Origin of the sequence: Micromonospora sp. CA-246542 (assembly GCF_050942905.1) — a bacterium.
Lineage (GTDB): Bacteria > Actinomycetota > Actinomycetes > Mycobacteriales > Micromonosporaceae > Micromonospora.
Map to the genome: position 1 here is coordinate 1,479,211 of NZ_CP192040.1, position 922,746 is coordinate 2,401,956.

A 922,746-nucleotide genomic window follows, 5' to 3' on the forward strand; every position below is an offset into this window, starting at 1 on the left:
CTCGACGACTCCTGCGAGTACGACATCCCGGCCGGCCTGCCCGACAAGGTGATCCGCCAGGTGCAGGAGTACGCGATCCGCGCGTTCACCGCGCTGGACTGCGCCGGCCTGGCCCGGGCCGACTTCTTCGTCACCCCGGACCTGGACGTCTACCTCAACGAGATCAACACGATGCCCGGGTTCACCCCGACGTCGATGTTCCCCCGGATGTGGGCGGCCTCCGGCCTGGAGTACCCCAAGCTGGTCAGCCGGCTGATCCGTACCGCCCAGCGGCGCGGCGTCGGCCTGCACTGAACCGAGGACGTCCTCGACGCGTGGCCCGTCGTACGGGCCACGCGTCGGCGCGTCAGCCCTGGCAGCCGGCGGGTACGGCACCGCCCGAGGGCACCGACGCCACGATGGCGCTGGAGATCGGGGCGGCCCACTGCAACGGCTGCGGGTAGGAGCGCGGGATCCGGACCGTAACCGGCGTCTCGCGGTCGACGGTGGTGAGGACCGTCATGTCGGTCTCCTCGACGGGGTGCCAGCAGACCCGGTTGACCACCCAGACCTCGTCGGTGGCCGGAATGGTCGGCTCGGCGCCTCCGCAGGCCACGGTGAGCGCGGGGTCGCCGTACGCGGCGTTCTGCTCGGGGCCCGCCGTGACCGGACGCTGGGTCAGGTCGCGGATGGTCTGCGGGAGCTGGGAGAGCAGCGCCCGGCAGACCGTGGCCGGGCGCTCGGCCAGCGCCGGCGCGGCCATCTCGACCGGCGCGCTGGACTGTGCCCGGGTGGCGCTCGCGGACGGGCTCGGCGCGGCGGCCGGCGTCTCCGGGGCGAGCTTGGCAAAGGCCAGCACGGCCACCAGCAGCGTGACCGGTAGTGCGATCACCGTGGCGAGCAGGGCCGCTCCCCGGACGGTCCGGTCCCGGCCGGCCGGCGCGTCGGCGGCCGGATCGGCGTCCGCGTGGGTACCTTCAGCCGGCTCGGGCGAGGTGTCCGCCGGCTCCCGCTCGCCGTCGTCCCGAACCGCCGAGGGGGTCGTCATCTCGTCCACTTACAGCCGCACCACCGAACACGTGAGGGTGCGGGTGATGCCGGGCACCATCTGCACCTTGCTGACGATGAGTTTGCCGAGCTCGTCGACGGTGTTCGCCTCGGTGAGGACGACCACGTCGTACGGTCCGGTGACGGCGTCGACGCGTACCACGCCGGCGATGTCCGCGATGAGACCCGCCACGTCCCGTGCGCGGCCGACCTCGGTCTGGATGAGGATGTACGCCTGTACCACGACTCGACCTCCGTCCGTCGCCGCCCGAAGGCGGCCCGAAGGGTGAAACTACCTTACGGACCAGGTCTGATCCCTATCGGTGGTCAAGGAGCAGCGGTGAGCGAGCGCGGCGGTGCCGGGCAGAACGGGTCGAACGCCGGCAGTGCCGCCAGCGTGGCCGGAATCGGCGAGTTCGGGCTGATCGGGCGGGTCACCGCCCGCCTGTCGATGGGCCCGACGACGGTGCTCGGGCCGGGTGACGACGCGGCGGTGGTAGCCGCGCCGGACGGCCGGGTGGTCGCCTGCACGGACGTGCTCGTCGACGGGCGGCACTTCCGGCGGGACTGGGGGTCGGCGCGCGACGTCGGTCACCGGGCCGCCGCCGCCAACCTGGCCGATGTCGCGGCGATGGGCGCGGTCCCGACCGCTCTGCTGGTCGCCCTCTGCATGCCCGCCGACCTCGAGGCGAGCTGGGCGGAGGAGCTGGCCGACGGGTTGGCCGCGGAGGCCGCCACGGTCGGCGCGAGCGTGGTGGGCGGGGACATGTCGTCGAGCCCCACCCTGACGATCGCGGTCACCGCGCTGGGCGACCTCGGTGGCCGGGCGCCCGTGGTGCGCTCCGGCGCCCGTCCCGGCGACGTGCTGGCCCTGGCGGGTCGCATCGGGTACGCGGCGGCCGGGCTGACCGTGCTCAGCCGTGGCTTCCGTACTCCCCGGCTGCTGGTCGAGGCGTACCGGCGGCCGAACGTCCCCTACCCGGCCGGCCCGCAGGCCGCCCAGCTCGGCGCGACCTCGATGATCGACGTCTCGGACGGGCTCCTCGCCGACCTGGGGCACGTGGCGCGGGCCAGCGGTGTGGCGATCGACGTGCGGCGCGACGCCTTCGAGGTGCCCCGGCAGATGGCGGATGCCGCGCAGGCGCTCGGCGTCGACGCGTACACCTGGATCCTGGCGGGCGGCGAGGACCACGCGCTGGCCGCGACCTTCCCCCCGACGGTGGCGTTGCCGCCGCAGTGGCGGCCCATCGGCACGGTGACGGACGGTGTCGGGGTGACGGTCGACGGCGGTGCCTACGACGGGCCCCGGGGCTGGGACCACTTCCGCTGAGGCGATGTGGCGGCCGTACGCTGGATACCGTGAGTGAGATCGAGATTCGGCTGGTGCGGTTCGACGCGCCGGTGGCGCAGCAGTTGATCAGGGCCGCGTTGGCCGACCTGGCCACCCGGTACGGGGGCACCGGCGACGACACGCCGGTGGCGGCGAGCGAGTTCGAGCCGCCGGACGGCGCGTTCCTCGTCGCCTACCTGGCCGGTGAGCCGGTCGGCTGCGGCGGCTGGCGCAGCCACGGCGCGGACACCGCCGAGCTGAAGCGGATGTACACCGCCCCGACCGCGCGTGGACGCGGCGTGGCGCGCACGGTCCTCGCGGCCGTCGAGCGCTCGGCCCGGGAGCACGGCCGCAAGCGGGTGGTCCTGGAGTGCGGGGACAAGCAGCCCGAGGCGATCGCCATGTACGCGTCCGCCGGCTATGACCGGATTCCCAACTTCGGGTTCTACAAAGACGCGGAGGGCTGCGTCTCCTTCGGCCGCACGCTCTGAGCGGCCGGCGTCAAGCCGGGCGGGGACACGACAGAGCCGGCGGGCCGCAGGGCCCGCCGGCTGAGCCGAACGAGAAGAGTTGGTGCTGCCGCGTCAGGCGCGGGTGACCTTGCCGGCCTTGATGCACGAGGTGCAGACCTGCAGCTTCTTGGTGTTGCCACCACCGGCCGGGGTGCGCACCGACTGGATGTTCGGGTTCCAGCGGCGGTTGGTCTTCTTCTTGGACCAGGGCACGTTGTGGCCGAAGCCCGGTCCCTTGCCACAGACGTCGCACACGCTAGCCACGGGATACTCCTGGGATTGAAACGTTCATGAGGTCGCCGGCAGGTGCTGCCCGGGCAACCGCGTCAGCCTACCCGATGCCCCGCCGAGGTGACCAACCGCCCTGACCCGCGGAGCAGCCGCCCCACCGCTCAGTGGCTGGTGGCCGGCCCGCCGGGTGACGGGGGTGGTTCCGGCGGCAACTGTACCTGGCGGGCGGATCCCGCTCGTGCGGGCCGGGAGGGTGGGCCCCGTCGGACGTCGGCGCAACCGGACACGCCGGACGAGTCCGACGTGTGTCGGCGCGCGCCAGTAGGCTTCTGCCCGTGCTGGACACCCTCGACGCCGCCACGGTCCGCCGTTGGTGCGCGAGCGGGCTGGTCGCGCTCAAGCGTCACCAGGGCGAGATCGACCAGCTCAACGTCTACCCGGTGCCCGACGGCGACACCGGCACCAATCTGGTGCTCACCCTCACCTCGGCGCAGCAGGCGCTCTCGATGGACCTGGACACCCTCCCCGACAGCGGCCCGACCGCCCACGGGCACGCGCTGCGGCTGATGGCGCAGGGCGCGCTGCTGGGCGCGCGGGGCAATTCGGGGGTCATCCTCTCGCAGATCCTGCGCGGGTTCGCCGACGCGGTCGTCGGCGTGCCGGCGGTGCGTGGGCGGGCCCTGGCCGGCGCGCTGCGGGCGGCGACCACCGCCGCGTACACCGCGGTCGGCCGTCCCGTCGAAGGCACCCTGCTCACCGTCGTCGCCGCCGCGGCCACGGGGGCCGAGCAGGCGGGCAGCGACGACCTGGCGGTGGTGGCCCGGGAGGCGGCGCGGGCGGCGGCCGAGGCCCTGGCCCGTACCCCCGAGCAACTGCCGGCCCTGGCCCGCGCGGGCGTCGTCGACGCCGGCGGGCGCGGGCTCTGTGTCCTGCTCGACGCCCTGGTCGAGGTCCTCACCGGGGAGAGCGCCACCCCACCCGCGCCGCCGGCGCGCACCGCCCGTCCGGCGGCCACCGTCGCGCGCGAGACCGGTTCCGAGGAGTACGCCTACGAGGTGCAGTACCTGCTCGACGCCCGCGCCGACGCGGTGGCCGCGCTGCGCCGCACCCTGGACGCGCTGGGCGACTCGCTGGTCGTCGTCGGCGACGGACGCGAGCCGGACGGCACCTGGACCGTGCACGTGCACGTCAACGACGTGGGCGCGGCGGTCGAGGCGGGGATCGCCGCCGGCCGTCCGTACCGGATCTCGGTGACCCGCTTCGCCGATCAGCCCGAGCCGGCCGGCGGTGCGACCGAGGACGGCCGGGCCGCCGTGGTCGTGGCCACCGGCGCCGGGATCGCCGAGCTGTTCGCCGCCGAGGGTGCGACGGTGGTGCGAGGCAACCCGTCCATCGGTGACCTGCTGGCCGCGGTGCGCGGCACCGGGGCGGCCCGGGTGGTCGTCCTGCCGAACGATCCCAACACGGAGGCGGTCGCCAGCGCGGCGGCCCGCGAGGCGCACCGGCACGGCGTCAAGGTGAGCGTGGTGCCGACCCGTTCGCCGGTGCAGGCCCTCGCGGCCCTCGCGGTCCGCGACGGCGCCCGCCGGTTCGAGGACGACGTGATCGCGATGGCCGAGGCGGCCGGCGCCTGCCGCTACGCCGAGGTCTGCCACGCCAGCCGCGAGGCGCTCACGGTCGCCGGCCCCTGCCGTCCCGGGGACGTGCTGGCGCTGGTCGAGGGCGAGGTGCACCTGATCGGCACCGACCTCACCGACACCTGTGCCGCCGTCGTCGACCGGATGCTCGGCGGTGGCGGGGAGCTGGTCACCCTGCTCGCCGGGGTGGACGCCCCCGTCGGGCTCACCGATGCCGTCCGCGCGCACGTCGCGCGACGCTGGCCGTTCGTCGAGGTGCAGGCGTACCCGGGCGGTCAGCCGTTCTATCCGCTCCTGGTGGGGGTCGAATGAGTGAGCCGGCCACGGTGGACACGCCGCTGAAGAAGCTCGTCGGCGACAAGACGGCGAAGGCGCTGGCCTCCCAGCTCGACCTGCACACGGCGGGCGACCTGATCTACCACTTCCCGCGCCGCTACGACGAGCGGGGCGAGCACACCGACATCCGGTCGCTGGACGTCGGGGAGCAGGTCACCGTGCTGGCCCAGGTGCAACGCACCGCCGTACGGCCGATGCGTCAGCGTCGGGGCAACCTGCTTGAGGTGACCGTCGGCGACGGCTCCGGCGGTGTGCTGACGCTGACGTTCTTCGGCAACCAGGCGTGGCGCGAACGGGAGCTGCGGCCCGGCCGGTGGGGGCTGTTCGCCGGCAAGGTCACCGAGTTCCGGGGCAAACGGCAGCTCAACGGCCCGGAGTACGTCCTGCTCGGCGAGGGCGGCGAGGGCGAGGCGGCGGTCAACGACGAGATCGAGGAGTTCGCGGGCGCGCTGATCCCCGTGTACCCGGCCGCCGCTGCCGTACCGACCTGGGTCATCGCCCGCTGTGTACGGGTCGTCCTGGACACGTTCACCCCGCCGGACGACCCGCTGCCGGCCGCCGTTCGGGCCAACCGCAACCTCGTCGACCTGGGCGCGGCGCTGCGGGAGATCCACCGACCGTCCACGAAGGAGGCCCTGCACCGGGCGCGACGGCGGCTGAAGTGGGACGAGGCGTTCGCCGTCCAGTTGACGCTGGTGCAGCGCAAGCACCGGGCCGCCGACTGGCCGGCCCGGCCCCGGCCGCCGCGCGCCGACGGGCTGCTGGACGCGTTCGACGCCCGTCTGCCGTACGAGCTGACCGCCGGCCAGCGCGAGGTGGGCGCGGAGATCGCCGAGGACCTGGCCGCCGCGCACCCGATGCACCGCCTCCTACAGGGCGAGGTGGGCTCGGGCAAGACGGTGGTGGCCCTGCGGGCCATGCTCCAGGTGGTCGACGCGGGCGGACAGGCCGCGCTGCTGGCCCCCACCGAGGTCCTGGCCGCGCAGCACTACCGCGGCATGCTCGACCTGCTCGGGCCGCTGGGCCGGGCCGGTGAGCTGGACTCCGCCGACCACGCCACCCGGGTCGAGCTGGTCACCGGCTCGCTGGGCGCGGCGGCCCGCCGCCGGGCGCTCGGCGAGGTGGCCAGCGGCGCCGCCGGCATCGTGCTGGGCACCCATGCCCTGTTGTACGAGGGTGTCGACTTCGCCGACCTGGGTCTCGTGGTGGTCGACGAGCAACACCGCTTCGGCGTGGAGCAGCGCGACGCGCTGCGCGCCAAGGCCGACCAGCCGCCGCACACGCTGGTGATGACGGCGACGCCGATCCCGCGAACGGTGGCGATGACCGTCTATGGCGACCTGGAGGTGTCCACCCTCTCCCAGCTGCCCCGGGGTCGGTCGCCGATCGCCTCGCACGTGGTCCCGGCCGCCGAGAAGCCGGCGTTCCTGGACCGGGCGTGGCGTCGGCTGCGCGAGGAGGTGGCCGCCGGCCACCAGGCGTACGTGGTGTGCCCGCGCATCGGGGACGGTCCGGTGTCCGACGAGGAGCCGCCGCCCGAGGACGACAACGGCCGGCGGCCTCCGCTGGCGGTGACCGAGGTGGCGCCGCTGCTGGCCGAGGGACCGCTGCACGGGCTGCGGATCGGGGTGCTGCACGGCCGCTTGCCCGCCGACGAGAAGGACGCGGTGATGCGCTCCTTCGCCGCCGGTGACCTGGACGTCCTGGTGGCGACCACGGTGATCGAGGTGGGTGTGGACGTGCCCAACGCCACCGTGATGATCGTGTTGGACGCCGACCGCTTCGGCGTCTCGCAACTGCACCAGCTCCGGGGCCGCGTCGGCCGGGGCGCGGCCGCCGGACTCTGCCTGCTGGTCAGCGAGGCGGCCGAGGGCTCGTCGGCGCGGGAGCGGCTGGATGCGGTGGCCTCCACCAGCGACGGTTTCAAGCTCGCCGAACTGGACCTGGAGCAGCGCCGCGAGGGCGACGTGCTCGGGGCCACCCAGTCCGGGCACCGCTCGCACCTACGGCTGCTGTCCCTGCGACGCGACGCCGACCTGATCCGCGACGCCCGCGCCGAGGCCATCACCCTGATCGGGGACGACCCGGAGCTGACCCGCAATCCGGCGCTGGCCGCGTCGGTGGCCGCGCTCGTCGACGAGGACCGCGCGGAGTACCTGGAGAAGGGCTGACGGGTCCTATTGCAGGGCGAGCCGGGCGATTGCGAGGTCGTCGCGTTGAAGGATCGAGCCCTGTAGCTGTTGGAGACGCTGGGACGGCTCGATACCGAGCGCGTCACTGAATGACGCGCGAGCCTTCTGGTAGGCCCCGAGGGCTCCGGCCGGGTCGCCGGTGAGGTACAGCGCTCGCATGAGTTGTTCCCACGGGCGGTCGCGCAGGGGTTGGTCGAGTACGAGGGCGCGAATGTCGTGCAGGAGGCCGTTGGTGATCCCGAGCGCGAGTCTGGCGTCGAGGAAATCTTCGGTGGCGATGATGCGCTGCTCGTCCAGGTCGGCGAGTTGTTGCGCGAGGGTGCCGGTGGCGCTGATGTTCTCGCCCGCCGGGCCTCGCCACAGTGCGAGTGCGTCGTGCAGCAGGGCTGCCGCATTGGCGTGGTCTCCGGCCCTCAGATGTGCCTGCCCGCGTCTGCTCAGGTCGGCGAAGATGCGGGCGTCCAGCTCGTTGGGCGCGAGAGTCAGGAGGTAGCCGCCGCTTCCGCTGACCGTGACCAGTCGGGATGCCAGGCGGGGGTCGGCGCTGCCCAGGATCGCACGTAGGCGTGCGAGGTAGCTGCGCAGATTCGACATCGCGGACCGGGGCGGCATTGCCCAGAGCGACTGGACGAGTTTGCCGCTACTGACACGCTGCCCACCCGCGAGAAGTAGGGCAGCCAGCACCGCCCTGAGCATGGCCGCCGCGTCGAGGCTCAGCTCGGCTCCGTCGACCGTTGCTTCTAACGTGCCGAGAAGGGCAAAACTGATCTCCAACCTGACTCCCCCGTGTGACTCGATCACGACCGTAGGTGTCGCACCCGCAACTCACAAGACTGCTGTGTGAAGCACACGAGAATCTTCGATGTGCGCGCGATGTGCGCGTTGGTGTGCGCACCCCTGCGCAACGGCTGGTCAGCATGATCTGTCAGTTGGGCTGTGAGTGTGTGGGGGAGCCATGGGCCGCCGGTTGGATCGCGTTTCGCGCGTCAGGTTGATCGAGGGCCGAGTTGGCTTCCATCTCGCGTGGCGTTCCTTGCTCGCACTCGTGCTCGCGGTGCTGCTGCCGACCACCTCGATCGTGGTGCTCGACGACCCGGCTGCCGCACAGGCAGCCTCGGCGAACTGCCCGGACTCGGCGAACGACGAGGCGGCCGCCACCCGGGCCGCCGCCGCCTGTCAGGGTCAGGTCGAGGTGGCGGACGCTCGGGACGAGAAGCTGCAGGTGTTCGCGAACCCGAATGGCTCCTTCACCGCCCGCGCCGCAGCCGTCGTGCAGCGTGTACGGGACCGGTCCGGCCGGTGGGTCAAGCCGGACCCGACCCTGCACCTGACTGCCGATGGCCGAATCACCCCGGCCGCGACGTCGCTACGGATGTCTTTCTCCGGCGGTGGCACCGGTCCCGCCGTAAGCATCGGAAAGGACGCCGCTGAACTGAGCCTGCACTGGTCGACAGCGCTTCCGATCCCGAAGCTCAATGGTCCACGAGCCACGTACTCGAACGTTCTCCCCGGTGTTGACCTGGTGCTGACTGCGGAGGTCGAGGGTTACTCCGAGGTTCTGGTCGTCAATGACGCCAAATCCGCTGCCAACCCGTCCCTGGCCAGCGTGCGCTTCCGCACCACCACGAGAGGGCTGAGGCTTCGGCAGGGGCCGGCTGGTGATCTCACAGCGCTGGACGCCGCCGGCGTTACGCTGTTTGCTTCCGGCACGCCGGCCATGTGGGACTCCGCGAAGGTGGCCGACCGCGCCCCCGGCCCGAACGTCGGCTCCAGGCTGGCCGGCCCCGGTAGGGCGCAGACCGCCATGCCGGTCCAGCTCAATGGTGACGAACTGGTGATTCGTCCGGACCTGGGGATGCTCCGGGACGGGGCGACGACGTTCCCGGTCTATATCGACCCGGCACTCGGCAAGTCGGCCTGGACAATGATCAACAGCACCTACCCGAGCCAGTCCTACTGGAGCTACGACAAACAGGACTGCCCCGACCCGTACGGATCGATCCAGTGCGCCAAGGTGGGTTACACCAACACACCGAAGAGCATGATCTACCGGTCCCTGTTCGCCTTCGGGATCGGCAGCCTGCTGCACAAGCACGTGCAGGACGCCAAGCTGTCGATGGACACCGTGTATTCGTGGACGAACACCGACTATGGCACACAGGTGCGGGTGACCGGCGGAATCAACTCCGGCACCACCTGGTCGAACAACTCGGGCAGTTGGGGCGCTGTGGTAGCCACGGCCAACAGCCACGCGCACGACCGGGTACGTCGACGCACCGAGTGGGGCGTCACCAAGGCGCTCCAGACGGCGTCGGGAGGGACGTCCAGCACGCTGACCCTCGGCCTGCGGGCGGTGAGCGAGTCAGACGTGAACAACTGGAAGAAGTTCGACGCCGGCACCGCCCTGCTCACCGTGACCTACAACTCCTACCCGAACGCACCGGACTCGCTGAGCGTGGCAGGCGGTCCGTGTGTCACCGGTGCGTCTCGGCCGTACATCCGCACCCTCACCCCAGCTCTCAAGGCACGGCTCACCGATCCGGATGGCACGGCACGCCTGCTCAAGGGGACGTTCTACTGGTGGAAGCTCAGCGGCGGTACGCGTAACGGCACCGACTCGGTCGCCCAGGGCTCGGTCGTGGCCGGCCAGAACGCCAACGTGACCATCCCGTCGGGACGCCTAGCGGACGGTGGCGTGTATGTCATGCAGGCCATCGCCAACGACGGCATCGACAACGGCCAGTACTCGTCCACCTGTGAGTTCCAGGTAGACGTGACACCACCGGCAGCTCCCAGTGCCGTGACCTCGACCAATTATCCCAACGACGGCCAGGCGCATGGTGGTGTCGGCATACCGGGGTCCTTCACCCTGAAACCGCCGACCAGTACGCCGAGCGACTTTGCCGGGTACGCATACACCCTCGACGCGGGGATCAGCGCGGCGAGCGCGACCCAGGTGGAAGCCAACGCCAGCGACCACACCGCGACAGTCTCGATCAACCCGGTCGTCGACCAGGCGTACAACCTGCGGGTGTGGTCGCGGGACAAGGCCGGCAACTTCTCCACCTCCCCGTACGTGTACGCGTTCACCGTCCGGGCGGGAACCGGACCGGACGCGCGCTGGAGCTTCGACGACAGTGCTGGCACGGACATCTCCCAGCACGGCAACACCCTGACGGTCAACGGCGGCGCCTGGACTTCCGGTCGGGGTGCCTACGGCAAGGCCTTGCTGCTCAACGGCACCACATCGTACGCGGCGACAAGCGGATCGGTGGCTACTCGGGATCCGGAGACCGGCGGCCCGGTCACTCTGCATTCCAATCAGAGCTTCAGTGTGGCGGCCACGGTCCGGTTGGACAATGCGGCCGGCTCCGGCCAGCAGGTGATCGTCGCTCAGGACGGCAGCCGGACCTCGCCGTTCCTGCTGAGCTACAGCGGCAGCGACCGGAAGTGGCGGTTCGCGGTCGCGGCCACCGACGTGGACGCACCGGCGACCACCGCGATCCTCTCCAACTCGACGGCACCGACCGGAATCTGGACCAGACTGCTCGCCACCTACGACGGCAGCACGCACGTGCTGAAGCTCTACGTCGACGGGGTGCTCCAGACGGCAACCGCGACAGCCGCGACATTCGATGCCACCGGCCCGGTGACCCTCGGGCGAGGACGTTGGGCCGGTGCCTCGTCCGGTTACTTCCCCGGAGCTGTTGACGACGTGCGTGTGTACGGGCGGGTGGTGCTGAACACCGAGTCGGAGTTCACGCTCCTCAAGTTGCCCAACCCGCCGATCGTGACGCTGCCGAACGGCACCACGGCCTACGCTGGCCAGACGCTGTCGGCGGTGCTGAGTGCCGGGGGCGACACCGCGGTGACCAAGGTGCAGTACCAGCTCGGTGTCTCTGGCACGGTCACCACCGTCACCCTGCCGACCCCCGGTGGTCAGACGACCGTGAACCTCACCTCGACCACCGTCGACACGCCGATGCTGATGGTGCAGGGCATAGACGCCGCCGGCCTGAAGTCGCCGACCGCCGCCACCGTGATGACGTTCCGGGAAGCTCCCGCACTGAGTGGCGTGGTGACGGACGCGCTCACCGGTGCCGCCCTCGCCGGCATCACCGTGCAGCTGTCGCCCGGCGATCTGACCCGGGTGACCAGCGCGACCGGTGCCTACAGCTTCACCGGGATCGCCGCTGGCCCGTACAACGTGACCGCGACGAACGGCGGCAGCGGCTGCGCGGGTGAAGTCGCCACCACCGACGTGGACATCGACCGCGCGGTGCCGCTGAATCTCATGCTGGCACCGGAGTCGGACGTCTATGGCTACACCTGCAAGGTCACACCGAACACCCCGTTCGTATCGGGCACCACGAAGTTGAGCCTCAAGGGCGACGACAAGGTCAGTGCGGCGGTTGCGCTGCCATTCGCGCTGCCCTATTACGGCAAGACCTACAGCACGGCCTGGGTGTCCACCAACGGCTCAATCAACCTGAGGGATCCGCATGGGGAGGCTCCGTTCCTGCCCGTCAGCCTCCCCGATCCGATCCACGCGCCGTTCGCCTCACTCTTTCCCTACTGGGACGACTTGACCATCGACTCCAAGGGTGGCGTGTACGTCGGCGCGACCGGGAGCGGCAGTGGTCAACAGTTCGTGGTGGAGTGGCGCAACGTGACCACCGTCGGTGGCACCACCCGATTCGGCTTCGAGGTGCTGCTGTCGGCGAATGGCGACATCACCTTCAACTACAGCGGTGCCGTCAACGACGAGTCGAAGGGTGCCGAGGCAGCGGTTGGTATCACCAGTCCGGGCGGTGGCTACGGACTGCAGTACGCCTTCCAGGACCCGGTGCTCGAGTCAGGCACGACGGTCACCTTCGTGTACCCGCAGGAGCCGTGGCCCCTCTCGTTCGGTTCCATCTCCGGCACGGTGACCCGGCAAGGCATGCCGGTGAGCGACTCGAGGATTCACCTCGGGCAGTTCTCGACGAAGACAGACGACTCTGGTCACTACACGCTCACCGACGTCGAAGCCGGAACGTACGGTGTGACCGCCGATCAGGGTTGCGACACGGCCACCGAGCCGGATGTCTATATCGACGGCGAGGTCACCCTCGACCTCTCGCTGAGCACCTACGTCGACGGCTACGGATACTCCTGCACCTGGGAGCAGGCAGAGTGGATCCCGGGCCAGACTCTGGTCAACGGCAACTCTGACGACATCACTCTGCCGTTCGCGTTCCCCCTGTACGACCAGCAGTGGTCCAGCGTGCATATCACTCCCACCGAGGTGTGGATGCTCAGCTCCAACCACCTCCCCAGCTCATTGGGGATCCAGTTCGGGCCGGGCGCCGACCCGACCGGCGACACCCAATCCGGGCTCCTGACTGCGGTAGTCGGCACCGCTCCGAATCGGCAATTCATCGTCGAATCCCGCAACTACACCTTCTCTGAGCGGCCAGACCTGCGGCTGAGCTGGGAAGTCGTGCTCGGCGAGGACGGCTCGGCAAAGATGATCTTCAAGACGCCACCGGACCTCGCCGCCTTCTCGGAGCCGTCGCGGATGTCTCTGGCCGGGTCGGCTGGAAGCGGGCTCGACTACACCGACAACGCCGACGGGTTCCCCGCGGGCAACGCCGTCGTGATCCACCGCCAGACCGCCGGCTCCTGAAATGCCTCTTCTGCCCGCCCACCCTGATCCGTGGAGGTCATCGGTGAGATCCCGCTCGTCCCGTGCGCGGACGATACTCGCGGCGCTGGTCACAGCCACGCTGGTGGTCACCATGCACCAGCAGCCCGCCATCGCGGCAAAGCCGAAGCCCTTCACCCCTCCGCGGGCGGCGGAGCAGCCGAGCGTGCCGGTGCGGAAGGTGAAGGCCCTCCCGTCACCCGTCAGCCATCTGCCACAAGCCGGCAACCTCCCTGCGCCGGTCTGGCCGGCTGCCAGTAGCGCCGACGCAGCGCTTTCCCAGCCGAGCGGGACACCGGTCTCGTTCCGGTCGCCGGCGGTGTCCAGCGCGACGAGGTCGGGTGCCACGCCGTCCCGCCTACACGTCGACGTGCTCGACCAGCAAGCATCGGCACGAGCGGGCCTTGCCGGTCTGCTGTTCCGGGTGCGGCGCGCAGACGGGTCGACGGCCGCCGCCCCGGTCGGCGTTGGGGTGGACTACAGCACATTCGCCACCGCGTACGGCGCCGACTGGTCGAGCAGACTACGTCTGGTGCGGCTGCCGGACTGCGCGCTGACCTCGCCCACAAGCCCTCAGTGCTCAGCCAGTGAGGTGCCGACCCGCAACGACACGGTCGCCAAGCGGGCCACGGCCGACGTCGCGGTCGGCGGCGATCAGTTGATGGCGCTGACGGCTGCGCCATCTGGTCCCGCCGGCAGCTACGGCGCGACCAAGCTGTCGTCCTCCGGAACCTGGTCCGCGGGCGGCTCGTCGGGAAACTTCTCCTGGTCGTACCCGATGCGGGTGCCGCCGGCGATGGGCGGCCCGATGCCGACTGTCGAGCTCGGTTACTCGTCGCAGGCTGTCGACGGGCGGATGGCCTCCTCGAACAACCAGCCGTCGGAGGTGGGTGAGGGCTTCGAGCTGTCCACCAATGGTTTCATCGAGCGCCGCTACAAGCCGTGCAGCGACGACACCACAAACGGCAACAACGCTGGCGATGCGGACAAGCACGCCGACGACCAGTGCTGGGCCACCGACAACGCGTCGCTGAGCCTGAACGGCTCCGGCGGCGACCTGATCAAGGACGCCACCAAGCCGAACCTGTGGCACCTGCGCAATGACGACGGTTCTCGTGTCGAGCACCGGACCGGCGCCGACAACGGCGCGCTCAGCGGCGAATGGTGGGTCGTCACCACCCCGAACGGCACCCAGTACTGGTTCGGCCGCAACAAGCTGCCCGGTTGGACCACGGGCGCCACCACCAACTCGACCTGGACGGTGCCGGTCTTCGGCAACCAGACCGGGGAACCCTGCCACCAGGACACGTTCAGCGCGTCGTCCTGCACCCAGGCGTGGCGCTGGAACCTCGACTACGTCGTCGACCCGCACAACAACACGATGTCGTACTGGTACAAGACCGAGTCGAACAACTACCAGTCCACGACCACCAAGGTCCACTCGTACGTCCGGGACGGCTACCTCGACCACGTCAGCTACGGCACCCGGGTCGAGCCTGACCTCGCCACCGGCAAGGACACGATCTTCACCGGACATGCCGCGGCTCAGGTCGCCTTCGACTACGACAATCGATGCCTGGGCGATTGCGGCACCCACGACGCCAAGCACTGGCCGGACACCCCGTGGGACCTGAACTGCACGAGCAGCACCGTCTGTGACGCCCGGATGCCGTCCTTCTACAGCACGCGGCGTCTCAGCACGGTCACGACCAGCACCTACGACGCGGCGAGCGGCAAGCCGCGCAACGTGGAGCAGTGGACGCTCACGCAGTCGTACCCCGATCCGGAGGACGGCACCCGGGCCGGTCTCTGGCTGGACCGCATCACTCACACCGGCCTGGTCGGCGCGACGACGACGCTTCCGGACGTGACCTTCACCGGCAAGGCGAAGGCCAACCGGGTCGACACCGTCGACAACTCGCCTCCGATGAACTGGATGCGGCTCACCGACATCAACACCGAGACCGGTGCGATCGTTCACGTCGACTACCTCGACAGCGACTGCGTCGCGCAGAAGAGCGTGCCCACCTCACCGCAGAACAACACCATGCGGTGTTATCCCGTCCGCTGGACGCCGCCGGGCTTCAGCGAGAAGACCGACTACTTCAACAAGTACGTCGTCAACGAGGTCACCGAGACCGACAAGACGGGCCAGTCCACCCGCGTCCTGCACCACTACTCCTACATCGGCGATCCCGCCTGGCACTACACCGACGACGACGGGCTGATTTCCGACGACGCCAAGACCTGGTCCCAGTGGCGCGGCTACGGCAAGGTCGGCGTGACCACCGGTGACCCGGGCGGGCAGACGTACACCGAATCGACCTTCTTCCGTGGTATGAACGGCGACCACCTGCCGAGCGGCACCCGGTCGGTGTCGGTCAGCGACTCGCAGGGCGGCTCGGTGCCGGACGAGGACGCCTACGCCGGGATGACCCGCGAGTCGCGTACCTTCCTCGGGCCCGGCGGGGCGGAGGTCTCCGGTGAGATCAACGACCCCTGGCAGTCGGCGCCCACCGCGAGCCGCACGATCAACGGGGTCACGGTCGACGCCCGTTTCGTCAACACCGCTGGCACCCACTCGAGGGTCACGCTCGACCACAGCCCAGGAGTCCGCCGGACCTACACCAAGAGCACCTTCGACGAGTACGGCATGGTCGTCAAGGAGGACGACTACGGCGACGAGTCGGTGACCGGTGACGAGCAGTGCACGGTGACCACGTTCGAGCCGCGAAACACGTCGGACTGGTTGGTGTCGCTGCCCCACCGCGTGCAGACCTATGCGCTCGACTGCGCGAAGGCGACCGGCACGATCGCCGAGGCAGACGTGATCGGCGACGGACGCACCCTGTACGACGGGCATGCCTACGGTGCCACCCCCACCCGCGGTGACGTCACCGAGACCGACCAGATGAGCGCCTACAACAGCGGCAGCCCGACGTACGTCCAACTGACCCGCACCGCGTACGACGACCTCGGCCGCGCGGTCGACTCGTGGGACGCTCTCGATCACCACTCGTCGACCACGTACACCCCTCTGCGGACCGGCCCGGTGACCCAGACCGTGGACACCAACCCGATGGACTGGAAGACGACCACCACCGTGGAGCCGGCGTGGGGGTTGGCCACCTCGACCACCGACGTCAACCTGCTGAGCACCAACCTCAAGTACGACGGTCTGGGCCGTCTCACGAAGGTGTGGCTGCCCGGCCGGAACCCCGCCTCGGACACGCCGGATGTTGCGTACGACTACCTGATCCGCACCGACGGCGTGAACGCGGTGACGGCCAGCCACCTGAACCCCAAGGGCGGCCTCACCAAGTCCTACAGCTTGTACGACGGCCTGCTGAGGCCGCGGCAGACGCAAACCGCCTCGCCGAAGGGCGGGCGGATCCTCACCGACACCTTCTACGACGCGGCCGGTCGCCAGGTGCTGGACTACGGCGCCTACTACGACAAGACCGGCGCACCCGGCACCGACCTCGTGCAGCCGCTGATCCGGCAGGACGTGCCGAACCAGACCGCGACCGTATACGACGGCGCCGGCCGTCCCGTCACCTCGATGTTCACGCCCAAGGGTAGTGAGCGCTGGCGCACCACGACCGTCTACGGCGGCGACCACACCGACGTCGAGCCTCCGACCGGCGCGACCGCCACATCCACCTGGACAGATGCGCGTGGACGGACGGTGCAGCTACGGCAGTACCCCACCCGCTCGGCGAGCGGTACGGACTACGACCACACCGACTACAGCTACAACCGTCGCGGCCTGCTCGACTCGGTCACCACGCCGGACGGCAGCAAGTGGGTGTACGGCTACGACCTGCGCGGTCGGCAGATCAGCACCACCGATCCGGACGCCGGCAGGACGACCAAGAGGTACGACAACGACGGACGGGTGACCGGCAGCACGGACGGCAACTCGGTCTCCCTCACGTACACCTACGACAACCTGGACCGCAAGACGGCCCTTTACAAGGGCACCAGCCCTACCTCCAGTGGGCAACTCGCCCAGTGGGACTACGACCAAGCGACCTTCGACGACGGCGTGACGCCGGTGAAGGGTCAGCTCTTCCAGTCCAGCCGTATCGACACCAACCGCCGCTACGTCAAGACCGTCAAGCAGTACGACAAGCACTACCAGCCCCTGATCAGCAGCGTGACGATCCCCAGCGCGGAAACCGGGATCGGCGGCACGTACGTCTTCGGCTCGGGCTACAACCCCGATGGCAGCATCAGCGGGCTCAGCTACCCCGCCACCGGTGACCTGCAGGCCGAGAGCGTCCTGAACCACTACACGGACTTCGACCAGCCACTGAGCCTCACCGACCTGTACGGCAGCTCGACCGAGTCGAGCATCGTGTCGGACAGCCAGTACGACGCCCTGGCCCACTCCACCCAATACACGCTCTACACCGGCATGTTCAGCGGTACCGGCTCCCGTGCATATCTTTCCTTTGAGACCGACCAGACCACCGGCCGGCTCAACGAGATCAAGGTGCACCGCGACGGCGTGGCCCCCAACACCGTCACCGACATGCACTACACCTACGACGATGCCGGCAACGTCACCGAGATCGCGGACACGCCCACCGGCGGTGGCTACACCGACATCCAGTGCTTCACCTACGACCGCTATCAACGGATCCGGGACGCCTGGACACCGAAGGCGGACGACTGCTCGGCGCCCACCGCCACCGCGCTTGGCGGACCGGCACCATACTGGCAGAGCTACAGCTACACCCTCGGTGGCGCTCGGCAGCAACTCATGGACCACGCCACTCCGAACGGCGACGTCAAGACCGACTACCAGTTCAACGACAGCGCCCCCACCGATCCGAGCGCCGGGCAACCCCACGCGCTGCGCGGCACCACCACCACCGACAACGGTGGCACTCGGACTGCGGCGTACACGTACGACAAGGCTGGCAACACCAAGACTCGCCCGGGCCCGAACGGCACCCAGACACTCGTCTGGGACGCCGAGGGACACCTGCAAAGCTCCACCGACACGGCCGGCACCGTCAGCTACCTCTACGACGCCGACGGCAACCGCCTGATCAGCAGGGACACCACCGGCAGGACGCTGTACCTGCCGAACGAAGAACTCCGCTACACCAACGGCACCGCGTCGGCGGCGTGCACCCGCTTCTATCCATTCGGCGGTGGGACTGTCGCCCAGCGGACGTCCAAGGGCCTGACCTGGCTTGCCAGCGACCACCAGGGCACCCAGGACGTCACCCTGGACGAGAAGACCCAGGCGGTGACCATCCGCCGGCAGACGCCGTTCGGCACGGCACGCGGCCAGACCGGGCCCTGGGTCAACACCAAGGGCTTCGTAGGCGGCACGGTCGATCCGACGGGCCTGACCCACCTGGGCGCACGTGAGTACGACCCGTCCCTCGGCAGGTTCATCTCGGTCGACCCGATGCTGACCACCAGTGACCCGCAGTCCATGGAGGGCTACGCGTACGCCGACAACAGCCCGGTGGTCCACGCGGATCCTGCCGGTCTGATGATCATCAATGACTCGGGTGGAATCGACGCCCTTCCAGCCGCTGCCGCGCCCGACCCGGCCCAGACCAGCCCGCCGCCGACGAAGCCGACGAAGCCGAAGAAGTGCAGCTGGGGCTGCAAGTTCAAGAAGCCGTTCACCGCGACCGCCAACTGGGTCGACGACCACAAGGCAACCATCGCCGGCGTCGCCGTCGGCTTGGCGGTCGGTGTTGGGTGCGGTTTCGCGATCGGCGCGACGGGTGCCGGTGCAGTCGCCTGCGGCGCCCTCGCCGGCGCCGCCGCCAACATGGTCACCTACGCCATCGAGACCAAGGTCGAACACAAGGGCAACTTCAGCCTCGGCGGCATGCTCGTCCAGGGTGCGATAGGCGCCGTCGTCGGCGGTGTCATGGCCGGCCTGGGTTCGGTAGGGGGCCAAGCCCTCAAGGCCGGAGTGTCCTCGATGCTCTCCGGAGCGGGCGCGCGGGCCTCGTCCGCAGCCGCCGGCGCGGCCGCGAAGAAGGAGGCCGGCGCGATATTCAACGGCCTGACCCGCAACGCCTTCAAGGGCTCAGCCAGCAAGGCCGCCGAGGGCGCCGCAGAGGGCGCCGGTGGGAAAACGCCGCCGTGTCACAGTTTCGACCCAGCCACTCCGGTCCTGATGGCGAACGGCAGCACCAAGGCCATCAAGGACGTACGTGTCGGTGAAAAGGTAGCCGCGACTGACCCGACGACGGGTCGCAATTCCGGAAAGCGGGTCACGGCCCTCCACCAGAACGCCGATCGTGACCTCGCCGACGTGACGGTCAAGGACGCCAGGACCGGTGCCACAACGGTCCTGCACACCACCTGGCACCACCCGTTCTGGGCCGCGAACAAGCATGTGTGGGTTGAGGCCGCCGACCTCGTTACCGGCGACCAGTTGCAGGACAACGCGGGTCGGGCCAGTCAGATCATCGTCAGCGTCAAGACTTGGACCGGCCTGCACTGGATGCGCGACCTGACCGTCGCCGACGTCCACACGTATCATGTTCTCGCGGGGTCGACGCCGGTCCTAGTGCACAACTGCCCAACGTCTGGCGACGATCTCCAAGCTCCGAAGCGTGGCCGGGCCGAAGATCTGCCGCCGGATCCTGCTGCTAGAGGTGATCACACGGTTTTCGAACGGGATGCCGACGGCAAGGTTACGCGTTACCAAACGTGGCTTCAGAATGACAGGGCGCCTTCGGGTTGGCAGAAGGGGCCGCGGTTCCGAGGGACGGGAGGGATGCATTCAGGCATGACTCCGCCGCTCTGGTATCCAAAGGGCACCGGGAAGGCTTTTCCTGGAGAAGAGGTGCCCGAACATATTCCACCAGGATATTTGTAATGACTGATGAACTACCCGTGAGTGCGGACGATGCGGTAGGTCGGATCCTTCGGCGGGCGTATCCGCACGTAGAGTCGACCGATTCGGTCTCCTACATCAGCGAACTGGGCGACTCCGTGCAGGCTTTGGTGTACTCCCGGCTCTTTTGGCCCACGCTCGTGGAAATTGGTGGGGCGGTGTTCGTGGCTCTCTGGGGAGACGATGCGCAGTATATTGCCGGACGTCTGCGGAGGCCCGGTCCCAACCCGAAGCGAGAGCCCATCTCATGGTCGAGGTTCGTTGACAGTTTCAACGTCTTCGAGGTCGCTCACATCTTTCGTCAGAACAGGGGTCCGGTTGATCTCGTTAAGGACGCTAACCGGGAACTGGCGTCAATTTTGGTTCACGCCTGGCACGCTAGGCTCAGAGCTAGTTATCCCGAGAGGAAATTCAGTGTCCGCTTTGTTGAGGCGGACGAGATGATGGACTCTCGTATCGAGGTTTCTCAAGAGGCCCCGCCGCTTTCGCCGCCCGCGGGATGGAGCAGTGACCGGCGGGGGGTCTTCCCGGAGGACTGATGCGGGAGCATCCTCACTGGGTGTCTGGTGCGGGTGTGGCCGATCGGCCTCTCGCCCCTCGTGCTTCAGTGGTCGAACGTGGCGATCGGGTTGACCGGCCTGCCGGACTACCGGCTGGCGCGACGGCGAGGTGGAAGTCTTACTGGCCGAGCTCGGCAGTCGTTGTCGCGCACATTTCCCGTTGACGCCGATATCCCGCACTATGTCTGGGTCAGGCTGCTTACCGGCGCGACCACTTGGATCGACCTGCTCGGCTACGCCTACTCGTTCCTGCTGGAGTTGCTGCCCAACACGATGCAGCTCACCTCCGACAAGGCCGCCGACGGTGCTCAGGCCCGGCTCGCGTTCGCCGATCCTGACTGCCCGCACGTCGCCGAACGCGACGCCCTCAACTTGTGCGAGTCCCTCCACGACGTGTCCGTTGTGGAGATCGGCCTGCACCCCGTGCATCTCTACAACTCGGTGCTCCGCTTCGACCACCAGATGATCGTCACCCCACACCTGTACGCGCCCGTGGCTGTCAGCACCCCGCCAAGACCGTGACAGCCCCTACCTCGGATAGCGCCGATACCTCGGCAGCTTTCGAAAAGGGTGGGAACTCAACCGGGGCGGCTGACTGCGCCCGAAACCTGTCAACGCACAACGACCGAGGGCGCGTCGACCGGGTGGTCGACGCGCCCTCGGGCTTCAGCTCAGGTCAGGTCAGGCGGTGAAGGTCACCCGACGCCGACGGGCGATGACGAAGAGCACCGCGCCCGCGATCAGCAGGGCGACCGCGCCGGCGGCGATGCCGCCCGCCGCCGCACCGGTGACCGGGAGGCCCGGCTCGTCCTCGCCGCCGCCACCGCTACCGCCGCAGTTGCCCTCCGGCGTGTAGACGGCTTCCAGCTCCAGGTCCAGGTCCGGCAGGGCGACGAGCGCCGACTCGGCCTTGCTGGCCTTGAAGGTCACCGTCTCCGACGCGCCGGCCGCGACCGTACGGGTCTCGGTCTTGTCGCCGTAGGTGAAGGTGCTCTTCACCGGCAGGCCACCCTCGGGGTTGGTGACGGTGAGGGCGAACTCCTTGCAGTCGGCCTTGGTGGTGACGGCCGGCAGCGGGCAGTCCTCGGGGCGCGCCCACGAGTAGGTGCCGTTCTCGATGACCTTGCCGTCGACCAGGACCTCGATCTTGCCGGCGTCGGCGGCGGGCACCACGATGCTGGTGTCGGCCTTGCCCGGGGCGACGGAGACCTTCTTGGTGAAGCCGTTCTCGCCCTTGACCTCGAACTCGACGGCGTACTTGCTGATCTTGCCGTCGTTGCTCAGCGACACGGCGACCGAACCGTCGCAGTTGGACGCGAAGGTCGAGGCCGGGGTAGCGCAGCTCTTGCTGCCGCCGTTGTACCAGCCCTGCGGGCCCTTGGACCGGTTGCCCGGGGCGCCCGGCGAGCCCAGCTTCTTGTTGTCGTAGCGCTTGCCGCCGTCGACGATCTCGTCGATGACCTGGTCCTTGTCGCCCCAGATGAGGTCGACCTGGGTGTGGCAGTCCGGGATCTCCACGTTCAGCGTGATCTCGGTCTGGGTGGCGCTGACGAAGTCGCTGTCCGGCGTGCCGTAGACGTACTGCGGGGTGGCGAACTGCGGCCGCGGCGCGAAGTACGACACCAGCGTGAAGTACTGCTTGCCCTCGCCGCAGAGCGGCAGGTCACCGTCGAGCTTGACGGTGGCGGTGCCCTTCGTGCCGTCGAAGGTGTGGCTGTACTTGGCCTTGTCGAGCTCGACGCACTTCGGGGCCGGAGCGCACGACTGGTCGGCGGGGATGGTGATGCTGCCGTCGTTGGTGGCTTCCTGGCCGTTCTTCTTCCACTTGCCGAACACCACGAGCTTGGCGCTGGCGGTGTTGCCCGGCACCCGCTGGACGGCCTGCACGGAGCCGGCCTTCTTGATGACATAGCCCTGCAGCGGCACCGCCTTGGCGCCCTCGACGGGCACGGTCACCGGCGTCGCCGGCTCCGCGGTCACCCGCTGGAGCGTCACGGCCTTGTCGCGCTCGCTGTTCTCCACGTTCCACGTGATCACGCGCTCGCCGGTCTGCCGGTCGCAGTCGACGGTGGCCTTGATCGTGGTGTGGTGCGCGCTGGCTGGGGCGGCCACCGCGACGACCCCGGTGAGGCCGACGATGGCGGCTCCCAGGATGGCCAGCGGTCGCCGGAGCGACAGCTTGGGACGGATCACGGGTACTCCTGGAGTGCTGAAGCGTCAGGGGTGTGGCACGGGAGAGACGGTGGACGGTCACCGCACGTCCGATTCGGAGAGGCGCCCTCCCGAGCCGTGGGCCGGCGGGTTGTCGCCGGCACCCGGCAGACCCTAGCGATATCGCCCGGCGTGAGACAGTGCTCAGGATTTGCTAAGACTGATGTTATGAAGTTGAGATCATTGATATACGAGAAGTGATCACATGGTCCGCGTGGTGGTACCGACCGTGTCGGCCGTCGAGTCCGGCTGATCGCGTAGCGTCCTGGTCATGAGCAGGAGGAGACGGTGACCCGGATCGTGGCCGGGACACTCGGTGGTCGACGGATCGCCGCACCGCCCGGCGCCGGCACCCGGCCCACGTCCGACCGGGTCCGGGAGGCGCTGTTCAGCGCCGTCGAGTCCGAGGTCGACCTCGACGGCGCGCGCTTCGCCGACCTGTACGCCGGCTCCGGCGCGGTCGGGCTGGAGGCCCTGTCCCGGGGTGCCGGGCACGTCCTGCTGGTGGAGTCCGACCCGCGCGCCGCCCGGGTGATCCGGGAGAACGTGGCGACCCTGCGAGCCGGTGCCGCCGTACGCCTGGTGGCTGGCAAGGTGGCGACGGTGCTGGCCGCCGGTCCGGACGGCGGCGGGTACGACGTGGTGTTCGCCGACCCGCCCTACGCCGTGCCGGACGCGGAGATCACCGCGCTGTTGACGACGCTGGTCGACGGCGGCTGGCTGACGCCCGAGGCCCTCGTGGTGGTGGAGCGGTCGCGCCGGACCAGGGACTTCGAGTGGGTGCAGGGGATCACCCCGCAGCGCAGTCGCCGGTACGGCGAGACCACCCTTTGGTACGGTCGCCGATCATGAGACGTGCGGTCTGTCCCGGCTCGTTCGACCCGGTCACCAACGGACACCTCGACATCATCGGCCGCGCCAGCCGGCTGTTCGACGAGGTGATCGTCGGCGTTCTGGTGAACCAGTCCAAGAGCGGGCTGTTCACCGTCGACGAGCGGATCGAGATGCTCCGCGAGGTGACCGCGTCGTACGACAACGTGCGGGTCGAGTCGTTCCGCGGACTGCTCGTCGACTTCTGCCGGGCACAGCAGGCGAGCGTCCTGATCAAGGGGCTGCGGGCGGTCAGCGACTTCGACTACGAGTTGCAGATGGCCCAGATGAACATCGGGCTGGCCGGGGTCGAGACGCTCTTCATGCCGACCAACCCGCTCTACTCGTTTCTCTCGTCCAGCCTCGTCAAGGACGTGGCCAAGTGGGGCGGCGACATCTCCGCGCACGTCCCGGACCCGGTCCGCGAGGCCCTCCAGTCCCGCCTGGGCCCCCCACCCCGGACCTGACCCCGGCCCTTCTCCCTCGCGCCGATCTTGCACTTACTGTTTCCGGATCACCCCGTTTCGGGGTGCTTTGCGGCGACCGAAAGTGCAAGATCGACGCGAATCGAGGGGCGGCGGGGGCGGGGAGTGACCATGTCGCGACGCGCCGGGTTGGGGTGGTGGGGGATCGGGTGGGGCGGGCAGGCCATGATGGGCGCAGCGGGAAACCGGCCGTAGCCCGCATCATGGAGGTCGGCCGACGAACGACAGGAGTGAGGTACCGGTGGACCCGCTCGATCGCATCGACGAACTGATCGCCATGGTGGAGCAGGCGCGCTCCGTCCCGATGTCGCGGAACAACTGCATGGTCGACCGGGGCGAGATGATCGCCGCTCTGGACGAGATGCGCGCGGACCTCCCCGCCGACCTGCGTCGCGCCGCCGCGCTCCTGGAGGAGCGCGACAAGATCATGGACGCGGGCAAGCGCGAGGCGGACCGGATCATCAGCGAGGGTGAGGCAGAACACGCCCGCCTCGTGTCGGTGAACGAGATCACCGTGTCGGCCGAGCACGAGGGCGCCCGGATCATCGCCGAGGCCCGTGCCGAGGCGCAGCGCCTGCGTGAGGAGGTCGACGACTACGTCGACACGGCGCTGGCCAACTTCGAGCAGTTCCTCACCCGGGCCCTCGCCTCGATAGAGCGTGGCCGCGACAAGATGCACGCCCTGCGGGAGATCGGCACCTTCGGTGGGGATGAGGCGGAACGCCCGCTACCCTTCTGAGCGGCACCTCACCAGCCGACATTCGCGCCTCAGGCGTCGCCCCCGGTTCGACGGCCGGGCGGTCGCCCAGGTAACCTTTTTTGTCGGCCTCTCACCGGCCGGAGTCTTACTATGCCCAAGCACTCGCCATCGACACTCGACCCCAGGTCGCCGCTGGTCCTCGACACGAGGGACCTGCCGCGCCGCCCTGGTGCGTTGCGTGAGGTCCAGCGGGTCGTGCCGGCACCGGTGGACCTCGGTGTGGAGTTGATCGCCGTACCGGAGGGCGCGGACCTCGACCTCGATCTGAGGTTGCAGTCGGTGTCCGAGGGTGTGCTCGTCTCGGGGACCATCACCGGTCCCGTCCGGGGCGAGTGCGGGCGCTGCCTGCGTGAGATCAACGAATCGATGGCCGTGACGATCCAGGAGCTGTACGCGTACGAGAACAGCACCACGGACGCCACGACCGACGAGGACGAGGTGGGCCGGATGCAGGGCGATCTGATCGACCTGGAGCCGGCGCTGCGGGACGCGTTGGTGCTCACGCTGCCGACCAACCCGCTCTGCCGGGAGGACTGCCCAGGACTGTGCCCCGACTGTGGGGCGCACTGGGACGATCTGCCGGCCGACCACAGTCACCAGCAGATCGACCCGCGTTGGGCGGGCCTGTCGCAAATGACCGTTACAGAGGAGTAAGAACCGTGGCCGTCCCGAAGCGCAAGATGTCGCGCAGCAACACCCGGTCCCGCCGGGCGAACTGGAAGGCGACCGTGGTCGCGACCGTCGCGTGCCCGCAGTGCAAGTCCCCGAAGCTGCCGCACGCCGCCTGCTCCGTCTGCGGCACCTACAACGGCCGCCAGGTTCTCGAGGTCTGACCTGGACGCCGAGTGACGCCCCCGACCCCAGGTCGGGCGGCGCGCGCATCCTGGCATTCGCCCGGTGCCCCGGCTCCCTCCGACGCCCGGCCCACTCCGGCCGGCGTCCCGGTGGAGCCGGGCACCGCGCGGATCGCCGTTGACCTCCTCGGCGGGGACGACGCTCCCGCCGTCGTGGTTGACGGCGCTCTGCGGGCCATGCGCGCCGACCCCGATCTGCACCTGCTGCTCGTCGGTCCGACCGAGGTCGCCGACGCGCTGATCGCTGCCCTCACCCCGGCCGAGCGGGTCCGGATCACGGTCCGGCCGGTCCGCGTCGCCGTCGGCATGGCCGACCATCCCAGCGCCGCCCGCTCGGAGAGCACCGTCCGGGCCGCCGTCACCGCCGTCCGCGACGGAACCGCCGACGCCCTCGTCTCCGCCGGCGCCACCGGTGCCACCGTCACCGCCGCCGTACTCGGGCTCGGGCGCTGGTCGGAGATCCGCCAACCCGCCCTGGTCGCCACCCTGCCCGCGGTCGCCGGGCCGGTGGTCCTGCTCGACGTGGGCGGATCACTGGAACCCCGCCCCGCCACCCTCGCCCGGCACGCCGTGCTCGGCGCCGCGTACGCCGCGGTGGCCCACTCGATCGCCGCACCGCGGGTCGGCCTGCTCTCGGTGGGCACCGAGGCCGGCAAGGGCGACCGGGTACGCCGGGCCACCGATCCCCTGCTCGCCGTCGAACCGCTGCCCGGCGGGGCGCGCTACGTCGGCCTCGTCGAGGGGTACGACGTGGCCGTCGGCGCGCGCGCCGACGTGGTGGTCACCGACGGCTTCACCGGTAACGTGCTGCTCAAGGCGATCGAGGGCGCGTACGCCATGGCCGGCGGCCCACCCGCCGAGGGTGGCGCTCCCCGCGCGGCGGCCCTGCTGGGCGTCGCGGGGACCGTCGTCGTCTGTCACGGCTCCGCCCGGGCCGCCGACGTCGCCTCCGGCATCGCCCTCGCCGCCCACCTGTGGCGGCGGCGTGCCACCGATCTGGTCTCCGCGTTGCTCGACGGCGACGCCGCGACGGACCGCACCGACCGCCCCACCGACACCGAGGTACGCACATCATGAGCAACGACAAGCGGCGGCGGGCGTCCGTCGGTCACCTGGAAGCCGCGTTCGGCGTCAGCCTGGAGGCGGACCTGCTGCAACGCGCGCTGACCCATCGTTCGTACGCGTACGAGAACGGCGGCCTGCCGACGAACGAGCGACTGGAGTTCCTCGGCGACTCGGTGCTCGGCGTCGTGATCACCACCGCCCTGTTCCACAACCATCCGGATCTGCCCGAGGGACAGTTGGCGAAGCTCCGGGCGAGCGTGGTCAACATGCGGGCGCTCGCCGACGTGGCCCGTGGTCTCGGCCCGGACGGCCTCGGCGCGTACCTGCTGCTGGGCAAGGGTGAGGAGACCACCGGTGGCCGGGACAAGGCGAGCATCCTCGCCGACACCCTGGAGGCGCTGCTCGGCGCGATCTACCTCCAGTACGGGCTGGACACCGCCGGGATCGTGATCCACCGCCTCTTCGACCCGCTGATGGCCGAGTCGGCCGGCCGGGGTGCCGCCCTGGACTGGAAGACCAGCCTGCAGGAGTTGACCGCCGCGCTCGGCCTCGGCGTTCCCGAGTACCGGATCGAGGGCACCGGACCGGATCACCTCAAGACGTTCACGGCCTGGGTCGTGGTGGCCGGCAACCGGTACGGCGGCGCGGAGGGGCGCAGCAAGAAGGAGGCCGAGCAGCGTGCCGCCGAGGCGGCCTGGCGGATGCTCTCGGACCAGCACGAGCAGGCCGACCAGGACACCGCAGCCGACCGGGACGACGCGGCCGACCGGGGCGACACGGCCGGGCCGCTGGAGCGCGCCGATCAGGCGACCCTGGCCGAGGAGGCCGACCACCTGGCGCAGGTCATGCCGGCCGACGTGGCGCAGGAGCAGGGGTCCCGTCGTGCCTGAGTTGCCCGAGGTGGAGACCGTCCGGCAGGGGCTGGCCCAGTGGGTCACCGGCCGACGGATCGACTCGGTCGAGGTCCGGCACCCGCGCGCCGTCCGGCGGCACGTACCCGGCGGCGCGCACTTCGCCGACGTGCTCGCCGGCCGGACGATCCTGGACGTCCGGCGGCGCGGCAAGTACCTGTGGCTCCCGCTGGACAGCGGCGACGCGGTGGTCGGGCACCTCGGCATGTCGGGTCAGTTGCTGCTCCAGCCGCCCGGCACTCCCGACGAGACCCACCTGCGGGTCCGGTTCCGGTTCGCCGACGACGGGCCCGAGCTGCGCTTCGTCGACCAGCGCACGTTCGGCGGGCTCGCGGTGAGCGAGGGCGGTGCCGACCTGCCGGCCGAGATCGCGCACATCGCGCGTGACCCGATGGACCCGGAGTTCTCCGACGCGGCGTTCGTCGCCGCGCTGCGACGCCGGCGGACCGAGGTGAAGCGGGCCCTGCTCGACCAGACGCTGATCTCCGGGGTGGGCAACATCTACGCCGACGAGGCGCTCTGGCGTGCGCGGTTGCACGGCGCCCGCCCCACCGACGCGCTCACCGGCCCGGCCGCCCAGCGGCTGCTCGGCCAGGTCCGGGACGTGCTCGCCGAGGCCATCAAGGAGGGCGGCACCAGCTTCGACGCCCTCTACGTCAACGTCAACGGCGAGAGCGGCTACTTCGACCGCGCGCTCAACGCGTACGGCCGCGAGGGCGAGCCGTGCCGGCGCTGCGGTACGCCGATCCGGCGGGAGTCGTTCATGAACCGCTCCTCGTACAGCTGCCCGCGCTGCCAACCCCGGCCTCGGGGTGCCCTTCGGGGATGACCCGGAGTCGGCTCCGGGTCGGTGCCGGCGGGTCGCGGCCGGACGCTCCGGGTAGTTCCCCGGCGTACGCCCGAATCGCGGGTGGATGCCCGCCCGGCGGACCCGCCGCCCCCGGTCGGACGACTCCGGGGCGGACGGGGGCCGTTCCCCGATGTGACCGCCTCGTCACGCCCCTAACGTCAGCACCGTTGACAGGGGGTCGACGTGACAGGGGGGCACTGATGGGCAGCAGACCGGTGACGGTGCGGATGGCGCGCTGGAGCGCCGAGCATCCGTGGCGGGCGATCGCGATGTGGATCGTGTTCGTGGCGGTGTGCTTCGTCGGTGGCAACGCCGCCGGCCTCAGCGAAGCCACCAGCGGTGACCAGGCGATCGGCGAGTCCGGGCGGGCGAGCCTCATCATCGACGGCGGTGCCTTCGACGACCCGGCCGTGGAGAACGTCCTCATCACCGCCCGGGGCGGCACCCTGGACCCGGCCGCGGCGAAGGCGGCGGCCGACGATGCCGCCGCCCGGCTGCGTACGGTCACCGGGGTTGCCGAAGTCGGCGCACCGGTCACCGCGCGGGACGGGTCGGCGCTGTTGCTGCCGATCACGATGTCCGGTGACCCGGAGACGGCGTCCGACCGGGTGCAGCCGTTGCGGGACGCCACCGCCGGCGTGCAGAGCGCGCACCCGCAGCTCCGCGTCGAGCAGGTCGGCGGGCCGTCGATCGGTCAGGCGCTGGACGACACCCTCGGCAAGGACTTCGAGCGGGCCGAACTGCTGAGCCTGCCGGTGACCCTGGCCATTCTGATCATCGCGTTCGGCGCGTTGATCGCGGCCAGCGTGCCGGTGCTGCTGGCGCTCTCGTCGGTCGCCGCGGCGATGGGTCTGTCCACGCTCGCCTCGCACCTGGTTCCGGCCACCGACACCACGTCACCGGTGATCCTGCTGATCGGCATGGCGGTGGGGGTCGACTACTCGCTGTTCTACATCCGCCGGGAGCGGGAGGAACGCGCCAAGGGCCGCTCCGGGCTGGACGCGGTGGAGATCGCCGCGGAGACCTCCGGGCATGCCGTGGTGGTCTCCGGGGTCGCGGTGATCATCGCGATGGCCGGGCTGTTCCTCGCCGGTGACGTCGTCTTCTCATCGCTGGCGGTGGGCTCGATCCTGGTGGTGGCCGTCGCGGTGACCGGTTCGCTGACCGTGCTGCCCGCTCTGCTGGCCCGGCTGGGTCGCTGGGTCGACCGTCCCCGGGTGCCGCTGCTGTGGCGCCTCACCGCGCCGCGCACGGGGCGGCACGGCGAGGCGCGTACGCCCCGGCTCTGGCCGACGGTGCTGCGTCCCGCGCTGCGGGCGCCGGTGGCGACGCTCGTCATCTCGGTCGGCCTGCTGCTCGCGTTGGCCGCGCCGGCGCTCGGCATGAAGCTGAAGTTCCCCGGCATGGAGGACCTTCCGCGCACGACACCGGCCATGCAGGCGTACGACCGGCTCACCGCCGCCTTCCCGAGCACCGGCACCAATCACGTGGTGGCCGTCCGCGCGCCGGCCGACCAGGCCGACCGGGTCGGCGCGGCCCTCACCGACCTGGCCGCCCGCGCCTCCGCCGATCCGCTGTTCGCCCCCACCGAGGCGGACGGCCCGAAGATCAAGGTGTCGGCCGACCGGCGGGTGTCGGTGCTGGACGTCGCCACCCCGTACGCGAGCCGCGACGACCGGTCGGTGCAGTCGTTGGAGAAGCTGCGCGCCGACCTGGTCCCGGCCGAGCTGCGGGGCATCCCCGGCATCGAGTACGCGGTGGGCGGCAGCGTGGCCGACAGCGAGGACTACGCGGCGCACGTCCGCGACAAGCTGCCGCTGGTGATGGGCTTCGTGCTGGTGCTCACGTTCCTCGTCATGACGCTCACCTTCCGCTCGGTCGTGGTGGCGGCCAGCTCGATCGTGCTGAACCTGCTCTCCGCCGGCGCCGCGTACGGGCTGCTGGTGCTGGTCTTCCAGGGTGACTGGGCCGAGGGGCTGCTCGGCTTCACCTCGATGGGAGCGATCGTCTCCTGGCTGCCGCTGTTCCTGTTCGTGGTGCTGTTCGGCCTCTCGATGGACTACCACGTGTTCGTGGTGAGCCGGATCCGCGAGGGGGTACGGGCCGGAATGTCCAACCGGGACGCGGTCTCGTACGGCATCACGTCGTCGGCCGGGGTGGTGACCAGCGCGGCGATCGTGATGGTCGGAGTGTTCTCGATCTTCGCCACGTTGAGCACGATCGACATGAAGCAGCTCGGCATCGGTCTGGCGGCGGCGATCCTGCTGGACGCCACGATCATCCGGGGCGTGGTGCTGCCGGCTCTGATGACCATGCTCGGGGACGCGAACTGGTGGGCGCCGCGGTTCCTGCGCCGGCGTCCGGAGCCCGCTCCCACCGATCCGCCGACCTCCGCCCCGGAGTTGGTGCCCGTCTCCTGAGCAGCCGACCGTGTGCCGGGCCGCGACCAGCGGCCCGGCACGTGCCTTACCGGCGTGCACGGGGGCGCCGGGCGGTCACGGCAGCGGGCAGGGCTCCCGCCAGGCGTCCAACTCCCGGTCCTTGCGGATCGACGCGAAGCCGTAGCCGACCGTGGTGACGCAGAACTCGTCGGTCGTGCCGACGTACTCGACGTGGAAGACCGGTTTGCCGGCGTCCGCGAACGGCAGCAGCTTGGCGCACTGGTCGAGCCGGACGCACTCCTCGTTGACCACGAAGTCGAAGTCCGGCGCCAGGGCCGCGAGCTGCGGCACGTCGTTGACCAGCCCGGGGGAGAGGTCCAGCGAGCGGGCCAGGCGGGCCAGCCGGCGGTTGAACAGCAGTTGATCGTCGAAGTCCAGGGGGAAACCGCTTCGGTGCGCGTACCCGTCGGCGTCGGCCAGCGCCACCGCGCCGAAGCCCTTGCCCCGGCACAGCCGGAACCGGTCGGCCAGCACCGGCTCCAGCGCGTCCCAGGCCCGGACGTCCAGCCACCGGCTGCCGGACCGTCGACCGGGGGCGCCGAGCACGACGGCGGGCAGTCGGCTGGCGTCCGGGTCGGCCGGGCCCACCGAGCCGACCGCCACCTGGCAGATCAGCCGTCGGTCCCGTGCGCGCAGCTCGGCCGTCTGCGCCGCCGTGGTCGCCACCGGGTCGAGCAGGAAGACGTCCGCCTCCACCGTCTCGTCGAGCGGGCCGTCGAGTTGCCACTGCCACTGCCAGTGGCGGGACTGGGCGGCCGGCCACGGGGTGGGCGCGCCGGGCGGAATCAGCTCGCGCCGGCAGCCGTACGCCGGCACCACCAGGACGAGCGCGACGGCGGCCGACACGATCCGGCGCAGCGCGCATGCGGCGCGACGTCGCCGTGGCCGGATCCGCATCGGCAGCTCCCGGGTCCCGGGCGGCCCGTCGCCGCCCCCACCGGCACGCCGCCGTCTACCCCGGCGTACCCAACCGGGTCAACGAGCGCGGGGGCGCGGACGACGCGCGGTCAGCGCGGCGCCGCGAAGACCTGCGTCCAGTACGGCCCGTCGCTGCTGGCGATACCGACGCCGATCTCGGTGAACGCGCAGTTCAGGATGTTGGCGCGGTGCCCGGAGCTGTTCATCCAGGCATCCATCACGGCGGCCGGCGTCTTCTGGTTCCACGCCACGTTCTCGCCGTAGGTACGCCACGCGTAGCCGACGCGGTCCAGCCGGACGCCCGTGTCGCTGCCGTCGCTGCCGGTGTGCGTCATCTTGTTGTGGTCGGCCTGGTCCTGGCTGTGCCGCTGCGCGGCGGTCATCAACTTGTCGTCGATGCTCAGCGCCTTGCAGCCGGCCTTGGCCCGCTCGGCGTTGACCAGGTCCACCACCTCGCGGGCCTGGTCGCTGACGGTGCCGCTGGCGGTGCTCGGGGCGGTGCTGCGATCGACGCTGCGGCGGGACGTGGCGGTGGTCCGCGACGAGGCCGGGGTGGGCTTGACGACCTTGCTCGGGGACGGGCTCGGCCGTGCCGGACTGGGCGAGCTGGTCGCCGACGGTGGGGCCGGGGCGTCGCTGGTCGCCTGCTCGGTGGGGACCGCGGGAGCGGCGGCGACGGTGTCGTCGACGGCGGTCGGCTCGTCGGCCGTGCCGTTGCCGCCGGGCATCGCGAGCGCGCCGACGCCGATGCTCACCACGAGGGTGGCCGTCGCGGCCGCGCCGCCGATCATGAGCGGGCGACGCCAGCTCCGCGGCGAGCGGTGCCGTCCGGTGCCGGTCCGGCCGTCGGCGGCGGCCGCCGTGTTCCGGCCTCCGGTGGGGTACGCGTCGGTCTGGTCGCGCCACCCGTCCGTGACCTCTGGCGGCCGGGTGTGGCCGGTCGGTTCCTCGCTCCGCGCCTGTCCCGGCCAGCTCGTGGTAGACGCGTCCACGGGGGCGGGTTCCCAGCGGGGGGAGGGCTCGGCGGCGTGCCACTCGTCAGCGGGCTGGTCGGGGTCGTCCCCGAACAGGTACGCCGAGCGGGGCTCCGGGCGGTCGGTCAGCCAGTCCGGCTCGTCGGTCGGCCGCTCGGCGCGCCGGGCGGCGCCGTTCGCGTCCATCGGGTCGGTCCAGCCGTACACGCCTTTGCCTCCACGGGGTCGGTTGTTGGCCCGGGTGACGCTACGACTCGCCCGCGACCTGCGGCAACGTGGCTAAGGAAGAGTTAAGAGGAAGTCGGACGCCAAGGCGGTGACTTCCGGGAATACGGGCGTACAGTAAAGGCGTCCGGACAGAGCGTGTCCGTGCCTTGCGGCAGCCCCCCCGACAAGTGGACAGGTCGACGTGGAGATGATCTACGGCCTGCGAGAACTTGACGAAGGAGGGGTTTGCGGCTCAATATATAGGTGTCGCCAGTCGCGCCCGGTCATGCCCAGATACACCTGGAATGACAGCCGCGTACTTAATGGGCGCGCGCTTGGCCGGCCTTTCCGGCAGCGCATATCAAGGAGTCAGCATGGCGAAGGCCCTCTACGGCCACGTAGGTGCAGCGCCCGACCGGCGTCTGCTCGACGAGGTCACCCGACTGCGTTCCAGGGTTCAGGCACTGGAGTTCGAGATCACGCGTCTGCGTGCCGACAATGATCGGCTCGCGGCGGCTGCGGCGGAAGCGGACGACCTGCTCCGTCTCGCCGAGCCGGCGCTGACCTGATCTTCGGGGTCGGAAAACTGAATCGCAGCACCACCGCAAAAATGCGCGCCGACACCCGTGTGCCGGCGCGCAACGCTGTCCGGCCCCTTTCGCGGCCGACGATTTATGATCTTGTAGCCGGCCTCGCGTCAAACGCTCCCGCAGTTATCGCAGAACGTGTCGAACCGCATTCTGATCATGAAAGGTCTTTGCCTTTCCGTTGCCGCCGTAACGACAGCGCGTTGTCTCCTCCGCCACTGGCGAGCGCGGGCCGTCGGCACGGCCCGGGGCGGGTCGCGTGCCGGGTGGGTGCCGTCACCGGGTTAGTCTGCGGGTTCACCCAGGTCCCCGCAGCCGGCGACGGTACGGCGGCCACCGGACGAGGATCGAGAAGGTGTATCTCAAGAGCCTGACGGTGAAGGGCTTCAAGTCCTTCGCCTCCGCCACGACGTTGAAGCTGGAGCCCGGGATCACCTGCGTGGTGGGCCCGAACGGCTCCGGCAAGTCGAACGTCGTCGACGCCATCGCCTGGGTGCTCGGTGAGCAGGGCGCCAAGGCGTTGCGCGGCGGCAAGATGGAGGACGTCATCTTCGCCGGCACCGCCGGCCGCGCCCCGCTGGGCCGGGCCGAGGTCACCCTCACCATCGACAACACCGACGGCGCGCTGCCGATCGAGTACACCGAGGTCTCCATCACCCGCCGGATGTTCCGCTCGGGCGAGAGCGAGTACGAGATCAACGGCAACACCTGCCGACTTCTCGACATCCAGGAGTTGCTGTCCGACTCCGGCATCGGCCGGGAGATGCACATCATCGTCGGGCAGGGCCGCCTGGACGGCATGCTGCACGCCAAGCCGGAGGACCGCCGCTCGTTCATCGAGGAGGCGGCTGGCGTCCTCAAGCACCGCAAGCGCAAGGAAAAGGCGCTGCGCAAGCTCGACGCGATGCAAGTGAATCTCAACCGCCTGACCGACCTCACCGCCGAGCTGCGTCGTCAGCTCAAGCCGCTCGGCCGGCAGGCCGAGGTGGCCCGACGGGCGGCCGCCATCCAGGCCAACCTGCGCGACGCCCGCCTGCGACTGCTCGCCGACGACCTGGCCACCCTGCGGACCACGCTCGACCGGGAGATCGCCGACGAGACCGCGCTGCGGGAGCGTCGCGAGCAGATCGAGGGGGAGCACGCCGAGGTGCAGGGCCGGCTCGGCGAGTTGGAGGCCGCCCTCGCCGAGGACGCGCCGCTGCTCGCCGCCGCGCAGGACACCTGGTACAAGCTGTCCGCGCTGCAGGAGCGGTTCCGCTCCATCGAACAGCTCGCCCGGGAGCGGCTGCGGCACCTCAGCGCCAGCGGCGACGACGAACGGCCCGGCCGCGACCCCGACCAGTTGGAGGCCGAGGCCGAGCGCGTCCGCGAGCAGGAGGAGGAGCTGCGCGCGGCGCTCACCGACGACCAGATCCGGCTGGCCGAGGCGGTCGAGCACCGCCAGGAGCTGGAACGGCAGCTCGCCGCCGCCGAACGCGAGCTGGTCGCCGCCGCCAAGGCCATCGCCGACCGACGCGAGGGCCTGGCCCGCCTCACCGGCCAGGTCAACTCGGCCCGCGCCCGGACCACCAGCGCCGGTGAGGAGATCGAACGCCTCGCCGTCGCGCACGCCGACGCGCTGGGACGCGCCGAACAGGCGCAGGCCGACCTGGACGCGGTCGCCGCCCAGTCCACCGAGGCGGACCGGGACAACGCGGACCTGGACGCCCGGCACGCCGAGGCGCTCGCCGTCCAGGAGCGCGCCCAGGCGGCCGTCCGGTCGCTGGCCGACGCCGAGCGGGCCGCGGAGAAGGACTCCGCCACCTGGAAGGCCCGCGAGGAGGCCCTGGCGCTGGGCCTGCGGCGCAAGGACGGCGCCGGTGCGCTGCTCGCCCGCGCCGGTGACGTTCCCGGCCTGCTCGGCAGCCTTGCCGGGCTGCTCACCGTCGCGCCCGGACACGAGGCCGCGCTGGCCGCCGCGCTCGGCGGTCTCGCCGACGCGGTCGCCGTCAACGGGGTGGACGAGGCCGTCGAGGCGATGCGGCTGCTCAAGATCTCCGACGCCGGGCGGGCCGGCCTGCTGGTCGGCAGCCCCGCCGGGCCCGGCATGACCGGATCGGCCGACGCGCTGCGCCCGAAGCTGCCCGACGGCGCCCGCTGGGCTCCCGACCTGGTCGAGTGCCAGCCCGACATCCGTCCGGCGGTGCACCGGGCGCTGCGTGACGTGGCGCTGGTCGACGATCTCGCGGCGGCGGCCGAGCTGGTCGCCGGCAACCCCGAGCTGCGGGCCGTCACCCCGGACGGTGACGTGGTCGGGGCGTACGCGGCGGCCGGCGGGTCGGCCAAGGCGCCCAGCTACATCGAGGTGCAGGCTGCCGTCGAGGAGGCCCGCGCCAACCGGCTCACCGCCGAGCGGACCGGCGCGGAGCTGCGGGACCAGCTCGTCGAGGCGCGCGCCGAGGTGACCGCCGCGAAGGAGGCCGTGCAGCACGCCGCCGCCGAGAAGCGGGAGGCGGAGAGCCACCGCAACGCCGCCGCCCGCCGGCTGGCCGAGCTGGGGGCGGCCGCCCGTTCCGCCAAGGCGGAGACCGACCGGCTCGGCGAGTCCCACGCGCGCGCCGAGGCGGCCCGGCAGCGGGACCTCGCCACGCTCGACGAGTTGGAGGAGCGGCTGCGGCTGGCCGAGGAGACCCCGGTCGACGCCGAGCCCTCCACCGAGGAGCGGGACCAGCTCGCCGCCATGGTGCCGCAGGCCCGGCAGAACGAGATGGAGGTCCGGCTCGCGGTGCGTACCGCGGAGGAGCGCGTCTCCTCGATCGCCGGCCGGGCCGACTCGCTCGCCCGGCAGGCCACCGCGGAGCGGGCCGCGCGCGAACGCGCCGCCGCCCGACGGGCCGCGCGCGCCCGGGGCGCGGGCATCGCCCGGGCCGTCGCGGGCGGGGCCCGCGCGGCGCTCACCCGGCTGACCACTTCGATCGCGACGGCCGAGCAGCACCGCGACGCCGTGGCGCGCGAACGCGCCGCCCGCGAGGCGGAGCTTCAGGAGGTACGCGGAGCAGCCAAGCGCCTCGGCGCCGAGCTGGAGCGTCTGACCAGCCAGGTGCACCGCGACGAGGTGGCCCGCGCGGAGCAGCGGCTGCGGATCGAGCAACTGGAGGCGAAGGCCGCCGAGGACTTCGGGCTGGACGTGGAGACCCTCGTCGCCGAGTACGGCCCGAGCCAGCTCGTCCCACCGACCCAGGTCGACGTGGCCGCCGCCGAACGCGACGGTCTGCCGGTGCCCGAGCCGGTGCGGTACGAGCGGCCCGTGCAGGAGAAACGGGCCGCCAAGGCGGAACGCGAACTCGCGCTGCTCGGCAAGGTCAACCCCCTCGCGTTGGAGGAGTTCGCGGCGCTGGAGGAGCGCTTCAAGTTCCTCTCCGAGCAGTTGGAGGATCTCAAGGCCACCCGACGGGACCTGCTCACCGTCGTCAAGGACGTGGACGAGCGGATCCTGGAGGTCTTCGCCAGCGCCTTCGAGGACACCGCGCGCGAGTTCCAGCAGGTGTTCACGGTGCTCTTCCCGGGCGGTGAGGGCCGGCTCATCCTCACCGACCCCGAGGACCTGCTCACCACCGGCGTCGAGGTCGAGGCCCGGCCGCCGGGCAAGAAGATCAAGCGTCTGTCGCTGCTCTCCGGTGGCGAGCGGTCGCTGACCGCCGTGGCCATGTTGGTGGCGATCTTCCGCGCCCGGCCCAGCCCGTTCTACATCATGGACGAGGTGGAGGCCGCCCTGGACGACGTGAACCTGGGCCGGCTCATCACGCTGCTGGCACAGTTGCGGGAGAAGAGTCAGCTGATCGTCATCACGCACCAGAAGCGGACGATGGAGATCGCCGACGCGCTCTACGGGGTGACCATGCGCAGCGGGGTCACCCAGGTGATCAGTCAACGGCTCAACCGGGCCGACGAGGACGACCAGCGGCCCGGCCGCGGCGAGGAGAACGGGTAGTGGCTCGGGAACGCGCGAAGGCGCTCCTGCTGGACTTCGACGGCGTACTGCGCCGGTGGGACCCGGCGGTGGCCGCTGACGTCGAGCGGGAGTACGGCCTCTCCGAGGGGGTGCTCACCGAGATCGCCATGCAGTGGGGGAGGCTCCAGCCGGTGCTCACCGGCCAGGTCAGTCACGCCGACTGGGTGAGCAGCGTGGCCGACGCGCTCGCCGAGCCGGCCGGCGGGCCGGACCGGGCCCGCGCGGCCGTCGAGCAGTGGCAGCGCTACCGGGGCGAGGTGGACACCGAGGTGCTGGACTTCGTCCGGAAGGTGCGCGCCGCCGGCATTCCCGTCGGCCTGGGCACCAACGCCACCGACCTGCTCGACGCCGACCTCGCCGCGCTCGGCCTGGTCGGCGAGTTCGACGTGGTGGTCAACTCGTCCACGCTCGGCGTGCACAAGCCCGCTCCGGAGTACTTCCAGGCCGCCTGCCAGGCGCTGTCCACCCCGCCGGCCCGGGTCCTCTTCGTCGACGACGAGGACTGGGCCGTACGGGGCGCCCGCGCCGCCGGGCTGTCGGCGCACCGCTGGGGCGGCCACGCCGATCTGCGCTACCTGCGGGCGGCCCTGGACTACTAGGGCGTGTGTCAAAGTCCTCGGGCCGGCCAGGGGCTTTGACACACGCCCTAAAGCGGCGCTCACTCGCCGGTGACGCCGTCGATGCGTTCCCGGATCAGGTCGGCGTGGCCGTTGTGCCGGGCGTACTCCTCGATCATGTGCACGTACACCCAGCGCAGGTTGAAGGTGCGCTTCTTCGGGCCGACCTCGACGAACGTCTCGTCGAGGGAGTGCCCGGCGGCGGCCGCGCGGGCCAGTGCCACCTCCCGGTGGAAGGTGGCGAAGTCCGCCTCGGCGTCGGCGGCGCTCACGTCGTGGTCGGCGTCCGGGTTCTCGGGCGTGAAGTACGGGTAGTCGACCCGCTCGCCGGCGAAGCACTCCCGGAACCACCACGCCTCCACCTCGGCGAGGTGCCGGACAAGGCCGAGCAGGGTCAGCCCGGACGGCTCGACGCTCGGCGTGCGCAACTGCTCCTCGGTGAGACCCGCGCACTTGAGCAGCAGTGTCTGCCGGTGGTAGTCGAGCCAGCCGTCGAGCATCGTGCGCTCGTCGCCGACGTACGGTTCGGGGGTCCGGGCGATCTCCGGTGCGGTCCACGTCATGGCGCGCATCCTGCCCGGGGCGTGTGACACGACGCGACGGGTTATTCAGGGCACCACGACGACGGGCCAGTGCCCCTTGCGGACCAGTCGGGTGGCGACCGAGCCGACCAGCCGGTGGCCGGCCTGCTCGGACGCGCCCACCACCACCATGTCGGCCCGGAACTCGTCGGCCGCCGCGCACAGCTCGGCGTACGCGTCGCCGCGTCGGCACAGCAGCGTCACCGGAATGCCCAACTGCTCGGCCCCGCGTCGGCACTCCCGGCGCAGCTCGTCGGCCAGCTCGTCGTGGGTGCGCTGGACCGCGCCGGCGTCCATCCCGGGCACCAGGGAGGTGAGGCCGCTCGCCGAGCTGACGAACACCACCACGAGCGCGGCGCCCTGCCGGCGGGCCAGACCTGCGGCGTAGGAGCCGGCCCGCCCGGAGGTACGGGTGCCGTCGACGCCCACCATGATCACCCTCGGGCCGTCGGTGCCGCGCTCGAAGGGAAGCGAGTCGACCCGGGGGCCGTACTCCTCGCGGTCCGGTGCTCCCACGCCCATGGCTCTACCTCACCTCTGCTCGCCGGCGGGGACCGCGCCGGCGCCTACGACAGGAGTCGATTCCCGCTCGCCCTCACCGGAAACCGGGCCGGCGTTGTGCTGGCGCAGCGGCACTTCCTTGATGAAGAGCACGGCGATCAACGCGATCAGCGCGAACGGGGCGGCGGCCAGGAAGATGTCACCCGCGCCGTGGCCGTACGCGGCCTCCACCACCGCCCGCAGCGGACCGGGCAGGGTGTGCACGTCGGGCAGGGTGCCGCCGCTGCCGGAGCTGGACGCCGGGATGCCGAGCTGGGACAGTCCGTCGGCCGTGTAGTCCTTGACCTTGTGGGCGAGGACCGCGCCGAGGGCGGAGACGCCGATCGCGCCGCCCAGGCTGCGGAAGAACGCCACCACCGAGCTGGCCGCGCCGAGCTCGTGCGTGCCGACGGTGTTCTGCACGGCGAGGACGAGGTTCTGCATGGTGAGGCCCAGGCCGACGCCGACCAGCAGCATGTAGACGCTCAGCAGGGCGTAGCTGGTGTCCGCGCGCAGGGTGCCCATGAGCGCGAAGCCGACGGTGAGCAGCGCCGAACCGGCTACCAGGAAGCGCTTCCAGCGGCCGGTCTTCGTGATGATCCGTCCGCCCACGGTCGAGGCGACCAGCAGGCCGAGGATCATCGGCAGGGTCATCAGGCCGGCCATCGTCGGGGACTCGCCCCGGCTGATCTGGAAGTACTGTCCGAGGAAGATCGACGCGCCGAACAGGCCCACGCCCACCGCGACGCTGGCGACGACGGCGAGGGTGATCGTCCGGTTGCGGAACAGCCGCGGCGGGATCATCGGCTCGGCGGCGCGGGTCTCCACCCGGATGGCGAGCGCGCCGAGGAGCAGGGCGCCGAGGACCATGACGACGGTCTGCCAGGATGCCCAGGCGAACTGGTCGCCGGCCAGGGAGACCCAGATCAGCAGCACCGAGACCGCCGCCGTGATCAGGGTGGCGCCCCACCAGTCGATCTGCGCCCGGCGCTTGACCACCGGCAGGTGCAGGGTCTTCTGGAGCACGACCAGCGCGGCGATGGCGAACGGCACGCCGACGTAGAAGCACCAGCGCCAGCCGAGCCACGAGGTGTCGACGATCACGCCGCCGATCAGCGGTCCGCCGATGGTGCCGACGGCCATCACGGCGCCCAGATAGCCGCTGTAGCGGCCCCGCTCGCGCGGCGCGATGATCGTCGCCAGGATCACCTGGGCCAGGGCGGTGAGGCCACCGGCGCCGACGCCCTGGAGCACCCGGCACGCGATCAGCTCGCTGGTGCCCTGCGCGAGGCCGGCCAGCACCGAGCCCAGGACGTAGATGCCCAGGGCGAGTTGGACCAGTGTCTTCTTACTGGTCAGATCGGCCAGTTTGCCCCAAATTGGGGTGGTCGCGGTGGTCGCGAGCAGCGCCGAGGTGACCACCCAGGTGTAGGCGGACTGCCCGCCGTGCAGCTCCGTGATGATCCGCGGCAGCGCGTTCGAGACGACCGTGGAGGAGAGGATTGCGACGAACATGCCCAGCAGGAGTCCGGAGAGGGCCTCCAGGATCTGCCGGTGGGTCATGTCGACGGCGGGCGCTCGGGACGCTGTCGCCTGGCTCATCGTGTGGTGCCTCCAGCCCGTACGTATTGGTTGCCTCAAGCAACAACTTGCCCGGGGGTGGCGACATTCCCCGCCTCGGGGGGTCATCTCCAGGAATCGTTGAAGCGGCCGAGGAGCCGGGCGAACTCCTCCACATCCCGTGCCGGCCAGTCGTCGAGCGCGCGGAGGAATTCGCCCAACCGGGCGGACCGGGCGACGTCGAACCGTCGCTGCCCCTCCTCGGTGAGGCTGATCTGCGCCGCCCGCCGGTCACTCGCGTCGGGCTCACGGTGTACGAGGCCGAGCGCCTCCAGCCCGTTGATCTGCCGGCTGAGCGTCCCCTTGCCCACGCCGAGCCGCGCCGCCAGCTCGGTCAGCCGGATCGACCCGCTGCGCCGCAACCAGAGCAGCAGCCCGTAGGTGTTCGGTTCGAGGGTCGGGTGCACCTCGCGGGCGATCTCCCAGGAGACCGCCCGCCCGCGACGCAGCAGCGCGGTCAGCTCGTGCTCGACGGCCCGGATCGGCTCCGGCTGATGCTCGCTCACGGCCTAGAGAGTACGGCGAGGCCCGGTCACCCGTCGCCGGAGAGGCGGCGGCTCATCACCGGGCGTAGGTGCCCGTCACTGGTGGTGCCCTCGATCACCACGTCGGCCTGCCGGCCTTGGTGGGTCAGGGTGGCGACCGCGTTGCCGAAGTAGGGCCCGGCCAGCTTGCGCCAGCGCACCCCCGGCCGCCGGACGCCCGCCGAGCGGGCCAGCGCCCGGGTGGCCCCCGCCGGGCCCGACGACCAGCCCATCTTCATCAGCGGTCGGATGCCGGCCGGCACCTGGTTGTGGATCGGCGAGCAGGTGAGCTGGTGCACCGGCGTGACCACCGCGGGGTCGGCGAACCGGGCCCGGGCCACGTACGAGTGGTGCACGTCCCCGGAGAGCACGCTGATCGACGCCGGTGGGGCGTATGCCGGGCCGGCGCCGACCCGCGCGCCGGACGCCCTCGGCGTGCCGGTGCCGATCCGGGCGAACGTCTCACCGAGCGCCTCGAAGGACCGCCGGAACGCCGCCCAGTGCTCCAGGTCGAGAGCCCGGCGCAGCTTCTCGGCCGTCCGGGCCACCCACGGCCGGCGCGAGTCGGCCAGTTTCTCGTTCCACGCCTCGATGTGGTGGATGCCCTGGGGCAGCAGCCAGGGCAGCGAGGCGCCCACCACGAGGTGGTCGTAGACGCCGTGGGCCTGGTCCAGGAACCACGACCACTCACCCGGCGGCAGCATCGCCCGGCTGCCCGGCTCGAGCACCCGGCTGCACCGGTTGTCGAGCATGACCAACCGGGTACGCCCCAGGTCGAGCGCGTAGCTCCACTGGTACTGCACGGCCCGCCAGCGCTCGGTGTCGTGCGCCAGGTCGGCCTCCTGGTCGACCCGGTGCCCGAACTCGCGCAGCACGCCGGTGGCGTCCTCGGCGGCGACGACCTTGGCGTAGACCGGGTCGGCGGCGATCTCGTCCGGAGCGAGGTTGCCCAGGTGCTGGTAGACCCAGTACGAGGCCAGCCCGCTGCCGATCCGTTCGGCCCACCACGGCTGCTCGCGCATCTCGGCACGCCACGACGCCGAGGTGTTCCAGTCGTCGATGATCTCGTGATCGTCGAAGATCATCACACTGGGCACGGTGGAGAGCAGCCAGCGGATCTCCGGATCACGCCACGACTCCAGGTAGAGCTTCGTGTACTCGTCGAAGCTCACCACCTGGTCGGCCGGAGCGCCCTTCGGCCGCCGACGGCGTCGGCGCAGCAGCCGGCGCACGGTCGGTGAGGTGACATCGGCGTACACCTGATCACCGAGGAGCACCAGCAGGTCCGGCAGCGGGTTCGACTCCGGGTCCGCCATCGACCGCCGGGCATACGCGTCCAGGGCGTCCGGCGGGAGCTTGCGGGTGGTGGCGTGCTGGGTGGTCTCCCGACACGAACCGAAGATCAGGTTGACCGGCTGGTCCAGGTCGTCGACCGCCCGGGTACGGATGACGCTGGGCGGGAAGCCGCTGCTCTCCACGGGCCACACCAGCTCGTCGTCGACCAGCACCTCGTACGTCGTGGTGCTGTCCGGGGTGAGGCCCTCCACCACGACGAGGGCGTAGTGGTGGTCGTACGCCGAGAAGGTGGGCGCGGTGCCGGTGGCGCCGTCGGCGGTGCGGACGGTGACCACGGCGGGCGCGGCGGTCTCCACCCAGATCGTCGCCCGGGTGTCGACCACTCGCCGCAGAAGTGGGCCGATCAGGAGGTGTGCGGCGGGCATGACGCGAGCCTACCGCCGGTTTCCGGACACCGGCCGGGTGCGGTGGCTGGGACGCCGTCGCCGGCATCTGACAGGATTCCGGCATGGCCGAATATCTCGTCCTCGCTCTGGTCCTGCTCGGTGTGCTGATCGCCGGCACAGTCGGGCTGGTCGTGCCCCGTCTGCGGCGGCGGCCCGAGCCTCCGCTTCCGCGCACCGAGGTCGACACCCGGGCCGAAGAGGATCTCGCCGGTCCGCCGGTCGAGGCACCGGAGTCCGATCTGTCCACCGGTGTCCTGGTCGAGCCGCCGCCGGTGCTCGAACCGCAGGTCGAGGTCCCCGAGCCGACCGCCGGGCGGCTGGTCCGGCTCCGCTCCCGCCTGTCGCGCTCGCAGAACGTGTTCGGCAAGGGCCTGCTCGGCCTGCTCGCCCGCGACCACCTCGACGAGGACGTCTGGGAGGAGATCGAGGACAGCCTGATCACCGCCGACGTCGGCGTCGACGCGACCCGCGACATCGTCGACCGGCTGCGCGAGCAGACCCGCGTGCTGGGCACCCGCTCGGCCGGTGAGCTGCGCGCGCTGCTCGCCGCCGAGCTGGTCAACGCCCTCGACCCGAGCATGGACCGTTCGCTGCGCACCGCCCCCAAGGACGGCGTGCCGGCGGTCGTGCTGGTGGTCGGCGTCAACGGCGCCGGCAAGACCACCACGTGCGGCAAGGTCGCCCGGGTGCTGGTCGCCGACGGCCGTACCGTGCTGCTCGGCGCCGCCGACACCTTCCGCGCCGCCGCCGCCGACCAGTTGCAGACCTGGGGCGAACGGGTCGGCGCGGAGACCGTGCGGGGCCCCGAGGCGGCCGACCCGGCCAGCGTGGCCTTCGACGCCGTCAAGCGGGGCATCGACACCGGCGTGGACACGGTGCTCATCGACACCGCCGGTCGCCTACAGAACAAGGTCGGCCTGATGGACGAGCTGGGCAAGGTCAAACGCGTCGTGGAGAAGCAGGGCCCGATCGACGAGACGCTGCTCATCCTCGACGCCACGACCGGCCAGAACGGTCTGGAGCAGGCCCGGGTCTTCACCGAGGTGGTCAACGTGACCGGCGTGGTGCTGACCAAGCTCGACGGCACCGCCAAGGGCGGCATCGTGATCGCCGTTCAGCGCAAGCTCGGCATCCCCGTCAAGCTCGTCGGCCTCGGTGAGGGCAAGGACGACCTCGCGCCGTTCGACCCGGCGCAGTTCGTCGACGCGCTGCTGGGCACCGAGCCCGCTGGACGGGACGCGTAGTCTCGGGTGACCAGTGACGATCGCGCGTACGCGGGCTGGCGTGATCCCGGCCATTCCTCGCAGCGCCTCGGGAGACCGTACGTGACTTCGCAGGAGATCCCGCTGCACGGCGGGAACGTGAGCACCGTGGTCCGGGTCGGCGACACGGTCCGTCGCAATGCCGGGCCGTGGACCCCGTCCGTGCACGCCCTGCTCCGGCACCTGGAGTACGTCGGCTTCACCGGCGCTCCCCGGGCGCTCGGGATGGACGAACGCAACCGTGAGGTGCTGTCGTACCTGGAGGGGGAGTGCGGGGAGTACCCGCTCGCCCCGCACTGGGTGACCGACGAGGCGCTGGTCACCGTCGCCACCATGCTGCGGATGTTCCACGACGCGCAGTACGGCTTCGCCCCGCCGGCCGGGGCCGTCTGGCGCTCGTTCGGCCCTCCGCCGCCGGACACCGAGGTGATCTGCCACCACGACGCCGCCCCGCACAACGTGATCTGGCGTCCGGACGGCACCCTCGGGCTGATCGACTTCGACCTCGCCTCGCCCGGCGCGCGGATCTACGACGTGGCGTACGCGGCGTGGACGTGGGTGCCGATCTTCGCCGACCGGGACTCGATCACCCTGGGCTGGAAGCACCCGGACCGGCCGCGCCGGCTCCGTCTGTTCGCCGACGCGTACGGGTTGATCCCGCGGGACCGGCACCGACTGATCCGCACCATCCGCAAGCGGATCGTGGACCACGTCGAGGGCATCCGCCGGATGGCCGCCGCCGGCGAGCCGGCGTTCGTCCGGATCGTGCACAAGGGGCACCTGCGGCGTCCGATGCGCGATCTGCGGCTGCTCGACTACGAGCGGCACGCTCTGGAGAACGCCCTCCGCTGAGCGCGAACCGGTCGATGCTCGGCCGGGCCCGTCAAGCGGACCGGTCGATGGGCCTGGCCGGTCAGCCATCGACGTACGCCGTCCGAACGATCCACCATTGTCCATGCTGCCGACTGTGCGGACTCCGTGACACGTACGAAACAACCCGTCACGAATTGGAAACCCGCACGGGACCCTGGGTGAAACAGCCGGCAACAAAGCTTCCGCGCAACCGGCCTACGGGCGACGCTGCCCCGGAAAGCCGCGAAGGAGGACTTCACCTTTAGGAGGCCAGCGTGCCTGAAGCACCGACGATCGACGGCGCCAATACTACGTGGCTGCTGGTTTCGACCGCGCTCGTGCTGCTCATGACCCCGGGACTGGCGCTGTTCTACGGCGGCCTCAACCGGGCCAAGGGCGTACTCAACATGATGATGATGAGCTTCTCCGCCATCGGGCTCATCTCTATTCTGTGGTGGTTTTACGGCTTCAGCGTCGCCTTCGGGACCGACGTGAACGGCTTCTGGGGCGACCCGGGCGCGTACCTGGGCACCAAGACCTTCCTCGCCGAGACCGACCTGTGGGGCGCCACGACGGAGAACCCCAGCGGCATCGGCATCCCGCTCTACGTGTTCATGGCCTTCCAGATGGTCTTCGCCGTGATCACCGTCGCGCTGATCAGCGGCGCCATCGCCGACCGGGCCAAGTTCGCCGGCTGGCTGCTGTTCGCGTTCGGCTGGGCCACCCTGGTCTACTTCCCGGTCGCCCACTGGGTGTGGGGCGGCGGCATCATCGGCGGTGACATCCACGCGCTGGACTTCGCCGGCGGTACCGCGGTGCACATCAACGCCGGTGCGGCGGCCCTGGCTGTGGCCCTGGTGCTCGGCAAGCGTCTCGGCTGGCCCCGCGAGGGCATGAAGCCGCACAACATCCCGCTCGTCGCGCTCGGCGCCGGTCTGCTGTGGTTCGGATGGTTCGGGTTCAACGCCGGTTCGGAGCTGACCGTCGACGGGGTCGCCGGTCTCGCCTTCATCAACACCCAGCTCGCCACCGCTGCCGCGGTGCTCGGCTGGATCGCGGTCGAGTGGATCAAGGACCGTAAGCCGACGATGGTCGGCGCCTCGTCCGGCGCCATCGCCGGCCTGGTCGCCATCACCCCGGCCTGTGGCTTCATCGCCCCGTGGGCGTCCGTCCTGCTCGGCATCGTCGCCGGCATCGTGTGCGCCCTCGCCGTCAGCCTGAAGTACAAGCTGGGCTACGACGACTCGCTCGACGTGGTCGGCGTGCACTTCGTCGGTGGCTGGATCGGCTCGCTCTGGCTCGGCCTGTTCGCCACCAACTCGGTCAACGCCGCGATCAGCGACGTGGTCGGCGCGTCCGACGGCCTGTTCTACGGTGGCGGCGTGACCCAGCTCGGCCGGCAGGCCCTGGCCGGTCTGATCGTCACCGCGTGGTCGTTCGGCATCGCCTGGGTGCTCGCCTTCGTCATCGAGAAGACGATCGGCTTCCGCGTCAAGAACGAGGCCGAGGTCGAGGGCATCGACATCGCCGAGCACGCCGAGAGCAGCTACGACCTGTCCCCGTCCGGTGGCGGCACGGGCGGCGCGTTCGCGATGGCCGGCATCGGCACCCCCGGCGGCGCGTCGAGCACCGCCGCTCCCGAGACCGAGTCCACCGAGCCGGTCAGCGCCAAGGTCGCCGGTTAACGTTCCTTAGATGGAGGGGTTGGACATGAAGCTGGTGACCGCGGTCATCAAGCCGTACCAGCTGGACGCGGTGAAGGAGGCTCTGCACGCCCTGGGCGTGGCCGGGCTGACCGTCAGTGAGGTCCAGGGGTACGGACGGCAGAAGGGGCACACCGAGGTCTACCGGGGTGCCGAGTACACGGTCGAGTTCCTGCCCAAGATCCGGGTCGAGGTGCTCACCGACGAGATCGACGTGGAAAAGATCGTGGACGCCATCGTCGGCGCCGCCCGTACGGGCAAGATCGGCGACGGCAAGGTCTGGGTCACCGGTGTCGAGGAGGTCGTCCGGGTGCGTACCGGCGAGCGCGGCCTCGACGCCCTCTGATCCGGATCGCGACGACATGACCTCGTTGATCAAGAAGAACGCGTCAGGCAACGCCGAGAACGGTGACGCGAACCTCTTGATCAACGAGGTCGTCGGCGTACCCGGGGGGATCGGGGAGGCCGCCCGGGTGGGGCGGGCGGCCGCGTACGACGAGTTCCTGCGGGGGCTGCTGCCCGCGCGCGACGGTGTCGCGCTGATGGCCGTCGGGGGCCTGGGGCGGCGGCAGTGCGCCCCCTACGGCGACCTCGACCTGGTGCTGCTGCACGCCGGGGTGCCCGGCACGGACGAGTTGGCCGCCAAGGTCTGGTACCCGATCTGGGACGCCGGACTGCGCCTCGACCACTCTGTACGGACCGTCTCCGAGGCCCTTTCGGTGGCCCAGGACGACGTCAAGGTCGCCCTCGGGCTGCTCGACGCCCGCCTGGTGGCCGGTGACCAGACCCTCGCCGAGGCCCTGACCCGCACCGCCGCCGACCACTGGCGACGGACCGCCGTGCGGCAGCTCCCGGGTCTGCGTGAGATCACCGTCGCCCGTTGGCAGGCGCACGGCGAGCTGGCCTTCCTCCTGGAAGGCGATCTCAAGGAGGCCGCTGGCGGGCTGCGCGACGTGGGGTTGCTGCGCGCGATCTCCGCCGCCGGCATCACCGACGCGCTGCGCCCCGCCGTCCGCGCCGCCCACCTGCGGCTGCTGGACACGCGCGACGCCCTGCACCAGCAGGTCGGCCGCCGCGTCGACCGACTGGTCGCCCAGGAACGCGACGGCGTCGCCGCGCTGCTCGGCCTGGAAGACGGCGACGCCCTCCTGCGGCGGGTGGCCGGGGACGCGCGCACGGTCAGCCACGCCCTCGACGACGCCTTCCGCGCGGCCGACCGGCTGCGCTCGGGCCGTTCCCGGGGTGGGAACGGCGCTCCCGTGCGCCGGCCCGTGGCCCGGGACGTGGTCGAGCACGACGGGGAGTTGGTGCTGGCCCGGACGGCGATCGGCGCACGTCCCGACCCGAGCCTGTCCCTGCGCGTGGCCGCCGCGGCGGCCACCACCCGGCTGCCGATCGCGCGGGCCACCTGCGAGTGGCTGGCCGCGTACTGCCCTCCGCTGCCCGCGCCCTGGCCGGCCGAGGCCCGGGCCGCGCTCACCACGCTGCTGGGCGCCGGTCCCGGTCTGGTGCCGGCCTGGGAAACCTGTGACAGGTACGGGCTGGTGGACGGCTGGCTGCCCGAGTGGACCCGGCTGCGCAGCCTGCCCCAGCACAACCCCGTGCACCGCTACACCCTCGACCGGCACCTCGTGCAGGCCGCCCACGAGGCCAGCCGGCACGCCCGCGAGGTGGACCGTCCCGACCTGCTGCTGCTCGGCGCCCTGCTGCACGACATCGGCAAGGGCCTGCCCGGCGACCACAGCACCGTCGGGGTGCCGCTCGCCGAGACGGTGGCGACCCGCGTCGGGCTGCCCGCCCCGGAGGTGGCGCTGATCGGCACGCTCGTCCGGCTGCACCTGCTCCTGCCGGACGTGGCCACCCGGCGGGACCTCGCCGACCCGGTGACCATCGCGTCGGTCGCCGGGGCGGTGGGCGACACCGGCACGCTCGATCTGCTGCACGCCCTCGTCCGCGCCGACGCCGCCGCCACCGGCCCGGCCGCCTGGTCGGACTGGAAGGGCCGACTCGTCGCCGAACTGGTCGCCCGCGTCCGTACCGCCCTGGACACCGGCGTGCTGCCCGAGCCCCGGCCCCGGACCCGGCGCTGCTGGCCGGGCCGCTGCCGGTCGTACACCTCACCGGAGACCGGGTGGCGGTGGCCGCCGCCGACCGGCGGGGACTGCTCGCCACGGTGGCCGGCTGCCTCGCCCTGCACCGACTGGAGGTGCTCTCCGCCGACGCCTCCGTGGTCGACGGCCGAGCGCTCGTCGAGTGCCGGGTGCAACCCCGCTACGGCCTACCGGCCGACCCGGTCCCGCTCCGCGCCGATCTGCGCCGCGCGGTCGCCGGCGACGTGTCCGTCACCCAACGGCTGCGGGGTCGTGCGCTCGCCGCCCGGGGCAGCGGCGCCGCCCCGGGTCGTCTGGCACCGCGAGGCGGCCACCGACGCCGTCCTGCTCGAACTTCGCGCGGCCGACGCCGCCGGGCTGCTGTACCGGGTGGCCGGCGCGCTCGACGAGGCGGGCGCGTTGGTCCGGGCCGCACGGATCTCGACCCTCGGCGCGGACGTCGTCGACGCCTTCTACCTCGTGGGCGGCTGGCCGGACGACGCCACCCGGGCCCGCCTGGAGGCCGCCGTCCTCGCCGCCGTCTGACCGGGTAATTCGGCGTGATCGACGCGAGTTCGCCGAGATGGGGGCATCAACCCACCCCGGATACCCCGACTTCGGCGATCTGGAGTCGACGGGTACGTCCGGGAGCGTAGCCGCGGTGCCGCTTGCGGACGCACGCCCGGTGGCGTTCGCGCGGGCAGAATGACGGCCATGCGATGGACCAGGTGGCGGGGGGCGGCGGTCGACGCCGTACTCGTCCTGGCGCTGCTCGTGTTCGGGCTGCTCGCCACCGACCTGGCCGGGGACAACCAGCCGGGTTCGATGCCGGTTGACGCCCTCTGCCGGACGCTTATCGCACTCGCCGCGCTCGCCCTGCTGCTTCGACGGCGTGCTCCCGTGGCGACCCTCGCCGTGGTCAGCGTGGCCACCTCGACGTACCTGGTGCTCGGCTACCCGTACGGGCCGATTCTGCTCGCGTTCCTGCTCGCGGTGTACACCGTGGCGGTGGGACTGCCGGTGCGTCCGGCGGCGCTCGCCAGCAGCGGCGCGTTCGTGGTGCTGCTGGCGCATGTCTTCGCCTCGCGCGGCCCCGCGCCGGGCTGGACCGGAGTGCTCCCCGCGTCGGCCTGGGTGGTCGTACCGTTCGCGGTGGGTGTGGTGGTGCGGGTCAGCCGGGAGGCGGCCTCCCGTACCCGAGCCGAGGAGGCCCGTGAGCGCGCCGAGCAGGGTCGGCGGCAGGCCGACGAGGAGCGGCTGCGCATCGCCCAGGAGGTGCACGACGTGGTGGGGCACGGGTTGGCCGCGATCAGCATGCAGGCGGACATCGCCCTGCACCTGCTGCCGAAACGGCCGGAGCAGGCGGAGATCGCGCTGACCGCCATCAGCCGCACCAGCCGGGAGGCGCTTGACGAGCTGCGGGTCACGTTGGGTGCGGTGCGGCGGGGCGCGGGGCGTGAGCCCGTGCCCGGTCTGGCGCGGCTCCCCGCACTGCGCGACCGCCTGGCGGGTGCCGGTCTCGCCGTCGACCTGCGCCTGGCCGGTGTCCCGCGGGAGTTGCCGGCGGCGGTCGACCTGGCGGCGTACCGGGTGGTGCAGGAGGCGTTGACGAACGTGCTGCGGCACGCCGGGGTGGCGCATGCCGAGGTGACCGTGGCCTACCGGGCCGACGAGGTGACCGTCGAGGTCACCGATCGGGGCGTCGGCGCCGCCGGTCGGTTCGACGCGGCCGACGAACCCGAGCTGCCCGCCGGCCTCGCCGACGGTCACGGCCAGGCGGAGGGACATGGGCTGGCCGGCATGCGGGAGCGGGTGGCGGCGCTGGGCGGGCAGTTGACGGTCGGACCGCGTCCGGCGGGCGGGTTCCGCGTGTGGGCCCGGCTGCCGGTGGAGCCGTCCCCGTGATCCGGGTGCTGATCGCCGACGACCAGGACCTGGTCCGCCTCGGGCTGCGCGCGCTGGTGGAGAGCGAGGACGACCTGGCGCTCGCCGGTGAGGCCGCCGACGGGTTACGGGCGGTCGAGCTGGCCCGGCGGGAGCGGCCGGACGTCGTCCTGATGGACATCCGGATGCCGGGCATCGACGGGATCGAGGCGACCCGGCGGATCGTCGCCGATCCCGACCTGACCGGTACGCGGGTGGTGGTGCTCACGACCTTCGAGCTGGACGAGTACGTCTTCGACGCGCTGCGCCACGGCGCGAGCGGATTCCTCACCAAGGACACCCGGCCGCCGGAGCTGCTGCGCGCGATCCGGCTGGTCGCCGAGGGGGAGGCGCTGCTGTCGCCGTCGGTGACCCGCCGGGTGGTGCGGGAGTTCGCCAACCGGCCGTCGCGGGCACCCCGTCCGCACCCCCGACTGGACACGCTCACCGACCGGGAACGCCAGGTGGTTGGCCTGGTCGGGGAGGGACTGAACAACGAGGAGATCGCCGCCCGGTTGGTGGTCAGCCCGGCGACCGCCCGGACACACGTCAGCCGGGCGATGGGCAAGCTGGCAGCCCGGGACCGGGCCCAGCTCGTCGTCTTCGCGTACCAATCGGGCTTGGTCTCGGGGTGAGGGCGGGCCGCCAGCGGCCGTGCGGCCGGGCGGCTACCCTAGCGGTGGCCGGACTCCGCAGTGCCGGCCGCGTTGTGCCCGCCGGAACACTGACAAACGGGATGTTCGCGTGTTTGACACCTTGAGTGACCGCCTGTCCGGGATCTTCACCAAGCTCCGCGGCAAGGGACGGCTCACCGACGCCGACATCGACGCCACCGCGCGCGAGATCCGCCTCGCGCTGCTGGAGGCGGACGTTGCGCTGCCGGTGGTCAAGGGCTTCATCGCGGCCGTCAAGGAGCGCGCCCGCAGCGCCGAGGTCTCCCAGGCGCTGAACCCGGCCCAGCAGATCATCAAGATCGTCAACGAAGAGCTGATCAAGGTGCTCGGCGGTGAGGGGCGACGGCTCCAGTTCGCCAAGCAACCGCCCACGGTGATCATGCTGGCCGGCCTCCAGGGTTCCGGTAAGACCACCCTCGCCGGCAAGCTGGCCCGCTGGCTCAAGGGCCAGGGGCACCAGCCGCTGCTGGTCGCCGCCGACCTCCAGCGCCCCAACGCCGTCGGGCAGCTCCAGGTGCTCGGTGGTCGGGCCGGGGTCGAGGTGTACGCCCCGGAGCCCGGCAACGGCACCGGCGACCCGGTGCAGGTGGCCCGCGCGTCGATCGAGCACGCCAAGCGCGCCGCCCGCGACATCGTCATCGTCGACACCGCCGGTCGACTCGGTATCGACGCCGAGATGATGCAGCAGGCGGCCGACATCCGCGACGCCGTCTCGCCGGACGAGGTCATCTTCGTCATCGACGCGATGGTCGGTCAGGACGCCGTCCGCACCGCCGAGGCGTTCCGCGACGGCGTCGGCATCACCGGTGTCGTGCTCTCGAAGCTCGACGGCGACGCCCGTGGTGGTGCCGCGCTGTCGGTTCGCGAGGTCACCGGGCAGCCGATCCTCTTCGCGTCCACCGGTGAGAAGTTGGAGGACTTCGACGTCTTCCACCCCGACCGGATGGCCAGCCGGATCCTCGGCATGGGCGACGTCCTCACTCTGATCGAGCAGGCCGAGCAGGCCTTCGACTCCGATCAGAAGGAGAAGATGACCGCGAAGCTGATGGGCGGCGAGCAGTTCACGCTCGACGACTTCCTCGACCAGCTCATCGCGGTACGGCGGATGGGCCCGATCGCCAACGTGCTGGCCATGATGCCGGGCATGGGGCAGATGAAGGACCAGCTCGCCGAGCTGGACGACAGCCACTTCGACCGGGTCACCGCGATCATCCGGTCGATGACCCCGGGCGAGCGCAACAATCCGAAGATCATCAACGGCTCCCGCCGGGCGCGCATCGCCAACGGCTCCGGTGTCACCGTCATGGACGTCAACCAGCTGCTCAACCGCTTCGCCGACGCGCAGAAGATGATGAAGCAGATGGGCGGCATGATGGGCCTCCCCGGCGGCGGCCGGCGCAAGGCCACCAAGAGCCCGAAGAACAAGCGCAAGGGCACCAAGGGCGGCGGTCGTCCGCGTACCGGCGCCGGCATGCCGGCCGGCTTCCCCGGTGGCATGCCGCAGCTCCCGCCGGGGATGGACCCGAACGATCTCGCCGCCGGCCAGGGCCTGCCGCCCGGTTTCAAGCTTCCGAAGATCGACTTCAACAAGCTCGGCAAGGGTGGCGACAAGGGCCCGCGCTGACGCGTGCCGGTGACGACGGGCGACTGATCCGGCGCTGACCAGCCGGAAGAACGACCTGCTCGCCCCCGACGGGGAGTGATCGGGTAGGACTGTGCGCATGGCCCTTCATGTGCGCGGCGTGCTGCTCCCCGACGACGAGGTCCGGGACCTCTGGCTGGTCGGCGACCGGGTGACCTTCACCCCGGTACCCGACGCGGAGACCGTCGTCGACGGCGGGTTCGTGCTGCCGGGGCTGGTCGACGCGCACTGCCACCTCGGCATCGCCCGAGGTGGGGCCCCGATCACCTCGCTCGGCCAGGCCCGCGAGCTGGCCCACGTCGACCGGGACGCCGGGGTGCTGGCGATCCGCGACGCCGGCTCGCCGTACCCGTACCCCGAGCTGGACGACGAACCCGACCTGCCGCGACTGGCCCGCGCGGGCCGGCACGTCGCCCCGCCGAAGCGCTACCTGCGGGACATCGGCGTCGAGGTCGACGCCGCCGATGTGGCCGCGACGGTGGCCGCCCAGGCGAAGGCCGGCAACGGCTGGGTCAAGCTGGTCGGCGACTGGATCGACCGGGGCGTGGGCGACCTCGCGCCGGCCTGGGACGCGGACACCCTCACCGCCGCCGTGCGGGCCGCGCACGACGCCGGGGTACGCGCCGCGGTGCACACCTTCTCCGAGTCCGCCGTCGAGATCATGGTGCGCGCCGGTGTGGACTCGGTCGAGCACGGCACCGGCCTGAGCCTCGACCTGATCGACGAGATGGCCCGCCAGGGCACGGCGCTCGTCCCCACAATGATCAACATCGCGACCTTCGGCGGAATCGCCGAGCAGGCGCGAGCCAAGTTCCCCGGGTACGCCGAACACATGCTCGCGCTGCGCGACCGCTTCCCGGAGGTGGTGCGGGCCGCCCACGAGGCGGGCGTGCCGATCTACGTGGGCACGGACGCCGGCGGTGGCATCGACCACGGGCTGGCCGCCGAAGAAATGCTGCTACTGCACGAGCGGGCCGGCATGCCGGCCGAGGACGTACTCGCCGCCGCCTCCTGGGGCGCCCGGGAGTGGCTCGGCTTTCCGGGGCTGGTCGAAGGCGGTCTGGCCGACCTGACGGTCTACCCCGAGGACCCCCGCCGCGACCTGCGGGTCGTCCGTGCCCCGTCCCGCACGATCCTGCGCGGCCGAGTGGTGCGCTGACCCCTCCGCGCTGGCCCCTCCGCGCTGACCCCTCCGCGCTGGGCCTTGCGCGGTGGGCCGTCTCCGCGCTGGCCGCGCCGGGTCCGCGCTGGGTCTTGCGCGGTGGGCCGTCTCCGCGCTGGCCGCGCCGGGTCCGCGCTGGGTCTTGCGCGCTGGGCCGTGCTGGCCACTCCCTCGCACCGATCTGGACCGACCGGGCGGGGATCACGGGCGGGCCCAGACAGTCTGGGGCGCGCTGGGCCGCGCAAGATCGCGCTCGATCCAGGATGTAGTGGTCTCGACCTCGCGGGATCCCACTACATCCTGGTTGTAGCGCGATCTTGCCACCCAAGATCCGCGCAAGACCCCCGATGTTGCTGCTTCCGGCGCGTCTGAGGCAGCAACATCGGTGATGTTGTGAGGATCTTGGGCGTGGGGCGTGGGGCGTGGGGCGTGGGGCGTGGGGCGTGGGGCGTGGGCGTGGGCCTGGGGCGTGGGCGTGGGGCGCGAATGCCGGCAGGTGGGGGTGTCGACGCCTCCCGGGCGCGGCGGCCCCGCACCTGGCGCATAGGATGTGCGGTCATGGCACGCGTGCTCACTCCCCGTGCGGAGGACTTTCCCCGCTGGTACCAGGACCTGATCGCCAAGGCGAAGCTGGCCGACAACGGCCCGGTCCGGGGGACCATGGTCATCCGACCGGCCGGCTACGCCATCTGGGAGCGGATGCAGGCCGAGATGGACGACCGGATCAAGGCGGCGGGCGCGGAGAACGCGTACTTCCCGCTGTTCATCCCGGAGAGCTACCTCAAGCGCGAGGCCGAGCACGTCGAGGGCTTCTCGCCGGAGCTGGCGGTCGTCACCCACGGTGGTGGCAAGCAGCTCGCCGAGCCGGTGGTGGTGCGTCCCACCAGCGAGACGGTGATCGGCGAGTTCATGGCCAAGTGGATCGACTCGTACCGGGACCTGCCGCTGCTGCTCAATCAGTGGGCGAACGTGGTCCGGTGGGAGCTGCGCCCGCGGATCTTCCTGCGGACCAGTGAGTTCCTCTGGCAGGAGGGGCACACCGCGCACGCGACCCGCGAGGACGCCCGCGCCTATGCGCGGCGGATCCTGCACGAGGCGTACGAGGACCTGATGGTCAACGTGCTGGGCATTCCGGTGGTGGTGGGCCTGAAGACGGCCCGTGAGCGGTTCGCCGGGGCGACCGCCACGTACACCTGCGAAGGCATGATGGGCGACGGCAAGGCGCTCCAGCTGGGCACCAGCCACGAGCTGGGGCAGAACTTCGCCAAGGCGTTCGACATCAGCTACTCGGCCAAGGAGGGCGGCCGGGAGCACGCCTGGACGACCTCCTGGGGCACGTCGACCCGGATGCTCGGCGGCCTGATCATGGCGCACGGCGACGACAACGGCCTGCGGGTGCCGCCGCGGCTGGCGCCCATCCAGGCGTACATCATGGTTGTCAAGGACGGCGAGGGCGTCGCGGAGGCGGCGGCGAAGCTGCGCGACGGCCTGCGCGACGCCGGTGTCCGGGTCGCGCTCGACGACCGGACCGACACCGCGTTCGGCCGCCGGGCCGTCGACGCCGAGCTGCGCGGTTATCCGGTACGCGTCGAGGTCGGCCCCCGCGACCTGGCCGTCGGTAACGCGACGGTGGTTCGTCGTACCGACGGATCGAAGTCTCCGACGCCGGTGGCCGACGTGGTCGGCGCGGTGCTGGCGGCGCTGGAGGCCGACCAGCAGGTGCTGCACGACCAGGCGCTGGCCCACCGCACGTCGCGCACGGTCGAGGTGTCGACCCTGGCCGAGGCGATCGAGGCGGCCGCCACCGGCTGGGCCATGGTGCCGTGGTCGGTGGTCGGGGTGGCCGGCGAGGCCGAGGCGAACGGCCAGGGCGTGACGGTGCGCTGCCTGCTGCGGGCCGACGGCTCGGTGCCGGACTCGGAGGACGAGCCCGACCTGGTGGCCATCCTCGCCCGCGCTTACTGACGTGCTGGTCGACCGGTTCCAGCCGGGTCGGCTGATCATGCACCGCAACGTGCGGCACGGCCGGATCGGCTGGGTGCGCCCGGGGCGGGTGGTCAGCGACGACGAGCGGGGCCTACTGGTGTGGATCGCCCGGGACTCGCCCGTGGCCCACGAGGTCACCGAGGCGGGGCTGAACATGCGGGCGATGCCGTTCGCCCAGTGGGTCTCGTCGTCGTACCGGTTGGCGCACGGCCACTGGAACGGTCCGCCGCTGTTGAAGTTCCTGCCCACGGGCGCGGCGCATTCGGTGTGGTGGTTCCGGAACGCGCAAGGTCGGTTCGCCCACTGGTACGTCAACCTGGAGGAGCCCGGCGTCCGTTGGGACGACGGCTCGGTGGCCGGCGTCGACGTGGTGGACCAGGACCTCGACGTGGTGGTGCGCCCGGACCTCAGCTGGCAGTGGAAGGACGAGGACGAGTTCGTCGAGCGGCTCGCCTTCGGCGACGACTACTGGGTGACCGACGAGAAGGCGGTCCGGGCCGAGGGGGAGCGGGTGATCGCGCTCGCCGAGGCCGGTGTGTTCCCGTTCGACGGCACCTGGTGTGACTTCACCCCGCCCGCAGATTGGGACGTGCCGGACAAACTGCCCCTAGGGTGGGATCGCCCGCCGGTGCGCTGAGAGGTGTTCCGGATCACCGGTGACGTGGTCTCCGGGTCCGATGCGAACGATCGGCGTCGGATCTGGCAGAATAGGTCGCTGGTATCCGGCGCGCGTCCGGCGCCCTCTAACCCGGGCGCGTCGCCAGTCCACCGAGTTGTCTCCGGCCCAACCCCACTGTGCCGGTCGGCGCTCACCCATGCACACCGCCCGTAGCGGGCTGGTGAGATCGCAACAGGAGCGAAACAACTGTGGCCGTAAAGATCCGGCTCCTGCGGATGGGCAAGATCCGCAACCCGCAGTACCGCATCGTCATCGCCGACTCCCGCACCAAGCGCGACGGCCGGGCGATCGAGTTCGTCGGGGTGTACCAGCCGAAGGAGGACCCTTCGGTCATCGAGGTCAAGTCGGAGCGGGTCCAGTACTGGCTGTCCGTCGGCGCCCAGCCGAGCGAGGCGGTGCAGCGGCTGCTGGAGCTGACCGGTGACTGGCAGAAGTTCAAGGGCCTGCCGGCCCCGCCGCCGCTGAAGGTCGCCCCCGAGCGGGCCGACCGCAAGGCGGCGTACGAGGCCGAGGCGAAGGCCGCCGCCGGGCTGGCCCCGGAGACCCCGGCCAAGCCGGCCAAGAAGGCCGCCAAGGCCGCCGAGGCGCCGGCCGCTGAGGCCCCGGCGACCGAGGCTCCGGCCGAGACCCCCGCTGCCGACGCCGGTGAGCAGGCCTGACATGCCGCTGCGTCCCGCGTTGGAGCACCTGGTCAAGGGCATCGTCGACCACCCGGACGACGTCCGGGTCCGGATGGTCGATTCCCGTCGGGGTAAGCGGCTGGAAGTCCGCGTGCACCCCGAGGACCTCGGCACGGTGATCGGGCGGTCCGGCCGGACCGCCAAGGCGCTGCGTCAGGTGATCGGCTCCATCGGTGGGCGCGGAGTACGCGTCGACATCGTCGACTCGTACTGATGCAGCTCGTCGTCGGAAGGATCGGCAAGCCGCACGGTGTCCGCGGTGAGGTCACCGTGGAAGTGCGGACGGACGAGCCCGAAGCGCGGTTCGCCCCCGGTACAGTGCTGCGCACTGAGCCGGGGGCGGCTCCGCCGCCGGTGCCGGCGGACGGACCGGGCGTGGTGTTCCGGGTTCCGGCCGAGCTGACCATCGAGGAATCCCGGTTCCACCAGGGCCGGATGCTCGTCGCCTTCGACGGGATCCTGGACCGGAACACCGCCGAGGCGCTGCGCGGCACCCTGCTCGTGGTGGACAGCGCCGACGTCGAGCCTCCGGAGGACCCGGAGGAGTTCCACGACCACCAGTTGGTCGGTCTGGCGGTGGTCACCCCGTCCGGCGAACGTCTGGGCGAGGTCGCCCGGATCGACCACGCGCCCTCGTCCGACCTGCTGGTGCTGCGACGGCCCGAGGGGCGTACCGCGCTGATCCCGTTCGTCCGGGCGATCGTCCCGGAGGTCGACCTGGCCGGTGGACGCGTCATCGTCGACCCGCCGGCCGGACTGCTCGATCTTTAGGACCACCCCGCATGCGCGTCGACGTCGTGTCGATCTTCCCGGAGTACTTCGCCCCGCTGGACCTGTCGCTGATCGGCCGTGCCCGGGCCAACGGCGTACTCCAGCTTGCCGTGCACGACCTGCGGACCTGGACCCACGACGTGCACCGCACGGTCGACGACACCCCCTACGGCGGCGGCCCGGGGATGGTGATGAAGCCCGAGCCGTGGGGTGCGGCGCTCGACGCGCTCGCCCCGGCTGCTGGTGCCGTCGCCGGCCGGCGTGCCGTTCACCCAGGCCATGGCCCACGAGCTGGCCGCCGAGCCGCACCTGCTCTTCGCCTGCGGCCGGTACGAGGGGATCGACCAGCGGGTCCTGACGCACGCCGCCACCCGCATGCCGGTCACCGAGGTGTCGCTCGGTGACTACGTGCTCTTCGGCGGCGAGGTCGCCGTGCTGGTCGTCCTGGAGGCGGTCACCCGACTGCTGCCCGGGGTGCTGGGCAACGCCGGCTCGCTGGACGAGGAGTCGCACGCGCACGGGCTGCTTGAGGCGCCGATCTACACGAAGCCGCCGAGCTGGCGCGGGCACGACGTGCCGGACGTGCTCCGCTCCGGGGACCACGGCAAGATCGCGCGCTGGCGGCGCGAGGAGGGGCTGCTGCGGACGGCAGCCCGACGCCCGGACCTGCTGGCCGCGTTGCCCGCCGATCGGCTCGACAAACGGGACATCGCGGCGCTGGAACGGGCCGGATTTCAACCACCGCCGGGGGATGTGGCAAAGTAGAGGGGTTGCCGCATCCGTCCGCGCCCGTGGGCGGCTGCGAGGATCCCCGACCGGGGTCGGCTCGCCGACCACCACCCGGGGATCAGAATCACCCACCCGCGCACCGAGTGACGGTGCGCCGTGAGCCTTACGAGGACGCAGCGATGAACATCCTGGACGCCCTTGACGCCCAGTCGAAGCGGACCGACCTCCCCGACTTCCGTGCCGGTGACACCGTCAAGGTGCACGCGCGGGTCGTCGAGGGCAACCGGTCCCGTGTCCAGATCTTCCAGGGCGTCGTGATCCGCCGCCAGGGTGACGGTCTGCGCGAGACCTTCTCGGTCCGCAAGGTCAGCTTCGGTGTCGGTGTCGAGCGGACCTACCCGCTCAACGGCCCGGGCATCGACCGGATCGAGGTCGTGACCCGCGGTGACGTGCGTCGCGCCAAGCTCTACTACCTGCGCGAGCTGCGCGGCAAGAAGGCCAAGATCAAGGAGAAGCGGGAGAAGCAGCCCAGCTGACTTCCCGCTCGCCACGCCGCCTGAGCTGCGCGTATGCCGTACCGACCGGACCGCACTACCCTGGTCGTACGGGCGCAGCCAGGCGGTGGCCCCGCCCACGAGGCGGGCAGCCGTCCACAACCGCCCGTGGAGCCTCGACGAGGCTCCCGGGCGGTGGTGTTTCTGCGGACCGGGGAGTGGCGTGGTGCAGACGCTTGACGAGGACGGCACTGTCGATCCGTGGCGCCGGCGGGTTCGCCGCACCCGGCGTCAGATGCCCCTCTGGCAGGAACTTCCACTGCTGCTGGTGGTGGCCTTCTGTCTCGCGGTGTTGATCCGCACGTTCCTGCTCCAGGCGTTCTTCATCCCGTCCGGTTCGATGGAGGACACCCTCCTGATCGGGGACCGGGTGCTGGTCAACAAGGTCGTCTACGACGTCCGTGACCCGGTGCGCGGCGAGGTGGTGGTGTTCCGGGGCACCGACCGGTGGGCGCCGCAGGTCGACCAGCAGCCCGAGCCCGGGTTCGCCGGCAAGCTCGCCCGGACCGTCGGGGACCTGGTCGGGGTGAGCCGCCCCGGCGAGAAGGACTTCATCAAGCGGGTGATCGGCGTGCCCGGCGACCGCGTCAAGTGCTGCGACTCGCAGGGCCGGGTCACCGTGAACGGGACCCCGCTCGACGAGTCGTACGTGCTGCGTGACTCGCCACTGGACCTGCCGCCGAACCCGCAGGAGTGCCGCTCGCGGCGCTTCGACGAGGTGGTCGTACCCCCGGGTCAGATCTTCGTCATGGGCGACCACCGCGAGGTTTCCCAGGACGCGCGCTGCCAGGGGCCGGTGCCGATCGACAACGTCGTCGGCCGGGCGTTCATGGTGGTCTGGCCCTCGTCGCGCTGGGCGGCGCTGTCGGTGCCGGCGACGTTCGACGACGTGGCCGCGCCGGCCACGGCCTCGTCCGGTGTGCCGCCGACCCGCCCGTCCCCGCAGGGCGGTGTGCTGCTGATACTCCCGTTGACGGTCGCGCTGAGGGGTTCCCGCGCGTTCCGGACGGTGACGTCCGGCCCGGCAACGTAGGCTCCTTGGCGTGATTGACGAGCAGACCGACAAGCCGCGTAGCTCCTTCTGGAAGGAGCTGCCGATCCTGCTGGGTGTGGCGATCCTGGTCGCGGTGCTGGTCCGCGCCTTCGTGCTGCAGACCTTCTTCATCCCGTCCCCGTCCATGGAGAACACTCTCAAGATCGATGACCGGGTGTTGGTCAACAAGCTGGTCTACGACTTCCGGTCACCGCACCGCGGCGAGGTGATCGTGTTCAAGGCCCCCACCGAGTGGAGTGGCAACCCCGACGGCGAGGACTTCATCAAGCGGGTGATCGGCGTCGGCGGCGACCACGTGGTCTGCTGCGACCCGCAGGAGCGCCTGATGATCAACGGCAAGTCGCTCGACGAGCCGTACATCTTCTCCATCGACGGGGTCCAGGACAAGGCGGCCGACCAGGAGTTCGACATCACCGTGCCGAAGGGTCGGCTGTGGGTGATGGGCGACCACCGGTCCGCCTCGGGTGACTCGCTGGAGCACTGGCAGCAGTCCAGCCAGAACATCACCGAGGCAACCATCCCCGAGAGCGAGGTCGTCGGGCGGGCGTTCACCGTCTTCTGGCCCGTCAACCGGGCCACCTGGCTGACGGTGCCCGACCAGTTCGACGGCATTCCCAAGCCGTAGAACCGGCGGGGGCATGGGCGATCGGCCGCCCGTCTGGCAGGCTGGTGCGGTGACCGTGAGGAGCGACCGTACGGGTCCGGCGGCGGACAACGCCGACCGTGCCTACACCCTTCGACGCGGGGCGCGGGTGCTGCTGGTCGACGCGGCCGGCCGGATCCTGCTGTTCCACGGCTTCGATCCGGCCCGCCCGGAACACCGTTACTGGTTCACCCCGGGCGGCGGGCTCGACGAGGGCGAGTCCCCGTCGTCCGGCGCGGTGCGGGAGTTGGCCGAGGAGACCGGGCTGCGGGTCGATCCGGCCGAGCTGGGTGAGCCGGTCTGGTCCGACGCCACCGAGTTCCCGTTCGACGGCGACTGGTACCGCCAGGAGCAGGACTTCTTCCTGCTCCGCATCCCGGCGTGGCAGGTCGACACCACCGGCTTCAGCGACGTCGAGCAGCGCAGCATCGCCGGTCACCGCTGGTGGCTGCCCACCGAGTTGGCCGCCAGCGGCGAGCGGTACTACCCAGCCGAGCTGCCCGACCTGCTGGCCCGGCTCCTGCCGCCGGCCGCCGAGGCGTCGTGCTGACCCCGCCGCGTACCGTCGTTCGTCGCGAGGCCGGGCTCTACGCGCTGGAGCGGGCGTTGCAGCGGCGCGGCTTCCGGCACGTGGCCGGCGCCGACGAGGCCGGCCGGGGCGCGTGCGCCGGGCCGCTGGTCGCCGCCGCGGCCATACTCCCGGAGGGGCGGCGCGGCGAGATCGACGGGCTCGCCGACTCCAAGCTGCTCACCCCGGCCAGCCGGGAGCGGGTGTACGCCGAGGTCGTGGACCGTGCCCTGGCGTACGCCGTGGTGATCATCCCCGCCGACGAGGTCGACGCCCGAGGGCTGCACGTGTGCAACCTGGCCGCGATGCGGCGGGCGCTCGCCTCGCTCACCACCCGACCGGAGTACGTGCTGACCGACGGCTTCGGCGTGGACGGCCTGGGGGTGCCGGGGCTGGCGGTGTGGAAGGGCGACCGGGTGGCCGCCTGCGTGGCGGCGGCCAGCGTGCTCGCCAAGGTCACCCGGGACCGGATCATGGTGGAGTTGGACGGGGTGTACCCGGCGTACGGCTTCGCCGAGCACAAGGGCTACATCACTCCGGAGCACAGCGCGGCGCTGCGCGAGCACGGGCCGTGCCGGGAACACCGCTTCTCGTACGTCAATGTCGCCACGGTCTCCGGCCGGGACGGCCGGCCACCGCGCGCCCGGCGACCAGTCGACCCGGGCTCGGACGAGCCGATGGGGCACTCCGGGGCGTCAGGGGGTACCGTCGGCGTGGCGTTGGGCGAGCAGCCTCGGCCTTCGACGCCCGTGGGGGAAGATGTGGTCATGGAAGGCGGAGTGCGATGAGCGCGGAAGATCTCGAGAAGTACGAGACCGAGATGGAGCTGCAGCTCTACCGGGAGTACCGCGACATTGTCCGCCAGTTCTCCTACGTGGTGGAGACCGAGCGTCGGTTCTACCTGGCCAATCAGGTCGACCTGCACGTGCGCAACTCCGACGGCGAGGTCTACTTCGAGGTCGAGATGCACGACGCCTGGGTATGGGACATGTACCGCCCCGCCCGCTTCGTGAAGAACGTCCGAGTGATGACCTTCAAGGACGTCAACGTCGAAGAGCTGGAGAAGCCCGACATCTCCCTGCCCGCCGACTCCGGCTTCGGCAGCTGACCGCGCTCCTGTCGCGCCACGGGCCCCCACCCGTGGCGGTCACTCGGCGGGCACCACGACCTCGACGCGCTGCACCAGGTTGTTGGCGAAGCCACCACGATTCCACGGCTGCTCGACCGGCTGGGTCCGCCCGGACGCGTCGGTCGCCCGTGCGCTGAGCACGTACCGGCCCGGCGTCGCCGTCCACTCGTACCGCCACCGTCGCCAGGCGAACTCCCCACCCGTCGCCGGGTCCAGCTTGGCCTGCGCCCAGCTCGCCCCGCCGTCGACGCTCACCTCCACCGCCACCACCGGCGCGTGCCCAGACCAGGCCCGACCGTCCACCGTGCACGGTCCGGCCGGCAGCACCCGTCGGCGCGTCATGAAGTCGGGAAAGCCCGGTGGGCGGACCAGGGCACGCGGCTCGATCCGGGTGACCGGCTCGCCCGGGTCGTCCGCGTCGCGGCGCAGTCGGTAGGCCACCGCGTTCTGGTAGCCGTCGAACGGCGTGGTCCGCACCTCGATCGAGTGCAGCCACTTGACGTGTGCCATGCCGTACCAGCCCGGCACGATCAGCCGGAGCGGAGCGCCGTGCTGTGGCAGCAGGGGGGCGCCGTTCATCTCGTACGCCAGCAGCACCTCCTCGCGCAGCGCGTCGGCCACCGGCAGCGCCCGCTGGTAGTCCTGCTCGACCCCGCGCTCGACACCGTGATCGGCGCCGGTGAAGACCACATCCAGCGCGTCCGGGCCGAGGCCCGCCTCGCGCAGCAGTGGCGCCAACGGCGTACCCGTCCACTCGGCGTTGCCGACCGCCTCGACCAGCCACGGCTGGCTCACCGGCCGGGGGTGCAGCAGGGCGCGTCCGTTGCCGGCGCACTCCAGGGTGACCCGGTGGGTGACCCGGGGCCGCTCCCGCAGCTCGGACAGACCGACGGTCAACGGCCGCTCGACCGCCCCGCCGACGGTGAGCGCGTGCGTCGCCGGGTCCAGCTCCGGGATGTCGTAGTGGATCAGCAGGTAGTGCAGCCCGGCGGGGGTGACGTCGTAGCGCAGCGCCTCCAGCGGAAGGCCGTGGTTGCGGGCCGCCAACTGCAACTCGTCGGCGCTGATCGCCTCGTCCGGCTCGGCGAGCCGGGACGGGCCGCTCACGTCGGCCACGCTCGGCCCCCGGTCGTCGACAGTGGTCATGCGAGCCTCCCGGTCCGTGGGGCGGCAGCTCACCGCACTCGCGACCAGCCTAGGCCCTGCGCGGGTCATAGCAGATCATCACCTCCTCCGGGTGGCCGTCCACAGGGCCGTCTGTTGTCCACAGCTTCAGTGGCCGGGCTGGCGGACGACCCGGCTCCGGGCCGAGGCTGCCGGCATGCGATCGCCATCCGCCACCCGTCTCGCCTCGATCCGCCGTACCGTGCTGCTCTGCGCGGCGTTCCCCCTCGCTCTGATCGTGCAGCTCTGTGGTCTGGCGGTGCTCGTGGCGTCGGTGCCCGGCCAGCCACCGACGCCGACCGTGCCGATCGCGTTCGAGGCGTCCGCTCCCGCTCCCGCCGAGCGCTTTCGCTGGCCGCTCGACGGGCCACCGCGACTGGTGCGCCGCTTCGACCCGCCACCGCAGCCGTGGCTCTCCGGCCACCGGGGCGTCGACCTGGCCGCCTCGGCGGGAACCGTGGTCCGCAGTGCCGGGCCGGGCACCGTCCTCTTCGTCGGTCTGGTGGCCGGCCGGCCGGTGGTCACCGTGGGGCACGCCGGAGGGCTCCGAACCACTCACGAGCCCGTGCAACCCGGGGTACGCCCCGGTCAGGCGGTCGCCGCTGGCGCGCCGCTTGGCGAACTACTGCCCGGCCACCCGGGTTGCCCGGCAGACGCGTGCCTGCACTGGGGCCTGCGCCGGGGCGAGGAGTACCTGGACCCGCTCGCCCTGCTCGGCCTCGGCCCGGTGCGGCTCCTCCCGCTCGACCCGGTGCGCGGGGTCAGCGTTGGGCGAGCAGCGCCGGCAACCGTGTGGCCAGCCGCTCGTACTCGTCGGCGGTGTTGTAGACCTGACCGGTGAGCCGCAGCCACCCACGGCCGTCCCAGCTCATCACCGCCACCTCGGCGGCGAGCCGCTCGCCGATGCGCGTCTGCAACGCCCGCGCGGCGTCGATCGTGGTGCCCGTCCCGGCCGGCAGCGGGATGAGACGCAGCGACACCCCCGGTCCGCCGGGGTCGGGCAGTTGGGCGGGGGGCACCCCCAGAGCGTCCCCCACCACCCGTTGGCCGTACGCGGCGAGCGCGGCATTGTGTTCCCGTACCCGGTCTACACCGAGGCTGCGCAGCGTGAACAGCCCGGCGGGCGCGGCCAACCACGAGGTGTAGTCGAGGGTGGCCTGCCATTCGACCCGGGCCGGGAAGCCGGACTCCTGCTCCCACGACACCACCAGCGGCTCGATCCGCTCGCGCCACTGCGGGGCGACCGCCAGCAGAGCGGTGCCGCGCGGCGCGTACCCCCACTTGTGCAGGTTGCCCGCCCAGAAGTCGGCGCCGATGCTGGCGACCGTGGTGGCGAGCATGCCGGGTGCGTGCGCGGCGTCCACCAGGACCGGCACGCCGTTCTCGTGGGCCACCGCCACGATGGCGGCGGTCGGGAAGAGCTTGGCGGTGGCGGAGGTGAGTTGGTCGACGACGAGCAGCCGGGTCCGTCCCGGACGCAGGCCTGCCCGGATGGTCTGCACGATCTGCTCGTCGCCGGCGTCCAGCGGAATCGGCAGCACCCTGCTGACCGCGCCGGTACGGCGGCACTCCCGCGCGATGGCCAGACTCACCGCCCCGTACCCGTGGTCGGTGCTGAGCACCTCGTCACCGGGGCGCAGGCCCACCGACTGGAGCACCACGGCGACGCCGGTGGTGGTGTTGCCGATCAGCGCGCTGCCCTCCGGGTCCGCGCCGAGGAATCCGGCGAGGTGCCGCCGGGTGTGCGCGATCCGGTCGACGAGCCCCTGGGTGAAGAAGCGCAGCGGGTTGGCCTCCATCTCGTCGCGCAGTCGCTGCTGGGCGCGCTGCACGCCGATCGGCACCGCGCCGAACGAGCCGTGGTTGAGGTGGCTGACCGCCGGGTCCAGGGAGAACAGCAGGCGGGCGCCCGGAATCGGCTCGGGAGGCTGCGGGACGCTCACCGGATGATCGTAACCGTCGGGCGGTCCGGCCTCCCCGCCAGTGATCAGGCGCGGGGGTGCGCCTGGCGGTAGGCGGCGCGCAACCGCTCCACCGACACGTGGGTGTAGATCTGCGTGCTGGCCAGCGACGAGTGGCCGAGCAGCTCCTGCACTGCGCGCAGGTCGGCGCCGCCCTCCAGCAGGTGGGTGGCCGCGGAGTGGCGCAGCCCGTGCGGGCTCGTCCGGGGCAGGCCGGCGGCCTCGGCGTACCCGCCGACGATCTGACGCGCCGTGGTCGGATTGAGCCGACCGCCACGGGCCCCGAGTAGCAGCGCGTCGCCCGAGTGCGGGGCGACCAGCGCGGGACGGCCCTGCCGCAGCCACTCGTCGAGCGCCCGCTGCGCCGGCACGCCGTACGGCACCGACCGCTCGCGGCGGCCCTTGCCGAACACCCGGATCACGCGCCGGGCGTGGTCGACGTCCTCGACGTCCAACCCGCACGCCTCGCTGACCCGTACGCCGGTGGCGTAGAGCAGTTCCAGCAGCGCCCTGTCGCGCAGCGCCACCGCCGCGTCGGCTCCGTCCGTCGTGGGCTCTCCGCCGGGGGCGGACCCTGTCGTGGGCGTGCCGTGTGTGGGCGGTCCTGTCGTGGGCGTGCCGTGTGTGGTTGCCGGGTGCCGGGTCGGCGCCTCCAGCAGCGCTGCGGCCTGGTCGGCGCGCAGGACGCCGGGCAGCTCCCGGTGCGCGCGAGGGCTGGCCAGCGCGGCCCCGACGTCTGCGGCGAGCAGCCCGGCGCGGTGTGCCCAGGCGCTGAACGCCCGTGCCGAGGCGGCCCGACGCGCCAGCGACGTACGGGCGGCGCCGGTGGTCCGCTGCCGGGCCAACCAGCTCCGCAGGACCGACAGGTCGACCTCGCCCAGGTCCCGGCAACCCATCCGCACCGCGTGGTCGAGCAGCGCGACCACGTCGGTGACGTACGCGCGGACGGTGTGCTCCGACCGGTTGCGGACCTGGGAAAGGTGCCCGGCGAAGTCGTCGACCGCGTCCCGCAGTGGCGCTGGCAGGTTCTGGTGAGTGGCCCGGGTGCCGCGGGCGGACCGGCTCACGGCCGCCACGCCTCTCGCGGCGGCACGGATGCGGTCCGCCGGGCGGCACGCGCACCTTCGCTGGCAGCAGGCACGGCACCAGCGTACGGCCGAGGGTTCTGCTCCGCCGGCCACGTCGGCGGCCGCGTCTACCGGCGGTCGGCGGGACCCTTGGGTTTGTCGACCGGGGCGAGGGCGTAGCCGTCGTCCCGTCGTACCACCATGGACAGTTCTTCGAGCAGTGACAGTTTGCGCAGCGCGGTACGCACGTCCAGGCCGGCGCGGGCGGCGAGCGTGTCCACACCCCGTGCGCCCCGGCGGGGCAACGCCTCCAGCACCGACCGGGCGTCGTCGTCCAGGTCGTCGGTCGGCCGCTGCGGGCCACGGGCCAGCGGGGCCAGGTCCGCGCCGATCCGGCCCACCTCCTCGAGCACGTGTGCGACGCCGGTGACCAGTCGGGCCTTGTCGTTCTCGCGCAGCAACTCGTGCGCGCCGACGGACATCGCCGAGGTCACCGGCCCGGGCACCACCATGGCCACCCGACCGGTGTGGATGGCCCGCCGGGCGGTCTGCGTCGCTCCGCTGCGCGCCGACGCCTCCACCACGACGGTGCCCAGCGTGCCGCCAGCGATCACCCGGTTGCGGATCAGGAACCGGGGCCGCAGTGGCTCGGCGCCCGGCGGCCACTCGCTGACCAGCAGCCCCGTGTCGGCGATCCGGTCGAAGAGGGCGGTGTTGCCCATCGGGTACGGCCGGTCCACCCCGCAGGCGAGCACCGCCACGGTGCGGCCCTCGGCGTTCAGGGCGCCCCGGTGGGCGGCGGCGTCGATCCCGAACGCGCCACCGGAGACGACCGTCCAGTCCCGCTCGGCCAGCCCGTACCCGAGGTCGGTGGCCACGTGCTGGCCGTAGGCCGTGGCTGCCCGCGCGCCGACCACGGCCACCGAGCGGTCCAGCGCCTCACCGAGCGGCCACGCGCCGCGTACCCAGAAGCAGAGTGGTGGAGCGGTCTCCGCGTCCACGCGGCGGGTCAGGTCCGGCAGCCGCAGCCCGACGAGGTCGGCGACCCGGGCCGGCCACTCGTCGTCGTCCGGGGTGACCAGACGCGCGCCGAGCCGATCCGCCCGGTCCAGGGCCTCGGCCGCCACCGTTCGGGCGTCGCCGGTCGACATCCGGGCGGTCACGGCGGAGGCCAGCCGCCGGTCGGGGCTGCCGCCGTCGAGCAGCAGATCCAGCGTCGCCACCGGCCCCAGCCGTTGGACCAGCGCGTGCACCGCGCGGGTGCCGGGCTCGGCCAGCCAGGTCAGCGCCACCCGGGCCAGCCTGCTCTGCTCGTCGGCGCTCATGCCGTCTCTCCTGTCCGTAGCTGGGTCGCCTCTCGTACGTCCTCACGGTCGGGCCGGTCCCGACCGTCGAGGTCCGCGATGGTCCAGGCCATCCGGATCACCCGGTCGAAGCCGCGCGCCGAGAGCGAGCCGGAGTCGAGCCGGGCGCGCAGTTCGGCGGTGACCGGCGCCGGTAGTCGCCAGGGCGGGCGGCGCAGGAACGGGCCGTCCACCTCGGCGTTGAGTCGCCGTCCGAGGCTGGCCCAGCGGGTGGCCGCCGCGCCGCGCGCCGCCGCGACCCGGGCGGCGACGGTGGCCGAGGACTCGACGTCACCTCCGGACGCCATCAGCTCCGCCGCCCGTACGGGCATCAGCCGGACCTGCACGTCGATCCGGTCGAGCAGCGGCCCCGAGAGCCGGCCCAGGTAGCGGCGGCGGGCCACCGGCGTGCACTCGCAGTACGCGTCGCCGGACGGTTTCGCGCACGGGCACGGGTTGGCGGCCAGCACCAGCTGCGTCCGGGCCGGGTACTCGGTGCCGCCACCGCTGCGACTGAGCTGGATGCGACCGTGCTCCAGGGGCTGGCGCAGCGCCTCCAACGCGCCTTTGCTGAACTCGGGGGCCTCGTCGAGGAAGAGCACCCCGCGGTGGGCGAGCGACACCGCGCCGGGGCGGGCCAGCCCGGAACCGCCGCCGACGAGCGAAGGGACGGTCGCCGTGTGGTGCGGCGCCTGGAACGGCGGACGACGCAGGAGCCGACCACCCGGTGGCAGCAGCCCCGCGACCGAGTGCAGGGCGGTCACCTCCAGCGCCGCGTCGTCGTCCAGCTCCGGCAGGAGCGACGGCAACCGCTCGGCCAGCATGGTCTTGCCGGCTCCCGGCGGGCCCAGCAACGCGAGGTGGTGCCCGCCGGCCGCGGCGACCTCCAACGCGCGCCGGCCCATCTGCTGTCCGGCGACCTCGGCGAGGTCGGGGCCGCCGGTGATCGGCGCCGGGGTGTCCGTCGGTGGCTCGATCAGCGGGCTGCCGTCACGGACGAAGGTGACCAGCCGGTGCAGCGTGTCCACCGCCCGTACCCGTACGCCGGGGATGACGGCGGCCTCGGCGGCGTTGTCGGTCGGCACGATCACGCGGTCGATTCCCGCCCGGGCCGCCGCGACGACCATCGGCAGCACGCCGCGCACCGGCCGGACCGTGCCGTCCAGGCCCAGCTCGCCGAGGATCACCACGTTCTCCAGTGGCAGCAGCGGTAGCTCGCCGGAGCCGCCGAGCAGCGCGGCGGCGATGGCCAGGTCGAACGCCGAGCCGAACTTCGGCAGCGTCGCGGGCAGCAGGTTCAGCGTGATGCGCCGGTTGGGCCACCGTTGGCCGGAGTTGACGACGGCCGCCCGGACCCGGTCGCGGGCCTCGTGCAGGGCGGTGTCCGGCAGGCCGGAGATGACCACCGCCGGCAGGCCGGCGGCGAGGTCCGCCTCGACCTCGACCAGATGGCCGGTGACGCCGACCAACCCCACGCAGAGCACCTTCGCGTAGCTCATGACGCGTCCCCCGTTCGTCGGCACATCTCAGAACGCGCCCTTGACGTGGTCGACCCGCGCGGGACCGGTGTCGGGCAGACGTACCGACACCACGTCGAACCGCACCTCGTCGGCGTTCGTGCCGGTCTCGGCGAGCCAGCGTGCGGCGAGGCCGCGCAGGCGGCGGGCCTTGGCCGGTACGACAGCCTCGGCCGGTGGGCCGAACGCGTCGCCCCGACGCGTCTTCACCTCGCAGAACGCGAGCACCGGCCCGTCCCAGGCGATGATGTCGATCTCGCCTTCCGGACAGCGCCAGTTCCGGACGATCGGGCGTAGTCCCGCCTCGCTCAGGTGCCGGGCGGCGCACCGCTCGCCGTACGCGCCGACCGCCTGGTTCCGCTTCGTCATGGCCGCGACGGTGCCCCTCGGAGCCCGAGCGCCGCGACCCCGGAACCGCCTGCCTGTGGACGACGGTCGCTCTGTGGACGACCGGACGATCAAGCCCCTGCTGTGCTACGGCGCCAAGGGGCGTCGATCAACCCGGCCGGGCCGAAATGGCGCGGGCCTCGCCCGTCGCATACGGTGCCTGACGTGGACGGACGACGGAGCTTTCCGGAAGATCAGGAGTCGCGCTGGTACCCCGACGAGCGGGGGCGCGGGTACGGCGAGCCCGAGTGGCGCGGCGCGGGCGAACCGCGATACCGCGACGGCGAGATCCCCGAGCAGCGCGGCGTCGAGGACGCCCGCTCCGTCGAGGACACCGGCGTCGGCCGACGCCGCGAGCCCGACCCGGTCCGCTTCGGCGGCGTGCCCGAGCCCGACCCGGTCCGCTTCGGCGGCGTGCCCGAGCCCGACCCGGTCCGCCTGAGCGCGCTGGACGCGGGCCGCTTCGGCGGCGCGTCGGAGCCGGACTCCGCCCGTCTGGGCGCGCTCGACGCGACCCGCTTCGGTGGTGTGCCGGAAGCGGACTCCGGGCGCTTCGGCGCCGTCGAGGCCCAACCGGGACGGTTCGGTGCCGGCGAGGCCGACTCGGGGCGGTTCAGCGCGGTCGACCCGCTGGGTGAGATGCGTACGGACGCGGACGGTTACCGCACGACCCGCTCGCGCCGGGCGGATCGGGACCCTTCGGAGATCTCCGGGGAGCTGCCCGGCCGCCGGGCCGCCCGAGAGTCACCGACCACGGCCATGCCGGACAGCGCCCGGGACCTCCCCCCGGCGACCATCGCGGACGCCGCACCTGCGGCCGCTCTGCTCGCCGGGCAGACCAGACCCGCCGAGCCGGGCCAGCCCGCTGCCTTCGCCGAGCAGGGCCACCCTGTCCCGCTCACCGCCGAGCAGAGCCGGCCCGCCCCGCTCGCCGGCTACCCGATCGTCGAGCCGACCCGGGGCGGAAGCGGGGAGCACCCGCATCCGCTGGACATGCCGACCGGCCCGATGCCGGGGATCGGCCCCCGCCCCGACCCGAGCGGGGGCGACGCGCCGGCGTACTCCGCCGCGCCGGACGGTGTCTACCGGACCCGCCGGCCGGCGTTGGCGGCCCTCTTCGCCCTGCTGGCGTTGATCTTCGAGATCCCCGCGCTGCGGGTGTTGCTGGCCGGTGTGACGGGCGACCCGGTGGACGCGGGCAACGTCGTTGCGGGCATCTGCCTGGTCGCCGGGCTGCCGATCTTCGCAACCGGGCTGTACGGGCTCAGGACGGGCGGACTCGCGCTCTCCGACAGTGGCCGGGGTTGGCTGCGCCCTCCCACGGCGTACCTGACTGTCGGTCTGGTGCTCTTCGTCGCCGCGGCGCTCGCCGCCGGCTGACCCGCCGCCGACTGACCCGCCGCCCCGCCGGCTGACCCGCCGCCGTCCGCCCGGCGCGGTCGATGATCACGCAACATCCAGGAAATAGTGGCCTCTGGTGACGCGGAGGCCACTATTTCCCGGAACTAGCGCGATCTTGTCCGGCGGCGCGGCACCCCGGCACGCCGAAACCGGGGAGGGGCGTACACTGGCCAACTGGCGACCGCCTCGCGCGGTCGACCTCGCGCGCCCTCTTCACGAATCGTCGTGTAGCGACGGCCTCCCTGGTCCCGATCTTGATCGGGTCCACCATGGGCCGGCGACCAGGCGCCAGGACGCCCGGCCACCGGCCGGGCGTGACAACCAGGGATCTTGAGGAGTACCCACACCATGGCCGTCGTGACCATGCGTCAGCTGCTGGAGAGCGGTGTCCACTTCGGGCACCAGACCCGGCGCTGGAACCCGAAGATGAAGCGCTTCATCATGACCGAGCGCAACGGCATCTACATCATCGACCTGCGCCAGACTCTCGACTACATCGAGAAGGCGTACGAGTTCGTGCGTGGGACCGTCGCGGAGGGTGGCAGCATCCTCTTCGTCGGTACCAAGAAGCAGGCCCAGGAGGCCATCGCCGAGCAGGCGACCCGGGTCGGTCAGCCGTACGTCAACCACCGCTGGCTCGGTGGCATGCTGACCAACTTCCAGACGGTGTACAAGCGGCTCCAGCGGATGAAGGAGCTGGAGGCCCTTGGTGACCTGAGCGGCACCGCCGCCGGTTACACCAAGAAGGAGACCCTGCAGCTCTCCCGCGAGAAGATCAAGCTCACCCGCACCCTGGGTGGTCTGCGGGACATGCAGAAGCTGCCGGCCGCCGTCTGGATCGTCGACACCAAGAAGGAGCACATCGCCGTCGACGAGGCCCGCAAGCTGGGCATCCCGGTGATCGCCGTCCTCGACACCAACTGCGACCCGGACGAGGTCGACTTCCCGATCCCGGGCAACGACGACGCCATCCGCTCGGCCGAGCTGCTGACCAAGGTTGTCGCCGCCGCCGTCGCGGACGGTCTGATCGCGCGTTCCGGCCGTCGCCGGGGCGGGGACGAGAAGCCCGAGGGTGTCGCGAGCGACGAGCCGCTGGCCGAGTGGGAGCGCGAGCTGCTGGAGCCGAAGAAGGCCGACGAGTCGGCCGCCCCGGCCGAGCAGCCGGCCGCTGCCGCCGCCGAGCAGCCCGCCGCCACCGAGCAGCCGGCGCAGGCCGCCACCGAGCAGCCGGCGGCCGCGACCGCGGAGTGATCGCATCGTCGCCGCCCCGCCGTCCGTTTTCACTGACGGCGGGCGGCGACGGTACGACGGGCACGTTCGGCCCGATTCCGGGTAACCGGCACCTCTGACCATCCACACGCCGACTCAACATCGAAGAGAGAGCCATGTCCCAAATCACCGCCGCGGACGTCAAGAAGCTCCGCGACCTCACCGGCGCCGGCATGATGGACAGCAAGAAGGCGCTGACCGAGGCCGAGGGCGACTTCGACAAGGCCGTCGAGATCCTGCGCGTCAAGGGCGCGAAGGACGTCGGCAAGCGGGCTGGCCGTACGGCCGCCAACGGTCTGGTCGCCCACTCCGGCAAGGCCCTGCTCGAGCTCAACTGCGAGACCGACTTCGTCGCCAAGACCGAGTCGTTCATCGCGCTGGCCCAGCAGCTGGTCGAGCACGGCGAGCGTTCCGGCGTGACCAACGCCGAGGAGCTGCTCGCCTCCGAGCTGGACGGCAAGGTCGTCGCGGACCTGATCCAGGAGCAGTCCGCCAAGATCGGCGAGAAGCTGGTGCTCAACCGGTTCGCCAAGGTCGAGGGCACCACCGCGGTCTACCTGCACCGCAAGGCCCAGGACCTGCCGCCGGCCGTCGGCGTGCTGGTGTCGTACACCGGCAAGAGCGACGAGGCGGGCGACGCTGACGCCCGCGGCGTCGCGATGCAGATCGCGGCCATGCGGCCGAAGTACCTCAGCCGTGACGAGGTTCCGGCTGACGTTGTCGAGTCCGAGCGGCGCATCGCCGAGCAGACCGCCCGCGAGGAGAACAAGCCCGAGGCGGCCCTGCCGAAGATCGTCGAGGGCCGGGTGAACGCCTTCTTCAAGGACTACGTCCTGGTCGAGCAGGCGTCGGTGGCCGACAACAAGAAGTCGGTGAAGCAGGTGCTGGCCGAGGCCGGCATCGAGGTGACCCGCTTCGTGCGGTTCGAGGTCGGCCAGGCCTGAGCCGCCACCGGGCGCCACGCGTGCCCGTGGGCAGGAGACGTCGAACGAGGAGGCCGCCGGTGTACGTGACAGGCACCGCGGCCTCCTCGTCACATAGGGTCGGCAGCGGCAGGTTCGCGGTAACGCCTCGCCCGGGGCGTGCGCGTGGGGAAGGCGGGGCGGATGACGCAGGTTGTGAGTGACCGGACGCTGGCGGTGGACGACCCGACGGCGCCGCCGCCCGGGCGGGCCCGTCGGGTGGTGCTGAAGCTCTCCGGTGAGGTGTTCGGCGGGGGCGCGATCGGCGTCGACCCGGACGTCGTGCAGGCCATCGCCCGCCAGATCGCCACCGTGGTCCGCCGCGGCGTGCAGGTCTCGGTGGTGGTCGGAGGGGGCAACTTCTTCCGCGGCGCGGAGCTGCAGAAGCGCGGGATGGACCGCGCTCGCGCCGACTACATGGGCATGCTCGGCACCGTGATGAACTGCCTCGCGTTGCAGGACTTCCTGGAGAAGGAGGGTATCGAGACGCGGGTGCAGAGCGCCATCACGATGGCCCAGGTCGCCGAGCCGTACATCCCGCTGCGGGCGATCCGGCACCTGGAGAAGGGCCGCGTGGTCATCTTCGGCGCCGGCGCCGGCATGCCGTACTTCTCGACCGACACCGTGGCCGCCCAGCGGGCGCTGGAGATCCGCGCCGACGTGGTGCTCATGAGCAAGAACGGCGTGGACGGCGTCTACACGGCCGACCCGCGGATCGACCCGACCGCCAGCAAGCTCGATTCGATCACCTTCTCCGAGGTGCTGCGCCGCAACCTGCGGGTGGCCGACGCGGCCGCGTTCAGCCTCTGCATGGAGAACGGCCTGCCGATGCTGGTCTTCGGCGCGCAGGGTGACGACACCATCATCCGCGCGGTGGGTGGCGACAAGATCGGCACCCTGATCACCGCTTGAGCCTGACGACTTTCAGCAGAGCCCACGACGAGCACAGAAGGAGGCGAGGAGACCGGTGATCGACGACACCCTCCTCGAGGCCGAGGAGAAGATGGAGCGTGCTGTCGAGCACGCCAAGGAGGAGTTCGGCGCCATCCGCACCGGTCGCGCCAACGCCGCCATGTTCTCCAAGGTCATCATCGACTACTACGGCACGCCCACGCCGCTGACCCAGATGGCGTCCATCGCGGTTCCCGAGCCGCGCATGGCCATCATCAAGCCGTACGACAACTCGCAGATCAACGCGATGGAGAAGGCGATCCGCGACTCGGACCTCGGGGTGAACCCGAACAACGAGGGCAACCAGCTGCGCATCCTGCTCCCGCAGATGACCGAGGAGCGCCGCCGCGACATGATCAAGGTGGCCCGGCACAAGGGCGAGGAGGCCAAGGTGGCCATCCGGAACGTCCGCCGCCGTGGCAAGGAGGAGCTGGACCGGATCGTCAAGGACGGCGAGGCCGGCGAGGACGACGGCCGCCGCGCCGAGAAGGAACTCGACGATCTGACGCAGCGCTACGTCGCCAGCATCGACGACCTGGTCAAGCACAAGGAGACCGAGCTGCTGGAGGTGTGACCACCGCCGGCTCGTCACGACGAGGCCCGACCCGATCAACGGGGCGGGCCTCGCCCCTTTTTTCGGGTCCGTCCCCGCGGCCAGACCCGCGACCAGCCGGGCCCCGCGGACCTGTCGTGGCCCCTTTGCTCTGCTTCAACGGAGGCAACACCTCGCGTCCGGTATCCGGACATCGACTGTCGCCTCCGCTGAAGCAGTGCAAAGGACGTGAAGAGAGGGGTCGGCGCCGGAGGCGTACGCCGAGGGGCGGGCCAGCGTCCGCCTCGCCTCGCCGGAGAGTGCAGTAGGCTCGGCAGGATTCCCGGTCACCGGGCGGTGAACACCGGGAATCGAACGACCGTCACGGCGGTCGAGCCGGAGGAACAGTCGCGCTTGTAGGGGATGCTTGTGGTCTTGCGTCATGTGGTGGCACTCGCGCTCCGACACGGTGCGTGATGTCCCGCCCCGACCCCTACGGCGGCGAGCCGCGCGGCTGGGATCGGCCGGAGCGCCCGGTCGCCCTGCCCTGGCCCGAGCAGGAGCTGGAGGCCGGCCAGTGGAGCCGCCGTCCGGCCGCCGGGCCTGAGCTGTACACCGAGCCCCACAGCCGCGCGTACGCCGAGCCGCAGTCACCGGACCCGTACGACGAGCGTGGTCGGGCCGTCCGCCCGGACGACCGGGACCGTTTCGACGACCGGGGTCCTTACGGCGACCGCCCACCGGCCGGTGACCCCACGCCGCGCTACGACATCCGCGACGCCGGGCCCCGTTACGACGACCGCGACGCTCCACCGCGCTACGACGACCGCGACGACCCGCGATACGACATCCGCGACGCCGGGCCCCGCTACGACGACCGCGACGCCAGGCCCCGCTACGACGACGATGCCGGTTTCCCCACGGCGCAGCTCGCGCCCATCGGCGCCGAGATCCTGCCGGACGACGACCCGATCACCGACCCGGAGCCGCCGGTGGGTCGGCGGCCGAAGGGACGCCGACGGGCCAGCGTCGACCGACCGGCGACACAGCAGGTGGGTACCGGACGAGCCGGCCGCAACCTGCCGGCGGCGATCGGTGTCGGCCTCGCCCTGGGCGCGCTGATCGTGGTGCCGTTGGCCGTCTATCCGCCGGCGTTCCTGCCGGTGATCGCCGCCGCCGTCGCCATCGGCATCTGGGAGATGGCCCGGGCGGTCCGGCGCAGCGGCGCTCATCCGCCGCTGGTGCCGCTGCTCGCCGGTGGAGTCCTGACCGTGGGTCTGGCCTGGTTCGCCGGCCCGGACGCGCTCAGCCTCGGGCTGCTGGTGACGGTGCTCGGCACGATGATCTGGCGGTTGGGTGACGGCCCGTCCGGCTTCCAGCGGGATCTGACCGCCGCCACGCTGATCGCCGTCTACGTGCCGTTCCTCGCGGGTTTCGCGGCGTTGCTGGCGGCGGCCCCGGACGACGGTCGGCTGCGCATCCTGGCCACGCTGATCGCGGTGGTCCTCTCCGACACCGGCGGGTACGCGGCGGGCGTCTCCTTCGGCCGGCATCCGATGGCTCCGTCCATCAGCCCGAAGAAGTCCTGGGAGGGGTTCGCCGGCTCGGTGACCGCGGCGGCGCTGGGCAGCGCCCTGCTGCTGTGGCTGATGTTCGACCTGGCACCGTGGTGGGGCGCGGTGTTCGGGGTGGCCGTCTCCTGCGCGGCGGTCCTCGGCGACCTCGCCGAGTCGATGATCAAGCGGGATCTCGGTATCAAGGACATGAGCAACCTGCTGCCGGGGCACGGTGGCCTGATGGACCGGCTGGACTCGATCCTGTTCGCGGTGCCGACCGCCTACCTGTTGCTCGCGATCTTCGTGCCGCTGGTGGGGTGAGGCATGCGTCACCATGGCGGGAGCGCTGCCGACCGACGCCGGGGGCCGGTTCGGCACCTCCGGACGGGTGCCGAACGCTTCAGGCGTGACACACTGGACCGGCCATGACGAGTCTGCCGCTGATCCCCGCCATCTCGGACGCCCCCACCGCACGCCGGGCCTCCATGCCACCGCAGCACCTTGCTGACCTGGACCTGGCCGGCCGCCAGTCGCTGGTCGCCGGGCTGGGCGAGCCCGCCTTCCGTGCCAAGCAGATCTCCAACCACTACTTCGGGCGGCTGGTACGCGACCCGCAGGCGATGACCGATCTGCCCGCCGCGACCCGTGCGCGCCTGGCCGACGAGTTGCTACCCACGCTGCTCACGCCGGTGCGCGAGTTGGCCTGCGACGACGGCGCGACCCGCAAGGCGCTCTGGAAGCTGCACGACGGCGCGTTGGTGGAGAGCGTGCTGATGGGCTACCCGGACCGGGTCACGGTCTGCATCTCCAGCCAGGCGGGCTGCGGCATGGCCTGCCCGTTCTGCGCCACCGGCCAGGCCGGGCTGACCCGCAACCTGTCCACCGCCGAGATCGTCGACCAGGCGGTCTACCTGGCCGGGGTGGCGGCCTCCGGCGCGGTCGCCGGCTCACCGCCGCGGCTGTCGCACGTCGTGTTCATGGGCATGGGCGAACCGTTGGCCAACTACAACCGGGTCATCGCGGCGATCCGTCGGCTGGTCAGCCCCGCTCCGGAAGGGCTCGGCCTGTCCCAGCGGCACATCACCGTTTCCACGGTCGGCCTGGTTCCGGCCATCCGCCGACTGGCCAGCGAAGACCTCTCTGTGACCCTTGCGTTGTCGTTGCACGCGCCCGATGATGATCTGCGCGACGAACTCGTGCCGGTAAACCAGCGCTGGAAGGTAGCCGAGGTGCTGGACGCAGCGTGGGACTATGCCGCCCGGACGGGCCGTCGCGTGTCCATCGAGTACGCAATGATCAAGGACGTGAACGACCAGCCGTGGCGAGCTGACCTGCTCGGGCGGCTGTTGGCCGGCAAGTTGGCGCATGTGAACCTCATCCCGCTCAATCCGACCCCGGGCAGCCGCTGGGACGCGAGCCCGAAGCCGGTCGAGCGGGAGTTCGTCCGGCGCTTGCGCGACGCGGGCGTCTCCACCACCGTACGGGACACCCGGGGTCGCGAGATCGACGGCGCGTGTGGCCAGCTCGCCGCCGCCGAGGACACCGACACCTTCACCGACCGCGCCGAAGAGGCACCGGCGTGACCGGGCGTGGCGAACGACACCAGGAGACATAGTGGCGAGTCAGGGTCAGCGTTTCCGGCGCAAGGCGGTTCGCCGGGGATACAAGGTCGACGAGGTGGACGCCTTCCTCGACCGGGTCGAGGCGACGCTCGACGGCCGACAGGTCGGTGCGCCCGTCGCCTCGCAGGAGGTCCACGACGTCGTCTTCCGGGTCCGGTTCAACGGCTATGACGAGTGGCAGGTCGACCTGCACCTGGACCGGGTCGAGCGACAGCTGGCCGAGTTGGAGGAGCGCAACAGCGCCGGACGCGGCGGCGATCCTCGGATGGGTGACCGGATGGGTCCCCCGGACCGGATGGGTCCGCCGATGCGCGACGACCGTGGCGGCATGCCGCAGCCGATGCCTCCCCGCCCGATGCCCGCCCAGGCCGGTCCGCCGGCCGACCGCTACGGCCGGTACGACGAGCCCACCGGCGCCTTCGCCGGCGGGTACGACGCCCCCGGGGCGGCTACGACGCGCAGCGCGGCCCTGGCCCTGGTGGCCCCGGCCCCGGCCCGGGCGGTCCCGGCCCGATGGGGCCCGGCGGCCCGATGGGTGGGCACGGCCTGCCGCCGCGCGGCCTGCCGGCCGGTCCGGGTGGTTACGGTCCGCCGGACGATCAGCGCATGCCGGGTGGTTACGGTCCGCCGGACGATCAGCGCATGCCCGGTGGCTACGGTCCGCCGGACGATCAGCGGATGCCCGGTGGCTACGGCCCGCCGGACGATCAGCGGATGCCCGGTGGCTACGGCCCGCCGGATGACCAGCGGATGCCCGGTGGCTACGGCCCGCCCGACGGTCCGCGAGCGCCCGGTGGCTACCCGTCGCCGGAGGAGCCGCGCTTCGACGGCTTCGAGGCCGGCCGGCGTGCCCGCGCCGACATGACGGCCGAGATCCGGATGCCCGAGCGTGACCTGCGTGACCTGCGGCGCGGCCCGGCCGGTCCGCCGCCGATGCCGCAGCAGGGCATCGGCGGTCCGCCGATGGCCGGCCCGCCCGCCGTCGCCGGTCCGCCGATGGGTGGTCCGCCGATGGCCGGCCCGCCCGGCAGCGACCTGTACCGGGTCGACCAGATCCGCCGCCGGTTCCAGGTCCGTCGCTTCGGCAGCGGGTACGACCCGGACCAGGTGGACCAGTTCTTCGAGTCCCTGCTCGGCGGCATGCAGCGTCGCAACCCGATGCCGGTCGACCCGAAGGACCTGGACACGCTCCGGTTCGGTCTGGTGCCCGGCGGCTACTTCGAGGCCGAGGTCGACGCGGCGCTCAAGGACGTGCAGGACATCCTGTTCGGGCGCTGACCCGGACGCGTACACAAACGAGGGCCCGTCCCCGGGTGGGGGCGGGCCCTCGGCGTTTGTCGGCCGGTCGACCGGCGGACGGCTGGGTCAGGAGCGCAGACCGTTGCGCCGCAGCACGGCATCGCCGATCACGATGACCAGCAGCAGCGCGGCGAGGCCGACCAGCCAGATGTCCTCGACCCTGCCTTCGTGGTTGCCGCAGAACGCCATGACGACCAGCGCCAGCGCGGACAGCACGGCGCCGATGCGCCCCGACTTGCGGTGCCCCGGCTTGTGCTGGTCCGGCGACGTTACCGGCTCGCTTCCTGCCACTGTCGGTCCTTCCCTCGCGATCGGATCTTTGGTTAGTCTGGCACGCCTCCCGCCCGGGGCGGTGCGGTGGGGGTTTCCCGCCCATGCAGCCCTGCCCGCCCAGGCCGGACGGCTCTACGGGCGTCGAGGGGTGGCGGTCAGACTCACTCCGGTAGCGTTTGGCGTACACCTGATTGTCTGTTTGAGGGGGACTGTGCGGTGCGAGTGACCGGAACCGGGCACGCCAGCATGCGGATCGACACGGCCGCGGGCAGCATCCTGTGCGACCCGTGGGTCAATCCGGCCTACTTCGCCTCGTGGTTCCCCTTCCCGGACAATTCGCTGCTCGACTGGGAGACGCTGGGTCAGGTCGACTACCTGTACGTCTCCCACCTGCACCGGGACCACTTCGACGCGAAGCACCTGCGGGACCACATCTCGAAGGACGCCACGGTCCTGCTTCCCGAGTTCCCCACCTCCGAGATGGAGGACGAGTTCCGGGCGTTGGGCTTCACCAAGTTCCTGAAGGCGCCCAACGAGCAGGTCGTGGAGCTGCCCGGCGGCCTGAAGATCATGATCCAGGCGTTGACCAGCCCCACCGACGGCCCGATCGGCGACTCGTCGCTCTGGGTCGAGTACGACGGGGTGCGGCTGCTGAACCAGAACGACGCCCGCCCCACCGACCTGAGCGTCTTCGCCGAGCTGGGGCACGTGCACGCGCACCTGCTCCAGTTCTCCGGGGCCATCTGGTATCCGATGGTCTACGAGCTGCCGCAGGCGGCGAAGACCGCGTTCGGCAAGCAGAAGCGCGACCGGCAGTTCGACCGGACGTGGCGGTACATCGACGACCTGAAGGCCGACCACGTCTTCCCGATCGCCGGCCCGCCGTGCTTCCTCGACGACGAGCTGTGGCAGTTCAACGACATCCACGGCGACGAGGGCAACATCTTCCCCGACCAGTCGGTGTTCCTGAGCGAGTACGCGAAGGTCGGCGGCACCAACGGCATCGTGCTGCTGCCGGGCAGCGTCGCCGAGGTCACCACCGAGGGCGCGAGCACCACCCACCCGGTGCCGGTCGAGGAGTTCTTCGCGAACAAGGTCGCCCACCTGGAGGAGATGCGGGAGCGTAAGCGCCCGATCATCGAGGCGGAGAAGGCATCCTGGCGGCACCCCGAGGTGGACGTGCTCGGCGAGATGAAGCGCCGGATCGAGCCGTTGCTCGACGAGTCGATCTACCTGGCCAAGGGGGTCGGCGGCCCGGTCCGTTTCGACCTGGTGGGGTACGACGGGGAGAGCGTCGAGTCCATCGTGGTGGACTTCCCGGGCAAGGAGGTCCGGCCGTACGCGGACGAGAAGGTGCGGTACCGGTTCCGGACCGAGCGGTCGCTGATCGAGCACCTGCTCTTCATCGACGAGGTGGACTGGGTCAACTCGCTCTTCCTGTCCTGCCGGTTCTCGGCGGCGCGGATCGGCCAGTACAACGAGTTCGTCTACGCGTTCTTCAAGTGCCTGTCCGAGGAGCGGCTCCAGTACGCCGAGGGCTGGTACGACGAGCATGAACGCAGCACCGACGCCGAGGACATCACGTTGGGCGACTGGGTGGTGCAGCGGCGCTGCCCGCACCTGAAGGCGGATCTGACCCGCTTCGGCATCGTCGAGGGTGACCAGCTCACCTGCCAGCTGCACGGTTGGCGCTTCGACCTGCCCAGCGGCCGCTGCCTGACCAGCGTCGGCCACAAGGTGAGAGCCCACCGGGTCGACGCGGAAACCCCCGCCCCCGCCGGCGAAGCCCTCTCCTAGCCCGCGATCTTGCACTTTCGGTGGGGGCAAAGCACCGCATTCGCCCCGCAACGGCGACCGAAAGTGCAAGATCGCGGGAGGGGGTGCGCGCGAGACGCACCACCGAGAGCGGGGCGGACGTGGCAGGGGCGGACGCGCGGAAGGACTACCGGTACGGGCGCGGTCGGGAGATGGCCCGGGACGCGGCGCGGGTCGAGACGTTCAGCGACGGGGTCTTCGGGGTCGTCCTGACGGTGATGGCCGTCGAACTGCTCCAGACCGGCCCGGCCCGCGAGGGCGGAAGGGAGCTTCCCGCCGCCCTCGCCCACGCCTGGCCGTCCTACCTGGCGTACGTGATCACCTTCGGGATCGCCGGTCAGGTCTGGATCGCCCACCACAACATCTGGCGGTACGTGGTCCGGGTCGACCAGATGCTGCTGGTGCTCAACCTGCTCGTGCTGCTCTTCATCGCCACCATCCCGTTCACGGCCGACCTGTTGTCGGACAACCTGCGGGGCAGCGCCACCGAGCAACGGCTGACCGCCGCCCTCTACCTCGGCACCGTGCTCGGTGAGGCGATCTTCGTGAACCTGAGCTGGTGGTGGGCCCGCCGCGCCAGGCTGCTGCACGCCGACCTGGATCCCCGGTTGGCTCGGGCGATCGCCCGGCGGATACGGCTGAAGCCCGTGCTCTACCTGGTCGCCTTCGCCACCGTCTTCGTCGACCCGATCCTGAGCCTTTGCGCGTACCTCCTGCTGGTCGGCTTCTATCTCATCGGCGGCCCGGGTGACCTCCGCCCGTACGCGCGCCGGGCCGAGTCAACTACCTAGGTCCGCGAGGATCCGGCGGGCCGCGTTGTGGCCGGCCGCGCCGATCACGCTGCCGGCGGGGTGGCAGCCGGCGCTGCCCGCGTACACGCCGTCGATGCCGGTGGCGTACGGCATCCGGTCGGTGAACGAGACGGTGTTGTCGACGTGGTGGATGTGCCCCCCGGTGATGCCGAAGTGCGCCTCGATGCCCGGCGGGGGCAGCGGCACCGCGTCGGCGATCAGGTCGGCGGTGCCGGGGGCGTACCGTTCGACGATCTCGACGAGTCGGTCGACGTAGCCGGGCAGTTGCGCGTCCCAGGTGGTGCCGGTCAGCTCGTAGGGCACCGACTGGACGAACAGCGCCGACGAGTGGTGCCCGGCCGCGTCGGAGAGCGACGGGTCGACGGTGGTGTGCAGGTACCACTCGATGGTCGGCTCGGCCGGCAGCCGCCCGGCCTGCACGTCCGCCCACATGTCGCGCAGCGCGGCCATCGGCGAGGTGGCGTCCCCGCCGACCAGCGACGCGGAGCCGGGCAGCAGGTGGATCGTCGACCCGAACGGGCTCGGCGCGTCGGCCGGCAGGCAGGAGAAGCGGGGCAGGCCGCGCAGCGCCAGGTTGAGCTTGAGGGTGGTGCCGGGCCGGCGGACCGCCGCCATCTGATCGCCGAGTCGCGCCGGGAGCGCGCCGTCGGGCAACAGCTCCATCAGCCGGTACGGATCACACGCGCCGAGCACCACCCGGGCGCTGACCTCCCGGCCGTCGGCCAACACCACTCCGCTCGCCGCGCCGCCGTCCAGGGTCACCGCGCTGACCGGCGTACCGGTCAGGATCCTCGCCCCGGCGGCGCGGGCGGCGTCGGCGAACGTCCGCGAGACGGTGCCCATGCCGCCCTCGGCGATCATCCAGGTGCCACCCGAGCCGGGCAGCCGGCACATGTTGTGCACGAGGAAGTTGTGACCCGTTCCGGGGTCGTCCGGGCCGGCGTTGAGGCCGGAAAGGCCGTCGGTGACCGCGTACATGCTGACCAGCAGTTCGGAGCGGAACTCGAAGCGGGCCAGGTAGTCGGCGACCGACCCGCGGACCAGGTCGACGAAGACCTGCCGCAGTGCCGGGCGGACGTGCCGCTCGGCGGTCTCCTCGACGCTCAGGGGCTCGGCCAGCCAGGCGGGGGCGAGGTCCTCGCGTAGCGCGGCCAGTTCGGCCTGCATGGCGTCGTCGGCGGCCACGTCGGCGGGGGAGAAGAACTCGGTGAGCTGCGCCCGGGTGGCGGCGGTGTCACTGCCGAAGAGCAGGTACGGCGAGCCGAGGCCACCCGGCGTGGGCAGGAAGTAGTGCGGGTCGCGGCGCAGCACCGGGATGCGTACGTCGAGGGTGGCGAGCAGCTCCGGTGGCATCAGCCCGAGCAGGTACGAGCCGGTGGAGTGGCGCAGCCCCGGCACCTTCGGGAACGGGTTCTCGGTGCGGGTAGCGCCGCCGATCACGTCGGCGGCCTCGACCACGAGGACGTCCAGACCCGCGCGGGCCAGCAGAACCGCGGAGACCAGACCGTTGTGCCCGGCCCCGACGATGACCACGTCCGCCCGGGCGGGAATCTCACCACTCATGCCGCCGCAGCCTAGTCCCACCACCCCCACCACCGCCCGCTGCAACCCGTTGATCAAGAGGTTCGCGTCAGGAAACGCCGTCCGGATGACGCGAACCTCTTGATCACCTGGGGTGGGTGGGGAGGTGGACCGTGAAGGTCGAGCCCTTGGTGGGTTTGCTTTCGACCTGGACCGTGCCTTGGTGGGCTTCCACCAACTTGCGGACTATGGCCAGGCCCAGGCCGCTGCCGCCGGTCTGCCGGCTGCGGGACTTCTCCGCCCGCCAGAAACGGTCGAACACCCGGGGCAGATGCTCGGCGCTGATGCCGCTGCCCGTGTCGGCGACGGCGATGGTCACCTTTCCGCCGGCCGCCCCGGCGCTGATCGTGACGCGGCCGCCGGCCGGAGTGTGGCGTACCGCGTTGCCGACCAGGTTGCCGACGACCTGCCGCAGTCGCACCGGGTCGGCGTACACCTGCGGGTCGGCGTCGAGGAGCACCGACAGCGTCACGCCGGCCAGGTCGGCCTGCACGCGGTACGCCTCGGCCACCTGGCCCAGCAGGTCGGCGAGGTAGACCGTCTCGGGGTGCAGCCGTAGCGCGCCCGCCTCCGCCTCGGCGAGATCCTGTAGGTCGGCGATCACGTGTTGCAGCAACGTCGCCTCCTCCAGCAGCGACGACACCAACCTCCGGTCCAGCGGCGCGACACCGTCCTCGGCGGCCTCCAACCAGCCCCGGATGGTGGTGACCGGGGTGCGTAGCTCGTGGGCGATGTCGCTGACCATGGCGCGACGGAGTTGTTCGAGGCGTTCGCGCCGCTCGGACATGTCGTTGAACGCCTCGGCCAGCCGGGCGATCTCGTCCCGGCCGGTGACGCGGACACGGGCCGCGCCGTCGCCGTCGCGCATCCGCTGGGCCGCGCCGGTCAGCGCGTGCAGCGGACGGGTCAGCCGGACACCGGCCAGCACCGTGACACCGACGGTCACCAGCAGTACGAGACCGGCGACCGCCACGATGCGGGCCTGGTTGGTGCGGGACAGGTCGAAGGTCGTGGTGGGGCGACCGCCCGGATCGGAGACGAACAGGGTCGCCGCCGGGGCGACGTACGGGAGAAGTTGTTCCCTGCGGCTGGTGCCCAGACAGGCGTTGACGGCCTGGCTGTGGTCCTGGTCGGCCTCGGTGACGTCCGCGCGGCTGCTCCGCGTGGGGGCGGGCTGCGTCTTCCACGTCCAGTCCAGGTCGACGCTCACGGGCGCCAGTTTGCGACGGGCCAGACAGGTGTTCACCAGCGCGTTGAGCTGGGCCAGACCCTTGCGCTCGGTGGCCGTCGGAGTCGCCAGGTCCGCCCGTGGCCCGGCGCAGACGGGGTTGTCGCTCAGGTCGGCGCCGGGGGTCTCGATCCGGGGGCGGCCGGTGGGCTCCTCCCGCACGACGGCCGCGATCCTGGGCCGTACCCGCAGGCACAGCACGGCCTGGTCCGCCCGGTCGAGCAGCGTGCGGCGCTCGTCGGGCGGGAGCAGGTACGGGCCGGCGGCGCGGGGGTCGATCCGCGCGGCGTCGACGACCCCGGGGGAGCCCGGGGTCAGGGCGGTGTCGACGGCGAGCGCGTCGATGGTCGCGGAGGGCCTGGTGGGCAGCGGGCCGGCCTGCGGCGCCGAGTCGGCGAGTGGCGTACCCGATTCGGTGGTCAGTGTGATGCGTCGACCCACCTGTTCGGCGAGTGGTCGCAGGGCGGTGTCGACGCCGTCCCAGCTCGGGTGGGTCGCCGCGTAACCGATCAGGGTGTCGTAGATTCGGGCGTCGTCGGCGAGCGCCTGGCCCTGTTCCTGCCGGATCGCCCCGGTCGTGGTGCGGACGGCCAGCCAGGCCGTGGCGGCGATCGAGCCCACGGCGATGAGGACGGCCAGCGCGAGCAACCGGAGCAGCAGGCTGCGGTGCAGCGGCACTTTACGCCGCATGGTGGCTCGCCTCCGCCAGCTTGTAGCCCACGCCGTAGACGGTCAGCAGGCGGACCGGTCGGCGCGGGTTCGGCTCGATCTTCCGGCGCAGGTTCATGACATGGACGTCGACGGTCCGGCCGGTGATGTACCTGTCGAAGCCGTGCAGGTGGCCGAGGAGCTGGTCCCGGGTGAAGGCCCGTCCCGGCTGGGCGGCCATCGCCTGGAGCAGGTGGAACTCGCCCGGCGTGCACTCGACGCGTCGTCCGTCGACGCGTACCTCGTGGCGGATCGGGTCGACGTGCAGGTCGCCGACCCGCAGCACCGGGTCGGCCGCGTGCGTCGTCCGCTGGCTCCGGCGCAGCAGCGTCCGTACCCGGGCCACCAGCTCGCGTGGGCTGTACGGCTTCGTCAGGTAGTCGTCGGCGCCCAGGTCGAGGCCGAGCAGCAGGTCGTCCTCGGTGGCGCGGGCGGTCAGCATGAGCACGGGCAGGTCGGATTCCCGGCGCAGGATGCGGCAGACGTCCAGGCCGTCGACCTTCGGCATCATCACGTCGAGGATCAGCAGGTCCGGCGGGCGTTGGCGCAGGTGCTCCAGGGCGGCCCGCCCGTCGCCGACGACGACGACCGTGTGCCCCTCCCGCTCCAGGTAGCGGCGGACCAACTCGGCCTGCTTCTCGTCGTCCTCGGCTATCAGCACCCGCGCGGTCACGGCAGCGACTGTACGTGTTGCGGGCCGTCCGGAACCGCCCTCGGCGACGCCCGTGAGCTGGGGCTACCGGATGAGGACCGCTTCCTGACAGGTCTCTGACAACTGTTGGTGAGGCTGCCGCCATGACGAACGCACCACGACGAGCCGGGCTCGCCGCGCTCACCCTGTTCGCCACGGTCCTCGCCGGCTGCGGCGGTGCGAAGCCCGCTGCCGAGTCCGCCGCCGACGTCGCCTCCCTCGCCACGGCGTCCGCCACGCCGAGCGCCGCCACGTCCGGCGCGGCCACGATCGGTCGGCCGCAGTTGCGGCTGGACACGACCGACGAGGAGGAGAACCGGCTCTGGTACGCGTACCACCTCTGCCTGCGGGACAACGGCGTGAAGGAGAACAAGGGCCGCTCGGCCGGTGCGACCGGGAGCGGCCCGGGTATCTCGCTCGACCAGAGTGGCGAGCCGAAGGCGGCGTACGTGGCGTGCGCCAACAAGCTGCCGCTTCAGCCGCCGGAGCTGGACGAGAAGAGGAACCCGAACTACGAGAGCCAGTGGAACGACTACGTGCAGTGCCTACGCGGTCGCGGCATGAAGATCCACTCGCTCCCGGACGGCTCCGGTTGGACGTACGACGACGGGGTCGCCGACCCGTCCGGCGGCTTCGACGGACCGGCGCTCTCGAAGGTGGAGCGCGAGTGCACGATGGAGGCCTTCGGTGGACGGTAGGCCGAAGCGGCGGACCGCGCTCGTCGTGGCCCTGGTGACCGTGGTGGTCGCCGTCGGCGCGGGCGTCACGGCGCTGACCCTGCGGCGGCACGACGACGGTACGGCGAGCGCACCGCCGCCGGTGACGACGGCCACGGTGACCCGCACCGACCTGTCGGACAGCCGCTCTCTCGACGGAACGCTCGGCTTCGGCCCGGAGCGGGTGGTCAAGGGCGCCGGCGAGGGCGTCGTCACCCGCCTGCCGAAGGTCGGTGACACGGTGGCCCGTGGCAAGCCCCTGTACTGGGTCGACGACCGGCCGGTGCCGGTGCTGTTCGGCGGCACCCCGCTCTTTCGTACCCTCGACAAGCCCGGCCTGGTGGGCAGCGACGTGCTGATCGTGCGGGACAACCTGAAGGCGCTCGGGTACGCCACCGGCACGCAGCCGGCGCGCGCGAAGGACGGCACGAGGATCGGCCCGGGTCGGGCACTGCTCACCGACACGCTGGTGGCGGCGATCAAGAAGTGGCAGCAGGCACTCGACGTGGAACCCACCGGCCGGATCGAGGTCGGGCAGGCGGTCGTACTGCCGGGGCCGGTCCGGGTGAGCGCGGTGAAGGCCCTGCCGGGTGACCCCGTCGGCGGCGAGTTGGTCGCCGTCACCGAGAAGGTCAAGCTGGTGACCGTCGCGGTCGAGGCGACCGAGGTCGGCAGCATCCGGGTGGGTGCGGCGGTCGCGATCACTCTGCCCGACACGACCGAGGTGCCCGGTCGGGTCGCCTCGATCTCCCACACCGTGCAGGGCGGAGGCCCGGACGCGGGGACCGGTCAGACCGGCCCACCCAAGGTGGACGTCCTCGTCACGCCCGCGAAGGCGGCCGACGTGGCGAAGCTGGACGCGGCGTCGGTCCAGGTCACGTTCACCACGAGCGCCCGCCGGAACGTGCTGGCCGTACCGGTCGGCGCGCTGGTGGCACTCCGCGAGGGCGGGCACGCCCTCCAACTGCCCGACGGCGGGCTGGTGGCCGTGGAGACCGGGATGTTCTCCCGGGGGCTCGTCGAGGTCAGCGGGGACGGTGTCACCGAGGGACTCACGGTGGTGACCGCCGCGTGAGCACGGTCATCCCCTTCCCGGGCCGGGACGCGCCGACCGAGGTGATCCCGGCGTACACCGAACCGGTCCTGCAACTCGACGGGGTGAGCCGGACGTACTCGGGCGGCGTCACCGCCCTGGACGACGTCTCGCTGACCGTACGCGCGGGAGAACTCCTCGCCATCGTCGGACCGTCCGGGTCCGGCAAGTCGACCCTGCTGAACATCATGGGCACGCTCGACCTGCCGACCAGCGGCCGGGTACGCGTCGCCGGGCAGGAGGTGACCGACCTGTCCGACCGGCGGCTCTCCGCGCTGCGGGGACGGTGGCTCGGCTTCGTGTTCCAGCAGTTCCACCTCGTCGGAGGGCTCGACGCGGCCGAGAACGTCGCCACCGGGCTGCTCTATGCCGGCGTACCCCGCCGTCGCCGTCGCCGTACGGCCATCGACGCGCTGGCCCGGGTCGGCCTGGCGCACCGCGTCGACCACCTGCCGCACCAGCTCTCCGGCGGGGAACGCCAGCGGGTCGCCATCGCGCGGGCGCTGGTCAACGACCCGGCGCTGGTCCTGGCCGACGAGCCGACCGGCGCCCTGGACACCGCCAACGGCGAGGCGGTCCTGGCGCTGCTGCTGAGCCTGCACGCCGAGGGCACCACCATCGCCATGATCACCCACGATCGGGACCTCGCCGCCCGTACCCCTCGGCAGGTGGACATCCGCGACGGGCGGATCGTCTCCGACACCCTCGACAGGACCCACCGATGACCACACCGACAGCGGCACCCGGCGGCCGACCGCCCCGGCTCGCCCCGGCCGACGTACTCCGGCTCGGTCTGCTCGGGCTGACCAGCCGGCGGATGCGGGCGGCGCTGTCCGCCCTGGGCATCTCCATCGGCATCGCCACGATGATCGTCGTGGTCGGCATCCCGGCGTCCAGCCAACGCGACCTGATGGACCAGCTCTCCGCTCTCGGCACCAACCTGCTGCGCGCCGAACCCGTGCCGGACCAGGACCCGCCCGTGCTGCTGCCGGCGGAGTCGGTGGCGATGGTGGACCGGATCGGGCCGGTCGAGTCGGTGAGCGCGGTCGCGAACACCCACGTCGCGGTCCGCCGCAACGACCTGGTGGACCGCTACGACACAGCCGGACTCACGACCCTCGCCGCGCGCCCGGATCTGCTGGACACCGTCAACGGACGGGTCCGCGTCGGCCGGTTCCTGGACGACGGCACGGCCCGGCTGCCGACCGCCGTCCTCGGCTACGTGGCCGCGAGCCGGCTCGGGTTCGCCACCGTCGATCCGGCCCGGCCACCCGAGGTGCTCGTCGGCGAACGGTGGTTCACCGTGATCGGCGTACTCGATCCGCTGCCCATCGCCCCCGACCTGGACCGGTCGGTGCTGGTCGGCTGGGACGCGGCCCGGAACCTGCTCGGCTTCGACGGGCATCCCACCGTCGTGTACGTGCGGGCCCGCGAGGCCGCGCTGGAGGACGTGCGTGCCGTCCTGCCGGCCACCCTCGACCCGCAGTTGCCCGGGTTGATCCAGGTCAGCCGCCCCTCGGACGCGCTCGCCGCCAAGCGGGCCACCGAGAACACGTTCTCCGCGCTGTTCCTCGGGCTGGCCGCCGTGGCGCTGCTGGTCGGCGGGATCGGGGTGGCCAACACCATGGTCATCTCGGTGCTGGAGCGCCGCCGGGAGATCGGCCTGCGCCGGGCGCTCGGCGCGAACCGGGGCCAGATCCGGGTGCAGTTCCTCACCGAGTCGGTGCTGCTGTCCGTGCTCGGCGGGGCCGCCGGAGCGGTGCTCGGCGTGCTCGCGACCGTCGGGTACGCCAGTTACCAGGGCTGGCCGCCGACGATCCCGGTGACCTCGGTGGCCGGCGGCATCGTCGGCGCGATGCTGGTCGGGATGGCGGCGGGCGTCTACCCGTCGATCCGCGCCGCCCGTCTCACCCCCACCGAAGCGCTCGCCAGCGCGTGATCAGCTCGGCCGCTGGGCACGCCACCGCGAGAGTGCCAGGGTCGCGGAGTACCCGGCCAGGACGATCACGTGGAACACGTACAGCCACAGGAGCACGGCGACGCCCGCGCCGATCGGGTCGAAGCCGCCGAACGGCACGCCGAGGTCCAGCGGCAGGGACGCGAACAGCACGAAGCCGTGCAGGAACCCGGAGAGGTTGGCCGCCGTGAACGAACCGATCGCGAGGGTGGAGAGCCAGTCCGGCGACGCCGGCCCCACCACCCGGAACACCCACACCAGCACCGGTGTGAGCACCAGCCAGACCGCCAGGAAGGACAGCACGATGCCCAGCGCGCCGACCCAGCCGCCCTGGCGGACCAGGCGGGTGGTGAGCGGCAACGCCAGCAGGATCGACAGCAGCAGCGCGGGCGCCGGGGCGAGCAGCGGCAGCAACAGCAGCCGGCCCCGCCACCCCACCAGGTGCTCGTCGGTGCGCGGCGCCGCCACCGACACGAACGCCCGGCGCAGCCCTTCGCCGTACAGCGACGCGGGCAGCAGTGAGGCGAGGGCCAGCAGTGGGGTCAACTGCACCCCGGCGTCGACCAGCGCGGCCACCGCCCGGGGCGCCCCGATCGCCGTCGGCAGGGCCTCCACGGCGTACGACGTCAGCCGGCGTACCCGATCGGCGCCCGCGATCAGCGAGGTGAGCCAGAGGGCCAGCAGCGCCACCGGGACCACCGCGATCGCCCCGTAGAAGGTGATCGCCGCGGCGTGCAGCGACAGGTCGCGTCCGCGCAGCGGACGGAACGCGGCACTGGTGATCCGTTTCGCGCGCTGCCATCCGCTGCCCATCGGGTTCTCCTTCCCGGTCGTCGGGGCGGTCACTCCTTAAGATCGCCGGTCATGACTGTTGTCACCACCGAACGCCTCATCCTGCGCGATTGGACCGACGAAGCGGCGGACCTGGCCCGGATCTACGACATCTACCGGCGCCCGGAGATCACGCGCTGGTTGGGCGTGTCACCGGGTCTGCCGATGACCGAGCCGGGTCAGGCCGCCGAACGGCTGCGGATGTGGCGGGACCGGCACGCCGCCGACGCCGGCCGGTACGGCACCTGGGCGATCGAGGTACGCGAGACCGGAGTCGTGGCGGGTACGGCGCTGCTCAAGCCGCTGCCGGGGCGCGACGAGAGTCAGCTCACCGACGACATCGAGGTGGGCTGGCACCTGCACCCCGATTCGTGGGGTCACGGCTACGCCACCGAGGCGGCGCGTGCGCTGATCGTCCGGGAGTTCGCCACCGGAACCCCGGAGATCTACGCGGTCGTATCGCCGGGCAACGAGCCGTCGATGGCGGTTTGCCGACGACTCGGCATGGCGCACGTGGGCCAACGCACCGACTGGTACGGCGGTGAGGTGCTGGAGACCTTCGTCCTGGCGGCCCCAGCGGCCTGATCGTTCCGGAATCACCTGACGCAAGATCCGTACAGCTTCGGGGAAGGTCTCGCCTCCATTCGTCAGGGGTGGCGCCTTCCCCGATTTGTGCGCGGATCGAGGTGCGCCAACAGCGGGCAACTCCGTCAATAGTCACGGTGGTCGAAGTATTGACGCTCTCGTAGCACGTCAGTAACCTTTGGTCAAAGTTACGCAAGAACTAGACAAACGCGTGCACGATTCTGTGCATGCTCGCGGAAGATTCAACGGGCCTCCTGGGGAGGCCCGTTGATGGTCGTACCCCTCGAACGCCGGCCCGCCTCACCGGTCGGCGACGCACCGCCACCCACCCCACCGTGGTCACCCCCGCCCGCGGCAACCGTCCCCCGACGACAGGACAGTCATGAGACGACGAGCGACACTGTTCAGGATGGTGGCGGCGACAGTCGCGACCACGCTGATCGCGACGACCCTCGCGAACCCGGCCCTCGCCACTCCGGCCTCCGCCGCCCGCCCCGCCGACCAACCGGCCGCCGCCAGCAGCGCCGTCGCCGCGGCGGCCACCAACCTCGCCCAGGGTCGTCCCACCCAGGAGAGCGGGCACGCCGACGTCTACGACTCGTCGAAGGTCGTCGACGGCAACGCGGGCAGCTACTGGGAGAGCGTCAACAACGCGTTCCCGCAGTGGGTGCAGGTCGACCTCGGCTCGTCACAGTCGGTCAACCAGGTCGTGCTGAAGCTGCCGACCTCGGGCTGGGGCACCCGTACGCAGACGTTGAGCGTGCGGGGCAGCGCCGACGGTTCGTCGTTCACCGACCTGGCCGGGTCGCAGACGTACACCTTCAACCCGGCGAGCGGCAGCACCGCCACGATCAACTTCAACGCCACCGCCACCCGCTACGTCCGGATCACCATCACCGCCAACAGCGGCTGGCCGGCCGGGCAGCTCTCCGAGCTGGAGGTGTACGGCAGCGGCGGCACCACCCCCGACACCACCGCGCCGAGCGCGCCCGGCAACCTCTCGTACACCCAGTCGGGCACCACCATCAGCCTCGCCTGGGTCGCGTCCACCGACAACTCCGGCGGTAGCGGTGTCGCCGGCTACGACGTCTACCGCAACGGCGCGTTCCTCCAGTCCGTCGGGACCGTGACCACGTTCAACGACACGCAGCCCACCACGGCGACCGTGTCGTACTACGTCCGGGCGCGCGACGCCGCTGGCAACGTCTCCGGCAACAGCAACACGGTGACCCGCACCGGCAGCGGTGACACCACCGCGCCGAGCGTGCCGGGGACGCTGTCGCAGAGCACGTCGGGCAGCACGATCACGCTCACCTGGGGCGCCTCCACCGACACCGGTGGCAGTGGCCTGGCCGGCTACAACGTCTACCGGGGCGGCAGCCTGATCGCGACGCTGGGCACCGTCCTCACGTACCAGGACAGCCAGCCGACCACGGCGACGGTGTCGTACTACGTCCGCGCCCGCGACGGCGCCGGCAACCTGTCCGGCAACAGCAACACCGTCACCCGGACCGGCAGCAACCCCCCGGCCTGCACGAACGTGGCGCAGGGCAAGAGCATGACGGCGAGCGGCTCGACCTTCACCTTCACCCCCGACAAGGCGAACGACGGGCAGCTCGGCACCTACTGGGAGGGCGCGGCCAGCTACCCACAGAACCTCACCGTGGCGCTCGGCGCGAACCACTCGATCTCCGGCGTCACCGTCAAGCTCAACCCCGACTCGTCGTGGGGCACCCGTACCCAGACGATCCAGGTCCTCGGCCGCGACCAGGCGTCGTCGTCGTACACCAGCCTGGTGTCGGCGGCGGCCTACCAGTTCGTCCAGGGCGTCAACACGGTGACCATTCCGGTCAGCGCGACCACGGCGGACGTGCAGTTGCGGTTCACCGGCAACACCGGCGCTCCGTCCGGCCAGGTGGCCGAGCTGGAGGTCTGCGGCACGCCGGCCCCCAACCCGGACCTGGTCGTCAGCTCGCTGTCCTGGTCGCCGGCGTCGCCCAGCGAGGTCTCCGCGATCACGCTCTCGGCCGTCGTGCAGAACATCGGCACCGCCGCCGCGGCGGCCACGACGGTGAACTTCAGCCTGGCCGGGGCGCTCGTCGGCAGCGCCACGGTGGGCGCGCTCGCCGCCGGTGCCTCGACGACCGTGTCGTTCAACGCCGGTACGCGACCGATGGGCAGCTACGCCGTGTCGGCGGTGGTCGACCCGACCAACACGGTCGTCGAGCAGAACAACGGCAACAACAGCCTCACGGCGGCGTCGCCGCTGGTGGTGGCGCAGGCGCCGGGACCCGACCTCCAGGTGCTCAGCATCGCCTCGAACCCGCCGAACCCGGCCGTCGGGGCGTCCGTCACCTTCACCGTGGCGGTCCGCAACCGGGGCACCACCGCGACCGGCGCGACCACCGTCACCCGACTGGTGGTGGGTGGCACCACGCTCAACACGAACACCGCCTCGATCGCCGCCGGCGCGACGGCCACCGTGGCCGTCAGCGGTAGCTGGACCGCCACCAGCGGCGGCGCGACCATCACCGCAACCGCCGACGCCACAAACGTGGTCGCCGAGACCAACGAGAGCAACAACACCTTCAGCCAGTCCATCGTGGTGGGACGCGGCGCGGCGGTGCCGTACGTCTCGTACGAGGCGGAGGCCGGCCGTTACTCGGGCACGCTGCTGGAGGCCGACCCGTTACGGACCTTCGGGCACACCAACTTCGCCAGCGAGTCCTCGGGCCGCAAGTCGGTACGCCTGACCGGCACCGGCCAGTTCGTCGAGTTCACCTCGGCCAACCAGGCCAACGCCATCGTGGTGCGCAACTCCATCCCGGACGCCCCCGGTGGCGGCGGCATCGAGGCGACCATCAGCCTCTACGTCAACGACGTCTTCTCCCGCAAGCTGACCCTGTCGTCGAAGCACAGCTGGCTCTACGGCAACACCGACGGGCCGGAGGCGCTGACCAACACCCCGCAGGCCGACGCCCGACGACTCTTCGACGAGTCGAACGCGCTGCTGTCGCAGTCGTACCCGGCGGGCACCCGCTTCAAGTTGCAGCGCGACTCGGGCGACACCGCCTCGTTCTACGTCATCGACATGATCGACCTGGAGCAGGTGGCCCCGCCGCTGAGCCAACCGTCCGGTTGCACCTCGATCACCCAGTACGGCGCGGTCCCGAACGACGGGCTCGACGACACCGCCGCCATCCAGCGGGCGGTGACCGACGACCAGAACGGCGTCATCAGCTGCGTCTGGATCCCGGCCGGGCAGTGGCGGCAGGAGCAGAAGATCCTGACCGACGACCCGCTGAACCGGGGCATGTACAACCAGGTCGGCATCAGCAACGTCACCATCCGGGGCGCCGGCATGTGGCACTCGCAGCTCTACACGCTGACCGAGCCGCAGAACGTGGTGGGCGGCATCAACCACCCGCACGAGGGCAACTTCGGCTTCGACATCGACAAGAACACCCAGATCTCCGACATCGCCATCTTCGGCTCCGGCCGGATCCGGGGCGGTGACGGCAACGGTGAGGGCGGCGTCGGTCTGAACGGCCGGTTCGGCACCGGCACCAAGATCAGCAATGTCTGGATCGAGCACGCGAACGTCGGCGTCTGGGTGGGCCGCGACTACGACAACATCCCCGACCTGTGGGGTCCGGCCGACGGGCTGGAGTTCAGCGGCATGCGGATCCGCGACACGTACGCCGACGGCATCAACTTCAGCAACGGCACGCGCAACTCGCGGGTGTTCAACTCGTCCTTCCGGACCACCGGCGACGACGCCCTCGCCGTCTGGGCCAACCCGTACGTCAAGGACCGCAGCGTCGACATCGCGCACGACAACCACTTCGTCAACAACACCGTCCAGTTGCCGTGGCGGGCGAACGGCATCGCCATCTACGGCGGCTACGACAACTCGATCGAGAACAACCTGATCTACGACACCGCCAACTACCCGGGCATCATGCTGGCGACCGACCACGACCCGCTGCCGTTCTCCGGCACGACGTTGATCGCCAACAACGGGCTCTACCGCACCGGCGGCGCGTTCTGGAACGAGGACCAGGAGTTCGGCGCCATCACGCTCTTCCCCTCCACCCGGGACATCACCGGCGTCACCATCCGGGACACCGACATCGTCGATTCCACGTTCGACGGCATCCAGTTCAAGAACGGCGGCGGCAACATGCCGAACGTCGCCATCACCAACGTACGGATCGACAGGTCGAACAACGGTGCCGGCATCCTCGCGATGAGCGGCGCGCGCGGTAACGCCAATCTGACGAACGTGACCATCACCAACTCGGCCGACGGCAACATCGTCATCCAGCCGGGCTCGCAGTTCGTCATCAACGGCGGCTGACCCGCCAGTTCCGCGCTTGATCAACACGTTTTCGCCGAAATCGGGGTGTCCGCGGACTGCGGACACCCCGATTTCCACGAACCCGAGTCGATCGTCGCCGCGCAGAGGCCGTCGTGGGCGTCGGACCGCCGGCACCTGCCGGCGTCGCCGAGTCGGGCGTCGCAGAACACTCGGGTACGCAGAAACTGCGCGTCCTCCTCGCTGAGCGTCGTCTCGCCGAAGTCGATGACGGCGAGGTGACCGAGCGAGTCGCGCAGTGCCACGGCCAGGGCGGTGACCTCGTCGAGGCTGGTCAGCGTGGTCGGCAGGTGGATGATCCAGCGGGGCTCGGTTGGGACGCTCATGGCAGGACCACCGTTCCGCCGTCCACCAGCGTCTGGATCTGCCCGTCGGTCAGCCCGCGCTGGTGCAGGACGCGACGGCCCCAGCGGTGCAGCCGACACGGGTGCCGAGCGTCGTCCCTGCGGCAGCGCTCGCCGTCCGGTCGCTGCACGGGGGCGTGCACGCTGATCGCCCGCAGTGCGAACACGACGTCCTCTTTCGTCACGTAGGGCGGCAATGGCAGATCGTCGGTCGCTTCCATGGCCGTCCTCCGGTGGGATTTTCGCGGTCGCCGTCATCAATGAGGGTCATTCCACTGATGGCCCAGCACAATCTTTCGGAGCAGAATCCGGACCAAGGGACGAGGCGTCTTACGCGACGACAGCCAGGGAGATGACGTGGACGACTCCGGCAGCACGGTTCCACGCAGGCAGCTCGGCAGATATCTGAGAGAGCTTCGCGAAGACGCGTACGTGACGGTTACCGCGGCGGCCAAGGAATTGGAATGGTCGGCACCCCGGATCTGGCGGTACGAGACCGGCCAGGTCTCCATGCACCCGAACGACGTGGCGGCCATGTGCCGCGTCTACGGCGCGTCCCCCGAGACGATCGAGACGATGCGGGCGCTTGCTCGGGAGACCAAGGCGCACGGTTGGTGGCACAGCTACGGCGAGGCGATCAAGGACTGGTTCAAGCTCTACGTCGGCCTGGAAGCCGCCGCCACCCGCATTCGCCACTACGAGGTGAACCTCGTTCCCGGGCTGTTGCAGACGGTCGAGTACATGACCGAGGTGATCGCCACCGACCACCCGCAGATGACCGAGGCGGATCGTCGGGCGAAGGTGGACGTGCGGCTGCGCCGGCAACGGTTGCTGGCCCGGGCGATACCGCGCGCTCCGCGCCTCGACGTGATCCTGGGCGAGGCGGTGCTGCGCCGTCCGCTGCGGGACCGGGCGGCGATGGCCCGGCAGTTGGATTCTCTTGTGGTGTCGTCGCGGCAACACAACATCGCCGTCCGGGTGCTGCCGCTCGACGCCGGCCTGGTCCGCTGGGCGCAGGCCGGCACCTTCACCATGCTCGACTTCCCGTCCGACGTGCGCGAGCCGGAGCCGACCACGATCTACATGGACGGGCCGTGCGGCGCGGTCTACCTTGACAAGACCCACGAGATCGAGATCTACGAGGACGCCTGGCGCTCCCTCGGCGAGCGGGCGCTCAGCGCCGACGAGTCCCGCGAGCTGATCGCGGCCATAGCGAAGGAGATGACCGATGGTGCGTGACGGAGTCTGGCGCACGTCGACCCGATCCGGCGGCGAGGGCAACTGCGTCGAGGTGGCCGGCTTCGCCGAGGCGGTCGGCGTACGCGACAGCAAGGACCGGCAGGGACCGACGCTGACCTTCACACCCTCGGCTTGGGCCGCGTTCGTCCAGTTCACGGCGGGGCAACAGACCGTGCAATGATCACGGCCGGCTCGCTCGCGGGAGGCTGAGAATCACGATGGGTGTCGTCGCGGCCGGGCTCTGCCTCGCCGTACCCGCTCTGTTCGTGCTCTGGCTGTGGGGCGGACCTCTGCTCACCGGCAGGTGGAGGACTCCGGGCTGGTTCGGCACGACGGCCGGGCTGTCGATCGCTGCCGCCGCCGTCACCTGGTTCGTCGGGGCGTTCGCGGGTTCCTCCATGAGCTCGGAGGAGTCCTGCCGACAGGCCGGCGTCAGCTACGACAGTGCCTACCGCGCCGTGCACTGGCGTGAGTCGTCGCGATGGTTCCCCCTGCACGATCGATGCAATGCCACCCACGACCTGGTGCCCGCCTGGGTCAACCCGGCCCTGGTGCTGCTGTCCCTGCTGGCCGTCTCCTGCATCGGCGCAGCGGTCTGGCTGGCCGTCGTACGGCACCCGACCACGACGAGTCGGCGGCGCCGCCCTTGATCGACACGGTTTCGGCGATGTGGGGGTGTTGGGGAGCGGGGATACCGCCAGGTCGGCGATGTGGTGTTGATCTTCGCGCTTCTCGGCTGCGGTAGGGCAGCATGCTGGGGATCTCCGGGAAGGGGCCCGTCGTGACCGATCACCACACCTACCTGAACGTTCACTCCCGCTGTGCAGCGGCCTTCGATCTATCAGTCAGATTGCCTGCCCAGGTCTTCCGGGAGATCGAGGGGGAATCGCTGTTCTGTGAGTTCGACGCTGTCCTCGACCCGGAGATGTGGCCGGCGCTCTGTGCGATGGCCCGCTGGCATGGCGACGAGCAGGTCGAGTTGCTGGTCCTTGAGCCGGACTGCGATACGAACTACCTGTCGAGGTATCGGTCGTACCCGGCCCTGTCGTTGTCCGTCGAGGCCAGCGAGGACGACTACTGGGCGCTGATCGGCCACGAGGCCGCCAGCGACATCTTCGGTTCGATCGCGATCTCGGCGAACGTCATCGCGGTGACCGGACCGTCCCGCAGATGGGGCTGCTGGGGTGAGCGGGATCCCGAAGTAGCGGTCTTCCGGGGGTTCCCCACCTCGGCGGTACGCGCCGAATGGCAGGAGCGGTTCGGCCCCATGCTGGACGCGGGCGGCGCGTTGCAGTCATACCTCCCGCTGGCCTTCCACGGCCGCACCGTCCCGGACGTGTGGGCCGCGGCCCTCGCCACCAACTACGGCGACGGCGTGGTGCCTGCCCGCCCAATGGATCAGGACCAGTGCGGCTGACCGTCCGCCAATCGCGTGTCGGGCGGGGTGTGCGATGACGTACATCGTGGGCGGCGGTGGCTAGGCTGAGCTGAGCAGAATGTCCGCTGAGGGTGAGCCCAGATAGGCCCAGCCAGCGTTCGCGCCGGACCTACGGTGCGTCGCTTTACGTCGAGCGCTGGGCAGTCTTGCGACATGCCTGCGGAGTCGTTCGACGTGTTGGGCTGGTTCAATGAGGGCTGGACGGCCAGGATGGCGCTCGACCTCCTGCCGGAGAACAACGGCCCACGGGTCGAGGTGCTGGACGGATGCGTCGTCGTCACGCCGTCTGGATGCCTCGATCGGCGAACGGTTCAACGGGAACTCGGCTACCTGTTGAAGCAGGCCGCCCACAGGGTGGGGATGTGGCCGTATCACGAGGTGAACGTAATCTCGGGCGACGACCTCTTCATTCCAGACGTCGCCATTTTGCGGCTCTCCGGCGGCGGACAGACGGCGATGGACATTCACCACGCCGTGCTCCTCGGGGAGATCGTCTCTCCCGGAAACCGGCGGAAGGACATCATCGACCGGCCGCGTGAGTACGCCGCCGTCGGCGTGCCGTTCTTCCTCCGGGTCGACCTGCGCAATCGGGTGCCGACCATCGCGCTGTACGAGCTGACCGAGGGGGAGTACCGGCCGGTGGCCGCCGCTGCGGCCGGGACGCGTTTCGTCATGCGGGAGCCGTTCGAGTTCTCGATCGACCCGGCCGACCTGCTCGGCGAGGAGGCGGCACCCGACGAGTCGGCCGAGGCGGAGTGAGGCCCGCACGTCCGTGATCGACTCGGGTTCGGTGATGTGGGGGTGTCCGGGAGCTGCGGATACCCCGAGATCGGTGAACTCGTGTGGATCAAGGCCGGCGGCGGCGGGCGGGGTGGGCTGAGGCTCCCAGCGGGCACACAGCGGCGGTGGGGGAGAATGGCCCGGTGACTTCCCCCCGCGATCTTGTTCTGCTCGGGTCCACCGGTTCGATCGGCACACAGGCCATCGACATCGTCCGGCGCAACCCGGACCGGTTCCGGGTGGTGGCGATCGGGGCGGGTGGCGGCAACGTCGAGTTGCTCGCCGCGCAGGCCCTGGAGCTGGGCGTCGAGGCGGTCGGGGTGGCCAAGGCGTCCGCCGCGCAGGACCTGCAACTCGCGTTCTACGCCGAGGCGAGCCGGCGCGGCTGGGCCACCGGCGACTTCAAGCTTCCCAAGATCGTGGCCGGGCCGGACGCCATGACCGAGCTGGCGCAGTGGCCCTGCGACGTCGTGCTGAACGGGGTGGTCGGCTCGCTGGGCCTCGCTCCTACGCTGGCCGCTCTGCGCGGTGGTCGTACTCTCGCGTTGGCCAACAAGGAGTCGCTCGTGGCCGGCGGCCCGCTGGTCAAGGCCGCGGTGACGCGGCCGGGGCAGATCGTGCCGGTCGACTCGGAGCACTCGGCGCTCGCGCAGTGTCTGCGGTCCGGGTCGCGCGGTGAGGTGCGGCGGCTGATCGTCACGGCCAGCGGAGGTCCGTTCCGGGGTCGGCGGCGCGACGAGTTGACGCAGGTCACACCGGAGCAGGCGCTCGCGCACCCGACCTGGAACATGGGGCCGGTCGTCACGATCAACTCGGCCACCATGGTCAACAAGGCGCTTGAGGTGATCGAGGCGCACGAGCTGTTCGACGTGCCCTACGCCGACATCACCGTCATGGTGCACCCGCAGTCGGTGATCCACTCGATGGTCGAGTTCGTGGACGGGTCGACGATCGCCCAGGCCAGCCCCCCGGACATGCGACTGCCGATCGCGCTCGGCATCGGCTGGCCGGACCGGGTGCCCGAGGCCGCCGCCGCCGTCGACTGGACGGCATCGCACACCTGGGAGTTCGCGCCGCTTGACGACGAGGCGTTCCCGGCGGTAGGCCTGGCCAAGGCCGCTGGGGAGGCCGGACGCTGCCGACCGGCGATCTACAACGCGGCGAACGAGGAGTGCGTGGCGGCGTTCGTGGCCGGGCGGCTGCCGTTCCTCGGCATCGTCGACACCCTCGGACGCGTGTTGGAGGAGGCTCCGGACTTCGACGAACCAGGTACCGTCGAGGACGTGCTCGCGGCCGAGTCGTGGGCGCGCGCGCACGCGCAGGAGATCATCGCGGGTTCGGTGGAAGGAGCTTGATGTCTAACCTGCTCGGGGTGGTCCTCTTCGCCCTGGCCATTCTCATCTCGGTCAGCCTGCACGAGGCGGGTCACATGCTGACCGCCAAGGCGTTCGGGATGAAGGTCACGAAGTACTTCGTCGGTTTCGGCCCCACCATCTGGTCGTTCCAGCGTGGCGAGACCGAGTACGGACTCAAGGGCATCCCCCTCGGTGGCTTCTGCAAGATCGTCGGGATGACGCCGAACGACGACGACGTCGACCCGGCCGACGAGCCGCGCGCGATGTGGCGGTTCCCGGTGTGGAAACGCACGATCGTCATGTCCGCGGGCTCGATCACCCACTTCGCGCTGGCGCTCGTCACCATCTGGCTGGCGGCCGTCACCCTCGGCCTGCCCAATCCCAAGTTCCCCACGAACGACGCGCAGGTCCGGCAGGAGCCGGCGGTGATCGCGCTCTCCGACTGTGTGATGCCGAAGATCGACCAGCGCGCCTGCGCCCCGGGTGACCCGGCCAGCCCGGCGGCCCAGGCCCAGCTTCGCGACGGCGACCGGATCACCTCACTCAACGGCAAGCCGGTCAACAACTACGGTGAGATGCTCACCGGCCTGCGCGCGCTGAAGCCGGGCGAGACCGTGAAGATCGGGTACGTCCGCGACGGCCAGCCCGCCGAGACCAGCACCGTGCTGGCCCAGACGGAGCGTCCGCCGCTCGACAACCCGAAGGGCACCGTCGGTCCGGTCGCCGCGCTCGGCGTCGGGCTCACCATCACCACCCCGAACCTCGTCACGTACGGTCCGGTCGCCGCGTTCGGCGCCACCGGCGACTTCACCCGCGGGCTGGCCGTCGGCACCGTCGAGGCGTTGCAGCGGCTGCCGCAGAAGGTCCCCGCGCTGTGGACCGCCATCACCGGCGGCGAACGTGACGTGGACACCCCGATCAGCGTGGTCGGGGCCAGCCGGCTCGGCGGCGAGGCGTTCGCCCACGGTGCCTGGCTGATGTTCGTCCTGCTCTTCATCTCGCTGAACTTCTTCATCGGCGTGTTCAACCTGCTCCCGCTGCTTCCCCTGGACGGCGGCCATATCGCCATCGCCTGGTTCGAGCGGGCCCGCTCCTGGCTCTACGCCCGGATCGGCCGGGCCGACCCGGGTCGGGTGGACTATCTCAAGCTGATGCCCTTCACGTACGCGGTGATCCTGATCGGTGGCGTGTTCACGCTGCTGACCATCACCGCGGACGTCGTCAACCCGATCACGCTCTTCCCAAGGTGAGTGCTGAAGTGACCGCTATCAGTCTCGGCATGCCCGCTGTGCCGCCCCCGCCGCTCGCACCCCGCCGGGCCAGCCGCCAGATCATGGTCGGCTCGGTGCCGGTCGGTGGCGGCGCGCCGGTGTCCGTGCAGTCGATGACCACGACCCTCACCTCCGACATCAACGCCACGCTCCAGCAGATCGCCGAGCTGACCGCGTCCGGCTGCCAGATCGTCCGGGTGGCGGTGCCGTCGCAGGACGACGTCGAGGCGCTGCCCGCGATCGCCAAGAAGTCGCAGATCCCGGTGATCGCCGACATCCACTTCCAGCCCAAGTACGTCTTCGCCGCCATCGACGCCGGCTGCGCGGCCGTCCGGGTCAACCCGGGCAACATCCGGCAGTTCGACGACAAGGTCAAGGAGATCGCGCGCGCGGCGGGGGACGCCGGCGTGCCGATCCGGATCGGCGTCAACGCGGGCTCGCTGGACAAGCGGCTGCTCACCAAGTACGGCAAGGCCACCGCCGAGGCGCTCGTCGAGTCGGCGCTGTGGGAGTGCTCGCTCTTCGAGGAGCACGGCTTCCGCGACATCAAGATCTCGGTGAAGCACAACGACCCGGTCGTGATGATCCGGGCGTACCGGCAGCTCGCCGAGCAGTGCGACTACCCGCTGCACCTCGGCGTCACCGAGGCCGGGCCGGCCTTCCAGGGCACCATCAAGTCGGCGGTCGCCTTCGGCGCCCTGCTGGCCGAGGGCATCGGCGACACCATCCGGGTGTCGCTCTCCGCCCCGCCGGTCGAGGAGATCAAGGTCGGTAACCAGATCCTGGAGTCCCTCGGCCTGCGCGAGCGCGGCCTGGAGATCGTCTCCTGCCCGTCCTGCGGCCGTGCCCAGGTGGACGTCTACAAGCTCGCCGAGGAGGTCACCGCCGGCCTCGAAGGGCTGCCGGTGCCGCTGCGGGTCGCCGTCATGGGCTGCGTCGTCAACGGTCCGGGCGAGGCCCGCGAGGCCGACCTCGGTGTCGCCTCCGGCAACGGCAAGGGCCAGATCTTCGTCAAGGGACAGGTCGTCAAGACCGTGCCCGAGGGCCAGATCGTGGAGACGCTGATCGAAGAGGCGCTGCGCATCGCCGACGAGATGGGCGCCGAGCTGCCCGAGGAACTGCGCGGGCTGGTCACCGGCCCGACGGTCACCGTGCACTGAGCCAGTTCGACGAAAGCGGGCCGTTTCCCCTCGGGGAGCGGCCCGCAGTCGTTCCGGCGCGCCGTTTCCCCTCGGGGAGCGGCCCGCTTTCGTTCCGGCGCAGCTCAGTCGGATTCGGCGAGGATCGCGTACAGCTTGCGTCGGGTCTCGTCGAGGACCTGGGCGGCCCGCTCACGCTGGTCGTCGGTGCCGTTCATCATCACCTGCCGCAGGGCGTTCATCGCCTGCGCGCCGGAGTCGCGGATGTCGTGCCAACTGCTCACGGTGTCCTGGGCGACGTCCGCCCAGGGCGGCGTCTGCGCGGCGGCGGTGGCCTCGGCCCGACCGTCCTCGGTGACGGTGAACCGCTTCCGTCCGCCGCTGGACTCCTCGGCGCTGGCGGCGATCACGCCCTCGTCCTCCAGGAGTTGGAGCGTGGGGTAGATCGAACCCGGGCTGGGCCGCCAGGCCCCGCCGGTGCGGGAGTCGATCTCCTGGATCATCTCGTAGCCGTGCATCGGCCGCTCGGTGAGCAGGGCCAACACCGCGCCACGGACGTTGGGGCGTCGCCCCCTGCCGCGGCCGTGCCCGCGTCCTCGTCCGCGCCCGCCGTGCTCGTGGCCGTGCTCGTGGGGGCCGGGCGGGACCGGCGGGAAGCCGAAGCCCCGCATCCTGGCCTCGTGCATCGGGTGGTGCTGTCGATGGAACCGCATCGGGTTCTCCTTCTCTACGTACTGTCGCTGATGCATCAACGATATATCGGCAATGCATCGCCGACAAGTCGCGTTGGGCAATTCGGCCCTTTGCGGTCCACCTCGCCACTCGGCCGGCGGGGCGAGGGGTCGATCTGGCAGGCTGGTAGTCGTGCTTACGGTGCCGGTACGGCAACTGGGGGAATCGGAGCGCCGCGCGGTCGAGCGCCTACTCGACCGCGACCCGTTCGCGGGCGCGCAGGTCGCCGAGCGCATCGCCGCGCGCGGACTGTCCTGGTGGCGGGCCGAGGGGCGGATCCTGGGGTACGGTGCCCGCCGCAACCTCGAATCACTCTGCTGGCTCGGCGGCAACCTGACGCCGGTGCTCGCCAGCGATGCCGCGGTGTCCGCCTTCGCCGACCTGCTCGCCGGGGAAGACCGGCTCTGCTCCTCGATCGTTGGCCGCGCGGACGCCGTCCTCGCCCTCTGGGACCGGCTCTCCCACACGTGGGGCCCGGCCCGCGACGTCCGCCCCAACCAGCCGCTGCTGGCCACCGACACGACGCCGGCCGTTCCGGCCGATCCAGAGGTACGCCGCGTCCGCTCCGGCGAGGTCGACCGACTCTTTCCGGCGGCGGTCGCCATGTACACCGAAGAGGTGGGCGTCTCACCGCTCGCCGAGGACGCCGGACGCAGCTACCGACGCCGGGTCAACGATTTGGTCCGCGCCGGCCGCGCGTACGCCCGGTTCGTCGACGGCAAGGTCGTGTTCAAGGCGGAGTTGGCCGTCGTGACCAAGCGGACCGCCCAGGTCCAGGGCGTCTGGGTCGCCCCGGAATGGCGGGGCCGTGGCATCGCCGCCGCCGCCATGGCCGCCGTGGTACGTGACGCGCTGGCCCGGGTCGCTCCCACGGTCAGCCTGTACGTCAACGACTTCAACCTCCCGGCCCGCCGAGTCTACGAACGCTGCGGCTTCCAACCCGTCGGCACGCTCGCCACGGTCCTCTTCTAAGCGGCTCGCGCCCGCAGATCTTGGACAGTTTCCGTTCCGAGCTGACGGAAACTGTCCAAGATCTGCGAGTACGGCGATGGCCGGCACCCGTTGTCGGGTGCCGGCCATCGGTGATCTCTTAGCTGTTCCAGTTGTGGGCGACCAGGTCGGTGGCCTGCTGCTCCCACTGGGCGTACGCGTCCGGGTAGGCCGAGACCTGCACGGTCTGCGCGGCGTCGGTCAGCGGCATGTCCTGCCAGCCGTCAACCTGCTTGAGGCCCTTGAGGAACGCGGTCGTCGAGTACTCGGGGTCGGTGATCTGCTCGGGCGTGCCCCAACCGCTGGACGGGCGCTGCTGGAACAGACCCAGCGAGTCGTGGTCGTTCATGTCGCCGAGGTGGCCCAGGTTCTCCAGCTTGGACTCCTGCAGGCTCGTGGCGATGGAGATGACCGCGGCCCGCTCGGGCAGGCCGGCCTTCTTGGTGGCGGCGATGATGGCCTTGGCGTTGGCGGTCTGCTCGTCGTTCAGGTCGATGTGGGACTGGTCGCCCTGCGGCTTGGGCGCGGTGGTCTGCACCGCGACGGTGGCGGGCTTGGCGTCCACGGCCGGGGCGGCGTGGGCGGCGATGGGGCCGGCGAAGACGCCACCGGCGAACGCGAGACCAGCGATGGACAGCATGCTCTTGCGGAAGATCGTGTTCATCAGGGGTTGCTCCTTCGGGGGTAGGAAACACCCACACACCACCCGTTGCGGGGGATTGGTGGCGGGGGTGTCAGCACCTCGTCCGGGCGCTCAAAAGTCTTTGGGGGGCGGCCTGCGAGCGGGAGGCTCGTGGCGGCCGGTCCGTGTGTAACGACCTGCCGGCCGGGGCCATTCCCAGGGGCTAACGATCCGCGGAGGGCGGGGCCCGTCGCGCCGGGACCGGGTGTAACGACCCAGGGGTCGCGGCCATTCCCGGGGGCTTGGCGGCCTGCGGGGCGGGGGGCTCGTGGCGGCCGGTCCGTGTGTAACGACCTGCCGGCCGGGGCCATTCCCAGGGGCTGACGATCCACGGTGAGCGGGTCTCGTCGCGCCGGGACCGGGTGTAACGACCCGCGGCTCGGGGTCATTCCCCGGGGGGCCGGGGGGGCGGTGACCCGCCTTTGCTCTGCTTCAGCCGAGGAAACACCCCGCCGTCCGATAATCGGACACCGGGTGTTTCCTGGGTTGAAGCAGAGCAAAGGACGCGAAGTGATGGGGTCCGACCCGACGGGCGGCGGGCGGTGGCCTACGCTCCTGGCGATCGTCCGAGGGCCACGACGGCCGGTGCGCCACGATCCCCGCCCGTGGGTAGACCCGGCCACTGCCCACATGCTCATGATTCGGGCATACCGCCTGAACGACGCAGTTGGTGGTGGTCGTCGTGGGTGCGGCTAGGCGGTGATCCACACGAGAACGCCGAAGTGGGGGTGTCCGGGGCCGGTTGATACCCCCAGATCGGCGATGTCGAGTCGATCATGTCGATGCGGGGCCGCGCGGATCTCGCGCCCCGTTGTCGGCGCACCGGGCATCGGGGGATGACCTGCTCAGGGGCGGGTAAATCGGTTGAAGGGACCGGGGAGCTGCCGGCACGCTGGGTGTTCCGCCACCCACGTCCGGAGGAACTTTCCATGCGCCTGCTCCGTGATCTGTGGGACACCTCGCCACGCCGTATGACGCTCGTGGCCATCCTGATCGTGCTGGGCGCCGCCGGTCAGGCGGGCGCGTCCGCGCTGGCCGGCGCGGTGCTCGTACACCGGTCGGCCGTTTCCTTCACGGTCCTCGCCGCCGCGTTGGCCGCCGTGGTGCTCAGCGACCTGGTGGTGAGCCTGGTGATGGCCGGGCTGACCGCCGACTGGTCCGCCGACGTCCGCCGGCGGCTCTGCCGGGTCGCGCTCGGGCAGGATCTGCCGAGCCTTGAGACCACCCCGGTGGGCGAGCTGTTGGACCGCATCGACGGGGATGTCTACCAGGTGGCGTCGGCGGTTCGTAACCAGGGTTCGCGGCTCGCTCAGGGGCTCTGCGTCGGTCTGCTGTCGATGGTCGTCGCGCTCGCCGTGTGGTGGCCGGCCGGCATCGCGATGCTGCTGCTGACCGTGGTGCTCGGGGTGGGGCTGCGCCGGCCCACGGCACGGATCGGTCCGGCCCGGATGATCGAGGAAGAGGCCTGGTCCGATCTGGCCGCCGTGATGGAGGAGGCGGTGCACGGCCAGGACGACGTGCGGACCAGCCTGGCCCAGCCGTACGTGCTGCGGCTCTATGCCCGGCGGGCCGCCGCCGTGCTGTCCCGCGGCCATCGGGTCTGGGTGCTCTCCGCCAAGGTGGCGACCGTCGCCACCGCCACGATCCGGGTCGGCGTCGGCGCGGTGGTGCTCGGCGGGGCCTGGGCCCTGGCCACCGGCCGGGTCGACGCCGCCCGGCTCACCGCCATCTGGCTGCTCGCCCTGGCGTTCGGGGCCACCGCAGAACACGTCGGCCGGATGGTGCCCGAACTACAGGAGGCCCTCGGCGCGTGGGCCCGCGTGCAGTTGCTCCAGAAGGTTCGGCAGGAACCGGTCGGTGGGGCCACCCCGGTCGAGGGTGACCTGCGCATCCGGGACCTGACATTCGGGTACGAGGTGAGCGGCCCGGAGGCTGGACGGGGTCCGGCCCTGCGCGGGCTCAGCCTCACCTTCGCGCGGGGGCGCTCGTACGCCCTGATCGGGCGTACCGGGTCGGGCAAGTCGACCCTGGCGAAGGTTCTCACCCGGGCCGTGGACGTGCCGCCGGGCACCGTCTTCCTCGGCGGCACCGACCTGTGCGACCTCGACGTGGAGGAGTTGCGCCGCTGGGTGGCGCTGGTGCCGCAGCGCACCGAGATCGTGGCCGGCACGCTCGCCGAGAACGTCGCGCTCTACGACCCGGACCTGCTGGACGCCGCCGCGCGGGCGCTCGACGAACTGGGCCTGGCCGGCTGGATCGCCGAGCTGCCCGACGGGTTGGCGACCCGGCTGGGGGAGGGCGGGCACGTGCTCTCCGCCGGCCAGGAGCAGTTGGTGGCGTTCGCCCGGATCCTGGTCCGTGACCCGCACGTGGTGATCCTCGACGAGGCCACCGCCCGATTGGACCCGGTGACCGAGGCGCGGGTTCAGCGGGCCACCGAGCGACTGCTGCGCGACCGGATCGGCATCGTGATCGCGCACCGGCTCTCCTCGGTGCGCCGCTGCGACGAGGTGGTGGTGCTGGCCGACGGCGCGGTGGTCGAGGCCGGTCCGTTGGAGACGTCGACGCGGTTCGCCGAGTTGCTGGCGACCAGTCACGCCGCCGTCTACGCCGGCGGGGCGTCGGCGTCCCGCACCGGCGGCGGCACCGACCTGCTGACCGGCCCGAGCACCGCCGACACCGACCTGCTGGCCGACCCGAACACGGCGGGCACCGACCTGCTGGACGGTCGGGACACGGCCGGCCCGAACACCGCCGGTCGGGACACCGCTGGCTCGGTTGATGCGGCGGTGGCGGGGGCCGGGTCGGTGCCGGCGTCGCGTACCGACCCGCCGCCGTTGCCGCCGACGCCGCCGGCGCGGACCTTCCGGGAGATCATCCGGCTCTGCACCAACGATCCCCGGTACGGAGCCGCCGCGATCGCCCTGTTCCTCGGGCTCAGCCTGCTCGGGCTGGACGGTCCGCTGCTGCCGTGGCTGTGGGCCGACCTGGTCGACGGCTCCGGCAGTCCGTACCTGCCGGCGTTGGGCATCGTGGCCGGGCTGCTGGTCACCCTGCCGCTGCCGTTCTACACGCACGTGTGGTTCCCGCACTGGTGGGTGCGGCAGATGCTACGGATCGGCCTGCGGCTGGTGCACGGCCAGACCGGCCCTCGCCGGGTCAGCTCGCACAGCCCGGCGGAGGTGGTGGCCCAGGGTGGCGACACCGAGCGGGTGGTGCAGCTCGCCGACAACGTGCTGGACCAGACCGTGGCGGTGGTGCTGGTGGTGGCCATGACGGCGGTTACCGGCAGCGTCGTACCGGGGCTGTTCTTCCTCGGCACGATGGTGGTCTCCGGCCTGGCCGCGACGTTGTTCGGGCCGAAGCTGGAGCGCGCGGCGCGGGCGACCGTCGCGGCGCGGGCTGCCTTCGCCACCGCGCTGGTCTCCGCGCTGTCCGCGGCGCGGACGGTCAAGCTCGCCGGCGCGACGTCGGCGGTGCTGCGTCACCTGTCCGACCTGGACGTGCTGCGCAGTGACCGGCAACGCCGGGAGATCGCCGTGCAGGTGTGGTCCCGCTCGACGCCGGCGGTGGTCAGCGGGCTGCTGCCGATCGGCGCGTGGGCTCTCTACCTGGGCGGCGAACTGTCGGCCGGCACGGTGCTGGTGGCCGTCTCCACGCTGGGCGCGGCCCGGTGGTTCGCCTGGACCACCGCGTCGTTGATCTCCCAACTGCCGTCGGCGCGGGTGTGGACCCGGCGGACGGTGGCGATGACGGGCGTGGGGGCGTACTCGATGGGGGTTCCGGCGGTCGACCTGGCCGGCGGCACGGCGCCCGCGCCGACGCCGCCGCCCCGCCGCCCACTGCGCCGGTTGGAGCTGCGCGGCTTCTCGGTGGTGCACTCCGACGGCACGGTCGCCGTGCGCGATGTGGACCTGACGGTCCAGCGCGGACAGTTGGTGCTGGTCGTCGGGCCGGTCGGAGCGGGCAAGTCCTCGCTGCTGCGAGCGCTGGCCGGCATCGTGCACCACACCGGCGAGCTGCGGTGGAACGGTGACACGGTCACCGAGCCCGAGCTGTTCCTACGCCCGAACCAGGTCGGTTACGTCGGTCAGCTACCCCGGGTGCTGTCCGGCACGGTGGTCGAGAACATCGCGCTCGGCCACCAGGTGGACGCGGCGGACGCCGTCAGCACGGCCCAGCTCGACCACGACCTGGCCGCCGCCGGGGGTGGGCTGGGCCTGCTCATCGGGCACAAGGGCACCCGGCTCTCCGGTGGGCAGCTTCAGCGGCTGGCGCTGGCCCGGGCGCTGGCGCCGCGTACCGAACTGCTGGTCGCGGACGACGTGTCGTCGGCGCTGGACGTCACGACGGAGCTGGCGCTGTGGCAGGCGCTGCGGGCGCACGGCGTGACCGTGGTGGGATCCACCGCCAAGCGTGCCGCGTTGGTCCGGGCCGACCACGTGGTGGTGTTGGGGGAGGGCACGGTGGTGGCCCAGGGCACCTGGCTCGAGCTGGAGGGCGACTGGTCGCACCTCGCCGGCTGAGCGCGCGTACGGGCGGCTGTCCGGATCGACAGCCGCCCGTACCACGTTCGGATCAGGCGCGGGCGTACTGGGCGGGGCCGCTGTACGCGACGCCGAGCTTGGCGGCGGCGCGGCGCGGCCAGTACGGGTCGCGCAGCAGCTCCCGGCCGAGCAGCACCAGGTCGGCCTCGCCGCTGGCGACGATCTGCTCGGCGTGCTCCGGCTCGACGATCAGGCCGACCGCGCCGGTGGGTACGCCGGCCTCGCGGCGGATCTGGGCGGCCAGCGGCACCTGGTAGCCGGGCCCGAGCTGCGGGATGCGCTGCTCGGTGCTGACGCCCCCGGAGGAGGTGTCGACCAGGTCGACGCCGACGGCGGCCAGCTCCCCGGCGAGCACCACGCTGTCCTCGACGGTCCAGCCGCCCTCGACCCAGTCGGTCGCGGAGATCCGGGTGAGCACCGGCACGCTCTCGCCGACGGTGGCGCGTACCGCGCGGGCGACCTCCAGGGTGAGCCGCATCCGGCCGGCCCGGTCACCGCCGTAGGAGTCGGTGCGGTGGTTGGTCAGCGGCGACAGGAACTCGTTGAGCAGGTACCCGTGCGCGGCGTGGACCTCCACGGCGGCGAAGCCGGCGGCGAGGGCCCGCTCGGCGGCGGCGGCGAACGCGTCGATGACGCCCGCGATGCCCGCCGCGTCGAGCGTGGTCGGCGTCCGGTAGGTGGGGCTGAACGGCTCGGCGCTCGGGGCGACCGGCGTCCAACCGCCCTCGGCGTCCGGCACCCCGCCGTTGCCCGCGTCCCACGGTCGGTAGGTGGAGGCCTTGAAGCCGGCGTGTGCGAGCTGAACCGCCGGCACCGCGCCGTGCGCGGCGACGAACGCGGTCACCGGCCGCCAGGCGTCCACGTGCGCGCCGGACCACAGCCCGGTGTCCTGCGGGGAGATCCGACCCTCGGGGAGTACGGCGGTCGCCTCGGTCAGCACCAGTCCGGCCCCGCCGATCGCGCGGGTGCCGAGGTGGACGAGGTGCCAGTCGGTGGGCAGGCCGTCCGGGCCGGCGGAGTACTGGCACATGGGTGCCATGGCGACGCGGTTGGGCAGGGTGACCCCGCGCAGGGCCAGCGGTGTGAACAGGGAACTCATGTGCTCATCCTCTCGGTACGGCGACGGACCCCGGTGTCGAGGGGTCCGTCGCCGTGGAAGAACGGGTCAGGCGGGTACGGGGTTCAGCTCCGGGCGGGTGTCGGCGGCCACGGTCTCCGGCCCGGTGAGGTCACGTCGGCCGGCCGAGTCGTACGCGGCCCGGTCGAGGGTGCCCTCCCGGGCGGCGACGACGGTCGGCACCAGCGCCTGCCCGGCCACGTTGGTGGCGGTGCGCATCATGTCCAGGATCGGGTCGATGGCGAGCAGCAGGCCGGCCCCGGCCAGCGGCAGGCCCAGCGTGCTCAGGGTGAGGGTGAGCATCACGATCGCGCCGGTCAGGCCGGCGGTGGCCGCCGAGCCGACCACCGAGACGAAGGCGATGAGCAGGTAGTCGGTGAGGCCGAGCTGCACGCCGAACACCTGGGCCACGAAGATCGCGGCGAGGGCCGGGTAGATCGCGGCGCAGCCGTCCATCTTCGTGGTGGCGCCGAACGGCACGGCGAACGAGGCGTACTCGCGGGGCACGCCGAGGCGCTCGACGGAGCGCTGGGTCACCGGCATGGTGCCCACCGAGGAGCGGGACACGAAGGCCAGCTCGATCGCGGGCCAGGCGCCGGCGAAGAAGCGCACCGGGTTGAGTCGGCCGGCGAGGATCAGCACCAGCGGGTAGACCACGAACAGCACGATGGCGCAGCCGACGTAGACGGCGGTCGTGAACTTCGCCAGCGGAGCCAGCAGGTCCCAGCCGTACGAGGCGACGGCGTTGCCGATCAGGCCGAGCGTGCCGATCGGGGCGAGCCGGATGACCCACCAGAGGGCCTTCTGCACGATCTCCAGCAGCGAGCGGTTCAGCGCCACGAACGGCTCGGCGGCATCGCCGACGAGCAGGGCCGCCGCGCCGATGACGACGGCGAGGAAGACGATCTGCAGGACGTTGCCCTCGACGAACGCGCCGACCGGGTTGGTGGGCACGATGCCGGTGAGGAAGTCCGTCCACGAGCCGGTCTTCTTCGGTGCGGCCGCGCCGCCCAGGTCGAGGGTCACGCCCCGGCCCGGGTCGACGAGCAGGCCGAGGCCGATGCCGATGCTCACCGAGACCAGCGCGGTGATGCCGAACCACATGAGGGTCTTGAGGGCGAGCCGGGCGGCGTTGGCCACGCCGCGCAGGCTGACCACGCTGACCACGATGGCGGTGAAGACCAGCGGCGGTACGGCCAGCTTGAGGAGCTGGACGAAGAGGGAGCCGACGGTGTGCAGGGTGCTGGTCAGCCAGCTCACGTCGTTGGCGCGGGCCAGGAAGCCGAGTGCCACGCCGAGTACGAGGCCGAGCAGGATCTGCACGGAGAAGGGAATTTTGCGCAGGCCGAAGGGCATGGGATGTCCAAGTGAGGTGGTCTGGTCGGGGTAGGCGTGTGGAGGACGGCTACGCCGGACAGACGCCGCTGGCCTGCAGTCGGAGATCGACATACAGGCGGACGGTGAGGCCCCAGACATTGGTCATCGTTGGTCGACGATACGCCGATAAGTTCGATCTGCAAGGTGTGATGCGCGTGACGCTCCTTACAGACTTCGCTGCCGGTAAGTCAGGGCCAGGGCCGTGCCGGTGGCCACGCCCCACAGCACGGCCAACGCGAGAACCACCCGCTCCGCCACGCCGACCAGCGAGCCCCGGCCGACCACGAGCATGGCCAGGCCGATCGTGGCGCACAGCGGCAGGGCGAGCGCCGCCGTCACCGCCGCCAGACGGCGTACCACCGGTCCGGCCGGCCCGGACACGGCCAACGCCACCATGGCGAGGACCACCGCCGCCGTCGCCGCGATGCTCGCGCCGCCGTGCACCAGGTCGGCGACCGTGGTCCGCTCGAACGGCGGTAGCGGGCATCCGGCGGAGCAGGTCACCGCCCCGGAGACCGCCGTGAGCACCGCGCCGCTGGCGAGCAGCGCCGGCGCGACCCGGACCCCGGGCGGCAGCGCCGCGGCGATCAGCAGCAACGCGCCGGCAAGAGCCAGAACCCCGATCCGGTACGTCACGGCGTGCGCGCTGCCGGCGATACCGGCCTCGCTCACGTACCCGGTGAAGCCCGGACCGGGACCGGCGACCACCGCGACCGTCACCGCGACCGCCCCGGCCACCGCGCAGCCGGCGGCGGCCGACCCGGCGACCCGGCGGGCCAGGCCCCCGTGGCCGGGAGGCGTCGTGGCGGTGCCGGCCCGACCCGGCTCAGCCACGTCCGTGCGGCGTCGTCCAGCCGGACTCGTCGGGACCCAACGGCACGATGCCGGTCGGGTTGATCTCCCGGTGGGTGCCGTAGTAGTGCCGCTTGATGTGGTCGAAGTCCACCGTCTCGCCGAAACCCGGCGTCTGGAACAGGTCCCGGGCGTACGCCCAGAGCACCGGCATCTCGGTCAGCTTGTTCCGGTTGCACTTGAAGTGCCCGTGGTACGCCGCGTCGAAGCGGACCAGCGTGGTGAACAGCCGCACGTCCGCCTCGGTGATCGCGTCCCCCATCAGGTAGCGCTGCCCGGCCAGCCGCTCGGAGAGCACGTCCAGCCGGGCGAAGAGCGCCCGGAACGCCTCGTCGTACGCCTCCTGCGAGGTCGCGAAGCCGCACCGGTAGACGCCGTTGTTGATGTCGGTGTGGATCTCGGCCATGAGCGCGTCCATCTCGGGGCGCAGCGCGACCGGGTACAGATCCGGGGCGTCGGGGGCGTGCAGTGACCGCCACTCGGTGGAGAAGTCGAGGGTGAGCTGGGGGTAGTCGTTGGTGACCACCCGGCCGGTCAGGGTGTCGACGAGCGCCGGCACGGTCACCCGGCCGGTGTAGTCCTCGTCGGTGGCCAGGTACGCCTCGGAGAGGAAACGGACGCCGAGGACCGGGTCGAAGCCGTCCGGGTCGAGCGCGAACGCCCAACCCCGCTCGTCCCGGATCGGGTCCACGGTGCCCAGCGAGATCGCGTCGTCCAGCCCGAGCAGGCCACGCACGATCCTCGCCCGGTGCGCCCACGGGCACGCACGGCACCATACGAGCCGGTACCGGCCGGCCTCCAACGGCCAGCGGTCCTGCTCGTCCGGACCGCCGCCGGGAGGCGAGGTCGAGTCGGCGGTGACCCGACCGGTGAACCGGTTGGGCTGACGGACGAACGCGCCGCCACGGCTGGTCTCTGCGCTGAACTGGGCCCGGGCCATGCCGTCAACCTATCCGTTGCCGGCGTGGATATCCTGGCGGCCGGCAGCCCCCGCGATCCGGTGGGCGTGCCCCACCCCCGCCGTCTGCACCCCTGAAGGACTCGCGATGACCGTGGCATACCTGGTGGCCGGTGTCCGTACCCCGATCGGCCGGTACGCGGGCGCGCTGGCCGGCGTCCGCCCCGACGACCTGGCCGCCCACGTGATCCGTGAGCTGGTCGCCCGGCACCCGTCGGTGGACTGGGCCCGCGTCGACGACGTCGTGCTCGGCTGCGCCAACCAGGCCGGCGAGGACAACCGCAACGTGGCCCGGATGGCGGCGCTGCTCGCCGGGCTGCCCGAAGAGGTGCCGGGCAGCACGGTCAACCGGCTCTGCGGCTCCGGTCTGGACGCCCTCGCCACCGCCGCCCGCTCCATCGCGGCGGGGGACGCCGAGCTGGTGATCGCGGGCGGGGTGGAGAGCATGAGCCGGGCACCCTTCGTCGTACCGAAGGCGACCTCGGCGTACTCCCGCTCCGCCGAGATGTACGACACCACCCTGGGCTGGCGGCTGGTCAACCCGCTGATGCGCGACGGCTGGGGGATCGACTCGATGCCCGAGACGGCGGAGAACGTGGCCGCCGAGTACGGCGTCGACCGCGCCGAGCAGGACGCCTTCGCGTACCGCTCGCAGCAGCGCGCCGCCAAGGCGCAGGCCGACGGCCGGTTCGCCGAGGAGATCGTCCCGGTGTCCGTTCCCGCCGGCCGTCGGGAGACCCGACTGGTCGAGGTCGACGAGCACCCGCGCGAGACGTCGCTGGAGAAGCTGGCCGCGCTGCCCACGCCGTTCCGCGACGGCGGCACGGTGACCGCCGGCAACTCGTCGGGTGTCAACGACGGCGCGGTCGCTCTGCTGGTGGCCAGCGAGGCCGCGGTACGGCGGTACGGCCTCACTCCGCTGGCCCGCGTCGTCAGCGCGGCGACGGCCGGCGTGCCGCCCCGGATCATGGGGATCGGCCCGGTGCCGGCCACCCGCAAGCTGCTCGAACGGAACGGCGTCGACCTCGCTACGGTGGACGTCGTCGAGCTGAACGAGGCGTTCGCCGCGCAGTCCGTGGCGGTGCTGCGCGAGCTGGGACTGCCCGTCGACGCCGAGCACGTGAACCCCAACGGAGGCGCGATCGCGCTCGGCCACCCGCTGGGCGCCAGCGGTGCGCGCCTTGCGTTGACCGCCGCCCTGGAACTGCGCCGCCGAGGCGGCCGCCGGGCTCTCGCCACCATGTGCATCGGTGTCGGGCAGGGCATCTCGCTGCTGCTGGAATCCGCCGTTTGAGTGCGGAAAGTTACGTGAAGGCATCTCCCGTACGCGGTGACCGGCGGCCTAGAGTGGTCCACACCACACGACCCGCGGGGTCGGCCGGCGGCCGCGTACGCCCGTCGACGCCGGTGCCGCCTCGCGCTGCGGCGACGAACTGGGGGGCACACCGATGCCGGACGCACTGCCGACCGAGATTGACCTGACCAGGCCGAGCGCGGCCCGGGTGTACGACTACTTCCTGGGCGGGGCGCACAACTTCGAGATCGACCGGCAGTTGGCCGAGCAGATCGCGAGCATGACCCCGAACCTCGCGGCCACCATGCGCTCCGGCCGCGACTTCCTGCGCCGGGCCGTCCGGGTGCTGCTCGACGCCGGTGTCGACCAGTTCCTCGACATCGGCTCCGGCATCCCGACCGTGGGCAACGTGCACGAGGTGGCCCAGGCGGCGAACCCCAAGGCCCGCGTCGTCTACGTCGACATCGACCCGGTGGCGGTGGCGCACAGCCGGGAACTGCTCGCGGGCAACGACCTGACCGGGGTGATCCACGCCGACCTGCGCGAGCCGGAGCGCATCCTCGCCGAGACCCGACGGCTCGGGTTGATCGATTTTGACCGACCCATGGGCATCCTGCTGGCCGGGGTGGTGCACTTCGTTCCGGACGCCGACCGTCCCGACGAGATCCTGGCTACCCTGCGGGCCGCCGCCGCGCCGGGTAGCTTCCTGGTCGTCTCGCACTCCACCTTCGAGGACCAGCCGCAGGAGATGCTGGACGCCCAGCGCCTCTCCTCCCGGACCGACACCGAGATCACCCTGCGCTCCCGCGCGCAGGTCACCGGCTTCTTCGGCGACTGGACGGTGCTCGAACCGGGTGTCGTGCACATGCCACTGTGGCGCCCCGACTCGCCGGAGGACGTCGACGAGCACCCCGAGCGGTTCGGCGCCTTCGGCGGCGTCGCCCGGTACGACCAGCCCGCCGGCTGACCCCGTGGCCGCCGTCCCGGACCCCACCGGGGTCGACGTCGGCCGGACCGGTGTCGAGGCGTACGCCGCTGACTGGGCCCGTGTCGTACGCCGCATCGGTTTCGTGCCGCTCAGCGCGGCCGAGACCGAGCGGCTGCTGCTGCTGCACACCGTCCGGCTGGCGGAGATCGTGCGAGCCGAGCCGTTCAGCGCCCGTCCCGCCGAGGAGGTGGGGCGGGCCCTGGTGGAGGCGCACCTGACCGAGCCCCGGGCGTTGGAGTGGTCGCTGCGCGCGCTCGGTGACGACTTCCCCGCCCGGGTGCTGGCCGACGGTCGACCCGCCGATCTGGGCGACCGGATCGCGGCGGCGCAGGGCGCGTTGGCGGCTGGGTTCGCCCGTGCCCTGCGCGACCGCACCTTCGCACAGCAGGAGCGCATCGCCCGTTCGGCGTGGCAGGCGCGGGACGAGGTCGAGCAGGCGTTGCGCGACAGCGAAGCGCGGTTCCGGGCGGTCTTCACCGGGGCCGCGATCGGTATCGGCATCGCCGGGGTGGACGGGCAGATCATCGACGTCAACACGGCCTTCGCCGAGATGCTCGGCTACTCGATCGAGGAGCTGCGCCGGATCAACGTGGCGGCGCTGTTCCACGCCGACGACGCCGCCGGCATGTGGGAGCTGTACCAGGAGCTGATCGAGGGCAAGCAGGACTCGGCCCGGGTCCAGAAGCGCTACTACCGCAAGGACGGCAGCGTCGTGTGGACGGATCTGGCCGTGTCCCTGATCCGGTACGACGACGGCCGGCCACGGTTCACCGTCGCGATGATCGAGGACATCACCGAGCGGTACGAGCTCCAACAGCGGCTGCGCTTCCAGGCGCTGCACGATCCGCTCACCGGGCTTCCCAACCGGACGTTGTTCTTCGAGACGTTGGGCCGGGTCTTCGACACCGCCGCCCCCGGCCAACGGGTCGGGGTGTGCTTCCTCGACCTGGACGGCTTCAAGACCATCAACGACAGCCTCGGCCACGACCTCGGCGACCGGCTGTTGGTGACGATCGGCCGGCGGCTCGCCGAGTGTGTGGCCGACCGGGGTCACCTGGTCGCCCGGATGGGCGGCGACGAGTTCGTCATCCTGGTCGACGGCGGTGGTGCCGTCGAGGAGGCCGTGGCCGTGGCGGAGGCCGCGCTGGCCGCCGTCGCCGCGCCCGTACACGTCGGCGACCAGCAGTTGGCGGTCTCGGCCAGCGTCGGGATCGTGGACTGCCCGGCCGCGGAGACCACCGCCTCGGAGCTGATGAAAGCCGCCGACACGACGCTCTACTGGGCCAAGGCGGCCGGGCGGGGTCGGTGGGCGGTGTACGACCCGGAGCGCAGCGCCCGTGACCTCGCCCGCTCGGCGCTGGTCGCCGGACTGCCCGCCGCGCTGGACCGGGGTGAGTTCGTGCTGCACTACCAGCCGATCGTGTCGCTGCTGGAGGGCACGATGCTCGCCGTGGAGGCGCTGGTCCGCTGGGAGCACCCGGAGCTGGGTCTCATCGGTCCGGATCACTTCATCGGCCTCGCCGAGGAGACCGGTCTGATCGTCCGGCTCGGCGAGTGGGTGCTGCGGCAGGCCTGCCGTGACGCCGAACGGTGGTGGCGGGAGTTCCCCGAGGCGCGGGTCGTGGTCAGCGTCAACCTGGCCGCCCGGCAGGCCGACGACCCGGCGATCGTCGCGACGGTGGCCGACGCGCTCGCCACCAGCGGTCTGCCGGCAGAGCTGCTACAACTGGAACTGACCGAGAGCGCCGTCATGGGCAGCGCGGGCGAGCCGCTGCGCAGCCTGCACCGGCTCGCGGCGCTGGGCGTCCGACTCGCGGTCGACGACTTCGGCACCGGCTACTCCAACCTCGCGTACCTGCGGCGGCTGCCGATCCACTGTCTGAAGCTGGCCGGCCCGTTCGTCGAGGGCATCCGCGCCGACGGTACGGACGAGGCGGCGGACCACCGCGACGAGCGGATCGTCGACGCGTTGGTCAGGTTGGCGCACGCGTTGGAGCTGTGGGTCACGGCCGAGGCGGTGGAGACCGGCGTGCAGGCGGAGCGGCTACGGGCCCTGCGCTGCGACACCGGGCAGGGGCGGTACTTCGGCGCGCCGGTGCCCGCGCAGGACATCACGGCCCGGCTCCGGCAGGCTACGGCGTGAGGCGCGCGGGCTGGCCGGCGACGGACGGCGACGGCGTGAGCGGCGGGCCGGTCCGGTCCGCGTGGTGCCGACGGAAGGCGACGGCGTGAGCCTGAACGACTCGCAGACGGTGGTGACCGTGGTGGCCGCACTGGCCATCGTGGCCGGGCTGGCGGGTGTGGTGGTGCCCGGCCTGCCGGCGCTGCCGCTGTGCTGGGGCGGGGTGCTGGTGTGGGCGATCTTCGGCGGGGCCGGCCTCGCGGGTTGGGCGGTGTTCGCCGCCGCCACGCTCGTCGCAGTCGGCGGCATGATCGTGAAGTATCTCTGGCCGGGGCGGAACCTGAAGCGCACCGGTGTACCGACGTCGTCCCTGCTGGCCGGGGGCGCGCTCGGGCTGGTGGGGTTCTTCGTGATCCCCGTGGTCGGCCTGCTGCTGGGCTTCGTCCTGGGGGTGTGGGCCGCCGAGCGGCTGCGGCTGGGCAGCAACCGGCTCGCCTGGCCGTCCACCGTGCAGGCCCTCAAGGCGGTCGGCCTGTCCATGCTGGTGGAGTTCCTGGCCGGCCTGACCATCGGCGCCCTCTGGGTCGGCGGCCTCCTGCTGGCGTGATCCGCCGCCGTCCGTGCCGCCGTCCGTGCCGACGTCGTCGGCGGTGTCGCGGCGGCGTCGGGGCGGACCTGCCGTGAGAAGCGTGATGCCTGTGCGTCATCAAGATGACGCACAGGCATCACGGCCGTTGGGCCTTCGGGCCGGTGCGGTGTCACCGACTGCGGCTAGGGTCGGCCCATGCACGTCGTGGTGCTCGGCGGTCGTGGTGCCTGGCCATCGGCCGACCAGGCGTGCGCGGGCTTTCTGGTCGAGCACCGGGGTTTCCGGCTGTTGATCGACCCCGGCTACGCGACCCTGCAACCGCTGCTGGCCCGGCTGCCGGCCTCGGCGGTCGACGCGGTGTACGTCAGCCACGGCCATCCCGACCATTGCGCGGACCTGCAGCCGTTGCTGCGGGCCAGGGTGCTGTCCGACCGGTCCGTGCCAGCTCTGCCGGTGTACGCGCCCACCGGCAGCCTCGGCCCCCTGCTCGCGCTCGACGAGCCCGGCCTCCTCGACGCGGCGTACCACCTGCACGGGTTCACCCCCGGCGACGCCTTCGACGTCGGTCCGTTCGCCGTGCGCACGTGGTCGCTGCCGCACTGGGTGCCGACCGCGGGCGCCCGCTTCTCGGTGGCGGGCACGACGGTGGCGTACACCGGGGACACCGGGCCGAGCCCGCTGTTGGTCGAGGTGGCCCGCGACGCCGACCTGCTGATCGCCGAGGCGACGTACGTCGACGAGATCCCCGAAGGGCATGTCGGCTTCCTGTCGAGCGCCGCCGAGGTGGGCCGCTACGCCAGTGCGGCGCGGTCCAGGGCGGTCCTGCTGACCCACCTCTGGCCCGGAACGGACCCGGTCGCGGCGGTCGCCGCGGCGCAGCAGGCGTACCGCGGTCGGGTCGGTGTGGCCCGCCCGGGTCTGGTGGTCGATCTGACCGACTGACCTGCGCTCGTCGTGATGGGTGGGGCGCGGGGCACTCGTCGGGTACGGCGGACCGCCGTACGTGAGAGAGAGATCGTGCCCCGCGCCGCCGCGGCCGGGCGTTCCGAGCGCCCGGGGATGACCCGTCGCGAACGGGCCTGGTCACGGGGTCAAGGATGCGGGTGTGGAGGACGCGGTGGCAACGCAATTAGCGGGAAGGCGGTGAGATTCCCACCCCCGCTGTATTGACCCTCCTTGATCGGCGGGACGACACTTTGCGCACTCGTTGACGGAACCACCTCAGGGAGGTGCGCAGTGGCCACGACGCCCGTTCCGACCGCAGAGCAACCGATGGACGACGACGCCCGGCGACTCGCCGAACTCGGCTACAAGCAGGAACTGCGCCGCAAGTGGAGCGGCTTCTCCAACTTCGCCATCTCGTTCTCGATCATCTCTATCCTGGCCGGCTGCTTCACCACCTTCGGCCAGGCGTGGAACAACGGCGGACCGGTCGCCATCTCCTGGGGCTGGCCGCTGATCTCACTGTTCATCCTGATCATCGGCTTCTGCATGGCCGAGCTGGTGTCGGCGTACCCGACGGCCGGCGGCATCTACTGGTGGGCGGCGACCATGGGTCGTCCGGTGCACGGGTGGTTCACCGGCTGGTTGAACCTCATCGGCCTGGTCGCCGTCACCGCGTCGGTCGACTACGGCTGCGCGACCTTCCTCAACCTCACCCTGTCGGCGCTCTTCGACGGGTGGGCCGGGACGCTGCGGCAGGCGTTCGTCCTGTTCGTGATCATCCTGGCGCTGCACGGCCTGATCAACATCTACGGGCACCGGATCATCGACGTACTCCAGAACGTCTCGGTCTGGTGGCACGTGGCCGGCGCGGCCGTCGTGGTGGCCATCCTGGTGTTCGTCCCGGACAACCACCAGAGCTTCCAGTTCGTGTTCACCGAGCGGTTCAACAACTCGGGCTTCGGTGACGGTGACACCGGCGGCCTGACGTTCTGGTTCTACGTGCTGCCGCTGGGCTTCCTGCTCACCCAGTACACGATCACGGGCTTCGACGCCTGCGCGCACGTGTCCGAGGAGACCCGGGGCGCGTCCCAGGCCGCCGCCAAGGGGCTCTGGCAGTCGATCTTCTACTCGGCGGTCGGTGGCTGGATCCTGCTGCTGGCCTTCCTGTTCGCGGCCACCGACGTCGATGCGGTCAACGCCGCCGGCGGTTTCTCCGGCGCCATCTTCGAGTCCGCGCTGACCCCGGTCTTCTTCAAGATCGTCATCATCATCTCCACCATCGGGCAGTTCTTCTGTGGCATGAGCTGCGTGACGTCGATGAGTCGCATGGCGTACGCGTTCAGCCGTGACCGGGCCGTGCCGGGCTGGCGGCTCTGGTCGAAGGTCGACCGCAACGGCACCCCGGTCAACGCGATCATCGGCGCCACGATCGCCGGGCTGGTGCTCACCCTGCCGGCGCTCTACGAGAGCTCGGCCGGCATCCCGATCGCCTTCTACGCGGTGGTCTCCGTCGCGGTGCTCGGGCTCTACCTGTCCTTCCTCATCCCGATCGCGCTGCGGCTGCGGATGGGCGACCGGTTCGTCCCCGGGCCGTGGACGCTCGGCCGCAAGTACAAGCTGCTCGGCTGGATCGCGGTGATCGAGATCGCGATCATCGCCGTGTACTTCGTGCTGCCGATCGTGCCCGCCGGGGTGCCCGGCAACGAGGAGTTCACCTGGTCGGCGGTGAATTACGCGCCGCTGGCCGTCGGTGGGGTGCTGCTGGTGGTGGCCGTCTGGTGGTACGCCTCGGCCCGGAAGTGGTTCACCGGTCCGGTCCGTACCGTCGAGGAGCGGTCCGCGCGTACGCCCGCCGAAGGCTCCTGAACCACCCTGCGGTGTAAGGAAGGGCCCCTTGTTCAACAAAATCCGATAACAAGGGGCCCTTCCTTGCATCCGCGGCGGTGATCGGGGGCATTGACGGTGATCCGGTTTGCCAGTAGACCTTGGTGATGGAGGCCCGCTCATGAGGAAAGCGCCGCTCACGCTGGAACAACTGCGGGTCGCCGTCGACGATGGCGAGATCGACACGGTGGTGCTGGCCCTGGTCGACATGCAGGGCCGGTTGCAGGGCAAGCGGTTCCACGCGCCCTTCTTCCTCGACCAGGTCGTCGAGGGTGGCAGCGAGGGCTGCAACTACCTGCTGGCGGTGGACGTCGACATGAACACCGTCGACGGGTACGCGATGTCGAGCTGGGAGCGCGGCTACGGCGATTTCGCCATGGTGCCGGACTTCGCCACCCTGCGCCGGGTGCCCTGGCAGCCCGGCTCGGCGATGCTGCTGGCCGACCTCGCCTGGCTGGACGGCTCCGGTGACGTGGTCGCCTCGCCCCGGCAGATCCTGCGCAAGCAACTGGACCGGCTGGCCGAGCACGGGCTGACCGCGTACGCCGGCACCGAGCTGGAGTTCGTGCTGTTCCGCGACTCGTACGAGGACGCCTGGCGGCGCGGCTACCGCGATCTCACCCCGGCGAACCAGTACAACGTGGACTACTCCCTGCTCGGCACCGCCCGGGTGGAGCCGCTGCTGCGTCGGATCCGCACCGAGATGGCCGGTGCCGGGCTCACCCCGGAGAGCGCGAAGGGCGAGTGCAACCTCGGCCAACACGAGATCGCCTTCCGGTACGACGAGGCGGTGGCCTGCGCCGACCACCACGTCATCTACAAGAACGGCGCGAAGGAGATCGCCGCCCAGGAGGGCATGTCGATCACCTTCATGGCCAAGCCGAACGAGCGGGAGGGCAACTCCTGCCACATCCACTTCTCGCTCCGGGACGCGTCCGGCGCGTCGGCCATGCTCGGTGACGGGCCGGCGCACCTCAGCGAGACCGGGCAGCGGGTGCTCGCCGGGCTGCTCGCCACCATGCGGGAGTTCAGCCTGCTCTTCGCCCCGAACATCAACTCCTACAAGCGCTACCAGCCGGGCTCGTTCGCCCCGACGGCGCTTCGCTGGGGTGTCGACAACCGCACCTGCGCGCTGCGGGTGGTCGGGCACGGGCAGGGCATGCGGGTGGAGAACCGGGTGCCCGGGGCCGACGTCAACCCGTACCTGGCGATCGCCGGGCTGGTGGCGGGCGCGCTGCACGGCATCGAGCAGGGGCTGGAGCTGGGCGCGGAGTGCACCGGCAACGCGTACGACGACCCGGACGCCGAGCGCGTCCCCACCACGTTGCGCGACGCCCTGACCCTGTGGGAGGCGTCCGACGTGGCCCGCGAGGCGTTCGGCGACGAGGTGGTGGCCCACTACGCCAATCAGGCAAAGGTGGAGCTGAAGGCCTTCGACGCGGCGGTAACGGACTGGGAGCTGACCCGTGGCTTCGAACGCCTCTAGCCCTCGGGCCGTCCTCCGCCGCGATCTTGCACTTTCTGTCGTTGGTTTGGGGCAACTCACGGCTTATGTCGGCACAGAAAGTGCAAGATCGCGCGGATGGGGCGAGGGGGCGGTGCGGGCGTGAGCGTGGTTGTTGATCCGGCTTCCGGGGTGGGGTTTCGGGACATTCCTGGGGCGTCCCTCGAAGAGGTGGATGTCGCCATTTCGCGGGCGGCGAAGGCCTTTGCGGCTTGGCGGGAGGTTGCGGCGGGGGATCGGGGGCGGCTGTTGCGGCGGTTCGCCGCCGCCGTCGACGCGCACCTGGACGAGCTGGCCCTGTTGGAGGTGCGCAACTCCGGGCACACCATCGGCAACGCCCGCTGGGAGGCCGGCAACGTCCGCGACGTGCTCGACTACTACGCCGGTGCGCCGGAGCGGTTGACCGGCCGGCAGATCCCCGTACCCGGCGGCCTCGACGTCACCTTCCACGAACCGCTCGGCGTCGTCGGCGTGATCGTGCCGTGGAACTTCCCGATGCCGATCGCCGCCTGGGGGTTCGCCCCGGCCCTCGCCGCCGGCAACACGGTGGTGCTCAAACCCGCCGAGCTGACCCCGCTCACCGCGCTGCGCCTGGCCGAACTGGCCCGCGAGGCCGGCCTGCCCGAGGACGTGTTCACCGTGCTGCCGGGCGAGGGCGCGGTGGTGGGGGAGCGGTTCGTCAGCCACCCGGCCGTTCGCAAGATCTGCTTCACCGGCTCCACCGAGGTCGGCACGCGCATCATGGCCGGGTGCGCCGCCCAGGTGAAGCGGCTCACCCTGGAGTTGGGCGGCAAGAGCGCCAACATCGTGTTCGCCGACGCCGACCTGGAGACCGCCGCCGCGACCGCGCCCGGCGCGGTCTTCGACAACGCCGGCCAGGACTGCTGCGCACGGTCGCGGATCCTGGTCCAACGACCGGTGTACGACCGGTTCCTGGAACTGCTCGAACCAGCGGTACGCGCCGTCCGGGTCGAGGACCCGTCCCGCGACACCGCCGAGATGGGCCCGCTGATCTCCGCCGCTCAACGGGACCGCGTCGCCGGTTACCTGACCGGCGCGAAGATCGCCTTCGCCGGCTCGTGCCCGGACGGTCCCGGCTTCTGGCACGCGCCCACCGTGCTGCTGGCCGACTCACCGGCCGACCGGCACTGGCGGGAGGAGATCTTCGGGCCGGTGGTCTCGGTGCTGCCGTTCGACGACGAGGCCGACGCGGTGCGGCTCGCCAACGACACCGAGTACGGCCTCTCCGGCTCGATCTGGACCCGCGACGTCGGGCGCGCGCTGCGGATGGCCCGTGCCGTCGACTCGGGCAACCTCAGCGTCAACTCGCACTCCTCGGTGCGCTACTGGACCCCGTTCGGCGGGATGAAGCGCTCCGGACTCGGCCGTGAGCTGGGCCCGGACGCGCTGCACTCCTTCACCGACGTCAAGAACGTGTTCATCGCGACGAAGGAGTGAGGCCAGTGCAGGGTCGGTTGCAGGACCGGGTGGCCGTGGTCACCGGAGCGGGCAGCGGGATCGGGTTGGCCACCGTCCGGCGGTTCGCCGCCGAGGGGGCGCGGGTGGTCTGTGTCGACATCGACACGGAGGCCGGCGAGAAGGCCGCCCAGGAGTGCGGCGGCGAGTTCGTCCGCACCGACGTCGCCGACGAGGCGGCGGTACGTGACCTGTTCGACGGGGTGGCCGAGCGGCACGGCCGGGTCGACATCGCGTTCAACAACGCCGGCATCTCCCCGCCGGACGACGACTCCATCCTGGACACCGGCCTGGACGCCTGGGAGCGGGTGCTGCGGGTCAACACCACGAGCGTCTACCTGTGCTGCAAGTACGCGATCCCGCACATGCGGCGGCAGGGCAAGGGGTCGATCATCAACACGGCCTCCTTCGTGGCCTTGATGGGGGCGGCGACGTCGCAGATCGCGTACACCGCGAGCAAGGGCGGGGTGTTGGCGATGACCCGCGAGCTGGGTGTGCAGTTCGCCCGCGAGGGCATCCGGGTCAACGCGCTCTGCCCCGGACCGGTGGCCACCCCGCTGCTGCTGGAGCTGTTCGCCGCCGATCCGGAGCGGGCCGCCCGCCGGCTGGTGCACGTGCCGATGGGTCGCTTCGGGCAGCCGGAGGAGATCGCCGCCGCGGTGGCCTTCCTGGCCAGCGACGACGCCTCGTTCATGACCGCCGCGCAGTTCGTCGTCGACGGCGGGATCACCGGCGCGTACGTCACCCCCCTATGAAGAGGCCCCTGATCGGGATCAGCGCGTACGCCGAGCCCGTCGACTGGGCCGTCTGGCGTGGTGTGCGGGCGGTCCTGGTGCCCGAGGCGTACGTGCGGGCGGTGACCGCCGCCGGTGGCCGGGCGGTGGTGCTGCCCCCGGACGACGCCGACGCCGACGTGCTGGCGGTCCTCGACGGGTTGCTGCTGGCCGGGGGCGCCGACGTGGGCCCGGGGCGGTACGGCCAACAGCCGCACCCGCGGACCGAGGACCGGCCGGACCGGGACGCCGGTGAGCTGACGCTGCTGGCGGCTGCCCTCGCCGCCGACCTGCCCGTGCTCGGGGTCTGCCGGGGGATGCAGCTGCTCGCCGTCGCCTACGGCGGCACCCTGCACCAGCACCTGCCGGACGTGCTCGGCTCCGAGGCGCACCGGCCGGCGCCGGGCGTCTACGGCGCCCACCCGGTGCGCTTCGCGCCGGGCAGCCTCGCGGCGCGGACCCTGGCCGGGGTCGAGCAGGTCAACTCGTACCACCATCAGGCGGTCGCCACCCCGGGCCGGCTCACGGTGACCGGCTGGGCGGCCGACGGCGTGATCGAGGCGGTGGAGGATCCGGACCGCGCGTTCGTGCTGGGCGTGCAGTGGCATCCGGAGAACGAGCCGGACCCGCTCCCGATCACCGCGCTGGTCCGGGCCGCCCGGGGGTCCGGCCCGCCGGTGGGTGATCAGGACGAGGGGGTACGCGTGGCGGAGTCACCGGTGCTGTGACGCAGGTCGCCCCCGCCGCGCGGGCCGAGCGATGGGAGGATCAGCGCATGGGCAAGGTCTATCCGGAGATCGACGGTCGTCTGCGGGAGTTCATCGCGGCCCAGCAGGTCTTCTTCGTGGCTACCGCGCCGTCCGGTTCCGAGGGGCATGTCAATGTCTCACCGAAGGGCATGACGGGCACCTTCGTGGTCCTCGGCCCGCACCGGGTGGCCTACCTCGACTATCACGGCAGCGGGGCGGAGACCATCGCCCACCTGCGGGACAACGGCCGCATCACGCTGATGTTCTGCGCCTTCGACGGGCCGCCGAAGATCGTGCGCCTACACGGCAGGGGCCACACCGTTGCGGTGACCGAGGCGGGCTTCGCCGACCGTCTCGCCGAGTTTCCCGCTCCACCGGACGTGCACGCCGTCCGGGCCGTCATCACCGTCGACGTGCAGCGGGTCAGCGACTCCTGCGGCTATGCGGTGCCGCTGATGGACTACCGCGCGGAACGCGACCTGTTACTCACCTCACACTCCCGTCGTACGGCCGATGATCTGGTGACCTATCGCGCCACCAAGAACGCCGCGAGCATCGACGGATTGCCGGTCTTCTGAGTGCTCAGGACACGTGTGCGCCCCCGTCGGTGCGCCGCGTCCGCCCCCGTGCCGTCGGGTCGGCGACCACCGGAGTGCACGTAACCAGCGTCCACGGGTCGTCATGCGTTACGTTGCTGGTCCGCCGGGGTACAAGTCGGAGCACGGCGCGTGGAGATCAACGGCTGAGGGGTACGGCCGAAGCGGGGGAGGCTGCATGAGCTCGGCCCAGGGGGGCGCGGACGCGGGGCGTTCCTTCGCGGACGGCCACGCGATCCCCCCGCTGCTGGCCGCCGCCTTCGCGAATGGCGGTGAGCTGGGCGAGCGTCTCCGCGCCTTCGACTGGTCGGCGGCGCCACTCGGCGGGCCGTCGCACTGGCCGACCGCGTTGGCCAGCGCCGTCGGCATGATGCTCTCCTCCAGCGCCCAGATCGTCATGTTCTGGGGCGACGACCAGCTCGCCTTCTACAACGACGCGTACCGGCCGACCATCGGCAGCAAGCACCCGCACGTGCTCGGTCGACCGGCCCGACACCACTGGGCCGAGACGTGGGACGTCCTCGGTCCGTTGCTCGAAGGCGTCCGCAGCACCGGGCTCTCCTACCGGGGCGCCGACCACCCCTTCCTGCTGGACCGCTCCGGTTTCGTCGAGCAGACCTACTTCGACGTCTCGTACGACCCGATCCGCGGCGCCGACGGCTCGGTCAGCGGCGTCTACTGCATCGTCAACGAGACCACCGGCCGGGTGGTCGGTGAACGCCGACTGCGGGCGTTGTCCGAACTGGGCGCCGAGTTGGCCGACGTGAGCAGCGCCGGCGAGCTGGGCCGGACCGCCGCTGACGTGCTCGGCCGACACTCCGCCGACGTGCCCTTCGCGCTCGTCTACCTCGCCGACGACACCGGTGAGTTCCGGCTCACCGGGGTCAGCGGCGTCGATCCGGCGGCCATCGACGCCCCACCGACCATGTTCGCCGAACTGGTCGCCGAGGGCGCCTCCGCCACCGTGCGGGTGCGCGACCTGGTCGCGCAGCGACCGGCCGACGCCTCCGACGTGGCGCTCGTGCTGCCCGTGAAGGCGACCAACGAGACCGTCGGCGCGCTGGTCGTCGGCGTGGCCCGCCTGCTGCCGCTCGGCGACGAGTACCGCGACTTCCTCGACCTGGTGGCCGCGCAGATCTCCCGGGCGGTCGGCACCCAGCGGGCGTACGAGCAGGAGCGCGCGCGGGCCGCCGAGCTGGCCGCGCTGGACCGGGCGAAGACCAACTTCTTCGCCAACGTCAGCCACGAGTTCCGCACCCCGTTGACGCTGGTGCTCGGCCCGCTGGAGGACATGCTGGCCGACCCGGAACTGCCGGCCGCCTACACCGATCGGCTCGTCATGATGCACCGCAACGCGATGCGGCTGCTCAAGCTGGTCAACACCGTGCTCGACTTCTCCCGGCTGGAGTCCGGCCGGCTCGCGGCCCGCTACCAACCCACCGACCTGGCCGACTACACCGCCCGACTGGCCAGCACCTTCCGCTCGGCGACCGAACGCGCCGGCCTGCGGCTGGTCGTGGACTGCCCGCCGTTGCCCGCGCCGGTCTTCGTCGACCGGGACATGTGGGAGAAGATCGTCCTCAACCTGGTGTCGAACGCCGTGAAGTTCACCCTCGACGGCGAGATCCGCGTCCGGATCCGGGCCGACGGCGATCTCGCCCGGCTGGATGTCGTTGACACGGGCGTCGGGATCGTCCCGGACGAACTGCCGCACGTCTTCGAGCGTTTCCACCGGGTGCCCGGGGCGCGCGCCCGTACCCACGAGGGCACCGGTATCGGGCTGGCGCTGGTCCGCGAGCTGGTCGAGATGCACGGCGGTACGGCCGGCCTGACCAGCCGGGTCGGCGAGGGCAGCACCTTCACGGTGACCGTCCCGTTCGGGTCCGATCACCTGCCCGCCGACCGGGTGGTCGCGTTCGCCCCCCTGCCGACGGGCGAGCCCGAGCAGGCCCGGCTCTTCGTGGCGGAGACCGCCCTGTGGGCCGCCGAGGACGCCACCGGAGAGACCGGCCGGCAGCCGGCCGACGTCGTCCCGAGCGGCCGGATCCTGGTCGTCGACGACAACGCCGACCTGCGTGAGCACGTCACCCGGTTGCTCTCGCCGAACTGGGAGGTGGTCACCGCCAGCGACGGCCTGGCGGCGCTGACGCTGGCCCGTGAGGGCGGGTTCGACCTGGTGCTCAGCGACGTGATGATGCCCCGGTTGGACGGGTTCGGTCTGGTCGGCGCGCTGCGCGCGGACCCCCGTACCCGTGATGTGCCGATCGTGCTGCTCTCCGCCCGCGCCGGCTCCGCGGAGGCGGTCGCCGGCCTCGCCGCCGGCGCCGACGACTACCTGACCAAGCCGTTCTCCGGGCAGGAGCTGATCGCCCGGGTCCGGGCCAACGTCGAGCTGGGTCAGCTACGCCGCCAGATCATCCGTCGTCTGCGGGCGCTGGCCGACGCGGCGGTGGCGGTCAACACGGCCCGGTCCACCGGCGACGTGCTCCAGGTCGCCGCCCGACACGCGCTGAGCCTCGCCGAGGCGGCCCGGGTCGTGGTCAGCGCGGCCGGCTCCCGGTTCGAGGCCGACGCTGGCGGTGACACGGCCGCCGATCCGACCTTCGTGGCCCCGCTGACCGGCACCGGCCGCGAGCAGCTCGGCGAGCTGCGGGTCTGGCGGGCCGCCGACGACGACGCGCAGGCCGACGAGGCCGCGCTCACCCAGCTGGCTCGGCTGGTCGGCGTCCGACTGGAGAACGCCCAGCTCTACGAGGCCGAGCACCGCGTCGCCACCACGTTGCAGCACAGTCTGCTGCCGAGGACGCTGCCCCAACTGCCGGGCGCGGTCGTCGCGAGCCGCTACCTGCCGGGCAGCGCCGACGTCGAGGTCGGCGGGGACTGGTACGACGCGTTCGTGCTCGACGGCGACAACCTGGTGCTGGTCATCGGCGACGTGGTCGGCAAGGGCGTCCAGGCCGCCGCGGCCATGGGCCAGCTGCGCAACGCGCTGCGGGCGTACCTGCTGGAGGGCTTCGACCCGGGCGAGTCGCTGACCCGGCTCAACCGGCTGGTCGTGTCCACCGAGGAGTCGTCGTTCGCGACGGTGGTCTGCCTGCTGTTCAGCCCCCGTACCGGTCGCCTGCGCTACGCCAGCGCCGGCCACCCGTCCCCCCTGCTGATCCGAGGAGACGACGTGGCGTTCCTGCACGACCGTGCGCTCGGCCCGCCGGTCGGCGCCATCCCCGGCGCCGCCTACCGGACCGTCGAGGGTGAGCTGCCCGCGGGCAACCGACTGCTGCTCTACACCGACGGGCTGATCGAGGACCGTCACCTCGGCATCGACGCCGCGCTGGCACAGTTGCGGGTCGACGCCGCCGCACCGGGCCACCACGTGGCGGATCTGGTCGACACGGTCGTCGAGCGGGTGAGCGGGCGACCGCGTCGCGACGACGTGGCGGTGCTCGCCGTGGAGGCTGCGGAGCTGAACCGGTTCGCGTTACGGCTGCCGGCCGACCCGACCCGACTGAGCGTGCTCCGCAAGCGCCTGGAGGACTTCCTCGTCGCGCACAACGTCGGCGAGACTGACCTGTTCGACCTGACCGTGGCGGTCTCGGAGGCCGCCGCGAACGCCATCGAACACCCCGTCCAGCCCGCCGAGGCGGTGATCACCGTGGAGGTCGCCATCGAGGACCGGACGGTGATCGCCACCGTGCGGGACACCGGCCAGTGGCGGGAGTCCACCGACTCCGGCTTCCGGGGGCGCGGACTGTCGCTGATCAAGGCGTTGGGCGACCTGATGGTGCGGCGCACCGACGGGGGGACCGAGGTGACGCTGCGCCGGCAGTTGCAGGGCTGACGGCGCGCGGCCGGGCCTCAGACCGGGTCGAGCCAGGTCTGGTCGCCCAGGCCGGAGATCTCCAGCACGCGGCGTACCTGCCGGGACGGCAGCACGGTGAGCGTGCCCGAGAACCGCTGGGCGAGCCGGACCACCGCGTGGATGGCCGCCGAGTCGAAGAAGGTCACCGCCCGCAGGTCGAGGGTGAGCCGGCTGGCGGGCTCGCGCAGGGCAGTCTGCACCATCGTGTCGGCCGTCGCCATGTCGACCTCGCCGGCCACCACCACGTGGAGGTGCTCTCCGTCGATCTCCGCGCGGGCGGAGAAGACGGGTGATGCTCCCCCTTGATCCACGCAGACACGATGGCACAGCCGACCTGGCGGGGCAACAACCGCTCCCGACCGGCCGTGGCGCGGGTCACCGACTCCCACGGCGATAGGCTTGCGGCATGACCGTCCGTGCGCCGCTGACCCCCGGCACGCTCTCCCCGACGCGACCGGTGCCCGCCCACATTCCCCGCCCGGAGTACGTGGGTAAGAAGAGCCCGCAGCCGTGGCACGGCTCGCACGTGCAGACGCCGGAGACCATCGAGAAGATGCGGATCGCCAGCCGCCTCGCCGCCCAGGCGACGCAGCTCGCCGGCGAGCACTGCAAGCCCGGCGTCACCACCGACGAGATCGACCGCGTGGTGCACGAGTTCCTCTGCGACCACGACGCGTACCCGTCGACGCTCGGCTACCGGGGCTACCCCAAGTCCTGCTGCACCAGCCTCAACGAGGTCATCTGCCACGGCATCCCGGACTCCACGGTCCTGACCGACGGCGACATCATCAACGTCGACGTGACCGCGTACATCGGCGGTGTGCACGGCGACACGGATGCCACCTTCTGCGTCGGCGAGGTCGACGAGGAGGCGCGGCTCCTCGTCGAGCGCACCCACGAGGCGATGATGCGCGGTATCCGCGCGGTCGCGCCGGGTCGCCAGATCAACGTGATCGGTCGCGTCATCGAGTCGTACGCCAAGCGGTTCGGCTACGGCGTCGTCCGCGACTTCACCGGGCACGGGATCGGCGAGACCTTCCACAGCGGCCTCTACGTGCCGCACTACGACAGCCCCCGGCCGACGGACGTCATGGAGCCGGGGATGACCTTCACCATCGAGCCGATGATCACCCTCGGCACCTACCAGTACGACATGTGGGACGACGGGTGGACCGTGGTCACCAAGGACCGCAGGTGGACCGCGCAGTTCGAGCACACCATCGTCGTCACCGACGACGGCCACGAGATCCTGACGCTCCCATGACCGACACTCCCGCCGCCCTGCGCGAGGCACACCACGCGGACGTCTCCGGTGGCTGGCTGCGCCCGGCGGTCTTCGGCGCGATGGACGGCCTGGTGACCAACATCGCCCTCATCGCCGGCGTCGGCGGCGGTGGCGTCTCGCCGCACAGCATCGTGCTGACCGGCACCGCCGGCCTGGTGGCGGGCGCGATCTCGATGGGGCTCGGCGAGTACACCAGCGTGCGCTCGGCCAACGAGCAGGTCGCCGCCGAGGTCGCCAAGGAACGGCGCGAACTGGAACGGCACCCCGAGGCGGAGGCGCGCGAGCTGGCCGACGCCTGGGTGGCCCGGGGCCTGCCCCGCGACCTCGCCATGCAGGTCGCCGAGGCGGTACGGCGCGACCCGGAGGAGGCGCTGCGGGTGCACGTCCGAGAGGAGTTGGGCGTCGACCCCGACGACCAGCCGAGCCCGTGGGCGGCGGCGATCTCCTCGTTCGTCTTCTTCTCGCTGGGGGCGCTGATCCCCCTGCTGCCGTACCTGCTGGGCGCCACCGAGCTCTGGCTGGCGCTCGCCGTCGGCGGGCTCGGGCTGTTCGCCGCCGGCGCGGTGGTGGCCCGGTTCACCAACCGGCCCTGGTGGACCAGCGGCCTGCGTCAACTCGTCCTGGGCGCCGCGGCGGCCGGGGCCACCTACCTCGTCGGTTCGCTGATCGGGGTGCAGGGCGGCCTGTGACGCCCGGTCAACCGCCGAGCAGATCGTCGATCGTGCCGTCGACCGGGCGGCCGCGCGCCGCCAGCTCCTCGGCCTGCCGGGTCAGTACCGCACCGACCTCGGTCATGTCCGCGCCGGCCAGACCCGTACGCCGCACGGCGTCACCCGGATCGCGGTAGTAGGTGCGGCCCAGCAGGCCGGTCACGGTCGCCGCGGCCAACCGCGCCTCACCGAGCATCAGCAGCGCCTGGTCGGTCTCGTACCACTCGGCCAGTCGGGCCGCCCGCGCGTGCGCGGCGCTGCCCCGGTACCAGGCCTGCCGCGCCGCCGTGCTGAACTCCGCCGGCCGGGCCCGGGCGAGCCGGCCGAGGTGTTCGTCGCGCAACGTCCGCAGCCAGCTCGTCGGGTCGAACAGCGACCGGGTGGTGACGTACCGGTCGGCCGTCAGTGGCCACAACGGAGAGAGCATCCGCGCCTGCCCGAGGTAGTCGTCGGCGGCGGCCACGGTCAGGTCGACCAGCACGCCGTCCACCCGCCGGGTCGCCGGCGGCGGCCCGCCCCCCGGCCGGTAGGTGACCACCAGCATCCCCACCTCGCCGTTCCCGCCACCGTCGTCGTCGCCGTGCGCCAGGGGCCCGTGGACCGCGATCGCCAGCACATCGGCCGGGAAACGTCGCTGGATCGCCTCGGCCACCCGCTCCGCCACCGACCACCGCCGGTCGTCACCTGGCGCGCTCACGGTTCAAGCACTCTTCGCGACTGCGGGGCTCGCAGGACCGGCTCACTCCTCGCGCTCACGGGTCGTACCTCCCCCTGGGGCGACTGGCGTCAGCCTAGCCAGCCGACGGCGGGCTGGCCGGCCCGCCGCGCCCGGTCGGCACCAGCCGGAAGATGCGGATCTCACGGCCCCCGGCCCGCTCGACGTACGTGCGGTACGCCGGCCACTGGGCGACGAGCAGGTCCCACAGACGGTCCCGCTCGGCCCCGGATGCCGGCTCGGCCCGCACCGGGAGCCGGCGGCCCTTCACGTCCACCTCGGCGGCGGGGTCGGCGAGCAGGTTCATCGCCCAACCGGGCTGGTGGGTCTGCCCCCAGTTGGAACCGATCACCACGTACGCGTCGCCGTCCGGCACGTAGAGCAGGGGGTTGCTGCGCGGTTTGCCGGACCGGCGGCCGGTCGTGGTGATCACCAGGGACGGCAGCAGGCCGAGCGCGACCACCCGTCCGCGGGTGAGCCGGCCGACGATCCGGTCGGCGGGTACGAGCAAGCGGGCGGCGGTCCCGAACCAGCGGTGGTGGCCGAGTCGGCGGGTGAGGGTGGTGAGCGCTGACACGCGGATCAGTCTGCCGGTTGCCCCGCACCGGCGGCACCCCCGGACGGTCCGCTTCCGATCGTGCGGTCGAGGACTCAGTCCAGGCGACGTTCGATCGGCAGCCGGGCCCGGGTGAACAGGCCCGCGCCGAACATCGCCACCACCGGCACCAGCACCAGGACGCCCAGCGCCGGCCACGGCACCAGGTACGGGTACGGCTCCAGCGCCGGCCAGGCCGTCGCGTACTCCCGGTTGGCCGAGAACAGCACGATCGCCGCCGTGCCGAGACCGGCCACGATGCCGAGTACCGAACCGAGAATCGCGATCACCCCGGCCTGACAGATCGCCAGCAGTCGGCGTACGGCGGGGGCCGCGCCGACCGCCGCGAGCGTGGACAGCTCGGCGCGGCCCTCGGCGGCGGCGAGCGCCGTGGCGATCCCGGCCGCGCCCATCGTGATCACTCCGGCCGCGGCGGCGAGCAGCAGCAGCAGCGGCGAGTCGTCACGGGGGGCGGCGCCCTCCTCCACCTGGAGGTAGAACGTTCCGAAGGCCCGCAGGTCGGCGGTGAAACGGTCCTGGCGACGTTGGCTGGGCGGCGTCGACGTGTCGATCACCCAACCGTTCGACACCGGCTTCAGGGCGAGCTGCCGGGCTGCCGTCGCGGACAGCAGGAGGCGGGGCTGGCCGCTCGTCGGCGTCAGGGCGTACCCGGGCAGGTCCCATCGCGTGGTGGTCACCTCGTCCCGGCCGGCCCGCACCTCGTTCACCTGCACGGTCACCAGGCCGTCGTGCAGGTAGCGCGGATCGGTCACCACCACGCCCCCGGCATGAAGCACGGCGGTCGCGGCGGCGGTCGCCGCCGGGTCGGCGCCGGTGAGGAGCGGCAGCGCGCTGCCGTCGTCCACGAGCGTCTGCACGTAGCTCCCGAAGTAGTCCGCCGCGCGGTCCCGGCAGCGCGGGTCGGCCAGCGCCTGCCGACGTTGGGTCGCGGACAGGTTGTCCCCGGGCTGGAAGGGGCAGGCGTGATCCGCCGGGAGTTCCGGTACGACGGAGCAGTAGCTGGCCGGGCCGCCCACCGACGGGCAGGCCGTGCCCTGCACCAGGGCGACGGCGCTGGCGCCGAGGTGTTCCCGCGCGGCGGTGCTGACCTGCTCCAACGTCGGTTCCGGCCGCAGCGCCCGGTCATCGCGGTTGACCAGGACGTGACCGGTGGGCAGCAGTGGCTGATAGGTACGGGCGTCGCGGACCGCGTCGCTGGCCAGGTAGCCGCCGAGCGCGACGCTGCCGGCCACCGCCGCCATCACGGCGCAGATGGCCGGCGCCGCGGCGGCCCGGTTACGGCTCGCGTCGCGCAGCGCGATCCGGGGCGCCGGTGGCAGCACCCGACCGAGCCGGGCGAGCCCGCCGATCAGGGTGGGTGTGCAACAGACCAGGCCCAGCTCCCCGAGGATCAGACCGGCCAGGATGACCGCGGGGGACGTCCGACTGGCCCCGAACGCCGCGAGCGACGCCCCGCCGACGACCAGCGCCAGTCCGCTGACGAGCGCGCGGGCCCGGGGCGGGGAGGGGTCCGCCGACCGGCGAGCCCGGCCATGACGTCCTGCCGGGCCGCCGTCCAGGCCGGCGCCAACGCCGCCAGCACTCCGGCCAGCACCGCGACCCCGCCGAGCACGACCAGGGCCAGCGGCCAGCAGCGGTACGCGCCGAAGCGGGCGCCGAACACGTACTGCTCCATGAGCGGACGTCCGGCGAACGCCGCGCCGACACCGAGCAGCAGCCCGGCGGCGGCGCCCAGCACCCCCAGCACCACCCCGTCGGCGAGCACGACCCGGCGGAGGTGGGCCGCGTCACCGCCGGCCACCGCGACCAGCGCCAGGTCCCGGCGTCGACGCCGAACCCCGACCGCGAACGCCGGCCCGACCAGCAGCACCACCTCCAGCAACCCCAGCCCGACGATCAGCACCATCGTGCTCAGGTCGCTGGCGTCGGCGGGCCCGACGTACCCGATCAAGCTCCGGGTAGACGTCGTCGAAGCCGGCACGTGGCGACGCGCCACCACCACTCCGCGTTCGTTGAGCCGGGCGACCATCGCCGCGTCGACGGTGCCGGGCACGTCGATCAGCCACCGACTGTCCGGCTGCGCATCGGCCCGGCCGACGGCCGCCGGGTGCAGCGCGATGACCGGGCCGAGGTCGTCGGGGAACTCGACCACACCGACCACCGTGTACGTCCGGGTCCGGTCGGCGGTGGGCACCGCCTCGCCGAGGCGCCCGTCCAGCCGGCGCAGCGCCGTGGGACTCAGCGCGACCTCTCCGGGTTGCTGCGGCGCCCGTCCCGAGCGGAACCGCACCAGACCGCGGGCCAGCGGGTCGGTGAGGTCGAGGATCCAGGCCTGGAGGGTCTCGTCGCCGCGCGGGCCCCGCACCGTCACCGGGCTGCCGGCACGTATCTCGGTGACCCGGCTGCCGGGGCCGAGCAGCGCGGTCACCTCGTCGGCGGTGGTCGGACGGCTCATCGCCGACTGGCCGTCGTCACGGGGGTACCAGGTGTCGCCCCACTCGTCCTGGACGACCGGGGCGTCGGCGAACCACCGCAGCTCCGCGTCGGCGACGCCGAGCCGGCGGTCGAGCTGTTCCCGCGGTGTCAGCTCGGCCATGTCGTAGCTCGCCGCCAGGAAGGCCAGCACCAGCACCGGAAGCGCGATCATCGCCAGCACCAGGGCGGTACGCCGTCGCGCCCGTCGTGACTCCCGGCGGGCGATCCGCAGCGCCGCCCGCCACGAGCCGGTCAGTTCGGCGAACCGTCGCCGCCGCCCGGGTTCGAGCGGCGTCGGCGGCCCGACCGGAGCGTCGACGCTGCCGCGGGTCACCGGCGTCCGGCGCAGGGTCAACGGTCGCTACCGGAGAGGAGCTGCTCGACGCTGCCCAGGGGCGCGGTCGTGTCGACCAGCACACCGTCGCGCAGGAACACCACCCGGTCGGCCCAGCCGGCGTGCCGCGCCTCGTGGGTGACCAGGATGCCGGCGGCGCCCGCGTCGACCCGGCGGCGCAGCAGGTGCAGCACCGCCTCACCGGTCTGCGAGTCGAGCGCCCCGGTGGGTTCGTCGGCGAGCACCAGCCGTCGCTCGCCGACCAGCGCCCGGGCGATGGCCACCCGCTGCTGCTGGCCACCGGAGAGTTGATCGGGAAGCGGTCCCCCAGCGCCGGCAGGCCCACCTCGGTCAGAGCGGCCAGGGCGGCCGCCCGGGCCCGCCGGCCGCCGACGCCGTCGAGTTCCAGCGGGAGCGCGACGTTCTCCAGCGCGCTCAGGCTGCCCAGCAGGTTGAGGTGCTGGAAGATGTAGCCGATGCGGCGTCGGCGTAGCTGCGCCAGCCCGCGGCGGTCCAGCGCGCCGAGCGGCTGCCCCTCCACCCGGACGTCGCCCCGGGTCGGGCGGTCGAGGCCGCCGGCGAGGGCCAGCAGCGTCGACTTCCCGGAACCGGACGGCCCCATCACGGCGACCAGCTCGCCCGGCCGGACGACGAGGCTGACACCGCGCAGCGCGTGCACCGCCGCCGGGCCGACCCCGTGGGTGCGGTGGACGGCGCGCAGGTCGAGCACCGCGTCGTCCGATCCGCTCACCGTCGCGCCTCCTCGTCGGCCCACCGTGCGGCGTCGGACGCGTCGCCAGCGCCCGGGCGGGGAGGGCTGCCCGGTGAATGCCGCACCAGACTGCTCTCGCAGTGGTCCAGCCAGCGCACCTCGGCCTCGGCCTGGAACACCATCGAGTCCAGTACCAGCCGCCACGGCAGGTCCTCCGGCCGGTCGCTGCCGTACTTCAACCGGGTCAACTCCTGCAACGCCCGCATCGTCGCGCTGCGCTGGGCCTGCACCACCGAGCAGACGTCCACGCCGGGCGTGGTGAGCGCCAGGGCCAGTTTGATCGCCAGCTCGTCGCGCGGCCGGTCGGTACGGCTGATCGGCGTGGCGAACCACAGGGTGAGGTCCGCCCGGCCGGCGTCGGTGATCTCGTACGGGCGCTGCCCGGCCTCGCTCTCCGGCAGCGGGCGCACCAGGCCGTCCCGTTCCAGCCGGGCCAGCGTGGTGTAGACCTGCCCGATGTTCAGCGGCCAGGTCGAGCCGGTCGACTCCTCGAAAGCGGCGCGCAGCTGGTAGCCGTACATCTGGCCGCGTTCGAGGAGGGCGAGCAGCCCGTGACGGATGGACATGGCAACGGAGTATGCATACCTGGTATGGGCTCCGCAACCGGGGCGGATCGGTTCAGCTCGGACGGCCGGGAAATGCGACAGTCGGCGGGGCCACCCCGGCGGCCTTTCGCCACTTGGTGGCCCGTACGGCGTACTCGACGAGGGCGGCCAGCGCCTGGTCCCGGTCGGCGCCGGTGGTGGACGCCAACGCGGCACGCCAGTGCGCGGCGGTGCGCTCCTCCACCTCGATGGCCAGCCGGAGGGCGCTCGCCCGGTTGGTGACCGGGAATGGCAGCGCGTAGCCGGCCAGGCCCGGTGGGACGGTGCCCCCGCGGCGCTCAACTGCACCACCACCGCGTCGCGTCGGCGTCGGTGCGCGGCCTCCGCCTGGTGCGCGGCGTCGCGAACCGCGCCGGTGAGTCGGACCCCGATCCGCCCGTACGCGTAGATGGCCGCGTACTCGGCGGTGAGCGCGGCGGCGAGGGCCTCCTCGGCGGTGGGCTGCTTCACTTCAGTGCCTCCTGGTGGGTGGCCCGCGCCGCGGCGATCGATCCGAGCAGCGCGGCCCGTGGGGCGGGCGCGGCGGCGCAGGCGGCGGTGGCGGACTGCTGGGCGGCCTTCTCCCGCGCGCGAAGGTCGGCGAGCGCGCCCGCCGGCTCGGTGGCCGCGGTGGCGCTCGGGTCGACGGCGGGTGCGGACGGCAGGGTGATGCCGACGACCCGGGCGAGTTCGGTGGCGTGCGCGGTGTGCGTCTCGGCGATGGGATTGAGGCGGTCGGCCAGGTCCGGGTGGGCGGCGGCGCTCGCCCGGTACGCCGTGGCGAGGCTCAGTGACTCGTCCACCATCGACCGCAGTGGGTCCGGCGGTGGCGTCGGTTCGTCGTCACGGTCGAAAAGATCACAGCCTGTCAGCGGCGCCACCGCGCCGCCGAGCGCCAGGAGAGCGCCGGCTCGTAGGAGCTTTCGCCGAGATTGTCCGAATACTTGGTCGCGCTGAGTCGTTCTGCCGATCCCCACCGGGCAAGTCAACACCATCAGGTCGGGTCCGGGCGTCACCGGCGTCGGTGCGCCGCCCGGCCCGCCGCCCGGCAGGCGCGTTACGCTCTGCGCAGCCACCGGCGCGTCCGCTCCGGTGGCGTGCCGGCATGGCGGGACGACGTCCCGATCGACCAGGGAAAGGGTGCGTACATGACGCAGCGTGGCCGTGCCACCAGGTCGACGGGTCGACCCCGGGACGGCGCGGAACCCCGCGCTCCACGCGGCGGCGGTGATCTCGCGGCCCGACGCACCCGGTTGCGGACCGTGATCGAGCCGGTGGTCAACGGCGTGGGCTACGACCTGGAGGACCTGTCGGTCTCCCGAGCCGGACGCCGGCACGTGGTGCGGGTGATCGTGGACGCGGACGGCGGGATCGACCTGGACGCCGTCGCGGACGTCTCCCGCGCGGTCTCGAAGGCGCTGGACGCGGCCGAGGAGGCCGACGGCGACATCGTCGCCGGGGAGTACCAGCTCGAGGTCAGCTCGCCCGGCGTGGACCGGCCGCTCACCCTGCCCCGGCACTGGCGACGCAACGTGGGCCGACTGGTCAAGGTCACCGTCCGGGGCGCCGCGGCGCTGCCCGGCCAACGCGGCGAGCAGCCCTCGGGGGACCGCCAGGTGACCGGCCGGGTGCTCGGGGCCGACGACGAGGGCGTACGGCTGGAGACCGACGGCGGCGAGGCCCGGTGGGCGTACGCCCAGCTGGGCCCGGGCCGGGTTCAGGTCGAGTTCACCCGTCTCGCCGAGCTGGGTGAGCCGGACGAGTTCGACGACGCGGACGAGACCGACGAGTACGACGATGCAGACGACATCGACGACGATGATGATGTGGAGGACGAGGAGAGGTGAACATCGACCTCGCGGCGCTACGCGCACTCGAGCGCGAGCGGGAGATCCCGTTCGACACGATCCTCGCGGCGATCGAGACCGCGTTGCTGACCGCCTACCGGCACACCGACGGCGCCGAGCCGCACGCCCGGGTGGAGATCGACCGTAAGTCCGGCGCGGCCCTGGTGTACGCGCAGGAGATGGACGAGGACGGCTCGCTGGTGCGGGAGTGGGACGACACCCCGCACGACTTCGGCCGGATCGCCGCCATGACCGCCAAGCAGGTGATCCTTCAGCGCCTGCGGGAGGCCACCGACGAGGTGCACTTCGGCGAGTACGTGGGCCGCGAGGGTGACCTGGTCACCGGCGTGGTGCAGGCGCACGAGACGCGTACCGAGAAGGGCATCGTCAGCGTCGACCTGGGCAAGCTGGAGGGCGTCCTGCCGCAGTCCGAGCAGGTGCCCGGCGAGCGGTACGCGCACGGCGAGCGCGTCCGGTGCGTGGTGGTGCACGTGGCCAAGGGCATGCGCGGGCCGCAGATCACCCTGTCCCGCTCCCACCCGGCGCTGGTCAAGAAGCTGTTCGCGCTGGAGGTGCCGGAGATCGCCGACGGCACCGTCGAGATCGGTGCGATCGCGCGTGAGGCAGGTCACCGTACGAAGATCGCGGTCCGCTCCACCACCCCCGGCGTGAACGCCAAGGGCGCCTGCATCGGTCCGATGGGTCAGCGGGTGCGTGCCGTGATGAGCGAGCTGCACGGCGAAAAGATCGACATCATCGACTGGTCGGATGACCCGGCCACCTTCGTCGGAAACGCGTTGTCGCCGGCCAAGGCGCTGCGGGTCGAGGTCGTGGACCTGGCTGGCCGGGCCGCCCGGGTGACCGTCCCCGACTTCCAGCTTTCGCTCGCCATCGGCCGCGAGGGGCAGAATGCCCGCCTTGCTGCCCGGTTGACCGGTTGGCGGATCGACATTCGGTCCGACGCCGAGCAGATCGCTCCGGCGGCGCGAGGGGCAGCGGATCAGGTGCCGGAGCCGGGCGGCGCGATCTCGGGCAGCTAGGGGTAGACTTCTTCCAGTGGTACGACGCGCGCAGCCGGAGCGCACCTGTGTGGGCTGCCGGAAACGTGCGCCGGCCAGCGAATTGCTGCGGGTCGTCGCGATCAGGGACGAGGCTGGTCACAGCCTCCGGCCTGATCCGCGCCGCAGGCTGCCGGGTCGGGGAGCGAACATGCACCCGGATCCGGCCTGCTTCGCGCTGGCGGTGCGGCGCCGCGCCTTCGGGCGAGCGCTGCGGATCACCGAGGTCCTCGACCACGGTGTGCTGGCAGAGCACGTCGATGCGCCAACCACTACGTCCGGTCAGCCCGACCGGGCGAGGGTCGCTAGCAGGGTAGGACGACCGACATGAGCACACGATGAAGTCCCTGAAATGACCAGGCTTCAAGTGCACGAGTGAGGTCGCTGCGGGTGCTGCCCGCACGACCTCGGAGTGAGGAGTGCAGTGGCAGGCAAGGCCCGCGTACACGAGCTTGCAAAAGAGCTCGGGGTCGAGAGTAAGACCGTTCTCGCCAAGCTCAAGGAGATGGGCGAGTTCGTCAAGTCCGCGTCCAGCACGGTCGAGGCGCCCGTCGCCCGACGGCTGAGGAACGCATTCGTCGCGTCCGCCGGTGCTTCGGCGCCGGCCGCCCCGTCGGCGCCCGCGCCGACGCCGGCTTCGACGCCGACCCCGACGCCGTCCCCGACCCCGGGCGCGCCCCGGGTCTCGGCCAAGCCGATGCCGCCCCGGCGGCCGGCCGCGCCGGTACCCGGTCCGAAGCCCAAGGGTCCGGTGCCCGGTGCGCCGCAGTCGGCGGCCCCGGTCGCCAAGCCGGCGAGTGCCCACGACATCGAGGTGGCGGCCGCGGAGGCGCGCGCCGCCGCGCTGAAGGCTGAGCAGGAGGCCGCGGTCAAGGCCGCGCAGGCAGCCCGCCAGCAGCAGCGTGACAACCCCGTCCGCCGGGAGCCCCGGCCGACGGCAACCGGCCCGGTCCTCGGCCGGGTCCCGCGGCGATGCCGCCCCGTCCCGGTTCACCGGCCGCTCGTCCGAGCACGCCGGCTCCGGGTCCGGGTGCCCGCCCCGGCGGTCGTCCGCCGGCGCGTGGCGCCGGTAACAACCCGTTCGGCATCCAGGGCGGCCAGCAGCAGCGGCCCCCGGCCGCCGGCGCGGGTGGCCCCCGGCCGAACAGCCCGGCGGGTATGCCGCCGCGGCCGAGCCCGAACTCCATGCCGCCGCGGCCCAGCCCGGCGTCCATGCCGAGTCAGCGTCCGGCCGCCGGTCGTCCCGGCCCCGGTGGCGCGGGTCGCCCCGGTGGCGGCGCGGGCCGTCCCGGTGGCGGTGGCGGCGGGTTCCGTGGCGGTCCCGGCGGTGGCGGTGGCGGCGGTGGTTACCGCGGCGGCCCCGGTGGCGGCGCGGGTGCCGGCGGTGGCGGTGGCTACCGTGGCGGTCCCGGCGGCGGTGGCGGTGCTCCCGGTGGCGGTTTCCGTCCGGGTGGTCCGGCCGGTGGCGGCGGTCGTCCGGGTGCGGGCGGTCGTGGCCGTGGCGGCGGCGCCGCGGGTGCCTTCGGGCGTCCGGGTGGTCGGCCGACGCGCGGTCGCAAGTCCAAGAAGCAGCGCAGACAGGAGTTCGACAACCTGTCGGCTCCGACCATGAGCTCGGGTGCTCCCCGGGGTCAGGGTCAGGTCGTCCGGCTCTCCCGTGGCGCCTCGCTGTCGGACTTCGCCGACAAGATCAACGCCAACCCGGGTTCGCTGGTCCAGGAGATGTTCAACCTGGGCGAGATGGTCACCGCGACCCAGTCCTGTTCTGACGACACCCTGCACCTGCTGGGTGAGCACCTGGGCTTCGACATCCAGATCGTCAGCCCGGAGGACGAGGACCGCGAGCTGCTCGCGCAGTTCAACATCGACCTCGACGCGGAGGTGGCCGAGGAGCGTCTGGTCAGCCGTGCGCCGGTGGTGACCGTCATGGGTCACGTCGACCACGGTAAGACCAAGCTGCTCGACGCCATCCGTAAGGCGAACGTGGTGGCCGGTGAGGCGGGTGGCATCACCCAGCACATCGGTGCGTACCAGGTCCACGTCCCGCACGAGGGCGAAGACCGGGCGGTCACCTTCATCGACACCCCGGGTCACGAGGCGTTCACCGCCATGCGTGCCCGTGGCGCCCAGGTCACGGACATCGTGATCCTGGTCGTCGCGGCCGACGACGGCGTGATGCCGCAGACCATCGAGGCGTTGAACCACGCCAAGGCGGCCGACGTGCCGATCGTGGTCGCGGTCAACAAGGTCGACAAGCCGGACGCCAACCCGGACAAGGTCCGCCAGCAGCTGACCGAGTACGGCCTGGTCGCCGAGGAGTACGGCGGCGACACCATGTTCGTCAACGTGGCCGCCAAGCCGGGCATCGGCATCGAGGAACTGCTCGAGGCCGTCCTGCTCACCGCCGACGCGTCGCTGGAGCTGACCGCTCCGATCGACGGGCCGGCGCAGGGTGTGGCCATCGAGGCGCACCTGGACAAGGGTCGCGGTGCGGTGGCGACGGTGCTGGTGCAGAAGGGCACCCTGCGGGCGGGCGACTCGATCGTCGCCGGTGGGGCGCACGGCCGGGTCCGGGCCATGCTCGACGAGAACGGCAACCAGCTCTCCGAGGCTGGTCCGGCGCGTCCGGTCATGGTTCTGGGTCTGACCGCGCCGCCCGGTGCGGGTGACACGTTCCTCGCCGCGGCGGACGACCGTACGGTGCGGCAGATCGCCGAGCAGCGTCAGGCACGGCGGCGGGCGGCGTCCTTCGCCAACTCCCGTGGCCGGGCCACCCTTGAGACGCTCATGGAGCAGCTCAAGGAGGGCGAGAAGACCTCGCTCAACCTCATCCTCAAGGGCGATGTCTCCGGTTCGGTGGAGGCTCTCGAGGACGCGCTGTTCAACCTCGACATCCCCGAGGAGGTCCAGCTCAAGGTCCTCGACCGGGGCGTCGGCGCGATCACGGAGAGCAACGTCATGCTCGCCAGCGCGTCGTCCGAGCCGGTCACGATCATCGGCTTCAACGTGCGGGCCTCGAACAAGGTCCGCGAGATGGCCGACCGCGAGGGCGTGGAGATCCGGTACTACACGGTCATCTACCAGGCCATCGAGGAGATCGAGGCAGCGCTCAAGGGCCTGCTCAAGCCGGAGTACGAGGAGGCCGAGCTGGGCACCGCGGAGATCCGCGACGTGTTCCGCTCGTCCAAGATCGGCAACATCTCCGGTTGCATCGTCCGGTCGGGCATCATCCGGCGCAACGCGAAGGCTCGGCTGCTTCGGGACGGGACGGTCGTGGCGGACAACCTCACGATCACCTCGCTCAAGCGGTTCAAGGACGACGCGACCGAGGTCCGCGAGGGCTTCGAGTGCGGTCTGACCCTGGGTGGTTACAACAACGTCCAGGTCGGCGACGTCATCGAGACCTTCGAGATGCGGGAGAAGGTTCGCGCCTGATCCGGCAGTGACACGCTGATCAAGGGGTTTACGCCGACCGGCGTAAACCCCTTGATCATGCGGGGTGGGGTGGCGGTATCGTCCGGGGCGATGTTCACCGGAACCGCGGTCTTCGACCTGCTGCTGCCGGGCGACTCCCGGTCGCTCAAAGCCAAGAGATCATATGTACGGCCGATCGTGGCGGCCCTGCGCCGTTTCGAGGTGTCGGCCGCCGAGGTGGGTGCGCTCGACCTGCACGGTCGGGCGGAGATAGCGGTGGCCGTGGTCGCCGCCGAGGCGGCGCACGTCCGCGAGGTGCTCGACTCCTGCGAGCGCCTGGTGGTCGCCCGTCCCGAGGTCGAACTGCTGTCGGTTCGACGCCGGTTGTACGGCGTGGACGACGACTGACCCACGGGGCCGGCGGTGCCCGGCGACCGGCGCCGCCGCGAAGGTAGTGTTCGAGATGTTGGCCGGTCGGCCGGTGGCCTCCAGGGCCCCGGGCCGGCCGGGAGCGGGACGCCGTGGAGGTGGCGAGATGTCTGATCCGGCCAAGGTACGCCGGCACGCGGAACGAGTGCGTGAGCTGGTCGCTTCGGTGGTGCGGAGCCAGATCAAGGACCCGCGCCTGGGCATGATCACCATCACCGACGCCCGGATCACCGCCGACCTACGCGACGCGACGGTCTTCTACACGGTGCTGGGTGACGCGGTGGCCCAGGCGGACACCGCGGCAGCTCTGGAGAGCGCCAAGGGGTTGCTGCGCAGCACGGTCGGCAAGGCGCTCGGGCTGCGGCACTCGCCCACGCTGACGTTCGTCCTCGACGACGTGCAGGATCAGGTCAAGCACATCGACGACCTGCTCGCCGCCGCCCGCAATGCCGACGCGGAGGTGCAGCGGCTCGCCGCGCGCGCCGAGTACGCGGGCGACGCGCAGCCGTACCGCGTCGAGGACGAGGACGAGGACGACGAGACGGGCGAGGAGGCCGACGTGGCCGCCGACGCCACGGAGACCCCCCGGGGTGGGGCGGCGCGGTGACGGGCGCCGCCGGTGCCCAACTCGCCGCGACGGTCGACGTCGGCCCGTCCGAGGCGGACTGGGCGGCGGCCGAGGCGCTGATCCGTGCTCTCCCGTCGACCGCCCGGGTGCTGCTGATCTGCCACGTCAACCCGGACGGCGACGCGCTGGGCAGCATGCTCGGCTTCGGTCTGGGCCTGCGTCAGTTCGGCGTACAGCGGGTGCAGGCGACCTTTCCCGGGCCGCCGGAGGTGCCCGAGCCGTTGCGGGGTCTGCCCGGGTTGGAGCTTCTGGTCCCGGCGGGCGACGCCGATCCCGCGCCGGACCTGGTGATCTGCTTCGACGCGGCCAGCGAGTCGCGCCTCGGTGCGCTGGCCGACCGGCTGTCGACGGCCGGTGCGGCGCTGGTGCTCGACCACCACGCCTCGAATCCGGGCTTCGGCACGGTCAACCTGATCGACCCGGGCGCCGCCGCCACGTCGGTGGTCGCCGACCGGCTCCTGGCCCGGCTGGGCGTGACGACGGACCGGGCCATCGCCGAGTGCCTGTACGTGGCGCTGACCACGGACACCGGCTCGTTCCGCTTCGAGGCGACCACTCCGGCCGTACACCAGATGGCCGCCCGGTTGCTCGCCACCGGCATCTCGCCCGGTGACATCTCCCGGCGCGTCTTCGACACCCGACCCTTCGGAGCGGTTCGGCTCTTCGGCGAGGTGCTCGGCCGTGCCTGTCTGGAGCCGGGCGCCGCCGACGGCCGGGGGCTGGTGTGGACTACCGCCACCCTCGACGACCTGGCCCGCCACGGCCAGCCGCCGTACGTGCTGGAGGCGCTCATCGACTCGGTGCGGTGCACCGCCGAGGCGGACGTGAGCTGCGTCCTGAAGCAGACCGCGCCCGACGAGTGGGCCGTGTCGATGCGCAGCAAGGGCGCGGTGGACGTCAGTCGCGTGGCGGTCGCGATGGGCGGGGGCGGCCACCGGTTCGCGGCCGGGTTCACCGGCCGGGGGAGCGCCGAGCAGGTCGTCGAGGCGATCCGCGGCGAGTTGGGCGCGGCGCTGGTCTCCGGCGTCGGCTGAACCCCGCCGGCCCGCCCGCTGCGGTGGCGCTGGTGCGGGCACGGCAAGTTCAGGGTCAGCTCCGGGGAGTGTTGGCCTTCCCGCGCTGGGTGAGACCGGGAAGAATTGCGGGATGGAGCAGCCGCACGACCTCACCGTGGAGGCCCCCCGAGCCTGGGACCGGCCCGCCGTCTCCGTTCCGGTTCTCCTCTGCCTGTCTCTCGTGGGGGGCCGGTTCGCGTCCTTCTCCACCGAGGCGAATCTCTACACGCTCGGCACCGGCGGGGTGTTGATCTGGCTCGGTCTGAGCAACCGGGTGCCCCGGCGTCCGGCACCGCCGCGGCTGGGCGCGGGGGCGGCGTGGTGGGCCCTGCCGGTCGTGATCTTCGGGGTCTTCGAGGGCGCCACCTTCGTGCTCGCCGTCGGCGACGACTTTCCCACCTTCTCCCGGCTCGCCGACCCCCTGTTGGAAGATCATCTGACCCGGTCGGTGGCGTGGTTCGCCTGGTTGGCCGCGTTCTGGGGATTGGTGCGGCGATGATGCGGGCCCTCGCCATCGGCGGCTTCCTGGCCGCGCTCGTCCTCTTCGCCGTCATCGAGGTGCTGGCCCGTCGGGAGGGCTCCCGGATCCCCACGATGAGCGATGTGTGCGCGTACGTGATGCGCTACGAGGTCGGCTCGGTGCCGGTGGGCAGGATCGGTCTGTTCGGCTTCTGGTGGTGGCTGGGCTGGCACTTCCTGGCCCGGTGAGGCGGGTTGCCGAGAGTCCAAATGGCGGGAACCGTGGGCAGCATATGGACCTGAACGATAACTTGGGAAGTGGCCGGCGCCACGGTGTGGCGCAGGTCGTGGGTGGTGGTGCCACACCTCGCGCCGCCTCCCTCCAGGGTCGGACCGACCCGGGCTCTCGCTGCCCAGTCGGCTGCTCCGGTAACCCCGGACCGCCGTGGGGCGCGCAGCACGACCGCCCGTGAGGGCCGCCGCGTGCCGGTGGCTCGCACCCTGGAAGGAGCGCCACCATGCCGAACAAGCCCAAGCCCGAGACCACCGACGACGCCCGCGAGCAGGCCCGCCGCGCGCTGCAGACGTCGATGGACACCCGCCAGTAACTGACCCCCTGGTAGACCAGCGCGCTCAACACCCACCCGGTCTGCCGATCTTGCATTTGCTGTGGTGACAAAGCTGACCCAAAGGCGCATTTCGCCAGCCCAAAGTGCAAGATCGACGAGGTTGGGCGGCACTGCCGGCTCGACGCGAGGGTAAGCCACTGACGCGCTTGCGATCCTTACCGCGCTCGTGCCAGGATCATCGGCGATGAGCCAGACCGCCACCGTCGACCGATCCGCCTCGCCACGTCGGATCGCGAGCCTCGCCCTGCCGGCGCTGGTGGTGCTCGCCGCCGAACCGCTCTACGTGCTCGTCGACACGGCCGTGGTCGGGCACCTCGGTCGCGTACCGCTCGCCGCGCTCGCCGTCGGCGGCACGGTGATGACGCTCACCGCCTGGCTCGGAACGGTCGTCGCGTACGGCACCACGGGGCGCTCGGCCCGTCGCTTCGGCGCCGGCGATCGAGCGGCGGCGGTGGCCGAGGAGTGCAGTCGTCCTGGCTGGCGCTCGGCGTCGGACTGCTGGTCGCGATCGGCATGCAGATCGGCGGGGGCGCGTTGGCGCGTACCCTCGCCGGAGGTGGTGGCGAGGTGGCCGCCGCCGCCGCTGCGTGGCTGCGCGTCGCGGCGCTCGGCGCCCCTGGCCTGCTGCTCGCCGCGGCCGGCAACGGCTGGCTGCGCGGCGTGCAGGACACCCGCCGCCCGCTGTACTTCGTGCTCGGCCCCAACCTGGTCTCCGCCCTGCTCTGCCCGCTGCTGGTCTACCCCGCCGGCCTGGGCCTGACCGGCTCGGCGGTCGCCAACGCGGTCGCGCAGACCCTCTCCGGCGTGCTCTTCGCCGGGGCGCTGGTCGCCGAGCGGGTGTCGCTGCGGCCCCGGCCGCGCCTGATCCGCGACCAGTTGGTGCTCAGCCGGGACCTGCTGATCCGGGGCCTGGCGTTCCAGGCGAGCTTCCTCTCCGCGACGGCGGTCGCCGCCCGCTTCGGCGCCGCCGCCGTCGGCGCGCACCAGATCGCCCTGCAACTGTGGTTCTTCACGGCGCTGGTGCTCGACGCGCTCGCCATCGCCGCGCAGTCCCTCATCGGCGCCGCGCTCGGGTCGGGCGACGCGGCGGGCGCGCGGGCGCTGGCCCGCCGGATCGGCCTGCTCGGCGGCGTCTGCGGCGTCGCCTTCGCCGTGGTCATCGCCGCCGGCGCGGGCGTCGTGCCGTCCTGGTTCAGCTCCGACGGGCAGGTACGGGAGCAGGCAATGATCGCCTGGCCCTGGTTCGTCGCCATGCTGCCGCTGGCCGGCGTCGTGTTCGCGCTCGACGGCGTGTTGATCGGCGCCGGTGACGTCCGTTACCTGCGCAATCTCACCATCGTGGCGGCGCTCGGCGGCTTCCTGCCGGCCATCTGGCTGGCGTACGCGCTCAACCTGGGACTCGGCGGCATCTGGGCGGGACTCACCCTGTTCGTGGTGATCCGACTCGTCGCCCTGTTGCTGCGGGTGCGCTCCGGCGGCTGGGCGGTGGTCGGGGCGGTTCGCTGACCCGTTCGCCGGTCAGCAGCGGACGGTGGTCGGCGGGGGCGCGTCGAGATCGAAGATCGTGCCCGGGTCGCCCGCGGGTATCCGATCCCCGTGCGTGTCGGCGATCCAGAACTGCTCCTGCACCCAGCCGTCGCGGAGCTTGCCGCAGTCCGCGTTCCAGGTCACCGCGTCCGCCGAGACGATCCATAGGCCCCGAGCGGAAGCCGGCACGTCCTCCGGGTGCGGCACCTTCCACACCACGCGGTCACGCAACGCCACCACACTGGCGCCGGCGGGCGCCCGCAGGTCCACGTCGAAGGGGTACGCCCACACGAACTCCGTGGAGACCTCCAGCATCCGGGTGCCGTTCTCCGTGGTGGCCCGGTAGCTGACCCGTCCGTCGGCCCGGATACCGAGCTCCCACTCCGAGGGCGACGCCATCCGGGTCGCGTAGCGCAGGAAGGCGTTGCCGGTGAAGTCCGACCTGAGCTGCTCCCGAGCGTCCGGGGCGAGCAGCCGGAGGAACGGTTCCGGGTCCCCCGTGAGCATGGACGTGTCAAGTCGGCCCTCGATCAACCCCTTCCGCACCGTCTCCAACGCCGCCGCTACCTGGGCCTTCGTGAAGGGCCCGGTGGCCTTCGCCGCCGGCATCCGGACGGCCTGTTCACCGGGGGCGAAGGCGGCCGCCGGTGAGCCGGCGAACAGGTCCCGCGGTTCGCCCACCCTGCTCAGCGGTGGGGTGCCGCTCGGGGTGGGGGTCGCCGAGGTGGACGTACGGATGCCATCGGCCAGCCGGTCGACGATCACCAGGCCCCCGCCGACCATCGCCAGGGCCAGCAGCAGTCCAAGTCCCAGCATCAGTGAGCCGTTGTGCCGGGCGGAGAAGAAGCGGACCCGTTCCCAGCCGGCGGGCTGGTGCTCGGTCTGCGCCGAGCTCATCCACTCCGGTAGCGCCACCGGGTTGACCTCCGCGACAGCGGCCGGCGGCGGGGGCGGATCGGTCGGGCCCGGGGGTGTGGGCTCGTTCGGCGCAGTCCGCGTCATGGTTCTTCCCGTCAGTAATCGCCGCTGGTGGCCAGCGCGAGCACATAGTAGGCGGCCGTCACCAGGGCGGTGCCGAGGACGGCGGCCACGAGAAAGGACAGCACGGCGACGAGGTGTGGATGCGTTTCGCTCCACCGGGCCCGGTCGCGTCGGCGCCACATCGCGCGGCGGGCCGTCCGCAGCGCCGGCGAACGTTCGATCAGCTCGTCGACGTAGCGTGCCGGCGTCCGCCGCTTCGGTGTCGGATTCCGCATCCACTGCGGCAGATCGACCCGGGCGTGGTGCTCGTGGGCCGGACGACGGTCGGGAGTCATCGCAGTCCTCGTCTGTGAGAGCGGGCGGATGATCTTCGCACCTTCGCGAGGTCGCGGGCCGACCCGTGGGACAAACCGGCCGAACCAGCGAATCGGCCGGCGCTGCGCGAGCGGAGGCTCCGGTCACGGCGGGCGTGCCCACGCAGCGCGCGGTCCGGGTCGTCTGGCAGGCTTGGGCGACGTGAGCACCGATGGTCTGATCGTCGTCGACAAGCCCGGCGGCATGACGTCGCACGACGTGGTGGCGCGGATCCGCCGACTGGCGAAGACGCGGCGGGTGGGGCACGGCGGCACCCTCGACCCGATGGCCACCGGCGTACTGGTGATCGGCGTCGGCCGGGCCACCCGACTGCTGACCTACGTGATCGGTGCGGGCAAGAGCTACACCGGCACCATCCGGCTGGGCCAGGCCACCGTCACCGACGACGCCGAGGGCGACGTGATCGCCACGACCCCGGCCGGTCACGTCACCGAGGAGGCCGTCCACGCCGCGCTGACCGCGCTGAGCGGCGAGGTCGACCAGGTGCCGAGCGCCGTCAGCGCCATCAAGATCGACGGGCAGCGGGCGTACAAGCGGGTACGCGACGGTGAGAGCGTCGACCTGCCCGCGCGTCGGGTGACCATCTCCCGGCTGGAGGTGCTGGCGATCCGCCGCGGCGAGCCGGACGTGGTGGACGTGGACATCGACGTGACCTGCTCCTCGGGCACGTACATCCGGGCCATCGCCCGGGACGCCGGCCTGGCCCTCGGTGTCGGCGGCCACCTCACCGCGCTGCGCCGGACCGCGGTCGGTGGCTTCGCCCTCGCCGAGGCGGCCACCCTCGAGCAGCTCGAGGAGCGCGCCCCGGAGGTGGTGAACCTGCCGCTCGACGCGGCGGCCGACCGGTTCTTCCCCGCCGCGACGCGACCCCCGACGAGGCGAAGGTGCTCGGCCACGGCGGGCCGCTGGACCCGGCCGGCATCGCCGGGCCGTACGCCGTCTTCGGCCCCGCCGGAAATCTGATCGCTATCGTCAGCGAGCGGGACGGCCGGGCCCGCGCGGAGATCGTGCTCGCCCCGGCCTGACAGCCGGCGCTGGCGCTCGGGTTTGTGCACGGCGCGCGTCGACCAGCGTCAACAAGGGGCCCTTCCTATGCACCAGGCGTTAGGAGGGGGCCCTTCCTTACGGAGAGGAACGGCATGCAGCGGTGGCGGGGGTACGACGCGGCGCCCGGAGGATGGGGGCGCTCGGTCGTCACCATCGGCGTCTTCGACGGCGTGCACAAGGGGCACCAGGCGACCATCGGGCACGCCGTGGCCCGCGCCCGGGAGTTGGGCGTGCAGTCCGTGGTGGTCACGTTCGATCCGCACCCGGCCGAGGTGGTCCGCCCCGGCTCACACCCCGCGATCCTCACCGAGCCGGGCCGCAAGGCCGAGTTGATCGAGGCGCTCGGGGTGGACGTGCTCTGCGTGGTGCCGTTCACCCCCGAGTTCTCGCGGCTGCCGCCCGAGCAGTTCGTGCACGACATCCTGGTCGAGCACCTGCACGCGGCGCTGGTGGTGGTCGGCGACAACTTCCGCTTCGGGCACCGCGCGGCCGGCGACGTGGCGCTGCTGGAGCGGCTGGGCCAGACCTTCGGCTTCGGGGTGGAGGGCAGCCCGCTGATCGCCGCGGCCGGCACGGTCTTCTCCTCCACGTACATCCGCTCCTGCGTCGACGCGGGCGACGTGGGCACCGCGGCGGACGCGCTGGGTCGCGCGCACCGGGTGGAGGGCGTGGTGGTCCGTGGTGACCAGCGCGGCCGGGTGCTGGGCTTCCCCACCGCGAACCTGCTCTGCCACCGGTACGCGTCGGTGCCCGCCGACGGGGTGTACGCGGCCCGCATGATCCGCCGGGGCCATCCCGAGCCGCTGATGGCCGCGGTGTCGGTCGGCACCAACCCGACCTTCTCCGGCCGGGAACGGCGGGTGGAGGCGTACGCGCTGGACTTCACCGGTGATCTCTACGGCGAGCGGCTGGCCCTGGACTTCGTGACGCACCTGCGCGGGCAGGTCCGGTACGACTCGATCGAGCCGCTGATCGCCCAGATCGAAGAGGACGTCGAGCGCACCCGGCGCGCGCTGGGCTGATCATCCGGGGTGCCACGCGGGCCCTTGGCCGGGTGTTACCGGCGGGTGCTGGTAGTCTTGCGGAGACGTCGGGTGACCGGCGTGGGGCCTCGCGTGCCTGCTCGACGCCGCGGGTGCGAGGAACCGGTCCGTTCCCGGTCTCGTCGGGACGACGGACACCTACTTGATCAACCCACTGAAACAGGGAGAACATGGCGCTCGACCAGGAAGCCAAGGCCAGCATCCGCGCGGAGTACGCGACCGCCGAGGGCGACACCGGTTCGCCGGAGGTGCAGGTCGCGGTCCTCACCAAGCGGATCGCCGAGCTGACCGAGCACCTGAAGGTGCACAAGCACGACCACCACAGCCGCCGTGGGCTGCTGCTGCTGGTCGGCCGTCGCCGTCGGCTGCTCAACTACGTCCAGAAGAAGGACATCGCCCGCTACCGGACGCTCATCGAGCGGCTCGGTCTGCGCCGGTGACGTGACGGGGGAGCGGCCGTACGGCGGCTCCCCCGACCCGCGTCCCACCTGAAAGAAACACGGGCCGCGCGACCACCCGAGAGGGAGCCGGTCAGCGTACCGGTCTCCGGTAGTGGCCCCCGGGAACCCGGCAGCACGCCGGCCACCCGGGCGCTTCGATCGAAGACCGGCCGGCTGAGCAGCTCCCCGACGTCGTGGGCCCACGACGCGAAGGAGCACGACAACACATGACCGAGACCAAACTCGGCACCGAATCCCGCACCGCCGTGATCGACAACGGGTCCTTCGGCACCCGCGAGATCACCTTCTCCACCGGTCGACTGGCTCGCCAGGCCGCCGGTTCCGTCATCGCCCAGCTGGGCGAGACGGTCGTCCTCTCCGCCACCACCGCCGGCAAGCAGCCGAAGGAGCAGTTCGACTTCTTCCCGCTGACCGTCGACGTCGAGGAGCGGATGTACGCCGCGGGCCGCATCCCCGGCTCGTTCTTCCGCCGTGAGGGCCGGCCCAGCGAGGACGCCATCCTCACCTGCCGCCTGATCGACCGGCCGCTGCGCCCGTCGTTCGTCAAGGGCCTGCGCAACGAGGTCCAGGTCGTCGAGACCATCCTCGCGCTCGACCCGGCGCACCCGTACGACGTCGTGGCGATCAACGCCGCCTCGATGTCGACCAAGCTCTCCGGCCTGCCGTTCTCCGGCCCGATCGGCGCGACCCGCGTCGCGCACATCGACGGCCAGTGGGTTGCCTTCCCGACCCTGGAGGAGCTGGCCCGCGCCACCTTCGACATGGTCGTGGCCGGCCGCACCCTCGAAGATGGCGACGTCGCGATCATGATGGTCGAGGCCGAGGCCACCCCGAACGCCGTGACCCTGATCGCCGGCGGCGCCACCGCGCCGACCGAGGAGGTCGTTGCCAGCGGCCTGGAGGCCGCCAAGCCGGCCATCCGCGAGCTGTGCCGGGCGCAGGCCGAGCTGGCCGAGGTCGCCGCCAAGCCGGTCGCCGAGTTCCCGGTCTTCCTGGACTACCAGGACGACGTGTTCGACGCGGTGGCCGACGTGGCCCGCGCCGAGGTCGCCGAGGCGATCACCATCGCCGGCAAGGCCGACCGCGAGGAGGCCCTGGACCGGGTCAAGGCTCGGGTCGCCGAGGAGCTGGGCGCTCGGTTCGAGGGTCGGGAGAAGGAGCTTTCCGCCGCCTTCCGGTCGCTCACCAAGTCCGAGGTGCGCAACCGCGTGCTGCGCGAGCAGGTCCGCATGGACGGGCGTGGCCCGCGCGACATCCGGGCGCTGACCGCCGAGGTCGGCGTGCTGCCCCGGGTGCACGGTTCGGCGCTGTTCGAGCGCGGCGAGACGCAGATCCTGGGCGTCACCACGCTGAACATGCTCCGCATGGAGCAGATGGTGGACACGCTGTCCCCGGAGAACCGCAAGCGCTACATGCACAACTACAACTTCCCGCCGTACTCGACCGGTGAGACCGGCCGGGTCGGCTCGCCGAAGCGGCGCGAGATCGGCCACGGGGCGCTCGCCGAGCGGGCGCTGATCCCGGTGCTGCCGTCGCGCGAGGAGTTCCCGTACGCCATCCGGCAGGTCTCCGAGGCGCTCGGCTCCAACGGCTCCACCTCGATGGGCTCGGTCTGCGCGTCGACGCTGGGCCTGCTCTCCGCGGGTGTTCCGCTGAAGGCGCCGGTCGCCGGCATCGCGATGGGGCTCATCTCCGACGAGGTGGACGGCAAGACCCAGTACGTGACGCTGACCGACATCCTCGGTGCCGAGGACGCGTTCGGTGACATGGACTTCAAGGTCGCCGGCACCCCCGAGTTCGTCACCGCGCTGCAGCTCGACACCAAGCTCAACGGCATCCCGTCGGACGTGCTGGCCGCCGCGTTGCAGCAGGCCAACGAGGCCCGGCAGGTCATCCTCGGTGTCATGAAGGCGGCCATCGAGGCGCCGGCCGAGATGTCCGACTACGCGCCGCGGGTCACCACCGTCAAGATCCCGGTGGACAAGATCGGCATGGTGATCGGCCCGAAGGGTCAGACCATCAACGCGATCCAGGACGAGACCGGCGCCGAGATCTCCATCGAGGACGACGGCACGATCTACGTCGGCGCCACCAACGGCCCGTCGGCCCAGGCGGCCGTCGACCGGATCAACGGGATCGCCAACCCGACGCTGCCGAAGCAGGGCGAGCGGTTCCTCGGCACGGTGGTCAAGACCGCCGCGTTCGGCGCGTTCATCTCGCTGCTGCCGGGCCGTGACGGCCTGCTGCACATCTCCAAGGTGGGCGACGGCAAGCGGGTCGAGCGCGTGGAGGACTTCCTCAACGTCGGCGACCGGGTCGAGGTCGAGATCGCGGACATCGACGCCCGCGGCAAGATCTACCTGGACAAGGTCCGCCCGGAGGGCGCCGAGGCGCCGGCCGCCGGTGAGGCCGCCGGTGGCGACCGTCCGTCCGGCCGGGACCGGGGCGACCGGGGTCCGCGTGACCGGGGGGACCGCGAGCGTGGCGGCGACCGCGGCGGTCGTGGCCCGGAGCGCGGTGACCGTGGCGAGGGTGGCGGCGGCGAGGGTGGTGGCGAGGGCGGCGAGCGTCCGCGTCGCCGGACCCGGCACAGCTGACCACCAGCACCTGCAACACCCACCCCTCGTCGAACCGGGAGCAACACGTGAGTCGGGCCTTCAGTGCGCCGTTTCCACCGGATCGACGGGGGGTGGCACCGTCTCGGGACACCGCGGCGGGCCGCTCCGGCGGCACCGCCCGCGCGGTGACCCGGACGCTCAGCGACGACCCGCTGGGCGGCACGATACGACGTACCGTGCTGCCCAGCGGCCTGCGCGTGCTCACCGAGGCGATTCCGGCGATGCGCAGCGTCTCGTTCGGCATCTGGGTGGCGGTGGGCTCGCGGGACGAGACCCGCCCGCAGGCCGGTGCCGCGCACTTCCTGGAGCATCTGCTCTTCAAGGGCACCCACAAGCGGACCGCGCTGGAGATCTCCTCGCAGATCGAGGCGGTGGGCGGCGAGACGAACGCCTTCACCACGAAGGAATACACCTGCTACTACGCCCGCGTGCTGGACGAGGATCTGCCGCTGGCGATCGACGTGATGTGCGACCTGGTCGCCGACTCCCTGCTGGAGCCGGCCGACGTGGAGACCGAGCGGGGCGTGATCCTCGAGGAGATCGCCATGCACGACGACGAGCCCGGTGACGAGGTGCACGACCTCTTCGCCCGGGCCGTCTACGGTGACCACCCGCTGGGTCGGCTGATCTCCGGTACCGAGGAGACCGTCACGCCGATGACCCGCCGGCAGATCCAGACCTTCTACCGGGGCCGCTACACGGCCCCGCAGATCGTCATCGCCGCCGCCGGCAACCTCGACCACGCCGCCGTGGTCAAGCTGGTCCGCCAGGCCGTGCGCGGCACGCCGCTGGACAGCGACCCGGCCGCGCCGGCCGCACACCGCGCGGCCACCCCGGCGGTACGCACCAAGCCGGCCACCACCGTGGTCGAGCCGAAGGAGACCGAGCAGGCGCACGTCATCCTCGGCTGCCCGGGCATCGACCGCACCGACGACCGGCGCTTCGCCCTCGGGGTGCTCAACAACGTCCTGGGCGGCGGCATGTCCAGCCGTCTCTTCCAGGAGATCCGCGAGCAGCGCGGCCTCGCGTACTCGGTCTACTCGTACGCCAGCCAGTACGCCGACAGCGGCCTGTTCGCCGTCTACGCCGGTTGCGCCCCGGGCAAGGTGGACGAGGTGCTGGCCCTGACCCGCGCCGAGCTGGCCCGGGTGGCCGCCGACGGCTTGACCGAGGCCGAGGTGGCCCGGGGCAAGGGCATGAGCAAGGGGTCGTTCGTGCTCGGCCTGGAAGACACCGGTTCACGGATGAGTCGCCTGGCCAAGGGGGAGCTGCTCTACGGCGACCTGATGCCGGTGGACGAGCTGCTCCGCCGGGTCGACGAGGTCACCGTCGAGGACGTGAACACCCTCGCCGCCGAGTTGCTGAGCCGGCCGATGTCGCTGGCCGTCGTCGGTCCGTTCGGCGAGGGCGACTTCTCCGGCTGAGGCCGGTCGGGATCTGTCCCGGCCGGAAGGGCACGTCCCGATTGGGATAGGTTGTGCCCCGTGACTGACGAGCAGGGGAAGACCCGGGTCGGAGTTTTCGGTGCCCGTGGTCGGATGGGCGTCGAGGTCTGCAAGGCCGTCGACGCCGCTGACGATCTCGAACTGGCCGCCGCGATCGACCAGGGCGACGGTCTCGACGCCGCGTCCGCCGCCCAGGTGGTCGTCGACTTCACCACGCCGGACGTCGTCATGGACAACCTTCAGTGGTGCATCGCGCAGGGCATCCACGCGGTCGTCGGCACCACCGGCTTCACCGACCAGCGGCTGGAGCAGGTGCGTGGCTGGCTGGCCGACAAGCCCGAGGTGGGCGTGGTCATCGCCCCGAACTTCGGTATCGGCGCGGTGCTGATGATGCAGTTCGCCGCGCGGGCCGCCCGGCACTTCGAGTCCGTCGAGATCATCGAACTGCACCACCCAGGCAAGCTGGACGCCCCGAGCGGCACCGCCACGCACACCGCCCGCCAGATCGCCCAGGCCCGCGCCGAGGCCGGCCTCGGCCCGGTTCCGGACGCGACGAAGGACGAGGTGCCGGGCGCGCGGGGTGCCGACATCGACGGGGTACGCGTGCACGCGGTACGCGCCACCGGACTGGTCGCCCACCAGGAGGTGCTGTTCGGCGGCACCGGCGAGACGCTGACGATCCGGCACGACTCCTTCGACCGGGTGTCCTTCATGCCCGGCGTGCTCCTGGCCGTCCGCGCCGTCCGCACCCGCCCCGGCCTGACCATCGGCCTGGACCCCCTCCTCGCCTAACCCGAGCCCTCGCGCGGGCCCCCTCCGCGATCTTGCAGTTCCTGTCGCGACAAAGGCGGCATTCCCGCCCATCTCAGCAACACAAACTGCAAGATCGCGGCGAGCTGGGCGGCGGGGTTAGCTCGGGAGGGGGGATCGGGGGGTGCGTTGGGTGGGGAGGGTTGGGGCGGTTAGGGGGGCGGGGAGGCCGGTTAGCTTGGCTTCGCCGGCCTGGTTGACCGTGACACTCACCGGGGTGCCGGATACGCGGAAGTTATCCACGCGCACCGCGCCGAAGTCGGGGCCGGCCAGGGGGGCGACGCGGACCGTGCCGCCGGGCACGTCCGGATAGAGGCCCGTCGCGGCCTGAAGGAGCAGGACCGCACCGGCCGCGGCCCACGCCTGTGGACGGCAGGCCGCCGGGTACGGCACCGGGCGGCGCAGCGGCGTCCGGTCGTCGCCGCCGTACAGTTCGGGCATCCGGTAGTCGAACGCCTCGGCCGCCGAGAGCAGCCCCTCGGCCAGGCCGAGCGCCGCCGTCCGGTGCCCGGCGCGAGCCAGTCCGGCGAGCACGATCGCGGTGTCGTGGGTCCAGATCGAACCGCAGTGGTACGACAGCGGGCTGAAGCCGGCGTCGTCGGTGGACATCGTCCGTAGCCCGAAACCGCCGGCCAGCGCGTCCGTGGTGAGCAGGCGGGCGATCTGCGCCTCCTCGTCGGCGTCGAGCAGACCGGTGCCGAGCAGGTGACCGATGTTGCTGGTCAGCGAGTCGACGGGTCGCTTGTCCCGGTCGAGGGCCAGGGCGGGTTGCGGGCCGTACCGGCCGTCGACCCAGAAGCTCTCCCGGAACCGGCGGGCCAGGACGGCGGCGTGTTCGCGCCAGCGGTCCGCGCCGGGGCGGCCGAAGGCGTCCAGCAGTGCCGCGCCGTTCACCGCCGCCTCGTGCGCGTACGCCTGCACCTCGGCGAGCACGATCGGCGCGGTGGCCAGGCTGCCGTCGTGGAAGCGTACGGCGTCGCCCGAGTCCTTCCAGCCCTGGTTGGACAGTCCGTGCCCGGTGGTGTCGACGTACTCGACCAGGCCGTCGCCGTCCGGGTCGGCGTGTTCACCGAGCCAGCGCAGGGCCGCCTCCAGGTGCGGCAGCAGCGGTGCGACCTGCTCGGCGGGCAGGCCCCAGCGCCACGCGTCGTGCAGCAGGTTGATCCAGAGCATGGTGGCGTCGACGGTGCCGTAGTAGGCCGGCGGCAGCCGGAGCCCGTCGTCCGGCAGCGCGAACTCGTGGCGGCGCAGCTCGTGCAGGATCTTGCCGGGTGCCTCCCCGGTGGCCGGGTCGACGCGGGTGCCCTGGCGGCGGGCCAGGACGCGCAGGGTGCCGGCGGCCAGGTCGGTGCCGAGCGGCAGCATCATCCGGGCGGCCCAGAGGCTGTCCCGGCCGAACAGGGTGAGGAACCAGGGGACGCCAGCGCCGAGGAAGACGTCCCCGGGAGCGCCGGTCTCGGCCAGTCGTAGCCCGCGCAGGTCTTCCAGGCTGCGGTCGAGGAGACGGACCAGCCGTCGGTCGTCGGCGGTCACCTCCGGTCGGGCCCACTCCGGCTCGCCGGTCGGGCCGACCACCACGGCGCGGGGGTCCGCGACGGCCACCTCCCATCGCAGCACCGTCTCGCCGCGCGGAGGCAGGTCGATCGGCCAGGTCAGTCGGGGCGCGGTGGCCTGCTCGCCGGTGGTGAGCACGTCGGCGCCCGGCGCGGTGACGGTGACGGTGATCCCGTCGGCGGCCCAGGTGAGCAGGCCCGGCTGGCCGGTCTTGGCCTCCAGTGGTGCGGCGGCGCCACCGGACTTGACCACCTCGATGGGTGCCAGATCGCAGGCGAGGTCGACGCTGACGGTGGCCCGTACGCCGACGGTGGCGGTCGAGACGATCCGCAGCTCCTCGGTGAGGCCGTTGCGGGTGGCCCGGCGGGAGCGGTCGACGCGGACGGTGGGGTCGGGAGTGGGATCGCCGAGCCAGCGGGCCAGACCCACGAAGCGGACGCCGTGCGGGCCGTCCTCGCCGTGGGTGAGCCTCTCCAACTCCTGGTCGTCCACGCGCAGCTCGGCCCGGGAGAGCACGCGGGCGTCGGCGTGGAAGACCCCCTGGACGCCGGTCGGGCGGATCTGCCCGGTCGCGTCCCCCAGCGCGCTGGTGGGGGCGAGCACCACCCCCACCAACTCGTGCAGAAGGGGTTGCAGCTGGCGTTCGGTCACGGTGCGGCTCCAGATCATCGGGGTGCGGGGCGGATGTCTTGACAACGCGTCCCGGGCGGTGCAAAGTGCGAAACATTCCAGAAACTTGAACGATCTAATCCTGCACTATCCGAATTGGATCGTTCAAGACGGCGAGAGGGATTAAGTGCCTGAAAAGGTAACCATCGCGACGGTGGCCCGGCACGCCCGCGTGAGCCGCCAGACGGTCTCCAACGTGCTCAACGCCCCGCACATCGTGCGGCAGGAGACCCGGCAGCGGGTCGAGGACGCGATCACCGCGCTCGGCTACCGGGCCAACCAGGCCGCCCGGCAGATGCGCACCGGCCGGTCCCGACTCATCGCCGCCCGCATCGAACCCACCCGCGACGGCATCAACGGCTCCGTGCTCGACCGCTTCCTGCACGGCCTCACCGAGACCGCCGACGCCGCCGGCTACCGGGTGCTGCTCTACACCGCCACCGACGACGAGCGGGAGGTCGCCACCTACGACGACCTGCTCGGCACGTACGAGCTGGACGCGTTCGTGCTGGTCGGCACCAAGTACGGCGACCCGCGTACCGCCTGGCTCGCCGAACGGGAGGTGCCCTTCGTGACGTTCGGCCGGCCGTGGGACGCGCTCGACGCGCACCCCTGGGTCGACGTGGACGGCGCGGCCGGCACCGCCGCCGCCACCCGGCACCTGCTGGACGCCGGGCACCGGCGGATCGCCTTCATCGGCTGGCCGACCGGCTCCGGGGTCGGCGACGACCGACGTGCCGGCTGGCACGACGCGCTGGACGCCGCCGGCATCGACCCCGCCGGACTGCACCGGGAGACCGAGGACGGTGTCGCCGAGGGCGAACGTCTCACGCGCGACCTGCTCGCCGCCGAGACGCCGACCGCAGTGGTCTGCGCCAGCGACTCGCTCGCGCTCGGCGCTCTCCAGGCGATCCGCGACCTCGACCCGCCGGTCTCGGTGATCGGCTTCGACGACACGCCGGTCGCCGCCGCCATCGGCCTGACCAGCGTCAGCCAACCCCTCGCCGAGGCGGCCGCCCGCTGCGTGGACCTGCTCACCGGCGTCCTCGACGGCAACCAGACACCCACCCCTGTGCTGCTCGCGCCCTCGCTGGCCCTGCGGCACACCGCATAACCCACCCCCCACCAGGAGAAACCCATGGCACCCAGAACCCTCACCCGGGCAGCGGTCGCCGGCCTCGCCGCCGTCGCGCTGCTCGGCTCCGCGGCCTGCGGCAGCGGCTTCGACGACTCCGGCGACGCCGCCCAGTCCAGCGGCCCGGCCAACCTGCAGATCCTCATCGGCTCCTCCGGCGACGCCGAGACCAAGGCCGTGCAGGACGCCGCCGCGAAGTGGGCCAGCAGCTCCGGCAACAGCGCGACGGTCACCCCGGCGCAGGACCTCACCCAGCAGCTCGGCCAGTCCCTCGCCGGCGGCACCCCGCCGGACGTCTTCTACGTCGACGCGGCCCGCTTCGCCGACTACGCGAGCGTCGGCGCGCTGGAGCCGTACGGCGACAAGCTCGCGGACAAGGGCGACTTCTACGAGAGCCTGCGTATGACGTTCAGCTACGACGGCAAGCTCTACTGCGCTCCGAAGGACTTCTCGACCCTCGCCCTGCAGATCAACACCGACCTGTGGGCCAAGGCCGGACTGACCGACGCCGACGTGCCGACCACCTGGGACCAGCTCACCACGACCGCCCAGAAGATCAAGGCGAAGGGGCAGGTGGCCCTGGCGCTCGGCGACACCCGGGACCGGATCGGCGCCTTCCTCGTGCAGAACGGTGGCTGGCTGATGAGCGAGGACGGCAAGCAGCCCACCGCCGACAGCGCGAAGAACCTGGCCGCCCTGGAGTACGTCAAGACCCTGCTCACCTCGGGTCTGGCCAAGTACCCCAAGCAGCTCGACTCGGGCTGGTCCGGCGAGGCGTTCGGCAAGGGCAAGGCCGTGATGACGATCGAGGGCAACTGGATCAAGGGCGCCATGCAGAACGACTTCCCGAACGTGAAGTACAAGGTGGTGCCGCTGCCGGCCGGCCCGGGTGGACAGGGCACCCTCTCCTTCACCCAGTGCTGGGGCATCGCGGCGAAGAGCAAGTACAAGGACCAGGCGATCAAGTTCGTCGAGGCGATGACCGCCGGCGAGCAGCAGTTGACGTTCGCCAAGGCGGTCGGCGTCATGCCGTCGCGCCAGTCGGTGCGCGACCAGTACACGGCCGCCAACCCGGGCGACAAGGTCTTCATCGACGGCGCCGCGTACGCCCAGGGCCCGGTGAACGCGCCGAAGATGGACAGCGTCCTCAAGGACCTCGACACCGGCCTGCAGGGCCTCGCCAACGGTGACCCGAAGACCGTGCTGCAGAACTTCGACAAGAACGCCAAGGCCGCGCTCGGCGGCAGCTGACATGACGGCGGGGGCCCGCACACCAGCGGGCCCCCGCCGCACGTCGACCCGAGAGAGGAAGGGAGGGGAGATGGCAACCGAGACACTGACCGCTGCGGCCACCGCGCCCGGCGCGAGCCGCCGCCGACGCCGTCGTGGCGTTCGCGGCAACGAGAACCTCGCCGGCTGGCTGTTCGTCGCGCCGGTGATCGTCATCCTGGGGCTGTTCCTGCTGCTGCCGATCCTGATGGCGCTCTGGGTCAGCCTGACCGACTGGAACGGTCAGGGCAGCCCGTTCACCGGCGACGTCCCGATCGTCGGGGCACACAACTACACCCAGTTGTTCACCGACGACGGGTTGGCCCGCCGCGACTTCATGACCAGCATCCGCAACACCATGTACTACGTGGCGATCGTCGTGCCGGCGCAGACCGTGCTCGCGCTCGGGTTGGCGCTGATCGTCAACAACCGGATGCTCAGGGGCAAGAGCTTCTTTCGCAGCGCCTTCTACTTCCCCTCGGTCACCAGCTCGGTCGCGATCAGCGTGGTGTTCCTGTTCCTGTTCGCCAACTCGGGCGCGGTGAACGCGCTGCTCGGCTTCGTCGGGATCGACGGACCGGAGTGGTTCGCCGACTCCCGGGGCGTCCTGCACCTGCTGTTCGGCGCGGTCGGCGTCGACACACCCCCGACGGCGCTGACCGACGGCGGTCCGTTCGGGCTGAGCTGGTGGGACTGGCTGGCCGGCCCGAGCGTGGCGATGACCTCGATCATCACGCTGGTCGTCTGGTCCACCTCCGGCACGTTCATGCTGATGTTCCTCGCCGGACTGCAGAACGTCCCGGTGACCCTCGACGAGGCCAGCACCCTCGACGGCGCGTCCCGCTGGCAGCGCTTCCGTCACGTCACGCTGCCGATGATCAGGCCGACCACCTTCCTGGTGCTCACCCTCGGCCTGATCGGCTCCTGGCAGGTCTTCGACCAGGTGTACGTCATGAGCCAGGGCGACCCGGCCAAGACCACCCTCACCCCGGCGTACCTGTCGTACCGGACCGCCTTCCGGGACTTCGACTACGGCTCCGGCGCGGCGATCTCGTTCGTGTTGTTCCTGATCATCATCGTGCTCACGCTGATCCAGCGCCGCGTGCTGGCCGAGCGCGACACCGACCGGCCGCGTCGCGGCTGGTGGCGTCGGCGCGTACCGGAGAGGTCCTGAGATGGCCGTGCTCACCGACCGCCCGGCGGGGCCCGCGCGCGGTGACCAGCGTGGGGCCCGCACGCTGGCCACCCGCTTCCTGGGGTACGCGACGCTGGTCTTCTTCGGGTTGGTGTTCCTCTACCCGTTCGTCATCCAGATCGCCAGCTCGCTCAAGACCGAGCCGGACGCGGCGGCCAATCCGCTCTCGCCGTTCCCGGACCCGCTCAGCCTGGCCGGTTTCGAGCGGATCTTCGCGGGCACCAACTTCCCGCTCTGGCTGGGCAACTCGCTGCTGGTGACCGTGCTGGTCACCCTCGGGCGGGTGTTCTTCGACTCGCTCGCCGGGTACGCCCTGGCCCGGCTGCGGTTCGCCGGGCGCGGCGGGCTGTTCGCGGCCGTCATCGCGGTGATGGCGGTCCCCGGTGTGGTCCTGCTGATCCCGAAGTTCCTGGTGCTCAACCAGCTCGGCATCTACAACAGCTACGCCGGGCTCGTGGTGCCGCTGCTGGCCGACGCGGCGGGCGTGTTCATCATGAAGCAGTTCTTCGAGTCGATCCCGGTGAGTGTGGAGGAGGCCGCCCGCATCGACGGGGCGAGCATCTTCCGTACCTTCTGGTCGGTGGTGCTGCCAATGGCGAAGCCGGCCCTGATCACCCTGACCATCCTGTCGTTCCAGGGCTCCTGGAACGAGTTCCCGCACAGCCTCGTGTCGGTGCAGGACCCGGACCTCTTCACCCTTCCGCGTGGCCTCGCCGACCTGGTCAGCGGCTCGCTGGGCAGCGGCAACCAGTACCCGCTGAAGCTGGGCGCGGCGCTGCTCGCCACCATTCCCGTGGCGATCATCTTCGTGGTGTTCCAGCGCTACTTCGTCCGCGACGCCAACGACGGTTCGGACAAGGGCTGACCCGGCCGGGTCACTCGCCGGGGCGGTCCTCGGCGAGTGGCTCGGTCGGTACGGCCACGTGCAGGCGCACCTGAGGCACCAGCATGTCGTCGACGTCCAGCGCCCGGGCCGCGCCGTCGGGCTCCCAGCCGGTGCTGGTGAGGAACTTCCGGGTCGCCTCGTCGCCGTCGAACGCCCAGGCCACCGCCCGAGCCATCCCGTCTTCGCGCCACAGGTCGACGGTGGCGGCGAGCAGCCGGCTGCCGTGCCCACGCCGACCCCAGCGCGGCTCGACCAGCAGGTCGGTCACCGCTGCCACGTCCGGGCCGAGCGCGTCGGCCGGCTCGCCCGGCGCCAACGCCTCGCCGTCGGCCGGGCCGGAGGCGGCGAACCCCACCAGATACGATTGCTCGGCCTGTTCGACGGCGACCAGCACCCGGTGCGCGCCCGAGGGCGGCTCCAGCACCGCGGCGCTCCACCGCCGGGCGAGGAACGCCTCGTCCAGGTTGTCGAGCACATGCCGAGGCAGGATCCGGCGGTACGCGACCCGCCAGGTCGCGAGCTGGATGCGTGCGATCTCGCCGGCGTCCTCGGGACGCGCCGGGCGGACGTACCCGAGAGCCATGGGACGGAAGCCTACGCAGGGCGGGGGAGGCGGCGGTGGCGCAGGGTGCCAACAGGACGGCCGTGCAGGTCGTCGGGGTGGTGGTGCTCGCCGCGGCGGTCACCGCGTTCCTCTCCGTCGCGGCCGTACGGCACGGCTTCTTCGACCTGAAGGTCTACTACGGCGCGTTGACGTGGTGGGTGCACGACGGTGGCGAGATCTACGACTACCTCAAGCCCAGCACCCAGTACGGCTTCACCTACCCGCCGTTCGCCGCGCTGGTCATGCTGCCGATGGCGTACCTGCCGTGGACGGCCGCGATCGTGGTGAGCGTGCTCGCCAGCGTGGCCACCACCACCGTGCTGATCTGGTGGTTCGTCGACCCGATCGCCCGGCGGGCCGGGTGGACCCGCTGGTTCGCCCTCGCCGTGGCGCTCTGCCTGGCCGCCGCCTTCGAGCCGATGCGCGAGACGATCAACTTCGGGCAGGTCAACACGCTGCTGCTCTTCCTGGTCGCGGTGGACCTGCTCCGACTGCTGCCCGCCGGCAACCGGTGGGCGGGCGTGGGCATCGGGCTGGCCACCGCGATCAAACTGACCCCGGGCATCTTCATCGTCTACCTGCTGGTCACCGGGCGGTGGCGCGCGGCGCTCACCGCCAGCGGCGCCGCCGCCGCGGTGACCGTGCTGGCCGGCGCGCTCTTCCCGGACGCGTCCCGGGAATTCTGGACCGAGGCGCTGTGGAACACCGCTCGGGTCGGCGAGCTGGCCTTCGTCTCCAACCAGTCGCTGCGCGGCGTGGTCGCCCGCCTCGACCCGCGGCACCCGAGCACCCTGCTCTGGCTGCTGCTGGTGCTCGGCACCCTGGCGCTCTGGGCCTGGCGTTCCCGCGCGGCCGGTGACGAGGCGACCGGCCTGGCCCTGACCGGCGCGGTGATGTGCCTGGTCAGCCCGGTCGCCTGGGTGCACCACCTGGTCTGGCTGCTGCCCGCGCTGATCCTGCTGGTCGACAACGCGATGGCCGCGCCGGCCGGCCGCCGCCGACGCGTCCTGCTGATCGCCGCGACCATCGGGTACGCGCTGCTGATCAGCCGGACCGTCTGGTTCTGGGAGAAGGACTTCACCGGGGTGGACGGCTTCCTCGGCAGCAACGCGTACGTCTGGATCAGCCTGGCCCTGCTGGCCTTCCTGCCGATCCGCCGGTGGCTGACGCCGGGCGGGTCAGTCGTCGAGGCGTCCGGCGTACCGCAGCTCGACGAGCCCGACCGGCCCGCGCCCGCTGGCGAGCGGCACCTGGTAGGTCGACCGCTCACCGTCCGGTGACATCCCGGCCCGTTCGTAGAACCGGCGGGCCCGTCCGTTGTCGGCCAGCACCCACAGCCGGTAGCCGGTCCAGCCTCGCTCGCTGAGCCCGGCGCGGGCGGCGTCGAGCAGCGCGGTGGCCGTCCCGTCGCCCCAGAACGCCGGCTCGACGTAGAGCGCCAGCACCTCGCCGACGCTCGGGTCCAGGTCGTCCCGGTCCTGGTTGCGGCGGTACGGCCCGAAGGTGGTGAAGCCGACGGCCAGCCCGTCCACCTCGCCGAGGAGCGTGGTGAACGGGTGCTCCGGGTCGGCGGTGCCCACCTCACGGCGGCGCTGCGCCCAGGCCGCCACGTTGAGCCGGCCGAGCACCTCGTCCGGCATGACACCGGCGTAGCCCGACTGCCAGCCGTGCACGTGCACCCGGGCGATCGCCTCGGCGTCGTCCGGCTCCTCCCGGCGGATGGTCAGCATTGCACCGTTCTATGCCCCGATGACGGTCGGAGTCCAGCTTCCCGCACCGACGTCGTACCGATGATTTATCGTCGCCGACGATGGCCGCACCGGAATCACTCTCGCTCGCCCAGGCCCGGCGGGTGGCGCTCGCCGCCCAGGGCTTCGCCGACCCGCCGCCGACCGGCGTGCCCACCCGTCGGCACCTGCGCCGGGTCCTCGACCGGGTCGCCCTGATCCAGATGGACTCGGTCAACGTGCTGCAACGGGCGCACTACCTGCCGCTCTACAGCCGACTCGGTCCCTACCCGACGACCCTGCTCGACCACGCCGCCTATCGCCGGCCGCGGGAGCTGTTCGAGTACTGGGGCCACGAGGCGTCCCTCGTTCCGGTCGGGCTGCACCCGCTGCTGCGCTGGCGGATGGCCCGGGCCCGCAGCGAGGCCTGGGGTGGCATGCGGCGCATCGCCCAGGAACAGCCGGACCTGGTCGCCTGGGTACGCGACGAGGTGGCCGCCCGGGGTCCGTTGACCGCCGCCGAGATCGAGCACGACGCGCCCCGGCAGACCGGCAACTGGGGGTGGAACTGGTCGGCCGTCAAGCAGGCGCTGGAGTTCCTGTTCTGGGCGGGTGAGGTGACCGCCGCCGAGCGCAGCACGTCCTTCGCCCGCCGCTACGACCTGCCCGAGCGGGTGCTGCCGGCGTCCGCGCTGGCCGCGCCCACACCGACCGACGCCGAGGCGTACCGCGGTCTGGTGGCCCTGGCCGCGCGGTCACTCGGGGTGGCCGCCGAGCCGGAGCTGCGCGACTACTTCCGGCTGCCGGTCGCCGGCGCCCGCCAGGCGGTCGCCGAGCTGGCCGAGGCCGGCGAGCTGGTGCCGGTCACCGTGGCGGGTTGGCGGCAGCCGGCCTGGCTGCACGCGTCGGCACGGCTGCCGCGCTGGGTCCGGGGCAACACGCTGGTCAGCCCGTTCGACCCGTTGATCTGGGAACGTGCCCGCACCGAGCGGCTGTTCGACTTCAGCTACCGGATCGAGATCTACGTGCCGGCGCCGCAGCGGATCTACGGCTACTACGTGCTGCCGTTCCTACAGGGCGACCGGTTCACCGCCCGGGTCGACCTGAAGGCCGACCGCCGGGCCGGGGTGCTGCTGGTGCCGGCCGCCTGGCTCGAGCCCGGCGCCGACGCGGGGGAGACCGCCGTGGCGCTCGCCGCCGAGCTGTACCGGCTGGCCGGCTGGCTCGGGCTGGACGCGGTCGCGCCACCCGCCGCCGGCGACCTGGCCGGTCCACTCACGGCCGCCCTGGCGAGCGTGTCGGGTGTACCGTGAACGCGTGACGAGCGTTCCCGGACCGGTCGACCAGTCACCGCCCACCGCCGGCACCGTCCACACGGTGCCCGCCCCCGATGCTGCGCAGAGCGGATGGTCGGCGGAGCCGCCCGTCGGTTACTACCCGGTGCCCGAACCCGACCGGCTCACCCGGCTCGTCCTGCGGATCCACGAACGTTCGCCGCGCTGGGCCGTGCCACTGGCCGCGGTCGGCTGCGTCGGGCTCGGCATGGCCTACGCGCTGCTGAGCAACCCGACCCACGCCGACCCGGACGCCGCGCCCACCTGCATCCTCAAGCTGACCACCGGGTTCGACTGCCCGGGCTGCGGCGGCACCCGCGCGCTCTGGTACGTGCTGCACGCCGACCTGCCGGCCGCCGCCCGACACCACTTCCTGTTCGTGTTCTCGCTGCCCTTCCTGGCGTACCTCTTCGTGGCCTGGGCGGGCAACCAGGCGTTCGGCTGGCGGCTGCCCGAACTGCGGATCAGCCCCAAGGTCATCGGCGGCTTCATGGCCGCGTGGCTGGCGTTCACGGTGGTGCGCAACCTGCCCTGGGCGCCGTTCACCTCGCTCTACGTCTGACCGGGCTGCTCTTCGTCTGACCGGCCTGCTCTCACGTCTGGCGCTGCTGCTGCCTGACGCGGCCCTGCCCACACCCGTTCCCCAGCGGGAGGCAGGACGTGGTCTCGTGCCCCTGTCGAGCTGCCCCAGATGTGGGGCGTCAGAGGACGGCGGCGGCACCCTGCGCGAGGGCGTGCGCGCTGTGGGCGGGCCCTGGGAGCTGTGGGAGCTGCTCCGGGGTCGGCGCTGTAGGGCCGGTGCGCTCTGGGTGGCGGTTCCGTCGGCGGGAGGGAGCCCTCGGCCGCGCGGCTCGTGCCCCGGATCTGGGGCAGCTCGACAGGGCACGAGGGAGACCCACGGTTCGGCGGAGGCCTGACACGGCTGTCGAGATCTTGGACACCAACGGCCCCCGGTGATTCGGGAAGGGGCCGCCGGCCACTACAGTCCCAGGCATGCCGGAGATGGTGCAGCCCCAGGTCAAGTTGATCGCGTGGACCCAGTTCGCGGCCCCGGACGACGTGCCGTGGTCGACCGACGCCGAGGGCGGCCAGGCGCTCGCCGAGTTCGCCGGGCGGGCCTGCTACCAGTCCTGGAAGAAGCCGAACCCGGCCACGGCCACCAACGCCGGCTACCTGGCGCACATCCTCGAGGTGGGTCACCTGAGCGTGCTGGAGCACGGCTCGGTCACCTTCTACTTCACCGGGGTGTCCCGCTCCTTCACGCACGAGCTGATCCGGCACCGGCACTTCTCGTACTCCCAGCTCTCGCAGCGGTACGTCCCCGAGCGGGACGCGGCCATGGTCGAGCCGGCGGTCATCGCCGACGACCCGGAGCTGCACAAGAAGTTCGTCGAGGCCGCCGAGGCGAGCGTGCGGGCGTACACGGAGCTGTTGGAGGGTCTGGAGCAGCGCTTCTCCGACGAGCCGAACCCGACGCTGCGCCGCAAGCAGGCCCGGCAGGCGGCCCGCGCGGTGCTGCCGAACGCCACCGAGACCCGGATCGTGGTCTCCGGCAACTACCGGGCCTGGCGGCACTTCGTCGCGATGCGGGCCACCGAGCACGCCGACGTGGAGATCCGCGAGCTGGCCGTGGAGTGTCTGCGTCAGCTCCAAGGGGTCGCCCCGAACGTCTTCGCCGACTTCGTGATCACCACCTTGCCGGACGGCACCGAGGTGGCGGCCAGCCCGCACGAGGCGTCCTGAGCCCTTCCCCGGCGGGCTCCGGCTGGTCGTCCGCTAGGTTGGAGGGTATGACGCAGGACCACCCCGACGCCGCCGCCCGACCGGTGTCCCGCCCCTTCGGGCGGGTGCTCACGGCCATGGTGAGCCCCTTCACCGCCGACGGCTCACTCGACCTCGACGGCGCCGCCCGGTTGGCGAGCCACCTGGTCGACGAACAGGGCAACGACGCGCTGGTGGTCAACGGCACCACCGGCGAGTCGCCGACCACCACCGACGCGGAGAAGGAACGCCTGATCCGGGTCGTGGTCGAGGCCGTCGGTGACCGTGCCCGGGTGGTGGCCGGTGTCGGCACCAACGACACCCGGCACACCATCGAGCTGGCCGCCGCCGCCGAGAAGGCCGGCGCGCACGGTCTGCTGGTGGTCACGCCGTACTACAACAAGCCGCCGCAGAGCGGTCTGCTGCGGCACTTCACCGCCGTGGCCGACGCCAGCGGACTGCCGGTGATGCTGTACGACATCCCGCACCGCTCCGGCGTGCCGATCGACACCGAGACACTGGTCCGGCTCGCCGACCACGGCCGCATCGTCGCGGTCAAGGACGCCAAGGGCGACCTGATCGCCACCAGCTGGGTGACCAGCCGGACCGGCCTCGCCTACTACAGTGGCGAGGACGCGCTCACCCTGCCGGCGCTGGCCGTCGGATGCGTGGGCGTGGTCGGCACCTCCACGCACTTCACCGGGGCGCTGACCGCACAGATGATCGAGGCGTACGACGCGGGGGACATGCCCACCGCGCTGGCCCTGCACCGGCGGCTGCTGCCGCTGTTCACCGGCATCTTCCGCACGCAGGGCACCATCTTGGTGAAGGCCGGTCTGGCATCGCTGGGCCTGCCGGCCGGCCCGGTGCGACCCCCGCTCGTGGACGCCACCAACGACGAGATCGCCCAGCTGCGCGCGGACTTCGCGGCAGCGGGCCTGGAGCTACCCGAATGATCGAACGACACGATGGACGCCGAGTGACGGCGTCGCAGAATGAGGTGGACGCGTGACCGAGGCGCACATCGAGGCGGAACTACCCCCGCCGCTGCCGGAAGGTGGCCTGCGGATCATCCCGCTCGGCGGGCTCGGCGCCATCGGTCGGAACATGACCGTCTTCGAGTACGACGGCAAGTTGCTGATCGTCGACTGCGGGGTGCTCTTCCCCGACGTCGAGCAGCCGGGCGTGGACCTGATCCTGCCCGACTTCGGCCCGATCCTGGACCGGCTGGCCGACGTGCAGGCGATCGTGCTGACCCATGGCCACGAGGACCACATCGGCGCGGTTCCGTACCTGCTGGCTCACAAGCCCGACATCCCGCTGGTCGGCTCGCAGTTCACCCTCGCCCTGGTCGAGGCGAAGCTGGCCGAGCGGCGGATCCAGCCGTACACGCTGACCGTGCGCGAGGGCGGCCGGGAGCGGCTCGGCCCGTTCGAGTGCGAGTTCTTCGCCGTCAACCACTCGATCCCGGACGCGCTCGCGGTGGCCATCCGCACCCCGGCCGGCCTGGTGCTGCACACCGGCGACTTCAAGATGGACCAGCTCCCGCTGGACGGCCGGATCACCGACCTGGCCGGTTTCGCGCGGCTCGGCGCCGAGGGCGTCGACCTGCTGCTCTCCGACTCCACCAACGCGGAGATCCCCGGTTTCGTCACCCCGGAGCGGGAGATCGGGCCGGTGCTCGACTCGATCTTCGCGAAGGCCAAGGGCCGGATCATCGTGGCCTCGTTCGCCTCGCACGTGCACCGCGTGCAGCAGGTCTTCGACTCCGCCGCCGAACACGGCCGCAAGGTCGCGCTGATCGGCCGGTCCATGGTCCGCAACATGGGCATCGCCCGGGACCTCGGCCTGCTCAACATCCCGGCCGGCCTGGTCATCGGGATCGAAGAGGCGACCACGCTGCCGCCGGAGCAGATCGTGTTGATGTCCACCGGTTCGCAGGGTGAGCCGATGAGCGCGCTGGGCCGGATGGCCAGCGGCGACCACCGGCACATCACCATCGCCCCCGGTGACACGGTCGTGCTGGCCTCCTCGCTGGTGCCCGGCAACGAGACCTCGGTCTACCGGGTGATCAACCGGCTCGCCCGGGCCGGCGCCGTGGTGGTGCACAAGGACGTGGCAAAGGTGCACGTCTCCGGGCACGCCCCCGCCGGCGAACTGCTCTACCTGCTCAACGTGGTCCGGCCCAGCAACCTGATGCCCGTGCACGGCGAGTGGCGTCACCTGCGCGCCCACGCCCGGCTCGGCATCGAATCCGGGGTCGCCGCCGACCGGGTGGTGATCTGCGAGGACGGCGACGTGGTCGACCTGGTCGAGGGCCGCGCCAGCCTGGTCGGGCACGTGAAGAGCCGGTACGTCTACGTCGACGGCCTCGCCGTCGGTGACGTCAGCGAGTCGCTGCTCACCGAACGGCGGATCCTCGGTGACGGCGGGTTCATCGCCACGACCGTCGTCGTCGACTCGGTCACCGGCAAGGTGGTCGCCGGTCCGACGTTGTCCGCGAAGGGCTTCTCCGAGGACCCGGAGGCGTTCAACCCGGTGATCCCGCTGGTCACCGAGGCGCTCAACCGTGCCGCCTCGGACGGCATCACCGACCCGCACCAGCTTCAGCAGATCGTTCGGCGGACCGTGGGGCGGTGGGTCAACGACGCGTACCGACGGCGGCCCATGATCGTGCCCACCGTCGTCGAGGTCTGACGCACGCGTGACCGGGCCGGTCGCCGACGTCCCCCGTGGATGTCGGTGACCGGCCCGGATTCTGTGGCGGGCCACGGAGGTACCACAGCCGTTGCGCACGTCCGGTTGCGTGCTGTCGGAAGTCGCACAGTCACCCGTCGGGCCGCAACCTTCGGGCCCTCACGCGGGTCAGGGCAGGGCGGCGACGGCCTCCGCGTACGCGACGCCGGTCGCGATGGCGGCGTCCACCAGCACCCGCAACTGTGCCGGGGCGACCCCGTGCGCCAGGTCGGTGGCCGCGTCCCCGGCGAGCACGATCTCGCTGTCCAGGTCGTGCGCGTACGCCTTGGGCAGCAGCCGGTCGTGGTTCCACGCGTTGCAGAAGGCGTACGCCTCGGACCGTCGCGTGGTCGGCAGCCGACGGTCGGCCATCGCCCGGGTGTGCAGCACCTCGCCCCGCTCGCCGGCCCGCCGGAACTGGATCACGGCGGCGCCCCACCGGCCGACCACCGTGCCGTCGTCGTCGACCAGGTACCGGTCGCCGCGCCGGTCCAGCGTCGCGGTAATGAGGTCGGCGGTGAGCGCCATCAGCTCCTGCTCGGACCCCCGCTCGGACTCCCGATCCGGCCCGGGATCGGCGTCGTCCTCCTCGTCGGCGACGTCGCCGCCACCCGGCAGCGGCACCGCCGCCGCGGCGGGACGTTCGGCCAGCCAGGCCGCGATCCTGCCGGACTGGTGACCCGTGCCGTTACGGGCGTCGAAGCTGCCGGCCAGGTCGGTGGCGAGGCCGAGCAGGAGCGCGCCGAGCGTCGACACGTCCAGCTCGGTGGCCGGACGCTCGCCGTACGCCGGGCGGCGCACCCGTCGCTCGCCCAGCCCCGTCTCGTCGGCCAGCCCGCAGACCAGCGCGCCCGCCGCGGCGAACTCCATGGCGGCGAGGTCGTCGGTGGGCCGGTCCAGTCGGGGCAGCTGCTCGGTCAGGATGGCCAGCCCGCGCTCCAGATGCCCGCCGAGCGCGCAGAACCGCAGGTGGGTCGCCAGATGGCCGAACGCGGCGCGCTCGCGCCGGTGCCGCCGGTACGCCCGCACGTGCGCCGCCGCGGCCTCCTCGGGCTCGCCGAGCCGTAACCGTGGCAGCATTCCGGCGACCAGCGCCCGCTCGGGCTGGTCGGTGCAGGCGGGGGCGTCGGTGTCGTACGCCTCCAGCTCGGCGCGGGCCTCCTGCCACTCGCCCCAGCCGGCCAGCAGTTCCGCGCGGCGGGCCGGGGCGCAGCCGGGGCACCTGCCGGCCGGACCGCCACGCGTACCCGCCCACTGACGGTAGAAGTGCCGGGCGGTGGGTTCGTCGCCCAGGTGGTCGGCGATCCGGCAGCGCAGTTCGGCGACGGTCGGCCCGTCGAGCCCGTCCGTTCCCACCCGCTCGGCCAGGTCGGCCAGGAGCAGTCGGGTCTGGTCCAGCCCCACCCGCGGGGTGCCGAGCAGCGCCTCCACCGCGTACCGCTGATAGCGCGTCAGCAGCACGGTCTCGGCGTCGCCGAGCAGCGTGGGCCACCGGTCGGCGGCGGCCCGGCAGCGCCGGACCGGCTCGACGATCCGCCACCGCTCGCCGTGCAGCAGGTACGCCTCGATGAGCGCGAACCTCGCGTCCAGCGCGGACCGGGCGTCCCCGGCGGCGTCGGCGCGCTCGGCGACCCGTTCCAGCGCGGCCAGCCGGCCCGACCCGTCGGGAAGGTCCCGCGCGTCGGCGAGCGCGGTCACCAATGCCGGGACGCGCTGCCCGACACTCCGGCCGGCGTCCCCGCCGACGGGCGCGTGCACCCCGTCGGTACGGCTGCCCGTGGTCTCCTCCCGGCCGGTCACGTCGACACCGCGCCGGGCAGGCGACCGACCGCCACGGCGAGTTGGCAGCCGGTCGTGATGCCACAGTCGAGCAGTCGGTCGAGCTGGTGGGGCGTGACGCCACGCTCCAGGTCGGTGATCACCTCACCGTGGATCCGGGCCCGCCCGGCGTCGTCGACGTGCACGAACGCCTTCGGCCACAGCCGGTCGTGGTTCCACGCGTTGCAGAAGGCGTACAGGTCGGGCACCCGCTCGATCCCGAAGGTCGGCGCGACCATCGTGCGGACCTGGAGCAGCTCACCATCGGCGCCGAGGCGCAGGAACCAGATCAGGTTGTCGTCGAAGCGTCCCACGAGGTCACCGTCGGGGGCACGGCCGACCGGGCGGCCGCGCGCGGCGAGCACCGCGGCGATCAGCTCGCCGGTCAGCGGGCGTACCGCACCGGGGTGCCCGGCCAGCGGATCGTCCTCGATTCCCGGCGACGCCATCGGGCATCCCTTCTGAGGCGGATATCACGACCGGCGGCGGGGTCCGTGCTGCGACGCGCGGACACGACCCGGAAAAGCGGCGATCTGCCCGGCCCCACCGTTACCGTGACTCTATGGCGGGCCGTACCTCTCAGGCGAGCCGGCGACGCGGCGCGTCGCCGCGCGGTGGCACCAACAGCCGTGCCCGTCAACCGGCGAAGAAGACCCGGGCACCGGTACGGCGACGCACCACACCCGCCCGTCCGGGCCCCGCCGTCTACGTGGGCCGCGCGGTCGGTGCACTGTGGATGGGGCTGGCGCACGGGATGGGGTGGGCGGTGCGGGCCGCCGGCCGGCAGGCCGCCTCCGCCCGCGACCTGGACCCCGAGCACCGCCGCGACGGTGCCGGACTGCTCCTGTTCGGGCTGGCCCTGCTCAGCGCCGTGGCGCTGTGGTTCTCCGGCGCGGGCCCGGTGGGCGCCCGCCTGGCCGACACGGTCCGGCTGTTCCTCGGCGCGATCTCCGTCGTGGTGCCGGTGCTGCTGATGATCGGGGCGTGGCGGCTCATGCGTCAGCCGGCCGATCCGGAGCACCGGGGCCGAGGGCTGATCGGGTGGGGTTCGTTGCTGGTGTCGACCGCCGCGCTGCTCCAGATCGGTCAGGACCCGGTGGACACCGTGGAGCGTGACTTCGCCGGTGGCCTGGTCGGCGCCGGCGTGGGCGGGTTGCTGGAACGGGCGGTCACCGCGTGGGTGGCCGTACCCCTGCTGGTCCTGCTCCTGCTCTTCGGTCTGCTGGTGGTCACCGCGACGCCGATCAACAAGATCCCGGAGCGGCTGGGCCTGCTCGCCGGAGGGTTGGTCGCTCCCCCGGAGACCACCGAGGAGGACGACGAGCCGGTCGCCCGGCCCGCGCGCAGGCGTCCGTCGAAGCGGACGCCGCCACCGATCGACCCGGACGACTTCGAGGACACCGAGGGCGCGGACCTCCAGGAGACGATGGTCCTGCCGCGCAAGGCCCCGGCGAAGGTGCCGGCCAGCCGCAAGCCGGCCGAGCCGCCCGAGCACTCGCCCGCGCCCACCCGCGCCGAGCAGCTCGCGTTGACCGGGTTGGCCGGCGACTACACCCTGCCGCCGGCCAACATGCTCAGCGGCGGGGCCGCGCCCAAGACCCGCAGCAAGGCCAACGACGAGGTCATCGCCGCGCTGACCGGCGTGTTCGACCAGTTCGACGTGGACGCCGCGGTCACCGGCTTCACCCGTGGCCCGACGGTCACCCGCTACGAGGTGGAGCTGGGCCACGGCGTCAAGGTCGAGCGGATCACCCAGCTCTCCCGCAACATCGCGTACGCGGTGAAGTCGCCGGACGTACGGATCCTCAGCCCGATTCCGGGCAAGAGCGCGGTCGGCGTGGAGATCCCGAACACCGACCCGGAGAACGTGGCCCTCGGCGACGTGCTGCGCTCGCGGGCGGCGACGAGCGACCACCATCCGATGGTGGTGGCGCTCGGCAAGGACATCGAGGGCGGCTACGTGGTGGCCAACCTCGCCAAGATGCCGCACATCCTCATCGCCGGCGCGACCGGCGCGGGCAAGTCGAGCTGCCTCAACACCCTGCTGGTGTCGATCCTCACCCGGGCCACGCCGGACGAGGTGCGGCTGCTGCTGATCGACCCGAAGCGGGTCGAGATGACCGGCTACGAGGGCATCCCGCACCTGGTCACGCCGATCGTCACGAACGCCAAGAAGGCGGCCGACTCGCTGGACTGGGTCGTCCGCGAGATGGACATGCGCTACGACGACCTCGCGGCCAACGGGGTCCGGCACATCGACGACTTCAACCGCAAGGTGCGCAACGGCGAGATCAAGGCGCCGCCGGGCAGCGAGCGGGAGATGCGCCCGTACCCGTACCTGCTGGTGATCGTGGACGAGCTGGCCGACCTGATGATGGTCGCGCCGCGTGACGTCGAGGACTCGGTCGTCCGGATCACGCAGTTGGCCCGGGCCGCCGGTATCCACCTGGTCCTGGCCACCCAGCGGCCCTCGGTCGACGTGGTGACCGGTCTGATCAAGGCGAACGTGCCGTCCCGGCTGGCGTTCGCCACCTCGTCCCTCGCGGACTCGCGGGTCATTCTCGACCAGCCGGGCGCGGAGAAGCTGCTCGGCCGCGGTGATGGGCTCTTCCTGCCGATGGGCGCGTCGAAGCCGGTCCGCATCCAGGGCGCGTGGGTCACCGAGCGCGAGATCGCCGACGTGGTGAAGTTCTGCAAGGACCAGCGTGAGCCGGAGTTCCGACCGGACGTGCTGGCCCCCGCCAAGGACAACCAGAAGAAGATCGACGAGGACATCGGCGACGACCTCGACCTGCTGGTGCAGGCGGTGGAGCTGGTGGTCACCTCGCAGTTCGGCTCCACCTCGATGCTCCAGCGCAAGCTGCGGGTCGGTTTCGCCAAGGCGGGCCGGCTCATGGATCTCATGGAGACCCGTGGGGTGGTCGGGCCGTCCGAGGGGTCGAAGGCGCGTGACGTGCTGGTCAAGCCGGACGAGTTGGAGGAGGTCCTGGCCGGTCTGCGCGGCGACGTGGACTGACCACTCGCGACCCCGGACACACGACGGGCCCGCCGGTATCCGGCGGGCCCGTGACGTCGGGGTGGGTCAGTTGTTGATCAGAGCCGCGACGACCACCAGGCCGATGATCGCGGCCACGCCGCTGGCCGCGGCGGCGTACCAGCCCAGCGGCTTGTCACCCAGGACCGCGCCGACGATGCCGGCGATGATGCCGAGCACGCCGAAGATGATCGGGTTGAGCAGCAGGGCGAGCACCGCGAACACGAAACCCACGATGGTGAGGATGCGGGCGGCGTTGCTGCGCGGGCGGGCGGTGGTGGGGATGTCGGCCATGTCGTCCTCCGGATGAGAGCCTGTCGTGACGAACCGATCACTACCCACTGTGGGCGCTCGCCACGCGTGGTCGTCAATGGAAGATCTTCAGGCCGACCACGCCGGCGACCACCAGCAGCAGGCAGAAGAGCCGGGGCAGGCTCACCGACTCGCCGAGCGCCACCATTGAAACCAGCGCCGTGCCCACCGCGCCGATGCCGACCCAGACGGCGTACCCGGTGCCGACCGGGATGTCCCGCAGCGCGTACGCCAGGCCGCCCATGCTCAGCGCCAGGGCCACCACGAACACCACCGAGGGGAGCAGCCGGCTGAAGCCGGCGCTTCGGTCCAGGGCGACGGCCCAGGCCGTCTCCAGCAGCCCGGAGATCACGAGTACGAGCCAGGCCATCGTTCACCTCACGAGGACGAGTCGGGTCAGTCTGCCGGGGCGTCTTGGCCTGACCGGGTACGCCCACCGCTCGTCCGGAGTGACCACCGCGTCCGGGGCCACCACGGCCGACGCTAGCACCGGCTGACGGCCTGGGACGGTGACCCACGCCACCACGCATTGACCTCTACTTTGCTTCAACTTTCACTATGACGTCATGGCCCTGCTCTATGCCGACCCCGAGGTCGCCGCCGCCCTGGACGCCGCCACCACCGTCGACGCCATGCGGGCCGCCCTGGTGGCCGCGTACGAGGGGCGCCTGGTCGCCCCACCCCGGGCCGCGGCCCCGCTCGGTGGCGGGCGGATGGTGCTCACCGCCGGGCACCTGGTCGGCCAGTGGTACGGCTACCGCTCGTACGACACGTTCGGCCACCCCCAGGGAGAGCAACTGGTCGTGCTGCACGACGCCTCCACCGGGGCGGTGCGGGCCGTCGCCGTCGGCGAGGAGCTGGGCTCCCGCCGTACCGGTGGACTGGGCGGGGTCGCGGTGGACGCGCTGGCCCGGCCGGACGCGACCACCCTCGGCGTGATCGGCTCCGGGCGGCAGGCGTGGACCCAGGTGTGGGCCGCCGCGGCCGTGCGCCCGCTGCGCGAGGTCGTGGTGCACAGCCGTTCGACGGCGCGCAGGGACGCCTTCGCCACCCGGGTACGCGCCGAACTGGGCGTACCGGCCCGCGCGGTCGCCGACCCCGGCGCGGCCGTCACCGGCCGGGACATCGTGGTGCTCGCCACCACGAGCCCCACGCCGGTGCTGCGCGCCTCCGACGTGAGCCCCGGCACACACGTCAACACGGTCGGCTTCAAACAGCACGACCGCAGCGAGTTCGGCACCGACCTGCTGGACGCCGCCGACCTGCTGGTCACCGACTCGCCGGCCCAGGCGGCGGACTACCAACCGCCGATGCTCGCGGCGCTGCCCGCGTACGCCGGACGGCTGCGGGACCTGGGCGGCATCCTGGCGGGCGCGGTTCCCGGCCGGACCACGGCGGACCAGGTCTCCGTCTTCTGCTGCACGGGCCTGGCCGGTACCGAGGTCTTCCTGCTCGACGCCCTGACCCGGGCGACCGCCGTGACCCGGTGACCGACCCTCGCGGGCGGGACGTCCCGGCCGCCCAGCGTGCCCGCGTGCGTGGGCTACCGCGAGCGGCCCGGTACCCTCGGATGGTGTCTGCCACCTCTCCTTCCGCTCCCGACAACGCCGAGGGCCGTCGCGTCGCCCTGCTCACCCTGGGCTGCGCCCGTAACGAGGTCGACTCGGAGGAGCTGGCCGCCCGGCTGCATGCCGACGGCTGGCAGGTGAGCACCGACGGCGAGGGCGCCGACGTGGTCGTCGTGAACACCTGCGGCTTCGTGGAGAAGGCCAAGCAGGATTCGATCCAGACGCTGCTCGCTGCCGCCGGGACGGGCGCGAAGGTGGTGGCCGCCGGCTGCATGGCCGAGCGGTACGGCAAGGAGCTGGCCGACAGTCTGCCCGAGGCGCAGGCGGTGCTGAGCTTCGACGACTACCCGGACATCGCCGCCCGGCTCAACGCCGTGGTCGCCGGTGAACAGGTCACCGCGCACACCCCGCGGGACCGCCGCGAGCTGCTGCCCCTGACGCCGGTGAAGCGCCGCGACAGCGGCGTGTCCCTGCCCGGGCACGGCACCGTGGCGCGCGCCGCCGTCGAGACCGACGAGCACACCCCGGCGCACCTGCGTCAGGTGTTGCGCCGTCGACTGGACACCGGCCCGGTCGCGTCGTTGAAGCTCGCCAGCGGCTGTGACCGGCGCTGCGCGTTCTGTGCCATTCCGGCGTTCCGTGGGGCGTTCGTCTCGCGTACCCCGGACGAGCTGCTCGCCGAGGCGGAGTGGCTGGCCAAGACCGGCGTACGGGAGCTGGTGCTGGTCAGCGAGAACTCCACCTCGTACGGCAAGGACCTCGGCGATCCGCGCGCGTTGGAGAAGCTGCTGCCGCAGCTCGCCGCGGTGTCCGGCATCGTCCGGGTGCGGGTGAGCTACCTCCAGCCGGCCGAGACGCGGCCCGGGCTGGTCGAGGCGATCGCCGGTACGCCCGGGGTGGCCCCGTACTTCGACCTGTCGTTCCAGCACTCCAGCGAGCCCGTGCTGCGCCGGATGCGGCGTTTCGGCTCCACCGACCGGTTCCTGGAGCTGCTGGCCAGCGCCCGGGCGCTCGCGCCGGAGGCGGGCGCGCGGAGCAACTTCATCGTCGGCTTCCCCGGCGAGACCCGCGCCGACATCGACGAGCTGACCCGGTTCCTGACCGAGGCCCGGCTGGACGCGATCGGCATGTTCGACTACAGCGACGAGGACGGCACCGAGGCCGCCGGACTGCCCGGCAAGGTCTCCGCCGCGACCATCAAGCGGCGGTACGACCGGCTCAGCGCGCTCGCCGACGAGCTCTGCTCCCAGCGTGCCGAGGACCGGCTCGGCTCGACCGTCGAGGTGCTCGTCGACGCGATCGTGGACGGCGTGGTGGAGGGCCGGGCCGCGCACCAGGCGCCGGAGGTGGACGGATCGACCACCCTGGTCGCGCCGGTCGACGGCGGGGTCGACCTGAGCGCACTGCGCCCGGGTGACCTGGTGCGGGCCACGGTGACCGGCACCGAAGGGGTGGATCTGCTCGCGGTGCCGGATGAGATGATCTCGGCGGCGCCCGGCGCGGCACGGTGACGGCGGGCCCGGACGGAGCGGGGGAGCCAGGTGGTGCGGTGTCGGGAACGCCACGGCGGCCCGAGCGGAGCGAGACGGTGACCGGGGCGACGGAGTCGACGCCGGCCCGGGTGGTCGCGCGGGTGCCCGTGCTCAACGCGGCCAACGCCCTGACCGCGCTGCGGTTGGTGCTGGTGCCGGTCTTCGCGGCCTCGGTGATCGTGTCGGGGATGACCCACTCCGGCTGGCGGATGGCAGCCTGCCTGATCTTCGCGGTGGCCTCGGCGACCGACCTGGTGGACGGTTGGATCGCCCGCCGGTTCGGACTGGTCACCTCGGTCGGCAAGGTGGCCGACCCGATCGCCGACAAGGCGCTCACGGGTGCGGCCCTGGTGCTGCTCTCCTGGTACGACCGGCTGCCCTGGTGGGTGACGACGCTGATCCTGGTCCGCGAGCTGGGCATCACCGGGCTGCGGTTCTGGGTGATCCGGCACGGTGTGATCGCGGCCAGTCGTGGCGGCAAGATCAAGACCGCGCTGCAGATCCTGGCCATCGCCTGGTACCTCTGGCCGATGCCGGCCGCCCTCGCCGCCGTCGGCCCCTGGATCATGGGCGCCGCCGTCCTGGTCACGGTGGCGACCGGCTTCGACTACATCCTCCAGGCCCTCCGCCTCCGCCGCCCCCACCCCTAACCCCCCACCCCCCCCCCCACCCCCCCCCCCACCCCCGCGCCGCGCCCGTCGCACCGCGCGGTGATCATGAAGTTGTTGCGGCTCGGGCCGGCGTGTCGAGGCGATAACTTCATGATCGACGGGGTTCGGCCGGGAGGGTTGGGGCGGGAGGGTTGGGGCCGGAGGGTTGGGCCGGAGGGTTGAGGGTTGGTCGGTGGGGAAGGACGGGATCATGCAGCGGGACGAGAACGCGACCGGTAGCGCGGCGGCGGCTGTCGTGCACAGCCTGTCGCAGCGGCACGAGACCCTCGCCACCGTCGAATCGCTCACCGGCGGGCTGCTGGCCGCGTCGATCGTGGAGATCGCCGGGGTCAGCCGGATCTACCGCGGCGGGCTGGTCGTCTACGCCACCGAACTGAAGGCCACGCTCGCCGACGTACCGCCCGACCTGCTGGCCGAGCGCGGACCGGTCGATCCCGACGTGGCGGCGGCGCTCGCCGAGGGCGGTCGGCGGCGCTGCGGAGCGGACTGGGGGCTCGCCACCACCGGGGTCGCCGGCCCGGAGCCGCAGGACGGCAAGCCCGTCGGCCTGGTCTACGTCGCGGTCGCCGGCCCGACCGGCGTCGAGGTCCGCGAACTCGACCTGGACGGGGGGCGGGACCACGTACGCTCGGCCGCCGTGATCGAGGCGCTGCGGCTGCTCGCCGAACACATCCACGCCGCCGACGAGGCCGCCGTCGCGGGCCCGGAGGCAACGGACGAAGCCGTCCCCGCTGGTCAGGAAACGCCCGCCCGAGTCGCCGGGAACGGCTCAGGATCGCTGGGTACGGCCGGCGCGGGGCGTCGGTGAGCCGTCCCGCCAGGATCCGACGGGCGGGGTGGGATGTCGCCGGGGCGCGCAGCGGGTACGGTTGCGGGAAGGCTCCGACGCTCGGAGCCGGCGCGGTCCGCCGCGACCGGCTGCCCGACGCCGGGCGTGAGGTATCCCTCAGGGGGAGGTGCGATGGTCCTGCTACGCCGGGTGATCGGTGACGCACTGCGGGCGCGCCGGCAGGGACAGCAGCGCACACTGCGTGAGGTGTCCACCGCCGCCAATGTCAGCCTCGGTTACCTCTCCGAGATCGAGCGGGGGCACAAGGAGCCGTCCAGCGAGCTGCTGGCCGCGATCTGTGACGCGCTCGGCGCCCGCCTTTCCGAACTTCTCCGCGAGGTGAGCGACACCGTGGCGCTCGCCGAGCAGATGCCCGCCGGGGTGCTCGTCGGCATGCAGGACGAGCCGGCCGAGGCCGTCGCGCCGGCCGCCGTGCGCAAGGCCGCCAACCGGGGCGTCCGCCAGGTCACCTCCGACGGCAAGGTCGCGGTGTCGGTCCGGCAGGATTCCCCGCTGCGGGCGACGCTGCGCAGCACCCGGGTCCGGCCCACCGAGCGCGACCGGGACGTGGTCTGCGCCGCCTGAGCACCGTGCATTCGTTGCCCATGGGCGACGTGGCCCCGGCCGCGTAGGGTTGCCCGCAGGAGCCGACGGTGCCCGTCGTGCGCCCGGTACGGATGCCGCGCTGGCGTTCGGCTGGGACGATGGAGACCGGCCGGGTCGCGGTCGGTCGGCGCAATCCGGCCCGACCGCGGTGGAGCGACGCTACTGAGGGGATACCGCGGAGATGGCGAACCCGTTCGTCAAGGGCTGGAACTACCTGATGGCGCTCTTCGGCGCGAAGATCGACGAGCACGCCGACCCGAAGGTGCAGATCCAGCAGGCCATCGAGGATGCCCAGCGGCAGCACCAGGCGCTGGTCCAGCAGGCGGCCGCCGTCATCGGCAACCAGCGTCAGCTGGAGATGAAGCTGTCCCGGCAGATGTCCGAGGTCGAGCGGCTCCAGGGCAACGCCCGGCAGGCCCTGGTGCTGTCCGACCAGGCCCGCGCCAAGGGCGACGAGGCCGAGGCGGGGCGGTTCGAGCAGTCCGCGCAGGCCCTTGCCACCCAGCTGGTCTCCGCCGAGCAGGCCACCGAGGACCTGAAGACCCTGCACGACCAGGCGCTCGGCGCGGCCGCACAGGCCCGCCGCGCCGTCGAGAACAATTCGATGATCCTCCAGCAGAAGCTCGCCGAGCGCACCAAGCTGCTCAGCCAGCTGGAGCAGGCCAAGATGCAGGAGACCGTCGCCCGCTCGTTGGAGTCGATGTCGTCGCTGACCGCACCCACCAACACCCCCTCCCTGGACGAGGTGCGGGACCGCATCGAGCGCCGGTACGCCAACGCGATGGGCCGCGCCGAGCTGGCCGGCAACTCCGTCGAGGGCCGGATGCTGGAGATCCAGAAGGCGACCATCGACTCGGCCGGTTCGGCCCGGCTGGAACAGATCCGCTCCAGCATGGCGGGGGAGCAGCTCGGCGGCACGGCGCAGCGCCCCGCGGTTCCGCAGGCCGAGCAGGCGGGCCCGGGCAGCGACCCGACCGCCGCCGCCCGGCTGGACGAGCTGCGCGCCAGCATGGCCCGCGAGCGGGGCACCGGCGACCCGACCGCCGCCGGCTGAACGACCGGTCCGAGGGGTCTTTCGGTGGCAGACGAGCGGACGCGTTACTTCCGTCAACTGGGTCGGCTGCGCCGGTCCGCCCGGCGGTGGAGCGTACTGGCCGGTGGGCTCGGCGGGGCCACGGCGGTGCTGACGCCGTACGCCGGGCTTGGTCTGCCGGACGCGGCCTGGGCCGGCGCCGCGGGCAGCGCGCTGGCGTTGGCCGCCTGGCGCTGGATCGACCTGCGGGCGTTGGCCGCCCGGCCCGCGCCCCCGGCGCTGGACCCGGCCGAGGCCGCCGCCCGGTCCCGGGCCCGGCTGGTGGCCGCTGTGGAGCGACTGCCGGTCGGCTCGGGCGTGCTGGCCGAGGTACGGCGGGTGCGTAGCCGGGTCGCGCTGCGTGGCACCACCGCCGGGCAGCAATGGGCGCGACTGGACCGTGCCTCGCTCACCCTGGCGGGGATGGCGCCCCGGCTCACCGGGCTGGCCGAGCCGGCCGTGCGGGAGGCCGCCGACGCCGACCGGTCGCTGCGGGAACTCGCCAACCGGGTGGCCAGCGTCGAACGGGCCGTGCGGCTCGCGCCGACCGACGCCCGGACGCCGCTGGCCGACGCGCACGCCGCGTTGACCGCCCAGTTGGAGGACGGCGTGGCGGCGTACGAGCGGTTGGTGGTCGCCGCCGCCGGCTATCTCGCCGAGGACGCCCGCCCGGAGCCCACCCACCCGGCCGCCGACCGACTCACCGAGGCCACCGACCTCCTGCACGGTGTGGCCTCGGCCCTGGCCGAGCTGCGCGCCGGCAGTGCCGGCCTGCGCGCGCCCACCCGCTGAGCCGTACCCCACGCGCCGCGCCCGCCCGTCACGGTGGCGTCGTGACCGGGATCGGACCGGTGTACGGCGAGCTGCCCACGACGTTGAACGACCGGATCCGGTAGTGGTAGGTCACGCCCCGGGCCAGGCCCGTGTTGGTGAAGCCGCGACCGGTCACCGTGAAGGTCGCCACCTCGTGGGCGAACGTCGGGTCCAGCGCCCGCTGCACGATGAAACCCGAACCCGGGCCGACCGGGTTGTTCGCCGTCCAGACCAGCACCACCGTGGCGGTGTCCGGGCCCGGCGCGCTCGCGGTGGCGTTCACCTCGCCGGGGGTGCCCGGCGCGGGCGGGGTGCTCGCCGCGGCCACCGTCGACCACGCCGAGGCGGCACCCAGGTACGTGGTGCGGACCCGGTAGTAGTACGTGGTGTCGGGCGCGGCCGTGGTGTCCAGGTGGTTGTCGCCGACCCCGATCGCGGTGGTGCCCGGCCCGCTGGTGAAGGTCGGGTTGGTGGCCCGCTGTACGTCGATGCCGGTGGCGAAGGACCGGTTCGTCCAGCGCAACGCCACCCGCAGCGGCGCGGCGGGCGGGATCGCCGCGATCAGGCCGCCCGGCGCGGCGAGGTGCACCGAGGCGGGCACGCTGTTCGACCAGGACGAGTAGCTCACCTCGTTCTCCGCCCGGATCCGGTAGTGGTAGGTCACGCCGGGGGTGACCGTCGCGTCGGTGTAGCGGGTCGCGGTCGCCGCGACGGTGATCGTGGTGACGTCGCCGCCGAAGGACCCGTCGGTGGCCCGTTGCAGCAGGTGACTCGTCGCGGGCGGGCGTCCGCCGTTGCCGGTCCAGGCGAGCGCGATCGCCGGTAGTGCGGTGGCCGAGCCGGGCACGGGTGTGGCGGTGAGCCCGGTGGGCGCCCGCGGCGTCACCCGCAGCACCAAGGGTCGGCTCATCCCCAGGTCGCGATGGCCGGCGAGCTGGCTGTGCCAGCGGTACTCCCAACCCAGGTTGACCATCTGGTTGACGACCACGGCCGGTCGCCCGTCGGTCGGGCTGACCGGCGTCGATCCGGTGCGCGCGCCGGCCGGACGGCCGGGGTCGAGCAGCCGGACGCTGTCGCCCAGCTTGAACGGCAGGGCCGGGGCGACCGGACGCAGCGCCACCACCACGTCCTCGCGGGGGTTGACCCGGACGATCTGCTTCCAGCCCAGCTCCGCCGGGTGCGGGGGGCGCTGCGTGCCGTCCCAGCCGACCCGGTTGACGATCTGCACGTCGCAGCCGCCGAAGCGCAGCGGCTCGGTCTGCCGTACGTTGCCGCTGATCCGCCAGAGCTGCGTGCCGTCGGTCGGCGCGCCCACCGGTATGGCCGGGTCGGCCGCGAACAGCACCTCGGTCACCGGATCGGTCGGCCCGAGCGGCAGGGTCGCCGGGGCGAGCGGCCCGATGTGCGGATGACCGACCCCGAGACGCCCGGCCAGCCGGCCGTGACCGGGCTCGAAGACCTGCTGCGCGGCCTTGACCTCGATCGGCAGGGTCACCGGACCGGTGCCCGCGAGCGGCGTGAAGGTCACCGTGTCGGCGTGCGCGGAGACGACCGTCTCGGTCGTGGTCCGGCTGCCGAACGCCGGGTCGTACGCCGGCTGCGGCACGATCGGCGGGCGCTGGCTGGCCGCGTACGCCACCGGCAGTCGCTGACGCAGCCTCTCCAGGTCGTACGGCCCCTCGGGCGTGCCGGCCACCCGGAACTGCAACAGGGTACGGGTGTTCGGGCCGTACCCCGGTTCGGTGGGCGGCGGACCGCCCCGGGCCGTGCGGTCCGGCGCGTCGGTGTGCTGGTCGTAGCGCTCATCGAAGCCGGGCAGCGGCGCCGGGGCGTCGTTGTAGAGGATCAGCGTGCTGCCCGGTTCCACGCTGGAGAAGTCGACGAGCACGTCGGCCCCCTCACCGGGAGCCAACAGCAGCGTGTGCCCGGCGACGTTCAGTACGGTCGGGTCGAGCCGGTCGTAGCGGTAGCCGATCGGCCGGTTCGGCAGCACCACCGGGGCGGGCAGCAGACCGGCCTCGTTGCCGATCTGGACGAACTCCGGGCCGGCGGCGCGCGGGTCGGGCACACCGCCGTCACGCCCGTCGCTCGGCCAACCGGACGGCCGGTCCGCCGACCGTACGGCGGGCACCATCGGGACCTCGCCGGCGTCCGCGTCGACCAGGTTGCCGTCGTCGGTCCACATCGGCGCGTCCGAGCAGGCCCGGTAGAGCTGGAGGTTGAGGCTGCGGTCCAGACAGGCGTTGAGGATGCGCAGGCGGTACACGGCGGGACGCACCCGCAGGTACGGGTAGGCGACACCGTTGACCAGCGGCGTGTCCCCGTACGCCGCGGGAACCGCCGACGGGTGCGGCACCCCGGGGCGCAGCGGTGGTTCGGCGCCACCGCCGACGGGGTCGTGGTGCGGGTTCGGCACCGGCCCCGGACCGGTCAGCGGCGGCCCGCCGGCGATCCGTTCGGCCATCGGCCAACCATCCACGGTGGGTCCGGTGTCGTCCCGACCGCCGTCCGGCGCCGGACGGCGCGACCAGGGACCGTAGTCCCACCGACCGGTGGGGTTGCGCCCGCCGGACCGGTACGGGTTCTGCCGGGGCTGGTAGACGTGGGGGTACCACAGGCTGCCGCGAGCCCCCCAGCGTTCCCGGTCCCAGGTCGGGTCCTCGGCGGCCAGCTGGGTGTCGTCCGGCACGAACGTCTTGTCCTCGATCACCAGGGGCACCTGCTCGGCCGGCAGTACCCCCTCGGCGACGAGTTCGTCCTCGACCGGGTCGGTGAGCAGGTACGGCGCGAGCTGCCCACCGTAGACGGTGAGCCGGGCCAGCCCGAGGGTGTTGTCGTGGAACGACAGCAGCCGGCCGCTCTGCTCGTTGGGGAAGTAGAGCGTGGTGGCGCCGGCGCCGGGCGCCGGCATGTCCGGCACGGGCGTGAGGCCGGTCCCGGTCGGGTACGGGGTGATCTCCCCGGCCGGGGTGATCCAGTGTCCCGGGTTGCCCGCGCTGGTCCAGCCGGTCTGCGCCCCGGCCAGGTGCAGCACCGCCCGGTTCTGCGGGTACGGAGCCGGGCCGTCCAGCGGCCCGAGACCGGCACCGTCGACCGTCTCGTCGACCGGCAGGAACAACTCGCCGGCCCGGCCGGTGGGAAGCTGGTTGATGAACTTCACCCGGACCGGTCGGCCCCGCCGAGCGCGGATCATCGGACCGAGGTGCCAGGGCCGCTCCGGTGGCGCCACCGTGTTGTGGCCCGACGGGTCGGTGCCCAGGTTGAGCTGTCGGTAGCCGCGTAGCCGGGTGACCGGCAGATCCCGGTGCAGGCGTTGCGCGTACTCCTGGAGCCCGATCTCGTAGTAGTCGCAGCCCGGGTAGCTGATCGTGTCGGGCACCGCCACCGGCAGCGCCTGCTCGCCGGGTACGGGCAGCGCGTCGACGAACTTGCGCAGGCCCGTGCCCGGCACCAGCCGGCCCTCGGGGTCACGCGTCGGGCGGGGACTGTACGCGACGTTCGGCACCGTTCCGAAGCAGCGTGGCTCGGCGGACGGATCCAGACTCGCCGTGGGCGTGGCCTCCTCGGCGGTACGCGCCGTGGGAACGGACGCCGTCCGACCGAGGCCGTCAGGGGCGGTCCGGTAGAAGAAGGTGGAGCGGAGTCTGCGGAAGATCGCCATGACTCTCCCCGGGGTCGGGGCACGAGGAAGAACACCACCCCGGCGTGGCGGCCCTCGGCACTCTGCTGACAGGCGGTGAGCACCCAACCGCAGCATGCGACGTCGAGGGGTCGGTTAGGAATTACCCAATCGTCCGTATCTGGGATGACCTCGATCCACAACGCCCGGTCAGCCCGTCGTCGGACTCCCCGACCGCTCGGGCTGGCAGACCGGGCACCAGTAGGTGACGCGCTCGCCCAGCTCCTCCTTGCCGATGGCGGTGCCGCAGCGGCGGCACGGCTGGGCGCGGCGGCCGTACACGTAGCTGGTCTGCCCCCGGTGCAGCGAACCGGTGGTGCTCTGCGTCCAGCGTCCGCGGTTCGCGGCCAGCAACCGCTGCGCGAGGGCGACCATGCCCGGCAGGTCGGGCACCGCGCCGACGGGCGTCCACGGCGACACGCCCCGCAGGAACAGCACCTCGCATTTGTAGAGGTTGCCGACTCCAGCCAGGTTGCGCTGGTCGAGCAGCGCCTCGCCGATGGTCTGCTCGGGGTGTGCGGCGAGGCGCTGGGCCGCCTCGGCCGGGTCCCAGTCCACGCCGAGCAGGTCCGGCCCGAGGTGGCCCACCAGGGCGTCCTCCTCGGCGGTCGGCACCAGGGCCAGCTCGTGCAGGTGGTAACCCACCGCCACCGCGCCGGGGCTGCGCAGCACCACCCGGATCAGGTGCGCGGGCCGGCCGCTCCACCGTTCGCCCGGCGCGTACGCCCGCCAGGCGCCGTCCATCCGCAGGTGGGAGTGCAGCGTCCACGGCGCGTCATCCGGGGCGGCGAGGCGGAGCAGGAGGTGCTTGCCCCGGCTGGCCGACTCGCGGACGGTCCAGCCGGTGAGGTCGGTGGTGGCCAGCCGGGGCACCCGGAAGTCGGAGCCGGTCAGCCGCGCGCCGGCCAGCGCGCGGTGCAGCACGCGGGCGGTGTTCCAGACGGTGTCACCTTCGGGCACGCTGCCATCCTCCCTCTTTCGAGCAAGATTCGCATGTGTCGCTATTTGTAGCCAGGTTCCTCATGATCTCCGGACATGCGATGGTCAGGGGGTTCTGAGGAGAATGCCCATGAGACGACACCATTGTCTTATCCGACCCTCCACGCTCGCCGCCATCCTCGCCCTCGCGCTCATCGCAGCCCTGGTGCCCGTCAGCGGCGCCGCCCGGACCACCGCCCCCGCGACCGCCGGCTCGCTCACCCTGACCGCCGCCGCGCCGGCCGGGGAACGGTGGAGCGCCGACCTGTCGGTCGTCGACCGGGACGACGTCAACGTCCGCCGCACCGCCGCCGGACTGCGGCTGCGCGAGGCCCGCGCGGGCGGGCGCAGCCCCCGCAGCCCACACAGCGCGCTCGCCGAGGGCATGCTCCTGAGCGCCCCCGCACCCTCGCCCGGCCGGCCACCCGGGTCCGCGCCGAGATCGACGCGGACGTCCCCGCCGGCGCGAGCGCGGAGGCGCAGGTGCGCGGATGGCGGCTCAACGGCTGGACCGAGTGGCGGGCCGCGACCACCGGCGTGACCTTCGACCGCCCGGTCAGCCGCGTGCAGACCCGGGTGGTGCTGACCGCGCGGGCCGGCGGGGCCACCGCGACGGTACGCGCCGTCCAGCTCACCGCCGACGCGACCGCCGCCGTCTCCGCCGCCACACCCGGCCTCACCTACCGGGTGTACGCCACCCGGATCGGACTGGTCGGCGAACTGACCGCCAACGGCCGCACCGTACAGCCGCGCGACCACTTCGTGGCCCTACCGTCGCGTCGGGGCCTCTCGCCGCTCAACACCGGCGACTACACCGTGCGGGTCTGCACCACGACGGGCGCGCGCTGCGAGTACGCCCCGGTCTGGGACGTCGGACCCTGGAACACCCGTGACGACTACTGGAACCCGTCCGCCGTACGCGAGAACTGGAAGAACCTGCCGCAGGGCCGGCCCGAGGCGCAGGCCGCCTACCAGTCCGGCTACAACGGTGGGCGGGACCAGTTCGGGCGTACCGTGCTCAACCCGGCCGGCATCGACCTGGCCGACGGCACCTTCTGGGACGGACTGCAACTCACCACAAACGCCTGGGTGGACGTCGCGTACCTGTGGACCGGCGGCGGGCCGCGTGCCGTGGTGGGTGACGGCCCGCTCAACATCCGCAGCGGGCCCGGCACGTCGTACGCGATCCGTGGCCTCGCCGCGCGGTTCGCCAACGTGCCGGTCCAGTGCTACGTCACCGGGCAGTCGGTCGCCGGCCCGTACCGCACCACCACCAGGTGGAACCGCCTGGCCGCCGGGCAGTACGTCAGCCACGCATACGTCTCCACCGTCTACGGCGGCACCGTACCGGTCTGCTGAGACGACCCCGCTTCGGAGGGCGCCGCGTCAGGGGCGCTCGTCGGGGCGGGCGGGACGTACCATGTCCTGGTAACGCGGGTGACTGGCCCCGTAGACGGCGTAGTTGAGCCGGGCGTGCGACAGGCTCAGGTCGCCGTTGGCGCCGCCCCGCACCGCGTCCGCGTCGGCATCGCTCTGGCCGTCGTCCGTCCAGAAGCAGACCGGGCAGGTCCCGCCGCCGGTCCGGGAGGCACAACAGGGACAGCCCACGGGAACTACGTGTTCACCCACCGGGGCAGCATTCCATAGTCGAATGTCACCCGGCCACCCGCAGGAGGTCACCCGGGCGCACCCCGAGGACGTCCACGGCCCGACCGCCGTTGACCGCGACCGCCACCAGGTCGGCCGAGTCCACGTACACCACCAGGGCCTGGTGCGGCGCGTCGCCGAACGTCCGTCCGTGTACCGCTGGGTGGGACGGCGTCGGCCCGGGCGGGCCGACCCGGACGGTGGCCGCGAGCGCCCCGAGCACCTCGCCCGGTGCGGCCAGCTGCACGTTGCCGAAGCGGTCGACGGTCAACACCTCGGCGGTGAAGCCGTCGGCGTCACGGGTCACGACCGGCGCTGGCAGCCGGACCAGTTCACCCGGGTCGACCGCCGGACCGGCCTCGACCAGTGACGCCCCGAGCGCCAGGCGTGCCGCCACCGGGGCGAAGACGTCCCGGCCGTGGAACGTGCCGGACACCCGTGCCGCCAGCCACCGTGGCTCGGTCAGCTCCACGGCGGCGCTGATTCCGCCGAGCGCGGTGGCCGCGTCGAGCAGCAACCCGTTGTCCGGGCCGACCAGCAGCCCTCCCGGGGTGGCCAGCGCGATGCCCCGTCGGGCGGTCCCCACCCCCGGATCGACCACCGCCACGTGCACGCCCACCGGCAGGTACGGCACGGTCTGCGCCAGCACGGCGGCGCCGCGCCGGACGTCCGCCGGCGGCACCAGGTGCGTCACGTCGATGACCCGGGCGGCGGGAGCGATCCGAGCGATCACCCCGTGGCAGGCGGCCACGAAGCCGTCGTCGAGGCCGTAGTCGGTGGTCAACGAGATCCACGGTGTGCCGGACACCCCCGCAGGCTAACGCCCCCACCCCCGCTCCCACCTCCGCCCACGCCCCCGCGCACACCCCCGTCCGCAGCAACCCGGCTGACCCGGGTGGCAGATAGCGGACAGCGTGCTGGCCGACCGGCCCCTCCCGCCACCCAGCGTGGTTGGGCAGACTTCGCCTGTGACACTTCGGAGCCTGCCCGCCGTCGGGGTCCTGCTGGTCGCCGCTGCCGTCGTCAGCGGCTGCGGCCGTGGTGACGACCCGGCGCCGTCGAGTGCCGCCCCCGGTGTTACGTCCTCGGCCGTCCAGGCCACCGATCTGCCGAGCGTGCCGAGCACCTCGGCGGGCCCGTCCCGCACCGACGGCGCCGCAGGGACCGGTCGAACGCCGGCCGGCCAGTCCGCCGCCGGTGGTGCTGCCCCAGCGTCCGGCGGGCGCTCCCAGCGCCCGGCAGGTCATCGACGCGTTCCAGGCCGCCGGCCTACGGGTCACGCACCCGAAGGACCGTTCGGTCGACTGTGGTCCGGACGGTCTCGGGCTGGGCTGCTCCGAGATCGTCACCACGGACGGCGTCACCGTCTTCGTGTTCCCCGACGAGACCAGCGCCGGCGACGTCGCCGAGACGTGGGGCGGCCAGTCCTACCGGCGGGGGGCCGTGGTGCTCAACTACCTCGACGCCAAGACTCCGGCAGCCGACCGCGTCCGCTACGAGAAGGTTCTCAACGGCCTCCGCTGAGGCTGCCTCGCGGCGCCGCTGCTCCCGCTGCCTCGCGGCGGCGCTGTCAATCGGGTGGCTGCGGCGGGGCACAACCTTGTGGCTGTGATGCCTGTGAGTCATCAAGATGACTCACAGGCATCAACGTCCCAGAGGTGGTCGCCGGTGCCTGGCAAGGCAGAGCTACCAGATCGCGTGTGGATGCCGCGCGAGAGCGGATCCGCCCCACCAGTGGTCGTCGCGCGGGAAAGCCCGCGAAGCGCGCGGCGGCCGGACGCGCGGTCGGCCAGGCGCGCAGGCAGGGGCTGAGCCACGCGCGCGCAGGCGGACCCTTCCTCGGGTTGAGCGGGCGGCAGGCGCAAGCCGCGCGGGTCGGGTCAGCCGCGTAGGCGTAGGCCGCGCGGGGTGGCCCGGAAGCCGGCGGCGGTCAGCGCGTCACGCAGTGGCGACGAGTGCACCGCCTCGCCGTCGGCCCGTTCGACCGACATCGCGCCCAACGCTCCGGAGTGGACGGCGTCGGCCAGCGCCTTACCGGCCGCCGCGAGCGTCTCGGTGTCGTCGGTGAAGGAGAGCAGGGTCCGGCCACCACGTTCCACGTACAGCACGAGGTCGCCGCCGACCTGCACCACCAGGGCGCCGGCCTTGCGGCCGGCCCGGTGCCCGGTCGCGGCGGTGGCCCCGTCGCCGGAGTCGACGACGCGGTCCGGCCAGGGAGCGCCGCACCGTACGGGTTGGCGGGATCGGTGGCCGCCAGGACGGTGGCCGGGCCACCCCGACCCCGCGCGCCGTCGGCCGGCTCGGCCAGGGCGCGGAGCCGGTCCACCGCGCCGGGCACGGCGAACTGTGCCGCGCCGAGGCCCTCGACGAAGTAGCCCCGGCGGGCCGCGCCACGCTCCTCAAGCGCCGACAGAACCGGATAGACCGCCGAGAACCCGCCGACCACCTGCTCGGCCATGACCGCGCCCCGGGTGACGACCCCGTGCCGTTCGAGCAGGACGTCGGCGAGGGCGGCGGCCCGCCTGGTCGGGTCGAGATCCCGGTCCGGAAGCCGCGACCAGCGGCCGGCGACGGTCGGTGGACCGCTGCGGCTGGGCAGCGCCACCCGGCCGGGCCGCCGGTAGCGGGTGCGCGGCGCGGACGGGCGCGACCGGTGCGCTCCACCCGCGCCGAGCACCGCCCGCAGCGGGGCGAGCGTGTCGTTGGTGAGGTGCCCGGCCCAGACCAGGTCCCAGATGGCACCGGTCAGCGCGGCATCGTCGGTGGCGCCGGCCCGGTCGGCCAGCGCGCGGAAGAACAGCGCCTGCCCGTCGCCGAGGGCGTCGAGCACCGCGTCGTGCAGCGGGGTACGCGTCAACGCCTCGTCGGGCGGCGGAAGCAGCAGCGGCGCGGAGTCCGCGTACGCCAGGGTGACCCAGCCGTCGCCTCCGGAGATCGCCCCGGATCCGGACCAGAGCACCTCCCCGCTGGCACACAGCTCGTCGAGCTGGGCGGGGGAGTAGTCGGCGACCCGGCCGGGCAACACCAGCCGCTCCAGCGCGGACGCGGGCACGGCGGCGCCCTGCAGCTGCTCCACCGTGGCGGCGAGCGCCTCCACCCCCCGAGCCGACGAGCCGACCTGCTGCCAGCGGGGCAGGAAGCTGGCGAGGGTCCGCGGTGGCACCGGCTCGATCTCCCGGCGCAGCGCCGCGAGCGAGCGGCGGCGCAGCATCCGCAACACCTCGGCGTCGCACCACTGCGCGCCGGCCGTGTCGGGCGTGAACTCGCCGGAGACGACGCGACCGGTGGCGGCCAGGCGGCGCAGCGTCTGCTCGACCACGAAGACGCCGAGCCCGAAGCGGGCCGCGCAGGTCGCGGCGGCGAACGGGCCGTGGGTGCGGGCGTACCGGGCCACCAGGTCGCCCAGCGGGTCGGCCACCGGGGCGAGGTACGCCTCGGCCACCCCGACGGGCAGCGCTACGCCGAGCGCGTCGCGCAGCCGGGCGGCGTCCTCGATGCCGACCCAGCGCTGCTCGCCGGCGATCCGTACCCGCAGCACCCGGCGGGCGGCCTCCAGCTCGCTCAGCCAGCCCTCCGGCACGCCCCGCTCGGTCAGCTCGACGTCACTGAGGTCGCCCAGCACCCGCAGAAGCTCGACCACGTCCTCCGCGTCGCGCGGGCGACGCTGCTCGGTGAGCCAGCGCAGTTGCCGGTCGGTCTCGGCGAGCACCTCCGGATCCAGCAGCTCGCGCAGGTCGACCCGGCCGAGCAGTTCACCGAGGAGCGTGGAGTCCAGGGCCAGGGCGGCGGCCCGGCGCTCGGCGAGGGGGGCGTCGCCCTCGTAGAGGAACGCGCCCACGTAGCCGAAGAGCAGCGACCGGGCGAACGGCGACGGCGCGCTGGTCTCGACCTCGACCAGGCGGACCTTGCGGGCCGCCAGGTCGCGCATCAGGTCGGCCAGCGCCGGTTGGTCGAACACGTCCTGGAGGCACTCGCGGGCGGCCTCCAGGGTGACCGGGAAGTCGGCGTACTCGCGGGCGACGTCGAGTAGTTGCGCGGCGCGCTGCCGCTGCTGCCACAGCGGCTGGCGGCGGCGTGGGTCGCGGCGGGGTAGCAGCAGCGACCGGGCGGCGCACTCCCGGAACCGGGCGGCGAAGAGCGCGGAGGTGCCGACCGACTCCTGCACGAGCTGGGCGATCTCGTCGGGCTCGAAGACGACCACGTCGGCGCCGGGTGGCTCGTCGGCGGTGTCCGGGAGGCGTACCACGATCCCGTCGTCGGAGGGCATGACCTGGGCGTCCACCCCGTACCGCTCGGCCAGCCGGCGGCCCACGGCGAGGGCCCAGGGCCCGTTGACCCGCGCGCCGAGGACGCTGTGCACGGCGAGTCGCCAGTCGCCCAGCTCGTCACGGAAGCGCTCGACCACGACGGTGCGGTCGTCGGGCAGGGAGCGGGTGGCCTCCCGCTGGTCGCGCAGGTAGGCCATCAGGTTGGTGGCGGCCCAGTCGTCCAGCCCACCCTCGCGCAGCGTGGCCAGCGCCGCCTCGTCGCTCTGGCGCAGCAGCGTGCGGACCCGCGCGCCGATGGCCCGGCCCAGTTCCACCGGGCGGCCGAGCTGGTCGCCCTTCCAGAACGGCATCCGCGCGGCCTGACCGGGCGCGGGGGAGACCAGCACCCGGTCGGGGGTGATCTCCTCGATGCGCCACGAGGACGAGCCGAGCAGGAAGACGTCGCCGACGCGCGACTCGTAGACCATCTCCTCGTCCAGCTCGCCGACGCGGGCGGCCCGCTCCGCACCGGCCAGGAAGACCCCGAACAGGCCCCGGTCGGGGATCGTGCCGCCGCTGGTCACCGCCAGCCGTTGCGCGCCGGGGCGACCGGTGAGCTGGTCGCTGGCCCGATCCCAGACCAGTCGGGGACGCAGCTCGGCGAACGCCGTGGACGGGTAGCGGCCGGAGAGCATGTCCAGCACGGCGTGCAGGGCCGAATCGGGAAGCTCCGCGAAGGGCGCGGCCCGCCGGACCAGCACCGCCAGGTCACCCACCTGCCACGGCTCCAGGGCCACCATCGCGACGATCTGCTGCGCCAGGACATCGAGGGGGTTACGCGGGTAGTGCAGCTCCTCGATCGCGCCGTCGGTCATCCGCTCGGCCACCACCGCGCAGGACAGCAGGTCGCCGCGGTGCTTGGGGAAGACCACACCCCGGGACACCGCGCCCACCTGGTGCCCGGCGCGCCCGACGCGTTGCAGGCCGGAGGCGACGCTCGGCGGGGCCTCGATCTGCACCACGAGGTCGACCGCGCCCATGTCGATGCCCAGCTCCAGGCTGGAGGTCGCCACCACCGCCGGGAGCTGGCCGGACTTGAGCGCCTCCTCGATGTGTTTGCGCTCCTCCCGCGAGACGCTGCCGTGGTGCGCGCGGGCGATCACCGGCGCGGCTCCGGCCGCCGCGCCGGACTGCGCCATCACCTCGGCCGGGGGCCGGTTGCGCGCCGGACCGGCCGGGCCACCCCACCGCTGCGCGCCGGTCGCCGGGCCGTCGTCGGCCGCCGGCTCGTCGCCCGACGACGACCCCGGGGGTACGACGATCGCGCCCTCGCCCGACGTGGAGGCGATCGCGGCGGTGGCCACCTCCTCGGCGGCCAGTTCGTTGAGCCGTGCGCACAGGCGCTCGGCGCTGCGGCGGGAGTTGGTGAAGACGATGGTGGAGCGGTGCTGTCCGATCAGCGAGAAGACCCGCTCCTCGACGGCCGGCCAGATCGAGGCCCGGCGCGGCCCGGGCCCGCCGAGGGCGTCCTCGGGTGGCTGCTCCTGCTCGTCGAGCCGGGTCATGTCCTCCACCGGCACCTGCACGCTGACCTCGATCGTCTTCGCCGTGGGCGGCTGCACGACATCGACCGGCCGGGCACCGCCGAGGAAGCGGGCGCAGGCGTCGATCGGCCGGACGGTGGCGGAGAGGCCGATCCGTTGCGCCGGCGTGGGCAGCAGCTCGTCGAGGCGTTCCAGGGAGAGGGCGAGGTGCGCCCCGCGCTTGCTGCCGGCCACCGCGTGGACCTCGTCGACGATCACCGTCTGGACGCCGCGCAACGAATCCCGGGCGGCCGAGGTCAGCAGCAGGAACAGTGACTCGGGTGTGGTGATGAGGATGTCGGGTGGGGTGCGGGCGAAGGCCCGTCGCTCGTCGGCCGGCGTGTCACCGGTGCGCATCCCGACGGTGATGTCGGGTGGCGGTACGCCGAGCCGGGTGGCCGCCTGCCGGATGCCGGCCAGCGGCGCGCGTAGGTTGCGTTCGACGTCGACGGCGAGGGCCTTGAGCGGGCTGACGTAGAGCACGCGGCACCGCTGGCGTGCCTCGGTCGGCGCGGGCTCGCGGGCCAGCCGGTCCAGCGACCAGAGGAAGGCCGCGAGCGTCTTGCCGGAGCCGGTGGGCGCCACGACCAGGGCGTTGCGGCCGGCCGAGACCGACTGCCAGGCGCCGGTCTGGGCGGCGGTGGGAGCGGCGAAGGCGGCCTCGAACCAGGCGCGGGTGGCGGGACCGAACCCGTCCAACACCTCGCTGTTACCCGCGTCTGCCCCGCTCACCGATCCATCGTGCCCCGCCGGTACGACAACGACGAACGACCCACGGTGGATCGTGCCGCGCTACGTGGAAATTGCGCCTGATGCACCTTTAATACGTTAAGTCTCACTTAACTGCTTGCTTGTGAGGAGCAACATAAAGTAACTTCACCCGCAACGCGAATCGGGTGGAGGGATCGGATGACCGGCGAGCCGCGACACGTCGAGCCCGGCACCGATGTGTTGATCCGCAAGGTCGACAGTCACCTCGCCACGCTCCGCGGCGGTCTGCACGGGCCCGAGCTGGAGCTCGCCGAGCGTCTCGCCGGCTGCCTGCGGGAGCTGGTCGTCTCCACCGCCCAGGCCAGCGCCGCCGACCGGGGTCAGGTCCGCGTCGCCGTGCACTACTTCGTGCTGCGCCGGGAGAGCCGGGGCCGGTTGCTCTCGATGCGGTCCCTCGCCGTGGCGGAGCGGGTCGTCGCCAAGGTCGCCCGCCAACTCGGTCGCGTCGACCTGCTGGCCGACCTGCGCCGAGGTCGCCAGGATATCGACGACGCGCTGCCCGTCGGCGACGCTCTTCTGCGCTGACCGCCGCCCTGGGCGACCGTGGCTGATCGCACATTGCGCCCCATAGCGGAGCAATTCCGGTAAAACCGCCCGTTGGGCGGGGATCTGGCGTCTGATCGCTGAAGACACCACCGCTGTACGGGTGTCGGCCACCTCGATCGGGAGCGCGAGTGCTGGTACTGCTCATCCTCCACTTCGTGGCGGCCCTCGTCGCACCGCTTCTCGTCCGGTGGTGGGGTCCGCGCGCGTGCTATCCGCTGGCGCTCGCGCCGGCCGCCGCGTTCGGCTGGGCGCTGGCCCGTACCCCGGCCGTCGCGCACGGCGGCGCGGTCGTCGAGACGTACCCGTGGATCGGGCAGTTGGGCCTCGACATCGCGCTGCGCGTCACCACGCTGTCCTGGCTCATGACCCTGCTGGTCGGCGGCGTCGGCGCGCTGGTGCTGGTCTACAGCGCCCGGTACTTCGACGCCGGCTCCCCCGGGATGGCCCAGGTCGCCGCCGTCCTGGTGGCCTTCGCCGGCGCGATGCTCGTCCTGGTGTTCGCCGACGACCTGCTGCTGCTCTACGTCGGCTGGGAGTTGACCACGATCTTCTCGTACCTGCTGATCGGGCACAGCACCGAACGCCGGGCCAGCCGCTGGGCGGCGGCGCAGGCGCTGACCGTCACCACGCTGGGCGGGCTCGCCATGCTGGTCGGGTTCATCCTGCTGGGCGAACACGCCGGGAGTTACCGCTGGTCCGAGATCGCCGCCCACCCGCTGCCCGGAGGTGGCTACCTCGTCACGGCGGTGCTGCTGATCCTGGCCGGGGCGCTGTCCAAGTCGGCGGTCCTCCCGTTCAGCTCTTGGCTGCCGGTCGCGATGGCGGCGCCCACCCCGGTCAGCGCGTACCTGCACGCGGCCGCCATGGTCAAGGCCGGCGTCTACCTGGTCGGGCTGCTCGCGCCGGTGCTCGCCACGGTGGGTCCGTGGCGACCGCTGGTCCTCATCGCCGGGGTGGCGACCATGCTCGTCGCCGGTTGGGCGGCGCTGCGACAGAACGACCTCAAGCTGCTGCTCGCGTACGGGACGGTCAGCCAGTTGGGCCTGCTGGTCGCGGTGACCGGCTCGGGCACACCGGACGCCGCGCTGGCCGGCACGGCGATGCTGCTGGCGCACGCCCTGTTCAAGGCGGCGCTGTTTCTGGTCGTCGGCGTCATCGACCACGGCGCCGGGACCCGTGACCTACGCGAGTTGTCCGGACTGCGCCGCTGGTCCCGGCCGTTGTTCGTGGTCGCGGTGCTGGCGGCGGCGTCGATGGCGGGCGTGCCGCCGCTCGTCGGGTTCGTCGCCAAGGAGGCGGTCTTCGCGGCGTTCACCAGCGATCCGGTGGTCCTCGCCGGGCTGGTCGCCGGAACGGTGCTCACCGTCGCGTACAGCGCCCGCTTCCTCTGGGGCGCGTTCGCCGACCGGCCGGGCGTCGAACCGGCACCACCCGCGCCGGTCGCCGCGTCGATGCTGCTCCCACCGGCGGTACTCGCCGTCGTCGGGCTGCTCGCCGGTCCCGCCGCCGGCGTGCTCGACGGTCTGCTGAGTCCGTACGCCGAGCTGCTGGGGACCCTCGACGCGCACCTGACGCTCTGGCCCGGACCCACCGCGGCGCTCGGTCTGTCCGTGTTGGCGCTTGCTGGCGGCATCCTGCTCTTCGCGCTGCGCGGGCCGCTCGCCCCCGCGCTGGCCCGGCTCCGGTCGCCGGTCGGCGGCAATCAGGGGTACGAGTGGGTCGTGGGCCGGTTCGACCGGTTCGCCATCGGGGTCACCGGCGCGACACAGCGCGGTTCCCTACCGCAGTACCTCGGCATCATTCTCGTCACCCTCGTACTGCTGCCCGGTGGGGCGATGCTCGTCGCCGCGCCGTGGCGGGCCCGACTCCCGCTCTGGGACAACCCGCTGCAACCGGTGGTCGTGGTGGTCATCGCGGTGGCCGCGCTGCTCGCGGTCGGCGCTCGTCGGCGGTTGACCGCGATGCTGCTGGTCGGCGTCACCGGCTACGGCACCGCCATGCTGTTCATCCTGCACGGCGCACCGGATCTGGCGCTCACCCAGTTCCTGGTGGAGACCGCGACCATCGCGGTGTTCGTGCTGGTGCTGCGCCGCCTGCCGCAGCGGTTCTCGGCCCGGCCGCTGCGCCGCAGCAGGTGGACGCGTCGCGCGATCGGCGTGGCGATGGGCGTGGTGGCGGGCGGGCTCGCGCTCGTCGCGGCCGGCGCCCGCCGCGCGCCGGACATCTCCACCGTCTTCCCGGCCCTCGCCGTGGGCGAGGGGTACGGCCGCAACGTGGTCAACGTGACCCTCGTCGACATCCGGGCCTGGGACACCATGGGGGAGGTGTCGGTGCTGGTGGTGGCCGCCACCGGGGTGGCCAGCCTGATCTTCGAGCGGTCCCGTACCGGGCCGAGGCCGCGCCGGCCGGAGTCCACCGAAGGGGCCGCCCCGCCGCAGCGGCCCGTCTGGTTACGGGGTGGCCCGACCCTCTACGAGGAGCAGCGCTCGATCGTCCTGGAGGTGATCACCCGACTGATCTTCCACACGGTGGTGCTGTTCTCGCTGTTCCTGCTCTTCTCCGGGCACAACGCGCCGGGCGGCGGATTCTCGGGCGGCCTGGTGGCCGGGCTCGCGCTGGTCGTCCGCTACCTGGCCGGCGGCAGGTACGAGCTGACCGACGCCGCCCCGGTGGGCGCCGGACTGATCCTCGGCGCGGGGTTGGCCCTGGCGGTGGGTACGGGCGCGGTGGCGCTGCTGGCTGGTGGATCGGTGCTGCAGAGCGCGAAGCTCGACGTGTCGCTGCCGCTGGTCGGCGACGTCCACCTGGTCACGTCGCTCTTCTTCGACATCGGCGTGTACCTGATCGTGATCGGGTTGCTGCTGGACATCCTGCGCAGTCTCGGCGCCGAGGTGGACAGGCACATCGAGGCCACCGGTACGGAGAGCGGCGGTCTGGCCATCGACAAGGGCGGCCGGCCGTGAGCGCGAGGAGTGAGCCGGGTTTGCGAGCCCCGCAGTCGCGAACAGGGGCGCGACGATGACGGCGGGTGGCGCTGGGCCCACGTTGGTGCTGGTGCTCGCCGTCGCGGCGCTCGTCGGGTGCGGGGTGGTCCTGCTGCTGGAGCGCAGTCTCACCCGGATCCTGCTCGGCGTCATCCTGCTCGGCAACGGCGTCAACCTACTGATCCTGCTGGGTGGCCGATCGGGTGGCGCTCCCGTCGTGGGCACCGGTCCCGTCGATCGGATGAGTGACCCGCTGGCGCAGGCAATGGTGCTGACCGCGATCGTGATCACGTTCGGGTTCACCGCGTTCCTGCTCGCCGTGGCGTACCGGAGCTGGTATCTCACCGGCGACGACGAGGTGCCCGACGACCTGGAGGACCGCCAGATCATCCGTCGCGCGGAGGACCACGGGGTGGGCGCGGTCGACCGTGGCGGTGAGGGTCCGAACGGCGATCCGGAGCAGGTCGATCCGGAGCCGGCCCGCCGCCGACTCCGACGTGGCCAGCAGGACGACGCGTCGTGAGCCGGCTCCTGCCCCTGCCGGTGGTGGTGCCGCTGCTCGGCGCGGCGCTGACCCTGCTGCTGGCCGACCGGCCCCGGGTGCAGCGTACGGTCAGCGTGCTCTGCCTGGCGGTGACGTTCACCGTCGCGCTGGTGCTGCTGGTGCAGGCGTACCGGCACGGGCCGGTGGTGCTCGCGGTCGGTGGGTGGCCGCCACCGGTCGGCATCGTGCTGGTGGCCGACCAGTTGGCCGCGCTGATGCTGGTGGTGTCCTCGGCGGTGACCCTGTGCGTGCTGGTGTACTCGATCGGCCAGGGTCGCAGCGAGACCAGCGAGAGCGCGCCGGTGGTCATCTTCCACCCGACCTACCTGGTGCTCACCGCGGGCGTCACCAACGCGTTCCTCGCGGGCGACCTGTTCAACCTGTTCGTCGGCTTCGAGATCCTGCTGGCGGCCAGCTTCGTGCTGATCACGCTGGGCGGCACCGAGACGCGCATCCGCACCGGATCGACGTACGTGGTGGTCAGCGTCCTCTCCTCGATGATCTTCCTGACCGGGGTGGGGCTGGTGTACGCGGCCACCGGCACGCTCAACATGGCGCAGCTCGCCCAGCGTCTCGACGACCTGCCGGACAACGTCCGCGTGACCCTGCAACTGATGCTGCTGCTCGCGTTCGCGATCAAGGCCGCGGTCTTTCCGCTGTCGGCCTGGCTGCCGGACAGCTATCCCACCGCTCCGGCCCCGGTGACCGCCGTGTTCGCGGGGCTGCTCACCAAGGTGGGCGTGTACGCGATCATCCGTACCGAGACGTTGCTCTTCCCGGGTGGCCAGGTCGACGACCTGCTCATGGTCGTCGCCGGCCTGACGATGGTGGTCGGCATCCTCGGTGCCGTGGCGCAGTCGGACATGAAGCGGCTGTTCTCGTTCACCCTGGTCAGCCACATCGGCTACATGATCTTCGGGGTGGCGTTGAGCACCGCGGCCGGGCTCGCCGGGGCGATCTTCTACGTGGTGCACCACATCACCATCCAGACGACCCTGTTCCTGGTCGCCGGGTTGGTCGAGGAGCGCGCCGGCAGCACCGACCTGCGTCGTCTCGGCGGACTGGCCCGGGTGGCGCCCCTGCTGGGCGTCCTCTTCTTCGTCCCGGCGATGAACCTCGCCGGGGTGCCCCCGTTCTCCGGGTTCCTCGGCAAGCTCGGTCTGCTCCAGGCCGGGGTGGCGGCCGGCGGGGCGCTGCCCGCGACGCTGGTGGCCGCCGGGACGCTCACCAGCCTGCTCACCCTGTACGTGGCCTCCCGGGTGTGGAACATCGCGTTCTGGCGGGCGCCCCGGATCGCCACCGACGAACCGACCGTCCGGCTGCCCGCCCTGACGGTCGGCGCGACCGTCGCACTGGTCGCGCTGGGAGTGTCGCTGACCGTGCTGGCGGGCCCCCTGTTCGACGTCACCGCCGACGCGGCCACCGACCTGCTCTCGCGTACGCCGTACGTGCGCGCTGTCCTGCCCGGCGGCGTGCCGTGACGGGCCCGCGCGGCGCATCCCCGACGGACGCCGCCGGCGGAGGTCGGCTCGGGCGGTGGCGGGACCAGACGCTGGCGCTGGGCTGGCTGGTGCTCGTCTGGAACCTGCTCTGGGGTGAGATCAACCTGGCGAACATCATCGGTGGCCTGTTGGTGGGCGGCGCGGTCCTGCTGTTCTTCCCCCTGCCGGCGGTCACCTTCGGCGGGCGGCTGCGCCCGGGGGCGCTGCTGGCGTTCGCCGGTCGGTTCGTCGTCCAATTGGTCACCGCGAGCCTGCACATCGCCCGGATCGCCGTGCAACCCGGCTACCGGCCCCGTGGCGCGATCATCGCCGTCCCGTTGCGGGTGCGTACGGACCTGAACCTGGCGCTCACCGCCGAGGCGGTCTCGCTGGTGCCCGGGACGCTGATCCTCAAGGTGGATCGCGAGCCCGGGGTGCTCTACCTGCACGTGCTGGACACCCACGGCCCGGCGGACCTGGCGCTGGCCCGGGACCGCACCCTCGAGGTCGAACGACGCATCGTCCGGGCGGTGGGCACCGCGGACGAACTGCGCCGCGTGGAACCCGGTCGCGCCGAGAAGGGAATCGCCCAATGATCACGTTCCTGGCCGTCGTCCTCACCGTCCTGCTGTCGGTGACCACGCTGCTCGTGCTGATCCGGCTCTACCGGGGGCCCTCGCTGCTGGACCGGGTGATCGCGGCGGACATGCTGCTCGCCACCATGGTCGGCGCGGTGGGCGCGGAGGCGGCGGTCAACCGGCACGCCACCACGCTGCCCGTGCTGGTGGTGCTGTCCCTGCTCGGCTTCGTGGGCTCGGTCTCGCTGGTCCGCTTCGCCGTCCGGGAGCCCTCCTGATGTCGGGCGTGCTCGCGACGATCGCCGACTGGCTCGGTGCCGTCTGCCTGGTCGCCGGCGCGCTGCTGGCGCTGTGCGCCGGCATCGGTGTGCTGCGCTTCCCGGACGCCCTGTCCCGGATGCACGCGGCCACCAAGCCCCAGGTGCTCGGCGTGCTCCTGCTGCTGCTCGGGATCGCGCTGCGGCTGCGGTCCCGGTCCGACCTCGGCATGATCCTGTTGGTCGGGGTCTTCCAGTTGGCCACCGCCCCGGTCGCCGCGCAGATGATCGCCCGGGCCGCGTACCGGTCCGGCCGGCTCGACCGGGGCCTGCTCGACGCCGACGAGTTGGCCGGGACCGAGTCGACCGGTGGGGGCGGCGACAGCCGGTCGCGGCCGGGCTGAACAGGACGTTCGACTCCTTCGGCCCACCCTCAGCGGAGTTCCAGGCAACGCCGATAAAATGACGGCATGATCGACTCCTCTGCCCAGGAGGGCAGCAGTAGCCAGCCGGGTCGTGCCCGGCATATCCCCGTCCCGACGACCCCGGGAGCCCTGAGCGTCCCGTGTTGATCGTCGTCGGTCTTCTTCTCATCATCGTGCTCACCGCCGCCACCGGTTACTTCGTGGCACAGGAGTTCGGCTACGTCGCCGTCGACCGGGGCAAGCTGCGCCAGCTCGCCGACGACGGCGACCAGGCCGCCGCGCGGGCCCTCGCCGTCACCAGCCGGCTCTCCTTCATGCTCTCCGGCGCGCAACTCGGCATCACCGTCACCGCGCTGCTGGTCGGTTACGTCGCCGAGCCGTACCTCGGTGGCGGCCTCGCCGACCTGCTCGGCGTCGCCGGCGTCAGCGAGTCCGTGAGCCTGCCGCTGTCGGTGGCGCTGGCCCTGGTCATCGCCACCGTCGTGCAGATGGTCCTCGGCGAGCTGGCGCCCAAGAACCTCGCCATCGCCCGGGCCGTACCGCTGGCCCGGGCGCTGAGCCGGTCCACGCTCTTCTACCTGGCCATCGCCGGTCCGGTGATCCGGCTCTTCGACCGGGCGTCGGTCCGGCTGCTGCGCCGGGTCGGCATCGAGCCGATCGAGGAGCTGCCCAGCGGCGCGACCCCCGCCGACCTGGAACAGATCATCGCCGAGTCACGCGAGGAGGGCAGCCTGGACGCCGAGATGTCCACGCTGCTCGACCGGGGGCTCGACTTTCGTGAGCTGACCGCCGGAGAGGCCATGGTGCCCCGGGTCGACGTGCACACCGTCCGGGGGCACGAGCCGGTGAGCCGGGTGGTCGAGCTGCTGGACACCGGCCACTCCCGCTTCCCGGTCCGTGGCGCCGAGGGCGTCGACGACCTGCTCGGCATCGTGGGCATCGCCGACGTGCTCGGCGTACCCCCCGCCGAACGGGCCACCACCCCGGTCAGCGCGGTGGCCGGCCCGCCGCTGCTCGTACCGGAGACCCTGCCCCTGCCCACGGTGCTGGACCGCCTGCGCTCCGGGCACCGGCAGATGGCCTGCGTGGTCGACGAGTACGGCGGTTTCGCCGGCGTGATCACCCTGGAGGACATCGCCGAGGAGCTGGTCGGTCCGATCCGGGACGAGGACGACCCGCCGGAGCGGGCGCCCGCCCGACAGGACGACGGCTCCTGGGTGGTGCCGGCCCGCTGGCGGATCGACGAGGTCGCCGACAGCACCGGCATCGCGCTGCCCGAGGCCCCGGAGTACGACACGCTCTCCGGGCTGGTCATGCGGGAGCTGGGCCGGGTGCCGGAGGTCGGCGACCGGCTGGAGATCAGCCTGCTGCCCGAGGGCGTCGAGGCCGACGAGGGCGAGGCGGAGCCCCGGGCGCTGGTCGAGGTGCTGGCCGTGGACCGGCACGTCGCCGACTCGGTACGGCTGCAACTCAGCGACCGTGGCGAGCGGCGCGAGGTGTCCGCATGAGCCCCGGCATCGCGTTGATCAGCTCCGGCGTCCTGCTGGGGCTGAACGGGTTCTTCGTGGCCGCCGAGTTCGCCCTGGTGGCCAGCAAGCGGTACCGGTTGGAGCAGGCGGCGGCCACCGGTGGCCGGGCGGCACGGGCCGCGCTGGACGGCGTCCGCGAGTTGTCGCTGATGCTGGCCGGTGCGCAGCTCGGCATCACCCTGTGCACCCTGGGGCTCGGCGCGCTGGCCGAGCCGGCGATCGAGCACCTGGTCAGCCCGCTGCTGCACGCGGTGGGGCTGCCCGACGCGGCCAGCCACGTCATCGCCCTGGTCTTCGCCCTCGGGTTGGTGACCTTCCTGCACCTGGTGGTGGGGGAGATGGCACCGAAGTCGTGGGCGATCACCGACGCCGAACGGTCGGCGACGCTGCTCGCGCTACCGTTCCGGGCCTTCGCCCGGGTGTCCCGGCCGGTGCTGTCCGCGCTGAACGCGCTGGCCAACGCGATCCTGCGGCTGGTCGGGGTCCACCAGCAGGACCAGTTGGCCCAGGTGCACGGCCCGGACGAGCTGCGGATCCTGCTGGAACAGTCCCGCGAGCACGGGCTGCTCGGCGCGGAGCAGCATCAACTGCTCACCAGCATGCTCGAGTTGCAGGGCACATCGGTGGCGCAGGTGATGGAGCCGTTCGCCACCATGGTCACGGTCCGTCGTGACGACCCGGCCGAGCGGATCGAGCAGGTCAGCCGGGACAGCGGCCGGTCACGGCTGGCGGTGCTGGACGCGGGCGGCGACGTCTGCGGTCTGGTGCACGTCCGGGAGGCGGTACGGGCGGTCACCACCGGCCGGGCCGCCATGGCCGGTGAGCTGATGACACCGGCGTTCACCCTGCCGGCGACGTCCTCGGTCACCGAGGCGGTGGCCGCGATGCGCGCCCGGCAGTCGCAGCTCGCGCTGGTCCGCAACGGCGGCGGCCCGGCCCGCCCGATCGGCTTCGTCGCCCTGGAGGACCTGTTGGAGGAGGTCATCGGCGAGTTCGACGACGAGACCGACACGGTGCCGCGCGGCCGCCGACTCCGCTAGGACCGCACTTTCCGGAAGTTCCGGGTGATCCCTCGCTGGGTCGGCGACAGTTGAGGTGACCTGGCGGGGGGCGCGCGATGCGGTTGACGGGGGTGTCTCGGGAGTCCGGCTGGACCGGGCTGTCCGTACAGACCACGCTTGGAAACCCGAGCACCCGTCCGGGCCTGCGCCTGCCCGGGCGGGTGACTCTCGCCGCCGGCCCGGACGACGTGCTCGTACGCCACATCCGGCTCGGCCTGGTCACGACGGTCGAGCCGGACGACCCGGCGGCCCCGCGACGCCTCATGCAGTTCTTCCAGCTGCCGATCGCCGGGCGGTTCGTGGTCCCGGCGGGCCGCCGCCGGGCGGTCGACTTCGCGTTGCCGCTGCCGTGGGAGACCCCGGTGACCACCTTCGGCGGGGTGCCGCTGCTGAGTCTGCGGATGGGTCTGCGCACCGAGGTGTCCGTCGATCCGGACCTCGACCAGGGCGCGATGGTGCCGGTCTTCGTGCACCCGGTCCCCACCCAGCAGCACGTGCTGGCGGCGCTGGACACGCTGGGCTTCTCGATCCGCCAGGCCGGACTGGTGGAGGGCGGTCTGCCCGGGGTGGAGCACGCTCTACCGCTGCACCAGCGGTGGGGCTACTGGGTGGGGCCGCTCTACGCCGGCCCGATCACCGAGCTGGAACTGATCTTCGTGACGAACTCGGCGGGCCTCGAGGTGATCACCTGGATGGACCGGAAGCTGTCCCTGGCCGGGATCACCCACCAGAGCATCAGCCGGTTCCGCGTCTGGCACGCCGACGCCGGGCAGCGGGACTGGGTCGCCACCGTGGACGGCTGGCTGCGCCACGCCATCAACCGCCACGCGGCGGCCGCCGCCCACGCCGACTGGTCCGCCCAGATCGGCCACTCCGCCCACGTCAGCCGCCATCCCGACAGGCACATCCAACCCGGCTACGGCCTGGGCGGCACCGCAGGAGGGGCCGGGGTCGGCGGCGGCTCCGGCGGAGGCGACGGCACCTGACCCCGCACCGACCTTGCCCCGCCCGCCCCCGCCCGCCCCGCCCCGCCCCGCCCCGCGATCTTGCACTTTCTGTTGTCGCAAAACGGGTTGAGAGGTGCAAAACGACAGCAGAAAGTGCAAGATCGCGGCGACTTCGGCGCGGAGAGCTACGGCAAGGCGCGGAAGGCCGCGGGCGTGGCGGGGCGGGGTCAGCCCGCGCTGGCGGTGGCTAGTTTGAGGCTGAAGGCCAGGAAGAGCGTTGCCACCGCCGTGGTGCCGCCCACCGCGAGGCGACGGCGGCGGCGGAACTGGGCCGCCAGGAACGTCCCCGCGAAGATCAACGCGGTCAGGTAGAGCGCGCTGGTGACCTGCGCGATCAGGCCGAGCAGCAGGAACGATAGCGCCGGCCAGGCGTACCCGGGGTCGACGAACTGGATGAAGAACGAGATGAAGAAGAGGATCGCCTTCGGGTTCAGCAGGCTGATCACCAGCGCCTTGCGGAAGGGGCTGCGCAGCTGCGCCGGCTCCGCGGCGTCGATGAGCCGCGGCGTGGTCGGATCGTTGCGGTCGCGCCAGCGCCGCCAGGCGCCGCGCAGCATGGTCAGCCCGACATAACCGAGGTACGCCGCACCGGCGTACTTGATCACCAGGAACAGCGGTGGGTACGCCTTGAGCAGCGACGCCACCCCGGCGGCGGAGAGGACCATCAGCACCCCGTCGCCGACGAACACCCCGCCCGCCGCCCGGTAGCCGGCCCCCACGCCCCGCTTGGCGGCGGTGGAGAGCACGAAGAGCGAGTTCGGCCCGGGCAGCAGGATGATGGCCACGGTGCCCAGCACGTACGTCCAGATGTCGGTGATCCCCAGCACGCCCGCCATCATCACGCCGCCGGTGTCGTCCGGCGAAGTCTTTTCCGCAGCGTGGCCTGTGCGTTCGGCCACTCGTCGACGGTCATCGCGTACTGCACCGTGTCCCGCAACGAGCCGTCCGGACGCTGGCGGTGCATCCGCAGCACCCCCTCCCGGGTCGCGCCGAGCCGTTCGATGGCCGCCTGGGAGCGTGCGTTGCGGATGTCGGTGTGCCAGGCCACCCGTACCGCGCCCAGCTCGTCGAAGGCCCGGCCGAGCAGCAGCAGCTTGGCCTCGGTGTTGATCCCGGTACGCCACCACGGGCGGCCGAGGAAGGTGTGCCCGATCGCCACCGACCGCCGTTCCGGGTCGATCTCGTAGTACGACGTGCTGCCGACCACCGTTCCGGTCGCCGCGCAGCGCTGCACCCAGGGCACCCGTTCGCCGCTCTGTTGAGCGGCCAGCGCGGCGGCGATCACCGCGGCGGTCCCGGCCGGCTCGGTGGGCCGCGGAACTGTCAGGTGCCGCCAGACGTCGTCGTCGGCGGTGGCGGCGTGCAGGTCGTCGGCGTGTGCCAGGTCCAGCGGTTCCAGTCGGACGTGCTCGCCGCTCAGCGTCGCCGGGTCGTGCCAGGGCGTACGGATCGTCCGCAGGTACGCCGGCAGCGGCGCGGTGACCCCGGCGGCGGGCTCTGGTAGCCCGGCGGTCGTCCGCAGCGGCAGGACGCCGGCCCAGTGCGGCAGGTGCAGGTCGGCCTCGTCCTCGCGGACGCCGCCGGTGCGCGATCGGACGGACACCTCGCGCAGCGGCAGCGCCAGCACCGCGGTCTCGGCCAGCTCGCGCCGGTTCGGCGGGCGACTGGCCGTGCTGCGGCCCGCGCCGACCTTCTCGACGAGCGCGGTGAGCATGGCGCTCTTCTCGGTGGCGTCGGTGACCAGTCGGGCGGTGCCGTGTGCGACCACCGAGCGGTAGTTGGCGCTGTGGTGGAACTGGGAGCGGGCGTACACCAACCCGTCGAGCAGCGTGACCGCGACGCAGACGGCCAGCCCGTCGCCCCGGGCGGCGAGCAGGGGGCGACTGCCGGTGGAGCCGTGCAGGTAGAGGGTGTCACCGACGCGGACGTGCAGGGTGGGCAGTACGCGGGGCTCGCCGTCCACGGTGAAGCCGAGCGCGCAGTGGTACGCCTCGTCGAGGACGGCGTGCGCCGCCTCGCGGTCGTAGCTCATCCGCTCGCGGGAACGGGTGGCGGTGGTCCGGGCGGTGGGTGGGTACATGCGCGCCCCTTTGTGCTAGTACAATCTCTTGTTTGTGTCAGCACGCTATCAGTTCACCGGGACGACGGCCGCCACGATTTCGGCCAGCATCGAATCGGGCATCCGTACCGGCGCTCTGCCACCCGGGGCGGCCCTGCCACCGGTCCGGGCCCTCGCCGCCGACCTCGCCGTCAGCCCGGCGACCGTCGCCCGCGCCTACCAGGAGCTGCGCCAGCGCGGCGTGCTCACCACCGCCGGCCGGCACGGCACCCGCGTCCGCCCACGCCCACCGGTGGCCGCCCGTCGCTCCGCGCTGCGCCCCGCGCCCCTGCCCGGCGCGCGTGACCTGTCCCGGGGCGAGCCCGACCCCCGGCTGCTGCCCCCGATCGGTCCGCACCTCGCCGCGCTCGCCGCCGACGCCGGCCCGCCGATCGGCTACTCGCAGGCCGGGGTGCTCCCGGAACTGGCCGAGCTGGCCCGCGCCCGGCTGCGCGCCGACGGCGTACCCGCCGACGACCTGACCCTCACCGGTGGCGCGCTGGACGGCATCGAACGCCTCCTCGGCGCCCACCTGCGCCCCGGCGACGCGGTCGCGGTGGAGGACCCCGGTTGGGCCAACCTGCTCGACCTGGTCGCCGCCCTCGGGCTGCGCCCGATCGGCGTACCGGTGGACGACGAGGGGCCGCTCACGGCCGGGGTGGCGGCCGCGCTGACCGCTGGCGCGCGGGCGCTGGTGGTCACCAGCCGCGCCCAGAACCCGACCGGCGCGGCCGTCTCCGCCGCCCGCGCCGAGGAGCTGCGCGCGCTGCTCGCCGGGCGGCGGGACCTGCTGCTCATCGAGGACGACCACGCCGCCGAACTGGCCCGCGTACCCCTGCACCCGCTCGCCGGCACGACCGCGAGCTGGGCCTTCGTGCGGTCGGTGAGCAAACCCTTCGGCCCGGACCTGCGACTGGCGGTGCTGGCCGGCGACGAGACCACCGTGGCCCGGGTGACCGGCCGGACGCGGGTCGGCGCGGGCTGGGTGTCCACCGTGCTGCAACGGCTGGTGCTGGCCCTGTGGCGGGACCCGGCGGTCGACGACCTGGTGGGCCGTGCGGCGCAGAGCTACGAGCTGCGACGCGCGGGTCTGGTGGCCGCGCTCGCCGAGCACGGCCTGACCGCCCACGGCCGCAGCGGCATCAACGTCTGGCTGCCGGTGCCGGACGAGACCAGCGTGGTCACCGCGTTACGTGACGCGGGCTGGGTGGTGGCGCCCGGCGCGCTCTACCGGATCGCCGCGCCGCCCGCCGTGCGCGTCACCGTCAGTTCCCTGGCCGTGGAGGACCTGACGCCCCTGGCCGCCGCCCTGGCCCGCGCCACCCGGCCCGATCCACCGTTCGGGTTCGCCACCTGACCCGTGCCGACCTCCGCGGGAGGTTTGCCGGGTCCGTGGTGGGTATGCGCGCCGGTGGAGGTGGCTGACATGGCTTCAGGCGGCAATCGAGGGCTCTGGATCGGGGTCGCGGTCGCGGTCATCGTGATCATCATCGTGCTGATCGCGCTCGCGTCGTGTGGTGGCGGCGGCGGTGGGGGCGGGTACTGACGGGGGACCGTCGGATCTCCCCTGGGGCGTATCCGGCAGGGCCGGCCGAACAGGTATATAACAGTCGGCATGGCCGAGCAGACCGACGCCGCCCCCGGCGCCCAACGGTTCATCCCTCCCGATGCCGACACCATCGACGGGTTGCGGGCGGCCTCGGGCGGCTGTCGTGGCTGCGAGCTGTACCGGGACGCCACGCAGACCGTCTTCGGGCGGGGTGACGAGAGCGCCCGCGTGGTGCTCGTGGGCGAGCAGCCCGGCGACATGGAGGACCAGAAGGGTCTGCCCTTCGTCGGTCCCGCCGGTCGGCTGCTGCGCCGGGCCGTCGACGACGCCGGCCTCGACCCGGCCGCGCTGTACCTCACGAACGCTGTGAAGCACTTTCGTTTTGAGGCGCGCGGCAAGCGGCGCATCCACCAGACGCCGGACCAGATCCACATCGCCGCCTGCCGCCCCTGGCTGGTCGCCGAGTTCGCCCGGCTCGACCCGGCGGTCGTGGTGGTGCTCGGCGCCACCGCCGCCAAGGCGCTGCTCGGCCCATCCTTCCGGGTGACGAGGCAGCGCGGCGAACTGCTGCCCTGGCCCGCGTCGGCCCAGCACCCGGAGGACTTCCAGCGGGTCCCGGTGGACCGCTCCGGCGCGGTGGCCGACGCTCCGCCGACCCGGCTGCTGGCGACCATCCACCCGTCCGCGGTGCTGCGCGCCGACGACCAGGACGCTGCGTACGAGGGGCTGGTCGCCGACCTCACCGTCGCCGCCCGCGCCCTCGCCGGATAGCCGCGCGGCGTCGTCGCGCCCGTTCGCCTCGGGCGGGGCGTCAGCCGGCGGTGTCGGAGTAGACCTCGACGTCGTAGAGCAACTGGACGTTGCGGCGGCCGTTCGTGACGCCGACGAAGACCGGCTCCCCAGCCGGGGTCCGGCCCTGCCGCCACGCCTGTTCCCGGGCCGCCTCCCGCGACTCGTGATGGCTCCTGCCCTCCTGGTGCAGTTGCAGGACGCGCCGAGCGGTGCTCCGGTCGGTGTCGACGTGGACTCGCAGAAGAGGCATGAGGGGACCTCCGTGCGGGAGCCGATGTACGGGTGTTCAGCTAGCTTACCGACGTTAAGTTTCCTGTCCACCGTATTAGGGTGACGGCATGACAGAACGCCGTTCGCCATCGTCGGTGTGGCTACGCCCGGAGCCCTCCCGGACGCAGCGCCGGCCACCACTGACGATCGACCGGATCGTGGGCGCGGCGGTCGACCTGCTCGACGAGCACGGCATCGACGGCCTCACGATGCGCAGCCTCGCCCAGCGCCTCACCGTGACGGCGACCGCCCTGTACTGGCACGTGCGGACCAAGGACGACGTGCTGGACCTGGCGATGGACCAGATCTTCGGCGACGTGCCGATCCCCGACGCGACCGAGGACTGGCCAGGGGACGTCCGCGTTCTCGTCCGAGGTTGGCGCTCCGCGATGCTCCGGCATCCCTGGGCTGCGGGCCTGGTCGGGCGTCCGATGCTCGGCCCCAACGTGTTGGCCCGCACCGAGTTCCTCCAGGCGGCGCTGGTGCGCGGCGGCTGCCGTGGCCGCCACCTCGCGGTGGCCACGCGGACACTGGCCAACTACGTCATCGGCGCCTCGCTCACCGAAGCCACGTGGCACAGGAGCGCCGACCCGGACGCGCGGGCCGCCGCCCGCGACCATGTCACCGCACACGCCGACGCCTACCCGACCCTCAACGCCTCCGGCCACCTCGACGACTCCCGGTGGGGCGACGACCTGCTGTTCGAGGAGGGCCTGGACGGCGTTCTCCGCTCGGTGGCGCGGCACCCACCGTCCTGAGGATCTCCACGGTATTCACAAGACCGGATACCTACTGGAAACCGCGTTGCGTGAACGGTGTAACACGCCCTCCACAGACTCACGTGAGTCGATCTTGTAGGGGAGGCGTTCATGAGTGATCAGACGCAGTCGACGGTGAGCCGGCGTGGATTCCTGCGCGCGGTCGGGGTCAGCGGCGGGGCCGGCGCGATGCTCGCCACGATGGGCGCCATGGGTCTCGCGCCCAGCGCCGCCGCGTCACCGACCCCGGCCTTCCGGGCGCCGGAACCGTCCGACTTCACGCTGTCCGGGCGGCCGGGCGCCAGCGTCGTCGTGCTGGGCGGCGGCATCGCGGGGCTGACCGCCGCGTACGAGCTGGGCAAGGCGGGTTACCACTGCACGGTCCTGGAGGCGCGGCACCGCGTCGGCGGACGGAACCTGACCATCCGTGGCGGCGACGTCGAGACCGACCTCGACGGCCACACCCAGCGGGCCGGCTTCTCCGACGGCGTCTACTTCAACGCCGGGCCGGGCCGGATCGCACAGTGGATGGTCACCATGGACTACTGCCGGGAGCTGGGCGTACCCGTCGAGGTCTTCACCAACCAGAACGCCGACGCCTGGATCTACAACGAGTCCGCCGGGATGACCGAGCCGGTCCGCTACCGCACTGCCAAGGCCGACGTCTACGGCTACGTCTCGGAGATGCTCGCGAAGGCCACCGACCAGGGCGCGCTCGACGCGCGACTCACCACTGAGGACCGGGAGCGGCTGCTGTCGTTCCTGCAGAGCTTCGGCGCGATCGGCGGGCGTGCCAGCGACTGGGCGTACACCGGGACCAGCCGACGCGGCTTCTCCACGTACCCCGGCGCGGGTAACGACGTCGGCAGCCTGCTCGGTGCGCCGCCGGCGCTGTCCGACGTCTTCGCCAGCAACGTGGGCCGGTACTTCTCCTTCGAGTTCGGCTACGACCAGGCGATGCTGATGTTCCAGCCGGTCGGCGGGATGGACCAGATCCCCCGTGCCCTCGCCAAGGCCGTGGGCGGGCACCGGATCCGCCTCAACGCCGAGGTGACCGGAGTGACGGACCGGGGCAGCCGGGTCGAGGTCACCTACCGCCAGGGCGGCCGGCTGTCGCAGATCACCGCCGACTACTGCGTGGCCGCGCTGCCACCGCACCTGATGGCCCGGGTGCCGCACAACCTCGGCGTCGACGTGACCGCCGCCCTGGCCGACTTCCCCGTCACCGCCGCCGGCAAGATCGGTCTGGAGTACCGCAGCCGCTGGTGGGAGACCGACCAGCGGATCTACGGCGGCATCACCGAGACCGACCTGGACCTGTCGCACATCTGGTACCCGTCCTACGGCTTCCACGGCAAACGGGGCCTGGTCGTCGGCTACTACAACACCGGGGCGAACGCCCGGGCCTACAGTGGGCTCACCCCCGAGCTGCGCCAGGAGCGGGCGGTCAGCCAGGGCGTGAAGATCCACGGCGACAAGTACCGCAGCGAGCTGGTCACCTCGTACTCGCACGCCTGGGACCGGACCCGCTACATCGAGGGCGCCTGGACCTCGCCCCGGTACGGCACCGCCGGATACGACCTGCTGCTCCAGCCGGCCGGCCGGGTCTACTTCGCCGGGGACTGGCTCAGTCACGAGGTGGCCTGGCAGCACGGCGCGTTCGTGGCGGCCCGCGCGGCGGTGTCGTCCCTGCACCAGCGGGTGATGACCGCCTGACCGACGGACCCGCGCGAAGATCGACGCCGCGAAGATCGACGCGGCGAAGATCCGCGCAACATCGGGGAAACTGCTGCTTCCCGGCGCGCCGAGACAGCAACTTTCCTGAAGTTGCGCGGATCTTGCGCCCGGCCGGGCGGGCGGCCGGGCGGGCGGGCGGCCGGGCGGGCGGGGCGCGACGGGAGGGCACGGCGGGGCGGCCCGGCCGGGCGGCCGGGTGGCGGGGCGGGATCGGGCAGCACGGCGGGGCGTCGGGGTTCGGGGCGGGTGCGCGAGGATGGGGGCGTCCCCGTCTCGAGGAGCGCCGATGGCCACCGACCTGACCGAGCCGCGTACCGCCGCCCGACTCGACGTCGCGCCGATTCAGCGGCGCACCATGCGGCTGCTCTTCACCACCCAGATCATCGGCGGCATCGGCGTGACCATCGGCATCTCCGTCGGCGCGCTGCTCGCCGACCGGGTGGCCGGCACCGCGCTGGCCGGCATCGCGCAGAGCGCCGGGGTGGTCGGGGCGGCGCTGCTCGCCGTCCCGGTCACCCGGATCATGGCCCGGCACGGTCGGCGGCCGGGTCTGGTGCTGGCGTACACGGTGGGCGCCGTCGGTGGCGTCCTCGTGGTGTTGGCGGCGGCCACCCACTCGGTGCCGCTGCTCCTTCTCGGCATGCTGCTGTTCGGTGGCGGCACCGCCGCCAACCTCCAGGCCCGCTACACCGCCGTGGACCTCGCCGAGCCGGCCCGTCGAGGTCGCCAGCTCTCGCTGATCGTCTGGGCCACCACCATCGGCGCGGTGGCCGCGCCGAACTTCGCCGCCCTGGCCGACCGGGTGACCACCGGCTGGGGGCTGCCCGCGCTGGCCGGCCCGTTCGCGTTCAGCGCGGCGGCGTTCGTGCTGGCTGCCGTCGTACTCCTCGGCCTGTTGCGGCCCGACCCGCTGCTCACCGCGCGGCGACTCGCGGCGGCCGACGCCGCATCCGTGCCCGACGGTCCCGGGCCGGTCGCCGCCGTGCCGCCGGGCGGTGCGGTGGCGGCGACCGCCCCCACCGCCGGGACCGCCGGGTCGCCGGCGGGCGGTGGCGTCGGGCCGGCCGCCGCGCCGGTCGGCGCCCGCGCGCCGCGCGGCGCCGGGATGCGGGCGGCCTGGTCGGTGGTACGCGCTCAGCCCGCCGCCCGGCTCGGGATCGCCGCGGTGGCGGTGGGTCACCTGGTGATGGTGGCGGTGATGGCGATGACCCCGGTGCGGCTCGGTGAGTCGCACGCCGACGCCGACGTGCTGCGGCTGGTCGGGATCGTGCTGAGTCTGCACATCGCCGGCATGTACGCGTTCTCCCCGGTCGTCGGCTGGCTCACCGACCGGCTCGGCCGGCGGGCGGTGATCCTGGGCGGGGTCGGACTGCTGTTGGCCGCCTGCGCGGTGGCCGGCACCGCCGGGCACCACACGCCTCGGCTCTCGGTCGGTCTCGTCCTGCTCGGGCTGGGCTGGTCGGGGACGATGGTGGCCGGCTCGACGCTGCTCTCCGAGTCGGTGTCGGCCGATGTGCGGCCGAGCGTCCAGGGATTCTCAGACATGATCATGGGGCTGGCGGGCGCGAGTGCCGCGGTGCTCAGCGGGTTTGTCATGCAGGTGGCCGGTTATCCCGTGCTCACCCTGCTCGCGGCGGTCGCGACCGTGCCCCTGGTGGCGCTAGCGTTGCGCCCGGCGCCGACCGGGGCGCCGGATGAGGAGGGTTGATCACGTGCGGCTGACCGACTTCTGGGCGCGGTTGGAGGAGGCGTTCGGGCCGGGCTACGCGGCCAGCATCGCCCGGGATCAGGTGCTGTCCCAGCTTGGCGGCCGGACCATCGAGCAGGCGTTGTCGGCGGGGGAGCGGACGAACGTGGTGTGGCGGGCGGTCTGCGCCACGTATCCCGACCGCGTGCCCGCGCGACTACGCTGAGCAGCCTTTTCGTCGGTTCCGCGTGTCGCTTGTCGAGTCGTACACCTGTTCGGCTATTGTCCACAGCGGGGTGCTCGTCCACAGCTCGCGGCCCGTCGGCTGGTTTTCTGTCGGACCTAGCGCCTAGCGTGTCCGCGTGACGCGAAGCTCAGCAAAGACGCCGGCGAAGGCAGGGGTGGCAACCATGGCAGCAGGGCCTGACCGGGAGAAGGCACTCGACCTTGCTCTCGCTCAGATCGACAAGCAATTCGGCAAGGGCTCGGTGATGCGGCTGGGGGAGCGGCCGGTCATCCAGACCGCGGTGATCCCGACCGGCTCCATCGCGCTCGACGTGGCGCTCGGTGTGGGCGGCCTGCCGCGTGGCCGGGTGGTCGAGGTCTACGGTCCCGAGTCCAGCGGTAAGACCACGGTGGCTCTGCACGCGGTGGCCAACGCCCAGCGGGCCGGGGGCATCGCCGCCTTCATCGACGCCGAGCACGCGCTCGACCCGGAGTACGCGAAGGCCCTGGGCGTCGACACCGACGCGATGCTGGTCTCCCAACCGGACACCGGCGAGCAGGCGCTGGAGATCGCGGACATGCTGATCCGCTCCGGCGCTCTGGACATCATCGTGATCGACTCCGTGGCGGCCCTGGTGCCCCGCGCCGAGATCGAGGGCGAGATGGGCGACAGCCACGTGGGCCTCCAGGCCCGGCTGATGAGCCAGGCGCTGCGCAAGATCACCGGTGTGCTCAGCAACACCGGCACCACGGCGATCTTCATCAACCAGCTGCGCGAGAAGATCGGCGTGATGTTCGGCAGCCCGGAGACCACCACCGGTGGTCGGGCGCTGAAGTTCTACGCCTCGGTCCGGCTCGACGTGCGCCGCATCGAGAGCCTCAAGGACGGCACCGACGTGGTCGGTAACCGCACCCGGGTCAAGGTCGTGAAGAACAAGGTGGCTGCGCCGTTCAAGCAGGCCGAGTTCGACATCATGTACGGCAAGGGCATCTCGCGCGAGGGCTCGCTGATCGACGTCGGCGTGGAGCAGGCGATCATCCGTAAGTCCGGCGCGTGGTACACGTACGACGGTGACCAGCTCGGCCAGGGCAAGGAGAAGGCCCGGGAGTTCCTGAAGGAGAACCCGGACGTGGCCGCCGAGATCGAGAAGAAGATCCTGGAGAAGCTCGGCGTCGGGGTCGGCGCGGGCGACGCCGCCGGTGGCCCGGAGCTGCCGCCGGTCGACTTCTGACCGGTCGCTGACCGATGGCAGGACGACGCGCCCGTACGGGGCGGGGCTGGGATGCCAGTCCGCCCCGTACGGGCGACGACGCCGCTCCGCCGCGTCCCCGCCGGGGCGGCCGGCGGGCCGAGTCGCCGGCCGACGAGCAGGCGTCCACACCGCGCGACGAGTCCGAGCTGGCTCGCGAGATCTGCCTGCGCCAACTCGCCGTACGACCGCGTACCCGCGCCGAGCTGGCCGGGGCGCTGGCCAAGCGGGGCATCTCCGAGGAGGTGTCGGCCGACGTGCTCGACCGGTACGACGAGGTCGGCATCATCGACGACGCCGCGTTCGCCCGAGCCTGGGTGTCGAGTCGACACTCCGGGCGCGGTCTCGCGCGCCGGGCGCTCGCCAACGAGCTGCGCCGCAAGGGCGTGGACGGCGAGGTGGCCACCGAGGCGTTGGGCGAGTTGGACGAGGAGACCGAGGCGGAGACCGCCCGTGCCCTCGTGGAGCGCAAACTGCGTACCGCCCGGGGTGAGCCGGACGCGGTCTTCCGCCGGCTGGTGGGCATGCTGGCCCGCAAGGGTTACCCGCCCGGCGTGGCCATCCGGGCGGTGAAGGACGCGCTCGCCGCGCAGAGCGCCGAGGCGGCCGAGTTCGCCGAGCAGATCGACGCCGACGCCTTGGCCGACGCCGAGGGCGAGCTGGAGCGGGACAGCCGCCCGATCGACTGAGCGCCACGCGCCGGGTGCGGTAGGGGTGTGACCCGATGCTGAAAGCCTGCGGTCGACCCTGCGCTGACCCAGGGACGGGTCCGACGGGCCGGCGTCGGGTCGCAGGCGTCACATCGAAGGGCCGTCGGCGGGCCTGTGCGGTCGCTGAACAGGCACGACGGTCGAATCGAGGCGTCGGCTCGCCGTCTTTGTCCCGCCGTGTCCGACACGACATCAGCTTTGCGTGACGCTACAACTTCTCTCCGTTCGGGGGGTTTGATCATGAGTCCTTGACCAGACCGCCCTCGGAGACCTAGCCTCGCCATACAGGCTCACATTGCCCGACCATTGCAGGCTAAGCGCACAACATAGATCTCGTAACAGAACAGCATCACTTTGGCCGGCTCCACGGCCTTTGGCGGCAGTTCCGGACTGGCCGGTCCGGGACGCCGCGACAACTGCACCCGGTCGCCGACGATGCCCGAGGGCACCGCCGGCGGAGAGAGCTATCTGCGGCCAGCCGCTCCGGTCGGGCGTCCACAGCCGCAGGAGTGTGCCCTGGGCACAGTCGCTGCGGTCATGACGTTCAGGGGAGGCGGCCATGGCGGGGCGGCGGCACAGGCGCACGGATGGACCTCGCGGGGTTCCGGCATGAACGCCCTCGACGTGGTGCTCCTCGCGGCCGTCCTGATCCTCGCGGTGGTCGTGGTCGCGGCGGTGCTGGTCGGCATCCGGGCGCTGCGCCGGATCGGCTCGACGCCCGCCCCGGAGGATCCCGCCTTCATCGCCGAGAAGGACCGTCAGGAGCAGTCCCTGGCTGCCCTGCGCGACGCGGCCGACCAGGCGAACAGCACGATCGACGTGGCGAAGTCCGCCGCCTCCGCGGCCCGTGCCGAAGCGGCGGCGGCCAAGGCCGAGGCGAAGGCGGCGCGGGCCGAGGCCCGACGGGTGCTCGACGACGCCCGCGCCGAGGCGGACACCGTGCTGGAACGGGCGCACAAGCAGGCCGAGGCCGACGCCGAGCAGCTCCGCACCACCGCGCGCCGCAGCGGCGAGCGGGAGGTCGCGGTGCTCGCCGCCACGACCCGCGAACAGGCCGCCGAGGTGGAGCGGCGGGCGGCCCGGATGGACGAGCGGGAGCGGCTGCACACCGAGGAGGTGGAGCGGTTCGCCGAGCGGGAGCGGCAGCTCACGGCGGCGGGCGCCGCCCTGGCCGCCCGCGAGTCCGCGCTCGCCCAACGCGAGACCGAGCTGGCCGAGGCCGAGGAGTTGCGCCGCCGGGAGTTGGAGCGGGTGGCCGGCCTCACCGCCGAGTCCGCCCGGCTGGAGCTGATCGAGGCGATTGAGACGTCCGCCAAGCGGGAGGCGGCGCTCCTGGTGCGCGACATCGAGTCCGACGCGCGCAACACCGCCGATCAACGGGCCCGGCACATCGTGGTGGACGCGATCCAGCGGGTCGCCAGCGAACAGACCGCGGAGAGCGTGGTGAGCGTCCTGCACCTGCCCGGGGACGAGATGAAGGGCCGCATCATCGGTCGCGAGGGCCGCAACATCCGGGCCTTCGAGTCGGTCACCGGCGTCAACCTGATCATCGACGACACTCCCGAGGCGGTGCTGCTCTCCTGCTTCGACCCGGTGCGCCGCGAGGTCGGCCGGCTCACGCTCGAGAAGCTCGTGCTGGACGGGCGGATCCACCCGCACCGGATCGAGGAGGTCTACGACCTGGCCCGCCAGGAGGTGGAGCAGCTCTGCCTGCGCGCCGCCGAGGACGCCCTGGTCGAGGTGGGCATCACCGAGATCCACCCGGAGTTGGTGACCCTGCTGGGCCGGCTGCGCTACCGCACGTCGTACGGCCAGAACGTGCTCAAGCACCTCGTGGAGACCGCGCACATCGCCGGCATCATGGCCGCCGAGCTGCGGCTGGACGTGCCCACCATCAAGCGGTCGGCCTTCCTGCACGACATCGGCAAGGCGCTCACCCACGAGGTCGAGGGCAGCCACGCCATCATCGGCGCCGACCTGGCCCGCAAGTACGGCGAGCACGAGGACGTGGTGCACGCCATCGAGGCGCACCACAACGAGGTGCCGCCACAGACCATCGAGGCCGTCCTCACCCAGGCGTCCGACGCCTGCTCCGGTGGTCGGCCGGGCGCGCGGCGGGAGAGCCTTGAGGCGTACGTCAAGCGGCTGGAGCGGATCGAGGAGATCGCGGCCGGCAAGCTCGGCGTGGACAAGGTCTTCGCCATGCAGGCCGGCCGGGAGATCCGGGTGATGGTCAAGCCGGACGACGTCGACGACATCGGCGCTGCCGTGCTGGCCCGTGACGTGGCCAAGCAGATCGAGGAGGAGCTGACCTACCCGGGTCAGATCCGGGTCACCGTGGTCCGCGAGTCCCGGGTCACCGAGATCGCGCGCTGACCCTCCAACACGCGACGGGCGGGTGGCCTCGGCCACCCGCCCGTCGTTCGTGCTGGTTCCGGTCAGATCATCCGGGCCGAGTCCGCGCCCGCGTCCTGGGCGGGCAGCACCTTCGCCGCCGTGCGCGGCGCCCGGCCCATCCGCTTCTGCAACCACCAGGCCAGAATCGACAGCGCCCCGCAGATGGCGATGTAGACGGCCGCCACGATCAGGTACGTCGGCACGTACGGCAGCCCGAACGGCAACCGGCCGCCGATCTGCTTCCCGGCGAACAGCAGCTCGGGGTACGTGATGATGAAGCCCAGCGCGGTGTCCTTGAGCAGCACGACGAGCTGGCTGACGATCGCCGGGAGCATCGACCGGACGGCCTGCGGCAGCAGGATCAGCCGCAGCACCTGGTTCTTGCGCAAGCCGATCGCGTACGCGCCCTCGGTCTGCCCGTACGGCACCGCGTTGATGCCGGCCCGGAAGATCTCCGCGAGCACCGAGCCGTTGTAGAGCATCAGTCCGATGACCAGCGCCCACAGCTTGTCGATCGACCAGCCGTACTGCAGCGGCACGTAGTAGCCGAAGAAGATCAGGATCAGCAGCGGGATCGCGCGGAACAGCTCCACCACGAAGGTCGACGGGGCCCGAAGGATCCACTTGTCGCTGAGGCGGCCGCTGGCAAAGATCGCGCCGAACAGCAGCGCCAGGACCGCGGCGATGCCGGCGGCCTTCAGCGTGGCCCACAGACCGCCGAGCAGCTCGCGTTGCACCGAGGCGTACTGGAACTGTTCCCACTTGCGGGCCTCGAACTGCCCGGTGTCGGCGAACTTGTAGCCGATGTAGGCGACCAGCGCGATGATGCCGGCGGTGGCGACGACGCCCAGGATCGCGTTGCGCCGCTTGGCGCGGGGACCGGGTAGGTCGTAGAGAATCGACGCCTGGCTCAACTCAACCACCCTCCGTTCGCGACTGCGGGGCTCGCAAGCTCACTCCTCGCGCTCACCACGCACCTTCTGTTCGCGACTGCGGGGCTCGCAAGCTCACTCCTCGCGCTCACCGCGCACCTTCCGTTCGCCGTAGCCGGGGTCACCGCGCCACCCGCCACTTGCGTTCGAGGAACCGTTGCAGGGCCACCAGCGGCAGGATCAGGATCAGGAAGCCGATGGTGATCCAGAGCAGGACGGCGAACTGCGGCTCGCCCCGCTCGGCCATGTACGCGGGGATCGCGCCCGCTTCCAGCACCGAGAAGCCGGCGGCGATCGTGGTGTTCTTCAGCATGGCGATGAACACGCTCACCATCGGCGGGACCATCGCGCGCAGCGCCTGCGGCAGCACGATGAGCGTGAGTACCTGACCGAAGGTCATGCCCAGCGCGCGGGCCGCCTCGGCCTGCCCGGCGGCGACCGTGTTGACGCCGGAGCGGATCACCTCGCAGACGAACGCGGAGGTGTAGACGGTCAGCGCGATGGCGGCGCTGGGGAAGTAGTCGATGTTGACGTCGAGCTTCGGCACCGCGAACACGAGGAACGCGAAGACCAGCGTCAGCGGGGTGTTGCGCACCAGGTTGACGTACGTGGCGCCGAACGCGCGCAGCGCCGGCACCGGCGAGACCCGCATCGCGCCGAGCAGCGTGCCGAGGACGAGGCTGCCGACCGCGGCGATCAGGAAAAGTTTGACGGTGTTGGTGAACCCGTCGACGAACAGTTGCCCGTTGTCCGTCAGTACGCGGAAGAACTCGCCCATGCCTCGCTCTCAGTCCCTCTCCACGGGCGCCGGACGGGGACGAACCCCGCCCGGCGCCGCTACTCGTGTCGAGCCGGGTCGATCAGTACCGCTCGACCTTCGGCGGGGTGCCGGCCGAGCCGGAGAGGCCGAGCGTGCCGTCGTAGATCTTCTGCCAGGTGCCGTTGGTGAAGGCGGCTTCGATCTGGTCGTTGACGTAGTCGCGCAGCGCCTTGTCGTCCTTCGGCAGGCCGATGCCGTACTTCTCGGTGCTGAACGGCTGGCCGACGACCTTCAGCTCGTCCGGGTTCTGCGCCGCGTAACCCTTGAGGATCGCGTCGTCGGTGGTGACGGCGTCGACCTTCTTGTCCAGCAGCTGCGAGACGCACTCCGAGTAGGTCTTGAACTCGACGATGTTGTTCGCCTCGGTCAGACCCTCGTCGCGGACCCTCTGGATCGGCGTCGAGCCGGTGGCCGAGCAGACCTTCTTGCCCTTGATGGTGTCCTTGCCGGTGATCGACGACTCGTCCTTGCGGACCAGCAGGTCCTGACCGGCGACGAAGTACGGGCCGGCGAAGGAGATGTCGTTCTTGCGCTTGTCGGTGATCGAGTAGGTGCCGACGTAGTAGTCGACCTCACCACCCTTGATCGCGGTCTCCCGGTTGGCCGACGCGATCTCCTTGTACTGGATCTTCGCGGGGTCGATGCCGAGCGTGCTCGCGACGTACTGGGCGATTTCGATGTCGAAGCCGCACCGCTTGCCCTGGGCGTCCTTGTAGCCGAGGTTCGGCTGGTCGAACTTGACCCCGACCGAGACCGTGCCGGCCGTCTTGATCTTCTCGAAGGTCGGGCTGCCGGCGACGGCAGCGTCCGTCTTCGGGGTGAAGGTCGCGCCGGAGCTCTTGCAGGTGTCGCCCTGGGCGGCGCCGGAGGCGTTTCCACCGGCGCTCGGCGTCGGCTCACCCTCCTTGCCGCAGGCCGCGGCGGACAGGGCGAGGGAGGCCATCATGGCGACCGCCGCCACGCGCGTCATACGCATACTCTTCTCCTTCTTCGACGGAGCCCGCCCTTGTGCGGCGCGCTCCACTACGGACGCCTAGTGCGTGAGGATCTTGGAGAGGAAGTCCTTGGCCCGGTCGCTGCGCGGGTTCGCGAAGAACTCCGCGGGTGGGGCGTCCTCGACCAGTTGGCCGTCGGCCATGAAGATGACCCGGTTGGCGGCGTGCCGCGCGAAGCCCATCTCGTGGGTGACCACGACCATGGTCATGCCGTCGCGCGCCAGCGAGGTCATCACGTCCAGCACCTCGCCGACCATCTCCGGGTCGAGGGCGCTGGTGGGCTCGTCGAACAGCATCGCCTTGGGCTGCATGGCCAGGGCCCGGGCGATGGCCGCCCGCTGCTGCTGGCCACCGGAGAGCTGGGCGGGGAACTTGTCCGCCTGGTTGGCGATACCGACCCGGTCGAGCAGGGCCAGACCGCGTTCGCGGGCCACGGCGGGCTTCTCCTTGCGGACCTTGACCGGCCCGAGGGTGACGTTCTCCAGGATGGTCTTGTGGGCGAAGAGGTTGAAGGACTGGAACACCATGCCCACCTCGCTGCGCAGTCGGGCGAGGGGCTTGCCCTCGGCCGGCAGCGGCTGACCGTCGAAGGTGATGGTGCCGGAGTTGATCGGTTCCAGTCTGTTGATGGCGCGGCACAGCGTCGACTTGCCGGAGCCGGACGGGCCGATGACCACGACCACCTCGCCCCGACCCACCGACAGCGAGACGTCGTCAAGCACGTGCAGCGGTCCGAACCACTTGTTGACCGCGTCCAGCACGATGAGCGGTTCGCCCGTCGTCACGTCGTCCACCGTCCCTGTCGTCTCCCCGGATCGGGGTCGGTCGACCCCCGGTTGGGCAACTGTAGGCGGCGTGATGTGGCAGAACGCAACCCAGTTGGTCACGGAGCGGTAACACCGGTCACGATCGGCTACGGGGGTCCGGTTTCGGTCACCCGTGGGCCGCGACGGTGGCGGTGGCACGGCGTTGCCGAGATCATGGGGGGATGACGGAACCCGTACGGCTGACCCGTTACGCGCGCGGCGGCGGCTGCGCCTGCAAGATCCCGCCGGGTGAGTTGGAGGCCATGGTGGCCGGTCTCGGCCCGGCCACCGGCACCGCCGAGCTGCTGGTCGGCCTGGACCACGGCGACGACGCCGCGGTGGTCCGGCTGGACGAGCGCACGGGCCTGGTCAGCACCGCGGACTTCTTCACCCCGGTCGTCGACGACGCGTACGACTGGGGCCGCATCGCCGCGGCCAACGCGCTGTCCGACGTGTACGCGATGGGCGGCACCCCGCTGGTAGCGCTGAACCTGCTCTGCTGGCCGCGGGACGTGCTGCCGCTGGAACTGGCGCGGGAGGTGCTGCGCGGCGGCCAGGACGTGGCCCGGGAGGCGGACTGTCACCTGGCCGGCGGGCACAGCGTGGACGACGACGGTCCGAAGTACGGCCTCGCGGTCACCGGCACCGTACGCCCGGAGGAGCTGATCACTCTGGACGCGGGCCGGGCCGGGATACCGCTGTCCCTGACCAAGCCGCTCGGTGTGGGTGTGCTGAACACCCGGCACAAGTCCACCGGCGAGAGCTTCCCGGAGGCGGTCGCCTCGATGAGCGCGCTGAACCGGGACGCGGCCCGCGCCGCGGTCGCCGCCGGTATCCGGTGTGGCACCGACGTGACCGGGTTCGGCCTGCTGGGGCACGCCTCGAAGCTGGCCCGTGCCAGCCGGCTGACGGTGGCCATCGACACGGCGCGGGTGCCGTACCTGGCGGGCGCGCGCGAGGCGCTGCGTGACGGGTACGTCAGTGGCGGGAGCCGCCGCAACCTGGAGTGGGTCACCCCGTGGACGGACTTCGGCGCGGCCGACGAGGGGGAGCGGCTGCTGCTGGCCGATGCGCAGACGTCCGGCGGTCTGCTGGTCGCGGGCGAGCTGCCGGGCGCGCCGGTGGTGGGTGAGCTGCTGCCCCGCGGGGAGCACCTGGTCGTCCTGCGCTGACGCGCGGCCGATGGAACCGCTGCCGATGGTGCCGGGACACGCTGGCCCGGTGGTTCGGTCGGCGCACGATACCCGATAAACTGTCACCTTCCCGCTACTCCGAGCAATGCCGCTCAGGGAAATTTTGCCCGGAATGGTCACAGACCGGTAACTTGCCCCCGGCTGGGGTCAAATGCCCCCCACCATCGTCAGTAAGGCCCGATCCGGAGGCCGGTGGGACGAACGCAGCGAGGAGGCGGAATGACCGAGCTGTGGAACTGGAGAATCGACCGGGTACGACCCGTGGAGGTCTACCCGGCGCTGGCCGAGGCGCTCGGTCGGGTGGTGATGCCGCTGGCCGCGGCGGACCCGGCGCGACTGCCGGCGTACGCGGTGGTGTGTGACGTCTGGCAGGCGCCGGGCGAGTTTCCGACGGTGATCGACTGCTACGGGGTGCCCGAACGGCTCTCCGAGCACGCCAGCATCGCCGCGTTGGCCCGGCTGCTGGGCCGCGACTGCCTGTTGCGGGACGACACGCTCGACGCCACCCGGCATCTGCTCGTCGCACCGGACGGCACGGTCCGCCCGGTGCACTTCGACGTCCGGGACACCGACGACGGCGAGGTGCTCAGCAAGCAGCGGCTCTGCTCGCTGGGCGACCCGGGCTGCCGGGGCTGGTCGCAGTGTCACCGCTCCCGCTGGGCGCCCGACACCGTCGCACCGGTCCTCGCCGCGGCCTGACCCGCTACCGACGGGCCGGCCGCGCACGCCGAGCCGGCCGGGTCGCTCAAGCCCGACCGGCCGGCCGGTCACGCCGAAGCCGGCCGGGTGCGTCGGGACGTCAGGCGGGTCCGGTGGCGGCGGTGGCCGGCCGATCGGCAGTGCCCGATCCCCGTACGACCAGGTGGTCGAGCAGGGTGCGGGTGGCTTCGGTCACGGCGGCCACGGCGGCCTCGAAGGCGGCGGCGTTGTGCGCGGCGGGCGCCCGGAAGCCGGAGATCTTGCGGACGTACTGCAACGCCGCCGCCTCGATGTCCGCGTCGGTCACCTGCGGGGTGAACGGCTCCCGCAACGTCTTGATGCTTCGGCACATGTCGGGTGCTCCTCGGTTCGGGGTGATCCGGTCGACCCGGATACGCTGTCCTGGTCATGACTACCGCAGCGGCGGGCAGCCCGCGCACCTACCAGGTGCGCACCTACGGCTGCCAGATGAACGTGCACGACTCCGAGCGCATCTCCGGCCTGCTCGAACAGGCCGGCTACGTGCGCGCGCCCCAGGCCGACGACACCCCGGACATCGTCGTCTTCAACACCTGCGCGGTGCGGGAGAACGCCGACAACCGGCTCTACGGCAACCTCGGTCATCTGCGCCCCGTGAAGGACAAGCACCCGGGGATGCAGATCGCCGTCGGTGGTTGCCTGGCGCAGAAGGACCGTGGCGAGATCGTCCGCAAGGCGCCCTGGGTGGACGTGGTCTTCGGCACGCACAACATCGGCGCGCTTCCGGTCCTGCTCGAACGGGCCCGGCACAACGCCGCCGCCGAGGTGGAGATCCTGGAGTCGCTGGACGTCTTTCCGTCCACGCTGCCGACCCGCCGCGAGTCCACGTACGCCGGCTGGGTCTCGATCTCGGTGGGCTGCAACAACACCTGCACGTTCTGCATCGTGCCCTCCCTGCGCGGCAAGGAGAAGGACCGCCGCCCCGGCGACATCCTCTCCGAGGTGCGCGCCCTCGTCGACGAGGGCGTGCTGGAGGTGACGCTGCTCGGGCAGAACGTCAACTCGTACGGCGTCGAGTTCGGCGACCGGTACGCGTTCGGCAAGCTGCTGCGCGCGACCGGGGCAATCGACGGCCTGGAGCGGGTCCGGTTCACCAGCCCGCACCCGAAGGACTTCACCGACGACGTGATCGCCGCGATGGCCGAGACCCCGAACGTGTGCCACTCGCTGCACATGCCGTTGCAGTCCGGCTCCGACGACGTGCTGAAGGCGATGCGCCGGTCGTACCGCTCCGAGCGGTACCTGGGCATCATCGAGAAGGTCCGGGCGGCGATGCCGGACGCGGCGATCACCACCGACATCATCGTCGGCTTCCCGGGCGAGACCGAGGCCGACTTCCAGCGCACGCTGGACGTGGTGCGCGAGGCCCGGTTCTCGTCGGCCTTCACCTTCCAGTACTCCAAGCGCCCCGGCACCCCCGCCGCGACCATGGACGGCCAACTGCCCAAGCAGGTCGTGCAGGAGCGTTACGAGCGGCTGATCGCCTGCGTCGAGGAGATCACCTGGGCGGAGAACAAGCGCCTGGTTGGGGAGACCGTCGAGGTGCTGGTCGCGGTCGGCGAGGGCCGCAAGGACGAACGGACCGGACGCCTTTCCGGCCGGGCCCGCGACGGTCGTCTCGTGCACTTCGACGCCGGCAGCTTCGCCGGGTCGATCCGGCCCGGCGACATCGTGCACACCGAGATCACGTACGCGGCGCCGCACCACCTCAACGCCGACGGCGCGCCCCTGTCGCACCGCCGGACCCGGGCCGGTGACGCAGCCGAGGCCGGCCGCTCCCCGCGTACCCCCGGGGTGTTGCTTGGCCTGCCCACGGTCGGCGCACCGGCCGCGATGCCCGCGCCGACGACCGGCTGCGCCGCCCACTGACCCCGGTCGGGGCCCGCCGGCACGGCGGACCCCGACCGAGCCACGGTCAGACCGTGATGCGACCGGCGCCGGCGCCGCCCGTCACGATGGATTTGACGTTGCTCGCGGTGTCCAGTTGGTACGAGTACGGGATGCTGGCGACGCTGCCACCGGTCTGGCCGGCGGGCGAGTTGACGAAGTGGTTGTTCCGGGCGACCAGCCGGCCCGGTCCGGAGTCGGCCTCGCCGAGGTGGTACGTGTCGGGGACGTTCTCGAAGTAGTTGCCCTCGACGAGCACGCCCGCGTTCTCGGTGGAGGCCACGCCGTAGCCGGTGTTGGCCCGGTAGTAGTTGTTGTAGACGTGCACCGGGTTGCCGAAGCGCACCCGGGGGTTGCGCTGCTTGCTGCCGTCGAACCAGTTGTGGTGGTACGTCACGCGCAGGTGCCCGGTGTCCTGGGCGCCGTTGTCGTCGCTGTGCCCGAGCAGCATCGTCTTGTCGTGGTTGAAGACCCGGTTCCACGACACCGTCACGAAGTCCGAGCCGCGCTTGATGTCGACCGCGCCGTCGTACCCGTTGCTGAAGGTGTTGTGGTCGATCCAGATGTTGGTGGCCGACTCCTGCACGTTGATCGCGTCGTCGTTCCAGTCCCGGAAGGTCAGGTTCCGGATGATGACGTTGCGGTCACCGCTGACGTTGAGCCCGCAGCCGACGATCGTCGCGCCGGAGTTGCCGAGGATGGTCTTGTTGGACCGCACCCGCAGCATGCCCGAGCAGGAGATGGTGCCGGACACCCGGATCACCGCCGACCCGGTCGCGTTCAGCGCGCTGGTCAGCGCCGAGGCGTTCGTGACGGTGGTCGCCGGTGCGCCGCCACCGCCGGTGGTGCCGCCGTTCTGGGTGGCCCAGCCGACCAGGCCGGTCTGCGGCGGAACGCTCGGCGGCGGATCGCTGGGGATCGGCGGCGTGGTGGGCGGGTTGGTGGGCGTGCCCGGGGTGGTCGGTGGGGCGGTGGTCGGGGTGGTGGTGCCACCGGTGCAGGCCACGTTGTTCAGGGTGAAGCTGGTCGGCGCCGGGTTGCTGGAGTTGTTCCAACCCGCGTTGAAGCCGAACGAAGCGCTGCCGTTGGTGCCCAGGTTGCCGTTGTAGTCGACGTTGGCGGCGGAGACCTGGCTGCCGCTCTGCGTGACGGTGGCCCCCCACGCCTGGCTGACCTGCTGGCCGGCCCCGTACGACCAGCGCAGCGTCCACCCGGAGACCGGGTCGCCGAGGTTGGTGACCGTGACGTTGCCGGTGAACCCGCCCGGCCACTGGCTGGCGACGGAGTAGGCGACCTGACAGCCGGCTGCCGCCTGGGCCGACACGGCCGTCAGGAGACCGCCGGTGACCAGCGCGGCGGTCGCGGCGGCGGTGGTGGCGAGCAGCGTCGTACGACGCTGTGCTGTGCGCATGCTGCTTCCCTTCGATGAGGCGGACACACTGTCGCGACGCCCATGCCCGTGGGCGGCGAGGTGGGCCGGGATCTCAGGTCCCGGGGGTCCGCCGGTGCGGTTCGGTGCGGAGAGCGGCTCCCGCGCTCGCGCCGGCCGCGACGGAGGCAAGCGCTTTCCCGATGGAAACATAGAAGCACCTGGATGTAAATGCTCCGTGCGGCCCCGGGGCACGGTCGCCTCCACCTCGCCGTGCGCTCACGTTGGTGCACGCCCGGCCCGAGGTGGCCGACGCCCTCGGCGTGGGCGCCGACCACCTCGGTTGCTCAGCAGCTCGCGCCGTTGAGCTTCACGGTCGCCGGGGCGCTGGCCGTACCGTTGGCGGTGAAGCCCACGGTGACCGAGGCGCCCGCCGCCAGAGACGGCGCGTGGCTGGGCGCGGCGGCCGTGACCGTCGTACCGGACTGGGTGACGGTGGCGTTCCACCCGCTGCCCAGCGTCACGCCGGACGGCCAGGTCCAGGTGGCCGACCACGGATTCACCGCGGCGGTGCCGGTGTTCTTCACGGTCAACTCACCCTGGAAGCCGCCCTGCCAGGCGTTGACCTGCCGGTAGGTGGCCGTGCAGGCGCCCGGAGGCGCGCTCGTCGGCCCGCCGGTCGGCCCGCCCGTGGGCCCGCCGGTCGGCCCGCCGGTGGGACCGCCGCCGCTCGGGGCGATCAGGTACGGCTGCAGGATCGCCTGCTTGGTGGTGTTGATGTTCGTCCAGTCGTCGAGCGCGATGCCGCCGGTGTCACCCGAGTTCGGGTTCCACGACCAGTAGGTGAACGACATCCCGGTCACGCCGGTGCCGGTGTACGCCATCAACTTCTCCAGCCACACCCGGTCCTTCGGGTCGGCCAGGGTGCTGCCGAACTCACCCATCATGATCGGGGCGATGTTCTGCTTGTAGAGGTAACCGAAGTACTTGTCCCAGATCGCCGGCATGTTCGCCGGGTAGTCCGGGGCGTCGAACCAGGTCTGCCGGTACACCGACGTCGCGTACTCGTGCGGCGAGTAGACCAACCGGTTCGCCACGTTCAGCCGTACCGGGTACTGACCGGCCTTCGACAGGTTGCCGCCCCACCAGCCGCAGTCCTCGTCGTTGCTCGGGTCGTTGTCCCACACGTTGGAGAGGCCACCACTCGGGCAGCTCACCCCCTCCACGAAGATCAACCAGTTGGGCTGCACGCCGAGAATGGCGTTACCGGCCCGCTCCGCGGCGAGCCGCCAGTCCCGCGCCGTGTCGCCGCAACCCCAGCACGCGCCGGTGGCCGCCGGGTTCGTACCCTCGGCGTGCGGCTCGTTGTGCAGGTCCGCGCCGATGACCGTTGGATTGCCCGCGTACCGCTGGGCGAGCATCTTCCAGTCGTTGATCCAGGTCGCCTCGGAGACCGTCGACGTGTACCACAGCGGCGACTGCCCCGCCGACGTCGGCCGGTGCCGGTCCAGGATGATCCGCATCCCCTTGCTCCCGGCGTAGGCGATCACCTTGTCCAGGATCTGCAACGGCGACAGCCCCACCAGGTCCGGGTTGACGAAGTCGTTGATCCCGGTGGCGGTCGCGCCCGCCTTCAGCGCGTCGTTCGAGTACGGCACCCGCAGCGTGTTGTAGCCCAGCCGGGCCATCGTGTCGAGCTGACCCCGCCACGGATTGCTCGACCAGAGCCCGTGGAAGGTCTTGTTGTCGGTCTCCATGCCGAACCAGTTGATGCCGGTCAACCGGACCGTGGCGCCGGTGCTGTCCACGATCTGGCTACCGTTCGTGTGCAGATAACCGGTGCCGGTACCGGCGGCGGAAGCCGGGGTGGTGCTGACGGTGGCGGCGAGGAACACGCCGGCCGCGGCGGTGGCGAGCGCGGTCAGCGCGCTGCCGAGAGCTTTCGTACGGGTCATTCGAGCTCCACTTCGGACGCACGACGCCGTCCATCGACGACGCCGGCAGGCGGCCGTGCGCACATCACGGCCCCTTGAGGTACGCGGACAGTGCGCGACGGCCCATGTCACGCGGACGGGAAACTCGCGGCAGCTCACCGGCCGATCCTCGACGGCGATACTCGCCGTCGGCGCCCTCGGCCCGGTGGCCCTACCTGACTCCGTCGCCCATTCTCATCAGCCCACCTCAATGCGTCAACTGCACACCCCGTCCCGCCCCCGTCCCGCCGGCGCGCCGCCCCCGCGCCGCCCGGGGGCCGCAAGATCGTGCTCGATCCTGGATGTAGTGGTGTCACGGCGTCGGATAGCCACTAGATCCAGGATCGAGCGCGATCATGCCGATGAACGCGCGTCCAAAGCCTGTCGTCGCGCGCCCGGCGCGTCAGCCCACTCCAAGATCGTCACAACTTCGAGGAAGTTGCTGCTTCCGGCGCGTCCGAGGCAGCACCTTCCCCGAAGTTGTGGAGATCTTCGCGGGGGTGCGGGCTAGCTCCGTGACACGCGAGAGCCCCCGGTCCCTTTCGGGGACCGGGGGCTCGCGGACTGTGTCAGGTCAGCCGGCCTGCTCGGCGAGCTGGAGGAACTGCCGCTTGGAGGCGAGGGCCTGCTCGGCCTCCTTGATGCGCCGGGCGTCCCCGGCGCTCTGCGCCCGGGACAGCCGCTCCTCGGCCTCCGCCACCTGGGCCCGCATCTGGGCGAGCAGCGGGTTGTCCTCCTTGGTGGTACGTCGCCACGCGGAGTCCATCACCTCGCGGACCTTGTCGTCGATGACGCGCAACCGGCGCTCCAGGCCGGAGGCGGCCTCGCGGGGCACCCGGCCGGCCTCGTGCCACTGCGCCTGGATCTCGCGCAGCTTGGCCTGGGCGCCCTTGGGGTCGGCGTCGATGTCCAGGGCCTCGGCCTCGGCCAGCAGGGCCTGCTTACGCTCCAGGTTGCCGCGCTGCTCGTTGTCCCGCGCCGAGAAGACCTCGCTGCGCCGGCTGAAGAAGGCGTCCTGCGCGGCCCGGAACCGTTCCCAGAGCTTCTGCTCGGCCTCCTTGGAGGCGCGGGGCGCGGCCTTCCACTGGGTCATCAGCTCCTTGAGCTGGTTGGCCGTGGCGGCCCACTCGGTGGAGTCCGAGATCTTCTCGGCCTCGGCGACCAGCTCTTCCTTGACGGTCTGCGCCTGCTTGCGCTGCGCGTCCAGGGAGGCGAAGTGGGCGCCACGGCGTCGGGTGAAGCCGTCCCGCGCGGCGGCGAAACGCTTCCACAGCTCGCCGTCGGCCTTCTTGTCGACCCCGCGAATGGTCTTCCACTCGTCGAGGATCTCCTTGAGCCGGTCACCGGCCGTCTTCCAACCGGTCGACTCCGCGGCGAGCTTCTCGGCCTCCTCGACCAGGGCGGTCTTGCGGGCCAGGGCCTCACCGCGGGCGGCGTCCCGGGCGGCACGCGCCTCGGTGGCCTTCTCCTCGGCGAGGGTCGCCAGTTTGTCCAGTCGGGCGGTCAGGGCGTCGATGTCGCCGACCACGTGGGCCTCCGGCAGCGTGGCGCGGATCCGCCGGATAGTGCTCAACGAGTGCCCGGCGTCCGCCGCGCCCGAGTTGAGCCGCGCTTCGGTCAGGTCCACCTCGGTGACCAGGTCGGCGAAGCGGCGCGCGAAGTGCGCGAGCCCCTCCTCCGGCGCTCCTGCCTGCCAGGATCCGACCACCCGCTCGCCCTCGGCGGTCTTGACGTAAACGGTGCCGTCCGCGTCCACCCGTCCGAAGGCAGTCCAGTCGCTCATGTGCCCATCCTCGTTCTCCCGGCGTCGAGGGAGCCGTCCCCCGTCGCCGCCACGGCGCAGCCAAGTTACTTCCGGCATTGTCACAGGTCCGACCCGGTCCGCGTCGAGCGCCTATCGCCGACCGTGACCATACGGTGTCCTAGGGCCTGATTGACCGGATCGCGGCGGAGACGCACCGGGGATTCCCGCTACGGTGGGCGGGTGCCACTGGTCGCCGCCGCCGTCTGCCCACATCCGCCCCTGCTCGTGCCCGAAGTGGCCGGTGCCGCCGCCAGCGAACTGGACGACCTGCGGTCGGCCTGTGATCTCGCCGTCGGCCGGCTGCTGGCGACCGGCCCGGACGTGGTGGTGCTGCTCGGCGTCGGCCCGGTGACGGGCCCGGTCCAACCCCCGGCCACCGGCTCGCTCCAGCCGTGGGGTGTCGACCTGGACGTGCCCCTGGTCCCCGGCCAGCCGGACCGGGGCGCCGTGCTGCCGCTGAGCCTGACCATCGGCGCGTGGCTGCTGTCCCGGCACGTCCCGACGACGGCCGGGCCGGCGACCGCGACGCGGGTGACGGCTGGGCCCGAGACGGCAGCGCAGGTGACCGCCGTGCAGGTGGCCGCCGACGCCGGGCTGGTCGAGGTGGCCGCGCTCGGCGTCCAGGTCGCCGCCGCCGGTGACCGGGTGGCGCTGCTGGTGCTCGGTGACGGGTCGGCCTGCCGGGGTCAGAAGGCCCCCGGGTACGACGACCAGCGCGCCCTCCCGTACGACGAAGGGGTCGCCACGGCCCTGGCCGAGGCGGACCTGGACGCCCTCAGCGACCTGGACCCCGGTCTGTCGGCGCAGTTGAAGGTCGCCGGCCGGGCGGCGTGGCAGGTGCTCGCCGACGCGGCCCGCGCCAGCGGCGAAGGGTGGCGCGGCGAGTTGCTGCACGAGTCGGCGCCCTACGGTGTGGCCTACTTCGTGGCGTCCTGGGAGCGGATGTGACAGTCGTCGCGGTGGTGGGGCCGACGGCGGCGGGCAAGTCGGCGCTGAGCATCGCGCTCGCGCACGCCCTCGACGGTGAGGTGGTCAACGCCGACTCGATGCAGCTCTACCGGGGCATGGACATCGGCACCGCGAAGCTGACCACCGACGAGCGGGACGGCGTGCCGCACCACCTGCTCGACATCTGGGAGGTGACCGAGCCGGCCAGCGTCGCCGAGTACCAGCGGCTGGCCCGCGCGGCGGTGGACGACGTCCTGTCCCGGGGTCGGGTGCCGCTGCTGGTGGGTGGCTCGGGGCTGTACGTGCGGGCGGTGCTCGAACGCTTCGAGTTCCCGGGCACCGACGCGGCGCTGCGGGAACGGCTGGAACGCGAGTTGGCCGAGGTCGGGCCGGCGCCGCTGTACGCCCGGCTGCGCGCCGTCGATCCGGTGGCCGCCGAGAGCATCCTGCCGGGCAACGGCCGGCGGATCGTCCGGGCGTTGGAGGTGATCGAGCTGACCGGGGCGCCGTTCGCCGCGTCGCTGCCGCAGCCCACCCCGTACTACCCGTCGGTGCAACTCGGCGTCGACCTCGACACCGGGCTGCTGGACGAGCGGATCGCGCTGCGGGTGGACCGGATGTGGGCCGACGGGCTGGTCGACGAGACCCGCGAGCTGGTCGGCCGGGGTCTGGCCGAGGGGCGGACGGCGAGCCGGGCGCTCGGCTACCAGCAGGTGCTACGCGCGCTCGACGGGGAGTTGACCGAGGACCAGGCGCACGACGAGACGGTCCGGGCCACCCGGCGGTTCGTCCGCCGGCAGCGGTCCTGGTTCCGGCGTGACCCTCGCGTCCAGTGGCTCGACTCGGCGGCGCCGGACCTGATCGAGGCCGCTGTGCGTCTGGTGCCGGCCGCTGCGCGATGATGGGGTCGTGGAGTTCACCAAGGGTCACGGCACCGGCAACGACTTCGTCCTCCTGCCCGACCCGGACGGTCAGCTCGACCTGACCCCGGAGCTGGTCGCGGCGCTCTGCGACCGGCGACGCGGCATCGGCGCGGACGGCGTACTGCGGGTGGTCCGCGCGGCCAAGCATGTCGACGGCGCCGGCCAGGCCGGCGAGGCCGAGTGGTTCATGGACTACTGGAACGCGGACGGCTCGTTCGCCGAGATGTGCGGCAACGGCGCCCGGGTCTTCGTGCGCTACCTGCTCGACACCGGGCTTGCCACGCCCGCCGGCGCGGCGTTGCCGGTGGCCACCCGCGCCGGCGTCGTGCGCGCGCTGGTCGAGGGCGGCGCGGTCTCCGTCGAGATGCGCAGACCCCGGATGTACGAGGAGTCGAGCGCCACCCTGGGCGGTCTGACCCTGTCCGGCACGGTCGTGGACGTCGGCAACCCGCATCTGGTGTGCGTCCTGCCGAGCGGCGTGGAGTTGTCCGCGCTGGACCTGATGGTCGCGCCCGGGTTCGACCCGGCGGTGTTCCCGGCCGGCGTGAACGTCGAGTTCATCGTGCCGGGCGACCCGGTCGGCGACACCGACGGGCACAGCCTCATGCGGGTGTACGAGCGCGGCAGCGCCGAGACCCTGTCCTGCGGCACCGGCGCGTGCGCGGTGGCGGCCGTGGCCTTGCGCGACGCCGGCCGGGACACCGGGGTGGTGGCGGTGGACGTCCCCGGCGGCCGCCTGACCGTAACGGTCACCGAGGACTCCTGCTGGCTGTCCGGGCCAGCCGTCCTGGTAGCAACGGGCGAGGTCGACCTCTCCGCCCTGTCCGCTACGCCCCGGCACTGAGCCTGCCGCTTACCGGCTCCGCAACCCGCTGCCGCTGCTCACCGGCTGCTGCTTACCGGCCGCTGCTCACCGGCCGCTGCTCACCGGCCGCTGCTCACCGGCCGCTGCTCATCGGGCGTTAACCCGCCGCCGACCGTTCACCCGCCGCTGGCGCCGCCGGCCGCTCGCCGGCACCTGTTGTCGGCCCTTTGCTCTGCTTCAACCCGCGCAACACCCGGTGTCCGATAATCGGACACCAGGTGTTGCCTCGGCTGAAGCAGAGCAAAGGATGAAGACGACCCGGTCGGGGCAGCCTCCCTCGCCTAAAGCGTGCAGGTGTTGGGGGAGCTTTCCTCGCCTAAAGCGCGCAGGTGTCGGGGGAGCCTTCCTCGCCTGGTGTGCGTGGGCGTCGAGTTGCTCAGGGGGTGGCGCTGGCGGTGGCGGCGATTTCCGGGAGGTCCGCCGGGCCGGGGTCGGCGGCCGGGAGAGGGCTCGGGTTGTGCGCGGCGGCGCGGACGGCGGCGGCGACCGCCGGGGCGACCCGGGAGTCGAAGACGCTCGGCACGATCACCGTCGGGTTGATCTTGTCTTCACCGACGACGTCGGCGATGGCCCGGGCCGCGGCGATCGCCATCTCCTCGGTGAACTCCTCGGCGTGCGCGTCCAGCATTCCGCGGAACACTCCGGGGAACGCGAGCACGTTGTTGATCTGGTTCGGCTGGTCCGAGCGGCCGGTGGCGACCACCGCGGCGTGCTTGCGCGCCTCCCGCGGGTCGACCTCCGGGTCGGGGTTGGCCAGCGCGAAGACGATCGCGTCCTTCGCCATGCCGGCGATGTCGTCGCCGGTGAGCAGGTTCGGGGCGCTGACCCCGATGAACACGTCCGCGCCCCGGATCGCCCCGGGCAGGTCGCCGGAGTAGTTCTCCTTGTTGGTGTTCTCCGCCAGCCACTGCCAGGCCGGGTTGAGGTCGGTCAGGCCGCGGTGCAGGGCGCCCTGGCGGTCGTACGCGATGATGTCGCCGACGCCCTGACGCAGCAGCAGCTTCATGATCGCGGTGCCGGCCGCGCCCGCGCCGGAGACGACCACCCGGACGTCCGAGAGTTGCTTGCCCACGACGCGCAGAGCGTTGGTCAGCGCGGCCAGCACGCAGATCGCGGTGCCGTGCTGGTCGTCGTGGAAGACCGGAATGTCCAGCGCCTCGCGCAGCCGGGCCTCGATCTCGAAGCAGCGCGGCGCGGCGATGTCCTCCAGGTTGATCCCGCCGTACGCGGGCGCGATCGCCTTGACGATCTGCACGATCTCGTCGGTGTCCTGGGTGTCCAGCACCACCGGCCAGGCGTCGACCCCGCCGAAGCGCTTGAACAGCGCGGCCTTGCCCTCCATCACCGGCAGCGAGGCGGCGGGGCCCAGGTTGCCCAGGCCGAGCACCGCCGAGCCGTCGCTGACCACCGCGACGGTGTTGCGCTTGATGGTCAGCCGCCGGGCGTCCGCCGGGTTCTCGGCGATCGCCATGCAGACCCGGGCCACCCCCGGGGTGTACGCGCGGGACAGCTCGTCACGGTTGCGCAGCGCGACCTTCGAGGTCACCTCGATCTTGCCGCCGAGGTGCAGGAGGAACGTCCGGTCCGACACCTTACGCACGTCCACGCCGTCCAGCGTCCGGAGCGCGTCGACCACCTGGTCGGCGTGCTTGGCATCGGCGGTGTCGCAGGTCAGGTCGACGATCACGTGGGTAGGGTCCGAGTCCACCACGTCCAGCGCGGTGACGATCGCCCCGGCTTCGCCGACGGAGGTGGTGAGCCGACCGATCGAGGATGCGTCCGCGGTCACGGCGATCCGGATGGTGATCGAAAATCCGGCGCTCGGCAGTCGGGTGATGGCCACGGGATCCCTCCGTCACGGCTGTGCGGCCGGTCGGCCGCCGCCTGAGCATTTCTACCGGGTTGTGGAGGTCGACTGGTATTCGCCCCCGCTTTTGGCGACCTCCAGCACGGGCATATAGCAGGTGCGCTGGGCGTTGTGACGTGTCAGGATTACGTTCTACTTATCAAAACGGACAGGAGAACCGCTTGCGAGACCAGGAGAACTTCGTCCCTGTCGAGGACGAGTTCGACGATGTCACCACCGGCGAGCTGGACCTGTCGGAGCGGCAGTCTCTCCGGCGCGTCCCAGGCCTCTCCACCGAGCTCAGCGACGTCACCGAGGTGGAATACCGCCAGCTTCGGCTGGAGCGGGTGGTCCTGGTGGGCGTCTGGACCGAGGGCACGGTGACCGACGCCGAGAATTCCCTGACCGAGCTGGCCGCGCTCGCCGAGACGGCGGGTTCGCAGGTGCTCGAAGGGCTGATCCAGCGTCGTACGCGACCCGACCCGGCCACCTACATCGGTCGCGGCAAGGTCGACGATCTCGGCGCGGTGGTGCTCTCCACCGGCGCCGACACGGTCATCTGCGACGGCGAGTTGTCCCCGTCGCAGCTGCGGAACCTGGAGCAGCGCACCAAGGTCAAGGTCGTCGACCGTACGGCGCTGATCCTCGACATCTTCGCCCAGCACGCCAAGAGCAAGGAAGGTAAGGCGCAGGTCGAGCTGGCCCAGCTCGAATACCTGCTGCCCCGGCTGCGCGGTTGGGGTGAGACGCTGTCCCGCCAGACCGGTGGTTCCGGTCGCGGCGGCGGCGCCGGCGGCGGTGTGGGTGTCCGTGGTCCCGGTGAGACCAAGCTGGAGACCGACCGGCGGCGCATCCGCCACCGCATCTCCCGGCTGCGTCGTGAGATCAAGAGCATGAAGACGGTACGCGTCACCAAGCGTGCCCGTCGTACCCGCAACTCGGTGCCCGCCGTGGCCATCGCCGGCTACACCAACGCTGGCAAGTCCAGCCTGCTCAACCGGCTGACCGGTGCGGGTGTGCTGGTGGAGAACGCGCTGTTCGCGACGTTGGACCCGACCACCCGCAAGGCCACCGCCTCGGACGGGCGGCTCTACACCCTCTCCGACACGGTCGGCTTCGTACGGCACCTGCCGCACCAGATCGTCGAGGCGTTCCGTTCGACGCTGGAGGAGGTCGCCGAGGCCGATCTGGTGGTGCACGTCGTCGACGGCACCCACCCGGATCCCGAGGAGCAGGTGCGGGCGGTGCACGAGGTGCTCGCCGAGGTGGGCGCGGACCGGCTCCCCGAGCTGCTGGTGGTCAACAAGACCGACGCCGCCGACGAGGACACGCTGCTGCGGCTCAAGCGCCTCTGGCCGGACGCGATCTTCGTCTCGGCGCACTCCGGTCGGGGTATCGACGGGTTGCGCGCGGCGATCGAGGAGCGGCTCCCGCAGCCCGCCGTGGAGGTGCGGGCCGTCCTGCCGTACGACCGTGGCGACCTCGTGTCCCGGGTGCACCGTTCGGGCGAGGTGCTCAGCACGTCGCACCTGGCGGAAGGCACTCTGCTGCACGTCCGGGTCAGCGCGGCGCTCGCCGCCGAGCTGGCGCCGTACGACGTGGCGCGCGAGGGCGAGGCCGTCGGCAGCCGGCCCTGAGCGGCCCCGGCGTCATCCATCGGAAACGCGCGGCATGCGACACTGGCCGAATGCGCCGCGTTGTTTCCTCGGTCACGGTTGCCCTCGGCCTGTTCGGGGCAACCGTGGCGCCGGCCGGAGTCGCCGTAGCCGCTCCCGCTTCCGTGTCATCCCAGCCGCTCGCCGCGGTCGCCGGCAAGAAGCGCTGTACGGTCACCGACGAGCGTCTGCGGGAGCTGTCCGGCCTGGTGGCGACCAAGAGCGGTTACATCGTGATCAACGACGGCACCGAGGTCGACTCGCGTAAGCGGATCTTCTTCCTCGACAGCAAGTGCAAGGTCGTCAAGGAGCCGGTCCGCTACTCGGGTGCGGGGCCGTTCGACACCGAGGATCTCGCCGTCTCGCCGAAGGGCGACACCCTGTGGATCGGTGACATCGGCGACAACGCCACCAGCAAGGAGCGGCGGACGCGGATCGCGGTCTGGACGATGCCGATCGCCGGCAACAAGCAGCCGGTACTGCACCGGCTCTCCTACCCGGAGAACAAGCCCCGGGACGCGGAGGCGCTGCTGGTGGGGGCCGACGGTCTGCCACTGATCATTACGAAGGTGGCGAACGGCAACTCGGAGATCTTCACCCCGACGGCGAAGCTGAGGAGCGGCGACACGCCGCCGGTGCCGATGAAGAAGGTCGGCGAGATCAAGCTGCCGAAGACCACCACCGAGAATCCGCTGAGCGTCTACGGGCGGCTCGCGATCACCGGCGCCGCCCGATCGCCGGACGGCACCCGCGTCGTCGTCCGCACCTACGCGGACGCCTTCGAGTACGACGTCACCGGCGACAACATCGTCGAAGCGCTCACCACCGGCAAGCCACGGGTGACGGCGCTGGCCGACCCGTTCGGCGAGGCCATCTCCTACACCTCGGACGGCAAGTCCTTCGTCACGGTCTCCGACGCCGGTCAGCTCGCCGCCGACGACCCGGTCGACATTCTGAGCTACACGCCGTCCACCAGCGCGGCGGAGCCGTTGGCCGCGACCGCGGGCGACAAGCCGGCGGCCAAGAAGTCGTGGATGGACGGGCTCAGCTTCACCGACATCACCTATCTGGTGGGCGCGGTCGGCGTACTCGGTGTGCTGCTCGTCGGTGCCGGCATCGTCGGCATCGTGCGGGCCCGCCGTCGCCCGCCCGCCGCCGACGATTCGACGGACGACGCCGACGACCGCGCTGGCACGCCCGGCGTCGATCGTGCGCCGCCGGGCGGCGGCCGTCCCAACGCCGGCGTGTACGGCGGCGGCGCGGCAGCCAGCGGCGGGGTCTACGGCGGCTCCGGCCGGGGCGGTCCCGCTCCCGCTGGCGGTGCCGTCTACGGCGGGGAGGCGAACGCCCCGGCGGCGCGGGCGGCGGGGGCGCACGTCCGGCCGGGGCCGGGGTGGACGTCCGGCCGGCCCGGCAGGAGGCGGCTACGGCGCTGCCCGGCCCGGTGGGGGTGGCGGCGCTCCGGCCGGCGGCGGTGTGTACGGCGGCGGCCGTGCCGGCGGTCCCGGAGGGGTCGACCCGGTGGCGGCGGTGGCCGGCCGGGTGGCGGTGTGTACGGCGGCAGTGGTCAGCCCGGCGGTGGTCAGCCCGGCGGTGGTCGGGCCGGCGGCGGTCGGGCGGAGCCGCCGCGGCGCGGTGGGCAGGAGCCGGACTATCGGGGTCAGCGGCCCGGACGCCGACGTGACGATGATGCGCCGGTCGACCCGTACGGGCAGTATCCCGGCGGCGGTCGTGGCCCTCGGGGCGACCGCTACTGACGCGAACGGCGTCACCTGGGCCGCAGCGCGACGGCCTGCCTGGATTACCCGGTCAGCAGGGTGCGAACGGTCGAGCGACGCGGGTGAGCGCCGACGGCACCCACCCGCGTGTCGGTCAGATCCGGCGGAGTACCGCCACGACCCGGCCCATGATGGTGGCGTCGTCGCCGGCGATCGGGTCGAAGGCCGGGTTCTGCGGCATCAACCAGACGTGTCCGTCGCGGCGACGGTAGGTCTTGACGGTGGCCTCGCCGTCGAGCATGGCGGCCACGATCTCACCCGAGTCCGCGGTCGGCTGCTGCCGCACGACGACCCAGTCGCCGTCGCAGATCGCCGCGTCGAGCATCGAGTCGCCCTTGACCTGGAGCATGAACACCTCGCCCTCGCCCACCAGCTCGCGGGGGAGGGGGAAGATGTCCTCCACGGCCTGCTCGGCGAGGATCGGCCCACCGGCGGCGATCCGGCCGAGCATCGGCACGTACGCCGGGGTGGGCCGTTGGGCGCGCGACAACTCGTCGTCGATGGCTTCGCTGGGCGCGCGGACGTCCACGGCGCGCGGCCGGTTGGGGTCGCGTCGCAGGAAGCCCTTCTTCTCCAGCTCCTTGAGCTGGTAGGCGACGCTCGACGGTGACACCAGGCCGACCGCCTCGCCGATCTCCCGGACGCTCGGCGGGTAGCCGTGCCGCTCCACCCAGGTGCGGATGAACTCCAGGATGCGGCGCTGGCGGGCGGTCAGGTCGACCGTCGCCGGGTCGGGGAAGGCGCTGACCACCGGCGTGACCGGGCGCACGGCGGGCTGACCCGTCCGGCTGCGCGCGGCGGTGCGGCGTCGGGTGGCTGGCGGGCCCGCCTCGTTGATCTGCTGCGGGCTCTTCGGCCGGCTGGCCCGGTCCTCGGTCACGTCCGTCCTCCCTGGTCGGCGCTGGGTGCCTCGTCGGCTCGTGGTGCGTGCGGTTGTTCCTGACCGTATAGGTGAGATCGGTCATTTTCAAACATCTGTACGACCTCCCACCGGCGTGTCGGGGTGAAAAACCACTCTCCTCGTACGGATGTTCTGATAAATGGTACGTCGAGTAGCACGCGTGTTCGATTAGCGGCCGATTCCGGTCGCGCTCGGGGCGGGTGGCCGGTAACCCGGGCGGGGTGTCGGCGTTGGTCTCGCGGGGGGTGGACGACGCCGATCGTCCGTGACGCGCCGGACACGCCGGTCAACTTGACCCGGGTTCGTCGGCGACATACCGTCGACCCCTAGATGTAGTAGTGACACGGGCGTAAGTTGCCCACAGGTTGGGTCTGACTACCGACCGCACTCCCGTAGGGTCGACCACGGCGGGCGCCATGAGCGCATGGCACCGTTGCGGCGGCCTGTGCCCGGGTGTGTCCGGTACGACGCGATTGATCATGATTAGGGGGTCCGCGATGCGGTGTCCGTACTGCCGGCACGCCGACTCCCGGGTGGTCGACTCGCGGGAGGCCGACGACGGTCAGCTCATCCGACGGCGGCGTTCCTGCCCGGAGTGCGGCAAGCGGTTCACCACGGTCGAGGAGGCGGTCCTCGCGGTCGTCAAGCGCAGCGGGGTGACCGAGCCGTTCAGCCGCACGAAGATCATCGGCGGGGTGCGCAAGGCGTGCCAGGGCCGGCCGGTGGACGACGACTCCCTCGCGCTGCTCGCGCAGCGGGTGGAGGAGACCGTCCGGGCCAAGGGGGCCGCCGAGATCCCCAGCCACGACGTGGGCCTGGCGATCCTGGGTCCGCTACGCGACCTGGACGAGATCGCCTACCTGCGGTTCGCCAGCGTCTACCGCTCCTTCGACTCGCTCGCCGACTTCGAGCGCGAGATCGAGACGTTGCGGGCTGCGGCGCGAGCCCGGGAGCAGGGTCGGGCCGACGCGGTCGAGGCCGCCGGCCGTACCAACTGAGACTTCACTGTTTTTTCGAGAGATCAGGACGCGCGGTGGGTGACCGCGCAGACGAGGGGGGCGACGGCGTGACAACGAGCCGTTCACGGAACAAGGCAGGCGCGGGGCTGAAGATCGAGCGCGTGTGGACGACGGAGGGGGTCCACCCGTACGACGAGGTCTCGTGGGAGCGCCGGGACGTCGTGATGACGAACTGGCGGGACGGCTCGATCAACTTCGAGCAGCGGGGCGTGGAGTTCCCGGAGTCGTGGAGCGTCAACGCGGCGAACATCGTCACCACGAAGTACTTCCGGGGCGCGGTGGGGACCCCGGAGCGGGAGTGGTCGCTCAAGCAGCTCATCGACCGGGTGGTGAGCACCTACCGCACCGCCGGCGAGGAGTACGGCTACTTCGCCAGCCCGGCCGACGCCGAGATCTTCGCGCACGAGCTGACCTGGATGCTGCTGCACCAGGTGTTCAGCTTCAACTCGCCGGTCTGGTTCAACGTCGGTACGCCGTCGCCGCAGCAGGTCAGCGCCTGCTTCATCCTGGCCGTCGACGACTCGATGGACTCCATCCTCGACTGGTACAAGGAGGAGGGGCTGATCTTCAAGGGCGGCTCCGGCTCCGGCGTCAACCTGTCGCGCATCCGCTCGTCCCGTGAGCTGCTCTCCTCCGGCGGCAACGCCTCCGGCCCGGTCAGCTTCATGCGCGGCGCGGACGCCTCGGCCGGCACCATCAAGTCCGGCGGCGCCACCCGGCGCGCGGCCAAGATGGTCATCCTCGACGTGGACCACCCGGACATCCAGGAGTTCGTGGTCACCAAGGCGCGCGAGGAGGACAAGATCCGCGCGCTGCGGGATGCCGGGTTCGACATGGACCTCGGCGGCTCCGACATCGTCAGCGTGCAGTACCAGAACGCCAACAACTCGGTCCGGGTCTCCGACGAGTTCATGTCGGCGGTCGAGAACGGCAAGGGCTTCGACCTGCGCGGCCGGCTGGACGGCGCGACGATCGAGACCGTCGACGCCAAGAACCTCTTCCGTTCCATCTCCCAGGCCGCCTGGGAGTGCGCCGACCCGGGCCTGCAGTACGACGACACGATCAACGACTGGCACACCTGCCCGGAGACCGGGCGGATCACCGCGTCGAACCCGTGCTCGGAGTACCTGCACCTGGACAACTCCTCGTGCAACCTGGCCTCGCTCAACCTGATGAAGTTCCTCCGTGCCGACGGTGGCTTCGAGGTGGAGAAGTTCGTCAAGTCCGTCGAGTTCGTCATCACCGCGATGGACATCTCGATCTGCTTCGCCGACTTCCCGACCGAGAAGATCGGCGAGACGTCGCGGGCCTACCGGCAGCTCGGCATCGGGTACGCCAACCTCGGCGCCCTGCTGATGGCCACCGGCCTGCCGTACGACTCGGACCAGGGCCGCTCGGTCGCCGCCGCGATCACGTCCCTGATGACCGGTACCGCGTACCGCCGCTCGGCCGAGCTGGCCGGGGTCGTCGGCGCGTACGACGGCTACGCCCGTAACGCCGAGCCGCACAAGCGGGTCATGCGCAAGCACGCCGCCGCCAATGACGAGATCAAGCCGACCAGCCCGGTGGCCACCGCGATCGTCCGCGAGGCGACCAGGCAGTGGACCCAGGGCAACAAGATCGGCGACAAGAACGGTTGGCGTAACGCGCAGGCCAGCGTCCTCGCCCCGACCGGCACGATCGGCTTCATGATGGACTGCGACACGACCGGCGTGGAGCCGGACCTGGCGCTGGTCAAGTTCAAGAAGTTGGTCGGCGGCGGCTCGATGCAGATCGTCAACCAGACCGTGCCGCGAGCCCTGCGCAGCCTCGGCTACCCCGAGGAGCAGGTCGAGGCGATCGTCGAGCACATCGCCGACCACGGCCACGTGGTGGACGCCCCCGGCCTCAAGCCGGAGCACTACCCGGTCTTCGACTGCGCCATGGGTGAGCGGACCATCGCCCCGATGGGCCACGTACGGATGATGGCGGCCATCCAGCCGTTCGTCTCCGGCGCCATCTCCAAGACGGTCAACATGCCGGAGGCGGCCACCGTCGAGGACGTCGAGAAGATCTACTTCGAGGGCTGGAAGCTCGGCCTCAAGGCCCTGGCGATCTACCGGGACAACTGCAAGGTCGGCCAGCCGCTCTCGGTGGCCAAGAAGAACAAGGCCACCGAGCCGGCCGCCGTCGAGACCACGACCGCCGCGCCGGCCGCGGTGGAGAAGGTCATCGAGTACCGGCCGGTGCGCAAGCGCCTGCCGAAGAAGCGCCCGTCCGAGACGGTCAGCTTCTCCGTCGGTGGCGCCGAGGGTTACCTGACCGCGTCGTCCTACCCGGACGACGGCCTCGGCGAGGTCTTCCTCAAGATGTCCAAGCAGGGCTCGACCCTGGCCGGCGTGATGGACGCCTTCTCGGTGGCCATCAGCATCGGCCTCCAGTACGGCGTGCCGCTGGAGACGTTCGTCAGCAAGTTCACCAACATGCGCTTCGAGCCGGCCGGCATGACCGACGACCCGGACGTGCGGATGGCGGCCTCGGTGATGGACTACATCTTCCGTCGCCTGGCGCTGGACTTCCTGCCCTACGAGCGCCGCGCCGAGCTGGGCATCTTCACCGCCGGTGAGCGGGCCGCCCAGCTGCGGGCCGAGGCCGACGCGGAGGCTGCCGCCGTCACCGGTGCGGACCTCACCGCGATGGCGTCCTCCGCGCCGGTCGAGGCTCCCGCCAAGACCGAGGCGATCGCCCAGCCGGCCCAGGAGATGGCCGACGTGGCCGCCGCCAAGCCGGTGACGAGCGTGGGTTCCAGCACCGAGCTGCTGGAGGCCGTGATCGGCAAGGCCGCCGACGCGCCGCTCTGCTTCACCTGCGGTACGAAGATGCGCCCCGCCGGTAGCTGCTACGTCTGCGAGGGCTGCGGCTCCACCAGCGGCTGCAGCTGACATACGCGAAACGCGGCGCTGCCCCGGCTTCCCTAATGGGAGGTCGGGGCAGCGCCGTTTCCGAGGCCCGCGGCGTGACTTCTGGCGGGATGGAAATGGGCGGCATTCCTACTCAGAACTCCGGCATGAACATTTGATGCTCACCAGTCGCAGCAGCTCGGCCACGACTGGTCAGCATCAAGTGATCATGCGAACGCGCTTCACCCACTCGCCGCCACCAGCCTTCCGAATGGTTCGGTAACACTCGTGCTCCGCCCTACGAAGAAGAGGTGTGAACGCGCGAGGGAGGACGGCCTGTGAATGAGCCGAGCCGAGCCGAGGACGACATCTCCGACATCGGAGTCGATCCAGCGGCGTTCGAGGTCTTCTACCGGAGGCACCTGGAGGCGGTGGGCCGGTTCGTGGCGCGGCGGGTCGACGACCCCCATCTCGCCGCCGACCTGACCGCGGACGTCTTCCTGGCGGTGATCGAGTCGGCGGCCGGCTACCGGCCGGACCGCGGTAGCCAGATCGGCTGGCTGTACGGGGTGGCCCGCCACGTCATCGGCGACGAGCGGCGACGGGCGGCCCAACGACTGCGGGTGACCGGCCGACTGGCCGGACGGCGGGACCTCGGCCCCGACGACATCGCGCGCATCGAGGAGCGGATCGACGCCGAGTCGGCGGCCCGCCGTACCCACCGGGCACTCAGCGAACTACCCGAGGGCACCCGGTCGCTCGTCGAACTCGTCGCCGTGGACGGCCTCACCGTCGCGGAGGCGGCGACAGCGCTCGGGATGTCGCCGGTCGCCGCTCGGGTCCGCCTGCACCGGGCCCGCCGCCTCGTCCGCGCGGTGCTCGCCCGCCCGGTCACCACCCTCGCCTGAGATGAGACGGAGCTGACGATGAACACGACTGAACAGTCGCCGCAGGGTTTCGAGGAGCAGCTTCTCCGGGACCTGAGCGCACACGTCGCCCAACGGGCCGAACTGGCGTCGGCGGGCCGTCCGGCCGGACGCCGTACCCGGTTCCTTCGTGGTTGGCGTCTCGCCGGAGCGGTCGGGATGGCGGTGACGCTGACCGCCGGTGCGCTGGCGGTCCAGACCATGAGGTTCGGCGACCAGTCGCCGCCCAGCGCCAGCGCGTCGGAGATCTTCCACCTGGCCGCCGACGCCGCCCGGCAGCAGCCGGAGCTCACCGCCCGCCCCGACCAGTACGTCTTCACGGAGGCCCTGGCGACGTTCCGTGACCGGCCGGACAGCGGTCCATACCGGACGATACGGAACCAACTGTGGCAGTCGGCCGGTGGAGTCGCGTATACGCAGGCACGCTATCGACCGGAGGCCGACCCGAACGGGTGGGGCGAGCTCATGGTCCTCCGCGAGGAAGACCCCGTCGACCCGGAGAAGAAACTCGACGCTTTTCCGCCGCCGGCCTACCACGGCGAACTGCCCACCGATCCGGACGAGCTGCTTCGCTACCTCCGGGAACACCCGGTCGACCTGCATCTACCCGAAGGGGCCGATGAGGAGGCCGTCTACGGGGGCGAGAGCATGCCGTACACCACCGCGCGGTCGATGCTCCACGGCTACGTGCCGCCCCGAGCGCTCGCGGCGCTGTTCGAACTGCTGGCACGGCAACCGGGAGCGGTCGTCATATCGGGAGATGTGGTCGACGCCGCAGGTCGGCATGGGGTCGCGATCCGGATGCCCGGCGTGATCGGTGGCAACGATGATTTCCTCTTCGACCGGGACACCCATGTCTTCCTCGGCACCCGAGATTCGGTGGTGCGCAACGGCAAGGAGTCGATGTACGGCGCTGTCGCGCTACTACGCATCGCCGTCGTCGACCGACCGGGCCAGCTGCCCTGAGCCGTGCGGGGTCTCATCGTCCGGCGTGGTCCGCTGGTGGGGCGACCGGGCCGCGTTGCACGACTGGGTGAGGCCGGGGCAGCGCCGTTTGCGAGGCTGGCAGCATGACATCTCCCCTTGCGCACCGCGTCTATGAAACGTGCCACCTGACCGGGTCGTTCCTCCTGCGGTCCGGTCAGACGAGCGACGAGTACTTCGACAAGTATCTGTTCGAGGCCGAGCCTGGCCTGTTGCGTGAGGTGGCCGAGGCGATGGTCGCGCTGCTGCCCGAGTGCGATGTGCTGGCGGGGATGGAGATGGGCGGCATTCCGATCGCCACCGTGATGTCGCAGCTGACCGGGCTGCCGACCGCGTTCGTGCGCAAGCAGGCGAAGGAGTACGGCACCGGCAGGGCGGCCGAGGGAGCCCCCGTGGACGGCCGGCGGGTCGTGGTGATCGAGGACGTCGTCACCACCGGTGGCGCGCTGCTGGCGTCGTGCCGGCAGTTACGGAACAGCGGCGCAAAGGTCGACTCGGTGGTCTGCGCCATCGACCGGGAGCAGGGCGGACGGGAGAACCTGGCGGCCGAAAGGCTCCGGTTGCGCGCCGCCCTCACCCGTCGCGACCTGGAACTCGCCCTGCCGGGCTGAGCGTCTCGCAGGCGCTTCCAGAACAAGGCACCCGCGTGATCACTTGATGCTGACCAGTCGCCGAAGCTCGGGGGCCAACTGGCCAGCATCAAGTGATCACGGCAAAGGCCAAGGTCTCCGGCAGCGGCTGGAGCGTGAACGCGTCGTGCGAGGTCGTGGTCCGAACGCCGAACGGCGCGGTGGTCCGCGTTCCGTCGGACGTCAGCGTGAATCGTCCCGCTGGGCTGTACGGCGAGGAGACCCGGGTCGCCACCTCGCAGGTGCCCGTCTTCGAGACTTCGACGGTGTACGTCATCCACTCGCCGCCGCGGGCTGAAAAGTCGGGAGATCGTTGCGACGATCAGGGCATGACAACCGCCAAGGCGTACGTCGAGTTCGCGCAGCGCGAGGCACACGGGGTCTCACCGACGTACGAGCGGCTGTCGTACGCTGTCGCCGACGACCACCCCCTGCTCGCCCTGCTCGACGGGCTCCCACCGGCCAAACGACAGCCGAACCTGCTGTACGGGGTGGTCCGCTGGTTGGGCGGCCCGGTCGACGACCCGGGCGCGTTCCACGACTACGTGCTGGCCCACTGGCCGGTCATCGACACCGAGCTGAAGCGCAGGGCCACCCAGACGAACGAGGCGGGCCGGTGCGCGGTGCTGCTGCCGGTGCTCGCCGCGCTGCCGCAGCCCCTCGCCCTGCTGGAGGTCGGCGCGTCCGCCGGGCTCTGCCTCTACCCCGACCGGTACGCCTACCGGTACGGCGAGCATGAGGTCGGCGACGGTGCGCCCATCCTGGAGTGCGCGGCCAGCGGGTTGACGCCGCCTGGGCGCGTACCCCAGGTGGTGTGGCGGGCTGGCCTCGACCTGAACCCGCTCGACGTGACCGACCCCGACGACGTGTCGTGGTTGGACGCCCTGATCTGGCCCGAGCACGCGCACCGGCGGTCCCGGCTGCGCGCGGCGGCGGCGGTCGCCGCCGCCGACCCGCCGCTGCTGGTCCGGGGTGACCTGGTGGACGACCTGCCGGCGCTGGCGGCCCGCGCGCCGGCCGACGCGACGCTCGTGGTCTTCCACACGTCCGTGCTCTACCAGGTGCCCGCCGCGCGCCGGGACGCGTTCGTGCGGCTGGTCGGTGAGCTGCCGGGGCACTGGATCGCGAACGAGGCCCCGGAGGTGCTGCCCTACGACGGCTTACCCGACTCGCCGGACGCGGCGCTGCACAACGTCCTCGCGCTGGACGGCAAGCCGCTGGCCTGGACCCGGGGCCATGGTCAGGCGATGACCTGGTTCGGCTGAGAGCGGTCCTTCAGGCGCATCCGGGCGTGCAGGGCCCGGACGAACCAGTCCACGGCCGGCGCGACCGCACCCCCACCCGACCAGCCGTTGATCACCGACAACAGGTCGAGGTAGCGGTCCCGGCGAGGGTCGTTCGCCAGGACCAGCCGATCCAGCAACCGCTGGCGCAGGTCGGCGTCCTCGGGAAGACCGTGCAGGCGGGCGTACCGGCGGGTGACCGCCGCGACCACCGGCTCGGCCTCGTCTCCGGTCGGATCGATGCCGGCGGCCAGCGCGCCCGCCACCTCGTCGCGCACGATGGCGACGGCGTCCGGGCGGGGGAGACCGGGCACGTCGTTGTCGGCGGCGTACTGGCGGGCGAGCCGCCGCATGCTCGTCCGGAAACCCGGATCGCGGCACAGCTCGGCCAGCTCCACCCACGCCTGCACCTGCTCGGCGCTGGGGTCGTCGGGCAGCTCCGGCGTCATCGAGACGACCACACCCGGGTACGGCATCCAATCGTCGGTGAAGACGCTGTCCAGGAAGTCGTCCACCAGGTGCTGCCGCTCACGGGCGGTGAGCTGGGCCAACCGGTGCAGGTCGTCGACCTCGGCCGGGCCGGCCCCGCGCCGCGCCGCGACGGTCAGCACCGCCTGGCGCAGTCGCAACACGCGGATCTGCGCGGCCAGCGCCTCGGCGTGCGTGGTGGCCACCTCGTGCAGCGGTACCTCGCGGTCCACCACCCGACGGATGGCGGCCAGATCCACGCCCAGGTCACGCAACGTCCGGACGAGTTCCAGCCGCGCGACCGCCTCGGCGTCGAAGAGGCGATAGCCGGCGGAACTCCGGTCGGTGGGCGGGACGATCCCGCTGTCGGCGTAGTAGCGGATGGTCTTGACGCTCAGGCCGGTGCGTCGGGCCAGGTCGCCGATCGTGTAGCGCTCGTCACCGCTCATGCCCCCACCCTCACGTCTCCCCCCGGTGGAGACTCAAGCAGACTGGCCCGGTGAGCGGAGAGCGACGACCCCTGGCCGACCGGCCGCTCACCGAGCCGCACCCGTCCCGCCTGCCGCCGGAGCACCCGGACCGGGCCCGGATCATCGCCGCGCACGACGCCGCGCTGGCCGCCGGAGAGGCCGGCTACCTCGACCCGGTGACGGGTCTGTTCGTGCTCAGCGCCGCCTTCCTGGCCCGTCGCGGCACGTGCTGCGGACGGGGTTGCCGACACTGCCCGTACGTGGACGATCCACCCTTGGAATGAGGGCTTCCGCCGGACCCGGACACCCCGTACGGTTTCCGACGGACATCCGGCGGGCCCTTCCGCCGTCGGTCGGCGAGAGGGTGGAACGTGCGCGGGCGGATCGTGGTCGCCGGGCTGGCGGGCCTGCTGGTGAGTGGCTGTGCCGCCGAGGCCGAGCCGGTGGCGGTGCCACCACCGGCGCCGGTGGCCCTGGACGTGTCGGCGGCCTCGTCGGGCGGGGCGTGCCGGCTGCTGGACTTCGCGGTGATCGAACAAATCGTCAAGGTGCGCTTCGACGTGGCGGCGGCGAGTGAGCGGAACGACACCCACACCTGCGTGGTCCGGGCCGAGCGCGCGGCGCTGCCGGAGCTGATGCTCAGCGTGTCCGAGACCAGCATCGACAAGACCACCTTCGGCGCGGACGTGGTGCCCGACAAGGCGACGAAGATCACCGGCCTGGGTCAGCAGGCGTACCGACGGACGGCCGCCGCGAGCGGCGGGCACGGGCCGGTCGCCGAGGTCGGCTGGCTGGCCACCGACGGCCGACTCGCCACCCTGACCTGGACCGGCGCCAAGGGCGAGCGCACTGCTGCGGACAAGCTGGCCGCTGAGCTGATCGCCGTGGCCAAGAAGGTCGACACCCGGGCGCTGTGACCGCCCGTGGGCGGTCAGCTGGCGGCGACGAAGACCCGGGAGGCGACCTCGCGGGGCAGCCGTACCCGGTCACCGGAGCGGTCGATCGACACCCCGTCGCGTTCCTGGGCCACGGTCACCGTGGCGCCCGGGTCGACGCCCGCGGCGTGCAGCTGGCGCAGCACGTCGGAGTCGGTCTGCACGCTCTCGCAGATCCGGCGGACCACGACCGGCCCGGACAGCCCGGGGAAGGCCAGGTTGCGCTCGCCCTCGCCGGCCTCGCTGGTCGGGGCCCCGGGGGAGCCCAGCTCCTCCAGGCCCGGGATCGGGTTGCCGTACGGCGAGCGGGTGGGCCGGTTGAGCAGGTCGTACACCCGCTTCTCGACGGCGTCGCTCATCACGTGCTCCCAGCGGCAGGCCTCCTCGTGGGCCTCCTCGTAGGGCATCCCGATGACGTTGACGAGCAGCAGCTCGGCGAGGCGGTGCTTGCGCATCACGGCCACCGCGGTGCCCCGGCCGAGCGCGGTGAGCGTCAGGTGCCGGTCGCCCTCGACGGTGAGCAGGCCGTCGCGCTCCATCCGGGCCACGGTCTGGCTGACGGTGGGGCCGCTCTGCTTGAGGCGCTCGGCGATCCGGGCGCGTAGCGGCGGCACTCCCTCCTCCTCCAGCTCGAGGATGGTGCGCAGGTACATCTCGGTCGTGTCGACCAGATCGTGAGACTTCATAAGGTAAGCGGCCCTCCGATGCACGATGCTACCCTGCCGCGCGCCGAGCGACCGCTGCCGAATCGCGCCGTGCTGACCCGGATGGTGTTGGATGGTCGCCATGTCCGGTACCGAGGAGCTGCTCGTCGAGGTCGACCGGCTCGCCGTCGAGCTCGACCACGCCGACCCGCCCACCCTGCTCGACGTCCGCTGGCGGCTCACCGGCCCGCCCGGCCACGACGACTACCTGGCCGGTCACCTGCCCGGCGCGGTCTTCGTCGACCTGGACACCGCGCTGTGCGGGCCGCCCGGCGTCGGCGGCCGGCACCCGCTGCCCGACCCGGGCGCGCTGCGGGGGCGCTGCGGGCCGCCGGCGTCCGTTCCGGTCACCCCGTGGTGGTGTACGACGGCGGCGACGGCCTGGCCGCCGCACGCGCCTGGTGGACGTTGCGGTGGGCGGGACACCGGCAGGTGCGCCTGCTGCACGGGGGCTTCCCGGCGTGGGTGGCCGCCGGCCGAGAGGTCTCCACCGACGCGCCCACCCCGCGTCCCGGCGACGTCGAGGTGCACCCCGGTGCCCTCCCGGTGCTCGACGCCGGGCAGGCCGCCACCCTGGCCTCCGCCGACGACGCCGTGCTGCTCGACGTACGCGCGGCGCCGCGCTTCCGGGGTGAGGTCGAACCGATCGACCCGGTCGCCGGTCACGTGCCCGGCGCGGCGAACCTGCCCGCCGGCGAGTACGTGGGCGCCGACGGGCGCTTCCCGGCCGCCGAGGTGCTGCGGGACCGGTTCGCCGCCGTCGGCGTCCAGGGGGCGCGGGAGGTCGGGGCGTACTGCGGTTCCGGTGTCACCGCCGCGCAGGCGGTCCTCGCGCTGCACCTGGTCGGCCGGCCGGACGCCGCGCTGTACGTCGGGTCGTGGAGCAACTGGGTCGCCGACCCGTCCCGGCCGGTCGCCACCGGGCCGACACCAGAGCGCTGACCAGCGCGTGCGACGGGCCGACGACGGTCCTCGTGCGACGATGGGCTCATGTCCGACGACACGGTGGTGGTGTGGGACCCCGCGCTGCTGGCCTACAACCTGGGTGACCATCCACTCGACCCGGTCCGGGTGGAGCTGACCGTCGCGCTCGCCCAGGAGTTGGGCGTCCTGACCCGACCCGGTGTGCGCGTGGTCAAGCCGGAGCCCGCCGACGACGCCCTGCTGAGCCGCGTGCACGACCCGGCCTACCTGGCCGCTGTACGGGCCGCGCCGCGCGACCCGCTGTTCGCCGGGTACGGGCTGGGCACCTCCGACAACCCGATCTTCGAGGGGATGCACGAGTCCAGCGCCTTGATCGCCGGCGCGACGGTTGCCGCCGCGGAGGCGGTCTGGCGGGGAGACGCCCGTCGGGCCGTCAACGTGGCCGGTGGCCTGCACCACGCGATGCCCGCCCGGGCGTCCGGTTTCTGCGTCTACAACGACCCGGCGGTGGCCATCGCCCGGCTGCTCGACCTGGGCGCCGAGCGGATCGCGTACGTCGACGTGGACGTGCACCACGGCGACGGGGTGCAGGACATCTTCTGGGACGACCCCCGGGTGCTCACGGTCAGCCTGCACGAGACGCCACTGGCGCTCTTTCCCGGTACCGGCTTTCCCGACGAGACCGGCGGTCCGGGCGCGCTGGGCAGCGCGGTGAACGTGCCGCTGCCTCCGGGCGTCGACGACACCGGCTGGCAGCGGGCGTTCCACGCGATCGTGCCGTCGGTGCTGCGCGCGTTCCGCCCGCAGGTGCTCGTCACCCAGTGTGGCGCGGACGGGCACCGGCTGGATCCGCTGGCCGACCTGAACCTGACGGTGGACGGGCAGCGCGCCACCTACCTCGCGCTGCGGTCGCTCGCCGACGAGCTGTGCGAGGGCCGTTGGGTCGCCACCGGCGGCGGCGGGTACGCGCTGGTCGAGGCGGTGCCCCGGGCATGGACGCACCTGCTGGCCGTGGCGACCGGCGACCCGATCGACCCGGCGACGCTCACCCCGCTCGCCTGGCGGGAGTTGGCGGCGGCCCGTCGACCGGGCCGGGAGATCCCGCTGCGAATGACCGACGACGCCGACCCGTCGTACGAGCCGTGGCAGCCGACGGGCGAGCCGAACGCGGTGGACCGGGCCATCGCGGCGACCCGCAAGACCGTCTTCCCGCTGCTCGGGCTCGATCCGTACGACCCGCGGGACTGAGCCGGGCCGTTTCCGTGACGAGCGTGGACCAACCCGTGGACGTGCTGCTCAGCGATGGCAGTACCGTCCAGTTGCGACAGATCGACCCGACCGACGCGCCGGGCGTGGTGGCGATGCACAGCCGGTTCTCCGAGCGCACCCGCTACCTGCGGTACTTCTCGCCGTATCCGCGCATCCCGGAGCGCGACCTGATCCGTTTCGTCACGGTCGACCACCACGACCGGGAGGCGTTCGTGGTGCTGGCCGCCGACCAGATCGTCGCGGTCGGCCGGTACGAGCGCCTGGGCCCGCAGGCGCCCGAGGCGGAGGTGGCCTTCGTGGTGGAGGACGCCTTCCAGGGCCGGGGCATCGGCTCGGTGCTGATGGAACACCTGGCCGACGCCGCCCGGCGCAACGGCATCATGAGCTTCGTCGCCGAGGTGCTGCCGGCCAACGGGACGATGCTGCGGGTCTTCTCCGACTTCGGCTACCAGGTCCAGCGCGCGTACGCCGACGGCGTGGTGCACCTGAGCTTCCCGATCGCCCCGACCGAGGCCACCCTGGAGGTGCAGCGCGGCCGGGAGCACCGCACCGAGGCGCGTTCGATCGCCCGCCTGCTCGCGCCGCGGGGCATCGCCGTCTACGGCGCGAGCGCCACCGGGCAGGGTGTCGGCGCGGCGGTGCTCGGGCACCTGCGCGATGGCGGGTTCACCGGCGCGGTCGTGCCGGTGCATCCGAGCGCGTCGACGGTGGCCGGGCTGCCCGCGTACCCGAGCGCTGTCGACGCCCAGCTCGCGGTGGACCTGGCGGTGGTGGCGGTCCCGCCGGAGGCGGCGACCGCGGTGGTCGCCGACGCGGCCGCCGCCGGCGTGCACGGCCTCGTCGTGATCTCGGCCGGCTTCGCCGAGGCCGGCGGCGAGGGCGCGGCCACGCAGCGGTCGCTGGTCCGCGCGGCCCACGCCGCCGGGATGCGCGTGGTCGGCCCGAACTGTCTGGGCGTGGCCAACACCGATCCGACGGTACGCCTCAACGCCACGCTCGCGCCCGCGCTGCCGCCGGCCGGTCGGGTCGGCATCTTCAGCCAGTCCGGCGCGTTCGGGGTGGCGCTGCTCGCCGAGGCGGACCGGCGTGGTCTCGGCCTGTCCAGCTTCGTCTCCGCCGGCAACCGGGCCGACGTGTCCGGTAACGACCTGTTGCAGTACTGGCAGGACGACCCCGGCACCGACGTGATCATGCTGTACCTGGAGACGTTCGGTAACCCACGCAAGTTCGCCCGGCTGGCCCGGCGGATCGGTCGCGCCAAACCGGTCGTGGCGCTCGCCTCTCCGGCCCGCCCACCCGGGGTCGGTGACGCGGCCGGCCCGGACGAGGTGGCGGTGGCCGCGCTCTTCGCCCAGTCCGGGGTGATCCGGGTGGACACCGTGGCGGAACTGCTGGACGTGGGGGTGCTGCTGGCCAACCAGCCCCTGCCCACCGGCGACCGGGTCGGCGTGGTCGGCAACTCGTCGGCGCTGACCGGGTTGGCGGCGACGGCGTGCGTCGCGCAGGGCCTGACCGTGGCCGACGGCTACCCCCGTGACGTCGGCCCGAGCGCCGGTGCGGCCGAGTTCGCCACCGCCCTCGCCGAGACGGCCGCCGACGACAGGGTGGACGCCCTCGTGGTGGTCTTCGCCCCACCGCTGCCCGGTCAACGCACCGACGTGGACGCCGACGTCACCGCCGCCCTTCCGGCGGCCCTCGCCCTGGGCAAGCCGACCGTGGCGACGTTCCTGGTCGGCCGGCTGCCCGCCGGGGTGCCCGCGTACGGCGGGGTGGAGGAGGCCGTCCGCGCCCTCGCCCGGGTACACCGGTACGCGCGGTGGCTGGGCCGCCCGTCCGGCGTGGCACCCCAACTGCCCCGCGTCGACCGGGACGCCGCGCAGGCCGCGCTGCGCGCCGACCCCGTCGACGCGGGGGCGCTGCTGGCCGCGTACGGCATCGAGACCGTGCCGTCGACGCTCGTGGACACGGTCGACGCGGCGGCCGAAGCGGCGGCGCGGGTGGGTCTCCCGGTGGCGCTCAAGGCCGCCGACCCGGGGCTGCGGCACCGGCTCGACCTGGGCGCCGTCCGTCTCGACCTGCGCGACGAGGCGAGCGTCCGCCGCGCGTACACCGAGATGGCCGCCGGCTTCGGCGCGGACGTGCTGGTGCAGCCGATGGTCCCGCCCGGGGTGGCCTGCGTCGTGGAGCTGGTGGAAGATCCGGCGTTCGGCCCGGTGGTCGGCTTCGGTCTCGGGGGAGTCGCCACCGACCTGCTCGGGGACCGGGCCTGGCGGGCGGTGCCGCTCACCGACACCGACGCCGCCGAACTGGTCGACGAGCCCCGCGCGGCGCCGCTGTTGCGGGGCACCGGGGCGCCGCGCCGGTGGACCGCGCGGCCCTGGCCGACCTGCTGCTACGGGTCGGTCAGCTCGCCGACGAGCAGCCCCGGGTGCGTTCGGTCACCCTCAACCCGGTGCTCGCCCGACCGGACGGCATCTCGGTCCTGCACGCCCAGGTACGCGTCGGCGGCGTGGCCGCCCGCCCGGACACCGGCCCCCGCCGCCTCTAAAGGGGCGCGCCGCTCAGGCGCGGCTGGAGATCTGTTGCACGCCCCAGGTGTTGCCGTCCGGGTCGGCGAAGAAGACGAAGCCGACATTGTCCAGCGGGTCGGACACCGGTCGGGGGTTGACGCCCACCACCTGGATCTCGCTGACCCGCACGCCCCGCTCGACCAGCTCGGCGTGGGCCCGCTTCAGGTCGGGCACGACCAGCTGCAGGCCCCTGAGCGAGCCGGGCGGCATCTCCGGGACGACGCCCTTGCCGATCACGATCGAGCAACCGGAGCCGGGCGGGGTCAGCTGCACGATGCGCGCGTCGTCACCGATCACGGTGTCGTGGTCGACGGCGAAACCAAGCTGGTCGGCGTAGAACCGCTTCGCCCGGTCCACATCCGACACGGGCACGATCACGACTTCCAGCGTCCAGTTCACGGGTGCCCTCTCGTCGGGGTCTCCAGTCAACCATCGCGGCAAGGGGAAGGCCCCGGCGAACCGCCAGGGCCTTCCACAACTTCGTGCGCGTCAGCAGGCGTACGCCTCCAGGCGCTGGGCCCGCTCCGGCGCGCGCAGCTTCAGCAGCGTCCCCTTCTCGATCTGCCGGATGCGCTCGCGGGAGAGGCCGAACTCCCGGCCGACCTCGTCCAGGGTGCGCTGCCGACCGTCGTCCAGCCCGAACCGGAGCCGGATGACCGCCTGCTCCCGCTGCGACAGCGTGGCCAGCACGACACTCACCTCGTTACGCAGCTCGCCCTGCGCGGCTCCCTCGCCCGGGTCGGTACGCGGGTCCACCGCGGCCACGAAGTCACCGAGCGCGCTCTCCCCGTCGTCGCCGACGGCCTGGTCCAGGCTGACCGGCTCCCGGTCGTACGAGATGAGTTCGATGACCTGGTACTCGGGGATCTCCAGTGCCCGGGCGATCTCCGCGACGCCGGGCTCGCGGCCCAGCGACACCGCCAGCTCGCGGCGGGCCCGGACCATCCGGTTGACCTGCTCGACCATGTGCACCGGGATACGGATGGTGCGGGCCTGGTCGGCCATGGCGCGGGTGATGGCCTGCCGGATCCACCAGGTGGCGTACGTGGAGAACTTGTAGCCCTTGGCGTAGTCGAACTTCTCCACCGCCCGGATCAGACCGAGGTTGCCCTCCTGGATGAGGTCCAGGAAGGCCATCCCGCGTCCGGTGTAGCGCTTGGCGATGCTGACCACCAGCCGCAGGTTCGCCTCCAGCAGGTGGTCCTTGGCCGCGCGGCCCTCGACGACGATCAGCTCCAGGTCGGCCCGCAGTTCGTCCGAGACCGGAGTGCAGGTGACGAGCTTCTCCTCGGCGAACAGTCCGGCCTCGACCCGCCGGGCCAGCTCGACCTCCTGCGCGGCCGTCAGCAGCTTCGTCCGACCGATGCCGTTGAGGTACGCCCGGACCAGGTCGGTGGAGATGCCGCGCTCGTCGGTGGCGTCCAGGTCGGTGAGGGCGTCGGTCTCGGTGCTGGTGGCTGGGCGCGTCCGCTGTTCCGTCATCTCTGTCTCCCCGTATCCCACGTCTGTGCCGTGTCTCCGGCCCAGTGGTGCCGGTGTGAGACACAGCTTGGCGGGCGGGACGTGAAACGGGAGTGAGCTGATCGTGGACCCGACAGCAATCCCGCAGGATCGCCACAAAAAACTGTCACCAGACCGCTTGCCGCCCACCCCCGGCGTTCCCGGCGATCCCGGCGCCCCCGGTGATCAAGAGGTTCGCGTCAAGAATCGTGCGGAATTTGACGCGAACCTCTTGATCGACACGGGGAGGGAGGGGGTTAGAGGTCTAGGAGGATTGTTTTGGGGCCAATGTTGGTGCTTTCCACGAGCATGTGGGTGCGGAAGCGGCCGGTCTCGACCTTCGCGCCGCAGTGGCGCAGGGCTTCCACCACCGCCGTCACCAGGGGTTCGGCCACGTCGGCGGGGGCGGCTGCCGTCCAGCTTGGACGGCGGCCCTTGCGGGCGTCGCCGTAGAGGGTGAACTGGCTGACCACCAGGATCGGCGCCCCGACGTCGGCGGCGGACCGCTCGTCGTCCAGGATGCGCAGCTCGTGCACCTTGCGGGCCATCGTCGCGGCGGTCTCCGCGGTGTCGGTGTGCGTCACGCCGAGCAGCACCAGCAGGCCGTCCTCGATCGCGCCAACCACCTCGTCGTCCACCGTCACGCTGGCCCGCCCGACCGTCTGCACCACGGCCCGCATCAGCGCACCACCGGCTCGATGAAGCCGCGCTCGACCAGGTGCGCGACGATCGGGCCGGCCGCCTCGGCCATCTCGGCGGGCTCGACCTCGTGGGCCGCCGCGAGCAGGGCGAGCTGGTCGCGGAGCGGTAGGCGGCCGTCCGCCCCGCCGACCAGCGCCAGCACCAACGGATCGATCTCCTCGGTCCAGCGCAGACCGTGCGGCATCGCGAGCACCTGCCGGTCGACCGCCCAGCCCTCGTCGCCCATGGTGGCCTCCTGGCGGAGCTGGAGACCGTTGGCGGCCCGGTAGCGTTCGGCGAGCAACGCCTCGGTGTCGCGTACCCGCAGGAAGTCCTGTCGGTCGAACCAGGCGCCGATCTGGTCGCCCAACGGCGGCTGGACCCGCTGGCGCAGGTCCTCCACGCGGACCACCGGATCGGTGTGGCCGCCGCGGCGCAGCGACACGATCCCGAAGCCGATCGCCTCGATCTTGTGCTGGTCGAACCAGTCCAGCCAGACGGCCGCCCGTTGCGGGTCGGTGCCCTCACCGACGTCGGTGAGCCACAGGTCGACGTACGCCATCGGGTCGGCCACCTCGCGTTGGATCACCCAGGCGTCCAGCCCGGTGCCGGCGAACCAGCCGGCCACCCGCTCGTCCCACTCCTCACCGGCGACGTGCACCCAGTTCGCCAGGTACTGCATGGTGCCGCCCTCGGTGAGCAGGCCGGGGGCGGCGGCGGCCAGCTCGGCGGCGATGGCGTCACCCACCCGACCCGAGTCGCGGTAGACGTGTGTGGTGGTGCCCGGGCCCACCACGAACGGCGGGTTGCTCACCACCAGGTCGAATCGACGGCCGGCCACCGGCGCGACCATGTCGCCGCGCAGCAGCTCCCAGTCCTGGCCGTTGAGGGCGGCGTTCGTCGCCGCGAAGCGCAGGGCCCGCTCGGAGAGGTCCGTGGCGGTCACCGTGTCGGCGTGGGTGGCCAGGTGCAGGGCCTGGACGCCGGAGCCGGTGCCCAGGTCCAGGGCGGCGCCGACCGGCCGACGTACGGTCGCCCCGATCAGGGTGTGGGTGGCGCCGCCGATACCGAGCACGTGTTCGGCGTGCAGGGGTCGCCCGGGCCGGGCCGAGGCCGGCACGTCGGCGAGCACCCACCAGTCGTCGCCGTACGGTTCCAGGTCGACTCCGGCGCGCAGGCCCTCGTCGTACGGCTCGACGATCCCGCCGGCCAGCGCCTCGGCGAGCCCCAACGGGGCCAGCGCGGCGGCGACGGCGGCCTCCGGTTCGGTCTGGTCGCAGATGAACACCCGGATCAGCGTGGCGAGGGGGTCGCGGTCCTCGGTGGCGCGCAGCGCGGCCCGATAGTCGTTGCGCCCGACCGAGGCGGTGGCCTGCGGGCCGAGCCGTTCGGCGATGCCGTTGCTGGTGAACCCGGCCCGGGCCAGCGCGGTCCGCAGCGCGTCGACGCCGGCGGGGGAGAGCAGCATGTCGTGTTCGTCCACCCCGACATCCTGCCCCGCGTCGCGTCCCGGGTCGGCGGCACCCGCCGACGGACGTCGGAGCGTCGGTGTCCGACCGGGTCGGTGGGCGGGGCAGGATGGTGGCCATGACGCTCGTGCTCCCCATCGACCCCGAGGCCAACCGTCTGCTGGAGCGCAGCCCGCTGGCCCTGCTGGTCGGCATGGTCCTTGATCAACAAGTCTCGATGGAGAAGGCGTTCTCCTCGCCGTACGTGCTGGCGCAGCGGCTCGGTCACGACCTAAACGCGGCGGAGCTGGCCGGCTACGACACGGAGGCGCTGATCGCGCTCTTCGCCACCCCGCCGGCCCTGCACCGGTTCCCGAAGGCGATGGCGACGCGGGTGCAGGAGGTCTGTCGGGTGCTCGTGGAGCGCTACGACGGCGACGCGGCGCTGTTGTGGTCGGGCGTCGCCGACGGGCCGGAGCTGCTCCGGCGCGTCGCCGACCTGCCCGGCTTCGGCAAGCAGAAGGCGCAGATCTTCGTGGCGCTGCTGGGCAAGCGGTTCGGGGTGACTCCGCAGGACTGGCGGACGGCGGCCGGCGGGTACGGCGACCCTGGCGCGTACCGGTCGGTGGCGGACGTCACCGACGCCGACTCGCTGCGCCGGGTGCGGGAGTACAAGCAGCAGATGAAGGCGGCGGCGAAGGCCGATCAGGGCTGACGTTCAGGCGGCGGTGGGGTGCGCCAGGGAGGCCAGCGCGCGCCGTACGTCGGCCAGCGAGACGGTGGCCGAGTCGTCCAGGTCGGCGAGGCCGGCCTCGATCCACTGCCGCATGAGCGTGGTGACCCCGATGCCCCGGGCGTCGGCGGCGGCGCGGACCCGCTCGTAGGTCTCCAGCGGCAGCCGGACCGACCGGCTCACCATCGGCACGTCGGTGTCGGGTGTGGGCAGGTCCACCGCGGGGCTCTCGTCGATCAGCTCGGCGAGCCGGTCGTCGCCGCTGTGGAACTGCTTCGTCGCGTCGTTGCGGTGCATCGTCACGGCCCCCCTCATCGGCGATCTCTCCGCACGGCCTCGTCGTAGCGCTTGGACTCGACGTCGCTCAGCTCGCGGGCGGAAAGGATGTCCCAGTCGTTGTCGGTGCCATCGGCCTCGGCGAGCAGCACCGCCAGGCGGCGGCCCCGGCGGGCGGCGGCGTAGACCACCATCACGTCGTCGCCCAGGTGGCGGATGACCCGTCGCGCGCTGTGCAGCGCCTCCCAGACTTCCCCGGGCGTGACGTCGTAGACCCTCAGGTTGGCCAACGCCTCGTCGGTGAAGCTGAACCTGCTGCCCACGTCGCGCAGCGTACCACGCGCGTAACACGTACCGGGATGACTCGATATTCGCTGATCACGGCTTCGTGGTGACAGGATGGGGCGTAATCCCCTCGAGGAGGTCCCTGGTGAAGCGTCAGGCGTACGAGCCGATTCTGATCACCGATGCCTCGCGCAGCCAGCACGATCAGCTCACGAGCCGTCAGCGTCGCTACATCCTCATGATGGGCATCCGGGTGGCCTGCATCGTCGCCGGAGCGATCCTGGTCGGCGCGAAGGCTCCCCTGCTCTGGCTCTGGTTGCCGCTGTGCGCCCTCGGCATGGTGCTCATCCCGTGGCTGGCCGTGCTGCTGGCGAACGACCGGCCGCCCAAGGAGGAGCACCGGCTGGCCAACCGGTTCCACCCCCGGCGGCGGATCGAGACCCCACCCATGAGCCTCACCGCCGAGGAGCGTCCTCACAAGATCATCGACGTCGAGCCCTGACCCGCCCCGCGGGCCAGGGCTCCGACGCCTCAGGCCGGTGGTCGGGCGCCGACGCTGGAGACGGCGAGCGCCCCCAGTTCGGTCGCGCGGTCCAGGGCCGCGCTCGCGCTTGCCCCGCCGAGCCAGGCGGTCAGCAGGCCGGCCGCGAAAGCGTCGCCGGCCCCGGTGACGTCCACCACCGCCACCCGCCGGGCCGCCGCCACGCTGACCGTGGCCGTGCGGCCCTCGACCCACACCGCGCCCGCCGCGCCACGCTTGACCACCACCCGTCGGGCCGTCGCCGACAACGCCCGCCCCTGCGCCGCCGGGTCCAGACCGCCGGCCAGCACCGTGGCCTCGTCCGCGTTGACCAGGAGCAGGTCGACGTCGCGTACCCAACCCAGGAAGGCCCGCGCGCCGACGCGCCGCAGCGGCCCCGCGGAGGCCGCGTCGACGCTGGTGGTGAGCCCGAGCTCGCGGGCGACGGCCAACGCCCGCAGTCCCGCTGCGCGCGACGCGGCGTCCAACAGGGTGTACGCGGACAGGTGCAGATGCCCCGCGTCGGGCGCGGCCGCGACGGCCTTCTCGACGTGCTCGGCGCTCAACCGCAGGTTCGCGCCCCGCGACGTGACCATGGTCCGCTCGCCGTCGGCGGTCAGCACGACCACCGTGCCGGTGGGTACGCCCGGCACCCGTTCGACGGCGCAGTCCACGCCCGCGCGGGCCAACTCGGCCGCCCGGTCGCGCCCCGCGTCGTCGTCGCCGACCGCGCCGACGAGCGTGACGGCGAATCCCTGGGCGGCCACCCAGGCGGCGGTGTTGGCCGCCTGCCCGCCGCCGCCGAGGCTGATCTCGGCCGCGGTGTCCGTGCCGGCCGCGAGCGGCCCGGTGAGCACCGCGACCACGTCGGTGATCACGTCTCCGACGACGACCACGCGGGTCCCAGGGGTCATGCCGGGACGGCGGCGCGGGCGACCGTGGCGACCGCGATGCGCGCGGCCAGGTCGGCGTTGCGCAGGATGATCCGGATGTTCACCGTGAGGCTCGCGCCCTCGGTGGCCGAGTGGAAGTGCGCCAGCAGGTACGGCGTGACGGCCTTGCCGGTCACCCCGTCCCGCTCCAGCAGGGCCAGGCCGTCGGCGAGGGTCCGGTCGTGCAGCTCGGGGTCGAGCTGCTCGTCGACCGGCAGCGGGTTGGCGACGAGCAGTGCGCCGGTGTGCACGGCGTGCTCGTCCCGGGCGGCCAGTACGGCGGCGACCTGCTCCGGCGAGTCGACCGACCAGTCCAGGTCGAAGCCGGCGTCGGTGAGGTAGAAGCCGGGGAACCGTCGGGTGCGGTAGCCGAGCACGGCGACCCCGAGGGTCTCCAGGCGCTCCAACGTCGCGCCCACGTCGAGGATCGACTTGACTCCGGCGCAGACCACCGTGATCGGCGTCTGGGCCAGGGTGACGAGGTCCGCCGACTCGTCGAAGGTGTGCTCCGCCTCCCGGTGCACCCCGCCCAACCCGCCGGTCGCGAACACCCCGATCCCGGCGGCCGCCGCCACCGCGCTGGTCGCGGCCACGGTGGTGGCGCCGTCCGCGCCGGTGGCCGCCGCCACGGCCAGGTCGCGCACCGAGAGCTTCGTCACACCATCGACGGTGGCCAGTCGGGTCAGCTGCGCGTCGTCCAGACCGACCACCAGCTCGCCACGGATCATGCCGATCGTCGCCGGCACCGCCCCGGCGTCCCGGACCGCCTGCTCGATCTCCCGCGCCACCCGCAGGTTCTGCGGACGGGGCAGGCCGTGCGAGACGATGGTGCTCTCCAGTGCCACGACGGGTCGGCCGTCGCGCAGGGCTGCGGCGACCTCGGTGCCGTAGCTGATGCGAAAGTCAGTCACACGGGCACCGTACGGGGTCGGATGCCGGCCGGCCTCAAGTGGACCCGGCCGTGATGACCTGCCAAACTTGTCCGTTGGAGGTGCAGACGTGAGCACAGAGGTTCTCGAGCGTCCGGAGCTGAAGGACGCCGACACCGGTCCGGAAATGTTCCACTACGTCCGCAAGGAGAAGATCGCCGAGAGTGCCGTCATGGGCACCTTCGTCGTCGCGCTCTGCGGAGAGACCTTCCCGGTCACCAAGGCGGCCAAGCCGGGCTCCCCGGTCTGCCCCAAGTGCAAGGAGATCTACGACTCGTACCGCGAGTGAACCCCGGCCGGTCCTTCGGCCGGCGACGTAGCCTGCGGCGGTGACCACCTCCACCGCCCTGCTCCTCGCCGACCTGACCGGGGTCGCGGTGTTCGCCGCCTCCGGGGCCTCGGCCGCGGTGGCCAAACGGCTCGACCTCTTCGGTGTCGCGTTCGTCGGCTTCGTGGCCGCGCTCGGCGGCGGCATCTTCCGCGACCTCGTCATCGACGAGGTGCCGCCGCTGGCCTTCGCCGACTGGCGGTACGCCACGACCGCCGCGATCACCGCGGTCGCCGTGTTCTGGCTGCACCCGCAACTCGCCCGGCTGCGCACCACCGTGCTGGTGCTCGACGCGGCGGGCCTTGCGTTGTTCACCGTGACCGGCACGCTCAAGGCGCTCGACGCCCGGGTGCCGGCCGTCGGCGCGTGCCTGATCGGCATGCTGACCGCGATCGGCGGCGGGCTCGGCCGGGACCTGCTCACCGCGGAGATCCCCGTGGTGCTGCGCCGGGAGATCTACGCGGTGGCCGCGCTGGCCGGCTCGGTCGTGGTGGCGCTGCTGTACCTGACCGGCCAGGCCGATCCGGTGCCGCTCACCGCCGCCGCCGTCGGGGTGTTCGGATTGCGCCTGCTCGCGCTGCGCCGCCGCTGGTCCGCGCCGGTGGCGACGTTGCGGCCACCGCGCACCGGCGACCCCTGGTGAGGCCCGTCCCGCCGCGGTCGCGGATGTGACCAGCGGGGCGTCGCCTGGGCCTGCGGGCGCGCGCTGGTTATGCTGAGTCGGCCTTCGCGGCAGCTTCTGCGCGGAGGCGTTTTCATGGGCGGCGGTACTCGTGGCCCTCGCCCGGTGTCCGCCGTCGTGCGGTCGGAGAGGAGCTTCGCGTGGCAGCCCGGACGCCGGTGCTCGAGACGTTCCCGGCACTGCGTGCCTGGCAGCGCAAGGCCCTGGTGGAGTACCTGCGCCGGCGCGGCGACGACTTCACCGCGGTCGCCACGCCGGGCGCCGGCAAGACCACCTTCGCCCTGCGCATCGCGGCCGAACTGCTCGCCGACGGCACCGTCGAGGCGGTCACCGTGGTCGCCCCGACCGAGCACCTGAAGACCCAGTGGTCCGAGGCCGCGGCCCGGGTGGGCATCCAGCTCGACGCCGCGTTCCGCAACGCCGACCTGCACTCCGCCGCCGACTTCCACGGCGCCGTGATCACCTACGCCCAGGTCGGCATGGCCCCGCAGGTGCACCGGCGACGCACGATGACCCGTCGCACCCTGGTCATCCTCGACGAGATCCACCACGCCGGGGACTCCCGCACCTGGGGCGACGGCGTCAAGGCCGCCTTCGAGCCGGCCGTACGCCGGCTCATGCTCACCGGCACGCCGTTCCGCTCCGACGACAACCCGATCCCGTTCGTCGAGTACGAGCGGGGCGGTGACGGGCTGCTGCGCTCCCGCGCCGACTCGGTGTACGGCTACGCCGACGCGCTGCGCGACGGGGTCGTCCGGCCGGTGCTCTTCCTCGCCTACTCGGGGGAGACCCGCTGGCGTACCAACGCCGGGGACGAGCTGGCGGCCCGCCTCGGCGAGCCGATGACCCAGGATCTGGTGGCGCAGGCGTGGCGTACCGCCCTGGACCCGGCGGGGGACTGGATGCCGCAGGTGCTGCGCGCCGCCGACGCCCGGCTCACCGTGCTGCGCAACGCGGGGATGCCCGACGCCGGTGGCCTGATCATCGCCACCGACCAGCAGACCGCGCGCTCGTACGCCAAGCTGATCGAGCAGGTGACCGGTGAGAAGGCCGCCGTGGTCCTCTCCGACGACCAGGGCGCTTCCGCGCGGATCGCGACGTTCGCGGCGTCCGACCAGCGGTGGCTGGTCGCGGTGCGGATGGTGTCCGAGGGTGTCGACATCCCCCGGCTCGCCGTCGGCGTCTACGCCACCAGCGCCAGCACGCCGCTCTACTTCGCCCAGGCGATCGGCCGGTTCGTGCGGGCCCGCCGCCCCGGCGAGACCGCCTCGGTGTTCCTGCCCAGCGTGCCGCACCTGCTCGGACTGGCCAGCGAGATGGAGAACGAGCGGGACCACGTCCTGGGCAAGCCCAAGGAGTCCGACGGCCTCGACGACGACCTGCTGGAACGCGCGCAGCGCGACGACCAGGCCAGCGGGGAGCTGGAGAAGCGGTTCGCCGCGCTCTCGGCCACCGCCGAACTGGACCAGGTGATCTTCGACGGCGCGTCGTTCGGGACCGCCGCGCAGGCCGGTACGCCCGAGGAGGAGGAATACCTGGGCCTGCCCGGTCTGCTCACCGCCGACCAGGTCTCGCTGCTGCTGACCAAGCGGCAGGCGGATCAGATTGCCGCCCAGCGTCGTCGTACCGCCGAGCGGGCCGCTCAGCCGGCCGCTGCGCCCTCGGCGGCGCCTCCGGTACCCCTGAGTGCCGCCCAGCGCCGTGTGGCGCTCCGGCGTCAACTCAACGCTCTGGTGGCCGCCCGGCACCACCGCACCGGCCAGCCGCACGGCAAGATCCACGCCGAGCTGCGCCGGCTCTGCGGTGGGCCGCCGAGCGCCCAGGCCACCATCGAGCAGCTCGAGGAACGCATCGCCACCGTGCAGACCCTCTGACCCCACGAACCCCACGCCCCCAACACGAACGCAGGCGGGCATCCGGCCCCCTCCGCAACCCAGGCACCCCCGGGCACCCGAGGCACCTTGGCCACCCAAGGCACCCCGCGCATCCGAGGCACCCCGCGCAGCCCAGGCCCCCCGGCCACCCGAGGCACGCCGCGCATTCGGGGCACCCCGGCCACCCGAGGCACCTTGGCCACCCAAGGCACGCCGCGCATTCGAGGCACCCCGCGCATCCCAGGCCCCCCGGCCACCCGAGGCACGCCGCGCATTCGGGGCACCCCGGCCACCCGAGGCACCCCGCGCGCACATTCGAGGCACCCCGCGCATTCGAGGCACCCCGCGCATCCCAGGCCCCCCGGCCACCCGAGGCACCCCGCGCATTCGAGACGCCCCGCGCATCCCAGGCCCCCACGTGTCGCGTGCCCACCAAGATCGTGCTCGATCACTGATGTAGTGGTGTCACGGGTCTGTGAGGCCACTACATCCTGGTTCGAGCACGATCTTGGCCGGCGCGGCGCGGCGCGGCGCGGGCGCGGGCGGAGCGGGGAGGGCCCGGTGCCCAAGATCTGTGCAACTTCGGGGATGTTGCTGCCTCTCGCGCGTCGGAACCAGCAACATCCCCGAACTTGCGTGGATCTCGGCGGGCGCTGGCCTGGCCTGGCCTGGGCAGGGCAGGGCAGGGAAAAGCCGACCGGAGGCACCCCGTGTGGGGTACCTCCGGTCGGCTATGTCGGTCGCGGACTTAGTTCGCCATCAAATCGGCGCCACGCCAGGTGAACTCGGGGTCCGTCGCGAACCGCACGGTGATCTTCACGAGATCCTCCGCGTACTTGTTCGCGTGGTGCCCACAGAACACCAACTCGCTCCCACCCGAGAGAGAGATACGGAGCTTGCCGGCAGCATTGCAGCGGTCGCACCGTTCATCGGCGGCTGGGGGAGCCACCGTCTCGGGCGGCGGCGTGAGGGTCGGGGTCATCGCCTTCCTCCTCTGGTCGTCACCGATGAACAATCTCTTCGGTCGTTGCTCACCTATCGTGCAACACCCGTGCTGGGCCTTGCCTTCCCTGTGTGCCCGCGGGGGACCGAGGTCACACATGGCAGGGACAGTGTGCCGTGAACCCAGGGTGCCACGTCAACGATCACATTCGTGTATCCGGACGATCACCACCTGGCGTTGCACGCCAGGTGGTCAAAACGACACGTTCGGTTGACGAAACAGGCTCAGTCCAGGTAATCCCGGAGAACCTGCGACCGGGACGGGTGCCGCAGCTTGGACATCGTCTTGGACTCGATCTGGCGGATCCGCTCCCGGGTCACCCCGTAGACCTGACCGATCTCGTCCAGCGTCCGCGGCTGACCGTCGGTCAGGCCGAAGCGCAGCCGTACCACGCCCGCCTCCCGCTCGGAGAGCGTCTGCAGCACCTGCTGGAGCTGGTCCTGCAGGAGCGAGAACGAGACGGCGTCGACGGCGACGACGGCCTCGGAGTCCTCGATGAAGTCACCGAGCTGACTGTCGCCCTCGTCACCGATGGTCTGGTCCAGCGAGATGGGCTCCCGAGCGTACTGCTGGATCTCCAGCACCTTCTCGGGTGTGATGTCCATCTCCTTGGCCAGCTCCTCCGGAGTGGGCTCGCGGCCCAGGTCCTGGAGCAGCTCACGCTGTATGCGGCCGAGCTTGTTGATGACTTCGACCATGTGCACCGGGATGCGGATGGTGCGGGCCTGGTCGGCCATGGCGCGGGTGATGGCCTGCCGGATCCACCAGGTGGCGTACGTGGAGAACTTGTAACCCTTGGTGTAGTCGAACTTCTCGACCGCCCGGATGAGACCGAGGTTGCCCTCCTGGATGAGGTCGAGGAAGGCCATGCCGCGTCCCGTGTACCGCTTGGCCAGGGACACGACCAGACGGAGGTTCGCCTCGAGCAGGTGGTTCTTGGCGCGCTCGCCGTCCCGGGAGATCCAGCCCAGGTCGCGGACCATCTCCCGGGCGAGCTTCTCCTCGCCCTCGTCGGCCGCGCGCAGCTGCTCGGCGGCGTACAGCCCGGCCTCGATCCGCTTGGCCAGCTCCACCTCCTGCTCGGCGTTGAGCAGCGGGACCTTGCCGATCTGCTTCAGGTACGCCCGGACGGAGTCGGCGGAGGCGGTCAGCTCGGCGTCGCGCCGGGCCTGCTTGAGCGCCTCGGACTCCTCGTCGTCCCACTCGAAGTCGTTGTCGGTGGCCGACGCGGCGGCGTCGGTCTCGGCGGCCTGGGCCAGCTCGGCCGGCTCCTCGACCACCACGTCCTCGATGGTGGCGGCGAGCTCCTCCGGGTCGATCTCACCCTCGGCGCCCTCGGCCCCCTCGCCCTTGGCCTTGCCGGCCGCCTTGACCGGCTTGGCGCCGGCCGCCGCGGCCACCGTGGCCTTGGTCGCGCGGGTGGACTTGGTCGCCTTGGCCGGGGCGGCTGCCGCGGCGGCGACCCCGGCGGTGCTGCCGGCGGCCTTGCGAGCGGCCACCTTGCGCGGGGCGGGCGTCGCCGACGGCTCGTCGGAGGCGGGCGCCTGCTTCGGGGCGGGCGCGGCGGCCTTCTTGGTCGTCTTGGCGGTGGTGGCTCGGGACGCGGGGGTCGTCGAGCGAGCTGCGGCGACCCGGCGGCGGGTGCTGGCCGAGCCGTCCACCACCACGGTCACTCCCGCCTCGGAGAGCGCCCGCAGGATCTTCTTGGCCTGGGCCGGAGTCACCTCGGCGGTCTCGACGGTGCGCGCGAGCTGAGCCGACGTGAGCTGACCGCCAGCGCTCTGCGCATGGGCGATCAGGGTGTCGGTGAGCGAGCGAACGTCGGCGCCGGGCTGGCGGGGTTCTGTCACGAATGACCTTCCGGAGGCGAAGAGCGGGCACGGCCGGGTCGTCCGGCACGGCGGGTCAACCGGGCCGGGCGATGTGGTTGAGGGACCCCCGTGTCCCGGGCCGGCCGGTGGTCGGCGGTCCGTGGCGCGTGGGCAGGGGTGAATTGTAACGCCGTCTGCGGCGATCATCCTGCGCCGCACGGCGTAACGGCGGCGGGACCGCCGATTCGGCGCAGATGTGGACTTTGTAAGGATGATACTCGCGCACGGCCCGCAACGCCCCGGTCGTGCCGGAAGGGGACCCTGAAATGGACCGTTCGGCACCGCCACCGCGGGAATTGTTGGAGATCGCGATCGAGGTGGCGCGGGACGCCGCGGCGACCGCGTACCGGATGCGGGTCGAGGGAGTTTCCGTGGCGGCGACCAAGAGCACGGTCACCGACGTGGTCACGGCCGCCGACCGAGCCGTCGAGCGCCAGGTTCTCGACGCCCTGCGCCGGCTGCGGCCGGGGGACGCGGTCCTCGGCGAGGAGTACGGCACGACGGACACCGGTCCGGTGGCGCCGGGCGGGGTGCGGTGGATCGTCGACCCGATCGATGGCACCGTGAACTACCTCTACGGGTTGCCGTACAGCGCGGTGTCACTGGCCGCCGAGGTGGACGGGACGGTGGTCGCCGGCGTGGTGCGCAACGTGCACACCGGTGAGGAGTGGACCGCCACGGCCGGCGGCGGGGCGTGGCGCGACGGCGTCCGGCTGCGCTGCTCGGGTGAGACCGACCTGGGGCAGGCGCTGGTCGGCACCGGTTTCGGCTATGACGCCGGCCGTCGGGCGCACCAGGCGTCGGTGGTGGCCGGGCTGATCGCCTCGGTACGGGACATCCGCCGCCTCGGCGCCGCCGCGCTGGACCTCTGCATGGTCGCGGAGGGCCGGCTGGACGCGTACTTCGAGAAGGGGTTGTCGGCCTGGGACCAGGCCGCCGGGGGCCTGGTGGCCGCCGAGGCGGGTGCCCGGGTGGCCGGCCTGGCCGGTCGCCCGGCCGGCCCGGACCTGGTGATCGCGGCCCCGCCGGCCCTCTTCGCCGGGCTGCACGACCGGCTGGCCGCCCTGGACGCCTCCGGCGGCCCCTGACTCCGGTGGCTGCCGGTCAGGCCGTCACTTCTTGGGGCCGGGGGACGGGCAGGAGCCCGGCGGCGCGACCGGCGGGCCCAGGTCGCCGAGGGACTGGTTGACCTCGGTGGTGGTGGCGAGCTGCTGGAAGCCGTTGCCCAGCACCACGTCCACGGTGTCGTCGGTGCGCTTGGGGTCGTACACCGGGTCGGCGTTGTCCAGGAAGTACGCCTTCAGCAGGTGGGCGGAGCTGACACCCTTGGGGCCGAACTTCAGCACGGCCACGTCGTCGATGCCCTTGGGCGCGTTGCCGACCTTCTTGACCTGGAACTTGCGGTTCCGGAAGTCGTCGGCGACGGCGCTCGCCCGGCCCGGCTCGTCGGTCGCGTTCAGGACGTTGATCTTGACGTCCTTGGTCTCGTGCAGGGTGACGTCGGCCAGCGGCCAGCCGTCCGGGCAGCTGCCCGCCGCGCCGGCCTCGCCCTGACTGTCCCGGACGATCGCGGTGATCACGAACGCCAGCGCCAGGACCCCCAGCAGGCCGACGACGACGAGTGCTCGCACTCGCGCAAAACTCATCTGGGCGCTCCCCGGAGCTGAGGTGGGTGGTGGCGGCCGCCAACGATCGCGCTGACCGTCGGCCGTCGAATACGCCGCTGAGGTTAACGGTTGTCCGGCCGTCGCGTGGAAACAGTCCGACATGCCGGCGCGCCGACCGCGAACCGGGTACTACTACCCCTATCTTCGTGTCGCCTGAATCACATTGGGAACAACTTCGCGTGCGGGGGCGTACATCTCAGCCGCGAGGGCGGTATACATGCCTCGCCCAAGGGGGGGTAAGGTTCCGCGCTCGCAGGGGAGTGGCCCCAGCGGTCCCGACCCGTACGGTCCGCGGGTCGGGTGCCCGACACAAGTGGTTGCCGGCCAGCGGAACCGAAACAGCGTCGTCCGGCGTTACAACCGGAAGCGACAACATCGATATGGGAGAGTGACATCCGATGGCCACCGACTACGACGCCCCGCGTCGCGACGAGGTCGACCTCGGCGAGGACAGCCTGGAAGAGCTCAAGGCCCGGCGCGTCGACTCACAGTCGGGCGCGGTGGACGTCGACGAGGCCGAGGTCGCCGAGAGCTTCGAGCTGCCCGGTGCCGACCTGGCCGACGAGGAGCTCACTGTCAAGGTGCTACCGATGCAGCAGGACGAGTTCCGTTGTGCCCGCTGCTTCCTGGTCCACCATCGCAGCCAGCTGGCGGTCGAGCGTAACGGCGAGCTGATCTGCCGAGAGTGCGTCTGACACGCACGACACCGGCGGCGGCCTCCTGATCGGGGCCGCCGCTACCGGTGTAGGCGTGCGACGCCGGTGGGTACCTGCTTGACTCGTAGCGGGTAGCCACAGCACCGGGAGGTTCCACCCATGAGCGATCGAGGCGACACCACCGACGGCGGCGCGGACGACCTCGGCGCCACCGTCGCGGCGTTGACCGAGGACGACATCGCGCCGGCCCGGCGACGCCAACTACTCACCCGGATGGTGTCCCAGGCCCGCAGCCGGGGCATCTCCGACCTGTTCAAGCCCCGTGCCGCGGTGCGCTGGATGGTCGACACGGTGGCCGAGATAGCCCCGCACGTGCCGGTCCGGGACCTGGCCACCCTGCGTCGACACTTTCCCGACCTGGACGACGCCGCTCTGGCCGAGCGACTGATCCGTAACGCCTCCCGCACCACGGCCGGGATCGGCGCGGCCGGCGGGGGAGTCGCCGCCGTCGAGTGGACGGTGGCGCCCACGCTGCTCTCCGCGCCCGTGCTGCTCGCCGCCGAGACCGTCGCCGTCGTGGCGGTGGAGCTGAAACTGATCGGTGAGCTGCACGAGATCCACGGCGTGTCGTTGCCCGACGCCGGCAGTCAGCGGGCGGTGGCCCTGGTGCACTCCTGGGCCACTCAGCGCGGGGTCAACCCGATGGTGCCCGGCGTGGGCGTCGGCGCGGTGCTCGGCACCGCCGCCCGCAAGGAGATGCGGGACATGCTGCTGCGCCGCTTCGGTCGTAACCTGACCACCCTCGGGCCGTTCCTCACGGGCGCGGCGGTGGCCAGCTTCCTGAACCGCCGGGCCACCCGCCAGATGGCCGACCAGCTCCAGGCGGACCTGCGTCGTCGCGGCATCGCCCGGCCGGCGCCACCGCCGGCCCTGCCCGGCCCGCCCACGGGCACCTGAGGGGCCCTGGGCGGCGTTCAGCCCGGCTCGCCGGCCGTGGAGTCGGCGGGCCTGGCGTCGGCGGGTCTGGTGGCGGAGGGCCTGGCGTCGGTGGGCCCGGCGTCGGCGGGCCTGGCGGCGTCCCGGGCGGCCAGCAGCGCCTCGGCCAACTCGACCGGACGCCTGCTGCTCACCACCCAGAACGGGGTCGGGTCGGCCGGGTCGTCGAGCACCACCTGCACGGCGCCGCTGATCCACGGCCGCTGCACCACGAAGGCGAGCGGGTCGGCGCCCACACCCAGCACCTCACGACGCCCGGAGGCGTCCAACGGGACCACGTCGGCCACGAAGCGCGCCGGCAGCCGGGCGTCGTCCACCCGCAGCTCACCGTCGACGACCGCCACCCCGATCCGGCCCAGCCACCACAGCCCGACGGCCGTGACCGGCAGCAGCACGGCGAAGGGCACCCAGGCGCGGGCGCCGGAACCACCCATCCAGATCTCGACCGCCAGCAGTCCGGCGGCCACCAGGCTGATCAGCCACAGCCACCAGGGCAGGTCCAGCCGTTCGGCGTACGCCGGGCGGGCCGGAACCCCTGGCCGATCGGCGGACGGGGAGGGCGACATGCTCACTCCTGCGAGGGTACGGCGCACGACGGGCCGGCCAACCGGCAGGATGGCAGGGTCACCGGAGACAACCGGACCGAAGAGGGGACCCGTGACCGACGTCGTACCCGTGCCCGTACGGCTGCTCGATGCCGAGCTGCCGATGCCCACGTACGCCCATCCCGGCGATGCCGGGGCCGACCTGGTGGCCGCCGCGGACGTGGAGCTGCCGCCCGGCGGCCGGGCCCTGGTGCCCACCGGCGTGGCCGTCGCCCTGCCGGACGGCTACGTGGGCCTGGTCCATCCCCGGTCCGGCCTGGCGGCCAGGCTCGGCGTGACCGTGCTCAACGCGCCCGGTACGGTCGACGCCGGCTACCGGGGTGAGATCATGGTCAACCTGATCAACCATGATCGGGACACGCCCGCGAAGATCTCTCGCGGGGACCGGATCGCCCAGCTCGTGATCCAGCGGGTGGCGCGGGCGCGGTTCGAGCCGGTGGCCGAGCTGCCCGGGTCCGCGCGTGGGACCGGTGGGCACGGTTCGACCGGTGGGCACGCTCAGCTGGTGCCGTCGCCGGCCGGCGGGCAGACGGAAGAAGTGGCAGGGTGATCGTGAACAGCGGAGGGTGGGCGCAGTGATCTTCTCCCGAAAGCGGGCCGATGCCGGGCGGCACACCCGCGACGAGCGGGCCACCGAGGTCCTCGACGAGGGCGGCGCGGGTCCGGCGCTGGTGCGCGGGCCGTACGACATCTCCGAGGTCGACGACGAGGTGCAGCGGCTCGACCTGGGAAGCCTGCACATTCCGGCGGTCGCCGAGGTGGAGGTGCGGGTGCAGGCCGACCCGCAGGGCGTGATCCAGCAGGTCGTGCTGGTGCACGGGGACAACGCGTTGCAGCTCGGCGTCTTCGCGGCCCCCCGGTCCGAGGGGATCTGGGACGAGGTGCGCGAGGAGATCCGGCAGTCGCTGCTGCGGGACGGCGCCTCCGCGCAGGAGGTCGACGGCGAGTACGGCACGGAGTTGCACGCCCAGGTACGGACCCCGGACGGCCCGACCAACCTGCGGTTCGTCGGCGTCGACGGGCCGCGCTGGATGGTCCGCGGCGTCTTCCAGGGGCCGGCGGCCACCGACTCGGCCAGTTCGGGCCCGCTCGCCGAGTGCCTGGAAGGCCTGGTGGTCGACCGTGGCCAGGAGGCGAAGCCGGTCCGTGAGCCGCTGCCGCTGCGACTGCCGCGCGAGATGGCCGACCAGGCCGAGGACGCGTCCAGCGAGCCCCGCCAGGTCTGAACGACCGCGTCCCGGCCCGCCGGAACCGGCCCTGTCGGCGTACGCTGGCGGGACGGTTCCGGCGTCGCCGGAGCCGGGCCGGTCCCGGCGAACGTGGAGAGGGTGACGCGGAGGTCATGACGACCGACGAGAGCAAGGTGTCGCTGCGGCGCATCCTGCAACGGTTCACCGCCAGCGAGGCCGAGATCGACGCGCAGGAGTTGCGGCAGGAGAGCGCCGAGTGCGGTGGCGTCCTGGCCCAGCAGTGCTCCCGGGGCCAACTGGTCTCGGTCGCGGGTCGGCTGCGCACCGTCGTCTACACACCGCGCACCAACCTGCCCACGCTGGAGGCCGACCTGTACGACGGCAGCGACGTCGTCACCCTGGTCTGGCTGGGCCGGCGGCACATCTCCGGGATCGAGCCGGGGCGGCACCTGACCGCTCGTGGCCGGGTGGCGATGCGCGACGACCGCAAGGTCATCTACAACCCGTACTACGAGCTGGACTCGCCGAAGTGACGGCGCCGGGGACGGAAGGCCGGTCATGACGACGGGACAGGACCGGGCGGCACAGCCGGAGACTCCTGCCGAGGACGACGAGGCGCTGCCGACGATCGCCGAGCAGATGGCCGACCAGCTCGGCGGCTGGCGTGGGCTGGTCGAGTCGAGCATCCCGGTGGTCGTCTTCGTGGTCGCCAACATCATCGGTGACCTGCGGCCCGCCGTGATCGCCTCGGTGTCCGTCGCGCTGCTGATCGCCGGGCTGCGGCTGGCCCAGCGCCGGCCGATCCGACATGCGGTCAACGGTCTGTTCGGCGTCGGCATCGGCGCCGCGATCGCGTGGCGCACCGGCGATGAGCGCGACTTCTACCTGCCCGGCATCCTCTACGGCATCGGCTACGGCATTGCCCTGCTGATCTCGGCGGCCGTCCGACAGCCCCTCGTCGGTTGGATCTGGTCGGTGCTGGTCGCCAAGGGCCGCTCCGAATGGCGGACCGACCCGAAGCTGGTGCGTACCTTCACCCGGCTGACCGTGCTCTGGGGCGTGGTGTGGCTCGCCAAGGTGGGCGTGCAGGCCGGGCTCTACCTGGCCCACCAGGACACCGCGCTGGGCGTGGCCCGGTTGGCCCTGGGCTATCCGCCGTACGCGCTGTTGCTGCTCATCACCGTCTGGACGGTGCGCCGGGTCACCCGGGAGCCACAGCCCACCCCGCTGCCCGGCGCCTGAGCAGGGCAGCGCCGGGCCGGCTCAGCGTGAGCCGCGGGTCCGCTCGACGCTGTCCGGGCCGAGGATGACCGCGCGCACGTCGTCCTCCACCTCGGCCGTACAAACGAAGATCAACTCGTCGCCGGCCTCGATGGGGTCGTCCGGGCTGGGCACCAGGACACGCTTGCCGCGCAGGATCGCCACCAGGGCGGAGTCGCGGGGCAGCGGCACCGCGTGCAGGGGCTGACCGACGTACGGGGCGGTCGGCGGCAGGGTGATCTCGACCAGGTTGGCCTCGCCCTGCCGGAACGTCATGAGCCGGACCAGGTCGCCGACGGTGACCGCCTCCTCGACCAGGGCGGCCATCACCCGGGGCTTGCTCACCGCGACGTCGACGCCCCACTGCTCGGTGAAGAGCCACTCGTTCTCCGCCCGGTTGACCCGGGCGACCACGCGCGGCACCGCGAACTCGGTCTTGGCCAGCAGCGACAGCACGAGGTTGGTCTTGTCGTCGCCGGTGGCGGCGACCACCACGTCACAGCCGGCGACGTTCGCCTCCTCCAGGCTGGCCACCTCGCACGCGTCGGCGAGCACCCACTCGGCGGCGGGCACCCGGTCCGGTCGGAGCATCTTCGGTTGACGCTCGATCAGCATCACCTGGTGGCCGTTCTCGATCAGCTCCTGGGCGATCGAACGGCCCACGTTGCCGGCGCCGGCGATGGCGATCCGCATGGCTCAGTGCCCTCCTTCCGGCGGCGTCGCCGCCACCGCCGTGACCGCAGCCACGATGTCGTCGCTGACCAGCATGAACACCTGGTCACCCTCCTGTACGAGGGTGGACGCGGTGGGCAGCGTGCCGATGCCGAAGCGGATCAGGTAGGCCACCCGCGCACCCGAGGCCTGCTCCAGCACGTGCACCGGGTGACCGATCCACTCCCGGTGCACCGGCACCTCGACGATCGACACGGTGCTGGTCGGGTCGCGGAAGATCTCCACGTTGCCCTCGGGCACGAGGTGCCGCAGCATCCGGTCGGCCGTCCAGCGCACCGTCGCCACGGTGGGGATGCCGAGGCGCTCGTACACCTGCGCCCGGCGCTGGTCGTAGATCCGGGCCGCGACCCGGGACACGCCGAACGTCTCGCGGGCCAGGCGCGCCGAGATGATGTTGGAGTTGTCGCCGCTGGAGACCGCGGCGAAGGCGTCCGCCCGCTCGATGCCGGCCTGGCGCAGCACCTCACCGTCGAAGCCCGCCCCGGTCACCGTGATGCCGGCGAAGTCGGGGCCGAGCCGGCGGAAGGCGTCGGCGTCCTGATCGATCACCGCCACCGAGTGTCCCCGGGACTCCAGGCTGTGGGCGAGGGTCGATCCGACCCGCCCACATCCCATGATCACGACGTGCACGCTGTCCCTCCCAAGGTGCGTACCGTTCCCGCTGCCGGTGGCCTTCGAGTGCGAGCCTGCCACGTCCCGGTCGAGAGCGGGGACCGACCGTACCCCGCCGCCGTACGCGGCGATGATCGCCCACCCCCGCGTTCGCACCGTGGTGGTCGTACTCTTGGCGTTCGTGGCCAGTCCCACCTCGCTGCTGAAGCGGCTGCTCCTCGGTCGACCGTTCCGGTCCGACCGCCTGCAGCACACCCTCCTGCCGAAGCGCATCGCGCTGCCCGTGTTCGCTTCCGACGCGCTGTCCAGCGTCGCGTACGCGCCTGACGAGATCCTGCTGACCCTGTCGATCGCCGGCGCGTCGGCGTTCGTGTTCTCCCCGTGGATCGCCCTCGCGGTCGTCGTGGTGATGCTCACGGTGGTGGCCAGCTACCGGCAGAACGTGCACGCCTACCCCTCCGGTGGCGGGGACTACGAGGTGGCCACGGTCAACCTCGGCCCCAAGTTCGGCATCGGGGTGGCCAGCGCCCTGCTGGTCGACTACGTCCTCACGGTGGCCGTGTCCGTCTCCTCGGGGGTGGCCAACCTCGGCTCGGTGGTCCCGTTCGTGGCCACCCACAAGGTCATGATCGCGGTCCTCGCGGTGATCCTGCTGACCGCCGTGAACCTGCGCGGGCTGCGCGAGTCGGGTACCGCCTTCGCCATCCCCACCTACGGCTTCGTGATCGTGATGGGCGGAATGCTGCTCACCGGGCTGTTCCGCGTCTTCGTCCTGGGGGACGACCTCCGCGCGCCCAGCGCCGACCTGGTCATCCAGGCCGAGCACAGCGTGACCGGCTTCGCGCTGATCTTCCTGCTGCTGCGGACGTTCAGCTCGGGCGCGGCCGCGCTCACCGGCGTCGAGGCGATCTCCAACGGCGTCCCCGCGTTCAAGGCGCCGAAGAGCCGCAACGCCGCCACCACACTGCTGCTGCTGGGCGCGATCGCGGTGAGCCTGCTCGTCGGGATCATCTGGCTGGCCCGCCTGACCCACCTGCAGTTCGTCGAGGACCCCGCCCTGCAGATCGTCTCGGGCCCCGACGGGTACGTGCAGAAGACGGTCACCACCCAGCTCGGCGAGACGGTCTTCGGCGCCGGCTCGATCCTGCTCTACGTGGTGGCCGGGATGACCGCGCTCATCCTCTTCCTGGCCGCGAACACCGCCTTCAACGGCTTTCCGGTACTCGGCTCGATCCTCGCCCAGGACCGCTACCTGCCCCGTCAGTTCCACACCCGGGGCGACCGGCTGGCCTTCTCCAACGGCATCACGTTCCTCGCCCTCTTCGCGATCGTCCTGATCGTCGGCTTCCAGGCCGAGGTGACCCGGCTCATCCAGCTCTACATCGTCGGGGTGTTCGTCTCGTTCACCGTCTCCCAGGCCGGCATGATCCGGCACTGGAACCGGCGGCTGCGCACCGAGCGGGACCCGGAGGCCCGCAAGCGGATGCACCGCTCCCGGGCCATCAACACGTTCGGCATGGGCCTGACCGGCACGGTGCTGGTGATCGTCCTGATCACCAAGTTCCTGCTCGGCGCGTGGATCGCGATCGCCGCGATGGCGGTGATCTACGCGCTGATGCTGGCCATCCGCCGGCACTACGACCGGGTTGCCGCCGAGCTGACCCCGCCGGACGAGAGCCGGGGCGTGCTGCCCGCCCGCAACCACGCGATCGTGCTGGTCAGCAAGCTGCACCAGCCGACGTTGCGGGCCATCGCGTACGCCCGGGCCACCCGCCCGGACACGTTGACGGCGGTGACCGTCAACGTGGACGAGAAGGACACCCGCGACCTCCAGGCCGACTGGGAACGGCGGGAGATGGCGATCCCGCTCACCGTCGTCGACTCGCCGTACCGGGAGATCACCCGGCCGATCCTGGACTTCGTCGCCTCCACCCGCCGTACGTCGCCGCGCGACGTGGTCACCGTCTTCATCCCCGAGTACGTGGTGGGGCGCTGGTGGGAGAACCTGCTGCACAACCAGAGCGCGCTGCGCCTCAAGGGCCGGCTGCTGTTCGAACCGGGGGTCATGGTGGTCAGCGTGCCGTGGCAGCTCGCCTCGACCGCCAGCAAGAACCTGGACCGGCTCGACGCCACGCTCTCCAACACGCCGGCGCGTGGGCCCCGGGGCACCGTGCCGGCGGCGGTGGTCGCGCCGCCGCCCGGCGAGGCCGCCCCGGCCGGCGGCGAGACACCGGGAGACAGCCGTGACTGAGCGTACGACCGCGGGTGCGACTGCGGCTGCGGCATCGGCATCGGCATCGGCCTCGGCCACGGCCACGGCCTCGGTTTCGACGGCCGAGCGGGGCCTCGGCGAGGCGGAGCGGGTCGAACTGACCGTCGACGCGGTGGCCCCCGGCGGGCACTGTGTCGCCCGGGTGGACGGGCAGGTGGTGTTCGTCCGCCACGCGCTGCCCGGGGAACGGGTGATCGCCGAGGTCACCGAGGTGCACCGGGGGTTCGTCCGGGCCGACGCCGTGACCGTGCTGGACCCCTCGCCGGACCGCGTGGAGCCGCCCTGCCCGTACGCGAGGCCGGGCGCCTGCGGCGGGTGCGACCTGCAACACGTCGACCCGGCCGCGCAGCTGGCCTGGAAGACCGCCGTGGTGCGTGAGCAGTTGGCCCGTCTCGGTGGGCTCACCGACGTCGAGCTGGACCGGCTCGGCGTCCGGGTCGAGGCGCTGCCGGGCGGACTGCTCGGCTGGCGTACCCGGGTCCGCTACGCGGTCGACGCCGCCGACCGGGCGGGCCTGCTCAAACACCGCTCGCACGAGGTCGTGCCGATCGACCGTTGCCGCATCGCCCACCCGGCCATCCAGCAGCTTGCGGTGCTCAGTCCGACCGGCGCGCGCTGGCCGGCGGCGGAGGCGGTGGAGACCGTCGCCAGCGGCGGAGGGGACGTGAGCGTCGCCGAGGTCCGCGACGGGGTCGTCACCCCGGTGAGCGGGCCCACCGAGGTCCGTGAGGTGGCCGCCGGGCGGAACTGGGCGCTGCCCGCGTCCGCGTTCTGGCAGGTGCACCCGGCGGCGGCCGACACGCTGAACACGGCCGTGCTGGAGCTTCTGGACCCGCGGCCGGGCGAGGTCGCCTGGGACCTCTACGGGGGCGCCGGGCTGTTCGCCGCCGGGCTGGCCGCCCGCGTCGGCGCGTCCGGTCGGGTGACGCTGGTGGAGGCCTCCGCGCAGGGTGTCGCCGCCGCCCGGGAGAACCTGGCCGACCTGCCCCGCGTCGAGGTCGTGTCGGCGCGGGTGGAGACCGCGCTGGCCCGTCGACGGATCACCGGCCCGGTCGACGTGGTGGTGCTCGACCCGCCGCGCTCCGGCGCCGGCGCGCCGGTGGTGCGCGCTCTGGCCGCCGCCGGTCCACGGGCGGTCGCGTACGTGGCGTGTGACCCGGCGGCCTTTGCCCGGGACGTCCGCACCTTCGCCGAGCTGGGGTGGCGGCTGGCGGCGCTGCGCGGCTTCGACCTGTTCCCGATGACCCAGCACGTCGAGTGCGTCGGACTGCTGCTGCCGCCGGCCTGACCAGGTGCTCAGCCGGCTGCTCCGGGGCAAGCGGCTCGGGCCAGGCTGCGGAGTACCGGGCGGCCGATAGACTCTCCGGTCATGAGCGTTGAAGAGGACACGGCCAACCACGGTCGGCTGCTGGAGACGGTCCGCGGTCCGCAGGACGTCAAGCGGATGTCCGGCGAGGAGCTGGATGTGCTCGCCGCCGAGATCCGGGACTTCCTGATCGCCAAGGTCTCCCGCACCGGCGGGCACGTCGGGCCCAACCTCGGCGTGGTCGAGCTGACGCTGGCCATGCACCGCGTCTTCGACTCCCCCCGGGACCGGCTCCTGTTCGACACGGGCCACCAGGCGTACGTGCACAAGATCCTCACCGGGCGTCAGGCCGGCTTCGACAAGCTCCGCCAGCGCGGTGGCCTCTCCGGCTACCCCAGCCAGGCCGAGAGCGAGCACGACCTCATCGAGAACTCGCACGCCTCCACCGCGCTCTCCTACGCCGACGGCCTGGCCAAGGCGTACGCCCTGCGGGGTGAGCAGCGCAGCGTCGTGGCCGTGGTCGGCGACGGCGCGCTCACCGGCGGTATGTGCTGGGAGGCGCTGAACAACATCGCCACCGCCGGCAACTCGCTGGTCATCGTGGTCAACGACAACGGCCGCTCGTACTCGCCCACCATCGGCGGACTGGCCGACCACCTCTCGTCGCTGCGACTCAACCCGGGCTACGAGAAGGTCCTCGACACGGTCAAGGACGCCCTCGGCTCCACCCCGTTGGTCGGCAAGCCGATGTACGAGGTGCTGCACGCGGTCAAGAAGGGCATCAAGGACGCGGTCGCCCCGCAGGCCATGTTCGAGGACCTGGGCATCAAGTACGTCGGCCCGGTGGACGGGCACGACGTGGCGGCCGTCGAGTCGGCCCTGCGCGCGGCGAAGAACTTCGGTGGCCCGGTGATCGTGCACGCCGTGACCCGCAAGGGGTACGGCTACCGCCCGGCCGAGGAGGACGAGGCGGACTGCCTGCACGGCCCGAGCAGCGCCTTCGACGTGGAGACCGGCACGCTGCTGGCCGCCCCATCGGTGAAGTGGACCCACGTCTTCGCCGACGAGCTGCTGGCCATCGCCGACGATCGGCCCGACGTGGTGGGCATCACCGCCGCCATGGCCGAGCCGACCGGCATCGCCAAGCTGGCCCGCAAGTACCCCGAGCGGGTGTACGACGTGGGCATCGCCGAGCAGCACGCCGCCACCTCGGCGGCGGGCCTGGCGCTCGGTGGCCTGCACCCGGTGGTCGCCGTCTACGCCACGTTCCTCAACCGCGCCTTCGACCAGGTCCTGCTGGACGTGGCGATGCACAAGCTGCCGGTGACCTTCGTGCTGGACCGGGCGGGCATCACCGGCCCGGACGGCCCCAGCCATTACGGCATCTGGGACATGTCGGTCTTCGGTGTGGTGCCCGGTCTGCGGATCGCCGCTCCCCGTGACGCCGCGACCCTCCGCGAGGAGCTGCGCGAGGCGGTCGCCACCGACGACGGCCCGACCGTCCTGCGGTTCCCGACCGGCGCGGTCGCCGCGGACCTTCCGGCGCTGCGCCGGGTCGGCACCGTCGACGTGCTGGCGGAGTCGGCGCGTACCGATGTGCTGCTCGTCGCTGTCGGCTCCTTCGGTCAGATGGGCATGGAGGTCGCCGCCCGGGTCGCCGAGCACGGCTACGGCGTGACCGTCGTCGACCCCCGCTGGGTGCGCCCCGTGCCGGCCGAGCTGGTCGACATGGCCGCCCGCCACCGGCTCGTGGTCAGCATCGAGGACGGCGTCCGGGTCGGCGGTGTCGGCGACGCTCTCGGCCAGGCGATGCGCGACGCCGACGTCCGGGTGCCGCTCAAGGACCTGGGCGTACCGGCCGACTGGCACCCGCACGGCACCCGCGCGCAGATCCTCGCCGACCTCGGCCTGACCGCGCAGGACGTGGCCCGTGACGTCACCGGCTGGATCTCCCGCCTGGACGCCACCCCGGACCACCTGACCCCCACCAGCAAGACGGCAGCCCAGAACTAGGGCCTGTTTCATAAGGGCGGTCGAGCCGAGGCGGAGTCCGGGCGGCGGTCCGGCAAGGCGCGGTTTCGTCCGGATACCGGTGTTGTATCCGGACGAAACCGCAACGCCGCCGGTCGTCGTCGGGGCCCGCCGCAGGCCGGCCAGTTCTTATGAAACAGGCCCTAGCCCCGGCTCCACCGACGGCGGGCGCCCCCAGGGGCTGCCCGCCGTCGTGCGTCCGCGCCACCCCGGCCGCGTCCCCGCGCGACCTCCCACCCTCTCGCCGCGCGCCGATCTTGCACTTTCGGTTGTCGAAGCGCACCCCTTTGCGTCTTATGTCGCAGCAGAAAGTGCAAGATCGCCGGGGCGGGCCGGGGCGGGCCGGGGCGGGCCGGGGCGGGGCGGGGCGGGGCGGGGTGGGGGTTAGCGGTGGGGGCTTACTGAGCGGTAGTGGGTTTTGTCGGTGTTGGCGAGGCTGTAGGTCTGGGTGCGGGACGGTTCCGGCACGACCACCAGGCCGGGGCGTTCCACCAGCAGCGGGGTGCCCGGCGGCACGGAGAGCGAACTGTCCCGGGTGGCCCGCCAACTGAGCACCAGAAGCGGTTGGTTGGGGACCGGAAGCTGGTACGTCTGCAACGGGGTGGCCCGGTCGGCCGGCGACACCACCGGCGCGCTCCCGTCCGCCGGTCGGTAGACGACAGCGGTCATCGTGCCGGCGTCGGTGTCCCAACTGAGCTGCTGCAACTCGGCCGGCTCGCCGCCGCCGAGCGCCACCTCGCCGAGCGACCGGACCGAGAGCTTCGCCATCGGCCAGGACGTCGGTACCGACTTCGGCGCGTCCCGGTCGCCGATCCGGCGCGGAATGCTGCCGAAGGGACCCCGTTCACCGGCCAGCACACAGGTGTCCAGGCCGGTGAGCGCCCGCCGGCCGGCGCCGGACTCGTCCCGTACCAGCGGATAACGCGGGTCGGTCGTACCGGTGCCCAGGTCGAGCAGCCGGTCGGCGGCCCGCCCCCGGGGCAGTGACTCGGTGGCGCGCAGGGTCGCCGTCACGCCGACCGCCGTGCAGGCCGGCACATCGACCGGCGCGCTGAGGCCGTCGGCGATGGCCAACGCCCGACCCTGCGGCCCGAGCAACTGCTGCACCCGGGCCGAGACCAGGTAGCGCCGGCCGCCGGTCGTCTGGACCGGCAGCACGTCGGAGTAGACCAGGTAGCCGGGGTCGGTGTACTCGGTGGCGCGGCTGATCGCGTACCGGCCGCCGTCACCGGTGAGTTGCAGCAGCCAGGACGCGCTCTCGCCCGGCACGTCGGCCGCGACCAGGGCCACCGGGGCCCCGTCGACGCGTCCGGAGAAGAGGATGCCGGACGACGGCAGGTGCGCCCGGTCGTCGTCCGGTGACCGCCAGTCGCGTACCGCCTCGGTGACCGCCGTCGTCGCCCCGGCGTCGCCGGACAGGTCGCCCCGGGGCGGCCACACGGCCAGTGTGCCGTCGAGGCTGTCGTACCCCACCCGCAGGTCGCGAGGCGCGCGGTCCGCGACGGGACCGCATGCGGTGCTGACCAACAACGCCGTCACCAGGGCGGCGAGCGTCCTGCCGTGCCGGCGGCCCGGAGTCACCTGATCCGCCCCCGATCGCCTCGCCGTCGCTGTCGGAAAGCGCCATAGTACGAGATGTCCGATGCGACGCCGCCGCTGGCCGGTTCCGCGTCCGCCACAATGGACATCACCGGGGCTTTAGTGCCCTTTTCGCCGCTCGGGTAGACTCCGCCGACTGTGACGCCTGCCGAGTCCCGCGCCCTCGCTTCCCGGGCCAGGTCCGTCGGGGCGCCCGGCGATTCCGCCGCTCCGGCCGACCGGGTCGACACCGCTCCGGCCCCGCTGACCTCGACCGCACCCGAAACGACCGAACCGGGCCCGACCGCCCCCGAGGAGGCCGACCCGTCGCAGGTCGCGCCGCACACGGCCGTGCCGGACCGGGTCGCAACGCACGAGGCCGCGCCGCACGACGCCGTGCTGGATCAGACCGTGCCGGACGAGGCCGTGCGGCACGACGCCGTGCTGCACGAGGCTGCTCCGGACACGACCGTGTCGGAGACCACCGCGCCGGACGGGGCGGTCCCGGCGTCCGGGCCGAGGCGGAGCCGTTGGGCCCGCTGGACCCGACGACGGCAGCACCTGGCGGTCGGCGCGCTGTTCCTGCTCGCCGCCCTCTGGGTGACCAGCCGGATCTGGCTGGACCCGGCCGGCCGGGTGGCGTCGCTCTACACCGGTGACCCGGCTCAGGTGCAGTTCTTCCTCGCCCACTCGGTACGGGTGGTGCTGCACGGTGAGTACCCGTTCTACACCGAGCAGTTCAACTACCCCGACGGCGTCAACCTGATGGCCAACACGGCGGTGCTGGCGCTGGGCATCCCGATGGTGCCGGTGACCCTGCTGTTCGGTCCGGCGGTGTCCTTCGTGGTGCTGGTGACGCTCGGCCTCGCCGGGACGGCCATGGCCTGGTATCTGGTGCTCCGCCGCCACATCGTGCGTACGCCGCTCGCGGCGGCTGTCGGTGGCTGGTTCTGCGGCTTCTCCCCGGCGATGCTCTCGCACGCGAGTTGGCACCCGAACATCATCAGCCAGTTCCTGCTGCCGTTCATCGTCTGGCGGGTCCTGGTGTTGACCCGTTCGCGCCGGCCGGTCCGCGACGGCGTCCTGCTGGCTCTGCTCGTCACCGCGCAGGCGTTCATCAACGAGGAGATCCTGCTCTTCACGGCGCTGGCCTGCGGGATCTTCCTGATCGCGGTGGTGGTCCAGGAGCCGGCCCGTTGGCGGGCGGCGTGGCGACCGCTGGCCGCCGGTCTCGCCGCCTGCGCGCTGCTGGCCGGGGCGCTGCTCGCGTACCCCCTGTACGTGCAGTTCGTCGGGCCGATGGCGTACCACGGGCTCAGCGACGCGGTGCAGGACTACGGCAACGACATCGCCGCCTTCTTCGCCCCCGGCTCGGCCACCCTCGGCGGCAACCAGCGGGCCAACGTCAACCTGGCGCCGAACTACTCGGAGGAGAACGCCTTCTTCGGCTGGAGCCTGTCGATGCTCGCCGTCGGCGTCGTGGTCTGGCTGCGTCGGGAGATGCTCGTCCGGGCGCTCGCCGCGACCGGCGCGTTCTTCGCCCTGCTCTCCCTCGGTGAGCAGATCTCCTGGTGGGACCGGGACCTGATCACCGGGCCGTGGGAGCTGCTGGTGCACCTGCCCCTGCTGGACGCGGTGGTACCGACCCGGTTCGGTCTGATCACCACGGTGGTCATCGGCCTGCTGCTCGCGATCGCCGTCGAGCGGGCCTGGGCGCTGCGGCCGGCCGACCGGCGTACCGTCCGGACGCTCACCGCCGCCGGCCTGGCGTTCGCGCTGCTGCCGATCGCTCCGATGCCGCTGCGGATGGTGTCCCGGCCCCCGGTGCCGGAGTTCATCACCGCCGACCGGTGGCGGGCGTACGTCGGTCCCGACCAGACGCTCGTGCCGATCCCGGTGCCCAGCATGGGCAACACGCACGGCATGCGCTGGGCGGCGGCCACCAACCTCGACTTCAAGATCCCGGGTGGCTACTTCCTCGCCCCCCGCAACGGCAACACGGGCGACCCGGGCCGGTTCGGCGGACGACCCAGCGGGGTGGGCCAACTGCTGGAGGAGGTGGCGACCACCGGTCGTACGTCCAAACTGGACGACCGGCAGCGTCGGCGCTTCACGGACGAGCTGCGGCACTGGCGGGCGGCGATCCTCGTGCTCCCGGTGCGTCAGCAGAACGCCGAGCCGTTGCGGCGTACCGTCGAGGAGCTGGTCGGCCCCGGTCGCCAGGAGTTGGACGTCTGGGTGTGGGATGTCCGGACGCTGACCGACCGCTCGGTCTGATGACCACGGGAACGGCGCCGTCGACGACGCCGGCCGATTCCCGGACCGCGCGCCCGCCCCGAGCGGCGTGGCTGCCGGACGCGCTGGTGGTCGCGGGCTACCTGGCGCTGGCCGTGGTGCTGACCGGCCGGCAGTGGGGTCATCCGCAGCGGCTCTTCCACCAGGCCGGCGACCAGGTGCTCTTCGAGTGGATGCTGGCCCACGCGGCGCACGCCGTGGTCGCGGGGGAGAACCCGCTCTTCAGCGCCGCCCTGAACGCGCCGTACGGCGTCAACCTGATGGCGAACACGTCGGTGCTCGGCCTGGGCGTTCCGCTGGCCCCGGTCACGCTGCTGTTCGGCTCGCAGGTGGCGTTCTGTGTGGCGGTTGTCGGCTGCCTCGCCGGCACCGCCACGGCCTGGTACGCGCTGCTGCGCCGTCGGCTCGTCTCCGCCCGCGTCGCGGCGGCGCTCGGCGGGCTGGTCTGTGGCTTCGCCCCCGGCATGGTCGCTCAGGCCTCCGCGCACCTGCACGTGGCCGCCCAGTTCCTGCTGCCGGCGATCCTCGCCCTGGTGTTCCGAACGGGCACCGGCCGGTCGGCGGTGTGGCGGCCCGGTGTCGGCCTCGGGCTGCTGCTCGTCTGGCAGGTCTTCATCGGCGAGGAGGTGCTGGTCTTCCTGGCGCTCGCCGCCGGGGTGTTCGCGCTGGGCTACGCCCTGGCCGATCGGGCCGCGGCCCGTCGTCTCGCGCCGGCCCTCCTCGGCCGTCTCGCGGTGGCGGCCGTGGTCGGCGCGGTGCTGCTGGCGTACCCACTGTGGTTCCAGTTCCACGGCCCGCAGCACTACGCCGGGATGGCCTTCGCCGCGCACGGCTTCCAGCTCGACGCGGCGTCGTTCACCGCGTCGGCCCGGCAGACGGTGCTCGGGGACGACTGGCTGCCGGGTCTGCTCTCACCGAACCCGACGGAGGAGAACTCGTTCTTCGGCCCCGGACTGCTGGTTCTCGCCGTCGTGGTCGTGGTCTGGCGGTGGCGACGACCGCTGGTCCGCGCGCTGGCCGGCTGCGGTGTGGTCTTCGCCCTGCTGTCGCTCGGCACCGACCTGCGGGTGGACGGCAGCGCCACCGGTATCCCGGGCCCGTACCGGCTGGTCGCCGGACTGCCGCTGCTCGACCTGGCGGTGCCGGCCCGGTTCGCGCTGGTCTGCGTGCCGGTGCTCGGCGTCCTGGTGGCGCTCTTCGTGGACCGCGTCGCCCGAGCCCGCCGGACGGCCGTGCCGGGCCTGCCGGTCCGGCTGGTGTGGGCGTCGGCGGTGGCCGCCGCGTTGCTGCCGTTGACGCCGACACCGATCCGCGTTGTTCCGGTCCCGCCGGTGCCGGCCTTCGTCGCCGAGGGCGGATGGCGAACGCTGGTGCCGCCCGGGCGGACCGTGGTGGGCGTGCCTCCGGTCACCGGCGCCGCGCTGAGCCCGGTCATGCTCTGGTCGGCGCGTACCGGGCTGTCGTTCGACGCCCCGGGCGGGTACTTCATCGGGCCCAGCGGGCCGGACGATCCGGCGGCCCGCTGGGGCGCTCCGGACCGGCCCACCGCCGTGCTGCTGCGCCGGGTCGCCGAGACCGGCCTGACACCGGTGCTGAGCACGGCCGACCGCCGCCAGGCCGTCGAGGATCTGCGGCACTGGCGAGCGGCGGTCGTGGTACTCGGCCGGCTGCCCAACGGCGACGCCGTCCGGCGGACGGTCGACGACCTGCTCGGCGCGGGCCGCCCGGTCGACGGCGGGTGGATGTGGGACGTGCGGCCCCTCGTCGGTTGATCAGCCCACCAGGGCGCGGACGTCCCAGACCCAGACGTCGTCGACCCGCTGCGGCGGCCCGAGCAGCGCGGTGACCAGCTCGCGCAGCACCGCCTCGCGCGGGTGGGCGCCGAGCACCACCACCGACGCCCGCCAGAACCGCAGGTCCTCGACGGCCTGCCGCCGGTTCTCGTCGGTGAGCGGGGGCAGGACCCCCTTGTCCATGGTGGAGTAGATGAGGCTGCTGGTCGGTCGGTTCGGCGCGCCGAAGACACCCTCGCCCAACTCGTTCGGGCCGATGAAGTAGCCGCCCGGGATGGGGAACTCCTGCTCGGTCAGGGCGCTCCAGCGCAGGGTCGGCAGACCGTGCACGTTGCTCGGGATCGGCACCGGCACGAGGGTCCGGCCGGCCGGCACGTACGGCCGCCAGCCGCCCGCGGTGATGAAGTGCGGCGGCGGGTCGATCTGCTGCGCGGGCAGCGGCCGGGGGAACAGCGGCAGCAGGGCGAGGGCGACCGCCGCGTACCCCAGGGGTCGCAGCCACCGTCGGCGCGGCGCGACCGGCGCGGTGGCCGGCTCCCCGGCGCGCGGTGCCGGCGCGAGGCCCGCGCGGGCCTGCCGGGCCGCCGCGTCGCAGAACAACGCCAGGAGTACGCCCACCGCGGCGGCGACCACCAGGGCCAGCCGGGTCGGCATCATCATCTCGACCAGCGGCAGGTCGTCCGACACGTACGACCACGGGCCGGGGATGTCGGTCTCCACCCCGTCGAAGCGCACCCACGGCCCGATCGAGGCCACGGTGAACACCACGACGAGCACCGCGACGACCCGGGTGGCGAGCGAGCGGCGGACGAGCAGCACCAGCGCCACCAGCGAGAGCAGCACCAGCGGCCAGCCGAACCAGGTGTTCTGCTCGGTCAGCCCGATCGTCTTCTCCACCTCCGGGTCACCCGCCCAGGTGTCCCGGGCGAAGGTCACGAAGGCGACCAGGTCCTCGCCCCAGTTGTGGAAGACGCCACCCTGCAGGCCCCGGTAGGACTGGGGGCCGTCGAACTGGAACCAGATCGGGTATGCCGTGAGGGTCAATGCCAGCCCACCGGCCACACCCATCCCGGCCAGGAAGGTCCCGGCCATGGCACGGGTGGCCCGGGGTCGCTGTACCGCGTACGCCAGCACGACGACGAGGCAGGCCAGCGCGGTGAGGAGCAGCATCTCCTCGTTGATGAAGATCTGGTACGCCACCAGCGCGCCGAGCGCCAACCCGTTGCGCAGCCACCGGCCCGGCTCGCCGAGGCGCAGCACCCGCACCACGATCAGCGGGAGCAGGAAGTTGGAGACGAAGTTGGGTTGGCCGTTGGCGTGGTGGATGATGCCCGGCGCGAAACCGAGGAAGGCCCCGCCCACGAAGGCCGCCGCCCGCGAGCGCACCAGGTGCCGCGAGAGCATCCAGTACGCGGTGCCGGCGGTGGCGGCCAGGGCTCCGCCCAGGTAGAGGGCGTACATCACCTGCGGGCCGAGCAGCATGGTGAGCGGGGCCAGCGGCAGCGTCACCCCGAGCAGCGAGGTGTTGGCCATCATGTTCACCCCGTCCGGGGCGTTCTGCCGGGCCGTGAACAGCGGGTTCTCCAGGTGCCGCAGCGAGTACGCGCCGTGCGCGAACAGCCACTCGAACCAACTGTGGTCGGTGGGCAGGTGCGACGAGACCCGACCGGTCACGTCCCCCCAGTAGTTGAGGCAGACGAAGACGCCCAGCAGCACATAGGCTCCGAGGGCCAACAGGTCGGCTCGGGCCGGGCGACGTCGAGGCCGCCGTGTCGGCTCGACCTCGGCCGACGTGGGGTCGGTCACGGAATTCAGCGAGGGGTCTACCACCGGCACAGCCACGACGCGCCATCGTACAGGCGAGGATGCGTCGCTTTTGCCGGGCCGGTACGCCCACGGCCGGTTTGCCGGGCCGCACCCGGTCGGTTGCGCCGGCGATGGAGGGACGGTCCTTGTCGATCATCGAGCTGGGCGAGATCCGGGACGAGCCTCCGTCGCTGCCGCCGGTCCGCCCGCCGCGCGCCGCCGGCCGACCCGTGCGTACCGTGGCCGTGCTGGTGGTTGCCCTGGTCGCCCTCGCTGGCGCGACACCGGCCCGGCACCGGGCCGTCACGTCGGTGCCGACCGCGCCGGGCGCCTCGGCGTACCTCACCGAGGACGGCGTCGTGGTGGTCGACGCGTCCACGCCCACCGGGGACCGGTACCTGAGCGTCTACGACCAGCCCGGGCCCGCGGGTGGGGACGGCGTACGGCGTCGGTGGCGCGTGGCGCTGGATCGCAGCGGCGACTACGTGACCGTGTGGATCCAACGCGGAATGTTGCTGGCGGTGGGTGTTGGCGTCGCCAGTGGTGTGTTGGAGACCACCGCCTTCGACGCGCAGACCGGCCAGCGGCGCTGGCGTCACCCGGGGATCGCCCAGCGGGCGACCGACGGGGGCATGCTCCTCGCCAATGACACGGGCGACGCGCTGGGCACGGTGAGTCGGGTGACGCCCGACACCGGCCGGCTCCTGTGGTCGGTGCCGGTTCCGTTCGGTGGCACCGAATTCCACCGGCGGGGCGGGCAGGTCGACCAGATCGTCTTCGTCCAGCCGACCGGTGAGGTGCAGGTGTACGACGCACACACCGGAGCCCGGCGACACAGCGTCGACACGTTGCCCGGTGATCGCTCGGCGTTCCAGCGGGTGCAGGTCGTGGACGATCTGGTGCTGCTCGTACCACCCGGCAGCACCGAGCTGGTCGCCTTCCGGCTGCCCGCGATGGAGCGGGTCTGGACGTCGCCGGTGCCGCTGGTGGCCTGGGCGGTACCGTGCGCCGATCTGCTGTGCGCGGTCCAGCAGACCGGCGGCATCCAGGCCATCGAACCCGCCACCGGCGCCGTCCGCTGGTCGGACCCGGGGCCGGACATGCTGGTGGACGTCCGGCGGGACAGGCTGCTGGTGGCCACGTCCGAGCAGCAGTACGCGGTGCGCGACGCGCGGACCGGACGGGAACGCGCCGAGTTGGGCCGGTGGCAGCTCGTGAACCAGGTACGCAAGGAGGACGGGCTGCTGGGTGTACGCCCGACGTCCGACGGTCGGCTCGTCGTGGCCGAGCTGGACCTCACCGCCGGCCGGACGCGGATCCTGGACGTCCTGCCGGAGGCGGCGGGCGGGTGTCAGGCGGCGCGGCCCATCCTGCTCTGTCGACGGCTCGACGGCTCGACGGCACTCTGGAGGTTGTCCCGGTGAGCGATGCGGTGATCGACCTCGGGGAGCTGCGGGACGGATCGGACCCCGATCCGCTGCCCCGCCCACCGTCGAGCAGGGGGCGTCCGCTCCGTACGGCGCTCGTCGCGCTGCTGGTGCTCGTCGGCCTCGCCGCGTCGACGCCGACCGCCCCGCGTGAGGTGATGACGCTGCCGGCCGGGCCGGGCTCCGACGCGCTGGTCACTGACGACCTGCTCGTCCTCGTGGAACCGCTGTCCGAGCCGGGACAGCGGCAGGTCAGGGCAACCCGCCTGCCCGGCGGCGAGCTGGCCTGGCGGGCGTCGTTACCGACCGAGGGTCGGTACTGGGGGGTTGCGCAGCAGGGCGAGACGCTGCTGGTCACCGGCCACGAGGTCGGCGCGGACGGGCAGGGGACGCTCACCATCGCGTTGGACCGCCAGACCGGGGCGTACCGGTGGCAGCAGCCCGGCAACGTCACCGCGCTCTCCGACGGCGCTCTGCTGCTGTGGTCGGCGGGCGAGAACGGGGGTGCGCTGCGCGCCGTCGATCCGTGCTGCGGCACGGTGCGCTGGCAGATGTCCGTCGATCCCGGCGTCGACCTGTCGTTCCACGAGGGTGGGTACGGGGTGGACCGTCTGGTGCTCCGCCACCCCGACGGGCCGACCGAGATCCGCGAGGCGGCCACCGGCGCCGTCCTGGCCCGTGCCGACGTCCGCCCGCCCGGCGGCTCGGGCGTCGTGTCCGTGCAGCCGCTGGGCGACCTGCTCGTCACCATCGGTGGCCGTACGGCCATGATCACCGCGTACGGCCTCGACGACCTGCGGCAGCGCTGGAGCGTCCCGTCCGGCGAGGCGATGTTCGCGAGCGACTGCGGCGCCATCATCTGCGTGCTGACCCGCTCCGGCGGCGTACGGACGATCGACGCCGCGACCGGTGCGCCGCGCTGGAGCGACGATCGCTGGGGATGGGTCTGGCCGTCCGCCGGTCGGCTGCTCGCCAGTTCGGTGGGCAGCTCCCCGTCGGGCGTCGAGAATCTCGTCGTGCTCGACCCACCGACCGGCCGGGTGCTCGCGGAGCTGGGACGGTGGGAGGTGGCGCAGTACGCCTCCGACGGTCCTCTGATCGGCGTACGCCGACACCCCGGCGGCGGGCTGCTCGTCGCCCGGCTGGACGTCCGTGCCGGCACCGTGCGCACGTTGGACGTGCTGCCGGGGGCGGGCGGGGAGTGTCAGACCCTCACCGGTCAACTGCTCTGCCGGCGGCGGGACGGCAACTTCGGGTTGTGGCGGTTGCCAAGCTGACCACCGGCGGCCCCACGAGGGAGGATTGCTTGCCCGCCGGCACTAGGTTGTCGGTGGTCAGCAGCGAGGAGGCCGGGATGCGGGTACTGGTGGTCGAGGACGAACGCAACCTCGCCGACGCGATCGCGCGCGGGTTGCGCAAGCGGGGCATGGCGGTCGACGTGGCGTACGACGGTGACGCCGGCCACGAGGCGGCGTTCGTCACCCGGTACGACGTGGTGGTGCTCGACCGCGACCTGCCCGGCGTGCACGGCGACCAGATCTGCGCCGACCTCGCCGCCTCCGGGGCGCTGACCCGGGTGCTGATGCTGACGGCGAGCGGCACGGTGGCCGACCGGGTGGAGGGACTGCAACTCGGCGCGGACGACTACCTGCCCAAGCCGTTCGCGTTCGACGAGCTGGTCGCCCGCGTGCAGGCGCTGGGTCGGCGGGCCACTCCGGCCGCGCCGCCGGTGCTCGAACTGGCCGACCTGGTGCTCGACCCGGCCCGCCGGGTCGCCACCCGCGCCGGTGTGCCGGTGGACCTGACGAACAAGGAGTTCGGCGTGCTCAGCGAGCTGCTCAAGGCCCGCGGCGCGGTGGTGTCCAGCGAGGAGCTGCTGGAGCGGGTCTGGGACGCCAACACCGACCCGTTCACCACCATCGTCCGGGTGACCGTCATGACCTTGCGCAAGAAGCTCGGCGATCCGCCGTTGATCGAGACGGTGGTGGGGGCGGGCTACCGCACCGCCGAGGTGCTGCCGTGAGCCGGCCGGGACGGCTGCGGCCCACCCTGCGGCTGCGGTTGACGCTGCTCAACGGCGTACTGCTGGTCGGCGCGGGCGCGATCCTGGTGCTGCTGGCCTGGCTGCTGGTCCGCGACGCGCTGCGGCCCACCGATGAACTGCTGCCCGGAACGACCGTGCTGCTCTCCGACGGCGGCGAGTTGGACGCCGCCCAGTGGCAGCGCCAACTCGTCGACTCCGCCTCCGGGGAGTTGCTGGCCAAGGGCCTGGTCGCGCTGTTGGCGATCAGCGTGGTGGGGGTCGCCGGCGCGTACGCGGTGGCCGGCCGGGCGCTGCGACCCCTGCACCAGGTCACCGCGACCGCCCAGCGGCTCGGTGAGGCGACCCTGGACCAGCGCATCGGCTACTCGGGCGCGGACGACGAGGTGGCCGAGCTGGCGAAGACGTTCGACGCGATGCTGGACCGGATCGCGTCCGCGTTCGAGGCGCAGAAGCGCTTCGTGGCGAACGCCTCGCACGAGCTGCGTACCCCGCTCGCCGTCATGCGTACCGAGATCGACGTGACGCTCAGCGACGACGACGCGGACGCCGCCGAGTACCGCCGGATGGCGACCGTGGTGCGGGACGCCTCGGAGCGCGCGAACAGCCTGGTGGACGCGCTGCTGGTGCTGGCCCGCAGCGAGGCCCAGGCCGGAGGTCGGCTGGGCCGGCGCAGCGAGTGCGACCTGGCCACGGGCACCGCCAACGCGCTGTCCGCGATGCGCCGCGAGGTCGACCGGATCGGCCTGCGGGTGCAGACGTCACTGGAGTCCGCCCCGGTGGTCGGCGACCCGGGGCTGCTGGACCGGTTGGCCGGCAACCTGATTGAGAACGCCGTCCGCTACAACCACCTGCACGGCCGGCTGTGGGTACAGACGGGCACCGATGGCGACCGCTCGTGGCTGGTGGTGGGCAACACCGGCTTCGAGGTGGACCAGGCCGACGTGCCGGGGCTGTTCGAGCCGTTCCGGCGCGGCGGCCGGGAACGTACCGGCGCGCGCGGCTCGGGCCTGGGGCTGTCCATCGTCCGCGCGGTCTGTCAGGCGCACGGTGGAACGGTCCGGGTGGTCGCCCAACCCGGCGGTGGCCTGGAGGTCACCGTCACGCTGCCGGCGGTGGACGCCCCGGCGGTACCCGGGCCGGTGGCCATCAGCGGCTGAGCGACGATTGCGTTACATCACCCCTCGTGGAGGACCACTGTGAGTTCGACGATCCACAACATCAGCATCGACTGTGCCGACACGTACGCCCTGGCCGGCTTCTGGTCGAAGGTCTTCGACTGCCCGATGCAGCCGGACGACCTCCCCGGTGACCCGGAGGCGATGCTGCTGCCGCCCGGCGGCCCGGAGGTGCTGTTTCTCGCCGTGCCCGAGGGCAAGGCGGTGAAGAACCGGCTGCACCTGGACCTGGAGCCCGCCGACCGGACCCGGGCCGAGGAGGTCGAGCGGCTGCTCGGGATCGGCGCGACCCTCGTCGACGATCAGACCAGGCCGGACGGCGCCGGCTGGGTGGTGCTCGCCGATCCGGAGGGCAACGAGTTCTGCGTGCTGCGCAGCGCCGCCGAGCGGGCGGCGACCCCGGCGGGGCCGGCGGGCTAGTGCCGTATGGCGGGGCGCCGCAGTCGCGACGCCCCGCCATAGCCGTGCCGGCGCGTCAGCGCCGGGGCACCGAGAAGTCCTCGGTCGGAGTCGTGTCGCCGGCGCCGTCCGTACTCGCGTGCACGCCCATGCCACGCGCGGCGAAGACCCGCCAGATCTCCCGCTGCCCGCGACCGTGGTTCACCACCCGGTCCGCCAGCAGGATCGCGTCGCGCATGTCCAGGTACGACGGATCCGATGGGGACAGCTCCATCGCCCGGGTGATCAGCGAGCGGGCCAGGCGGCTGCCGATCGCGGCCCGCAGGTCCCAGAGCGTCTGTGCCCAGATCTCACCGTCGGCGTGGATCTCCGGCTCGGTGGTCCCCGGCACGGTCGACGAGTTGCGGATCTTGCCGTAATCGCCGTAGGTGTAGCCGCCCGTGCCCGCGGCGGGGTTGCCGGCACACACCGGCTCGGTGCTGTGCACCGGGCAGTCCATCGCCTCGCTACGCACCGAACGACCGCCCAGGATGTAGTCGCCCTCGCGTACGTCACCGTCGACGGCGTCGTCCCGCTCGAGACCGCTGTCGACCAGGTAGTCCAGGCCGTACCAGTCGCTCCACGCCTCGTACATCGCCTGCGCCTGGGCGCTGATCAGGGTCGAGTTGCCGTTGGCGTCGACCACCAACCGGTCGGACAGTCCGTGGGTGTACTCGTGGTAGAGGATGTCCGCGGTGTCTCCCGAGTTACCGGCGAGAACGCTTGCCGACTTGACGAACAGGTACATCTGCATGCGCGGCGCCATGCCGTCCGGCGGGGTGGTCATGTTGGCGTTGTTGTCGTGGTCGCTGTCCGGCAGACCGTTGGCGGTGTCCGCGCCGTCCATCGCCTCGGCGACCACCGCATCGCCGTCGACCGCCTCGAAGTTGCCGGCCGCCCGGGTGAAGCCGATCGGTGCGGCCGCGAGGTGGTCGTGCCAGGTGCCGAGGAAGGAGAAGAGCTGCGCCGCGTTCTGCTCGCGGTTGGTCTGCCAGGAGTACGGCACCGCCGGATTCCACGAGCACTGCCGTTGCGCCGAACACGGGGCGCCGACCTGGTCGGAGAAGTTCGTGAACGGGAAATCGAAGCTGCTCCCGGCGTTCGGCGCGACCTCTTCCGACGCCTGGGCCACGTTGTCGGCGTTCACGTCGGAGTAGACGTGCCCGACGTTGCCCTCCAGCCGGGTCGCGTTCGGCGGCAACCACCGGTTCAGGTCGACCGTGCGCTGGCTTCCGCCGACCGGGGCTCCCGGGTAGTTCTGCCACGTCGTCGCGTGGTGGTTGGCGACCATGCTCCGCTGGAAGAGAACGCTGCCGTCGGCCGCGTCCACCACGCTGAGGTGGCCCCCGTCCATGTCGATCACCTCCCAGGCCAGTCTCGGGCCGGCCTTCGTGTTGAAGACGACCTGGCGGGCGCGACCGCCGTCGGAGAAGGTCGCGGACGACGTGGTCCGGGAGCGCACGGCCGCGGCCGTCGCACCCGACACGGTGCGTACGGCGGCTCGGTGGGCGGCGACGGCGTCCACGCGCGCCGCGCCGAGCGTGGCGGGCAGCCCGGCCAGCGGCACGCCGTCGACCGCGATCAGCCGGCCATCCTTGCTGACGTGCGCCTTGAGGCCGTTGCCGACGACGTCGACCCCGTTCACGCGCTGCACGAAGCTCAGGTGGTGGGTGCCTTCGATGTCGACGTAGTCCTTGCGCAGCCGCAGGGCGGCGATCTCGGCGACGGTCAGGCCGACGACCGAGCGATGGGCCGCCAGATACTCGCGGGCGATCCGCTCGGGAGTGGCAGCGCTCGGCCCGGTCAGGTAACCGTCGAGCCGGGCCAGCCGCCGCAGCGTCGCGGTGTCGCGGTCGATCTCGACGATGCCCTCCGCGCCGAGACTCGCCCGCAGCGAGTTCGCCGCCTCGGCGACCCTGGCGCCGGGGGGCGCGGCCTGCGCGTTGATCGGCAGCAGCGCGGACGCGAGCAGGACGCCCGCCGCCGCGGCGACACCGCGTCGGATGATGGTTGAGCCCACTCTCGTACTCCAATACTCATGCAGGCATCAATGACGCGACAGACGCTAAAGGTCCGTAATGGACATCCACTTGATCGGCGATCGCGGCGGTGGCGGGGTACGCGACCGGTGCTGTTAGATGAGCGGCCACAGCAGGGTGAAGGGTGTGTGGCGGATGGACACGACGGCGATGGAGCCGGTGCAGGCGTACCTCACCGCGACCGGTGAGCGGCTGCGGGCCGACGGTTGCGAGGTGCGGACCGAGGACTGGGGTGGCACGCCGGTGTTGATCGGCTACCGGGGCGACTTCAGGATGCGGTGGATGGCCACCAAGCTGCACCTGTTCACGATCGCCGCGCCGACGATGCGGGTGACGGCCGACGTCCTGGAGGCGTTCAGCACCTCGGCGATGGATTACGTGCTGGCGCGCAAGGGTCAGCTGCGGGGCTTCCAGAACGGGGTGGCGGTGCTCCCCGCCCTGGTCGGCCTCGAGGTCGAGCCGGCCGCCGCCGCGTGGGCACAGGAGAAGCAGCGGCTGAAGTTCGCCGCGCTGGCCCGTCCGGTGGCGGTGGACGCCCGTACCGGCGCCGCCGCCGCCTTCCGGGGGAGCCCCGCGCTCGGCTTCATCTACGCGGCTCACCTACGCGGCAAGCTCGACGCGTACTTCCCGGTCGCCTGACGGCGGTTAGGGCGGGGCCCCGGCCACCCTCGGGTGGTCGGGGCCCGGTCGTGCGTTCCTTCAGGATCGCTGCTCGATCTGACCCCGGACGCCGACGAACTCCGCCTTGGCCTCTTCGGCGGTCTTGAAGTACATGACCACCAGGCCCACGCTGCCCCGGTCGGCCCAGATGCAGACGCCGAGCGGCACGCTCTCGGCCTTGCCGTCGCCGCAGCGCGCGTCGCCACCCAACGGCCCCGCCTCGACCGCCGCCATGTTGGTCACCGACAGCTCGCTGGAGAGCCCGGTCACCGCCTCGTCCAGCTCCTTCTTCGGGTCGGCCATCACGCCGGACACCGCGGCGATCAGGACGAGGTCCTGCTTGGTCGGATCGCCGTAGAACGCGCCGACGGTGCTGGTCTCGTTCTGCACCTCGGTCTTCATCTGGGTGACCATCTGGTCGGCGACCGTCTGCAACTGCGGGTCGGTGTTCTTGGCCCGGCCGGCGAGGGTGGCCGGCGCGACGACCCGGGTCTTGGTGGCGTCGACCACGTCGCCCACCTCGTCCTTGACCGCGAACCAGGTGATCGCCGCGCCGCCGAGGCAGAGCACGAGCACGACGGCCAGCACGATCAGGAGGATCTTGCCGACGTTCGACTTCTTCGGCGGCGGACCGGCCAGGTGCGGGCCCCCGTAGGGCTGCCCCGGCTGCGGAGGCGGGAATCCCTGCTGCGGTGGCCAGCCGCCGGGCTGCTGCGGAGGCGGGAAGCCCTGCTGCTGCGGCCAACCGGGCTGCGGCGGGCCGGGCTGCTGCTCCGCTGCCGGCGGCCCCGGCTGGTACGGCGCTGCCGGCTGGCCCGGCTGGCCCGGCTGGTACGGCGCTGCCGGCTGGCCCGGCTGGTACGGCGGGACGGGGGAGTCGTGCGGCGGCGGCCCGAAGGGGTTGGCCGGTGGCTGGGACATCAGTCAGCTCCAGGATGGGGTGCGAAACGCGTGATCGTAACCCGGCCAGGGCGACCGTGCGGTACCGGCCAGGTCCCGCGGGCCACCGCGACCACCCGCAAACGGTCGCGGTGGCCGGCCCTGTCCACGAGGGACGGTCCGGCCACCGCGACGGTGGAGCTGATCGGTCAGGCGGGCAGGCTCGCCGCCCCGCGCGGCAGGAACCGCCGGCCGGTGACCCGCTCGGAGGTGCCGGTGCGGTCCAGGTACGGCGTGACGCCGCCCAGGTGGAACGGCCAGCCGGCGCCCAGGATCATGCACAGGTCGATGTCCTGCGCCTCGGCGACCACACCCTCGTCCAGCATGAGCCGGATCTCCTGCGCGAGCGCGTCGAGCGCGTTCTGCCGTACCTGCTCGGCGGTCAGCGGCTCATCGCCCACCACCAGCAGCTTCGCGACCTCGGCGTTGATCTGGTCGTCGACGACGAGCGGCTGACCCGAGTCGGCGATCCGCTTCAGGTTCTCGCTGACGCCGTACCGGTCCGGGTACGCCGCGTGCAGGGTTCCGCCCACGTGGTACGCCACGGCCGGCCCGACGAGCTGGAGCAGGGCGAGCGGCCGCATCGGCAGGCCCAGCGGGTCCAGGGCGCTGTCCGCGACGTCCAGCGGAGTGCCGGCGTCCACGGCGGCGAAGACGGTGCCCAGGAAGCGGGTGAGCAGCCGGTTCACCACGAACGCCGGGGCGTCCTTGACGAGCACGCTCGACTTCTTGAGCTGCTTGCCCACCGCGAACGCGGTGGCCAGGGTGGCGTCGTCGGTGCGCTCGCCCCGGACGATCTCCAGCAGCGGCAGCACCGCCACCGGGTTGAAGAAGTGGAAGCCGACCACCCGCTCGGGGTGCTCCAGCTCCGCCGCCATCTCGGTGATCGACAGCGAGCTGGTGTTGGTGGCGAGCACCGCCTCCGGGGAGACGATCTTCTCCAGCTCGGCCCACACCTGCTTCTTGACGCCCAGGTCCTCGAAGACCGCCTCGATGACGAAGTCCGCATCGCTGAAGGCGCTCTTGTCGACCGTGCCACTGACCAGGCCGTACAGCTTGGCGGCCGTGCCCTTGTCCATCCGGCCCTTGGTGACGGCCTTCTCGATCTGGGTGTGTACGTAGCCGACGCCCTTGTCCACCCGGGCCTGGTCCAGGTCGGTCATGACGACCGGCACCTGGAGGCGGCGGGCGAACAACAGCGCCAACTGGCTGGCCATCAGGCCGGCGCCGACGATGCCGACCTTGGTGATCGTGCGAGCAAGGCCCTTGTCCGGTGCGCCGGCCGGGCGCTTGGCCCGCCGCTGCACCAGGTCGAAGGCGTACAGGCCGCTGCGCAGCTCCTCCGAGAAGACCAGGTCCGCGAGGGCCTCGTCCTCGGCGGCGGTGCCGGCGGCGAAGTCGCCGTCCTTGGCGGTCTCCAGCAGGTCCAACGCCTTGTACGCGGCCGGTACCGCGCCGTGCAGCCGCTGGTTCAGCGTCTCCCGGGCGAAGTAGAGCACGCCCGCCCACATGTCCTTGTCGACCTCGGGCCGGGTCACCGTGACCTGGCCGCGCACCACACCGGCAGCCCACTCGAGCGAGCGCTCCAGGAAGTCGGCCGGTTCCAGCAGCACGTCCGCGATGCCCAGCTCGGCGGCCTGCTTCGGCTTGAGCATCTTGTTCTGCATGAGCGGGTTCTGGATGATCACCTGCGTGGCGGCGGGGATGCCGATCAGGTTCGGCAGCAGTTGCGTGCCGCCCCAGCCGGGCACCAGACCGAGGGAGACCTCGGGCAGGGCCAGCGCGGCCGCGCCGCCGGAGAGCGTCCGGTAGTGGCAGTGCAGCGCCAGCTCGAGGCCGCCACCCATGGCCGCGCCGTTGACGAACGCGAACGTGGGGACGCTGCTGTCCTTGAGCCGGGCGAAGACCCGGTGACCGAGCCGACCGATCTCCAGCGCCTGCGCCCGGTCGGCGAGCTGCGGCAGGCCGACGATGTCCGCGCCCACGCAGAAGATGTACGGCTTACCGGTGACCGCGATGAACGCCGGGTCGGCGGCGAGCGCGGCGCTGATCGCCTCGTCCAGGCTCGCCAGACCGGCCGGGCCGAAGGTGTTCGGCTTGGTGTGGTCGAAGCCGTTGTCCAGAGTGATCAGGGCGGCGGGCCGGTCCAGCCCCGGCACGTTCACCTGACGCAGCAGCGCCCTGGTGACGACCTCGTTCGGTGCCTTCACTTGTCGCCACCTTCCCAGTTCGGGTTCTCCCAGATGACCGTGCCGCCCATGCCGATGCCGATGCACATCGCGGTCACGCCGTAGCGGACCTCGGGGTGCTCGGCGAACTGGCGGGCCAGCTGCGTCATCAGCCGTACGCCGGACGAGGCGAGCGGGTGGCCGATGGCGATCGCGCCGCCCCACGGGTTGACCCGCGGGTCGTCGTCGGCGATGCCGAAGTGGTCGAGGAAGGCGAGCACCTGTACGGCGAACGCCTCGTTCAGCTCGAACAGGCCGATGTCGTCGATGCTGAGCCCGGCCAGGCGCAGGGCCTTCTCGGTCGACGGGATCGGGCCGACGCCCATCACCTCCGGCTCCACCCCGACGAAGCCGAACGACACCAGCCGCATGGCGACCGGCAGGCCCAGCTCGCGGGCGGTGGCCTCGTCGGCGAGCAGGCTCGCGGTGGCGCCGTCGTTCAGGCCGGCCGCGTTGCCCGCGGTGACCTTGCCGTGCGGGCGGAACGGGGTCTTCAGGGTGGCGAGCTTCTCCAGCGAGGTGTCCCGCGGGGCCTCGTCCACGGTTGCCAGACCCCAGCCGCCCTCGGTGTCGCGGATGGACATCGACACCAGGTCGTCCTGAAGCTTGCCGTTGGCGTACGCCTTGGCGGTCTTCTGCTGCGAGGCGAGCGCGAACGCGTCGGTGCGTTCCTTGGTGATGTGCGGGACCAGGTCGTGCAGGTTCTCCGCGGTCGCGCCCATGACCAGCGCGGACGGGTCGACCAGCTTCTCGGCGACGATGCGCGGGTTGGGATCGACGCCCTCACCCATCGGGTGGCGGCCCATGTGCTCGACGCCGCCGGCGATGGCGACGTCGTACGCGCCCATGGCGATGCCGCTGGCCACGGTGGTCACGGCGGTCATCGCGCCGGCGCACATCCGGTCGATGGCGAAGCCGGGCACGGTCTTGGGCAGGCCGGCCAGCAGCGCGGCCGTACGGCCGATGGTGAGGCCCTGGTCGCCGATCTGGGTGGTGGCAGCGATGGCGACCTCCTCGACCCGCTCCGGCGGAAGCTGCGGGTTGCGCCGCAGCAGTTCCCGGATGCAGCGGATCACCAGGTCGTCGGCGCGGGTGTTGGCGTACATGCCACCCGCCTTGCCGAATGGGGTACGGACGCCGTCGACGAAGACGACATCCCGAACTTCACGGGGCACTTGAGCCTCCTAATCGACCACAATTCGGCCTCCGCACCGCTGGGCGGCGCTCCGGACCGAACGAGCGTCGGCCGGGCGGGGCACGTCACCCGGAATGCTACTCGCCAGTAACCAACCCCGTCCCCACGCCCCACTGTGGCCCACCCCACAACCGGGCCCAGCGGCCCCACCCCACTTGGCCATGTTGATCATGAAGTTGTTGTCACGCCACGCCGATGGCGATGGCAATAACTTCATGATCAACGGCGGCCCGCGGTGCGGGGGAAAGGGCGGGAGGGGGTGGGTTAGGGGATGGGATTGGGGGCCAGGGCCTCGGTGAGCTCTGCGCCTAGCAGGGCGATCTGCCACTCGCGGGCGTTGAAGCCGCGAAGTACCTCCGCCACCGTGGCCTCGGTGATCTCCTCCGGAGGAGTCCAGGCCAGCCGACGTACCGAATCCGGGGTGATCAGATTTTCCGGGGGCAGGTTGTGCTCGCCCGCGAGACGGACCACCACCTCCCGGCAGCGGGCCAGGCGACCGGCCGCCACCGGGTCCCGCTCGGCCCACCGGTGCGGTGGGGGTGGCCCCTCCACCGTCGGGGTGACCGGTAGGGCGTCGTCCGGCAGTTCCCGGGCGTCGTCGAGCGCGGCCAGCCAGGTACGGGCCAGCCGGCGGACCGATCGGCCGCCGAAGCCGGGCAGCGTCAGCAGCGTCTTCTCGTCCTTCGGGTCCAGCTCGGCCGCCGCGACGATGGCCGAGTCGGGCAGCACCCGACCGGGCGCGGCGTCCCGTCGGGCGGCGATCTGGTCCCGGGCGTACCACAGGGAGCGGACCCGGGCCTGAGCCCGCGCCCTCGCACGCGGTGGATGCCGGACGTGCGCCGCCAGGGCTCGGCGCGGACCCGGGGCGGGCGTGCGCCGGTACGGACCAGGGCGGCGAACTCCTCGGCGGCCCAGGCCGACTTGCCCTGCCGTGCCAGTTCGGCGTCGAGCGCGTCGCGCAGATCGGTGAGCATCTCCACGTCGAGTGCGGCGTAGGTCAGCCACGACTCGGGCAGCGGACGATTTGACCAGTCGGCCGCCGAGTGGTGCTTCTCCAGGGTGTAGCCGAGTAGCTGCTCGGTCAGCGCGGCCAGACCGACCCGCTCGAACCCGGCCAGCCGTGCGGCCAGTTCCGTGTCGAACAGCCGGCGTGGGCGCAGCCCCACCTCGGCCAGACACGGCAGATCCTGGCTGGCCGCGTGGAGCACCCACTCGGCGTCGCCGATCGCCGCGTCCAGCGTGCTGAGGTCGGGCAGCGGCAGCGGGTCGATCAGCGCCGTGCCGGCGCCCGCGCGGCGTAGCTGCACGAGGTACGCGCGTTGGCTGTAGCGGTAGCCCGAGGCGCGTTCGGCATCGAGGGCAACCGGGCCGGTGCCCGCCGCGAAACGGGCCACGACCTCGGCGAGTTCGGCCGGGGTGGCCACCGGTTCGGGGGTGCCGTCACGCGGTGCGGTCAGCGGAACGGGCCCACCGTCGGTCGGGTCGGGCCCCTCGCCCGCCGGCTGCGGCTGGGCCGACGGCGGGTGCTGGGGTGCGTGTCCCGGAGGTTCTGCGGTGGGCCGACGGCGCAGGGGTGGTTCGTCGGTCACCTGCCAACCCTAGTGCGCGCACCGATCTCGCGTGCGCAGCCGGTCCGGCGTGTGTCGACCAGGTGTCCGCAAGGCGTCCTTTCGGATGCCGGACATCGGGGGAGACAAAGCCCGTTCGCGCAGGTACGGTCCATCGAGCCGTCGGCCCCGATCGGGTGACATCCGGGATGACGGCCGCACGGGGAGATCACGGGGAAGGGCAAGACGATCATGACGGCTGGTTTCGGTGCGGGCGACGGGCGACCGATGGGCGCCGACCCGGACGGCATGAGCGGTTCAGCCGCCGAACGGCCCGGTCCGCTGCCCCCGCGCATCGAACCGCATCCACCGGTCGGCGCCACCTGGTCCGGCACACCGGGCGGCACCGAGCAACCCATGGCCGTCCCGACGCCCCGCACCGGCTGGTCGGCGCCGCCCAACAGCGGGCAGTGGGGTCAGGGTCCGGTTCCGGCCGGCCCGCCCGCCGCGCCGCCGGGACAGGCGCCCTACCCGGCGGGGCCCGCGGCGTACGCCCCGGTCGCTCCCGCGTCGTACGGCGGTGGCTACCCGCCCGCCGGTGACCTGGCCAGCGCGCCGCCGTACCCCGGTGGCCAGCCCGGTTGGCCGGGTGTCACCCCGCCGCCGACGCGGCCCACCCGACGCCGCTGGCCGGTCGTGCTGGCCACGGTGCTCGTCGTCGCGTTGGCCGCCGTGGTCGGTGTGCAGGCGTACCAGCTCGACCGCCTCGGTGACCGGCTCGCCGCCACCGACGGCCGGCTGGCGCAGGCCCAGGACGGCGACGGCGCCCGCCTCGACGGCCTGGAGAAGCGCGCGGACGCCCTGGAGAAGCAGGCCGGCGCCGCGTTCAACCCGGAGGCGGTGGCCAGCGCCGTGCTGCCCAGCGTGTTCCGGGTACGGGCCGGCCAGTTCACCGGCAGCGCGTTCGCGGTGGGCAAGCCAGCGGCCGGCGGCGGCACCAACCTGTTCACCAACTTCCACGTGGTCGAGTCGGTGTGGGAGGGCGGCGGACGCGAGGTCTTCCTGGAGCGCACGGACCAGCGCTTCCCGGCGACCATCGTCAAGGTCGACAAGACCAACGACGTGGCGCACCTGCGTACCACCGGCAAGTTCACCGGGCTGGTCACCGCGCCCACCGCCGTGAAGTCCGGCCAGCAGATCGTCGTCGTCGGCGCTCCGCTCGGCCTGGAGGACAGCGTCACCACCGGTGTGGTGAGCGCGTTGCGTGCCGCCCAGGGTGGCTCCGGCCCGGCCATCCAGTTCGACGCGCCGATCAACCCCGGCAACTCCGGCGGTCCGGTGATCAACGGCAGCAAGCAGGTGGTCGGCATCGCCACCGCCAAGGCTCGCGACGCCGAGGGCATCGGGCTGGCCGTACCGATCAAGGTCGCCTGCGACGGTTTCAAGATCTGCTGACCCGCGGCCTCGGCCGCCCGCGCCACCACACGGCCCTCCCGGCCGTCTCCCAACCCCGTCCGGGTCCTCGGCCCCGGACGAATCCGACGCTGCATCCGGTCCGTCGCGCCCACCGGCGGAGGACCCGCTCACCTGGAGGAAGAAACATGTCCCAGCCACCGACCGGCCCGGAGGGCACCCCGCCCGCCGCGCCGACGCCGCCGGCCGCCACCCCGCCGGCCGGTGCGCCCGACGCCGACGCGACGGTGCCGCACGCGACGACGCCCCAGCCGACCGGCACCGAACCGACCGCGCAGTACCCGACCGGTCAGCCCGCCCCGCAGCAGTACGCCCCGGGCCAGGCGATGCCGCCGCAGCAGTACGCCCCGGGCCACGCCGCCCCGCAGTACGGCACCGGCCAGACGGCCGCCTACCCGGCCAGCGCCCCGCCGTACGCCGGGCAGCCGATGTCGGCGCCGCCGGTCTCCGGCCCGGCGTACGGGCAGCCCATGTCAGGCCCGCCGGTCTCCGGTCCGGCGTACGGGCAGCCCATGTCGGGCCCGCCGGGTATGGCGCCGTACGGCGCAGCGCCGGCCCCGCGACGGAGCCGCGCCGTGCTGGTGCTGGCCCTGGTGGCCACGCTGCTCTTCCTTGTCAGCGGGGTGATGACCGGGCTGTTCGTGACCAAGAACAACGAGCTGAACCGGACCGAGAAGCGTCTCACCACCCAGGTCAGCCAGCGCGACGGCACCATCGCGGCCAACACCACCGAGATCGGTCGGCTCAAGACCGAACTGCAGGTCATGCAGGACAAGCTCGACAACACCGAGCAGGATCTGACCGGCACCCGGAACGACCGTGACGAGCAGGCCCGACAGAAGAAGGTCATCGCCAGTTGCCTGGACAAGCTGACCACGGCGCTGGGCGCGGCGGCGGCCGGCAACAAGAGCAAGTACGACGCGGCGATGAAGGGCCTCGACAAGGTCTGCGACGAGGCGGAGAACTACCTCTGATCCGCCGCGCCGCCCGCTGCCACCCCCGCCCTCAGGCGGTGGCGGCCGGGCGGCGGTCGGCGAGCGCGGTGACCCCGGGCGGGGGCAGACCGGCCGTCGAGGCGAGCAGGGTGCACCACCCGAGCAGGTGGGGGGCCAGGTTGTCGTCGACGGGTGTCCAGGAGGCGCGGATCTCGATGTCGCCGGCCGTCGGTGGGCCGGCCAGGTCACCGAACCGGGTCGACATGGTCTGGGTGACCGTTCCGCCGATCGCGCGGTGACGGGCGTCCTGGGTGTCGAGGGCGTCGGTCAGCCACGTCCAGCCGACCCCGGGTAGCAGCGGGTCGGCGGCGAGGTCGACCTCCAACTCGGCCGTCACATAGGTGACCAACCGCAGGGTGCCCTGCCACGCCTCGTGCCCGGCGGGGTCGTGCAGCAGGATCAGCCGCCCGGTGGCCACCTCGTCGCCGTCGCGCAGCACCGTCGCGGAGAGCGCGAACGTGTACGGCGCGAGTCGTTGGGGCGCGCCGACCTCCTCCAGGGTGATCTCCGGCCGGGGCGCCGGCGACCGCAGCCCGGCGACCGCGCGGGCGAAGGTCTCCGGGAGCGCGATCGGGGGGGCCATGTCGGCAGCCTATGCCGCCGCGTGGCCGCCCGCTTCGACGGCGCGCCGACACTCGCGAGGGGCGTCCGGGTGTGGAACGTGCCCTTCCTCTCACCCCCACCCGGTCCGAGGCGGGCGGCGTGGCACGATTGCGGCGATGACCACGGATACCACGGGCACTGCCGCCCGAGACGGACACCCGCGCCCCGGCGGCCCGGCCGACTCGCCCTTCGTTCGGGCGTGCCGACGCCAGCCCGGCCCGCACACCCCGGTCTGGTTCATGCGCCAGGCGGGACGCTCCCTTCCGGAGTACCGGGAGATCCGGGCCAACGTGCCGATGCTGGAGTCGTGCCGCCGCCCGGAGCTGGTCACCGAGATCACCCTCCAGCCGGTACGCCGGCACGGGGTGGACGCGGCCATCCTGTTCAGCGACATCGTGGTGCCCGTCGCCGCGGCCGGGATCGACCTGGACATCGTGCCGGGCACCGGCCCGGTGGTCGCCGAGCCGGTCCGTACCGCCGCCGACGTCGAGCGGATCCGCCCGATCAGCCGCGACGACGTCCCGTACGTGGACGAGGCCGTCCGGCAGCTCGTGGTCGAGCTGGGCGACACCCCGTTGATCGGCTTCGCCGGGGCACCGTTCACGCTGGCCAGCTACCTCGTCGAGGGTGGCCCGTCGCGAACCCACGCCAAGACCAAGGCCCTGATGTACGGCGACCCCGAGTTGTGGCACGCGCTCTGCGCCCGGCTGGCCGACGTGACCCTGGCCTTCCTGCGGGTGCAGATCGAGGCCGGGGTGTCCGCCGTACAGCTCTTCGACTCGTGGGCCGGCGCGCTCTCCGAGGCCGACTACCGCCGCTACGTGCTGCCGCACTCGACGAAGGTGCTCGGCGGGTTGGCTGACGCCGGTGTGCCACGCATCCACTTCGGGGTGGGCACCGCCGAGCTGCTGGGCGCGATGGGTGAGGCCGGCGCGGACGTGGTCGGCGTCGACTGGCGTACGCCACTGGACGTGGCCACCGGCCGGATCGGACCGGACAAGGCGGTGCAGGGCAACCTGGACCCGGCCGTGCTGCTCGCGCCGTGGCCGGTGGTCGAGGCCGAGGTACGCCGCATCGTCGAGCAGGGCCGGGCCGCCCCCGGACACGTGTTCAACCTCGGCCACGGTGTCCTGCCGGAGGTGGACCCGGACGTGTTGACCCGGGTCGTCGCGCTGGTGCACGAGGTGTCCAGCCGCCGGGCCGACCAGGGCTGAGAAGGCGATGCGGCAGCCCTGGCGGGTGGCGGTGGTCGGCGGCGGGATCGCCGGGTTGGCCGCCGCGGTCCGCTTGCGCGACCGCGCGCCGGAGGGCACCGAGATCACCGTGTACGAGCAGTCCGGCGCGCTCGGTGGCAAGCTGCGCACCGGTTCGCTGGCCGGTGGACCGGTGGAGTTCGGCGCCGAGTCGTTCCTGATGCGCGACCCCACCGGCGCCGAGAGCGCGGCGGTGGCGCTGGCCCGCCGGCTCGGGCTGGCCGAGAAGATCGTGCACCCCACCGTCGGGCAGGCCGCGTTGGTCGTCGACGGTGGGCTGCGCCCCATCCCGGGCGGGACGCTGGTGGGCGTACCCGGGGATCTGGATCGGGTGGCGGCGGTCGCCCGCCCGGCGGCGGACGCCGACGTCGACGGCGGTCGGCCGCTGGTCGGGCCCGACGCGGACGTCTCGGTGGGCGCGCTGGTCCGGTCCCGCTTCGGTGACGAGGTGGTCGACCGACTGGTCGACCCGATGCTCGGCGGCGTCTACGCGGGCCGGGCCGACGACCTGTCCCTGGTCACCACGATGCCGGCGCTGGCCCGTACGGCGCGGGTGGAGCACACCCTGGTCGGCGCGGTCCGGGCCGCGCAGGCCGCCGCCCCGCGCGCGCCCGGCGCCCCGGTCTTCGGCACCCTGGCCGGCGGGCTGGGCACCCTCATCGACGCGGCGGTGACGGCCAGCGGCGCGACGATCCGGCGGGACGCCGCCGTGCGCGAGGTGACCCGGACCGACAGTGGCTGGCGGCTCACCGTCGGTCCGACCCGCGACCCGCAGAGCGTCGACGTGGACGCCGTGGTGCTGGCGGTGCCGGCCCGGCCGGCGGCCCGCCTACTCGCCGGACCGGCCCCACAGGCCGCGTCGGTCGTCGGCGAGTTGGACTACGCGAGCGTCGCGCTGGTCACCCTGGCGCTGCCGCAGCCGCCGCTGCCCGAGCTGTCCGGCTTCCTGGTGCCGAGCACCGAGGGGCTGCTGATCAAGGCGGCGACGTTCTTCACCACGAAGTGGGGGCACCTGCGGCGGCCGGACGGGCTGGCGCTCGTGCGCGCCTCGGTGGGCCGCTACGGCGAGGAGGGGCAGCTCCAGCGCCCGGACGCCGACCTGGCCGCGACGGTGCACCGGGAGCTGTCGGCGGTGCTCGACACGCCGCTGCCCGCCCCCGTCGACGGGCACGTGCAGCGGTGGGGCGGCGCGCTGCCGCAGTACACCCCGGGGCACGCCGACCGGGTCGCCGCCGTGCGGATGGCGCTGCGGGCCGCGTACCCCACCCTGGTCCTCGCCGGCGCCGGCTACGACGGTGTCGGCATACCGGTCTGCGTCCGCTCCGGCGAGACGGCGGCCGACGAGATCATCACAGCACTGGGAGGATCGGCGAGATGACCGAGCAGACCAACGCGGCCCGGCTACGGGAGCTGAACGACAGCATCCGCTACACGATGTGGTCGGTGTTCCGGGCCAGCGGAACGCTGCCGTCGCTGCGGGACAACGTCACCGGTGAGGTCGAGTCCCTCTTCGACGAGTTGGCCGGCAAGGACGTGGTGATCCGGGGCGTGTACGACGTGGCCGGCCTGCGCGCCGACGCGGACGTGATGATCTGGTGGCACTCGGCGTCGAGCGACGCCCTCCAGGACGCGTACCTGCGGTTCCGGCGCACGACGCTGGGCCGGGCGCTGACCCCGGTGTGGTCGCAGATGGCGCTGCACCGGCCGGCCGAGTTCAACAAGAGCCACATCCCGGCGTTCCTGGCCGGCGAGGAGGCCCGCCCCTACCTGTGCGTCTACCCGTTCGTGCGCTCGTACGAGTGGTACCTGCTGCCCGACGCCGAGCGGCGTGAGCTGCTGGCCGAGCACGGGAAGATGGCGCGCGGCTACCCCGACGTACGGGCCAACACGGTCGCCTCGTTCGCGCTTGGCGACTACGAGTGGATGCTCGCGTTCGAGGCCGACGAGCTGCACCGGATCGTCGACCTGATGCGGGACCTGCGCGCCTCCGGGGCCCGCCGGCACGTCCGCGAGGAGGTCCCGTTCTACACGGGCCGCCGCCGCTCGGTCGCCGAGATCGTCAACTGCCTGGTCTGACCCTCGCCGCCCGCCGCCCTCACCCCCGCCCAGGCGCGCGCCCAGCCCAGCCCTCGCCCCTCGGCCCTCGGCCCTCGCGATCTTGCCCCTGCCCCTTCCCCGCGATCTTGCACTTTCTGTCGCGACGAAAGGGACATAGGTCGCGATCTGGCAACCGAAAGTGCAAGATCGCCGCACCGGCTGCCCGATCTCGTCGATCATGGAGTTGTGGTGCCTGATTTGCCCGTCGCTGGGTGCTTTGTCAACCACCACAACTCCATGATCGACACGGCGAGATGGGGGTGACGCGGCGAGACGGGGTGATGGGGCGGCACGGGGTGACGCGGCGGCACGGGGTGACGCGGCGGCACGGGGTGGCGCGGGTTTGACGGGGTGGCGCGGGGTGACGGGGTTTCCTGCTTAGTGCGACGGGGTGGGGTGGAGGGGGCGGAGCATGACCTGTTCTCGGCGTACGCCGTCGGGCATGAGGTCACCCGGCTCGTCGGTCAAGCGGAAGCCGGCGCGGTGGTAGAGGGACTTGGCGCGCGCGTGGTCCACCCTGACGGAGAGCCGTAGCCGCTCCGCGCCGCGCTTCTGGGCCCAGTGCGCCACCTCGTTCACCAGGCGGTCGCCGACACCGCTACCGCGAGCGTCGGGGTGCACCCACATCGAGATCAGGTCCAGCGTCAGCGGGTCCGACGTGGGTACGCCGCTCGACATCCCGACCGGACGCCCGGCCAGGGCGGCCACCAGGTTGAGTGAGCCGGGGATGCTCAACCGGTCGCGCCAGCGCTGCTCGCGATCGCCGTCACCCTGCCAGTCGGCGAGCCGTGAGCCGAACGCGTCCGGCGCCTCGGCGAGGGCGGCCAGCCGTAACTCCCGCCAGGTGGGCCAGTCGTCGGGGGTGAGCACCAAGATGTCGATCATGCGGAGATGGTGCCCGGACGGATCGCCGGGCACCACCGCATTCCCGCCGTCCGGCGCCGCTCCCCCGCCCGGGTGCGGCACCGGACGGGGATCAACTGGTCGCCGTGCAGGAGACCAGCGGAACCGGGTTGCTGCCGTTCCAGGAGCCGAGCAGACCGAATGTCGTACTCGCCCCGGCAGCCAGCGTGCCGTTGTAGTTGACGTTGCGCGCGGTGACCAGCGAGCCGTTCGTGGTGACGGTGGCGCTCCACGAGGAGGCGACCTGCTGGCCGTTGTTGTAGTTCCAGCTCACCGACCAGCCCTTGGTGGGTGAACCACCGGCGGTGACCTTCACCTCGGCCTGGAAGCCGCCGGACCACTGCCCGGTGATCTGGTACGTCGCCGTGCAGGCGCCGGCCGGCGGCGGGGTGCTCGGCGGGGGAGTCGTCGGCGGCGGCGTCGTCGGCGGGGGAGTGGTGGGCGGCGGCGTGGTGGGCGGCGGCGTCGTCGGCGGCGGCGTGGTGGGCGGCGGGGTGCTGGTGCCGCCACCGAAGTCCACGTCACTGCACAGGTAGTACGACTGGTCCAGGTGGCTCGCCTGCCAGATGGTGTAGACGATGTGCCGCCCGGTCCGTCCCGGTGCGCTCACCGGGATCTGGATGGAGACGCCACCGGTGTCCTTGTCCCACTGCGACGCCGGGGTGTTGCCGATCTGACCGGCCAACTCCAGGTCGTTCCAGCCCAGCGGCTGGGTGGCCGAGTTGAAGCCCTGCTTCGTCACGTACACCCGGATGTAGTCGGCGCCGTGGCTGGCCTGGTCGAAGAAGCGCAGCCGGAAGTTGTTCGCCACCGACGTGGTCTTCCAGGCGCCGACCGTGTCCATGGCGTTGTAGCGGCCGTTCTGGGTCCGTCCGCCGCTGCACAGTTGGCCGTTCGGGATCGCGCCCTGGTGGTTGCCGGCCACACCCTCCCGGAACAGGCCGTTCCAGTTCCACATGGCCTGCGGGTCGGCCTGCCAGGCCTGCCAGCACATCGGGTCCTCGGTGGCCATGCGCGGGTTCTGGAAGTCACCACCCCAGCGCTGCCAGCAGCTGTAGTTGCGCGAGGGTGGGTCGACGACCGAGCCGTGTGCGGAGGCGGATGGGACCAGCGAGACGCTCAGCGCCGTGGTCAGCAGGAGCGTGGCGGCTGCCGCGATGGCGAGCGGCCGGAGCACGCGTGGTGTTCGGGCGATTGTGGACATGGAGCCCCCGGGGGGATGAGGTCGGACGACGACACCCGGACTGCCGGGAGTTGCCCGCTCCCGTGCCCACTCGCTGGCTCCCGCGATGGCTCTATCCGGCACGATGCCAGGTTGATCGTCAGACGTCAATGGCCGCCGGTTGCGTGTCTCGGCGCATCGGGGTGTGCGGGATGCCGTCCTCGACGTACTCCGGGCCGCTGACCGTGAAGCCGTGTCGGGCGTAGAACGCGACCAGGTGCGACTGGGCCTCCAGCACGCATGGCCGGTCGCCGACCAGGTCGAGTGCCGCCGCCATCAGCCGGCCGGCGTGCCCGCCACCACGGGCCGCCGGGGCCACCACCACCCGTCCGATCCGGGCGACGCCGTCCGGGTCGGCCAGGATCCGCAGGTACGCCATCAGAGCGTCGCCGTCGGTCAGCCAGACGTGTCGGGTGCCCGGCTCGACGTCCCGCCCGTCGAGTTCCGGGTACGGGCAGTTCTGCTCCACCACGAACACGTCGATGCGCAGCTTGAGCAGGTCGTGAAGGGTGCGGGCGTCCAGGTCGGCGAAGAGCGCGGTTCGGATCTCGGTGGTCTGCTGGGGCATCCACCGATGGTAGGTCGGGCTGGTTCACCCGGTGTTCGCGCGCTCGGGTGCGAGGTACGTGGCGGCGACGGCGGTGAGCAGCAGAACACCGCCGACGATCACGGGCAGGGGGAGCGGTTCGTGCAGCAGCGCCACCGCCAGGGCCGCGGCGGTGAGCGGTTCGAGCAGGGTCAGCACGGCCGCGACGCTGCCCGGCGTGGTGCGCAGCCCGGCGTAGAACAACGCGTACGCGACCGCTGTGGTGACCACGCCGAGGTGCAGCAGCAGTGCCACGGTGTCGAGGCGTACCGGCACGCTGATACCGGCGACCAGGGCCGACGGTGCCAGGGTGAGCGCACCGACCACGGTGGAGATGGTGGTGAGTGTCATCGGCGCGGTGTGCTGCGACACCTGGCGGCTGATCAGGGTGGTCACCGCGTACCCGAGGCCGGAGCCGACCGCCGCGAGCAGGCCGAGCAGTGGGGCGGGCGCCGCCGTGCCGGGCTGCTCGGTGGCGGCGGTGATCAGGACGAGGCCGGCCACCGCCGCGACGAGCGTGCCGAGTCGCAGCGGCCCGGGGAGCCGACGGGCGCGCACCGACTCCCAGGCCGCGGCGAGCACCGGGGCCAGGCCCAGGCTGACGATGGTGGCCACGCTGACCCCGGCGAGCGCCACGGCGGCGAAGTAGAGCGCCTGGTAGAGGCCGAGGCCGATGCCGGTGAGCAGCAGCGGTACGGGTGCGGCGCGCAGGGTGGCCACCATCGTGCGGAGCCGGCCGGCAGCGCAGGCCAGCAGCACGAGCGCGGCGATGGCGAGGCGGTGGAAGCCGATGCTCACCGGGCTGAGCCCGGTGCCCTCGCGCAGGAGTTGCACCGCCACGCCGGTGGTGCCCCACAGCACGCCGGTGACGGTGATCTGGATCAGGCCGCTGCGGGCGGCCGAGGCGGCCGGCAACAGGGTACGGGTGGTCGACACGGGAGCGCTCCGAAGGGTGAGCCGTTGACGGGACGACGTCGACGGAGCGCGTACGACAGAGTGGCCGAGCGGGGTCAGGTCACCCGGTCGGCGAGAGGCGCGGCGCTCCGCTCAGGAGCGCGGCGGGGGCAGGACGCCCAGGAATGGCCGCATGGCGACGACCGTACCCCAGCTTGGCGGTCCGGTTGGCCCACGGCCGGGCCGACCCGATCAGGCCGACCCGGTCAGGCCGGGCGTGCGCCGACGGCGTCGCGGATCTCGGCGCCCTCGGCGCCCTCGACCGCGCGGGCACAGTGGCCGCAGCAGAAGAACCGGCCGTTGACCTCGACGCCGTGTCCCACGATCTTGACCTGGCAGTGTTCGCAGATGGGTGCCATGCGGTGGATCGCGCACTCGAAGGAGTCGAAGGTGTGCACGTCACCGCTGACGGTGTGCACCTCGAACGCCATCCAGTAGTCGTTGCCGCAGACCTCGCACGTTGCCACAGAAACCCCCCATATCAGGACATGTAACCCCAGGGTGCCTCAAGGCGGGGTGGTGGCGGATGAATTACCGTCAGTCGGCCGGGCTGAACGGCGTGTCGGCGTCGGCGTGTCGCGCGTTAGGCCAGGTGAACCGCCGTGACCCCCGGAGGATCGCCATGATCAAACGCAACAAGCTCTTCGGCAGCCAGACCCGGGTGACCTTCTGCCTCCCGCGGGACGCGCCGCCCGGTCCGGTGAGCGTCGTGGGCTCGTTCAACGACTGGGAACCCGGCCGGCACGAGTTGGTGGCCCGGCGCGACGGCACCCGCACGGTGACCGTGAAGCTCGGTCCGGGGGAGTACCGCTTCCGCTACCTCGCCTCCGGTGGCGTCTGGCTCGACGACGAGAGCGCCGACGGCGTCGACGACAACGGCAGCCTGCTGCGACTGTGAGAGGTCAACTCGTCACCATCGATGTATTTATCGATGATGCTCTTTACTGTTAATAAAGTTTAAATTACCTTGGGGGCACCTCACCGCACCCGCAGAAGGAGCTGCCCCCATGCGTCGAAGAATCACCGTCCCGCTGGTGGCGGCGGGCGCTGTCGCCGCCACCCTCACCGTCGCCGCGCCCGCCCAGGCGCACGGCTACGTCTCCGCCCCGCCCAGCCGGCAGGCGCTCTGCGCACAGGGCAAGGTGCCCGACTGCGGGCAGATCAAGTACGAGCCGCAGAGCGTCGAAGGGCCCAAGGGCCTCAAGAGCTGCAACGCCGGCATCACCCAGTTCGCCGTGCTCAACGACGACAGCCGGGGCTGGCCGGCCACGTCGGTCGGTAGCTCGCTGACCTTCACCTGGGTCAACACGGCGCGACACGCCACCAGCAACTGGGAGTACTGGATCGGCAACACCCGGGTCGGCGTGGTCAACGGCAACGGGCAGCAGCCCGGCGCGACGGTCTCGCACACCGTCAACCTGGGCGGTTTCTCCGGCCGGCAGAAGGTCCTCGCCGTGTGGAACATCTCCGACACCGCGAACGCCTTCTACTCCTGCATCGACGTGCAGATCGGCGGCGGCGGGTCGACACCCACCCCGACGCCGACCACCTCACCCACGCCGCGGCCCACGACCAGCCCCACCGCCGCGCCGACGACCCCGCCCCCGACGGGTGGTAGTTGGACGGCCGGCCGGGCGTACCAGGTCGGCGACCAGGTCACCTACGGCGGCCGGACGTACCGCTGCCGGCAGGCGCACACCGCGATCGCCGGCTGGGAGCCGCCGAACGTACCGGCGCTCTGGCAGCAGGTCTGACCGCGCGGGTGCGGCTCCGGCCGCACCCGCGTCGCCACCCCACCCGATCGGAGCCCCGGCATGCCCCGCGCAACCCACCTGGCGTGGTTGGTCGCCGCGTCGCTGCTCGCTGGCTGCGCCGGGCCGTCCCCGCGCCCGCCGGCCCCCGCGTCCCCGGTGATGGCCGACTCCGCGCCGGCCGCCGCCGAGCTGAGCGGCATCGACGTGGTGTTCCTGAGCACCATGGCCGGGCACAGCGAGCGCACCCTCCAGATCGTCCGGCTCGCCCGGGACCGGCTCCGCGACGACGCGCTGAAGACACTGGCCGCCGCCATCGAGGTCACCGAGGCCGACGAGCTGTCGACCATGCGCGGATGGCTGCCGACGAGCGGACCGGGCGTCAGCGCCGCCGCCGGGCACGACCATGCCGGACACGGCGACGACGCGGCGCTCGACCGGCTGCGGGCCGCGTCGGACGCCGACGTCGACCGGGTGCTGCGCGAGGTCCTCGCCGACCACCAGCGGGCCGCCGCCGACCTGGCCCGGGCCCAGGTCGGCGTCGGCCGCGACGAGCGGGTCCGCGACCTGGCCCGGCGGATCGAACAGTCCCGGTCCGCCGAGGTCGAGCTGCTCAGCGGGTACGACGATCAGGTCACTGGGGTTCCAGGCGCACCGAGATCGAGTTGACGCAGTGGCGGGTGTCCTTCGGCGTGAAACCCTCGCCGTGGAAGACGTGCCCGAGGTGACTGTCGCAGCGGGCGCAGCGGATCTCCGTACGGGCCATGCCGAGGCTGCGGTCCTCGATCTCCTTGACCCGGCCCGGGATGGCGTCGTCGAAGCTCGGCCACCCGCAGTGCGAGTCGAACTTCGTGTCACTGGAGAAGAGTTCCAGACCGCAGGCCCGGCAGTGGTAGACGCCCGACGTCTTCGTGTCCACGTACTCGCCGGTCCACGGACGTTCGGTGCCGTGCTCCCGCAGGACGTGGAACTCCTCCGGGGTCAGGCGGACGCGCCACTCGTCCTCGGTCTTGGGCAGGTTGTTGTCGTCAAGACTCACCCGTCAACGGTACGTCGAACGTCGGGGGCGTGGCATAAGGTCGCGGGATGGGTGGCACCAAGGCAGTCGCCGAGGTCGAGGTGGCCGGGCACACCGTACGACTCAGCAGCCCCGACCGGGTGATCTTCCCCCAGCGGGGCTTCACCAAGGCGGACGTCTTCCACTACTACCTGGCCGTCGGCGACGGGATCATGCGTGCCCTGCGGGACCGGCCCACCACGCTGCAACGCTTCCCCGAGGGCGTCGAGGGTGAGGCGTTCTTCCAGAAGCGGGTGCCCACCCGGGGCGTGCCGCCGTGGATCACCACCGCCGACATCACCTTCCCGAGCGGTCGCGGCGCGGCCGAGCTGTGCCCGGCCGACCTGGCGCACGTGGCCTGGGCAGCGCAGATGGGCACGATCGTGTTCCACCCCTGGCCGGTGCGCGCCGCCGACACCGACCGCCCCGACGAACTGCGCATCGACCTCGACCCGCAGCCCGGCACCGACTTCGCCGACGCGGGCCGGGCCGCCGCCGAGGTTCGCGCCGTCCTCGACGAGCTGGGCGCGATCGGCTGGCCGAAGACCTCCGGCGGGCGCGGCGTGCACGTCTACCTGCGCATCCAACCCCGCTGGACGTTCACCGAGGTCCGTCGCGCCACCATCGCCCTGGCCCGTGAGGTCGAACGCCGCAACCCCGACCTGGTGACCACCGCCTGGTGGAAGGAGGAGCGCGGCAGCCGGGTCTTCGTCGACTACAACCAGATGGCCCGGGATCGGACGATCGCCTGCGCGTACTCGCTGCGCGCCAACGCCCGGGCCACCGTCTCCACCCCGGTCACCTGGGACGAGCTGCCCGAGGTCGACCCGGACGACTTCGACCTGCGGACCGTGCCGGCCCGGCTCGCCGACGGCGACGACCCGCACGCCGGCATCGACGACGCCCCGTGGGACATCACGCCCCTGCTGGAGTGGGCCGAGCGCGACGCCGCGGCCGGCCAGGGCGACCTGCCGTACCCGCCGGACCACCCGAAGATGCCCGGCGAACCCAAGCGCGTCCAGCCCAGCCGCGCCAAGCGCACGCCATAGCGCCGTCTCACTCGGGCGGCCGAGCCGTCCACGCCACGAACCTGTCGAACAGCTCCCGAGGGTCGGGTACCGCCTCCGGGTTCAGCTTGAGCAGGTCGGCCGTCGCCTCGAACAACTGGCTCGCCAGGTAGACCGACAACCCCACCCGATCCCGCCGGTACTGCATCGTCAGCAGCAGCCGGGCCGGCGGGCACGGCCAGGCGGCGGCGCAGACGCGACACAGCCACAGCGGGCGCATCGGAGTGTGCGGGCGGATCGCTCTCCGCTGGGCGTGCGGGACCGGCGGCTCGTTCGGCGAAGGCATCACCCCATCGTGGGTGAGGCTATTGTCTCTGTCAACAGTCTGCGTAGTTGTCGGAGTCGACGGACAGCGCCGCTGTCATCGTCAACGTGTGGACTTGGTTGGCGTAGCGGAGATCCGGGTGATGCTCGGTAACGTGTCGCGGCAGCGCGCGTCGGTCATCGCCAACCAGCGCAACTTCCCGGAGCCGGTCGCCGTGCTGGCCATGGGCAAGGTCTGGCGGAGGTCGGACGTCGAGGCGTGGATCAGGAAGTACCGTCCGGAGTCCACGACCAGTTGATCGATCGGCGGCGCTTGCCGCGAACGCGGCGGCCGGTTCTTGTCGTACACCTGTTCTAGAATTTGCCTGTGATCGATGAGTTGGCGCGGGCGGACCGGACGGTGGCGGCGTGCGCCGACACCGCCGTCTGGGCCCTCGCTGACCACGATCTGATCGCGGTACTCGATGCCACGCACCGGTTGACGCAGCGTCTGGCGGCGGTGCAGTTGGCGGCGATCCGCGAGTTGGACGGTCGGGGCACGGCTGTCGCGCTGGGTGCCTCCTCGACCGCGGTGTGGCTGCGTGAGCGGCTGCGACTCGACGTCGGCGCCGCGCGCCGGCTGGTCGGGCTCGCGGCCTCGGTCGACGCCGCGCCGCCCGCCGTGCGGGAGGCGCTGACGGACGGCACGGTCAGCGTGGAGCAGGCCCGGGTCATCGCCGACACGGCCGCCACGGTGTCAGCCGTGGCGGGCGCGGAGGTGGCCGACAAGGCGGTCGGGGTGCTCGTCGAGTGGGCGGGGCGGTTCGACCCGATGCTGCTGCGGCGGATGGGCACCAGGATCCTCGATCACGTCGCTCCCGATCTTGCCGACGCCGCCGACGCGGCGGCCCTGGCCGCCGAGGACGCCCGGGCGGCCCGCGACCGGCACGTCACCGTCTCCGAGCAGACCGGTGGGCGGCTCCGGCTCAGCGGCATCCTCGACGCCGAGGCCGCCGCGCTGCTCCGCGCCGCCATCGACCCGCTCAGCGCGCCCTCCGGGCCGGACGACAACCGCTGCGCCGGCCAGCGCCGCCACGATGCCCTGGCGGACGTGTGCCGGCTGGCGCTGCGCACCGGCGAGCTGCCCGAGACCGGAGGTGACCCCGCGCAGCTCGTCGTCACCACCGGCTTCGACGGGCTGACCCGGCAGTTGGGCGCGGGCACGCTCGACGTCGGCCTGCGACTCACCCCCGACGCGGTGCGCCGGCTCGCCTGCGACGCCGCCGTCCTGCCGGCCGTGCTCGGCGGCAGCGGTCAGGTCCTCGATGTCGGCCGGCAACGCCGACTCGTCACCGGGCCGCTGCGCCGGGCACTGGTGCTGCGCGACCGGGGCTGCGCGTTCCCGGGCTGCGATCGGCCGCCGCGCTGGTGCGCCGCCCACCACATCCGCCACTGGGCCGACGGCGGGCCGACCAGCCTCGGCAACGCCGTCCTGCTCTGCGGCCACCACCACCGGCACGTCCACCAGACCGACTGGGTGGTGCGACTCGGCGACGACGGCCACCCGGAGTTCGTACCGCCGGCCTGGCTCGACCCCACCCAGCTCCCACGCCGCAACGAATTCCACCGCCGCACATAGGCCGCAGGGTGGAATCCGCACCGGCCGAGCCAGTTGACATTGTCGATACCCTGCGAGGTCTGGTCGGGGGAGAGGTGGCTGATGCTCAAGGACGTCACGTCGGTACGGGTGCTCGCCTACTTCCCGTGTCAGCTCTCCGCGCCGGCCGGGGCCGACGACGACGTGCCCGCGGGGTGGAGCGTCACCGATGGCCTCGACGACCTGGCGTTGCAGCCCTACGGTCAACGGCTCCTCGACGAACTGCTCGGCAGCATGCCCCGGCCCACGATGGAGATCAGCGGTGGCGCGGAGATCCTGCGGGCCGCCGGGCAGGACACCGACCCCGCGCTGTCGCCCACCACCGAATCCGGGGCGTGGCAGGTGGTCTCGGCCCGGATCAGCCGGTGGAACGTCGACTGTGGCCTGCTGTGCGTCACGTACCAACTGCCGGACGGCATCGTCGGCGGCGCCGGCGATGTGGTTGCCGAGGTCGCCCCGCCCGTGCAGCGGATGGTGCCCGCGGTGACGCGGCTCCTGCGTGCCGTCCTGCCGACGCCGGCCGGTACGGACGAGGTGTTCGTCCTCTGGGCCAACACCACCTTCGCCGTCCGGGTCGATCCGGACTGCGCTCCGGCACGCCGACGGGCCATCGCCGAGCGGTTCACCCCGGACGGTGTGGACTGCACTCCCGACGGCATGTCCGACGGTGTTCTGCGGGTCGGCTCGCACACCACGGCCGTGGTCAGTGACTTCGGGTCGCGCCCGGCCCTGCTGTTGGCGCGGTTGACCGGGGTGCATCACGTCTGCTGGGCTGCGGCCCTGCGCTACGACGCGGTGCTCTCGGCGGAGCTGTCCCAGATCGACCCGGGGCGTGGCGGCCTGTCCATGAGCGCTCTCGAAGACCAGGCCAAGCGCATTCTCAGTGGTTACCACCGCATCCGCCTGTTCCGGCTCGGCTATTCGTCGGTGGAGGCGCACCTCGACGCGGCCGGCGGCACCGTGTGGAACGCGCTGGAGCAGCAGTGGAAGTTCCGGCTCGTCCTCACCACGCTGGACGAGCGGCTCGACTTCGTCCGGACGCTGCACCAGCAACTGGTCGGCCGCCTCCAGGACCGACGGTCCCGCCTCCTCAACGAACTGGTGCTGGCCTTCACCTTCCTGAACATCTTCGCCATCGTGCTCGCCGCACTGACCTTCGTGGCGCTGCCGAGCCTCGACGTCGGGCTCCTGGCCTCGGCGATCGGAGTGGTGATGCTGCTGGCGAACCTGACCGCGTACCTCGCGTTCCGTCGTCAGATGAACGACCCGGGTCGGGCCTCCGGCGCGTGAACCGGCGGCCACCTGAATAGGGCTGCATGGGCCGCGCGATCATCGCTAGCATCGCCGCCATGGCGACGCGGCTTGTGCAGATCAACATGAAGGCTCGGGACGAGGTGGCACTCGGACAGTTCTGGGCCGAGGTGCTCGGCTGGGAGATGTCCAGCGAGGGGCCCGGTGTGACCAACCTCGAACCGAAGGGCATCGTCTATCCCGATCCCGTCGCCGTCTTTATCGACATCGTCGTCTCCGACGAGCCCAAGACGGGAAAGAACCGCGTACACGTGGACCTGGCGACGACCTCGGCGGCGCACCAGGCCGAGGTCGTCGCGCGCCTGAAGGAGCTCGGCGCGACGCCCGTCGACGTGGGTCAGGGGGACGTGTCGTGGATCGTCCTGGCCGACCCGGAGGGCAACGAGTTCTGCGTGCTGGACTGGCACGACTCGAACCAGGACACCGGCCCGATCGCCTCCGTGGTGGTCGATTGCGCGGACCCGAGGGCCATGGCGCGTTTCTGGGGCGAGGTGACCGACTGGACCGTGCACAAGGTGACCGACGACAGCGCGGTCCTGCGCTCGTCCCGGGGCGTGGGTCCGTACCTGCAGTTCCTGCGGACGCCCGACGTGAAGGCGGGGTGGAACCGTGTCCACCTCGACGTGCGCTCGTACCCGGGGGACGACATGGAGGCCGAGGCGGCGCGGCTGCGGGCTCTCGGCGCGACCCCGATCGACCTGGGCGACAGCACGATCCCGTGGAAGGTCTTCGCCGATCCGGAGGGCAACGAGTTCTGTCTCCTCACCCCGATGTGATCCGCGCGGCACCGCCGCACGTCATCGCCGTACCGATTGACTTTCGATAGGTTACGAGCGAAACTCGATGCATGCTTGTTGAACGTCGAGCGGTGTCCGCTCTCCGAGTGTTCCTCCTGGTGCTGTTCGGGGTCCTGGTCCTCTTCCAGACCCTCTCGCTGCCGGGGCAGTTCGCGCACATGGCGCAGGAGTCGCCACAGGACGCGTACCTCCGGTGGCCGGCGACGATCGTGACGGTCTTCTGGGTGCTCTGCGTCCAGGTGGTGATCGTCGCGACGTGGCAGCTGCTCAGCCTCGTCAAGAACGACCGCATCTTCACCGAGGCGTCGCTGAAGTGGGTGGACGCCATCGTCTGGGCCATCGCCGCCGCGTGGCTGGTGCTGGTGGGCGTCTTCCTCTACGTCGGGTTCAACGCCGACGACCCCGGACTGCCGCTCCTGTTGTTCCTGCTGACGGTGGGCGTCACCGTGCTGGGCCTCCTCATGGTGGTCATGCGCGCCCTGCTGCGGCAGGCCACCACGCTACGGACCGACATGGAAGCGGTGATCTGATGCCCATCGTCGTCCGGATCGACGTCGAGTTGGCCAAACGCAAGATGAGCGTCGGCGAGTTCGCCGAGCGCGTCGGGCTCACCCCGGCGAACGTGGCGGTGCTCAAGAACGGCCGCGCCAAGGCCGTCCGCTTCAGCACCCTCGAAGCGATGTGCCGGGTGCTCGAATGCCAGCCCGGAGACCTGCTCGAATGGGTGGAGGAAGAGACCGCATGAGGTACGTCGTCGCCATCGCGGCCGTCGCCCTCGGCGTCGCCGCCGTCGTGTACGGAGGGGCCGACGACTCGCCGGGCCTCCAGCTCATCGGCGCGCTGCTCGTCGTGGGCGCGATCGCCTTCGCCGTACGGGCGGCCCGACGCGGCGCGTGACCGCGCCGACCGTTCTCGTAATAACGATCATGTAACGGGCGCGAACCTTTCCCCGTAGGTGACCTGTCTTGAAGGTCGTCGGCCCACCAGGGCCAGGGGAGGCGTCGGATGAAGCTGGTGTGGAGGCGGGCCCGCGAGGCGCGTGGACTGCTGTTTGCCGCGGTGCTCGCCGCCTTGGTCGCCGTAGCGTTGGTCACCGGCCTGTCGGACTACAACCGACGCGCGGTGGACGCCGGACAACGCGCATTGGTCGCGGCGTCGCCGGTCGAGGAACGCGGCCTGTTGGTCAGTGGGTCCGGTGGCCGCGACGCCGCCGAGTTCGCCAAGCGGGACGGGGCGGCGCGGGCACAGTTCGCCGACGGGCTCGCCGGGGTGCCGGTCGCCGTCTCCGCCGCGCGGTACGGCACCGGCCGGGAACTGACCGGCGATCTCGGCTCGGTGCCGCGCAAGGGCGCCGATCCCATCTTCGCCAACCTGGCCACCCTCGAGGGCCTGAGCGCGCACGCCGAACTGACCAGCGGAGCCTGGCCCCGCGCTGGAGCGAAGCCGGCCCAGGTGAGCCTGCCGGAGCGGGTCGCCACGACACTCGGCCTGACCGTCGGCGCGCGGGTTCCGCTGCGGGACCGCGCCACCGAGAAGGCCAGCGAGGTGGTGCTCGCCGGCACCTGGCGGCCCCGCGACCCGACCGAGGCGTACTGGCTGCTGGCCCCCGGTGTGGGTACGGGCAGCGTCGGGTCCGGTACCTCGTACGGGCCGTTCGCGCTGGACCCGGCCGACTTCACCACCCTCTTTCCGGGCTCGGTGACGGCGTCCTGGCTGGCCGAACCGGACCTCGGTGGTGTCGACGCCGCCGACCTGCCCGCCGTACGAGCCGCCGTGAGCGCGGCCGCGGTCGCGGTGCCCGAGGCCGCCGAACTGGGCAGTTCGGGGCAGGTCACCACGAAGATCGACCAACTGCTGGACCGGATCGCCCGGGCCGACCTGGTGGGTCGCTCCGCGTTGGCCACCCCGCTGCTGCTCATCCTGGTGCTCGGCGGCTACGCGCTGGTGCTGGTCGCCGCGCTCCTGCACGAGGACCGTCGTCCGCAGACCGCGCTGCTGCGCGCCCGTGGCGCCGCCCGTCGCCAACTGGCCGGCCTGGCCGCCCGGGAGGCGACCCTGGTGGTGGCGCCGGCCGCCCTGCTCGGGCCGGTGATCGCCGGAGAGGCGCTGCGGTTCGTCCGGCCCGGCGGCGCGGCGGAACTGTCCACCGCCGGCGGTAACACCACCCTGATCTGGGCCGCGGCCGCCGCGACAGCGGCCGGCTGCCTGGTCGCCATGGTCGCGCCGACGCTGCGGGGCTCCGGCACGTACGTGGCCGACATGGCCGCCCGATCCCGCCCGAACCGGTCGGCGAGCATCCAGCGCGCGAGCGTCGACCTGGTGCTCGTGGCACTCGCCGTGCTCGCCTGGGTGCAGCTCCGCCGGTACGCCTCGCCGCTCGCCGGCTCGAACGGCCGACTCGGACTGGACCCGCTGCTGGTCGTCGCCCCGACCCTGGGTGTGCTGGCCGGGGCGGTGCTGGCACTGCGGGTGCTCCCGCCGCTCACCCGGTTCGCCGAACGGTTCGTCGACCGGCGACCGTGGACCGCCACCATGCTCGGCATGTGGCAGGCCGGCCGGCGTCCCCACGCCGGGCCGGTGCTGCTGCTCGCCCTCGCCGTCGGCGGCAGCACGCTCGCCTGGTCCCTGGTCAGCACCGGGGAACGGTCCCAGGTCGAGCAGGCCGGCCACACGGTCGGCGCGGACCTGCGGGTGACCGAGCGTGGCGGCGCCGCTCCGGTGACCCGGGCGGGTGAGCTCGCCGCGCTGCCGGGCGTGCGCCGGGCGTTGCCGGTGTGGCGCGACGAGGTGCGGGTCGGTCGCGGGGACCTGCCCGTCACCGTGATCGGCTTCGACGCGGCCGGCGCGGGGGCGTCGTCCGGCTCGCCGACCGGCTGAGCGCGGATCCGGCGTCGACGCAGTACCAGCGGATGATCGCGGCCCGGGGCGCTCCCGGCGGCCTCGAACTGCCCGCCGGGACCCGAGCGATCACCGGTACGGCTCGCACCCCCGTGAGCCAGGCCATCGGACCGCTGAAGATCGGCGTGTCGCTGCTGGTCACCAGCAGCGACGGGTCGGCCTTCCGGCTGCCGGCCGTCGACGCCACCAGCGACGGACGCGAAGCGCCGTTCACCGTGCGGCTACCCGACGTGGGAGGCGCGCGACTGCGACTGGCCGGATTCGAGGCCGACGGCGGAGCGGACGCCGGGAACTCGTACCGGCTCCAGGTGGACGGGTTGACGTTGGTCGGCGCGGACGGCGCCAAGCGGCCCGCCGAGCTGACCGGGGCCTGGAACACCATCGCCGGCGGTAACCCGCCCGTCCCGGCCCGGTCCAGCGCGCGGGGCGTCGTCGCCGACTATCCGGTGGACTCGATTCCCGATGGACAGTACGCATTCCATCCGCCCACCCGGTTCGCCATCGTGCCCGCCGGGCAGATCGCGCCCGTTCCGGTCCTCATGACGCCCGCTGTGCGCGACGCGATGAGCCTGCACAGCGGCGACACCTTCACCCTGGCCCTCGCCGGCGCGTCCGTGCCGGCCCGGCTGATCGGTGAGCTGAGCTCCGTGCCGACCATCTCGGGGGAGGGCGTACTGCTCGACCTGCCCGCAGCGGTCGAGGCGCTCGTCCGCGGTGGTGGAACCGTCCGGAACACACCCGAGTGGTGGATCGGCGCCGACGACCCGGCGGCCGCCACCCGCGCCGCCGGTGAACTGACCGGCGTCACCGTCCTCGACCGGCGCGCCGAGATCGCGGCCGCCGCCGACGACCCGTACTGGCGGGGCTCACGCACCGGGATGCTCGCCGCCGCGCTCGGCGCGGTACTGCTCGCCCTGGTCGGCCTCATGGTCGACGTGTGGGCCACCGCACGGCGTCGGCTGAGCGAGTTCGCGGTGCTGACCACCCTCGGCGCGACGCCCCGGCTGCTGGCCCGGGCGCTGCTGGCCGAGCAGACCTTCCTGGCCGGCGTCGGCGTCGGCGTCGGGCTGCTGCTCGGCGCCGTGGTCGGGGCCACCATGGCTCCGCTGGTCATCCTCACACCGGCCGCCGGCCGGCCGGTGCCCCCGGCGGCGTTCGCGCTGCCGTGGGTGCCCATCGGCCTGACCGCGGTCGGCCTGCTGCTGGCGGCGCTCGCCTTCAGCGCGTTCATCGCCACCGGCATCCGTCAGCGGGTGGCGGCGGTGCAGCTGCGAATCGGGGGAGAACGATGAGCGTCGGCGCGGCCGCCCGCCGGGTCCGGGCGTACGGCGGGCAGTTCCTGCTTCTGGCGGTGCTGACCCTGGTGGTCACGCTGCTGGTCAGCGGGGTGCCCCGACTGGTCAACCGGCTCGCCGAAGAGGGCCTGCGGGCGCAGCTCAACAGCGAGTCGGCTGACCGCCGGGATCTCAACTTCGCCACCGGGGAGGTCGACACCGCCGCGGCACCGGTCATGCCCGGAGCCCGCAAGCAGTTCGACAGCCTGGTCGAGGAGATGCCAGCGCAGGTACGGTCCGCCGTCACCGAGCGCTGGTTCAGCGTGGACACCACGCCGAACCTGGTGGTCGGTCCCGACCTCAAGGCCCGCAACCTGCTGGTCCACCTCGGTCTGCGCGCCATGCCCGGCATCCAGCAGGAGAGCACCCTCGTCGAGGGCGCCTGGCCGAACGAGACCTTCGTCGCCGGCCGGCCCATCGAGCTGGCTCTCGACGCGGACGTGGCGCGCAAGCTCAACCTGCGCGTCGGTAGCCGGCTCGACCTGGGTCAGCCCGGCGACGACGGCAAACCGACACCCATGGTGGTGGCCGGGCTGTTCCGGCCGGTCGATCGCGCGAGCGGCGCCTGGGGCGGTTTGCCGCAGGTCCTCCAGGTCGTCGAACCGGAGGGCGACGGCCAGCCCTTCATCGGCGTCGGCGTGGTCGCCCCGGTGGTCCTCGACAAGGGGGCCGCGGCGGGCTGGCCGGTGCGTACGCAGTGGCGTTACCGGCTCGGCGTGGACCGGATCGACGCGCGCCAGCTCGACCAGATGATCGAGGGCCTGCAACAGTTGCAGCGACACGTTCCGCCCGGTCTCACGTTGACCCAGGCGGTCGACATCCCGCTGCGCGCGTTCGCCGACCAGGTGAACTCCGCCCGGACCCTGCTCGCGGTGGTCGGTGCGGGCGTCCTGGCCACCCTGGCCGGGCTGATCCTGCTCGCGGCGACCCTGTCCACCCGCCGACGCCGCTCGGAGTTCGCGCTCATCCGGGCCCGTGGCGGCGCGGCCACCGCCGGCGCGCGCCGCAGCCTCGCCGAGTCACTGCTGGTGGTGCCGGTCGCCGCGGCGGTCGGCTGGTGGTTGGGCACCCTCTTCCCCGGTACGCCCGACCCGACCGCGCCGTACGCCGCCGTGGTGACCCTGCTGGTCACCCTGGCCCTGCCGTTGGCGACGCTGACGGTGCAGGGCGTCGGCGCGGCCCGCCGGGACCTGGTCCGGATGCGTCCGTCGACTCGCCGGCTGACCGTCGAGGTCTTCCTGCTGGTGCTGGCCGGGCTCGCCGCCGTGCTGCTGCGCCGGCGCGGGCTCACCCTCGGCGAGGTCGACCCGCTGCTCGTGTCGGTGCCGGTGCTGCTCGCGGTCGCCGCGGCGGTGCTCGCGCTGCGCGCGTACCCGTGGCCGTTGTTGCTTGTCAGTCGGCTCGCCGCGCGTACCCGCGGCAGCGTGACCTTCCTCGGCACCGCACGGGCCGGCCGGTCGGCGGTCGCCGCGCCGCTGGTCGTCGTGGTGCTGGCGATCGGCACGGCGGCCTTCTGCGCGGTCGTCGCCGGCGGCGTCGACGCGAGCCGGGGCCGGGCCGCCGAACAGGTCGTTCCCGCCGACGCGCTGATCCGGGGGGAACGCTTCGCCCCGGACACGGTCGACGCGCTGAACGGTCTGCCCGGCGTCCAGGCCGCCACACCGGTGCTCATCGAGCCGGACCAGCGGCTGGCGGCCGACGAGGTCGGCACCGACGCGCGGATCGGCCAGACCACCGTGCTGCTCGTCGACGGTCCCGGTCTGGCCACGGTGACCGGCGAGTCCGGGGTGGACGTGCGGGTGCCGGAGCCGTTGCGCACCGCCCACGCCGAGGCGGGCGCGCTGCCCGCGATCGTGTCACCGGCCGTCGCCGCCGACCTGGCGCGGACGAATCTGCGGGACTCGGCGTTCGTCTCGGTGCAGGGCCAGCGTTACGAGTTCCGGGTGGCCGGCGCGCAGGACCGTTTCCCCCTGCTGCCGGCGAGCACCAGCCGGTTCGTGATCCTGCCCTGGCAGGCGCTGCCGCAGCGGGCCACCCAACCGGCGCCGACCAGCCTGCTCGTCGCCGGCGACCGGCTCGACGCGGAGGCGCTGCGGCAGGCCGGTGACGAGGGTCAGTTGCGCTTCCAGCAGCAGGGGGCGGTCACCGGTCGGGCACGGCCACTGGGAGTCACCGTCGACACCCGGGCGGGCGTACGACAGCGGCTCGCCGACGGTGGCGCGAACGGCGTCCTGGCCTTCGGGTTCGTGGGCGGCGCCGCCGGCGGGACGGTCCTCGGCCTGCTGGCGATCGCGTTCACCGTACTGGCCGGGGCACGGGCCCGGGGGCAGGTGCTGTCCCGGCTGCGCACTCTCGGGCTGTCCCGCCGGCAGTGGCGGGGGCTGCTGTTGGTCGAGCTGACCCCGCTGGTCGGGGTGTCGGTGCTGACCGGAGCGCTGGTCGGCGCGCTGCTCCCCCTGGTGCTCAACCCGGTGCTCGGCCTGTCCGCGTTCACCGGCGGAGTGCCGGTCCGGGTGGCGTTCGAACCCGGGCTGGTCGTCGCGGTGGTCGCGCTCGGCGCGATCGCCCTTGGCTTCGCGGTCGCCGTCGAGGCCCTGAACAACCGCCGGTTGCGCCTCGGCGAGGTGCTCCGGCTCGGAGAGGAGAGCTGAGATGACCGTTACCGCCCAGAGTTCCCTGGTGCCCGATCTGGCTTCCCTGCAGCAGCGGGCCGCGCAACGCGCCGCCGAGCGGGCCGGCGGGCAGGACCGCCTGCGTGGCCACATCGTCTGCGACGGACTGGTGCGCATCTTCAAGACCGAGGGGGTGGAGGTGGTCGCCCTCCAGGGGCTCGACCTGGTCATCGACCGGGGTGAGCTGGTGGCGATCGTCGGCGCGTCCGGCTCCGGCAAGTCGACCCTGCTCAACATCCTCTCCGGCCTCGACACGCCGACCGCCGGCATCGCCCGGGTGGCCGACTACGACCTGCTCTCGCTCTCCGCGAAGCGTCGGTTGAGCTACCGGCGGCAGTTGGTCGGGTTCGTCTGGCAGCAGACCGGCCGTAACCTGCTGCCGTACCTCACCGCGCAGGAGAACGTCGAACTGCCGATGCAGTTGGCGGGCAAGCGTTCGGCGCGGGGCCGCCGGGAACGAGCCCGGGAACTGCTCGACCTGGTCGGCGTGGGCTACGGCGCGCAGCGGCGGCCCGGTCAGCTCAGCGGTGGCGAGCAGCAGCGGGTGGCGGTGGCGGTGGCCGTGGCCAACGATCCCGAGGTGCTCTTCGCCGACGAGCCGACCGGTGAGCTGGACGAGGCCACCGGCGCGGAGGTCTTCGGGGCGCTGCGCACGATCAACGCCGAGCTGGGCGTGACCATCGTGGTCGTCACCCACGACCACGCCGTCGCCACGCAGGTCCGCCGGACCGTCGCGATCCGCGACGGTCGAACCGCTTCCGAGGTACGCCGGACCGCGCGCGTCGGCGCGGACGGCAACACCGAACTGGTCAGCGAGGAGTACGCGGTGCTGGACCGCAACGGCCGGATGCAACTGCCGGCCGCGTTCGTCGACGCGCTGTCGCTGAAGGAGCGGGTCCGGCTCGATCTGGAGCCCGACCATGTGCAGGTACGGCCCGGTGACCGGGTCTTTCAGGAGCGGGAGGCAGGGGCGTGAACTATCAGGACATGGCGGTCGCGGGAGCGGCCTCGACTTCTGGCGGGCCCGGTGTGCCGCCCCCCGAGGTGGTCCGCGTCAGCGGCGTGAGCCGCACCTTCGGCCGTGGCGAGCACGCCGTGCACGCGGTGCGGGACGTCTCGTTCACCGCCAACCGCGGTGAGCTGATCGCCATCCGCGGTCGCTCCGGTGCCGGCAAGACCACGTTGCTGAACCTCATCGGCGGTCTCGACCGGCCGGACAGCGGCCAGGTGGTGGTGGCCGGGCACGAGGTGACCTCGGCCGGGGAGGCCGAGTTGCTGCGGCTGCGCCGGGGCACGGTCGGGTTCGTCTTCCAGACCTTCGGGCTGGTGCCGATCCTCTCCGCCGCCGAGAACGTGGGCGTGCCGTTGCGGCTGGCGCAGGTGCCGGCGACCGAGCGCGAGGAGCGCGTCGCGGTGCTGCTCGAGCTGGTGGGCCTGGGTGGGCACGCGGCCCAACGTCCGTACGAGCTCTCCGGCGGCCAGCAGCAGCGGGTCGCCCTCGCCCGTGCGCTCGCCAACGAACCGGACCTGCTCATCGCCGACGAACCCACCGGTCAGCTCGACTCGGAAACCGGACGGTCCATCATGGACCTGCTCCGCGCGGTGGTACACGCGCGAGGTATGACGGCCCTGGTCGCCACGCACGACCCGGCCCTGATCGACCTCGCGGACCGGGTCCTCGTCCTACGCGACGGCCGACTGGTCGACGGCTGACCGGCGCCCGCCTACGCCGCCCCTGCCGGCGCTACCGCCGTGCGGCGCTACCGGCGGGCCGGCGTAGGCGGGCGGCCTGACGTCTCGGGCGGTCAGAGCGGGAGCTTCATGCCCTCGTGGCTGGCCCTGAAGCCGAGGCTCAGATAGAAGCGGTGCGCGTCGGCACGGGACTTGTCGGTGGTGAGCTGGACCAGGGCGCAGCCCCGCTGCCGGGCCTGGTCGATGACCCAGGCCATCATCTGCCGGCCGAGCCCTTGCCCGCGCCGGTCGGAGCGCACCCGGACCGACTCGATGAGGGAGCGCTCGGCGCCGTGCCGGCCCAGCCCCGGGATGTAGGTGATCTGTAGGCACCCGACCAGTTCACCGTCCTGCTCGGCGACGATCAGGAAGTTGCGCGGGTCGGCGCTGATGTCGGCGAACGCCCGTTCGTACGCCTCGTCGACCTGGGTGAAGTCACGAGCCTTCCCCAGGACGTCGTCGGCGAGCAGGGCGATGACGGTGGGCAGGTCCGCGCGGACAGCCTCCCGGAAGATCATGTCGCTCATGCCGGTCAGCCTGGCACAACGTCACTTGGCCGGGCAGCGCAGGCCCTCGCGGGGAACGGTCAGGTCGAGCAGGTACGCGTCGACGGCCTGGGTGATGCAGGAGGTCTGCGGGTAAGCGGTGTGCCCCTCGCCCTCCCAGGTGAGCACCCGGCCCACGCCCAGCATCGAGGCGAGTCGGCCGGTCTGCTCGTACGGCGTCGCGGGGTCGCCGGTCGTACCGACCACCACGATCGGTGGCGCGCCGTTGGCCCGCCCGGTCGGGTACGGGTCCCGGCCGCCCGGCCACTCGACGCAGCTCAGCATGCCGACCGCGAGCGCCGGGCCGAACAGCGGGTACTTCGCGCGCCACTGCGACTGCAACTCGCGGATCTGCTCCCGGCTCGGCTTCTCGGTCTCGTCGGCGCAGTTGATGGCGAGGTTGGCGTCGAACAGGTTCGAGTAGTGCCCGTCGCTCTCCCGCCCGGCGTACGAGTCGGCGAGCCGGAACACGTCCTTCGGGTCGCCCTCGGCCAGCCGGTCGATGGCCCGTGCCAGCTCCTGCCAGCCGGACTCCGTGTAGAGGGACGAGATGACCGCGTAGAAGACCCAGCCCGCGGTGGCCTCCCTCCCGTCGTCGCCCCGGACGGGCGAGACCTTGGCCTTGTCGATGGCCGAGGTCACGGCGGCGCGGGCGTCGGGAGCGATCGGGCAGCGCGGGGCGTTGGCGGCGCACCAACGGGTGAAGTTGTCGAACGCGCGCTCGAACCCGCGGGCCTGGCTCTCCGAGCCGGCCACCAACCGTTGCTGCGGGTCGACGGCGCCGTCGAGCACCAACGCGCGTACCCGCTGCGGGTAGAGCTGGGCGTAGATGGCGCCGAGCAGCGTGCCGTAGGAGTAACCCAGGTAGGTCAACTTGTCGTCACCGACGGCGGCGCGGACCGCGTCCATGTCCCGGGCGGCCTGCTCGCTGCCGTACAGGGGCAACTGGTCGCCGTAGCGGTCCCCGCAACCACGCCCGATCCGCTGGCTCAACCCGGCGAAGCCGTCGAACGACGCCTGGCTCTGCGGGTCGGGGTCGTAGCCGAAGCTCGTGTCCAGGTCGGCGTCGGAGATGCACTTGACCGGACTGGAGCGGGAAACGCCGCGCGGGTCGAAGCCGACGATGTCGAAGCGCTCGGTGACCGAGGTGGGCAGCCCACCGAACTGGGTGCCGAACGAGAGGTAGACGGCGGTGTCCACACCGGAGCCGCCCGGTCCGCCGGGGTTGACCACCAGTGAGCCGATGCGGTCGCGCTGCCGGGTGGACCGGGCCCGCAGCAGAGCGATCTCGAAGGTCTGCCCGGCGCCGGGCCCGGCGGTGGCCCCACTGCCGGTGCCCCAGTCCCGGGGAACGGCGATCCGCGCGCACTCGTAGCGCATGTCCGGTGCGCCCCGCCCCACCAGATCCTCGGCCACCTCCGGGCACGGCCGCCAGGTGGCCGACGAGCCGGCCGGGGCCGCCTCACCCTGCACCTCGGTGCGCGGCGCGAACGCCGGTAGCGTGCAGCCCGCGGTGAGCAGGGCCGCCACGGCGAAGGCGACGAAACGGTGACGGACCCGGCGACCGGGTGCCATCCGAGGGTGGTCGGCGGTGCGGCTCACGTGATCCTCCGGAGTCGGGTCGACGGCCAGGCTACGCCGGACCGGTGGCGGCCCGATCGAGGGTGACCGCCGGATCGCCGCGCAGCACCTGGTCCACGTCGAAGCGGATCGGACGGTCGAGCTGGTCGTAGCGGCAGGAGCGGGGATCACGGTCGGGTCGCCACCGGACGAACTGGGCAGTGTGCCGGAAGCGGTCGCCCTCCATCGCGTCGTAGCCCACCTCGACGACCAGCTCCGGGCGCAGCGGCTCCCACTCCAGGTTCTTGGTGCCGGTCCACCGGCTCACCCCGCCCGGGATGCGCTGACCGCGTTCGTGGTCGCCGTGCACCCACGGGTGCTCGCCGCCGGTGTCCCGGTAGGGGGCCAGCTCGTCGAGCAACTCGGCCCGGCGGGCCATGCTGAACGACGCGCTCACCCCGACATGGTGCAGGACGCCCTCGTCGTCGTAGAGGCCGAGCAGCAGCGAGCCGACCACCGGGCCGGACTTGTGCCAGCGGAAGCCGGCCACCACCGCGTCGGCGGTGCGGGCGTGCTTGACCTTGAACATCAACCGCTTGCCCGGCTCGTACGTCAGGTCGGCCGGTTTGACGATCAGCCCGTCCAGCCCCGCGCCCTCGAAGACGTCGAACCAGCGGCGGGCGGTCTCCGGGTCGGTGGTGACCTGGGTGACGTGCACCGGCGGGCGTACCTCGGCCAGGGCCTGGACCAGCCGCTCCCGGCGGCGCGGGTACGGCTGGTCGAGCAACGCCTCGTCACCGACGGCCAGCAGGTCGAAGGCGACGAAGTCGGCGGGCGTGGTCTCGGCCAGCAGCTTGACCCGCGACGCCGCCGGGTGGATGCGCTGGGCCAGCAGCTCGAAGTCCAGCCTCGGCTGACCGGACGGCCCGTCCCGCCGGATCACGATCAGCTCACCGTCGACCGCGCACCGCTCGGGCAGTTGTCGACGGGCCTGCTCGACCACCTCGGGGAAGTACCGGGTCATCGACTTGCCGCCCCGGCTGGCCAGCTCGACCTCGTCGCCGTCGCGGAACACGATGCACCGGAACCCGTCCCACTTGGGCTCGTACGTCACACCGGGCGTGGTGGGCAGCTTGGCGACGCTCTTGGCCAGCATCGGCTCGACCGGAGGGTTGATCGGCAGGTCCACGGCGACCAGTCAATCAGACGACGCCGACAGTCGTGAGGCAGATCACCGCCGGTGCCGGGGCGGCGTGTCCGTCTGCGCGCCCCTCGTCCCGCACGGGTGAATCAAATAACCGCAGGTCAGAGCTAGTTTCGCGGAATGGCCGAGTGGGTCTGTAACTGCTGCGGACGGTGGCGGGTGAGCGTCGAGCTGATCCGGGGCCGCTACCGCTACCGGCTGACCTGTCGATATCCGCAGCGGTTCGGTGGCGGCCGGGACGTGCTCGGCGAGGTCGCCACGGTGTCCGAGCTGGAGGAGCTGCTGCGGCGTCGTACCCCGTTGAGCCTGGGCGACCTGCGCGAAGCCGCCTGATCCCGCGCGGCCGGCGGACCCACGGCCCGATCGATGATCGGACCGGCCGGTGGATGCCGCGGTCTCCCTCCGGCGGGCAGCGTCGTCGGCAGTAGGTGCCGGACGGCGCCATCGGGGGAGGGGACGCGATGCGGTTCGAAGCGGACACGGAGATCGGCGCGGACGCCGAGCGGGTCTGGGCGGTGCTGGTGGACGTTGAGCGGTGGCCGGAGTGGACCGCCTCGGTGACCCGGGCCGAGCGGGGTGAGCCGGGGCCCCTCGCGGTCGGCGCGACCGCCCGCCTGACCCAGCCGAAACTGCGCCCGGCGGTGTGGCGGGTCGTCGAGCTGACCGAGGGGCGGGAATTCACCTGGGTCTCCGACGTCCCGGGCGTGCACACCCGTGGCGAGCACCGGTTGGTGCCGTTGCCCGACGGACGTACCCGGGTCGACGTGGCTATCGACCAGAGCGGACCGCTGGCTGGTCTGATCGGCCGGCTGTACGGCGGCCTGCTGCGCCGCTACGTCCGGCTGGAGGCCGACGGGCTCAGGCGTCGCTGTGAGCGGAGCTGACGGCCGGTTTCTCCAGCACGGCCAACGGGGTGCCGTTCGGGTCCGGGCGGTGCGCCACGATCCGGTAGCCGTACCGCTGGTACAGCGCGAGGGTGCGGGCGCTGTCCGCGCCGGTGAAGAGGGCGAACCGGGCCGCGCGGCCGGCGCAGGCCTCCTCGATCGCGGTGAGCAGCCGAACGCCGATGCCCTGTCCCTGCTGGTCGGGTGCCACCGACAGGCGCCCGATGTGCGCGGTGTCCCCGTCCAAGCGGGCCCGCACCGAGCCGACCAGCCGGTGCCCCAGCCGGGCGGCGAGGACCGTCGTCGGGCCGGCCAACACCGTCCGCACCTCGTCCAACGTCTCGGTCAACGGCGGCAGGAACGGATCGGAGTAGTGCTGCGCCTCGGTCAGGTACGCGGCGCGCTGCACGGTGAGGATCTCGCCGGCGTCCGCGACACCGGCCGGAACGATGCGAGGCTCGACGCTCATCGGGGAAGCACACCACAGCCGCCGTGGACATCGATGGGCGGCCCGGCCGTACCCTGGCCGGTGTCCGATTGAGGTCGTGGGGGTGCGGTGGCCGAGTTGACGTACCCGGAGGTGGGGTCGACCCGGCAGGGGCCGCTGCCCGGCGGGTACCACCACCTGGGCCACCGGTATCGGCTGCCGGACGGCTGCTTCGACACCGCGGCCGAGGCGGTGCTGAGCTGGCGGCTGCACCGTGCTGCTGGCGTCCGCGTACGTACCGACGCGCCAAGGGCCACCGAGGGAGTGCTGGTGACCGTGGGTCTGGGCCTCGGGCCGGCCCGCCTCTGGGGACCGTGCCAGGTGATCTGGAGTACGGAATCACCCAGCCTGGCCGGTTTCGGGTACGGCACGCTGCCCGGGCATCCGGAGCGCGGCGAGGAGGCGTTCGAGGTCGTCCGGGATGACGCCGGCGCGGTGTGGTTCGAGGTCCGCGCTTTCAGCCTTCCGGATCGCTGGTTCACCCGCGCGGCCGGTCCGGCCGTCCGGGCGGTGCAGCATGCGTACGCCTGGTGGCTCGGTCGAACCCTGCACAGGCTCTGCACCCGCCGCTGACCCGGCCGCGTCAGAAACGGGCGAACGAGCGGATCGGCGCGCGCGGGCCGTACTTCGGCGCCTGGATACCGGCGGCCTCCAGCAGCACGCACACCCGACCCCGATGCCCCCGGAACGGCTCCAGCAGGGTCAGCATCCGCGCGTCGTCGCCCCTCGGCTCGCCGGCCAGGGCCCAGGACACGGTGTTCGGGATGTGGTAGTCGCCCACGCTCACCGCGTCCGGGTCGCCGTACGCGATCCGGACCACCTCGGCGGCGGTCCACGGCCCGATGCCCGCGATGGCGGTCAGCCGGCGGGTCGCCTCCGCCGCGTCGACGCAGCGCTCCAGACGGTCGGCCAGCGCGGCGGCCCGGCGCAGCGTGTCGGCCCGGCGCTGCTCCACGCCGAACGGGTGGAACACCCAGTACGGGGTGGCGGCCACCGCGGCGGCCTCGGGCGGCAGCAGCAGCGGCTGAAGCGGGCCGGGCGCCGGCTCGCGGAAGTGCCGCACGGTCGCCGCGTACGCCCGGTACGCCTCCTTGCCGGTGACCTTCTGCTCGAAGACCGCCCGCAGCAGTCGGGGGAAGACCTGCCCGGTGGTGGGCATGCGCAGTCCCCGGTGCTCCCGGGCCAGCCGGGCGACGAGCGGGTGCGCCGCCGCCAGCTCGGCGAAGCCGGTCAGGTCGTCGCGCAGCCCGGCGATCCCGTCGGCGTGTGCCACGACATGCTCGGCGCCCGGTCCGTAACCCTCGGCGAGCAGATCACCGCCCGCCGGTCGCAGAGCGAGCGTGGCCGGTCCCTGCGGGGTGCGGGTCGCCCACCAGAAGGTGCCGGCGGCGATGCGCGCGCACGGGTCGTACGGACTGAAGGTCAGCGCGCGGACCGACGCGGCCAGCCGGTATCCGACCGGCGGGTGCAGCACCCTGGTCGCGGCGGGTTCGGTCTCGGTCACCCTGCCACTCTGCCAGGTCACGCGGCGGTGCCGGTCGCCGCCGTCCGCCGACGCGCTGCGGGGTACGACGGTGGCCGGTCGCGCCCTCCGCGGCTGCGACCGGCCACCGTCGTACCCCGGCGGTAACGGGATCAGTACGAGTAGCCCGAGCCTCCGGCGTCGCTCGACCCGCTGTCGGCCGGCGGCGCGACGGCCTTCGGCGTCGAGGTGGGCAGGCAGGTCAGGTTCTTCTTGCCGTTCTGGTCGACCACGAACCAGGTGCCGCCGACGGCCTGACCCTTCCACTGGCCGGGCTTCTTGTCGCCGATGTAGCGGTAGACCGGCCAGCCGCCGATCGTGAGCTGGCGGGTGCCGTCCTGGCGGGTGACGCTGCCGACCTTGTCGTCGGAGAGGCCGGTGAGTTGGGGGTTGCCGTCGGTCAGCGCGGGCGGCCACACCTGCGCGCACTTGTCGACGCAGTTCGACGCGGGCGGGTCGGCGGTGTCCTTGTCGAAGCGGTACAGGACCCAGCCGTCCTGGTCCGTCACCACGTTGCCCATCCGGGCGATCTTCTTGCCGATCAACTGCTCGGTCAGGTCGACGTCCGCGGCCGGCGGCGCGTCGGCGACGGGCGCCTCCGCGGATGCCGACGCCTCGGGCTCCGCCGACGCGCTGGGCTCGGCCGCGGCGACGGCGACCGGCTCGGCCGCGCTCGAGTTCGCCCCGTCGTAACCCGCGGGAGCGCAGGCCGTTAGTGCGACCATCGCGCTCGCGACGATGACGGTCCGCTTCATCTGTGCCACGTGCCCTCCTCATTCTTGGCAGTTCACCCATAGGTACGGCGAGCGGGCTGTCAAGGTTGAAGAAGTAACAGTGGTCAATTTCACGGGTTTTGATTGAACCGTAGCGAACGATGATCCGTACGGCCCCACGCGGAATGCTCGACGGAAACAAAAATCGACGCCGGCCATTGGACAATGGCCGGCGTCGACGATGGTACGCGACCCTACATGGGCACCGTGACCAGCGGGCTCGCCACACCGTTACGGTCTACCGACTGCACCTGGAGCTGTTTGATGTCGCTCGTCAACGCGGACGTCGACGCGCTCAGCTCAAGACCCTGCGGGCGATTGTTCGTCCCGTAGCCGCCCTCGGGCACCGACCACGTGGAAATAACCTCGGTGGTGGCGTTCTTGCGCACCACCACCAACCGGCAGGTGCGCGGGCCGGGCAGTTTCCGCAGGCTGAAGTTGATGCGGGTGCCGTACTCCCGCTCCAGGAGGAACATCGTCGTCTGGACGCCGGTCGTCGGGTCGGTGGCGTCGACCTGGTCGCCCTCCTCCTCGGTGCCGCCGACGCCCGGACCGCTCGGCGGCGCGGTCGGCGCGCTCGTCGGCGGGTCGTTGACGCCGGCGCTCACCGACGGCTCCGCGAGATTGCCCGGCGTCTCGTCCCCGGCCACGCTCACGAAGCCGTACCCCGTCAACCCGCCGAAGACCACCACCGCCGCGGCGGTCGCGAGCATCTGACGAAACCTGGTCCGCCGCCGGTCGGCCCGGACCGCGACCAATGTCCGGTCCAGCAGCGCCGGATCCGTGGCGGTCTGCTCCAGGGCCATCATCGTCTCGCCGTCGATGCCGGAGAGCAGGCCCACCACCGGCACCATCGTCTCCAACTCGGCCGCGCACGCCCAGCACGCGGCGAGATGCTCCTCGAACCGCTCGGTGTCCTGCTCGTCAAGCACGCCGAGCGCGTACGCGGCGACGTCCATGTGGTCTGGCCGGCTCATTCTGTCACCCCCCGCTCCTGAAGAGCCGTGCGCAAGGCGCGCAGCGCGTAGTAGACCCGCGACTTGGCGGTGCCCAACGGCAGCCCCAACTCCTCGGCCGCCTCCGGCACCGTCCGCCCCCGGAAGTACGTCGCGATCAGGATCTCCCGATGCGACTGACTCAGCGTACGCAGCGCGTCCGCCACCGTCATCGTGCGCAGCACCCGGTCGGTGCTGTCCGCCTCGGCGAACGCCGTCAGGTCCCGGTCGTACGTCTCCGGCGGCCGGGCCTCCTGGCTGCGGTGCTCGTCGATGGCGATCCGACGCGCCACGGTGACCAGCCACGGCCGCAGGGAACCCTGCCCCTGTGCGCCGAGACGGTGCGCGTTGCGCCAGGCCCGCAGCAGCGTCTCCTGGACGATGTCCTCCGCGCGCTGCCGGTCCCCCCCGGTGAGCCGCATGACGAACATCAGCAACGGACCGGCGTGCTCGGCGTAGAGCAGCCGGATCAACTGGTCGGAGTGGCTGGCCTCGGTTGTCGTCGCCTGGTGGCGCCCGGGCGCCGGTCGGGGCGTCACCGGACCATTTTGGCGAGACGTGGCTCGGGCGTCGACCCCCCGGGCAGACGAGGTCGACCGTGACGACGACCGCGCGGACAACCAGTCCGCGCCAACCGCGTCGCCATGCCAACCGGCCGCCACCGCATGCATGCAGACCTCCGGGATGTCCGTGACCAACGCCGCCCCCACAAGGCGGGCCGCCCGGTGGTACGCAGCCACGCCCCGAGCGGATCAACGAACAACGAAAAAAACTTCGGCGGCGTCGCCGGTGACCGGTCAGCGGCGGACGGAGAACAGCCCCGGCGGTGGTGGATCCGAGCCGGTGGCGTCGGCGTCGCGCACCACCGCCGCCCCGCTGGCGAAGCGGTCCAACTCGTCATCGGCCACCACCCGGCCGGGAAACCAGTCGCCGGCCGCCCGCCGGGTCAAGCCGGGCACCGGGGGAGTGGTCCGCCCGGCGACCAGCACCAGATTGCCGTACCGGCGACCGCGCAGCACCCCCGCGTCGCCGACCAGGCACGCCTGCGGCAGCACCGAGCGCACCGTGGCGACCTGACTGCGGGCGTACCGCAGCGGCGGGCCGTCGGCCAGGTTCGCCAACAACCAGCCCGCCGGGCGGAGCACCCGCGCGACCTCGGCGGCGTACTCCACCGACGTGAGGTGCGCCGGTGTGCGGGCACCGGCGAACACGTCGGCGACCACCACGTCGTAGCTGGCGTCCCGCGTCGAGGTCAGCACGGCCCGCGCGTCCTGCACGCGGACCCGCAGCCGCGCGTCCGCAGGCCAGGGCAGCACGCGCCGCACCAGCTCCACCAGGGCGCCGTCCACCTCGGACACCCGCTGCGTCGAGCCGGGGCGGGTCGCCGACACGTACCGGGGCAGGGTCAGCGCGCCGCCGCCCAGGTGCAGCACCCGCAGCGGCTCGCCCGGAGGCGCGATCAGGTCCAGTGCGGCGGCCAGCCGTCGGACGTACTCGAACTCCAGGTGGGTGGGGTCGCTCAGGTCGACGTGCGACTGCGGCGCGCCGTCCAGCAGCAACGTCCACGAACCGGGCCGGTCCGGCGACGGCACCAGCTCGGCCTGCCCGGTGTCCACCCGCTCGACCACCCGGTCACCCGCTCGTTTACGCCCCACCGTGACCCGCCCGCTCAGCGACCGACACGTGCCGCGGCGGTCAACGCGCGGTGCAGCAGCCGGGAGTCGCCGAGCAGCGCGCGCAGGCGGCGCTCCAGGCCGGCGATCGGGATCAGGTTCTGCGGCGCCCGTGGGTCCTTGTACGGCGTCGAGGCGAACCGGGGCAGCGTGACCAGCGACAGGTCGGCCAGGTCGATCGCCGCCTCGACGGGCAACTCGGTGGAGCACTCCACCCGGACGATGCCGGCCCACGGCGCGCCCACGGCCACCGGCAGCCGCAGATACCACGACCAGCCGCCCCAGGGTGTGCCGAGCCGGAACACCGGCGACCGCTCACCCGGCGCCAGGCCCGTCACCACCGCCGTCAGCCGGGCGTCCAGGTACTGGCTGTGCTGGGTCTTGATGTAGCCGAGCGTGCGCGGCAGATGGTGCCGACTGCGCAGCGGACCGTCCACCACCAACAGATCGCCGTCGACCCGGACGGCGTCGGACACCGCCACCTCCAACGCGGTCAACGGGCCCTGCACGGCCGCCGGCAACTTCGCCAGCTCGCCGGTGCCGCCCACCCGGTGCACCGGATAGCGGATCGCGCCCGCCACCACGTCCCGCGCCGACGGGCTCGCCGTGAACAGACCCCGGCCCACCTGCGTGCCGGCCAACTGCGCCGCGCCCCGACCCAGGTCGCAGCGGACCACGCCGGCCGCGTACGACGCCGCCAACCCCGGAAACGACCCGCCGTCCTCCTCCGCCGTCCAGATGCTCGCGTCGATCCGACGGACCCCGTCGACCAGGAGCACCACGTCCGGCGCCCGCACGTCGGCGCGTACGCCGATCGCCCGCCAGTCGACGGCCGGCAACTCCACGTCGACCTCGACCTGGGTGCTGCTCGGGGTGGCGGGCCCGGAGGCGGACGCCTCGAACGACGCCCCGTACGACGGGTCCCAGGAGTCGACGAAGAACGCCGCGTCGCCCGCGCTCACCGGCCGGTCCGTTCGACGCGCGCCGAGCGGGCGTCCTTGCGCACCTCGAAGCGGACCGGGATCCGCTCGGCCAGCGCCGCGACGTGGGTGACCACGCCAACCATCCGGTCACCCCGGGCGGCCAGGTTCTCCAGCGTGGCGGCCACCGTGTCCAGGGTTGCCGCGTCCAGCGTGCCGAAACCCTCGTCCAGGACGATCGACTCCAGGCTCGCCGCCGTCGTCGACATGCCGGCCAACTGCTCGGAGAGCGCCAACGCCAACGCCAGCGACGCCTGGAACGTCTCGCCGCCGGAGAGCGTCCGTACGCCCCGGCGCAGTCCGGCGTCGTGGTGGTCGACCACGAAGAACTCGCCCTTGTCGTGCACCAGCTCGTACTGACCCGAGGACAGCTCCCGCAGGATCCCCGACGCGCCGTCGACCAGCAGGTCCAACGCCTCCGCGAGCAGCCACCGCTCGAAGTTGTTGGCCCGCAGGTGCCCCGCGAGGGCCCGCGCCACCTGCGCCTCGCGCTCGTGCCCGGCCCGCTGCTCGCGCAACGTGCCGGCCTGTTCGCGGCGCTCGGCCAGCCGGCGTCGGTCGGCCTCGGCCCGCTCGACGGCCACCGTCGCGGCGTGCACCGGATCGTCGCCGACCGGCACGTCGGCCGCCGCGAAGAGGTCGGCGATCCGCCGCTGCACCTCGTCGGCCGCCGCCTCGGCCTCGGCGACGACGGTGACCCGGCCGGCCCGATCGGCACGACGACGCTCCGCCTCGGCCGTCGCCCAGTCGGTCAACGCCGCCCAGGAGGCCGCCACGTCGTCCCGGTCGGCGGCCGGCGGCCCGAACCGGGCCAGCCCGTCGCGGGCGGTGTCGAAGCCCCGCCAGGTCGCCCGCAGTCGCTCCTGCGCCGCGTCCACCCCGGCGCGGGCCTGGCGGGCGCTGTCCCGGCCCGCCCGTACGGCGGTCGCCGCCTCGTCCAGGGCCCGTCGCAGCCGGGCGTGCTCGGCCAGCTCCCGGCGCAGCACCGCCGGCTCGGCCGCGCCCGCGAGCTGCCCGTCCAGTTCGGCAAGCCGGGCGTCCACCTGCTCCTGCCGGGCGCGGGCCTGCACCAGCAGCCGTTCCAGGTCACGCGCGGCGGCGTCCCGCTGCTGCACGGCCGCCTGCGCCGCCTTGGTGGCGGCCCGCGCCGCCTTGCCGGCTGCCGTCGCGGCGGCCACCGCCGAATCCGCCGGGACGGCCGGCACCCGCGCCACCGGCTGCTCGCACACCGGGCAGGGCCCGCCCGGGTGCAGGTGCGCCCGCAGGCCGACCGCCAGGTCGGTGGCCTTGCCTCCTCGTGTGCCCGGAAGGCCGCCTCCAACTCGGCGTCGGCCCGCTCGGCCTCCGCGCGGGCGGCGGCCAGCGCCGCCACCGCCGTCGTGTGCTCCTCGTCCGCCGTACGCACCGCCGCGCGGACCGTGTCGGCCTCGCCGGTCAGCCGATCCCGATCGTCGTACGCCCGCAGTTGCAGCCGCAGCGCGCTCTCGTCGCCGGCGCCGGCCAACTCACCGCGCAGCTTCTCCTCCCGCTCCTCGGCCAGCGACACCGCGGCGGCAGCCGCGTCGGACTCGGCGCGCGCCGCGGCCACCGCGCGCGCCACCTCGGCCACGCCGCGCGGGGCGCGGACGGCGGACAGCACGCTCAGCTCGTCGTCGAGCGCGGTCAGGGCGGCCGCCGCCTCCCGCGCGCGTCCCCGGGCCGCCGCCAGCTCCGGCATGGCCCCGGTGACCGCGCCGGCCAGCTCGACCATCTCCACGACGAGGGCGTCGGCCTCGGCCACCGCCTCGTCGTCCACCCCGGTCAGGCCGGCGAGCACCTGGTCGACCGCGTCCAGCTTGGCCTCCGCCTGCGCCGCACGGGCCGTGGCCCTCTTCTGCACGTCCTCGTAGACGCCGAGGCCCAGCAGGTTGACCAGGATCTGCTGGCGGGTGGCCGGCTTGGCGTGCAGGAAGTCGGCGAACTGCCCCTGCGGCAGCACCACACAGCTGGTGAACTGCTCGTACGGCAGCCCGACCGCCTCCAGCACCGCCTGCTCCATCTCGGCGGGCGTACCGGCGATCACCTCGCCCAGGTCGTCCGGGCTCAACCCGGTGTCGAGCTTGGTCACGTCGAAGCCGGCCGGCATCACCTGCAACCCGGCGTTCGCGGTCTTCACGTTGCCCCGACCGTCCCGGCGCACCACCCGGGTCGCCACGTACCGGGAGCCACCGGACTCGAAGACCAGCCGCACCCGGGCCTCGGTCGCCGACGGCGCGAGGGCGTTGGTCAATCCCCGCGTGCCACCCCACCGGGGAACCGTGCCGTAGAGGGCGAAGCAGATGGCGTCCAGCACGGTGGACTTGCCCGAGCCGGTCGGCCCGATCAGCGCGAAGAAGTCGGCGTCGGTGAAGTCGATCGTCGTCTCGTCCCGAAAGACCGTGAACCCGGCCATGTCCAGCCGCATCGGCCGCATCAGTGATCGACCTCCTCGAAGAGCTCGTCGAAGAGTTCCCGGACGCCCTCGTCGTCGTGCCCCCGGCTGTCCAGGTAGTCGCCGAACAGCTCCCGGGGGGAACGCCCCGACCGCTGGGCGACCCGCGTGCCGCTGCCCGGCGCCGCCAGCAGCTCCGGGTCGATCCGGATCTCCAGCGCCCGGGGGAGCAGCTCCTGCACCTCCTCGCGCAGGCCCGCGCGGGGCTGCTCGCGCACGAACACCCGCAGCCAGGCGTCCGGCACCTCGATCTCGGCGAGCTGGGCCAGCGTGCCGCGGACCGTCCGCAGCGCGCTCGCCGCGGTCACCGGCACCTCCCGCACCCGGGCGGCCGTGCTGGCGGTCACCTCGACGACCGTCACCGACGGCACGTTCTCCTGCTCGCCGAAGTCGACGGCGAGCGGACTGCCGCTGTACCGCACCGGGCACGGGCCCTCGACACGCTGCGCCCGGTGCAGGTGGCCCAGCGCCACGTAGTGCGCCGTCGCCGGAAAGACCGTCGCCGGCACCGCATAGCCGAGCACGGTGTGCGCGTCCCGCTCGCCGCCACCCGCCGCCGCGCCGGTCACCGTCAGGTGCGCGGTGACCAGGTGCACCCGGTCCGGCTCCGAGAATCCCTCGGTGAGTCGGCCCAGCACCCGACCCAGATGGTCGGCGTACGTCTGGTTGGCCTCGGCGGCGGTCAGCTCGTACATCTCCAGCGCGCGGATGGCGTACCGCTGGGACAGGAACGGCAGCGCGGCGAGCTGCCACCGTTCCCCGCCGGCCGTGGTGCCGTCGATGACGTGCTCGGCCGGATTCTCGCGTACCCCGCCGCGCAGCGTGATGCCCGCGGCCTCGGCCCACGGGCGCAGCGCGTCCAGCGCGGGCCCGTTGTCGTGGTTGCCGCCGATGGCGACCACGTCCGCGCCGGTGCGACGCAGCGCGGTCAGCGCCCGGGTGACCAGCCGGGTCGCCTCCGAGGTCGGCGCGGCCGTGTCGTAGAGGTCACCGGCGACGATCACCAGATCCGGCTGTTCGGCGCGGGCGATGTCGATCACCCCGGCCAGCACGGCCTTGTGCTCCTCGGCCCGGGACTGCCCCTTGAGCACCTTGCCCACGTGCCAGTCGGAGGTGTGCAGGATCTTCACAGTTGCACCGGCCCCTGCCTAGAACGGGATGTCGTCGTCGCTGCCGCCGCCGGAGCCCACCACGGCGAACGGGTCGGCGGACTGGGTGATCGAGCGCAGCGTCTCCGAGGGTGCCCGGCCCGCCTCGGAGACCCGGGTGGCCCACGCCGGGAACGGGAACTCCAGGCAGAGCGGCACCGGGATGTCCGGCTGGTTGACGAACATGGTGCCCGGCTTGGCGAGCAGCGCCCGCTGTCGCTGGGCCGGCGGCAGGAAGCCGTACTCGGGGCGGGACGCCTCGGCCGGGTCGAGCCGGCCGACCACCCGGATCGCCGAGTTGGTGACGATGCGGCGCTCCACCTCGCTCGCCGTCTGCTGCGCGCCGATCAGGATGACCCCGAGCGAGCGGCCGCGCTCGGCGATGTCGAGCAGCACCTCCTTGATGGGGGAGGAGCCCTCCCGGGGGGCGTACTTGTTGAGCTCGTCGAGGACGACGAAGAGCAGCGGCTTGGCCGTGCCGGCCTTCTCCTTGCGCTCGAACTCGCTCTTGAGCGTCACACCCACCACGAACCGCTGCGCCCGGTCGGGGAGGTTGTGCAGGTCGACGACGGTGACCTGCGCCGACTCGCTGGTGTTGATCGAGTGCGGGCGACGGACGGCGAGGTCGCCACGGATCAGCCGGGCCAGGTCCTTCTTGCTGCCGATCAGCCGGCGGGCGAACGCGTTGACGGTGCCCAGACCGACCGCGCTGCCCGCCCAGTCGGAGCGGGTCTCGTCGTCGTTGAGCGCATCGACGATGTGGTCCACCAGGTCGCCGTAGGACCCGAGCCGGACCCCGTCGATGCTCACGCCCCCGTCGGCGGGCTGGGCGTACCGGGCCAGGTGCGCGGCCACCGAGTGGACCACCATCGTGTACTGCTGGCGCTCGTCGTCGGCGTCGGCGAAGACGTACGGCAGCAGGCGGTCGGAGCAGAACTCGCTCAACGTCCAGTAGAAGGCGTCCACGCCGGTCAGCCGGCTGCTCACGTCCGGCGTGCCGGCCGCGTCACCGACCCGGGGCGGGGCGTACACCCGCACGTCGGGGAAGGCACCGGCGCTCAGGCCCAGCTTGGCGTACGCGGCCCGGGTCGGCTCGTCGAGGCGCGTGTTGGGATGGTCGAGGAACAGCAGGTCCTCGCCCTTGACGTTGAAGATCAGCGCCTTGGCGTTGACGGCGTCGCCGCCCAGGACGCCGGAGCGGAACACCGAGTAGAGCAGGAAGGTGGCGAAGCTGGTCTTGGTGGCCACGCCGGAGATGCCGGAGATCGAGACGTGCGCGCCCCGACTGCCGTCGAGGAAGTCGGCGTTGAGGTAGACCGGCACGCCGTCGCGGCCCATGCCCATCGGGATGCGCCGTTCCATCCGGTCGAAGTGCAGCGCGCGGGCCCGCGCGTCGCCCTCGGCGCGGTGCACCACGGCCCCCGGAGTCGGCGGCACGTACAGCTCCGGGTCGACCCGCGTGGTGGTGACCTCGGCCGCCTCCTGCACCTGCGCGGGCAGGGTGCCGTCGGCGATGGCGAAGACGTCCGAGTCGAACTGGGCGCCCTCGTGCCGCGCCCGGACCTGCGTGACCACCCCGGCGATCGTCACCGGCTCGCGGTCGGGCAGCTCCCGACGGGTTACCACCACGTCATCGAGCTGTAGGTAGCTGCCGGGGGCCACCGCCGTCCAGAACTGCAACGGCGTGGCGTCGGCGGTGCCCAGCACCCGGCCGACCAGCTCGCCCGGGCTGTCGAGGTCGGCGTCGGTCATCGGGCGACTCGGGTCGGGCGGGCAGCACGGTCGGGAAGCATGACGTGCATCCTGCCCGAGGAGTACGACAGGTCGCCACGCGACGCGGCGGACGACACCATGGTCGGTCACACCCGCGACGCTGGGTGTGCGACCGGGCGACGGCCCGTCACGCGGGGGTCAGTCGCGGGCGTGGCGGAGGAGCAGCACGCCGTCGTCGGCGGCGAGCACGTGGCGCAGCGGCAGGTGCGTCGGCCCGGTGGCGTCGCCGGCGGTGATCCGCCCCGGTCCCGGCCCGGCGAGCAGCGGTGCGACCGTGAGGCACAGCTCGTCCACCAGGCCGGCCGCGGTGAGCGCGCCGAGCAGGTGCGGGCCGCCCTCGCAGAGCAGCTGTGTCAGTCCGCGCCCGTGCAGCCCGGCCAGGGCGCCGGCGAGGTCGACCCGGCCGGTGCCGCAGCGCAGCACGTCGGCGACGTCGGTGAGGCCGGGTGGTGGCTCGGCGTCGGAGTGGGTGAGCACGATCGGCCGGACCGGCGCGTCGGCGAACGCGGCCTGCGCCGGGTCCAGGTCGAGGGCGCCGGAGACGACCACCAACGTCGGGTACGCGGCCAGCCCGTTCGCCCTGCGCCAGGCGCGGCGGCCCTCGTCCAGGCGGACGGCCCGGTACCCCTCGTGCCGCAGGGTGCCGGCGGCCACCACGAGAGCGTCGCAGACCATCCGCAGCAGGCCGAACACCCGCTTGTCCGGCTCGCCCGACAGCCCGGCGGAGTAGCCGTCGACGGTGACCGCGCCGTCCAGGCTGGAGACGAAGTTGACTCGCAGTCGGGGCTGGTCGGCGCGGCCGTAGAGGGCGGTCAACGCCGCGTCGTCGAGCGGCTCGACGGACGGCTCGGGCCAGAGCCGTCGGATCGGAATTCCGACCGTCATTCGCCGGCCGGACCGGTGACCGGAGGGGTCGGTTCAGCGGTACGGTGCTGGCAGTCGCACCAGTTCCGGCCCGGGCAGTCGTCGTGCCGCCGGGCCCGGCACGCTCGGCAGATCATGCTCGCAGCCTAAGCCGCTCAAGGACAGGACAGCATGCCGCGTCAGATCTTCCAGCTGAAGATGTCCCTCGCCGGCGTGCGCCCGGTCATCTGGCGTCGGGTGCTCGTCCCGGCCGGCTACACGCTGGACCGACTGCACCGGGTCGCGCAGCACGCGATGGGCTGGCGGGACTGCCACCTGCACTCGTTCGAGGTCGACGCGGTGACCTACGGCGAGCCCGACCCGGACGAGGGCCTGGCGCTGCACGACGAGCTGGACGTCCGGCTGGACGCGGTGCTCGGCAAGGGCAGCAGGTTCTCCTACACGTACGACTTCGGCGACTGGTGGGAGCACGACCTGGTCGTCGAGGACGCGTTCACCGCCGACCAGGACGAGCGGTACCCGCTCTGCCTCGACGGGGAGCATGCCTGCCCACCGGAGGGCATCGGTGGTCCACTGGTCTACCAGACGCTGCTGGCGGCCCTGGCCGATCCGGCCCATCCGGAGCGGGCTCTGCTGACGGGCTGGGTCACCGGCGGCTTCGACCCGACGTTCTTCGATCCCGCCGTCGCCACCACGCTGCTGCGTCGCTTCTGCTGAACGGGCTGGTCAGGCTGGCGTCGATGCCCCGTGTGCCGGCCTGAAACAGGGCGGTAACGATCTGGGAACGCTCCCAATGGTCTATTGACACCCTGGTAGCGCCCCGGCAATCTCATGGGAGCGCTCCCGGGGGAGTGGCGGAAGTCTCCTTCACAGCTCTCCCCAGACGTCCACGGCCACCGGCTGAGCGGCGCGGGGCGCTACAGCACCCCCCACCACGTACGACACACCAAAGCCTCACCACTTGAGAGGGGTCAGGATGAGCGTCACCTCACGTCGCCGCTTTGCGGCGATCGCGCTCGCGTCCGTCGCCGTGCTCGCCGCGGCAACCGCCTGCGGCGACGGCGACTCGTCGTCCGATTCGGACGGCGGCAAGGTCACTCTGGTCGTCGACGTCTTCGGCGACCAGGGCTTCGGCTACGAGGATCTCTACAAGCAGTACCAGACGGAGCACCCGAACGTCACGATCCAGGAGCGCGGCAAGGGCCTCGGCCTCGGCGACTACAACACCCGGCTGACGCAGCAGATCACCGCCGGTGCCGGTGCCGGTGACGTCGTCGCCCTCGAAGAGGGCACGATCGTGCAGTTCTTCGCGCAGGCCGACAAGTTCGTGAACCTGGCCGACCACGGCGCCAACGACCTCAAGGGCAACTTCCTGCCGTGGAAGTGGGAGGGTGGCCTCACGCCGGACGGCAAGGTGCTCGGTCTCGGCACCGACGTCGGCGGCATGGCCGTCTGCTACCGCAGCGACCTCTTCAAGGCCGCCGGTCTGCCGACCGACCGCGAGCAGGTTGGCGCCCTCTGGCCGACGTGGGACGCGTTCATCGAGCAGGGTCAGAAGTTCACCGCCGCCGACAAGAAGCACAAGTTCGTCGACTCGGCGACCAACTTCTACAACATCGTGCTGATGCAGACGGCGGGCGCGGGCAACGGCTACACCTACTTCGACAAGAGCAACAAGCTCGTCGTCGGCGAGAACCCGGACGTGCAGACCGCGTTCCAGCAGACCACCAAGATGATCAGCGCGGGTCTGTCGAACAACCTGCGGAGCTTCTCCAACGAGTGGAACGCCGGCTTCAAGAACGGCAGCTTCGCCACCATCGGCTGCCCGGCCTGGATGACGGGTGTCATCAAGGGTCAGGCCGGTGACGCGGCGGCCGGCAAGTGGGACGTCGCCAAGGCGCCGGGCAACGGCGGCAACTGGGGCGGTTCCTGGCTGGCCGTGCCGAAGTCCAGCAAGCACCAGAAGGAAGCCGCTGAGCTGGCCAAGTTCCTGACCAGCGCCAAGAGCCAGACCGAGGCGTTCAAGAAGGTCGGCAACCTGCCCTCGTCGCCGCAGGCCCTCGAGGACCCGGCCGTGCTCGCCGCCACCAACGAGTACTTCAGCGGCGCGCCGATCGGCAAGATCTTCGCCGCTGGCGCCAAGGAGCTGAAGCCGGTCTACCTCGGCCCGAAGAACCAGGCGGTCCGGGACGCGGTCGAGAACGCGCTGCGCAGCATCGAGCAGGGTAAGGCCGCCGACGCCGCTTGGCAGGACGCGGTGAAGAACGGCCAGGCAGCAGGCAAGTAACGGCTGCGACGCGCTCACGGGTGGTGCCGCTCCGGCACCACCCGTGAACCCGCGTCAACACGCCCTGCCGCGGCGCCCCACGAGGCGTCGCCGAGTGTGAAGGACCGCTCATGAGCTCCCTGAAGACCCCCGCGCCACCGGGCGCGTCGGCCCGCGGGCCGCGCCCGGCGCCACGGCACTCAACGGCGCGCCGCCGGCAGCTGAACCGGCTGGACCTGCGCTTCACCCCGTACGTCTTCGTCCTGCCGTTCTTCGTGCTCTTCGCGATCTTCGGCGTCTACCCGATCGTCTACACGTTCTGGATCGCGATGACCGACCGGTCACCGATGAACGCGACGATCAGCTTCGTCGGCCTGGACAACTTCGTCGAGCTGTTCACGAACGACCCGCAGTTCTGGAACGCGGTGGTGAACACCTTCGGGATGTTCGCACTCTCCACCATCCCGCAGCTGCTCATCGCGCTGATGCTGGCCAACGCGTTGAACCGCCGCATCCGCGGCCAGATGTTCTTCCGGCTGGCCATCGCGATGCCGATCATCACCTCGACCGCCGTGGTGGCGCTCATCTTCTCGATGATCTACGCCCGGGACTTCGGCCTGATGAACTGGCTGCTCGACCTGGTCGGTCTCGGCCCCATCGACTGGCGGGCCAACCGCTTCGCCTCCTGGGTCGCCATCGCCACGATGGTCGACTGGCGGTGGGTGGGTTACAACGCCCTCATCTACCTCGCCGCGATGCAGTCGATCAGCAAGGACGTGTACGAGGCGGCCGCCCTCGACGGCGCCTCGCAACGCCGCCAGTTCTGGTCGATCACCATCCCGCAGCTGCGCCCCACCATCATCTTCACGCTGATCATCTCGACCATCGGCGGTCTGCAGCTCTTCACCGAGCCGCTGATGTTCACCAGCGGCTCGGGCGCGCTCTCCGGCGGCACGGAGGGGCAGTTCCAGACGATCACGATGTACCTGCTGGACGTCATGAACCAGCGGTTCCGGTGGGGGTACGCGGGCGCCGTTGCCCTGGTGCTGTTCCTGCTGATCGCGTCCGTCTCGTTCATCAACTACCTGCTGGCCCGCCGCATCAGCTCCGACAAGTGAGGGTGGCCCACCCATGACCAGTACCACTCTGCGACCGCCGTCGGTCCGGCCACCGGCCGAACGCAACGGCATCCGCCACAGCGCGGAGAAGCTCTGGACGGCCAGCCCGCTCACCTGGTTCGGGCTCGTCCTCGGCGTCATCCTGTCGCTCTTCCCGTTCTACTGGATGATCGTCATCGCCTCGCGGACCAGTGACGCCGCGAACTCCTGGCCCCCGCCGTTCCTGCCGGGCGGCAAGCTGGGCGAGAACATCCAGCGGGTGCTCGACAACGGCGACGCGAACATCGTCAAGGGCCTGATGAACTCGTTCCTGGTGTCGGGCACGATCACGGTGGCGACCGTGTTCTTCGGCTCGCTCGCCGGATTCGCGTTCGCGAAACTGCGTTTCCGGGGCAAGAACGCGCTGCTGCTCATCATCCTGGCCTCGATGATGATTCCCATCCAGCTCGGTGTGCTCCCGCTGTACATCCTCATGGCCAAGCTGGAATGGCTGAACACGATGCCGTCGGTGACGGTGCCGTTCCTGATCGGCGGCTTCGGCATCTTCATGATGCGCCAGTACGCCGAGCAGGCCGTGCCCAACGAGCTGATCGAGGCGGCCCGCGTCGACGGCTGCTCCACCTGGCGCGTCTACTGGCACGTGGTGGTGCCGGCGCTGCGACCGGCGGCGGCCGTGCTCGGCCTGCTCACCTTCATGGAGCAGTGGAACCAGTTCTTCTGGCCCTTCGTGGTGCTCGCCGACCCGGCCAACCCGACCGTGCAGATCTCCCTGCGCAGTCTGAACACCGCGTACTTCGCGGACAATTCTCAGATTTTCGCGGGTACGCTCATCGCTACCCTTCCGCTGTTCATCGTCTTCGTTCTGTTCGGCCGCCAGATCATTGGCGGGATCATGGAAGGTGCCGTCAAGTCGTGAGCAACCCCGCCAGCCCATCCGCCGTCGACCTCGACGAGCGTTCCGGGCTGACCTTTCCACCCGGCTTCCTGTGGGGAGCCGCGACCGCGGCATACCAGATCGAGGGGGCGGCGGCCGAGGACGGCCGCACCCCGTCGATCTGGGACACCTTCAGCCACACCGAGGGCCGGGTGGTCAACGGACACACCGGTGACGTGGCCTGCGACCACTACCACCGGGTCCGCGACGACGTCGCCCTGATGGCCGAGCTGGGCCTCAAGTCGTACCGTTTCTCGGTCTCCTGGCCCCGGGTGCAGCCCGGCGGTTCGGGCGCGGCCAACCCGCAGGGCCTGGACTTCTACAGTCGTCTGGTCGACGACCTGCTGGCCCACGACATCGAGCCGTGGCTCACCCTCTACCACTGGGACCTTCCCCAGGAGCTGGAGGACGCCGGTGGCTGGCCGTCGCGGGACACCGCCGCCCGCTTCGCCGACTACACGACGCTCGTCGCCGACGCGCTCGGCGACCGGGTGCGCTACTGGACCACCCTGAACGAGCCGTGGTGCTCGGCGTTCCTCGGGTACGGCTCCGGCGTACACGCCCCGGGCCGGTCCAACGGCGCGGACTCGGTGCGCGCCGGCCACCACCTGATGCTCGGGCACGGCCTGGCCGTGCAGGCCCTGCGGGCCGCCCGGCCCACGGCCGAGGTGGGCGTGACCGTCAACCTGTACCCGGTCGACGCGGCCACCGACGCTCCCGCCGACGTCGACGCGGCCCGGCGGATCGACGGGCTGGCCAACCGCTTCTTCCTCGACCCGCTGCTGCGTGGGTCGTACCCGGAGGATCTGGTGGCCGACCTGCGCGAGGTCACCGACTTCGACCATGTCCACGACGGTGACCTGGCGACCATCTCCACGCCGCTGGACCTGGTCGGGATCAACTACTACAGCCGGCACGTGGTCGCCGCGCCGATCGAGGGCGCCGAGCCCGAGCCGTACTGGCGGGCACCCTCCTGCTGGCCGGGCAGCGAGGACGTCCGGTTCGTCACCCGCGGTGTCCCGGTGACCGACATGGACTGGGAGATCGACGCCCCGGGCCTGGTGGAGACGCTGCGCCGGGTGCACGAGGAGTACACGGACCTGCCGCTGTACGTCACCGAGAACGGCTCCGCGTTCGTCGACACCGTCGTCGACGGGCAGGTCGACGACGTCGACCGGCTGGCCTACTTCGACGCCCACCTGCGGGCCTGCCACGAAGCGATCAACGCGGGCGTGCCCCTGCGGGGATACTTCGCCTGGTCATTGATGGATAATTTCGAGTGGGCCTGGGGTTACACCAAGCGCTTCGGCATGATCCACGTCGACTACGACAGCCAGCTTCGCATCCCCAAGTCCAGCGCCAGGTGGTACGCCTCGGTGATCCGACGCAACGGTCTGGCCGCACAATAGGCTCGGGCCAGCCATCAGGGCGGTCCCGGCGTCCACTCTCGCGTGGCGCCGGGTCCGCCCGCCGTCGGAGGAGCAGACGATGACAACGCAGCGCACCCGCTCGCTCGGGCGCCCGACCCTCGACGCGGTCGCGGCGCGCGCCGGCGTGGGTCGGGGCACGGTCTCGCGCGTGGTCAACGGCTCGCCCCAGGTCAGCCCGGAGGCCCGGGCCGCGGTCCAACAGGCGATCGCCGAGCTGGGGTACGTGCCGAACCGCGCCGCCCGCGCGCTGGTCACCCAGCGGACCGACTCCGTCGCCCTGGTGGTGTCCGAATCCGGGGAGCGGGTCTTCACCGAGCCGTTCTTCGCCGCGATCGTGCGGGGGATCAGCTCCGGCCTGCTGGAGACGCCCATGCAGCTCTGGCTGGCGATGGCCCAGTCGCCGGTCGAGCGGGAGCGCGTCGAGCACCACCTCACCAACCAGCACGTCGACGGCGTACTGCTGCTGTCGTTGCACGACTCCGATCCGCTGCCCACCCTGCTGGAGGAGCGCGGCCTGCCCGCGGTGCTCGGTGGCCGACCGGCCCGGATGCTGCAACCCGGGGCCCAGCCGGCGTGGTTCGTCGACGTGGACAACGTTGGCGGCGCACGGCAGGCGGTTGAGTACCTGACCAGCCAGGGGCGGCGGCGCGTCGCCACCATCGCCGGCCCGCAGGACATGGGCGCCGGCCTGGCCCGACTGGCCGGCTACACCGAGGCCGTCAAGGCCACCGGCGTCGGCGTCAACCCCGACCTCATCGCGTACGGCGACTTCAGCGAGAGCAGTGGGGCGACCGCCATGCGCCGGCTGCTGGACGCCTGCCCGGACCTGGACGCCGTCTTCGTCGCGTCCGACCTGATGGCGTTCGGCGCGTTGCGGACCCTGCGCGACGCCGGCCGGCGTGTCCCGGAGGATGTCGCCGTGATCGGCTTCGACGACGCGCCGGTCGCCCGCCAGGCGGACCCACCGTTGACGAGCGTGTTCCAGCCCGTGGAGGAGATGGGTCGGCAGATGGCCCGGCTGCTGGTCGCCCGCATCCGCGGCGACGACCTACCCGCCCCACACATCCTCCTGGACACCCAACTGGTCCACCGAGCCAGCGCGTAACCCCTCCCCACCCCACCCCACCCCACCCCGCCCCGCCCCGTCCCGCGCGCTCCCTGCCCCCTCTCCCGGCCGATCTTGCACTTGCTGTGGCGACATACGGGATATTCCGCGCGAACTGTCGACAGAAAGTGCAAGATCGCGTGCTGCGGGGGCGGGCGCGGGGCGCGAGGCAGGGACGGGGGCGGGGGTTTTAGGGGAGCCAGCGGCGGAGTTCGCGTTTGGCCAGGGAGTTGCGGTGGACCTCGTCGGGGCCGTCGGCGAGGCGCAGGGTGCGGGTCTGTGCCCAGAGGGCGGCCAGGGGGGTGTCCTGGCTGACGCCCGCGCCGCCGTACCCCTGGATGGCCTTGTCGATCACCCACTCCGCCATGGCCGGCGTGGCGATCTTGATGGCCTGGATCTCGGTGTGCGCGCCCTTGTTGCCGACGGTGTCCATCAGCCAGGCCGTCTTGAGCACCAGTAGGCGGGCCTGTTCGATGCGGACCCGCGATTCGGCGATCCACTCCCGCACGACGCCCTGCTCGGCGAGGGGGCGGCCGAACGCGATCCGCTCGTTGGCCCGGCGACACAGCAACTCCAGTGCCCGTTCGGCCATTCCGATCAATCGCATGCAGTGGTGGATGCGGCCCGGGCCGAGTCGTGCCTGGGCGATGGCGAAGCCGGTGCCCTCCGCGCCGATCAGATTGGCCGCCGGCACCCGTACGTCGGTGAAGTCGATCTCGGCGTGCCCGCCGTGCGTGCCGTCGGAGTAGCCGAAGACGTGCATGCCCCGGCGGACGGTCACGCCCGGCGTGTCCCGGGGGACGAGCACCATGCTCTGCTGGCGGTGCCGGTCGGCGTCCGGGTCTGTCTTGCCCATCACGATGAGGATCTCGCAGCGCGGGTCCATCGCGCCGGACGACCACCACTTGCGGCCGTTGATGACGTACTCGTCGCCGTCGCGGGTGATCCGGGTGGCGATGTTGGTCGCGTCGGACGAGGCGACCTCCGGCTCGGTCATGCAGAAGGCCGAGCGGATCTCGCCCTCCAGCAGCGGCACGAGCCAGCGCTCGCGCTGGGCGTCCGAGCCGAACTCGGCCAGCAGCTCCATGTTGCCCGTGTCCGGCGCCGCGCAGTTGACGGCCTCGGGCGCCAGGTGCGGGCTGCGCCCGGTCAGCTCGGCGAGCGGCGCGTACTGGAGGTTGGTGAGGCCGGCGCCGTAGCGCGGGTCGGGCAGGAACAGGTTCCACAGGCCGCGCTTGCGGGCCTCGGCCTTCAGCTCGGCCAGCACCGGGGTACGCGACCACTGGTCGCCGGTGGCCGCCTGCTCGGCGTGCACCGGCTCGGCCGGGTAGACGTGCTCGGTCAGGAACCGGGTCAGCTCGTCGCGCAGCTCCTCGGTCCGGGCGTCGTACGCGAAGTCCATCACTGCTCCCTGGCGGCGGTCAGCCCGTGCGCGACCAGCGGTGCCACCATGTCGCCGATCCGGTCGAAGCCCTCGCCGAGCGTCTGCCCGAGCGTGTGGCGGTAGTGGATGCCCTCGCAGATGACGGCGAGCTTGAAGCAGCCCAGCGCCACGTGCCAGTGCAGCGGCCCGACGTCGACGTCGCTGCGCCCGGCGTACCTGTCGATCAGTTCGGCGCCGGTGGGGAAGCCGGCGCGCGGGCCGAGGCCGTCGGCGACGGGGTTGCCGGCGGCGGTGTCGCTGTCGCCCAGCACGTCCCAGTACGTCAGCAGCAGCCCCAGGTCGGCGAGGGGATCGCCGAGGGTGGCCATCTCCCAGTCGAGGACGGCGTGTACGGAAACCGGGTCGGCCGAGGCGAGAAGGTTGTCCAGCCGGTAGTCGCCGTGCACGATGCGGCCGGTGTTCGCGCCCTCGGGGGCGGTCGCGGCGAGCCGGTCGCGAAGTTCGTCGATGCCGGGCAGATCGCGGCTGCGCGAGCGGTCGAGCTGGCCGGCCCAGCGGCGGACCTGCCGGGCCAGGTAGCCCTCGGGGCGGCCGAAGTCGGCGAGCCCGACGGCGGCCGGCTCGACGGTGTGCAGCGCGGCGAGGGTGTCCATCATCGCCAGGGCGAGATCCCGGCGTCGTTCGTCGCCCAGCGGATCCGTCTGGGCGCGGGTGCGGAACACCTCGCCGGGCATGCGTTCCATCAGGTAGAACGGTGCGCCGAGAACCTCGGTGTCGGTGCAGAGCAGCAGCGCGCCGGGGACCGGCACCTCGGTGGGCGCGAGCGCGGAGATGACCCGGAACTCGCGGGCCATGTCGTGCGCGGTGGCCAGCACGTGCCCCAGCGGTGGACGGCGCAGCACGACCTCCCGCTCGCCGAGGCGCAGCAGGTAGGTGAGGTTGGACTTGCCGCCCGCGATCAGGTGGGCGCGCAGCGGGCCGGCGGCCAGCTCGGGTCGGTGCGTCGCCAGGTAGCTCGCGAGCCGATCGAGGTCGATCCCGGCGGGGGCGGCCGGAACAGCGCCCGGCCGGAGCGCGCTGGCGGCCGGATCACTCATCCGACTAGTTGATGGCAGCCCGTTCACGTTGTCAAGGTCAGGTAGGGGTCGTCCTCGGCGCTTCGGCCAGGTGAGGTGGCGTCGCCGCCGGTCGAGCCGCTCGGCGGACGATCCCCAAACATTGCGGCATTTGCCCAGATATCGTCTTGATGGGCGGACCGCGGCAGCGGTCTCCGGATTGGCGCGGGGGCGATCGTGGCGAAGGCGAGCGAGGGTACGACGACGGTGGGCGAGCTGCTGCTCAGCCGGCTCTACGACCTCGGAGTACGCCATGTCTTCGGGTTGCCGGGCGACTACAACATGGATTTCCTCGATCAGATCGAGGCGTTCGACGGGATCGAGTGGGTCGGCAGTTGCAACGAGCTCAACGCCGGCTACAGCGCCGACGGATACGCCCGCCTCGCCGGTGCGGCCGCGATCCTCACGACGTTCGGTCCCGGTGAGCTGTCGGCGGTCAACGCCCTCGCCGGGGCCATGGCGGAGTCGGTGCCGATCGTCTCGATCGTCGGCGGTCCGACCGAGGAGATCATGCGGCAGCGCACCTCCATGCACCACTCGCTCGCCGACGGCGACTTCGACCACTGGGTACGGGTGGCACGCGAGGTGACGGTCGCCCAGACCTCGCTGACGCCGCAGAACGCGCTGGGCGAGGTCGACCGGGTGCTCACCGAGTGCTGGTCGCAGCAGCGTCCGGTCTACGTCCGGATGCCCGGTGACGTGGTCCACGCCGAGGTCGCCGAGCCGGGGCGACCGTTCACCCGCCCCGAGCCGGTCGTCTCGCCCGGGCAACTCGACGCCTTCGCCACCGCCGCCCGGCGGCTGCTCGCCGGTGCCGAGCGGCCCGCCCTGTTGGTGGGGAACCTGCCGATCCGCCTCCACCTCGGCGCCGCCGTCACCGCTCTGGCCGCCGAACGGAACTGGCCGGTCGCCGCGCAGTCGCTGGGACGGGGACTGCTGGACGAGTCCGACCCGCACTACGTGGGCGCCTACAACGGCGGTGACAGCGTCGACGAGGTCCGCGCGGTAGTGGAGGACGCGGACGCGCTTGTCTGTGTGGGCGCCACGTTCTTCGACTGGGATGGCCTGTTCACCGCCGACATCAAGGTCGACCGGGTCATCAGCCTGCACCGCGACGCCGCCGTCGTCGGCGGCACCCGATTCGCCCCGGTCGCCCTGCCGGCGGCGCTGCGCTGCCTGCACGAGATCGCCCCGAACCGTACGGCGGAGTGGTCGCGCGCGCCGCTGCTGGCGGCCGACCCGCCCGCACTCGACCCGTCGAGCAACGAGCCGATCCGGCAGGCACGGCTCTGGCCGGCGATCCAGCGGATGCTGCGCGAGGGGGACATCTTCGTCCCGGAGACCGGCACCCCGTCCTTCGGCGCGGCGACGATGCGCCTGCCCGCCGACGTCACCGTCGTGTGGCCGCCCATCTGGGGCTCGATCGGCTACGCCACCCCGGCCGCCTTCGGAGCCGCGGTGGCGGCACCGGACCGACGGACGGTGCTGGTCACCGGCGACGGATCACTGCAGCTGACCGTGCAGGAGATCAGCCGGATGCTCGCCACGAACCAACGCCCGATCATCATCGTGGTCAACAACGGCGGCTACACCGTCGAGCGGGCGGTCGACGGGCGGCACCAGCCGTACAACGACATCGACAACTGGCGGTACACGGATCTGCCGGCGGTGTTCGGACGGGACCGGGGCTTCACCGCGCGCGTCGCCCGTACCGAAGGCGAGCTGGCCGCCATCCTGGCCGGCATCGACGGCCCACCGGCCCAGTTGACCCTCATCGAGGTGGAGACCGACCCACTGGACCTGCCCACCGGTATGCCCCAGTGGGGTCGGGAGACGTCCGCCGCCGACTACCACGCACAGCTCGCCTCCACGCCGGTCCTGCCCCTGGGCGGGCTACCCTGAGCGTCAGCGTCCGGTTTCGCCCCGTAACCAGCCGCCGGAATTTCCGCTCGGGATATGCCTCTGCAACAGGGACGAAATGGTCACCCGGCAGGCTGTGAGCAGCCCGCCGGCCGTCGCCGGCCCGCCGAGCGGAGGGACAGACATGTTGCTGCGAGTTCGGGTCACCCTGCCGGACCGTCCGGGCACCCTCGGTCAGGTCGCCCGCACGCTGGGTGTCTCCGGCGCGGACATCGTGCAGGTCGTGGTCCTCGAGCGTCTCGGCGGGCGCGCGGTGGACGACTTCACGGTGGTGTGGCCCGGCGCGGCACGGGTCGAGCGTCTGCTGGCCGGTCTCGCGGCGATCCCGGGCGTACGGGTGGACGGTGTGTGGCGGGCGATCGGCGCGCCCACCACCACCGGCCAGGACGCGGAGTTGCTGGCCCAGGTCGCGGCGAACCCGGCTGACGGACTGGCGACCCTGGTGGACGCCGTACCGGGCCTGCTGGCGGCCGACTGGGCCGTGGCGGCCGTGGTCCCGGCGGACTGGGCGTCACGTACGGGGGGTGGCGGAGCCACCGTCGGTCACGCGAGCTGGCGCGCTCCCGTACCGCCGCGGTTGCCGGAGGTGACTCCGCTGCGCGGGCGGTCGATGACCGCGCCCGACGGCACCCACTACGGGATCGCCCCGTTCGGGCGGGCCGGTCTGGTGCTGGTCGTGGCCCGCGAGCACAACGAGACCCTCTGCGCCGCGGGTTTCCACAGCACGGAGGTCGACCGGCTCACCCAACTCGTCCGGGCCAGCGCGGTCATCCTGGGCGACCGTCTGGACCTGGTCGGTGCGCCCCCGGTGGTCGCCGGTCCCTGACCAGCGCGAGGAGTTCCCGGGTCGACACCGGCGAGCAACCGGGCGGCAACAGCCGCGGACGAGGCTCTGGGTGGGGAAGGGAGCCAACCATGACGTTGTGGCGGATCCGAGCGACTGTGGACGACCGGCCCGGCTATCTGTCGGTCCTCACGGCGAGCCTCGCGCTACGGGGGGTCAACATCCTCACGGTGCAGGTGCAGCCCACCGAGCATGGCGCGGTGGACGACTTTCTGGTGGACGCGCCGGACACGCTCGACGAGGCCGAGCTGATCGCCGCCGTCGAACGGGGACGCGGGCGGGACTGCTGGGTGGCGCGCAGTGAGGCGCGCGGCCTGGTCGACCAACCGACCCGGGTGCTCGGCCTGGCCAACCGGCTGGTGCGCGACCCGGACGCGACGGGTGAGGCGTTGCGTACGCTGCTCGGCGCCGACGCGGTGAGCTGGCGTCCGGCGGCGACCGGTGCGGACCGGGGCAGCACCGGCACGAGCATGGTGCTGGCCGACCCGGCGGGCGGCACGTTCGCGCTGAGCCGGACGGCGCCCGCCTTCACTCCGGCGGAGTACGCCCGGGCACAGGCTCTGGTCGAGCTGGCCGGCACCGTGACCCGTCGGGCCGCCGAGCAGGTGACCCTGGTGCTGCCGGACGGCGTCGAGGTGGCGGTGCGGCCGGCGTGCGCGGACGACCTGGCGGCTGTGGTGGAGCTGCACAAGGCGTGCTCGCCGCGCAGTCGGGAACGGCGCTACCTGAGTGGGGCGGCGCTGCCGCGGCCGGCCCGGCTGCGTCGACTGTTGGAGCCGACTCGGGGCTCACCCTGGTCGCGACGACCACCGACGCCGACGGCGCGGTGGTCGCCATGGCAAACCTGCTCGGCGAGGGCGACGAGGCCGAGGTGGCGCTTCTGGTACGCGACGACTGGCAGCGGCGCGGGCTGGGCTCGGCCCTGCTGCGTCGGCTGGTGTCGCACGCCGACCGGGCCGCCTACGCGGCGCTGGTGCTGCACGTGCGGGCGGACAACGCGCCCATGCTGCGGACGCTGCATCGGCTGGACCGGCCCAGCTCGGTGCAGCGGGACGGCGGTCTGCTCACGCTGACCGTACCGCTCGGGGTTCCGGTGCCGTCCGAAAAGACCACGACCGGCCACCGGGGGTTGTCCGGGACCGGTCGTGGGCGTTCGGCGATCAGCTAGTGAAGGTGATCCGGTCCCGACGGCGACGCATCACCAGGAGAGCACCACCGGCGATGAGAGCGACGCCGGTGAGCGCGAAGCTGGTGACGGCCACGCCGGTGAGCGGGAGGTTGCCGCCGCTGTCACCGCCGCCGCCCGCGATTCCCGAGGCCGAGGCCGACCCACCGGGCGTCACCGACCCCGACGGCGAGGTCGAGTCCGTCGGCGTGACCGACCCTGACGGCGTGGCCGTGGTCGACTCCGACGGCGTCGGCGAGGCGGTGGCCGGCGGGGTGGTGGTCGGCGCGGCGGTGGTCGGGGTCGGGGAACTGGTGGCCCCGGTGCCGGCGCAGGTGTGGCTGAGGTTGAACCGGTCGCCTTCGCCGCTGACCTGGGCGCTGCCGCCGGTCAGCGTCCAGCCGGCCGGTGTGAACAGGTAGGCGTGCTTCACCTGCTTGTCGCCGCCGCCGTTGGCGACCAGGAAGTCGGTGTAGGCGTCGGCGGCGTTCGGCACGGTGACCGTCACGGAGCTGCCGGCGGTGTCCTTGAACGTCAGAGTGAGGGTCTGGAAGTCGCCGGCCCGCTTGGTGGGCAGCACGAAGTGCCAGCCGTCCTGATCGGTGGGTCGCTCGCCGAACCGGGGATCCTGGCACTCCTGGTGGAACGTCCCCGCTGCCGCTCCGACGTGGGCGCCGTTCAGGAGGGCGACGCTCGACGCCCAGGCCGGTGCGGCGAGAGCGAGAACGGCCGTGGCGGCGACCGTGCAGACGGCCGAGCGCGCCAGGCGCCGACGCAGTGGCATGAGGATTCCTCCGAGATCGGTCGAGGGGGCCGCTCATGATCCCATGGGCGGGACCGCCCGACGGCATCGGTAGATCGGGCTGAGCTGGGACGACGTCTCGGACGAACCTGGCGGCCGGGTCGACTTTCCGCGCGGTGACACGCGTGTCGCCGTAACGTCGGCGAGCGCGATGGCGCTGTGGCGCGGCATGGGCTTCCCATTCGACGTGGCGCAGATTACATTGTCGGATATCCATGGGAGCGCTTCCACGCCCGTGGCCACACCGCCACCCCCGCTGTCGCCGGTGGCCGTGCCGCCCCCACGCCGTCCCGCGTTGGTGCGACCGCCGGCGGCGCCTGGCTAACAGGAGCCCTTCATGCGCCACCTGACCCGGCCGTCCACCGGCCACCCCGGCCGGTCGCCCGTCGACCAACCGTGGCCCCGGCGACTGCTGGCCGCCGGCGTCGCCCTGCTCACCGGCGCGGCCCTCGCGGTCGCCGCGCCGACGCCCGGGCCCGCTTCGGCCGCGGCCTCCTTCAACTACGCCGAGGCGTTGCAGAAGTCGCTGCTGTTCTACGAGGCACAGCAGTCCGGCCAGCTGCCCGACTGGAACCGCGTCTCCTGGCGCGGCGACAGCGCCCTCACCGACGGCGCCGGTACGGGAGTCGATCTCACCGGCGGCTGGTACGACGCCGGCGACCACGTCAAGTTCGGCTTCCCGATGGCGTTCAGCGCCACCATGCTCGCCTGGGGCGCGGTGGAGTACCGCAGCGGCTACGCCTCCTCCGGGCAGTTGCCGCACCTGCTGAACAACCTGCGCTTCGTCAACGACTACTTCATCAAGGCGCACCCGTCGGCGAACGTCCTCTACGGACAGGTCGGCAAGGGCGACGACGACCACAAGTGGTGGGGCCCGGCCGAGGTGATGCCGATGGCGCGGCCCGCGTACAAGATCGATGCGAGCTGTGGTGGCGCGGACCTGGCGGGGGAGACGGCCGCCGCGATGGCCGCCTCCTCGATGGTGTTCCGGCCCACCGACGCGACCTACGCGGACAAGCTGCTCACCCACGCCCGGCAGCTCTACACGTTCGCCGACACCGTGCGGAAGGCCTACAGCGAGTGCATCACCGACGCGGCCTCGTTCTACAAGTCGTGGAGCGGCTACCAGGACGAGCTGGTGTGGGGCGCCATCTGGCTCTACCGGGCCACCGGCGACGCCAGCTACCTAAGCAAGGCCGAGAGTGAGTACGACAAGCTCGGCACCGAGCCGCAATCCACGACCCGCTCCTACAAGTGGACGATCGCCTGGGACAACAAGCAGTTCGGCGCGTACGTGCTGCTGGCGAACCTGACCGGCAAGCAGAAGTACGTCGACGACGCCAACCGCTGGCTGGACTACTGGACCGTCGGGGTGAACGGGCAGCGGGTGCCGTACTCGCCCGGTGGGATGGCGGTGCTCGACTCCTGGGGCGCGCTGCGTTACGCGGCCAACACCTCCTTCGCCGCGCTGGTCTACAGCGACAAGACCACCGACACCACCCGCAAGGCGCGGTACCACGACTTCGCCGTCCGGCAGATCAACTACGCGCTCGGCGACAATCCACGCAACTCCAGCTACGTCATCGGGTTCGGCGCCAACGCGCCGAAGAACCCGCACCACCGCACCGCGCACGGGTCCTGGTGGGACAGCCAGACCGTGCCCGTCGAGACCCGGCACACCCTCTACGGCGCGCTGGTCGGCGGCCCGTCCTCGGCCAACGACGCGTACAGCGACAGCCGGTCGGACTACGTGATGAACGAGGTGGCCACCGACTACAACGCCGGCTTCACGTCCGCGTTGGTCCGGCTGACCTCCGAGTACGGCGGCACCCCGCTGGCGAACTTCCCGGTCGCCGAGACGCCCGACATGGACGAGATGACCGTGGAGACCACCGTCATGCAGGCCGAGCCGCGGGCCACCGGGCTCAAGGCGGTCGTCTACAACAAGTCGGCGTTCCCGGCCCGCGCGCTGACCAACGGCAAGTTCCGGTACTACTTCCGGCCCGACGGCAGTGGCCCGGTGCAGGTCACCTCCGGCTACACCCAGGGCTGCCCGTCGCCGACCGCCGCCAAGCAGTACAGCGGCGACATCTGGTACGTCGAGGTGGACTGCACCGGGTACACCATCGCCCCGGCCGGACAGTCGGCGCACCGGATGGAGGTCCAGTTCAAGATCGGTGTGCCGGAGGGCGGCACCTGGGACCCGACCAACGACCCGTCGTACCAGGCGACCGCCGGGCCGAACCGCAAGGTTCCGCTCTACGCCGGCAGCACCCGCGTCTGGGGTGACGAGCCGGGGCCGGTCGTGCCGGACACCACCGCGCCGAGCGTCCCGGGCAAGCCGGTGGCGTCGAATCTCGCGTCCCGCTCGGTGACCCTGACCTGGTCGGCGTCCACCGACAGCGGCGGTAGCGGGCTGGCCGGCTACGACGTCCGCGAGGTCCAGGTCAACAGCGACACGGTCGTCGTCAGGCCGGTCACCGGCACGACGCTGACCATCTCGACGCTGCTGCCGGCGACGTCGTACGAGTTCACCGTCGTGGCCCGCGACGGCGCGGGCAACACCTCGGCGGCCTCGCCGGTGCTCACCGTGACCACGCCGCCGACCGGCTCCACCGACACGACCGTGCCGAGCACGCCCGGCACGCCGGTCGCCTCGGCGGTCACCGCCACCGGGCTCACCCTGGCCTGGACACCGTCGACCGACAACGTGGGCGTCACCGGCTACCGGGTCTACCGCGAGGCCGGCGCGACCGACGCGCTCATCGGGTCGCCGACCGGCAGCACCCTCGCGGTGACCGGGCTGACCGCCTCCACGGCGTACCAGTTCTACGTGGTGGCCGTCGACGCGGCCGGCAACACCTCGGCGGCGTCCGCGCCGGTCGCGGTGACCACGGCGGCGCCGCCGGTCGGCGGCACCTGCTCGGTCGGGTACGCCACGACGGACTGGAACACCGGCTTCACCGCGACGGTGACGATCACCAACACCGGTACCGCCGCGATCAACGGCTGGGCACTGCGGTTCAGCTTCGCCAACGGGCAGGCCGTCAGCCAGGGATGGTCGGCGGCCGTCAGTCAGTCCGGGGCGGCGGTCACCGCGACGAACCTGTCCTACAACGGCACGATCGCGCCGGGCGCGTCGGTGAGCTTCGGCTTCAACGGCACGCACAGCGGCAGCAACCCGAAGCCGACCGCCTTCACCGTCAACAACACCACCTGCGCCGTCGCCTGAGCCTCGAGGTCCTGGGCAGTTACCGCGCCACGCGTGCGGTAACTGTCCAGGGCCGTACGCGGCAGGTCGTACCGGGATGACGTCGCCGACTCCGGTGGCGCGCGTCGGCCCCACACATTTCCGAAACTTTTCCGAAACCTCCGTCGTCCGGGCCGGACGCGTGATATGAACATCGATTGAGATAAATATCCAACCGAAACCGCTGGTCGTCCCCGCCTCGGCGGCCCGGGTGCAGGCCAGTAAGGAGGCAGAGATGACAATGACCCCATCCGATCATCGCGGCAGGATCCGGCGACGGCGGTCGCCCGTTTTCCGAGCGCTGCTCGCCGGCGCGTTCAGCGTCGTGACGGTGGCCGCCGTCGCGGTCATGATGCCCTCGGCGAACGCCGCCGCGAGCACCCTCGGCGCGGCCGCCGCGCAGTCGGGCCGGTACTTCGGCACCGCCATCGCGGCGGGCCGGCTCAGCAACTCGCAGTACAGCACGATCGCGGCACAAGAGTTCAACATGATCACGGCCGAGAACGAGATGAAGCCGGAGTCGACGCAGCCCCAGCGGGGCCAGTTCAACTTCAACTCCGGTGACCAGATCTACAACTGGGCGACCCAGCGTGGCCTGAAGGTGCGTGGGCACACCCTGGCCTGGCACGCGCAGCAGCCGGGGTGGATGCAGAGCCTGAGCGGCAGCAACCTGCGTCAGGCGATGATCGACCACATCAACGGCGTGATGGGCCACTACCGGGGCAAGCTCGCCGCGTGGGACGTGGTCAACGAGGCGTTCAACGAGGACGGCAGCCGCCGCAGCTCCAACCTTCAGGGCACCGGCAACGACTGGATCGAGGTGGCGTTCCGCACCGCGCGGGCGGCCGACCCGTCGGTCAAGCTCTGCTACAACGACTACAACATCGAGAACTGGTCGTACGGCAAGACGCAGGGCGTCTACCGCATGATCCAGGACTTCAAGTCCCGTGGCGTGCCGATCGACTGCGTCGGGTTGCAGACCCACTTCACCGGTGGCAGCTCGCTGCCGAGCAACTTCCAGACGACGCTGTCCAGCTTCGCCGCGCTCGGCGTGGACGTGGCGCTGACCGAGGTCGACGTCACCAACGCCTCCACCACCCAGTACGCCGGGCTGACCCAGGCGTGCCTGAACGTGCCGCGCTGCATCGGCATCACCGTCTGGGGCGTACGCGACAGCGACTCCTGGCGCTCCAACGAGAGCCCGCTGCTCTTCGACGGCAACGGCAACAAGAAGGCCGCCTACAACTCCGTCCTCAACGCGCTCAACGCGGCCCCGCCGACCTCCAGCCCGACCGCGAGCCCGACGGTGAGCCCAACCGTGAGCCCGACGGTGAGTCCGACCACGACCCCGCCGCCGAGCGGTGGCGCCGGCCGGATCGTCGGAGTGCAGTCGGGCCGGTGCATCGACGTGCCCAACGCCACGCAGACCAACGGCACCCGGGTCCAGCTCTACGACTGCCACAGTCAGTCGAACCAGCAGTGGACGTACACCAGTGGCAAGCAGTTGCGGGTCTACGGCAGCAAGTGCCTGGACGCGAACGGCGCGGGTACCGCGAACGGCACCGGAATCATCATCTGGGACTGCAACAGCGGGGCCAACCAGCAGTGGAACATCAACTCCAACGGCACCATCAGCGGCGTGCAGTCCGGTCGGTGCCTGGACGTCTGGGGCACCGGCAACGGCCAGCAGGTCCAGCTGTACGACTGCCACGGGCAGACCAACCAGCAGTGGCGGACCGACTTCGGAAGCGGCACCACGCCGACCCCCACCACGCCGGCCCCCACCACGCCGCCGCCAACCACCACGCCGCCGCCGAACAGCGGCTGCGCGCTCCCGTCGACCTACCGGTGGTCGTCGACCGGCGCGCTGACGAGCCCGAAGAACGGCTGGCTCTCGCTCAAGGACTTCACCAACGTGGTCTACAACGGCCAGCACCTGGTCTACGGGTCGTACGTCAACAGCAGCGGCCAGTACAGCTCGATGAACTTCGGCACGTTCACCAACTGGTCCGACATGGCCTCGGCCAGCCAGAACGGAATGAGCCAGGGCACCGTGGCGCCCACGCTGCTGTACTTCGCCCCCAAGAACATCTGGGTGCTGGCGTACCAGTGGGGACCGACCTCGTTCAGCTACAAGACGTCGAGCGACCCGACGAACGCCAACGGCTGGTCCTCGGCGCAGACGCTGTCCACCGCCACCCTCTCGGACGCACCGTACGGTGTGATCGACCAGACCCTCATCGGCGACGACCAGAACATGTACCTGTTCTTCGCCGGGGACAACGGCAAGATCTACCGGTCGAGCATGCCGTTGGGGAACTTCCCGGGCAGCTTCGGCTCGACCTACACGACGATCATGACCGACTCGTCCAACAACCTGTTCGAGGGCGTCGAGGTCTACAAGGTGGCGGGCCAGAACCAGTACCTGATGCTCGTCGAGGCGATCGGAAGCCAGGGGCAGCGCTACTTCCGGTCGTTCACGTCCACCAGCCTGGGCGGATCGTGGACCCCGCAGGCCGCCACCGAGAGCAACCCGTTCGCCGGCAAGGCCAACAGCGGCGCCACGTGGACCAACGACATCAGCCACGGTGACCTGGTCCGCACCAACCCCGACCAGACCAAGACCGTCGACGCCTGCAACCTGCAGTTGCTGTACCAGGGCAAGGACCCCAACGCGAGCGGCGACTACAACCGGCTGCCGTGGCGGCCGGGTGTACTGACCCTCCAGCGCTAGGCGTCACTTGATCGGTAACGAACCAGGGCGTGCCCGGCACCGTGCGGTGTCGGGCACGCCCGTCCGATCTCAGTCGGTGAGGTCGTCCGCGAGCAGGTCCATCAGCAGGGCATCGTGCCAGCGGCCGTCCTCGCCGCGTTCGTAGCGGCGCATGATGCCCACCGGGCGGAAGCCCACCTTCGCGTACGCCCGGATGGCCGCGCTGTTCGCCGCCGCCGGGTCGATGGTGAACCGGTGGTGGCCGTACTCGTCGATCAGGTGCCGGGCCAGGGTGCGGATGGCGTCTCCGCCGAGGCCCCCGCCACGGGACTCCGGATCGAGGAACACGTCCAGGCTGGCGTGTCGGTAGTCCGGGTCGGACTCGGCGTACCACTGGATCGCGCCGATGACCCGGCCGTCGTGCTCGATGGCGTACAGCGTCAGGTCGTCGTCACCGAGGTCGGCGTGGACCGCGTCGGCCAGGTTGTCACCGCCGCGCCACCACCGGCGTACCTCGGGGTGCGCCCGGATGGCCGCGAGGGCCGGCACGTCCGCGACCGTCGCCGGTCGCAGGGTCACCGCCCGCCCGCGCAGCATCGGCTCAGCCCCGGATCTCGCCGTGCTCGACGCAGACCGCCGACCAGCCGACCGGCAGGACCTGCACCTTCATCCGGCGTCGACAGCGCGAGCAGTAGCGCGGCGGCTCCAACTGCCGGGCAGCCGCGCAGCCCGGGTGGGGGCCGTCGGCCGCCGCCTCGCCGCACCTGTCGCACCAGGGCACGGCCGCCGACGCCGGGCCGCCGCTGCGGGTCGGTTCGGCGTCGGAGGTCGTCGTCATGGTCGTCACAGCGTGGCGGAGAGGGCCTTGACCGGCATCTTCAGCTCGTCCAGCAGGTCGAGGTCGGCGGTCGCCGGCCGGCCCAGCGTGGTCAGGTAGTTGCCGACGATCACCGCGTTGATGCCGCCGAGCAGACCGTCGCGGGTGCCCAGGTCACCGAGGGTGATCTCGCGGCCGCCCGCGTACCGCAGGATGGTGCGCGGCATGGCCAGCCGGAACGCCGCGATCGCCCGCAGCGCGTCCTTGCCCTCGACCACCGGGCGGTCACCGAGGGGCGTGCCGGGGCGGGGGTTGAGGAAGTTGAGCGGCACCTCGTGCGGGGCCAGCTCGGCGAGCTGCGCGGCGAACTCGGCCCGCTGCTCGACGGTCTCGCCGAGGCCGAGGATGCCGCCGCAGCACACCTCCATGCCGGAGTCGCGGACCATCCGCAGCGTCTCCCACCGCTCCTCCCACGAGTGCGTGGTGACCACGTTCGGGAAGTACGACCGGCAGGTCTCCAGGTTGTGGTTGTAGCGGTGCACGCCCATGTCGACGAGGTCGTCGACCTGCTCCTGGCTGAGCATGCCCAGCGAAGCGGCGACCTGGATGTCGACCTCGGCCTTGATGGCGGCGACACCCTCGCGCATCTGCTTCATGAGCCGCGCGTCCGGGCCGCGCACGGCGGCCACGATGCAGAACTCCGTGGCTCCGGTCTTCGCGGTCTGCTTCGCGGCCTCGACCAGCGACGGGATGTCCAGCCAGACCGAGCGCACCGGGGAGGTGAACAGGCCCGACTGGGAGCAGAAGTGGCAGTCCTCCGGGCAGCCGCCGGTCTTCAGCGAGACGATGCCCTCGACCTCGACCTCGGGGCCGCACCACCGCATCCGTACCTCGTGCGCGAGTTGCAGGGCGGCGGGCAGGTGCTCGTCGGGCAGGTTGAGCACGGCGAGGACGCCGGCCTGGTCGAGGCCGACGCCGTCACCCAGGACCTGGGTGCGGGCCTGGTCGAGGATCTCTGGCATGGCTCGTACCCTACAAGGCCCCGGACCGGCCGGGTATGACCTGCCGCCGGGGTCGACGCGAGCCGGCGGGGTCGGCCCGATCGCGGGCCGCGCGCGCCGGGCGACGCGTCGCCTGCGTATCAACCATCCGTGATGGTGTCATGACTTTGCGTGGTGGTCGGTCTCGCTGCGGCTGTGTTCGCTGCCGCCGTGCCTCGCGTACCGAATGGATTCGTCTCCTCGGTGGTCGCGGGTGGTAATTTCGCCCGGCGGACGTCGGCGTGACCGGCGCGGACGGCGGTGAAGGGGTGACGGTGGCGGACTGGCTGGCGGCGCTCGATCGTCGCGCGCAGTTGAGGGCGAAGGCCGGGTTGACCCGGCGGCTGCACCCACGTCCCGCCGACGACCGGATGACCGACCTCGCCGGCAACGACTACCTCGGCCTGGCCACCCACCCGGAGGTCACGGCCGCGGCCACGGCGGCACTGTCCGCGTACGGGCTGGGCGCGACCGGTTCGCGTCTGGTACGCGGCTCGACCGACGCGCACCACGCCCTGGAGGACGACCTGGCGCAGTGGCTGGGCACCGACCGGGCGCTCGTCTTCTCCTCCGGCTACCTGGCGAACCTGGGCGCGTTGCGGGCTCTCGTGCAGCCCCGGACCCTGCTCGTCTCCGACGCGCACAACCACGCGTCGCTGATCGACGGCTGCCGGATCTCGGGCGCCGAGACGGTGGTCAGCGCGCACGCCGACGTGACGGCGGTGGCCGCGGCCCTGGCCGTGGCGCCGGGACGCCCGGCGGTGGTGGTCACCGAGTCGGTCTTCTCGGTCGACGGCGACCTCGCACCGCTGGCCGAGTTGCACGCGGTGGCCCGCCGCTACGGCGCGCTGCTGCTGGTCGACGACGCGCACGCGCTCGGCGTGACCGGTCCGTCCGGAGCGGGCGCGGTGGCCGCCGCCGGTCTGGCCGGCGAGCCGGACGTGGTGGTCACCGCCACCCTGTCCAAGGCGCTCGGCGGTGCGGGTGGGGTCGTCGCCGGTCCGGCCGAGTTCGTCCGGCACCTGGTCGAGACCGGCCGTACGTTCATCTTCGACACCGCGCTGCCGCCGGCCGTGGCGGCCGGGGTGCACGCCGCGCTGGGGCTGGCCCGAGCCGGTGACGACCTGCGCGCCGAGGTCGCCGACCGGGTGGCGCTGGCGGTCGGTCGACTGCGCGCGGCCGGGCTGACCGTCTCCGCGCCGGACGCGGCGGTGATCTCGGTGGCGGCGCCCGGTCCGGAGGCCGCGACGGCCTGGGCGGCCGACTGCCGGGACCGGGGCGTGGCGGTGGGGTGCTTCCGGCCCCCGTCGACCCCGGACACCCGCTCCCGGCTGCGCCTCACGATCAGCGCGGGGGTGCCGCGAGAGGACTTCGAGAGGGCGCTGGACGTCATCGTGGACTGTGCGCCATGACTGATTCGGCGTGGGAGGGGCCGGTGCTGGTCACCGGCACCGACACCGAGGTGGGCAAGACGGTGGTCACGGCGGCGATCGCGGCGGCCGCGCAGGCCGCCGGCCTGCGGGTGGCGGTGGTCAAACCGGGCCAGACCGGCACGGCCGGCGGTGAGCCGGGTGACGTGGACGCGGTCAACCGGCTGGCGGCCCCGCTGACCGGGCGTACCCTGGCGAGCTATCCGGACCCGCTCGCGCCGCTGGCCGCTGCCCGGGTCGCGGACCTGCCCCCGTTGGAGCTGTACACGGCGGTGGACGCCGTCCGCGCGGAGGCGGACAAGCACGACCTGGTCCTCGTCGAGGGGGCCGGCGGTCTGCTGGTGCCGATGGGGCTGCGCCCGTCCGGTGAGCCGTGGACGATGGCCGACCTGGCGGTGTCCCTCGGCGCGCCCGCGGTCGTGGTCGCCCGGGCCGGGCTGGGCACGCTCAACCACACGGCGTTGACCCTGGAGGCGCTGGACCGTCGGGCGGTACCGGCCGGCGTGGTGATCGGGGCCTGGCCGGCGTCGCCGGAGCTGGTGCACTGGACGAACCTGACCGACCTGGTGCCGAACCTGCTGGGCGCGGTGCCGGCCGGCGCGGGCGCGATCGACCCGGGGGTGTTCCGGCGGTCGGCGCCGGGGTGGCTCACTCCGGCGCTGCACGGGGTACTCGACGACTGGCGCGTCTGGGCCGAGGAGAGCAGCTGAACACCTGACTTTCGTCGGTGTCCGGGCAGGTCGTGCGTGGGTAGCGTGGCCGCCGTGAGGATCCTGGAGCCGTCGGCGCCCGGGGCGCCCCGGTGGCGGCGTCCACTGCGGGACGTGTCGCTCTGGGCGCTGGTGGCCGCGCCGATCGCGGCCGCGCGGGTGACTCCGCCGTACCCGCGTTTCGGTGTGGCGCTGTTGCTCGGCTCGCTGGCGCTGCTCGCGGTCGCCGTCGCGTCGGCGCGACGGTGGCCGCTGGTGGGGCTGCTCCTGGTGGTGCTCGGTTCGCTGGTAGACGGCAACTTCGTCTTCGCCATCCCGGTGTTCAGCTATCTGAGCGGCCGGCGCAGCGCGACGGCGACGCCGGCGGCCGTGCTGTTCGGGGTGATCGCCCTCGGCGGCACGGTGCTGAACCTCGGGTTGCTCGGCACCGGGGCGGCGACCTGGTTCCTGTTGGCGTCGGTGCTGCTGTTCGGCGGGGTGTTCCCGTGGCTGGTGGGTCGCTACCGCCGGCAGCAGCAGGCGCTGACCGACGCCGGCCGCCGGCACGTCGAGGCGGTGGCGCGCGAGCGGCGTGGCGTAGCGGAGCGGATCCGGCTTCGCGAGCGGGCGCGGATCGCCGAGGAGATGCACGATTCGCTCGGTCACGATCTCAGTCTCATCGCGGTGCGGGCCGCCACGTTGGAGCTGGCCGACGACCTCGCTCCGGCCCACCGGGCGGCCGTGGGGGAGCTGCGGGCCAGCGTGGCGGCGGCGACCGAACGGCTGCACGACATCATCGGGGTGCTGCGGGAGGAGGGCGGCCCGGCCGCTGTCCGGCCGGTGGGGGAGACCGTCGTGGACCTCGTGACCGGGGCCCGTGAGGCCGGGATGGCGGTACGGCTGGACGCGCCGCCGGACACCGTGCGACTGCCCGGCATGACCGGGGCCGCCGCCCACCAGGTGGTGCGGGAGGCGCTCACCAACGCGGCCCGGTACGCCCCGGGCGCCCCGGTGACGGTGACCCTGGCGTCCGACGTGGACGAGGTCGAGGTGCGGGTGCGCAACGCCCCGCCGCCGGCCGGTCCGCTGCCCCGGCCGGCCTCCTCGGGTAGTGGCCTGGTCGCCCTCGCCGAGCGGGTACGCCTGGCCGGCGGCGTCCTGGACGCCGGTCCGTCCCCGGACGGCGGGTTCGCGGTGCGGGCCCGGCTGCCGCTGTCCGCCGAACCGGGGTTGCCGGCGGCGGTCGGCGCCGAACGTGGCGGGGAGGTCGACGACGCCCCCGCGACCGGCGAAGACCCGGAACGACCGGCCGACGCCGAACGCCGGCTGCGCGAGGCCCGTCGCCGGGCTCGACGGAGCCTGCTGACGGCGCTCGCGGCTCCGGCCGGCTTCGGGCTGGCCCTGTCGCTGGTCTACTACCCGTTCGCCACGGCCGGCACGGTGCTCGACGAGTCGACGTACGACCAGATGCGGCCCGGGACGGCGCGGGCCGACCTGCCCGGGCTGCCGCGCCGGCAGCTCGCCCCGCCGCTCGGTGTCGCGGAGCCGGGCTGCGAGTACTACACCGACGGCAACTTCCCCCTCGCCGAGGCGACGTGGCGGCTCTGCTTCACCGACGGCCGACTGGTCAGCAAGGAGCGCATCGCGTAGTGGACACCGACACGGTCCCGACCGCGCCCGTCCGGGTGGTCCTGGCCGACGACGAGGCGATGATCCGGGCCGGGGTCCGGGCCATCCTCGCGACCGATCCGGGTATCGAGGTCGTCGCCGAGGCCGCCGACGGGCGGGCGGCGGTGGAGCTGGTACGCGCGCACCGGCCACGGGTGGCGTTGCTGGACATCCGGATGCCCCGCCTGGACGGCCTGGCCGCGGCGGCCGAGATCCACCGGTTGGCGCCGGCCACGGCGACGGTCATGCTGACCACCTTCGGTGAGGACGACCACGTGGCCCGGGCGCTCGGGCACGGCGCGAGCGGGTTCCTGCTCAAGGCCGGCGATCCACGGGAGTTGATCGCTGGGGTGCACGCGGTCGCCGAGGGCGGGGCGTACCTGTCGCCGCGGGTGGCACGTCGGGTGATCGAGCTGGGCGCGGGGCGGTTGGCGCGCCGGCCCGCCGCACGGGATCGGACGGCCGGGCTGACCGAACGGGAACGCGAGGTGTTGGCGCTGGTCGGCGCGGGTCTGTCCAACGCGGAGATCGCTCGCCGGCTGCATCTGGTGGAGGGCACCGTGAAGAGCTATCTGACGAGCATCTTCACCCGGCTGGAGGTGCGCAACCGGGTGCAGGCGGCGATCCTCGCGTACGAAGCGGGGCTGGTCGAGCGGTGAGCGGGGGCCGGGAGAGCCCCCGCTCACCGCCTCAGGCGTCGCGACGGCGGAGCATGGCGCGGCCGAGCAGCAGCGCGGCGCCCGCCCATCCGGCGAGCAGCAGCAACCCGACCACACCGGGGTACGGGTCGGTGTCCCCGGCGAGGAAGTGCGCGCCGGCCACTCCGGGAAACACGTCGGCGATCCGGTTCAGGACGGTGATGTCCGGTTCCTGTAGCGACAGCGGCACGATCATCAGGGTGGCGAAGAGCACGACGATCGTGAGGACCGCGCTGCGCAGTGCCGCGCCGAGGCCGAGCGCGAGGACCCCGACCAGGGCCAAATAGGTCGCCATCGCGACGATGTCGCCGATCGTGTCGGCGATGGGCGCGCTGCCCCAGTCGCCGAGCACCGGGCGGGCGACGAGGGCGCCGACACCGCCGAGCAGCAGCCCGACGGCGAAGGTGACGACGCCCGCCACGACGGCCTTGGCCAGCAGCACCCGACCACGTGCCGGGGTGCACTGGAGGGTCGTCCGGATGGTGCCGCTGGTGAACTCCGTGGTGATGGCGAGCAGACCCACCGCCAGTACGGCGTACTGGGTCAGCTCGATCGCGTCGATCAGCACGGTGCCGACGGTGACGATGCCGGCGTCGTCGGCGGGGTCGTCGTTGGTGTTGGAGTTGGCCGCGTAGATGGCCAGCTGTCCGGCGCTCGCGGCCATCACGAGCAGCCCGGCCAGCAGCGTCCACCAGGTGCTGCGTACCGAGAACAGCTTGGTCCACTCGGCGGCCAGCGCACCGCGGAAGGCGGCCGGCGCGCTGATCTTCGGCGCGGCGGTGGGGCGGCTGCCCACCACGGTCCGCGTGCTCATCGGGCCTCGCCTCCGGTCGGGCCGCCGGCGTACTCGACGCTGTCGGCGGTCAACTCCATGAACGCCTGCTCCAGCGACGCGCCGTGCGGGCTCAGCTCGTGCAACCGCACCCCCAGCTCGTACGCCAGATCGCCGATCCGCTCCACGGTGCTGCCGCTGACGGTCAGCTCGTCCGGTCCGGCCTCCTCGACGGTGCCGCCCGTCGCGGCGAGACGTGCGGCGAGGGTGGCGAGCCCTTCGCGGTGCGGGCTGCGGACCCGTACGACGACCGCGCTGCTCGCGATCACGTCGCCGACCGGGGCGTCGGCGAGCAGCCGTCCCCGGCCGATCACGACGAGTTGGTCGGCGGTGAGCTGCATCTCGCTCATCAGGTGACTGGAGACGAAGACCGTCCGGCCCTCGTCGGCGAGCGAGCGCATGAGCTGACGTACCCAGCGCACCCCGTCCGGGTCGAGGCCGTTCACCGGCTCGTCGAACATCAGCACGGGCGGATCGCCGAGCAGCGCTCCGGCGATGCCGAGCCGCTGTCCCATGCCGAGGGAGAGGGCGCGTCCTGGCTTGCCGGCGGCACGCGCGTCCAGCCCCACGGTGTCGAGCACCTCGTCGACGCGGCGGGTGGGAATGCCGTTGCTGCGCGCCATGGCCAGCAGGTGCGCCCGCCCGGACCGGGTCGGGTGGATGGCCCGGGCGTCGAGCAGGGCGCCCACCTCGTGCAACGGTCGTCGCAGCTCCCGGTACGACCGTCCGGCGATGAGCGCCTGCCCGGCGGTGGGCCGGTCCAGGCCCAGGATCATCCGCATGGTGGTGGACTTGCCGGCGCCGTTGGGGCCGAGAAAGCCGGTGACGCGGCCGGGCGCGATGTCGACGGTCAGGGCGTCGACCGCGACGGCCGACCCGAACCGTTTCGTCAACCCACATAATGTGATCATGAGTTGACGCTAGGCTTCGGCCGCCTCGGCTCGCCGCGCCCGAACGGCACCCACCAGCACTGACTTTCGTCAGGTCGCCCGGGTCAGCGGATGTAGTCCTCCAGCAGCGCCGGGGTGAGTCCGGCCCGGTGGATGGCCTTCAACGCCGCCAGGAGGTCGTCCATCAGCGCCGGCCGGAAGTGCATCAGCAGCACGTCGCCGGGCTGGACCACCTTGTCTGGGGTCTGATACCGCACCTTGCCCTCGTGGACCGTCTCCGACCAGTGCAGGACCGCCTTCGCGCCGCAGTCCCGCGCGGCCCGGAGCGTGGTGCTGTCGTACTCGCCGAACGGTGGGCGGAACAGGGTCGCCCGCTGGCCGAACAGCGTCTGAAGTTTGTCCGCCGATCCGCAGATCTCCCGCTTCTGGTAGTCGTACGAGCGGCCGGCCAGCGAGTTGTGCCGGATGGTGTGGTTCTCGACGACCCCACCGGCGATCTGGATCTGGCGGAAGTAGACGTCGTGCTCCTCGGCGGCCGGTGAGTTCAGGAACAGGGTGACCGGGATGTGCGCGCGGGCGATGAAGTCGGGCACCGCCGGCGGGCGGGCCAACCCGCCGTCGTCGATGGTGATGAAGGCGACCTTCTGGTCGGTCGGCACGCGGTGCCAGAACGGGATCGGACCGGTCACCGGCAGCGGCACCGGTTGCGGTAGCGGCGCTGCGGGAAAGGTGGGTGCCTGCGACACGTACCAGTCGAGGGTCCCGCGTGCCGGCGGGGCGGTCGGCGACGGTGAGACCGACGGGGACGGCGTGGCGGACAGGACCGGTACGGCCGACGGGCTCGGCTGGGCGGCGATCTGCCGGGCGTGGAACGCGGGTCCGGCTGCGCAGGCACTCAGCGCCAGCAGGGCCAGAAGCGTTGTGGCGGCGATGATCCGACGGGTGGGGGTGGCGGACACGCCCGGAAACATACCGGGCGGTTGTCAGGATCCGGTCAGCCCGGGACCCCCGATTGCGCCTCGGACCACGAAGGCGTCCGGCATCCGGAAGGTGAGATTGTCCGGGCACCACGGCGGACGGATCACCGTCACCCCGTCCAGCAGCGGCGCGGCCTCGGCCACCACGACGGCCGCCTCCATCCGGGCCAGGACGTCGCCGACGCACCGGTGCGCCCCCGCCCCGAACGCCAGGTGCCGCCGCGACCCGCGCTGGCCGGGAACGAAATCGTCCGGCGCGTCGACGACCGCCGGGTCGCGACCGGCGCGGGCCAGCCACAGCACGATGCTGGTGCCCGCCGGCACCGCCGTGTCGCCGAGAACGCCGTCCGCCGCGGCCACCCGCCGCCAGGTGACGATGGGCGGTTCGAGGCGCAGCCCCTCCTCGACGACGTCGGCCACCGCGACGTCACCGGCGCGCAGCGCGGCGCGTACCGCCGGTTCGCCGGCCAGCCGGTGCAGCAGCAGGGTGAGGAACTGCGAGGTGGTCTCCTGTCCGGCGACCAGCAGGAAGAAGAGCGCGCCGACCACCACGTCGGGCGGATGCCCGGCGGCGCGCAGCTCGGCGGCCAGGCCGCCGCCGGTGGCCGCGAACTCCCGCAGTACGTGGTGGAAGCGGCCCACCTCGGCGGCGAGCGCCACCTGCCGATCGTCGTCCAGTGGCGCCCAGAACAGCTCCAGCGCCGCCCGGGCGAACTCCTTGACCGCGCCGACCGGCGCGTCCGGCAGGTCGACCAGCCGGGCCAGCACCAGCAGGGGCAGGTCGGCGGCGAGGTCCGCGTACAGGTCGACCGACGCGCCGGCGTCGAGGGTGGCCCGCAGCCGGGCCACCCGCTCCCGGACCAGGGCCGTGAGCCAGGGGCGCTGCGCGGCGACCTTCGCGGGGTGCAGCGCGTCCGCCACGATGCCCCGGATCTGCGGATGGCTGACGCCGGAGTTGTTCGCCAGGGTCGGCGGCAGCCGGAACCGGTGCCCGGCGAGCACCCGCAGCGCGGTCACCGGCATCGGGGTCACCGCGTCCAGGGCGTTGTCCGGTCGGTAGCGCTCCGGGTCGGCGAGGACCTGGCGGACCAGCGCGTGGCGGGTGACGACGAGGTGGCGTACACCGACGTGGTCGGTCACCTCGGCGACGTCCGGCCAGGGTGCCTCGACCGCGGACGCCCAGCCGGAGAAGAGCACGCCGACACGCTAGCCGGCGGCTCCGGGAAGGCCCGGGCGCAACCGCCAGACGGTGGTGCGCTTCACCCGTACGCTCTCCAGGGCCTCCGGCACCGGCACGTCGTAGCTGGCCAGCTCGTCGAAGCGGTCCCGGGGTAGGAACGCCCGGCCGGGGTCTCCGACCAGCGCCGGCGCCCCGGCCCGGGTGGCGCGTAGCAGGAACCGCAGTACCCGTCGGGCCATCGCGTCGCTGTAGAAGACGTCCCCGGCGAGCACCACCTCGGCGTCGCCCGCGTCACCGTCGAGGATGTCGGCGAACTCAGCGTCGACGCGTACCCCGTTGGCTTCGGCATTGAGCGCGACGGCCGCGACCGCCAGTTCGTCGACCTCGACGGCGCGCACGGACGCCGCGCCGGCCCGGGCGGCGGCGATGGCCACCAGGCCGGAGCCGGAGGCGAGGTCGAGCACCCGCCGGCCGGCGACCAGCTCCGGATGGTCGGTGACATAGCGGGCCAGCGCCTGCCCGCCGGCCCACGCGAAGGCCCAGAACGGCGGCGGCCGGTCGCTGGAGAACTGGCCCTCGGTCAACTCCCAGAGCCCGATCGGCTCGTCCGCCTGGTGCAGGCGCACCTCGGGGACGAAGGGGACCGGGGTCAGCCGGGCGTGCAGCCGGACGAACGTGCTGGAGAGCTCGGACACCCGCCCGATTGTTCCAGCGACCCGACGCCCGGCGTGTCGCGGGGGAGGGGTGACCGGTTCACCACTGTCGGTGAAAACACGACCTCTGCTTGTCGTCCGGTGCGAACACACCCGTCTGTCGACGGCGCTGTCCCGCTCCTAGCGTTGCGAGGTGGAGACGACCGAACGGAGCGAGGTGGTGGTGATCGTGTGGCGGTACGCGCTGCGGCTCGGGGCGTTGGTGGCCGGCAGCGCCGGGGTGGTGCTCACCCTGGCGGCGCCGGCGCAGGCGGCGTTCGCCACCGAGATGGGCGGCCTGCCGGCCCGGTTCACCGCCGGCGACCAGGTGCGCACGATCTCCGCGGTGGTCTCGCAGACGGACCGGCGTGGCGGGTGCGCGAAGGTGCGCTGGTCGATGGTGCTCCGGGTGCAGGGCATCCGGCTCGACCAGGTGAAGATGGACCGGGTGGAGGAGAACGGCGACTTCCCGGTGGAGATCCGGACCGAGGGTGACGTGGCTCGGTTGACCGACCGGCAACTCGACCCGGGCACCCTCTGCCCGGGCCGTACGGTGACCGCCCGCTACCGGGTGGCCTTCGCCGAGGACGTCACGCAGGGGCGGGTCACCCTCGCCGCCGAGGCGTACGACGCCAACCTGCGCCTCTTGGCCCGCCAGACCGCCACCCGATCGGTGGTGGGAGCGGGCGGCGCCGCCTCCCGTACGCCGACGCCGAGCCCGACCCCGGCGCAGCCGAGCGACCCACCGAGCGAACCGGCGCAGGAGGAGAGCACCCAGGCCGAGGAACCGGTCGCGGAGCAGCCGGTCGACGCGGCGCCACCGTCGGCCGGCCGGCCGGTCGCGCAGACCGGCGGGTTCGGTGTCGTGCAGGCGGCGTTCCTGCTCGGCGGGTTGCTGCTCTCGCTCGGGGTGGGCCTGCTGCTGCGACTGCGCCACCTGACCCGCGCCGCGAAGGACGAGGCCGAGGACCCGCCGGTGGACCGGCTCTGGGAGCGGCCCGCGCCGACCGGACGCTGGTACCCGGCACGCCGCTGATCGGGGGTTGTCGGGGCCGGCGGTTCCCCGCCGGCCCCGACGGTGTCACTTCGCGAACGCCTGGAACTCGGCGATCCTGACCTGGGCACGGGACGGGCTGGCCGTGGCGCAGTCCGTCGTCGTGGCCGGGTCGTCGTCCTGCTCACCGGCGTACTGCGGGCCGCCGGTGCACTGGCTGGCCAGCACCTCCAACCGCAGGTGGGTGGCGACGGTGGTCGGCACCGCGAACGTGCGCAGGTTGATGTCGCGGCTGTACGCCCGGTACGCCCCGCCGGGGAACGCGTCGGCGGCGCTGGTGTAGATGCGCCGCCAACGCGCCGGGTCGGCGCAGTCGGTGGTGGTCGCGTCACAGGCGGACACGGCGAACGAGCGCAGCGCGCTGAGCGCGTTCTGACTGCCCGTGTCCGCGTCCCCGACGATCGCGGGTCGCAGCATCGCGCTGACGTTCACGCGCTTGACCACCTGCGGGGCGTCACCGGCCAGCGCCACGGTGAGCTGCCTGCCGGCCACCCCGTCCAGCGAGGCCCAGTTCGTCGCCTCGGTGTCGTCGGCGGCCCGGTCCAGGTTGACCCCGTCACCGCTGATCGTCGCGCCGGACGCCGTGGACGCGAGATTGCGGCTCATCCGCAGGTCCACGTAGCCAGCCTTGCCGGCGTCGGCGACCACGCTGAGCCGCTGATGCCCGAAGCCGGGCGCGACGGCCAGCAGGTCGTACGTGCCGGCGACCATCTCCACCGTGTCCGGGATCGGCGTCGCCGGGTCGGTGTCGGCGATCGGTACGGCCCGCGCCTCGTACGCCCCGACGTACACCCGGATCGGCGCGTCGGCGCTGTCCCCACGGGGGCGCAGGGTGAGTGTCGCGTTGCCGCCCCGCGGCGAGGCGAAGCTCGGCGTCGGGTCGGTGTCGGCGGCGCCGTTGGTGGCGGCGTCCCGGCCCATCCCGGAGCGGGCGAACTCGGCCCAGATCAGGTCCTGGTTCGCGCCGCCGAAGCGCAGCAGGTCGGCGGTGAGCATGTTGTCCCGCATGTCCAGCATGCTGACCTGGCTGGCCGCCTGGAGCAGGAACGAGTCGAAGACCAGTTGCGACCAGCGCCGGTTGCCCGGGCACTTGTCGGCGGGCACCGTGCCCTGCGCGCACTCCCGCTGCCGCTGCGGGGTGCCCAGGCCGTACCGCTTGACCAGCGCGGCACGTACCCGGTAGTTGGTCGCGCCCCAGATCTCCCCGTCGGCGTGCACGGCCGGGCCGGCGGTGTTGTAGCCGATGTCGGAGTAGTTCAGCGGGCTGCGGCTCAGGTCGTAGTTGCGGATGCCGCTGACCAGGTTGCCGGTGACGTAGCCGCCGGTGACGAAGGGCGTCTCCCCGGGAGCGCGCAGGCCGTTCTGGTAGAGGTATTCCGCGGCCATCAGGTCGCCCCACGACTCGCCCATCGCGCCGCCCTGGTGGCCGCTGATCCCGCTGTCCGGGCCGGCGATCATCCGGTTGGTGATGGCATGGGTGTACTCGTGACCGATCACCGTCATGTCGTAGTCGCCGTCCACGCACGGCGGGTACGGGCCACCGGCCTGCGGCTGCCACAGGTACATGTTGGTGGTCGGCGGCAGACCGTCGCGTGGGGTGCCCTGGTTGGCGTTGTTGCGGTTGCCGGTCAGCGCGCCCTGCTGGGCGCGGCCCTGCTCGGCGTCGCCGCCGAGTCCGGACGGGGTGAGGTTGACGGCCTGGAGGTTCCACGCCGACTCGGTGAAGCCGAGCTGGTACGCCCAGTCGTGCATGCGGTTGTGCATGACGAACAGGTTCGCGATCGCCGCGTCCGCGTCGTTGCGCTGCGTGGACGTGAACACCTCCGGGTTGCACCTCGCCTGGTGCCACTGGTCGGTGAACGGGTACTCGTAGCGGCGCTCCGGGCTGGGTGTGGCCGGCACGACCGGGGTGTTGTTGCCCCAGGAGAGCACGGTGTTGGCCGAGTTGCCGCGCGAGGTGAAGGTGGGTGTGCCGGTGGCCGCGTCGACGTCCCACGGCTGCCCGGTGGCCGGGTCACGGAACGCCGCCTGGCAGTCGGGGGCCGGGTCGCCGCACCAGCGGACCCGGGGGTCCTGGCCGGCGGCGAGGTCGCGGGGCGGGGTGGCTGGGAAGACCGCCCAGCTCGGGTTGTCCGAGTCGAAGTCGACGAGGTCCTCGCGGACCAGCACCGTGCCCGTGCTGCCGTCCACGTAGCTGGTGAACGCCACCGGGTGGTCGGCGTCCGCGCCGATCATGGTCACCTCGTAGGCGGCCCGAGGTCCGTCCAGTGGGGTGGGCACGGCCACGGCCCGCACGGTGTGGCTGGCCACGGCCGTCGGACTCAGCCCGGCGTCGGCGAGCGCGTCGGCGTACGCCTGCTCGGCGGTGCGGGTCGCGGGGGCGGGTGCGCGGGTGTCCCGGGCCAGGGAGGAGTTGACGGCGAGCACCGAGCCGCCGTTCACCGCGAGCGTGACCAGGCCGTCGTGACCGGCCGGCAGGTCGCCGAAGCGTTGCCGCAGCGTCACCACCGTGCCGCTGCCGATCGGCCGGACCAGCACCCGGTCCAGGTCGGCGACCGTCGCGGCGTCCATGCCGTACAGGTCGCGGTTGGCGGTCAGATAGGCGCGCGCGGCGGCCTCCGGGTCCGCGGGCAGTCCGCTGGCGAGGGGGTACGACCGGGCCCGAGCGCCTGGGGGTGCCGAGCCGGTTCCACCGCGCGTCGGGGTCCGCGGCGCGGGCCAGCCCGCGCTGGCGGGCGTCGGGTGCCGCCGTACCGGTGCGGTTGTCGAGGTCGGCGGGCTGGTGCCCCTCGGCGAACGGCCCGGACGTGCGCTCGGCGGGGGCGGCGGCGGGTGCGGCGTTGCTCGTGCCGGTGGGTAGCAGCGCGGCGAGGGTCGCCGTCGTCGCCAGGACGGCGATGAGCCGGCGTCGACGCCGGCTCATCGGGGGTGACCACTCCGGTTGTGGCACGGGACCTCCTTGTGGGAGCGGGATGGCCGGCGGCTGCCGACCGGCGATGCGCGGTGACGCATGCGCATCTGTGGATATCAGCCGCCCGAGGAAGCGGCAAGGCCCCGGGCTGGTCGGCTCGCGAAATGATCGAGATCTGTCGACGGTGTCGGCGCTACCCTTCGCCGGCCTCGCGCTGTGGCGGAGCACCGGCGGCGCCTGGGCGTGGTGGCTCACCACGGTCGTCGTGTTCGGTCTGATCCCGGTGATCGACCTGTTCATCGGCGACGACCGGCGCAACCCTCCCGAGGAGGCGGTGCCCCGGCTGGCGGCCGGCGGCTACTACCGCTGGCTGACCTGCCTCTACCTGCCGGCGCAGTGCGCCGCCCTGGTGGTCTGCTGCGCGGTGGCGCGCGCGCCGGCCGCGTACGGGCACTTCCACGTCGAGCACACCGGTGGCCACCACGTACGGGTCGCCACCCCGGAGGATCCGGCCAGCCCGCGACTGGGGGAGAGCATCTGGGCGTTCTGGTGACGGCCCGGTCGTCGGGCGCGGTCGGGGTCGCGTCAGTTGCCGGGTGCCCAGTCGGGGTCGCGGCCGAAGGCGGCCAGCAGGTGATCCTGCTCGTCGGCGTCGGCGGGCACCCGCGCCGTGTCCCGGACCAGCTTGTCGCGTCGGTAGTCGTCGACCCGGCCGGCGAACCACTTGGCGCACACGTGCACCGCGTCCGGGTCGAACCGTGGGTCGGCGCCGATCGCCACCGCCAGGTCCCAGCCGTGGATCAGGTGTTCGGCGAGGAGCTGTCGGACGTACTCGGCGGCCGGGGTCGGGCCGGACGACAGGTGCACGGTGCGGTCGATCGTGCCGGGGTGGGTGACGGCGATCTCGGCCTGCGCGGCCGCCTCCCGGGCCATCGTGAGCGGGTCGGCGCCGAGCTGGTCCCCGTCGAAGCGGCCGCCGACCTCGTCGATGGTGCGACCGGCGAGCAGTGGGACGCTCCACCGGTCCTCGCCGACGACGTGGTTGACCAGGGTCCGGACGTCCCAGTCGGGGCAGGGTGTCTCCTCCGACCACTGATCGGGCCCGATCTGGTCCACCCGGTCGACAAACTCGGCCAGGCTCCGGCGGTACGCGTCCAGCAGATCCATGCCGTCGATTGTTCCGTTCGGCACGCCGGCCCGAGCCGTTTTGCCCGGCCTGGCGTACGGCGCGGTCGGCCGCTCAGTCCAGGTCGGTCGGGTCCAGACCCAGCTCGCGGGCGGTGACCAGGCGTACCCACTCCCCGAACTGTCGCCGGGAGATGACCCGGTCGTGCACCGCGAGCTGCACGGCGAGGCCGTCCATCACCGCGCTGATCCGCCAGGCAGCCCCGTCCGGGTCGGCGCACTGGAAGGTGCCGTCGGCGACCCCGGTGGAGATCACGGCGGCGAGATCCTGTCGCCACCGTAGGTCGAGCCGGCGGGACACCTTCTCCAACTCGGGGGTACGCAGCGACTCGGACCAGCCGTCGATCCACATCGACCAGGAGGTCGCCCGGCCGGCCGGGGTGTAGAGCTTGAGGATCCGGCGGAGCTTCGTCAGCGGTGGCGCGGAGGAGCGGGTGACCACGTCCAGCCGGGCCAGATCCTGCTCGACGGCGTACGCGAAGGCCTGCGCGAGCAGCCGTTCCTTCGTGGCAAAGTGGTAGAAGACCAGTGCCTGGCTCACTCCGGCGGCCTGTGCCACGTCGGCCGTTCGGGTGTTGGCCAGGCCGCGCTCCACGATCACGTCGCAGGCCGTGCGCAGCAGGGCATCCAGGCGGATCTCGGCCGCACGTCTCGTCACGACCGTTACCGTAGCCCATCGACTCGAACACGAACAGTTACCGCTACCGTCCGATTCGTGGGGTAAGAGTCGGAAGTTGGACACTTTCCAGGGGTGCCGTGGCTCGTTCTCCTGGTGGAGTTCGGCGAGGTGGGCCGCGCGCCGTCGGAGTGCTCCGCTGGCCGTCCGCCGCGCCGGCGCTAACCGTCGGATGATGCCGGAGTGTGACGGCCGAGGGTCAATTGAGACATCAGGTCAGCTGACTAGGAAGCCCGCCGCCGGTGGTGGCCATCTCCCCGTCCGGCGTCGGACCGGGCGGGATGGGACGCGCCGACACGGACCCCGATTTGGCAGTCGTTCGCCGGCTCGGCTAAAGTTCTCATCCGTCACCCGGGAAAGCCGGGGGCGTGCGGACGTAGCGCAGCTGGTAGCGCATCACCTTGCCAAGGTGAGGGTCGCGGGTTCGAATCCCGTCGTCCGCTCGGAGCTGCCGCCACGCATGACGGGGGCAACCTCGGTGGGGTGGCCGAGAGGCGAGGCAACGGCCTGCAAAGCCGTGTACGCGGGTTCAAATCCCGTCCCCACCTCGGCAAAGAGCACGGGCGATTGGCGCAGTGGGAGCGCGCTTCCTTGACACGGAAGAGGTCACTGGTTCAAACCCAGTATCGCCCACCAGCTGTACGACGTGATCGTTGAGGCCCGTCACCGGATCCGGTGACGGGCCTCAACGCTGTTTCATCAGAAGGCCACCCGCCCGCCCGCACGCGACAGACCTACTCGCCGGCGCGGAGCACCTCGCTCAACCGGTCGCGTCGTCGCAGCGCCGACTCGACGGGTACGACGGTGGCGGCCGCCGCCAGCAGCGCCGTGCCCAGCAGGGCGAGCAGCCACCACGGCAGGATCGTCGCCGGGTCGTCGGCCTGGCCGGTGAGCAGCCGTAGGTCGAGAGGGCCGAGCGTCACGCGTGCGAGCAGGGCCCCGAGGAGCGGGCCGCACACCGCGACGACCGCGACCGGTGGCAGCAGCTCTCCGGCGGCGACCCAGCGGGCGTCGCGCGGCCGCAGTCCGAGGGTCCGCAGCCGGGTCAGGGTCTGCCACCGTTCGGACGCACCCGCGGCGGCGGCGAGCGCCAGGCCGAGGAGCCCCAGCGCCAGCAGCACTGCGGCGGCGGCCCACGCCAGCCGTAGGAGCCCCGCGGTCAGCGGAGCCGCTCGCTGCGTCCGCAGGACGTCGGCGCGCGACACGACATCGGCGGCGACACCGCTGTTCGACACCGCCTGCGCCGCGCCGGGACCGGTCACCCAGACCGTGTTCGGAACGGCGGGCAGGCCGGCGTCGGCGAGAGCCGCGGCGTCCACGAGCACGACGTCGTCGGCGCCGCCGACCGAGGGCGCGGTACCGACCACGGCGAGGTGGATGGCCGGGGCGTCGGCCCGGGGTAGCTGCAAACGCGTGCCGACCGGCAGCTCGCCGTCACTCGACCGGACCAGCGCGGGAACCTCTCCGGGGCCGGGGCCGGGGCCGGGGCCGGGGTCGGGGCCGGGCGTCGTGAGGCGGGCCAGCGCGGGCGCGTCGGGCAGCGGGGTGGTGGCCAACAGGCGCTGGAACGCTTCGGCGTCCACGATGACCAGGCGCGGGGCGAATGGTGTCGAGTCCGTGAAGACGCGCGCCGAGTCGGTGACCTGCGCGACGACGACCTGTCCGACTCCCGGAGCGGCGGCGATCCGCTCGGCGATGGCGGGCGTGGCGGCCTTGGCGTCCGCGGCGACGTCGAGGCGGGCGTCGGCGCCGACGGTGCTCCACGCACCGTCGGCGAGCCCTCGGGTGACGGTCGAGCCGAGGATGAGCGCGAACGACGCGAGCGCCGTGGCGCTCACCAGCACCAGCAGCGGCAGCGCGCGTCCCGCCGTCGTGACCGCCCGGGCGGCGCCGAAGACGGCCAGCGGGCGGCGCGAGCGCAGGGCCTGACGGAGCGCGAACCGCGCGCCCAGGGGGAGCAGTCGGATCACCACGAGCGCGCCCACGAGCGCGCCCAGGGCGACGGCGCTGACCGGCAGGCTCACGTCCCCGGTCAGCGCACCGGTGCCGCCGTCGGCGGTGACGGGCAGGAGCCCGCGCTGGTGCAGTGTGACCAGGGCGGCGACTGCGGCGATCAGGACAGCGGCCTCCACGACGGCGCGGCGCAGCTGCCCGGTGGCCCGGACCCAGCGCCGAGCGGACGGGTTGGCGGGCTGACGCCGATCCCGGCTGGCGCGGCCGGCGGCGAGGGTGCCGAACGCCGGCCCGGCGACGGCACCGGCCAGGACCACGGGAATGGCCCAGCTCCACGAGACGCCCGGTGCCACCACGCGGGCGAGTGCGAGCCCGAGGGCAGCGGCCGACAGGGACACCACTGTGGACTCGATGGCCAGTTCCGCGCCGAGGTCGGGTAACGCCGCCCCGCGCTGCCGGGCGGTGCTCAGCGCCAGGGTTCGGCGGCGGACCAGCAGGTCGGCGGCGAGCAACAGGAGCAGGACCGTGGCGGTCAGCACGCCGGTGAGCAACACGGCCGCCTGCGCCCGTACGGCGCTGACCCGGGCGCGGGTCGCGCGCAGGGTGGCGTCGAGCTGCGATTCCCACTTCAGGGAGTCGTCGCGGGCGCCGGACGAGCCGGAAGCCGCCTTGAGCGTGACCACCTGGTCGACCAGGGCCGCGCTGGTGGCCCAGGTGAGCGCGTCGGGGTCGGGGGCGAAGTGGACGGCGCGCCGCAGTTGGTCCTGGCCGACGGCGAGCCGGGCGTCCGGCAGCGAGTCGCGCGACAGCAGACCGGCGAACCGGGTGATCCCCACGCCGTCGGCGCCGGGTACGGGGCGCAGGAGCGCCGGGGCGAGTCGCCAGGCGGGGTCGGCGGTGTCCGTGGGTCGGTAGATTCCGCTGATCCGCAGGTCCTTGTCCCGCCCCCGGTTGTCCTTGGCCGGGATCCGGTCGCCGGGGCGGACATCGAGGGCGGCGGCGTCCGCCTCGGAGATGCCGATCTGCACCGGCCAGGGCGGTCCCTGGTAGGGGGCTTCGACGAACCCGTCGGGGACTGCCCCGGCGGGCGCGTTTCCGGCGATCCAGGTCACCTGCGGGCCGCCGGCGTCACCGGCCAGGTAGGTGAACTGGAAGGTACGTGGCGCGGTGCCGTCGGTGATGCTCAGGACCGGGCCGTCGACGACGGCGATGGGCGGGAGCAGCGCGGCGTCCAGGTCGGGCCCGAGCGCGTACGTCGCCCGGACGCGGAGGTCGTCGACCTCCTTGGCGAGGCCTTCCATCCGCACCCGCCCACCCGTCGGACCGTCGTCGCGTTCCCAGTCGGCGTGTGCGAGGACGTTCGCGTCGTTGGTGGCCCGGCGGACGCTGTCCTGGACGGTGTCGTCGGCGGCCGCGGCGAGCAGCACCGGCACGGCCCCGGCGAGCAGCGCGACAGCCGCGATGACGGCTGCCGAGAGCAGCAGCGGGCCGGCGTCGGCCCGGCCACGGCCACGGACGCTGGGCCAGTGCGGCGCCGGAAACCGGCGGGTCAACTGCTTCACGGCGCCACCCGCAGGTGCGCGGCGTCGGCCCGGCGGACCTGGATGCCGACCACGATGGCGACGGCCAGCAGACATCCGGCCAGCAGTACGGCGAGCAGCACGGCCTCGGCCGGCCACGGCCAGTGTGGCTGGGCGGCCGGGACGGGCGCGGCACCGGTGTCGGAGCGTACGAGCAGGGGAGCGACGAGGCGGGTGGCGAGCGCGCCGACGGCCGCGCCCGCCGCGAGCAGCGGCAGCAGTACGCCGGCGTGCTGGCCGAGCAGCACGGCCCGGATGCCGCGTCGGGACATCCCCAGACCACGCAACCGCGCCACCTCGACGGCACGGAGCTGTAGGTCGCAGGTGACGTGCAGGACGACGCCGGCGAGCAGCAGCAGGGCCGCGGCCGGTACGACGAGCCGGAGCGCGCCCGGCAACCCGGCGCGCAGCGGGCCGCCGAGGAGGCGGGCGGTCTCCACCTCGCGGGTCGCGACGGTGCCCAGGTGCAGGGCGGTGGCCCGCTCGGCAGCGTCGGGGCCGGCCGGATGACCGACCCACCAGGCGTCCACGGGGAACGTGAGGTCACCGGCGAGTACGCGCGCGCGGGACAGCGCGTCCAGGTCGGCCAGGAGGGCGACGGCCCCGGGGGCGGACGGTACGGCCGGCACGACCTCGGAGACGACGACCGGGACGGGCGTGGTGCCGACCGTGACGCTGAGCTTGCTGCCCGGGTGGACGCCGACCTCGCTGGCGAAGCGGGCGGAGACGGCGACCGGCACCTCACCGGGGTCCGGGAAGGCGCTGGCGACGAGGGTCCGGGCGGCGTCGTCGGCGCCGTCGAGTTCGACGGTCGCGGCCATTCGCAGCGCGGTTCCGGTCGGTGTGGGGGACAGCCGGACGTTCAGGTCGCTCAGCTTGCTCGGTACCGGTGGGGCGGACGTGGCGGTCCAGTCCGATCCGTCGGTGGACGCCGCCTCCGGCACGGTCAGCGTGACGGCTACGGCCACGGACCCGCCGGCTACGGGTTCGTCGCCGAAGTCGACGGCGACCGGTAGGGCGACCGCGACGAGGCGCAGCCCGTCGGCCGTCGCGCAGGCGGGAAGCCGCACCTCGCGGCCGTCGAGCGGTACGGCGGGACCGGTGCAGGACGTGCGGAGGCCGGTGACGTCCTGCAGCAGCAGCCGGGGCGTCACGGTGAGCGGGGTGTCGCCGGCCGCCGTTCCGCTGAGTACGAGCGGTGCGCCGGCCGGGACGGCGAGACCGGTGATCCGGGTTGGTGGTGCCAGCGCGGCACCCACGTCCGCCCACTCGCGGTCGCTGTCCAGCCGGCCGCGCAGCAGCGCGTCGGCGCGGGTGGTGTCCACGGCGACCAGGCGTGGCGCTTCGCCGGAGGTCCCGAGCCACTGACCGACGGCGATACCACGGTCCAGGACCGGACTCACCGCCCCCGCGGTGGCCGCGCTGACGAGCGCGCCCTCGCCGGCCGAGGGCGACGTGCTGAGGGTGAGCGCCAGGTCGGTGCCGACCGAGAGTGCGGCCTGGTCGCGCTGGGACTGGTGCCAGGTGGCGTCGAATGCCAGGCCGAAGGTTCCGGCCGCGCAGGCGAGCCCGACGAGCAGGCCGGCGGCGAACGCCTGGGGCCGGCGGGCGCTCTCGGCGACCGCCAGTGGAAGCGCCAGCCCACGGGCGCGGTAGGCCAGGCGGTCGGCGCCACGCAGGGCGGGCAGCACCACCCGGAGCGCCAGGGCGGCGCCGGCGGTGAGCAGCACGGCCGGAGCGAGCACCCGGACCGCGTCGGCGCGCGAGCTGGCGGCGGTGGGCTGCGCGTAAAGCTGCCACCATCCGACGGCGGCGAACACCGCGAGCAGCAGGTCGGCTCCGGAGCGGGCCAGCAGCTCGCGGCGGGTGCGCCGCTCGCCGGCCGCCGGGACGGGACGGATCGCCAGGACGGTGAGGACGGCGGCGAGCACCAGCGTGCCCCCGGCGACCGCGAGCACCTGGACGCCGGTGATGGCCGGCCGGACGGTCAGGCCGGCGTCGTCCAGCGGCGGCAGGTGGGTCAGGCCGGCGTGCAGGGCCGACGAGGCCGGTATCGCGAGCGCGATGGCGACGGCCGCGACGAGCCCGGCCTCGAGGGTCGCGGTGGCGGCGAGTTGACGACGGCTGGTGCCCAGGGCGGAACGCAGGGCGGTCTCGTCGGCGCGGATGCCGGCGGTCAGGCGGCCGGCGAGCACGAGCGCCGTCGCGGCCAGGACACCGCCGAGGACGGCGATCGCGAGCACGACGGCGGCGGTCACGTGCCGTTGGTCGTCGGCCGACCGCAGGGTCAGCGACAGGTCGGTGGCGACGCGGGCCATCTGGACGCGGTCGCCGAGGGCGCCGGCCAGCCGTCGGTCGGCACTGTCGACGGCTCCGGCCAAGGTCTCCAGGTCCCGGCGCTTGGCGTGGCTCAGGTCCGGATGGGCGGTGACCTCCAGGCGGTCGACGGTGGCGCCGGTGGTGACCAGGTCGGCGAGGTCGACGAGGAACGGGCCGTAGGCGTTGACCGGTTGCAGGAAGCGACCGTCCCGGTAGCCGGTGGCGGACCCGGCCGCGGCCAGCGGGTCGCGGTCCCAGCCGCGCCCGGACAGCGGGCGTACGACACCGACGACGGTCACGTCGATGGCCGGGACGGGCGGGTGGGCCAGCTCGGCGCCGAGGTGCACCCGGCTACCGGGGGCCAGGCCGAGCAGGTGGGCGGTGGACTCCAGGAGCACCGCGTCGCCGGGGCGCTGTGGCCAGCGTCCGGTGACCAGCTCGGCCCGGGCCGGCAGGTCGTCGAGGCCGGACAGGTACGCCTGTGGGCCGACGGTGGTGCCCGGGGCGAGCGCGGGCGGTAGTGCCCGCAGCACCGTCGACGCCCGCGCGGTGGTGGTCAGCGGGAACGGCGCCAGCGCGGAGGTCACCCCGGCGCGGGTGTCGGCGAGGACGGACGACACATCGGGGCCATCGACGGTGCCGGTGTAGACGGTCGCGTCGACGGCGGCGGGAGCGGCGCGGGCCAGGGCGACCTCCAGGGCCCGCTCGGCGGTGCGGGTGACCAGCAGCGTGCAGGTGCCCAGCAGGGTCGCGCCGATCGTGACGACCCCGAGGAGGGCCGCGAGCAACGGCCACTGCGCACGGGCGCGGCGGCGGATGAGCCTCAGCATCGTCGTGTCACCCAGCGTCCGGCACGGGCTCGTACGCCTGCTCGTCGAGGTGCCCGTCGTGAATGCGGATCACCCGGTCGGCCAGGGCCATCATCACCGCGTCGTGCGTCGACACGAGCACGGTGACGCCCTCGGACTCCGCCACCCCGCGCAGCAGGGCCATCACCGACAGGCCCGTCTCGGCGTCCAGTTGGCCGGTGGGCTCGTCGGCGAGCAGGAGCCGGGGCGAGGCGGCCAGCGCGCGGGCGATCGCCACCCGTTGCTGCTGGCCGCCGGACATCTCGGCCGGCCGTTGCTGGGCGTGGTCGGCGAGGCCGACCAGTTCCAGCAGCAACTCGACCCGCCGCTCGCGCTCGGCCGGGGCGACGCGGGCCAGCCGTAGCGGCGCGGCGACGTTCTCCGCGGCCGACAGCACGGGGATCAACCCGAAGTTCTGGAAGACGTACGACACCTTCTCGCGCCGCAGCCGGGACAGGCCGTCCTCGTCGAGCGTGGTGACCTCGGTGCCGTCGACGTGCACGGTGCCGGCGTCCGGGCGGTCCAGGCCGCCGATGACGTTGAGCAGGGTGGTCTTGCCCGAGCCGGACCGGCCGACGAGCGCCACCATGGAGCCGGCGGCGACCTCGAACGACGCGCCGCGCAGGGCGTGCACGACGGTCGGCCCGGCGCGGAAGCGTCGGTGCACGTCCCGAACCCGCAGCAGCGGCTCGCTCATTCGCCGCTGCGCGAGTCGGAGCGGATCGTGATGTGGTCGGGTTCCAGGGCCAGCCGGACCCGTCGGGTCAGCGCCAGCGCCTGGCGGAATTCGCGGGGCACCTGGACCCGCCCGGCCCGGTCCATCACGGCGTACTCCTCGGCGGTCATGTGGGTGTCGCCCTCCGCGTTGGTGGTGGTGCGGCGCAGCACCTCGCTGCTGGTGCGACCGTCGCGGATCGCGACGGTCCGTTCGACCTGGCCGCTGACCTCCGGGTCGTGGGTGACGACGACGACGGTGACGCCGTAGCGCCGGTTGACGTCGCGCAGCACGCCGAAGACCTCGGCGGACGTGGCGGCGTCCAACTCGCCGGTCGGCTCGTCGGCGAGCAGGACCCGCGGCTGGTTGGCCAGGGCCACCGCGATCGCCACCCGCATCTGCTGCCCACCGGAGAGTTGGCCGGGGCGGCGGTCGGCGCAGTCCGCGACGCCGAGGCTGTCCAGCAGTTCGGCGGCGCGCTCCTGCCGCTCCTTCTTCGCGGTGCGGGCCGCCGTCATCGGCAGGTCCACCATCTCCCGCGCGGTCAGGTACGGGATGAGGTTGCTCGCCGTCTGCTGCCGGACGAATCCGACGGTGTGCCGCCGGTACTCCACCCGGTCCGCGCGGGACATCGCCAGCAGGTTCCACGTGTCGACCCGGACCCGTCCGGCGGTGGGGGCGTCGATGCCGGCCAGGATGGACAGCAGCGTCGACTTGCCCGATCCGGAGGCGCCGACCACGGCGACCAGCTCACCGCTCTCCACCGCCAGGTCCAGTCCCTGAAGTGCCTGCACCTCGATCGAACCGGTCTGGTAGATCCGTACCAGGTTCTCGCAGACGATGAGCGCGTCCCGACCGAACTCGGGTGCCCGCGCGGACGGCTGCGGCAGGGACAGCGGTGTGGTGGACATTCCCAGCAGTCTCGCAACCGGCGGCGTCGTTGACCATGCCCCTCGTGCGGTTATTTCGGGTTTGGCACGAGGATCTGGTCCGGCCACCGCCCGCGCCGATATTCCAACCGAGCAGGTACGACCGGTGGACGGCCAGCACCGTGTCGAGGGGCTCCATGAGCGGAAACGGGACGGGCCGGCGTCCTCGAAAGGGGAGGTCGCCGGCCCGTTCCACCCGAGCCCTTCACAGCGGCGGGGCGATGTCCCGCCGCTCCTCGACCCGGCGGTACTCGACCGGCTGCTCGGTGGTGGTCACGACCGCGGCACGGCGGCGCTGGAAGATCAACGCCGTCATGATCAGACCGAGGACGCCGGCGCCCATCAGGATCCAGCCGACCACGTCGAGGTTGATGCCGCCGACGCTCGCGTCGAGGGCGAAGGTGAGAATCGCGCCGAGCGCGATCAGGAAGATGCTGGTGCCGATACCCACGACAGCCTCCTTAGGGGGTGTGGTGTGCTGTCGAGGTTCATCAGTACCCCGCCGTCGAGCAGCGCAATCGCGGTCGCCCGAGGGCGGCGCGGCGGCCGATCTTGGCATCGGGTAGAGTTTGCTCCGTCGCCGGCGGTAGCCGGGGACGTGCGGACGTAGCGCAGCTGGTAGCGCATCACCTTGCCAAGGTGAGGGTCGCGGGTTCGAATCCCGTCGTCCGCTCGCGATCCGTCTCGACGGGCCTGACTGCCGGGTCGAGCGGGCACCATGGGCGATTGGCGCAGTGGGAGCGCGCTTCCTTGACACGGAAGAGGTCACTGGTTCAAACCCAGTATCGCCCACCACCTCTTTGCGCAGGTCGACTGGCCCGTTACCGGATCTCCGGTAACGGGCGTCTTGTTTCTGCTGCGCCTCAGCCCTTCTTGTCTATCTTCTCCGCGGCGTGGCGGAGTGCGCTGACGAGCTCAGGCAGGTGCGCGTCGGGAAACCGGCCGGACATGCCGATCGCGGCGTACGGGGCCGAGCCGACGGTGACGGCGACGGTGCGTTCGGTCTTGCCGGAGCGCAGGGCGAAACCGGCTTCGCGGATCTCCGCGAGGTCGGCGAGCACCTGATCGACCGGGATCTCGTTCGCGCTGGTTGCCCACATGGCGCGGACGTTCTCGTCGTCCTGGGAGGCCAGCAGGGCCATTCCGAGCCCGGACCGGGCGACCGGGAACAGGCCGATCCGGCCTAGGGCCGTGCTGGTGTCCATGCCCGGGTCGGCGTGGTACAGGTACGACATCTGGTCGCGCCAGAGCACGCCCATGGCCACGGTGTGACCGTGGACGTGCAGCTCGCCGAGCGGCCCGAGCGCGCGGCGGATCAGGCCCGATCCGAAGAGGCTCTGCGCGGCCAGGGCATGGATTCCCGGGCCGGGACGATAGCGACGCCGCTCGTCCTGTTCGATCAGCCGGATGTGCGCGAGGGTCTTGAGCAGCCGGTTCGCGCGTGAGGGCTCCAGTCCGAGCCGTCGTGCGACCTCGCGTGAGCCGAGGGCCTCAGCGGAGCTGGCCAGCAACTGCAGGCAGTCGAGCCCATCCTGGAGCGATTTGTTCGGCTGAGACGGCAGCATGTTGCATTTATAGCATCACTCCGAGCGCGGACGCTACGGGATCGTGTCGCGTAAGTTTCGATGGAGTGTCTTGACGGTGCTATTACTGCACCATTACGCTCGCCGCACTTGACCAACGATCCCGCCTGGTCGCCGCAGTCGACCCTGCTAGAGCAGGCGCGATGAGTGCTGCCCGGGTCGGTTTCTCACATCACGGGGTGGGTCCCGGCGGCTTGCCGCCATGGACGGAAAGGCGCCACATGCTGCGAACCGTGGCGGGCCGGTCGGCTCGCCACGCGCCCACGTCACGGGACGTCGATGCGCCAACGCGCGGACCGTGGCTGAGCCGAGAGGTGACGAACTTGATACGACCCTCGAACGTGCGCCGCCACAGGTGGCGGACGCACGTCGCGGCCGGACTGGCCGTTCTCATCGGTCTGCCCATGATCGGCGTCGCGCCTCCAGCGTTCGCCGACGCCGCCGCGGCCTCCGCGGTGCTTTCGGCTCCTCCACAGTGGAACGGCATGGCCGGCAATCCCGGCGACGCCTCCGGCCAGATCTCCGCGGCGGCCACCGAGCGGGGCGGCCGTCCCTGCTGGACCACCACGCAGACGCCGATCGCCAACGACTTCCTCTACTTCCGGGTCGACGCCGCCCGACAGCCGGCCACCACCGGGTACGCGTTCGTCAAGGTCAGCTACTTCGACGCCGGCCCCGGACACTTCACGATCCAGTACGACGGCACGGGGCAGAACCGAGCCGGCGACGCCGTCCCGCTGACCGGCGGGAACGTCTGGCGTTCCTACGTCTTCCAGTTGGCCGACGCCGAGTTCAAGGGCGATCTGCCGTCCGGCGCCGACTTCCGCGTCGCCTCCTGGGACAGCCGGCTCGGCCGGTCGGCCACCGATCTGTGCGTCTCCGACGTCTCGGTCAGCTTCAGCACCGCCGAGGCGGTGCGCATCACCGCGACGAACCTGGTCTTCAGCGGATCCGAGCCGCGGACCATCCCGGTGACCTCCAGCGCGGCCAGCGTGAGCTGGTCGGTTGCCGACGAGCAGGGGGTGCCGGCGGCCAGCGGCACGGCCGCGGTGTCCGGTGGCACGGCGACGGTCAACCTCGCCGCGGTCAAGCCCGGCTATTACACCCTCGGCGTCACGGCCGAGGTGGGTGGACTCCCGGTCACCAAGTACACGCCGGTGGCGCTGCTGGACGCGCTTCCCGCCGACGCCCGCAGACCCGGGGCGCCGTGGGGAGTCGGGACCCACTTCTCCCAGAGCGACCCGCCCAGTCTCATTCCCACGATGGCGAAGGTCGGTTACACCCACGTCCGCGACGCCCTGTCCTGGCAGCACGTGGAGAAGACCGCCGGCACCTACACCATGCCCACCTACGGCGCCCCGTTCCTCAACGGGCTGGCCGCCAACGGCATGGAGCCGCTGCTGGTCGCGGCGTTCGCCAATCCGCTCTACGACGGCGGTAAGACGCCGAGCACGCCGGAGGGCCACGCCGCCTTCGCCGCCTACGCCTCGGCGATGCTCACCCTCTCCGGTACCAACAAGATCGAGGTGTACAACGAGTTCGACGGGGGCTTCAACAACGGCCTGTGCGGTCGTACCCCGCAGTGCTACCTGCCGCTGTTGCAGGCGACCTACGCCAAGGTCAAGGCCGACCACCCGCAGGCCGAGGTCGTCGCGCCGGCCGGCGGCGGACCCGCGTGGTGGGAGGAGCTGTTCCAGATCGGCGGGCTGCGGTACATGGACCGCTTCAGCGCGCACCTCTACGGATTCCCGGCCCCGCCGGAGGTCCGCGGCGTGACCCTGATCCCGACGTTCAAAGACCTGATCCGCCGCTACAACAACGGTCGTGACATGCCGATCGACATCACCGAGAACGGATACCCGACCCATACCAGCGGTGGCGTCACCGAACTGCAGCAGGGCGACTACCTGGTCCGCACGGCGAGCCTGGCCGTGGCCAACGGGGCCAGCCGCTACTACTGGTACGACTTCCTCAACGACGGCACGACCGCGTCGAACCAGGAGTACAACTTCGGCGTGATGCGCCGTCCCGGATACCTCGGGATGAACGCCTACGCCCCGAAGCCGGCGCTGGTCACGCAGTCGGTGCTGATCCGCCAGCTCGCCGGTCTTGATTTCCGTGCCGCCGACAACCTGGGCTCGGGTGTCTACTCGTACGAGTTCGCCGGCGGGGCCGGCAAGACGCCGGTCCGGGTGATGTGGGCGACCACACCGACGCAGGTGGAGCTGAGCACCACCACCCCCGTCACGGTCACCAACGCCTACGGCCGGTCGAACACCCTGGAACCCCTACAGGGCAAGGTGACGCTGGACCTGACCGAGCACCCGGTCTTCACCAGGGGCAAGCCGACGGCCCTCGCGGTGAGCAACCCGAAGGTCTACTCCGTCTCGGTTCCGGACACGGTCGCGGTCGGCGACGACATCCCGGTGACGCTGAAGGTGGACCGGACCCACGGTGGTGGAGGCACGTGGACCAACTTCCAGATCGAGGACAGCACCTACGCGGTGTACGCGCCGGCCGGGCAGGTGGGGACGAAGACCGTCACCGTTCCCGGCAGTACGGTGAAGGGCCCGCGAACGGTACACGTGCGGGCCGGGTCCGGCGGATCGGCGTCGATGGTGCTGCGCGACGACGCGATGATCACCGATCCGGTCGTGGCGACCGTCGATCCGATCGTGACGTCGGTCGGGCCGCTCGGTGGGTCGCTGCGGGTGAAGATCACCAACAACAAGTCGGCGACGGCCCTGGACGTCGCACAGATCGCGTGGACGGTGGGGACGCAGAGCGGCACGGTGACCGGCGTCGCCCCGGTACCGCCGAACTCCGTCACCTCGGTCGACATACCGGTCGCGGGGATCGTCCCGTGGAAGTCGTACGACATGTCGGTGCGCGTCGACACGACACAGTTGGGCGCGTTCCGGGCCGGTGGGACCGTCGGCTTCAACCCGATCGAGGCCGACGGACAGAACACGGTCGTACCCGTGAATCTGGCGGCCGACGGCGCGGTCGACTACCGGCGGGTTCCCTACGGCGGCACGTCGGACCTGTCGGGCACGGTCAAGCTCACCCGCACCGCGGACGCCCTGTGGTTGACGGCCGACGTGACCGACAACGTCCACGCCCAGACGAAGACGGCCGGCAGCATGTGGGACGGCGACTCCATCCAACTGGCGGTCAGCCCCGACCTTCCGGGGCGGTCGACCGCCCGCGTCGAGATCGGCGCGGCGCTGCTGGGCACCGGTCCGGCCGTGTACACCTTCACGCCGCCGGCCGGCGGAGTGGCCGGGGCGACGCCCGGCGCGACGGCGGCGATCGTCCGGAACGGGACCACCACCTCCTACCGAGTGTCGGTGCCCTGGTCCGCACTCGGGCTCAGCGGTCCGCCCACCGCACCGGTCGCCCTGTCCTTCGTGGTCAACGATGACGACGACGGCATCGGCCGGGCCGGCTGGATCCAGTGGGGCGGCGGCATCGTCCTGGCCAAGAACACCGCGGAGTTCCGGCCGGTGCAGGTGATGGCGCCATGAGCGGGCCCCGGCGGGTCCTGGTCACCGGTGCGGCCGGACGGTTGGGCCGAGCGGCCCTGACGCTGTTCGCCGACCGACTCATCCCCACCACCGGTCTCGACCTGCACGACCCGGGCGACACCCGGGCGGGCCGGATGGTGACCGGATCCGCCGGGGACCCGATCGTGGTACGCGACGCCCTCGCGGAGGTCGACGCCGTCTTCCACTGCGCGGCCATCCCCGCGCCCACCCTGGGCACACCGCACGAGGTGTTCACCACCAACACCCAGGCGACGTTCACCGTGCTGGAGGAGGCGGCTCAGCGGGGCGTCCGCCGGGCCGTCATCGCCAGCAGCCTGTCGGTGACCGGTCTGCCCTGGTCGCCGCACCCGCAGACACCGGCCTACCTGCCCCTCGACGAGGATCTGCCGTTGCAGGTGGCCGACCCGTACGCGCTGTCGAAGCAGACCGACGAGGCGATCGGCGCCATGATGGCCCGCCGGCACGGGATGACCGTCGTCGCGCTGCGCCTGCCGCTGCTCGGCGGTCCCGGCGACCAGTTCGAGAAGTACGCCCGCAACTACGTCGAACACCCGTCGTGGGGGGCCAAGGAACTGTGGGCGTACCTGGACACCCGCGACGCCGCCCGCGCCGGCCTGCTGGCCCTCACCGCCCCCGTGACGGGATTCCACGCGGTGTTCGTCGCCGCGCCGGACACCCTGAGCGCCACCGATACGGAGGCGCTGCTTGACGAACACCTACCGGGGGTGCCCCGGCGGACGCGATCGACCGGCCGGAGCGTCGCCATCGACACCGGTCGGGCCACGCGGCTGCTCGGCTTCACCCCCGAGCACCTCTATCCACTGTCCCCACCCGGGCAGCCACCATCTTCAGATCAGGAAGTGACGCCATGACACGTACGATCAGCCGCCGGCGCCTGCTCGCGGGCGCGGCCGGACTGGGGTCCGCCGCCCTCCTCGCGGCCTGCGGCAAGGACGAGTCCGGTGACGCCGGCACGGTGACCCTCAACGTCTGGGGCGGAGTGCCTGCGGAGAACGGCCCCGACGCCCTGTTCGCCGCGTTCACCGCGAAGCACCCGAACATCAAGGTCAAGTACACCCGTTTCGTCAACGACGACCAGGGCAACCTCAAGCTCGACACCGCGCTGCAGGGCGGTCTCGACATCGACGTGGTCGTGTCGTACGCGCGCTCGGCCCTGGCCAAGCGCGTCGAGGCGGGTCTGCTCACCGACCTCACCGACCAGCTCGCCGGTGACCCGGTGTTGAAGGCCTTCGCCCCCGGTGCGAATCCGGCCAGCAACTACTTCTTCGACGGCAAGGCGTACTCCGCCCCGGCCAGCCGCAGCGTGGAGACGGTGCTGGCGAACAAGAGCCTGCTCGACAAGGCCGGCGTCACCGTCCCGACGGACTGGACGACCGCGGACTTCCGCGCGATCGCGAAACAGTTGTCCGGCAACGGCGTGTACGGGTGTCTCATCCCGCCGGACCTTGCCCGCCAGCAGCTCGGGCCGGACTTCACCTACAAGGCCGGCGGCCGCGAGTCCAACTTCGACCACCCGGCGTTCCGGCAGAACTTCCAACTCCGGCTGGACATGATGGCCGAAAAGTCCGCCGTGCCGATGACCGAGATCGTCGCCCAGAAGTGGGACGCGTTCGCCCAGACTCCGTTCCTCACGGGGAAGGTCGCGATGTGGATCTCCCAGCCGTTCGTCATGCGCTACATCAAGGACACCAAGGAGTATCCGCACGACTTCAAGACCGTCCTGCTGCCGATGCCGGCGCCGCAGAAGGGCGCGCAGTTCTGGAACACCGGTGCCTACGGCGACAACGTGGCCATCACCAAGAAGTCCAAGCACCAGGACGCCGCCTTCACGCTCCTGCGGTTCTGGCTCGGCGAAGGCGCGGCACACATGGTGCCCGGCGGCCGGCTCCCGTCGCTGCCCGGGGGCGACACCGCCAAACTGGCCGCCGATCTGGGCGGACCCGACGCCGCGAAGCTGTTCGACGAGCAGTCGCTGGTCACCAACCTGCTGACCTCGGACGCGCGGATTCCCGTGGACGCCATCCAGACGGCGCACGCGGAGATCTCCACGATCATGAACGGGCTCAACCAGCGGGTCCTGCTCGGGAACATCAGCATCGACCAGTGGGCCCGGACCGCCAGGGAACAGTGCGACGCCGCCATCAAGAAGGCGGCCTAGAGACACATGCAGACTCTGGTTGGGTCGGCCCGGTCACCGGTACCGCCCGTCGTACGGGAGAAGAAGCGCCGGCCCGCCGGGGTCCGTTCCTGGTTGCCGTGGGTGTTCATCGCCCCCAATCTCATCGGACTGATCGCCTTCACCCTCGGTCCGATGCTGGCCGGGCTGGGCATCGCGTTCACCCGCTGGAACGTGCTGTCCGGCCTGGGCGGGATCGAGTGGGTGGGCCTGGACAACTTCACCGAGCTGTTCGCCGACCCCAAGTTCTGGAAGGCCCTGGGCCGCACGGTGTTCTTCGCCGGCCTCGGCGTTCCGCTGTCGATCGCGTTCGGCCTGCTGCTCGCGCTGGCCCTCAACCGACCGCTGGTCGGCCGGGCCGCGCTGCGGGTCGTGTTCTTCGTACCCAGCATGGTCAACACGGTCGCCATCGGTATGGTCTGGCTGCTCGTGCTCAACCCCAGCGCCGGGCTGCTCAACCAGGCCCTGCGGTTCCTGGGTCTGTCCGAGCCGCCGACCTGGCTGGTGTCCGAGGACTGGGCTCTGCCGGCGCTCGTGCTCATCCAGGTGTGGGCCGGCATGGGCTACCAGGCGGTGATCTACCTGGCCGCTCTCCAGGAACTGCCCCAGGACCTGCACGAGGCGGCGATGATCGACGGCGCCGGCGCGTGGCGCCGGTTCCGCACCATCACGTGGCCGAGCCTCATGCCGACCACCGTCTTCCTGGCGATCACGTCGTTCATCGGCACGTCACAGGGGTTCGGGTTGATCGCCTTCCTGACCGGCGGCGGCCCGGGGGAGTCCACCACCGTGCTCGCCTACTACATGTACCAGTCCGGATTCCAGGCCTACAAGTTCGGCTACGCCGCGGCGATCGGCGTCGTCACGTTCGCCGCGGTGCTGCTGCTGACGCTGGTGCTGTGGCGGTTCCAGAAGGGACGAGGGCTCTACACATGACCCGCAGCCGTACTGACCGGACCCTGCGCACCTGGTTGCTGAGCGTCGTCATGTGGGCGATCGCCGTGCTCTTCGCCCTCCCGCTGCTGTGGATGATCTCGGCTTCGCTCAAACGCAACATCGACGTGTTCACGCTTCCGGTGACGTGGATTCCCGACCCGGTTCGGTGGGTCAACTACGCGGACGTGTGGGCCGGCGACCCACCCCTGCTGCGCTACTTCGCCAACTCCCTGATCGTGGCGACCGTCGCCGTCGCCGGCGAGCTGTTCACGTCCTCCCTGGCCGGGTACGCCTTTGCCCGCATGCGGTTCAAGGGTCGCGACCGCCTCTTCCTGCTCTACATCGCGACCTCGATCGTGCCGACCCAGTTGCTGCTCGTGCCCCGGTTCATGTTCTTCCAGGCCGTCGGCCTGTACGACACCCTGTGGGCGCTGATCCTGCCGAGCATGTTCACCGTCTTCGGCACCTTCCTGATGCGCCAGCACTTCTCCGTCGTACCCGGGGAACTGGCCGAGGCCGCGCGCATCGACGGTGCCGGCGAGTGGTCGATCTACTGGCGTATCTACCTGCCGATGGCGAAGCCCGTCCTCGCCGCACTGGCGATTCTCGGCTTCGTCTGGTCGTGGAACAGCTACGAGACGCCGCTGATCATGCTCTCCACCGACGAGAACTACACGCTCCCCGTCGGCCTGACCCGTTTCGTCGACGGCGACGGCGGCCTCGCCGGTGGCCTGTCGATGGCCGCGGCCACCTCCTCGGTCGTACCGATGATCATCGTGTTCCTCGTGTTCCAGCGCCAGTTCCTGTCCGCACTGAGCCGCACGGGGCTCAAGTGACACCGACGGAGGCTCATCACCATGCGTGTTGAACACGCCGGACACGACATCACCGTGGTGGGCGGTGGTCTGGCGGGTGTGTGCGCGGCCATCGCCGCCGCCCGCCTCGGCCGGACGGTCGCGCTGATCAACAACCGGCCGGTGCTGGGCGGCAACTCCAGCAGCGAGGTGCGGGTCTGGGTGGTGGGCGCCACGAGCCACGGCGACAACCATTACGCCCGCGAAGGCGGGATCATGGGTGAGCTGTTCGTGGAGAACCAGTACCGCAACCCGCAGGGCAACCCGTACGTGTGGGACACGGTCGTGCTCGACGCCGTGCGGGCGGAACCGAACATCTCCCTGTACCTCAACACCGACGTCCGTGACGTCGACGCGGACGGGCCGCCCGAGGCGCGGCAGATCCACTCCGTCACCGGATGGATGATGGGCTCGGAACGGCTCATCCACTTCTCGTCGCCGATCTTCCTCGACTGCACCGGCGACGGACTGGTCGGACACCTGGCCGGCGCCGAGTACCGCATCGGCCGCGAGGCCAGCGGCCAGTACGGCGAACCCTGGGCGCCCGACGAGGCCGACGACATCACCCTCGGCAGCACCCTGCTCTTCTACACCAAGGACGCCGGTGAGCCGGTCACCTACGTGCCGCCGTCGTTCGCCAAGGACATCACGCAGACCAGCATCCCGCAGCGACGCATCATCCGGGCCGGTGACAACGGCACCGCGTACTGGTGGATCGAGTACGGCGGGGAGCTGGACACCGTCCACGACAACGACGTCATCCGGGACGAACTGTGGTCGGTCATCTACGGCATCTGGGACCACATCAAGAACTCGGGCCGGTTCGACGCGGACACGATGACCCTGGAATGGGTCGGGGCCGTCCCCGGCAAGCGGGAGTACCGCAGGTTCATCGGCGACTACGTGCTGACCCAGAACGACATCATGGGCCAGCGGGAGTTCCCCGACCAGATCGCCTTCGGCGGTTGGTCCATCGACATGCATCCCCCGCAGGGCATGTACGCGACGGAGGCCGCCTCCAAACACCTGCATCCGGACGGCGTCTACCCCATCCCCTACCGCTGCCTGTACTCGGTGAACACCACGAACCTGCTGTTCGCCGGACGCAACGTCTCGGCCAGCCACATCGCGTTCGGGTCGACCCGGGTGATGGCCACCTGCGCGACGCTGGGCCAGGCGGCGGGAACCGCCGCCGCCCTGTGTCTCGACGCAAAGGTGGCCCCACGTGAACTCGACGCGGGTCACCTCCAGCAGACCCTGTTGCGCTCCGACGCGTCGCTCATCGGCGTGGCCGCGGCCGACCCCACCGATCAGGCCCGCACGGCGGTGGTGACGGCGTCCTCGACGCTGGACGGGATCGAGGTGACCGGACCGGGTGCCCAGTGGCCGCTGACCGCCGACGCCGGCATCGTGCTGCCGGTCGATCCCGCCCTGGCGGGGCCGGAACTCCTCGTCGACGCGGCCGAGGCCACGACGCTCGTGGTGGATCTCTACGACCCCGGCCGCGGACAGAACTACGTACCGGGAACGCTGATCGACACCGTGGAGGTCCCGGTCGGAGCGGGCGGGCGGCAATGGGTCCGCGTCCCGCTGGCGTGGACGCCGCCCACCGCGCGCAACGCCTTCCTGCGGGTACGGGCCAACCCCCCCGTGACCCTGCACGTCGCGGACACGACCGTCCCCGGCGTCCTGTCCCTGTCGCACGTACCGCCGAAGACGGACCGGGACGAGCGGCAGCCGGTGCTCGAGTGGAAGAGCACGCCCCTGCGCCGCCGGACCTTCTGCCTGCGCACCGGTCCGACGGCGGCCTACTCCGCCGACAAGGTGGTCGACGGGTACCTGCGCCCCTTCGCGGGACCGCACCTGTGGATGTCGCGGCCCCTCGCCACGCACGGCGAGCCGTGGTTGCAGCTGACCTGGGCGGAGCCGGTGACGGTGAGCCGGGTCGAGGTCATCGCCAACGACGACGTCAACGAGGACCTGATCAACCTGCCCCACCACCGGATGCCGTTCACGCTCATGCCGACGCTCGTGCGCGACTACCGGATCGAGGCCCGCGCCGCCGGGACCGGTTGGCAGCCGCTCGTGTCGGTGGCCGACAACCGGCAGCGGCGCCGCACGCACAGTCTCGCGGCCCCGATCGTGACCGACCGGATCAGGGTCGTCGTCACCGCCACCAACGGCACCGGTTCGGCCCAGCTGATCGCCGTGCGGGCCTACGCCTGACGGTCCGCCGTCGCAGTCCATCCACGCAACGATCCTCGAACAGGAGACCACGTCCGTGCCCCTCAATCCCATGCCGGAGACGCAGGCACCCTGGCCCGGCCGAGACCGGCTACGCATCACCGGCGTCCGGTCGATCGTCACCGCCCCGGAGGGCGTGCCGCTCGTCGTCGTCCGGGTCGACACCAACGATCCCGGGCTGTACGGGCTCGGATGCGCGACGTTCACCCAGCGGTTCCACGCGGTCGCCGCCACCGTCGACCGTCATGTCGCGCCGCTGCTCGTCGGCCGCCATCCGGCCGACATCGAGGACATCTTCCGAATGGTCCACTTCTCGTCGTACTGGCGCAGCGGTCCGGTCACCAACAACGCCCTGTCCGGCGTCGACCAGGCGCTGTGGGACATCGCCGGCAAACGGGCCGGCATGCCGGTCTACGAGTTGCTCGGCGGGCGGGTCCGCGCGGCGGCCGACACGTACCTGCACGCCGGCGGGGCCACCGTCGACGCCACCCTGGAGCAGGCCCGCGCCCTGCTCGACCGGGGCTACCGGCACGTCCGGCTCCAGGTCGGCAGCCCCGGTGTCGGCACCTACGGCGCTCCGGCCACGCCCGGCGAGTACCCCGGAACGCCGCATCCCGGCGGGTGGGACGTGCACCGCTACCTGCGCGACACACCGGACCTGTTCGCGCAGGCCCGCGCGGCCCTCGGGCCCGAGCCGCACCTGATGCACGACGTCCACTCCCGGCTGACCGTCAAGCAGGCTGTCGGACTTGCCCGCCAGCTCGAGGAGTACCGGTTGTTCTTCCTGGAGGATCCGATCGCGCCGGAGTTCTACGACCGGCTGGGCGAGGTCCGCGCGGCCGCGCCCATGCCCATCGCCGTCGGGGAACAGGTGGCGTCGGTGGCCGACGCGGCCCGGCTCGTGACGGGTGGCGGCGTCGATCTGCTGCGCCTGCACATCTCCTCGATCGGCGGCCTGAGCCCGGCGCGCAAACTCGTCGCCCTGTGCGAGCTCCACGGTGTCGGCACCGCCTGGCACGCGCCGGCCGACGTGTCCCCGATCGGCGCGGCGGCGAACGTCGCGCTCGACGTGACCAGCGCGGCGTTCGTCGTTCAGGAGGGCCACGAGTACGCACCCGACGTCCACGCGGTGTTCCCGGGCACGCTCGCACCCCGCAACGGTTTCCTCTATCCGTCGGACGCGCCCGGCTGGGGCATCGACCTCGACGAGGCGGAGGCGGCCAAGTACCCGCCCGTGGAGCACCTCCACGAACGGTGGTCGGCCCAGGTTCGGCACCTCGACGGCGGGATCGTGGCGCCGTGAAGATCGACCGTCTGGAGACCTTTCTCGTCGCGCCCCGCTGGCTCTTTCTGAAGATCACCACCGATGACGGTGTCGTCGGCTGGGGCGAACCGGTCGTGGAAGGCCGCGCCGAGACCGTCCAGGCCGCCATCGGTGAGCTGTCTGACCTGCTCATCGGCAGCGATCCGATGCGCATCGAAGACCATTGGCAGGTCCTCACCCGCGGTGGCTTCTACCGCGGCGGCCCCGTACTCTCCAGCGCCGTCGCCGGCATCGACCAGGCGCTGTGGGACATCGCCGGAAAGGTCCGCGGGGCGCCGGTCCACGAACTGCTCGGCGGGCCGGTACGCGACCGCGTGCGGATGTACGGCTGGGCGTACGGCGAGACCGCCGAGCAGGTCGCCGAGAACGCCGCGGCGGCGATCGCGACCGGATACACCGCCGTCAAGATCGCACCGCCGGGCGCGATGGCGTTCCTGGACACACCGGCGGGCCTGAGATCGGTCGTCGATCTCCTGGCCAAGGTCCGCGACGCGATCGGCCCCGACCACGACGTGGCGATCGACCTGCACGGCCGGGCCTCGATCGCCGCCAGCCGTCGCCTCCTGCCGCTGCTGGAGCCGTACGTGCCGCTGTTCGTCGAGGAACCGCTGCGGCCGGAGTACTCCAGCGACATCGCCCGGATCGTCACGGCGACCGCCCTGCCGATCGCCACCGGTGAGCGGCTCTACACGCGGCGCGAGTTCCGGGACGTCCTGGACGCCGGCGTGGCCGTCGTCCAACCCGACCTCTCGCACGCCGGAGGCATCTCCGAGGTCCGGCGCATCGCGGCGGTCGCCGAGATGTACGACGCCGTCCTGGCACCGCACTGCCCGCTCGGCCCCATCGCCCTGGCCGCATGCCTGCAGATCGACCTGGCCATTCCCAACTTCCTCATCCAGGAACAGGCCCTGGGCATCCACTACAACAACGGCCAGGACGGCCTGAACTATCTCGTCGACGCCGACGTCCTGCGGTTGCGTGACGGGCACGTGGAGCGTCTCGGCGCACCCGGCCTCGGCATCGAGGTCGACGAGAAGGCGGTGCGCGCGGCGGCGGAACGTGGCCACCGCTTCCGTTCCCCCGTCTGGCGCGGCCCGGACGGCGCGTTCACCGAGTGGTGACGACCCATTCGACTTCTGACCAACCAGCCACCGTGGAGATGCCATGGCACTGTTCGACATGCCCGAAGACCGTCTGCGCAGCTACCGGCCCGCGATCGTGGAGCCGGAGGACTTCGACAGCTTCTGGACCGCGACGCTCCAGGACGCGCGCGCCCATTCTCTGGATCTCACCGCTACGCCGGTCGACAACGGCCTCGCACTGATCGACACTCTCGACGTCACCTTCGCCGGCTACGACGGCAACCCGGTCAAGGCATGGCTGCACCTGCCCGTCACCCGCACCGGTGCACTGCCCGCCGTGGTGGAGTACGTCGGATACGGCGGTGGCCGCGGCCTGCCGCATGAGAGACCGCTGTGGGCCATGGCCGGATATGCCCACCTCATCATGGACACCCGGGGTCAGGGCGCCAAGGGCCCCAAGGGGGACACACCCGATCCCGACCCCGTTGGTGACCCCGCGATCGCGGGCTTCACCACCCGGGGCATCGCCAGTCCGGAGACCTACTACTACCGCCGGGTCTTCACCGACGGGGTCCGTGCCATCGACGCCGTACGGAAACTGTCCGAGGTGGACGCCGGCAGAGTGGCCGTCACCGGGACCAGCCAGGGCGGTGGGATCGCCACCGCCGTGGCCGGCCTCACCTCGGGCCTGGTGGCCGCCATGCCCGACGTTCCGTTCCTGGCCGACTTCGCCCGTGCGCTGACCATCACCGACGCCTCGCCGTACGCCGAGATCACCGGCTATCTCAAGGTCCGCCGGGACCAACGCGACCAGGTGATGCGGACGCTGTCGTACTTCGACACGGTCAACCACGCCAAGCGGGCCAGCGCCTCGGCGCTGTACTCCGTCGGGCTGATGGACGCGGCCTGTCCGCCGTCGACCGTGTACGCCTCGTACAACCACTACGCCGGACCGAAGGAGATCCGCGTCTACCCGTTCAACGGCCACGAAGGGGGCCAGGCCTTCCATGAGATCGAGAAGCTGAGGTTCGCCGCCAAGCCGCTCGGCGGGTGAGCGGGGCGCAGCCGGGCCGGCGGGGACCGGACCCACGTCACCATCAACAGCACCGCGGAAGAGGAGCCGGCATGCAGCCGCAGCACAATCGTCGATGGTTGCGCTGGCCATCGGACCCGTCCCGGAGCCGCCTCGCGTTCGGCGCCGACTACAACCCCGAGCAGTGGCCACGCCACATCTGGGACGCGGACGTCCGGGCCATGCAGGTGGCCGGCGTGAACATCGTCTCCTTGGCGATCTTCTCCTGGGCCCGGATCCAGCCGCAGGTGGACGTGTGGGACTTCGGGTGGCTCGACGACGTCATGGACCTGCTGCACGCCCACGGCATCGCCGTCGACCTGGCCACCGCGACCGCGTCCCCGCCGCCCTGGCTGACCACGATGCACCCGGAGATCCTGCCCGTCGACGGAGACGGCCGCACCATCTGGCCCGGCGCCCGCCAGCACTGGCGGCCGACTTCGCCGATCTTCCGATTGCATGCGCTCCGACTGACCCGGGCACTCGCCGAGCGGTACCGCGACCACCCGGCGCTGACCGCCTGGCATGTCAACAACGAGCTGGGCGGGGACAACGCCTACGACTATTCCGACGACGCCGCGACCGCGTTCCGGGACTGGCTGCGCCGCCGATACGGCACCCTGGACGCCCTCAACCGGGCCTGGGCGACCACGTTCTGGTCGCAGCGGTACAGCGACTGGGCGCAGATCCTGCCGCCACGGCGGGCGACCACGCACCCCAACCCGACGCAGCAACTGGACTTCAAGCGGTTCTCCTCGGACGCGCTCAAGGACCACCTGCGCGCCGAACGATCCGTGCTGTACGAAGTGACCCCGGACGTTCCCGTCACCACCAACTTCATGGTCATGGGTTGGTCCAAGGCCCTCAACTACGCCGACTGGGCAGCCGAGGTCGACTTCGTCGCCAACGACCACTACACGACGCCGGGCCCGCAGGCGCACGACGAACTGTCGTTCTCCGCCAACCTCACCTCGAACCTGGCCGGCGGGCGGCCGTGGTATCTCATGGAGCACTCCACCAGCGCGCTCAACTGGCAGCCGATCAACGTCGCCAAGGGGCCCGGCGAGATGGCCCGCGACTCGCTCACGCACGTCGCCCACGGCGCCGACGCGGTCTGCTTCTTCCAGTGGCGGCAGTCCGCGGCGGGCGCCGAGAAGTACCACTCGGCGATGCTGCCCCACGCCGGCGTCGACAGCACCATCTTCCGCGCCGTCACCGATCTCGGTGCCACGCTGCGCGACCTCGCCGAGGTGGCCGGCACGACGCGCCGGCCGTCCGGCGCGGCCATCGTCTTCGACTGGGAGTCCTGGTGGGCGGCCGAGCACGACGCGCACCCCAGCGACCGGCTCCGCTACCGGCAGGAGGCCCTCGACTGGTACACGGCGTTTCTCGAACTCGGTATCCGCGCCGACGTGGTTCCCGTCGACGCGCCGCTGCACCGCTACGGTCTGCTCGTCGCCCCGATCCTGCACGTCGTGCCCGGAGCGCTCGCCGACCGGCTACGCGGCTACGTCGCCGACGGCGGGCATCTCGTCACCACCTACTTCTCCGGCATCGTCGACGAGCACGACCACGTCTGGCTCGACGGCTACCCGGGAGCCCTGCGCGATCTGCTCGGCATCAGGATCGAGGAGTTCGGCCCCCTGTCCGACGAGCAGAGCGTCGAGCTCGACAACGGCACGGTGGGCAGCCTGTGGACCGACCGCATCGACCTCACGGACCCCGCGACCGAGGTCCTGGCCCGGTACCGCCAGGGCGGCCAGACCGGCCGTCCGGCCATCACCCGTCGGGCCGTCGGGTCCGGATCCGCCGCCTACGTCTCCACCCGCCTGCGACCCGCCGGGCTCACCGTCGTCCTGGCCGACCTGGCGAAGCGGGCCGGTATCGACAGCGAACTCCCGCCGGGCCTGCGCGGTCGCGTCGAACTGGCCGTACGCGGACCGTACTGGTTCCTGATCAACCGTACCGGGCAGCCCCTCGACATCTCCGCCGTCGACGGCGAACGGCTCGGCTCCGGGACCGCCGTCCTGGCGCCCCGCGCCGTAGCGGTCCTGCGCCGCGCCGCGATCCCGGGAACGGCCGATGAGTGACGTCGTCGGGGCCCGGACAATGCGCCCGGATGCGCCGTCGAACGCCCTTCCAGATCGTCGTCGAGGGCCGGCTCACCCCGGCCGACCCCTGACCACCAGCCGTTAACCGGTGGCGGGGTGGACCAAGCGTTGCGAGACTCGGTCCCGTGCCCGAGCCGGACCGCTTCCGAGCCGCCGTACACCTGTGGGCAGCCGGCGGTCCCGACGCCGCGACGGCCGCCGCGGCGGCCCGGGAGTCGGCGGCCGGTCTGCGTACGGTCGTCCTCGTCGAGGGGGTCAGCGACCAGCGCGCGGTGGAGGCACTCGCGGAGCGCCGGCACCGTGACCTCGCCGCTGAGGGTGTCTGCGTGGTGCCGCTCGGCGGCGCGATGAGCGTCGCCCGGTACCTGCGGCTGTTCGGGTCGCAGGGCCTCGCCGTCGCGGTACGGGGGCTGTGCGACGAGGCCGAGGAGGGCTTCTTCCGCCGTGGCCTGGAGCAGGCGGGCTTCGGTGCCGCCCTGGACCGGTCGGCGATGGAGGCGCTCGGTTTCGGGGTCTGCGTTACCGACCTGGAGGACGAGCTGATCCGCGCGCTGGGTAGCGACGGCGTGCAGTGGGTCATCGCGGACCAGCGGGACCTGGCCCGGTTCCGCGTCTTCCAGAACCAGCCGGCCCAACGTGGCCGGTCGATCGAGCGGCAACTGCGTCGTTTTCTGGGCACCATGAGCGGGCGCAAGGCGCGCTACGCCGAGGCGCTCGTGCGGGCGCTCGACCCGGATCGCGTGCCCCGCCCACTGGACCGACTGCTCGCCGACTGAGTCTCAGGCCGGCACGACCGGCAGGTCCAGCACCTCGTCGACCTCCCGGCGCGGGGTGGGTCGGCCCGGCTGGCCGTACCCGACGCGCAGCACCATCTGCGGGGTGCCGAACCGCCCCAGCGATACGCGTAGCTGCTCCCGCGCCGTCGGCACCTCGATCGGCTGGGACAACATCGACGCGCCCAACCCGGCGTCGACGGCGGTGAGCAGCATCCGTTGTAGGGCCTGGCCGGCGACCACCTGGTCGATGGCGGTGTTGCCGACCGAGCCGAGCACCCCGACCAGCGGCTCGGGTTCGAAGTCCCGCCCCGGCGCGCGGTCGCGACCGCCGAAGCCGCGCGTCGGCAGCACATCCTGTGGCTCGTGCTGCGGGCCGCCGGCCGAGGTGGGTACGCCGTCCGGCGCGGACTCGTGACGCAGCCACCGTTCCCGCTCGGCGCGGTACGCCGGGTCGCGTTCCAGCACCCGGTGCGCGCCGCGGGCGATCTCGCCGAACGCGTTCACGGCGCTCACCCCTACCAGTAGCTCCAGCCAGCACCCCTCGGCGCGGGCCGCCTCGCCGAGCCGCCAGCGGGCGTCGGACGGCACCGGGTCCGGCCAGAACGGGAGCCGGTTGCTGAACCGGCGGGGGATGGCCGAGTGCAGGCTCCGCTCGGTGGGGCTGGGCCGGCGCGGGAGGTCCGGCACCAGCCGGGCCAGCAGATCCGGCTCGGCCGGGTCCGGGCGCAGTCGCACCCGGGCGGGTACGCCGGCCACGGCCAACGCGATCCGCAGGTTGAACAGGGCCGCACCGCAGGCGACCCGTACGCCCCAGCCGCTGGGGTCGGTCGCCGGGAGCCGCCGCGACGGGTCGGCCAGCACCTCGATCCCGCCGTCGCGCAGCCGGAACCGCCACGGCTGCGTGTTGTGCAGCGACGGCGCCCGGACCGCGCTGGCGGCGGCGGTCCGCAGGTGGTCCGCGGTGTAGCCGATGTCCATGGCGGTGCTCCTTCCCCTGGGCCGGCCGTCGAGCCGCGACGGCTGGCACACCCCCACGGTCCGCCGATCGGGCGGCGGCGAGCAGGGCCGGACGTCCCGACCCACCGGGCCCGACCGCCCCACCGACGGTCGGTCCCTCCGTTCGGGACCTTCGGCCCGTGCACCCGTCGTGCGGCGCCTGTAGAAACGAGGGATGATCCGCGTCTTCCTCCTCGACGACCACGAGGTCGTCCGCCGTGGCCTGGCCGACCTGCTGCAGAGCGGCGGTGACATCGAGGTGGTCGGTGAGTCCGGCTCCGCGCAGGAGGCGTCGCGTCGCATCCCGGCGCTGCGGCCGGACGTGGCGATCCTCGACGCCCGGCTGCCCGACGGCAACGGCATCGACGTGTGCCGCGACGTCCGGGCCGTCGACTCGTCCATCAAGGGCCTGATTCTGACCTCGTACGAGGACGACGAGGCGCTGTTCGCCGCGATCATGGCGGGTGCCGCCGGGTACGTGCTCAAGCAGATCCGCGGCACCGACCTGGTCGACGCGGTGCGCCGGGTGGCGGCCGGGCAGTCCCTGCTCGATCCGGCGATCACCACGCGGGTGCTGGACCGTATCCGCAACGGCGTCGAGCAGCCGCGCGAGTTGAAGTCGCTCACCGAGCAGGAGCGGCGGATCCTGGAGTACGTGGCCGAGGGCCTGACCAACCGGGAGATCGCGGGAAGGATGTTCCTCGCGGAGAAGACGGTGAAGAACTACGTGTCGAGCGTCCTGGCCAAGCTGGGCCTGGAACGCCGTACCCAGGCGGCGGTCCTGGCCACCCGCCTGCTCGGCAAGACCCCCTGACCCACCCCCGCTCCCCGCGATCTTGCACTTTCTGCGCCGACAAAACCGACCTAGCCCCTCATATCGTCAACCGAAACTGCAAGATCGGCGCGAGCGGCGGGGCGTCAGTCGCGCAGGGGCACCGCCCAGTGCAGCTCGGTGCCGTGTGGGTCGACGGGGTTGATGGTGAAGACGCCGTCCAGGCGGTCGGCGCGTTCGCGCAGGTTGACCAGGCCGCCTCGGGCCGCACTCGGGTCGCAGCCCACCCCGTCGTCGGTGACCGTCACGCTCACCTGATCGCCCTCGACGCGTACGGCCACGTCGACGCGGGTGGCCCGCGCGTGGCGGACCGTGTTGGACAGCGCCTCGCGCAGCACGGCGGCCAGCTCCGGGCGGATGGTGTCGGGGACGGCACTGTCCACCGGGCCGGTCAGCTCCAGGTGCGGCTTGAAACCCAGGGACTCGGCGGCCAGCTCGATCGCCTCGCGGATCTCGGTGCGCAGCGCGGCGGTCATCGGTGTCCGCAGCTCGAAGATGGTGCGCCGGATGTCGCGGATGGTGTCGTCGAGGTCGTCGACGGCGGCGTTGATCCGTTTGGCGACCTCGGGGCGGGCCATCATCGGCGCGGCGCTCTGCAACTGCAAACCGGTGGCGAAGAGCCGCTGGATCACCACGTCGTGCAGGTCCCGGGCGATCCGCTCGCGGTCCTCCAGGACCACCAACAGCTCGCGCTCCTCCTGACCGCGCGCCCGCTCCATGGCCAGCGCCGCCTGGCCGGCGAAGCTGCCCAGCAGCGCCACGTCCTCGTCGCTGGCGCCGCCGCCACGCTCCGGCCGGTGCGCCACGATGAGCACGCCGTGCAGTGTCTCGGCGGTGGCCAGCGGTGAGACGATCGCTGGCCCGGTGTGCAGCAGCGCCGGCCAGGGCGCGGCGTGCGCGAGGTCGTCCACCTGGTCGTGCCGTCCCTGCGCCACGGCCGTCCCGAAGCTGGTCTCGGCGGCCGGCAGTACCGCGCCGACCAGCGGTTGGGCCCGCTCGTCGACGCCGTCGACCACCTCCACGGTGAACTGCGCGGTGTCGGCGTCGTGCAGCAGCACCAGCGCCAACTCCGCCTCGGCGACCTCCCGGGCGCGGCGGGCGACGAGTGCCAGCGCGTCGGTACGCCGTACCTCGCCGAGCAGCACCGTGGTTATTTCGGCGGTCGCCGCGAGCCAGCGTTCCCGCCGGTGGGCGAGGGCGTACAGGCGGGCGTTCTCGATGGCCACACCGGCGGCGGCGGCGAGCGCGACGACGATCTCCTCGTCGTCCTCGGTGAACTGCGCGCCGCCCTGCTTCTCGGCCAGGTAGAGGTTGCCGAACACCTGTTCCCGGATGAGTACCGGCACGCCCAGGAAGCTGTGCATGGGCGGGTGGTTGGCGGGGAAGCCGTAGGAGCGGGGGTGCTGGGTGATGTCCGGCATGCGCAGCGGGCGGGGATCGTCGATGAGCAGGCCGAGCACGCCCCGCCCGTGGGGCAGGTCGCCGATCCGCGCGTGCTGCTCGGGTGTCACGCCGTGCACGATGAAGTCGTGCAGCAGCCGGTCCGGGCCCACCACGCCCAGCGCGCCGTACTGCGCGCCGACCAGCTCGCAGGCCGCCTGCACGATGCGCCGCAGGGTGGTGCGCAGATCCAGGTTGGTGCCGATGCCGACGACCGCGTCGAGCAGCGCCCGAAGCCGCTCCCGGCTGGTCATCACTTCGCCGACCCGGTCCAGCATCTCCTGGAGCAGTTCGTCGAGGCGTACCCGGGACAGCGGGCTCAGGCCGAGCGACGGCGTCACCGGGGTTTCCGGGCGAGGCTGCGGGACGCTGCTGGTCACCGCGCGATCGTAGCGTCGACCGGCGGTGTCGATCGACCCGTCAGGCCTGGTTGCCGCGCACCGCGGAGGTGTCGACCACCTGCTCGCCGGCCAGTCGCGGGGTGTGCGGCGGTCCCGCCTGCGCCGGGTCCGCGATCCCCAGGCGCAGCACGAGGTACGGGAAGCCGATGCCGGCGAGCACCTGGCGCAGTGTCTGCCGGGTGCCGGGGACCTCGACGACCGCGCTGAGGGGTACCACCGACACGCCGAGCCGGGTCGCGGTCAGCCAGGCGGCGGAGAGGGCTTCACCGGCACGGAGCCAGCTGTCCCGGTCGTCCTCGTCGCCGTGCAGCAGCGCGTACACCGCCATCCGGTCGTGGCCGGGACCGATCGGCAGGCTACCGGGGCGGCCGAAGTCGCGGCCCGGCACGGTGGTCTGTGGCGGCTCCGCGGGGAGCACGTCGGCGGGCAGACCGGTGCCGGTGTCGGCGCGGCTCGTCCAGTACGCCATCTCGGCGCGCAGCTCCGGGTCCTCGGCCTCGACCGCGCCGGCGTGCCCGGCCGTGGCGGCCAGCTCCAGCACCTGGTCGCGGTCGAGGATCTGCAGGCGGCTGCCCTCGTCGGTGACCGCCCGGGTGATCTCCCCCATCGAGTCGGTGGGCACCGGCTCGTCACTGACCGGCCGTCGGTCGGTGTGCCGCACCGACATGCACTGCACGAGTCGCATGGCGTCCGGATCGGCCTCGGTCCGGGTCAGGTCGGTCAGACGGGCCACCAGGCTCTCCTCGCCCGGGTCGGGTAGGCGGCGCACCACCGCGCGCCAGCCCTCGGCGGCCAGCGCCACCCGGGCGTGGTGCAGAGCGGCGCCGCAGCTGACCGCCAGCAGCCGCCCTTCCGGGTCGCCGGCCGCGAGCTGCCGGTCGGCGACCGTGTGCAGTTCCAGCGAGTCGGGGAGTACCCGCCAACGCCAGGGCTGCGTGTTGTGCACCGAGGGGGCGTGGCCGGCGGTGGCGGCGGCCTCCGCCAGCGCGGTGGTCAGCGAACTTTCCTGACTCATCGTCACGACCTTTCCGTCTCGACCATCGTGCCCGACCTTCGACTTGTAAGGAGGGGGCCCTTTCTATGCATCAGGCGTGAGAAAGGTGCCCTTGCTTCGCGTGGTGTATTGCCGTTTCATCCTGCGGCCTGCTGGGCGGTGCCTGAGAGCGGATCGGCGTCAACGTTCCCGGACGACGGCGACCGGGCAGCCGGCGTGCTGGATGACCTGCTGGCTGACCGAGCCGAGCAGCATCCCGGCCAGCCCACCCCGGCCCCGGCTGCCGACCACCACCAACTGGGCCGACCGGCTGGCCTCGATCAGCGTCGCCGCCGGACTGCCCCCGACGAGGTCTACCGTGACATCCAGCTCGGGGAACGTCCGCCGCCAGGGCTCGACCGCCTCCTCGACGGCCGCCCGTTCGTCGGGCGTCCCGGCCGCCCCACCCGGGCCCGGTGTCCAGGCGTGCAGCACCCGCAGCGGTACCCGTCGTTGGGTTGCCCGCTCGGCCGCGAAGCCGAGCGCCACCAGCGACGGCTCGGAGGCGTCCACCCCGACCGTCACCGGCTCGGCCGGGCCGTGGGCCGAGCCGTCGCGGACGATGACGACGGGACAGTGGGCGTGCGCGGCGACCGCTACCGCCGTCGAGCCGGCCAGCAGTCCGCCGAACCCGCCGTGGCCCCGGCTGCCGAGCACCAGCATCCCCGCGTCGGTGGAGCGTTCCTGCAACACGAGGGCGGGCGGTCCGTCGTACACCTCGCTGGTGATCGTCAGGCCGGGATGCGCGGCGGCGGCGTTCGCGGCGGCCTTGCGGACCAGGTCGTCCACCTGCCGCCGGGCGGTGTCGTCCGGCCAGATGCCGGGCGCCACGCCCGGACCGACCCAACTGGCCACGGTCAGCCATTCGAAGACGTACGCCAGCCGCACCGGCTGACCACTGCGCTCGGCCTCGGCCAACGCCCAGTCAAGGGCCACCGACGCGTCGGTCGAGCCGTCGTAGCCGACCAGAATCTCCGCGTCCCGCACGTCGTCCTCCTTCAGGGGTTCATCGGGTCGGTCTCGCGGACCCACCGCCACTCGGCGACCTGCGGGTCGTCCTCGCCGTACCGGCGCGTGTAGTCGCGGGCCGCCTGCCGGGCGTCGACCATCTGCTGGCGTAGGTGCGCGGCGCGCGCGCCCAGCCCGGGCACCCGGTCGATGACGTCGATGACCAGGTGGAACCGGTCCAGGTCGTTGAGCATCACCATGTCGAACGGGGTGGTGGTGGTGCCCTCCTCCTTGTAGCCGCGTACGTGCAGGTTCTCGTGGTTCGACCGGCGGTAGGTCAGGCGGTGGATGAGCCACGGGTAGCCGTGGTAGGCGAAGATGACCGGTCGGTCCGGGGTGAAGATGGTGTCGAACTCCTTGTCGGGCAGGCCGTGCGGGTGTTCGGTGTCCGGTTGCAGGCGCATCAGGTCGACGACGTTGACCAGCCGGACCTTCAGCTCCGGCAGGTGCCGGCGCAGCAGGTCGGCGGCGGCCAGCGTCTCCAGGGTGGGCACGTCGCCGCAGCAGGCGAGGACGACGTCCGGCTCACAGTCGTCGTCGGTGCTGGCCCACTCCCAGATGCCCAGGCCGCGGCGGGTGTGCTGGATCGCCTCGTCGACGGTGAGCCAGTTGGGCGCCGGCTGCTTCCCGGCCACGACCACGTTGATGTAGTGCCGGCTGCGCAGGCAGTGGTCCATGGTGGCGAGCAGGGTGTTGGCGTCCGGCGGCAGGTAGACGCGTACCACCTCGGCCTTCTTGTTGACCACGTGGTCGATGAAGCCCGGGTCCTGGTGGGAGAAGCCGTTGTGGTCCTGCCGCCAGACGTGGCTGGACAGCAGGTAGTTCAGCGAGGCGAGCGGCTGCCGCCAGGGGATGGCCCGGGTCACCTTCAACCACTTGGCGTGCTGGTTGAGCATCGAGTCGACGATGTGGATGAAGGCCTCGTAGCTGGTGAACACCCCGTGCCGGCCGGTCAGCAGGTAACCCTCCAGCCATCCCTGGCACAGGTGCTCGGACAGCACCTCCATGACCCGGCCGTCCGGCGAGAGGTGGTCGTCGCCGGGGACCGTCGCGGCCATCCAGGCGCGGTCGGTCACCTCGAAGGCGGCGCCCAACCGGTTGGACGCGACCTCGTCCGGGCCGAACAGCCGGAACGTCTGCGGGTTGGCGGCGATCACGTCGCGGATCCACGGACCGAGCACGCCGGTCGCGCCGGCCATCGGCTGACCCGGTTCGGGTACGTCCACGCCGTACTCGCCGAAATCGGGCAGGGCCAGGTCGCGCAGGACCACTCCGCCGTTGGTGACCGGGTTGGCGCTCATCCGCCGGTCACCGCGCGGCGGCAGGGTCCGCAGCTCGTCGACCGGCGCTCCGGTGGCGTCGAACAGCTCCTCCGGTCGGTAGCTGCGTAGCCAGCGCTCCAGCTCGGCCAGGTGCGCCGGGTTGTCGCGTACGCCGGACAGCGGCACCTGGTGCGCGCGGTAGGTGCCCTCCACCTCCGTACCGTCGACCTCGCGCGGTCCCGTCCAGCCCTTCGGCGTCCGCAGGATGATCATCGGCCAGCGGGGACGCTCGACGACGCCGCCGGAGCGGGCCCGGCGCTGGATCGTGGCGATCTCGTCCAGCGCCCGGTCCATGGTGGCCGCGAGAGCGCGGTGCACCACGCTCGGGTCGTCGCCGGCCACCACGTACGGCTCGTAACCCGAGCCGCGCATGAGGTCCAGCAGGTCCGTCTCGGGGATCCGGGACAGCACGGTGGGATTGGCGATCTTGTAGCCGTTGAGGTGCAGGATGGGCAGCACCGCGCCGTCCCGGGCCGGGTTGAGAAAGACGTTGGAGAGCCAACTGCCGGCCAGTGGGCCGGTCTCCGCCTCACCGTCGCCCACCACGCAGGCGACCACGAGATCCGGGTGGTCGAACGCGGCCCCGTAGGCGTGGCTCAGGGCGTACCCCAGCTCGCCGCCCTCGTGGATCGAACCTGGCACGTCCGCCGCGACGTGGCTGGGGATGCCGCCGGGGAAGGAGAACTGGCGGAACAGCCGGGCCATGCCGGTCTCGTCGCGTGCGACGTCGTGGTAGCGCTCGGACCAGGTGCCCTCCAGCCACGTGTTGGCCACGATGGCCGGGCCGCCGTGCCCGGGGCCGGTGACCAGCATGGCGTTCAGGTCGCGGGCGACGATCACCCGGTTGAGGTGGGCGTAGATCAGGTTGAGCCCGGGACTGGTGCCCCAGTGCCCGAGCAGCCGGGGCTTGATGTCGTCGGGGGTCAGCGGCTCGCGCAGCAGGGGGTTGCCCAGCAGGTAGATCTGCCCGACGGTGAGGTAGTTCGCGGCACGCCAGTAGGCGTCCAGCCGGCGCAGCTCGTCGTCGGTGAGTGCGCGCTGTACGTCTTCAGCGGTATCCATGATGCTGCCTCTCGCGGGTAGGGGGTGGGTGTCCGCGTTCAGCCTCGCCGCTGCGGACGTGTTCGGTCAGGGTCGTTGGTCCCTCCTCGGGTGGTCGTCGGGCCCGGGAAGCGGCACCTCGGCGAGGCCGCGTACGACGACCACCGGGGCGGGGGAGTGGTAGAGCAGGGACTGGGCGACCGCGCCGAGCATGGCGCGTCCCGGTTCGTCGCCGCGGGCGGCGACCAGCGCCATCTGGACCGACCGGGACGTGTCGATGAGCACCTGTGCCGGGTCGCCGCGGACGACCCGGCACTCGGTGGGCACTGCGGTGTGCCGGTCGACGTGGCGGGCCAGCGCCTCGCCGAGCTGCTCGGCGACCGCGTCGGTGTCCTCGTCGCTCTCCACCACCCGCAGGGCCACGAGGCGCGCGCCGCGTCGGGCGGCGCACTCCACGGCCCACCGCAGGGCGAGGTGGGAGCTGGGCGAGCCGTCCACTCCGGCCAGGACCGGTCCCTGCGGCGGCGGTTCGCGGCGGACCACCAGCAGCGGGCAGTTGGCCCGCGCCGCCAACTGCACGGCGGGCGTGTCGGCCGGTACGCACTGACCGCTGCCGGCCATTCCGCTGTCCCCGACGGCCAGCAGGAAGGCCGTCTCGGACCGGCGGATGAGGGTGGGCAGCAGGGCGCTCTCGACGATCTCGGCGCGCACGGTCAGACCCGGTTCGACCTGGTGGGCGAGCTGGGCCGCCCGGGTGATCAGACTCTCGGCGGCGTCGCGGGGCGCGGCCACGGTGTCCGCCGCGAAGGCGGCGTGCCAGTCGAAGGTGTGCACCAGGTGCAGGGGCCGCCCGTGACCGGCGGCCTCCTGGGCGGCCTGCTCCACGACCGGTAGGTCACCGTCCGAGCCGAGGCCGACCAGCACCTCCGCGTCGGCCGATGCCGCCATCCGATACCACCTCCCGGGCGTCGCGCCCGGCACGACCACGCTGTCCCTGCACCGAGGGTAGTCGGATGACTGCGGCGTGTGGGTGGGATCGACCCATGGGGTACGCGAACCAGGGCTCGCGATGTCAACGACCGTTGACGAACGGGCGCTGTCAACGTATGTTGACACCATGAGTCAGGCAACGGAACTCGCGGCGGCAGCCGGCAGCACCGACCCCCGAGTCGGGCTCCGCGCCGTCCGCGCGCTACGCCGGCTGCTCGAGCGACTCGAGGTGGTCCAGGTGGACAACGCCCGGCGACAGGGCTGGTCCTGGCAGGAGATCGCCGACGCGCTCGAGGTCAGCCGGCAGGCGGTGCACAAGAAGCACGCCGGGCGACCGGCGGTCAACTCATCCTGGGAGGCGTGATGTTCGAACGGTTCACCGACCGGGCGCGAGGCGTGGTGCGGCGGGCGCTCGAGGAGGCCCGGGCCGAGGGCCGGCGGCCGGTCGGCACCGAACACCTGCTGCTCGCCCTGCTCGCCGACGAGGACGGCCTGGCCGGCCGTGTGCTGGCCGAAGCCGGGGTCCGCGCCGACGACCTGCGTGAGCGGGTCCGGCGGCACACCACGGGCGGGGGCGCCGGCCTCGGCGACGCGGACGCGGCGGCGCTGCGCGAGATCGGCATCGACCTCGCCGCGATCGTGGCCCGCATCGAACAGTCCTTCGGCCCCGACGCGCTGCGCGAGGCGGTGCCGGCCCCGCGCCGCCGCTGGGGGCGTCGCCGCTACCTGGGCGGCCCGTTCTCGCCCCGCTCGAAGAAGGCGCTGGAGCTGTCGTTGCGGGAGGCGCTGCGGCTGCGGCACAAGCACATCGGCACCGAGCACATCCTGCTCGGGGTGCTGCGTGAGGGCCAGGGACTGGGCGCGCTGGTGCTCACCGAGGCCGGGGTCGACCTCGACGATCTGCGCCGCCGGGTGGAGGCGGCGCTGCGCGCGGCGGCGTGACGGGCACCCGCGCGTTGAAACCTGTCTGTGGCACTTCCGACGCCTGCGGTTCGCCGGGTCGCTGACAGCGGCCCGGTGCTGCACACTGACGCCGTGGATGCTGGACAGGACAGGCGCCCCTCAGGTGGCGACGGCGGGCTGCGCTCCGCCGTGGTGGTCAACCCGTCGAAGGTCGCCGACCTCGACGAGCTGCGCCGCACCGTGAACGACGCGCTCGCCGCCGCCGGGTGGCCCGAGCCGCGGTGGTTCGAGACGACCGTCGACGATCCCGGCCGGGGCCAGACCGAACAGGCCGTCAAGGACGGCGTCGACCTGGTCTTCGCGTGCGGCGGCGACGGCACCGTGATGTCCTGCGTCAGCGCGCTCGTCGGCACCGACGTGGCCCTCGCCGTCCTGCCGCAGGGCACCGGAAACCTGCTCGCCGCCAACCTCGGCCTCTCCACCGACCTCCCGGCGGGGCTCCAGGTCGCCGTCGAACGCGGTCGGCGGCTGCTCGACGTCGGCGCGGTGGAGGACCAGTACTTCACCGTGATGGCCGGTATGGGTTTCGACGCCCAGATGCTCGACGCCACCAACGAGACCACCAAGGCCCGCATCGGCTGGCCGGCGTACGTGATGGGTGCCGTGAAGCACCTGCGGGACCGGCCGATGCGGGTGCAGATCCGCATCGACGACCGCCCGCCGGTGCGCCGCCGGGCCCGCTCGGTGCTGATCGCCAACGTCGGCCGGCTCCAGGGCGGCGTGACCCTGCTGACCGAGGCCGAGCCGGACGACGGTTGGCTCGACGTCGCCGTGCTCACCCCGCGTAACCTGCGGCACTGGCTCGCGCTCGGCTGGGCCGTGGTCCGCCGCAGCGGCCAGGTGCCGCAGATGGAGGTCTTCCGTGGCCGGACGGTGGTGGTCAGCAGCAACCGCCCGCAGCCACGGGAGCTGGACGGCGACCTCATCGCCCCCGGACGGCAGCTCCGCGCCGAGATCCGGCCGCAGGCGTTGTGGCTCTGCGTCCCGCAGCCCGAGGACGCTCCCGACCTGTCCGTCGACGCACAGGGCGCCGGGGAGCGGGGCGAGCAGCTGATCGAGGAAGCGCGCCGTGAGTAGCACCCGGATCGTGCCGGAGACCCGGCTGATGGCCGACGAGGAGCTGTCGGCCGACGACGCCTGGCGCACACTGCGCCGCAAGGGCGGCTGGCACCTGCTGCGGGACGCGTTCATCCGGTTCCGCTACGGCGACGGGTTCAGCCACTCCCGCGCGTTCGCGTTGCAGCTCTGCCTGGCCGTGGTGCCGTTCCTCATCGCGCTCACCGGTCTGATCAGCGAGCTGGGCGTCGAGGAGGGCGGCCGGGTCGTCGCCGACACCGTGCTGGCGCTCACCCCCGGCCAGAGCGCCGAGGTGGTCGGCGAACTGCTCGGCGAGGGCGAACGCGTCGAGGACGCGGGGGAGCTGGCGCTCACCCTGGGTCTGCTCACCGGTCTGGTCGCGCTGACCACCACGATGGCCCAGATCGAGCGGGGCGCCAACCGCATCTACGGCGTCGAGCGGGACCGCCCGGCCCTCTGGAAGTACCTACGGGCGGCCGTCCTGGCGGTCACCGCCGGCCTGCCCGCGCTGGCCGGCTTCCTGATCCTCGTCGGCGGCGGCGCGATGGGCGACTCGGTGCGCGAGCACTACGAGTGGGGCGAGACCGCCAACATCATCTGGAACGTGATCCGGTTTCCGTTGAGCCTCGGCCTGACCGTGCTCGCCGTGGCGGTGCTCTTCCGGCACGCGCCGCGCCGCAACCAGCCCGGCCTGTCGTGGCTGTTCTTCGGCGCCGGCATCGCCACGGCCCTGTGGTGGCTGGCCAGCCTGCTGCTCGCCGCGTACGTCAAGTTCAGTGAGGGCTTCGGGCAGACCTACGGCGCGTTGACCGGCATGATGGCGCTGCTGCTCTGGGCCAACCTGACCGGCATGGCGCTCTTCGGCGGGCTGGCCTTCGCCGCCCAGTTGGAGGCGCTGCGGATCGGCGTGCAGGAGCCGGCGCAGCCCGACCTGTGGGAACCCGAGGCCGACCGCGCCGAGTTGTTCGACACCGGTGACATGACCGCGCTCTGAGCGCGTCCGGGTGTACGCCGGACGCGGATCGGGTACCTCGCCTCGCCAGGTACGACAAGGGAGGTGCGGGGTGACCGCGGTCAAAGAGGTGGCTCGGCGTCCGATCGGTCACTTCGCCGAACGGAGCATCGCCGGTCTGGTCGCCGTCATCGGCGCGGGCGCGGCGTTCGGGCTGTTGCTGTTGCTCGTCCGTTTCCGGTGGAGCCCGTTGCAGGACGCCGACCACGCGGCCGCCGAGTGGTTCAACTCGCTCGTCGCCCCACACCACCCGCTGGTCACCGTGCTCCAGGCGGTGACCGATCTGGGTGGTCGACCGATCCTCATCTGGCTGGTCGCGATTCCGGCGATCGGCCTGCTGATCCGGCGGCAGCCCCGGCTGGCCGTCTACCTGATCGTCACGGGGGTCGGCGGGCTGATCCTCGACCCGTCGCTCAAGGCGCTCGTCGGTCGACTCCGCCCGGTGGTGGACGTCCCGGTCGCCAGCGCTCCCGGCAACAGCTTCCCGAGCGGGCACGCGCTCGGCTCCATCGTCGCGTACGGGGCGCTGCTGCTGGTGTTCCTGCCGGCGATGGCGCCCCGCTGGCGCAAGCCCGCGATTGTCGGCGTCGGCGTGCTGGTGGCGCTGATCGGGCTGACCCGGATCGCGCTGGGCGTGCACTTCGTCTCCGACGTGCTGGGCGCCTGGCTGCTCGGTGCCGGCTGGCTGGGCGTCACCGCGTACGCCTTCCGGCTGTGGCGGCGCGAGCGCGGCAAGCCGGTGCCGCCGCTGACCGAGGGGCTGGAGCCGGAGGCGGGGCACGACATCGCCATCGCCCCGGCCGAGGAGCGTGTGCTGGCGCACCCCCGCTCTGCGGTGGCCGAGCTGCTGGTCGGCTGGGTGCTGGTGTTCGGCGCGCTGTACGGCTTCGGCATGTTCGTCAGCTACCACGCCAAGGGCACCTTCTTCGCGACCCTGGATACCGAGGTCCCGCGCTGGTTCGCCGACCGGCACACGGACGTGCTGACCGACGTGAGCTGGTGGTGGAGCAAGTTCGGGGACACCCACGCCATCCTGCTCATCTCGCTGGTGTTCTGCCCGCTGGTGCTCGCGGTGTGGCGGCGGTGGCGGCCCGTCCTGTTCGTGGTGCTGGCGATGGTCGGTGAGCTGACCCTCTTCCTCGCCTCGGCGCACGTGGTCGGTCGGCCGCGTCCGCCGGTGGAGAACCTGGACGGGCAGATGCCCACCTCCTCGTTCCCGTCCGGGCACATCGCGGCCACGATCTGCGTCTGGCTGGCGATCACGCTGATCGTGTTCCCGCGTACCGATCGCTGGTGGCGGTGGATCTTCGTGGCGCTGGCCGTGATCATGCCGGCCGGGGTCGCCATCTCCCGGATGTACCGGGGAATGCACCACCCGACCGACTTCATGGGCGCGATCCTGCTCTCGGCGCTCTGGATCGGCCTGCTCTACCTCGTGATCCGCCCCAACGCCGACCTGGCGAAGGGCAACCAACCGGCCATCGAGTCGGAGGACGTGGACACCCTCGACGACGAGCTGGCGCGCGCCGGCCGACCCGACTGAGCACCGCGATGCTGCGGGTGATGACCTGGAACATCCGTACCGGCGGCCGGGACCGTGGCGGCTCCGACCGGCTCGATCGGGTGGTCCAGGTCGTCGACCAGCAGGCGCCGGACGTGTTGGCGTTGCAGGAGCTGCGCGGCTTCGACCGGGCGGGGCTGATGGCTACTGTGGCGGACCGGGTCGGGATGACGCCCCACCTCGCCCGGTCCTGCTTCGGGCAGCCGGTGGCGGTGCTGGTCCGGCCGCCGTACCGGGTGCTCGCCGCAGGGCCCCTGCGTCGGCCGTTCCACCACGCCGCCGCCCGCGTCGTGGTGTCCACCCCGGCCGGGCCGCTCACCGTTGTCGGCACCCACCTGTACCCGTACTCCGGAGGTCGCCGACGGATGGAGGTCGACTGGCTGGTCGCTGCCCTGCGCCGCGCTCCCGGGCCGATGACCCTGCTCGCCGGTGACCTCAACTCGCTCGACCCGACGGTCGACCACACCGCTCGTCTGGACGGCCTGCCCGCTCTCTACAAGCGGCGGCACCTCCGTCGGCGCGGCGGTGCGGTGGACACCCGCGCGGTCGCCCAGCTGCTCGCCGCCGACCTGGTCGACCTGTGGCCGTCCGCCAACGGCGACGCGCCGGAGGCCGCGGGTCTGACCGTGCCCACCCGGTTCGGCGGTGCGGAGTTCGCCGGGATGCGCCTGGACTACCTGTTGGGCAGCCGTGCGGTGGCCGAGCGGGTGCGCGACTGCCGGGTGATCCGCGACGCGACGACGGACACGGCCTCCGACCACTATCCACTGCTGGTCACCATCGACCTGTGACCGAGCCGGGGCTCCGGCGGATGGCATCGTCGGGCTACCGTGCCCACCGTGACCGACCACCCCACCCTCCGTCCGCCGCTGCCCGGGCCGCCGACCGACCGGCCGGCCACGCCGATGGTGACGCTCGCGGCCCGAGCTCCGTCGGCGGTGGGCACGACCGAGCCGGACACCGTCGCGCTGCCGCTCGTCGCGGCCGTCGCGCGCGGTGTCGCGCTGGTCTTCGTGCTGCCGGTACGCCTGCTCTGGGAGCTGATCGCGGCTGCCGGCCGGCTGCTGGGCCGGTACCTGCTGACCCCGGTCGGACGGTTCCTGCGCGACTGGCTGGTGGCCCCGTTGGTCTGGGCCCTGGACCGGCTGGTGTGGCGTCCGCTGCTCTGGTGCGCCGACCACCTACTGTGGCGTCCGCTGCGCTGGGTGGCCCGCAACCTCGTGTGGGTGCCGCTGGTGTGGCTGGCCCGGGGTGTCGCGTGGGTGGCCCGCAACCTCGTGTGGGTGCCGCTGGTGTGGCTGGGGCGCGGCGTGGCCTGGGTGACCCGCACGCTTGTCTGGCTGCCGCTGGTGTGGTTGGCGTACGCCTTCGCCTGGGCGGTCCGCACGATCCTCTGGACGCCGCTGGTGTGGTTGGCCCGCCACGGCCTGCGCCCACCTCTGGTGGCCCTGGGTCGGGTGCTGGTCTGGCTGGCCGAGCACCTGGTCGTGCGGCCGCTGCGCTGGCTGGGCGCGGCCCTCGCCCCCGCCGGACGGCTGCTGCGGCGCGGCGCTGCCGCGCTCGCCGGGGCGGTGGGCGTCGCGCTCGTCGCGCTGGCGTGGGGGTCCGGTGGGTCGTGGTCGGCCTGGCGCGGGGAGTCCGGTGGCTCGTCGTCGGGTTCGGCCGGCTGGTCGTGGCCGCGCTGGTGGGGGCGTGGCGGACCGCCGGCTGGCTGTTGCGGTGGGTCTACCGACTGCTGCTGCGCCCGGTCGGGTTGGGGCTGCGCTGGCTGTGGCGGCACACCGTACGTCCGCTGCTGTCGGGCAGCCGCTGGGTCTGGTCGGTGACGGTCGTGCCGGCGGCGCGTGGCCTGCGCGCGGTCTGGCGGGCCACCGTCCCGCCGGCGGCCCGGTGGACCCGACGCGCGGTGCTCGACCCGGCTCGGGTGGCGTCCCACGAGGTGCTGAGCGCACTGGGTCTGCGCCGCTGACGACGCCTCAGAGCACCAGGTTGAGCAGGACCGTCAGCACCACCGAGGCCACGATCGAGAAGAGGATCATCAGAAGGCAGCCGAGGCCACCACCGAGCGGGCGGATCTCCGTGTTACCGAAGCGCATGCATGGTCACCTGTCCGTGAGTTCGGGCCACGGGCGGCTCACAGCTCGCGGAGCCGGGGCAGTAGCTGATCCTGCGCCCAGTCCAGGAACATCGGCTGGGTCTCCCCGCCGACCTGGATGATCGCCACGTGCGTGAAGCCGGCGTCGACGAACTTGCGGAACGCGTCGACGTGCGCTTCCACGTCCGGGCCGCAGGAGATGCCCTCGGCGACGTCCTCCTCCCGGACGAACTGGGTGGCGGCGGCGAAGGACTCCGGCCCCGGCAGGTCGGCGTTGACCTTCCAGCCCATGCCGAACCAGCGGAACTGGTCGTGCACGATCTTGCGGCACTCGGCCTCGTCCGGGCCGTAGCAGATCGCCACCTGCCCGTAGCGGGGCTGGCCCGCGCCGCCCGCGTCGTCGTACATCTCGATGATGTGCCGGTCGGGCTCGGTGGAGACGAGTCCGTTGCCGTACTCGGCGGCGAGCGTGGCGGACTGCCGGCCGGAGGCGGCGATCGCCATCGGGACGGGCCGCTCGGGGCGGTCCCAGACGTAGGCGTCGGGTACGTCGAAGTGGTTCCCGGAGAAGGTCAACGTCTCGCCGTTCAGCAGCGGACGGATGATCTGCAACGCCTCCTCGAACATCTCGTGGCGCTGCTGCACGTGCGGCCAGCCGCCGACCACGTGCTCGTTGAGGTTCTCCCCGGCGCCCAGGCCGAGGGTGAACCGCCCGTCCGACAGCGCGCCGATGGTGCTGGCCTTCTGGGCGACCACGGCCGGGTGGTAGCGGCGGATCGGGCAGGTCACGAAGGACATCAGCTCCGCGCGGGAGGTGGCGTGCGCGACCGCGCCGAGCACCGACCAGGCGTACGGGGAGTGGCCCTGCGAGTCCAGCCACGGATAGTAGTGGTCGGACATCACCAGTTGGTCGAAGCCGGCCGCCTCGGCCCGCACCGCGTGGTCCACCAGTTGCTTCGGTCCGGCCTGCTCGCACATCAGGGTGTAGCCGACGCTCACCATCCCGTTATCTCCTTCTCGCCGACGGTTCGTCACGGGATACCCAGGTCAGCAACGGTCAACCCTCCCGTCCGGTTCGCCCGGGCGATGCTTGACGGATGCGGTGGACCCGCCTACGGTCCTCTTAACCGGTTAAGACCCTCGGTGTGGCGCACATCCTGTGGTGGGGATGACCGCCCCGTGACGGCCCGCGTCCGCGCGGGCCGTCACGGCCGTCCGCCCCTTCGAGCGTTCTACTGAACCGGTTGCGAGGGCTGATCCATCGCCCTAGGCTGATGCGCGCCGCCGGGAGTCGGGCGGCGGCTGTCGGGCTGCAGCCGCCTTCCCCTGTCGTACCCCACCCTCGCCGGGCATCGGGGGTCCTCCCTGAGGAAGGCCATGAAGACTCGACTCTCCGCCGTCGGCGCCGCCCTGCTCGCGCTGCTGCTCGCCGTGCTGGCGTTCGGTCAACCGGCGCACGCCGCAGCCGGCTTCTCCGTCGCGGGCGGCAAGCTGTACGACGCCAACGGCGCCGAATTCGTCATGCGCGGCGTCAACCACGCGCACACCTGGTACCCGCAGCAGACCAGCTCGTTCGCCAACGTCAAGGCGCTGGGCGCGAACACCGTGCGGGTGGTGCTCGCCAGCGGCGACCGCTGGACCCGGAACACCAACGCCGACGTCGCCAACGTCATCTCGCTGTGCAAGGCCAACCGGCTGATCTGCGTGCTGGAGGTCCACGACACCACCGGGTACGGCGAGCAGAGCGGCGCGATCACCCTGGATCGTGCCGTCGATTACTGGCTCAGCCTGAAGGACGTGCTGGTCGGTCAGGAGCGGTACGTTCTCGTCAACATCGGCAACGAGCCGTACGGCAACCAGAACTACGCCTCGTGGGCCACCGACAGCGCCAACGCGATCAAGCGGCTGCGGGCCGGCGGCCTGACCCACACCATCATGGTGGACGCCCCGAACTGGGGTCAGGACTGGTCGTTCACGATGCGCGACAACGCCGCGTCGGTCTTCGCCGCCGACCCGGCCCGCAACACGGTCTTCTCCATCCACATGTACGGCGTCTTCGACACCGCTGCCGAGATCAGCGACTATCTGGGCCGGTTCCGTACGGCGGGGCTGCCCATCGTGGTCGGTGAGTTCGGCTTCAACCACTCCGACGGCGACCCGGACGAGGACACCATCCTCGCGTACAGCCAGGCCAACGGGATCGGCTGGCTCGGCTGGTCGTGGAGCGGCAACGGGGGTGGCGTCGAGTATCTCGACATGGCCACCGCCTTCAACCCGGCCAGCCTGACCACCTGGGGGCAGCGGGTCTTCAACGGCGTCAACGGCATCCGGCAGACGTCCCGCGAGGCCACCGTCTTCGGTGGCCCCCCGCCGCCGACCACGCCCCCGCCGACCACGCCCCCGCCGACCACGCCTCCGCCGACCACGCCGCCTCCCACCACGCCCCCGCCGACCACGCCCCCTCCGACGACCACGCCGCCGCCCGCCGGTGGCTGCACGGCGACGTACACCATCACCAACCAGTGGCAGGGCGGCTTCCAGGGTGAGGTGCGGGTGACCGCCGGCGCGTCGGCGATCACCGGATGGACGGCACGGTGGACACTCGCCAACGGTCAGAGCGTCACGCAGTCCTGGAACGCGACTGTGACCAGCAGCGGTTCCACGGTGACCGCGCGGAACGCGGACTACAACGGCCGACTGGCCGCCGGCGCCAGCGCTACCTTCGGCTTCCTCGGCGGCTGGAGCGGCGCCAACCCCACACCGCAGGTGAGCTGCACCGCCGGCTGAGCGACCGGCGGCGACCAACGCCAGATGGCCGGGCCCGTACCGGGCCCGGCCATCGCGTCCTTCGGCAGCCCGAGCCCGCTCAGTGCTGCTCGCCGGTCAGGTTCACGATGACCACGCCCGCGATGATCAGAGCGATGCCCACGAGCTTGACCGGCCCGACCGACTCGCCCAGGAACACCGCGCCGATCGCCACGATGGCCGCGGTGCCCAGGCCCGACCAGAGGGCGTACGCGACGCCGACCGGTATCTCCTTGACGGCCTGGGCGAGCAGGAGGAACGCCAGCGCGTACCCGGTGAGGCAGCCCAGTGTCGGCCAGACGCGGGTGAACCCGGCGGTGCTCTTGATCAGGCTGGTCGCCACCACCTCGGCGAGGATGGCGATTCCCAGCAGCACGTACGCCATCAGTCCTCGCCGCCCTCCGTGGTTTGGGTAGATCTTGGACAGTTTCCGTTCCCTGCTGACGGAAACTGTCCAAGATTGACAACTTCGGCAGTGGAGCTGCCGGCATCGGCGAGGCGGGCGGCGCGCATGGTGAGGTAGCGCTGTTCGGGGAGGCTGCTCGTGCGGGCGGCGGCATCCCGGTAGTCCGCGATGGCCCGCTCCCGGTCGCCGGCCATCTCGTGCAGGTGCGCGCGGGCGGCGGGCAGCCGGTGGTGTCCGGCCAGCCGGGGATCGTCGGTCAGCGTGTCGAGGGCCCGGAGGCCGGCAGCGGGCCCGTGCACCATGGCGGTCGCGACGGCCCGGTTGAGCGCGACCACCGGGGTGCCGGCCAACCGATCCAGCACGTCATACAGCGCCAGGATCTGGGGCCAGTCGGTCGCGTCGGTACTAAGAGCCTCGTCGTGCAGCGCGGCGATGGCGGCCTGCACCTGGTAGGGGCCGACCGGGCCGCGCGGCAGCGCCGCCGTGACCAGTGCGACGCCTTCGGCGATGGCCGCTGCGTCCCAGCGACTGCGATCCTGCTCGGCCAGTGGGATCAGCTCTCCGGACGGCCCGGTTCGTGCGGGACTGCGCGCCTCCGTGAGCAGCAGCAACGCGAGCAGCCCGGCGGTCTCACTGTCGTCGGGCAGGCGTACGTGCAGCGCCCGGGTCAGCCGGATCGCCTCGGCCGCGAGGTCGACCCGGCGTAGGTCCGGGCCGGCGGTACTGGTGTGCCCCTCGGTGAAGATCAGGTAGAGCACCTGTCGGACGGCGGCCAGCCGATCGGCCCGCTCCGCCTCTTCGGGCATCCGGAACGGCAGCCCGGACGTGCGGATCCGCTGCTTTGCCCGGCTGATCCGCTGCGCCATGGTCGCCTCGGGCACCAGGAACGCGCGGGCTATCTCGGCGGTGCTCAGACCGCCGACCGCGCGCAGGGTCAACGCGACGGCCGACGCCGCGGCGAGGGCCGGGTGGCAGCAGAGGAAGAGCAGGACCAGGGTGTCGTCCCGCTCGGCGGTCAGCTCCTCGTCCGGGGCCGGCGCGTACCGCCGGTCGTCCGGGTCCTGACGGGTGACCAGGTCCTCGCGGCGACGCCGGGCCTGCTCGCCGCGCACCAGCTCGATCATCCGGCGGTAGCCGACCTGGATCAGCCAGCCCCGGGGGTTCGTCGGCAGCCCGTCGGCCGGCCACTGGCTGGCGGCGGCGAGCAGCGCCTCCTGGACGGCGTCCTCGGCGGTGGCGAAGTCACCGAACCGGCGGGTGAGCACGCCGAGGACCTGCGGCGCCAGCTCGCGCAGCAGGTCCTCGATGCGAAGGTCGGTGGTCAGCGCTCACAGCTCCTGCGACGGAGCGGACATCACCGGGTGCACCTCGATCGGCATGTTCAGGGGCCGACCGCCGGGGCCGGGCGCGGTGGAGATGTGTGCGGCCAGCTCCACCGCCCGCTGCGGGCTGTCGACGTCGACGATCCAGAAGCCCGCGAGAAACTCCTTCGTCTCGGCGAACGGCCCCTCGGTCACGACCGGCGCGCCGCCCTCGCCGGCGCGTACGATTCGCGCCTGCTGCGGGCCGCCGAGGCCCTGCGCGTCGACCCACTCGCCGGCGGCGGCCAGCTTCTCGTTGACCTCACCCATGAACGCGACGTGCGCCCGGACCTCGTCCTGCGTCCAGGTGTCGATGCCCGGGAAGTCGGTCCCGGTGGCGCTGAACTGCATCAACAGCATGTACTTCATCGTCTCGCTCCTCACGCCCGCGCACCGTGGTCGGTGCTCTCACCCTGAGGTAGAAGCCGACGAGACCGTTCTCGACACCCCGGACAAAGAAATTTCTAGCCGATCTCGTCGACCTCGAACAGCAGGCTCTGCTCGGGGTGCAGCGCGGGTAGCTGCACGCCCACCCGGGCCAGCGCCGCTCCGCTGAGCGTGACGCCGGACGCCAGCCAGGGCGGCCCGGACAGGTCGATCGTCGCCGGAGGTGGCACGTCCGGGACCGGGCGCACCCGGTAACGCCGCGCCGGGTCGAGACCGGGCAGCCGTACCGCGCCCGGGGTCTGCGCCACCGAGGTGGCGAGCCGGGCCACCGCGTACACCGCTCGGGTCTTGTCCTTCTCGACCACGCCGTGCGCCCAGACGGCCGGGTCCGGGTGGTCGACCCGGACCACCCGCCCGGAGTGCAGCAGCGGACGCAGCCGCTTGTGCAGCGCCACCCAGGCGGTCAGCTCGGCCTGTTCGGCGGCGCTGATCGAGGCGATGTCCCACTCGATGCCGTGGTGACCGAACAGCGCCGTGGCCGCCCGGAAACCCAGGTCGTGTACGCGGTGGGTGGTGTGCGAGCGCTCCGGGCCGATGTGCGTGCCGACGAGCTCCGGTGGCAGCAGCAGGCCGGTCCAGCGCTGGATGCCGAGCCGTTCCAGAGCGTCGTTGCAGTCGCTGGCCCAGACCCGGTCGGTGCGGGCCAGGATGGCCAGGTCCACCCGGGCGCCCCCGGACGAGCAGCTCTCGATCTCGACGCCGGGGTGACGTCGACGCAGCTCGTCGAGGAGGCGGTAGACCGCGAGGGTCTGCCCGTGCACCCCGGGCCGGCCGTGGTGTCCCGCCTCGGTGAGGTCCCGGTTGTGGTCCCACTTGAGGTAGCTGATCCCGGGATGCTCGGTGAGCAGTGCGTCGAGGCGTTCCAGCACGTAGTCGTACGCCTCGGGGCGGCCCAGGTCGAGCACCTGCTGCCGGCGCCAGGCGGGCGGCAGCCGTCCCGGCAGGGTCAGCAGCCAGTCGGCGTGCGCGCGGAACAGGTCCGAGTCGGGGTTGACCATCTCCGGTTCCACCCACAGGCCGAACTGAAGGCCGTGGCCGGTCACGTGGTCGATGAGCGGGTGCAGGCCGTCGGGCCAGACGTCCTCGTCGACGTACCAGTCGCCCAGCCCGGCCGTGTCGTCGCGTCGGCCGCGGAACCAGCCGTCGTCGAGCACGAACCGTTCCACGCCGATCTGCGCGGCGCGGTCGGCGAGGGCCCGCAGCCGGTCCAGGTCGTGGTCGAAGTAGACCGCCTCCCAGACGTTGAGGGTGACCGGGCGCGGCGATCGCGGGTGTCCGGGCCGCGCCCGCACGTGCGAGTGGAGTACGTCGCTGAGTCCGTCCAGCCCCTCGTCGGACCAGACGGCGTAGAGCAGTGGAGTCTCGTACGCCTCACCGGGGGCGAGCCGGATCTCGCCGGGGGCCAGCAGCTCCCCGCCACCGAGGGTGGAGTCGCCGGTGGGCCGGCGTTCGGCGACGGTGAGGTGGTCGCCGCTCCACGCGGTGTGCACCGCCCAGATCTCGCCGTGGCCGAAGTCGAACCCGGCGGTGCCGGCCACCAGCAGCAGTGTGGCGTCGTGCCCGGTGCGCCCGTGCCGCCCCTCGCGGACCCACGCGCCGTGCTGCCACGGGTGCCGCTGCGGGGAGCGTTCGCGGCACCAGCGGCCGGTCAGGTCGAGCAGTTCGGTGGCGACCGCCGGCACCGGGAGCACCGGGGTCAGCTCCCGCACCTCGTACGCGCCGTCGCCGTCGTTGCGGAGCCGGTGCCGGATGGTCAGCACGCCGTACGGGTCGAGCGTGATCTCGATGGTCAGGGACAGCCCGGCGACCTCGTCCGAGGCCCGTACGGTGACCCGGGCCGGGGCGTCGGCCGGATCGTCGACGGCCAGGCCGTCGAGCCGGAACGCGGTGGACCAGTCCCGCCCGTCGCGGTGCCCGGCCAGCCCCGGTCGGCCGCTCCACCCGGCGCTCGCCTCGGGCAGCAGCGACAGCACGGGTGGCTCGTCGAAGCTGCTCGGCACCACCGGTGGCACGGTGGCGTCCACGAGGTGACGCAGGCCGTCGTCGTCCAGGTCGCCGACGTCGCCACCCCAGTGCGCCACGCGGGGCAGCCCCGGGCCGCGCGCGTCGAGCACCAGGCTGGTCCGCCCGCGGCGCAGGTGCAGGATCGTCATCCTTTGGAGGCTCCCAAGGTAAGGCCCCGGACGAAGTGCCGCTGGAGCATGAAGAAGATCACGAGGGTGGGGATCGCGACGAGCACGCTGCCCGCCGAGACCAGGTTGTTGTCGGTGAAGAACTGACCGCGCAGGTTGTTGAGCGAGCTGGTCACCGGGAACTTGTCACCGGTACGCATGAGGACGGTGGCCCAGAAGAACTCGTTGTAGATCCAGGTCACCTCCAGGGTGGCCAGCGCGGCCAGGGCCGGCCGGCACAGCGGCATGGTGATCTGCCAGTACTGCCGCCAGACACTCGCGCCGTCGACCATCGCCGCCTCGTACAGGTCGTGGGGGAGCGCCTTCATGTAGTTGCTGAGTACGAAGACGCAGAACCCGCACTGGAAGGCGACGTTGATCAGGATCAGGCCCCAGTAGCTGTCGTAGAGCAGCTCGGAGTCGCTCATGAACTCCGGCAGCGGCACCTCGGTGAACAGTCGGAACAGCGGGATGAGCAGCGCCTGTTGGGGCAGCAGGTTGGCGGCGGTGAACACCCCGAGCAGGAGGAGGTTGATCTTCCAACTGAACCGGGCGATGACGAACGCCACGCAGGAGGCGAGGAGGAGCGTCAGCAGCACCGCCGGCACCGTGATGTAGACCGAGTTGAGGAAGTGCTTGCCGAACTCCGCCTGCTCCCAGGCCGTGACGTAGTTGTCGATGGTCCAGCCGCCGAACGAGACGTAGCCGTGGGCGGCGGTGTACTGGTACGAGCGGAACGACGTGAGGACCGCCCAGGCGATCGGGAAGAGCCAGATCAGCGCCACGGCGATGAGGAAGCCGTGCAGCAGAATCCGCAGCGGGGTAAGCCGGCGTCGGCGGATCGGGGTGTCGACGCTCATCGCCGGTTCTCCCTCATCACGGTCGCCAGGTAGATGGTGATGAAGACCAGCGAGACGACCAGCATGATCGTCGCCAGCGCCGAGCCGAAGCCGATCCGGCTCGCCTCACCCACCACGTTCTGGGTGACCAGCGCGGAGATCAACTCCAGGCCGTTGCGGCCCTTGTTGACGACCCAGACCAGGTCGAACGCGCGCAGCGACTCGATCACGGTCACCACCAGCACGATGATGTTGATCGGCCTCATGACCGGGAAGACGACCCGGAAGAACGTCCGGACCTCGGACGCGCCGTCGACCGCGGCGGCCTCGCGCAGCGACGGGTCGACGCCCTTCAGCCCGGCCAGGTAGAGCAGCATGATGTAGCCGACGTGTCGCCAACCGGAGGCGACCATGACCGCCCAGATGTTGACGTTCGAGTCGCCGTACCAGTCGGTGCCGGTGCCGAGGACGGCGTTGATCAGACCCTGGTCACGGGAGTAGAGAAGCTGCCAGACGAAGCCGATCAGCGCCAGCGAGAGCACCACCGGCAGGTACAGCGCCGTCTGGTAGAAGCGGCTGCCGCGCAGCTCCTTGTCGAGCAGCACGGCCAGGAACATGCCGAACGGCGTGGCGACCACGAACAGCACGGCCAGCCAGAGCAGGTTGTGCTGGACCGCCGGCACGAACGGCGGGTAGATGTTCACCACGTCGCTGTAGTTGCGCCCGCCGACGAACTCGATCTCGTTGAGTGGACCGATGCCGTCCCAGTCGGTGCCGGACAGCACCACGGTCGCCAGGGCCGGCAGCCAGACGAGCGCGGTGACGAGCAGCAGTGGGACGAGCACCATCAGCGTGATGACCACGCGGTCGGTGGGGGACAGGAGCCGTAGCCGCCGGCGACGACCACCCGTGGAGGTGGTCGCCGGCGGCGGCGGCACGGCGCGATCCGCTTGGATCAGGGGTAGGTCGGACACGATGTCCTTCCCCTTCCGCCGTCAGTCAGTGAAGATCGACTTCTTCTGGTTCTCGATGGACGACGTCAGCCCGTCGATGTCCTTCGGGTTCTTGATGAACTGCTGGATCGCCGGGATCATCACCGTGGAGGCGAAGTCCGGCCGGGTGTCCCGGTCGAGGAACTGGGCGATCTCGGTGGCCGAGCCGACCAGCTCGGCAGCCTTCTTCTGTAGGGCCGTGTAGCCGCCGACGTCCGCGCCGCTGTTGGCGACGAGGACGGCCGGGTCGTTCTTGAGGTTGATGTCCGCGGCGGCCTTGCCACCGAAGTACTCGAGCAGCTTGCGGGCGTTGTCCTCGTTCTTGGGCTTGCGGGCCATCATGTAGCCGTCGATCGGGGCGTCCAGCGCCTTCGCGCCGATGGCCGGGTCGATCTCGGGGAAGGTGAAGAAGTCGAGGTCGTCCTGCTCGTCGTTGCTGAACTGCTGACCGACGAAGAGGCCCAGCAGGTACATGCCGCTCTTCTTCTGCTGCAACGACTGCGCGGCCTCCTGCCAGGTGCGGCCGAGGCTGTCCGGCTGGTGCAGGGGGAGCAGGCCGGCCCAGGTGTCGAAGACCTTCTTGACCTTGTCGGAGGTCCAGGCCTCCTTGCCGGCCATCAGGTCGACGTGGAACTGGTAGCCGTTGATCCGCAGGTTGAGGATGTCGAACGTGCCCATCGCCGGCCAGCCGTCCTTGTCGGCGAAGGCGATCGGGGTGAGGCCGTCCTTCTTCATCTGCGCGCCGAGCGCGGTGAACTGGTCCAGCGTGGTGGGCACCTGGTAGCCGTGCTGCTGCCAGACCGACTTGCGGTAGAAGACCGCCCATGGGTAGTACGTCCCCGGCACGAAGTACTGCTTGCCGTCGTCCCCGGTGGACGCCTTCTTGAACGCGTCGGAGTAGCCGGAGATCTTGCCCCACACGTCGCTGATGTCGCTGGCCAGGCCCTTGGCGGCGAAGAAGCGCATCCGGTAGCCGGCGAACCAGGTGAAGACGTCGTCCGGCTTGCCCTGGAGGTAGTTGTTGATGTTCTCCTGGAACGTGTTGTGGTCGACCGTGTTGGTCGCGACCTGGACGCCGGACGAGGTCTTGAACCCGTCGGTGATCTTGGCGAGGACGTCCTTGGGCTTCGGGTCGGACTGGTTGGAGCCGAGCGAGACGTCCTTACTGGACCCGCCGGAGCCGGAGTCGTCGCCGCAGCCGGCGAGCAGACCGGTGCTGAGCAGCGCGCCCGTGCCGGCCGCGCCGGCCAGCAGTGACCGTCGGTTGATGCCGGCGACGGAGGGCGGTACGAGCCGAGCCAGATACTCGGCTTGCGATCGGGGACGGGACATCGGTGCCTCCTGCGGATGAAGAGGTGCTACGTCCAACGGTTCAGGTGTGGTGAGGAGCGGTCCAGCCTGGAAATACGCATCGTGATCCACCGAGAATCCACATTGGCGAACACGATCGGCCAGTTGGGGCCTCAAGCTACCTCTCCATAGGCCGCTGTCAAGAGGTACTTTCGCCTCTGATAACCCAGTCGTGATCCGGCTGTTACGAGGTAAACGTTGGAAAGGAAGTCGATGTTGGAACCTGTTGACTTCGGTGGGTGGCCGGTGCACCCTCACCTGTCATGCGGCGATGGCAGGGCGACGGCATCTACTTCGGCGGCGACTACAACCCCGAGCAGTGGCCCGAGCAGACCTGGTCGGAGGACGTCGAGCTGATGCGACGGGCCGGGGTCAACCTGGTCTCCGTCGGCATCTTCTCCTGGGCACGCCTGGAACCCCACCCCGGACGGTTCGAGTTCGGTTGGCTGGACCGTGTGCTCGACCTCCTGCACGACGGGGGCATCCAGGTCGACCTGGCCACCGCCACCGCCAGTCCACCGCCCTGGCTGTCCCGCGCGCACCCGGAGACGCTGCCCCGACGGGCCGACGGCGCGATCCTCTGGCCGGGCGGACGGCAGGCTTACTGCCCCAGCTCCCCGGTGTTCCGCGAGCGCTCCCTGGAACTGGTGCGCGCGGTCGCCGGTCGGTACGCCGAGCACCCCGCCGTCGTCATGTGGCACGTCTCCAACGAGCTGGGCTGCCACAACGTGCACTGCTACTGCGACGTCAGCGCCGAGGCGTTCCGGGGGTGGCTGCGCGAGCGCTACGGCGACCTGGACCGGCTCAACGACGCGTGGGGCACCGCGTTCTGGAGCCAGCGCTACGGCGACTGGGCCGAGATCAATCCGCCGCGCACCGCGCCGACGTTCGCCAACCCGACGCAGCAGCTCGACTTCCTGCGCTTCTCCTCCGACGAGCAGCGCGCCCAACTACGCGCCGAACGCGAGGCGCTCAAGACGCTGGTCCGCCAACCGGTCACCACCAATTTCATGGTCGGCATGGCCAAGCACATGGACTACCACTCCTGGGCCGGCGACGTGGACCTCGTCTCGAACGACCACTACCTGAACGCGGCCGACCCGTGGGCCCACCTCGGGTTGGCGCTCGCCGCCGACCACACCCGGGGTGTCGCCGGTGGCGAGCCCTGGCTGCTCATGGAGCACTCCACCAGCGCGGTCAACTGGCAGCCGCGCAACGTCGCGAAGCTCCCCGGCCAGCTCCGCCGCAACAGCCTGGCCCACGTCGCCCGGGGCGCCGACGGGGTGCTGTTCTTCCAGTGGCGTGCCTCCCGGGCCGGAGCCGAGAAGTTCCACTCCGCGCTGGTGCCGCACGCCGGCCCGGACACCAAGGTGTTCCGCGAGGTCTGCCAGCTCGGCGCGGACCTCAAGGCCCTCGCCGAGGTGCGCGGCAGCCGGGTCGACGCCGAGGTGGCGATCCTGTTCGACTTCGAAGCGTGGTGGGCGGTCGAGTTGGATTCCCACCCGAGCGTCGACGTCACGTACGCCGACCGCCTCAACGCGTTGTACGGCGCGCTGTGGCGGGCCGGCGTGACCGCCGACATCGTCCACCCGTCGACCGACCTCAGCGGTTACCGACTGGTCCTGGCGCCCACCCTCTACCTCGTCCGGGACGCCGACGTCGAGGCGCTGCGCCGATTCGCGGAGGCCGGCGGCACGGCGGCGGTCACCTACTTCAGCGGCATCGTCGACGAGAACGACCACATCCGCCTCGGCGGCTACCCCGGCGCGTTCCGCGACCTGCTCGGCGTCCACACCGAGGAGTTCTTTCCCCTGCGCGAGGGCGAGCGCGTCGGACTCGACGACGGCGGCACGGTCGACGTGTGGACCGAGTGGCTGCACGCCGACGACGCCGAGGTGCTGGCGTCGTACACCGATGGGCCCCTGCCGGGCGGGCCGGCGCTCACGCGACGGCCGGTCGGCGCGGGCGCCGCGTGGTATGTCGGCGCCCGGCTCGACGAGCCGGCCACCGACCGGCTGGTCGCGCGGCTGCTCGACGAGGCCGGCGTCCGTCCGGCGGCGCAGGCGCCGACCGGGGTGGAGGTGGTACGACGCCGCGACGGCGAGCGGACCTGGCTGTTCGCGATCAACCACACCGACACCGAGGTACGCGTCGCCGTGCGCGGCACGGAGTTGTTGACCGGGACGCAATGCGCGGGTGAGCTGACCGTGCCGGCCGGCGAGGTGGCCGTGGTCCGCGAGGACCGGTCGTAGTGTGGTCGACGGCCACGGTGCGAAGGAGGTTCCCCAGATGCTGGCCCAGCAGCGGCAGAGCGCCATCCTCGACCTGATCCGCCAGCGCGGTGGGGTGCGGGTGAGCCACCTGGTCAGCCGGTTCGGCGTGTCCGACATGACGATCCGGCGCGACCTGGAGGTGCTGGCCGAGCGCGGCCTGGTGGACAAGGTCCACGGCGGGGCGACGCTGGCCGGGCCCGGCTCGGCCGACGAGCCCGGCTTCGCCGCGAAGTCGATCCGCCAGCAGGCCGAGAAGCGGGCCATCGCCGAGCGGGCGGCCACGATGGTGGAGCCGGGGATGGCCATCGCGCTGTCCGCCGGTACGACCACCGCCGCGCTGGCCACCCTGCTGTCCGACGTGCGTGGGCTGACCGTGGTGACCAACTCGATCCCGGTGGCCGACGCGCTCTACCAGAATCCGCGCGCCGACCAGACCGTCGTCCTGACCGGCGGCATCCGTACCCCGTCCGACGCGCTGACCGGCCCGGTCGCCGAGGCGGCGATCAGCGCGCTCAACGTCGACCTGCTCTTTCTGGGCGTGCACGGCCTCAGCCCGCGCACCGGCTTCACCACCCCGAACCTGCTGGAGGCCGGCGTCAACCGCTGCCTCATCGGGGCCGCCCGCCGGCTGGTGGTGCTCGCCGACCACACGAAGTGGGAGACCATCGGCATCGCCACCATCGCCCCACTGGAGGCCGCCGACGTCCTCATCACCGACGCCGGGATGTCGGCGGAGGCGTGCACCACCATCGGCGAGCAGGTCGGCGAACTGGCCGTCGTCAAGACCGGTTAGATCGGCGACATTTCCCACAGCGCTCGAAGATCAGGTGAATCTTCGGTGACCGTCCGGGCGGTCCCGCGGTCCAGTTAGGACACTTTTCAATAGCCATCGTCTGTTATCACTGCTACCGAGAGTGGATGCGCTCAGGGAACTATCAGCCGGCATTCATCTAGTCAAGATCTTGAGTCTCTCGGAAGGATCTCCGTACTCTCCGCTCGTCATCCGGCGTGTGTGGCGGGGGAGGGTGTTGTGCGGACTCAGGCTTGGCCTTCGAGTGTGTTCACCAGGTTGACGCGAGGCCGTGCGGTGCGGTGGGCATCCAGGCTGGCGATGATGCTGGTCCTGGTACTTGTCGCGACCCTGTCGGACGTGCCGACACGCCCCGCCGAGCCGGCCCGGGCGGCACCCGCCGCCGCGACGGCGCCCAAGCCGACGTGTCCGGACGACCGACCGGACGAGGTGTCGGCCGCAGTGGCGGCGAAGCTGTGCGGTGCGCGGGTCGAGATCGCCGGCCGGCGTACGGAGACGACGCAGCTCTTCGCCAATGCCGACGGCACGCTGACCGAGGAGCAGGCGCTCGCCCCGGTCCGGGTCCGCAACGGCGACAAGTGGGTGCCGGTGGACCTGACCCTCCAGGGTCGTGCCGACGGCACGGTCGCCCCGATCGCCCACCCGCGAGGGCTGGTGTTCGCCGGTGCCGCCTCGACGGACGGTGAGCACGAGGTCGCCTCCCTCGGCCTCGGCGACGACAAGGTCGGCCTGGCGTGGACCGGAGTCCTGCCGCAACCGGTCCTGTCCGGCCGGACGATCACGTACCCGAACGTGCTGCCCAGTGTCGATCTGGTCTTCCACGCCCACGCCACCGGCTACGAGCAGCATTTCGTGGTGAAGGACCGGGCCGGACTGGCGCAGGTGCGCAAGCTGACGCTGCCGATCCGGACCGGCAAGCTGACCGCGGCCGGAGACGGCATGGGCGGCCTGTTGTTCAAGGACAAGGCCGGTCGGCAGGTCAGCCGGGCGCAAACGCCGATCATGTGGGACGCCGAGGTCGGTGCCCAGTCCGGCGAGCGACTCAACCGGGCGCCGGTGGGTCTGCGGACGGTCGCGAAGGGCGCGGGTCGCACGGTGGTCGAGCTGACCCCGGACGCGAAGTTCCTCGCCCGCGCGGACCTGACGTTCCCGGTGACGATCGACCCGCCGACGTCGCTGTCGCCGTCCTTCGACGCGTTCGTGCAGAACTCGTACTCCAGTGACCAGTCGGGCTCGGCCGACCTGAAGTTGGGTCACTCCACGGACGGCGGAACGTTCACCGCGCGGTCGTACCTGCGATTCAACACCTCCGGCTTCGCCGGCAGCCGGATCATGAGCGCGAAGCTGAAGTTGTGGAACTACCACTCGTGGTCCTGCACCGCCGCCGGCTGGGAGGCCTGGCGGACCGACTACGTCGACTCGTCGGTGCGGTGGACCGACCAGCCCACGGCGCGGGCGAAGGTGGGCACCTCGTCAGAGACCCGGGGCTACAGCTCCTCCTGCGGTGACGGCTGGGTGTACATCGAGGTCGGTGGCGCGCTGCAGTACAGCGCGGACACGTCCGCGACCAGCGCCAGCGTGCTCCTGCGGGCGACCTCGGAGACCACGACCGCAGGCTGGAAGCGGTTCGATTCCGCCGAGGGCACCCATCCGCCGTCGGTCGCGATCACGTACAACAGCGCTCCGAGTGTCCCGAGCGCGGTCGCGGTGTCGCCGTGTTTCACCGCCTGTGGCGCCGGCGCCCGTACCGCCTCGGTTCGGCCGACGCTGTCGGCGAAGCTGGCCGACGCGAACGCGGGCCAGACGCTGCAGGCCGAGTTCGTCGTGCGCAACAAGGCCACCCAGGCGGTCGTGTCCTCGTCCGGCCTGCGCTCGGGCAGCCCGGCGTGGACCAACGGCTCGACCGCCTCGTGGCAGGTGCCGGTGGACCTCGTCAACGGCACCCAGTACGAGTGGCAGGTCCGTGGCAAGGACCCGTGGAACTACGGCGGTTACACCGGCTGGACCAGCTTGACGGTCGACACGGACAAGCCGTTGGTGCCGTTCGTCTCCGCCAGCGTGTACCTGAATGACGGCCAGCCGCACGGTGGCGCGGCCGCGGCCGACACGTTCACCTTCTCTCCCGCCTCGGGCACGACCGACCTGGCCGCGTACGTGTACCGGTTCGACTACGACACGGCGGCGACCACGGTCGCGGCGACCGGCACCCATTCGGTGTCACTGGCCCCGCGTGACGGGCATCGCACGTTGACGGTGCAGGCGAAGGACTCGGCCGGCAACCTGTCCAACCCGAGCCTGTACGTCTTCGAGGCCGGCAGCGCCGCGCTGGCGCAGCCGCTGCCCGGTGCGACCATCGTCAAGCGGACCAAACTTCAGGTCACCACTCCGGTGGCGGGCTACACCCGGGGCTACTTCGAATACCGACGTGGGCCCGGCTCGGCGACCCTGCCGGTGCCGTCGGCGAACCTGACCTCGGCCACCGGCGCGCAGATCCTCGCGACCGCCGCCAGCCCGGTGAGCCTGTCCGCGCTCGGCGGGTACGCGGTCTGGAACGCCACCGACACCCTCGGCCTGGTCGGCGGCGTGGTGGAGGTCCGCGCGCAGTTGTACACCGCGACCGGCACGACCCCGGCGTACACGGTGCCGTGGGTGCGGGTGACCGTCGACTCCAGCGGTGACGGAGCCTCGGACGACGAGGTCGGGCCGGGCTCGGTGAACCTCCTCACCGGCGACTACGCGCTCTCCTCGGGCGACGCCGACGAACTCGGGCTGAGTGTCTCCCGCTCGGCGTCGTCCCGGGGCTACCGCGACGGCTACCAGCCGATGGTGCAGCGCCTGACGGCGAACCAGCAGCAGGTCTCCACCGACCTGACCGGGTTCAACGTCCCGTCGACCTCATCGGCGCTCCGGTCGACCGCCAGAGGGCAGGGCGAGACGACTCCGGCCGACTCGTTGGAGATCACCCCGGTCACCACGACCAGCAACGACACCTACGTCGCGGTGGGCGGCGACGGCGGCGGACTCCGGTTGAACATGACGCCGGGTAAGACGTACCGGATGACGGGTTGGGTCTACGTGCCGGCCGCGACCGGTCTGGTGCCGGCGTACACCCAGCGTGGGCTCCGGATCGTCGGTTTCCACCGGGTCAACGGCGTCTACACCGAGGTGTCGTCGAAGATGGCCGCCTACCTCGACGGGTGGCAGGAACTCTCCGTCGACATGACCGTCCCGGCCGGCGCGACGGAGGCGTTCTTCCGCCTCTACAACGGCATGCAGGGCGGCTCGGGCCGCAAGGTCTACTGGGACAACCTCTCCATGACCGAGATCGTCGCGCCGTTCGGTCCCGCCTGGACCGGCGGTGCGACCGGCGGCGCGGCGGACGTCGAATACACCACGGTCACCTTCCCCGAACCGTCCCTGGCCCGGGTCAACACGATCGGCGGCGGCTGGATCACGTTCGCGAAGAACCCCGACGGGGTCAGCTTCACTCCCGAGCCCGGCGCCGAGGGCCTGGTCCTGTCGAAGGTCGGCACCACCTCGTACCGGTTGTCGGAGATCGACGGCACCGCCACCGAGTTCACCTCCCAGGGCGGGGTGTGGGCGGCGACCTCGTCGTGGACACCGGAGTCGGACACCACCTCCCGGTACGTCTACGACACCAGCGGCAGTCGCCTCCTGCTGCAAAAGGTGATCAACCCCGCGGAGCCGGGGGTCGACGATACGAACCACTGCACGAGCGCCACCCCGGCCCGTGGTTGCGAGGTGCTCGAGTACGTCTACGCCACCGCGACCACCGCCGGCCTGTCGCAGACGGTGTTCGGTGACTACGTCGACCGGGTGACGCAGGTGAAACTGTGGGCCTGGGACCCCGCCGCCTCGGCGACCACCTCCACGGTCATCGCCCGCTACAGCTACGACAACCTGGGGCAGCTGCGCGAGGTGTGGGACCCTCGCGTCACCCCCGCGTTGAAGACCGCCTACGAGTACGGAAACGGGCGGGTCACGAAGGTCACCCCGGCCGGTGAGCTGCCCTGGATGTTCGACTACGGCAACCCCGACGTCGACACCGCCGCGCTGCGCTGGAACCTCGACGAGGGCAGCGGAACGAGTGTCAGCGACGCCTCCGGCAGCGGCCGGACCGGCACCGTCGCCAGCGGTGTCGGTTGGGGCCAGGGCAATGACCCCGACGACCCGGCCGACCGGGCCGCGACGTTCACCGCCGGCACCGGCCAGCAGATCAGCGTCGCCGGGACCGCCCTGTCCAACACCGCCTCGTACACCGTCTCGGCCTGGGTGCGGCTGAACAACAAGGACGGCAACCGCACCGCCGTCTCCAAGGACGGCGCCAGCACCAGCGGCTTCTTCCTCAACTACGTCAAGGAGACCGACCGCTGGGCGTTCTCGCGGGTCACCTCCGACAACACCTCGGCGACCCCGGTCCGGGCCAGCTCCAACACCGGCACCGTGGCGGGGCAGTGGACCCACCTCACCGGCGTCTACGACACCGCGGCCGGGCAGATGAAGCTGTACGTCAACGGCATTCAGCAGACGTCGACCGCCGCGACCGGCGGCTGGAACGCCTCCGGCAACTTCGTCATCGGCCGTGCGAAGTGGGCCGGCGCCGCCGCGAACGTCTGGGACGGCGACATCGACGACGTCCGCGTCTACGGCAAGGCTCTCAACGCCGACCAGGTCGCCGACCTCGCCACCGACGAAAACCCCGGCCGGCTCCTCAAGGCCCGCCGGGCGGCCCTGCAGCAGGGCTCCAAGACCGCCACGGACGGCGAACTCGCCACCAACGTCGTCTACAACGTCCCCCTGACCCAGGCAGCCGGTGGCCCGCACAACCTCAACGCCGCCGCCGCCGCGACCTGGGGCCAGCTCGACCTGCCCACCGACGCCACCGCCGTCTTCGGCCCCGAGGACAACCCGGGCCGGAACAGCGCCATCCCCAGCTCACCCGGCACCGGCGGCTACACCTACGCCACCATCCACTACCTCGGCGCGAGCGGTAAGGAGGTCAACACCGCCACGCCGGGCGGGCACATCGACACCCAGGAGTACGACCGGTTCGGCAACGTCATCCGCACCCTGGAGGCCACCGACCGGGAACTTGCCCTCGGCACCCTCCCCGACTCGAACACCCACCTCGCCGAACTCGGCCTGGCCAACACCGACACCGCCAACCGGGCGCTCGCCCTGTCCACCATCAACAAGTACTCCACCGACGGCATCGACCTGATCGACACCCTGGGCACGACCGTCACCATGGTCCTGGAGAACCCCGTCGCCGACCCGGACGGTAGCGGGCCGCTGACCGCCCTCGATGCCGGCACGACGGTGATCGGCCGCAGCCACGCGGTGAACGTCTACGACGAGGGCAAGCCCGACGGCGCCAGCTACCACCTCGTCACCACCGAGAGCGAGGGCGCCCAGATCGTCGGCTATCCCGACGTCGACGTACGGGTCAGCAAGAACGGTTACGACGCCGAACACGGCGGCGTGTCCGGGTGGACGTTGAAGACCGCGACGAAGGTCGTCGCCGATGCCGGTGCCGGTGGGCAGAATCTGACCGCGTACGCGGTGCACAACGCCGCCGGGCGGGTCCTCAAGTCCTGGGGGATCGGCTCCTCCGGCTCGGACGCGATGGCCCGTGAGATCGTCTACTACACGGCGGGTACCAACACCCAGGACGCCGCGTGCGGGAACCGGCCCGAGTGGGCCGGCGAGCCGTGCGTGACCCGCGCCGTCGGTGCCGTCGCCGGGCACGACCCGGACCGGATGACCACCGACCTGCCCGTACGCCGGGTCACCGAGTACACCCGCTACGGCGACGAGGCAGTGGTCACCGAGACCTCTGCCGGTAAGACCCGCACCACCACCACCTCGTACGACGCGGCCACCAGGGTGACCAGCGCGGTCATCACGTCGGACGAGGGCGCGGCTCTCGGCGCGGTCACCACGGTCTACAGCCCGACCTCCGGTGACGTGACCCAGACGACGATGGACGGTGCGACCGTCACCCGGGAGTACGACCTCCTCGGTCGACTCGCCTCCTACACCGACGCCGACGGCGGCACCACCGTCAACGAGTTCGACCGGTTCGGCAAGGCGTCGAAGGTTTCCGACCCCACCGGCAGTTCGGTCTTCGCGTACGACCGGGTCGCCGAGCCACGTGGCCTGCTCACCTCGGTCACCGACAACATCGCCGGGACCTTCACCGCCAAGTACTCACCCGACGGACAGATCACCGAACTCGGATACCCGGGCGGCCTCACCCGCAGGGACCGGCTCGACGCGAACCTGCAACCCGTCGAGCGCACGTACACCCGCGACTCCGACGGGGCGGTCATCTACTCGGAGTCCGTGGTCGAGAACACCGCCGGCCAGTGGGTGGACCACACCTACACCGGCGGCGGCAAGAACTACGCCTACGACCGGCTCGGCCGGCTGACCAAGGCACGCCAGGACAGTGCGATCACGGGTGGCTGCGTGACCCGCACCTACGCCTACGACAGCCGTACCAACCGCACCAACAGCTCCACCTTCGACCCGGCGGCCGACGGCAGTTGCGACGAGGACGCGGCCGATGCGGAGGCCGACCATACGTACGACACCGCGGACCGCCTCACCGACGCCGGATTCGTCTACGACGCCTTCGGCCGAACCGTGGCGATGCCCGGTGGGCTGACCAACTCCTACTACGCCAACGACCTCGTCCAACGTCAACAACTCGGCGATTCGCGGCAGACCTGGACCCTCGACCCGGCGCACCGGTTCCGTGCCTTCACCACCGAGACGCTTGTCGACGGCAACTGGGCCAACGCCACCTCGAAGCTCAACCACTACGGCGACGACTCCGACGAACCTCGGTGGATCGTCGAGGACACCACCCTCGGCAGCATCACCCGCAACGTCTCCGGACCCGACGGTGACCTCGGCGCCACCACCAGCGCCACCGGAGACGTACGCCTCCAACTGATCAACCTGCACGGCGACGTCGCCGCCACCATCGACCCCGCGCTGACCGAACCCGAGCTGTTCGACTACGACGAGTTCGGTGTCCCGATGGCGGGGCAGGCCGACCAACGCTACGGCTGGCTCGGCGGCAAGCAGCGCTCCGGTGAGGCGATGGCGGACGTCATCCTCATGGGCGTACGCCTCTACAGCCCCGGCCTCGGGCGCTTCCTCCAGGTCGACCCCGTCGAGGGCGGCAACGCCACCGCCTACGACTACTGCGCCGGCGATCCCGTCAACTGCACCGACCTCGACGGCAAGTTCGGCTGGGGCAGCATCAAGAAGGGCCTGTCCAAGGTCGCGAAGGTCGCCTCCTACGCGTCCATGATTCCCGGTCCCATCGGCACGATCGCCGGGGTTGTCTCGGCCGTCTCCTACGCTGCCACCGGCAACTGGAAGGAAGCCGCCTGGGCCCTCGGCGGAGCAGCGGCAGCGGCCATCGGCGCCGGAGCGGCGGTCAAGGGCGCGAGACTGGCCGCCAGCGCTGCCCGTGCCGCGGCCAAGGCCCGCAAGGCCAGAAAGGCGGCCAAGGCAGCACGGGCGGCGAAGAGATGTAATTCCTTCGCCCCGGACACTCCCGTCCTGATGGCCGACGGACGCTATCTGCCCATCGCGGAGATCCAGGTCGGGGACCTGGTGATGTCCACCGACCCGAAGACCGGGATCTCGGCGGCGCAGCCCGTACTCGGGACCTTCGTCGGGCAGGGCAGCCGGCATCTCGTCGACATCGACCTCGACGGCGACGCCCGTGATGTCCTCACCGCCACCGCCGAACATCCGATCTGGGTCGACGGCAAGGGCTGGACCAACGCCGCCGAGGTCGGTGCCGGTGACGTGATCGTCGGTAGCCGTGGCGAGAAGGCCACGGTCCAACGCGTCCAGGAACGCGGCTGGCTGCCCGGGCAGACGGTCCACAACCTCAACGTCGGCGACACCCACACGTACGTGGTCGCCGTCGACGATCTGGACATCCTCGTTCACAACGCGAGCTGCCCGATCCTGGATGCTGCGCGTAGGGGCGTACCGAGGTCCTCGGGCATGTACATCATTCACCTGAACAACGGCAAGAAGTACGTAGGCATCTCGAAGAACATGCACCGGCGGATCGGGCAGCACGTGAACCGGAGCAAGGGCGCGCTCCGGCGAGAGGGCCTCGGCGCGGCCGATATCAATCACATCTCGCACTACACGTTCAGCAAGGGCAGGAACTCCTGGGCCCGGATGCGGCGGTTGGAGAAGCGCACCATCCGCGCGTTCGGGGGACCCTCTCGGGGGCGCGGTACCCTCTACAACCGAAGTTACTAGGCGAGCGGGCGGAGGAGACGGCACCGTGTTCGGCAATCAAACGGTGAATCCCGGCGAATATCTGCTCTCGGACAGCGTCTGGCGGGAGGGTGACACCCGCCGGTACGTCGAGGGTGGTTGCGATGCCGTCTTCCTCGCCTTCGACAGTGACACCGGTCGGAAGCTCGACCTGAGTTTCCTGCGCGACCTGCCCAATCTGCGCAGGGTCGCGATCGAGGGTCCGTTACGTGATGACACGTTGGTATTCGAACTGGAGGATCTTCTCGGTCTGTCGTTGATGACGCGGTCCAAGAAGGCGGTCCGGCTCGATCTGACGCCGAAGCTGGACACGCTCGTGCTGTCGGAGCGGCCGGGCCTGGAGACGATCGGCGCGCTGTCGGCCCTGCAACACCTGACGATCGACCGGTACGCCGGCTCGGACCTGACCCTGCTCGGGGCCAAGTCCGAGCTGGTGTACCTGAGGATCGAAGGGCGCAAAACTGCCCTGTCCCTGCACGGCGTCGAAGAAGCGCCCCAGCTACGGCAGCTCGAAGTGGTCGATGCCGCCGTGGATTCCCTGGAGCCGTTGGCCCGGCTGGTCGAACTGCAGGAGGTTGTGGTCCGACCCAACGCGAAGTCGGCGCCGGTCGAGCCGCTGCGGCTGGATCCGCTGGCTGGTCTTCCGAACCTGCACACCCTGCGTCTCGGCGCGATCGCGTCGGCGTCGCCCCTCGCCGCCACGTCCGGTCTGCGGCGGCTCGTGGTCGGCACGGTGCTCGACGGTGACCTGCGTCCCCTGCTCGATCTGCCCGAACACGTGGTGGTCACGGTCCTGGACAACGCCGCCCAGGACCGTGAGGTGCAGCGGTCACGAGCCCGACCGACACCCTAGGGATCGTCGGTAGGTAGGCAGGACCCGTGGTGATCGGCCCGCCGTGCGCAACGGCGGCGGTCCGGCATGATCCGGTCACAGAAAACCCAATGTCGTACGTCTTGAGCGTCCTCGGCCGACACCGTCATCCCGGCGACGTCGACCTGCGGAATCGAGGTCAGCGACCGAGCGAGCCTCCGGGCCAGCTCCAGCGCCTCGGCCAGATCGGCGACCGCCACCGGCAGGTGGATCACGTGTCGGGGCGGCGGTTCGGTCGCCTCGGTGAACGCCAGCACGGCGTCCCGAGGGAGTGGTACGAAGATCCGGTCCGGCGGGATCACCACTGCCGCCTCTCGGGCCAGCCGCCCTGCCGGGCCCGCAGCGCCCGCTTGACCCGCGCGTTCTCCTCGCTGAGCAGCGCCAGATCGTGGTGCAGTGCGGTCAGGTCGAGCGCGACGCGGTGCAGAAACCGCCGCACCTCCCGGGGGTCGAGCCCTCGCCGGCCGAAGCCCACGTTGGCGAACTGATGGTCGCGCACGTGCCGTGGATGCAGCCGGCCACCGTCGTAGAGCGCGCCTCTGGTCATCGGTCACCTCTGCTGTCGTCGGTCCATGGACGCGTCGGGGTCGCGGGAGCGTCCTTCTTCGTGGTAGGTATTCGTGCAAGTCGGTTCGGAGCCGGGATCACGTCATCCCGACGCTCTAGTTGAGACCCGACGAGAGCCGGTATGCGACTGCCACTCGCGAGGCCGTCTCTCGTCACCTTCTCGGCTGTTGGCACAGCCGCGGTTGCCGTGTTTGCACCGGGCTTCCCCGGGGGCCGGCGATCACCCTCACCCGCAGGTCACGTTTCCAGTGGCCTCGGTCTTGGTGCAACGACACCAACGAATTTCGTCATGAGGGACGTCATGAGAGGGGACCCATGCCCGCCAGGCGTGAATCGTTCGTCCAGACATTGCGTGCCCAGTGGCTCGGCCAGCAGATGCGACAGTTGCGGGAGCAACGCGGCATCACTCTCAAGCAGGCGGCCGAGTTCCTGGAACGGGACTTCTCGTCCATCGCCCGCTGGGAACGCGCCGAGTGGCCGTTTCGACGGGGAGTCGTCGAAACCCTTCTCGATCTATACGGCGAGCACGACGGGCGCGAGCGCAACCGCTTCCTCCAACTAGCCGAGGACGCCTGGCGGACCGACCGTTGGGACGACGACTACGACGAGTTGGTCGACGCCTCATTCATCGACTTTCCCTGGTTGGAGAGCAGAGCGGAGCGCATCTGCTCGTGGGACGCCTTTCTCATGCCGGGGCTCATGCAGACGGCGGCCTACGCGGAAGCGGTGATCCGTAACGCCGAGGGGGAGCAGGCATCGGATTTCTCGGTGCGCAAGTGGCTGCAATTGAGGGTCGACCGTCAGCGTGTGCTCAGGCGCGATCCCGTCCTCCAGGTGGCGGCCGTCATCGACGAAAGCGTTCTGCGCCGACCGGTCGGTAGCCCTGCCGTGATGCGCGGCCAACTACAACACCTCGTCGAGTTGATGCGGCGGCAGAACGTCGACGTTCGCGTGCTGCCATCACGGGTTGGCCTGCACGCCGGGCTCGACGGCTCATTCGTCCTCTTCGGAATGCCCAAGCCCTATCCCGAGGTGGCCTATGCCGAGACTCTGGGTGGGCGCCGATTCATGGAATCTCCGAAGTCGAGACGCTACGCGCTTGCGTACCATCGCCTTCAGGACGTCGCGCTCGATCAGCGCGAGGCGGCCGAGCTGATCGCGAAGATCACGGAGGAACTGCCATGAACGAAGCCCTACCGGCCGTGGCCTGGCACATCAGCACGCGGAGCAACAGTAACGGCGGGAGTTGCGTCGAGGCGGGGCCTGTTCTCGATGGCTCCGGGCGGGTGGCGGTGCGCGACAGCAAGGACCGCACGGCGGCGACCCTCGTCTATGGCGTCAGCGGCTGGACCGCGTTCGTCAACGGGGTCAAGGCCGGCAGGTTCGCCCGTACCGATCCATGATCGCCCCCGACTTCGGCGATGTCGGGTGTCCCGGTCGGGTTGATAGCCCGACTTCGGCGATGTCGGGTGTCCCGGTCGGGTTGATAGCCCGACTTCGGCGATGTCGGGTGTCCCGGTCGGGTTGATAGCCCGACTTCGGCGATGTCGGGTGTCCCGGTCGGGTTGATAGCCCGACTTCGGCGATGTCGGGTGTCCCGGTCGGGTTGATAGCCCGACTTCGGCGATGTCGGGGTGTCCCGGTCGGAAGTCGGTGGCGGCCTCCGCTGGCCAGCGGGCACCATCGTGGCCGTGGAAGCGGGCGAGGTGGCGGACCTGTTCGACCGGGCGGTGCAGAGGCTGCGGCGAACCGTCGAGAATGGCGAATCCGACGACGGGTCGGACCTGCTCCGGCAGTTGGTCGTCGATCATGGACTTGTGGTGCCCGATTCGGTAACTCAGGGGCGTTTGGTCCCCCACCACAACTCCATGATCGACGATGCGGGGCGGGCGGGGGCAGGGTGGAGCGGCTTGGGTGGGGCTGCCGTGCGGGTGGCCGTTGGCCGGCTTGCCGATCCGGACCGCGTGGTGCGCGCGGCGGCGTGCGACCTGCTCGGCTTCGCGAGCGACGTGCACGGGGACGACCTGCGCGCGGACGCCGCGACGGCCCTGATCTCGCTGGCCGCCACCGAGGCCGATCCCGAGGTGCACTGGTCGATCGCCCGCGCCTTGGGTGCGACCTGCGACCCTCGCGCCCTGCCGACCCTGGTCACCCTCGCGCAAAGTCCCGACAGCGACGTTCGGTTCCAGGTTGCCGTCGCGGTGCCGATGGTGCTCGACGACCCGCCGGCCGAGGCCGGCGAGGCGGTGTTGATCGACCTCTGCGCCGATCCCGACGCGAGGGTTCGGGAGTGGGCCACCTTCGGGCTCGGCTGGGTGAGCACCGCGGACGGGAACGCCGTCCGGCAGGCGCTGTGGGACCGCACCCGCGACATCGACCCGGAGGTACGCGCGGAAGGCGCCCGAGGGTTGGCCCGGCGGCGGGACGCACGGGCACTTCCACTGGTACGCGAGCTGCTCGCCCAGGACGAGGTCCACAACTTCACCATCAAGGCCGCCGCGTACCTCGGTGACCCGTCACTGCTGCCGCTGCTGGACGGCTTCGATCCCGACGAGGACCACGTCGCCGAGGCCCTGCGCGAGTGCGATCCGCTGCGACGTGAGCGGCGCAACGACCTGGCGTGGAGGCTACTGCTCGCCGTGCACTCGCGTCGGCCCGACTGGGCGGTCACCGTCGCGGGGGAGCGGTGCGACCTCGACCTGAATCTCGACATCGCCGATGGCGCCGACCGCTCGGGTTACTGGTGTGTCGACGGGTTGCTCCGGCGGGCCGGCGACGATCCCGAGCGCGCGGCCGAGCTGGCGATCGCGGACCTGACGCCGGCCCGAGCCGCGGCGGAGCGCTGATCAACTCCACATCGCCGACAACGGGGTGTCCGGGTCGAGTCGATCACGCGCAAGCGGTCGGCGCGCTCACAGCCATCTCACAGGGGGTGTGGATAGGGTGCGCGGTGAGTCAACGTCCGACTCCATGGTGGAGCGGTCGGCTGTCGCACAGGAGTTCCGATGGTCTTCAAGAAGATGTTGAGCGCGTTCGGTGTGGGTGGTCCCAGCGTGGACACTGTGCTGGCCAACCCCAACACCCGGCCCGGCCTGACCCTCGACGGGGAGGTCAGAATCGTCGGTGGTGACAACCCGGCGGCCATCGAGCAGGTGGTGATCGGCCTGGTCACCCGCGTCGAGGTCGAGGGCCACGACACGGAGTACGCCGGCACCATGGAGTTCCACCGGATGGCCGTCAGCGGTGCGTTCCAGCTCGCGCCCAAGCAGGAGCTGTCGATCCCGTTCCAGCTCCCGGTGCCGTGGGAGACCCCGATCACCGACGTGTACGGCCAGCGCCTGCACGGCATGACGATGGGCCTGCGGACCGAGCTGTCGGTGGCCCGCGCGGTCGACAAGACCGACCTGGACCACGTGGCGGTGCACCCGTTGCCGGTGCACGAGCGGATCCTGGAGGCGTTCCAACGGCTGGGTTTCCGGTTCAAGACCGCCGACCTGGAGCGCGGCCACATCCGGGGCGTGCAGCAGACGCTGCCGTTCTACCAGGAGATCGAGTTCTTCGCCTCGCCGCAGTACGCGGGCACGATCAACGAGGTCGAGGTGACCTTCGTGACCAGCCAGCGTGGTGTCGAGGTGATCCTGGAGTGCGACAAGCGCGGCGGCTTCCTGAGCGCCGGGCACGACGCGTTCGGGCGCTACCAGGTGTCGCACGCCGACGTCGACCGGGTCGACTGGGCGCAGGTCGTCGACGGTTGGCTGCGTGAGACCACGTCCCGCTACGGGAGCCTGCGCTCCCAGTACGGCCACGGTCCCGGCTACGGCCACGGTCACGGTCACGGCCACGGTCACGGCCGGGGCGGCATGGGTGTGGGCGGCATGGTCGCCGGCGCGGCGCTCGGTGTCGCCGGCGGCATGATCGCCGGCGAGATGATCGAGGACGCCTTCGAGGGCGACTTCGGCGACTTCGGCGGCGACGAGTAACGCGTTCCGCAGACGACGGTGGCCTCCGGGAGAACTCTCCCGGAGGCCACCGTTTTCACGTACGGCGCGTCAGCGCCCGCGCATGCTCCGCTCCTTGCCGGACCGGCGCTCGGAGCCGGCCTTCGACAGGCCCCGGCTGACCAGGTAACCACCGGTCAGGATGCTCAGGAACAGCCACGTCTGGCTCGGGTTGTTGATGTTCAACCCGTTGGCGGTGGTGCCCTTCCAGAACGCGGCGATCACGAGGAGCGCGACGGCGGCGGCGTAGACCCAGAATTCCGTCGTCAGGAACGCCTGCTTGGTCTCCGTACCCGGCGACGGCATCGGGTCTCGGTGCCCGTCGCGCATTGCCGGCATCTGCTGCGTGTCCCGCATCATGGCGGGGTTCTGCGGGTCGTTCATGGGCCGGTTCATCGGCCGGGTGGAAGCAGCCTGCGTGCTCATCTGGTCCTCCTCAGGATGCGATGAGTCGTACCTGCCTTCCCTCGCCCCGCTACCGCGTTTCGGCCACGGCACGGTTCGCTTGCACGGCGGGGACACCCCCCGACTACCCGAGGCCCGGGACCAGGTAACACCCCCACCTCGGGAAATGAGTCGACGAGGCGTGACGGTGCCCGCCTCACGACCGGCCGGGTCGGATGTCCGTTTCCGGCCGTCGTACGAGCGCTCCGGGTTTGGTCGACGGGAGGTCGGGCACGCAGTCGGTTCCACAGCTTCTGTGAGGTGATGGACGTGCGTGAGGACGACATGCGGCAGGAGGCCGCCCGCCAGGCCGAGAACCGGATCGCCGGCGGCGTGTACGGCGAGGGCGCCCTCGACGAGGTGACGGTGCCCCCCACCGACGTGGAGTCCCAACTCCAACGTGACGATCCGCTCGACCCGGCGCAGGAACGGGTCGACCCGCGGGTGCTGCACGACGGCGGCCCGGTCGGCGGGCAGGGCGCGGTGACGACCACCGGTGGCACCGCCGGGCCGGCGAGCGTGCGCCGGGTGGCCCGGCAGCCGGAGCGACACCCCGGCAAGGTGGCGCCGACGACCACCGGCGACGCCACCACCGGCGGCCTGAGCACGCCGACCGGCGGCGGCACCAGCGACCAGTCCACCTCGGCGACCGGTCCGGGCAAGTCCATCCGGGACCGCTCGACCGACCGGCGGTGATCCCACCCGTGCCCCCGCCGACCAGCCGGTCGGCGGGGGCACGTCGGGTGGCTGGTCAGCCGCAGGGGCGCAGGACGCCCAGACGCTGGGTGGCCCGGGTGAGCGCCACGTACAGGTCGCTGCGCCCGCGCGGCGACTCGGCCACCATCCGGTCCGGGTCGACGACCAGCACCGAGTCGAACTCCAACCCCTTCGCCTGGGCGACGGTCAGCACGACCACCCGGCTCTCCAGCTCCGGGTTTTCGCCCACCGTGGCCTCGGGCAACGCGGCGGTCAGCGCCGAGCCGAGCGTGTCGACCCGGCTGGCCGGCACGATGACACCGACCCGGCCCTCGGTCAGCCCGGCGGCCTCGCGGGTCACCGCCGACACCAACTCGGCGGGTAGCTGCCCGTCGGGGACCGCCCGGTCCCACGGGGGTACGCCGCTCTCCCGCACCGAGCGCGGTGGCCGCAGCTCCGGGTCGATCTCGGTGAGCACCTCGGCGGCGACCGCCATGATCTCGGCCGGCGTGCGGTAGCTCACCGTCAGCTCGGTCAGTCGCCACCGCTGCGCCACGTACGGGGCGAGGGCGTCGGCCCAGGAGGGCGTGCCGACGAGCGCGCCGGTCTGCGCCACGTCCCCGACGATCGTCATGGACCGGCTCGGGCAGCGGCGCATCAGCAGCCGCCACGCCATCGGCGACAACTCCTGTGCCTCGTCCACGATGATGTGGCCGAACGCCCACGTGCGGTCGGCGGCGGCGCGCTGCGCGGTGGTCAGCCGGTCGGCCTCCTCCTGCCGTTCCAGCAGCCGATCCGCGTCGATGAGGTCGGTCACGCCGAGGATCTCACCGCCCTCGGCCTCGTCCTCCACGTCGATCGACCGGGAGCCCCGGGCGATCTCCAGCACACCCTCGGCGTACTCCCGCTCCATCATGCGGATGCGATCCCGCCGCGCGGCGGCGGCCCGTTCGTCCTCGCCGAGCAGTTCGGCGGCCTCGTCCAGCAGCGGCACGTCGGCGGGCGTCCAGCCGCCCGGCTCGCGGCGCAGCAGCGCCCGCTCGTCGTCGGTGAGCATCGGCGCGGCGGCGGCGATCCGGTCCGGGTCCGCGTACAGGTCCGCGAGCAGTCGCTGCGGGGTGAGCACCGGCCACAACCGGTCGAGTACGGCCTGGATCTCCGTCTCCTCGCGCAGCTCCCGACGGATCTCGGCTCGGTCGGCCTCGTCGAGCAGGTTGTCGCCGCCCAGCGGGTCGGCGCCGATCCGCTCGGCCACCTGGTCGGCGAGCGCGTGCACGATCTCCACGTCGAACAGCGCCCGGGCCAGGTTGTGCGGACGGTCGGTGCGGCGTACCCGATCCCGCGCGACGCGTACGGTCTCCGGATCGAGGGTCAGCACCTCGCGCTCCACCTCGATCTCCAGCGGCTCGTCCGGCACCCACTGCCGGTCCCGCACGGCGAGGGCCAGCACCTCGGCGAGCACCGCGCGGCCCTTGAGCGCCGCGGTCTGGGCCGGCTCGGAGCGCTGGGCACTCACTCCGGGGAACAGGTCGCCCTGGGTACGCAGCAGCACGCCCGTCTCGGCCAGCGTGGGAAGCACCTGGGAGATGTAGCGCAGGAACGTCGCGTTCGGCCCGACCAGCAGCACGCCACGGCTGGACAGCTCGCGTCGGTGTGTGTAGAGCAGGTACGCCGCCCGGTGCAGCGCGACGGCGGTCTTGCCGGTGCCGGGGCCGCCCTGGACCACCAGCACGCCGGGCAGGTCGGCGCGGATGATCCGGTCCTGCTCGGCCTGGATGGTCTCCACGATGTCGCGCATCCGGCCGGTCCGACCGGCGTTGAGCGCGGCCAGCAGGGACGCCTCGCCGGTCAGCTCCTCGTGCCCGCCGGGGGAGGCGCTGTCGATGTCGAGGACCTCGTCGTTGAGCCCGGTCACCTTGCGCTGGCGGGTACGCAGGTGCCGGCGGCGGCGTACGCCCTGCGGGTTGGCGGCGGTGGCGAGGTAGAACGGCCGCGCGGCCGGGGCACGCCAGTCCATCAACAGCGGGTCGTAGTCGCCACTGGTGTCGAAGATCCCGATCCGGCCGATGTAGCGGCGGGAGTCGTCGTCGCCGTCGAGCCGTCCGAAGCAGAGGCCATTCTCCACGGCGGAGAACTGCTCGACCTGGTCGGCGTACATGGCCACGGAGCTGTCGCGCTGGGAGCGGTCCTGGAGGGTGCCGCCGGTGTTGCGCAGCTCGGCGGTGAGCCGGTGGGCGGCCTGCTCACGCAACCCGTCCAGACGGTCGTAGAGCATCGAGACGTACTCCTGCTCGCGGCCGATCTCGTCGTCGAGCGGCAATTCACCGGTACCGCCGGAGTGCCTTGACAAGCCGTCTCCCTAAACGTTAGAATCCAATGCTAGAACGGCATTTAATGCCGTTCTTTTTTGTGCCCTCGAATTGTCGAAGATAGCGCGGGCGACCCGCTGTCACCAAGCCGACGGGGCCGATGCGGGTCACACAGGTACGCCGGGCCGACCGTGTGGTCGACCCGGCGTAGGAGTGTGCGGAGATCAGCCGCGAGCCACCTGGTAGAGCCGCTGGGGCGTGACCGCTCCGGCGAGCACCCGCCCGTCGTCGGTGAGCAGCACGCTGAACAGCTTGCCGGTGAGCAGCCGCCCGCTACCCCAGTCGCCACTGACCGCCGGCAGGCCACCGAGCAGCTTCGACAGGTCGGCGTCCGGCGCGGCGTCGGCCGGCTTCCGGCCCGCACCGGCAGCGGCCGGCTTCTGGCCCTCGGCGGCAGCGGCCGGCTTCTGGCCCTCGGCGGCGTCGAGGCGGGCGACCAGGACGGTGGTCCAGCCGTCGCCGACCGTGCGCACCTGGGGGTCCCGACCCGGTGCGACGTGTGCCGGCCGGCCGGCGGTCGGCCGCTCGGCGGTCTCCTCGGTGACGCTCACCCCGGGAGGCGGGTTGAAGGCGAACTGGTCGGCGTCGGGGCGGCGGTAGTCGACCTGGGTGAACGCCATCTCGAAGGCCGGCTGGTCGCTACCGGAGGCGAGCACCTCGAAGCGCAGCGGCACGTGCTGCTTCGCGTCGATGGCGATCCGGAGCTGGTGCACCAGCGAGTCACGGTCACGCGGCGCGAGCACCAGCTCGTAGGCGTCCCGACCGGCGACGGTGGCCGAGCGGCCGACGCTGACCTCGGTGCTCGGATCGATCGCGCTCAACGCCAGGTCGGCGGCCTCCCGGGGAGTGGCCGGCAGGCTCGGCGTCGCCTCGGGCTTCGCCGCGCCCGTCGAGTCGCCCAGGGCGCGGTGGCGGGCGGTGTTGCCGCGGCTCTCCCAGGTCCACACGTCCTGACCGTTGCGGATGATGTCCCGCTGGCCGAGCGTGTCCACCAGTGCGACGCGCTGGCGGTCCGGGCCGGAGTACCACACCCGCAGGGTGTGCGTGCCGCTCAGCAGGGCAGTCAGGTCGTTGCCGGGCACCAGCCCGACGAGCGGCGGCAGGCCGAGGTCGGCGCGTTGCACGACCGTCCCGGACAACCCCTCCAGGGAGGAGGTCTGGAGGTCCACCAGGAGCTGGGCGGCGGTACGCGGCGGCAGGCTCGGCTCGGCCTCGGCGGCGAACGTGCCGACGGCGGCGCCGCCACCGATGACGGCGACGCCGGCGGCCACCGGGACCAGCCACCGCAGGACGGGACGACTTCTCAGGATCGACATGGTGCACACCTCCTGCCCGACATCCTGCCCGCTCGGCGCTGTGAACGCGCTGAGGACGCCGAACCGCGAGCTGTGACCCGGGTGGCACCCTTGAGGTGTGCGGTTGTTGGTGGTGGAGGACGAGGCCCGGCTGGCGGCTGCCCTGCAACGCGGTCTGCAGGCCGAGGGGTTCGCGGTCGACGTGGCGGCGACCGGCCCCGAGGGCCTGGACGCGGCACGCCACGGTGGGTACGACGCGATGATCCTCGACGTCATGCTGCCCGGGCTCTCCGGCTACGAGGTGGTGCGCCGGCTGCGCGCCGAGCAGCACTGGCTGCCGGTGCTGATGCTGTCGGCCAAGGATGGCGAGTACGACCAGGCCGACGGCCTGGACTGCGGCGCTGACGACTACCTGACCAAGCCCTTCTCGTACGTGGTGCTGCTGGCCCGTCTGCGGGCGTTGCTGCGCCGGGGAGCGCCGGAGCGCCCCGCCGTGCTGGCGGTCGGCGACCTGCGGCTCGATCCGGCCCGTCGGCGGGTGACCCGGGCCGACGCCGAGGTGACGTTGACCGCGCGCGAGTACGCCCTGCTGGACTATCTGATGCGCCGGCCCGGCCAGGTCATCTCCAAGATCGAGCTACTGGACCACGTGTGGGACGCCAGCCTGGAGACGGCGCCCAACGTGGTCGAGGTGTACGTCGGCTACCTGCGTCGCAAGCTCGGCCGGGATCGGCTGGAGACCATCCGGGGCGCCGGCTACCGGCTGGCGACGTGACCTCCGCCGACCCGCCGCGCGGCTGGTCGCCCCGCCGGGGCCTGCACGGCCTGGGGCTGCGGGGCCGCCTCCTGGCGCTCGGCGTGTTCGGACTCACCATCGGTCTCGCCCTCGGCGGGGTGGTGCTGCTCGGCGCGCTTCGTTTCGTGCTCCAACGCAACGTGGACACCGAGGCGTTCCGGACCGCCGACGCGGTCGCCCTGCTCGCCGCCGAGGACGCGCTGCCCGACCCGCTGCCGGTGGCCGGCGGGCAGGTCCGGGTCCAGGTGATCGACGCGCAGGGGCGGGTCCGGGCGGCCTCGATCGACGCGGACCGGCTGGTCCCGATGGCCCGCCCCGAGTGGTTGGACACCGGCCACCGTCAACGCCTGGACGTTCCCGCCGAGCGGGTCGGGCTTCGCGGACCGGTCCGGGTGGTCGCCGTACCCGCCGGCACGTCGGCCGATCCGCTCACCGTGCTGGTCGCCCGCTCGATGGCCGACGTGCGGCAGAGCACGCACGTGGTGCGGACCATCCTGCTGGTGGCGTTCCCGCTGCTGGTGGTGGTCCTGGCCGGGGTGGCGTGGCGGGTGGTCGGCGCGACGTTGCGTCCCGTGGAGGCGCTGCGCCGGGGCGCCGAGGAGATCACCGGGCGGGCCGGCGCCGGTCGACTTCCGGTGCCCGCCTCCGCCGACGAGATCCACCGGCTGGCGGTGACCCTGAACGGGATGCTGGGCCGGCTGGAGTCGGCCCGGGCCCGGCAGCGGGCCTTCGTCTCCGATGCCGCGCACGAGCTGCGGAGCCCGCTGGCCAACATCCGTACCGAGTTGGAGGTGGCCCAGCGGCTCGCCGACCGGACGGACTGGACGGCGGTGACCGCCAACCTGCTCGCCGACACCGAGCGGTTGAGCCGGCTGGTCGACGACCTGCTGCTGCTGGCCCGCCTGGACGAGATGCCGGCGTCGCGGGGCACCGGCCCGGTCGAACTGGCGGCGCTTCTGAGCGAGGTCGCCGCCCGGTATCCGTCGCCGCCGGTGCGGGTGGAGCCGTCACCGGGCCCGCTGTGGACGGCCGGGAACGAGGCCGAGCTACGGCGGGTGCTGGCCAACCTCGTCGACAACGCGGTCCGGCACGCGCAGAGCAGCGTCGTCCTCGCGGTCGAGCCGCACGAGACCGCGTACCACCTGGTGACGGTGACCGACGACGGCCCCGGGATCGCGGCGGCCGATCGTGGCCGGGTCTTCGACCGGTTCACGAGGTTGGACGACGGCCGGGGCCGCGACCACGGCGGCGCGGGCCTCGGCCTCGCCATCGTGTGGGAGCTGGTCCGCCGCGCGGGCGGCACCATCACCCTGGCCGAGGCCGACGGCCCGCACGGTCTACGGGTACGCCTGCTGCTTCCGGCGACGCCGGCCGGGCCAGAGCCGCCGCCGACGGTTGCCCGACCCTGAGGACGGCGGACGTCAGCGGCGGCGGGTGCAGACCTGGTTGGCGCTCGCCACGGTGTCGGTGGACCAGACGACCGCGACGGTGAAGCAGTAGTCGTTGGCGCGGTTCAGCGCGTACACGATGTAGCTGTCGGTGCCGGCGGGCAGCGTGGCGATCGCGGTCTTCTCCTGCCCGGCCCGGCCGGCGGAGACGATGACCGGCCCCTCGCCGCCGGCCGGGTACGTCCAGCGCAGGGTGATGTTGTCCCGGTTGTCGCGCAGCGACACCGTGCCGGGCGGGGTGCCCGGCGCGGCGGCCGGCGCGGTCGTGCCGGTGGTCGGGGCGCCGGTGGTCGGGGACGCGGCCGTGCCGCTCGGGCCGGCGCTCGGCGGCGGCCCGGACTTCGGGTCGTCCCCGTCGCCGACGCGCGCCACGCCGGCGATCACCGCCGCCGTGCCCAGCAGCACCACGACCACGCCGGCCACCAGCACCGGCACCAACCTGTTGCGTGCCGCTGCCGGCGCCCGGTGTACGGGCACCGGCAGCAGCCGCGACGGCGTGTACGGCGTCAGCGGCGCCGACGGTCGGTCCGGTTCGGACGACGCGCCGGGACGGTACAGCCGGTACACGCCGGACGACTCTTCGGTGCCGCCCGTGAACCCGGCCACCGACGGTGGCACCGGCGCGACGGTGGGGTGCGGGACGGGATCGTCCGTCGGGTCCGGCGGCCAGCGCAGGCCCGGGACATCGTCCGGCTCGTCGGCCGGCGGCCAGCGGAAGTCCGGGGAGCCGTCCGGCTCGTCGGCCGGTACCCGCGGATTCGGTACCGGGCCGCCGCTGGAGACCCCGGCGGCAGCCAGGCCGTCGTCGGTACGGCCGGCGGGAGCAGCGGCCTGCGGGGCCGGCGGGTAGTAGGCGGCATCGAGCGGCCGATCGGGCTGCGGCGGCGGCGTGCGCGCGGCCGGCACCACCGGTGCGTCCCGGACGGCCGACGTGTCGTCGGCGCAGACGTGGTCGGGGTTGGCGGCGGCCCGGGCCAGCGACGCCACCTGGAGGGCCAGCGGATCGTCGGCGCTCAGATGCTGCCGGCACAGCTCGCGGGCCAGCGCGAGGTTGTCGTGCGCCTCGGCGAACTGCCCGCAGTCGCGCTGCATCGAGCCGAGCCGGGCCAACATCTTGATGCCGCTGGGGTGGCCGTCGCCGTACACCTCGCGGTGCAGCTCCCAGGCGTCCTGGAGACGGTCGCGGGCGACCGTGCACTGGCCCCGGGCGTACTCGACGGTGGCCAGGTCGGCGTGTGCGGCCAGCACCCGCAGTGACTCGGGACCGTCCTGCGCGGTCAGCTCGATGATCACGTCCTGGTACAGCCGGGCGGCCCGGGAGTGACTGCCCACCCGGTGCAGCACGGCGGCCAGGGTCGCGGCGGCGGCCACGGTGCGGGGGTCGGAGCGGCCGTGCAACCGGGTCGTGGCCGCGTACGCGAAGGCGGCCCAGCCGCGGGCGGAGTGCGGCTCGCCGAGGGCGACGAGCACCCGCGCCTGGAGGCTGGCCGCCTCGGCCAGCTCCGGCGTGGCGTTGGCCGGGCGGGGGTCGGCGTCGGTGAGCGCGTCGGAGAGCAGCCGTTGGGCACCGGCGATGTCGCCAGCGGACACGAGGTGGTGCGCCTGGTCAGTCAACTCGTCGAAGCCGGAGGACACGCCCCATCGTGCTCATCCGACGACGGTAAGTACAAGACCCGCGCCGGTGTCGATCGGTCAGGATCTGCTCAGGTGCTCGGCCAACGTCTCGCTGATTCGGCGTAACTGGTCGACCTGGGCGGGGCTCAGCGCGTCGAAGAGGTGCCGGCGTACGCCGTCGACGTGGCCGGGCGCGGCGGCGGCGAGGGTGGCGAAACCGTCGTCGGTGAGCACCGCGATCTGCCCGCGTCGGTCGGTGGGGCAGTCCTCGCGGCGCACCCAGCCGGCCTCCTCCAGGCGGGCCACGGCGTGCGAGAGCCGGCTGCGCGACGACCCGGCCGCCTCGGCCAGCTCGCTCATCCGTAGTTGCCGACCGGGCGCCTCGGAGAGACGGACCAGGATCTCGTAGTAGGCGTGCGGCATTCCGGCATCGCGTTGCAGCTCACGGTCGAGCGTGTCCATCAGCGTTCGGGAGGAGGCGAGGAACGCCCGCCAGGTGCGCTGCTCGTCGGGGTCAAGCCAGCGGGTCATGACGGCCATCATACTCCCGATGGTTGAACGCTCAACAAATCGGCGCTAGTGTGGGGTCATGGGTATCCACCGGCTCAACCACGCGGTTCTCTACGTCAGTGACCTCGCCCGCAGCGTCGCCTTCTACCGCGACGTGCTGGGCTTCACCCCGGTCGACATGACCCCGGCCGGTTTCCGGGGCGCGACCTTCCTCCAGGCTCCCGACTCCACCAACGACCACGACCTCGGCCTGTTCGAGATCGGCGCGGGCGCCGGGCGCTCGACCGCCGGCCGGGCCACCGTCGGGCTCTACCACCTGGCGTGGGAGGTCGACACCCTCGACGAGCTGGCCGCCACCGCCGAGCGGCTCGCCGCGGCCGGGGCGCTGGCCGGCACGTCCGACCACGGCACCACCAAGAGCCTCTACGGGCAGGACCCGGACGGGCTGGAGTTCGAGGTGGTCTGGCTGGTCCCGGCCGACCAGCTCGACGACGCCACGGTGGCCGCCCGCAAGCGGATCGACCGACTCGACCTGGCGGCCGAGCGGCAGCGCTACGGCGGGCAGACGCGCGGCGGCGTGGGGATCTCCGTCCCGGCCTGAACGGCCATGGGGTAGAACGGACCGATGCCAACCAACCGGACCGCCGACGTCCTCCGTGAACTGCTGGTCCGCCACCTGGCGACCTGGTTGCCCGTCGCCCTGCACCGCTCCCGCCGCGTGACCGTCGCGCTGGCCTGGGCGGGTGCCGACGGCGGTGGCGCGGAGGCGGCGCTACGGGCGGTCGTCGGCCACGCCACGCAGGTACGCGGCCGGCAGGTGACGATTCTGGCGCTGGCCGACGAGGCCAGCGACCTGCCGGCCCGGCTCGGGCCGGTCGAGGCGGAGTTGCCTCCCGAGGTGACGGTGCACCTGCTGCCCGGCGGCCCCGCCCGGCTGCCGGTGGCGTTGAAGGCGGCCGCCGCGGCCGGGGCGCCGCTGTTCTGCTTCGTCGACCTGGCCGGCCCGGCGCACGCCGAGGTGCTGCGTGCCTGCGCCAACGGCCGCAACGGCGAAGTGCTGCTGCACGCCACCGCCAGCGCCCGTGCGGCCCTCGGCCTCGCCGGCTTTCCGCTGGTCGCCGAGGTGGCGCCGCTGACGGAGGCGGACGGGGAGTGGGCGACGCTTCGGACGACGAGGCGCCCGGCGTGATCGCGTTCGGGAGCCGGTCGGACCGGAGCCTGGAGGCGGTCCGCGACGCGCTCTGGACGGTCGGCGCGGGCCTCCGGGTGCGCTACCGCGATCCGGCCGACCCGACGGGCGCACCTGTCGAGGTGGCCGAAGACCCGGACCGGGAACCGCTGGCCCGCGAGCTGCTGGCCGAACTACGCCGGAATGGACCGCGCCCGGTCACCGAGCTGCGCCGGCACACCCTGACCACGACGGTCTACCGCGCCACCGACGCCAACCACGCCCTAGCCACCTTGCTCGACAAGGGCAAGGTAACCCGAGACCGCGAGTCCGGTCGCCTAGCCGGCGACGAACTCATAACCCCAACCCCCTGACCCACCCTGACTCCTCGCCCGCGCCCTCGCCCGCGCCCTCGCCCTCGCCCTTGCCCTCGCTCTCGCCCTCGCCCCGCGATCTTGCACTTTCTGCGGCGACACAAGGGATATTCCTGCCCCTAACGGCAACAGAAAGTGCAAGATCGACGCGTGGTGGGGGTGCGGGGGTGGAGACGCCGAGCGGGGCGCCGGTGAATCACCGGCGCCCCGCTCGACTCCCGGTCGTTACGACCGGGCCTTGTCCTGCTTCCAAGACAGTGGTCCCGGCAGGTCGACGCGGTGTGCCCGGGCCTTCGAGTTCCAGGACCAGCGTCCGATCTTGATGCTCCACGAGGAGAAACCGTTCTCGGTGAAGTTCAGGATCAGCGGACCGATCTTCTTGCGCTTGCGAAACATGAGGCCCATCGGAGCACTCCCCTCGTCAACCGTTCCCTGCCGTGTTGGGATCGAACATTCCCGGCCGGGCGAATTCCGAAACCCCCTCGTCGTCCCGGGTGGACGGTGTGCCGACACGACACCGGCAATTCCTATCCACCAGATGGGTGTTGCGCTGCGGTAAACGCTGCTAAAGGTGCTCCGTAACATCGTCGGCGATGCAAGTCTCATCTTGTGGAAGACCGTTGACCGGCCGTTCGCGCCGTCGGCAGCATGGGTTTCATGTTGCCGCGGACTGAGCCTCCCCTCATCGCCCACGCCGCGCCGGCCCCGGTGCCGGCGTGACCACCGTGGAGCGTCCGACGACGGACGCGACCGACCTGCGACCGGTGGACCGAGACCTGTTCCGCGCGCTGCTGCGCCGACAGGCCACCAGCGTCACCGTGGTCACCGCCGTGGCCCGGTCCACCGACCCGGCGTGTCTGGGCGGGATCGGCCAGCCGATCCGGGCCGGATTCACCGCCACCTCGTTCACCTCGGTCTCACTGGAACCGCCGCTCGTCTCGTTCTGCCTCGGCACGGAGTCGTCGAGCTGGCCGGTGCTGGCCCGTGCCGAACACGTCGCGGTCCACCTCCTCGCCGCCGGGCAGCGGGAGGCGGCCGCCGTCTTCGCCACCAGCGGCATCGACCGGTTCGCCGCCTATCCGGACTGGACGGCCGGGCCGTTCGGGGTGCCACTGCTGACCGGGGTGCTGGCCCGACTGTTCTGCCGGGTGGTGCACCGCGTCCCGCTCGGCGACCACACCCTGGTCATCGCCGAACCGCTCGCCCTGGGCGACGGCGGCGACGGCCCACCGCTGGTGCACCACCGGGGCGGCTACACCACGGCGGCCGGCGGGTGAGCACGCCCGTCACGGCCGACCGCTCGTGTTGGACCAGGCCGCCCAGGGCCTGCTGTTCCGGGCGGCCCGCACCGCCAACACGTTCACCGACGAGCCGGCACGAGGCGCTGCTGCTGGTGAACGTCGGCCACCCCGGTCCGCACGCCTGGGGCGACCGGCTGCCCCGACTCGACACCGACGAGGTGGTGCGCGCCCTGTGAGGCGTCAGCGTGGCTCCCACGCGTCCGGCAGCGCGGTGAGCTTGCGGACGTGCGCGGGCAGCCGACCGCTGAGGATCTCGGCGAGGCTCACCTCGTCGACCACCCGTCGCACCGCGGCGCGCACCGCCACCCACAGGCCGGGCAGGTTCTCCGCCGAGCCCTCGTAACGGGTCTCCTCCGGGCGCAGGCCGCGTACGCCCGCGAGTGGGCCCTCCACCGCGCGCAACACCGCGCCGACGGTCACCTCACGAGGCGGACGGGCCAGGGTGTAACCGCCCTCCGCGCCGCGTTGGGCGCGGACGAGACCGGCCCGGCGCAGATCCGCCAGGACCGCCTCCAGGAACTTGCGGGGCATGTCCTGCTCCGCCGCGATGGCCTGGGTGGACAGCAGCGAGGGGTACGCGGTCGCGAGGCTCAGCGCCGCACGTACCGCGTAGTCGCCGCGCGCGGAGATCTGCACCCCGTCATCATGCCCGCCCGCTCGGGATACCCGGGCCACCGGGCCGGCCCGAGTTGCCGGGACCGCCGGGCGCGCCGGAGCGGAACCGCCCGCCGTTGGCGCCCGTCGGCTCGACCGGTGGTCGGGGTCGGACGACCCGGCCGCCCGCCGGCTGGTCGCGGGCGGCCCGGAACGCGCCGGGGCTGACCCCGATCTCCCGGGTGAAGAACCGGCCGAAGTTGGTCGGTTCGGAGAAGCCGAGCCCTCGGCCGATCTGCGCGATCGGTTCGTCGCTCGCCGCGAGCAGCCGGGCGGCCTGCAACGCCACCCGCTCGTCGATGACCTGCTTGGCGCTGCGGCCGGTGACGGCCAGGCAGGCCCGGGTCAGGGTACGCACCGAGCAGCCGAGCGCGGCGGCGTAGTCCTCGACCCGCCGGGACGCCTGGTAGCCGTGCTCCACCTCCCGGCCGAACCGCTGGAACGTCTCGGCCTCGTTACGCTGCCCGGCCTGGTCCGCGTCGGGCAGCGCCAACCGCAGCAGCAGCACGGCGAGCTGGTGCCGCAGCAGCGCGCGGCCGGCGGGGCCGTCGCCGTGCCGCTGGCAGTCCACCGCCAACTGGCTCACCTCGTTGATCACCGCGTCCTCGTCCTCGCCGGCCAACTGCCGCCAGGTCGGCGCCGCGTCCTCGTCGACGGCCAGGCCGTGCAGGGCGTCGGCGGTCCAGCCGACCACCGACGCGTCGAACTGGGGGCCGGCGCAGCGCAGCACCTGACCGGCGCGGACCCGCAGCAGCGTGCCGGGTCGGCACGGCAGGAGGTGGAAATCCAGCTCGGCGTCGCCGTGGCCGCGGGTCGTGAGGATCAGCAGCTCCCGTTCGACGAACACGGGCCGCCGCCAGCCGGGGTCACCGGCCAGGTCGGCCAGCGCGAACGTGGAGATCTCGTCGGGTACGGGTGATGCCGTTCCGATCGATGGCGCGGGGGAGGGATCGGTGGAGACCATCGCCTGCGACGGTAGCCCGAACCGCAGGTCACCGCATCCCGACCGGGGTACGCCGCGACGTCCAGGCTTGTCGTGGTCCCCACGGCCGGGCTACGTTACCCGGCGGTAGCGCCGTCCGGGCCCGGTCCGCCCGGCGCCCCGCCGGCCGCTCACCGGACGACGGATCACGCCGACTCGCGATGGGATTCCTATGACGGAGCTGTTCTCGGTCGAAGACAAGACGGTCCTGGTCACCGGCGGGTCGCGGGGAATCGGGCTGATGATCGCCCAGGGCTTCGTCCGGGCCGGCGCCCGCGTGATCATCTCGTCCCGCAAGGCGGACGTCTGCGAGCAGGTCGCCAACGAACTCTCCGCCGAGGGCCGGTGCGAGGCCATCCCCGCCGACCTGAGCGCCGACGACGGCGCGCAGGCCCTCGCCGCCGCCGTACGCGAGCGCGTCGATCGCCTCGACGTGCTGGTCAACAACGCCGGCGCCACCTGGGGCGCGCCGCTGGAGAGCTACCCGGAGGCCGCGTTCGACAAGCTCTGGGCGGTCAACGTCAAGGCCGTCTTCCGGCTCACCACCGCGCTGCTGCCGGCGCTGCGCGCCGCCGCCAGCGCCGACGACCCGGCCCGCGTGATCAACATCGGGTCCATCGACGGCATCCGGGTGCCGTTCATGGAGGTGTACGCGTACTCGGCCACCAAGGCCGCCGTGCACATGCTCACCCGCAGCCTCGCCCACCAGCTCGCCGGTGAGCAGATCACCGTCAACGCGATCGCGCCCGGCCCGTTCGAGAGCAAGATGATGGCGTTCGCGCTCGACGACCCGGCCAGCCGCTCCGCCATCGAGCAGCAGGTGCCGCTGGGCCGCATCGGCCGCCCCGAGGACATGGCCGGCACCGCCATCTACCTGTCGTCGCGGGCCGGCGCGTACCTGACCGGCGCGGTCATCCCCGTCGACGGCGGCATCACCACGCACGGCTGAGCACGGGCCAACCCGGGTCGGGCTGTGGTCGTACCCCCTGGGGTGGGTGTGCCGGAGCCGCGCGGACTCGGCAGATCCGCGCGGCCCCGGTGTTGCTCTTTCAGCGACCGGCGAGCAGCCGGTTCACCGCAGTGTCGACGTCCAGGTGCTCGGCCTCACGACCGCGCGGGACGACCACGTACGTGCGTCGAAGGAATCGCACCAGGACGCTGCGCGGCACCTCGAAGAGGGCGTTGCCGTCCGGTGACGAGAGGGCCAGCGCGACGAAGTCGCCGCGCGGTGTGGCCCAGGGCCAGACCCGGACATCCCCGATACCGGCCGGCTCGTCCAGGCCGGTGACCAGCAGTTCGCGGGCGAACGACCAGCTCACCGCCTCCCCACCGGCCGATTCGGCGTGGAACAGGACATGGACCGCATACGGGTCAGCAGGGTCGTAACGCAGACTGGCACGCACCGGCAAGGCGGTGGCGTCAGGCGCGACGAGCCTTAGCGACGTCTCGACCTCTACGGTCGTCGGTCGGATGACACTCATGGACGTTCTCCCCCCGGCACCGCTGCGGAACGCGCGTGTCCCGCTTTTCCCATACTCAGGTGCTACTCCTGGCTACGCTCCGCCATACGCTGACTTCACCCAGTGGTGGGAAGGGGGACGGAAGCGCCTCGTGAATGTGAACATTCATGTAGGATTTCCGGTTCTGCCCAGTGTGTGATGCCGCCCGGCGTCGGGTGGCTCAGTCGTCGACTTACTCCGGTAACGTCCAGTCGGCCGTTGCAGTGACGGGCCCGAGCGACACTGGGGGGTGAAATGGTCACGAACCGATCCTCAGTGGATCCGGTGACCGCGTCGGGCCCGCCGAACGTCGCGGTCCGAGCAGCCGAAAAGCGGGGGTACGACGTGCCGATGGAGCAGCCCGAGCGACCCGGACGGTCGACGCCCGAGCCGGGCCGTCCCGGTGGCGTCCTCGTCGTCGGCGAGCCGCCGCGCCGTCCGCACTGGCGACAACGGATCTCCACCACGCTCGACCTGATCCGGGCCAACCCCACCGGCCGGATCGCCCTCAAGATCTTCATCGCGATCGCCGGCGCGCTGGTGGTCACCATCGGCATCGCCCTCATCCCGCTGCCCGGGCCCGGCTGGCTGCTGGTCATCGCCGGCCTCGGCATCTGGGCCGTCGAATTCCACTGGGCCCGCCGACTGCTCGGCTTCACCCGCCGGCACGTCCACGGCTGGACACGCTGGGTGAGACGGCAGTCACTGCCGCTGCGCTTCGTCCTCGGCGCCGTCGGCCTGGTCTTCGTCGCAGCGGTGGTCTGGCTCTCCCTCAAGCTCAGCCTCGGCATCGACGTGGTGGCCGAGGCGAGGCAGTACCTCGCGGCGCGCTGACCCCGGATTTTTGGTCTGGTTCCACGATCGGGTAGAGTCAACGGCGCTGAGGGCGATTAGCTCAGTGGGAGAGCGCTTCGTTCACACCGAAGAGGTCGCTGGTTCGATACCAGCATCGCCCACTCTCAGTTTGTGCAGGTCAGAAGCCCGTTGCCGGATCAGTCGGTAACGGGCTTCGCCGTATGTGCGGCTTACATTGGGAGCAGCGGTCCGAGCGTAGTGCACCGGGCGGCATTGTCCGGAACACCTGCTTCGGTCCAGGTGGTGAGGTCAGGAATGTTGAAAGCCGCGGAGCATAGCTTGCAGGCCTGGTTCGAAATGGTCGTCCGGTGTGGTCTCGTCGGCTGCCTGAGCCAACAGGTTGTATTGCGGGCTGCCTTTGTCAGGTTTCCTGCTTCGTGACTGTGCGCCCGCTTGAAGGATGGACACGCTGAGCGCGTGCCCGATGGTGAACTCCCGCAGGCATCGGAGGATCCGCAAGGCGGTGGCGGGCGGCAGGCCGGCGTTCTGCAGCTTTGCCACCGCGCGGATACCCATGTCGATGGAAGCCGATGACCGCACGGGTCGGGTGGCGAACACCGAAACGGCGTTCGGGTGCTGTAGTAGCACGTCGCGCAGGCGGCGGCAGTACTGCGCGGCCAGTTCCGGCCACGGCGCCTGCCATGGCAGTGAGTCGGTGTCCATCTCGACGAACAGCACCTCGGCGACGCCGTCGAACAACGCCTCCTGATCCGCGAAGTGGCGGTAAGCGGCCATCGGGTCAACGCCAAGGACCGCACCGAGGCGACGCATGGAGAACTTGCGCAGCCCTTCGGCGTCGATCAGCTTGAGCGCGGCTGTGGCTAGGTACTCGCGGTTGAGTGTCGGACGCGTCGGGGGCGGCGGCACGGCGGGTGTGCTCACCTGGGGAATCCTTCGAGGATCCTCTCGAGGGCTTCGCTGAACTTGTCCGGCTGTTCGATGTAGACGGTGTGTCCACCCGGGAACTCCTCGCACGGCACGCCGAGCCGCTCGGCGAGCATGTGCGCCGGCCGGTAGTACGGCTTGCCGACGCTGTCCCGGCCGGTGGCCAGCCGCCAGGGCACGGCGACCTCGCGCAGCGCGGGCAGGTCCGGTTGGTAATCGAGGCCGATGAGCGGCAGTTCCCGCCGCAGCAGCAGGTCGGCATTGCCCAACTGGCGCGTCATCGAGCTGGGCTCGCGGCCGGTGACCCGGCGCACGGCCGCGCCGACCGGTAGAGCGGCCCGGGAGGCGGCTGCGACCAGGGCCTGTCCCACAGCCGAGCGGAACAGCCAGGGCGGATCGTCCATGGTCATGGCACCGAAGGCCGCGTACGCCCGCAAAGGGCTCTTCTCTCGGGCGATCCGGGCGATCTCGGCGAGCGCCCGCCGCTCCGCGCTGTCGTCCGGGAGGAACGAGACTAGCGGTGGCTCGTGCGCCACCACACCGGATAGCCGGTCGGCGTGGTTGGCCAGCACCTCGAGTGCGATGACCGCACCGCCGCTGCCGCCGAAGACGTACGCCTTCTTCACCCCGTAATGGTCCAGGACCGCGACGGCGTCGCTCGCCTGCGCAGCGACCCCGATCGCTGCCTGCGGGTCGGTGAACCGGCTGCGCGAATTGCCCCGCCGGTCGTAGGTGAACACCGTGTACCGGCGCGCGAGAAGCGGGACGACCTCCTCGTACATTCCTGCATCGCCGCCGCCGCCCGAAATGAGCAGCAGCGGAGCGCCGGAGCCCGCCCGCTCTGTGTAGAGCCGAGCCCCGGGAACTGTCACATATTCCGAAGTCATGCTCGCCGCCCCTGTCAGTTCGCGACCACCGTACGCCACGTCTACGTCGTAGACTATATCTACGGTGTAGACGAAATCTCAAGACGAAGCGGGCAGGCGTGCTCGCTGTTCCGCTTCCCCCGACGAGACGCATGTTCATCTGCCGCGGACCGCGCGTCGCGCAGCGTCACGATCGCTTAAGTCAGGTGCCGTCCGGTCGCGCCGGTGACGGGCCGAAGGGTCACCGTTGCGCTACGGATTGGCGGTCTGCCGGATGAACGACAAGATCCTCGGCAGGACGTAACAGAACTCGCCGCCACCCCACGAGTCCACGAGGCCACCGGCTCGTTCCATCGCATCCCAAAATGGCTCAGTCGAACGGATGATGTCCTCCGCAGTAGCCGGATCGATGTCGATGGCGGCGCAGACAGCCGCCGTCAGCTCCGCGCGAGATTCGCCGGGCATGTCCTGCAACGGATCATGAGGCATCCGCAGAAGCTACCTCAGGCGACGTCCACGCTCATGCCGCGTTGTGTGTTTGAGGGCGGGGATCTTGTTCGGTCGACTGGTGGTCCACACCTGGCCGGTGGTGGACGAGGAGTTGGTGTCGGCCCGTCGTCCTCGAGACGTGGTCGACGCCGCTGGAGCGTGGATCGGTGACGCGTTGGCGGCGGACGGCTTTGGCTGGCTCAGGGCCGTCGTCGAGGCGAGCGAACCGAGTCCAATCGTAACGTCGCGCGCTGGCGACTACAGCCTGCCGTTTACCGTGATGGAGTGGCTGGCCAGCCGAGACCGCGTCGACTTGGTCTGCGACTATGCGGAGCGCTACCTCGCCCGTAACCCTGGTATCGAGCAGCGCTTCAGGTCCGGGAACTCGGCAGCCGTCGGAGGTCAGCCCGTCCCACCCATCAACGATCTGGCCGTTGTGGCTGGCTGGCCTCGCGCCATGCTCACCACGAATCCTGGGTCAGCCGCCTGAACCGCGTCTTTCGAGAGATGGGTCTGGATGCACGGACCTGCCGCTGATCACGCGCAACCCATAACTAGACGTGGTCGCAGTACGGGGAGCAACGACGGCCAAGGGCGTGACGCAGGTCCCGTAGAAGAGCGCCCAGGCGCTTGACCTCCTCCGCGGTGGGCGGAGTGATGGCTGCGCCGGCAGCGATGTGCTCTCCGGCTTCGTACAGCGTGACGTACAGACCTTCGGCGGTTGCGCGGTCGAGCCGCAGGACGATGTCATCCCCCATACGCAGACCCTAATCACACGTCTCGCGGCACCGGTTGGCCAAGGCCGCGTGCGCCGATCTGTCGCTGACCACTTTGCCTGGTGGAGTTCGGAGGATTGCGGCTCATCTCAACCGGTGTCGGCGGTACTGCGGGAAGGGCTCGCCGACCTCGATCCCATTTTCGTCCAGTGCGTTGTAGATCGTCAGCCAGCCGTCGGCGAATCGCAGGCCCAGCGCCACGGTGCCGTCCGCCAGGTCGCCCCCGGCGTACTCCAGGAGCTCTACCGCCTCGAGGGCTTGCCCGCGCCGAGCAGCCAACGGCGCGGGAGCGTCGTCGCACCACCGTAGGCGGAAGCCATCCGAGGTCGGCCACAGCGGTGCCCGGGTCACGTCGATCGTGCACCAGGTGATCGACAGTTCGTCGAGCTTTTGATGGTTGATCTCCAGGCGCTCCTCTTCGAATTCGAGCACCACCGGGCAGTCGGCGAACCACGAATCGTCGTCGTCCTCCCAGACCACCCAGGTGAGAGGCCGGTTGGACACAGTCCAGCCGGCCTCGCGCCTACCCGGCGGCAGAGATCATGAGTCGCCTGTGAGTCGCGGCCGTCGAGCGCGGGGGAGAAGCGGCGTCACACCCAGGTCTGCCAAATGCGCTGTGTAGCCGATCGTGAAGCCGTGCTCAACTGCCGTCCTCCCGTGCCCGCTGCATACCCTTCCGCTCGCGGTCAGTCGCAGAGACCACAGTGGCCGGCTGTATCCGAACCGCGTCACCAGGCCCGCCCACAGCCGCCGTGCCGAGCTGTCGGTGGCCGATCGGCGGCTTAGCCAGCCCGGAAGACCAGCCGATACCGATGCGCGGCGTACAGATCCTGCAAACCGTTCGGGTGGTCTACCACCAGTAGCGGCACACCCTCCGGCAGCCTGTATGTTCGCCGCTCGCCCGGAGTCGGGTTCCGAGCTGACACCGACGCCCCCGGCTCCACTATCACCTGCTCCACCTCGACCGGTGTACGCACTACCACGCCACGACCCCGTACGGCCTCGGCCAGGCCCTCGTTGCGTAGCTGCTGCACCGCCGCCCGAGCGGTCATCTGTGCGACGTCGTAGGTCTGTGACAGGTCTCGTTCGGACGGTAGGCGATCACCGGGGCTGAGCTGCCCGGACGCGATCCGAGCGCGCAGGATCTCGGCCAGATCCTGATAGCCGACCGGGTCCTGTCCGGGGTAGATCACCGCCGCAGATTAGACAGACACCCATACCCCGCTCGTGGACTAGTCAAGTAACCATGTCCGTGACTCACGGACATACCTGGCGTACTCTCCGGGACGGCGGCCCGCCGGAGTAGGGGCCGGTGGGACGCCGCCCAGTCCTCTACCTGGGAGCGCCACATGCCCGCTGCCATCCGCACCATCGTTAACCCGCGCTTCGCCGCCGAGCTGACCCGCCGCCGCCTCGAACGTGGCCTATCCCTGCGCGACCTGGCCCACGTCGCCCACTACAGCAAAAGCTTCCTGCACGACCTTGAAAGCGCCCGCACTCGGCCCACGTGCGCAGTGGCCCGCGAGCTGGACGCTGCCCTGGATGCCGGCGGGGAGCTCGCCGCCATGGTCGTCGACCCGCCCCCCGTCACCACCCTCGATGACGGCGACCGCCTCGCGTACTTGGCCGCCAATCCCACCCGGCTCGACGCCTCCGGCGTGCAACTGCTCGCCACGATCCTGGCCACCCAGCGGCGGCTCGACGACGCGCTGCCCGCGCCGATGATGCTGCCCATGTGTCTGCCCCAGTGGAACGCTGTCCATGACCTCGCCGCGCACGCCCGAGGCCCTCACGCCGGCGAGCTTCACGCCATTGCCGCCGAGTGGACGCAGTTCGTCGGGTGGCTGTACGCCGAGACCCGCAACGACAGCCAGGCCGTGCGGGTCCTCATCGAGGCGTCGCGGGAAGCCGACGCGGTCAACAGCGGGCCGCTCGCCGCGCAGGCGGAGAACTTCCGCGGCTACATCGAGCGCCAGCGCGGTAACGCGCGGGGGATCGTGCGCCACTTCCTTGCCGCGTACCACACGCCCGGGGCGTCGCCGTTGCAGCGCGTCGGTGACGCGGTCCAGGCCGCTCACGGGTACGCGTTGCTCGGCGACCGGCCGGCCGCGGTGCGACTGCTCGGTGAGGCCAGCGACCTGACGACCGCCGCCGAGTCGGAGCCGCCGCCGGCGACGGCGTACTGGCTGACGCCGACGTTCAGTCGGATGGGACTCGGCCTGGCCTATCTGGCCCTCGGTGACAGGGGTTCGGCGGTGGACAGCCTGCGGACTGGGCTGGGCGCGTTGCCGGAGGATCAGCGCGGCGCCGAGTGGACAGTCGAGTATCGGCAAGCTCTGGCGGCTGTGACCGCCTGACCGTGTCCGGGAGCTGTCCGGAACCGGAGTGGCGGACACTCCGACGCTAGATAGCTGACTAGCTCGCCCTCACTCTGAGGTAAGGGCGCGGTAACGACCAGCTATGAGTGGTGAGGCCGCGCCCCTCCAAGCGAGGGAGGCGACACCGTGCACATCGTCCAGAGGCTGCGGCGGCTGCTCACGCCCGCCCCGCCGCCCGTTCCGCCCGGCACCGGCCAGCGCATCCAGGCCGTCGAGCAGGAAGCGGCCAAGCGGCGGCTCCTGGCCAGCGCCCGGACCATGACTCAGCCGCATAGCCGCGCCAGCCGCCCCGACGGGCCGGTCCGATGAGCGGCCGGCAGATGCCCGAGCCCGGCGCACGGGTGTCGGTGCGGCCCGGCCAGTGGCAGCCCAGCCCCGGTATCGAGGGCCAGACCGGCCACGACATCGTCATCGTCAAGGTCCACGAGTCGCACGACCCGCGGTTCGCGTGGGTGTACGGCCACGGCCCGGACTGCAGCTGGCCCACGGCCGACTGTGCCGTCCCATGGTGCTTCGAGGTGTTGGTCAGCGTCGACGTCCTGGCCGCCAACGCCGCACGGCAGCGACCGTGACCACGTACCCATGCTGGCAGGTGGCCTCGGGGACCAGTCGGCGGGCGCGGTCCCTGGTGGCGGCGCTGCTCGGAGGTCGCGCATGACCACGCACGGCCCGGTGCTGCCGATCTGGAGCTGCGGCGGCTGCGATGCGCCCTGGCCCTGCCGCACCCGGCAGCGCGAGCTGCGCGCCGAGTTCGACGACGCTCCGATCTCCCTGGCAATCTACCTAGGTGCCCAGCTGGTGCGGGCTTCGGAGGACCTGACCTGGGTGCCGGCGGGTGCGCTGCACAGACGCTTCCTCGGCTGGCTCCAGTGAGCAGCCTGCGGCCCGGCGACGGCGAAGCAGGGGCTGGCCCGCTCTGGCTGATCAGCAGGAACGCCCGCTGACTGGCAAGCAGTCCCTGGCCATGTCATCGGCGGCCGCGCACGCCGAGGCTCATTGGCTGGGGTCACGGCTGGGCAAAACTGCTGCCCGGTTGAACCTCCCGGGCGCGGCTGCGTAGAAGGGGGCCGGGACGGAAGGATGGCGATGGTGCGAGGGGCGTGGAGGTCAGCGGTGTTGATGCGGCGGGCGCTGGCGTTGGTGCTGCTGACGGTCGGGATCGTGCTGTTCAGCCAGGCGGTGCCGGCAGCCGCGCTACCCGACGAGACAGGCAGGTACTACGTGGTGGGACCGCCGGTCGACGGCCAGCGGGAGTACCTCTATGACATCGCGCTGCGCACCCTCGGCAACGGCAACAGGTTCCGGGAGATCACCCAACTCAACATCGGCAGGAAGCAGCCCGACGGCGGTACCTTCACCGACGGTGTCGAGCTGCGACCCGGTTGGCTCCTCGTGCTGCCCCGCGATGCCAAGGGCTCAGGGGTGCGGACCGGGGCCCTGCCACCGATCTTGGTGAACTCCCCACTGACCAGCAGGAGCCCGGCCGTGCCCAAGCCAAGTGCCACGGCACCCAGGCCCGGGGCCACGACGTCGACCACCGTCGCCCGGTCACCGACGACGGCACCAACGGTGGCGGCCCGGCGTCCCCCGGCCTCCGGCGCGTCCGACGCCGGTCGGTTCACGCCCTTGCTGGTCAGGGGTGGCGCTGGCCTGCTCGCGGCGGTGTTCGCCGTCTTCGCCGTGCTGATGCTACGCCGCGGCAGGTACGGGTTGCGCGCCGTCGCCCTCGACGACACCGGCCCATGGCCACCGGAGCGGCACCACACCCCGACCCCCGCCGAGCTCGCTGGGGAAGGCGAGACCGAGGCGTCCCAGAGCCCGCCCCCGCTGCCCCGGCCCGCTCCACCGCCGCCGTCAACTCCACCGCTGCCGCCGGCTCCGCCATCCTCGCCGCCGTTGCCAACGGACTCGTCAGAGTCGTCAGACTCGCCGGACTCTCCGGAGTCGAGGCCGGCGGCGCTGGCACTGGGCGAGGTGCCGTGCCTGCGGACCGACCTCCTCAGCGCGGTGGGCCCGGTGCGCGTCCGATTGATCGGCATGGCGAACCGGGGGGAGACGCCCGCCTACGCCTGGCTCGCCGAGACCGAGCCGACGCCCCCGTCGACCGTTCCGTTGGTGTTGGGCAGCCGGGGCACGTGGCGGCTCCATGTCGATCTCGGGCAAACCCCCGACGTGCTCACCCTCGTCGGCGCCCTCGACGCCTGCCAGCGACTGGCCGCGGCACTTGCCCGTCGGCTGCACGCCGGCCGAGTCGGAGTCGCGGTGATCGGTGAGGCGCTCGGGACCCTGGACCTGGAGGGCTACCAGACACTGACCGCTCTGCCGGAACCGCCGGCCGCCGGTGAGCAGCTGCCGGATCCGTGTGTGATTTTCCTGGCCGGGCTGCCGTCTGGCGGGGCAGACGGCCTACGCGGACTCGTCGCGGCGACCGGCGGACGCTGCATCCCGGTCGTGGTCGGCCCGGTCCCCCACAGCCGCTGGTCGATTCAGGTGGGGATCGAGGGCTGAACCCGGCTGAGTATGGCGGGGAGCGGCCCGGGCTCCGTCCCCGGCACCCGCTGCCAGGCGTTCTCGTGCGCGAGGTAGGCGCGGCGGACCTGGACTCGCTCGTACGAGCGGCTGCCCAGGATCAGCTCGACGCCGGCGTCCCGCAGCCGCTCCGCCTGGTGGCGTACCCGGTCGAGCCGGGCGATCATCTCGGCCGTCGACATGACGTCGATGGTGCGTCCACGGGGCACCCGGACCTCCAGCATGAGCCGGCCGGGTCGGGCCGGTGGCGCCTTGCGGTAGAGACGCAGCCAGCCGCGCGGCAGGCGGCCGCCCGACGCCGGCACGAGTGCGTACGCGCGACGGGTGCCCGTCTCCGGCCAACGGCGGACGTCGTTGGGCAGGCCGGCGATCGTTCGGGCCCGCGACGAACAGTGGATGCGCAGCGGGCCGTCCCCGCACTCGGCAGTCGGGACTAGTCGTCCGAACTGGTAGGTGCGAAAGCCTCCGCGTGGGGACACCCGGTCCAGTCGCGCCGCCGGAAGCAGATAGGCGTCGTTCACTCCCCGCAGATGTTGCAGACGCGCGGGAATGTGCGAGCGGAGCGTCGCCATCGGGATGGCGCCCCCGGGGGCGACGCGAACCCGGATCAGGTAGCTGTCGTCGGGAACCGGACCGGGGTCCAGGAGGGCGATGAGGAACAGCTCCGCGCTCGGTATCCCCTCTGCCACCGCGCGGGCGGGTTCCATCGGGCAGACGACGAAGGCCTCGAACTCCTCGGCGTTGACCTGCTGCCCGGGTGGCAGCCACGGCGGTCCGTACCCCTGCGCTCGGCGACCCTCGGTGATCAGGCCGGGGCGGGGGAGGGCCGTGGCCGGCACCGTGAGCGGTCCCTGCGCGGCGTCCGACAGGCCGGGATGCGGCGGCCCGATGGGAGCGTCCGCAACGGCGATGCGGGGGCGGGCCGACACCGACACGAGGAGACCGTCTGGCGTCGCCCGCAGTGCCAGCGGACCAGCGGCGTACTCCGGCCGGTGCGCCTGCCATTCGGCGGGGCTCCCCGCGGGGTCGAGGGCGCGCAGGTCGCGGCCGCCGTCCACCAACTCGGCGCTGCCGCCCGGCGGTGGAGTCCAGACCGTGGCACCGGTTCGTTCGGCGAACTCCTGGGCCTGCTCGGCGAGGCTGCGCTGCTCCTGCGGATCGGAGGGCCAGGTGAACCAGAGCCGCAGGTCGCAGCCGTAGAGCGGGAGGTCGCCGAGGAGGGCGGCGAGTTGCTCACCGCCGTGTACCTTCTGCGTCCCGCTGTAGTCGCCGACGAGGAAGCCCGCCGCGCGCGCCGTGACGGCGACGGTCACCAGACCGTCCGATGTAGAGGTCAGTCGGTGCGCGACGGCGCGTCGGTGCACGAAGTCGGCGCGGGTGGCGAGGGCGAGCCCGGCCGGCAGCGGCAGGCCGACCACACCGGTGCGGGGACGGACCACGCCCCGATCCACCGCGAACCAGCCGGGCAGGGGGGTGGCGAGGTCCGGCGGTTGGATCACCATCCAGTCCATCGGGCGGCGGGTGATCCGATCCAGTGGGACCGCGTGCGACGGTCCGACCGCCGCGTCTCCCCGACGCCGGTGCCGGATCTCCGCGCCGTCGGGGCTGACCAGTACGTCGTGTCCGAGCAGTCCGGCGACCTCGCTGAACAGGTCGCCGTTGCGGGCACCGTCTCCGGTCAGGATCCGTACGTCGTCGGCGGGTTCCCCGGACCGTCGAACCAGGTCGGCGATGCCCCGCGCGGTCAGGGTGACGCTGGGTTCCGCCGGCACCACCAGCCCGCCCCGGGGGCCGGGCTCCAACCAGAGGTCGAACAGGCCAGGGATCCTCAGGTGCCGACGTGGGTCGAAGCGGCTGGTGGCCGGCAGCTCGTCGATGCCCGCGTCAATCGTCGTCGTCACCGGATTCACGGGCTCACCACCGTCCATTCGCTGCACCTTCGTCCCCGAGGGTGGGCGGCCGCCGGCCGGCGAGCCTCCGCACATCGCGGCCTCGGTACCCTCGGTCCGCCCACACCAGATCTGCCCACACCACGACGTCGATGCAACCCAGGTTCAGATTGATTTGAACCAACCGGGCGCGGATCCGCAATAGATGGTGACAGCCGGGGCGGTCGCCCGCGGCAACTGAAGGAGGACACCAGTGCTGGCGAAGCGTTCAATCCTGGCCCGCCTGGTCGCGGTCGTGGCGATGGCCTGCTGCGTGGTCGCCCCGGCGGTGGGGGCGTCGGCGGGCCGGGCACCGACGCCGGACCCGCAGGCGTACGTCAAGTACTACGTGGTGGTGGCGGAGCACCAGGGTCAGCCGGAGAACCTCACCGAGATAGCGAGCCGGTTCCTCGGTGGTGGCGATCGGTCCGCGGAGATCTACAACCTGAACGCGGGGCGTGTCCAGGCGGACGGGGCGGGCCTGACCGATCCGGCCAAGCTCCACCCCGGCTGGCACCTGGTGCTGCCGTGGGACGCGGCGGGGGAGGGCGTCCGGTACGGTCAGCTTCCGCCCGGCCCCAAGCCGACCCGATCCGCCCCGAAGCCCACGTCGACCGGGTCCGCCTCCCCGAAGCCCAGCCCCAGCACGTCGCCGGGTGGGCCACCGACCGGCAGCGGCGCACCGTCCAGCTGTACCGCAACCGCCGGGTCGAGCCGCCGATCCAACTGGGCGCAACTGCGGCTGGCCGCCGACGGCGCCTGGGACCTGAGCCGGGGCAACGGTGTCATGGTCGCGGTGGTGGACTCGGGTGTGGACGGCAAGCTGCCCCAGCTCAGTGGTCGGGTCGCCGTCGGCGCGGACGTCACCGTCGGCAACGGGCGGGGGGACACCGACTGCCTCGGCACCGGCACCGCGATGGCCGGCATCATCGCCGCCAGCGCCAGCGCCGACGACACCCCGGTCGGCATCGCGCCGGACGCCACGATCCTGCCCATCCGGATGGTGGGACCTTCCGCGACCGGACGGGCCATGGACGCGTCGAACGCCATCGAGGTGGCGGTCAGCGCGGGCGCTTCGGTCGTCGCGTTGGGTTCCCGGGTCGACCTGGGCGACCCCACGGTGGCGGCCTCGATCTCGACGGCGATGAACCACGACGTGGTCGTGGTGGTGGGGGCGCCCACGAAACCCGTCACGGTCCCGGCGGGCGGGGAACGGTCGGCGTCCGGCGCCCTGCTCCTGGTCGGAGCTGTCGGTGCCGACGGGCAGCTCGCCGAGGAGTACCAGCAGGAGACGGTGGAGGTCGTCGCGCCCGGGATCGACGTGGCGACTCTCGGGATCAGTGGCGCCGGTGTGCTGAGCAACACGGGAACCCAGCTCGCTGTGTCATTCGTGGCCGGCCAGGCGGCGCTTGTCCGGGCGGCCTATCCGGATCTGACCGCCGTGCAGGTCGAGGAGCGCATCCGGAGCACGGCCGACACGATGGAGAAGGGCAAGACGGACGCCCGCTACGGCGCTGGGATGATCAACCCGGCCGCGTCGGTCGCCCGGCAGCTCGACGAGGAGCGACAGGTGTCGGGTGCCCAGAGTGGAGACGGCGGCGGTGGTGGTACCGCGCTCGCCGTCCTTCTCGGCCTCGGGCTGGTCGCCGCAGGTGGCCTCGTCTTCGCCCTCCGCTTCCGCCGTCGCGCGAACGGCGGGTAGCGGAGGGCCGCGCCCACAACGACGTCACGACGCGGGTACGTGGATCGTCCGCGTACCCGCGTCCGCGCTACCGCCAGGCCCATTGCTGCTCGCGGTTCTCCACGAAGGTCCAGACGAGCAGCGGCTTGTTCGGCACGTTCACGTTCGCGTCCAGTGCCTTGCGGATGTGCATGTTGAGGACGCCGCCCTTCTCGTTCATCCGCCACACCTGACTGGGGCTCCCGTCGCAGGTGGAGGCGAACACGGCCGTGCCGTCCCGGTCAGAGCCCTCGGCCAGGTCCATGCAGAGCCCGGCCGCGCGGAACGTGCCGTCGGCGAGGACCACCCACCACTGGGTCGGGTCGTCGTCATCACACGTCTGCAGCCTCATCCGGGTTCCCCCGGTGGTCCCGCCGGTGCTGGCGCAGAGCTTGGTCATCGGGTGGTAGAGCTGCTTGGCGCCGACGGGGCGCACGGGCGGCGTGGCCGGTGCCGGCGGGGCGGGCGGGTCGCCGGCCTTCGGCGTCGGCGTACCCGGGCCGGCTGGCGTCGGCGCGACGGGTGTCGCCGACGGCGGCGCGGGTGGGGGCGGGGGCTTGCTGACGCCGACGGTCAGTCGTCCGTCGAGCGCGTAGAAGTCGGTGAGTGACTTCACCGACTTGAGGAACGCCTTTGTGTCGGCGTCGAGGCTGCCGCCGCTCTGCCGCACCACGGTCGGACCACTGCGATAGGCGGCGAGGGCGAGCAGATAGGGATCACCCTCCAGTAGGGACAGCTCTCCGGTCAGGGCACACATGGCGGTGCCGACGGCCGGGATCGCGACGGCGGGATCCCAGGCGGAGGCGTTGCTCGGGCCGTACGCCTGCCACACCTCGGGGAGGAACTGGGCGACTCCCCGCTGGCCGGCGGCCCCGAGCAGGTTCGGGTCGAATCCGGAGAGCGCCATCAGTTGCGCCGCGACGGCCGGGGGAGTCACCCCCGGACAGACCGAACCCGCCCGGACGATCAGGTCGACGTACCCGGCCGGGACGCCCTTGGTGTCGGTCGCCGGCGCGGTCGGCGCGTTGCCGCCGGGTCCGCCGAACTGGGACCGCTTGCCGTAGTACGCGGCGTAACCGCTGACCTCGTCGACGTAGTCGACCGCGTCCGGGGGCACCCCACCGGACGCCGTCACCGACTCCAGGCTGCTGTGGAAGGCGGCCACCGACAGTCGCCACGAGTCACCGGTGACGTTCGCGAGCCGGAGCTTGCCGCTGTAGTCGCACACCTGGTGGGCCAGCGCCACGATGTTCGCGGCGCTGTCCGAGCGTTCCGCGTTCGGCCACGGCTTCCAGAGCTTCCAGTCCTCGTTGTCGAGCCCGGCGATGCCGGTACCGCCGGAGGCGGTGTCCGTCGCTCTCGGTGCCAGTTCCGACTCGGCCATGAGCTGACCGGCGAGCCGGGCCGGCGTGAGCATGGGGCAGGAGCGGGCCGCAGCCGCGATGACCGCCAACTGGTCGTCGGAGACCGCTTCGCCGATCAGTTGGTCACGGGCCGAGGCGACGCCCCAGCTGATCGCGGCGACGGCCGCGAAGACGACGGCCAGGCCAGCGGCGGCGGCCGCCACGAGTCGGCGCGGCGTCCGGCTGAACCAGGGCCGGATGGTGCGGGGATCGGTTGTCACGGGCCATCCCTTTCGGCGTGGCGGCATCACTGTCGTGACGGATCAGCTGCCGCATATGTTCACCGCACGACCACGAATCCATCAAATTTTGTCCCGCCGGTCATTGAACCGGCGGGGGGTCCGCACCGTGGACGCGGCTGTCTCCGACGGTTCGGCGCCGCGATGCGCCGTACCGCCCGGTATGCCGATCGATGGAGGTGGGTCGTTTGCTGACCAGACGAAAGATGCTCGGAATGGGGCTCGGAGCTGCGGTGGTCGGGGTGCCGCTGGTCGCGACACCGCTGCTGGCGCGGGCCAGGGCCCAGGGCGGACTGCCGTTGACCGTGGTGAACAGTACCGGTCGATACCCGAACGCCTCGATCCACATGTACATCACCGGCTACCACCCGGAGACCAGGGAGATGGGCTACGTCCGGAGCCCGGGCACGTTCACTCCCGCCTCGTTCGCCGACAACGGCGCGGACGGATTCCTGGATCTCGCCATCCCCCTCGCCGGTTCCGGGGCGACCTCGTTCGTCCTACCGATGCTCGACGGCGGCCGGATCTACTTCTCCATCAACGGGCGGCTGCGGTTCAAGGTGGTCGACGGCGGTGGGCGGCCCATGTTGCAGGAGCCGGCCGGCGCGGTGGAGAGCGACCCGAACTTCGGGGTGTTGTGGGACTTCTGGGAGTTCACCTACAACCCGAACGGAATGCACTGCAACACCACCATGGTGGACATGTTCAGCATCCCGATCTCGACCCGGCTGGTCGGGGCGGGCGAGCACACGGCTGGGAAGCTCACCGACGGTGGCCGGGACGCGATCTTCGCCGAGGTGGCACGGCAGCCCGGGTACGAGCGCCTGATCATCGGCGACGGGCTGCGCGTCATCGCGCCGGGGCACGGCATCATCGCGGGCCGCTTCTCGCCCACCTACTTCGACGCCTACATCTCCCAGATCTGGGATCGGTACCGCAGCGCCGACCTGCGTGTCTCCAACGAGTTCGGTGCCTTCACCGGTCGGGTGCGCGAGGACGGCAGGCTGCACTTCGACGGTGGGATCGCCCCCTTCGACCGTCCGACCACGATGGACGTGCTGATGTGCAACGGCACGTTCAGCCGGCCCAACGACGCCAGTGGGAAGGTGGCGGCGGCCCTGGCGGCCGGGTTCAACCGGTCGGTGCTGGACCGGCCGTACCAACCCGTCGACGACCGGGCGGCCTTCTACCAGCAGCCGATCACCAACCACTACTCGCGCGTCCTGCACAACCACTCCGCGAACGGCCGGGTCTACGGCTTCCCGTACGACGACATCGTCGGGGATGCCTCGTACATCCAGGACTCCGCACCACGGGAGGTGACGGTCACCCTCACGCCGTTCGCCGGGGGCGAGGCGTCGTACCCGATCGCGCAGCCTCCGCCCGCCGTTCCGGTGGCCGTGGCGACGGGAGCGGCGGCGACGGCGGCCGCCGTCGGCCCGGCCCGCGTCGCCGATCAGGAGATCGCCGCCGCCGGCTTCGACCGTGAGTACGGCGTACGGCGGGAGCCGTGCGGCGAGGGCGGTGAGAACATCTGCGCCATCGCCAACGGTGACTGGGTCGCCTACCAGGGGGTCGAGTTCGGTGACCAGCCGATGACACAGTTCGTCGTCCGGGTCGCCTCGGGGGCGGGGCTGGGCCTCTCCGGGCTGATCCAGGTGCGCCTGGACAGCGAGACGAGCCCGCCGGTCGGGACGATCGCGGTGGCCAACACCGGTGGATGGCAGCGGTGGTTGACCATCCCGGGGAACATGGCACCGGTGACCGGCCGGCACGACGTGTACCTCACCTTCGCCAGCGGGCAGCCCCAGGAGTATCTGAACGTCCGTTGGTTGCGCTTCGCTCGATGAACACCGCGACCGCCACTATGGACCGTTGTCCTCGTCCGTCCGTCGTCGATCGTCCCGTGGCCGAAACATATCGAACGGCCGGTACGGCTATCCTCCCCGGAGAGCGCCTGGCCGACGGCGGGCGCGGCGGTGGTGCGGTCGTGCGGGTCCACCCCGTGCGTCAGGGGAGGCGGTCGGTGTCGGCGGTGCACAACGAAGCGCTCGGTCCGCGGGCCGCGGACGCCGGCAGCGGTTCCGGGGACGCCGAAGCCCTCATGCGGCAGATCTTCGACGAGCATCAGGGCCCGCTACTGCGGTTCCTCACCCGGCTCGTCCTCGGTCAGCGGGAGTTGGCCGAGGATCTGGTGCAGGAGACGTTCCTGCGTACCTGGCGGAACCTGGACAAGCTCGCCGCCGACCCGGAGCGGATCGCCCCGTGGTTGTACACGGTCGCCCGGCACGTGGCCATCGACGCCATCCGGTCACGGCAGGCGCGTCCGCAGGAGATCAACCTGCCGGATCTCAACCGCGTCTCCTCGGCCGAGGACGCGATGGATCGTGTCGTGAGCGCCCACACGGTGCAGGTGGCGATGAAGCAGATCAGTCCGGAACACCGGCAGGTGCTGATCGAGATGTACTACAAGGGCGCGTCCATCGCTGAGGCGGCGGAGCGACTCGGGATACCCGAGGGTACGGTAAAATCCCGTACGTACTATGCGGTTCGCGCGCTGCACGCGGCGATCGGCTCGACGGAGTCGTCGTGATCCCGGCCGGGCCGTCCCGATCTCGGTCCGTTGACCAGTACGCAAGCCGTCCCGAGGTCGCCCCTCGGGGCGCGGTGTCGACGCGTTGAGGAGAAGCGGGATGGGCGCAGGCGGTGAGCACGCCACGGAGGAGCAGTCCAGGCTGGCTCTCTACCTGCTCGGTGCCCTCGACGAGGCCGAGCGTGTGTCGTTCGAGGAGCATCTCGCCGGTTGTTGGGACTGCCTGAACGAGGCGACCGCGATCGGGGCCTCGACGAGCGGTCTGGCCGGTCTGGCGGACGTCGACTGGGATCTTCCACCGCACGCCGACCCGATGTCGACCACCGATCCGACGACGACCGTCGCCCCGGTGGATGCCACTGATGCGGGGGTTGCCGCTGATCCGGTGGTTCCTGCGGAGCCGGTGGCCATTCCCGATCCCGAAGCGACTTCCGATCCGGCGGCGACTCCCGATCCGGCGGTGGCCGCTGTGCCGGCGACCGCGGGCCCGGCCGGCGTCAGCGTACCGCCGGATTCGGTTGACCGACCGGGTCGCGGCCGGCGCGGGTCGGTGCGGCCGGGCGGCGCGCGGCCCGGTGGGGGTGGTGCGGTCGGTGCCCGTCCGGATCGTGGCCCGAGCACCGACCGCCGGGGCGCACGTCGTCCTTGGCGGATCTGGGCCGGCACGGCCGCCGTGGTTCTCGGGCTCGTCCTGGCCGGCGGGGCCATCACGATGAACGTGCTGGGCGGCCCCGACGAGCCGGTGCTCACCGCCACGGGTGAGGCGCCCGGCTACGGCGCGAGCCTCTCCGTCTCGATCACCGCCGACGACGGGGGCCGCTCCACCATCCGGATCACCGTTACCGGCCTGCGGCCGGGCATCCGCTACCGCCTCTTCGCGGTGACGCGCGACGGGGCCACCCACACGGTACGGGACTGGATGGCGTCCAGCGGCCCCCAGGAGGTGACCGGCGAGACGTCGTTGCCGGTCGACGAGTTGGCCTTCATCACCGTCGGGACCAGCGATGGTGCCGGGATCGTCACCGCCCCGATCAACCGGGACGCCGGCTCTCCTCGCTGATCGAGGTGAACCCTCGCCAGGTGTGAATCGTAGAGCCTCGGACAGCAGACCCCGAGGCTCGCCTGGAGGTACCGCCATGCCCGAGATCCCCAGCCCCGAAGACCGAGCGATGTCCACCGATCAGCGGCCGGATCCGGCGGTCGCCCCGGTGGACATCGAGGCGGAGGCCGTGACGCTCATGATGCTCGGCAATGAGCTGAGCAAGCTTCTGGACGATCGGAGGAACGATGGTCAGCCCCCGTCCGGGGACGAGATCACCGCGATCGAGTTCGTCATGGATCGACTGAACCGCCTTGCGCGGCGGATACCTGAGCAGCCTGCTGCGGACGGTCCGTCCCGCGCGCCGGTGACGCCGCGATCCCCCGCACACGCGGGAAGCATTCAGTGGCAGGACGAGTTCCTCAACCTTCTCGTGCGGACCGCCAAGAAGGTGCGGCGCTGGCTGAGGGACCTCGACGGCCCGGAGCGACCCGACGAGGTATCCGTGCCGGACGCACGGCGTTCGCTCGACCTGCGGGAGGTACGGGACCTGGGCAGCGTCGACCCTCGTAGCGATCTCTACCGCCGTTCGAGCACCCGGCTGGGCGAGCTGCTCGACCAGAGCCCGGCCCTGCGGCGGCTCTGGTCGCAAGGTCATCTGCCCGTCGCCTCGACGCACGCCCCGCCGCAGGTGTTCAGGGCGCCCAACTTCGAGCTGGCAGCCTTCGCGTCCATCGAGTCGGTGCGGGCCAATCAGAATAATGCCGGATCGCATCGCGTCGTTCCGCGGAACACGCCGTACATTCCGTGGCACCAACGGACGCAAGCTACCGCGAGGCAGGCACGGGCGGCGCGGGTCTGACGGGGCCTCTTCGCGGTGGCTCAGGTCGGGCTGGCGGACGGGAAGGACGGCGGCGGGCCGCCGAGGCCCTGGTACTGGCCGAATCGGGCCCGAACCTTGGCCAGGTAACCCTGTGCCTCCGCCGTGGCGGGTATGCCGCCGGCCTCGCGTACGGCAGTCATGCCCTGGTCGTACGCGACAAGCGCCAGGTCGAGCGCGCTGCCGATCGCGGCACCGCTGTCGATCAGCTCCTGCGCCTCGCCGGCCAGGGCGCAGAGGTACCGACCCTGCGCCATGATCGAGTCTTTCGGGTCGAGGGCGGACGTCTTGTCGTTCTTGTCGGTGTCCGTGCCGTAGCGGGTGAAGACGGCGGGTGGTAGTTGGGAGATGCCCCGCTCTCCGTCCGGGCCGACCTTGGCGCCGTCCCAGTCCGACTCCACCTCGATCTGCGCCGCGATCACGATCGGACCGATCGAGGTGCAGACGGCGCCCGCGTCCTCGATCGTGTCCGCCAGGAGCACCGGCACCTGGGTGCGATCCAGGGTGCCCTTGCCGTCGCCCTCGAACGCGGCTATCGACTCGTCGGCCCGGTCCCAGGCGTCACTGCTGTCGCTGCTGCCCGGGTTGGTGAACAGGAGGATCAGCACGATCAGCGGGAAGAGCAGGACGCCGAGCCCGCCGATGATGAGCACCGCCCCGGCGACGACGACGGTGGCGATCGGGCTCATCAGACAGGTGGTGGCCGTCGTGATCGCCGCGCCGACCAGGACCGCGTAACTCTTCTGCTCACCACTGTCCTTCTTGCTCGAACCGCTCATGTCGACTCCCTCACGATCGTGTGCAGGAAAAGTGGAATTGGCCTTGAACCGGAGGCAGGGGCTCCCCGTAGAGGCGTCCGTCATCAGGTCGAGGTCGCCGGTCCAACGGGACGAAGCGGCGTGTGGTTCAACGGCGGCTGCCGAAAGCCGAACCGATGACCTGGACCTCAAGAACGGTGCGGACAGCGGGAGGGTGGTGATTCGGATGGGTGCCGCAGCAGCGGTCGACAGGGCGCGGCTGGGACCGGCCGGCCTTCCGACGGCCGGCGGAGGCGTCGGGGGCAGCCCACGGCGGGCTTTCTCCGAAGAGGGGATCGGGTGGATTGCCGCGCACGGCGGTGCCGGGACCACCACGCTCACGCGCCTGTTGGGCGGGATCGACCTGGGCTGCCGCTGGCCGGACGCCACGCTGGGGGAGCCGGCGGCGGTGCTGCTGGTGGCGCGTACCAACGCCGGGGGCCTCGGTGCCGCCGGGCGGGCGCTCAACGCGCTGCGTGAGGGCCGTCATCCGGCCGGCATGCGACTGGTCGGGCTGGTGCTGGTGGCGGACGCACCCGGCCGGCTCCCGCTTCCGCTCGCGCGTCGGATCAGGGTGTTGCGGTCGATCGCCCCGGTGCACCAGGTGCCGTGGTTGCCCACCCTGCGGCTGGGGATCCATCCCCGGCAGGTGCCGAAGGAACTGCTCGGCCTGGCCGACGCCGTCGGCGCGGGGTCCGGGAGCACGAGGTGATCCACGTCGCCGGAGCACCCCAGGGTGTGCCGGCACCGGGCCGGCAACCCCTTCCGTCGCTCGCGCCGCTGCCGCAGTACGACCCACTCGGCGGCGGCGGAGGCGGGTTGGAGCCCCTGCTCAACCTGCTCGCGTGGAGTGTCACCGCCACCAGCGTCGCCGGATTCATCATGGTCGGCATCAGGATGGCGATTCAGTTCAACCGAGGTGTACCCGGCGAGGAGAGCGAACACTTCCGCGGGTTCACCATCGTCCTCACCGCCTGCGCCCTCGGCGCCAGCGCCGGGCCGCTGGTGGCCTGGTTCGGCGACCTCGGGCTGTGAGCAGGCCTCCCCTCTGTCGTAACAGCTCGGATCCTCCCCCGGTCACCTCGGTGACCCACCCCTCAAGGAGATGCACCCCATGAACCTGATGGACCTTCCGTACGCCCTCGCCGCCTCCATCACCGTCCGCGTGCCGGAACTCCCGGGGCCGGTCCGGGGGGTCTTCGACCCCAAGCCCGGGGCGCCGGATCCACTGAAGAACCTCGTGGACAAGCTGCTCGGTCTGCTCGCCTGGGCGGGGACCGCCGCCGGTACCGCCGGCGTACTGATCACCGGCGTCATGATGGCCGTCTCGATGAAGCGGGGCGAGAGTTCGGAGCACATGTCCCGCCTCGGCATGGTGCTCGGTGGCTGCATTCTGGTCTCCGCCGCCGGCCCGCTCGCGGACTGGTTCCTCTGACGGCTGACCGGCCAATAGGGGAGCGGCACATCATGTTCGGCAACAGCAGACAGCGTTCCGGCGAGGATCCGCCGTTCTGGCGACAGCAGGGTTGGATCCTCTCGGCCGCGTTCATCGTGGGCTCCGCCCTGCTCGCCGCGGCCATCGCCTTGACCGGTCGGGGCGGAGGATCGGCAGACCCCACCACGGTGGGCGGGGCGACCACGTCACCGGCCCCGTGCGCCTCGGGCCCGACGGCGTCCCCGACGTCGACCCTTCCTCCCGACGATCTGACCTGGCAGGTGTTGGAGAGCGGGAAGCGGATACCGGTCTCCACGACCATCGGCCCGAGGTACGCGGACGGGCAGCTCCTGCGATGTTTCGCGCACTCTCCGATGGGCGCGGTGCTGGCCGCGCACGTGGTGCCGACCCAGCTCGGCGAGCGGGGTTGGCGGGCCACCGTGGACCACCAGGTGATGGCGGGCACCGGCCGGGACGTCCTGGCCGGACGGCTCGGCTTCGCCACGCCCGGCACCGGCCAGGAGCACGGCAGCTATGTCGGCTACCGCGTGGTGACGTACTCGCCGGAGGCCGCTCAGGTGCGTCTGCTCGTCAAGACCACGGCCGGGCAGTACGTCGCGACCGATGTGGACCTGCGGTGGGACGACGGCGACTGGAAGGTCCAGCCGACCCGGGTCGGTGAGGTGCGTACGGCGTCGGAGACCGTCGTGGCGAACGCCGGTTTCACCATGTGGACGAAGTGAGGAAGGGCCGACATGGACTGCGCTCCCGGAGACGCGCTCGACAGCGGCGGTACGGGCTTCTTCGACTTCCTCGGCGACCCGATCGGCACGCTCATGCGGATCGTGGCGAACATCATCCTGGCCGCCGCGATCAAGATCTTCGGCGAGTTGAGCGAGTCGGTGCCGACTCTCGGGCCCGGCTTCAGCGAGACCAACGCCGGCGTCCCGGGGCAGATCAGTGACCAGATCGAATGGGTCGTCACCTACCTGGCGATCGGCTCGGTGCTCTTCGCGGCGGCCAAGATGGCACTCGACCGGCGGGGTGAGGCCGGCCGGACCGCGATCCAGGGCTTCCTGCGGGTCATCCTGGTCGCGGGCGCCGGCACGTTCGTCGCCGCCAACGTCGCGAGGCTCTCCGACGACTACGCCGACCACCTCTATTCGAGCGCGGCGCTGAATCTCGTCAAGAGCGTGCCGTGCATCGGCCTGGGAACCACCATGGAGGCGTTCCTCCTGCTGTTTCTCGCCTTCCTGCTGCTGCTCTCGGCGATCGTGCACGTCCTCATGCTCTACATCCGGCTGGGTGTGGTGACCATGCTGCTCGGCACGTTGCCGATGGCGGCCGCCGCGTCCATGACGAACTGGGGTACCGGGTGGTGGCGTAAGCACGTCGGCTGGCTGATCGCCTGGCTCATCTACAAACCGGCCGTCGGCCTGATCATGTTCTCCGGCTCCGCGATGATCGCCGAGGGTAACCGGACCAGCCTGGTCCACATGCGGATCGCCGGTGTCGGTGTGCTGCTGCTGTCCGCGATCGCGATGCCCGCCCTGCTCAAGCTCATCGTCCCGGCGACGGCGGCACTCGGCACGATCGACCCGTCCGGCGCCGCCGCCTCGTCCGTGGTGGGCGGGATCGCCTCCGGCGCGAAGAAGGTCGCCGGCTCCGCGATGGCCTACGACGGGGGCAGTGGTCCGTCCGGCGCGCGCGGCTCGGGGCCCGGCCAGGGCGGAGCCGGTGGACGAGGTCCCTCCGGTAGCCAGGGGGCCGGCGGAGCAAACGGGTCGAAGGGCGACCAGGGCTCGGGCCGGGGCGCCAGCGCGGTCCGGGCGGCGGGCGTCGTCACCGGGGCGGCCACCGACGCGGCGGTCCGCGCCGGTCGGCACGGCAGGGCGATCGTGACGGGCGCCGTGGACGGTGCCGACGGTAACGCGGGACACAACAACTGAAGGGCTCCGGCCACGGTACCGGCACGGGCCGACCGGGGCAGTTCCCCCTGTGAACGAGAGGAATCACGGTGACGTCGGTGGAAGCGGCGGTAGAACCCACGTACGGCAACTGGCGGCGACCACGCCGGGCCGGGCTCGGCCCGCTCGGTCTGGTGGGCACCGTCGGAGTCTTCGGCGGCCTGGTCGTGGTGCTGTTCGCGTCGATGATCTCGCTCGGCGCGGCGGTGGTGGTCGGCATCCCGTTCGTGGCGCTGGTGGCGCCCCTGGCGGTCCGCACCCAGGACGGGCGCAACGTCTATCAGCTCCTGTCCCTGCGCATCGGTTGGTCACAGCGCAGGTCTCGCGGCGAACACCTCTACGTCTCGGGCCCGCTGTCCGCGCGCCCGGGCGGGCGGTTCCGTCCGCCCGGCCTGCTCACCCGGGTGAGCGCGCTGGAGGGCCGCGACGCCTACGACCGCGCCTTCGGCGTCCTGCACCACAAGGGACGCAACCTCTACACGATCGTGCTGCGGTGCGAGCCCGACGGCGGTTCCCTGGTCGACCCGGACCAGGTCGACACCTGGGTGGCGCTCTGGGGCGAGTGGCTGGCTCGGCTCGCCCACGAGCCGGCGCTGCGCGGCGCCTCGGTCGTCGTCGAGACCGCCCCCGACCCGGGCACCCGGTTGGCGAACGAGATCCTGCCCCGCCTGGCACCGGACGCGCCGGCCGCCGCCCGGGCGGTGATGGAGGAGGTGGTCGACGACTACCCGTCCGCCTCGTCGGAGATGAACTCCTACATCACGCTCACCTACGGTGCGCCCGGCGGGCCACGGCGCGATCCCGAGGACGTCGTCGCCGACCTGGCCATCCGGGTGCCGAGTCTGCTGACCGGGCTGGTCAGCGCGGGCGGTGGCGTGGCCGAGCCGTTGAACGCCGAGCAGATCGCCGAGATGGTCCGGGTCGCGTTCGACCCGGCCTGCGCCGCCGACGTGCTCAACGTACGGGCCGAGCACGGCCACACCGGTCTGGAGTGGGAGGACGCGGGCCCGGTCGCGGCCGTGGAGTCGGTCGACGCGTACCACCATGACTCTGGCGTCTCGCGGACCTGGCTGCTGACGCTCGCGCCCCGGGGCACGGTGCGGGCCAGCGTGCTGCGCACGATGCTGGACGCCTCCGACGCGACCCGGCGCAAACGTGTCGCCCTGCTGTACCGACCGCTCGACCCGGCGACCTCGGCGCGGATCGTCGAGTCGGACCGGCGTACGGCGCAGTTCATGGCGACGTCGAAGCGCGGCATGGTGCAGGCCCGCGCCAGCGCCGAGGTACGCGCGGCCGAGCAGGCCGCCGCCGAGGAGGCGACCGGTGCGGGGCTGGTGGAGTTCTCGCTGATGCTCACCATCACCGTCGACACCCCCGACCAGCTCGACGACGCCTCGGTGGTGGTGCGCAACATGACCGGCTCCAGCCGGATCGCGATGCGCCCCGCCAACCGTATGCAGGCCGCGGCGTTCAGTTGCACGCTCCCGGTCGGGATCCTGCCCTGGGAGCAGACCCTGCTGCCGCACGAACTCCAGGAGGCGATGTGACCGACATTCGAGCCCGCTCCGGCGGGACCGGCACGCGGGCGGTCGATCTCGGTGCCGGCTGGCCAGCCGGCCACTCGGGCGGTCGGACGGCACTGACCGGCGTCACCGGCGACCCGATCGAGGGCGTCCCGGTGGTCCGGAGTCAGAAACCCAGGAGACCTCCCGCCCCGCCGGAGTCGACGCGCGGTTGGGCGGGCCGGGGCGGTGGCCGGGTCGGCTATCTGGACTCGCCGACGATGTGGCGGGCGACGACCGTGCAGGCGTGCGGGCTGTGGCCGTTCTCCGCCGGCTCCGGTGCGCCGATGTCCGGCGTGCCGATCGGGCAGCACCTCTTCACCGGTGCCACGGTCTGCGGCGATCCGCTCTCCTGGTTCACCCGTGCCCGCTACATCTCGAATCCGTCGCTGTTCATGCTGGGCATGCCCGGTCTGGGGAAGTCCACGCTGATCAACCGGATGGCCGTCGGGTTGGCCGCCACCGGCGTGGTCCCGCTGGTGCTCGGCGACCTCAAGCCGGACTATGCCGACACGGTTCGCGCGCTCGGCGGCCAGGTGATCCCCATCGGGCGCGGGGTCGGCGGCATCAACGTGCTGGATCCGGGGGCGATGGGCATCGCCGCCGAGCGGATCGGCGGTCAGGCGGGCAAGGCGCTCGCCGCCGAGACCCACGGGCGGGTGCTGAACATGGTGGCGGCGCTGCTGACCATCGTGCGGGGGCGCGCGTTGGACGACCACGAACAGGCGGTGCTCTCCGCCTGCCTGCGTCACCTGCGGGAACGGACGCCGAGTCATCGGGCGGCCCTCCTGCCCGACCTGCTGCGGGTGCTGGAGGAGGGGCCGGACCGGGTTCGTGCGGTGACTCTCGACCGGGGCCAGGAGACCCGGTACCGGGACGCGGTGGACCCGCTGCACCGGTCGCTGCTGGGCATCCTCGACGGCGCGCTGGGCGACACCTTCGGCGCGGAGACCTCCACCCGTATCGACCCGGACGCCCCGGCGGTGTGCATCGACATCTCCCGGATCGGGGAGGCCGACACCCAGCTCACCGCGGCGGCGATGCTCGCGGCCTGGTCCGACGGACTGGGTACGGTGGCCGCTTCGCACGCCCTGGCCGACGCGGGTCTGGCGCCGCGCCGCTGGTTCTTCACCATCCTGGACGAGCTGTGGCGTCCGCTGCGGGCGGCGTCCGGGATCGTCGACCGGATCGATGCCCTGACGCGGCTCAACCGGTCGCTGGGCCTGGGCGACGCGAAGATCACCCACACCCTCAAGGATGCCGAGGCGCTGGGCACCGACGCGGACCGGGCGAAGGCGCGCGGCTTCGTGGAACGCGCCGGGATCGTCGCCTGCGCCGGCCTGCCGATGGCCGAGATGCAGGAGTTGGGACGGGTGGTGGGCATGTCCCGGCGGGAGATCGAGCTGGTCTCGTCGTGGTCGTCCCCGCCCGGCTGGGCGAGCAGCGGCACGAACGAGGAGCCGCCCGGTCGCGGCCGTTTCCTGATCAAGGTGGGCGGACGGCCGGGCATCCCGATCCGGGTCACGATCACCGACACCGAGCGGCGGCTGCACGACACGAACCTGCGCTGGGTGCAGAACGGGTACGCGCAGGAGCAGGCCGCCGAGCGGGCGGCGGCCCGGATGGTGGCCTTCGAGGCGGAGGCCGAGCTGGGCAATCTGGCGACCCGGCCCGAGCTGGTGTCCGACGGCGGGCGGTGGGCGTCGTGAGTGGTTCGCACGGTGGCCGTCCACACGGCGCGGACCTGTTCTTCTGGGTCTTCACCGTGGTGGCGTTCGCGAACGCGGTGATCTTCATGGTGGCCTGGCTCGGCGGCACCGTCGGCGCCGCGGTGACCCTGCACGGCTGGCACCCGCCACCGCTGACGCTGGACTCGTACGTGCTGCTGGTGTCCGGGCGGACCGGGGTGCTCTGGCCGGGGGTCGCGCCGTTCGCGGTCTACGGCGGCATGGTGGTGCTGGCCGTGCTGGTCGTCCTGCTCGCCGTGCTGGCCGCCCGCAAGGTCGTGGAGCTGCGCGGCCGTGGCAAGGGCCTCGCCGGCGCGCACGAGTTGGCGTCGTTGGCCCCGGCGGGACTCGCGGCCCGTGCCCGCGAGCTGCGCCCTTCGCTGATGGGCATGCGGGACCTGCCGCCGGACGAGCGGGGCAACCTCCTCGGCGACCTGATGCCGCACGGACCCGAGCTGCGGTCCTCTTACGAGGATGTCGAGTTGGACCTGATGGCACCGCGCGCCGGGAAGTCGACCGGAATCGCGATCCCCCGCGTGCTCCGGGCCCGCGGCGCGGTGCTGCTCACCTCGAACAAATCCGATGTGTACGCCGTGACCAGGGCCGAGCGGGAACAGATCGGTACGGTCTGGACCTTCGATCCGCAGAGCATCGCGCACGCGCCCCGCGAGATGTGGTGGGACATGCTCGCCGACTGCGTGACGATCGAGGGCGCGCGGCGGTTGGCCGGGCACTTCGTGGCCTCGGTCAACGACGACACGACCAAGAAGGACTTCTGGATCTCGGCCGCGCAGAACACCCTCACGGCCCTGTTCCTCGCCGCCGCGCGGGGCGGGGCCACCATCTCGGACCTGCTCGGCTGGCTGGCCGACCCGGCCGACCGCACGCCGATCGACCTGCTGCGCGACGCCGGGATGAGCGCCATGGCCGAGCAGTTGCAGGGAACGGTACGTGGCGCGGTGGAGACCCGGGACGGCATCTACGAGACGGCCCGCCAGTGTGTGGCCTGCCTGCTCGATCCGGAGATCCTCGCCTGGGTGTCCCGCGACCCTGATCTGCCGCAGTTCCTCCCGGACCGGCACGTACTCGGTCGAGACACGCTCTACCTGCTCTCGAAGGACGGCGGCGGCTCGGCGGCCGGAGTGATCGCCGGCATCGCCGACGCCGTGCTGCGGGCCGGGGTCGTCGCCGCGGAGCGGATGGGCGGGCGGCTGGACCCGCCGATGACGGCGGTGCTCGACGAGGCGGCGAACGTCTGCCGCATCTCCGACCTGCCCGACCTCTACTCCCACCTGGGTTCCCGGGGGATCAACGTGGTGACGCTGCTGCAGAGTTATCGGCAGGGCTCGCGGGTCTGGGGTGACGCGGGAATGGACGCCCTGTGGGGCGCCGCCACGATCAAGCTGCTCGGTGCGGGCCTGGACGACGCCGACTTCGTGGAGAAGATCTCCAAGTTGGTGGGACTGCACGACGTGAGTACGGTCAGCGTCTCGCGCAGCCGTGACGGCACCTCCCGCTCCACGTCGTACCGGCAGGAGAACGTGCTTCCGGCGGACAAGATCCGCGCGCTGCCGAAGGGGACCGCGTTGCTGCTGGCCACCGGCATCCGTCCGGCGGTCATCCGGCTGCGTCCCTGGTACAAGGAGCCCGACGCCGCCCGCATCTCCGCCGCCGCCAAGCGGGAGGTCGCCGCGATCACCGAGCGGGCCGCCCGCAAGGCGTTCGGTGGTCGTCCGGCGACCCCCGATCCGTTTCCGGCGCCGCCCGCCCCGGCACCGTACCGGTGACTTTTCAGCGTCAATAAATCTTCAAATGCTCATGAACCATGGCCCGTTGTGCCGCGTAGATCGGGTACCCAATTCCAGACCTGGCAGGAGGAGTAGAGATGGCGGATCGTTACAACGAGTGGGACTACCTCGAACGGGATGGCAATTATCCCGGCGCCTACGACCGGCAGAACTCGCAGCCGTACGCGGGGCCGAGCAGTTCTGCCGGACGTGACCAGTCGCAGGCGTACGGGCAGGGTGACGTCGCGTACGCCGACCAGACCGCAGAGAACTACAACGGTTATTCCTACAACGGCACCCAGGACTACGCACAGTACGCCGCCGCGCCGCCGCCGCATCCCGAACGCTACCCAGACCCCCGGACCCAGCTGCTGTACTCGCCGACGGACGGGCGGACGGTCCAGGATTTCTACCCGAGAATCGACAACGACTATCGGCTCATGGGGGAGGGGAACTCCCCGGCTTCGCCGGTGGATGAGCGGCCGGGGCTCGACGTCGATCGAAAGTACAGCAGCTACTACAGTGGGCTCGATGCCGGACTTCAAGCCGCGCTCGAAGGAAAACCGGTCAGTATCGTGTCGACCGACGATGGCAAACTGGGTGTGGTCGTCGCCCCGGAGCCGGGATCGAGCCTGGGCGTGGGCGTCGCTTCGCCGTCCGGCTCTTATTATCCTTCGGTGGGGGGCGCGGATTCCAATGCCAGCGTCTTCGGGTTGGCACCCTCTGATCATTATGAGCTCGCGGCCAGCCCGGACCGTCGCAGCCAGGATCAGACCAGCGTGGTGCGGATCGACGCGGCGGGTACGAGGCATTGGGCGACCTGGGAGCAGGCGGCCATGCTCGGGGCTGCGGTGGGGAACACCGGGGAGGCTCTGGCGAGGGCATTCGTCGCCCCCGCGGGCATTGTCGCCGCTGTTGCAGCCGCGAACGCCCCCGATGTCGTCAACGGGCTGTGGGACGCCAAGAGTGAACTCATGAAGTTGCAGAGAGGAGAGAAGCCGAACTGGGACAGGGCGTTGAGTGGCCTCTCGAAGGCCATCGCGTACGGGGCGACCGCCGGCATCCCCGCCCAGGTGTACCGCGCATACCAACCGGATGCTGGGGACTCCAGTCAGGTGGTGTTCGACCGGAACGCGATGCGGATGGCGGCTCTCCCCGCGGGTATCAGCGCGGCAGGGGCCTTCGCGTCCTTCGTGTTCGACAAGCGGGCGCGGGCCCAGATGGAGAAGGAGGCTCGCACCAATCAGCATCACGGTGCCGCCGGCCTGGAATCCAGGGGTACGGAGGGCCGGGAGCGGGGGCAGGAAGACGCCCCGAGTCACCACCGGCACAAGGGCAAGGGCAAGGGCAAGGTCAGGGCCGCCGCGCCCGGATCCTGATGGTCGGCCCGGCTGTTGTCGCAGGATGTGAGGGCGATATCCGTGGCGGGTGAGAATCAGCAGGCCGAGTCGGCCAGGGATGACGGTGCCGGCGCAGAGCCGCAGCGGGAGGCGCCTGCTGCCGAGGCGAAGAGCGAGCCGTTCTTCATCCTCTACCATAGTGGCCCCGACTACGTGGAAGAGCTGCGCCGGTTGTCGATGTGGGTGGAGAGGCTCCTGATCCCGGTGTACGGGGAGGAGGTGACGTCCGGTGCGCCGTGGTGCCCGCGCTGGATCGAGCACACCGAGGCCATCGCCTATTTCCACGGGCTCTGGCTGGCCTGGCAGGACAAGACCGGCCCGAAGGCCAGTCTGACCGGCCCCTCCGAATGGCACCGGGACCACCTCGGCCCGACCATGACGGCGCTCCGCAACCCTTCGGGTCCCTTCGCGGGGTGCAAACCCGGGGCGCACCGGGCCAAGGAACGCCCACCCGTCGAACGTGAGGGCTCCGAGCGATGATGAACTGACACCGGCATGTGCCGGCCCGCCGGAGATCGGACGGCGGGCCGGCACGCCGAACGGTTCTGGTCACCGCGAACGCCGGTGGATCCTGTTGATCGAGGGGGCGGTGCGGGCCCGCGCGACGACGAGCCCGTCGTCGCGCGCCGGGCAGCATCATCAGTCCGCGCGAGATCCGGAATTGGTGGCAAGCCACTCTCGCGGCAGGCGGATGGTGTGGAACCACTCGCGCGGCACCTGATCGAAGTATGGCGCTCTGAGCACCGGCGTTCCTCCGCCGAAGTGGTCGGCGGCCGCGGCGGCCCGCCGGACGCTGAACCACCAGCCGTCGATCGCCCGGGAGGTGACGATACTGCCGCCCTGGACGATGCCTACGTGACGGTCCGGATTTGGTCTGGAGCTGGTCGTCCAGACGCAGCCCTTGAAGTGCACGATGGAGTCGATGGTGGACCACGACTCGCGCCTCGCCGGCCGGCCGTACTTGTCCGGGCCCAGATAGACGCCCTGTTCGTCGATGGCGAAGAGCAGCTCCCGCCGCACCGCGCTACCCACGCGACGACGGAACAGGGCGAGGATGGTGGCCTCGAACCCCAGCCCGATGATGAAGAACATGTAGCGAGTCGACAGATCCTGAAGGCCGATCGTCATGGCCGTGACCGGCAACAGGCTGCACAACACCACGATGCCCGCGGTCCGGATCCGGCTCTGCCGAACCTCGTACGTTGAAGCACTCTGCGCTCTCATGGCCCACAAGATAGCGGCGACCCCAAACGTCATCGATCACGGTGAGCCACCCGAATGCCACCGGAAAATCTCGAAGAAAAAATCCGGCCGGCGGCAACCCGGGAGCCACGGATCGCATGTACCCGGTTGTAAGCGACGATCGCCACGACCCATAGGGGCCCGGAATGTCTGCACGTCACCTCCTGTTGCTGCCCGTCGCCACCGTCCTCATTGGACTGTCCGCCTGCGACTCGGGATCGTCGTCTGGTTCCGGCCCGACCACGCCCGCTCCGACGCCGGCGGCCACGGTCACGGGCACCCCCAGCGCGTCGCCCGCGGCCACCCCGGCGGCCGGTCCTGCCGACTGCCCGTCGGTGGCGGCCCTGCAGAAGCTGGTCGAGCTGCCGAAGGGCTGGTCTCTGGCGACGGTGAAGTGCGTCAAGGGCTGGGCGGCGGCAGATCCGCAGGGACCGACCGCCGGTGACGGGGTCTACCTGTTCCGCTACGTGGCCGACACCGGCTGGAAGTACTACGACCAGGGCAGTGGATGGGACTGCAAGGACCTCGGCCTCAGCGAGCCGGCGCCGTTCTGCATCTCGGACCCTGCGGCGACGGCGAAGCCGGCCGGCGGTACGGCCACGAGTGCCAAGTGCCCGTCGGCGAAGACTCTTCAGACTCTGGTCGAGCTGCCGAAGGGTGTGTCCTTCGGCAGTGTGCAGTGCGTCAAGGATTGGGCGGGAGCCGATCCGCAGGGCTCGAAGGCTGGCGACGGGGTGTACCTGTTCCACTACGTCGCCGCCACGGGTTGGAAGTACTACGGCGAGGGCAGCGGTTACGACTGCGCGGATCTCGGCCTCAAGGAGCCGGCGCCGTTCTGCATCTCCTGACCGAGTTGGGCGCGATCGATTGCCCGTGGGGCACACCGGCTATGGTGTGCGCCACGGGCAATCGGCCGCATCGCCGCCGCTGCCGACGGACCTAGGGGTACGCGGGAACGAGCGGGGGCATGGCCGAGTCCATTGACGATCTTTTCTTGGAGTTCGTTCGGACCCGCTCGCCGGCGTTGCTACGGACGGCGTTCCTGCTGACCGGTGACCGGCACCTCGCCGAGGACCTGGTGCAGGATGCCCTGGCCCGCACTCACCGAGGTCGGCGGCGGCTCAATGATCCCGGACACTTCGAGGCATACACCCGCACAGCCATGTACCACCAGCATGTGAGCTGGTGGCGGCGCCGCAAGGTCGCCGAGTCCCTACCCGGGGAACTGGCCGACGTGGCGCAGCCCGGCAGTGACCATGCTCGCCGTACCGATCTCAAAATTGCCCTGCACCAGGCTCTCGCCCAACTCACCCAGCGGCAACGGGCCGTGCTGGTGGCACGATTCTTCGAGGACCGCAGCGAAGCCGAGACCGCGGACCTGCTGCAGTGCTCGGTCGGCACGGTCAAGAGTCAGACCAGCAAGGCGTTGGCCCGCATGCGGGAGATCGCACCCGAGTTGCTCTCGGCCGTGATGGAGGAGGCCTGATGACCGACGACCTCGGGCCGCTGCGTCAGGCCATGTCCGATCTGAGTGAGTACGGCGGCGCCGCCGACATGTACGAGCGGGCCCTGCGCAAGTCGCGTCAGTCGCAACGGCGGGTCGCGCTCGCCACCGGGGCCGCAGCCGTGGCGATGGTCGTCGCCATCGGCGGGACGGTCGCCTTCGCCACTCGTGACCGGGCCGATCCACCACTGCCACCCGCAGCTTCCGGCACCGGTGACGGTGCCCAGACTCTCGACTGTCCGTCGACGCAGGTCCTCGGAACCCTGGTCGAGCTGCCGGCGGGGTGGTCTTTCTCGTCCAGGCCGGTGGAGTGCGCGCAGACGTGGGCGGCGGTGGACGTGGAGCGTCCGGGCGCTGGCGGCCTCATCTACCTGTTCCACTACACCGCCGGCACCGGCTGGCGATTCCAGGACCAGGGCAACGGGTGGGATTGCGCGGAGCTCGGCCTGACCGAGCCGGCGTCGTTCTGCACGTCCTGACCGCCGTCCTGCGCGTACCGGGTCAGAGCATCGGTGCGGTGGAGGCGCGCAGTAACGCAGCCAGCCATTCGTACGGGAAGCCACTCGCGGGATCCCTCGCCGTTCGGTCGGTGCGGGCGCTGCCTCGCCGTGCGGTGCCTACCCCTGGCGGGGAGTGGTTGGGGCCGGCAGGGCTCGCAATACTTCGAGTCATGAACGCGAGAGGACAGCTCGGCGACTTCCTCCAGGCCCGGCGCTCCCCGCCGAGCCCGAAGGACGCGTGACTCAGCAGACTCTTCGTACCGAGGACGGCCAGACCGTGGTCGTCGCCACCGCCGCACCTTGCTCGGCATCGCTCGCCGCGATGACGTTGCTCGTGCACCGCACCGCCACCACCCGTGCCGCGCAGCCGCTCGTCAGGCGCGAATAGCGCCATTCCCACCGGGTCGACAACAGGTGCTCCGCAAGGAGCGCCGGACCCGTCGCGCCCATTCCAGCCCATCAACAGCCTCAGTAAGGACAACAATGCGCAAGAGAACGATGACTGTCGCAGTCGCTGTCGCCGCAGCGGGGTTCGCTGTCGTGCCGGTCGTACCGTCAAGCGCCGCACCGGCCGCGACCACCGGGGCCCGCACCGTCGGGCCGACCCGAGCGTCGGCCGCGCCGGTCCCCTCACGGATCGCGGTCCACTTCGACCTGGTGAAGGGACAGCTGCCGGAGAACGTCGCGCTCGGCCCGGACGGCACCGCCTACGTCACCTTCGCGGCGGCCCGACAGGTCGCCGCGGTGAGCCCGTCCGGCGGGACGCGAATCCTGGCGACCCTGCCGGCGCCCAGCGATGGCGGCGTCAACACGCCGGTGCTCGCGTTCGCGCTGACCACCGGCATCGTCCGGATGCCCGACGGCACCCTCTACTTCCTCTACGCGAGCGGCGATGCCGCCACTACGGGGCTGTACCGACTGCGTCCCGGTCAGGCTCCGCGCCGCATCGCGGCGCTACCGGCCGACGGGCTCCCCAACGGCTTGGCGTACGACGCGGAGGCGAAGAGGTTCTACCTCACCGACTCGGTGCTCGGCACGATCTCGACCGTACCCCTGGAAGGTGGCCGCGCCGAGGTGTGGTCCTCGGCCTCCGAACTTGCCGCGGCGGTCTTCCTCGGCGCCAACGGCATCAAGGTACGCGCCGACGCGGTGTGGGCGACCAACCTCGACCAGGGCACGCTGCTGAGGATTCCGTTGCGGCACGGCCGGCCCGGACCTGTCCGGGTGGCGGCGACCGGCCTGGTCGGTATCGACGACTTCACGTTCGTCGGTGCGGATGATCACCACGTGATCGCCACGCTGAACGGCCCCAACACGGTGGTGAGCATCGACGCGGCCGGGCATTCGCGGACGCTGCTGACCGTCGCCGACGGGTTGCAGAACCCGACCTCCGTGGCCGTGCGCGGGCGCACCGCCTATGTGCTCAGTGCCGCCTACACCACCGGCGTCGACCCCAACCTGACGCTGGCCACCCTGCCGCTGCGCTGACTTGCCACCGGTGGAGAAACCCATGCACGAGATCCAGCTCGGTGACGTGACGGTCACCCGCGTCGAGGAGACGCACGGCCCGATCATGCCGACCGGTGCCTTCTTTCCCACCATTGCGGCTTACGCCTGGCGTACGGGCCCCGAGCTGCTGACCCCGGATCACCTCGGGGCGGACGACGACATGGTGCACGTCGCCATGCAGACCTGGCTGCTGCGCAGCGAGGGCCGCACCATCCTGGTCGACACCGCGGTCGGCAACGACACGCGTACGACGACAGCATCGCCCCCGTGCACGTCAACGGGCAGGTCCAGCTGTGGGAGGACACGCATGTGATCGACAGCAACCTGCGGCTGGAGGCCGCGCCCGGGCACACGCCGGGCCACGCCGTGATCAAGATGGAGTCGGCCGGCGAACGGGCACTGTTCGCCGGTGACATCCTGCACACCCCACTTCAGTTACTCCACCACGAGCACAGCAGTTGCTTCTGCGAGGATCCGATCCAGGCGGCGATCACTCGCCGCCGCCTGCTCGGCTGGGCGGCCGACACTCGGGCGCTGGTGCTGCCGGCGCACTTCAGCGGGCACTCCGCCCTTGAGGTCGAGCGGCGGGGCGAGTCGTACGCCGTCAAGCGGTGGGGTCCGTTCCCTCGATACTGAGCGTTCGGATCGCCCGCCGGCGTCGGATGACGGCGACGGGCGGTCCGAGACGTGCTGCCGAAGCTGAAGATCCCGGCCCTCGACGAGGCGGTCGTCCTCGGCATTGATGGTCAGTTCGGGCTCGATGTCCGCGAGGTCGTCCAGGATCTGAACCATCCGGGCAACACTCTCGTCGAGTGGACTCACGGCAGGGTGGTTGAGCTCGCTGACTGGATCCGGACGGTGCGTGGCCCGCAGGGTGGCCCGAACTACCGCCGCTGCCACCGGTGTCGGCCTGCGTTGCCGGTCACGTACACGTTGTCCCCATCGGACGCTTACCCGGGCGACTGATCACCGTCGGCCGTGGGGTATGTGAATGCGGCTTCGGAATATCCGTTGCCAACCACGGGCGGCGCGCCTACCTTGAATGAGCAAGGTCAAACCGATCCACCAGAGGAGCTCCCCGTGTCGCAGTACGCCTACACCGAAACCACGCGGCTCATGCCGCGCGGCGGTGTCGTGCTGCCCCCGATCGGGCGGGCCCACGATCTGTGCGCGAACGAGCAGAACTGGAAGCCGGGGTGGCGGCGCGAATAGCGCCAGCGCAAGCTGCGAAGCCGCCCACCCCGACAGGGACAGGGCGGCTTTTTCGTTACTGGAACAACTTGATAGGGGCGTAGCTCAACTGGTAGAGCACCGGTCTCCAAAACCGAAGGTCGCAGGTTCGAGTCCTGTCGCCCCTGCTTTTCGTCCCGGCTTCGGTCGGTGGCGTTGTTGATTCTTAATTCCACAGTGAATGGCATGAGCAAGATCCCCGGCCGGTGCCTGCACGGGCCGGCCGGGGAGCATCACCTCCGGGACGAGGGAGACGGCTGACCCGCTCGCTTTGGGAGCGAGAGACACGGGGTTCGACACCCCGGTCCCGGACCACGGGGTTGTAGCTCAGCTGGTAGAGCATCGGTCTGGCAGACCGAAGGCCGGGGGTTCGAACCCCTCCGACTCCACGCACAGGGTGTGCTGCGAATACGTGGGCACACCCGCAAGAGCCTGCCCACCTGGCGTACCTGGTAGCGCACGGGCGCGAAGTCCCCGAGGACTCCGTTCAAGTCGGGGGGTGGGCACGTTGGTAGGGGAGTACCGGGGTCGAGGCTCCCGGCACCCACCGACTTGATGGGCCGTTGGAGCTGATGGCAAAGCTCACCTGGTTCTCAGCCAGGAGATCGTCGGTTCGAGCCCGACACGGCCTGCGCACGATCTCGCGGTACTAGCTCATCTGGCCGGCGGGGTTCGAGTCCCCGGTACCGCTCCGGGCAGGGAGTGGGGCGGTGGACGCCGCGAAACCAGAGGCCGGGTTGCGCAGCCTGGTCGACGGCCGGCGCGGGGTAACTCCCCGGGTCAGCGTGGAGGGTCACCGCCCCGGAGTACCTGCCTGTTCACGCTATGGGGGCTGGTCTAACTGGCAGGACACCTGATTTTGGTTCAGGTTGGTGCGGGTTCGAATCCTGCGCCCCCAGCTCGATGCCCTGCTACCCCAACTGGCACGAGGGCGCCGGCTCAAACCCGGTGTGATGGCGGTTCGAGTCCGCCGCAGGGCACGTACGCAACGCCTCGATATGACCACGGTGAAACCGTACGGCCGGCCGACCCGGCGCAGCGGGATGAATCGCCTCCGGGGCGACAGGTACGTTCCCGCCCAGTGGGAGAGGCACCGGTGCCGCCGTAGCTCAGATTGGGAGAGCGTCCCCCTGGTACGGGGAAGGCCGCGCGTTCAATTCGCGCCGGTGGCTCCACGCGGTTGTAGCGCAGTTGGTAGCGCGTCTCCTTGCCAAGGAGAAGGTCGCCGGTTCGAATCCGGTCAGCCGTTCGATGTCTCTTAGATAGAGACAATGAGACATCACCGACTCGACACAGGTCGGTGAGTGCCAAGTTCCGTTGGCAAGAAACCTCGTCATGCCAACACGACCACCGGTTCACTTGCAATGATCATGAAAGGAGGAGCCTGGTGGACGCCGTACTCGTCATCAACGCCGACCTTGGGCCCCTCCACCGGGTCACGGTCGCCCACGCGATCCGGATGCTGTGCCGCCGGGTCGCCGAGATCCACGAAGCCGAACCCGACCGAACCCTCGGCGTGTTCCCCATGCCGAAGGTCGTCCGCCTGGTGCGATACGTCGTCACCCGGTGGCGGTACACGAAGGGCCCCGCCTGGTCCAAGGTCGGTGTCCTGGCACGCGACAACCGGCAGTGCGGCTACTGCTCCGGTCCGGCCGCGACGGTCGACCACATCCTGCCCCGCTCGCGGGGTGGGCAGAACACCTGGCGGAACACCGTCAGCGCGTGCGCGCCCTGCAACCAGCGCAAGGGCGACCGGACCCCGGCCGAGGCCGGCATGGTGCTCCGCATCAGCCCGGTCGTGCCCGCATGGGGGTCGCTGGCGCAGCGCTGACCCGGCCGGCGGGCCATCACCCCGCCGGCCGCGATGGGAGCTGATGTAACCGGCAGCATCGCTGGCTCTGACCCAGCGCGTAGAGGTTCGAATCCTCTGCTCCCAGCTCGATGCCCTCGTAGCCCAGCGGTAGAGGCGACGGTCTGAGGGGCCGTACAGGGCAGGTTCGAATCCTGTCGAGGGCACCAGGCCGGCGTAGCTCAGTTGGTAGAGCACGCGCCTTGTAAGCGCGAGCGGGCCGGTTCGATCCCGGTCGCCGGCTCCACACCTTGCCGCCGTAGCTCACCAGGCCAGAGCGCGCCCCTCGTAAGGGCGAGGCACCCGGTTCGAGTCCGGGCGGTGGCTCTCTCGCCGACGTAGCTCAGGTGGTCAGAGCGCTCCGCTCATAACGGAGAGGCCCCCGGTTCGACACCGGGCGTCGGCACGCAACACCACCTGCCCGGGTGGGCAAACTGGCAAAGCCGCCGCACTCAGACTGCGGAGATTCTGCGGGTTCGACTCCCGCCCCGGGTACGCATGGGCTCGTAGCTCATCTGGTAGAGCGCCGCTCTCGCGCAGCGGAGGTGGCAGGTTCGAGTCCTGTCGGGTCCACCATGCCGACGTAGCTCAGTGGTGAGAGCACCCGACTGTCGATCGGGGGGCCGCGGGTTCGATCCCCGTCGTTGGCGCGCATGAAGGGTTGGCCGAGTCTGGTCGATGGCGCCGCGTTGCTAGCGCGGAGCGGGTCACACCGCCGGGGGTTCGAATCCCTCACCCTTCGCCGAGCCGTCGTAGCTCAGCCTGGTGAGAGCACCGACCTGATAAGTCGGGGGTCGCTGGTTCGAATCCAGTCGTCGGCACGCAGTAAGGCTCGCCCCCGTAGCTCAGCGGATAGAGCGCCTGATTACGGATCAGGAGGCCGGACGTTCGAATCGTCTCGGGGGCACTTACGGGATATGGCGCAGTTTGATAGCGCACCTGACTGGGGGTCAGGGGGCCGTCGGTTCGAATCCGGCTATCCCGACTTCAGGTACTGCCCATCGCATCGCTCTAGCCCACCAACACCGATCATGCGGAGTTTCGTCGGGGCCTTTTTGACGCGACGGAAGCTTGCCACCCTCCGCGCCTCCGCCCGCGCCTCGTAGCGCATGTGTAGGAGCGTAAGTTCGGGTAGCCCTTTGATTGGCTCCTCCACCCCGTGCATCCTCAGGTGCTTCAGCTTCAGCGCCAACGTTTGAGAAGGGTGCACTATGGCCGGTCCTCTGGCGAGCCAGCCGATCGCGGACCATCTCATTCCGCCAGAGATCCTGCTCGACCAGAAAGCTTCCTGGTAGAAGGCGTGAAAGGTGATGTCCACGATCGGCACGGCGGAGTCGTTGGCGATGTAGATCACCGTCTCGCCAGCTTCCTTTGAGGCCCAGACTCGGACGGTGCTCCGCTCGGCCCGGCGGCGTCGCCGAACTTCGCTGAGGTAGACGGAGAGAGCAACGAGCGCGGCAGCGAGCGTTCCGAGGGCTTCGAGCGCGCCCCACCCGGCCCAGGTCCACAGGGACGGCGATGTCGGCGGCACGCACCGGAGAGTAGTAGGTGTCAGCACGGCGCGTAAGCCCCGCGCCGCTAACGGGTACTAGCTCAGCTTGGTAGAGCGCTCGGTTCGGGACCGAGAGGCCGGGCGTTCGAATCGCCCGTACCCGACTCATGGAGGGTAGCGCCCAGTGGTGGGCAACCGGCCTCGAAAGCCGGGCCGCCGGAAACGGCGAGGGTTCGACTCCTTTACCTTCCGCGCTTGCCTGCGAGGCAGATCAGTGCTCGGTCAACGGCCACGCGGCGGCGCGATTTCAGCCACGGCCGCAGTTCCAGAAGCAGTTCGCGCAGCTCGTTGATGCGGCACACGTTCCACGTCGCGGTCGGACGCCACTTCTCGTTCCGTGACGGCCGCTCGTGGACGCGCCCTATCCCGGTCGCTGCCTGAAGCCGAACGATGGTGTCATAGTCGGTCGAGTTCACTCCGAGAGACACGTCACCTCGGGCGGAGACGCTGATGCAGCCCTCCCCTTCCACGATGCCGGCGACCCACGGGATGCCTTCGGCGAGCGTCAACTCCCGCCGGGCGGGGAAGGTGTCAACCGGCTGCCCTCCGGCCGACCAGAGGCCGATGGCAGCCGAACGGCGGCGGTGACCGAGTAGCGGTGCAAGTTCCGCGACGAGCCAAGCCGTGTGGTGATGCGCGTTGACGGTCCAGTACCACGAAGGCTTATGCGCGCGGTTCCTCGGCGTGTACGCATTGACCGTGCCGACCCCGGTCATCTGGTGGGCGTCGCTGATTACGTCTCGGTCCGTCATTTGGACCCGTACGCGGGGTGCACCTTCCTTCACCAAGAAGGTCCCTTCGCCTTCCAAGAGCCCGGCTAGCCATGCTCGCTGATCTGCGCGTAGCTCCTGCGGGGCTGGCCGCTCGCGTGTGCAGGTCGCGCACCGCACTGACTTGCGGTCCATCGGTGCGCCACACGCGCACCGCCACCTCAGCTTCAGACGCTGGTAGCGGCACGGCTCGCATTCACGCCGCCGGTCGGCTGACCAGTAAGGCTTGCCGCAGGTAACGCATCTGGGCTGACTTGTCACCCATACATAATATCTTAGGCGTGGGGTCCTCCCCCTCACCGCCATGCGCCGGTAGCTGAGTTGGTTTAGCTACGGACTCTTAATCCGAAGACGGGGGTTCGATTCCCTCCCGGCGCACGTATTTGCCCCAGTAGCTCAGCGGATAGAGCGCTGGCTTCCTAAGCCGGGTCGTCGCAGGTTCGAATCCTGCCCGGGGCACGTACACAAGCCGCTCGCGCCTGATGGCCGGGCTCCGGACTTTTACTCCGGACTGCGGGGGTTCGATTCCCTCGGGCGGCACTGCGGGTGTATTGGAGAGGAACCACGCTGGGCTCATAACCCGGAGACGCCGTTCGAATCGGACACCCGCCACCAAGCCCTGATAGCTCAGCGGGAGAGCGCCGTCCTGACGCGACGGAGGCCGGGGGTTCGACACCCTCTCCGGGCACGCATGGAGCCGTAGACGAATTGGCAAAGTCACCGGGCTTTCAATCCGGATGTATGCGGGTTCAAATCCCGTCGGCTCTACTCATTCCGACGTAAACCGTAATTGGTATCGGGGCGGACTGTTAATCCGTTCAGGTGTAAGCCTGGTGCTGGTTCGAGTCCAGCCGTCGGAGCCACGCCCGTGTAGCTCAGGGGGAGAGCGTCGCTCTTACAAGGCGAGGGTCGGGAGTTCAAATCTCTCCGCGGGTACTGGCCTTCGGGCCGCAGTTGTGGCTGTAGCTCAACGGTAGAGCGCCGGGTTGTGGTCCCGGTGATGGCGGTTCGATTCCGCTCAGTCACCCCAAGGGAGTGCGCCACCGATGGTGAGGTGGGCCGGGCTGTAACCCCGGTGCGTTCGCGCTGAGGGAGTTCGAATCTCTCCACTCCTACGCATGCCCACGTAGCTCAGCGGATAGAGCACCGGCTTCCGGAGCCGGGTTGGCGGAGGTTCGAATCCTTCCGTGGGCATCCTGGTCGTGTGCCCGAGTGGTCAGGGAGCGGTCTGCAAAACCGCGCACCGGGGTTCGATTCCCCGCACGGCCTCGACTGCCATTCACTGCGGATAGCGAGCGACGCGCCGCCGAACCGATCGGCGCGCGCACGCCGGGGATGCAAGAACATCTCTATGTTCTCCAGGGCGTTACCGGCAGTCCCCCTGACGTGGGGTCTGGCGCGTACGTGGCGGAGCGCGGGGACTACACGATCTTCGTCGAGTTGACCGTAGACCCTCGCGAGGTGCCCGATCTGCGCCGGACGGATCGCGTTGACGCGACCACAGGCCGTAGTTAGCGTTAACAACCTTCGTCCACTTCGGAGCCGCCACCACCATGCCGGCCAAGGAGGACCAATTGCGACTGCGACAGCCACGGTCACGTCCCAGACCGAGTCGGAAGGGCAGGAGTGTCGTGGCCCTGACATTGGGCGTACTCATGTCGGTTCCGATGGGCGCGACACCCTCGCACGCTGCCGAGCAACGGCTCGATGAGGGTCTGGTGCACCACTTCGCGCTCGACGAGACCAGCGGAACGACGTTGGTCAACTCGGGTAGCGCGGGCGCGGCGGCGAACGCCACGCTCGTGAACCCCGCAAAGGCGACCTTGACCGGCGAGGGGATCAGGCTCAACCCCGACGACTACGCGGGCGCGCTCGACGGCGCGTACGTGAGACTGCCGAACGACATCACCGCCGGCATGTCCAACCTCAGCGTCGACTACGACGTGTGGATCGACCCGGCGAACGTCGGCGAGCACCAGATGTGGAGCTTCGGCCGCAAGTCCGGCTCGTGCGACGCCGACACCGGGGCCGAGGGCTCGATCTTCGCGTCGAACACCCAACGGTTCCGCGTCGCGGTCGGTCCGGCGAACCTGCAACAGAACCGGGTTCGCATGCTGGAAGGCGCGTGGACGCATGTCACCTACACCCAGTCGCTCAATCCGGACGGAACGACCTGGACGGGCCGGCTCTACCTCGACGGTGTGCCGCACGCGACGTCGACGAACCTGACCACCCCACCGTCGGTGAGCGCCGCCGGAACGAACTGCAACTTCCTCGGTCGCTCGCAGACGTCGGCGCACTACTCGTTCGGCGGGACGATCCGGGACTTCCGGGTCTACGACCGGGCCCTGAGTCTCGACGAGACGCTCACCCGGGCGCAGGGGACCGTCTCCGAGGGGGTCCGCGCCGACGCCGCCGCCATCGACCTTGGCCTGACCAGTGCGGTCGTACATGACATCGTTCTGCCCAAGGTGGGCTCCGGGGCGGGTTCGGCCATCACCTGGACGAGTTCAGACCCCTCGGTCGTCGAGGTCTACACGCCGCCGGCCGTCGCCAGCGCCCGCAAGGTCGCGGTGACCGGCGTGATCAAACGGCCCGCACAGGGGCAACCCGACGCGACAGCCACGCTCACGGCGACGGTCCGCAAGGGCGCCCAGGAGGCCACCACACGGGAGATCCTCGTCGTGGTGAAAGCCGAGTTCGACGACGCGCAGGCGGTCGACCGCGACACCTTCGACCTGGTCCTGCCGGGCGCCGACGACGTACGCGGGAACCTGGACCTCGGCGCCAAGGGCGAGTTCGGGTCGACGATCACCTGGCGGTCGACCACCAACCTCGTCACGCCGACGGGTGAGGTGACCCGCCCGGCCTTCGGCCACGAGGACGTCGCCGGCACTCTGACAGCGACCATCACCAAGGGTACGGCCGCACGGACGAAGTCGTTCCCGGTGACGATCACCGCCATGCCCCGTTCCGAGGAGTACGAGCGGTACTTCATGGGGTACTTCAAGGGCGAGGGGATCGCCGACGGCGAGCAGATCATGTTCGCCACGTCCAACGGCAACACCGCCCTGGACTGGACCGGGTTGACCGGCGGCCGGCCGTCACTCATCTCGCAGTTGGGCGACCAGGGCCTTCGTGACCCGCACATCGTCCGTTCGCCCGACGGCGACACGTTCTACATGATCGCCACCGACCTCAACTGGTACGACCAGGGCGGCTACGCCATCAACGACACCCAGTACATCGAGGTGTTCGAGTCGCACGATCTGGTCAACTGGACCCCTCAGCGGCACGTGAAGGTCGCGCCCGACAACGCGGGCAACGCCTTCGCTCCGGAGTCGCTGTGGGTCGAGGAGATCGGCGCCTACGTCGTGTTCTGGGCCCAGTCGCTCTGGAACGACCCGGTGAACCGCACCGGCCAGGGCAACGCGCAGATGTGGTACGCCACGACGCGGGACTTCAAGACGTTCTCCGCTCCCCAGGTCTGGCAGGACCCCGCTCCGCTGTCGCGGATCGACACCACCGCGATCCGGGTCGGCGACCACTACTACCGGGTGACCAAGAACGAGGCCGGCAACCAGGGCTCGGACATCTTCTCGGAGAAGCACACCGACTTCCTGGACAGCAACCTCGACAACTGGACACTGGTGGCGCCGGCGCTGGGGCGGACCACGTGGGTCGCCAACCAGGGCTACGAGGGACCGGTCATCTTCAAGGCGAACCCCGGCGACACCTCCTGCCCCGGCCAGTTCTACCTCTGGGGCGACCGGTACACGAACGGCGGCGGATACCAGGCCGCGTGCCACGAGAACATCGAGGCCCCCACGTGGAACGCCAAGGCGATCACGATGACCAACGCGGGTGTCGTCCGTCCGCGTCACGGCACCGTGATCCCACTGACCGTGCGCGAGTGGAACGACATCCGCGGGATCCCGAACAGCGATGTCACGACCACCACCGAGGTGGCTGTCGCGCCGTACGCGAGTAAGGCCCAGACGACCACGGCCACCGCGACGGTCACGGCGGCCGACGGGTTCGAGACCGGCGGTCAGGTGCGGTTCAGCATCGGCTCGTGGTCGACGCTCGCCCACCTCGACGACGGCGCGGCCACTGTCACGCTGCCGGCGGGCCTGCCGGCGGGCACCCGGGCGCTCACGGCCGAGTACCTCGGCTTCGGCTACCTGAAGGCGTCGGCGGGTACGGCGTCGCTCGAGGTGCCCGCCGGACCGGCCGCCGTCAAGGTCAAGGCGAAAGCCACGCCAGCGTCGGTCGTGCGCGGGGGAACGTTCAGGTTGACCGTGACCGTCGAGCCGGGCGGACCGAAGCACCACGCTCCGACCCCGACCGGCGAGGTCACCGTCACCTTCGGCGGCACCGCGCAGGTCGCACCACTGATCGATGGTGAGGCGGTCGTCGAACTGCGGACCGCCGACCTGCGTCCCGGGACCTACCAGGTCCACGCCGCCTACTCCGGTAACCCGACCTACCGGCCCCACGCCGCCAACTACCAGAAGTTGCGGGTGCGCTAGCCGGCACAGGCTGCGGGATGGGCCATAGCAGGGGGCGGGCGAGATCCGTTGATCTCGCCCGCCCCTTGTGCACGGCTCCCGGACCGTGCTCGAAGGGCGGTTCATCCGTCGGCGATCGGGGTACCGGCTGTCAATGCGCTTACACCCCGGCGAGCCCGAGGCCGTCGGTTGGCGGGTCATGACCGCGCTCGACGTCGTACGGCAGTTGCGCGATGCCTCGCCCGACGTCAGCGGCCGTCCGCTGGTGATCGCGATCGACGGCCGGGGCGGCGCAGGGAAAACGACCCTGGCCGAGTTGCTACGCCGGTTGGTGCCCAACTCCGCCATCGTGCACACCGACCACGTCGCCTGGAACCACGCCTACTTCGACTGGGGCGCTGTACTCGCCGAGAATGTGCTGCAACCACTGCATCGCGGCGAGGTGGTGAGCTTCCGCCCTGACGCCTGGATCGCACACGGGCGGTCCGGATCGGTGACCGTGCCCGCCGACGTGGACGTGGTGTGGGTTGAGGGCACCGGCGTTATCCGTGAAGAACTCACTGAGTGGCTGGACGCCTCGGTCTGGATACAGGGCGACCTCGATGAGCAGGAGCGCCGGACGATCATCCGTGACGGCAACTCCCCGGAGCAGCAGGAACATGTGGCGAGCTGGCTAGCAGAGGAGCTGCCGTTCCTCTTACGGGAACAGCCGTGGGCGCGAGCCACCTTGATTGTCGCGAGCCCAACGAATATCGATCACGACTCAGGCACCGAGTTGGTCGTAGCCCCACCGAACAGCCCGTAGCACTCAGCGGCGGGCCGCCAAGCGAACTGCCTACGGCGAGGAGCCGCTCGACCGGAGCGCAGGCCTCGCATCGCCACACACGCACGGTGCCATCGTCATGCGTGGTGACCAACCGGTCACGCTACCGCCCAGGCGGTGTGTCTGTGTCCGCGCAGGGCGAGTGGGCCACCTGCACCGGTCGCGTTCCAGAGTGGGGTCGTCAAGGGTTGTGGCTAGCCACCGCCCGTCCGGACTGATTGCCAGCCCCTCCACAGTCCCCTGGTGACCGCGTAGCACCGTCGGCGCTCCGGCACCGGCCGTTGGCCGTACCCAGGTCGTGGTGCTCGACTCCGGTCGCACGATCCGTGACGCCGGCCGCGATCCTCTCGATTCGGCGAGCGCCGTCCGTCATGTGTAACGCCGGCCAGACCGACGACGCCGTACGAGTGGCTTCAGTTGATCTACAGCGCGACCCCTCGCCGTGTGCGAGAGTCGCACCTGCGCACTCAGACCAACTACGCGGCAAGAGTCCCCCCGACTCGCGGTCGTCTTCCGGCCAGGCGACTGGCTGACATCAGGAACCATTGAGGGAGTAGGAATGGGAACGCCGTTCAGGCGGGCTGTGTTCGGTGCCATCGCGGTGGCGCTGATCGGCGGGCTCGGGCTCACGTCCTGCGCCGATCCGGGCCGGAACGACAGCGTGGACGCCGGGTTGGCTCCGGTCGATACCTCGGTGACCGTCGCTCCCGAACCAACTGACCCCGCAAGTCCCTCCCCATCGCCCTCAGCTAGCCGGTCCCCGTCGCCTTCGGCAAGCCGGTCCGCGAAGCCGTCTCTCAGCCGGTCGCCGTCGCGCGCCCCGACGAGCAGGGCCGCGACGCCGGCCGCGGAGAGCAACATCGCCTCCCGGCTACACACGATTCCGGCCAGCACCCGCCAGCTCATCGTCGTTCACAGCAACGGCTACGGTACGAGCGCCGCGTCCCTTGAGACGTTCGAGAAGCTGAACGGAGTGTGGCGGTCGAAGTTCGGGGTGATGAGCGCGCGGATCGGCACCAAGGGGTTCAGCGACAGCCATGTGGAGGGCGTCTCCACGACGCCCACAGGCGTCTATGGCATTGGCTCCACCATGTACGGCGTGCAAGGCAACCCTGGCGTCAAGTACAGCTACCACCGGCTTGTGGCGGACGACTACTGGGATGAAAATCCCAGCTCGCCCACGTACAACAGCTTTGTCCATGGCACGAACCCGGGCGGGTACAGCGAGGCGCTGTGGCAGACCGTGCCGCAGTACAACTACTTCGCGGTCATCAACTACAACATCCCGGTGAGGGCAGCCACCCCGGCCCGCGGCAGCGGGATCTTCCTGCACGTCATGGGGAGCGGCGGTACCGCCGGTTGTGTCTCGTTGACGCAGTCCGACCTGCTCCGGGTACTGCAGTGGCTGGCTCCGGGCGCCTCTCCACGCATCGTGATGGCACCTAGCCAGAACCTCGGCCGCTACTGACCGCCCTGCCTTGATCTGCCCGCACGGCCGGCAAGCATTCGTCCGAGACCGGGAGGCCGTACCAGACCTCGCGAAAGCAATCGTGTCCCTGTAGCTGGCGGCCTGGTCGAAGTGCGCCGCTTCGAACGGTGGCCGGCAGGCCAGGCAAGCAGCTGGTTGCCTGATGCGCAAGCCAGGTTGCTCGTCGTCGGCATCACGGAGATGGGTGGAGGGTTCGGCGGGTGGTAGAACGGGGCGTGGAGATCGGCCAGCTCAGCCAGGCGTTGGATGACATCTTCGACGGCGCGATCGTGCACCACGGGTACACCGACTACATGCGCGATTACGAAGTCATCGTCTATGTCACCGCAGACCCGCGTACCGGCATTCCACCTGCCCACCTCCGCTACCTCTTCAAGTACTGCGTCGCGGCTGAGGTGCAGACGGCGGTGAGCCCCGATACCTGGCGTTGCTCGCTGGACGAGCGACTGACCGACCGGGAGATCGGTCCTGAGCTGGACGGCTTCGTGTGGGCAGTGCGCTGGCAGCCGCTCTACCCGGGTGCGGAGGTGGTGACGGACTCCGAGCGTGCACGGTCGTGGGCTGACAACATCGGCATCCCCTTTCACGAGGTCCGCTTCAGGATGAACGCTCACACCATCACTCTCGTCTTCAGCGACCTTGAGGTAACCGAGGTGGGTGAGGGCTATGCGCCCTTCACAGTCACCGAGGACGACTGACGCAGGGATCCAGTGAAAGAAATCAGCAGACGAGCAGCGATCCTGATGGACGGTTTCAGCAGTTCAACGCCCATGAAAGGCCAGGCCAGAGGCCCGCGTTGGTTGCCGTGAGGTCAACGAGTCGACGGCTCTTGCGGTACGTCGGGCGCTGTCGTGCGAAAGGCCGTCGCCAGCTTTCCAGGCCGCCATCCCTCGCTGAGTGCCTTGCGGATAATTGTGGCGACCATCGATGGACGAAGAGGGACCGGCGGGCCGCCGATCCAGTTGCTCGGGTGGTCCTGGGGCAGGTCGACCAGCAGTACCCCGCCCTTGCAGCCGGCTTGCTCGACGGCGAGGGTGAGTGGTCGATCACCGAGCGCTTGGGCGTAGGTTGGCCTTCCGCGTACCCGCCACCGGTAGACCACGCTGTCGACCGTGATGAGCCGAGAGCCCTTCTTGGTCAACGCCACGTCGATCCTTTCGCTATCCGATGCCAGGGCGGCAGCCAATCACGCCGTACCGGCGGGTGGGGGACGCAGGCGGGCGCAAGACGTCGTCAACCGGCCACCATCGATGACAGTCAAGACGCCGCGTGAGCGATTGTCACGACCTGTGGATCGGTCGTTCAGGGGACGTAGACGAGGTTCACGCGGTAGCGGTATCCAGGTCCGTGCTCGAAGACGTCGACATCGAGCACCAGGTCGCTCCTGCCCTCCTCTTCGGTCCAGAGATCGACCAGGCAGCGCCAGTGATCGCCGAACCACAATGCGACTGAGGTGTTCCAGGATTCGTCTGGTGGGGTGATCAGCGTGACGTCACCGTAGTTGTCAATCGCCTGGCGGCATTTCTGCGAGATTTCGGCAGGAACTGGGTCTACCGGCGGCAGGCCTGCGCCGATGGCGGCGTCTCGTCGCACCAGCGAGTCCACGACCGCCTTGAGCGTCGGCCGCCAAGCCTCTGGAATGGAACCTTCGAGCGAGGCATCCTTCACCGGACCGCCCACGTGTGCCTCCTCTGCGATGCCAACGCGTGATTGGGTGATCTTGGCTAGGTGGCGGCGGGGGCCTTGGTGGCCGGGGTGGGCCGCGGGGCGTCCGATGAGTTTGCCATGTTCGAAGCGGGCGTCGGCACGCACGAGCGCGATCAACGTGGGAACGGGCGCAGGGGCGACGTGTCGCCCACGGACCAGTTGTGACCGAACGGGTCCGTGAAGCCACCTTGACGGTGCGTCCCCCAGGGCACGCGGTGATCCTCGATTGCCGCTCCGGCGACTGCACCGGCCGCGACGGCGCGCTCGATGAAGGTGTCGGGGTCATCGACGAACACCTCGATGCGGGTGCTCGTGATTCCGACCTGGCCAGGACTCGTCTCTGTCGGGTTCTCGGGATTGACCTGGTGGAGGAAGAAGGGGGCGCCGCTGATCGCAAGGCCGGCCACGCCACCAAGGTTCCACAGCTCCGTCGCGCCGAGCGCAGTCCGGTACCAGGCGACTGCGGCCTCTGCGTCGGAGACGATCAACATCACCGAGATCACCGGCGATGCGGCGAGCACCGTATCGCTGGATGAGGCGGAACGATTCTTCGGTTCCTCGGTCATGCCCACAGCATGCCGGACACCGCCAGCAGCGTCTCCCCACCTACACAAGATGAACCGCCAGGTCGAGGCCGAGGTGACCACCGCCGTCTGACCGGACGCGAACCGGGGGTCACCGGCGCAGCCGGTGACCCCCGATTCCTGCTCGTGTGCGACCAGGTCAGGTCACCAGTTGCCGAGGACGAGGCGTCCGTTGACGGGGGTGATGTTGTAGGGGCCGGAGGTGTACCAGCGGCCGAGGCTGGTGAGGCCTTGGTTGAAGGTGTAGTAGCCGAAGGTGTTGTTGCCGAGGTCGTAGGCCATGACGATGTCGGCTTTGCCGTCGCCGGTGACGTCGCCGGCGGCGACGCGGTTGCCGACGTTGGCGAGGTCGAAGCTGCCGGTGCCGACGTAGTCGGTGGTGCGGTTGAAGGTGGTGCCGGTGCTGGTCCAGCGGTGGATGGTGGTGGTGCCGTCGCCGTCGTCGTGGATGAGGGCGGGTTCGGCTTTGCCGTCGCCGGTGAAGTCGGCCACGACGAGGCGTCCGGCGACGGGGTCGAGGTTGTATTGGCTGGAGGTGTAGAAGCGGCCGAGGCTGGTCAGGCCTTGGCTGTAGACGTAGTAGCCGAAGGTGCCGTCGCTGATTTGGTAGGCCATGACGATGTCGGCTTTGCCGTCGCCGGTGACGTCGCCGGCGGCGACGCGGTCGCCGACGTTGGCGAGGTCGAAGCTGCCGGTGCCGACGTAGTCGGTGGTGCGGTTGAAGCTGGTGCCGGTGCTGGTCCAGCGGTGGATGGTGGTGGTGCCGTCGCCGTCGTCGTGGATGAGGGCGGGTTCGGCTTTGCCGTCGCCGGTGAAGTCAGCGACGACGAGGCGTCCGGCGACGGGGTCGAGGTTGTATTGGCTGGAGGTGTAGAAGCGGCCGCGGCTGGTCAGGCCGGCGTCGAAGACGTAGAAGCCGAAGGTGCCATCGCTGATCTGGTACGCCATGACCACGTCGTCGGTGCCGTCACCGTCGACGTCACCCGAGGCCATCCGATCGCCTACATTCGCGAGGTCGAAGGAACTCTCACCCTTGTAATCGGTCGTGTGGTCGAACGCCGTACCGGTCGAATTCCAGCGGTGGATGGTCAGGGTGCCGTCGCCGTCGTCGTGCCCCAACGCCGGCCCCTTGCGTGCCGTCGCCCCCGCGATCAGGCCGGTGCGCCGGATCGGCTTGTACGTCCTCAGGTCGCTGGCGCTGTTGAACCCACGGCTGCCGACGTTGTTGTCCTTGTACGGGTTCTGGACCGTCTGGCCGTCGTCGTTGAAGGAGTAGACGTAGGCGCCCTTGCTGTGGTCGTTCCGGTCGGCCCAGTGCGAGAAGAGTTCGATGTGGCCGCTGCGGACCATCGCGTCGCCGGCCTGGAAGCTGTCGATGCTGCCGAGGGTGTCCCAGCGGGAGTTGTCCACCTGGAAGTCGTCGGTCACGTAGCTGGTGTTCAGGTGCCAGGCCATCGACACGAGTCCCGAGCAGTCGCGCCGGTAGGTCTTGTCGCCGTCCATGTCGCTTGCCCAGGTGCCGGTCTGGGTGTAGGTGATGTCCCGGTCCACCCAGTTCTGTGCGCGGGACAGGACCTCGCTGCGGCTGATCGGGCCCTCGATGGTGGATGCCTGGGCGGGCGCGGACGACACGCTGACCAGGCCTGCGGCGATCATGGTGATGGTGCCGAGGATCGCGGCCGGTCTGCGGGCTCGGAAGCGACGCATGGATGTTCCCTTCGTGGTGGGGATGAACGGAGTGGTCGCGAACGTGGATCGAGGTGCACGACAGCCATTGGCTGGACCCAATGCGACAGGTAAAGTCGCAGCGCACAAGCCACCGTGGGGCCTGCCTCCGATGGCTGGTCCCAACTGGTCCTGCTGTGCGGTTGTGTGTTCGAGACCCTTTCGTCGGAGGTGGGATGAGAGCCGTCCACTCCGGTGAGTGGTCCGCGAGCTGCCGGTGCGGTGGCTGGCAGAACCCTCACAGCCACATCAGGTAGCGAACCTGGATGGATCCTTGACAACTTCGGACGCCCTGCTCGCGGGCCGTCCAGCGGCGCTACGGACGCGGGGGCGAAGCCGTGGAACTATGCATACTGGGTGATCTCCGCGTGGTCGCGGCCGGCCGGCCGCTCGAGTTGGGACCACCGAAGCAGCGCCTGGTGTTCGCGGCGCTCGCCGTGGACGTGGGCCGCAGCGTGCCGATCGAGGCGCTGGTCGACCGGGTCTGGGACGACGCCCCGCCGGCCGACGCCCGGGGCGTCCTGTACACGTACCTCACCCGAATCCGGCGGATTCTGGTCGCTGCCCAGTCCGCCGAGACGGCCCCGATCACGGTCGGCCGCAACCAGACCGGATACCTGCTCGACGTCGACCCGGACCGCGTCGACCTGTACCGCCTGCGCCGCCTCGCCGAGCAGGCGCAAGGCCTCGCGGTGGACCACCCCGACCGGGCGGCGCTGCTGCGGGAGGCGGTCGAGCTGTGGCGGGGCGACCCGCTCGACGGGCTGCCCGGCGCCTGGGCGGCCCGGGTTCGGGAGGGTCTGCGCCAGCAGATCGTCCGAGTCCTGCTCGACTGGGCCGACAGCGAGATCAGCCAGGGCCGCCCGGGGCAGGTCGTCGACCGACTCACCGCAGCCCTGGAGCGCAGCCCGCTCATCGAGCCGCTGGCCGTGAGCCTGATGCGCGCCCTGTATTTCAACGGTCGCCGAGCCGAGGCGCTCGACCTGTACGCCCGGACCCGCGTCAAGCTTGCCGACGAGCTGGGCATCGACCCGGGCTCCGACCTGCAGGATGTGCACCGGGAGATCCTGCGCGGCACGCTGCCTGCGCCGCGGGTGGCCGCCGCCCCTGTCGAAGCGCCCCGAGTGGCGCAGCCCGCGGTCGCTGTGGCCGCACGTGTCGAGGCCCAACCGGAGCCAGCGCACCATGCCCCGACGGGCCCCGGCTGCCAGCTTCCGGCCGACCTGCCCGACCACGTCGGCTGCGAACCGGAGATCTGCTGCGCGTTGAGTGTGCTGCAACCCGGCGATGGACGCCCCGAGGGCAACGCCGCGCCCGTGGTGATCCTCTCCGGGCCGGGCGGCGTGGGTAAGACGGCGCTCAGCATCCGGCTCGCGTACCTGCTTCGCCACTCGTACCCCGACGGGCAGATCTTCGTCACCCTCGCCGGCCGAGGCGGCGACTCCGGGGAGGCCCTGGACCGGGTGCTTCGGGCCCTGGGCGCCACCAACATCCAGCAGTTGCCCACGCTGGAGGACAAGCTCGGGCAGTACCGCGCCATGCTGAGCGGACGGCGATTCCTCATCGTGCTCGACTCGGCGGTCAGCGCCGAGGAGGTTCGCCCGCTCGCGCCCGGTGGGCCGGGAAGCGCCCTGATCGTCTCCAGCCGGGCCCTGCTGACCACCATCCCGGGCGCCGAGCAGATCGAGGTGCCGTTGCTCGATCGGGCCGACTCGCTCGTCCTGCTGGAGCGCATCGTTGGGCCGGGCCGGGTGGCGGCCGAGCCGGAGGCGACCGCCGCGCTGGTCGAGATGTGCGCGGGGCTGCCGCTCGCCCTACGGATCGTCGGCGCCCGGATCGCGGCCCGACCGCACCGCCGGATCGCCCGGCTGGCGGAGCGGATGCGCGACGAGCGCGCGAGGCTCGACGAGATGACTGCGGACGGGCTGGCCGTCCGGGTCAGCGTCGCGGTCGGCTACCAGGCGCTCGACCCACCGGCCCGCCGGGCGTTTCGGTTGCTCGGCTTTCTCGGGGTGTCGAGCTTCGCGGACTGGCTGGTGGCGGCACTCGTCGGTGGCTCGATGGACGACGCCGAGGAGCTGCTGGAACAGCTCGCCGACGCCCGCCTGGTGACCGCCGTTGCGGACCCGACGCACCGGCTGCTCCGGTACCACATGCACGACCTGGTCCGGCTGTTCGCCCGCGAACGTGCCGTCGAGGAGGACAGCGACGGTGCGCTGCGCGCCGCGGTGGCCAGAGTGCTGGTCACGGCCACCGAGCTGGGTGAGCGGCTCAACCAGCGGTTGCCGTACGCCGTTCCGCCGCTCTACCGGCAGGCGCCGCTGCCGGTGGACGTGCCGAGCATCCCGCTCCCGGCCGACCACCAGCTACCCGGTTGGCTGGAGGTCGAGGCGCCGACGCTGATCGTCGCGGTGGAGCGGGCTGCGGAACTCGGCATGGACGTGGCGGCGTGCGCGCTGGCGGACGCGTTGGTCTACGCGTCCTTCGCGGTCCGCAACGACTTCGTCGGCTGGAGGCGCACCCACGCGGCGGCCTCTGCCGCGGCCAGGGCGGCCGGCAACGCGGTCGGCGAGGCGGTGATCGAGTGCGGTATCGCGCTGCTGCGTTACAAGGAGGACCGGTTCGCCGAGGCCGAGCGGAACTTCCGTACCGCCATCGACCTGTTCGAAGCCGCCGGCCACGAGCACGGGTCAGCCGCGGCGCGCAACGGTCTCGGCACCGTACTGCGTGAGGTGGGCCGGCATCGGGAGGCCGTCCCGCTGCTGACCACAGCCGCCGAGGTGCTGGGCCGATTGGGGGACGAGAACGCGGCCGCGCACGCGACCTACGGCATCGGCTGCTGTCTGCGGGAGCTCGGCGACGACGAGGCGGCACTGAGCTGGATCGGTCGTGCCGTGGACACCTACCGGTCGCTGGGCCACGCTCGCGGCGAGGCCATCGCCGCCCGGGGCATCGGCCTGGTGCATCGGGCCCGGGGTGAGCTGGCCGACGCGGAGCGCTGGTGCTCCCGCGCCCACGACCTGATCGTGGCGAGCGGTGACGAATTGCTCGCCTGCTACACGGAGCAGGCGCTGGCGAAGGTGTGGGTCCGGCAGGGCAAGATGTGTCGGGCGCAGGAGCCGTTGGAGCACGCCCTCGGCACGTGCCGGCGGCTGCATGACCGGTTCGGGGTGGCGCTGGTCCAGCGGACCATCGGCGAACTGCACCTGGCGGCCGGCCGGCCGGACACCGCCCTGGAGAACCTTCGCCTCGCGCACGACGGATGGAGCGAGCTGCACCACGATCTCGGTGTCGCACGGACGCTGCGCGATCTGGGTGCGGCTCATGCGGCGCTGGGCGACGTCGCGTCCGCCCACGAGGCATGGGAGACCGCTGCGGCGAAGTTCCGCCGGCTCGGCACCCGGGAGGCCGGCGAGGCGGCTGGCTGGCACGAGCGGTGGGGATGCGGGTGCGAGGCGACGGCACCGGTGGGCGTAGCCGTGTCGGTCGCGCACCCGGTCTGAACCCACCCTGGCCTGCTCTTCCAGGTTTCGTCCAGATCGCTGGCAGGCCGGCTCCCTAGCGTCGGAGCAGCCCGGGCACCAGCCCGGGCAGCAGCTTCGACACGATGGAGAGACGTTCATGACGATCCGACGCAGCAGCGCGTACCTGGTAGTGGCGGTGGCCGTGGCCCTTTCGGCGGCCGGCTGCGCGCACGCCGAGCGGACCGGTGTCGCGGCCGGCCGCCCGGCGTCGGCCTCCTCCGGGCCGGCCGCCGCTCCGGACCCGGCGGGCACCGCTGTCGGACCGCAGGCGACGCCCACCACCTCCGGCGTCCCCGCGCCACCGGCTCCCGCCTCCGACGCGGCCAGCTCCGGTACGGGAGCCGGCCGGGCCGCCGACCCCGCTTCCGCCGCCACCGGGTCCACCCGGCTCGCCGCCCTGCCGACCACCGACACCGACCCGTCCTGCCGGCCGCCGGTCCTACTCGAGGCCACCGGCGCCGCGCTCAACGGGCAGAGCGTCGACGACGTGCAGGTGCTGGGCTGCCGCAACGGCTTCGCCCGACTGATGGCGATCGCCCCGCAGTCGGCCCCGATTCCCGGCGGTGGCCAGGTGTTCCTGCGCAAGGACACCAAGGGCTGGCAGGTCGTCGGACGTACCTCGGCGTCCACCGACTGCGGCGACCCGGGCCTGGTAACCGCGGTCCGGGCGGTCTGCACCGGACTGGCCTGACGGCCGGCGGCGGCTTCCGGGCCGGGCGGGCCGGCCGGAGGGGGAGACCGTCCAGCTCGCGGGCCCGACGAGCGGCAGTGCCGAAGACGACGGATACTCGCCTGATGACTGGACCGGATCTCGACCCCGAACAGTATCCTCCCATCGACCCACGTGAACCGGTGCCCGACGACGCGGGCGTCCTTCTGCCCGGCGGACCGGACGAGTTGCCCGAAGCCCCGCACGAACCGTCGCCAGACGATGGTGGCAACGCCGGCGGCGTGCGCGAGCCGGCATAGGCAAACGCCGCGACCTGCGAACTGTGTGCGGTGACCTCTTCGCCGATTGCGAAGGCGTCAGCATCGGCGCCCCGGGGAGTCGGTAGGGCGGTGCCCGCGTGTGCCAACGACCGCGCATCTGATCTTGACCAGACGCGCTCAGCCTTGGCGGAACGAGCGAGTGATCGGGTGCTTCTGATCAGCTGCTTCGCCCTCGTTCGTGGACGTATTGCGGCGTAGGTGCAGGGCGAAGACGGTGATCCAGGTCCAGCCGACTCCGATGGTGAGCCGCTGGTACAGGCCGCGGTGTTCGGGTACGGCCAGGCCTTGGATGAGCAGGAGCATGGTCACGCCAGCCGTCGCGCTGGTCACCGTCCAGATCCAGGAGCGACGTCGGGCGGAGTAGAAGGCCCAGGTGAAGGTCAGCAGCGGTAGGGACAGAAACGCGATGCTGCCGGCGGCGTTGTGCGCAGTGCCGCTCCAGGTGTGCTGAGCCTGCCCGGCGACGTCGGTGGTGAACAGCCCGGAGGCGATGAGGGCTGCGCCGAAGAGGCCGGTCAGAGCCGCCGCGGTCCAGGCGGCTGAGCGGGGGCGCAGGGCACGGCGTACGCCGAGGGCGAATACCACGAACAGCGAACCGCACACGAGGAAGTTGGTGGTCTGGATCCATCCGGTCGATCCGGTGGCCAGTTCGCTGACGGCCTGGCGGATCGGGCGGTATCCGGGCTGTAGCGCGCCACCAACGATGGTCAGGATGCCGAACAGAGGACCGGCGGCGGCACCGCATGCGAGGAGCCGCCGGGTGGTGATGTTTTCCTTCATTGCTCTATTGGGCGTGCCAGCCTCCTGATCTTGGTAGCGGCGCCCGTCGGTCGGTACCGGGCCGATGGCGGGGTTCCGAACCTACTTTCGTCGGTGCGGGCGGGACGGGTTCCCGGTTCCGACCTACGGTTGTCGCGTGGTGGTAGCCAGCTGGAGTGGGTCGGATCCGATCGCCGAGCGGGATGACCCGCTGAGGTGGCGGTTGGTCGACGCTGTGGTGGTAGCGGTTGCGTTGCTCTCCGGTCTGGTGTTGCTGGCCGGGAAGACCACCGATCTTCGAGGTGGTGGCGGCCTCACAGCGGTGGTCTTCGCGGCGGCGGCCGGCGCGCTGTGGTGGCGCCGGAGCGCACCGGTCGCGGTGGCCTGGGTGGTCTTCGCTGGCAGTGCCGTCCTGGCCGCCTTCGAAGCCATTGGCTCGGGCGGCTCGACCCGGCCGGGTGAGGACACAGTCGTGTTCCTCACTTCCGCTGCCCCGTTCGCGGCCTATGCGGTCGCGGTGTACGCGACGCGTCGTGTGTCGGGTTGGGCGGCCGCGGTCGCTCTGTTGGTTGCGGCCACGGCACCGTGGCCACTCTCGTGGGTGCGGCTCCGTTCCAGCCTGGTGTTGCTCGGTGTGCCGGTCCTTGCCGGCCTGTACCTGGCGGCGCGTCGCCGCATGATCAACATGCTGCGCGAGCGGGCCCGGCGGGCCGAGGCCGACCGGTACGCGGAGGCCGAGCGGGCCGCCGCGAGTGAACGTGCCCGGCTCACCGCCGAGATGCACGACGTGGTGACACATCAGGTCAGCCTTATCGTGCTGGAGGCCGGCGCGCTCGGGCTCACCGCAGCCGACGAGGCGACCCGGGTTACCGCCGAGCGGATCCGAGAGGCCGGCTGCGCCGCGCTCGACGACCTTCGCGACCTGGTCCGCGTCCTGCCTGAGCAGCCGCCTGCCCGGGAGCCGGCGCCGGTACCGCTGCCAGATCTGCGACCACTGGTGGGCCCGGCGGCCCTGGTGGTGACCGGTACCCCGATGCCGGTGTCCCCGGCGGTCGGGCAGGCGGTGGTCCGGGTCATCCAGGAAGCGCTGACCAATGTGCGCAAACACGCGCCTGGTGCCCGTGTCGAGATCAGGGTGCAGTACGAGGGCGGGGGTGTGCGAGTCCTTGTCCGCAACGGAGTAGTTCGGTCGGCGGCGGACGCGCGGCTGGTCGCTTCCGGAGCAGGGACCGGGCTGCACGGGTTGCGGCGTCGGGTCGAACTGCTCGGCGGCACGTTCGCGGCCGGACCCGAGCCCGAGGGCGGCTTTACGCTGCGGGCGCTGCTGCCCGGCGTGCAACACGACAGGTCGTCATGATCCGGGTCGTGGTGGCCGATGACGATCCGTTTGTCGGCGCTCACCTGCGGACAATCCTGGCGAGCGCCGGCGACATCGAGGTGGTGGACACCGTTACAGACGGGGCCGCCGCGGTCGAGGCCGCCATCCGGCACCGTCCGGACCTGGTCCTGATGGACCTCCGCATGCCCGGCGTCGACGGACTGGTCGCCACCGACCAGATCACCGCCCTGAACCCGGCCCCGGTCGTGGTGGCGCTGACCACGTTCACCGCCGATCGGTATGTGGCCGCCGCGCTGCGCGCCGGAGCCAGCGGGTACGTACTCAAGACCACGCCGCCGCGCGAGTTCGCCGGCCTCATCCGCACCGCCGCCGCCGGCCACACGATCCTGCCGCCCGGCGCGGCCCAGGTCCTGCTGCCCGCCGACCCGGCGGTGAGGCTGCCGAACGGGCTGTCCACACGGGATCGCGAAATCCTCACCGGCCTGGGCCGCGGCCTGACCAACGCTCAACTGGCGGCCCACCTGCATCTCACCGAAGCCACCATCAAGGGCTACGTCTCGCGGGTCCTGACCCGGCTCGGCTGCACCAACCGGACCGAGGCCGCCCTCCTCGCCCAGCGCGCCGGACTCGTCACGTACGAATGACCCGAACCAGACCGGCACCGTGGGGACAACGCCGCCTGACAACTCGATCGGCTGCACGCTCAAGCCGCTGACAAGGCGCGCGCCGCCAAACCATCGCGCGGCAAGCGTCGACATGCACGGTTACGCAGTCCGAGGGAGGTCCTATCGCGTGCCGAACCTCCGAGTACGTCTCGGTGGGGTCGTCGCCTTTCGCCGCAGCACGTACACGATCCCGGTGCCCGGCCGGTAGACCAGCAGGTGATCGAGCTTGCCGGTCTGCTCGTAGTCGAACGGCACCACCCGGTCTCGGGATCGGACAGGTCGTACCCGCCGATCCCGCTCTGCGACCTGAACGGCACCCGGAGGTCGGGAGCTTCGACGGTGGCTTATCGATGGGCTCGGAGGGTGGCCGCAGAAGGCGAGGGCTTCGAATGTCATTCCGCCGGTGCCAGCCACGCCATGGTCGCCGAGCGCCCACGGGAACCCTACGGTGGCGGTATGCCGCGCATCGAGCTGACTACGCCCGTTCAGGCCGTCCCGGAAGCTGTCTTCGACGCCTGCCTCGATGTTGATATGCACACCGAATCCATGGGAAGTAGTGCCGAACGGGCGGTCGGCGGCATGACGACCGGCCGGTTGACGGCCGGCGATGCCGTCACGTGGGAGGCCCGGCATCTCGGCCTTCCTTGGCGGATGACGGTTCGGATCGTTGACTACCGGCGGCCGCACGGCTTCGCGGACGAGCAGATCAGCGGCCCGTTCGGCCGATGGCGCCACGAGCACAGCTTCACGTCGATCCCGGATGACTCCTCGACAACCCTCATGCGCGACGTCATCGAGTTCACCGCGCCGATGGGACCCGTTGGCGCCCTCGTTGCCAGCCTCATCCTGCGGCCCTACCTGCAACGCCTCATCGCACGCCGCAACACCTATCTTGCTGCCGCCCTGGCGGGGCTTCCTCGCTCAGCCATGAGAGGCGCGCAAGATCCGGAACATGGGCCGCATGATCAAGATCGCCGCTGACCCGCTTCCGCCTATTCGCTCCGGGCCTCTCGTTGCCGAAGCAATCCGGGCACCGCGCACCGCGCGGCGAGTTGATCAAGTTTCAGTGCCATTGCGGAGGATGGACGCAAGCCTGCCTTCCGGCTATCTTGCTTCAAGATCAAGGGGGGTCAACGTGGGTGCGTCCGGGTGGAGCTACTACGTCGCATATCAGCCGGATCTCCAAGTCGCGCTGGACGGACTGCGGCGGCAGGTTCTCGAGACCGGCGACTACTGGTGGGCCGTGCCGTACGAGTACGGCAAGTCGGCGGCGGATTTTCCGAATCGGCCGATGACGGAGGCCGAGCTGTGGGCGGACGAATCCGTCCAGGAGTCCGGTACCCACTCGATACTGGATATGTCGCGAATCTTGGCCGACGGTGAAGAGCCTGACTACGGGACGATTCAGCCGGTGGTCGAGGCCGAGGCGATCGAGTACCTGGGTACCCGCAAGCTGACTCGGTCGCACGTGGAGGCGATCGAACCTCTCGCTAACCGAAGCTGGTTCGGCCGGTGTGCGGTTTTGCATGACGCTGACGGCAATCCCAGCGAAATCTACTTCTGGGGTTCCTCTGGTGACTAAAGCTGGACGGAGGTGTCGGCCCTCTCCGCATGTCGCCCTCGGCATGACACGCGTGACATCTATCTGATTCGAAGGAGGCTCGGCATGACTGGTCCACGCGAAACGTTCCTCCGGCTGGTGAACGGTGTCTGCGACGGTCCGTACGAAGACCTGGCCGACCTGTATGGCGAACAAACCCATGTCACGCATCCGTTTCACCCGCTCAATCCGCCACCGCTGCGCAGCCGCAGCGAGCTGCACGAGCATTTCACCGCGACACCTCCGGTGGGCCGGACGTTGAACCGTAAGCCGGTCGACGTGAGGATTCATGAAACCGCGGACCCGGAGGTGATTGTCGCCGAGTTTGCCTATCAGGGGCGGGTCGCCGAGACGGGTGAGGCCTTCACGGTGCCGTGCGTCTTCGTGATGCGTATCCGCGATGGGCTCATTATCGAGTCCCGGGACTACATCGACCACGTCGCCAGCGCGCGAGCGTGGGGTCAACTCGACAGCCTGTTGACCGCACTCCGGCCGCAGACGAGCAGCACCATCGACGGCGAACCCCGACCCTGATTCACGCCCCGCCAGCAGCGGTGTGTCGAGGGCGACTGCGTTGGCTGCCGTCCTGGGGCAGGATCGTTGCGTGGTCAGCATCAGCCAGGAATCCCGTGACGAAACCGCGCAGCGGCTGCGACGCGTCATAGCGGCCGCCGAACTGGTCATATTCGACGGCGAGTGGTCGTTTTACGAGGCGCCGCTCACTCAGCCACCGGCCTTGACGGTTGACCTGCTGGCCGTGGTGCGCGACGAGGATCGGTGGTCCTGGCTGGCGCCAGGCGGGGCGACCGACGGTGAGCGCTTCACGGTGTTCTCGTTCCACTTCCCGCCGGAACTGGACAACAGCGGGTTCGTCGGGTGGCTGGCCACCGAGTTGAAGCGCCGGCTGGGTACCGGGGTGTTCGTCATCTGTGGTCACAACGGCGACCGCGGTGGCATCTACGACTACTGGGGTTGCCCAACGCAGGTCCGCGCCGAGGTCGTACAGGTCCTGGGTGAGCTGCGAGCCGGCCGGTAGACCACAGCGGCGGTGGCCTCCAGCTGTACATGACCTCGGGACGAGCGGGTCAGGCGCCGGTCTGCCGTTCCAGTTGCCGACGAGCATTTCGCCACAGGTGCTCGAACTTTCCGGGGGACACATTTTCCAACGCGGGATCCAACGTGGCGAGCGACGCTGCCGCAACGACGACCCCGTCCGATACGCGCATCTCAACGTGGCGGAGCGCCCACCCATAAGCGTCCAGCTTCTCGTAGTTCCAACGGTCGTCATCTGTTGAGTACCAACGGACGTAGGTGAGCACGTGACCCATTGAGCCACCTCCATCGTGTGTGGCGAGCGTCCTGGGCGGCTTGGAGGACGAGGGTGACCTGCACGACCGCGCCGCAGGAGGGTGGACTTCCCGGTGCTGTTCTGACCGACCACCGCGGCCCGCGCATCACCGTCGGCGCGGTGACCCACGCCGTCGTGCACGTGGCCGCGGAAGCAGGGCGACCCCCAGGATATGACGACGTTCGTAGCCACCGAGCAGGCGTGAATCCACGCTGTGCACCGGATTGTCGCCGAGAAGAAGTACCTCCTCCTCGGGAACGGGCGAGCCGGCGGGTACCGGACCGGCCGGGATCGGGGCCGCGTCTCCGGCGAGCGCGACGACCCGCTTGATGACGTACGCGTCGGGAATGGCCGGATCGACCAGCAGGACGACGTCGCCGCGACGGACCCGATCCGGTCGCCGCCGCAGGACGAAGACCGTCTGCCCGGACCGTAGGGTCGGCTCCATACTCCGCCCGGTGACGACGACACCGAAGAGCCGCCCGCTGACGACGGCGGCGCCGAGCAGACCCACCATCGCCGTCACCAGACCGAACGATCCCCAGATCGCCGCGCTCACGGGAGGATCTCCACCACGTCGTCGAAGCGCACGATGGCGATCGCCAGGCAGAACGCCGTTCCGAGCGACATGGCCAACCCCGCCGGATGGACGCCGGACTCAGCGACGGCCGCGGCCGTCAGTCCGACGGTGGTGACGAGGAGCAGCAGTCCGTTGCGCGCCAGATGCCTGCCCCGCACCGGCGACGAGCGCCCGAAACAATTGCAGGCCAGGCCGAGCCGTCGTCGTAACACGAGCACGACGAAGCCGCTGAACGCGGCGAGTAGTCCGAAGGCGAGGCCGTAACCCATCCACCGGAACGGTGAAAGCTGCGAGACGGCCGCCCCTGCCTCCGCCGTGACGACGACAACGGCCACGACATGGGCCCGACGGTTCGATCGGAGGAAGACGGTCAACGACGAGCGGAAGGCGGTCCACCGGGCGTGGTCGCCCACCTTTCCCCAGACGGCCGCTGCGAAGGTGAGGGCGAGAACCGCCCGACATGCGATGTCCACGTAACTCATCGGGCCCCCTATCGGCCTACATAACCTCTGGCCTGCACCGAGAACAGGCGCGCGTACTGCCCGTCTACGGCCATCAGGCGGTCGTGTGGGCCTTGTTCCACCAGCCTGCCGTTCTCGATCACACCGATGATGTCCGCGCTTCGTACCGCGCTGAGTCGGTGTGAGATCAGCACGCTGGTTCGCCCGGCACGTAGCGTGCGAAGCGCGGAATGGATCTCGTACTCGGCCTCAGGGTCGAGGCCGGAACTGGGTTCGTCCAGGATGAGCACATCGCGTGGTCCACGCAGCAGACCGCGGGCGAGAGCGACCCGCTGCCACTGACCGGTGGAGAGGCTGACGCCGGACCCGAGGCTGCCCGTGTCGCCGGGGAGTCTGCGGCTCAGCATCGTGTCGTACGACTGGGGCAGTGCGCTGATCATGTCGTGCACTCCGGCCTGTCTGGCGGCCTCGGCGAGCCGGCTCCGGTCGGGCAGCGCCGTGATGTCCCCCAGTCCGATGTTCTCGGCCGCGGTCAGGTCGTACTCCATGAAGTCCTGGAAGACCGCCGACATCCGTGACCGCAGGCTCAGCGGATCCAACGTCCGTAGGTCCAGACCGTCCCAGAGGATCTGACCTCGGGTGGGGTCGTAGAAGCGGCAGAGGAGCTTGATCAGGGTGCTCTTCCCGGCGCCGTTGGGGCCCACGATGGCCGTGGTCGTGCCGTGCGGAATGACGAAGTCGAGCCCGCGTAGGACCCAGGGCAGGTCGGGCGCGTATCGGAACCAGACGTCCCGCAGCTCGATCTGGCCGCTCAGTCGGGGCGTGGCGACCGCCCTGGCGGGAATCGGCAGATCCGAGTCGTCGTGTATGACGTCGAGATAGTGCGCGAACATCAGTAGGGATTGATGCGCGAGTCCGTAGTACTGGGTGAGGAGGGCCAGCGCGGCCTGCACCCCGGCGAGCGCGGCGATGAACACCGCGATGTCACCCACCGAGATGGCGCCGGTGTGCGCGGCCCACACGGTCCACAGCAACCCGGCGCCCGCCACCGCGGCGGACAGCGCCGACAACGTCCCCTGCGTCAGAAGCTCGGATCGATCAATCTTCCTGGCACGCTGGTTGGCCGTCGTCAGGTCCGACATCATGCGTTGCCGGAAGAAACGGGAGAGGTCGAAGAGCCTGATCTCCTTGGCCGCACGGACGTCCAGGAGTAGTTGAGCGAACCACGCCTCGCGCCGCATCACCGGGCTCATCTCGGTCAACATCCCGGCCCGGCGACGGGCCAGCGCGATCTCGGCCAGCAACGCCGGCACGGCCGCCAGCACCACGGCGAGCGTGAGTGTCGGATTGAGATATAGCAGCGAGCCGAGGAAGCCGGCCAGGGTGAGGCCCCCGCGCCCAGCGTTGACGAGCCCGCTGACGACACTGCCGGGCGCGGACCTACCGGCTTCCTGTGCGAGTCGTACCCGGTCGTGGAACGACCGCTGCTCGATGCGGCCGAGCCCGACGTGCCTGGCCACCGCCGCGAAGAGCTGCTCCCTGCTCCGCAGCGCGATCCGGCGGTCCGTCTCGGCCCGGAGGTACGTGTTGACGTGCTCCACCCCGGCAAGGAGCAGCCCACTCGCGGCCAGCCCGACGACCGCCCAGACCATGTCACTCCACTCGCCTCGGCCTGCCACGGAGTCGATGACGAGTTTGGTCGTCCACGCGGCGAGCACGGGCAGGAGGGCGGCGATCAGCGCGAACACCAGGTATCCGGCCAGGAGCAGGGGGGCCGCCCGCCAGCCCAGCAGCAGCGCCTGGCCGGCATCGGACCGCCGCGACCGGGATCTCATTCGGTAGCCCTGACGAGCAGCAGCTTCTTCGCCTCTCCGGTGCCCAGGAGTTCGTCGAGGCTGGCGCCGACCGCGGTCGCCCTGCCGTCCGTCCCGACCAGGCACATGGCGGGCACGCCCTTCAACTGGAAAGCGGTGCCGAGTGTCCCGTCATGCCGCTCGACGACGACCTCCGCCGTCTTCTCCAGATCCCGCACCAGTGACTGGGTCGACTGGCTCGGGTCCGCCACCACGACCGCGATCACCTTGCCGTCGGCCCAGCCCATGGTCCGGGTCGTGAAGTCGGAGAGCTGTTCCAGGCAGGACGAACAACCAGGTGAGAAGAAGGCAACGAGCGATCCTGCGGTCAGATCACGCCGGGTCAGCATGCGACCCGACGTCGTGGGTGCTTCGAACTCGGCAATCGTTTGTCCGATGCCGAGCATTGATGGTTGCGGTGCGGCGTCGGCATCGGACAACCGCTGGCTGTGTTCGCGTAGGCGGGCCATGATGGCGACGGCCAGCAGAAAATTCACCAGGCCGAGCAGGGCGACCAAGACGACCGCGACGGTGAGATAGGTCATTGTGGGAAGCTCCAATCGCCGGTGAGCGGGGCGACGGATCGCGCCCCGCTCAGTCCACTTCTCCGGGCTAGCAGGAACCGCACTGGTAGGTGCACCACCAGCCGCTGCTGGAGTCGTAGTAGCAGCGCTGTGACCACGCTCCCGTGCAGTGATTGCAGACGTAGGCCCTTGCCCTGATCCGTGGCACCGCCAGTGACAACAGGCGGTCACCGGCCTTTTCGGCTGCGCGTAGAAGCACTTTTGCCTCCTTTTCGATAATTCGCACCGGTCGGATGATCCGGTGGTTCGACGATGCCTGGGAGTTGCATCGAGCGCGCATAGAATCTGCATAGCCGTATTCACAACATCGGAACGGGTGGCCGATGAAATTTCAAATTCTGGGACCGGTACGTGTCGCCGCCGATCGTCATTGGCTGAACATCGGGGGTAGTCGCTCCGAAGCGGTTCTTGCCGCACTGGTCATTGAGGCGGGTCGCATGGTTTCGATCGAGGAACTGGTGCGCTTTGTCTGGGACGACCCGCCAGCCACGGCCCGGCGGCAGGTGCGCAACCGGACGACCGCGTTACGTCGACTGCTCGTCGCGGCCGGGTTTCCACCCGGCGTGATCGTCGCCGAGGGGCATGGTTTCGCGTTGCACCCGGCCCGGGCCGCAGTGGACGTTGTCTCCTTTCACCATTGTCTGGATCAGGCACGGGCGCGGCGGCACGACGACACCGCCCGAGCAGTCGTGCTGCTGCGTGAGGCGTTGTCCCAATGGCACGGTCCGGCACTGGCTGGTCTGGAGGGTCAGCGGTCGCTGGCTGCCGCAGCCCGGCTCGACGAGTTGCGGCGGTCGGCGTGGGAACAGTGCTTCGATCTCGAATTACGGCATGGGCGCCACCACGAGGTGCTGGCCGAGCTTGCGGACGTCGTGGGACGCTATCCGGCTCACGAACCGTTCGTCGCTCAGCTCATGCTGGCGCTGTACCGCAGTGGCAGGCAGGTCGACGCGTTGCGGCGGTATGCCGATTCCTGCCGGTACCTGGCCGATGAATTCGGAGTGGATCCCGGGTCGGAGCTGCGCGATTGTTTCGAGCGGATCCTCCGGAACGATCCGTCGTTGCTTCAGCAGGATCCGGACGTCGAGATTCGGCCCGGGCCCGACCCGCGCGACCAAATCGTGACCGCGGCTGCGGACCCGGGCGACCAGCCGGCTGCATTGATCGTTCCGCATCAGCTTCCGGCCCGGCCTCGGCTGTTCACCGGGCGCTCGGATGAGATCGCTTACCTGGACGCGGCGGCTCGGGACGTGGACGACCGGTCGAGGACGGTGGTGGTGTCAGCCATCGGGGGCGCGGGTGGGACCGGCAAGACCTGCCTTGCCCTGCACTGGGCCAACGCGAATCTCGACCTCTTTCCCGATGGCCAGCTCTACGCCGACCTGCGCGGATTCGGCCCGGATGCCGAGCCGGCGTCGCCGGCCACGCTGGTACGCACCTTCCTCGAGGCCTTCGGCGTCAACGCGAACAATCTGCCGGCCGACGAGGACGGCCAGGCAGCGCTGTACCGCAGCCTGGCGGCCGGTCGGCGCATGCTGATCATGCTGGACAACGCCCGGAACAGCGCGCAGGTCGAGCCGTTGATACCCGGCGGCTCGACCTGCACCGTGCTGGTGACCAGCCGGAACCAACTCGCCGGTCTGGCGGTGACCCAAGGAGCCCACCGGCTGGTTCTCGACGTCATGCCCGAATCGGAGGCGTGGGATCTGCTGACGGACCACCTTGGACAGGAGCGGTTGGCGGGGGAGTTCTGGGCGGCCGCAGCGATAGTCGACTACTGTGCCGGTCTGCCCCTGGCTCTGGGCATCGCCGCGGCGCGTGCGGCCGTCCAGACACACCTTCCGCTGCGCTCCCTGGCTCAGGAGCTTCGGGACACGACCGCCCGACTGGACGCGTTCGACGCGGGAGATCTCAAGGTCAATCTGAGGGCGGTCTTGTCCTGGTCCTACCAGGCGCTGTCCGCGGATGAGGCGGAGGTATTCGGGCTGCTCGGCCTGGTCTCGTCCGGGGACATCGGCCTGCCGGCGGCGGCGAGCCTCACCGCGAGGCCGATGCCGAGGGTCCGCGAGCTGCTGCGTCGGCTGACCGCGGCGTCACTGGTTTCGCAGCCGCTGCCGGGGCGTTACCGCCTGCATGACCTGGTGCGGCTGTACGCCGCGGAGCAGGTGAACCGGCGTGGCCCGGCGGTTCGGCAGGCCGCGCTGCGGCGGCTGATCGACTACTACCTGCACACCGCCTACGCCGCGGATCGTGCCCTGGATCCCCGGCGACCACCCGTCGAACTCGATCCGTCCGCGCCGGGATGTGTTCCCCACCGGGCACCGGACGCCGCTGAGGCGATGACCTGGTTCGACCTGGAGCACTCCCATCTCATCGAGGCGCAACGGCTGGCCGTGGCACACGGCTGGCACCGGTCGGTCTGGCAGTTGGCGCGGACCCTGGTGACCTTCCACGCCCGACGGCGACACCCGAGCGCAGTCGTGGTCTGGCGGGCAGGGGCTGCCGCCGCGGACCGGGAGGGCGAACCGGAGGTGCGGGCCATGGCGTACAGGTTCCTCGGTCAGGCCTGTAGCCTCAGCCAACTCGGTGAGTCGTTCGACCATCTGCGTACGGCGCTGCGCTGGGCCGAGCGGGTGGGAGACACCGCGGAACAGGCCCGGGCACACTACGCCCTCAATGTGAGTTGGTACCGCCGTGGTGAGCTGCGGTATGCCCTGAAGCACGCGGATCAGGCACTGAGGCTCTTCCAGCAATTGGGCGAACCGGTGGAGGAAGCCCGCGCCCTCAACGCGATCGGTTGGCTCCACGCCCATCTCGGCCAGTTCGAGGAGGGGCAGGAGGTGTGTGAGCGCGCGTTGGAGCTGATCCGACGACACCACCATCCGGATGTCGAGGCCGACACCGTGCACACCATGGGATACCTCGCTCAACACACGGGACGGCACACCGAAGCGCTGGCTCGTTTCGGCCAGGCCTTAGAGATGTACCAGCGGGTAGACAGCACCCGTGGCGAAGTCGACTCACTCACCAGCCTGGGTGAGGTGTACACCAGCATCGGTAGACATGCCGAGGCCCGGGAGGTGATGCGGCGGAGGATGGATCTGCTCCACGCGCAGCATCGCTTCGTGGAGGCGGCGGGGCTCCAGGACCGGATCGCCGACAGTGGCTCTGGATGACAGCAGGGCTGTGGGGCTGGGGTTGATGTGAGGATGGCGACGTGATGAGCATCGGCCCGTTGACACACCTCGACCGTGGCGAGTGGGAAACGTTGACCCGGAGTTTCCACGCGCACTGGGCTGGCCGGCCGGGTCGGCCCGCGACCGAGGTCGACGACGATGGCTACGAACGGACCTGGCAACGCCTGGTGGACGGTGGGCAGATCCGGGGCATCGGCGCACGGCTCGACGGCACGATGGTCGGCATCGCGCATTACCTGTTCCACGCAAGCGTCTGGGGCGCCGGGAGGTGCTACCTGGCCGAACTGTTCGTCACGCCCGAGGTACGACGGCGGGGCATTGCCACCGCAATGATCGAATGGGTGGCGCAGGATGCCGACAAGCACGGATCCCCACGCCTGTATTGGAACACCGAGGTCGATGCCGAGGCCCGAGCTCTGTACGACAAGATCGCGGTCTACCGGGGCTACGTCGTGTACAACTACTCACCGTCGGCCACTTAAGGCCAGGTCAGTACGCCGATCGCGTGATGCCGCGCCCTCGTGGGCGTTCACGCGTCAACGGACGACGAGCGCGTCGCCCATGCGGTAAGCCTCTTCGGCGCGGTCGATGTGCTGGCCGTCGTCGAACGCGGTGCTGGCTATCCGGAATCGTGACGGCTCGGCGATCTCCGCACTGGCGAGAGCCCACGGTCCTTCGCGGTCTTCGCCCGGCACCGCGGCGAGGAGGACGACGCCGCCGTGCTGAGGGACGTCGTGGTCGGCGTGGGGCTCGTCGTACCGTGCGTGACGCAGCACGACCGGGCCGGAGCGGATCGTCTCAGGCGGCACCCCGGGGGGTACGTGACGCCACCGTCGAGCAAGCTCCGCGAAGGCGGCCTGCCGGTCGGCGCCCCGACGCGTGCTCGCGGCGAGAATGGCGCTGCCCGCGTCGGCCGCGATGCGGCAGATGTCGAGGATCGGCACGCCGGCGGCCCGCTTCGGATAGTGGTGGACGAGCCGAGCGTGGTTCAGCAACATGACGAGCGCTTGGGCGGCGGCCTGTTGCGGTGCTGTGAGGGTCGTCGTCTGTACCGGCTTTCGTCGGTGCGGCCGTGTGTGCGGGGTGACGAGGTCGGCCGCCCGGCCGGCCGTCGACTCGTACCATCGTGGGTCGTCGGGCCAGACGGAAGCCTCGGTCGCCCGCAGGCGACCGGTGCGCCCGATCGTCACCCCCGGCCCGGCGTCGGTGTGGCTCAGGGCAATCCCGACCCGGTCCTCGGCGTCGAACCGCAGATCGGTGACCCCGTCGAAGGTGAACCTCAGCGGCGCGGCCGGCCAGGGCTTCTGGGACCCGTCCCGCGAGACGCGTCCGGTAGCGGGGGTGAACCGTCGTGGAGTGGCCAGGGTGAGCTGTACCCGCAATCCCGCATCCGAAGGTCGGGCCGTGAGTGAGCGCACGCTGCCGGCGGCGAGGTCGTAGTCGCGGGCGAGCGCGTCGACGATTTCCTCGGTCAGCCGGAAGACGCCCGGGAAGACGCGCCCCAGGTAGTCCCGATGGACGGAACGGTCCGGCTGTGCGGTGGGGAGCACGCCGTCCAGGCTCGGGTCCAGGTCGACCATCAGCCTGCGTCGGTCGGCACCGAGGTCGGCCATCCACCGTAGGCCGGCGCGCGCTCGTCTGGATCGAAAAGGCCTCGGAGCGCATGCCGCGACCACCAGAGGTACGGCGTTGTTGTCCCAGATATCGGCGATGCGTCCGATCCGAGCCGCGTCGAAGCCCCGGGCGTCCGTGGCCAGGGCGGTGATCTCGCGGATGGAGCGGTCGAGCAGTCCGGCGAAGGCTTCCAGCGGCGAACTCACGGCCGCGAGTATCGCACCCGCGACCATGGGGCACGGCACAATCCGGTGGCCGAGGTCGCTGCGGATCGGCCACCCGCGGGGATCAGCCACCCGGGCAGCCGGCCATTATGGCCTGGACGTCTGCCTGGCTGGACGCCCGTGCGAGCGCCCGTGCGTCGTCGATCAGCCCCGGCCAGTGGTCCACCAGGTTCCCGTTCCACTGGGCCGCGCCGATCCTGGTCATGCCGACGGCGTCCCAGCTGGCGCTGACCGCCGTCGCCGTCGACGGCACGCCGTTGACGTAGAGCCGCATCTCGTGTGCGGTCGCGTCGTAGACGCCGGCCAGATGGGTCCAGACTCCCGAGCGGGCGGGACCGGTCGAGAACGCGACGACGTCCTCGGGGTTCGCCGAGTCGGCGGTGGGCAGGATGAACCACCACTTGTTGAGCCTCACGTTGTAACCGAGGTAGAAGCTGCTGGCGAGCAGGCCGTCCTGACTCATGGCGGCGAAGTCACCACCCCGGCCGTCGAGGCGGACCCAGGCCGCCACGGTGAAGCTTTGATCGGTGCGCAGGACCGGGCCGGGCGCGGTGGCCCCACCGGTCTGCCCGTCCAACTGGAGCGCGTTGGCGCACCGCCCGGTCGTCCAGCTCGCACCGCCGACGAGAGCGAGTGGGAAACCGTTGCCGGAGTCGTCGGAGGCGTTGACGCCGGTGCCGGCGTTCAGCGACCACCAGGCGCCGGGCCCCAGGATGGTGGCGTCCAACAGGTCCCGAATCTCCTCGGCCGCCGAGGTCCGGTCGATGATGCGGACCTCGTCGACCGCGCCCGGCAACCAGTTGACCGGCCCACCGCCAGCCATGGCGCGGCCGATGACGGCCGGTCCGGTGGCGGTCCAGGTGCTGGTGTGTGTGACGGTGCCGACGAGCTCGCCGTTGACGTACAGCTTGATCTCGTGTTTGAGGCCGTCGTAGGTGGCAGCCAGGTGGGTCCAGGTCTGCGCCACCGGTGACTGGGTCGACCGGACGACGGTGCTGCCGCCGGGCCGGGTCGGACCGTCCTCCTTGCTCATGGCGAATTCCCAGCGTTGCGAGGTGGCGTCATAGCCCAGGCTGAACCCGCTTGCTGTCTCGCCGTCCTGGCTGACGGCGGCGGCCGGACGATCCAGGCGGTCGAGCTTGACCCAGGCCGCGACGGTGAAGCCGGTGTTGGTTCGGGCGACCGGTCCGGCGGTCCAGGCGGCCGCGCCGGCGGTACCGGGGAACGCCAGGGCGCTGCCCCGTTTGCCGGCCCTGGTGCTCACGCCGGACGCGACGAAGAGGGTGTGCCCGTTGCCGGTGGTGTCCCTGCGGGTGGCGCCCGCCGCGATGTCGTCCAGATCCCATGTTGCCCGGGCACCGTACGGGACGTCACTGGCCATCCACTCCCGAACCTGGTCGGCGCCGGTGGCGACGCCGACGGCGTGCACCTCGTCGAGGGCGCCCGGCCAGTACACGTCCTGGCCACCGAGTCGACCCCGACCCAGGGCGAAGGATCCACGGGCGTCCCAGGTGGCTTCGTGCCCGGCCGTGGCCGCCAGTCGGCCGTTGACGTAGAGGGACAGTTGGCGCCGGTCGTGGTCGTACACCCCGGCGAGGTGAAGCCACACGCCGAGTTGCGGGGGCACCCGGTACGCGGCGACGTCGGACGGGACCGTGTCGGCCGCGCTGTCGGCGCGTTTCCTGCCGAAGACCCAACCCACGCCGGCCCGGTAGCCGAGGACGAATCCGCTGTCGGCCTGACCGTCCTGGCTGACCGCTACGGCGGTGGCGTCCCGGTCCAGGCGCACCCAGGCGGCGACGCTGAAGCTGGCGTCGGTGTGCACGACCGGGTTCGCCGTGTACGCCTGCGCGGCGACGCCGTCGAGGGTCAGCGCGTCGGTGCCCTGCCTCCGGGTGGTCCAGCCGGTGGCGCCGATCCGGGCGAGGGTGTGCTGGCCGCTGGTGGCGTCGCTGTCGGTGCCGTCCAGCGGCCACCAGGCGGTCGGACCCCACCGGCCGAAGGCGCCAGTGATCTCGGCGACCCGACGGCTGGACGCGGCGTACGGATAGACGTGCAGTTCGTCGAGGAGGCCCTGCCAACGCGACGGTGTGAATCCGTACCAGTTGCGGTAGCCGACGACGAACGGCCCGGCGGCGTCCCAGGTGCTGCGGTGGGGCGCCTGCCCGGCGAGCCGTCCGTCGACGTAGATGCGCAGTTCACCGGCCTCGTGGTCGTAGACGCCGGCGAGGTGGGTCCAGACGGCGACCTGTGCCAGCGTGTTGGACAGCGCGACGTCCTCGGTGCCGGCCTCGGTGTCGCTGGTACGCATGACGAAGGCCCACCGGTTGGTCACGTCGTAGCGCAGCTCCATGCCGGCGAAATTCACCCCGGACTGGCTGACCGCGACCCGCCAGTCGGCGGACGCGTCGAGCCGGACCCAGGCGGTGACGGTGAAGCTCGTGTTGGTGTGCACGACCGGCCCCGGCGTCTGTCCGCCGGTGCCGTCGGCACCGTCCAACGCGATGGCGTCGCCGCCGGACTGGCCCTCCCGCCAGGAGTAGCCGCCGCGCAGGGTGATGGGGTTGGCGGTACGGGTGTCGGCCAGGACGCCGGTGTCGGTGCGGTCCACCGGCCAGCCCGCAGCCTCGACGGGCAGGCCGGTCGCGAGCACCGAGAAGTCGGTGTACTGACTCCGGTTGCCGGCCCGGTCCACCCCGTAGACCCGCAGGGTGTCCAGGGTCTTGACCGGGGTGACGGTGATCGTCGCCTGACCGTCGACGGCGGGCACGGTGGTGGCCGACCTGTCCTTGAGGGCGTAGGCGAGGGCGACGACGTCCGGCATGGCCCGGGCGTCGAGGCGGAACTGTGCGGGCTGGTCGACCTTGAACGTCGTGGGGCAGGCACCGACGCAGACCCGGGTCACGGTCGGCTTGCCGGTCGGTGCGGTGGTGTCCACGACGAACCGGCACCACGGGCTGGCCGGACCGACGTCCACCACCCCTTCGAACTCGTTGTTGTAGGCCGACGCCCGCCACTCGTAGACACGATCCTGTTCGAGCGCGGTCGACACGGGTACGGCCACCTCCTGTCCGGAGGCGTGGGCGTCCGAGTCGGCAGAGGAGATCGAGGATGAGCCGGCCTCGCGCCATTCGAACCGGGTGAAGATCGTCTGGCCGGCGTCGGCGTCGAAGAGCCGGACCCGGAACTCCGGTCGGGCGGTGTCCACGTAGACCGGGGTGGTGGCCGAGCAGCCGGTGACGCGGGCGGTGCTGACCTGGGTGGGCGCCGCCGGCAGACTGTTGTACCAGACGTCGACGAACGGGTCGTTGTCGAACACCTTGCCGCCGTTCCCACCGCTCGACTCGTCCGACGCGATGGCGAGGGTGACCTGTGGCAGGTGTGCGGCAGCCGCCTCGGTGACCAACGGATGGAGATCGAACTCGACCGTCTCCAGCGTCTCGCAGTCCCCGGAGGGTGTCTTGACGGAACCGAGGTTGCGCAGCAACGCCGGCTTGGCGTCCCAGCTCCCGGTCGCCGCGATTGGTGCGCTGGTCCAGAGGAACACCGGCTCCGGGCTGCACGAGTAGCGCCACTTCTCCTTGAGCGTGAAGATCGCTTTCTTGATCTGCTTGTCGGCCAGGTAGCCGGTGTCCAGTTGGAAGTACGACCGGAACCGGTCCGTCGTCGAGTCCTCCGGATCACGGCCGACCCGGGCGTCGTAGGCGGAGTCCCACCAGCCGTAGTACGAGAGGTCCTGCTCCACCATGAGCCAGTGCTGCCGGTCGGCCGACTGCGGCGGGTCGAGATACACCGGGAAGGTGGTCCGGGGGTCGGTCAGCAGGCGTCGGTCGGGCACGATGGTGAGGGAGTCCCGCTCGACGCGCAGACCCATCCGGGCCCGCCGGTCACCGGGTGCCGGCTCCCGCTCGCGGGACACCACCGGTTCGGCCCGCCCGGCCCGCCCGGACACCCCGGTCGTGGCGGCTCGCCGCCGGGCACCGGAGGAGTCCCACATCCAGGCGGTTCCGAAGGTGACCGCGGGCGTACCGTCGGCGGTCACCGCCACGGCCGTGCCGGCCGGATCGGTGCGGACGGTGAGGCCGGCGGTCCGCAACCCGAACCGGATCAGCGCCAACTCCGGTCGCCGGGCCGCCTCCGCCGTACGGACCACGAGTACCTCGGAGAAGCCGGCGGCGGTGGCGTGCATCAGCAGGTCCACGCCGGGGATGACGTCCGGGTAGCGGGCGGTGTCGGCGGTGAGCACCGGACGGGGCAGCGGCTGGGGCCAGCTCAGCGCCAACTCCGCCCCGGTGGCGGTGCGCAGCACGGCGAGGTCCCCGGTACCCCCGCCGGACAGGGTCAGGTCGACGGTGGTGGCCCGGGGCGCCACCCGTCCGTCGGGTCGCCGGCCCAGGGTGGTGTCGATCGGCACCCACCCCGCTCCGGTGCGGGCGCGCACCGGGCGGGCGTGGATGCGGGCCGAGTAGGTGCCGTCGGGGTGGGCGAAGACCTCCCGGTTCGTCGAGCCCGACGCCGTGTCCTCGACCGGCCGCCCGGTCTGCCGGGCCCGGGCCAGGGCCGAGAGGTCCTGCCCGACGCCGGGCGGCTCCGGAGGCCGGGACCGCGTCGTGGTCGAACCCGACGGGACCACCAGCAGCGCCGCCCCCATCAGGGCCGCAGCCGCGGCGTACGCCAGTCGTCCCATCGTGTTCTCCCGTTCTGCGGTTCCCGGTCGGAGCGTCCGGGGTGGTCAGCCGAGGTAGTAGACGCCGCCGCTCGACGGCCAGCCACCGGCGGAGCGCACCGTGCCACCGCCCGTGCCGCCGCCCGTGCCACCGTGCAGGAACCGCTGGATGTCGATGCTGTTGCGCGGCGGGCCACCGTCCGGTTCGTCGTCGTAGATCTCGGTCCGTACGTTCTCGTAGGGCCGCGGGCTGAGGCAGTCGTTCCAGCCCACGCAGTCGCGCTCCTGCCACTGGTAGACCACCCGGGGCGCCGGGTCCGGCCGTTGGGCGCAGGCGATCGCCGGCGCCGGATCACCGCTGTCGCAGGCGCTCCACCGGCTCTCCCGGATGTCCCGGCCGTAGTTGCGGGGATAGACCTCGAAGATCGGCAGGTCGATCACCCACGAGTCGGACTCCCGCACCGGTTCAGGCCCGTTGATCACCCCGGTGACGGAGCAGGTCCCGCCCTGGCACTGTGGCCTCGGCACGGGCTTGCCGGTGCTCGACTGCGATGCCACCCGGACCGGGTCAGCGACGCCCAGTCGCTTGAACAGGCTGTCGTACGGTTCCGGGATCCGGACCCGGCGACCGTCCGGGTCGGTGAAGGTGGTCGGATTGTTGTTCGCGTACGCGTACCCGTTGACCTGCTGTGAGTCCTGGTGGTCGACCACCGGGTCGGCGGCGTCGAACCGACCGGTCCCGGGGTCGTAGTCGCGTGCGCCGAGGTGGGTCAGGCCGGTGAGCGGGTCGACGCCGCCGTCGAGGAAGCCCCGGCCGCCCGGCCAGTTCACCGGGCCACCGCGCGGGTCGCCGAACGGCAGCGTGTGACGGCGGGTCACCTGCTGCGTCGCCGCGTCGACCGCGAGTACGGCGGTGCCGCGCTGATCCGGTATCAGCCGCGTGACGCCGCCCTTGACCCGCAGCGCGATGGTCTCCCCGTCGTGCCGGTAGTAGCGGTTCCCGGTCGTCGCCGCGCCGGAGCGGCGCAACTCGGTGTCGCCGAGATAGAGGGTGCTACCGCCCGCATCCCGGCGGATCAGCCGGTTGCCGTCCGCGTCGTAGATGTACGAGGTGGTCTGCCCGTTCGTGGTCACCGACGCGACGCGACCCTCCACGTCCCAGGTCAGTGACTGACCGGGCCGGCCGGTGGCGTTGCCGGCGGCGTCGTAGCCGTACCCGTCGGAGCGGTTGCCCGTCGGGCCGGTCGTATCGACGGTCCGTACGGTGTGCGGCTGCGCCCCACCCGGCGCGGGGTAGGTGTAGGTGCGGGTGACGTCGCCCCCCGCGGCGTGCCGCACGTCCCTGGTCCGGTTGCCGGTCGGGTCGTAGGCGTAGGACTGCCAGTAGGGCGCCGGGCCGGCCAGGTCACCGGTCGCCGGGTCGGCGGTGCAGTCTCCGGAACCCGCCCACGCCTCGGTCAACCGGCGCAACCGGTCGTAGCGGAAGCACTGGTCATCGCCGGTGGCCAGATCCGCTGCCCGGGTCAGGTCGCCCGCCGGGTCGTACTCGTGCACCGTGGCGGCCAGCAGGTCCTCGCCCAGCACCACAGTGGACTGGGTGAGGGCCCGGGTGCCGTCCTGGTAGCCGAAGCCGCGCACCACCTGCTGACCCGCCGGGCCGAGCGTCGACTCCTCGGGCTCGCCGAGGTTGGTGTAGCTGGTGCCGGCCACGTAGCTGTCCAGCGGCGAGGTCAGGCTCGTCGGGAAGCCCAGGCTGTCGTAGCCGTGGCGCAGGGTCTCGGCCGGCAGGTCCCCTGCGGCCGGCAATCCGGTCGAGGTGACCTGGTCGCCCTCGTTGTAGGTGTAGGTGGTGGGGTAGGTGCCGGCCAGCCCGGTCTCCGTGGCGGGGACCACCACCGCGGTCGCGGTCCGTCGGCCCCGCAGGTCGTACTCGACAACCCGGGTTTCGTACCGCTGACCGGCCACGTAGCGGACCGCCGAGGCCGGCAGTCCCTTGCCGAGCGTCGCGGTGTCGTACGTCCACTCGGCCAGCTGGGGGCCGTCGGTCGAACCGGCGTACGCGCCGGTGCGGCGACCCAACGGGTCGTAGCGGTACGCCACCGTCTGGCCCCGACCGTCGCGGACGCTGGTCACCTGACCCCGCGCGTCGTAACCGGTGAGCGTCGTACCGGTGTCCGGGGCCTCCTCCCGCACCCGCCGGCCGCTCAGGTCGTAGCCGTAGCGCCACACGTTGCCGACCGGATCGGTGACCGTCGCCAGTTGGCCGCCCTTGGCGTACGTGTAGAGGGTCTCGGCGAAACCGCCGGTCGGGGTCGGCCCGGCGTACTGCCGCAGTGCCGACCGCCGGCCGTGGGCGTCGAGGATCTCGGTGGTGGCGGTACCACCGGCCGGCGGTGTGGTGGAGATCCGGTCCCCGCCGTACGCCGTCGTGGTGCGCCACCGGTCCGGGTCCTCGCCGAGGACCTGGAGCGCCGTGGAGGTCCGCCGGTCCGCGCCGTCGTAGCCGTACACCGTCTGCGCCGTCACCAGTTGCGGATCGGGTGCCAGCGCTCCGTTGACGGCGCCGGGGTCGTGCCGGGGTCCGACGACGACGGCGACCCGACCGTGCGGGTCGTACTGGGTGTCGGTGACGATCCGTCCGCCCCGGGGCGAGTCCCGCTGCGTCTGGCGTTGCCGCAGGAGCCCGTCGAAGAGCTCATAGCTGTTCTGGTAGCTCGACCCGGCGAGCAGGGTACGGGTCAGCACGGCGCTCGGCCCGTCGCTGCGCAGCGTGTAGCTGAACTCGACGTTCGCCGGCGCGCTCACCGACCGTCCCGGCCGCCACACCCGCGTGATCCGGCCCAGTGGGTCGTACGCCCGGGTGGTGGTGCCCCCGTTGGTGTCGGTCGTGCTGGCCTGCACACCGCGCAGCGGCTCGTACTCCGTCGTGGTCGTGAAGCCGAGGGCGTCGGTGACCACCGTACGGGTCAACGGTCCGCCTTCGGACGGGGTGTACGTCGTGCGGGTGGGTTCGTCCAGCGCGTCGTACACCAGCTTGGGTCGACCATGCTGGTCGAGCGTGCGCCGGCTGGTCGTGACGTACGTGGGACCCCCGGCCCCGGTCTGCGCCTCCTCGACCCGCGTGACGTCACCCGCGCTCGGCGGGGCGCCCCACGTCGTGTTGCCGTCGTGGTAGTAGCGCTTCTCGGCGACCAGGTCGGCCGGGTATGGCGCCGCCGCGTCGCAGGCCACGCCGAGGGTCAGCTCCCGCTTGACCGCGCTGACCACCCACTCGGTGGTGTTCTCGGCGTACTCGACCCGGGAGCAGGTGTCGTCGCCCGGCTCCGCCACGTCACCCCGGTCGTGCGTCTCTTTCAGGCGGCCCCGGGCGTCGTACGTGTAGGCCCGCTCGGTGGTTCGGACACCGCCGCCGGCCAGTGCCGTCTCGACGCGTTCCCATTCCAGGTCGGTCAGGTGGGCCTCCAGCGTTCCGCCGGTCCCGCCGACGCGGGGACGCTGGGCGGTGAGCCCGAGGTCGCGCGGCTTGGCGACGGTACGGCTGACGAGCGCACCACCGTCGCCGTCGAAGACGGTGACGGACCGGTTGAAGCCCCGCCACATCGGTAGGTCCGGCTCACCATCGACACCCACCTGATCGGGCTGGCCGGTGCGGTTGACGTCGCCGTCCATGCCCCGCATGAACAGGTGCTCGGTCAGCGTGCGCCGACCCCCCGCCGCGCCGGTGCGGACCTTCACCCGCTGGTAGCCGCGCCACTGTCCCCAGCTCTTGCGTCCGGCCGGCACCAGTTCGGCGTCGTCGTGATGCCAGCCGGACCCGCCGAACACGTACTCGTAGGAGGTGGTCTTCGGAGGGTTGCCGCCGACCAGGTCGGACTCGGTCACCTGACTCACGACGTACTTGTGGAACCAGTCCTCGGTCGGCGTGGTCCCCCAGATCGCCGGGAAGCACCGCTTCTCGTTGCTGTCGACGGCGGGCACGGTCCCGGCCCGACACTCGGTCGGCTGGTACGCGACCTGGATCAGCCCGCCGGTCTCGGTGTAGATGGAACTGATCCGCCGCTTGTACATGGCCGGTCGGGTGTCGGCCCGGTCCACCCGGTTCTCCGCCGGCTGCCCGTCGAAGGTCACCGCCGGCAGGGTGGCGGTCCCGCCGACCAGACCCGCCCGGGTGATCGAGTCGAGCCACAGCGCCGCCGGCTGCCGGTCCGCCGGCACCGGGTACGACTGGCCGAAGGTCCAGGAGTCCACGTCCCGGGCCGCGCCACCGGTGACCACCTGAGTCGTAATCTTCGAGAGTCGCCTGGTGGACCAGAACGTCGGTGACAGCACCGGGCACCCGGTCACGTCGCACCACTGGTCCCACGGCGTGTCCGGCCAGTTCTGCGGCTGGGAACGGACGCAACTGGTGCCCGGAACACACCGGTCGGCCGGAGTGAAGACCACCCGGGCCGCGGGCTGCGCGGTGTAGACGGAACCGATCCGCTGCCCGTAGTCGATCCGGGTCGGTTGCCCGCCCCGCACGTACGGGGTGGGCAGGTCCGTCCGCCCCGCGCGGCCGTAGTGGTTGGTCTCCGGGGCGTACCAGTACGACATCACGTCGTTGTGCCGGTCCACGACGAAGTCCAGGTTCCACCGGTACGCCTGCTGGCACCAGGACGCCTCGAAGGTGGCGCCGTGACAGGGCTCGCCGGTGCCGTTGCCAAAGACGGGGACGGTCCAGGTGGACCCGGTGGTCGGGCTGCTCGCGCTGCCCTCCGGAAGCCGCTCCCGACCGAAGTAGTACAGGGTGCCCTCGGGTGAGGCCAGCCGCCAGTACTCGCCGTCGCGGGCGCCGTTCGGCGCTCCTTTGAGTCGATCGACCCGCCAGCCGTCGTCCTGCTCAGCCCGCCACAGGTCTTTGCCCGCGTCGTAGACCAGCTCACTGGTGAGGCCCGGCAGCACCACCGTGGCGTTGTCCGTCGCCCAGCACAGGTCGCCGCTGGTCGTGGGCCCGCCGTCGTCGCCGCACCGGACGTACGACCGTTCGATGAAGCCGGGCTGGTAGTCGAACCCCTCACCGAGCCAGGACGGCTGGTTGTTGGTGGACGCGACCCGCCCGTCGACCGAACCCGACGAGTAACGCAACGCGATCTCCGGCGTCGGGCCGGGCACGTTCGGCGTGCTCACCGGATAGGACCAGCTGAAGTCGCCGCTCTGCAGGCCCACCTGCCAGGTCGCGGACGGGGCCAGCGAGGTGGGGCGGAAGCTGCCGGCGCTGCCTTCGGGGGCGGCGGTCACGGCGTAGAGTCCGTCGCCGACCTCGGCGCGCAGCAGGCCGCTGTCGACCGCGTTGCGGCTCGGCACCGCCGTGCCGGTCCGGCACCCTTCGCGGCCGGGGTCGTCAACGCGCAGTCGGGCAGCCGGACCAGCCCGAGGCGGCTGGCGTAGTCACCGCCGTACGCCTGCCGAAAGCCCGAGTAGTCGACCTCGACCGTGGTCTGCCGGGCCACCTTGTCGGTGTGGCCGATCCGCAGCACCATCCCCCGCGCGCCGACCCGGGCGGTGGTGGCGCGGTCGAGAACCTCCACCCGCGCCGTGCCCGGGTCGGTGGCCGCCCCGGCGACCACCGTCGACGCGCCCACCTTCACCGGCAGCGCGCCGGCCCGCACCAACGCCGACGCGTCGTCGCGCGCCAGCCCGCCGACCTCGCGCGGCACCGGCACCTCGGCGATGCCGGCCGCCGGCCAGACCACCTCGGGCGCCTTACGCAGGGCGACCTTCGCCTCCGGGTCCGCCCCGCGCGGCCGGGCCGGCACCCGCTGCGCCGGCTTCCCCGACCAACCTTTGCCCTCCGCCGGCCCAGCGGCCGGAGCGGCCAGCCCCGGCGGCGCCGAGGCCACCACCGTCGCGACGACCACCGCCACAACCAACAACGAATTTCGTACGCGCATGAGGTTCTCCCCACTGACAGTGGTAGCTGAGGTGGCTTAACAGTTCTCGGCTATCGGCGGGCTCGTCCTATTCGGTCTCGATCTCGGCAGACCATCCCCAGCCGATTCCCATCTCGAAGCCCCACCAGCGCCCACCCTTCGAGTCACCTCCAGTGCTGAGGCAACCACCGACTCCTCGGTAGAAACAGCCGCCGTAGGTGGATTCGCGATCCTGAGCGGTTTGACCACCTACGCTCAAAGACCCCATGAAGCCGGGTTTGAGTGCGGTTTTGTTCAGCTTGATGTCCTGCTTTCCGATGCCGGCCTCGCCGCCGAACTTGAAGTGGTTTCCGGACTTGTCGTTCTCCACCTCGGCGCAAAGTATGACGCAGCCCTTCGCCTTGCCGTAACTGTTCGCAATCGCTTTGGTCTTCGGCGGCGGTTGAGATTTGATGTAGGCGCATTGTTTCGAACTCAGGCCCATTCCTCGACATATTCCGTACGCCTCGCCCTTCTTTCTTTCCCAGACAGGGTCCGTCTTTCGAGACCGCTTGTCGCGGGCGTCCAGTTGGGCGTCCTTGTCCAGCAGGCGGTCGCGGGCGGACTTCGGCGCCTTCGCCTTCTTCGGCTTGACCTTGCCGCGCTTGTCGCGATCGTCGAGTTGCTTGTCCTTGGCCAGCAGTCGGTCCCGCGCCGACTTCGGCCCGGCCGCCGGCCGGCGCACGGCCTTGGCCTTGGGCTTCGGCTTGGGCTTGGGCTTCTTGACGTACTTCTTGCCGTTGTAGCGGTGCGTCTTGTTGAACTGGGTGCAGCCCTTACCGGTGCCGCAGTCGGGTCGCAGCCCATCCGGGTCGGAGTAGGTGACCGGGCTGTTGTTCGCGTACGCGTAGCCCTGCATCTGCTGCGGGTCGGACTCGTCGATCACCGGATCGACGGAGAGGAACCGGCCGGTCTCCTGGTCGTACTCGCGGGCGCCGATCCGCACCAGGCCGACCCCGGCGTCCACGGTGCCGCCGACGAAGCCCCGCTGACCGGGCCAGGTGCTCGCCGCGGCGCCACGGCTTCCGCCGTACGGCAGGCTGTAGCGCCGGGTCGGGGTCAGGGTGACCGCGTCCACCGCCACCCCGGCGGTGCCGTTGTGGTCGTCCACCAACCAGCTGAGCCGGTTGTCCGCGGTCCGTACGGCGATCACGTCGCCGTCCTGGCCGTAGTAGCGGGTGCCGAGGGCGCCGCCACCGGCCGCCGGGCGGAACAGCTCGGCGTTGCCCAGGAAGTACGTGGTGCCGGTGGCGTCGCGGCGCAGCACCCGGTTGCCGTCGGCGTCGTACCCGAAGGAGGTTGTCCGGCCGCCCTCGGCGATCGCCGTCAGGTTGCCCTCGGTGTCCCAGGTCAGGGTCTGGTCCTTGCCGGCCACCGCCCGGGTGGTGGTGTTGCCGTCCGGGTCGTAGCCGAAGGTGTCGGTCCGGTTGCCGGCCGGCCCGGTGGTGGTGACCGACCGCAGGGTGTGCGGCTGGGCGGTGCCGGCGGCCGGATAGTCGTACGTCCGGCGGGTGTCGCCGACGGCGTCGTGGCGGACCTCCTCGGTGCGGTTGCCGACCTTGTCGAACCGGTACGACTGCCAGTAGGCGGCCGGCCCGCCGAGGACGGAGAGGCTGGGGTCGGCGGCGCACTCGTCGGTGGCGGTCCAGGCCTCGGTGAGCCGGCGCAGGTAGTCGGTGCGGAAGCACTGGGTGTCGCCGACCGCGGCGTCGGCGATGGAGGTGACGTTGCCGGCGTCGTCGTAGCGGTAGCTGACGTCGCTGACCATGGCGGCGTCCTCGGTGCTCACGCCGATTGCCTGCGCGGTGCTCAGCCGGCGGCTGCCGGTCTCGTAGCCGAAGGTCCGCAGCAGCACCGCCTCCGGGCCGCCGAGCTGGTACGACTCGACGTCACCCAGCGGGTCGTACGCGGTGTCGTTGACGTAGGTGACGCTGCCGCCGGACGCGGTTCGCGAGGTCATCGTGGCCGGCAGACCGAGGGAGTTGTAGGTGTAGGTGACCGTCTCGCCACCGAGGCTGCCGACGGCCGGCAGGCTGGCGGAGGTGACCGCCCCCGCCGCGTTGTAACTGAACGTGCTGGCGTACCGCTCGGTCTGCCCGGCCGTGGCGGCCGGGACCGTGACGGCGGTTCCGGTCGGCCGACCCGCCGGGTCGTAGCCCAGGGTCTCCGACCGGTACGTGTCGCCGCCCGCGTACCGGGTGGCCGCGGTGGGCAACCCGATACCGCCGGGCAGCGTGTCGTAGGTCCAGTCGGCCAGCTTCGTGCCGTCCGGGGAACCGTCGTACCGGCCGGTGGGGCGGCCGAGCAGGTCGTAGGTGCTGGCGACGGTGTGCCCGCGGGCGTCGGTGGCGCTGGTCAGCTGGTCCTCGTCGTCGAAGCGGGAGGTCGAGGTACCGGTATCCGGGTCCTCGGTGTGGATCCGGCGGCCGCGCAGGTCGTAGGAGTAACGCCAGACGTTGCCGGCCGGGTCGGTGACGGTGGCCAGCTCACCGCCCCTGGTGTACGTGTACCGGGTCTCGTCGTAGGCGCCGGTGGGTGACCCGCCGGTGTACTGCCGCAGGGCGGTGACCCGGTCGTCGGCGTCGACGACCGTCGTCGTGGCGGTGCCGCCGTCGGGCGGGTCCACCGACGTCCAGTTGCCGCCGTACGCGGTGCCGGTGCGCCACTGCTCGACGCCGTGGGACAGGAAGATCTCCACCGTCTCCCGGTCCGCTCCGTCGTAGCCGTACCGGGTCTCGCCGGGCACGCTGCCGGTCGGCCGGAACAGTTCCGGGACCGGGTCGCGACTGGCCTCCCAGTAGTCGTCGTAGGTGCGGTCGACACGGCCGTGGCCGTCGTGGAACGTGTCGGTGATGATCCGGCCGCCGGCGGGGGAGGCCGTCTGGGTCTGCCGGGGACGCAGGAAGCCGTCGTAGAGGGTGTACGCGGAGCGGTAACCGCCGCCGGCGTCCCCGGTCAGGGTCTCGGCGCGGGTGGCGCTGGTCCCGTCGGCGCGGACGACGTACTCGAAGCGACTGTTGGGGCTCTGGGTGTCCTTGGCCCGGCCGGGCAGCCACACCTGGCGCAACCGGCCCAGGGCGTCGTACGTCAGGTCGGTCCGTCGCCCGTTGGCATCCACGGTGCTGACCGGGCTACCCAGCAGCGGGTCCAGGGTGCTCGTGGTGGTGTGGCCCAGGGCGTTGGTGGTGCTGACCTGGGTGGTCGGCCCGCCCAGTGCCGGCGTGTACGCGGTCTTGCTGCGGCGGCCCAACGCGTCGACCACGGCGGTGGGCCGGCCGTGCCCGTCGACCTCGGTCGAGCCGGCGGTGACGTAGACCGGGCCGCCGGACCAGGAGCCGGCCTCCTCGCTGCGGGTCTCGTCGCCAGCGGTCGGCGGCGCACCCCAGCCCAACTGGCCGTCGTAGTAGCCGCGTTCGTCGGAGATGAGATCGTCCGGGTACGCCGGGGTGGTGGAGCAGCCCACGGCCACCGTCTCGGTCCGGGACACCGTGTCGGTGATCCACGCCTTCAGGTTGCGGGTGTACCAGGTACGGGTGCAGGTGTCGTCGCCCGGATCGGCCAGGTCGCCCTTGTCCTCGACCCGGGTCATCCCGGCGTAGTCGGGGTCGTAGCCGTAGTTGGTCTCGGTGGTACGGGTCGAGCCGTCACTGAGCGCGGTGAGGATCCGCTCGGTGGTGCCGGTCACCAGGTACGCGGTGAGCGGTTGCATCCCCGTACGCTCCCGGGTGGCCGTGGCCCGTACGCCGGTCAGCGCGGAGACCCTGCGCTGCAACCACGGACCACCGTCGCCGTCGTACGTGGTGACCACCCGGTTCAAGCCACTCCACTGCGGATCGTCGGGCACACCGTCCACCTGGACGCCCTGGTCCGGCGGACCGGACTTGTTGACGTCGCCGTTCATGCCGCGCATGAAGACGTATTCGGTCAGGGAACGTTGACCACCGGTTGCCCCGGTGCGTACCCGCACGGTGCGGTAACCGCGCCACTGCCCCCAGGTCTTGCGGCCGGTCGGGACCAGTTCGGCGTCGTCGTGGTGCCAGGCGTGCCCGCCGATGTCGTACTCGTAAGAGGTGATCTCCGGCGGGTTGCCACCCACCAGGTCCTCCTCGGTCACCTGGCTGACGGCATACTTGTGGAACCACTCCAGCCGGGAGGCGGACCCGACGCCCCAGTACACCGGGAAACAGCGCCGGTTGTTGTCGTCCTCGGCCGGCAGGCCCCCGGGCCGGCACTGCACCGGCGCGTACGCCACCGAGATCTGGCCACCTGTCTCGGTGTGCACGGCGCTGATCCGGCGTTTGTACAGCGCCTGCACGGTGTCAGCGGTGTCCACCCGGTTCGGCCAGGTCTGCCCGTCGAAGGTGACCGGCGGCAGCGTGGTGGTGCCACCGACGTGACCGGACTGCCGGATCGCGTCCAGCCACAGCGGCGGGCTGGTCTGGTCCTGCGGCCGGGGGTACGACTGGGTGAGCTGCCAGGAGCTGACGTCACGGTAGGCGCCGGCGGTGTACACCTGCGTGGTGACCCGGTCGAGGCGTTTGGTGGACCAGAACGTGGGGGCGAAGACCTGGCACGTCCCGGTCGACGTGCAGGCCTGGTCGAGTGGGGTGTCCGGCCAGTTCTGCGGCTGGGAGGTGACGCAGCTGCTCCCCGGGATGCACCGGTCGGCCGGGGCGAACACCACGCGGGCGGCGGCCGGCACGGTGAACAGGGTGTCCGCGCGCTGGCCGTACTCGATGCGGTCGAGCTGGCCGCCCCGGACGTAGGGGGTCGGCGCGGTGGCGGTGGCGTTGCGGCCGTAGTGGTTGGTCTCGGGGCGGTAGTAGTAGGACATGGCGTCGCCGTGCGGGTCGACGACGTAGTCGAGGTTCCAGCGGTACGCCTGCTGACACCAGGCGTCAGCGGGGGTGCCCCGGTAGCACCAGGCCCCGGGCTCCTTGCCGAAGACCGGCACCGTCCAGGTCGAGTTCGTCTCGGCCCGGCCGGCGGCCCAACCCGGTAGCCGGTTGAGGCCGAAGTAGTACTGGGTGCCGTCGGGTGCGGTGAGTCGCCAGTGTTCGCCCTTGTCGCCGTCGCGGCTGTCGGTCCTGTCGTCGCCGTCGTCGCCGTTGACGGCGCCGGTGAACCGCTCCACCCGCCAGCCGTCGTCGTCGGCCATCCGCCAGGTGCGGCTGGTGTCGTCCAGGACCAGCTCGCCGGCCGCGCCGGGCAGCGACACGATCGCGTTGTCACTGCCCCAGCAGAGGTCTCCCACCGGTGAGGCGGGCTCGGTCGAGCAGGGCTTGTAGGAGCGCTCGATGAAGCCGGACTGAAGTTCGAAGCCCTCGCCCACCCAGGACGGCTGGTTGTTGTTGGCGGCCACCCGCCCGTCGATAGAACCGGACGAGTAGGTCAGCGCCAGGTCGGGCTCGACACCGGGGACCTCCGGCGTGTCGATCGGGTACGACCAGGTGAAGTCCCCGGACTGGAGCCCGACCTCCCAGGTGGCCGTCGGTGAGAGCGAGGTGGCCTGGTAGCTGCCGGCGCCGCCGGACGACCCCGCGGTGAGCGCGTACAAGCCGTCGGGCACCCGGGCCTCGACCCGAGCGGTGGCCGGCTGATTGCGACTGGAAACCGCCGTGCCGGTGCGGCAACCGGGGGCGGCCGGCGTGGTGGCCGCGCACTCGGGCATCCGGACCAGCCGCAGCCGGGAGCCGTAGTCGCCGCCGTAGGCGGTACGAAAGCCGGAGTAGTCGATGCTCACCTGTGTCCGGGCCGTGTCGTCCCGGCGGGAGAGTCGGATGAGCAGGCCGGTCAACCCGGCCGCTCGGACGGCGTCCTGGCCGAGAAGCTCGACGCGCACCGTGCCGGCCCCGGTGGGCGATCCGACCCACAGAGGTAGGGCACCGGCCCGGGCGAGGGAGATCTCCGGCTCGCTCGACATCGGCCGGACGGCGGCGGCGACGGGTACGTCTACGGCGGCGGCGGACGGCCACTCAGCGCGGGCCGCCTTACGCAGCGCGGCCTGCTCCTCCAGGTCGACAGCACGCGGGCGGGCCGGTGCCGACGTCCCCTTGACCGGCGCGACCGGGTTCTTGGCAGCGGGGGAGCGGGGGCGGCCGGCGGGCCCGGCCTGTGCGGGCGCCGCCCCGGCCAAACTGATGACCAGCGCCAGGACGAGAGCGCCGGCCAGCGAGCCACGACCGGCGCGTATCCAGCCGATCCGACGGGTACCTGGTATGGGCATCCTGTTCCCCCCCGGGTGAAGTGGTGACTGCGAACAAGCCGGTTGCCCCGCACGCGCCGGATCGGCCGTCCGACTAGGACACTGGGCGTCGGACGTCGCCGTGGGCAACGGATCCAGCGCGTTCGGGACAGTCCCGAACGGGCCCGCACGGCGAGCGTCAGATGACTAGGATCGTTAACCTCGATCGGGTCCGATCGACGCATGGGGGAGTCGAATGTCCGAAGCCGGAACGCAGCCGCCGAACCCCGACGAGGCGACGAACCCGGCCGAGTTCGTGACGGCGCTGCGGGCCCTGCGGGAATGGTCCGGCCTCACGTACCGGGAACTCGCGGCCAAGGCCGACGCCTCAGGGGACGCCCTGCCGTCGAGCACGATCGCGTCGGCTCTGAGCCGTACGACCCTGCCCCGGCAACAGGTGGTGCAGTCCTTTGCGAGAGCCTGCGGACTCGGCGACGCCGCCGCGGCCCGCTGGGTCGCGGTCCGTAACCGGCTTGCCGTCGGGCCGATCTCGAGCGGTTCTCCGGATCCCGTCGAGGAGGCCGAGGTGGCCACCGCGGAACCGGTCGCGCCGCCCGCGCCGGCTGCTCGGCCGCGACGGTCGAGGAGGGCAATCGTGGTGATCGCCGCCCTCGCCGCCGTGATCGGCTCGGGCACGGCGTTGGCCTGGAAGGGCACCCTCGGCTCAGACGGCTCGAACGGCTCGGGTGGCCGTGCCGTGGAATCCTCCGGGGCTTCCACGCCCGCGACTGCCGCCCTGCCCGATGGCTGGTACCTGATCCAACCCGCGCACGTGCGGGATCGTGACCTGTGCCTGGGCGAGGGGCGGGAGCGTAACGGCCGTACCGACCGGCCGCTGGCGGTGCAACGGGCGTGCGACCGGATCTCCCCGGACACCTTCCTCAAAGCGGTCGGTGTCGGGGTCTACGAGATCGAATGGCACCATCCGAAGGAGGGCGCGGGCTGTCTGACCGTCGACGAGGCGCTGACGGGGGACGGCGCGTTGTTGGCGCCGGACAACTGCACCGGTGCCGCCCACCAGCGGTACCTGTTGGAGGCCACAAACGTGCCGGTGCCCGGCGGCTACCGGCTACGTCCGATCCACAGTGGCCTCTGCGTCGGGGCGCTCGGCGGCCCGGCCGATGTGAACCCCGGCGCCGAGGCGATGCAGGCGAACTGCACCGGGGCCCTGGATCAGGAATTTCTGTTCGTCGCGACGAAACAGGCAGGCCGATCGTCCTGAATCACTGCCGTGGTTGCCGTGCGGACGATCAATCGTCCTCATCGAAATCCGTGTCGTCGACGAGGCCGCCCAGGAACGTCTCGAAATCGGGGGCGAGGACGGTGATCTGGTAATCCCACTCCTGGTCGACGTGCACGACTGTCGGCTCGCCGGTGGACCGGTAGTCGAGGGCGATCATGTCGTGGCCCGCCGAGGGGCAGTCGGCGATGTAGATACCAATGTCGGGGTAGCCCCACTCGGCTATCCAGAACGCGCTCCCGAGCTCGCCGCACAGGCTGAAGGGCGCGGTCCGGCCGATCGCCGCCAGGGTGTCCACCGCGACGTAGTTCGCCGACCAGGAGGTTCGGCTGGGCGAGGGGTGGGCGTCACGAGCCAACAGTCCGCCGTTGTGTCGCCGGGCCAGGTCGACGTACGCGGCGGGTAGCTTGCGGCCGAGCTGCGCCTCCACCTGCCGTAGAACCTCGTCGGTGAGCGGACTTTCCAGCGGATCGGAGGCGTCGAAGATGATCGTGGGATCGAGCACGCGCTGACGGTAGTCGCTGAACGTCGGTTGCCGGAACGCCCCGGGCTGCACTGTCTGAACGCTGTTCGTGCTGAGGATTCACTCCTGCCGCGACTGCGCGGACCCGGCGGGTGCGCTGCACCGACGCTTCCTCGGCTGGCTCAGGTGAGCATCCTGCTGTTAGGTTCGCGAACGTGACGGTGCAGATCACCGCTGGGCGTTTCCACGAGGCTGACGGTGTCGAAGACTGGCGTTGTCTCTACCACCTGGTCTCGGCCTACTTCCGGACTGGCTCGCTGTCGGCGGGGATCGCGTTCGTCGACGAGATCGGCCGGCTCGCCGGCCGCGACGAGCACGAGCATCTCAACCTGGACCTGCGCCACGCGGGCGTCACCGTGTCGCTGTCCCGGCGTGACATCTCATTGGCGCGACGGATATCGGCCGCTGCGCGGGCGCTGGGCATCCCCGCCGATCCCACGGCGGTGCAGCTCCTCAACATCACCCTCGATGCCCTGGTGAAGTCGGACGTGCTGCCGTTCTGGCAGGCGCTGCTGGGATACCGGCAGATCGGTGACGACTACCTGGCCGATCCGGCGCGACGGGGGCCCGGATTCGGGCTGCAACCCATGGAGACGGCACGACCGCAACGCAACCGGATGCATGTCGACATCGCCGTCCCGCACGATCAAGCGGAGGACCGCATCGCCGCCGCCCTGGCCGCCGGCGGGCGCGTGGTCTCCGCAGCGCACGCGCCGAAGTGGTGGGTGCTGGCCGACCCCGAGGGTAATGAGGCATGCGTCGCGACCTGGGTCGGACGCGAGTAGCGGGCCAGCCAGAGCGCGACCCGCAAATGGGCCCGAAGCTGCTGATCTTTGGGAACTCGAACGCGGGCTCGTGAACCAACTGCGCAAGGAATTGGGCGCGGTATACCGCTTACCACCGCATCCGCCTCCACGCAGGTGGCTGCGGGTCACGCCCGGCCACCGGCCGCGCGCGGCGGCGCGGTCCAGCCCGCAACGGGCGAGATGGGCACGAACTGCCTCTCGCACCGACTGACCGGCCGTCACACCCGGCTCAGACCGAGCGCCTCGTCCACCCGGTCCAGCACCCCCACGTCGTCGTGGCCGACGCCGCGCAGCAGGTCGATGGCGGTCGCCCGGATCTGCCCGACGATCATGGTGACCGGCAGCGGCGGATCGGACCGCAGCAGGCCTGCGGCGATCCGGACCGCCTCCAGGGCCGCGGCGTCGGCCCGGTGCGCGTGCCGGTCGGCGTCGGCGCCGCTCAGGTCGCTGGCCAGTGCCTCCCCGGCCGACCGTACGGCGGCGGTCAGCGCGCCGATCGCGGCGGCCAGCTCCGGCGGGGTGGCGGTGTGCCGGCGGGTCAGGGTCACGCCGGCCCGGGCCAGCACCCGGATGTTGCGCGCGGCGTAGTCGAGCTGCCGCAGCGTCGCCTCCACGTCGACGAGCTTGCCCAGGTGCCGGCGGCGCAGTCCCAGCCGCAGCGTCTCACCGGTGGCGAGCACGGCTGTCTGTAGCTGGGCGACGCAGTCGTCCACCTGCCGGGCCTGGTCCAGCGCGGCGCGGGCGGCCTCCTCGTCGCAGCCCCGCAGCGCGGTGCTCACCTCGTCGAGCAGGTCGGCGAGGTCGGTGTAGCTGCGCCGGGCCTGCGCCACCAGCGGCGCCAGTGGGTCGCGGGCAGCCATCAGTTGGCTGGCGGCCAACGCCACCGCGCCGCCGATGAGCGCGTCGACGAAGCGGAACGGCATCAGCGTGCCATGCGGCGCGGCGACCACGACCAGGTACATGGCCGAGACGGTGGCCTGCACGACCAGGGCGCGGCGGGCGCCGATCAGCACCAGCGTCGTGGTGGTCAGCAGCAGCACCAGCAGGACCGTGCCGGTGCCGGGGCCGAGCGCGTACACGAGCAGCTCCGCGACGAGCACGGCGGCGGCCACCGCGAGCAGGATCTCGACGGTCTGCCGCAGCCGTCGCCCGCGGGACTCACCGAGTACGACGAGCGCGGCGGTCGGGGCGTAGAACGGGTCCGGGTGACGGATCACCACCGCTGCCACGATCCAGGCGACCACCGCGGCGGCGGTCAGCTCGACCACGGTCATGCCGTCGCCCCGCAACCGCGCTACGGCGTCGCGCCCCCAGGTCCGCAATGGTGCTGCCCCTCTCGCCGGGCGGACCCGACCCGGCCGCCTATTGATCTTCCGCGAGGACCGGGACTACCCCGCCTGTGAGCTGCTCAATCGTTGGGTGGCGGGCGGCACGCGGGACGGCAGGCCGGTGGCAGGTCATGGTGGGCGGCCGCGTCACTGCATGGCCGTGGCCGCAGGATGGTCGGCTGACACGGGGCAGCGGAAGGTGTACAGCGAGTAGCCGCGCCCGATTTGCACACCGACGACGTCCGGGGACGCGGTCGGGTCCTCCTCGGACGGGCGCCAGCTGCAATGCATCCCGTTCCAGTCGCCCGAATCCACGGTGAAGATCAAGGTCATCGTGGTGCCGCAGGCGACACAGTCCATCGGGTACGGATCGGTCAGTGACCAGTTCGCGTACCCGCCGACCTTCCATCCCGGAGCCAGCGACAAGTCGCTCTGATAGCGGGGACGGCTCTCGTCCTCGTCGTCATCCCACTCGTCGAGCCGGTCGCGTAGGTCAGCAGGGAGCAGGTCGGCGTATTGGTATTCGCGGACCTGCTCCGGGTGCACCACGCACGGGATCGGCAGGTACATGTCGCTGATCACCCGCGGCTCGGGAGGTGCCTCGAGCAGTGGGCCGACGGTCGAACTGTCGCGCCAGTGGAGGAAGACGCGAGGGCTGTAGTGCCGGTCCGAGTGGTCTACCGGGCACCACAGCACCTGGAGCAGGTCGGTGCCGTCCGGACCGGCGTAGTCAGGGATGTCTCGTCGGTAGAGCTGCGCGACGGGGACCAACGGGATGGGATCCTCGATCCGGTCGTCCAGTTCCAGGGCGTCGGCGGCGTCCAGTTCCGCCCGCTCCTCGACGGTCAGGAAGTCCCCACCCGGCGCCGACCCCCGGGCTTCTGCGGTCGCGAGGATCTCCCGCCTGCGGCGCAGGGCAGCCGGGGTCGTGAGGTTCCATGGCTCGTGCGCCCCGGCGTCGTCACAGACCGGCCATACCTCGTGGGCCGGCCACAGCAGCGGTCCACCGACCGAGCTGTCCCTGGCGGTCGGAGCGCCGGGTCGGGGATGCAGGCGGGTGGCCGTGGTGGAGTGTTCCCGCAGCTCGGGAAAGACTGCGGCGATATCCAGCGGACGCGGAGGTGTGGTGCGGGCCATATCGGTGGATCTTATGGCCCGCGTACCGGTCCTGATTCCCCGGATTGCCGGCACCAGCCGGCGTCTGCGACGGCGCCCGGGCTGTCGGAATAGCTGATCTTCCGGCGGTGATTCGGCTCCGACCGGTCAGGCCGTACCCTGGCGGTTGACCCGGCCCTCGTGGGCTGCCTTCGACCGGCCATGGTCGCGCTCGGTGCCCGCTGATCCGGTAGCGGTGCGCTCGTGCCGCTGATCAGGCGAGTGCTCGACCGTCGCCCCCTGCCGGCCCCGTGCGCCGTTGCCCGGGTGCCGGCGGCCCCGCGCCGACTCGCCGCCGCTGTCGTGCTTGTTGCGCTGTTGGCTTCCCATGCCAGGTCGGGTACCCGGTGCCTGGGCACTCATGCTTTCGGGCGGGACGGCTCCGGCGCAGGTCTGCTCCCGGTGCCATGCCGAATTTGCTCCCTGTTGCGCCCATCCGTCTCGCGATCGGCCTCGAATGCCTCATGACAACAGCAGGAAGTACAAGCATTTGAGGAGTACATATGAAGCGACGCCTGTTCGCCTCGGTCGGCGTGATCGCTGTGCTGGCCCTGTCCGCCTGCGGCGGTACCGACAGCGGGGACAGCGCCAGCGGCGCGCCGAGCATGTCGGCCAGCGCGCCGATGGCCTCGGCTTCGCCTTCGACGATCATGTCGGGTCAGTTCGGCTCGGGGTGCGCCGCCGTGCCGACCGACGCGTCCAACCCGGGTAGTTTCGAGGCGATGGCGAAGGTGCCGGTGGCCACGGCCGCGTCCGGCAACCCGCTGCTGTCGACGCTGGTGACGGCTGTGCAGAAGGCCAAGCTGGTGGACTCGCTCAACGGCGCGCAGGGCGTCACGGTGTTCGCGCCGACCAATGACGCGTTCGCCAAGATCCCCAAGGCGGATCTGGACAAGGTCCTGGCCGACGACGCCCTCCTGAAGAAGATCCTGACCTACCACGTGGTGCCGACCCAGTTGTCCCCGGACACCCTGGCTGGCACCCACAAGACGTTGCAGGGCGGCGACCTCGAGGTGACCGGCAGCGGCTCGTCATTCACCGTCAACGGCACCTCGATGGTGGTCTGCGGGAACGTCTCGACGGCCAACGCCACCGTGTACATCGTCGACACCGTTCTGATGCCCAAGAGCTGATGGCGGCGACCGACATCGAGCCCCGGCCGGCGATCCGCCGGCCGGGGCCGTCCCTCCACATGACCGCCGTCCGCGGCTCGGTCGTCGGCGTGCTGACCGCCGGAGTGACCCTGGCCGTGGCGCACCTCTTCGCGGCACTGGTCGCTCCGGCCTCCGATCCGGTGCTGGCAGTCGGCGGTGTTGCCATCGACCTGGCACCGCAGGGCGTCAAGGCGTTCGCCATCCGCACCTTCGGTGCCAACGACAAGATCGCGCTCCTCGTCGGCGTCTACGCGCTGCTGGCCCTGGCCGCGGTTCTGCTCGGCGCGGCGGCGCTTCGACGACGACGCTATGGCCTGGCCGGTCTCGCCGTGTTCGCCGCTATCGGTGTCGCCGCCGTCCTGTCCCGCCCGGGCGCGACGCCCCTGGGCGTTCTGCCGGTGCTGACGGGTGTCGGCGTCGGATCGGCCGCGATGTTGCTGTTGGCGCGCGCCGGTCGAATGGTGACGGTCACCCCGCCGAGCCGGCCGAGGCTGCTCAACCGCCGTCAGTTCCTGGCCACGACAGCGGGGACCGCGCTGACCGCCGGTGCCACGGCCGCCGTCGGCCAGGCCGTCGGTCGCGGCAGCGCGGTTGGCGCCCGTTCCCGCGCCGCCGTTCGCATTCCGCCGCCGGTACGACCGGCACCGCCGCTACCCGGCGGTGTCTCTGTCGGTGTCGACGGGGTTTCGACGTTCCTCACCCGCAACCGGGACTTCTACCGTGTCGACACGGCACTCACCGTCCCGCAGGTCGATTTGGAGGCCTGGCGGTTGACCCTGGACGGGGCGGTCGACCGTCCTCGTACCTGGAAATTCGAGGATCTTCTCGCCCGTGGCCTCGTCGAGCGTGACATCACCCTGAACTGCGTCTCGAACGAGGTCGGTGGTCCCTACATCGGCACCGCCCGCTGGACGGGGGTTCCCCTTGCACCGCTGCTCCGCGAGGCGGGCCTCCACACCGGGCAGAACCAGCTCGTCAGCCGCTCGGTGGAGGGCATGACCATCGGCACTCCGCTCGCGGCGATCCTCGACGGGCGCGACGCGCTCCTGGCCGTGGCCATGAACGGTGAACCCCTGCCCCTGGAACACGGGTTCCCTGTCCGCATGCTCGTCCCCGGCCTCTACGGCTACGTGGGGGCCTGCAAGTGGCTCACCTCGATGAAGGTGACCACCTTCGACGCGTTCGACCCCTACTGGGTGCAGCGCGGGTGGGCCGCCGACGCGCCCGTCAAGACCGCATCGCGCATCGACACTCCGAGACCTTTCGCGCAACGTCGCGCCGGGCCTGTCATCATCGCCGGTGTCGCGTGGGCGCAACGGCGCGGAATCGTGGCCGTCGAGATTCAGGTCGACGACGGGCCGTGGCGGCAGGCCCGCCTCGCCGATGGACCATCGCCGGACCTGTGGCGGCAGTGGACCTACCGCTGGGACGCCACCTCGGGCAGCCACACCCTGCGCGTACGGGCCACCGATGCGACAGGTGCGACCCAGACCGACCAACGGGCTGCGCCCTTCCCCGACGGCGCGACCGGCTGGCACAGCACCACCGTCACGATCACCTGACCTGGTGCTTGCCGTGATTCCGGCCAGGAATGAGTACGCGGCGGCAGACCGCACGGCCGCCAGCACAGGAGAGGACATGCCGAGGATGAACGGCGACCCGGAACACGCGCGGCGGTTACGCTCGGTGCCGCCGGACACCGCGACGTCACCGAGCCCCGACGAGCTGCTGGCGCGGGTGGCACGGGGTGACGAGGTTGCGTTCGCGGCGCTGTACGACACCATGGCCGGCCGCGTCCTCGGGCTGGCCCGCCGCGTCGTACGCGACCCGGCGCAGGCGGAGGAGGTGACGCAGGAGGTGCTGGTCGAGGTGTGGCGCACCGCCGGCCGATTCGAGGCCGGTCGTGGCTCGGCCTCCGCCTGGATCCTGACGATGGCGCACCGGCGGGCGGTGGACCGGGTGCGCTCCGAGCAGGCCCACACCGACCGCACCCAGCGGGTCGCCGCAACCGAGACGCACGTCCCCTACGACGAGGTCGTCGAGGACGTCACCGCCCGGTTGGAGCGCGAACAGGTCCGTCGCTGTCTGGGCCGGCTGACACCGGTCCAGCGGGAGGCGGTGACCCTGGCCTACTACGGTGGCCACACCTACCGTGAGGTCGCCGAAAAGCTGAAGACACCGCTGCCGACGGTGAAGACGCGGATGCGCGACGGACTGATCCGGATGCGTGACTGCCTGGGCATCGACATGGAAGGACGGGCATGAGCGCCGACATCCACACCCTCGCCGGCGCGTACGCCCTGAACGCGGTCGACGACCTCGAGAGGGCGGCGTTCGAGCGGCACCTGGCCGACTGCGAGTCGTGCCGCCAGGAGGTGACCGAGCTACGGGAGACGGTCGCCCGCCTCGCCGACGACACCGTCGTCGAGGCCATGCCCCAGGGGTTGCGGGAGCGCACCCTCGCCCAGGCGGCGCGTACCCCGCAGGTGCGCTCCGCAGCCGCAGGGGACAGCGCCACACGGCAGGCAGGCAGGTGGCGACGCCTCACGGTGGCCGCCGCGGTGGCCGTCCTCGTGGCCGGCGGTGCGAGCGCGGCCACCTGGGCCGTGACCAACGATCGGGTCAGCGACGAGCGGGCCAGCAGCGAGCAGGCGCGGCAGATCGCCGCCGTCCTGGACGCCCCGGACGCCCGGGTGTTCGAGCGGTCTCTCCAGCCCGGCGGCGCCGCGACCGTGGTGGTCTCCCGCGACCGGGACCGCGGGGTGGTGCTGCTGCGCGACCTGCCCGAGCCCGGCCCCGGGCGGATCTACGAGCTGTGGCTCATCCGTGGCAGCGAGCCCCGCAAGGTGGGACGGCTGGCAGAGGGAGTCAGGGAGTCGACCACGGTCATCGGCCCGGTTGCCGAGGCGGGAACGTTCGGCGTCTCCAACGAACCGGTGGGCGGTTCCGTCGCCCCCACGCGAATCGTGGGCACGGTCGCGCTGAGCTGAGCACCGGTGCCAGGAGAGATCGCTGCTCCCTTGTACCGCCGCGGGCGCGAGGCGTCAGCGGAAAGCGTCGATGTTGCGCTTCGCCCAGACGGCGAAGGGGCGTGGGGATCGGCCCAGGATCTCGGCAATGTCCGGGCTGATCCGCTGTTCGGCTTCGGTGGGCGTGCCGAGGATCGCCAGCGTGCCCTCGACCACCGGTGGCGGCATGAACCGCAGCATCTGCTCACGGGCTTCGTTCGGCGTCTGGTCCACGAAGCCGATCGGCTCGCCGAGCGCGGCGGCGAGGTCGGCGACCCGTTCGCGAGGCGTGCTCAGAGCCGGGCCGGTCAGTTCGTAGGTGCGGCCGACGTGCGAGCTGTCGAGCAGGGCTGCGGCCGCCACTTCGGCGATGTCGGCCGGGTCGACCAAGGGTAGACCGACGTCGCCGAACGGCGCGGCCACCATCCGCGTACCCCGCACCGGTTCCGCCCAGGCGAATGCGTTGGAGTCGAAGCCGCCAGGGCGCAGTATCGTCCAGCCGAGGTCGGATCGGCGGATCAGGTCCTCAATGGCGTGCAGGGGTGCGTGTGACGGCGAGTCGGGCCGTGTGACGACCGCCTGCGAGGACTGCAGCACGATGCGTTTCACGCCACCGGCCGCGGCGACCCGCAGGATTTCGCGCATGTCGAGATGGGCTCCGGCGCCCTCGACGAGTAGGTACAGCGCGTCGGCGCCGGCGAGAGCCGGGCTCAGGCTTTCCGGCCGCTCCAGGTCCGCACGATGGTGGCGGACCCCGTCCGGCAGGGTGATCGGGCGTCGTCCCCGGGATACCGCCGTCACCTCGCCGGCCGAGGCCGCGAGGATTGACGTGAGCGTGCTGCCGACGTTTCCGGTGGCTCCAACCACGACAAACATGTCTGTGTCTCCAGTTCGACCGCGTCGTTCGCGCGGTTGCCGGAAACGCTAGTGGCGCCGATATAGTAGGTACCTAGAGGATAGTAATGGGTTTGTGACGGAGGGCACATGCAGCGCTCGACGGATCCCGAGCTGGCATGTCCGGTCGCGCCGGTCGTCGACATCGTGTTCAGCCGGTGGACCACGCCAATCCTGTGGGCTCTGCACGAGTACGGTCGGCAGCGCTTCGTGGAGCTGGAGCGCCGACTGACGAGCATCACGCCCAAAGTGCTCACGCAGCGGCTCCGCCAACTCGAACGCGACGGACTCGTGACGCGCACCTACCACGCCGAGGTGCCGCCTCGAGTCGAGTACCAGATCACCGAGTTGGGCGCGAGCCTCGGCCCGATCTTCGCCCACCTGGCCACGTGGGCCGACGCCAGCCTCCCAGAGGTGGAACGCGCGCGGGATGCCTACGATGCCGGGCGATGAGGCCCATCCACAACGCCGATGCGGGAACCGCCAGCTAGAACCTCACCATGATGGGCAGGCCGACGAGTTGACGCGGTCAGCTTGTCGACGACGCGTTGCGCGTCACCGGATCTCGTTGTCGGGGTGGTCGTTGTCGTACGCCCGACGGGCTTCGGCGATGACGTCGCGGTGGGCCAGCGACCAGTCCGCGAGTGCCTTGACGAGGTGGGTGAGGCTGGTGCCGGTTTCGGTGAGCCGGTAGTCGACCTGGGTGGGCACGGTCGGGTAGACGGTCCGAAGGACGAGGCCGTCGCGTTCCAGGCGGCGCACCGTGAGGGTCAGCATGCGCTGGGAGATCCCATGGATGGCGCGCTGGAGTTGGCGGAAGCGTCGCGGCCCGGCGGCGAGTTCGACGATCACGAGGACGGACCACTTGTCGCCCACCCGGTCGAGAACGTCGCGGATGCCGCAGTCCGGGTGATCCGGCTGTCCGCACGGTTCGAGCGCGGCGGCTTCGGCGGTTACCTCGGTGTGCGCTGGTGACACGAGACTGCCTCCTTGTGGCCCGCCGGGCGTGGGTCCAGGCTCCCCGGTAGTTACTGAAGAGAACCACGGCAGGAGACCGAGCCGCAATGATCATGGTTACCGGCGCCAACGGGCAGCTCGCTTCGCGCACCCTCGCAGCGCTCGCCGAGCGAGGGATGCCCGCCCTGGCGGGAAGTCGCACCCCCACCGGCGCACAGCGCCACCTCGACTTCGACGATCCCGCGACCCTCGACCTCACCGGGGTTTCGACCCTGGTCCTGGTCTCGGCCGGGTACGCCGAGGACGACGCGGTCATCGCGCGGCACCGGGCTCTTCTCGACGCCGCCGGCCGCGACGGCGTGGTCCACGTGACGTACACCAGCCTGACCAGCGCCGGGGACCATCTCGGGTTCGCGCTGGCCCACCGGGCCACCGAGCACATGATCACGAACAGTGGGCTCGCGTGGACGATCCTGCGGAACGGGCTGTACGCCGAACTCTTCGGCGCCCTGCTCACGTGGACGCCGGACGGCCTGGAGTCGGCGTTCGGGAGCGGCGCGCTCGCCGCAGTGGCGCGGGCCGACCTGGCCGCTGCCGCAGCCGTCGTCGCAAGCGAGCCCAGCGCCCACGCCGGGAAGGTCTACGACCTGGTCGGAACCCCGATCACCGCTGGCGACATCGCCGGCCGTCTCGGCGTCGCGCACCGCGCGATCGGACTCGGCGAGTACCGCGCCCGCCTGCTCGGCGACGCCAACCTGCTGCCGTTCCAGCCGCCGATGCTCGCCTCGATCGCCACCGGTGTCCGCCACGGGTTTCTCCACCACACCGGTCCTGACCTCGTGCGCCTGCTGGATCGACCGCTCACGGATCCCCTCGCTGTCGCCGCGGACGTCACGGCCGTCATGCGCTGATCCAGGTACTTCGCACGCGGACACGACGACTTCGGCGATCCGTTTTCGGACGGGAGAAGCTTCAGTTCACAGCCGTCGCCCGTTCGTCCGCCCATCTGCCGCCGGAATCCTCCGGGTCGTCCGCGAAAGACCGGATGCCCGGTCGACGCCACCAGCGCTGCCGATGGTTCGGGGAGGTCCGGCGGATCCTTCCACCCGCTAGGCTGCGAGCGAGCTTCCATCGACGTAGGGAGATGTCGTGTCGCGCCGTACCGGTAAGCCCTCGTATCAGCTGCCGACCCCGGACACGGGTCGCCGCCGGACGGCGCGTCTCGCCGTCATCGTCGTGGCGGTCGGGCTCGCGGCTCTTCTCGTGGGCGGTGTCGCCGGGTACGCAGCCAATCGTCCGGACGGCGTCGAGTCAGCAGCCGCCGACATCCGCAAGGCCGAGGTGCAACGCGACAGCCAGCAGATCGTCGAGCTGACGGCAACGGCCCGCCGCCTCAGTAAGGAGGTCGCTCCCATTCTCACCGCCCTGCGGGCAGTGGCGTCGACCGGCGAGCAACCAGGCCTCGAGCAGGCCCGCCAGTGGCAACAGACCATGCTGCGTGCCGCGGCGCCGTTCGCCGACACCCCGTCGGGCACCACCGCGACAAACGTCGCACGCGGCGGGCTGCGCGGCGCCGTCGAACAGGCATCCCTGGCCGTCGAGACGTATCTCCTCGCGATCACCGGGCCGCCCACCCAACGGGCCGCCTTGACGGCACTGGCGAAGCGACAGGCAGCCCAAGCGGAGGCCGCCTGGTCCGTCGCAGCAACCCAGCTCGATCAGGTGAACGTCGATGCCGGCCAGGGCCATCAGCACGTCTACCTGGAGGGCGGCGACGGCGCCGCCACCCACGACGGCGCGGCAGAAGGCTCCGGCGGCTGATCCATTTCCGCGCTCCACAACGGCCTGTCGCAGGTCACCGAGCAGCAGGCCGGCACCGCGGCGCACGACGTTCCAGTCGGCCTTCGCGCGGCGGTCGAGGTTCCTGGCGAGCCAATGCCGTCGGTTGTCGTGTTCCTGCCGCAGTTGGACGAGGGGCGCAGGGGTCCGGGGCGACGTCGCGCCCCGGACCCCTCGCCCCTGCTGACGCAGTGGGACTCTCAGGTCATCCGCAGCGTTGACCGTTGAGGGTGAAGGCGGTCGGCGCCGGGTTGGTGCCGCTCCACGTCCCGTTGAAGCCGATGCTGGTGGACGCGCCGGCGGCGAGTCTGCCGTTCCAGCTCATGCTGTCCGCGGTGACGCTCGTGCCGTTCTGTTTCCAGGTGGCCGACCAGCCCTGGCTGACCTTCTGGCCGGCGGTGGGGAAGTCGAAGCCGAGTCTCCAGCCGTCGATCGCCGTGGTGCCGGTGTTCTTGATCGTGACGGTCGCCGTGAAGCCGCCCGGCCAACTGTTCGCCGTGTAGCCGACCGTGCATCGCCCGGTGGGCGCGGTGGGAGCGGTCCGCACGGTCAGCCCGGGCGAGGCCGCCGAGACGTTCCCCGCCGCGTCGCGGGCGGTCACCACGAAGGTGTACGAAGTGTCCGGCGTCAGCCCGGTCACGGTGTACGCGGTGCCGGTGGCGCTGCCGACCTTCACGGTGCCGGTGGTGTCGACCCGGTGCACGTCGTACCCGGTGACGGCGGTGTCGTCGGTGGACGGCGTCCAGCCCAGCGCGATGCTGTCACTGGTGACCGTGCCGGCGGTCGGCCTGCCCGGAGCGGTCGGCGCCTGGGTGTCGCCGGGCGCGGTGGCGCGCGGCAGCACCAGGTGGGTGATCGAGTTGGCCGGGAAGGTGGTCGTGAGGCCACCCGCGGTCACCGGCTGGTCGGCCTCCCGGACGACACCGGCCAGGTTGGCCCCGCTGTAACGGTAGACCTGGGCGGTGCTGGCGGAGACGCCGGTGAGGGCGACCGAACTGGTCAGGTCGTCGCCGGTCTTGTTGACGACGACCACGGTGAGCGCCTTGTCGGCGCTCCGCTCGGCGGCGTACACGGCCAGTTTTCCCTGGTCGGCGCTGGTCGCCTGGACGGAGGTCTCGCCGAACGCGCCGCCGTTGCCGTCGTAGTTGCGGTAGACGCGGAAGGCGTTGGCCACCGGCTGGTCGGCTGCGGGAGCGGTCCAGAGGGCGGCCATGTCGAGCCCTTCGCGGCCGAAGATGCCGAGGACGTCGGCCTGGGCGAGCGCGCCGTTGAGCGAGCCGTGCGCACCCCAGTTGTACTCGGTCATCGCGATCTTCGTGCCCGGGTAGTGCTGGTCGACCAGTTCGCGCAGGCGCGGGATGTACCGGACCGGCTGGTTGATCCAGCTCTCGTCCACGTAGGTCGGGTCCCAGAGCTGGCGGGTCGAGCGCAGTCGCAGCGCCTGGGTGTTGGCGTCGCCGGCCGCGTCGCCGAAGACGCCGGACTGCTGCGGGTAGAGGTGGACGTCGAAGTAGTCGAGGAGGCGGGTGCCGTGCTGCTGCTCGTACTCGCGCATCCGGTCCAGGTACCACGGGCCGAGGTCCTGGCCGCCGTGCGCGGCCTTGTCCGGCGGGTTCGACCAGCAGCCGGTGCGTGAGCAGGTGTCCTGGTCGAGCCCCGAGTAGATGATCGAGTTCAGGCCCCAGCCGACGGGACCGAGCGTCTTCGCGCCGGGGTCGGCAGCCTTGATCGCGGCGGCGTACTCGTAGGTGCGGTCGCGCAATTCGTCGTAGCCCATCCCGGTCGGCCGGACGTCGCGGTGGGTGGACTGCCAGAGGTCCGGCTCGTTGTCCAGGTTGTAGAACTGCACGCCGCCGTCGGCGGCGCCGCCGAACTGCCCCTTGAGGTGGTTGACGAAGTCAGCGACGTACTCCGGACCGACCGCGATGCTGGTGTCCTCCGGATCGTTGCCGGTGATCAGCGACCCGTCCGGTTTCTTGCCGTTGCCGCAGTCCGGCGCCCAGGGGTCGGTGGACTCCTGTGGACCGTACTTGGCGACGCTGAAGCCGCAGGCCCGCGACCGGTCCTTGGCGATCCAGCCGAGCATCGGCACCGTCATGACCGTGCCGGCGCCGGTGGCCTTGTTGCGCTGCACGAACCGGTCGCTCTCCGAGCCCTTCGGGAGGTCCTCGGGACTCGAATTGTCGTTGGGGATGTTCTCGAAGTACCAGTCCGCCGCGCGGTTGGTGGTGTCGGCACGGAAGTTGTAACGGGTGGTGGCGTTTCCGCCGTAGCGGTTCACCGGCAGCCGCAGGTCGCGGGCGAGGGCCTCGTCCGCGAAGTTCATGCCGTAGATGTACGGGCTGATCTGGTGCCGGGCGGTGGTGGTGTCCACGGCGAGTGCCGGGCCGGCCGCGGCCAGGGCGGGCACCGGCAGGGCCAGACCGCCGAGGGCCGTGGCGAGCACGACCGGAAGTAGAACTCTGTGGGGACGCACGAGCATTCCTCTCGAATAGGAGCCCGTCGATGGGAGCGCTGCCACAGCGTTGCTCGTTCGCGCCTCCGAGTCAATTCGACGGCCGGGAGCGCCTTCGACGCCGAAGGGCTCCCGGCTGGACCGGTGCTACTGCTCGCCGCCCACGAGGCTTGGCGAGTCACCCTCGCCGGACACCCGCGCGCTCACGAGCGAGGTGAGCACCGACAGCACCGCCGCGCCGGACGCGATGCCACCCGCTGCCGCCCAGTCCGCCTGCCACGCGTTGAACACCACGTCGACCCCCCAGTAGAGGAGCAGACCCTGCGCGGCGCTCTTCACCGCCCGCTCGGCGGTGGCCTTCCAGAACTTCGTGGTGAACATGTCCGTACCTCCAGAGCCAGGTTCGTGGAATGGTCCATGAGCCAAGAATGCCTGGTCAGGAGGGGTTGTTGCTCGTCGAGTTTCAGCCGTTGTCGATCCACGGCGGCCGGGCTCGGTCAGAGTTCGCCACCGCCGGTGGGCGCCACCGGGACGGCCGGGACGGCCAGCTTGGCCCGGGGCCGGTCGGCGTCCGGATGCCGCAGCTCGTCGAAGATGGTCAGCGCCTCCCGCCACGCCCGGCGCGCGGCGTCGAGATCACCGGCGGCCCGCAGACTGTCACCCAGGTTGTCCAGCACCTCCGCCTCGTCGTACCGGTCGCCGAGTTCGCGGTGCAGTGCCAGCGCCCGCCGGTAGCAGTCCGCGGCCTCGTCGTGGTCGCCGAGGCCGTGCCGGACGTACCCGAGGCTGTCCCAGGTCAGCGCCGCGCCGTGCCGGTCGCCGGTCTCCTCGTGCAGCCGCAGGGCCGCCTGGCAGCACTGCAACGCCGGCCCGGGCTCGCCGAGCCGGGCGTGCATCCAGCCCAGATTGTTGAGCGCCTTGGCCTGCCCGACCCGGTAGTCGGTGGCCCGGTAGAGGTCGAGGGCCAGTCGGGTCTCGTCCAGGGCCGACCGCAGCCGACCCTGCCGGGCGAGCACCCAGCTCACCCCGAGGTGCGTGTGCGCCCGCCCGGTGTCGTCGCCCAGCTCGCGGTACAGCTCCAGGTCGCGTCGGTAGTGCCGGTGCGCCGCCTCGTGATCACCCGACCAGGTGCAGGCGATGGCGAGGCCGCGGTGCGCCAGGGCCTGACCGGCCAGGTCACCCCGACGCCGCGCCGCCGCCAGCGCGGTCCGCTGGGCGGCGGCGAGCTCCGGCCAGTGCCCGCTGCGATCGAGGTACGTGGTGAGGGCCGCCGCCAGCGTCCACGCGTGCCGGTCCAGGCCGGCGGACGCCGCCTGTTCCACACACGCCAGCAGGACGTGGTGCTCGGCGGCGAACCACGCCGTCGCCCACCCGTGCTCCGGGCGGGCGCCCACCGTCACTCCCGTCGCCGGCGGCGGCAGCGCGGCCGGTCGCGCCAACCGGTACGGGTCGAGCAGGTGGTCCGCCGCGTGCGAGGCGTGCAGGTAGTGGTCGAACAGGCGGCGTCGGGCGGCCTCCCGTTCGGCCGAGGGGTCGCTGTCGTGGCACAGCTCGGCGGCGTACGCGCGCAACAGGTCGTGCATCGCGTACCGGCCCGCGGTGCGCTCGGTGAGCAGGTTCGCCCGGGTGAGGTCGGCCAGCAGCGGACCGACCCGAGCCGGCGGCAGGCCGGCGAGGCTGGCCACCGCCGTCCGTCCGGCGTCGGGGCCGGGGTGCAGCCCGAGCAGTCGGAACAACCGGGCCGAGTCGGCGTCCAGGGCCCGGTACGACCAGGAGAAGACCGCCCGTACGTCGGTCATCGGGTCGCCGGTGGCCAGTGGGCTGAGCCGGTCCGGGCCGCTGTCCCGCAGTTCGCTCGCGAGCACCGCCAGCGGCACGTCCGGTTGCCCGACCGCGCGTGCCGCGACGACGGCCAGGGCCAACGGCAGGCCGGCGCAGCACCGGACGATCTCGTCCAACGCCGTCTCTTCGCGCCGGGCACGGCCGCGACCGAGCCGAGCGATCAGCAGCTCCCGCGCCTCGGCCGGTGCGAGCAGGTCCAGCGTCACCGGGTGGGCTCCGGCGTTGACCACCAGGCCGGTGAGCCGGTTACGGCTGGTCACCACGACCAGGCTGCCCGGGGATCCCGGCAACAGGGGCCGTACCTGCTCGTCGTCGCGGGCATTGTCGAGCAGCACCAGGACCCGGCGGTGGGCGAGCAGCGTCCGGAACAGGGCGGCCTGCCCGGGCAGGTCGGTGGGTACGCGCTGAGGCGGCACGTGCAGCGCCTCCAGGAAGCCGCGCAGCGCCTCGCCCGGCGACACGGCCCGACCGTCGAGGTCGAACCCGCGCAGGTTGACGTAGAGCTGCCCATCCGGGTAGCGGTGCGCGACCTGGTGGGCCCAGCGCACCGCGAGGGTGGTCTTCCCGACCCCGGCCGTGCCGGCGATGGCGGAGATGACCACCGCCCGGCCGAGATCGTCCTGGCCGCCGTCCCGGGCGGCCCGCGCCGCGTCGGCGGGCAGCAGTGCGTCCAGTTGGCGCAGCGCCGTGGCGCGGCCGGTGAACCAGGCGGGGTCGCCGGGGAGCTGCGCCGGAGTCGGACCGGTTGGCCCCGCGGGTGCGGGCTCGGCCGTCGTCTGCCCCCGCAGCACCCGCAGGTGGGCCTCGCTCAGCTCGGGTCCGGGGTCGACGCCCAACTCGTCGACGAGACGGCGGCGGGTCTCGGCGTAGAGCCGCAGCGCGGCGGCCTGTTGGCCACAGCCCGCCAGGGCGAGCAGGTAACCGGCCACCAGCGGCTCCCGGAGCGGATGCTCGACCACCAGGGGGCGCAGGGTCTGCGCGGTCGCGGCGTACCGGCCGAGGCCGAGTTCCACGGCGGCGAGCCGCTCGTACGCGAGCAGCCGCTGCTCGTCCAGTCCGGCGGCGGCGGCGTCGACGAAGGCGCCGGCCGCACCGGCCAGCGCCGGCCCCTGCCACAGCGCCAGGCCGTCCCGCAGCAGCCGCGCCGCCTCGGCCCGCCGACCGGCTGTCTCCTCGACGCGGGCCCGCTCGACCGCCACGGTGAACTCGGTGAGGTCCAGCTCGGTCCCGCCTACGGTGAGCCGGTAGCCGCCGCCCTGCGTCGCCAGCAGGTCGCCCGCGCCCGCCTCGCGCAGGGCCGCCCGGATCCGGGAGACGCAGACCTGCACCTGCGTCCGTGCGCTGGCCGGCGGGTCATCGGCCCAGAGCGCCGACACGACCTGCCCGAGAGGTACCAACCGGTCCGCGTTGAGGAGCAGCAGCGCGAGCACCGCACGTTGCTGGGGGCGGTCGATGGGGAGGACGCGCCCGCCGGCGGTCACCTGGACGGGGCCGAGGACTGACCACCGCATGGCTTTCCTCGTCAGTCGTGATGGGACGACCACAGTCTATGGACGGCGGGACCCGTGCGACCGGCGCCAAGCGGTCGGATAGCGGACGCCAAGCGGCCTCGCCCAGGCTCTCCTCAGCCGCCGGATCCGCAGGTCCGGGGGGAGGCGGGCCGGCTCGTCCGGCCATTGTGGACAAGGGGATCGACATGCGGGTAACCAGGGGACGGGGCGTGCTGACGGCAGTTGTGTCGACGGCTGCCGTGGTGGCGGGCATGGCCTGGGCGGCACCGGCCTGGGCGGTGCCGGCCGGATTGGAGACGGTCACCCATTCGGCGGCCGAGAGCAGCGCGGACAAGTCGGCGCTCGCGTCCTGCCCGGCCGGCAAGGTGGTCACCGGGGGTGGCGGCTTCCTGATCGCCGGCTCGTCGGCCGCCGGTCGGGTCGGGCTGGACCGGTTGGAGCCGCTGGCGAACGGCACCGGTTTCTTCGTGACCATGCGGGAGGCGGGCCCGGTCAACTTCGCCGGCGACTGGGCGTTGCAGGCCGTCGCCCAGTGCGCCACGACGCCGGCCGGATACCAGGTGGTGGCCACGACCGGAGCGGTCGGAACGGAGTACGTCACCGCGAGCTGCGGGACGAAGAAGGTCATCGGCATGGGTGGGCGGGTCAACAACGGCCAGGGTGACATGGTGCTCGACCAGGTCGTGCCGTCGTTCGACCTGACGTCGGTGACCGTCCGGGCGGTCGCGGTGCAGGGCACCTCGCCGGACGGCTGGAGCGCCACCTCGATCGCCGTCTGCGCCAACGCGCCCGCCGGGCTGGAGCGGGTCGCGTTGACCGGGACGAGCGCGAGCAATTCGTCGGACCACGCCGTCAAGTCGTGCCCGGCCGGCAAGGGGCTCTACAGCGCGGGTGCCGACATCAACGCCGGCAACGGCCAGGTGCTGCTGACCGCGATCAACATCACCGGGGGGAACACCGTTCGGGCACGGGCGGACGAGGACGCCGACGGCTTCGCCGGCTCGTGGAGCCTCAACGGGTACGCCATCTGCGGGAGCTGATTCGCCGGCCGGGGCCGCCACTGGCGGCCCCGGTCGCCGGTCCGCGTGGGCAATATGATCGTTGTCAGGTGACGACCAGGAGGGCTGATGTCATGAAGTTCCTTCTCACGTCGGGGGGCATCAGTAACCCGAGCATCTCCGACGCGCTCGTCGACCTGCTGGGCAAGCCGATCGCCGAGTCCACGGCCCTGTTCATCCCGACCGGCGTTCACCCCTTCCCCGGTGGGGCCGAGAAAGCGTGGAAGGCGGTCCACGGCCACGCTTCGATCCCGCTGACCCAACTGGGTTGGAAGTCCCTGGGGATGTTGGAACTCACGGCGCTGCCGACCATTCGGCAGGAGAACTGGGTCCCGGCGGTCCGGGAGGCCGACGCCCTCCTCGTCTGGGGCGGCGACGTGCTGTACCTGACCTACTGGCTGCGCCAGTCGGGCCTGGCCGACCTCCTGCCCTCGCTGAGTGACACGGTCTATGTGGGGGTCAGCGCCGGGAGCATCGCGGTCACCCCGTACAACTGCGACGCCGAATTCGACAGTCAGTTCGTTCCGGACGGCAGCGACATGGCGCAGGGCGCCGAACAGGCGCTTGGCCTGGTGGACTTCACGCTCTACCCCCACCTCGATCATCCGGACATGCCGGACACCACACTGTCCGCCATCGAGAAGTGGGCGGCCGGTATCCCGGTCCCGACCTACGCCATCGACGACAACACCGCCATCACGGTGGTCGACGGGGCCGTCGACGTCATCTCCGAAGGCCACTGGAGACTGCTCAACGGCGGCGCCAGGTCGTGACGAGTCGGCCGCGCAGACCGGCCGATCACCGCGCCCGGGACGGGAGGCGGACGATGCTCAGGCTGCCGGTGGGTCGGCGCTGATGCGCGTGAGGGTGCGTCGGCCGATCAGACTCATCGTCGGGTTGGTCCGGTGGTAGTACCAGACCAGTCCCATCGCCTGCTGGAAGGCCCACGCCCTACCGCGCTCCCACTCGAGATCGTCGCAGTCGAGTCGCTTCCGGAACGCCTGGCGTGGCTCCCGTTCCAGCAGGTGCCAGGCGCCGACGAGGTCGAGGGCAGGATCGGCAGGGCCCAGCCCACCCACGTCGAGAACCCCGGCCAGCCGCCCGTCGCAGACCAGGACGTTTCCGGGTATGAGATCGCCGTGGTTCATCACGTCCGGGGCGTCGCCCCGCGGCAGTTCCCTCATCACCTCCCAGAACCGGCGGAGCAGGGGGACGTCCAGCAACGTCTGACTGTGCCGGAAGCAGTCCTCCAGGTACTCGTCGTGTGCTGGCAGCTCGCCACCGCGACCCGGGCCGGTGAACGTGCGGCCGCGTGTGTCGATGGCTCGCACGCCGTCGACGAACTCGGCGAGATCGTGCGCGAACGCGACCGAGTCCCCGGGGTCCTCGTCGGTGGCAACGACTCCGGGTATCCAGGTCTGGACCGACCAGGGAAGCGGGTAGCCGCTGCCCGGCTTGCCGATGGCGACCGGCTCGGGAGTGGGAAATCGCGTACGGCCCACCAGCTCTCGGGCCGCTTCCGCCTCGCGTTCCAGCCAGGCCTGTGCCACGTCGACCTCATGAGGTTGGAGGGGGAATCGGGCCGTCAACCGCTCCCCGACACGGACGATGGCATTGACCGTCCCCTGGGAGGCGACGCGCTGGAGAGCCAGGCCCCGCCACTCGGGGAACTGCGTGTCCACCAGCTCACGCACCACGTCGAGTGAGACCGTGAGCTGGCCCTCGTGCATCGGCGCATCGGGCGACAGGGGAGTGGCTGGCACGACAACCGTCCTTCGTCAGGTTTTCGAGGCGGCTGAGCCTAGCGGCGGACGGCGCAGTCGCGGAGCTCTCGGCGTATCGATGGTGGATTTGCGGCGTCCGGTCACACTGCCGGTATGCGGCGGGGACATTGGGTGAGCGTCCTGGCGGTGGCCGTCTGCGTCCTGCTCTCGGTGGCCGTCGGCGGTTGGCTGGGCTGGCGGAGTGCGACGGTCGATCCGCCTGCGCCGCCCGCGGTCTGCCCGCTCATCCGGTCCGAGGTGTTCGATCGTCTCGTTCCCGGGCACGGTCCCCCGGAGGCGGCCGAGCAGAACGGGTCGGCCATCCGCTCGAACTACTGCCGGGTCAAGAGCGTGTCCGAAACGAGGGCTCCACGTACCTCGCTGTGGGTGTCACTCGGACGGTACGGCCGATTCGAAGGCCGTGGTCCGCGTTGCCTGGACCTTGGTGGACTGCAGCCGGCCCTGAACAGAAGGAATCACCCGTTCGCGCTCGGTGACAGTGCTCTCTACTACCTCTCGGGTGACAGCGAGACCGGCCGGCGTATCCACTTCTCGGTGTGCCTCGGCACCTACGGGGTGCTCGTCGACTACGAGGCCTACGGAGTCGCCGATCCGGCGATGGTCGAGTCCACCGCCAGCGTTGCCCAGGAGGTGCTGTCGTGGCTTTGATCGGGCCTCCGATCTGGGTATTCCGGCGTAAGAACCTGCAACCGCCTCCGCGCGCCGACAATCGGCTGTCACCGTGGCAGTGGCTGCTCGTTGCGGGGGCGGTGGCGCTCGTCATTGCCGTCGGCGTCCTCGCCTGGCGCGTGAGCCGGCTGGCGGCGCCCACACTCGTCAACTGGCAGATCACCGTCGTCGACGAGACGAGCGACGCCCCGCCGCTACCGGACCTGCCGGCAGATCCGTTCGCGCGCTGATGGCCATTTCCGCGCACCTGGCCCGGCTGCGGGCCGTGATCGGCCCCGAGCTGATCCAGTTGCCGTCGGTGTCGGTTCTCGTCGTCGACGAGAACGGGCGGCTCCTGCTGGTACGCCACACCGGAAGCCCGGACAGGTGGGGTGTGCCGGGCGGTGCGGTCGAGATCGGTGAATCGCCGGCCCAGGCGGCCGTGCGTGAGGTCCGTGAGGAGATCGGCGTCCAGATCGGCAGGCTGCGGCTGCTGGATGTGCTGGGCGGTACGGACTACGAGGTGACCTACTCAAACGGTGACCAGGTCGCGTACGTCACCGCCGTCTACGAGGCGGTGATCGTGGACGGGACACCCGCCCCGGACCAGGAGGAGATCTGCGAACTGGGCTGGTTCAACCCGGCGCGGCTGCGGAGTGTCGGCCTCAACCGGTTCACCCGGGCACTGCTTGGGGCAACCGGCCACCTCGCGAGCTGACGGCGGTCGGCCTGACCTAGGGACAGCGGGTCGCCCGGCCCGTCGCTACGGTTACCAGGGTGACCAGTTCTGAGCCGCAGGTGGTCGGGGTCGTGCACCAGGCTTCCGGATCGACCGTACGGCTGCGCCCGGTGGCCGAGGACGACTTGGAGATGTTGCGCCGGTTCGCGGTCGAACCCGGGCTGATCGGGCTCGACTGGGCTGGTTTTCGGGACGCCGCCGCGCCGGCCCGTCGGTTCGCCGAGGACGGCTACCTCGGCGAGCGGACCGGTGGCCTGGTCGTGCAGGTCGAGCCGGCGGCCGACGCGCGGGCGGGTTACCTCAGCTACCTCCAGCGCCAGTACGGAGGCCGGGCACCCTACTGGGAGATCGGCATCGTGCTGCTGCCCGAGTGGCGCGGTCAGGGCATCGGCTGGCGGGCGCAGGCGCTGCTCTGCGACTATCTGTTCAGCCATACACCGGCGCAGCGCATCCAGGCCAGCACCCACGCCGAGAACGTCGCCGAGCAGCGGTCGCTGGAGAAGGCCGGCTTCCAGTTGGAGGGGGTCGTGCGGGCCTGCGAGTTCCGGGCCGGCGCCTGGCGGGACGGCTGGCTCTACAGCCGGTTGCGCGACGATCCGTCACCCCTGTGAGCCTCGCCTACGGGTATCGAGCGTGATCCCGAAATCCGATTGTGGGCGGCTGCGGTCCCTGCCTAGCCTGCTGGCTGTGGCCCCCCTTCGTCTTCCGATCCCGCGGGTGGACCGGTGAGCGGCCGGCTTCGGGAGATTGCCCGGCAGACCGTCGCGATCGTCGAGTCGGGACGCTATCGCAATGGCAACGGCATCGAGGTCGTCGTCGGGGAGGCGGTACGCGCCGCGGTCGCCGGGACTCGTCATCACCTACCCGACGAGGTGTTCGAGGCGCGGGACGCGGCGCCCGGCACCGCGACGGTGGAGGTGACGCACGAGTCGACGTTGCAGGCGGCGTACCGGCTCGGGCCCGGTGCGGCGTGCCTGGTGTTCGCGTCGGCAAAGAACCCGGGTGGCGGCTTCCTGGGTGGGGCGCAGGCCCAGGAGGAGAGCATCGCGCGCTCATCGGCGCTCTACCCGTGCCTTCGTGCCGTGCCGGAGTTCTACGCGTTCCACCGTGCACAGCAGGATCTGCGCTACAGCGACCGGATCATCTACTCCCCGCTGGTGCCGGTGTTCCGGGACGACAGGGGGAACCTGCTCGAACAGCCGTACCCAACGTCGTTCCTGACCGCCGCGGCGCCGAACCTCGGCGCGATCGTGCGCAACCAGCCGGCGCACGCGGCGGACGTGCCGGCCGTGCTGGCCCGGCGTGCGCGGCGGGTTCTGGAGGTCGCCGCCGCGCACGGACATCGGTCGATCGTGTTGGGCGCCTGGGGGTGCGGGGTGTTCCGCAATGATCCCGCTGCCGTGGCCGGAGCGTTCGCCGACGCTCTGCACGTGGTCGATCGGTTCGACCACGTGGTGTTCGCCATCCACGACGGCCTGCCGGGCACTCCCGTGTACCGCGCGTTCAGGAAACGCCTGGCGGGATCTGCCGAGGACTCGCCAACGTCGGGTTAGGTGGGTGCAGACCGCGATCACCGGGAGGCTACGTGTCGGGCCGTTTCGTGTACTGGATGAACGTCTCTCTCGATCTGAGGATCGAGCATGCCCCGGGCGAGGAGGGTGCCGGGAACTGGCTGCGCATCGGCGAGCCGCTGCACCGGGAGTTCAACGCCCGGGCCCGCGCGCTGACGTCGATGGTCCAGGGGCGCACGATCTACGAGACGATGGAGGGGTTCTGGCCGGCCGCGCGCACGGACGAGAAACTGCCCGACTTCATGCGTGAGTACGGCGAGATCTGGACGACGAAGCCCAAGGTGCTGGTGTCCCGCACCCGCACCGAGGCCGGGTACAACACCCGGACCCTCGGCTCGGGCGGCGACGCCGTCGAGCTGCTCGCCAGGTACCGGGAGGAGCAGGACGGCGACATCGGTGTCGGCGGCGCCACGGTCGCCACCCATCTGCTCCGCGCGGGGTTGCTGGACGAGCTTCTGATCTTCACACACCCCGTCGTCCTCGGTGGGGGTCGGCCACTCTTCGACGAGTTGGAGCGATCGGTGCAGCTGGACCTGATCGAGCAGGATTCCTTCGCCGAGGGCGTCACGCTGCACAGGTACGCCGTCCGCTACGCCGAGGACGCGTGATCGGGCCGCCGTGCGCCGTCCTCGACATCGTGCACACGATCGGTTCGGGCGACGAAGGCTGGGCGGTGGGCGTTGGTGAGCCAGCGCAGCGCCCACTCGACCGACCCGTAGCGGAACCGCCGCAGCCAGAACGCGCTTGCCGCCAACTGGGCCGCGAACACCGCGAGGACGAAGGCGAAGAGGGCCAGCGGTGAGAACGTCCCGGCGAGGCCGAAGCCGATGCCGGTGAAGGCGATCAGGCCGACCGCCGACTGGGCGAGGTAGTTGGTGAGGGCCATCCGGCCGGCCGGGGCGAGCGCCGCCCGGACCACCGACGTACGAGGGTTGTGCATGATCCGTAGCAGCGTCGCCACATAGGCGGCGGCCAGCAGCGGCGCGGTCGAAACGCTGGCCGCGACGCCGAGAGTGTTGCCGTTGCCTCCGCTGGCCGCGTAGACGGCCGCCCCGACCAGTCCGATCGGAAAGCCGATCCACTGGATCCGGCGCAGCACCGGCTCGTTGCCCCAGGCCCGGTTCAGCCATTGCCGGCGTCCGGCGACCATGCCGAGCAGGAACAGCGCCAGGGCGGTCGGGCCCTGCAGGGTGACCGCCTGGAGCACCAGCAGGGGCAGGCCGGCGAGGTGCTCGCCGATGTTCGCCGTCCAACCGCCGAGCAGTGCCTGGGTTGCCTCCTCGCCGTTGGCCAGCGCCTCGGCCTCGCCGGGCAGGAACGCCGAGCGGTCCACGAGGAGCGCGCTGGCGACCAGGCTGATCAGCACGAGTGTGTAGAGCGCCGCCGCGATCCGAAGTGCCGTACGGTCGGCCACCTTTCGCAGCAGGAGCAGCGCGAGGCACGCCACCGCGTACGTGGTGAGGATGTCGCCGCCGTACAGGAAGACGGTGTGCAGGGCGCCGAGGACGAAGAGGCCACCGATTCGGCGGAGCATGCGCGCTGGGAACGCCGCGCCGGCCCTGCTCGCCGCGGTCATCTGGAGGGTGAAGCTGTATCCGAAGAGGAACGAGAACAGCACGTAGAACTTCATGTCGACGAAGACCGAGGAGAACGTGCGGACGGCGTCGTCGAGGCCCGAGGTGAAGTCGGGATCGGTCACCAGGTTCCCCGGATAGCCGGAGGCCATGAAGGTGACGTTGACAGCGAATATGCCGAGGAGGGCGAACCCTCGGATCGCGTCGACGTCGTGAAGACGTCCGCCCGGTACCCGCGTGGTCATCACGGTCTCCATCTCCGTATCAGCTACAGCGTACGAAATACAGAGTCCCTGAGATCTAGAGTGCAGGCAAGACCCCCGGGTGAAGAGCGAGGAGATTCGGACGTGGCGGAACGGAGGCTTCCGGCAGTGGTGGCCCGGATGTGGGGTCGTGAGACCAACTCCCGGCACGGCCCTCGGCCCAGCCTCGAACTGGGCAGCATCGTCGACGCCGCGATCCGGATCGCCGACCGTGAGGGTCTGGCGGGGGTGACGATGAGCAGCGTCGCGAGCCAGCTCGGGGTGGCCGCCATGTCGCTGTACCGCTACGTCGGCAGCAAGGACGAACTGCTGGTCATGATGGCTGACGCCGCAGCGCCCGAGCCGCCCGCGCTGGACGGGCGCGCCTGGCGCGACTACCTGTTCGACTGGACGCGCGCCAACCGCGACTTCCTGCTCGCCCGACCGTGGCTGCTGGCGCTCGACCAGCGCACCCCGCCCACCGGGCCCCGGTTGCTGCGCTGGCTGGACCGCGCGCTCGCCGCGCTCGCCGGTACCGGGCTCGCTTACGGCGCACGGATCAACATCGCCACCGTTCTCAGTGGTTACGCTGCCCAGCAGGCGGCCCTAGCCCACGCGCTGAGCGCCGGCCCGGCCGCCACCGACGACTCGATCGCCGGGCTGGCCGAGTACGGCGAGATCCTCGGGCAGGTACTCGACGCGGACGCCTACCCGGAGCTGACCTCGGCCATCGGCGCGAGTGCACTGGGCATCGCCGAGGAGTGGATCGACGATGCCGACTTCACCTTCGGGCTCGGCCTGCTCCTGGACGGCATCGAGGCGCTCGTCGCACGGGAAGCGCGTGACTGAGCGCCGGTAACCTCAGCCCAGTCGATCCAGCTTCTCGCGAGCGCTGGTGTCGGGCCGAGGGGTGAGGACGACGAGGCGCAGGTCGGTGTTCTGAGTGGTCAGGACGTTGGCGTCCAGCGGGATGGCGCCCACGTCCGGGTGTACGGCGGTCTTGTGGGCGCTTTCGTGGTTGGCCACCGCGCGAAGGGCCCAGAGTTGGCGGAACCTGTCGTTGCCGGCCATGCGCGAGATCAACGCCGCCACGTCGGGGTCGTTCGGATAGCGGGCGCTGGTGGCCCGCAGGTCGGCCACCAACGACTGCTCGAAGTAGGCGCGCTCGGTGTCGCTCTGGCGGACCCGCGGGTTCCGGCACTCGAACTGGATGATCAGCGCGTTGCGATCGTCAGCCGTTGCGCCCGTGGGATCGCCGAAGACGGCCGCGAACAGCCGGTTCCAGTGCAGCAGCCGCCACACGGCGTCGTAGACGGCCGCCGGGGTGTCGCCGAGGTGGTCGATGACGCGGTGCAAACTGGCGGGGATCAGGCGGGGTATCCGGTCCGGGGCCGCGGCGAAGCCGGCAAGGCGCATGAGGTGCGCCTCCTCGTCGTCGGAGAGTCGCAACGCGCGGGCCAGAGAGGTGCACACCTGCGCCGATGGCGTGCCGGCCCGCCCCTGTTCGAGGCGTGCCACGTATTCGGGGGAGATGCCGGCCAGTGCCGCCAGCTCGCCTCGCCGCAGCCCGGCGACGCGGCGGGGGGATGCGTTCGCGAGACCGACCGACGCCGGGTCGGTGCGATCGCGCCAGGTCCGCAGCGCGGCTCCGAGATCACTCATCACCACATGATCCGCCATCCGCCGCGGGAGCTGGGTGGTACCAGCGGTACGCGGAAGACCTGTGCCTTCCCCGGAGGCGTCTCGGACCCTGAGGATGGGGATCATGAGCAGAGTGACCAGAATGCATCACATCGGAGTGCCGGTCAGTGATCTGGCGCGGTCGGTGAGGTGGTACGAGGACGTGCTCGGCATCGCCCCGAACGGCGTGACGATCTCGGCGACGAACCCGGCGATCGGTGCTGTCGTGGAGGTCGAGAACGCGTCGATGCGGGCGTCGTTCGCGTTGGCCGGTGACAACGTCCTGCTGGAACTCATCCAGTACGACAGCCCTCAGCCGAGGCCCTTCACCGGGCGCAACTCTGACGTTGGGGTGATGCACCTGTGTTTTGAGGTCGACGACCTGGACGCGGCGCACCGCGACCTGGTGGAGCGAGGCGTGCACGTCAACGCCGATCCGGTCGTGCTCCAGGACGGCGACGGTGTCGAGGCGGGGGCGCTGGCCGGGACGAAGATCCTCTACCTGCGTGACCCCGACGGCATCCAGTTGGAACTGTTCGAGTTGCCCTCGTAGGAGCGGCGGCCGGACCCGGCGGTCGGCCCGATCGGCGCACTGCTGTGGATACCATCGGCGAGGCCGGACAACTCGATGGGAGCTGGCGCCGTTACCCGCCATCTGTTCGATATCAGGCCGGGGACCCTCGTCGCGCGAGAGGCAGAGCTGGGTGAGATCGCTTCGCTGACGGTCGCCGCGGCGCGCGGCCGCGGTGGAGCGATGCTCGTTGTGGGTGACGCGGGAATCGGCAAGTCCACGCTCGTCGACGAGGCCGCCGCACAGCTCGACGGATGGCAGGTGCTGCGCGCCGGTGGGATCGAGTTCGAGAGCGAACTGCCCTACTCGGCCCTGCACCAGTTGTGTGCGCCAGTGCTCGACCACCGCGGCGGGCTGCCCGCACCGCAGCGGCGCGCGCTCGACACGGTGTTCGGGCTGCACGCCGGGATCACGCCGACTCCGATGCTGGTCGGCCTGGCTGTTCTGGGCCTGCTGAGTGCCGCAGCCCGGCGTGGGCCGGTGTTCTGCGTGGTCGACGACGCGCAGTGGGTCGACGCCGGCTCGCGGCAGGTACTGGCCTTCGTCGCGGCACGGGTGGCGGCGGAGCGGGTCGCCATGGTCTTCGCCGCCCGCGACGCCGCCTCGGTGTCGGAACTCCGTCGCCTACCCACCCTTGCCGTCGACGGGCTCACCGATTCGGAGGCCCTCACGCTGCTGCGGTACCGGACACCCTTGGGCCACGAACCCGCGATCGTGCAACGGATCCTCGCCGAAGCGGCCGGCAACCCTCTCGCGCTGGTGGAGTTCGCCCGCGACGCCGGCCCGTTCGGACTGCCCGGGGACGCCGGGCACGGAACCGTGGAGCACCGGTTCGTGAATCGGTTCCTGCGGCTGCCGACGCCCACGCGCTCGCTTCTGGTGCTGGCCGCCGCAGAGCCGACAGGTGACCTCGTACTGTTGCGGCGGGCCATGGCGATCCAGGGCCTCGACGTTGCAGACCTGGTTGCGGCCGAGGACAGCGGCCTCCTGGTGGCCGGGCCCCGGGTGCACTTCCGGCATCCGTTGGCGCGTTCCGCTGTATACCGATCCAGCAGTGCCGGGGCGCGACGGCAGGCACACGCGGCACTCGCCGCCGCGACGGACGCCGAGATCGACCCCGACCGTCGCGCTTGGCACCGGGCAGGCGCGATCACGGGCCCGGACGAGGAGATCGCGGCAGAACTCGAACGTTCGGCCGGACGGGCACAGCGCCGCGGGGGCCTCGCGGCCGTGGCCGCGTTCCTCGAGCGCGCGGCCCGACTGACACCGGGCCGGTCGCGGCAGGCCCGCCGGTTGTTGGCCGCGGCGCGGGCGCGGTTGGGTTCGGGAGCACCCTCTGCCGCCCGGGAACTGGTGGACGAGGCCGAGCGCCTCCAGCCGGAATCGGCCGACTCCAGCGCGACACGACTGCTGCGCGCGACGATCGACTATCACCTGACGCGCAGTATTCCGGCGACGATCGCCCTCATCGACGCGGCCGACGGCGCGGGGCCCGACGAGGTCCGCGAAACCTACCTGGAAGCCTTCGCATCGCTTATGTTCAGCGTCGACGAGCCCGGGAGGTTGCGACGGCTCGCCCTGCACATCCGGGAGCGGACTCCCCAGCGTCAGCCGCCACGTCCGGTCGACCTGCTGTTGCAGGCGTTCGTCGAACAGAACCTCCGTCCGGTGGACGAGGCGGTGCCCGTGATGCGCCGCGCTGTCGACGCCTTTCTGGAGCATGCCCGCACGCCCGACCCGAATCCGTGGTGGATGGAACGCGCCTGCGTGTTGAGCATCGACCTCGGGGACAGCGACGCCATGGAGGAAATCACCGACCGTCAGGTGGAGCTCGCCCGGGCGCAGGGCGCCTACGCGATCCTTCCCCACGCGCTGCGGTTCCAGGCGGTCGCCCGGACGATCGTGGGCCGCTTCGCCGACGCGCACGTCTGCATCATCGAGGCGCGTGCGGTCGACGAGGCGGCCGGGACGTCCAACCTCGTCGGGTCCGACCTGATGCTCGCTGCCTGGAGGGGCGACGTCGGCTGGTTCCGGGAGATCTGGGAGACGTTGCACGGCCAGGTCGGGGTTAATCCCACCGCGTTGCACTACGCGAACGGCGTGCTCTGCAACGGCGGCGGCGACCACGAGGCGGCGCTCGACGCGTTGCTGCTCGTGCGGGACCAGCACCGGCGCGGCGCGTACACCGTCAGCGCCTTCCACCATGAGCTGGTCGAAGCTGCCGCGTACGTCGGCCGTCCCGAGGAGGCCGAGGAATCGGCCGGGTGGATCGGGGAGGTCGCAAGGGTCAACCCGAACGCGTGGACGACCGGTGCGCATCTGCTGGCGTGCGCGCTGCTCGATCCGGGGCTCGGCGCGCAGGACCACTACCGTGCGGCGATCAGCCGGTTCGCCGACAGCAGGATGCGGGTCCACTACGCGCGCGCCCGCCTACTGTACGGGGAGTGGCTGCGTCGGATCGGTCGTCGCAGCGACGCACGGGTGGAGTTGCACGCCGCGCACGATCTGCTCTCCACCATCGGCGCACGCGGGTTCGCCGCCCGTGCCGCCCGCGAACTGGATGCCCTCGGCGAACCGAGTCTGGCCGACGACGCCGATCCGCTCGCGGGGCTGACCGCGCGGGAACTACTCGTCGCCCGCAAGGTCGCCTCTGGTGCGGGCACCAAGGAGGTCGCCGCGCTGCTCTTCGTCAGCCCGCGGACGATCGACGCCCACCTGCGCAACCTCTACCGGAAGCTGGGCATCACCTCACGCCGGCAGTTGCGCGAACTCCTGCGCTGACCGGCCTTCGGGCGACGAACGGCCCCGCCGGTACCGGACCGGCGGGGCCGCTGGTTCACATCAGCGCCGGGCGCCCGGCCGCTCACACTCGCGTTCGGCGAGCGTCTTCAGCTCCGTCAGCCACGTCTCCAGACCTCCACTGAGGGCCGTGGTGGAGAAGTTGACGTCCTGCTCCACCTGCGCACCGCGCCACGTCTCCTCGGTACGCACCAGAACCCGGCCGTCGACCTCGGTGAACGTCCACACGTGCACGCCCTCGTCGATGGTCAACCCGGTGCCGATCGCCGGCCCGTTCCACCGAAGGCACCTCTGCTGCTGAAGCTGCCGGACGGTGGACGTGACCACGAGGGTCGTGGCGGGATTCAGCGCGGTCTCGGGCACCGGCGTCGTCCAGCGGAACGACGACCCGGGACGCAGTGGGCCACGATCGAGCCGCTTGCTGGAGAGAACCGGCTTCTGCCACGTCGGCCAGCGTTCCACGTCGGTCTGGATCTTCCAGACGGTCCGCAACGGGGCGTCGATCATTCGCTCCGACCGGTAGCGGATCTTCGCCGCGCTGTCGACGGTCCCGCCCGCGCATTGCAGGAGCCCGCGGTCCGGGCCGCCGGCACGCCCGGCCTCGGCCGGCGCACCTGCGACGCCCACGAGACCGGCCGCGATCACCGCCGCCGCGAGGGCAGCCACACGGTTCCTCATCGGGCGGTCGCCTCCTCGGCGGTGTGCTTGAGGCGCTCCAGCCAACCGGCGAGGGTCGCGTCCAGGCCCTCCTGGAACGGTGCGGGGTCGGCGTCGACGGGTGGGCCGGCGAAGGATTCCTCGGTCGACACCTGCGCGCCCTCGTCGGTCGGAGTGAGCGTCCAGACGTGGATGCCGAGCACGCCGTCCGGCCCATTGCCATATCCCCGCCAGACGAGGCGTTCCTGCGGCCGTACGGCAAGGATGGTCGACTCGATCTCCATGCCGGCGGCGGACCAGCGGAACACGGAGCCCGGCGCGAGCGGACCCGGCGTCTCGACGCGTGCGTACGGGATTTCCGGCAGCCAGGTCGTCCAGGCGTCGATGTCCGTGAGGATCCGCCACACGGTTTCCGCCGACGCGCTCACCGTGATGCTGTGCCGGCTGAGCACCGGGGCCGACGCGTCAACGCCGGCCTCCTCGGCGTCTGTCATGTTCTTCATCGTGAAGCCTCTCCGCGGTCACTGACGGTCGACAACGCCGGGCATGCGCGACCAGCTGGATCCACACCCGGCAGAAGCGATCGTGCCAAGACGGCAATCGCCGCACATCGGCAAGAACTACCTACTTCGCTGGGCGGCGTCGTACCGACTCGGGTGACGAAACGTCGGCATTCGCGGTTGGTGAACGATGGGTATCCCTAACGACGGTTCAGCGCCGATCATTGCCCGGGATCGATGTGAGTCATTCTCACCTCCGGGTGCGGCGCCCGGCGCGGAGGGCGAGACGTCGGCACCGGAAGCCGGGCGCACCGAACGGCCCGACTCCGCGTCCCCGGAGGATCGCCATGCCCCGTCCCGCACTCCGCACCCGGCTCGCGGCGTTCACCGCCGCCACCCTCACCGCGAGCGTCCTGACGGTGACCCCGCCGTCACCGGCGCTGGCCGCCACCACGTTCGCCGCCAACGACTACTGCCTCGGCCAGTGCTCCGACATCCTGCCGCCCGGACAGAACGGCAACGCCACGCTCGTCGCCATCCTGGCGCACCAGGCGCTCGGCACCCGCCCCGCCCACTCCAGCGATCAGCTCGACGAGTACGCGAACCTGGTCTACAACTACGCCGGGCTGACCGACGAGCAGATCGCCCAGTTCTACAACGACGCCTCGTTCGGCGTGCCGGCCGCGCAGGTCGAGAGCACCGTCTCGCCGCGCGCGGACGTGACCATCGTGCGGGACAAGGCCACCGGCGTCCCGCACGTCACCGGCACCACCCGCGGCGGCACGATGTTCGGCGCCGGCTACGCCGGTGCGCAGGACCGGCTGTGGGTGATGGACCTGCTGCGGCACGTCGGTCGGGGCAACGTCAGCTCGTTCGCCGGCGGCGCGCCCGGCAACCGGGAGCTGGAGCAGAGCGTCTGGGCCAACTCCCCGTACACCGAGGCGGACCTCCAGGCCCAGGTGGACGCGCTGCGCACCAAGGGCGCCCGTGGTCAGCAGCTCTACACCGACGTGGTGGACTACATCGCCGGCATCAACGCCTACATCGACAGGTCGATCGCCGACGACAACTACCCGGGTGAGTACGTGCTCGCCGGCGCGGGCAAGCCGAAGCACTTCACCATGACCGATCTGATCGCCACCGCCGGCGTGATCGGTGGCCTGTTCGGCGGGGGTGGCGGCAGTGAGATCCAGTCCGCCCTGGTCCGGGTGGCCGCCCGGGCCAGGTACGGCGTGACCGAGGGCGACAAGGTGTGGGCGGCGTTCCGGTCGCAGAACGACCCGGAGACCGTTCTCACCCTGCACGACGGGCAGAGCTTCCCGTACGGGGGGACGCCTCCGGGCGCGACCAGCGCGGTGCTCCCCGACGCCGGAACCGTGGTCGCCGAGCCGCTCGCCCACGACGCCAGCGGCGGGGCCGCCTCCCGCACCGGCGCGAGCGCCGCTACCAAGGAGCTGATCGGCGGGCTGGCGAACCTGCGCGCACACGGCATGTCCAACGCTGTCGTGGTCTCCGGACGGCACACCACCACCGGTAACCCCGTCGCCGTGTTCGGTCCGCAGACCGGCTACTTCGCCCCGCAACTGCTCATGCTCCAGGAGTTGCAGGGGCCGGGCATCAGCGCGCGAGGGGCCGCGTTCGCCGGGTTGAACCTCTACGTGCTGCTCGGTCGCGGCCAGGACTACGCATGGAGCGCCACCTCCGCCTCCCAGGACCTCACCGACACGTACGCCGTGCCGCTGTGCACCACCGACGGCACCGCGCCGACGCTGCGGTCCAACCGCTACCTCTACCACGGGCAGTGCCTCGCCATGGAGGCGTTGGAGCAGCGCAACTCCTGGTCGCCGACGCTGGCGGACTCCACCCCCGCGGGCTCGTACACCCTGCGCGCGCTGCGCACCAGGTACGGGTTGGTCTCCTACCGGGGACTGGTGAACGGGCAACCGACCGCGTTCACCAAGCTGCGCTCCACCTACCGGCACGAGGCCGACTCGGCGATCGGTTTCCAGGCCTTCAACGACCCGGCGGCGATGGGCAGCGCGGCGGCCTTCCAGGACTCCGCCGCCAGCGTCGGATACGCGTTCAACTGGTTCTACGTCAACTCGACCGAGGCCGCGTACTTCAACTCCGGCTCGAACCCGGTCCGGTCGTCCGTCACCGACCCCAACCTCCCGGCGAAGGCCGAGCCGGCGTACGAGTGGGCCGGCTGGAATCCCGACACCAACGACGCCACGTACACGCCGGCGTCGGCCCACCCGCAGTCGGTCAACCAGGACTACTACGTGAGCTGGAACAACAAGCAGGCGCGGGACTTCGGGGCGGCGGACGGAAACTTCAGCTTCGGCTCCGTACACCGGGTTCAGTTGCTCGACGGACCGGTGCGGACGGCGATCTCCCAGCGCAAGCTCGGCCGCGCCGACGTCGTCAAGATCATGGCGGACGCGGCGGTGACCGACCTGCGCGGCCAGCAGGTCCTCGGCGAGATGTTGCGGGTGCTGGACAGCACGCCGGTCACCGATCCGGCGCTGGCCGACGCGGTGGGCAAGCTGCGCGCCTGGCAGCAGGCGGGCGCCCGCCGCGTCGAGACAGCCCCCGGCTCCAAGGTCTACCAGCACGCCGACGCGATCCGGATCTTCGATGCCTGGTGGCCGCTGCTGGCCTCGGCTGAGTTCCGGCCCGGCCTCGGTCCGGACCTCTACGCCGCGCTGGTCGACGCCATCGAGGTCAACGAGGCGCCGTCGGGCGGCCAGAACGGCGGGCGTGATGGTACCGCGAGCTGGGCGTCGCAAGGTCAGGCGCACAAGGGCTCGTCGTTCCAGCACGGCTGGTGGGGCTACGTCGACAAGGACCTGCGTACGGTGCTCGGCGATCCCGTCGCCGGCGGGCCGGGCCGCGCGTACTGCGGCAACGGCAACCTCGGCGCGTGCCGACAGTCCCTGTTGGACACGCTCGGCCAGGCCGCCGCGCTGCCGACCGCCACGGTCTATCCCGGCGACAAGTCCTGTGGTGCCGGTGACCAGTGGTGCGCCGACTCGATCGCGCACTCCGGGCTCGGCGGCATCACCCACCCGGTGATCGCCTGGCAGAACCGTCCCACCTACCAGCAGGTCGTCTCGTTCCCGGCACGCCGGGGTGACGACGTCACCAACCTGGCCCAGGGCCGCCCGGCGACCGCGTCGAGCACCCAGTTCCTCACCAGCTACACCCCGGACAAGGCTGTCGACGGCAGCCTGAGCAGCCGGTGGGCCAGCAGCTACAACGACAACCAGTGGCTCCGCGTCGACCTCGGCGCGGCCCGCACCGTCAGTCGGGCGGTGCTGCGCTGGGAGTCGGCCTACGGCACCTCGTACCGGATCGAGGTCTCCGGCGACGGCAGCTCCTGGACGCCGGTGTTCGCCACCACCGCCGGCAACGGCGGCGTCGACAACGCCACCTTCGCTCCGGTCACGGCCCGCTACGTGCGGGTGTACGGCGTCAAGCGGGCCACCTCGTACGGATTCTCGCTGCACGAATTCGAGCTGTACGGACGGTGACCCGACCGGGAGGGGTTGGCGGACCGCTCGCCGGCCCCTCCCGCCCTGACCAGCGGTGCCCGGGTGACCGGTGGCGCTCTCGTGCGCGGTCATCGGCCGACCCTGGTGGTGGCGGGCGACGGTCCCGTTCGCCGGGCGAGGACCGGTGCTCTGGGTGACACCCGCGGTGTGTGGGCACCGTTCGGTCGGAGGTACGCGGACAATGGAGCGATGAAGCGAGAGACTCGGCTGAAGCGGTTGACCGGAACGCGCGTCGACGGCGCGGTGGCGACGGGCGCGGTGGCCACCGGCGCGCGGGCGGCGGGGGCGGCGTCGCTCGGCGCCCTGGCTCTGGGGGCGCTGGCTGTCGGCGCAGTGGCCGTCGGAGCGCTGGTCATCGGACGGCTGGCTGTCCGCCGCGCGGTCGTGCGGGAGCTGCGCGTCGGCCGGTTGGAGATCGGCGAGCTGGTGGTGCACAGCCGACCCGTTGCCGAGCAGTAACCCGCCGCGGGGTGCGCGGGAGGAGCCTCGGGCGCGTGCTCCCGGCCGCACCGGCAGACCGGTCCGCCCGGGAAGTCATGGCCTCGCGGCCTGGCCCAGTGCCGCCTTGACGATCCGGATCGCCTCGGTGGTGTCGATGCCGACGCGGGCGATGACGGCCGCGTAGTCGTGGGCGGCGCGGCGGGCCTGTTCGAGGGACTGCTCACCGCCGGCCGAGACGAAAGAACCGGCCCGCCCGCGGGTCTCGATGAGCCCGGCGTCCTCCAGCTCCCGGTACGCCCGTCCGACGGTGTTCACGGCGAGACCAAGGTCGGCCGCGAGCCGGCGGATCGTCGGCAGTCTGGTGCCGACGGCCAGCGTGCGGCCCTGGATCTGCCTCGCGAGTTGGGCCCGGAGCTGCTCGTACGGCGGCGTCGGTGAGGCCGCGTCGATGACGATCATCGGAGCGCCATGGCCCGCCGAGCCGTCGTCCCCACGTCCGTGGTCCGGTGCTCGATCAGGCCGAGCGCGCAGACGCCCGCCAGCACGAGGGCTATTGAGACGGCGTTCCACCAGCCGAGCGACTCCCCGTACAGGAAGATGGCCGGCAGCGACCACACGAGACTCGGGGTGACGAGGTGGCGGGCGTCCTCGACCCGCATGATGACGTCGACGGTGAGCGACGCCTCGTCCTCGGCCACGGCCGGGGTCGTCAGGATCTGGCGTAGCTGCATGACGATGCCAGCCCCGACGCCGGTGAGGCCGATCAGCACGACGGCCGCTCCGTACCGCAGGCCGGGGTCCGGCACGGGCAGCACGCTCAGGGCGAGGAGCGCCGCGCCGCTGAACGTGGCGAGCGCGAAGGCGGCGTGCGGCCGACCGAGCACCACCGGCCAGCCGAGCTCGACCGGATGGGCGACCCGGCGGGACAGTCGCGCGCCGGCCGTCCGGTCGACCCGCCGTACCCACCAGCCGAGCAGCCACTGCCCCGTCAGCAGTACGACCACCAGCGCCGCGAGCACCAGCAGCGGAGGCCAGGAGAACGTGTCGTCGTCGAGTCGGCTCAGCACGTGCGTCAGCGCGGCGCCGATCAGGAACGCGGCCAACAGGACGCTGTCGGCGAGCTTCGCGTGCCGCCGTACCGCCAGTCGCGTCGCGAGCAGCGGCGTCGGCTCAACGTCGGTCAGGCCGTGCCGGCTGAGCCACCGTCCGGCTTCCGCATGATCCGCTTCGCGCATGACACTCACCCCGGTACGTCGCAAATCTTGTCTCAACACGATGAGACACAACATGCGGCAATGTCAACCCCCGACGCGCGTCACGCCGCCCGGCCCGGCGGCCGTCTGGGCCTTGACGGTGACCGGCTGCCGGAGGATGGTCCGCTGCTTGTCGGGGGCGGTCCTGCGAAAGTCGCTGAGGTAGATCTCGTGGTGCCGACCCGCCATGCGAAGTCCTTCACTGGGGATGAACCCGTGGTGCAGTTGCGTGAGCAAAGCCGCCTCGTCGTCGAAGGAACCGACGTGCAGTGTCTGGACGCACCGTCCCTCTCGTAGCGTCTGAAGGCGGACGTCGTCGAGCCGCGTCGGTCGGTGCTTCGCGCCGGCCTGCTCGACAGCGGTGGCGAAGAGGGACTGGTCGATCCAGCCGGGGACCATGAGCATCAGCGTCCAGTTCCATCGTGACTTGTCCCGTGCCGTGGTGAACGACTCCATGTCCTCGGCCCACCACAGACCTTCGAGCGGCGGGACGACGTAGTCGCGCCTGAGGTCCCGCTTGCTGGCGAACTTCAGTCTGTACGCCACCGGGTAGAGCGCCGCGATCGCGTCGGCCAGAGCGGGTGAGGTGTTGGGGTCGCCGTGACCGTCGGTCATCAGGTACTGCATGTCGGGCACGTCGATGATCCGGAAGCGGCCTCGTTGCGCTCGGTAAGCATCAAGGGACTTCTTGAAATCGACTTTGCCGTTGCTGTCTCCGGTCACCCGGTCATTCTGCCGGAATTCGAGAGCGGGATGTAACTCTCCGGAAGTGCCTGACCACATGGAGAAAGTGCGACCCAGCTCACCGCCGACAGCCGAAATTGGTACCGGAAAAGCGCGACCAAAATGGCCGCCGGCCCGTCTTTAGGGTGACGGTTGGTCACGGCCGGCGGTCGGCCAAGGAGGGGTAAGGGACGTGGGAGACCTACGTGGGCGCTTCCGGGACGAAATGGCCCGACACGTCGCCCCGCCGCTCGGTGACCTGGTTGAGCAGTCGGTGGTGCAGGGTCGACGACTACGCCGTCGGCGTCGTCTGGCGCAGTTCGGCGCGGGCGGATCCGCGTTGGCGATGCTGCTCGTGATCGGCCTGGCGGCCGGGCCGCTCACCGGCGGTGCCGACCAGGTGGGTCAGTCCGAGACGTGGGGCGTCGGTTCGCCGGGTGGGTCGGTCGACAGCCCGACGCCGTCCCCGGCGGAGACCCCCGACAGCGCCCCGGGCGGCGGGTCCGTGGCGGGCGCAGCCGAGGCCCCAGGAGTGGCCACGTCGGCGACTCCCACCACCACGGTGATCGACAACGTGCGGATCGGGGCGGGGCCGGACGGTCCGTTGCTGACGACCACACCGCAGGGCGCCCTGGAGTTGTTGATGCGGCTGCTGCCCAAGGGCGAGACCAGCGGTCAGGCGAATTTGGAGAGCAGCGGGGCGGGCCCCGGCATGCCGTACGTCCAGATCTTCCTGGATCGGGGCGACGGACCCGGCATGGTGCGGCTCGCCGTCTACCAGGACCACCTCGGCGGCGATCCGGTCCCGGGGACGGTGGAGTTGACCGAGGTGCCCGGCAACTGTGTGCAGGACAAGATGATCACGGTGTATCACCGGGACGGCCTCCAGATCGACGTGCTGATCTCCACCTGTCTGGCCTGGGATGGCAAGGGGAGTTCGCCCGCGCCCGCCGTTCTGTCCGTGGACGAGGCAATCGCGATCGCCGCCAACCCGACCTGGGGGACGAAACTGCCGGCCGAATACGTCCGGAACGGCGCCAAGAGGTTTCCCACCATGGCCAGGTCGAATGGCTGACGAAGACTTCGTGGAATTCGCGCAGGCGACCGTGGGCCGTCTGCGCGACGCCGCGTTCCTGATGTGCCGCGACTGGCATCTCGCCCAGGACCTCACCCAGACCGCGCTGGCGAAGATGTACGCCAACTGGGGGCGGGTCCGACGGGCCGACGACCCGTACGCGTACGCCCGCAAGGTGCTGCTGCGCTGCGTGATCGATCAGCAGCGGCGTCGCTCCAGCACGGAGTTGGCGATGTCGACGCCGCCCGACCACGGCGAGGAGCATCCGGCTGAGCTGCGCATGACGTTGCTCGACGCGGTCGCCACCCTGCCACTGCGCGACCGGGCGATCATCGTCCTGCGCTATTGGGACGACCTGAGCGTGGAGACGACCGCCGAGGTCGTGGGCGTCTCCACGGCCGTCGTGAAGAGCCAGAGCATGCGATCCCTCAGCCGGCTGCGCGAGTTGCTCGGCGAGACCCGTTCCGAGTTGTTCGCCGAGGAGCGGCATTGATCGGCCGGGTCTGTCCCGTGGCGGCGACGGGGGTGCCACCGCGCACCCGTGGCGACGCCGCGACCTGCGATGGCAGTCATCTGTATGTGGGAGGTTCGGTGTCCGTGTCGAGCAGCAGGACCGGCCGGGGCCCGGTTCGCGGCGGGGTCCGGGTGCCGGCCCTGCTCGTGCCGCTGGTCCTGTCGGCGTTGGTGGTGCTGGTCGCGGGGTGTCAGCGGTGGGGGCCGGGTGACGGCCCCGAGGAGCCACCGACCGTGAATGTCGAGCGGAGTGGCCTGAGCATGCTGCTGGGAGCGGGCGACCTGGGTGCGGGTTGGCGTGCGGACGACGCGCGGCCCGGTCTGCCACCCTGGCCGTGGGAGCAGGACGACTGCCCCGACTACCGGAGCAGCGACTACACCGCGAAGTCGCACCGACGGGCTGCCGTGGAGCGCTACTACCGGCTGCCGGACGGGTCGTCGCCGGCCCACCACATCGTGGAGACGTACGAACCCGGGTGGGCCGAGCGGAATGTCGACGACGTCCGTGCGGTCCTCCGGCGATGCGCGAGCTACCTGGTTCACGGATCACGGGTCTCGTTCGACATCATCGACCCGCACTATCTGGGCGGTGTCGGTCTGCTCGTCCGGGGCCGCATCGCGCATGCCGACACCCCAACTACCGCTAGGTACTTCGTCATGGTGAAACGGGACGAGACGGTCTCGACTATCAGCCTGCCCGACCTGGGCAACCAGGCTGCGGTGGATACGATCGCGGCGAAGGCGGTGGCCCGTCTTGGCTGAGCGGGGAGGTCGCAAGCTGCCACGCCGCTGGGTCGTCTCCGCGGCTACCCTGTCTCTCGCCGGCGTCGCGACGGCCGCCTACGGCACGACGCACGCCCGGGACGGTGGCGGATCCGACGCGCCACCCGGTCGTTCGCCGGCCAGTCCGGTTCCGACGACGCCGGCCGTCGACCTGCTGAAACCGGCGCGGGCACGCATCGAGGCCTACGTCGAGAAGTACGACGGTCATCTCGCGGTCGCGGCACTGGATCGACAGAGTACGGCCGCGGTGACGGCCGGCGTCACCCGTTTCGAGACCGCCAGCATCGTCAAGGTCAATATTCTCGCGGCGCTGCTGCTGCGGCAGACACCGCCCGGTAAGGCCCTGAGCTCGGCAACCAGACAGCAGGCCGAAGCCATGATCGTGTCGAGTGACAACGACGCCGCGGTGGCCCTGTGGCAGAAGATCGACGGCTCGCGCGGCCTCACGGCCGCGAACCGCACACTCGGTCTGCGCGAGACCAAGGCGAACAAGCACTGGGGGACGACCACGACCACGGCCGCCGACCAGATCCGTCTGCTGACGGCGCTGACGTCGTCGAAGGGACCGCTGACGCCGCAGGACCGCACCTTCGTCATGGGCCTCATGAAGAAGGTGATCCCCGAGCAGCGGTGGGGAGTCACCGCCGCGCGCGAGCCGGGCAATTCGGTGTACGTCAAGAACGGCTGGGACACCGCGGACGCCGACGGCGGTCGCTGGCTCGTCAACAGCATCGGACGGATCGTCGAGGCCCGTCACGACTGGCTGATCGCCGTGCTCTCCGACCATCACGTCAGCCAGAAGGCCGGCATCGACGTGGTGGAGAAGGCCGCCAAGTTCGTCCTCAAGGAGATGCGCGCCGCCACCACGGGCGACGACCCCACGCAGGGGTAGGACATCTCGCCGGCTACCACCGCCCACCCTCCGATGTGGGCGGTGGTAGCCGATCAGGACCGGTCCGCGGCCAGGGGCAGGTGCGCGACCGGCACGAGTCGCCGGACGCCGCGGCTCGGGCTGGGCTGTTCGGTGCCCCGGGCGGTCGCGATGTCGGCCGCGAGCGCCTCGATCTGTTGGCGGGTGACGCCCGGCATGCAGATCAGGTGGCTGATGCCGCCGTCGGCGTTCGACAGGCCGTAACGGCGGGAGATCGGCGGTGGGGGTGTCGTGAAGTAGACCGTGAAGGCGTGGACGTTGCGCCAGGCGGGCCAGCCGACGCTGGCCAGCAGGGAGTGGGCGAAGCGAGCCGTTTCGCGGGCGCGCTCGGCGCGTTCACGGTGTCCGTCCTCGCCGAGCAGTCGCAGCGCGTACCACATCTGGACGGCGAGTTGGCCGCAGCGCGAGCCGCTGATGGTGCTGTCGGTCGTGGCGGTGTAGGAGATCCGCCGCGCTGCCCGTTGCAGCGATCGGCGGGTCACCACCAGACCGCCCGGAATGGTGGTCCCGTAGAACTTGTGGCAGGAGATGGCCACGGAGTCGACCACGCCGCCGAGGTCGATGGCCACCGGCCGGTCCGGCAGCAGGGCCAACGGCACACCGGCGAGTGCTCCGTCGACGTGCAGGTGAGCGTTGCGGATCGCCAGCTCGGACAGGGCGCGACGAACGCGGGCCGGGTCGTCCACCGCCTCGGTCACGGTCGTGCCGGCGTTGGCCACGACGATGGCGGGCCGGTCCCTGCGCCGGGCCAACTCGCCGCGCAGATCGTTGTAGTCGATCTCACCGGTGACGTCGGTGCGGATGACGACCTCGGGGAGGTTGAGCATGCTGGCGGTCTTGCGGATCCAGTCGTGGGTCGCCTGGCTGTAGTAGAGGACGGGACTCGCGCCGGCGAACCGGTCCCGGGCGAGCAGAATGGCCGCCTGGTTGGCCTCCGTGCCACCACTGGTCAGGTATCCCCATCGATCGTCGGCCGGGGCGCCGAAGAGGTTCGCGTGCCAGTCGATGACCCTGCGCTCGTAGGCCTTCGTGTGGCCGGTGTCGGGGTCGGTATCCGGGTCACCGACATTATTGATCAACAGTCCGAACAGGGAGGTCACGGGTCCATAGTCGATATCCACCGCGGCCGGGAAGCCGATCGACCTGCGCGCTGACAGAGCGGCTCGTAACTGCTCGATCTCAGCGGTGAGGGAAAGGTCGTCGGGAACGCTTGTGGGGGAGGTCACGGGCTCTCCGTTGATAGGCGACTCAGCGAAGAGTGGACCATGACGCCGACGTACAGGCAACCGTCTCCGAATCGCGATCAAGCCGACTGGCGGTGAATGGTTGATCGCGGTGTGTGTGCGATGAGAGGCTGTGGCGACGTCTTTGGAGGGACTGACACCGTGGCGTACGACAGGCCGGGAACGCGCTCGAATCCTTTTGAGAGGAGCGCCGACGATTGGAGAGCGGCGGCGAGTGCCGGAAGGACGGCAGCGGTCCCCTGGGACCAGCACTCGGGCAGCCAGCCGTCCCTCCCTCCGGAGCCGGCGGTCGGACGCCACGGTTGGGTGGCGCCCACGACCGCGATGCCGTCGCCCGCTGTCGAGCAGCAGCCGCCGGTCCCCTGGCAGCCCACGCCGTCCGCGTACGCGCCGCCACCGGTGGAGCCGCCGCCGACCACCCGCGAGTCGCCGACCGCGCCCCCGGTCAGCGATCCGGAGACGCGGCGGATCTGGGCGTCGTTGCGATCCTCCGCGTTGAGCCGGGTCGGGTTGATGAACACCATGCACGGCCGGCACGCGTGGGCGCAGCGCCGGCGCAACCCGCTGTGCCCCTATGGCTTCGCCTTCCTCTACGCCGTGCCGGTCATCGGGTCCACAGCGGATCGATCGGCCTTCGAGGTGGGCGCGGCGACGCGCCTCGACAAGGCCGGCGAGGACGTCTCACACCTGCCCAGGCTGCTGTACGACCTCGCGCAGACGGCGCGGCACTACCTCGACAACGGGGGTCTGGATCCGCGTCAGCCCCCGCAGATGTGCAACCGGGTCGACGAGCGGATCAGCGCCGAATCGACGTTCATCGGGCTCGCGGTCAGCTCGCTCGACGGTCCGCTCGGCACCTGGGAGCAGACGATGCGCCGGGTGGAGGGTGAGGACCGGATTCCCGGTCGCTTCTACATCCAGATGATGGATCCCGAAGAGACGCGGATCGTCGTCGACCGGCCCACGGATCCGTGGGAGAGGCCGCTGATCCAGTCCACCACGCCGCTCTACGAGTCGTGGCGACCGTTGCAGAGCTATTCGGGCGACGCTCCGATCTGGACGGGGATCGCGCAGTTGGCGACGCTGGTGCACCTCGGCGCGCAGCGGATCAGCCCGACCAGGGGTACGACAGCCTAGGGCCCGAGGCAGGCGGCGCCGCTTCGGCGGCGCCGCCTGCCTCGACGTGTGGACGAGGGCTCAGAGCGTGAGGTGACCCAGGTCCTCGTCGACCTGCCGCGTCGGGTTGGTCTCCCGTTCCCCGATGCCGGTGAGCAGGTCCGGCCGGCGGGCCCGAACGCTGATCGCCCACAGCACGCCGATGACGACGAAGGCGCCGACCGTTCCGGGCACCAGCCAGGCGGTGTGGGAACCGGGTGGCGTGCCGAGCGCGGCGCTGATGTTGACCAGCGTGACCAGCAGGATCACCGCGATCGCGATACCACCGAGGGTGGGAGCGATCGCCCGCGCCCACAGCGACTCGCTGCGTCCGCCGCCACGGGCGAAGTAGCGGACGGTGGCTAGTGAACTCACCGTCATCAGGAGCATCAGACTGATCGCGGCGATGTTGCTCAGCCAGGTGAACATGGTCAACGCCTCGGCGCCGCTCACCACGAACAGCAGGATGACGATCAGAGCGGTGATCGACTGGGTGATCGAGCCACCCAGCGGCGCGCCCGACCCTCCCTCGCGGATGGCCGCCAGGCGAGCGGGCAACAGCCGGTCCTTGCCGAGCGCGAACAGGTATCTCGCCACGCTGTTGTGGAAGCTGATCATCGCCGCGAGGACGCTGCTGACCAGCAGCAGACCACCCAGCGCCACCAGCAGCACGCCGGCGCTACCGGCGCGGGAGCCCGAGAAGACCTCGAACGGCAGCGGCGCCGCCGGGTCGCGGGCCAGGTCGACGACCCGGTCGGCGCCCACCGTTGCCACCATCGCCCACGCGCACAGCGCGTAGAGCAGGCCCAGGCCCAGGATCACGTAGATGATGCTGCGCGACACCGCCCGTGGGGTGCGCGCCTCCGCACCGTACGCGGCGATGGTCTCGGTGCCGAAGAACGCGGCGAAGCCGAGGGGAAGGACCGCGAGCCCGGCCACCACCCCGGTGTCGAACAGCTGCGTCGGGTTCAACGCCGCGAAGGTCAGTTGACCGCCCGCCGGGTGGGCCAGTCCGACCAGCACGAACACCAGCAGCAACGTGATCTCGACGATCAGGATGGTGCCGAACATGGCGGTGCTGACGCCGGTGCGTTGCAGACCGAAGGCCGCGACGATGGCCCACGCGAGGAGCGCGCCGACCCACCACGGCCCGCCGACCAGGCCGCTGATCACCGAACCGAGCAGCCCGTACAGCGATATCTGAATGGTGTTGTAGGCCAGGAGCACGACCGGCGCGCCCGCGACCCCGACGAGCCGGGACAGGCCGGCGGCGAGGGCGGTGTAGAAGATTCCACTGGGCTGCACGTAGCGGGCGATGGCGATGTACCCCGGTGCCCACAGGAGCATCACGACCGTCAGGAGCAGGAAACTGGAGGCCACACCGGTATTGCCGGTCGCCGCATAGGTCGCGACGATACCGCCGACGAGAACGGCCATGGGAGACGACGCGGTCGCGCCGAACGTCACCAGAGAACTCGTTCGCAGAGTTTTGCGTGCCAGTCCCCGCTCGGCGGACACCGTCAGGGGGGTCACCGAAGGCGTGACCATAACTGAACCTCCCCAGGTTCTAGGCGATAGGTCAGGGGCGGGACTCGATGACCTTACAGGTGATCTCGCCGTTACTGGGAGCAGCGGGTCGCAGAATTTGAGTGCCCCCGGGAAGCGCTGCGGTGACTCGGTGGGACGCACCTCAAGTCCTGTGTGGACATCGGCTGCGATGATCGTCGGCGCCCTCGGAAGAGGGAGGAAGGATCACCCCGCCGAGGGAGGCTGGACACCCGCCGCCGGTGCGATGGTCGGGTCACGGCCGGTGGTTCGCCGAAGGACGCGAGACACCGCGGCGGGGGTGATGGCCGCGGTCGTGCGGATGGGGTGGCGATGACGAAGCAGGCTGTCCGGGCGGCCCGGATGTTCGACGGCGAGCGGCTCACCGATGGTGGGGTGCTGGTCCTCATCGAGGGTGGGCGGATCACCGACGTGCGCCGGGGCTGGATCGACGCGCCGGTGGGCTGGCCGGTGCGCGAGGCGCCGGACGGGACACTGTTGCCTGGTCTGGTCGACGCACACGTGCACCTGTGCGCCGACGCCGGGCCGGACGCGCTCGGTCGACTCGCCGAGCGCGCCGAGGCGGATCTCGGCGCGGTCATCGAGGCGTCACTGCGCGCGCACCTGGCGGCCGGCGTCACGACGGTACGGGACCTGGGTGACCGACGTGACGCGGTGCTCCGATGGCGGGCTCGGGGAGTACGCGACCACCTGCCGACGGTGGTGGCGTCGGGTACGCCCATCACCAGCGTTGGCGGACACTGCTGGGCGCTGGGGGGCGAGGCGAGCGGTGTCGACGGTGTGCGGGAGGCCGTGCGGCTGCGGGCGGCGGCCGGCGCGGACCTGATCAAGATAATGGCCAGCGGCGGGGTCTTCACCCCTGGCACGGACACCAGTGGGTTGCAGTTCAGCGATCAGGAGATGACCGCCGCCGTCGCCCAGGCGCACGACCTGGACCTGCCGGTGACCGCGCACGCGCACGCCCTGCTCGCGGTCGAGCAGGCGCTGCGCGTCGGTGTGGACGGCATCGAGCACTGCACCTGCGTGACCGCGGCCGGGGCCCGCGTCCCCGACGAACTCGCGGACCGCCTGGCCGCGTCCGGACCAGCGGTCTGCGCCACGCTCGGCACCGATCCGGCCATGGTCACCCCGCCGGAGGTGGTGGCGATGGCGGAGCGGGCCGGCCTCAGCGCCGCCGCGCTACGTGCCGGCGCCACCACCCTGCACCGGGCCGGGGTCCGTCTGGTGGCCGGTTCGGACGCCGGCCTCGGCCCCGCGAAACCGCACGGGATCCTGCCGGAGACACTCGTCGAGTACGTGGCCTGCGGCATTCCCGCCACCGCCGCCCTCGCCGCGGCCACCGCGGTCGGCGCGCAGGCGTGTGGTGTGGGCGGCGGTAAGGGCCGCGTCCGGCCCGGATTCGAGGCCGACCTGTTGATCGTCGACGGTGACCCGACGAGCGACATCGGGGTGCTACGCCACCCGCTCGCCGTGTACCGCGCAGGTGTTCAGGTGGGCTGACCTGCGCGGGTAGATCACCGACGACGGCGGGCCATCCACTGCCAGATGTGGGTGCCGTGCTGGCTGGGGTCGTTGCGGGCCACGTAGATCCAGGACCAGTGACCGGGGAACTGGTAGCCGTTCCAGACGACGTGGTCGTAGAGGGTGACCAGCGATCCTCGGATGAGGTCGTGCGCGTGGATCGTGTTGGTCTCCGGCGGCACGGTGTCGTCGTCGAGCGAGGTGACCAGCCAGGTCGGCGTCCGGATCGCCGCCAGCTCCGCGTCCGTGACCAGCGGCGGGCCCTCCCCGCCGAGCGGCTCGACGACACCGCAGATCGGCACCGACGCGGCGAACAGGTCGGGATATGTGACGGTCATCTCCAGGGACATGTAGCCGCCGTTGCTGCAACCGACCACGTAGATCCGGTCGGGGTCGACGCGCTCGCGACGCACGAGATCCTGGACGATCTCGCGGATCAGCGGCGCGAACCGGGGGCCGTCCTCCATCCAGTAGGAGGTGCTCTGCGGGGCCACGACGTACGCGCCGGAGAAGATCCGTTGGGCCTGCGGGGTGGCGAAACCCAGCGCGCCGCGGTTGGCGCGCAACGTGGTCTCGTTGTCGTAGTAGCCGTCGGGGAGGGAGGCGCCCTCGCCGGCGCCGTGCAGCCAGAGGATCAGGGGCCGTCGGTCGTGCGGGCGCGGCCGCTGGGGGGAGTACAGCCGGTACTTGAGGCCCGACCCCGATACGTGGTGGGTGAAGGCGTCCACCTCGGGGTTCGACAGTCGTCCCTGCACGAAGCGCGTGATGGTGAGCGGGGGGCCGTGGCGGCGCGCGAGCGGCGTGTTCTGCGTGATGGTGTAGACGAGGTCCAGCCGGACGTTGCGGCCCTTGCTCAGGATGTAGCCGAGGGTGCCGCCGCCGGGTTGACCCTCGGCGTGGCTCAGCTCCAGCACGATGTTTCCGTGCCGGTCGAGCCGGGCCGCGGTCACCGTGCGGTCCAGGTCGTACTCGCTGAAGATCAGATCGCCGGGAGCGATCGGGAGCGGGCTGGTGGCCTTGGCGTGCACGGTGAACGTGTCCGGGGTGAGCCCCGCCGGGTCGATCGGGCCGAGCCGACGGGTGTCGAGGGTGACCGAGGTGACCTGCTCGCCACCGTCGAGCGTCCGCGCGTCGAGGGTGAAAGCCACGCCGGCCCCGTGGGGACGGTCGTCGGCCTGGGCAGCGCCCGGCAGGGTGAGACCGAGAGCGGCGCCGACCCCGCCGGCCAGCACGGTACGGCGAGTGACAGGCATGGACATACGGCCCCCCGTTTGTAGACAAACGTCGATGGCACCCCACCGTAACGGCGTGGAAATCCATCGGCAACCGACGCGGACGCGCGGCCAGGGCGCCCGGGGCCGGGAATCCCGGAGGGCGCCCTGATCGGTCACGGACGGACGGTCAACTCAGACGCTCGAACACGGAGAACGGGTACACCCAGGCCTGGGTGAAGATCAGCCCCAGTCGGTGCAGGTAGCGCTGGCAGGTGTTCGGCTGCGCCGGGTTGGTGCAGAAGGTCACCCACAGCTCGGAGTACCCGTCCTTCTCGGTCGGGCTGTGGGCGTACACCTCGTCCCGCGTGACGAACTGCATCGAGGTCAGTCGCGGGTCCTGCACGTCGTTGGGGAAAGAGAGCGAGGTGTCCAGGTTGTACAGCACGATCTCCGTGGCGAACAGGCAGACGCTCGCCTGGAAGTACAGCTCGTAGATGGTGGAGTAGGTGGCGGTCTCGTAGACCTGCTCGGACACCTCCTCGCGATAGCAGGGGGTGCCCGGCGGGAAGGCAGCCGGCGGGGGAACCGGAATGACGTTGGTGCCGACGCCGCCGATGGCGCGGGCCGCCCGGTGCGTCGACGCCACGGCGAGACCGCCGTCGGCGCAGGCCGTCTTCGTCGTGCAGATGGCCGTGTCGGGGGTCGCCGCCGACGCGGCCGCCGCCGGAACGGCGAGCGTCGCCGCGAGCAGGGTCAGGGCCAGAACCAGAGACTTGAGATGTACGGACACATGACCTCCATCGATCGGATCGGTGCGCTGTGCTCTGCGCACGAGCAGGATCGCGGATCCGATCGGGCTCTGGCCGGAATTCCGTACACCGCCGTACAATGACGAACGTCTATTGTCGACCGTTGGGGGCAGGGCACTGGATGCCGCCGGGGCGCAGACGTCCGACGACCTCGCCGGCCTGTTGCGGGCGTTGCGCCGCAGGCACGCACGCCAACAGGGTGACGGCGAGCTGACCTATCGAGAGCTGGCCGCCCGCACCGGCTGGTCGCACACCGCCATCGCGGAGTACCTCACCGGGAAGACGCTGCCACCCACCGACCGGCTCGACGCCCTGGTCCGGCTCCTCGGCGCCACGCCGGCCGAGCAGGGCGCGTTGGCCACCGCCCGGGACCGTATCGAGGAGAGTCGCCGCCGCGCGCCGCGTACGCCCGGCCGGCTGGTACCCCGGCAACTGCCCGCCGACGTGGCCAGCCTCGCCGGCCGCGACGACGAGGTGACCCTTCTCGACAAGCTCGTTGCCGCGCCCACCTCCGTCGTGGTGGCCGCGATCTCGGGAACCGCGGGGGTGGGCAAGACGGCCCTGGCCGTGCACTGGGCGCATCGCGTCGCCGATCGCTTCGACGACGGGCAGCTCTACGTCAACCTGCGCGGCTTCGACCCGCGCGGGCAGGCGGTGAGCCCGGCGAAGGCGCTGCACGGCTTCCTGGACGCGCTCGGCGTTCCGGCCACCCGGGTGCCCGCCGACCTCGACGCCCAGGCCGCCCTGTACCGCAGCGCGCTGGCCGGCAAACGGATCCTCATCGTGCTGGACAACGCCCGGGACGCCGAACAGGTCCGCCCGCTGCTGCCCGGCACGCCCACCACGATGGTGCTGGTGACCAGCCGCAGCCAGCTCACCTCGCTGGTCAGCCTGGACGGCGCGCACCCGCTCCCGCTCGGCCTGCTCAGCCGCGACGCGGCCGCTCACCTGCTCACCAATCGGCTCGGCGCGGAACGGGTGGCCGCCGAGCCGGAAGCCGCCGAGGCGATCATCACCGCGTGCGTCCGGCTGCCGCTGGCGTTGAGCATCGCCGCCGCCCGGGCCCAGCAGTCCGGTTTTCCGCTGGCCACCCTCGCGGCCGAGTTGGGCACGGCCGGTCAGCGCTTCGGCGTACTCGACGCGGGTGACGCGGTCGGCGAGGTGCGGGCGGTGTTCTCCTGGTCGTACACCGCGCTCAGCCTGCCGGCCGCCGGGCTGTTCCGGCTGGTGGGCCTGCACCCCGGCCCGGACATCACGGTGGCGGCCGCGGCGAGCCTGGCCGGTCGGCCGGTGGACGACACCCGCCGGCTGCTGACCGAACTGACCCGCGCGAACCTGCTGGCCGAGTACCGGCCCGGCCGGTTCACCGCGCACGACCTCCTGCGCGCGTACGCGGCGGAACTCAGCGACGGCACCGACCCGACGCCCGACCGCAGGTCCGCCACGATCCGGCTCCTCGACCACTACACCCACACCACCCACGCCGCCGACACCCTGCTGCGCCCGCACAGCGACCCGGTCGACCATCTCATGGCCCCGGCGGCGGCCGGTGTGCTCCCGGAACGGCCCACTTCCCACGCGGAGGCGTTGCAGTGGTTGACCGCCGAACATCCCGTGCTGCTCGCCGTGCTCCGCCTGGCCGCGAGCGCCGGCTACGACGCACACACCTGGCGGTTGGGGCGGGCCCTCGACACGTTCCTGGACCGGCAGGGGCACTGGCACGACCGGGTCGAGACCTGCCGGGCGGCCCTGCTCGCCGCCGAACGTCTCGGCGACCCGGTCGCCCAGGCGGTCGCGCACCGCTTTCTCGCCGGCGCCCACACCGTGGTCAACCGGTACGCCGACGCCCACAGCCACCTCGAACGCGCCCTCGACCTGTACGTCGCCAGCGGTGACACCGAGGGCGAGGCGCGTACGCACCAGAACCTCGCCTCGCTCTGGGACCGTCAGGGTGAGCACCGCAGGGCCCTCGAGCACTCGAAGCGGACCCTCGACCTCGCCCGGGCCGCCGGCCACCGTAGGGCCCAGGCCGACGCGCTCAACGCCGTCGGCTGGTGCCACGCCCAGCTCGGTGAACACCTCGCGGCCCTGGCCTACTGCGAGGAGGCGCTCGACCTGCTCCAGCAGCTCGACGACCGGGCGGGCGAGGCCGCGACCTGGGACAGCCTCGGGTACGCGCACCACCACCTCGGCCAGTACGGCCGGGCCGTGGAGTGTTACGAGCGCACGCTCGACCTGACCCGGGATCTCGGCGACCTCTGGGGCGAGGCGGACACGCTCAGTCGGCTGGGCGACACGCGCCTCGCACTCGGCGACCCCGTCTCGGCCCGAGCCGACTGGCAGCGGGCACTGGACATCTTCACAGCCCTGGACCACCCGGACGCCGACGCCGTCCGCGCCAGGTTGCGGGCTCGGTAGGCGTTCGCGCCGACCAGGCGATGGCGCGGGTGCCGGTTTAGCTCCTTGCGCGGCGGGGATTCCCGGCAGCGCTCCGGCGGCAGCCGGGTACGGGTGAGGGAGGCTGATGCGTAGGATCCGGGCGTCCCGCGGCGCCACCTCGAACGGGGCGACCAGATCCCGAAGGCCGTTCGGGGCGGAACGCGACCCGAGCCGGGTGGTCACCTTCAGCGACGCTGTCACGGCGATCGCCATCACCCTTCTCGTCCTGGAGATCCGGCCGCCCGAGGACACCGAACACCTCATGCGCGGGCTGCTCGACCTGTGGCCGTCCTACCTGGCCTACGGCGTCACCTTTCTGCTGCTCGGCCAGATCTGGGTGAACCACCACGTCATGTTCGATCACATCCGCTCCGCCGACCGCCTGCTGCTACTGCTCAACACCCTGCTCCTGATGGTGATCGCGTTCCTGCCGTTCGTCTCGTCGGTGCTGGCCCGTGCCTTCGAGGAGGGGCCCGGCAAGCGGGCCGCGCTCGTCTTCTACGGCATCGTCTACGGGGCCGCCTCCATCCTCTTCAACGTCATCTGGCAGTACGCCAGCAGCGGTCACCGCCTGTTGACGTCCACCACCGACGAGGCCACCGCCCGAGCTATCAGCAAGCGTTTCCGGGTGGCCCCCGTCTGGATCGCCGTCGGAACCGCGCTCTGTGTCGTCCACCCGATCGCCGGCCTGATCGCGGTCGCGGCGTTCATTCCCTTCTACTGGCTGCCGATCAACGGTGAGATCGACAGCATCAGACGCACCCGGGCCCAGGCCGCGAACGGCCCGCCCTGAACCTGTCCTGCCGCAGGCTCGGGGCGGGCCAGCGTGGGCGTCTCAGCGACCCTGGAGACGCTTCACGTTGTCGCCGAAGGTCCACCCCTTCGACCCGTCCCAGTTCGCCGACCAGGTCATCAGGCCCTTGAGTCCGGGCACGGAGTTCCAGGCCTGCGTGACCAACGACGTCGACAGGTAGCCACCGCCGGCCCCGATCTGCGCGGGCAGTCCGGGGACCTGCTTGTCGTAGGGGACGCGGATGGTGGTGCCCTGGATGGTCAGGCCGTTGTTGAGGCACTGCGTCTGGACGGTGAAGCCCTGCACCGTACCGGCCGCGTAGGAGTCGCCGTTGCAGCCGTACATCGAGCCGTTGTAGTACTGCATGTTGAGCCACCACAGCCGGCCGTTGTCGACGTACTTCTTGATGATCGGCAGGTACGAGCCCCAGATCGAGCCGTAGACCACGCTGCCGCCGGTGACGTACGCGGTCTCCGGCGCCATGGTCAGGCCGAAGTTCGACGGCATCCGGGCCAGCACGCCGTCGATGATCCGGATCAGGTTGGCCTGCGATGTCGACAGGGTGTTGATGTTGCCGCTGCCGGTGAGGCCGGTCTCGATGTCGATGTCGATGCCGTCGAAGTGGTAGGTCGTCAGGATCGGCACGATCGTCGCGATGAACCGGTCGGCGACCGCGGTGGAGCTCAGGTCGATGCCGGCGGCGGCACCGCCGATCGACATCAGGATCGTGGCGCCGGCCGCCTTGGCCTGGCACATCTCAGCGGGGGTCGCCACCTTCACGCCGGCGTCCATGCCGTTCTCCCAGAGGACCGTGCCGTCCGCGCGGATCACCGGGAACGCTGCGTTGATCACGTTGTAGCCGTGCTGTGGGAGCCGGCTGTCGGTGATCGGGATCCAGCCGAGCCCGGGGTGTACGCCGTTGGACGCGCCGTCCCAGTTCTCCCAGTAGCCCTGCAACACCTTGCCGGTCGGCCGGGACTTCACCGCGCAGGTTCCGCCGGTCGGCGGCGGCGTGGTGGGGGGAGCGGTGGTCGGGGGAGGCGTGGTGGGCGGCGCGGTCGTCGGCGGTGGCGTGGTGGGTGGGGGAGTGCTTCCCGAGCAGGCCCCCAGGTCACGCCAGAGCGACGGGGTCGAAGCGGGGTTCCAGCCGGCGCCGACGTACGCGGTGTGGGTGACCAGAGCCTGGTAGAGCCGACCTCCGTAGGTGACCTGTGCGCCCACCTGGTAGGTGGTGCCCTCGGCCCAGGCGGGTGCGGTGCAGGCGACCAGCGCGACGGCGTTGGTCGAGGAGACGGCGGCCATGCTGCTGGGGACGAAGGCGACGGCGGCCGTGACGGACATCGCCGCCCCGGCCAGCGCTGCGACGATGCGACGGCTTCTCATGGCTCACTCCCCAGGCTTCGGCGACCCGCGACCTCCACATATTGACGTTCGTGACGTTTAATATCAAGGGTTGTTTACAGATAGCCTGTCAAACGTCACCGGGCGGTGCCGTGCGGTGTCGGGCTCCGGGTGCCGTGGGCCGCCATGATGATGAGGTCCGCTATCGCCTCCGGGTGGGTGACCATGGCGAGGTGCGATGAGTCGACCTCGATCGTCGTCGCGTTCATCCGCTCGGCCAGGAACTGCTCGAGCTCGGGTGCGGTCGTACGGTCCTGGCGCGAGATGGAGTAGTAGCAGGGTTTGTCCCGCCAGGCCGCCGTTGTCGTACGGGCCTTGAACAGGTCGCCGGCGATCGGACCCTGGACGGCGTAGAGGGCGCGCGCACGGGCCTCGTCGACGCCGCCGGCGAAGTCTTCGAGGAAGGCGCTCTCGCTGAGCTGCGCGTACCCGTCGTTGTGGACCAGGCCCGCGTTCGCCGGTGGCGTGGGGAATTTGGCGGCGAGCGCGGTGAAGTCCTCGCCGGCGTCCGGCGCGCGGGCCGCCACGTACACCAGGGCGGTGACCGACGGATGGTCCCCGGCCTCGGTGATGACCGTACCGGCCCAGGAGTGGCCGACGAGCACCGTCGCCCCGTCCTGGCGGTCGAGGGCGCGGCGGGTGGCGGCGACGTCGTCGGACAGGGAGGTCAGCGGGTTCTGCACGGCGGTCACGGTCAGGCCGGCCCGTTGGAGGAGCGGGATGACGTCGGACCAGGAGGAGCCGTCGGCGTACGCGCCGTGCACCAGGACGACGTTGCGGGCGGGACCGCCCTGGGGTCCGTCGGTCATCGGAGTCTCCTACGCGATACGCGGATTCGTCGGCGCACAGGGCTGCCTCACCCGACACTCTTCCCCAGGCTGGCCCCGGCGACGGCGCAAACGCCGAGGCTTCGACCGCACGTGAAGGTGTCCGTCCCGCCCGGCGAGTGCGTCGGTGTCGGACGGAGCCTCGCACAGGTGGCGTCTCAGCAGGTGCGCGTCTGCCAGGTCACCTTCGTCACGAACATGGGGACGTAGAAGTTCCCGTCGCCGGGGGCGGTGGCCAGGACGCCCGCGACGGACGCGGTAACCGCGATCGACTTCCAGTGCACGGCCGTGCCATTAGATAGACGACTATCAATGCAAATTTAGCTACCGGTGGAAATTTGCGTCGTCAATAACTGAGGGTGAGTCGTCTCCGGGATCGGTAGGGCGCGGCCTGGCGCGACACGGCGGATCCGTCGACGAGCGCTCTCGTCGACGGACCGCATCGGGGGTGGAGCCTATGGTTTGCGGGCGAGCAGCCCGACGAAGGTGTGATAGGTGTCGGTCTGCTGCGGCGCGGACGCGCCCGGCTCCGGCCGCCACTCGGCCAGCGGCACCAGCCCCGGCTCCAGCACCTCCAGCCCGTCGACGAACGAGAGGATCTCCTCGTCCGTACGCCAGCGCCCGGTGCCCAGCGACTCGTTGAAGACCCGCTCGACCTCGCGCGCCTTGCGGGAGCCCTCCGGGTCCCGCTCGCCGGGGTCGCGGAAGTGTGAGATCGCCACGTAGCTGCCCGAGGGCAGCGCGTCGATCAGCTCCGCCGCCACCGCGCGCGGATCCTCGTCGTCGCCCAGGTGGTGCAGGATCGCGAAGAGGAGCAGCCCGACCGGTCGATCGAAGTCGACGAACCGCCGCACGTCCGGGTGGTGCAGGATCTCCTGCGGCGTCCGGATGTCCGCCTGGATCACCGTCGCGGTGCCGTCCGCGGCGAGCAGTGCCCGGCCGTGCGTGAGGACGATCGGGTCGTTGTCGACGTAGACCACCTGAGCCTTCGGGTTCTGCTCGGTGGCGACCTCGTGCACGTTGCCCTGGGTGGGCAGCCCCGATCCGATGTCGAGGAACTGGTCGATGCCCGCCTCGGAGACCAGGAAGCGGATCACCCGACGCAGGAAGGCCCGGTTCGCCTGCCCGGCTGCCGGCCCGTCCGGGGTGATCCGCAGGGCGTGCTCGGCGACCTGCCGGTCCGACTCGAAGTTGTCCTTGCCGCCCAGGAAGAAGTCGTAGACCCGGGCCACGCTGGGAATGCGGGGGTCGATGCCCGGGGGTGCCGCCTTGTCGCGGGTCACAGGCGTCTCCATTCGATTCGAATCAGCGCAGGCTGAGGACTGTGGACGGTGCCGGCGTTGGGGCGAGTGTAGCGATCGGGCGGCCGGAATTCCGCCCCGGCTGGTATCGCTCCCAGTGAATCGTCTCCTCACCAGCGCACTCGCGGGGTGACAAGCCGGAGGAGAGGCGACCGAGTAATGAGATACGTTGGCGATCATCAATACGACGGACGCATCGTCGACGTATGACAGGCGTCTCGTCGTCCTCGCTGTTCCGCCGTCTGGGTCCAGGTCTGCTGGTCGCCGCCATGCTCTCGACGGCGGTGGTCGTGACCGTCGCGGGCATCGCGCCGGCGGCCGGCGCCGGCACCGCCGCCCCCGCTGCGTACCCCGGGGTCGCCCCGGCCCCGCGCGTCGGCGCGATGCCCGCCGCCGAACCGACCGGGACCGCGCCGCCGCCCACCACCCCGCCCGGCACGCCGGGCACCTCGCCCTTCCCGCCGAGCCCTCCCACCAACCTGGCCGCCAGCGAGGTACGCACCGGATCGGTCACCCTCACCTGGACGGCCGCCAAGCCGGGCTGCTGCGCCATCGTCGGGTACGACATCACGTACTACCAGGCGTTCGACGATGTCATCTACAGCGCCAGCGTCGGGGCCGTCACCAGCACCACGATCACCTCGTACATCGGGCCGGGCAGGCAGTACTCGTTCCGGGTGGCCGCCCGGGACACCCTCGGGCACCGGTCGGCCTCCACGGACACGCTGACCGTGGTCACGCCGGTGACGGACACCGGCGGGGACACCACCCCGCCGAGCGCCCCGCAGAACCTGACGGTCACCGAGGTGACCGCCTCGAACGGCACGCTGTCCTGGTCGCCGTCGACCGACAACGTCGGCGTGCTCGGGTACAACGTCTACCGCTTCGACGGCTGGTTCAGCTCGACGCTGATCGCCACCGTGCCGGCAACGACGTACACGACGCCGCTGCCCGCGTCCACGCCGCTGCGGAACCTCTACTACGTGCGGGCCCGGGACGCGGCGGGCAACGTGTCGATCGCGTCCAACACGGTCACCCTGCCCACGACGTCCACGCCGTCGCCCCCGCCGCCCTCGACGTGCCGGGTGACCTACCGGAACCAGTCGGAGTGGCAGACCGGCTTCGTGGCGTCCGTGACCGTCCAGAATCTCGGTGCGGCACCGGTTGACGGCTGGATCGTCACCTTCTCCTTCAACGGGGACCAGCAGGTGACTTCGGCGTGGAACGCCACAGTCGGTCAGACCGGCTCCACCGTGACCGCCCGTAACGTCGACTGGAACCGCGTCCTGGCGCCGAACGGCTCGACGACCTTCGGCATCCAGGGGCGGTGGAGCGCCAGCGACGCGCCGCCGCTCGGCTTCACGCTGAACGGCGCCCCGTGCGCGGTGGGTTGAGCCCGCCCCCTTCCCAAGGAGTCCCGTGAGCACATCCCACCGTCGCCGTAGGACCCTGGCCGGGGCTGTCCTGGCCGGCGTCCTCGTCGTCTCCACCACGCTCGGCGGCCTGACCGCGCCGGTCTCCGCCGCGAACACGCTCAGCATGCGGGGCGCCGACGTCTCCTCGTTGCAGCGCAGCCTCGATCTGGGCGCGCGGTACTACGACGCCGGCGGTGTCGCCCGTGACCCACTGGACATCCTGCGGTCCGTCGGCGTGAACTACGTCCGACTGCGCGTCTGGAACAACCCGACCAGCGGCTACAACAACAAGAGCAAGGTGTTGGCCCAGGCCAGGGCGGCGAAGGCGAAGGGCCTCAAGGTACTCATCGACTTCCACTACTCGGACACCTGGGCCGACCCCGGCAAGCAGTACAAGCCGGCCGCGTGGGCCGGCCACACCCTGAGCCAACTGGGCGCCGACGTGTACAACTTCACCTACGACGTCTGCGTCGGCCTGCGGGGGCAGGGCACCCTGCCGGACAGCGTGCAGATCGGCAACGAGATCAACGTCGGGATGCTGTGGAACGAGGGCAAGGTCGTCAACAACGACTTCGGCCCGCTGGCCGGCCTGCTGAAGCAGGGCTACAACGCGACCAAGGCGTGCGGCGGCGGCATCCCGGTGATGATCCACACCGCGAACGCCGACAGCAACGCCAACGCCCGCTGGTTCTACGACGGCATCCGTGCCCAGGGCGTGCAGTGGGACATCACGGCCCTGTCCTACTACTGCATGTGGCACGGCAGCCTGGCGAACCTCTACAACAACATCGTCGACCTGCGCGGTCGCTACGGCAGGCCGGTGGTGATCGCGGAGACGGCGTACCCCTTTACGCGGAACAACGCGGACAGCGAGCCGAACGCCATCGGCGACGCGACGTGCGACGGCATCAGCGCGACCTGGTCGGGTCAGGCTCAGGAGTTCGACTGGGTGCAGAACACCGCCCGCAACGCCGGGGCCATCGGTGTCTTCTACTGGGAGCCGACCTGGTACGCCGTCAACGGCAACGGCTGGGACCCGGCCAACAGCAACGGCACCGGAAACCAGTGGGACAACATGGCCGTCTTCGACTGGTCCGGGCGGGTGAACCCGAACGTACGCTGGACGCCCTGATCTTCGCGGTGCGGACGACGCGCCCCCGCGCACCGTTACGACGATGAGCGGGGGCGCTGGCGTGCCGGTCGTCAGACGGCCGTCCGCGACCACTGCTGGTTGGCCCCGCTGTTGCAGGTGTACTGCTTGAGGACCACCCCGTCCGCGGTCGACGCGGCGGGCACGTCGACGCACTTGCCGCTGTGTCGGGCGCGGAGTTGGAAGTAGCCGCCGTTGGTGACCATCTGGAACTGCTGGTTGGTGCCGCTGCCGCAGGTGTACTGGATCAGCTCGGCGCCGTCGGCGGTCGAGGCGCTCGTCACGTCGAGGCACTTCCCGCTGTTGCGGCTGATGATCCGCCAGTAGCCGCTGCCGGCATCCTGGAACTGCCACTGCTGCCAGGCGTTGCCGCCGTACGTGTACTGGCCGACGCGTGCGCCGTTGTTGGTGTTCGGTGACTGGACGTCCATGGCCTTGCCGCTGTGCCGCACGTCGACCCGGTAGAAGGTCCCCGTCGTCGGGGGAGGCGTCGTGGGGTCGCCGCCGCCGACGGTGTCGCCCCAGCCGTAGCGGATCCGGTCCGCGCCGGAGGTGTTGCGGACGGTGAGGTTGAGGTCGGTGCCGCCGCCGCTGAGCGCGTACATCGAGTACCAGTCGTAGCCGATGCTGCCGGGTTTGCCTCCGAGGGCGGGCCAGTAGGTGCCGCCCATCTGGTTGTCGCGCATGACCTGGGCCATGGCGCGGATGTAGCGCACGAAGTTGTCGGTGCTGTTCGGGTCGGCGTAGTTGCGGCCGTCGTTCATGGGCGCGCCGAACTCGGTGGCGACCGCCCGGGAGGCGCAGTTGCCGAGGCGCGTCTGGATGTGGCCGCGGAAGGCGTCGTAGGTCATCGCGCCGTAGAAGAAGGCGTAGTAGTGGAAGGAGAGCAGCGTGGCGTTGAAGCGGCTGTCGTTGCAGATGTCGCGCAGGTCCTGGCTGAAGCCGGTGCCACCGATGAGCACCCGGCCGGGCGGGGCCGAGTAGTGGTAGGTGAGCCAGTTGGCCGCGACGGTGCGCCACTCCGCCGAGCTGTAGCCGTGCGGCTCGTTCATCGGCTCGAAGTAGACGTTGGTGTTCGAGCCGTACGTGTTGGTCACCGTGGACCACATCGCGTTCCACGCGGCGAGGTTCGTGATCCTGCCGCCGGAGGCGGCGCCGTCCTCCCAGTACGCGAGGATCACCTTGAACCCACGGGCGGTGGCGGCGTCGATGGCGCCGCGATACGCCTCCCACCAGGCTGTCCCGACGGTGTGGGTGTTGATGGGCAGCCGGACGGTGTTGACACCCAGCGTGGACGCCAGGTCGTCGTAGAGGGCGTTGGCCTTGGCCCGGACGGTGGCGTTGCTGTCGGACATGCTCAGGCCCTGTACGACGAGAGGGCCGGTGCTGAAGTTGTCGCCCAGCACGGCCCAGTTCATGCCCCGGAACTGACTGGTGGCGGCAGCGGCGGGCCCGGGCCGGACCGCGATGCCGCCGACCATCGCCGTCAACACCGCCACCAGGGCGACGAGCGTCCGGCGTAACAGGCGAGGATCGCGCGTCGAATCAGGTGCGCGGTCAGCGGGTGGTGTGACCATGATGCCTCCGAGGCGGTGAGTGTGTTAGCGCTAACACGAACCGCGGACATGAATGGTCGAATCGCGGCGTGACTGGCGTGCCGCACAGGTGGACCCGGCACCTCACCCTGATGCGGACAGCGTGTGTTCTGTGTGTTAAGCGCGTGTTGCAGCCAAGTGTTAGCGATCGCATCTGGAGTGTCAAGGCATCGACGAGCCTCGTTGGCGAATGACTACCGTGTCTGCTGCCGGCGGCCCGCCGAACGAGCGTCACCGGTCGAGCACACGCGGTGATGCTCTTCGATACTGTCGACGTATGCGCCATTGTCGAGAGCGAGTCACGAACCGCCGTTCCCATCCTGCGACCGACTCCGCGCGTCTACCCGCCGAGGGATCGCCGCCGGTGGTGACGGTCGGTGCTTCTCCGGCGCGGCGCTCACCGCCTGCTCGGGCCGGATTCCCCGGCCGTGTCCTCTGAGGTCGTCGCGGTACTGCGCCTCGCGCCGCTGGCGCTCGGTTGGCCCAGCGTCTACCGGTTCGTGCGGCGTGAGGTCGGTGAGATCGTCGAGGTATTCGAACGGACGGTGGAGCCGATCGTCGACCAGAGCGTCGACGGGACCCGTCGACGCCGGGAAATATCGAGGATCCTGCTGAGTACCAGCGTCAAGGTGTGTCTCGCCATGTCCGGCTACGCGCAGGTGGTCGGCCTCGCGTTCCAGGCCGACCGGGCAATCCTCGGCAGCTCCTTCACGCGCGTGTACGACGATCTGTTCGACAACTTTCGCTCACCCAGCCTCGACGACCGGCTCACCGTCCTGTTCGACGGCGGTTCCTTCCACCCACAGTCGGACGCCGAGGCGGTGCTACTGGGGCTCTACCGCGCCATCGAGGTGGCGCTGCGACGGGAGGAGTCCGACCCTGTCTACACCGCCCTGCGCCGGATGCATCAGTTCCAGATCCAGTCGCGCCAGCAACGGGGACGTGCCGTCTCCGGGGAGGAACTGCGCAGGATCACCCGGGGCAAGGGTGGACTCGGCACGACGGCGCTGTTCGGGCTGCTGCGCCCGGCCCTCTCGCGAGACGACCAGCGGCTGCTGCTGGAGTTGGGCGATGTCCTACAGGTGCTGGACGACTATCACGACGTCGCCCTCGACCGCGCCGAGGGCATCGTCACCGAGGTGACCCTGGGTACGGTCACGCTGGTCCAGACGAGCCGGCGAATCGCGCGACTCCATCGGGAGTTCCGCCGGCGGTATCCCCGGGGTCGGCGCGAACGCCTGTTCGGAATGCTGTTCATGATGCTCGCGCGCGCCCTGCTCCACCGCCTCGCCGACGGTCGTCGGCAGCGTCTCGGGCACGCCGGTCAGGAACGCCCCGAGGCAGGCCCGGACCCGGATGATCGGCGGCCGCATCGGCTGCTCCTCTGGCCGGCCGGGAACATCCACCCGGAGCCCGGCCGCAGCCGGGAAGACCACACGAACTGATTGCGCGAACTGTGCCAGTTGGATGCCTTCACGTTCGGCGCGCACACTGTGACGGCGGGTACAGTGTCCGGCAGGGGGCGCGCCACACTCCCGTGGTCGTCCAGGGGCGCGAGCGGTCCGCGAGGCCCCATGACTGGTCGCCGTACGGCGGCGAAGCACGGGCGAGACGCCGGCGAGAGGCGGCAGGCGGTGAGGACCACAGAGGCGGTGTCGGCCGCGACGGACGGGATCCGGCCGGACGTGCTGATACCTCCCGCGCCGCTGAGCCGACCCGCCCGACTGCTTCGGCTGTTCGCCTTCGGGCCGAGCTGGTCGTCCTTTGAGCGCGCCCGCAACATGACCCTGGTCTGGCTGACGGTCAGCGCGCTCGCGGTGATCGTCGACCGTCTGTTGGTCGATCACGAGCGTCTGACACCCCTGGCCGTCGCGCTCGTCGCCTATACGGTTGCTCGCGTCGCGGCCCTGGTGGTCTTCGAACGACGGCAGTACGCCTTCGAGTGGAGTTGGCTCGACGACCGCTCGGCCCTGCTGCGGCGACATCACTTCGAGGTGGTCGCGGTCCGGGTGCGCGTGGTCGTCGACGACGGCCGGACGGTGGTACGGGCGGTCGACCTGACCAAGCCGGCCGATGTCGCCTGGCTGATCGACCAACAGGCCGCTGCCGGCACCGGCGGGGCACCGCATGCCCGAATCGAATTCGGCTACGGGTCCGCCAGCGATTCCGACCGCCGCAGCGACAGCATCCGCAGGCGCCTGACGGACCTCCAGATAGAGCCGGTGGACGCTCCCACGGCCTGGGCGCGGATCCGGTTCCCGTACGCCCGCTACGTCACCGTGGCCAGCGCCGCCGATGCGAACCGGTGGCCCGGCCGGGTCGCGCACTGGTCGCTGATCGGGCCGGTGCAGCTCACCACCGCCCGGGTGGCGTGACCACCAGACGTGTCATCCGCGAATCCCCAGCTTTGCCTCCGGCGCGGCCGTCGGCTCCGCTGGCCGTACCAGTCGCTCCTGGAGCAACGCGTGCCGGAACTGGTAGAGCGGCCCCACCTGGCGTAGCACTCCGAGCTTGTGCGCGTCCTCGAGGAAGGTCATGAGCCGGAGCGGGGCCCATCCACGCCAAGCCAGCCAGATCCTGGCGAGCACGAGCTGAGCCCACGCGCTGGTGCTGTAGACCATCATCCCGAGGCCGGCAGCTCCGAGCACCAGCCCGACCGATGCGCCGAGCAGTCCCTCCACCGGCGCGTCCAGATGGAAGATCAGTCCGTATTGTTCGGCGCCGACGACGCCACCCAGCAGTCCACCCACCAGTGCGCCGGCCGTCGCACCCAGTGCGATCCCGTACAGCACGGTGCTGCGGTCAGCACGCAGCACGTTGCCCGGGCTTGCCGGCTCACGCGGCTCAGTCGGCTCGGTGAACCTCCGGACCATCGAGAAGACGAGACCGAAGAACAGGCCAATCACCACGCCGAGACCGACGCTGAAGAGCAGGCCGACGATGAGCCCGCCGACCAGCGCCCCCACGACACCGAAGCCGATGTCGCGGACCAGGGACTCCGGCCCCAGGTCCGCGCGGCGCAGGATTCGGGGTACGAAGCGACGCGGTCTGCTCTCCCGCAACCTGCCCAGCGGGGCCGAGGCCAGGAGCCCGACGAGCAACCCGAACGCCACTCCGAACAGGGGCCTGCCGAACAGCCCGAACATCAACCAGCCCAGCAGACCGCAACCCAGCGTCCCGACGGTGATCCGCACGGTCGACGACACCCGGCGAGGCACCGCCCGGTTCAGCTGCCACCACGCCAGGTCGCGGGTTCCCAACGAGTCGAGGTGCCGGGCCAGGAACGCCATCGTCTGCTGGGCGGGGTCGGGCTCCCACCGGCGAGAGATCCGGGTCGGGCTCGGCACGTCCCGATGAGGTCGAACGCGGAACACCGTTGGAATGAACCGGTCCAGCAGGTATTCATCGATGTCGCGCTGCCCGGCGAACCGCTGTCTGTCGAGCAGTTCCCCGGGCGACACGTGGTCGGCCTCATAGACGGTGCGGGCAAGGGCCAGCATCAGCGGGTTGGTCAGCGTCCGTGCCAGATCTCCCTCGGGGTGGGCCACCAGGTCGGCCAGGACCGGCTCCCATTCCTCCAACCGAGCGTCGGCGACGGCTTCGAGCAGGAAGTTCGCGGCCGCCTGTGGTTCGAGCGGGCGGAGCTGGACGACCAGCACACCCGCCAGCAGATTCTGTGCGTTCGCCGCCAGGAACTCTTCCGTCCGGCACGTCAACACGAAAGGCCGGTCAGCGGACCAGTCGCCGTCGAGCGCGCGAAGCGTCACGGGTCGTAGTTCCGGGGGCATCTCGTCCAGGCCGTCCAGGATCGGCAACACCAGACGCTGCGTAACGATCTCCCGAACGACATCCACACCGAAGCGCGTCTCGTTGGCCAGGAAGGGGTAGTCCTCCACCAACCGGCGGACCATCCAGTCGTCGAGGTTCTCCTCCGGATCCCACGAGGCGATTGGCAACAGCAGCGGCACCTGCGGTGATGCCTCCCGCAACAGATCAAGCGTGAGGATGACGCACAGGCCTGTCTTGCCCGAGCCGGGTTCGCCGATGACCACCATTGGACGGGGCTGCCCGACGAATTCGTCGACCAGCCGCGGTAGCTGCCCGACGGCCGGCAACGGGATCGCGCCTTTGGGTCGATCCGCGATCTCCCAGCGGACGGGCATCTGGCGTGTCTCCTGCAGCTGCCGGCGACGGGCTTCCTCGTCCCACTGCTTGCGGACCTCGATGGCGAGCACCTGGACCGCCTGGCCGACCTGTTCCGGGGTGCTCTGCCGGCCGGGTGCCGACCAACTCAGTGGACCGACCTTCAAGACGGGCAGCAGCGCGACCAACGTGGACACGACCGTCAGGACGGTCGTGAGGTTGGAGCTGCCGAACCGTATCCACGCTCCGCCGATCACGAGGCTCAGCGCGAGCCAGAGGAGCAACGGATAAGCAGTCCTGTTTCGCCACATCTTCGCCATCGGCTCCCCGGTCGTCCTCCCCTTTGTACCGCTCCGAGCGCCACGCGTGCCACCAGGGCAGCACGAAGCGTGTCACGTCGAGTGCGAACGGTAAAGGGTCGAGACCCCTGCGATCCGCGCTCGCGCCGATCGCGCGGCGGACGCGAGACGTCATGTCACTCGGTGGGGCAGCGGATGGCGATCGGTCGGTGACAGGATCGCTCGATGCGCGTTCTCTTCGACGGCCCGGCCCCGGTCGACTATGGGCAGATCTACGTGACGAGCCGAGATCTGCCCGACATGGAGAGGGCGTTCGCCGGGCAGACGAATGGCCTGTGCGGGGCCGGCGACCCGGGTGCGCTGTTCCTGATGACCGGCACCCACTCCGGACGGGTCCGGTTCCGGATCGAGCTGCACGACGCCGAGCCGCCGTCCGCGGCCGCCGAGTGGGAGGACGTGGTGGAGGTGTCGCTCCAGCCGAGGGCCCCGGTGGTCGACCTGGTCCCGTGGGGCGATGGGGCGCTGGCTCACCTGCCGCTGACCTCGGAAGAGGGTGACGGCGGCCGGCTGCCGGTCTACCGAGTGCGGTACTGCGCGGCGGGGATGGACGAGGGGAGCGATCCGTTCGGCGGGCTCGACCCCGACAAGATCGACGAGGACGACCACACCTACCTGGACCGACGACCGGACCGCTACCTGCTCTGCTTCTGGCCGGAGGCCAGCGCGGGCGGCGACCCGGGTGACGGCACTGTCCGTGTCGACGCGGTGCTGCGCCAGAGCAGCCGCAACGCCGCGTACTGGCATGGCTGGGCTCGTGGCCTGCCGACCCCGCTCACGCTGTGGGAACGGGTCGAGGCCGAGGTGCGCAGGCGGGCGGAGGAGGATCGCCGCAACGAGGAGTACCGGCGGCGCGAAGAGTTGCGGCGCTGGAACGGACGCCTGCCGAGCGAGCGACTCCGAGAGGTACGCGGCAACATCCACGGCATGCTGTTGCTGGACCGGGACCTGGTCGACGGGGTGGCCGACGCCGACGCCGTCACCCAACGCGAGATCGCGGTCTGGGCGGCGCGGCAGGCGTGCGCCCTCGCCGGCATCGCGGATCTCGAGTGGATGAGGCCCGCGTGGACGGCGCTGGAACGGGGTGGACCGCTGCCCGCCGAATTCACCGACACGACGGCGCTCAGGACACGCATCCAGGGCAGGGCGACCGTCACGATCGCCGTCGCCTCGCTGCGCCGCAGGAAGGCTGCGCCGACCGACCTGCTGCGCGCGGCGCTCGACGGTCCGGTGGACCCGGTCGCGATGGCCCTGCCGGCCCTCGTGGCCGCCGGGGAGTCGGATCCGTTGCAGGCTGCGCTGGAGGCGCTGTGGGCGGCGGTCGGCACCTACGCTTCCCGCCGGGACGAGTTCCTGGCGGCCGTACGGCGGGCCTTCCCGATCGTCGACCAGACGCAGGCGCGCTGACCCGCTCGTCCTCAGGTGACGGGATCTGATTCGGCACGGTCGACGACGAGTGGGCCACGGCGTCCCAGCGCCCACACGGTGAGCGCCAGACAGCCCAGGCCCGCTCCCGCGATCGCGACCGCTGACCAGCCGCCCGCGGACCAGAGCGTGCTCGCGGCGGCGGAACCGGCGGCGGCGCCGATGAAGTTGCTGGTCGCCAGAGCCGTGTTGAGCCGGCTGCGCGCCTCGTGCGCGAGGGCGAACAACCGTGCACGGTTGAGCAGGGCCTGCGTCTGGAAGGCGACGTCGACCACGACGGCCACGGTGATGAGAAGCACGAGGGACCGGCCACCGAACGCCGCGACGACGAACGCCCCCAGGGCCAGGGCCCAGGCCGCCCCGGTGGCCGGCAGTGACCAGCCGCGGTCGTGCAGGCGACCACCGCGCAGACCGGAGAGGACCCCGGCGAGTCCGACCAGCCCGAACATCCCGATCACCGCCGGCGGATAGTGGAACGGTGGACCGCTGAGCAGGAACGTCAGCGCCGTCCAGAAGAGCGAGAAGGCGGCGAAGCCGGCGGCGGCCAGGACCAGCGTCCACCGGACCGCCCGCTCCCGCCGGACCATCGCGGCGACCGAGAACAGGAGCCGTGGGTACGGGATGCGTGCTCGCGGTGGCAGCGGCGGCGTCGCGCGGTGGAGCAGGACCGCGAGCAGGGCGGCGACGACGGCGGCGAGGGCGTAGGTCGCACGCCAACCGGCGGCGCCGGCGACGAGTCCGCTGATCGTGCGGGAGGCCAGGATGCCCGTGAGGGTCCCCGATCCGACGACACCGACGATCCGACCACGGTCGGCGTCGCCGGCCAGGTCCCCGGCGAGCGGCGTGAGGATCTGCCCGGAGATCGTCGTGACGCCCAGCACGCCGAGCGCGACCAGGAGCACGCCGATCGACGGCGCCAGCGCGCACAGCAGTAGCGCGGCGGCGGAGGCCAGGAACATCAGCGGGACGAAGCGGCGGCGGTCCAGGACGTCGCCGAGCGGTACGAGCAGCAGGACGCCGACGGCGTACCCGATCTGCGTCGCGGTGACGAGCCAGCCGGCGGTGGACGTCGGCGCGTCCAGGTCGTCGGCGATGGCGCCGAGCAGCGGCTGCGCCCAGTACAGGTTGGCGACGGCCGCGCCGGCCGCCAGCGCGAGCAGGAACGTCAGCGGGCGGCTCAGGTGCGGGGGCGGTGCCGAGCGGGGCGCTGCCACGCCGCCACGCTAAGGGCCTGTGTCAAAGCCCCTTGCCGGCCGAGGCCCTTAGGGCGTGTTTCATAACCGGGTCATAGCCACTCGCTGATGACGTGATGGTCATAACTGCTTGGAAGCCAGACGGCCAACTTGTCGTAGCGGGTGGCAACGCCGCAGTGGCGTTTCGCCGGGGCGATGCCGTTCTCGACGGCGTGGCGTAGCCGGTAGAGCTGTGGATCGACGGTCGGGGGACGTTGGCCCTTGGAGCCTTTGGCTTTGCGGTGCGCGTCCTGGTCGCTCTTGCTGGGGATGCATGCCTTGACCCCGCGTGAGCGCAGGTATCGGCGGTTGCCGCGGCTGGTCTGGGCCTGCCAGCCAGGACCAGTTCGCGGCCCGGATCGACTGGGTGCCCAAGATGATCGCGGACGGATCCTCCCGGCGGCCGGCCCTCTCCCGCGCCTGGCAGCGCAGCAGATCGAGAGTGGCCTGGTCGGTGCCGTCGTCACGCCACAACGCGAAGTAGTAGTACGTCGCGGACTTCGGCGGCAGGTCATGCGGCAGATACGCCCACTGCCAGCTCACTCTGGGTGATGTCACTGCCTGCGGTGAGCGCCGGGGTTGCTTCTCCGCAACTGCCTGGCTAATATCTCAACGCTTGTCTAGTTTTCGGGTTGCCGATGAGGCTTCCGCCCTTGCCGGGACCTGCCTGCGACGAACCCACCAGGTTGAGGAATTCGTATGAAGCTGATCGTTTTCGGGGCCAGCGGCGGCACCGGACGTCTCGTGGTCTCCGGCGCGCTCGACCGCGGGTACCAGGTGACCGCGGTGGCCCGCCACCTCGACGGGCTGCCGTCACATCCCGATCTCGCGTTGCAGCCCGCCGACGTACTGGCCGGTGACCGCCCGTTGCGGGAGATCGCTGTCGGGCACGACGCGGCGATCTCCGCGATCGGCAGCACGGCCCGGAATCCGAACGGCATCTACTCCAAGGGTGGCCAGGCGGTAGTCACTGCGCTGCAGGACGCTCAGGTGCAGCGGTTGATCGTTGTCTCCTCCGGCGGGGTGGTGCCCAAGGACCCCGGGTTGCCCTGGTGGTTCCGGCTGATGATTCCGCTGTTCCTGCGTGAGTTGTACGAGGACATGGGCGTGATGGAGGACATTGTGCGGTCTAGCCGGCTCGACTGGACTCTGGTCCGCGCCGGTTACCTCACCGACAAGCCGGCCATCGGGACGTTCCGGGTCGAGGACGGGACGAACCCGCCCGGTGGGTCGCGGCTCAGCCGCGCCGATCTGGCGAACTTCCTGCTCGACCAACTCGACACCAGCCGGTGGAGCAAGGCTGCCCCGACGCTGACCTATTGATCTCATCGTGGGTTCAGCTTCTACGTACGGCGAGAAGGCACGGCGAGGATTTGTTGCGTAGACGGCGGAGCATTCCGAGCAGGCGAGCCCGGAGGATCTGCTGACGCCGGGGGAGGTCACCGCCCGTACCGGATGGCGACCACCGCTCTGCGTTTCTACGAGAGCAAAGGGCTGATCGTCGCAGAGCGCAGTGAGGGCAACCAGCGTCTCACCGCAGGCACATGCTGCGCCGCGTCTCGCCGATCTTCGTTGCTCGGCGACTGGGCATTCACCTCGCCGATGTCGCGGAGATCGTCGCGACGCTGCCGATCGGCCGGCGCCGACCCAGCGGGAGACTGAGGGCATGTCTCGCGATTGGAAACGGTAGTTGGAGGGCCGTCGTCCTTCGTCGAGAACCTTGCGCATCAGCTCGTCGGCTGTATCGGCTGCGGCTGCCTCTGAATGAAGGCGCGGGGTCTGTTGAAACCCGGACGACGGCCTCGCGGAACGTGATCAGGGACCTGTACGCCTCGATGAGGCCAGCCGCTGACCCCCGGCACGCCACGCTGCGAGCCGGGGGGAGTGCTTCATGATGCGGTGTGCCGTCGCGCACCTGCCGACAGGGCGAGCGAGAGCAGTTCGAGCTGATGGCTTTCAGCATCATTGCAGCCGAGCAGGTGCCGACGATCTTCGGCGCCGACGCGTAGGCGTCAGGCCGGCGGGGCGATGACGTTGCGAATGGCCGGGCCGGCCAGGCGCACGACGTCGTCGAGGTCAGCGTCGGCGATGTAGGGCATCCGCAGCAGGTAGCGCTGCGCGGCGATGCCCATCATCATGGCGCCGGCCAGGGAAGCGCGCAGGTGGGCCTCCGGATCGTCGACGGTCGCGGCGATCGCGTCGACGACCTCGGTGGTGATGTGACGCCGCAGCAGTTCGGCGGCTTCTTCGCTGGTCATGCTCGCGCGCACGAGCACCGCCATCGGACTGTTCGGGTCGGCGGCCCAGCTGCTCAGCATGCCGTGCATGAAGTTGTGCACGCTCTGCGCCGGATCGTCGGCGGTCAGCTCCGCGATCGGGATGTGCCAGTGCACCGCGGCCCGGAACAGCTGCTGCTTGCTGCCGAAATACTGCAGGATCGACGACTTGTCGACCTCGGCCGCCGCGGCGATCCCACGGATCGTGGCGCGCTCGTAGCCGAGCTCGGCGAACAGGGCGCGAGCGGCCTCCAGGATGCGCCGCCGGGTGCGCTCGCCCTTGCGTTCACCTTGCGGCACCTCTGCGGCGGCCTCGGTCATCGTGCAGCACCCTTCCGTACGTCGGCGTCCGATCGTACAAGCCGGCACACCCCTACTTGAAAAACTAGACAACCGTTGAGATATTGTCGCGGCCTCACGAAAACTCAACACCCGTCTAGTTCTGGAGTTTCCGATGTCCATCCCCGCACAATCGGCTCCGCCGCGCACCTCCACCCGTCCGGCCCTCGCGCTGATCGTCATCGCGGCCGCGCAGCTGATGGTCGTGCTGGACAGCACGATCACGAACATCGCGCTGCCGAGCATCCAGAAGGACCTCGAGGTGTCCGCCTCCGGCCTGTCCTGGATCGTCAACTCCTACGTCCTGGCCTTCGGCGGGCTGCTGCTGCTCGGCGGGCGCACCGGCGACCTCTACGGCAAACGGCGGCTGTTCCGGATCGGCCTGACCGTGTTCGCCGGCGCTTCCCTGTTGGGCGGCCTGGCCCCGAGCGTGGAGTTGCTGATCGCCGCCCGGGTCCTGCAGGGCCTCGGCGCGGCCGTCATCGCGCCGACCGCGTTGTCGCTGATCGCGACCACGTTCGCCGAGGGCGCCGCCCGTAACCGGGCGATGGGCGTCTACGCCGCGATGTCCGGGCTCGGCGCCACCGTTGGCCTGCTGCTCGGCGGAGTGCTCACCGACTACCTGAGCTGGCGCTGGGTGATGTTCGTTAACGTCCCGATCGGCGTGCTCGTACTGCTCGGCGCCCGCGTGCTGGCCAGCGGCGAGAAGCTGCACGGCGAACTGGACGTGCGTGGCGCGGCCACCGCCACCGGCGGCCTGACCGCCCTGGTCTACGCCATCATCCAGGGCGGCGACCGCGGCTGGACCGACCCCGTCACCCTCGGCATGTTCACCGTCGCGGCAATCCTGCTGATCACCTTCCTGCGCTCGCAGCGCAGGAACCGGCACCCGCTGCTGCCGTTGCGGCTACTGCGTGATCGCAACCGGGCCGGGTCCTACGTCACCATGCTGTTCATCGGCGCGGCCATGCTCGCCACCTTCTATCTCCTGTCGCTTTTCATGCAGCAGGTCAAGGGCTACAGCCCGGTTCGTGCCGGGTTCGCCTATCTGCCGTTCAGCCTCGGCATGGGGATGGCCGCCGGGATCGGCTCACGCCTGGCCGGCCGGTTCTCGCCACGCACGCTCGCCGGCCCCGGCCTGGTCGTCGCGGCCGGTGGGATGCTCTGGTTCAGCCTGCTCGAACCGTCCTCGTCGTACTTCACCCACCTGATGCCGGCCATGTTCATCACCGCCCTCGGCCTGGGCGCCAGCTTCCTGCCGATGACGCTCGGCGCGATCTCCGGCGTTGACCGCAACGACACCGGCATTGCCTCGGCCATCCTCAACACCGCCCAGCAGATCGGCGGCGCCGTCGGCCTGGCCGTCCTGGCCACCGTCTCCACCAGCGCCGCCGATGACAAACTGCCGCACGCCGACGTCGCGTTCTTCCGCGCCCTGGCCAGCGGCGACCAGCCCCTGATCCAGCGGGCGGTCGACGCGCTGTCCCACGGCTACACCGTCGCGTTCGCCTCCGCCGTCGGCTTCCTGCTGGCCGCGCTGGTCATCACCGTCACCACGCTCAACGCAAGCCCTCAGCAGCGCACCGAGGACGCGGCGCCCGTACACATCGGATGACACGCCGCTGCGGTGTCGCTCCTTCGGCGACACTCATGCGGACAACGGGCTGGTGGCGGTGTCGAAGTGAGCTGCTGGAGTCCGGTACACAACGGCTCCTGCCTGGCAGAAACGGTGGCCGCCGCATGTATCACGACGCCCGAGCTTGCCGATGGAGTCGCTGGGGCTACATCGGCACCTGGCGGAGAGGGCGGACGACGGCTGATTGGGCGGTGTGGAGCGGCTCCGGGAACTGGGTGTTCTCGGCGGCGACGGTGTCCGAGCCAAGCTGAAACGCCTGGTCAACCGGCATATCTCTGGCCGAGAGCCAACCCGGCCTATTCACCCTCAACCCGGAACAGACATAACCGCCCGGAACGCCGTCTCGGACCAGAACCGACTTTTGAAACACGCCTTAGTCGACCAGTGGTCCGCGCCGTAGTTCGCGCAGCACGCCGTGCCGGCGCGCGGCCCACACCAGACGCCGGACGCTCGGATGCCGTACGAACAGCGCCGCCGCCCGGCGGACCAGGCCGAACCGGTGGTCGCTGAGCTGGTTCTCCAACGCCTGCCAGATCAGCTCGCGAACCTTGGCGCTGTCCAGCGCCGCCCGGACCTCATGTCGTACCGCGGGGTCCTCGGCGGCCGAGGCGATGGCGGCGGCGAGGCCCGGTCGGTCGGCGAGCGGCTCCACCGCCGCCGCGACGAGCGGCCGGCGCACCTCGTCCCGTTCCAGCAGCAGCAGCACCGCCTCCCGGATCTCGACCGTCTCCAGGCCGGACCGCAGCAGGTCCACCAGGCTGCGGTCGACCGCGCCGTCGTGATCCGGCACGGCCAGCGTGGCCAGCAGCACCGACACCTCGTCGAGGTCGATGAGGTGTCGCAGCCCGTCGCGGAACTCCGGCAGCCCCCACGCCACCTGGACGGCCTTCAGGAGATCGCGGTTCATGCCCCATCCGCTACCCGAAAGCCACTCTCCCCGAAACGTCCGCGACCCCGCGTCCGCCGCGACCCGGGCCGATGCAGGCACTATCGTTCTGGGGTGCGCATCCGATTCGACGTACCCGCCGATCCCGCCTACCCCGCTCGGGTGGCGACCACCCTCGCCGGTGTCCGGCTGCGTCGGTTCAGCTACATCGGCGCGGTGCTGGTGGCGGTCGGGGCGGTCGGCCTGGTGTTCTCGCGCGGGCTGGGCTGGGGTGAGCGCGCGTCCCCGCTGTGGCTGACGTTGGTGCTCGCCGGCGTGCTGTCGATGCTCTACCTGCCCTGGGTACGGTCGCGGGCCCGCCGCCGCTCGGGTGACTACGCCGTCGAGGGCGCGTACGAGATCACCGACGACAACATCATGATGCGCAGCGGCTCGGAGTCCGGCGGTATCGCCTGGGACGGGGTCGCGCGGGTGGGGGACAGCCCGGATTTCTGGATCGTGTTCGTCGGCCGGATGCCGGCGACCGTGATCCCCCGGTGGCTGATGTCCGCCGAGGATGCCGGGACGTTGCGCGCCTTCATGACCGACCGGGGCCTCCTGGGTCCGCGTCCCTGACGGCGACGGGTCGGTTCTTCGGCTGGGCGAGGAAGCGCAGGTACTCCGCCCGGTCGAACGGGTTGCCGTCGGTGCGCGCCCGGCGGGGCGGCTCGCCGGACACCGGTCGGTCGCCGCCGGGCGTCGACGACCACAGCCCCTCGCCGCCGGACAGGTCGGGCAGACGCCGCTGCGCCTGGAGTTCGAGCCGCGCCGGCAGCACGCCACTGATCCGCCAGCCGGCCGCGACGTCGTCGGTGCCGTCGATCCGGGCGCCGAGCCGACTCAGGTACGACGTGACCGGGCCGAGCCGGTCGGCCGGCACCTCCACCTCGAACCGGCGGCACGGCTCGAAGACCCGGGTGCCGGCCTCGGCGAGCGCCTGCATGAGGACGTACGGCGCGAGGTCCCGGAAGTGCCCGGCGGTCGTGATGGGCGACCAGTAGCCGCTGTGGGTGAGGGTGATCCGGATGTCGGTGACCGGCCAACCGTGACAGCCCTGGTCGAGGGCGGCGCGGGCGGCCTCCTCGATGGCCGCGTGGAACGACAGCGGCAGCGAGCCCAGCTCGACCTCCCGTCGGTAGTCCACGCCGACGCCGGGCTCGACCCGGAACCCGACGGTCCCGAAGAAGCCGTGTCCGATGATCTCCACGGCGGCGCCCGTGCCGGTCGGCCGCTCGACGTGCATGAGCCGTCCCGGCCCGAACTCCGCCTCGATCCCGTACGTCTCGGCCAGCGTGGCGCTCAGCACCTCGCGCTGCACCTCGCCGTAGAGGAGCACGCTCGTGCCGCCCTCGGGGGCCACCCGGGTCCGCAGGAACGGGTCGGTGTCCGCGATGTCCACAAGCGCGGCGTGCAGCGCCAGCGTCCGGGACGCGTCGCGGGGTCGCACCACCGTCTCCAGGGTCGGCGCGGGGAAGTTCGACCGCCCGTCGAGGCCGGCCGGGCTGCCGAGCTGGTCGCCGAGGCGTACCCCGGTCAGGCCGCCTACCCGGGCGATGTGGCCGGCGGTCAGCGCGGCCTGGTCGGTGGCCGCGCCGACCACGTCGAGCCGCGTGATCCGCCCGCGCGTCGCGGTGGTCCGGCCGTCCGGCTCGCGGCGGTACGCGCTGACCCGCTCCCGCGCCCGGAACTGCCCGCCGTACGAGCGCAGGTAGGCCACGCGTTCGCCGGAGGGGTCGCGCTCGATGGCGAACACCCGCGCTCGCGGGTCGGGTTCGGCCGGGGTGCGGGCGGAAGCAGGGCCGCGATGGCGTCCAGCAGCTCCGGCACGCCGGCCCCGGACAGCGCCGAGCCGAACAGCAGCGGGTACGCCTGCCCCGCCGCGACCAGCGCCCGCAGGGCCTTCTCGATGCGGTCGGCGTCGGGCGGCAGGTCGTCGACGAAGGCGGCCAGCAGTTCGTCGTCGTGTTCGGCGAGAAGCTCGGCGAGGCGGTGGTCGTACCCCCGATGGCGCGGCCGGTAGGTGGCCCCGGGGGTGCCGGGCGCGCGGACCGTGCCCAGCGGGACGACGGTCGGCGCGAGGAGCCGGCGCGTGTCCGCGACCAGCTCGTCGACGCGGGCGCCGACCCGGTCGATCTTGTTGACGAAGATCAGGGTGGGCAGCCGGAGCGACCGGAGGATGCGCATGATCCGGCGGCTGTGCGGTTGGACGCCCTCGACGGCCGACAGCACCAGCACGGCCGCATCGAGCACCCCGAGCGCGCGTTCGACCTCGGCCACGAAGTCGCTGTGCCCGGGGGTGTCGAGCAGGTTGACCTGGCGGTCGCGCACGGTGAACGAGGCGACGGCGCTGCGGATCGTGATGCCCCGCCGACGCTCGATCGCTCCGGTGTCGGTCTGGGTGGTGCCCGCGTCGACGCTGCCGAGTCGGTCGATGACCCCGGTGGCGTGGAGCAGGCGTTCGGTCAGGCTGGTCTTACCGGCGTCGACGTGGGCGACGATGCCAAGGTTGATGGTCTGCACAGGCGCTCTGGTCCTCGAAAGCTCGCGTCCGGATGGGCGGGGTTTCGAGTCCTCGCATCGCCGTGCTCCTGTCCGCTGGTGATGCCGGGCCGTACGGGTCCGGTCCTTCTCCGGCCAGGCTGGCACGGCCGGTGACGTCGGGCCACCGATTTACGCGCGCTTGATTAGATAGTGGTCTGTCAATACATTGGGGGCGGGCGTCACCGCGTTCCGGGCAACGGCCCGAAGCGGTGACTGACAGCTTCACCTCGAGCCGGGCACGTCGGTCGTACGCATCGACCACTCGCTGTGGCGCATCGCCGCGCCGTACCCGGCGTATCGCCGCGTCCGCCCTGGACGCGCGCTGCCGCGCCGATTTCCCGCTCGATGGCAGAAGGACTTCCCATGACCATTCTCCGCGCCCGCCCCGCCCCGACCCTCGCGGTCGTCGCCGCGTTGGCCGCCGCCGTGACCGCGACCGGCACGGCCCTGCTCGTCGCTCCGGCCGCGGCCGCCCAGGGCTGCCGGGTCGACTACACGCCCAACCAGTGGCCCGGCGGTTTCACCGCCAGCGTCAAGGTCAGCCCGGGCGACACCGCCGTCTCCACCTGGACCGTCACCTGGACGTACGCCGGGAACGAGCGCGTCACGAGCGGCTGGAACGCCACGGTCAGCCAGTCCGGATCGACGGTGACCGCCCGCAACATGTCGTACAACGGAAGCATTCCGGCCGGCGGCTCCACCGAGTTCGGCGTGCAGGGCACGTACGGCACCAGCGGGGGAGCGCCGACCGGCTTCAGCCTGAACGGCGTACCGTGCAACGGCGTCGCGCCGACGACGCCCCCGCCGACGACGCCGCCTCCCACGACGCCTCCGCCGACGACGCCGCCTCCCACCACGCCCCCGCCGACCACACCGCCTCCCACCACGCCCCCGCCGACGACGCCGCCGCCGGTCGGCTGTGCCGGAGCGGTGCTCTGCGACGGCTTCGAGAACCAGACCGGTTCGACACCGTCCGGCGACTGGGCCGTCGTGAGCCCGGACTGTTCCGGCGCCGGAACCGCCACCATCGACACGACCACCACGCACAGCGGCGGCCGAGCCGTGCGGATCAACGGGGCGGCCGGGTACTGCAACCACGTCTTCATCAGGTCGACGAAGAACCTCGGCAGCGTTGGCAGCGTCCGCTACGGCCGGATCTGGGTCCGGCACACCACCGCCCAGCCGACCGACCACACCACGATGATGGCGATGACGGACGCCGCCGACGGTAACCGGGACCTGCGGATGGGCGGCCAGAACGGCGCCCTGCAGTGGAACCGCGCCTCCGACGACGCGACCCTGCCGGAGCAGAGCCCGGCCGGGGTGGCACAGAGCCTGCCGCTGCCCACCAACCGGTGGACCTGCCTGGAGTTCATGGTGGACGGCTCGTCCGGTCAGCTCCGTACCTGGCTGGACGGGGCCGCCGTCGCGGGGCTGACCGCGGACGGCGTACCCACGCACGACATCGACGGGCAGTGGTACAACCGCACCTGGCGACCGCAGCTCACCGACCTGAAGCTGGGCTGGGAGAGCTACGGCAACGGGTCCGACACCCTCTGGTACGACGACGTCGCGGTCGGAGCCAGCCGGATCGGCTGCTGACCGCCGGAGGTGGGATCGGGGGTGTGGCACGGTCGACGTGCCGCACCCCCGGCCGTCCCCGCGCCCACCGTCGGTCGGTGCCGGAACGGCCCACCTGGTGGAGTCTGGCCGGCCGGCGCGACGATAGCCTGCTGTCATGGCGAGCGCCGAACTCCAGGAGCTGATCGTCGTGGACGCCGAGGCGCTGCGCGCGTGGTTGTCCGCCAACCACACCACGTCGCCGGGCGTCTGGCTGGCCCTGACCAAAAAGGGCGGCACGGTCACCACGTTGACCTGGCAGCAGGCGGTCGACGAGGCGCTCTGTTACGGCTGGATCGACGGGCAGGCCCGCAAGCGGGACGAGGAGTCCTCCTGGATCCGGTACACCCCCCGCCGTCCGCGCAGCATCTGGTCGCAACGCAACGTCGCCCACGTGGCCCGGCTGGAGGCGGAGGGACGGATGACGCCTGCGGGCCGGGTTGCGGTGGAGGCCGCCAAGGCCGACGGGCGCTGGGCCGCCGCGTACGCTCCGCCGTCGGAAGCCGAGGTGCCGGCCGACCTGCTCGCCGCCATCGCCGCCGATCCCGCCGCCCAGGCCATGTTCGACGTGCTCACCAAGACCAACCGGTTCTCTCTCATCCACCGTGTCAACGCGGTCAAGCGGGCCGAGACCCGCGAGCGGAAGATCGCCGAGTTCGTCGCCATGCTGGCCCGCCACGAGACCCCCTACCCGCAGAAGGCCAGGCCGTCGAGCCCTCCGTCGTCGTGATCCGGGGAAGCGTCAAGTAGCCGTCCACTGGGTCCGGTCATCCTTGCCGGACCCGAGTCACCCCCCAACGAAGGACAGAGGAACCTCGTGTCCAGCCTCGCCCTGGTCGTAGCGGTCGGTGTCGCGATCCTGGTCGGTACGGGCGCGGCCCGTCGGCTCCGGATCGCCCCGCCGGTGCTGCTGCTGATCGCCGGTGTCCTCCTCGGCTTCGCCCCCGCCCTGCGCGGGGTGCACCTGCCGCCCGAGGCCGTCCTGTTGGTGTTCCTTCCGGTGCTGCTCTACTGGGAGGCGTTCTCCTCATCGCTGCGCGAGATGCGCCGGAACCTGCGGGTCATCGTGCTGCTGAGCACTCTGCTCGTGGTGGCGACGGCGGCCGGTGTGGCGGCCGCCGCGCACGCGCTCGGGCTCGGCTGGGGAGCGGCGTGGGTGCTGGGTGCCGCGGTCGCGCCGACCGACGCGACGGCGGTCGGCGTCCTGGGCCGGATGCTGCCCCGTCGTATCGCGACCACGTTGCGCGCGGAGAGCCTGGTCAACGACGGTACGGCGCTGGTGATCTACACGCTCGCGGTCGGGATCACCCTGGGCGAGGAGCACCTGAGCGTCGGTCGGGTCGCCGGGTTGTTCGCCTTCTCGTACCTCGGTGGCATCGCGTCCGGCGCGGTCGTGACGTTCCTCGTCCTCCAGATCCGTCGCCGGTTGACCGACCCCTTCCAGCACAACCTGCTCGCGCTGCTGACGCCCCTGACCGCCTACCTGATCGCCGAGGCGGCCGAGGTGTCCGGTGTCCTCGCGGCCGTGGTGAGCGGACTGTGGGTCGGCCGCGCCTCGCCGCGCCTCTTCCCCGGTAACGCGCGCCGGCACGTCCACACCGTCATGGAGTTCGTGACGATGCTGGCGAACGCCGCGCTGTTCGTCCTGGTGGGGCTGGAGGCGCAGTCGGCGGTGCGCGGGCTGGACCACACCGGTCTGGCACACGGCCTGCTGGTCGCGCTCGTGGTCTGCGCGGTCATCGTCGCGGTGCGGTTCGGCTGGCTGTTCACCAGCCCGTACGTGATCCGGGCGATCGACCGCCGACCGCAGCAGCGGGAACGGCGGCTCAGCGGGCGACCCCGGGCGCTCATGTCGGCGGCCGGATTCCGGGGCGCCGTGTCGATGGCGGCGGCGCTGGCCGTACCGCACACGCTTCCGTCCGGAGCGGAGTTCCCGGATCGCGACCTCATCGTCTTCGTCACGGCTGTCGTGATCGCCGTGACCCTGCTGGTGCAGGCGCCGCTGATGCCCCGGGTGACGCGCTGGGCCGGACTGGGCACCGACTCCGAGGCCGAGCGGGAACGCCGGCAGGCCGAGATCACGTCCATGGACCGGGCGTTGGAGTCCCTGCCCACGATGGCCGCCGAGCTGGGTACGAGCGACGACGTGCACGAGCAGTTGCGCACCGAGTACGACCGCCGGCTGCGGGTGCTGCGCGACGGTGACGCCGCGGCCGGCCCGGACGAGGCCGCGGCCGACTACGAGAAGCAGTACGCCGACCTGCACCTCGCGGTCATCGACCACCGCCACGAGACCGTCGTGCGCATGCGCGACGCGGGCGAGATCGACGACGAGGTGCTTCGCCGGGTCCAGGACGGACTCGACCTCGAACAGGTCCACATGACCCAGCGCCGGGACAACGACAACCGCTAGGCCGTGTCTTCAAAGGTTGGAGCAGCGCGGCGATGGTGACGGTGGCCTGGAACGAGGCCGCGATCAGCACGGTCGGGGCCGGTCGCTGAGCGGCGGCGGTAATGCTGATGAGCGTGATGCCTGTGAGTCATCTAGATGACTCACAGGCATCACGCTCATCAGGGTGCTGTCGCCGTCGGTCTTATGGCGTGGCGTGCCGCACGGTCTCGCACTGCTCGAGCCGGTGTTGGCCTGCTGGTCGGCTCGTTCAGGGAGGGTGTGCCCGATGCCGCGTCGGCGCAGGCCGCCCGGATGGCCTTGGGGCTGTAGCCCTTTGCAGTCGTTGAGACACGGACTAAGAACCGTCCACGCGGGTGGCGATGTCGCGTAGGGCGGCGATGTGGCCGCTCAGGGCCACGCGCCCGGCCGCCGAGAGGTTGATCCACGTGCGGGGTCGCTTGCCCACGTAGCCCTTGCGCACCTCGACGTAACCGCCGTCGCTCAGGTTCGAGATCCGCTTGGAAAGGGCCGAATCGCTCAGGTCCATGGCGTCGCGGACGAACGCGAACTCGGCCCACTCGGTCCCCGCCAGCAGCGCCAGGATGGCCAGCCGGGTGGGATCGAGCAGGACCGGGTCCAGCTTCGGGTCGGCCGCCACGATCAGGCCGGGCGGGTGAGGACGCGGCGCTGCCACCACGGCCCGGCGGCGGCCAGCAGGACACCGCCCACCAGGCCGAACCATGCCCAGAGGTGCGGGACGTCCAGGGCGGTGGCAAAGGCCGCGCCAGCGATCAGGAGGGCCAGGACCAGGGCCGACCACAGCAGGCTCGACGTGTCGGGGGTGGCCCGGGGACGCACCGGCCGCCGCAGCAGCGCCGCTCCCCATCGGGTGTTGGCCGCCATCGAGGCGAGCAGCAGCAGGATGACGATGGTGGTGCCGTAGGTGCGCACGAAGTCCGGATACCGATCGGCCACGATCCCGTACGCCGCGACGAGGATTCCCGCCGCGAGCCAGGTCCACCGGGACCGGCTGGCGGCCGCTGCCGTCTGGTCCCGGCGCCGGTCGACGTCCTCGAGAGCCTGCCGTGCCTCTTCTGGTGTCGGGGTGGTGCTCATCGCGCAACTCCTTGAGCTAGGGAAAGTACTTGCTCGTACGGAAAGTTAACACTCACTTTCCGTACGAGCAAGTTGTTGCCGGATCGGCCAGCGAGCCGCCGGGCGGACCGGTGCGCGACCCGCCCGACAGCGCCGTGGGACTCACTCCGGGAGCTGGTAGAGGCGGTAGCGGGTGACCGTGTCGAAGCCGATCTGGCGGTACACCGGCTCGCCCTCACTGCTCGCCTGTAGGGTCGCGATCCGCAGCCCGGCCGCGCGGGTGATGCGCAGCGCCTCGCGGGTGAGGGCGGTCGCGATGCCCTTGCGGCGGTGGTCGGGGTGGGTGGCGATGCAGTACAGGGCGCCGACGTCGGTGCCGAGCGACAGGGTGCACGTGCCCACCATGCGGCCGTCCACGATGCCGGCGAGACGAACCACGTCGGGGTAGGCGAAGGACAGTTCCCGGTCGACGACGAGCCCGAGGTCGCCGGGGACGCCGAGCGGCCCGGCGTACGCCTCGACGTACTCGCGCATTTCGGCCGGCGTGGCGACGACCTGGATCCGCAGTTCGCTGGGGCCCTCGACCTCGGCCAGCGTGGTCACGTCCACCGCCATGACGGGCATGTCGGAGATCTGCGTCGCGCCGCGCGCGAGCAGGCCCTCGGCGGTGCCCTCGTCGCTGTCCGCACCCACCCACCAGCCCCAGACCGAGCCGGTCAGGTGCTTCCTCGCCTCCGTGATCGCGTCGTCGAGCTGCCGCCCGCGCACGCGCATGACCCCGTTGAACAGCGGGTGGGGGATGTCCGCGCGATAGATCGGCAGGTCGGTGTCGGGCTGGGCGCCGGCCCAACCGCACCAGTACGTGCGGTTCGCGGCGAGCTGTGGTTCCAGGTCGTGGATGGAGTACGTCGTCATACCCTCAGGACAAGGTTCGGCGGCGGAAAGTTCGATTCCGCGGTGGATTCTCTAGAACCGGGGCGGCCGTGGGGTGTGCAGAAGGCGCACCTCGCGCACCAGGCCCTCTTTCTCCCTCAACAACCACGTCCCCCCGGGCGGGCAGTGGTACGGATCCTCCGACGGGTTGATGAAGGCGTTCTCCCAGATCGTGACGCCGGACCCGGCGAGCACTCCGGTGACCCTGGCGGCGACGCCGGACTCGTAGTCCTGCCGCATGACGGCGAAGACCGGTTCCCGACCGATCGTCCGGATGCCGCTCGGCCACCAGAAGGTCATGTCCTCGGCCCAGCGTGAGGCCACCTTGTTCAGCCTGGCGCCGTCCGGCACCGCCGACAGGATGGTCGCCGCCTCCTGCTGTCGTTCGGCGCGCAGCGCCACGGTCCCGCTGTGCCGCTCGTCGTGCACGCGGGGGAGGACCTCGGCCAACTGCCGGCGTGCCTCGCTCAGGCGACTACGGACAGTGCCGACCGGCGTACCGCAGAGGTCGGCGATCTGCTCGTACGAGTTGTTACTGGTGAAGTACCGCAGCAACGCCACCGTCTGCGCGGCCGGCGACAACTGCTGGATCGCGTGCCAGACCCAGTCCCGCACGGCGCTGCGTTCGATGCTCGCGACCGGGTCGTCCAGCTCCGAGGCGAGCAGATTCTCGCCGGCCACCCCGACCGGAACGGGGACGCGGGCGCGGAGCATCGTCCGGCAGTTGTTGCGCACGATGGCGTGCAGCCAGGACCGCGCGGCACCGGGGTCGCGCAGCTCACCGATGCGGCTGAACGCCGTGATCGCCGCGTCCTGGCAGGCGTCCTCGGCGTCGGGCCGGGAGCCCAACAGGTGGCGCGCCACCGCGAGCATGCCGGCGTAGTGACGGTCGAGAAGCAGCGCGAAGCTGGCCGGATCGCCCTGCTGGGCGCTCCGGACCTGCTCGACCGTGTCGCCGGCCGACACGTGCGCCGAGGTCGAAAGAAGCATCCGGGAACGCTAGCTCGCCGGTGGGAGAAATCCATCGAGGGGATCGAACTTTCGTCGCGCGGGCGACGTCTGCTGGACATGGGTTACGAGACAGGACCGCGCCTCGGCAGCGCCGAACCGGTCGATGCGTGCCGCCTTCGACCCCGGTGTCGGCTTCCCCGCGCCCGGGAATGTCGGATCCTGCGGCGAACTGTCCGATCCAGTCGTCGTCAAGTAAACCTTCAGTCGGTGGACGCAGCGTGATCAACGTGACGGACGATGTCGGCTCCGGTCGGACAGAGGAATCGGCGTCGCAGGGGGAACCGCGCCTGCAGATCATGGGCCCGCTGCGGGTCTGGCGCGGCGCGGCCGAACTCGACGCGGGCCCGCGCCAGCAACGCCGCCTCCTGGCGGTCCTGCTGGCCCGGCAGGGGCGTCCCACCACCACCAGCGATCTGATGGATCTCGTCTGGGGTCCCGACTCCCCGGCCAGCGCAGTGAACGTGATCCACAAGTACGTCGCGGCGCTGCGCCGCCTGCTCGAACCCGACCTGCCCGCGCGGGCCGTCGGCGCGTACCTGCTGCGGCACGGCAACGGTTACCTCTTCGTGGCCGGGCCGGAGACGCTCGACCTCGTCGCGTTCCGCCGCGACGTCTCGGCGGCGAAGTCCAGCCTTGCGCAGGACCGCCCGGACGAGGCGTTGCAGCACTATCTCGACGCGCTGGGGCGCTGCCATGGCCCGTCCGGTGACGGGCTTCTCGACAGCGTCGCCGCCGCGGCGGTCTGCGCGGGCATCGACGGCGAGTTCTTCGACGCCGCGATCGCCGCTGCCGCGGTGGCCGTACGGCTGCGTCAGCCCGCCCGGGTCCTGACGCCGCTGCGGCTCGCGGCGACGATGGGTGAGCTCAACGAACCGGTCCACGCGAGCCTCGTGACGACCCTCGCCGCAGCGGGGCAGCAGGCGGAGGCGTTGGCCGTGTACGGCGTCATCCGGGCGCGTCTCGACGAGGAGTTGGGCATCGACCCCGGCTACCACTTGCAGGATGCCCATCGGCGGGCCCTCACCCAGACGGCGCTGACGCCCGCCGAGGACGCGGACCCCGTGGTGGCCCGGCCGGCGCCGCTGGTCCGCCCGGCGCAGCTCCCGCCGGACCCGCCCTTCTTCGTGGGCCGCGAATCCGAACTGCTGATCCTGGGCGACCTGACCACGGGGATGCGGACCGCTGGGCGGACCAGTCCACTGGTGATCGCGATGGACGGCATGGGTGGGGTGGGCACCTCGACGCTCGCCACGCACTTCGCGCACCGGGTGGCCGACGAGTTCGCCGACGGGCAGCTCTACCTCGACCTGCGGGGGCACCTCTGCGCGGATGAGCGCCTGTCGGCCGACGACGCCGTACGGTCGCTGCTGCACATGGTGGGCGTGCCCGCTTCCGACGTACCCGACACGTTCGACGCGCGGATCGGCACGTACCGGAGCATGACGGCCGGTAAGCAGATGCTCTTCCTGCTGGACAACGCCCACGACGCCGCCCAGGTGCGCCCGCTGCTGCCGAACTCGGCACGAAGTCTCGTGATCGTCACCAGCCGGCGGGCCCTCGTCGGCCTCGCGGCCTTCGACGGCGCGCACCTGCTCCGGGTCGACCCGCCCGACCTGCCGACGGCCCGTCGACTGCTCGAACGTCGTCTCGCCGGCCTGCCAAGCCGGTCGACCGACGACGGGGAGTGGGCCGGCACGGCCGACGAGATCATCGAGCTGTGTGGCCGGCTTCCGCTGGCGCTGGCCATCCTGGCGGCCCGGATCGCCGCTCGTCCGGCCCTGTCGCTCGCCACCATCGCCGCCGAGTTGCGCGACAGCGCCCGCCGGCTCGAGGCGTTCGCGGGCAGCCGCGGGCTGGTCGATCCCCGGACGGCCTTCTCGTGGTCCTACCGGCAGCTCAGTCCGGAGGCGGCCCGGCTGTTCCGACTGCTGTCGGCCGCCCCGCTGCCCGGTGTCACGGCCGAGGCCTGCGTGAGCCTCGCCGACCGCGACCCGGACACCACGCGTGCCCTGCTCGCCGAGCTGATCGACGCGGCGCTGGTGAGCGAGCACGAGGACGGCAGGCTCACGTCGCACGTGCTGGTGAAGGCGTACGCCGAGGAGCTGTTGGAGGCCGAGGAGCCGGCGGCGGATCGACAGGCGGCGCTCAGCCGCCTGCTGCAGCACTACCTGCACAGCAGCTACCAGGCGCAGCTCGCGCTGAACCCGAACCGTTCGCCGATCGAGCCGGCACCGCCGCTGCCCGGTGTCGTGGTCGAGCGGCCGGGCACGCACGACGAGGCGATCGCCTGGTTCGACCGCCAGCGGGAGGTGCTCACGGAGGTGGTGCGCCTCGCCGCCGACGTCGGGTACGGCATCGTGCCGTGGCAGCTCGCCATCTCGATGCAGCAGTACCTGCAGTGGGCCGGACGCTTCCAGGACTGGGAGGACGTCATGCGCAGCGCGCTGCGTGCCGCGCGAGCACGCCACGACGTCGTCGGGGAGGCGCACGTCCTGCGCAGCCTGGCGGGTGCCCGGTACTTTCTCGGAGCCCACGAGGAGGCGCTCGGCCTGCTCGGCGAGGCCGCACCGACCTACCAGGACCGGGGCATGCGTCTGGAACAGGCGTTGGTGCACAACAACTGCCACCAGGTGCTCAGCGTGCTGGGCCGACACGATCGTGCGCTCACGCACAGCACGGAGGCGCTGGCGCTCTTCCGCATGCTCGGCCACCGGCAGGGCGAGATCTGCAGCCTGCTGCGGATGGGACGGTCGTTGACCGCCCTGGGGCAGGTCGCTGAGTCGATCCAGGTGCTCCGGGAGGCGCTCGACCTCAACGAGTTGGCGGGGCGTGCGCACGAGGAGAGCGCGATTCGTGCCGCCGTCGCGGACAACCTGGTCGAGACCGGCCGTGTCGCGGAGGCGGTGACGGAGCTGGAACTCGCGGCGAGCACGGCGCGGCGCGTGGGGAACCGGCCGTCGCAGTTCGACGCGCTGCGGCAGATGGCCGACGTTCTCATAGCCGTCGGTGACCTGCCCGGTTCCCGTCGGGCGTTCGAACAGGCCCGCACGCTGCTGCGGGAGTTTCCCGACGGTGGTACCGACGGCATGCGTGCCTCGGTCACCCGACTGGCCCAGAAACTGGCGTGACCGGGCGGTTTGTCGTGGCCCGCCCGGGGAAGCCGGGTCCCGTTGTCGAGGGCTGGCGCCACCGCGGTGTCCAGCGCGGATGGGAGTACGCGTGAAGGCCGTCGTTTTCCACGGTATCGGTGACATTCGGGTCGACGACGTGCCCGAGCCCCGCATCGAACAACCCACGGACGCGATCGTCCGGGTCACCACGGCGGCGATCTGCGGCACCGATCTGCACTTCGTCCGGGGCACCATGCCCGGGATGTCGCCGGGTAAGGTGCTCGGCCACGAGGGCGTCGGGGTGGTCGAGGAAGTCGGCTCGCAGATCCACAACTTCCGACCGGGTGACCGGGTGGTGATCTCGGCGGTGCTGGGCTGCGGATCCTGCTGGTACTGCCGCCGGGGCCTCTTCGCGCAGTGCGACAACGCGAACCCGCTCGGACCGCGGACCGGTACGGCCTCGCCCGGCTCACCCGACATGCAGGGTCCGTTCAACGGCTTGCAGGCGGAGTACGCGCGCGTGCCCTTCGCGCACACCAACCTGATCTCGCTGGGCGAGAACGTCACCGAGGCGCAGGCCATCACGCTGTCCGACATCTATCCGACCGGCTACTTCGGAGCGGTTCTCGCCGACGCCGACGACGGCAAGATCGTCACGGTCTGGGGCTGCGGTCCGGTGGGCCAGTTCGCCATCCTCTCCGCCTACCAGCGTGGCGCGTCCCGGGTGATCGCGATCGACGGGCACGCCGACCGGCTGGAGCATGCGCGTAGCCGTGGCGCCGAGGTGATCAACTTCAACGAGGTCGACCCGGTCGACGCCATCATGGAATTGACGAACGGTATCGGCGCCGACTGCGCCATCGACGCCGTCGGAGTGGACGGCGAGAGCGCCAAGTCGGGACCTGCGGCGGGCAAGGACGCCGAGCGCAACGCCGAGGAACAACGCGGGATCTCCCCGAACCTCGACAGTCAGGGCCAGGATGGGCACTGGAAGCCGGGTGACGCGCCGAGCCAGGCGCAGACCTGGGCGGTCGACAGCCTGGCCAAGGTCGGCACGCTGGGCATCGTGGGTGTCTATCCGCCCGGCGACCGGTACTTCCCCATCGGTGTGGCCATGGGACGCAACCTGACCATCCGCGCCGGCAACGGCAACCATCCCCGGTACATCCCCAGGCTGGCGGCCATGGTCGCCTCCGGTCAGGTCCGTCCGGAGGATGTCGTGACGGAGCACGAACCGCTGACCGACGCCGTTGGGGCGTACCGGGAGTTCGACCTGCGCAGCCCCGGCTGGCTGAAGGTGGCCCTCGGCACCACCTGAGTTCCTCGGGGCCGACTGCGGCAGCACCCGCCCTGAACCGATTCCGGACCTGTTCCGTGTGAGGGGCGAACGGTTTCCGGACCTCCTGGGAGCCGGGTGACTGCTGGAGATTTCCGATGATGCGCAACCACGTGACACCCCTCATCGCCGCGCTGGCCGTCGGCGCGGTGACGCTCACGGCGTGCGGCCCGAGCCAGGTGCCACCCGGCCCGGCGCGGGCCGCCGACCTGAGCGGCAGCCCGGCGGCATCACCACAAGGCGGGGCCGGTGTCGGCGACCTCGCCCTCACGTCCGGCACCGCGAAGTCCAACAACGCGGCGGCGGGCACCGGTGACTGGGCGGTACCCAACGGCGGGGTGGCCACCGGGGCCGCCCGCGAGTCGGCGCAGCGCTGGGTCCAGTTGACCCTGGGCAAGGCGGGCAAGCTCGACCCGGTCGTCGTCAACGGCGCGGGGCTGACCCTCTACCGGTTCGACAAGGACAGCAACAACCCGCCGACGTCGAACTGCGATGGTGACTGCGCCACCACCTGGCCGCCGGTCACGGTGACGCCGGGCGGCAAGATCTTCGTCGCGGGCGTCAAGGCCGAGGCGGTCGGAACGGTCCGGCGCTCAGACGGCAGCCGGCAGGTCACCATCGGCGGCTGGCCGGCCTACCGCTTCGCCAAGGACACCAAGCCCGGCGAGACCAAGGGTCAGGGTGTCGGGGGAACCTGGTTCGGCGTGACCCCGACCGGCGGCAAGGCCGGCGCGTCCGGTGGCGAGCAGCCCGGCGCGGAGTCGCCGGCCCCGCCGGCCACCAGCGCCGTCTTCTTCGACGACACCAACTTCGGCGACGGCGCTGGCTCGCAGGGGGTCGCCGGCACCGGCTGCCGGAACCTGAGCCGCCCGGGTGTCTCCTCCTCGGTGGCGGCGCCCGGCTCGCTCAAGCTCTGGGCGGGCCCGGACTGCACCGGCCGCTCGAAGGTGATCAACGGGGACGTCGCGGATCTGGCGACCGTCGACTTCGACAACGCGGTCGTCTCGGTGCGCCTGGGCTGATCCCGGCGGTGCGGCTCGCGCCGGCCCGGCCACTGGCCGGGCCGGCGCGTTGCTGTCTGTCGCTGCTGGCGGTATGCCCTACAGCGTCGCGCTGACGTACACCGTGCCGTCGGTCGTCTCCACCCGGACACTGCCGATCTGGGCCTCGTCGATCAGGGCACTGCCGTCCAGGGTGACGCCCTCGGCGGCCCCGCGCTCCGACACCAGCCAACTGCCCGCCAGTACCGTGCTGCCGTCCTTGCCGACGACCAGCAGGCGACAACGCTGGCCCTGCGGGATGCCGGACACCGTGGCGTTGAGGCGTACCCAGCCGGGGGCCGGCTGGACGGCGACGGCGAGACGGGCGCCGGTGCGCGGATCGGCCGCGCTGGCGGAGCGGACCGCCCGGTCGGCCGGGACGCTCGGGCTCGGCGGCGGCGCGGTGGCGTCCGTCGTCGTGTCGCCCCGGGGAACGAGGAAGGTGCCGCCGAGGACGGCCGAGGCGACGACCGCCGCGGCGACCCCGGTCACGGCGTGACGGCGGCGGCGCTCGTCGGCGGCCTCGCCGCGGATCTGACGCAGGGTGCGCTGCAACAGCAGGTCGCCGTCCTCCGGCGGGCCGTCGAGCAGCATCACATCGGGTACGTTCTCGAGCGCGTCCGCCCACGTCCGCAGCGATTCGACCTCAGCCCGGCACTGCGCACAACCCGCCAGGTGCTCCTCGGCTCGGCGGGCCGACTCCTCGTCGAGCGCGCCCAGCAGGTAACCGCCGACGTCGAAGTGGTCGGCGTGGGGCGATGAGCTGTCGGATGTCATGAGGCAGGCCGTTCCACCCCGGCGCGACGCTCGGCGAGATCGCGGAGGGCTCGGAGTGCGTAGTAGGAGCGGGACTTCACGGTGCCCGGTGGGATCCCGAGGACCTGGGCGGCTTCCGCGACTGTACTCCCGCGCAGGTAGACCTGCTCGAGCACCTGTCGGTGCTCGGTGGAGAGGCGATTGAGGGCGTCCGTCACGACGATCGAGTTCACCACCTGGTCGGCGTGGTCACGCTCGACCGCGGATTCCGTCGGGCCCTCCGGCACCTCGGGTGGTCGCGCGTTCCGGGCGCGGACGGTGTCGGTCACGATGTTGCGGACGACCGTCAACAGCCAACCCCGTACCGAGCCCTTGCCGTTGACCAGACTGTCGGGGTGACGCCACGCGCGCACCAGCGCTTCCTGGACGACGTCCTCCGCGGCCGCGCGGTCGCGGGTCAACTGTGTCGCGTAAGCGAGCATCGCGCGTCCGTGCTCCTCGAATATGGACCGGACCAGTGCCTCGCCTGCCACTTCGCGCCGACGAACAGGTCCTGATCCCGCCATTGCTACCACCCTTTTGCCGACCCTCACGTCTCCGGCGTGCCCGCCGGTTGTCTACGGGGCCTCAGGATGCACGTCCTGTTAGTACCGTTAGTTGATCAATAAAAGATTTGTCTACTGACCCACGTCGAGACCGATTCGAGATGTCAAGGCCTGTCGATGCTCGTCCGGCGGGCCTGCCCCCGCTGGGCTCGGACGTGCCGTCCATGACCAGCGGGGGAGGTCTCCGGTCGCGGTGACTATGGGGTGAACGGCCACGGCTCGTCGCTCTGCGGGACGTCCTCGGCGGCGAGGTCGCGCAACGCGTCGGCGAACAACCGCATGGCACGTGGGCCACCCGGGTTCAGCAGTACGTCGACGCCGTCCGGCACCAGCGTCAGCAACCCGCCCACGTCGACCTGCCGCCAGTCGGCCGCGTCGACCCGGGCCTGGTCCACGGCCCCGGACGCGACGAGCACGCACGGAACGCCGTCCGGCGCCGGTGCCACGATGACGCCACCCTCGCCGTCCACCGCCACCTCGACGAAGCTGTCGCGCAGTGCCAGGAGCACCGCCTCGACGCCGGCGCGACCGCTCGCGACCAGAGCCGCCGTGGCGTCCACCGGGCTGGTGGGCGCCGCCGGGCTCTTTGGTTGATATAGGGGATTGGCCGTGAAACGGGCGATGGTGCCGTCGCGTTCCACCAGCCAGCCACCGACGATGGCCTCCGCCGGAGGCATGGCCGTCGCGTCCGCCGCTTCGCCGTCGGAGTCCGTCCACTCCTCGTCCAGCAGCAGCATCCAGTTCCGCTCGTTCTCCGCGTCGTCCACGCGCTCGGCCGTCACTTCGTCACGTCCCGCGTCACGTCAGGCTTCATTTCCTTGAAAACGCCCATATTCTCCACCGTCACATTGGCAATACTGTTTCCAGGGCTGGTGAACAGGCCGTCGACGTCGACGCCGCGGCTGGCCTGTACGACCTCCGTCGAGGCAAAGATCTTCCGATTGTTGCCAAGGTCCCGCATCACGTTGGCGAAATCCTGGCCGGCGCTACCTGTGGGGTTGGCGAAGTTGCAGGAGAGCAGGGCGATGGAGCCCTTCGGGTTGCCTTCTGCGGCGGCCCGGAACACGTTGTCGAAGTGCACGACCCTGGCGAACTGGGTGCCCGGCACCGACAGCACCTTGCCGTTGTTGAGGGTGACCGCCGCGGAGTGTGGATCACCGTGGGCGATGACGAAGACGGGTGGGCTCTTCAGCCGGCCCCAGGGTGCCAGTTCGAACTGGTCGGTGCTCATCGGAGCCTGCGTGCCGGGGATCCTGCGGATCAGTTTGGCGCCGTCAACGTTCAGTGAACCGCCTTGGGTCCGGCCGAGCGGGACGTTGGCCTCCACCTTCGCCCAGTCGGTGAAGGTGCCGACGTCGTCCGGTTCACTGGGAAAGAGAACGCCAATCTGCTTGCCGTTGTTGTCCCTGAGCGGCACGGATCGGACGTCTGAGGCGTGGAACGTCGTGAGGCGCCCGTTGTCGGTCTGCCCGATGATCAATGTCGGGTCCTTGTCCTGCTTCTTCTTGGCGGCCTTGAGATCACGATCGAACCGGATGTCCGAGATCTTCTGCCGGATCCCGCCGAATACACCTTTGATCGTCTTGCCGATGCCGATGCGGGTGACGTTCTCGTCGATTCCGCGCCCGACGGTGGTGGCGCTGCCGCCGGTGACTTCCCTGGTGCTGTTCTTGATGCCGTCCGCGACGCTGCCGGGGCGAATCTTGCCGGCGAACTTGTTGGCGAACTTGAGGACCCGGCTGACGATGCGTCCGCCGGGGACGAGGCCGAGGGCGAGTCCGCCGGCGGCGAGGGCGATCTCGGCGGGGTCGCCGCCGAGGGCTGCGGCGGCGAGGTCGATGGCGCCGGAGAGGAAGCCGATCGCCGAACCGAGGGGTGGGAAGATGAACGAGGCGACCACGGAGAGCACGTCCAGGATGGTGGTGATCCATTCGATGACGGTGCTCTGCAGGAAGTCGATGAACGCGTTGAACGCTTCGACGATCTTGTCCCAGAGAGATCGTTGCGGTGCGTCCTTGGCGAGTTGGTGCAGCGTGTCGGCGGCGGTGCGGGCGGCCTGGTCGCGCAGGGCGGTGGCCTGACCGAGGAGCGACTTCGCGCCGTCGAGTGCCTGCTGGGCGTCGGCGGCGCGGTTCTTGGCGGCGGTCGCGTCGTCGGTGGCCTGTTCCTTGGCGTCCGGACTGGTCGTGGTGTCGGCGTTCATGACGAGGAGCGCGGCCGCCGCGCTGACGGCCGCCGCCTGGGCCGCGCTCTGGTCCCCGGCCGCCTGTCGGGCCTGGTCGAGGGCGCGCAGGGACATGGTCTGCGCCTCTTCCAGCGAGGGCAGGTACCGCAGGTACGCGTCGGCGGCGCTGGCGTAGGAGTTCGCCATCCCGTCCAGGCGTCCCGGCAGTTTGCCGATCAGGTCGCGGAAGGCGTCCATCGCCTTGCCCTGGCCGACATCGATCTGGCTGCCGGACGCGAGCAGGTCGTGCGCCTCCTGGGTGGTTCTGGCCAGCTCCTGGTACGCCCTGGTGATCTCCTCGAAGGACTCCGGATCACCCGGCACGGGATCTGAGTCGAGCTGCAACACGGACCACTCGGCGTCGCCCGGACGCGTCATGACGAACCTCCCCATCGCATCGTCAGGCCGGCGCCCGAGCCATCCGCCGGGAGCCGAGTCGCACACGTAGCGCGGGGTGGATCGGTTCACCCGGTGAACCGGGCCGGCCGCCGATCCGTGTACGCCCCAGTTGCCGTGACGGGTCTGGAGGGTGCGGAGATGAGCGATGCGATGAGCAGGCCGGCGGGGGAGTGCGCGCGATGAGCGAGATCCTCGTTCCGGGCGCGGAGCTGGAACGCGTACACGAGCTGCTGCGGCGTACCAAGGAGTTGATGGACAGCGCGTCGGTCCGGTCGATGGGTGCGGTGGTCGACACCCTCGGGCAGCGCGGCCTGGAGGACGCCGCCCGTAACTTCGAGAAGCGGTGGGGCGACGGTCGGCACGTCGTGGGCAAGGACCTCGGGGGCGTACGCGACGCCGCGAAGGCCGTCGCCGACGCGTTCCGGGAGACCGACACCCAGACGGTCAACGCGTTGACCGCACCGGACCAGCAGGCGGCACAGTGAGCGCCCCGACCCAGGCCCATGCCGCGACGCCCACCCCGACCGGCTTCGAGCTGCGCACCCCGCAGGCGTGGGTCGACTTCCCGGTGGCCGACGAGGCGAGCGAGAACCGGCTGGGCGAGGAGGCGCGGGGCCACGCCCTGAGCGGCGGGTTCACCGCCGACCAGGCGGGCCGCTTCGCCGAGCAGGTACGCCGGTCGATACGCCAGGCCCGGCGCGGCGGCGCGGTGCACGCGGCCGGCGTCTTCGAGATGTACGAGGACGGCCCGCTCACCGCCACCGTGGTGGTCGCGGTGGTCACGCCACCGGCCAACGGCGACATCCTCGGCGCGTTGACGGCGGTGGCGCACCCCAACCGGGCCGACGGGACCTGGCGGCGGGTGACCACCGCGGCGATTCCCCGCATCGGCACCGTCGGTCGGGTGTACGGCATCCAGAACGTCGTCCAGGACGGCGTCACGATGCGGTGCGCGGTGATGCACACCGTCGTACCGATGCCGGGATCGGCGGACGTCGTGGTGGTCACCGGGTCGAGCCCGAACCTCGCCGAGGCGGAGGACATCTTCGAGCTCTTCGGCGCGATCACCGGGTCCCTGGCGTTCACCTGGGACGACGACCAGCCGGTGCTGGCCGCGCGGCCGGAGTCGACGGGTACGACCGACGCCTGAGCGGTGATCGACGAGGGGGACACCGCGCTGCGGTGTCCCCCTCTCGTTCGGGTTCTACTCCGCTGGCGTCACCAGGGACCGCAGCGCCGCCGGATCGGTTCGGGGGACCTGCACCAGGCGCACGGTGCCGTCGCCCAGGTGCAGCAGCGCCCGACCCAGGCGTCCCCCGCCGAGCTGGCCCCGGCTCAGCTTGGCGCCGATCAGTTCGCCGTCACCGAGGCCCTGTGGGCTGAGCAGCGCGCCCTGCCGGTTACGCCGGGCGTCGACGTGCCAGCCGCCGAAGCCGCCGGACAGGCCGTCGATGGTGCCCGCCATGACCAACCCGAGCCCCCGTTCCGCGCCGGTTCGGGCGATCTCCCCGAGGTCGCTGCCCGCGTCGCACTTGAGCAGCAGCTCGGCGTCGTCGAGCACGACCACGGACGGTCCGCTCCTGCGCTCCAGCGCGGCCGTCAAGATGGCGGAGGTGAGGTTCTCGCTCGCGACGAGGTCGAGCACGCCCGGGAGGTCGGCCAGCTCGCGCAGCGGCGATCTGCGGGGCGCCGCCACGACCACCTCGGTCCCCCTGCGCAGCAGGGTGGCGACCATCGTCAGCAGCGCGGTGCTCCGTCCCGAACGAGGTGGACCCGCCAGGACCAGGGTCGGGACGACCGTCAGGTCCGGCCCGATCGCGGTGAGCTCGTCGCCGCCCACACCCACCATCGTCCACAGCGGCCCGTCGGGTCGGTGGAGCGTCTCGGTGTCCGCGAGGGTCAGTTCGTCGGGCAGCACGTCGATCCGGAACGGGCGGTCGCCGGACGCGACGTCCGCGTCCCGCCGCCGGGCCGTCTCGGCGATGTCGGCGAGTACGCGCGCCTGCCCCTGACCCGAGGTGTCCTCGCCGAGCAGGGCGATCTGCGCCTCGGCGCCGTCGGACGCCCGGATCGCGCGACCCGACTCGATCTCGTCCGGCAGTTGCCGATGGTTGATGCCGACCATGCTGTAGTCGCCGCGTTCGGTCAGGCGCAGCACCAGCTTGTCGTCGGTGGTGGACGAGATCCGGCTGGAGAACATCGCCCGGTCGCCCGCGAGCACGACGTGGATGCCCGCTCCGGCGCCCTCGCGCAGCAGGGTCAGCAGAGCGGCCATGATCGTGCCGTTGTCGTAGTCGGCGAAGGTCTTGTCGAAGACCTCGAACCGGTCCAGGAGCACCAGGATGTGTGGCGGTCGCTCACCCGGGGCGGCGCCCGTCCGGTACTCCACCATGCTCGCCGAGCCCCGGGTGGCGAGCAGCTGCTGCCGCCGGCCGAGTTCCGCGACGAGACGGGCGAACAACCGGCCGAGCCGCTCTGCCTCGGTGCGCTGCACCACCGCCCCGCAGTGCGGCAGGCCGTTGAGGGCCAGCAACGCCCCGTTGCCGCAGTCGACGCCGTAGAGGTGGACGTCCGCCGTGGACTGGACGCGGGCGACCGCCCCGGCGATCGTCCGGAGCGTCTGCGATCGGCCGCTGCGCGAGGAGCCGATGACGTGCAGGTGCCCGAGCGTGGAGAGGTCCAGTGCCAGCGGCACCTGGTCCTGCTGGGCGGGAAGGTCCACCAGCCCGTAGACGACCGCCGGGAGGTGGTAGTCGGTGGCGCGGGCCGGGGGCAACGCGTCGACGGTCAGCGAGGTGGGCAGCGCCGGCAACCAGGGGCTGTGCTGTGGCGGGATGCCCAGTCCTTCGCTGGCGTCCCGGATCGCCGTCACGAGCACCGCGAGGTCGGTCAGCTCGGCCGACGGCGCCGCCTCGCCGGAGCGGCGACGTGGCGCGGGGCGACCGAGGTCGGGAAAGGACAGTGGCGCCAACCAGGGGGCCGGGCGGTCGGTGCTGCGCGCGCCGGGGCGGAACCCGCCGACCCGACCCGCCTGGAACGGCACCAGCGACGACTGGGCCAGACGCACGAAGGCACGACCGGGCGTCGACTTCGAGATGGCGGCCGCGTCCGGGGCGTTCAGCACGTCCTGGCTCTCGCTGCTGTCGGTGACCCGCAGGGCGATACGCAGGTTGGTGTTGGCCCGGATCTCGGGGGAGACCACGCCGCCCGGTCGCTGGGTCGCCAGCACCAGGTGGATGCCGAGCGACCGGCCGCGCTGGGCGATGTTGACCAGACCGGTCACGAAGTCGGGCAGGTCACGCACCATCGACGCGAACTCGTCGATCACGATGAGCAGGCGCGGCATCGGGACACGGGACGGCTCGCGGCGCAGCAGCTCCACGTAGTCGTCGATGTCCTTCGCCCCGGCCTCGGCGAGGATGTGTTCGCGTCGGCGCAGTTCCGCCGAGAGCGACGTCAGCGCCCGGCCCACCAGGTGGGTGTCCAGGTCGGTCACCATGCCGACGGTGTGCGGCAGGAGGACGCAGTCCTTGAACGCGCTGCCGCCCTTGTAGTCGACGAGCACGAACGTCATCGCGTCCGGACGGTTGGCCACGGCGAGCGAGGCGACGAGGGTCTGTAGCAGCTCCGACTTGCCGGAGCCGGTGGTGCCGGCCACCAGGCCGTGCGGTCCGTCCCGCTTCAGGTCGAGGGCGAACGGCCCGTCGAGCGACACCCCGAGCACCGCCTCGGTGGTCCGACCACCCGAGGTCCACCGGGCCGTCACCGCATCCGGCTCCGGCGGCTCCATCCCGAGTACGTCGAGCAGCCGACTCGACCCGGGCAGGGCGCTCTCCTCGTCGGCGCCACCGATGTCCCGCAGCGGCGCCAGCGCCCGCGCCGTCCGGTACAGCCACTCCGGCGACACGACGTCCGGGTGGACGTCGGCGATCGGGGCGGCGAGGGTCTGCGTCACCAGCAGCGACCCGTCCTCCTGCTGGGCGATGACCGCCTGGCACTCCTCGGGCAGCAGCCGCTCCTCGGCGTCGAGGCAGATGGCGTACACCCCGACCGCCGGTCCTTCGCGCAGGATCTGGGTGACGCCGGGCAGGGACCGGAGTTTGCGGGCGCCGTCGAGCACCACGAGGACGTCCCGGAACGCTCCGTTGCCCCGTTCGCCGGAGCGGGACGAGATGATGCTCACCAGCTCGCCGACCCGGCGGGCCAACGTCTGGGTGTCGGTGCCGACCGTCGCGAGGGTGTCCTGACCGTCGCGGGGCCGCAGGTGAGGCAGCCACCCCGCCCAGGCCCAGCCGGTCTCGTCGGCGGTGCCGCAGAGCAGGTAGATCTGCAGGTCCTCCGGGCTGTGCAGGGCGCTGGCCTGGGCCATCATCCAGCGGGCCGTCGTACGGGCGACGGCGTCGCCGGCCACCCCCACGACGCCGTGCTTGCGTACCGGCACGGTCGCCGGCACGTCGAGGGCGCTCCACCGGACCTCACGGCGGTTCTCGTCCTGGCTCAGGTCGCGGAGCACCACGTCCGACGGCAGGTCCGCGCTGCCGACCCGCAGCTCCAGGAAGTCGGGATCGGTGCGGCGTCGCTCCCACAGCCGACGCTGCGGGCCGGTGGCGATCAGCCCCATCGACGCGGGGTCGGGAAAATCGTCCCGGCGGACCGACCGTTCGGCGGCCAGCGCCTCCTCGGCCTCGCCGCTGATGCGCGCCCTCTTCTTCTCGTACTCGGCGAGCCGGGAGCGGTAGGTGGCCCGGCCCTGGCGCCGCGCGCCGATCTGACCGGCGATCAGCACCAGCGGCGACAGGATGGCGAAGAGCAGTGTGAGCGGGTTGCGGGTGATGACGAACGCGGCACCGGAGAGCACGACCGGCGCCAGCACGGTGATCAGCGTGAGCGGTCGTCGCTCCGGAGGCGCCGGCGGCCCGGGAAGCGTGAACTGGGTGGTCCGCGCCGCGGGCAGTAGGCGGGGCGGACGGTTGTAGTCGAGGCCCGTACGGTCCTCCGAGATCTGGAGCGCCGCCTCGTCCCGCAGGGGGCGGCGAAGCTCCAGCAGGGAGGAGCCCGCGGCGAGTTGTGCCCCGGGCTTCCAGATCCGCTCCTGCTCGTCGACCTCCACCCGGTCGAGCAACAGGCCGGGCTCCATCGGCCGGAGCCAGCACTCCCCGTCCTCGGTCACCCGCAGCTGGGCGAGCACGGGAGCGAGCGGGTCGTCGTGTACGTGGACGTGGTTGTCGTCGGCGGCGCCGACGGCGTGCTCGCCGATGGCGAGCGGGTACAGGTTGCCGGCGCCGAGACCGCTGACCACCCGGATCTCCAGCGGGCCGGCCGCCGGTGGCGGTGACACGGACGTCGGACGGTCCAGCTCGACGACACTGCCCTGCCAGAGCGGGGCGTCGGCGAGCGTCAGCCCGGGGTCGAGGGGAGCTCCGGCGACGAAGATCGTCGGTGCTCGGGTGCCGGGTTCCGGACGGCGCCCCGCCAGCACCTCGGCGAGCTCCGCGACAGTGGAATCGAGGGCGGCCTCGACCTGGTAGTCGGTTGCGGGGGTGGACTGATCCGTGACGGTGAGCAGCAGGCGCACGGGTATCTCCTGGTCGGACGAGCCGTCGGGAACACGGTCGGGGCCGCGTGGTGATCGCTCACCACGCGGCCCCGACCGTTCGTCGCGTCAGCGGCTGAGGCTGGCGGCGGTCTGCGTGTCGGTCTCCGAGAAGGCATCGCTGACCTGCGTGAGGTACTGGCTGATGCCCTCCATGCCGTGCAGGGTCTGGTCGACGCTGCCCTTGTACTCCTCGAAGTACGGGCCGAACTGCTGCTGCGCGCCCGGGGTGTTGTAGCCACCCTGGATCAGCGTGTCGATCTTGCTCTTGGCCTGGGTCATCCCGTCCAGCAGGGTCTGCATGTTCTGCTGCAGCCAGCTCGCGGACTCCTGGATGTCCTCGCTGACGATGTGGTACGTGGCCATGTCGCCCTCCCGTATTCCTGTGGTTCTCCGGGTCGGCGAGCGGTCCCCTCGTGGACCGTCTTGCGCCGACGCCGCCACCCACACGGATGCCCGCGCCATCCGGTTCAGGGCAAGTTCGAATCCGTCCGGGACGTCCGTCGCGGTACGGCGATGAACCGTTTCGGTACGGCGTCCGTGTGGGTGCCGGACCTGCGCACGAGCCCGGTCCACACGGAATACGAGGTGGAGCGATGATGGTGCAGAGAGCGCGGATCGCGATCGCGGTGATCGGCCTGGCGGCGCTGACCGCGTGCGGGGACGCCACGGGGGCGGGCGGCACCGCGAGCGCGCCGACCCAGGGGGCGTCCGTGGCCGCGTCGGTCACCGCGACCGCGGACCCGGGCCCGCAGGTCATCGAGGTCAGCCCGGTGCCGCCGCCGACCGTGGCGAAGACGCAGCGCCGCGTCCAGATCTTCAGCGGGCGGTCCGACGTCCCCGTCTCCGGTAGCCCGGACCGCGGTCAGGGCAGCAACGTGGTGGGGTTGCGGGCCATGGAACAGCCCGACATCGGCACGTACGTCGCGGACGGCCAGGGCCGGACGCTCTACCGGTTCGACAAGGACTCGGCGAAGCCACCGAAGGCGACCTGCGCGGGTGACTGCGCCAAGACCTGGCCCCCGTTGCTCATCTCGTCACCCGGCCGGATCTATCCCGACGGCGTCGACCCCCAACTCGTCGGGTACGTCGAGCGGGCCGACGGCACCTGCCAGGTGACCATCGGCGGCTGGCCGGTCTACCTGTTCGCCAAGGACACCGCGCCCGGCGAGATCCGGGGCCAGGGAGTCGGCGGCACCTGGTTCGCGGTCGCACCGACCGGCGCGAAGACGAAGCCGCTACCGGAGGTCGTCGCCGTGCCCACCCCCACCGCCCGCTGAGACCGTGGAGTCGACGATGAGCCCGGACGGCGCGTCCGACAGTCCTGCGGTCACCGGCGCGGGGGCGGCCCTGCTGGCGCCCCGCTGGAAGCCGGCCCCCGGGCCGCAGTGGGGGCCGGCGGCGACCGTACCGTCGGCGAGACGCTGGCGACCCTCTCCGAAACTCGTGGTGGCCGTCGCGGTTCCGGTCGTCCTTCTGGTCGTCGCGGGGACGGTCGTGGCCGTGACCCGGCCCGACCTCCCGCGACCGAAGGTCCTCGACACGGCCGCCCTGCAGCGTCAGGTGCTGACCGTGCTGCGGACCGACTACGGGCTGAACGCGGACACCGTCGCCTGCCCGGTCGACCAGCCGGTCATCGAGGGGCACCGGTTCACCTGCACCGCCGAGGTCGACGGGGCTACCGTCACGACCTGGGTGACCGTCCGGTCCACGGGTCAACTGGAGGTCGCGCGCCCGAAGTAGTCAGCCGGGGCGGGCGGGTTCGCCGCAGGGCCGGCCTGGTCGGTAAGAGTTCGTCACGAGGCTGGTAACTGGCCGACCGTAGCGTCGGGGCCGGGCCGATCGCCGGTTGCAGGACGGGCCGGCGGCGGGCCCGCTCGTCGACCCGCTCGTTAAGGACCAGACACCAGCGATGACAACGGCTCCCCACCCCTGTGCGGCGTCCAGCCGGATTCCCGCACTTGACGAGTTGATGGCCGAGAACTTCGGGCCGTTGCTCACCTTCGTCGAGAGGCTCGTGGTGGACCACCACCTCGCCGAGGACATCGTGCAGGAGACGTTCATCCACGCCTGGCAGAACGGCGCTCGCCGCCGCCTCATCGAGGTCCCGATCCGCGACTGGTTGATGACGGTGGCGCGTGACCTGGCCGTCGCGTCGCTCCGGGAGGTCGCCGTCGGGCGGGAGAGGACCGAGCCGGAGGTCGACGCCGCCCAACCGGACCACGCGGACGCCGCCGTCGCCGCCGCCGAGGCGGTCTCGATGCTGCGCCGGCTGTCCGTCGAGCACCGCGCGGTGCTGCTGCACACCTACCTGGCGGGACGGACCACCCACCAGACGGCCCGCGCGCTGGGCGTCCCGGTCCGGACCGTCCGTTCCCGGCATCAGGACGCGCTCCACACCCTCCGGACGAGCCGCCAGGCGGCCTGACGGGGCCGGGTCGCCCGTCGGCTCAGGTCGGAGAGCGCAACCGCGAACCGGAGGCGTCGACGATCCGTTTCGCGCCGTGCACGGTGACCCCGGTCAGTCGGATGCCCCCCAACGTCTCGGGGATGTGCGGATCGGTGGCGAGGACGCCGTCGCTGACGTCGAGCCCGAGCATCGTCCGCAGGAAGAGCAGGGGCGCCCCGCTGGCCCACGCCTGGGGGTTGCAGGCGGTGGGGTAGGGCACGGGACGGCGTCCCAGTGACCGGTCGTACCCGGAGAACGCCTCGGGCAGGCGGTAGTCGAAGTGGGCCGCCGCTTCCAGCATCGCCATCGCGATGCGGTTGGCCTCGTTCCGGTGGCCGTACCGGGCGAGCCCGGCGGCGATGATCGAATTGTCGTGCGGCCACACGGTGCCGAGGTGGTAGCCGATCGGGTTGTACCCCACGTCCGCGGTCGACAGCGTCCGTACGCCCCAGCCGGAGAACATTTCGTCGGACATCAGGTGCCGCGCCACCAGGGCCGCCCGCTCGGGCGGAACGATGCCGCTCCACAGCAGGTGGCCCATGTTCGAGGTCATCGAGTCGATGGGACGTTTCTGCGCGTCCAGGCCGATCGCGTAGTAGCCACCGCGCTGCGGCAGCCAGTAGTCACGGTTGAACCGCTCGCGCAGATCGGCGGCCTCGGTTCGCAGCCGTCGCGCCAACGGGGCGTCGGCCCACGGTCCGTCGGCGAGTTCCGCGGCGCGTACCTTCGCGTCGTAGGTGTAGCCCTGGATCTCGCAGGTGGCGACCGGCAGGTCGGGGAGCCTGCTGTCGGCGAACTGCACGCCGTCCGGCGAGTCACGCCAGCACTGGTTGCGCATGCCGTTCGGAGAGCGCGTGCCGTACTCGACGTACCCGTCGCCGTCGCGGTCCCCGTACTCGTCGATCCACCGCAGCGCCGCGTCGGCGTTGGGCCGCAACTGCCGCACCAACGCGTCGTCGCCGGTCCACCGCCAGTACTCGGAGAGCAGGATCAGCCAGAGCTGGGTGGTGTCGGCCGAGCCGAAGCAGGGACCGTAGGGCTCGATGCCGAGCTGCGTCAGCTCACCGGAGCGGAACTCGTGCAGGATCTTGCCGGGGTCCTGGTCGCTGAAGTCGTCGACGACGGTCCCCTGGTGCGCGGCGAGAGTGACCAGCGCCCCGCGCGCGACGTCCGGACCGCAGGTGACGCTCTGGTAGGCGGTGATCAACGTGTCCCGCCCGAACACGGTCAGGAACCACGGCATGCCGGCAGCCAACAGGACGATCTTCTGGCCGTTGATCTCCTTGGTGATACGCATCGAGACCAGATCGAGAGCCGACTTGTGATAGACGTTGCGCAACAGTTCCGATTCCGCGCTGAGGTCGGGCTTGTTCGCCGTCCACCGCGTTGCCGGGTCGTCGTCGTCGGTGTCCTGCGGTTCGCCGAAGACACGGTTGGTCGGGGCGAACGTCTCGCCCTGGCAGTTCAGCAGAACACGCAGCTCGCAACCCCAGGTGCCGCCTCGTTCCAGGCGTACGTCCCAGACCAGCGAGTCGCCCTCGACCCGGTCGGCGGGAGGGTCGGCCTCGACCGTGGTGCCGGCCGACCAGCGCGAGTTCTGGTAGGAGAAGCGCAGGGCCGAGCCGTCCGACCGGTGGCTGCGCCGGATGTCGGCCAGTCTGCTCCGTCCCGCCCTCTTGATCTCGAAGAGGTCGGCGAAGTCCGCGCCGACATCCAGCCGCAGCCGTACGGAGACCGGTTCGACGCCGAAGTACTGCAACACGATCCGCTCGGACAGGCCGTCCCCGATGAACCGCTCCCGCCGTACGCCGATGCCGTTCGCCCGCAGGTCCGGCAGTTCCGGGTTGGCGAGGAAGAAGGCGGCGGAGTAGGCGTCCACCGTGCTGGCGCTGAGCACCAGCGGAGCTTGTCCGTCGAGGGTCATCTCCCAACGGCTGATATAGCGGGTGTCGTCGTGCACGAGTCCGGCAATGGAATCGTTGGGAACGTCACCGACGGAATTGGACAACATGAAGGTCCGGCCTTCGAATATGCCGATGGAGTCCGAGCCGAGTTCCGGGGGCATATCGCGGTTGGCGCCGCCGTGAGGGCGTTCCTGCTGTTTTGTCGGCTGAGCATTCATGGCACCCGCACCTCCGTTGGCAGGGGCGGCCCCGCCGTGCACGCTTCGCAGTCTATGGCTCGAAGGGACGGGCTCGCTGCCGTATCGCACGGGATCCCCGGTCTCGTGGAAATGCGATGAACGGTGCCGGAGCGCTTTTCGCGGCGTATTCCCGCAGTGACATATCTGTTGCCGGACGTCGTCGTCCGAGGTTTTGTCCGGTTCTGCCCTCGGCGAGGAGTTCCGTTCGCGGGTCCGCACGTAGACTGGGAGCGCGGGTGGCACCCGGTGGCGGCGACGGTCAGGCGAAACGGGAGATTGAATTGTCAAGTTCGGCCGATGTCCGCCACGGAGAAGACGGACCCCGGCCGACCGACGGCGGTCTGCGTTTCGAGATCCTGGGTCCCCTGCGACTGTGGCGTGACGGTGTCGAGGTGGACGTCGGCCCGCGACAGCAGGGCCGCCTGCTGGCCCTGCTCCTCGCCCGGGCGGGGCGACCGGTCAGCGCGACCGACCTCATCGAACTGGTCTGGGGCGAGGACGCTCCGGCCAGCGCCACGAACGTCATCCACAAGTACGTCGGCGCGCTGCGGCGACTGATGGAACCCTCGCTTCCGCTGCGCGCGCCCGGCACGTACCTGCGGCGGCACGGTTCTGGCTACCTCTTCGCGCCCGCGCCCGGCTCGCTGGACCTGTTCCGCTTCCGTGAGCTGGTCGGGGCCGCCCGTGCGAAGCTCGCGGCCGGCGACCGGCACGCGGCGCTGGATCGCTACGCCCTGGCCCTGGGGCTGTGGCGCGGGCCCGCAGGTGACACGTACGCCCACGGCACCACCTCGATGTCGATCTTCGCCGCGCTCGATCAGGAATTCCTCGACGTGTGCGTGCCGGCGGCCGAACTCGCCATGTCACTGGACCGGCCGACGCGGGTGCTCCGACCCCTGCGGCTGGCCGCCTCGATGGCGCCGTTCCACGAGCCGGTACAGGCGGGCCTCATCGCCACGCTCGGGGCGAGCGGCCACCAGGCCGAGGCGCTGGGACTCTTCCGGACCGTTCGTACCCGTCTCGCCGAGGAGCTGGGCATCGATCCGGGCGAGGCCCTCCAGGCCGCGCACCGGCGCGTCCTCGCGGGGACGGCGACCTCGGGGCCGAACGCCCCGACCGGCCCCGGGGCGCGGCGACGCGCCCGCTCGTGGCCGGTGCCGCTGGTGCGTCCGGCGCAACTCCCACCCGATCTTCCCGCCTTCGTCGGGCGTACCGCCGAACTCGCGACTCTCGCTGGGTTGATCGAGGACACGGCCGACGACCGCGGGACGGGTCCGCTGGTCGTCGCACTCGACGGGATGGGCGGCGTGGGCAAGTCCACGCTGGCCGCGCACTTCGCCCACCTGGTCGCCGGGGACTTCACCGACGGCCAGCTCTATCTCGACCTGCGCGCGGAGCAGCCCGAGACCGACCGCCTCTCGGCCAGCGACGCGCTCGGATCCCTGCTGTCGTCGCAGGGTTTCCACATGTCCAGCGTCCCGGAGACGCTCGCCGCGCGGGTCGGCATCTACCGGAGCCTCACCGCCGGCCGGAAGCTGCTCGTGTTCCTGGACAACGCGCTCGACGCCGCCCAGGTGCGCCCGTTGCTGCCCAACTCGCCGGAGTGTCTGGTTCTGGTGACCAGCCGCAGTCCGCTCGTCGATCTCGCCGTCCGCGACGGCGCCCACCTGCTGCATCTCGACCCTCCGGACATGCCGACCGCCCGTAGGCTGGTCCAGCGCCGGCTGAAGGACGCGCCGAACCGCTCCCCGGCGGTCAGCGCTCCGGTGTCCGACACCCTCGACGAGATCATCGAGATGTGTGGCCGCCTGCCCCTTGCGTTGGCGATCCTGGCCGGCCGGTTGAGCGCGCGTCCGCGACTCGCCCTGGAGGACGTCGCCGCGGAACTCCGGGACGGCGCGCGGCGACTCGCCGCCTTCTCCGGCAGCCACGGCGTATGCGATCCGCGTGCCGCCTTCGCCTGGTCGTACCGTCAGCTCAGCCCGGACGCGGCACGGCTCTTCCGGCTGTCCTCCGCGGCCATGGCGGCCGGCATCTCGGCCGAGGCCTTCGCCAGCATGTCCCAGACCCCGCCGGTCCGGACGCGGGCCGTGGTGCGCGAACTCGCCGAGGCGGCCCTGCTCGACGAGGACGACCGGGGCCGGTTCACCTCGCACGTCCTCGTCCGGGCCTACGCGCAGGAGTTGATCCTGGCGAAGGAGTCGGTCCGCGACCGGGAGGCGGCGATCGACCGGCTTCTGCACCACTACCTGCACAGCAGCCACCAGGCCGCACTGCGGCTCGTACCGGCGAGCCCGGCGGCCGCCCCCACTCCGGCCCCGGCCGGCGTCATCGCCGAGCGACCCGATTCGTACGACGCCGCGATGCGGTGGTTCGACGATCACCGGGAGGTCCTGTTCGAGGCGGTGCGCCGCGCGGCGGAGGGCGATTCCGGTGTCCCGCCCTGGCGGCTGGCTCTCACCATCTGGCCGTGGTTGCGGCTCACCGGGCGGTTCCACGACTGGCAGGACGTGATGCGGGTGGCTCTGCGGGCTGCCAACGGCAGCGGGGATGACCTGGGTGCGGCCCACGCCATGTGGAGTCTGGCCGATTCCTGCTACCACTTCGCCAGCTATGACGAGGCACTCGACCTGCTCACCCGCGCCCGAGAGATCTTCACCCAGCGCGGCATGATCGCGGAGTTGGGCGGCGTCCACAGTGCCCTGCACCGGGTCCACAGTCAGCTCGGCCGGCACGAGCGGGCACTCGCGGAGAACGAGCGGGCACTGTCCCTCTACCGTGCCGCCGGCTTCGAGCAGGGCGAGATCTGGGCGTGCGTGGCCCGGGGCCAGACATTGGTCCGACTCGGTGCTGCCGGCGAGGCCATGGTGTGCCTCGACGAGGCGCTGGCCCACAGCGAGAAGTTCGGACCAGGGACGGACGAGCCCTCGATCCGCATTCTGATCGCCGAGTGCCTGGCGTTGCTGGGGCACCGGAGCCACGCTCGGGACCAGCTCGAGCAGGCCCTCCGAGCGGCCGTCGAGGCGCACAGCCGGATCGGCGTCTTCGACGCGTCCGCCCAGCTCTGCGCGATCCTTCTGGATCTCGCCGACGTGCCCGGCGCCTGCCAGGCGTGGCGGAAGGCCTGCGACGCCATGCACGCCATGCAGAACGGCGGGACCCGTCGCATGCGGGACACGGTCTGCGACCTGGGGGACAGGCTGCTCGAGGTCACCCCCTTCGCCTCGCGATCCGAGGACACGCAGCGCTGACACGTGTTCCCTGGGACCGGCGTGCAGCTCTGCGGTCCACCGCCTGACCAGGGCGTCAAGGGATCGGACCGACCATGTCGGTCGATGGCTCGGCACTCGGTCGGTTGAGCATGTTATCGATAACATGCTATGTTCCGGCCCGGGGAGCGAAGGGCACGCTCCCAGTCACCGCAGTCAGTCGGCGCAGGCATGCCGAGGGCCCGCCCTCCCGCCGCCTCACCGATCGGTGACCAGTCCGGGCCGCTCCGCCACTGCCAGGCGACCGCGCGGTCGTCGGACGCACCCCCCGGTCCGGCCGCATTCCCCGCATTCCATGCCCCGTCGCGGACAACCCGGCAGCGACGGTACGGCCCGTACACCACCCGTGTACGCCGCACCGGCCGCACGAGCACGTCGGCCCCGCAACGGAAGGACGGCCTGTCACGGCACCTCGTCGGTCGGCCCTCGTCCCGCCCGCGCGGGCCGAGCACCCCCCACCCGGCACGAACCGGCTCGAGGTGCATGTCGTACGCACGATCAACGGCAAGGAGTCGAGCAATGGTCAGACGGAGACAACTACTGACGTTCGTCGCGGCCGCGGCGGTTCTCGTCGTGGCTACCGGCGGCGCGTTGACCGCCGGGTTCCGCGGCGAGGCGGCGGCCGCCACGAACGGCACCCTGGCGGCGACCGCGGGCTGCGGTAAGGCGCCCACCCTCACCAACGGGACACGCACGATCACCAGCAGCGGCCAGAGCCGCACCTACATCCTCCAGATCCCGAGCGGGTACGACCGGAACCGTCAGTACCGCCTGGTCTTCGGCTTCCACTGGTTGAACGGTTCGGCCAACAACGTCGCCTCGGCCGGCTACTACGGCCTCGCGCCGCTGTCCAACAACAGCACGATCTTCGTCGCGCCGCAGGGCATCAACGCCGGGTGGGCCAACACCAACGGGCGGGACCTGACCCTCTTCGACGACATCTCCCGCCAGGTCGAGAACGACCTCTGCGTCGACACGACGCAGCGTTTCGCCCTGGGTTGGAGCTACGGCGGGGCCATGAGTTACGCGGTGGCCTGTGCCCGACCCAACGTCATCCGCGCGGTCGCGGTGCTCTCCGGCGCGAACCTCAGCGGCTGTACCGGCGGCACCCAGCCGGTCCCGTACTTCGGCATCCATGGCATCCACGACAGCGTGCTCAACATCTCGCAGGGTCGGGCTTTGCGCGACACGTTCGTGCGGAACAACGGCTGCACGGCGCAGAGCCCACGCGAGCCCAGCCAGGGCAGCCTGACCCACATCACCACCACCTACTCCGGCTGCCGCTCGGGGTACCCGGTGCAGTGGGCCGCGTTCGACGGCGACCACACCCCGAGCCCGGTCGACGGGTCGGGCAGCCCCAACGACTCGCGGACCTGGACCTCGGGCGAGATCTGGCGGTTCTTCAGCCAGTTCCAGTCGACGACTCCGCCCACGACGCCGCCGCCGACCACGCCCCCGCCGACCACCCCGCCGCCGACGACGCCTCCGCCGACCACCCCGCCGCCGACCGGTGAGCCGGGCACCTGCGCCGCCACCTATCGGGCGATCAACAGTTGGCCGGGCGGGTTCCAGGGCGAGTTCACCGTCACCAACGGGACGTCCGGCACGATCAACGGCTGGACGGTGCGCCTGACCCTTGCCAATGGCCAGGCCATCAGCAGCCTCTGGAGCGGTGTCAACACCGGGACCACCGGCAACGTCACCGTGCGCAACGCCGACTACAACGGCACGCTCGCGCCGAACGCCTCGACGACCTTCGGATTCACCGCCACCGGAGACGGCGCCACCCCGCCCGGCAACGTCACCTGCACCAGCCCCTGAGCACGGATGCCCGGGCCCGGAGTCACCGACTCCGGGCCCGGGCACCGGGGCGGGCGCGGCCGGCAGTCCGTCGATGAATCCTCGCGAGCACGGCTGCGGCAGCGGGGGAGACGCGGCGCTTTATGCGCGAATGTCGATGTTAGCGTCAGTCATTCTGGGTTGCCGAGTACGTCGGCCCGGGTTGTCGGGCGGTGGGTGGCCGGGCAGCAGGCGTGCGACCGGCGTCAATGGTCGGACCCGACGGGTCGGCCCTGCTTTACGCGGATGTTACGTCTTGACGAACAGCATGTTATCGCTCACAGTCGATGGTCAAGGACGACGTCGGGTGCGATGTACCGCCGGCCGACTTCGTCGACCGTCAATCCGACACTGTCCGCAGCACGCAGGGATCGTGTTAACGCGAACATTCCCGCCGTGTGCGCCCGGTCGCGTGTCGTGGTGCGCCCAGCTTCGGGGAGCCGTTCGGCTCCCTGTGATTGAGGAGGAACATGTCCGCCATTGATACGTCCCCGGCGATAGCGCCGCCCTCGCGCCGGCGAGGGTGGTTGGTACGAGCGGCAGCCGCCAGCGTGGCGGCGGTGGTGGTCGCTGGCGCCGCCGCGATGGCGGTGTCGTCGCCCGCGGCTGCGGCGACCGTCGACACGAGCGCGTGGTACGTCCTGGTGAACCGCAACAGTGGCAAGGCGTTGGACGTCTACAACCTGGCCACGAACGACGGTGCGCGGATCACGCAGTGGACGCGTAACAACGGCAACCAGCAGCAGTGGCAGTTCGTGGATTCCGGTGGTGGTTACTACCGGGTCAAGTCGCGGTTGTCGGGCAAGGTGCTGGATGTTTCCGGCCGATCGACGGCCAATGGCGGGGCGATCGTGCAGTGGTCGGACAACAACGGGACCAACCAGCAGTTCCGGCTGGCCGACTCGGACAGTGGCTACGTGCGGTTGATCAACCGCAACAGCAACAAGGTCATGGAGGTGCAGGGCGCCTCGACGGCCGACGGCGGCAACATCGTGCAGTACGACGACTGGAACGGCGCCAACCAGCAGTGGCAGCTGGTGCGCGTCGACGGCGGGGGCAACCCCACCACGCCGCCGCCCACCACGCCGCCGCCGGGTGGCACCTGTGACCTGCCGTCGTCGTACCGGTGGTCGTCGACCGGAGCCTTGGCGCAGCCGAAGTCGGGCTGGGTGTCACTCAAGGACTTCACCGTCGCCCCCTACAACGGCCAGCAGCTCGTCTACGCCACCACCCACGACTTCGGTTCGTCCTGGGGCTCGATGAACTTCGGTCTGTTCACCAACTGGTCCCAGATGGGCTCGGCCAGCCAGAACACCATGAACAGCGGCACCGTCGCACCGACCCTGTTCTACTTCGCGCCCAAGAACATCTGGGTCCTGGCCTACCAGTGGGGCGGCACCGCGTTCTCCTACCGCACCTCCACCGACCCCACCAACGCCAACGGCTGGTCCGCCGCGCAGACCCTGTTCACCGGCAGCATCACCGGCTCCGGCACCGGCCCCATCGACCAGACCCTCATCGCCGACGACCAGAACATGTACCTCTTCTTCGCCGGCGACAACGGCAAGATCTACCGCGCCAGCATGCCGATCGGGAACTTCCCCAGCAGCTTCGGCTCCAGCTACACGACCATCATGAGCGACACCACCAACAACCTCTTCGAAGCACCCCAGGTCTACAAACTCCAAGGCCAGAACAAGTACCTCATGATCGTCGAAGCCATCGGCGGCCAGGGCCGCTACTTCCGCTCCTTCACCGCCACCAGCCTCAACGGCAGCTGGACCCCCCAGGCCGCCACCGAGAGCAACCCCTTCGCCGGCAAGGCCAACAGCGGCGCCACCTGGACCAACGACATCAGCCACGGCGAGTTGATCCGCACCAGCGCCGACCAGACCTTCACCGTCAACCCCTGCAACCTCCAACTGCTCTACCAGGGCCGATCGCCCTCCTCCAACGGCGTCGACTACGGCCTGCTGCCCTACCGCCCCGGCCTGCTCACCCTGCAACGCTGACCTGACGCACGACCGAGGGGCGGGCCCGGCACCACGCCGAGCCCGCCCCGCGTCACGTCCACCGGCCCCCGTCTCTGCCAGGCTGGGGCATGCCCTTGAGCGCACACCACCTCAGAACATCGGTCGCCGTGTCGGACATCGCGCGGGCGGTCGCCTTCTACGAAGGCAAGCTGGGTCTGCGGGCCTTGCGGTCCGCGCCCAGCGCCCACATCCCCGACGGCAGCCGCATCTACGCCTCCGGCGGCGGACCGGCCCTCAACGTGTACCAGTCGGTCACCGCCGGGACGACCGAGGCGACGCTTGCGACGTGGTACGTCGACGACCTCGACGAGATCGTCGACGAACTCATGGCCGCCGGCGTCGACCTTGTGCGGTACGAGCAGTTCGAGCACGACCCGAAGGGGATCACCGCGCGGGCCGGAGGTGGGCGTATCGCCTGGATCCAGGACCCGGACGGCAACACCTTCGCCATCGAGGCGGATGTCTGACCGACCGCCGTTCCCGTGGCGCTGGCGCTCACAGTTTCCGCTCCACTTCGGCCAGCCGCTCGCTGAGAAATGCCCGTTCGACGTCGTTGTCGGTGAGGGTCAAGGCCTCCTCATAGGCCGTCCGGGCCGGCCGCCACCGCCCCAACTGGCGCAGGAAGTCGGCCCGGGCGGCACTCAGGTATCCGTACGTGGCGAGGGCCGGGTCGGCGAGCAGTGGCTCCAGCGCGTCGAGTCCGGCCCGGGGGCCGTCGCGCAGCCCGATCGCGACGGCCCGGTTGAGATCGACCACGGGGGAGGGCCAGATCCGGAACAGGGTGTCGTAGAGCGCGACGATCTGGGCCCAGTCGGTGTCCTGCCAGCTCGGCGCCTCGGCGTGCAGGGCGGCGATCGCCGCCTCCAACGCGTACCGTGTCGGAGGCCGACGACGCAGCGCGTCGGCGACCAGAGCCCGGCCCTCGGCGATGAGCTGCCGGTCCCAGCGCGAGCGGTCCTGCTCGGACAGCAGCACCAGACGCCCGTCCGCGGCTCTGCGGGTGTCCTGGCGGGCGACGTTCAGCAGCAGCAACGCGAGCAGTGCGCTGATCTCGGCGTTGGTCGGCATCAGCAGGTGCAGCATCCGGGCCAGCCCGACCGCGCTGTCCACCAGATCCTGGCGGACCAGCTGGGCGCCGAGCGGCGCCGTGTGGCCGGTGGTGAAGATCAGGTGGACGACCTCCAGGACGACGCTCACCCGCTCCTCGAGCTGGTCCGGGCCCGGCACGCGGTACGGGATGCGGGCCGCGGCGATCTTCTTCTTGGCCCGGGTGATGCGGGCGGCCATGGTGGCCGGCTGCACGAGGAACGCACGGGCCACCTCGGGCGTGGACAGCCCGCACACCAGACGCAGCGTCAGGGCGACCTGGGCGTCCCGGGCCAGAGCCGGGTGCGAGCAGGTGAAGATGAGGCGCAGCCGGTCGTCGACGAGGCCGTCCTCCGGCCCCGGCGTGGTCTCGTCGGCCACGAGCAGGGGCATCTTGCGACGGAACACCGACTCGCGGCGCAGGACGTCGCGGGCCCGGTTGCGCGCGATGGTGGTCAACCAGGCTCCCGGCCGGTCCGGGATGCCGGCCTGCGTCCAGGTCTCCAGGGCCTGCGCGAACGCGTCCTGGGTGCACTCCTCGGCCAGGTCGAGGTCGCGGGTCAGGTGGGCCGTGGTGCTGAACACCTGGGCCCAGTCGCGGCGGTGCGCCTGGGCGACCGCCGCGACGACCTCGTCCTTCGTTTGTGGGTCGGTCACGTCAACCGTGGTCGACCACCGGGCGGATCTCCACACCGCTGTGCGACGCGCGCACCTCGGGGAGCAGTTTCGCCAACGACAGCACCTCGTCCAGGTCGGTGGCCTCGATCAGGTAGTAGCCGCCGAGCGCCTCCTTGGTCTCCAGGAACGGGCCGTCGGTCGTCGTGATCTGCCCCATCGAGTCCGAGCGCAGCGTGGTGGCCGTGGGCGACATCTCCAACTGCTTTCCGTCGATGATCTGCGTCCCGACCTTCTCGGCGAACGCCGCGTGCGCGGCGTCGTGTGCCTTCCACTGCTCGTCGGTCATCGCGTCCCACTGCTGGGCGTCGCCGTAGATCAGAATCATGTACTTGGCCATGGCTCAAGTCCCGTCCGTGTGCCGGCCCCCTCGGTGGTGGGCCCCTACAGTACGACGGCTCGGGCGGGCGGTAGATCGACAGCACGCCGCAACGTTCGATCCGGGACTTCGCGGCGATCGGGCTACGGCTGAGCGCCCTCGTCCGACACGATCTCGACGTACCCGTCGGCGCCGTGCACCCGGATCCGCTGCCCGTCGCGGATGAGTCTGGTCGCGTCCGGCACGCCGACGACGGCGGGCAGGCCGTACTCCCGGGCGATGACCGCTCCGTGGGTCATGAGGCCACCCACCTCGGTGACCAACCCGGCGACCGCCACGAACAGCGGCGACCAGCTCGGGTCGGTGTACGCCGTGACCAGGATGTCGCCCGGTTCCAGGTCGGCCTCGGCCAGGTCGGGAAGGACGCGGGCGCGACCCTCGACGATCCCGTCGGAGACGCCGAGACCGACAAGAGCGCCGGCCGGCACGTCGTCGCGTCGGTACGCCCCGGAGATGCCCTCCCCCTCGGAGGTGAGCACCCGGGGCGGGGTGAGCCTCTGGTGCGTCCGGAACGCCTCCCTGCGCCGCTCGACGAGCTGATCGTCGATCCGGTGCGTCCGCACGACGTCGTGCAGCTCGGCGAAGGTGAGGTAGAAGATGTCGTCGGTCTCGCGCAGCACGCCTGCCCGCAGGAGGCGTTCCGCCTCCCGCAGCAGGGCCTGCTTGTAGACGAGGTAGCGGCTGATGATCGCGTACTTCGGGTACTCCCGGTACCCGATGAAGGTGCGAACCCGGTCGATCATCCGTGCGGTCTCGTCGGCCTTGCGTACCCCGTCCGGCAGGGCACGCAGGCGTTCGAGCAGCTCCTCGCGCTTGCGCTGGGCCTCCTCGCGCCCCTGCGCGAAGCGCCGTGCGGCCGCGCCGCGCTCGTGCAGCCTGATGTTGTCGAGGATCAGGGGTACGAGCGTGGTGGGGCGTTCGGCCCAGCGCGGCCTCGTGATGTCGATCTCGCCGACGCAGCGCATCCCGTACCGGTCGAGATAGGCCCGGATGGCGTCGCGCGCCTGGCTGCCGCCCGGCAATCTCGGCAGTTCGTCGAGGAAGCCGTCGCCGTCGACGTCCCGCAGGAACGCCACCACCTCGGGGTACGGACGGATCGCGTCCGCGACGTCGAGCAGCGCCAGGCCCATCTCGGACGTGACGTTGCCGGGGGCCGACAGGGTGAGGGTGTCGGCGGCGTTGCGCTCACCCAGCCATCCGGCGAGCTGTTCGTTGAGCCACCAGGTGGCCTCCATCCCCGCCATGATCGCCTGCATGCTCAACGGATCGGCGAGCAGCCGCTTGTGCTCGTCGAATGCCGAGAGCAGGAAGTCGAACAGCGCCGGTCCGGTCACCGTCGCGATGTCACGCCGCAGCGCGGCGAGGGACGTCCGGCTGCGCTCGACCAGTTCGGTGACGATGGCCGGGTCGTTCTCGATCGTGGCCGGCGCGCCGCCGAGCCGGGGGGCACGGGGAGCGCCGTCGGTCAGCGTCGGTACGAAGTCGGGGCGGGCGAGGAGGGTCTCCAACGCGTCCCGGGTCAACGGATCGGACCTGCCCATCATGTCGAGGAAGCCGGCGCGGCTCGCGGGCGACGCCAGGATCCCGGTGGCGTCGACGAAGAGCCGCCCGCCAGCCTCGTGCATCGGCGCCATCGCCGTGAGCTGCCACATGGACAGTCCCAGCGGCTTCATGGCGTCGGTCATCATCTGCTGATGCCCCACGGACAGGTAGACGTGGTTCTCCCCGTCCCCGGCGGCGGCGGGTACCGGGAACAGCGTGGTGATCGGCCGGCTCTGGACGATCTGGACGTCGCCGTCGGCCAGGCACCACTCGATGTCCTGCGGGCAGCCGAAGGCCGCCTCGATGCGCCGCCCCACCCGTACCAGTCCCAGGACCTGGTCGTCCGTCAGCGCCGGCTGCTCCTGCCGGTCCGCGCTGACCGCCTGCCGGGCGGTGCCGCCGCCCGGGAGGGCCTCGATGGCGAGGCGCTTGACGGCGATCGACCGGTCGACGATCGCGTCGTCGCGCACCCGGTAGGCGTCCGGGTTCACGAGCCCGGAGACCAGAGCCTCGCCGAGACCGAAGCTGGCCTCCACCGAGGCGACCCTTCGGTTGGAGGTGACCGGATCGGCCGTGAACAGCACGCCGGCCGCCTGCGGGAACACCATCTTCTGCACGACGACCGCGAGGTGGACCGCGCGGTGGTCGATGCCGTTGCGCTGCCGGTAGGTGACGGCCCGCTCGGTGAAGAGCGAGGCCCAGCACCGGCTGACGTGCGCGAGGACGGCCTGCGCGCCCCGGACGTTCAGGTAGGTGTCCTGCTGTCCCGCGAAGGAGGCCGTCGCGAGGTCCTCCGCGGTGGCGCTGGACCGGACGGCGTAGGCCGTGTCCGCGCCGTGGCGGCGCAGGGCCGCGCCGATCGCCGTCACCACGTCGGCGGGCGGGACGATCGCTTCGATGCTTCGGCGGACCTCCGCGCTGAGGTCGCGGATCGTGTCCCGGTCGTCCGCCGCGTGGCGCGACAGACGGTCGAGGTGATCCGCCATCGCGGGTGCCTCGGCCACGACCCGACGGAACACGTCGGTCGTCACACAGAAACCGGGCGGTACGCGGACGCCGTCGATCCGCGTCAGCGCCCCCAGTCGGGCGCCCTTGCCGCCGACGAGCGCGACCTGCGACTCGTCGACCTCGTCAAGATCCCACACGTACCGGTCCGTCATCGCGCCACCTCGGCCCGGACGGTCGGCGTGAACACTCGTGCCCTGCACAACACACCCACGTGGTGCCCCGATTCTTCGCATCGTTCCGTCTCCGGCCGACGATTCTGCGTCACGACCGGGGTCTTGCGGCAAGGCCCCGGTCGCGATATACGTTAAAGTGGGAGCGGATACCGGTGGCGTTTTCCGGCCACGAATGGAAATCGCGAAAGAGCGGCGCGACCCCACCCCGGGAGCACGAGAGGGAGCTGCCGTGACAGCGGTCACGCAAATCCTCTTCGTCCAGGGCGCCGGCCCCGGCACGTACGACGAGTGGGACAGCCGGATGGTCGACAGCCTGCGGCGCGAACTCGGTGACTCGTACGACGTCCGCTATCCACGCCTGCCCGACGAGGGCGATCCGCGCTACGCCACCTGGAGCGCCGCCGTTCGCCGGGAGATCGCGGCCCTGGGCGACGGCGCGGTCGTGATCGGCCATTCGGTGGGCGGGGCGATTCTCGCCCACGTGCTCGCCGAGCGGCCACCGGAGCGTGAGCTGGCGCTTATCGTCCTGGTCGCAGCTCCGTTCGTCGGAGCGGGCGGTTGGCCCGGCGACGATTTCGAGTTGCCGGGCGACCTCGGTGCCAGGCTGCCGCGCGACGTGCCGGTGCGGGTGTTCCACGGCCTCGGGGACGAGACGGTGCCACCGTCGCACGCCGATTGTTACGCGCGGGCGCTGCCGCAGGCGCTCCTGTACCGGCTACCGGGGCGCGACCATCAGCTCGACGACGACCTCGGCGAGGTGGCGCGGGTGATCACCCGGGACGTCGCGTCCGCACGCTGACGGCACCCGTCGGGCGGGGCGTCGGACATCACTTTGACGTATCCGGCTAATGCTATTAGCCTTTAGCTAAGACGATTAGCTTGGAGGCTTCGATGACCGAGTACCTGAACGTGGACGGCGGCACCCTGGCGTACGAGGTGACCGGCGCCTCCGGGCCGCTCGTCGTGCTCGCCCACGGCATGGGTGACAGCCGCGAGGCGTACCGCTTCGTCGTGCCGCGCCTGGCCGCCGCCGGTTACCGCGTGGCCGCGGTAGACCTGCGCGGTTGTGGTGAGTCGAGCGTCGGGTGGCGCTCCTACAGTCGCACCGACATCGCGGGTGATCTGCTCGCCGTCATCCGCCACCTGGGCGGCCCGGCCGTGCTGGTCGGTCACTCGATCTCCGGTGGCGCCGCCACCATCGCCGCCGCCCGTGCCCCCGAGTTGGTCGCCGGAGTCGTCGAACTGGCCCCCTTCACCCGCAAGCAGTCGATCAAGCTGGGGGACCTGCGGGTCTCCCGTTACCGCAGGGGCATCGCCCGGCTGCTCGGCACCGGCCTGTTCGGCAGCGTCCGGCTCTGGCGCAGCTATCTCGACGTGGCCTACCCGGGCCGCAAGCCGGCCGACTGGGCCGCCCGCACGGCCCGGATCGACGCCATGATGCGCGAGCCCGGCCGGATGGCGGCGATGCGTGGGATGGGTCGGTCAGCGCCGACCGACGCCGGGGCGCAACTGGGCAACGTCCGCTGTCCGGTCCTGATCGTCGAGGGCACGCTCGACCCGGACTGGGCCGACCCGCGCGCCGAGGGCGAGGCCATCGTGGCCGCGCTGCCGAGCGGGCTGGGGCGGCTCGAGATGGTCGAGGGCGCGGGTCACTACCCGCACGTGCAGTACCCCGACGAGGTGGTGACCCTGTTGCTCGCCTTCCTGGGCGCGCACGCCCGCGCCTGATCGGCGGTCAGGCCAACAGTTGCTCCCGCATTCGCGCGCCCAGGTTGAACCGTCCCACCGGATGTCCGGCGTGCGGATCGTGGACGTCGATGCTGTTGTTGCGGCGCATCAGCGCGCGGACCGGCGGCGGCAGTCGCGGTGGGTCGTCCATGGCCGCGAGGACCTGCGCGGCGCTCGCGATCAGTCGATCGACCAGGGCTGCCCCGTCGGTGTCGACCCGCACCCGGCCGTACTCCCAGCCGGCGGTGGTGAGGTCGAGCACCTCGAACATGTGGGTCACCAGCGGCGCCGGATCGGTCACCCGATCGAGCCGGGCCGCACCACCGCCGACCACCGCGACAGCGGCGGCCACCTGCGCGTACGGGTGGAAGCCGCAGGGCAGCGCGAACAGCGGCCAGCGCAGTCCGGGGCCGGCCTCCGACCACAGTTGCCGGTAGTTGCGCCGGTGCACGAGGAGTCGTCGGCCCGTCCGACGGTGGATGTCCTGGGCCTGCGCCCGAAGATCGAGGTGTGCCTCGTCGGCGACCTGGTGCAGGACCCGGGCCGCGACCACCAGCCCGTCGTCCCCGCTCAGCATCCCGGCCGCCGCCTCGACCTGCGCGGGGAACGGGGTCCGCGCCCGCGGGCCGTATCCGTGCTGGAGGTCTCGCAGCAGCGCCTGCTGCCGCTCCGGGTCGAGCTGGATCCGCCCGCCGCCCAGCAGCCGCTGGAGCCAACGCATGTCGCCTCGTTTCAGCAGAGCCGTCCCGAACTGTCGCCATGCTATGCGGCGGGGGATCATCGCGTGTCGCAGGGGTGTGCGGTGAAGGCGAAATCCACATTCCAGCGTGTCGTTTAGTGAGGTCTATCTATATTGACGTCGATCGTCGACCGGGGACAGGATCTCGGCACCACCACCACCGCGATCTCCCTTGGGAGGCGTCATGTCCCGTCCCCGCCTGCCGCTCCTGCGGGCAGCCGCCCGAGTGGCCGCACTCGCCACGGCCACCGTCGGCGTCCTGCTCGCCGTCACCACACCCGCCAGCGCCGCGGTCCCCTCCGGCCGCTACGTCGCGCTGGGCGACTCGTACACGGCAGGTCCCCTGATCCCCACCCAGGTCGACCTCAACTGTCTACGGTCGAACCGCAACTATCCCTCCCTGGTGGCCGTGGCCGCCGGCTCGACGTCGTTCGCGGACGTGAGCTGCTCCGGGGCAACGACCGACGACATCCTCTACGGCGGCAGCGGTCAACTGGGCATCAATCTGCCGCCACAGCTCAACGCGGTCACGTCGAGCACGTCGTTGGTGACGGTGCAGATCGGCGGCAACGACATCGGCTTCTCCGGCATCATCAGCGAGTGCGCGGAGGCGAGCCTCAGCAGTCCCCTCGGGTCGCCGTGCAAGAACCGGTACACGGCCGGCGGCACCGACCAGTTGCAGGCCCGGATCGCGGCGACGGTGCCGAAGGTGACCACCGTGCTCCAGTCGATCCGCCGGGCCGCGCCCAGCGCGCGCGTCGTCGTCCTCGGCTATCCGGCGATCCTGCCCGACAGCGGGTACGGCTGCTGGCCGGTGGTCCCGATCGCCTACCAGGACGTGCCGTACCTGCGTGGCATCGAGAAGTCGCTCAACGCCATGCTGGCCAGCGCCGCGGGCGCGAACGGCGCCACCTACGCCGACGTCTACACGCCGTCGATCGGCCGGGACGCGTGCAAGAGCAGCGGCACCCGTTGGGTCGAGGGCCTGGTGCCGCAGAACTCCGCCGCGCCCTTCCACCCGAACGCCCGTGGTGAGCAGGGCATGAGCACCGCGCTGCTCGCCACCCTGAACTGACCGGGCGCGACCGCCGCAGCCGGCCCCGCCGTACGACGGCGGGGCCGGACCGTCCGCACCGCCACCGCCGGGCACTGTCGGAGGTCCGTGCCAGGATCCTCGCCGTGGATGGATGGACGTACAACGACCGCCCCGAGGGCGTCCGCTTCCTGACCGAGCGGGTCGCCGAGCCGGGGCGCGCCGAGATCGAGGCCGAGATCTGGGACTGGATCGTGCGCGGCTACGACGACCCCGACGACTTCCTGGACTACCTCGACGGGGACGACGAGCGACACGGCGCCACCGACGAGGCCGCCTACTCGGCCCTGCCGGAGGCCGAGCAGCAGGCCCGTTACCAGGCCGACCTGGAACGCCTACTGGACGAGGTCGCCTTCCCGGTGCTCCGCCGGCACGGCATGCGGGTGGAGTGGAACCGCAAGCAGTCGCAGCGGGTCCGGGTGACCGGCGCGCAGTGGTAGGTGCCCCTGCCGAGCGTCTGAGGCGGGTCGCGCGCCAGCCCTCACCGCCGCCGGTGGTCGTTGAGGCGGGCGGCCTGGCGGGTCAGGTGGTCCCGCTCGGCGAGGTTGGCCGCCTTACGGGCCGCCTCGGCGTATAGCCGCGCCGCCGTCTCCGGGTCACCGGCGCGCTCGTGCAGGTACGCGGCCACCGCCGTGTACCGGGGCAGTGAGTCGTCCAACGCGGCGAGGGCCGCCAGCCCGGCCCGGGCACCGTCGGCCGCGCCGACCGCCACGGCGCGGTTGAGCCGGACGACCGGGCTGTCGGTCAGGCGTGCGAGCTCGTCGTACCACTCGACGATCTGCACCCAGTCGGTCTCCTCGGCGGTGGGAGCGTCGGCGTGCAGCGCCGCGATGGCGGCCTGTGCCTGGAATTCGCCGAGCCGGTCGCGGGCGAGGGCCGCCTGGAGGACGCCGACGCCCTCGGCGATGGCGGTCGTGTCCCATCGGCCGCGGTCCTGCTCCGCGAGCGGCACCAGGCTGCCGTCGGGCGCGGTCCGGCTGGGACGGCGGGCGTGGTGCAGCAGCATGAGGGCGAGCAGTCCCGCCACCTCGGGATGGTCGATGGCGACCGCGAGTTGCCGGGTGAGCCGGATGGCCTCGGCGGCGAGGTCGACGGCACCGGTGTAGCCCTCGTTGAACACCAGGTAGAGCACGCGCAGCACGGTGGTCACGTCGCCGGGCTGGTCGAACCGTACGGTGGAGACGGTGCGTTTGGCCCGGCTGATGCGCTGCGCCATGGTCGCCTCGGGCACCAGGTAGGCCTGGGCGATCTGCCGGGTGGTCAGCCCTCCGACGGCGCGCAACGTGAGCGCGACGGCCGACGACGGCGTCAGCGAGGGGTGCGCGCAGAGGAAGTAGAGCGCAAGGGTGTCGTCCACCCCGCTCGTGGGACCGGGCGTCGGCTCGGTGTCCACGACGTCCTCCCGGCGGCGACGGGCGGCGTCCGCGCGGGCGGTGTCGAGGAACCGACGCCACGCCACGGTGATCAGCCAGCCCTTCGGGTCGCGCGGCGGATCAGCCGGCCAGACGCGAACGGCCTCCACGAGCGCCTCCTGCACGGCGTCCTCGGCCGCCGCGAAGTCAGCTCCGCGGCGGACGAGAACGGCGAGCGCGCTCGGTATGAGGCTCCGGAGCAGTGCCTGGTCCATCGCGCAGGTCACTCCGTGATGGTGGGCGGCTCGGTGAGGAACGGGCGCACCTCGAGCCACTCGTGGATCGGCTTCCCGCCCGCGCCCGGCGCCGCCGACAGTTCGCCCGCCAGTTCGACGGCGCGTTCGTAGCTGTCGACGTCGATCACCATCCAGCCGGCGATGAGGTCCTTGGTCTCGGCGAACGGGCCGTCGGTGACCGGCGGACGTCCCTCTCCGTCGTAGCGGACCCAGGCCCCCTCGGGGGCGAGCGCCTGGCCTTCGATGAACTCGCCACTCTTCTCCAGCCGGGCGGCGAAGTCGTGCATGTACCGCATGTGCGCCGAGATCTCGTCCGGCGTCCACTGGTCCATCGGCACGTCGTTCACTCCGGCCGGACCGCCCCGGTAGTGCTTCAGCAGCAGGTACTTCATCGTCGTGTTCCTCCTCGCTGGCGCGACCCGTTCCGGTCGCGTTCACCCCGGGGACGACGCCGGATGGTTGTTCTCGACATCATCGCCGAAAAAATCTTGGCGATGTCGCGGTCGGCACTGCTACCGAGGACCGGGTGGCCCGGTGCTGCCCCGGACGACGAGCGCCGTACTGAGTTCGTACCGCTCCTGGGGCAGGGCGTGACCGTCGGCCAGCGTCAACGCGAGGCGGGCGGCGGTGGCCCCGATCTCGGTGAACGGTTGTCGCACCGTGGTCAGTGGTGGCGACGTCCAGGTCGCCTGGTCCACGTCGTCGAACCCGACGACGCTGAGGTCTTCGGGGATCCGCCAGCCGAGGTCGTGGGCCGCCGCGTAGACGCCGAGGGCCTGCAGGTCGTTGCCGCAGACGATGGCGGTGGGTGGTTCGGGAAGTGCCAGCAACTCGCGGCCGAGGTCCCGCCCGGCCACGAAGCTGAAGACCCCCTGCCGTTCGAGGCTGCCGTCGAATCCGATGCCGGCATGATCCAGCGCGGCGCGGAAGCCGTCCAGGCGAGCCCGCGCCGCCAGGTCCTGCACCGGGCCGGTGAGTACCCCGATCCGCCGGTGGCCGAGGTCGAGAAGGTGCCGGGTGGCGGCGAGGGCGCCGCTCCAGTTGTTCGAGCCGACGGCGGGGGTGGGGAAGTGCTCGCCGCCCGGGTCGATGGCGACCAGCGGTATGCCCATGGCGGCCAACTGTCGGCCGTGTTCGGCGGTGACGAGAGAACAGACCGCGACGACAGCGGTCGGATGCCGCAGCAGCAGAGGCTCCATCCAGGGCACCCCCGCCGTCACACGGTGACGGAGGTCGACGAACCCGACCGTGCAGTGCCGCGCGTCGGCGACCTCCTGAATGCCGCGCAGGATCTCCAGCGCGATCGAGGGAAGCATGTGGTGGAAGAGCACCTCGACGCAGCGGGTTCTCACGGCGTCCTCCGGCCGGCGGTAGCCGTGGTCGCGCAACAGCGCCTCCACCCGCTGCCGGGTCTGCTCACCCACCCCGGCGCGACCGTTGAGGACCTTGGACACCGTGGGCGGGGACACTCCGGCGAGCTCGGCGATCGTGGCGACGGGCAGGTCACCCCTCAGTGGCTTGCGGGGGCGGCGCCGCCGGCTCTCGTCGCTCACACGGCGAGTCTACGATCGCGGCACCGGTCGTTCAGCCGGGCGGACGCGCCATGGGACGGTAGTCGAACCAGTCGAAGGCCGCGACGCCTTCGGTCACGTACATGCCGATGACCCGGCCGGTGAAGCCGCCGGCGACCTCGGTGGAGAGGTAGCGTCCGTCGAGTTCGGCCAGCAGCATGCGGCCCTCGGTGCTCTCCACCTCGAACGTGATCATGTCGCTGGTGGCGGCGCGTACCCCGAAGGGTTCGTCGGTGGCGGCGAGGCCGGCGCTGGACATCACGGTCGGCGGGTAGAGATCGTGGGTCCGGGTGGCGATCGTCAGGATGAGCGGACCACGGGGTACGTCGAGCGTCGCGAAGACCTGCCGGAACGGTCCCACCCGGCCGACGACGCGGACGACGTCGTCCTGGACCTCGAGGTCGTAGTGGTGCGCCTCGTCGATCCGCAGGGTGAGCCCGGCCGTGCCACCGCCCGGATCCAGCCTCGCGCTGGCGCGGCAGTCATGGTGGCGTTGGCGGGTCGCCACGATCGTCGCGCCGGCGCGGTCCAGCGTCGTGCCGGTGGCGTGCAGGGTGAGCCACCCGGACCGTTCGGTCAACGACCAGGCCGCGTCGGGACGGGAGCGGGGCGAGACCCACCCGGGTGCGAGGCTGGTCGCGTCGAAGTCGTCGCGGTGCCCGCCCGCGTCGGGTGAGGCGGCCAGGGCCGGCGGACTGCCGGCGGGTGCGGCGGTGATCTCTCGGACGGGGTCGACCACGGGCCAGCCGTCGACCCACCGGACCGGCACGAGGAACGTTTCGCGCCCGAGCACGTGAAAGGGCGGCCACTGGCCCTTGGGCCGGATCCCCAGCAGGACCATCCACCAACTGCTGTCCGTGGCCTGCACCAGGTCGGCGTGCCCGGTCGCCTGGACGGGGAGGTTGGTGCTCCGGTGGGTGAGGATCGGGTTGGTCGGCGCGGGCTCGAACGGTCCCCGAGGGCTGCGGGACCGGGCGACCGAAACGGCGTGACCGGTGTGCGTGCCACCCTCGGAGAGCAGCAGGTACCACCATTCGCCGATCCGGTACAGGTGCGGCGCCTCCGGGTACTGCCCGCCGGTGCCGGACCAGAGCGCGATCGGACCCTCGAGCACCCGGCCTGTGTCCGGGTCGATCCGGTAGCCGTCCACCCCCGAGGTCGTCAGCCAGCAGGTGCCGTCGTCGTCCCAGGCCAGGGACGGGTCGACGTGCGGCAGGTCGAGGTAGACCGGCTCCGACCACGGGCCGGTGGGATCCGTCGCGGTGACGATGAGATGCCGGCCGAGGCTGACGTTTGTGGTGATTACCCAGAAGCGGCCGTCGTGGTGGCGGATGGTCGGCGCGAAGATGCCGCGGGACGCGTCGGCGTCGGGCGGGATCTCCAACTGGCTGGCACGGTCGAGGACGTTACCGATCTGTCGCCAGTGGACCAGGTCGCGGCTGTGCAGGAGCGGCACCCCGGGGAAGTACTCGAAGCTCGAGCAGACGAGGTAGTAGTCCTCGCCGACCCGGCAGATGCTCGGGTCGGGAAAGAAGCCGGGTACGACCGGGTTGTGGTAGCCCGCAACGGCCGACGAGCCTGGGGTCACAGCTGCCACCTCCGGGCGGTCGGTGCCGGGATGTCGCGGTTTGTTCGCGATAACATCTCGTGCCCCTGGGATGCTACGAACGAGCCGCGTCGATGGCAAGGTGTCCGGGTGGCCCGCCGTGGGAGCGCCCGCTTGCAGCGATCCGAAACATGACCGACACCTATTGACGCGCGGCGCCGCAATCTACGAAGGTCTATGGAGGATGCATGGCGCGCCGCCGGGAGCCCGGTGCGCCGGGACTCGGCTGTGAACGTTGCCCAACGGTGCGAGCGGGCCGCACCTGTTAACGCTAACAGCGAGCGCCCACCGCGCGTCCCCGGCCGCCGCCGACCGTCCCCGCCAGGACTCGAACGGCAACCCGGCCGTGGGCACGTCCCCGCCATAGCGCCAATTCCGGCGGCGTCTCCAGCGGCGCCGTCCCACCTGCGTGAGGCATCTGGCCTGCGCAGATTGGAGAGATCATGTCCGAAGTGACACGAAGAAACGTGCTGCGCGCCGGTGCCGTGGGCGCGGGCGCCGCGCTGCTACCGGTCGCGTGGTCCGCCGTCGCCCGCGCCGGCTCGGTCGCGCCGCCGCAGGTGCTCGCCGCCAACGACATGGCTCTGTGGTACGACGAGCCGGCGGGCACCGACTGGCTCCGCGCGCTGCCGATCGGCAACGGGCGTCTCGGCGCGATGGTGTTCGGCAACGTCGACACCGAACGCCTGCAACTCAACGAGGACACCGTCTGGGCCGGCGGCCCGTACGACTCGGCCAACACCCGGGGCGCGGCCAACCTCGCCGAGATCCGGCGGCGGGTCTTCGCCGATCAGTGGACGTCGGCGCAGGACCTGATCAACCAGACGATGATGGGGAACCCGGGCGGTCAGCTCGCCTATCAGCCGGTGGGCAACCTGCGTCTCGCCTTCGGCTCCGCCAGCGGCGCGTCGCAGTACAACCGGACGCTCGACCTGACCACCGCCACCGTCACCACCACGTACGTGCTCAACGGCGTCCGATACCAGCGCGAGGTGTTCGCCAGCGCGCCCGACGGGGTGATCGTGCTCCGGTTGACCGCCGACCGCGCCAACTCGATCACGTTCAACGCCACCTTCGACAGCCCACAACGCACGACGATGTCGAGCCCCGACGCCGCCACGATCGCGGTCGACGGCATCTCCGGAGCCATGGAGGGCGTCAACGGGTCGGTGCGTTTCCTCGCGCTGGCCTCTGCCGCCGCGACGGGCGGGACGGTCAGCAGTTCGGGCGGCACCCTGCGCGTCTCCGGGGCCACGAGCGTGACCGTCCTGATCTCGATCGGGTCCAGCTACGTCAACTACCGCACGGTCAACGGCGACTACCAGGGCATTGCGCGTACCCGCCTCAGCGCCGCCCGCGGGGCGAGCTACGACCAGCTTCGCAGCCGCCATCTCGCCGACTACCAGGCTCTGTTCAACCGGGTGACCATCGACCTCGGGCGGACGGCAGCGGCGGACCAGCCGACCGACGTGCGGATCGCCCAGCACGGGAGCACCAACGATCCGCAGTTCTCGGCCCTGCTGTTCCAGTTCGGCCGGTACCTGCTGATCTCCTCCTCGCGGCCGGGCACGCAGCCGGCGAACCTGCAGGGCATCTGGAACGACTCGATGACGCCGCCGTGGGACTCGAAGTACACGATCAACGCCAACCTGCCGATGAACTACTGGCCCGCCGACACCACGAACCTGGCCGAGTGTTTCCTGCCGGTCTTCGACATGATCAAGGATTTGACGGCCACCGGCGCCCGCGTCGCCCAGGCGCAGTACGGCGCGGGTGGCTGGGTCACCCACCACAACACCGACGCGTGGCGGGGCGCCTCGGTCGTCGACGGGGCGCTGTGGGGGATGTGGCAGACCGGCGGGGCCTGGCTGTCCACGCTGATCTGGGAGCACTATCTGTTCACCGGCGACGCCGGTTTCCTCCAGGCCAACTATCCGGCACTCAAGGGCGCGGCCCAGTTCTTCCTCGACACCCTGGTCGCCCACCCGTCGCTCGGTTACCTGGTCACCAACCCGTCGAACTCGCCGGAGCTGCCGCACCACTCGAACGCCAGCGTCTGCGCCGGACCCACGATGGACAATCAGATCCTGCGGGACCTGTTCGACGCGGTGGCCCGGGCCAGCGAGGTGCTGGGTGTGGACACCACGTTCCGCTCCCAGGTCCGTACGGCGCGGGACCGGCTGGCCCCGACGAAGGTCGGCTCCCGTGGCAACGTGCAGGAGTGGCTCGCCGACTGGGTGGAGACCGAACGCAACCACCGGCACGTCTCCCACCTGTACGGCCTGCATCCCAGCAACCAGATCACCAAGCGCGGCACCCCGCAGCTCTACGAGGCCGCCCGCCGGACGCTGGAACTGCGCGGCGACGACGGGACCGGCTGGTCCCTCGCCTGGAAGATCAATTACTGGGCCCGGCTGGAGGACGGAACCCGCGCCCACAAGCTCCTGAAGGACCTCGTCCGCACCGACCGGCTCGCGCCGAACATGTTCGACCTGCACCCACCGTTCCAGATCGACGGCAACTTCGGCGCGACGTCCGGCGTCGCCGAGATGCTGCTGCACAGCCACAACGGCGAGCTGCACCTGCTCCCCGCGCTGCCGAGCGCCTGGCCCACCGGCCAGGTCGCGGGCCTGCGCGGGCGGGGTGGGTACACCGTCGGCGTGGCCTGGACCAGTGGGCAGGCCGACGAGATCAGCGTCCGCGCCGACCGGGACGGCACCGTACGCCTGCGCGCCCGCCTCTTCACCGGGTCCTTCACGCTCGTCGACGTCGCCGACGGCAGCACACCCAGCACCACCCGACCCGAAGCGGATGTCGTGCAACTCGCCGTCCGCGCCGGTCACACCTACCGCGCGGCGCGGCCCGGTGTGACACCGTCACCGACGCTGACCAGCACGCCCTCGCCCACCGTCTCGCCGACCCCGAGTCCGACCGACACACCGAGCCCGATCCCGACGCCCACGCCGACCGTGTCGAGCACACCCTCGCCGTCCGGCGCGCGGGCGACGTACACGGTGACGAACGCCTGGTCGGGTGGGTTCCAGGGCTCGGTGACGGTGACCGCCGGCGCGACGGCGATCCGTGGCTGGACGGTCTCCTGGACCTTCCCCAACGGGCAGGCGATCAGCCAGATCTGGGGCGGCACGCACACCCAGAGCGGTGCGAGCGTGCGGGTGACGAACGTGGACTACAACGGGTCGTTGCCGGCCGGTGGCTCCACCACGTTCGGCTTCCTCGCCACCTCGACGGGGACCAACAACCCGCCGACCGACATCACCTGCACGACCACCTGACCCGCGCGTTCCCGCCCGCCGTCGGCCCCGCACCGGCGGCGGGCCGGGCGTGTCGCCCACCCGGCTGGCTACCCCGCCGCGACGCCGCCCGTCCCTCGGGCCCGCCTGCGCCATCGCCACCGTCGCCAGACGGCGACCAGGACGGCCACCGTGCTGAGCAGGGCAGCGGCGCCCTTCCAGGCGCGCTCCGACCACGGTCGGTCGGTGCCGAACGCCGCCTCGCCGCTCACCATGAACCACACCCCGACGACCCACGCCCACTCCCAGCCGCGCGGCCAGGGAAATTCCTCCGGCGGTTCGGTGAACGCGCTGACCGCGATGCCCGCGCTGCAGCCGACGACGATCAGCGGTAGACCGACGTCCGTGACGAATTCCCAGAACGACACCTGGTGATCATCGCCGTCGCGCGCAAGGGGTGCCGGGGCGTGGCTCAGGAGACCGCGGCGCGCACCAACTCGACGATCCGCTTCTCCACCTCGGGGCTCCACGCGCGCAGGGCGTACGCCACCGGCCAGAAGTCGCCGTCGTCGAGGTTGGCCGGGTCCTGGAAGCCCAGCGTCGAGTACCGGTAGTTGAACTTGCCGGAGTCCTGGAAGAAGACGACGATCTTGTCGGCGGCGTTCGCGTACGCGGGCATCCCGTACCACGTCTTCGGCGACAGCTCGGGCGCGGCGGTGGTGACCGCCACGTGCACCCGCTCGGCGAGCGCGCGGTCGTCCGGCGCCATCTGCGCGATCCGGTCGAGGACCGCCTGCAACCCGTCGGCCTTCTTGGCGCCCTTCTTGCCCTCGGCGCGCAGCTCTGCCGCCCGCTCCTTCATCGCGGCGCGCTCCTCAGCGCTGAAGCCGTCGGAATCGGTCGTGGAGGACTTCGCGGACATGTCGGGCTCCCTCTCGCTCGTCGTGGTTCGGCGTCCTGCCGGCCACCTGCGAAAAGGCTAGGCCCGGACAGCGCCCGGGAGCTTCTTGATTCCTGACCGGCTCGGGGCGGGCTGCGGCGGCCGGGACGTCCGGGTCGCTTCGCTGAGCGCCTATGCTCGGACCCGGGTCAGGGCGCGTCCCCGGCGGGGCAGGGATCGATTCGAGGGCGGCGGATGAACATCGGGGAGATCGCCCGTCGGGCGGGGGTGTCCCGCAGCACGGTCTCGTACGTGCTCAGCGGCAAGCGGACGGTGTCGGAGGCGACCCGGCAGCGGATCCAGGCGGTCATCGACGAGCTGGACTACCGGCCGAACGCCAGCGCCCGCGCGCTGAAGGAGGGGCGTACGCGCACCCTCGGGCTGGTGATCCCACCGGCCAGCCAACGGTTGACCGACATGCAGTTGGGCTTCGTCGCGAGCGTCGTCGAGGCCGCCGCCCGGCACGACCTCGACGTGCTGCTGTCTCCGTCGGGAGGCGACCACGACCGCTCGTTCGAGCGGATCGTCAGCGGGCGTCGCGTCGACGGCGTCGTGCTGATGGAGATCCGGTTGGAGGACGACCGGGTGACCCGGCTGGCGCGCACGGGTCTGCCCTTCGTCACGATCGGCCGCACGGCCGAGGCGCACGGCATGAGCTGGGTCGACATCGACTACGCCGGGTTGATCGCACGCTGCGTGCACCACCTGGCCGACCTGGGGCACCGCCACGTGGCCCTGGTGAACCGCTCCGCCGAGCTGGTGGCGGCGGGTTACGGCCCCAGCCACCGCGCCCTGGCCGGTTTCCAGGCGGCGGTGGCCGAGCGGGGCCTCGCCGGCATCGACGTCTGCTGCGGCGACGACACCGCCTCCGGCGAGGCCTGCGTGGAGCAGTTGCTCGTCACGCATCCGGAGGTCACGGCGGTGGCCACCATCAACGAGGCGGCGCTGCCCGGGATGCAGCGCGCGCTGACCGGCGCCGGGCTGGCCGTGCCGGCGGACTTCTCCGTCACCGGCGTCGCCGCCCAGCACTGGGCGGAGGACTTCCGGCCGCCGCTGACCGCCGCGGACGTACCCATGCGGGACATGGGCGCGGAGGCGGTGTCGCTGCTGCTGGAGATCATCGCGGCCCCTGGCAGCGTGCCGCGGCACCGCCTGTACAGCCCACCCATCTCGCTGCGGTCCAGCACGGGCCCGGTCCGGGCCCGCTGATCCGCTCCGCTCCCGCCGGCCGCGCGCTCCCGCAGGCCGCGCGATCACGCCGGCCGAGGGCCCGCGCCGGCCCGGTCAGCGCCGCGCGGCCCGGCGCTCCTGCTGGGCGGCGGCGAGGATGAGGTAGCTGCTGGCGGTCCAGGTGTACGCGCGGTCGCGCAGCCCCGCGCCGGTCTCGGCGTCGAAGTTCTCCGCGAAACCCGATTTCTCGCAGAGCGCTAGGAAGCGCTGGCTGATGTCGTCGGCGATCGCGGTGTGTCCGGCCCGCCGCAGGCCGTCCTCGACCAGCACGGTGGAGGGCGCCCAGATCGGGCCCCGCCAGTAGCCGTCGGCGAGGTAGTGGGCCGAGTCCGTCGGCTCGGTCGCCAGTCCGTGGGTGGTGAGGTGGGCCTCGATGCCCCGGGCCAGCGCGTCGGCGACCGGGGTGGGCAGGTCGGCGCCGAGCGCGACCGGCATCAGGTCGAGCAGGCTGCGGCTGGTCCGCCGCTGCCCGGTGTGCGGGCTGCGGGCGGCGAAACGCTCACCGTCCCACAGGTCCCGGAGCATCGCCGTACGGATCCGGTCGGCCTCCCGGGACCATCGGTCGGCCTCTTCGCCCAGCTCGGCGGCGAGGTCGGCCAGGCAGTCCAACTGCGAGACGAGGAACGCGGCCAGGTCTGCGGTCTCAAGGACCCGGTGGTCGTCGAACGTGGTGGCGTTGTCCCAGCCGCTGTCGTTGCCGTGCTGGTAGTGCGGCAGGTCCGCACCGGGTGCGCGGCGCGCGTCCAGCCAGAACCCGGTCCACCGGGCCAGCCGGTCGTACGTCTGCGCGAGCGCCGTCCGGTCCGGTGAGTGGGGGAGACGTCGGCGCAGGTGCCGCAGCGCCCAGCCGTGGATGGGAGGTTTGACGTAGTTGTGCAGGACCTCGGAGTGGGTGACCGAGTCGGGGAGAGCGCCTGCGGCGTCCTGGTGGTCGAAGGGAAGGTGGAACTGGTGCCAGGCCAGCTCCGGCTCGCCGGCCGCCAGGGCGATCGCGTTGAAGCAGTGGTCCCAGCTCCACACCTTGTCCATCCAGTGCTTGGACATCAGGACGGCGGGCCGGGTGACGAAGCCCGCCGGGTCGACGGTGGCGGACCACAGCACGTACGCGGCCAGTTCGGCGGCCGGGGTGTCCTCGCCACGCCACGGCGCGACCGCGTCGACGAACGCGGCGAACTCGGCGCTCCGGTCGTGGCACACCTGGTCGAAGCCGACGGCCGTCGCGTAGGGCTGGCGAGCGGTGGCGTACTCCTCGATGGCGATCTCCCAGGGCTCGTCACCGGCGAGGTCCAGGGACCGGTCGGCGGTGCCGAGCGCCTCGACGCCGTCGGTGTGGCGCAGCGCGCCGGCCAGGACGGTGACCCGGTAGCGACGCCCGGTCTCGTACGAGGTGAACACGTGGGAGCCGTCGACCGGGTCGCGGTAGAGGTAGCTGCCGCTGAACGGGGTGAGCGTGTCCGCCGCCGCGGCGATCCGCAGGCCGAGCTGCCGGCCCCGGATCCGCAGGGTGTCCGGTCCGTCGAAGACGGCCTCGACCCGGCCGGGACCGGCATGCCAGGTCAGCAGCGCGGGGGTGGCGACGACGGTGGTGTCCGAGGCCGTGGGGGAGAGGCGTAGCACCGGGTGCAGCCCGGTCTGGTGCGACACCAGGTGCAGGTCGTCGGCGTACGTCTTCTCGGCGACCACGGGGGAGATGTTGAGCCAGGATCCCCGGTAGCTGAACGGGATGTCCTGGATGGCGAACTCCGGACCGGACGGGGCGACGGTCATGGGTGGCGGCTGCCTTTCTGTGGTGCGGGTGGTCAGTCCTTGACGGCGCCGGCGGTCACGCCCATCGAGACGTACCGCTGAGCCAGGATCAGCAGCACGGCCGCGGGGACGGAGGCGACCACAGCGGTGGCCATGATGGCGTTCCACTGCTGGTTGTTGTTGCCGATGTAGTGGTAGATGCCGAGGGTGATCGGTTGGTGGTCGCCGCCACCGGCGAGGGTCGAGGCGAAGATGAAGTCCGACCAGGACCACAGGAACGCGAACAGCGACACCGTGACGATCGAGTTGCGGCTGACCGGCAGCACGATCGACCAGAAGGTGCGCAGCTGTCCCGCGCCGTCGACCACGGCGGCCTGGAGCAGCTCGTCGGGGATGCCGGACATGAAGGCTGTGAAGATCAGTACGGCGAACGGCACCGCGAGTGTGGTGTCGGCCAGGATCAGGCCGGGCAGTGTGTTCAGGACGCCGAGGGTGAGGTAGATGGCGTAGAAGCCCATCGCCATGATGATCCCGGGGATCATCTGGGCGATCAGCAGCAGGAAGCTCAGCGCCGGGCCGCCGGGTGGGCGCAGCTTCGCGAGCGCGTACCCGGCGGGGGCGGCGAGCGCCACCGTCAGCGCCACCGTCCCGAGGCCGACCACGAAGCTGGTGCCGAGGTAGGGGAGCTGCTGGTCGAGGACGGCCCGGTAGCCGTCCAGCGTGCCGTTGGTCGGGAACAGGTGCGGCGGACTGGCCCGCATGTCCTGGTCCCGGGTGAACGACACGTTGATCATCCAGTAGACGGGGAAGAGCATCAGCCCGGTGAGCGCCAGGCCGACGAGGGTCTTCCACCAGACTCGACGCGGTGACGTGGTCATCGTAGGTGCTGCCTCCGTTGGAACCGGATGTAGACGAGCCCGGCGACCAGCGCCAGCACGATGAGCAGGTTGCCGACGGCCGCGCCCGGCCCGAACTCGGGCAGCAGGTTGCCGAAGCCGAGACGGTAGGACCAGGTGGCGAGCGTGGCGGAGGAGCCGCTGGGGCCACCCTTGGTCATGATCCAGATGATGTCGAAGACCTTCAGCGTGTAGATCAGCCCGAGCAGCAGCGTGATCGCGGAGACCGGGCGTAGCAGCGGGAACGTGATCGACCAGAACCGTTGCCAGCCGGTCGCGCCGTCGAGCGCGGACGCCTCGTACACCTCGACCGGGATCGCCTGGAGGCCGCTGTAGAGCACCACCAGGTTGAAGGGGATCCCGATCCAGATGTTGGCGATGATCACCGAGGTGAGCGACCAGGTCGGCGACGTGAGCCAGTTGACCGGGTCGACCCCCACGACGCCGAGCGCGGCATTGACCAGGCCCGAGTCGCTGTTGAGCAGCCACGACCAGGTCGAGGCGGACACGATCAGCGGCAGCAGCCACGGTACGAGGATCAGCGCCCGCAGGGTGCCGGACAGCGGGAAGTGCTGGCGGAAGAAGAGCGCCAGGGCCATGCCGATGCCGAACTGGAAGACGAGCGACGCGCCGGTGAACACCAGGGTGTGCGTCAACGTCGGCCAGAACACCGGGTCGGTCAGGACCGTGCGGTAGTTGTCCAGGCCGGCGAAGGGTGCGCCACCCTGCACGAACGACCGGACGGTGTACTCGCGCAGGCTCAACTCGACGTTGCGGTAGAGCGGGTAGGCGTAGAAGGCCAGCAGGTAGACGACCGTCGGGGCGAGGAAGCCCCAGGCCAGCCATCGTCCGGGCCGGCGCGTGCGGGGCGTGGCGGGCCCGGGTGGGGCGGCGTCGGCCGCCCCACCGTGGTCCCGCGTGGTGGTGGAGGTCTGCGTCGTGGGGGTCATGTCGTCGATTCGGCGCGCTTACTTGCTAGTGGCCGTGGCCTGGGCTGCGGTCAGCGCCTCCTGCGGTGACTTCCCACCGCTCAGGGCCGCCTGCACGGCGCTCCACAGGGGCTCGGAGATCTTCGGGTACTTGGTGCCGAGGTTGTCGCCGGTGCGACCCTTGGCCGCCCGGACCGCCTCGACCCAGACCTTGAGCTTGGGGTTCTCGGTGGCCTGCCGGTCCTGCACGGCGGCGACCGGCGCGACGTAGGAGAGCGTGGTGTCGGTGGTCAGCAGGTTGTCGGCGCTGGTCAGGCAGGTGACGAGCTTCTGCGACGTCGCGTACCGGCCGGTTTTCTTCTGCACCGGGATCGAGACGAACTCACCGCCGGTCGGCGCCGGGGCCGGCCCACCCGCGCTGGCCGGAATCGCGATGGTGCCGTACGGGAAGCCCAGCTTCTCGGCGTTCGCGAGCTGCCAGGTGCCGTTCTCGGCGAACGCGAAGTCGCCGGTGGCAAACTCCTGCCAGCTCGTGGTCTGGGTGTTGTTGATGACGGAGTTCGGGGCGAGCCCCTGCTTCAGCCAGTCGGTCCACAGCGTCAGCGCGGAGACCGCCTGTGGCGAGTCCAGGCTGGTCAACTGCGCGCCCGAGCCCCAGAACCAGGGCAGGAACTGGAAGCTGCCCTCCTCGGTGCCGATCGCGGAGAAGGTGATGCCCTTCTTGCCCTTGGCCTTGACCTTCGTGAGCGCCGTGGTCAGCGACGGCCAGTCGGTGACCGAGGCCGGGTCGACGCCGGCGGCGGTCAGCAGGTCCTTGTTGTAGTAGAGCGCGAGCGTGTTGGCGCCGATCGGCACGCCGTACGTCTTGCCGCCACTCTGTCCCGCGCCGAGCAGGTTCTTCTCCATGCTCGACGTGTCCAGCTTGTTCTCCTCGGTCGTGGTGAGCGCGCCGGCCTCGGCCAGGGTCGAGATGACCGGGTTGTCGACGATCAACACGTCCGGCGAGTTGCCCTGCTGGGCCGCGAGCAGCGCCTTGTTGGTCAGGTCGGTGGTGTCGTAGCCGGTCCGCTCGACCGTCACGCCCGCCGAGGTTCCGCACTTCTTGAGCAGGGCGACCCAGTCGGAGTCGTCGGCGAACTGGGGGTACGGGTCCCAGACGAGGTAGGCGCCGCCGCCACCGTCGTCGTTGCCGGAGCCTCCGGACGACGACGAGCAGGCGCTGGTCGTCACGGCGGCGAGTGCTATCACGGCCACGGCGGCCAGTCGCCGCCGTCGGTTGAGTCGTGTCATGTGCTGCCTCACTTCAACTCGATCGTGTGGTGGGGTCGTGGGTTGACCGTCGCGGGCCGGACCGGGTCCGACCATGAGGCGAACCGATTCGACGAACCGGTTCGCACGAAGATAGGACCGTCCGCGTTCGGTGGTCAAGGGTCGGCCGGCAGTCCTCCTGAGGAGCACCGGGAAACACCGGCTTTACCGGACTGTCACTTCATTGACATGAGTGAGTCTCCGACCTACGATCCGAGCGAATCGATTCGCAAGCGCAGCCCTCCGGAGAGCGTCCCCCGCGCCCCACCAAGGAGCCGCCCGTGAACACCCCGTCCCGCAGCAGGCCCGGCCGAGCGCGCGCGCTCGTCGCCCGACTCGCCGTCGGCCTGCTCGCCGCCACCACTGCCGTCACCGTCGCCGCGTCCCCCGCCCAGGCCGCCGACGAGTCGATAAGCGTGAACTTCTCCACGACCACCGGCACGCCGACCTTCCGTGCGTCCGGCTGGATCTACGGCATGACCGAGAACGCCAGCGGCCCGCCCGACCACTTCTACCGCGACGTCAACTTCCGCTACATGCGGGCCGGCGGCGCGCAACTGCCCGGCAGTGGCTGGGTCGGCGGAAACTACGACCGCCGCTGGAACGCCACCCTCGCCCAGGCCCGCCGGACCGCAGCCCTCGGCGGGCAGTTCATCCTGCTGCCCCACGACCTGTGGGGCGCCGACGGCGCCGGCATCTCGCGCTTTCCCGGCGACAACGGCAACTGGACCGACTACGACAACTTCCTGAACCGCGTCATCGGCGATGTCCGGTCGTCCGGGCTGACCGTGCAGTGGGACATCTGGAACGAACCCAACATCACCATCTTCTGGAACCGGCCGATCTCCCAGTACCTCGAACTCTGGCGACGCACGTACCAGCGGCTCCGCACGGAGTTCCCCAACCAGCTCATCGTCGGGCCGAGCTGCGCCTGCGTGCCGTCGACCAACCACGCGTTCTGGAACCAGTACCTGGACTTCGTCCGCTCGACGAACACCGTGCCGGACATCATCAGCTGGCACTCCCTGCCGGGTGACCCGGTCGCCAACGTCGCGGCCGCCAACGCCACCCTCGATCCCCGCGGCATCCCGCATCCCCGCCCGTACCAGATCAACGAGTACGGGGCGTCCAACGAGCAGAACCCGGCCGACGGCGCCTGGTACATCTCGCGTCTGGAACGGGCCGGCGCGGACGGTCTGCGGGCCAACTGGGCCAGCGCCGGCAACCTGCACAACGACCTCGGCAACCTGCTGGTCCGCAACTCGGCCGGTCAGCACCAGCCCAAGGGGGAGTGGTGGGTCTACCGCTACTACGCCTCCCAGGCCGGCGAGATCGTGTCGGTGACCGGCAGTCAGTCCTACGACGCGTACGCCACCAAGGCGAGCGGGGTGGCGAAGGTCCTGGTCGGCGGCGGTCGGACGACCGGAAACCTGGCCGTCAACCTGCAACGTCTCGACACGACGAGCGGCGTGGTGCAGAACAACCAGGTGCGGGTGCTCACGCAGCGCATCCCGTACAACAACGGTGGCGCGGTGCAGGGGCCGGTCACGGTCTCGAACACCGTCGTCAACCTGTCCAACAACAACGCCACGGTGAACCTGCCGTACGGCAACCAGAACGACACGTACACGGTGACCCTGCTGCCGCCCTCCGAGGCGGGCTTCCAGTCGGTGGCGGTGGCCCAGCACTCCCAGCAGTGCCTGGACAACACCAACCTGAGCACCGCTGACGGCAACGCGCAGCAGCAGTACTACTGCGAGGGCGGTGACCAGCAGCTCTGGAACTTCCGGCCGGTCGCCGGCGTGGCCAACACGTACACCGTGGTCAACCAGCAGAGCGGCAAGTGTCTCGACGTCAGCGGCGCTTCCACCGCCAACTCCGCCGCGGTGGTCCAGCGGACCTGCCAGAACGCGACGAACCAGCAGTTCGCCCTCCGGAAGGTGACCTACTCCGGCAACGATGCGCACGACTACCAACTCGTGGCCCGGCACAGCGGCAAGTGCGTCGACGTCAACGGGGTCTCCACGGCAGCCCGCGCGTCGGTCATCCAGTGGCCGTGCAACGCGGTCGGTCAGGGCAGTCCGCTGAACCAGACCTGGCGTATCTGGGGTCGGTAGGCGACGCGCGTGAACTCCGGCGGTGGCCGCCGGCACGGGTGGCCACCGCCGGATTCCCGCCGAACGGGCTTTCATTGACACTGATCAAAGTCCGCTCCTACCATCGCTACGAATCGATTCGCCCGCCCCGCCACCACCCCTGCGGCGCGCCGGCACACCCCGTGCGCTGCCACGACTCTCCAGGAGCCACCCTGTGCGTACCCCGTCCCCCACCGGGCCCGGCCTGGCCCGCGATCCCATCCCGAGACGTCGCCCCGGACGCCTGGCCATGCTGGCCGGCGCGTTGGCCGGCGCCCTCGTCCTCGTCACCGTCGGCGCCACGGCCGGTGCCTCGTCCTCCGCCGCGGAGGCCGCGGCGATGGCGGCGGCAATCGCGCCGGGACAGAGCACCACCATCGTCGGCGCGGCCTCGGGCCGGTGCCTGGAGGTCCCCAACTCCAGCACCGCCAACGGCACCCAGACCCAGCTGTGGGACTGCAACGGCGCGGCCGGCCAGACCTGGACCTGGACGTCGAGCAAACAGCTATCGGTGTACGGCAACAAGTGCCTGGACGCCTCCGGCCGTGGCACCACCAACGGCACCCAGGCGATCATCTGGGACTGCAACGGCCAGACCAACCAGCAGTGGAACGTGAACAGCAACGGCACCATCACCGGCGTTCAGTCGGGGCTGTGCCTCGACGCCAACGGGGCCGGCACCGCGAACGGCACGAAGATCATTCTCTGGACCTGCAACGGTGGGGCGAACCAGCAGTGGGCCTCGCCGAGCACGCCGCCGACCACCGGCCCGCCGACCTCTGCCCCGCCGACCACCCCGCCGCCGGGCGGCGCGCGCCCGTGTGACATCTACGCCTCCGGCGGCACCCCGTGCGTGGCGGCCCACAGCACGACGCGGGCCCTCTACGGGACGTACGCCGGCAACCTTTACCAGGTCCGGCGCTCGTCGGACAACACGACCCGCAACATCGGGCTGACCGGTACGGGCGGCACCGCCAACGCGGCGACGCAGGACTCGTTCTGCGCCGGCACGACGTGCGTGATCACGGTGGTCTTCGACCAGTCCGGGCGCGGCAACGACCTCTGGTACCAGGGGTCGAGCGTGGTTCCGGGCTCGCCGCAGAGCAGGCCGGCCACCGCCACCACGGAGTCTCTGACGGTGGGCGGCGCCAAGGCGTACTCGCTCTACATCAACCCGGGCAACAGCTACTGGCGGGACGGTCACCTGACCGGCGTGCCGACCGGCGCCGCGCCCGAGGGCATGTACATGGTGACCAGCGGCACCCACGTCAACAGCGGCTGCTGCTTCGACTACGGCAACAGCGAGACGACGCGCAAGGCCGACGCCGCCGGGGCGATGGACGCGATCAACTTCGGCAAGCAGTGCTGGTTCGGCGGTTGCTCCGGTACGGGCCCGTGGGTGCAGGCCGACCTGGAGTGGGGTCTGTTCCCGGGTGGCAGCAGCTCGTGGAACCCGAACCAGCGGGCGTTCACCAGCAAGTTCGTCACGGCGACGCTGAAGAACAACGGCACGTCCCGCTTTGCCATGAAGGGCAGCGATGCGCAGTCGGGCGGCCTGTACACGCTGTGGGACGGCTCGCTGCCCCCCGGCTACAGCCCGATGAAGAAGCAGGGCGCGATCATCCTGGGCAGCGGCGGCGACTGCTGCAAGCCCGACGGCGGCGCGAACCTCAGCGCCGGCACGTTCTACGAGGGCGCCATGGTTGCGGGCTACCCGTCCGACGCGACCGAGAACGCGGTCCAGTCCAACGTGGTGAGCGCCGGCTACCGCTGACGAGAATCAGGACGTCGAGTCCCCCGCCGGCCGCACGGCCGGCGGGGGATCGACCTCGCTCAGCGCGATTCGTACGATCTCCAGCAGGTCGCGGCCCGGGTGGTCCATCCAGTGCTGCATGGCGACGCGCAGGGCGGCCAGGAACGTCGCGGTCAGCAGGCGGGCGCGCAGCGCCACCTCGGCGCCGGTGAGGCGATGCGCGAGCTCGGTCGCCAACTCGCGCTCGATCGCGGTGTACGCGGCGACCTGGTGCGCGGCCAGGCCCGGGTGCCCGCGCAACTGCCGACGTCGGGTCAGCCAGATGTGGTCCAGCTCGCGCGACGACTCCGCGGTGAACTGTTCGGCCGCCCGGCTCAGCACGGTCCACGGCGGCTCGTCGCGCGGGCGCTCGCGCACCAACTGCACCAGCCGGCGCAGGCGCATCGTGTCGCCGTAGAAGAGCGCCTCCTCCTTGTTCGAGAAGTAGTTCGAGAACGTCCGCCGGGAGACGTTGGCGGCGTCGGCGATGGCCTCGACGGTCACGCCGTCAGGCCCCTGTTCGGCGGCGAGGCGCAGGGCTGCCTCGTGCAGGGCGAGGCGGGTGGCCGCCTTCTTGCGCTCCCGTAGGCCGGTGATCTCGTCCATCGCCGTCAGCGTACGTCGAGTGACCGGCTTCTCAATGGGCAAACTTGCCGACTGGGCAAGATCGGTAGATGCTTGCGTGAGGCAACCAACTCGGGTGTGCGGATGCCGTACGCCTGGTTGTCGTTCCGGAACCCACGACAAGCGGGAGGCCGCGCGATGAGCGCACCCACCACCACGGCCGGCGCCGAGCCGATGAGCCATCGGCAGACCCTCGAGGCGCTCAGCGGCCTGCTGCTGGTGCTCTTCGTCGCGATGTTGAGCAGCACGGTCGTCTCGACCGCGCTTCCCAAGATCATTGGCGCGCTGAACGGCTCCCAGACCCAGTACACCTGGGTGGTCACCGCGACCCTGCTCACCGCGACGGCCACCACCCCGATCTGGGGCAAGCTCGCCGACCTGTTCAACAAGAAGCTCCTCATCCAGGTCGCCATCGTGGTGTTCCTGTTGGGCTCCGTCATCGCCGGCTTCTCGCAGAGCGCCGGCCAGCTCATCGCGGCCCGCGCGTTCCAGGGCATCGGCGTCGGCGGCCTGCAGGCACTCGTCCAGGTGGCGATCGCCGCCATGATCCCGCCGCGCGAGCGGGGCCGATACAACGGCTACCTCGGCGGCGTCATGGCGGTGGCGACCGTCGGTGGCCCGCTGCTCGGCGGCCTCATCGTCGACACGTCCTGGCTCGGTTGGCGCTGGTGCTTCTTCGTGGGCGTGCCGGTCGCCGTCGTCGCGCTGATCCTGCTCCAGGTGACCCTGCACCTGCCGACCTTCCGGCGGGACAACGTCAAGATCGACTACCTGGGCGCGAGCCTGATCGCCGCCGGCGTGAGCGTGCTGCTGATCTGGATCTCCTTCGTCGACAGCTCGTTCGCCTGGGTCTCGTGGCAGAGCGCGGCCATGGTGGCCGGCTCGCTCCTCCTGCTCGCCCTCGCGGTCTGGGTCGAGTCGCGGGCGGCCGAGCCGGTCGTTCCGCTCGCCATCGTGCGCGAGCGCACCACCGCCCTGGCCATCCTGGGCAGCCTCGCGGTCGGCATGGCCATGTTCGGTGGCGCCGTCTTCCTCGGCCAGTACTTCCAGATCGGCCGGGGTTACAGCCCGACGGAGGCCGGCCTGCTCACCATCCCGTTGATGGCCGGTGTGCTCGGCTCCTCGATCGTCGCCGGCCGGCTGATCACCCGGACCGGGCGGATCAAGCCGTACATCGTCGCCGGCTCGATCACCCTGGTCGTCGGGTTCGGCCTGCTCGGCACCATCGACCACGAGACGTCCCTGGTGCTCGTCGGCGTCGGCATGTTCATCGTCGGCACCGGCGTCGGCATGACCATGCAGAACCTCGTCCTGGCCGTCCAGAACACGGTGGCCCTCAAGGACATCGGCGCGGCCAGCTCCAGCGTCGCGTTCTTCCGGTCGCTCGGCGGCGCCGTCGGCGTCTCGGTGCTCGGCGCCGTGCTGGCCCACCGGGTCACCGACCAGATCACGCGCGACCTGACCGCCGCCGGGATCCCCACCTCCGGCAGCGGTGGCGACAGCAACCTCAACATCACCGCGCTGCCCGAGGGAGTTCAGCACATCGTGCGGGCCGCGTACGGCGACGCCACCGGCCACATCTTCCTCATCTCCGCGGCCATCGGGGTGGTCGGCATCATCGCCGCGCTCCTGCTCCGGCCGGTCACCCTGCGGACCAGCCTCGACCTGCCGGACGCCGCCACGTCGACGGCGGTGGCCGCCGACGCGGTCGACGGAGCGCCCGCGTTCGACCAGGTCGCCGCCGATTCCACGGTGAAGGGGGCGCCCGAGCGGCGCTGACCTCTCCAGAGCACAGAGCCACGGGCCGCCATCGTCACGGACGGTGGCGGCCCGTGGGTTGAGAGAGATTGAATCGAGACGCCTGTGGGAATCGCCGAGCTGACGGCGTCGAGGCCAGTCACGCCCGGCCGGCGGGCCGCTCCGGCGCGCCGGGCCGCGCGGGAGCTGCTGCTGGTCGCCACGCTGTTCCTCCTCTACAAAGGGGCGCGGATGGTGGTGGCCGGTCGGGTGTCCACCGCGCTGGCCAACGGCGAGTCGGTCTGGCGCCTGGAGCGGCTGCTGCGCCTGCCCGACGAGGCCGTCGTCCAGCACCCCGTGCTCTCGCACACCCTGCTGGCGCAGCTGGCCAACGGCTACTACGCGTACGTGCACTTCCCGGCCACGGCCCTCACCCTGGTCTGGCTCTACCTGCGGCACCCGGCGCGCTACCTGCGCACCCGCCGTACGCTCGCCGTGCTCACCGCGGCGGCCCTGGCAGTGCACGTCGTGGTCCCGCTGGCGCCGCCCCGGCTGACCGCGCTGACGTCCATGGTGGACACCGGCAGCCGGTACGGGCCCTCCGTCTACGGGCCGCCCGACACCGACGCGCTCAGCAACCAGTACGCGGCCATGCCATCCCTGCACGTCGGGTGGGCGCTGGCCGTCGCCGTCGCGCTCGTCGCGGTGACCCGTGGACGCCTACGGTGGCTGTGGCTGACCCATCCGCTCGTCACCATGCTCGTCGTCGTGGCCACCGGCAACCACTACTGGCTCGACGCTGTGGTGGCGGCGGCGATGCTCGGCGTCGTCCACCTGGCGCTGCCGGTGTCGGCACCCCCGGCCGACGCCGAGCCCGACATCAGCCCACCGGTACGCCGTACTCCCGCTCGGTGAACAGGTCGACGTCGCGCGGACCCAGCTTGGCGATCCGGCGGGCGTGCAGGGCGAGATGCCGACGTGCCTCGCCGAGGCGGCGGCTCGCGGTCGTCATCTCGTCGGATGCCTCGAACGGCTCCCTCCCGCTGGCCTGCAACGCGGCGGCCAGCACGGCGTTGTACGCGGTCATCAGCCCGTTGGCGAGCGCGATGCCGTCCTGGTCCCCGCGCGTCCAGATCTCCGACCACGCGGCCTCCACGGTGACCATGTCCCGGGCCAGCCAGTCGTGCAGCCCCATCGGCCCCAGCGGCTTGTGCCCGCCCAGCAGGTCGTTGCCCGCCTCGGGCAGCCCCGACCGCCAGTACCGGGTCTGCCGCAACGCCTCGACCTTGTGGGCGAGGCGGAGCGCGCCGGACAGGACCAGGACGTACGCCCGCTGAAGCTCGGCCCGCTCGCGTTGGCGTCGCTTGACCCGGCTGTGCGTCCACACGACGAGAAGTGAGGCGCAGGCGGTGATCGCGGAGCCGAGCAGAGCGGCCAGGGTTGAGTTCACGCCGACATGATGCCTGCCGCCGCTCGGTGTCGCCGCGCGGGCTCGGACCCGGTCCGGTTCTTCCCGGGCAGGCGTCGTCGGCGTCCTTTCGTTACAGCTTGACGAACGGCATGTTATCGCTCACAGTCGATGTCGAGGCGACCGTACCCACGGCTCACCGGGCGAGCCGTCCGCTTCGGGCCGCACCATCGAAAGACGTCCCCTCCGGGCAAGCGGACGTCGCGATCAGCACCTGTTCCCAGCCGCCGGCGACGCGCGGCGGATGTCGCGCGCCCGCGCGGGCGTCGTCCCGAACGTCCTTCCCGCGCGCCGCCCCGCTGCCACCGACCGAGAGGGATCCGCCCATGAGAACAAGGTTCGCACTGCTGGCCGCCGCGTTGGCGACGGCTCTGGCGACGATGACGGCCGTGGTCACGGTCGCCACCCCGGCGTCGGCCGCGACCCTCACCCAGGTGACCAGCTTCGGCACGAACCCGACGAACCTGCAGATGCACCTGTACGTGCCGGACCGGGTCGCGGCGCGCCCGGCTCTCCTGCTCGCCCTGCACTACTGCACCGGCAGTGGCCCGGCCGTGCACACCGGCTTCGGGCTCAGCTCGCTGGCCGACCGCTACGGCTACATCGTCATCTACCCGTCCGTGACCCGGAGCAGCAAGTGCTGGGACGTCTCCTCCCCGCAGGCCCTGCGACGCGACGGCGGCAGCGACCCGGTCGGCCTCAAGTCGATGGTCGACTACGTCCGGAGTCGCTACCCGGTCGACCCGGACCGCATCGGTGTCGCCGGCTTCTCCTCGGGCGCCATGATGACCAACGTGATGGTCGGCCTCTACCCCGACCTGTTCAACGCCGGCGTCAGCTCCTCCGGCGTCCCGTTCGGATGCTTCGCGACCACCAACGGCGCGGAGTGGAACAGCGAGTGCTCCGGCGGGCGGATCGTGAAGACCGCGCAGCAGTGGGGCGATCTGGTGCGCAACGCGTACCCCGGCTACACCGGCAAGCGTCCCCGTTTCCAGATCTGGCACGGCACCACGGACACCACGTTGAGCTACGTCAACTTCGGCGAGCAGATCAAGCAGTGGACCAACGTGCAGGGCGTGTCCCAGACCCCCAGCTACACCGACTATCCGCAGGCCAGCGCCACCAGGACGCGGTACGGCGGCACCGGCGGCACCGCGCCGGTCGAGGCGATCAGCTTCCAGGGGTACGGCCACTCCATCCCGTTCGACGCCGCGCAGGCCATCCGGTTCCTCGGCTTCGACACCACCAGCGGCACGACGCCGCCTCCGACGACGCCGCCCCCGGGCGGCACGACCGGGGCGTTGCGCAACTCCGCTGCCGGCCGCTGCCTGGACGTCCCGGCGCAGTCGCGCACGAACGGTACCCAGGTGGCGTTGTGGGACTGCAACGGCGGCGCGAACCAGCAGTGGGCCTCGACGGCGGGCCGGCAACTCCAGGTGTACGGGACGAAGTGCCTGGACGCGGAGGGCGCCGCGACGACGGCGGGCACCCGGGTGATCATCTGGGACTGCACCGGAGGCGCGAACCAGCAGTGGAACCTCAACACCGACGGCTCCGTCACCGGTGTGCAGTCCGGACTGTGCCTCGCGCCGAACGCCGGTGGAACCGCCAACAGCACCCAGGTGGTGCTCGCGACCTGCAACGGCGGCAACGCTCAGAAGTGGACGCGCGGTTGAGGCGTACCCGATGGTGGTGAGCCGGAACGCGGCCTGAACGACCGGTGTGGCCCGGCCCGGGAACATCCCGGGTCGGGCCACACGGCGTGCGCGGACCTTCGTGACCGCCACCGTCGCGTCGCGGGGCGGCGGTCACGCGCTCTCAGCGGTAGCCGGCGGCGACGATGTTCGCCTGCACCGCGTTCTCGGCCGCGTCGGACGGGTAGCCCGCCACCATCGCGCCCTCGTAGAACGTACCGACGCTCTGGTTGGAGTTGTCGATGCAGCAGTCGCCGCCACTGCCGAGGATGATCGCGCCCTGCTTCCTCATCGGGCTGTACCCGCGTGGCAGCGACCCGTCATAGAGGGTGTAGAGGCCGCCGGACTGGGCGTTGCTGCCCTTGATGGCGAAGCGTGAGGTGCCGTTGTTCTTCAGGGTGGCGGTGACGAACTTGCTGGTGAAGGCCCGCTGGTTGTTGTTCCAGGAGCTGCTGCCGCCGGGGTAGAGGCCGTACTCCAGGTCGGCCTGCACCCAGGGGCCGGAGCCGGAGCAGCCGCCGAACCAGCAACTGGTGCCGAAGTAGATCGCGTCCATCGCGCCCGCGCCGTCGGCGCGGCGGGTGGTCTCGCTGTTGCCGTAGTCGAAGCAGCAGCCGCTGTTGACGTGGGTGCCGCTGGTCACCATGTACATGCCCTCGGGCGCGGCGCCGGTCGGGATGCCGGTCAGGTGCCCGTCCCGCCAGTAGCTGCTGTTGCCGTTGATGTAGAGCGAGTAGACCTTGTTCCCGCCGACCGTCAACGACTCCCTGGTCGCGACCGCCGGTTGTACGGCCCCGCCGATGCCGCCGGACCCCTGGTAGCCGAGGTTGTTGCCACGCCCCGACTGGTCGTAGATGACCGTGATGACGCAGGTGGTGTTCGCGCAGAAGCTGTCCTGGGTGGCGGAGTTGGCGCGTCCGCCCGCGCTGAGGACGCCGATGGCACGGGTGGTGTTGTCCGAGGATCGGCGTACCTGGTAGAGCGAGCCGTTGTACGAGGCGTACAGGGCACGGGTGGTGCTGTGCGCCGCGACGCAGGGTGTGCCGCCCGCCGCGTAGATGTCGCAGGGCAGTGTCGTGCTCGGTGGGGGAGTGGTGGGCGGTGGTGTGGTGGGTGGCGGCGTCGTCGGTGGCGGGGTCGTGGGAGGCGGCGTGGTGGGCGGTGGTGTGGTGGGTGGCGGCGTCGTCGGGTCCACCACGCCGTTGCAGGTGACGCCGTTGAGGGCGAAGGAGGTCGGCGTCGGGTTGCTGCCGGTCCAACTGCCGTTGAAGCCGAAGCTGGTGCTGCCGTTGGTTCCGATGCTGCCGTTGTAGGCGGCGTTGGTGACGCTCACCTGGGCGCCGGCCTGGGTGAAGCTGCCGTTCCAGAGCTGGGTGACGGTCTGGCCGGCGGCGAAGTTCCAGGTCAGCCGCCACCCGTTGATGGCGTCGCCCACGTTGGTGATGGTGACGTTGGCGCCGAAGCCGTCCTGCCACTGGGAGTTGACCGCATAGGTGACCTGGCAGCCGGCGGCGGCCGCCGAGGCGCCCGTCTGGGTGGCGGCCGCGCCGACGAGCACGAGGGTGACGGCCGCGGCGACGAGCGCCGGCCGCCGATGGCGGATGTCTTGGGGTCGCACGTTTTCTCCTCAAGGGTGGGAGTTGGCGGTGTGCGGGCCCCGCCCCGTTCACCCTGCTCGGGCCCGGACTCTGAGCAGGGGGACGACGGGACGGGGCCCGGTCCGCGGGCGCATACGGCGTCGCCGGAACCGTCCGGCGCGGGATCGACCGTGCGGACGGGGTTGGTCGGCGGACCAGGCGCGACGGGTACGCGGGTGGTGCGGTCGCCGCCCGCGACCCGGGGTCGCGGTGACGGCGGTGGCTGTGGCTGTGGCTGTGGCCCGGAGCGGTTGTGGGAAGGCCGATCGACGGCACGGCTCCGGCCGATCGAGGTGATGTCGACCTGCGGGCGTCGCTGGTCAGGCATCCGTCGTCCGGCCCTCGGCACGGGTCGCCCGGTGGTGAGCTCGGGCCGCCCGTGTCGGCCACGCTCCACCCGCCCGCGCCGCGAACGACGTAGACCGCGGCCGGGGCCAGCAGCTGGACGGCACCGGTGACGGTCAGTTATCGACGGCCGTCGTTACGTTAGCGTTAACAGGCGGCCCTGTCCATAGACGATTGCTCAGGACGCCTCGCGGACCCGCGGGTCCGCGAGCCACACGTCGGCGAGGTCGCTGAGCGGGACGCCGAGGACCTCGCTGAGGCAGACCACGGTGCCGAAGGCGGGCGCCGGGAGCCGACCCACCTCGATCTTGCGCAGGGTCTCCGGTGACATGCCGGCGGCAAGGGCGACCTCGACGAGACTGCGGCCGCCCCGCGCGACCCGCAGCGCCGCGCCAAGGCGTTGCCCCGCGGCGATCTGCTCCGGTGTGAGCGGTGGCCGAACCATGTGAGCAGGATAGTTCCGCCCCTGGGGGCCGGCAATGTCGACCCGCCGGACTCCCGCACGGCGTGGTATAAATATACCGCACCGGATGGGGAGGGTTTGTCGTGATCGAGCTGAAGTCTGCCGCGGAGATCGACCGGATGGCCGTGACCGGCCAGTTCGTCGGCGAGCTGCTGGCCGAGCTGCGGGCGGTGGCCGCTGTCGGCGTCAACCTGATGGAGATCGAGCACCACGCCCGCCGCCGCATCGCCGAGCGGGGCGCCGAATCGTGCTACTGGGACTACACGCCGTCGTTCGGCCGTGGGCCCTTCCGTAACGTCCTGTGCCTCTCGGTCAACGACGCGGTGCTGCACGGCCTGCCGCACGACTACCTCCTGCGCGACGGTGACCTGCTGAGCATCGACATGGCGGTCGAGATCGACGGCTGGGCCGCCGACTCGGCGCTGTCGTTCGTCGTCGGCGCTCCCGCCCCGGCCGACCTGAAGCTGATCGAGGCCACCGAGGTCGCGCTGAAGGCCGGCATCGACGCCGCCCGACCGGGCAACCAGATCGGCGACATCTCCGCCGCCATCGGCGAGGTCGCCCACCGCTACGGCTACCGGGTCAACAACGAGTTCGGTGGGCACGGTATCGGTCGCACCATGCACGAGGCCCCGCACGTGCCCAACAACGGGCGTCCCGGCCGGGGCATGACCCTCAAGCCCGGCCTGACGCTCGCGATCGAGCCGTGGCTCTGCCAGGCCACCGACAAGATCAAATTCGACCAGGACGGCTGGACGATCCGATCCTCGGACGGTTCGCGCTCGGCCCACTCCGAGCACACCGTCGCGGTCACCGAGTCCGGTCCCCGGGTACTGACGTCCCGCCCCGGGGAGGACCCGGAGCGGGGCCGTCGCAGCGGACAGTCGGCCACGGCGTCCTGACCGTTGGTGAAAGGAAGGGCCCCCTGTCAGCAGACGTCTGCTGACAGGGGGCCCTTCCTTTCACGCGCCGTGGCGGGGCCCCGCGGCCGCAGGCGGGGCCGCGTCAGCGCAGGCCCGCGAAGAGGTCGTCCTCGGGAACGGGCGCGTCGGTGGTGTCCCGCACCCGGACGAAGGTCTCCACGCCCATCAACTCGGTGAACCGCTCCTGGCCGAGCTGGAGGAAGAAGATGTTCTCGGTCTGGCTGGCGTGCGCGGCCAGGGCCCCGAACTTCTGCGCACCGTGGGCGCGGGTGTCGACCCAGGTGGTGATCTCGTCATCGGGGAGACCCAGCTCCGGCATGTCCGACGACTCGTCCGGGTCGGCCCACTCGACGCCGAGCTCCTTCATGATCCGGCCGAACTCCTCGAACGCCGTGCGGGGCACGGTGGTCCAGTAGACCTTCGCGGGGACGTCGGTCTGCGCCACGGCGGCCATGGTGATGCGGTGCGCCTGGATGTGGTCGGGGTGACCGTAGAAGCCGTTCTCGTCGTAGGTGACGACGACGTCCGGCCGGTACCGGCGGATCAGCTCCGCGAGCCGGTCCGCGGCCTGCGCCACCGGCGTCGTCCAGAAGGAACCGGGCTGGTCGTTCGTCGACCAACCCATCATCCCGGAGTCGGCGTAGCCGAGCGTCTCCAGATGGGTGATTCCCAGGGTGGCCGCGCTGACTTCCAGCTCGGCCTGACGCATCGCCACGACCGCGGCGGGGTCGTGACCGGGCTCGCCGGGCTTGACCCCGCCCGGCCCGTCGCCGCACCGCCCGTCCGTACAGGTCACGAGGACCGTGGTGACACCCTCGGCGGCGTACCGGGCGAGGACGCCACCGGTGCTCGTCGCCTCGTCGTCGGGGTGCGCGTGCACCGCCATCAGGGTCAGGGATCGCTCAGCCATGTCATCAGCCTACGACCAGCGGCACGCCCCGACGGGGCAGGCGACGCATCCTAGCCATCCGCCGGCCGGTCCTGGCCTCTTCGCCCAACGCGCCGTCGGGGCGCTCGGAGCTTCCTACGCTGTCGGAGCGGCCGGCGCGCCGATGCCACGCGCCAACAGCCTGGACGAAAGGTACCGGTTCCATGGCGGTCTTCGAGGACGTGGGACAGATCGACGCCGGGGTCCTGAACGTCGGGTACGTCGACGCCGGCCCGCCGGACGGGCCGCCCGTGATCCTGTTGCATGGCTGGCCGTACGACATCCACAGCTTCGCCGAGGTGGTGCCGCTGCTCACCGACGCCGGTCACCGGGTCGTCGTGCCGTACCTGCGGGGGTACGGCACGACGCGCTTCCTCGCCGACGACGCCGTCCGCAACGGTGAGCCGGCCGCCATGGGGCTCGACCTCGTCGCCCTCATGGACGCCCTGGGCATCGACAGCGCGAAGCTGGCCGGATTCGACTGGGGAGCGCGTACGGCCGACGTCGTGGCCGCGTTGTGGCCCGAGCGCTGTGCGGGTCTGGTGTCGGTGAGCGGGTACCTGATCGACGGTCAGGAGTCGGGTCGGGTGCCGCTGCCACCGAAGGCCGAGTTCTCCTGGTGGTACCAGTACTACTTCGCCACCGAGCGCGGCCGGCAGGGGTACGACCGCAACCGCCGCGACTTCGCCCGGCTCATCTGGCAGACGGCATCGCCGAAATGGACGTTCGACGACGCGACGTTCGACCGCAGCGCGGCCGCGTTCGACAATCCCGACCACGTCGACATCGTGATCCACAACTATCGGTGGCGGCTGGCCCTGGCCGAGGGCGAACCGCAGTACGCCGAGGTGGAGAAGCGCCTCGCCGGTAAGCCGAAGATCACGGTGCCCAGCATCACCCTGGAGGGTGACGCCAACGGCGCCCCGCACCTGGACCCCAGCGTCTACGGCAAGCAGTTCTCCGGCCGGTACGAGCACCGGACCGTCGGTGGTGGCGTCGGGCACAACCTGCCCCAGGAGGCGCCGCGGGCGTTCGCCGACGCGGTCCTCGAGGTGTGAGGCCGGGCCGCTGTCAGTGGCCGGAGGCCGCCCGTCCGCGCCGCCGTCGACCCGGCGTCGAGGTCGGCTCCGGGCGTTCGACGCGGGTCGGGTCGCCCCGCACGAGGTCGTCGTGGATGCGCCACCTGGCCGTGGTGACCGCGCGGCGGGCCGCCTCGTCGCCGCGCTCGACACGCTGGCGCAGCAGGTCCAGAGCGATGCGCCGGTTCTGACTGAACTGCCGTTCGTCGTCCACCACCACGACGAGGCCCGACGGGCGGTGGGTGGCGCGTACCGCCGTGCTGGCCTTGTTCCGGTGCTGGCCGCCGGGACCGCCGGTGCGGCAGCCGACGATGTCGACGTCGGCCTCGGCGAACGTCGTCGGCGCAGCGTCGCTCGGCGGTGGTTGCGCCGTCACGTACCAGTTCTTTCGACCCGCGCTCGTCCGGTAGGGGCTGGGCGCCTGCCAGCACAACGTCCCCGTCCAGGAGGCGGCGAACGCCTCGACGTCGACGCCGGACAGCCCGATCAGCACCGAGCGGTAGGTGCCCGGCCGGTCGCCGGGCACCACGTGGACCCGCTGGACCGCCACGCCCTGCCGGGTGGCGTCATCCTCCAGACGGCGCAGCAGGTGGGCTAGCGCCCACCCGCACTCCCGCGGCCCACGGCCGGCGGACAGCAACAGAGCCCGGCTCACGACCGACCCCGCCCGCGACGCTGGTCCCGCCGGTCCGAGCGAGGCGCGGCCCCGACGTCCGGCGTCTTGTAGGTGACCAGCGGGATCGTGGTGGCCACCGGCGTGGCGAGCTGGTGCGCGACGAGATCGCCGATCACCTGCTCGATCCGCTTGTACGCGGTGGGCGCCTCCTCGAAGAGCAACTGCCGGTCGCCGCACACCACGAGCGAACCCACCGGGGTACGACGTAGCTCCTCGACCGTGTGTTTGGCCCGGCCCCGGCGCAGCGCGTCGGCGCGGGACATCTTGCGACCCGCGCCGTGCGCCACCGAGTGGTTGGCGTCCGCCCCGGCGTGGGCGGCCACCAGGTACGACGCGGTGCCCCGCGTGCCGGCGACGAGCACATCGCGACCGTCACCCGGCGCGGCTCCCTTGCGGTGCAGGTAGACGCCGTCGCGCACCTCGACCAGGTTGTGGCACTGGTCGACGACCGGCTCGGTCGGTTCGGCCCCCAGGGCGTACGCGACCCGGGCGGCCAGCAGCCGCCGATTGAGCGAGCCCCAGCGCACCGCCTCGTCGTGTCGGGCCAGGTAGGCGGCCGGGTCGGGGGCGGGGCCCGCCCCGTGCGTCTCGGTGTGCGTCCGCAGGATCCGCTCACCCAGGCCCCGCGAACCGCTGTGCACGACCAGGACGAGGTCACCGGTTGCCAGCCCGAGACGGTCGGCGTGCTCCGGCGCGAAGACGGTGTCGACGCGGGCCAGCTCGACGAAGTGGTTGCCGCGGCCGACCGTACCGAGCCCGTCCAGGTGGCCGGCGGGAACGTCGCCGTCGAGGACGGCCCAGGCGGGGTCGTCGGCGTCCCGCTCCGGGTCCAGCGCGCGGTCGAGGTCGGGGAACCGGGCGGCCAGCCGCTCGGGTACGACGCGCCGGAGTCGAATCGGGAAGACGGCGATACCGCAGCCGATGTCGGAGCCGACCAGGAACGGGTACAGGACCGTCGACGCCATGGCCGCGCCGATCGGGGCGCCCTTGCCCGGGTGCAGGTCCGGCATGCCGGCGACGTGGACCATGCCGTCGAGGGCCGCCACCTGCCGGCACTGGTCGAGCGCGGCGGACTCGATCCAGCTCGCGGCGGACGCGAACACGGTGACGGTGGCAGGGGTGGACAGGGAACGGGACTCCCCGGGGGAGTGGTGCTCAGACAACGACGCTCACTTCTCGATGAGTCGTAAGTGGACGGACGGCGGTACGGCGCCGGGCGGCGTGAAATGGGCCTCGGCGCGGTGCTCAGGTGGTGTCCGTCAGTACGTCATGGGCACCACTGTGGCGATCTCCGTTGCGTACGGCAACTGGTTATCGGTGCGTGGGCACCTGCCGACCCGGCACGATTGACGCCGCTCGCCATCTGTCGGATGGGTGATGGCCCGGGACGCGGCTCACCCGTCATCATCCGGGAATGCTGACGGGGCGTGACGGCACGTTCGCCGAGGCCCGCGCCGCGCTGGTGCGGGCCGACGGCGCCGTCCTGATCGGTCCGGCGGGGGTGGGTCGCACGGCCCTCGCTCGCGCGGTGGTCGCCGACCTGCCGCCGCGACTGTTCGCCACGGTGTGGATCACCGCCACCGAGGCGAGCAAGGAGGTGCCCTTCGGCGCGCTCGGTCGACTCCTCACGGGCGGTCACCCGGCCCTGCACCCGGCCCTGGTGCACAGCACCGTGCTGACCAGCCTGGTCGAGCGGTGCGGCCCGGCCCGCACGCCCGTCCTGGTCGTCGACGACGCCCACCTGCTCGACGGGCCGTCCGCCGGTGTGCTGCTCAGCCTCGTGCAGGCCCGAGCGGCCCGGGCCCTGCTCACCGTCCGGTCGGGGGTGCCGGTGCCCGACGCCGTCGTCGCGCTGTGGAAGGACGTCGGACTGTCCCGGCTGGTGGTGCCCGCCCTGACCGAGGCCGAGGTCGGCGCGCTGGCGGCGGAGCGGTTGGCGGGTCCGGTCAGCCGCTCCACCACCCACCTGTTGTGGCAGTGGACCGGCGGACTGCCACATCTGGCGGTGGCGTTGCTCGACCACGGGCAGGAGGTCGGTTCGCTGGCCCGCGACAGCGACCAGTGGCGTTGGAGGGCCGGCCTGGCGGTGCCCGCACAGGTGGCGGACCTGCTCGACCGGGAGCTGGACCGGGTCGGCCGCCCCGGTGAGGAGGCGCTGGCCGCGATGGCACTCGGCGGGCCGCTGCCGCTGCCCGTCGCGGAGGCCGCCGCGTCGCCGGAGCTGCTCGCCGACCTCGAACAGCTCGGTATGGTCCGCAGCGAGGAGCGCGGCGACGAGGTTTTGGTGCGGTTGCGCGACCCGATGCTCGGCGCGGCGGTACGCCGACGCATGTCACCCGCCCGGCGTCGCCGCATCGCCGCCACGCTGCTGACCGGCGCACGGCAGGCCACGCCGCGCGGCTCGCACGCGGTGGCCCGCGCGCTCTGGGCGGTACACGCCGGGCAACCGGTCGACCCGCCGGAGCTGGTGCGGTCGGCCGGCCTGTGCCTGTACGCCGACCCGGCGGCCTCGGAACAGTTGGCCCGGCGAGCCTGGCAGGAGGGTGGTGGGGCGTCGGCAGCGGTGGCGCTCAGCGCCGCCCTCGCCGAGCAGGGCCGCGCCGTCGAGGCGTACGAGACGCTGCGTGCCGCCGCACGGGACGCCGACGTGGCCGGTGACCCGACCGCCCGGGTGACGGCGGGCGTGGCCCTGGCCGCGCACCGCCTCTGGGTCGGGCGGGAGCCCCGACAGGCGTACGACGACCTGCGGCGACTGCGCGCGGACGCCGATGCGGCCGGTCGGGCGGAGTTGGCCGCGCTCGGCGTGCTGGTCCAGCTGTTCAGCGGCGAGTCGGCGCGGGCGCTGGCGAGTGCTCGTCAGCTCCTGGGTGAGGCACTCCCACGCGGCGCGCGGCTCCGGGTCACGCTGGCGTCGGTCGCGGCGCTGGTGCTGACCGGCCGCACCGAGGAGGCGGTACGGGTGGGCCGCACGGTGGTCGAGACGGTCGAGCGGTCCGGCTCGTCGGCCATGCCGCAGATCCGTGGCATGGCCGGTGCCGCGCTGGCACTGGCCGAGCTGTGGCGTCAGCCCACCCCGACCGGTCCGGTTACCGACCCGGCCGCCGGTCGGTGGCCGCTGCCCCCGGACCCGCTCGTCTCCGGTCTGTCCCCCACCGCCTGGCCCCTCTTCGACGGGTACGCCCAGCGGGTCAGCGGGGATCGGGCGGGCGCCATCAGCCGGCTCCGGGACGCCGTCGCCCAACAGGCCGGCGGCAACGGCATGTTCCGCGCCGAGGCGACCGGCTGGCTGGCCGTCACGCTGGCCGAGGACGGCCGCCCGGACGAGGCGGAGGCGGTGCTGCGGGAGCACCCCGTCGACGCGGTCGCGCTGGTCCCGGGGCTGCGCCCGTGGGCGTTGGCGGCGGTCGCCGCGGCGACCGGTCGGCGCGTTCGGGCCGGCGAGCTGATGGACGAGGCGATCGTCGTCGCGCACGCCTCCGGGAGTTGGCTGGTGGAACTGGGCTATCTCATCTACGCCGCGCACCTGGACCCGGTCGCCGGTCCGGCCCGCTACGCGGACCGCATCGCCGAGGCTCTCGTCCACGTGGACGCCGAGCGGCTCGTGGCCGCCGGCCGGGCGGTGATCGCGCTGGCCGGACGCGATCCCACCGTGATCCTGGAGCACGCGCACCGCCTGGTGGACATGAACATGACCGGCGAGGCGCTGAAGGTGGCCGGCGAGGTCGGCCGGCGGGCCGGGGTCAGCGACACCGTCCGGCTCGCCGTCGACCTGCGTGCCCGGCTGCGATCGGCGGTGCGGGACGACCCTGCGAGGGTGGCGGGGCTGACCGCGCGGGAGCGGCAGATCGCCGGGCTCGCCGCCCGGGGCCTGTCCGACCGGGAGATCGCCGAGGCGTTGGTGCTGTCGGTGCGTACCGTGCAGACACATCTGGGACGGGCCTACCGCAAGCTGGCGGTGACCTCCCGGCGGGACCTGTCGGACGCCTTACGACCGGCGGGCTGAGGCCACCGGCGGTGGCCGAGGCGCGACGTGCGCCCCGGCCACCGCCCCTAGGGCCTGTTTCATAAGAACTGGTCGGCCTGCGGCGGGCCCGGACGACGACCGGCGGCGTTGCGGTTTCGTCCGGATACAACACCGGTATCCGGACGAAACCGCGCCTTGCCGGATCGCCGCCCGGACTCCGCCTCGGCTCGACCGCCCTTATGAAACAGGCCCTAGGAGTTCTTCGTGTAGCAGGTGACCCGGCCGTTGGAGTCCTCACGGCAGTCCGCGCCCTTGGCGCCGAGGACGTTGATGCTGCCGACCAGGAACGTGAAGCCCAATCCGGTCAGGATGCCGATGCCGACCTTCTTGGCGACCTCGGCGAAGTTGGCCGTGACGTCGAGCCGGAAGCTGACCGGCGCGTACCGGATCTGCTCCCACAACTCGGCGATGCGCGGGTCCTGGCTGGTGATGCTGAAGTCGTCGCTGCTGTGATCGTCGGTCACCCGGCCGGTGGCGACGGCCACGAACACCTGCTTGTGCTGGTCCACGACGTTCGGGCCGGCGGCGAAACTCCAGCTGTGGCTGAGGAAGCCGTTCTCGTGTACGTGCCCCTGGAACCAGTAGTGGCCGTCGCTGGCCATCCGCAGCCAGGCCGTGCCCTTCACGCTCGACGGCAGCAGGCTGCCGGAGAACGTCTCGGTCCACTCCTGTTCCAGCCGGTCCATCGCCACCCTTGTCGACCCGGCCGGATGCCCGACCTGCGCGCCCACCTGACGCAGCGTCAGCGGCGCACGGATGTCGAGGTACCGGCCGGCGGCGGTACGGACGCTGGCCATGACCTCACTCCCTCGACTTCCAGAAGTGGGTGGTCCCGTTCTCGTCCTTGTACGCGTGGACCTTGCCCGGCTGGCCGAAGAACGCGACCCACCCGGCGACCGCCGCGCCGAAGATCACTACCGGAATCCACTTCAGGATGTTGCCGATCAGCTCTGCCACGTTCATCGACACGCTCAGCCGGAAGTTCACGCTGGCCGTGCTGAGCTGATCCCAGTACTGCGCGATCCGCGGGTCCTGCCCGTGCTCGGCGAAGTCGTCGCTGCTGTGGTTGTCCGACACCTTGCCGCTCGCGGAGAAGACGAAGGCGTTGCCGTCATCGTCCACGAAGCCCGGCGTGGCGACCAGCGACCAGTTGTGCGTGACGGCGCCGTTCTCGTGCACGTGCCCGTCGAACATGTAGCCGCCGTCGCTGAACAGCCGCAGCCACGCCGAACCCTTGACGCTGGAGGGCAGCAGGCTCCCGGAGAACCACTCGCTCGACGTCTGTTCGAGCTGTACAAGCAGCCGGCGGGTGGATCCGGTGGGGTGGCCGAGTTCCGTGCCGACCTCCCGCACCGTCAGGGGCGCCTCGAACCGGAGGTACTTCCCGGCCTTCTGACGCAGGCTGTTCATGACGTGGTCACCATGATCGGCACCAGTGCCCGACCGGTCGGCAGCGGCCCGAGCGCCTTGCCCAGGATCGCCCCGACCGCCTTGAGCGGGTCGGCCACCCGCATGGCGTGTCCCCGGGTGGGGGAGGTGGTCAGCAGGTCGCCGGGGCGCACCGCGCCGTGCGCCGCGTCGACCAGGCAGTAGACCTTGCCGGCCAGGGCCAGCGGACGACGCTGCTCGCTGTCCGGTCGCCGGTCCAGCACCATCGCCGGCGCGAAGCTGCCGGCGCCGGAGACCACGCCGGCCACCGCCGTGTCGTACGGCTTGTCGGCCAGCTCCAACGCGCCGGTCTCGCCGATCACGAGCACCGCGCCCGGGATCGCCGACGGCAGGTGACCGGCCGCGACGTCGAACTCCTCGGCCAGGTCGGCGTTGCTGAGCGAGATGTCGCCGTGCACGCCGTCGATGACCACGGTGTACGCCCGGGTGTCCGGGTTGGCGAAGGACATCGAACTCTGGTCGCCACTGATCGCGACCGTGTAGGTGCGCGTCTTGCTGTGGCAGAACTTGATGTGGTTGTTGGCGCCGTCGAGGTCGACCTCGTTCGCCGCGACGACCTTGGAGCTGACCGCGTTGGTCGCGGACACGTTGGTCGCCGTGACACTGGGGCTGTTCACGTTGTTGGCGGCCCACACGTCGCCCGTCGTGCCGTTGAGCAGCAGCCGGTACTGCCGGGTGTCGGGGTGGGCGAAGGACATCGAGCTGTGCTCGCCGTCGATGCCGATGGTGTACGTGCGGGTCTTGCTGTGGCAGAACTTGATGTGGTTGCCCGGCCCGTCCAGGTCGACCTGGTTGGCGTTGAAGCTCCGGCTGTTGACGTTGTTGGCGGCCCACAGGTTGCCGTTCTGCCCGTCCAGAACGGTCGTGTAGGCGCGCTTGTCGTTCGCCAGGCTGATGGTGCTGGTGCCGCCGTTCATCCCGATCGTGTACGCGCGGGTCGTGAAGTTGGTGAGTACGAGAGCGTTGTCGGCACCGTCGAGCACGACGGCCCGGGCGGCGACGGTGTCGGCGGTGATGGTCGTCGGCGGTGTCGCCGTCGGTGTGGCCGGTGCCGCCGGGGCGTCACCCTTGGCCGGCGGCGTCGCCGTGGCGGGCGACCCGTCGGCGCGCTGCGCCTGCTCGGCCTCGCGGGTCGGCGCGGGTGCCCGGACCGGCGGCGGGGCCGGCGGGGCGACGTCCGCCCGGGCCGGAGCCTCGTCCGGAGTGGTCCGTTGCGGCGGTGTGGTCGGTGCGGTGGTGGGCCGGGCGATCGCCTCGGCGCTGTCCGGGTTGCTGGCCTTCGCGGCCTCGTTGCTGGTCATGTGTCCATTGCAGCCGCGAGCCGGGTGGTCGGGCGTCCGCAGCCGCTACGTAGATTGGCCCACCCGACTACGTAGTCGCCGGCCGACGTACGCTGCCGCGATGGCCGCACCGCGTCGCATCCTGGTCTACGGGGTGTACGGCGCGGGCAAGTCCACTCTGGCCGCGCGGTTGGCGCAGCGCCTCGGCGTGCCGTGGTATCCGGTGGACGACCTGCTGTGGCTGCCGGGGTGGGTCGAGGTGCCGGTCGCCGAGCAGCGTCGCCGGATCGAGAAGATCTGCCGCCGGGATGCCTGGATCCTCGACGGCGCGTACCACGGGTGGCGGGACGTACCGCTGGCGCGCGCCGACCTGGTGGTGGCCCTGGACTACCCGCGGTGGCGTTCGTTCGGGCGTCTGCTGCGTCGTACGCTGCGTCGCCTGGGCACGGGCGAGGTGATCTGCAACGGCAACCGCGAATCAGTCGGCAGCGTGCTGTCCCGGGACTCGATCCTGCTCTGGCACGTCGCCGCGTTCGGGCGCGCACGGCGGCGGATGCGCGCCTGGCAGGCCGATCCGGCCGGCCCGCCGGTTCTCCTGTTCACGCACCCTGCGGCCCTGGACGACTGGCTGTCGAGCCTGCCGACCCGGTGAGCGCGCTCAGCCCGCCAGCTCGTCGAGGCGGGTCGCCCGGCCCACGACGCACGGCGAGGAGGGGCTGGAACTGCCGGTCGGGAACCGGAAGCGTCGCAGCTCCTCGACGGCGAACCCCGCCGCCGCGATGGCCGCCGTGGTGTCGCGGCCGGTGTGGCAGCCGGCGAACAGCTTCGGCCACAGCGTGGCGTCGGACAGCCGCTGGACCCGGCGCAGGCGGCTGGTTTCCTCGGCCGCGACGTGCTCGAAGAAGCGCAGCTGCCCGCCGGGGCGCAGCACGCGGTGGATCTCGGCGAGCGCTGCCGCCTGGTCGGGCACGGTGCACAGCACCAGCGCGACCACTGCCGCGTCGAACTCGCCGTCGGCGGCGGGCAGCGCCTCGGCTAGGCCGTCGACGACCCTGACCGGCACCGGTGCGCCCGCGGCCGCGCGGACGGCGGCGGCACGCAGGCGACGTTCCGGTTCGACCGCGACGACCTCGGTCACGGCGCGGGGGTAGTGGGCGAACATGCGTCCGTTGCCGGCGCCGACCTCGACCACCCGGCCACTCAGGCCAGCGGCCAGGTCGCGGCGGAACTCGGCGGTGCCGGCGCGGTCCATGGCGACGCTGAGTCGCTCGTAGACCCGCGCGAACACCGGATGGGACACAGCGGCCACGTCGACCTCCAGGATTCGCGGGCGGCGAGGACAATCATGGGTCGCGATGTCAACCGCGCCGGTCCGGCTCACCCCGGTGGGGCGCGCCGCAGGCGGTGCGTCAACTCGCGCACCACCGCCGCGAACCGCTCGTCGGATTCGGCCGGCCAGTGCCCGAGGATCGGCGGCGGAACGCTGTCGCCGGGCGGGGTCACCACGTCGCTGGGGTCGGCCTCCCGGCGGTCCACCGCAGCGGCCGGGTCACCGGCGGACGCCTCGGGTCCCCGGTCGGGAAAGACGCGCCCGCCGATCGGGTCGGTGTCCCGCCAGAGATTGACCCACCGCCAGCCCACCCGGTTGCCGATCTCGCGCAGCACCGCGTCGTCGAGGTAGGCGGGGAAGAGTCGCGCGTAGAGCCGGCGCAGCGGTGACCCGTGCGTGAGCAGCGCGACCCGGTCGCCGATCCGGGACGGCAACTGGAGCACCGCGGCGGCGAGCAGGACCGAGCCGTGGCTGTGCCCGGAGAGCAGCACGCGGTCCCCGCGCTCCACCAGGTAGGTGATCCGCCGGGTCAGCTCCGGCACGGCCCGTTCGGCGTAGCAGGGCGGCGCGAACGGGTGGGCGGCCCGGGGCCAGAAGGTGCCGAGGTCCCAGATGACGCCGATGTGCCGCCGGAAGCTGGTGGTGCGGTAGGCGAAGATACCGGCGAGCACCAGGCCGAGTAGGCCCACCGCCTTCACCCAGCTGGTGAACGCGATGCTGAAGGTGATCGCGCCCGCCGGCAACCGGGTGAACCGCTCGACGACGTCGCCCGGAAACACCCCCAACAGGCCGAGGGTGGTGGTGGCGGAGCCGACCCCGGCGAGGCAACCGAAGATCACGCCCAGCAGCACCAGGCGTTCGGTGAAGCTGGCCCGGGCCACCGCGTCGCGTACCTGTCGCAGCCGTGGACGGGCCTCGGCCGGAGCGTCCGGAAAGTCGCGTGCGACGATCGCCGCCGCACGGCGGCGACGACCGGGGCGGGAGACCGCGACGACCAGCACGGCGACGACGACCGTGACCAGCGCGGTGCGGAGAAAACCGAAGATCGCCCAGGTGTACGCCCGGGGCGGACCCGATGCGATGCCCTCCCCGGTCGGCAGGTCGCGGTCGAGGTAGTCCGCCACCCGGTAGACCAGCTCGGCGGAGTACCCCACCGCCGTGCTGATCGCCGCGGCCGCGATGACCAGCGCTCCCAGCCCGAACAGGGGACTGCCCCGGCGCCGCCAGAGCAGGATCACGCCGAGGGCGGCCAGCAGGATCGTCTGGGTGGCGAACAGCCAGACCAGCGTCCTGTCGTAGCCGGGCAGAGCGGCGTCCTCGCGCCAGCCGGCCGGGCTGGTCGCCACGTGGGCGGCGACCACGACCGCCAGGACCGTCGCGGTCGTGCGCAGGGCGGTGGTGATCGTGTCGAGCCGCCGGTCGGTGGGGGACCGGTCGATCAGCGCCGGCGTGCAGAGCAGCGCCACGCAGGCCGCCAGGACCGAGCCGGTGACCACCGCCAACGCGATCGTGGCGACCGAGGCGCCCTGCGCGGCGCGAGCGGTGAGCAGGACGAGACTCAACGTCCCGAACGCCGCGGCGACGTGCACGGACCGCAGCCGCCCCACCAGGGGTTCCGCGTCCCACGTGCCGACCGTGCTGAGCCGATGCCCGGCGACCTCCTCGTCGGGCGCGCGGAACGCCTCGAACGACCGCCCGGGCCGGTTGCTGAGCCGCCACACCAGGCCGATCGCGGCGGCCGGGACCAGCGCGAACACCGTCAGTCGTCGCCCGACGGGCTGACCGCTGAACCAGGACAACCAGCTGCGGCCGGCCAGGCAGCGGGGCGAGTTCAGGCAGTGCCAGGCCAGCAGGTCGAGGGCGACGCCGGCGATGGCGAGCACGTACAGCACGGTGAGGGTGAGCGCCAGCACCCGGCAGAGAGACTTGACCACGCTCTCCGAGCGGGGGTTCGCCGGCCGCATCCAGATCGCCACGTTGACCAGCAGGAACGGCAGTAGCAACACCAGCGCCAGGGTGCGGGCGACGGTCCCGGAGGGCAGATCCCCCCAGCGGTACGCCTCCAGCGTCACACCGCGCGCCTCGGGGGTCGCCCAGCGCGGCCGGACCCGGACGAAGCCACCCATGTGGTCGCCCGCGACCTGCACCGTCCGCGCCAGGCCCAGCACCTGCTCGGTGCTCGCGCCGGAGACGCCGTGCACCCGCAGCTCCACGATGTCGGAGGCGGTGTCGGGGCCACTCATCCGCGCTGATCCATCCGCCACCGCCCCCCGAGACACCCCGACCGCCCGGTGCCGGCGATCGGCCCGTGGGTGGCCCGCCACCGGTGTGGCGGACCGGGGTCTACCCCGCCCGGAAGCGCCCAATCGCCCGGAGCCGCCCCCGGTCGGCGCCTGCCGCGTCACCTACCCGCCCGGAACGCTCCCGGCCACCCCCTGGCGGTAGGCGCGTGGTGAGACGCCGGTGACCCGTTTGAAGGCCACGCTGAGGGCGCTCTCCGAGCCGTACCCGACGGCTCGGGCGATGGTCGCGACGGAGTCGGAGCCGTGCCGGATGCGGTCCGCCGCGAGTTCGATCCGCCATCCGGTGAGGTATTCCAGTGGACCGACGCCGACGACCTTCCGGAAACGGGCGGCGAGCGTCGAGCGGGAGACGGCGGCGGTGCGGGCGATCGCATCCACCGTCCACTGCTGGGCGGGCCGGGCGTGCATCGCCCGCAGCGCCGGGGCGACCACCGGGTCGGCGAGCCCGGCCAGCCAACCGGAGGTGTGCTGCGGGTCGCGGGCGAGGTGCACCCGCAGGACCTGGATCAGCAGGACGAGCGCCAGGTGTTCCGCGACGAGCCGCGACCCGAGCTGGGGCCGCCGCAGCTCGATGTCGATCTGGTCGAGGGCCCACCGGATGGTGGCGGCCTCGGGAGCGTCGGCCGGCACGTGGATGACCGGCGGAAGGCCGTCCAGCAGGAGGCTGCGGCCCCGGTCGCCCAGGGAGAACGCGCCGCCGATGAGGAACATGTCGGCACCCTCACCGGCGTGCGCCACGCCGTCGCCGGCGGCGGCGAAGATCGGGTACGCCGGCTGGGCCGGCACGTCGGGATCGCTGAAGAGCGTGTACGACACCGGCCGGGTCAACAGGTAGCAGTCGCCCTCGGTGAGGGCGATCGGTTCGGCCTCGCCCTCCACCCGCAGGTGACAGCTGCCGCGTCGGATGGCGTTGAACTTGGCGCCGGCCGGCGGGTCGAACCGGACCGCCCAGCGCCCACCGGCGACGAGACCGGCGGACAGGTGCGCGGTGGCGCCGAGTAGTGCCAGCACGTCTTCGAGCGGGTCCATCCACACCGTCCTGGACGCTGGCGAAAGTATGAAGGATTCCAGACTATAGGCAGTCCAGAGGGAGCTTGCATAGCGTGGTGGACATGACAGCGCACGTACGCCTCACCACTGGATTCACCGCCCGTACCACCGCCGCCGAGATCCTCGACGGCGTGGACCTGACCGGGCGTCGGATGATCGTCACCGGCGGCGCCTCCGGCATCGGTGTCGAGACGGTCCGCGCCCTGGCCGGCGCCGGCGCTGAGGTCACGGTCGCCGTCCGTGACCCGGCTCGCGCAGCGGGGATCGTCGAGGAGTTCGCCGGTGACGCCGCGCGGGGAAGCGTCCGGGCCGCCGCGCTCGACCTCGCCGACCTGTCGTCGGTCGACGCGTTCGTCGCGGCCTGGGACGGCCCGCTCCACGCGCTGGTCGCCAACGCCGGCATCATGGCGCTGCCGAGCCGCCAGCTCTCGGCCCAGGGCTGGGAGCTCCAGCTCGCGACCAACTACCTGGGGCACTTCGCGCTGGCCGTCGGACTGCGCGACAACCTGCGGGCGGCGGGCGCGGCGCGGGTGGTGCTGGTCAGCTCCGGAGCACACCTGAGCGCCCCGTTCGACGCCGCGGATCCCCACTTCGAGCGGCGGCCGTACGACCGGTGGACGGCGTACGGGCAGTCGAAGACGGCGGACGTCCTGCTGGCGGTGGGCATCACCCGGCGGTGGGCGGCGGACGGGATCACCGCCAACGCCCTCAACCCCGGCTACATCCACACCAACCTCCAGCGCCACCTCGACGACGACACGATGCGCGCGCTCGGCGGGATGGACGAGGCGGGCAACCTCGTGGTGCCGGACTACTACAAGACGCCCGCCCAGGGCGCGTCGACCACGGTCCTGCTCGCGGCGTCGCCCCTGCTCGACGGCATCGGCGGCCGGTACTTCGTCGACAACCAGGAGATGGAGGTGGTTCCCGGCGGCCCCGATGCCTCGGACGGCGTCGCGGACCACGCGGTCGACCCGGCGGCCGCGGACGAGCTCTGGGCGTACGCCGAGAAGGCGCTCGCCGAGCGCTGAGCCGGACCACCGTCCGGCGTCGGGCGCGGCGCGGGCCCGCGTGGCCGCGCCCGGCGTTCAGGATTGATCGGGGTACGGCGGGGTAGCCGCCCGCCATGGTCGCTGCCGGTCGTCCCGGTACGGACGGGGACGCGTCGACGCGCGCCGACGGGGCAGCACAGCCCCGTCCGACGTCGACCGTCGCGCGGCTGCGGGGCCAGCTGTCGGGCACGCTGCGAGATCGAGTGCGGCGGGTTCGGGGTATCGGGGGGCTGGCCCTGCAGGCCGGCGTGGCCGCAGCGCTGTCCTGGTTGGTGGTGCGCGAGGTGCTGCACGTCTCGCAGCCGGTGTTCGCGCCGATCTCCGCGGTCTCCACCCTCGCGGCGTCGGTCGGGCAACGCCTGCGCCGCACCATCGAGCTGATCATCGGTGTCACGGTCGGGGTGCTGGTCGGGGACCTGCTGCTCGGGGTGATGGGCACCGGGTGGTGGCAGCTCGCCCTGATCGTCGTGTTGGCGATCCTCGTCGCGCTGTTCCTCGTCGGCAGCGCGGCGGTGGTGATCCAGGCGGGTGCCACGGCCGTGCTCATCGCCACGCTGAGTCCGGCCGTGCGCGACCTGGAGATCCCCCGTTTCGTGGACGCTCTCGTCGGGGGCGCCGTGGCGCTGCTGGTCACCGCCGTCCTGCTGCCGTTGAGCCCGTTGCGGGTGCTCAACCGGGCCGCGCGACCGGCGCTGGACCTGCTCAGCGCCCAACTCGAGGCCACCGCCGGCGCGTTGGCCGACCGGGACATCGACCGCGCGCTGACCGCCCGGGCGAGGTTGCGGCAGAACAAGGACGAGCTGGGTGCGCTCATCGAGGCGACGCAGGGCGCCCGGGAGGCCAGCACCCTCTCGCCGGTGCACTGGCATCAGCGGCAGGGGCCGGTGGCCCGGTACGCGCAGACGGCGGAGCCGATCGACCGGGCCATGCGGAACGCGGGCACGCTGATCCGCCGGGCGGTGACCCTGATCGAGGACGGTGAGCCCGTCCCGGAACCCCTGCCCACGGCCGTCGCCGGCCTGTCCGAGGCGGTACGTCTGCTCCAGCGGCAGTTCGCCGCCGGCCAGGAACCCGTTCAGGCGCGCGAGCGGGCGCTCCGGGCGGTCTGCGCCGCCGGTGACGCCTACCGGGACGGGGTCGGTTTCTCCGGGGCCGTCGTGGTGGCGCAGGTCCGGACGACCGCCAGCGACCTGCTGGTGGCCACCGGTCTGAGTCAGGAGGTCGCGAACCGGGTGGTCCGCCGCGCGTTCGCAACCGCTGACACACGTGCTGACCAGCGCCGATGACCATCGTAGCAGCAATGTGAGCCACAGGTGTTGCATGCTGAGCCAAAGTGGTGCCATGATGGTGCCATGGACTTGAGGCCGTACGTCGAGAACCTGCGTAACGAGTTCGCCGTGGCAGCCGAGGGCGTGGATCCGGAGAGTCGGGCGCTGGCCGAACGACTCTTCACCCAGCTCGAAGCGGCGACCCACCTCACGCTGCTCGAGGCGCTGTCCGACGCGGCCGACGAGATCACCCGCGATCTCGCCCCCGGGTCGGTGCACGTCCGGCTGCGCGGACGCGAGCCCGACTTCGTGGTGGCACCCGCCACCGCGTCCACGGACGGGCCGGGCGAGCCCGCCGCTCCCGCTCCGGCCCCGGCGCCTCTGCTGCCACCCGAGGGCGACGAGGGCGGCACGTCCCGGATCAACCTCCGCCTTCCCGACCACCTCAAGGCCAGCGTCGACGAGGCCGCGAGTCGCGCCGGCCTCTCCGTCAACGCGTGGCTGGTGCGCGCCGTCGCCGGCGCCGTCGGGGCCGGTGGCCCCGACCGTCAACCGCCTCGCCGGCCGGAGCCCCCGAGGTCCGGCCAGCACGTCACCGGCTGGGCGCGCTGACCCGCACGCCCACCCGTAGCTCCTTCCGCCTCCGCCAACACCTCCCGGGAGACCACCATGCCTGTTTTCGACACGCCAGAACCGATCTCCGTCCAGGTCGAGCTGCCCATCGGGGACGCCTGGATCGCCGCGACCGACCGCACCGACACGGTGGTACGGGTGCGGCCCCGCGACCCGTCGAGCAAGGCCGACGTGAACGCGGCCGAGCAGACCACCGTCGACTTCGCCGCCGGGCACCTGCGCATCAGGGTGCCGAAGAGTTGGCGTCGGTACGGCTTCGGCTCCGGACCGTCGGTCGACGTGCTGATCGAGGTTCCGAGCGGCACGCGGCTGCACGCCGAGGCGGCCTGGGCGGCCTTCCGCGGCGAGGGTCGGCTCGGGGAGTGCCACATCAAGACCGGGAGCACGATTCGGCTGGAGGAGACCGGGTCGCTGGAGATCGACAGCAGCCACGGCGAGGTCGCGGTGGAGCGCGTCACCGGTTCCGCCCGGGTGAAGGCGTCGTCCGGCAAGGTGCGCCTCGGCGCGGTCGACGGCACCGCCGAGATCAAGAACTCCTCCGGCGACTGCTGGATCGGTCGCAGCGGAGGCGACGTCCGCATCAACACCGCGTACGGCGACATCACCGTCGACGCGTCGACCGCCTCGGTGGCGGCGCGCACCGCGTACGGCAACGTGCGGCTGGGTGAGGTCGTACGCGGGTCGATCGAGTCACAGACCTCCTACGGCGCGATCGAGGTGGGGGTCCGGCGTGGCACCGCCGCCTGGCTCGACGTGAGCTCCCGGCACGGCCGCGTCCACAACGCCCTCGACGCGGCCGACAGCCCGGCCGAGACCGACGAGACGGTCGAGATCCGCGCCAACACCTCCTACGGCGACATCACCATCCGCCGCGCCTGACGCGCCCCGGCCCCACCACAGATGAGGAAACCATGACCGGCAGCAGCAGACCCGCGATCGTCACCACCGAGCTGCGCAAGTCCTACGGCGACAAGGTCGTGCTCGACGGCATCGACCTGATGATCACCGAGGGAACGATCTTCGCGCTGCTCGGGCCCAACGGCGCCGGCAAGACCACCACCGTGCAGATCCTCTCCACCCTCCTTCCCGCCGACGGCGGCCACGCCCGCGTCCTCGGCCACGACGTGACCCGCGAGGCCGACGCGGTACGCCGGTCGATCGGCGTCACCGGCCAGTTCTCCGCGGTGGACAGCCTGCTCACCGGCCGGGAGAACCTGCGCCTCATGGCCGATCTGTGTCACCTGGACCGCGCGACGGGTCGCCGCCGGATCGCCGACCTGCTCGACCAGTTCGACCTGACCGAAGCGGCGGACAAGCCGGCCGCGACGTACTCCGGCGGCACGCGCCGTCGACTCGACCTCGCGATGACACTCGTCGGCGATCCCCGCGTCATCTTCCTCGACGAGCCGACGACCGGGCTCGACCCGCGCAGCCGTCGCGCCATGTGGCACATCATCAAGGCGCTGGCCGCCGAGGGCGTCACCATCCTGTTGACGACCCAGTACCTGGAAGAGGCCGACCAGCTCGCCGACCGCGTCGCCTTCCTCGACCACGGTCGGCTGATCGCCGAGGGCACCCCGCACGAGCTCAAGCGGCTCATTCCGGGTGGTCACGTGGTCCTGCGCTTCGCCGACCAGGACGAACTCGACTCGGCGGCCCGTACGTTCGCGACGGCCACCCGGGACGACAACGCGCTGACCCTCGAGGTGCCGAGCGACGGCGGGGTCGCTTCACTGCGGTCACTCCTCGACGACCTCGACCGGAGCGCCATCACCGTGGCCGGCCTCGCTGTGCACACCCCCGACCTCGACGACGTCTTCCTCGCCCTCACCGGCCAACCCGACGCCCCCTCCAGCCGTGAAAGGGCCACCGCGCGATGAGCACCCTCACCCTCGCCCTGCGCGACTCCAACACCATGCTGCGGCGCAACCTCCTGCACATGCGTCGCTACCCGTCGCTGACCCTCATGCTCATCGGCATCCCGGTCATCCTTCTGCTGCTGTTCGTGTACGTCTTCGGCGGCACGCTCGGCGCCGGCCTCGGGCCGACCGGTGGCCGGGCCGAGTACGCCAACTACGTCACCCCCGGCATCCTGCTCATCACGGTGGCCAGCGCGGCACAGGGCACCGCGATCTCGGTCGCCATGGACATGGCCGAGGGCATCATCGCCCGTTTCCGTACCATGGCGATCTTCCGACCGTCGGTTCTCACCGGCCACGTCGTGGGCAGCGTTCTCCAGACCATGGTCAGCCTGGCGGCCGTCACCGGCGCCGCACTGCTCGTCGGGTTCCGCCCCACGGCCGACGCCGTCGAATGGCTCGCCGCGATCGGCGTGCTGACCATGGTCACCTTCGCCGTCACCTGGCTGTCGGTCGCCCTGGGCCTGGTCACCAGGAGCGTCGAGACGGCCAGCAACCTGCCCATGCCGCTGGTGCTGCTGCCGTTCCTCGGCAGCGGGTTCGTCCCCACCGACTCGATGCCGACGCCGGTCCGCCTGTTCGCCGACTACCAGCCCTTCACCCCGGTCATGGAGACGCTCCGCGGCCTGTTGCTCGGCAGCGGAATCGGTGTCAACGGGCTCCTCGCGGTCGCCTGGTGCGCCGTCATCACGGTCGGCTGCTTCTGCTGGGCCAAGGCGCTCTACAACCGTCCGCGCACGGCCTGACCCCGAACGTCCTCTGACGACCGACGACCCGGCCCGGACGTGGCCGGGTCGTCGGTCGTCGGTGTCGCCGAGCGGTCCCCGGCCCGTCCGGCGGGGGCCGGAAAGCCCCCGACACGGCGGGCCCGGAGCCGATCACTCCGGCGACGAGTCGACCCCGCGATCACCGCATCGAATGTTATCGATAACACCCCGGGCCGGCCAGCGGCCCGCCGTGGTGGTCGGGTGCCGGAGCGCGGGGTCAGGGGCCCGGGCGCGGTGGCGGCGCGTTCGACAGGTCTGATCATGCGGGGGCGGCGACGCCGTCGATGTTATCGCTGCCATCCGCGCCGGCGGGCGATCGTCGTCGCCATCCGGCGGGGTCACGACCGCCCGCCGCCCCGGATCGAGCGCCTTGCGCCGGTCCGGTATCGACGCGCCCGAGTCGGTCCGGCCTCCGCGTTCCGTTACGGAGCTGTTGCAGGTAGATGTCTTGACGAGGCTGGATGTGAGCGTTAACACTATCCCCGTTAACGGTGGAGGTGAACATGGAGCGTGTGGGCGGAGCTGCCGAAAGCTACGTCGTGGGTGTCGATTTCGGCACCCTCTCCGGGCGGGCCCTGGTGGTCCGGGTTTCTGATGGTGCCGAGCTCGGGACCGCGGTGCACGAGTACGGCGACGGGGTCATCAGCGAGACGCTGCCCGGAGGTCGGTCGCTGCCCCCGGACTGGGCGTTGCAGAACCCGGACGACTATCGCGACGTGCTGCGCCACGCCGTTCCGGCCGCGGTCGCCGCGGCGGGGGTGGACCCGGCGGCGGTGGTGGGCATCGGCATCGACTTCACCGCCTGCACGGTGCTCCCGACGCGCGCCGACGGCACCCCGCTCTGCGAGGACCCCGAACTGCGCGACCGGCCGCACTCCTGGGTCAAGCTGTGGAAGCACCACGCCGCGCAGCCGCACGCCGACCGGATCAACGCGCTGGCCCACGAGCGGTCGGAGCCGTGGATCGGCCGGTACGGCGGAAAGATCTCCGCCGAATGGCAGTACGCCAAGGGTCTGCAGATCCTGGAGGAGGACCCGGAGATCTACCACCGGGCCGAGCGGTTCATCGAGGCCGCCGACTGGATCGTCTGGCAGCTCAGCGGCACCGAGACCCGTAACGTCTGCACGGCCGGCTACAAGGGCATCCTGCAGGACGGGCAGTACCCGTCCGAGAGCTTCCTGACCGCGCTCAACCCCGACTTCGGCGACTTCGTGGCCAAGCTCGACGGTCCGCTGCTGCCGCTCGGCGCGCGAGCCGGCACGCTCAGCGCCCGCGCCTCCGCCTGGACCGGTCTCCCGGAGGGGATCGCCGTGGCGGTCGGCAACGTCGACGCGCACGTCACCGCCGCCTCTGCCCAGGCCGTTCAGCCCGGTCGGCTGGTCGCCATCATGGGCACGTCCACCTGCCACGTGGTCAACGGCGAGCACCCGGCCGAGGTCGCCGGGATGTGCGGCGTGGTCGACGGCGGCATCAGCCCCGGCGCGTGGGGCTACGAGGCCGGCCAGAGCGGTGTCGGCGACATCTTCGGCTGGTTCGTCGAGCACGGCGCACCGGCCGGGTTCGACTCGCACGAACGCCTCACCGAACTGGCCGCCAGCCAGCCGGTCGGCGCGCACGGCCTGGTCGCGCTGGACTGGTGGAACGGCAACCGCTCGTTGCTGGTCAACCACGACCTGAGCGGGATGATCGTCGGGATGACCCTGGCCACCCGCCCGCAGGACATCTACCGCGCGCTGCTGGAGGCCACGGCGTACGGCACCAGGATGATCATCGACGCGTTCGTCGAGGCCGGGGTGCCCGTCAACGACCTGGTGATTGCCGGCGGCCTCACCAACAACAAGCTCCTGATGCAGATCTACGCCGACGTGACCAAGCGCCCGCTGAACATCATCGCGTCCGCGCAGGGGCCGGCGCTCGGCTCGGCGATCCACGCCGCCGTCGCCGCCGGGGCGTACCCGTCGATCCACGAGGCGTCCCAGGCGATGGGGCGGGTGCACGAGGCCGTCTACACGCCGGACCCGGAGCGGGCCCGTGCCTACGACGGCCTGTACGCCGAGTACCGGGCGCTGCACGACCACTTCGGTCGTGGCGGCAACGACGTCATGCTCCGCCTCCGGGCGATCCGCAACGCGGCGGTAGAGGCCGCCGCGCCCACGCACGAGGCCACGCTGGAGGTCGTCGCATGAACGCCGAGGTGAGCCGGCAGATCGGTGAACTGCGCGAGACCGTCGCCCGCCTGCACAGCGAGCTGACCCGGTACAACCTGGTCGCCTGGACGTCCGGCAACGTCTCCGCCCGGGTGCCCGGCCAGGACCTCATGGTCATCAAGCCGAGCGGCGTGGGCTACGACGACCTCACGGCCGAGACGATGGTCGTCTGCGACCTCGACGGCGCCCTCGTCGAGGGTGACCTGGCGCCGTCCAGCGACACGGCCGCCCACGCGTACGTCTACCGCGCCATGCCCGAGGTCGGCGGCGTGGTGCACACGCACAGCTCGTACGCCAGCGCCTGGGCCGCCTGTGGCGAGGCGATCCCCTGCCACCTCACCGCCCAGGCCGACGAGTTCGGCGGGGAGATCCCGCTGGGCCCGTTCGCGCTGATCGGCGGCGACGACATCGGCAAGGGCATCGTCGCCACGCTCTCCGGGCACCGTTCACCCGCCGTGCTCATGCGCAACCACGGCGTCTTCACCATCGGCCGGAACGCCCGCGCGGCGGTCAAGGCCGCGGTCATGTGCGAGGACGTGGCCCGTACCTCGTACCTGGCGCGCACCCTCGGGCAGCCCGTGCCGATCGCGCAGGCCGACATCGACGCTCTCTACCACCGTTACCAGAACGTCTACGGCCAACAACCAGTCGCACCAGCGGGCTCCTGACCGTCTCCACACGGCCCGCCGGTCTGCTCCACCGACGCACCAGCACGCACCACCCGCGTACGCCACCTCTTCTCGTCGGCGGCTGACGCGGTCCCCACCACACCCAGCCAAGGAGATCTGATGAGAAAGATGCGAACGCAGCGCGCTATCGCGGTCCTCGCCAGTGTGCTGCTCATCGGCGGCGTGGCGGCCTGCGGCAACAGCGACACCGGCGGCGGCGGGTCCAAGGACGACGGCAAGATCACGATGGGCTTCTCCCAGGTCGGCGCCGAGAGCGGGTGGCGTACGGCGAACACCACCTCGATCAAGGAGTCGGCTGCCGCGGCGGGCATCGAGCTGAAGTTCGACGACGCGCAGCAGAAGCAGGAGAACCAGATCAAGGCCATCCGCAACTACATCCAGCAGAAGGTGGACGTCATCGCCTTCTCGCCGGTGGTGGAGTCCGGGTGGGACACCGTGCTCAAGGAGGCCAAGGACGCCGGCATCCCGGTCATCCTGACCGACCGCTCGGTCGACTCGGCCGACAAGAGCCTCTACAAGACCTTCCTCGGCTCGGACTTCGTCAAGGAGGGCAAGCTCGCGGGCGAATGGCTGGTCGAGCAGAAGAAGGGCGCCACGGGCCCGGTCAACATCGTCGAGCTGCAGGGCAACACGGGTGCCGCTCCGGCGAACGACCGTAAGAAGGGCTTCGGTGAGGCGATCGCCGCCAACCCGAACCTGAAGATCATCGCCTCGCAGCCGGGTGACTTCACCCGGGCGGGTGGCAAGCAGGTCATGGAGCAGTTCCTCAAGGCCAACCCGAAGATCGACGTGCTGTTCGCGCACAACGACGACATGGGTCTGGGTGCTCTCGAGGCGATCACCGCGGCCGGCAAGGTGCCGGGCAAGGACATCACCATCATCACGGTCGACGCCGTCAAGGACGGTATGCAGGCTCTCGCCGACGGGAAGTTCAACTTCATCGCGGAGTGCAGCCCGCTGCTCGGCCCACAGCTGATGGACCTCGCCAAGAAGGTCCACGCGGGTGAGACGGTACCGGCCCGGATCGAGACCGAGGAGACCACCTTCACCCAGGAGCAGGCCAAGGAGGCTCTGCCCAACCGCAAGTACTGATCGACGGTAAGGGGTCGCCGCGCTCGCGTGGCGGCCCCGCCGCGTCGCCCCGTAAACCCGAACGGACCGGGCATGACCCGCGACGACCCGCGCCACGCCCGCCCGAGCCCAGGTGAAGGGCCGGGCGGGCGCGGTGGGAGCGCAACGGCCCATCCGCGTCGACAACCCCCAGAAGAGGTCTGATGGGATGACGGATAGCCGTCCGGTCCTGACGATGACCGGGATCAGCAAGTCCTTCCCCGGGGTGCGTGCACTCCACGACGTCAACTTCCGGCTCTTCCCCGGCGAGGTGCACGCCCTGATGGGCGAGAACGGCGCCGGGAAGTCGACCCTCATCAAGGTGCTGACCGGCGTCTACGACACCGACGACGGCACGATCACCCTCGGCGGTGAGCCGGTGTCCTTCAGCGGGCCGATGCAGGCGACGGCCGCCGGGGTGAGCACCGTCTACCAGGAGGTCAATCTCTGCACCAACCTCTCGGTGGCGGAGAACATCTTCATCGGACGTGAGCCGAGGCTGTTCGGCGCCGTCCGCTGGGGCGAGGTCCGCCGTCGCGCCCGCGCGCTGCTGAGCCGCCTCGACCTCGACCTCGACGTCAGCGCGCCGCTGGGCTCGTACTCCCTCGCGATCCAGCAGATGGTCGCGATCGCCCGCGCGATCGACATCCAGGCCCGGGTGCTGATCCTGGACGAGCCGACGTCCAGTCTCGACGCGGGTGAGGTCGCGCAGTTGTTCCGCATCATGCGGCAGCTCCGCGACGAGGGCATCGCGATCCTGTTCGTGACGCACTTCCTCGACCAGGTCTACGAGATCGCCGACCGCATCACGGTGCTGCGCAACGGCGGGCTCGTCGGCGAGTACCTGACCACCGAGCTGCCCCAACTCGGCCTCGTCGAGAAGATGATCGGCAAGGAGCTCGACGTCCTCGAGGGGATCGAGGAGCACTCCCGGCGCGACCTGGCCGCGATCGAGGAGGGCACCCCCCTGGTGGCCGTGTCGAAGCTGGGCCGGGCGGGCGCGGTCGAGCCGTTCAGTCTGACCATCCACCCCGGTGAGGTGGTGGGCCTCGCCGGCCTGCTGGGCTCGGGGCGTACCGAGGTGGCGCGGTTGTTCTTCGGCGCCGACCGGGCCGACGGCGGGCAGGTCGCGATCGACGGCACGTCGGGCAGCCTGCGTACCCCCGCGCAGGCCATCGACCAGGGCGTCGGCTTCTGCTCGGAGAACCGTCGCGCCGAGGGCATCGTCCCCGACCTGTCGGTCCGCGAGAACATGATCCTCGCCATGCAGGCCGCCCGGGGTTGGCTGCGGCCCATCCCGCGCCGCCGACAGGACGAGCTGGTCGACAAGTACGTCAAGGCGCTCAACATCCGTCCGGCGGACCCGGAGGTGCCGGTCCGCAACCTCTCCGGCGGCAACCAGCAGAAGGTGCTCCTCGCCCGCTGGCTGATCACCGAACCACGGCTGCTGATCCTGGACGAGCCGACCCGCGGCATCGACATCGGCGCGAAGACCGAGATCCAGCGGCTCGTGGCGCAACTGTCCGACGGTGGGATGGCGGTTCTGTTCATCTCGGCCGAGTTGGAGGAGGTGCTGCGCCTCAGCCACAAGGTGGCGGTCATGCGGGACCGGCAGATGGTCGCGCAGCTCGCCAACAACGAGGACCTCGACGCGGAGCGCATCATGCAGACGATCGCGAGTGGATCCCACCGGGAGGAGGCGGACCGATGAACGACACGAAGGGCCGCTATCGGACGATGATCGGTCACCGGCTGTTCTGGCCCGTCGCCGTGCTGGTGGTCATGCTCGCGGCGAACACGATCTACCGGCCCGGGTTCCTGTCCATCGAGCTCAAGGACGGGCACCTGTACGGCACGCCGATCGACATCCTGCGGCTGAGCGCGCCACTGATCCTCGTGGCGCTGGGCATGACCCTGGTCATCTCGACCGGCGGCATCGACCTGTCGGTCGGCTCCATCTGCGCGATCAGCGGCGCGGTCGCCTGCATGTACATCAGCAATCAGACCGACCAGAACAGCCTCGTTGTGGTGCTGACCGCCCTCGCGATGGCGTTCGGTATCTCGCTGGTGCTGGGCGCCTGGAACGGGGTGCTGGTGGCCGTGATCGGTATCCAACCGATCATCGCCACGCTGATCCTGATGGTGGCCGGTCGCGGCCTCGCCCAGCTGATCACCCAGGGCCAGATCATCACCATCAACTCGGGGCCGTTCCGGGCCATCGGGTTGGGTCACCTGCTGACCCTGCCGCTGGCCATCTTCATCGCGCTCGCCGCCGCCCTGCTCGTCGCCGCGTTCACCCGTCGCACCGCGCTCGGCATGATCGTCGAGTCGGTGGGCGGCAACGCCGAGGCGAGCCGACTGGCGGGCATCCGGTCCAACCGGGTCATCTTCCTCGTGTACGTGCTCAGCGCCGCCTGCGCCGCGATCGCCGGTTTCATGATGACGGCCAACGTGTCCAGCGCCGACGGCAACGCTGTCGGCCTCTGGGTGGAGCTGGACGCCATCCTGGCGGTCGTCATCGGCGGTACGTCCCTCGCCGGTGGCCGGTTCTACCTCAGCGGCACCATCCTCGGGGCGCTGATCATCCAGACCCTGACCACCACGGTGTACGCCATGAACATCTCGCCGCAGACGTCGCTGCTGTTCAAGGCGGTGGTCGTCATCGCCGTGTGCCTCATCCAGGCGCCGGCCTTCCGGGCCCGGTTCAGCCGGCGACGGAAGAGCACCCCGCCGCCGCGCCCCGTCGCCGACAAGCCGAAGGAGCAGGTGCCGGCATGACCACCGGATCGCTCACCGCCCCCCGCCGCACCCGGTTCCGGCTGCCCCGGCGGCAGGTGCCGGTGCTGGCCACGCTCGCCCTGCTGCTGGTCATGTACGGCATCGGCGTGTCCCAGTACACGGCGTTCTCGAACGTGCAGGTCATCTTCAACGTCTTCATCGACAACGGCTTCCTGCTCGTCGTCGCGGTCGGCATGACCTTCGTGATCCTCACCGGCGGCATCGACCTGTCGGTCGGGTCCGTCGTCGCCATGACGGCGATGGTGTCGGCATCGCTGTTGGAGAAGGGCCTGCCGGCGGCGCTCGTGCTCGTGATCGCGCTGCTCATCGGGCCGACGCTCGGCCTGCTGATGGGCTGCGTCATCCACTTCTTCGACATCCAGCCGTTCATCGTCACGCTCGCCGGGATGTTCTTCGCCCGGGGCATGTGCACGTTCATCTCGGACTCGTCGATTCCGATCACCGACGGTTTCTGGACCAGGATGTCGCAGGAGCGGATCGGCGATCCCCGGGGCAACTTCGTCTCGATCAGCGTGCTGATCGCCTTCGCCGTGGTGCTCATAGCCGCGTACGTGCTGGCGTACACCCGGTTGGGACGGAACGTCTACGCGATCGGCGGCAACCCGCAGTCGGCGCTGCTGATGGGCCTGCCGTTGGGGCGTACCCGGATCGCCGTCTACACGATCAGCGGGCTCTGCTCCGCGATCGGCGGAATCCTGCTGTCGTTCTACACCCTCTCCGGGGCGCCGCTGATCGCCGTCGGCATGGAGCTGGACGTCATCGCCGCCGTCGTCATCGGCGGCACGGTGCTCACCGGCGGCGCGGGTTACATTTTCGGCACCGTGCTCGGCGTGCTGGTCCTGGGTGTGATCCAGACCCTCATCACGTTCGACGGCAGCCTCAACTCCTGGTGGACCAAGATCGTGATCGGCGGCCTGCTCTTCGCGTTCATCCTCCTGCAGCGACTCATCGGAATCCGTTACAAGTGACCGCCCCTCTCGCGGAAGGCAACCCCATGGCACCACACCCCGAACCCGAGATCTGGTTCCTCACCGGCAGCCAAGGCATGTACGGCGAGGAGACGCTCCGGCAGGTCGCCGAGCAGTCCCGCCAGATCGCGGCCGCGCTCGACGACTCGCCGCAGATTCCCGCCAGGGTGGTCTGGAAGCCCGTCCTGACCAACAGCGGCGAGATCCTGCGGGTCTGCCGGGAGGCCGCCGCCCAGGGCGCGATCGGGGTCATCGCGTGGATGCACACGTTCTCGCCGGCGAAGATGTGGATCGCCGGGCTGGACGCGTTGCAGACGCCGCTGCTGCACCTGCACACCCAGGCGAACGTCCTGCTGCCGTGGGACGACATCGACATGGACTTCATGAACCTGAACCAGGCGGCGCACGGCGACCGCGAGTTCGGGTACATCCAGACCCGCCTCGGCGTGGCCCGCAAGACGGTCGCCGGGCACGTCAGCGACCCGCGGGTGACCGCCCGGGTCGGCGCCTGGGCCCGCGCGGCGACCGGCTGGTCGGCGATGCGGTCGCTGCGCCTGGCCCGCTTCGGCGACAACATGCGCGACGTCGCGGTCACCGAGGGTGACAAGGTCGAGGCGGAGCTGCGCTTCGGGGTGTCGGTCAACACCTACGGCGTGAACGACCTGGTCGAGGTTGTCGGCGAGGTCGCCGACGCCGACGTGGACGAGCTGGTCAAGGAGTACGGCGACACCTACCGCGTGGGCGCCGAGCTGCTTCCCGGCGGCGAGCGGCACGACTCGCTGCGGTACGCGGCCCGCCTCGAGTTGGGTATGCGTGCCTTCCTGGAGGCCGGTGGGTTCCGGGCGTTCACCACGAACTTCGAGGACCTCGGCGGCCTGCGTCAGCTCCCCGGCATCGCCGTCCAGCGGCTGATGGCGGACGGCTACGGCTTCGGCGGCGAGGGCGACTGGAAGACGTCCGTCCTGGTGCACACCATCAAGGCGATGTCCGTGGGGGTCTCGGGCGGCACGTCGTTCATGGAGGACTACACCTACGACCTGACCCCGGGCCAGGAGTTGGTGCTCGGCGCGCACATGCTCGAGGTCTGTCCGACCATCGCGTCCGACATGCCCAACGTCGAGATCCACCCGCTGAGCATCGGCGGCCGGGAGGATCCGGTGCGGCTCGTGTTCGACGCCGCGCCCGGGCCGGCGGTGGTGCTCGGGTTGGCCGACATGGGGGAGCGGTTCCGGCTGGTGGCGAACGAGATCGACGTCGTGCCGCCGCCCCAGCCGCTGCGCCGGCTGCCGGTGGCGCGCGCCGTCTGGCGACCGCGTCCCGACCTGCCGGTCTCCGCCGAGTCCTGGATCACCGCTGGCGCCCCGCACCACACGGTGCTCTCGCAGGCGGTGGGCGCCGAGGAGCTGCACGATCTGGCCGAGATGAGCCGGACCGAGCTGGTCGTGATCGACGCCGAGACCACGACGCGCCGCTTCGCCGACGAGATCCGCTGGAACCAGGCCTACTACCGGCTGGCGCGCGGCTTCTGACCTGCGCCGAAACCTCTGCTGGACCGGGTGGTCCACCCCTGCCTGCGGGCCGGGGTGGGCCACCCGTTCGGGTCTGCGTCCGGGCTCTGCCGCGTGCCTTAGCAGGCCTGCGGGCCGCTTGTGTTACGCCTTGACTAAGAGCATGTTATCGCTCACAGTCTATAACCAAGGTGGTCGATGTCATTGCCTGGTCCGGCCGTGCGTGCGTCCTAACCCCTCGTCGTCGGCATCGTGCTGCCGTGACGCTCGGGGCGTGCTGTTAGCGATCACATGGCCGGGCATGGTCAGTTCGGTGCCCCGCCCGGTGCCGCGGACGACGGCCCAGACCGCACGGTTCGCGTCAGCAGAGGAGGATCATGCTTTCCATCGGTCGGGTTCCCCGGGGTGCGCCACGCCGGCGCAACTGGCTGTCGAGATTGGCCGTCGCCGCGACGGCACTTGTGGTCGGTGGCGCGGCCGTGGCGGTGGCCGCGGCGCCCGCGTCGGCGGCCACGGTCGACACGAGCGCGTGGTACGTCCTGGTGAACCGCAACAGTGGCAAGGCGTTGGACGTCTACAACCTGGCCACGAACGACGGTGCGCGGATCACGCAGTGGACGCGTAACAACGGCAACCAGCAGCAGTGGCAGTTCGTGGATTCCGGTGGTGGTTACTACCGGGTCAAGTCGCGGTTGTCCGGCAAGGTGTTGGACGTTTCCGGCCGGTCGACCGCCAACGGCGGGGCGATCGTGCAGTGGTCCGACAACAACGGCACCAACCAGCAGTTCCGCCTGGCCGACTCCGACGGCGGCTACGTGCGCCTGGTCAACCGCAACAGCAACAAGGTCATGGAGGTGCAGGGCGCCTCGACGGCCGACGGCGGCAACATCGTGCAGTACGACGACTGGAACGGCACCAACCAGCAGTGGCAGCTGGTGCGCGTCGACGGCGGGGGCAACCCGACCACGCCGCCGCCCACCACGCCGCCCCCCACCACGCCGCCACCGTCGAACGGCACGTTCTCGAACCCGGCCATCTGGCAGGACTTCGCCGACGTCGACATCATCCGGGTGGACAACGTCTACTACCTGACGTCGTCCACCATGCACTACTCGCCCGGCGCACCGGTGCTGCGCTCGTACGACCTGGTGAACTGGGAGTACGCCGGGCACGCCGTGCCCCGGCTCGACTTCGGCTCGAAGTACGACATGAGCGGCGGCAACGCGTACGTCGACGGGATCTGGGCCTCGACGTTGAACTACCGGCCGAGCAACCGCACGTACTACTGGGCCGGGTGCATCGACTTCGCGCAGACGCACATCTACACCGCGTCGGCCGTCGACGGCACCTGGAGCAAGCACACCACCATCCCCAACTGCTACTACGACGCGGGCATGCTGATCGACGACAACGACACCATGTACGTGGCGTACGGCAACACCACGATCAGCGTCGCCCAGCTCTCCGCCGACGGGAAGTCCCAGGTACGCGCCCAGCAGGTGTACCAGACCCCGTCGAGCATCGGCACGCTGGAGGGCGCCCGGTTCTACAAGCGCAACGGGGCCTACTACATCTGGCTCACCCGGCCGGCCAACGGCCAGTACGTGCTGAAGTCGACCAACGGCCCGTTCGGCCCGTACGAGCAGCGTCAGGTGCTGCTCAACCTGCCCGGTCCCATCTCGGGTGGCGGCGTGCCCCACCAGGGCGGTCTCGTGCAGACCCAGAACGGCGACTGGTACTACATGTCGTTCGTCGACGCGTACCCCGGTGGTCGGATGCCGGCCCTGGCGCCGATCACCTGGACCAGCGACGGCTGGCCGGTGCTGCAGACCGTCAACGGCGCGTGGGGCACCTCGTACCCGAAGCCGAACCTGCCCGCTCCGCCGCGTGCGGTGAAGCCGCTGACGGGCACCGACACGTTCGCCGGCACCACCCTGGGCCCGCAGTGGGAGTGGAACCACAACCCGGACAACAGTCGGTGGTCGGTCAACAACGGGCTGAACCTGCAGACCGCCACGGTGACCGGCGACCTGTACGCGGCGCGCAACACGTTGACGCACCGCATCCAGGGGCCCACCTCGACCGCCACCATCGAGCTCGACTACTCCACGATGCGCGACGGTGATCGCACCGGCCTGGCGGTGCTGCGCAACTCGTCCGCCTGGATCGGCATCAAGCGGGACAACGGGTCGACGCGTCTGGTGATGCAGAACGGTCTCACGATGGACGGTAACTGGAACACCACAAGCACCGGCAGTGAGGCGGCGAGCACCGCCGTCTCCGGCGGACGGATCTGGTTGCGCGCCAACGCCGACATCAGACCGGGCTCGGGCCGGCAGGCGCGCTTCTCGTACAGCACCGACGGCGTGAACTTCACGTCCTTCGGCAACGCCCTGACGCTGGCGAACAACTGGCAGTTCTTCATGGGCTACCGGTTCGCCATCTTCAACCACGCGACCCAGGCGCTCGGTGGCTCGGTCGCCGTTCGCCGCTTCGACCTGACCACACCGTGACCCCGGTCACACAACGAGTGAGGTGACGGCGTCGCCCACCCCGCCCGGGGAGGGTCCGCGTCGTCGCAGCAGACCAGTCGCCGCCCTGTTCCACGCTCTGTCCAGGAGCGTGGAGCGGGGCGGCGGCCCGTTGCCGCCACCTCCGGCCGAGGGCAACGGCACGGACGTGCGTGCGGAACTTCGCCGCGACCTGGCACACGTCGTGTCGTTCGCGTTCAGCCGTGCCGTGTCCGGGGCGATCGCTGGCGTAGACTGTCGGCGATCCAGCGCTGGTCACCTGCGATTCAGCACCGGCGTGGTGGCTGAGCGAGGGGGATCGGGCCGGGCCGCTCCAGTCAACGTCGACGGGCCGCGGGTCGGGTTGAAGGCGGGGGGAGTGAAATGGCCGTCCACGGTCCCGCGATGACAGACGTCGCTCGTCTGGCCGGTGTCTCCCATCAGACGGTGTCGCGGGTGCTCAACGGGCACCCCAACGTGCGTGAGCAGACCCGGTTGCGGGTGCGGGCGGCGATCGCCGAACTCGGCTACCGCCCGAACGGCGCGGCGCGCGCCCTGGTGACCGGCCGGTCCCAGGTCATCGGCGTGGTGGCACAGAACACGACCCTCTACGGTCCGGCGTCGCTGCTGGCCGCCCTGGAGCAGACCGCTGCGGCGGAGGGCTTCGCCGTGAGCGTCGGCAGCGTGCGCGACCTGGACCACCGTTCCATCTCGGCCGCGGTCGAGCGGCACCTGGCGCACCGGGTCGCCGGCATCGTGGTCATCGCGCCCGTGGAGTCGGCCGGCGAGGCGTTGGAGCGGCTCCCCAAGGATGTTCCACTGGTGACGGTCGACGGTGACCCGCACCGTCCGGTGCCGTTGGTGACGGTCGACCAGGTGGCGGGCGCGCGGGCGGTGACCCAGCATCTCCTCGATGCCGGGCACCGCACGGTGTGGCACGTGTCGGGGCCGTCCGACTGGTTCGACAGCGCCGGTCGTATCGAGGGCTGGCGTGCGGCGCTGCTCGCCGCGGGGGTGGAGCCACCGCCGCTCATGCACGGGGACTGGTCGGCGGCGTCGGGCTACCGGTGCGGGCAGATGCTCGCCCGGATGCCGGAGGTGACCGCCATCTTCACGGCCAACGACCACCTCGCCCTGGGCGTGCTGCGGGCGCTGCACGAGTTCGGGCGCAAGGTGCCGACCGAGATCAGCGTCGTGGGTTTCGACGACGTGCCGGAAGCGGCGTACTTCATTCCGCCGTTGACCACCGTCCGACCGGATTTCGACGCGGTGGCGCGGGCGAGTCTGCAGATGTTGCTGACCCAGATCGAGTCGGGCAACGGCAATGGCGGCGGCGCCCTGCGCCAGACCATCGCGCCGACACTCGTCGCCCGTGACAGCGTCGCTCCGCCGCGCCGCTGAGCACGTCGATGCCTCGTGACCTGCGCCAGCCGATCAACTGTCGGGAGGTGTTGCGCGAGGTCGTGCGGTTGGGGAAGTCTCCGTTACGAGACCGTGACACCGGTATTTCGGATCAGGTGTTGACGTGCCCTATGTGAGCGCTAACACTACCCGAAAGATGACAGGTGGCCCCGGCGGTCGGCGGGGGGAATCGGGAGAGGAGACGGCCCGTGAGCAGGAAATTCCTGGTTGCTCTCGGTAGCGCGGCGTTGGCGTTGAGCCTGGCGGCGTGCAGTGGTGGAGGCGCCGGCAGCGGCGACAACACCAGCGACAAGAAGCCGGGGGACCTGACGATCGGCGTCGCGATGCCGACGCAGACCTCGGAGCGGTGGATCGCCGACGGCAACGCGGTGAAGTCGAAGCTGGAGTCCAAGGGTTACAAGGTCGACCTGCAGTACGCGGGCGACGACATCCCGACCCAGTCGCAACAGGTCGACCAGATGATCACCCAGGGCGCGGACGTCCTGATCATCGCGGCCATCGACGGCACGGCGCTCAGCGGTCAGCTGCAGGCCGCCGCCGACGCGAAGATCCCGGTCATCTCGTACGACCGGCTCATCCGCGGCAGCAAGAACGTCGACTTCTACGTCAGCTTCGACAACTACAAGGTCGGCGTGGCGCAGGCCACCGCGCTCCTGGTCGGGCTCGGCCTGCAGAACAAGGACGGCTCGAAGGGCACGGCCAAGGGTCCGTTCAACATCGAGCTGTTCGCCGGCTCGCTGGACGACAACAACACGCAGTACTTCTTCGGCGGCGCGATGGACACCCTCAAGCCGTTCATGGACGCGGGCACGCTGAAGGTGAAGTCGAAGCAGACCACCAAGGAGCAGGTGGCCACCCTGCGTTGGCAGCAGGAGACCGCGCAGAAGCGCATGGAGGACCTGCTCACCTCCAGCTACAACGACGGCTCGGTCGTCAACGGGGTCCTCTCGCCGTACGACGGCATCTCCCGGGGCATCATCACCGCCCTGCAGAACGCCGGCTACAGCGCCACCGGCAACAAGAAGCTGCCCGTGGTGACCGGCCAGGACGCCGAGATCGCCTCGATCAAGCTGATCAACGACGGTGTGCAGAACTCGACCGTCTTCAAGGACACCCGCCTGCTGGCCGACCAGGCCGCGAACGCCGCCGAGGCGTTCCTGCAGGACAAGACCCCGCAGGCCAACGACACCGAGACGTACAACAACGGCGTCAAGGTCGTCCCGTCGTACCTGCTGCCGATCGCGACCGTCTACAAGGACGACATCAAGGCGACGCTGATCGACTCCGGCTACTGGACGGCGGAAGAGGTCGCCGCCGGTCAGGCCAAGAAGTAGGTCACCTCGTCGGGCTCGGCGGGCGACCGCCGGGCCCGACGCCGTGATCGAGCAACGTCCAGACCGACAGAGGACAGTGACCATGGACGACACCATCCTCGAGATGCGTCGTATCACGAAGACCTTCCCCGGAGTGACCGCGCTGGAGGACGTCAACCTCGCGGTACGTCGGGGAGAGATCCACGCCATCTGCGGCGAGAACGGCGCCGGCAAGTCCACCCTCATGAAGGTGCTCTCCGGCGTCCACCCATCCGGCTCGTACGACGGCGAGATCCTCTTCGACGGCAAGCCGATGCAGTTCCGGGGCATCCGGGACAGCGAGGCCAATGGCATCGTCATCATCCACCAGGAACTCGCCCTGGTGCCCTACCTGTCGATCGCCGAGAACCTCTTCCTGGGTAACGAGCGGCGGGGTCGTACCGGCCTGATCGACTGGAACAAGGCCAACGCCGAGGCGGCGGAGCTGCTGGCGTCCGTCGGGTTGCACGAGAACCCGGTGACCCCGGTCATCCAGCTCGGCGTCGGCAAGCAGCAACTCGTGGAGATCGCCAAGGCGCTGTCCAAGAAGGTGCGCCTGCTCATCCTGGACGAGCCGACGGCCGCCCTCAACGACGTCGACTCGGCGCACCTGCTCGGCCTGCTCCGGCAGCTCAAGGAGCGGGGCATCACCTGCATCATGATCTCGCACAAGCTCAACGAGATCACCGCGATCGCCGACTCGACCACCGTCATCCGGGACGGTCGTACGGTGGAGACCCTGGACATGCGCGCCGACGACGTCAACCAGCAGCGCATCATCCGGGGCATGGTCGGCCGCGACATCGAGAGCTTCTACCCCGACCGCGAATCGTCGCCCGGCGAGGAGGTGCTGCGGATCGAGGACTGGTCGGTGCGGCACCCGACCCAGGAGCGGATGGTCGTCGAGGACGTCAACCTGTCGGTGCGCGCGGGCGAGGTGGTCGGCATCGCGGGGCTGATGGGCGCCGGCCGGACCGAGTTGGCGATGAGCGTCTTCGGCCGCTCCTACGGCCGCGACATCAAGGGCAAGCTCTTCATGCACGGTCGGGAGGTCAACGCCCGCAACGTCGCGGAGGCCATCGACAACCGCATCGCGTACGTCACCGAGGACCGCAAGCGGTACGGCCTCAACCTCATCGACGACGTCCGGCGCAACGTCTCCGCCGCCGCCCTGGACCGGCTGGCCAAGTACGGCTGGGTGAACGGCAACGAGGAGATCAAGGTCGCCGAGTCGAGCCGGCGCGACATGAACATCAAGACGACGAGCGTGATGGCGGTCGTCGGCAAGCTCTCCGGCGGCAACCAGCAGAAGGTCGTGCTGTCGAAGTGGCTCTTCACCGACCCGGACGTGCTGATCCTGGACGAGCCGACGCGCGGGATCGACGTCGGGGCCAAGTTCGAGATCTACACGATCATCAACCGGCTGGTGGCCGCCGGCAAAGCGGTGATCGTCATCTCCAGCGAGCTGCCGGAGCTGCTCGGAATGTGTGACCGCATCTACACCCTCGCCGCGGGCCGGATCACCGGTGAGAAGCCGGTGAGCGAGGCAACCCAGGAGAGCCTCATGGAGCTGATGACAAAGGACAAGGAGCTCGTCGGATGACCAGCATCAAAACCCCTTCGACGGAGCGCCCGACACCGTCGGACACCGCGCCGGCCGCCGCTCTGCACACGGGGACGAGCGACCTGCGGGCCCTGGTGCTGAACAACCTCCGGCAGAGCGGGATCTACGTCGCCCTGGTCGTCATCCTGGCGCTCTTCGCGGTACTGACCGACGGGGTGTCACTGAGCCCCGGCAACATCACCAACATCGTCCTGCAGTACTCGTACATCCTGGTCCTCGCGATCGGCATGGTCATCCTGATCATCGGCGGGCACATCGACCTGTCAGTGGGTTCGGTGGTCGCGCTGACCGGCGCGGTGTCCGCAGTCCTCGTGATCCAGCAGGGCCACCCGTGGTGGTTGGGTGTCCTCGCGGCGCTGGCCGTCGGCATCGCGGTCGGCGCGTGGCACGGCTTCTGGGTGGCGTACGCCGGCATCCCGGCGTTCATCGTGACCCTGGCCGGCATGCTGCTGTTCCGGGGTCTCACCCTGCGGGTGCTCGACAACATCTCGCTGTCGCCGTTCCCGTCCGAGTACCAGAAGGTGGCGGCGGGCTTCCTCAACGGCCTGCTCGGCGGTAACGGCTTCGACGCCTTCACGTTGTTGATCGGCGCGATCGCCGTGGCCGGGTACGCGGTGAGCGGCTTCCGCACCCGCCTGGCGCGCATCCGCTACCAGCAGCCGGTCGAGTCGTTCCCGCTGTTCGTGGCCCGGGTCGTCCTGGTGGGCGCGGTCATCATGTACTTCGCCTGGCAGCTGGCCCACGCCCGGGGCCTGCCGATCGTGCTGATCATCCTGGCGGCGCTGGTGCTGGTCTACGGTCTGCTCACCCGGCGGACGGTCTTCGGCCGTCAGGTCTACGCGATCGGCGGCAACCTCTCGGCGGCGGCGCTGTCGGGCGTGAAGGTCCGCACCGTCAACTTCTGGATGTTCGTCAACATGGGCTTCCTCGCGGCCGTGGCGGGCGTCATCTACTCGTCGCGGTCCAACGGCGCGCAGCCCGCGGCCGGCAACATGTTCGAGCTGGACGCGATCGCGGCGGCCTTCATCGGCGGCGCGGCGGTCACCGGCGGTGTGGGCACCGTGGTCGGCGCGATGGTCGGTGGTCTGATCATGGCGGTGATGAGCAACGGCATGCAGCTGATGGGCGTCGACCAGTCGACGCAGTCGGTGGTGAAGGGGCTCGTCCTGCTCGTCGCCGTCGCGTTCGACGTCTACAACAAGCGCCGCGCGGCCGGCACCCGCTGACGCCCTGACCGCACGCACGTGTGCCCCTGCCCATCTCGAGGGCGGGGGCACACGTCGCTCGGTCGCCGAACCCCGTCACAGACTGGGCTGTGAGCCCACGCGGTCAGGTCATCGCCGGCGCCGTGCACCCCGCCGTCTGGCACCATGCTGCTGACTGGTCGTAGTTTCGTCGGCGATGGACTCGCCCGCCGGGCTGCCGATCGACCGGCTGTTCGCCTGCCCCGCCCATTGGCCCTCGGGGTAGAACTGGACGCTCGGAAATGTGTCGGCCATGTGCTGCTGCCGGGCGTGATACGCCTGCCACGCCATCGCGTGCTCGCCAAAGCCCGCATCACTCAGGATGTTCATGGCCTCCTGTGCTACCTGCGCATTCCTCGCGGTGGTGGAGAAGTGTTGCGCGCCGTGCGGGTTGGAGTCGGTGTAGACCCCGCCGCTGAGTGTGTTCGCCAGCCTGTCGACTGTTGGCTGAGGTAGATCGTTCTGGGTGGGCGTCGTCTGCCAGCCCAGGTCGGACACCCCGCGCACATCGCGCTCGTTCGTGTACAGGAGGACATTGGCATCAGATGACATCAGGTGGACATCGTCGAGGCTCCGGACCGCCGCTTGGCGCGCCTGGTCGAACTCCGGATGCTGCACACCACGCGTTCTCGCCTCATCGATCGCCCCGGTGGCGATCCGGTTTATGTTCAGAAAAGTATTGATAGAGTTGATCGCCTCCGTCGACTGCGCCGCTTGCAGGGTCACGATGTTCTCGTTGTACGGTGAGTCGCCTTGGTGAGAGTTCCACCGCTCCCCAGCCATGTTGAGTAAGCGGACGGACGTCTCCATCGCAGAGGCCGCCCGCTCGATTCCTGCGACGCTCTCCCTCAACCTTGCCGCGGCGTCGTTCAATAGATCGTTGCTGAGGTCGGTGCGCTCCAGGATTTGCGTGGCGTCTTCCGGAAGGCGTCTGACGTTGTTGAACTCGGCAATGGCCTGCTGGCTGAGGTTTACGGCCATGGCCAGCTGTCGGGTCACGTCTATGTTCTCCCAGAGAGCGACCATTGTGTCTCGTGGGCTGACGTCGGGATTGCGATTCCGGGTGTCGACGACACTTCCCTGCCCGTCGTACTGGAACCAGCTCTGGTTGTACTCTTCCCACGGTGCCGCCACTGGTAGACCTCCCGGATAGGTGTCCTGATCGATACCGAGGTACTACGGGATGGCCCGGCGACGGTTCAACCGGCTCTTGGACAACTTTGGGCCTGTTTGCCGCACGTCACGGCATTGTCGGGCAGGCGCTGGTCACGGCGGTGCTGAGGTACGGAGAATCCCGCTGCACCGCGAACGGTGCAGCGGGATCAGACCGTCAGTGGCAGTTGCCGGTGCCGCTGTCGGCGTAGGTCTGGCCGGCGACCGGCACGAACTGCCAGTCGTAGCTGCCGGAGTGCAGGGTGAACTTCAGGACCCCCCAGGCGGAGCTGTTGCGCGCCTCGCTGTTGGGCTGGATGGTGCCGAAGCCGTAGTGGTCCGCACCGCCCATGCCGGCGACGAAGCTGCGCATGCCCCGGCTGGCGTCGTAGCTGCCGGACGGGTTCATCGGGCCGAACCGCTCGTAGACGTGGTTGTGGCCCCACACCACGACGTCGGCGTTGTAGTCGTAGAGCGCCTGGTACAGCGGGCGCGTCGACGTGGACGGCGCGTGGTCGGAGCTGGACGTGAAGAGCGGGTGGTGCCAGTACGCGATCGTGCACGGCTTGCCGCTGGCCGCGAGGTCGGCACGCAGCCACTGCTCCTGGGCGGAGCCGGCCGACATGCTGATGTTCGAGTTCAGCGACACGACGTGCCAGTTGCCGAGGTCGTAGGAGTAGTAGCCCCGGCCGCTCGGGCCGGCGGTCGTACCGAAGTAGTTGTAGTAGCCGGTGGCGCCCGACGTGTTGTAGTCGTGGTTGCCCGGCGACGGGCGGGTGCGGCTCTTGTGCCGGCCCCAGGTGGGCTCGTAGTAGCTGGCGAACTGCGACGCGGTGCCGCTGTCGTAGACGTTGTCGCCGGTCGTGAAGACGGTGCCGGAGATGTTGTCGAGTAGCGCGGCGGTGGCCGTGTCGCCGGAGCCGGAGGTGGCGATGTCGCCGGCGCCGACGAGGACCGGGTCACCGGACGGCGGCGTCGTGGTCCCGGTCGTGACGACCAGTTGCGGTGCGTCGCCGCCACTCTCGCGGGTGTCGTAGTACGCGCCGTCGCCGCTGGTCGAGGTGGCGCCGAAGCTGTACGTGCCGTTGCCGGTGACCGCGGAGGTGACGTCGACCTCGTACCAGGTGTTGCCGGAGACCGCGCCGAGCGAGGAGAGGGTGGCCCCGTCGATGGCCGGCTGGTTGTTCCAGGTGGTGCCGGTCTCCGACCAGGTCGTGCTGGACATCCTTCGGAACGTGCCACCGGCGTCGCTGCCGCTGTTGCCGCTGATCGTGCGCAACCGCAGCTTGGCGCTGGTCACTGTGCCACTGACGCCGCTCACCGTGAAGCGCAGGAACATGCGCCGCGCGGGCGAGTTGTCGACCACGACCTGCGTGGACGTGCCGTAGTTGGTGGATGCCGTGTCGCTCTGGACGTAGGTGTCGGCGACCGGCGTGAATGTCACGCTCGCTGCGGAGGCCGTGCCCGAGCCGGTCAGGACGACGGCGGCGGTGGCGGCGACGAGCACCGCGACCGTACCGACCGTCACCGGTGGGCGGGCGATTCGAATGTCCATCCAGGACCCCTTCGTTGCGGGTGTTGAGCGCAAGGAACGTAGGAAGGTCGATGAACCGGCGCACTGCCGCCAGATGAACAGTACGCTCAGACAGTGAAACATCTCGATGTTTGCTGGATGTTCACCCATCGCACGCCTGCCCGCAGCCCGTGCTCTCTTGTGGCCCTTCGCGCCGGATCGTCACGATGGCTGACCGTCGCCCACCGATGTCCAGGAGATGCGCGTGTACCTGTCGACCGTCTCCCGTCCGGTCTCCGACCCACCCGGGCCGCGCCGCCGCCGGCTCGCCCTGGTCAGCGGCAACGTGGTCGCGCTCGGCACGGTCAGCCTGATCACCGACGTCTCGGCCGAGATGGTGGCCGCCGTCCTGCCGCTCTACCTGGTGCTGGGCCTGCAACTCAGCCCGGTGGCCTTCGGTGTGCTCGACGGCGTCCACACCGGCGCGACCGCGCTGCTGCGGGTCGTCGGCGGCTTCGTGGCCGACCGGTTCCGGAGGCGCAAGCTCGTCGCCGGTGTCGGTTACGCGCTCTCGGCGGTCGCCAAGCTCGGCCTGTTGCTCGCCGGCCGGTCGGTCCCCGCCATCGGCGCGGTCATCGCCGTCGACCGGCTCGGCAAGGGCGTGCGCAGCGCGCCCCGGGACGCGCTGATCACGCTCTCCACCCCGCCCGAGGCGCTGGGTCGGGCGTTCGGGGTGCACCGGGCCATGGACAGCGTCGGCGCGTTCCTCGGGCCGCTCGCCGCGTTCGCCGTCCTGCTGGCCGTCGGGCAGTCGTACGACGCGGTCTTCGTCACCAGCTTCTGCGTCGCCGCGCTGGCGGTCGTCGTGCTCGTGCTGTTCGTCCGGGAGCGCCCGAGCGGCGAGCCCGCCGACGCGCCGGACGAGCCCCGGGTCGCCGTCGCCGAGGCGTGGGGCCTGCTGCGCAGCCGGCCGGCCCGCCGGCTGCTGCTGGCCGCGACGATGCTCGGCCTGGCCACCATCGGCGACGGCTTCGTCTACCTGGTGCTGCAACGCCGCGAGGACCTCGGCCTGCGGTGGTTTCCCCTGCTGGCGGTGGGCACCAGCCTCGCGTACCTGCTGCTCGCCGCCCCGCTCGGTGTCCTGGCCGACCGGGTCGGGAGGCTGCCGGTCGTGGTGGGCGGCTACGTCGCCCTCGGCGTGACCTACCTGCTGCTGGCCGGACCGTTGCACGGCTGGCCGGCGCTCGTGCTCACGCTGGCGCTCTACGGCGCGTTCTACGCGGCCACCGACGGCGTGCTCATCGCGCTCGCCGGACCGGTGCTGCCACCGCGGCTGCGGACCACCGGGATCGCGCTGGTCCAGACGGGGCAGGCGCTCGCGTACCTCGTCTCCTCGGTCCTGTTCGGTCTGGCCTGGCAGGCCTGGGGCCCGCGGACGGCGGTCCTCGCGGCGGCCGTGGCCGTCGCCGGTGTCCTGGTGGTCACCGTGCTCCTGCTGGCTTCCCCGTCCCGTCTGATCCCTCGGAAGGTGTCCTCGTGACCGCGATGTCGACCCGGGCCAAGCTCGGTGTGGTGGCCGCCTCGGCGGTGCTGTTGGCCAGCGGGGCCGTGGGCTACGCGGCCATCGCCGCCGAGCCGCCCCGGACCCTGCCAGCGGCCGCCGCCGGGAACCAGGCGGTCACGCTGACGCCGGGCCCGCGCCTGCTGGCCGTCACCGACCGGTACGTCTCCAGCGTCACCACCGCCGACCCCGCCGGGCCGCGTACCGTCTCGGGTCTGGAATGCCTGCGGGTGTACGCGGCGGGCGGCACCGGCGTCTGCCTGAAGCCTGCGACCGCGTGGTCGTACCAGGTGGTGGTGCTCGACGCGGCATTGAACCAGAAGCGGACGCTGAGCGTGCCGGGCCTGCCCAACCGTGCCCGGGTCTCGGCGTCGGGCCGGATGGTCTCCTGGACGACGTTCGTCGGTGGCGACTCCTACACGGCAAGCGGCTTCTCCACCCGCACCGGCATCCTCGACACGGTCACCGGGGCCACCGTTCCGTCGCTGGAGGGGTTCGCCGTCACGCGGGACGGCCGCGCCTACCGCAGCGCGGACGTCAACTACTGGGGCGTCACCTTCACCGCCGACGACAACCGGTTCTACGCGACGATGTCGACCGGCGGCAAGCGCTACCTGGTACGCGGCGACGTGGCCGCCCGGACCGTGGAGACGCTGCGGGAGAACGTCGAGTGCCCTTCGCTGTCGCCCGACGGCACCCGGCTCGCCTTCAAGCAGGCGATCGACGCCGACCCCGGGAAGGGCTGGCGGCTGTCCGTGCTCGACCTGGCCTCGGGGCGGATCACCGCGACGGCGGAGACCGCCAGCGTGGACGACCAGGCGGCCTGGCTCGACGACGCGACACTGGCCTACACGCTGCGTCAGAGCGACGGCCGGCCCGACGTGTTCGGCGTCCCCGCCGACGGCTCCGGCACGCCGAAACTGCTGATCCCCAACGCCGAGTCGCCGTCGCCGCTGACCTGACGACCCGGCCGTGGGGCGCGACACCTGACGGCCTTGACGCGGCCAACGTCCCGTCATGTCGGCTTCCGCGCCACAGCCTTCACCGTTCATCGACGGCCCCGAGGGTATGGACCATGACAAGGCTGAGCCGTCGCATATTCGTCCTCGGTGGACTTGCCGCCGCCGGCGCCGCGGTCACCCCCGCACAGGGTGCCAGCGCCGCGGTGCCGTACCCCTTCAAACTCGGTGTGGCCTCCGGCGATCCGGACCCCGACAGCGTGGTCCTGTGGACCAGGCTGGCACCGTCACCGCTCAACGCCGACGGGCAGGGCGGGATGGCCAACGCCGACGTGACGGTCGAGTGGCAGGTGTCCACTACCGACCGCTTCTCGTCGCTGGTCGCCTCCGGCTCGGTGGTCGCCCGGTACGCCGACGCCCACTCGGTGCACGTCGTCGCGGGTGGACTCGCGGCCGACTCCGACTACTACTACCGATTCCGGGCCCAGGGCCAGATCTCCCCGGTGGGGCGTACCCGGACCGCACCCGCGGCGGGCACGTTCGGCCGCGACCTGGTCATGGCGTTCGCCTCGTGCGCGCACTACGAAGCCGGCTACTACACGGCGTACCGGCGGATGGCCGAGGAGAACCCGGGGCTGATCCTGCACCTGGGCGACTACATCTACGAGGGCGGCGTCAACACCTCGGCGGTGCGCCAGCACGTGGGCGCGGAGATCGTGTCGCTGGCCGACTACCGCCGCCGGTACGCCCTCTACAAGTCCGACCCGGACCTGCAGGCGGCGCACGCGGCGGCGCCCTGGCTGGTGGTTCCGGACGACCACGAGGTGGAGAACAACTACGCGAACATGGTCCGCGCCGACAGCAGCCCCACACTGACCGCCGCCCAGTGGACCGCTCGGCGTACCGCCGCCTACCGCGCCTACTACGAGAACATGCCGCTGCGACCGGCCTCCGCGCCGAGCGGCAACAGCATCCCGCTGTACCGCCGCATCCGCTGGGGGCAGCTCGCCACCTTCCACATGCTCGACACCCGGCAGTTCCGCGACGACCAGGCGTGCGGCGACGGCTGGAAGGTCTGCGCGGACGCCGACCTGGCCTCCCGGTCGCTGACCGGCGCGACCCAGGAGGCGTGGCTGCTCGACGGGCTGGCCCAGCACTACGGCACCTGGGACATCCTCGGCCAGCAGGTGTTCTTCGCCCGCCAGTTCGAGGCGAGCGGGGCGGCGAACATGGACGCCTGGGACGGCTACCGGGCCTCGCGCAGCCGCATCCAGACCGGCTGGCAGCAGCGCGGCGTGCGCAACCCGCTCGTCCTCACCGGCGACGTGCACAAGTCGTGGGCCAACGAGCTGAAGGCCGACTACGCCAACCCGTCGTCCGCCACGATCGGCACCGAGCTGGTCTGCACCTCGATCACCTCGACCGGCAACGGCACCGGCAGCACCACCATCCCGAACGCGGCGACCAACCCGCACCTGAAGTTCTACTCCGACCGGCGCGGCTACGTCCGTACGACGATCAGCCGCAGCCAGGTCCGCGCGGACTTCCGCGCGGTGAACACGGTGACCGAGCACGGCGCGGCGGCGTCGACGGTGCGCTCGTTCGTCATCCTCGACGGCCAGCCCGGCCTGCAGGCCGGGTAGAAGGAGCACACCGATGACCGCACTCACGACACTGCTCACCGCGTCCCTGCTGCTGCCGACCGCCGTGGCGCCCGCTCCAACCGCCATGACCGCCGACGCGATCACCTGGACCACCGCCAACAGCGTGGCGACCGGCGACCAGGACCTGCCCGCCATCGCCATGAACCGCGCCGGGCAGGTCGCGGTGGCCTGGGAGGACGACCGGGACAGCACCGCGCCCGAGGACGACACCCACAGCGAGATCTACCTGCGCCTGTTCCGCGACGGCACGCCCGGCTACGAGCTGAAGCTCTCGACCGGCGGCACCAGCGGGGCCGCCTGGCGACACATCAGCCCCGACGTGGGGCTCGACGACCGGGGCAACGCCGTGGTCGTCTGGGCCGCCGACGGTGACGGCAACGGCGTCTACAACATCCAGTACCGGGTGGTGTCGCCGGCCGGCGCGATCCTCGGTTCCGGGCAGGCCAACGCCAGCGACGCCGGCCAGCAGATCTGGCCGAAGGTGGCCGTCGACCCGGACGGAGCGCCCACCAGCGCGGCCGTCGGCTTCACCGTCGTCTGGGAGGACGTGCAGGGCACCGCGCCGGCGACCGTCAAGGCCGCCGGCTTCACCGGCCCCACCACCAAGGGGTACGAGGTGACGGCCTCGCAGACGACCGGCAGCCACCACCGCCCCGACGTGGCGGTGTCCGCCTCCGGCGAGGCGCTGGTGGTCTGGGACGAGGACGCCGACGCGAACGGGTCGTACAACATCGGTCTGACCCGGTTGGCCCGCGCGAACGGCGCGGTGGTGCTGTCCCGGCGCACGGCCAACGCGCAGAGCGGCGGGCAGCAGCGGCGGGCCTCGGTCGCGTCGACCTACTCCGGTGACTTCGCCGTCGGTTGGGAGTCGGACCACACCGGCACGAAGGGCGTCTGGGCCCGCTCGTTCACCGCGTCCGGCGCGGCCCGCCACGACGAGGTCCAGGTGTCCACCGGGACCGGGGCGGTCGCCCCCGGCGTCGGCGTCGACGACGAGGACAACGTCGTGGTGGGCTGGACGGTGTCCGGCGCCAACCCGGACGTCTGGGCGCGTGGCCTCAACCCGGACGGCAGCACCACGGGTCGGCTGGCGGCGCAGGCGTTGAGCCAGACGACGACCGGTCGCCAGGAAGACCTGGCCATCGCCGCGTCCCCGTGGGGCGAGGTGAGCCTCTGCTACACCGACGACAACGACGGCAACGGCTTCGACCAGGTGCTCCTCGGTCTCGGGGCGACGAACTCCACCTGGCTGATGACCGCGGAGGAGTTGCGCCAGCGCAAGGCGCGGGCGGGCGTCCCGACCCACTGAGCCGGGCGGTGCGCCGGGCGTCATCCGCAGGACGGTCGGGTTCGGTGAAGTCGCGGTGTCCCGCTACCGGGGACACCGCGACTTCCACGAAACCGGGTGGATCACGCCGTGGCCGGTGTGCCAAAGAGCAGGTCCAGCTGGGCGTCCAGGGCGTCCAGCGCCTGCTCGGCGGTGTACTGCCCACCCAGCAGGTAGACGCCGAGCCCCTCCATCAGCGCCAGCAGGCCGGCCGCGGCGGCCACGTCGTTGGTGGGCAGGACGCTGGCGATGAAGGCGGTGAGCTGCGCGGTGCCCTCGCGCAGGCCGGTCGCGGCCGTCGGGCGCACCGCCGTGTAGGCGAGGAACGCGAGCGCCACCCGACCGTCGTCGCGGGTGTGCGCGTCGAGCGGCAGGAGCGCGGCGATGATCGTACGCAGCAGCAGCCGGGGGGCGGGGGCCTCGCCGAGCCGCGCCACCGCCTCGGTGACCCGGATCTGGCTGCGTTCGCGGACCACGCTCAACGCGAACGCCATCATCTCGTCCTTGGTGCGGAAGTAGTGCTGGACCATGCCGGCGGACACGCCCGCCTCGGTGGCGACGTGACGGAGGCTGACCGCCTCCAGGCCCTGATCCGCCGCGACCCGCATCAACGCGTCCGCGATGAGGGTGCGTCGCTGCTGGTGATCCACCTTCTTCGGCATGGCCTCGATCGTTTCACAGCGGGTGGCCGGGAGCCGCCGTCGCGCGGCGGTCGGTCTCCGGCGCGGGCGTGCCCCGGGCGCTGCGCAGCAGGCCGTCGGGGTCGTCGGCGTACAGTCGCAGCTCGTCCATCGGCGCGGACCGACCGCGGGGCAGGTCGAAGGTGGTCGGCCGACGCAGCAGTACGTCGATGCTCGTCTGGCTGCCGACCGAGACGTGCAGGATCTGGCGCGCACCCTCCTTCTCGACCTGGATGGACCTGCTCGATGGCAGGGAGCGGTGACGCTTGCGCAGCGCGGCCACGTCCGACCACGGGATCCAGATGTCGATGCCGGAGCTGTTGCGTACCCGCAGCCCGGTGTCGGCGACGATGTGCGGGTGGATGGTCATGCTCGCCCAGAGGCCCACCATCCAGAGCAGACCCCAGATGCCGAGGCCGAGCACGATCCAGCGGGCCGGCCGCCAGGGGACCACGTGGCTGACGATCAGGTCGAAGATCGGGATCTCGACGGCCGACAGGGCGATGAAGATCCCGAGGATCGGCTTGACCACGCCGAGATAGCCGAACGGCTCGTCGCCCGGCCCGAGTGGCAGGGGACGGCGGCGCGCCCACAGGTAGAGGCTGCGCCACATCGCCGCCTCGGTCACGACCGCCCGGCGCAGCAGCGGCCCCACGGCCGCCCTGGTCGGCGTCCTCGTCTCGGTCATCGTCGTCCTCGGGATCAGGTGGTGGTCAGTGGACGGTCACGGCGCCCGCGCCACCGTCGACGGTGACGAGTTGACCCGTGGTGATCGTTCGGGTGGCGTCCGGCACGCAGATGACGGCGGGTATGCCGTACTCCCGCGCCACCGTGGGACCGTGCGCCATGATCGCGCCCGTCTCGCTGACCAGGGCGGCGGCGGTGAGGAACAGCGGGGTCCAGCCGGGGTCCGTGGTCGCGGTGACCAGGACGTCACCGGGCTCGACGTGGGCGGTGGCCGGGTCGTGCACGACGCGGGCCGGGCCGGTGACCCGACCCGCGGACGCTCCCACGCCGACGAGCGTCCCGTCGCCGCCGTGCGCCCGGGGCAGGACGGTCTCGACATCGGTGCCGTCGGACAGCAGCGCCACCGGCACCGACCGGCGCCGCAGCTCGCGGCGGTGCGCGGCCCGTCGGGAGGTGACGACGCCGCGATGGTCGACACCCTCGTGTACGGCGGCGCGTACCTCGTCGATGGTCAGGAACATGATGTCGTCGGGGTGGCCCAGCAGCCCGGCGTCGGTCAGGTCGGCCCCGATCAGCAGTAACTGTCGACGGGTCTCCCGCAGTGGGTACAGCCCGGCGAACTTGCCGGCCTCGCGCAGGCCCGCCAGCGAGCGGGCGCGGCCCAGCAGGAAACCGGCGATCCGGCCGCGTACCGGTCGCTGTCGGCGGGCCCGCGCGACGAGGTCTCTCAGCGCCGCCTCCGCCGTCGCGGCGGCCCGGCGGAAGCGCTGGTCGGGACCCTGCTCCGGGTCGGTGACGCGGAGGTAGTTGGCGAGCGCGGCGAAGACCGGTGTGGGGTCCTCGGCCCAGCGCGGCACCCCGAGGTCGACCTCGGCCGCACCGCGATGCCCGTACGTGTCCAGGAAGTCCGCCATGCCGATGTCGGGCAGCGCTCCGCGCAGGTGGCGGCCGGCCAACTCGTCCGGTGGTGTGTCGAGCAGCAGTCGCCGGTGCTCACCCACGCCCTGGGCGAGTCGCCACAGCGCCAGGTCCATCTCGATGGTGACGTTGTGTGGCATCCCGCCGAGCACGGAGTGGATCTCGTCCGGACCGGCGATGCCCTTGAGCAGCAGAGACGGCAGCGCCGTGGCGAGCATGCCGGCGACGATCGGCCACATGATGGCGCCGCTGTGATCCGTGTCGTCGCGCGCCTCGACGAAGCGCAGTCGCTCGGCCGTGGTCCGCAGGTCGTCGGGGGCCACCGAGCGGGCTCGGAGCTGATCGACCGCCTCGAACATCCGGATGCGTGCCGTGTCCGGGCGGGCCAGGGCGCGCACGATTCCCACCGCCGCCCGGCCGGCGGTCCGTAGTGACGCCGCCCGCTGCGCCGCGCCGGTCCCGCCGCTGGTCGGGGCGAATCGCGGATCGGCCAGGACGTGCCGCATCACGGCCTGTGCCCGGGGGCCGAAGTCGACGGCCATGAGCTTGACCAGTCGTTTCCGGGACGATTTGCTCCGGGCCAGGTCGGTCAGGTCGCCGTAGAGGCGGCCGCCGATGTCGACGATCTCCACCCGGACGCCGAGAGCCGCGAGCATCGCGGTGATCTGTGCCCGCAGGGACGCCATGCCCATCGGGGTGACCGGTCGCAGCATGCCCTGGACGTGCCCGAACTCCAGATAGACGCGGGGGAGGGGCTTGCCGGTGGCCGGCGGCAGGGGAAACAGGCTGGTGATCGGGCGTGACTGCAGCAACCACAGGACGTCGTCCGCGTCGATCGCCCACTCGACGTCCTGGGGGCAGCCGAAGTGCCCGGCCAGCCGCTCGCCGGCCGCCCGCAGCCTCTCCAGCTGCGCGGACGTCAGGCACCCGGTGTCGTCGTGCGTGACGCCGTCGAGGACGTAGTGGTCCACGGCGGTCGCGCCGTCCACCACGGCGGTGCCGAGTCCCGGCGCGGCGTCGACCACCATCTCGTCACGCCGACCGGTCAGCGGGTTGGCGGTGTGCAGGACCCCCGCCGCTGCGGGCGTGACCATGCGTTGCACGACGACGGCCATCGCCAGCTCGTGCTGGTCGATGTCGTGGGCCTCGCGGTACGCGGTCGCGCGGTCGCTGTGCAGGGAGTCCCAGCACTTCTCGACCGCGGCGACCAGTTCCGCCGCGCCGGTGACGCCCAGGACGGTGTCCTGCTGCCCGGCGAAGCTGGCGTGCGGCAGATCCTCGGCGGTGGCGCTGGAGCGTACGGCCACCGGGCCGGCCCCGAGCCGCTCGTACGCCAAGATGATCTCCGCCACCGGTACGACGCCGTGTCGGTGGGCCTCGGTGGTGACGCAGAACCCCTCGGGGACGCGTTCGCCGTGCCGGATCAGCGCGCCCAGCCCGGCTGCCTTCCCGCCGACCAGGTCACTCATCTCGGCGGTCACCTCGGACAGCGGAAGCACGTACACCCCGACCCCCATTTGCAATACGACTGCATTGCATCCACCGTAGCGCGTTTACGATGCGACTGCAACGCATCGCCGGTGGCCGAGGATTGCCGACGTCTGCCATGCTCGGGCCGGTGACGACCGGCCGCCCCACCAGAGCCCGCACCCATCGCCGCCCCCGCCGGCGAATCCTCGTCATCCTGCTCGCGCTCGTCGCGGCGGCGGCTGTCGCCGGCGTCGCCGTGGTGGTCGTGCCGATGCTGCGACCGGCCGGTCCACGCCCGCTCTTCCAGATGCCCGTCACCTGCGGGGAAACGTGGCAGCTCAGCACCTACCCCGGCCACGACGACTACGACGTCGACTTCTTTCCCATCGAGGGCGAGTCGTGGGGGCGTCCCGTCCTCGCCTCCTACGGCGGCACCGTCACGGTGGCCGGCATCAACGGCTCGCTGGGTGGTCGTACGCCGGAGAACCCGGAAGGTCCGCGCGGACGCGGCGGTGGCTACTGGGTGAAGATCGACCACGGCGGCACCTGGGAGACGCAGTACCTGCACCTACTCGAACCGCCGCTGGTCGAGGTCGGTCAGAAGGTCACCCAGGGCGAGCAGATCGGTCGACTCGGCAGCACCGGCAACTCGGGCGCTCCGCACCTGCACTACGAGCAGCGCCGAGGTTGGGACAAGGTGGAGACCCACTTCGACGGCACGCCGTCGGGCATCACGACCGACGACCGCGAACAGATTCTCCGCCGGGTGAGCAACAATTGTCCGGCCGTCTCCTGAGGACTGCGGTTTGCCCGCCCCCGCTCGGGGCACTGAAGAGGGCGACCGCGCAAACGCAGGGGAGGAGCTGGCGATGACCAAGGGCGATGTCGACACCTACCAGGAGAACGGGCAGTGGAAGAACCGCCCGGAGGGCAACGACCGGGCCAGCAGCACGCATGACACCAAGGCCGACGCGCAGGAACGGGGCCGCGAGATGGCGGCCGACCGGGGCGTCGAGCACGTGATCAAGAAGCAGGACGGCACGATCGGGGAGAAGAACACCTACCCGCGCAGCCGCGACCCCCGCGACATCGCGGGCTGATCACCCCACTGCCTGCGGACCGGCCCCCTCGGTGTGACCGAGTGGGGCCGGTCCGCTTCCGCATGGGCTTCGCCGGCTTCCGCGTACCCGAGGTATTGGGGGCTTTTGGGTTATAGAGTCCCTTTTGGGATTGGAGTGACCAGCGGAGGGTGGACGTGGCGTTTCCAGGACGATGCCGTCCGATGGGCACCCTGGCTCTCGTGGCCGCCGTGACCGCGGGGGCGCTGACGCTCACACCGCTACCAGCGTCGGCCGTCGGGTCCGTCCTGTTCGACCAGCCCTTTCACAACAACACCGCGAACGGCATCGGCCCGGTGGCGGTGCCGGGCGTGCCCACCGCCGGCGCGACCAATGCCGCCTGCCTCAGCGCGGCCGGCAACACGACCACCGGGCCGCTACTGAGCTGCACCACCTCCACCGACCCACAGGGCGCGGGCAAGCTGCGCCTCACCCCCGCCACCGTCAACCGCCAGGGCGGGGTGTTCGGCGCCGTCAGCGTTCCCACCTCGCAGGGTCTGCACCTCACCTTCAACACCTACCAGTACGGCGGCTCCAACCCGGGCGCGGACGGGCTCGCCTTCGCGCTGGCCGCGGTCGATCCCGCCAACCCACGATCCCCGGCGACCCTCGGTCAGACGGGCGGTTCGCTGGGCTACTCGGCGGCGTTCAACGGCGTGTCGGCGGGTCTTTCCAACGGCTACCTGGGCATCGGGCTGGACGTCTTCGGCAACTTCAGCAGCAGCACCTACCAGGGCACCGGCTGCACCAACCCGCCCTACATCTCCACCACCGGCGGGAAGGTCCCCGGGCAGGTAGTGGTCCGCGGTCCGGGCCGTAACGGCGTCGGCTACTGCGCGATCAACAGCAGCGCCGGCAGCACCTCGACCCCCGCCCTGGCGCTGCGGGCCAGCACCCGGGCGGCGTCCGTGGTGCCGGTCGAGGTCGTCATCAACACCACCGGCTCGCCGTACACCACCGACAGCGGGATCACCACTCCCGCCGGTCAGTACCGGATCCGCTTCACCCCGGTCGGCGGTTCCGCGCAGACCCTTCAGGGCGCGCTGCCGGTCGTGCCATCGAACCTGTACCCGTCGCCGACCTGGCTGAACGCCGACGGCTACCCCCGGCAACTCGCCTTCGGCTGGGTGGGCTCGACCGGCTCGGTCACCGACTTCCACGAGATCGACGAGGCCCGGGCGGTCAGCTTCAACCCGGTGCCGGACCTGAACGTCTCGCAGACCAGCGCGGTCGGCCCCACCCCGCAGCCCGGTGACCCGGTCACCTACTCGATTATCGCGGGGGTCGACGCCGGCGCCGCGGAGACGTCGCCCATCTCGGTCACCCAGACGGTGCCGACCGGCGTCACGCCGCGCGGCGCGTTCGGCACCGGCTGGGTCTGCGGCGCACCATCGGGACAGAGCATCACCTGCACCAACAGCAACGGCCCGTTCCCCGGCGGCACCTTCCTGCCGCCCATCACGGTCGTCGCCACCGTCACCGGAACCGGCGTGACACCGGCACTGATCCAGACCGCCACGGTGGCGACCTCGTCGTCGGTCGACGCGAACCCGGGCTACTCCGGCATCGCCACCGGCGTCGCGCCAGCCACCGCACCGAGCGGTGTGACCGTCACCCCCGCGCAGAGCTCGATCGCCGGGGGCATCGCCGTCACCGTCGGGGGTAGCAACCTCACCGGTGCGACCGCGATCACCATCGGTACGACCGCCGAACAGCAGGCCGGCACGTCGGTGCTGCTGGTGCCCTGCACCTCCGGTCCGGCGGCCGGCTGCTTCACCGTCAACCCCGACGGCACCCTCGGCATCTCCTCGATGCCCGCCCGGTCCAGCGCGGCGACGGTCACGGTCAGCGTCGTCACCCGAGGCGCCGCCGGGTCGGCGAACTACGTCTACGCCTCGGCGCCCGCCACGCCGGCCGCGCCCACCGCCGTCGCGGGTGTCACCAGCGCCACCGTGAGCTGGACCGCGCCGGCGAGCAACGGCAGTCCGATCACGGCGTACCTCGTCACGCCGATCCGGGACGGCGTCACGCAACCGACCCTCTCCTTCGACGCCTCCACCACAAGCCGCACACTGACCGGGCTGACCGCCGGCTCCTCGTACGCCTTCCGGGTGGCCGCGGTGAACGCGTACGGCACCAGCGCGGCCAGCCCGGCGTCGGCGGCGGTGGTGCCGTACACACTGCCGGGCGCTCCGACCATCACCTCGGTCACCGCAGGGACCACCGCCGTCAGGCTGAGTTGGACGACCCCGGCCAACGGCAGTTCGCCCATCACCGGTTACACGGTGACGCCCTACCTCAACGGAGTGGCGCAGGCCCCCCAGACCTTCAGCGGGACCGCCACGATCCAGGTCGTCACCGGGCTGACCGGCGGCGCCACCTACACCTTCCGGGTGGCCGCGATCAACGCGGCCGGTACCGGCCCTCAGTCGGCTCCCTCCGTGCCGGTGGCGGTCAATGCGCTGCCGACCCTGAACTTCGCGCCGCCGCCGCCGGGCAAGGCGTACGTGCCGTACCAGTACCAGCTCACGGTGACCGGCGGCACGAGTCCCTTCGTCTGGTCGGTCAGCTCCGGGAGCCTGCCCCCCGGCCTGAGCCTCGACCCGGTCACCGGCCTGCTCGCCGGCACACCGACGGCGTCCGGCACGTTCCCGTTCACCGTGCGGGTGACCGACTCGTTCAACCAGTCCGACACGAGGGCTGTGCAACTGGTCATCAGTCCGCTCGGCGGGCTCTCCATCAGCGTCCCGACGATCTCCTCACTCGGCACCGTGACCTCGGATGCGACAGGTGTCTCGGGTCTACTCGGCCCGGTCACCGTCACCGACGACCGTGGCCCCTTCTCCGGACGGTGGGTCAGCGTCGTCTCGACCACGAACTTCACCACCGGTTCCGGCACGCCTGAGGAGACCATTCCGAACAGCAACATCACGTACGCCTCGGGGGCAGCCCTCGCCACCACCGGTGACGGGACGTTCCTCCCGCAGCCCGGCGCCGTACTGGACACGCCGCGCACGGCCGCCGGCTGGTCCGGCCAGACCGGCGGCGCGAACTCCGCCACCTGGAATCCGACGCTTGCGGTGAGGCTGCCGAGTGGTCTGGTCGTCGGCAACTACGTGGCGGTCGTGACGCACTCGGTCATCTAGGGCCTGTTTCGTAAGAACTGGCCGGCCTGCGGCGGGCCCGGACGGCTCCACCATCGATCCTTCTCCAAGCGGCAGCCATGCCGAAGGTCCGTGAGCGCGGCGAAGGGGGAACACACGTGCCACCGGAACCTTCGCCGCAAAGCGCTGGGACGCGCGGCCCGGTGCGACCCGCCAGGTGTACCCGCGGGTGACACCTCGGTGGACACCGGCGTGGCGGGAGGAGAACGAGATCGCCGGCCGCGACCTGATGCGCGACGGTCGGCAGCTGGTCTGCGGGGGCGGGGCCGACACGGTGCTGCCCGGCCGCTCCACGGGGAACGGCCGGGCAGGGCAGTCGGCGTCGCGGCGGTCAGGCCAGCCGGGTCCGTTGCCGACGGATGAGGTACCAGCCGCCGAGCGTCACCAGGACCAGCAGGGCGACCACTCCGACCGCGTAGACCAGCCAGCTCGGGCCGGAAGCCGCCGCGACCGCCATCGGCGCGGCGACGGGCAGGACGATCGTGCCCGTCGCGGTGCGCTCGACGGTGCCGCTGGCGAATGCCGCGTGCACCTCCCAGGTGCCCGCGGGCAGCGACTGGTTGACCTCGACGCGGACCTGGCCGCTCTGGCCGGGCAGGATCGTCACGCCGTTCGTCACCTTGAACGGTCCGGCCTGCACCGCCGCCTTGCGTAGCGACAGAGTGCCGGTCATGTCCAGGGCGCGCTGGCCGGTGTTCGTGATTTTGGCGGACACCACCGGAAACTCGCCGGTTCCGGGCTCCGCGGCCAGTCCGTCGATGCGGAAGTCCGTCGGTGGCTCACCGCCGGGGCCGACGTCCAGGTAGACCCGGATACCGACCCGGTGGATCTGCGTGACGTTGCCGGCGCGCTCCTTCGAGCTGGTGACCTGTGCCCAGATCGCGGCGTACCGTTCACCCTTGGACGCCTTGCTCGGCACGGCGATCTCGACCTCGACCGGTCGCCGCTCGCCCGGGTCCAACTCCAGCCTGGCGGTCTTGAGCCGGATCCATCCGCTGAGCTCGTTGCCCGTACGCCCCTCGGGAACGGCGAAGGCGTTCTTCTCCACCGACGCCGCCCCGGAGTAGAAGTCGATCTTCTGCGGCTCGTCCGAGGTGTTCTGCACCTCGACCCGACGGTGGATCGTCGTGCCCGGCTTCAGGTGGTCCACGATGTAGACCTGGGCACGGGGATCCTGCACCCGACTCCCGGGGATGTCCAGCATGCGGATGCTGATCGCGGCCTCGTCGGCGGGATCCTGGCGCTGCTCCCGCACGGCGACGGCTGGCGCCGCCGAGACCCCGAGCGCCACGAGGGCGACCGAGGCCAGCAGCACCAGCCGGCCGAGCGGCTCAGAACACCGAATGTGTCACCGTCCCGGTGTAGACACCCTGGACGGTGCCGACCGGAATGTTCACCGACAGCGTCGGGTTCCAGGTGGCGAAGTTGTTGCCCGTACCGCCGGTGTGGCTCATCGCGGTGCGGGGCACGTTGATGATCACCTGCTGGGCCGAGGTGGGCTGCCCCGGAGTGAAGGTGCCCCCACCGGCGGTCGCCGTGGCGGGGCCGGACCAGTACAGGACGTTGATGTTCGGGATCGTCTCCCCGGAGGAGCCACCACCGGTGGTGAAGTCGGTGGAGATGACGGTGGCGGTCCAGTTGGGGGCGAGCGACCCGCGCTGGTCGAGCACGGTGACCGGGCCGAGCAGGCCGCTGACGGTCGAGCCCTCAATGCCGTGGCCGATGTTCGCCGTCGCCGGCACCGTGATCGAGAGCCCACCGGCCGCGTCGACGGTGAGGGTCACGATCGTGTCGCCGGTCGTGTCGGCGGCGGCCGGTCCGGCGAGAGCGAGGGTGGCGGCGATACCGGCCACACCCGCGAGAAGTTTCCTGCGCATCGAGTCTCCTATCTGAATCGCCCAAGGGTTGCGATTCAGACGGTAAACGCGCAAAGCAGCATAAAACGGTCAAACAATGCCGTCGTCACCCAGGCGAGGTGGTGTCAGGCCGGCACCACGTACGGGAACGCGTCGGCGCGGGCGGCCTTCGTGACGTCGGGGGTGAGTCCGGAGGTGGTGCCGGTGTTGAGGACCAGGGAGAACATCACCTCGGGCGCGTTGTCGGCCATGGTGCGACCGTTGCGGACCGCGAAGCCGTAGTTCGCGGCCGTGCCCACCGTGTACGACAGCACGTCGGGGTAGAGCGCCCGGGCGACGCTCCAGCCGTACGCCCGGGGGTCCGGCGCGGTGCCGTTCGCCGCGACGACGCCGGCGATCGCCTTGGCGATCTCCTCTCCGTCCTCGGGCAGGTCCTGCCTGGGGTGCCGGAAGTTCGCCGGATCCGAGAAGTCGGTGTCGTGCGGCCAGAACACGGGCCACATCATGGGGTGGCCGGCGCGGTTGATCTGCCGCCATCCGCCCGCGTCGGTGGCGAGCAGCGTCCGGCACCAGACGCCGATCTCGGTGCCTTCGCGCAGCAGCGGCTCGTCGTGGGAGACCTCCAGGACGATCGACTCGACGGTCGTGCCGGCGAAGCTGTTCTTCGCCTGGTCGGCCCGCCACGCCGAGCGGTCCACCTTCGCCCCGTTCTTGACCGCGCCGTTGATGGTGGCGAGTTCGTCGAGGTCGATGTAGAACGGGTCGGTGATCCGGCCCGCCCAGACCCGGACGCGCTGCCCGGTCGTCACCTCGCCGGTCCTGCCCTCGGCGATCGGGGTGCCCATGGCGGCGTCGTCCCGGGCGTCGGCGCCGGTGAGTTCGTACAGCTGGAGGGCCTGCGTGGCGTTGCCGTCCGGCTCGCCGAACGCGAACCGGTAGCTCAACTCCTCGGTGTCCGCCCCGTTGAAGTGAATCTTGAACTCGTAGCGCGCCTCGGCGTGGAAGCCGCGCTTGATGTCGGCCCTGGTCACCGAGCTGTTGACGTCCATGACGAACACCGTGGCGCGGTCGCCGTCGAAGACGTAGAGGTCGTCGATGTAGAGCTGACCTCCCTGGGCCGCGAGGGGGGTGTCGAGGTGGTGTGACATGGGCTCACTCCCGTGATGGCTATATCCGGACTAAACCGAACATAGCCGTCGCTGGGTGGTCGCCCGACCGAATCGGGTTCGGGGCACTGTCACGCACGCGAACGGGCCGTCCGAGGCTGCGCTCGGACGGCCCGTTCGCTCAGGCCGGTCTGCTTAGAAGCGGGACCACTTCTGGTTGGACGCGCCGAGGCAGTCCCACAGGTGCAGCTTGCCGCCGTTGTTGGGGTTGGCCTCCCGTACGTCGACGCACTTGTTGGCGCTGAGGTTGACCAGGTCACCCGCCCCGTTGAGCGTGAAGCGCTGGGCCGGGTTGCCGTTGCAGCTGACCAGGTTGACCTCGGTGCCGTTGGCCGTGCCGGCCCAGGCGGGGTCCATGCACTTGCCCATCGCCCGGACGGTCCCGTCGGAGGCGAAGGTCCACGCCTGCGCCGCGGTCGTGTTGCAGTCCCAGATCTGCAGCTTCGCGCCCTCGACCGGGTTGGCGCTCGGAATGTCGATGCAGCGCCCGCTCTGCGCTCCCCGGAGCCGCGTGGTGCCGGACGGCGGGTTGCCGCCGTCGGAGGTGTAGCTCGACACCCGGACGTAGTCGACGAGCATCTGCTGCGGGAACTGCGTGGAGCCGTCCGGGTAGCCGGGCCAGTTTCCGCCGACCGCCACGTTGAGGATCATGAAGAAGGGGTGGTCGTACACCCAGCGGTTGCCGCCGAGGCGGGCCGGGTCGACGCGGTGGTACTGCACCCCGTCCAGGTACCAGGTGATCGCACCCGGCTCCCAGTCGACCCGGTAGTCGTGGAAGCCGTCGGCGAGCGGGCTGCCGATGGTACGGCTGCCGGTGATGCCGCCACTGCCGGAGTAGCCGGGGCCGTGAATGGTGCCGTAGACGGTGTTGGGCTCCCGGCCGATGTTCTCCATGACGTCGATCTCGCCGGAGTCGGGCCACCCGCCGCCCGTGCCGAGCATCCAGAACGCCGGCCAGATGCCCTGACCGCGCGGGATCTTGATTCGGGCCTCGAAGCGACCGTACGTCTGGGTGAAGGTCGCCGCCGTCAGCAGCCGGGCCGAGGTGTACTCGCAACGGCCGTAGTGGCACTGGTAGTTGGCGGGGTTCTCCCGACGGGCGGTGATGACGAGGTTGCCCTGGCCGTCGTGTACGGCGTTGCTGGTGCTGTTGGTGTAGTACTGCCGCTCGTTGTTACCCCAGCCCCCGCCGCCGATGTCGAAGCGCCACTTGTTCGCATCGACGGGCGTGCCGGCCGGGGCGTTGAACTCGTCCTGCCAGGTGATCGGGCCGATGGCGGCCTCGGCGCGGTCGGACTGACCCGGGAGGGTGAGCGCGGCGAGGGTGGTGACGAGGGCGACCGCCGCGAGGAGGAGGGGGCGGCTGCGGGAGGTTGGTCGGGCTGTGAACACGGGAGGCTCCTCGGCGAGGTGGACAGCGGGGGCGGCGCGGCAGAGGAGCGCGGAGAGCGCTCTCAAGTGAAGCATGTCTATATAGCGGCCTTTCTGTCAAGAGTGTTTCCAATGCCGCGACGGTCCGTTACCGCCCGATCGCACCCCTCGATAGCGGTCGAATCGACACTTCCTATTGCCGTGGAGCGTCCACGCGGGACAGGATGGCGAGGTCCGCAGGAAACCTCCCCGTAACCTGCGTGCTGCTGGTCTCTGTCACAAGGAAGTGGGAGTCAGTCATGAGCGACGCGTCGACGGCGCTGGGTGTGCGCCTCTACCCGGATCTGGTCGAGCGGGGTGGCCTGGCCCCCGCTCTCATCGAGACCGCCGACCGCCACCGGCTCGACATCGGCCGGGTGACCGCACCCGAGCAGGGGCGTGCCCGGTTCACCTGCGCCGAGCTGCACTCCGACCAGGGCGTGGTCTGTGTCGGGCTGGGCTCGCAGGCCCGATACTTCATGATCGACGTCCGCTCCGCGGGCGAGGTGCTGGCCCGCGGCGACTGCATGGACCTGGTCCAGGTCGCCCAGGTTGCCTCGGCCTGGCGGGAGGGGGCGACCCTCGCCGAGCTGACCGCCCGGTTCGCGTTCATGGAGGAGATCACGCACCGCCCGGCGCCGGTGGCCCAGGTCGGCTAGTCAACATCGAATCCGGGGCGGCAGCGGCGGCCCGGCATCACCGTCCCGATCCAGGTAGGACGACTCCACGAAGGCGACGAGGCGTTCGGCGTCGGCCGCCGTGGACGCCAGCCCGAACGACACCCGGACCGCGCCGCCGGTCGGTAGCGCCAGCGCGTCGAGGTACTCGTCGATCGTGCCGATCTGGGCGAGCAGACGTCGCCGCAGCGTCTGCCGGGTGATCCCGAACGCCCCCTCGCCGGCACCCGGATTGCAGAAGCACCCGGTCCGCAGGGAGAAGCCCGCCGCGGCGGCCTCCCGGGCGACGAGCCGCTCGTCGACCGGCGTGCCGTCCGGACGCAGCACGTTGAACGTCACGGTCGCGCCCCGGCCCTCGCCCGTGGCCGGCCCGTACACCCGCACCAGCGGCTGGCCGGTGCGGTGCCGCAGCGCGGTCAGGCGGCCCAGCAACCACGCGGTGAGCAGGCCCACCCGGGTGTGCACGAGGTCCACGCCGATCGAGTCGAGCCACCGCAGCCCGAACTCCACGTCCGGGATGCTCAGGAAGTTGAGCGTGCCGTCCTCGAACGCCGACTCGTCGTCCATCGAGCGGTGCCAGTCACCCTGCACGCTGACCGCCCGGATGGTGCCGCCGGCGAACCACGGACGACGCAGCCGGGCCAACGCGTCACGACGAGCCAGCAGCGCGCCGACGCCGGTCGGGTAGCCGAACAGCTTGTACCAGCTCAGGCAGACGAAGTCGGGCCGGACGACGCGCAGGTCCAACCGGTTCGTGGCGGCGAACGCGGCGGCGTCCAGCAGCACGTCGTAGCCGTGCCGGTGGGCCAGTTCGACCCACTCCAGAGGATGCTGCACGCCGGAGAAGTTGCTCTGCGCCGGGTAGGCGAACAGCCCACGGCGGCCGAACCGAACCCCGCTGCCGGCGTCGAGCACCGAGACCAGGTCGGCCTCGGCGACCCGCAACTCCGGGCCGCTCAACGGCACGTACCGCACCGCCGCGCCGGCCGCCCGGGCGTACTCGCGGATGCCGTTGACCGAGTTGTGGTTGTCCCAGGTCAGCGCGAAGGGTGCGGTCGGTCCGAAGGGGTACGCCTCGCCGACCAGCCGGCACGCGCCGCTGGCGTTGGGGGTGAAGACCACCGCGTACTCGGCGGGGTCGGCGGAGAAGAAATCGAGCACCGCCCGCCGGGCCGACTCCACCAGCGAGCCGGCCGCCGCGCTGGTCGGGCTCTCCGAGTGCGGGTTGCCGTACGGGCCCGCCAGCAGCCGGTCGTGGTGCGCCCGCACCTGGGCCCGTGCGGTCACCCCGGCGCCGGCGTAGTCGAGGTAGACCTGACCGTGCCGGTCGAGGTGCGGGTACTCGGTGGCGCGCAACTCGTCGATCCGTGCAGTGTCCGCGTACCCGGGCAGGTCTGTCGGCGAGAGGGCAGGGGCGCGCTCAGGCCGCACGGCGGGCCTCCCGCCGCACCAGCACCGCCCAGGTCGCGGCGAGCGAGAGCAGCACGAACCCGCCGAGTACCAGCCAGTCGACCCAGACCGGCCGGGAGAAGCTGTCGCCGTACGTCGCAAGCAGCGGCGGGCCGAGCGGGGAGGCGCCCTCGCGCCACAGCCGTTCCACCCCGGCGGTGTGCCCCAACCCCTCGAACGCCCAGCGGTTCGACATCGCGTAGCTGAGCCACCGGCCGCCGTCCGCCATGGCCGGCACCGGCAGGATCGCCCCGACGAACAACACCTGCGGGAAGCACAGCATCGGCAGCATGAGGGTCGCCTGGGCCGCGTCCGAGACGGCCGCGGAGCAGAACAGGCCGAGCGCGAGCGCGGCCGCCGAGGAGAGCAGCAGGGTCGCGTACAGGGCCGCGAAGTCGCCGCCGCCGACCGGCGGCAGTCGGTCCATGCCGCGCAGCACCCCGAGCAGGGCCAGGTCCACCAGGGCGAGCAGCGGCAGCAGCACCGCGACCTTTGCCATCAGGTACGGCAGCAGCCGGACACCCGCCAGGCGCTCCCGGCGCAGGATCGGCAGCTCCGTGCAGATCTGGAGCAGACCGTAGGTCAGGCCGAAGAAGAAGCTGCCGAACGCGATCCAGAACAGGATCATCACGGTGACGGTCGGGCTCGGGCTCGCCGGGTCGAACGCGCCGGGGCGGAACAGCAGCGCGAACATCCCCAGCACCATCAGTGGTGAGCCGAGCAGGATCGCCAGCGTCAGCCGGTTGCGGGCGACGATCTCCGCGTTGCGCGCCGCGAGGACCCACCACTGGCGCAGCCGGCCGACCGGCCGTCCCGGACCCCTGCCGCCTGGGTCGCCCGTGGTGGCGGTCGGTCCAACGGCGCGGGACGCGGCGAAGCGCTCGGGCCAGACGGTCTGGTCGGACTCCTCGTCGAGCAGCAGGTGGACCTCCGCGAGGGACCGCAGGCCGAAGAACTCCCGGGCGGCGTCGGGCGTGCCGGCGTACGCCAACCGGCCCTCGCGGGTCAGCACGACCACCCGGTCGCAACGGTCCACGTCGGTGACCTGGTGAGTGGTGAGCACGACGGTCGCGCCGGCGTCGGCGAGCGTCCGCAGGAGGTCCACGGCGATCGCCGGGTCCAACCCGGAGGTGGGCTCGTCGAGGAAGAACACGCCGGGCCGGGTCAACAGCTCGACGGCGATGCTGGCCCGCTTGCGCTCACCGCCGCTGAGGCGGCCCACCGGCACGTCGGCCCGCTCGGTGAGCCGTAGCTCGGCGAGCACCTCGGCCACCCGGCGCGACACCTCGGCCGGACCGGTTCCCGACGGCAGCCGCAGCCGGGCCGCGTACCGCAGGGTGCGGGCCAGCGGTAGCTCGCGGTGGATGATGTCGTCCTGCGGGACGAAGCCGACCGAGCCCGGGACACCGTCTTCGTCGTACGTCACGGTGCCGGCCGTCGGTCGGCGGACCCCGGCCAGCGTCTCCAGCAGGGTGGTCTTGCCCGCGCCGCTGACCCCGATGATCGCGACCAGCTCGCCCGGCGCGACGGTCAGGGAGATGTCGTCGAGGACGCGACGTCCACCTCGGACGGTCGCCCCCAGGTCACGGGCCACGATGCCGACGCCGGTGCGCGGTGGAGACGTGGTCTGTTCGGTCGTCATGTCGAAGGTGCCCGATCCGGTCGGCGAGGTGGTGCCCCTGACATCGTGCTTCGCCGATGCTACGTCGCGCGGCGAACCGCCCCGCCCGTCGATCGCCCCGGCATGAATCGGCCGACCGGGGGAAGACCGACGCTCCACCACCTGAGGGGGAGCGGGTATGAGGGCCGTCGTCTACGTGGACGTCCGGGACGTCGCGGTACGGGAGGTGCCCGACGCGAGGATCGAGGCGTCGACGGACGCGCTCGTGCGGATCACGTCCACCGCCCTGTGCGGCACGGACCTGCACATGTACGACGGGCGCACCGGCGCCGAACCGGGGTTGGTGTTCGGCCACGAGCCGCTGGGTGTGGTGCAGGAGGTCGGCTCGGCCGTGCAGACCGTGCGTGCCGGCACCCGGGTGGTGATCCCCACGCACCTGTTCTGCGGCACCTGCGTGATGTGCTCCCGAGGGCTCTCGGCGGCCTGTCTCCGGGCGCGGGCCGAGGGGCCGGGCGCCGCCTACGGCTACGCCGGGATGGGTCCGTACCGGGGCGCCCAGGCCGACCTGCTGCGGGTGCCGTGGGCCGACGCGAACTGCGTGCCCGTGCCGGGAGAGCCGGGCGACGCGTACGAGGACGACTTCGTGCTGCTCGCCGACGCGTTCGTGACCGGGTGGCACGCGGCGGCGACCCTCGCCGAGGTGCAGGCCGGCGACACCGTGGCCGTGTTCGGCGCCGGCACCATCGGCCTACTCGGCGCGTACTCGGCGCTGCTGCGGGGCGCTCGGGTCGTCTACTGCGTCGACGGGGTGGATGCCCGGCTCGACAAGGCCGGTGAGCTCGGCGCGGTTCCGGTCGACTTCCGCCTCGGTGACCCGGTGGAGCAGATCCGCGCCGACCGCGCGCGGGCCGGTCTGCCGCTGGGCGAGGAGAAGTTGGGCGGGATCGACCGGGTCATCGACGCGGTCGGTTTCCAGGCGCGCGACCGGGAGCACCCCGACCAGGAACGCCCGGACCAGGTGATCGCCGACGCCGCCCGGCTGGTCAATCCCGCCGGTTCGATCGCCGTGGCGGGCGTCTACCCCGAGAAGGACCTGCACCCGCGGTCGGGCGCGAGCGGCCGCGAGGATCTCGTCGCGCCCTGGGGGACGCTGTTCACCAAGGGCGTCGCCGTGCGGTTCGGACGTACGCACGATCGTCGCTACACGGTGCTGCTGCGGGACATGGTCGTCGCCGGTCACGCCCGGCCCGGTGTGATCGTGACCCACCACGGCGTCCTCGACGACGCGCCGGGGCTGTACCGCAGCTTCGACCGCCGCGAGGACGGGGTGATCAAGGCGGTGCTGCGCCCCAACTGACCGATCGACCCTCCACCGACCCGGACCAACCGGCCGTCAGCCCCCTCCGCAGACGGAATCCCCGCCCGGCCCCCCGCCCCGCCCCCGCCCGCCCTCGCCCGCCCCGCCCTCGCCCCCGCCTCGCCCCCGCCCTCGCCCCCGCCCCGCCCTCGCCCCGCCCCTGCCGATCTTGCACTTTCTGTCGTCGACATGAGCGGAATGCCCGCTATGTCGCCACAGTAAGTGCAAGATCGTGGGCGATCACCCCGCGCCCCTCGTCGATCATGGAGTTGTGGTGTCGGGTTTGGAGATTGACGCGCGCTTTGTCACCCACCACAACTCCATGATCGGCGAGGGCGAGGGCGAGGGCGAGGGCGAGGGCGAGGGCGAGGGCGAGGGCGGGGCGAGGGCGAGGGCGGGGCAGGGCGGGGCGGGGCGTGTGGGGCGGGGCGTGTGGGGCGGGGCGTGTGGGGCGGCGGCCGTTGATCGCTTCGCTCGGTGGAGGCGTGGGTCACATCGCAGGGCGGGGTCGGCCGAGGCATGCTGGACGGGTCGCCGGCCTCATGGCTCGATCACCACCGTTCGATGGCACTTCGGCCGGGACGCACGGGTATCCGCGCCTGCTGGAGCGGATCGTGCCTGGTGGCGAGCCTGCTTGCGGTGATCGGCGCGGATGGGTCGTCGACTCCGGATTTGACAACGTTGCCAGGAGCGGTCCATGGTGCCATCGGCGACTCGTGGGACCGGCGTGACGGGCGAATACTCTGCTTCGTCTATATTGCCGGATTGTTACATTTTCAACACCGCCTCGCCTTGCGGATGGCCTGCTCACCGCAATACGTTGCCGTCAACAACAAAACCAAGTGAAGGTTCAACCTTCCGGAGGCAACCGATGACGTTGGCGAGGTGGTACGAGCGATGAGCGACGTGCCGATCCTCCTTGAGATGCGTTCCATCACCAAGGAGTTCCCCGGAGTCAAGGCCCTCTCCGACGTCAACCTGGTGGTTCGCGCCGGCGAGATCCATGCCATCTGTGGCGAGAACGGTGCGGGCAAGTCCACGCTGATGAAGGTGCTCAGCGGGGTCTACCCGTACGGCAGCTACGACGGCCAGATCGTCTACCAGGGGTCGGAGAGCAAGTTCTCCGACATCCGGGCGAGCGAGGGCGCCGGCATCGTGATCATCCACCAGGAGTTGGCGCTCATCCCCGGGATGTCGATCGCCGAGAACATCTTCCTCGGTAACGAACCGCGCAAGCGGGGCGCGATCGACTGGAAGGCCGCCAACCGGATGGCGCTGGACCTGATGGCCCGGGTCGGTCTGGAGGAGGACCCGGACACCCTGGTCAAGGACATCGGCGTCGGCAAGCAGCAGCTCGTGGAGATCGCGAAGGCGTTCGCCAAGGACGTCAAGCTGCTCATCCTGGACGAGCCGACTGCCGCGCTGAACGAGGCCGACTCCCGGCACCTGCTGGACCTGCTGCGTGGCTTCCGCTCCCGTGGCATCACCTCGATCATGATCTCGCACAAGCTGAACGAGATCGAGGCGATCGCCGACCAGATCACCATCCTCCGGGACGGCAAGACCGTGGAGACCCTCGACGTCAAGGCGGACGGGGTCGACGAGGACCGGATCGTGCGGGGCATGGTCGGCCGCGAGCTGAGCAGCCGGTTCCCGGACCACACCCCGAAGATCGGCGACGTCTTCTTCGAGGTGCGCAACTGGAACGTCCGGCACCCGATCTCCGCCGAGCGCCAGGTCTGCAAGAACGAGAGCTTCGTGGTGCGCCGCGGCGAGATCGTCGGCTTCGCCGGCCTGATGGGCGCGGGCCGCACCGAACTCGCGATGAGCGTCTTCGGCCGCTCCTACGGGGTGTACGAGTCGGGCACGGTCATCAAGGACGGCAAGGAGATCGTCCTGAAGTCGGTGGCGGACGCCATCGACCACGGCCTCGCGTACGTCAGCGAGGACCGTAAGGCGCTCGGCCTCAACCTGCTCGACGACATCAAGACGTCGACGGTGGCCGCCAAGCTGTCCAAGATCTCGCACCACGGCGTCCTGAGCGAGGTCGAGGAGTACCAGGCGGCCGAGGCGTACCGCAAGGAGTTGCGGACCAAGGCCCCGACGGTCGACGAGGGCGTCTCCAAGCTCTCGGGCGGCAACCAGCAGAAGGTTGTCCTGGCCAAGTGGATGTTCAGCGATCCGGACCTGCTGATCCTCGACGAGCCGACCCGCGGCATCGACGTGGGTGCGAAGTACGAGATCTACGGCATCATCCAGCGGCTCGCCGACCAGGGGAAGGGCGTTGTCGTCATCTCCTCGGAGCTGCCTGAGCTGATCGGGCTCTGCGACCGCATCTACACCGTCTTCGAAGGCGCCATCACGGGCGAGATCGCCCGGGCGGACGCGAACCCGGAAACCCTCATGAAGCAGATGACCTCGACGAAGAAGTTGGCCACCCGATGAGCCGTATCAGAGACCTTCAGAAGAACCTGTTTGGAGGCACGACCTCCAACGCCCGCCAGTTCGGGATGATCTTCACCCTGGTGGCGATCGTCTTGATCTTCCAGATCTGGACCAATGGGCTGACGCTGCGGTCGGACAACCTGATCGCGCTGTTCCAGCAGAACTCGTACATCCTGATCCTGGCCATCGGCATGCTCATGGTGATCGTCGCCGGGCACATCGACCTCTCGGTCGGCTCGGTCGCGGCATTCACCGGCATCCTGGTCGCCAAGTCGATGACCGAGTGGAATCTGCCCTGGCCCGCCGCCATCGTGTTCGGCCTCGCCATCGGCGCGGTGATCGGCGCCTGGCAGGGCTTCTGGGTGGCCTACATCGGGGTGCCGGCGTTCATCGTCACCCTGGCGGGGATGCTGCTCTTCCGCGGTGGCAACCAGTTCATCGGCAACGCGCAGAGCATTCCGGTGCCGGAGGGCTTCCGGGAGATCGGCTCGGGCTTCCTGCCCGAGTTCGGCCCGAACACCGGCTACAACAACGCGACGCTGCTGCTCGGTCTGGCCGCCGCGGTGGCGGTGGTGTGGCGCGAGATCCGGGCCCGCAACACCCGGCGGGCGATGGACGCCGACCCGGCGCCCCTGTGGATCTCGATCCTGCGGATGGCCGTCATGGTCGGGGTGATCGCCTTCGCGGCGCTGCGCTTCGCCAGTGGTCGCGTCGGCACCAGCTTCCCGATCTCGGGCATCATCCTCGTGGCGCTGGTCATCGCGTACTCCTTCTACACCCGCAACACGGCCGGCGGCCGGCACATCTACGCGGTGGGCGGCAACTCCCGGGCGGCCGAGCTGTCCGGCGTGAAGCTCAAGCGGGTCAACTTCTTCGTCATGATGAACATGTCCGTCCTGGCCGCGCTGGCCGGCATGATCTTCGTGGCCCGTTCGCAGGCCTCCGGGCCGCAGGACGGTAACGGCTGGGAGTTGGACGCCATCGCCGCTGTCTTCATCGGTGGCGCGGCCGTCGCCGGCGGTATCGGCACCATCAGCGGCTCCATCGTCGGTGGTCTGGTGATGGCTGTGCTCAACAACGGCCTCCAGCTCGAGGGCGTGGGCACCGACAAGGTCCAGATCATCAAGGGCCTGGTCCTGCTGCTGGCCGTCGCGATCGACGTCTACAACAAGAGCCAGGGGCGCTTCTCCATCATCGGGAGCCTGATGCGGCCGTTCCGCCGCGAGGACTCCGCACCACCCGCCTCACCGCCGGACGCGGAGCGCGAGCCCGCCAAGGCAGCGGTGTCCGGCTGACGGCCACCGACCTCTCCACCCGTCTCACATCCAGAAAGGCAAGTCCTCACCATGCGTAAAATCTTCGGCTCGTCGGTGGTGGCCATCAGCGCCGCTGCCATGCTGGCCCTGGCCGGCTGCGGCTCCGGCCGCGACGGCGACTCCGGCAGCTCGGGTGGCGGCGACGCCAAGGGCTTCGCGGCGAACTCGCTGATCGGCGTGGCCCTGCCGGCCAAGACCTCGGAGAACTGGGTCCTCGCCGGTGACCTGTTCACCAACGGTCTCAAGGAGGCCGGTTTCCAGGCTGACGTGCAGTACGCCGGCGCGTCGACCACGGTCGCCGACCAGCAGGCCCAGATCACCGCCATGACCACCAAGGGCGCCAAGGTCATCGTCATCGGCGCGACCGACGCCGCGCAGCTGGCGACCCAGGTCGCCGCGGCGCACGCCGCTGGTGCCAAGGTGATCGCGTACGACCGCCTCATCACCAACACGCCGGACCTCGACTACTACGTCGCGTTCGACAACTTCAAGGTCGGCCAGCTCCAGGGCCAGGCCCTGCTGGACGGCATGAAGGCCAAGAAGCCGAACGGCCCGTACAACATCGAGCTGTTCTCCGGTTCGCCGGACGACAACAACGCCGGTGTCTTCTTCAACGGCGCGATGGACGTGCTCAAGCCGGAGATCGACAAGGGCAACGTCGTCGTCGCCTCGGGTCAGAAGGACGTCAAGCAGACCGCCATCCAGGGCTGGAAGGCCGAGGGTGCGCAGGCCCGCATGGACCAGCTGCTGACCTCGACCTACGGCAACAAGGAGCTGGACGGCGTCCTCTCCCCGAACGACACCCTGGCCCGCGCGATCCTGACCTCGGTCAAGGGCGCTGGCAAGCCGACCCCGATCGTCACCGGTCAGGACTCCGAGGTCGAGTCGGTCAAGTCGATCGTCAAGGGCGAGCAGTACATGACGATCAACAAGGACACCCGCAACCTGGTGAAGGAGACCATCAACATGGTCAAGGCTCTCCAGGCCGGTAACACCCCGCAGGTGAACGACACCAAGTCCTACAACAACGGCAGCAAGGTCGTCGACACGTTCCTGCTCCCGCCGGTCGCCGTCACCAAGGCGAACGTGGTCGAGGCGTACGCCAACGACCCGAAGCTCGCGCCGCTCACCAAGTAATCAGCACACGGTAAGCAGCAACGCCGATGGGTCCCGGATCTCCTCTTCCGGGGCCCATCGTCGTCCGCGCCCCATCGTTCACCCGGCACCGATCCGTGAAGGAGGTCTGACCGTGGCGACACCTGTGCGGTCCAGGCCAGCCGGCGCCGGTCGTACCGCCGACACCCCACTGCCCCCGGTCCCCGGCGCGAGCCAGGAGGAGATCCGACGGCAGAACCTCGGCGCCGTGCTGCGCTACGTGCACCTGCACGGGCCGACGTCGCGGGCCGAGCTGACCAGCCGTCTCGGCCTGAACCGCAGCACCATCGGCGCCCTCGCCGCCGACCTGACCGCCAGCGGTCTGGTCACCGAGGAGGCACCGGCCACGACCCGTCGCGCCGGCCGCCCCTCCCTCGTGGTCAGCCCTCGCTCCGACCGGGTCTACGCGCACGCGCTCAGCATCGACGCGGACCGACTGCGGGCGGCGCGGATCGGCCTCGGCGGTCGCATCCTCGATCTGCGGGAGGCACCCCGTCCCGGTGGCATGTCGGCCGTCGACGCCGTCCGCCCCCTGGCCGACCTCGTGCGCGGGATGGAGCGCGGCGCCGCCTCCGACGCGCTGCTGGTCGGCGGCGCGGTCGCCGTCACCGATACCACCCGCGACGCCGACGGCGGCCTGCGCATCGTCGGCATCGAGGAGGGCCTGAGCGCCGCCCTCGAGGCCGAGCTGACCGACTGCCCAGGATTCGTGGCCGGGGATCTGGCCGACATCGCGGGCCTGGCCGAGCACATCCGGGGCGTGGCCCCCGGCATCGACGACCTCATCTACCTGCACGGCGACCTCGGCATCAGCGCCGGAATCGTGGTCGGCCGCCGACTGATGATCGGCCACCGGGGCCACAGCGGCAAGGTCGGCCACATGGTGGTCAACCCGAACGGCCTGCCGTGCGGCTGCGGCTCCCGTGGTTGCTGGGAGACCGAGATCTCCGAGGCCGCGCTGCTACGGCACGCCGGCCGCGACCCCGACGACCGCGCCGCTGTGGCCGACGTGCTGCGCGCGGCGGCGGACGGCGACGCGACCGCCCGCGCCGCCGTCGAGCGGGTCGCCGACTGGCTCGGGTTCGGCGTCGCCAACCTGGTCAACGTGGTCAACCCGGACGCCGTGGTGTTCGGTGGCTCGCTGCGCGACATCTTCATCGCCGGGGCGGACACGGTTCGGCGTCGGCTGGACGCCATGCCGCTGCCGGCCTCCCGTGAGCACCTGCGGTTGCGGGCTGCGGCTCTCGGCCGGGACGCCGTCCTGATCGGGGCCGCCGAGCTGGCCTTCGACAAGCTGCTGGCCGATCCGCTCAACGTCGGCGTCGCCGGCCAGTCGGGCCCCGTCGACCGGCCCTAGCCGATCTCCCGCACCACGCTGGTGCCGTTGCCCGGGCGGGACTCCCAGGCCCAGGACTCGTGCAGCTCCAGGCGGTCGTCGGCCCGGACCCGCACCTGCGAGACGCAGTGGCCGGAGGACGTCTGGCCCTCGGCATTGAGTTGGACGTAGCGGAAGTCCAACCGGTCGCCGTCGCGGGTGCCGACGAGACAGCCGCGTCGGATGGACCCACCGGCGTACTCGGCCCAGACCTCGCCCGCCCGCTCGTGGTAGGTGAAGACCGTCTCGGTGCCGACCTCACCGGCCACCACGTCCGTCACCGCGGCGAATCGCCGGCCGTCCAACGAGATCGTCATGCCGCGGACGCTAGTCGATCCGTCAATCCCGTACGGCTTACCGTATCATGTACGGTAGGCCTCCGGTGGTCGGCTGTGAAAAGGGGACGGGTGTGACGACGAGCGGTGCGGCGATAGTGGTGCGGGGGCTGCGGAAGCGGTACGGGGACCGGTTGGCCCTGGACGGCTTCGACCTGGAGGTGGGCAGCGGGACGGTGTGTGGCCTGCTCGGCCTCAACGGGGCCGGCAAGACACGTCGGTACGGATCCTGTCCACGCTGCTGCGCCCGGACGGGGGTCATGCCGAGGTCGCCGGGTTCGACGTGACCCGCCAGCCCGACCAGGTGCGCTACCGGATCGGCCTGGTGGGGCAGCATCCCGCGCTGGACGAGGCGCTCAGTGGCCGGCAGAACCTCGTGCTCTTCGGCCTGCTGTTCCACCTGGGCCGTCGCCGGGCCCGGCAGCGGGCGGTCGAGCTGTTGGAGCGGTTCGGCCTGGCCGACGTCGGCGAGCAGCCGGTCAGCGCGTACTCCGGGGGCATGCGTCGCCGGTTGGACCTGGCCGCCGGCATGGTCCTCGCCCCCGCCGTGCTGTTCCTCGACGAACCCACCACCGGGCTGGACCCGCGCGGCCGGAGCGAGGTGTGGGAGTCGATCCGCGGGTTGGTCCGAGCGGGCACCACCGTCCTGCTCACCACTCAGCACCTGGACGAGGCGGACCAGCTCGCCGACCGGATCTCGGTGGTCGAGGCCGGGCGCATCGTCGCCGAAGGCACCCCCGACGAGCTGAAGACGCGGCTCGGCGGCGACCGGATCGAGGTGGTCGTGGGGGAGTCCGCCGACCTCGCGATCGCCGTCGCGCAGATGCGTCGGGTGGTCTCCGACGAACCGACTGTCGACGTGGACCGGCGCGCGGTCAGCGCCGGCGTGGGGCACCGAGCCGGCGCGCTCGTCGAGGTGCTGCGGGCGCTCGACGCCGCGCAGGTCACGGTGGTCGACATCGCCCTGCGGCGGCCCACCCTCGACGACGTCTTCCTGCACGTCACGGGTGGTCGGGTCACCGTGGAGGTGACCGCGTGAGCGTCACCCACCCGCCCACGACCATGGACCTGACGCCCGGCCGGCCCGGCGCCCTGACGGACAGCGGCGCCCTGGTCTGGCGTGGCCTGGCCCGGTGGCGACGTGACCCCGGTCCGCTGGTCGCCTCGCTCGGTTTCAACATCCTGATCGTGCTGATCTTCGCCTACCTGTTCGGCGGGGCGATGCAGGTCCCGGACGGCGGCAGCTACCGGGAGTTCCTGATGCCCGGCATGTTCGTGATGACGATGGTGTTCGGCATCAGCCTCACCACGATCGCCGTCGCCGACGACCTGGAGCGTGGGGTGACCGACCGACTCCGTTCGATGCCGGTCGCACCACTCGCCCCGCTCGTCGCCCGCGCGGTCACCGACCTGCTCTTCGCTCTGGTCACCCTCGTGGTGCTGCTGGCCACCGGCCTCGCCGTCGGCTGGCGGGCACACGGCGGCGTCGGCGCCTCGCTGGGCGCGGTGGGACTGATCCTGCTGCTGCGCTTCGCCCTGGTCTGGGTCGGCATCTTCCTCGGCCTGGTCACCCGGGGACAGACGGCCGTCGTCGCGGTGCAGACCCTGGAATTTCCGCTCGGCTTCCTCTCCAACGCGTTCGTCGCGCCGTCCACCATGCCGGCCTGGCTCGGAGCGGTGGCCGCCTGGAACCCGCTGTCGGCGACCGTCGGCGCCGCCCGGGAGCTGTTCGACAACCCGGGCTGGGGTGGCGACTCGTGGGCCGCGCAGCACTACCTCTGGTTGGCCGTGGCCTGGCCGATCGCGCTGGTGGCCGTGTTCCTGCCACTCTCGGTCGCCCGCTACCGGCGGCTGGGCCGCTGAGGCCCGCGTAACCGGTGATCGCCGGGGCCCCCGTGGCTCCGGCGATCACCCGCCCGGTTACGCGATCCGGCGGACCCGGCGCACCGCGAGATAGAGCAGGAGCGCGGCGAGGGCGACGAAGATGCCCGTCTCGATGGTCTGGAACAGCCAGAACCGGTCGGCCGGCTGGTACATCTCCCAGTTGTACGCGCCCGGCCCGAGACCCAGGTCGGCACCGCAGACTCGGCCGTCCGGGCCCTTGCCGCCCGGCGGGCACTGGATGCGGGTGTTCTCCGCGACCATCGTCCCGTCGGCGTCGCGGATTCCCACGGCGAGAACCCAGTTGCCCCGGTCGCCCTCCGGAATCCCACCCCCCTCGATCGGGAAGGTCTGGGTCTTGGCGGGCTGGTAGTGCGGTCGGGCCAGGATCTCCACCGCCGCCCGTACGCCGATGTACCCGGCCAGGGTGATGCCCATGGCGGGCAGCATCCGCTTGAAGACGGTGCCGGCGAAGATGCCGAGCGCCACGGCGAACAGGGTGTACCCGATCGGCACGATGCCCTGAAGGTCGAAGACGATCACGCCGAGCCGACCCTCGTGCGCGGCCTGGGTGAGCGGTTCGACCCACCACGACATGCCCAGTCCGTAGCCGACCGCGAGGAGCACGACCGCACCGCCGACCAGCCCGAACTTCACCAGTGCCCAGCGGGCGCGGCCGACGCCCTGGGTCCAGACGAACCGGTGGGTGCCCTGCTCCACCTCGCGAGCCACCAGCGGTGCGCCCCAGAACAGGCCGACCAGCACCGGCAGGGTGATCAGCAGCACCGCCACCAGGTTCAAACTGTCGTACCGGTCGCTGAAGCGGCGCAGGCCCACCTCACAGGTCTGTGCGGCAGTCTCGCTGAGGGTCGACGGGCGTAGACACCCCGCGAGTCCGAGGTCGGCGAAGGTGTGTCGCATCGCCAGGCCGATCGGCACCAGCACGGCGGCGAGCACCAGGAATCCCAGGAGGGTGTAGAACGCCAGCTTGCGGTGTTGCCGCCAGGTCAGCCAGATCATGCCGCCACCCCCCACTCGCTGTGACTGGTCTGCGCGACGCCGTCGGCCAGGTAGGCCAGGACGACGTCCTCCAGGCTGACGTCGCGGACCGTCCAGGCGGGATCGGTGACGGGACCGTCGGTGCGTACCAGCAGCGTGGACTGCCGGTCGGTGTGGCTGGCCCGGACCACGTGCGCCACGCCCCCGATCGGACCGCCGTCGTGCCGCGGGCCGACGAGCTGCCGGTGCCCGGCAACCAGGTCGTCGACCGAGCCGGTGAGCTGCACCTGGGCCGCGTTGAGCACGATCAGGTAGTCGCAGACGCGCTCCAGGTCGGCCAGCAGGTGCGAGGAGAGCAGAACGGTGGTGCCGGAGTCCGCCACGCTGCCCATCAGCGACTGGAGGAACTCCCGACGGGCCAGCGGATCGAGGCTGGCCACCGGCTCGTCGAGCAGCAGCAACCGGGGTTGTTTGGCCAGTGCGAGAGCGAGCGCCACCTGGGCCCGTTGCCCGCCGGACAGTTTGCCGACCGGCTTGTCGGGCGGTATCCCGAGCTGCGCCAACCGGGTCCGGGCCAGTGTCGCGTCCCATCGCCGGTTCAGCTTGCCGCCGGCGACGACCAGCTCGGCGGCGGTGAAGTCCCGGTACAGCGGCGTGTCCTGGGCGACGAACCCGATGTCGGCCAGCCCTTCCGTGTCGCCGTACGGCGACCTGCCGAACACCCGCACCGCGCCCTCGTCGGGCTTGAGCAGCCCGACCGCCAGGTGCAGCAAGGTGCTCTTGCCCGCGCCGTTGGGCCCGACCAGCGCGGCGATCCGGCCGGCCGGAAGGTGCAGCGAACAGTCGCGTAGCGCCCACGTTCTGCCGTACCGCTTGCCCAGCCGGTCGGCCTCCAAGACCATCTCCATCCTCTGTCCTCTCGTACCGCTCACGCGGGTTCCTTCTGTGGGGCGTCGTCGGTGAGGGTGGCGCGCAGCGTGGTCTCGACCAGGGCGACGACGTCCTCGGCCGTGAGGCCGGCGGCCCGCGCCCGCTGCAACCACGCCACGAGGTCGTCACGCAGCTCGGCCTGGTTGGGCAGGGACGCTCCGGCCAGGGTGCGCTGGACGAACGTGCCCACCCCGGGTCGGCCGCCGACCAGACCCTCGATCTCCAACTCCCGGTACGCCTTCAGCACCGTGTTCGGGTTGATCGCCAGTGACTGGGCGACGTCCCGAACCTTCGGCAGTTGATCGCCGGGTGCGAGCAGACCGACGCGCAGCGCCTGCTTCACCTGCTGCACGAGCTGCATGTAGGTGTTCACCTTCGACCGGCTGTCGAGCACGAACTCGATCACTCGTGATGATCCTTCCTGTTGTCCTACGACAGTAGGACTATGAGACAGCTTGGTCGGGTCGGCGGCGCCTGTCAAGCGCGAAGGGACCGTGGCACCCGTGGGCCACCGACTGGCACCGACGGGTCAGCCACCCGGGAAGGGAAGAGGCACGCGATCCGTACTCGATGGGGAGGTGCTCGATGGTCACCAACGACCTCCGGGCGACGACGGCGACGCCGCTACAGATCGCCCGCGCCCGGGGCCGGGTACGCGGACGGCTGATCCTGCTCGGCCCGGCGTTCGTCGCCGCCGTGGCGTACGTCGACCCGGGCAACTTCGCCACCAACTCGGCGGCCGGCGCCCGCTACGGGTACCTGCTGGTCTGGGTCGTGGTGGTGGCCAACCTGATGGCCATGCTGGTGCAGACACTCACCGCCAAGCTGGGCCTGGCCACCGGCCGCAGCCTGCCCGAGCTGTGCCGTGAGCGCCTGCCCCGCCCGCTCAACCGGATGATGTGGGTGCAGGCCGAGCTGGTGGCGATGGCCACCGACCTGGCCGAGGTCATCGGGGGAGCGGTCGCCCTCTACCTCCTCTTCGGCATTCCGCTGCTACCCGGCGGGCTGATCATCGGCGCGGCCGCGTTCGTCGTGCTCGCCCTGCGCTCGCGCGGGTTCCGCGCCTTCGAGATCGCGGTCGCCGTGCTGCTCGGCGTCATCGTCCTGGCGTTCGCGGCAAACCTCCTCGCCGCCGGCTCCGACCCGGGCTCGGCCATGGCCGGCCTCGTGCCCCGCCTCCAGGGCACCGACAGCGTCCTGCTGGCCGCCGGCATCCTCGGGGCGACGGTCATGCCGCACGTCATCTACGTGCACTCCGCGCTGACTCGCGACCGCATCCCCGCGACCGACGACGCCGAGCGCCGTACCCTCTTCCGGGGCCAACGCACCGACGTGCTGCTCGCCCTGACGGCGGCCGGCGCGGTCAACCTCGCCATGCTGCTGATCGCGGCGGCCAGCTTCCGGGGCGGCGGCCCGGTGGGCGCCGACAGCCTGGAGGGGGTGCACGCCGGCCTGGGCGAGAGCATCGGCACGGCCGCCGCCTTCGGGTTCGCCGTCGCCCTGCTGGTCTCCGGGCTCGCCTCCACGAGCGTCGGCACCTACGCGGGTGAGGTGATCATGCAGGGCTTCCTGCGCCGCCGGGTTCCGCTGCTGCTGCGCCGCCTGGTCACCCTGGCACCCGCCGTGGCCGTACTCGCCATCGGCCTCGACCCCACCCGCGCCCTCGTGCTGTCGCAGGTCATCCTCAGCTTCGGCATCCCGTTCGCGCTGATCCCGGTGGTCGCCTTCACCCGTCGCCGGGACCTCATGGGCAACCTCGTCAACCACCCACTGACCACGGCCGCCGCGTCCGGAGTCGCCGTCCTGGTCGTCGCGCTCAACGCCTTCCTGCTGTGGCAGGTCGTCGCCGGCTGAGCCGCCCGGGGACGCTGGGGCAGCTCATCGCTCGTGAGCTGCCCCGGTAGGCGACCGGCGCGCTCAGGTGCGGCGGCCCTCGTCCCGCGCCGGGATCTCCTGACGCTGTTCGAGGGCGTCCGCCGGGTTGGCGTCGTCCGGCAGGGACGTCACCTCCTCCAGGGCGCCGGCCGGCAGCGCGCCCTGCTCGGCCAGGTCGGCCTCGGACGCCTCCGGGTCCACGTCGCCGGAGACCCGGTCCGGCGGCCCCACGTCGAACGCGTCCTGCCGCTGCTCGGCGGCATCCGCCTCCGGAGGAGGGAACTGGTCGCCCTGTTCGTCCCGGTACGTGCTCATCGAAGCCTCCTACCCGGCGGAAGTCGCCATGACGCCGGGCCGCTGCCTACCCGTCGCCGTCGCGCTCACGCCTGGCGCACCACCCGCGCGGCCACGGCCTCGACCGTCTCGGGATGCTTCGCCAGCAGCCCGGCCACCGCACCCTGCTCGGCGGGAGCGTCGTCGGCCGGCAGCCACCCGCCGTCGTACCCGAGCAGACCGGAGATCGCGTCGACCACCTCGGGATGCGCGGCGAGGAGGACACCGACCCGCCGCCGCGGCGCGGCCACGGCGCGTTGGTCGTCCACCCGCCCGGCAGGTGGTGCCGCGACCCACGGCGGCACCCAGGAATCCAGCTCCGGCAACGCCTCCGGGAAGGTGCGTCCAGCCTCCCGGATCAGGAGCGGAACCAGCTCCGGGCCCTGCTCCCGCAGTGTCGTGATCAAGGTCGGCAACCAGGGCAGCAGCACCGGATCGGGCAGTCGGGCGAAGGCCGTGGAGATCGTCTCGACGACGAACGGCGCGAGACCCGGCACCGGCTCCAGCGCGTGCACGAATCCGGCCAGGTACTGCGGGAAGGCCGGCACCACCAGCGGGTTGGCCAGCAGCTCGGCACACCGGGCCCGCAGATCGGCCACCGACAGCAGGCCGAGCTGGTGTCGGCCCGCCCAGAGCAGGGCCACCTTCGCCGGCGCGGTCGGGTGCGACTGCGCGACCGCCAGTTCCAGCTGGGATCGGTCGCAGCCCAACGACAGCGCCAGACCCTCCATCGAGAACAGGAAGCCGAGCATCGCGCCGACCTGCCGCACGTTGGTCTCGTCGCTGGTGATCGCGGTGGGCAGCAGGGTGCAGTAGTGCGCGTACCCGGTCGTCACGAACGCCTCACACCAGGCCGGCAGGGTCGGCGCGGTGGCCCGGTGATGCGCCAGCAACCGTCGGATACGGCGCAACACGTCGGGAGCGTCGTCGACGGTACGCGCGGTGGCGAGCAGCTCCACCGCCCGCGCCCCCAGCTCGTCGACCAGGCGCGGGCTGTCGAGCAGCCGGATCGCGTCCTCGACCGCGGCCAGAGCGCTGGCGGCGGTGGCGTCCGGGCCGCGCACCGCCCGGCGCAGTCGTTGCTCCAGGACCTGCTCGACGGTCACCCCCTCGTAGCCGAGCTCGATCAACGCCCGCTGATGGTGACCGAGCGCCAGGTCCCAGCTCTCCTGGACCGAGCGCTGACCGAGCCGCCGCTCACCCATGATCGGGCGGACCGCGGCCGGTGGCAGCAGATGCCGCAGGATCCACAGCAGGTCCGAGCAGCGGCCCAGCGCCGGCTCGGCGTTCAGGTCCAGCAGCGCCCGCTGGACGGTCCGCTTCTCCAGGGCCAGGCCGAGCGGTTCCAGCCGATCGAACACGTCGCGGGCCAGCGGCGGCAGAGCGTCGTAGCCGACCTGACCGATCCGGTCGCCGCCCAGCAGGATCTCGCAGAGCCGTCGGACGTCCCGCCGGCCGGGGACCACGTCCTTCTCGATACAGGTGACCGCGGCGTCGGCGAAGTCGTACGGGGTGGGCCGGGCCCGGTTGCGCAGCCCGGCCAGCAGGACCGACGTCTCGAAGACCGCGATCGCGTCGGCGGTGCTCGCCAGATATCCGTTGCGGCGAGCCAACCGGACGATGTCGACACACCAGCCGCGCAGCTCCGCCTCGTCCAGACCGTCCGGGCGCGGTGGCGCGGCGAGGAAGCCGGTGAGTCGGTCATCCACCGGCCCGGCGGGGGAGGGGACCGTCGTGACCCGGCCGCGTCGCCCCCGCACGGCCGTCGTGCGTTGGCCGCCGAGCTGGTACGGCGACAGCCCGTGGCGGCGTACCTCCTTTGCCCAGGTCGCCGCGGCGATCGACACCGAGCCGGACGCCAGCCCGAACTGTGCCTCGATCGCCGAGTGGCTGGACGGGATCAGCCCGTACCGCCAGCGGGTGTCGGTGCGCGGGGTGATCTCGAAGTCGTCGGCCGCGGAGCCCAGCCCGAACTGCTCGACCCGGCTGGCGGCGTGGAACGCGCCGCAGACGTAGAGGCAGTCCGCCGGATCGACGCCGGAGGTGGCCAGGTGCTGACGCATCCGCGTCCACATGTACCGCTCGCGATCCTCGTCGCGATCGAGCCGGTCCGCGTCGGCCGGGCGCAGCCGCCGGAACAGGCTGCCGATCAGCACCATCACCTGCCGGTACGTGTCGTGGTCGGCGTCGGCCAGCGGGCGTTCCACGTACTGGTCCCACCACTCCGACCAGTGCCGCACCTTGCCGTGGTGCAGCAGGTACGCCTCCAGCTCCGCGAACCGGGGCCGCAGGTCGCCGATCTCCACCCCGACGGCGTCGCCGTGCAGTCCCGGTTCCGCACCGGTGGCGGTGGGCCCGTTCGAGCTGCTGGCGCCAGTCGGCTGATCGCGCGGCGACCACTGGAAGACGTGGTCGGTGGAGCGGTCGACCAGCACCAGCTCCACGCCGGGGGTCTCCAGCGCGTACGCGATGGCCTGGTATTCCGCCGACGCCTCGGTGATCGGTGCGACGACGCTGAGCGGCCCCCAGTCGGCCGGGAAGCCGGACAGCTCCGACGCGAACGCCTGCACCGCCACCGGCAGGCGGCAGTTGCGCAACTCGCCGAGCAGCGGCTGGAGATCCTCGCACAGCTCCAGGTAGATCACCCGGGGCTGTTTGGCGCGCAGCCGGCGCACCATGGCCAGCGCGGAGGCCGGCGAGTGGTGGCAGACCGGGAAGATCTCCAGCGGCTCGCCGAGCGCCCGGTCGACATCGTCGACCATCCCGGCGAGGATCGCGCCGAGCGCGTCGGAGGAGCCCGCGAACGCGGTCGCCGCGTCGGTGAGCTGCTCGCGGAGCGCGCCGAACGTGCCGGCGACTGTCGGCGCGGTCACGAGAGGGACGCGATCGCCTGACGACCACCGTCCAGGAAGCCCGCCCAGCCGTCGTCGTCCTTGCGGGCCCGTGGCTCCACAACGCCGTGCAGGTACTTGTTGAGGATTGCCAGGTCTTCCGGGCTGCGCCGGGCCAGCGACCCGACCAACGACCCGGCGAGCGTCGCCGCGCGCAGCGTACGGTCGCCGAAGAACTGGCTGTGCAGGATCGCGTCCTCCAGCACGCCGATCTGCTCCGCGGTCGACAGCGCCGACTCCAGCTTCTCGTCGTCGCTCGTCGCCGCCGCGGCACCGGCGCGCAGGTCGGCGAAACTCTGCAACAGGATGTCCAGCAGGGTGGGCGGCACGTCCAGCTCGATGCGGTGCCGGCGCAGCAACTCCTCGGTGCGGAACCGCACGATCTCGGCCTCGCTGCGCTTGTTGGTCACCACCGGAATCCGGACGAAGTTGAACCGCCGCTTGAGCGCCGAGGAGAGGTCGTTGACGCCCCGGTCGCGGCTGTTCGCCGTTGCGATGATCGAGAAACCGGGTTGGGCGAAGACGATGTTGTCCTGGTCCAGCTCGGGGATCGCGACGTACTTCTCGGACAGGATCGAGATCAGCGCGTCCTGCACGTCGCTGGTGGAGCGGGTCAACTCCTCGAAGCGACCGACCACGCCACGCTCCATCGCCGTCATGATCGGCGACGGGATCATCGACTCCCGGGACTGTCCCTTGGCGATCACCATGGACACGTTCCACGAGTACTTGATGTGGTCCTCCGTCGTGCCGGCGGTGCCCTGCACGACCAGGGTCGAGTTGCGGCAGATGGCCGCGGCCAGCAACTCGGCCAGCCAGCTCTTGCCGGTGCCGGGGTCACCGATCAGCAGCAGGCCCCGGTCCGAGGCGAGGGTGACGATGGCGCGTTCGACGAAACTGCGGTCGCCGAACCACTTCTGCGGGATCTCCCGGGACAGGCCGTCGGCCCGCTCCGACCCGAGGATGAACAGCCGGACCATGCGCGGGCTCAGGCGCCACGAGAACGGCTTCGGACCGGTGTCGACCGACTCGAGGAAATCCAGCTCGTCGGCGTACGTGACCTCGGCGGGGGCGCGCAACATCTCGGACATGAGGGAGTGCTCTCCTAGGTGAGGAAGTTCTTCAACTCGCTGACGAGCTTGCGGATGTGGCCGGAGATGACCGGGGTGCCCTGGTCCTTCAGGCGTTGCCGGAACCAGGGGTTGACGCTCTGTTGGCCCGAGCTGCTGACCGAGCCCACCGGAATGACCTTGGCGCCGGAGCGGTGGACGGCCTGGAGGCCGTCGAAGACCGCCTGGTGGTTGACCTCGTAGAAGTCGGAGATCCACACCAGCACCGTGTTCTTCGGCTCGGCGATCTTCGGCCGGGCCAGCGTCAGCGCCGCCGTGCCGTCGGTGCCGCCACCGAGCTGCGTACGCAGCAACACCTCGAACGGGTCGTGCACCCACGGGGTGAGGTCCAGTGCCCGGGTGTCGTACGCGATCAGGTGCACGTCCACCTTCGGCAGGCCGGCGAAGATCGAGGCGAGGATCGTGCAGTTGACCATCGCGTCGACCATCGAGCCGGACTGGTCGACCACCACGATGAGCCGGGACGGAGTGGTGCGTCGTGCGGTGTGCCGGTAGTAGAGCCGGTCGACGTAGAGCCGCTCGTCGTCCGGACTCCAGTTGGTCAGGTTCTGCCAGATGGTCCGGTCGAGATCCAGGTTGCGGAACACGCGCTTGGGCGGCACCGACCTGTCGAGCGCGCCGACACTCGTCTGTTGCACCTGCGTCCGGAGCACCTCGGCGACCTCGTCGACGAAGCGCCGGATCAGCGCCTTGGCGTTCGCCAGCGCCAGCCCGGACAGGTTGGCCTTGTCCCGTAGCAACTGCTCGATCAGCGACATGCTCGGGGTCAGCTGGCTGGCCAGCGCGGGGTCGGCAAGCACCTCCCGCAGGTGCATCCGTCGGACCAGGTCACCCTCCAGCCCGGCGAGGGTGCCGCCCAGCCCGCCGCTCTGCCGGCGCAGCTCGCCGGGCTCGCAGCCGAGTGCCTGCTCGAACCAGCCGGCATCGGACTGCCACCGGGCCAGCTGGGTCGCGCTGACCGGGCCGGAGCCGGTGGCGAACACGTTCAGCAGCACCTTCGACACGAGCGCGGCGCGGCGTACCTCGGCGGCACCGGGCAGATAGGCCGAATCCGCGTGCGGCCCGCCTTCGTGCGGCCCGCCTTCGTGCGGCCCGCCTTCGCGCGGCCCGCCTTCGTGCGGCCCGCCTTCGTGCGGCCCGCCTTCGCGCGGCCCGCCTTCGTGCGGCCCGCCTTCGTGCGGCGCAGCGTCGTCCGGTTCGGCGTCGTCCCGCCCGCTGTCCGACCCAACGGCCCGAGGCCCGATGGCGTCGGGTCCGATGGCGTCGGGCTCGGCGTCGGTGGGGGTGAGCAGGCCGCGCAGCTCGGCCGCGAGCGTCGGGAAGCGCTGCACGATGGTGTCCACCGAGACGGCCGGGTCCAGCAGGGCGGCGGGCAGCCCGAGGTCGTCGACCACGGCGACGCTCGCCGACTCCAGGCTGGGCTGCTCGTCGCGGTCGAAGAGGCGGGACAAGAGCCGCCAGTAGAGAACCTGACGGCGGTTGGCGTCGGCGAACCCGCCGGTGGGGATCGGCGTGGTCATCGGCGCAGCAACCGTCCCGCGCGTTCGCGCAGCACGGCCACGGCGTCGCCCGCCCGCGCCTCCTCCTTGGCGATCTTCGGATCGGTGACGCCGCACGCCCAGTCGCCGTTGTGCGCTGGCACCATCCGCCGCTTCACCGTGCCCAGCACCGCCAACGGCTGGAGCTGCCACCGGCCGTCGTCCCAGCGCAGGAGCCCCAGGCTGGCGGACGCGCTGGCGACCAGGTCGACGGTCAGCGGACCGGCGGCCGGCAACCTGTCGACGGCCAGCGGTATCCGTTCGCCGTCCACCTCGACGGCGAGGGCGCCGGCCTCGTCCCGGATCACGGGGCCCTCCACGAGGACGGGCTCGGCGATGCCCGCCGGGTGTCGATCCAGGGGGTCGGTCGCGGCCGTGGTCGCCGCGGGCAACAGGACCCGGGCAGTGGCGAACGGGTCGGCGGGCTCGTCGAGCCGGACCCGGTCGTCGACCCAGCCCAGGTCGCCGCCGCGCAGCGGCAGGTCGGTCACGGTCAACGCCCGCTTGTCGGCCAGCGCGGTGAGCAGCGCCGGATGGTGCGACAACAGCCGCCAGATCGCCGGGCCGACGATGGTGTCGACCTTCGCCGCGGTGACCGCCGTGCGGACCAGCCGCGCCGGGCCGCCGTCCGCCGGCTCCAGGATGGCGTGCAGTTGGATCTGCACCGCGGTGTCGTGACTGTGTACGTCCACACCGAGCGGCAACAGCCGCCCGGAGACCGAGGGCGTCGCACCGGGCGGTGGCGTGCCCTCGGCGAGCAGGACGCCGCGAGCCCAGAGATCGGCCCACCGGCGTGCCGGCACCCGCGCCATGGTGGCGACCGGGACGCAGGCCCGCAGCTCGGCGGAGAGCCCGTCGAGCAGCACCGCGACGCGTCGTAGCTCCGGCACGAGGAGGCTGGTCTCGACCACCCCGGCGGCGACGGAGAGCAGCTCATGGTCGACGCCCCGCCAGCCGGTGAGCGCCACCTCGTGCCACCACGCCCGTGCGCCGGCGAGCGCGGCCGGCGCCTCGGGAGGCACGCTGGTCGGTGTCGTCCACGACGACCGCGTGCGGCCGAGTGTCTCGTCGAGCTGCCCGAGCAGGGCGTCGTGTGCCGCGCCGAGCAGCGCCGAGCGCGCGCCGGCGAGCGCGGCGAGGTGCTGCGGGGCAACCGACCCGGCGACGACCGCGTCCACCGCGACGGCCACCCGGTCACCCAGTGGCGTGCCGGTGAGCGCGTCGGCGAACGCGGCCAGTGCGGAGGCGCCCCGCTCGCCGACCCGGCCGAAACCGTCGACGAGGGCGTCGTCGAAGCCGGCCACCACATCGAGCGCGTCGGTCAACCCGGCCGGGGCCGTACGCAGGGGCGCGACCTGGGCGCCGCGCATCAGCGGCCGGCCCGGGTCGCCGGGAACCAGTGCAACTCGGGCAGCGGGGCCGTGCTGACGGGAACCTCCAGGTAGGCGAGGTGGCGCAGGAAGCGACTGAACACCACCGCCGCCGACGCCGGCTCGGGCTGACCGTCCAGTCGGGCCAGCAGCTCCGCTCCGCTGGCCACCCCGTCGCCGACGTCGACCCGCAGGTACCGGGCGACGCGGTCGACGCCGTACTGGAGGAGGGCCTCGTCCGCGAGCGCGTGCAGATGCTTGCACGGGGTGGCGCGCAAGCCACCGCACGGTCGGTTGTTGTTGGTGCTGCACTGGTAGGCGTGGGTGCCGGCCGCGACCGACGAGACGTAGACCCGCTCGACGTCCGACCCACTGGAGACCACGCCCTGCAGACGCCCGTCGGCCAGCTCGACGAAGGGCACCTTCGCCAGCTTCCGGGAGCGGGCGGGCGGCAGCACCGCCACCACGCTGCGCCGCCGCCAGTCGGCTTCGTCGGCGTTCGTCACGTCACGGCCTCCCACATCGAGAAGAATCCAGGGTGGTGCGCGCGCGGCCGGCGTCGGCGGCGCTGCGACGACACGATCATGGACCACGGGTACGACAGATCCGGCTGCGGTGCGGGCACGGCGGCGCGCGGCCCGGAGCGCGGATGCCGTCGGGTCCGCGCGCTTGGTCGCCGTCGCCGTCCCCGATCGGCCAGGATGGGCGGGACGGCCGGGCCACCGGCCGCGACGAGGAGGCGGACGATGCGGGTACGCGGCTGGGTGACCCGGGGGCGGCGCGTCCGCACGACGGCGCTGGCGACTCTCGTCGCGGGCGCGGCGTCGCTGGCCGTGGCCCTACCGGCGGCTCCGGCGGCGGCCGGTGCCGCGAGGGCGGGCGACCCGGTGTGCGAGATCCGCGACGAGCGGCTCAATGAGCTGTCCGGGATGGTCACCACCGACGACGGGTACGTCGTGGTCAACGACGGCGCCGACGACGAGGCCCGCCGACGGATCTTCTTCCTCGACAGGAATTGCGCGGTGGCGCGGACCGTCAGCTACCCCACCCGGCCCCGGGACACCGAGGACCTGGCCGTCGGCCGGGACGGCGCCATCTGGGTGGCCGACATCGGTGACAACGACCGCAACCGCGAGACGATCGCGCTGTGGCGGCTCGCGCCGGGCGCGGACCGGCCGGTGCTCCACCGGATGACGTACCCGGACAATCCACACGACGCGGAGGCGCTGCTGATCGACGCGTCCGGTCGGCCGCTGATCATCACCAAGGGTGGCAGCGGCACCGTGGTCCTGTACGCCCCGACCACCGCGCTGAAGCCGGGCGCCACCACGCCGTTGGCCTCGGTGGGCAAGGTGGTCCTGCCGGCCACCACGACCAGTAATCCGTACTCGTTTCTCGGCCGGAGCGTCGTGACCGGCGCGGCGAGCGCGCCGGACGGCCGCCGGGTGGTGCTGCGCAGCTACGCCGACGCGTTCGAGTACGACGTGGCCGGCGACGACCTCGTCGGCGCGTTGACCGGCGGTACCCCGCGGATCACGCCGCTGCCGGACGAGCCGCAGGGCGAGTCGATCACCTACAGCCGGGACGGCCGGTCGCTGCTCACCGTCTCCGAGTCCGCCGACCAACCGGCCGGCACCCGGCCGACGATCCTGCGGTACCCCACGACGGCCGGCTCCGCCGCTCATCTCGCGGAGTCCACCACGGCGGCCCCGCCATCGGCCGCCGCGGCCAGCCCGGCCGCGCAGGCGGCCGGTATCGGCGGCGGTCAGGTGTGGTCGCTGGTGGCCGGCGCGGGGACGCTGCTGGCGCTCCTCGCCGTGGCCGGACTGCTGTGGCGGCGGCACACCGACCGACGCTGATTCCACGATCGATGCGAGAAGTCGGCACGTGCGTTTTACCGACACCGTCCGGGCTCGGGGCAGTGCTCGACCCTCACCCCTTCAAGATCGTGCTCGATCCTGGATGTAGTGGCATCCCTTCCGCCCGACACCACTACAACAAGGATCGAGCACGATCTTGAAGTGTCGGACGTCGTCGACCGGTGGCGCTGACCGGTGGCGCTGACCGGCGTCGACCGGTGGCGACGTCGGGCGGGCGGGCGCCGCACCGTGCGCCGCCAGGCCGGCGCGGTGCGGGAGGATGGGTGGATGTCCGTGCTGTCCGCGTTGCGCCACCCGATCGTCGCCGCCCCGATGGCCGGCGGCCCGTCCACGCCGGATCTCGTGTCGGCGGTCTCCGCCGCCGGTGGACTCGGGTTCCTGGCCGCCGGCATGATCGACACCGACCGGCTGGTCGCCGACATCGCCGCGGTGCGCGCCCGTACCGACCGGCCGTTCGGGGTCAACGTCTTCCTACCCGGTGACGGTCGGGTCGACGAGGCCGCCGTCTCGGCGTACGCGCGGCGGCTCGCGCCGCAGGCCGAGCAGTTCGGGGTGACGCTCGGCGATCCGGTGGGCGGGGACGACGCGTACCCCGAGAAGCTGGCCGCGCTCCTCGCGGACCCGGTGCCGGTCGTGTCCTTCGCGTTCGGACTGCCCGACCGCGCCGCCGTGACGGCGTTGCGGGAGCGCGGCACCGAGGTGTGGGCGACCGTCACCCGACCGGACGCCGCCACCGCCGCCGCCGACCTGGGCGTCGACGCCGTCATCGTGCAGGGCACCGAGGCCGGCGGGCACCGCGGCGGTCTGCCGGACGACGACGACTACGCGCTGCTGCCGCTGCTCCGGCTGGTCGCCGGATGTGACCGTCCGCTGGTGGCGGCGGGCGGCATCGCCGACGGCCCCGCGCTGGCGGCGGCGCTGGCCGCCGGGGCGGTCGCGGCGCAGGTCGGTACGGCGTTCCTGCGCTGCCCGGAGGCGGGCAGCTCGCCGTTGCACCGCGCGGCGGTGGCCAGCGTCGCCCCGACCGCGTTGACCCGGGCGTACACCGGCAAGCGGGCCCGTGGCGTGGTCAACGACTTCCTGCGGACGCACGACGCGCAGGCGCCGGCCGGCTACCCGCAGGTGCTGCACCTGACCCGTCCGCTGCTCGCCGCCGCCCGACGCGACGGCGACGCCTCGGTGGCGAACCTGTGGGCCGGGCAGGCGCACCCCCTCGCCCGGGAAGTACCGGCCGCCGAGTTGGTCGTCGAGCTGAGCACCGCCGCCCGGGTGGCGCTGACGGAGGCCGCCGAGCGGGCGGGCCGCTGGGGCTGAGCCGGCCTCCGACCCCGGAGTCTCCTGGCCACCCGTTAGAGTCTCGCCGTGATCGAGATCGGCGCGCACGTCGACCTGTCCCACCCGTCCGACCGGGTCTGGCTCGCACTGACGGATCGGGAGCTGCTCGGCCGTTGGTTCGCCGAGGCGGACATGGTGGAGGGAGTACCGGACCGGCTGCTGGTGCACACGGCCGACCTGCCCGGCTTCGACGCCGACGTCGAGGTCGAGGTGACCGAGCGGCAGGTGCCGGAGCTGCTGGCGTTGCGCTGCGACGAGGCCGGCCGGCTCAGCGAGCTGACCTGCACCGTCACCGCCACCAGAGAGGGCAGTCGACTGGCCGTGCGGGAGGTGCCGACCCACGGCGCCTGGTCGGACGAGCAGCGCGACGCCCGTGAACAGCAACTGCGTCAGGCGCTCACCGTGCGTCTGCCGGCCATTCTGGACTGGCTCGCGTTCCAGCAGGTCGACCTGCGCCGAGGCGAGGCCGGACTGACCACCGAACTGCCGGTGATCGCGGCGACCGGCCCGGTCCGGCGTCGTCGTCGGCGGGCGGTCGTCGCCGGACTCGTCGGGGTCGTGCTGGCGGCGGGTACGGCGGCGTGGCTGACGCTGCCGGGCGAGCCGGACCAGGTGGCCACGCCGACCTCGTCGCCGACACCGACGACACCGGAGCCGAGCCTCGTGGAGGCGGCGGCGACCTCCGGTCAACCGAAGGCCACGCCCTCCGTGCGCCCGTCGCGCACCGCCACACCGACCAGCGCCCGCCCGACGCGTACCCCGTCGGCGAAGCCGTCGCCCACTCCCACTCCGACCGGGCCGCCGCCCCCGCCCCCGCTGGTCGCGCGGTACGACACCGCCTCCAGCCGGCTGTTCGGCTACACCGGGGAGGTGGTGGTGGACAATCCGGGGCCCGCGCCCGTCGAGCAGTGGGTCGTGGTGGTGACCCTGGCCGAGGGCAGCAGCGTGGACGACGTCGACGGGGCCGACTCGTCCCGGGACGGGCAGGCGCTCACCTTCACCGGCGAGGCCCTGCCGGCCGGCGGGTCGCGGACGATCCGCTTCGACGTCCGCGACAGCCGACCCAAGGCGCGGGAGCCGGAGGGGTGCACGGTGGGCGGCAACCCGTGCGCGGGGTTCTGACTAGGCTCCTGACGCATGGCACTGCTGCACCGGGCGACACTGCGCCCCACGAAGCTGGAACTGCTGACGACCTGGCTGCCCGACCGGCCCTGGTACCGGGGACCGGCCGGCGTCGAGGTGGTGAGTAGGGGGGCGTACCGCTTCGACGACCCGGCCGGTGAGGTCGGTGTGGAGACGATCCTGGTCGCCGCCGCCGACGGGCCGGTCCACCAGGTACCCCTGACCTACCGCGCCGCGCCGCTCGACGACGCCGACGAGTGGCTGGTCGGTACCACCGATCATTCGGCGCTCGGCCGTCGCTGGGTGTACGACGCCTGCGCCGACCCGGTGTACGCGGCGGCGCTGACCCACGCCGTCCTGAGCGGCGCCGGTCAGGCGGAGCAGTACTTCGAGGTCGACGGTCGGCGCGAGGTGCGACCGCCGGCGATGACGATCGACGTCGACGGCGGCGGGGACGTGCCGGAGGTCGGCGCGGTTCGGCGGGTCGTCGATGGGGACGACACCGTCATCGACACCGACGCGGTGGAGCTGGTCGTCGTCCGCCGGCCGGTCGCCGGGGCGGGCGAGGTCCGGGGCGTCACCCTGCGGGGTTCCTGGGACGGGCAGCCGACGACCGTGCCGCTGGCGTACGTCCGCACGCGTTAGACGGCGGTGGGCGGCCCGGTCGACCGGGCCGCCCACCGCGTTCACCACTGTGCCGGGGGCGGCGGTGGTACGACCGGCGGCCGGTCGTCGCAGGTGATCGTGTTGGGCAGCAGCCACGGCGCGAGCCAGCCGCCGTCGTTGCCACCCAGGTCGGTCAGCGTGAACTCCGAGCCGGCCGGGGTGAAGTGGAACGATCCGCAGTTGTTGACGCCGACCGCGCCCACGTTGCGGGCGTCCACGTTGGCGAACGAGGCCGAGCCGGCCGTACGGGCGCTGACCACCGAGGTGCCGGTGCCGTCGACCCGGACGTCGCGGAAGCTCACGTTGGTGATCGAGTAGAGGTCCTTCACCGGCCAGTCGCTGACCAGCATGATCGCGTTGAAGGTGCTGTCCAGGTACGCGTCGCCGGTGACCTCGATGGCCGCGTCGATGCTGCGGTCCAGCGCGAACATCCAGATGGCGCCGAGCCCGATGTTCCAGTTCAGCTCGTACGTGCCGGCACGGGCCGTGGTGTTGCCGGTGAACCGCAGGTACCCGGCGAACGGCTCCGCGCCGAAGCGGGCGCCGACGTGCAGGCCGCTGCCCTCGCGGACCGGGTCGGCGACGAGGTTGTGCGAGACCGTCGTGTCGGTGCCGCCGTAGATGGCGATGCCGTTGGCCAGCGTCGGCGACTGCACGGTGTTGTGGTCGAACGTGTTCCGGGCGTTCGCCGTCTTCTCCGACCACATCGCCAGGCCGTCGTCACCGGTGTTGCGGACGAAATTGTGCGCCACCAGGGAGTCGGTCACGCCGGTGTGGAAGTTGAGCGCGTCGGCGATCTGGTCGACGACGATGGTGTTGGTGACCCGGACGTTGCGCATCGGACCGTCGAACCACAGGCCCGCCTTGGTGTGGCGCAGGTGGAGCCCGTCGATGGTGGAGTCGCTCATCGCTCCGCCGATCGCGTTGACCTGGTCGGTGTCGATGCGCTCCCGCACGTCGCCCTCGATGGCGAAGTCGGAGAGGTGCACGTTGCGGCTGCCGCCATCGGCGGCGTCACGGCCGTAGAACCCGACGCCGGTGTGCACCGAGCCGTCCGGCGCGGGGGTCGACAGGGCGACCTCGCGGCCCTTGATGATGGTGTGCCAGTTGCCGGCGCCCTCGATCGTCACGTCGTCGACGATGATGTGCCGGTTGACCTGGTAGGTGCCCGGCGGGATGTACACCTTCAGGTGGGCCCGCCGGGCGAAGGCGATGGCCTTGTCGATCGCGTCGGCGGAGTCCCGTCGCCCGGTCGGGTCGGCGCCGAACGCGAGGACGTTCGCCGCGAGCAGCCGTACGCGCGGCGGCGCGACCAGTTCGGAGTCGAGCAGGTCGATGACCGTCCAGGCGGCGGCGGTGCCGGTCGGCGCGGTGAGCCGGACCTTGTCGCCGGCCCGGTAGGTGCGCCCGAGCAGCAGTCGCTGCTCGTCGTAGAAGTGGGTGGGCCGGAACGGCGTGCTGATGCTCGGGTACGGCGTGGTGGCCGACGGCACGCACTGGCACTCGGTGATCCACCAGTCCGGGTGCAGCAGGCCGGCCTGCGGGTCGTTGGTGAACGGGTACTGGTTGTAGAGCCACGAGTACTGCGAGGTCAGCGCCATGGTGCGCACGTGCTTGCCGTTGACGGCGACCGTCAGCGGCGCGGTGATCCCGCCGCCGGACGGCGCGTCCGGGATGCTGTACCGCACGGTGATCCCGTTGGCGGCGCTGGGCAGGACGAACTCGACGTACTCGCCCGGGGTGAGTCGGACCGCCCGGCGGCCGGACGCCTCGGCGGGCAGGGTGTAGGCGGACCGGTCGGGGCCGATGATCTCGCCGTTGGTGCGGGCGTTCTCGGCCTCCTGTTCGACGAAGTCGACGTCGGCCCCGCGCCCGGCGACGAGTGCCGGATCGAGTGCCGCCCGGGTGACGACCGGCTGCGTGCCGGATGGCTTGGCCGGGCCGGCGGCGGCGACGGTGGGTCCGGCGACCAGCACGGCGAGGCCGGTCGCGAGCGCGACGGCGGTGGCGACCGGGCGGCGGCCCGGGCGTCCGCGCGGCGGCAGGATGCTGCGAGACATCGGTGACCCTCCTGGGTGGGTGGTGGTGGAGGTCCGCCCGGCGTTCCCCTGGACGCCCGACATTGAGCGTCATGATGCAGCACCCCGCAGTCTCCTGCAAGACATCAATCACCGAACGAAAAGAGACGACTGTAAGGCCGCAAGAATTGGACGAAAGGACGGCGGGGGTGTCGCGCCTCGCCTGCGTCCCGCTGGGCCGGTGCGGGCGTACGCTGGCCCGCGTGGAGCACGAAGATCGGATCGCCCTCTTCCTCGACTACGAGAACCTGGCGTTGGGGGCCCGCGACCATCGTGGCGGCGGCGCCTTCGACTTCCGGCCGATCGCCGACGCGTTGGCCGAGCGCGGGCGGGTCGTGGTGCGCCGGGCGTACGCCGACTGGTCGTACTTCGACGAGGACCGCCGGATGCTCACCCGTTCTCACGTGGAGCTGATCGAGATCCCGCAGCGGATGGGGGCGTCCCGCAAGAACGCCGCCGACATCAAGATGGCCGTCGACGCGATCGAGTTGGCGTTCGAACGCGACTACATCTCCACCTTCGTCATCTGTAGTGGCGACAGCGACTTCACGCCGCTCGTCCACAAGCTCCGTGAGCTCAACAAGCGGGTCATCGGCGTCGGGGTGGAGGGGTCCACGTCGGCGCTGCTGCCACCGGCCTGCGACGAGTTCCTGTACTACGACCGGCTGGAGGGCGTGGACATCCCGCCCGTACGCGCCCGGCACGCCCGGCCGGTCCGGCAGACCGGCCCCGATCAGCGGCCGACCGAGCCGGAGCAGCAGCGGGAGCCGGAGGTGGAGGAGCCGCCGGTGGGGGAGGAGCCCGGCCGGGACGTCGACGCGCTCGCCGTGCAGGTCGCCCAGACGGTGGCCGGTCTACAGGGCAGCGCGAGCGGCGAGGTGACCGCGTCCCGGCTCAAGCGCACCCTGCTGCGCAAGGACCCGACCTTCAGCGAGTCCGACTACGGCTTCCGTACCTTCGGCGAGCTGCTGCGCCACCTCGCCGAGCACAACGTGGTCGACCTGGCCGAGGGGCCCGCCAAGGGTGACCCGGAGGTGTCGCTGCCCGAGCACGGCGACCGGGAGGTGGCGTTCGGCCTGCTCCGGGGCGTGGTTGGCGACCTGGGCAGCGCCGGCAACCCGGTGGCGCTCTCCGGCCTGAAGAACCAGCTCCGCCGGGTCCGGCCCGATTTCAGCGAGAAGAAGCTCGGCTACCGCAGCTTCCTGCAGTTCTGCAAGGCCGCCGCCACCAGCGGCGCGGTCGACCTGCGGTGGAGCCCGGAGGCGGACGACTACCTGCTCACCTCGTCCTGACCGCATCGACCGCTGTCGAGCGGAAGTGTCGGGACTGCCCATAGGGTGGACGGCATGGCTGCCCCGAGGGCGAGGTGAGGGTCGTCATGCCGGGACGTGGGGAATGGACACTGGTCGGCCGCGACGTCGAGCTGAAGACCATCGAGGACGTCGTGGCGGCGCGGGTACCCGGTCTGGTGCTGGTGGGCGACGCCGGCGTGGGAAAGACGCGGTTGCTGCGGGAGGCGTTGGCGCGCGCCGGTGACAGCGGCGTGGAGTGCCACTGGGTGTCGGCGACCGGTGCGGCCCGCTCGATCCCGTTCGGCGCGGTCTCGCACCTCATCCCCGCGCCGACCCGGCCGCACGCCGACCCGATGGGGCTGGTCGTCACCGTGGAGCGCGACTTCGCCCGGCGCAGCGCCGGACGCACGGTCATGATCGGGATCGACGACGCGCACCTGCTCGACGAACCGTCCGCCGGACTGCTGCACCAGCTCGCCGTGCACGGTCTGGCGGTGGCGGTGGCGACGGTCCGCGCGGGCGAACCCCTCTCCGACGCGCTCACCTCACTGTGGACCGGTTCCGGTCGGCGACTGGAGGTGCGTCCGCTGCCGTCCACCGCCGTGGACCACCTGCTCGACGAGGCCGCGCCGGGTCCGCTCGACGCGCTCAGCCGGCGTCGGCTGCGGCAGCTCGCCGACGGCAACCCGCTGCTGCTGCGGGAGTTGCTCGCCGACGCGATGGAGACCGGCGGCCTGCACGAGGTGCGGGGCGTCTGGCGCTGGCGCGGCACCGCCTCCGGCAGCCCCCGGCTCGCCGAGCTGGTCAGCGCCCGGCTGCGCGCCCTCGAACCGGCGGCCCGGCAGGTGCTGGAGGTGGTCGCCTGCGGCGAACCGCTCTCCCTGGCCCTGCTGGAACGGTTCGTCGACCCGACCGCCATCGAGGCCGCCGAGCGCAGCGGCATGGTGGTCGCGGAGCGCTCGGGCGCGCGTACGGCCCTGCGCATGGCCCACCCGCTCTACGGCGAGGCGCTGCGCGCCAGCATGCCCGCCAGCCGTTCCCGGACGGTGTTCGGGCAGCTCGCCGACGTGTTGGCGAGCATGCCGCTGCGCCGCCGCGACGACGCGCTGGTCGCCGGTGTGTGGCAACTGCGCTCCGGCAGCGTCCGGCACCCGGAAATCGCGCTGGCCGCCGCCCGCCAGGCGATCGACCGGTTCGACATCGACCTGGCCGAGCGGCTGGCCCGCACGGCGTACGACGCCGGACCGGGGTGGGAGGCGCAGTGGCTGCTGGCCCGGGTGTTGCAGTACCAGGCGCGCAGCCAGGAGGCGTTCGACATGCTCCCGCCGGCCCCGCCCACGGGCAGCAAGCGGCTCGCCATCTGGGCGATCACCCGGGCCGGGTTGCTGTACTGGGGGCTGGACCGGATCGACGAGGCGCACGAGACACTGCGGATGGTGCCGGAGGGCTCGCCCGGCCACGACCTGGCCGAGGCCACCCGGTCCTGGGTGCTGTTCTACGACGGTCGGTGCGAGGCGGCCCTGGCGGTCGGTCAGGCCGTGCTCGCCCGCCCCGACACCGGCGTACGCGCGGCAAGCTGGGCGACCATGGGCGCGGCCTCGGCGGCGGGCATGCTCGGCCGGCTCGGGCTCGCGGCGGAGCTGGCGCGGCGGGGCCGGGCCGTGCTCGCCGCCGCGCCCGAACACCTGCCGTGGAACGAGGCCCAGGTCGGGCTGGGGCTCTGCTACGCCCGGTACGCCGCCGGTGAGCTGGCCGAGGCCGTCGAGCTGGCCGACGAGGGCTACCGCGCGGCGGTCGCCAGCGACGCGCGGGGGATGGTCGCCGTGTGGGCCGGGTTCCGGGGGATCATCGGCAAGGCGCAGGGGCAGCTCGACGCCGCCGAGGCAGACCTGCGCGAGGCCATCGCCCTGGTCGAGGAGAACGACCAGTACCACCTGGTACGGACGTACTGGGCCGAGCTGGCCGGCGTGCGGGCCCTGTCCGGCGACCTGTCCGGCGCGCGGCGTTGGCTGGCCGCGGCGGACGCCCGGGAGCGGACCGCCAACCGGATCTTCCACGCCTGGGTGGAGCTGAACCGCGCCTGGGTGCAGGTCGCCGAGGGGACCTCACCGCGGCGATCCGTACCGCCCGGCACGCGGCCGACCTGGCCCGCGGCAGCGAGCAGCCCACCATCGAGGCGGTGGCGCTCTACGAGTGCGCGCGCCTCGGTGCCCCGGAGCCGGTCCGGGACCGGCTGCGTACCCTCGCCGACCAGCTCGGCGGCCTGGCGTCGACCCTTTCCGGCGCGGTCGACGGTCTGCTCCACGACGACGGGCCGGCCCTGGAGGCAGCCGCCGACGACCTCGTCGCCCGCGGGCACACCCTGCTCGCCGCCGAGGCGGTCGGCGTCGCCGCCCGGGCGTACGCCCGACGGGGTCGACCTCGACTGGCGGTGGCGCAGCGGGCCGCGACGCTGGCCGAGGCCTGCCGGGGCGTACGGACGCCGCTGCTCGCCGCGACCGCCCCGGGCGTCGAGCAGGCGACGCTGACCCGCCGCGAGCGGGACGTCGCGCTGCTCGCGGTCGCCCTGTCCAGCCGCAGCATCGCCGACCGGCTCGGACTGTCGGTCAACACCGTCAACAACAACCTGGCCCGGGTCTTCACCAAACTGGGCGTCCGCAACCGCCGGGAGCTGGCCGTCGTGCTCGGTCACGAGACGGTCGGGCGTACGCCAGAGGGTCACCGCGAGCGATCCCCGCTCGACAGTAGGTAAGGCCGACTGATCTACCGGGTTACCGCGCGCGTCCCTACCGTGCGGTAACAACCTACCGGTGCACTCAGTCCCTGGAGGACGGCAATGAGCCAGTTGGATCCAAGCGGACCACCAGGAGCACGACCCACGAGGTCGATCCAGAACGTTCTCTTCGCCGCCGGGATGGCGCTGGCGGTGGCCACGCTCACCGCGGTGGTCGCCCCGACCGCCGGGGACGCCTCACCCACCCCGGCGAGCGCCGCCCCCGCAGCCGAGTCGTACGACGCGGCGCCCTGCACCCGCGAGTTGGAGGGTACGACCTGGCTGCTCGACCCGTGCGTCAAGCCGGGCGGGAAGCTCCCGGCGGAGGTCGAGGCGCGCCTCGCGCAGATCCGTACCCAGAACCGGGCGGCGGCCGACGACTGCCCGACCCCGACCGGTTCGGCGTCGGCGTCGGCCTCGGCCTCGCCGACCCGGCAGACCCGGCCGCCGGTGACGGCCCAAGCGGTCGCCGAACGGGCCCCCGCCGCGACCGCGACAGCGCCCACGTCGCCGGCCTCGCCCAGCGGATCGTCCACCTCGTCGCCCAGCGGTACGCCCTGCCCCTCGGGGAGCGCGTCTCCCTCGGGCAGCGCGTCGCCGTCGGGCAGTTCGTCGCCGTCCGGGAGCGCGTCGCCGTCGGGTAGCTCCTCGCCGTCCGGCAGCGCGTCGCCGTCGGGCAACTCGTCTCCCTCGGGCAGTGCCTCGCCGTCGGGTAGCTCGTCCCCCTCGGGCAGTGCGTCACCGTCGGGTAGCTCGTCGCCGTCGGGGAGTGCGTCGCCGTCGGGTAGCTCCTCGCCGTCGGGGAGCGCGTCGCCGTCGGGCAGCTCCTCACCGTCGAGCAGCGCCTCACCCAGTGGGTCGTCGTCACCCAGCAACCCGACCGACCCCACCGACGGCCCGCCCTGGCCCACCGGCGGGCCGGGGTCGCCGCCACCGCCACCGCCGACCGGCTGCCCGCAGGTCAACGGCAACCCCACCCTCGTGGACGCCAACAAGGACCGCATCCGCTGCCGCGAGGTGCAGACCGTCGAGGACGACACCGTCCTCACCGTCACGGGCGACTCGATCAGCTCGTCGCACCACCAGTTCGGCTTCGGGTTCATGGGTCCCGGCTGCCCGAACACCTCGTTCGACGATCGGGGCATGCCCGGCAACAACGGCGTCTACAGCTACGCCCGGCGTTACTTCGACATGAACGGCAGCATCGTCGACTACGACAACTACGCCCGGACCGGGTACGGCACCGGCGACATCATCGCCGGCCGGGCCGGCCCCGACTCGTGCGGCAACGCGTGGGCCCGGGTGGCCAGTCCGCTCGGTCTCGCCACGGCCCGCATCGCCAAGGCGAAGAGCGACAAGCACGACGCGTACCACGTGACGACCGGCGGCGTGAACAACACCAACTGGACGACGGTGCTGACCCGACTGGCGAAGTGCCGGGGCTACGAGTTCGCGGCGGAGACCCTGAACTCGTACGGCGTGTTCCGCTTCGAGTGGGCGGCCCAGGGTGGCAAGGCCGGCATCATCACCAACGGCGGCGGCTGCAACTTCTGGCTCGACCTGCCGGTCGGTGAGGACTACTACATCAACGTCCAGGTGCCCCGCTACGACGGCCCGAGCCAGTACGCCGGTGTCAGCGCCGATGCCACCTTCATCGTCAACTCCCTGTTGGCGGCGGGCGCCGACAAGGTGGTGTGGATGCTCTACTACGACATCACGCCGGCCAACATCGACATCGGGCAGTACGGCTGGATGCAGCTCAAGGCGTACCTGCCGGCGGCGCTGCTGACCTACGTACCGCCGCAACCGGTGTCGATGCTGTCACCGTTGATCGATCCGCTCTGGGTGGGCACCGTGCGGGGCGTGATCAGCGACCTCAACTGGGCCATCCAGATGGGGGTCCCGTTCGACCCGGCCGTACGGGTGGCGCTTCCGCCGCCGTTCACACCGGGTGACATCCAGATCACCGCCGAGGGAGGGTCGCCGCATCCCAGCCCATCGGGGCAGGACAAGCTGGCCAACACCCTGGCCAGCGTGCTGAACGGCATCTGAGTCGCTCCTGAGCCATCGCTCAGGCGGGGAGGAATCGCCGTTGCGGTTCCTCCCCGCCGACACACAGGTGGATCTGCGCCCGAATTGCGGCTATAGAACCCGTATCTGCCCACCTGCGCCGTACCCCCGGCGCGGAAATTGCTATACGGTCGGCGAATGAAGGTGGAGGAACACTGGTGGAACGGTGACACGACCCCGCGCGGGCGCCGGGACGTGTACATCCGTACTGACGGGCAAGGTTGGGAGGTCCGCGCCCAGATCGGTGGGGCGTCGGGCCGTGAGCGGGTGCAGCAGTGCCCCAGCCGGGCCTCGGCGACCATCCTCGCCGACGCCTGGCGCGGTACGCACCCATCCTGGCGCGAGCTGAAGCAGCGCTGATCCGGCACCGGGTCGGGCCGGCAACGCCCCCCGCGCCCCCCGGCCCACCCGGTGCTCGACCCACCCCCTTCTCGCGCCCCGAGGTCACCCCTTCTGAAACATGATCGCGGCGACCTCTGCCGCGAGGGCCGATGCCCACTCAAGCTGAGGACAGTCGTCCCGCCCTCTGCATTCCCGGCACCCACCTGCTCGCCACGGCGAGTCGAGCGCATCCGTCCAGTGCGCGTCGAGCACGCGTTTGGCGATGAACAGCTCGGTGGCCCTGGACACGGGTTCGTCGATCGGCATGCTCGGCACCTTTCGCGATATCACGATGAGTCCGCCCAGGGGCCGGCGACCAAATCGCGCCGATCCCCGGGCGGGCTTCGGGGCCAGGCTCCACGCTTGCCGAACGAAGAAACCGACAACCTTCCTTCGACCTTAGAGACCTTTAGTACCTAAGGCAATGTTGGTCTTGAAGGGGTGTGATCGGCATGGTCCGATGGAAGGTGCCGAACGAAGGAACCTTCACATGCCCATACCAACCAGCGGATACCGCGAGGTGGCCGAGGATCTCGCCGCACGGATCGCAAGTGGGGAGTACGCGCCGGGTGAGCGGCTGCCCACGTACAACGAACTCTCCGCCCTCTACGACGTCAGCGTGACCACGGTCCAGAGGGCGGTCATCGTCCTGCAGACCCGTGGTCTGGTGGTGGGCCTCCAGGGTCGTGGCCTGTGGGTCGCGGAGAAGTCGCCCACCTGATCGGCGCGCCCTCCGTACTCCTTGATCACTTGATGCTCACCAGTTCGGAAAGTCTTCCTGGAACTGGTGAGCATCAAGTGATCAAGCCGAGCGCGCTCGATCAACTCGACTTCGCCGATCCGGGCGCATCCTGAGGCCGGGACACCGCGACATCGCGGAAGTGGAGTGGATCAACCCGGGCGCGGCCGGGTCCGCAGGGCGCATTCCCTGCGGCAGGCCGGGTACACGGGGGCGGTCCGCGTTCGATGGAGGTCGCTCATGTCGCAGGGTCCCGACGAGGAGAACCCTCGGCTCGACGAGGAGGTTCGGGAGGCCGAACGCCGGCTCGCCGACCTCGTCGCCCCGTCGGACGACGCGCTGACCGACGACGACGCCCGCGTGCCGGACGATGCCCTCTCCGAGCAGGAAGAAGCTCTCTCGGAGCAGGAAATTGCCCTCTCCGAGCAGCACAGGGCCCCCTCCGAGCAGGAGGAGGCCCCTTCCGGGCAGGTGACGGAGTAAGGCTCAGGCGGTCGGGACCGGCAGCACCACGCCCTCGGCCGCCGACCGGTGCGCCAGCTCGATCAGCTCGACCGTGGCGGCCGAGTCGCGCGGGTCCACCGGCATCGGGGTGCCGTCGCGCAGCGCCGCCGCCACCTCCGCGTAGAAGCTCTGGTACGCCCCGGGCAGCGTCGGCGTCGGGCGCAGGTCACCGTCGACGCCGAGCAGGCCGTACCGCTCCGGTGGGACCTCGCCCCAGCCCGGCTGGTCCGGTCGGCCGCCGTCGTGCAGCGCGGCCTCCTGCACGTCCAGCCCGTAGGTCGTGTAGCCGGCGCGGTCGCCGAGCACCCGCAGGCGGGGGCCGAGCTGAGCGGTGATCGCCCCCATCCACAGGTGCGAACGCACGCCGTTGGCGTGGGTCAACGCCACGAACGCGTCGTCGTCGACCTCGGCGCCCGCGCGGCGGCGGTCGACCTCGGCGTAGACCCGCTCGACCGTGCCGAAGAGCTGCACGGCCTGGTCGACGAGGTGCGCGCCCAGGTCGAACAGGGCGCCACCGGCCTCGTCCACCCCGGCCAGCTCCCGCCAACCGGGCTTGATCGTCGGGCGGAACCGCTCGAACCGGGACTCGAAGCGCAGCACCCGTCCCAGCTCACCGCTCTCCACGAGCGCGCGGGCGGTCAGGAAGTCGCCGTCCCAGCGGCGGTTCTGGAACACCGTCAGCGGCACTCCGCGCCGGTCGGCCTCCTCGACGAGCGCCCGGGCATCGGCCGCGGTGGGAGCCAGGGGCTTGTCGACGACGACCGGCAGGCCGGCGGCGAGGGCCGCCCGCGCCATCGGCACGTGCTGCCGGTTCGGCGTCGCGACCACCACCAGGTCCAGAGCTTCGGGGGTACGCCACAACTCGTCGGCGTCGTCCACCAGGCGGGCGTCCGGGAAGTGCTGAGCGGCCTGCTCGCGCCGCTGTGGATCGCGGGTCACGATGGCGTCCAGCCGCAGCCCGGGTGTCGCGGCGATCAACGGAGCGTGGAAGACCCGACCCGCCAGCCCGTACCCCAGCAGACCGACCCGCAGCGCCTCCGCCATGCCGTACCCCTTTCTCCTGGCCCGCGCCCGGTTCGGCGGCGGTGCCGGTGGTCGAATCTACGCCGCGCCCGACCCGGACCCGGGCCGGGCCCGACGCTGGTCAGCCCACCGGGTCGGCGCGCAGATAGGTGAGCACGGCGAGCACCCGCCGGTTGGTGTCGTCGCTGGGCGGCAGGTCGAGTTTCAGCAGAATGTTGCCGACGTGCTTGCCGATGGCGGCCTCGGTGACGTGCAGCCGGGCGGCGATGGACGCGTTGGAGCGGCCCTCGGCCAGCAGCGCCAGCACCTCCCGCTCGCGGGCGGAGAGCGCGGCGAGCGGGTCGCGGGGCCGGTGCAGCAGTTGCCGCACCACGTCCGGGTCGATGGCGGTGCCGCCGCCGGTGACGCGGCGCAGCGTTTCGACGAACTCGGTCACCTCGGCCACCCGGTCCTTGAGCAGGTAGCCGACCCGCTGGCCGTCGCCGCTGTCCAGCAGCGCCGCCGCGTACCCGGTCTGCACGAACTGGCTGAGCACCACCACCGGCAGGCCGGGCCGCTCGGCGCGGAGCGCGACGGCGGCGCGCAGCCCGTCGTCACGACGACCCGGTGGCATCCGGATGTCGGTCAGCACCAGGTCGGGCTGGTGCGCGCGGGCCGCCTCCAGCAGTTCCGGCGCGGAGCCGACGGCCGCGCACACCGCGAACTCGAAGCGGGTCAACAGCGCGACCAGGCCCTCGCGCAGCAGCACCTCGTCCTCGGCGAGCACCACTCGGGTCACCGGCGACATGGCAGCTCCACCCGGACCAGGGTGGGCCCGCCGGGAGGGCTGGCCAGCAGCAAACGGCCGTCGGCGGCGGCGACCCGGTCGGCGAGTCCGGTCAGGCCGGTGCCCCGGGCGGGGTCGGCGCCGCCGCGCCCGTCGTCGGACACCTCGACGACGAGGTCGCCGCCGGCCCGGGTCAGGCGTACCTCGGCGCGGGTCGCACCGGCGTGCCGGGCCACGTTGCCCAGCGCCTCGGACACCACGAAGTACGCCGTGGTCTCGACGATCTCCGGCAGATCCCCGTCGACGTCGGCGTGCACGGTGACCGCGACGGGAGACGCGTCGGCCACCTCGCGGACGGCGTCGGCGAGGCCGAGGTCGGTGAGGCTCTGCGGCCGGATGCCGTGCACCAACTGCCGCAACATCACCATCAGCCCCCGCGCCTGGTCGTGCGCCACGGCGAGGGGCCGGGCGGCGGGGGAGTCCTCGGGTACGTCCAGCCGGGCCAGGCCCAGTTGGAGGGTGAGGCTGGTCAGCCGGGGCTGCGCGCCGTCGTGCAGGTCCCGTTCGATGCGCCGCCGTTCCGCCTCGTACGCCCCGACCAGCCGCGTCCGGGAACGGGCGACCTCGCGCAGCGCGGCGGCGTCGACGGGGCTGGTCAACGCCCACCGGGCGACCGTGGCCTGCGCGGCGGCGAGCAGCCCCGCCGCGTAGCAGAGCACCGGGACGAGCAGCACACCCACGATCGCGTACGGGACGGCTTCGCCGGTGCTCTCGATCGGCCGCCAGATCACCACGGGATCGGCGGCACCGGCCAGCCAGGGGCTGGTGACCATCCCGAGGTCCAGCAGTGCCAGCACCAGGAACGTCCAGTACGCGATGGGCACGACACCACCCAGCCAGAACAGGTACGCCACCTCCCGCCAGCTGGCCGCGCTGCGGTAGCGGCCGGCCAGACCCGTCCACCGCGAAGCGGGCGGCAGGGGGCGGCCGTCCACGAGGCCGAGTCGCCACCGCTCGACGGCGGCGACCGGAACGCTCGCGAGCGGCGCGAGAGCCACCAGGGTGAGGCTGCCGACCGCCAGGAACAGCATCAGCGGTATCGACGGCGGCCTGCCGTGCTGTCGCAGCGCGTTGGCGGCGGCCAGCAGGGGCGCGCCGATGACGAGCAGCCCGACGGTGAGCACACCGGCGATCGGCACGGTGGTGACCAGGTAGGCCAGCGCGCGCCAGGGCCAGGCGGAGATCAGCCAGTCGCGCCTTCGCAGGGCGGCGGCGAGGTGACGGGGGTGTTCCGAGGTCATGCCGCAGACGCTAATCGGCGGCCACCGGCTGCCCCAGCCGTCCAGATCCCCTCTTCGGGGTATGTCCAGCACTACCGGCGGGGGTGTGCGGAGTCCGGAAACGGGAAGGACGCGCGGGGCCTTACCTGCGGCGGCTGGAGTGACATGGGTGCCAGAACCTTCGTGGTGGTCGGCGGTACCAGTGGGCTGGGCCTCGCGGTGGCCCGGCTGCTGCTCGACGAGCACCGCGTCGTGGTGTTCGGCAATGTTCCGGCCGAGGTCGCCGCGACGACCGACGAGCTGGGGTGCGACGGCGCGGTCTGCGACGTCTCCTCCTACGAGCAGGTCCGGGACGCCTTCGCCGAGGTGGTGGGGCGCTACGGCACCGTCGACGGGGTCGCGGCGTGCGCGTCGATGTGGGCGGGTGGTGACCTCGGGGACCTGCCGGCGGAGCACATCCGGCGGGCCGTGGACATCAACGTACTGGGCACCACGTACCTGCTGCGGGAGGCGCTGGAGCATCTCCAGCGGCAGGGCTACGGGAACGTGGTGTACATCGGGGCGATGGCACTCGCCGCGCCCCGGCCCGGCATACCGGTCTACCGGGCGACCAAGAGCTACGGCAGCAGCCTCGTCGACTCGCTGGCCGAGGCCCAGCACAGCAACCGGGTCAAGGTGATGCAGTTGCACCCGGGGCCGATGCCGACCCGCCTCCAGGAGCGCGTCGGCGCCGAGTTCCTCGACGAGATCTACGCCCTGCCCGAGCAGGTCGCCACCGAGGTCGTCCGGCTGCTGCTGCTGCAACCCGACGACCTTTACGTCTCCGGTGAGCGCGTGCTGCGCGCGGACGGGCGGTGGTAACGGCGCGGACCGGTGCGGGGGACCGTCCGGCCTCCGCGTGGGCGCCCCTGCGCGGGGCCGTCTACCGCAATCTCTGGCTGGCCCTGCTCGCCGCCAACATCGGCACCTGGATGCAGACCGTCGGCGCGCAGTGGCTGCTGATTCACCACTCCAACGCCTCCACCCTCGTCGCGCTGGTGCAGACCGCCAGCCTGTTGCCGATCCTGCTGCTGGCGCTGCCCGCCGGGGTGCTGGCCGACAGCTTCGACCGCCGACACCTGTTGATCGCCGTGCAGCTGTTCCTGGTGGCGGTGGCGCTGGCGTTGACCCTGCTCACCCTGACCGACCGGATGCCGCCGGCCCTGCTGCTCACCCTCACCTTCGCGTTCGGGGTCGGGCAGGCGCTCACCCTGCCGGCCTGGTCGGCGGTGATTCCGGAGCTGGTGCCCCAGGAGCAGCTGCGGTCGGCGTCCGCGCTCGGTTCGATCAGCGTCAACGTGGCGCGGGCCGTGGGACCGGCGGTGGCGGGTGTCCTGATCGCCCGGACCGGCGTCGCCCCGGTCTTCGGGATCAACGCGGTGGCGTTCGCCATCTTCGCGGCCGCGCTGTGGCGCTGGCGTCCGAGCACCGCCCGCGCCGTCGAGGTGCCCGAGCGGTTCGCCGCCGCGCTGCGGGCCGGCAGCCGCTACGTACGTCACTCGCCGATCGTGCGCCGGCTGCTGCGCCGCGCGTTGGTCTTCGTGATCCCGGCCAGCGCGCTGTGGGCGCTGCTGCCGCTGGTGGCGGCCCGGCGGCTCGGGCTGGGCTCCGGCGGGTACGGGCTGCTGCTGGCCGCCCTCGGGGTGGGCGCCATCGCGGGCGGTGTGCTGCTGGCCGTGATCCGTACCCGGCTGTCGGCGAACCAGCTCCTGCTGATCGCCGGGGTGCTGTTCACCGGCGCGCTGACGGTTCTCGGCACCGTGCGGGTGGTACCGCTGGTGCTCCTCGCCCTGCTGCCGGCCGGGATGGCCTGGGTGACGGTGCTGGCCAACGTCAACGCCGAGATGCAGCTCTTCCTGCCGAGCTGGGTACGGGCCCGTGGGTTGGCCGTCTACCAGGTGTGTTTCGCCGGCGGGCAGGCCGTCGGCGCCCTGGCGTGGGGTCTGGTGGCCGACATGGGCGGGCTGGTCCTCGCCTACCTCGCGGCGGCGGCGTTGATGTTCGTCGGAACCGTGACGAGCCGGATCTGGCCACTGCCGGACCTGCGCTCGGTGAACCGTGAACCGGCGGCCTACTGGCCGCAACTGCACCTGGCGCACGAGCCGGACCCGGGCGTGGGACCGGTGCTGGTGACTGTCGAGTACACCGTCCGGCCGGAGCGCACGGAGCCGTTCCTCGCGGCCATGGACGTGGTGCGCGCCGCCCGGCAGCGCACCGGCGCGATGCGCTGGGGGCTGTTCCGGCCGGCCGAGACGACGGACCGGTTCGTCGAGGTGTACCTGGTGCCGTCGTGGGACGAGCACCTGCGCCAGCACGGGGGCCGGTTGACCGGCGAGGACCGCGAGGCCGAGGCGCGGGCCCGGGAGCTGACCGACGGCGTCTCGGAGGCACGTCATCTCGTGCCGGCCGCCGCCGGGCCGCGGCTGTCCGACGCCCGCGAAGGGATCTGACGCGTCGTACACGTCGTGCCGGCGGCCCGCCACCGGTGGATCGCGTCGGCACCGTACCGCGTACGCCCGCGTTGTTAGGATGGCCGGACCATGGCGACTGAGCGCAAGCCGACCGCGGACCCGGCCCGCAGCCTGGCGATCCTCTGGCGCACCCGGGAACCGACCAGCCGCGGCGCCGGGCAGGGGCTCACCGTCGACCGGATCGTCCGGGCCGCCATCGACATCGCCGACGCCGAGGGGCTCGACGCGGTGACCATGCGTCGGGTCGCCGAGGCGCTGGGTGTGGGCACGATGTCGGTCTACACGTACGTGCCGGGCAAGGCCGAACTCGTCGACGTCATGATCGACACCGCGTACGGCGAGATGCCGCGTTCCGCCGTCGAGGGTGACTGGCGGGCCCGGCTGGAACGGATCGCCCGGGACAACCTGGCGCTCTACCAGCGGCACCGGTGGATGGTGCGGGCCGAGACCACCCGCCCGGTGCTCGGGCCGCACCTGATGGCCAAGTACGACCACGAACTCGGCGCGGTCGCCGACATCGGGCTCACCGACGTCGAGATGGACGCGGTGCTCACCCTCGTGCTCGGGCACGTGAAGAGTTCCGCGCGCGCCGCCTCCGAGGTGGTCGACCTGGAACGGGAGACCGGCATGACCGACGGCCAGTGGTGGCAGTCGCACGCGCCCTGGCTGGAGACGTTCCTGAACCCCGACAGCTACCCGACCGCGTCGCGGGTCGGCACCGCGGCCGGTCAGCAGCACGGCGCCGCCTACGGCCCGGAGTACGCCTTCGAGTTCGGCCTGCAACGCGTCCTCGACGGCATCTCGGTGGTGGTCGCCGAGCGGGCGGCCGACCGGTAGGCCCGGCTAGCCGTCCAGCGCGGGCACGGCGTCGCCGAGCCGGGCGAGGGAGCGGGCGGACGGGCTGCCCGGCTCGGCGTGGTAGACGACCAGCGACTGGGTCGTGCCGCTGATCGTCAGCTTCTCGTAGCGCAGCTCCAACTCGCCCACCTGCGGGTGGTGGAACACGCGCAACCCGCCGCCCGCGCGGGCGGTGACGTCGTGGCGCGCCCACAGCCGCCGGAACAACTCGCTGCCGGCCGTCAACTCGTCGACCAGCTCGGTGAGCCGTGGATCGTCCACCTCCGCCCCCACCTGCGCGCGCAGGCCCGCCACCGCGCTGGCGGCGACCGCCTCCGGGGCCGGGTAGAGCGCGGGCACGCGCGGGCCCAGGAAGACCTCGCGCAGCAGGTTCACCCCGACCCGGTAGATCGGTGTCAGCGCGGTCGCCATCGGGTTGGCGAAGAGGACGTCCAGGTGTCGGCCGTGCACGAAGGCCGGCGTTTCCGCCCAGGAACCCACCAGCTGCCGGATGCCCACCGGTACCCGCTCCGGCCGTCGTGCCGGCCGCTCGGGCGGGGCGTGCCCGCCGAGGCGGCGCAGGTGCGCGGTGGCCTCGGTGTCCAACAGCAGCGCCCGGGCCAGCGCTTCGAGCACCTGGGCCGACGGGTTGCGGTCCCGTCCCTGCTCCAACCGCAGGTAGTAGTCGGCGCTGATGCCGGCGAGCAGGGCCACCTCCTCGCGTCGCAGACCGGGCACCCGCCGGCGGCCGTGTGCCGGCAGACCGACGTCACCCGGCCCGACCAGCTCGCGCCGGGCACGCAGGTACTCGCCCAACGGGCCGGCCGTGCTCACCAGCCCATCGTAGGAGCGGCCGCCGTCGCCCAGCCTGGTCCTGCCACTACCAGGAAAACCGGTAACCCGGATATCGCCGACCGGCCGGGTGACAGTGGGTCAGGTAAGCGTGATCGAGAGATGGGACAGAGATGACCGAGCGAATCACGACGCCATTCGGTTTCGCCTCGACCGCCGACGAGGTGCTCGCCGGAGTCGACCTGACCGGCAAGCGGGCCGTCATCACCGGCGGCGCGGCCGGCATCGGCATCGAGACCGCCCGCACCCTGGCCGCCGCCGGGGCCGAGGTGGTGCTCGCGGTGCGTCGCGTCCCGGCCGGTGAGGAGGCCGCCCGGGACATCGCGGCCAGCGTCGGCGCGGACCGCGTCGCGGTCCGCGAGCTTGATGTGGCCAACCAGGATTCGGTACGCCGGTTCGTCGCCGGCTGGGAAGGGCCGCTGCACATTCTGATCAACAATGCCGGGATCATGGCCCTGCCCGAGTTGGAGCGCACCACCGAGGGCTGGGAGATGCAGTTCGCCACCAACTTCGTGGGGCACTACGCGCTGACCGTCGGCCTGCACCACGCTCTCGCCGCCGCTGGTGGCGCCCGGGTCGTGTCGGTCAGCTCCAGCGGCAACCTCTTCTCCCCGGTGATCTTCGACGACCTGCACTTCGCGTTCCGGCCGTACGACCCGCTCCTGGCGTACGGGCAGTCCAAGAGCGCCGAGGCCCTGCTCGCCGTCGAGGCCAACCGTCGCTGGGCCGCCGAAGGCATCCACGCCAACGCCTTGAACCCGGGCGCGATCGCGACCGGGCTGCAGAAGCACACCGGCGGGCTGCGGACCCCGAAGGAGCGGCAGAAGACCCCGCAGCAGGGTGCCGCCACCTCGGTGCTGCTCGCCGCGTCCCCGCTGCTCGACGGCATCGGCGGTCGCTACTTCGAGGACTGCGCCGAGGCCCCCGTCCGGACCGAGCGGCCCGCCGACTACACGGGCGTGGCGGCGTACGCCGTCGACCCGGGCAACGCCGAGCGCCTCTGGAACGTGGCGGCGGACCTCATCGCCCGCTGACGCCGGAACCCGCCCGAGCAGGGCCCCGCGGATGGTACGACTGGGTCGGCGGGTGACGTCCGGGAAGGGGGGCGATGGCGAACGGGCTTCCCGGGCGGCTGCTCCAGAAGCGGGAGGACCCCCGGCGGACCTCGTTCCTGGAGCTCTTCTTCGACCTGGCTTTCATCTTCGCGTTGACCCGGCTGTCCAGGGCGGTGGTCGACGACCCCAGCGTCAACGGTGGCTTCCAGGTCGTGGTGATGCTGGCGGCGATCTGGTGGGTGTGGTTCGTGACCGCGTGGTCCGCGGACTGGTTCGATCCCCAGGCGCCGCTGATCGTCGTACTCCTGCTCTGGGTGATGTTCGGCGGCCTGCTGATGGCCGCGGCGGTGCCCACCGCGTTCGGCTCGCACGCCGCGCTGTTCGCGGGCGCCTACGTGGCGATCCACGTCGGTCGGGGCGCCCTGCTGATCCCGGCGCTGAGCGGGCACCCGCTGCAACTGCGGAGCCTGCGGGTGGCGATCTGGTTCGCGATCTCCGGTGCGATGTGGTTGGTGGGCGCGGCCGTCGAGCCGGCCCGGGAGGTGCTCTGGACCCTCGCCCTGGTGCTGGAGTACTCCCTGGCCCGGCTGCGCTGGCCGTTTCCGTGGCTCGGGCGCAGCTCGTGGCCGGACCTCCAGGTCAACGGTGATCACCTCTCCGAGCGGTACCAGCAGATCTTCATCATCGCGTTGGGTGAGCTGATCCTGTTCGCCGGCATCGCCTACAGCGACGCCGGCCTGCACGTCGAGAGCACCTTGGCCTTCGCCCTGGCGTTCGTCACCGCGGTGGCCCTCGCCCGGCTCTACCTGGCGCCGGCCGGCTCGCGGCTGGGCGCGAGCATCATGGCGGCCGGTCCGCCCGGCAGCAAGCTGGCGCTGCTCGCCGGCTACCTGCACCTGGTCATGATCGCCGGCGTCCTGGCCACCTCGGTGGCCATGGAGATGACGATCGAGGACCCCCGCACCGAGGAGACGGCGCAGCTGGCCCTCGGCATCGTCGGCCCGGCGCTGTTCCTGACCGCCCGGATTCTGCTCGCGTGGGTGGTCGACGGCAGCCGGCCGTGGGCGCGCCTGCTCGGTGTGCCGGCGATCATCGGGTTCGGGTTCGCGACCCAGCGGCTTCCGCACGTCGCCAACAGCGCCGTCGTCGCCGGGGTGCTGGTGCTGATCGTCCTGGTCGACGGGATGCCCGGCCTCCGGCGCTACGCCACCAGAAGCAGGCGGGACGGCAGGCCCGATCCCCGGCGGCCCGGGTAACCCGCCGATGTCAGCACCGCGACCGGACGCCCCAGCGCGACGCGCAGACGTGGTGGAGCTGCGGGTGCACGGCGTGTCGGGGGCGGAACCCTCGGTCGTCCTGGGCTCGGCGTCGGCGCGCCAGGTCGCGGGTGACGATCGTGGCGGCTTCTACCGGCCGGACGGGCCGGGCCGCGACGCCCCTGACAGGTTGACGCTCGAGGCGTACCGCTGGGGTGATCTGCCCTCCGGCACGGTGGCCCGGACGATCTCCATGGTCCTGTTGCTGCCGTTCATGCTCAGCAACGCGGCGGTGTGGATGCGACCCACCGGTAGGCGCGCCGCTGGGGTCACCGTCCTCTGCCGGCTCCTCGCGCTCAACCTCACCCTGGTGTACGTGGTGTCCATCGCCGGGGTCGCCCTCGACCTGGTCGCCTGGCGTTGTCTCGGCGCGACACCCTGCCGGGCGCCCTTCGACACGTTGTTCGGGCTGGACGACCGACCCGTCGGGCAGCGGCTGGCGGTTCTGGCGTTGCTGCCGATCGCCGCCGTGGGGCTCCTGCGACTGCTCGGGACCCGCCGTCGCCGACCGTCCGGCAGCCCGCTGTGGGCCGTGGAGCCGCTGGTGGAGCGGTTGCGGGCGATCCACGTCGCCTCCGCGCTCGGCGTACTCGATCTGCTGCTGCTCACGGCCCGCCGGGCCGGCGGCGCGACGGTCGGGACGAACCTGTTGCTGGCGTCCGCCGCGGCGGTCCTGGTGGCCTGCGTCGGTCTGCTCGCCGTCCCCGGCCTGATCGACCGGGCCGCGACCGCGCGGACGGCCACCGTCACCGCGCGCGGCACCGCCGTGGTGGCGGCCGGCCTGACCGTGGCGACCCTCGTCGTCGTCGCGGGCGACGGGCGGGGCTGGCCGACATCGGCCGGACTCCCCGGCTACGGCGGGATCGCGGGCGGCACGCTGCTCGGCCAGATGGCGTTGCTGGTGCTGCTCAGTGCACTGGTGTTGGGGCAACGGGGTCGTGGTCGCCGGGCGCTGCCGGGAGGCGCGGGCGCCGCCGTCATCGCGGCCCTCGCGGTCGGCCTGGCCGGCTCGCTCGCCTCCGGGCTGGTCTACCAGAGCGGGGTGCTGCTCGGCGGATATCGCGGTGACGGCGGGCCGCCGCTGCCGTACCGCTGGACGGTGCTGGCCTTCTTCCTGCACGTCGACGCGGCGGTGCTGTTGGGTGTGGTGCTGACGGTCCTGTCGCGGCGACGTCGCCGCCGCGCGGCGGCGACGATCACCAACCGCGACTTTCCCGCGCCGCCGCCGGGGGCGACCGTGCGGTTGCGGCAGGTCACCAAGGCCGTGGCCCGTGCGCGGTTCACCGAGTGGCTGGGCCTGCTGGCCGTCACCTACGCGGTGCTCGCCCTGATCGGGCTGGCCACGAGTCTGCTCGGGCAGTTCGGGCGCGAACCGGACGACGTGGCGCGGCGGGTTCTCGGGCTGCCGGCCGGTGTGGTCGAAATGGGTCTGGTGGGAGGCACCTATCTGGTCGCCGCGGTGGCTCTCACGCTGGTGTCCGGCGGCCTCTTCGCGTACCGGACGGCGTGGTTCCGCCGGCACGTCGGGATCCTGTGGGACCTGGGCACCTTCTGGCCCCGGGCCGCGCACCCGTTCGCTCCGCCGAGCTACGCCGACCGGGCGGTACCGGAGTTGGCCGACCGGATCGGCCACCTGGCCGAGCGGCACGCCGGAGTGCTGCTGTGCGGGCACAGTCACGGCTCGGCGCTGTTGGCGCTCGCGGTGCTACGGCTGCCGCCGGCCGTGCGTCGACGGGTCGCGCTGCTGACCTACGGCTCCCCACTGGGCCGCCTCTACGCCCGGCTCTTCCCCGCCTACCTCGACGACGGGACGCTGCGTCAGGTGGGGGAGCGGGTCGGATGGCGGTGGGTCAACCTGTGGCGGGACACCGATCCGGTCGGCGGGTGGATCTTCGCCGCGCACCGACCCGGCGATCCCTCGCCGGACCCGACCGACCCCGCCGGTCACGTCGACCGGCGGCTGCGGGATCCGGACGGCCTGCTGCCGGCACCCGGCGAGCGCCGGCCTCCGCCACTGCGCGGGCACCACCCGGGCGAGTCCGACCCGGCGTTCCGGGACGTCGTACGCGACCTCGTCGGCCGGCTCCGCGGCGCCGACGCGGAGTGAACAGAGCGCGCGTCACTCGGGGATCCGGTCGGACTCCGCCACCACCGCGCGCACCCTGCGCAGCGTGGCGTCCGGCGCGCGGATCGCCGCCCGCCACCGGTCCAACGTGCGGTTCAGCACGCGGACGACGAACTGCAACTGGTTGACCTGCTCGCGCAGCGTGCCCAACTCGGTGCGGGCGTGCAGCGCCTCGCCCTCCAGTTCGGTGATCCGGGTCTGGAGCGGCTGCACCAGGGTGAGGGCGGCCTCGGTGAGGGTGTCGGCGGCATCGGCCTTGAACTTGCCTCGCTGGACCAGCACGGTGGCGATCGCAGCCAGGCCGGTCGAACCGCCGAGGATGCCGAGCACGCTGAGCGCCACCTGCACCCAGTGCGGCGCGGATGGCGCGGGGGAGGTGTTCATGGGGCACTTCCCTGTAGTTCTTCGTAGCTCACACATTCACATGCGCGGACGAGACGGCGTAGGTCGACGGCGAGTTGCCAGGCCCGCCACAGCGATCCGACCGTCACCGCGACGATGAACGACGAGGCGACCAGGGACTGCTGGCTCCAGAGGGCGACCAGGGCCACCGCGTACATGCCGGTGATCGTGCCGAGCACCAGGATCGCCGCGAGTTCCATGCCGAGCCCGGTGGAGAGCCGGCCCGGCCACGACAGGCCCAGCAGCCCACAGACACCCGCCGTGATCAGACCGATCTCCCAGGCGACCTGCAGCGGCGTGGGCATGGACGTCTGGACGGAGGCCGGCCGCACGTCGAGGAGCACCATGAGGAGGCCGCAGACGGGCGCCATGCCCAGGACAGCGACCTCGTACGGCTGCTGGCGGAACCGGCTACGCAGATACCTCACGGCAACTCCCTGGCGAAGACCCTGCCGCCTGCCGGCCACCAGAGAGGGCGGGTCGGTCCGGGACCGGCGGTGGTGGAAAGACGATGGTCGAGGAGATGACCGACGTGCCGTCGTTGGTCGCCGATATCTGCCTGTGTATCACCGCCGACCGGTTTGCGTCCACCTGGTGTAACGTCGTATTTCCGCAGGTCAGAGCATTCGAGGGTGGGTGGCCGGGCGGTCTGCGGCAACCCGGCCACCCCTCGACCGCTCGTTACATTCAGTGTCGGATATCCAACTCCTCGTGGCTGCGTAGCGCCCCCACCACGACGGCCGGCGCCTCCTCGGCCATGAAGTGCCCGCAGGTGACCGTCTGGTGCGAGAGGTCCGGCGCCCAGGCCCGCCACACGGCTGCCGCGTCGTAGCCGAGAGCTGCCCCCCAGTCCTGCGCAAGCACGGTCACCGGCATCCGCAGCCGGTTGCCGGCCGCCCGGTCGGCCTCGTCGTGCGCGACGTCGATCCCCGCGGACGCCCGGTAGTCGGCGACGATCGAGGTCACCGCCTCGCGCGACGCGCGCAGGTATTCGGCGCGCACGTCGGCCGGCAGCGCGTCCGGGTCCCGGGTCCAGACGTCGAGGAAGTGGCCGAAGAACGCGTCCGGGCTGCCGCCGATCAGCTTCTCGGGCAGGCCGGGCGGCTGCGCCATCAGGTAGAGGTGGAAGGCGACGGAGGCGTCCACCCCGTGCAGGACGTCCCACATGTCCAGGGTGGGTAGCACGTCGAGCAGGGTGAGCCGGCTGATCGCCGCCGGGTGGTCGAGGCCGACGCGGAACGCCACGAGAGCGCCCCGGTCGTGCCCGGCCAGGGCGAAGCGGTCATGGCCGAGCGCGCGGGCCAGCGCCACGACGTCGTTGGCCATGGTCCGCTTCGAGTACGCGGTGCCGTCGCCGTCCACAGGCTTGTCGCTCTCGCCGTAGCCGCGCAGGTCCGGGCAGATGACGGTGTGGTCGGCGGCGAGGTCGGCCGCGACGTGCCGCCACATGAGGTGGGTCTGCGGAAAACCGTGCAACAGCACGATCGGTGGCCCGGAGCCGCCCACGGCGGCGCTGAGCGTCACGCCGTCGGCGACGGTGACGCGCTGGTAGTCGAATCCGTTGATCCTCGGCTGCACGGGTGAGCCTTCCTGGGTGAGCGGTTTCGGCGCGGGGATGCCCGTCGCCGGCGTACGTCATCGAGCCTGCCCGGGGGTGATCAGCGGACGGTCAGTGTCGGATCAGTGCGGGCTAGATTGAGGCCATGACCAGGCAGCCGACGGCACCGGTGACGTTCGGCGTGCTCGGGCCGGTGACCGCCGCCGCCGGGACCGGTCCGGTTCCGCTGCGGGGGCACCGGCAGCGCCTGGTGCTGGCCCGGTTGCTCATCGCCGGTGGCCGGGTGGTGCCGGTGGAACGTCTCGTCGACGACCTGTGGGAGGTTCCGCCGGAGCGCGCGGTGGGCGCGATCCGGACATTCGTCGCCGACCTCCGCCGGGCGTTGGAGCCCGACCGGCCGCCCCGGCAGCCATCCGGCCTCCTGGTCACCGAGCCCTCGGGGTACGCGCTGCGGACCACCCCGGACGCGGTGGACGCCGACCGTTTTGAGGCGGCGGTCGGCGAGGCCGGTCGGCTCCTGACGGCGGAGCTGCCCGCGCCGGCCCTCGCGGCGCTGGACGCGGCGCTCGGGCTGTGGCGTGGGCCCGCGTACGCGGACTGCGTGGGCGAGGGCTGGGCCGTGGCGGAGGTCAACCGGCTCGACGAACTGCGGATGCTCGCCGTGGAACGCCGGGCCGAGGCGCTGCTCGCGCTCGGTCGGCCGGACGAGGCCGCCGCCGACCTGCCCGGCCACCTCGCCGCCCATCCGCTGCGCGAGGACGCCTGGCGGCTGCTCGCCCTGGCCCGCTACCGGGCCGGCCGACAGGGCGAGGCGCTGGCCGCGCTGCGCCAGGCCCGCGACGTCCTGGTGGCGGAGCTGGGGGTGGACCCGGGCCCCGAGTTGCGCCGGCTGGAGGCCGACATCCTCGCGCAGGCCCCACACCTCACCGACATCCCCACGGTGGCCGTTCCGGACCGGGCCGGAGCCGCTCCCGACGGCGGATCGGCGTCGCGGCGGCCGTTCGTGGGGCGGGACGCGGAGCGGGAGCGACTGCGGCGTGCCGCCGAGGCCGCCACCCGTTCCGGGCGGCCCACGCTCGCTCTGCTCAGCGGCGATCCGGGCGCCGGCAAGACGGCCCTGGCCGAGGCGCTGACGCGGCAGTTGGCCGCCGAGGGTTGGACCACGGCGTGGGGGCGCAGTCCCGAGTACGAGGGCGCCCCGGCCGCCTGGCCGTGGACCCAGATCGTCGAGGCGCTCACCGGCTCGGACGGGTCGTCCTCTCCGGGCGGCGTGCCGTCCGTTCCGGGTGGCGGGTCGTCCTCTCCGGGTGGCGTGCCGTTTGTTCCGGGTGGCGGGTCGTCCGACGGTGGGACTGCGGGCGCCGACAGCGTCGGTGATCCCGCCGTGGCCCGGTTCCGCCGACATCGCGCGGTGGCGTCGGTGCTCTCCGCCGTCGCCGACCGGGGCCCGCTGCTGCTGGTCCTGGACGACCTGCACCGGGCCGACGGTGACACGTTGGACCTGCTCACCGCACTGCTCGCCGGCCCGCAACCCGCCACCGGCCCGGTGCTGGTCCTGGGCACGTACCGGGCCACCGAGATCACCGGGGGGTTGACCGCCGCCCTGGCCCGGGCCGCCGGGCTCGAACCCGTACGGGAGTACCTCGCAGGCCTGTCTTTGGAGGCCACCGGCGAGCTGGCCCGCGCCGTCGCCGGCACGGAACTGGCCCCGCCCGCCGTCGCGCTGATCCACCGCCGCAGCGCGGGTAACCCGTTCTTCGTCCGGGAGCTGGCCCAGCTGTACGCCGAGGCGGGCGGCGCGGCGCTGGAGGCGGTACCGCCCGGGGTGCGCGACGTCATCCGGCACCGGCTCGCGCAGCTGCCCCCACCGACCCGTACCGTGCTGCGGCAGGCGGCGGTGCTCGGCCGGGACGTCGACCCCGCCGTGCTCGGCGCGCTGACCGACGACCCGGCCGCGTTGCTGGACGCCGTCGACCGCGCGTTGCAGGCCGGCTTCCTGACCGAGCGGGCGTCCGACGGGCGGCTACGGTTCACCCACATCCTGGTCCGCGACACGCTCTACGCCGACCTGTCCGCGTCGCGTCGCGCGGCCTGGCACGCCGCGGTGGCCGAGGCGTTGCAGCGGCAACAGCCCGTCGACCCCGCCACGCTCGCGCACCACCTGCTATCCGCCGGAGGACCGGCAGCCGCCCGCCGGGCCGCCGACTACGCCCGTACGGCCGCCGAGCGGGCCGAACGTGGCGGCAACCCGCACGAGGCCACACGGCTGTGGGCGCAGGTCGTCGAGGCGTACGACCGGGCCGGGGGACCGAGCGGCGCGACCGGCTGACGGCTCTGCTCGGCCTCGGGCGCTCGCTGGCGGTGACAGGTCGCCTGGCCGAGGCGCGGCGTCACCGTGCCGAGGCGATCGCCGACGCCGAGGCGCTCGGTGACGCCCGGCTGACCGCCCAGGTGCTGGCCGGTTTCGACGTGCCCGCCATCTGGACCCGCAACGACGACGACCTGCTCTCCGAGCGGATCGTCCGCGCCGCCGAGCACGCCCTGACCGGCATCGGCCCGTCCGGATCCGCGCACCGCAGTCGGCTGCTGAGCACCCTCGCGCTGGAACTGCGGGGTGTCACCGATGACCGTGGCCGCCGGGCCGCCGTCGAGGCCGAACGGATCGCCCGGACCCTCGACGACCCCGGGCTGCTGGCCTTCGCGCTGAACGCGCGCTTCATGCACGCCTTCGACCGCGTCGGGCTGGCCGACGCCCGGGCCCGGATCGGCGCCGAGCTGGTCGACCTCGCCGCCCGGCGGCACCTGGTGACCTTCGAGGTGCTGGGCCACCTCATCCTGCTCCAAACCTGCTGTGCGCGGGCCGACCGGACCGGCGCGGACGAGCACGCGCGCGCCGCCGACCGCCTCGCGCAGCGGTACGAGCTGCCGCTCGTCGGCGTCTTCACCGGCTGGTACGCCGCGCTGCGCCGGACGTGGGTCGGTGACCGGGACGCGGCGGTGACCGCGTACCGGGCCGCCGCCGAGCGGTTGCCGACCGACGGTATGCCGGGCCTGGCCCAGGGGCTGCTGCCGCTCGCCCTGCTCGGCCTGCGCCTGGCCGACGCCGTCGGCGACCCGGCGGATGATCGGGTGGTCCCCGCCGCAGGGCGGCCGGTCGACGGTCTCGGCGACGAGGACTGGGCGGGACTGGACTGGGGCCCGCACGAGCCGTGGGTCCGACCGCTGCTGCTCGCCCACTCCGGTGACCGCGGCGCCGCCGTGTCGGCGCTGCGGGCCCTCCCGGACGGGCCACACGACCTGCTGCGGGAGGTGCGACTGTGCCTCGTCGCGCGGGCGGCGCTCGCCGTGGACGACCGGCCCGCCATCGAGCGCGCCGCCGCCGCGCTCCGGCCGGCCGCCGCCGAACTGGCCGCCGGCAGCGGCGTGCTCACCGCCGGACCGGTCGCCGGGCACCTCGCCGATCTCGCCGCCGCGCTCGGCCACGACGAGGAGGCCGCCGCGCACCGCCGGACCGCCCGCCTGCTGACCGCGCGCGTCCGCGCAGTCGACCCGACCTGAGCACTGCCGCGCTCGGCAGCCGGCGACTTGCCGGTTCCTGTGGAACCGGCCACCGGTGTGCGGTCAGATGGAACCACCGGCCTGCGCCGCCAATCGGGGATCTAGGGGGTACGCCGTGCAGGGGCTCGTGCTGATCGTGGTGCTGGGCGTCACCGTCCTGATCGGCACCACCCTCGGCGGCCGCTACCGGGTCGCGCCGCCGGTGCTGCTCATCGCGTTCGGAGTGCTGCTCGGGCTCGCGCCGCCGCTGTCGGACCTGGTTCTGGAACCGGACCTGGTGCTGCTGATCTTCCTACCGGCGATCCTCTACCGGGAGAGCCTGACCATCAGCCTGCGGGAGATCCGGGCCAACCTGCCGGTGATCGGGCTGCTCGCCGTGGTGCTCGTGGTCCTCACCATGATCACCGTCTCCCTGACCGCCCAGGCGTTCGGCGTGAACCCCGCCGCAGCCTGGGTGCTCGGCGCGGTCCTCGCGCCGACCGACGCCGCCGCGGTCACCGGTCTGGCCAAGCGGCTGCCCCGCAAGCTCCTCACCACGCTGCACGCCGAGAGCCTGATCAACGACGGAACCGCCCTGGTGGTCTTCGCGGTGACCGTGGGCCTGCTCACCCAGCGCGGGGAACCGGGGGCGCTGGGCATCGGCGAGGAGTTCGTCGGGGCCAGCCTCGGCGGCCTGGTCGCCGGTCTGCTGGTGGGCGTCATCGTGGTGTTGATCCGCAAGCGGCTCGACGATCCGCTGCGCGAGGGCGCGCTGAGCGTCCTGACGCCGTTCGGCGCCTTCCTGCTCGCCAGCGCGGTGCACGCCAGTGGTGTGCTGGCCGTCGTGGTCGCCGGTCTGGTGCTCGCGTACGCCGGCCCACGGGTGATCCGCGCCCGCTCCCGGGTGCTGGCGTACGCGTTCTGGGACCTGTCCACCTTCCTCATCAACGGTGGCCTGTTCGTGCTGCTCGGCACCCAGATTCCCCGCGCGGTTCGCGGCATCGTCAGCACCTCGCCCCCGAGGGCCGTGCTGATCGTGCTCGCGGTCACGCTCGTCGTCGTCGCCACCCGGCTGGGCTTCGTCTACCTGACGTCGCAGTCGAGGCGGCTGCTGCGTCGTCGGATGGCGGAGCAGGAGGGCGGCACGCCGAGTTGGCGGGTCGGCACGGTCGCGGGCTGGTCCGGTTTCCGGGGCGCCGTGTCGCTCGCCGCCGCGCTGGCCGTGCCGACGATGACGGTCTCCGGTCGCCCGGTGGTCGAGCGAGATCTGATCATCTTCGTCACGGCGCTGGTGATCGTCCTGATCATGCTGGTGCAGGGGACCACGCTGCCGCTGGTGGTTCGCTGGGCGGGGCTGTCCGGCGACCCCGAGCGCGTCGACGAGGCCCGACACGCCCGCCGGCGTGCCACCCAGGCCGGCCTGGACGCCCTGCCCGGAGTCGCCGAGGAGGTGGGGGCCGAGGAGGAGGCCGTACGCCGGCTGCGGGCCGAGTACCAGCGACACCTCGCCGACCTCAACGAGACCGGTGGTCGGACCGCCAAGGAACGCAAGCTGGAGCTCCGGCTACGTCTCGGCGTCCTCGCCCACAAGCGACGGGAGCTGACGCGGCTGCGCGACAACCGGGAGATCGACGACCTGGTGCTCCAGGAGCTCCAGTCGGCGCTGGACAACGAGGAGATCCGGCTGCTGGGCCGCGGCCCGAACGAGTGACCACGTGAACGTCGGCTGAACCTTTCATGATCAACATCAGCGCCTCTGGCCGCAGGTCAGCGGCGTCCGTCGAGCGGTCCAGGGGAGCTGACCTGCGCGGCCCCGCTCATCCTGTTGGTGATCAGAAATTCGCTCCACGGTGGCCCGTCGGGCACCTGAGTCTTCGTACGGTTTTGCGCGCCGTCCGCCGGACGGATCGAAGGCCGAGGAGACAGATCCGTGTCCGTCACACCCACCATCGTCCCCGACCGGGACGCCACGACGCGTACGCCAGTCGTACCGCTCGACCGGATCGAGCAGTACGCCCGCCGCTTCCCCGAGCGAGCGGCGCTGTGTGACGAGGACGGGGTGCTCGACTACGCGGAGCTGGTTCGGCGGGTCGATGCCCTGGCGGCCAACCTGCGGGCGTACGGCGTCGGTCCGGGCGAGCTGGTCGGCATCTGCCTGCCCCGGCGGCGGGCGGCGATCGTGGCGATGCTGGCGGTGCTCCGCGCCGGCGCCGGCTACCTGCCGCTGGACCCGACCTACCCGCCGGCCCGGTTGGCCTCGATGCTCGCCGACGCGCGACCCGTTCTGGTGCTCACCGGCCCGGCCGGGGCCAACCTGCCCGCCGGCACTCCGCTGGTGCCCCTCGACGACGCCGAACCCGTCGGCGCGACGACCGGCCCGGTCGATGCCGGCACACCCGGCCCCGAGGACCCGGCGTACGTCATCTTCACCTCCGGCAGCACGGGCCGACCCAAGGGCGTGAGTGTGCCCCGGCGGGCGCTGGAGCACTTCTGCCAGGCGGCCCGCGAGCGGTACGACCTGCGCGCCGACGACCGTGTGCTCCAGTTCGCCTCGCTCAGCTTCGACGCCAGCGTCGAGGAGATCTTTCCGCCGCTGAGCGTGGGCGCCACCGTCGTCATCCGTGACGAGGACGCGATCAGCAGCCCGCGCCGATTCCTCGACCACTGCCGCGACCACGCCGTCACGGTGCTGGACCTGCCCACGGCGTACTGGCACGAGTTGGTGACGGCGATCGACCGCGGCGAGGCGGCACTGCCGGCAGCCGTCCGTCTGGTGATCATCGGCGGGGAGGAGGCGCAGGCCGGCGCGGTGGCACGCTGGCAGGACCGCGTTGGCGTCGGGGTTCGGCTGCTCAACACGTACGGCCCGACCGAGGCCACGGTTGTCGCCACCTGCGCGGACCTGACCGGCTGGACCGGTCAGGGTCCGGTCCCGATCGGCCGTCCGCTGCCCGGCGTGACGTGTGTCGTGGTCGGCGCGGACGGCGACCCGGTAGCCGCGGGCGAGCCCGGCGAGCTGCGCATCGGCGGCCCTGGCGTGGCGAGCGGCTACCTGGGCCGGCCGGAGCTGACCGCCGAGCGCTTCCCGACCGGGCCGGACGGCCAGGTCACCTACGCCACCGGGGACCGGGTTCGGGAGCTGCCCGACGGGCAACTGACCTACCTGGGCCGCTTCGACGACCAGGTGAAGATCCGTGGGTTCCGTGTCGAACTAGGCGAGATCGAGGCCGCGCTGCGCCAGCTCCCCGAGGTCGCCGACGCGGTGGTGCTCGTCGACGCGAGCACCGGGCAACCCCGGCTGGTCGGGCACCTCGTGCCGACCGGAGCGAGTCTCGACCCCATCGCCGTGCGACGCCGGCTCAGCGCCGACCTGCCGGCCTACCTCGTACCGGCGACCGTGCTCGGGCACGAGTCGTTCCCCCTCACCCCGCAGGGCAAGGTGGATCGGGCGGCGCTGGCTGGATCGACGCCGCCCGTACCGGTCGCGCCCGTGCCGACCAGCGACGACGGGAACGACCCGGTGGCGGTGGCGGTGGCCGCCCGCTGGGCCGAGCTGCTCGCGCTGCCGGCGGTCGACCTCGACGACGACCTGTTCACCCTCGGTGCGGACTCGCTCGACGCGATCCGGCTCCTGGGCGCGGTCCGCCGGGACCACCGGGTCGAGGTGACACTGACCCAGCTCTACGCCGCGCCGACGCCGACCGGGCTCGCCGCTCTGGTCCGTACCCTGACGTCCCTCGACGCGCCGGCGGACCCGGCCGCCGACACCCCGGACCCGGCTGCCACCTCGGCCGGGCCGACGGGCGCGGAGCTGCCCCTCACCGGCCTGCAACACGACTTCTGGATCGCCGAGCAGGTCTGCGCCGATCTGCCCGCTCAGACGCTCGGAATCCGGTACCGGTTGCCCGCGCCGGTCCGCGCCGACCTGCTCGCGATGGCCATTGCCGACCTGGTCCGGCGGCACCCGGCGCTGCGCGCCCGGGTGCGGATGGTCGACGACGAGCCCCGGCTGCGGGTCGAGGAGAGCGGCGACCTCCCGCTGACCGAGGTCGACCTCGGCGACGTCGATCCCGCGCAGCGGGAAGCACGGGCCGCCGAGATCCGTGACCGGGCCGTCCGGGAGCCGTTCGACCTCGCCGCCGGGCCGCTCGCCCGGGCCGTGCTGATCCGCGACGGGTCGGCCGACGAGGTGCTGCTGGTCATCCACCATCTGGTCTTCGACGGCTGGTCCGCCAGCCTGTTCGGCGACGAGTTGGCCGAGCGTTACGCCCACCACGTGATCCGCGCCGCCGATCCCGCCGCCGACCACCGCGACGACACCGACACCGACGTCGACGCGACCGGGTTGACCGAGCTGGCCCGCCTGCGCGCCGCCGACGCCGCCGACCCCGCGTTGGCCGACTACTGGCGCGCGCGGTTCGCGGACGCCGACCTCGACGCGGAACTTCCCGCCGACCGTCCCCGCCCGGCCGTGCGCTCGTTCGCGGCGGGCCGGGTGACGCGCCCCGTCGACCCGGCGCTGCTCGACGCCCTGCGCGCGCACGGGCGGGCGCACCGGGCCAGCCTCTTCATGGTGCTGCTCGCCGGTCTGCAGACCGTGCTGACGCGCTACACCGGGCGCACCGACGTGACGGTGCTGGCGCCGGTGGCCGGCCGCAACCGGCCCGAGCTGGAGCGGGTGCTCGGCGCGGCGCTGAACATCCTGCCCCTGCGAGGCGATGTCACGGGCGAGCCGACGTTCCCCGAACTGCTGGACCGGGTCCGCGCCGCCGTGCTGACCGACCTGGACCACCAGGACCTGCCACTGCCGCAGATCATCGCGGCCACCGGTCGGCCGGCGTCGGCCAACCGCAACAGGCTCACCGGGGTGATGCTCACCGTGCACAACACGCCGACACCCGTCGGCCTGGAGTACGCGGGCGAGGTCGCGCCCGCCGCCACCATGGTGGACGTCGCCGTCGGTCTGGACTTCCCGGTGGACGGCCCGGTGCTCAGCGTCGACTACGCGACCGAGCTGTTCGACGCCGAGCGGATCGAGGCGTTGCTGGACCATCTGCTCACCCTGCTGGCCGCCGCCGTGACCGCGCCCGACACGCCGGTCACCAGGCTGCCGCTGCTGACCGAGGCCGAGACAGGCCGGATCCTGCGCGACTGGAACGACTGCGACGCGCCGCTGCCCGACGCCACCGCCCTGCACCAGCTCTTCGAGCGGTGCGTGGCGGCCGACCCGCAGGCCCCGGCGTTGACCTGGCGGGACACGACGATCAGCTACGCCGAGCTGAACAGCCGGGCCAACCGGCTCGCCCGGGTGCTGCGCGCCGACGGGGTACGCCCCGGCGACCGGGTGGCGATCTGCCTGGACCGGGGCGTGGAGCTGTTCGTCGCCATGTGGGGGGTGCTCAAGGCCGGTGGCGCGTACGTGCCGCTGGACCCGGCGTACCCGTCCGACCGGCTCCGCTACATGATCGACGACAGTCGCGCGGGGGTGCTGGTCACCCGGGTCGACCTGGAGACCGCCCCGGCCACCGGCGCGACGGCGCGCGTGGTGGCCCTCGACCGGGACGCCGACCGGCTCGCGACCGCCGACGACGGTGATCTCGAACTGGTCACCTCCGGGAACGACCCGGCGTACGTCATCTACACCTCCGGCTCCACCGGACGGGCCAAGGGCGTGGTGGTCAGCCACCACAACCTGGTGCACGCGGCGTCGATGTGGCAGCGGGCGTACCGCCTGGAACCCGGCTGGACCTACCAGCAGGCGGCGAGCTTCTCCTTCGACATGTTCGTCGGCGAGACGCTGCGCGCGCACTGCACCGGAGGCCGGCTCGTCGTGGTGCCCCGCGAGGTGCTGCTGGACCCCGCCGAGCTGTACGGGCTGATGCGCGCCGAGCGGGTCGAGTGCACCGAGCTGGTCCCGGCCGTGCTGCGCACCCTGCTCGCGTACGTGTCGGCGGCGGGGGAGCGGCTGGACTTCGTGCGGCTGCTTATCGGTGGTGGCGAGAAGTGGCACGTGCGGGAGTACCGGCAGGCCCGCGAGCTGGTCGGCGCGGGCGGTCGGGTGGTCAATGCGTACGGGGTCACCGAGGTCAGCGTGGACAACGTCTACTTCGACGGCGACGTGGACGCGCTGCCCGACGACGCCCCGCTGCCGATCGGCCGGCCGTTCCCCAACAACCGGGTGTACGTGCTGGACGCGCACCGCCAGCCGGTGCCGGTGGGCGTGGTCGGCGAGCTGTACCTCGGTGGGGTGGGGGTGGCCACCGGCTACCACGACCGGCCTGAGCTGACCGCCGAGCGGTTCGTCACCGACCCGTACGTGCCGTCGGCGCGGATGTACCGCACCGGCGACGGCGCGCGCTTCCGCCCCGACGGCACGGTGGACTTCCTCGGCCGCCTCGACGACCAGGTCAAGGTCAACGGCTACCGGGTGGAGCTGGGCGAGATCGAGGCCACGATCGCGGCGCTGCCCGACGTGCTGGCCTGCGCGGTCGCGGTCCACGAGGGACCGAGCGGGCTGGCCCGTCTGATCGGCTACCTGGTGCCCGCGCCCGGCCGTACGCTCGATGAGCGCGCGGTCCGCGACGCCGTCGCGGCGACCCTGCCGGCGCACATGGTGCCGGCCCGACTGCTGACACTGCCCGCGCTTCCGCTGACTCCCAACGGCAAGCTGGACCGGAGGGCGTTGCCCGTCCCGCCGGAGATCGACTCCGACGCCGCCGCCGCGCCCCCGGGCACCGACACCGAACGGCTGGTCGCCGACGCCTGGTGCGCCGAGCTGGGCCGCGACACCGTCGGCATCGACGACAGCTTCTTCGCCCTCGGCGGTGACTCGTTCGCCGCGCTGCGACTGGTCCGCCGCATCGGTTCGGGCGTGGCCCTGGTGGAGCTGTACCAGCACCCCACCGTCCGCGCCCTGGCCGCCCTGCTGGACGCGCGGGCCGCCGGCACAACACGCGCCGACCGCCTGCTGCACCGGCTCACCCCGACCGACGCCGACCCCACCACCGGTGGGATGACCGTGGTCGCCGTGCCGTTCTCCGGCGGAAGCGCGATCTCCTACCAGCCGCTCGCCGACGCCCTGCCCGCCGGCTGGGGACTGTACGCGGTGGAGCTGCCCGGTCACGACCGCAGCCGCCCGGACGAGGACCCGCTGCCGGGCGCGGAGGTGGCCGAGCGGGTGCTCGCCGAACTCCGGGGGATCGTCGGCCCGGTGGTGCTCTACGGGCACTGCCTGGGTACCGCCGTCACCCTCCAGATCGCTCGACGCGCCGAGGAGGAGGGGTTGGATCTACGTGCGGTGGGGCTGGGCGCGAGCTTCCCCACCGCCCGTCTCCCCGGACGCCTCTTCGACTGGTTCTACCGGCTGGTGCCCACCGACCGGTTCACCTCCGACCGGGAGTACCTGTCGTACCTGCGCGCCCGAGGCGGCTTCACCGACGTCTCCGACCCTGCCGACGAGGCATTCGTCCTGCGCAACGTCCGGCATGACGCGCGGGACGCGGAGGAGTACTACACCGCCGCGTACCGGGACCCAAACCACACCAGGCTGCGTGCCCCGGTGCTCAGCGTGATCGGCGAACGGGACCGGGTCACCGAGCTCTACCAGGAACGGCACCAGGAGTGGACGCACGTGGCCGAGCACGTCGACCTCGCCGTGCTGCCCAAGGCCGGGCACTTCTTCGTGCGTACCCATGGCGACGAGCTGGCCGGGGCGCTGGTGGCACACGCCACGCGGCCGACGCCGACCACGGACGCCGCGCCCACCCAGGCCGCGCCGGCCGTCGCGGCGGCGTCCCCGCGCGACCCGGCACCCAGCCTGGCCCGGTTCGCGGTCGTCGCGTTCGGACAGTTCATCTCCATGATCGGCAGCGGACTCAGCACGCTGGTGTTGAGCATCTGGGTCTATCAGCAGACCGGCTCGATCACCGACTTCGCCGTCGTCAGCGCCGTGGGCATGCTTCCCGGCATCCTCGCCGGACCGGTCGCCGGGGCGGTCGCCGACCGCTGGGACCGGCGGCGGGTCATGCTGGCCAGCGACTCCGTCGCGGCGGCGGCCATGGTGGCGCTGGTGCTGCTGGTGACCCTCGGCGGCGGCCTGGAGCTGTGGCAGATCTACCTGGCCGTGTCGGTCACCTCGCTGGCCGGCGCGTTCCAGCGACCGGCCTACCTCGCGGCGGTCGCCCAGCTGGTGCCCAAGCGCTATCTGGGCCACGCCAACGGGATCAGCCAGCTCGGTGTGGGCGCCGGCCTCGTCTTCGCCCCGATGCTCGGCGCGGGCCTGATCGGTCTGATCGGCATCCGCGGCGTCATCCTGATCGACGTGTCGACGTTCTGCGTCGGCGCCCTCACGCTGCTGCTGGTCCGCTTCCCGAACCGGCTGTTCCGCCGACGGGAGGAGACGTTCCGCGCCGAGGTGGCCAACGGGTGGCGCTACATCGCACGCCGACCGGGCCTGCGCGCCGCGCTGCGGTTCTTCGTCATCGACCACGCCTTCTACACCCTCGGCTTCGCGGTGATCACCCCGATGCTGCTGATCGAACAGTCGCCGGTGGCGCTGGGTCTGGCGCTCTCCGCCGGTGGCGTCGGAGGACTGCTCGGCAGCCTCACCATGGGCCTGTGGGGCGGCACCCCACGACGGGCCACCGGAATGATCCTGTTCATGGGGGTGGCGAGCCTCGCCATGGCTGTGGTGGGCGTCGGCGTGCACCCGGTCTTCGCGGTGGCCGGCATGTTCGCCCTGACCTTCGCCGAGTCCCTGATCGACGGACACTGGATCGCGTTGATCCAGACCAAGGTGGGCTTCGACCTCCAGGGTCGCGTCCTGTCGATCTTCATCACCGTGATGATGCTGACGATGCCGGTGGGCTACCTCGTGGTCGGCCCACTCGCCGAACACCACGTCCAGCCGTTGTTGGAGCCCGGTGGCGCGCTCGCCGGCACGGTCGGCGCGGTCATCGGCACCGGACCGGGGCGCGGTCTGGCTCTGTTGGTCGTGCTCAGTGGCCTGCTCCAGCTCGGCTGGGCGATCCGGGGCTGGTGCAACCCCACCCTCCGGCTCATCGAGGACGACCTGCCCGACGCCGTGCCGCCCGCCCAGATCGGCGACCGCGACGACCTCCAACGCCACGCCGACGCCCAGCTCACCGCCGCGCGGTCCTGACCCGCACGCACCCCACATCCGAGGAGCACCATGTCCATCGCCACCCTGGCGTCGGCCGACGCGCCCACCGACGCGTTCGGCACCCCCCTGATCGACGCGACCGGCCTGGTGCCCGGCGTCCGCGTCCTGGTGAAGGACGAGACCCGGTACGCCTCCGGCAGCCACAAGGAGCCCGCCGCCCGTGCGGTGGTGGCCCGCGCCGCCGCCGACGGTCGTACCGAGGTGGTCGTCGCCACCTGCGGCAACTACGGCCGGGCGATGGCCATGGCCTGCCGCTCGGCGGCTCTGACCTGCACCGTCGTGCTGCCCGCCGGGTGGAGCGACGGCGGGGAGTTCATGCGCGCCGCGGGAGCGCGGGTCCACCTGGTCGACGGCAGCTACGAGGACGCGGTCGACGAGTCCCGGCGGCTCGCCCAGGCGCCCGGCGCGGTCGACGGCAACGTGGACGGCCCGTACGTCGACGCGGTGTTCGCCGGGCACGGCGTCGTGGTCGCGGCGCTGGACGCCGCGCTCGACGAGCCCCCGACCCAGCTCTGGACTCCGGTCGGCAACGGCACCACGGTCATCGCGATCCACCGCGTGCTGCGCGAGCGCGGCTGGCCCACCGTGTTGCAGGGTGTCTGCTCGGCCGGCAACAACCCGGTGGTGACGAGCTGGCCGGGGCCGTACCGGATGCTGCCGCCCGACGGCGTCACCACCACCGACCACAACCAGCCGCTCGTCAACTGGCACGCGTTGCAGGGCCCCGAGGCCATGGCCGCGATCGCCGACACCGGCGGCGCGGTGCACGGAGTCGACGACGACCAGCTCCGGCACGCCCGGAGTGTGCTCGCCGGCTACGGCGCGTACCCCACGGCTGCCGGCGCCGTCGCCCTGGCTGGCCTGCTGGCCGGCGCCGCCGCGCCGGACGGGATACCCGCCGGAACCCATGTCGTGCTGCTCAGCGGCCGCTGACCACCCTGCCTCCTCAGGAGATTCCCGCATGACGATCACCGCGCCGATCCGACCGCCCGCGCCCGCTCTGCTCTTTCGCCGTGCCCGTGTCACCCGCTGGGACGAGAGGGTCTTTCTCGGCAAGCTGGCCGCGCTCGCGGCGCTGACCACCACCGGCGTGATCCTGGCGCTGCGCCCCGAGCCGGTGGCGATCACGGCCGGCGTGCTGCTGCTCGCCGCCATGTACACCCACGCCGTGGAGTTGCAGCACCAGTGCCTGCACCACTCCGCGTTCCGGCGCGCGCTGCCGCACCGGCTGGTCGGCGTGCCCCTGGGCATCCCGCTGCTGGTGGTCTACTCGCACTACCGGGTGCGGCACCTTCAGCACCACCGTTACCTCGGCACGCCGCAGGACACGGAGTTCTTCGGCTTCGACACCCGCCGGCCCCTGACCCTCGGCGTGCTGGCGCGCGGACTGCTCGACTATCCCCGGCTCGCCGGGGTCGGTCTGGACGTCGCGCGTTCCGCGACCGGCAGCTGGCGGTACGCGCACGGCGACATCGCCCCGGCCATGCGGCGGCGGATCGTCACCGAACACCTGCTGCTGGGCGGTGTGGTGCTGGCCGCCGTCGCGCTGGCCCTGACCGGGCACGGCGTCTACCCCCTGCGGCTGTGGGTTCTACCGCTGCTGGTCGCGGTGCCGCTGCACTTCCTCGTCGAGCTGCCCGAGCACCTGCTCTGCGAGACCGACACCACCGATGTGCTGCGCAACACCCGTTCGATCCGGGGCAGCTGGCTGAGCACCTGGTTCACCAACGGCAACAACCTGCACATCGAGCACCACGCGGCCATGAGTGTGCCGATCAACCAGCTACCCGCCCGGCACGAGGAGACCCGCCGGTACGGCCAGCACGTGCAGCGCACCTACGGCGAGTTCTACCGGCTCCTCTGGCAGTCGCTGCGAACCCGCCCGGACGCCTGACCGCGAGTGCGTACCGGCTTGACGGATTGGTGACATGGGCTCGGCCGGGTACGGGGCATTCGGGCAGGTCGCCGGCGGGTACGGTGAAAGCCGTTCGGCGATCGTCGATGCGTTCGGTCCGGGTGGGGTGGGGGTGTCCATGACCAGCGGGGCGAGCGCGGCCGAGCCGCGGGTGGTCACCGAGCGGCAGTTCCTCGACGAGCTGGCCTCGGTCACCCGTGAGCGTGTCGCCACCGGGTTCCTCTACCTGATGGCGCAGGAAGGTGCCGTCGTCGGCGTCCAGTGGGAACAGCCCGGCGTGGACCACCTCCGCCGCTACCGCGTCCGCGACGCCTGCCCGCACTGTGTCGTCCTCGCCGCCGTGGTGACCCTCGCCCCCGTGCTGCCGCTGGACGGGCTGCGGGCCGGTCGCGCCCGCCCGCAGTACGAGACGGTCCTGCGTACCGGCCGGTTGCCCCACCTGGCGTTCGCCCGTCCGGCGGGGCCACCCGGGGCGAGCTGGCTGGGCGACTGCCACGCGGTCGACGGTGACCCGCACTCGGACGCCGACTGCCCGAGGCACGCCGTGCCCGCGCCCACCGGTGACCCGTTGGCGCTGCGCCCGGGGTCGCTGCCCCGGGCCGTACGGGAGCTGTATCCGCACGACGGCGCGGCCACCGCCGACCTGGCGCGGCGGCTACGGATCGCCCAGGACTGGCGCGCGGACGCGCAGGCCGTGGCGAGTGGCATCCGCGAAGCGGCGGCGACCTGGGCGTTCCTGCGAAACTCCTGCGTGCTGGGCGTACCCGTGCCCGGCGCCAACGGCCTCGTGCTCACGCTGCCGCCGGGGCGCCCCCGGACGACCGGCCGCTCGGCGAGCTGCACGAGGCGACCGTACGCGCCCTGCCCTCGGGCGGCGGCCCGGTGCCCTACCAGGAGCTGGCCTGCCTGCTGCCCGAGCCGGCGTCGACGACGCAGCGCCTGCCGACGTACGCCGGTGCGGTTGACCTGACCGCCGCCGCGCCGGTGCGGACGCTGCGGCTGCCGACGCCGCGCCGACCGCTGAGCACCACCGGCCGGGGCGTGCTGCTGCTCTACGAGGCCCGGCACGCCATGGGCCGGCACGTGGCGAGCGCGCCGGTGCGCGACAGCGCGTACTGGGATTCCGAGGCGGCGTTGAACGTCTTCGAGTTCACCCTGCTGGAACGGGTCGCCGGGCGGCACTACCAGGAGGCGGTGGCCGCCTACCTCCAGGCGTTGCGGCGCGAGGGTGACCTGCTCGCGCGCCCGCACAAGGTGCTCGATCGGCGTCGCCGCAAGGCGCTGTCGCTCGCGTTCGGCGGGCTGGACGACGAGGAGCTGCACCTGTGGGCGTCGGTGGCCTACCGCAACGCCATCCTGGAACTGCTCGGCGACCTGAAGGCGTTCGCCGCGCACCTGCGCCACCAGGCCGGCTGAGCGCGGGCGTCCCCGCGTTGGGCCGGCTGAACGGTCTCCTCAGAGCACCTGGGCGAGGAAGCGGCGCAGCCGGGGATGCTCGGCCCCCTCGAAGATCCGCTCCGGCGGCCCGGCCTCCAGCACCACGCCCCGGTCCATGAAGGCCACAGTGTCGGCGACCTGCCGGGCGAAGCCCATCTCGTGGGTGACCACCACCATGGTCATCCCGGCGGCGGACAGGTCGGCCATCACCCCGAGGACTCCCTTGACCAGCTCCGGGTCGAGCGCCGAGGTGGCCTCGTCGAAGAGCATCACCTCGGGTCGTAGCGCCAGCGCCCGGGCGATCGCCACCCGCTGCTGCTGACCACCGGAGAGCTGCGCGGGCCGGGCGTCGGCCTTGCCGGCGAGCCCCACCAGTTCCAGCTGCGCGCGGGCGACCTGGACCGCCTCGTCCTGGCCGAGCTTGCGCAGTCGGCGCAGCGCCAGCGTGACGTTGCGCAGCACGCTCATGTGCGGGAAGAGGTTGAACTGCTGGAACACCATGCCGACCCGCTGGCGTAGCGCGTCCGGGTCGTCCCGTAGCACGCTGCGTCCGTCCAGCAGCACGTCGCCGCGGTCGGGTTCGATGAGCCGGTTGAGCGTACGCAGCAGGGTGGACTTGCCCGAACCGGACGGTCCGATCACGCAGGCCGTCGCGCCGCGGGGCACGGTCAGGTCGACGCCGCGCAGCACGCGGTTGGGCCCGAAGGCCAGGTGGACGTCGCGCGACTGCACGCTCACCGAGGTGGTGGTCATCGCCGGTCTCCCTGCGTCGTGGCGGGCAGCGCCGTGTCGTCGTCCTCGTCGTCCGGGGCGGTGGCCGGGCGACCGTGGCGCAGCCGCCGGTCGATCCAGTTGACGAGGTGGGTCAGCGGAACGGTCAACGCCAGGTAGAACAGGCCCGCCAGCAGCAGCGCGGATTCGTTCCCGGTGGTCGCCGCGTAGTCCTGCCCGATCCGGAACAACTCCCGCTGGCTGGCCACCAGGCCGAGGAAGTACACCAGGCTGGAGTCCTTGATCAGCGCGATGAGCTGGTTGACCCAGGCGGGCAGCACCCGCCGGATGCCCTGCGGGATGATCACCAGCCGCATCGCGTCGGTCCAGGAGAAACCCAGCGCCCGGGCGCCCTCCAGTTGGGCGGCCTCCACCGACTGGATGCCGGAGCGGAAGATCTCCCCGATGTACGCGGCGGCGATCAGCGACAGCGCGAGGATGCCCAGCGGGTACGGGTCCGGCCCCCACACCCGCATGCCCAGGGGCGCCAACCCGACGCCGATCAGCAGGATCGTCGCCGCGGCCGGCAGCCCCCGGAACACGTCGGTGTAGACGCGCGCCGGCCAGCGTAGCCACCGACTGCGGGAGATGCCGGCCACGGCCAGCAGCAGACCCAGCACCGTGCCGAGCAGGGCGGCGGAGACCGCCAGGATCAGCGTGTTGGGCAGCCCGACGGTCAGCATCTCGGGCAGCGCCTCGCGCATCGCGTCGACGTCGAAGAACGTGTCCCAGAGGGTGCTCAACGGATCCATCGTTCGCCTCTCCTGCCGCCCTGCTCGCTCGTCACCAGGTCAGGACGCGGCCGACGCGGACGCGGACGGTTGCGCCGACCCGGACGGCGTGGCCGGGGCTGCCGCCTTGCCGCTGCCCGGCTTGAAGTCCGCCGGGATCGGCCGGCCCGGGTAGTACTGCGCCTGCAACCGGCTCCAGGTGCCGTCGGCGATGACCTCGTCGAGGGCCTTGTTCAGCGCCTCGCGCAGCTTGTCGCTGCCCTTGGCGACGGCGTACGCGGTCGGTGCCGGGCTGAGCTGCTTGGCCGCCACGGTGATCTTGCCGTTGCTGTCGGTGGCGGACTTCTCGCCGATCTCGGCCGGTGCGATCCAGGCGTCGGCCGTCCCCGCCTTGAGTTGGTTGATCGCTCCGTTGTAGTCCGGCACGCGAACCGGGTCGAGCTGCTCGCCGGTGGCGTAGTCGTCCTGGACGGTGCCCTGCACCACCACGACACGCTTGCCGGTGAGCTGGTCGAACCCCTTGATCGGCGAGCCGGCCGGCACGTCCAGCCCGAAGTAGCCGAAGTCGTACCCGTTGCCGAAGTCGACGGTCTTCTTGCGCGCCTCGGTGATGGTGATCGAGGAGCTGCCGACGTCGAACTTGTGGTTGTTGACCTGGGACAGCAGCGCGGAGAAGTCGGTGCCGACGAACTCCACCTTCAGGCCGAGCTTGCCGGCCACGGCGGTCAGCAGGTCGTTGTCGAAGCCGGTGAACTTGCCGTCCTTGAGGTACACGTTGGGCGGGGCGTCGGTCAGCGTGCCGGCCCGCAGCACACCCGGCTGCGCCAGGCCGTACGGGTTTCCGCCGCCACCCCCCGAAGAGTCACCCCCGCCACCACCGCAGGCCCCCAGAGCCCCAACGGTCAACAAGGAAACCCCAACAAGAACAAAACGGGAAAAGATACGCATATCTAACTCCAATGGGATGCGTCGACCCCGTCGATCATGAAGTTGTTGCCACGACACGCCGGTCGGGCGGGCAACAACTTCATGATCGACACGAAGAAGGGTCGGGAGGGTTGGGCGGGTGGGGCGGGGAGGGTGGGTTAGCGCTTTAGGCGGCGGTACACGCCGCGCTGCGCATTCGCATCAGGTCCACGTGGCGACGCCGGGTCAGGGCCGGCGTACGCCGGCTGGCCGGTGGCGTGGGGCTGAGGATGTGCATGCGGTCTCCCGGGTCTTGGTGCTGACCTGGGTGCCAGGCCACGCTTGCACCGACGTCCCGCCGGTGCCTGGTCTTCACCCGGGGCACCCCACCGCGGAGGAGGGTTGCCGGCCAGCGAGCCGGGGCTTCGCGCTGGCGCTCATGACCTGCGCCGAGGCTAGCAGCAGCCACCGGTCGGTCGTCCAGCCGATATGACCACGCTCACCGGCACCGGCACCGGCACCGGCACCGGCACCGGCCCGCGCTCGACGAGCCGGTCAACCGGCGTGCACGTGGGGCCGGCGAGTCTGGTCCGGCTCCTGACGGCGCAGGATCTCCCGGGTCACCGAGGCGATCTCGCCCTGCCCGAACGCCAGGTAACGCAGCACGTTGCGGGCCGGGCCGCCCTCGGTCCACTCGAAGTAGATGTGGGGGCGGCGCGTGCTGCGGTCGCGGATCTCCAGCAGCAGCGCGGCCAGCGCGTTGGGCACCGAGGAGCTGGCCAGGCTGAGCACCGGGAAACGGTCGTGCGCCACGCTGCCGCGGACCAGCAACCCCGTCTCGAAGTCCGACGGATCGGTGACCCGGACCTCGACGAAGATCACGTCGCTGTCGTCGGGGAAGTCGTTGTCCGCCATGGTCTGGGCCAGCTTGTCGCGGTACTCCGCGAGGTCGCGGCGCTCCGGCTCGTGCGCGACCAGGCGGATGCGGCGTCCGGAGCGCTCGCCGATCATCGCGCTCGCCAGCTCGTCGAGCTGGACGTGGTCGACCCGCAGCTCGAACGCCCGCATCACCCGCGACAGCGCCGACACCAGGATCATCGCGCCGATGAAACAGGCGGCGATCTTGACGCCGTCGGGACGCTCCACCACGTTCGCCACGGTGGTGTAGACGAACACCACCGCGATGATCCCGAACGCGACCGTGCGACCGCGCTGACGCCGCCGCCGCGCCGCGAGCGTCACCGCCGTCGCCGCCGAGGTGATCAACACCAGGACCCCGGTGGCGTACGCGCCGCCCTGCGCGTCGACGCTGGCGGAGAAAATGATCGTGATCAGGAACGCCACGCCGGTGAAGACCAGGACCAGCGGCCGGACCGCGCGGGCCCACGTCGGCGCCATGCCGTAGCGGGGGAGATACCGGGGTACGAGGTTGAGCAGCCCAGCCATCGCGGACGCCCCGGCGAACCAGAGGATCGCGATGGTGGAGAGGTCGTAGACGGTGCCGAACACTCCGCCGAGGTGCTGGTGGGCCAGGTAGGCCAACGCCCGACCGTTGGCGGCCCCGCCCGGCTGGAAGGCCTCGGGCGGGATCAGCACGGTGGTGGTCACGCTGCTGGTGATCAGGAAGACGCTCATCGTCGCGGCGGCGGTGGTGAGTAGCCGCCGCGCTCCCCGGATACGCCCCAGTGGCCGGTCCTCCGAGTCCTTGCGGTCTCCTCGGATGTGCGGCATCACCGCCACCCCGGTCTCGAACCCGGACAGGCCCAGCGCCAGCTTCGGGAACACGAGCAGGGACAGCGCGACCACCATCAGGGGATCCCCGTGTCCGGTGGTCAGGGCGTTCGTCCAGTCCCCGACCGCGCTGGGATGACTCACCACCCGCCACAGCGCGTCGGCGATCACCACCGCGTTCAGCGACAGGTAGACCGCGACCAGGACGACGGCGATCCCGATGGCCTCGCCGAATCCCTTGAGGAACACCGCGCCGAGCAGCGCCACCAGCAGCAGCGTGACGGCGACCTCGTGACCCTTGAGGCCGCTGGGCAGGAACGGGTTCTCGTCGAGGTGGGCGGTCGCGTCGGCCGCGGACAGGGTGATGGTGATGATGAAGTCGGTGGCCGCGAAACCCAGCAGCACCAGCACGAACAGCTTGCCCGGCCAGTAGCTGAGCAGGCGTACGAGCATTGCGATCGAGCCCTCGCCGTGCGGGCTCTCCACCGCCACCCGCCGGTAGACGGGCAACGCGCCCAGCAGTGTGACCAGCACCAGCACCAGGGTCGCCACCGGGGAGAGCGCCCCGGCGGCCAGCGCCGCGATCCCCGGCTGGTAGCCCAGCGTCGAGAAGTAGTCGACGCCGGTCAGGCACATCACCTTCCACCACGGGTGGTGCCGCTGCTCGGGTGGGCGGCCGCCGGGGCCCTGCGGCACGGGCTGCTGCGACTCGTCGGCGAGCAGCCAGCGCCGTACCCGGTCGGTCCGCCGGCCGGCACGCCTGTCCACCTCCACCGGCGTCACCCCCGTCCCGCCCATGGTCACCGCGAGTATCCGCCGTGTGGTCGACATCCGTCCGGCGGTGTGCGGAAACCGTTCTTCGGGAGCACCGGCCCCGGGCCTCGGGTTTCGGGTCGGAAGCACCGGGGAAGCAGCGCCCCCGTCCCGAACCCCGGGCCGGGCAGCGCCGGGAGGGGAGCGGGCTCGTGGTTGGTGGCCGCCGCTTCCGCCGGGGCGACGGCTTCGGCCGCCAGCTCGACGAGCACGAGGCCCGGGTCGGTGCTGTCCCGCCCGCGCAGCCGGGGAGCCCGTCCGCCGGCCGTCTGGTGGACAGCGCCGTCTACATCCGGGGACACCGGTTCGCCTCACCGGCCGGTCTCGCCGAGACGTACGCCTGCCTGCAGACGCAGGAGCACGCGATGGCCTGGATCGGGTTGTACCGGCCCGACATCGACCAGATCTCCTCGCTGGCGCGCGAGTTCCGTCTGCACGACCTGGCGGTGGAGGACGCGATCAACGCCCACCAGCGGCCCAAGCTGGAACGGTACGGGCACACCCTGTTCGTGGTGCTGCGCGCCGCCCGCTACGACGACCTGCGGGAGGAGGTGGAGTTCTCCGAGCTGCACCTGTTCATCGGGCCCGGTTTCGTGGTCACGGTCCGGCATGGAGAGGCGCCCGACCTGGCCGCGGTACGACGTCGCATGGAGGCCGACGCGCCGATGCTCGCCCGGGGTCCCGAGGCGGTGCTGTACGCGATCCTGGACCAGGTCGTCGACGGGTACGCGCCGGTGGTCGCCGGGTTGGAGAACGACATCGACGAGATCGAGACCCAGGTGTTCGGCGGTGACCCGAACGCCAGCCGGCGCATCTACGGGCTAAGCCGGGAGGTCATCGAGTTCCAGCGGGCCGCCCGCCCTCTGCTGGGCATGCTCGACTCCCTGGCGGCCGGCGCCGGCAGCTACGGCACCGACGAGGAGCTGCGCCGCTACCTGCGTGACGTCATCGACCACCTCACCCAGGTGGTGGAGCGGGTGGACGGGTTCCGGCACCTGCTGCAAAACATCCTCACCGTCAACGCCACCCTGGTGTCGCAGCAGCAGAACGAGGAGATGCGCAGCCTCACGGCGGCCAGCTACGCGCAGAACGAGGAGCTGAAGAAGGTCTCCTCGTGGGCCGCGATCCTGTTCGCCCCCACCCTGATCGGCACGGTGTACGGGATGAACTTCGTGCACATGCCCGAGTTGAACTGGCGCTTCGGCTACCTGTTCGCGCTCCTGCTCATGGTGCTGGTCTGCGGCACCCTCTACCTGGTATTCAAGCGCCGCGGCTGGCTGTGAACGACGCTCACTCGATGCCGCGCAGGATGTGGCGCTCGTCTTCGAGGTCGTCGTCGCCGGCGCCGATGCGACCGAGCAGCACGGCGGCGGCCCAGATGGTCAGCGGGGTGGCGGCACCGGTCGTGCCACCGCCGGTGCGGTCGTGCTTGGTCTGGCTCCGCTCGCTCCGCGGTGGCCTGCGCTGAGCCTGCATGGGCCCTGCCTCTCCTCGTCGAAGCCGTCGCGGGCGACGCGGCGTGCCCCGCGCGCCCGGCCGGGCGGCCCGCGCACGCGGGTCGCCACCGGTACGGCATCCACGTCGAACCATCCCACGATGTGCCGCGTCCGCACCCCCTGTTTTCGGTTTCCCGACTCAGGCCCGCCAAACCGGACAACTCGCCCCGCGGTCGGACCCGCTCAACGCAGCGGGTGGGCGATGTCGCGGGCGTGGTCGGTGAGCGCCGCGCCGACCACGGTCGCCGTCAGCGGCAGCACCTCCAGACAGCGGCGCACCGCGGCGGCCATCAGCGTGTTCGGCACCCGCATGGACAGCGTGCAGTGCGGCACCCAGCGCCCCGGCTGGTAGTGCTCGACCAGTTCGATGCCGGCGGCGGCGAGCCGGTCGTGCACCAGCCGGTGATGCGCCAGCAGTTCCGCCGTCGGCGTCGGACCGAGCCACAGCACCCGGCCGACGAACTGCCCGGCGTGCTGGAAGTCGAGGCGCAGCGGAGCCGCCACGACCGCTCCGCTCAGCGCCTCGGCGACCTGCTCGGGGTCGAAGCGGGGCGCCACCGCGAGGGACACGTGCGGGCGGTGGCGCTGCTGGAGCAGCGAGCGCATGCTCTGCACACCCTCGGCCTCCAGGGCGTCCCACAGCACCCGGATCCGCCGCGTGGCGTCCGGGTCCAGATACAGCTCCAGCGCGGCGACCACGTGATCACGGTAGCGGCCGAGGTTCGGCCGTCGGTGGCCGGCGGTACGGTGATCCAAGACCGACCAGGAGGCGTACCCGTGGACGTGAGTGACCTGCTGACCGAGACGTACGACCGGCTGCCCGACCTCGTCCGCACGGCGGTCGACGGCCTCACGCCGGAGCAACTGCGCTGGGCGCCCGCCGAGGGGGCCAACTCGATCGGCTGGCTCGTCTGGCACCTGACCCGCGTCCAGGATCACCACGTCGCCGACCTGCTCGACGCCGAGCAGATCTGGACCGGTGGCGACTGGGCCGGGCGGTTCGGCCTCGTCGCCGACCCGCACGACACCGGCTACGGTCACACGCCCGCCCAGGTCGCGGGGGTACGGCCGGAGAGCGCGCAGGCGCTCATCGACTACTTCGGCGCCGTCTCGGCGCGTACCCGATCGTTTCTCGCCGGCTTGCGCCCGGCGGACCTGGACCGCATCGTCGACGAGTCGTGGGACCCGCCGGTCAGCCTCGGCGTGCGGCTGGTCAGCATCGCCGACGACGACGCGCAGCATGCCGGCCAGGCCGCCTACGTCCGCGGCCTGCTCGAGCGCGGCTGACCCACGGCGTCCGCCGGGCTCACGGCACGATCACCGCCCGGGCCTGGCATCGGCTCGGAAACCTCGACCAGCTCCGGTGTCGACTTCCACTCCCGCAGCCGCAGCGCCCGCATGTCGACCCCCTTGCTGTCGCCGTCCTGGCGTCGCTGCCTGCCCACCAGACCCCGTGCCAACAAACCCAACGCCCGCCCCCGCCCCCGAGTCCTCTCGCGATCTTGCACTTTCTGCTGTCGATTCGTGTTCTCTCGACCGATATGTCACCACCGAAAGTGCAAGATCGCGGGCGCGGGCGCGGGCGCGGGCGCGGGCGCCGGCGCCGGCGCCCGCGCCGGCGGGGGCGGGGGGCGGAGCTCGCGGGTTCACCCGATTCGGGTGACTCCCGCTCACCCTGGCGGGAGGGACTCTGCGGGGATGCGGGAGGGGATGTGATGGGCACGACGGCGACGAGCTACCTGGAGCACCTGGACGCGGGCCGGCCATTCGACCTGCCCGAGACGATGGCCGGGACGCTCCGGCTGGACCTGTGCGACGACGGGTACACCGAGCACTGGTACCTGACCGTGGCGGACCGGCACATCCGGGTCAGCCGCTCGGCCGGCGACGCGGACCTGGTCGTCCGCGCGCACCGTGCGGTCTTCGACGAGTTGGTCAACGGTGGCCTGCCCCCGGGCACCGCGCTGCTGCGCAACGAGCTGACCCTGCGGGGCGACATGCGGCTGCTGCTGGTGCTGCGGCGTGTCCTGCCGGGGCCGAGGGGCGCCCGGCACCCGCGCGAGCTGGGGCGGGCGGCGCTGGCCCGGCGGAGCGCGCCGGCCGGGCGGGCGGCGACCGGCGGGCCGGACGGCCGGCCATGAAACAGGAGTTCGTGCACGTCCTCGCCGGCAACGTGTTCGCCATCAGCGACGCCCAGGGTGACGTCGAGGTGGATCCACAGGCGCCCGTCGGGCTCTTCGCGTTCGACACGCGCTTCCTCTCGCACTGGGTGCTGACGGTCGACGGGGAGCGGATCAACGCCCTTTCCCGGGACGACATGACGTACTTCGAGACCCGGTTCTTCCTGGTGCCCGGCGCCGCGAGCCACTACGTCGACGCCGACCTGTCGATCATCCGGCACCGCTCGGTCCACGAGTGCTTCCACGAGAAGATCACCGTGCTCAACCACTCGCCAGAGCCCGCCGAGCTGACCCTACGGATGGAGATGGGCAGCGACTTCGCCGACATCACCGAGATCGGGAACCTGCGGCGGCGGGACGTACGGGTCGACGTCGACTCCGCGCGCCGACGGCTCACCCTGCGCTACGAGCGGCAGCGGTTCGTCCGCGAGACGACGGTCAGCAGCACCGCCGCGGTCGACGTCGACGAGGGCGGGATGACGTTCCGGATCCGCATCCCCCCGCACGGGCGGTGGGAGACCGACCTGCACGTCGTCCTGACCGTCGTCGGGGAGGGCGGCCAGGACATGCGCGCCAGCCTCCAGGCGCACCAGCGGGCCGTCCGCACCGGGATGCGGGAGGACCTGGCGGCCTGGCTGGACCGTGCGCCGCGGTTGGTGGCCGAGCGCGGGGGCCTGGAGGAGATGTACCGGGGGAGCCTCGCCGACCTGGCCGCGCTGCGCTACCGGCCACTGTCGACCGCCGAGCGCGTGCCGGTCGCCGGCCTCCCGTGGTCGATGGCCTTCCTGGGGCGGGACAGCATCATCACCTGCCTGGAGACGCTGGCGTTCACCCCGGAGTTGACGCCGGCCACGCTGCGGATGTTGGCCCTGTTGCAGGGCGGGCACCTCGACGACGAACGCGAGGAGGAGCCCGGCAAGATCGTCTCCGAGCTCCGCTACGGCGAGTCGAGCGTCTTCGGTGAGCGACCGAGCGCGGTGTACTACGCCGCCGCGGACATCACCCCGTTGTTCGTCGTGCTGATCGACGAGTACGAGCGCTGGTCCGGTGACGCCGAGCTCGTCCGCGAGCTGCGCCAGCCGGCCCGGATGGCGCTGGACTGGATCGACGAGTACGGCGACATGACCGGTGACGGCTACGTGCGCTACCAGCGCCGCAACGAGCTGGTCGGTGCGGTCAACCAGTCCTGGAAGGACTCCTCGGACGCGATCATCGACGCGCAGGGACGGCTGCCCGAGTTCCCGCGCGCCACCTGCGAGTTGCAGGGTTACGCGTACGACGCGAAGCGGCGCGGCGCCCGGCTGGCCCGCGAGTTCTGGGGCGAACCGGAGTACGCCGACCGTCTCGACCGGGAGGCCGCCGCGCTCAAGGAGCGGTTCAACCGGGACTTCTGGCTGCCGCACCGGGAGTACTACGCGCTGGCGCTGGACCCGTACGGCGAACCGGTCGACGCCCTGTCGTCGAACATCGGGCACCTGCTGTGGAGCGGGATCGTCGCGGACGATCGGGCCGAGGCGGTCGCCGAGCACCTCCTGGGGCCCCAGCTCTTCAACGGCTGGGGTGTGCGGACGTACGCCGCCGGTCAGCGCCCGTACAACCCGGTGGGGTCGCACCTGGGGGCGGTGTGGCCGTCGGACAACGCCCTGATCGCCGCCGGGCTGCGGCACTACCGGTTCGACGCCCACGCGGCCCGGATCGCGAAGGGCATCTTCGACCTGGCCCAGACGCTCGGTGGGGCCGTACCCGAGCTGATCGCCGGCTACGAACGGAGCTTGACGAAGTATCCGGTCCAGTTGTCGTCGGCCGGACGCCCGAAGTCGTGGTCCTCGGGCGGCTTGCTGATGTTGCTCGGCACCCTGCTGGGTCTGCGGCCGACCGGTGAGGACCTGCTGGTCAGGCCCGCGCTGCCCGCGGGGTTCGGCCGTGTTGACCTGCTCGGCGTTCCCGGGCGCTGGGGCCGCACCGACGCGTACGCCGGCGAGCGCTCCACCCAGCCGGTCAGGCCCCAGACGTCCCCGTTCCGGTCCTGAGATCGGCAGCCGTCGTGTCCTTCTCCACGGGAGCCTTCCGCTGGGCCGGGGGAGGCGGGTGGCGTTGCGCCTGGACCTGGCGGAAGCCCTGGACGGCGCTGCCCAGACCGGCCAGCTCGCCGGGCCGGGCAGCGGCGCGGGCCGCCGTCAGTAGCAGCCCGACCGGATGCGAGCCGGCCGACTCGTCGACGGGAAGACCGCCGAGCAGCAGCTCGGCGGTCTCGCCGTCCATCCGGTCCGCGTTCATCTCGTGTCCCTCAGCGCCGCCCTGTCGGGCGATGTCACATCCGCTCGCGCGGAGGATCGAGGAACACGACGTGAACGCGGGCCGGTGACCGCCGGATTACGGGTCAGCCCATGGTCTTCGTCCCGTCGATCGCCTCCCGGAGGATGTCGGCGTGCCCGGCGTGCTGGGACGTCTCGGCGATCAGGTGCAGCAGGACCCGCCGCACCGTCCAACTCGCGCCCGGCTCGAACCAGGGCGCCTGCGGCAGCGGGTGCGCCGCGTCCAGGTCGAGGGTGGCGATCAGCTCGTCGGTGTGGGCGGCCACCGCCTGGAACCGCTCGACCAGCCCGGCCAGGGTCTCGCCCGGCGCCATCTGGAACTGGCCGACCCAGTCCATCTCGGCCCGCTGCATCTCCTCCGCGCCCCCCGCGGCGAACAGCATCCAGCGCTCCTCGGTGCTCGCGACGTGCTTGATCAGCCCGCCGGGGCAGAGCGCGCTCACGGTGCTGCGGGTGGCGGCCTGCTCGTCGGTCAGACCGTCGACGGTCTGCAGGAGGAAGCCCCGGTGCCGGCGCAGCGTCTGCAACAGGTCGGCCCGTTCCCCGGTGAGCTGCGCGGTGCTGGTCATGGTGTCGCCCTCTCCTCGAAGTCCGTCAGCCCGCAGCCTAGGACCGGGGACCGACACTTCCCGGTCGGACACGACGAGGGCATCGGGCGTCAGCGGTTGCCGATCGGGGTGCGGGACTGTCCACTGAATGACATGGGTGTCATCAAGGTGGGCACGTCGTCCTGGGCGGACCAGTCGCTGCTGCGCTCCGGCTGGTATCCCCGTTCGGCCAACACGCCGGCCGGCCGGCTGGCCTTCTACGCGGGCCGGTTCCCGCTGGTCGAGGTGGACACCTCCTACTACGCCGTCCCGGTCCCGGAGACGACACAGGGCTGGGTCGACGCCACGCCTGACGACTTCACCTTCGACGTCAAGGCGTTCAGCCTCTTCACCGGGCATCCGACGCCGGTGGCCGCGTTGCCGCGCGACCTGCGGCCGGCCGCCGGCCCCGGCCGGGTCCGTCGCCGTGACCTGCCCGAGCAGGCGTACGAGGAGCTGTGGGTCCGCTTCCGGGAGGCGCTGGCCCCGATCGCGGCCGCCGACAAGTTGGGCGCGGTCCTTCTGCAGTTCCCGCCCTGGCTGGCCCGTGGCGCCGCCGCCGAACGGCGCATCGTGGAACTGGCGCAGCGGTGCCGGCCGTGGCGCGTCGCGGTGGAGCTGCGGCACGGGTCCTGGTTCGACGGCGCGGCCACGACCGCGACCCTGGACCTGCTGCGCGCGCACGACCTCTCACTGGTCTGCGTGGACATGCCGCAGGGGCACCCGTCGTCGGTGCCGCCGATCCTGGCGCGTACGGCCGAGCCGGCGATCGTCCGTTTCCACGGCCACAGCGACGCGTGGCGCGACGGCGACAAACAGGACAAGTTCCGCTACGCGTACGCCGAGCAGGAGCTACGCGCCTGGGCGGAACGGCTGGCCGGATTGGCCGGGGACGTCGACGACCTGCACGTCCTGTTCAACAACTGCTGCGCCGGGCAGGCCCAGCGGGACGCGACCCGGCTGGCGCAGCTGCTCGCCGAGACGATGCTTGGCGACACACCGGTGCCCGTCGGGCCGCGTCGGACGTCCGATGGTCCGGCCGTCGCGGCGTCGCGCGGCTGACCGGCCGCCGTCGGGGCACACGCACGGGGTCGCTGTCTCAGGAGCGGCGACCCCGGCTGCGCAGCGCGTCCTGGGACCGTTCGGTGACCTCCGCCTCGTCGGGGAACGTCCGCCCGCTGGGCGCGGGATCGGGCGGCGCGCCCGGCCCCGCCATCGTGGTGCGGGTGGGCTCGACCGAGCCGAAGCCGTGCCGTCCGGCCGGGCCGTCCTGCCCGTCCGGCAAGCCCGCCCGCCGTTCACCGCGCCGCCCCTCGGGCACCGCCGTCTCCTCGCTGCCCTCGTCCATCGGGGAGTCGTCGCCCGCACCCCAGGGCGCGTCGGCGTCGAAGCCGTCGCTGGTTCCCCACGGGTTGGTCGCCTCCGGTTCGAGCCGGTCACCGCCGCGTCCCTCGTGTGCCGTCATGGCCACCTCTTCGGTCGGTCCGCCTGTCGACGGACGGGTTGCCCCTCCCGGTCCTGTCCACCGGACGTGGGCGCGGGGTGGGCCGGTGCCGGTGCGACCCGTGCCCACCCCGAAGTGCCGTTCGGCGCAGGGCCGGCCGGCGTCCCGCCGTCGACGGTCCGGCGGGGCCCCGGCCGGCCCGACGCTCAGCGTCCGGCCATCGCCATCTGGCGCTTGCCGCCGACGCTCATGCCGATCTTCGCCAGGCCCATCGGGGCGCTGCGCATGCCGCCGGCGCGGCTCATCAGGCCCCGCAGCACCTGACCGGGCTTCTGCTGCTCACCCATGTACGCGGTGACCACGACCAGCGATCCGGTCAGCGCCGGGATCGCCCACTGGAGCAGCTTCATCTGCCGCTGCGAGGAGGCGACGCTGGCCGGTGTCTGGTGGTTGGGCTCGGTGGCGCCGCTCACCGGCGGTCCGCCCGCCTTCTCCAACCGCATACCGACCAACCGGCTGTAGCCGGTGACGGCCAGCGCGCCGATCGTCAGCGCCGTCTTGATGGCGCTGGCCCGGCCAACTCCACGCTGGGCTGCCACCCGCGGGCTCTCGGTGACCAGTTCGCCGACCGCGCCGGCGAGGTGCGCGCCGATCGCGGCCGCGTTGACCGGTGTCCACTTGGACCATCCGGCCGAGGCGACCGGAAGCCGCTGGGTCGAGTCGTTGATCTTCGCTGCCGCGCCGTTGACGCCGAAGGCACCCATGAGGGAGCCGCCGAACCAGGCCGCCAGACCCAGATCGTGCATCGAGCGCAGTGCGGTGTGTCGTTCGGACATGTGATCCCCTTCCGCCGTGTCGGGCGAGGCGGCTTACCCGTCGCCCGGACGGCTAACCCCGTCGTCCGCCGGTCGATCCGCGCGACGGGGACATCCGGGCTTCGGGGGCCGAACCGTCTTCGCCGAGGAGTCGTCGGCGCGGCGGTGGGTAGGTCAGGCGGACGCCGACGGAGAGGGGAACGGCATGTCGCAGCCGGACGAGGTCCGCGAGAAGACCCCCAAGACCGACGCGGTGCTCATGCACCCGGACAACGATCCGCACCGCACCACCGCCGAGGTCGCGCCGCGCAAGGACCACGCGCCGATCGAGGTGGAGCGCGACGGCGAACGGACGCCGGTGGAGCAGGAGGACTGAGTCGACACGACGGAGGCCCCGTCGGATGACGGGGCCTCCGGTGGCGAAACCGGTCAGGAGACCGAGATCGCCCCGTTGCTCGCGCGGACACACGACACCGCGCGGGCGGCGGTGACGGCGGCGCCGGCGAGGCACTGGCCGAGCACCTGGTGTCCGGTGGCGTTGGGGTGCCACGACTCCTGGCACGTCTGGAAGTAGCTGACGCAGGTGTTGGCGATCCGCTGAATGGCGATCTTGTCCTTACCAGCGAGGCTGGTCACGAAGGTGCCCGTCGCGCCGTCCTGCAACCGGATCGGGGTGGCCAGCGCGCCGGCCGGGCTGGACGTCGACTCACACAGCCGCGCACCGTCGAAGGCCCGCTGCACGTTCAGGTAGACCAGGTCGTCGTTGGGGAACTCGGCGGCCAGGGTGTCCCGGGTGGACTTCACGATGCCACCGAGACCCTGGGAGAAGCGGTGCCCGGGGGCGAGGCTGGCCAGGTGGATCGGGCAACCGGCCGCGTACCGCTCGGCGCCGAGGTCACGGAACTTGTCCCGGGTGTCGTCGCGGCCGTCCTCCTCGTAGAACGCCGGGTTGAGATCGAGCGGCAGCGGGTTGGTGTAGTCCTGGAACACCACCCGGTGCTGCCCGTCCGCGTCCACCTGGTCGAGGGTGGTCAGGATCTGCCGTACGGCGGCGGTGGTCTCCGCGGTCGCGGCGCTGAGCTGCGCGGCGGTGGCCAGGTCGGCGTCGCTGCACGGCTTCTGCTCCACCGGCCCGTTCAGGTACGCCCAGAACTCCCACCAGCCGGTCCAGGCGTCGGCGATGAACCGGTTGGCGCAGGTCTCCGCGACGCTGCCGAAGGTGAACGAGCTGTTGTTGGAACCGAGGCCGATCAGTACCAGGTCGATGTCCTGGGTCTGCGCGACGGCACGGAGCTGGTCGAGCTGCGCCGAGACCGTACGACCGTTGGTCCGGGCCTGGGAGGCGGTCGCGATGTCGTGCGGCTGGCCGCCGGAGCAGGCCAGGTTGAACCGGTTCTGGATGCCCGGCAGGTTCGCCTGGTTCAGCGAGGCGTTGGCCGACCGGTGGCAGAAGAACGCGTTGTTGTTCGGGGCGGTCCAGCCGGGGAAGCCCTGGGTGACCCCGTTCGCGTCGACCACCGGGGTGTACGCGCCGGCGCCCTCCCCGCTGATGAAGCTGTCGCCGAGCGCCACGGCGGCGGTGGGCAGCGCGGCGGTCGCGGGGGCGGGCAGCGCGATGGCGGTCGACAACGCGGCTGTGACGATCGTGAGTGCCGCGGCGAGCGCGGTACGGCGGAACCTGGGCATGGGCCCCCCATCCATCGAAAGATGAAAGATTCTCTGAGAGCGCGATCAGATCACTCCTGTGCAACGGGCGTCAATGGCCCGTAACAGAATCTTTCGACGATCGACACGTGGATGTCGGCGCAGCGGTGTGCGCCCACTGTGGATGGGGGATGGACGCCGGACCGTCGACTACGTCAGGGGTGACGCCGGCCGCGCACGGCCGCGCCGAGCGCGTTCAGACCAACACCCCAGATCAGGAGTACGCAGAGCCACTGCGCCCACCGCAGCACGCTCATCTCCCCGGAGAGCAGGTTGCGGGCGCTGCCGAACGGGGTGAGCCACGGCTGCGCCGGACGCAGCGCGCCGACGGCCTCCAACAGCCCGAACAGGCCCAGCGGGAGGACGATCGTGGCGAGGAACGCGACCACCCGCGAGCGCAGCAGCAGACCGAGCCCGGTGCCGACCAGACCGGCGACCACCTGCACCAGCACGCTGCCCACCGCGACCGTGCCGGCGTGCCGCCACGGGTCGGCCGCCCCGTCGGCCGGGCCCAGCGCCAGCGTCGCGGCGCAGATCACCACACCGGCCACCCCGATCACGACGGCCGGCAGCAGCACTCCGAGCGCCGGCGGGACGACACCGGCGGACTCCCGGCGCGGATCGTGCACGAGCAGGATGCCGAACAGTGGCGTCGCCACCGACATCAGACTCTGGACCGCACCCGAGAGGTCGACGAACGTCCGATCGGCGGGCGCTGCGGTCGCGACGAGCGCCACGGCGGTGAGCAGCCCCGCCAGGAGGGTGCCCGCGAGCAGCCAACGACGGGCACGCGTACCGACCGAGTGCCGCAGGGCGTCGCGTGTCGTGTCGTCCACCCCGACCGCCTCCCCGCGTCCGTCGTCCCCGCAAGTGAGGAATCGTACCGACGTGGGTATCTCTGCGTGGTCCCCTGCTCACCGTGCGGCTGTTCGGTGGCTCACGTTCGTCGGGTCGAGCACGGCGGGTCGCGTAGGTCCTCCGGGAGTTGTCTCAGTCTCGGGCTAGGCTCGCTGCGGCGCGCGCCGGCCGACCGACAGTTGGGACGCCGCACCACACCGCCGAGACCGGGGAGTACGACCAGTTGACCGCAGAGCCTGACACCCTGTACGGGGCCGATGACCTCACCCACCTCGAGGGGCTGGACGCCGTTCGCAAGCGTCCCGGCATGTACATCGGTTCCACCGACAGCCGTGGCGTGGGTCACCTCGTCAACGAGATCCTCGACAACTCCACCGACGAGGGCGTCGCCGGTCACGCCAGCCACGTCGAGGTGATCCTGCACCCCGACGGCTCGGTCCAGGTCGACGACGACGGCCGGGGCATCCCCACCGACGTGCACGCCAAGTCCGGCATCTCCGGCGTCGAGTTGGTGCTGACCCGCCTGCACGCGGGCGGCAAGTTCGGCGGCTCCGGCTACAAGACCTCCGGCGGTCTGCACGGCGTGGGCGCCTCCGCCGTCAACGCGCTGTCCCGTCGTTTCGACGTCACCGTCCGCCGGGCCGGCAAGGTGCACTCGATGTCCTTCCGGCACGGCGTACCCGGGATCTTCGACGGCGCCGGGCCGGACGCGCCCTTCACCGCCGGTCCGGGCCTGCAGGTGACCGGGGCGATGAAGCGCGGCCAGCGCACCGGCACCTCCATCCGCTGGTGGCACGACGCGCGCTACTTCGAGACCGGCGCGGCGCTGGACGTCGACGCGGTCCGGATGAAGCTGCGCAACACCGCGTTCCTGGTCCCCGGCGTGACGTACCTGCTGCGTGACCTGACCGGTGAGGCGCCCGTCGAGGAGCGGTTCCACTACCCCAACGGGCTCAGCGACATGGTCGAGTTCCTCGCCCCGGCCGGCGACCGCCCGGTCTCCGGCATCCTGCTGGTCAACGGCGAGGGGACGTACCGGGAGAACGCCGCCGACGCCAACGGCGTCATGCAGTCCAACGTGCAGCGCCGCGCCGAGGTCGAGGTGGCGTTCCGGTGGGGCACCGGCTACGAGCGCACCGTCGAGTGCTTCACCAACACCATCCGCAACGCCCACGGCGGCACCCACCGCAAGGGCTTCGAACGGGCCCTGGTGCGCACCCTCGCCGACGCCGTCCGCAACACCCGCGGCCTGCTCAAGGCCAAGGAGGAGCCGCCCACCCTGGACGACGTCCTGGAGGGGATGACCGCCGTGGTGCACGTGCGGATCCCCGAGCCGCAGTTCACCTCCCAGACCAAGGACGAGCTGTCCACCACCGGCATCACCAAGGTCATCCAGAGCCTGGTGGACGCGCACATCAAGTCCTGGCTGGAGGACCGCCGCACCAAGGCCGAGGCGCGCGTCGTCCTCCAAAAGATCGTCGACGCGGCACGGGTGCGGCTCACCCAGAAGCAGCAGAAGGACGCCGCCCGGCGCAAGACCGCCCTGGAGGGCGCGTCCATGCCGCCGAAGCTGGTCGACTGCCGCGCGACCGGCATCGACCGCAGCGAGCTGTTCATCGTGGAGGGGGACAGCGCCCTCGGCACGAGCAGAATGGCCCGTTCGTCGGAATATCAGGCGTTGCTGCCGATCCGCGGCAAGATCCTCAACGTGCAGAAGGCCAACCTCCAGCAGGTTCTGGACAATGCCGAGTGCGCGGCGATCGTCCAGGTGCTCGGTGCGGGCTCGGGGCGGACGTTCGACCTGTCCGCGCTGCGCTACGGCCGCGTACTGATCATGGCCGACGCCGACGTGGACGGCGCGCACATCCGTACGCTGCTGATCACCCTGTTCGCCCGCTACATGCGGCCGTTGATCGAGGCCGGCCGGCTCTACGCCGCGATGCCGCCCCTGCACAAGGTCACCACCAAGGGGCGGAACCCGCAGACCGTCTACACCTACACCCAGGCCGAGATGGAGACGACGGTCCGCAAGCTGGAGAAGGCCGGCAAGCAGATCGTCACGCCCATCCCGCGCTTCAAGGGCCTCGGTGAGATGGACGCCGACGAGTTGTGGGACACCACGATGAACCCGGCCACCCGGGCGGTCCGCCGGATCACCCTCGACGACGTGGACGCCGCCGAGCGCATCCTCGAACTGCTGATGGGCGAGAAGGTCGAGCCGCGCCGCAACTGGCTGATCGACTCCGCCGACCGGGTCGACCGGGAAGCGATCGACGCATGAGCCGACGTTTCATTCGAGTGGAGAGCTGAGTCATGGCACGGCGCAAGGAAAACAAGGTCGACCTCTCCTCGTTCGACCAGGCCGGCGCGCGGGTCTTCGACAATCCGCTGGTCACCGAGGTCTCCGACTCCTATCTGGAGTACGCCTTCTCGGTCATCCACTCCCGCGCCCTGCCGGACGCCCGTGACGGCCTCAAGCCGGTGCACCGTCGGATCCTCTGGTCCATGTACGAGCAGGGCTACCGCCCCGACCGAGGGCACGTGAAGTCTGCCCGAATTGTCGGGGATACGATGGGAAAGTACCATCCGCACGGAGACACGGCGATCTACGACGCCATGGTCCGCCTCGCGCAGGACTTCTCGCTCAACGTGCCACTCATCGACGGGCACGGCAACTTCGGCTCCCCGGACGACGGCCCGGCCGCCTCGCGTTACACCGAAGCGCGGATGTCCCGCGAGGCCATGCTGCTCGTCGGTGAGCTGGGCGAGGACACGGTCGACGTCGAGCCCAACTACGACGGGTCGTTGACGCAGCCGACCGTGCTGCCGGCTGCCTTTCCCAACCTGCTGGTCAACGGCGCGTCCGGGATCGCGGTCGGGATGGCCACCAACATGATCCCGCACAACCTCGCCGAGGTCGTCTCGGCGGCCCGCTGGCTGATCAACCACCCGGACGCCACCCTGGACAAGCTGATGGAGTTCGTCCCCGGGCCCGACCTGCCCACCGGTGGCGTGCTGCTCGGCCTCGACGAGGTGCGCCGGGCGTACGAGACCGGGCGCGGCGTGGTGCGGATGCGCGGCAAGGTGGAGATCGGCCCGATCGAGGGCAGCCGGGGCCGCCAGGCCATCACCGTGGTCGAGCTGCCCTACGGCGTCGGCGCGGAGAAGGTCATCGCGGCGATCACCAACGAGGTCACCAAGACCAAGCGGCTGACCGGCATCGCGGACGTCAAGGACCTCACCGACCGGGAGAGCGGCACCCGCCTGGTGGTCGAGTGCAAGGTGGGCGTCAATCCGCAGGCGCTCCTCGCCGACCTGTACCGGTTGACCCCGTTGGAGCAGTCCTTCGGCGTCAACAATCTCGTGCTGGTCGACGGTCAGCCCCGTACCCTCGGGTTGAAGGCCCTGTTGGAGGTCTTCCTCGCCCACCGGTACGAGGTCGTCACCCGGCGCAGCTCCTACCGTCGCCGCAAGCGCGAGGAGCGCCTCCACCTGGTCGACGGTCTGCTGATCGCGCTGCTCGACATCGACCGGGTGGTCCGTCTGATCCGTGGCAGCGACGACGCGCAGGCGGCCAAGGACGGGCTGATGAGCCAGTTCGGTCTCTCCGACATCCAGGCCACCTACATTCTGGACACGCCGCTGCGCCGCCTCACGAAATTCGACCGGATCGAGCTGGAGGCCGAGCAGGAGCGGCTGCGCTCCGAGATCGCCGAGCTGTCCACGATCCTCGACGACGAGCGGGTGCTCAAGAAGCTGGTCTCCGACGAGCTGGCGGCCGTGGTCAAGCAGTTCGGCACCGAACGGCGTACGACGCTCGTCGACGGTGACCTGAAGGAGGTGCTGGCGGCGTCCGTGCCGGCCGGCCCGCTGGAGGTAGCGGACGACCCGTGCCAGGTGATCCTCTCGGCGACCGGGCTGGTCGCCCGGACCGCGGCCGAGTCGGAGGAGAGCGCCGAGGGGCGTCGGCGCAACGGCCGGGTCAAGCACGACACGGTACGCGCCATCGTGCACTCCACGGCCCGTGGCCGGGTGCTGCTGCTCACGAGCGCGGGTCGCGCCTTCAAGATCGACGTACTGCCGCTGCCGGTGCTGCCCGAGCAGGCCGGCACGGTGTCGCTGCGCGGCGGCATGTCCGCGGCCGAGCTGGTGCCGCTGGAGGCGGGGGAGACCGTCGTCGGTCTGGCCCCACTCGGCGGCGCTGCCGACGGCTCACCCGGGCTGGCGCTGGGCACCCGGCAGGGCGTGGTCAAGATCTGCGCCCCGGAGTGGCCGGTGCGTTCCGACGAGTTCGAGGTGATCGGCCTGCGGGACGGTGACGAGGTGGTCGGGGCGACCTGGCTGACCAGCGACACCGAGACGCTGACGTTCGTGACCTCGGAGGCGTCGTTGCTGCGCTTCGCGGCCGGACTGGTCCGCCCGCAGGGACTCAAGGGCGGTGGCATGTCCGGCATCAACCTGCCGGCCGGGGCGCGCGTGGTCTTCTTCGGCGCGGTACGCACCGACGATCCGGGTCACGGCGAGCCGATGGTGGTCACCTCCACGGGAGCGACCGTCAAGGTCACGCCGTTCCAGGCGTACCCGGCGAAGGGCCGGGCGACCGGCGGCGTGCGTGCCCACCGCTTCCTCAAGGGTGAGACGGACGTCGCCGTGGCCTGGGTGGGACCGCGCCCGGTCGGCGCGACCGCCACCGGCGAGCCGGTCGAACTGCCGGCGGCCGACCCCCGCCGCGACGGCAGCGGCTTCGCCGTGATGCTCGGCCCAACGGTCGTAGGCCACCTGATCGAACGCGACTAACCCCCGCCCCCGCCTCCTGCCCCTCCCGGCCCGCTGCCCCCCGTTGATCATGAAGTTATTGCCACCGTCATCGGCGTGTCGTGGCAATAACCTCATGATCAATCCGGTGAGAGGGTGGGGAGGGGGAGGCGGGGGCCGGGTTAGGCGACGTTGATTGGGCGGAACTGGACGCTCACTCTGGGGCCTACCGGGCGGGTGGTCTTGGGGATGGCGTGTTCCCAGGTGCGCTGGCAGGAGCCGCCCATGACGATCAGGTCGCCGTGTCCCACGGGAAAGCGCAGGCTGTCGCCGCCGCCGCCGCGCGGGCGTAGCAGCAGCGGTCGAGGTGAGCCGAACGAGACGATCGCGACGATGGTGTCCGTGTGCGCGGAGCGGCCGATGGTGTCGCCGTGCCAGGCGACGCTGTCGCGGCCGGACCGGTAGAGGCACATACCGGCGGTGACGAACGGTTCGCCCAGCTCGGGTGCGTAGTGCCGGGTCAGGGCCGTGCGCGCGGCCGTGAGCACGGGATGCGGCAGTTGCCGGTCGCCGTCGTACCAGCAGAGCAGGCGGGGCACGTCGACCTCGCTGTCGTACATGGTCCGCCGCTCCGCCCGCCACGGCACCTCGTTGAGCAGGGTGTCGAGGACGGCGTCCGAGCCGCGTACCCAGCCGGGGAGGTGGTCGACCCAGGCGCCCCGGGTCAGATCGTGCCGCCGGATCGGGCCGGGCAGCGGCCCCAGAGTCGGCCCCGCGTCGGTCAGATCGAGCATCGACGGCTGGTAGGCGGCCTCCATGCAGCCACCCTAGCAGCCCATTAGTACACCCGTGCGAGTGCCGCCCCGCACGCCCGCAGCGCCCCCACCCCGCGCCGATCTTGCAGTTTCGGTTGCCGATATGGGAGCAGACGCCCCTTGTGTCGCGACAGCAAGTGCAAGATCGCCGGGAGCGGGAGCGGGAGCGGGAGCGGGAGCGGGAGCGGGTGGGCGGGTCAGGGGGTGGCGGGGGTTGGGGTTGGGGTTACGGATTCCAGCACGGCGTCCACGACGCGGGCGCGGCCCTGGCCGTCCACGGCGGCCCAGGCTCGGGCGGCCAGCGCCGCACGGCGTCGCGGCGAGCTGAGCAGCCCGTTCAGCGTTCGCGCCGCCGTCGCGCGGGCGGTCCGCCCGGGCAGCCCGGCCGCGGTCAGTTCCGGCAGTTCGCCGAGGCCGGCGGCCAGGCCGTGGCGCACCACCCGGGTGTACGACTCGCGTTGGTTGTCGACGACGCAGACCAGCGCCGCGGGCGCGCCGAGGCAGCACAGTTCCCAGGTGGAGGTGCCGGCGGCGCTGACCACGAGGTCCGCCTCGGTGATCAGGGCGGGCAGTGCGCCGGTGGGCGGGACGGGACGGACGACCTGCCCCCGCCCGGGGGTGATCGTCTCCAGCTCGGCCTCGATCTCGGGTCGCCCGACGACGACCGTGAGGTCCATCGGGTGGCCGGTGGCCAGCAGTACCCGGGTCAGCGCCGGTGCCGCGCCGACCGCGTCGGTGCCACCGAAGAAGGCGAGCACCCGTGGCCGGCCGACCGTCGTGGCGGGCCGGGGCGTCGCCGGGCGGGCGGTCACGACCGAGTCGCGCAGCAGGGCGTACCCGCTGCCGGCGAGCAGCCGTCCGGGCAGCTCCGGAAGCCGCGCCCCGAAGTTCTGGTCGAGGTAGAGGTCGGCGTCCTGCCCCCGGCTGTCCCCGTCGATGACGGCGAGGGTGAGGATGCCGGCGGCGCGCAGGGCGCCGGCGGCGGCCGGGTCCAGTTCGTACGAGTCGAGGACCACCACGTCGAGGTCGTGTCGTCGGGCCGCCTCGACCAGCTCGCCCGGTGACTCGGGACCGGGGTGCAGCTCGATGCCGCGCCCGGCCAGCTCGGCGCTCGCCCAGCCGACGCCCTCGACCGTGCCGAACACCGCGACGTGGGCGCCTCGGGCCAGGAACTCCTCGGCGAGGGCCAGGCAGCGGACGAGGTGCCCGACGCCGCGCCGCGGCCCGGCGTCGCAGCGCAACCCGACCCGTAGCGTGCTCAGGACTCCTCCAGCCGCTTCTGGCGTACGTCGGCGTTGAGCGCGCGCAGCCGGGGTTGCCCGTCGAGCCAGTCGGCGAGCTTGGCCAAGGGCACGCTGACGTCGCCGAAGTGGTCGGCGACGGCGCTCACCAGCGCCCAGTCCTGCTCGGTGTCGAGGGTCAGCCGCAGCGCCGAACGGTCCGGGGCGAGGGTCACCCCGAGCACCCGGAACAGCTCCGGATGGGTGTACGCGTACGAGGTCACGTGCACCCGGTGGTGGCCGGTGGCGAGCCGGTCCAGGGTACGCAGGGCGTCCGCGCGGATGATCTCGACGTCCAGCCCTCGGGGCAGGGTGCGCGCGATCGACGTGCTCGCGTAGTCCAACCCGGGTACGGCCCGGTACACCGAGGCCACCAACGTGATGATCTCCGGGTCGAGCAGCGGGCAGTCGGCGGTGAACCGCATGACCGCGTCGCCGGGGTGGGCGGCGAGCGCGCCCACGAATCGGCCCAGCACGTCGTCGACGGGGCCGCGATGGCACGGCACGTCGAGCCGCCGGCACTCGTCGACCACCGCGTCGTCGACCGTGTCGGTGCTCGTGGCGACCACCAGGTCGGCCAGGACGCCGCTGTCGCGGGCGGCGCGGACGACGCGGCCGAGCACCGACCGCCCGGCCAGCGGGCGCAGCACCTTGCCGGGCAGCCGGGACGAGCCCATCCGGGCCTGCACGATGCCGACGATCCGCGCTCCGGCGGCCGCTCCCGCGTCGGCCGTCGCATCCGGACGCGCTGCCGTGGCGGGCCGCGCCGCAGGGCCGGGCGGCGTCGTCGCGGGAGAGCCGTCGTCGTCGGTCACTGCTGCTCCTCCTGCTCCGTGACGAGCTGCTTCGGGGCGAGCGCCGCTCGGGCACGCCGCTTCGCGGCACGCGCACCCCGCTTGGCCAGCCGGGCGGGGGTGATGGCGAGCCGGCCGACGCGGTAGCTGATGGACCCGCTGAGCAGGCCGATCTTCGCCTCGGCCCGGCGCAGCGCCCGCTCCCGGGAGGTGAGCAGCTCGTCGGTCCACTTGGTGAGGGCTGCCAGCCGGCTGATCTCCTCGCGTTGGCGCAACCACGCCTCGCGCAACTGCTGGTAGCTGTGCGCCCCGACCGGTGGGTCGGTCGGTTCGAGCGCCGGTAGGTCGGTGGCGAGGGCCGTGCGGCGCTCGGCGTCCAGGCCGTGCAGGCTGGCCGTGATCGCCGCCTCGGCCTGGACCGCCTCGGCCACCGTCGTCCGGTCCAGGTCGTGGCCGGCGAGCCCGCCGAGGACGACGGTGAGGCCGGCGACGTCGAGGGTGGACGACCACGGGTGGGCGTACCCGCCGGTGAGCAGGGCCGCCGCGAAGCGCCACAGCCCGCGCGCCAGCACCACGTCGCCGGGGAGCCGGTCGGCCGCCCGCCAGCTCGGGTCGAGCACCGCGAAGCGTTCCCCGTCGACCACCATGTTGTCCGCGCTGGCCAGCGCGGCGGCGCCGACCAGCCGTCCGTCGGCGTCGGCCTGGTCGGCGAGCCAGCCCGCGTACCCGTGCAGCAGCGCGCGCACCGTCGCCAGGTCGCGGCGCAGCGCGGCGTCGAGCAGCAGGGTGTGCAGCAGCCGCCCGGACGGCACCGGCCCGGTCAGCGCGTCGGGGTCCCGGTACGCGGCCTCGCGGCTGGCGAACGGCGCGCTCGGCGCGCTCCTGTCGGCGGTGGCGACGTGCCCCACCGCCAGCCGGACGGGCCGTCGCGCACTTCCAGCACGCCGATCCCGGGCTGGCCGGACGAGCCGGTCTGCACCAGCGCCACCGGCAGCTCCCCGTCGGCGGCGGAGTCCGTGGGCCCACCGGGCCGGCGGGCCAGCATCAGCCAGGCCGGCGCGAGGTCGGCGGCCCGCCCGGCGTGCAGGGCGTCCACCGCCAGTCGGGCCGGATCCTGGAGCACCGTGGCGGGGGCGAAGGCGCCGGCGCAGGCACCGTGCAGCACCGCGTCGAACAGCCCGCGGTCCGCGCCGCGGTCGAGCTGGTCGGCGTCGAGCAGCGCCGTCGCCGTCGCGCCATCGGGGTACGCGGCCCAGCAGGCGCTCGGGCGGAGCCCGCTGTCGGTGATCCGCTGCCGGAGCTGGTCCCGGTTGGCGGGGTGGGCCGGGTCGAGCACGCCGCCGATGACCCAGGCGGAGTCGTCGCGGGCGGCGTACCAGGGGTGGTGGCGACCAGCCGGTGCAGCCCGAGCGGGTTGTCCAGGCGCAGCAGCAGCGCGCCACCGGGGCGTACCGCCGCGACCAGCCGGGCCAGCACGCCGTCCCAGCCGAGCCGGGTGCCCTCCACCGACTCGATCGGGTCCAGGCCGGCGGCGGCGATCACCACGTCGTACGTCTCGGCGTCGGGCAGGCCGGCGGGGCCACCCACGATGACGCGGGTGGCCCGCGGGGCCAGCACCACCGCGTCCGGGTGACTGCGCAGCAGGCAGGTCACCTCGGCGTGGGCGAGCCGGTCGAGCAGCGCCGGGTCGTGCGGGCCGGCCAGCAGGACACGCGCGCCGGACGGCACGACGCGGGCGGCCAGCGCGGCGAGCGGCCCGCCGTCGGCCAACCGCTCCTTCGGCAGGTCGGACCAGGCCAGCATCTCGCCGCCGGGCAGGCTGATCCGGCCGGCGGGTGCGGTCTCAGTCGTCACTGTCGTCCTCTTCTTCCCCAAGGTTCGCCCAACCCAGCAGCTCACGCAGCTCGGCAGGGGTGCAGCGGTGGTCGACGCCCAGCTCCGCGCGGGCGATCGAGACGGCGGTGGGCAGATCGACCGTGGTGCCGTGCAGCTCCGGCCACTGCCGACGGATGCGGGCGGTGCCGCCGAAGGTCGGGTCCTCGTTGGACAGGATCATCGGGTCGCCGTAGACCGCCGGTTCGCAGCCGGCCGCGATGCCGTAGAAGATCGCGCTGGTCAGGCGGTTGGATGCCACCCGGCGGTGCCGGCGCAGCTCGGTCAACTGCTTGTCGAGGAACTCCGGGTCGGTGTCCTTCCACCAGTGTCCCCGGTAGCCGTGGCAGATCACCCGGAACCCGGCGCGCTCGTAGAGCCGCCGGACGTGGCGCATGCCGTACTCGTGCCAGTACAGGCAGACCGTCACCGGGCCGGGCTCGGTGTCGCGGATGCGGGCGATCAGCTCCCGGTGGTCGCCCTTGACGTGCTGGCCCTCCCAGCCGTGGAACGGGTACCAGATGGTGCCCTCCCGCTCCTGCTCCGGCGGGTCCTCCGGACGCATGGCCAGCAGGTAGGTGAACGGGGCGCCGATCACGACGACATTGCGCCGCCCCACCGACCAGGCCCGGCGGCGGGTCTGCTCGGACCAGAGCAGGCTCGGCGTACGGTCGGCGTACGGGTGACCCGGCGCGAGGCCGTCGCCGATGTTCCAGCCGTGCTGCACGTACCCGTTGATCCGTGGCGGATGCCGGTCGCCGAGGCCGGCGTAACGGGCCAGCACGTGGGCGTGGCCGTAGAAGTGGTTGGCGTGGTGCATCAGCTTCCCATCAGGCGGCGGAACGCACCGCGCTGCCCCGCAGGATCGCGGTCAGCGCGTCGATGACGCGGTCCTGGTCGGCGTCGCTGAGTCCCGGGTACAACGGCAGCGACAGCTGCTGGGCGTAGAACGACTCGGCGACCGGGCACGACCCGCGTCGGTAACCCAGGTCGGCGAAGGCCGGGTGCCAGTGCACCGGGATGTAGTTGACCTGTACACCGATGCCGGCCGCGCGCATCGCGTCGTACACCTCGCGGCGACGGCCGTCGAGCACCCGGATCGGGTAGAGGTGCCAGGCCGGCTCGGCCCACGGCTGCTGGACGGGCAGTCGTACCCCGTCCAGGTCGGCGAGCGCCTCGTTGTAGCGGGCGACGAGCGCGGCCCGGCGGGACACGAACTCGCCGAGGCGGCGCAGTTGGCTGCGGCCCAGGGCACAGAGCACGTCGGGCAGGCGGTAGTTCAGCCCGAACTCGGGGACCTCGTAGAACCAGCCGCCCTCGTCGGGGCGGCGCAGGTCGTCACGCTCGCGAACCATGCCCACGCCACGGAAGCGGCGGGCCCGCTCCAGGATCTCCGGATCCAGCGCGGCGACCCCGCCGCCCTCGGCGGTGGTGAGGTTCTTCGTCGGGAAGAACGAGAACGTGGTCAGGTCGGCGAGTGATCCGACCGGCCGACCGTGGTACGTCCCGCCGATGGAGTGTGCCGCGTCGGCGAGCAGCAGGGCGTCGGTGCCCTCGACGGCCTTGCGCAACGCGTCGTAGTCGGCCGGGTGGCCGCCGTAGTCGACGGCGGAAACCACCTTGGTACGCGAGGTGACCGCCGCCGCCGCGGCGGCCGGGTCGAGGCAGAAGGTCTCCTCGTCGACGTCCGCGAAGACGATCTTCGCACCGAGGGCGACAGCGCTGCTGGCGGTCGCCACGAACGTCATGGGCGGCACCACCACCTCGTCGCCCGGTCCGACGCCGGCCGCCGCGTACGCCACGTGCAGCGCGGCGGTGCCGTTGGAGACGGCGGCGACACCTGCCGCGCCGGTCACCCGGGCCAGGTCGGCCTCGAACGCGTCGACCTGCGGCCCGGTGGTGAGCCAGTCGCCGCGCAGCACGCCGGCGACGGCGGCGACGTCGTCCTCGGAGATCGACTGCCGGCCGTACGGGAGCATCCCGGTCATGCGGTCAGGCCGAGCATCTCGCGTAGCTGCTCGACGGTGAGCCACTCGTCGTTGGTGTCCGACTGGTAGGCGAAGCCGTCCGGCACGGGCTCGCAGTCGACCGGCGGCTGGTAGCCCCAACCGGCGATGGTCGGCTGGACGATGTAGCGGTCCTTGGCGCGCAGCGTCCGCCGGCTGTCGTCCGGGGCGATCATCTCCTCGTGCAGCTTCTCGCCGGGCCGGATGCCGATCTCGTGGGTGGTGGCGTCCGGGGCGACGGCCTCGACCAGGTCGAGGATGCGCATGCTGGGGATCCGGGGCACGAACAGCTCGCCACCCTGCATCTGGTCGAACGAGTCCATGACGAACTGCACGGCCTGCTCGAGGGTGATCCAGAAGCGGGTCATCCGCTTGTCGGTGATCGGCAGGCTCTTGCCCTCGGCGGCCAGCCGGTGGAACAGCGGGACGACCGAACCGCGGCTGCCGACCACGTTGCCGTAGCGCACGACGGCGAACCGGGTCGGGTGGTGCGCGGCGTAGTGGTTGGCCGAGACGAACAGCTTGTCGCCGACCAGCTTGGTGGCGCCGTACAGGTTGATCGGGCTGGACGCCTTGTCGGTCGAGAGCGCGATGACCTTCTTGACGCCCGCCTCGATCGCCGCGTCGACCACGTGCTGCGAGCCGGTGATGTTGGTGGCGATGAACTCCGACGGGTTGTACTCCGCGGTGTCCACCTGCTTCAGGGCGGCGGCGTGCACCACGTGGTCGACGCCGTGCATCGCCCGCGTGAGGCGGTGCCGGTCCCGGATGTCGCCGATGAACCAGCGCAGGCGCGGGTCGTCGCCGAGCTGCTGGCGCAACTCGTACTGCTTGAGCTCGTCGCGGGAGAAGACCACCACCCGGGCGGGGTCGGCCTCGGTGAGGATGTGCCGGAGGAAGGTCCTGCCGAAGGAACCCGTTCCCCCGGTGATCAGAATGGACGATCCATTCAACTCACTCAATTTGGTGCTCCCGTGATCGTGGATGAACCGGCGGCCCTCGGCCGGCCGACCGGGGTGAGACGCTAACGGCGGCGGGTTAACGCACCGGCGCTCGCGGGTTAACCGCTTCCCCTGCCGTCGTGAATGGCGGGCACCGCGCAGGCGAACGTTTCGGACCGTCCGCGAAGCGGGCTGACCAGCGGAGATCGGGTCGCTACAGTGGCCGCGCGAGCGACCCGGCAGCCTTTGCGCGCGTCGTGGTCGCCGCGTTCACCCGACATCCGCACCGCCTCGGTGCGAGCGGATCATCCCCGAGCGTCACCAGCCTGTCCGGCGTGCCCAGCGCCGGTCCGGCCGGCGGTTCAGGAGGCGTTGATGGCAACCGGCAGCGACGTGATCGAACGGCCGGCGGTCCCGGCCGAGACAGCGCCCGCGACACCCGCACGCCGCTGGCTGGTGCCGCTGCTGCTGTTCGTCGGTTGGGTGCTGAGCGTCGCCTGGCGCATGTGGCTGTCGCGGCACATCGCGCTGCCCATCGCCCACACCGACGAGGACAGCTATCTGAACACCGCCCGCGCCCTCGCCGGCGGTCCGGGCGGCTTCAGCAGCGAGAACGACCTGCTTCGCCGGGTCGGATACCCCATGCTCATCTCGCCCGCGTTCCTCGGCCACCACGACTTCGCCGACAGTTACCGCCTCGTCCAGCTGATCAACGCGATGGTCAACTCGACGCTGCTGCCGCTGGCGTACCTCCTGGGCCGGCGGGTGCTCCGGCTGCCCCGCGCGTCGGCGCTGCTCGCGGCGGTGGTGGCGGCCACGCTGCCGGCCACCGCCTTCTACGCCGGTGTCGCGATGATCGACACGGTGATGGCGCCGCTGGTGGTCGCCTGGCTGCTCGCCGTACACCGCTGGATCGAACGTCCCGGGCCGCTCGCGGCGGCCACCGTGGGCCTGCTGGTGGGGGCGTTCCACCTGCTGCACTCGCGCGGTCTGGTGATCGTGGCCGTGCACGCCGGCCTGGTCCTGCTGCTGTTCGTGCGCCGCCGGATCACCCCCGTCGCGGTGCTCGCGGCGCTGCTGCCGGTGCTGGCCCTGGCGCTGGTCAACGAGGCCGGCATCCGCTTCCTCGGCGACAAGGTCTACCTGCTGGGCAGCACCCCCGGCGGCGGCACCGTCGCCGCCGTCGCCTCCGCGCAGGGGGTGGTCCGCGTCGGGGCGGCCGTCACCACCCAGCTCTGGTACCTCGTGGTGATCACGTTCGGGCTGGCCGGGATCGCCTGGGCCGCCGCCGTCAAGGAGCTGTGGCGTCCGCGCCACGGTGACGCCACCCGCTGGACGATGGGTGTGGCGCTGGTCGTGAGTGTCGGGGTCGCCAGCGGCGCGTCGGTGATCCTGGCCGGCATCACCGGCAAGCCGTTGGACGCGATCTACGGCCGCTACGTGCAGATGCTCGCCCCGTTCTGGCTGCTGGTCGGGCTCGGGGTCCTGCTCACCGAGGAGCGCCGGGTGGCGCTGCGCCGGGCGGCGGTCGCGGTGGGCCTGCTGGTCGTCGGCGGCGCGGTGGTCGCCGGTCGCCTCGCGTACGTGGCCAGCCGAGGTCACTCGCTGCGCTACGGCGGCTTCGGCGCGCCGGACCTGATGGCGTTGACCAACGGTTGGCGCGAGATGCGCCCGATCCTCGGGTCGCTGATCGGCATCGGCGCGTGCGTGCTGCTGGTGGCCGCGGTCCGCGTGCCCCGCCTGCGGCTGCCGGTGCTCGGCGTCCTGGTCGTGGCCAACCTGCTCACCATGCAGGTGATCGACCAACGGCTGGTGCGGCCCATGGCGGCGAGCACCGCGCCGACCCCCCGGGTCGCCGACGTCGGCGTACGCCCTGGCGAGCGCGTCTGGGCCTCCACCGGCGTGCACTACATCCTGCGGTTCAACCTGAGCCACCAGGTGACCTGGACCGACGTGCGGTGGTTCCGCGAGCAGCCACCCGCCGCCGCGCAGGTGGTGTTCGCCCGCTGGGCGCCCGGCCAGCCGGACGACTGGGACGGCGCGAGGTACGGCTTCGTCCGGCTCGGCGGCAACGAACGACAGCACTGGGCGGCCTGGCGACGCATCTGATCCGATATTCGTTCCGCCCGGTGGACACCGCAATTGCGTGAACGGCGGATGTCCACCGGGTTAATGCTTATCGGCCAGCGTGCAAAATAGCGGCGGCAATCACCGTTGGCGGCGATCCTCGCGCGCCAGGGAAATCGGGATGACGGTGATTTCCCGCCCGTCGGACAGTTCCTGTCGTGGCGTGCCCTCGACGAATCGAAAACGTCGGTTCATCTGCCGCACGACGGTGTTGTGCGCCAGCACCTCGCCGTCGAGCCGCGTCAGGTGCAACCCGTCGAAGGCGTACTCCACGGCCTCCCGCATCACCCCCAGCCAGGCCGGCAGCGTCTCGCCCCGCCCGGCCAGCCCGTCGGCGTCCAGGTAGAAGCCCCACGCCCCGGTTCGTGGGGCGTCCAGCCGCAGGTCGAAGAAGGTGACGACACCGCAGGGCCGGTCGTCGTGGACGTACGTCAGGACGCGCCGCGTCGGGTCGTCGCGCACCGCCGACCACCATCGGGCGTGCTCCTCGGCGGTGATCTCGTGGCTGGTCTTGCTGACCTGACGGTTGGTTTCCTGATTACGCCAGGACAACATCAGATGAACGTCGTCCGCCGTCGCTTCGCGTAGCACGTGCTCCCGCTTTCCTGTCTGAACACAACCGGTCGGAGCACCTTACCCGGGCCCACCGGGAAAGCAGTTATCCATTCGTTGGGTTGTAGACTCCGGCGCATGAACGAATTGAGTCGCGCGCAGATCCGCGACCTCATGGCGCAGGTGCTCAAGAACCAGGACAAGGAGCTGCCCGCCGACGACGCGGCGCAGCTGCGGGACATCGGTTTCCGCTCGCTGGACTTCTCCGAGCTGGCCCTGCGCGTCGAGGACGAGACGGGGGAGGAGCTCAACTTCGACGCTCCCGGCCTGCGCCGCATCGCCACCATCGGCGACGTCCTCGACTTCCTCGTCGAGCTACAGCAGCAGTGACCGTCGCGACCCACCCCCCGGCCACCGTGGGCCCGGAACCGGCCGGCGTCGACAACCGGCTCGTCGTGGGCGGCACCGCGCTGACGTGGCGGACGTTGCCGACGCCGGAGCTGCCCGACCCCGCCGCGGTGCTGGCGCACTCCGCCCGGCACGCGCTCGTCGCCGCGCGGCAGCACGCCGTGCACGGCACCGAGTTGCTGCTCAGCACCGCGAGTCGGGTGGACGCGGCGATGCGCGCGGAGCTGGACGACGCCGGCTTCACCGTGACCGTCCTCGACGACGACGGCGCGCACCCCAGTGCGCCGGCCCGACCGCGCCCCGCCGAACCCGGCCGGCTGTGGCTGCTGACCTCCGGCTCGACGGGCCGCCCCAAGCGGGTCGGGCACACCCTCGACACCTTGACCACCGTGCGGGCCGACCAGCCCGACCGGACCTGGCTGTGCCCCTACGCCCCCGGCACGTACGCCTGGTGGCAGGTCGTGACCCTGTCGCTGACCCAGCCCGGCCAGCACCTGGTGGTCATCGAGCCGGACGAACTGGACGACTGGCCGGCGGTCGCCGCCGCGCACGGGGTCGACGCCGCGTCCGGCACGCCCACCTTCTGGCGGCGCACCCTCTACCGGGACGCCGCCGCGCTGGCCCGGGTGCCGCTGCGTCAGATCACCCTCGGCGGCGAGCCGGTGGACCAGGCGATCCTGGACCAGCTGCGCGAGGTCTTCCCGGCCGCGCGGATCTCCTGGATCTACGCGTCCTCGGAGGTCGGCGCGTCCATCGTGGTGCACGACGGGCGGGCCGGGTTCCCCGCCGAGTGGCTGGACCGGGAAACCGAGGGCCGACCCACCCTGTCGGTGCGTGCCGACGAACTGGTCGTCACCTCCCCGTACCACGGGGTCGGACTGTCCGGCCCGGTCCGCACCGGGGACCGGGTGCAGGTGGTCGACGGGCGAGTGCTGATCACGGGTCGGTTGGACACCGACGAGATCAACGTGGGTGGGAGCAAGGTCTCCGCCGGTCTGGTCCGTGGCGTGCTGACCCAGCATCCCGGTGTGGCCTGGGCCCGCGTCACCGGCCGCCGCGCCCCGGTGCTCGGCCGGATGGTCGTCGCCGACGTGGTCCTCGCACCCGCCGAGCAGGCGGACACCCCGCTGCCCGACGAGGCCGCGCTGGTCCGCTGGTGCGCCGACCGGCTGCCCGAGCACGCCGTGCCCCGCCGGATCCGTGTGCTGACCGAGATTCCCGTCAAGGAGACCCTGAAGAGCGATGTCTGACCCCGCCGACACCAAGCTCGTTCCCCCCAGCTCCGTGGTCCTCGTCTCCGGCGGTTCCCGGGGGCTGGGCCTGGCCATCGTCACCGACCTGCTCGACGCCGGCGTACGGGTGGCCGCGTTCGCCCGTACCGTCACCCCCGAGCTGGAGAAGCTCGCCGCCGAGCATCCCGACCGGGTGCACGTCGGTTCGGTCGACGTCACCGACCTACGCGCCGCGCAGGGCTTCGTTCGCGAGGTGGAGCAGCGCCTCGGCCCGATCGACGGCATCGTCAACAACGCCGCCGTCGGGCAGGACTCCCTGCACGTGCACACCGCGACCGACGACATCGCCCGGATCATCGAGACCAACCTGACCGCGCCGCTGCAACTGACCCGGCTGGTGATCCGTCGGATGCTCGGCAAGGGGCTGCGCGGCCGCGTCGTCAACATCACCTCGATCTGCGCGCAGCGCGGCTTCCCGGGCCTGGTCGCGTACTCGGCCACCAAGGGCGGCATGGACGCCGCCACCCGCTCGCTCGCCCGGGAACTCGGCGGCCGGATGCTGGTCAACGCGGTCGCGCCCGGCTTCTTCGCCTCGGAGATGTCCGCCGTGCTCGGCCCGACCCAGCTCGACCAGATCGTGCGCCGTACCCCGACCGGCCACCTGACCGAGCCGGAGGAGGTCGTACCGGTGGTGCGGATGCTGCTGCGCGAGCACACCAACATCAACGGCCAGGTCATCGTGGTGGACGGTGCCGCCTCCATCTGACCTGCGGCCGGTGCCGGGACTGCTCGCCGCCGCCGAACGGCACCTACGGATCGGTACGCCCGCCGACCTGGCCTCGGCGACGACCCGCAGTCACCTCGACGACGGGCGCTGCGTCGGCTGGTACGGCCCGCCCGTGCCGGGCTGGCGAGTGGCCGTCGACGCGGAGCGCGTGAACGCCCCGGTGCCCCCGGCGCTGGCCCGCCGCTTCGGCGCCGGTGACTTCTGGGCCCGGTGGACCCGGGCCGAGTGCTGCTGCAAGTTGGTCGACGTGCCGATCGCGACCTGGTGGCGTCGGCACGGGTTGGGCACTCCGGTGAACGGCGCCATCCTCTGGCGCACCCTGCGGGTCGCCGATCTGGTGGTCACCGTCGGCGTCGCCCCCGGGCAGGGCGCCGGGCTGATCGGCCGCGACTGACGGCGGGGTGCCGGTGTTGTCGGCGGTGCCTGTCGAGCTGCCCCATCGGTGGGGCGGGATGTCACCCACGGCCCGCCCCATTTCCGGGGCAGCTCGACAGGAGGCGCACAGGGCCCTGCCGGTCGCAGAGCCGGGCACCCCGCGGCGCCTCTACCGGCGCGGCGGGGCACCCGGCCGTAAAGCGGTCAGATCAGGTCCCAGCTCAGCGGGGTGCCGCGCGGGACGTCGGAGGTGAAGGTGCGGCCCAACACCCTGTCGATCTCGATCGGCGCCAGGCCGCCGGCCGGGCGGATCGACCGGACGTTCTGTGCCGTCACCGGGTCACCGGCCCGGACGTCCTCGACCACGAACAGCGAACGGCGGAACCGCAGCCCTTCCCGCTCGGCCGGCGTCGGGCCGATCGCGGTGCCGCCCAGCGCCGCGTAGGCGCGGCCCGACTCCTCGACGAGCGCCGTCAACTCCGCCGGGTTCAGCGAGAAGTCCGAGTCCACGCCGCCGTCGGCCCGGTCCAGGGTCACGTGCTTCTCGATGAAGCAGGCCCCCAGCGCCACCGAGGCGACCGCCACGCCGATACCGGGCGTGTGGTCGGAGAGCCCGACCGGCACGTCGAACGCGCCGGCCAGCACCGGCAGGCGGCGCAGGTTGCTGTCGGCGGGGGGCGCCGGGTAGGACGCGGTGCAGGCCAGCAGGACGATGCCCGCCGCGCCCCCGTCGCGCGCGGTCCGTACGGCGGCGTCGATCTCGGCGACCGTCGCCATCCCGGTCGAGATCACCATCGGCTTGCCGGTGCTGGCCACCAACCGGATCAGCGGCAGGTCCACCAGCTCCGAGGACGCGATCTTGTACGCCGGGGCGTCCAACGACTCCAACAGCTCCACGGCGGTCGCGTCGAACGGTGACGAGAAGACCGTCAGCCCGCGCTCGCGGGCCCGCGCGAAGATCGGGGCGTGCCACTCGTACGGGGTGTGCGCCCGCTCGTAGAGGCGGTACAGGTTCTCCCCGCCCCACAGCTCGTGCCCGCCGGAGATGCGGAAGGCCGGGGTGTCGACGTCGATCGTGATCGTGTCCGGCCGGTACGTCTGCAGCTTGAGCGCGTGCGCGCCGCTCTCGGCGACCGCGTCCACGATGGCCAGCGCCCGGTCCAGGTCGCCGTTGTGGTTACCGGACATCTCGGCGACCACGAAGGGCCGCTCCCCGGCACCGACCGCGTGCGGTCCGATCTTGATTGTCGCCGTCATTCCGACCTCTGTTCCCTTACGCCCGCACCGACGTGCGGTGGTGCTGTCGTCGTCCCCCGACGGGCGGACGACCTGAAAAACTCCGGCGCCGGCTCCCGGCGTGCCCGGATGAGTCACGGCAGGCGGCCACCGGCCAGCGCGTCCGACCGCCCCGGCCGGCCGGCGGCGTGCCCGCCGTCCGACCTGCTCGCCGATAGCGCCGCTCGGGAGGGGTCGTCGGCCGACGACGAGTCGGTGCCAGCGGTCGGGCCGGGCCGTCGCCACCGGCCCGTGACCCGGTGCGCCTGCCGCAGCGCCGAGTACGCCAACCAGTCACCACGCCCCACCAGGCGGTGCTTGAGCCCGGTGACCCCCGGCGGCATCGGGTAGCCCCCGGGGGGCAGGTATCGGCGGTAGTGCTCGGCGACCCGGTGGAAGAAGGCGCGCCGCAGGTGTGGGTGCAGCCGTCCGTCGTTGCCGACCACCACCAGGTAGTGGCTGATCATCAGCTCGAACAGCTCGGCCCGCAGGCCCTCGTCCGGGTGCCGGCGGGCGACCCAGTCCATCAGCCGCTCGTACTGGCCGAACGCGTCGAAGTGCCGGCCACTGCGGGTGGAGGTGATCGCGCCCTGGCGGCCCTGCCGGTACAGGTAGCAGACCCGGTCCAGCACCGAGATCTTCTCCGCGCCGATCAGCAGCGGGTGGCTGAACGGGATGTCCTCGTACCAGCCGGGGAAGAAGCGCAGCTCCAACTCGTCGAGGAAGTCCCGGCGTACCACCTTGTTCCACGCCGTGTGCTGCACCCGCAGCAGGTGCGGCTGGTCGGCGAGGCGGGCCACGCCCGGCACCCCGCGCAGCAGGTGGCTGCTCGCGTCGACCTCCCGCCGGCCGTCCTCGTGCACCCGCAGGTGGTCCAGCATGAGGACGTCGGGCTGGTGTTCACGCAGCCGGTCCAGCACGGCCGCGATCGTGCCCGGCGGCAGCCAGTCGTCGCTGTCGACGAACCACACGTACCGGCCGGTGGCCACGTCGAGGCCCGCGTTGCGGGCCAGGCCGAGGCCCACGTTCTCTTCCAGGTGTACGACGCGGACGTTGTCGCGTCCCTTGGCGTAGGAACGCAGCATCGCGCCGCAGCCGTCCGGGGAGGCGTCGTCCACGGCGATCAGCTCGACCGCCTCCGACTCGCCCACCGGGATGTCCGCCCGGATCGACTCGAGGCACTGGTACAGGTAAGCCTCGACGCCGTAGACGGGCACGACGATGCTCAGCAGCGGCGTGTGCGTCGGCTCATTGACCACGTCGCCACCTTCGACGACGCGGATGGCCGGCCCCGGAACCACACGTGGCCGCGGATGGTGGAATCCCTGAACACCCGCGAAGCGGAAGGTTAACAACGGCCGCCCGGTTCACCCGGGAGTGACCCGGTAGGGTGCCTCGGCATGACGAGCACCACCGACGCGCCGACCGCGCCGGCCGCCCCCGCCCGGCTGCCGTCGCTGACCGGGCTGCGGTGGATCGCCGCGCTGCTGGTCTTCGGGTTCCACGCCGGGACGATGCGGATCATCGCCGAGCCGGACTACAAGGCCGTCGTCGATGCCCTCTTCACCCTCGGCCTGTCCGGCGTGCAGTTCTTCTTCATCCTCAGCGGTTTCGTGCTGGTCTGGTCGGCCCGCCCGGGCGACTCGCGGCTGACCTTCTGGCGTCGACGGGTCGCGAAGATCTACCCGAACCACGTGGTGCTGTGGGCCGCCGCGCTGCTGGTCGCCGGGTGGTTCGCCGATCGCGTCCTGCCGGCCGTCGCCGTGGAGAACCTGCTGCTGTTGCAGGCGTGGGACCCTCGGCTCGGCTGGTTCTACAGCGTCAACACGGTGAGCTGGTCGCTGTCCTGCGAGTTCTTCTTCTATCTCTGTCTGCCGCTGGCGCTGCCCCTGTTGCGCCGGGCGCGACCCGCGGTGCTCTGGACGCTCGTCGTCGCGCTGCCGCTGTTGATCCTCGCGCTCTGGCCGGCGCAGCAGCTGGTGCCGGAGGCGAGCCGCTGGTGGTTCACCCAGATCTTCCCGCCGGTGCGGTCCCTGGAGTTCTGGCTGGGCGCGGTGGCGGCCGAGCTGATGCTCCGGGGCCGGTGGCGCGGGCCGGGACTGACCGCCGCCACCGCGATCTTCGTGGGCACCTGGGTGGCCGCCGCGCAGTGGATCCGCGCCGAGTTGTGGACCACGCTGCTCGCCGTCGCGTACCTGTTGGTGATCACCGCCGCCGCCGACGCCGACGTGCGCGACCGGCGCTCGCCGTGGCGCTCGCGCCCGCTGGTCTGGCTCGGTGAGGTCTCGTTCGCCTTCTACCTGGTGCACGTCCTGGTGATGACGAGCGTGCTCCGGCTCAGCGGCGACTGGGGGACCGGCTTTCGGGGTTGGCGAGGCCCGGCGGTGGTGCTCGGATTCCTGCTCGTGAACTTGGTCCTCGCCGGGTTGCTGCACCGCTTCGTGGAGACACCGATGATGCGCCGGCTCGCGCCACGCCGCCCGGGCCGCCCGCCGCTCGTTCCCCATCAGCGCACCACCTCGTCGGCCGGGAGCGGTGACGCCGGTGTGCCACCCGTGCCCGCCCGTCCAGACGCGCAAGATCGCGCTCGATCCTGGTTGTAGTGGTCTCGTCAGCCGAGTGAGGCCACTACATCAATGATCGAGCACGAACTTGACCGGCGCGGTGGCACCCACCAGCGCCGGCTGACGCCACCTGGTCCACGCTGGTCGGACGGGGTCGGCGCGGCGCTGGCCGACACGCCCGTCGCCGATGCGTCGGGGCGGTCCCGACGGTAGCGTGAGGACGTGCTCCCGGTCGCGCTCACCTGTCCCCTGTGGTGGGTGGCGCGCTGGGCGGCGCGGGTGCTGACCAGCCTCGCCGTGCTGTCGCTCGCCCTGGGCGCGGCCCCGGCGCTGCTGCCGGCATCGACCGCTGCGGCCCCGCCGCCCGCCATCGGGTCGCTCGCCCCCGCCGAGCCGCTCGGACCGCCGAACGCGGCCCTCTCCACGGTCCTCACCGACCGCGCCGTCACCGACCGCGCCGTCACCGACCGCGCCGTCACCGACCGCGCCGTCACCGACAGGGTCGGCGGGGTACGAGCCGCAGAGGTTGGCGCTGACGCCTCCGCGGGGTCGGTCGACCCGCAGCCCGCCCGGCACGGTGGTTCGGACGCGCTGCCTCGCCCACTGGCGGGCGTGACCTCGGCGCGCACGGGATCGGAGCGGCCCCTGCGAGCCGCAGGCTCGGCCACCCGGGCCCCCCGCGCCCCACCGGCCTAGCGGGTCGGTCACCGGCGGCGCCGCCGGGCCGAGCGCCGTCACCACACCTGACGACACACCGCCCGCACCCGCCCGTGCGGCATCCCATCGCTTACGTGCTCATGCCGAGGTGTCGATCATGGAAACCGTCGTCTTCTACCAGTTCCTGACCGAGGTGCCCCAGGCCGCCGCCATCTGGTCGGCCCTGTTCCTGTTGGCGCTGACGGTCCTCGCCGTCCTGGTGGCCCGTCCGGAGCGGGACTCGCCCGCGGCCGACCCCACGCCGCCGACACCCACCGCCCGCGAGATGGCCGTCGCCGAGATGGCCGACCTGCGCCGGTACGCCGAGGAGGTGGCCGTGGCCGCCGCCCGGGCGGCGCGGACCGCCCGACGGCGGCGCGCTGACTGGCTGGTCGCTCAGGACGAGGCGCAGCGGGCCTGGACGGCGTACGACGAGGCGGACACCGCCGCCCGTCGGGTCGCCGGTGCCGGGGCGTTGCCGACACCGCGTACCCCGCACACCCCCGCCGAGTACGCGGCCCGGGAGCGTTATCTGCACCGTGCCGCCATGGCGGCGCACTGGCGGGGGGAGTTGACCATGGCTCAGCTCGGCGACGTGTTCGGGAATCGGCGCGGCTGGGACCCCCGCCGGCACCCGGTCGAGCAGGAGACGCTGCTCATCCGGGCGATCCGTGACACCAGGCTGGCCGAGCACCGGACGGCCGTCCAGCGGGAGCGGTCGTCCTGGCGGGACGCCGAGGTGGCCGCCGAGTCGGCGCGCGTCCTCGCCGAGGAGGCGTACGTGGCGGCGGTCCGGTCGCGGCCGAGCCCGGCGTTCTCCCGGCGCACCGCGACGCGGCCGTCGCGTACGGCCCTCGTGGCACGCTGGCGTCCGGCCCGGGCCGGTTGAGCCCGATCTGTTATGTGAGGCGGGTCACCGGCAGCGGAAATCGGGCGGCGGGCATCATCGGCGGCCATTGCGCCCGCGATTGTGGCCGCGTTGTCGGCCACCTGTCCGGTTGTCGCCCACGGGTGCCGGCGGAACCCGTTGTCCCATCGAGTCACGTCAGCGGCAAAACGTGCAGAAATTGCTGGGCCAATCGATGTTTACGCAGGTGGGCGCGGCTTGGCAGAGTGCGCACCGGCCAGTACTGTCGTCCCGTCCGGTGCGGTTACCGATCGCAGGAGGCGACGCCGTGCCGACCCGCTCAATCGTGATCAACGAACCGGGGACCCACAGTAAGTCCGGGGTGAATCCGCGAGCCACGGCCCGCGGTAGGGCGATCTTCCCGCCCGAATCCGTCAGCTAACCCGGTAGGCGGTGACGGAAGGAGTTCCATCCTCGTGCAGCACCCCTCGACCCCCTTGTTGTTCCTCCGCCTCCACGGCGACGCGGTGTCCCCGCTCATCCGCCTCGTGACGGTGAGCTGACCCCCCGGGTCACCGCACTTCCCGCCCGGCGCGCCGGGCGTTCCCCTGAGCGGCTCATCATCCGCGGGCCACCGCCCGCGCGCTGACGCCTGCCCGGATGCCGGTCGGGCCCCGGTGTGCCGCTCTCCCTGTGAACCGTGGAGGACCTCGTGAAGCACACCCTGAAGCGCCAGCTCCGTCGCCTCGCGACCGAGCGCCCGTACCAGATCGTCGCCGCCTCCGCCGCGGCCCTCGCGATCGCCACCACCGCCGGCGCCCTGGTCGCCGGCGCCGACGACGCCCCGGCCGGCTCGCGCACCCCGACCACGGTCGCCGAGATGCGCAGTGACACCGTCGCCTCCCGTGGCGAACTCCGGTCCGCGGCCCCGTCGGCGAGCGTCGCACCGAGCACCGCCGCCCCGGCCACCAGCGCCGCGTCCCCCGTCGCGAAGGCCACGAGCAACCCGGACGTCACCCGGAAGCCGACGCCGCCGAAGCCGCCCGCGAAGAAGGTGCTCGACTACGACTACGAGGCGCAGAACACCTACTACAACTGCGGCCCGGCGGCCACCCGCAACGCGCTCAGCGCCAGCGGCATCGACCGCACCCAGGAGGAGCTCGGCGCCGAGCTGGGCACCACCGAGATGGGCACCAACTCGGCCGAGGACACCACCCGGGTGCTCAACGCCGAGGTGAAGGGCTCCCCGTACCGCACCCGCATGTTCGCGGGCACGCCCAGCCCGGCCCAGATGGACCGTCTTCAGGCCGACGTCGTCAAGGCCATCACCGATGGCCGGGGCGTGGTGGCCAACGTCGCCGGCGACGCCATCGACACCGAGGGCGGCTACCACTCCTACGGCGGTGGGCACTACATCGCCGTCGTCGGCTACAAGGACAACGGCCGTACCGTGCGGATCGCCGACTCGGCGAACGCCGCCGACCCGGCCTACTGGATCACCACGATCGACCTGGCGAACTGGATCGCCACCCGGGGTTACTCCGCCTGACCAACGCGCGACACCCCACGACGCCGCGGGCGCCGTCTCCCACGAGGGGCCGGCGCCCGCGGCGTTCCCGGGTCGGGGCGCGACGCGGGTGAACGGCTCTCGTACCGGGCCGCGAACCGTGGGAGACTGCGGCCGTGGTGGATGAATCGGGTGGTCAAGCCGACCGTGAGCCGATCCTGTTGCTGCTGCACGGCATGGGGGCGACGGGTGACGTGTGGCTGCCCTGGGCGCCACTCCTGGAGCACCACTGGCCCGGCCGATGGCTGGCGCCCGATCTCGCCGGTCACGGTTGGTCGGCGCCGCTGTCGTCGTACTCCTTCGAGGGTTTCGCCCAGCGGGTCGCCCAGGGCCTGGCCTCCGACGACCGTATCGTCGTGCTCGGGCACTCGCTCGGTGGCGTGGTCGGCCTGGCGCTGGCGGCCCGCGCCGCCGGCCTGCCGGTGGACGCGGTGGTGGGCTTGGGCATCAAGGCCGTCTGGGCGCCGGCCGAGCTGGCCCGCGCTGCGGACCTCGCCGCCCGCCCGGTGGGCTGGTTCACCAGCCGCACCGAGGCCGCCCGCCGGTATCTGCGGGTCGCCGGCCTCACCGGTCTGGTCCTCCCGGACCACCCGATGGTCGACGCCGGTCTGCGTCAGGTCGACGGCCGGTGGCGGCTCGCGATGGACAACGCCGCGTTCGCCGTCGGCGCGCCCGACCTGGCCGCGCTGCTCGCGGCGACCGACGTGCCGGTGGTGCTGGCCCGCGGGGAGCACGACCCGATGGTCACGGACGCCCAGCTCAAGGAGTACGGCGTACCGGTCGCCACGCTGGCCGGTCTCGGGCACAACGCGCACCTGGAGGATCCGGCGGCCGTGCTGGCGTTGCTGGACCCGTACCGTTGATCGGTCAGGCAGGTGCGGGCGCGGGTAGTTCCCGGGTCGAGGTCAGCTCGCGGCGGGCGGCGGTCAGGAAGCCCTCGGCGTACGACTCGGCCGGGAAGTCGCCCAGGTAGCGGCGGCGGGTGACCCAGCGGGCGTCGGCCAGCGGGTCGGTGTCCAGCAGGGCCGTGAGCACGGCGTCCACGTTGGACATGTCGCGCCGCAGCACGTAGCCCGAGCCGGCCAGTGGAAAGCGCTCGGTGAACCGGTCGCCCTCGTCACCCATGTCGGTGATGGCGTACGGCTTGCCGGAGTAGAGGTAGTCGGAGATCACCCCGGAGACGTCGGAGACCAGCGCGTCCGAGCGGTTGACGGACTCGGTCAGGCTCAGCTCCCGGGCCGCCGCGCCGAACAGGTGCTGCCGGCCGGTGCGGGCGCGGTCGGCGGCCAGCAGTTCGGTGAGCCGGCCCAACTGGCGTGCCGACGCGGGGTTCTGCGCCGTGTACGGATGCGCCCGCAGGATCACCGTCGCGCCGCGCCCCAGCAGCCGCCGCAGCAGCTCCTCGGCCACCGGCAGCGAGCAGTAGTCGGCGTCGGCGTGGTGCCCGGTCCAGGTCGGGGTGTAGAGCACCGTCGGGTGCGCGAGGCCGCGCGTCGGCTCCTCGCGTACCTCGATCGACTCGACCTGGGGGCGGCCCACCACGACGAACTTCTCCGCCGGGATCTGTACCCCGGCGCGGGCGTACCGGTCGATCGCCGCCGGCCCGGCCACGAAGATCCGGTCGAAGATGCCCGAGACCGGGTTGGCGCTGGGCGCCTTGTCGCTGTCGCCGTGGTGCAGTTGGACGTGGGTGAGCTGGGTGAACCGGATGCAGTGGCTGTTCTTCGCCCCGTGGTTGACGTAGAAGGCCACCCGCAGGCTCGGCACCAGCGCCTCGTCCATCGCGCGCAGCGTGGGGCAGTAGACCACCGGCGCGTCGGTGGCCGCGGCGATCGGCGCGACGAACTCCGGCTCACGGACCAGCACCAGGAAGGGCCGGCCGATCCGTTCGAGGTACGGCAGCCACATGGTGACCTGGTACTCGGAGCCGGGCGGTGCGGAGAAGTAGAGCAGGAACTCCGGCTCGTGCCGACGTAGCGCGCGGGCGACCTGCCCACCGCCGGCGGTCGGGCGGAACCGTCGCTTGGCCAGGTCCAGCGCGACCGCCCCGGCGCCGGCGGCCACCAGCAGGCTGGCGGCGAGCGCCACGACGGCCGGCAGGGTCGACGCGGCGGCGATCGCCACCACCGCGAGCAGCCCCAACAGGGCGACGCCGAGTCGGTCGGCGATCAGCGGGGTCCAGGCGCGTACCGGCAGGTTGGCGGCCCGGATCTCCAGGTTGCCGGCGGTACGCAGCGGCCCCACCAGCAGCACCAGCCCCAGCAGGACCAGCGCCGTCGCGGCCAGCGCCGGGTCGAAGCCGTCGTCGAGCCGTCGGGAGTAGCCGACCAGGATCGCCGCGGCGATCAGGGCGGTCTCGGCCACCAGGTCGGCGGCCGGTCGGATCCGCTGCTCAGCGGCCGCCGCCACCAGCGCGGCGACGGCCAGCGCCAGGCCCCACCCGGTGCTGCCGGTGAGGGCCAGCACGACGAAGGCCAGTACGGCGAGCCCGGTGCTCAGGCACCGGGCGGCCACCTTGCGAACCAGGTCACCACGCATGTCGCTCCGATCGCCGCCCTCGGTCTCGCGGTGCCGTCGGCGTCAGTTCGTCGACGCCGCGGCCGGCGTCTCGGACCGGTCCGGGCCGGCCTGCGCCGGCACGGACGGGCCGTCGCCGGGCGCCCGGCGTACGTCGATGACCTGACCGGTCAGGTCGGAGATCAACACGTCGAGCGAGGACTGCGCGACGGCCTCCGCGGCCAGCAGGGTGTTCTCCGGCTCCTCGCCGAAGGCCCGCGTACGCATGGGGGTGGCCGTCCGCTCCGGGTTGATGCAGTTGACCCGTACGCCGACGTCGGCCCACTCGTCGGCAAGCGCCTGGGTCAGGTTGACCAGGGCGGCCTTGGTGGACGAGTAGAGGGCGTAGCGGGCCCGACCCCGGGTGTACGAGCTGGAGGTGTAGAGCAGCAGCTGACCCTTGGTCTGTTGCAGGTACGGAAGGGCCTGCCGGGCGATGGTCACCGGGCCGACGAAGTTGACCTGCAAGACCCGGTCCATCGTCTCCTCGTCCATCTCGGCCAGGGCGCCCCGCTCCAGGATCCCGGCGGTGACCACCACGTGGTCGATCCGGCCGGTGGCCTCGAAGGCGGTCGTCAGCGCGGCCTCGACGTCCTCGGCGCGCTCGACGTGGGTGCCGGTGGTGGAGCGGCTGAACGGGAAGACCTGCGCGCCGTAGCGCCGCGCCAGCTCGGTCAGCTCGTGGCCGATCCCGTAGCTGCCGCCGAACACCACGATCGTGCGGCCCGTCAGCTCCTCGGTGTAGCTGCGGTGGTCGGTCAGCCGGGGCGCCTGCGCCGCCGCGAGCTGGAAGAGCTTGTCCGCCAGGTGCACGTCGACCGGGTGGGTGACCTTGATGTTCTCGTCCGAGCCGTCAATCACCTTGATCGGCGTGCCCGGCAGGTACCGCAGCACCACGCCGCAGTCGTCGGTGGCGGCGAAGTCGGGGTCGTCCTCGGCGATCCGGTACGCCTCGCGGATCGTGGGGGAGCGGAACGCCTGCGGGGTCTGTCCCCGGCGCAGCCGGGAGCGCACCGGAATGTCGGTGATGCAGTCGTTCTCGTCCACCTGGATGATCGTGTCGGCGGAGGGGATGGCGACGTCGACGGCGTCGTAGGTCCACAGCGCGTTGACGCACTCGCGGACGATCCGGCCGCTGAGCAGCGGGCGGACGGCGTCGTGGAAGAGGATGTTGCAGTCGGCCGGCCCGACGGCGTCGAGCGCGATCCGGGTGGTCGCGTTGCGGGTGTCGCCGCCCTCGATCACCTTGGTGACCTTGCGCAGGCCGGCCTTCTCGACGATCTGCCGGGCGTCGTCGACGTGACCGGTCGCCATCAGCACGATGATCTCGTCGATCTCCGGAGCGGCCTCGAAGACCGCGAGAGTGTGCTCGATGATCGGCTTACCGGCGATCTTGAGCAGCTGCTTGGGGATGCCGAGGCCCAGCCGGGTCCCGGTGCCGCCGGCCAGCACCACGGCCACTGTCCGCGAGGGCCGCCACGGTGCGGGGGTCTCCGTTGCGGCGTCCGGGCCAGTGGTCTGGTCCTGCGTCATTGCCGGATCCTCACTCTCAGGGTTGCGTTAACGGAAAGTTCCGCCCGAGCGGCGACGGAATGAACCTTAACGCGCGGACCGCGCCGCCCCAACGCGGGCGACGCGGTCCTGGTTGCCGTGTCGATGCCGGTGGTTGGCCGGCACTCTACTTGCTGTTCGCGAACGCCTCGTACGCGCGGATGACCTCGTCGGTCGGGCCGTCCATCCGGATGAGGCCCGATTCCAGCCAGATCGTCCGTTCGCAGGTGTCGCGCACGGAGGAGAGCTGGTGGCTGACCAGGAACACCGTGCCGGCGCCCTCGCGCAGCTCGCGGACGCGCTGCTCGCTGCGCTTGCGGAAACCCTTGTCGCCGGTGGCGAGCGCCTCGTCGATGAGCAGCACGTCGTGCTTCTTGGCGGCGGCGATGGAGAACCGCAGCCGGGCCGCCATGCCCGACGAGTACGTGCGCATCGGCAGGCTGGCGAAGTCACCCCGCTCGTTGATCCCGGAGAAGTCGATGATCCCCGCGGCCTGCTTGGCGACCTCGTCGGGGTGCATGCCCATCGCCAGGCACCCCAGCACGACATTGCGTTCGCCGGACAGGTCGTTGAGCAGCGCCGCGTTCACCCCGAGCAGCGACGGCTGCCCCTGGGTGTGGATCGCGCCCCGGTTGACCGGCAGCAGGCCGGCGATGGCCCGCAGGATGGTGGACTTGCCCGAGCCGTTGCTGCCGATCAGCCCGATCGCCTCGCCCCGGTACGCGGTGAACGACACGCCCTTGACGGCGTGCACCTCCCGCACGTTCGGCGCGTTGGTGCGCTTGACCAGCCGGCGCAGCGCCGCCACCGGAGTGGTGCCACCGGTGGCGCCCTGGTGGACCCGGTAGATGATGTGCGCGTCGTCCACCACCACGGTGGGGATCCGCTCGGACGTCAGCGTCGGCAGGGAGACGGTCGCCTCGTCGGCGGCCGGCAGGGAATCAACCACGGCCGTACTCCTGTTCGCCGCGCCAGAAGTAGATGTAGCCGCCGATACCCGCCACCACGGCCCAACCGGCGGCGACCAGCCAGAGCTGGGTCAGCGACTCGTTGAGCAGTGGCGCCTGCTCGAGCAGCGCGTACCGGGCCAGCTCGATGTAGACCAGCAGCGGGTTGAACTGGACCACCGTCGTCGCCCAGCCGGGCAGCCGCTCGAAGAGGCTGACGCTGTAGAGGACGCCGGAGCCGTACATCCAGGTGCGCATGACGAACGGCATGACCTGCTTGAGGTCGCTGGCCTTGGAGCCCAGCCGGGCGACCAGCAGCACCACGCCCGCGTTGAAGACCGCCTGCAACAGCAGGGCCGGCACCAGCATCAGCCAGTCCCAGGTGATCGGCTCGCCGGTGACCAGCACGATGCCGACCAGCACCACCATCGACGCCAGGAGCTGCTGGAACTGGGTCACGGTGGTGGACAGCGGCAGGCTGGCCCGGGGGAAGTGCAGCGCCCGGATCAGCCCGAGGTTGCTGCTGATCGACTGGGTGCCGGCCAGGACCGCGCTCTGGGTGAAGTTGAAGATGAACAATCCGGTGGTCAGGTACGCGATGAAGTTCGGGATGCTGTTCTGTGCCAGCACCACCCCGAAGATCAGGTAGTAGACCGCGGCGTTGGTCAGCGGGGTGAGCACCTGCCAGAGCTGGCCCAGCTTGGCGTTGCTGTAGGACGCGACCAGCTTGGCGTTTGCGTACGCGGCGATGAAGTGCCGGTAGGCCCAGAGTCGGCGGCTGTACTCGACGAGGGTGGGTCGCTCACCGGCGACCCGTAGCCCGTGCCGAGCGGCCAGCTGCGCCTGGGTCAGACCCGTGTCAGGGTCGACCAGCGCGGTGGTGGCCATGGAAATGGCACTCCGATCTTTCGTGCAGACGGGTTGCTCGCGACGATGGAATCCTAGTGGGAACTGTGCGCGGGACGCCGCCTCGTCGCTGCGTGGACAGTAGTCCGAAACACGTCGGGACGCAACCGTACCGTCGTTGCGCTACTCTAGCGGGCGTGACCTGCGAGAAGAGTCCTCGGTGACGACCGAGAAGAGGCGCGTACCGGCCGGCGCGGCGGTGCTGCGCGACGAGATCACCACGGCCATCCGGCGCGCGCTCATGCAGGAGCTGGCAGCGGTCGGCTACGGCCGGCTCTCCATCGAGGCGGTGGCCCGACGGGCCGGCGTCAGCAAGACGGCGGTCTACCGCCGATGGAGTTCGAAGCTCGACCTGGTGGTGGAGATCGTCGCCGCCGCCGCGCACGGCAAGCTGCCGGTGCTGGACACCGGCACCCTGCGCGGCGACCTCGCGCTGCTGTTCCAGGCCGTGGCGCACGCGCTGCGTCACCCCCTGGCGTCGCAGATCATCCCCGACCTGCTGGCCGAGGCGGCCCGCAACCCGGCCATCGACGAGACCCTGCGGCAGGTGCTGCGCGCCCGCCAGCAGGAGATCGGCGGTCGCCTGGTCATCCGCGCCGTGCAGCGCGGCGAGCTGCCCGCGGACACCGATCCGGACGCCGCCGTCGACCTCATCGTCGGCCCGCTCTACTGGCGGCTCGCCATCGCCCGGCTGCCGCTCACCGACAGCTACCTGGACAACCTGGTCGAATCCGTGGCCGTCGGACTCGGCGCGACCGGCGTCGTACCCCGGCCGAGGGCGACGCCGGTATCCGGCTGACCGGGCCCGCGACACCACCCACGACGGGGACCTGGCGGGCCACCCGCCTCCGCTAGGCTGCCCCCTTGACACCCGGCCGTCACCGAGCCGACATCCACCTTTCGCCCCCAGATCCGCCTGACGAGAAGGACGCCCGTGGCCAACGTCGACAGCATCGCCGTCGCGCCCACTGACCCGGACCCGACGCCGCGCTCCGAGCCGGTGTCCCGGTCGGGTCAGGGCCCCGACCGTAGCCCCGCCGCCCGGGTACGCGCGCTGGTGGCCGCCGCCCCGACGCTGCTCACCGACGGGGCCGTGGTCGCGTTCGCGCTCTTCACCGTCATCTACCACGCGGCCTTCCTGGCGGATCTGCGTCCGTCGGTGACCTTCCGGATCTGGCTGGTCGTCTGCGTCCTGCTCGCCGTGGTGGCGATGCTGCGTGCCCGACGCCGCTCCGCCGCGCTCCGCGAGGAGAGCGGACCGGCCGAGCCGGTCGAGCCGACCGGGACGCGGCCCGCCGTCGACCGGCGACTGCTGATCGGCGTGCTCGCCGCCGCCGCGGTAGCCTCGGTCAGCGCCGGAGTCATCGGCACCGGCGCCGCCGTCTCCTGGTGGATCCCGGCGGTGGCGGGCCTGCTCGCGGCGACCGGCGGGATCCTGCTGCTGCGTCGGGTCTGGCTGGACGGCCCGACGCCCACCTCGATCGCGCCAATGCCCACGGCGGGGCAGTCGGCGTACGCGCTGGTCATCTCCGTACTGGTCGGGATCTCCTCGTTCTTCCTCGCCCGCAACACCCCGGACGACGTCTACTACGTCGGGAAGTCGGTCTGGATCGCCGAGCGGGACCTCGTTCCGCTCAACGACTTCCTCTTCTCCGAGAACGTCCTTCCGGCGATGGGTTCGCAACCCCCCATCCCCTCGATCGAGGTGTTCGACGGCGCGCTCGCCAACGTGCTCGGGATCCACGGCGCCTCGGCCACCTGGTACGTGATGCTGCCGATCATGGCGGTGCTGGCGGTGCTCGCGCTCTGGCGGCTGACCCAGCGTTGGGCACCCCGGCGGCCGGTGCTCGCCTTCACGGTCGCCGTCGCGTACCTGTACCTGGTCGCCGGTGGGGACGCCGCGCTGGGCACCTTCCACCTGCCCCGGCTCTACGAGGGCAAGGGCATGTTCGTCTCGGCCGTCATCCCGCTGATGTGGCTCTACCTGACCGAGTGGTTCGACCGGCGTACCCGGCGGAGCCTGCTGCTCATCGTGGCGCTCTCGATCACCGCCATCGGCCTCACCAACACCGCCGCGATCATCCTGCCGATGCTGGTCGGCGCCGCCGGTTTCGCCATGGTGCTCGTCGGGCGCTGGAAGCTCGCCGTGGTGGCGGCGGTGGCCGCCCTCACGTACCCGATCGGGTCCCTGGTGGTGTCCCGGATCCTGCTCGGCGGCCTGACCGCCGACGGCGCGGACGACGCCTTCTTCGACGCGGCGTACACCTACAAGCGGACCCTGCTGTTCGGCGTGGTCGGCGTGATCTCCGGCCTGGCGCTCTGGTGCGGCCCGCTGCTGGCCCGTCGGCGCACGCCCGCGCTGCTCACCGCCGGCGCGACCCTGGCGCTGAGCGTGCTGTTCGTCCCCGGTGTGCTGGAGACGTTGAGCGCGCTCAGCGGCATCTCGGTCGTGCTGTGGCGGGTGCCGTGGCTGCTCGCCCTGCCGACCCTGATCGGGCTGCTCTGCACGGTTCGCGTGCCGGCCCCCACGCCGATGCTGCGTCGTGCGGCGTCCGGCGGGATCGCGGTGCTGCTGGTCGCCTCGTTCGCGCTCTTCGCCACTCCGATGTGGTCCGCCAAGAGTTGGGTCGACGTGCACGAGCGGCCCACCTGGAAGCTGCCGCAGCAGCGCCAGTCGATCGCTTTCTGGATCAAGGGGTTGGACCGGCCCTCGGGCCTGCTGCTGGCGCCGAAGACCATCATGCGGACCTCGCTCGTCGTCACCAGCCAGGTTCGGGTCGTCCTACCGCGTGACTTCTACCTCGTCGAGTACGACCTCAACTCCCAGTTCGCCAAGGACCGGCTGCTGCTCTCCAGCTTCGCCGACGGCGCCACCACCGCGACGCCGGCGGAGTTGGCCCCGGCGCTCGATCGGTTGGACGTGGGCACCATCTGCGTCTACAACGGCAACCAGTACGCCCGTGACCTGGCGCCGCAGCTCGGCTACCAGGAGTTCGCGAAGCGTGGCAAGCCCGGAGCGATGACGTGTTTCCGGCGGGTCGGCTGAGCATTCCGCCCCTGGGTCGGCCGGTGCCGCGACCGTGCGGCACCGGCAGTTTCGGTGCGGTGACCGAAATGTGCGCCCGATACCCGAGCGACACCGCTGGGTGTCTTCGCGTTAAGGTCGCAGTCATCACTACCGCCCGCCGTACGGGGTCTGGATCACCACATCCGTGGCCCGCCGCTCCGGGCGCGCGGTAGGTCATGCGCGACGGGGAGTGTCATCGACGCACCACGGGCATGCGTCCACCACGGAAATCGTAGGGAGCGAACTCGTTGTTCGGCACGTTGACAGGACGCATCGGAGTGGCCGCCCGCAGCGCGCTGCTGGTGCTGGCCTACCTGGTCATGCTCGTCGCAGGAGTCTTCGGTTGGGTCGGCCTGTTCGCCGTCGCCGGACTGGCGGCGGTGGTCGGGGAGTTCGCCGCCGCCCGCTGGTCCCCGCCGTCGCAGGTGCTGCTGGAGAAGGTCGGCCTGAACTTCTCGTACCGGCAGTTGACCCGTGACCTGTCGGCCGTGCTGCTGGTCGCCGCCCAGGTCGAGCTCGACGGCGTCGAGTTGAGCCTCCTGCTGATCCTGCCGGCGGCCGTGTGGGTCGTCTCGGTCTTCGCGGGCGCGCTCTCCACCATGATCGACCGTCGTAACCCGCAGTCCGCCCTGGTCCGCAACATCGAGCTGGGCCCCCTGCGCTCGGCCCCCCGCCCACCGGCCTGGGCGGCGGCCGTCGCGGGGGACCGGATGCCCCTGCTCAACCTCCTGCTGGTCCCGGCCGCGGTGGTCGCCGCCGTGCGGCACGAGCCGACGCCGTACTTCATCGCCGCCGCTCTGACGGTGGCGGCGACCGGGGTGGTGGGCGCGATCATCGCCGTGACGTGGCTGCGTGGTCGCGGCTCCGGCCAGGGACCGCTGCTGCCGGCCGTGCAGCGCTGGCTCGACACCCACCGGCCCGAGGTGGCGCTCTACTTCGCCGGCCCGGCCAAGGACGTCTACCAGGCCAACATGTGGCTCGCTCCCACCGAGGCGCTGAACCAGCGCGCGGTGGTGCTGATGCGCAGCCGGGAGGCGTTCTTCGAGCTGGCCGACACCCGGCTGCCGGTGCTCTGCGTACCGGCCGGGGTGGACTTCATGAACCTCGAACTCGGCAGCGTCCGCGCCGCCCTCTACGCCGCGAACGTCGGCGCGAACATCCACATGCTGCGCGAGCCCGGCATGAAGCACGTCTTCGTGGGGCACGGCGACAGCGACAAGCAGGCCAGCGTCAACCCCTACAGCAAGGTGTACGACGAGGTCTGGGTCGCGGGTCTGGCCGGTCGGGAGCGGTACGCCCGTGCCGGGGTGGGCGTGCTCGACTCGGACATCGTGGAGATCGGCCGGCCGCAGCTGGCCGGGGTGCACACCTTCGGGGCCGAGTCGGTGGACCGTCCGTTCACCGTGCTCTACGCGCCCACCTGGGAGGGCTGGCTCGACGACGACCCGTACCACACCTCGCTGGTGCTGATGGGTGAGCGGATCGTCAAGGGCCTGCTGGCGAGCAACCCCGGGGTGCGTCTGGTCTACAAGCCGCACCCGCTCACCGGGTCGCGGTCCAAGGCGGCCAAGGCGGTGCACGACCGGATCGTCGAGGCGATCCGCTCCGCCGGTGGGAACCCCAACGCGGCCTCCCTGGACGGCACCGCGCATCTCGTGGTGACCGGCCGTACGCCCGGGCTGTTCGACTGCTTCAACCAGACCGACCTGCTGATCAGCGACGTGTCCAGTGTGGTCTCGGACTTCGTGCAGAGTCAGCGGCCGTACGTGGTGGCCAACCCGGCCGGCCTGCCGGAGGACGAGTTCCGTCGGGAGTACCCGACCGCGCGGGCCGCGTACCTGCTCTCCGCCGACTGCGGTGAGCTGGAGAAGATCGTGGCGGTGACCCGGGCCGGCGACGACCCGATGACGGAGGCCCGCCGCGACCTGAAGACCTACCTGTTGGGGCCGGCGGAGGCCAACCCGATGGACCGGTTCGCCGAGGAGATCACCCGGCTCTGCCGCTGACCGCGCACCACGTCCCGCGCCCGGCCCGACACTCGTCGGACCGGGCGCGGTCGTGTCGGCCGTGAAGAGGTGTGACTCAGTCGAGCAGGGCGGCGACCGCGTCGGCGACCGGAGTGTCCGCCGGCAACGCACGTGCCGTCACCACCGCGCTCACCGGCAGCGGCCCGTACAGGTGGGGGAAGAGCTGCCCGCCGCGCGACGGCTCCCAGCGCAGGGAGTCGGCCAGCCGGCCCTCGTCCACGCCGAGCAGGGTGAGGCCGGTGACGCCGGAGAAGTGCCGGCGGGCCGTCTCCACCACCTGGTCGGCGGCGGAGAGGTGGATGAAACCGTCCTGGCGGTCCAGGGCCGAGCCGGCGACGGCACCGGCGGCCCGGGCGTCGTCCCACTCGACGGTCGGCAACAGCTTGTAGATCACCTCCGCAGACTACGTCTCCCACGTTTCGGCCGTACCGCCGCCGACGTCGGCCACCGCCCGTCATGCTCAGGTGGACCCGCCGGAAGGGGATGGACGATGGCGAGCTACGACGACGACTGGACCGACACCCAGCGCGGGCTGTACGACGAGTGCTACCGGGCCGGCGGCGAGTGGGCTGAGGATCCGGACACCCCGTCGGACGACGTGCAGCACGTGATCAACCTGGCCGAGGCGGACGACGACGCGTTCGACGACGCCGAGATCGACTTTCCGCCCCTGGTCGACGCCGTCACCCAGGCCAGCGGCGTCAACGTGACCAGCGTGCCCGCCCGGCACGACGACCCCGGTTTCCGGGGCTTCACCGACGGCGTGCGGGACGCGGTCGCCGACGACACGTTCGGTCTGTAGGGCCCGACCGGGAGGCGGCCCTCCCGCTCCCGGCGGCCTTCTGCCACCATTCGCAGGACGGCTGCGACGGATGGGGGCACGGTGCGGATCCTGCTGGTGGAGGACGACCGCCGGGTGGCCGCCGCGCTCTCCTCCGCCCTGACCCGTCGTGGCTACCAGGTCGAGCACGCCGCCACGGTCGCCGCGGCGCTCTCCGCCGCCCCGTGCGACCTGGTGCTGCTGGATCTGACCCTCCCCGACGGCGACGGCACCGAGGTGTGTCGGGAGCTGCGCCGGCGCAGCAGCCAGCTCGGCATCATCGCGGTGACCGCGCGGGGTGAGGAGCGCGACCGGGTCCTCGGGCTGCGCCTGGGCGCGGACGACTACGTGGTCAAACCGTTCTCGATGGTGGAGTTGCAGGCGCGGATCGAGGCGGTGCTGCGCCGGGCCGCGAATGCCGCCCCCGAGCGGCACCTGATCGAGGCGGGGGCGGTGCGCATCGACGTGGCCGCCCGCACGGTGACGGTGGCGGGGCGCGCGGTGACGCTGACCCGCAAGGAGTTCGACGTGCTGCTGTCGCTCGCCCGCCAGCCGGGGGTGGCGGTGCCCCGCGACCGCATCCTGCTCGACGCCTGGGGCACCACCTGGGGCGATCCGCACACCGTCGAGGTGCACGTCGGGTCGTTGCGCGGCAAGCTGGGCGACGCGCGGCTGGTGGAGACCGTCCGTGGGGTCGGCTACCGGTTGCGCGATGCGTGAGGGGACGCCGTGCGCCGTCGACTGGTGATCAGTTACCTGCTGCTGATGGTGCTCGTCCTCGTCGCGCTGGAGAGCCCGCTCGCCGTGACCCTGGCCAGCCGGGAGACCGAGCGGGTACGCGCCGACCGGCTCGCCGACGCCACCCGGTTCGCCTCGCTGGCCGGTCCGGCGCTGCGCGGCGGGGAGCCCGGCCCGATCGGCGCGGAGCTGCGCAGCTACGACGACCTGTACGGGATCGGGGCGGCGGTCGTCGACCGGGACCGGGGCATCGTCGTCGACTCGGCGAGCTGGCGGTCCACCGGAACCGCCACGGTCCTGGACGTGGCGCTGTCCGGGCAGCAGGCCAGCGCGCCAGAGTCGATCTGGCCCTGGTCCGCCGGCCCGGTGGTGGTGGCGGTGCCCATCAACGACGGCGGTGAGGTCCTCGGCGCGGTGGTGATCGTGACACCCGCCGGCGAGATCCGCCAGGCCGTGGCCATCTGGTGGCTGCTGCTCACCGTGGCCGGCCTGCTCGTCGTGCTGGCCTGCGTGCTCACCGCGTTCGGCCTGGCCGGATGGGTGCTGCGGCCGGTCACCGAGCTGGACGCGGTCACCCACGAGATCGCCGAGGGCGACCGGGGCGCGCGCGTGCAGCACCGACTCGGCCCGCCGGAGCTGCGCCGGCTCGCGACCAGCTTCAACCACATGGCCGACGTGGTCTCCGACGTGATGGACCGGCAGCGTGCCTTCGTCGCGCACGCCAGCCACCAGCTGCGTAATCCGCTCACGGCGCTGCGGCTGCGGGTGGAGGAGCTGGGTCCCAGCCTCACCGACGCGGACGGGCGCTCCGAGCACCGGCTGGCGTTGGAGGAGACCGACCGGCTGGCGCTGGTGCTCGACGCGCTGCTCACCCTGGCCCGGGCCGAACGCGAGGAGAACGAGCGGGTCACCGTGGACGCCGCCGCCGTCGCGGCCTCCCGGGTGTCCGCGTGGGCGCCGTTGGCCCGGCACCGGTCGGTCGCGCTGCGCCTGGCCACGAGCGACGCTCCCGCGTACGCGCGGACCGTGCCGACCGCCGTCGACCAGGCGCTGGATGCCCTGATCGACAACGCGGTGAAGTTCAGCGGGGCCGGCGGGGCGGTGACGGTGACGGTGGCCCGCCGCGACGAGGGCGTCCTGTTGGAGGTGCGCGACACCGGCCCGGGTATGACCGAGAGTCAGCTCCGCCAGGCCACCGAGCGGTTCTGGCGGGCCCCGGACGCGCAGAACGTCGACGGTGCCGGGCTCGGCCTGACCATCGCCGCCGTGCTGGTGGACGCCTCCGATGGGCGGCTCACCATGCGAGCGGGCACCCCGCGCGGGCTGGTCGCCGGCCTGTGGTTCCCGGCCACCGAGCCGGCGGGAGAGCCGCTGGACGGGGACGGGGACCCGGCCGCCGACCGGTGGCCCACCCCGGCGCGCTAGCGGCGGTTCACGGCTCGGCCAGCGCGACGACCCGGGCGGCCCACGACGCGGCCGCCCGGCAGCTCAGGGCTTGGCGGCCCGGTACCAGGCGGCGGCGCCCGGGTGCAGCGGCAGCGGCGCGGTGGCGATCGCCGAGCGGGGGCTCATCCGTCCCGCCGCCGGATGCGCCGCGCCCAGCTCGGCCCGGCGCTCCATCAGCAGTCGGGTCACGTCCCGGACCAGCGGTTCCGGCAGGTCGGCCCGCACGATCAGATAGTTCGGGTCGGCGACCGTGGTCACCGGGTTCATCCCGTACACCGAGCGGGGGATGTCCCGGGAGACGTACACCTGCCCGTAGCGGGCGCGCAACGGCTCCGTCCACTCGCCCAGGTCGACGATCCGGGTGGCGCTGCGCCCGGCCAGCTCCTCGATTCCCCGCACCGGCAGACCACCGGAGAAGAAGAACGCGTCGATGCGTCCCGAGCGCAGGGCGGTCACCGAGTCGTCCAGGCCGAGCCGTTCCCGGCGTACCGCGTCGCCGCCGAGCCGGGCCACCTCCAGCAGCCGGGTGGCGGTGATCTCGGTGCCGGAGCCGGCCGCGCCCACGGAGACCCGCCGACCCCGCAGGTCGCCGACCGTACGGACCGGCCCGCCATCGGTCGTGACCAGGTGCAGTTGGTCGTCGTACACCCGGGCCACCGCGTCCACCGAGGGGCTCTGCGTCGGGCTCGTGGGCAGCACGTCGGCCTGGGTGAAACCCAGCTCGGCGGCCCCCGAGCCGACCAGGCGGACGTTCTCCGCCGAGGCCGCGGTGATCACCACGCTGGCCCGTACCCCGGGCAGTTCGCGGTTGAGGATGGTCGCGAGGGACTGCCCGAACGCGTAGTAGACGGCGGTGGGGCTGCCGGTGGCGATCCGGATCTCCATCGACTCGGCCGGGTCGTCCCGGCAGCCGCCGACGGTCAGGGCCACGACCAGCGCCAACGCCGCCGCCCCCGCGCGGCGTCGACCGGCCCGAGGAGACGAGGTACGACTCACGCGGTGCACTGTGCGCGCTCCGGCGGGCCCGCGCAAGCCCGCATCCGTCAGTACCGCCGGTACGGCCCCGCGCTCAGCAGGCCGGGCGGCGGCCCGGCGTCGGCACCGCGGCGCGCGCCGGCTCCAACGACGCGCTGTGCAGGATGCGCTCCCGGTCCGGCCCGTCGGCCACGCTCACCAGGAAACAGCCGGTGCCCGGGCGGAGTACGGCCGGCACGTCGAGCACGGCCGCGCCGCGGATCAGCACGGCGGCCAACTCCCGGTCGGTGAGCCGCACACCGAGGATGTGCCGGCGCACGTGCCGCCCGCCGGCCAGCAGAGCCGACCGCCAGGCCGCCGCCGCGAGGCGGGACATCCACCGGCGGCGGGCCGGCGAGGCACCCGGCACGGGACCGCCCAACAGCTCCCGACGTCCCTGCCACCAGCCGGCATCCATCAACCGGCCGTACGTGCCCCGGTGCTCCGGCGGCACCCACAGCCGGTGCACCTCGTAGCGGCGGCGGAGTCCACCGACCGTCACCTCCTGGGTGACCGGGATGTCGAGGCGGGCGAGCAGCTGGCGCATCCGCTGCGCGGCGTCCTCCCGGTTGAACTCGACCCCCGGCGCCTGCGCCGGTGGCGTGGCGCTCGACCGGGCGCCCGTCGGAGGCGCGGTGCAGCGCAGCAGGCAGGACGCCTCGAACGCGTCGCCCAGGGTCAGCCAGTCCAGCGGGGGCGGCGTCGCCGGTGGGCGGGGCCGGTCGAGCAGGGCGGGATCGCGGCGCAACTTGAGGCTCCTTTGTCGGAGTCTGGGTCTCCCTACCGTGGCCCCTGCGCGGCCGTTACGGAACGTATCCCGCCCAGCCTTGAGCAAATCTTGCGGCTCCCGCTCCGCTACAGCTCGGTGACCACCAGATCCACCTGCCGGACCCGACCGGCGGCGGCCGGCTCCTCCACCACGGTGTGCTTCAGCTCGCGCAGGACGCCGACCAGCTCCCGGGCGGTGCGCGGCTTCGCGCCGGCGATGAGCAGATCCCGGACCAGCCGTCCCTTGGTCGCCTTGTTGAAGTGGCTCACCACCGAGCGGACGGGCACACCGTCGACCTCCCGCTCGTGCAGCACCCGCACGGTGACCGTCCGTTCGGCCAGCTCACCGCGCGGCGTCCAGGTGGCCGCGTACGCGCCGGAGCGCAGGTCGAGCACCGGGCCCCGACCGGCCGCGCCGGCCAGGACCGGCGTCAACTCCCTGCGCCAGTACGCCGACAGCGCCCCGACGTCCGGCAGGCGGACGCCGATCGGGCAGCGGTACGGCGGGATCCGGTCGGCGAGGCGTACCGCGCCCCAGAGGCCGGAGCTGATGAGGATCGACCGGCGGGCCGCCCGCAACGCCGTCGGCGGCAGCGTGGCCAGCTCCAGCCCCTCGTACAGCACCCCGGTGTAGAGCCGCTCGGCCGGGGCGGTCGCCGCCTCCCGCAGCCGGGCGTTGCGGCGCAGCTCGCCGCGCTGACCGTCGCTGAGCCCGAGCGCGGCCAACGCCGCCTCCTCGTCCGGCCCGGCGCTGAGCGCCACGAGCGCGTCGAGCACCCGCTCGCGGGCCGGGTTCAGCTCCGGCAGCGACAGCTTGTCCGGCGTCCACCGCCGTCCGGTGCCGGCGTCGGCCTTGCCCTCCGAGGGCGGCAGCAGGATGAGCATCGGTTCTCCTCGAACGGCGTACGGCGGCGGCCCGGCCAGCGTACGACCCGTGCTCAGCGCCAGGGCCGCACCGGGGTGTCGGGGTGGTACACGCGATAGCCGCCCACCTCGCGGACCGGTGCGGCGTCGGGTCGGTCGGCGAGCAGTCGGCGCAGCCGCCGGTCCATCGGCGAGTCGACCTCCACCACGTAGCCCGGCCGCGCGGCCCGCCCGACCTGTCGCCAGTACGGCCGGTAGCGGTTCTGCCCCGGGGACAGGTCGCCGTCGAGCACCCCGCAGACCACCGCCTCGTCGGTGTTGAAGATCAGCCGGTTGCAGGTCCAGTAGTCCCCGTACACCTCGTGGGGTCCGTCGGCGCGCAGCGCGGCGGCCAACTCCCGGGCCTGGCGCTCCTCGGTCCGCGACGCGCCGGCGCCGCTGACCGCGAAGAGCACCGTGACCACCAGCGTCGTCGCGGTCAGCGCCGCCAGCGCGGCGGTGGCCAGCGCGCCGGTCAGCCGGCCGAGCACGCCCACCGTGCCCCGCCAGCCGGCCACGGCCGCCGCCCAGAGCGGCCAGAGCACCGCCGGCAGCGACAGTTGCAGCACCGACAGGTAGCGGGCGTTGTCCAGCGGACTGGTCGCGGCGAGCGGGCTGCGCACGTACGACAGCAGGGTCAACCCCGCCCCGACGACCAGCGCGAGCTGCACCACCGGCCCGACCCGCGCGGCCCGTGGCGTGCCCTCGGCCCGGTCGCCGCGCGGGGTGCCGGCGGCGGGCTCGCCGGGTGTCGTGCCCACGGCCCGGCGGTACGCGACGAGCGCGAGCGCCGCGGCGGCCACCAGCAGCGCCGGATAGAGCAACCCGAACCACTGCTGCCAGCGGCCGCAGCCGTCGACCGGGCAGAGCCCGTGCGCCAGCGGCACCCCCTCCAACAGGCCGCCCCGGATCCGGTCCGACCACGGCGGCAGCGGGCCGGCCTTGGTGCTGACCTCGCGGAACACCGTCAGCGAGTCCTCACCCGGCCCGGCGCGCAGGTTGTCGACGATCATCGGCGCGACCCCGACCACGAAACCCGCCACCAGCAGCAGCCCGGACCAGCCGAGCAGCTCCCGGCGCACCGCCCAGACCAGGGCCAGCACGGCGACCCCCAGGTACGGCAGGATCAGCCAGTCCGACCAGGCGGCCAGTCCGGCCAGCAGCCCGAACAGCGCGACGGCCAGCCGACGGTGACGCACCGACCCGGCGGCCAGCCCCACGACGATCAGCAGCATCAGCAGCACCGCCGGTTTGACCTCCGGCCGGCCGCCGACCACGGTGAGCTGGTCACGCACCACCCGCTCGGGTCCCAGCGCCAGCAGACCGACCACGAGGACGGCGAACCACGGCGGGTAGAGCCGACGGGTGAGCCGGTACACCAGGTAGAGGAAGACCGCGTACAGGGCCAGCATCGGCAACCGCAGCACCGGCCAGCTCGGCCCGAACACGGCGAGCAGAGGCGCCGCCAGGTACGACTCCAGCATCCCCATGTAGTGCTGGCCGTAGAGGAAGACGGGGTGTTCCCGGCCCTGCCCGATGTGCAGGGCGGCCAGCCCGAAGGTCGCCTCGTCGCTGTTCGACACCGGGACGGTGTACAGCGTCAGGACCAGCCGGTACCCGACGCCGACCAGCCCGAACAGCAGCGCGACGAGCGCCGGCCGGTCAAGTCGCGGACGCCACCGCCCGCGGTGCTGCTCTGGATGCGACACGACCACGCCCCCGTCGTCGTCCCGACCGGAGTGTTTCACGGACCGACGGCCGGTTGGGCCGCTTCGGCCCAGTCCGGCCTGGCCGGCGGGCTGCGGCTCGGACCCGCTCGCGTGGCCGTCGCCGACGACGTGTGGCAGGGTTGGCGGGTGCCACCCACACCCGCCGGCGAACTGGCCGTGCCGAATCTGCACCGGGCCGCGCGGATCGAAGACGCCGTGCACCAGCTCGTGGAGCGTCGGCTGCGCCGCACCGGCTGGCGGATGAACATCGTCGCCTACACCGGCTACGGCCGGCCGGGCTGGGTACGTGTGATGTGCCGGGTGCTGCTCGGCCGTCCGGACAACCGCCAGCGGGGTCGGCTGGACAAGGTGCGTGGCTGGCGCAGCTTCACCACCCTGCCCGCCAAGCACGTCACAGTGCAGATCGAGGCCGGCGGGGTACGGCACGAGGCCCAGGCCGACCGCAGCGGCTTCGTCGACACGCTCGTCGAGGCCGACCTGCCACCCGGCTGGGGCACCGTACGCCTCAGCGTCCCCGACGCCGAGCCGGTCGACGCCCCCGTGCGCATCCTCGACCCCGAGGTCAAGTTCGGCATCCTCTCCGACATCGACGACACGGTGATGGTGACGGCGCTTCCCCGGCCCCTGCTCGCCGCGTGGAACACCTTCGTTCTCGACGAGCACGCCCGCGCCGCCGTACCCGGCATGGCGGTGCTCTACGAGCGACTGGTCACCGCGCACCCCGGCGCCCCGGTCTTCTACCTCTCCACCGGCGCGTGGAACGTCGCGCCGACGTTGACGCGGTTCCTGTCCCGGCACCTCTACCCGGCCGGGCCGCTGCTGCTCACCGACTGGGGTCCGACCGCCGACCGCTGGTTCCGCAGCGGCATGGAGCACAAGCGCTCCACCCTCGCGCGGCTGGCCAAGGAGTTCCCCGACGTGCGCTGGCTGCTGGTCGGCGACGACGGCCAGCACGACCAGGAGATCTACCGCGAATTCGCCGCCGCCCACCCGGAGAACGTCGCCGGGGTGGCCATCCGCCGACTCTCCCCGACGCAGTCGGTGCTGGCCGGTAGCCTGCCCGCCCCGGCCGGACGGCCGTCCTCGGGACCGGTGGGGCAGAAGTGGCTGTCCGCGCCCGACGGCGCCGGCCTGTGGCAACTACTGCGCGACGCCGGCCTGGTCTGACCGCCGAGGCCGACCTAGCGGCCTTCGAACACGTCCTTTTGATCACTTGATGCTGACCAGTTCCAGCAGGCTTCTGACAACTGGTCAGCATCAACTGATCAGGAGACTGCGGGGGTGAGCGTCGGCGGGGCCACGCGGGCGTCAGACGGCGCGGAGGGCGGTGCGGTGTGGGCGCTCACGTAGGTGGTCCAGCGCCGCGGCGGTCGCGTCATCGGCGGGTAGGAGAAGGATCAGTTGCTGGGCGTCCGAGGCAGGAAGCTCGAGGACCTCCCGATTCCACCGCAGTTGGGGCCCGCGCGGGTGAGTCATTCTCAGCGGGACCCGGGCAGGAGGGAGGTGGCGGTGCAGCCGCCGCGTGAACTCGGCGCCGGCCACGGTTGCGAGATCGGCCGTGAACCATTCGAACGTTTCGGCCGAAGGCCCGAGCCACAGGTTGAAGACCTGCTCGTCGGCGACCTGGTCCCAGTCGACGAAGGTGGTCCTGGCCCGCGGATGCGTGAAGACATACCTGGTGAGGTTGGGCTCCTCGGTGTCCAGCAGGCCGGTGGCGCGCAGGACCGTGCCGAAGCCGTCGGTGTGGGCGAGCACGTCACCGATTCGGTTGGTGACGAAGGCGATGCCCGGCTCCAGAAGGGTGAGTATCTGGCGCACGGCTGGCCGCACGGTGCGTACGGGCGGCGTCGGCCGGACGTGCCCGGCACACGCGCCACCAGTGATCTTGGCGAGGTAGCCCAGATGCGTGCGTTCGGCGGTGTCGAGGTTGAGCGCATCGGCCAGGGCGTTGACGACCGAGCGCGACGGGTTACGGTCGCGGCCCTGTTCGATTCTGGTGAGGTACTCGACGCTGACCCCAGCCCGCGAGGCCAACTCCGACCGTCGTAGCCCGGGAGCACGCCGCCGCAGGAGTGCGGGAAGCCCCAGTTCCTCCGGTCGGAGGCTGTCGCGCTTGGCCCGGACGAAGTCTCCCAGCGGCGTACCCATGCTGCGGAGCCTACGGCCCGCCGCGCCCGGCCGGCGGGGTTCAGGGTGGCCCTGTGGGGGCCAGCCTGCACGCGGTCTGGCTGCTCGCCCGGAAACGACAGATCGTCGACGGCATGAGCGACAAGAGCAGACTCGTGGTCATCGTCGGTAGCGTGCGTGAGGGCAGGTTCGGGCCGGTCGTCGCCGCCTGGGTGGCGGATCAGATTCAGGCGCACGGCGGTTTCGACGTCGACCTCGTCGATCTGGCCGGGGTGGACATTCCGCTGGCGCTGCCGGCCGCTTCGCCGAAGTTCGCCGGGGACGACTACCCCCGTCCGGAAGGCATGAAGGACCTCGCCAGGAGGCTGTCGGAGGCCGACGCTTTCATCATCGTGACGCCCGAGTACAACCACAGCTTCCCAGCGTCGTTGAAGGCGTTCGTCGACTGGCACTTCACTCAGTGGACCGCCAAACCGGTGGCGTTCGTCAGTTACGGCGGTGCGGCCGGTGGCCGGCACGCGGTGCTTCACCTGGAGAACGTGCTCACCGAACTGCACGCGGTGACCATTCGCGACGGACTGGCCTTCCCCAACTACTTCACCGCCTGGAAGGACGGTGCACCGCTGGACGATGCCGCAGCCGGCTACGCCAAGACACTCCTGGAACAACTCCAATGGTGGGCGCAGGCATTGCGTGTCGCCCGTACCGCCGCCCCGTACCCGGGTGGGGCGTGACGATTGATGGACTACACCGTGGCTGACGAACGGCCGCCAGGGGCTTGTCGAGCAGGATCCGCCATTCGAGGCGATCCGGGGCGTGGGTCGACGATCGACGGCCAGCGGTTGGCGGTGAGCGGGCGGGACGGGCTCTGGCTGTACTCGCTCGGCGGCGGCGCGGGGCACCTACGTGTCGAGGGACGGTTCGGTGAGCTGTCCCGGGTCGATGGGCCTTACGTGGCGACCGGCCCGTCGAGCAGGTCGGCAGCTTGGTCCAGAGTCGCAGCGAAGTTGTCTGGTGGGACTCTGGCAACGAAGACCTTGCCCAGGTCTCCGGGGGAGGGGCTGGCTCCCTGAAAAGCGAAGACGATCACCAGGTCATCGTCAAGGTAGGCGTAGCTCTCGACGTTGTCGACGATCTCGCTCCAGTGCAGCAACCAGTACTGCTCGCGGAGTTCGCACTGGTCGGCCTTGAGACGCCGGAATGTCTCCTCGGGTGACCGTTCCGGAAACGGACGGCGCAGGACCTCGCGCTGGCGTACTCGTGCCGAGGCGGAGCGCAGGTAGTGGCGGAAGGACGGTACGTAGGCCACGTTGTCACGGGCTGTCAGCAGCTTGCCCGCGGCCCAGAGGTCCACGATGCGGAGGCCGGGAGACAGGGCCTCACCGACCTCGACGGCGAAGGTCTCCCGAGTGCCGAACTGTGCCATGAGAGCGTCAGGCTAACAGTCAGCCGACGGCCTGGCTGTTGACGGCGTGACGAAGAATGGCTCGCGCCGGGCAACCCCTGTTCGAGGGGGCTGCACAACTGATCGGCAAGGTGGGATTGTTGGTCGCGATCACGGCGCTTCGATGCGGGAGGGTACGCATGCGGAAGGTTGGGCCGTCGGTGCGACTCATGCTTCGGGCGCTCATCGCCGTCGGTCTGGTGGCGTCGACCTCGGGATGCCTGTGGCCGGGTGATGCGAGCTATGCGCTGGGAGTGGCGCGAATTGGGGACAGCTTCCACGTCTTTGCCCCACTCTGTGCGGATGAACGGATCGTGAGCGTGAAGGCGTACGACAATCAGGCTGCCGCCGCGACTCCCGAGACAGGGAGCGGAAGACCGACCATTTCGGCCTACTGGCAGGTGACGGAGCCGCAGAGCGACGCGGCGGCCAAGGGCGAGTTCATCATCGGTGACGACGCTCCCTTCGGTCAGGTCCTCGTACCGGTGCCGGGTCGGGGTTCATTGCCGGCGATCACGGCGGTCGAGCTTACGGTCCAGAGGGGGGACCGGCTGCATGTCGTCGGCGATGTGTTCAAGTTGACGGGTGTGCCGGAATATCCGGCCGGCACAGACCCGGAGACCGTGAAGTACGTGTACGACGAGGGCGCGAATTCGGAGAAGATGCTGACCCAGGGTCAGATCTCCGAGGAGTCGATGTGCGCCTTCAAATATGTCGCGTGACGATCACTTGATGCTGACCAGTTCCAGAAGGCTTTTGACAACTGGTCAGCATCAAGTGATCATGGCAATGCGGGGGAGGGTCAGCCCTGGCGGAGCCAGATGACGCCGAGCGGGGGGACCTGGAGGGCCGCCGAGGCGACCAGGCCGTGCCAGGGCACGTCCTCGGCGTGCACCTCACCCAGATTGCCCACGCCCGAGCCGCCGTAGTGGTGGGCGTCGGTGTTGAGCACCTCGCTCCACGTACCGCCGGCCGGTAGGCCGATCCGGTAGTCGTGCAGCGGTAGTGCCGAGAAGTTCGCCACGCACACCAGCGTCGAGCCGTCGGGGGCGATCCGGACGAAGGAGACGGTGTTGTTGGCGACGTCGTCCCCGGCGATCCAGCGGAACCCGGCCGGTTCGGTGTCCTGCACCCACAGCGCCGGGGTGTCCCGGTAGACGCGGTTGAGGTCACCGACGAGCCGCTGCACGCCGGCGCGGGCCGGGTCGTGCAGCAGGTACCAGTCGAGGCCGCGCTCCTCGCTCCACTCCCGGTCGTCGGCCAGCTCGGAGCCCATGAAGAGCAGTTGCTTGCCGGGGTGCGCCCACATGTACGCCAGGAGCGCCCGGACGTTGGCGAGGCGCTGCCAGGTGTCGCCGGGCATCTTGCCGGCCAGCGATCCCTTGCCGTGCACGACCTCGTCGTGGCTGATCGGCAGCACGTAGTTCTCGCTCCAGGCGTACGCCAGGGAGAACGTGAGCTGGTGGTGGTGGTGCTGGCGGTAGATCGGGTCCTTCGACGTGTAGAGCAGGGTGTCGTGCATCCAGCCCATGTTCCACTTGAAGCCGAAGCCCAGCCCGCCACCGGCGGTGGACTGGGTGACCCCCGGCCACGCGGTGGACTCCTCGGCGATCATCACGACGCCGGCGTGGTGCTTGTAGACCGTCGCGTTCACCTCCTGCATGAGCGCGATGGCCTCCAGGTTCTCCCGACCGCCGTACCGGTTGGGGGCCCACTGGCCCGCCTCGCGGGAGTAGTCCAGGTAGAGCATCGAGGCGACCGCGTCGACGCGCAGCCCGTCGACGTGGAACTCCTCGCACCAGTAGAGCGCGTTGGCGACCAGGAAGTTGCGGACCTCGCGGCGGCCGAAGTCGAAGACGTAGGTGCCCCAGTCGGGGTGCTCGCCGCGTCGGGGGTCGGGGTGCTCGTACAGCGGGGTGCCGTCGAAGCGGGCGAGGGCCCACTCGTCCTTCGGGAAGTGCGCGGGGACCCAGTCGAGGATCACGCCGATGCCTGCGGCGTGCAGAGCGTCGACGAGGTGGCGGAACTCGTCCGGGTCGCCGAAGCGGGACGTCGGCGCGTAGTAGCCGGTCACCTGGTAGCCCCACGAGCCGCCGAACGGGTGCTCCATCACGGGCAGGAACTCCACGTGCGTGAAGCCCAGCTCGGTGACGTACGCGGTGAGCTGGTCGGCCAGCTCGCGGTAACCCAGGCCGGGCCGCCACGAGCCGAGGTGCACCTCGTACACGCTCATCGGCTCCTGGTGCGGCCGCCGCTCGGCCCGGCGGGCGAGCCAGTCGGCGTCGTTCCACCGGTACGTCGAGTGGTGCACCACCGACGCGGTGGCCGGCGGCACCTCCGCGTACGCCGCCAGGGGGTCGGCCTTGTCCCGCCACTTCCCGTCGGCGCCGAGCACCCGGTACTTGTAGCGGGCACCGACCCGCGCGTTGGGGACGAACAGCTCCCACACTCCGCTGGAGCCGAGCGAGCGCATCGGCCAGCCGTCGTCCGCGCCCCAGCCGGTGAAGTCACCGATCACGCGGACGCCCTGGGCGTTGGGCGCCCAGACGCTGAACGCCACGCCCTCGTCGAAGACCCGCGCGCCGAGCGCTTCCCACAGCCGCTCGTGCCGGCCCTCGCCGATGAGGTGCAGGTCCAGCTCGCCGAGCGTGGGCGGGTAGCGGTACGGGTCGTCGTGCGTCGTGCCGTCGACCTCCACCCGGTAGTCGAGCACGTTGCCCTCGACCTGCGCCTCGAAGATGCCCAGATCGTGCACCCGCTTCATCGGGTGCCGCTCGTCGCCGACGAGCAGCACCACGTCACCCGCGCCCCGGCGCATCGTGCGGATCGTGGTCGACCCCTCGTCGGGGTGCGCGCCGAGCAGCGCGTGCGGGTCGTGCGTCACACCGGTGATCAGCTGGTCCATCGGTCGTCCTTCGAGGCGGGAGCGGTCGGCGCGGAGCGGGACGGGCGGGTGGCAGCCGGGTGGGGCGCGGACGGACGGCCGTCCGAGGACCGGGCGGCAGCCGCACGGGCCGCCGCGCGGAGCGCCACGGTGGCCGGCGTCGCCGCTCCGCGGGCCGGGGTCGCCGGCGCCGCGGCCGGGGCAGATGGCTCGACGGCCGAGGCAGATGGCGCGGCAGCCGGGGGAGACGGCGCGGCAGCCGGGGCAGATGGCGCGGCGGCCGGGGGAGATGGCTCGACAACCGGGGCAGATGGTTCGACGGTTGGGGCAGAGGGCGCGGTAGCCGGGGGCGGCGTCGTGGTGGCTGGGGCCGGCGGCGCGGTGGGCGGCGGCGCGGTAGCCGGGGCGGGCGGCGCGGTAGTCGGAGTCGCGGGCGCGGTGGGCGGGGGCGACGGCCGGGTAGCGGGGGGCTCTCCGACGCTGGCCGGAGGCGATGGCTCGGTGGCCGGGGTCGTCGGCGCGGTGCCGCCGGACAGCTCCTCCGGCACGTCGGCGACGGTGAGATCCGCCGGTTCGACGCCGGCCAGCTCGGGAACGGCGGGCGGCGTCGGGCGGCGGACGGTCAGCACGTGCGCCGGTTGCAGGTACGGGTCGAGCCGTACCGCGTTGCGCTGCCCCCAGTCGTAGCTGGTGCCGGTCAGCTCGTCGTACACGGTGAACCGCTCGTGCCAGTCGAACCCCAGCGCTGGCATGTCGAGCGTGGTGTTGCCCCACTGCACTTCGCGTGAGTCGAACGAGCAGACCACGATCACCGTGTTGCCGGTCGCCGGGTCGTGCTTCGACCAGCAGAGCAGCGCCGGGTTGTCGATCTCGTGGAAGCGCAGGTTGCGCAGCTGGTGCAGGGCCGGGTTGTCCCGGCGTACCCGGTTGAGGGTGGTCAGGAACGGTGCCAGCGAGCGGCCCTGCGCCTCGGCGGCGGCCCAGTCGCGCGGACGCAGCTCGTACTTCTCGTTGTCCAGGTACTCCTCAGCGCCGGGGCGGGCCACGTGCTCGAACAGCTCGTAGCCCGCGTACAGGCCCCAGGAGGGGGAGAGCAGCGCGGCCAGCACCGCCCGGATCTTGAACATCGGCGGGCCGCCGTGCTGCAACGACTCGTGCAGGATGTCCGGCGTGTTGGGCCAGAAGTTTGGCCGCATGTAGTCGGCCGACTCGACCAGCTCCTCGCAGTACTCCCGCATCTGCGCGGCCGTCGTGCGCCAGGTGAAGTAGGTGTACGACTGCGTGAAGCCGATCTTGCCGAGCCCGTGCATGATGGCCGGCCGGGTGAACGCCTCGGCCAGGAAGAGCACATCCGGGTCGACCTTCTTGACCTCGGCGATCAGCCAGTGCCAGAAGTCGAACGGCTTGGTGTGCGGGTTGTCCACCCGGAAGATCCGGATGCCCTCGCCCACCCAGTGCAGCACCACCCGCAGCACCTCGGCCCGGATGCCCTCGGGATCGTTGTCGAAGTTGACCGGGTAGATGTCCTGGTACTTCTTCGGCGGGTTCTCCGCGTACGCGATGCTGCCGTCGGCCCGGGTGGTGAACCACTCCGGGTGTTCGGTCACCCACGGGTGATCCGGCGCGCACTGCAACGCCAGGTCCATCGCCACCTCCAGGCCCTGCGCCGCCGCCGCCTCGATGAAGGCCCGGAAGTCCGCCGGCGTACCCAGGTCGGGGTGGATCGTGTCGTGCCCGCCCTCGGCGGCGCCGATGGCCCACGGCGAGCCGACGTCGGTCGGCCCGGCGGTGAGCGCGTTGTTGCGGCCCTTGCGGTTGACCCGGCCGATCGGGTGGATCGGCGGCAGGTAGAGCACGTCGAAGCCCATCGCGGCGACACCGGGCAGCCGCCCGGTCGCGGTGGCGAAGGTGCCGGAGCGCCCACCCGCCGCTCCTTCGGAGCGCGGGAAGAACTCGTACCAGGCCGAGAAGAGGGCCCGCTTGCGGTCAACCCAGAGGGAGTACGCGTCACCGACCGTCACCAACTCGCGCACCGGATGCTCCCAGAGCAGGTCGGCGAGGGCGAGCGCCGGCCCGACGCGCTGCGGCAACGGCAGGTCGGTGGCGGCGAGGGCGGTGAGCGCGTCGGCGACGCTCGCGCGGTCGGCGGCCGGCACCAGGTCCGTGGCGGCGGCCAGCACCCGGGCGCCCTCGGCCAGGTCGTTGGCGAGATCTTCCGGCCCCTGCCCGGCGGCGATCTTCTTGGTCACCGCGTTCTGCCACGTCAGGTAGGGATCCTGGAACGCCTCGACGGTGAAGGTCCACGCGCCGACGGCGTCCGGGCGGATGGTGGCGTGCCAACGGTCCTGGCCGGGCTCGCCGGGGCGCATCCGGGTGAACGGGCGCTCCTCGCCGTCCGGGCCGGCCCACACCACGTTGCAGCCCAGCGCGTCGTGCCCCTCCCGGTAGGCGCGCGCCGACACCGGAACCGGCTCGTCGACGACCGCCTTGGCCGGGTACCGCCCGCACGAGACGACGGGGGAGACGTCTTCGATCGGGAACCGTCCTGTCACCCCGCCAACCTACTGTGCGAGATCGGCTCGCGCGCGGCCAAGCACCCGCCCGGTCGGCACCCGACCCAAGATCCGCTCACTTTCGGGGAAACTGCTGCATCGGAGCGCGTTGAGACAGCAGTTTCCCCGAAGTTGCGCGGATCTCCACGCCGTCACGTCGTCTTCCCGTCGTCGCCGAGTACGGAGCCGACAAGTGCGTCCAGTCCCGCGTGCCACCGATCTTCGGGCCAGTCGCGCAGGTGCTCGACCAGGTCGCTGCGGACGGCGGCGAGCAGCGCGTGGGCCAGGTAGTCCGCCGACTGCGGGCCGCGTGCCTCCGTGACGAGGCCGGCGAGCAGGGCGTGCCAGTGGTCGTACGCCTCGTTGCGGTACGGGCTGCCGCCTCCGGCGCTCTCCAGCGCCAGCGTGAGCACCCGGTTGTCGAGCTTGAAGCGCAGCATGGCCCGCAGCAGTTCGACGGCCTGCTCCGCGGCCGGCCGGGCGGGTGACACCGCGAGCGCGTCCCGCAACCGCAGTCCCCGTTGCTCGTAGAGCGCGCGGATGAGCCCGATGCGGTCGCCGAAGCGCCGGAACAGGGTCCCCTTGCCGACGCCGGCCGCGGTGGCGATGTCGTCCATCGACACCTGATCGGGGTCGGTTGCGGCGTCGAAGAGACGCCCGGCGGCGGCCAGCACCGACTCTCTGTTGCGCAGCGCATCGGCCCGCACCGGACACCCCTCTCGCCAAACGGACTGTCGGTCCGTATAGTCGAAGCGGACCGGCGGTCCGTATCGTATCGCGACCGTCCCGGACGACGAAAGGACGAGATCATGTCGGACCACCCCACCGCGGTGTTCCATCGCGCCATGGAGCTGCTGCTCGCCAAGGACATGGCCGGGTTCATCGCGCTGTTCGCCGAGGACGCGGTGCTGGAGCTCCCGTTCGCGCCGCCCGGTCAGCCGCGCCGCGTAGCCGGCCGCGCCGAGCTGCACGACTACCTGATCAACTACCCGGCCCTGCTCGACGTCCGCGAGATCCACGATCGAACCGTGCACGAGACCACGGATCCGGAGGTCATCGTCGTCGAGTTCGCCGCCTCCGGTGTCGTCGTCGCCACGGGTCGGCCGTACGAGGTGCGCTACATCGCCGTGCTGACCATTCGCGACGGGCGGCTCGTGCGCTATCGCGACTACTGGGATCCGATCGCCGCCCAGGAACTGCTCGGTGGCGGCCTGGTGCGCTCATGATCCTGGTCATCGGTGGCACCGGAACCACCGGCCGCATCGTCGCCGCCACGCTCGCCGAGCGTGGTCACCCCACCCGGATCGCCAGCCGACACCCCAGGACCGGAGGATTCCGCTTCGACTGGTACGACCCGACCACCCACCCGGACGCGCTGGACGGCGTACGCGCGATCTACGCCATCCCCCCGGTCGGCGAGGTCGATCCGGTGCCGGTCATGCTGCCCTTCCTCGAGCGGGCGCGCAGCGCCGGCGTCCGCCGGGTGGTTCTGCTCAGCTCCTCGGCCATTGCGCCCGCCGACCATGGGCTGGGTCTGGTGCACGCGCGGCTGGGTGAGCTGTTCGCGCAATGGGCGGTACTGCGGCCGTCCTGGTTCATGGAGAACTTCGTCGGTGAGCAGCCGCACGCCGTCAGCGCTCGCGAGCAGGGCGAGATCGTCAGCTCCACCGGCACCGCCCGGGTCGGCTTCGTCGATCCTGCCGACATCGCCGAGGTGGCGGTGCGGGCTCTCACCGACCCGACGCCGCACAACACCGACCACATCATCACCGGACCGGAGGCGTTGAGCTACGACGAGATCGCCGCCGTCCTCAGCGAGGTCGGTGGCCGGCCGGTCGAGCACCGTGCGGTCGACGCGGCGGAACTGGCCGCCCGCCACACCGCGAACGGCATACCGCCGGACTTCGCCCGCTTCCTCGCGAGCCTGGACACGGCGATCGCGGCAGGCGCGGAGGACCGGACGACGTCGACCGTCGCGGACGTGACAGGTCGCCCGCCCCGATCCTTCCGGGACTTCTGCCGGGACCGGCTGCGCGGCGACCCTCCCGGCTGACGCCCGGTCGGCGTCCGCACCTCGGTCAGCGGTGGTTACCGCGCGGAGGCGGCGTCGTTGCTCAGGTCCCCTCCCGGGACGGCGGTCTGGGGCCGGCGGTGAGCAGGCGCTCGATCCGGGCGTACTCGGCGGCCATCTCCGGGGTGGCGAGGACGTCGTCGAGGTCGGCCGAGACCTGGAAGTCGACCTCCTCGACAGCGCGGATGGCCAGCTCGTAGATCTCCCCGCGCGCGTTCTCCTCCAGGTAGGTGGTCCAGTGCTCCAGCGCGGTGAAGGCCGTCAGGAGGCCCTGATCCAGGTCACCGTCGGCGAGGATGCCCTCGTCGATCCGTACCAGCAGCGCGCGCAGCTCCGTCGCGTCGGCCGTCCGGACGTTCTCGCGGGCGCTGGTGAGCGCCGCCCACGCGTCCTCGGTCATCTCGTCGTCGACGGCGGTGTCGAACAGATCGTCGCGGGTCAGCCGGGTGACCGTGTCGAGGCCGAACGCCCGCAGGTCGTCCTCGCCCGCCGCGACGACCAACCGGAGAATCGCGGCTTCGAGTTCGTCGTACCGCATGACGTCAGCGCCCGCCGACGGAGCGGTACACGTCCAGGGTCTGCCGCGCGACGGCATCCCAGGAGAAGTGTTCGACCGCGCGTCGCCGGCCGGCCAGGCCGAACCGCTCGGTACGCGCCGGGTCGGCGAGCAGCGTGTTGATCGCCGCCGCCAGGTCGGCCACGAACGTCTCCGGCTTCAGCGGCGTCCCCGACCCGTCGGTGGCCTGTTCGATCGGCACCAGCAGCCCGGTGTCGCCGTCGGCCACGACCTCGGGGATGCCGCCGGTGGCGGTCGCCACCACGGCCGTCTCGCAGGCCATCGCCTCCAGGTTCACGATGCCCATCGGCTCGTACACCGACGGGCAGACGAAGACCGTCGCGTGGGTGAGCACCTGGATCACCTCGGGCTTGGGCAGCATCTCGGCCACCCAGACGACGCCGGAGCGGTTGGCGCGCAGCTCGGTGACCAACTCCTCGACCTCGGCGGCGATCTCCGCCGTGTCCGGCGCGCCGGCGAGCAGCACGAGCTGCGTGTCCGCCGGCAGCTCCCGGGCGGCCCGCAGCAGGTAGGACAGGCCCTTCTGCCGGGTGATCCTTCCCACGTACACCACGCTGGGCAGCGCCGGGTCGATGCCGAGCCGGTCGAGCACGTCGGTGCCGGAGTCCGGGGCGTACTGCGCGGTGTCGATGCCGTTGTAGACCACCCGGACCTTGGACGGGTCGATCTGCGGGTACGCGGTGAGCACGTCGCCGCGCATGCCCCCGCTCACCGCGATGATCGCGTCCGCCGACTCGTACGCCGTGCGCTCGATCCACGAGGACAGCGCGTAGCCGCCGCCGAGCTGCTCGGCCTTCCACGGCCGCAGCGGCTCCAGGCTGTGCGCGGTCACCACGTGCGGCACCCCGTGCAGCAGCTTCGCGGTGTGCCCGGCCAGGTTCGCGTACCACGTGTGGCTGTGCACCACGTCGGTGCCGACGGTGCCGGCGGCCATCTCCAGGTCCACGCCCATGGTCCGTAACGCGGCGTTCGCGCCGGTCAGACCGGGCGGGTCGGCGTACGCCGTGACGCCCGGCTCGGCGCGGGGGAGGCCGAAGCAGTGCACGCGGACGTCGGCGAGGCGACGCAGTTCCCGAGCCAGGTACTCGACGTGCACGCCCGCGCCGCCGTAGACCTCCGGCGGGTACTCGCGGGTGAGCAGGTCGACGCGCAGCGGGGTGGGTTCCGTCATGACCCCGCACCCTAGTGCAGAAGACTCCCCGTACGAGTGGTGAAGTGGCACGCGGGTGGATAGCGTCGGGGCATGGCTGCCAAGGTGCTCGCGATCGTCCTGGCGGGTGGGGAGGGCAAGCGCCTGATGCCACTCACCACGGACCGGGCCAAGCCGGCCGTCCCGTTCGGCGGGATGTACCGCATGGTCGACTTCGTCCTCTCCAACCTGGCCAACGCCGGCTATCTCAAGATCGTCGTGTTGACCCAGTACAAGTCCCACTCCCTCGACCGACACATCACCAAGACCTGGCGGATGTCCACGCTGCTCGGCAACTACGTCACCCCGGTGCCGGCGCAGCAGCGTCGCGGCCCGTGGTGGTTCGCCGGCTCGGCCGACGCCATCTACCAGAGCTTCAACCTCATCAACGACGAGCAGCCCGACTACGTGATCGTCTTCGGCGCCGACCACATCTACCGGATGGATCCCCGGCAGATGGTGGAGGACCACATCGCCTCCGGCGCCGCCGTGACCGTCGCCGGCATCCGCCAGCCGCTGTCGATGGCCGACCAGTTCGGTGTCATCGAGGTCGGCGAGGACGGCCGGAAGATCCGCGCCTTCCGCGAGAAGCCCACCGACGCGGTCGGCCTGCCCGACGCGCCGGACGAGATCTACGCCTCGATGGGCAACTACGTCTTCACCACCCGGGCCCTGTGCGAGGCCGTGGAGCGCGACGCCGCCGACAAGAGCAGTAAGCACGACATGGGCGGCAGCATCATCCCGATGCTCGTCGAGCGGGGCGAGGCCAACGTCTACGACTTCCGTGACAACGAGGTGCCGGGCAGCACCGACCGGGACCGGGGCTACTGGCGGGACGTGGGGACGCTCGACTCGTTCTACGACGCGCACATGGATCTGATCAACGTGCACCCCGTGTTCAACCTCTACAACTTCGACTGGCCGATCTACACCGAGCAGCCGCCGTGGCCGCCGGCGAAGTTCGTCCACCAGTGGGGTGAGCGGGTCGGCCGGGCGGTCGGCTCGATGGTCTCGCCCGGCGTGGTGATCTCCGGCTCGCTGGTGGAGAACTCGATCGTGTCGCCGAAGGTCCGGGTGCACTCCTGGGCGCACGTGGAGGGCTCGGTGCTGATGGAGGGCGTCGAGATCGGCCGACACGCGGTGGTCCGACGGGCGATCCTGGACAAGAACGTGTTCGTCCCCGAGGGCGTCGAGATCGGCGTCGACCTGGAGAAGGACCGCGAGCGCTACACCGTCTCCGACAACGGCATCGTGGTCATCGGCAAGGGCCAGAAGGTCGAGCCGTGACCGACCCGTACACACCGAGGAGGATCCCGCAGTGACCCACCCCCGTGCCGGCCAGCCCGCCGAGCCCGCCGACCTGGTCGACGTGCCGCGCCTGGTGACCGCCTACTACGCCGAGCATCCGGACCCCGCGGACCCGGCGCAGCAGGTCTCCTTCGGCACCTCCGGTCACCGGGGCTCCAGCCTGCGCAACGCGTTCAACTCCGACCACATCCTCGCGGTCACCCAGGCGCTCTGCGACTACCGGCGGGAGCAGGGCCTCGACGGCCCGCTGTTCCTCGCCCGGGACACCCACGCGCTCTCCGCGCCGGCCGCCGTGGACGCGCTGGAGGTCCTCGCCGCCAACGGCGTCACCGTGCTGGTGGACAGCCGCGACGGCTACACCCCCACGCCGGCGCTGTCGCACGCGATCCTCACCCGCAACCGGGGGCGCACCAGCGGGCTCGCCGACGGCATCGTCATCACCCCGTCGCACAACCCGCCGGACGACGGCGGCTTCAAGTACAACCCCACCAACGGCGGGCCGGCCGACACCGACGTGACCCGGTGGATCCAGGACCGCGCCAACGCGATCCTGGCCGCCGGGCTCAAGGAGGTCCGCCGGATCACCTACGCGCGGGCCCGGGCCGCCGACACCACCGGGGAGTACGACTTCCTCGCCCACTACGTCGACGACCTGCCGGCCGCGATCGACATCGACGCCATCCGCGACGCCGGCATCCGCATCGGCGCGGACCCCCTCGGTGGGGCGAGCGTGGCCTACTGGGGCGAGATCGCCGAGCGGCACCGGCTGGACCTGACGGTGGTCAACCCGACGGTCGACCCGACCTGGCGGTTCATGACCCTGGACGGCGATGGCAAGATCCGGATGGACTGCTCCTCGCCGAACGCCATGGCGTCGCTGATCGCCGCGCGGGCCGACTACCAGATCTCCACGGGGAACGACGCGGACGCCGACCGGCACGGCATCGTCACCCCCGACGGCGGCCTCATGAACCCCAACCACTTCCTGGCGGTCGCGATCGGGCACCTGTTCCGGACCCGCGCCGACTGGGGGCCGGCCGCCGCCGTCGGCAAGACCCTGGTCTCGTCCTCGATGATCGACCGGGTGGCCGCCGACCTGGGTCGGCCGCTGTTGGAGGTGCCGGTCGGGTTCAAGTGGTTCGTGCCCGGCCTGCTCGACGGGGCGGTCGGTTTCGGCGGCGAGGAGAGCGCCGGGGCGTCGTTCCTGCGGCGCGACGGCTCCACCTGGACCACCGACAAGGACGGCATCCTGCTCTGCCTGCTGGCCTCCGAGATCCTGGCCACCACCGGGCGCAGCCCGAGCGAGCACTGGGCGGAGTTGGCCGAGCGTTTCGGCGCTCCCGCGTACGCCCGGATCGACGCCCCGGCGACCCGCGAGCAGAAGGCCGTGCTCGCGAAGCTCAACCCGGACCAGGTCACCGCCACCGAGCTGGCCGGTGAGCCGATCACCGCGACCCTGACCACCGCCCCCGGCAACAACGCCCCGATCGGTGGCCTGAAGGTCAGCACGGAATCCGGCTGGTTCGCCGCCAGGCCCTCGGGAACGGAAGACGTCTACAAGATCTACGCCGAGTCCTTCCAGGGCCCCGACCACCTGAAGAAGATCCAGGAAGAGGCCAAAACCCTGGTAGACCAGGCCCTAACCCAGGCCTGACCCCCACCCACCCCCTCCGGCCGCGTTGATCAAGAAGTTTGCGTCATGCCGCCCGGCGTGTCGTGACGCAAACCTCTTGATCAACTCGGCCAGGGCGGCCGGGCGAGTGGGGTGGGTGGGGTGGGTGGGTGGGTCTTCAGCAGGGTGGGGGGTCGGCGGGTGGGGGGAGTTCCTGGCTGCGACGGCGGAGTTCTTCGGGGAGTAGTTCGCGGAGCTGCTCGGGCAGGAACGGCAGGTCGAGCAGGGTCATCTTCAACTGGTTGCGCTCCTGGTAGCGCAGCGGGTCGAAGCGCACCACCAGGCCGGCGTCGCGGCGGTACGAGATGTCCACCGCCCCCTCCGTCGCCGCGTCGCGGAACACCAGACCGTCCATCTCCACGACGACCGGCGACGAGTTGGGCTGCAACTCCAACCGGATCTTCTCGTCCGGGGAGAGCACCACGGCACGGGAGATACCGGCCATCGGCGCCGCCGGCGTGATCACCACCGAGTCCGCCGCCGGGGAGATCAGTGGGCCGCCGGCCGCGTAGCTGTACGCCGTCGAGCCGATCGGGGTGCTGACCACCACGGCGTCGCTGCGGTAGTAGCCGTACTGCTGGCCGTCGATGGCGAGCGTGACGCTGACGAAACCGGCGCCCGGTTGGCGGACCAACGCGATGTCGTTGAACGCCACGACATCGTCACCGCACACGTCGCAGGCGAGACACGCGTGCGACTCGACGGTGAAGTCCTTCGACAGCAGCCGGCTCAGCGCCTCGGGCAACCCCGGCGGTTCGATCTCGACCAGAAACCCCAGACGACCCAGGTGTACGCCGAGCACCGGCTTCGGGTCGCGGACGGCGGAGCGCAGCGCACCCAGCATCGTGCCGTCACCGCCGATGCTGATCAACGCGTCGGCGCGGACGGCGACCTTGTCCTCCGGTACCGGTTCGACAGAGGACGGGACGCGGTGCCGGTCCTCCTCGCGCACGTACAACGTCTTGCGGTGACGCGTCGCCCACCGTTCGATGATTTCGACCACCTCGGTGACATCCCGGGTGGGGTGCAGCACAAGTCCCAGCCCCGACACCCGTCCAGCTCATCACATCGGTGCGGCGCGCACCCGGCGTACGCCGAAGGTGCGCCGGCGGTCCGTGGACCGCCGGCGCACCTCGCCGCCGTCAGGGGCGGGGTCGACCGGTGAGGTGGGTCAACGAGCGGGCGACCAGGTCATCGCGGGCCGCGGGGGAGAGGCCCTCCAACCCGAAGCCCAGGTACACCGTGTCCCCGGTGACCACCACCGAGCCCTCCTCGAACGCCTGCTGGCTGCGCGACCAGTCGGTGGCGTTGCCGCCGGAGCCGGCCGGGGGCCCGGCCACCGTCCAGCCGCCCAGGTCGGCGGTCTCGAACGAGGTCTCTGACACGGTCGACCCGCCGACGATCACCCGGGCGTCGTCCAGGAAGACGCCGAGGCCCTGGGTGCCCCAGTCCGAGGCGTACGTGATCGACACCTCGACCTGCTTGCCGGCGTACGCGGTCAGGTCGACGGCGAACTCCTTCCAGCCGTTCGACGTCCCGGTCGCCGCGTTCCAGCTTCCGGTGCTGCCGGTGGGGGAGCAGTCCGCGCCCTGGTAGTGGGCGAGGAACGGGTGCAGCTCGTCCCACCCCGAGGCGCAGCTCTCCCCGGTGACGGTGCCGGTCTTGCCGTTGAGGTCCGGCAGGGTCGTCCAGTTGTCGCTGCCCACCTCGTGGGCCTCGACGAACAGGAAGTCCCAGTTCTGCTCGATCTCGTACGAGGTGAAGAAGCGCAGCTCTCCGCTGGTCGCCCCGCTGAGGTCCACCGTGCGGGTGAGCCGCTTGTACGACTCGTCGGCCTGCCCGCTGTGCAGGTACCACTCACCCGTACGCGGGTCGAACGGCGCGGCCCCCGGTCGGGTCCAGCCCACCGGCGAGGAGCTGGCGAACTGCGGGAACTCGTCCGGCGGCAGGAAACTCGACGTGGTCAGGAACGACGCGGTGTGCCCCTGGTTCTCCGCCGAACCGGCCGCGTTGAGCTGACCGTTGAAGCCGGTGAACGCGTCGTCGCGGCCGGCGACCGGGAACGGCTCGCCCTCCGGCGAGGTGCCGCCGTCGCTGACGTAGGTGTGCGCCCCCAACCAGTACTGCTGGAAGTCGTTCAGCAGCGGCAGGCAGGCGGGGTCGTCGGCGTCGGTGCACTCCGGCGGCGCGTCCGGGTGGTAGACGTAGGAGCCGTTGGCGCCCTGGGCGAACAGCGCGTACTGGCCGCTGACCAGGAGCTTGCCCCCCTCGTTGAGGTAGTCCCGGACGGCCAGTTCGGTGTCCAGCGCCGCCTTGGCCGCGGTGCCGGCAACCTGGCCGGGAGAGCGCATGATCACGTCGTCGCCGGTCTCCCACACCACCGCCTTGTAGTGCGACAGCACGCCCAGCGGGTGTGGCGCCTTGCGTCCCATCGCGTCGAAGTCGTACACGTCGCTGCTGCGGCCGGCGGCGCTCAACGACGCCGCGATCTCGTCGGCGTACTTGGCGGTGGTGCCGGTCTGTGCCGGGCTGAGGCCGGTGACGTCCTCCACGGCGAGGATCAGCACGTCACCGCCGATGTCGGTGTGCACCCGGTAGGTGAAGTGTTCGCTTGCGACCACCCCGGACCGGGGTTTGTTGCCGGTGAACCAGACCTCCACCCGGTCACCCGGTTTCGTGCCGCCGACTGTGCCGCGAAGCTCCGCGTAGTAGTCGTCGTGAGTGTCGCCGTACCGCTCGCCGCCGCGCCACTCGCGGACCGCGACGGTCTTCGGTCGCCCGCCGTTGACCGTGTAGTGCATCTTCACGTTCTTCAGCGCCCGCCGGGTGATGGCGGCGACCTGCTGGGTGCGCCCGTACGAGGTGTCGAAGGCGTCCACCACGAAGTCCGGGGTGCTTCGGCCGACCACCGACACCGGCTCGTCCGGGTCCGCCGCCGACTTGGCCACCGCCAGCGCGAAGGGCAGGTTCTTGCTCACCTCACCAGCGATCAACGTCTCGTCGTCGGGGAAGATGAAGCCGCTGACGCAGTCCTCCGGGCGCCACTCGTCGTCGGGGTCGACGGCCGAGGCGGCCTCACACGTGGACATCTCGGGGGTGAAGCCCAGCGTGCCGTACCGGACGGTGGCGTGGCTGTCGGTGTCACCGTTGGTCGTGTACAGCTCGGCGGAGATGTCCGGGTCGTAACCGGGCACCGCCGGGTGCGCGTCGTCCCCGGCCATCGCCTTGTAGATCTCGTCGTCCGGGCTGGGGGTGCTCACCTGCCAGCCGATGCCGTAGAGCAGCAGCTCGGCCGCCGAGTGGTAGTTGACGAAGAACTCGAACCCGACCCGCTTGAAGAGCTGGTCCAGGGCCTTGGTCTCCGGCTCCGAGTTGGGGCCCGGGCCCCGGTAGGTTTCGCTGTTCGGCTCCGGTGACGAACCCTCGTTGTCGTACCCCCACTTGTAGCTGAAGTTGCGGTTGAGGTCCACGCCGTCGCCGGAGGTGATCTGCCCGTCGCCGTTGTTGTCCCGCAGGTTCTTGCGCCACAGCCGGTTGCCGGAGGTGAAGGTGAAGTCGTAACCGTCCGGGTTGGCCACCGGCAGGAACCACAGCTCGGTCGTGTCCAGGAGTTTCGTGATCTCCCGGTCGGTGCCGTAGCTGTCGAGAACGTGGTGCATCAACCGGCGGGTCATCTCCGGCGTGATCCACTCGCGGGCGTGCTGCGCGCCGGCGTAGAGCACGGCGGGCCGTTTCCCGTCCGCGACGGTCCGCGCGTTCTTGGTGACCTTCACGGCGACGATGGGCTGACCCTGCTGGGTGCGGCCGATCGTCTCCACCTTGGTCAGCTTGGGATAACGGGCCGCTGTGGCAATCAACTCGTCGCGCAGACCGCCCGGCTCCCCGTAGGGCCGGAACGCCGTCCAGCCCGCCGCCGCCTGCTCCCGCAGCGCCTGTGACGCGTCCTTGCCGCGCACCTTCTTCACCGACAACGGGACGCCCTGGTCGGTCAGCCGCTTCGCCTGCCGGCGACTGAGCACCGTCTCGACGGTCGTCTTGCCGGTCGAGTCGGTCTTCGCGTCGTGGCCGAGGTCGACCCCCGCCGCGCGTAGCTGGTCCCGCTGTTTCGCGTCGACCGTGCCGACGTAGACCTCCAGGCCGTCGCGGGCGCCCGGTTCGGACGGTGGCTTCGCGCTCGCCGGCGGGGTTAGTGCCAGTGCGCCGAGCAGGGTGACCACGCTGGCGATCGCCAGTCGTCTCGGTCTCATCGCGCCTCCTTGGGTGAAGGACCTGTAGGCGCGAGCTTTCGGTGTGGCGTGATCGATGTCAATCGGTCGATGGGCGGGTCGTTGCTGTCCGTGTCGATGCTGAAGCCAGCTGTGACAGGTGACGGGTCGGGTGGGGAGGCTCCGTCAGCTCGCGTCGGGGCCGACACGGGGAGTGCGCCGGCCCCGGTTGCGACGGCGTCAGCGTGCCATCGGAATCCCGGTACGCCGGCCGGAGAGCGGACCGGGCAGGATGCCGCAGAGCCGGGCGAGCTGGTCGGTGACCTTGTCGGGTTCGTCGAACGGGTCCAGTCCCCTCACCTCGAAGGGGTCCAGGACCGGTACCGTCACGTGCGAGATCAGCGGGTGCAGCGGCCGGCGGTCCGCCTCGCCCTGGCCGAACAGGTCCTCGTGCAGCTTCTCCCCGGGTCGTAGCCCGGTGTAGACGATCGGGACCGGGCTGGCCGCCTGCTCCACCATGCGCCGGGCGAGATCGTCGATCCGTACCGGTTCGCCCATGTCGAGGACCAGGGCCTCCCCGTCGCGCCCGATGGCCGCCGCCTGAAGGACCAGGTGTACCGCCTCCTGCACCGTCATCAGGTACCGGGTCACGTGCGGGTCGGTGACGGTCAGGGGCTGTCTCGCCTCGATCTGCCGCTGGAAGGCGGTCACCACGGATCCCCGGCTGCTCAGGACGTTGCCGAACCGGACGCTCAGGAAGGTGCCCGGGTAGGTGGCTGCGGCGTGCGCGGTCAGCATCTCGGTGATGCGCTTCGAGTAGCCGAGCACGCTTATCGGGTCGGCGGCCTTGTCGGTGGAGATGTTGACGAAGCGGGTGACATCCCGGCAGGCGTCCAGGACGGTGAGCGTCCCCCAGACGTTGGTCTTGACCGCCTCACCCGGGTGGCGTTCCAGCAGGGTCAGATGCTTCAGCGCGGCCGCGTGGAAGACGATCTCGGGGCGGCGCTCCCGCATGATGCGGCGTACGCCTTCGTCGTCCCGTAGGTCGGCGAGAATGAGTTCGGGGCCGTCCAACAGCGCGCGCCCGGTGAGCGACATCTGGAGGCTGTGCAGGGCCGACTCGTCCCGGTCCAGCATCATCAGCTCACCCGGGTTGGCGCGCATGATCTGCCGGCACAGTTCCGATCCGATCGAACCGCCGGCGCCGGTGACCAGGACACGTCGACCGGTGAGCCCGTTGTCGTCCAGGGCCAGGTCGCCGACCACCTGGCGTCGGCCGAGCAGGTCACTGATCTGGACGTCCCGTACGTCGCTGACCGTGATCCGGTGATCCACCAACTCCCGGACCGGCGGCAGCACCTTGAACGCCGCCCCCGTGCGCAGGGTCGCCTCCCGCACCTCCCGGATCAGCATGGCGTCGGCGTTGGCCACGGCGAAGATGACAGTGGTGGCGCCGGTGCGGCTGATCACGTCGACGAGGTGCTGCCGGCCGCCGAGCACCGGGACACCTGCGATGCGCAGGTCGTGTTTGCCCGGATCGTCGTCGAGCGCGCCGACGGGAAGGTAGCGGCCCTTCGGGTCGCTGAGCATCGCGCGTACCAGCCCCTGCCCGGCCTCGCCGAAACCGAAGAGGAGCACCGGGGTGGCCGAGCGGGCGTCGGGTCGCATCGCGCGGTCGCGCCGGTGGCGGTGCAGGAGACGGCAGCTGAGCATCAGCAGCAGCGCCAGTGCGGCACCGATCACGGGGGTGCTGGCCGGCACTGGGCGTTCGCCCATCGCGAGGAGGGCGACGAGGACGATCGCGGCCGTGGTGGCGGTGGTGCCGGCGAGTCCACGGACTTCCTCGACGGTGCCGAGAGGCTGACGACCGGAACGAATTCGACGCAGTGCGCTGACCCCGACATGCAGCACGGCGGCACCGCCACCGAGCAGTACCGCATTGACCGCTTGGTCGACGGTGAGGGCCATCTCGTACCTGGCCCAGCCCGCGACCGTGAACCCGCCGACCCAGCCGAGGGCGTCGGCGGCGAGGAAGATGGCGGTCCGACGGCGGCTCACCCTGGCCCGGCCGGTGGCTGTTGACGCCGTTGGCTCAACCCGTTGTATCTCCGGGGGCATCTACGACTCCCTGTCCTGTCCGTGGCCGAAGATGACCCAGGGCAGGTCAGGGGGCCACGGCCATCCGCTACCTGCTTAGCGGAATATGCGGCGGCGAATCCGGTTTTCACATTTCTATGTCCGGTTGTCTGATTTATCGTCGGGAAGTCCGAAGGCCTGGCGTTGCCGGCGAGGGCGCTCCTCGGGCCTGCGCGCAAGGCCCGCGTCCGTAGGGGCGTTTCGCCCGGTCGGTTGGCTCGTTGGGTCAGGAGCGACCATCCGTATCCCGAAGGGGGCCCGCGCGCAATGACCTGGCCCGGGGCTGCCCTCTCCCCCGGCGAGGCGACCGGCGCGACCGACGCGCGGACGGACCACCCAGCCGGGGCCAGGGCGTCGGGCGCCCACCGGGACCTCGTAGGTCGGTTGCTCCGCTGCTATCCGGTGACCGTCGTCGTGCTCGCCCCGTACGCGCTGCTGATCCTGCCGATGGCGGTCTACTACCGCAATCCGGAGACCGGTTTCGTCGTCTATCTGGTCGGGCTCGCGTTGCTGGGCAGTGTCGCCGTGGAGACGACGGCCCGCCTGTTCGGCCGTCCCGACCCGCGCTGGCGCGACGGCTTCCGGCGTGCCCACGCCCGCTATCCGTGGCTGTACCCGATCGCCATCGCGGTCACGCTCACCAGCGTCGCCGCGAACATGCTCGCGGCGCACCTCGGTCGGGGCACCATCGTCAACCAGATCTCCGGCGATCTGTCCGACGGGCCGCTCGCCATGGTGAGCACGCTCTTCTCCGGCTGGACGGCTCTGGGCTTCGCGTTGCTGGTGGCCAGCCATCTGAGCGGTCGGCTGTCGCGGACGAAGCTGTACGGCTGGCTGGCCGTCCTGGTCGGCGCGGAAGTCTACGTCGCCGCACTGACGGCCAGATCGGCCCCGCTGGTCGCCCTGGTGTTCTTCGTCGCCTCCACCGGGGCGCTCTGCGGCATCTTCCGGCTGCGGCACCTGGTGCTCTGTGCGGTGGTGCTCTTCCTCGTCTGGCCGGCGGTGTTCGAGCAGCGCAACAGCATCCGGGAGGATCGCGGCGTCGCGGTGGACACCAAGGTCACCGCATCGGACCGGCTGCGGCTGGACAGCCAGCTCAGTGTGGTGGCGGGCTTCGACGTCCCGGTCGACCTGGGCCAGCCCGGGGGCACCGACTACCTGCGGTACGGCCTGGTGCCCCGGGTGCTCGATCCGGACCGTCCGGCGATCTCCACCGGGCAGCGGATCAACCAGTACATCGGCGGTGGCCCGACGTCGGCCTACACGTTCCTGCTGCTGGGCAACATCTGGTTCTTCGACGGTCCGTCCGGCGTGGTCGCCGTGCACGCCTTCTGGGCCGCGGTGGCGGCGGTGCTGCTGCGCTGGCGGGGCGCACCCGGCCCGATCCGGCTGAGCCTCTTCTGCCTGGTGCTCTTCGACCCGCTGCTCTGGTCCAACACCTACCCGGACTCCACGATCAGCTTCCTGCAACACGTGGTGGCGGCGATCCCGGTCTTCGTCCTCCTGGCGCTCAGCCGCCGCTCCCTGCACGGGGTCCGCAAGCGCCCGGAGCCCGGTCGAACACCCGCGATCCCGGCCGCGCGCCGGTGACCGTACGGGTGGGCCGGCACGCGGTCGGCCACGCCGACGCCCGAGAGGGTCCACGGACCGGACGTCGGGCGCTGCTCGCGCTCGTCGTCGGCGGGCTCTCCAGCGGCGGCAACCTGCTGCTGGCGATCACCGTGACCCGACTGGAATCGGTCGGTGGGCTGGGCCAGTTCGCCCTGGCGTTCTCGTTCTACATCGTCGGGTCCGGGCTGGTCCGGAGCACCGTGACCGACACCGTGCTGGCCACCGGCGTCGGGGTCGCGTCGGCCTCCCGGCGGGCGATCCTGCTCGGCCTCGTCGTTGGCACCCTCGTCTGCGCGGCCGGCGTGGCGTACGGCTCGCCCTACCTGCTGTTCGCGGGCGTCGCCCTGCCCGGTCTGGTCCTCTACGACTACACCAAGGCGGTCGCCGTCGGCATCGGCGCTCCCTCGGCGGCGATGGCCCAGGAGATCACGTGGGCCGCGCTCACCGGGTGTGCCGTGCTGGCCGGCCTGTTCCGGGTGATCGACCCGCCATCCGTCTTCGCCCTGTGGGGCGTCGGCGGCGCGCTGGTCGGCCTGGTCGTCGCGGCCCGGCGCGGGTACGCGCTGGTGCCCGGCTGGCGCGTCGGCCGAGCGGAGACCCGCGTCGCGGTGGGATTCGGTACGCAGTTCCTGCTGACCAACGGGTCCGCGCAGCTGGCGCTGACCGCGGTGGCGCTCGTCGCCGGCACGGCGGTGGTCGGTGCGTTGAGCGCCGGGCGCACGCTGCTGGGGCCGGTCAATCTGGTGCTGTCGACGGCGGCCACGCTGGTGCTGCCGCAGTTGGCCCGCACCCGGGCCGAGTCCCGCACGGTACGGACCCGGGCGGCTGTCCGGCTGGCCCTGCTGGTGGCCGCCGCCATCGGGCCGTTGACAGTCGCGGTCGCCCTGCTGCCGGACGCGGTCGGCAAGGAACTGCTCGGCTCCAACTGGAGCGTCGCCCGGAGCCTGCTGGTGTTGCTCGCGTTGGAGAGCCTGCTCGCCGTGCCGGCCACCATCGGCTTCGCCGGGCTGCGGATCGAACGGGCGAGCCGGCGGGCCATCGTCCTCGGCCTCCTGCTCGGCGGGCTGCGCGTGCCGGCGGTCGTCGCCGGGGCGGTTCTGTTCGGCGCTCCCGGCGCGGCCGGCGCGCTGGTCCTGTTGGCCCTGGCCAGCGCGGTCGCCTGGGGCGGCAGTTATCTCCTGCTGCTGGCCGACCGCACGGCCGACCGTCCACCGGCGGTCCAACCGGTCTGACCGCCCGACCCGCGCCGACCCGGTCGGCGCGGGTCAGGCGATGGTCGCCAGGGCGGCGCGGACGCGCTCCACCACGGCCTTGACCGCCGGCTCGCTCAGATCGGCGTACGTGGGCAGATTGATACCGCGCCGACTCAGGTCCCCGGTCACCGGACAGTCGGCGCCCGGATCGTGATGCGCCGGCAGGTCCGGGATCGGCACGAAGAACGGGCGGGTCTCCACGCCGAGCCGGGTGAGCGCACGGGCCAGCGCATCCCGGGACGTGGTGTCCCCCTCGGCCCCGACGAGGAAGGCCGCCATCCAGGGCGCGCGGCGGACTCCGGCGGCCACCGGCTGCGCCGACAGCGTCGGCTCGTCGGCCAACTGCTCCTCGTAACCGGCGATGACCCGGTCCCGAAGGGCGATGATCTCGTCCGCGCGCTCCAGTTGGGCGCAGAGCACCGCGGCGCACAGGTTCGTCATCCGGTAGTTGTAGCCGAGCACCGGGAAGTAGTACCGACGGTGCGGATCCATGCCCTGGTTACGGAGGAGGCGCATCCGCTCGGCGAGGGCCGCGTCGGAGGTGGTCACGCAGCCGCCCTCGCCGGACGTGAGCACCTTGTTGCCGAAGAACGAGAAGGTCGTGACGTCGGCGAGCGAGCCGGTGGGCCGCCCGTCGAGGGTGGCGCCGAGCGACTCCGCCGCGTCGGCGACCAGGAGCAGACCGTGCTGGTCACAGAGCTGCCGCAGGGCGGTGTAGTCGGCCGGATGTCCATACAGGTCGACGGCGATGACCGCCCGGGTACGCGGGCCGATCGCGGCGCGTACCGCCGCCGGGTCGACGCACCAGCTCTCCGGCAGGACGTCCACACAGACGGCACGCGCACCGCAGTACGCCACGGCGTTCGCCGTCGCCACGTACGTCAGCGCGGGGACGATCACCTCATCCCCCGGCCCGATGCCCGCCGCAGCCAGGACCAGGTGCAGCGCGACCGTGCCGTTGCTCGTCGTCAGGGCGGTGCCGGCGGCGCAGCGACTGGCGAACCGATCCTCGAAGTCCCGCAGGTACGGACCCTGCGAGGAGATCCATCCACTCCGCAGCGCGTCCACGACGTACCGCTCCTCCAACGCGGAGAGGCTCGGTCGGGCCACCGGATAGGTGTCGTCCCCGATGCTCATGGCCCGTCACCTCCGCTGGGCACGGCGTCGTTCGCCGCCGTGACGAAGGGGGAGCGCGGCACCGGGCCCGATCCGCCCCGCGCCGCCCAGGCGAGGACGTCCAGGTAGTCGCGGCCGGTGGCCGCCCACGTGCGAGCAACCAGTCGGTCGTTCGCCCGTCGGGAGGCCGCGGCATAGCGCTCCCGGTCGTCGAGGAGGTGCCGGACCGCGTCGGCCAGGGACCGCGGATCCCGCGCCCGGAAGACCGCCGCCTCGGCGCGGTTGAACTCCAACTGGTCGCGCAGCGGCTCGACGTCGGCGCAGGCGACCGGGAGACCCCAGGTGAACGCCTCCAGCATCGCGCCGCTGGCCGCCTCCCAGAGCGAGGGTACGACCACCGCGTCCGCCCGGGCGTAGATGGCGTTCAGTTCGTCGAGGCTGACGAAGCCGGGAAACGACACCCGGCCGCGCAGGTCGGCCTGCGCGGCGCGGGCGAGCAGTCGGCTCGCCTCGGGCTCGACCAGCGGCCCCGGGCAGATCAGGCGGCAGTCGGGCAGCAGGGCCATCGCCTCCAGCAGCGTGGCGTGGTTCTTGTGCTCCGCGGTGGACGACGGGTAGACCAGCAGCCCCGGTTCGGGCCGCGCGTGTGCGCGTTCCGGCGCCGGCTGGAACGCCGGGGTCGGGATGAGCACGGTCCGCTCCGCGGCCTTTGGGAAGAGACGCAGGGTTTCCCGGTACGGATGGGGCCAGGTGACCACGATCGCCGCCGCGCGGGCCACGTTCTCCCGGACGACCGCCGCGAAGCCGGGGGCGTGGAACTCGGCCTGCAGGTGGCGTGTGTCGTGCAGGACGACGACCGAGGGGCCCGACCCGATCGGGGCGGAGTGAACCGGGAACAGGGTGACGTCGGTGTCGGCATGCCGTACGACGGACCGTTGCCGGACCGCGTTGACCGCCGTGCGGACCGTGCGGGAGTTGCGTACCACCGTCGGTGTCCACCTGCGCAGCAGTTGGCCGGTGGGGTTGTCGGAGCGCAGCGGCTGGGTCACCTCGGTCCAGCCGATGCTCGCGACCGGCACCTGCTCCCGCCACTGGTCCAGCGTGCCCCGCAGGACGTTCACCCGCAGCTCGCAGGAGTCGTCGGCGGCCATGCCGGTCAACAGGCCGTAGGTGAAGGCTTCCAGCCCTGCGGCGTGACCGGGACGGATGGGTGCGGCGTCGACCGCGACCCTCACCGGTCCACCCGGATCAGTCGCCCCATCCGCTCGTCCTCGAGCAGTTGCCGGTCGGCGTCGACCATGATCCGGACCAGGTCGCTGAAGAGCGTCTTCGGGGCCCATCCCAGGGCGCGTCGGGCCTTCGAGTAGTCGCCGACGAGGGCATCGACCTCCGCCGGGCGGAAGTAGGCGGGGTCCAACTCCACGTACCGCTGCCAGTCCAACCCGATCCGGTCGAACGCGGCCTCCACGAATTCGCGCACCGTGTGGCCCTCACCGGTGGCGACCACGTAGTCGTCCGGGGTGTCCCGCTGGAGGGCGAGCCACATCGCCTCGACGTACTCCGGTGCGTAGCCCCAGTCCCGAACGGCGTCCAGGTTGCCCAGGTAGAGCTTGTCCTGGATACCGGCCTCGATCCTGGCCACCGCACGGGTGATCTTGCGGGTCACGAAGTTCTCACCCCGGCGCGGGCTCTCGTGGTTGAACAGGATGCCGTTGGCGCAGAACATGTTCCAGGACTCGCGGTAGTTCACCGCCGACCAGTAGGCGTACACCTTGGCGCAGGCGTACGGGCTGCGCGGGTGGAACGGGGTCTCCTCGCGTTGCGGAGGCGGGGTCGAGCCGAACATCTCCGACGAGGACGCCTGGTAGAACCGGCAGCCGATGTCGGCGGAGCGGGCCGCCTCCATCATGCGCAGCGCCCCGAGGCCGGTGACGTCCGCCGTGTAGGTGGGGATGTCAAAGGACACCCGGACGTGGCTCTGGGCGCCCAGGTTGTAGATCTCGTCGGGGCGGATGTCCCGGATCAGCGCCGTCAGAGAGGCCGGGTCGGAGAGGTCGCTGTAGTGGAGGAAGAGGCGGGCGTCGCCGCTGCGCGGATGGACGTCGACATGGTCGATGCGCTCGGTGTTGAAAGAGGACGATCGCCGTTTGATGCCGTGCACCGTGTATCCCTTGTCGAGCAGGAACTCCGACAGGTAACTGCCGTCCTGCCCGGTGATGCCGGATATGAGCGCCGTTCGTGACATGAACTCCCTCTCCTGCTGGGCCAATTTCCCCCGCGCTTCCTTATATCGCTCTCGACGTCGGCGTCACTCGGGTTTCAGGTAACTGGCGGAACTTATTTTTCCCGCCCAACCGCCCAGCTCAGTGGAGAGAAGGATCAGTCACGTATCGAGCTTTCGATCGTTGGGTGAATTGATCCTGTGGCGCGAGCGAGGAGTGCGGATGGTCGGCGACCCCACCCCCGCGGGGGACGCCCGGAAACGCTTGGCGTCGGGTAACGCAAACAAATTCCACGTCCTTGTCACCGCCGGCTATTTCGCTCCCGGATGGCGGGCCGGAGGGCCGGTCCGGTCCATTGGCGAAGTGCTCGCTCTGGCCAGCGACGACATCGAGACGTCGATGTTGACCCGCGACCGCGACCTCGGATGCCGCGACCCCTATCCGGGGCTCTCCGGGCGTTGGGCCCGGGTCGGCCGGACGAACGTCTTCTATCTCGGGGTGCGTCGGCCGGAGCAGTGGCGGTCGCTCTGGCGGTCGCTGCGCGCCGACCGTTTCGACCTGCTGTACGTCAACAGCGTCTGGTCGACCTTCTCCATCCTGCCCATGGCCGCGGCCCGGCTCGGGTTGCTGCGGGTGGGCCGCATCCTGGTCGCCCCCCGAGGTGAGTTCGGGGCGGCCGCGCTTCGGGTGCACCGATTCCGTAAGCGGATCTTCCTGGCCGCCTGGCGGTGGATGCTGCTCGACCGTCGGGTGCTGTGGCACGCGACCACGCCGGTCGAGGCCAACGACATCAAGCGGGTGCTGCCCCGGGCGCGGATCGGTGTCGTCGCGGTCAGTCGTGGCCCCGAGCCGCAGACGGAGCCGGTCGAGATGCTCTCGACCCACCACGCGCGGCTGGTCTTCATCGGGCGGATCTCGCCCATGAAGAACCTCGACCTGCTGCTTGCCGCGCTCGCCTTCGTGTCGGTGCCGGTCCGGCTGGACATCTACGGCCCGGTGGAGGACCCGGCGTACTGGCGACGGTGCAGGGAGCACCTGGCCGAGCTGCCCGACTCGGTCGCCGTCAGCTACCGGGGCGAGCTGCCGCCCGATCAGGTCCGGCCGACCTTCTCCCGCTACGACGCCTTCGTCATGCCCACCCGTGGGGAGAATTACGGCAACGCCATCGCCGAGAGCCTCTCCGCATACTGCCCGGTGGTCTGCTCCGACCGGACACCGTGGACGGGCGTGCTGCGCGACGGCGGCGGGCTGGTCCTGACCGAGCTGACCGCGGCCGCCCTGGGGGCCCTCGTCACGCAGGTGGCGACCGCCACCCCGGAGCAGCGGCACGCGGCCCGGATCGAGGCGGGCGCGGCCTATCGCCGGTGGCGGGCGAGCAGGGCGCCGATAAGCGTTCTCGACCAGGCCCGGCGGGTGATCCACGACCCGGCGCATCGGGAGGCGTGCCCACTGCCCGCCCAGCGGGCCGAATCCGTCCAACTGCCACCAGGAGGCGTCAAGTGACCCGCGTGATGACCGTCGTCGGGACCAGGCCGGAGATCATCCGGCTGGCCCGCGTGATCGACGCGCTCGACCGGACCGTGGACCACACCCTGGTGCACACCGGGCAGAACTGGGATCCCTCGCTCTCCGACGTCTTCTTCAGCGAACTGGGGGTCCGTGCGCCGGACGTCTTCCTGCGGGCCGACACCCAGTCTCTCGGCAGCCTCCTGGGTGCGGTCCTGGTCGGTACGGAGAAGGCGATCACCGAGCTGCGCCCGGACGCCCTGCTGGTGCTCGGCGACACCAACAGCGCGATCTCGGCGTTGATGGCCCGGCGGATGAACGTGCCGGTGTACCACATGGAGGCCGGCAACCGCTGCTTCGACCTGAACGTGCCGGAGGAGACGAACCGGTGCATGGTCGACCACATCGCCGACTTCAACCTGGTCTACTCGGAGCACGCCCGGCGCAACCTGCTCGCCGAAGGGCTGCACCCGCGTCGCATCCTGCACACCGGCTCACCCATGCGTGAGGTGCTCGACCACTACCGGCGGCAGATCGAGGGGTCCACCGTGCTGGCCCAACTCGAACTCGAACCGGGCGGCTACTTCGTCGTCAGCGCGCACCGGCAGGAGAACGTCGACCACCCGGACCGGCTCCACCGACTGCTGGAATGCCTGCGGGCGGTCCGCGACGAGTGGCGGCTGCCGCTGTTGGTCTCCACCCATCCGCGTACCCGTAAACGGCTGGAGGCGCTCGCCGGCGACGGCCTGCACCTCGACGGTGTGGCGTTCCACGAGCCGTTCGGCTTCTTCGACTACGTGACCCTGCAACGCAACGCCCGATGCGCCCTCTCGGACAGTGGCACCGTCAGCGAGGAGGCCGCGATTCTCGGATTCCCGGCGGTGACCCTGCGCGAGTCCATCGAACGGCCGGAGGCGCTGGACAGCGGGGCGATCGTGATGACCGGCCTCGATCCGGACGGGGTCGTCGAGGCCATCCGGGTGGTGGTGGCGCAGGTGGCCGAGGGCTCGGTCGCCTGCCCGCTCGACTACCAGGTCCCCGACACGTCACGACGGGTCGTCGACTTCATCCTGTCGACGGTGCGCCGCCATCACGACTGGGCGGGCATCCGCCGCTGACCGCTCCACCGGACGGGCCGGCACACCCGTCACGACGACGCCCGGCGGTACGTCGCGGGTCACGCAGGCGCCGGCGCCCACGGTGGCGTCCCGGCCGATGGTCAGCTTCGGCAGGATCGCGGCAGTGGTACCCACCATCACGCCGTCCTCCAGCCGGCAGTACCCGGAAACCGCGGCGAGCGGATTGACCGAGACGTAGTCACCGAGCACCGTGTCGTGCCCTACCGTGCAGTTCTGGTTGAGGTGCACGTGCCGCCCCAGCAGCACGTTCGTGGTGACCCGGGCGCCACCGGCGGCGAACAGTCCCTGCTGGTGGACGCAGTCGGGGCCGATCTCCGCGGCCGGATGCACCACCGTGGCCGCCGGCAGGCCGTACCGGGAGATGGTCTGGTCGGTCTCGCGGCGCAGCCGGGGGTGCCCGACGCCGAGCACCACGTGGGTACTGGCCGGTTGGGCGGCCAGCCAACGGGTCGGACCGAGGAAGGCGACGCCGAGGCGGTGCACCGACTCGACGTTTCTCTCGGTGGGGTAGTCGTCGACGAAGCCCAGCACCCGCCAGGATGCCGTAGCGCCCGAAACGGTATTCAAAAGGCGAATTACCCCATATACCTCTCGGCCCATCCCGCCGGTGCCTACGATCACTACGTCGGTCGTCAACCGCGGCTCTCCCTCGGCTACGGAGAACGCTGGCCGCTCTCCGTCATCTGAACCGGTTACCGGTGCCGATGGTGACGGGGTGAGCGGCAGCGCCCTGGCCGATCCTCGCGCGTTCCAGGTGCGCAGACGTGCCCGCACCGACGCCGGAACAGGATTTCGGAAGGTGAGCCCAAGGTGAACGAGCTGGCAATGACGCGTGCGCCCGACAGCACCGCAACGCCGAGCGGCACAGCGCGATCCACGACCACGACTGGGTACCGGGTGCTCGCCACCGCCCGCGTGTTCGAGCCGGGCTTTCGTGGCGGCGGGCCGATCCGCTCGCTGCGGTTCATCCTCGACACCCTGCCGGACGACCTCGACGTCACCCTGGTCACCGGGGACCGGGACCTCTGCTCGTCCACACCGTACCCGGGCCTGTCCGGGCAGTTGGTACGCCGCGACGACCGCTGCGCCATTTTCTATCTCGGCACGTTCGCGCTGCGGCACTGGGTGCGACTGGCGCGGCACGTCAGGTCCCGCCCACTCGACCTGGTCTACGTCAACAGCCTCTGGTCGCTCTTCTCGGTGCTGCCGATCCTGGCGGTGGCGCTGCGACTGGTGCGGGTCCGCTCGATCATGCTGGCCCCGCGCGGCGAACTCTCGCCCGGCGCGCTCGCCATCAAGGCCCGCAAGAAGCGGCTCTTCCTCGCGGTCTGGGCCCCGCTGCTGCGCCGGCTCGACGTGCGGTGGCAGGCCTGCAGCCGGCTGGAGGAGGA

General features: G+C 71.7%; 781 protein-coding genes, 39 tRNA genes, 23 pseudogenes and 3 riboswitches (2 of these 846 cut by a window edge). Of the genes and pseudogenes, 510 read left to right on the forward strand and 333 right to left on the reverse strand.

Going from position 1 to position 922,746, the window contains the following annotated elements; all coding sequences use genetic code 11:
- Positions 1-294, forward strand: the 3' portion of a protein-coding gene (locus tag ACQP0N_RS07015; protein WP_433118543.1) for a D-alanine--D-alanine ligase family protein. The gene continues 807 nt to the left of window position 1, outside the view; 294 of the gene's 1,101 nt are visible here — the last part of the coding sequence; its start codon lies beyond the left edge, outside the window; its stop codon occupies positions 292-294.
- Positions 295-346: 52 nt separating this feature from the next.
- Here ACQP0N_RS07015 and ACQP0N_RS07020 read toward each other — a convergent pair whose 3' ends face one another.
- Both ACQP0N_RS07020 and ACQP0N_RS07025 read right to left on the reverse strand, forming a co-directional pair.
- Positions 347-1,027 (reverse strand): DUF3515 family protein, encoded by a 681-nt coding sequence (locus tag ACQP0N_RS07020; protein ID WP_433118545.1) that lies wholly within the window; start codon positions 1,025-1,027, stop codon positions 347-349.
- 9 nt (positions 1,028-1,036) lie between these two features.
- Positions 1,037-1,270: an Lrp/AsnC ligand binding domain-containing protein gene (locus ACQP0N_RS07025; protein WP_007456453.1), complete on the reverse strand. Its 234-nt coding sequence runs from the start codon at positions 1,268-1,270 to the stop codon at positions 1,037-1,039.
- A 153-nt stretch (positions 1,271-1,423) separates the two neighbouring features.
- Between ACQP0N_RS07025 and ACQP0N_RS07030 the strand changes: the two genes are divergently transcribed.
- Both ACQP0N_RS07030 and ACQP0N_RS07035 read left to right on the forward strand, forming a co-directional pair.
- On the forward strand, positions 1,424-2,356 hold the full coding sequence (locus tag ACQP0N_RS07030; protein WP_433121483.1) for a thiamine-phosphate kinase: 933 nt from the start codon (positions 1,424-1,426) through the stop codon (positions 2,354-2,356).
- A 29-nt stretch (positions 2,357-2,385) separates the two neighbouring features.
- On the forward strand, positions 2,386-2,847 hold the full coding sequence (locus ACQP0N_RS07035) for a GNAT family N-acetyltransferase (protein ID WP_433118547.1): 462 nt from the start codon (positions 2,386-2,388) through the stop codon (positions 2,845-2,847).
- Between the two features lie 93 nt (positions 2,848-2,940).
- On the opposite strand, the gene rpmB is transcribed toward ACQP0N_RS07035, so the two are convergent.
- On the reverse strand, positions 2,941-3,132 hold the full coding sequence (gene rpmB, locus ACQP0N_RS07040; RefSeq protein WP_091671657.1) for a 50S ribosomal protein L28: 192 nt from the start codon (positions 3,130-3,132) through the stop codon (positions 2,941-2,943).
- Positions 3,133-3,434: 302 nt separating this feature from the next.
- Between rpmB and ACQP0N_RS07045 the strand changes: the two genes are divergently transcribed.
- Positions 3,435-5,048, forward strand: coding sequence for a DAK2 domain-containing protein (locus ACQP0N_RS07045; RefSeq protein ID WP_433118549.1), 1,614 nt, complete (start codon positions 3,435-3,437; stop codon positions 5,046-5,048).
- The gene (gene recG, locus ACQP0N_RS07050) at positions 5,045-7,243 is read left to right on the forward strand and encodes an ATP-dependent DNA helicase RecG (RefSeq protein ID WP_433118551.1); all 2,199 of its coding nucleotides are present in this window, start codon (positions 5,045-5,047) and stop codon (positions 7,241-7,243) included. The genes ACQP0N_RS07045 and recG overlap by 4 nt, the downstream gene beginning before the upstream one ends.
- A gap of 6 nt (positions 7,244-7,249) precedes the next feature.
- Here recG and ACQP0N_RS07055 read toward each other — a convergent pair whose 3' ends face one another.
- A complete protein-coding gene (locus tag ACQP0N_RS07055; RefSeq protein WP_433118553.1) occupies positions 7,250-8,038 on the reverse strand; it encodes an AfsR/SARP family transcriptional regulator in 789 nt (262 codons plus the stop codon).
- A 259-nt stretch (positions 8,039-8,297) separates the two neighbouring features.
- Here ACQP0N_RS07055 and ACQP0N_RS07060 point away from each other — a divergent pair, with 259 nt between their 5' ends.
- The 4 genes and pseudogenes from ACQP0N_RS07060 to ACQP0N_RS07075 form a co-directional block, all read left to right on the forward strand.
- Positions 8,298-12,932 (forward strand): LamG-like jellyroll fold domain-containing protein, encoded by a 4,635-nt coding sequence (locus ACQP0N_RS07060; RefSeq protein ID WP_433118555.1) that lies wholly within the window; start codon positions 8,298-8,300, stop codon positions 12,930-12,932.
- A 490-nt stretch (positions 12,933-13,422) separates the two neighbouring features.
- Complete coding sequence (locus ACQP0N_RS07065) at positions 13,423-19,815, forward strand: polymorphic toxin-type HINT domain-containing protein (protein WP_433118557.1); 6,393 nt, start codon at positions 13,423-13,425, stop codon at positions 19,813-19,815.
- Positions 19,815-20,372 (forward strand): hypothetical protein, encoded by a 558-nt coding sequence (locus ACQP0N_RS07070; RefSeq protein WP_433118559.1) that lies wholly within the window; start codon positions 19,815-19,817, stop codon positions 20,370-20,372. The genes ACQP0N_RS07065 and ACQP0N_RS07070 overlap by 1 nt, the downstream gene beginning before the upstream one ends.
- A 186-nt stretch (positions 20,373-20,558) precedes the next feature.
- A pseudogene (locus tag ACQP0N_RS07075) lies at positions 20,559-20,905 on the forward strand (XRE family transcriptional regulator); the annotation flags it as partial.
- 169 nt (positions 20,906-21,074) lie between these two features.
- Here the strand turns inward: ACQP0N_RS07075 and ACQP0N_RS07080 are convergent.
- Positions 21,075-22,586, reverse strand: a complete 1,512-nt coding sequence (locus ACQP0N_RS07080) for a cell wall anchor protein (protein ID WP_433118561.1) — start codon at positions 22,584-22,586, stop codon at positions 21,075-21,077.
- 306 nt (positions 22,587-22,892) lie between these two features.
- Here ACQP0N_RS07080 and rsmD point away from each other — a divergent pair, with 306 nt between their 5' ends.
- The 9 genes and pseudogenes from rsmD (at position 22,893) to ACQP0N_RS07125 (ending at position 30,819) form a co-directional block, all read left to right on the forward strand.
- The gene (gene rsmD / locus ACQP0N_RS07085; protein WP_433118563.1) at positions 22,893-23,456 is read left to right on the forward strand and encodes a 16S rRNA (guanine(966)-N(2))-methyltransferase RsmD; all 564 of its coding nucleotides are present in this window, start codon (positions 22,893-22,895) and stop codon (positions 23,454-23,456) included.
- Positions 23,453-23,941, forward strand: a complete 489-nt coding sequence (coaD, locus tag ACQP0N_RS07090) for a pantetheine-phosphate adenylyltransferase (protein WP_433118565.1) — start codon at positions 23,453-23,455, stop codon at positions 23,939-23,941. The genes rsmD and coaD overlap by 4 nt, the downstream gene beginning before the upstream one ends.
- A gap of 259 nt (positions 23,942-24,200) precedes the next feature.
- Entirely contained in the window at positions 24,201-24,698 is a 498-nt protein-coding gene (locus ACQP0N_RS07095) for a hypothetical protein (protein ID WP_234590503.1), read from the forward strand.
- A 111-nt stretch (positions 24,699-24,809) separates the two neighbouring features.
- The gene (locus tag ACQP0N_RS07100) at positions 24,810-25,373 is read left to right on the forward strand and encodes a YceD family protein (protein ID WP_355051548.1); all 564 of its coding nucleotides are present in this window, start codon (positions 24,810-24,812) and stop codon (positions 25,371-25,373) included.
- Positions 25,374-25,378: 5 nt separating this feature from the next.
- Positions 25,379-25,552 carry a 50S ribosomal protein L32 gene (gene rpmF / locus ACQP0N_RS07105; RefSeq protein ID WP_030335284.1) on the forward strand — a complete coding sequence of 58 codons (174 nt, stop codon included), beginning with the start codon at positions 25,379-25,381 and terminating at the stop codon, positions 25,550-25,552.
- Between the two features lie 111 nt (positions 25,553-25,663).
- The gene (locus ACQP0N_RS07110) at positions 25,664-26,650 is read left to right on the forward strand and encodes a phosphate acyltransferase PlsX (RefSeq protein ID WP_433118568.1); all 987 of its coding nucleotides are present in this window, start codon (positions 25,664-25,666) and stop codon (positions 26,648-26,650) included.
- Positions 26,647-27,363 (forward strand): annotated as a pseudogene (rnc, locus tag ACQP0N_RS07115) (ribonuclease III); the annotation flags it as partial. The gene ACQP0N_RS07110 and the pseudogene rnc, both read left to right, overlap by 4 nt.
- Before the next feature lie 157 nt (positions 27,364-27,520).
- Complete coding sequence (mutM, locus tag ACQP0N_RS07120; RefSeq protein WP_433118570.1) at positions 27,521-28,378, forward strand: bifunctional DNA-formamidopyrimidine glycosylase/DNA-(apurinic or apyrimidinic site) lyase; 858 nt, start codon at positions 27,521-27,523, stop codon at positions 28,376-28,378.
- A 221-nt stretch (positions 28,379-28,599) separates the two neighbouring features.
- Positions 28,600-30,819 carry an MMPL family transporter gene (locus ACQP0N_RS07125; RefSeq protein ID WP_433118572.1) on the forward strand — a complete coding sequence of 740 codons (2,220 nt, stop codon included), beginning with the start codon at positions 28,600-28,602 and terminating at the stop codon, positions 30,817-30,819.
- Positions 30,820-30,894: 75 nt separating this feature from the next.
- Here ACQP0N_RS07125 and ACQP0N_RS07130 read toward each other — a convergent pair whose 3' ends face one another.
- Positions 30,895-31,737, reverse strand: a complete 843-nt coding sequence (locus ACQP0N_RS07130) for an endo alpha-1,4 polygalactosaminidase (protein WP_433118574.1) — start codon at positions 31,735-31,737, stop codon at positions 30,895-30,897.
- Between the two features lie 110 nt (positions 31,738-31,847).
- Positions 31,848-32,918 (reverse strand): CAP domain-containing protein, encoded by a 1,071-nt coding sequence (locus ACQP0N_RS07135; RefSeq protein ID WP_433121486.1) that lies wholly within the window; start codon positions 32,916-32,918, stop codon positions 31,848-31,850.
- 395 nt (positions 32,919-33,313) lie between these two features.
- On the opposite strand from ACQP0N_RS07135, the gene ACQP0N_RS07140 reads away from it, so the two are divergent.
- The 3 genes from ACQP0N_RS07140 (at position 33,314) to ACQP0N_RS07150 (ending at position 38,116) form a co-directional block, all read left to right on the forward strand.
- A complete protein-coding gene (locus ACQP0N_RS07140) occupies positions 33,314-33,508 on the forward strand; it encodes a hypothetical protein (RefSeq protein ID WP_030487463.1) in 195 nt (64 codons plus the stop codon).
- 373 nt (positions 33,509-33,881) lie between these two features.
- Positions 33,882-37,496: a chromosome segregation protein SMC gene (smc, locus tag ACQP0N_RS07145; RefSeq protein WP_433118577.1), complete on the forward strand. Its 3,615-nt coding sequence runs from the start codon at positions 33,882-33,884 to the stop codon at positions 37,494-37,496.
- Positions 37,496-38,116, forward strand: coding sequence for an HAD family hydrolase (locus ACQP0N_RS07150; RefSeq protein WP_433118579.1), 621 nt, complete (start codon positions 37,496-37,498; stop codon positions 38,114-38,116). Before smc ends, ACQP0N_RS07150 begins: the two co-directional genes overlap by 1 nt.
- Before the next feature lie 59 nt (positions 38,117-38,175).
- Here the strand turns inward: ACQP0N_RS07150 and ACQP0N_RS07155 are convergent, their stop codons facing one another.
- The 5 genes from ACQP0N_RS07155 to ACQP0N_RS07175 form a co-directional block, all read right to left on the reverse strand.
- Positions 38,176-38,697, reverse strand: coding sequence for a DinB family protein (locus ACQP0N_RS07155; RefSeq protein ID WP_433118581.1), 522 nt, complete (start codon positions 38,695-38,697; stop codon positions 38,176-38,178).
- Positions 38,698-38,742: 45 nt separating this feature from the next.
- The gene (locus tag ACQP0N_RS07160) at positions 38,743-39,237 is read right to left on the reverse strand and encodes a universal stress protein (protein ID WP_433118583.1); all 495 of its coding nucleotides are present in this window, start codon (positions 39,235-39,237) and stop codon (positions 38,743-38,745) included.
- 9 nt (positions 39,238-39,246) lie between these two features.
- Positions 39,247-40,857: an MDR family MFS transporter gene (locus tag ACQP0N_RS07165; RefSeq protein ID WP_433118585.1), complete on the reverse strand. Its 1,611-nt coding sequence runs from the start codon at positions 40,855-40,857 to the stop codon at positions 39,247-39,249.
- 83 nt (positions 40,858-40,940) lie between these two features.
- On the reverse strand, positions 40,941-41,381 hold the full coding sequence (locus ACQP0N_RS07170; RefSeq protein WP_433118587.1) for a MarR family winged helix-turn-helix transcriptional regulator: 441 nt from the start codon (positions 41,379-41,381) through the stop codon (positions 40,941-40,943).
- A 26-nt stretch (positions 41,382-41,407) separates the two neighbouring features.
- Complete coding sequence (locus ACQP0N_RS07175; protein ID WP_433118589.1) at positions 41,408-43,120, reverse strand: alkaline phosphatase D family protein; 1,713 nt, start codon at positions 43,118-43,120, stop codon at positions 41,408-41,410.
- Positions 43,121-43,203: 83 nt separating this feature from the next.
- Between ACQP0N_RS07175 and ftsY the strand changes: the two genes are divergently transcribed.
- From ftsY to ACQP0N_RS07280, 21 genes and pseudogenes are all read left to right on the forward strand, one after another.
- Positions 43,204-44,385 carry a signal recognition particle-docking protein FtsY gene (gene ftsY, locus ACQP0N_RS07180; RefSeq protein WP_355051562.1) on the forward strand — a complete coding sequence of 394 codons (1,182 nt, stop codon included), beginning with the start codon at positions 43,204-43,206 and terminating at the stop codon, positions 44,383-44,385.
- Between the two features lie 6 nt (positions 44,386-44,391).
- Positions 44,392-45,255, forward strand: a complete 864-nt coding sequence (locus ACQP0N_RS07185) for an aminoglycoside phosphotransferase family protein (protein ID WP_355051563.1) — start codon at positions 44,392-44,394, stop codon at positions 45,253-45,255.
- Between the two features lie 275 nt (positions 45,256-45,530).
- A complete protein-coding gene (locus ACQP0N_RS07190) occupies positions 45,531-46,940 on the forward strand; it encodes an ammonium transporter (protein ID WP_433118592.1) in 1,410 nt (469 codons plus the stop codon).
- Between the two features lie 25 nt (positions 46,941-46,965).
- On the forward strand, positions 46,966-47,304 hold the full coding sequence (locus ACQP0N_RS07195) for a P-II family nitrogen regulator (RefSeq protein WP_007456507.1): 339 nt from the start codon (positions 46,966-46,968) through the stop codon (positions 47,302-47,304).
- A 16-nt stretch (positions 47,305-47,320) separates the two neighbouring features.
- A pseudogene (locus ACQP0N_RS07200) lies at positions 47,321-49,594 on the forward strand ([protein-PII] uridylyltransferase).
- A gap of 168 nt (positions 49,595-49,762) precedes the next feature.
- Positions 49,763-50,953 carry a sensor histidine kinase gene (locus tag ACQP0N_RS07205; protein WP_433118594.1) on the forward strand — a complete coding sequence of 397 codons (1,191 nt, stop codon included), beginning with the start codon at positions 49,763-49,765 and terminating at the stop codon, positions 50,951-50,953.
- Positions 50,950-51,606: a response regulator transcription factor gene (locus tag ACQP0N_RS07210; RefSeq protein WP_355051567.1), complete on the forward strand. Its 657-nt coding sequence runs from the start codon at positions 50,950-50,952 to the stop codon at positions 51,604-51,606. Before ACQP0N_RS07205 ends, ACQP0N_RS07210 begins: the two co-directional genes overlap by 4 nt.
- Positions 51,607-51,715: 109 nt before the next feature.
- On the forward strand, positions 51,716-53,269 hold the full coding sequence (gene ffh, locus ACQP0N_RS07215; protein WP_433118596.1) for a signal recognition particle protein: 1,554 nt from the start codon (positions 51,716-51,718) through the stop codon (positions 53,267-53,269).
- Between the two features lie 97 nt (positions 53,270-53,366).
- Positions 53,367-54,446 (forward strand): amidohydrolase family protein, encoded by a 1,080-nt coding sequence (locus ACQP0N_RS07220; protein ID WP_433118598.1) that lies wholly within the window; start codon positions 53,367-53,369, stop codon positions 54,444-54,446.
- A 561-nt stretch (positions 54,447-55,007) separates the two neighbouring features.
- The gene (proS, locus tag ACQP0N_RS07225; protein ID WP_433118600.1) at positions 55,008-56,414 is read left to right on the forward strand and encodes a proline--tRNA ligase; all 1,407 of its coding nucleotides are present in this window, start codon (positions 55,008-55,010) and stop codon (positions 56,412-56,414) included.
- A gap of 37 nt (positions 56,415-56,451) precedes the next feature.
- Complete coding sequence (locus ACQP0N_RS07230; RefSeq protein WP_433121488.1) at positions 56,452-57,072, forward strand: DUF402 domain-containing protein; 621 nt, start codon at positions 56,452-56,454, stop codon at positions 57,070-57,072.
- A gap of 230 nt (positions 57,073-57,302) precedes the next feature.
- Complete coding sequence (gene rpsP / locus ACQP0N_RS07235) at positions 57,303-57,773, forward strand: 30S ribosomal protein S16 (protein WP_355051573.1); 471 nt, start codon at positions 57,303-57,305, stop codon at positions 57,771-57,773.
- Positions 57,748-58,008, forward strand: a complete 261-nt coding sequence (locus ACQP0N_RS07240) for an RNA-binding protein (RefSeq protein ID WP_172862164.1) — start codon at positions 57,748-57,750, stop codon at positions 58,006-58,008. The genes rpsP and ACQP0N_RS07240 overlap by 26 nt, the downstream gene beginning before the upstream one ends.
- Positions 58,008-58,565, forward strand: coding sequence for a ribosome maturation factor RimM (gene rimM / locus ACQP0N_RS07245; RefSeq protein ID WP_433118602.1), 558 nt, complete (start codon positions 58,008-58,010; stop codon positions 58,563-58,565). Before ACQP0N_RS07240 ends, rimM begins: the two co-directional genes overlap by 1 nt.
- A gap of 11 nt (positions 58,566-58,576) precedes the next feature.
- Positions 58,577-59,330, forward strand: a pseudogene (gene trmD / locus ACQP0N_RS07250) (tRNA (guanosine(37)-N1)-methyltransferase TrmD).
- Between the two features lie 143 nt (positions 59,331-59,473).
- Positions 59,474-59,830, forward strand: a complete 357-nt coding sequence (gene rplS / locus ACQP0N_RS07255; protein ID WP_030335223.1) for a 50S ribosomal protein L19 — start codon at positions 59,474-59,476, stop codon at positions 59,828-59,830.
- A gap of 181 nt (positions 59,831-60,011) precedes the next feature.
- Positions 60,012-60,881: a signal peptidase I gene (gene lepB, locus ACQP0N_RS07260; protein ID WP_355051576.1), complete on the forward strand. Its 870-nt coding sequence runs from the start codon at positions 60,012-60,014 to the stop codon at positions 60,879-60,881.
- A gap of 10 nt (positions 60,882-60,891) precedes the next feature.
- Positions 60,892-61,527: a signal peptidase I gene (gene lepB / locus ACQP0N_RS07265; protein ID WP_433118605.1), complete on the forward strand. Its 636-nt coding sequence runs from the start codon at positions 60,892-60,894 to the stop codon at positions 61,525-61,527.
- A 49-nt stretch (positions 61,528-61,576) separates the two neighbouring features.
- Complete coding sequence (locus ACQP0N_RS07270) at positions 61,577-62,095, forward strand: NUDIX hydrolase (RefSeq protein WP_433118606.1); 519 nt, start codon at positions 61,577-61,579, stop codon at positions 62,093-62,095.
- Positions 62,089-62,901 carry a ribonuclease HII gene (locus tag ACQP0N_RS07275; protein ID WP_433118608.1) on the forward strand — a complete coding sequence of 271 codons (813 nt, stop codon included), beginning with the start codon at positions 62,089-62,091 and terminating at the stop codon, positions 62,899-62,901. Before ACQP0N_RS07270 ends, ACQP0N_RS07275 begins: the two co-directional genes overlap by 7 nt.
- Positions 62,898-63,221 (forward strand): DUF2469 domain-containing protein, encoded by a 324-nt coding sequence (locus ACQP0N_RS07280; RefSeq protein ID WP_011905215.1) that lies wholly within the window; start codon positions 62,898-62,900, stop codon positions 63,219-63,221. Before ACQP0N_RS07275 ends, ACQP0N_RS07280 begins: the two co-directional genes overlap by 4 nt.
- A 39-nt stretch (positions 63,222-63,260) precedes the next feature.
- On the opposite strand, the gene ACQP0N_RS07285 is transcribed toward ACQP0N_RS07280, so the two are convergent.
- On the reverse strand, positions 63,261-64,388 hold the full coding sequence (locus ACQP0N_RS07285) for a sulfite oxidase (RefSeq protein ID WP_433118610.1): 1,128 nt from the start codon (positions 64,386-64,388) through the stop codon (positions 63,261-63,263).
- A gap of 175 nt (positions 64,389-64,563) precedes the next feature.
- Here ACQP0N_RS07285 and ACQP0N_RS07290 point away from each other — a divergent pair, with 175 nt between their 5' ends.
- Positions 64,564-65,247 carry a M23 family metallopeptidase gene (locus tag ACQP0N_RS07290; protein ID WP_433118612.1) on the forward strand — a complete coding sequence of 228 codons (684 nt, stop codon included), beginning with the start codon at positions 64,564-64,566 and terminating at the stop codon, positions 65,245-65,247.
- Here the strand turns inward: ACQP0N_RS07290 and ACQP0N_RS07295 are convergent.
- The 5 genes from ACQP0N_RS07295 to ACQP0N_RS07315 form a co-directional block, all read right to left on the reverse strand.
- A complete protein-coding gene (locus tag ACQP0N_RS07295) occupies positions 65,168-66,349 on the reverse strand; it encodes an aminotransferase class V-fold PLP-dependent enzyme (protein ID WP_433118614.1) in 1,182 nt (393 codons plus the stop codon). The genes ACQP0N_RS07290 and ACQP0N_RS07295 overlap by 80 nt on opposite strands.
- A gap of 44 nt (positions 66,350-66,393) precedes the next feature.
- On the reverse strand, positions 66,394-67,434 hold the full coding sequence (locus tag ACQP0N_RS07300) for a tyrosine recombinase XerC (protein ID WP_433118616.1): 1,041 nt from the start codon (positions 67,432-67,434) through the stop codon (positions 66,394-66,396).
- 128 nt (positions 67,435-67,562) lie between these two features.
- Positions 67,563-68,759, reverse strand: a complete 1,197-nt coding sequence (gene dprA / locus ACQP0N_RS07305) for a DNA-processing protein DprA (protein WP_433118618.1) — start codon at positions 68,757-68,759, stop codon at positions 67,563-67,565.
- Positions 68,756-70,276 carry a YifB family Mg chelatase-like AAA ATPase gene (locus tag ACQP0N_RS07310; RefSeq protein ID WP_433118620.1) on the reverse strand — a complete coding sequence of 507 codons (1,521 nt, stop codon included), beginning with the start codon at positions 70,274-70,276 and terminating at the stop codon, positions 68,756-68,758. The genes dprA and ACQP0N_RS07310 overlap by 4 nt, the downstream gene beginning before the upstream one ends.
- A gap of 27 nt (positions 70,277-70,303) precedes the next feature.
- The gene (locus ACQP0N_RS07315; RefSeq protein WP_355051587.1) at positions 70,304-70,663 is read right to left on the reverse strand and encodes a YraN family protein; all 360 of its coding nucleotides are present in this window, start codon (positions 70,661-70,663) and stop codon (positions 70,304-70,306) included.
- Positions 70,664-70,846: 183 nt separating this feature from the next.
- Between ACQP0N_RS07315 and ACQP0N_RS07320 the strand changes: the two genes are divergently transcribed.
- The 8 genes and pseudogenes from ACQP0N_RS07320 to ACQP0N_RS07355 all read left to right on the forward strand — a co-directional run bounded on the left by ACQP0N_RS07320 (position 70,847) and on the right by ACQP0N_RS07355 (position 80,252).
- Positions 70,847-72,061, forward strand: a complete 1,215-nt coding sequence (locus ACQP0N_RS07320; RefSeq protein ID WP_433118622.1) for a hypothetical protein — start codon at positions 70,847-70,849, stop codon at positions 72,059-72,061.
- A 369-nt stretch (positions 72,062-72,430) separates the two neighbouring features.
- On the forward strand, positions 72,431-73,333 hold the full coding sequence (gene rpsB / locus ACQP0N_RS07325) for a 30S ribosomal protein S2 (RefSeq protein WP_433118624.1): 903 nt from the start codon (positions 72,431-72,433) through the stop codon (positions 73,331-73,333).
- A gap of 134 nt (positions 73,334-73,467) precedes the next feature.
- A complete protein-coding gene (gene tsf / locus ACQP0N_RS07330; RefSeq protein ID WP_355051590.1) occupies positions 73,468-74,295 on the forward strand; it encodes a translation elongation factor Ts in 828 nt (275 codons plus the stop codon).
- Between the two features lie 162 nt (positions 74,296-74,457).
- Complete coding sequence (gene pyrH / locus ACQP0N_RS07335) at positions 74,458-75,225, forward strand: UMP kinase (RefSeq protein ID WP_151490294.1); 768 nt, start codon at positions 74,458-74,460, stop codon at positions 75,223-75,225.
- Between the two features lie 55 nt (positions 75,226-75,280).
- Positions 75,281-75,838 carry a ribosome recycling factor gene (frr, locus tag ACQP0N_RS07340; RefSeq protein ID WP_088946658.1) on the forward strand — a complete coding sequence of 186 codons (558 nt, stop codon included), beginning with the start codon at positions 75,281-75,283 and terminating at the stop codon, positions 75,836-75,838.
- A gap of 434 nt (positions 75,839-76,272) precedes the next feature.
- Entirely contained in the window at positions 76,273-77,673 is a 1,401-nt protein-coding gene (locus ACQP0N_RS07345) for a phosphatidate cytidylyltransferase (RefSeq protein WP_433118627.1), read from the forward strand.
- Positions 77,674-77,777: 104 nt separating this feature from the next.
- A complete protein-coding gene (gene rlmN, locus ACQP0N_RS07350) occupies positions 77,778-78,935 on the forward strand; it encodes a 23S rRNA (adenine(2503)-C(2))-methyltransferase RlmN (RefSeq protein ID WP_355051592.1) in 1,158 nt (385 codons plus the stop codon).
- A gap of 31 nt (positions 78,936-78,966) precedes the next feature.
- Positions 78,967-80,252 (forward strand): annotated as a pseudogene (locus ACQP0N_RS07355) (DivIVA domain-containing protein).
- Between the two features lie 87 nt (positions 80,253-80,339).
- Here the strand turns inward: ACQP0N_RS07355 and ACQP0N_RS07360 are convergent.
- Positions 80,340-80,564: a DUF2631 domain-containing protein gene (locus tag ACQP0N_RS07360; protein WP_007456591.1), complete on the reverse strand. Its 225-nt coding sequence runs from the start codon at positions 80,562-80,564 to the stop codon at positions 80,340-80,342.
- A 198-nt stretch (positions 80,565-80,762) separates the two neighbouring features.
- Between ACQP0N_RS07360 and ACQP0N_RS07365 the strand changes: the two genes are divergently transcribed.
- Together ACQP0N_RS07365 and ACQP0N_RS07370 are read left to right on the forward strand one after the other, a co-directional pair.
- Positions 80,763-82,343, forward strand: coding sequence for a Rieske 2Fe-2S domain-containing protein (locus tag ACQP0N_RS07365; RefSeq protein ID WP_396805297.1), 1,581 nt, complete (start codon positions 80,763-80,765; stop codon positions 82,341-82,343).
- Positions 82,344-82,513: 170 nt separating this feature from the next.
- The gene (locus ACQP0N_RS07370) at positions 82,514-83,152 is read left to right on the forward strand and encodes a TMEM175 family protein (protein ID WP_433121490.1); all 639 of its coding nucleotides are present in this window, start codon (positions 82,514-82,516) and stop codon (positions 83,150-83,152) included.
- Here ACQP0N_RS07370 and ACQP0N_RS07375 read toward each other — a convergent pair.
- From ACQP0N_RS07375 to ACQP0N_RS07385, 3 genes are all read right to left on the reverse strand, one after another.
- Positions 83,141-84,736, reverse strand: coding sequence for a phytoene desaturase family protein (locus ACQP0N_RS07375; protein ID WP_433118630.1), 1,596 nt, complete (start codon positions 84,734-84,736; stop codon positions 83,141-83,143). The genes ACQP0N_RS07370 and ACQP0N_RS07375 overlap by 12 nt on opposite strands.
- A 103-nt stretch (positions 84,737-84,839) precedes the next feature.
- Positions 84,840-86,672: a HAMP domain-containing sensor histidine kinase gene (locus ACQP0N_RS07380; RefSeq protein ID WP_433118632.1), complete on the reverse strand. Its 1,833-nt coding sequence runs from the start codon at positions 86,670-86,672 to the stop codon at positions 84,840-84,842.
- Entirely contained in the window at positions 86,662-87,363 is a 702-nt protein-coding gene (locus ACQP0N_RS07385; RefSeq protein WP_433118634.1) for a response regulator transcription factor, read from the reverse strand. The genes ACQP0N_RS07380 and ACQP0N_RS07385 overlap by 11 nt, the downstream gene beginning before the upstream one ends.
- A gap of 122 nt (positions 87,364-87,485) precedes the next feature.
- Between ACQP0N_RS07385 and ACQP0N_RS07390 the strand changes: the two genes are divergently transcribed.
- From ACQP0N_RS07390 to ACQP0N_RS07405, 4 genes are read left to right on the forward strand one after another with little or no spacing between them, the layout of a single operon-like run.
- Positions 87,486-88,079 carry a hypothetical protein gene (locus ACQP0N_RS07390; protein ID WP_433118636.1) on the forward strand — a complete coding sequence of 198 codons (594 nt, stop codon included), beginning with the start codon at positions 87,486-87,488 and terminating at the stop codon, positions 88,077-88,079.
- Complete coding sequence (locus ACQP0N_RS07395; protein WP_433118637.1) at positions 88,069-89,172, forward strand: efflux RND transporter periplasmic adaptor subunit; 1,104 nt, start codon at positions 88,069-88,071, stop codon at positions 89,170-89,172. The genes ACQP0N_RS07390 and ACQP0N_RS07395 overlap by 11 nt, the downstream gene beginning before the upstream one ends.
- Positions 89,169-89,915 carry an ABC transporter ATP-binding protein gene (locus ACQP0N_RS07400; protein WP_433118638.1) on the forward strand — a complete coding sequence of 249 codons (747 nt, stop codon included), beginning with the start codon at positions 89,169-89,171 and terminating at the stop codon, positions 89,913-89,915. The genes ACQP0N_RS07395 and ACQP0N_RS07400 overlap by 4 nt, the downstream gene beginning before the upstream one ends.
- Entirely contained in the window at positions 89,912-91,129 is a 1,218-nt protein-coding gene (locus ACQP0N_RS07405; RefSeq protein ID WP_433118640.1) for an ABC transporter permease, read from the forward strand. Before ACQP0N_RS07400 ends, ACQP0N_RS07405 begins: the two co-directional genes overlap by 4 nt.
- Here ACQP0N_RS07405 and ACQP0N_RS07410 read toward each other — a convergent pair whose 3' ends face one another.
- The gene (locus ACQP0N_RS07410; RefSeq protein WP_433118642.1) at positions 91,130-91,960 is read right to left on the reverse strand and encodes a YhjD/YihY/BrkB family envelope integrity protein; all 831 of its coding nucleotides are present in this window, start codon (positions 91,958-91,960) and stop codon (positions 91,130-91,132) included. It lies immediately after the preceding gene.
- A gap of 51 nt (positions 91,961-92,011) precedes the next feature.
- Between ACQP0N_RS07410 and ACQP0N_RS07415 the strand changes: the two genes are divergently transcribed.
- Positions 92,012-92,563 carry a GNAT family N-acetyltransferase gene (locus ACQP0N_RS07415; protein WP_433118644.1) on the forward strand — a complete coding sequence of 184 codons (552 nt, stop codon included), beginning with the start codon at positions 92,012-92,014 and terminating at the stop codon, positions 92,561-92,563.
- A gap of 409 nt (positions 92,564-92,972) precedes the next feature.
- A complete protein-coding gene (locus tag ACQP0N_RS07420; protein ID WP_433118646.1) occupies positions 92,973-96,923 on the forward strand; it encodes a CARDB domain-containing protein in 3,951 nt (1,316 codons plus the stop codon).
- 20 nt (positions 96,924-96,943) lie between these two features.
- Here ACQP0N_RS07420 and ACQP0N_RS07425 read toward each other — a convergent pair whose 3' ends face one another.
- Positions 96,944-97,267, reverse strand: a complete 324-nt coding sequence (locus tag ACQP0N_RS07425; protein WP_433118648.1) for a hypothetical protein — start codon at positions 97,265-97,267, stop codon at positions 96,944-96,946.
- Positions 97,264-97,506: a hypothetical protein gene (locus ACQP0N_RS07430; protein WP_433118650.1), complete on the reverse strand. Its 243-nt coding sequence runs from the start codon at positions 97,504-97,506 to the stop codon at positions 97,264-97,266. Before ACQP0N_RS07430 ends, ACQP0N_RS07425 begins: the two co-directional genes overlap by 4 nt.
- Positions 97,507-97,642: 136 nt before the next feature.
- Between ACQP0N_RS07430 and ACQP0N_RS07435 the strand changes: the two genes are divergently transcribed.
- The 8 genes from ACQP0N_RS07435 to ispG all read left to right on the forward strand — a co-directional run bounded on the left by ACQP0N_RS07435 (position 97,643) and on the right by ispG (position 104,528).
- Positions 97,643-98,524 carry a helix-turn-helix domain-containing protein gene (locus tag ACQP0N_RS07435; RefSeq protein ID WP_433118652.1) on the forward strand — a complete coding sequence of 294 codons (882 nt, stop codon included), beginning with the start codon at positions 97,643-97,645 and terminating at the stop codon, positions 98,522-98,524.
- Positions 98,514-98,705: a DUF397 domain-containing protein gene (locus tag ACQP0N_RS07440; protein ID WP_433118654.1), complete on the forward strand. Its 192-nt coding sequence runs from the start codon at positions 98,514-98,516 to the stop codon at positions 98,703-98,705. The genes ACQP0N_RS07435 and ACQP0N_RS07440 overlap by 11 nt, the downstream gene beginning before the upstream one ends.
- A 37-nt stretch (positions 98,706-98,742) precedes the next feature.
- Positions 98,743-99,174: a hypothetical protein gene (locus ACQP0N_RS07445; RefSeq protein ID WP_433118656.1), complete on the forward strand. Its 432-nt coding sequence runs from the start codon at positions 98,743-98,745 to the stop codon at positions 99,172-99,174.
- A 200-nt stretch (positions 99,175-99,374) separates the two neighbouring features.
- Entirely contained in the window at positions 99,375-99,941 is a 567-nt protein-coding gene (locus ACQP0N_RS07450; RefSeq protein ID WP_433118658.1) for a hypothetical protein, read from the forward strand.
- Between the two features lie 174 nt (positions 99,942-100,115).
- Complete coding sequence (locus ACQP0N_RS07455) at positions 100,116-100,721, forward strand: Uma2 family endonuclease (protein ID WP_433118660.1); 606 nt, start codon at positions 100,116-100,118, stop codon at positions 100,719-100,721.
- A 164-nt stretch (positions 100,722-100,885) separates the two neighbouring features.
- Positions 100,886-102,097: a 1-deoxy-D-xylulose-5-phosphate reductoisomerase gene (gene dxr / locus ACQP0N_RS07460; RefSeq protein WP_433118662.1), complete on the forward strand. Its 1,212-nt coding sequence runs from the start codon at positions 100,886-100,888 to the stop codon at positions 102,095-102,097.
- Positions 102,097-103,347, forward strand: a complete 1,251-nt coding sequence (locus ACQP0N_RS07465) for a M50 family metallopeptidase (protein WP_433118664.1) — start codon at positions 102,097-102,099, stop codon at positions 103,345-103,347. Before dxr ends, ACQP0N_RS07465 begins: the two co-directional genes overlap by 1 nt.
- An 8-nt stretch (positions 103,348-103,355) precedes the next feature.
- Positions 103,356-104,528: a flavodoxin-dependent (E)-4-hydroxy-3-methylbut-2-enyl-diphosphate synthase gene (ispG, locus tag ACQP0N_RS07470; protein WP_355051610.1), complete on the forward strand. Its 1,173-nt coding sequence runs from the start codon at positions 103,356-103,358 to the stop codon at positions 104,526-104,528.
- 104 nt (positions 104,529-104,632) lie between these two features.
- Here ispG and ACQP0N_RS07475 read toward each other — a convergent pair whose 3' ends face one another.
- Complete coding sequence (locus tag ACQP0N_RS07475) at positions 104,633-105,220, reverse strand: PadR family transcriptional regulator (RefSeq protein ID WP_433118666.1); 588 nt, start codon at positions 105,218-105,220, stop codon at positions 104,633-104,635.
- 151 nt (positions 105,221-105,371) lie between these two features.
- Here ACQP0N_RS07475 and ACQP0N_RS07480 point away from each other — a divergent pair, with 151 nt between their 5' ends.
- Positions 105,372-106,211 carry a GNAT family N-acetyltransferase gene (locus ACQP0N_RS07480; RefSeq protein ID WP_355051612.1) on the forward strand — a complete coding sequence of 280 codons (840 nt, stop codon included), beginning with the start codon at positions 105,372-105,374 and terminating at the stop codon, positions 106,209-106,211.
- 118 nt (positions 106,212-106,329) lie between these two features.
- Here the strand turns inward: ACQP0N_RS07480 and ACQP0N_RS07485 are convergent, their stop codons facing one another.
- Positions 106,330-106,893, reverse strand: coding sequence for a hypothetical protein (locus ACQP0N_RS07485; RefSeq protein ID WP_433118669.1), 564 nt, complete (start codon positions 106,891-106,893; stop codon positions 106,330-106,332).
- A gap of 947 nt (positions 106,894-107,840) precedes the next feature.
- Between ACQP0N_RS07485 and ACQP0N_RS07490 the strand changes: the two genes are divergently transcribed.
- Positions 107,841-111,437, forward strand: coding sequence for an ATP-binding cassette domain-containing protein (locus ACQP0N_RS07490; protein WP_433118671.1), 3,597 nt, complete (start codon positions 107,841-107,843; stop codon positions 111,435-111,437).
- A gap of 52 nt (positions 111,438-111,489) precedes the next feature.
- On the opposite strand, the gene ACQP0N_RS07495 is transcribed toward ACQP0N_RS07490, so the two are convergent.
- The 4 genes from ACQP0N_RS07495 to ACQP0N_RS07510 all read right to left on the reverse strand — a co-directional run bounded on the left by ACQP0N_RS07495 (position 111,490) and on the right by ACQP0N_RS07510 (position 115,744).
- Positions 111,490-112,557: an NADH:flavin oxidoreductase/NADH oxidase gene (locus ACQP0N_RS07495; protein WP_433118673.1), complete on the reverse strand. Its 1,068-nt coding sequence runs from the start codon at positions 112,555-112,557 to the stop codon at positions 111,490-111,492.
- Between the two features lie 66 nt (positions 112,558-112,623).
- Positions 112,624-113,919: a dicarboxylate/amino acid:cation symporter gene (locus ACQP0N_RS07500; protein ID WP_433121492.1), complete on the reverse strand. Its 1,296-nt coding sequence runs from the start codon at positions 113,917-113,919 to the stop codon at positions 112,624-112,626.
- Positions 113,920-114,117: 198 nt separating this feature from the next.
- A complete protein-coding gene (locus tag ACQP0N_RS07505; protein ID WP_433118675.1) occupies positions 114,118-114,786 on the reverse strand; it encodes a DUF998 domain-containing protein in 669 nt (222 codons plus the stop codon).
- Positions 114,779-115,744 (reverse strand): glutathione S-transferase family protein, encoded by a 966-nt coding sequence (locus tag ACQP0N_RS07510; RefSeq protein ID WP_433118677.1) that lies wholly within the window; start codon positions 115,742-115,744, stop codon positions 114,779-114,781. The genes ACQP0N_RS07505 and ACQP0N_RS07510 overlap by 8 nt, the downstream gene beginning before the upstream one ends.
- A gap of 106 nt (positions 115,745-115,850) precedes the next feature.
- Here ACQP0N_RS07510 and pcaF point away from each other — a divergent pair, with 106 nt between their 5' ends.
- From pcaF to ACQP0N_RS07570, 12 genes are all read left to right on the forward strand, one after another.
- Positions 115,851-117,056, forward strand: coding sequence for a 3-oxoadipyl-CoA thiolase (gene pcaF / locus ACQP0N_RS07515; RefSeq protein ID WP_433118679.1), 1,206 nt, complete (start codon positions 115,851-115,853; stop codon positions 117,054-117,056).
- Between the two features lie 154 nt (positions 117,057-117,210).
- A complete protein-coding gene (locus ACQP0N_RS07520; protein ID WP_433118681.1) occupies positions 117,211-118,023 on the forward strand; it encodes an SAM-dependent methyltransferase in 813 nt (270 codons plus the stop codon).
- A gap of 4 nt (positions 118,024-118,027) precedes the next feature.
- On the forward strand, positions 118,028-120,187 hold the full coding sequence (locus ACQP0N_RS07525) for a putative bifunctional diguanylate cyclase/phosphodiesterase (protein ID WP_433118683.1): 2,160 nt from the start codon (positions 118,028-118,030) through the stop codon (positions 120,185-120,187).
- A gap of 85 nt (positions 120,188-120,272) precedes the next feature.
- Positions 120,273-120,773 (forward strand): DUF456 domain-containing protein, encoded by a 501-nt coding sequence (locus ACQP0N_RS07530; protein ID WP_433118685.1) that lies wholly within the window; start codon positions 120,273-120,275, stop codon positions 120,771-120,773.
- 177 nt (positions 120,774-120,950) lie between these two features.
- Positions 120,951-121,697: an MBL fold metallo-hydrolase gene (locus tag ACQP0N_RS07535; RefSeq protein WP_433118687.1), complete on the forward strand. Its 747-nt coding sequence runs from the start codon at positions 120,951-120,953 to the stop codon at positions 121,695-121,697.
- Positions 121,698-122,027: 330 nt separating this feature from the next.
- On the forward strand, positions 122,028-123,566 hold the full coding sequence (locus tag ACQP0N_RS07540; protein WP_433118689.1) for an amino acid permease: 1,539 nt from the start codon (positions 122,028-122,030) through the stop codon (positions 123,564-123,566).
- Between the two features lie 139 nt (positions 123,567-123,705).
- Complete coding sequence (locus ACQP0N_RS07545; RefSeq protein ID WP_433118691.1) at positions 123,706-125,070, forward strand: glutamine synthetase family protein; 1,365 nt, start codon at positions 123,706-123,708, stop codon at positions 125,068-125,070.
- Between the two features lie 96 nt (positions 125,071-125,166).
- Positions 125,167-126,546, forward strand: coding sequence for an aldehyde dehydrogenase family protein (locus tag ACQP0N_RS07550; protein WP_433118693.1), 1,380 nt, complete (start codon positions 125,167-125,169; stop codon positions 126,544-126,546).
- Between the two features lie 5 nt (positions 126,547-126,551).
- Positions 126,552-127,319, forward strand: coding sequence for a 3-oxoacyl-ACP reductase (locus tag ACQP0N_RS07555; RefSeq protein ID WP_433118695.1), 768 nt, complete (start codon positions 126,552-126,554; stop codon positions 127,317-127,319).
- Positions 127,316-128,065 carry a gamma-glutamyl-gamma-aminobutyrate hydrolase family protein gene (locus ACQP0N_RS07560; protein ID WP_433118697.1) on the forward strand — a complete coding sequence of 250 codons (750 nt, stop codon included), beginning with the start codon at positions 127,316-127,318 and terminating at the stop codon, positions 128,063-128,065. Before ACQP0N_RS07555 ends, ACQP0N_RS07560 begins: the two co-directional genes overlap by 4 nt.
- 47 nt (positions 128,066-128,112) lie before the next feature.
- The gene (locus ACQP0N_RS07565) at positions 128,113-128,664 is read left to right on the forward strand and encodes a pyridoxamine 5'-phosphate oxidase family protein (RefSeq protein WP_355051628.1); all 552 of its coding nucleotides are present in this window, start codon (positions 128,113-128,115) and stop codon (positions 128,662-128,664) included.
- 196 nt (positions 128,665-128,860) lie between these two features.
- Positions 128,861-132,520, forward strand: coding sequence for a SpoIIE family protein phosphatase (locus ACQP0N_RS07570; protein WP_433118698.1), 3,660 nt, complete (start codon positions 128,861-128,863; stop codon positions 132,518-132,520).
- A 17-nt stretch (positions 132,521-132,537) separates the two neighbouring features.
- On the opposite strand, the gene ACQP0N_RS07575 is transcribed toward ACQP0N_RS07570, so the two are convergent.
- Positions 132,538-132,852 carry an STAS domain-containing protein gene (locus ACQP0N_RS07575; RefSeq protein WP_433118700.1) on the reverse strand — a complete coding sequence of 105 codons (315 nt, stop codon included), beginning with the start codon at positions 132,850-132,852 and terminating at the stop codon, positions 132,538-132,540.
- A gap of 95 nt (positions 132,853-132,947) precedes the next feature.
- Here ACQP0N_RS07575 and map (ACQP0N_RS07580) point away from each other — a divergent pair, with 95 nt between their 5' ends.
- A complete protein-coding gene (map, locus tag ACQP0N_RS07580; RefSeq protein ID WP_433118702.1) occupies positions 132,948-133,805 on the forward strand; it encodes a type I methionyl aminopeptidase in 858 nt (285 codons plus the stop codon).
- On the forward strand, positions 133,802-134,515 hold the full coding sequence (locus tag ACQP0N_RS07585) for a VIT1/CCC1 transporter family protein (protein WP_355051632.1): 714 nt from the start codon (positions 133,802-133,804) through the stop codon (positions 134,513-134,515). The genes map (ACQP0N_RS07580) and ACQP0N_RS07585 overlap by 4 nt, the downstream gene beginning before the upstream one ends.
- A gap of 7 nt (positions 134,516-134,522) precedes the next feature.
- Here the strand turns inward: ACQP0N_RS07585 and ACQP0N_RS07590 are convergent, their stop codons facing one another.
- From ACQP0N_RS07590 to ACQP0N_RS07630, 9 genes and pseudogenes are all read right to left on the reverse strand, one after another.
- Entirely contained in the window at positions 134,523-135,233 is a 711-nt protein-coding gene (locus ACQP0N_RS07590; protein WP_433118704.1) for a nucleotidyltransferase domain-containing protein, read from the reverse strand.
- A gap of 94 nt (positions 135,234-135,327) precedes the next feature.
- Entirely contained in the window at positions 135,328-135,828 is a 501-nt protein-coding gene (locus tag ACQP0N_RS07595; protein WP_357122395.1) for a nitroreductase/quinone reductase family protein, read from the reverse strand.
- Positions 135,829-135,902: 74 nt separating this feature from the next.
- On the reverse strand, positions 135,903-137,189 hold the full coding sequence (locus tag ACQP0N_RS07600) for a hypothetical protein (RefSeq protein ID WP_433118707.1): 1,287 nt from the start codon (positions 137,187-137,189) through the stop codon (positions 135,903-135,905).
- Positions 137,190-137,257: 68 nt separating this feature from the next.
- Positions 137,258-138,697 (reverse strand): FtsX-like permease family protein, encoded by a 1,440-nt coding sequence (locus tag ACQP0N_RS07605; protein ID WP_433118709.1) that lies wholly within the window; start codon positions 138,695-138,697, stop codon positions 137,258-137,260.
- Positions 138,694-138,960 carry a hypothetical protein gene (locus ACQP0N_RS07610; RefSeq protein ID WP_433121914.1) on the reverse strand — a complete coding sequence of 89 codons (267 nt, stop codon included), beginning with the start codon at positions 138,958-138,960 and terminating at the stop codon, positions 138,694-138,696. Before ACQP0N_RS07610 ends, ACQP0N_RS07605 begins: the two co-directional genes overlap by 4 nt.
- Positions 138,961-139,298: pseudogene (locus ACQP0N_RS07615) on the reverse strand (ATP-binding cassette domain-containing protein); the annotation flags it as partial.
- Between the two features lie 125 nt (positions 139,299-139,423).
- Positions 139,424-140,014 (reverse strand): PadR family transcriptional regulator, encoded by a 591-nt coding sequence (locus ACQP0N_RS07620; RefSeq protein ID WP_433118711.1) that lies wholly within the window; start codon positions 140,012-140,014, stop codon positions 139,424-139,426.
- Between the two features lie 52 nt (positions 140,015-140,066).
- Positions 140,067-140,503 (reverse strand): annotated as a pseudogene (locus ACQP0N_RS07625) (ferritin-like domain-containing protein).
- Positions 140,500-141,027 (reverse strand): hypothetical protein, encoded by a 528-nt coding sequence (locus ACQP0N_RS07630; RefSeq protein ID WP_433121495.1) that lies wholly within the window; start codon positions 141,025-141,027, stop codon positions 140,500-140,502. The pseudogene ACQP0N_RS07625 and the gene ACQP0N_RS07630 overlap by 4 nt, the downstream one beginning before the upstream one ends.
- Positions 141,028-141,180: 153 nt before the next feature.
- On the opposite strand from ACQP0N_RS07630, the gene rimP reads away from it, so the two are divergent.
- From rimP to ACQP0N_RS07680, 10 genes and pseudogenes are all read left to right on the forward strand, one after another.
- Positions 141,181-141,879 (forward strand): ribosome maturation factor RimP, encoded by a 699-nt coding sequence (gene rimP, locus ACQP0N_RS07635; protein ID WP_433118713.1) that lies wholly within the window; start codon positions 141,181-141,183, stop codon positions 141,877-141,879.
- A complete protein-coding gene (gene nusA / locus ACQP0N_RS07640; RefSeq protein ID WP_433118715.1) occupies positions 141,876-142,919 on the forward strand; it encodes a transcription termination factor NusA in 1,044 nt (347 codons plus the stop codon). Before rimP ends, nusA begins: the two co-directional genes overlap by 4 nt.
- Positions 142,920-142,935: 16 nt before the next feature.
- Positions 142,936-143,268 carry a YlxR family protein gene (locus ACQP0N_RS07645; RefSeq protein ID WP_433118716.1) on the forward strand — a complete coding sequence of 111 codons (333 nt, stop codon included), beginning with the start codon at positions 142,936-142,938 and terminating at the stop codon, positions 143,266-143,268.
- Positions 143,269-143,361: 93 nt separating this feature from the next.
- Positions 143,362-146,372: pseudogene (gene infB / locus ACQP0N_RS07650) on the forward strand (translation initiation factor IF-2).
- A gap of 90 nt (positions 146,373-146,462) precedes the next feature.
- Positions 146,463-146,759 carry a DUF503 domain-containing protein gene (locus tag ACQP0N_RS07655; protein ID WP_433118718.1) on the forward strand — a complete coding sequence of 99 codons (297 nt, stop codon included), beginning with the start codon at positions 146,463-146,465 and terminating at the stop codon, positions 146,757-146,759.
- A gap of 127 nt (positions 146,760-146,886) precedes the next feature.
- Positions 146,887-147,387 (forward strand): 30S ribosome-binding factor RbfA, encoded by a 501-nt coding sequence (gene rbfA, locus ACQP0N_RS07660; RefSeq protein ID WP_433118720.1) that lies wholly within the window; start codon positions 146,887-146,889, stop codon positions 147,385-147,387.
- The gene (locus ACQP0N_RS07665) at positions 147,384-148,442 is read left to right on the forward strand and encodes a DHH family phosphoesterase (protein WP_433118722.1); all 1,059 of its coding nucleotides are present in this window, start codon (positions 147,384-147,386) and stop codon (positions 148,440-148,442) included. The genes rbfA and ACQP0N_RS07665 overlap by 4 nt, the downstream gene beginning before the upstream one ends.
- 112 nt (positions 148,443-148,554) lie before the next feature.
- Positions 148,555-148,962 carry a hypothetical protein gene (locus ACQP0N_RS07670; RefSeq protein ID WP_355051646.1) on the forward strand — a complete coding sequence of 136 codons (408 nt, stop codon included), beginning with the start codon at positions 148,555-148,557 and terminating at the stop codon, positions 148,960-148,962.
- The gene (locus ACQP0N_RS07675) at positions 148,962-149,171 is read left to right on the forward strand and encodes a DUF6186 family protein (protein WP_396803935.1); all 210 of its coding nucleotides are present in this window, start codon (positions 148,962-148,964) and stop codon (positions 149,169-149,171) included. The genes ACQP0N_RS07670 and ACQP0N_RS07675 overlap by 1 nt, the downstream gene beginning before the upstream one ends.
- A gap of 564 nt (positions 149,172-149,735) precedes the next feature.
- Positions 149,736-151,057, forward strand: a pseudogene (locus ACQP0N_RS07680) (MATE family efflux transporter).
- A 12-nt stretch (positions 151,058-151,069) separates the two neighbouring features.
- On the opposite strand, the gene ACQP0N_RS07685 reads toward ACQP0N_RS07680, so the two are convergent.
- The gene (locus ACQP0N_RS07685; protein WP_433118724.1) at positions 151,070-152,080 is read right to left on the reverse strand and encodes a hypothetical protein; all 1,011 of its coding nucleotides are present in this window, start codon (positions 152,078-152,080) and stop codon (positions 151,070-151,072) included.
- Between the two features lie 11 nt (positions 152,081-152,091).
- Positions 152,092-152,394 carry a hypothetical protein gene (locus ACQP0N_RS07690; RefSeq protein ID WP_433118726.1) on the reverse strand — a complete coding sequence of 101 codons (303 nt, stop codon included), beginning with the start codon at positions 152,392-152,394 and terminating at the stop codon, positions 152,092-152,094.
- A gap of 181 nt (positions 152,395-152,575) precedes the next feature.
- Between ACQP0N_RS07690 and truB the strand changes: the two are divergent.
- The 6 genes and pseudogenes from truB (at position 152,576) to dapB (ending at position 159,840) form a co-directional block, all read left to right on the forward strand.
- Positions 152,576-153,459 (forward strand): annotated as a pseudogene (truB, locus tag ACQP0N_RS07695) (tRNA pseudouridine(55) synthase TruB).
- A 114-nt stretch (positions 153,460-153,573) separates the two neighbouring features.
- Positions 153,574-154,503 carry a bifunctional riboflavin kinase/FAD synthetase gene (locus ACQP0N_RS07700; RefSeq protein ID WP_433118728.1) on the forward strand — a complete coding sequence of 310 codons (930 nt, stop codon included), beginning with the start codon at positions 153,574-153,576 and terminating at the stop codon, positions 154,501-154,503.
- A gap of 191 nt (positions 154,504-154,694) precedes the next feature.
- Positions 154,695-154,964 carry a 30S ribosomal protein S15 gene (gene rpsO / locus ACQP0N_RS07705; protein ID WP_007456699.1) on the forward strand — a complete coding sequence of 90 codons (270 nt, stop codon included), beginning with the start codon at positions 154,695-154,697 and terminating at the stop codon, positions 154,962-154,964.
- A 227-nt stretch (positions 154,965-155,191) separates the two neighbouring features.
- The gene (locus ACQP0N_RS07710) at positions 155,192-157,582 is read left to right on the forward strand and encodes a polyribonucleotide nucleotidyltransferase (RefSeq protein ID WP_433118731.1); all 2,391 of its coding nucleotides are present in this window, start codon (positions 155,192-155,194) and stop codon (positions 157,580-157,582) included.
- 47 nt (positions 157,583-157,629) lie between these two features.
- Positions 157,630-159,027 (forward strand): M16 family metallopeptidase, encoded by a 1,398-nt coding sequence (locus tag ACQP0N_RS07715; protein WP_355051653.1) that lies wholly within the window; start codon positions 157,630-157,632, stop codon positions 159,025-159,027.
- A 60-nt stretch (positions 159,028-159,087) separates the two neighbouring features.
- Positions 159,088-159,840: a 4-hydroxy-tetrahydrodipicolinate reductase gene (gene dapB / locus ACQP0N_RS07720; RefSeq protein ID WP_433118734.1), complete on the forward strand. Its 753-nt coding sequence runs from the start codon at positions 159,088-159,090 to the stop codon at positions 159,838-159,840.
- 117 nt (positions 159,841-159,957) lie between these two features.
- On the opposite strand, the gene ACQP0N_RS07725 is transcribed toward dapB, so the two are convergent.
- Positions 159,958-162,063, reverse strand: a complete 2,106-nt coding sequence (locus ACQP0N_RS07725; RefSeq protein ID WP_433118736.1) for an amylo-alpha-1,6-glucosidase — start codon at positions 162,061-162,063, stop codon at positions 159,958-159,960.
- Positions 162,064-162,208: 145 nt separating this feature from the next.
- On the opposite strand from ACQP0N_RS07725, the gene ACQP0N_RS07730 reads away from it, so the two are divergent.
- The 4 genes from ACQP0N_RS07730 to ACQP0N_RS07745 all read left to right on the forward strand — a co-directional run bounded on the left by ACQP0N_RS07730 (position 162,209) and on the right by ACQP0N_RS07745 (position 166,545).
- Positions 162,209-163,195 carry a LacI family DNA-binding transcriptional regulator gene (locus ACQP0N_RS07730; RefSeq protein WP_433118738.1) on the forward strand — a complete coding sequence of 329 codons (987 nt, stop codon included), beginning with the start codon at positions 162,209-162,211 and terminating at the stop codon, positions 163,193-163,195.
- A gap of 24 nt (positions 163,196-163,219) precedes the next feature.
- A complete protein-coding gene (locus ACQP0N_RS07735) occupies positions 163,220-164,467 on the forward strand; it encodes a sugar ABC transporter substrate-binding protein (protein WP_433118740.1) in 1,248 nt (415 codons plus the stop codon).
- A 70-nt stretch (positions 164,468-164,537) separates the two neighbouring features.
- Positions 164,538-165,659 carry a carbohydrate ABC transporter permease gene (locus ACQP0N_RS07740; protein ID WP_433118742.1) on the forward strand — a complete coding sequence of 374 codons (1,122 nt, stop codon included), beginning with the start codon at positions 164,538-164,540 and terminating at the stop codon, positions 165,657-165,659.
- A gap of 1 nt (position 165,660) precedes the next feature.
- Complete coding sequence (locus tag ACQP0N_RS07745) at positions 165,661-166,545, forward strand: carbohydrate ABC transporter permease (RefSeq protein ID WP_355051659.1); 885 nt, start codon at positions 165,661-165,663, stop codon at positions 166,543-166,545.
- A gap of 10 nt (positions 166,546-166,555) precedes the next feature.
- On the opposite strand, the gene ACQP0N_RS07750 is transcribed toward ACQP0N_RS07745, so the two are convergent.
- Positions 166,556-167,149, reverse strand: a complete 594-nt coding sequence (locus ACQP0N_RS07750) for an N-acetyltransferase family protein (RefSeq protein WP_433118744.1) — start codon at positions 167,147-167,149, stop codon at positions 166,556-166,558.
- 35 nt (positions 167,150-167,184) lie between these two features.
- Here ACQP0N_RS07750 and ACQP0N_RS07755 point away from each other — a divergent pair, with 35 nt between their 5' ends.
- Positions 167,185-168,450, forward strand: a complete 1,266-nt coding sequence (locus ACQP0N_RS07755) for a glycosyltransferase 87 family protein (RefSeq protein ID WP_433118746.1) — start codon at positions 167,185-167,187, stop codon at positions 168,448-168,450.
- Here ACQP0N_RS07755 and ACQP0N_RS07760 read toward each other — a convergent pair.
- Positions 168,349-168,900, reverse strand: coding sequence for an N-acetyltransferase family protein (locus tag ACQP0N_RS07760; protein WP_433118748.1), 552 nt, complete (start codon positions 168,898-168,900; stop codon positions 168,349-168,351). The genes ACQP0N_RS07755 and ACQP0N_RS07760 overlap by 102 nt on opposite strands.
- 80 nt (positions 168,901-168,980) lie before the next feature.
- Here ACQP0N_RS07760 and ACQP0N_RS07765 point away from each other — a divergent pair, with 80 nt between their 5' ends.
- From ACQP0N_RS07765 to ACQP0N_RS07785, 5 genes are all read left to right on the forward strand, one after another.
- Positions 168,981-170,210: a winged helix-turn-helix domain-containing protein gene (locus ACQP0N_RS07765; RefSeq protein ID WP_433118749.1), complete on the forward strand. Its 1,230-nt coding sequence runs from the start codon at positions 168,981-168,983 to the stop codon at positions 170,208-170,210.
- 4 nt (positions 170,211-170,214) lie between these two features.
- On the forward strand, positions 170,215-170,793 hold the full coding sequence (locus ACQP0N_RS07770; RefSeq protein WP_433118751.1) for a DUF2752 domain-containing protein: 579 nt from the start codon (positions 170,215-170,217) through the stop codon (positions 170,791-170,793).
- Positions 170,794-171,233: 440 nt separating this feature from the next.
- Positions 171,234-171,974, forward strand: a complete 741-nt coding sequence (thyX, locus tag ACQP0N_RS07775) for an FAD-dependent thymidylate synthase (RefSeq protein WP_210786506.1) — start codon at positions 171,234-171,236, stop codon at positions 171,972-171,974.
- Positions 171,975-172,021: 47 nt separating this feature from the next.
- Entirely contained in the window at positions 172,022-172,948 is a 927-nt protein-coding gene (dapA, locus tag ACQP0N_RS07780; protein ID WP_433118753.1) for a 4-hydroxy-tetrahydrodipicolinate synthase, read from the forward strand.
- Positions 172,949-173,000: 52 nt separating this feature from the next.
- The gene (locus ACQP0N_RS07785; RefSeq protein WP_393218809.1) at positions 173,001-174,689 is read left to right on the forward strand and encodes a ribonuclease J; all 1,689 of its coding nucleotides are present in this window, start codon (positions 173,001-173,003) and stop codon (positions 174,687-174,689) included.
- Between the two features lie 168 nt (positions 174,690-174,857).
- Here ACQP0N_RS07785 and ACQP0N_RS07790 read toward each other — a convergent pair whose 3' ends face one another.
- Together ACQP0N_RS07790 and ACQP0N_RS07795 are read right to left on the reverse strand one after the other, a co-directional pair.
- A complete protein-coding gene (locus ACQP0N_RS07790) occupies positions 174,858-176,486 on the reverse strand; it encodes a YbjN domain-containing protein (RefSeq protein ID WP_433121499.1) in 1,629 nt (542 codons plus the stop codon).
- Between the two features lie 38 nt (positions 176,487-176,524).
- Entirely contained in the window at positions 176,525-176,995 is a 471-nt protein-coding gene (locus ACQP0N_RS07795; protein ID WP_355051666.1) for a YbjN domain-containing protein, read from the reverse strand.
- A 113-nt stretch (positions 176,996-177,108) separates the two neighbouring features.
- Here ACQP0N_RS07795 and ACQP0N_RS07800 point away from each other — a divergent pair, with 113 nt between their 5' ends.
- Positions 177,109-179,562, forward strand: coding sequence for a DNA translocase FtsK 4TM domain-containing protein (locus tag ACQP0N_RS07800; RefSeq protein ID WP_433118755.1), 2,454 nt, complete (start codon positions 177,109-177,111; stop codon positions 179,560-179,562).
- Between the two features lie 66 nt (positions 179,563-179,628).
- On the opposite strand, the gene ACQP0N_RS07805 is transcribed toward ACQP0N_RS07800, so the two are convergent.
- Positions 179,629-179,874 (reverse strand): hypothetical protein, encoded by a 246-nt coding sequence (locus tag ACQP0N_RS07805; protein WP_357122493.1) that lies wholly within the window; start codon positions 179,872-179,874, stop codon positions 179,629-179,631.
- A gap of 73 nt (positions 179,875-179,947) precedes the next feature.
- Complete coding sequence (locus ACQP0N_RS07810) at positions 179,948-180,262, reverse strand: DMT family transporter (protein ID WP_396803817.1); 315 nt, start codon at positions 180,260-180,262, stop codon at positions 179,948-179,950.
- Between the two features lie 33 nt (positions 180,263-180,295).
- Positions 180,296-180,367, reverse strand: a riboswitch (guanidine-III (ykkC-III) riboswitch).
- Between the two features lie 91 nt (positions 180,368-180,458).
- On the opposite strand from ACQP0N_RS07810, the gene ACQP0N_RS07815 reads away from it, so the two are divergent.
- The 7 genes and pseudogenes from ACQP0N_RS07815 (at position 180,459) to pspM (ending at position 186,962) form a co-directional block, all read left to right on the forward strand.
- On the forward strand, positions 180,459-181,382 hold the full coding sequence (locus ACQP0N_RS07815; RefSeq protein ID WP_433118757.1) for an ornithine cyclodeaminase family protein: 924 nt from the start codon (positions 180,459-180,461) through the stop codon (positions 181,380-181,382).
- An 80-nt stretch (positions 181,383-181,462) separates the two neighbouring features.
- Entirely contained in the window at positions 181,463-182,971 is a 1,509-nt protein-coding gene (rimO, locus tag ACQP0N_RS07820; RefSeq protein ID WP_433118759.1) for a 30S ribosomal protein S12 methylthiotransferase RimO, read from the forward strand.
- 77 nt (positions 182,972-183,048) lie between these two features.
- Entirely contained in the window at positions 183,049-183,642 is a 594-nt protein-coding gene (gene pgsA / locus ACQP0N_RS07825; RefSeq protein ID WP_433118761.1) for a CDP-diacylglycerol--glycerol-3-phosphate 3-phosphatidyltransferase, read from the forward strand.
- 211 nt (positions 183,643-183,853) lie between these two features.
- Positions 183,854-184,366, forward strand: a pseudogene (locus ACQP0N_RS07830) (CinA family protein); the annotation flags it as partial.
- Between the two features lie 258 nt (positions 184,367-184,624).
- Positions 184,625-185,077, forward strand: a complete 453-nt coding sequence (locus ACQP0N_RS07835; protein WP_355051673.1) for a helix-turn-helix domain-containing protein — start codon at positions 184,625-184,627, stop codon at positions 185,075-185,077.
- A gap of 202 nt (positions 185,078-185,279) precedes the next feature.
- Positions 185,280-186,152 carry a PspA/IM30 family protein gene (locus ACQP0N_RS07840; protein WP_396803825.1) on the forward strand — a complete coding sequence of 291 codons (873 nt, stop codon included), beginning with the start codon at positions 185,280-185,282 and terminating at the stop codon, positions 186,150-186,152.
- A 24-nt stretch (positions 186,153-186,176) separates the two neighbouring features.
- The gene (pspM, locus tag ACQP0N_RS07845; protein ID WP_433118764.1) at positions 186,177-186,962 is read left to right on the forward strand and encodes a phage shock envelope stress response protein PspM; all 786 of its coding nucleotides are present in this window, start codon (positions 186,177-186,179) and stop codon (positions 186,960-186,962) included.
- A gap of 28 nt (positions 186,963-186,990) precedes the next feature.
- On the opposite strand, the gene ACQP0N_RS07850 is transcribed toward pspM, so the two are convergent.
- The gene (locus tag ACQP0N_RS07850; protein WP_433118766.1) at positions 186,991-190,644 is read right to left on the reverse strand and encodes a hypothetical protein; all 3,654 of its coding nucleotides are present in this window, start codon (positions 190,642-190,644) and stop codon (positions 186,991-186,993) included.
- Between the two features lie 168 nt (positions 190,645-190,812).
- Positions 190,813-191,622, reverse strand: a complete 810-nt coding sequence (locus ACQP0N_RS07855) for a DNA-formamidopyrimidine glycosylase family protein (RefSeq protein WP_433118767.1) — start codon at positions 191,620-191,622, stop codon at positions 190,813-190,815.
- Positions 191,623-191,731: 109 nt separating this feature from the next.
- Between ACQP0N_RS07855 and ACQP0N_RS07860 the strand changes: the two genes are divergently transcribed.
- Entirely contained in the window at positions 191,732-192,181 is a 450-nt protein-coding gene (locus ACQP0N_RS07860; RefSeq protein WP_433118769.1) for a hypothetical protein, read from the forward strand.
- Positions 192,124-192,999, forward strand: a complete 876-nt coding sequence (locus ACQP0N_RS07865) for a hypothetical protein (protein WP_433118771.1) — start codon at positions 192,124-192,126, stop codon at positions 192,997-192,999. The genes ACQP0N_RS07860 and ACQP0N_RS07865 overlap by 58 nt, the downstream gene beginning before the upstream one ends.
- 27 nt (positions 193,000-193,026) lie before the next feature.
- Here ACQP0N_RS07865 and ACQP0N_RS07870 read toward each other — a convergent pair whose 3' ends face one another.
- Together ACQP0N_RS07870 and ACQP0N_RS07875 are read right to left on the reverse strand one after the other, a co-directional pair.
- A complete protein-coding gene (locus ACQP0N_RS07870; RefSeq protein ID WP_039905669.1) occupies positions 193,027-193,269 on the reverse strand; it encodes a CPCC family cysteine-rich protein in 243 nt (80 codons plus the stop codon).
- A 25-nt stretch (positions 193,270-193,294) separates the two neighbouring features.
- Positions 193,295-194,095 carry an SAM hydrolase/SAM-dependent halogenase family protein gene (locus tag ACQP0N_RS07875; RefSeq protein ID WP_433118773.1) on the reverse strand — a complete coding sequence of 267 codons (801 nt, stop codon included), beginning with the start codon at positions 194,093-194,095 and terminating at the stop codon, positions 193,295-193,297.
- Positions 194,096-194,484: 389 nt separating this feature from the next.
- On the opposite strand from ACQP0N_RS07875, the gene ACQP0N_RS07880 reads away from it, so the two are divergent.
- Positions 194,485-194,811 carry a hypothetical protein gene (locus ACQP0N_RS07880; RefSeq protein ID WP_433118775.1) on the forward strand — a complete coding sequence of 109 codons (327 nt, stop codon included), beginning with the start codon at positions 194,485-194,487 and terminating at the stop codon, positions 194,809-194,811.
- 356 nt (positions 194,812-195,167) lie between these two features.
- On the opposite strand, the pseudogene ACQP0N_RS07885 reads toward ACQP0N_RS07880, so the two are convergent.
- Positions 195,168-199,849: pseudogene (locus tag ACQP0N_RS07885) on the reverse strand (Lhr family helicase).
- Positions 199,850-200,026: 177 nt separating this feature from the next.
- Between ACQP0N_RS07885 and ACQP0N_RS07890 the strand changes: the two are divergent.
- The 10 genes from ACQP0N_RS07890 to ACQP0N_RS07935 all read left to right on the forward strand — a co-directional run bounded on the left by ACQP0N_RS07890 (position 200,027) and on the right by ACQP0N_RS07935 (position 210,279).
- Positions 200,027-200,413, forward strand: coding sequence for a hypothetical protein (locus ACQP0N_RS07890; protein WP_433118777.1), 387 nt, complete (start codon positions 200,027-200,029; stop codon positions 200,411-200,413).
- A gap of 149 nt (positions 200,414-200,562) precedes the next feature.
- Positions 200,563-203,397, forward strand: a complete 2,835-nt coding sequence (locus ACQP0N_RS07895; RefSeq protein WP_433118779.1) for a Na+/H+ antiporter subunit A — start codon at positions 200,563-200,565, stop codon at positions 203,395-203,397.
- 55 nt (positions 203,398-203,452) lie between these two features.
- A complete protein-coding gene (locus ACQP0N_RS07900; protein ID WP_357175196.1) occupies positions 203,453-203,941 on the forward strand; it encodes a Na(+)/H(+) antiporter subunit C in 489 nt (162 codons plus the stop codon).
- On the forward strand, positions 203,938-205,443 hold the full coding sequence (locus ACQP0N_RS07905; protein ID WP_396803837.1) for a Na+/H+ antiporter subunit D: 1,506 nt from the start codon (positions 203,938-203,940) through the stop codon (positions 205,441-205,443). Before ACQP0N_RS07900 ends, ACQP0N_RS07905 begins: the two co-directional genes overlap by 4 nt.
- The gene (locus tag ACQP0N_RS07910; protein ID WP_433118782.1) at positions 205,440-206,039 is read left to right on the forward strand and encodes a Na+/H+ antiporter subunit E; all 600 of its coding nucleotides are present in this window, start codon (positions 205,440-205,442) and stop codon (positions 206,037-206,039) included. Before ACQP0N_RS07905 ends, ACQP0N_RS07910 begins: the two co-directional genes overlap by 4 nt.
- Complete coding sequence (locus ACQP0N_RS07915) at positions 206,036-206,299, forward strand: monovalent cation/H+ antiporter complex subunit F (protein ID WP_355051687.1); 264 nt, start codon at positions 206,036-206,038, stop codon at positions 206,297-206,299. The genes ACQP0N_RS07910 and ACQP0N_RS07915 overlap by 4 nt, the downstream gene beginning before the upstream one ends.
- Positions 206,299-206,682 carry a monovalent cation/H(+) antiporter subunit G gene (gene mnhG / locus ACQP0N_RS07920; protein WP_433118785.1) on the forward strand — a complete coding sequence of 128 codons (384 nt, stop codon included), beginning with the start codon at positions 206,299-206,301 and terminating at the stop codon, positions 206,680-206,682. The genes ACQP0N_RS07915 and mnhG overlap by 1 nt, the downstream gene beginning before the upstream one ends.
- A 161-nt stretch (positions 206,683-206,843) precedes the next feature.
- Positions 206,844-208,211 carry a hemolysin family protein gene (locus ACQP0N_RS07925; RefSeq protein ID WP_433118787.1) on the forward strand — a complete coding sequence of 456 codons (1,368 nt, stop codon included), beginning with the start codon at positions 206,844-206,846 and terminating at the stop codon, positions 208,209-208,211.
- The gene (locus tag ACQP0N_RS07930) at positions 208,208-209,272 is read left to right on the forward strand and encodes a hemolysin family protein (protein WP_433118788.1); all 1,065 of its coding nucleotides are present in this window, start codon (positions 208,208-208,210) and stop codon (positions 209,270-209,272) included. The genes ACQP0N_RS07925 and ACQP0N_RS07930 overlap by 4 nt, the downstream gene beginning before the upstream one ends.
- A gap of 77 nt (positions 209,273-209,349) precedes the next feature.
- Positions 209,350-210,279, forward strand: a complete 930-nt coding sequence (locus ACQP0N_RS07935; RefSeq protein WP_433118790.1) for a sporulation protein — start codon at positions 209,350-209,352, stop codon at positions 210,277-210,279.
- Between the two features lie 188 nt (positions 210,280-210,467).
- Here the strand turns inward: ACQP0N_RS07935 and leuE are convergent, their stop codons facing one another.
- Positions 210,468-211,139, reverse strand: coding sequence for a leucine efflux protein LeuE (gene leuE, locus ACQP0N_RS07940; RefSeq protein WP_355051705.1), 672 nt, complete (start codon positions 211,137-211,139; stop codon positions 210,468-210,470).
- Positions 211,139-212,380 (reverse strand): bifunctional pyridoxamine 5'-phosphate oxidase family protein/GNAT family N-acetyltransferase, encoded by a 1,242-nt coding sequence (locus tag ACQP0N_RS07945; protein WP_433118792.1) that lies wholly within the window; start codon positions 212,378-212,380, stop codon positions 211,139-211,141. The genes leuE and ACQP0N_RS07945 overlap by 1 nt, the downstream gene beginning before the upstream one ends.
- 34 nt (positions 212,381-212,414) lie before the next feature.
- Between ACQP0N_RS07945 and ACQP0N_RS07950 the strand changes: the two genes are divergently transcribed.
- Positions 212,415-213,755, forward strand: a complete 1,341-nt coding sequence (locus ACQP0N_RS07950; RefSeq protein ID WP_433118794.1) for an aminotransferase class I/II-fold pyridoxal phosphate-dependent enzyme — start codon at positions 212,415-212,417, stop codon at positions 213,753-213,755.
- Positions 213,756-214,013: 258 nt separating this feature from the next.
- Positions 214,014-214,718, forward strand: coding sequence for a UdgX family uracil-DNA binding protein (locus ACQP0N_RS07955; protein ID WP_433118796.1), 705 nt, complete (start codon positions 214,014-214,016; stop codon positions 214,716-214,718).
- A 40-nt stretch (positions 214,719-214,758) separates the two neighbouring features.
- On the opposite strand, the gene ACQP0N_RS07960 is transcribed toward ACQP0N_RS07955, so the two are convergent.
- The gene (locus ACQP0N_RS07960; protein ID WP_433118798.1) at positions 214,759-214,989 is read right to left on the reverse strand and encodes a hypothetical protein; all 231 of its coding nucleotides are present in this window, start codon (positions 214,987-214,989) and stop codon (positions 214,759-214,761) included.
- Positions 214,990-215,077: 88 nt separating this feature from the next.
- Here ACQP0N_RS07960 and ACQP0N_RS07965 point away from each other — a divergent pair, with 88 nt between their 5' ends.
- The 7 genes from ACQP0N_RS07965 (at position 215,078) to rny (ending at position 223,752) form a co-directional block, all read left to right on the forward strand.
- A complete protein-coding gene (locus ACQP0N_RS07965; RefSeq protein ID WP_433118800.1) occupies positions 215,078-215,767 on the forward strand; it encodes a TetR/AcrR family transcriptional regulator in 690 nt (229 codons plus the stop codon).
- A gap of 111 nt (positions 215,768-215,878) precedes the next feature.
- Positions 215,879-217,483 carry an FAD-dependent oxidoreductase gene (locus ACQP0N_RS07970; protein ID WP_433118802.1) on the forward strand — a complete coding sequence of 535 codons (1,605 nt, stop codon included), beginning with the start codon at positions 215,879-215,881 and terminating at the stop codon, positions 217,481-217,483.
- 307 nt (positions 217,484-217,790) lie between these two features.
- Positions 217,791-219,212, forward strand: a complete 1,422-nt coding sequence (locus ACQP0N_RS07975; protein ID WP_433118803.1) for an MFS transporter — start codon at positions 217,791-217,793, stop codon at positions 219,210-219,212.
- A gap of 4 nt (positions 219,213-219,216) precedes the next feature.
- A complete protein-coding gene (locus ACQP0N_RS07980; protein WP_433118805.1) occupies positions 219,217-219,417 on the forward strand; it encodes a DUF3046 domain-containing protein in 201 nt (66 codons plus the stop codon).
- Positions 219,418-219,601: 184 nt separating this feature from the next.
- Positions 219,602-220,648 carry a recombinase RecA gene (gene recA, locus ACQP0N_RS07985; protein ID WP_145784951.1) on the forward strand — a complete coding sequence of 349 codons (1,047 nt, stop codon included), beginning with the start codon at positions 219,602-219,604 and terminating at the stop codon, positions 220,646-220,648.
- Positions 220,649-220,662: 14 nt separating this feature from the next.
- Positions 220,663-221,355 carry a regulatory protein RecX gene (locus ACQP0N_RS07990; protein ID WP_363660431.1) on the forward strand — a complete coding sequence of 231 codons (693 nt, stop codon included), beginning with the start codon at positions 220,663-220,665 and terminating at the stop codon, positions 221,353-221,355.
- Between the two features lie 630 nt (positions 221,356-221,985).
- Complete coding sequence (rny, locus tag ACQP0N_RS07995; protein WP_433118807.1) at positions 221,986-223,752, forward strand: ribonuclease Y; 1,767 nt, start codon at positions 221,986-221,988, stop codon at positions 223,750-223,752.
- A 62-nt stretch (positions 223,753-223,814) separates the two neighbouring features.
- On the opposite strand, the gene ACQP0N_RS08000 is transcribed toward rny, so the two are convergent.
- The 4 genes from ACQP0N_RS08000 to ACQP0N_RS08015 all read right to left on the reverse strand — a co-directional run bounded on the left by ACQP0N_RS08000 (position 223,815) and on the right by ACQP0N_RS08015 (position 227,314).
- On the reverse strand, positions 223,815-224,687 hold the full coding sequence (locus ACQP0N_RS08000; protein ID WP_433118809.1) for an amino acid ABC transporter permease: 873 nt from the start codon (positions 224,685-224,687) through the stop codon (positions 223,815-223,817).
- 139 nt (positions 224,688-224,826) lie between these two features.
- On the reverse strand, positions 224,827-225,483 hold the full coding sequence (locus tag ACQP0N_RS08005; protein ID WP_355053238.1) for an amino acid ABC transporter permease: 657 nt from the start codon (positions 225,481-225,483) through the stop codon (positions 224,827-224,829).
- A gap of 82 nt (positions 225,484-225,565) precedes the next feature.
- Positions 225,566-226,501 carry a glutamate ABC transporter substrate-binding protein gene (locus ACQP0N_RS08010; protein WP_433118812.1) on the reverse strand — a complete coding sequence of 312 codons (936 nt, stop codon included), beginning with the start codon at positions 226,499-226,501 and terminating at the stop codon, positions 225,566-225,568.
- Positions 226,502-226,558: 57 nt separating this feature from the next.
- A complete protein-coding gene (locus ACQP0N_RS08015) occupies positions 226,559-227,314 on the reverse strand; it encodes an amino acid ABC transporter ATP-binding protein (RefSeq protein WP_355053240.1) in 756 nt (251 codons plus the stop codon).
- A gap of 194 nt (positions 227,315-227,508) precedes the next feature.
- Between ACQP0N_RS08015 and selD the strand changes: the two genes are divergently transcribed.
- Together selD and ACQP0N_RS08025 are read left to right on the forward strand one after the other, a co-directional pair.
- Positions 227,509-228,498, forward strand: coding sequence for a selenide, water dikinase SelD (selD, locus tag ACQP0N_RS08020; protein WP_433118814.1), 990 nt, complete (start codon positions 227,509-227,511; stop codon positions 228,496-228,498).
- Between the two features lie 240 nt (positions 228,499-228,738).
- Positions 228,739-229,218, forward strand: a complete 480-nt coding sequence (locus tag ACQP0N_RS08025) for a hypothetical protein (RefSeq protein ID WP_355234684.1) — start codon at positions 228,739-228,741, stop codon at positions 229,216-229,218.
- A 100-nt stretch (positions 229,219-229,318) separates the two neighbouring features.
- Here the strand turns inward: ACQP0N_RS08025 and ACQP0N_RS08030 are convergent, their stop codons facing one another.
- Positions 229,319-229,570 carry a DUF2277 family protein gene (locus ACQP0N_RS08030; protein WP_393218704.1) on the reverse strand — a complete coding sequence of 84 codons (252 nt, stop codon included), beginning with the start codon at positions 229,568-229,570 and terminating at the stop codon, positions 229,319-229,321.
- A 56-nt stretch (positions 229,571-229,626) separates the two neighbouring features.
- On the opposite strand from ACQP0N_RS08030, the gene miaB reads away from it, so the two are divergent.
- On the forward strand, positions 229,627-231,126 hold the full coding sequence (gene miaB / locus ACQP0N_RS08035) for a tRNA (N6-isopentenyl adenosine(37)-C2)-methylthiotransferase MiaB (RefSeq protein ID WP_433118817.1): 1,500 nt from the start codon (positions 229,627-229,629) through the stop codon (positions 231,124-231,126).
- 46 nt (positions 231,127-231,172) lie between these two features.
- On the opposite strand, the gene ACQP0N_RS08040 is transcribed toward miaB, so the two are convergent.
- The 3 genes from ACQP0N_RS08040 to ACQP0N_RS08050 all read right to left on the reverse strand — a co-directional run bounded on the left by ACQP0N_RS08040 (position 231,173) and on the right by ACQP0N_RS08050 (position 236,269).
- On the reverse strand, positions 231,173-232,555 hold the full coding sequence (locus ACQP0N_RS08040) for a cellulose binding domain-containing protein (RefSeq protein WP_433118819.1): 1,383 nt from the start codon (positions 232,553-232,555) through the stop codon (positions 231,173-231,175).
- Between the two features lie 305 nt (positions 232,556-232,860).
- The gene (locus ACQP0N_RS08045) at positions 232,861-234,468 is read right to left on the reverse strand and encodes a cellulase family glycosylhydrolase (protein ID WP_355053246.1); all 1,608 of its coding nucleotides are present in this window, start codon (positions 234,466-234,468) and stop codon (positions 232,861-232,863) included.
- 592 nt (positions 234,469-235,060) lie between these two features.
- Positions 235,061-236,269, reverse strand: coding sequence for a DUF349 domain-containing protein (locus ACQP0N_RS08050; RefSeq protein WP_433118821.1), 1,209 nt, complete (start codon positions 236,267-236,269; stop codon positions 235,061-235,063).
- A 201-nt stretch (positions 236,270-236,470) separates the two neighbouring features.
- On the opposite strand from ACQP0N_RS08050, the gene ACQP0N_RS08055 reads away from it, so the two are divergent.
- The 3 genes from ACQP0N_RS08055 to dapF are packed head-to-tail and all read left to right on the forward strand — an operon-like array spanning position 236,471 to position 239,005.
- The gene (locus ACQP0N_RS08055) at positions 236,471-237,238 is read left to right on the forward strand and encodes a hypothetical protein (RefSeq protein WP_433118823.1); all 768 of its coding nucleotides are present in this window, start codon (positions 236,471-236,473) and stop codon (positions 237,236-237,238) included.
- The gene (gene miaA / locus ACQP0N_RS08060; protein WP_433118824.1) at positions 237,163-238,140 is read left to right on the forward strand and encodes a tRNA (adenosine(37)-N6)-dimethylallyltransferase MiaA; all 978 of its coding nucleotides are present in this window, start codon (positions 237,163-237,165) and stop codon (positions 238,138-238,140) included. The genes ACQP0N_RS08055 and miaA overlap by 76 nt, the downstream gene beginning before the upstream one ends.
- Before the next feature lie 7 nt (positions 238,141-238,147).
- Positions 238,148-239,005: a diaminopimelate epimerase gene (gene dapF / locus ACQP0N_RS08065; RefSeq protein WP_433118826.1), complete on the forward strand. Its 858-nt coding sequence runs from the start codon at positions 238,148-238,150 to the stop codon at positions 239,003-239,005.
- 397 nt (positions 239,006-239,402) lie between these two features.
- On the opposite strand, the gene ACQP0N_RS08070 is transcribed toward dapF, so the two are convergent.
- A complete protein-coding gene (locus ACQP0N_RS08070) occupies positions 239,403-240,869 on the reverse strand; it encodes an NAD-dependent malic enzyme (protein WP_355053250.1) in 1,467 nt (488 codons plus the stop codon).
- Positions 240,870-241,054: 185 nt separating this feature from the next.
- On the opposite strand from ACQP0N_RS08070, the gene hflX reads away from it, so the two are divergent.
- A complete protein-coding gene (gene hflX / locus ACQP0N_RS08075; protein ID WP_396803885.1) occupies positions 241,055-242,509 on the forward strand; it encodes a GTPase HflX in 1,455 nt (484 codons plus the stop codon).
- Positions 242,510-242,559: 50 nt separating this feature from the next.
- Positions 242,560-244,284, forward strand: coding sequence for a hypothetical protein (locus ACQP0N_RS08080; protein WP_433118829.1), 1,725 nt, complete (start codon positions 242,560-242,562; stop codon positions 244,282-244,284).
- A gap of 115 nt (positions 244,285-244,399) precedes the next feature.
- Here ACQP0N_RS08080 and lexA read toward each other — a convergent pair whose 3' ends face one another.
- Positions 244,400-245,185 (reverse strand): transcriptional repressor LexA, encoded by a 786-nt coding sequence (lexA, locus tag ACQP0N_RS08085; protein WP_433118831.1) that lies wholly within the window; start codon positions 245,183-245,185, stop codon positions 244,400-244,402.
- Between the two features lie 518 nt (positions 245,186-245,703).
- Between lexA and nrdR the strand changes: the two genes are divergently transcribed.
- The 6 genes from nrdR (at position 245,704) to ACQP0N_RS08115 (ending at position 252,908) form a co-directional block, all read left to right on the forward strand.
- Positions 245,704-246,204: a transcriptional regulator NrdR gene (gene nrdR / locus ACQP0N_RS08090; RefSeq protein ID WP_355053254.1), complete on the forward strand. Its 501-nt coding sequence runs from the start codon at positions 245,704-245,706 to the stop codon at positions 246,202-246,204.
- Positions 246,205-246,239: 35 nt separating this feature from the next.
- The gene (locus tag ACQP0N_RS08095) at positions 246,240-249,146 is read left to right on the forward strand and encodes a vitamin B12-dependent ribonucleotide reductase (protein ID WP_433118833.1); all 2,907 of its coding nucleotides are present in this window, start codon (positions 246,240-246,242) and stop codon (positions 249,144-249,146) included.
- Between the two features lie 296 nt (positions 249,147-249,442).
- Entirely contained in the window at positions 249,443-250,012 is a 570-nt protein-coding gene (locus ACQP0N_RS08100; RefSeq protein ID WP_433118835.1) for an RNA polymerase sigma factor, read from the forward strand.
- Positions 250,013-250,030: 18 nt separating this feature from the next.
- Entirely contained in the window at positions 250,031-250,996 is a 966-nt protein-coding gene (locus ACQP0N_RS08105) for a CU044_5270 family protein (RefSeq protein ID WP_433118837.1), read from the forward strand.
- A gap of 104 nt (positions 250,997-251,100) precedes the next feature.
- Complete coding sequence (pyrE, locus tag ACQP0N_RS08110) at positions 251,101-251,625, forward strand: orotate phosphoribosyltransferase (RefSeq protein ID WP_433118840.1); 525 nt, start codon at positions 251,101-251,103, stop codon at positions 251,623-251,625.
- 347 nt (positions 251,626-251,972) lie between these two features.
- Positions 251,973-252,908, forward strand: coding sequence for a DUF2332 domain-containing protein (locus ACQP0N_RS08115; RefSeq protein ID WP_433121501.1), 936 nt, complete (start codon positions 251,973-251,975; stop codon positions 252,906-252,908).
- On the opposite strand, the gene ACQP0N_RS08120 is transcribed toward ACQP0N_RS08115, so the two are convergent.
- Entirely contained in the window at positions 252,884-253,843 is a 960-nt protein-coding gene (locus ACQP0N_RS08120; RefSeq protein ID WP_433118842.1) for a MerR family transcriptional regulator, read from the reverse strand. The two genes, ACQP0N_RS08115 and ACQP0N_RS08120, sit on opposite strands and share 25 nt — an antisense overlap.
- 50 nt (positions 253,844-253,893) lie before the next feature.
- On the opposite strand from ACQP0N_RS08120, the gene ACQP0N_RS08125 reads away from it, so the two are divergent.
- Positions 253,894-254,148, forward strand: coding sequence for a DUF5522 domain-containing protein (locus ACQP0N_RS08125; protein WP_433118844.1), 255 nt, complete (start codon positions 253,894-253,896; stop codon positions 254,146-254,148).
- 87 nt (positions 254,149-254,235) lie between these two features.
- Positions 254,236-254,781: a hypothetical protein gene (locus ACQP0N_RS08130; RefSeq protein WP_433118846.1), complete on the forward strand. Its 546-nt coding sequence runs from the start codon at positions 254,236-254,238 to the stop codon at positions 254,779-254,781.
- A 14-nt stretch (positions 254,782-254,795) separates the two neighbouring features.
- On the opposite strand, the gene ACQP0N_RS08135 is transcribed toward ACQP0N_RS08130, so the two are convergent.
- The gene (locus ACQP0N_RS08135) at positions 254,796-255,485 is read right to left on the reverse strand and encodes a metal-dependent transcriptional regulator (RefSeq protein ID WP_433118848.1); all 690 of its coding nucleotides are present in this window, start codon (positions 255,483-255,485) and stop codon (positions 254,796-254,798) included.
- A gap of 100 nt (positions 255,486-255,585) precedes the next feature.
- Here ACQP0N_RS08135 and ACQP0N_RS08140 point away from each other — a divergent pair.
- The 3 genes and pseudogenes from ACQP0N_RS08140 (at position 255,586) to ACQP0N_RS08150 (ending at position 260,244) form a co-directional block, all read left to right on the forward strand.
- Positions 255,586-256,445 (forward strand): annotated as a pseudogene (locus ACQP0N_RS08140) (sulfurtransferase).
- A gap of 48 nt (positions 256,446-256,493) precedes the next feature.
- Positions 256,494-257,675 (forward strand): acetoin utilization protein AcuC, encoded by a 1,182-nt coding sequence (locus tag ACQP0N_RS08145; RefSeq protein ID WP_433118849.1) that lies wholly within the window; start codon positions 256,494-256,496, stop codon positions 257,673-257,675.
- Positions 257,676-257,788: 113 nt separating this feature from the next.
- A pseudogene (locus tag ACQP0N_RS08150) lies at positions 257,789-260,244 on the forward strand (GNAT family N-acetyltransferase).
- Positions 260,245-260,257: 13 nt separating this feature from the next.
- On the opposite strand, the gene ACQP0N_RS08155 reads toward ACQP0N_RS08150, so the two are convergent.
- The 4 genes from ACQP0N_RS08155 to ACQP0N_RS08170 form a co-directional block, all read right to left on the reverse strand.
- A complete protein-coding gene (locus tag ACQP0N_RS08155) occupies positions 260,258-260,665 on the reverse strand; it encodes a VOC family protein (RefSeq protein WP_433118851.1) in 408 nt (135 codons plus the stop codon).
- 90 nt (positions 260,666-260,755) lie between these two features.
- Complete coding sequence (gene sigB, locus ACQP0N_RS08160; protein WP_433118853.1) at positions 260,756-261,748, reverse strand: RNA polymerase sigma factor SigB; 993 nt, start codon at positions 261,746-261,748, stop codon at positions 260,756-260,758.
- Positions 261,749-262,023: 275 nt separating this feature from the next.
- A complete protein-coding gene (dtd, locus tag ACQP0N_RS08165) occupies positions 262,024-262,446 on the reverse strand; it encodes a D-aminoacyl-tRNA deacylase (protein ID WP_433118855.1) in 423 nt (140 codons plus the stop codon).
- Entirely contained in the window at positions 262,446-263,930 is a 1,485-nt protein-coding gene (locus ACQP0N_RS08170) for a DUF7059 domain-containing protein (protein WP_433118857.1), read from the reverse strand. Before ACQP0N_RS08170 ends, dtd begins: the two co-directional genes overlap by 1 nt.
- Positions 263,931-264,025: 95 nt before the next feature.
- Here ACQP0N_RS08170 and ACQP0N_RS08175 point away from each other — a divergent pair, with 95 nt between their 5' ends.
- Positions 264,026-264,610, forward strand: a complete 585-nt coding sequence (locus tag ACQP0N_RS08175; RefSeq protein ID WP_433121503.1) for an HhH-GPD-type base excision DNA repair protein — start codon at positions 264,026-264,028, stop codon at positions 264,608-264,610.
- Positions 264,611-264,613: 3 nt separating this feature from the next.
- Here the strand turns inward: ACQP0N_RS08175 and ACQP0N_RS08180 are convergent, their stop codons facing one another.
- Together ACQP0N_RS08180 and ACQP0N_RS08185 are read right to left on the reverse strand one after the other, a co-directional pair.
- The gene (locus ACQP0N_RS08180; protein WP_363660806.1) at positions 264,614-264,925 is read right to left on the reverse strand and encodes a hypothetical protein; all 312 of its coding nucleotides are present in this window, start codon (positions 264,923-264,925) and stop codon (positions 264,614-264,616) included.
- 14 nt (positions 264,926-264,939) lie between these two features.
- Positions 264,940-265,227: a hypothetical protein gene (locus ACQP0N_RS08185; RefSeq protein ID WP_124771959.1), complete on the reverse strand. Its 288-nt coding sequence runs from the start codon at positions 265,225-265,227 to the stop codon at positions 264,940-264,942.
- A 104-nt stretch (positions 265,228-265,331) separates the two neighbouring features.
- On the opposite strand from ACQP0N_RS08185, the gene ACQP0N_RS08190 reads away from it, so the two are divergent.
- A complete protein-coding gene (locus ACQP0N_RS08190) occupies positions 265,332-265,691 on the forward strand; it encodes a DUF3099 domain-containing protein (protein ID WP_433121505.1) in 360 nt (119 codons plus the stop codon).
- Positions 265,692-265,720: 29 nt separating this feature from the next.
- On the opposite strand, the gene ACQP0N_RS08195 is transcribed toward ACQP0N_RS08190, so the two are convergent.
- Positions 265,721-266,623: a carbohydrate kinase family protein gene (locus ACQP0N_RS08195; protein ID WP_433118858.1), complete on the reverse strand. Its 903-nt coding sequence runs from the start codon at positions 266,621-266,623 to the stop codon at positions 265,721-265,723.
- Entirely contained in the window at positions 266,620-267,552 is a 933-nt protein-coding gene (locus tag ACQP0N_RS08200) for a pseudouridine-5'-phosphate glycosidase (protein WP_355053273.1), read from the reverse strand. Before ACQP0N_RS08200 ends, ACQP0N_RS08195 begins: the two co-directional genes overlap by 4 nt.
- An 88-nt stretch (positions 267,553-267,640) precedes the next feature.
- Between ACQP0N_RS08200 and ACQP0N_RS08205 the strand changes: the two genes are divergently transcribed.
- The 3 genes from ACQP0N_RS08205 to ACQP0N_RS08215 all read left to right on the forward strand — a co-directional run bounded on the left by ACQP0N_RS08205 (position 267,641) and on the right by ACQP0N_RS08215 (position 270,454).
- Entirely contained in the window at positions 267,641-267,859 is a 219-nt protein-coding gene (locus ACQP0N_RS08205; protein ID WP_007456912.1) for a DUF3039 domain-containing protein, read from the forward strand.
- A 40-nt stretch (positions 267,860-267,899) separates the two neighbouring features.
- Positions 267,900-268,541 carry a trimeric intracellular cation channel family protein gene (locus tag ACQP0N_RS08210; RefSeq protein WP_433118860.1) on the forward strand — a complete coding sequence of 214 codons (642 nt, stop codon included), beginning with the start codon at positions 267,900-267,902 and terminating at the stop codon, positions 268,539-268,541.
- 179 nt (positions 268,542-268,720) lie between these two features.
- Positions 268,721-270,454, forward strand: a complete 1,734-nt coding sequence (locus ACQP0N_RS08215) for a DEAD/DEAH box helicase (RefSeq protein WP_433118862.1) — start codon at positions 268,721-268,723, stop codon at positions 270,452-270,454.
- Positions 270,455-271,202: 748 nt separating this feature from the next.
- Here ACQP0N_RS08215 and ACQP0N_RS08220 read toward each other — a convergent pair.
- Entirely contained in the window at positions 271,203-271,436 is a 234-nt protein-coding gene (locus ACQP0N_RS08220; RefSeq protein ID WP_355053276.1) for a DUF7455 domain-containing protein, read from the reverse strand.
- Between the two features lie 245 nt (positions 271,437-271,681).
- Positions 271,682-273,307, reverse strand: coding sequence for an RNA polymerase sigma factor (locus ACQP0N_RS08225; RefSeq protein ID WP_433118865.1), 1,626 nt, complete (start codon positions 273,305-273,307; stop codon positions 271,682-271,684).
- A 287-nt stretch (positions 273,308-273,594) separates the two neighbouring features.
- Here ACQP0N_RS08225 and ACQP0N_RS08230 point away from each other — a divergent pair, with 287 nt between their 5' ends.
- Positions 273,595-274,416, forward strand: a complete 822-nt coding sequence (locus ACQP0N_RS08230; RefSeq protein ID WP_433118867.1) for an inositol monophosphatase family protein — start codon at positions 273,595-273,597, stop codon at positions 274,414-274,416.
- Between the two features lie 24 nt (positions 274,417-274,440).
- On the opposite strand, the gene ACQP0N_RS08235 is transcribed toward ACQP0N_RS08230, so the two are convergent.
- Complete coding sequence (locus ACQP0N_RS08235) at positions 274,441-274,959, reverse strand: LytR C-terminal domain-containing protein (protein WP_355053301.1); 519 nt, start codon at positions 274,957-274,959, stop codon at positions 274,441-274,443.
- Between the two features lie 434 nt (positions 274,960-275,393).
- On the opposite strand from ACQP0N_RS08235, the gene ACQP0N_RS08240 reads away from it, so the two are divergent.
- Both ACQP0N_RS08240 and ACQP0N_RS08245 read left to right on the forward strand, forming a co-directional pair.
- A complete protein-coding gene (locus ACQP0N_RS08240; RefSeq protein ID WP_007075406.1) occupies positions 275,394-275,690 on the forward strand; it encodes a DUF4193 domain-containing protein in 297 nt (98 codons plus the stop codon).
- 120 nt (positions 275,691-275,810) lie between these two features.
- Positions 275,811-276,608 (forward strand): hypothetical protein, encoded by a 798-nt coding sequence (locus tag ACQP0N_RS08245; protein WP_433118869.1) that lies wholly within the window; start codon positions 275,811-275,813, stop codon positions 276,606-276,608.
- 17 nt (positions 276,609-276,625) lie between these two features.
- Here ACQP0N_RS08245 and ACQP0N_RS08250 read toward each other — a convergent pair whose 3' ends face one another.
- On the reverse strand, positions 276,626-277,213 hold the full coding sequence (locus tag ACQP0N_RS08250; RefSeq protein ID WP_433118871.1) for a DUF3093 domain-containing protein: 588 nt from the start codon (positions 277,211-277,213) through the stop codon (positions 276,626-276,628).
- A gap of 91 nt (positions 277,214-277,304) precedes the next feature.
- Between ACQP0N_RS08250 and dut the strand changes: the two genes are divergently transcribed.
- From dut to ACQP0N_RS08270, 4 genes are all read left to right on the forward strand, one after another.
- A complete protein-coding gene (gene dut / locus ACQP0N_RS08255) occupies positions 277,305-277,802 on the forward strand; it encodes a dUTP diphosphatase (RefSeq protein WP_355053281.1) in 498 nt (165 codons plus the stop codon).
- Positions 277,803-277,827: 25 nt separating this feature from the next.
- Positions 277,828-278,478, forward strand: a complete 651-nt coding sequence (locus tag ACQP0N_RS08260; protein WP_433118872.1) for a DUF3710 domain-containing protein — start codon at positions 277,828-277,830, stop codon at positions 278,476-278,478.
- 116 nt (positions 278,479-278,594) lie between these two features.
- Positions 278,595-278,975: an OB-fold nucleic acid binding domain-containing protein gene (locus tag ACQP0N_RS08265; RefSeq protein WP_357122730.1), complete on the forward strand. Its 381-nt coding sequence runs from the start codon at positions 278,595-278,597 to the stop codon at positions 278,973-278,975.
- A gap of 25 nt (positions 278,976-279,000) precedes the next feature.
- Positions 279,001-279,684, forward strand: a complete 684-nt coding sequence (locus ACQP0N_RS08270; RefSeq protein ID WP_433118874.1) for a DUF3159 domain-containing protein — start codon at positions 279,001-279,003, stop codon at positions 279,682-279,684.
- Between the two features lie 21 nt (positions 279,685-279,705).
- Here the strand turns inward: ACQP0N_RS08270 and ACQP0N_RS08275 are convergent, their stop codons facing one another.
- Together ACQP0N_RS08275 and ACQP0N_RS08280 are read right to left on the reverse strand one after the other, a co-directional pair.
- Positions 279,706-280,395: a potassium channel family protein gene (locus tag ACQP0N_RS08275; protein WP_355053285.1), complete on the reverse strand. Its 690-nt coding sequence runs from the start codon at positions 280,393-280,395 to the stop codon at positions 279,706-279,708.
- A 3-nt stretch (positions 280,396-280,398) separates the two neighbouring features.
- Positions 280,399-281,064, reverse strand: coding sequence for a potassium channel family protein (locus tag ACQP0N_RS08280; protein ID WP_355053302.1), 666 nt, complete (start codon positions 281,062-281,064; stop codon positions 280,399-280,401).
- Between the two features lie 163 nt (positions 281,065-281,227).
- Between ACQP0N_RS08280 and ACQP0N_RS08285 the strand changes: the two genes are divergently transcribed.
- From ACQP0N_RS08285 to dxs, 3 genes are all read left to right on the forward strand, one after another.
- Entirely contained in the window at positions 281,228-283,297 is a 2,070-nt protein-coding gene (locus ACQP0N_RS08285) for an APC family permease (protein ID WP_433121508.1), read from the forward strand.
- A gap of 118 nt (positions 283,298-283,415) precedes the next feature.
- Positions 283,416-284,606: a class I SAM-dependent RNA methyltransferase gene (locus tag ACQP0N_RS08290; protein ID WP_433121510.1), complete on the forward strand. Its 1,191-nt coding sequence runs from the start codon at positions 283,416-283,418 to the stop codon at positions 284,604-284,606.
- Positions 284,607-284,687: 81 nt separating this feature from the next.
- Entirely contained in the window at positions 284,688-286,637 is a 1,950-nt protein-coding gene (dxs, locus tag ACQP0N_RS08295) for a 1-deoxy-D-xylulose-5-phosphate synthase (RefSeq protein ID WP_433118876.1), read from the forward strand.
- A gap of 402 nt (positions 286,638-287,039) precedes the next feature.
- Here the strand turns inward: dxs and ACQP0N_RS08300 are convergent, their stop codons facing one another.
- Positions 287,040-288,236, reverse strand: a complete 1,197-nt coding sequence (locus ACQP0N_RS08300; protein WP_433118878.1) for a hypothetical protein — start codon at positions 288,234-288,236, stop codon at positions 287,040-287,042.
- Between the two features lie 468 nt (positions 288,237-288,704).
- Here ACQP0N_RS08300 and ACQP0N_RS08305 point away from each other — a divergent pair, with 468 nt between their 5' ends.
- Both ACQP0N_RS08305 and ACQP0N_RS08310 read left to right on the forward strand, forming a co-directional pair.
- Entirely contained in the window at positions 288,705-290,510 is a 1,806-nt protein-coding gene (locus ACQP0N_RS08305; protein ID WP_433121512.1) for a hypothetical protein, read from the forward strand.
- Positions 290,510-292,300, forward strand: coding sequence for a hypothetical protein (locus ACQP0N_RS08310; protein ID WP_433118880.1), 1,791 nt, complete (start codon positions 290,510-290,512; stop codon positions 292,298-292,300). The genes ACQP0N_RS08305 and ACQP0N_RS08310 overlap by 1 nt, the downstream gene beginning before the upstream one ends.
- Here ACQP0N_RS08310 and ACQP0N_RS08315 read toward each other — a convergent pair whose 3' ends face one another.
- Positions 292,301-294,127 (reverse strand): hypothetical protein, encoded by a 1,827-nt coding sequence (locus tag ACQP0N_RS08315; RefSeq protein ID WP_433118882.1) that lies wholly within the window; start codon positions 294,125-294,127, stop codon positions 292,301-292,303. It lies immediately after the preceding gene.
- A 146-nt stretch (positions 294,128-294,273) separates the two neighbouring features.
- Here ACQP0N_RS08315 and ACQP0N_RS08320 point away from each other — a divergent pair, with 146 nt between their 5' ends.
- From ACQP0N_RS08320 to ACQP0N_RS08340, 5 genes are all read left to right on the forward strand, one after another.
- Positions 294,274-295,551: a PQQ-binding-like beta-propeller repeat protein gene (locus tag ACQP0N_RS08320; protein WP_433118884.1), complete on the forward strand. Its 1,278-nt coding sequence runs from the start codon at positions 294,274-294,276 to the stop codon at positions 295,549-295,551.
- Complete coding sequence (locus ACQP0N_RS08325) at positions 295,548-296,831, forward strand: PQQ-binding-like beta-propeller repeat protein (RefSeq protein WP_433118886.1); 1,284 nt, start codon at positions 295,548-295,550, stop codon at positions 296,829-296,831. The genes ACQP0N_RS08320 and ACQP0N_RS08325 overlap by 4 nt, the downstream gene beginning before the upstream one ends.
- Before the next feature lie 77 nt (positions 296,832-296,908).
- Positions 296,909-297,577: a response regulator transcription factor gene (locus ACQP0N_RS08330; protein WP_355053305.1), complete on the forward strand. Its 669-nt coding sequence runs from the start codon at positions 296,909-296,911 to the stop codon at positions 297,575-297,577.
- Positions 297,574-298,755, forward strand: a complete 1,182-nt coding sequence (locus ACQP0N_RS08335; protein ID WP_433118888.1) for a sensor histidine kinase — start codon at positions 297,574-297,576, stop codon at positions 298,753-298,755. The genes ACQP0N_RS08330 and ACQP0N_RS08335 overlap by 4 nt, the downstream gene beginning before the upstream one ends.
- 39 nt (positions 298,756-298,794) lie before the next feature.
- Positions 298,795-299,193, forward strand: coding sequence for a VOC family protein (locus tag ACQP0N_RS08340; protein ID WP_433118890.1), 399 nt, complete (start codon positions 298,795-298,797; stop codon positions 299,191-299,193).
- 55 nt (positions 299,194-299,248) lie between these two features.
- Here the strand turns inward: ACQP0N_RS08340 and ACQP0N_RS08345 are convergent, their stop codons facing one another.
- Positions 299,249-301,231, reverse strand: a complete 1,983-nt coding sequence (locus tag ACQP0N_RS08345; protein WP_433118892.1) for a M36 family metallopeptidase — start codon at positions 301,229-301,231, stop codon at positions 299,249-299,251.
- A 154-nt stretch (positions 301,232-301,385) separates the two neighbouring features.
- On the opposite strand from ACQP0N_RS08345, the gene ACQP0N_RS08350 reads away from it, so the two are divergent.
- On the forward strand, positions 301,386-301,889 hold the full coding sequence (locus ACQP0N_RS08350) for a levansucrase (RefSeq protein WP_433118894.1): 504 nt from the start codon (positions 301,386-301,388) through the stop codon (positions 301,887-301,889).
- A gap of 60 nt (positions 301,890-301,949) precedes the next feature.
- Here ACQP0N_RS08350 and ACQP0N_RS08355 read toward each other — a convergent pair whose 3' ends face one another.
- The 4 genes and pseudogenes from ACQP0N_RS08355 to ACQP0N_RS08370 form a co-directional block, all read right to left on the reverse strand.
- A complete protein-coding gene (locus ACQP0N_RS08355; protein ID WP_433118896.1) occupies positions 301,950-302,831 on the reverse strand; it encodes a hypothetical protein in 882 nt (293 codons plus the stop codon).
- Between the two features lie 167 nt (positions 302,832-302,998).
- Positions 302,999-305,059: a 3-hydroxyacyl-CoA dehydrogenase NAD-binding domain-containing protein gene (locus tag ACQP0N_RS08360; RefSeq protein WP_433118898.1), complete on the reverse strand. Its 2,061-nt coding sequence runs from the start codon at positions 305,057-305,059 to the stop codon at positions 302,999-303,001.
- Positions 305,056-306,252: a thiolase family protein gene (locus tag ACQP0N_RS08365; protein ID WP_433118900.1), complete on the reverse strand. Its 1,197-nt coding sequence runs from the start codon at positions 306,250-306,252 to the stop codon at positions 305,056-305,058. Before ACQP0N_RS08365 ends, ACQP0N_RS08360 begins: the two co-directional genes overlap by 4 nt.
- Before the next feature lie 284 nt (positions 306,253-306,536).
- Positions 306,537-307,861: pseudogene (locus ACQP0N_RS08370) on the reverse strand (ribonuclease D).
- Between the two features lie 210 nt (positions 307,862-308,071).
- Between ACQP0N_RS08370 and ACQP0N_RS08375 the strand changes: the two are divergent.
- Together ACQP0N_RS08375 and ACQP0N_RS08380 are read left to right on the forward strand one after the other, a co-directional pair.
- Entirely contained in the window at positions 308,072-309,274 is a 1,203-nt protein-coding gene (locus ACQP0N_RS08375) for a S1C family serine protease (RefSeq protein ID WP_433118902.1), read from the forward strand.
- Positions 309,275-309,420: 146 nt separating this feature from the next.
- Positions 309,421-310,266 carry a hypothetical protein gene (locus ACQP0N_RS08380; RefSeq protein ID WP_433118904.1) on the forward strand — a complete coding sequence of 282 codons (846 nt, stop codon included), beginning with the start codon at positions 309,421-309,423 and terminating at the stop codon, positions 310,264-310,266.
- 31 nt (positions 310,267-310,297) lie between these two features.
- Here ACQP0N_RS08380 and ACQP0N_RS08385 read toward each other — a convergent pair whose 3' ends face one another.
- Complete coding sequence (locus ACQP0N_RS08385) at positions 310,298-310,870, reverse strand: DUF3000 domain-containing protein (protein ID WP_357122786.1); 573 nt, start codon at positions 310,868-310,870, stop codon at positions 310,298-310,300.
- Between the two features lie 136 nt (positions 310,871-311,006).
- Between ACQP0N_RS08385 and hemE the strand changes: the two genes are divergently transcribed.
- The 3 genes from hemE to hemQ are packed head-to-tail and all read left to right on the forward strand — an operon-like array spanning position 311,007 to position 314,219.
- A complete protein-coding gene (gene hemE, locus ACQP0N_RS08390) occupies positions 311,007-312,104 on the forward strand; it encodes a uroporphyrinogen decarboxylase (protein ID WP_433118906.1) in 1,098 nt (365 codons plus the stop codon).
- 7 nt (positions 312,105-312,111) lie between these two features.
- Complete coding sequence (gene hemG / locus ACQP0N_RS08395) at positions 312,112-313,521, forward strand: protoporphyrinogen oxidase (RefSeq protein ID WP_433118908.1); 1,410 nt, start codon at positions 312,112-312,114, stop codon at positions 313,519-313,521.
- On the forward strand, positions 313,518-314,219 hold the full coding sequence (gene hemQ, locus ACQP0N_RS08400; protein WP_355051715.1) for a hydrogen peroxide-dependent heme synthase: 702 nt from the start codon (positions 313,518-313,520) through the stop codon (positions 314,217-314,219). The genes hemG and hemQ overlap by 4 nt, the downstream gene beginning before the upstream one ends.
- A gap of 399 nt (positions 314,220-314,618) precedes the next feature.
- On the opposite strand, the gene ACQP0N_RS08405 is transcribed toward hemQ, so the two are convergent.
- The 5 genes from ACQP0N_RS08405 to ACQP0N_RS08425 form a co-directional block, all read right to left on the reverse strand.
- Positions 314,619-315,125: an N-acetyltransferase family protein gene (locus tag ACQP0N_RS08405; RefSeq protein ID WP_433118911.1), complete on the reverse strand. Its 507-nt coding sequence runs from the start codon at positions 315,123-315,125 to the stop codon at positions 314,619-314,621.
- A 91-nt stretch (positions 315,126-315,216) separates the two neighbouring features.
- On the reverse strand, positions 315,217-316,347 hold the full coding sequence (locus ACQP0N_RS08410; RefSeq protein WP_433118913.1) for a lytic polysaccharide monooxygenase auxiliary activity family 9 protein: 1,131 nt from the start codon (positions 316,345-316,347) through the stop codon (positions 315,217-315,219).
- Between the two features lie 118 nt (positions 316,348-316,465).
- Entirely contained in the window at positions 316,466-316,933 is a 468-nt protein-coding gene (locus tag ACQP0N_RS08415; RefSeq protein ID WP_433118915.1) for a GNAT family N-acetyltransferase, read from the reverse strand.
- A gap of 24 nt (positions 316,934-316,957) precedes the next feature.
- The gene (locus ACQP0N_RS08420; protein ID WP_433118917.1) at positions 316,958-317,887 is read right to left on the reverse strand and encodes a DMT family transporter; all 930 of its coding nucleotides are present in this window, start codon (positions 317,885-317,887) and stop codon (positions 316,958-316,960) included.
- Between the two features lie 224 nt (positions 317,888-318,111).
- Positions 318,112-318,372: a Prokaryotic metallothionein gene (locus ACQP0N_RS08425; RefSeq protein WP_355051720.1), complete on the reverse strand. Its 261-nt coding sequence runs from the start codon at positions 318,370-318,372 to the stop codon at positions 318,112-318,114.
- Positions 318,373-318,527: 155 nt separating this feature from the next.
- On the opposite strand from ACQP0N_RS08425, the gene ACQP0N_RS08430 reads away from it, so the two are divergent.
- The 3 genes from ACQP0N_RS08430 to ACQP0N_RS08440 all read left to right on the forward strand — a co-directional run bounded on the left by ACQP0N_RS08430 (position 318,528) and on the right by ACQP0N_RS08440 (position 320,325).
- The gene (locus tag ACQP0N_RS08430) at positions 318,528-318,803 is read left to right on the forward strand and encodes an isoamylase early set domain-containing protein (protein ID WP_433118919.1); all 276 of its coding nucleotides are present in this window, start codon (positions 318,528-318,530) and stop codon (positions 318,801-318,803) included.
- Between the two features lie 109 nt (positions 318,804-318,912).
- On the forward strand, positions 318,913-319,659 hold the full coding sequence (locus tag ACQP0N_RS08435; protein ID WP_433118921.1) for a lytic polysaccharide monooxygenase: 747 nt from the start codon (positions 318,913-318,915) through the stop codon (positions 319,657-319,659).
- Between the two features lie 60 nt (positions 319,660-319,719).
- Positions 319,720-320,325, forward strand: a complete 606-nt coding sequence (locus tag ACQP0N_RS08440) for a DUF305 domain-containing protein (RefSeq protein WP_433118923.1) — start codon at positions 319,720-319,722, stop codon at positions 320,323-320,325.
- Here the strand turns inward: ACQP0N_RS08440 and msrB are convergent.
- Complete coding sequence (msrB, locus tag ACQP0N_RS08445) at positions 320,291-320,695, reverse strand: peptide-methionine (R)-S-oxide reductase MsrB (protein WP_433118925.1); 405 nt, start codon at positions 320,693-320,695, stop codon at positions 320,291-320,293. The genes ACQP0N_RS08440 and msrB overlap by 35 nt on opposite strands.
- A gap of 47 nt (positions 320,696-320,742) precedes the next feature.
- Between msrB and ligD the strand changes: the two genes are divergently transcribed.
- Complete coding sequence (gene ligD / locus ACQP0N_RS08450; RefSeq protein WP_433118927.1) at positions 320,743-321,762, forward strand: non-homologous end-joining DNA ligase; 1,020 nt, start codon at positions 320,743-320,745, stop codon at positions 321,760-321,762.
- Between the two features lie 7 nt (positions 321,763-321,769).
- Here the strand turns inward: ligD and ACQP0N_RS08455 are convergent, their stop codons facing one another.
- Positions 321,770-322,066 (reverse strand): hypothetical protein, encoded by a 297-nt coding sequence (locus tag ACQP0N_RS08455; RefSeq protein WP_433118929.1) that lies wholly within the window; start codon positions 322,064-322,066, stop codon positions 321,770-321,772.
- A gap of 88 nt (positions 322,067-322,154) precedes the next feature.
- On the opposite strand from ACQP0N_RS08455, the gene ACQP0N_RS08460 reads away from it, so the two are divergent.
- From ACQP0N_RS08460 to ACQP0N_RS08515, 12 genes are all read left to right on the forward strand, one after another.
- The gene (locus tag ACQP0N_RS08460) at positions 322,155-322,343 is read left to right on the forward strand and encodes a hypothetical protein (protein WP_357393560.1); all 189 of its coding nucleotides are present in this window, start codon (positions 322,155-322,157) and stop codon (positions 322,341-322,343) included.
- Between the two features lie 68 nt (positions 322,344-322,411).
- Complete coding sequence (locus ACQP0N_RS08465) at positions 322,412-323,662, forward strand: DUF222 domain-containing protein (protein ID WP_433118931.1); 1,251 nt, start codon at positions 322,412-322,414, stop codon at positions 323,660-323,662.
- Positions 323,663-323,743: 81 nt separating this feature from the next.
- On the forward strand, positions 323,744-324,970 hold the full coding sequence (locus ACQP0N_RS08470; protein ID WP_433118933.1) for a hypothetical protein: 1,227 nt from the start codon (positions 323,744-323,746) through the stop codon (positions 324,968-324,970).
- A 59-nt stretch (positions 324,971-325,029) separates the two neighbouring features.
- A complete protein-coding gene (locus tag ACQP0N_RS08475; RefSeq protein ID WP_433118935.1) occupies positions 325,030-325,767 on the forward strand; it encodes a VOC family protein in 738 nt (245 codons plus the stop codon).
- Between the two features lie 92 nt (positions 325,768-325,859).
- Positions 325,860-326,318 carry a DUF2975 domain-containing protein gene (locus ACQP0N_RS08480; RefSeq protein ID WP_355051731.1) on the forward strand — a complete coding sequence of 153 codons (459 nt, stop codon included), beginning with the start codon at positions 325,860-325,862 and terminating at the stop codon, positions 326,316-326,318.
- Positions 326,318-326,533, forward strand: a complete 216-nt coding sequence (locus tag ACQP0N_RS08485; protein WP_355051732.1) for a helix-turn-helix domain-containing protein — start codon at positions 326,318-326,320, stop codon at positions 326,531-326,533. The genes ACQP0N_RS08480 and ACQP0N_RS08485 overlap by 1 nt, the downstream gene beginning before the upstream one ends.
- A complete protein-coding gene (locus ACQP0N_RS08490) occupies positions 326,530-326,685 on the forward strand; it encodes a hypothetical protein (protein WP_421475270.1) in 156 nt (51 codons plus the stop codon). The genes ACQP0N_RS08485 and ACQP0N_RS08490 overlap by 4 nt, the downstream gene beginning before the upstream one ends.
- Before the next feature lie 108 nt (positions 326,686-326,793).
- Entirely contained in the window at positions 326,794-328,665 is a 1,872-nt protein-coding gene (locus tag ACQP0N_RS08495; RefSeq protein ID WP_433118938.1) for an ABC transporter permease, read from the forward strand.
- Between the two features lie 32 nt (positions 328,666-328,697).
- Positions 328,698-329,978 (forward strand): FtsX-like permease family protein, encoded by a 1,281-nt coding sequence (locus ACQP0N_RS08500; protein ID WP_433118940.1) that lies wholly within the window; start codon positions 328,698-328,700, stop codon positions 329,976-329,978.
- The gene (locus ACQP0N_RS08505) at positions 329,975-332,671 is read left to right on the forward strand and encodes an FtsX-like permease family protein (RefSeq protein WP_433118942.1); all 2,697 of its coding nucleotides are present in this window, start codon (positions 329,975-329,977) and stop codon (positions 332,669-332,671) included. Before ACQP0N_RS08500 ends, ACQP0N_RS08505 begins: the two co-directional genes overlap by 4 nt.
- Position 332,672: 1 nt before the next feature.
- Positions 332,673-333,668 carry an ABC transporter ATP-binding protein gene (locus tag ACQP0N_RS08510; RefSeq protein WP_433118944.1) on the forward strand — a complete coding sequence of 332 codons (996 nt, stop codon included), beginning with the start codon at positions 332,673-332,675 and terminating at the stop codon, positions 333,666-333,668.
- An 11-nt stretch (positions 333,669-333,679) separates the two neighbouring features.
- The gene (locus ACQP0N_RS08515) at positions 333,680-334,405 is read left to right on the forward strand and encodes an ABC transporter ATP-binding protein (protein ID WP_433121514.1); all 726 of its coding nucleotides are present in this window, start codon (positions 333,680-333,682) and stop codon (positions 334,403-334,405) included.
- Positions 334,406-334,497: 92 nt separating this feature from the next.
- On the opposite strand, the gene ACQP0N_RS08520 is transcribed toward ACQP0N_RS08515, so the two are convergent.
- The 3 genes from ACQP0N_RS08520 to ACQP0N_RS08530 are packed head-to-tail and all read right to left on the reverse strand — an operon-like array spanning position 334,498 to position 337,717.
- A complete protein-coding gene (locus ACQP0N_RS08520) occupies positions 334,498-334,950 on the reverse strand; it encodes an N-acetyltransferase family protein (protein WP_433118945.1) in 453 nt (150 codons plus the stop codon).
- Positions 334,951-334,971: 21 nt separating this feature from the next.
- Positions 334,972-336,543, reverse strand: a complete 1,572-nt coding sequence (locus ACQP0N_RS08525; RefSeq protein ID WP_433121517.1) for an alpha/beta hydrolase — start codon at positions 336,541-336,543, stop codon at positions 334,972-334,974.
- A 58-nt stretch (positions 336,544-336,601) separates the two neighbouring features.
- Positions 336,602-337,717, reverse strand: a complete 1,116-nt coding sequence (locus ACQP0N_RS08530; RefSeq protein WP_357171282.1) for an ATP-dependent DNA ligase — start codon at positions 337,715-337,717, stop codon at positions 336,602-336,604.
- A gap of 135 nt (positions 337,718-337,852) precedes the next feature.
- Here ACQP0N_RS08530 and ACQP0N_RS08535 point away from each other — a divergent pair, with 135 nt between their 5' ends.
- Positions 337,853-338,065: a hypothetical protein gene (locus ACQP0N_RS08535; RefSeq protein WP_433118947.1), complete on the forward strand. Its 213-nt coding sequence runs from the start codon at positions 337,853-337,855 to the stop codon at positions 338,063-338,065.
- 128 nt (positions 338,066-338,193) lie between these two features.
- Positions 338,194-338,616: an SRPBCC family protein gene (locus ACQP0N_RS08540; RefSeq protein WP_433118949.1), complete on the forward strand. Its 423-nt coding sequence runs from the start codon at positions 338,194-338,196 to the stop codon at positions 338,614-338,616.
- On the opposite strand, the gene ACQP0N_RS08545 is transcribed toward ACQP0N_RS08540, so the two are convergent.
- Positions 338,591-339,085, reverse strand: coding sequence for a GNAT family N-acetyltransferase (locus ACQP0N_RS08545; protein WP_433118951.1), 495 nt, complete (start codon positions 339,083-339,085; stop codon positions 338,591-338,593). The genes ACQP0N_RS08540 and ACQP0N_RS08545 overlap by 26 nt on opposite strands.
- Before the next feature lie 87 nt (positions 339,086-339,172).
- Between ACQP0N_RS08545 and ACQP0N_RS08550 the strand changes: the two genes are divergently transcribed.
- Positions 339,173-339,676: a DUF1990 family protein gene (locus ACQP0N_RS08550; RefSeq protein WP_433118953.1), complete on the forward strand. Its 504-nt coding sequence runs from the start codon at positions 339,173-339,175 to the stop codon at positions 339,674-339,676.
- Between the two features lie 10 nt (positions 339,677-339,686).
- On the opposite strand, the gene ACQP0N_RS08555 is transcribed toward ACQP0N_RS08550, so the two are convergent.
- From ACQP0N_RS08555 to ACQP0N_RS08600, 10 genes and pseudogenes are all read right to left on the reverse strand, one after another.
- Positions 339,687-340,607, reverse strand: coding sequence for a DNA-3-methyladenine glycosylase family protein (locus tag ACQP0N_RS08555; protein ID WP_433118955.1), 921 nt, complete (start codon positions 340,605-340,607; stop codon positions 339,687-339,689).
- A 131-nt stretch (positions 340,608-340,738) separates the two neighbouring features.
- Positions 340,739-341,389, reverse strand: a complete 651-nt coding sequence (locus ACQP0N_RS08560) for a COG4315 family predicted lipoprotein (RefSeq protein ID WP_355051743.1) — start codon at positions 341,387-341,389, stop codon at positions 340,739-340,741.
- A 203-nt stretch (positions 341,390-341,592) separates the two neighbouring features.
- Positions 341,593-342,375 (reverse strand): anti-sigma factor family protein, encoded by a 783-nt coding sequence (locus ACQP0N_RS08565; RefSeq protein WP_433118957.1) that lies wholly within the window; start codon positions 342,373-342,375, stop codon positions 341,593-341,595.
- Positions 342,372-343,064 carry a sigma-70 family RNA polymerase sigma factor gene (locus tag ACQP0N_RS08570; protein ID WP_355051883.1) on the reverse strand — a complete coding sequence of 231 codons (693 nt, stop codon included), beginning with the start codon at positions 343,062-343,064 and terminating at the stop codon, positions 342,372-342,374. Before ACQP0N_RS08570 ends, ACQP0N_RS08565 begins: the two co-directional genes overlap by 4 nt.
- A 126-nt stretch (positions 343,065-343,190) precedes the next feature.
- Positions 343,191-344,048, reverse strand: coding sequence for a spermidine synthase (locus ACQP0N_RS08575; protein ID WP_355051745.1), 858 nt, complete (start codon positions 344,046-344,048; stop codon positions 343,191-343,193).
- A 14-nt stretch (positions 344,049-344,062) separates the two neighbouring features.
- The gene (locus ACQP0N_RS08580) at positions 344,063-345,028 is read right to left on the reverse strand and encodes a hypothetical protein (RefSeq protein ID WP_433118960.1); all 966 of its coding nucleotides are present in this window, start codon (positions 345,026-345,028) and stop codon (positions 344,063-344,065) included.
- Positions 345,025-347,498: pseudogene (locus ACQP0N_RS08585) on the reverse strand (AAA family ATPase). The gene ACQP0N_RS08580 and the pseudogene ACQP0N_RS08585 overlap by 4 nt, the downstream one beginning before the upstream one ends.
- Positions 347,498-348,646, reverse strand: coding sequence for an exonuclease SbcCD subunit D (locus tag ACQP0N_RS08590; protein WP_433118962.1), 1,149 nt, complete (start codon positions 348,644-348,646; stop codon positions 347,498-347,500). The pseudogene ACQP0N_RS08585 and the gene ACQP0N_RS08590 overlap by 1 nt, the downstream one beginning before the upstream one ends.
- Before the next feature lie 18 nt (positions 348,647-348,664).
- Positions 348,665-350,416, reverse strand: a complete 1,752-nt coding sequence (locus ACQP0N_RS08595; protein WP_433118964.1) for an ATP-binding protein — start codon at positions 350,414-350,416, stop codon at positions 348,665-348,667.
- Positions 350,417-350,575: 159 nt separating this feature from the next.
- Positions 350,576-351,322 carry a pyrimidine reductase family protein gene (locus tag ACQP0N_RS08600; RefSeq protein ID WP_433118966.1) on the reverse strand — a complete coding sequence of 249 codons (747 nt, stop codon included), beginning with the start codon at positions 351,320-351,322 and terminating at the stop codon, positions 350,576-350,578.
- Between the two features lie 150 nt (positions 351,323-351,472).
- On the opposite strand from ACQP0N_RS08600, the gene ACQP0N_RS08605 reads away from it, so the two are divergent.
- The 6 genes from ACQP0N_RS08605 (at position 351,473) to ACQP0N_RS08630 (ending at position 358,154) form a co-directional block, all read left to right on the forward strand.
- Positions 351,473-352,018 carry a plasmid pRiA4b ORF-3 family protein gene (locus tag ACQP0N_RS08605; protein WP_433118968.1) on the forward strand — a complete coding sequence of 182 codons (546 nt, stop codon included), beginning with the start codon at positions 351,473-351,475 and terminating at the stop codon, positions 352,016-352,018.
- Between the two features lie 259 nt (positions 352,019-352,277).
- Positions 352,278-353,588 (forward strand): ABC transporter substrate-binding protein, encoded by a 1,311-nt coding sequence (locus ACQP0N_RS08610; protein WP_357122891.1) that lies wholly within the window; start codon positions 352,278-352,280, stop codon positions 353,586-353,588.
- Positions 353,589-353,698: 110 nt separating this feature from the next.
- Positions 353,699-354,685: a carbohydrate ABC transporter permease gene (locus ACQP0N_RS08615; protein ID WP_355051753.1), complete on the forward strand. Its 987-nt coding sequence runs from the start codon at positions 353,699-353,701 to the stop codon at positions 354,683-354,685.
- A gap of 70 nt (positions 354,686-354,755) precedes the next feature.
- A complete protein-coding gene (locus tag ACQP0N_RS08620; protein ID WP_355051884.1) occupies positions 354,756-355,601 on the forward strand; it encodes a carbohydrate ABC transporter permease in 846 nt (281 codons plus the stop codon).
- A complete protein-coding gene (locus ACQP0N_RS08625) occupies positions 355,598-357,028 on the forward strand; it encodes a GH1 family beta-glucosidase (protein ID WP_433118971.1) in 1,431 nt (476 codons plus the stop codon). The genes ACQP0N_RS08620 and ACQP0N_RS08625 overlap by 4 nt, the downstream gene beginning before the upstream one ends.
- 79 nt (positions 357,029-357,107) lie before the next feature.
- Positions 357,108-358,154 (forward strand): LacI family DNA-binding transcriptional regulator, encoded by a 1,047-nt coding sequence (locus ACQP0N_RS08630; protein WP_355051755.1) that lies wholly within the window; start codon positions 357,108-357,110, stop codon positions 358,152-358,154.
- A 190-nt stretch (positions 358,155-358,344) separates the two neighbouring features.
- On the opposite strand, the gene ACQP0N_RS08635 is transcribed toward ACQP0N_RS08630, so the two are convergent.
- Together ACQP0N_RS08635 and ACQP0N_RS08640 are read right to left on the reverse strand one after the other, a co-directional pair.
- Positions 358,345-359,556 (reverse strand): acyl-CoA dehydrogenase family protein, encoded by a 1,212-nt coding sequence (locus tag ACQP0N_RS08635; RefSeq protein WP_433118973.1) that lies wholly within the window; start codon positions 359,554-359,556, stop codon positions 358,345-358,347.
- Positions 359,556-360,635: a phosphotransferase family protein gene (locus tag ACQP0N_RS08640; protein WP_433118975.1), complete on the reverse strand. Its 1,080-nt coding sequence runs from the start codon at positions 360,633-360,635 to the stop codon at positions 359,556-359,558. Before ACQP0N_RS08640 ends, ACQP0N_RS08635 begins: the two co-directional genes overlap by 1 nt.
- A 195-nt stretch (positions 360,636-360,830) precedes the next feature.
- Between ACQP0N_RS08640 and ACQP0N_RS08645 the strand changes: the two genes are divergently transcribed.
- The 4 genes and pseudogenes from ACQP0N_RS08645 (at position 360,831) to ACQP0N_RS08660 (ending at position 364,585) form a co-directional block, all read left to right on the forward strand.
- Positions 360,831-362,555, forward strand: coding sequence for an alpha-keto acid decarboxylase family protein (locus ACQP0N_RS08645; protein ID WP_433118977.1), 1,725 nt, complete (start codon positions 360,831-360,833; stop codon positions 362,553-362,555).
- Positions 362,556-362,697: 142 nt separating this feature from the next.
- On the forward strand, positions 362,698-363,399 hold the full coding sequence (locus ACQP0N_RS08650; protein WP_357122911.1) for an amino acid-binding protein: 702 nt from the start codon (positions 362,698-362,700) through the stop codon (positions 363,397-363,399).
- Between the two features lie 89 nt (positions 363,400-363,488).
- Positions 363,489-363,623 (forward strand): annotated as a pseudogene (locus ACQP0N_RS08655) (GNAT family N-acetyltransferase); the annotation flags it as partial.
- A gap of 363 nt (positions 363,624-363,986) precedes the next feature.
- Positions 363,987-364,585 (forward strand): annotated as a pseudogene (locus ACQP0N_RS08660) (N-acetyltransferase family protein).
- Here the strand turns inward: ACQP0N_RS08660 and ACQP0N_RS08665 are convergent.
- Positions 364,578-365,366 carry an LPXTG cell wall anchor domain-containing protein gene (locus ACQP0N_RS08665; protein ID WP_433118979.1) on the reverse strand — a complete coding sequence of 263 codons (789 nt, stop codon included), beginning with the start codon at positions 365,364-365,366 and terminating at the stop codon, positions 364,578-364,580. The pseudogene ACQP0N_RS08660 and the gene ACQP0N_RS08665 overlap by 8 nt on opposite strands.
- A gap of 355 nt (positions 365,367-365,721) precedes the next feature.
- Here ACQP0N_RS08665 and ACQP0N_RS08670 point away from each other — a divergent pair, with 355 nt between their 5' ends.
- Together ACQP0N_RS08670 and ACQP0N_RS08675 are read left to right on the forward strand one after the other, a co-directional pair.
- Positions 365,722-368,616: a glycoside hydrolase family 9 protein gene (locus ACQP0N_RS08670; RefSeq protein WP_433118981.1), complete on the forward strand. Its 2,895-nt coding sequence runs from the start codon at positions 365,722-365,724 to the stop codon at positions 368,614-368,616.
- 253 nt (positions 368,617-368,869) lie between these two features.
- Positions 368,870-371,368 carry a non-reducing end alpha-L-arabinofuranosidase family hydrolase gene (locus ACQP0N_RS08675; RefSeq protein ID WP_433118983.1) on the forward strand — a complete coding sequence of 833 codons (2,499 nt, stop codon included), beginning with the start codon at positions 368,870-368,872 and terminating at the stop codon, positions 371,366-371,368.
- Between the two features lie 69 nt (positions 371,369-371,437).
- On the opposite strand, the gene ACQP0N_RS08680 is transcribed toward ACQP0N_RS08675, so the two are convergent.
- Genes ACQP0N_RS08680 through bioB form a run of 3 tightly spaced genes read right to left on the reverse strand, consistent with a single transcriptional unit; the run spans position 371,438 to position 373,186 of the window.
- On the reverse strand, positions 371,438-371,944 hold the full coding sequence (locus ACQP0N_RS08680) for a GNAT family N-acetyltransferase (protein ID WP_433118985.1): 507 nt from the start codon (positions 371,942-371,944) through the stop codon (positions 371,438-371,440).
- A gap of 4 nt (positions 371,945-371,948) precedes the next feature.
- On the reverse strand, positions 371,949-372,185 hold the full coding sequence (locus ACQP0N_RS08685; protein ID WP_355051765.1) for a hypothetical protein: 237 nt from the start codon (positions 372,183-372,185) through the stop codon (positions 371,949-371,951).
- A gap of 5 nt (positions 372,186-372,190) precedes the next feature.
- A complete protein-coding gene (bioB, locus tag ACQP0N_RS08690; RefSeq protein ID WP_433118988.1) occupies positions 372,191-373,186 on the reverse strand; it encodes a biotin synthase BioB in 996 nt (331 codons plus the stop codon).
- Positions 373,187-373,479: 293 nt separating this feature from the next.
- Between bioB and ACQP0N_RS08695 the strand changes: the two genes are divergently transcribed.
- From ACQP0N_RS08695 to ACQP0N_RS08710, 4 genes are read left to right on the forward strand one after another with little or no spacing between them, the layout of a single operon-like run.
- Positions 373,480-374,616, forward strand: a complete 1,137-nt coding sequence (locus tag ACQP0N_RS08695; protein ID WP_433121520.1) for an 8-amino-7-oxononanoate synthase — start codon at positions 373,480-373,482, stop codon at positions 374,614-374,616.
- Positions 374,613-375,344, forward strand: a complete 732-nt coding sequence (gene bioD / locus ACQP0N_RS08700) for a dethiobiotin synthase (RefSeq protein ID WP_433118990.1) — start codon at positions 374,613-374,615, stop codon at positions 375,342-375,344. Before ACQP0N_RS08695 ends, bioD begins: the two co-directional genes overlap by 4 nt.
- A 54-nt stretch (positions 375,345-375,398) precedes the next feature.
- A complete protein-coding gene (locus tag ACQP0N_RS08705) occupies positions 375,399-376,973 on the forward strand; it encodes a sensor histidine kinase (protein WP_433118992.1) in 1,575 nt (524 codons plus the stop codon).
- 59 nt (positions 376,974-377,032) lie between these two features.
- Positions 377,033-377,650: a response regulator gene (locus ACQP0N_RS08710; protein ID WP_433121522.1), complete on the forward strand. Its 618-nt coding sequence runs from the start codon at positions 377,033-377,035 to the stop codon at positions 377,648-377,650.
- A 31-nt stretch (positions 377,651-377,681) separates the two neighbouring features.
- Here the strand turns inward: ACQP0N_RS08710 and ACQP0N_RS08715 are convergent, their stop codons facing one another.
- The 5 genes from ACQP0N_RS08715 to ACQP0N_RS08735 all read right to left on the reverse strand — a co-directional run bounded on the left by ACQP0N_RS08715 (position 377,682) and on the right by ACQP0N_RS08735 (position 382,263).
- Complete coding sequence (locus ACQP0N_RS08715; protein WP_433118994.1) at positions 377,682-378,503, reverse strand: ABC transporter permease; 822 nt, start codon at positions 378,501-378,503, stop codon at positions 377,682-377,684.
- Positions 378,500-379,432, reverse strand: coding sequence for an ATP-binding cassette domain-containing protein (locus tag ACQP0N_RS08720; RefSeq protein ID WP_433118996.1), 933 nt, complete (start codon positions 379,430-379,432; stop codon positions 378,500-378,502). Before ACQP0N_RS08720 ends, ACQP0N_RS08715 begins: the two co-directional genes overlap by 4 nt.
- An 83-nt stretch (positions 379,433-379,515) precedes the next feature.
- Positions 379,516-380,370, reverse strand: a complete 855-nt coding sequence (locus ACQP0N_RS08725; protein ID WP_433118998.1) for a polysaccharide deacetylase family protein — start codon at positions 380,368-380,370, stop codon at positions 379,516-379,518.
- Between the two features lie 24 nt (positions 380,371-380,394).
- Positions 380,395-381,585 carry a cytochrome P450 gene (locus ACQP0N_RS08730; protein WP_433119000.1) on the reverse strand — a complete coding sequence of 397 codons (1,191 nt, stop codon included), beginning with the start codon at positions 381,583-381,585 and terminating at the stop codon, positions 380,395-380,397.
- 9 nt (positions 381,586-381,594) lie between these two features.
- On the reverse strand, positions 381,595-382,263 hold the full coding sequence (locus tag ACQP0N_RS08735; protein WP_433119002.1) for a class I SAM-dependent methyltransferase: 669 nt from the start codon (positions 382,261-382,263) through the stop codon (positions 381,595-381,597).
- A 151-nt stretch (positions 382,264-382,414) separates the two neighbouring features.
- On the opposite strand from ACQP0N_RS08735, the gene ACQP0N_RS08740 reads away from it, so the two are divergent.
- Positions 382,415-383,296 carry a hypothetical protein gene (locus tag ACQP0N_RS08740; protein WP_433119004.1) on the forward strand — a complete coding sequence of 294 codons (882 nt, stop codon included), beginning with the start codon at positions 382,415-382,417 and terminating at the stop codon, positions 383,294-383,296.
- A 45-nt stretch (positions 383,297-383,341) separates the two neighbouring features.
- Here the strand turns inward: ACQP0N_RS08740 and ACQP0N_RS08745 are convergent, their stop codons facing one another.
- Entirely contained in the window at positions 383,342-385,885 is a 2,544-nt protein-coding gene (locus tag ACQP0N_RS08745; protein ID WP_433119005.1) for a M36 family metallopeptidase, read from the reverse strand.
- Between the two features lie 524 nt (positions 385,886-386,409).
- Here ACQP0N_RS08745 and ACQP0N_RS08750 point away from each other — a divergent pair.
- On the forward strand, positions 386,410-386,778 hold the full coding sequence (locus tag ACQP0N_RS08750) for a hypothetical protein (protein ID WP_433119007.1): 369 nt from the start codon (positions 386,410-386,412) through the stop codon (positions 386,776-386,778).
- 32 nt (positions 386,779-386,810) lie between these two features.
- Here the strand turns inward: ACQP0N_RS08750 and ACQP0N_RS08755 are convergent, their stop codons facing one another.
- Together ACQP0N_RS08755 and ACQP0N_RS08760 are read right to left on the reverse strand one after the other, a co-directional pair.
- Positions 386,811-387,392 carry a TIGR03086 family metal-binding protein gene (locus tag ACQP0N_RS08755; protein WP_433119009.1) on the reverse strand — a complete coding sequence of 194 codons (582 nt, stop codon included), beginning with the start codon at positions 387,390-387,392 and terminating at the stop codon, positions 386,811-386,813.
- A 73-nt stretch (positions 387,393-387,465) separates the two neighbouring features.
- Entirely contained in the window at positions 387,466-388,068 is a 603-nt protein-coding gene (locus ACQP0N_RS08760) for a TetR/AcrR family transcriptional regulator (RefSeq protein WP_355051777.1), read from the reverse strand.
- Between the two features lie 388 nt (positions 388,069-388,456).
- Between ACQP0N_RS08760 and ACQP0N_RS08765 the strand changes: the two genes are divergently transcribed.
- From ACQP0N_RS08765 to ACQP0N_RS08775, 3 genes are all read left to right on the forward strand, one after another.
- Positions 388,457-388,529: transfer RNA gene (locus tag ACQP0N_RS08765), tRNA-Gly, on the forward strand.
- A 34-nt stretch (positions 388,530-388,563) separates the two neighbouring features.
- Positions 388,564-388,634 (forward strand) — tRNA-Cys (locus ACQP0N_RS08770).
- 13 nt (positions 388,635-388,647) lie between these two features.
- A tRNA-Val gene (locus ACQP0N_RS08775) sits at positions 388,648-388,722 on the forward strand.
- Positions 388,723-388,820: 98 nt separating this feature from the next.
- Here ACQP0N_RS08775 and ACQP0N_RS08780 read toward each other — a convergent pair.
- The 5 genes from ACQP0N_RS08780 to ACQP0N_RS08800 all read right to left on the reverse strand — a co-directional run bounded on the left by ACQP0N_RS08780 (position 388,821) and on the right by ACQP0N_RS08800 (position 396,881).
- Positions 388,821-391,601 carry an FtsX-like permease family protein gene (locus tag ACQP0N_RS08780; protein ID WP_433119011.1) on the reverse strand — a complete coding sequence of 927 codons (2,781 nt, stop codon included), beginning with the start codon at positions 391,599-391,601 and terminating at the stop codon, positions 388,821-388,823.
- The gene (locus ACQP0N_RS08785; protein ID WP_433119013.1) at positions 391,598-394,768 is read right to left on the reverse strand and encodes an FtsX-like permease family protein; all 3,171 of its coding nucleotides are present in this window, start codon (positions 394,766-394,768) and stop codon (positions 391,598-391,600) included. The genes ACQP0N_RS08780 and ACQP0N_RS08785 overlap by 4 nt, the downstream gene beginning before the upstream one ends.
- 7 nt (positions 394,769-394,775) lie before the next feature.
- A complete protein-coding gene (locus ACQP0N_RS08790; RefSeq protein WP_433119015.1) occupies positions 394,776-395,483 on the reverse strand; it encodes an ABC transporter ATP-binding protein in 708 nt (235 codons plus the stop codon).
- Positions 395,480-396,412, reverse strand: coding sequence for an ABC transporter ATP-binding protein (locus ACQP0N_RS08795; protein WP_433119017.1), 933 nt, complete (start codon positions 396,410-396,412; stop codon positions 395,480-395,482). Before ACQP0N_RS08795 ends, ACQP0N_RS08790 begins: the two co-directional genes overlap by 4 nt.
- Before the next feature lie 223 nt (positions 396,413-396,635).
- Positions 396,636-396,881: a DUF6458 family protein gene (locus ACQP0N_RS08800; RefSeq protein ID WP_355051783.1), complete on the reverse strand. Its 246-nt coding sequence runs from the start codon at positions 396,879-396,881 to the stop codon at positions 396,636-396,638.
- A gap of 149 nt (positions 396,882-397,030) precedes the next feature.
- On the opposite strand from ACQP0N_RS08800, the gene ACQP0N_RS08805 reads away from it, so the two are divergent.
- Both ACQP0N_RS08805 and ACQP0N_RS08810 read left to right on the forward strand, forming a co-directional pair.
- Positions 397,031-397,103 (forward strand) — tRNA-Gly (locus ACQP0N_RS08805).
- A gap of 47 nt (positions 397,104-397,150) precedes the next feature.
- Positions 397,151-397,225, forward strand: a tRNA-Val gene (locus ACQP0N_RS08810).
- Positions 397,226-397,293: 68 nt separating this feature from the next.
- Here ACQP0N_RS08810 and ACQP0N_RS08815 read toward each other — a convergent pair.
- The gene (locus ACQP0N_RS08815) at positions 397,294-397,995 is read right to left on the reverse strand and encodes an IclR family transcriptional regulator (RefSeq protein WP_433119019.1); all 702 of its coding nucleotides are present in this window, start codon (positions 397,993-397,995) and stop codon (positions 397,294-397,296) included.
- A gap of 359 nt (positions 397,996-398,354) precedes the next feature.
- Between ACQP0N_RS08815 and ACQP0N_RS08820 the strand changes: the two genes are divergently transcribed.
- The 11 genes from ACQP0N_RS08820 (at position 398,355) to ACQP0N_RS08870 (ending at position 414,157) form a co-directional block, all read left to right on the forward strand.
- Positions 398,355-401,540 carry a sugar-binding protein gene (locus ACQP0N_RS08820; protein WP_433119022.1) on the forward strand — a complete coding sequence of 1,062 codons (3,186 nt, stop codon included), beginning with the start codon at positions 398,355-398,357 and terminating at the stop codon, positions 401,538-401,540.
- Positions 401,537-402,433 carry an NAD-dependent epimerase/dehydratase family protein gene (locus tag ACQP0N_RS08825; protein ID WP_433119024.1) on the forward strand — a complete coding sequence of 299 codons (897 nt, stop codon included), beginning with the start codon at positions 401,537-401,539 and terminating at the stop codon, positions 402,431-402,433. Before ACQP0N_RS08820 ends, ACQP0N_RS08825 begins: the two co-directional genes overlap by 4 nt.
- Positions 402,430-403,740 carry an ABC transporter substrate-binding protein gene (locus ACQP0N_RS08830; RefSeq protein ID WP_433119026.1) on the forward strand — a complete coding sequence of 437 codons (1,311 nt, stop codon included), beginning with the start codon at positions 402,430-402,432 and terminating at the stop codon, positions 403,738-403,740. Before ACQP0N_RS08825 ends, ACQP0N_RS08830 begins: the two co-directional genes overlap by 4 nt.
- A gap of 6 nt (positions 403,741-403,746) precedes the next feature.
- Entirely contained in the window at positions 403,747-404,694 is a 948-nt protein-coding gene (locus tag ACQP0N_RS08835; RefSeq protein WP_433119028.1) for a carbohydrate ABC transporter permease, read from the forward strand.
- Positions 404,691-405,530, forward strand: a complete 840-nt coding sequence (locus tag ACQP0N_RS08840; RefSeq protein WP_433119030.1) for a carbohydrate ABC transporter permease — start codon at positions 404,691-404,693, stop codon at positions 405,528-405,530. Before ACQP0N_RS08835 ends, ACQP0N_RS08840 begins: the two co-directional genes overlap by 4 nt.
- Positions 405,531-405,551: 21 nt before the next feature.
- A complete protein-coding gene (locus tag ACQP0N_RS08845; RefSeq protein ID WP_433119032.1) occupies positions 405,552-407,774 on the forward strand; it encodes an FAD-dependent oxidoreductase in 2,223 nt (740 codons plus the stop codon).
- Between the two features lie 55 nt (positions 407,775-407,829).
- On the forward strand, positions 407,830-409,095 hold the full coding sequence (locus tag ACQP0N_RS08850; RefSeq protein ID WP_433119034.1) for an enolase C-terminal domain-like protein: 1,266 nt from the start codon (positions 407,830-407,832) through the stop codon (positions 409,093-409,095).
- Positions 409,092-410,237: a galactonate dehydratase gene (gene dgoD, locus ACQP0N_RS08855; protein ID WP_433119036.1), complete on the forward strand. Its 1,146-nt coding sequence runs from the start codon at positions 409,092-409,094 to the stop codon at positions 410,235-410,237. The genes ACQP0N_RS08850 and dgoD overlap by 4 nt, the downstream gene beginning before the upstream one ends.
- Positions 410,238-410,280: 43 nt before the next feature.
- Positions 410,281-411,252: an acetylxylan esterase gene (locus ACQP0N_RS08860; protein WP_433119038.1), complete on the forward strand. Its 972-nt coding sequence runs from the start codon at positions 410,281-410,283 to the stop codon at positions 411,250-411,252.
- Between the two features lie 71 nt (positions 411,253-411,323).
- The gene (locus ACQP0N_RS08865; RefSeq protein ID WP_433119040.1) at positions 411,324-413,360 is read left to right on the forward strand and encodes a beta-galactosidase; all 2,037 of its coding nucleotides are present in this window, start codon (positions 411,324-411,326) and stop codon (positions 413,358-413,360) included.
- 146 nt (positions 413,361-413,506) lie between these two features.
- Positions 413,507-414,157 carry a TOPRIM nucleotidyl transferase/hydrolase domain-containing protein gene (locus ACQP0N_RS08870; protein ID WP_433119042.1) on the forward strand — a complete coding sequence of 217 codons (651 nt, stop codon included), beginning with the start codon at positions 413,507-413,509 and terminating at the stop codon, positions 414,155-414,157.
- Positions 414,158-414,160: 3 nt separating this feature from the next.
- Here the strand turns inward: ACQP0N_RS08870 and ACQP0N_RS08875 are convergent, their stop codons facing one another.
- Entirely contained in the window at positions 414,161-415,135 is a 975-nt protein-coding gene (locus ACQP0N_RS08875) for an Acg family FMN-binding oxidoreductase (RefSeq protein ID WP_433119044.1), read from the reverse strand.
- Positions 415,136-415,328: 193 nt separating this feature from the next.
- Here ACQP0N_RS08875 and ACQP0N_RS08880 point away from each other — a divergent pair, with 193 nt between their 5' ends.
- Positions 415,329-415,967: a response regulator gene (locus ACQP0N_RS08880; RefSeq protein ID WP_425731936.1), complete on the forward strand. Its 639-nt coding sequence runs from the start codon at positions 415,329-415,331 to the stop codon at positions 415,965-415,967.
- Between the two features lie 104 nt (positions 415,968-416,071).
- Here ACQP0N_RS08880 and ACQP0N_RS08885 read toward each other — a convergent pair whose 3' ends face one another.
- The 5 genes from ACQP0N_RS08885 to ACQP0N_RS08905 form a co-directional block, all read right to left on the reverse strand.
- Positions 416,072-417,748, reverse strand: coding sequence for a GAF domain-containing protein (locus ACQP0N_RS08885; RefSeq protein ID WP_433121524.1), 1,677 nt, complete (start codon positions 417,746-417,748; stop codon positions 416,072-416,074).
- Positions 417,749-417,845: 97 nt separating this feature from the next.
- Positions 417,846-418,841, reverse strand: a complete 996-nt coding sequence (locus ACQP0N_RS08890) for an Acg family FMN-binding oxidoreductase (RefSeq protein WP_433119046.1) — start codon at positions 418,839-418,841, stop codon at positions 417,846-417,848.
- Between the two features lie 159 nt (positions 418,842-419,000).
- Positions 419,001-419,846 carry a universal stress protein gene (locus ACQP0N_RS08895; RefSeq protein ID WP_433119048.1) on the reverse strand — a complete coding sequence of 282 codons (846 nt, stop codon included), beginning with the start codon at positions 419,844-419,846 and terminating at the stop codon, positions 419,001-419,003.
- An 11-nt stretch (positions 419,847-419,857) separates the two neighbouring features.
- Positions 419,858-422,251 carry a phosphoketolase family protein gene (locus tag ACQP0N_RS08900; RefSeq protein ID WP_433119051.1) on the reverse strand — a complete coding sequence of 798 codons (2,394 nt, stop codon included), beginning with the start codon at positions 422,249-422,251 and terminating at the stop codon, positions 419,858-419,860.
- A gap of 66 nt (positions 422,252-422,317) precedes the next feature.
- Positions 422,318-423,178: a universal stress protein gene (locus ACQP0N_RS08905; RefSeq protein WP_433119053.1), complete on the reverse strand. Its 861-nt coding sequence runs from the start codon at positions 423,176-423,178 to the stop codon at positions 422,318-422,320.
- Positions 423,179-423,347: 169 nt separating this feature from the next.
- Here ACQP0N_RS08905 and ACQP0N_RS08910 point away from each other — a divergent pair, with 169 nt between their 5' ends.
- The 8 genes from ACQP0N_RS08910 (at position 423,348) to ACQP0N_RS08945 (ending at position 429,802) form a co-directional block, all read left to right on the forward strand.
- Entirely contained in the window at positions 423,348-423,584 is a 237-nt protein-coding gene (locus tag ACQP0N_RS08910) for an HTH domain-containing protein (RefSeq protein ID WP_007457155.1), read from the forward strand.
- Positions 423,584-424,162, forward strand: coding sequence for a Clp protease N-terminal domain-containing protein (locus ACQP0N_RS08915; RefSeq protein WP_433121526.1), 579 nt, complete (start codon positions 423,584-423,586; stop codon positions 424,160-424,162). The genes ACQP0N_RS08910 and ACQP0N_RS08915 overlap by 1 nt, the downstream gene beginning before the upstream one ends.
- 93 nt (positions 424,163-424,255) lie before the next feature.
- Positions 424,256-425,260 carry a diacylglycerol/lipid kinase family protein gene (locus ACQP0N_RS08920; protein WP_433119055.1) on the forward strand — a complete coding sequence of 335 codons (1,005 nt, stop codon included), beginning with the start codon at positions 424,256-424,258 and terminating at the stop codon, positions 425,258-425,260.
- On the forward strand, positions 425,253-426,254 hold the full coding sequence (locus ACQP0N_RS08925; protein WP_355051797.1) for a YihY/virulence factor BrkB family protein: 1,002 nt from the start codon (positions 425,253-425,255) through the stop codon (positions 426,252-426,254). Before ACQP0N_RS08920 ends, ACQP0N_RS08925 begins: the two co-directional genes overlap by 8 nt.
- Positions 426,255-426,324: 70 nt before the next feature.
- On the forward strand, positions 426,325-427,815 hold the full coding sequence (locus tag ACQP0N_RS08930) for a phosphatase PAP2 family protein (protein ID WP_433119058.1): 1,491 nt from the start codon (positions 426,325-426,327) through the stop codon (positions 427,813-427,815).
- Between the two features lie 8 nt (positions 427,816-427,823).
- Positions 427,824-428,624 (forward strand): endonuclease/exonuclease/phosphatase family protein, encoded by an 801-nt coding sequence (locus ACQP0N_RS08935; RefSeq protein WP_433119060.1) that lies wholly within the window; start codon positions 427,824-427,826, stop codon positions 428,622-428,624.
- Positions 428,625-428,672: 48 nt separating this feature from the next.
- Positions 428,673-429,659, forward strand: coding sequence for a hypothetical protein (locus ACQP0N_RS08940; RefSeq protein ID WP_433119062.1), 987 nt, complete (start codon positions 428,673-428,675; stop codon positions 429,657-429,659).
- Positions 429,656-429,802: a hypothetical protein gene (locus tag ACQP0N_RS08945; protein ID WP_433119064.1), complete on the forward strand. Its 147-nt coding sequence runs from the start codon at positions 429,656-429,658 to the stop codon at positions 429,800-429,802. Before ACQP0N_RS08940 ends, ACQP0N_RS08945 begins: the two co-directional genes overlap by 4 nt.
- Before the next feature lie 165 nt (positions 429,803-429,967).
- On the opposite strand, the gene ACQP0N_RS08950 is transcribed toward ACQP0N_RS08945, so the two are convergent.
- The gene (locus ACQP0N_RS08950) at positions 429,968-430,930 is read right to left on the reverse strand and encodes a TIGR03557 family F420-dependent LLM class oxidoreductase (RefSeq protein WP_355051801.1); all 963 of its coding nucleotides are present in this window, start codon (positions 430,928-430,930) and stop codon (positions 429,968-429,970) included.
- A 375-nt stretch (positions 430,931-431,305) separates the two neighbouring features.
- Between ACQP0N_RS08950 and ACQP0N_RS08955 the strand changes: the two genes are divergently transcribed.
- Positions 431,306-432,715: a cellulase family glycosylhydrolase gene (locus ACQP0N_RS08955; RefSeq protein WP_433119066.1), complete on the forward strand. Its 1,410-nt coding sequence runs from the start codon at positions 431,306-431,308 to the stop codon at positions 432,713-432,715.
- 79 nt (positions 432,716-432,794) lie between these two features.
- Here ACQP0N_RS08955 and ACQP0N_RS08960 read toward each other — a convergent pair whose 3' ends face one another.
- The 7 genes from ACQP0N_RS08960 to ACQP0N_RS08990 form a co-directional block, all read right to left on the reverse strand.
- Positions 432,795-433,118 (reverse strand): DMT family transporter, encoded by a 324-nt coding sequence (locus tag ACQP0N_RS08960; RefSeq protein WP_355051803.1) that lies wholly within the window; start codon positions 433,116-433,118, stop codon positions 432,795-432,797.
- Positions 433,118-434,404: an RNA polymerase sigma factor gene (locus ACQP0N_RS08965; RefSeq protein WP_433119069.1), complete on the reverse strand. Its 1,287-nt coding sequence runs from the start codon at positions 434,402-434,404 to the stop codon at positions 433,118-433,120. Before ACQP0N_RS08965 ends, ACQP0N_RS08960 begins: the two co-directional genes overlap by 1 nt.
- A gap of 63 nt (positions 434,405-434,467) precedes the next feature.
- A complete protein-coding gene (locus ACQP0N_RS08970) occupies positions 434,468-434,869 on the reverse strand; it encodes a YciI family protein (RefSeq protein ID WP_433119071.1) in 402 nt (133 codons plus the stop codon).
- 95 nt (positions 434,870-434,964) lie between these two features.
- On the reverse strand, positions 434,965-437,100 hold the full coding sequence (locus tag ACQP0N_RS08975) for an alpha-galactosidase (protein ID WP_433119073.1): 2,136 nt from the start codon (positions 437,098-437,100) through the stop codon (positions 434,965-434,967).
- A complete protein-coding gene (locus ACQP0N_RS08980; protein ID WP_433119075.1) occupies positions 437,097-437,978 on the reverse strand; it encodes a carbohydrate ABC transporter permease in 882 nt (293 codons plus the stop codon). The genes ACQP0N_RS08975 and ACQP0N_RS08980 overlap by 4 nt, the downstream gene beginning before the upstream one ends.
- Positions 437,975-438,931 (reverse strand): carbohydrate ABC transporter permease, encoded by a 957-nt coding sequence (locus tag ACQP0N_RS08985; RefSeq protein ID WP_355051807.1) that lies wholly within the window; start codon positions 438,929-438,931, stop codon positions 437,975-437,977. The genes ACQP0N_RS08980 and ACQP0N_RS08985 overlap by 4 nt, the downstream gene beginning before the upstream one ends.
- A gap of 21 nt (positions 438,932-438,952) precedes the next feature.
- Positions 438,953-440,281: an ABC transporter substrate-binding protein gene (locus ACQP0N_RS08990; protein WP_357123080.1), complete on the reverse strand. Its 1,329-nt coding sequence runs from the start codon at positions 440,279-440,281 to the stop codon at positions 438,953-438,955.
- Between the two features lie 281 nt (positions 440,282-440,562).
- On the opposite strand from ACQP0N_RS08990, the gene ACQP0N_RS08995 reads away from it, so the two are divergent.
- The 4 genes from ACQP0N_RS08995 (at position 440,563) to ACQP0N_RS09010 (ending at position 452,576) form a co-directional block, all read left to right on the forward strand.
- Positions 440,563-442,551, forward strand: coding sequence for a beta-galactosidase (locus ACQP0N_RS08995; RefSeq protein ID WP_433119078.1), 1,989 nt, complete (start codon positions 440,563-440,565; stop codon positions 442,549-442,551).
- A gap of 37 nt (positions 442,552-442,588) precedes the next feature.
- Positions 442,589-443,365 carry a DeoR/GlpR family DNA-binding transcription regulator gene (locus ACQP0N_RS09000; protein WP_355051810.1) on the forward strand — a complete coding sequence of 259 codons (777 nt, stop codon included), beginning with the start codon at positions 442,589-442,591 and terminating at the stop codon, positions 443,363-443,365.
- A gap of 318 nt (positions 443,366-443,683) precedes the next feature.
- On the forward strand, positions 443,684-451,705 hold the full coding sequence (locus ACQP0N_RS09005; protein WP_433119080.1) for a LamG-like jellyroll fold domain-containing protein: 8,022 nt from the start codon (positions 443,684-443,686) through the stop codon (positions 451,703-451,705).
- A gap of 25 nt (positions 451,706-451,730) precedes the next feature.
- Positions 451,731-452,576 (forward strand): hypothetical protein, encoded by an 846-nt coding sequence (locus ACQP0N_RS09010; protein ID WP_433119082.1) that lies wholly within the window; start codon positions 451,731-451,733, stop codon positions 452,574-452,576.
- On the opposite strand, the gene ACQP0N_RS09015 is transcribed toward ACQP0N_RS09010, so the two are convergent.
- The gene (locus tag ACQP0N_RS09015; RefSeq protein WP_355051890.1) at positions 452,573-452,809 is read right to left on the reverse strand and encodes a hypothetical protein; all 237 of its coding nucleotides are present in this window, start codon (positions 452,807-452,809) and stop codon (positions 452,573-452,575) included. The genes ACQP0N_RS09010 and ACQP0N_RS09015 overlap by 4 nt on opposite strands.
- Before the next feature lie 83 nt (positions 452,810-452,892).
- A complete protein-coding gene (locus tag ACQP0N_RS09020) occupies positions 452,893-453,141 on the reverse strand; it encodes a DivIVA domain-containing protein (protein ID WP_433119084.1) in 249 nt (82 codons plus the stop codon).
- A gap of 335 nt (positions 453,142-453,476) precedes the next feature.
- Here ACQP0N_RS09020 and ACQP0N_RS09025 point away from each other — a divergent pair, with 335 nt between their 5' ends.
- From ACQP0N_RS09025 to ACQP0N_RS09040, 4 genes are all read left to right on the forward strand, one after another.
- Positions 453,477-454,346: a helix-turn-helix domain-containing protein gene (locus tag ACQP0N_RS09025; RefSeq protein ID WP_433119086.1), complete on the forward strand. Its 870-nt coding sequence runs from the start codon at positions 453,477-453,479 to the stop codon at positions 454,344-454,346.
- Positions 454,343-454,564 carry a DUF397 domain-containing protein gene (locus ACQP0N_RS09030; RefSeq protein ID WP_433119088.1) on the forward strand — a complete coding sequence of 74 codons (222 nt, stop codon included), beginning with the start codon at positions 454,343-454,345 and terminating at the stop codon, positions 454,562-454,564. Before ACQP0N_RS09025 ends, ACQP0N_RS09030 begins: the two co-directional genes overlap by 4 nt.
- A gap of 507 nt (positions 454,565-455,071) precedes the next feature.
- Positions 455,072-456,007 carry a HEAT repeat domain-containing protein gene (locus ACQP0N_RS09035; protein WP_433119090.1) on the forward strand — a complete coding sequence of 312 codons (936 nt, stop codon included), beginning with the start codon at positions 455,072-455,074 and terminating at the stop codon, positions 456,005-456,007.
- Positions 456,008-456,166: 159 nt separating this feature from the next.
- The gene (locus tag ACQP0N_RS09040; RefSeq protein ID WP_433119092.1) at positions 456,167-457,141 is read left to right on the forward strand and encodes a sporulation protein; all 975 of its coding nucleotides are present in this window, start codon (positions 456,167-456,169) and stop codon (positions 457,139-457,141) included.
- A gap of 69 nt (positions 457,142-457,210) precedes the next feature.
- On the opposite strand, the gene ACQP0N_RS09045 is transcribed toward ACQP0N_RS09040, so the two are convergent.
- Positions 457,211-457,585: a hypothetical protein gene (locus tag ACQP0N_RS09045; protein WP_355051818.1), complete on the reverse strand. Its 375-nt coding sequence runs from the start codon at positions 457,583-457,585 to the stop codon at positions 457,211-457,213.
- A gap of 288 nt (positions 457,586-457,873) precedes the next feature.
- Between ACQP0N_RS09045 and ACQP0N_RS09050 the strand changes: the two genes are divergently transcribed.
- Positions 457,874-458,299: a hypothetical protein gene (locus tag ACQP0N_RS09050; RefSeq protein WP_433119094.1), complete on the forward strand. Its 426-nt coding sequence runs from the start codon at positions 457,874-457,876 to the stop codon at positions 458,297-458,299.
- Positions 458,300-458,354: 55 nt separating this feature from the next.
- On the opposite strand, the gene ACQP0N_RS09055 is transcribed toward ACQP0N_RS09050, so the two are convergent.
- Together ACQP0N_RS09055 and ACQP0N_RS09060 are read right to left on the reverse strand one after the other, a co-directional pair.
- Complete coding sequence (locus ACQP0N_RS09055) at positions 458,355-460,574, reverse strand: HelD family protein (protein ID WP_433121529.1); 2,220 nt, start codon at positions 460,572-460,574, stop codon at positions 458,355-458,357.
- Positions 460,575-460,832: 258 nt separating this feature from the next.
- Positions 460,833-461,984 (reverse strand): LolA family protein, encoded by a 1,152-nt coding sequence (locus ACQP0N_RS09060; protein ID WP_433119096.1) that lies wholly within the window; start codon positions 461,982-461,984, stop codon positions 460,833-460,835.
- Positions 461,985-462,081: 97 nt separating this feature from the next.
- On the opposite strand from ACQP0N_RS09060, the gene ACQP0N_RS09065 reads away from it, so the two are divergent.
- Together ACQP0N_RS09065 and ACQP0N_RS09070 are read left to right on the forward strand one after the other, a co-directional pair.
- The gene (locus tag ACQP0N_RS09065) at positions 462,082-462,738 is read left to right on the forward strand and encodes a response regulator transcription factor (protein ID WP_355051822.1); all 657 of its coding nucleotides are present in this window, start codon (positions 462,082-462,084) and stop codon (positions 462,736-462,738) included.
- A 71-nt stretch (positions 462,739-462,809) separates the two neighbouring features.
- On the forward strand, positions 462,810-464,168 hold the full coding sequence (locus ACQP0N_RS09070; protein ID WP_433121531.1) for a sensor histidine kinase: 1,359 nt from the start codon (positions 462,810-462,812) through the stop codon (positions 464,166-464,168).
- Between the two features lie 12 nt (positions 464,169-464,180).
- On the opposite strand, the gene ACQP0N_RS09075 is transcribed toward ACQP0N_RS09070, so the two are convergent.
- Both ACQP0N_RS09075 and ACQP0N_RS09080 read right to left on the reverse strand, forming a co-directional pair.
- On the reverse strand, positions 464,181-465,842 hold the full coding sequence (locus ACQP0N_RS09075; protein WP_433119099.1) for a tetratricopeptide repeat protein: 1,662 nt from the start codon (positions 465,840-465,842) through the stop codon (positions 464,181-464,183).
- Between the two features lie 57 nt (positions 465,843-465,899).
- Complete coding sequence (locus ACQP0N_RS09080) at positions 465,900-466,361, reverse strand: MarR family winged helix-turn-helix transcriptional regulator (protein WP_433121533.1); 462 nt, start codon at positions 466,359-466,361, stop codon at positions 465,900-465,902.
- Between the two features lie 49 nt (positions 466,362-466,410).
- Between ACQP0N_RS09080 and ACQP0N_RS09085 the strand changes: the two genes are divergently transcribed.
- The 3 genes from ACQP0N_RS09085 to ACQP0N_RS09095 are packed head-to-tail and all read left to right on the forward strand — an operon-like array spanning position 466,411 to position 467,873.
- The gene (locus ACQP0N_RS09085) at positions 466,411-466,932 is read left to right on the forward strand and encodes a VOC family protein (protein ID WP_396802752.1); all 522 of its coding nucleotides are present in this window, start codon (positions 466,411-466,413) and stop codon (positions 466,930-466,932) included.
- Positions 466,933-466,956: 24 nt separating this feature from the next.
- Positions 466,957-467,520, forward strand: coding sequence for a hypothetical protein (locus ACQP0N_RS09090; protein ID WP_433119101.1), 564 nt, complete (start codon positions 466,957-466,959; stop codon positions 467,518-467,520).
- Complete coding sequence (locus ACQP0N_RS09095; protein ID WP_433119103.1) at positions 467,517-467,873, forward strand: hypothetical protein; 357 nt, start codon at positions 467,517-467,519, stop codon at positions 467,871-467,873. The genes ACQP0N_RS09090 and ACQP0N_RS09095 overlap by 4 nt, the downstream gene beginning before the upstream one ends.
- 225 nt (positions 467,874-468,098) lie before the next feature.
- Here the strand turns inward: ACQP0N_RS09095 and ACQP0N_RS09100 are convergent, their stop codons facing one another.
- On the reverse strand, positions 468,099-468,278 hold the full coding sequence (locus tag ACQP0N_RS09100; RefSeq protein ID WP_355051826.1) for a DUF4236 domain-containing protein: 180 nt from the start codon (positions 468,276-468,278) through the stop codon (positions 468,099-468,101).
- A gap of 311 nt (positions 468,279-468,589) precedes the next feature.
- Here ACQP0N_RS09100 and ACQP0N_RS09105 point away from each other — a divergent pair, with 311 nt between their 5' ends.
- Complete coding sequence (locus ACQP0N_RS09105) at positions 468,590-469,150, forward strand: flavin reductase family protein (RefSeq protein ID WP_433119105.1); 561 nt, start codon at positions 468,590-468,592, stop codon at positions 469,148-469,150.
- Positions 469,147-469,350: a hypothetical protein gene (locus ACQP0N_RS09110; protein ID WP_433119107.1), complete on the forward strand. Its 204-nt coding sequence runs from the start codon at positions 469,147-469,149 to the stop codon at positions 469,348-469,350. The genes ACQP0N_RS09105 and ACQP0N_RS09110 overlap by 4 nt, the downstream gene beginning before the upstream one ends.
- A gap of 4 nt (positions 469,351-469,354) precedes the next feature.
- Here ACQP0N_RS09110 and ACQP0N_RS09115 read toward each other — a convergent pair whose 3' ends face one another.
- The gene (locus ACQP0N_RS09115; protein ID WP_355051829.1) at positions 469,355-469,810 is read right to left on the reverse strand and encodes an RrF2 family transcriptional regulator; all 456 of its coding nucleotides are present in this window, start codon (positions 469,808-469,810) and stop codon (positions 469,355-469,357) included.
- 7 nt (positions 469,811-469,817) lie between these two features.
- A complete protein-coding gene (locus ACQP0N_RS09120) occupies positions 469,818-470,792 on the reverse strand; it encodes a helix-turn-helix domain-containing protein (RefSeq protein WP_433119109.1) in 975 nt (324 codons plus the stop codon).
- Between the two features lie 190 nt (positions 470,793-470,982).
- Here ACQP0N_RS09120 and ACQP0N_RS09125 point away from each other — a divergent pair, with 190 nt between their 5' ends.
- The gene (locus tag ACQP0N_RS09125) at positions 470,983-471,759 is read left to right on the forward strand and encodes a glucose 1-dehydrogenase (protein WP_355051831.1); all 777 of its coding nucleotides are present in this window, start codon (positions 470,983-470,985) and stop codon (positions 471,757-471,759) included.
- A gap of 100 nt (positions 471,760-471,859) precedes the next feature.
- On the opposite strand, the gene ACQP0N_RS09130 is transcribed toward ACQP0N_RS09125, so the two are convergent.
- Positions 471,860-472,291, reverse strand: coding sequence for an SsgA family sporulation/cell division regulator (locus tag ACQP0N_RS09130; RefSeq protein WP_007457244.1), 432 nt, complete (start codon positions 472,289-472,291; stop codon positions 471,860-471,862).
- A 294-nt stretch (positions 472,292-472,585) separates the two neighbouring features.
- Here ACQP0N_RS09130 and ACQP0N_RS09135 point away from each other — a divergent pair, with 294 nt between their 5' ends.
- Together ACQP0N_RS09135 and ACQP0N_RS09140 are read left to right on the forward strand one after the other, a co-directional pair.
- A complete protein-coding gene (locus ACQP0N_RS09135; RefSeq protein ID WP_433119112.1) occupies positions 472,586-473,143 on the forward strand; it encodes a TIGR02611 family protein in 558 nt (185 codons plus the stop codon).
- A 50-nt stretch (positions 473,144-473,193) separates the two neighbouring features.
- Positions 473,194-473,265, forward strand: a tRNA-Val gene (locus tag ACQP0N_RS09140).
- Between the two features lie 148 nt (positions 473,266-473,413).
- On the opposite strand, the gene ACQP0N_RS09145 is transcribed toward ACQP0N_RS09140, so the two are convergent.
- The 3 genes from ACQP0N_RS09145 to ACQP0N_RS09155 form a co-directional block, all read right to left on the reverse strand.
- Positions 473,414-474,046 (reverse strand): TetR/AcrR family transcriptional regulator C-terminal domain-containing protein, encoded by a 633-nt coding sequence (locus ACQP0N_RS09145; protein ID WP_433119114.1) that lies wholly within the window; start codon positions 474,044-474,046, stop codon positions 473,414-473,416.
- Entirely contained in the window at positions 474,043-474,936 is an 894-nt protein-coding gene (locus ACQP0N_RS09150) for an alpha/beta fold hydrolase (protein ID WP_433119115.1), read from the reverse strand. The genes ACQP0N_RS09145 and ACQP0N_RS09150 overlap by 4 nt, the downstream gene beginning before the upstream one ends.
- A gap of 231 nt (positions 474,937-475,167) precedes the next feature.
- Positions 475,168-475,404: a hypothetical protein gene (locus ACQP0N_RS09155; RefSeq protein ID WP_433119117.1), complete on the reverse strand. Its 237-nt coding sequence runs from the start codon at positions 475,402-475,404 to the stop codon at positions 475,168-475,170.
- A 79-nt stretch (positions 475,405-475,483) separates the two neighbouring features.
- On the opposite strand from ACQP0N_RS09155, the gene ACQP0N_RS09160 reads away from it, so the two are divergent.
- Complete coding sequence (locus ACQP0N_RS09160) at positions 475,484-475,894, forward strand: hypothetical protein (RefSeq protein ID WP_433119119.1); 411 nt, start codon at positions 475,484-475,486, stop codon at positions 475,892-475,894.
- Positions 475,895-475,958: 64 nt separating this feature from the next.
- On the opposite strand, the gene ACQP0N_RS09165 is transcribed toward ACQP0N_RS09160, so the two are convergent.
- The 3 genes from ACQP0N_RS09165 to ACQP0N_RS09175 form a co-directional block, all read right to left on the reverse strand.
- Positions 475,959-476,162 carry a hypothetical protein gene (locus ACQP0N_RS09165; RefSeq protein WP_433119121.1) on the reverse strand — a complete coding sequence of 68 codons (204 nt, stop codon included), beginning with the start codon at positions 476,160-476,162 and terminating at the stop codon, positions 475,959-475,961.
- Positions 476,163-476,264: 102 nt separating this feature from the next.
- Positions 476,265-476,660, reverse strand: a complete 396-nt coding sequence (locus ACQP0N_RS09170; protein ID WP_433119123.1) for a hypothetical protein — start codon at positions 476,658-476,660, stop codon at positions 476,265-476,267.
- A 302-nt stretch (positions 476,661-476,962) separates the two neighbouring features.
- Complete coding sequence (locus ACQP0N_RS09175) at positions 476,963-477,373, reverse strand: GntR family transcriptional regulator (protein WP_433119125.1); 411 nt, start codon at positions 477,371-477,373, stop codon at positions 476,963-476,965.
- A gap of 156 nt (positions 477,374-477,529) precedes the next feature.
- On the opposite strand from ACQP0N_RS09175, the gene ACQP0N_RS09180 reads away from it, so the two are divergent.
- The 5 genes from ACQP0N_RS09180 (at position 477,530) to ACQP0N_RS09200 (ending at position 481,066) form a co-directional block, all read left to right on the forward strand.
- Entirely contained in the window at positions 477,530-478,537 is a 1,008-nt protein-coding gene (locus ACQP0N_RS09180) for a helix-turn-helix domain-containing protein (RefSeq protein ID WP_433119127.1), read from the forward strand.
- 147 nt (positions 478,538-478,684) lie between these two features.
- Positions 478,685-478,867, forward strand: coding sequence for a hypothetical protein (locus tag ACQP0N_RS09185; protein ID WP_433119129.1), 183 nt, complete (start codon positions 478,685-478,687; stop codon positions 478,865-478,867).
- Complete coding sequence (locus tag ACQP0N_RS09190) at positions 478,864-479,130, forward strand: hypothetical protein (RefSeq protein WP_433119131.1); 267 nt, start codon at positions 478,864-478,866, stop codon at positions 479,128-479,130. The genes ACQP0N_RS09185 and ACQP0N_RS09190 overlap by 4 nt, the downstream gene beginning before the upstream one ends.
- A gap of 82 nt (positions 479,131-479,212) precedes the next feature.
- Entirely contained in the window at positions 479,213-479,431 is a 219-nt protein-coding gene (locus ACQP0N_RS09195; RefSeq protein WP_433119132.1) for a hypothetical protein, read from the forward strand.
- A 240-nt stretch (positions 479,432-479,671) separates the two neighbouring features.
- Positions 479,672-481,066, forward strand: a complete 1,395-nt coding sequence (locus ACQP0N_RS09200; RefSeq protein ID WP_433119134.1) for a hypothetical protein — start codon at positions 479,672-479,674, stop codon at positions 481,064-481,066.
- On the opposite strand, the gene ACQP0N_RS09205 is transcribed toward ACQP0N_RS09200, so the two are convergent.
- Positions 481,045-483,015 carry a hypothetical protein gene (locus ACQP0N_RS09205; protein WP_433119136.1) on the reverse strand — a complete coding sequence of 657 codons (1,971 nt, stop codon included), beginning with the start codon at positions 483,013-483,015 and terminating at the stop codon, positions 481,045-481,047. The two genes, ACQP0N_RS09200 and ACQP0N_RS09205, sit on opposite strands and share 22 nt — an antisense overlap.
- Positions 483,016-483,229: 214 nt before the next feature.
- On the opposite strand from ACQP0N_RS09205, the gene ACQP0N_RS09210 reads away from it, so the two are divergent.
- Complete coding sequence (locus ACQP0N_RS09210; protein WP_433119138.1) at positions 483,230-484,717, forward strand: S8 family serine peptidase; 1,488 nt, start codon at positions 483,230-483,232, stop codon at positions 484,715-484,717.
- A 67-nt stretch (positions 484,718-484,784) separates the two neighbouring features.
- On the opposite strand, the gene ACQP0N_RS09215 is transcribed toward ACQP0N_RS09210, so the two are convergent.
- A complete protein-coding gene (locus ACQP0N_RS09215) occupies positions 484,785-486,359 on the reverse strand; it encodes a ricin-type beta-trefoil lectin domain protein (RefSeq protein WP_433119141.1) in 1,575 nt (524 codons plus the stop codon).
- 206 nt (positions 486,360-486,565) lie between these two features.
- Between ACQP0N_RS09215 and ACQP0N_RS09220 the strand changes: the two genes are divergently transcribed.
- From ACQP0N_RS09220 to ACQP0N_RS09235, 4 genes are all read left to right on the forward strand, one after another.
- Positions 486,566-488,227 (forward strand): beta-1,3-glucanase family protein, encoded by a 1,662-nt coding sequence (locus ACQP0N_RS09220; RefSeq protein WP_433119143.1) that lies wholly within the window; start codon positions 486,566-486,568, stop codon positions 488,225-488,227.
- Positions 488,228-488,403: 176 nt separating this feature from the next.
- On the forward strand, positions 488,404-488,970 hold the full coding sequence (locus tag ACQP0N_RS09225; protein ID WP_433119144.1) for a sigma-70 family RNA polymerase sigma factor: 567 nt from the start codon (positions 488,404-488,406) through the stop codon (positions 488,968-488,970).
- Positions 488,971-489,070: 100 nt separating this feature from the next.
- A complete protein-coding gene (locus ACQP0N_RS09230; protein WP_433119147.1) occupies positions 489,071-490,030 on the forward strand; it encodes a zf-HC2 domain-containing protein in 960 nt (319 codons plus the stop codon).
- A 76-nt stretch (positions 490,031-490,106) separates the two neighbouring features.
- Positions 490,107-490,871 carry a hypothetical protein gene (locus ACQP0N_RS09235; protein WP_433119149.1) on the forward strand — a complete coding sequence of 255 codons (765 nt, stop codon included), beginning with the start codon at positions 490,107-490,109 and terminating at the stop codon, positions 490,869-490,871.
- Positions 490,872-490,891: 20 nt separating this feature from the next.
- Here the strand turns inward: ACQP0N_RS09235 and ACQP0N_RS09240 are convergent, their stop codons facing one another.
- Complete coding sequence (locus ACQP0N_RS09240; protein WP_433119152.1) at positions 490,892-491,668, reverse strand: lytic transglycosylase domain-containing protein; 777 nt, start codon at positions 491,666-491,668, stop codon at positions 490,892-490,894.
- Between the two features lie 367 nt (positions 491,669-492,035).
- Here ACQP0N_RS09240 and ACQP0N_RS09245 point away from each other — a divergent pair, with 367 nt between their 5' ends.
- The 10 genes from ACQP0N_RS09245 to ACQP0N_RS09290 all read left to right on the forward strand — a co-directional run bounded on the left by ACQP0N_RS09245 (position 492,036) and on the right by ACQP0N_RS09290 (position 502,044).
- Positions 492,036-492,398, forward strand: a complete 363-nt coding sequence (locus ACQP0N_RS09245; RefSeq protein WP_433119154.1) for a hypothetical protein — start codon at positions 492,036-492,038, stop codon at positions 492,396-492,398.
- Complete coding sequence (locus ACQP0N_RS09250; RefSeq protein WP_433119156.1) at positions 492,395-492,721, forward strand: hypothetical protein; 327 nt, start codon at positions 492,395-492,397, stop codon at positions 492,719-492,721. Before ACQP0N_RS09245 ends, ACQP0N_RS09250 begins: the two co-directional genes overlap by 4 nt.
- Before the next feature lie 79 nt (positions 492,722-492,800).
- Positions 492,801-493,121 (forward strand): hypothetical protein, encoded by a 321-nt coding sequence (locus tag ACQP0N_RS09255; protein ID WP_433119158.1) that lies wholly within the window; start codon positions 492,801-492,803, stop codon positions 493,119-493,121.
- 32 nt (positions 493,122-493,153) lie between these two features.
- Positions 493,154-493,864 carry a hypothetical protein gene (locus ACQP0N_RS09260; protein WP_433119160.1) on the forward strand — a complete coding sequence of 237 codons (711 nt, stop codon included), beginning with the start codon at positions 493,154-493,156 and terminating at the stop codon, positions 493,862-493,864.
- A gap of 12 nt (positions 493,865-493,876) precedes the next feature.
- Complete coding sequence (locus tag ACQP0N_RS09265) at positions 493,877-495,070, forward strand: hypothetical protein (protein WP_433119162.1); 1,194 nt, start codon at positions 493,877-493,879, stop codon at positions 495,068-495,070.
- Between the two features lie 68 nt (positions 495,071-495,138).
- On the forward strand, positions 495,139-496,635 hold the full coding sequence (locus ACQP0N_RS09270; RefSeq protein WP_433119163.1) for an SCO6880 family protein: 1,497 nt from the start codon (positions 495,139-495,141) through the stop codon (positions 496,633-496,635).
- Complete coding sequence (locus ACQP0N_RS09275; protein WP_433119165.1) at positions 496,632-498,359, forward strand: ATP/GTP-binding protein; 1,728 nt, start codon at positions 496,632-496,634, stop codon at positions 498,357-498,359. The genes ACQP0N_RS09270 and ACQP0N_RS09275 overlap by 4 nt, the downstream gene beginning before the upstream one ends.
- Entirely contained in the window at positions 498,356-500,164 is a 1,809-nt protein-coding gene (locus ACQP0N_RS09280) for a type IV secretory system conjugative DNA transfer family protein (protein WP_433119167.1), read from the forward strand. The genes ACQP0N_RS09275 and ACQP0N_RS09280 overlap by 4 nt, the downstream gene beginning before the upstream one ends.
- A 98-nt stretch (positions 500,165-500,262) precedes the next feature.
- The gene (locus ACQP0N_RS09285) at positions 500,263-501,543 is read left to right on the forward strand and encodes a hypothetical protein (RefSeq protein ID WP_433119172.1); all 1,281 of its coding nucleotides are present in this window, start codon (positions 500,263-500,265) and stop codon (positions 501,541-501,543) included.
- 42 nt (positions 501,544-501,585) lie between these two features.
- Positions 501,586-502,044 (forward strand): DUF4913 domain-containing protein, encoded by a 459-nt coding sequence (locus ACQP0N_RS09290; protein WP_355051857.1) that lies wholly within the window; start codon positions 501,586-501,588, stop codon positions 502,042-502,044.
- A 159-nt stretch (positions 502,045-502,203) separates the two neighbouring features.
- Here ACQP0N_RS09290 and ACQP0N_RS09295 read toward each other — a convergent pair whose 3' ends face one another.
- On the reverse strand, positions 502,204-502,821 hold the full coding sequence (locus ACQP0N_RS09295) for a hypothetical protein (RefSeq protein WP_433119174.1): 618 nt from the start codon (positions 502,819-502,821) through the stop codon (positions 502,204-502,206).
- Between the two features lie 131 nt (positions 502,822-502,952).
- On the opposite strand from ACQP0N_RS09295, the gene ACQP0N_RS09300 reads away from it, so the two are divergent.
- From ACQP0N_RS09300 to ACQP0N_RS09445, 30 genes are all read left to right on the forward strand, one after another.
- On the forward strand, positions 502,953-503,654 hold the full coding sequence (locus tag ACQP0N_RS09300) for a hypothetical protein (protein ID WP_433119176.1): 702 nt from the start codon (positions 502,953-502,955) through the stop codon (positions 503,652-503,654).
- A gap of 119 nt (positions 503,655-503,773) precedes the next feature.
- Positions 503,774-504,292 (forward strand): SigE family RNA polymerase sigma factor, encoded by a 519-nt coding sequence (locus tag ACQP0N_RS09305; protein WP_433119177.1) that lies wholly within the window; start codon positions 503,774-503,776, stop codon positions 504,290-504,292.
- A complete protein-coding gene (locus ACQP0N_RS09310) occupies positions 504,292-504,789 on the forward strand; it encodes a hypothetical protein (RefSeq protein WP_433119178.1) in 498 nt (165 codons plus the stop codon). Before ACQP0N_RS09305 ends, ACQP0N_RS09310 begins: the two co-directional genes overlap by 1 nt.
- A gap of 259 nt (positions 504,790-505,048) precedes the next feature.
- Positions 505,049-505,198 (forward strand): hypothetical protein, encoded by a 150-nt coding sequence (locus ACQP0N_RS09315; protein WP_433119180.1) that lies wholly within the window; start codon positions 505,049-505,051, stop codon positions 505,196-505,198.
- Positions 505,199-505,308: 110 nt separating this feature from the next.
- Positions 505,309-506,298: a hypothetical protein gene (locus ACQP0N_RS09320; RefSeq protein ID WP_433119182.1), complete on the forward strand. Its 990-nt coding sequence runs from the start codon at positions 505,309-505,311 to the stop codon at positions 506,296-506,298.
- 22 nt (positions 506,299-506,320) lie between these two features.
- A complete protein-coding gene (locus ACQP0N_RS09325) occupies positions 506,321-506,632 on the forward strand; it encodes a hypothetical protein (RefSeq protein ID WP_433119184.1) in 312 nt (103 codons plus the stop codon).
- Positions 506,587-506,955, forward strand: a complete 369-nt coding sequence (locus ACQP0N_RS09330) for an MBL fold metallo-hydrolase (protein ID WP_433119186.1) — start codon at positions 506,587-506,589, stop codon at positions 506,953-506,955. Before ACQP0N_RS09325 ends, ACQP0N_RS09330 begins: the two co-directional genes overlap by 46 nt.
- Positions 506,956-507,006: 51 nt before the next feature.
- On the forward strand, positions 507,007-507,285 hold the full coding sequence (locus ACQP0N_RS09335) for a hypothetical protein (RefSeq protein ID WP_433119188.1): 279 nt from the start codon (positions 507,007-507,009) through the stop codon (positions 507,283-507,285).
- A 114-nt stretch (positions 507,286-507,399) separates the two neighbouring features.
- Entirely contained in the window at positions 507,400-507,531 is a 132-nt protein-coding gene (locus tag ACQP0N_RS09340; protein WP_433119190.1) for a hypothetical protein, read from the forward strand.
- Positions 507,532-507,604: 73 nt separating this feature from the next.
- A tRNA-Trp gene (locus tag ACQP0N_RS09345) sits at positions 507,605-507,677 on the forward strand.
- Between the two features lie 111 nt (positions 507,678-507,788).
- Positions 507,789-507,864 (forward strand) — tRNA-Pro (locus ACQP0N_RS09350).
- A 1-nt stretch (position 507,865) separates the two neighbouring features.
- Positions 507,866-507,938, forward strand: a tRNA-Ala gene (locus ACQP0N_RS09355).
- Between the two features lie 168 nt (positions 507,939-508,106).
- Positions 508,107-508,181: transfer RNA gene (locus ACQP0N_RS09360), tRNA-Glu, on the forward strand.
- A gap of 194 nt (positions 508,182-508,375) precedes the next feature.
- Positions 508,376-508,448 (forward strand) — tRNA-Gln (locus tag ACQP0N_RS09365).
- Between the two features lie 6 nt (positions 508,449-508,454).
- Positions 508,455-508,529 (forward strand) — tRNA-Leu (locus ACQP0N_RS09370).
- A gap of 118 nt (positions 508,530-508,647) precedes the next feature.
- Positions 508,648-508,724 (forward strand) — tRNA-Thr (locus tag ACQP0N_RS09375).
- 1 nt (position 508,725) lies between these two features.
- Positions 508,726-508,798, forward strand: a tRNA-Gly gene (locus ACQP0N_RS09380).
- A 138-nt stretch (positions 508,799-508,936) separates the two neighbouring features.
- A complete protein-coding gene (locus tag ACQP0N_RS09385) occupies positions 508,937-509,380 on the forward strand; it encodes an HNH endonuclease (protein WP_433119191.1) in 444 nt (147 codons plus the stop codon).
- Between the two features lie 34 nt (positions 509,381-509,414).
- Positions 509,415-509,486, forward strand: a tRNA-Gln gene (locus ACQP0N_RS09390).
- 6 nt (positions 509,487-509,492) lie between these two features.
- A tRNA-Leu gene (locus ACQP0N_RS09395) sits at positions 509,493-509,568 on the forward strand.
- A 1-nt stretch (position 509,569) separates the two neighbouring features.
- Positions 509,570-509,645, forward strand: a tRNA-Thr gene (locus ACQP0N_RS09400).
- A gap of 6 nt (positions 509,646-509,651) precedes the next feature.
- A tRNA-Thr gene (locus ACQP0N_RS09405) sits at positions 509,652-509,725 on the forward strand.
- A gap of 5 nt (positions 509,726-509,730) precedes the next feature.
- Positions 509,731-509,804: transfer RNA gene (locus ACQP0N_RS09410), tRNA-Met, on the forward strand.
- Positions 509,805-509,817: 13 nt separating this feature from the next.
- A tRNA-Leu gene (locus tag ACQP0N_RS09415) sits at positions 509,818-509,893 on the forward strand.
- 5 nt (positions 509,894-509,898) lie between these two features.
- Positions 509,899-509,974 (forward strand) — tRNA-Ala (locus ACQP0N_RS09420).
- A 1-nt stretch (position 509,975) separates the two neighbouring features.
- Positions 509,976-510,048, forward strand: a tRNA-Asp gene (locus ACQP0N_RS09425).
- A gap of 5 nt (positions 510,049-510,053) precedes the next feature.
- Positions 510,054-510,140, forward strand: a tRNA-Ser gene (locus ACQP0N_RS09430).
- Between the two features lie 4 nt (positions 510,141-510,144).
- Positions 510,145-510,219: transfer RNA gene (locus ACQP0N_RS09435), tRNA-Ile, on the forward strand.
- Positions 510,220-510,232: 13 nt separating this feature from the next.
- A tRNA-Arg gene (locus ACQP0N_RS09440) sits at positions 510,233-510,305 on the forward strand.
- 4 nt (positions 510,306-510,309) lie between these two features.
- A tRNA-Pro gene (locus tag ACQP0N_RS09445) sits at positions 510,310-510,383 on the forward strand.
- Here the strand turns inward: ACQP0N_RS09445 and ACQP0N_RS09450 are convergent.
- Positions 510,375-510,929 carry a hypothetical protein gene (locus ACQP0N_RS09450; RefSeq protein ID WP_433119193.1) on the reverse strand — a complete coding sequence of 185 codons (555 nt, stop codon included), beginning with the start codon at positions 510,927-510,929 and terminating at the stop codon, positions 510,375-510,377. The two genes, ACQP0N_RS09445 and ACQP0N_RS09450, sit on opposite strands and share 9 nt — an antisense overlap.
- A 51-nt stretch (positions 510,930-510,980) precedes the next feature.
- Here ACQP0N_RS09450 and ACQP0N_RS09455 point away from each other — a divergent pair.
- A tRNA-Pro gene (locus ACQP0N_RS09455) sits at positions 510,981-511,054 on the forward strand.
- Between the two features lie 78 nt (positions 511,055-511,132).
- On the opposite strand, the gene ACQP0N_RS09460 is transcribed toward ACQP0N_RS09455, so the two are convergent.
- The gene (locus ACQP0N_RS09460) at positions 511,133-511,666 is read right to left on the reverse strand and encodes a hypothetical protein (RefSeq protein ID WP_357171384.1); all 534 of its coding nucleotides are present in this window, start codon (positions 511,664-511,666) and stop codon (positions 511,133-511,135) included.
- 360 nt (positions 511,667-512,026) lie between these two features.
- On the opposite strand from ACQP0N_RS09460, the gene ACQP0N_RS09465 reads away from it, so the two are divergent.
- The 16 genes from ACQP0N_RS09465 to ACQP0N_RS09540 all read left to right on the forward strand — a co-directional run bounded on the left by ACQP0N_RS09465 (position 512,027) and on the right by ACQP0N_RS09540 (position 519,241).
- Positions 512,027-512,098, forward strand: a tRNA-Lys gene (locus ACQP0N_RS09465).
- A 7-nt stretch (positions 512,099-512,105) separates the two neighbouring features.
- A tRNA-Arg gene (locus tag ACQP0N_RS09470) sits at positions 512,106-512,179 on the forward strand.
- A 9-nt stretch (positions 512,180-512,188) separates the two neighbouring features.
- Positions 512,189-512,260, forward strand: a tRNA-Lys gene (locus ACQP0N_RS09475).
- Between the two features lie 2 nt (positions 512,261-512,262).
- Positions 512,263-512,331 (forward strand) — tRNA-Met (locus tag ACQP0N_RS09480).
- Between the two features lie 5 nt (positions 512,332-512,336).
- Positions 512,337-512,408: transfer RNA gene (locus ACQP0N_RS09485), tRNA-Val, on the forward strand.
- Positions 512,409-512,413: 5 nt separating this feature from the next.
- Positions 512,414-512,488: transfer RNA gene (locus ACQP0N_RS09490), tRNA-Glu, on the forward strand.
- 5 nt (positions 512,489-512,493) lie between these two features.
- Positions 512,494-512,583, forward strand: a tRNA-Asn gene (locus ACQP0N_RS09495).
- A gap of 1 nt (position 512,584) precedes the next feature.
- Positions 512,585-512,656 (forward strand) — tRNA-Val (locus tag ACQP0N_RS09500).
- A gap of 20 nt (positions 512,657-512,676) precedes the next feature.
- Positions 512,677-512,750 (forward strand) — tRNA-His (locus tag ACQP0N_RS09505).
- 1 nt (position 512,751) lies between these two features.
- Positions 512,752-512,835: transfer RNA gene (locus ACQP0N_RS09510), tRNA-Tyr, on the forward strand.
- A gap of 5 nt (positions 512,836-512,840) precedes the next feature.
- A tRNA-Arg gene (locus ACQP0N_RS09515) sits at positions 512,841-512,914 on the forward strand.
- 4 nt (positions 512,915-512,918) lie between these two features.
- Positions 512,919-512,989, forward strand: a tRNA-Cys gene (locus ACQP0N_RS09520).
- A 362-nt stretch (positions 512,990-513,351) separates the two neighbouring features.
- Positions 513,352-516,252: an immunoglobulin-like domain-containing protein gene (locus ACQP0N_RS09525; protein WP_433119195.1), complete on the forward strand. Its 2,901-nt coding sequence runs from the start codon at positions 513,352-513,354 to the stop codon at positions 516,250-516,252.
- Between the two features lie 178 nt (positions 516,253-516,430).
- Positions 516,431-517,036, forward strand: coding sequence for a uridine kinase family protein (locus ACQP0N_RS09530; RefSeq protein ID WP_433119197.1), 606 nt, complete (start codon positions 516,431-516,433; stop codon positions 517,034-517,036).
- A 577-nt stretch (positions 517,037-517,613) separates the two neighbouring features.
- Entirely contained in the window at positions 517,614-518,522 is a 909-nt protein-coding gene (locus ACQP0N_RS09535) for a L,D-transpeptidase family protein (RefSeq protein WP_433119199.1), read from the forward strand.
- Positions 518,523-518,758: 236 nt separating this feature from the next.
- Positions 518,759-519,241 (forward strand): HalD/BesD family halogenase, encoded by a 483-nt coding sequence (locus ACQP0N_RS09540; protein ID WP_433119201.1) that lies wholly within the window; start codon positions 518,759-518,761, stop codon positions 519,239-519,241.
- Between the two features lie 113 nt (positions 519,242-519,354).
- On the opposite strand, the gene ACQP0N_RS09545 is transcribed toward ACQP0N_RS09540, so the two are convergent.
- From ACQP0N_RS09545 to ACQP0N_RS09560, 4 genes are all read right to left on the reverse strand, one after another.
- Positions 519,355-519,690, reverse strand: coding sequence for a hypothetical protein (locus tag ACQP0N_RS09545; RefSeq protein ID WP_433119203.1), 336 nt, complete (start codon positions 519,688-519,690; stop codon positions 519,355-519,357).
- A 155-nt stretch (positions 519,691-519,845) separates the two neighbouring features.
- On the reverse strand, positions 519,846-520,223 hold the full coding sequence (locus ACQP0N_RS09550) for a DUF7668 domain-containing protein (protein ID WP_433119205.1): 378 nt from the start codon (positions 520,221-520,223) through the stop codon (positions 519,846-519,848).
- A 140-nt stretch (positions 520,224-520,363) separates the two neighbouring features.
- Positions 520,364-520,816 carry a VOC family protein gene (locus ACQP0N_RS09555; RefSeq protein WP_357123209.1) on the reverse strand — a complete coding sequence of 151 codons (453 nt, stop codon included), beginning with the start codon at positions 520,814-520,816 and terminating at the stop codon, positions 520,364-520,366.
- 162 nt (positions 520,817-520,978) lie between these two features.
- On the reverse strand, positions 520,979-522,541 hold the full coding sequence (locus ACQP0N_RS09560) for an FG-GAP repeat domain-containing protein (RefSeq protein ID WP_433119207.1): 1,563 nt from the start codon (positions 522,539-522,541) through the stop codon (positions 520,979-520,981).
- 356 nt (positions 522,542-522,897) lie between these two features.
- Here ACQP0N_RS09560 and ACQP0N_RS09565 point away from each other — a divergent pair, with 356 nt between their 5' ends.
- Together ACQP0N_RS09565 and ACQP0N_RS09570 are read left to right on the forward strand one after the other, a co-directional pair.
- On the forward strand, positions 522,898-526,062 hold the full coding sequence (locus ACQP0N_RS09565) for an AfsR/SARP family transcriptional regulator (protein WP_433119209.1): 3,165 nt from the start codon (positions 522,898-522,900) through the stop codon (positions 526,060-526,062).
- 118 nt (positions 526,063-526,180) lie between these two features.
- Positions 526,181-526,774: a hypothetical protein gene (locus tag ACQP0N_RS09570; protein WP_433119211.1), complete on the forward strand. Its 594-nt coding sequence runs from the start codon at positions 526,181-526,183 to the stop codon at positions 526,772-526,774.
- A 416-nt stretch (positions 526,775-527,190) separates the two neighbouring features.
- On the opposite strand, the gene ACQP0N_RS09575 is transcribed toward ACQP0N_RS09570, so the two are convergent.
- Positions 527,191-527,853: a DUF998 domain-containing protein gene (locus ACQP0N_RS09575; protein WP_433119213.1), complete on the reverse strand. Its 663-nt coding sequence runs from the start codon at positions 527,851-527,853 to the stop codon at positions 527,191-527,193.
- A 136-nt stretch (positions 527,854-527,989) separates the two neighbouring features.
- On the opposite strand from ACQP0N_RS09575, the gene ACQP0N_RS09580 reads away from it, so the two are divergent.
- The 6 genes from ACQP0N_RS09580 to ACQP0N_RS09605 all read left to right on the forward strand — a co-directional run bounded on the left by ACQP0N_RS09580 (position 527,990) and on the right by ACQP0N_RS09605 (position 532,472).
- Positions 527,990-529,189 (forward strand): sensor histidine kinase, encoded by a 1,200-nt coding sequence (locus tag ACQP0N_RS09580; RefSeq protein ID WP_433119215.1) that lies wholly within the window; start codon positions 527,990-527,992, stop codon positions 529,187-529,189.
- An 8-nt stretch (positions 529,190-529,197) separates the two neighbouring features.
- On the forward strand, positions 529,198-529,815 hold the full coding sequence (locus ACQP0N_RS09585; RefSeq protein WP_433119217.1) for a response regulator transcription factor: 618 nt from the start codon (positions 529,198-529,200) through the stop codon (positions 529,813-529,815).
- A gap of 477 nt (positions 529,816-530,292) precedes the next feature.
- Positions 530,293-530,817: an SRPBCC family protein gene (locus ACQP0N_RS09590; RefSeq protein WP_433119220.1), complete on the forward strand. Its 525-nt coding sequence runs from the start codon at positions 530,293-530,295 to the stop codon at positions 530,815-530,817.
- The gene (locus tag ACQP0N_RS09595) at positions 530,798-531,418 is read left to right on the forward strand and encodes a hypothetical protein (protein WP_433119222.1); all 621 of its coding nucleotides are present in this window, start codon (positions 530,798-530,800) and stop codon (positions 531,416-531,418) included. Before ACQP0N_RS09590 ends, ACQP0N_RS09595 begins: the two co-directional genes overlap by 20 nt.
- Positions 531,419-531,502: 84 nt before the next feature.
- Positions 531,503-531,970, forward strand: coding sequence for a nuclear transport factor 2 family protein (locus tag ACQP0N_RS09600; protein WP_433119224.1), 468 nt, complete (start codon positions 531,503-531,505; stop codon positions 531,968-531,970).
- A gap of 70 nt (positions 531,971-532,040) precedes the next feature.
- Positions 532,041-532,472 (forward strand): DUF6196 family protein, encoded by a 432-nt coding sequence (locus tag ACQP0N_RS09605; protein WP_433119226.1) that lies wholly within the window; start codon positions 532,041-532,043, stop codon positions 532,470-532,472.
- Between the two features lie 49 nt (positions 532,473-532,521).
- Here ACQP0N_RS09605 and ACQP0N_RS09610 read toward each other — a convergent pair whose 3' ends face one another.
- The 5 genes from ACQP0N_RS09610 to ACQP0N_RS09630 all read right to left on the reverse strand — a co-directional run bounded on the left by ACQP0N_RS09610 (position 532,522) and on the right by ACQP0N_RS09630 (position 536,223).
- Positions 532,522-532,764, reverse strand: coding sequence for a hypothetical protein (locus ACQP0N_RS09610; protein WP_433119227.1), 243 nt, complete (start codon positions 532,762-532,764; stop codon positions 532,522-532,524).
- Positions 532,765-532,890: 126 nt separating this feature from the next.
- Positions 532,891-533,343 carry a S26 family signal peptidase gene (locus tag ACQP0N_RS09615; protein ID WP_433119229.1) on the reverse strand — a complete coding sequence of 151 codons (453 nt, stop codon included), beginning with the start codon at positions 533,341-533,343 and terminating at the stop codon, positions 532,891-532,893.
- Positions 533,340-533,846 (reverse strand): MauE/DoxX family redox-associated membrane protein, encoded by a 507-nt coding sequence (locus ACQP0N_RS09620; RefSeq protein ID WP_433119231.1) that lies wholly within the window; start codon positions 533,844-533,846, stop codon positions 533,340-533,342. Before ACQP0N_RS09620 ends, ACQP0N_RS09615 begins: the two co-directional genes overlap by 4 nt.
- 8 nt (positions 533,847-533,854) lie before the next feature.
- Entirely contained in the window at positions 533,855-535,660 is a 1,806-nt protein-coding gene (locus tag ACQP0N_RS09625) for an ABC transporter ATP-binding protein (protein ID WP_433119233.1), read from the reverse strand.
- Complete coding sequence (locus ACQP0N_RS09630; RefSeq protein WP_433119235.1) at positions 535,657-536,223, reverse strand: hypothetical protein; 567 nt, start codon at positions 536,221-536,223, stop codon at positions 535,657-535,659. The genes ACQP0N_RS09625 and ACQP0N_RS09630 overlap by 4 nt, the downstream gene beginning before the upstream one ends.
- 476 nt (positions 536,224-536,699) lie before the next feature.
- Between ACQP0N_RS09630 and ACQP0N_RS09635 the strand changes: the two genes are divergently transcribed.
- Positions 536,700-539,438: a BTAD domain-containing putative transcriptional regulator gene (locus ACQP0N_RS09635; RefSeq protein WP_433119237.1), complete on the forward strand. Its 2,739-nt coding sequence runs from the start codon at positions 536,700-536,702 to the stop codon at positions 539,436-539,438.
- 44 nt (positions 539,439-539,482) lie between these two features.
- Positions 539,483-539,941 (forward strand): GNAT family N-acetyltransferase, encoded by a 459-nt coding sequence (locus tag ACQP0N_RS09640; protein ID WP_433121535.1) that lies wholly within the window; start codon positions 539,483-539,485, stop codon positions 539,939-539,941.
- Positions 539,942-539,995: 54 nt separating this feature from the next.
- On the opposite strand, the gene ACQP0N_RS09645 is transcribed toward ACQP0N_RS09640, so the two are convergent.
- The 5 genes from ACQP0N_RS09645 to ACQP0N_RS09665 all read right to left on the reverse strand — a co-directional run bounded on the left by ACQP0N_RS09645 (position 539,996) and on the right by ACQP0N_RS09665 (position 558,137).
- Positions 539,996-541,279, reverse strand: coding sequence for a hypothetical protein (locus ACQP0N_RS09645; RefSeq protein WP_433119239.1), 1,284 nt, complete (start codon positions 541,277-541,279; stop codon positions 539,996-539,998).
- Between the two features lie 82 nt (positions 541,280-541,361).
- Complete coding sequence (locus ACQP0N_RS09650) at positions 541,362-545,984, reverse strand: LamG-like jellyroll fold domain-containing protein (RefSeq protein WP_433119241.1); 4,623 nt, start codon at positions 545,982-545,984, stop codon at positions 541,362-541,364.
- A gap of 45 nt (positions 545,985-546,029) precedes the next feature.
- Entirely contained in the window at positions 546,030-551,306 is a 5,277-nt protein-coding gene (locus ACQP0N_RS09655) for an RHS repeat domain-containing protein (protein ID WP_433119243.1), read from the reverse strand.
- Complete coding sequence (locus ACQP0N_RS09660; protein ID WP_433119246.1) at positions 551,237-551,893, reverse strand: hypothetical protein; 657 nt, start codon at positions 551,891-551,893, stop codon at positions 551,237-551,239. The genes ACQP0N_RS09655 and ACQP0N_RS09660 overlap by 70 nt, the downstream gene beginning before the upstream one ends.
- 67 nt (positions 551,894-551,960) lie before the next feature.
- On the reverse strand, positions 551,961-558,137 hold the full coding sequence (locus ACQP0N_RS09665; protein ID WP_433119248.1) for an RHS repeat-associated core domain-containing protein: 6,177 nt from the start codon (positions 558,135-558,137) through the stop codon (positions 551,961-551,963).
- A 214-nt stretch (positions 558,138-558,351) separates the two neighbouring features.
- Here ACQP0N_RS09665 and ACQP0N_RS09670 point away from each other — a divergent pair, with 214 nt between their 5' ends.
- Positions 558,352-559,377, forward strand: coding sequence for a helix-turn-helix domain-containing protein (locus tag ACQP0N_RS09670; protein ID WP_433119251.1), 1,026 nt, complete (start codon positions 558,352-558,354; stop codon positions 559,375-559,377).
- Positions 559,378-559,405: 28 nt separating this feature from the next.
- Here the strand turns inward: ACQP0N_RS09670 and ACQP0N_RS09675 are convergent, their stop codons facing one another.
- Entirely contained in the window at positions 559,406-559,900 is a 495-nt protein-coding gene (locus ACQP0N_RS09675) for an SMI1/KNR4 family protein (RefSeq protein WP_355052962.1), read from the reverse strand.
- A gap of 173 nt (positions 559,901-560,073) precedes the next feature.
- Between ACQP0N_RS09675 and ACQP0N_RS09680 the strand changes: the two genes are divergently transcribed.
- On the forward strand, positions 560,074-560,703 hold the full coding sequence (locus ACQP0N_RS09680) for a VOC family protein (RefSeq protein ID WP_433119253.1): 630 nt from the start codon (positions 560,074-560,076) through the stop codon (positions 560,701-560,703).
- Between the two features lie 239 nt (positions 560,704-560,942).
- Here the strand turns inward: ACQP0N_RS09680 and ACQP0N_RS09685 are convergent, their stop codons facing one another.
- The 3 genes from ACQP0N_RS09685 to ACQP0N_RS09695 form a co-directional block, all read right to left on the reverse strand.
- A complete protein-coding gene (locus ACQP0N_RS09685) occupies positions 560,943-561,998 on the reverse strand; it encodes an FUSC family protein (RefSeq protein ID WP_433119255.1) in 1,056 nt (351 codons plus the stop codon).
- 201 nt (positions 561,999-562,199) lie between these two features.
- Entirely contained in the window at positions 562,200-563,189 is a 990-nt protein-coding gene (locus ACQP0N_RS09690) for a hypothetical protein (RefSeq protein ID WP_433119257.1), read from the reverse strand.
- Positions 563,190-563,315: 126 nt separating this feature from the next.
- Entirely contained in the window at positions 563,316-563,537 is a 222-nt protein-coding gene (locus ACQP0N_RS09695) for a hypothetical protein (protein WP_433119259.1), read from the reverse strand.
- Positions 563,538-563,710: 173 nt separating this feature from the next.
- Here ACQP0N_RS09695 and ACQP0N_RS09700 point away from each other — a divergent pair, with 173 nt between their 5' ends.
- The 4 genes from ACQP0N_RS09700 (at position 563,711) to ACQP0N_RS09715 (ending at position 567,351) form a co-directional block, all read left to right on the forward strand.
- Entirely contained in the window at positions 563,711-564,340 is a 630-nt protein-coding gene (locus tag ACQP0N_RS09700) for a fasciclin domain-containing protein (protein ID WP_433119261.1), read from the forward strand.
- The gene (locus tag ACQP0N_RS09705; protein WP_433119263.1) at positions 564,340-565,923 is read left to right on the forward strand and encodes a molybdopterin-dependent oxidoreductase; all 1,584 of its coding nucleotides are present in this window, start codon (positions 564,340-564,342) and stop codon (positions 565,921-565,923) included. The genes ACQP0N_RS09700 and ACQP0N_RS09705 overlap by 1 nt, the downstream gene beginning before the upstream one ends.
- A gap of 76 nt (positions 565,924-565,999) precedes the next feature.
- A complete protein-coding gene (locus ACQP0N_RS09710) occupies positions 566,000-566,626 on the forward strand; it encodes a sigma-70 family RNA polymerase sigma factor (protein WP_433119266.1) in 627 nt (208 codons plus the stop codon).
- The gene (locus ACQP0N_RS09715; protein ID WP_433119269.1) at positions 566,623-567,351 is read left to right on the forward strand and encodes an anti-sigma factor; all 729 of its coding nucleotides are present in this window, start codon (positions 566,623-566,625) and stop codon (positions 567,349-567,351) included. The genes ACQP0N_RS09710 and ACQP0N_RS09715 overlap by 4 nt, the downstream gene beginning before the upstream one ends.
- 54 nt (positions 567,352-567,405) lie before the next feature.
- Here the strand turns inward: ACQP0N_RS09715 and ACQP0N_RS09720 are convergent, their stop codons facing one another.
- Positions 567,406-568,245, reverse strand: coding sequence for an NAD(P)H-binding protein (locus ACQP0N_RS09720; protein WP_433119272.1), 840 nt, complete (start codon positions 568,243-568,245; stop codon positions 567,406-567,408).
- A 108-nt stretch (positions 568,246-568,353) separates the two neighbouring features.
- On the opposite strand from ACQP0N_RS09720, the gene ACQP0N_RS09725 reads away from it, so the two are divergent.
- Positions 568,354-568,716, forward strand: a complete 363-nt coding sequence (locus ACQP0N_RS09725; protein WP_355052955.1) for a winged helix-turn-helix transcriptional regulator — start codon at positions 568,354-568,356, stop codon at positions 568,714-568,716.
- A 102-nt stretch (positions 568,717-568,818) separates the two neighbouring features.
- Here the strand turns inward: ACQP0N_RS09725 and ACQP0N_RS09730 are convergent, their stop codons facing one another.
- Positions 568,819-569,241 carry a winged helix-turn-helix transcriptional regulator gene (locus ACQP0N_RS09730; protein ID WP_433119274.1) on the reverse strand — a complete coding sequence of 141 codons (423 nt, stop codon included), beginning with the start codon at positions 569,239-569,241 and terminating at the stop codon, positions 568,819-568,821.
- Positions 569,242-569,327: 86 nt separating this feature from the next.
- Here ACQP0N_RS09730 and ACQP0N_RS09735 point away from each other — a divergent pair, with 86 nt between their 5' ends.
- Together ACQP0N_RS09735 and ACQP0N_RS09740 are read left to right on the forward strand one after the other, a co-directional pair.
- The gene (locus ACQP0N_RS09735) at positions 569,328-570,131 is read left to right on the forward strand and encodes an NAD(P)H-binding protein (protein WP_433119276.1); all 804 of its coding nucleotides are present in this window, start codon (positions 569,328-569,330) and stop codon (positions 570,129-570,131) included.
- Between the two features lie 238 nt (positions 570,132-570,369).
- Positions 570,370-571,041, forward strand: coding sequence for a hypothetical protein (locus tag ACQP0N_RS09740; protein ID WP_433119278.1), 672 nt, complete (start codon positions 570,370-570,372; stop codon positions 571,039-571,041).
- A 223-nt stretch (positions 571,042-571,264) separates the two neighbouring features.
- Here ACQP0N_RS09740 and ACQP0N_RS09745 read toward each other — a convergent pair whose 3' ends face one another.
- The 3 genes from ACQP0N_RS09745 to ACQP0N_RS09755 form a co-directional block, all read right to left on the reverse strand.
- The gene (locus tag ACQP0N_RS09745; protein ID WP_433119280.1) at positions 571,265-573,505 is read right to left on the reverse strand and encodes a glycoside hydrolase family 44 protein; all 2,241 of its coding nucleotides are present in this window, start codon (positions 573,503-573,505) and stop codon (positions 571,265-571,267) included.
- 156 nt (positions 573,506-573,661) lie between these two features.
- Positions 573,662-573,895: a holin gene (locus ACQP0N_RS09750; protein WP_433119282.1), complete on the reverse strand. Its 234-nt coding sequence runs from the start codon at positions 573,893-573,895 to the stop codon at positions 573,662-573,664.
- A 116-nt stretch (positions 573,896-574,011) separates the two neighbouring features.
- Entirely contained in the window at positions 574,012-576,867 is a 2,856-nt protein-coding gene (locus ACQP0N_RS09755) for a BTAD domain-containing putative transcriptional regulator (RefSeq protein WP_433119284.1), read from the reverse strand.
- Positions 576,868-577,076: 209 nt separating this feature from the next.
- On the opposite strand from ACQP0N_RS09755, the gene ACQP0N_RS09760 reads away from it, so the two are divergent.
- Both ACQP0N_RS09760 and ACQP0N_RS09765 read left to right on the forward strand, forming a co-directional pair.
- Positions 577,077-577,907, forward strand: a complete 831-nt coding sequence (locus tag ACQP0N_RS09760; RefSeq protein ID WP_433119286.1) for a hypothetical protein — start codon at positions 577,077-577,079, stop codon at positions 577,905-577,907.
- Positions 577,908-577,999: 92 nt separating this feature from the next.
- Positions 578,000-578,698, forward strand: coding sequence for a Type 1 glutamine amidotransferase-like domain-containing protein (locus tag ACQP0N_RS09765; protein WP_433119288.1), 699 nt, complete (start codon positions 578,000-578,002; stop codon positions 578,696-578,698).
- Between the two features lie 57 nt (positions 578,699-578,755).
- On the opposite strand, the gene ACQP0N_RS09770 is transcribed toward ACQP0N_RS09765, so the two are convergent.
- Entirely contained in the window at positions 578,756-579,688 is a 933-nt protein-coding gene (locus ACQP0N_RS09770) for an aminoglycoside phosphotransferase family protein (RefSeq protein ID WP_433119290.1), read from the reverse strand.
- Positions 579,689-579,820: 132 nt separating this feature from the next.
- Between ACQP0N_RS09770 and ACQP0N_RS09775 the strand changes: the two genes are divergently transcribed.
- The 6 genes from ACQP0N_RS09775 to ACQP0N_RS09800 all read left to right on the forward strand — a co-directional run bounded on the left by ACQP0N_RS09775 (position 579,821) and on the right by ACQP0N_RS09800 (position 583,275).
- A complete protein-coding gene (locus ACQP0N_RS09775; protein ID WP_433119292.1) occupies positions 579,821-580,357 on the forward strand; it encodes a hypothetical protein in 537 nt (178 codons plus the stop codon).
- On the forward strand, positions 580,348-580,608 hold the full coding sequence (locus ACQP0N_RS09780) for a hypothetical protein (RefSeq protein WP_433119294.1): 261 nt from the start codon (positions 580,348-580,350) through the stop codon (positions 580,606-580,608). The genes ACQP0N_RS09775 and ACQP0N_RS09780 overlap by 10 nt, the downstream gene beginning before the upstream one ends.
- Positions 580,608-581,075 carry an NUDIX domain-containing protein gene (locus tag ACQP0N_RS09785; protein WP_433119297.1) on the forward strand — a complete coding sequence of 156 codons (468 nt, stop codon included), beginning with the start codon at positions 580,608-580,610 and terminating at the stop codon, positions 581,073-581,075. The genes ACQP0N_RS09780 and ACQP0N_RS09785 overlap by 1 nt, the downstream gene beginning before the upstream one ends.
- A gap of 59 nt (positions 581,076-581,134) precedes the next feature.
- Complete coding sequence (locus ACQP0N_RS09790) at positions 581,135-581,707, forward strand: GNAT family N-acetyltransferase (protein WP_433119299.1); 573 nt, start codon at positions 581,135-581,137, stop codon at positions 581,705-581,707.
- Positions 581,708-581,821: 114 nt separating this feature from the next.
- Positions 581,822-582,649, forward strand: coding sequence for a TIGR02452 family protein (locus ACQP0N_RS09795; RefSeq protein WP_433119301.1), 828 nt, complete (start codon positions 581,822-581,824; stop codon positions 582,647-582,649).
- A gap of 56 nt (positions 582,650-582,705) precedes the next feature.
- Positions 582,706-583,275, forward strand: coding sequence for a dihydrofolate reductase family protein (locus tag ACQP0N_RS09800; RefSeq protein WP_433119303.1), 570 nt, complete (start codon positions 582,706-582,708; stop codon positions 583,273-583,275).
- Here ACQP0N_RS09800 and ACQP0N_RS09805 read toward each other — a convergent pair.
- On the reverse strand, positions 583,257-584,486 hold the full coding sequence (locus ACQP0N_RS09805) for a DUF418 domain-containing protein (protein WP_433119305.1): 1,230 nt from the start codon (positions 584,484-584,486) through the stop codon (positions 583,257-583,259). The genes ACQP0N_RS09800 and ACQP0N_RS09805 overlap by 19 nt on opposite strands.
- A 102-nt stretch (positions 584,487-584,588) precedes the next feature.
- Between ACQP0N_RS09805 and ACQP0N_RS09810 the strand changes: the two genes are divergently transcribed.
- A complete protein-coding gene (locus ACQP0N_RS09810; RefSeq protein WP_433119307.1) occupies positions 584,589-585,332 on the forward strand; it encodes a TetR/AcrR family transcriptional regulator in 744 nt (247 codons plus the stop codon).
- 12 nt (positions 585,333-585,344) lie between these two features.
- On the opposite strand, the gene ACQP0N_RS09815 is transcribed toward ACQP0N_RS09810, so the two are convergent.
- Entirely contained in the window at positions 585,345-586,145 is an 801-nt protein-coding gene (locus ACQP0N_RS09815) for a helix-turn-helix transcriptional regulator (RefSeq protein WP_433119309.1), read from the reverse strand.
- A gap of 121 nt (positions 586,146-586,266) precedes the next feature.
- Here ACQP0N_RS09815 and ACQP0N_RS09820 point away from each other — a divergent pair, with 121 nt between their 5' ends.
- Together ACQP0N_RS09820 and ACQP0N_RS09825 are read left to right on the forward strand one after the other, a co-directional pair.
- A complete protein-coding gene (locus ACQP0N_RS09820) occupies positions 586,267-586,716 on the forward strand; it encodes a VOC family protein (RefSeq protein ID WP_433121537.1) in 450 nt (149 codons plus the stop codon).
- A 75-nt stretch (positions 586,717-586,791) separates the two neighbouring features.
- A complete protein-coding gene (locus ACQP0N_RS09825; RefSeq protein ID WP_433119311.1) occupies positions 586,792-589,515 on the forward strand; it encodes an AAA family ATPase in 2,724 nt (907 codons plus the stop codon).
- A gap of 60 nt (positions 589,516-589,575) precedes the next feature.
- Here ACQP0N_RS09825 and ACQP0N_RS09830 read toward each other — a convergent pair whose 3' ends face one another.
- Together ACQP0N_RS09830 and ACQP0N_RS09835 are read right to left on the reverse strand one after the other, a co-directional pair.
- The gene (locus ACQP0N_RS09830; RefSeq protein WP_433119313.1) at positions 589,576-590,211 is read right to left on the reverse strand and encodes an SRPBCC family protein; all 636 of its coding nucleotides are present in this window, start codon (positions 590,209-590,211) and stop codon (positions 589,576-589,578) included.
- Entirely contained in the window at positions 590,208-590,693 is a 486-nt protein-coding gene (locus tag ACQP0N_RS09835) for an SRPBCC family protein (protein ID WP_433119315.1), read from the reverse strand. Before ACQP0N_RS09835 ends, ACQP0N_RS09830 begins: the two co-directional genes overlap by 4 nt.
- 344 nt (positions 590,694-591,037) lie before the next feature.
- Between ACQP0N_RS09835 and ACQP0N_RS09840 the strand changes: the two genes are divergently transcribed.
- Both ACQP0N_RS09840 and ACQP0N_RS09845 read left to right on the forward strand, forming a co-directional pair.
- Complete coding sequence (locus tag ACQP0N_RS09840) at positions 591,038-594,223, forward strand: penicillin acylase family protein (RefSeq protein ID WP_433119317.1); 3,186 nt, start codon at positions 591,038-591,040, stop codon at positions 594,221-594,223.
- A 210-nt stretch (positions 594,224-594,433) separates the two neighbouring features.
- On the forward strand, positions 594,434-594,703 hold the full coding sequence (locus ACQP0N_RS09845; RefSeq protein WP_355052936.1) for a hypothetical protein: 270 nt from the start codon (positions 594,434-594,436) through the stop codon (positions 594,701-594,703).
- A gap of 75 nt (positions 594,704-594,778) precedes the next feature.
- Here ACQP0N_RS09845 and ACQP0N_RS09850 read toward each other — a convergent pair whose 3' ends face one another.
- From ACQP0N_RS09850 to ACQP0N_RS09860, 3 genes are all read right to left on the reverse strand, one after another.
- Positions 594,779-595,144 (reverse strand): GntR family transcriptional regulator, encoded by a 366-nt coding sequence (locus ACQP0N_RS09850; protein WP_355052935.1) that lies wholly within the window; start codon positions 595,142-595,144, stop codon positions 594,779-594,781.
- A complete protein-coding gene (locus tag ACQP0N_RS09855) occupies positions 595,141-595,920 on the reverse strand; it encodes a hypothetical protein (protein ID WP_433119320.1) in 780 nt (259 codons plus the stop codon). Before ACQP0N_RS09855 ends, ACQP0N_RS09850 begins: the two co-directional genes overlap by 4 nt.
- Before the next feature lie 63 nt (positions 595,921-595,983).
- Positions 595,984-596,661, reverse strand: a complete 678-nt coding sequence (locus ACQP0N_RS09860) for a GyrI-like domain-containing protein (RefSeq protein ID WP_433119322.1) — start codon at positions 596,659-596,661, stop codon at positions 595,984-595,986.
- A 193-nt stretch (positions 596,662-596,854) separates the two neighbouring features.
- Between ACQP0N_RS09860 and ACQP0N_RS09865 the strand changes: the two genes are divergently transcribed.
- The 4 genes from ACQP0N_RS09865 (at position 596,855) to ACQP0N_RS09880 (ending at position 599,924) form a co-directional block, all read left to right on the forward strand.
- Positions 596,855-597,736 (forward strand): hypothetical protein, encoded by an 882-nt coding sequence (locus tag ACQP0N_RS09865; protein WP_433119324.1) that lies wholly within the window; start codon positions 596,855-596,857, stop codon positions 597,734-597,736.
- The gene (locus tag ACQP0N_RS09870) at positions 597,729-598,229 is read left to right on the forward strand and encodes a SigE family RNA polymerase sigma factor (protein WP_433119326.1); all 501 of its coding nucleotides are present in this window, start codon (positions 597,729-597,731) and stop codon (positions 598,227-598,229) included. The genes ACQP0N_RS09865 and ACQP0N_RS09870 overlap by 8 nt, the downstream gene beginning before the upstream one ends.
- A 104-nt stretch (positions 598,230-598,333) precedes the next feature.
- Positions 598,334-599,011, forward strand: a complete 678-nt coding sequence (locus ACQP0N_RS09875; protein WP_433119328.1) for a hypothetical protein — start codon at positions 598,334-598,336, stop codon at positions 599,009-599,011.
- Between the two features lie 268 nt (positions 599,012-599,279).
- Entirely contained in the window at positions 599,280-599,924 is a 645-nt protein-coding gene (locus ACQP0N_RS09880) for a serine hydrolase (RefSeq protein WP_433119330.1), read from the forward strand.
- Positions 599,925-599,977: 53 nt separating this feature from the next.
- On the opposite strand, the gene ACQP0N_RS09885 is transcribed toward ACQP0N_RS09880, so the two are convergent.
- Positions 599,978-601,063: an aminotransferase class V-fold PLP-dependent enzyme gene (locus ACQP0N_RS09885; protein ID WP_433119332.1), complete on the reverse strand. Its 1,086-nt coding sequence runs from the start codon at positions 601,061-601,063 to the stop codon at positions 599,978-599,980.
- A 450-nt stretch (positions 601,064-601,513) separates the two neighbouring features.
- Between ACQP0N_RS09885 and ACQP0N_RS09890 the strand changes: the two genes are divergently transcribed.
- The gene (locus ACQP0N_RS09890) at positions 601,514-602,344 is read left to right on the forward strand and encodes a hypothetical protein (protein WP_433119334.1); all 831 of its coding nucleotides are present in this window, start codon (positions 601,514-601,516) and stop codon (positions 602,342-602,344) included.
- A gap of 60 nt (positions 602,345-602,404) precedes the next feature.
- Here ACQP0N_RS09890 and ACQP0N_RS09895 read toward each other — a convergent pair whose 3' ends face one another.
- Positions 602,405-603,829, reverse strand: coding sequence for an APC family permease (locus ACQP0N_RS09895; RefSeq protein WP_355052926.1), 1,425 nt, complete (start codon positions 603,827-603,829; stop codon positions 602,405-602,407).
- A 411-nt stretch (positions 603,830-604,240) separates the two neighbouring features.
- On the opposite strand from ACQP0N_RS09895, the gene ACQP0N_RS09900 reads away from it, so the two are divergent.
- Positions 604,241-605,428: an amidohydrolase family protein gene (locus ACQP0N_RS09900; RefSeq protein ID WP_433119336.1), complete on the forward strand. Its 1,188-nt coding sequence runs from the start codon at positions 604,241-604,243 to the stop codon at positions 605,426-605,428.
- Positions 605,429-605,442: 14 nt separating this feature from the next.
- Here ACQP0N_RS09900 and ACQP0N_RS09905 read toward each other — a convergent pair whose 3' ends face one another.
- Both ACQP0N_RS09905 and ACQP0N_RS09910 read right to left on the reverse strand, forming a co-directional pair.
- The gene (locus tag ACQP0N_RS09905; protein ID WP_433119338.1) at positions 605,443-606,708 is read right to left on the reverse strand and encodes a prolyl oligopeptidase family serine peptidase; all 1,266 of its coding nucleotides are present in this window, start codon (positions 606,706-606,708) and stop codon (positions 605,443-605,445) included.
- A gap of 142 nt (positions 606,709-606,850) precedes the next feature.
- Positions 606,851-607,453 carry a hypothetical protein gene (locus tag ACQP0N_RS09910; RefSeq protein ID WP_433119340.1) on the reverse strand — a complete coding sequence of 201 codons (603 nt, stop codon included), beginning with the start codon at positions 607,451-607,453 and terminating at the stop codon, positions 606,851-606,853.
- 112 nt (positions 607,454-607,565) lie between these two features.
- On the opposite strand from ACQP0N_RS09910, the gene ACQP0N_RS09915 reads away from it, so the two are divergent.
- The gene (locus ACQP0N_RS09915) at positions 607,566-609,890 is read left to right on the forward strand and encodes an ATP-binding protein (RefSeq protein WP_433119342.1); all 2,325 of its coding nucleotides are present in this window, start codon (positions 607,566-607,568) and stop codon (positions 609,888-609,890) included.
- Positions 609,891-609,996: 106 nt separating this feature from the next.
- The gene (locus ACQP0N_RS09920) at positions 609,997-610,704 is read left to right on the forward strand and encodes a TMEM175 family protein (RefSeq protein WP_433119344.1); all 708 of its coding nucleotides are present in this window, start codon (positions 609,997-609,999) and stop codon (positions 610,702-610,704) included.
- Positions 610,705-610,746: 42 nt separating this feature from the next.
- On the opposite strand, the gene ACQP0N_RS09925 is transcribed toward ACQP0N_RS09920, so the two are convergent.
- The 4 genes from ACQP0N_RS09925 to ACQP0N_RS09940 form a co-directional block, all read right to left on the reverse strand.
- On the reverse strand, positions 610,747-612,087 hold the full coding sequence (locus tag ACQP0N_RS09925) for a carbohydrate-binding protein (protein WP_433119346.1): 1,341 nt from the start codon (positions 612,085-612,087) through the stop codon (positions 610,747-610,749).
- 95 nt (positions 612,088-612,182) lie between these two features.
- The gene (locus ACQP0N_RS09930) at positions 612,183-612,914 is read right to left on the reverse strand and encodes an alpha/beta fold hydrolase (RefSeq protein WP_433119348.1); all 732 of its coding nucleotides are present in this window, start codon (positions 612,912-612,914) and stop codon (positions 612,183-612,185) included.
- Between the two features lie 176 nt (positions 612,915-613,090).
- Positions 613,091-613,216: a hypothetical protein gene (locus tag ACQP0N_RS09935; protein ID WP_355052917.1), complete on the reverse strand. Its 126-nt coding sequence runs from the start codon at positions 613,214-613,216 to the stop codon at positions 613,091-613,093.
- Positions 613,217-613,387: 171 nt separating this feature from the next.
- Entirely contained in the window at positions 613,388-614,215 is an 828-nt protein-coding gene (locus tag ACQP0N_RS09940; protein WP_396802893.1) for an SAM-dependent methyltransferase, read from the reverse strand.
- A 224-nt stretch (positions 614,216-614,439) separates the two neighbouring features.
- Between ACQP0N_RS09940 and ACQP0N_RS09945 the strand changes: the two genes are divergently transcribed.
- A complete protein-coding gene (locus ACQP0N_RS09945) occupies positions 614,440-615,627 on the forward strand; it encodes a cellulose binding domain-containing protein (RefSeq protein WP_433119350.1) in 1,188 nt (395 codons plus the stop codon).
- A gap of 25 nt (positions 615,628-615,652) precedes the next feature.
- The gene (locus ACQP0N_RS09950; protein WP_433119352.1) at positions 615,653-616,780 is read left to right on the forward strand and encodes a glycoside hydrolase family 53 protein; all 1,128 of its coding nucleotides are present in this window, start codon (positions 615,653-615,655) and stop codon (positions 616,778-616,780) included.
- Between the two features lie 71 nt (positions 616,781-616,851).
- Here the strand turns inward: ACQP0N_RS09950 and ACQP0N_RS09955 are convergent, their stop codons facing one another.
- A complete protein-coding gene (locus ACQP0N_RS09955) occupies positions 616,852-618,375 on the reverse strand; it encodes an RICIN domain-containing protein (RefSeq protein ID WP_433119354.1) in 1,524 nt (507 codons plus the stop codon).
- A 446-nt stretch (positions 618,376-618,821) separates the two neighbouring features.
- Here ACQP0N_RS09955 and ACQP0N_RS09960 point away from each other — a divergent pair, with 446 nt between their 5' ends.
- Positions 618,822-619,838 carry a class 1 isoprenoid biosynthesis enzyme gene (locus ACQP0N_RS09960; protein ID WP_433119356.1) on the forward strand — a complete coding sequence of 339 codons (1,017 nt, stop codon included), beginning with the start codon at positions 618,822-618,824 and terminating at the stop codon, positions 619,836-619,838.
- Between the two features lie 189 nt (positions 619,839-620,027).
- Entirely contained in the window at positions 620,028-620,768 is a 741-nt protein-coding gene (locus ACQP0N_RS09965; RefSeq protein WP_433119358.1) for a hypothetical protein, read from the forward strand.
- 12 nt (positions 620,769-620,780) lie between these two features.
- Here the strand turns inward: ACQP0N_RS09965 and ACQP0N_RS09970 are convergent, their stop codons facing one another.
- Complete coding sequence (locus ACQP0N_RS09970; RefSeq protein ID WP_433119360.1) at positions 620,781-622,820, reverse strand: NACHT domain-containing protein; 2,040 nt, start codon at positions 622,818-622,820, stop codon at positions 620,781-620,783.
- A 240-nt stretch (positions 622,821-623,060) separates the two neighbouring features.
- On the opposite strand from ACQP0N_RS09970, the gene ACQP0N_RS09975 reads away from it, so the two are divergent.
- Positions 623,061-624,299 (forward strand): hypothetical protein, encoded by a 1,239-nt coding sequence (locus tag ACQP0N_RS09975; RefSeq protein ID WP_433119362.1) that lies wholly within the window; start codon positions 623,061-623,063, stop codon positions 624,297-624,299.
- A gap of 11 nt (positions 624,300-624,310) precedes the next feature.
- Here the strand turns inward: ACQP0N_RS09975 and ACQP0N_RS09980 are convergent, their stop codons facing one another.
- The 3 genes and pseudogenes from ACQP0N_RS09980 to ACQP0N_RS09990 form a co-directional block, all read right to left on the reverse strand.
- Positions 624,311-625,531 carry an MFS transporter gene (locus ACQP0N_RS09980; RefSeq protein ID WP_433119364.1) on the reverse strand — a complete coding sequence of 407 codons (1,221 nt, stop codon included), beginning with the start codon at positions 625,529-625,531 and terminating at the stop codon, positions 624,311-624,313.
- Positions 625,532-625,602: 71 nt separating this feature from the next.
- Positions 625,603-625,902: pseudogene (locus tag ACQP0N_RS09985) on the reverse strand (IS5 family transposase); the annotation flags it as partial.
- Positions 625,832-626,095: pseudogene (locus ACQP0N_RS09990) on the reverse strand (IS5 family transposase); the annotation flags it as partial. The pseudogenes ACQP0N_RS09990 and ACQP0N_RS09985, both read right to left, overlap by 71 nt.
- A gap of 153 nt (positions 626,096-626,248) precedes the next feature.
- Here ACQP0N_RS09990 and ACQP0N_RS09995 point away from each other — a divergent pair.
- Complete coding sequence (locus ACQP0N_RS09995; RefSeq protein ID WP_433119366.1) at positions 626,249-626,872, forward strand: NAD(P)-dependent oxidoreductase; 624 nt, start codon at positions 626,249-626,251, stop codon at positions 626,870-626,872.
- A gap of 689 nt (positions 626,873-627,561) precedes the next feature.
- On the opposite strand, the gene ACQP0N_RS10000 is transcribed toward ACQP0N_RS09995, so the two are convergent.
- Positions 627,562-628,146: a TetR family transcriptional regulator gene (locus ACQP0N_RS10000; protein ID WP_433119368.1), complete on the reverse strand. Its 585-nt coding sequence runs from the start codon at positions 628,144-628,146 to the stop codon at positions 627,562-627,564.
- 133 nt (positions 628,147-628,279) lie between these two features.
- Between ACQP0N_RS10000 and ACQP0N_RS10005 the strand changes: the two genes are divergently transcribed.
- Positions 628,280-629,779 (forward strand): MFS transporter, encoded by a 1,500-nt coding sequence (locus ACQP0N_RS10005; RefSeq protein ID WP_433119370.1) that lies wholly within the window; start codon positions 628,280-628,282, stop codon positions 629,777-629,779.
- 394 nt (positions 629,780-630,173) lie between these two features.
- Here the strand turns inward: ACQP0N_RS10005 and ACQP0N_RS10010 are convergent, their stop codons facing one another.
- A complete protein-coding gene (locus ACQP0N_RS10010; protein ID WP_433119372.1) occupies positions 630,174-630,707 on the reverse strand; it encodes a hypothetical protein in 534 nt (177 codons plus the stop codon).
- 93 nt (positions 630,708-630,800) lie between these two features.
- Here ACQP0N_RS10010 and ACQP0N_RS10015 point away from each other — a divergent pair, with 93 nt between their 5' ends.
- The gene (locus ACQP0N_RS10015; protein WP_433119374.1) at positions 630,801-631,301 is read left to right on the forward strand and encodes a YcxB family protein; all 501 of its coding nucleotides are present in this window, start codon (positions 630,801-630,803) and stop codon (positions 631,299-631,301) included.
- Here ACQP0N_RS10015 and ACQP0N_RS10020 read toward each other — a convergent pair.
- Together ACQP0N_RS10020 and ACQP0N_RS10025 are read right to left on the reverse strand one after the other, a co-directional pair.
- On the reverse strand, positions 631,264-631,968 hold the full coding sequence (locus tag ACQP0N_RS10020) for a hypothetical protein (protein WP_433121539.1): 705 nt from the start codon (positions 631,966-631,968) through the stop codon (positions 631,264-631,266). The two genes, ACQP0N_RS10015 and ACQP0N_RS10020, sit on opposite strands and share 38 nt — an antisense overlap.
- A 323-nt stretch (positions 631,969-632,291) precedes the next feature.
- Positions 632,292-633,245, reverse strand: coding sequence for a GTP-binding protein (locus ACQP0N_RS10025; RefSeq protein WP_433119376.1), 954 nt, complete (start codon positions 633,243-633,245; stop codon positions 632,292-632,294).
- A 384-nt stretch (positions 633,246-633,629) separates the two neighbouring features.
- Between ACQP0N_RS10025 and ACQP0N_RS10030 the strand changes: the two genes are divergently transcribed.
- From ACQP0N_RS10030 to ACQP0N_RS10040, 3 genes are all read left to right on the forward strand, one after another.
- Entirely contained in the window at positions 633,630-634,868 is a 1,239-nt protein-coding gene (locus ACQP0N_RS10030) for a cellulose-binding domain-containing protein (RefSeq protein ID WP_433119378.1), read from the forward strand.
- A 136-nt stretch (positions 634,869-635,004) separates the two neighbouring features.
- Positions 635,005-635,616, forward strand: coding sequence for a YdeI/OmpD-associated family protein (locus ACQP0N_RS10035; protein WP_433119379.1), 612 nt, complete (start codon positions 635,005-635,007; stop codon positions 635,614-635,616).
- Positions 635,617-635,703: 87 nt separating this feature from the next.
- Positions 635,704-637,299, forward strand: coding sequence for a Na+/H+ antiporter (locus tag ACQP0N_RS10040; protein WP_433119381.1), 1,596 nt, complete (start codon positions 635,704-635,706; stop codon positions 637,297-637,299).
- A gap of 334 nt (positions 637,300-637,633) precedes the next feature.
- On the opposite strand, the gene ACQP0N_RS10045 is transcribed toward ACQP0N_RS10040, so the two are convergent.
- The 4 genes from ACQP0N_RS10045 to ACQP0N_RS10060 all read right to left on the reverse strand — a co-directional run bounded on the left by ACQP0N_RS10045 (position 637,634) and on the right by ACQP0N_RS10060 (position 640,296).
- Complete coding sequence (locus ACQP0N_RS10045) at positions 637,634-637,972, reverse strand: winged helix-turn-helix domain-containing protein (RefSeq protein WP_433119383.1); 339 nt, start codon at positions 637,970-637,972, stop codon at positions 637,634-637,636.
- Positions 637,939-638,394, reverse strand: a complete 456-nt coding sequence (locus ACQP0N_RS10050; RefSeq protein ID WP_355052903.1) for a hypothetical protein — start codon at positions 638,392-638,394, stop codon at positions 637,939-637,941. The genes ACQP0N_RS10045 and ACQP0N_RS10050 overlap by 34 nt, the downstream gene beginning before the upstream one ends.
- Before the next feature lie 141 nt (positions 638,395-638,535).
- On the reverse strand, positions 638,536-639,288 hold the full coding sequence (locus ACQP0N_RS10055) for a GNAT family N-acetyltransferase (protein ID WP_433119386.1): 753 nt from the start codon (positions 639,286-639,288) through the stop codon (positions 638,536-638,538).
- Positions 639,289-639,339: 51 nt separating this feature from the next.
- Entirely contained in the window at positions 639,340-640,296 is a 957-nt protein-coding gene (locus ACQP0N_RS10060) for an RNA polymerase sigma factor (protein ID WP_433119388.1), read from the reverse strand.
- 248 nt (positions 640,297-640,544) lie between these two features.
- Here ACQP0N_RS10060 and ACQP0N_RS10065 point away from each other — a divergent pair, with 248 nt between their 5' ends.
- The 3 genes from ACQP0N_RS10065 to ACQP0N_RS10075 all read left to right on the forward strand — a co-directional run bounded on the left by ACQP0N_RS10065 (position 640,545) and on the right by ACQP0N_RS10075 (position 645,785).
- Positions 640,545-643,445, forward strand: coding sequence for a BTAD domain-containing putative transcriptional regulator (locus ACQP0N_RS10065; RefSeq protein ID WP_433119390.1), 2,901 nt, complete (start codon positions 640,545-640,547; stop codon positions 643,443-643,445).
- 91 nt (positions 643,446-643,536) lie between these two features.
- Positions 643,537-644,745 (forward strand): alcohol dehydrogenase catalytic domain-containing protein, encoded by a 1,209-nt coding sequence (locus ACQP0N_RS10070; protein ID WP_433119392.1) that lies wholly within the window; start codon positions 643,537-643,539, stop codon positions 644,743-644,745.
- Between the two features lie 116 nt (positions 644,746-644,861).
- Positions 644,862-645,785, forward strand: a complete 924-nt coding sequence (locus ACQP0N_RS10075; RefSeq protein WP_433119394.1) for a hypothetical protein — start codon at positions 644,862-644,864, stop codon at positions 645,783-645,785.
- A 78-nt stretch (positions 645,786-645,863) separates the two neighbouring features.
- Here the strand turns inward: ACQP0N_RS10075 and ACQP0N_RS10080 are convergent, their stop codons facing one another.
- The 4 genes from ACQP0N_RS10080 to ACQP0N_RS10095 all read right to left on the reverse strand — a co-directional run bounded on the left by ACQP0N_RS10080 (position 645,864) and on the right by ACQP0N_RS10095 (position 649,586).
- Complete coding sequence (locus tag ACQP0N_RS10080; protein ID WP_433119396.1) at positions 645,864-646,580, reverse strand: zf-HC2 domain-containing protein; 717 nt, start codon at positions 646,578-646,580, stop codon at positions 645,864-645,866.
- Complete coding sequence (locus ACQP0N_RS10085; protein WP_433119398.1) at positions 646,577-647,041, reverse strand: sigma-70 family RNA polymerase sigma factor; 465 nt, start codon at positions 647,039-647,041, stop codon at positions 646,577-646,579. Before ACQP0N_RS10085 ends, ACQP0N_RS10080 begins: the two co-directional genes overlap by 4 nt.
- 320 nt (positions 647,042-647,361) lie before the next feature.
- On the reverse strand, positions 647,362-647,946 hold the full coding sequence (locus ACQP0N_RS10090; protein ID WP_433119400.1) for a type VII secretion system-associated protein: 585 nt from the start codon (positions 647,944-647,946) through the stop codon (positions 647,362-647,364).
- The gene (locus tag ACQP0N_RS10095) at positions 647,943-649,586 is read right to left on the reverse strand and encodes a hypothetical protein (protein ID WP_433119402.1); all 1,644 of its coding nucleotides are present in this window, start codon (positions 649,584-649,586) and stop codon (positions 647,943-647,945) included. The genes ACQP0N_RS10090 and ACQP0N_RS10095 overlap by 4 nt, the downstream gene beginning before the upstream one ends.
- A 380-nt stretch (positions 649,587-649,966) precedes the next feature.
- Here ACQP0N_RS10095 and ACQP0N_RS10100 point away from each other — a divergent pair, with 380 nt between their 5' ends.
- Together ACQP0N_RS10100 and ACQP0N_RS10105 are read left to right on the forward strand one after the other, a co-directional pair.
- Positions 649,967-650,272, forward strand: coding sequence for a hypothetical protein (locus ACQP0N_RS10100; RefSeq protein ID WP_433119404.1), 306 nt, complete (start codon positions 649,967-649,969; stop codon positions 650,270-650,272).
- Entirely contained in the window at positions 650,269-650,937 is a 669-nt protein-coding gene (locus ACQP0N_RS10105) for a hypothetical protein (protein ID WP_433119406.1), read from the forward strand. Before ACQP0N_RS10100 ends, ACQP0N_RS10105 begins: the two co-directional genes overlap by 4 nt.
- Positions 650,938-650,991: 54 nt before the next feature.
- Here ACQP0N_RS10105 and ACQP0N_RS10110 read toward each other — a convergent pair whose 3' ends face one another.
- Together ACQP0N_RS10110 and ACQP0N_RS10115 are read right to left on the reverse strand one after the other, a co-directional pair.
- On the reverse strand, positions 650,992-655,362 hold the full coding sequence (locus tag ACQP0N_RS10110; RefSeq protein ID WP_433119408.1) for an FtsK/SpoIIIE domain-containing protein: 4,371 nt from the start codon (positions 655,360-655,362) through the stop codon (positions 650,992-650,994).
- An 87-nt stretch (positions 655,363-655,449) separates the two neighbouring features.
- Positions 655,450-655,746 carry a WXG100 family type VII secretion target gene (locus ACQP0N_RS10115; RefSeq protein ID WP_007457407.1) on the reverse strand — a complete coding sequence of 99 codons (297 nt, stop codon included), beginning with the start codon at positions 655,744-655,746 and terminating at the stop codon, positions 655,450-655,452.
- 230 nt (positions 655,747-655,976) lie between these two features.
- Here ACQP0N_RS10115 and ACQP0N_RS10120 point away from each other — a divergent pair, with 230 nt between their 5' ends.
- The 3 genes from ACQP0N_RS10120 (at position 655,977) to ACQP0N_RS10130 (ending at position 657,808) form a co-directional block, all read left to right on the forward strand.
- Positions 655,977-656,660 carry a hypothetical protein gene (locus tag ACQP0N_RS10120; RefSeq protein WP_433119410.1) on the forward strand — a complete coding sequence of 228 codons (684 nt, stop codon included), beginning with the start codon at positions 655,977-655,979 and terminating at the stop codon, positions 656,658-656,660.
- A 16-nt stretch (positions 656,661-656,676) separates the two neighbouring features.
- Positions 656,677-657,123 (forward strand): DUF4333 domain-containing protein, encoded by a 447-nt coding sequence (locus ACQP0N_RS10125; RefSeq protein ID WP_433119412.1) that lies wholly within the window; start codon positions 656,677-656,679, stop codon positions 657,121-657,123.
- Positions 657,124-657,292: 169 nt separating this feature from the next.
- Positions 657,293-657,808, forward strand: coding sequence for a sigma-70 family RNA polymerase sigma factor (locus ACQP0N_RS10130; RefSeq protein WP_433119414.1), 516 nt, complete (start codon positions 657,293-657,295; stop codon positions 657,806-657,808).
- 22 nt (positions 657,809-657,830) lie between these two features.
- Here ACQP0N_RS10130 and ACQP0N_RS10135 read toward each other — a convergent pair whose 3' ends face one another.
- On the reverse strand, positions 657,831-659,951 hold the full coding sequence (locus ACQP0N_RS10135; RefSeq protein ID WP_433119416.1) for an amylo-alpha-1,6-glucosidase: 2,121 nt from the start codon (positions 659,949-659,951) through the stop codon (positions 657,831-657,833).
- Between the two features lie 413 nt (positions 659,952-660,364).
- Between ACQP0N_RS10135 and ACQP0N_RS10140 the strand changes: the two genes are divergently transcribed.
- From ACQP0N_RS10140 to ACQP0N_RS10155, 4 genes are all read left to right on the forward strand, one after another.
- Positions 660,365-663,223 (forward strand): AfsR/SARP family transcriptional regulator, encoded by a 2,859-nt coding sequence (locus ACQP0N_RS10140; protein ID WP_433119418.1) that lies wholly within the window; start codon positions 660,365-660,367, stop codon positions 663,221-663,223.
- Positions 663,224-663,760: 537 nt separating this feature from the next.
- A complete protein-coding gene (locus ACQP0N_RS10145) occupies positions 663,761-665,062 on the forward strand; it encodes a cellulose binding domain-containing protein (RefSeq protein WP_433119420.1) in 1,302 nt (433 codons plus the stop codon).
- Positions 665,063-665,550: 488 nt separating this feature from the next.
- Positions 665,551-667,092: a non-reducing end alpha-L-arabinofuranosidase family hydrolase gene (locus ACQP0N_RS10150; RefSeq protein ID WP_433119422.1), complete on the forward strand. Its 1,542-nt coding sequence runs from the start codon at positions 665,551-665,553 to the stop codon at positions 667,090-667,092.
- 128 nt (positions 667,093-667,220) lie between these two features.
- Entirely contained in the window at positions 667,221-667,580 is a 360-nt protein-coding gene (locus tag ACQP0N_RS10155) for a VOC family protein (RefSeq protein ID WP_433119424.1), read from the forward strand.
- A 28-nt stretch (positions 667,581-667,608) separates the two neighbouring features.
- On the opposite strand, the gene ACQP0N_RS10160 is transcribed toward ACQP0N_RS10155, so the two are convergent.
- From ACQP0N_RS10160 to rph, 3 genes are all read right to left on the reverse strand, one after another.
- Positions 667,609-668,784: an RNA polymerase sigma factor gene (locus tag ACQP0N_RS10160; protein ID WP_433121541.1), complete on the reverse strand. Its 1,176-nt coding sequence runs from the start codon at positions 668,782-668,784 to the stop codon at positions 667,609-667,611.
- Positions 668,785-668,857: 73 nt separating this feature from the next.
- Positions 668,858-669,214 (reverse strand): YciI family protein, encoded by a 357-nt coding sequence (locus ACQP0N_RS10165; RefSeq protein ID WP_433119426.1) that lies wholly within the window; start codon positions 669,212-669,214, stop codon positions 668,858-668,860.
- A gap of 122 nt (positions 669,215-669,336) precedes the next feature.
- Entirely contained in the window at positions 669,337-671,955 is a 2,619-nt protein-coding gene (gene rph / locus ACQP0N_RS10170) for a rifamycin-inactivating phosphotransferase (RefSeq protein WP_433119428.1), read from the reverse strand.
- Positions 671,956-672,205: 250 nt separating this feature from the next.
- Here rph and ACQP0N_RS10175 point away from each other — a divergent pair, with 250 nt between their 5' ends.
- Together ACQP0N_RS10175 and ACQP0N_RS10180 are read left to right on the forward strand one after the other, a co-directional pair.
- On the forward strand, positions 672,206-672,775 hold the full coding sequence (locus ACQP0N_RS10175; RefSeq protein ID WP_433119430.1) for an alpha/beta fold hydrolase: 570 nt from the start codon (positions 672,206-672,208) through the stop codon (positions 672,773-672,775).
- Positions 672,776-672,867: 92 nt separating this feature from the next.
- Positions 672,868-673,704 (forward strand): alpha/beta fold hydrolase, encoded by an 837-nt coding sequence (locus tag ACQP0N_RS10180; protein ID WP_433119432.1) that lies wholly within the window; start codon positions 672,868-672,870, stop codon positions 673,702-673,704.
- A 7-nt stretch (positions 673,705-673,711) separates the two neighbouring features.
- On the opposite strand, the gene ACQP0N_RS10185 is transcribed toward ACQP0N_RS10180, so the two are convergent.
- Positions 673,712-674,425, reverse strand: coding sequence for a hypothetical protein (locus ACQP0N_RS10185; RefSeq protein ID WP_433119434.1), 714 nt, complete (start codon positions 674,423-674,425; stop codon positions 673,712-673,714).
- A 202-nt stretch (positions 674,426-674,627) separates the two neighbouring features.
- Between ACQP0N_RS10185 and ACQP0N_RS10190 the strand changes: the two genes are divergently transcribed.
- Complete coding sequence (locus ACQP0N_RS10190; protein WP_433119436.1) at positions 674,628-675,518, forward strand: SGNH/GDSL hydrolase family protein; 891 nt, start codon at positions 674,628-674,630, stop codon at positions 675,516-675,518.
- A gap of 104 nt (positions 675,519-675,622) precedes the next feature.
- Entirely contained in the window at positions 675,623-675,976 is a 354-nt protein-coding gene (locus tag ACQP0N_RS10195; protein ID WP_433119438.1) for a hypothetical protein, read from the forward strand.
- 41 nt (positions 675,977-676,017) lie between these two features.
- Here the strand turns inward: ACQP0N_RS10195 and ACQP0N_RS10200 are convergent, their stop codons facing one another.
- The 4 genes from ACQP0N_RS10200 to ACQP0N_RS10215 form a co-directional block, all read right to left on the reverse strand.
- Complete coding sequence (locus ACQP0N_RS10200; RefSeq protein ID WP_433121543.1) at positions 676,018-677,163, reverse strand: RNA polymerase sigma factor; 1,146 nt, start codon at positions 677,161-677,163, stop codon at positions 676,018-676,020.
- An 8-nt stretch (positions 677,164-677,171) separates the two neighbouring features.
- Positions 677,172-677,576, reverse strand: a complete 405-nt coding sequence (locus tag ACQP0N_RS10205; protein WP_355050483.1) for a YciI family protein — start codon at positions 677,574-677,576, stop codon at positions 677,172-677,174.
- A 120-nt stretch (positions 677,577-677,696) separates the two neighbouring features.
- Positions 677,697-678,737, reverse strand: coding sequence for a LacI family DNA-binding transcriptional regulator (locus ACQP0N_RS10210; protein WP_433119440.1), 1,041 nt, complete (start codon positions 678,735-678,737; stop codon positions 677,697-677,699).
- 31 nt (positions 678,738-678,768) lie between these two features.
- Positions 678,769-680,343, reverse strand: coding sequence for a glycoside hydrolase family 43 protein (locus ACQP0N_RS10215; protein ID WP_433119442.1), 1,575 nt, complete (start codon positions 680,341-680,343; stop codon positions 678,769-678,771).
- Positions 680,344-680,804: 461 nt separating this feature from the next.
- Between ACQP0N_RS10215 and ACQP0N_RS10220 the strand changes: the two genes are divergently transcribed.
- A complete protein-coding gene (locus tag ACQP0N_RS10220) occupies positions 680,805-683,654 on the forward strand; it encodes a glycosyl hydrolase family 95 catalytic domain-containing protein (RefSeq protein ID WP_433119444.1) in 2,850 nt (949 codons plus the stop codon).
- Positions 683,655-683,722: 68 nt separating this feature from the next.
- On the opposite strand, the gene ACQP0N_RS10225 is transcribed toward ACQP0N_RS10220, so the two are convergent.
- Together ACQP0N_RS10225 and ACQP0N_RS10230 are read right to left on the reverse strand one after the other, a co-directional pair.
- A complete protein-coding gene (locus tag ACQP0N_RS10225) occupies positions 683,723-684,040 on the reverse strand; it encodes a hypothetical protein (RefSeq protein WP_433119446.1) in 318 nt (105 codons plus the stop codon).
- A 44-nt stretch (positions 684,041-684,084) separates the two neighbouring features.
- A complete protein-coding gene (locus tag ACQP0N_RS10230) occupies positions 684,085-684,534 on the reverse strand; it encodes an iron chaperone (RefSeq protein WP_433119448.1) in 450 nt (149 codons plus the stop codon).
- A gap of 213 nt (positions 684,535-684,747) precedes the next feature.
- Between ACQP0N_RS10230 and ACQP0N_RS10235 the strand changes: the two genes are divergently transcribed.
- Positions 684,748-685,761 carry a LacI family DNA-binding transcriptional regulator gene (locus ACQP0N_RS10235; protein ID WP_355050477.1) on the forward strand — a complete coding sequence of 338 codons (1,014 nt, stop codon included), beginning with the start codon at positions 684,748-684,750 and terminating at the stop codon, positions 685,759-685,761.
- 75 nt (positions 685,762-685,836) lie between these two features.
- Here ACQP0N_RS10235 and ACQP0N_RS10240 read toward each other — a convergent pair whose 3' ends face one another.
- Genes ACQP0N_RS10240 through ACQP0N_RS10255 form a run of 4 tightly spaced genes read right to left on the reverse strand, consistent with a single transcriptional unit; the run spans position 685,837 to position 690,643 of the window.
- A complete protein-coding gene (locus tag ACQP0N_RS10240) occupies positions 685,837-687,549 on the reverse strand; it encodes an amylo-alpha-1,6-glucosidase (protein ID WP_433119450.1) in 1,713 nt (570 codons plus the stop codon).
- A gap of 32 nt (positions 687,550-687,581) precedes the next feature.
- Positions 687,582-688,406: a carbohydrate ABC transporter permease gene (locus tag ACQP0N_RS10245; protein ID WP_433119452.1), complete on the reverse strand. Its 825-nt coding sequence runs from the start codon at positions 688,404-688,406 to the stop codon at positions 687,582-687,584.
- Positions 688,403-689,374, reverse strand: a complete 972-nt coding sequence (locus ACQP0N_RS10250; protein ID WP_433119454.1) for a carbohydrate ABC transporter permease — start codon at positions 689,372-689,374, stop codon at positions 688,403-688,405. The genes ACQP0N_RS10245 and ACQP0N_RS10250 overlap by 4 nt, the downstream gene beginning before the upstream one ends.
- An 18-nt stretch (positions 689,375-689,392) precedes the next feature.
- The gene (locus ACQP0N_RS10255; protein ID WP_433119456.1) at positions 689,393-690,643 is read right to left on the reverse strand and encodes a sugar ABC transporter substrate-binding protein; all 1,251 of its coding nucleotides are present in this window, start codon (positions 690,641-690,643) and stop codon (positions 689,393-689,395) included.
- A gap of 299 nt (positions 690,644-690,942) precedes the next feature.
- On the opposite strand from ACQP0N_RS10255, the gene ACQP0N_RS10260 reads away from it, so the two are divergent.
- Both ACQP0N_RS10260 and ACQP0N_RS10265 read left to right on the forward strand, forming a co-directional pair.
- Positions 690,943-692,778 carry an RICIN domain-containing protein gene (locus tag ACQP0N_RS10260; RefSeq protein ID WP_433119458.1) on the forward strand — a complete coding sequence of 612 codons (1,836 nt, stop codon included), beginning with the start codon at positions 690,943-690,945 and terminating at the stop codon, positions 692,776-692,778.
- Positions 692,779-692,971: 193 nt separating this feature from the next.
- Complete coding sequence (locus ACQP0N_RS10265) at positions 692,972-694,570, forward strand: arabinofuranosidase catalytic domain-containing protein (RefSeq protein WP_433119460.1); 1,599 nt, start codon at positions 692,972-692,974, stop codon at positions 694,568-694,570.
- Between the two features lie 6 nt (positions 694,571-694,576).
- On the opposite strand, the gene ACQP0N_RS10270 is transcribed toward ACQP0N_RS10265, so the two are convergent.
- Complete coding sequence (locus ACQP0N_RS10270) at positions 694,577-695,194, reverse strand: TetR/AcrR family transcriptional regulator (protein WP_433119462.1); 618 nt, start codon at positions 695,192-695,194, stop codon at positions 694,577-694,579.
- Between the two features lie 156 nt (positions 695,195-695,350).
- Here ACQP0N_RS10270 and ACQP0N_RS10275 point away from each other — a divergent pair, with 156 nt between their 5' ends.
- Both ACQP0N_RS10275 and ACQP0N_RS10280 read left to right on the forward strand, forming a co-directional pair.
- Positions 695,351-696,991, forward strand: a complete 1,641-nt coding sequence (locus ACQP0N_RS10275) for an MDR family MFS transporter (protein ID WP_355050469.1) — start codon at positions 695,351-695,353, stop codon at positions 696,989-696,991.
- 84 nt (positions 696,992-697,075) lie between these two features.
- Positions 697,076-697,864 carry a phosphatase PAP2 family protein gene (locus tag ACQP0N_RS10280; protein ID WP_433119464.1) on the forward strand — a complete coding sequence of 263 codons (789 nt, stop codon included), beginning with the start codon at positions 697,076-697,078 and terminating at the stop codon, positions 697,862-697,864.
- On the opposite strand, the gene ACQP0N_RS10285 is transcribed toward ACQP0N_RS10280, so the two are convergent.
- Positions 697,830-698,399 carry a hypothetical protein gene (locus ACQP0N_RS10285; protein ID WP_355050467.1) on the reverse strand — a complete coding sequence of 190 codons (570 nt, stop codon included), beginning with the start codon at positions 698,397-698,399 and terminating at the stop codon, positions 697,830-697,832. The two genes, ACQP0N_RS10280 and ACQP0N_RS10285, sit on opposite strands and share 35 nt — an antisense overlap.
- A gap of 344 nt (positions 698,400-698,743) precedes the next feature.
- On the opposite strand from ACQP0N_RS10285, the gene ACQP0N_RS10290 reads away from it, so the two are divergent.
- Positions 698,744-700,093, forward strand: coding sequence for an extracellular catalytic domain type 1 short-chain-length polyhydroxyalkanoate depolymerase (locus tag ACQP0N_RS10290; RefSeq protein WP_433119467.1), 1,350 nt, complete (start codon positions 698,744-698,746; stop codon positions 700,091-700,093).
- Positions 700,094-700,235: 142 nt separating this feature from the next.
- Here ACQP0N_RS10290 and ACQP0N_RS10295 read toward each other — a convergent pair whose 3' ends face one another.
- Together ACQP0N_RS10295 and ACQP0N_RS10300 are read right to left on the reverse strand one after the other, a co-directional pair.
- On the reverse strand, positions 700,236-701,729 hold the full coding sequence (locus ACQP0N_RS10295) for an arabinofuranosidase catalytic domain-containing protein (RefSeq protein WP_433119469.1): 1,494 nt from the start codon (positions 701,727-701,729) through the stop codon (positions 700,236-700,238).
- A 542-nt stretch (positions 701,730-702,271) separates the two neighbouring features.
- Complete coding sequence (locus tag ACQP0N_RS10300; protein ID WP_355050464.1) at positions 702,272-702,538, reverse strand: helix-turn-helix domain-containing protein; 267 nt, start codon at positions 702,536-702,538, stop codon at positions 702,272-702,274.
- A gap of 101 nt (positions 702,539-702,639) precedes the next feature.
- On the opposite strand from ACQP0N_RS10300, the gene map (ACQP0N_RS10305) reads away from it, so the two are divergent.
- Positions 702,640-703,458 carry a type I methionyl aminopeptidase gene (gene map / locus ACQP0N_RS10305; protein ID WP_433119472.1) on the forward strand — a complete coding sequence of 273 codons (819 nt, stop codon included), beginning with the start codon at positions 702,640-702,642 and terminating at the stop codon, positions 703,456-703,458.
- Between the two features lie 103 nt (positions 703,459-703,561).
- On the opposite strand, the gene ACQP0N_RS10310 is transcribed toward map (ACQP0N_RS10305), so the two are convergent.
- The gene (locus tag ACQP0N_RS10310; protein ID WP_433119474.1) at positions 703,562-704,389 is read right to left on the reverse strand and encodes a PIG-L family deacetylase; all 828 of its coding nucleotides are present in this window, start codon (positions 704,387-704,389) and stop codon (positions 703,562-703,564) included.
- A 182-nt stretch (positions 704,390-704,571) separates the two neighbouring features.
- On the opposite strand from ACQP0N_RS10310, the gene ACQP0N_RS10315 reads away from it, so the two are divergent.
- The gene (locus ACQP0N_RS10315) at positions 704,572-705,465 is read left to right on the forward strand and encodes an alpha/beta fold hydrolase (protein WP_433119476.1); all 894 of its coding nucleotides are present in this window, start codon (positions 704,572-704,574) and stop codon (positions 705,463-705,465) included.
- A 13-nt stretch (positions 705,466-705,478) separates the two neighbouring features.
- Here the strand turns inward: ACQP0N_RS10315 and prfH are convergent, their stop codons facing one another.
- The gene (gene prfH, locus ACQP0N_RS10320) at positions 705,479-706,141 is read right to left on the reverse strand and encodes a peptide chain release factor H (RefSeq protein ID WP_433119478.1); all 663 of its coding nucleotides are present in this window, start codon (positions 706,139-706,141) and stop codon (positions 705,479-705,481) included.
- Positions 706,138-707,325 carry an RNA ligase RtcB family protein gene (locus ACQP0N_RS10325; protein ID WP_433119480.1) on the reverse strand — a complete coding sequence of 396 codons (1,188 nt, stop codon included), beginning with the start codon at positions 707,323-707,325 and terminating at the stop codon, positions 706,138-706,140. The genes prfH and ACQP0N_RS10325 overlap by 4 nt, the downstream gene beginning before the upstream one ends.
- A gap of 251 nt (positions 707,326-707,576) precedes the next feature.
- Here ACQP0N_RS10325 and ACQP0N_RS10330 point away from each other — a divergent pair, with 251 nt between their 5' ends.
- The gene (locus ACQP0N_RS10330; RefSeq protein ID WP_433119482.1) at positions 707,577-710,165 is read left to right on the forward strand and encodes a LuxR C-terminal-related transcriptional regulator; all 2,589 of its coding nucleotides are present in this window, start codon (positions 707,577-707,579) and stop codon (positions 710,163-710,165) included.
- A gap of 212 nt (positions 710,166-710,377) precedes the next feature.
- On the opposite strand, the gene ACQP0N_RS10335 is transcribed toward ACQP0N_RS10330, so the two are convergent.
- From ACQP0N_RS10335 to ACQP0N_RS10345, 3 genes are read right to left on the reverse strand one after another with little or no spacing between them, the layout of a single operon-like run.
- Positions 710,378-710,983 (reverse strand): hypothetical protein, encoded by a 606-nt coding sequence (locus ACQP0N_RS10335; protein ID WP_433119484.1) that lies wholly within the window; start codon positions 710,981-710,983, stop codon positions 710,378-710,380.
- 4 nt (positions 710,984-710,987) lie between these two features.
- Positions 710,988-711,596 (reverse strand): hypothetical protein, encoded by a 609-nt coding sequence (locus tag ACQP0N_RS10340; protein WP_433119486.1) that lies wholly within the window; start codon positions 711,594-711,596, stop codon positions 710,988-710,990.
- Positions 711,593-712,936: a hypothetical protein gene (locus tag ACQP0N_RS10345; protein WP_433119488.1), complete on the reverse strand. Its 1,344-nt coding sequence runs from the start codon at positions 712,934-712,936 to the stop codon at positions 711,593-711,595. Before ACQP0N_RS10345 ends, ACQP0N_RS10340 begins: the two co-directional genes overlap by 4 nt.
- 100 nt (positions 712,937-713,036) lie before the next feature.
- Here ACQP0N_RS10345 and ACQP0N_RS10350 point away from each other — a divergent pair, with 100 nt between their 5' ends.
- Positions 713,037-713,567, forward strand: a complete 531-nt coding sequence (locus tag ACQP0N_RS10350) for an adenylate kinase (RefSeq protein WP_433119490.1) — start codon at positions 713,037-713,039, stop codon at positions 713,565-713,567.
- 6 nt (positions 713,568-713,573) lie between these two features.
- Here the strand turns inward: ACQP0N_RS10350 and ACQP0N_RS10355 are convergent, their stop codons facing one another.
- From ACQP0N_RS10355 to ACQP0N_RS10365, 3 genes are all read right to left on the reverse strand, one after another.
- Positions 713,574-714,224, reverse strand: a complete 651-nt coding sequence (locus ACQP0N_RS10355; RefSeq protein WP_433119492.1) for a class I SAM-dependent methyltransferase — start codon at positions 714,222-714,224, stop codon at positions 713,574-713,576.
- Positions 714,225-714,292: 68 nt separating this feature from the next.
- Positions 714,293-716,488: a hypothetical protein gene (locus ACQP0N_RS10360; protein WP_433119494.1), complete on the reverse strand. Its 2,196-nt coding sequence runs from the start codon at positions 716,486-716,488 to the stop codon at positions 714,293-714,295.
- 162 nt (positions 716,489-716,650) lie between these two features.
- Positions 716,651-717,577: an AraC family transcriptional regulator gene (locus tag ACQP0N_RS10365; protein WP_433119495.1), complete on the reverse strand. Its 927-nt coding sequence runs from the start codon at positions 717,575-717,577 to the stop codon at positions 716,651-716,653.
- A gap of 83 nt (positions 717,578-717,660) precedes the next feature.
- On the opposite strand from ACQP0N_RS10365, the gene ACQP0N_RS10370 reads away from it, so the two are divergent.
- From ACQP0N_RS10370 to mmsB (ACQP0N_RS10455), 18 genes are all read left to right on the forward strand, one after another.
- Positions 717,661-718,629, forward strand: coding sequence for an SDR family NAD(P)-dependent oxidoreductase (locus ACQP0N_RS10370; RefSeq protein ID WP_433119497.1), 969 nt, complete (start codon positions 717,661-717,663; stop codon positions 718,627-718,629).
- Positions 718,630-718,724: 95 nt separating this feature from the next.
- Positions 718,725-719,936, forward strand: coding sequence for an FUSC family protein (locus tag ACQP0N_RS10375; protein ID WP_433119499.1), 1,212 nt, complete (start codon positions 718,725-718,727; stop codon positions 719,934-719,936).
- Positions 719,937-720,002: 66 nt separating this feature from the next.
- A complete protein-coding gene (locus tag ACQP0N_RS10380; RefSeq protein ID WP_355050448.1) occupies positions 720,003-720,530 on the forward strand; it encodes a hypothetical protein in 528 nt (175 codons plus the stop codon).
- A gap of 57 nt (positions 720,531-720,587) precedes the next feature.
- Complete coding sequence (locus ACQP0N_RS10385; RefSeq protein WP_355050447.1) at positions 720,588-721,430, forward strand: DUF4097 family beta strand repeat-containing protein; 843 nt, start codon at positions 720,588-720,590, stop codon at positions 721,428-721,430.
- A 32-nt stretch (positions 721,431-721,462) separates the two neighbouring features.
- Positions 721,463-722,431 carry an ATP-binding cassette domain-containing protein gene (locus ACQP0N_RS10390; protein WP_433119503.1) on the forward strand — a complete coding sequence of 323 codons (969 nt, stop codon included), beginning with the start codon at positions 721,463-721,465 and terminating at the stop codon, positions 722,429-722,431.
- The gene (locus tag ACQP0N_RS10395) at positions 722,428-723,216 is read left to right on the forward strand and encodes an ABC transporter permease (RefSeq protein ID WP_355050445.1); all 789 of its coding nucleotides are present in this window, start codon (positions 722,428-722,430) and stop codon (positions 723,214-723,216) included. Before ACQP0N_RS10390 ends, ACQP0N_RS10395 begins: the two co-directional genes overlap by 4 nt.
- A 524-nt stretch (positions 723,217-723,740) precedes the next feature.
- Entirely contained in the window at positions 723,741-725,423 is a 1,683-nt protein-coding gene (gene araB / locus ACQP0N_RS10400) for a ribulokinase (protein ID WP_355050444.1), read from the forward strand.
- Positions 725,420-726,112: an L-ribulose-5-phosphate 4-epimerase gene (locus tag ACQP0N_RS10405; protein ID WP_433119505.1), complete on the forward strand. Its 693-nt coding sequence runs from the start codon at positions 725,420-725,422 to the stop codon at positions 726,110-726,112. The genes araB and ACQP0N_RS10405 overlap by 4 nt, the downstream gene beginning before the upstream one ends.
- Positions 726,113-726,232: 120 nt before the next feature.
- On the forward strand, positions 726,233-727,225 hold the full coding sequence (locus tag ACQP0N_RS10410; protein WP_433119507.1) for an ABC transporter substrate-binding protein: 993 nt from the start codon (positions 726,233-726,235) through the stop codon (positions 727,223-727,225).
- Between the two features lie 187 nt (positions 727,226-727,412).
- Complete coding sequence (locus ACQP0N_RS10415; RefSeq protein ID WP_433119509.1) at positions 727,413-728,954, forward strand: sugar ABC transporter ATP-binding protein; 1,542 nt, start codon at positions 727,413-727,415, stop codon at positions 728,952-728,954.
- Entirely contained in the window at positions 728,951-730,021 is a 1,071-nt protein-coding gene (locus ACQP0N_RS10420) for an ABC transporter permease (RefSeq protein WP_433119511.1), read from the forward strand. The genes ACQP0N_RS10415 and ACQP0N_RS10420 overlap by 4 nt, the downstream gene beginning before the upstream one ends.
- Positions 730,018-731,010: a galactofuranose ABC transporter, permease protein YjfF gene (gene yjfF, locus ACQP0N_RS10425; protein ID WP_355050439.1), complete on the forward strand. Its 993-nt coding sequence runs from the start codon at positions 730,018-730,020 to the stop codon at positions 731,008-731,010. The genes ACQP0N_RS10420 and yjfF overlap by 4 nt, the downstream gene beginning before the upstream one ends.
- 26 nt (positions 731,011-731,036) lie before the next feature.
- Positions 731,037-732,539, forward strand: a complete 1,503-nt coding sequence (gene araA, locus ACQP0N_RS10430; RefSeq protein ID WP_433119514.1) for an L-arabinose isomerase — start codon at positions 731,037-731,039, stop codon at positions 732,537-732,539.
- 356 nt (positions 732,540-732,895) lie between these two features.
- Positions 732,896-735,031: a family 43 glycosylhydrolase gene (locus tag ACQP0N_RS10435; RefSeq protein ID WP_433119516.1), complete on the forward strand. Its 2,136-nt coding sequence runs from the start codon at positions 732,896-732,898 to the stop codon at positions 735,029-735,031.
- Positions 735,032-735,433: 402 nt separating this feature from the next.
- Complete coding sequence (locus ACQP0N_RS10440; RefSeq protein WP_355050436.1) at positions 735,434-736,429, forward strand: LacI family DNA-binding transcriptional regulator; 996 nt, start codon at positions 735,434-735,436, stop codon at positions 736,427-736,429.
- A gap of 209 nt (positions 736,430-736,638) precedes the next feature.
- Positions 736,639-737,784 (forward strand): multiple monosaccharide ABC transporter substrate-binding protein, encoded by a 1,146-nt coding sequence (gene chvE, locus ACQP0N_RS10445; protein ID WP_355050435.1) that lies wholly within the window; start codon positions 736,639-736,641, stop codon positions 737,782-737,784.
- Positions 737,785-737,866: 82 nt separating this feature from the next.
- Positions 737,867-739,405, forward strand: coding sequence for a multiple monosaccharide ABC transporter ATP-binding protein (gene mmsA / locus ACQP0N_RS10450; protein WP_355050434.1), 1,539 nt, complete (start codon positions 737,867-737,869; stop codon positions 739,403-739,405).
- On the forward strand, positions 739,402-740,652 hold the full coding sequence (gene mmsB / locus ACQP0N_RS10455; RefSeq protein ID WP_357120380.1) for a multiple monosaccharide ABC transporter permease: 1,251 nt from the start codon (positions 739,402-739,404) through the stop codon (positions 740,650-740,652). Before mmsA (ACQP0N_RS10450) ends, mmsB (ACQP0N_RS10455) begins: the two co-directional genes overlap by 4 nt.
- Before the next feature lie 108 nt (positions 740,653-740,760).
- On the opposite strand, the gene ACQP0N_RS10460 is transcribed toward mmsB (ACQP0N_RS10455), so the two are convergent.
- The gene (locus tag ACQP0N_RS10460) at positions 740,761-741,804 is read right to left on the reverse strand and encodes a hypothetical protein (RefSeq protein ID WP_433119519.1); all 1,044 of its coding nucleotides are present in this window, start codon (positions 741,802-741,804) and stop codon (positions 740,761-740,763) included.
- Between the two features lie 196 nt (positions 741,805-742,000).
- The gene (locus tag ACQP0N_RS10465; RefSeq protein ID WP_433119521.1) at positions 742,001-743,377 is read right to left on the reverse strand and encodes a CBM96 family carbohydrate-binding protein; all 1,377 of its coding nucleotides are present in this window, start codon (positions 743,375-743,377) and stop codon (positions 742,001-742,003) included.
- A gap of 223 nt (positions 743,378-743,600) precedes the next feature.
- On the opposite strand from ACQP0N_RS10465, the gene ACQP0N_RS10470 reads away from it, so the two are divergent.
- The 4 genes from ACQP0N_RS10470 (at position 743,601) to ACQP0N_RS10485 (ending at position 748,828) form a co-directional block, all read left to right on the forward strand.
- Positions 743,601-744,875 (forward strand): MFS transporter, encoded by a 1,275-nt coding sequence (locus ACQP0N_RS10470; protein ID WP_433119523.1) that lies wholly within the window; start codon positions 743,601-743,603, stop codon positions 744,873-744,875.
- A 5-nt stretch (positions 744,876-744,880) separates the two neighbouring features.
- A complete protein-coding gene (locus ACQP0N_RS10475) occupies positions 744,881-745,858 on the forward strand; it encodes a TolB family protein (protein ID WP_433121545.1) in 978 nt (325 codons plus the stop codon).
- A 113-nt stretch (positions 745,859-745,971) separates the two neighbouring features.
- Positions 745,972-747,498 carry an alkaline phosphatase D family protein gene (locus ACQP0N_RS10480; protein WP_433119525.1) on the forward strand — a complete coding sequence of 509 codons (1,527 nt, stop codon included), beginning with the start codon at positions 745,972-745,974 and terminating at the stop codon, positions 747,496-747,498.
- Between the two features lie 13 nt (positions 747,499-747,511).
- Positions 747,512-748,828 (forward strand): hypothetical protein, encoded by a 1,317-nt coding sequence (locus tag ACQP0N_RS10485; protein ID WP_433119527.1) that lies wholly within the window; start codon positions 747,512-747,514, stop codon positions 748,826-748,828.
- 101 nt (positions 748,829-748,929) lie between these two features.
- Here the strand turns inward: ACQP0N_RS10485 and ACQP0N_RS10490 are convergent, their stop codons facing one another.
- Genes ACQP0N_RS10490 through ACQP0N_RS10500 form a run of 3 tightly spaced genes read right to left on the reverse strand, consistent with a single transcriptional unit; the run spans position 748,930 to position 752,636 of the window.
- Complete coding sequence (locus tag ACQP0N_RS10490) at positions 748,930-749,508, reverse strand: TetR/AcrR family transcriptional regulator (protein WP_355050427.1); 579 nt, start codon at positions 749,506-749,508, stop codon at positions 748,930-748,932.
- 13 nt (positions 749,509-749,521) lie between these two features.
- Entirely contained in the window at positions 749,522-750,214 is a 693-nt protein-coding gene (locus ACQP0N_RS10495; RefSeq protein WP_433119530.1) for a PH domain-containing protein, read from the reverse strand.
- 25 nt (positions 750,215-750,239) lie between these two features.
- Positions 750,240-752,636, reverse strand: coding sequence for a PEP/pyruvate-binding domain-containing protein (locus ACQP0N_RS10500; RefSeq protein WP_433119532.1), 2,397 nt, complete (start codon positions 752,634-752,636; stop codon positions 750,240-750,242).
- Between the two features lie 53 nt (positions 752,637-752,689).
- On the opposite strand from ACQP0N_RS10500, the gene ACQP0N_RS10505 reads away from it, so the two are divergent.
- The 3 genes from ACQP0N_RS10505 to ACQP0N_RS10515 all read left to right on the forward strand — a co-directional run bounded on the left by ACQP0N_RS10505 (position 752,690) and on the right by ACQP0N_RS10515 (position 756,865).
- Entirely contained in the window at positions 752,690-753,397 is a 708-nt protein-coding gene (locus tag ACQP0N_RS10505; protein WP_433119534.1) for a M23 family metallopeptidase, read from the forward strand.
- A gap of 73 nt (positions 753,398-753,470) precedes the next feature.
- Positions 753,471-753,701 (forward strand): DUF2188 domain-containing protein, encoded by a 231-nt coding sequence (locus ACQP0N_RS10510; protein ID WP_433119536.1) that lies wholly within the window; start codon positions 753,471-753,473, stop codon positions 753,699-753,701.
- Between the two features lie 182 nt (positions 753,702-753,883).
- Positions 753,884-756,865, forward strand: a complete 2,982-nt coding sequence (locus ACQP0N_RS10515; protein ID WP_433119538.1) for a fibronectin type III domain-containing protein — start codon at positions 753,884-753,886, stop codon at positions 756,863-756,865.
- A gap of 349 nt (positions 756,866-757,214) precedes the next feature.
- Here the strand turns inward: ACQP0N_RS10515 and ACQP0N_RS10520 are convergent, their stop codons facing one another.
- The 4 genes from ACQP0N_RS10520 to ACQP0N_RS10535 form a co-directional block, all read right to left on the reverse strand.
- Positions 757,215-758,198: a hypothetical protein gene (locus ACQP0N_RS10520; protein WP_433119540.1), complete on the reverse strand. Its 984-nt coding sequence runs from the start codon at positions 758,196-758,198 to the stop codon at positions 757,215-757,217.
- Positions 758,199-758,214: 16 nt separating this feature from the next.
- The gene (locus ACQP0N_RS10525) at positions 758,215-758,760 is read right to left on the reverse strand and encodes a hypothetical protein (protein WP_433119542.1); all 546 of its coding nucleotides are present in this window, start codon (positions 758,758-758,760) and stop codon (positions 758,215-758,217) included.
- A gap of 104 nt (positions 758,761-758,864) precedes the next feature.
- Positions 758,865-759,887: a DUF4331 family protein gene (locus ACQP0N_RS10530; protein ID WP_433119544.1), complete on the reverse strand. Its 1,023-nt coding sequence runs from the start codon at positions 759,885-759,887 to the stop codon at positions 758,865-758,867.
- Between the two features lie 153 nt (positions 759,888-760,040).
- Complete coding sequence (locus ACQP0N_RS10535) at positions 760,041-761,297, reverse strand: family 16 glycosylhydrolase (protein WP_433119546.1); 1,257 nt, start codon at positions 761,295-761,297, stop codon at positions 760,041-760,043.
- Positions 761,298-761,575: 278 nt separating this feature from the next.
- Between ACQP0N_RS10535 and ACQP0N_RS10540 the strand changes: the two genes are divergently transcribed.
- Entirely contained in the window at positions 761,576-761,974 is a 399-nt protein-coding gene (locus tag ACQP0N_RS10540; RefSeq protein WP_355050417.1) for a hypothetical protein, read from the forward strand.
- On the opposite strand, the gene ACQP0N_RS10545 is transcribed toward ACQP0N_RS10540, so the two are convergent.
- Positions 761,975-763,423 (reverse strand): aminotransferase class V-fold PLP-dependent enzyme, encoded by a 1,449-nt coding sequence (locus tag ACQP0N_RS10545; protein ID WP_433119548.1) that lies wholly within the window; start codon positions 763,421-763,423, stop codon positions 761,975-761,977.
- Complete coding sequence (locus tag ACQP0N_RS10550; RefSeq protein ID WP_433119550.1) at positions 763,413-765,083, reverse strand: ATP-binding cassette domain-containing protein; 1,671 nt, start codon at positions 765,081-765,083, stop codon at positions 763,413-763,415. Before ACQP0N_RS10550 ends, ACQP0N_RS10545 begins: the two co-directional genes overlap by 11 nt.
- A gap of 157 nt (positions 765,084-765,240) precedes the next feature.
- Between ACQP0N_RS10550 and ACQP0N_RS10555 the strand changes: the two genes are divergently transcribed.
- The 6 genes from ACQP0N_RS10555 to ACQP0N_RS10580 all read left to right on the forward strand — a co-directional run bounded on the left by ACQP0N_RS10555 (position 765,241) and on the right by ACQP0N_RS10580 (position 772,692).
- Positions 765,241-766,419: an alcohol dehydrogenase catalytic domain-containing protein gene (locus tag ACQP0N_RS10555; RefSeq protein WP_433119552.1), complete on the forward strand. Its 1,179-nt coding sequence runs from the start codon at positions 765,241-765,243 to the stop codon at positions 766,417-766,419.
- Between the two features lie 621 nt (positions 766,420-767,040).
- On the forward strand, positions 767,041-767,265 hold the full coding sequence (locus ACQP0N_RS10560) for a hypothetical protein (RefSeq protein ID WP_433119554.1): 225 nt from the start codon (positions 767,041-767,043) through the stop codon (positions 767,263-767,265).
- 51 nt (positions 767,266-767,316) lie between these two features.
- Positions 767,317-768,864: a multiple monosaccharide ABC transporter ATP-binding protein gene (gene mmsA / locus ACQP0N_RS10565; protein ID WP_433119556.1), complete on the forward strand. Its 1,548-nt coding sequence runs from the start codon at positions 767,317-767,319 to the stop codon at positions 768,862-768,864.
- Positions 768,861-770,159, forward strand: coding sequence for a multiple monosaccharide ABC transporter permease (mmsB, locus tag ACQP0N_RS10570; protein ID WP_357120319.1), 1,299 nt, complete (start codon positions 768,861-768,863; stop codon positions 770,157-770,159). The genes mmsA (ACQP0N_RS10565) and mmsB (ACQP0N_RS10570) overlap by 4 nt, the downstream gene beginning before the upstream one ends.
- Before the next feature lie 51 nt (positions 770,160-770,210).
- Positions 770,211-771,317, forward strand: coding sequence for a sugar-binding protein (locus ACQP0N_RS10575; protein ID WP_357120316.1), 1,107 nt, complete (start codon positions 770,211-770,213; stop codon positions 771,315-771,317).
- 112 nt (positions 771,318-771,429) lie between these two features.
- Positions 771,430-772,692: an ROK family transcriptional regulator gene (locus ACQP0N_RS10580; RefSeq protein ID WP_433119559.1), complete on the forward strand. Its 1,263-nt coding sequence runs from the start codon at positions 771,430-771,432 to the stop codon at positions 772,690-772,692.
- Here ACQP0N_RS10580 and ACQP0N_RS10585 read toward each other — a convergent pair.
- Entirely contained in the window at positions 772,689-773,027 is a 339-nt protein-coding gene (locus tag ACQP0N_RS10585) for a hypothetical protein (protein ID WP_355050409.1), read from the reverse strand. The two genes, ACQP0N_RS10580 and ACQP0N_RS10585, sit on opposite strands and share 4 nt — an antisense overlap.
- 47 nt (positions 773,028-773,074) lie before the next feature.
- Here ACQP0N_RS10585 and ACQP0N_RS10590 point away from each other — a divergent pair.
- Positions 773,075-774,084: pseudogene (locus ACQP0N_RS10590) on the forward strand (ATP-binding cassette domain-containing protein).
- Between the two features lie 23 nt (positions 774,085-774,107).
- Positions 774,108-774,908, forward strand: a complete 801-nt coding sequence (locus ACQP0N_RS10595) for an ABC transporter permease (protein WP_433121547.1) — start codon at positions 774,108-774,110, stop codon at positions 774,906-774,908.
- 57 nt (positions 774,909-774,965) lie between these two features.
- On the opposite strand, the gene ACQP0N_RS10600 is transcribed toward ACQP0N_RS10595, so the two are convergent.
- The 3 genes from ACQP0N_RS10600 to ACQP0N_RS10610 are packed head-to-tail and all read right to left on the reverse strand — an operon-like array spanning position 774,966 to position 777,261.
- On the reverse strand, positions 774,966-775,946 hold the full coding sequence (locus tag ACQP0N_RS10600; protein ID WP_433119561.1) for an ABC transporter permease: 981 nt from the start codon (positions 775,944-775,946) through the stop codon (positions 774,966-774,968).
- Positions 775,943-776,833, reverse strand: coding sequence for an ABC transporter ATP-binding protein (locus tag ACQP0N_RS10605; RefSeq protein WP_433119563.1), 891 nt, complete (start codon positions 776,831-776,833; stop codon positions 775,943-775,945). The genes ACQP0N_RS10600 and ACQP0N_RS10605 overlap by 4 nt, the downstream gene beginning before the upstream one ends.
- A gap of 20 nt (positions 776,834-776,853) precedes the next feature.
- A complete protein-coding gene (locus ACQP0N_RS10610; protein ID WP_355050404.1) occupies positions 776,854-777,261 on the reverse strand; it encodes a GntR family transcriptional regulator in 408 nt (135 codons plus the stop codon).
- Between the two features lie 179 nt (positions 777,262-777,440).
- On the opposite strand from ACQP0N_RS10610, the gene ACQP0N_RS10615 reads away from it, so the two are divergent.
- A complete protein-coding gene (locus ACQP0N_RS10615) occupies positions 777,441-778,709 on the forward strand; it encodes an Nramp family divalent metal transporter (protein ID WP_433119566.1) in 1,269 nt (422 codons plus the stop codon).
- A 63-nt stretch (positions 778,710-778,772) separates the two neighbouring features.
- Here the strand turns inward: ACQP0N_RS10615 and ACQP0N_RS10620 are convergent, their stop codons facing one another.
- From ACQP0N_RS10620 to ACQP0N_RS10645, 6 genes are all read right to left on the reverse strand, one after another.
- Complete coding sequence (locus ACQP0N_RS10620; RefSeq protein WP_433119568.1) at positions 778,773-779,045, reverse strand: hypothetical protein; 273 nt, start codon at positions 779,043-779,045, stop codon at positions 778,773-778,775.
- A 65-nt stretch (positions 779,046-779,110) separates the two neighbouring features.
- A complete protein-coding gene (locus ACQP0N_RS10625) occupies positions 779,111-781,936 on the reverse strand; it encodes a hypothetical protein (RefSeq protein WP_433119570.1) in 2,826 nt (941 codons plus the stop codon).
- Entirely contained in the window at positions 781,933-783,045 is a 1,113-nt protein-coding gene (locus ACQP0N_RS10630) for an ATP-binding protein (protein WP_355050398.1), read from the reverse strand. Before ACQP0N_RS10630 ends, ACQP0N_RS10625 begins: the two co-directional genes overlap by 4 nt.
- Before the next feature lie 14 nt (positions 783,046-783,059).
- Positions 783,060-784,478 (reverse strand): VWA domain-containing protein, encoded by a 1,419-nt coding sequence (locus ACQP0N_RS10635; RefSeq protein WP_433121549.1) that lies wholly within the window; start codon positions 784,476-784,478, stop codon positions 783,060-783,062.
- Positions 784,479-784,600: 122 nt separating this feature from the next.
- On the reverse strand, positions 784,601-785,992 hold the full coding sequence (locus ACQP0N_RS10640) for a hypothetical protein (RefSeq protein WP_433119572.1): 1,392 nt from the start codon (positions 785,990-785,992) through the stop codon (positions 784,601-784,603).
- Positions 785,992-786,459, reverse strand: a complete 468-nt coding sequence (locus ACQP0N_RS10645) for a hypothetical protein (protein ID WP_433121551.1) — start codon at positions 786,457-786,459, stop codon at positions 785,992-785,994. The genes ACQP0N_RS10640 and ACQP0N_RS10645 overlap by 1 nt, the downstream gene beginning before the upstream one ends.
- 279 nt (positions 786,460-786,738) lie before the next feature.
- Between ACQP0N_RS10645 and ACQP0N_RS10650 the strand changes: the two genes are divergently transcribed.
- From ACQP0N_RS10650 to ACQP0N_RS10665, 4 genes are all read left to right on the forward strand, one after another.
- Complete coding sequence (locus tag ACQP0N_RS10650) at positions 786,739-787,851, forward strand: hypothetical protein (RefSeq protein ID WP_433119574.1); 1,113 nt, start codon at positions 786,739-786,741, stop codon at positions 787,849-787,851.
- A 288-nt stretch (positions 787,852-788,139) separates the two neighbouring features.
- Entirely contained in the window at positions 788,140-789,186 is a 1,047-nt protein-coding gene (locus tag ACQP0N_RS10655; protein WP_433119576.1) for an NAD(P)H-dependent flavin oxidoreductase, read from the forward strand.
- A gap of 48 nt (positions 789,187-789,234) precedes the next feature.
- Positions 789,235-790,329 carry an SRPBCC domain-containing protein gene (locus ACQP0N_RS10660; protein WP_433119578.1) on the forward strand — a complete coding sequence of 365 codons (1,095 nt, stop codon included), beginning with the start codon at positions 789,235-789,237 and terminating at the stop codon, positions 790,327-790,329.
- Positions 790,330-790,344: 15 nt separating this feature from the next.
- On the forward strand, positions 790,345-790,974 hold the full coding sequence (locus ACQP0N_RS10665; protein WP_433119580.1) for a CG0192-related protein: 630 nt from the start codon (positions 790,345-790,347) through the stop codon (positions 790,972-790,974).
- A gap of 41 nt (positions 790,975-791,015) precedes the next feature.
- Here the strand turns inward: ACQP0N_RS10665 and ACQP0N_RS10670 are convergent, their stop codons facing one another.
- Positions 791,016-793,055, reverse strand: a complete 2,040-nt coding sequence (locus ACQP0N_RS10670; RefSeq protein WP_433119582.1) for a glycosyl hydrolase family 28-related protein — start codon at positions 793,053-793,055, stop codon at positions 791,016-791,018.
- Positions 793,056-793,276: 221 nt separating this feature from the next.
- On the opposite strand from ACQP0N_RS10670, the gene ACQP0N_RS10675 reads away from it, so the two are divergent.
- The 3 genes from ACQP0N_RS10675 to ACQP0N_RS10685 all read left to right on the forward strand — a co-directional run bounded on the left by ACQP0N_RS10675 (position 793,277) and on the right by ACQP0N_RS10685 (position 797,117).
- Positions 793,277-794,365, forward strand: coding sequence for an NYN domain-containing protein (locus ACQP0N_RS10675; protein WP_433119584.1), 1,089 nt, complete (start codon positions 793,277-793,279; stop codon positions 794,363-794,365).
- Positions 794,366-794,451: 86 nt separating this feature from the next.
- The gene (locus ACQP0N_RS10680) at positions 794,452-796,893 is read left to right on the forward strand and encodes an AAA family ATPase (RefSeq protein WP_433119586.1); all 2,442 of its coding nucleotides are present in this window, start codon (positions 794,452-794,454) and stop codon (positions 796,891-796,893) included.
- Positions 796,797-797,117: a helix-turn-helix domain-containing protein gene (locus tag ACQP0N_RS10685; RefSeq protein ID WP_433119588.1), complete on the forward strand. Its 321-nt coding sequence runs from the start codon at positions 796,797-796,799 to the stop codon at positions 797,115-797,117. The genes ACQP0N_RS10680 and ACQP0N_RS10685 overlap by 97 nt, the downstream gene beginning before the upstream one ends.
- Positions 797,118-797,128: 11 nt before the next feature.
- On the opposite strand, the gene ACQP0N_RS10690 is transcribed toward ACQP0N_RS10685, so the two are convergent.
- Positions 797,129-798,103, reverse strand: a complete 975-nt coding sequence (locus tag ACQP0N_RS10690) for a hypothetical protein (RefSeq protein WP_433119590.1) — start codon at positions 798,101-798,103, stop codon at positions 797,129-797,131.
- Between the two features lie 16 nt (positions 798,104-798,119).
- Here ACQP0N_RS10690 and ACQP0N_RS10695 point away from each other — a divergent pair, with 16 nt between their 5' ends.
- Together ACQP0N_RS10695 and ACQP0N_RS10700 are read left to right on the forward strand one after the other, a co-directional pair.
- Positions 798,120-799,190 (forward strand): hypothetical protein, encoded by a 1,071-nt coding sequence (locus ACQP0N_RS10695; protein ID WP_433119592.1) that lies wholly within the window; start codon positions 798,120-798,122, stop codon positions 799,188-799,190.
- Between the two features lie 156 nt (positions 799,191-799,346).
- Positions 799,347-799,568 (forward strand): hypothetical protein, encoded by a 222-nt coding sequence (locus ACQP0N_RS10700; RefSeq protein ID WP_355050387.1) that lies wholly within the window; start codon positions 799,347-799,349, stop codon positions 799,566-799,568.
- 84 nt (positions 799,569-799,652) lie between these two features.
- Here the strand turns inward: ACQP0N_RS10700 and ACQP0N_RS10705 are convergent, their stop codons facing one another.
- Entirely contained in the window at positions 799,653-799,856 is a 204-nt protein-coding gene (locus ACQP0N_RS10705) for a hypothetical protein (protein WP_433119594.1), read from the reverse strand.
- Positions 799,857-800,079: 223 nt separating this feature from the next.
- Between ACQP0N_RS10705 and ACQP0N_RS10710 the strand changes: the two genes are divergently transcribed.
- Together ACQP0N_RS10710 and ACQP0N_RS10715 are read left to right on the forward strand one after the other, a co-directional pair.
- Positions 800,080-800,310, forward strand: a complete 231-nt coding sequence (locus ACQP0N_RS10710) for a winged helix-turn-helix domain-containing protein (protein WP_433119596.1) — start codon at positions 800,080-800,082, stop codon at positions 800,308-800,310.
- Between the two features lie 258 nt (positions 800,311-800,568).
- Positions 800,569-800,811, forward strand: a complete 243-nt coding sequence (locus ACQP0N_RS10715) for a hypothetical protein (protein ID WP_433119598.1) — start codon at positions 800,569-800,571, stop codon at positions 800,809-800,811.
- A gap of 3 nt (positions 800,812-800,814) precedes the next feature.
- On the opposite strand, the gene ACQP0N_RS10720 is transcribed toward ACQP0N_RS10715, so the two are convergent.
- The 3 genes from ACQP0N_RS10720 to ACQP0N_RS10730 form a co-directional block, all read right to left on the reverse strand.
- A complete protein-coding gene (locus ACQP0N_RS10720) occupies positions 800,815-801,876 on the reverse strand; it encodes a Gfo/Idh/MocA family oxidoreductase (RefSeq protein ID WP_433119600.1) in 1,062 nt (353 codons plus the stop codon).
- Positions 801,877-801,976: 100 nt separating this feature from the next.
- Positions 801,977-802,642, reverse strand: a complete 666-nt coding sequence (locus tag ACQP0N_RS10725) for a response regulator transcription factor (protein ID WP_433119602.1) — start codon at positions 802,640-802,642, stop codon at positions 801,977-801,979.
- Positions 802,630-803,922, reverse strand: a complete 1,293-nt coding sequence (locus tag ACQP0N_RS10730) for a histidine kinase (RefSeq protein ID WP_433119604.1) — start codon at positions 803,920-803,922, stop codon at positions 802,630-802,632. The genes ACQP0N_RS10725 and ACQP0N_RS10730 overlap by 13 nt, the downstream gene beginning before the upstream one ends.
- A gap of 144 nt (positions 803,923-804,066) precedes the next feature.
- Here ACQP0N_RS10730 and ACQP0N_RS10735 point away from each other — a divergent pair, with 144 nt between their 5' ends.
- From ACQP0N_RS10735 to ACQP0N_RS10745, 3 genes are all read left to right on the forward strand, one after another.
- Positions 804,067-804,762, forward strand: coding sequence for an SDR family NAD(P)-dependent oxidoreductase (locus ACQP0N_RS10735; protein WP_433119606.1), 696 nt, complete (start codon positions 804,067-804,069; stop codon positions 804,760-804,762).
- Complete coding sequence (locus ACQP0N_RS10740) at positions 804,756-806,390, forward strand: MFS transporter (protein ID WP_433119608.1); 1,635 nt, start codon at positions 804,756-804,758, stop codon at positions 806,388-806,390. The genes ACQP0N_RS10735 and ACQP0N_RS10740 overlap by 7 nt, the downstream gene beginning before the upstream one ends.
- A gap of 90 nt (positions 806,391-806,480) precedes the next feature.
- Positions 806,481-807,248 carry a TetR/AcrR family transcriptional regulator gene (locus tag ACQP0N_RS10745; RefSeq protein WP_355050380.1) on the forward strand — a complete coding sequence of 256 codons (768 nt, stop codon included), beginning with the start codon at positions 806,481-806,483 and terminating at the stop codon, positions 807,246-807,248.
- Positions 807,249-807,254: 6 nt separating this feature from the next.
- Here ACQP0N_RS10745 and ACQP0N_RS10750 read toward each other — a convergent pair whose 3' ends face one another.
- A complete protein-coding gene (locus tag ACQP0N_RS10750; RefSeq protein ID WP_433119610.1) occupies positions 807,255-808,082 on the reverse strand; it encodes a helix-turn-helix domain-containing protein in 828 nt (275 codons plus the stop codon).
- A 131-nt stretch (positions 808,083-808,213) separates the two neighbouring features.
- Here ACQP0N_RS10750 and ACQP0N_RS10755 point away from each other — a divergent pair, with 131 nt between their 5' ends.
- From ACQP0N_RS10755 to ACQP0N_RS10765, 3 genes are all read left to right on the forward strand, one after another.
- The gene (locus tag ACQP0N_RS10755) at positions 808,214-809,134 is read left to right on the forward strand and encodes an SDR family NAD(P)-dependent oxidoreductase (RefSeq protein ID WP_433119612.1); all 921 of its coding nucleotides are present in this window, start codon (positions 808,214-808,216) and stop codon (positions 809,132-809,134) included.
- A gap of 74 nt (positions 809,135-809,208) precedes the next feature.
- Positions 809,209-810,411 carry a low temperature requirement protein A gene (locus tag ACQP0N_RS10760; protein WP_433119614.1) on the forward strand — a complete coding sequence of 401 codons (1,203 nt, stop codon included), beginning with the start codon at positions 809,209-809,211 and terminating at the stop codon, positions 810,409-810,411.
- 7 nt (positions 810,412-810,418) lie between these two features.
- Positions 810,419-812,578 (forward strand): hypothetical protein, encoded by a 2,160-nt coding sequence (locus ACQP0N_RS10765; protein ID WP_433119616.1) that lies wholly within the window; start codon positions 810,419-810,421, stop codon positions 812,576-812,578.
- Positions 812,579-812,590: 12 nt separating this feature from the next.
- On the opposite strand, the gene ACQP0N_RS10770 is transcribed toward ACQP0N_RS10765, so the two are convergent.
- The 3 genes from ACQP0N_RS10770 to ACQP0N_RS10780 form a co-directional block, all read right to left on the reverse strand.
- Positions 812,591-812,980, reverse strand: coding sequence for a hypothetical protein (locus ACQP0N_RS10770; RefSeq protein ID WP_433119618.1), 390 nt, complete (start codon positions 812,978-812,980; stop codon positions 812,591-812,593).
- Complete coding sequence (locus ACQP0N_RS10775) at positions 812,977-813,426, reverse strand: hypothetical protein (RefSeq protein WP_433119620.1); 450 nt, start codon at positions 813,424-813,426, stop codon at positions 812,977-812,979. Before ACQP0N_RS10775 ends, ACQP0N_RS10770 begins: the two co-directional genes overlap by 4 nt.
- Before the next feature lie 259 nt (positions 813,427-813,685).
- Positions 813,686-814,576 (reverse strand): alpha/beta fold hydrolase, encoded by an 891-nt coding sequence (locus ACQP0N_RS10780; RefSeq protein WP_433119622.1) that lies wholly within the window; start codon positions 814,574-814,576, stop codon positions 813,686-813,688.
- Positions 814,577-814,701: 125 nt separating this feature from the next.
- Here ACQP0N_RS10780 and ACQP0N_RS10785 point away from each other — a divergent pair, with 125 nt between their 5' ends.
- From ACQP0N_RS10785 to ACQP0N_RS10820, 8 genes are all read left to right on the forward strand, one after another.
- Positions 814,702-816,885, forward strand: coding sequence for a BTAD domain-containing putative transcriptional regulator (locus ACQP0N_RS10785; protein ID WP_433119624.1), 2,184 nt, complete (start codon positions 814,702-814,704; stop codon positions 816,883-816,885).
- Positions 816,886-816,917: 32 nt separating this feature from the next.
- On the forward strand, positions 816,918-818,114 hold the full coding sequence (locus tag ACQP0N_RS10790) for a hypothetical protein (RefSeq protein WP_433119626.1): 1,197 nt from the start codon (positions 816,918-816,920) through the stop codon (positions 818,112-818,114).
- Positions 818,115-818,229: 115 nt separating this feature from the next.
- Complete coding sequence (locus tag ACQP0N_RS10795) at positions 818,230-819,804, forward strand: Na+/H+ antiporter (protein ID WP_433119628.1); 1,575 nt, start codon at positions 818,230-818,232, stop codon at positions 819,802-819,804.
- 219 nt (positions 819,805-820,023) lie between these two features.
- Complete coding sequence (locus ACQP0N_RS10800) at positions 820,024-827,253, forward strand: amino acid adenylation domain-containing protein (protein WP_433119630.1); 7,230 nt, start codon at positions 820,024-820,026, stop codon at positions 827,251-827,253.
- A 30-nt stretch (positions 827,254-827,283) separates the two neighbouring features.
- Positions 827,284-828,207 carry a pyridoxal-phosphate dependent enzyme gene (locus ACQP0N_RS10805; RefSeq protein ID WP_433119632.1) on the forward strand — a complete coding sequence of 308 codons (924 nt, stop codon included), beginning with the start codon at positions 827,284-827,286 and terminating at the stop codon, positions 828,205-828,207.
- Positions 828,208-828,235: 28 nt separating this feature from the next.
- On the forward strand, positions 828,236-829,168 hold the full coding sequence (locus tag ACQP0N_RS10810) for a fatty acid desaturase family protein (RefSeq protein ID WP_433119634.1): 933 nt from the start codon (positions 828,236-828,238) through the stop codon (positions 829,166-829,168).
- A gap of 139 nt (positions 829,169-829,307) precedes the next feature.
- Entirely contained in the window at positions 829,308-830,159 is an 852-nt protein-coding gene (locus ACQP0N_RS10815; protein ID WP_433119636.1) for a hypothetical protein, read from the forward strand.
- Positions 830,072-830,605: a hypothetical protein gene (locus ACQP0N_RS10820; protein WP_433119638.1), complete on the forward strand. Its 534-nt coding sequence runs from the start codon at positions 830,072-830,074 to the stop codon at positions 830,603-830,605. The genes ACQP0N_RS10815 and ACQP0N_RS10820 overlap by 88 nt, the downstream gene beginning before the upstream one ends.
- A gap of 39 nt (positions 830,606-830,644) precedes the next feature.
- On the opposite strand, the gene ACQP0N_RS10825 is transcribed toward ACQP0N_RS10820, so the two are convergent.
- The 4 genes from ACQP0N_RS10825 to ACQP0N_RS10840 all read right to left on the reverse strand — a co-directional run bounded on the left by ACQP0N_RS10825 (position 830,645) and on the right by ACQP0N_RS10840 (position 835,596).
- Positions 830,645-831,379 (reverse strand): amino acid ABC transporter ATP-binding protein, encoded by a 735-nt coding sequence (locus tag ACQP0N_RS10825; protein WP_433119640.1) that lies wholly within the window; start codon positions 831,377-831,379, stop codon positions 830,645-830,647.
- Positions 831,376-832,149, reverse strand: coding sequence for an amino acid ABC transporter permease (locus ACQP0N_RS10830; protein WP_433119642.1), 774 nt, complete (start codon positions 832,147-832,149; stop codon positions 831,376-831,378). Before ACQP0N_RS10830 ends, ACQP0N_RS10825 begins: the two co-directional genes overlap by 4 nt.
- Positions 832,150-832,188: 39 nt before the next feature.
- Positions 832,189-833,034 (reverse strand): ABC transporter substrate-binding protein, encoded by an 846-nt coding sequence (locus tag ACQP0N_RS10835; RefSeq protein WP_433119644.1) that lies wholly within the window; start codon positions 833,032-833,034, stop codon positions 832,189-832,191.
- 333 nt (positions 833,035-833,367) lie between these two features.
- A riboswitch (SAM riboswitch) is annotated at positions 833,368-833,479 on the reverse strand.
- A gap of 110 nt (positions 833,480-833,589) precedes the next feature.
- Positions 833,590-835,596, reverse strand: coding sequence for an amino acid transporter (locus tag ACQP0N_RS10840; protein WP_433119646.1), 2,007 nt, complete (start codon positions 835,594-835,596; stop codon positions 833,590-833,592).
- 134 nt (positions 835,597-835,730) lie between these two features.
- Between ACQP0N_RS10840 and corA the strand changes: the two genes are divergently transcribed.
- Positions 835,731-836,861: a magnesium/cobalt transporter CorA gene (corA, locus tag ACQP0N_RS10845; RefSeq protein ID WP_355050365.1), complete on the forward strand. Its 1,131-nt coding sequence runs from the start codon at positions 835,731-835,733 to the stop codon at positions 836,859-836,861.
- Between the two features lie 7 nt (positions 836,862-836,868).
- Here corA and ACQP0N_RS10850 read toward each other — a convergent pair whose 3' ends face one another.
- A complete protein-coding gene (locus tag ACQP0N_RS10850; RefSeq protein ID WP_433119648.1) occupies positions 836,869-837,054 on the reverse strand; it encodes a hypothetical protein in 186 nt (61 codons plus the stop codon).
- A 203-nt stretch (positions 837,055-837,257) separates the two neighbouring features.
- The gene (locus tag ACQP0N_RS10855; protein WP_433119650.1) at positions 837,258-837,773 is read right to left on the reverse strand and encodes a 2'-5' RNA ligase family protein; all 516 of its coding nucleotides are present in this window, start codon (positions 837,771-837,773) and stop codon (positions 837,258-837,260) included.
- A gap of 78 nt (positions 837,774-837,851) precedes the next feature.
- Here ACQP0N_RS10855 and ACQP0N_RS10860 point away from each other — a divergent pair, with 78 nt between their 5' ends.
- The 3 genes from ACQP0N_RS10860 (at position 837,852) to ACQP0N_RS10870 (ending at position 841,284) form a co-directional block, all read left to right on the forward strand.
- Positions 837,852-838,361, forward strand: coding sequence for a mycothiol transferase (locus tag ACQP0N_RS10860; RefSeq protein WP_355050362.1), 510 nt, complete (start codon positions 837,852-837,854; stop codon positions 838,359-838,361).
- 428 nt (positions 838,362-838,789) lie between these two features.
- Complete coding sequence (locus ACQP0N_RS10865) at positions 838,790-839,215, forward strand: SCP2 sterol-binding domain-containing protein (protein WP_433119653.1); 426 nt, start codon at positions 838,790-838,792, stop codon at positions 839,213-839,215.
- Positions 839,212-841,284, forward strand: a complete 2,073-nt coding sequence (locus ACQP0N_RS10870) for an amylo-alpha-1,6-glucosidase (RefSeq protein WP_433119654.1) — start codon at positions 839,212-839,214, stop codon at positions 841,282-841,284. The genes ACQP0N_RS10865 and ACQP0N_RS10870 overlap by 4 nt, the downstream gene beginning before the upstream one ends.
- Here ACQP0N_RS10870 and ACQP0N_RS10875 read toward each other — a convergent pair.
- Complete coding sequence (locus ACQP0N_RS10875) at positions 841,253-841,531, reverse strand: hypothetical protein (RefSeq protein ID WP_433119656.1); 279 nt, start codon at positions 841,529-841,531, stop codon at positions 841,253-841,255. The two genes, ACQP0N_RS10870 and ACQP0N_RS10875, sit on opposite strands and share 32 nt — an antisense overlap.
- Before the next feature lie 103 nt (positions 841,532-841,634).
- Positions 841,635-842,138: a DinB family protein gene (locus ACQP0N_RS10880; protein ID WP_433119658.1), complete on the reverse strand. Its 504-nt coding sequence runs from the start codon at positions 842,136-842,138 to the stop codon at positions 841,635-841,637.
- A 132-nt stretch (positions 842,139-842,270) separates the two neighbouring features.
- On the opposite strand from ACQP0N_RS10880, the gene ACQP0N_RS10885 reads away from it, so the two are divergent.
- On the forward strand, positions 842,271-843,218 hold the full coding sequence (locus ACQP0N_RS10885) for a DUF72 domain-containing protein (protein ID WP_433119660.1): 948 nt from the start codon (positions 842,271-842,273) through the stop codon (positions 843,216-843,218).
- Between the two features lie 37 nt (positions 843,219-843,255).
- Here the strand turns inward: ACQP0N_RS10885 and ACQP0N_RS10890 are convergent, their stop codons facing one another.
- The gene (locus ACQP0N_RS10890; protein ID WP_433119662.1) at positions 843,256-843,621 is read right to left on the reverse strand and encodes a hypothetical protein; all 366 of its coding nucleotides are present in this window, start codon (positions 843,619-843,621) and stop codon (positions 843,256-843,258) included.
- 185 nt (positions 843,622-843,806) lie between these two features.
- Positions 843,807-844,436 carry a hypothetical protein gene (locus tag ACQP0N_RS10895; protein ID WP_357120151.1) on the reverse strand — a complete coding sequence of 210 codons (630 nt, stop codon included), beginning with the start codon at positions 844,434-844,436 and terminating at the stop codon, positions 843,807-843,809.
- Positions 844,437-844,620: 184 nt separating this feature from the next.
- Between ACQP0N_RS10895 and ACQP0N_RS10900 the strand changes: the two genes are divergently transcribed.
- Positions 844,621-844,791 (forward strand): hypothetical protein, encoded by a 171-nt coding sequence (locus ACQP0N_RS10900; protein WP_355050353.1) that lies wholly within the window; start codon positions 844,621-844,623, stop codon positions 844,789-844,791.
- A gap of 53 nt (positions 844,792-844,844) precedes the next feature.
- Here the strand turns inward: ACQP0N_RS10900 and ACQP0N_RS10905 are convergent, their stop codons facing one another.
- Both ACQP0N_RS10905 and ACQP0N_RS10910 read right to left on the reverse strand, forming a co-directional pair.
- A complete protein-coding gene (locus ACQP0N_RS10905; protein ID WP_355050352.1) occupies positions 844,845-846,101 on the reverse strand; it encodes a hypothetical protein in 1,257 nt (418 codons plus the stop codon).
- Positions 846,102-846,274: 173 nt separating this feature from the next.
- Entirely contained in the window at positions 846,275-846,955 is a 681-nt protein-coding gene (locus ACQP0N_RS10910) for a hypothetical protein (RefSeq protein WP_433119665.1), read from the reverse strand.
- Positions 846,956-847,200: 245 nt separating this feature from the next.
- On the opposite strand from ACQP0N_RS10910, the gene ACQP0N_RS10915 reads away from it, so the two are divergent.
- Together ACQP0N_RS10915 and ACQP0N_RS10920 are read left to right on the forward strand one after the other, a co-directional pair.
- Entirely contained in the window at positions 847,201-849,258 is a 2,058-nt protein-coding gene (locus ACQP0N_RS10915) for a DNA gyrase/topoisomerase IV subunit B (protein ID WP_433119667.1), read from the forward strand.
- 32 nt (positions 849,259-849,290) lie between these two features.
- Complete coding sequence (locus ACQP0N_RS10920; RefSeq protein WP_433119669.1) at positions 849,291-851,774, forward strand: DNA gyrase/topoisomerase IV subunit A; 2,484 nt, start codon at positions 849,291-849,293, stop codon at positions 851,772-851,774.
- 140 nt (positions 851,775-851,914) lie between these two features.
- Here the strand turns inward: ACQP0N_RS10920 and ACQP0N_RS10925 are convergent, their stop codons facing one another.
- The 7 genes and pseudogenes from ACQP0N_RS10925 to pseB form a co-directional block, all read right to left on the reverse strand.
- Positions 851,915-852,550: an alpha-ketoglutarate-dependent dioxygenase AlkB gene (locus tag ACQP0N_RS10925; protein WP_433119671.1), complete on the reverse strand. Its 636-nt coding sequence runs from the start codon at positions 852,548-852,550 to the stop codon at positions 851,915-851,917.
- Positions 852,551-852,744: 194 nt separating this feature from the next.
- Entirely contained in the window at positions 852,745-853,809 is a 1,065-nt protein-coding gene (locus ACQP0N_RS10930; protein WP_433121553.1) for a PseG/SpsG family protein, read from the reverse strand.
- Complete coding sequence (locus ACQP0N_RS10935; RefSeq protein ID WP_433121555.1) at positions 853,806-854,504, reverse strand: cytidylyltransferase domain-containing protein; 699 nt, start codon at positions 854,502-854,504, stop codon at positions 853,806-853,808. The genes ACQP0N_RS10930 and ACQP0N_RS10935 overlap by 4 nt, the downstream gene beginning before the upstream one ends.
- Before the next feature lie 134 nt (positions 854,505-854,638).
- Positions 854,639-856,475: pseudogene (locus tag ACQP0N_RS10940) on the reverse strand (class I SAM-dependent methyltransferase).
- Complete coding sequence (locus ACQP0N_RS10945; protein ID WP_433119673.1) at positions 856,465-857,313, reverse strand: hypothetical protein; 849 nt, start codon at positions 857,311-857,313, stop codon at positions 856,465-856,467. Before ACQP0N_RS10945 ends, ACQP0N_RS10940 begins: the two are co-directional and overlap by 11 nt.
- 10 nt (positions 857,314-857,323) lie before the next feature.
- Positions 857,324-858,481, reverse strand: a complete 1,158-nt coding sequence (locus ACQP0N_RS10950; protein ID WP_433119675.1) for a DegT/DnrJ/EryC1/StrS family aminotransferase — start codon at positions 858,479-858,481, stop codon at positions 857,324-857,326.
- Positions 858,478-859,461, reverse strand: a complete 984-nt coding sequence (gene pseB / locus ACQP0N_RS10955; protein WP_355050345.1) for a UDP-N-acetylglucosamine 4,6-dehydratase (inverting) — start codon at positions 859,459-859,461, stop codon at positions 858,478-858,480. The genes ACQP0N_RS10950 and pseB overlap by 4 nt, the downstream gene beginning before the upstream one ends.
- Before the next feature lie 354 nt (positions 859,462-859,815).
- Here pseB and ACQP0N_RS10960 point away from each other — a divergent pair, with 354 nt between their 5' ends.
- Complete coding sequence (locus tag ACQP0N_RS10960) at positions 859,816-861,549, forward strand: hypothetical protein (RefSeq protein WP_433119677.1); 1,734 nt, start codon at positions 859,816-859,818, stop codon at positions 861,547-861,549.
- A gap of 99 nt (positions 861,550-861,648) precedes the next feature.
- Here ACQP0N_RS10960 and ACQP0N_RS10965 read toward each other — a convergent pair whose 3' ends face one another.
- The gene (locus ACQP0N_RS10965) at positions 861,649-862,122 is read right to left on the reverse strand and encodes a GNAT family N-acetyltransferase (RefSeq protein ID WP_433119679.1); all 474 of its coding nucleotides are present in this window, start codon (positions 862,120-862,122) and stop codon (positions 861,649-861,651) included.
- 135 nt (positions 862,123-862,257) lie between these two features.
- Here ACQP0N_RS10965 and ACQP0N_RS10970 point away from each other — a divergent pair, with 135 nt between their 5' ends.
- From ACQP0N_RS10970 to ACQP0N_RS10985, 4 genes are read left to right on the forward strand one after another with little or no spacing between them, the layout of a single operon-like run.
- Positions 862,258-862,509 (forward strand): acyl carrier protein, encoded by a 252-nt coding sequence (locus ACQP0N_RS10970; protein WP_355050342.1) that lies wholly within the window; start codon positions 862,258-862,260, stop codon positions 862,507-862,509.
- Positions 862,506-863,777, forward strand: coding sequence for an AMP-binding protein (locus tag ACQP0N_RS10975; protein ID WP_433119681.1), 1,272 nt, complete (start codon positions 862,506-862,508; stop codon positions 863,775-863,777). The genes ACQP0N_RS10970 and ACQP0N_RS10975 overlap by 4 nt, the downstream gene beginning before the upstream one ends.
- Entirely contained in the window at positions 863,770-864,525 is a 756-nt protein-coding gene (locus ACQP0N_RS10980; RefSeq protein ID WP_357120112.1) for an SDR family NAD(P)-dependent oxidoreductase, read from the forward strand. The genes ACQP0N_RS10975 and ACQP0N_RS10980 overlap by 8 nt, the downstream gene beginning before the upstream one ends.
- Positions 864,509-864,940, forward strand: coding sequence for a hypothetical protein (locus ACQP0N_RS10985; protein ID WP_433119683.1), 432 nt, complete (start codon positions 864,509-864,511; stop codon positions 864,938-864,940). The genes ACQP0N_RS10980 and ACQP0N_RS10985 overlap by 17 nt, the downstream gene beginning before the upstream one ends.
- 185 nt (positions 864,941-865,125) lie before the next feature.
- On the opposite strand, the gene pseI is transcribed toward ACQP0N_RS10985, so the two are convergent.
- Positions 865,126-866,178, reverse strand: a complete 1,053-nt coding sequence (gene pseI, locus ACQP0N_RS10990) for a pseudaminic acid synthase (RefSeq protein WP_355050338.1) — start codon at positions 866,176-866,178, stop codon at positions 865,126-865,128.
- A 113-nt stretch (positions 866,179-866,291) separates the two neighbouring features.
- Positions 866,292-867,455 (reverse strand): glycosyltransferase family 2 protein, encoded by a 1,164-nt coding sequence (locus ACQP0N_RS10995; protein WP_433119685.1) that lies wholly within the window; start codon positions 867,453-867,455, stop codon positions 866,292-866,294.
- A gap of 141 nt (positions 867,456-867,596) precedes the next feature.
- On the opposite strand from ACQP0N_RS10995, the gene ACQP0N_RS11000 reads away from it, so the two are divergent.
- The 5 genes from ACQP0N_RS11000 to ACQP0N_RS11020 all read left to right on the forward strand — a co-directional run bounded on the left by ACQP0N_RS11000 (position 867,597) and on the right by ACQP0N_RS11020 (position 872,733).
- The gene (locus tag ACQP0N_RS11000) at positions 867,597-868,799 is read left to right on the forward strand and encodes an acyltransferase family protein (RefSeq protein WP_433119687.1); all 1,203 of its coding nucleotides are present in this window, start codon (positions 867,597-867,599) and stop codon (positions 868,797-868,799) included.
- A 183-nt stretch (positions 868,800-868,982) separates the two neighbouring features.
- Positions 868,983-869,456 (forward strand): hypothetical protein, encoded by a 474-nt coding sequence (locus ACQP0N_RS11005; protein ID WP_433119689.1) that lies wholly within the window; start codon positions 868,983-868,985, stop codon positions 869,454-869,456.
- 118 nt (positions 869,457-869,574) lie between these two features.
- Positions 869,575-870,345, forward strand: coding sequence for a hypothetical protein (locus ACQP0N_RS11010; protein ID WP_433119691.1), 771 nt, complete (start codon positions 869,575-869,577; stop codon positions 870,343-870,345).
- Between the two features lie 285 nt (positions 870,346-870,630).
- Positions 870,631-870,771, forward strand: a riboswitch (cyclic di-AMP (ydaO/yuaA leader).
- Between the two features lie 232 nt (positions 870,772-871,003).
- On the forward strand, positions 871,004-871,852 hold the full coding sequence (locus tag ACQP0N_RS11015; protein ID WP_433119693.1) for a C39 family peptidase: 849 nt from the start codon (positions 871,004-871,006) through the stop codon (positions 871,850-871,852).
- Positions 871,853-871,986: 134 nt separating this feature from the next.
- Entirely contained in the window at positions 871,987-872,733 is a 747-nt protein-coding gene (locus ACQP0N_RS11020; RefSeq protein ID WP_433119695.1) for an alpha/beta fold hydrolase, read from the forward strand.
- A 4-nt stretch (positions 872,734-872,737) separates the two neighbouring features.
- Here the strand turns inward: ACQP0N_RS11020 and ACQP0N_RS11025 are convergent, their stop codons facing one another.
- The 4 genes from ACQP0N_RS11025 to ACQP0N_RS11040 all read right to left on the reverse strand — a co-directional run bounded on the left by ACQP0N_RS11025 (position 872,738) and on the right by ACQP0N_RS11040 (position 877,812).
- A complete protein-coding gene (locus tag ACQP0N_RS11025; RefSeq protein ID WP_433119697.1) occupies positions 872,738-874,408 on the reverse strand; it encodes a CDP-glycerol glycerophosphotransferase family protein in 1,671 nt (556 codons plus the stop codon).
- Positions 874,409-874,450: 42 nt separating this feature from the next.
- The gene (locus tag ACQP0N_RS11030) at positions 874,451-875,959 is read right to left on the reverse strand and encodes a D-ribitol-5-phosphate cytidylyltransferase (RefSeq protein ID WP_433119699.1); all 1,509 of its coding nucleotides are present in this window, start codon (positions 875,957-875,959) and stop codon (positions 874,451-874,453) included.
- Positions 875,960-876,104: 145 nt separating this feature from the next.
- A complete protein-coding gene (locus ACQP0N_RS11035; RefSeq protein ID WP_433119701.1) occupies positions 876,105-876,926 on the reverse strand; it encodes an ABC transporter ATP-binding protein in 822 nt (273 codons plus the stop codon).
- Positions 876,919-877,812 (reverse strand): ABC transporter permease, encoded by an 894-nt coding sequence (locus ACQP0N_RS11040; protein ID WP_355050329.1) that lies wholly within the window; start codon positions 877,810-877,812, stop codon positions 876,919-876,921. The genes ACQP0N_RS11035 and ACQP0N_RS11040 overlap by 8 nt, the downstream gene beginning before the upstream one ends.
- A 217-nt stretch (positions 877,813-878,029) precedes the next feature.
- On the opposite strand from ACQP0N_RS11040, the gene ACQP0N_RS11045 reads away from it, so the two are divergent.
- The 3 genes from ACQP0N_RS11045 (at position 878,030) to ACQP0N_RS11055 (ending at position 882,903) form a co-directional block, all read left to right on the forward strand.
- A complete protein-coding gene (locus ACQP0N_RS11045; protein WP_396832276.1) occupies positions 878,030-878,629 on the forward strand; it encodes a TetR/AcrR family transcriptional regulator in 600 nt (199 codons plus the stop codon).
- A 135-nt stretch (positions 878,630-878,764) separates the two neighbouring features.
- Positions 878,765-880,876 carry a DUF6077 domain-containing protein gene (locus ACQP0N_RS11050; RefSeq protein WP_433119704.1) on the forward strand — a complete coding sequence of 704 codons (2,112 nt, stop codon included), beginning with the start codon at positions 878,765-878,767 and terminating at the stop codon, positions 880,874-880,876.
- Positions 880,877-881,145: 269 nt separating this feature from the next.
- Positions 881,146-882,903: a CDP-glycerol glycerophosphotransferase family protein gene (locus ACQP0N_RS11055; protein WP_433119706.1), complete on the forward strand. Its 1,758-nt coding sequence runs from the start codon at positions 881,146-881,148 to the stop codon at positions 882,901-882,903.
- Between the two features lie 76 nt (positions 882,904-882,979).
- On the opposite strand, the gene ACQP0N_RS11060 is transcribed toward ACQP0N_RS11055, so the two are convergent.
- Complete coding sequence (locus ACQP0N_RS11060) at positions 882,980-883,318, reverse strand: DUF952 domain-containing protein (protein ID WP_433119708.1); 339 nt, start codon at positions 883,316-883,318, stop codon at positions 882,980-882,982.
- Between the two features lie 96 nt (positions 883,319-883,414).
- Here ACQP0N_RS11060 and ACQP0N_RS11065 point away from each other — a divergent pair, with 96 nt between their 5' ends.
- From ACQP0N_RS11065 to ACQP0N_RS11075, 3 genes are all read left to right on the forward strand, one after another.
- The gene (locus ACQP0N_RS11065; RefSeq protein ID WP_355050324.1) at positions 883,415-883,726 is read left to right on the forward strand and encodes a hypothetical protein; all 312 of its coding nucleotides are present in this window, start codon (positions 883,415-883,417) and stop codon (positions 883,724-883,726) included.
- A gap of 81 nt (positions 883,727-883,807) precedes the next feature.
- Positions 883,808-884,464: a response regulator transcription factor gene (locus ACQP0N_RS11070; RefSeq protein WP_355050323.1), complete on the forward strand. Its 657-nt coding sequence runs from the start codon at positions 883,808-883,810 to the stop codon at positions 884,462-884,464.
- A gap of 9 nt (positions 884,465-884,473) precedes the next feature.
- A complete protein-coding gene (locus ACQP0N_RS11075) occupies positions 884,474-885,907 on the forward strand; it encodes a sensor histidine kinase (protein WP_433119710.1) in 1,434 nt (477 codons plus the stop codon).
- 63 nt (positions 885,908-885,970) lie between these two features.
- Here ACQP0N_RS11075 and ACQP0N_RS11080 read toward each other — a convergent pair whose 3' ends face one another.
- The 4 genes from ACQP0N_RS11080 to ACQP0N_RS11095 form a co-directional block, all read right to left on the reverse strand.
- The gene (locus ACQP0N_RS11080; protein WP_433119712.1) at positions 885,971-886,933 is read right to left on the reverse strand and encodes a TAXI family TRAP transporter solute-binding subunit; all 963 of its coding nucleotides are present in this window, start codon (positions 886,931-886,933) and stop codon (positions 885,971-885,973) included.
- Positions 886,934-886,997: 64 nt separating this feature from the next.
- Positions 886,998-887,690 carry a hypothetical protein gene (locus tag ACQP0N_RS11085; protein ID WP_433119714.1) on the reverse strand — a complete coding sequence of 231 codons (693 nt, stop codon included), beginning with the start codon at positions 887,688-887,690 and terminating at the stop codon, positions 886,998-887,000.
- Positions 887,691-887,797: 107 nt separating this feature from the next.
- Complete coding sequence (gene yaaA, locus ACQP0N_RS11090) at positions 887,798-888,595, reverse strand: peroxide stress protein YaaA (RefSeq protein ID WP_433119716.1); 798 nt, start codon at positions 888,593-888,595, stop codon at positions 887,798-887,800.
- A gap of 53 nt (positions 888,596-888,648) precedes the next feature.
- Positions 888,649-890,322 (reverse strand): ArnT family glycosyltransferase, encoded by a 1,674-nt coding sequence (locus ACQP0N_RS11095; protein WP_433119718.1) that lies wholly within the window; start codon positions 890,320-890,322, stop codon positions 888,649-888,651.
- Between the two features lie 147 nt (positions 890,323-890,469).
- Here ACQP0N_RS11095 and ACQP0N_RS11100 point away from each other — a divergent pair, with 147 nt between their 5' ends.
- Entirely contained in the window at positions 890,470-891,510 is a 1,041-nt protein-coding gene (locus ACQP0N_RS11100; protein WP_357120051.1) for an App1 family protein, read from the forward strand.
- A 141-nt stretch (positions 891,511-891,651) separates the two neighbouring features.
- Here the strand turns inward: ACQP0N_RS11100 and ACQP0N_RS11105 are convergent, their stop codons facing one another.
- Positions 891,652-892,491 carry a helix-turn-helix domain-containing protein gene (locus ACQP0N_RS11105; protein WP_433119720.1) on the reverse strand — a complete coding sequence of 280 codons (840 nt, stop codon included), beginning with the start codon at positions 892,489-892,491 and terminating at the stop codon, positions 891,652-891,654.
- A gap of 113 nt (positions 892,492-892,604) precedes the next feature.
- On the opposite strand from ACQP0N_RS11105, the gene ACQP0N_RS11110 reads away from it, so the two are divergent.
- Entirely contained in the window at positions 892,605-893,204 is a 600-nt protein-coding gene (locus ACQP0N_RS11110; protein WP_433119722.1) for an NADPH-dependent FMN reductase, read from the forward strand.
- A 215-nt stretch (positions 893,205-893,419) separates the two neighbouring features.
- Here the strand turns inward: ACQP0N_RS11110 and ACQP0N_RS11115 are convergent, their stop codons facing one another.
- Positions 893,420-893,896 (reverse strand): hypothetical protein, encoded by a 477-nt coding sequence (locus ACQP0N_RS11115; protein WP_433119724.1) that lies wholly within the window; start codon positions 893,894-893,896, stop codon positions 893,420-893,422.
- A gap of 179 nt (positions 893,897-894,075) precedes the next feature.
- Between ACQP0N_RS11115 and ACQP0N_RS11120 the strand changes: the two genes are divergently transcribed.
- Positions 894,076-894,636, forward strand: coding sequence for a hypothetical protein (locus tag ACQP0N_RS11120; RefSeq protein ID WP_433119726.1), 561 nt, complete (start codon positions 894,076-894,078; stop codon positions 894,634-894,636).
- Positions 894,637-894,716: 80 nt separating this feature from the next.
- Here ACQP0N_RS11120 and glgB read toward each other — a convergent pair whose 3' ends face one another.
- The 3 genes and pseudogenes from glgB to ACQP0N_RS11135 all read right to left on the reverse strand — a co-directional run bounded on the left by glgB (position 894,717) and on the right by ACQP0N_RS11135 (position 900,057).
- Positions 894,717-896,819, reverse strand: a complete 2,103-nt coding sequence (gene glgB / locus ACQP0N_RS11125; RefSeq protein WP_433119728.1) for a 1,4-alpha-glucan branching protein GlgB — start codon at positions 896,817-896,819, stop codon at positions 894,717-894,719.
- 482 nt (positions 896,820-897,301) lie between these two features.
- Positions 897,302-899,350: pseudogene (locus tag ACQP0N_RS11130) on the reverse strand (maltotransferase domain-containing protein); the annotation flags it as partial.
- Positions 899,351-899,502: 152 nt separating this feature from the next.
- Complete coding sequence (locus tag ACQP0N_RS11135; RefSeq protein WP_433119730.1) at positions 899,503-900,057, reverse strand: TetR/AcrR family transcriptional regulator; 555 nt, start codon at positions 900,055-900,057, stop codon at positions 899,503-899,505.
- 102 nt (positions 900,058-900,159) lie between these two features.
- Here ACQP0N_RS11135 and ACQP0N_RS11140 point away from each other — a divergent pair, with 102 nt between their 5' ends.
- Together ACQP0N_RS11140 and ACQP0N_RS11145 are read left to right on the forward strand one after the other, a co-directional pair.
- The gene (locus ACQP0N_RS11140) at positions 900,160-900,576 is read left to right on the forward strand and encodes a nuclear transport factor 2 family protein (RefSeq protein ID WP_433119732.1); all 417 of its coding nucleotides are present in this window, start codon (positions 900,160-900,162) and stop codon (positions 900,574-900,576) included.
- On the forward strand, positions 900,573-901,403 hold the full coding sequence (locus ACQP0N_RS11145; protein WP_433119734.1) for an NmrA family NAD(P)-binding protein: 831 nt from the start codon (positions 900,573-900,575) through the stop codon (positions 901,401-901,403). The genes ACQP0N_RS11140 and ACQP0N_RS11145 overlap by 4 nt, the downstream gene beginning before the upstream one ends.
- 61 nt (positions 901,404-901,464) lie before the next feature.
- Here ACQP0N_RS11145 and ACQP0N_RS11150 read toward each other — a convergent pair whose 3' ends face one another.
- Positions 901,465-901,959 carry a hypothetical protein gene (locus ACQP0N_RS11150; RefSeq protein WP_433119736.1) on the reverse strand — a complete coding sequence of 165 codons (495 nt, stop codon included), beginning with the start codon at positions 901,957-901,959 and terminating at the stop codon, positions 901,465-901,467.
- A 4-nt stretch (positions 901,960-901,963) separates the two neighbouring features.
- Entirely contained in the window at positions 901,964-903,169 is a 1,206-nt protein-coding gene (gene glgA / locus ACQP0N_RS11155; protein WP_433119738.1) for a glycogen synthase, read from the reverse strand.
- A 72-nt stretch (positions 903,170-903,241) separates the two neighbouring features.
- Between glgA and glgC the strand changes: the two genes are divergently transcribed.
- Entirely contained in the window at positions 903,242-904,474 is a 1,233-nt protein-coding gene (gene glgC / locus ACQP0N_RS11160) for a glucose-1-phosphate adenylyltransferase (RefSeq protein WP_433119740.1), read from the forward strand.
- Between the two features lie 31 nt (positions 904,475-904,505).
- A complete protein-coding gene (gene pgm, locus ACQP0N_RS11165) occupies positions 904,506-906,149 on the forward strand; it encodes a phosphoglucomutase (alpha-D-glucose-1,6-bisphosphate-dependent) (protein WP_433119742.1) in 1,644 nt (547 codons plus the stop codon).
- Positions 906,150-906,285: 136 nt separating this feature from the next.
- Here the strand turns inward: pgm and ACQP0N_RS11170 are convergent, their stop codons facing one another.
- The 3 genes from ACQP0N_RS11170 to ACQP0N_RS11180 form a co-directional block, all read right to left on the reverse strand.
- Positions 906,286-907,209, reverse strand: coding sequence for an NAD(+)/NADH kinase (locus ACQP0N_RS11170; protein WP_433121558.1), 924 nt, complete (start codon positions 907,207-907,209; stop codon positions 906,286-906,288).
- Positions 907,210-907,309: 100 nt separating this feature from the next.
- A complete protein-coding gene (locus ACQP0N_RS11175; protein ID WP_433119744.1) occupies positions 907,310-910,414 on the reverse strand; it encodes a M14 family zinc carboxypeptidase in 3,105 nt (1,034 codons plus the stop codon).
- Between the two features lie 198 nt (positions 910,415-910,612).
- Positions 910,613-912,490: a polysaccharide biosynthesis protein gene (locus tag ACQP0N_RS11180; protein WP_433119746.1), complete on the reverse strand. Its 1,878-nt coding sequence runs from the start codon at positions 912,488-912,490 to the stop codon at positions 910,613-910,615.
- A gap of 420 nt (positions 912,491-912,910) precedes the next feature.
- On the opposite strand from ACQP0N_RS11180, the gene ACQP0N_RS11185 reads away from it, so the two are divergent.
- Entirely contained in the window at positions 912,911-914,098 is a 1,188-nt protein-coding gene (locus ACQP0N_RS11185; protein WP_433119748.1) for a hypothetical protein, read from the forward strand.
- Positions 914,095-915,351 carry a hypothetical protein gene (locus tag ACQP0N_RS11190; RefSeq protein WP_433119750.1) on the forward strand — a complete coding sequence of 419 codons (1,257 nt, stop codon included), beginning with the start codon at positions 914,095-914,097 and terminating at the stop codon, positions 915,349-915,351. The genes ACQP0N_RS11185 and ACQP0N_RS11190 overlap by 4 nt, the downstream gene beginning before the upstream one ends.
- A gap of 33 nt (positions 915,352-915,384) precedes the next feature.
- Here ACQP0N_RS11190 and ACQP0N_RS11195 read toward each other — a convergent pair whose 3' ends face one another.
- The 3 genes from ACQP0N_RS11195 to gmd are packed head-to-tail and all read right to left on the reverse strand — an operon-like array spanning position 915,385 to position 918,733.
- On the reverse strand, positions 915,385-916,509 hold the full coding sequence (locus tag ACQP0N_RS11195) for a DegT/DnrJ/EryC1/StrS family aminotransferase (protein WP_433119752.1): 1,125 nt from the start codon (positions 916,507-916,509) through the stop codon (positions 915,385-915,387).
- Positions 916,506-917,723 (reverse strand): glycosyltransferase, encoded by a 1,218-nt coding sequence (locus tag ACQP0N_RS11200; protein WP_433119754.1) that lies wholly within the window; start codon positions 917,721-917,723, stop codon positions 916,506-916,508. Before ACQP0N_RS11200 ends, ACQP0N_RS11195 begins: the two co-directional genes overlap by 4 nt.
- A complete protein-coding gene (gene gmd / locus ACQP0N_RS11205) occupies positions 917,720-918,733 on the reverse strand; it encodes a GDP-mannose 4,6-dehydratase (RefSeq protein ID WP_433119755.1) in 1,014 nt (337 codons plus the stop codon). The genes ACQP0N_RS11200 and gmd overlap by 4 nt, the downstream gene beginning before the upstream one ends.
- A gap of 340 nt (positions 918,734-919,073) precedes the next feature.
- On the opposite strand from gmd, the gene ACQP0N_RS11210 reads away from it, so the two are divergent.
- Together ACQP0N_RS11210 and wecB are read left to right on the forward strand one after the other, a co-directional pair.
- Positions 919,074-920,213, forward strand: coding sequence for a glycosyltransferase family 4 protein (locus tag ACQP0N_RS11210; RefSeq protein WP_433119757.1), 1,140 nt, complete (start codon positions 919,074-919,076; stop codon positions 920,211-920,213).
- Positions 920,210-921,334, forward strand: coding sequence for a non-hydrolyzing UDP-N-acetylglucosamine 2-epimerase (wecB, locus tag ACQP0N_RS11215; protein WP_433119759.1), 1,125 nt, complete (start codon positions 920,210-920,212; stop codon positions 921,332-921,334). Before ACQP0N_RS11210 ends, wecB begins: the two co-directional genes overlap by 4 nt.
- On the opposite strand, the gene ACQP0N_RS11220 is transcribed toward wecB, so the two are convergent.
- Positions 921,263-921,955, reverse strand: a complete 693-nt coding sequence (locus tag ACQP0N_RS11220) for an acetyltransferase (protein ID WP_433121560.1) — start codon at positions 921,953-921,955, stop codon at positions 921,263-921,265. The two genes, wecB and ACQP0N_RS11220, sit on opposite strands and share 72 nt — an antisense overlap.
- Before the next feature lie 210 nt (positions 921,956-922,165).
- Here ACQP0N_RS11220 and ACQP0N_RS11225 point away from each other — a divergent pair, with 210 nt between their 5' ends.
- Positions 922,166-922,746 carry the 5' portion of a glycosyltransferase family 4 protein gene (locus ACQP0N_RS11225; protein ID WP_433119761.1) on the forward strand. The gene runs 640 nt beyond the window's last position, so only the first 581 of its 1,221 coding nucleotides appear in the window; the start codon lies at positions 922,166-922,168; its stop codon lies off the right edge, out of view.

Coding starts and splice junctions, on each gene's coding strand:
- ACQP0N_RS07020 (WP_433118545.1), bottom strand. CDS start 1,027: ATGACGACCCCCTCGGCGGTTCGGGACGACGGCGAGCGGGAGCCGGCG.
- recG (WP_433118551.1), top strand. CDS start 5,045: ATGAGTGAGCCGGCCACGGTGGACACGCCGCTGAAGAAGCTCGTCGGC.
- ACQP0N_RS07070 (WP_433118559.1), top strand. CDS start 19,815: ATGACTGATGAACTACCCGTGAGTGCGGACGATGCGGTAGGTCGGATC.
- coaD (WP_433118565.1), top strand. CDS start 23,453: ATGAGACGTGCGGTCTGTCCCGGCTCGTTCGACCCGGTCACCAACGGA.
- ACQP0N_RS07100 (WP_355051548.1), top strand. CDS start 24,810: ATGCCCAAGCACTCGCCATCGACACTCGACCCCAGGTCGCCGCTGGTC.
- ACQP0N_RS07125 (WP_433118572.1), top strand. CDS start 28,600: ATGGGCAGCAGACCGGTGACGGTGCGGATGGCGCGCTGGAGCGCCGAG.
- ACQP0N_RS07130 (WP_433118574.1), bottom strand. CDS start 31,737: ATGCGGATCCGGCCACGGCGACGTCGCGCCGCATGCGCGCTGCGCCGG.
- ACQP0N_RS07135 (WP_433121486.1), bottom strand. CDS start 32,918: ATGGACGCGAACGGCGCCGCCCGGCGCGCCGAGCGGCCGACCGACGAG.
- ACQP0N_RS07140 (WP_030487463.1), top strand. CDS start 33,314: ATGGCGAAGGCCCTCTACGGCCACGTAGGTGCAGCGCCCGACCGGCGT.
- ACQP0N_RS07155 (WP_433118581.1), bottom strand. CDS start 38,697: ATGACGTGGACCGCACCGGAGATCGCCCGGACCCCCGAACCGTACGTC.
- ACQP0N_RS07160 (WP_433118583.1), bottom strand. CDS start 39,237: ATGGGCGTGGGAGCACCGGACCGCGAGGAGTACGGCCCCCGGGTCGAC.
- ACQP0N_RS07165 (WP_433118585.1), bottom strand. CDS start 40,857: ATGAGCCAGGCGACAGCGTCCCGAGCGCCCGCCGTCGACATGACCCAC.
- ACQP0N_RS07175 (WP_433118589.1), bottom strand. CDS start 43,120: ATGCCCGCCGCACACCTCCTGATCGGCCCACTTCTGCGGCGAGTGGTC.
- ftsY (WP_355051562.1), top strand. CDS start 43,204: ATGGCCGAATATCTCGTCCTCGCTCTGGTCCTGCTCGGTGTGCTGATC.
- ACQP0N_RS07195 (WP_007456507.1), top strand. CDS start 46,966: ATGAAGCTGGTGACCGCGGTCATCAAGCCGTACCAGCTGGACGCGGTG.
- ACQP0N_RS07205 (WP_433118594.1), top strand. CDS start 49,763: ATGCGATGGACCAGGTGGCGGGGGGCGGCGGTCGACGCCGTACTCGTC.
- ACQP0N_RS07220 (WP_433118598.1), top strand. CDS start 53,367: ATGGCCCTTCATGTGCGCGGCGTGCTGCTCCCCGACGACGAGGTCCGG.
- proS (WP_433118600.1), top strand. CDS start 55,008: ATGGCACGCGTGCTCACTCCCCGTGCGGAGGACTTTCCCCGCTGGTAC.
- ACQP0N_RS07230 (WP_433121488.1), top strand. CDS start 56,452: ATGCACCGCAACGTGCGGCACGGCCGGATCGGCTGGGTGCGCCCGGGG.
- rimM (WP_433118602.1), top strand. CDS start 58,008: ATGCAGCTCGTCGTCGGAAGGATCGGCAAGCCGCACGGTGTCCGCGGT.
- rplS (WP_030335223.1), top strand. CDS start 59,474: ATGAACATCCTGGACGCCCTTGACGCCCAGTCGAAGCGGACCGACCTC.
- ACQP0N_RS07280 (WP_011905215.1), top strand. CDS start 62,898: ATGAGCGCGGAAGATCTCGAGAAGTACGAGACCGAGATGGAGCTGCAG.
- ACQP0N_RS07285 (WP_433118610.1), bottom strand. CDS start 64,388: ATGACCACTGTCGACGACCGGGGGCCGAGCGTGGCCGACGTGAGCGGC.
- ACQP0N_RS07290 (WP_433118612.1), top strand. CDS start 64,564: ATGCGATCGCCATCCGCCACCCGTCTCGCCTCGATCCGCCGTACCGTG.
- dprA (WP_433118618.1), bottom strand. CDS start 68,759: ATGAGCGCCGACGAGCAGAGCAGGCTGGCCCGGGTGGCGCTGACCTGG.
- ACQP0N_RS07310 (WP_433118620.1), bottom strand. CDS start 70,276: ATGAGCTACGCGAAGGTGCTCTGCGTGGGGTTGGTCGGCGTCACCGGC.
- ACQP0N_RS07315 (WP_355051587.1), bottom strand. CDS start 70,663: ATGACGAAGCGGAACCAGGCGGTCGGCGCGTACGGCGAGCGGTGCGCC.
- rpsB (WP_433118624.1), top strand. CDS start 72,431: ATGGCCGTCGTGACCATGCGTCAGCTGCTGGAGAGCGGTGTCCACTTC.
- tsf (WP_355051590.1), top strand. CDS start 73,468: ATGTCCCAAATCACCGCCGCGGACGTCAAGAAGCTCCGCGACCTCACC.
- pyrH (WP_151490294.1), top strand. CDS start 74,458: ATGACGCAGGTTGTGAGTGACCGGACGCTGGCGGTGGACGACCCGACG.
- ACQP0N_RS07345 (WP_433118627.1), top strand. CDS start 76,273: ATGTCCCGCCCCGACCCCTACGGCGGCGAGCCGCGCGGCTGGGATCGG.
- rlmN (WP_355051592.1), top strand. CDS start 77,778: ATGACGAGTCTGCCGCTGATCCCCGCCATCTCGGACGCCCCCACCGCA.
- ACQP0N_RS07370 (WP_433121490.1), top strand. CDS start 82,514: ATGGCCCGGGACGCGGCGCGGGTCGAGACGTTCAGCGACGGGGTCTTC.
- ACQP0N_RS07375 (WP_433118630.1), bottom strand. CDS start 84,736: ATGAGTGGTGAGATTCCCGCCCGGGCGGACGTGGTCATCGTCGGGGCC.
- ACQP0N_RS07380 (WP_433118632.1), bottom strand. CDS start 86,672: ATGCGGCGTAAAGTGCCGCTGCACCGCAGCCTGCTGCTCCGGTTGCTC.
- ACQP0N_RS07390 (WP_433118636.1), top strand. CDS start 87,486: ATGACGAACGCACCACGACGAGCCGGGCTCGCCGCGCTCACCCTGTTC.
- ACQP0N_RS07405 (WP_433118640.1), top strand. CDS start 89,912: ATGACCACACCGACAGCGGCACCCGGCGGCCGACCGCCCCGGCTCGCC.
- ACQP0N_RS07410 (WP_433118642.1), bottom strand. CDS start 91,960: ATGGGCAGCGGATGGCAGCGCGCGAAACGGATCACCAGTGCCGCGTTC.
- ACQP0N_RS07415 (WP_433118644.1), top strand. CDS start 92,012: ATGACTGTTGTCACCACCGAACGCCTCATCCTGCGCGATTGGACCGAC.
- ACQP0N_RS07420 (WP_433118646.1), top strand. CDS start 92,973: ATGGTGGCGGCGACAGTCGCGACCACGCTGATCGCGACGACCCTCGCG.
- ACQP0N_RS07425 (WP_433118648.1), bottom strand. CDS start 97,267: ATGAGCGTCCCAACCGAGCCCCGCTGGATCATCCACCTGCCGACCACG.
- ACQP0N_RS07430 (WP_433118650.1), bottom strand. CDS start 97,506: ATGGAAGCGACCGACGATCTGCCATTGCCGCCCTACGTGACGAAAGAG.
- ACQP0N_RS07440 (WP_433118654.1), top strand. CDS start 98,514: ATGGTGCGTGACGGAGTCTGGCGCACGTCGACCCGATCCGGCGGCGAG.
- ACQP0N_RS07445 (WP_433118656.1), top strand. CDS start 98,743: ATGGGTGTCGTCGCGGCCGGGCTCTGCCTCGCCGTACCCGCTCTGTTC.
- ACQP0N_RS07455 (WP_433118660.1), top strand. CDS start 100,116: ATGCCTGCGGAGTCGTTCGACGTGTTGGGCTGGTTCAATGAGGGCTGG.
- ACQP0N_RS07465 (WP_433118664.1), top strand. CDS start 102,097: ATGTCTAACCTGCTCGGGGTGGTCCTCTTCGCCCTGGCCATTCTCATC.
- ACQP0N_RS07475 (WP_433118666.1), bottom strand. CDS start 105,220: ATGCGGTTCCATCGACAGCACCACCCGATGCACGAGGCCAGGATGCGG.
- ACQP0N_RS07485 (WP_433118669.1), bottom strand. CDS start 106,893: ATGAACACGATCTTCCGCAAGAGCATGCTGTCCATCGCTGGTCTCGCG.
- ACQP0N_RS07490 (WP_433118671.1), top strand. CDS start 107,841: ATGCGCCTGCTCCGTGATCTGTGGGACACCTCGCCACGCCGTATGACG.
- ACQP0N_RS07495 (WP_433118673.1), bottom strand. CDS start 112,557: ATGAGTTCCCTGTTCACACCGCTGGCCCTGCGCGGGGTCACCCTGCCC.
- ACQP0N_RS07510 (WP_433118677.1), bottom strand. CDS start 115,744: ATGGCCCGGGCCCAGTTCAGCGCAGAGACCAGCCGTGGCGGCGCGTTC.
- pcaF (WP_433118679.1), top strand. CDS start 115,851: ATGACCGTGGCATACCTGGTGGCCGGTGTCCGTACCCCGATCGGCCGG.
- ACQP0N_RS07520 (WP_433118681.1), top strand. CDS start 117,211: ATGCCGGACGCACTGCCGACCGAGATTGACCTGACCAGGCCGAGCGCG.
- ACQP0N_RS07535 (WP_433118687.1), top strand. CDS start 120,951: ATGCACGTCGTGGTGCTCGGCGGTCGTGGTGCCTGGCCATCGGCCGAC.
- ACQP0N_RS07540 (WP_433118689.1), top strand. CDS start 122,028: ATGGACGACGACGCCCGGCGACTCGCCGAACTCGGCTACAAGCAGGAA.
- ACQP0N_RS07545 (WP_433118691.1), top strand. CDS start 123,706: ATGAGGAAAGCGCCGCTCACGCTGGAACAACTGCGGGTCGCCGTCGAC.
- ACQP0N_RS07550 (WP_433118693.1), top strand. CDS start 125,167: ATGGGGCGAGGGGGCGGTGCGGGCGTGAGCGTGGTTGTTGATCCGGCT.
- ACQP0N_RS07560 (WP_433118697.1), top strand. CDS start 127,316: ATGAAGAGGCCCCTGATCGGGATCAGCGCGTACGCCGAGCCCGTCGAC.
- ACQP0N_RS07565 (WP_355051628.1), top strand. CDS start 128,113: ATGGGCAAGGTCTATCCGGAGATCGACGGTCGTCTGCGGGAGTTCATC.
- ACQP0N_RS07570 (WP_433118698.1), top strand. CDS start 128,861: ATGAGCTCGGCCCAGGGGGGCGCGGACGCGGGGCGTTCCTTCGCGGAC.
- map (WP_433118702.1), top strand. CDS start 132,948: ATGACCGTCCGTGCGCCGCTGACCCCCGGCACGCTCTCCCCGACGCGA.
- ACQP0N_RS07585 (WP_355051632.1), top strand. CDS start 133,802: ATGACCGACACTCCCGCCGCCCTGCGCGAGGCACACCACGCGGACGTC.
- ACQP0N_RS07620 (WP_433118711.1), bottom strand. CDS start 140,014: ATGTCCATCCGTCACGGGCTGCTCGCCCTCCTCGAACGCGGCCAGATG.
- ACQP0N_RS07630 (WP_433121495.1), bottom strand. CDS start 141,027: ATGGTGTTGACTTGCCCGGTGGGGATCGGCAGAACGACTCAGCGCGAC.
- rimP (WP_433118713.1), top strand. CDS start 141,181: ATGACGCAGCGTGGCCGTGCCACCAGGTCGACGGGTCGACCCCGGGAC.
- ACQP0N_RS07655 (WP_433118718.1), top strand. CDS start 146,463: ATGTTCACCGGAACCGCGGTCTTCGACCTGCTGCTGCCGGGCGACTCC.
- rbfA (WP_433118720.1), top strand. CDS start 146,887: ATGTCTGATCCGGCCAAGGTACGCCGGCACGCGGAACGAGTGCGTGAG.
- ACQP0N_RS07670 (WP_355051646.1), top strand. CDS start 148,555: ATGGAGCAGCCGCACGACCTCACCGTGGAGGCCCCCCGAGCCTGGGAC.
- ACQP0N_RS07675 (WP_396803935.1), top strand. CDS start 148,962: ATGCGGGCCCTCGCCATCGGCGGCTTCCTGGCCGCGCTCGTCCTCTTC.
- ACQP0N_RS07685 (WP_433118724.1), bottom strand. CDS start 152,080: ATGACGCGGACTGCGCCGAACGAGCCCACACCCCCGGGCCCGACCGAT.
- ACQP0N_RS07690 (WP_433118726.1), bottom strand. CDS start 152,394: ATGACTCCCGACCGTCGTCCGGCCCACGAGCACCACGCCCGGGTCGAT.
- ACQP0N_RS07700 (WP_433118728.1), top strand. CDS start 153,574: ATGCAGCGGTGGCGGGGGTACGACGCGGCGCCCGGAGGATGGGGGCGC.
- rpsO (WP_007456699.1), top strand. CDS start 154,695: ATGGCGCTCGACCAGGAAGCCAAGGCCAGCATCCGCGCGGAGTACGCG.
- ACQP0N_RS07710 (WP_433118731.1), top strand. CDS start 155,192: ATGACCGAGACCAAACTCGGCACCGAATCCCGCACCGCCGTGATCGAC.
- ACQP0N_RS07735 (WP_433118740.1), top strand. CDS start 163,220: ATGGCACCCAGAACCCTCACCCGGGCAGCGGTCGCCGGCCTCGCCGCC.
- ACQP0N_RS07740 (WP_433118742.1), top strand. CDS start 164,538: ATGGCAACCGAGACACTGACCGCTGCGGCCACCGCGCCCGGCGCGAGC.
- ACQP0N_RS07745 (WP_355051659.1), top strand. CDS start 165,661: ATGGCCGTGCTCACCGACCGCCCGGCGGGGCCCGCGCGCGGTGACCAG.
- ACQP0N_RS07750 (WP_433118744.1), bottom strand. CDS start 167,149: ATGGCTCTCGGGTACGTCCGCCCGGCGCGTCCCGAGGACGCCGGCGAG.
- ACQP0N_RS07760 (WP_433118748.1), bottom strand. CDS start 168,900: ATGCTGACCATCCGCCGGGAGGAGCCGGACGACGCCGAGGCGATCGCC.
- ACQP0N_RS07765 (WP_433118749.1), top strand. CDS start 168,981: ATGGCCGCACCGGAATCACTCTCGCTCGCCCAGGCCCGGCGGGTGGCG.
- thyX (WP_210786506.1), top strand. CDS start 171,234: ATGGTGCAGCCCCAGGTCAAGTTGATCGCGTGGACCCAGTTCGCGGCC.
- dapA (WP_433118753.1), top strand. CDS start 172,022: ATGACGCAGGACCACCCCGACGCCGCCGCCCGACCGGTGTCCCGCCCC.
- ACQP0N_RS07795 (WP_355051666.1), bottom strand. CDS start 176,995: ATGGCGTCGCCGGGAATCGAGGACGATCCGCTGGCCGGGCACCCCGGT.
- ACQP0N_RS07800 (WP_433118755.1), top strand. CDS start 177,109: ATGGCGGGCCGTACCTCTCAGGCGAGCCGGCGACGCGGCGCGTCGCCG.
- ACQP0N_RS07805 (WP_357122493.1), bottom strand. CDS start 179,874: ATGGCCGACATCCCCACCACCGCCCGCCCGCGCAGCAACGCCGCCCGC.
- ACQP0N_RS07810 (WP_396803817.1), bottom strand. CDS start 180,262: ATGGCCTGGCTCGTACTCGTGATCTCCGGGCTGCTGGAGACGGCCTGG.
- ACQP0N_RS07815 (WP_433118757.1), top strand. CDS start 180,459: ATGGCCCTGCTCTATGCCGACCCCGAGGTCGCCGCCGCCCTGGACGCC.
- rimO (WP_433118759.1), top strand. CDS start 181,463: ATGGTGTCTGCCACCTCTCCTTCCGCTCCCGACAACGCCGAGGGCCGT.
- ACQP0N_RS07835 (WP_355051673.1), top strand. CDS start 184,625: ATGGTCCTGCTACGCCGGGTGATCGGTGACGCACTGCGGGCGCGCCGG.
- ACQP0N_RS07840 (WP_396803825.1), top strand. CDS start 185,280: ATGGCGAACCCGTTCGTCAAGGGCTGGAACTACCTGATGGCGCTCTTC.
- ACQP0N_RS07850 (WP_433118766.1), bottom strand. CDS start 190,644: ATGGCGATCTTCCGCAGACTCCGCTCCACCTTCTTCTACCGGACCGCC.
- ACQP0N_RS07860 (WP_433118769.1), top strand. CDS start 191,732: ATGAGACGACACCATTGTCTTATCCGACCCTCCACGCTCGCCGCCATC.
- ACQP0N_RS07890 (WP_433118777.1), top strand. CDS start 200,027: ATGACCGGCGAGCCGCGACACGTCGAGCCCGGCACCGATGTGTTGATC.
- ACQP0N_RS07900 (WP_357175196.1), top strand. CDS start 203,453: ATGACGGCGGGTGGCGCTGGGCCCACGTTGGTGCTGGTGCTCGCCGTC.
- ACQP0N_RS07915 (WP_355051687.1), top strand. CDS start 206,036: ATGATCACGTTCCTGGCCGTCGTCCTCACCGTCCTGCTGTCGGTGACC.
- mnhG (WP_433118785.1), top strand. CDS start 206,299: ATGTCGGGCGTGCTCGCGACGATCGCCGACTGGCTCGGTGCCGTCTGC.
- ACQP0N_RS07930 (WP_433118788.1), top strand. CDS start 208,208: ATGAGCCCCGGCATCGCGTTGATCAGCTCCGGCGTCCTGCTGGGGCTG.
- ACQP0N_RS07935 (WP_433118790.1), top strand. CDS start 209,350: ATGCGGTTGACGGGGGTGTCTCGGGAGTCCGGCTGGACCGGGCTGTCC.
- leuE (WP_355051705.1), bottom strand. CDS start 211,139: ATGATGGCGGGCGTGCTGGGGATCACCGACATCTGGACGTACGTGCTG.
- ACQP0N_RS07945 (WP_433118792.1), bottom strand. CDS start 212,380: ATGTACCCACCCACCGCCCGGACCACCGCCACCCGTTCCCGCGAGCGG.
- ACQP0N_RS07955 (WP_433118796.1), top strand. CDS start 214,014: ATGGCCGAGCAGACCGACGCCGCCCCCGGCGCCCAACGGTTCATCCCT.
- ACQP0N_RS07960 (WP_433118798.1), bottom strand. CDS start 214,989: ATGCCTCTTCTGCGAGTCCACGTCGACACCGACCGGAGCACCGCTCGG.
- ACQP0N_RS07965 (WP_433118800.1), top strand. CDS start 215,078: ATGACAGAACGCCGTTCGCCATCGTCGGTGTGGCTACGCCCGGAGCCC.
- ACQP0N_RS07970 (WP_433118802.1), top strand. CDS start 215,879: ATGAGTGATCAGACGCAGTCGACGGTGAGCCGGCGTGGATTCCTGCGC.
- ACQP0N_RS07975 (WP_433118803.1), top strand. CDS start 217,791: ATGGCCACCGACCTGACCGAGCCGCGTACCGCCGCCCGACTCGACGTC.
- recA (WP_145784951.1), top strand. CDS start 219,602: ATGGCAGCAGGGCCTGACCGGGAGAAGGCACTCGACCTTGCTCTCGCT.
- ACQP0N_RS07990 (WP_363660431.1), top strand. CDS start 220,663: ATGGCAGGACGACGCGCCCGTACGGGGCGGGGCTGGGATGCCAGTCCG.
- rny (WP_433118807.1), top strand. CDS start 221,986: ATGAACGCCCTCGACGTGGTGCTCCTCGCGGCCGTCCTGATCCTCGCG.
- ACQP0N_RS08005 (WP_355053238.1), bottom strand. CDS start 225,483: ATGGGCGAGTTCTTCCGCGTACTGACGGACAACGGGCAACTGTTCGTC.
- ACQP0N_RS08010 (WP_433118812.1), bottom strand. CDS start 226,501: ATGCGTATGACGCGCGTGGCGGCGGTCGCCATGATGGCCTCCCTCGCC.
- selD (WP_433118814.1), top strand. CDS start 227,509: ATGACGGAACCCGTACGGCTGACCCGTTACGCGCGCGGCGGCGGCTGC.
- ACQP0N_RS08025 (WP_355234684.1), top strand. CDS start 228,739: ATGACCGAGCTGTGGAACTGGAGAATCGACCGGGTACGACCCGTGGAG.
- ACQP0N_RS08030 (WP_393218704.1), bottom strand. CDS start 229,570: ATGTGCCGAAGCATCAAGACGTTGCGGGAGCCGTTCACCCCGCAGGTG.
- miaB (WP_433118817.1), top strand. CDS start 229,627: ATGACTACCGCAGCGGCGGGCAGCCCGCGCACCTACCAGGTGCGCACC.
- ACQP0N_RS08040 (WP_433118819.1), bottom strand. CDS start 232,555: ATGCGCACAGCACAGCGTCGTACGACGCTGCTCGCCACCACCGCCGCC.
- ACQP0N_RS08045 (WP_355053246.1), bottom strand. CDS start 234,468: ATGACCCGTACGAAAGCTCTCGGCAGCGCGCTGACCGCGCTCGCCACC.
- ACQP0N_RS08050 (WP_433118821.1), bottom strand. CDS start 236,269: ATGAGCGACTGGACTGCCTTCGGACGGGTGGACGCGGACGGCACCGTT.
- ACQP0N_RS08080 (WP_433118829.1), top strand. CDS start 242,560: ATGCGCCGCGTTGTTTCCTCGGTCACGGTTGCCCTCGGCCTGTTCGGG.
- nrdR (WP_355053254.1), top strand. CDS start 245,704: ATGCGGTGTCCGTACTGCCGGCACGCCGACTCCCGGGTGGTCGACTCG.
- ACQP0N_RS08105 (WP_433118837.1), top strand. CDS start 250,031: ATGAACACGACTGAACAGTCGCCGCAGGGTTTCGAGGAGCAGCTTCTC.
- pyrE (WP_433118840.1), top strand. CDS start 251,101: ATGACATCTCCCCTTGCGCACCGCGTCTATGAAACGTGCCACCTGACC.
- ACQP0N_RS08115 (WP_433121501.1), top strand. CDS start 251,973: ATGACAACCGCCAAGGCGTACGTCGAGTTCGCGCAGCGCGAGGCACAC.
- ACQP0N_RS08120 (WP_433118842.1), bottom strand. CDS start 253,843: ATGAGCGGTGACGAGCGCTACACGATCGGCGACCTGGCCCGACGCACC.
- ACQP0N_RS08135 (WP_433118848.1), bottom strand. CDS start 255,485: ATGAAGTCTCACGATCTGGTCGACACGACCGAGATGTACCTGCGCACC.
- ACQP0N_RS08145 (WP_433118849.1), top strand. CDS start 256,494: ATGTCCGACGACACGGTGGTGGTGTGGGACCCCGCGCTGCTGGCCTAC.
- sigB (WP_433118853.1), bottom strand. CDS start 261,748: ATGACGGAACAGCGGACGCGCCCAGCCACCAGCACCGAGACCGACGCC.
- dtd (WP_433118855.1), bottom strand. CDS start 262,446: ATGCGGGCCGTGGTGCAGACGGTCGGGCGGGCCAGCGTGACGGTGGAC.
- ACQP0N_RS08175 (WP_433121503.1), top strand. CDS start 264,026: ATGGTGGCCATGACGCTCGTGCTCCCCATCGACCCCGAGGCCAACCGT.
- ACQP0N_RS08180 (WP_363660806.1), bottom strand. CDS start 264,925: ATGCACCGCAACGACGCGACGAAGCAGTTCCACAGCGGCGACGACCGG.
- ACQP0N_RS08195 (WP_433118858.1), bottom strand. CDS start 266,623: ATGACCCCTGGGACCCGCGTGGTCGTCGTCGGAGACGTGATCACCGAC.
- ACQP0N_RS08220 (WP_355053276.1), bottom strand. CDS start 271,436: ATGACCCCGACCCTCACGCCGCCGCCCGAGACGGTGGCTCCCCCAGCC.
- ACQP0N_RS08230 (WP_433118867.1), top strand. CDS start 273,595: ATGGACCGTTCGGCACCGCCACCGCGGGAATTGTTGGAGATCGCGATC.
- ACQP0N_RS08240 (WP_007075406.1), top strand. CDS start 275,394: ATGGCCACCGACTACGACGCCCCGCGTCGCGACGAGGTCGACCTCGGC.
- ACQP0N_RS08245 (WP_433118869.1), top strand. CDS start 275,811: ATGAGCGATCGAGGCGACACCACCGACGGCGGCGCGGACGACCTCGGC.
- ACQP0N_RS08250 (WP_433118871.1), bottom strand. CDS start 277,213: ATGTCGCCCTCCCCGTCCGCCGATCGGCCAGGGGTTCCGGCCCGCCCG.
- ACQP0N_RS08265 (WP_357122730.1), top strand. CDS start 278,595: ATGACGACCGACGAGAGCAAGGTGTCGCTGCGGCGCATCCTGCAACGG.
- ACQP0N_RS08270 (WP_433118874.1), top strand. CDS start 279,001: ATGACGACGGGACAGGACCGGGCGGCACAGCCGGAGACTCCTGCCGAG.
- ACQP0N_RS08275 (WP_355053285.1), bottom strand. CDS start 280,395: ATGCGGATCGCCATCGCCGGCGCCGGCAACGTGGGCCGTTCGATCGCC.
- dxs (WP_433118876.1), top strand. CDS start 284,688: ATGAGCGTTGAAGAGGACACGGCCAACCACGGTCGGCTGCTGGAGACG.
- ACQP0N_RS08310 (WP_433118880.1), top strand. CDS start 290,510: ATGACCACGGGAACGGCGCCGTCGACGACGCCGGCCGATTCCCGGACC.
- ACQP0N_RS08330 (WP_355053305.1), top strand. CDS start 296,909: ATGCGGGTACTGGTGGTCGAGGACGAACGCAACCTCGCCGACGCGATC.
- ACQP0N_RS08350 (WP_433118894.1), top strand. CDS start 301,386: ATGGACACGACGGCGATGGAGCCGGTGCAGGCGTACCTCACCGCGACC.
- ACQP0N_RS08355 (WP_433118896.1), bottom strand. CDS start 302,831: ATGTCCCAGCCACCGGCCAACCCCTTCGGGCCGCCGCCGCACGACTCC.
- ACQP0N_RS08375 (WP_433118902.1), top strand. CDS start 308,072: ATGACGGCTGGTTTCGGTGCGGGCGACGGGCGACCGATGGGCGCCGAC.
- ACQP0N_RS08380 (WP_433118904.1), top strand. CDS start 309,421: ATGTCCCAGCCACCGACCGGCCCGGAGGGCACCCCGCCCGCCGCGCCG.
- ACQP0N_RS08385 (WP_357122786.1), bottom strand. CDS start 310,870: ATGGCCCCCCCGATCGCGCTCCCGGAGACCTTCGCCCGCGCGGTCGCC.
- hemE (WP_433118906.1), top strand. CDS start 311,007: ATGACCACGGATACCACGGGCACTGCCGCCCGAGACGGACACCCGCGC.
- hemG (WP_433118908.1), top strand. CDS start 312,112: ATGCGGCAGCCCTGGCGGGTGGCGGTGGTCGGCGGCGGGATCGCCGGG.
- hemQ (WP_355051715.1), top strand. CDS start 313,518: ATGACCGAGCAGACCAACGCGGCCCGGCTACGGGAGCTGAACGACAGC.
- ACQP0N_RS08405 (WP_433118911.1), bottom strand. CDS start 315,125: ATGATCGACATCTTGGTGCTCACCCCCGACGACTGGCCCACCTGGCGG.
- ACQP0N_RS08410 (WP_433118913.1), bottom strand. CDS start 316,347: ATGTCCACAATCGCCCGAACACCACGCGTGCTCCGGCCGCTCGCCATC.
- ACQP0N_RS08415 (WP_433118915.1), bottom strand. CDS start 316,933: ATGCCCCAGCAGACCACCGAGATCCGAACCGCGCTCTTCGCCGACCTG.
- ACQP0N_RS08430 (WP_433118919.1), top strand. CDS start 318,528: ATGATCAAACGCAACAAGCTCTTCGGCAGCCAGACCCGGGTGACCTTC.
- ACQP0N_RS08435 (WP_433118921.1), top strand. CDS start 318,913: ATGCGTCGAAGAATCACCGTCCCGCTGGTGGCGGCGGGCGCTGTCGCC.
- ACQP0N_RS08440 (WP_433118923.1), top strand. CDS start 319,720: ATGCCCCGCGCAACCCACCTGGCGTGGTTGGTCGCCGCGTCGCTGCTC.
- ligD (WP_433118927.1), top strand. CDS start 320,743: ATGGGTGGCACCAAGGCAGTCGCCGAGGTCGAGGTGGCCGGGCACACC.
- ACQP0N_RS08455 (WP_433118929.1), bottom strand. CDS start 322,066: ATGCCTTCGCCGAACGAGCCGCCGGTCCCGCACGCCCAGCGGAGAGCG.
- ACQP0N_RS08470 (WP_433118933.1), top strand. CDS start 323,744: ATGCTCAAGGACGTCACGTCGGTACGGGTGCTCGCCTACTTCCCGTGT.
- ACQP0N_RS08475 (WP_433118935.1), top strand. CDS start 325,030: ATGGCGACGCGGCTTGTGCAGATCAACATGAAGGCTCGGGACGAGGTG.
- ACQP0N_RS08485 (WP_355051732.1), top strand. CDS start 326,318: ATGCCCATCGTCGTCCGGATCGACGTCGAGTTGGCCAAACGCAAGATG.
- ACQP0N_RS08490 (WP_421475270.1), top strand. CDS start 326,530: ATGAGGTACGTCGTCGCCATCGCGGCCGTCGCCCTCGGCGTCGCCGCC.
- ACQP0N_RS08495 (WP_433118938.1), top strand. CDS start 326,794: ATGAAGCTGGTGTGGAGGCGGGCCCGCGAGGCGCGTGGACTGCTGTTT.
- ACQP0N_RS08500 (WP_433118940.1), top strand. CDS start 328,698: ATGATCGCGGCCCGGGGCGCTCCCGGCGGCCTCGAACTGCCCGCCGGG.
- ACQP0N_RS08505 (WP_433118942.1), top strand. CDS start 329,975: ATGAGCGTCGGCGCGGCCGCCCGCCGGGTCCGGGCGTACGGCGGGCAG.
- ACQP0N_RS08510 (WP_433118944.1), top strand. CDS start 332,673: ATGACCGTTACCGCCCAGAGTTCCCTGGTGCCCGATCTGGCTTCCCTG.
- ACQP0N_RS08515 (WP_433121514.1), top strand. CDS start 333,680: ATGGCGGTCGCGGGAGCGGCCTCGACTTCTGGCGGGCCCGGTGTGCCG.
- ACQP0N_RS08520 (WP_433118945.1), bottom strand. CDS start 334,950: ATGAGCGACATGATCTTCCGGGAGGCTGTCCGCGCGGACCTGCCCACC.
- ACQP0N_RS08525 (WP_433121517.1), bottom strand. CDS start 336,543: ATGGCACCCGGTCGCCGGGTCCGTCACCGTTTCGTCGCCTTCGCCGTG.
- ACQP0N_RS08535 (WP_433118947.1), top strand. CDS start 337,853: ATGGCCGAGTGGGTCTGTAACTGCTGCGGACGGTGGCGGGTGAGCGTC.
- ACQP0N_RS08540 (WP_433118949.1), top strand. CDS start 338,194: ATGCGGTTCGAAGCGGACACGGAGATCGGCGCGGACGCCGAGCGGGTC.
- ACQP0N_RS08545 (WP_433118951.1), bottom strand. CDS start 339,085: ATGAGCGTCGAGCCTCGCATCGTTCCGGCCGGTGTCGCGGACGCCGGC.
- ACQP0N_RS08565 (WP_433118957.1), bottom strand. CDS start 342,375: ATGAGCCGGCCAGACCACATGGACGTCGCCGCGTACGCGCTCGGCGTG.
- ACQP0N_RS08570 (WP_355051883.1), bottom strand. CDS start 343,064: ATGCATGCGGTGGCGGCCGGTTGGCATGGCGACGCGGTTGGCGCGGAC.
- ACQP0N_RS08595 (WP_433118964.1), bottom strand. CDS start 350,416: ATGACCGACGCCGACCTCGACAGCCCGGGCGAGCTGGTCGGCCGGGTG.
- ACQP0N_RS08600 (WP_433118966.1), bottom strand. CDS start 351,322: ATGACGGTCGGAATTCCGATCCGACGGCTCTGGCCCGAGCCGTCCGTC.
- ACQP0N_RS08605 (WP_433118968.1), top strand. CDS start 351,473: ATGCCGCGTCAGATCTTCCAGCTGAAGATGTCCCTCGCCGGCGTGCGC.
- ACQP0N_RS08610 (WP_357122891.1), top strand. CDS start 352,278: ATGAGCGTCACCTCACGTCGCCGCTTTGCGGCGATCGCGCTCGCGTCC.
- ACQP0N_RS08615 (WP_355051753.1), top strand. CDS start 353,699: ATGAGCTCCCTGAAGACCCCCGCGCCACCGGGCGCGTCGGCCCGCGGG.
- ACQP0N_RS08630 (WP_355051755.1), top strand. CDS start 357,108: ATGACAACGCAGCGCACCCGCTCGCTCGGGCGCCCGACCCTCGACGCG.
- ACQP0N_RS08635 (WP_433118973.1), bottom strand. CDS start 359,556: ATGGACTTCGCGTACGACGCCCGGACCGAGGAGCTGCGCGACGAGCTG.
- ACQP0N_RS08640 (WP_433118975.1), bottom strand. CDS start 360,635: ATGAGTGATCCGGCCGCCAGCGCGCTCCGGCCGGGCGCTGTTCCGGCC.
- ACQP0N_RS08650 (WP_357122911.1), top strand. CDS start 362,698: ATGTTGCTGCGAGTTCGGGTCACCCTGCCGGACCGTCCGGGCACCCTC.
- ACQP0N_RS08665 (WP_433118979.1), bottom strand. CDS start 365,366: ATGCCACTGCGTCGGCGCCTGGCGCGCTCGGCCGTCTGCACGGTCGCC.
- ACQP0N_RS08670 (WP_433118981.1), top strand. CDS start 365,722: ATGCGCCACCTGACCCGGCCGTCCACCGGCCACCCCGGCCGGTCGCCC.
- ACQP0N_RS08675 (WP_433118983.1), top strand. CDS start 368,870: ATGACAATGACCCCATCCGATCATCGCGGCAGGATCCGGCGACGGCGG.
- ACQP0N_RS08680 (WP_433118985.1), bottom strand. CDS start 371,944: ATGCTGCGCGGGCGGGCGGTGACCCTGCGACCGGCGACGGTCGCGGAC.
- ACQP0N_RS08685 (WP_355051765.1), bottom strand. CDS start 372,185: ATGACGACGACCTCCGACGCCGAACCGACCCGCAGCGGCGGCCCGGCG.
- bioB (WP_433118988.1), bottom strand. CDS start 373,186: ATGCCAGAGATCCTCGACCAGGCCCGCACCCAGGTCCTGGGTGACGGC.
- bioD (WP_433118990.1), top strand. CDS start 374,613: ATGACTGATTCGGCGTGGGAGGGGCCGGTGCTGGTCACCGGCACCGAC.
- ACQP0N_RS08710 (WP_433121522.1), top strand. CDS start 377,033: ATGATCCGGGCCGGGGTCCGGGCCATCCTCGCGACCGATCCGGGTATC.
- ACQP0N_RS08715 (WP_433118994.1), bottom strand. CDS start 378,503: ATGAGCACGCGGACCGTGGTGGGCAGCCGCCCCACCGCCGCGCCGAAG.
- ACQP0N_RS08720 (WP_433118996.1), bottom strand. CDS start 379,432: ATGATCACATTATGTGGGTTGACGAAACGGTTCGGGTCGGCCGTCGCG.
- ACQP0N_RS08745 (WP_433119005.1), bottom strand. CDS start 385,885: ATGGACGCCGCGACGGTCGCCGACCTGGACCGGGTGCTGGTCCGGCCG.
- ACQP0N_RS08755 (WP_433119009.1), bottom strand. CDS start 387,392: ATGGATCTGCTGGACGCGTACCGCCGGAGCCTGGCCGAGTTTGTCGAC.
- ACQP0N_RS08785 (WP_433119013.1), bottom strand. CDS start 394,768: ATGCTGAGGCTCATCCGCCGCCGCGCCCGTGCGCAGTGGCCGTTGCTC.
- ACQP0N_RS08790 (WP_433119015.1), bottom strand. CDS start 395,483: ATGAGCGAGCCGCTGCTGCGGGTTCGGGACGTGCACCGACGCTTCCGC.
- ACQP0N_RS08795 (WP_433119017.1), bottom strand. CDS start 396,412: ATGTCCACCACACCGCTGTCCCTGCCGCAGCCGTCCGCGCGGGCACCC.
- ACQP0N_RS08815 (WP_433119019.1), bottom strand. CDS start 397,995: ATGCTGCCGTCTCAGCCGAACAAATCGCTCCAGGATGGGCTCGACTGC.
- ACQP0N_RS08825 (WP_433119024.1), top strand. CDS start 401,537: ATGAGCGGGCCCCGGCGGGTCCTGGTCACCGGTGCGGCCGGACGGTTG.
- ACQP0N_RS08830 (WP_433119026.1), top strand. CDS start 402,430: ATGACACGTACGATCAGCCGCCGGCGCCTGCTCGCGGGCGCGGCCGGA.
- ACQP0N_RS08835 (WP_433119028.1), top strand. CDS start 403,747: ATGCAGACTCTGGTTGGGTCGGCCCGGTCACCGGTACCGCCCGTCGTA.
- ACQP0N_RS08840 (WP_433119030.1), top strand. CDS start 404,691: ATGACCCGCAGCCGTACTGACCGGACCCTGCGCACCTGGTTGCTGAGC.
- ACQP0N_RS08845 (WP_433119032.1), top strand. CDS start 405,552: ATGCGTGTTGAACACGCCGGACACGACATCACCGTGGTGGGCGGTGGT.
- ACQP0N_RS08860 (WP_433119038.1), top strand. CDS start 410,281: ATGGCACTGTTCGACATGCCCGAAGACCGTCTGCGCAGCTACCGGCCC.
- ACQP0N_RS08865 (WP_433119040.1), top strand. CDS start 411,324: ATGCAGCCGCAGCACAATCGTCGATGGTTGCGCTGGCCATCGGACCCG.
- ACQP0N_RS08875 (WP_433119044.1), bottom strand. CDS start 415,135: ATGGACATCGGCTACACCGCGGACCACCTGCGGACCGCCGCCGCCAGC.
- ACQP0N_RS08880 (WP_425731936.1), top strand. CDS start 415,329: ATGATCCGCGTCTTCCTCCTCGACGACCACGAGGTCGTCCGCCGTGGC.
- ACQP0N_RS08890 (WP_433119046.1), bottom strand. CDS start 418,841: ATGAGTCAGGAAAGTTCGCTGACCACCGCGCTGGCGGAGGCCGCCGCC.
- ACQP0N_RS08900 (WP_433119051.1), bottom strand. CDS start 422,251: ATGGATACCGCTGAAGACGTACAGCGCGCACTCACCGACGACGAGCTG.
- ACQP0N_RS08905 (WP_433119053.1), bottom strand. CDS start 423,178: ATGGCGGCATCGGCCGACGCGGAGGTGCTGGTCGGCCTCGGCTCGGAC.
- ACQP0N_RS08910 (WP_007457155.1), top strand. CDS start 423,348: ATGAGTCAGGCAACGGAACTCGCGGCGGCAGCCGGCAGCACCGACCCC.
- ACQP0N_RS08915 (WP_433121526.1), top strand. CDS start 423,584: ATGTTCGAACGGTTCACCGACCGGGCGCGAGGCGTGGTGCGGCGGGCG.
- ACQP0N_RS08935 (WP_433119060.1), top strand. CDS start 427,824: ATGCTGCGGGTGATGACCTGGAACATCCGTACCGGCGGCCGGGACCGT.
- ACQP0N_RS08950 (WP_355051801.1), bottom strand. CDS start 430,930: ATGGTGAGCGTCGGCTACACCCTGATGTGCGAGCAGGCCGGACCGAAG.
- ACQP0N_RS08955 (WP_433119066.1), top strand. CDS start 431,306: ATGAAGACTCGACTCTCCGCCGTCGGCGCCGCCCTGCTCGCGCTGCTG.
- ACQP0N_RS08960 (WP_355051803.1), bottom strand. CDS start 433,118: ATGGCGTACGTGCTGCTGGGAATCGCCATCCTCGCCGAGGTGGTGGCG.
- ACQP0N_RS08970 (WP_433119071.1), bottom strand. CDS start 434,869: ATGAAGTACATGCTGTTGATGCAGTTCAGCGCCACCGGGACCGACTTC.
- ACQP0N_RS08975 (WP_433119073.1), bottom strand. CDS start 437,100: ATGACGATCCTGCACCTGCGCCGCGGGCGGACCAGCCTGGTGCTCGAC.
- ACQP0N_RS08980 (WP_433119075.1), bottom strand. CDS start 437,978: ATGAGCGTCGACACCCCGATCCGCCGACGCCGGCTTACCCCGCTGCGG.
- ACQP0N_RS08990 (WP_357123080.1), bottom strand. CDS start 440,281: ATGTCCCGTCCCCGATCGCAAGCCGAGTATCTGGCTCGGCTCGTACCG.
- ACQP0N_RS08995 (WP_433119078.1), top strand. CDS start 440,563: ATGCGGCGATGGCAGGGCGACGGCATCTACTTCGGCGGCGACTACAAC.
- ACQP0N_RS09000 (WP_355051810.1), top strand. CDS start 442,589: ATGCTGGCCCAGCAGCGGCAGAGCGCCATCCTCGACCTGATCCGCCAG.
- ACQP0N_RS09005 (WP_433119080.1), top strand. CDS start 443,684: ATGATGCTGGTCCTGGTACTTGTCGCGACCCTGTCGGACGTGCCGACA.
- ACQP0N_RS09020 (WP_433119084.1), bottom strand. CDS start 453,141: ATGACCAGAGGCGCGCTCTACGACGGTGGCCGGCTGCATCCACGGCAC.
- ACQP0N_RS09025 (WP_433119086.1), top strand. CDS start 453,477: ATGCCCGCCAGGCGTGAATCGTTCGTCCAGACATTGCGTGCCCAGTGG.
- ACQP0N_RS09030 (WP_433119088.1), top strand. CDS start 454,343: ATGAACGAAGCCCTACCGGCCGTGGCCTGGCACATCAGCACGCGGAGC.
- ACQP0N_RS09040 (WP_433119092.1), top strand. CDS start 456,167: ATGGTCTTCAAGAAGATGTTGAGCGCGTTCGGTGTGGGTGGTCCCAGC.
- ACQP0N_RS09045 (WP_355051818.1), bottom strand. CDS start 457,585: ATGAGCACGCAGGCTGCTTCCACCCGGCCGATGAACCGGCCCATGAAC.
- ACQP0N_RS09055 (WP_433121529.1), bottom strand. CDS start 460,574: ATGCTCTACGACCGTCTGGACGGGTTGCGTGAGCAGGCCGCCCACCGG.
- ACQP0N_RS09060 (WP_433119096.1), bottom strand. CDS start 461,984: ATGTCGATCCTGAGAAGTCGTCCCGTCCTGCGGTGGCTGGTCCCGGTG.
- ACQP0N_RS09080 (WP_433121533.1), bottom strand. CDS start 466,361: ATGGCCGTCATGACCCGCTGGCTTGACCCCGACGAGCAGCGCACCTGG.
- ACQP0N_RS09085 (WP_396802752.1), top strand. CDS start 466,411: ATGGGTATCCACCGGCTCAACCACGCGGTTCTCTACGTCAGTGACCTC.
- ACQP0N_RS09090 (WP_433119101.1), top strand. CDS start 466,957: ATGCCAACCAACCGGACCGCCGACGTCCTCCGTGAACTGCTGGTCCGC.
- ACQP0N_RS09100 (WP_355051826.1), bottom strand. CDS start 468,278: ATGGGCCTCATGTTTCGCAAGCGCAAGAAGATCGGTCCGCTGATCCTG.
- ACQP0N_RS09120 (WP_433119109.1), bottom strand. CDS start 470,792: ATGGTCTCCACCGATCCCTCCCCCGCGCCATCGATCGGAACGGCATCA.
- ACQP0N_RS09125 (WP_355051831.1), top strand. CDS start 470,983: ATGACGGAGCTGTTCTCGGTCGAAGACAAGACGGTCCTGGTCACCGGC.
- ACQP0N_RS09130 (WP_007457244.1), bottom strand. CDS start 472,291: ATGAGTGTCATCCGACCGACGACCGTAGAGGTCGAGACGTCGCTAAGG.
- ACQP0N_RS09150 (WP_433119115.1), bottom strand. CDS start 474,936: ATGACTTCGGAATATGTGACAGTTCCCGGGGCTCGGCTCTACACAGAG.
- ACQP0N_RS09155 (WP_433119117.1), bottom strand. CDS start 475,404: ATGCCTCATGATCCGTTGCAGGACATGCCCGGCGAATCTCGCGCGGAG.
- ACQP0N_RS09165 (WP_433119121.1), bottom strand. CDS start 476,162: ATGGGGGATGACATCGTCCTGCGGCTCGACCGCGCAACCGCCGAAGGT.
- ACQP0N_RS09180 (WP_433119127.1), top strand. CDS start 477,530: ATGCCCGCTGCCATCCGCACCATCGTTAACCCGCGCTTCGCCGCCGAG.
- ACQP0N_RS09190 (WP_433119131.1), top strand. CDS start 478,864: ATGAGCGGCCGGCAGATGCCCGAGCCCGGCGCACGGGTGTCGGTGCGG.
- ACQP0N_RS09195 (WP_433119132.1), top strand. CDS start 479,213: ATGACCACGCACGGCCCGGTGCTGCCGATCTGGAGCTGCGGCGGCTGC.
- ACQP0N_RS09205 (WP_433119136.1), bottom strand. CDS start 483,015: ATGGACGGTGGTGAGCCCGTGAATCCGGTGACGACGACGATTGACGCG.
- ACQP0N_RS09230 (WP_433119147.1), top strand. CDS start 489,071: ATGGGCGCAGGCGGTGAGCACGCCACGGAGGAGCAGTCCAGGCTGGCT.
- ACQP0N_RS09235 (WP_433119149.1), top strand. CDS start 490,107: ATGCCCGAGATCCCCAGCCCCGAAGACCGAGCGATGTCCACCGATCAG.
- ACQP0N_RS09240 (WP_433119152.1), bottom strand. CDS start 491,668: ATGAGCGGTTCGAGCAAGAAGGACAGTGGTGAGCAGAAGAGTTACGCG.
- ACQP0N_RS09255 (WP_433119158.1), top strand. CDS start 492,801: ATGAACCTGATGGACCTTCCGTACGCCCTCGCCGCCTCCATCACCGTC.
- ACQP0N_RS09260 (WP_433119160.1), top strand. CDS start 493,154: ATGTTCGGCAACAGCAGACAGCGTTCCGGCGAGGATCCGCCGTTCTGG.
- ACQP0N_RS09265 (WP_433119162.1), top strand. CDS start 493,877: ATGGACTGCGCTCCCGGAGACGCGCTCGACAGCGGCGGTACGGGCTTC.
- ACQP0N_RS09285 (WP_433119172.1), top strand. CDS start 500,263: ATGGCGGATCGTTACAACGAGTGGGACTACCTCGAACGGGATGGCAAT.
- ACQP0N_RS09295 (WP_433119174.1), bottom strand. CDS start 502,821: ATGACGTTTGGGGTCGCCGCTATCTTGTGGGCCATGAGAGCGCAGAGT.
- ACQP0N_RS09300 (WP_433119176.1), top strand. CDS start 502,953: ATGTCTGCACGTCACCTCCTGTTGCTGCCCGTCGCCACCGTCCTCATT.
- ACQP0N_RS09305 (WP_433119177.1), top strand. CDS start 503,774: ATGGCCGAGTCCATTGACGATCTTTTCTTGGAGTTCGTTCGGACCCGC.
- ACQP0N_RS09310 (WP_433119178.1), top strand. CDS start 504,292: ATGACCGACGACCTCGGGCCGCTGCGTCAGGCCATGTCCGATCTGAGT.
- ACQP0N_RS09320 (WP_433119182.1), top strand. CDS start 505,309: ATGACTGTCGCAGTCGCTGTCGCCGCAGCGGGGTTCGCTGTCGTGCCG.
- ACQP0N_RS09325 (WP_433119184.1), top strand. CDS start 506,321: ATGCACGAGATCCAGCTCGGTGACGTGACGGTCACCCGCGTCGAGGAG.
- ACQP0N_RS09460 (WP_357171384.1), bottom strand. CDS start 511,666: ATGACCGGGGTCGGCACGGTCAATGCGTACACGCCGAGGAACCGCGCG.
- ACQP0N_RS09530 (WP_433119197.1), top strand. CDS start 516,431: ATGACCGCGCTCGACGTCGTACGGCAGTTGCGCGATGCCTCGCCCGAC.
- ACQP0N_RS09535 (WP_433119199.1), top strand. CDS start 517,614: ATGGGAACGCCGTTCAGGCGGGCTGTGTTCGGTGCCATCGCGGTGGCG.
- ACQP0N_RS09555 (WP_357123209.1), bottom strand. CDS start 520,816: ATGACCGAGGAACCGAAGAATCGTTCCGCCTCATCCAGCGATACGGTG.
- ACQP0N_RS09560 (WP_433119207.1), bottom strand. CDS start 522,541: ATGCGTCGCTTCCGAGCCCGCAGACCGGCCGCGATCCTCGGCACCATC.
- ACQP0N_RS09570 (WP_433119211.1), top strand. CDS start 526,181: ATGACGATCCGACGCAGCAGCGCGTACCTGGTAGTGGCGGTGGCCGTG.
- ACQP0N_RS09575 (WP_433119213.1), bottom strand. CDS start 527,853: ATGAAGGAAAACATCACCACCCGGCGGCTCCTCGCATGCGGTGCCGCC.
- ACQP0N_RS09590 (WP_433119220.1), top strand. CDS start 530,293: ATGCCGCGCATCGAGCTGACTACGCCCGTTCAGGCCGTCCCGGAAGCT.
- ACQP0N_RS09595 (WP_433119222.1), top strand. CDS start 530,798: ATGATCAAGATCGCCGCTGACCCGCTTCCGCCTATTCGCTCCGGGCCT.
- ACQP0N_RS09600 (WP_433119224.1), top strand. CDS start 531,503: ATGACTGGTCCACGCGAAACGTTCCTCCGGCTGGTGAACGGTGTCTGC.
- ACQP0N_RS09610 (WP_433119227.1), bottom strand. CDS start 532,764: ATGGGTCACGTGCTCACCTACGTCCGTTGGTACTCAACAGATGACGAC.
- ACQP0N_RS09620 (WP_433119231.1), bottom strand. CDS start 533,846: ATGAGTTACGTGGACATCGCATGTCGGGCGGTTCTCGCCCTCACCTTC.
- ACQP0N_RS09625 (WP_433119233.1), bottom strand. CDS start 535,660: ATGAGATCCCGGTCGCGGCGGTCCGATGCCGGCCAGGCGCTGCTGCTG.
- ACQP0N_RS09630 (WP_433119235.1), bottom strand. CDS start 536,223: ATGACCTATCTCACCGTCGCGGTCGTCTTGGTCGCCCTGCTCGGCCTG.
- ACQP0N_RS09635 (WP_433119237.1), top strand. CDS start 536,700: ATGGTTTCGATCGAGGAACTGGTGCGCTTTGTCTGGGACGACCCGCCA.
- ACQP0N_RS09640 (WP_433121535.1), top strand. CDS start 539,483: ATGAGCATCGGCCCGTTGACACACCTCGACCGTGGCGAGTGGGAAACG.
- ACQP0N_RS09650 (WP_433119241.1), bottom strand. CDS start 545,984: ATGGGACGACTGGCGTACGCCGCGGCTGCGGCCCTGATGGGGGCGGCG.
- ACQP0N_RS09660 (WP_433119246.1), bottom strand. CDS start 551,893: ATGCGCGTACGAAATTCGTTGTTGGTTGTGGCGGTGGTCGTCGCGACG.
- ACQP0N_RS09665 (WP_433119248.1), bottom strand. CDS start 558,137: ATGCCCATACCAGGTACCCGTCGGATCGGCTGGATACGCGCCGGTCGT.
- ACQP0N_RS09670 (WP_433119251.1), top strand. CDS start 558,352: ATGTCCGAAGCCGGAACGCAGCCGCCGAACCCCGACGAGGCGACGAAC.
- ACQP0N_RS09685 (WP_433119255.1), bottom strand. CDS start 561,998: ATGACCGTGGTCGAGCTGACCGCCGCCGCGGTGGTCGCCTGGATCGTG.
- ACQP0N_RS09690 (WP_433119257.1), bottom strand. CDS start 563,189: ATGGCCCGCACCACACCTCCGCGTCCGCTGGATATCGCCGCAGTCTTT.
- ACQP0N_RS09695 (WP_433119259.1), bottom strand. CDS start 563,537: ATGGGAAGCCAACAGCGCAACAAGCACGACAGCGGCGGCGAGTCGGCG.
- ACQP0N_RS09700 (WP_433119261.1), top strand. CDS start 563,711: ATGAAGCGACGCCTGTTCGCCTCGGTCGGCGTGATCGCTGTGCTGGCC.
- ACQP0N_RS09705 (WP_433119263.1), top strand. CDS start 564,340: ATGGCGGCGACCGACATCGAGCCCCGGCCGGCGATCCGCCGGCCGGGG.
- ACQP0N_RS09710 (WP_433119266.1), top strand. CDS start 566,000: ATGCCGAGGATGAACGGCGACCCGGAACACGCGCGGCGGTTACGCTCG.
- ACQP0N_RS09715 (WP_433119269.1), top strand. CDS start 566,623: ATGAGCGCCGACATCCACACCCTCGCCGGCGCGTACGCCCTGAACGCG.
- ACQP0N_RS09720 (WP_433119272.1), bottom strand. CDS start 568,245: ATGTTTGTCGTGGTTGGAGCCACCGGAAACGTCGGCAGCACGCTCACG.
- ACQP0N_RS09725 (WP_355052955.1), top strand. CDS start 568,354: ATGCAGCGCTCGACGGATCCCGAGCTGGCATGTCCGGTCGCGCCGGTC.
- ACQP0N_RS09735 (WP_433119276.1), top strand. CDS start 569,328: ATGATCATGGTTACCGGCGCCAACGGGCAGCTCGCTTCGCGCACCCTC.
- ACQP0N_RS09750 (WP_433119282.1), bottom strand. CDS start 573,895: ATGTTCACCACGAAGTTCTGGAAGGCCACCGCCGAGCGGGCGGTGAAG.
- ACQP0N_RS09755 (WP_433119284.1), bottom strand. CDS start 576,867: ATGCGGTGGTCAGTCCTCGGCCCCGTCCAGGTGACCGCCGGCGGGCGC.
- ACQP0N_RS09765 (WP_433119288.1), top strand. CDS start 578,000: ATGAAGTTCCTTCTCACGTCGGGGGGCATCAGTAACCCGAGCATCTCC.
- ACQP0N_RS09785 (WP_433119297.1), top strand. CDS start 580,608: ATGGCCATTTCCGCGCACCTGGCCCGGCTGCGGGCCGTGATCGGCCCC.
- ACQP0N_RS09800 (WP_433119303.1), top strand. CDS start 582,706: ATGAACGTCTCTCTCGATCTGAGGATCGAGCATGCCCCGGGCGAGGAG.
- ACQP0N_RS09805 (WP_433119305.1), bottom strand. CDS start 584,486: ATGACCACGCGGGTACCGGGCGGACGTCTTCACGACGTCGACGCGATC.
- ACQP0N_RS09815 (WP_433119309.1), bottom strand. CDS start 586,145: ATGAGTGATCTCGGAGCCGCGCTGCGGACCTGGCGCGATCGCACCGAC.
- ACQP0N_RS09820 (WP_433121537.1), top strand. CDS start 586,267: ATGCATCACATCGGAGTGCCGGTCAGTGATCTGGCGCGGTCGGTGAGG.
- ACQP0N_RS09825 (WP_433119311.1), top strand. CDS start 586,792: ATGGGAGCTGGCGCCGTTACCCGCCATCTGTTCGATATCAGGCCGGGG.
- ACQP0N_RS09830 (WP_433119313.1), bottom strand. CDS start 590,211: ATGAGGAACCGTGTGGCTGCCCTCGCGGCGGCGGTGATCGCGGCCGGT.
- ACQP0N_RS09835 (WP_433119315.1), bottom strand. CDS start 590,693: ATGAAGAACATGACAGACGCCGAGGAGGCCGGCGTTGACGCGTCGGCC.
- ACQP0N_RS09840 (WP_433119317.1), top strand. CDS start 591,038: ATGCCCCGTCCCGCACTCCGCACCCGGCTCGCGGCGTTCACCGCCGCC.
- ACQP0N_RS09845 (WP_355052936.1), top strand. CDS start 594,434: ATGAAGCGAGAGACTCGGCTGAAGCGGTTGACCGGAACGCGCGTCGAC.
- ACQP0N_RS09850 (WP_355052935.1), bottom strand. CDS start 595,144: ATGATCGTCATCGACGCGGCCTCACCGACGCCGCCGTACGAGCAGCTC.
- ACQP0N_RS09855 (WP_433119320.1), bottom strand. CDS start 595,920: ATGCGCGAAGCGGATCATGCGGAAGCCGGACGGTGGCTCAGCCGGCAC.
- ACQP0N_RS09870 (WP_433119326.1), top strand. CDS start 597,729: ATGGCTGACGAAGACTTCGTGGAATTCGCGCAGGCGACCGTGGGCCGT.
- ACQP0N_RS09900 (WP_433119336.1), top strand. CDS start 604,241: ATGACGAAGCAGGCTGTCCGGGCGGCCCGGATGTTCGACGGCGAGCGG.
- ACQP0N_RS09905 (WP_433119338.1), bottom strand. CDS start 606,708: ATGTCCATGCCTGTCACTCGCCGTACCGTGCTGGCCGGCGGGGTCGGC.
- ACQP0N_RS09920 (WP_433119344.1), top strand. CDS start 609,997: ATGCGTAGGATCCGGGCGTCCCGCGGCGCCACCTCGAACGGGGCGACC.
- ACQP0N_RS09925 (WP_433119346.1), bottom strand. CDS start 612,087: ATGAGAAGCCGTCGCATCGTCGCAGCGCTGGCCGGGGCGGCGATGTCC.
- ACQP0N_RS09930 (WP_433119348.1), bottom strand. CDS start 612,914: ATGACCGACGGACCCCAGGGCGGTCCCGCCCGCAACGTCGTCCTGGTG.
- ACQP0N_RS09945 (WP_433119350.1), top strand. CDS start 614,440: ATGACAGGCGTCTCGTCGTCCTCGCTGTTCCGCCGTCTGGGTCCAGGT.
- ACQP0N_RS09955 (WP_433119354.1), bottom strand. CDS start 618,375: ATGGTCACACCACCCGCTGACCGCGCACCTGATTCGACGCGCGATCCT.
- ACQP0N_RS09975 (WP_433119362.1), top strand. CDS start 623,061: ATGCGCGTTCTCTTCGACGGCCCGGCCCCGGTCGACTATGGGCAGATC.
- ACQP0N_RS09995 (WP_433119366.1), top strand. CDS start 626,249: ATGAAGCTGATCGTTTTCGGGGCCAGCGGCGGCACCGGACGTCTCGTG.
- ACQP0N_RS10000 (WP_433119368.1), bottom strand. CDS start 628,146: ATGACCGAGGCCGCCGCAGAGGTGCCGCAAGGTGAACGCAAGGGCGAG.
- ACQP0N_RS10005 (WP_433119370.1), top strand. CDS start 628,280: ATGTCCATCCCCGCACAATCGGCTCCGCCGCGCACCTCCACCCGTCCG.
- ACQP0N_RS10010 (WP_433119372.1), bottom strand. CDS start 630,707: ATGAACCGCGATCTCCTGAAGGCCGTCCAGGTGGCGTGGGGGCTGCCG.
- ACQP0N_RS10020 (WP_433121539.1), bottom strand. CDS start 631,968: ATGCACGTCGAGCGGCCGACCGGCACGGGCGCCGCCGTGGAGATCATC.
- ACQP0N_RS10030 (WP_433119378.1), top strand. CDS start 633,630: ATGACCATTCTCCGCGCCCGCCCCGCCCCGACCCTCGCGGTCGTCGCC.
- ACQP0N_RS10035 (WP_433119379.1), top strand. CDS start 635,005: ATGGCGAGCGCCGAACTCCAGGAGCTGATCGTCGTGGACGCCGAGGCG.
- ACQP0N_RS10050 (WP_355052903.1), bottom strand. CDS start 638,394: ATGAGCACCACCCCGACACCAGAAGAGGCACGGCAGGCTCTCGAGGAC.
- ACQP0N_RS10055 (WP_433119386.1), bottom strand. CDS start 639,288: ATGACGACGTACTCCATCCACGACCTGGAACCACAGCTCGCCGCGAAC.
- ACQP0N_RS10060 (WP_433119388.1), bottom strand. CDS start 640,296: ATGCTTCTTTCGACCTCGGCGCACGTGTCGGCCGGCGACACGGTCGAG.
- ACQP0N_RS10075 (WP_433119394.1), top strand. CDS start 644,862: ATGATGCGCAACCACGTGACACCCCTCATCGCCGCGCTGGCCGTCGGC.
- ACQP0N_RS10080 (WP_433119396.1), bottom strand. CDS start 646,580: ATGACATCCGACAGCTCATCGCCCCACGCCGACCACTTCGACGTCGGC.
- ACQP0N_RS10085 (WP_433119398.1), bottom strand. CDS start 647,041: ATGCTCGCTTACGCGACACAGTTGACCCGCGACCGCGCGGCCGCGGAG.
- ACQP0N_RS10095 (WP_433119402.1), bottom strand. CDS start 649,586: ATGGACGCCTTCCGCGACCTGATCGGCAAACTGCCGGGACGCCTGGAC.
- ACQP0N_RS10100 (WP_433119404.1), top strand. CDS start 649,967: ATGAGCGAGATCCTCGTTCCGGGCGCGGAGCTGGAACGCGTACACGAG.
- ACQP0N_RS10115 (WP_007457407.1), bottom strand. CDS start 655,746: ATGGCCACGTACCACATCGTCAGCGAGGACATCCAGGAGTCCGCGAGC.
- ACQP0N_RS10120 (WP_433119410.1), top strand. CDS start 655,977: ATGATGGTGCAGAGAGCGCGGATCGCGATCGCGGTGATCGGCCTGGCG.
- ACQP0N_RS10125 (WP_433119412.1), top strand. CDS start 656,677: ATGAGCCCGGACGGCGCGTCCGACAGTCCTGCGGTCACCGGCGCGGGG.
- ACQP0N_RS10130 (WP_433119414.1), top strand. CDS start 657,293: ATGACAACGGCTCCCCACCCCTGTGCGGCGTCCAGCCGGATTCCCGCA.
- ACQP0N_RS10135 (WP_433119416.1), bottom strand. CDS start 659,951: ATGAATGCTCAGCCGACAAAACAGCAGGAACGCCCTCACGGCGGCGCC.
- ACQP0N_RS10145 (WP_433119420.1), top strand. CDS start 663,761: ATGGTCAGACGGAGACAACTACTGACGTTCGTCGCGGCCGCGGCGGTT.
- ACQP0N_RS10150 (WP_433119422.1), top strand. CDS start 665,551: ATGTCCGCCATTGATACGTCCCCGGCGATAGCGCCGCCCTCGCGCCGG.
- ACQP0N_RS10165 (WP_433119426.1), bottom strand. CDS start 669,214: ATGGCCAAGTACATGATTCTGATCTACGGCGACGCCCAGCAGTGGGAC.
- rph (WP_433119428.1), bottom strand. CDS start 671,955: ATGACGGACCGGTACGTGTGGGATCTTGACGAGGTCGACGAGTCGCAG.
- ACQP0N_RS10180 (WP_433119432.1), top strand. CDS start 672,868: ATGACCGAGTACCTGAACGTGGACGGCGGCACCCTGGCGTACGAGGTG.
- ACQP0N_RS10185 (WP_433119434.1), bottom strand. CDS start 674,425: ATGCGTTGGCTCCAGCGGCTGCTGGGCGGCGGGCGGATCCAGCTCGAC.
- ACQP0N_RS10190 (WP_433119436.1), top strand. CDS start 674,628: ATGTCCCGTCCCCGCCTGCCGCTCCTGCGGGCAGCCGCCCGAGTGGCC.
- ACQP0N_RS10200 (WP_433121543.1), bottom strand. CDS start 677,163: ATGGACCAGGCACTGCTCCGGAGCCTCATACCGAGCGCGCTCGCCGTT.
- ACQP0N_RS10205 (WP_355050483.1), bottom strand. CDS start 677,576: ATGAAGTACCTGCTGCTGAAGCACTACCGGGGCGGTCCGGCCGGAGTG.
- ACQP0N_RS10220 (WP_433119444.1), top strand. CDS start 680,805: ATGTCCGAAGTGACACGAAGAAACGTGCTGCGCGCCGGTGCCGTGGGC.
- ACQP0N_RS10230 (WP_433119448.1), bottom strand. CDS start 684,534: ATGTCCGCGAAGTCCTCCACGACCGATTCCGACGGCTTCAGCGCTGAG.
- ACQP0N_RS10235 (WP_355050477.1), top strand. CDS start 684,748: ATGAACATCGGGGAGATCGCCCGTCGGGCGGGGGTGTCCCGCAGCACG.
- ACQP0N_RS10240 (WP_433119450.1), bottom strand. CDS start 687,549: ATGACCGTCGCCCCGTCCGGTCCGGAGTTCGCCATCCAGGACATCCCG.
- ACQP0N_RS10245 (WP_433119452.1), bottom strand. CDS start 688,406: ATGACCACGTCACCGCGTCGAGTCTGGTGGAAGACCCTCGTCGGCCTG.
- ACQP0N_RS10250 (WP_433119454.1), bottom strand. CDS start 689,374: ATGACCCCCACGACGCAGACCTCCACCACCACGCGGGACCACGGTGGG.
- ACQP0N_RS10255 (WP_433119456.1), bottom strand. CDS start 690,643: ATGACACGACTCAACCGACGGCGGCGACTGGCCGCCGTGGCCGTGATA.
- ACQP0N_RS10270 (WP_433119462.1), bottom strand. CDS start 695,194: ATGGACGAGATCACCGGCCTACGGGAGCGCAAGAAGGCGGCCACCCGC.
- ACQP0N_RS10275 (WP_355050469.1), top strand. CDS start 695,351: ATGAGCGCACCCACCACCACGGCCGGCGCCGAGCCGATGAGCCATCGG.
- ACQP0N_RS10290 (WP_433119467.1), top strand. CDS start 698,744: ATGAGAACAAGGTTCGCACTGCTGGCCGCCGCGTTGGCGACGGCTCTG.
- ACQP0N_RS10300 (WP_355050464.1), bottom strand. CDS start 702,538: ATGGTTCGGCCACCGCTCACACCGGAGCAGATCGCCGCGGGGCAACGC.
- ACQP0N_RS10310 (WP_433119474.1), bottom strand. CDS start 704,389: ATGGCTGAGCGATCCCTGACCCTGATGGCGGTGCACGCGCACCCCGAC.
- ACQP0N_RS10315 (WP_433119476.1), top strand. CDS start 704,572: ATGGCGGTCTTCGAGGACGTGGGACAGATCGACGCCGGGGTCCTGAAC.
- ACQP0N_RS10330 (WP_433119482.1), top strand. CDS start 707,577: ATGCTGACGGGGCGTGACGGCACGTTCGCCGAGGCCCGCGCCGCGCTG.
- ACQP0N_RS10335 (WP_433119484.1), bottom strand. CDS start 710,983: ATGGCCAGCGTCCGTACCGCCGCCGGCCGGTACCTCGACATCCGTGCG.
- ACQP0N_RS10340 (WP_433119486.1), bottom strand. CDS start 711,596: ATGAACAGCCTGCGTCAGAAGGCCGGGAAGTACCTCCGGTTCGAGGCG.
- ACQP0N_RS10345 (WP_433119488.1), bottom strand. CDS start 712,936: ATGACCAGCAACGAGGCCGCGAAGGCCAGCAACCCGGACAGCGCCGAG.
- ACQP0N_RS10350 (WP_433119490.1), top strand. CDS start 713,037: ATGGCCGCACCGCGTCGCATCCTGGTCTACGGGGTGTACGGCGCGGGC.
- ACQP0N_RS10360 (WP_433119494.1), bottom strand. CDS start 716,488: ATGAGTGGCCCCGACACCGCCTCCGACATCGTGGAGCTGCGGGTGCAC.
- ACQP0N_RS10365 (WP_433119495.1), bottom strand. CDS start 717,577: ATGGACCCGCTCGAAGACGTGCTGGCACTACTCGGCGCCACCGCGCAC.
- ACQP0N_RS10370 (WP_433119497.1), top strand. CDS start 717,661: ATGACAGCGCACGTACGCCTCACCACTGGATTCACCGCCCGTACCACC.
- ACQP0N_RS10375 (WP_433119499.1), top strand. CDS start 718,725: ATGGTCGCTGCCGGTCGTCCCGGTACGGACGGGGACGCGTCGACGCGC.
- ACQP0N_RS10380 (WP_355050448.1), top strand. CDS start 720,003: ATGGACTTGAGGCCGTACGTCGAGAACCTGCGTAACGAGTTCGCCGTG.
- ACQP0N_RS10385 (WP_355050447.1), top strand. CDS start 720,588: ATGCCTGTTTTCGACACGCCAGAACCGATCTCCGTCCAGGTCGAGCTG.
- ACQP0N_RS10390 (WP_433119503.1), top strand. CDS start 721,463: ATGACCGGCAGCAGCAGACCCGCGATCGTCACCACCGAGCTGCGCAAG.
- ACQP0N_RS10395 (WP_355050445.1), top strand. CDS start 722,428: ATGAGCACCCTCACCCTCGCCCTGCGCGACTCCAACACCATGCTGCGG.
- araB (WP_355050444.1), top strand. CDS start 723,741: ATGGAGCGTGTGGGCGGAGCTGCCGAAAGCTACGTCGTGGGTGTCGAT.
- ACQP0N_RS10405 (WP_433119505.1), top strand. CDS start 725,420: ATGAACGCCGAGGTGAGCCGGCAGATCGGTGAACTGCGCGAGACCGTC.
- ACQP0N_RS10410 (WP_433119507.1), top strand. CDS start 726,233: ATGAGAAAGATGCGAACGCAGCGCGCTATCGCGGTCCTCGCCAGTGTG.
- ACQP0N_RS10415 (WP_433119509.1), top strand. CDS start 727,413: ATGACGGATAGCCGTCCGGTCCTGACGATGACCGGGATCAGCAAGTCC.
- ACQP0N_RS10420 (WP_433119511.1), top strand. CDS start 728,951: ATGAACGACACGAAGGGCCGCTATCGGACGATGATCGGTCACCGGCTG.
- yjfF (WP_355050439.1), top strand. CDS start 730,018: ATGACCACCGGATCGCTCACCGCCCCCCGCCGCACCCGGTTCCGGCTG.
- araA (WP_433119514.1), top strand. CDS start 731,037: ATGGCACCACACCCCGAACCCGAGATCTGGTTCCTCACCGGCAGCCAA.
- ACQP0N_RS10435 (WP_433119516.1), top strand. CDS start 732,896: ATGCTTTCCATCGGTCGGGTTCCCCGGGGTGCGCCACGCCGGCGCAAC.
- ACQP0N_RS10440 (WP_355050436.1), top strand. CDS start 735,434: ATGACAGACGTCGCTCGTCTGGCCGGTGTCTCCCATCAGACGGTGTCG.
- mmsA (WP_355050434.1), top strand. CDS start 737,867: ATGGACGACACCATCCTCGAGATGCGTCGTATCACGAAGACCTTCCCC.
- mmsB (WP_357120380.1), top strand. CDS start 739,402: ATGACCAGCATCAAAACCCCTTCGACGGAGCGCCCGACACCGTCGGAC.
- ACQP0N_RS10465 (WP_433119521.1), bottom strand. CDS start 743,377: ATGGACATTCGAATCGCCCGCCCACCGGTGACGGTCGGTACGGTCGCG.
- ACQP0N_RS10475 (WP_433121545.1), top strand. CDS start 744,881: ATGTCGACCCGGGCCAAGCTCGGTGTGGTGGCCGCCTCGGCGGTGCTG.
- ACQP0N_RS10480 (WP_433119525.1), top strand. CDS start 745,972: ATGACAAGGCTGAGCCGTCGCATATTCGTCCTCGGTGGACTTGCCGCC.
- ACQP0N_RS10485 (WP_433119527.1), top strand. CDS start 747,512: ATGACCGCACTCACGACACTGCTCACCGCGTCCCTGCTGCTGCCGACC.
- ACQP0N_RS10490 (WP_355050427.1), bottom strand. CDS start 749,508: ATGCCGAAGAAGGTGGATCACCAGCAGCGACGCACCCTCATCGCGGAC.
- ACQP0N_RS10495 (WP_433119530.1), bottom strand. CDS start 750,214: ATGACCGAGACGAGGACGCCGACCAGGGCGGCCGTGGGGCCGCTGCTG.
- ACQP0N_RS10505 (WP_433119534.1), top strand. CDS start 752,690: ATGCGACTGCAACGCATCGCCGGTGGCCGAGGATTGCCGACGTCTGCC.
- ACQP0N_RS10510 (WP_433119536.1), top strand. CDS start 753,471: ATGACCAAGGGCGATGTCGACACCTACCAGGAGAACGGGCAGTGGAAG.
- ACQP0N_RS10515 (WP_433119538.1), top strand. CDS start 753,884: ATGGGCACCCTGGCTCTCGTGGCCGCCGTGACCGCGGGGGCGCTGACG.
- ACQP0N_RS10525 (WP_433119542.1), bottom strand. CDS start 758,760: ATGCGCAGGAAACTTCTCGCGGGTGTGGCCGGTATCGCCGCCACCCTC.
- ACQP0N_RS10530 (WP_433119544.1), bottom strand. CDS start 759,887: ATGTCACACCACCTCGACACCCCCCTCGCGGCCCAGGGAGGTCAGCTC.
- ACQP0N_RS10540 (WP_355050417.1), top strand. CDS start 761,576: ATGAGCGACGCGTCGACGGCGCTGGGTGTGCGCCTCTACCCGGATCTG.
- ACQP0N_RS10550 (WP_433119550.1), bottom strand. CDS start 765,083: ATGACGACCGAACAGACCACGTCTCCACCGCGCACCGGCGTCGGCATC.
- ACQP0N_RS10555 (WP_433119552.1), top strand. CDS start 765,241: ATGAGGGCCGTCGTCTACGTGGACGTCCGGGACGTCGCGGTACGGGAG.
- mmsA (WP_433119556.1), top strand. CDS start 767,317: ATGAGCGACGTGCCGATCCTCCTTGAGATGCGTTCCATCACCAAGGAG.
- mmsB (WP_357120319.1), top strand. CDS start 768,861: ATGAGCCGTATCAGAGACCTTCAGAAGAACCTGTTTGGAGGCACGACC.
- ACQP0N_RS10575 (WP_357120316.1), top strand. CDS start 770,211: ATGCGTAAAATCTTCGGCTCGTCGGTGGTGGCCATCAGCGCCGCTGCC.
- ACQP0N_RS10585 (WP_355050409.1), bottom strand. CDS start 773,027: ATGACGATCTCGTTGGACGGCCGGCGATTCGCCGCGGTGACGGACGTG.
- ACQP0N_RS10595 (WP_433121547.1), top strand. CDS start 774,108: ATGGACCTGACGCCCGGCCGGCCCGGCGCCCTGACGGACAGCGGCGCC.
- ACQP0N_RS10600 (WP_433119561.1), bottom strand. CDS start 775,946: ATGATCTGGCTGACCTGGCGGCAACACCGCAAGCTGGCGTTCTACACC.
- ACQP0N_RS10605 (WP_433119563.1), bottom strand. CDS start 776,833: ATGGAGATGGTCTTGGAGGCCGACCGGCTGGGCAAGCGGTACGGCAGA.
- ACQP0N_RS10615 (WP_433119566.1), top strand. CDS start 777,441: ATGGTCACCAACGACCTCCGGGCGACGACGGCGACGCCGCTACAGATC.
- ACQP0N_RS10620 (WP_433119568.1), bottom strand. CDS start 779,045: ATGAGCACGTACCGGGACGAACAGGGCGACCAGTTCCCTCCTCCGGAG.
- ACQP0N_RS10630 (WP_355050398.1), bottom strand. CDS start 783,045: ATGTCCGAGATGTTGCGCGCCCCCGCCGAGGTCACGTACGCCGACGAG.
- ACQP0N_RS10640 (WP_433119572.1), bottom strand. CDS start 785,992: ATGCGCGGCGCCCAGGTCGCGCCCCTGCGTACGGCCCCGGCCGGGTTG.
- ACQP0N_RS10650 (WP_433119574.1), top strand. CDS start 786,739: ATGCGGGTACGCGGCTGGGTGACCCGGGGGCGGCGCGTCCGCACGACG.
- ACQP0N_RS10655 (WP_433119576.1), top strand. CDS start 788,140: ATGTCCGTGCTGTCCGCGTTGCGCCACCCGATCGTCGCCGCCCCGATG.
- ACQP0N_RS10665 (WP_433119580.1), top strand. CDS start 790,345: ATGGCACTGCTGCACCGGGCGACACTGCGCCCCACGAAGCTGGAACTG.
- ACQP0N_RS10670 (WP_433119582.1), bottom strand. CDS start 793,055: ATGTCTCGCAGCATCCTGCCGCCGCGCGGACGCCCGGGCCGCCGCCCG.
- ACQP0N_RS10680 (WP_433119586.1), top strand. CDS start 794,452: ATGCCGGGACGTGGGGAATGGACACTGGTCGGCCGCGACGTCGAGCTG.
- ACQP0N_RS10700 (WP_355050387.1), top strand. CDS start 799,347: ATGAAGGTGGAGGAACACTGGTGGAACGGTGACACGACCCCGCGCGGG.
- ACQP0N_RS10705 (WP_433119594.1), bottom strand. CDS start 799,856: ATGCCGATCGACGAACCCGTGTCCAGGGCCACCGAGCTGTTCATCGCC.
- ACQP0N_RS10710 (WP_433119596.1), top strand. CDS start 800,080: ATGCCCATACCAACCAGCGGATACCGCGAGGTGGCCGAGGATCTCGCC.
- ACQP0N_RS10715 (WP_433119598.1), top strand. CDS start 800,569: ATGTCGCAGGGTCCCGACGAGGAGAACCCTCGGCTCGACGAGGAGGTT.
- ACQP0N_RS10720 (WP_433119600.1), bottom strand. CDS start 801,876: ATGGCGGAGGCGCTGCGGGTCGGTCTGCTGGGGTACGGGCTGGCGGGT.
- ACQP0N_RS10725 (WP_433119602.1), bottom strand. CDS start 802,642: ATGTCGCCGGTGACCCGAGTGGTGCTCGCCGAGGACGAGGTGCTGCTG.
- ACQP0N_RS10730 (WP_433119604.1), bottom strand. CDS start 803,922: ATGACCTCGGAACACCCCCGTCACCTCGCCGCCGCCCTGCGAAGGCGC.
- ACQP0N_RS10735 (WP_433119606.1), top strand. CDS start 804,067: ATGGGTGCCAGAACCTTCGTGGTGGTCGGCGGTACCAGTGGGCTGGGC.
- ACQP0N_RS10745 (WP_355050380.1), top strand. CDS start 806,481: ATGGCGACTGAGCGCAAGCCGACCGCGGACCCGGCCCGCAGCCTGGCG.
- ACQP0N_RS10755 (WP_433119612.1), top strand. CDS start 808,214: ATGACCGAGCGAATCACGACGCCATTCGGTTTCGCCTCGACCGCCGAC.
- ACQP0N_RS10760 (WP_433119614.1), top strand. CDS start 809,209: ATGGCGAACGGGCTTCCCGGGCGGCTGCTCCAGAAGCGGGAGGACCCC.
- ACQP0N_RS10765 (WP_433119616.1), top strand. CDS start 810,419: ATGTCAGCACCGCGACCGGACGCCCCAGCGCGACGCGCAGACGTGGTG.
- ACQP0N_RS10770 (WP_433119618.1), bottom strand. CDS start 812,980: ATGAACACCTCCCCCGCGCCATCCGCGCCGCACTGGGTGCAGGTGGCG.
- ACQP0N_RS10785 (WP_433119624.1), top strand. CDS start 814,702: ATGACCAGGCAGCCGACGGCACCGGTGACGTTCGGCGTGCTCGGGCCG.
- ACQP0N_RS10805 (WP_433119632.1), top strand. CDS start 827,284: ATGTCCATCGCCACCCTGGCGTCGGCCGACGCGCCCACCGACGCGTTC.
- ACQP0N_RS10810 (WP_433119634.1), top strand. CDS start 828,236: ATGACGATCACCGCGCCGATCCGACCGCCCGCGCCCGCTCTGCTCTTT.
- ACQP0N_RS10815 (WP_433119636.1), top strand. CDS start 829,308: ATGACCAGCGGGGCGAGCGCGGCCGAGCCGCGGGTGGTCACCGAGCGG.
- ACQP0N_RS10825 (WP_433119640.1), bottom strand. CDS start 831,379: ATGACCACCACCTCGGTGAGCGTGCAGTCGCGCGACGTCCACCTGGCC.
- ACQP0N_RS10830 (WP_433119642.1), bottom strand. CDS start 832,149: ATGGATCCGTTGAGCACCCTCTGGGACACGTTCTTCGACGTCGACGCG.
- ACQP0N_RS10840 (WP_433119646.1), bottom strand. CDS start 835,596: ATGTCGACCACACGGCGGATACTCGCGGTGACCATGGGCGGGACGGGG.
- ACQP0N_RS10850 (WP_433119648.1), bottom strand. CDS start 837,054: ATGCAGGCTCAGCGCAGGCCACCGCGGAGCGAGCGGAGCCAGACCAAG.
- ACQP0N_RS10865 (WP_433119653.1), top strand. CDS start 838,790: ATGGGCACGACGGCGACGAGCTACCTGGAGCACCTGGACGCGGGCCGG.
- ACQP0N_RS10870 (WP_433119654.1), top strand. CDS start 839,212: ATGAAACAGGAGTTCGTGCACGTCCTCGCCGGCAACGTGTTCGCCATC.
- ACQP0N_RS10875 (WP_433119656.1), bottom strand. CDS start 841,531: ATGAACGCGGACCGGATGGACGGCGAGACCGCCGAGCTGCTGCTCGGC.
- ACQP0N_RS10880 (WP_433119658.1), bottom strand. CDS start 842,138: ATGACCAGCACCGCGCAGCTCACCGGGGAACGGGCCGACCTGTTGCAG.
- ACQP0N_RS10885 (WP_433119660.1), top strand. CDS start 842,271: ATGGGTGTCATCAAGGTGGGCACGTCGTCCTGGGCGGACCAGTCGCTG.
- ACQP0N_RS10890 (WP_433119662.1), bottom strand. CDS start 843,621: ATGACGGCACACGAGGGACGCGGCGGTGACCGGCTCGAACCGGAGGCG.
- ACQP0N_RS10895 (WP_357120151.1), bottom strand. CDS start 844,436: ATGTCCGAACGACACACCGCACTGCGCTCGATGCACGATCTGGGTCTG.
- ACQP0N_RS10900 (WP_355050353.1), top strand. CDS start 844,621: ATGTCGCAGCCGGACGAGGTCCGCGAGAAGACCCCCAAGACCGACGCG.
- ACQP0N_RS10905 (WP_355050352.1), bottom strand. CDS start 846,101: ATGCCCAGGTTCCGCCGTACCGCGCTCGCCGCGGCACTCACGATCGTC.
- ACQP0N_RS10920 (WP_433119669.1), top strand. CDS start 849,291: ATGGCACGGCGCAAGGAAAACAAGGTCGACCTCTCCTCGTTCGACCAG.
- ACQP0N_RS10925 (WP_433119671.1), bottom strand. CDS start 852,550: ATGGAGGCCGCCTACCAGCCGTCGATGCTCGATCTGACCGACGCGGGG.
- ACQP0N_RS10935 (WP_433121555.1), bottom strand. CDS start 854,504: ATGGGCTCGTCCCGGCTGCCCGGCAAGGTGCTGCGCCCGCTGGCCGGG.
- ACQP0N_RS10945 (WP_433119673.1), bottom strand. CDS start 857,313: ATGCACCACGCCAACCACTTCTACGGCCACGCCCACGTGCTGGCCCGT.
- ACQP0N_RS10950 (WP_433119675.1), bottom strand. CDS start 858,481: ATGACCGGGATGCTCCCGTACGGCCGGCAGTCGATCTCCGAGGACGAC.
- ACQP0N_RS10960 (WP_433119677.1), top strand. CDS start 859,816: ATGGCAACCGGCAGCGACGTGATCGAACGGCCGGCGGTCCCGGCCGAG.
- ACQP0N_RS10965 (WP_433119679.1), bottom strand. CDS start 862,122: ATGTTGTCCTGGCGTAATCAGGAAACCAACCGTCAGGTCAGCAAGACC.
- ACQP0N_RS10970 (WP_355050342.1), top strand. CDS start 862,258: ATGAACGAATTGAGTCGCGCGCAGATCCGCGACCTCATGGCGCAGGTG.
- ACQP0N_RS10980 (WP_357120112.1), top strand. CDS start 863,770: ATGTCTGACCCCGCCGACACCAAGCTCGTTCCCCCCAGCTCCGTGGTC.
- pseI (WP_355050338.1), bottom strand. CDS start 866,178: ATGACGGCGACAATCAAGATCGGACCGCACGCGGTCGGTGCCGGGGAG.
- ACQP0N_RS11000 (WP_433119687.1), top strand. CDS start 867,597: ATGACGAGCACCACCGACGCGCCGACCGCGCCGGCCGCCCCCGCCCGG.
- ACQP0N_RS11010 (WP_433119691.1), top strand. CDS start 869,575: ATGGAAACCGTCGTCTTCTACCAGTTCCTGACCGAGGTGCCCCAGGCC.
- ACQP0N_RS11025 (WP_433119697.1), bottom strand. CDS start 874,408: ATGCGTGGTGACCTGGTTCGCAAGGTGGCCGCCCGGTGCCTGAGCACC.
- ACQP0N_RS11030 (WP_433119699.1), bottom strand. CDS start 875,959: ATGACGCAGGACCAGACCACTGGCCCGGACGCCGCAACGGAGACCCCC.
- ACQP0N_RS11040 (WP_355050329.1), bottom strand. CDS start 877,812: ATGGCCACCACCGCGCTGGTCGACCCTGACACGGGTCTGACCCAGGCG.
- ACQP0N_RS11065 (WP_355050324.1), top strand. CDS start 883,415: ATGGCGAGCTACGACGACGACTGGACCGACACCCAGCGCGGGCTGTAC.
- yaaA (WP_433119716.1), bottom strand. CDS start 888,595: ATGCTCATCCTGCTGCCGCCCTCGGAGGGCAAGGCCGACGCCGGCACC.
- ACQP0N_RS11105 (WP_433119720.1), bottom strand. CDS start 892,491: ATGGGTACGCCGCTGGGAGACTTCGTCCGGGCCAAGCGCGACAGCCTC.
- ACQP0N_RS11110 (WP_433119722.1), top strand. CDS start 892,605: ATGAGCGACAAGAGCAGACTCGTGGTCATCGTCGGTAGCGTGCGTGAG.
- ACQP0N_RS11115 (WP_433119724.1), bottom strand. CDS start 893,896: ATGGCACAGTTCGGCACTCGGGAGACCTTCGCCGTCGAGGTCGGTGAG.
- glgB (WP_433119728.1), bottom strand. CDS start 896,819: ATGGACCAGCTGATCACCGGTGTGACGCACGACCCGCACGCGCTGCTC.
- ACQP0N_RS11140 (WP_433119732.1), top strand. CDS start 900,160: ATGTCGGACCACCCCACCGCGGTGTTCCATCGCGCCATGGAGCTGCTG.
- ACQP0N_RS11145 (WP_433119734.1), top strand. CDS start 900,573: ATGATCCTGGTCATCGGTGGCACCGGAACCACCGGCCGCATCGTCGCC.
- ACQP0N_RS11150 (WP_433119736.1), bottom strand. CDS start 901,959: ATGCGGTACGACGAACTCGAAGCCGCGATTCTCCGGTTGGTCGTCGCG.
- glgA (WP_433119738.1), bottom strand. CDS start 903,169: ATGACGGAACCCACCCCGCTGCGCGTCGACCTGCTCACCCGCGAGTAC.
- glgC (WP_433119740.1), top strand. CDS start 903,242: ATGGCTGCCAAGGTGCTCGCGATCGTCCTGGCGGGTGGGGAGGGCAAG.
- ACQP0N_RS11175 (WP_433119744.1), bottom strand. CDS start 910,414: ATGAGACCGAGACGACTGGCGATCGCCAGCGTGGTCACCCTGCTCGGC.
- ACQP0N_RS11180 (WP_433119746.1), bottom strand. CDS start 912,490: ATGCCCCCGGAGATACAACGGGTTGAGCCAACGGCGTCAACAGCCACC.
- ACQP0N_RS11195 (WP_433119752.1), bottom strand. CDS start 916,509: ATGAGCATCGGGGACGACACCTATCCGGTGGCCCGACCGAGCCTCTCC.
- gmd (WP_433119755.1), bottom strand. CDS start 918,733: ATGTCACGAACGGCGCTCATATCCGGCATCACCGGGCAGGACGGCAGT.
- ACQP0N_RS11220 (WP_433121560.1), bottom strand. CDS start 921,955: ATGGGCCGAGAGGTATATGGGGTAATTCGCCTTTTGAATACCGTTTCG.